Annotated in this window: 758 protein-coding genes, 18 tRNA genes, 3 rRNA genes, 2 pseudogenes and 1 riboswitch (2 of these 782 only partly in view); of the genes and pseudogenes, 441 read left to right on the forward strand and 340 right to left on the reverse strand. The window is 58.5% G+C overall.

Annotation, left to right across the window (positions count from 1 at the left end):
• A protein-coding gene (locus G3M56_RS04245) for a Tex family protein (protein ID WP_164364472.1) crosses the window boundary here: on the forward strand, positions 1-2,188 show its 3' portion. The gene continues 197 nt to the left of window position 1, outside the view; only the last 2,188 of its 2,385 coding nucleotides appear in the window; its start codon lies off the left edge, out of view; it ends in the stop codon at positions 2,186-2,188.
• Positions 2,189-2,282: 94 nt separating this feature from the next.
• On the opposite strand, the gene G3M56_RS04250 is transcribed toward G3M56_RS04245, so the two are convergent.
• Positions 2,283-2,759, reverse strand: a complete 477-nt coding sequence (locus G3M56_RS04250) for a hypothetical protein (protein ID WP_164364473.1) — start codon at positions 2,757-2,759, stop codon at positions 2,283-2,285.
• Between the two features lie 161 nt (positions 2,760-2,920).
• Between G3M56_RS04250 and G3M56_RS04255 the strand changes: the two genes are divergently transcribed.
• From G3M56_RS04255 to G3M56_RS04265, 3 genes are read left to right on the forward strand one after another with little or no spacing between them, the layout of a single operon-like run.
• Complete coding sequence (locus tag G3M56_RS04255; RefSeq protein WP_164364475.1) at positions 2,921-4,798, forward strand: ATP-binding protein; 1,878 nt, start codon at positions 2,921-2,923, stop codon at positions 4,796-4,798.
• Complete coding sequence (locus tag G3M56_RS04260; RefSeq protein WP_164364477.1) at positions 4,795-5,547, forward strand: hypothetical protein; 753 nt, start codon at positions 4,795-4,797, stop codon at positions 5,545-5,547. Before G3M56_RS04255 ends, G3M56_RS04260 begins: the two co-directional genes overlap by 4 nt.
• A 15-nt stretch (positions 5,548-5,562) precedes the next feature.
• Complete coding sequence (locus tag G3M56_RS04265) at positions 5,563-6,222, forward strand: nitroreductase family protein (protein WP_164364479.1); 660 nt, start codon at positions 5,563-5,565, stop codon at positions 6,220-6,222.
• Positions 6,223-6,853: 631 nt separating this feature from the next.
• On the opposite strand, the gene G3M56_RS04270 is transcribed toward G3M56_RS04265, so the two are convergent.
• The 3 genes from G3M56_RS04270 to G3M56_RS04280 form a co-directional block, all read right to left on the reverse strand.
• A tRNA-Arg gene (locus G3M56_RS04270) sits at positions 6,854-6,927 on the reverse strand.
• Positions 6,928-7,067: 140 nt separating this feature from the next.
• A complete protein-coding gene (locus G3M56_RS04275) occupies positions 7,068-7,835 on the reverse strand; it encodes a pectate lyase (RefSeq protein WP_164364481.1) in 768 nt (255 codons plus the stop codon).
• Positions 7,836-7,910: 75 nt separating this feature from the next.
• Positions 7,911-8,660 (reverse strand): pectate lyase, encoded by a 750-nt coding sequence (locus G3M56_RS04280; RefSeq protein ID WP_164364482.1) that lies wholly within the window; start codon positions 8,658-8,660, stop codon positions 7,911-7,913.
• 254 nt (positions 8,661-8,914) lie between these two features.
• Here G3M56_RS04280 and galE point away from each other — a divergent pair, with 254 nt between their 5' ends.
• Together galE and G3M56_RS04290 are read left to right on the forward strand one after the other, a co-directional pair.
• On the forward strand, positions 8,915-9,907 hold the full coding sequence (galE, locus tag G3M56_RS04285) for a UDP-glucose 4-epimerase GalE (protein WP_164364484.1): 993 nt from the start codon (positions 8,915-8,917) through the stop codon (positions 9,905-9,907).
• A gap of 584 nt (positions 9,908-10,491) precedes the next feature.
• On the forward strand, positions 10,492-10,968 hold the full coding sequence (locus G3M56_RS04290; RefSeq protein ID WP_164364486.1) for a hypothetical protein: 477 nt from the start codon (positions 10,492-10,494) through the stop codon (positions 10,966-10,968).
• A gap of 397 nt (positions 10,969-11,365) precedes the next feature.
• Here the strand turns inward: G3M56_RS04290 and G3M56_RS04295 are convergent, their stop codons facing one another.
• The 4 genes from G3M56_RS04295 to G3M56_RS04310 form a co-directional block, all read right to left on the reverse strand.
• Positions 11,366-14,350 carry a sulfatase-like hydrolase/transferase gene (locus G3M56_RS04295; protein WP_164364488.1) on the reverse strand — a complete coding sequence of 995 codons (2,985 nt, stop codon included), beginning with the start codon at positions 14,348-14,350 and terminating at the stop codon, positions 11,366-11,368.
• 89 nt (positions 14,351-14,439) lie between these two features.
• Positions 14,440-15,111, reverse strand: coding sequence for a PEP-CTERM sorting domain-containing protein (locus G3M56_RS04300; RefSeq protein ID WP_164364490.1), 672 nt, complete (start codon positions 15,109-15,111; stop codon positions 14,440-14,442).
• Positions 15,112-15,349: 238 nt separating this feature from the next.
• Positions 15,350-16,006: a response regulator gene (locus G3M56_RS04305; RefSeq protein ID WP_164364492.1), complete on the reverse strand. Its 657-nt coding sequence runs from the start codon at positions 16,004-16,006 to the stop codon at positions 15,350-15,352.
• Positions 16,007-16,016: 10 nt separating this feature from the next.
• Positions 16,017-18,092 (reverse strand): sensor histidine kinase, encoded by a 2,076-nt coding sequence (locus G3M56_RS04310; RefSeq protein WP_164364494.1) that lies wholly within the window; start codon positions 18,090-18,092, stop codon positions 16,017-16,019.
• A 542-nt stretch (positions 18,093-18,634) separates the two neighbouring features.
• On the opposite strand from G3M56_RS04310, the gene rpsL reads away from it, so the two are divergent.
• From rpsL to secY, 24 genes are all read left to right on the forward strand, one after another.
• Positions 18,635-19,009, forward strand: coding sequence for a 30S ribosomal protein S12 (rpsL, locus tag G3M56_RS04315; RefSeq protein WP_164364496.1), 375 nt, complete (start codon positions 18,635-18,637; stop codon positions 19,007-19,009).
• A gap of 45 nt (positions 19,010-19,054) precedes the next feature.
• Complete coding sequence (gene rpsG, locus G3M56_RS04320; RefSeq protein ID WP_164364499.1) at positions 19,055-19,528, forward strand: 30S ribosomal protein S7; 474 nt, start codon at positions 19,055-19,057, stop codon at positions 19,526-19,528.
• Between the two features lie 111 nt (positions 19,529-19,639).
• Positions 19,640-21,805 carry an elongation factor G gene (gene fusA / locus G3M56_RS04325; RefSeq protein ID WP_164364501.1) on the forward strand — a complete coding sequence of 722 codons (2,166 nt, stop codon included), beginning with the start codon at positions 19,640-19,642 and terminating at the stop codon, positions 21,803-21,805.
• A 74-nt stretch (positions 21,806-21,879) separates the two neighbouring features.
• Positions 21,880-22,188, forward strand: a complete 309-nt coding sequence (gene rpsJ, locus G3M56_RS04330) for a 30S ribosomal protein S10 (protein WP_164364503.1) — start codon at positions 21,880-21,882, stop codon at positions 22,186-22,188.
• An 86-nt stretch (positions 22,189-22,274) separates the two neighbouring features.
• On the forward strand, positions 22,275-22,928 hold the full coding sequence (gene rplC / locus G3M56_RS04335) for a 50S ribosomal protein L3 (protein ID WP_164364505.1): 654 nt from the start codon (positions 22,275-22,277) through the stop codon (positions 22,926-22,928).
• 59 nt (positions 22,929-22,987) lie between these two features.
• Positions 22,988-23,605 carry a 50S ribosomal protein L4 gene (rplD, locus tag G3M56_RS04340; RefSeq protein WP_164364507.1) on the forward strand — a complete coding sequence of 206 codons (618 nt, stop codon included), beginning with the start codon at positions 22,988-22,990 and terminating at the stop codon, positions 23,603-23,605.
• A complete protein-coding gene (rplW, locus tag G3M56_RS04345) occupies positions 23,605-23,889 on the forward strand; it encodes a 50S ribosomal protein L23 (RefSeq protein ID WP_164364509.1) in 285 nt (94 codons plus the stop codon). The genes rplD and rplW overlap by 1 nt, the downstream gene beginning before the upstream one ends.
• Positions 23,890-23,968: 79 nt before the next feature.
• Positions 23,969-24,811: a 50S ribosomal protein L2 gene (gene rplB, locus G3M56_RS04350; protein WP_164364511.1), complete on the forward strand. Its 843-nt coding sequence runs from the start codon at positions 23,969-23,971 to the stop codon at positions 24,809-24,811.
• A gap of 37 nt (positions 24,812-24,848) precedes the next feature.
• The gene (gene rpsS, locus G3M56_RS04355; RefSeq protein ID WP_164364513.1) at positions 24,849-25,118 is read left to right on the forward strand and encodes a 30S ribosomal protein S19; all 270 of its coding nucleotides are present in this window, start codon (positions 24,849-24,851) and stop codon (positions 25,116-25,118) included.
• A gap of 74 nt (positions 25,119-25,192) precedes the next feature.
• Positions 25,193-25,999, forward strand: a complete 807-nt coding sequence (locus tag G3M56_RS04360) for a hypothetical protein (protein ID WP_164364515.1) — start codon at positions 25,193-25,195, stop codon at positions 25,997-25,999.
• Positions 26,000-26,088: 89 nt separating this feature from the next.
• A complete protein-coding gene (gene rplV / locus G3M56_RS04365; protein WP_164364517.1) occupies positions 26,089-26,523 on the forward strand; it encodes a 50S ribosomal protein L22 in 435 nt (144 codons plus the stop codon).
• A gap of 54 nt (positions 26,524-26,577) precedes the next feature.
• Positions 26,578-27,285, forward strand: coding sequence for a 30S ribosomal protein S3 (gene rpsC / locus G3M56_RS04370; protein ID WP_164364519.1), 708 nt, complete (start codon positions 26,578-26,580; stop codon positions 27,283-27,285).
• A gap of 54 nt (positions 27,286-27,339) precedes the next feature.
• Complete coding sequence (gene rplP / locus G3M56_RS04375) at positions 27,340-27,756, forward strand: 50S ribosomal protein L16 (protein ID WP_164364521.1); 417 nt, start codon at positions 27,340-27,342, stop codon at positions 27,754-27,756.
• Between the two features lie 88 nt (positions 27,757-27,844).
• Entirely contained in the window at positions 27,845-28,045 is a 201-nt protein-coding gene (rpmC, locus tag G3M56_RS04380) for a 50S ribosomal protein L29 (protein WP_164364523.1), read from the forward strand.
• Between the two features lie 55 nt (positions 28,046-28,100).
• Positions 28,101-28,379: a 30S ribosomal protein S17 gene (gene rpsQ / locus G3M56_RS04385; protein WP_164364525.1), complete on the forward strand. Its 279-nt coding sequence runs from the start codon at positions 28,101-28,103 to the stop codon at positions 28,377-28,379.
• 106 nt (positions 28,380-28,485) lie between these two features.
• A complete protein-coding gene (rplN, locus tag G3M56_RS04390; RefSeq protein WP_164364527.1) occupies positions 28,486-28,851 on the forward strand; it encodes a 50S ribosomal protein L14 in 366 nt (121 codons plus the stop codon).
• 37 nt (positions 28,852-28,888) lie between these two features.
• Positions 28,889-29,125: a 50S ribosomal protein L24 gene (gene rplX / locus G3M56_RS04395; RefSeq protein WP_164364529.1), complete on the forward strand. Its 237-nt coding sequence runs from the start codon at positions 28,889-28,891 to the stop codon at positions 29,123-29,125.
• A 236-nt stretch (positions 29,126-29,361) separates the two neighbouring features.
• A complete protein-coding gene (rplE, locus tag G3M56_RS04400; RefSeq protein WP_164364531.1) occupies positions 29,362-29,934 on the forward strand; it encodes a 50S ribosomal protein L5 in 573 nt (190 codons plus the stop codon).
• Between the two features lie 51 nt (positions 29,935-29,985).
• Positions 29,986-30,384: a 30S ribosomal protein S8 gene (rpsH, locus tag G3M56_RS04405; protein ID WP_164364533.1), complete on the forward strand. Its 399-nt coding sequence runs from the start codon at positions 29,986-29,988 to the stop codon at positions 30,382-30,384.
• A gap of 90 nt (positions 30,385-30,474) precedes the next feature.
• Positions 30,475-31,017 (forward strand): 50S ribosomal protein L6, encoded by a 543-nt coding sequence (rplF, locus tag G3M56_RS04410; RefSeq protein WP_164364535.1) that lies wholly within the window; start codon positions 30,475-30,477, stop codon positions 31,015-31,017.
• 47 nt (positions 31,018-31,064) lie between these two features.
• A complete protein-coding gene (rplR, locus tag G3M56_RS04415; protein WP_164364537.1) occupies positions 31,065-31,424 on the forward strand; it encodes a 50S ribosomal protein L18 in 360 nt (119 codons plus the stop codon).
• Between the two features lie 28 nt (positions 31,425-31,452).
• Entirely contained in the window at positions 31,453-32,130 is a 678-nt protein-coding gene (gene rpsE / locus G3M56_RS04420; protein ID WP_164364539.1) for a 30S ribosomal protein S5, read from the forward strand.
• Between the two features lie 29 nt (positions 32,131-32,159).
• The gene (gene rplO / locus G3M56_RS04425; RefSeq protein ID WP_164364541.1) at positions 32,160-32,612 is read left to right on the forward strand and encodes a 50S ribosomal protein L15; all 453 of its coding nucleotides are present in this window, start codon (positions 32,160-32,162) and stop codon (positions 32,610-32,612) included.
• 193 nt (positions 32,613-32,805) lie between these two features.
• Entirely contained in the window at positions 32,806-34,338 is a 1,533-nt protein-coding gene (secY, locus tag G3M56_RS04430) for a preprotein translocase subunit SecY (protein ID WP_164364543.1), read from the forward strand.
• A gap of 89 nt (positions 34,339-34,427) precedes the next feature.
• Here the strand turns inward: secY and G3M56_RS04435 are convergent, their stop codons facing one another.
• Both G3M56_RS04435 and G3M56_RS04440 read right to left on the reverse strand, forming a co-directional pair.
• A complete protein-coding gene (locus G3M56_RS04435) occupies positions 34,428-34,802 on the reverse strand; it encodes a hypothetical protein (protein ID WP_164364545.1) in 375 nt (124 codons plus the stop codon).
• Between the two features lie 96 nt (positions 34,803-34,898).
• Entirely contained in the window at positions 34,899-35,474 is a 576-nt protein-coding gene (locus tag G3M56_RS04440; RefSeq protein WP_164364547.1) for an NADPH-dependent FMN reductase, read from the reverse strand.
• Positions 35,475-35,632: 158 nt separating this feature from the next.
• Here G3M56_RS04440 and G3M56_RS04445 point away from each other — a divergent pair, with 158 nt between their 5' ends.
• Together G3M56_RS04445 and G3M56_RS04450 are read left to right on the forward strand one after the other, a co-directional pair.
• A complete protein-coding gene (locus tag G3M56_RS04445; RefSeq protein WP_164364549.1) occupies positions 35,633-37,609 on the forward strand; it encodes a maltotransferase domain-containing protein in 1,977 nt (658 codons plus the stop codon).
• Between the two features lie 37 nt (positions 37,610-37,646).
• Positions 37,647-39,146: a hypothetical protein gene (locus G3M56_RS04450; protein ID WP_164364551.1), complete on the forward strand. Its 1,500-nt coding sequence runs from the start codon at positions 37,647-37,649 to the stop codon at positions 39,144-39,146.
• A gap of 10 nt (positions 39,147-39,156) precedes the next feature.
• Here G3M56_RS04450 and G3M56_RS04455 read toward each other — a convergent pair whose 3' ends face one another.
• The 3 genes and pseudogenes from G3M56_RS04455 to serA form a co-directional block, all read right to left on the reverse strand.
• The gene (locus tag G3M56_RS04455) at positions 39,157-39,687 is read right to left on the reverse strand and encodes a GNAT family N-acetyltransferase (protein WP_164364553.1); all 531 of its coding nucleotides are present in this window, start codon (positions 39,685-39,687) and stop codon (positions 39,157-39,159) included.
• 31 nt (positions 39,688-39,718) lie between these two features.
• A pseudogene (locus G3M56_RS14265) lies at positions 39,719-40,500 on the reverse strand (SDR family NAD(P)-dependent oxidoreductase).
• 173 nt (positions 40,501-40,673) lie between these two features.
• On the reverse strand, positions 40,674-42,275 hold the full coding sequence (serA, locus tag G3M56_RS04465) for a phosphoglycerate dehydrogenase (protein WP_164364555.1): 1,602 nt from the start codon (positions 42,273-42,275) through the stop codon (positions 40,674-40,676).
• A 349-nt stretch (positions 42,276-42,624) separates the two neighbouring features.
• Between serA and G3M56_RS04470 the strand changes: the two genes are divergently transcribed.
• From G3M56_RS04470 to G3M56_RS04485, 4 genes are all read left to right on the forward strand, one after another.
• Complete coding sequence (locus G3M56_RS04470; protein ID WP_164364557.1) at positions 42,625-43,083, forward strand: NanQ anomerase/TabA/YiaL family protein; 459 nt, start codon at positions 42,625-42,627, stop codon at positions 43,081-43,083.
• 150 nt (positions 43,084-43,233) lie between these two features.
• A complete protein-coding gene (gene ilvD, locus G3M56_RS04475) occupies positions 43,234-44,931 on the forward strand; it encodes a dihydroxy-acid dehydratase (protein WP_164364559.1) in 1,698 nt (565 codons plus the stop codon).
• 125 nt (positions 44,932-45,056) lie between these two features.
• Positions 45,057-46,769 carry a putative manganese-dependent inorganic diphosphatase gene (locus G3M56_RS04480; RefSeq protein ID WP_164364561.1) on the forward strand — a complete coding sequence of 571 codons (1,713 nt, stop codon included), beginning with the start codon at positions 45,057-45,059 and terminating at the stop codon, positions 46,767-46,769.
• Positions 46,770-46,862: 93 nt separating this feature from the next.
• Positions 46,863-49,184: a hypothetical protein gene (locus tag G3M56_RS04485; RefSeq protein ID WP_164364563.1), complete on the forward strand. Its 2,322-nt coding sequence runs from the start codon at positions 46,863-46,865 to the stop codon at positions 49,182-49,184.
• A 222-nt stretch (positions 49,185-49,406) separates the two neighbouring features.
• Here the strand turns inward: G3M56_RS04485 and G3M56_RS04490 are convergent, their stop codons facing one another.
• Together G3M56_RS04490 and nadA are read right to left on the reverse strand one after the other, a co-directional pair.
• Positions 49,407-50,126 (reverse strand): 2-phosphosulfolactate phosphatase, encoded by a 720-nt coding sequence (locus G3M56_RS04490; RefSeq protein ID WP_164364565.1) that lies wholly within the window; start codon positions 50,124-50,126, stop codon positions 49,407-49,409.
• A 19-nt stretch (positions 50,127-50,145) separates the two neighbouring features.
• Positions 50,146-51,090 carry a quinolinate synthase NadA gene (nadA, locus tag G3M56_RS04495; RefSeq protein WP_164364604.1) on the reverse strand — a complete coding sequence of 315 codons (945 nt, stop codon included), beginning with the start codon at positions 51,088-51,090 and terminating at the stop codon, positions 50,146-50,148.
• A gap of 453 nt (positions 51,091-51,543) precedes the next feature.
• On the opposite strand from nadA, the gene G3M56_RS04500 reads away from it, so the two are divergent.
• Both G3M56_RS04500 and smpB read left to right on the forward strand, forming a co-directional pair.
• The gene (locus G3M56_RS04500) at positions 51,544-51,756 is read left to right on the forward strand and encodes a DNA-directed RNA polymerase subunit omega (RefSeq protein ID WP_164364567.1); all 213 of its coding nucleotides are present in this window, start codon (positions 51,544-51,546) and stop codon (positions 51,754-51,756) included.
• Positions 51,757-51,969: 213 nt separating this feature from the next.
• Positions 51,970-52,425 (forward strand): SsrA-binding protein SmpB, encoded by a 456-nt coding sequence (gene smpB, locus G3M56_RS04505; RefSeq protein ID WP_164364606.1) that lies wholly within the window; start codon positions 51,970-51,972, stop codon positions 52,423-52,425.
• Between the two features lie 65 nt (positions 52,426-52,490).
• On the opposite strand, the gene G3M56_RS04510 is transcribed toward smpB, so the two are convergent.
• Positions 52,491-53,618, reverse strand: coding sequence for a glucose-6-phosphate dehydrogenase assembly protein OpcA (locus G3M56_RS04510; protein ID WP_164364569.1), 1,128 nt, complete (start codon positions 53,616-53,618; stop codon positions 52,491-52,493).
• 198 nt (positions 53,619-53,816) lie between these two features.
• On the reverse strand, positions 53,817-55,283 hold the full coding sequence (locus G3M56_RS04515; RefSeq protein WP_164364571.1) for an SLC13 family permease: 1,467 nt from the start codon (positions 55,281-55,283) through the stop codon (positions 53,817-53,819).
• A 782-nt stretch (positions 55,284-56,065) separates the two neighbouring features.
• Between G3M56_RS04515 and recD2 the strand changes: the two genes are divergently transcribed.
• The 17 genes and pseudogenes from recD2 to G3M56_RS04600 form a co-directional block, all read left to right on the forward strand.
• Positions 56,066-58,252 (forward strand): SF1B family DNA helicase RecD2, encoded by a 2,187-nt coding sequence (gene recD2, locus G3M56_RS04520; RefSeq protein ID WP_164364573.1) that lies wholly within the window; start codon positions 56,066-56,068, stop codon positions 58,250-58,252.
• A gap of 336 nt (positions 58,253-58,588) precedes the next feature.
• Positions 58,589-60,679, forward strand: a complete 2,091-nt coding sequence (gene fusA / locus G3M56_RS04525; protein WP_164364575.1) for an elongation factor G — start codon at positions 58,589-58,591, stop codon at positions 60,677-60,679.
• 159 nt (positions 60,680-60,838) lie between these two features.
• Positions 60,839-61,375: a sigma-70 family RNA polymerase sigma factor gene (locus G3M56_RS04530; RefSeq protein WP_164364577.1), complete on the forward strand. Its 537-nt coding sequence runs from the start codon at positions 60,839-60,841 to the stop codon at positions 61,373-61,375.
• Entirely contained in the window at positions 61,372-62,913 is a 1,542-nt protein-coding gene (locus G3M56_RS04535; RefSeq protein ID WP_164364579.1) for a LamG-like jellyroll fold domain-containing protein, read from the forward strand. The genes G3M56_RS04530 and G3M56_RS04535 overlap by 4 nt, the downstream gene beginning before the upstream one ends.
• 72 nt (positions 62,914-62,985) lie before the next feature.
• Positions 62,986-65,700 (forward strand): sulfatase-like hydrolase/transferase, encoded by a 2,715-nt coding sequence (locus G3M56_RS04540; protein ID WP_164364581.1) that lies wholly within the window; start codon positions 62,986-62,988, stop codon positions 65,698-65,700.
• Positions 65,701-65,975: 275 nt separating this feature from the next.
• A complete protein-coding gene (locus tag G3M56_RS04545) occupies positions 65,976-66,725 on the forward strand; it encodes a PEP-CTERM sorting domain-containing protein (RefSeq protein WP_235203586.1) in 750 nt (249 codons plus the stop codon).
• A gap of 123 nt (positions 66,726-66,848) precedes the next feature.
• Positions 66,849-69,620 carry a sulfatase gene (locus G3M56_RS04550; protein WP_164364583.1) on the forward strand — a complete coding sequence of 924 codons (2,772 nt, stop codon included), beginning with the start codon at positions 66,849-66,851 and terminating at the stop codon, positions 69,618-69,620.
• Between the two features lie 88 nt (positions 69,621-69,708).
• On the forward strand, positions 69,709-70,245 hold the full coding sequence (locus G3M56_RS04555; protein WP_164364585.1) for a sigma-70 family RNA polymerase sigma factor: 537 nt from the start codon (positions 69,709-69,711) through the stop codon (positions 70,243-70,245).
• Positions 70,242-71,789, forward strand: coding sequence for a LamG-like jellyroll fold domain-containing protein (locus tag G3M56_RS04560; protein WP_164364587.1), 1,548 nt, complete (start codon positions 70,242-70,244; stop codon positions 71,787-71,789). The genes G3M56_RS04555 and G3M56_RS04560 overlap by 4 nt, the downstream gene beginning before the upstream one ends.
• Positions 71,790-71,798: 9 nt before the next feature.
• Positions 71,799-74,519: a sulfatase-like hydrolase/transferase gene (locus G3M56_RS04565; protein WP_164364589.1), complete on the forward strand. Its 2,721-nt coding sequence runs from the start codon at positions 71,799-71,801 to the stop codon at positions 74,517-74,519.
• Between the two features lie 44 nt (positions 74,520-74,563).
• Positions 74,564-76,609: a Sip1-related alpha-galactosidase gene (locus G3M56_RS04570; protein ID WP_164364591.1), complete on the forward strand. Its 2,046-nt coding sequence runs from the start codon at positions 74,564-74,566 to the stop codon at positions 76,607-76,609.
• Between the two features lie 213 nt (positions 76,610-76,822).
• Positions 76,823-77,362 carry a sigma-70 family RNA polymerase sigma factor gene (locus tag G3M56_RS04575; RefSeq protein WP_164364593.1) on the forward strand — a complete coding sequence of 180 codons (540 nt, stop codon included), beginning with the start codon at positions 76,823-76,825 and terminating at the stop codon, positions 77,360-77,362.
• 11 nt (positions 77,363-77,373) lie between these two features.
• Positions 77,374-78,879 (forward strand): LamG-like jellyroll fold domain-containing protein, encoded by a 1,506-nt coding sequence (locus tag G3M56_RS04580; protein WP_164364595.1) that lies wholly within the window; start codon positions 77,374-77,376, stop codon positions 78,877-78,879.
• A 40-nt stretch (positions 78,880-78,919) separates the two neighbouring features.
• Complete coding sequence (locus tag G3M56_RS04585) at positions 78,920-79,639, forward strand: PEP-CTERM sorting domain-containing protein (RefSeq protein WP_164364597.1); 720 nt, start codon at positions 78,920-78,922, stop codon at positions 79,637-79,639.
• Positions 79,640-79,790: 151 nt separating this feature from the next.
• Entirely contained in the window at positions 79,791-80,219 is a 429-nt protein-coding gene (locus tag G3M56_RS04590) for a sialate O-acetylesterase (RefSeq protein ID WP_164364599.1), read from the forward strand.
• Positions 80,220-80,266: 47 nt separating this feature from the next.
• Positions 80,267-81,475, forward strand: a complete 1,209-nt coding sequence (locus G3M56_RS04595) for an IS256 family transposase (RefSeq protein WP_235203492.1) — start codon at positions 80,267-80,269, stop codon at positions 81,473-81,475.
• A gap of 87 nt (positions 81,476-81,562) precedes the next feature.
• A pseudogene (locus G3M56_RS04600) lies at positions 81,563-82,012 on the forward strand (sialate O-acetylesterase); the annotation flags it as partial.
• Between the two features lie 274 nt (positions 82,013-82,286).
• Here G3M56_RS04600 and G3M56_RS04605 read toward each other — a convergent pair.
• The 4 genes from G3M56_RS04605 to G3M56_RS04620 all read right to left on the reverse strand — a co-directional run bounded on the left by G3M56_RS04605 (position 82,287) and on the right by G3M56_RS04620 (position 88,641).
• On the reverse strand, positions 82,287-84,902 hold the full coding sequence (locus G3M56_RS04605) for a sulfatase/phosphatase domain-containing protein (protein ID WP_164365547.1): 2,616 nt from the start codon (positions 84,900-84,902) through the stop codon (positions 82,287-82,289).
• A 91-nt stretch (positions 84,903-84,993) separates the two neighbouring features.
• Positions 84,994-85,218: a VF530 family protein gene (locus G3M56_RS04610; protein WP_164365548.1), complete on the reverse strand. Its 225-nt coding sequence runs from the start codon at positions 85,216-85,218 to the stop codon at positions 84,994-84,996.
• 8 nt (positions 85,219-85,226) lie between these two features.
• Positions 85,227-87,269, reverse strand: coding sequence for a hypothetical protein (locus G3M56_RS04615; RefSeq protein ID WP_164365549.1), 2,043 nt, complete (start codon positions 87,267-87,269; stop codon positions 85,227-85,229).
• Positions 87,270-87,474: 205 nt separating this feature from the next.
• A complete protein-coding gene (locus tag G3M56_RS04620) occupies positions 87,475-88,641 on the reverse strand; it encodes a pyridoxal phosphate-dependent aminotransferase (protein WP_164365550.1) in 1,167 nt (388 codons plus the stop codon).
• A 253-nt stretch (positions 88,642-88,894) separates the two neighbouring features.
• Here G3M56_RS04620 and G3M56_RS04625 point away from each other — a divergent pair, with 253 nt between their 5' ends.
• Positions 88,895-89,581: an HAD family hydrolase gene (locus G3M56_RS04625; protein ID WP_235203589.1), complete on the forward strand. Its 687-nt coding sequence runs from the start codon at positions 88,895-88,897 to the stop codon at positions 89,579-89,581.
• A gap of 109 nt (positions 89,582-89,690) precedes the next feature.
• On the opposite strand, the gene dnaB is transcribed toward G3M56_RS04625, so the two are convergent.
• Complete coding sequence (gene dnaB / locus G3M56_RS04630; protein WP_164365552.1) at positions 89,691-91,151, reverse strand: replicative DNA helicase; 1,461 nt, start codon at positions 91,149-91,151, stop codon at positions 89,691-89,693.
• Between the two features lie 219 nt (positions 91,152-91,370).
• Entirely contained in the window at positions 91,371-91,853 is a 483-nt protein-coding gene (rplI, locus tag G3M56_RS04635; protein ID WP_164365553.1) for a 50S ribosomal protein L9, read from the reverse strand.
• Positions 91,854-92,124: 271 nt separating this feature from the next.
• On the opposite strand from rplI, the gene G3M56_RS04640 reads away from it, so the two are divergent.
• Complete coding sequence (locus G3M56_RS04640) at positions 92,125-94,752, forward strand: serine/threonine-protein kinase (protein WP_164365554.1); 2,628 nt, start codon at positions 92,125-92,127, stop codon at positions 94,750-94,752.
• A gap of 101 nt (positions 94,753-94,853) precedes the next feature.
• Here the strand turns inward: G3M56_RS04640 and selD are convergent, their stop codons facing one another.
• On the reverse strand, positions 94,854-95,912 hold the full coding sequence (selD, locus tag G3M56_RS04645) for a selenide, water dikinase SelD (protein ID WP_425508195.1): 1,059 nt from the start codon (positions 95,910-95,912) through the stop codon (positions 94,854-94,856).
• A 161-nt stretch (positions 95,913-96,073) separates the two neighbouring features.
• A tRNA-Sec gene (locus tag G3M56_RS04650) sits at positions 96,074-96,168 on the reverse strand.
• 193 nt (positions 96,169-96,361) lie between these two features.
• Here G3M56_RS04650 and G3M56_RS04655 point away from each other — a divergent pair.
• The 5 genes from G3M56_RS04655 to G3M56_RS04675 all read left to right on the forward strand — a co-directional run bounded on the left by G3M56_RS04655 (position 96,362) and on the right by G3M56_RS04675 (position 101,844).
• Positions 96,362-97,495, forward strand: coding sequence for an LptF/LptG family permease (locus tag G3M56_RS04655; RefSeq protein ID WP_235203590.1), 1,134 nt, complete (start codon positions 96,362-96,364; stop codon positions 97,493-97,495).
• Positions 97,496-97,566: 71 nt separating this feature from the next.
• Entirely contained in the window at positions 97,567-98,016 is a 450-nt protein-coding gene (locus G3M56_RS04660; protein ID WP_164365556.1) for a flavodoxin domain-containing protein, read from the forward strand.
• Positions 98,017-98,094: 78 nt separating this feature from the next.
• The gene (locus G3M56_RS04665) at positions 98,095-98,484 is read left to right on the forward strand and encodes a TM2 domain-containing protein (RefSeq protein ID WP_164365557.1); all 390 of its coding nucleotides are present in this window, start codon (positions 98,095-98,097) and stop codon (positions 98,482-98,484) included.
• Between the two features lie 321 nt (positions 98,485-98,805).
• Positions 98,806-100,290: a glycerol kinase GlpK gene (glpK, locus tag G3M56_RS04670; RefSeq protein WP_164365558.1), complete on the forward strand. Its 1,485-nt coding sequence runs from the start codon at positions 98,806-98,808 to the stop codon at positions 100,288-100,290.
• 6 nt (positions 100,291-100,296) lie between these two features.
• The gene (locus G3M56_RS04675; protein WP_164365559.1) at positions 100,297-101,844 is read left to right on the forward strand and encodes a glycerol-3-phosphate dehydrogenase/oxidase; all 1,548 of its coding nucleotides are present in this window, start codon (positions 100,297-100,299) and stop codon (positions 101,842-101,844) included.
• On the opposite strand, the gene G3M56_RS04680 is transcribed toward G3M56_RS04675, so the two are convergent.
• The 3 genes from G3M56_RS04680 to G3M56_RS04690 are packed head-to-tail and all read right to left on the reverse strand — an operon-like array spanning position 101,832 to position 104,520.
• Positions 101,832-102,221, reverse strand: a complete 390-nt coding sequence (locus G3M56_RS04680; RefSeq protein ID WP_164365560.1) for a type II toxin-antitoxin system VapC family toxin — start codon at positions 102,219-102,221, stop codon at positions 101,832-101,834. The two genes, G3M56_RS04675 and G3M56_RS04680, sit on opposite strands and share 13 nt — an antisense overlap.
• The gene (locus G3M56_RS04685) at positions 102,218-102,460 is read right to left on the reverse strand and encodes a type II toxin-antitoxin system VapB family antitoxin (RefSeq protein ID WP_164365561.1); all 243 of its coding nucleotides are present in this window, start codon (positions 102,458-102,460) and stop codon (positions 102,218-102,220) included. The genes G3M56_RS04680 and G3M56_RS04685 overlap by 4 nt, the downstream gene beginning before the upstream one ends.
• 35 nt (positions 102,461-102,495) lie before the next feature.
• A complete protein-coding gene (locus G3M56_RS04690) occupies positions 102,496-104,520 on the reverse strand; it encodes a sialidase family protein (RefSeq protein WP_235203591.1) in 2,025 nt (674 codons plus the stop codon).
• A 138-nt stretch (positions 104,521-104,658) separates the two neighbouring features.
• Here G3M56_RS04690 and G3M56_RS04695 point away from each other — a divergent pair, with 138 nt between their 5' ends.
• Positions 104,659-105,264 carry a flavin reductase family protein gene (locus G3M56_RS04695; RefSeq protein WP_164365562.1) on the forward strand — a complete coding sequence of 202 codons (606 nt, stop codon included), beginning with the start codon at positions 104,659-104,661 and terminating at the stop codon, positions 105,262-105,264.
• A 60-nt stretch (positions 105,265-105,324) separates the two neighbouring features.
• Here G3M56_RS04695 and G3M56_RS04700 read toward each other — a convergent pair whose 3' ends face one another.
• Both G3M56_RS04700 and G3M56_RS04705 read right to left on the reverse strand, forming a co-directional pair.
• Positions 105,325-105,795: a transcription elongation factor gene (locus G3M56_RS04700; protein ID WP_164365563.1), complete on the reverse strand. Its 471-nt coding sequence runs from the start codon at positions 105,793-105,795 to the stop codon at positions 105,325-105,327.
• Between the two features lie 17 nt (positions 105,796-105,812).
• On the reverse strand, positions 105,813-106,367 hold the full coding sequence (locus G3M56_RS04705) for an HNH endonuclease (protein ID WP_164365564.1): 555 nt from the start codon (positions 106,365-106,367) through the stop codon (positions 105,813-105,815).
• Positions 106,368-106,454: 87 nt separating this feature from the next.
• On the opposite strand from G3M56_RS04705, the gene G3M56_RS04710 reads away from it, so the two are divergent.
• Positions 106,455-107,216 (forward strand): hypothetical protein, encoded by a 762-nt coding sequence (locus G3M56_RS04710; protein WP_164365565.1) that lies wholly within the window; start codon positions 106,455-106,457, stop codon positions 107,214-107,216.
• A 22-nt stretch (positions 107,217-107,238) separates the two neighbouring features.
• Here G3M56_RS04710 and G3M56_RS04715 read toward each other — a convergent pair whose 3' ends face one another.
• Positions 107,239-108,168, reverse strand: coding sequence for an ArsR/SmtB family transcription factor (locus G3M56_RS04715; RefSeq protein ID WP_164365566.1), 930 nt, complete (start codon positions 108,166-108,168; stop codon positions 107,239-107,241).
• A gap of 63 nt (positions 108,169-108,231) precedes the next feature.
• Here G3M56_RS04715 and metK point away from each other — a divergent pair, with 63 nt between their 5' ends.
• The 3 genes from metK to ahcY all read left to right on the forward strand — a co-directional run bounded on the left by metK (position 108,232) and on the right by ahcY (position 111,423).
• A complete protein-coding gene (gene metK / locus G3M56_RS04720; protein ID WP_164365567.1) occupies positions 108,232-109,437 on the forward strand; it encodes a methionine adenosyltransferase in 1,206 nt (401 codons plus the stop codon).
• Positions 109,438-109,527: 90 nt separating this feature from the next.
• Positions 109,528-109,935 (forward strand): four helix bundle protein, encoded by a 408-nt coding sequence (locus tag G3M56_RS04725; RefSeq protein WP_235203592.1) that lies wholly within the window; start codon positions 109,528-109,530, stop codon positions 109,933-109,935.
• Between the two features lie 60 nt (positions 109,936-109,995).
• Positions 109,996-111,423, forward strand: coding sequence for an adenosylhomocysteinase (ahcY, locus tag G3M56_RS04730; RefSeq protein WP_164365568.1), 1,428 nt, complete (start codon positions 109,996-109,998; stop codon positions 111,421-111,423).
• A 71-nt stretch (positions 111,424-111,494) separates the two neighbouring features.
• Here the strand turns inward: ahcY and G3M56_RS04735 are convergent, their stop codons facing one another.
• The 3 genes from G3M56_RS04735 to G3M56_RS04745 all read right to left on the reverse strand — a co-directional run bounded on the left by G3M56_RS04735 (position 111,495) and on the right by G3M56_RS04745 (position 113,898).
• Complete coding sequence (locus tag G3M56_RS04735) at positions 111,495-112,523, reverse strand: metal-dependent hydrolase (RefSeq protein WP_164365569.1); 1,029 nt, start codon at positions 112,521-112,523, stop codon at positions 111,495-111,497.
• Between the two features lie 298 nt (positions 112,524-112,821).
• Positions 112,822-113,280, reverse strand: coding sequence for a protease complex subunit PrcB family protein (locus G3M56_RS04740; RefSeq protein WP_164365570.1), 459 nt, complete (start codon positions 113,278-113,280; stop codon positions 112,822-112,824).
• Between the two features lie 42 nt (positions 113,281-113,322).
• A complete protein-coding gene (locus G3M56_RS04745) occupies positions 113,323-113,898 on the reverse strand; it encodes an NUDIX domain-containing protein (protein ID WP_164365571.1) in 576 nt (191 codons plus the stop codon).
• 100 nt (positions 113,899-113,998) lie between these two features.
• On the opposite strand from G3M56_RS04745, the gene G3M56_RS04750 reads away from it, so the two are divergent.
• The 5 genes from G3M56_RS04750 (at position 113,999) to G3M56_RS04770 (ending at position 119,502) form a co-directional block, all read left to right on the forward strand.
• Positions 113,999-115,180 carry an AI-2E family transporter gene (locus G3M56_RS04750; protein WP_164365572.1) on the forward strand — a complete coding sequence of 394 codons (1,182 nt, stop codon included), beginning with the start codon at positions 113,999-114,001 and terminating at the stop codon, positions 115,178-115,180.
• A 226-nt stretch (positions 115,181-115,406) separates the two neighbouring features.
• A complete protein-coding gene (locus G3M56_RS04755) occupies positions 115,407-117,986 on the forward strand; it encodes a protein kinase domain-containing protein (RefSeq protein WP_164365573.1) in 2,580 nt (859 codons plus the stop codon).
• A 24-nt stretch (positions 117,987-118,010) separates the two neighbouring features.
• Complete coding sequence (locus G3M56_RS04760; protein WP_164365574.1) at positions 118,011-118,619, forward strand: hypothetical protein; 609 nt, start codon at positions 118,011-118,013, stop codon at positions 118,617-118,619.
• Positions 118,620-118,662: 43 nt separating this feature from the next.
• Positions 118,663-119,166: an RNA methyltransferase gene (locus tag G3M56_RS04765; RefSeq protein WP_164365575.1), complete on the forward strand. Its 504-nt coding sequence runs from the start codon at positions 118,663-118,665 to the stop codon at positions 119,164-119,166.
• A 57-nt stretch (positions 119,167-119,223) separates the two neighbouring features.
• A complete protein-coding gene (locus tag G3M56_RS04770; protein WP_164365546.1) occupies positions 119,224-119,502 on the forward strand; it encodes a hypothetical protein in 279 nt (92 codons plus the stop codon).
• 63 nt (positions 119,503-119,565) lie between these two features.
• Here G3M56_RS04770 and G3M56_RS04775 read toward each other — a convergent pair whose 3' ends face one another.
• Positions 119,566-121,788 (reverse strand): alpha-L-fucosidase, encoded by a 2,223-nt coding sequence (locus tag G3M56_RS04775; protein WP_164365576.1) that lies wholly within the window; start codon positions 121,786-121,788, stop codon positions 119,566-119,568.
• 194 nt (positions 121,789-121,982) lie between these two features.
• Here G3M56_RS04775 and G3M56_RS04780 point away from each other — a divergent pair.
• Positions 121,983-122,067 (forward strand) — tRNA-Leu (locus tag G3M56_RS04780).
• A 77-nt stretch (positions 122,068-122,144) separates the two neighbouring features.
• Here the strand turns inward: G3M56_RS04780 and mutM are convergent.
• Genes mutM through G3M56_RS04815 form a run of 7 tightly spaced genes read right to left on the reverse strand, consistent with a single transcriptional unit; the run spans position 122,145 to position 128,337 of the window.
• Entirely contained in the window at positions 122,145-122,957 is an 813-nt protein-coding gene (gene mutM, locus G3M56_RS04785; protein ID WP_164365577.1) for a bifunctional DNA-formamidopyrimidine glycosylase/DNA-(apurinic or apyrimidinic site) lyase, read from the reverse strand.
• Positions 122,958-122,990: 33 nt separating this feature from the next.
• Positions 122,991-123,791: an HAD family hydrolase gene (locus tag G3M56_RS04790; protein WP_164365578.1), complete on the reverse strand. Its 801-nt coding sequence runs from the start codon at positions 123,789-123,791 to the stop codon at positions 122,991-122,993.
• Positions 123,792-123,813: 22 nt separating this feature from the next.
• Positions 123,814-125,412, reverse strand: coding sequence for a hypothetical protein (locus G3M56_RS04795; RefSeq protein ID WP_164365579.1), 1,599 nt, complete (start codon positions 125,410-125,412; stop codon positions 123,814-123,816).
• A gap of 54 nt (positions 125,413-125,466) precedes the next feature.
• On the reverse strand, positions 125,467-125,637 hold the full coding sequence (locus G3M56_RS04800) for a FeoB-associated Cys-rich membrane protein (protein WP_164365580.1): 171 nt from the start codon (positions 125,635-125,637) through the stop codon (positions 125,467-125,469).
• Between the two features lie 30 nt (positions 125,638-125,667).
• On the reverse strand, positions 125,668-127,743 hold the full coding sequence (gene feoB / locus G3M56_RS04805) for a ferrous iron transport protein B (RefSeq protein WP_164365581.1): 2,076 nt from the start codon (positions 127,741-127,743) through the stop codon (positions 125,668-125,670).
• 29 nt (positions 127,744-127,772) lie between these two features.
• A complete protein-coding gene (locus tag G3M56_RS04810; RefSeq protein WP_164365582.1) occupies positions 127,773-128,012 on the reverse strand; it encodes a FeoA family protein in 240 nt (79 codons plus the stop codon).
• Between the two features lie 58 nt (positions 128,013-128,070).
• Positions 128,071-128,337, reverse strand: a complete 267-nt coding sequence (locus G3M56_RS04815; RefSeq protein WP_164365583.1) for a FeoA family protein — start codon at positions 128,335-128,337, stop codon at positions 128,071-128,073.
• 344 nt (positions 128,338-128,681) lie between these two features.
• Between G3M56_RS04815 and G3M56_RS04820 the strand changes: the two genes are divergently transcribed.
• From G3M56_RS04820 to G3M56_RS04830, 3 genes are all read left to right on the forward strand, one after another.
• Positions 128,682-130,424: an alanine/glycine:cation symporter family protein gene (locus G3M56_RS04820; protein WP_164365584.1), complete on the forward strand. Its 1,743-nt coding sequence runs from the start codon at positions 128,682-128,684 to the stop codon at positions 130,422-130,424.
• A 164-nt stretch (positions 130,425-130,588) separates the two neighbouring features.
• Positions 130,589-132,658 carry an ATP-dependent helicase gene (locus tag G3M56_RS04825; protein WP_164365585.1) on the forward strand — a complete coding sequence of 690 codons (2,070 nt, stop codon included), beginning with the start codon at positions 130,589-130,591 and terminating at the stop codon, positions 132,656-132,658.
• A 364-nt stretch (positions 132,659-133,022) separates the two neighbouring features.
• Positions 133,023-133,754, forward strand: coding sequence for a phosphatase PAP2 family protein (locus G3M56_RS04830; protein ID WP_164365586.1), 732 nt, complete (start codon positions 133,023-133,025; stop codon positions 133,752-133,754).
• A gap of 1,303 nt (positions 133,755-135,057) precedes the next feature.
• On the opposite strand, the gene priA is transcribed toward G3M56_RS04830, so the two are convergent.
• Entirely contained in the window at positions 135,058-137,412 is a 2,355-nt protein-coding gene (priA, locus tag G3M56_RS04835; protein ID WP_235203593.1) for a replication restart helicase PriA, read from the reverse strand.
• A gap of 45 nt (positions 137,413-137,457) precedes the next feature.
• The gene (locus G3M56_RS04840; protein WP_164365587.1) at positions 137,458-138,477 is read right to left on the reverse strand and encodes an aldo/keto reductase; all 1,020 of its coding nucleotides are present in this window, start codon (positions 138,475-138,477) and stop codon (positions 137,458-137,460) included.
• A 242-nt stretch (positions 138,478-138,719) separates the two neighbouring features.
• Between G3M56_RS04840 and G3M56_RS04845 the strand changes: the two genes are divergently transcribed.
• The 12 genes from G3M56_RS04845 (at position 138,720) to G3M56_RS04900 (ending at position 151,106) form a co-directional block, all read left to right on the forward strand.
• Positions 138,720-139,685 (forward strand): SPFH domain-containing protein, encoded by a 966-nt coding sequence (locus tag G3M56_RS04845; RefSeq protein ID WP_164365588.1) that lies wholly within the window; start codon positions 138,720-138,722, stop codon positions 139,683-139,685.
• 13 nt (positions 139,686-139,698) lie between these two features.
• On the forward strand, positions 139,699-140,571 hold the full coding sequence (locus G3M56_RS04850) for an SPFH domain-containing protein (RefSeq protein WP_164365589.1): 873 nt from the start codon (positions 139,699-139,701) through the stop codon (positions 140,569-140,571).
• Between the two features lie 613 nt (positions 140,572-141,184).
• Positions 141,185-142,393 (forward strand): IS256 family transposase, encoded by a 1,209-nt coding sequence (locus G3M56_RS04855; RefSeq protein ID WP_235203327.1) that lies wholly within the window; start codon positions 141,185-141,187, stop codon positions 142,391-142,393.
• Between the two features lie 261 nt (positions 142,394-142,654).
• Entirely contained in the window at positions 142,655-142,996 is a 342-nt protein-coding gene (locus G3M56_RS04860) for a DoxX family protein (RefSeq protein WP_164364058.1), read from the forward strand.
• A gap of 154 nt (positions 142,997-143,150) precedes the next feature.
• Complete coding sequence (locus G3M56_RS04865) at positions 143,151-143,402, forward strand: DoxX family protein (protein WP_235203594.1); 252 nt, start codon at positions 143,151-143,153, stop codon at positions 143,400-143,402.
• Between the two features lie 98 nt (positions 143,403-143,500).
• Positions 143,501-144,565 carry an alkene reductase gene (locus tag G3M56_RS04870; protein ID WP_164364061.1) on the forward strand — a complete coding sequence of 355 codons (1,065 nt, stop codon included), beginning with the start codon at positions 143,501-143,503 and terminating at the stop codon, positions 144,563-144,565.
• A 195-nt stretch (positions 144,566-144,760) separates the two neighbouring features.
• Positions 144,761-145,378 (forward strand): methyltransferase domain-containing protein, encoded by a 618-nt coding sequence (locus G3M56_RS04875; RefSeq protein ID WP_235203595.1) that lies wholly within the window; start codon positions 144,761-144,763, stop codon positions 145,376-145,378.
• Positions 145,375-146,391 carry an NAD(P)/FAD-dependent oxidoreductase gene (locus G3M56_RS04880; RefSeq protein ID WP_164364063.1) on the forward strand — a complete coding sequence of 339 codons (1,017 nt, stop codon included), beginning with the start codon at positions 145,375-145,377 and terminating at the stop codon, positions 146,389-146,391. Before G3M56_RS04875 ends, G3M56_RS04880 begins: the two co-directional genes overlap by 4 nt.
• Entirely contained in the window at positions 146,388-147,413 is a 1,026-nt protein-coding gene (locus G3M56_RS04885) for a type III polyketide synthase (RefSeq protein WP_164364065.1), read from the forward strand. Before G3M56_RS04880 ends, G3M56_RS04885 begins: the two co-directional genes overlap by 4 nt.
• A gap of 79 nt (positions 147,414-147,492) precedes the next feature.
• Positions 147,493-148,341, forward strand: coding sequence for a YitT family protein (locus tag G3M56_RS04890; RefSeq protein WP_164364067.1), 849 nt, complete (start codon positions 147,493-147,495; stop codon positions 148,339-148,341).
• A 137-nt stretch (positions 148,342-148,478) separates the two neighbouring features.
• Positions 148,479-149,534 (forward strand): flavin monoamine oxidase family protein, encoded by a 1,056-nt coding sequence (locus G3M56_RS04895; RefSeq protein ID WP_164364068.1) that lies wholly within the window; start codon positions 148,479-148,481, stop codon positions 149,532-149,534.
• 222 nt (positions 149,535-149,756) lie between these two features.
• Positions 149,757-151,106, forward strand: coding sequence for a porin (locus tag G3M56_RS04900; protein WP_164364069.1), 1,350 nt, complete (start codon positions 149,757-149,759; stop codon positions 151,104-151,106).
• 90 nt (positions 151,107-151,196) lie between these two features.
• On the opposite strand, the gene G3M56_RS04905 is transcribed toward G3M56_RS04900, so the two are convergent.
• Positions 151,197-151,841 (reverse strand): HAD-IB family phosphatase, encoded by a 645-nt coding sequence (locus tag G3M56_RS04905; RefSeq protein WP_164364070.1) that lies wholly within the window; start codon positions 151,839-151,841, stop codon positions 151,197-151,199.
• Positions 151,842-151,907: 66 nt separating this feature from the next.
• Here G3M56_RS04905 and G3M56_RS04910 point away from each other — a divergent pair, with 66 nt between their 5' ends.
• Positions 151,908-152,255 (forward strand): hypothetical protein, encoded by a 348-nt coding sequence (locus G3M56_RS04910; protein WP_164364072.1) that lies wholly within the window; start codon positions 151,908-151,910, stop codon positions 152,253-152,255.
• A 660-nt stretch (positions 152,256-152,915) separates the two neighbouring features.
• Here G3M56_RS04910 and G3M56_RS04915 read toward each other — a convergent pair.
• The 6 genes from G3M56_RS04915 to G3M56_RS04940 all read right to left on the reverse strand — a co-directional run bounded on the left by G3M56_RS04915 (position 152,916) and on the right by G3M56_RS04940 (position 160,286).
• The gene (locus G3M56_RS04915) at positions 152,916-153,788 is read right to left on the reverse strand and encodes a DUF3472 domain-containing protein (RefSeq protein WP_164364073.1); all 873 of its coding nucleotides are present in this window, start codon (positions 153,786-153,788) and stop codon (positions 152,916-152,918) included.
• Positions 153,789-153,976: 188 nt separating this feature from the next.
• On the reverse strand, positions 153,977-155,023 hold the full coding sequence (bioB, locus tag G3M56_RS04920) for a biotin synthase BioB (RefSeq protein WP_164364075.1): 1,047 nt from the start codon (positions 155,021-155,023) through the stop codon (positions 153,977-153,979).
• 220 nt (positions 155,024-155,243) lie between these two features.
• Complete coding sequence (locus G3M56_RS04925) at positions 155,244-156,020, reverse strand: hypothetical protein (protein WP_164364076.1); 777 nt, start codon at positions 156,018-156,020, stop codon at positions 155,244-155,246.
• A 30-nt stretch (positions 156,021-156,050) separates the two neighbouring features.
• Positions 156,051-157,349, reverse strand: coding sequence for a diaminopimelate decarboxylase (gene lysA / locus G3M56_RS04930; protein WP_164364078.1), 1,299 nt, complete (start codon positions 157,347-157,349; stop codon positions 156,051-156,053).
• Between the two features lie 33 nt (positions 157,350-157,382).
• Positions 157,383-159,299: a glycosyltransferase family 39 protein gene (locus G3M56_RS04935; protein ID WP_164364079.1), complete on the reverse strand. Its 1,917-nt coding sequence runs from the start codon at positions 159,297-159,299 to the stop codon at positions 157,383-157,385.
• Positions 159,300-159,584: 285 nt separating this feature from the next.
• Entirely contained in the window at positions 159,585-160,286 is a 702-nt protein-coding gene (locus G3M56_RS04940; protein WP_164364081.1) for a hypothetical protein, read from the reverse strand.
• Between the two features lie 96 nt (positions 160,287-160,382).
• On the opposite strand from G3M56_RS04940, the gene mnmA reads away from it, so the two are divergent.
• On the forward strand, positions 160,383-161,477 hold the full coding sequence (gene mnmA / locus G3M56_RS04945; protein WP_164364083.1) for a tRNA 2-thiouridine(34) synthase MnmA: 1,095 nt from the start codon (positions 160,383-160,385) through the stop codon (positions 161,475-161,477).
• A 71-nt stretch (positions 161,478-161,548) separates the two neighbouring features.
• Here mnmA and G3M56_RS04950 read toward each other — a convergent pair whose 3' ends face one another.
• From G3M56_RS04950 to G3M56_RS04960, 3 genes are all read right to left on the reverse strand, one after another.
• A complete protein-coding gene (locus tag G3M56_RS04950; protein WP_164364084.1) occupies positions 161,549-161,950 on the reverse strand; it encodes a DUF2721 domain-containing protein in 402 nt (133 codons plus the stop codon).
• A 74-nt stretch (positions 161,951-162,024) separates the two neighbouring features.
• The gene (locus G3M56_RS04955; protein WP_164364085.1) at positions 162,025-163,167 is read right to left on the reverse strand and encodes a PQQ-dependent sugar dehydrogenase; all 1,143 of its coding nucleotides are present in this window, start codon (positions 163,165-163,167) and stop codon (positions 162,025-162,027) included.
• Positions 163,168-163,245: 78 nt separating this feature from the next.
• A complete protein-coding gene (locus G3M56_RS04960) occupies positions 163,246-163,746 on the reverse strand; it encodes an MOSC domain-containing protein (protein ID WP_164364086.1) in 501 nt (166 codons plus the stop codon).
• 90 nt (positions 163,747-163,836) lie between these two features.
• Here G3M56_RS04960 and G3M56_RS04965 point away from each other — a divergent pair, with 90 nt between their 5' ends.
• Together G3M56_RS04965 and recF are read left to right on the forward strand one after the other, a co-directional pair.
• Positions 163,837-164,514, forward strand: coding sequence for a DUF2293 domain-containing protein (locus G3M56_RS04965; protein WP_164364087.1), 678 nt, complete (start codon positions 163,837-163,839; stop codon positions 164,512-164,514).
• Between the two features lie 324 nt (positions 164,515-164,838).
• On the forward strand, positions 164,839-165,909 hold the full coding sequence (gene recF / locus G3M56_RS04970; protein WP_164364088.1) for a DNA replication/repair protein RecF: 1,071 nt from the start codon (positions 164,839-164,841) through the stop codon (positions 165,907-165,909).
• Between the two features lie 19 nt (positions 165,910-165,928).
• On the opposite strand, the gene G3M56_RS04975 is transcribed toward recF, so the two are convergent.
• Positions 165,929-166,579, reverse strand: a complete 651-nt coding sequence (locus tag G3M56_RS04975) for a hypothetical protein (protein WP_164364089.1) — start codon at positions 166,577-166,579, stop codon at positions 165,929-165,931.
• A 113-nt stretch (positions 166,580-166,692) separates the two neighbouring features.
• Here G3M56_RS04975 and G3M56_RS04980 point away from each other — a divergent pair, with 113 nt between their 5' ends.
• Both G3M56_RS04980 and G3M56_RS04985 read left to right on the forward strand, forming a co-directional pair.
• Positions 166,693-167,910, forward strand: coding sequence for an acetylornithine/succinyldiaminopimelate transaminase (locus tag G3M56_RS04980; protein ID WP_164364091.1), 1,218 nt, complete (start codon positions 166,693-166,695; stop codon positions 167,908-167,910).
• Positions 167,911-167,970: 60 nt separating this feature from the next.
• A complete protein-coding gene (locus tag G3M56_RS04985) occupies positions 167,971-169,602 on the forward strand; it encodes a fumarate hydratase (RefSeq protein ID WP_164364092.1) in 1,632 nt (543 codons plus the stop codon).
• Between the two features lie 1,392 nt (positions 169,603-170,994).
• Here the strand turns inward: G3M56_RS04985 and pyk are convergent.
• Both pyk and glgX read right to left on the reverse strand, forming a co-directional pair.
• Positions 170,995-172,428 carry a pyruvate kinase gene (gene pyk, locus G3M56_RS04990; RefSeq protein ID WP_164364093.1) on the reverse strand — a complete coding sequence of 478 codons (1,434 nt, stop codon included), beginning with the start codon at positions 172,426-172,428 and terminating at the stop codon, positions 170,995-170,997.
• A gap of 25 nt (positions 172,429-172,453) precedes the next feature.
• A complete protein-coding gene (gene glgX, locus G3M56_RS04995; protein ID WP_235203596.1) occupies positions 172,454-174,625 on the reverse strand; it encodes a glycogen debranching protein GlgX in 2,172 nt (723 codons plus the stop codon).
• Positions 174,626-174,850: 225 nt separating this feature from the next.
• On the opposite strand from glgX, the gene G3M56_RS05000 reads away from it, so the two are divergent.
• The 3 genes from G3M56_RS05000 to G3M56_RS05010 all read left to right on the forward strand — a co-directional run bounded on the left by G3M56_RS05000 (position 174,851) and on the right by G3M56_RS05010 (position 178,287).
• On the forward strand, positions 174,851-175,732 hold the full coding sequence (locus G3M56_RS05000; RefSeq protein ID WP_164364095.1) for a DMT family transporter: 882 nt from the start codon (positions 174,851-174,853) through the stop codon (positions 175,730-175,732).
• A 219-nt stretch (positions 175,733-175,951) separates the two neighbouring features.
• The gene (locus G3M56_RS05005) at positions 175,952-177,169 is read left to right on the forward strand and encodes a RimK family alpha-L-glutamate ligase (RefSeq protein ID WP_164364096.1); all 1,218 of its coding nucleotides are present in this window, start codon (positions 175,952-175,954) and stop codon (positions 177,167-177,169) included.
• The gene (locus G3M56_RS05010; RefSeq protein ID WP_164364097.1) at positions 177,166-178,287 is read left to right on the forward strand and encodes a succinylglutamate desuccinylase/aspartoacylase family protein; all 1,122 of its coding nucleotides are present in this window, start codon (positions 177,166-177,168) and stop codon (positions 178,285-178,287) included. Before G3M56_RS05005 ends, G3M56_RS05010 begins: the two co-directional genes overlap by 4 nt.
• A gap of 116 nt (positions 178,288-178,403) precedes the next feature.
• Here G3M56_RS05010 and gltB read toward each other — a convergent pair whose 3' ends face one another.
• Positions 178,404-182,993 carry a glutamate synthase large subunit gene (gene gltB / locus G3M56_RS05015; RefSeq protein WP_164364099.1) on the reverse strand — a complete coding sequence of 1,530 codons (4,590 nt, stop codon included), beginning with the start codon at positions 182,991-182,993 and terminating at the stop codon, positions 178,404-178,406.
• Between the two features lie 303 nt (positions 182,994-183,296).
• On the opposite strand from gltB, the gene G3M56_RS05020 reads away from it, so the two are divergent.
• The 3 genes from G3M56_RS05020 to G3M56_RS05030 all read left to right on the forward strand — a co-directional run bounded on the left by G3M56_RS05020 (position 183,297) and on the right by G3M56_RS05030 (position 187,242).
• Positions 183,297-185,474 (forward strand): TonB-dependent receptor, encoded by a 2,178-nt coding sequence (locus G3M56_RS05020; protein WP_164364101.1) that lies wholly within the window; start codon positions 183,297-183,299, stop codon positions 185,472-185,474.
• A gap of 34 nt (positions 185,475-185,508) precedes the next feature.
• Positions 185,509-185,970 carry a hypothetical protein gene (locus G3M56_RS05025; protein ID WP_164364103.1) on the forward strand — a complete coding sequence of 154 codons (462 nt, stop codon included), beginning with the start codon at positions 185,509-185,511 and terminating at the stop codon, positions 185,968-185,970.
• A 243-nt stretch (positions 185,971-186,213) separates the two neighbouring features.
• Positions 186,214-187,242, forward strand: coding sequence for an endonuclease/exonuclease/phosphatase family protein (locus G3M56_RS05030; protein ID WP_164364105.1), 1,029 nt, complete (start codon positions 186,214-186,216; stop codon positions 187,240-187,242).
• Positions 187,243-187,344: 102 nt separating this feature from the next.
• Here G3M56_RS05030 and G3M56_RS05035 read toward each other — a convergent pair whose 3' ends face one another.
• The 4 genes from G3M56_RS05035 to G3M56_RS05050 all read right to left on the reverse strand — a co-directional run bounded on the left by G3M56_RS05035 (position 187,345) and on the right by G3M56_RS05050 (position 191,426).
• The gene (locus tag G3M56_RS05035) at positions 187,345-188,802 is read right to left on the reverse strand and encodes a C39 family peptidase (protein WP_164364107.1); all 1,458 of its coding nucleotides are present in this window, start codon (positions 188,800-188,802) and stop codon (positions 187,345-187,347) included.
• A gap of 86 nt (positions 188,803-188,888) precedes the next feature.
• Positions 188,889-189,515 (reverse strand): NUDIX hydrolase, encoded by a 627-nt coding sequence (locus tag G3M56_RS05040; protein WP_164364109.1) that lies wholly within the window; start codon positions 189,513-189,515, stop codon positions 188,889-188,891.
• Positions 189,512-190,006, reverse strand: a complete 495-nt coding sequence (locus tag G3M56_RS05045; RefSeq protein WP_164364111.1) for a phage regulatory CII family protein — start codon at positions 190,004-190,006, stop codon at positions 189,512-189,514. Before G3M56_RS05045 ends, G3M56_RS05040 begins: the two co-directional genes overlap by 4 nt.
• A 115-nt stretch (positions 190,007-190,121) precedes the next feature.
• A complete protein-coding gene (locus G3M56_RS05050) occupies positions 190,122-191,426 on the reverse strand; it encodes a DEAD/DEAH box helicase (RefSeq protein ID WP_235203598.1) in 1,305 nt (434 codons plus the stop codon).
• A gap of 444 nt (positions 191,427-191,870) precedes the next feature.
• Here G3M56_RS05050 and G3M56_RS05055 point away from each other — a divergent pair, with 444 nt between their 5' ends.
• From G3M56_RS05055 to rpsD, 7 genes are all read left to right on the forward strand, one after another.
• Positions 191,871-192,695: a polysaccharide deacetylase family protein gene (locus G3M56_RS05055; RefSeq protein WP_235203599.1), complete on the forward strand. Its 825-nt coding sequence runs from the start codon at positions 191,871-191,873 to the stop codon at positions 192,693-192,695.
• Between the two features lie 177 nt (positions 192,696-192,872).
• A complete protein-coding gene (locus G3M56_RS05060; RefSeq protein ID WP_164364113.1) occupies positions 192,873-193,793 on the forward strand; it encodes a phosphatidate cytidylyltransferase in 921 nt (306 codons plus the stop codon).
• Positions 193,794-193,832: 39 nt separating this feature from the next.
• On the forward strand, positions 193,833-194,999 hold the full coding sequence (locus G3M56_RS05065; protein WP_164364115.1) for a 1-deoxy-D-xylulose-5-phosphate reductoisomerase: 1,167 nt from the start codon (positions 193,833-193,835) through the stop codon (positions 194,997-194,999).
• Positions 195,000-195,217: 218 nt separating this feature from the next.
• Positions 195,218-195,331 carry a 50S ribosomal protein L36 gene (gene rpmJ, locus G3M56_RS05070; protein WP_164364117.1) on the forward strand — a complete coding sequence of 38 codons (114 nt, stop codon included), beginning with the start codon at positions 195,218-195,220 and terminating at the stop codon, positions 195,329-195,331.
• 63 nt (positions 195,332-195,394) lie between these two features.
• On the forward strand, positions 195,395-195,763 hold the full coding sequence (gene rpsM / locus G3M56_RS05075; RefSeq protein ID WP_164364119.1) for a 30S ribosomal protein S13: 369 nt from the start codon (positions 195,395-195,397) through the stop codon (positions 195,761-195,763).
• 75 nt (positions 195,764-195,838) lie between these two features.
• The gene (gene rpsK / locus G3M56_RS05080) at positions 195,839-196,399 is read left to right on the forward strand and encodes a 30S ribosomal protein S11 (protein ID WP_164364120.1); all 561 of its coding nucleotides are present in this window, start codon (positions 195,839-195,841) and stop codon (positions 196,397-196,399) included.
• A 74-nt stretch (positions 196,400-196,473) separates the two neighbouring features.
• A complete protein-coding gene (gene rpsD / locus G3M56_RS05085; protein WP_164364122.1) occupies positions 196,474-197,085 on the forward strand; it encodes a 30S ribosomal protein S4 in 612 nt (203 codons plus the stop codon).
• A 175-nt stretch (positions 197,086-197,260) separates the two neighbouring features.
• Here the strand turns inward: rpsD and hisF are convergent, their stop codons facing one another.
• On the reverse strand, positions 197,261-198,037 hold the full coding sequence (gene hisF / locus G3M56_RS05090) for an imidazole glycerol phosphate synthase subunit HisF (RefSeq protein ID WP_164364124.1): 777 nt from the start codon (positions 198,035-198,037) through the stop codon (positions 197,261-197,263).
• A 172-nt stretch (positions 198,038-198,209) separates the two neighbouring features.
• On the opposite strand from hisF, the gene G3M56_RS05095 reads away from it, so the two are divergent.
• Both G3M56_RS05095 and G3M56_RS05100 read left to right on the forward strand, forming a co-directional pair.
• Complete coding sequence (locus G3M56_RS05095) at positions 198,210-199,136, forward strand: tyrosine recombinase XerC (RefSeq protein WP_327786997.1); 927 nt, start codon at positions 198,210-198,212, stop codon at positions 199,134-199,136.
• Positions 199,137-199,353: 217 nt separating this feature from the next.
• Positions 199,354-199,707 carry a hypothetical protein gene (locus G3M56_RS05100; RefSeq protein ID WP_164364126.1) on the forward strand — a complete coding sequence of 118 codons (354 nt, stop codon included), beginning with the start codon at positions 199,354-199,356 and terminating at the stop codon, positions 199,705-199,707.
• A 168-nt stretch (positions 199,708-199,875) separates the two neighbouring features.
• On the opposite strand, the gene G3M56_RS05105 is transcribed toward G3M56_RS05100, so the two are convergent.
• Entirely contained in the window at positions 199,876-202,125 is a 2,250-nt protein-coding gene (locus G3M56_RS05105; RefSeq protein ID WP_164364128.1) for a heavy metal translocating P-type ATPase, read from the reverse strand.
• A gap of 202 nt (positions 202,126-202,327) precedes the next feature.
• Here G3M56_RS05105 and G3M56_RS05110 point away from each other — a divergent pair, with 202 nt between their 5' ends.
• A complete protein-coding gene (locus G3M56_RS05110; protein WP_235203600.1) occupies positions 202,328-203,911 on the forward strand; it encodes an ammonium transporter in 1,584 nt (527 codons plus the stop codon).
• Between the two features lie 193 nt (positions 203,912-204,104).
• Here G3M56_RS05110 and xseA read toward each other — a convergent pair whose 3' ends face one another.
• Both xseA and G3M56_RS05120 read right to left on the reverse strand, forming a co-directional pair.
• Positions 204,105-205,457: an exodeoxyribonuclease VII large subunit gene (xseA, locus tag G3M56_RS05115; protein ID WP_164364130.1), complete on the reverse strand. Its 1,353-nt coding sequence runs from the start codon at positions 205,455-205,457 to the stop codon at positions 204,105-204,107.
• 65 nt (positions 205,458-205,522) lie between these two features.
• On the reverse strand, positions 205,523-206,536 hold the full coding sequence (locus tag G3M56_RS05120) for an MDR family NADPH-dependent oxidoreductase (protein ID WP_164364132.1): 1,014 nt from the start codon (positions 206,534-206,536) through the stop codon (positions 205,523-205,525).
• A 172-nt stretch (positions 206,537-206,708) separates the two neighbouring features.
• Here G3M56_RS05120 and G3M56_RS05125 point away from each other — a divergent pair, with 172 nt between their 5' ends.
• Complete coding sequence (locus G3M56_RS05125; RefSeq protein ID WP_164364134.1) at positions 206,709-207,314, forward strand: RNA polymerase sigma factor; 606 nt, start codon at positions 206,709-206,711, stop codon at positions 207,312-207,314.
• 106 nt (positions 207,315-207,420) lie between these two features.
• On the forward strand, positions 207,421-208,245 hold the full coding sequence (locus G3M56_RS05130) for a hypothetical protein (RefSeq protein ID WP_164364136.1): 825 nt from the start codon (positions 207,421-207,423) through the stop codon (positions 208,243-208,245).
• Between the two features lie 81 nt (positions 208,246-208,326).
• Here the strand turns inward: G3M56_RS05130 and G3M56_RS05135 are convergent, their stop codons facing one another.
• From G3M56_RS05135 to G3M56_RS05150, 4 genes are read right to left on the reverse strand one after another with little or no spacing between them, the layout of a single operon-like run.
• Positions 208,327-208,656, reverse strand: coding sequence for a hypothetical protein (locus G3M56_RS05135; protein ID WP_164364138.1), 330 nt, complete (start codon positions 208,654-208,656; stop codon positions 208,327-208,329).
• 50 nt (positions 208,657-208,706) lie between these two features.
• Positions 208,707-209,684 (reverse strand): alpha-L-glutamate ligase-like protein, encoded by a 978-nt coding sequence (locus G3M56_RS05140; protein WP_164364140.1) that lies wholly within the window; start codon positions 209,682-209,684, stop codon positions 208,707-208,709.
• Positions 209,684-211,246 (reverse strand): UUP1 family membrane protein, encoded by a 1,563-nt coding sequence (locus G3M56_RS05145; protein WP_164364141.1) that lies wholly within the window; start codon positions 211,244-211,246, stop codon positions 209,684-209,686. The genes G3M56_RS05140 and G3M56_RS05145 overlap by 1 nt, the downstream gene beginning before the upstream one ends.
• Before the next feature lie 41 nt (positions 211,247-211,287).
• Positions 211,288-211,860, reverse strand: a complete 573-nt coding sequence (locus G3M56_RS05150) for an ATP-dependent zinc protease family protein (RefSeq protein ID WP_164364143.1) — start codon at positions 211,858-211,860, stop codon at positions 211,288-211,290.
• Positions 211,861-212,049: 189 nt separating this feature from the next.
• Here G3M56_RS05150 and G3M56_RS05155 point away from each other — a divergent pair, with 189 nt between their 5' ends.
• Positions 212,050-214,278, forward strand: a complete 2,229-nt coding sequence (locus tag G3M56_RS05155; protein WP_164364145.1) for a glycosyltransferase — start codon at positions 212,050-212,052, stop codon at positions 214,276-214,278.
• A gap of 11 nt (positions 214,279-214,289) precedes the next feature.
• Here G3M56_RS05155 and G3M56_RS05160 read toward each other — a convergent pair whose 3' ends face one another.
• From G3M56_RS05160 to G3M56_RS05180, 5 genes are all read right to left on the reverse strand, one after another.
• A complete protein-coding gene (locus tag G3M56_RS05160) occupies positions 214,290-215,120 on the reverse strand; it encodes a hypothetical protein (protein ID WP_164364147.1) in 831 nt (276 codons plus the stop codon).
• A gap of 62 nt (positions 215,121-215,182) precedes the next feature.
• Complete coding sequence (efp, locus tag G3M56_RS05165) at positions 215,183-215,743, reverse strand: elongation factor P (RefSeq protein WP_164364149.1); 561 nt, start codon at positions 215,741-215,743, stop codon at positions 215,183-215,185.
• 94 nt (positions 215,744-215,837) lie between these two features.
• Positions 215,838-216,914 (reverse strand): polymer-forming cytoskeletal protein, encoded by a 1,077-nt coding sequence (locus tag G3M56_RS05170; RefSeq protein WP_164364151.1) that lies wholly within the window; start codon positions 216,912-216,914, stop codon positions 215,838-215,840.
• A 121-nt stretch (positions 216,915-217,035) separates the two neighbouring features.
• Positions 217,036-217,449 (reverse strand): bactofilin family protein, encoded by a 414-nt coding sequence (locus tag G3M56_RS05175; RefSeq protein ID WP_164364153.1) that lies wholly within the window; start codon positions 217,447-217,449, stop codon positions 217,036-217,038.
• A 292-nt stretch (positions 217,450-217,741) separates the two neighbouring features.
• Entirely contained in the window at positions 217,742-219,157 is a 1,416-nt protein-coding gene (locus G3M56_RS05180) for a dihydrolipoyl dehydrogenase family protein (protein ID WP_164364155.1), read from the reverse strand.
• Between the two features lie 277 nt (positions 219,158-219,434).
• On the opposite strand from G3M56_RS05180, the gene gyrB reads away from it, so the two are divergent.
• The 3 genes from gyrB to G3M56_RS05195 all read left to right on the forward strand — a co-directional run bounded on the left by gyrB (position 219,435) and on the right by G3M56_RS05195 (position 225,647).
• Positions 219,435-221,990 (forward strand): DNA topoisomerase (ATP-hydrolyzing) subunit B, encoded by a 2,556-nt coding sequence (gene gyrB / locus G3M56_RS05185; protein ID WP_164364157.1) that lies wholly within the window; start codon positions 219,435-219,437, stop codon positions 221,988-221,990.
• A 71-nt stretch (positions 221,991-222,061) separates the two neighbouring features.
• Entirely contained in the window at positions 222,062-224,713 is a 2,652-nt protein-coding gene (gene gyrA / locus G3M56_RS05190; RefSeq protein ID WP_164364160.1) for a DNA gyrase subunit A, read from the forward strand.
• A 118-nt stretch (positions 224,714-224,831) separates the two neighbouring features.
• Positions 224,832-225,647 (forward strand): M14 family metallopeptidase, encoded by an 816-nt coding sequence (locus tag G3M56_RS05195; protein WP_164364161.1) that lies wholly within the window; start codon positions 224,832-224,834, stop codon positions 225,645-225,647.
• Between the two features lie 111 nt (positions 225,648-225,758).
• Here G3M56_RS05195 and G3M56_RS05200 read toward each other — a convergent pair.
• Positions 225,759-225,834: transfer RNA gene (locus G3M56_RS05200), tRNA-Phe, on the reverse strand.
• Between the two features lie 166 nt (positions 225,835-226,000).
• On the opposite strand from G3M56_RS05200, the gene rfaD reads away from it, so the two are divergent.
• Together rfaD and G3M56_RS05210 are read left to right on the forward strand one after the other, a co-directional pair.
• Positions 226,001-227,005, forward strand: coding sequence for an ADP-glyceromanno-heptose 6-epimerase (rfaD, locus tag G3M56_RS05205; protein ID WP_164364163.1), 1,005 nt, complete (start codon positions 226,001-226,003; stop codon positions 227,003-227,005).
• Positions 227,006-227,091: 86 nt separating this feature from the next.
• The gene (locus tag G3M56_RS05210) at positions 227,092-228,009 is read left to right on the forward strand and encodes a helix-turn-helix domain-containing protein (protein WP_164364165.1); all 918 of its coding nucleotides are present in this window, start codon (positions 227,092-227,094) and stop codon (positions 228,007-228,009) included.
• A 79-nt stretch (positions 228,010-228,088) separates the two neighbouring features.
• Here G3M56_RS05210 and G3M56_RS05215 read toward each other — a convergent pair whose 3' ends face one another.
• Positions 228,089-231,628 carry a PAS domain-containing sensor histidine kinase gene (locus G3M56_RS05215; protein WP_164364167.1) on the reverse strand — a complete coding sequence of 1,180 codons (3,540 nt, stop codon included), beginning with the start codon at positions 231,626-231,628 and terminating at the stop codon, positions 228,089-228,091.
• A gap of 399 nt (positions 231,629-232,027) precedes the next feature.
• Here G3M56_RS05215 and G3M56_RS05220 point away from each other — a divergent pair, with 399 nt between their 5' ends.
• Positions 232,028-234,250 (forward strand): protein kinase domain-containing protein, encoded by a 2,223-nt coding sequence (locus tag G3M56_RS05220; protein WP_164364169.1) that lies wholly within the window; start codon positions 232,028-232,030, stop codon positions 234,248-234,250.
• Positions 234,251-234,375: 125 nt separating this feature from the next.
• On the opposite strand, the gene G3M56_RS05225 is transcribed toward G3M56_RS05220, so the two are convergent.
• Complete coding sequence (locus tag G3M56_RS05225; RefSeq protein ID WP_164364171.1) at positions 234,376-235,335, reverse strand: 6-phosphofructokinase; 960 nt, start codon at positions 235,333-235,335, stop codon at positions 234,376-234,378.
• Between the two features lie 290 nt (positions 235,336-235,625).
• Between G3M56_RS05225 and G3M56_RS05230 the strand changes: the two genes are divergently transcribed.
• From G3M56_RS05230 to pta, 10 genes are all read left to right on the forward strand, one after another.
• Positions 235,626-236,360 (forward strand): HAD-IIB family hydrolase, encoded by a 735-nt coding sequence (locus G3M56_RS05230; protein WP_164364173.1) that lies wholly within the window; start codon positions 235,626-235,628, stop codon positions 236,358-236,360.
• A gap of 5 nt (positions 236,361-236,365) precedes the next feature.
• A complete protein-coding gene (locus tag G3M56_RS05235) occupies positions 236,366-238,594 on the forward strand; it encodes an HAD family hydrolase (RefSeq protein WP_164364175.1) in 2,229 nt (742 codons plus the stop codon).
• A 36-nt stretch (positions 238,595-238,630) separates the two neighbouring features.
• Positions 238,631-239,557 (forward strand): ROK family protein, encoded by a 927-nt coding sequence (locus G3M56_RS05240; RefSeq protein WP_164364177.1) that lies wholly within the window; start codon positions 238,631-238,633, stop codon positions 239,555-239,557.
• 74 nt (positions 239,558-239,631) lie between these two features.
• Complete coding sequence (locus tag G3M56_RS05245) at positions 239,632-241,557, forward strand: amylosucrase (RefSeq protein ID WP_164364179.1); 1,926 nt, start codon at positions 239,632-239,634, stop codon at positions 241,555-241,557.
• A 122-nt stretch (positions 241,558-241,679) separates the two neighbouring features.
• Positions 241,680-242,915 carry a class I SAM-dependent RNA methyltransferase gene (locus G3M56_RS05250; protein WP_164364181.1) on the forward strand — a complete coding sequence of 412 codons (1,236 nt, stop codon included), beginning with the start codon at positions 241,680-241,682 and terminating at the stop codon, positions 242,913-242,915.
• Positions 242,916-243,291: 376 nt separating this feature from the next.
• Positions 243,292-244,119: an MBL fold metallo-hydrolase gene (locus G3M56_RS05255; RefSeq protein ID WP_164364183.1), complete on the forward strand. Its 828-nt coding sequence runs from the start codon at positions 243,292-243,294 to the stop codon at positions 244,117-244,119.
• Positions 244,120-244,266: 147 nt separating this feature from the next.
• Positions 244,267-245,349 (forward strand): radical SAM protein, encoded by a 1,083-nt coding sequence (locus tag G3M56_RS05260; RefSeq protein ID WP_164364185.1) that lies wholly within the window; start codon positions 244,267-244,269, stop codon positions 245,347-245,349.
• A gap of 4 nt (positions 245,350-245,353) precedes the next feature.
• Positions 245,354-246,562, forward strand: a complete 1,209-nt coding sequence (locus G3M56_RS05265) for a radical SAM protein (RefSeq protein WP_164364187.1) — start codon at positions 245,354-245,356, stop codon at positions 246,560-246,562.
• A gap of 69 nt (positions 246,563-246,631) precedes the next feature.
• Positions 246,632-247,843: an acetate/propionate family kinase gene (locus G3M56_RS05270; RefSeq protein ID WP_164364189.1), complete on the forward strand. Its 1,212-nt coding sequence runs from the start codon at positions 246,632-246,634 to the stop codon at positions 247,841-247,843.
• Between the two features lie 17 nt (positions 247,844-247,860).
• Positions 247,861-250,005, forward strand: coding sequence for a phosphate acetyltransferase (gene pta, locus G3M56_RS05275; protein WP_164364191.1), 2,145 nt, complete (start codon positions 247,861-247,863; stop codon positions 250,003-250,005).
• A gap of 112 nt (positions 250,006-250,117) precedes the next feature.
• Here pta and G3M56_RS05280 read toward each other — a convergent pair whose 3' ends face one another.
• Positions 250,118-250,693 carry an SOUL family heme-binding protein gene (locus G3M56_RS05280; RefSeq protein WP_164364194.1) on the reverse strand — a complete coding sequence of 192 codons (576 nt, stop codon included), beginning with the start codon at positions 250,691-250,693 and terminating at the stop codon, positions 250,118-250,120.
• Between the two features lie 96 nt (positions 250,694-250,789).
• Entirely contained in the window at positions 250,790-251,293 is a 504-nt protein-coding gene (locus G3M56_RS05285; RefSeq protein WP_164364196.1) for a fasciclin domain-containing protein, read from the reverse strand.
• A gap of 170 nt (positions 251,294-251,463) precedes the next feature.
• Between G3M56_RS05285 and G3M56_RS05290 the strand changes: the two genes are divergently transcribed.
• The gene (locus G3M56_RS05290) at positions 251,464-252,399 is read left to right on the forward strand and encodes a MerR family transcriptional regulator (RefSeq protein WP_164364198.1); all 936 of its coding nucleotides are present in this window, start codon (positions 251,464-251,466) and stop codon (positions 252,397-252,399) included.
• 84 nt (positions 252,400-252,483) lie between these two features.
• Here G3M56_RS05290 and G3M56_RS05295 read toward each other — a convergent pair whose 3' ends face one another.
• From G3M56_RS05295 to G3M56_RS05315, 5 genes are all read right to left on the reverse strand, one after another.
• Positions 252,484-252,651, reverse strand: a complete 168-nt coding sequence (locus tag G3M56_RS05295) for a hypothetical protein (RefSeq protein ID WP_164364200.1) — start codon at positions 252,649-252,651, stop codon at positions 252,484-252,486.
• Positions 252,652-252,681: 30 nt separating this feature from the next.
• Positions 252,682-252,864 (reverse strand): hypothetical protein, encoded by a 183-nt coding sequence (locus tag G3M56_RS05300; protein WP_164364202.1) that lies wholly within the window; start codon positions 252,862-252,864, stop codon positions 252,682-252,684.
• A 45-nt stretch (positions 252,865-252,909) separates the two neighbouring features.
• Positions 252,910-253,083: a hypothetical protein gene (locus G3M56_RS05305; protein ID WP_164364205.1), complete on the reverse strand. Its 174-nt coding sequence runs from the start codon at positions 253,081-253,083 to the stop codon at positions 252,910-252,912.
• A gap of 136 nt (positions 253,084-253,219) precedes the next feature.
• Complete coding sequence (locus tag G3M56_RS05310; protein WP_164364207.1) at positions 253,220-253,738, reverse strand: hypothetical protein; 519 nt, start codon at positions 253,736-253,738, stop codon at positions 253,220-253,222.
• 13 nt (positions 253,739-253,751) lie between these two features.
• Positions 253,752-254,381 (reverse strand): cysteine peptidase family C39 domain-containing protein, encoded by a 630-nt coding sequence (locus G3M56_RS05315; RefSeq protein ID WP_164364209.1) that lies wholly within the window; start codon positions 254,379-254,381, stop codon positions 253,752-253,754.
• An 82-nt stretch (positions 254,382-254,463) separates the two neighbouring features.
• Between G3M56_RS05315 and G3M56_RS05320 the strand changes: the two genes are divergently transcribed.
• Positions 254,464-255,057 carry a hypothetical protein gene (locus tag G3M56_RS05320; protein WP_164364211.1) on the forward strand — a complete coding sequence of 198 codons (594 nt, stop codon included), beginning with the start codon at positions 254,464-254,466 and terminating at the stop codon, positions 255,055-255,057.
• Between the two features lie 81 nt (positions 255,058-255,138).
• Here the strand turns inward: G3M56_RS05320 and rph are convergent, their stop codons facing one another.
• Positions 255,139-255,942: a ribonuclease PH gene (gene rph, locus G3M56_RS05325; RefSeq protein WP_164364213.1), complete on the reverse strand. Its 804-nt coding sequence runs from the start codon at positions 255,940-255,942 to the stop codon at positions 255,139-255,141.
• Between the two features lie 139 nt (positions 255,943-256,081).
• Here rph and thrB point away from each other — a divergent pair, with 139 nt between their 5' ends.
• Both thrB and lpxK read left to right on the forward strand, forming a co-directional pair.
• Complete coding sequence (gene thrB, locus G3M56_RS05330; protein ID WP_164364215.1) at positions 256,082-256,960, forward strand: homoserine kinase; 879 nt, start codon at positions 256,082-256,084, stop codon at positions 256,958-256,960.
• Positions 256,961-257,032: 72 nt separating this feature from the next.
• Entirely contained in the window at positions 257,033-258,244 is a 1,212-nt protein-coding gene (gene lpxK, locus G3M56_RS05335) for a tetraacyldisaccharide 4'-kinase (RefSeq protein ID WP_164364217.1), read from the forward strand.
• Positions 258,245-258,703: 459 nt separating this feature from the next.
• Here the strand turns inward: lpxK and G3M56_RS05340 are convergent, their stop codons facing one another.
• Both G3M56_RS05340 and G3M56_RS05345 read right to left on the reverse strand, forming a co-directional pair.
• The gene (locus tag G3M56_RS05340; protein WP_164364219.1) at positions 258,704-259,339 is read right to left on the reverse strand and encodes a YceI family protein; all 636 of its coding nucleotides are present in this window, start codon (positions 259,337-259,339) and stop codon (positions 258,704-258,706) included.
• A gap of 49 nt (positions 259,340-259,388) precedes the next feature.
• The gene (locus G3M56_RS05345) at positions 259,389-260,105 is read right to left on the reverse strand and encodes a pirin family protein (protein ID WP_164364221.1); all 717 of its coding nucleotides are present in this window, start codon (positions 260,103-260,105) and stop codon (positions 259,389-259,391) included.
• A 380-nt stretch (positions 260,106-260,485) separates the two neighbouring features.
• Here G3M56_RS05345 and G3M56_RS05350 point away from each other — a divergent pair, with 380 nt between their 5' ends.
• Complete coding sequence (locus G3M56_RS05350) at positions 260,486-261,595, forward strand: hypothetical protein (protein ID WP_164364223.1); 1,110 nt, start codon at positions 260,486-260,488, stop codon at positions 261,593-261,595.
• 18 nt (positions 261,596-261,613) lie between these two features.
• Here G3M56_RS05350 and rsgA read toward each other — a convergent pair whose 3' ends face one another.
• From rsgA to ruvB, 5 genes are read right to left on the reverse strand one after another with little or no spacing between them, the layout of a single operon-like run.
• On the reverse strand, positions 261,614-262,714 hold the full coding sequence (gene rsgA / locus G3M56_RS05355) for a ribosome small subunit-dependent GTPase A (RefSeq protein WP_164364225.1): 1,101 nt from the start codon (positions 262,712-262,714) through the stop codon (positions 261,614-261,616).
• A gap of 38 nt (positions 262,715-262,752) precedes the next feature.
• Complete coding sequence (locus tag G3M56_RS05360; RefSeq protein ID WP_164364227.1) at positions 262,753-263,838, reverse strand: M42 family metallopeptidase; 1,086 nt, start codon at positions 263,836-263,838, stop codon at positions 262,753-262,755.
• Between the two features lie 12 nt (positions 263,839-263,850).
• Positions 263,851-264,423, reverse strand: coding sequence for a hypothetical protein (locus G3M56_RS05365; RefSeq protein WP_164364229.1), 573 nt, complete (start codon positions 264,421-264,423; stop codon positions 263,851-263,853).
• Positions 264,424-264,441: 18 nt separating this feature from the next.
• Positions 264,442-264,684 carry a hypothetical protein gene (locus G3M56_RS05370; protein ID WP_164364231.1) on the reverse strand — a complete coding sequence of 81 codons (243 nt, stop codon included), beginning with the start codon at positions 264,682-264,684 and terminating at the stop codon, positions 264,442-264,444.
• Positions 264,685-264,696: 12 nt separating this feature from the next.
• A complete protein-coding gene (gene ruvB / locus G3M56_RS05375; protein ID WP_164364233.1) occupies positions 264,697-265,725 on the reverse strand; it encodes a Holliday junction branch migration DNA helicase RuvB in 1,029 nt (342 codons plus the stop codon).
• A 224-nt stretch (positions 265,726-265,949) separates the two neighbouring features.
• On the opposite strand from ruvB, the gene bamA reads away from it, so the two are divergent.
• Both bamA and G3M56_RS05385 read left to right on the forward strand, forming a co-directional pair.
• Complete coding sequence (bamA, locus tag G3M56_RS05380) at positions 265,950-268,289, forward strand: outer membrane protein assembly factor BamA (protein ID WP_164364235.1); 2,340 nt, start codon at positions 265,950-265,952, stop codon at positions 268,287-268,289.
• Between the two features lie 167 nt (positions 268,290-268,456).
• Complete coding sequence (locus tag G3M56_RS05385) at positions 268,457-269,074, forward strand: OmpH/Skp family outer membrane protein (protein ID WP_164364237.1); 618 nt, start codon at positions 268,457-268,459, stop codon at positions 269,072-269,074.
• A gap of 326 nt (positions 269,075-269,400) precedes the next feature.
• Here the strand turns inward: G3M56_RS05385 and G3M56_RS05390 are convergent, their stop codons facing one another.
• Positions 269,401-270,339, reverse strand: coding sequence for an SHD1 domain-containing protein (locus G3M56_RS05390; RefSeq protein ID WP_327786998.1), 939 nt, complete (start codon positions 270,337-270,339; stop codon positions 269,401-269,403).
• A 383-nt stretch (positions 270,340-270,722) separates the two neighbouring features.
• On the opposite strand from G3M56_RS05390, the gene G3M56_RS05395 reads away from it, so the two are divergent.
• From G3M56_RS05395 to G3M56_RS05420, 6 genes are all read left to right on the forward strand, one after another.
• Positions 270,723-271,730, forward strand: coding sequence for a hypothetical protein (locus G3M56_RS05395; RefSeq protein WP_164364242.1), 1,008 nt, complete (start codon positions 270,723-270,725; stop codon positions 271,728-271,730).
• Positions 271,731-272,246: 516 nt separating this feature from the next.
• The gene (locus G3M56_RS05400) at positions 272,247-273,002 is read left to right on the forward strand and encodes a hypothetical protein (RefSeq protein WP_235203602.1); all 756 of its coding nucleotides are present in this window, start codon (positions 272,247-272,249) and stop codon (positions 273,000-273,002) included.
• Between the two features lie 418 nt (positions 273,003-273,420).
• Entirely contained in the window at positions 273,421-273,882 is a 462-nt protein-coding gene (locus G3M56_RS05405) for a hypothetical protein (RefSeq protein WP_164364245.1), read from the forward strand.
• Between the two features lie 436 nt (positions 273,883-274,318).
• A complete protein-coding gene (locus G3M56_RS05410) occupies positions 274,319-274,726 on the forward strand; it encodes a hypothetical protein (RefSeq protein WP_164364247.1) in 408 nt (135 codons plus the stop codon).
• A gap of 587 nt (positions 274,727-275,313) precedes the next feature.
• A complete protein-coding gene (locus tag G3M56_RS05415) occupies positions 275,314-275,850 on the forward strand; it encodes a DUF1573 domain-containing protein (protein WP_164364249.1) in 537 nt (178 codons plus the stop codon).
• Entirely contained in the window at positions 275,847-276,257 is a 411-nt protein-coding gene (locus tag G3M56_RS05420) for a rhodanese-like domain-containing protein (RefSeq protein WP_235203603.1), read from the forward strand. Before G3M56_RS05415 ends, G3M56_RS05420 begins: the two co-directional genes overlap by 4 nt.
• 194 nt (positions 276,258-276,451) lie before the next feature.
• Here G3M56_RS05420 and G3M56_RS05425 read toward each other — a convergent pair whose 3' ends face one another.
• The 3 genes from G3M56_RS05425 to G3M56_RS05435 form a co-directional block, all read right to left on the reverse strand.
• A complete protein-coding gene (locus G3M56_RS05425; protein ID WP_164365767.1) occupies positions 276,452-277,402 on the reverse strand; it encodes an IS110 family RNA-guided transposase in 951 nt (316 codons plus the stop codon).
• A 754-nt stretch (positions 277,403-278,156) separates the two neighbouring features.
• Positions 278,157-279,395 (reverse strand): aldose epimerase family protein, encoded by a 1,239-nt coding sequence (locus tag G3M56_RS05430; protein ID WP_164365724.1) that lies wholly within the window; start codon positions 279,393-279,395, stop codon positions 278,157-278,159.
• Positions 279,396-279,573: 178 nt separating this feature from the next.
• Entirely contained in the window at positions 279,574-280,335 is a 762-nt protein-coding gene (locus tag G3M56_RS05435) for an exodeoxyribonuclease III (RefSeq protein ID WP_164365723.1), read from the reverse strand.
• Between the two features lie 227 nt (positions 280,336-280,562).
• Here G3M56_RS05435 and secG point away from each other — a divergent pair, with 227 nt between their 5' ends.
• The 4 genes from secG to G3M56_RS05455 all read left to right on the forward strand — a co-directional run bounded on the left by secG (position 280,563) and on the right by G3M56_RS05455 (position 286,852).
• Positions 280,563-280,925, forward strand: a complete 363-nt coding sequence (secG, locus tag G3M56_RS05440) for a preprotein translocase subunit SecG (RefSeq protein ID WP_164365722.1) — start codon at positions 280,563-280,565, stop codon at positions 280,923-280,925.
• Positions 280,926-281,113: 188 nt separating this feature from the next.
• A complete protein-coding gene (gene waaF / locus G3M56_RS05445) occupies positions 281,114-283,123 on the forward strand; it encodes a lipopolysaccharide heptosyltransferase II (protein ID WP_164365721.1) in 2,010 nt (669 codons plus the stop codon).
• Between the two features lie 74 nt (positions 283,124-283,197).
• Positions 283,198-285,429, forward strand: coding sequence for a beta-N-acetylhexosaminidase (locus G3M56_RS05450; RefSeq protein WP_164365720.1), 2,232 nt, complete (start codon positions 283,198-283,200; stop codon positions 285,427-285,429).
• A 214-nt stretch (positions 285,430-285,643) separates the two neighbouring features.
• A complete protein-coding gene (locus G3M56_RS05455) occupies positions 285,644-286,852 on the forward strand; it encodes an IS256 family transposase (RefSeq protein ID WP_235203327.1) in 1,209 nt (402 codons plus the stop codon).
• A 259-nt stretch (positions 286,853-287,111) separates the two neighbouring features.
• Here the strand turns inward: G3M56_RS05455 and G3M56_RS05460 are convergent, their stop codons facing one another.
• The 4 genes from G3M56_RS05460 to G3M56_RS05475 form a co-directional block, all read right to left on the reverse strand.
• The gene (locus tag G3M56_RS05460) at positions 287,112-288,443 is read right to left on the reverse strand and encodes a glutamate--tRNA ligase (protein WP_164362642.1); all 1,332 of its coding nucleotides are present in this window, start codon (positions 288,441-288,443) and stop codon (positions 287,112-287,114) included.
• 159 nt (positions 288,444-288,602) lie between these two features.
• A complete protein-coding gene (locus G3M56_RS05465) occupies positions 288,603-290,579 on the reverse strand; it encodes a cytochrome c biogenesis protein (protein ID WP_164362644.1) in 1,977 nt (658 codons plus the stop codon).
• Positions 290,580-290,600: 21 nt separating this feature from the next.
• Entirely contained in the window at positions 290,601-291,854 is a 1,254-nt protein-coding gene (locus G3M56_RS05470) for a cytochrome c biogenesis ResB family protein (RefSeq protein ID WP_164362645.1), read from the reverse strand.
• Between the two features lie 45 nt (positions 291,855-291,899).
• Positions 291,900-292,544 carry a hypothetical protein gene (locus G3M56_RS05475; protein ID WP_164362646.1) on the reverse strand — a complete coding sequence of 215 codons (645 nt, stop codon included), beginning with the start codon at positions 292,542-292,544 and terminating at the stop codon, positions 291,900-291,902.
• A gap of 167 nt (positions 292,545-292,711) precedes the next feature.
• Between G3M56_RS05475 and G3M56_RS05480 the strand changes: the two genes are divergently transcribed.
• The 7 genes from G3M56_RS05480 (at position 292,712) to G3M56_RS05510 (ending at position 298,594) form a co-directional block, all read left to right on the forward strand.
• Entirely contained in the window at positions 292,712-294,094 is a 1,383-nt protein-coding gene (locus G3M56_RS05480) for an L-serine ammonia-lyase (protein WP_164362648.1), read from the forward strand.
• Positions 294,095-294,155: 61 nt separating this feature from the next.
• A complete protein-coding gene (locus G3M56_RS05485; protein ID WP_164362650.1) occupies positions 294,156-294,815 on the forward strand; it encodes a hypothetical protein in 660 nt (219 codons plus the stop codon).
• Positions 294,816-294,900: 85 nt separating this feature from the next.
• A complete protein-coding gene (locus tag G3M56_RS05490) occupies positions 294,901-295,470 on the forward strand; it encodes an LptA/OstA family protein (RefSeq protein ID WP_235203604.1) in 570 nt (189 codons plus the stop codon).
• A 43-nt stretch (positions 295,471-295,513) separates the two neighbouring features.
• The gene (gene lptB, locus G3M56_RS05495) at positions 295,514-296,251 is read left to right on the forward strand and encodes an LPS export ABC transporter ATP-binding protein (RefSeq protein WP_164362652.1); all 738 of its coding nucleotides are present in this window, start codon (positions 295,514-295,516) and stop codon (positions 296,249-296,251) included.
• A gap of 64 nt (positions 296,252-296,315) precedes the next feature.
• The gene (gene hpf, locus G3M56_RS05500; protein ID WP_164362653.1) at positions 296,316-296,930 is read left to right on the forward strand and encodes a ribosome hibernation-promoting factor, HPF/YfiA family; all 615 of its coding nucleotides are present in this window, start codon (positions 296,316-296,318) and stop codon (positions 296,928-296,930) included.
• 207 nt (positions 296,931-297,137) lie between these two features.
• Positions 297,138-297,662, forward strand: a complete 525-nt coding sequence (locus G3M56_RS05505) for a hypothetical protein (RefSeq protein WP_164362654.1) — start codon at positions 297,138-297,140, stop codon at positions 297,660-297,662.
• Between the two features lie 83 nt (positions 297,663-297,745).
• Positions 297,746-298,594, forward strand: coding sequence for a LysM peptidoglycan-binding domain-containing protein (locus tag G3M56_RS05510; RefSeq protein ID WP_164362656.1), 849 nt, complete (start codon positions 297,746-297,748; stop codon positions 298,592-298,594).
• A gap of 89 nt (positions 298,595-298,683) precedes the next feature.
• On the opposite strand, the gene G3M56_RS05515 is transcribed toward G3M56_RS05510, so the two are convergent.
• Together G3M56_RS05515 and recO are read right to left on the reverse strand one after the other, a co-directional pair.
• A complete protein-coding gene (locus tag G3M56_RS05515; protein WP_164362658.1) occupies positions 298,684-299,580 on the reverse strand; it encodes a tetratricopeptide repeat protein in 897 nt (298 codons plus the stop codon).
• Positions 299,581-299,712: 132 nt separating this feature from the next.
• Positions 299,713-300,273: a DNA repair protein RecO gene (gene recO, locus G3M56_RS05520; protein WP_164362661.1), complete on the reverse strand. Its 561-nt coding sequence runs from the start codon at positions 300,271-300,273 to the stop codon at positions 299,713-299,715.
• A gap of 70 nt (positions 300,274-300,343) precedes the next feature.
• Here recO and prfB point away from each other — a divergent pair, with 70 nt between their 5' ends.
• The 5 genes from prfB (at position 300,344) to G3M56_RS05545 (ending at position 305,003) form a co-directional block, all read left to right on the forward strand.
• On the forward strand, positions 300,344-301,483 hold the full coding sequence (prfB, locus tag G3M56_RS05525; RefSeq protein ID WP_164362664.1) for a peptide chain release factor 2: 1,140 nt from the start codon (positions 300,344-300,346) through the stop codon (positions 301,481-301,483).
• Between the two features lie 35 nt (positions 301,484-301,518).
• Entirely contained in the window at positions 301,519-302,193 is a 675-nt protein-coding gene (gene trmD / locus G3M56_RS05530) for a tRNA (guanosine(37)-N1)-methyltransferase TrmD (RefSeq protein WP_164362667.1), read from the forward strand.
• 160 nt (positions 302,194-302,353) lie between these two features.
• Complete coding sequence (locus G3M56_RS05535) at positions 302,354-303,901, forward strand: phytoene desaturase family protein (RefSeq protein WP_327786999.1); 1,548 nt, start codon at positions 302,354-302,356, stop codon at positions 303,899-303,901.
• On the forward strand, positions 303,898-304,482 hold the full coding sequence (locus G3M56_RS05540; RefSeq protein ID WP_164362672.1) for a hypothetical protein: 585 nt from the start codon (positions 303,898-303,900) through the stop codon (positions 304,480-304,482). The genes G3M56_RS05535 and G3M56_RS05540 overlap by 4 nt, the downstream gene beginning before the upstream one ends.
• Before the next feature lie 11 nt (positions 304,483-304,493).
• Entirely contained in the window at positions 304,494-305,003 is a 510-nt protein-coding gene (locus G3M56_RS05545) for an SRPBCC family protein (RefSeq protein WP_235203605.1), read from the forward strand.
• On the opposite strand, the gene G3M56_RS05550 is transcribed toward G3M56_RS05545, so the two are convergent.
• Positions 304,951-306,321 carry an aldehyde dehydrogenase family protein gene (locus tag G3M56_RS05550; RefSeq protein WP_164362675.1) on the reverse strand — a complete coding sequence of 457 codons (1,371 nt, stop codon included), beginning with the start codon at positions 306,319-306,321 and terminating at the stop codon, positions 304,951-304,953. The genes G3M56_RS05545 and G3M56_RS05550 overlap by 53 nt on opposite strands.
• Positions 306,322-306,405: 84 nt before the next feature.
• On the opposite strand from G3M56_RS05550, the gene G3M56_RS05555 reads away from it, so the two are divergent.
• From G3M56_RS05555 to G3M56_RS05565, 3 genes are read left to right on the forward strand one after another with little or no spacing between them, the layout of a single operon-like run.
• Positions 306,406-307,911, forward strand: a complete 1,506-nt coding sequence (locus G3M56_RS05555) for a phytoene desaturase family protein (RefSeq protein WP_164362677.1) — start codon at positions 306,406-306,408, stop codon at positions 307,909-307,911.
• Positions 307,905-308,996: a glycosyltransferase family 2 protein gene (locus tag G3M56_RS05560; RefSeq protein ID WP_164362680.1), complete on the forward strand. Its 1,092-nt coding sequence runs from the start codon at positions 307,905-307,907 to the stop codon at positions 308,994-308,996. The genes G3M56_RS05555 and G3M56_RS05560 overlap by 7 nt, the downstream gene beginning before the upstream one ends.
• Complete coding sequence (locus G3M56_RS05565) at positions 308,996-309,478, forward strand: glycosyl-4,4'-diaponeurosporenoate acyltransferase CrtO family protein (protein WP_164362682.1); 483 nt, start codon at positions 308,996-308,998, stop codon at positions 309,476-309,478. Before G3M56_RS05560 ends, G3M56_RS05565 begins: the two co-directional genes overlap by 1 nt.
• 263 nt (positions 309,479-309,741) lie before the next feature.
• Here G3M56_RS05565 and G3M56_RS05570 read toward each other — a convergent pair whose 3' ends face one another.
• The 3 genes from G3M56_RS05570 to G3M56_RS05580 all read right to left on the reverse strand — a co-directional run bounded on the left by G3M56_RS05570 (position 309,742) and on the right by G3M56_RS05580 (position 317,854).
• Entirely contained in the window at positions 309,742-314,862 is a 5,121-nt protein-coding gene (locus G3M56_RS05570; RefSeq protein WP_164362684.1) for a DNA repair ATPase, read from the reverse strand.
• Between the two features lie 272 nt (positions 314,863-315,134).
• Positions 315,135-317,207 (reverse strand): flotillin family protein, encoded by a 2,073-nt coding sequence (locus tag G3M56_RS05575; protein ID WP_235203607.1) that lies wholly within the window; start codon positions 317,205-317,207, stop codon positions 315,135-315,137.
• A 14-nt stretch (positions 317,208-317,221) separates the two neighbouring features.
• Entirely contained in the window at positions 317,222-317,854 is a 633-nt protein-coding gene (locus G3M56_RS05580; RefSeq protein ID WP_164362686.1) for an OB-fold-containig protein, read from the reverse strand.
• Positions 317,855-318,214: 360 nt separating this feature from the next.
• On the opposite strand from G3M56_RS05580, the gene G3M56_RS05585 reads away from it, so the two are divergent.
• The gene (locus G3M56_RS05585) at positions 318,215-322,516 is read left to right on the forward strand and encodes a lamin tail domain-containing protein (RefSeq protein WP_235203608.1); all 4,302 of its coding nucleotides are present in this window, start codon (positions 318,215-318,217) and stop codon (positions 322,514-322,516) included.
• A gap of 495 nt (positions 322,517-323,011) precedes the next feature.
• On the forward strand, positions 323,012-323,842 hold the full coding sequence (locus tag G3M56_RS05590; protein WP_164362690.1) for a PEP-CTERM sorting domain-containing protein: 831 nt from the start codon (positions 323,012-323,014) through the stop codon (positions 323,840-323,842).
• A gap of 93 nt (positions 323,843-323,935) precedes the next feature.
• On the opposite strand, the gene G3M56_RS05595 is transcribed toward G3M56_RS05590, so the two are convergent.
• The 6 genes from G3M56_RS05595 to G3M56_RS05620 all read right to left on the reverse strand — a co-directional run bounded on the left by G3M56_RS05595 (position 323,936) and on the right by G3M56_RS05620 (position 330,220).
• A complete protein-coding gene (locus G3M56_RS05595; RefSeq protein ID WP_164362692.1) occupies positions 323,936-325,381 on the reverse strand; it encodes a cryptochrome/photolyase family protein in 1,446 nt (481 codons plus the stop codon).
• Between the two features lie 38 nt (positions 325,382-325,419).
• Positions 325,420-325,923 (reverse strand): asparaginase domain-containing protein, encoded by a 504-nt coding sequence (locus tag G3M56_RS05600; RefSeq protein WP_164362695.1) that lies wholly within the window; start codon positions 325,921-325,923, stop codon positions 325,420-325,422.
• 334 nt (positions 325,924-326,257) lie between these two features.
• The gene (locus G3M56_RS05605; RefSeq protein WP_164362697.1) at positions 326,258-327,688 is read right to left on the reverse strand and encodes an NAD(P)(+) transhydrogenase (Re/Si-specific) subunit beta; all 1,431 of its coding nucleotides are present in this window, start codon (positions 327,686-327,688) and stop codon (positions 326,258-326,260) included.
• Positions 327,688-327,990 (reverse strand): NAD(P) transhydrogenase subunit alpha part 2, encoded by a 303-nt coding sequence (locus G3M56_RS05610; RefSeq protein ID WP_164362699.1) that lies wholly within the window; start codon positions 327,988-327,990, stop codon positions 327,688-327,690. Before G3M56_RS05610 ends, G3M56_RS05605 begins: the two co-directional genes overlap by 1 nt.
• Before the next feature lie 37 nt (positions 327,991-328,027).
• Complete coding sequence (locus tag G3M56_RS05615) at positions 328,028-329,152, reverse strand: NAD(P) transhydrogenase subunit alpha (RefSeq protein WP_164362701.1); 1,125 nt, start codon at positions 329,150-329,152, stop codon at positions 328,028-328,030.
• A gap of 138 nt (positions 329,153-329,290) precedes the next feature.
• Positions 329,291-330,220, reverse strand: coding sequence for an RluA family pseudouridine synthase (locus G3M56_RS05620; protein WP_164362703.1), 930 nt, complete (start codon positions 330,218-330,220; stop codon positions 329,291-329,293).
• Between the two features lie 754 nt (positions 330,221-330,974).
• Here G3M56_RS05620 and trxB point away from each other — a divergent pair.
• The 3 genes from trxB to G3M56_RS05635 are packed head-to-tail and all read left to right on the forward strand — an operon-like array spanning position 330,975 to position 333,666.
• On the forward strand, positions 330,975-331,904 hold the full coding sequence (gene trxB, locus G3M56_RS05625) for a thioredoxin-disulfide reductase (RefSeq protein WP_164362705.1): 930 nt from the start codon (positions 330,975-330,977) through the stop codon (positions 331,902-331,904).
• A gap of 27 nt (positions 331,905-331,931) precedes the next feature.
• The gene (purE, locus tag G3M56_RS05630; RefSeq protein WP_164362707.1) at positions 331,932-332,480 is read left to right on the forward strand and encodes a 5-(carboxyamino)imidazole ribonucleotide mutase; all 549 of its coding nucleotides are present in this window, start codon (positions 331,932-331,934) and stop codon (positions 332,478-332,480) included.
• Positions 332,481-332,502: 22 nt separating this feature from the next.
• Entirely contained in the window at positions 332,503-333,666 is a 1,164-nt protein-coding gene (locus tag G3M56_RS05635; RefSeq protein ID WP_164362709.1) for a 5-(carboxyamino)imidazole ribonucleotide synthase, read from the forward strand.
• Between the two features lie 396 nt (positions 333,667-334,062).
• On the opposite strand, the gene G3M56_RS05640 is transcribed toward G3M56_RS05635, so the two are convergent.
• The 3 genes from G3M56_RS05640 to rplM all read right to left on the reverse strand — a co-directional run bounded on the left by G3M56_RS05640 (position 334,063) and on the right by rplM (position 335,918).
• Entirely contained in the window at positions 334,063-334,764 is a 702-nt protein-coding gene (locus G3M56_RS05640; RefSeq protein ID WP_164362711.1) for an outer membrane protein, read from the reverse strand.
• A 294-nt stretch (positions 334,765-335,058) separates the two neighbouring features.
• A complete protein-coding gene (gene rpsI / locus G3M56_RS05645; protein WP_164362713.1) occupies positions 335,059-335,460 on the reverse strand; it encodes a 30S ribosomal protein S9 in 402 nt (133 codons plus the stop codon).
• Between the two features lie 26 nt (positions 335,461-335,486).
• The gene (gene rplM / locus G3M56_RS05650) at positions 335,487-335,918 is read right to left on the reverse strand and encodes a 50S ribosomal protein L13 (RefSeq protein WP_164362715.1); all 432 of its coding nucleotides are present in this window, start codon (positions 335,916-335,918) and stop codon (positions 335,487-335,489) included.
• A 254-nt stretch (positions 335,919-336,172) separates the two neighbouring features.
• Between rplM and murG the strand changes: the two genes are divergently transcribed.
• The 6 genes from murG to G3M56_RS05680 all read left to right on the forward strand — a co-directional run bounded on the left by murG (position 336,173) and on the right by G3M56_RS05680 (position 345,011).
• A complete protein-coding gene (gene murG, locus G3M56_RS05655) occupies positions 336,173-337,306 on the forward strand; it encodes an undecaprenyldiphospho-muramoylpentapeptide beta-N-acetylglucosaminyltransferase (RefSeq protein WP_164362717.1) in 1,134 nt (377 codons plus the stop codon).
• A 79-nt stretch (positions 337,307-337,385) separates the two neighbouring features.
• Positions 337,386-339,722 carry a UDP-N-acetylmuramate--L-alanine ligase gene (murC, locus tag G3M56_RS05660; RefSeq protein ID WP_235203609.1) on the forward strand — a complete coding sequence of 779 codons (2,337 nt, stop codon included), beginning with the start codon at positions 337,386-337,388 and terminating at the stop codon, positions 339,720-339,722.
• Positions 339,723-339,745: 23 nt separating this feature from the next.
• The gene (locus tag G3M56_RS05665) at positions 339,746-340,672 is read left to right on the forward strand and encodes a D-alanine--D-alanine ligase (protein WP_164362719.1); all 927 of its coding nucleotides are present in this window, start codon (positions 339,746-339,748) and stop codon (positions 340,670-340,672) included.
• A 227-nt stretch (positions 340,673-340,899) separates the two neighbouring features.
• Positions 340,900-341,877 (forward strand): cell division protein FtsQ/DivIB, encoded by a 978-nt coding sequence (locus tag G3M56_RS05670; RefSeq protein ID WP_235203610.1) that lies wholly within the window; start codon positions 340,900-340,902, stop codon positions 341,875-341,877.
• A gap of 33 nt (positions 341,878-341,910) precedes the next feature.
• The gene (gene ftsA, locus G3M56_RS05675) at positions 341,911-343,125 is read left to right on the forward strand and encodes a cell division protein FtsA (protein ID WP_164362722.1); all 1,215 of its coding nucleotides are present in this window, start codon (positions 341,911-341,913) and stop codon (positions 343,123-343,125) included.
• A gap of 68 nt (positions 343,126-343,193) precedes the next feature.
• Positions 343,194-345,011 (forward strand): cell division protein FtsZ, encoded by a 1,818-nt coding sequence (locus G3M56_RS05680; protein WP_164362723.1) that lies wholly within the window; start codon positions 343,194-343,196, stop codon positions 345,009-345,011.
• A 762-nt stretch (positions 345,012-345,773) separates the two neighbouring features.
• Here the strand turns inward: G3M56_RS05680 and G3M56_RS05685 are convergent.
• Positions 345,774-346,835, reverse strand: a complete 1,062-nt coding sequence (locus G3M56_RS05685; protein ID WP_164362725.1) for a lipoprotein N-acyltransferase Lnb domain-containing protein — start codon at positions 346,833-346,835, stop codon at positions 345,774-345,776.
• Between the two features lie 160 nt (positions 346,836-346,995).
• Here G3M56_RS05685 and G3M56_RS05690 point away from each other — a divergent pair.
• From G3M56_RS05690 to G3M56_RS05700, 3 genes are all read left to right on the forward strand, one after another.
• Positions 346,996-347,069 (forward strand) — tRNA-Pro (locus G3M56_RS05690).
• A gap of 397 nt (positions 347,070-347,466) precedes the next feature.
• Positions 347,467-348,117, forward strand: a complete 651-nt coding sequence (locus G3M56_RS05695; protein ID WP_164362727.1) for a hypothetical protein — start codon at positions 347,467-347,469, stop codon at positions 348,115-348,117.
• A 137-nt stretch (positions 348,118-348,254) separates the two neighbouring features.
• A complete protein-coding gene (locus G3M56_RS05700) occupies positions 348,255-349,832 on the forward strand; it encodes a DUF262 domain-containing protein (RefSeq protein WP_164362729.1) in 1,578 nt (525 codons plus the stop codon).
• Positions 349,833-349,895: 63 nt separating this feature from the next.
• Here the strand turns inward: G3M56_RS05700 and G3M56_RS05705 are convergent, their stop codons facing one another.
• Positions 349,896-350,501: a rep family protein gene (locus G3M56_RS05705; RefSeq protein WP_164362731.1), complete on the reverse strand. Its 606-nt coding sequence runs from the start codon at positions 350,499-350,501 to the stop codon at positions 349,896-349,898.
• 490 nt (positions 350,502-350,991) lie between these two features.
• Between G3M56_RS05705 and G3M56_RS05710 the strand changes: the two genes are divergently transcribed.
• The 8 genes from G3M56_RS05710 to G3M56_RS05745 all read left to right on the forward strand — a co-directional run bounded on the left by G3M56_RS05710 (position 350,992) and on the right by G3M56_RS05745 (position 359,747).
• Positions 350,992-351,186 (forward strand): hypothetical protein, encoded by a 195-nt coding sequence (locus G3M56_RS05710; protein ID WP_164362733.1) that lies wholly within the window; start codon positions 350,992-350,994, stop codon positions 351,184-351,186.
• 41 nt (positions 351,187-351,227) lie between these two features.
• Entirely contained in the window at positions 351,228-353,714 is a 2,487-nt protein-coding gene (ccoN, locus tag G3M56_RS05715; protein ID WP_164362735.1) for a cytochrome-c oxidase, cbb3-type subunit I, read from the forward strand.
• Positions 353,715-353,742: 28 nt separating this feature from the next.
• Positions 353,743-353,931, forward strand: coding sequence for a hypothetical protein (locus tag G3M56_RS05720; protein ID WP_164362737.1), 189 nt, complete (start codon positions 353,743-353,745; stop codon positions 353,929-353,931).
• An 8-nt stretch (positions 353,932-353,939) separates the two neighbouring features.
• Positions 353,940-354,617: a cbb3-type cytochrome c oxidase N-terminal domain-containing protein gene (locus G3M56_RS05725; protein WP_164362739.1), complete on the forward strand. Its 678-nt coding sequence runs from the start codon at positions 353,940-353,942 to the stop codon at positions 354,615-354,617.
• Between the two features lie 41 nt (positions 354,618-354,658).
• Entirely contained in the window at positions 354,659-356,137 is a 1,479-nt protein-coding gene (ccoG, locus tag G3M56_RS05730; RefSeq protein WP_164362741.1) for a cytochrome c oxidase accessory protein CcoG, read from the forward strand.
• Complete coding sequence (locus G3M56_RS05735; RefSeq protein WP_164362743.1) at positions 356,134-356,394, forward strand: hypothetical protein; 261 nt, start codon at positions 356,134-356,136, stop codon at positions 356,392-356,394. Before ccoG ends, G3M56_RS05735 begins: the two co-directional genes overlap by 4 nt.
• Complete coding sequence (locus G3M56_RS05740) at positions 356,391-357,095, forward strand: sulfite exporter TauE/SafE family protein (protein ID WP_164362745.1); 705 nt, start codon at positions 356,391-356,393, stop codon at positions 357,093-357,095. Before G3M56_RS05735 ends, G3M56_RS05740 begins: the two co-directional genes overlap by 4 nt.
• A gap of 249 nt (positions 357,096-357,344) precedes the next feature.
• Positions 357,345-359,747: a heavy metal translocating P-type ATPase metal-binding domain-containing protein gene (locus G3M56_RS05745; RefSeq protein ID WP_164362746.1), complete on the forward strand. Its 2,403-nt coding sequence runs from the start codon at positions 357,345-357,347 to the stop codon at positions 359,745-359,747.
• Positions 359,748-359,773: 26 nt separating this feature from the next.
• Here G3M56_RS05745 and G3M56_RS05750 read toward each other — a convergent pair whose 3' ends face one another.
• Genes G3M56_RS05750 through G3M56_RS05760 form a run of 3 tightly spaced genes read right to left on the reverse strand, consistent with a single transcriptional unit; the run spans position 359,774 to position 363,423 of the window.
• Complete coding sequence (locus G3M56_RS05750) at positions 359,774-361,222, reverse strand: DUF1254 domain-containing protein (RefSeq protein ID WP_164362747.1); 1,449 nt, start codon at positions 361,220-361,222, stop codon at positions 359,774-359,776.
• Between the two features lie 26 nt (positions 361,223-361,248).
• Positions 361,249-362,703, reverse strand: a complete 1,455-nt coding sequence (locus G3M56_RS05755) for a DUF1254 domain-containing protein (protein WP_164362748.1) — start codon at positions 362,701-362,703, stop codon at positions 361,249-361,251.
• Positions 362,704-362,715: 12 nt separating this feature from the next.
• On the reverse strand, positions 362,716-363,423 hold the full coding sequence (locus tag G3M56_RS05760; RefSeq protein WP_164362749.1) for a transporter: 708 nt from the start codon (positions 363,421-363,423) through the stop codon (positions 362,716-362,718).
• A 431-nt stretch (positions 363,424-363,854) separates the two neighbouring features.
• Here G3M56_RS05760 and G3M56_RS05765 point away from each other — a divergent pair, with 431 nt between their 5' ends.
• Positions 363,855-364,511 carry a PEP-CTERM sorting domain-containing protein gene (locus tag G3M56_RS05765; protein WP_164362750.1) on the forward strand — a complete coding sequence of 219 codons (657 nt, stop codon included), beginning with the start codon at positions 363,855-363,857 and terminating at the stop codon, positions 364,509-364,511.
• A gap of 90 nt (positions 364,512-364,601) precedes the next feature.
• On the opposite strand, the gene G3M56_RS05770 is transcribed toward G3M56_RS05765, so the two are convergent.
• Complete coding sequence (locus G3M56_RS05770) at positions 364,602-365,090, reverse strand: gamma-glutamylcyclotransferase family protein (protein ID WP_164362751.1); 489 nt, start codon at positions 365,088-365,090, stop codon at positions 364,602-364,604.
• A gap of 140 nt (positions 365,091-365,230) precedes the next feature.
• Positions 365,231-365,782: an RNA recognition motif domain-containing protein gene (locus tag G3M56_RS05775; RefSeq protein WP_164362752.1), complete on the reverse strand. Its 552-nt coding sequence runs from the start codon at positions 365,780-365,782 to the stop codon at positions 365,231-365,233.
• A 739-nt stretch (positions 365,783-366,521) separates the two neighbouring features.
• Between G3M56_RS05775 and G3M56_RS05780 the strand changes: the two genes are divergently transcribed.
• The 6 genes from G3M56_RS05780 to guaA all read left to right on the forward strand — a co-directional run bounded on the left by G3M56_RS05780 (position 366,522) and on the right by guaA (position 374,319).
• Positions 366,522-367,526 carry a D-alanyl-D-alanine carboxypeptidase family protein gene (locus tag G3M56_RS05780; protein WP_164362753.1) on the forward strand — a complete coding sequence of 335 codons (1,005 nt, stop codon included), beginning with the start codon at positions 366,522-366,524 and terminating at the stop codon, positions 367,524-367,526.
• 178 nt (positions 367,527-367,704) lie between these two features.
• Entirely contained in the window at positions 367,705-368,631 is a 927-nt protein-coding gene (gene rocF / locus G3M56_RS05785) for an arginase (protein ID WP_164362754.1), read from the forward strand.
• A gap of 3 nt (positions 368,632-368,634) precedes the next feature.
• Positions 368,635-369,702 carry an ornithine cyclodeaminase gene (locus G3M56_RS05790; protein ID WP_164362756.1) on the forward strand — a complete coding sequence of 356 codons (1,068 nt, stop codon included), beginning with the start codon at positions 368,635-368,637 and terminating at the stop codon, positions 369,700-369,702.
• 381 nt (positions 369,703-370,083) lie between these two features.
• On the forward strand, positions 370,084-371,163 hold the full coding sequence (locus G3M56_RS05795) for a 6-phosphofructokinase (protein ID WP_164362758.1): 1,080 nt from the start codon (positions 370,084-370,086) through the stop codon (positions 371,161-371,163).
• Between the two features lie 129 nt (positions 371,164-371,292).
• Complete coding sequence (guaB, locus tag G3M56_RS05800; RefSeq protein WP_164362760.1) at positions 371,293-372,747, forward strand: IMP dehydrogenase; 1,455 nt, start codon at positions 371,293-371,295, stop codon at positions 372,745-372,747.
• Positions 372,748-372,795: 48 nt separating this feature from the next.
• Positions 372,796-374,319: a glutamine-hydrolyzing GMP synthase gene (guaA, locus tag G3M56_RS05805; protein ID WP_164362762.1), complete on the forward strand. Its 1,524-nt coding sequence runs from the start codon at positions 372,796-372,798 to the stop codon at positions 374,317-374,319.
• Positions 374,320-374,426: 107 nt separating this feature from the next.
• On the opposite strand, the gene G3M56_RS05810 is transcribed toward guaA, so the two are convergent.
• The 3 genes from G3M56_RS05810 to G3M56_RS05820 all read right to left on the reverse strand — a co-directional run bounded on the left by G3M56_RS05810 (position 374,427) and on the right by G3M56_RS05820 (position 378,029).
• A complete protein-coding gene (locus G3M56_RS05810) occupies positions 374,427-374,780 on the reverse strand; it encodes a hypothetical protein (RefSeq protein WP_164362764.1) in 354 nt (117 codons plus the stop codon).
• A gap of 71 nt (positions 374,781-374,851) precedes the next feature.
• Complete coding sequence (locus G3M56_RS05815; RefSeq protein ID WP_164362772.1) at positions 374,852-377,023, reverse strand: SUMF1/EgtB/PvdO family nonheme iron enzyme; 2,172 nt, start codon at positions 377,021-377,023, stop codon at positions 374,852-374,854.
• A 175-nt stretch (positions 377,024-377,198) separates the two neighbouring features.
• Complete coding sequence (locus G3M56_RS05820) at positions 377,199-378,029, reverse strand: CvfB family protein (protein ID WP_164362774.1); 831 nt, start codon at positions 378,027-378,029, stop codon at positions 377,199-377,201.
• Between the two features lie 116 nt (positions 378,030-378,145).
• Here G3M56_RS05820 and menD point away from each other — a divergent pair, with 116 nt between their 5' ends.
• The 16 genes from menD (at position 378,146) to G3M56_RS05900 (ending at position 397,227) form a co-directional block, all read left to right on the forward strand.
• Positions 378,146-379,834 carry a 2-succinyl-5-enolpyruvyl-6-hydroxy-3-cyclohexene-1-carboxylic-acid synthase gene (menD, locus tag G3M56_RS05825; RefSeq protein ID WP_164362776.1) on the forward strand — a complete coding sequence of 563 codons (1,689 nt, stop codon included), beginning with the start codon at positions 378,146-378,148 and terminating at the stop codon, positions 379,832-379,834.
• Positions 379,835-379,870: 36 nt separating this feature from the next.
• Positions 379,871-380,605: an alpha/beta fold hydrolase gene (locus tag G3M56_RS05830; RefSeq protein ID WP_164362777.1), complete on the forward strand. Its 735-nt coding sequence runs from the start codon at positions 379,871-379,873 to the stop codon at positions 380,603-380,605.
• Between the two features lie 52 nt (positions 380,606-380,657).
• Positions 380,658-381,542, forward strand: coding sequence for a 1,4-dihydroxy-2-naphthoate octaprenyltransferase (gene menA, locus G3M56_RS05835; RefSeq protein WP_164362779.1), 885 nt, complete (start codon positions 380,658-380,660; stop codon positions 381,540-381,542).
• Between the two features lie 91 nt (positions 381,543-381,633).
• Complete coding sequence (locus tag G3M56_RS05840) at positions 381,634-381,816, forward strand: hypothetical protein (RefSeq protein WP_164362780.1); 183 nt, start codon at positions 381,634-381,636, stop codon at positions 381,814-381,816.
• Positions 381,817-381,900: 84 nt separating this feature from the next.
• Positions 381,901-382,410, forward strand: coding sequence for a ferritin (locus G3M56_RS05845; protein WP_164362782.1), 510 nt, complete (start codon positions 381,901-381,903; stop codon positions 382,408-382,410).
• A gap of 51 nt (positions 382,411-382,461) precedes the next feature.
• Positions 382,462-383,484 carry a Fe(3+) ABC transporter substrate-binding protein gene (locus G3M56_RS05850; protein ID WP_164362783.1) on the forward strand — a complete coding sequence of 341 codons (1,023 nt, stop codon included), beginning with the start codon at positions 382,462-382,464 and terminating at the stop codon, positions 383,482-383,484.
• Between the two features lie 134 nt (positions 383,485-383,618).
• On the forward strand, positions 383,619-385,307 hold the full coding sequence (locus tag G3M56_RS05855; RefSeq protein WP_164362785.1) for an ABC transporter permease: 1,689 nt from the start codon (positions 383,619-383,621) through the stop codon (positions 385,305-385,307).
• The gene (locus tag G3M56_RS05860) at positions 385,304-385,990 is read left to right on the forward strand and encodes an ABC transporter ATP-binding protein (protein ID WP_164362786.1); all 687 of its coding nucleotides are present in this window, start codon (positions 385,304-385,306) and stop codon (positions 385,988-385,990) included. Before G3M56_RS05855 ends, G3M56_RS05860 begins: the two co-directional genes overlap by 4 nt.
• A 302-nt stretch (positions 385,991-386,292) precedes the next feature.
• A complete protein-coding gene (locus G3M56_RS05865) occupies positions 386,293-387,225 on the forward strand; it encodes an enolase-like domain-containing protein (protein ID WP_235203612.1) in 933 nt (310 codons plus the stop codon).
• Complete coding sequence (locus G3M56_RS05870) at positions 387,210-388,400, forward strand: class I adenylate-forming enzyme family protein (protein ID WP_164362789.1); 1,191 nt, start codon at positions 387,210-387,212, stop codon at positions 388,398-388,400. The genes G3M56_RS05865 and G3M56_RS05870 overlap by 16 nt, the downstream gene beginning before the upstream one ends.
• A 117-nt stretch (positions 388,401-388,517) precedes the next feature.
• Positions 388,518-388,871 carry a 50S ribosomal protein L19 gene (rplS, locus tag G3M56_RS05875; RefSeq protein WP_164362791.1) on the forward strand — a complete coding sequence of 118 codons (354 nt, stop codon included), beginning with the start codon at positions 388,518-388,520 and terminating at the stop codon, positions 388,869-388,871.
• Positions 388,872-389,421: 550 nt separating this feature from the next.
• A complete protein-coding gene (locus G3M56_RS05880; RefSeq protein ID WP_164362792.1) occupies positions 389,422-392,280 on the forward strand; it encodes a GNAT family N-acetyltransferase in 2,859 nt (952 codons plus the stop codon).
• Positions 392,281-392,670: 390 nt separating this feature from the next.
• Positions 392,671-392,898, forward strand: a complete 228-nt coding sequence (locus G3M56_RS05885) for an addiction module protein (RefSeq protein ID WP_164362793.1) — start codon at positions 392,671-392,673, stop codon at positions 392,896-392,898.
• 8 nt (positions 392,899-392,906) lie between these two features.
• Positions 392,907-393,188 (forward strand): type II toxin-antitoxin system RelE/ParE family toxin, encoded by a 282-nt coding sequence (locus G3M56_RS05890; RefSeq protein ID WP_235203613.1) that lies wholly within the window; start codon positions 392,907-392,909, stop codon positions 393,186-393,188.
• Between the two features lie 171 nt (positions 393,189-393,359).
• Entirely contained in the window at positions 393,360-395,936 is a 2,577-nt protein-coding gene (clpB, locus tag G3M56_RS05895; RefSeq protein ID WP_164362796.1) for an ATP-dependent chaperone ClpB, read from the forward strand.
• Between the two features lie 580 nt (positions 395,937-396,516).
• Positions 396,517-397,227 carry a YebC/PmpR family DNA-binding transcriptional regulator gene (locus tag G3M56_RS05900; RefSeq protein WP_164362798.1) on the forward strand — a complete coding sequence of 237 codons (711 nt, stop codon included), beginning with the start codon at positions 396,517-396,519 and terminating at the stop codon, positions 397,225-397,227.
• Positions 397,228-397,440: 213 nt separating this feature from the next.
• Here G3M56_RS05900 and G3M56_RS05905 read toward each other — a convergent pair whose 3' ends face one another.
• The 5 genes from G3M56_RS05905 to rpoN form a co-directional block, all read right to left on the reverse strand.
• Entirely contained in the window at positions 397,441-397,710 is a 270-nt protein-coding gene (locus G3M56_RS05905; protein WP_235203614.1) for a DUF4032 domain-containing protein, read from the reverse strand.
• Between the two features lie 18 nt (positions 397,711-397,728).
• Positions 397,729-398,805, reverse strand: a complete 1,077-nt coding sequence (locus tag G3M56_RS05910) for an Mrp/NBP35 family ATP-binding protein (RefSeq protein WP_164362801.1) — start codon at positions 398,803-398,805, stop codon at positions 397,729-397,731.
• Between the two features lie 741 nt (positions 398,806-399,546).
• On the reverse strand, positions 399,547-399,777 hold the full coding sequence (locus G3M56_RS05915; protein ID WP_164362803.1) for a ferredoxin: 231 nt from the start codon (positions 399,775-399,777) through the stop codon (positions 399,547-399,549).
• Between the two features lie 19 nt (positions 399,778-399,796).
• On the reverse strand, positions 399,797-401,086 hold the full coding sequence (locus tag G3M56_RS05920) for a peptidase U32 family protein (RefSeq protein ID WP_164362805.1): 1,290 nt from the start codon (positions 401,084-401,086) through the stop codon (positions 399,797-399,799).
• Positions 401,087-401,202: 116 nt separating this feature from the next.
• A complete protein-coding gene (rpoN, locus tag G3M56_RS05925; protein ID WP_164362806.1) occupies positions 401,203-402,657 on the reverse strand; it encodes an RNA polymerase factor sigma-54 in 1,455 nt (484 codons plus the stop codon).
• A 309-nt stretch (positions 402,658-402,966) separates the two neighbouring features.
• Here rpoN and G3M56_RS05930 point away from each other — a divergent pair, with 309 nt between their 5' ends.
• Both G3M56_RS05930 and G3M56_RS05935 read left to right on the forward strand, forming a co-directional pair.
• Positions 402,967-403,692 (forward strand): cupin domain-containing protein, encoded by a 726-nt coding sequence (locus G3M56_RS05930; RefSeq protein WP_164362808.1) that lies wholly within the window; start codon positions 402,967-402,969, stop codon positions 403,690-403,692.
• Between the two features lie 118 nt (positions 403,693-403,810).
• Positions 403,811-404,374 carry a CIA30 family protein gene (locus tag G3M56_RS05935; RefSeq protein WP_235203615.1) on the forward strand — a complete coding sequence of 188 codons (564 nt, stop codon included), beginning with the start codon at positions 403,811-403,813 and terminating at the stop codon, positions 404,372-404,374.
• 44 nt (positions 404,375-404,418) lie between these two features.
• On the opposite strand, the gene G3M56_RS05940 is transcribed toward G3M56_RS05935, so the two are convergent.
• Positions 404,419-405,204: a DUF1853 family protein gene (locus G3M56_RS05940; RefSeq protein ID WP_164362811.1), complete on the reverse strand. Its 786-nt coding sequence runs from the start codon at positions 405,202-405,204 to the stop codon at positions 404,419-404,421.
• 427 nt (positions 405,205-405,631) lie between these two features.
• Here G3M56_RS05940 and pnuC point away from each other — a divergent pair, with 427 nt between their 5' ends.
• Complete coding sequence (pnuC, locus tag G3M56_RS05945; RefSeq protein ID WP_164362812.1) at positions 405,632-406,282, forward strand: nicotinamide riboside transporter PnuC; 651 nt, start codon at positions 405,632-405,634, stop codon at positions 406,280-406,282.
• A 5-nt stretch (positions 406,283-406,287) separates the two neighbouring features.
• Positions 406,288-406,806: an AAA family ATPase gene (locus tag G3M56_RS05950; RefSeq protein WP_164362814.1), complete on the forward strand. Its 519-nt coding sequence runs from the start codon at positions 406,288-406,290 to the stop codon at positions 406,804-406,806.
• 124 nt (positions 406,807-406,930) lie between these two features.
• Here the strand turns inward: G3M56_RS05950 and G3M56_RS05955 are convergent, their stop codons facing one another.
• Positions 406,931-409,171, reverse strand: a complete 2,241-nt coding sequence (locus tag G3M56_RS05955; protein ID WP_164362816.1) for a family 20 glycosylhydrolase — start codon at positions 409,169-409,171, stop codon at positions 406,931-406,933.
• A gap of 416 nt (positions 409,172-409,587) precedes the next feature.
• Here G3M56_RS05955 and G3M56_RS05960 point away from each other — a divergent pair, with 416 nt between their 5' ends.
• Positions 409,588-410,799, forward strand: a complete 1,212-nt coding sequence (locus G3M56_RS05960) for a uracil-xanthine permease family protein (protein ID WP_164362818.1) — start codon at positions 409,588-409,590, stop codon at positions 410,797-410,799.
• A gap of 14 nt (positions 410,800-410,813) precedes the next feature.
• On the forward strand, positions 410,814-411,452 hold the full coding sequence (upp, locus tag G3M56_RS05965) for a uracil phosphoribosyltransferase (RefSeq protein ID WP_164362819.1): 639 nt from the start codon (positions 410,814-410,816) through the stop codon (positions 411,450-411,452).
• 453 nt (positions 411,453-411,905) lie between these two features.
• On the opposite strand, the gene G3M56_RS05970 is transcribed toward upp, so the two are convergent.
• Complete coding sequence (locus G3M56_RS05970; protein ID WP_164362821.1) at positions 411,906-413,219, reverse strand: CCA tRNA nucleotidyltransferase; 1,314 nt, start codon at positions 413,217-413,219, stop codon at positions 411,906-411,908.
• 72 nt (positions 413,220-413,291) lie between these two features.
• On the opposite strand from G3M56_RS05970, the gene G3M56_RS05975 reads away from it, so the two are divergent.
• A complete protein-coding gene (locus tag G3M56_RS05975) occupies positions 413,292-414,434 on the forward strand; it encodes a prepilin peptidase (RefSeq protein ID WP_235203617.1) in 1,143 nt (380 codons plus the stop codon).
• A gap of 302 nt (positions 414,435-414,736) precedes the next feature.
• Positions 414,737-414,811: transfer RNA gene (locus tag G3M56_RS05980), tRNA-Val, on the forward strand.
• 218 nt (positions 414,812-415,029) lie between these two features.
• Here G3M56_RS05980 and G3M56_RS05985 read toward each other — a convergent pair.
• The 5 genes from G3M56_RS05985 to G3M56_RS06005 form a co-directional block, all read right to left on the reverse strand.
• Complete coding sequence (locus tag G3M56_RS05985) at positions 415,030-415,674, reverse strand: PEP-CTERM sorting domain-containing protein (RefSeq protein WP_164362825.1); 645 nt, start codon at positions 415,672-415,674, stop codon at positions 415,030-415,032.
• 119 nt (positions 415,675-415,793) lie between these two features.
• Positions 415,794-416,846: a substrate-binding domain-containing protein gene (locus tag G3M56_RS05990; protein WP_164362827.1), complete on the reverse strand. Its 1,053-nt coding sequence runs from the start codon at positions 416,844-416,846 to the stop codon at positions 415,794-415,796.
• Between the two features lie 227 nt (positions 416,847-417,073).
• Positions 417,074-418,114: a hypothetical protein gene (locus G3M56_RS05995; protein ID WP_164362829.1), complete on the reverse strand. Its 1,041-nt coding sequence runs from the start codon at positions 418,112-418,114 to the stop codon at positions 417,074-417,076.
• A complete protein-coding gene (locus G3M56_RS06000; protein ID WP_164362831.1) occupies positions 418,104-418,616 on the reverse strand; it encodes a hypothetical protein in 513 nt (170 codons plus the stop codon). The genes G3M56_RS05995 and G3M56_RS06000 overlap by 11 nt, the downstream gene beginning before the upstream one ends.
• 15 nt (positions 418,617-418,631) lie before the next feature.
• The gene (locus tag G3M56_RS06005; RefSeq protein WP_164362833.1) at positions 418,632-419,351 is read right to left on the reverse strand and encodes a hypothetical protein; all 720 of its coding nucleotides are present in this window, start codon (positions 419,349-419,351) and stop codon (positions 418,632-418,634) included.
• A gap of 204 nt (positions 419,352-419,555) precedes the next feature.
• Here G3M56_RS06005 and G3M56_RS06010 point away from each other — a divergent pair, with 204 nt between their 5' ends.
• Entirely contained in the window at positions 419,556-420,497 is a 942-nt protein-coding gene (locus tag G3M56_RS06010) for an alpha/beta fold hydrolase (protein ID WP_164362835.1), read from the forward strand.
• On the opposite strand, the gene G3M56_RS06015 is transcribed toward G3M56_RS06010, so the two are convergent.
• Together G3M56_RS06015 and G3M56_RS06020 are read right to left on the reverse strand one after the other, a co-directional pair.
• Positions 420,457-420,930 (reverse strand): GNAT family N-acetyltransferase, encoded by a 474-nt coding sequence (locus tag G3M56_RS06015; RefSeq protein ID WP_164362837.1) that lies wholly within the window; start codon positions 420,928-420,930, stop codon positions 420,457-420,459. The two genes, G3M56_RS06010 and G3M56_RS06015, sit on opposite strands and share 41 nt — an antisense overlap.
• 92 nt (positions 420,931-421,022) lie before the next feature.
• Positions 421,023-422,882 carry a DNA topoisomerase IV subunit B gene (locus G3M56_RS06020; protein ID WP_164362839.1) on the reverse strand — a complete coding sequence of 620 codons (1,860 nt, stop codon included), beginning with the start codon at positions 422,880-422,882 and terminating at the stop codon, positions 421,023-421,025.
• 380 nt (positions 422,883-423,262) lie between these two features.
• Between G3M56_RS06020 and G3M56_RS06025 the strand changes: the two genes are divergently transcribed.
• Positions 423,263-423,604: a hypothetical protein gene (locus G3M56_RS06025; protein ID WP_164362841.1), complete on the forward strand. Its 342-nt coding sequence runs from the start codon at positions 423,263-423,265 to the stop codon at positions 423,602-423,604.
• 66 nt (positions 423,605-423,670) lie between these two features.
• Here the strand turns inward: G3M56_RS06025 and der are convergent, their stop codons facing one another.
• Positions 423,671-425,119 carry a ribosome biogenesis GTPase Der gene (gene der, locus G3M56_RS06030; protein ID WP_164362843.1) on the reverse strand — a complete coding sequence of 483 codons (1,449 nt, stop codon included), beginning with the start codon at positions 425,117-425,119 and terminating at the stop codon, positions 423,671-423,673.
• Between the two features lie 48 nt (positions 425,120-425,167).
• A complete protein-coding gene (locus G3M56_RS06035) occupies positions 425,168-425,749 on the reverse strand; it encodes a CDP-alcohol phosphatidyltransferase family protein (RefSeq protein ID WP_164362846.1) in 582 nt (193 codons plus the stop codon).
• A gap of 209 nt (positions 425,750-425,958) precedes the next feature.
• Between G3M56_RS06035 and G3M56_RS06040 the strand changes: the two genes are divergently transcribed.
• Both G3M56_RS06040 and rsmA read left to right on the forward strand, forming a co-directional pair.
• Positions 425,959-426,507 carry a hypothetical protein gene (locus tag G3M56_RS06040; RefSeq protein WP_164362848.1) on the forward strand — a complete coding sequence of 183 codons (549 nt, stop codon included), beginning with the start codon at positions 425,959-425,961 and terminating at the stop codon, positions 426,505-426,507.
• A gap of 85 nt (positions 426,508-426,592) precedes the next feature.
• Positions 426,593-427,942 carry a 16S rRNA (adenine(1518)-N(6)/adenine(1519)-N(6))-dimethyltransferase RsmA gene (rsmA, locus tag G3M56_RS06045; protein WP_164362851.1) on the forward strand — a complete coding sequence of 450 codons (1,350 nt, stop codon included), beginning with the start codon at positions 426,593-426,595 and terminating at the stop codon, positions 427,940-427,942.
• Between the two features lie 263 nt (positions 427,943-428,205).
• Here the strand turns inward: rsmA and G3M56_RS06050 are convergent, their stop codons facing one another.
• The 3 genes from G3M56_RS06050 to G3M56_RS06060 are packed head-to-tail and all read right to left on the reverse strand — an operon-like array spanning position 428,206 to position 432,352.
• Complete coding sequence (locus G3M56_RS06050) at positions 428,206-428,895, reverse strand: YggS family pyridoxal phosphate-dependent enzyme (RefSeq protein WP_164362854.1); 690 nt, start codon at positions 428,893-428,895, stop codon at positions 428,206-428,208.
• 21 nt (positions 428,896-428,916) lie between these two features.
• On the reverse strand, positions 428,917-429,759 hold the full coding sequence (locus tag G3M56_RS06055) for a mechanosensitive ion channel family protein (RefSeq protein ID WP_164362856.1): 843 nt from the start codon (positions 429,757-429,759) through the stop codon (positions 428,917-428,919).
• A 22-nt stretch (positions 429,760-429,781) separates the two neighbouring features.
• A complete protein-coding gene (locus G3M56_RS06060; protein WP_164362858.1) occupies positions 429,782-432,352 on the reverse strand; it encodes a tetratricopeptide repeat protein in 2,571 nt (856 codons plus the stop codon).
• Between the two features lie 154 nt (positions 432,353-432,506).
• On the opposite strand from G3M56_RS06060, the gene G3M56_RS06065 reads away from it, so the two are divergent.
• A complete protein-coding gene (locus G3M56_RS06065) occupies positions 432,507-433,157 on the forward strand; it encodes an NAD(P)H-dependent oxidoreductase (RefSeq protein ID WP_164362860.1) in 651 nt (216 codons plus the stop codon).
• Positions 433,158-433,296: 139 nt separating this feature from the next.
• Here the strand turns inward: G3M56_RS06065 and ppk1 are convergent, their stop codons facing one another.
• Together ppk1 and G3M56_RS06075 are read right to left on the reverse strand one after the other, a co-directional pair.
• Positions 433,297-435,405 carry a polyphosphate kinase 1 gene (gene ppk1, locus G3M56_RS06070; protein WP_164362862.1) on the reverse strand — a complete coding sequence of 703 codons (2,109 nt, stop codon included), beginning with the start codon at positions 435,403-435,405 and terminating at the stop codon, positions 433,297-433,299.
• Between the two features lie 59 nt (positions 435,406-435,464).
• Entirely contained in the window at positions 435,465-437,039 is a 1,575-nt protein-coding gene (locus G3M56_RS06075; protein ID WP_164362865.1) for a Ppx/GppA phosphatase family protein, read from the reverse strand.
• 213 nt (positions 437,040-437,252) lie between these two features.
• On the opposite strand from G3M56_RS06075, the gene G3M56_RS06080 reads away from it, so the two are divergent.
• The 3 genes from G3M56_RS06080 to G3M56_RS06090 all read left to right on the forward strand — a co-directional run bounded on the left by G3M56_RS06080 (position 437,253) and on the right by G3M56_RS06090 (position 440,994).
• Complete coding sequence (locus G3M56_RS06080) at positions 437,253-437,726, forward strand: NUDIX domain-containing protein (RefSeq protein ID WP_164362867.1); 474 nt, start codon at positions 437,253-437,255, stop codon at positions 437,724-437,726.
• Positions 437,727-437,908: 182 nt separating this feature from the next.
• A complete protein-coding gene (cysS, locus tag G3M56_RS06085; RefSeq protein WP_164363023.1) occupies positions 437,909-439,330 on the forward strand; it encodes a cysteine--tRNA ligase in 1,422 nt (473 codons plus the stop codon).
• A 290-nt stretch (positions 439,331-439,620) separates the two neighbouring features.
• On the forward strand, positions 439,621-440,994 hold the full coding sequence (locus G3M56_RS06090) for a YjiH family protein (protein WP_164362869.1): 1,374 nt from the start codon (positions 439,621-439,623) through the stop codon (positions 440,992-440,994).
• An 82-nt stretch (positions 440,995-441,076) separates the two neighbouring features.
• On the opposite strand, the gene G3M56_RS06095 is transcribed toward G3M56_RS06090, so the two are convergent.
• From G3M56_RS06095 to G3M56_RS06110, 4 genes are all read right to left on the reverse strand, one after another.
• Entirely contained in the window at positions 441,077-441,712 is a 636-nt protein-coding gene (locus G3M56_RS06095) for a superoxide dismutase (protein WP_164363024.1), read from the reverse strand.
• A gap of 197 nt (positions 441,713-441,909) precedes the next feature.
• Positions 441,910-442,440, reverse strand: coding sequence for an FxsA family protein (locus tag G3M56_RS06100; protein WP_164362870.1), 531 nt, complete (start codon positions 442,438-442,440; stop codon positions 441,910-441,912).
• Between the two features lie 71 nt (positions 442,441-442,511).
• Complete coding sequence (locus G3M56_RS06105; RefSeq protein WP_164362872.1) at positions 442,512-442,868, reverse strand: MmcQ/YjbR family DNA-binding protein; 357 nt, start codon at positions 442,866-442,868, stop codon at positions 442,512-442,514.
• Positions 442,869-442,978: 110 nt separating this feature from the next.
• A complete protein-coding gene (locus G3M56_RS06110) occupies positions 442,979-443,293 on the reverse strand; it encodes a hypothetical protein (protein ID WP_164362874.1) in 315 nt (104 codons plus the stop codon).
• Positions 443,294-443,450: 157 nt separating this feature from the next.
• Here G3M56_RS06110 and G3M56_RS06115 point away from each other — a divergent pair, with 157 nt between their 5' ends.
• The 3 genes from G3M56_RS06115 to G3M56_RS06125 all read left to right on the forward strand — a co-directional run bounded on the left by G3M56_RS06115 (position 443,451) and on the right by G3M56_RS06125 (position 446,998).
• Positions 443,451-444,569 (forward strand): acyl-CoA desaturase, encoded by a 1,119-nt coding sequence (locus G3M56_RS06115; RefSeq protein WP_164362877.1) that lies wholly within the window; start codon positions 443,451-443,453, stop codon positions 444,567-444,569.
• Between the two features lie 148 nt (positions 444,570-444,717).
• On the forward strand, positions 444,718-445,431 hold the full coding sequence (locus tag G3M56_RS06120) for a basic secretory protein-like protein (protein ID WP_164362879.1): 714 nt from the start codon (positions 444,718-444,720) through the stop codon (positions 445,429-445,431).
• Between the two features lie 46 nt (positions 445,432-445,477).
• On the forward strand, positions 445,478-446,998 hold the full coding sequence (locus G3M56_RS06125; RefSeq protein ID WP_164362881.1) for an arylsulfatase: 1,521 nt from the start codon (positions 445,478-445,480) through the stop codon (positions 446,996-446,998).
• Here G3M56_RS06125 and G3M56_RS06130 read toward each other — a convergent pair.
• The 8 genes from G3M56_RS06130 to G3M56_RS06165 all read right to left on the reverse strand — a co-directional run bounded on the left by G3M56_RS06130 (position 446,988) and on the right by G3M56_RS06165 (position 454,254).
• Positions 446,988-447,383 carry a hypothetical protein gene (locus tag G3M56_RS06130; protein ID WP_164362883.1) on the reverse strand — a complete coding sequence of 132 codons (396 nt, stop codon included), beginning with the start codon at positions 447,381-447,383 and terminating at the stop codon, positions 446,988-446,990. The two genes, G3M56_RS06125 and G3M56_RS06130, sit on opposite strands and share 11 nt — an antisense overlap.
• A 67-nt stretch (positions 447,384-447,450) precedes the next feature.
• On the reverse strand, positions 447,451-447,798 hold the full coding sequence (locus G3M56_RS06135; protein WP_164362885.1) for a histidine triad nucleotide-binding protein: 348 nt from the start codon (positions 447,796-447,798) through the stop codon (positions 447,451-447,453).
• Between the two features lie 161 nt (positions 447,799-447,959).
• On the reverse strand, positions 447,960-448,529 hold the full coding sequence (locus tag G3M56_RS06140) for a hypothetical protein (RefSeq protein WP_164362887.1): 570 nt from the start codon (positions 448,527-448,529) through the stop codon (positions 447,960-447,962).
• A 24-nt stretch (positions 448,530-448,553) separates the two neighbouring features.
• The gene (nrdR, locus tag G3M56_RS06145) at positions 448,554-449,042 is read right to left on the reverse strand and encodes a transcriptional regulator NrdR (protein ID WP_164362888.1); all 489 of its coding nucleotides are present in this window, start codon (positions 449,040-449,042) and stop codon (positions 448,554-448,556) included.
• A 125-nt stretch (positions 449,043-449,167) separates the two neighbouring features.
• Positions 449,168-449,833, reverse strand: coding sequence for a site-2 protease family protein (locus G3M56_RS06150; protein ID WP_164362890.1), 666 nt, complete (start codon positions 449,831-449,833; stop codon positions 449,168-449,170).
• Between the two features lie 36 nt (positions 449,834-449,869).
• Positions 449,870-452,449 carry a DNA topoisomerase III gene (locus tag G3M56_RS06155; protein ID WP_164362892.1) on the reverse strand — a complete coding sequence of 860 codons (2,580 nt, stop codon included), beginning with the start codon at positions 452,447-452,449 and terminating at the stop codon, positions 449,870-449,872.
• Positions 452,450-452,643: 194 nt separating this feature from the next.
• Positions 452,644-453,756, reverse strand: coding sequence for a DNA-processing protein DprA (gene dprA, locus G3M56_RS06160; RefSeq protein WP_164362894.1), 1,113 nt, complete (start codon positions 453,754-453,756; stop codon positions 452,644-452,646).
• Between the two features lie 66 nt (positions 453,757-453,822).
• Positions 453,823-454,254 carry a hypothetical protein gene (locus G3M56_RS06165; protein WP_164362896.1) on the reverse strand — a complete coding sequence of 144 codons (432 nt, stop codon included), beginning with the start codon at positions 454,252-454,254 and terminating at the stop codon, positions 453,823-453,825.
• A gap of 190 nt (positions 454,255-454,444) precedes the next feature.
• On the opposite strand from G3M56_RS06165, the gene G3M56_RS06170 reads away from it, so the two are divergent.
• From G3M56_RS06170 to G3M56_RS06200, 7 genes are all read left to right on the forward strand, one after another.
• The gene (locus G3M56_RS06170) at positions 454,445-456,199 is read left to right on the forward strand and encodes an AsmA family protein (RefSeq protein WP_164362898.1); all 1,755 of its coding nucleotides are present in this window, start codon (positions 454,445-454,447) and stop codon (positions 456,197-456,199) included.
• Positions 456,200-456,246: 47 nt separating this feature from the next.
• Positions 456,247-456,816, forward strand: a complete 570-nt coding sequence (gene rsmD / locus G3M56_RS06175) for a 16S rRNA (guanine(966)-N(2))-methyltransferase RsmD (RefSeq protein WP_268840026.1) — start codon at positions 456,247-456,249, stop codon at positions 456,814-456,816.
• 13 nt (positions 456,817-456,829) lie between these two features.
• Entirely contained in the window at positions 456,830-458,140 is a 1,311-nt protein-coding gene (locus tag G3M56_RS06180) for a 3-deoxy-D-manno-octulosonic acid transferase (protein WP_164362902.1), read from the forward strand.
• A gap of 479 nt (positions 458,141-458,619) precedes the next feature.
• Entirely contained in the window at positions 458,620-459,243 is a 624-nt protein-coding gene (locus G3M56_RS06185) for a TetR/AcrR family transcriptional regulator (protein WP_164362904.1), read from the forward strand.
• 12 nt (positions 459,244-459,255) lie between these two features.
• Positions 459,256-460,620, forward strand: coding sequence for an efflux transporter outer membrane subunit (locus G3M56_RS06190; RefSeq protein ID WP_164362906.1), 1,365 nt, complete (start codon positions 459,256-459,258; stop codon positions 460,618-460,620).
• Positions 460,621-460,641: 21 nt separating this feature from the next.
• Positions 460,642-461,865 (forward strand): efflux RND transporter periplasmic adaptor subunit, encoded by a 1,224-nt coding sequence (locus G3M56_RS06195; protein WP_164362909.1) that lies wholly within the window; start codon positions 460,642-460,644, stop codon positions 461,863-461,865.
• A gap of 60 nt (positions 461,866-461,925) precedes the next feature.
• Positions 461,926-465,099 (forward strand): efflux RND transporter permease subunit, encoded by a 3,174-nt coding sequence (locus tag G3M56_RS06200; protein WP_164362911.1) that lies wholly within the window; start codon positions 461,926-461,928, stop codon positions 465,097-465,099.
• 243 nt (positions 465,100-465,342) lie between these two features.
• Here G3M56_RS06200 and G3M56_RS06205 read toward each other — a convergent pair whose 3' ends face one another.
• Both G3M56_RS06205 and G3M56_RS06210 read right to left on the reverse strand, forming a co-directional pair.
• Positions 465,343-465,747 carry a hypothetical protein gene (locus G3M56_RS06205; protein ID WP_164362912.1) on the reverse strand — a complete coding sequence of 135 codons (405 nt, stop codon included), beginning with the start codon at positions 465,745-465,747 and terminating at the stop codon, positions 465,343-465,345.
• Between the two features lie 34 nt (positions 465,748-465,781).
• Positions 465,782-469,414 carry a DUF6288 domain-containing protein gene (locus tag G3M56_RS06210; RefSeq protein WP_164362914.1) on the reverse strand — a complete coding sequence of 1,211 codons (3,633 nt, stop codon included), beginning with the start codon at positions 469,412-469,414 and terminating at the stop codon, positions 465,782-465,784.
• A 276-nt stretch (positions 469,415-469,690) separates the two neighbouring features.
• Between G3M56_RS06210 and ftsH the strand changes: the two genes are divergently transcribed.
• Entirely contained in the window at positions 469,691-471,793 is a 2,103-nt protein-coding gene (ftsH, locus tag G3M56_RS06215) for an ATP-dependent zinc metalloprotease FtsH (RefSeq protein WP_164362916.1), read from the forward strand.
• 82 nt (positions 471,794-471,875) lie between these two features.
• Here ftsH and G3M56_RS06220 read toward each other — a convergent pair whose 3' ends face one another.
• The 13 genes from G3M56_RS06220 to G3M56_RS06280 form a co-directional block, all read right to left on the reverse strand.
• Complete coding sequence (locus tag G3M56_RS06220) at positions 471,876-472,112, reverse strand: thioredoxin family protein (RefSeq protein ID WP_164362918.1); 237 nt, start codon at positions 472,110-472,112, stop codon at positions 471,876-471,878.
• 12 nt (positions 472,113-472,124) lie between these two features.
• Positions 472,125-473,420: a permease gene (locus G3M56_RS06225; RefSeq protein ID WP_164362920.1), complete on the reverse strand. Its 1,296-nt coding sequence runs from the start codon at positions 473,418-473,420 to the stop codon at positions 472,125-472,127.
• Between the two features lie 18 nt (positions 473,421-473,438).
• Complete coding sequence (locus tag G3M56_RS06230) at positions 473,439-473,765, reverse strand: ArsR/SmtB family transcription factor (protein ID WP_164362922.1); 327 nt, start codon at positions 473,763-473,765, stop codon at positions 473,439-473,441.
• Positions 473,766-473,927: 162 nt separating this feature from the next.
• On the reverse strand, positions 473,928-474,248 hold the full coding sequence (locus G3M56_RS06235) for an ArsR/SmtB family transcription factor (protein ID WP_164362925.1): 321 nt from the start codon (positions 474,246-474,248) through the stop codon (positions 473,928-473,930).
• Between the two features lie 172 nt (positions 474,249-474,420).
• On the reverse strand, positions 474,421-475,221 hold the full coding sequence (locus tag G3M56_RS06240; RefSeq protein ID WP_164362927.1) for a hypothetical protein: 801 nt from the start codon (positions 475,219-475,221) through the stop codon (positions 474,421-474,423).
• Positions 475,222-475,238: 17 nt separating this feature from the next.
• Positions 475,239-475,448 carry a hypothetical protein gene (locus tag G3M56_RS06245; protein WP_164362930.1) on the reverse strand — a complete coding sequence of 70 codons (210 nt, stop codon included), beginning with the start codon at positions 475,446-475,448 and terminating at the stop codon, positions 475,239-475,241.
• Positions 475,445-475,615: a hypothetical protein gene (locus tag G3M56_RS06250; RefSeq protein ID WP_164362932.1), complete on the reverse strand. Its 171-nt coding sequence runs from the start codon at positions 475,613-475,615 to the stop codon at positions 475,445-475,447. Before G3M56_RS06250 ends, G3M56_RS06245 begins: the two co-directional genes overlap by 4 nt.
• A gap of 25 nt (positions 475,616-475,640) precedes the next feature.
• The gene (locus G3M56_RS06255; RefSeq protein WP_164362933.1) at positions 475,641-476,936 is read right to left on the reverse strand and encodes a transcription antitermination factor NusB; all 1,296 of its coding nucleotides are present in this window, start codon (positions 476,934-476,936) and stop codon (positions 475,641-475,643) included.
• A gap of 98 nt (positions 476,937-477,034) precedes the next feature.
• A complete protein-coding gene (locus tag G3M56_RS06260; protein ID WP_164362935.1) occupies positions 477,035-479,356 on the reverse strand; it encodes an LPS-assembly protein LptD in 2,322 nt (773 codons plus the stop codon).
• Positions 479,357-479,519: 163 nt separating this feature from the next.
• Positions 479,520-480,305, reverse strand: coding sequence for an acyl-ACP--UDP-N-acetylglucosamine O-acyltransferase (gene lpxA / locus G3M56_RS06265; RefSeq protein ID WP_164362937.1), 786 nt, complete (start codon positions 480,303-480,305; stop codon positions 479,520-479,522).
• A gap of 38 nt (positions 480,306-480,343) precedes the next feature.
• Complete coding sequence (gene radC / locus G3M56_RS06270; RefSeq protein WP_268840020.1) at positions 480,344-481,033, reverse strand: RadC family protein; 690 nt, start codon at positions 481,031-481,033, stop codon at positions 480,344-480,346.
• A 201-nt stretch (positions 481,034-481,234) separates the two neighbouring features.
• Positions 481,235-482,638 (reverse strand): FHA domain-containing protein, encoded by a 1,404-nt coding sequence (locus tag G3M56_RS06275; protein WP_164362941.1) that lies wholly within the window; start codon positions 482,636-482,638, stop codon positions 481,235-481,237.
• Between the two features lie 223 nt (positions 482,639-482,861).
• The gene (locus G3M56_RS06280; RefSeq protein ID WP_235203620.1) at positions 482,862-483,854 is read right to left on the reverse strand and encodes a polyprenyl synthetase family protein; all 993 of its coding nucleotides are present in this window, start codon (positions 483,852-483,854) and stop codon (positions 482,862-482,864) included.
• A 238-nt stretch (positions 483,855-484,092) separates the two neighbouring features.
• Here G3M56_RS06280 and rpsN point away from each other — a divergent pair, with 238 nt between their 5' ends.
• From rpsN to pyrC, 4 genes are all read left to right on the forward strand, one after another.
• Entirely contained in the window at positions 484,093-484,362 is a 270-nt protein-coding gene (gene rpsN, locus G3M56_RS06285) for a 30S ribosomal protein S14 (protein ID WP_164362945.1), read from the forward strand.
• A gap of 127 nt (positions 484,363-484,489) precedes the next feature.
• The gene (locus tag G3M56_RS06290) at positions 484,490-484,741 is read left to right on the forward strand and encodes an FmdB family zinc ribbon protein (protein WP_164362947.1); all 252 of its coding nucleotides are present in this window, start codon (positions 484,490-484,492) and stop codon (positions 484,739-484,741) included.
• Between the two features lie 234 nt (positions 484,742-484,975).
• Positions 484,976-486,430 (forward strand): hemolysin family protein, encoded by a 1,455-nt coding sequence (locus G3M56_RS06295; RefSeq protein WP_164362949.1) that lies wholly within the window; start codon positions 484,976-484,978, stop codon positions 486,428-486,430.
• Between the two features lie 64 nt (positions 486,431-486,494).
• Positions 486,495-487,514, forward strand: coding sequence for a dihydroorotase (gene pyrC, locus G3M56_RS06300; protein WP_164362951.1), 1,020 nt, complete (start codon positions 486,495-486,497; stop codon positions 487,512-487,514).
• A gap of 69 nt (positions 487,515-487,583) precedes the next feature.
• Here pyrC and G3M56_RS06305 read toward each other — a convergent pair whose 3' ends face one another.
• The 5 genes from G3M56_RS06305 to G3M56_RS06325 all read right to left on the reverse strand — a co-directional run bounded on the left by G3M56_RS06305 (position 487,584) and on the right by G3M56_RS06325 (position 493,469).
• Positions 487,584-488,723, reverse strand: coding sequence for a phosphotransferase (locus G3M56_RS06305; RefSeq protein ID WP_235203621.1), 1,140 nt, complete (start codon positions 488,721-488,723; stop codon positions 487,584-487,586).
• Positions 488,724-488,982: 259 nt separating this feature from the next.
• The gene (proB, locus tag G3M56_RS06310) at positions 488,983-489,771 is read right to left on the reverse strand and encodes a glutamate 5-kinase (RefSeq protein ID WP_164362955.1); all 789 of its coding nucleotides are present in this window, start codon (positions 489,769-489,771) and stop codon (positions 488,983-488,985) included.
• Positions 489,772-489,929: 158 nt separating this feature from the next.
• Positions 489,930-490,898 carry a cysteine synthase A gene (gene cysK / locus G3M56_RS06315; protein ID WP_164362956.1) on the reverse strand — a complete coding sequence of 323 codons (969 nt, stop codon included), beginning with the start codon at positions 490,896-490,898 and terminating at the stop codon, positions 489,930-489,932.
• A 28-nt stretch (positions 490,899-490,926) separates the two neighbouring features.
• Positions 490,927-491,664: a phosphoadenylyl-sulfate reductase gene (locus G3M56_RS06320; RefSeq protein WP_164362958.1), complete on the reverse strand. Its 738-nt coding sequence runs from the start codon at positions 491,662-491,664 to the stop codon at positions 490,927-490,929.
• 8 nt (positions 491,665-491,672) lie between these two features.
• The gene (locus tag G3M56_RS06325; RefSeq protein WP_164362960.1) at positions 491,673-493,469 is read right to left on the reverse strand and encodes an NADPH-dependent assimilatory sulfite reductase hemoprotein subunit; all 1,797 of its coding nucleotides are present in this window, start codon (positions 493,467-493,469) and stop codon (positions 491,673-491,675) included.
• Positions 493,470-493,708: 239 nt separating this feature from the next.
• Here G3M56_RS06325 and G3M56_RS06330 point away from each other — a divergent pair, with 239 nt between their 5' ends.
• Entirely contained in the window at positions 493,709-494,920 is a 1,212-nt protein-coding gene (locus tag G3M56_RS06330; protein ID WP_164362962.1) for a hypothetical protein, read from the forward strand.
• A gap of 320 nt (positions 494,921-495,240) precedes the next feature.
• Positions 495,241-496,623, forward strand: a complete 1,383-nt coding sequence (locus G3M56_RS06335) for a hypothetical protein (RefSeq protein WP_164362964.1) — start codon at positions 495,241-495,243, stop codon at positions 496,621-496,623.
• Positions 496,624-496,644: 21 nt separating this feature from the next.
• On the opposite strand, the gene G3M56_RS06340 is transcribed toward G3M56_RS06335, so the two are convergent.
• The 4 genes from G3M56_RS06340 to G3M56_RS06355 form a co-directional block, all read right to left on the reverse strand.
• Entirely contained in the window at positions 496,645-497,994 is a 1,350-nt protein-coding gene (locus tag G3M56_RS06340; protein WP_164362967.1) for a sulfatase-like hydrolase/transferase, read from the reverse strand.
• A 368-nt stretch (positions 497,995-498,362) separates the two neighbouring features.
• Positions 498,363-498,758 (reverse strand): SMU1112c/YaeR family gloxylase I-like metalloprotein, encoded by a 396-nt coding sequence (gene gloA2, locus G3M56_RS06345; RefSeq protein WP_164363025.1) that lies wholly within the window; start codon positions 498,756-498,758, stop codon positions 498,363-498,365.
• Positions 498,759-499,309: 551 nt separating this feature from the next.
• Positions 499,310-499,603 (reverse strand): DUF6966 domain-containing protein, encoded by a 294-nt coding sequence (locus G3M56_RS06350; RefSeq protein WP_164362969.1) that lies wholly within the window; start codon positions 499,601-499,603, stop codon positions 499,310-499,312.
• A gap of 111 nt (positions 499,604-499,714) precedes the next feature.
• Positions 499,715-500,296, reverse strand: a complete 582-nt coding sequence (locus G3M56_RS06355) for a hypothetical protein (RefSeq protein ID WP_164362971.1) — start codon at positions 500,294-500,296, stop codon at positions 499,715-499,717.
• Positions 500,297-500,781: 485 nt separating this feature from the next.
• Here G3M56_RS06355 and G3M56_RS06360 point away from each other — a divergent pair, with 485 nt between their 5' ends.
• On the forward strand, positions 500,782-503,478 hold the full coding sequence (locus tag G3M56_RS06360) for a cation-translocating P-type ATPase (RefSeq protein WP_164362973.1): 2,697 nt from the start codon (positions 500,782-500,784) through the stop codon (positions 503,476-503,478).
• A gap of 530 nt (positions 503,479-504,008) precedes the next feature.
• On the opposite strand, the gene G3M56_RS06365 is transcribed toward G3M56_RS06360, so the two are convergent.
• The 3 genes from G3M56_RS06365 to G3M56_RS06375 form a co-directional block, all read right to left on the reverse strand.
• Positions 504,009-506,489, reverse strand: coding sequence for a glycoside hydrolase family 84 protein (locus G3M56_RS06365; protein ID WP_164362975.1), 2,481 nt, complete (start codon positions 506,487-506,489; stop codon positions 504,009-504,011).
• A 184-nt stretch (positions 506,490-506,673) separates the two neighbouring features.
• The gene (locus G3M56_RS06370) at positions 506,674-508,476 is read right to left on the reverse strand and encodes an SLC13 family permease (RefSeq protein WP_164362976.1); all 1,803 of its coding nucleotides are present in this window, start codon (positions 508,474-508,476) and stop codon (positions 506,674-506,676) included.
• Positions 508,477-508,697: 221 nt separating this feature from the next.
• Positions 508,698-510,500 carry an SLC13 family permease gene (locus G3M56_RS06375; protein ID WP_164362977.1) on the reverse strand — a complete coding sequence of 601 codons (1,803 nt, stop codon included), beginning with the start codon at positions 510,498-510,500 and terminating at the stop codon, positions 508,698-508,700.
• A gap of 194 nt (positions 510,501-510,694) precedes the next feature.
• Between G3M56_RS06375 and G3M56_RS06380 the strand changes: the two genes are divergently transcribed.
• From G3M56_RS06380 to G3M56_RS06395, 4 genes are all read left to right on the forward strand, one after another.
• On the forward strand, positions 510,695-511,081 hold the full coding sequence (locus G3M56_RS06380) for a globin domain-containing protein (RefSeq protein WP_164362979.1): 387 nt from the start codon (positions 510,695-510,697) through the stop codon (positions 511,079-511,081).
• 88 nt (positions 511,082-511,169) lie between these two features.
• Complete coding sequence (locus G3M56_RS06385) at positions 511,170-512,747, forward strand: YifB family Mg chelatase-like AAA ATPase (RefSeq protein ID WP_164362980.1); 1,578 nt, start codon at positions 511,170-511,172, stop codon at positions 512,745-512,747.
• Between the two features lie 58 nt (positions 512,748-512,805).
• Positions 512,806-513,078: an antitoxin gene (locus G3M56_RS06390; RefSeq protein WP_164362982.1), complete on the forward strand. Its 273-nt coding sequence runs from the start codon at positions 512,806-512,808 to the stop codon at positions 513,076-513,078.
• Positions 513,075-513,509 (forward strand): TA system VapC family ribonuclease toxin, encoded by a 435-nt coding sequence (locus G3M56_RS06395; protein ID WP_164362983.1) that lies wholly within the window; start codon positions 513,075-513,077, stop codon positions 513,507-513,509. The genes G3M56_RS06390 and G3M56_RS06395 overlap by 4 nt, the downstream gene beginning before the upstream one ends.
• Positions 513,510-513,529: 20 nt before the next feature.
• On the opposite strand, the gene G3M56_RS06400 is transcribed toward G3M56_RS06395, so the two are convergent.
• From G3M56_RS06400 to G3M56_RS06430, 6 genes are all read right to left on the reverse strand, one after another.
• Complete coding sequence (locus G3M56_RS06400) at positions 513,530-514,423, reverse strand: D-hexose-6-phosphate mutarotase (RefSeq protein ID WP_164362984.1); 894 nt, start codon at positions 514,421-514,423, stop codon at positions 513,530-513,532.
• A gap of 68 nt (positions 514,424-514,491) precedes the next feature.
• Positions 514,492-514,902 carry a hypothetical protein gene (locus G3M56_RS06405; RefSeq protein ID WP_164362986.1) on the reverse strand — a complete coding sequence of 137 codons (411 nt, stop codon included), beginning with the start codon at positions 514,900-514,902 and terminating at the stop codon, positions 514,492-514,494.
• A gap of 80 nt (positions 514,903-514,982) precedes the next feature.
• Positions 514,983-516,875: an RNA polymerase sigma factor RpoD gene (gene rpoD, locus G3M56_RS14245; RefSeq protein WP_164362987.1), complete on the reverse strand. Its 1,893-nt coding sequence runs from the start codon at positions 516,873-516,875 to the stop codon at positions 514,983-514,985.
• A gap of 66 nt (positions 516,876-516,941) precedes the next feature.
• On the reverse strand, positions 516,942-518,861 hold the full coding sequence (gene dnaG / locus G3M56_RS06420) for a DNA primase (RefSeq protein ID WP_164362989.1): 1,920 nt from the start codon (positions 518,859-518,861) through the stop codon (positions 516,942-516,944).
• Positions 518,862-518,959: 98 nt separating this feature from the next.
• A complete protein-coding gene (locus tag G3M56_RS06425; protein WP_164362990.1) occupies positions 518,960-519,412 on the reverse strand; it encodes an isoamylase early set domain-containing protein in 453 nt (150 codons plus the stop codon).
• Between the two features lie 196 nt (positions 519,413-519,608).
• Complete coding sequence (locus G3M56_RS06430; RefSeq protein WP_164362992.1) at positions 519,609-520,475, reverse strand: SMP-30/gluconolactonase/LRE family protein; 867 nt, start codon at positions 520,473-520,475, stop codon at positions 519,609-519,611.
• A gap of 184 nt (positions 520,476-520,659) precedes the next feature.
• Here G3M56_RS06430 and G3M56_RS06435 point away from each other — a divergent pair, with 184 nt between their 5' ends.
• The 4 genes from G3M56_RS06435 to G3M56_RS06450 all read left to right on the forward strand — a co-directional run bounded on the left by G3M56_RS06435 (position 520,660) and on the right by G3M56_RS06450 (position 523,830).
• Positions 520,660-521,295, forward strand: a complete 636-nt coding sequence (locus G3M56_RS06435; protein ID WP_164362993.1) for a redox-sensing transcriptional repressor Rex — start codon at positions 520,660-520,662, stop codon at positions 521,293-521,295.
• A 130-nt stretch (positions 521,296-521,425) separates the two neighbouring features.
• On the forward strand, positions 521,426-522,562 hold the full coding sequence (locus G3M56_RS06440; RefSeq protein ID WP_164362995.1) for a hypothetical protein: 1,137 nt from the start codon (positions 521,426-521,428) through the stop codon (positions 522,560-522,562).
• A 47-nt stretch (positions 522,563-522,609) separates the two neighbouring features.
• A complete protein-coding gene (locus G3M56_RS06445) occupies positions 522,610-523,302 on the forward strand; it encodes a MotA/TolQ/ExbB proton channel family protein (RefSeq protein ID WP_164362996.1) in 693 nt (230 codons plus the stop codon).
• Between the two features lie 42 nt (positions 523,303-523,344).
• Positions 523,345-523,830 (forward strand): ExbD/TolR family protein, encoded by a 486-nt coding sequence (locus G3M56_RS06450; protein ID WP_164362997.1) that lies wholly within the window; start codon positions 523,345-523,347, stop codon positions 523,828-523,830.
• A 418-nt stretch (positions 523,831-524,248) separates the two neighbouring features.
• Here G3M56_RS06450 and G3M56_RS06455 read toward each other — a convergent pair whose 3' ends face one another.
• Both G3M56_RS06455 and G3M56_RS06460 read right to left on the reverse strand, forming a co-directional pair.
• Positions 524,249-524,749 carry a hypothetical protein gene (locus G3M56_RS06455; RefSeq protein ID WP_164362999.1) on the reverse strand — a complete coding sequence of 167 codons (501 nt, stop codon included), beginning with the start codon at positions 524,747-524,749 and terminating at the stop codon, positions 524,249-524,251.
• Between the two features lie 57 nt (positions 524,750-524,806).
• Positions 524,807-525,436: an N-acetylmuramoyl-L-alanine amidase family protein gene (locus G3M56_RS06460; protein WP_164363000.1), complete on the reverse strand. Its 630-nt coding sequence runs from the start codon at positions 525,434-525,436 to the stop codon at positions 524,807-524,809.
• Positions 525,437-525,587: 151 nt separating this feature from the next.
• On the opposite strand from G3M56_RS06460, the gene G3M56_RS06465 reads away from it, so the two are divergent.
• The 4 genes from G3M56_RS06465 (at position 525,588) to G3M56_RS06480 (ending at position 527,780) form a co-directional block, all read left to right on the forward strand.
• Positions 525,588-525,998, forward strand: a complete 411-nt coding sequence (locus G3M56_RS06465) for a DUF420 domain-containing protein (protein WP_235203623.1) — start codon at positions 525,588-525,590, stop codon at positions 525,996-525,998.
• A complete protein-coding gene (locus G3M56_RS06470; RefSeq protein ID WP_164363003.1) occupies positions 525,982-526,665 on the forward strand; it encodes a DUF1573 domain-containing protein in 684 nt (227 codons plus the stop codon). Before G3M56_RS06465 ends, G3M56_RS06470 begins: the two co-directional genes overlap by 17 nt.
• A 45-nt stretch (positions 526,666-526,710) precedes the next feature.
• Positions 526,711-527,184, forward strand: a complete 474-nt coding sequence (locus G3M56_RS06475; RefSeq protein WP_164363004.1) for a rhodanese-like domain-containing protein — start codon at positions 526,711-526,713, stop codon at positions 527,182-527,184.
• A 128-nt stretch (positions 527,185-527,312) separates the two neighbouring features.
• A complete protein-coding gene (locus tag G3M56_RS06480; protein WP_164363005.1) occupies positions 527,313-527,780 on the forward strand; it encodes a hypothetical protein in 468 nt (155 codons plus the stop codon).
• 106 nt (positions 527,781-527,886) lie between these two features.
• Here G3M56_RS06480 and G3M56_RS06485 read toward each other — a convergent pair whose 3' ends face one another.
• From G3M56_RS06485 to G3M56_RS06510, 6 genes are all read right to left on the reverse strand, one after another.
• Positions 527,887-528,996, reverse strand: a complete 1,110-nt coding sequence (locus G3M56_RS06485) for a type IV pilus twitching motility protein PilT (protein WP_164363007.1) — start codon at positions 528,994-528,996, stop codon at positions 527,887-527,889.
• Positions 528,997-529,023: 27 nt separating this feature from the next.
• Positions 529,024-530,118 carry a type IV pilus twitching motility protein PilT gene (locus G3M56_RS06490; protein ID WP_164363008.1) on the reverse strand — a complete coding sequence of 365 codons (1,095 nt, stop codon included), beginning with the start codon at positions 530,116-530,118 and terminating at the stop codon, positions 529,024-529,026.
• Between the two features lie 177 nt (positions 530,119-530,295).
• On the reverse strand, positions 530,296-530,670 hold the full coding sequence (locus tag G3M56_RS06495; RefSeq protein WP_164363009.1) for a hypothetical protein: 375 nt from the start codon (positions 530,668-530,670) through the stop codon (positions 530,296-530,298).
• Positions 530,640-531,149 (reverse strand): phage holin family protein, encoded by a 510-nt coding sequence (locus G3M56_RS06500; protein ID WP_164363011.1) that lies wholly within the window; start codon positions 531,147-531,149, stop codon positions 530,640-530,642. Before G3M56_RS06500 ends, G3M56_RS06495 begins: the two co-directional genes overlap by 31 nt.
• Before the next feature lie 125 nt (positions 531,150-531,274).
• Positions 531,275-531,661 carry an ElaB/YgaM/YqjD family protein gene (locus G3M56_RS06505; protein WP_164363012.1) on the reverse strand — a complete coding sequence of 129 codons (387 nt, stop codon included), beginning with the start codon at positions 531,659-531,661 and terminating at the stop codon, positions 531,275-531,277.
• Between the two features lie 198 nt (positions 531,662-531,859).
• The gene (locus G3M56_RS06510) at positions 531,860-532,099 is read right to left on the reverse strand and encodes a hypothetical protein (RefSeq protein WP_164363013.1); all 240 of its coding nucleotides are present in this window, start codon (positions 532,097-532,099) and stop codon (positions 531,860-531,862) included.
• 289 nt (positions 532,100-532,388) lie between these two features.
• On the opposite strand from G3M56_RS06510, the gene G3M56_RS06515 reads away from it, so the two are divergent.
• The 12 genes from G3M56_RS06515 to G3M56_RS06570 all read left to right on the forward strand — a co-directional run bounded on the left by G3M56_RS06515 (position 532,389) and on the right by G3M56_RS06570 (position 544,262).
• Positions 532,389-532,886 (forward strand): hypothetical protein, encoded by a 498-nt coding sequence (locus tag G3M56_RS06515; protein ID WP_164363014.1) that lies wholly within the window; start codon positions 532,389-532,391, stop codon positions 532,884-532,886.
• Positions 532,887-533,014: 128 nt separating this feature from the next.
• Positions 533,015-533,881 (forward strand): prephenate dehydrogenase, encoded by an 867-nt coding sequence (locus tag G3M56_RS06520; protein WP_164363015.1) that lies wholly within the window; start codon positions 533,015-533,017, stop codon positions 533,879-533,881.
• 76 nt (positions 533,882-533,957) lie between these two features.
• Complete coding sequence (gene aroA, locus G3M56_RS06525) at positions 533,958-535,283, forward strand: 3-phosphoshikimate 1-carboxyvinyltransferase (RefSeq protein ID WP_235203625.1); 1,326 nt, start codon at positions 533,958-533,960, stop codon at positions 535,281-535,283.
• Positions 535,284-535,310: 27 nt separating this feature from the next.
• Positions 535,311-535,970: a (d)CMP kinase gene (gene cmk / locus G3M56_RS06530; RefSeq protein ID WP_164363017.1), complete on the forward strand. Its 660-nt coding sequence runs from the start codon at positions 535,311-535,313 to the stop codon at positions 535,968-535,970.
• The gene (locus G3M56_RS06535) at positions 535,967-536,584 is read left to right on the forward strand and encodes a lysophospholipid acyltransferase family protein (protein WP_164363019.1); all 618 of its coding nucleotides are present in this window, start codon (positions 535,967-535,969) and stop codon (positions 536,582-536,584) included. Before cmk ends, G3M56_RS06535 begins: the two co-directional genes overlap by 4 nt.
• 556 nt (positions 536,585-537,140) lie before the next feature.
• A 16S ribosomal RNA gene (locus G3M56_RS06540) occupies positions 537,141-538,687 on the forward strand.
• Positions 538,688-538,892: 205 nt separating this feature from the next.
• A tRNA-Ala gene (locus G3M56_RS06545) sits at positions 538,893-538,968 on the forward strand.
• Positions 538,969-539,052: 84 nt separating this feature from the next.
• A tRNA-Ile gene (locus G3M56_RS06550) sits at positions 539,053-539,129 on the forward strand.
• A 213-nt stretch (positions 539,130-539,342) separates the two neighbouring features.
• A 23S ribosomal RNA gene (locus G3M56_RS06555) occupies positions 539,343-542,177 on the forward strand.
• Between the two features lie 246 nt (positions 542,178-542,423).
• A 5S ribosomal RNA gene (gene rrf, locus G3M56_RS06560) occupies positions 542,424-542,539 on the forward strand.
• The 16S, 23S and 5S rRNA genes sit together here with 2 tRNA genes alongside, the layout of an rRNA operon.
• 410 nt (positions 542,540-542,949) lie before the next feature.
• Positions 542,950-543,483, forward strand: a complete 534-nt coding sequence (locus G3M56_RS06565; RefSeq protein ID WP_164365746.1) for an NlpC/P60 family protein — start codon at positions 542,950-542,952, stop codon at positions 543,481-543,483.
• Positions 543,484-543,536: 53 nt separating this feature from the next.
• Positions 543,537-544,262, forward strand: a complete 726-nt coding sequence (locus tag G3M56_RS06570) for a phosphodiester glycosidase family protein (protein WP_164365747.1) — start codon at positions 543,537-543,539, stop codon at positions 544,260-544,262.
• A 322-nt stretch (positions 544,263-544,584) separates the two neighbouring features.
• Here the strand turns inward: G3M56_RS06570 and G3M56_RS06575 are convergent, their stop codons facing one another.
• The 3 genes from G3M56_RS06575 to G3M56_RS06585 all read right to left on the reverse strand — a co-directional run bounded on the left by G3M56_RS06575 (position 544,585) and on the right by G3M56_RS06585 (position 548,208).
• Complete coding sequence (locus G3M56_RS06575) at positions 544,585-545,751, reverse strand: KamA family radical SAM protein (protein WP_164365748.1); 1,167 nt, start codon at positions 545,749-545,751, stop codon at positions 544,585-544,587.
• 83 nt (positions 545,752-545,834) lie between these two features.
• Complete coding sequence (locus G3M56_RS06580) at positions 545,835-546,752, reverse strand: 3-methyladenine DNA glycosylase (protein WP_164365749.1); 918 nt, start codon at positions 546,750-546,752, stop codon at positions 545,835-545,837.
• Between the two features lie 259 nt (positions 546,753-547,011).
• Entirely contained in the window at positions 547,012-548,208 is a 1,197-nt protein-coding gene (locus tag G3M56_RS06585; protein WP_164365750.1) for a class I SAM-dependent rRNA methyltransferase, read from the reverse strand.
• Positions 548,209-548,477: 269 nt separating this feature from the next.
• Here G3M56_RS06585 and G3M56_RS06590 point away from each other — a divergent pair, with 269 nt between their 5' ends.
• A complete protein-coding gene (locus tag G3M56_RS06590) occupies positions 548,478-549,686 on the forward strand; it encodes an IS256 family transposase (protein ID WP_235203327.1) in 1,209 nt (402 codons plus the stop codon).
• Positions 549,687-550,349: 663 nt separating this feature from the next.
• Positions 550,350-550,991, forward strand: coding sequence for a helix-turn-helix transcriptional regulator (locus G3M56_RS06595; protein WP_164361360.1), 642 nt, complete (start codon positions 550,350-550,352; stop codon positions 550,989-550,991).
• Between the two features lie 64 nt (positions 550,992-551,055).
• On the opposite strand, the gene G3M56_RS06600 is transcribed toward G3M56_RS06595, so the two are convergent.
• Together G3M56_RS06600 and G3M56_RS06605 are read right to left on the reverse strand one after the other, a co-directional pair.
• Positions 551,056-551,523: a YkvA family protein gene (locus G3M56_RS06600; protein ID WP_164361361.1), complete on the reverse strand. Its 468-nt coding sequence runs from the start codon at positions 551,521-551,523 to the stop codon at positions 551,056-551,058.
• A gap of 85 nt (positions 551,524-551,608) precedes the next feature.
• Positions 551,609-552,724, reverse strand: coding sequence for an aldo/keto reductase (locus tag G3M56_RS06605; protein WP_164361363.1), 1,116 nt, complete (start codon positions 552,722-552,724; stop codon positions 551,609-551,611).
• A gap of 140 nt (positions 552,725-552,864) precedes the next feature.
• Here G3M56_RS06605 and G3M56_RS06610 point away from each other — a divergent pair.
• The 9 genes from G3M56_RS06610 (at position 552,865) to G3M56_RS06650 (ending at position 562,529) form a co-directional block, all read left to right on the forward strand.
• Positions 552,865-552,938, forward strand: a tRNA-Gln gene (locus tag G3M56_RS06610).
• Between the two features lie 773 nt (positions 552,939-553,711).
• Positions 553,712-555,427 carry a 30S ribosomal protein S1 gene (locus G3M56_RS06615; RefSeq protein ID WP_164361365.1) on the forward strand — a complete coding sequence of 572 codons (1,716 nt, stop codon included), beginning with the start codon at positions 553,712-553,714 and terminating at the stop codon, positions 555,425-555,427.
• Positions 555,428-555,641: 214 nt separating this feature from the next.
• Positions 555,642-557,153 (forward strand): malate dehydrogenase (quinone), encoded by a 1,512-nt coding sequence (mqo, locus tag G3M56_RS06620; protein WP_164361997.1) that lies wholly within the window; start codon positions 555,642-555,644, stop codon positions 557,151-557,153.
• A gap of 173 nt (positions 557,154-557,326) precedes the next feature.
• A complete protein-coding gene (locus G3M56_RS06625) occupies positions 557,327-558,001 on the forward strand; it encodes a ubiquinone/menaquinone biosynthesis methyltransferase (RefSeq protein ID WP_164361367.1) in 675 nt (224 codons plus the stop codon).
• Positions 558,002-558,222: 221 nt separating this feature from the next.
• Complete coding sequence (argF, locus tag G3M56_RS06630; protein WP_164361369.1) at positions 558,223-559,137, forward strand: ornithine carbamoyltransferase; 915 nt, start codon at positions 558,223-558,225, stop codon at positions 559,135-559,137.
• Between the two features lie 33 nt (positions 559,138-559,170).
• Entirely contained in the window at positions 559,171-560,271 is a 1,101-nt protein-coding gene (gene hisC, locus G3M56_RS06635) for a histidinol-phosphate transaminase (protein ID WP_164361371.1), read from the forward strand.
• Between the two features lie 23 nt (positions 560,272-560,294).
• Positions 560,295-560,963, forward strand: coding sequence for an SDR family NAD(P)-dependent oxidoreductase (locus G3M56_RS06640; protein WP_235203626.1), 669 nt, complete (start codon positions 560,295-560,297; stop codon positions 560,961-560,963).
• 123 nt (positions 560,964-561,086) lie between these two features.
• Positions 561,087-561,665 (forward strand): tetratricopeptide repeat protein, encoded by a 579-nt coding sequence (locus G3M56_RS06645; RefSeq protein WP_164361375.1) that lies wholly within the window; start codon positions 561,087-561,089, stop codon positions 561,663-561,665.
• A 123-nt stretch (positions 561,666-561,788) separates the two neighbouring features.
• Entirely contained in the window at positions 561,789-562,529 is a 741-nt protein-coding gene (locus G3M56_RS06650; protein WP_164361377.1) for a YqjF family protein, read from the forward strand.
• Here G3M56_RS06650 and G3M56_RS06655 read toward each other — a convergent pair.
• On the reverse strand, positions 562,526-563,602 hold the full coding sequence (locus G3M56_RS06655) for an agmatine deiminase family protein (RefSeq protein ID WP_164361379.1): 1,077 nt from the start codon (positions 563,600-563,602) through the stop codon (positions 562,526-562,528). The genes G3M56_RS06650 and G3M56_RS06655 overlap by 4 nt on opposite strands.
• A gap of 21 nt (positions 563,603-563,623) precedes the next feature.
• Complete coding sequence (locus tag G3M56_RS06660; protein WP_164361381.1) at positions 563,624-564,493, reverse strand: alpha/beta hydrolase; 870 nt, start codon at positions 564,491-564,493, stop codon at positions 563,624-563,626.
• A 184-nt stretch (positions 564,494-564,677) separates the two neighbouring features.
• On the opposite strand from G3M56_RS06660, the gene G3M56_RS06665 reads away from it, so the two are divergent.
• Both G3M56_RS06665 and G3M56_RS06670 read left to right on the forward strand, forming a co-directional pair.
• Positions 564,678-565,667, forward strand: coding sequence for a hypothetical protein (locus G3M56_RS06665; RefSeq protein ID WP_164361383.1), 990 nt, complete (start codon positions 564,678-564,680; stop codon positions 565,665-565,667).
• 232 nt (positions 565,668-565,899) lie between these two features.
• Positions 565,900-567,474 carry an arylsulfatase gene (locus tag G3M56_RS06670; protein WP_164361385.1) on the forward strand — a complete coding sequence of 525 codons (1,575 nt, stop codon included), beginning with the start codon at positions 565,900-565,902 and terminating at the stop codon, positions 567,472-567,474.
• 769 nt (positions 567,475-568,243) lie between these two features.
• On the opposite strand, the gene G3M56_RS06675 is transcribed toward G3M56_RS06670, so the two are convergent.
• On the reverse strand, positions 568,244-568,678 hold the full coding sequence (locus G3M56_RS06675) for a peptide chain release factor family protein (RefSeq protein ID WP_164361387.1): 435 nt from the start codon (positions 568,676-568,678) through the stop codon (positions 568,244-568,246).
• 579 nt (positions 568,679-569,257) lie between these two features.
• Here G3M56_RS06675 and hisA point away from each other — a divergent pair.
• From hisA to G3M56_RS06690, 3 genes are read left to right on the forward strand one after another with little or no spacing between them, the layout of a single operon-like run.
• Positions 569,258-570,634: a phosphoribosylformimino-5-aminoimidazole carboxamide ribotide isomerase gene (gene hisA / locus G3M56_RS06680; protein WP_164361389.1), complete on the forward strand. Its 1,377-nt coding sequence runs from the start codon at positions 569,258-569,260 to the stop codon at positions 570,632-570,634.
• Positions 570,631-571,509 (forward strand): M90 family metallopeptidase, encoded by an 879-nt coding sequence (locus G3M56_RS06685; protein ID WP_164361391.1) that lies wholly within the window; start codon positions 570,631-570,633, stop codon positions 571,507-571,509. The genes hisA and G3M56_RS06685 overlap by 4 nt, the downstream gene beginning before the upstream one ends.
• 12 nt (positions 571,510-571,521) lie before the next feature.
• Positions 571,522-571,875 carry a hypothetical protein gene (locus G3M56_RS06690; RefSeq protein WP_164361393.1) on the forward strand — a complete coding sequence of 118 codons (354 nt, stop codon included), beginning with the start codon at positions 571,522-571,524 and terminating at the stop codon, positions 571,873-571,875.
• Positions 571,876-571,884: 9 nt separating this feature from the next.
• On the opposite strand, the gene G3M56_RS06695 is transcribed toward G3M56_RS06690, so the two are convergent.
• The 5 genes from G3M56_RS06695 to G3M56_RS06715 form a co-directional block, all read right to left on the reverse strand.
• Entirely contained in the window at positions 571,885-572,550 is a 666-nt protein-coding gene (locus G3M56_RS06695; protein WP_164361394.1) for a phosphate signaling complex PhoU family protein, read from the reverse strand.
• Between the two features lie 111 nt (positions 572,551-572,661).
• A complete protein-coding gene (gene pstB, locus G3M56_RS06700; RefSeq protein WP_164361396.1) occupies positions 572,662-573,456 on the reverse strand; it encodes a phosphate ABC transporter ATP-binding protein PstB in 795 nt (264 codons plus the stop codon).
• A gap of 42 nt (positions 573,457-573,498) precedes the next feature.
• Positions 573,499-575,625: a PstA family ABC transporter permease gene (locus G3M56_RS06705; RefSeq protein WP_235203627.1), complete on the reverse strand. Its 2,127-nt coding sequence runs from the start codon at positions 575,623-575,625 to the stop codon at positions 573,499-573,501.
• A 67-nt stretch (positions 575,626-575,692) separates the two neighbouring features.
• A complete protein-coding gene (gene pstC / locus G3M56_RS06710; protein ID WP_235203629.1) occupies positions 575,693-577,675 on the reverse strand; it encodes a phosphate ABC transporter permease subunit PstC in 1,983 nt (660 codons plus the stop codon).
• Between the two features lie 135 nt (positions 577,676-577,810).
• Positions 577,811-578,626, reverse strand: coding sequence for a phosphate ABC transporter substrate-binding protein (locus G3M56_RS06715; protein WP_164361398.1), 816 nt, complete (start codon positions 578,624-578,626; stop codon positions 577,811-577,813).
• Between the two features lie 288 nt (positions 578,627-578,914).
• Between G3M56_RS06715 and G3M56_RS06720 the strand changes: the two genes are divergently transcribed.
• From G3M56_RS06720 to G3M56_RS06730, 3 genes are all read left to right on the forward strand, one after another.
• Complete coding sequence (locus G3M56_RS06720; RefSeq protein ID WP_164361400.1) at positions 578,915-579,616, forward strand: phosphate signaling complex PhoU family protein; 702 nt, start codon at positions 578,915-578,917, stop codon at positions 579,614-579,616.
• Between the two features lie 181 nt (positions 579,617-579,797).
• Positions 579,798-580,934: a porin gene (locus G3M56_RS06725; protein ID WP_164361402.1), complete on the forward strand. Its 1,137-nt coding sequence runs from the start codon at positions 579,798-579,800 to the stop codon at positions 580,932-580,934.
• A 143-nt stretch (positions 580,935-581,077) separates the two neighbouring features.
• Positions 581,078-581,266: a hypothetical protein gene (locus G3M56_RS06730; RefSeq protein WP_164361404.1), complete on the forward strand. Its 189-nt coding sequence runs from the start codon at positions 581,078-581,080 to the stop codon at positions 581,264-581,266.
• Between the two features lie 246 nt (positions 581,267-581,512).
• On the opposite strand, the gene G3M56_RS06735 is transcribed toward G3M56_RS06730, so the two are convergent.
• Positions 581,513-582,235, reverse strand: coding sequence for a uracil-DNA glycosylase (locus G3M56_RS06735; RefSeq protein ID WP_164361406.1), 723 nt, complete (start codon positions 582,233-582,235; stop codon positions 581,513-581,515).
• Between the two features lie 279 nt (positions 582,236-582,514).
• On the opposite strand from G3M56_RS06735, the gene G3M56_RS06740 reads away from it, so the two are divergent.
• From G3M56_RS06740 to G3M56_RS06805, 14 genes are all read left to right on the forward strand, one after another.
• Positions 582,515-583,069, forward strand: coding sequence for a 3D domain-containing protein (locus tag G3M56_RS06740; RefSeq protein ID WP_235203630.1), 555 nt, complete (start codon positions 582,515-582,517; stop codon positions 583,067-583,069).
• 40 nt (positions 583,070-583,109) lie between these two features.
• A complete protein-coding gene (gene nth, locus G3M56_RS06745; protein WP_164361408.1) occupies positions 583,110-583,760 on the forward strand; it encodes an endonuclease III in 651 nt (216 codons plus the stop codon).
• 37 nt (positions 583,761-583,797) lie between these two features.
• Complete coding sequence (locus tag G3M56_RS06750) at positions 583,798-584,103, forward strand: putative quorum-sensing-regulated virulence factor (RefSeq protein ID WP_164361410.1); 306 nt, start codon at positions 583,798-583,800, stop codon at positions 584,101-584,103.
• Positions 584,104-584,106: 3 nt separating this feature from the next.
• Complete coding sequence (locus tag G3M56_RS06755; protein ID WP_235203631.1) at positions 584,107-584,916, forward strand: 7-carboxy-7-deazaguanine synthase QueE; 810 nt, start codon at positions 584,107-584,109, stop codon at positions 584,914-584,916.
• A gap of 82 nt (positions 584,917-584,998) precedes the next feature.
• On the forward strand, positions 584,999-586,474 hold the full coding sequence (locus G3M56_RS06760; RefSeq protein ID WP_164361412.1) for an AsmA family protein: 1,476 nt from the start codon (positions 584,999-585,001) through the stop codon (positions 586,472-586,474).
• Positions 586,475-586,492: 18 nt separating this feature from the next.
• Positions 586,493-587,881 carry a UTP--glucose-1-phosphate uridylyltransferase gene (locus G3M56_RS06765; RefSeq protein WP_164361413.1) on the forward strand — a complete coding sequence of 463 codons (1,389 nt, stop codon included), beginning with the start codon at positions 586,493-586,495 and terminating at the stop codon, positions 587,879-587,881.
• Between the two features lie 190 nt (positions 587,882-588,071).
• Positions 588,072-588,650: an RNA polymerase sigma factor gene (locus G3M56_RS06770; RefSeq protein ID WP_164361415.1), complete on the forward strand. Its 579-nt coding sequence runs from the start codon at positions 588,072-588,074 to the stop codon at positions 588,648-588,650.
• A gap of 60 nt (positions 588,651-588,710) precedes the next feature.
• Complete coding sequence (locus G3M56_RS06775) at positions 588,711-589,271, forward strand: hypothetical protein (protein WP_164361417.1); 561 nt, start codon at positions 588,711-588,713, stop codon at positions 589,269-589,271.
• 60 nt (positions 589,272-589,331) lie between these two features.
• Entirely contained in the window at positions 589,332-590,261 is a 930-nt protein-coding gene (locus tag G3M56_RS06780; RefSeq protein ID WP_164361419.1) for a S1C family serine protease, read from the forward strand.
• Positions 590,262-590,369: 108 nt separating this feature from the next.
• Positions 590,370-590,446, forward strand: a tRNA-Met gene (locus tag G3M56_RS06785).
• 557 nt (positions 590,447-591,003) lie between these two features.
• Positions 591,004-593,361, forward strand: coding sequence for a PIG-L family deacetylase (locus tag G3M56_RS06790; RefSeq protein WP_235203632.1), 2,358 nt, complete (start codon positions 591,004-591,006; stop codon positions 593,359-593,361).
• 32 nt (positions 593,362-593,393) lie between these two features.
• Positions 593,394-595,148, forward strand: a complete 1,755-nt coding sequence (locus G3M56_RS06795; protein WP_164361423.1) for a beta-ketoacyl synthase N-terminal-like domain-containing protein — start codon at positions 593,394-593,396, stop codon at positions 595,146-595,148.
• Positions 595,149-595,381: 233 nt separating this feature from the next.
• Positions 595,382-596,317, forward strand: a complete 936-nt coding sequence (gene metF / locus G3M56_RS06800) for a methylenetetrahydrofolate reductase [NAD(P)H] (RefSeq protein WP_164361425.1) — start codon at positions 595,382-595,384, stop codon at positions 596,315-596,317.
• A gap of 26 nt (positions 596,318-596,343) precedes the next feature.
• Positions 596,344-597,213 carry a fumarylacetoacetate hydrolase family protein gene (locus G3M56_RS06805; protein ID WP_164361427.1) on the forward strand — a complete coding sequence of 290 codons (870 nt, stop codon included), beginning with the start codon at positions 596,344-596,346 and terminating at the stop codon, positions 597,211-597,213.
• A gap of 586 nt (positions 597,214-597,799) precedes the next feature.
• On the opposite strand, the gene mfd is transcribed toward G3M56_RS06805, so the two are convergent.
• Together mfd and G3M56_RS06815 are read right to left on the reverse strand one after the other, a co-directional pair.
• Positions 597,800-601,141 carry a transcription-repair coupling factor gene (mfd, locus tag G3M56_RS06810; RefSeq protein WP_164361429.1) on the reverse strand — a complete coding sequence of 1,114 codons (3,342 nt, stop codon included), beginning with the start codon at positions 601,139-601,141 and terminating at the stop codon, positions 597,800-597,802.
• 6 nt (positions 601,142-601,147) lie between these two features.
• Positions 601,148-601,822 carry a hypothetical protein gene (locus G3M56_RS06815; RefSeq protein ID WP_164361431.1) on the reverse strand — a complete coding sequence of 225 codons (675 nt, stop codon included), beginning with the start codon at positions 601,820-601,822 and terminating at the stop codon, positions 601,148-601,150.
• 179 nt (positions 601,823-602,001) lie between these two features.
• Between G3M56_RS06815 and ruvA the strand changes: the two genes are divergently transcribed.
• From ruvA to G3M56_RS06835, 4 genes are all read left to right on the forward strand, one after another.
• Positions 602,002-602,613: a Holliday junction branch migration protein RuvA gene (gene ruvA, locus G3M56_RS06820; RefSeq protein ID WP_164361433.1), complete on the forward strand. Its 612-nt coding sequence runs from the start codon at positions 602,002-602,004 to the stop codon at positions 602,611-602,613.
• Between the two features lie 68 nt (positions 602,614-602,681).
• The gene (locus G3M56_RS06825) at positions 602,682-604,025 is read left to right on the forward strand and encodes a hypothetical protein (RefSeq protein WP_235203634.1); all 1,344 of its coding nucleotides are present in this window, start codon (positions 602,682-602,684) and stop codon (positions 604,023-604,025) included.
• 3 nt (positions 604,026-604,028) lie between these two features.
• Positions 604,029-604,295: a Precorrin-3B methylase gene (locus G3M56_RS06830; protein ID WP_164361434.1), complete on the forward strand. Its 267-nt coding sequence runs from the start codon at positions 604,029-604,031 to the stop codon at positions 604,293-604,295.
• Between the two features lie 102 nt (positions 604,296-604,397).
• Positions 604,398-604,778, forward strand: coding sequence for a GxxExxY protein (locus tag G3M56_RS06835; protein WP_235203636.1), 381 nt, complete (start codon positions 604,398-604,400; stop codon positions 604,776-604,778).
• 350 nt (positions 604,779-605,128) lie between these two features.
• On the opposite strand, the gene rpmB is transcribed toward G3M56_RS06835, so the two are convergent.
• The 5 genes from rpmB to G3M56_RS06860 all read right to left on the reverse strand — a co-directional run bounded on the left by rpmB (position 605,129) and on the right by G3M56_RS06860 (position 609,516).
• Positions 605,129-605,392, reverse strand: coding sequence for a 50S ribosomal protein L28 (gene rpmB, locus G3M56_RS06840; protein WP_164361436.1), 264 nt, complete (start codon positions 605,390-605,392; stop codon positions 605,129-605,131).
• Positions 605,393-605,558: 166 nt separating this feature from the next.
• Positions 605,559-606,431: a KPN_02809 family neutral zinc metallopeptidase gene (gene ypfJ, locus G3M56_RS06845; protein ID WP_164361438.1), complete on the reverse strand. Its 873-nt coding sequence runs from the start codon at positions 606,429-606,431 to the stop codon at positions 605,559-605,561.
• Between the two features lie 46 nt (positions 606,432-606,477).
• On the reverse strand, positions 606,478-607,149 hold the full coding sequence (gene can / locus G3M56_RS06850; RefSeq protein ID WP_164361441.1) for a carbonate dehydratase: 672 nt from the start codon (positions 607,147-607,149) through the stop codon (positions 606,478-606,480).
• A gap of 46 nt (positions 607,150-607,195) precedes the next feature.
• Positions 607,196-607,807, reverse strand: coding sequence for a riboflavin synthase (locus G3M56_RS06855; protein WP_164361443.1), 612 nt, complete (start codon positions 607,805-607,807; stop codon positions 607,196-607,198).
• Between the two features lie 11 nt (positions 607,808-607,818).
• On the reverse strand, positions 607,819-609,516 hold the full coding sequence (locus tag G3M56_RS06860; protein WP_164361445.1) for a putative Na+/H+ antiporter: 1,698 nt from the start codon (positions 609,514-609,516) through the stop codon (positions 607,819-607,821).
• Between the two features lie 165 nt (positions 609,517-609,681).
• Here G3M56_RS06860 and G3M56_RS06865 point away from each other — a divergent pair, with 165 nt between their 5' ends.
• Entirely contained in the window at positions 609,682-610,650 is a 969-nt protein-coding gene (locus G3M56_RS06865) for a hypothetical protein (RefSeq protein WP_164361447.1), read from the forward strand.
• A gap of 24 nt (positions 610,651-610,674) precedes the next feature.
• On the opposite strand, the gene G3M56_RS06870 is transcribed toward G3M56_RS06865, so the two are convergent.
• Complete coding sequence (locus G3M56_RS06870) at positions 610,675-611,814, reverse strand: OmpA family protein (RefSeq protein ID WP_164361449.1); 1,140 nt, start codon at positions 611,812-611,814, stop codon at positions 610,675-610,677.
• 213 nt (positions 611,815-612,027) lie between these two features.
• Here G3M56_RS06870 and G3M56_RS06875 point away from each other — a divergent pair, with 213 nt between their 5' ends.
• A complete protein-coding gene (locus G3M56_RS06875) occupies positions 612,028-613,614 on the forward strand; it encodes a glycine--tRNA ligase (RefSeq protein WP_164361451.1) in 1,587 nt (528 codons plus the stop codon).
• 162 nt (positions 613,615-613,776) lie between these two features.
• Entirely contained in the window at positions 613,777-614,217 is a 441-nt protein-coding gene (locus G3M56_RS06880) for a 23S rRNA (pseudouridine(1915)-N(3))-methyltransferase RlmH (RefSeq protein ID WP_164361453.1), read from the forward strand.
• Positions 614,218-614,670: 453 nt separating this feature from the next.
• Here G3M56_RS06880 and G3M56_RS06885 read toward each other — a convergent pair whose 3' ends face one another.
• The 4 genes from G3M56_RS06885 to plsX all read right to left on the reverse strand — a co-directional run bounded on the left by G3M56_RS06885 (position 614,671) and on the right by plsX (position 619,647).
• Entirely contained in the window at positions 614,671-615,504 is an 834-nt protein-coding gene (locus tag G3M56_RS06885; protein ID WP_164361455.1) for a TatD family hydrolase, read from the reverse strand.
• Positions 615,505-615,598: 94 nt separating this feature from the next.
• On the reverse strand, positions 615,599-617,386 hold the full coding sequence (locus tag G3M56_RS06890; protein WP_235203637.1) for a POT-type proton-dependent oligopeptide transporter: 1,788 nt from the start codon (positions 617,384-617,386) through the stop codon (positions 615,599-615,601).
• Positions 617,387-617,550: 164 nt separating this feature from the next.
• Positions 617,551-618,555, reverse strand: a complete 1,005-nt coding sequence (locus tag G3M56_RS06895; protein WP_164361457.1) for a beta-ketoacyl-ACP synthase III — start codon at positions 618,553-618,555, stop codon at positions 617,551-617,553.
• Between the two features lie 90 nt (positions 618,556-618,645).
• Entirely contained in the window at positions 618,646-619,647 is a 1,002-nt protein-coding gene (gene plsX / locus G3M56_RS06900) for a phosphate acyltransferase PlsX (RefSeq protein WP_164361459.1), read from the reverse strand.
• Between the two features lie 157 nt (positions 619,648-619,804).
• Here plsX and G3M56_RS06905 point away from each other — a divergent pair, with 157 nt between their 5' ends.
• The 11 genes from G3M56_RS06905 to fabF all read left to right on the forward strand — a co-directional run bounded on the left by G3M56_RS06905 (position 619,805) and on the right by fabF (position 630,602).
• Positions 619,805-620,389, forward strand: a complete 585-nt coding sequence (locus G3M56_RS06905) for a hypothetical protein (protein ID WP_164361461.1) — start codon at positions 619,805-619,807, stop codon at positions 620,387-620,389.
• A gap of 145 nt (positions 620,390-620,534) precedes the next feature.
• On the forward strand, positions 620,535-622,070 hold the full coding sequence (purH, locus tag G3M56_RS06910) for a bifunctional phosphoribosylaminoimidazolecarboxamide formyltransferase/IMP cyclohydrolase (protein WP_164361463.1): 1,536 nt from the start codon (positions 620,535-620,537) through the stop codon (positions 622,068-622,070).
• A 356-nt stretch (positions 622,071-622,426) separates the two neighbouring features.
• Positions 622,427-623,071, forward strand: coding sequence for a hypothetical protein (locus G3M56_RS06915; RefSeq protein WP_164361465.1), 645 nt, complete (start codon positions 622,427-622,429; stop codon positions 623,069-623,071).
• Positions 623,072-623,174: 103 nt separating this feature from the next.
• Entirely contained in the window at positions 623,175-623,585 is a 411-nt protein-coding gene (locus tag G3M56_RS06920; protein ID WP_164361467.1) for a hypothetical protein, read from the forward strand.
• Between the two features lie 878 nt (positions 623,586-624,463).
• Complete coding sequence (locus G3M56_RS06925) at positions 624,464-624,910, forward strand: hypothetical protein (RefSeq protein WP_164361469.1); 447 nt, start codon at positions 624,464-624,466, stop codon at positions 624,908-624,910.
• Positions 624,911-624,940: 30 nt separating this feature from the next.
• Complete coding sequence (locus G3M56_RS06930; RefSeq protein WP_164361471.1) at positions 624,941-626,086, forward strand: TMEM43 family protein; 1,146 nt, start codon at positions 624,941-624,943, stop codon at positions 626,084-626,086.
• A gap of 869 nt (positions 626,087-626,955) precedes the next feature.
• Complete coding sequence (locus G3M56_RS06935; protein ID WP_164361473.1) at positions 626,956-627,648, forward strand: MotA/TolQ/ExbB proton channel family protein; 693 nt, start codon at positions 626,956-626,958, stop codon at positions 627,646-627,648.
• 66 nt (positions 627,649-627,714) lie between these two features.
• The gene (locus tag G3M56_RS06940; protein ID WP_164361474.1) at positions 627,715-628,140 is read left to right on the forward strand and encodes an ExbD/TolR family protein; all 426 of its coding nucleotides are present in this window, start codon (positions 627,715-627,717) and stop codon (positions 628,138-628,140) included.
• A gap of 14 nt (positions 628,141-628,154) precedes the next feature.
• Complete coding sequence (locus G3M56_RS06945; RefSeq protein WP_164361476.1) at positions 628,155-628,922, forward strand: hypothetical protein; 768 nt, start codon at positions 628,155-628,157, stop codon at positions 628,920-628,922.
• 24 nt (positions 628,923-628,946) lie between these two features.
• Positions 628,947-629,189, forward strand: a complete 243-nt coding sequence (locus G3M56_RS06950; protein WP_164361477.1) for a hypothetical protein — start codon at positions 628,947-628,949, stop codon at positions 629,187-629,189.
• A 168-nt stretch (positions 629,190-629,357) separates the two neighbouring features.
• Positions 629,358-630,602, forward strand: a complete 1,245-nt coding sequence (gene fabF / locus G3M56_RS06955; RefSeq protein ID WP_164361479.1) for a beta-ketoacyl-ACP synthase II — start codon at positions 629,358-629,360, stop codon at positions 630,600-630,602.
• Positions 630,603-631,154: 552 nt separating this feature from the next.
• Here the strand turns inward: fabF and G3M56_RS06960 are convergent.
• The gene (locus tag G3M56_RS06960; RefSeq protein ID WP_164361481.1) at positions 631,155-632,114 is read right to left on the reverse strand and encodes a YihY/virulence factor BrkB family protein; all 960 of its coding nucleotides are present in this window, start codon (positions 632,112-632,114) and stop codon (positions 631,155-631,157) included.
• A gap of 233 nt (positions 632,115-632,347) precedes the next feature.
• Between G3M56_RS06960 and G3M56_RS06965 the strand changes: the two genes are divergently transcribed.
• Positions 632,348-633,799 carry an MBOAT family O-acyltransferase gene (locus G3M56_RS06965; protein ID WP_164361484.1) on the forward strand — a complete coding sequence of 484 codons (1,452 nt, stop codon included), beginning with the start codon at positions 632,348-632,350 and terminating at the stop codon, positions 633,797-633,799.
• Between the two features lie 429 nt (positions 633,800-634,228).
• On the opposite strand, the gene rpmF is transcribed toward G3M56_RS06965, so the two are convergent.
• The 3 genes from rpmF to coaD form a co-directional block, all read right to left on the reverse strand.
• On the reverse strand, positions 634,229-634,411 hold the full coding sequence (gene rpmF, locus G3M56_RS06970) for a 50S ribosomal protein L32 (protein ID WP_164361486.1): 183 nt from the start codon (positions 634,409-634,411) through the stop codon (positions 634,229-634,231).
• A gap of 56 nt (positions 634,412-634,467) precedes the next feature.
• Positions 634,468-634,983, reverse strand: a complete 516-nt coding sequence (locus G3M56_RS06975; protein WP_164361488.1) for a YceD family protein — start codon at positions 634,981-634,983, stop codon at positions 634,468-634,470.
• Positions 634,984-635,165: 182 nt separating this feature from the next.
• Positions 635,166-635,651 (reverse strand): pantetheine-phosphate adenylyltransferase, encoded by a 486-nt coding sequence (gene coaD / locus G3M56_RS06980; RefSeq protein ID WP_164361490.1) that lies wholly within the window; start codon positions 635,649-635,651, stop codon positions 635,166-635,168.
• Between the two features lie 77 nt (positions 635,652-635,728).
• Between coaD and aat the strand changes: the two genes are divergently transcribed.
• Positions 635,729-636,373 carry a leucyl/phenylalanyl-tRNA--protein transferase gene (gene aat, locus G3M56_RS06985; RefSeq protein ID WP_164362013.1) on the forward strand — a complete coding sequence of 215 codons (645 nt, stop codon included), beginning with the start codon at positions 635,729-635,731 and terminating at the stop codon, positions 636,371-636,373.
• Between the two features lie 30 nt (positions 636,374-636,403).
• Here aat and G3M56_RS06990 read toward each other — a convergent pair whose 3' ends face one another.
• Both G3M56_RS06990 and G3M56_RS06995 read right to left on the reverse strand, forming a co-directional pair.
• Positions 636,404-636,949, reverse strand: a complete 546-nt coding sequence (locus tag G3M56_RS06990; RefSeq protein ID WP_164361493.1) for a hypothetical protein — start codon at positions 636,947-636,949, stop codon at positions 636,404-636,406.
• Positions 636,950-636,961: 12 nt separating this feature from the next.
• Complete coding sequence (locus tag G3M56_RS06995; RefSeq protein ID WP_164361496.1) at positions 636,962-637,582, reverse strand: LON peptidase substrate-binding domain-containing protein; 621 nt, start codon at positions 637,580-637,582, stop codon at positions 636,962-636,964.
• Positions 637,583-637,962: 380 nt separating this feature from the next.
• Here G3M56_RS06995 and rpsO point away from each other — a divergent pair, with 380 nt between their 5' ends.
• The 3 genes from rpsO to G3M56_RS07010 all read left to right on the forward strand — a co-directional run bounded on the left by rpsO (position 637,963) and on the right by G3M56_RS07010 (position 642,596).
• The gene (rpsO, locus tag G3M56_RS07000) at positions 637,963-638,223 is read left to right on the forward strand and encodes a 30S ribosomal protein S15 (protein WP_164361498.1); all 261 of its coding nucleotides are present in this window, start codon (positions 637,963-637,965) and stop codon (positions 638,221-638,223) included.
• A gap of 132 nt (positions 638,224-638,355) precedes the next feature.
• Positions 638,356-640,485 carry a polyribonucleotide nucleotidyltransferase gene (locus G3M56_RS07005; RefSeq protein ID WP_164361500.1) on the forward strand — a complete coding sequence of 710 codons (2,130 nt, stop codon included), beginning with the start codon at positions 638,356-638,358 and terminating at the stop codon, positions 640,483-640,485.
• 485 nt (positions 640,486-640,970) lie between these two features.
• A complete protein-coding gene (locus G3M56_RS07010) occupies positions 640,971-642,596 on the forward strand; it encodes an ArnT family glycosyltransferase (protein WP_164361503.1) in 1,626 nt (541 codons plus the stop codon).
• A gap of 13 nt (positions 642,597-642,609) precedes the next feature.
• Here G3M56_RS07010 and G3M56_RS07015 read toward each other — a convergent pair whose 3' ends face one another.
• The 3 genes from G3M56_RS07015 to G3M56_RS07025 form a co-directional block, all read right to left on the reverse strand.
• Positions 642,610-643,794 carry an acyltransferase family protein gene (locus tag G3M56_RS07015; protein WP_164361504.1) on the reverse strand — a complete coding sequence of 395 codons (1,185 nt, stop codon included), beginning with the start codon at positions 643,792-643,794 and terminating at the stop codon, positions 642,610-642,612.
• Between the two features lie 148 nt (positions 643,795-643,942).
• A complete protein-coding gene (locus G3M56_RS07020) occupies positions 643,943-645,163 on the reverse strand; it encodes a bifunctional 3,4-dihydroxy-2-butanone-4-phosphate synthase/GTP cyclohydrolase II (protein ID WP_164361506.1) in 1,221 nt (406 codons plus the stop codon).
• 101 nt (positions 645,164-645,264) lie between these two features.
• Complete coding sequence (locus G3M56_RS07025; protein WP_164361509.1) at positions 645,265-646,470, reverse strand: AraC family transcriptional regulator; 1,206 nt, start codon at positions 646,468-646,470, stop codon at positions 645,265-645,267.
• A 180-nt stretch (positions 646,471-646,650) separates the two neighbouring features.
• Here G3M56_RS07025 and G3M56_RS07030 point away from each other — a divergent pair, with 180 nt between their 5' ends.
• The 8 genes from G3M56_RS07030 to G3M56_RS14270 all read left to right on the forward strand — a co-directional run bounded on the left by G3M56_RS07030 (position 646,651) and on the right by G3M56_RS14270 (position 654,753).
• A complete protein-coding gene (locus G3M56_RS07030) occupies positions 646,651-647,409 on the forward strand; it encodes a DUF3450 family protein (protein ID WP_164361511.1) in 759 nt (252 codons plus the stop codon).
• Positions 647,410-647,429: 20 nt separating this feature from the next.
• Complete coding sequence (locus G3M56_RS07035; protein ID WP_235203640.1) at positions 647,430-648,812, forward strand: MotA/TolQ/ExbB proton channel family protein; 1,383 nt, start codon at positions 647,430-647,432, stop codon at positions 648,810-648,812.
• Positions 648,812-649,360 (forward strand): MotA/TolQ/ExbB proton channel family protein, encoded by a 549-nt coding sequence (locus G3M56_RS07040; protein ID WP_164361513.1) that lies wholly within the window; start codon positions 648,812-648,814, stop codon positions 649,358-649,360. The genes G3M56_RS07035 and G3M56_RS07040 overlap by 1 nt, the downstream gene beginning before the upstream one ends.
• A 140-nt stretch (positions 649,361-649,500) precedes the next feature.
• Positions 649,501-649,905 carry an ExbD/TolR family protein gene (locus G3M56_RS07045; protein ID WP_164361514.1) on the forward strand — a complete coding sequence of 135 codons (405 nt, stop codon included), beginning with the start codon at positions 649,501-649,503 and terminating at the stop codon, positions 649,903-649,905.
• 18 nt (positions 649,906-649,923) lie between these two features.
• On the forward strand, positions 649,924-650,622 hold the full coding sequence (locus tag G3M56_RS07050; protein WP_164361516.1) for a TonB family protein: 699 nt from the start codon (positions 649,924-649,926) through the stop codon (positions 650,620-650,622).
• Between the two features lie 11 nt (positions 650,623-650,633).
• The gene (locus G3M56_RS07055) at positions 650,634-652,010 is read left to right on the forward strand and encodes a tetratricopeptide repeat protein (protein WP_164361517.1); all 1,377 of its coding nucleotides are present in this window, start codon (positions 650,634-650,636) and stop codon (positions 652,008-652,010) included.
• Between the two features lie 104 nt (positions 652,011-652,114).
• Entirely contained in the window at positions 652,115-654,340 is a 2,226-nt protein-coding gene (locus G3M56_RS07060) for a multiheme c-type cytochrome (protein WP_164361519.1), read from the forward strand.
• Between the two features lie 50 nt (positions 654,341-654,390).
• Positions 654,391-654,753 (forward strand): four helix bundle protein, encoded by a 363-nt coding sequence (locus G3M56_RS14270; RefSeq protein ID WP_164361520.1) that lies wholly within the window; start codon positions 654,391-654,393, stop codon positions 654,751-654,753.
• A 142-nt stretch (positions 654,754-654,895) separates the two neighbouring features.
• Here the strand turns inward: G3M56_RS14270 and speA are convergent, their stop codons facing one another.
• Entirely contained in the window at positions 654,896-656,842 is a 1,947-nt protein-coding gene (gene speA, locus G3M56_RS07065; protein ID WP_164361522.1) for a biosynthetic arginine decarboxylase, read from the reverse strand.
• Positions 656,843-656,986: 144 nt separating this feature from the next.
• On the opposite strand from speA, the gene G3M56_RS07070 reads away from it, so the two are divergent.
• The 7 genes from G3M56_RS07070 (at position 656,987) to G3M56_RS07100 (ending at position 663,740) form a co-directional block, all read left to right on the forward strand.
• Positions 656,987-657,742, forward strand: coding sequence for a uracil-DNA glycosylase family protein (locus G3M56_RS07070; protein WP_235203293.1), 756 nt, complete (start codon positions 656,987-656,989; stop codon positions 657,740-657,742).
• 185 nt (positions 657,743-657,927) lie between these two features.
• Positions 657,928-658,686 carry a PEP-CTERM sorting domain-containing protein gene (locus G3M56_RS07075; protein WP_164361523.1) on the forward strand — a complete coding sequence of 253 codons (759 nt, stop codon included), beginning with the start codon at positions 657,928-657,930 and terminating at the stop codon, positions 658,684-658,686.
• A 170-nt stretch (positions 658,687-658,856) separates the two neighbouring features.
• Entirely contained in the window at positions 658,857-659,594 is a 738-nt protein-coding gene (locus G3M56_RS07080; RefSeq protein ID WP_235203294.1) for a LamG-like jellyroll fold domain-containing protein, read from the forward strand.
• Between the two features lie 211 nt (positions 659,595-659,805).
• Positions 659,806-660,534 (forward strand): PEP-CTERM sorting domain-containing protein, encoded by a 729-nt coding sequence (locus G3M56_RS07085; RefSeq protein ID WP_235203295.1) that lies wholly within the window; start codon positions 659,806-659,808, stop codon positions 660,532-660,534.
• A gap of 255 nt (positions 660,535-660,789) precedes the next feature.
• The gene (locus G3M56_RS07090) at positions 660,790-661,443 is read left to right on the forward strand and encodes a PEP-CTERM sorting domain-containing protein (protein WP_235203296.1); all 654 of its coding nucleotides are present in this window, start codon (positions 660,790-660,792) and stop codon (positions 661,441-661,443) included.
• A 159-nt stretch (positions 661,444-661,602) separates the two neighbouring features.
• Entirely contained in the window at positions 661,603-662,145 is a 543-nt protein-coding gene (locus tag G3M56_RS07095) for a sigma-70 family RNA polymerase sigma factor (protein ID WP_164361526.1), read from the forward strand.
• Positions 662,142-663,740 (forward strand): hypothetical protein, encoded by a 1,599-nt coding sequence (locus G3M56_RS07100; RefSeq protein WP_164361528.1) that lies wholly within the window; start codon positions 662,142-662,144, stop codon positions 663,738-663,740. Before G3M56_RS07095 ends, G3M56_RS07100 begins: the two co-directional genes overlap by 4 nt.
• 51 nt (positions 663,741-663,791) lie before the next feature.
• Here G3M56_RS07100 and G3M56_RS07105 read toward each other — a convergent pair whose 3' ends face one another.
• Positions 663,792-664,052 carry a hypothetical protein gene (locus tag G3M56_RS07105; protein WP_235203297.1) on the reverse strand — a complete coding sequence of 87 codons (261 nt, stop codon included), beginning with the start codon at positions 664,050-664,052 and terminating at the stop codon, positions 663,792-663,794.
• Positions 664,053-664,131: 79 nt separating this feature from the next.
• Between G3M56_RS07105 and G3M56_RS07110 the strand changes: the two genes are divergently transcribed.
• Positions 664,132-664,767: an NlpC/P60 family protein gene (locus G3M56_RS07110; protein WP_164361531.1), complete on the forward strand. Its 636-nt coding sequence runs from the start codon at positions 664,132-664,134 to the stop codon at positions 664,765-664,767.
• Positions 664,768-664,927: 160 nt separating this feature from the next.
• Here the strand turns inward: G3M56_RS07110 and G3M56_RS07115 are convergent, their stop codons facing one another.
• Complete coding sequence (locus G3M56_RS07115) at positions 664,928-666,919, reverse strand: glycosyltransferase family 39 protein (protein ID WP_164361533.1); 1,992 nt, start codon at positions 666,917-666,919, stop codon at positions 664,928-664,930.
• 778 nt (positions 666,920-667,697) lie between these two features.
• On the opposite strand from G3M56_RS07115, the gene G3M56_RS07120 reads away from it, so the two are divergent.
• The gene (locus G3M56_RS07120; protein ID WP_164361534.1) at positions 667,698-669,929 is read left to right on the forward strand and encodes an NADP-dependent isocitrate dehydrogenase; all 2,232 of its coding nucleotides are present in this window, start codon (positions 667,698-667,700) and stop codon (positions 669,927-669,929) included.
• A 125-nt stretch (positions 669,930-670,054) separates the two neighbouring features.
• Here G3M56_RS07120 and G3M56_RS07125 read toward each other — a convergent pair whose 3' ends face one another.
• From G3M56_RS07125 to G3M56_RS07150, 6 genes are all read right to left on the reverse strand, one after another.
• Entirely contained in the window at positions 670,055-670,324 is a 270-nt protein-coding gene (locus G3M56_RS07125; RefSeq protein WP_164361536.1) for a glycine zipper 2TM domain-containing protein, read from the reverse strand.
• Positions 670,321-670,770 carry an EF-hand domain-containing protein gene (locus G3M56_RS07130; protein WP_164361537.1) on the reverse strand — a complete coding sequence of 150 codons (450 nt, stop codon included), beginning with the start codon at positions 670,768-670,770 and terminating at the stop codon, positions 670,321-670,323. The genes G3M56_RS07125 and G3M56_RS07130 overlap by 4 nt, the downstream gene beginning before the upstream one ends.
• A gap of 87 nt (positions 670,771-670,857) precedes the next feature.
• On the reverse strand, positions 670,858-672,024 hold the full coding sequence (locus G3M56_RS07135) for an NAD(P)-dependent oxidoreductase (RefSeq protein ID WP_164361539.1): 1,167 nt from the start codon (positions 672,022-672,024) through the stop codon (positions 670,858-670,860).
• A 317-nt stretch (positions 672,025-672,341) separates the two neighbouring features.
• Entirely contained in the window at positions 672,342-673,199 is an 858-nt protein-coding gene (locus G3M56_RS07140) for a hypothetical protein (protein WP_164361540.1), read from the reverse strand.
• A 101-nt stretch (positions 673,200-673,300) separates the two neighbouring features.
• A complete protein-coding gene (locus G3M56_RS07145) occupies positions 673,301-675,490 on the reverse strand; it encodes a sodium-translocating pyrophosphatase (RefSeq protein ID WP_164361542.1) in 2,190 nt (729 codons plus the stop codon).
• A 249-nt stretch (positions 675,491-675,739) separates the two neighbouring features.
• Positions 675,740-675,973 carry a Sec-independent protein translocase subunit TatA/TatB gene (locus G3M56_RS07150; RefSeq protein WP_164361543.1) on the reverse strand — a complete coding sequence of 78 codons (234 nt, stop codon included), beginning with the start codon at positions 675,971-675,973 and terminating at the stop codon, positions 675,740-675,742.
• A 77-nt stretch (positions 675,974-676,050) separates the two neighbouring features.
• Between G3M56_RS07150 and G3M56_RS07155 the strand changes: the two genes are divergently transcribed.
• Positions 676,051-678,630, forward strand: a complete 2,580-nt coding sequence (locus G3M56_RS07155; RefSeq protein WP_235203298.1) for an ATP-dependent RNA helicase — start codon at positions 676,051-676,053, stop codon at positions 678,628-678,630.
• Positions 678,631-679,080: 450 nt separating this feature from the next.
• Here G3M56_RS07155 and G3M56_RS07160 read toward each other — a convergent pair whose 3' ends face one another.
• The 4 genes from G3M56_RS07160 to ychF all read right to left on the reverse strand — a co-directional run bounded on the left by G3M56_RS07160 (position 679,081) and on the right by ychF (position 684,449).
• On the reverse strand, positions 679,081-680,103 hold the full coding sequence (locus tag G3M56_RS07160; protein WP_164361546.1) for a glycosyltransferase family 2 protein: 1,023 nt from the start codon (positions 680,101-680,103) through the stop codon (positions 679,081-679,083).
• Positions 680,104-680,121: 18 nt separating this feature from the next.
• Positions 680,122-681,624, reverse strand: a complete 1,503-nt coding sequence (locus G3M56_RS07165; RefSeq protein WP_164361547.1) for a S1C family serine protease — start codon at positions 681,622-681,624, stop codon at positions 680,122-680,124.
• Between the two features lie 37 nt (positions 681,625-681,661).
• Positions 681,662-683,269: a S1C family serine protease gene (locus tag G3M56_RS07170; RefSeq protein WP_164361550.1), complete on the reverse strand. Its 1,608-nt coding sequence runs from the start codon at positions 683,267-683,269 to the stop codon at positions 681,662-681,664.
• A 64-nt stretch (positions 683,270-683,333) separates the two neighbouring features.
• A complete protein-coding gene (gene ychF / locus G3M56_RS07175; RefSeq protein ID WP_164361552.1) occupies positions 683,334-684,449 on the reverse strand; it encodes a redox-regulated ATPase YchF in 1,116 nt (371 codons plus the stop codon).
• Between the two features lie 317 nt (positions 684,450-684,766).
• On the opposite strand from ychF, the gene G3M56_RS07180 reads away from it, so the two are divergent.
• The 4 genes from G3M56_RS07180 (at position 684,767) to G3M56_RS07195 (ending at position 689,338) form a co-directional block, all read left to right on the forward strand.
• Positions 684,767-686,020 (forward strand): PA14 domain-containing protein, encoded by a 1,254-nt coding sequence (locus G3M56_RS07180; protein ID WP_164361554.1) that lies wholly within the window; start codon positions 684,767-684,769, stop codon positions 686,018-686,020.
• Positions 686,021-686,187: 167 nt separating this feature from the next.
• Positions 686,188-687,408: a PA14 domain-containing protein gene (locus G3M56_RS07185; protein ID WP_164361556.1), complete on the forward strand. Its 1,221-nt coding sequence runs from the start codon at positions 686,188-686,190 to the stop codon at positions 687,406-687,408.
• A gap of 57 nt (positions 687,409-687,465) precedes the next feature.
• The gene (locus G3M56_RS07190; RefSeq protein ID WP_164361558.1) at positions 687,466-688,416 is read left to right on the forward strand and encodes a S1 family peptidase; all 951 of its coding nucleotides are present in this window, start codon (positions 687,466-687,468) and stop codon (positions 688,414-688,416) included.
• A gap of 106 nt (positions 688,417-688,522) precedes the next feature.
• Positions 688,523-689,338 (forward strand): tRNA threonylcarbamoyladenosine dehydratase, encoded by an 816-nt coding sequence (locus tag G3M56_RS07195; protein WP_164361560.1) that lies wholly within the window; start codon positions 688,523-688,525, stop codon positions 689,336-689,338.
• A 47-nt stretch (positions 689,339-689,385) separates the two neighbouring features.
• Here the strand turns inward: G3M56_RS07195 and G3M56_RS07200 are convergent, their stop codons facing one another.
• Complete coding sequence (locus tag G3M56_RS07200; protein WP_235203299.1) at positions 689,386-689,535, reverse strand: hypothetical protein; 150 nt, start codon at positions 689,533-689,535, stop codon at positions 689,386-689,388.
• A gap of 22 nt (positions 689,536-689,557) precedes the next feature.
• Between G3M56_RS07200 and G3M56_RS07205 the strand changes: the two genes are divergently transcribed.
• The 5 genes from G3M56_RS07205 (at position 689,558) to G3M56_RS07225 (ending at position 693,303) form a co-directional block, all read left to right on the forward strand.
• Entirely contained in the window at positions 689,558-691,084 is a 1,527-nt protein-coding gene (locus G3M56_RS07205; protein WP_235203301.1) for an HD family phosphohydrolase, read from the forward strand.
• Positions 691,085-691,093: 9 nt separating this feature from the next.
• On the forward strand, positions 691,094-691,576 hold the full coding sequence (ybeY, locus tag G3M56_RS07210) for an rRNA maturation RNase YbeY (protein ID WP_164361564.1): 483 nt from the start codon (positions 691,094-691,096) through the stop codon (positions 691,574-691,576).
• Positions 691,577-691,581: 5 nt separating this feature from the next.
• Positions 691,582-692,310 carry a hypothetical protein gene (locus G3M56_RS07215; protein ID WP_164361566.1) on the forward strand — a complete coding sequence of 243 codons (729 nt, stop codon included), beginning with the start codon at positions 691,582-691,584 and terminating at the stop codon, positions 692,308-692,310.
• Between the two features lie 156 nt (positions 692,311-692,466).
• A complete protein-coding gene (clpS, locus tag G3M56_RS07220; protein ID WP_164362022.1) occupies positions 692,467-692,715 on the forward strand; it encodes an ATP-dependent Clp protease adapter ClpS in 249 nt (82 codons plus the stop codon).
• Positions 692,716-692,739: 24 nt separating this feature from the next.
• The gene (locus tag G3M56_RS07225) at positions 692,740-693,303 is read left to right on the forward strand and encodes a DUF2017 family protein (RefSeq protein ID WP_164361568.1); all 564 of its coding nucleotides are present in this window, start codon (positions 692,740-692,742) and stop codon (positions 693,301-693,303) included.
• A 10-nt stretch (positions 693,304-693,313) separates the two neighbouring features.
• Here G3M56_RS07225 and G3M56_RS07230 read toward each other — a convergent pair whose 3' ends face one another.
• The 4 genes from G3M56_RS07230 to G3M56_RS07245 form a co-directional block, all read right to left on the reverse strand.
• Positions 693,314-693,943, reverse strand: coding sequence for a PrsW family glutamic-type intramembrane protease (locus G3M56_RS07230; RefSeq protein ID WP_164361570.1), 630 nt, complete (start codon positions 693,941-693,943; stop codon positions 693,314-693,316).
• Between the two features lie 67 nt (positions 693,944-694,010).
• On the reverse strand, positions 694,011-694,415 hold the full coding sequence (locus G3M56_RS07235) for a hypothetical protein (RefSeq protein WP_164361572.1): 405 nt from the start codon (positions 694,413-694,415) through the stop codon (positions 694,011-694,013).
• 20 nt (positions 694,416-694,435) lie between these two features.
• Positions 694,436-695,047 (reverse strand): hypothetical protein, encoded by a 612-nt coding sequence (locus tag G3M56_RS07240; RefSeq protein ID WP_164361574.1) that lies wholly within the window; start codon positions 695,045-695,047, stop codon positions 694,436-694,438.
• A 19-nt stretch (positions 695,048-695,066) separates the two neighbouring features.
• The gene (locus G3M56_RS07245) at positions 695,067-695,963 is read right to left on the reverse strand and encodes a hypothetical protein (RefSeq protein ID WP_164361576.1); all 897 of its coding nucleotides are present in this window, start codon (positions 695,961-695,963) and stop codon (positions 695,067-695,069) included.
• A 184-nt stretch (positions 695,964-696,147) separates the two neighbouring features.
• Between G3M56_RS07245 and G3M56_RS07250 the strand changes: the two genes are divergently transcribed.
• The 7 genes from G3M56_RS07250 to G3M56_RS07280 all read left to right on the forward strand — a co-directional run bounded on the left by G3M56_RS07250 (position 696,148) and on the right by G3M56_RS07280 (position 704,256).
• Positions 696,148-698,187 (forward strand): ATP-dependent helicase, encoded by a 2,040-nt coding sequence (locus G3M56_RS07250; protein WP_164361578.1) that lies wholly within the window; start codon positions 696,148-696,150, stop codon positions 698,185-698,187.
• 147 nt (positions 698,188-698,334) lie between these two features.
• A tRNA-Arg gene (locus G3M56_RS07255) sits at positions 698,335-698,406 on the forward strand.
• A gap of 433 nt (positions 698,407-698,839) precedes the next feature.
• A complete protein-coding gene (locus G3M56_RS07260; RefSeq protein ID WP_164361580.1) occupies positions 698,840-700,327 on the forward strand; it encodes a hypothetical protein in 1,488 nt (495 codons plus the stop codon).
• A gap of 575 nt (positions 700,328-700,902) precedes the next feature.
• Complete coding sequence (locus G3M56_RS07265; protein WP_164361582.1) at positions 700,903-701,097, forward strand: helix-turn-helix domain-containing protein; 195 nt, start codon at positions 700,903-700,905, stop codon at positions 701,095-701,097.
• A gap of 128 nt (positions 701,098-701,225) precedes the next feature.
• Positions 701,226-701,483 carry a hypothetical protein gene (locus G3M56_RS07270; protein ID WP_164361584.1) on the forward strand — a complete coding sequence of 86 codons (258 nt, stop codon included), beginning with the start codon at positions 701,226-701,228 and terminating at the stop codon, positions 701,481-701,483.
• A gap of 112 nt (positions 701,484-701,595) precedes the next feature.
• Positions 701,596-702,738, forward strand: a complete 1,143-nt coding sequence (locus G3M56_RS07275; protein WP_164361586.1) for a CHC2 zinc finger domain-containing protein — start codon at positions 701,596-701,598, stop codon at positions 702,736-702,738.
• A gap of 15 nt (positions 702,739-702,753) precedes the next feature.
• Positions 702,754-704,256, forward strand: coding sequence for a primase-helicase family protein (locus G3M56_RS07280; protein ID WP_235203305.1), 1,503 nt, complete (start codon positions 702,754-702,756; stop codon positions 704,254-704,256).
• Between the two features lie 295 nt (positions 704,257-704,551).
• Here G3M56_RS07280 and G3M56_RS07285 read toward each other — a convergent pair whose 3' ends face one another.
• The gene (locus tag G3M56_RS07285) at positions 704,552-705,625 is read right to left on the reverse strand and encodes a hypothetical protein (protein ID WP_164361590.1); all 1,074 of its coding nucleotides are present in this window, start codon (positions 705,623-705,625) and stop codon (positions 704,552-704,554) included.
• Positions 705,626-705,770: 145 nt separating this feature from the next.
• Here G3M56_RS07285 and G3M56_RS07290 point away from each other — a divergent pair, with 145 nt between their 5' ends.
• Complete coding sequence (locus tag G3M56_RS07290) at positions 705,771-707,183, forward strand: hypothetical protein (protein WP_164361592.1); 1,413 nt, start codon at positions 705,771-705,773, stop codon at positions 707,181-707,183.
• Positions 707,184-707,322: 139 nt separating this feature from the next.
• On the opposite strand, the gene G3M56_RS07295 is transcribed toward G3M56_RS07290, so the two are convergent.
• From G3M56_RS07295 to G3M56_RS07330, 8 genes are all read right to left on the reverse strand, one after another.
• Positions 707,323-707,679, reverse strand: coding sequence for a hypothetical protein (locus tag G3M56_RS07295; RefSeq protein WP_164361594.1), 357 nt, complete (start codon positions 707,677-707,679; stop codon positions 707,323-707,325).
• A 222-nt stretch (positions 707,680-707,901) separates the two neighbouring features.
• Complete coding sequence (locus G3M56_RS07300; RefSeq protein WP_164361596.1) at positions 707,902-711,018, reverse strand: type I restriction endonuclease subunit R; 3,117 nt, start codon at positions 711,016-711,018, stop codon at positions 707,902-707,904.
• Between the two features lie 222 nt (positions 711,019-711,240).
• Positions 711,241-717,093 carry a DUF3320 domain-containing protein gene (locus G3M56_RS07305; protein ID WP_164361598.1) on the reverse strand — a complete coding sequence of 1,951 codons (5,853 nt, stop codon included), beginning with the start codon at positions 717,091-717,093 and terminating at the stop codon, positions 711,241-711,243.
• A gap of 103 nt (positions 717,094-717,196) precedes the next feature.
• Positions 717,197-718,084 (reverse strand): GIY-YIG nuclease family protein, encoded by an 888-nt coding sequence (locus tag G3M56_RS07310; protein ID WP_164361600.1) that lies wholly within the window; start codon positions 718,082-718,084, stop codon positions 717,197-717,199.
• A gap of 15 nt (positions 718,085-718,099) precedes the next feature.
• Positions 718,100-720,121, reverse strand: a complete 2,022-nt coding sequence (locus tag G3M56_RS07315) for a DUF262 domain-containing protein (protein WP_164361601.1) — start codon at positions 720,119-720,121, stop codon at positions 718,100-718,102.
• The gene (locus G3M56_RS07320; protein WP_164361603.1) at positions 720,111-721,559 is read right to left on the reverse strand and encodes a DUF262 domain-containing protein; all 1,449 of its coding nucleotides are present in this window, start codon (positions 721,557-721,559) and stop codon (positions 720,111-720,113) included. The genes G3M56_RS07315 and G3M56_RS07320 overlap by 11 nt, the downstream gene beginning before the upstream one ends.
• A complete protein-coding gene (locus tag G3M56_RS07325) occupies positions 721,556-722,857 on the reverse strand; it encodes a restriction endonuclease subunit S (protein WP_164361605.1) in 1,302 nt (433 codons plus the stop codon). Before G3M56_RS07325 ends, G3M56_RS07320 begins: the two co-directional genes overlap by 4 nt.
• Before the next feature lie 49 nt (positions 722,858-722,906).
• Positions 722,907-724,655 carry a type I restriction-modification system subunit M gene (locus G3M56_RS07330; RefSeq protein WP_164361607.1) on the reverse strand — a complete coding sequence of 583 codons (1,749 nt, stop codon included), beginning with the start codon at positions 724,653-724,655 and terminating at the stop codon, positions 722,907-722,909.
• A 317-nt stretch (positions 724,656-724,972) separates the two neighbouring features.
• Here G3M56_RS07330 and G3M56_RS07335 point away from each other — a divergent pair, with 317 nt between their 5' ends.
• The 3 genes from G3M56_RS07335 (at position 724,973) to G3M56_RS07345 (ending at position 726,790) form a co-directional block, all read left to right on the forward strand.
• Complete coding sequence (locus tag G3M56_RS07335; RefSeq protein ID WP_235203306.1) at positions 724,973-725,155, forward strand: hypothetical protein; 183 nt, start codon at positions 724,973-724,975, stop codon at positions 725,153-725,155.
• A gap of 283 nt (positions 725,156-725,438) precedes the next feature.
• Complete coding sequence (locus tag G3M56_RS07340) at positions 725,439-725,849, forward strand: hypothetical protein (protein WP_164361611.1); 411 nt, start codon at positions 725,439-725,441, stop codon at positions 725,847-725,849.
• Positions 725,850-725,917: 68 nt separating this feature from the next.
• A complete protein-coding gene (locus G3M56_RS07345) occupies positions 725,918-726,790 on the forward strand; it encodes a nuclease-related domain-containing protein (RefSeq protein WP_164361613.1) in 873 nt (290 codons plus the stop codon).
• A 70-nt stretch (positions 726,791-726,860) separates the two neighbouring features.
• Here G3M56_RS07345 and G3M56_RS07350 read toward each other — a convergent pair whose 3' ends face one another.
• Complete coding sequence (locus tag G3M56_RS07350) at positions 726,861-727,268, reverse strand: hypothetical protein (protein WP_164361615.1); 408 nt, start codon at positions 727,266-727,268, stop codon at positions 726,861-726,863.
• Between the two features lie 287 nt (positions 727,269-727,555).
• Between G3M56_RS07350 and G3M56_RS07355 the strand changes: the two genes are divergently transcribed.
• The 8 genes from G3M56_RS07355 to G3M56_RS07390 all read left to right on the forward strand — a co-directional run bounded on the left by G3M56_RS07355 (position 727,556) and on the right by G3M56_RS07390 (position 742,620).
• Positions 727,556-730,969: a PA14 domain-containing protein gene (locus G3M56_RS07355; protein WP_164361616.1), complete on the forward strand. Its 3,414-nt coding sequence runs from the start codon at positions 727,556-727,558 to the stop codon at positions 730,967-730,969.
• A gap of 71 nt (positions 730,970-731,040) precedes the next feature.
• Positions 731,041-732,003 (forward strand): HEAT repeat domain-containing protein, encoded by a 963-nt coding sequence (locus G3M56_RS07360; protein ID WP_164361618.1) that lies wholly within the window; start codon positions 731,041-731,043, stop codon positions 732,001-732,003.
• Between the two features lie 703 nt (positions 732,004-732,706).
• A complete protein-coding gene (locus G3M56_RS07365; protein WP_235203308.1) occupies positions 732,707-737,884 on the forward strand; it encodes an RHS repeat domain-containing protein in 5,178 nt (1,725 codons plus the stop codon).
• 800 nt (positions 737,885-738,684) lie between these two features.
• On the forward strand, positions 738,685-738,996 hold the full coding sequence (locus tag G3M56_RS07370) for a hypothetical protein (RefSeq protein ID WP_164361622.1): 312 nt from the start codon (positions 738,685-738,687) through the stop codon (positions 738,994-738,996).
• 100 nt (positions 738,997-739,096) lie between these two features.
• Positions 739,097-740,164 carry a transposase gene (locus G3M56_RS07375; protein WP_164361624.1) on the forward strand — a complete coding sequence of 356 codons (1,068 nt, stop codon included), beginning with the start codon at positions 739,097-739,099 and terminating at the stop codon, positions 740,162-740,164.
• 536 nt (positions 740,165-740,700) lie between these two features.
• On the forward strand, positions 740,701-741,111 hold the full coding sequence (locus tag G3M56_RS07380) for a hypothetical protein (protein ID WP_164361626.1): 411 nt from the start codon (positions 740,701-740,703) through the stop codon (positions 741,109-741,111).
• A 370-nt stretch (positions 741,112-741,481) separates the two neighbouring features.
• Entirely contained in the window at positions 741,482-742,159 is a 678-nt protein-coding gene (locus G3M56_RS07385; RefSeq protein WP_235203649.1) for a DUF1573 domain-containing protein, read from the forward strand.
• Entirely contained in the window at positions 742,156-742,620 is a 465-nt protein-coding gene (locus G3M56_RS07390; protein ID WP_235203309.1) for a rhodanese-like domain-containing protein, read from the forward strand. Before G3M56_RS07385 ends, G3M56_RS07390 begins: the two co-directional genes overlap by 4 nt.
• Here G3M56_RS07390 and G3M56_RS07395 read toward each other — a convergent pair.
• The gene (locus G3M56_RS07395; protein ID WP_164361632.1) at positions 742,617-743,078 is read right to left on the reverse strand and encodes a MauE/DoxX family redox-associated membrane protein; all 462 of its coding nucleotides are present in this window, start codon (positions 743,076-743,078) and stop codon (positions 742,617-742,619) included. The genes G3M56_RS07390 and G3M56_RS07395 overlap by 4 nt on opposite strands.
• A gap of 158 nt (positions 743,079-743,236) precedes the next feature.
• Here G3M56_RS07395 and G3M56_RS07400 point away from each other — a divergent pair, with 158 nt between their 5' ends.
• The 6 genes from G3M56_RS07400 to G3M56_RS07425 all read left to right on the forward strand — a co-directional run bounded on the left by G3M56_RS07400 (position 743,237) and on the right by G3M56_RS07425 (position 746,728).
• Positions 743,237-743,443: a hypothetical protein gene (locus G3M56_RS07400; RefSeq protein WP_164361634.1), complete on the forward strand. Its 207-nt coding sequence runs from the start codon at positions 743,237-743,239 to the stop codon at positions 743,441-743,443.
• A 97-nt stretch (positions 743,444-743,540) separates the two neighbouring features.
• Complete coding sequence (locus G3M56_RS07405) at positions 743,541-744,041, forward strand: hypothetical protein (protein ID WP_164361636.1); 501 nt, start codon at positions 743,541-743,543, stop codon at positions 744,039-744,041.
• Positions 744,038-744,850, forward strand: coding sequence for a RecB family exonuclease (locus G3M56_RS07410; protein WP_164361637.1), 813 nt, complete (start codon positions 744,038-744,040; stop codon positions 744,848-744,850). Before G3M56_RS07405 ends, G3M56_RS07410 begins: the two co-directional genes overlap by 4 nt.
• A gap of 115 nt (positions 744,851-744,965) precedes the next feature.
• Complete coding sequence (locus G3M56_RS07415) at positions 744,966-745,745, forward strand: DUF932 domain-containing protein (protein ID WP_235203311.1); 780 nt, start codon at positions 744,966-744,968, stop codon at positions 745,743-745,745.
• A 97-nt stretch (positions 745,746-745,842) separates the two neighbouring features.
• Positions 745,843-746,235 (forward strand): hypothetical protein, encoded by a 393-nt coding sequence (locus G3M56_RS07420; protein WP_164361640.1) that lies wholly within the window; start codon positions 745,843-745,845, stop codon positions 746,233-746,235.
• Complete coding sequence (locus tag G3M56_RS07425; RefSeq protein ID WP_164361642.1) at positions 746,219-746,728, forward strand: hypothetical protein; 510 nt, start codon at positions 746,219-746,221, stop codon at positions 746,726-746,728. The genes G3M56_RS07420 and G3M56_RS07425 overlap by 17 nt, the downstream gene beginning before the upstream one ends.
• A 125-nt stretch (positions 746,729-746,853) precedes the next feature.
• Here the strand turns inward: G3M56_RS07425 and G3M56_RS07430 are convergent, their stop codons facing one another.
• The gene (locus G3M56_RS07430) at positions 746,854-748,023 is read right to left on the reverse strand and encodes a tyrosine-type recombinase/integrase (protein ID WP_164361644.1); all 1,170 of its coding nucleotides are present in this window, start codon (positions 748,021-748,023) and stop codon (positions 746,854-746,856) included.
• Between the two features lie 288 nt (positions 748,024-748,311).
• Positions 748,312-748,890: a hypothetical protein gene (locus G3M56_RS07435; protein ID WP_164361646.1), complete on the reverse strand. Its 579-nt coding sequence runs from the start codon at positions 748,888-748,890 to the stop codon at positions 748,312-748,314.
• Between the two features lie 24 nt (positions 748,891-748,914).
• Here G3M56_RS07435 and G3M56_RS07440 point away from each other — a divergent pair, with 24 nt between their 5' ends.
• The 3 genes from G3M56_RS07440 to G3M56_RS07450 are packed head-to-tail and all read left to right on the forward strand — an operon-like array spanning position 748,915 to position 752,033.
• Positions 748,915-749,463, forward strand: coding sequence for a hypothetical protein (locus tag G3M56_RS07440; RefSeq protein ID WP_164361648.1), 549 nt, complete (start codon positions 748,915-748,917; stop codon positions 749,461-749,463).
• A 24-nt stretch (positions 749,464-749,487) separates the two neighbouring features.
• A complete protein-coding gene (locus G3M56_RS07445; protein ID WP_164361650.1) occupies positions 749,488-750,039 on the forward strand; it encodes a PulJ/GspJ family protein in 552 nt (183 codons plus the stop codon).
• Between the two features lie 5 nt (positions 750,040-750,044).
• Positions 750,045-752,033, forward strand: coding sequence for a hypothetical protein (locus G3M56_RS07450; RefSeq protein WP_164361652.1), 1,989 nt, complete (start codon positions 750,045-750,047; stop codon positions 752,031-752,033).
• A gap of 58 nt (positions 752,034-752,091) precedes the next feature.
• On the opposite strand, the gene nadD is transcribed toward G3M56_RS07450, so the two are convergent.
• Both nadD and G3M56_RS07460 read right to left on the reverse strand, forming a co-directional pair.
• Positions 752,092-752,712, reverse strand: coding sequence for a nicotinate (nicotinamide) nucleotide adenylyltransferase (gene nadD / locus G3M56_RS07455; protein ID WP_164361654.1), 621 nt, complete (start codon positions 752,710-752,712; stop codon positions 752,092-752,094).
• A 10-nt stretch (positions 752,713-752,722) separates the two neighbouring features.
• Positions 752,723-754,885, reverse strand: a complete 2,163-nt coding sequence (locus tag G3M56_RS07460) for a protein-disulfide reductase DsbD family protein (protein WP_164361655.1) — start codon at positions 754,883-754,885, stop codon at positions 752,723-752,725.
• A 498-nt stretch (positions 754,886-755,383) separates the two neighbouring features.
• Here G3M56_RS07460 and G3M56_RS07465 point away from each other — a divergent pair, with 498 nt between their 5' ends.
• The 6 genes from G3M56_RS07465 to G3M56_RS07490 all read left to right on the forward strand — a co-directional run bounded on the left by G3M56_RS07465 (position 755,384) and on the right by G3M56_RS07490 (position 762,194).
• Entirely contained in the window at positions 755,384-756,412 is a 1,029-nt protein-coding gene (locus tag G3M56_RS07465) for a rod shape-determining protein (RefSeq protein ID WP_164361657.1), read from the forward strand.
• Positions 756,413-756,535: 123 nt separating this feature from the next.
• Positions 756,536-757,381 carry a rod shape-determining protein MreC gene (mreC, locus tag G3M56_RS07470; RefSeq protein WP_164361659.1) on the forward strand — a complete coding sequence of 282 codons (846 nt, stop codon included), beginning with the start codon at positions 756,536-756,538 and terminating at the stop codon, positions 757,379-757,381.
• A 2-nt stretch (positions 757,382-757,383) separates the two neighbouring features.
• Positions 757,384-757,980, forward strand: a complete 597-nt coding sequence (locus G3M56_RS07475; RefSeq protein ID WP_164361661.1) for a hypothetical protein — start codon at positions 757,384-757,386, stop codon at positions 757,978-757,980.
• Entirely contained in the window at positions 757,977-760,229 is a 2,253-nt protein-coding gene (locus G3M56_RS07480) for a penicillin-binding transpeptidase domain-containing protein (RefSeq protein WP_164361663.1), read from the forward strand. The genes G3M56_RS07475 and G3M56_RS07480 overlap by 4 nt, the downstream gene beginning before the upstream one ends.
• A gap of 205 nt (positions 760,230-760,434) precedes the next feature.
• Complete coding sequence (locus G3M56_RS07485; RefSeq protein ID WP_164361665.1) at positions 760,435-762,003, forward strand: Rne/Rng family ribonuclease; 1,569 nt, start codon at positions 760,435-760,437, stop codon at positions 762,001-762,003.
• A gap of 115 nt (positions 762,004-762,118) precedes the next feature.
• Positions 762,119-762,194, forward strand: a tRNA-Ile gene (locus tag G3M56_RS07490).
• Between the two features lie 221 nt (positions 762,195-762,415).
• Here the strand turns inward: G3M56_RS07490 and G3M56_RS07495 are convergent.
• The 5 genes from G3M56_RS07495 to G3M56_RS07515 form a co-directional block, all read right to left on the reverse strand.
• The gene (locus tag G3M56_RS07495) at positions 762,416-764,200 is read right to left on the reverse strand and encodes an NERD domain-containing protein (RefSeq protein WP_164361667.1); all 1,785 of its coding nucleotides are present in this window, start codon (positions 764,198-764,200) and stop codon (positions 762,416-762,418) included.
• 102 nt (positions 764,201-764,302) lie between these two features.
• Positions 764,303-765,793 carry a DUF2779 domain-containing protein gene (locus G3M56_RS07500; RefSeq protein WP_164361669.1) on the reverse strand — a complete coding sequence of 497 codons (1,491 nt, stop codon included), beginning with the start codon at positions 765,791-765,793 and terminating at the stop codon, positions 764,303-764,305.
• A gap of 749 nt (positions 765,794-766,542) precedes the next feature.
• Positions 766,543-767,214 carry a vWA domain-containing protein gene (locus G3M56_RS07505; RefSeq protein WP_164361671.1) on the reverse strand — a complete coding sequence of 224 codons (672 nt, stop codon included), beginning with the start codon at positions 767,212-767,214 and terminating at the stop codon, positions 766,543-766,545.
• A 1,463-nt stretch (positions 767,215-768,677) separates the two neighbouring features.
• A complete protein-coding gene (locus G3M56_RS07510; protein ID WP_164361673.1) occupies positions 768,678-768,977 on the reverse strand; it encodes a hypothetical protein in 300 nt (99 codons plus the stop codon).
• Positions 768,978-769,038: 61 nt separating this feature from the next.
• Positions 769,039-769,323, reverse strand: coding sequence for a hypothetical protein (locus tag G3M56_RS07515; protein ID WP_164361358.1), 285 nt, complete (start codon positions 769,321-769,323; stop codon positions 769,039-769,041).
• 134 nt (positions 769,324-769,457) lie between these two features.
• Positions 769,458-769,577: riboswitch (SAM-I-IV-variant riboswitch) on the reverse strand.
• A 132-nt stretch (positions 769,578-769,709) separates the two neighbouring features.
• Between G3M56_RS07515 and G3M56_RS07520 the strand changes: the two genes are divergently transcribed.
• Positions 769,710-770,708, forward strand: coding sequence for a helix-turn-helix transcriptional regulator (locus G3M56_RS07520; protein ID WP_164361675.1), 999 nt, complete (start codon positions 769,710-769,712; stop codon positions 770,706-770,708).
• Between the two features lie 835 nt (positions 770,709-771,543).
• On the opposite strand, the gene G3M56_RS07525 is transcribed toward G3M56_RS07520, so the two are convergent.
• The 6 genes from G3M56_RS07525 to G3M56_RS07550 form a co-directional block, all read right to left on the reverse strand.
• Entirely contained in the window at positions 771,544-772,443 is a 900-nt protein-coding gene (locus tag G3M56_RS07525; RefSeq protein WP_164361677.1) for an HNH endonuclease, read from the reverse strand.
• A 551-nt stretch (positions 772,444-772,994) separates the two neighbouring features.
• Positions 772,995-774,023: a hypothetical protein gene (locus G3M56_RS07530; protein ID WP_164361680.1), complete on the reverse strand. Its 1,029-nt coding sequence runs from the start codon at positions 774,021-774,023 to the stop codon at positions 772,995-772,997.
• Positions 774,024-774,043: 20 nt separating this feature from the next.
• Positions 774,044-775,624 (reverse strand): coiled-coil domain-containing protein 22, encoded by a 1,581-nt coding sequence (locus G3M56_RS07535; protein WP_164361682.1) that lies wholly within the window; start codon positions 775,622-775,624, stop codon positions 774,044-774,046.
• Complete coding sequence (locus G3M56_RS07540) at positions 775,621-777,591, reverse strand: OmpA family protein (protein WP_164361685.1); 1,971 nt, start codon at positions 777,589-777,591, stop codon at positions 775,621-775,623. The genes G3M56_RS07535 and G3M56_RS07540 overlap by 4 nt, the downstream gene beginning before the upstream one ends.
• A complete protein-coding gene (locus G3M56_RS07545) occupies positions 777,588-780,572 on the reverse strand; it encodes a tubulin-like doman-containing protein (protein ID WP_164361687.1) in 2,985 nt (994 codons plus the stop codon). Before G3M56_RS07545 ends, G3M56_RS07540 begins: the two co-directional genes overlap by 4 nt.
• Positions 780,573-780,602: 30 nt before the next feature.
• On the reverse strand, positions 780,603-781,274 hold the full coding sequence (locus G3M56_RS07550) for a hypothetical protein (protein ID WP_235203312.1): 672 nt from the start codon (positions 781,272-781,274) through the stop codon (positions 780,603-780,605).
• 466 nt (positions 781,275-781,740) lie between these two features.
• Here G3M56_RS07550 and G3M56_RS07555 point away from each other — a divergent pair, with 466 nt between their 5' ends.
• The 4 genes from G3M56_RS07555 (at position 781,741) to G3M56_RS07570 (ending at position 786,043) form a co-directional block, all read left to right on the forward strand.
• The gene (locus tag G3M56_RS07555; RefSeq protein WP_164361692.1) at positions 781,741-782,358 is read left to right on the forward strand and encodes a thermonuclease family protein; all 618 of its coding nucleotides are present in this window, start codon (positions 781,741-781,743) and stop codon (positions 782,356-782,358) included.
• 1,321 nt (positions 782,359-783,679) lie between these two features.
• Positions 783,680-784,120 carry a lysozyme inhibitor LprI family protein gene (locus G3M56_RS07560; protein ID WP_164361694.1) on the forward strand — a complete coding sequence of 147 codons (441 nt, stop codon included), beginning with the start codon at positions 783,680-783,682 and terminating at the stop codon, positions 784,118-784,120.
• A 12-nt stretch (positions 784,121-784,132) separates the two neighbouring features.
• Positions 784,133-785,251, forward strand: coding sequence for a hypothetical protein (locus G3M56_RS07565; protein ID WP_235203313.1), 1,119 nt, complete (start codon positions 784,133-784,135; stop codon positions 785,249-785,251).
• Between the two features lie 375 nt (positions 785,252-785,626).
• Positions 785,627-786,043: a hypothetical protein gene (locus G3M56_RS07570; RefSeq protein ID WP_164361699.1), complete on the forward strand. Its 417-nt coding sequence runs from the start codon at positions 785,627-785,629 to the stop codon at positions 786,041-786,043.
• Between the two features lie 1,109 nt (positions 786,044-787,152).
• Here G3M56_RS07570 and G3M56_RS07575 read toward each other — a convergent pair.
• Positions 787,153-788,586 (reverse strand): alkaline phosphatase, encoded by a 1,434-nt coding sequence (locus G3M56_RS07575; protein ID WP_164361702.1) that lies wholly within the window; start codon positions 788,584-788,586, stop codon positions 787,153-787,155.
• 182 nt (positions 788,587-788,768) lie between these two features.
• Here G3M56_RS07575 and G3M56_RS07580 point away from each other — a divergent pair, with 182 nt between their 5' ends.
• The 5 genes from G3M56_RS07580 (at position 788,769) to G3M56_RS07600 (ending at position 793,289) form a co-directional block, all read left to right on the forward strand.
• A complete protein-coding gene (locus tag G3M56_RS07580) occupies positions 788,769-789,254 on the forward strand; it encodes an Lrp/AsnC family transcriptional regulator (protein ID WP_164361704.1) in 486 nt (161 codons plus the stop codon).
• 48 nt (positions 789,255-789,302) lie between these two features.
• Entirely contained in the window at positions 789,303-790,535 is a 1,233-nt protein-coding gene (locus tag G3M56_RS07585) for an aminotransferase class I/II-fold pyridoxal phosphate-dependent enzyme (RefSeq protein WP_164361707.1), read from the forward strand.
• A gap of 18 nt (positions 790,536-790,553) precedes the next feature.
• On the forward strand, positions 790,554-791,306 hold the full coding sequence (locus G3M56_RS07590) for a CAAX prenyl protease-related protein (protein WP_164361709.1): 753 nt from the start codon (positions 790,554-790,556) through the stop codon (positions 791,304-791,306).
• A 72-nt stretch (positions 791,307-791,378) separates the two neighbouring features.
• On the forward strand, positions 791,379-793,037 hold the full coding sequence (locus G3M56_RS07595; RefSeq protein ID WP_164361711.1) for an NAD+ synthase: 1,659 nt from the start codon (positions 791,379-791,381) through the stop codon (positions 793,035-793,037).
• Positions 793,038-793,043: 6 nt separating this feature from the next.
• Positions 793,044-793,289, forward strand: coding sequence for a hypothetical protein (locus G3M56_RS07600; protein ID WP_235203314.1), 246 nt, complete (start codon positions 793,044-793,046; stop codon positions 793,287-793,289).
• A gap of 157 nt (positions 793,290-793,446) precedes the next feature.
• Here G3M56_RS07600 and rplQ read toward each other — a convergent pair whose 3' ends face one another.
• Positions 793,447-793,863, reverse strand: coding sequence for a 50S ribosomal protein L17 (gene rplQ / locus G3M56_RS07605; RefSeq protein ID WP_164361715.1), 417 nt, complete (start codon positions 793,861-793,863; stop codon positions 793,447-793,449).
• A 47-nt stretch (positions 793,864-793,910) separates the two neighbouring features.
• Positions 793,911-794,984, reverse strand: a complete 1,074-nt coding sequence (locus G3M56_RS07610; RefSeq protein WP_164361717.1) for a DNA-directed RNA polymerase subunit alpha — start codon at positions 794,982-794,984, stop codon at positions 793,911-793,913.
• 674 nt (positions 794,985-795,658) lie between these two features.
• Between G3M56_RS07610 and G3M56_RS07615 the strand changes: the two genes are divergently transcribed.
• On the forward strand, positions 795,659-796,768 hold the full coding sequence (locus tag G3M56_RS07615; RefSeq protein ID WP_164361719.1) for a hypothetical protein: 1,110 nt from the start codon (positions 795,659-795,661) through the stop codon (positions 796,766-796,768).
• A gap of 63 nt (positions 796,769-796,831) precedes the next feature.
• Here G3M56_RS07615 and zwf read toward each other — a convergent pair whose 3' ends face one another.
• The 3 genes from zwf to G3M56_RS07635 form a co-directional block, all read right to left on the reverse strand.
• The gene (gene zwf, locus G3M56_RS07620; protein ID WP_164361721.1) at positions 796,832-798,364 is read right to left on the reverse strand and encodes a glucose-6-phosphate dehydrogenase; all 1,533 of its coding nucleotides are present in this window, start codon (positions 798,362-798,364) and stop codon (positions 796,832-796,834) included.
• Positions 798,365-798,535: 171 nt separating this feature from the next.
• Positions 798,536-800,191, reverse strand: coding sequence for a ribose 5-phosphate isomerase B (rpiB, locus tag G3M56_RS07625; RefSeq protein ID WP_164361723.1), 1,656 nt, complete (start codon positions 800,189-800,191; stop codon positions 798,536-798,538).
• Between the two features lie 41 nt (positions 800,192-800,232).
• Positions 800,233-800,700, reverse strand: coding sequence for a low molecular weight protein arginine phosphatase (locus G3M56_RS07635; RefSeq protein WP_164361725.1), 468 nt, complete (start codon positions 800,698-800,700; stop codon positions 800,233-800,235).
• A 419-nt stretch (positions 800,701-801,119) separates the two neighbouring features.
• On the opposite strand from G3M56_RS07635, the gene G3M56_RS07640 reads away from it, so the two are divergent.
• From G3M56_RS07640 to G3M56_RS07650, 3 genes are all read left to right on the forward strand, one after another.
• Positions 801,120-801,689, forward strand: a complete 570-nt coding sequence (locus G3M56_RS07640; protein ID WP_164361727.1) for an RNA polymerase sigma factor — start codon at positions 801,120-801,122, stop codon at positions 801,687-801,689.
• A 111-nt stretch (positions 801,690-801,800) separates the two neighbouring features.
• Positions 801,801-803,453: a YfbK domain-containing protein gene (locus G3M56_RS07645; protein WP_164361729.1), complete on the forward strand. Its 1,653-nt coding sequence runs from the start codon at positions 801,801-801,803 to the stop codon at positions 803,451-803,453.
• 141 nt (positions 803,454-803,594) lie between these two features.
• Positions 803,595-804,170 carry a L,D-transpeptidase gene (locus G3M56_RS07650; RefSeq protein ID WP_164361730.1) on the forward strand — a complete coding sequence of 192 codons (576 nt, stop codon included), beginning with the start codon at positions 803,595-803,597 and terminating at the stop codon, positions 804,168-804,170.
• On the opposite strand, the gene G3M56_RS07655 is transcribed toward G3M56_RS07650, so the two are convergent.
• Entirely contained in the window at positions 804,160-804,750 is a 591-nt protein-coding gene (locus tag G3M56_RS07655) for a MarC family protein (RefSeq protein ID WP_164361732.1), read from the reverse strand. The two genes, G3M56_RS07650 and G3M56_RS07655, sit on opposite strands and share 11 nt — an antisense overlap.
• Before the next feature lie 117 nt (positions 804,751-804,867).
• Positions 804,868-805,965 (reverse strand): aminopeptidase, encoded by a 1,098-nt coding sequence (locus tag G3M56_RS07660; protein ID WP_164361733.1) that lies wholly within the window; start codon positions 805,963-805,965, stop codon positions 804,868-804,870.
• A 102-nt stretch (positions 805,966-806,067) separates the two neighbouring features.
• Between G3M56_RS07660 and purN the strand changes: the two genes are divergently transcribed.
• Positions 806,068-807,183, forward strand: a complete 1,116-nt coding sequence (purN, locus tag G3M56_RS07665) for a phosphoribosylglycinamide formyltransferase (protein WP_235203315.1) — start codon at positions 806,068-806,070, stop codon at positions 807,181-807,183.
• Between the two features lie 72 nt (positions 807,184-807,255).
• Here the strand turns inward: purN and G3M56_RS07670 are convergent, their stop codons facing one another.
• Together G3M56_RS07670 and G3M56_RS07675 are read right to left on the reverse strand one after the other, a co-directional pair.
• On the reverse strand, positions 807,256-807,960 hold the full coding sequence (locus G3M56_RS07670; RefSeq protein ID WP_164361735.1) for a hypothetical protein: 705 nt from the start codon (positions 807,958-807,960) through the stop codon (positions 807,256-807,258).
• Positions 807,961-808,029: 69 nt separating this feature from the next.
• Complete coding sequence (locus G3M56_RS07675; RefSeq protein WP_164361737.1) at positions 808,030-808,950, reverse strand: TIGR01777 family oxidoreductase; 921 nt, start codon at positions 808,948-808,950, stop codon at positions 808,030-808,032.
• A 128-nt stretch (positions 808,951-809,078) separates the two neighbouring features.
• Between G3M56_RS07675 and G3M56_RS07680 the strand changes: the two genes are divergently transcribed.
• Positions 809,079-809,154 (forward strand) — tRNA-Ala (locus G3M56_RS07680).
• A gap of 52 nt (positions 809,155-809,206) precedes the next feature.
• Complete coding sequence (gene queF, locus G3M56_RS07685) at positions 809,207-809,668, forward strand: preQ(1) synthase (protein WP_164361739.1); 462 nt, start codon at positions 809,207-809,209, stop codon at positions 809,666-809,668.
• Between the two features lie 41 nt (positions 809,669-809,709).
• Here queF and hemW read toward each other — a convergent pair whose 3' ends face one another.
• A complete protein-coding gene (gene hemW / locus G3M56_RS07690) occupies positions 809,710-810,876 on the reverse strand; it encodes a radical SAM family heme chaperone HemW (protein ID WP_164361741.1) in 1,167 nt (388 codons plus the stop codon).
• A gap of 86 nt (positions 810,877-810,962) precedes the next feature.
• On the opposite strand from hemW, the gene G3M56_RS07695 reads away from it, so the two are divergent.
• The 4 genes from G3M56_RS07695 to G3M56_RS07710 all read left to right on the forward strand — a co-directional run bounded on the left by G3M56_RS07695 (position 810,963) and on the right by G3M56_RS07710 (position 814,919).
• On the forward strand, positions 810,963-811,883 hold the full coding sequence (locus G3M56_RS07695) for a phytoene/squalene synthase family protein (RefSeq protein ID WP_164361743.1): 921 nt from the start codon (positions 810,963-810,965) through the stop codon (positions 811,881-811,883).
• A 111-nt stretch (positions 811,884-811,994) separates the two neighbouring features.
• The gene (locus tag G3M56_RS07700) at positions 811,995-812,585 is read left to right on the forward strand and encodes a thioredoxin family protein (protein ID WP_164361745.1); all 591 of its coding nucleotides are present in this window, start codon (positions 811,995-811,997) and stop codon (positions 812,583-812,585) included.
• Between the two features lie 36 nt (positions 812,586-812,621).
• On the forward strand, positions 812,622-813,308 hold the full coding sequence (locus G3M56_RS07705) for a thermonuclease family protein (protein ID WP_164361747.1): 687 nt from the start codon (positions 812,622-812,624) through the stop codon (positions 813,306-813,308).
• 267 nt (positions 813,309-813,575) lie between these two features.
• Positions 813,576-814,919, forward strand: a complete 1,344-nt coding sequence (locus tag G3M56_RS07710) for a mechanosensitive ion channel domain-containing protein (protein WP_164361750.1) — start codon at positions 813,576-813,578, stop codon at positions 814,917-814,919.
• A 64-nt stretch (positions 814,920-814,983) separates the two neighbouring features.
• Here the strand turns inward: G3M56_RS07710 and G3M56_RS07715 are convergent.
• The 7 genes from G3M56_RS07715 to G3M56_RS07745 form a co-directional block, all read right to left on the reverse strand.
• Positions 814,984-815,065, reverse strand: a tRNA-Leu gene (locus G3M56_RS07715).
• Between the two features lie 187 nt (positions 815,066-815,252).
• On the reverse strand, positions 815,253-815,741 hold the full coding sequence (locus G3M56_RS07720; RefSeq protein WP_164361751.1) for a DUF3592 domain-containing protein: 489 nt from the start codon (positions 815,739-815,741) through the stop codon (positions 815,253-815,255).
• Between the two features lie 75 nt (positions 815,742-815,816).
• Positions 815,817-815,898: transfer RNA gene (locus G3M56_RS07725), tRNA-Leu, on the reverse strand.
• A gap of 173 nt (positions 815,899-816,071) precedes the next feature.
• Entirely contained in the window at positions 816,072-818,279 is a 2,208-nt protein-coding gene (locus tag G3M56_RS07730) for a VWA domain-containing protein (protein ID WP_164361753.1), read from the reverse strand.
• A gap of 21 nt (positions 818,280-818,300) precedes the next feature.
• Positions 818,301-820,304 carry a BatA domain-containing protein gene (locus G3M56_RS07735; protein ID WP_164361755.1) on the reverse strand — a complete coding sequence of 668 codons (2,004 nt, stop codon included), beginning with the start codon at positions 820,302-820,304 and terminating at the stop codon, positions 818,301-818,303.
• A 38-nt stretch (positions 820,305-820,342) separates the two neighbouring features.
• Positions 820,343-821,257, reverse strand: a complete 915-nt coding sequence (locus tag G3M56_RS07740) for a DUF58 domain-containing protein (protein WP_343231069.1) — start codon at positions 821,255-821,257, stop codon at positions 820,343-820,345.
• Positions 821,258-821,281: 24 nt separating this feature from the next.
• Positions 821,282-822,289, reverse strand: a complete 1,008-nt coding sequence (locus G3M56_RS07745; RefSeq protein WP_164362030.1) for an AAA family ATPase — start codon at positions 822,287-822,289, stop codon at positions 821,282-821,284.
• 198 nt (positions 822,290-822,487) lie between these two features.
• Between G3M56_RS07745 and G3M56_RS07750 the strand changes: the two genes are divergently transcribed.
• The 3 genes from G3M56_RS07750 to G3M56_RS07760 all read left to right on the forward strand — a co-directional run bounded on the left by G3M56_RS07750 (position 822,488) and on the right by G3M56_RS07760 (position 823,063).
• Positions 822,488-822,820, forward strand: a complete 333-nt coding sequence (locus tag G3M56_RS07750; RefSeq protein WP_164361757.1) for a hypothetical protein — start codon at positions 822,488-822,490, stop codon at positions 822,818-822,820.
• Positions 822,811-822,885 (forward strand) — tRNA-Asn (locus tag G3M56_RS07755). Before G3M56_RS07750 ends, G3M56_RS07755 begins: the two co-directional genes overlap by 10 nt.
• 103 nt (positions 822,886-822,988) lie before the next feature.
• Positions 822,989-823,063 (forward strand) — tRNA-Asn (locus tag G3M56_RS07760).
• Positions 823,064-823,746: 683 nt separating this feature from the next.
• On the opposite strand, the gene thiS is transcribed toward G3M56_RS07760, so the two are convergent.
• The 14 genes from thiS to G3M56_RS07830 all read right to left on the reverse strand — a co-directional run bounded on the left by thiS (position 823,747) and on the right by G3M56_RS07830 (position 838,030).
• Positions 823,747-823,953: a sulfur carrier protein ThiS gene (gene thiS / locus G3M56_RS07765; protein ID WP_164361759.1), complete on the reverse strand. Its 207-nt coding sequence runs from the start codon at positions 823,951-823,953 to the stop codon at positions 823,747-823,749.
• A gap of 18 nt (positions 823,954-823,971) precedes the next feature.
• A complete protein-coding gene (gene thiH / locus G3M56_RS07770; RefSeq protein WP_164361761.1) occupies positions 823,972-825,138 on the reverse strand; it encodes a 2-iminoacetate synthase ThiH in 1,167 nt (388 codons plus the stop codon).
• Between the two features lie 46 nt (positions 825,139-825,184).
• A complete protein-coding gene (locus tag G3M56_RS07775) occupies positions 825,185-826,459 on the reverse strand; it encodes an FtsW/RodA/SpoVE family cell cycle protein (RefSeq protein ID WP_164361763.1) in 1,275 nt (424 codons plus the stop codon).
• A 28-nt stretch (positions 826,460-826,487) separates the two neighbouring features.
• Entirely contained in the window at positions 826,488-827,267 is a 780-nt protein-coding gene (locus G3M56_RS07780; protein ID WP_164361765.1) for a thiazole synthase, read from the reverse strand.
• Between the two features lie 45 nt (positions 827,268-827,312).
• Complete coding sequence (hemQ, locus tag G3M56_RS07785) at positions 827,313-828,173, reverse strand: hydrogen peroxide-dependent heme synthase (RefSeq protein WP_164361767.1); 861 nt, start codon at positions 828,171-828,173, stop codon at positions 827,313-827,315.
• A gap of 122 nt (positions 828,174-828,295) precedes the next feature.
• The gene (locus G3M56_RS07790) at positions 828,296-829,096 is read right to left on the reverse strand and encodes a hypothetical protein (protein ID WP_164361769.1); all 801 of its coding nucleotides are present in this window, start codon (positions 829,094-829,096) and stop codon (positions 828,296-828,298) included.
• 636 nt (positions 829,097-829,732) lie between these two features.
• The gene (locus tag G3M56_RS07795) at positions 829,733-830,392 is read right to left on the reverse strand and encodes an HAD family hydrolase (protein ID WP_164361770.1); all 660 of its coding nucleotides are present in this window, start codon (positions 830,390-830,392) and stop codon (positions 829,733-829,735) included.
• A gap of 242 nt (positions 830,393-830,634) precedes the next feature.
• A tRNA-Leu gene (locus G3M56_RS07800) sits at positions 830,635-830,716 on the reverse strand.
• Between the two features lie 103 nt (positions 830,717-830,819).
• The gene (gene ftsY / locus G3M56_RS07805) at positions 830,820-831,668 is read right to left on the reverse strand and encodes a signal recognition particle-docking protein FtsY (protein ID WP_164361772.1); all 849 of its coding nucleotides are present in this window, start codon (positions 831,666-831,668) and stop codon (positions 830,820-830,822) included.
• A gap of 74 nt (positions 831,669-831,742) precedes the next feature.
• The gene (gene nusB, locus G3M56_RS07810; RefSeq protein ID WP_164361774.1) at positions 831,743-832,165 is read right to left on the reverse strand and encodes a transcription antitermination factor NusB; all 423 of its coding nucleotides are present in this window, start codon (positions 832,163-832,165) and stop codon (positions 831,743-831,745) included.
• A gap of 44 nt (positions 832,166-832,209) precedes the next feature.
• Positions 832,210-832,707 carry a 6,7-dimethyl-8-ribityllumazine synthase gene (gene ribH, locus G3M56_RS07815; RefSeq protein ID WP_164361776.1) on the reverse strand — a complete coding sequence of 166 codons (498 nt, stop codon included), beginning with the start codon at positions 832,705-832,707 and terminating at the stop codon, positions 832,210-832,212.
• Between the two features lie 144 nt (positions 832,708-832,851).
• Positions 832,852-833,262, reverse strand: coding sequence for an exosortase system-associated protein, TIGR04073 family (locus G3M56_RS07820; RefSeq protein ID WP_164361778.1), 411 nt, complete (start codon positions 833,260-833,262; stop codon positions 832,852-832,854).
• A 227-nt stretch (positions 833,263-833,489) separates the two neighbouring features.
• Positions 833,490-836,939 (reverse strand): pyruvate carboxylase, encoded by a 3,450-nt coding sequence (locus G3M56_RS07825; RefSeq protein WP_164361780.1) that lies wholly within the window; start codon positions 836,937-836,939, stop codon positions 833,490-833,492.
• A 50-nt stretch (positions 836,940-836,989) separates the two neighbouring features.
• Positions 836,990-838,030, reverse strand: coding sequence for a hypothetical protein (locus G3M56_RS07830; RefSeq protein ID WP_164361782.1), 1,041 nt, complete (start codon positions 838,028-838,030; stop codon positions 836,990-836,992).
• A gap of 258 nt (positions 838,031-838,288) precedes the next feature.
• Here G3M56_RS07830 and G3M56_RS07835 point away from each other — a divergent pair, with 258 nt between their 5' ends.
• The 4 genes from G3M56_RS07835 (at position 838,289) to pabA (ending at position 842,615) form a co-directional block, all read left to right on the forward strand.
• Positions 838,289-838,861, forward strand: coding sequence for a hypothetical protein (locus G3M56_RS07835; protein WP_164361784.1), 573 nt, complete (start codon positions 838,289-838,291; stop codon positions 838,859-838,861).
• Between the two features lie 269 nt (positions 838,862-839,130).
• Positions 839,131-840,066 (forward strand): MBL fold metallo-hydrolase, encoded by a 936-nt coding sequence (locus G3M56_RS07840; RefSeq protein WP_164361786.1) that lies wholly within the window; start codon positions 839,131-839,133, stop codon positions 840,064-840,066.
• A 188-nt stretch (positions 840,067-840,254) separates the two neighbouring features.
• Positions 840,255-841,775, forward strand: coding sequence for an anthranilate synthase component I (gene trpE, locus G3M56_RS07845; protein ID WP_164361787.1), 1,521 nt, complete (start codon positions 840,255-840,257; stop codon positions 841,773-841,775).
• Between the two features lie 276 nt (positions 841,776-842,051).
• A complete protein-coding gene (gene pabA / locus G3M56_RS07850; RefSeq protein ID WP_164361789.1) occupies positions 842,052-842,615 on the forward strand; it encodes an aminodeoxychorismate/anthranilate synthase component II in 564 nt (187 codons plus the stop codon).
• Positions 842,616-842,693: 78 nt separating this feature from the next.
• Here the strand turns inward: pabA and aroB are convergent, their stop codons facing one another.
• The 3 genes from aroB to G3M56_RS07865 form a co-directional block, all read right to left on the reverse strand.
• Positions 842,694-843,797: a 3-dehydroquinate synthase gene (aroB, locus tag G3M56_RS07855; protein WP_164361790.1), complete on the reverse strand. Its 1,104-nt coding sequence runs from the start codon at positions 843,795-843,797 to the stop codon at positions 842,694-842,696.
• A gap of 62 nt (positions 843,798-843,859) precedes the next feature.
• Complete coding sequence (locus G3M56_RS07860; protein ID WP_164361792.1) at positions 843,860-844,519, reverse strand: LbetaH domain-containing protein; 660 nt, start codon at positions 844,517-844,519, stop codon at positions 843,860-843,862.
• 56 nt (positions 844,520-844,575) lie between these two features.
• A complete protein-coding gene (locus G3M56_RS07865; RefSeq protein WP_235203318.1) occupies positions 844,576-846,270 on the reverse strand; it encodes an ABC transporter permease in 1,695 nt (564 codons plus the stop codon).
• Positions 846,271-846,490: 220 nt separating this feature from the next.
• Between G3M56_RS07865 and G3M56_RS07870 the strand changes: the two genes are divergently transcribed.
• The 9 genes from G3M56_RS07870 (at position 846,491) to G3M56_RS07910 (ending at position 863,341) form a co-directional block, all read left to right on the forward strand.
• Positions 846,491-848,329: a GreA/GreB family elongation factor gene (locus tag G3M56_RS07870; protein ID WP_164361794.1), complete on the forward strand. Its 1,839-nt coding sequence runs from the start codon at positions 846,491-846,493 to the stop codon at positions 848,327-848,329.
• A 200-nt stretch (positions 848,330-848,529) separates the two neighbouring features.
• Entirely contained in the window at positions 848,530-849,831 is a 1,302-nt protein-coding gene (eno, locus tag G3M56_RS07875; protein WP_164361797.1) for a phosphopyruvate hydratase, read from the forward strand.
• A 271-nt stretch (positions 849,832-850,102) separates the two neighbouring features.
• Complete coding sequence (locus tag G3M56_RS07880) at positions 850,103-853,654, forward strand: PA14 domain-containing protein (RefSeq protein ID WP_164361799.1); 3,552 nt, start codon at positions 850,103-850,105, stop codon at positions 853,652-853,654.
• 30 nt (positions 853,655-853,684) lie between these two features.
• Positions 853,685-856,834 (forward strand): hypothetical protein, encoded by a 3,150-nt coding sequence (locus G3M56_RS07885; protein WP_164361801.1) that lies wholly within the window; start codon positions 853,685-853,687, stop codon positions 856,832-856,834.
• Positions 856,835-856,987: 153 nt separating this feature from the next.
• Positions 856,988-857,884: a hypothetical protein gene (locus G3M56_RS07890; RefSeq protein ID WP_164361803.1), complete on the forward strand. Its 897-nt coding sequence runs from the start codon at positions 856,988-856,990 to the stop codon at positions 857,882-857,884.
• 60 nt (positions 857,885-857,944) lie between these two features.
• Complete coding sequence (locus G3M56_RS07895) at positions 857,945-858,991, forward strand: peptidase associated/transthyretin-like domain-containing protein (protein WP_164361805.1); 1,047 nt, start codon at positions 857,945-857,947, stop codon at positions 858,989-858,991.
• A 442-nt stretch (positions 858,992-859,433) separates the two neighbouring features.
• Complete coding sequence (locus tag G3M56_RS07900; RefSeq protein ID WP_164361807.1) at positions 859,434-862,004, forward strand: N-acetylmuramoyl-L-alanine amidase family protein; 2,571 nt, start codon at positions 859,434-859,436, stop codon at positions 862,002-862,004.
• Positions 862,005-862,014: 10 nt separating this feature from the next.
• Positions 862,015-862,692, forward strand: a complete 678-nt coding sequence (locus G3M56_RS07905; protein ID WP_164361809.1) for a hypothetical protein — start codon at positions 862,015-862,017, stop codon at positions 862,690-862,692.
• 7 nt (positions 862,693-862,699) lie between these two features.
• Entirely contained in the window at positions 862,700-863,341 is a 642-nt protein-coding gene (locus G3M56_RS07910; protein WP_164361811.1) for a hypothetical protein, read from the forward strand.
• A 385-nt stretch (positions 863,342-863,726) separates the two neighbouring features.
• Here the strand turns inward: G3M56_RS07910 and G3M56_RS07915 are convergent, their stop codons facing one another.
• Positions 863,727-864,188, reverse strand: a complete 462-nt coding sequence (locus G3M56_RS07915) for a hypothetical protein (protein WP_164361813.1) — start codon at positions 864,186-864,188, stop codon at positions 863,727-863,729.
• Between the two features lie 414 nt (positions 864,189-864,602).
• Positions 864,603-865,907: a BamA/TamA family outer membrane protein gene (locus tag G3M56_RS07920; RefSeq protein WP_164361815.1), complete on the reverse strand. Its 1,305-nt coding sequence runs from the start codon at positions 865,905-865,907 to the stop codon at positions 864,603-864,605.
• Between the two features lie 160 nt (positions 865,908-866,067).
• Here G3M56_RS07920 and G3M56_RS07925 point away from each other — a divergent pair, with 160 nt between their 5' ends.
• Complete coding sequence (locus tag G3M56_RS07925; RefSeq protein ID WP_164361817.1) at positions 866,068-866,682, forward strand: ribonuclease HII; 615 nt, start codon at positions 866,068-866,070, stop codon at positions 866,680-866,682.
• Positions 866,657-867,052: a YraN family protein gene (locus tag G3M56_RS07930; RefSeq protein ID WP_164361818.1), complete on the forward strand. Its 396-nt coding sequence runs from the start codon at positions 866,657-866,659 to the stop codon at positions 867,050-867,052. The genes G3M56_RS07925 and G3M56_RS07930 overlap by 26 nt, the downstream gene beginning before the upstream one ends.
• 102 nt (positions 867,053-867,154) lie before the next feature.
• On the opposite strand, the gene G3M56_RS07935 is transcribed toward G3M56_RS07930, so the two are convergent.
• The 4 genes from G3M56_RS07935 to G3M56_RS07950 form a co-directional block, all read right to left on the reverse strand.
• Positions 867,155-869,221, reverse strand: coding sequence for a sialidase family protein (locus G3M56_RS07935; protein WP_164361820.1), 2,067 nt, complete (start codon positions 869,219-869,221; stop codon positions 867,155-867,157).
• A 147-nt stretch (positions 869,222-869,368) separates the two neighbouring features.
• On the reverse strand, positions 869,369-870,757 hold the full coding sequence (gene mgtE, locus G3M56_RS07940; RefSeq protein WP_164361822.1) for a magnesium transporter: 1,389 nt from the start codon (positions 870,755-870,757) through the stop codon (positions 869,369-869,371).
• Between the two features lie 39 nt (positions 870,758-870,796).
• Complete coding sequence (locus G3M56_RS07945; protein WP_164361824.1) at positions 870,797-871,432, reverse strand: hypothetical protein; 636 nt, start codon at positions 871,430-871,432, stop codon at positions 870,797-870,799.
• 40 nt (positions 871,433-871,472) lie between these two features.
• Positions 871,473-873,167 carry an LptF/LptG family permease gene (locus G3M56_RS07950; protein WP_164361826.1) on the reverse strand — a complete coding sequence of 565 codons (1,695 nt, stop codon included), beginning with the start codon at positions 873,165-873,167 and terminating at the stop codon, positions 871,473-871,475.
• Positions 873,168-873,449: 282 nt separating this feature from the next.
• Here G3M56_RS07950 and G3M56_RS07955 point away from each other — a divergent pair, with 282 nt between their 5' ends.
• Positions 873,450-874,544, forward strand: coding sequence for a hypothetical protein (locus tag G3M56_RS07955; protein WP_164361828.1), 1,095 nt, complete (start codon positions 873,450-873,452; stop codon positions 874,542-874,544).
• A gap of 310 nt (positions 874,545-874,854) precedes the next feature.
• Here the strand turns inward: G3M56_RS07955 and G3M56_RS07960 are convergent, their stop codons facing one another.
• From G3M56_RS07960 to G3M56_RS07970, 3 genes are all read right to left on the reverse strand, one after another.
• Entirely contained in the window at positions 874,855-875,064 is a 210-nt protein-coding gene (locus G3M56_RS07960; RefSeq protein WP_164361830.1) for a hypothetical protein, read from the reverse strand.
• Between the two features lie 398 nt (positions 875,065-875,462).
• Positions 875,463-876,110 (reverse strand): RibD family protein, encoded by a 648-nt coding sequence (locus tag G3M56_RS07965; protein WP_164361832.1) that lies wholly within the window; start codon positions 876,108-876,110, stop codon positions 875,463-875,465.
• A gap of 7 nt (positions 876,111-876,117) precedes the next feature.
• Entirely contained in the window at positions 876,118-877,086 is a 969-nt protein-coding gene (locus G3M56_RS07970; protein WP_164361834.1) for a TVP38/TMEM64 family protein, read from the reverse strand.
• Positions 877,087-877,218: 132 nt separating this feature from the next.
• Between G3M56_RS07970 and G3M56_RS07975 the strand changes: the two genes are divergently transcribed.
• Together G3M56_RS07975 and G3M56_RS07980 are read left to right on the forward strand one after the other, a co-directional pair.
• Positions 877,219-878,163, forward strand: a complete 945-nt coding sequence (locus G3M56_RS07975) for a type I phosphomannose isomerase catalytic subunit (RefSeq protein WP_164361836.1) — start codon at positions 877,219-877,221, stop codon at positions 878,161-878,163.
• Between the two features lie 362 nt (positions 878,164-878,525).
• Positions 878,526-878,999 (forward strand): hypothetical protein, encoded by a 474-nt coding sequence (locus G3M56_RS07980; protein ID WP_164361838.1) that lies wholly within the window; start codon positions 878,526-878,528, stop codon positions 878,997-878,999.
• 684 nt (positions 879,000-879,683) lie between these two features.
• On the opposite strand, the gene G3M56_RS07985 is transcribed toward G3M56_RS07980, so the two are convergent.
• Positions 879,684-879,950 carry a hypothetical protein gene (locus G3M56_RS07985; RefSeq protein WP_235203319.1) on the reverse strand — a complete coding sequence of 89 codons (267 nt, stop codon included), beginning with the start codon at positions 879,948-879,950 and terminating at the stop codon, positions 879,684-879,686.
• Between the two features lie 109 nt (positions 879,951-880,059).
• Between G3M56_RS07985 and G3M56_RS07990 the strand changes: the two genes are divergently transcribed.
• From G3M56_RS07990 to G3M56_RS08020, 7 genes are all read left to right on the forward strand, one after another.
• The gene (locus G3M56_RS07990) at positions 880,060-882,786 is read left to right on the forward strand and encodes a PD-(D/E)XK nuclease family protein (RefSeq protein ID WP_164361842.1); all 2,727 of its coding nucleotides are present in this window, start codon (positions 880,060-880,062) and stop codon (positions 882,784-882,786) included.
• Positions 882,783-886,016 (forward strand): UvrD-helicase domain-containing protein, encoded by a 3,234-nt coding sequence (locus G3M56_RS07995; RefSeq protein ID WP_164361844.1) that lies wholly within the window; start codon positions 882,783-882,785, stop codon positions 886,014-886,016. Before G3M56_RS07990 ends, G3M56_RS07995 begins: the two co-directional genes overlap by 4 nt.
• A 307-nt stretch (positions 886,017-886,323) precedes the next feature.
• Positions 886,324-886,581 carry a hypothetical protein gene (locus G3M56_RS08000; RefSeq protein WP_164361846.1) on the forward strand — a complete coding sequence of 86 codons (258 nt, stop codon included), beginning with the start codon at positions 886,324-886,326 and terminating at the stop codon, positions 886,579-886,581.
• Positions 886,582-886,679: 98 nt separating this feature from the next.
• Complete coding sequence (locus G3M56_RS08005; RefSeq protein ID WP_164361849.1) at positions 886,680-887,111, forward strand: hypothetical protein; 432 nt, start codon at positions 886,680-886,682, stop codon at positions 887,109-887,111.
• 138 nt (positions 887,112-887,249) lie between these two features.
• Positions 887,250-887,990 carry a hypothetical protein gene (locus G3M56_RS08010; protein WP_164361850.1) on the forward strand — a complete coding sequence of 247 codons (741 nt, stop codon included), beginning with the start codon at positions 887,250-887,252 and terminating at the stop codon, positions 887,988-887,990.
• A gap of 41 nt (positions 887,991-888,031) precedes the next feature.
• Positions 888,032-888,460 carry a hypothetical protein gene (locus tag G3M56_RS08015; protein ID WP_164361852.1) on the forward strand — a complete coding sequence of 143 codons (429 nt, stop codon included), beginning with the start codon at positions 888,032-888,034 and terminating at the stop codon, positions 888,458-888,460.
• A gap of 397 nt (positions 888,461-888,857) precedes the next feature.
• The gene (locus tag G3M56_RS08020; RefSeq protein WP_235203320.1) at positions 888,858-890,063 is read left to right on the forward strand and encodes a sialate O-acetylesterase; all 1,206 of its coding nucleotides are present in this window, start codon (positions 888,858-888,860) and stop codon (positions 890,061-890,063) included.
• Positions 890,064-890,559: 496 nt separating this feature from the next.
• Here G3M56_RS08020 and G3M56_RS08025 read toward each other — a convergent pair whose 3' ends face one another.
• Positions 890,560-890,982 carry a hypothetical protein gene (locus G3M56_RS08025; protein ID WP_164361854.1) on the reverse strand — a complete coding sequence of 141 codons (423 nt, stop codon included), beginning with the start codon at positions 890,980-890,982 and terminating at the stop codon, positions 890,560-890,562.
• A gap of 66 nt (positions 890,983-891,048) precedes the next feature.
• On the reverse strand, positions 891,049-891,756 hold the full coding sequence (locus tag G3M56_RS08030; protein ID WP_164361856.1) for a hypothetical protein: 708 nt from the start codon (positions 891,754-891,756) through the stop codon (positions 891,049-891,051).
• A 272-nt stretch (positions 891,757-892,028) separates the two neighbouring features.
• Between G3M56_RS08030 and G3M56_RS08035 the strand changes: the two genes are divergently transcribed.
• The 3 genes from G3M56_RS08035 to G3M56_RS08045 all read left to right on the forward strand — a co-directional run bounded on the left by G3M56_RS08035 (position 892,029) and on the right by G3M56_RS08045 (position 895,900).
• Positions 892,029-892,964, forward strand: a complete 936-nt coding sequence (locus G3M56_RS08035; RefSeq protein ID WP_164361858.1) for a ParB/RepB/Spo0J family partition protein — start codon at positions 892,029-892,031, stop codon at positions 892,962-892,964.
• Positions 892,965-893,090: 126 nt separating this feature from the next.
• Positions 893,091-894,491, forward strand: a complete 1,401-nt coding sequence (locus G3M56_RS08040; RefSeq protein WP_164361860.1) for an ATP-binding protein — start codon at positions 893,091-893,093, stop codon at positions 894,489-894,491.
• A gap of 548 nt (positions 894,492-895,039) precedes the next feature.
• Complete coding sequence (locus tag G3M56_RS08045; protein WP_164361862.1) at positions 895,040-895,900, forward strand: hypothetical protein; 861 nt, start codon at positions 895,040-895,042, stop codon at positions 895,898-895,900.
• Between the two features lie 775 nt (positions 895,901-896,675).
• Here G3M56_RS08045 and G3M56_RS08050 read toward each other — a convergent pair.
• Both G3M56_RS08050 and G3M56_RS08055 read right to left on the reverse strand, forming a co-directional pair.
• Positions 896,676-897,860: a prenyltransferase/squalene oxidase repeat-containing protein gene (locus G3M56_RS08050; protein ID WP_164361864.1), complete on the reverse strand. Its 1,185-nt coding sequence runs from the start codon at positions 897,858-897,860 to the stop codon at positions 896,676-896,678.
• Between the two features lie 72 nt (positions 897,861-897,932).
• On the reverse strand, positions 897,933-898,739 hold the full coding sequence (locus tag G3M56_RS08055; RefSeq protein WP_164361866.1) for a YdjY domain-containing protein: 807 nt from the start codon (positions 898,737-898,739) through the stop codon (positions 897,933-897,935).
• Between the two features lie 103 nt (positions 898,740-898,842).
• Between G3M56_RS08055 and G3M56_RS08060 the strand changes: the two genes are divergently transcribed.
• On the forward strand, positions 898,843-899,640 hold the full coding sequence (locus G3M56_RS08060; protein ID WP_164361868.1) for an ABC transporter ATP-binding protein: 798 nt from the start codon (positions 898,843-898,845) through the stop codon (positions 899,638-899,640).
• Positions 899,637-900,818 (forward strand): ABC transporter permease, encoded by a 1,182-nt coding sequence (locus G3M56_RS08065; RefSeq protein ID WP_164361870.1) that lies wholly within the window; start codon positions 899,637-899,639, stop codon positions 900,816-900,818. Before G3M56_RS08060 ends, G3M56_RS08065 begins: the two co-directional genes overlap by 4 nt.
• Before the next feature lie 490 nt (positions 900,819-901,308).
• On the opposite strand, the gene G3M56_RS08070 is transcribed toward G3M56_RS08065, so the two are convergent.
• A complete protein-coding gene (locus tag G3M56_RS08070; protein ID WP_164361873.1) occupies positions 901,309-903,786 on the reverse strand; it encodes a DEAD/DEAH box helicase in 2,478 nt (825 codons plus the stop codon).
• Between the two features lie 169 nt (positions 903,787-903,955).
• The gene (gene aroE, locus G3M56_RS08075; RefSeq protein ID WP_164361875.1) at positions 903,956-904,903 is read right to left on the reverse strand and encodes a shikimate dehydrogenase; all 948 of its coding nucleotides are present in this window, start codon (positions 904,901-904,903) and stop codon (positions 903,956-903,958) included.
• Between the two features lie 183 nt (positions 904,904-905,086).
• Here aroE and G3M56_RS08080 point away from each other — a divergent pair, with 183 nt between their 5' ends.
• From G3M56_RS08080 to acpS, 3 genes are all read left to right on the forward strand, one after another.
• Entirely contained in the window at positions 905,087-905,587 is a 501-nt protein-coding gene (locus G3M56_RS08080) for a hypothetical protein (RefSeq protein ID WP_164361877.1), read from the forward strand.
• 112 nt (positions 905,588-905,699) lie between these two features.
• Entirely contained in the window at positions 905,700-906,485 is a 786-nt protein-coding gene (locus G3M56_RS08085) for a pyridoxine 5'-phosphate synthase (protein ID WP_164361879.1), read from the forward strand.
• Positions 906,482-906,868 carry a holo-ACP synthase gene (gene acpS / locus G3M56_RS08090; protein WP_164361881.1) on the forward strand — a complete coding sequence of 129 codons (387 nt, stop codon included), beginning with the start codon at positions 906,482-906,484 and terminating at the stop codon, positions 906,866-906,868. The genes G3M56_RS08085 and acpS overlap by 4 nt, the downstream gene beginning before the upstream one ends.
• 697 nt (positions 906,869-907,565) lie before the next feature.
• Here acpS and G3M56_RS08095 read toward each other — a convergent pair.
• The 9 genes from G3M56_RS08095 to G3M56_RS08135 form a co-directional block, all read right to left on the reverse strand.
• Positions 907,566-908,336, reverse strand: a complete 771-nt coding sequence (locus G3M56_RS08095; RefSeq protein WP_164361884.1) for an EF-hand domain-containing protein — start codon at positions 908,334-908,336, stop codon at positions 907,566-907,568.
• A gap of 162 nt (positions 908,337-908,498) precedes the next feature.
• On the reverse strand, positions 908,499-909,431 hold the full coding sequence (locus tag G3M56_RS08100; RefSeq protein ID WP_164361886.1) for a PhnE/PtxC family ABC transporter permease: 933 nt from the start codon (positions 909,429-909,431) through the stop codon (positions 908,499-908,501).
• 6 nt (positions 909,432-909,437) lie between these two features.
• Entirely contained in the window at positions 909,438-910,337 is a 900-nt protein-coding gene (locus G3M56_RS08105) for a PhnE/PtxC family ABC transporter permease (RefSeq protein ID WP_164361888.1), read from the reverse strand.
• 9 nt (positions 910,338-910,346) lie between these two features.
• The gene (locus G3M56_RS08110) at positions 910,347-911,135 is read right to left on the reverse strand and encodes a phosphonate ABC transporter ATP-binding protein (RefSeq protein ID WP_164361890.1); all 789 of its coding nucleotides are present in this window, start codon (positions 911,133-911,135) and stop codon (positions 910,347-910,349) included.
• Positions 911,136-911,340: 205 nt separating this feature from the next.
• Positions 911,341-912,270, reverse strand: coding sequence for a putative selenate ABC transporter substrate-binding protein (locus tag G3M56_RS08115; RefSeq protein ID WP_164361892.1), 930 nt, complete (start codon positions 912,268-912,270; stop codon positions 911,341-911,343).
• 88 nt (positions 912,271-912,358) lie between these two features.
• Positions 912,359-913,816 (reverse strand): L-seryl-tRNA(Sec) selenium transferase, encoded by a 1,458-nt coding sequence (gene selA / locus G3M56_RS08120; protein ID WP_164361894.1) that lies wholly within the window; start codon positions 913,814-913,816, stop codon positions 912,359-912,361.
• Positions 913,817-913,934: 118 nt separating this feature from the next.
• Entirely contained in the window at positions 913,935-915,167 is a 1,233-nt protein-coding gene (locus G3M56_RS08125) for a prenyltransferase/squalene oxidase repeat-containing protein (protein WP_164361897.1), read from the reverse strand.
• 75 nt (positions 915,168-915,242) lie between these two features.
• Positions 915,243-916,787, reverse strand: a complete 1,545-nt coding sequence (locus G3M56_RS08130) for a hypothetical protein (RefSeq protein WP_164361900.1) — start codon at positions 916,785-916,787, stop codon at positions 915,243-915,245.
• A 204-nt stretch (positions 916,788-916,991) separates the two neighbouring features.
• Entirely contained in the window at positions 916,992-917,510 is a 519-nt protein-coding gene (locus G3M56_RS08135; RefSeq protein ID WP_164361903.1) for a DoxX family protein, read from the reverse strand.
• Between the two features lie 210 nt (positions 917,511-917,720).
• Here G3M56_RS08135 and G3M56_RS08140 point away from each other — a divergent pair, with 210 nt between their 5' ends.
• From G3M56_RS08140 to G3M56_RS08150, 3 genes are all read left to right on the forward strand, one after another.
• Complete coding sequence (locus G3M56_RS08140; protein ID WP_164361905.1) at positions 917,721-918,008, forward strand: hypothetical protein; 288 nt, start codon at positions 917,721-917,723, stop codon at positions 918,006-918,008.
• A 42-nt stretch (positions 918,009-918,050) separates the two neighbouring features.
• Positions 918,051-918,500, forward strand: a complete 450-nt coding sequence (locus G3M56_RS08145) for a YtoQ family protein (RefSeq protein WP_164362036.1) — start codon at positions 918,051-918,053, stop codon at positions 918,498-918,500.
• Positions 918,501-918,871: 371 nt separating this feature from the next.
• A protein-coding gene (locus G3M56_RS08150; protein ID WP_164361907.1) for a cadherin domain-containing protein crosses the window boundary here: on the forward strand, positions 918,872-922,746 show its start. 5,020 nt of this gene lie beyond the right edge of the window; only the first 3,875 of its 8,895 coding nucleotides appear in the window; it begins with the start codon at positions 918,872-918,874; its stop codon lies beyond the right edge, outside the window.

Genomic DNA, 922,746 nt, shown 5'->3' on the forward strand with positions numbered 1-922,746 from the left:
ACTCGATGCCCGCCGTGAAGCGATCCTCAAGTCGCTCGACGAGCGCAAGCTTCTCACCGACGAACTGAAGAAGCAGGTGGCGGAGGCTCCGACCATGGCTCGATTGGAGGACGTGTTCGCTCCATACCGACCGAAGCGCCGCACCCGTGCGATGGCTGCGGATGAGAAGGGGCTGACCCCGCTCGCCGACTGGCTGGTGGAGAATCTGGGCAATGCATCGGCAGACCCTGAGGACGAGGCTAAAAAGTTCCTCTCCGACAAGAAGGATCTCGAAGTGCCGGACACCGCCGCGGCATTGCATGGCGCCCGCGACATCATCGCCGAGCGAGTCAGCGACAATGCCGAGCTGCGTGGTGCCGTGCGTTCGCTCTACGAAGCGGAGGCCGTGGCGTCGTCGCGCGTGCTGACCGGCAAGGAAGAGAGCGAGGAAGCAGCCAAGTTCCGCGATTACTTTGACTGGAGTGCTCCGCTTAAGTCGGTGCCATCGCATCAGATGATGGCGGTGCGCCGTGGCGAGAAGGAAGGCGTGCTCATGTTGCGCATTCAGATCGACGCCGACCAGGGGATTGCTTTGGCGCGTCGTCACTTCCTAGAGAACCCACAAGCTGCCAGCACACCGGCGCTCGAGCAGGTGGAACTGGCAATTGCTGATGGTTGCAAACGTTTGCTCTTCCCGTCGATGGAGACCGAGATGCGCCTGAATTCCAAGAAGTCCGCTGATGAAGTGGCGATTGGTGTGTTTGCCGACAACTTGCGCGAGCTCTTGATGGGCTCGCCGCTCGGTCAGAAGAAGGTGCTCGCGATTGACCCGGGATACCGCACCGGCTGCAAGGTCGTGTGCCTCGATGCCCAGGGCAAGTTGCTGCACAACGACTTGATCTTTGTGGTGGGGAACAAAACCCAGCTCGCCGATAGTGCTGCCAAGCTCCAGGCTTTGGTTGATCAGTTCCAGCCGGAAGCGATCGCCATTGGAAATGGCACCGCCAGCCGCGAGACCGAGACGTTTGTGCGCAAGCTCAAGCTGCCTAAGAGCATCACCGTGGTGGTGGTGAACGAGAGCGGGGCGTCCGTGTACTCCGCGTCGGAGGCGGCCCGTGAAGAATTCCCAGATTACGACATCACCGTGCGTGGCAGTGTTTCGATCGGGCGCCGCCTGATGGACCCGCTTGCGGAGTTGGTCAAGATCGATCCGAAGTCCATCGGTGTCGGCCAGTACCAGCATGACGTGAACCAGACCCTTTTGCGCAAGAGCCTGGACGATACCGTCGTCAGCTGCGTGAACGCCGTTGGTGTGGAAGTTAACACAGCGAGCAAGCAGTTGCTCAGCTATGTGTCGGGCTTGAACAAGACTCTGGCGGAGAACATTGTGAGCTTCCGCGACGCAAACGGAGCGTTCACATCGCGCGCCCAGCTCAAAGAGGTTTCGCGTTTTGGTGACAAAGCATTCGAACAGGCTGCCGGCTTCCTTCGTGTGCGCGGCGGTGAGCACCCGCTCGACGCGAGTGCCGTCCACCCGGAGCGCTATGCATTGGTTGAGAAAATGGCCGCGGACCTCGGGGTTGGTCTGGCTGATCTGATCGGTAACTCAGAGCTCTGCGGGCGGATCAAGCTGGCGGACTACGTTAGCGACGAAGTGGGCTTGCCGACCTTGGAAGACATCGTGGCAGAACTGGCGAAGCCGGGCCGCGACCCGCGTGCTCAGTTTGAGGCGTTCTCCTTCACCGAAGGTGTGGAGAAGATCACTGACCTGACCGTCGGGATGAAACTGCCGGGCATCGTGACCAACGTTACCGCCTTTGGTGCGTTCGTGGACATCGGTGTGCATCAGGACGGCTTGGTTCACATCAGCCAGCTTGCGGACAAGTTCGTTAGCGATCCGGCCGAGGTGGTCAAGGTTCAGCAGAAGGTTCAAGTGACCGTGATGGAAGTGGATGTGGAGCGCAAGCGCATCGGGCTTTCCATGAAGGCCAATCCGGAAGGTGACGGAGGTCAGCGCCGTGAGCGTGGCCAGCGTCGTGGAGAAGGAGGCGAACGCCGTGGTGGCGGTCAGCGTCGTGGCGGAGATCGCCGTGGCGGAGGTCAGCGCCGTGGTGGTGACCGTCGGGGCAACGCGCCACGTGGTGGTGTCGGTGGCTTGACCGGTGACTGGTTCAGCGAAGCGGTAGCCAAAGGCAAGAAGGGCAAGTAAGCCCAGCCAGTGAGCTGATAAGATTTTCGCCTGACGGGCGGCGCGTGATGCGTTGCCTGTCAGGCGATTTTTTTTTGATGGAATTGGGGCGGTATTATTGCTCCAGCACCGGCTCGTGTTTGCTTTGGACTTCCTTGGCGCCGTGTTCAATGAACTTTGTGACGATGTGGGCGTGGTTCTGGGCGACCTTTACGGCCTCAGGCGACTCGCCTGTGATGGTGACGCGGATGCCGTTTTCGAGAGGTTCGACTTCGGTGGTGAGTTGAGCGAAATAGCGCCCCATTTCGCGGTAGGCGGGATCCCATTGACGGACGCGTCCCCCGCCTTCCACCCGCTTGAGCATGTATTTGATGTGGCTCTGGAGGAGCTTGGCGACTTTCGGGTCGGTCGATGTCGTGGTGGCGGTGTAACCTTTCTCGGTGAGGGTGACCTCGCGGCTGATGGTGGTGTGATGCGCGGCGAGTTGGTGGATGGTATCGCGTTGTTCTTTGGGGAGCGGGCCACGGGTTGGGCCGGCGAGTAGAGGTGCGCAGGTGAGGGCGGTAGCCAGTAGGAAAGTGAGCGTTTTCATATTGTGAAATGAGGTGGGTTCAAATGGCAGAAACCGCGGTGGGTCCCGGGAGTTGCGGGTGATCTCAAACGACCTCGAACTTTTGCTTGTCTGATCGGCATTCGTCCTTAATGAATCAGGCTTTGTCGGTGCCTGATGCGCCGCGCTCATTCCCTGTTACTATGTCTTCCTCTAGTTCATCTGATCCTTGCCGTACTCTGTTAGTGGATGGTGATTTCGATTCACCGGCCAAGTTCAGCAAAGTGATGGCTGACGTTGGGTTTGATGTGGATCGTTGTGGCATGCCGGCGGACGGAGTGGCGGCTTTTGATCGTCACGAGTTGGTTGTGTTGATGATCAAGGAGGAGTCGGTGGCGCGCTCGGCACAGCATTTCATGACCTGGTTGCGCAACCATGAGGACACGGAGCGCGAGCCGATGGTGGTAGCCGTGGGCGCCAAGGAGGTGATCCGGCCATTTGCGAAGTTGGGGGCGCGTGTTCTTGATGCGGATTTGGATCCATCGGTGATTCGGATCCAGCTTGAGGGGATTCGGGAGGCTGTGCAGTCGTCTCGTGGCGGATCTCGGCGTGGTGGGTTTTGGTCGCGCTGGTTTTCCAAGTCGGAGGAGCCGGCTCCTCTGGCCGAGGCCGAAGAAGAGAGCGAGAAAGAAAGAGAGGTGGCTAGTCTGCGACCAAGCAAGGCTGGGAGTGCCAAGTCTGCGGCCAAACTGCCTGACCTGAAGCGGGCGTCCGAGGCTGTGGCGAAGTCTGGTGAACCGGAGCGCAAGGTTTCGAAGACGGAGGGTGCGGCCAATGAGGCGGTCAAACCCGTGGATGCCAAAGTGACGAGTCCGGCTGAGAGACCAGCGGCACCAACGGTTGCCAAACCGCTCGCCAAACCTGGGGCTCCGGTTTTTAACAAACCTCTGGTTGCGGGCGAAGATGCAGTTGCGGAGAAGTCTGCGGAGCCGGTTGCGACGAAAGGCGATGAGGGGGCGGCGAAGGCTGCTGAAAAGCCAGCCAAGGTGAACGGTGATCCATTCCTTGAGCAGTTGGCAAAAGCGGATCGCCAAATGCACCAGACGGCTGCCCCAGTGAAGCCGGAAGGTAAGGGCGTTGCTGTTGATAAGTCTGGTGCGACGGAGAAGGGTGCGACGGAAAAGAAGTCGGTGGCAGCTGATGCGAAGAACAAAGCACAGGCGCCGGCAAAGCCAGCAGGAGCGAAGTCTCCTCCGGTCATCAAGGGGAGCTCGATTATGGGTAGCCGCACCGCGGCTAAAGAGGCGAAGAAAGATGTTAATCTTTCCAAGGCCAGCGCCGCTCCGGCTAAGGGAAAGACCTCGCGTTTGGGGGAGCTTGAGATGGCTCTGGACTCTGAAATTGTCGCGCGCAAGAAGGCGGAAGATCGCGCCAAGGGACTGGAGCAGCAGTTGGAGCGCAAGACCAAGGAGCTGGTCGGTTTGGTCGATTCGCTTTCTACCGTCGCCGTTGCGGGTTCGCCAATGGCACCTCCGCCGAAGCCGGGAGACTCCGCTGAGGTCGCGAAGCATTCCAGTTATCCAATGCCGGTCGATGCGTTGTTGGAGGATGTGCTGAAATCCACCGTGGATGGTGATGGGAGCCTTGATTTGTCTGCTTTGCTCGAGCGTCAGCTTGAGCGCTACCTGAAGACTTGCCCGGAGGCTGCGCGCAGTGCGGTCGAGTTTGATCTGCCGGATGAGCCTATGCTCGTCGACGTGCGTGCGGGCTTCCCGTTGCTCGAGGTGATGAGCGAGTGCTTGGCGAATGCTGCGGAGCACGGCCTGAAGATGGGTGAGAAGGAAGGTGTCGTGCGCGTTCAGTTCACGGTCTTGCCCGATGAGGGGATCGTGGAGATTTGCGACACCGGTGAAGCGCTGCCGAAGGGGTTTGACCTGGACAAAGTGAAGCACGGTGGCTTGTCCCGCGTGAAAGCGCTGGTTGCGGGGATGGGCGGAAAGATCACGATGAGCGCCAATTCCGAGACCCGTTGCCAAATCAACCTGCCAGGCTCGACACTTCGCCGACCGAAGCGAGGATGATTGCGTCGGTTCTTGGCTGGGCGTCGTTTTTGCTCGCTCTGGGGCTGGCGCTGTGGGTTGTGTGGATCCACCGGCGCGGGCGTCAGGATCCGTGGCTGCGCGTGGTCAATTGTCCCGTCCGACGTACGCTGGCTCCTGCCACCCCTGATACGGAGTGGCGAGCGGTGGTGGGCTCTGCGCTGACCGCAGGGATGCGCGTCGATGCGATCGAATGGAGTCTTGCGCATGATCAGGGAGCTGAGGTGCGGGTGGCCGATGGTTTCGATGCTCCGGATGGTTGGCGGACGATTCGCCACGATGAGGGACAAGCGCTGCGGGTGACTATGCCCGGCGACGGCTGGGCCGATGCGCTCGAGCGAGTGGGCGGTGCCGTCGGGCTGCGGAACGATTCGCCAGTCGCGGATTGGATCGAGTGGTCGGCCGCTGCACTGCCGTCTGGCAATGATCTGATGTGGGAACGTGCGCGGCTTGTGCTGCGCGCGCCACAGGTCACCATCGAGGTGCCATTGCGAGAGGCTTGGGCCGGGCCGGTGTCCGGTCAGTGGCGAGAGCGGGTGCGTGACATGGATGCCACCGGACTATTGGTCGCGTTGGCATTGCTTGGCTCGGTCGGCTTGGTGGTGACGGGTTCGCTGGTGGCGATGGCGGCGGGTGTGATTGGTCTGGTCGCGCTCTCCGGGGCGTGCAAGTTTGTCTTCATGTCGCGTCGGTCGGACCCTACGCGTGAGCAATTTTTGCAGAACTATTAACCCGCCAGTGATCTGATGGCCGACACCGTTCCTCTTCAATTTTCCCGCCTCTCCGATGACGAGATGCGTTCCCGTGCCAGTGAGTTTTCAGACCATCTGCGTCAGCGCCGAACGGTTCGTGACTTTTCGGCGGATCCGATTCCAGACGGGGTGCTTGATGCGTGCTTGTTGGCAGCAGGCAGCGCGCCAAATGGAGCCAACTTACAACCGTGGCACTTCGCTGTGGTGCGGAGTCCGGATGTGAAGCGTCGCATCCGCGAGGCGGCCGAGGAAGAGGAGCGTGAGTTCTACGGTGGCCGTGCACCTCAGGAGTGGCTCGATACGCTGGCGCATCTCGGAACCAATGCCGAGAAACCATTTTTGGAGACGGCCCCGGCATTGATCGCGGTTTTCCAGCAAAGCAAGACCACCGATGAGCAGGGGAGGGAGAGCAAGACCTATTACCCCAAGGAGTCTGTTGGTTTGGCGACAGGCTTTCTCATAGCCGCGCTCCACCAGGCTGGACTCGCAACGCTCACTCACACGCCCAGCCCGATGAACTTTCTCAACGAAATCCTCAAGCGTCCAGCTACAGAGAAGCCGTTCTTACTCCTCGTTGTTGGCTATCCGGCGGAGAACTGCCGCGTGCCGGACATCAAGAAGAAGCCTCTCGATGAGATTCGTTCGGTGCATTGAATGAGGGGGAGGATAGCTGCGCTGATGTGCGCCCTTTTGGGAGTGCTGTGAGAATCACTGCCTTTGATTGCAGGCGGAGCCGAGGGCGAGACCTGCGGGGAGGGCAGCGAAGCGGGCGGTGTTCGTTTTGAGCGAAATGCATGGAAATGCGGAACGCTGCGTTCAACCTCAAGAGTGAGGTTGCTCCATCGAATCCCGTGAAACGATGCGAAGCGCTTGAGGGACGGCATTCCAGCCGTCTGAGCGGTGTGGTATGTTTGCATCGCCACGAGAAATACAAGAAGCCACTCAGAGTGAGCAGTGCTCGCTGCGCTCGGAGCGGAGATTGTCGACAGGAATGTCGCCCCACCTGCGAGTGCCCGTTTTAGTTCATTGAAAACTGAACACTAGCAAGCCAGCAGACTTCCTCAGGCTTCGCCAGGACAATGAATGCACTGAACGCGCGGTGGCAGCCGAACTACATTCTCATCCAGTAGGAACCGCGTGCTAATCATGCCGGGATCCGGTAGATGCACGCCCTACTGGATTGCCTGCGGCTCTGCAGAGAGGCTTCGCGATGTGAAGGGGCGCGCTGAACGCGCAGTGGCAGTCGAACAGCGTTCTCATCCAGTAGGAACCGCGTGCATAGATGCACGCCCTACTGGATTCGAACCAGTGACCTACGGATTAGAAGTCCGTTGCTCTATCCAGCTGAGCTAAGGGCGCGTCTGATGAGGCTTGCAACAAGGCTTGCAATACCGGCATGAGGTTCACCGAAAATCGGCCGATCGCAAGTCAAAAGGCGGAATCGGGGAGGATGGTAGTGGCTTGGGTGGTCAACTGGCGGTCGTTGGCCGGGGCGTAGGTCAATACTTGATGGTGGCTTCGTGATCCACGCTCGCTCCATTGGAGACTCGTGCGACATGGGTGACGCCCCAAGTCACCACGTTGCGAAGTTTTGCGCGGCTTCCTTTTGAGGTGAGCTTTACCAGCGAGGTGCCGTTTGTCGCGCGCACGTTGTGTAACTCTATTTCGAATGGTGTGCGTTGGTAGCGGCGCATTCCGTTGCCTCGCACGCCTCTGCCAAAGTCTTCTAAGACCAGGTTGCGGCCGATGAACGGTCCTTGGTGGTTCATCTGGACGACCTTGTCTTCCGCATTGCGGGCACCTCCATGTTGCCACGTCACCCGCGGGCCTTTCACTGTTACAGCATCTTCTCCTACGTCCTCGAAAACCACATTTTCGAGTGTGTTGTCGCCGTAGCAGTGGATCCCATCGGCGCCGGGGGCGGCAATGATGACATTGCTCACTGAAGCGCCGCTTGCTAGTTCGATCACCGGACGTTGGTCTTCTCTTTGGCTGCCGTCGCCAAGGTCCATCGGGATGAGCCGTATCCCTTGGAAGTCCACGTGGCGGCCGCGATTGATGAATATCGTGTCGGTGACGACGACGTCGCGGGTGGCTTCGGGGACGTGTAGTGCAGCAGGGGGAGGGGCGTCGCCAGTGTGGTTGGAGAATCCACCACCGGTCGAGCTGATGTGGGCGAGGGCGTAGACTGCAGCCGCTCCCGCGACAACGGCGAGGGCGGTCCGGCGGGCTGTAAGTTTGCTGAATTGTTTGGGCGATGGAGGCACCGTCTAAGGAGGCGGCTGAGGCTGCTGCGTCAAGTGAGAAGAGTCGCGCTCTCCATCTGATTGGCAGTCATCATCTCAGTACTTGTAGACCTCGCCCTGGTCGGATTTGGCACCGTTGGATTTGCTAACCAAGTTGCGGACGTCCCACGTGACGACGTCATCCAATTTTGCGCGGCTGCCTTTCGAGGTGATCTTGACCAACGAGCCGCCGTTCACTGCGCGGACGTGGTAGAGCTCGATCTTGAAGGGTGTGTTGCGGTGCTTTTTCGCGCCGTTGCCGCGCACAGCTCTGCCGAAGTCTTCGAAGATCAGGTTGCGTCCGATGAATGGTCCTTTGTGGTTCATTTGGACGATCTTGTCTTCGGCTTTGCGGGCGCCGCCACCGTCCCAGATGACGGGGCCGCCTTTGATGGTGAGGGCGTCTTCTCCGACGTCTTCGAAGTAGACGTTCTTGAGCAGGTTGTCGCCGACGCAGTAGATCCCATCGGCGCCGGGTTTGCCGATGATGAGGTTGCTGACCGAAGCCCCGCGCAGCAAGGCAAGCACAGGGCGCTGGCCCTCGCGTTGGCTGCCGTCGCCGAGCCCTTTGGCGATCAGTCGTGCGCCTTCGAAGTCGCGGTGTTCGCCTTTGCCAATGATGATCGGCTTGGTGACGATGATGTCGCGGGTGGGTTTGGGGATGCTCAGTTTGACCGGATGTTCGCGCTTGGTGGACATCCGTGGGCCATCGTGTTCGTCGGCGGCCTCAATGGCCAGCGATCCGGAGATCAGAGTGAGCAATGCGGCGAGACTGAGATGGCGGAGGTTGATGGATGGGATGCGCAAGATTTTGGTCTGGTCTGAATTGGTAAAGTGAAACCTTTGGAATACGCACCATAACACAGATATGGCGCGTCGCGACCAGTCACCCGCCGTCCGGCAAATCGCTGAGGATCAATCCAGCATCTCTTCAGGGGAGACTGGCGAACCAACCGAATTTGTCGTCGTGGTTGATCTTTTGGTGTCACCACGGCATGTTCCCTCCAGCGGGCGCGACGATCGGTCCGCACCCGAAAATAAACAACATCTCTCTCTTTCTTATGAACGTTCTTGTCGTCGGCGGTGCCGGCTATATCGGAAGTCACTGTGTGGTCCAGTTGGTGGAAGCCGGGCATCGTCCTGTGGTGGTGGACAACCTCGCCTTTGGTCACCGCGGAGCAGTCAAGGACGGCGTTCCATTCTACGAGGCGGATCTGGGCGATCGCGAGGCCATGGCCAAGATCCTCAAGGACGAGCAAATCGACATCGTCATGCACTTCGCCGCGTTCACCTACGTTGGTGAGTCCGTGACCGAGCCGCTCAAGTACTACCGCAACAACGTCGGTGCCACGCTGGAGCTGATCCAGGCAATGGTCGACACCGGCGTCAACAAGTTCATTTTCTCGTCCACCTGCGCGACCTTCGGTGTGGTGGAATCGCTGCCAATCGTTGAGACGCTGCCGCAAAGCCCGATCAACCCATACGGCCAGACCAAGCTCGATCTGGAAAACGCACTGCGCGCGATCACCAAGACCAGCGACTTCTCCGCTGCGATCTTCCGTTACTTCAATGCAGCCGGTGCCGCCGAGGATGGCTCGATCGGTGAAGACCACCAGCCTGAGACGCACCTCATCCCACTCTGCTTCGACGCCGCCACCGGCCGTCGCGGTGCGCTCAAGGTCTTCGGAAGCGATTACCCGACGCCGGATGGCACCTGCCTGCGCGACTACGTTCACGTCGACGACCTCTCTCGCGCGCACATCGCCGTCTTCGACAAGCTCGGCACGCCGGGCACCTGCGTCGACTACAACCTGGGAACCGGCAACCCGTCGTCGGTGCTCGAAGTGATCAACGCGGTGAAGGAAGTCACCGGCCTCGACGTGCCATACGAAATGGACGACCGCCGCGAAGGCGACCCGCCAGCGCTCTACGCCGACAGTAAAAAGGCGAATGAAGAACTCGGCTGGGTGCCGAAGTACAACGACATCACCAGCCTCGTCGCCTCCGCCTGGAAGTGGCACAAAGACCACCCAAAGGGCTACGACGACAAGTAAGCAGCATTCGGTAACGCACCACGCGCTTTAACTCACGACGCCGCACCTGGATTCTCTCCGGGTGCGGCGTTGTTTTTTCGTAGACCCAGGGCGGTGGGCGGAACCGGTGCCTGTTTCAGTTTGTCTTTTTAGACAGGATTCACATGAGCGACAGGATTTGGCGCAAGCGTCGGAGGTGCGCGTTCTTTTGGGAGTGCAGTGAGAATCACTGCTTTGGATTGCAGGCCGAGCCGGGGGCGATGCTTGCGAAGTGAGCGGTGTCCGTTTTGAGCGAAGTGGATGGAAATGCGGAGCGCTGCGCTCAACCTCAAGAGTGAGGTTGCTCCATCGACTCCCGTGAAACGATGCGAAGCGCTGGAGGGACGGCATTCCTGCCGTCTGTGCGGTGCGGCTTGTTCGCAAACGTGGGCGAGCGGAAAGGGCTCCTGAACGACGGCCACAGAGATCAAAAAAAGCCACGCAAAGGAGGCTGTGCTGAGTCTAATCCTTCTCCGCACCTGAGCGTGAGGACAGAAACCGGAATTGGCGGGGATTCTGACCACGCCAAACTTGACTAAGCCTGTCGTGTTTCGTGAGCTTTTGGCATGGCGGACGAAATGACACGACGAGAGTGGATGAAGAAGGCGGCTTGTTCGGTGGCCGGTGTGGTGGCGTTGAGCTCTTGTGGGACGCTGATTTACCCGGAACGACGCGGGCGAACTGGCGGTAGGATTGATCCTGAAGTGGTGATTATGGATGGACTGCTTTGTGTGTTGTTTGTCCTGCCCGGGGTGATTGCATTCGCGGTGGATTTTGCGACCGGAGCGATCTACACCAATGAGTATGCGGGGGTGAAGCAGCATCCCGTGCCGGGCCGTAGTGAAGAGGATTACAACCGCGTGGTTGCCGAGGCGACCGGGCGGGAAATCGCATTGAGTGATCAATCATTGCGTGTGAGTACTCTCGAGGGGGTGTTGACTGCAGAGGCTCTCGAGCAGGAAGTGCGCGGCGATGTTCTCAGGCCGCGGTTGGTCAAAGACGACGCGGGACGGATCCTGCGGTGTGAGCGAAGTAGTGTGTAGCAAGTAGGGAGTAGCGAAGGGAAGGGGCGTCGGCGTGTGCAGTGTGGCCTGCGGGTGGGGGATGCAGTTTGGCGGCGTCGCTGGCTTGGCCAAAGGTTTGTGTGCGTGGGGATCCCAGGGGGTGGTCGCCTGAGGCTCCCGTCACCCTGGGCTGGGTTGCGACTCCCTTCCAGGGAGGGTTAGAAAATCTGGGCGGGAGGTCTGGAGGCGATCTTTGGGATCTTTGCGTGACATCCTAGGGCAGTTGGAGATTTGAAATGAGACGCCAGAATGGAGTCAGCGGCTGCGCAGGGAGGCGGCTTGCCGATCCCGCGGCCGCGGGATGAATTCCAGGATTCAAATCTGCGGATCACTAAAAGCCTTTACGGGGGATGGACGAAGCTCTTGGCTCTTCCCTCTATTCCCTCACTCCGTTGCCATTGATGATGGCGCTGAGTTGTTGGGCCATGGCCTGGGTGAGGTCGGGGTGTTGGGCTGAGATGTCGGTGGTTTCGGTGAGGTCTTTGGAGAGGTCGTAGAGTCTGCCTTGGACGTATTTCATGTGACCGACGCGGAGGGCTTTGACGGCTCCGGTGTTGTCTTGTTCCACGGTGAAGGCCTGACCGACGGGGTCGCTGCCAAGTAGTGCGGCGAGCGTGCTGCGGGAGTCAACGGCCGAGCCGTCCGGGAGTGGGTGGTCGAGTAGTTCGGCGATGGATGCCATCAGATCGACCTGGCTGACCAGAGCATCGGACGTGCCCGGGGTGATCTTGGCCGGCCATTTGACGATGAATGGGACGCGGGTGCCGCCTTCCTCGATATCGTATTTTTCGCCTCGGAGCGGGCCATTGGCGTCGTGGCCTTGCTGGAAGTCATCGGCCGAGCCGTCGGTGTATCCGTCGCCATAGACGGGGCCATTGTCACTGGAGAAGATGACGATGGTGTTTTCCTCCAGGCCGGCGTCCTTGATGGCTTGAAGGATCTGGCCGGTGGTCCAATCAAACTGCACCATGGCGTCGCCGCGCCAGCCGAGGTTGGTCGCGCCTTGGAACATTTCATGTGGTGCTCGCGGGACGTGGATGTCCTGGGAGGCAAAGAAGAGGAAGAAGGGCGTCTCTCCGTCCTGGGATTTGATGTAGTCGACCGCCTTGCGGGTGAAGAGCGGGCCGAGGTCTTCGTCGCGCCAGAGGGCATCGGCACCGCCGGAGAAGAATCCGATTCTGCCGATGTTGTTGATGAAGGTGTTGCTGTGTTGGCCGTCGCTCGGATAGAGCGGGGTGGCAGAGCTGCGTGGGTGGATCGTGCTGCCGGGTTGGTTGACGGCATTGAAGTCGCGGTTGTGGACGTGGACGGGATCGTCTCCGCTGAGTGGCTTGACCGTGACCGAGCCAAGTCCGGACTGGGCGTCGTGGTGGTAATCGGCGTCGACCAGGTTGCGGTCCTGCATGAGGATGCTTGGGACGCGGTCATTGGTGGTGGGGATGACGAGGCAGTGGTCGAACCCGAGCTCGAGTGGTCCGGGTTTGATCTCGCCGTTCCATTGGATGGAGTCGTCTCCGTAGCCGAGGCCGAGGTGCCATTTTCCGATCACCGCGGTGTGGTAGCCGTTGTCCTTGAGCATGTCCGGCAGGGTGTACATGTCCTCGGGGATGGCGAGTGGGCCTGTGGGCGGGATGATGTTCACTCCGTGGCGGAATGCGAAGATTCCGGTGAGGAGCGAGAAGCGCGATGGCGAGCAAGTGGAGGCGGTGCAATGGCCGTCGGTGAAGCGGAGGCCTTCCGCGCTGAGTTTGTCGATGTGGGGGGTGGGGATTTTGCTTTGTGGGTTGTAGGCGCGGACGTCACCGTAGCCGACGTCGTCGCCGTAGATGAAGACGATGTTCGGGCGTTTCTCACGCACCGGTCCGCGGCCGGTGACCTGGACGCGGTAGAACTGGCCTCTGTTGGGGATGAAGGGTTCGGTGAATGAGAGCGGACCGTGGTAGTCGGGGGTGATGGGATCCCCGACATTGGTCCACGATGGGGCGTCGAGTGATGCGCTGTGCTGGAGTTGGTAGGTGCGGCTGGCGAGTGCGTCGAACGTGATGCGGACCGTGCCACTGGCGGCATCGATTTCGGTGCGGCTTGGGGCGATACCCTGGGTGGGCGTGGTCCAATCCGAGCCGGCGACCATTTCCGTGAAGTCGCTGAGTGTGTCGCGGTCGAAATCCCCCTGGGACTGGTAGAGTTGCTGGATGCTGACGAGGTCGAGAAGGCTGTGGTAGATGCGGACGTCGTCGAGAGCTCCGATGAATGGGCTGGTCCCGCCGCTGAGTGCGCCCAAGGTCAGAGGGAGCGTGGTGTCGCGCTGTCCAGGTTCGGCGATGGATTCGGCTTCAAGGACTCCGTTGACGAAGAGTCTGAGGGTTCCGCTCAGAGCGTGGCGTTGGGCGCAGATGAAGTGCCACTCGCCAGTGGAAAGGAACGAATTACTGAACGTGGCGTTGGTTGGGCCTGCGGTGAGTTTGATACGGGATCCGGATTGGTGGATGCCGATGCCATTGGCGGATGTGCCTGCGGCGTCGAGGATGCCCTTGATGCCGGTGCTTGAGTCGGACTTCATCCAGAAGCAGAGGGTGAAGTCATTGCCGAGCAGGTGCTCGAGCGTGGCGGACTGTGATCCGTTGAAGGCTGCTGCCTGTTGGTCGATGATGCCGTCAGTGAACCCTCCGCCTGTGGTCCAGTTGGCGTCGAAGCTAGGGGACTGGAGGTTGTAGTCGAGCAGGTCGCCGTTGAGCGGAAGGTAGGCGGCGAGGTGCTCGGGTGCGTGGGCGACGTATTGCGGTGTCGGATCCGAGGTGACGGAGAGTTGGACGTTGTCGACGCGGGCGAACTCGCTGGTGGACGAGTTGCCGCGGATGAACTGAAGCCAGACCGATTTTCCCTGGTGGGCGGAAGTCACTCCAGAAATGCCTGTAATCGTGGCGCTCTGGTAGCCGGCGCCTTCTCCGAACCCGGAGACCGTGCCGCTGGCGATCTCTGCAACGGTGCCGGTGTTGGTGTTGTCGGAGGTGGTGATGAGTCTCCAGCGGATTTCGTCGTCGGCGTCCCAACCGAACTTGGGCAGCCAGTCGAAGCTGAGGTCGAAGCGGTCTCCGGAGGCAGCGCTGTGGCCGGTGGAGCAGGCTGCGCCAAGGTTGGGGTCTCCCGGGCTTTGGCCAATGACGAGTGACCATGCGCCATTGGATGCGTTGTTTTGCAAACGTTGGGTTTCGCCGCTGCCAAACCCGGTTTGCCAGTTGGTCACCGAGGTTTGGCTGTCTCCTTGCTCGAAGCTGCCGTTGAGGGAATTCGAGTTGATCAATGGGGAGGCGGAAAGAGCCGCCGTAGAAAAGAGGGCGAACGCGAACGGTCGGAAAGTCATCAGTCGTGAGGCAGAGGCCGGGGCAAGGGGAGGGTGTGCCGGCCGACTGCGCCGGTGGGCGCAATCGGCCGGCTTGGGGTTGGGTCGGATTACTTACGGCGGCGGAGGATCAATGTGAGTCCTCCGAGTCCGAGGAGTGCCGCGGAGGTCGGTTCAGGTACGGCTGCCACAGTAGTCACTGAGAGGGAGACGTCGTCGAGGCGGGCGAAGGAGCCTTGAGCGTTGTTGGAGCCGTCCAAGTCTATGGTATTGCCGGTGAACGAGATGAAGAGAGTTCTTCCCGCAGCGTTGATGTCGGCGCCGGTGGTCATAGCGAAGGTTTCGGTTTCCCAGGTCACGTCGGTAACTTCACTGCCGCTGTTGAAGGTGAAGAGACTGGTGCGGGCGCCGTCGATCGCATCGGTGTCGGTGTAGAACAACGTCATGTCGATGCTTTCGCCGGTATCCCAGCCGAAGGCGTCGCGCCAAGCGAACGATCCGCTGAAGCGGTCTCCCAAAGCGATGGTGTAGCCTGTGTTCTGGGCCAAAGAGATGTTCGGGTTTCCGTTGATTTCGGAGCCGATGACTGCGTTTCGCCCGCCGCTGCCAGGTGAATTGAGATTGGTATTGAACTGGGTAGTTTCGCCGGCGTTGGCAGCGGTCCAAAGGGAGGTGTCGGTGAAGTCACCGCCGCGAATAGCGCCGTCGATGATGGTGGTGGCGGCTTGTGCGGATGCCGCGAGGGCGAGTGCACCTGCCGTGATGAGCATGTTTTTTTTCATGTGTTGATCTGTGTTGGATCGGGTTTTCTAGGAGCAGTCGGCGTGATTGCCGCGGTCTGGAGTGTCCAGTGCGCGGGGGCCGCTGCGGTTATGGTGTGTGGTTGAGCCGGTGCCCGGGCGTGCCGGGGCGCGGGCGCAGTTTCACACGGTGCGCAGGCTAGAAGATGCCGCGACGAGGCGTCTACTACACGACCATGTAGTCAGGGCGTCCCGGGCGGCTGACGATCCAGTGGGTGGGTCAGATCAGACCATTTCGCAGGGCCTTGCCGACGGCTCCTGCTTGTGAGTTGACATGCAACTTTTTGTAAATGTTGCGCAGGTGGTAATCCACGGTGACTGGGGCGATCCCAAGTTGGTAGGCGATTTCCTTTTTGATTTCTCCGTCGGCCAGGAGGTTGAGGATTTTGATCTCTTTTTCGCTGAGGCTTTGGTCCTCCGCTGCCGGTGGGGCTTTCTTAAAGAGCTCGAGTACCATCGATGCGATGGCACCGCTGAGCGGGGATCCGCCATCGGCGACCATGTGGATGCCGTCGACGATGTCTGAGAAGTCGTCGTTCTTGAGTAGGTAGCCGGATGCGCCGGCGCAGATTGCGCTGACGACGGTTTGGCGGTTCTCGGAGATGGTGAGGACGATGGTGCAGAGTGCGGGGTGCGAGGCGTTGACCTGGCGGATGAGCTCGATCCCATTGGCGCCCGGGAGTTGAATGTCGACCAGCATGACATCCGGGGCGGGATTGGTCGCCAGCGCTGCCAGAGCGTCTTCCGCGGTGCTGAAGCTTTGCTGGCAGGTGATGGTGGGTTCGTCGTCGAGCAGCTCGGTCAGCTCAAGGCGGAAGGCGTCGGAATCTTCTACGACCCAGACGTTGGTGGTGGCGCGTGGCGGGTGTGGGGTCATAGGTTTGGGGTCAATGGATTGGGACTTGCAGGGACACCGTGGTGCCTTGGCCTTCGGCGCTCTTCACGTCATAGGATGCCTTCAATCTGATGGCACGGTCGCGCATGTTGCGCAAGCCGTGGTGCTGGGACACCGAGCGCGGCTGGCAGTCGTTGGCTGTGGGGGTGAAGCCTGATCCGTTGTCTGAGATGGTGATGCGGAGTGATTTTGCAACCCAGGAAATCTCGACTTTGATCACCGACGCGTTTGCGTGGGAGGATGCGTTGTGGAGCGCTTCGCGGAAGAACTGCAAGATGTCGCGTTTGGTTCCGACGCTGATGGTGCGCTTCGGCAGTTGGCTGAGCGAAGGGATCTGGAGTTCCAGCGTCTCGCTGGGGATGCGTCTCTGGGCGGTGTAGGAGAGCTTCTCGACGAGTTCAGTCAGGGTGTCGGTGTCTTTGTCGGTGAGCCAGAGGACGTCGCGTAAGCTTTGATGCATGTCGTGCGCTATGTCGTGGATTCGTTCCCCTCGTTCGCGGACCCTTGGCTCGGTCGCGTGCTTCTTCACATAGGTGGAGGCGAGGCTAATGGCGGCGACTTTGCTGCCCACGTCGTCGTGAAGGTCTGAGCTGATCTGCTTCCTGAGTTTCAGGTTCTGCCGCCTTTTGCTGAGCGCGAGGATGATAATGGTCGCGATAACAGCGATCGCGACCGCCGCGGACGTTATGCCCTTGATCCATGTGATGAAGTTCTGCCAACGGGTTTCGGTCGCTTCCAGCTGGGTTTGCAGGGTGCGTAATTCGGCGTCGATCTGTTTGGCCGTTGCCAGTTGCTGTAGCCAGTCGACGAGGTCGATCACTTGTCTGCCTTGTGCGTGGCCGTCTACCAGCAGCGCACCGGCTGATTCGAGCTGGTGCCCTCCAATTGAGAGGGTCACCGGGCGCTGGTTGCTGAGCGGAGCGTCTTGCTGGCTGACCACGATCTCGCCCATAGAAAATACCGCGGTCTCTTGGTGGATAGGGAAGTGGTTGCAGTGGATGCGCACAAAGCGGCCGAACGCATGGAGGCCGGGGATGTGGACGATGTTGTTGTCCGGGTTTTCGAAGAGGGATTGCTTGAGAACCGTGCTCGTTTCTCCGCGTTGCCCGTTTGGGAGGGAGCGGGCGATGTCGATTTTGATAGAGCCGGGGAACCCGTAGCCCGGGACTGCGATGGTCTCCGGGCTCTGTGCGGGGAGTAGGTCGATCCATCCGATGTGGGTGTTCCGCCCGAGGTCGATTTCGATGATGAGCGGGGCATCGGTCACGGAGGTGTCCATCGGGAGGACGAGATCGGGCGCGCATTCTGCCAATTCGCCAAGCGGGAGACCCAGCACGCCGGATTCGTGGTTAATGTAATCCGTGCTCCAATAGGGTTTCGCCTCGAAACTGGATGATGCTTTTGCTGCGCTGATCTTGCGGACCTCATTGCTGACGATCATGTGCGCGCGGGCGAGAGCGAAGAACTCCCGATCTCCTTCCTGCTGGCCTCGGTACACTTCCATCCGTGGCTGCTGAGAAGTAAACGATGGCGAATGGAAGTACACCGGGTGCAGACCGGGGTCGGGGAAATCTTGCTGGGTCCAGTCAGCGATGATTGTTTCTTTGTTTGCGGGGCCGGTGACGATCCGGAACCTTTTTGGGAAGCCGTAGCTCTTTTCTTCGCTCAGATTGCGGTGGTCATGAGCGGGGACCAGTACGAGGTCGAGCGGGCCATTGAGGAATGGGGTTTGGAATTCCATTACCCAGCGGGGCTTGCTGGGCAGGGGCTCTTCAGTTGGCAGGTATGAGCTGTGGTAGCCAAAAGAGCTGGCAAGTTGCGGGGTACGGAGGGGCTGCATCTTGTCCAGCTCTATGCGCAGGTCTGTGATGCGTGCGTTCAGATCGCGGATGTGGCCTGGGATCTTATAGAGCGGAAGGTGGTCGGGGCTGAGGTCGCTGGCGTAGGGCCTGTGTTCCAATGGGGATCGGGGATCTCCCACGCGTGCTTCCTCTTCGGGCTGGGTGCTCCCGTGGGTAATCGAAAGGGCGTAGCAGAGGGCGGCGATGGTTCTAGCGAGTGTGCGCATCAGAGGGGCGGTGCAGGGAGAGGGTGTCCGGCTTATCAGGTCGGCGACGCGTTGTCGATCTGGGATTGCTCGGGCTGGCCTCCGTCAGGGAGGCTAGGAATGGAGCGATTGGTTCGCACCGCCATAGGTGCCGCGGTGTGTTGAACTCTGATCGCTTATTGTGATTCTGGCTGAGGGTAATGAGAGATCGCTGCAAACACTTTGGAAATGAGGGGCTTGGGCGTGCGATAAATTGCAGGAGCATACGAAATAAATCTTGCTACGTGCTTGGGGCGTACTATAGTCCCGTCCCGCTCTGTTGAGTGGGGAAGGCTCATGCTCTTGAGAAAGAGCGATGAATCAAGCAGTTACGAGAGATCGTGACTGATCAACCTATCGGGTGCGGCTCCGGAAAAGAGGCTGCAGAATGGATCGGATCGGATCGATTCGCGGTTCCGGCTGCGCACCTGAAATGAAAAAATTTCCCTTGTGGGAGAGCGAGAAAAACGAGGCTCAAGCACAAGGAAACGCAGTCAATCAAAGGAACCCGAATCCGAAATCACATGCCGACCATTAACCAACTTGTTCGAAAAGGGCGCAAAGTGCCGGTGGAGAAGTCGAAGTCTCCGGCTCTCAAGAATTGTCCTCAGCGCCGCGGTGTCTGCCTCCAGGTCATGACCCGTACCCCAAAGAAGCCGAACTCCGCACTTCGTAAAGTAGCGAAGGTGCGTTTGACCAACGGCTTTGAAGTGATCGCCTACATCGGTGGTGAAGGTCACAACTTGCAGGAGCACTCGATCGTGCTCGTGCGTGGTGGTCGTGTGAAGGACTTGCCAGGTGTGCGTTACCACATCGTGCGTGGTGCTCTTGACACCCTGGGTGTCGATAAGCGCCGTCAGGCTCGTTCGAAGTACGGTGCCAAGCGTCCTAAGGCGTAGTGCCCGTTCTCGTAAGAATTTTCATCACTTTAATCAGCTAAGAATATGGCCCGTAGAAAACGAGTTTACGAAAAGCCGGAAACCCGCGACGCACGTTACGACAGTGCATTGGTCGGGGCGATCGTCGCCAAGATCATGCTCAAGGGTAAGAAGTCGCTTGCCGAGCGCATCGTGTACGCAGCAATCGACCGTGCGAACGAGGGATCTGAGAGCGTTGATCCGCTTGAGCTCCTCAACCGTGCAATCGAAAATGCAAAGCCTCGCGTTGAGGTGAAGAGCCGTCGTGTGGGTGGTGCTACCTACCAGGTGCCACTCGAAGTGAGCCCTGAGCGTCAGCGCTCGTTGGCGATCCGCTGGATCGTTGATTCCGCTCGTAAGCGCCGCGGTACTCCAATGCACGTCGCTCTCTCCAACGAGATCAAGGACGCTGCAGCCAACCAGGGTGCGGCCGTGCGTAAGCGCGACGACGTCCACAAGATGGCGCAGGCCAACCGTGCCTTCGCTCACTTCCGTTGGTGATATCCGATTGATTGACTGACTTTGTTGGCGAGCCCGCGGTGCTGATATTCCAGCGCCGCGGGCCGACCGCCCCCAAGAGGTAACTAATTTACGACCGACTTCTTTTTCATCATGTCCGCTACTGCTACAGCATCCAAAGCATTGAGCTCGCCAAAGCGCGCGTTCCCGCTTGAGCGTACCCGTAACATCGGGATCGCTGCGCACATTGATGCCGGTAAGACAACGCTCACCGAGCGTATTTTGTTCTACACTGGAATGATCCACCGTCTCGGTGAGGTGCACGATGGTGCAGCCACCACCGACCACATGGAGCAGGAGCGTGAGCGTGGAATTACCATTACCTCCGCGGCGGTCACCTGTTCTTGGAAGCAGCTTGCCAACGAAGGAGTCGATACTCTCTTCACTGGTGTTGATCAGCGCATCAACATCATCGACACCCCGGGTCACGTTGACTTCACCGCTGAAGTGGAGCGCTCGTTGCGAGTGCTTGACGGAGCGGTTGTGGTTTTCTGTGGGGTGGCTGGTGTTCAGCCTCAGTCCGAGACTGTCTGGCGCCAGGCGAGCAAGTACAATGTGCCACGCATTGTGTTTGTGAACAAAATGGACCGCGTGGGAGCAGACTTCGCCCGAGTGGTGGAGGATGTGCGCACCAAGCTCAATGCACCTGCGGCTCCAGTGTTGATTCCGATCGGCGCTGAGGATGACCTCAAAGGGCAGATCGACGTGGTGAATCAAAAGGCGATCTTTTACTCCGACAGCGACGTGCTGGGCTCGACCTACGAGATCCGCGAGCTGGACGGTGAGTTGAAGGATCAAGCCGAACTTGCGCTGGCTGAGCTGACCGAAAAGGTCGCCGATGTCGACGAGCAGTTGGCTGAGAAGTTCCTCATGGAAGAGGTAATCAGCGCAAACGAGCTCAAGGCAGCGATCCGCCGCGCAACCATCGCCAACCAGTTCATCCCGGTTGCGGGTGGTTCGGCGTTCAAGAACAAAGGGGTTCAGGCGCTGCTCGATGCAGTGGTGGACTACCTGCCTAGCCCAATCGACATTCCGGCCGCGACCGGTCACGACGTGGATGATCTGGATAAGATTGTCCCGGTCGAGACCGACGACAACGGTGAGTTTGTGGCGTTGGCGTTCAAGCTTTGGTCCGACAAGTTCGTTGGGAAGCTGGTTTTCTTCCGTGTCTATTCGGGTTCGATCTCGAAGGGTGACGTGGTGTTTAACCCGCGTACCCGCAAGCGTGAGCGTGTGGGACGACTGATCCAGATCCAAGCAAACGAGCACAAGGATGTGGAGACCTGCTACTCCGGTGACATCGCCGCAATGGTGGGTGTGAAGAACGCCGTTACCGGTGATACCTTGACTCTCGATAAGGGTAATGTCCTGCTTGAGCCGCCTACCTTCCCTGAGCCGGTGATCTCGATGGCAATCGAGCCGAACACACAGGCTGATCAGGAGAAGTTGGCCAAGGGCTTGCAGCGCCTGTCTGAAGAAGACCCGACCTTCCTGGTGAAGACCGATGAGGAAACCGGGCAGACCATTATTTCCGGAATGGGTGAGCTCCACTTGGAGATCATCAGTGACCGACTCAAGCGTGAGTACAAGGTCGACGCACGTTCCGGTAAGCCGCAGATCGCGTACCGCGAGAGCATCGGTGCCGCCGCCAATGGCGAAGGCAAACTGGTGAAGCAGAGCGGTGGCCGCGGTCAGTACGGCCATGTGATTTTGAATGTCGCACCACGCGAGCGCGGTGCTGGCAGCACCACTGCTGACAAGACAGTGGGTGGATCGATTCCGAAGGAGTTCATGAATGCGGTTTTCGCGGGTGTGGACGACGCGCTCCGCAATGGTGTGATCGCCGGGTACCCGGTGGTCGACTGCCATGTGGATATCACCGACGGATCGTACCACGACGTGGACTCGAATGAGAACGCGTTCAAGATGGCGGCGATCTTCGCAATGCGTGACGCAATGAAGAACGCGCAGCCAAGTCTCCTCGAGCCTATGATGGATGTGGAAGTAACCACACCGGAAGAGTACCAGGGCGACATCATGGGCGATCTCAACCGCCGCCGCGGAAAGATCGGCTCCATGGACGGTCACCACAATGTGTGCGTGATCAAGGCACAGGTCCCATTGGCCGAAATGTTCGGCTATTCGACCATCGTGCGAACCCTTTCGTCGGGTCGTGCCAGCTACAGCATGACACCATCGCACTTCGAAGAGGTGCCGCAGGCGATTGTCGACGGTATCGTCGAACAACGAGGCTACTAAGAGCAGCCGAGTCCCAACCAACCAGTCTCTAATACCCCTTATAGAAACCAAGACCATTTCAACTGAATCCAGCCATGTCTAACCAAACCATCCGTATCCGTCTCCGCGCGTTTGATAACCGTGCCGTTGATCGCTCCGCCAAGGACATTGTCGAAACCGCAAAGCGCACCGGCGCCAAAGTGGCAGGACCAATTCCTCTTCCGACCCGCATCGAGAAGTTCTCCGTGAACCGTTCGGTGAACCAGAACAAGAAGTCGGCCGAGCAGTTTGAAATCCGTACCCACAAGCGTTTGCTCGACATCGTCGACCCAACCGCACACACCGTGGACGAGCTCAAGAAGCTCAACCTTCCAGCAGGTGTGGACATCACCATCAAGATCTAATTTCCGACCAGCAGGTCGTGGGATGTGCAAGGGTGCACCGCTGTACGAGCCTGCTGAACCACCAACACACACAACGATCCAGTAATATGAGCATTGGACTTTTAGGCAAGAAAATCGGCATGACCCGTGTCTTCGACAAGGAGAGCGGCAACATGATCCCTGTCACCGTCGTCGACGTCGCTGACAACCGCTACATCCAGGTCAAGACCCAGGAAACCGACGGCTACTCGGCGGTTCAGGTGGGCTACGACACCAAGAAAGAGTCGCGTGTGAACGCACCTGCTCTTGGTCACTTCAAGAAGCACGGCGCCGAGCCAGCTTACTTCGTGAGTGAGTTCCGCGTGGAGTCGGACGACCAGCTTCCAAACATCGAAGAACCTCATCCAGGTGCCGAGCTTTTCGCTGCCGACCAGTGGGTCGACGTGATCGGAACCACCAAGGGTAAAGGATTCCAGGGCGTGATGCGCCGTCACAACTTCAGCGGTCAGCCAATGTCGCACGGTCACATGATGCACCGTCGTCCGGGTGCCGTGGGTGCCGGTTCGACACCAGCACGCATTTGGAAGAATCAGGCGATGCCTGGTCATCAGGGTGTGGTGCAGCGCACCGTGCAGAACCTGAAAGTGGTGGCAGTTCGTCCGGAAGACAACGTCATCCTGATCAGCGGATCGGTTCCAGGTCACAACGGCGCGTACGTTGTGGTTCGCCCGGCCAAGAAGAAGGACGCACCAAAGGGCTAAGCCCCGCGTTGCACAAAGTATCAAACCATTATTCCCACACACTCTAGGAGGAATTAATTATGGCAGCATCAGTTTTCACCATCGAAGACGCCAAGAAAGCGTCGATCGCACTCGTCGAGGACGAGTCGAAGGGTCTTCAGGCCGTGCACGATTTGGTGGTCGCTTACCAAGCGAACCGCCGTACCGGTAGCGCCAACACCAAGACCCGTTCGGAAGTTCGCGGCAGCAACAAGAAGCCATGGCGCCAGAAGGGCACCGGCCGCGCACGTGCAGGTTCCCGCAAGTCGCCGATTTGGGTTGGCGGTGGCGTGGTCTTCGGACCTAAGCCTCGCGACTACTCCAAGCAGGTCAACAAGTCGACCCGCCGTCTCGCCCTCAGCAAAGTGCTCACCGAGCGCATCAGCGAAGGCTCCGTGTTGGTCACCGAAGGTATCGCAGTGAGCGAGCCTAAGACCAAGGCTTGGGTTGCACTCGTCAATGAGTTGGTTGGTGACGCACGCAGCGTGTTGGTCATCGCCCAGGCGTTTGACGAAACCACCTACAAGGCCGCTGGCAACGCAGCGCACATTCTCCCGATCACCGCGGATGAAGTGAACGTCGAGCAACTTCTCGGTGCCGACAAGATCCTCATCGCGACCGACGCACTTCAAACTCTAGCAGGAAGGACCGCCAAGTAATGAACGATCTCACTCAAGTTATCAAAAGCATCCGTCTCAGCGAAAAGGCAACCATCGGAACCGAGACCAACAACGAGTACACGTTCAAGGTCCATCCAGATGCCAACAAGGTTGAGATCAAGCAGGCCGTGGAGAAGCTTCTCGGAAAGAAAGTCGTCTCCGTCAACACCGCGAACTACCTCGGAAAGAAGAAGCGCGAACGCCGCGCCGACGCCGGTCGCACCGCTCACTGGAAAAAGGCGGTCGTCAAGCTGGCTGAAGGCGAGACCATCGACCTCGTCTAATTCCCGATACGCATTCGAATACATCCCGGCCAGGCGCGGCAGCGCCAGCCGGGGGAACCCTTCAACCTGACCAAGCATTATGGCACTGAAGACCTTCAAACCTGTAACTCCATCGAACCGCTACAAAGAGTGGCCGAGCTTCGACGAAGTTACCAAGACCAAGCCAGAGAAGTCACTCCTTCGCCCGAAGAAGCGCTCCGGCGGACGTAACAACACAGGCCGCATCACCTGCCGTCACATCGGTGGTGGAGCCAAGCAGAAGTATCGCCTCGTCGACTTCAAGCGCAAGCGCCAGGACGCTGCGGCTACCGTGACCGCAATCGAGTACGATCCAAACCGTACTTGCCGCATCGCACTCATCCAGTACCCAGACGGCCAGAAGAGCTACATCCTTGCTCCTGCAGGCCTGACCGTGGGCGCTACCGTGGCATCCGGTGAAAACGTCGAGCCAAAAGTTGGCAACGCGCTTCCACTTAAGAAAATCCCACTCGGTAGCTCGATCCATAATGTGGAGTTGACCCCGGGCCGTGGCGGCCAGATCGCCCGTTCCGCCGGCCAGCAGTGTGTGCTTACCAACTACGAGACCGGCTACGCTCTCGTTCGCATGCCATCCGGTGAGATCCGCAAGATCCACGAGAACTGCTACGCAACCATCGGTACCGTCGGTAACCGTGAGCACATGAACGAAGTTTCCGGTAAGGCCGGTCGCTCCCGCTGGAAGGGCATCCGCCCAACCGTTCGCGGTATGTGCATGAACCCAGTCGACCACCCGAACGGTGGTGGTGAGGGTAAGTCGAAGTCCGGTGGTGGACGTCAGCACCTCAAGAGCCCGTGGGGTCACACCAAGGGCCAGAAGACCCGCAAGCGCTACAAGACCAGCAACAAGTTCATTGTTGAAGGTCGTAAGTCGAAGAAGCGTTAATTTGAACCCCGCATTCTAGCGATCACAATCTACCGCAATGGCAAGATCACTTAAGAAAGGACCATTCGTCAGCCAGAAGCTTCTGCTCAAGGTTGACAAGCAGAACGAAGCCGGCACCAAGAAGCCGATTAAAACCTGGTCGCGTGCCTCGATGATCATCCCTGATTTCGTTGGCCACACGTTCCTCGTTCACAACGGCAACAGCTTCGTGAGCGTCTATGTTTCCGAAAACATGGTCGGTCACAAGCTCGGCGAATTCTCGCCTACCCGTAAGTTTGTCGCACACGGCGGCCTCGGTAAGAGGTAATCCGTTTCCCATCCGTCGGGGCGTTGCGCACTGCGCGCCCCGCGGGTGGCTGTACCTCGATTCCCTTCGTCACTATGTTGTTCAAGTCACCAGTCACATTGCTCGGCACTGCCGCGGCGCTCGCATTTGCGGGTGTTGGCACGCCTGGTAGTGCGGTGGCCCAGACAGCAGACAAGGTGGGACAGGTCAGCGACGAGCGCATTGCATTGAATGCCGCGCTTGAAAAAGTCGCCATTCTGGAGGCCGAACTCGATCGTCAGCGTCAGGCAAATGCCGCGCTGGCCGAGAGTTTGGCCGGAGCCAACCGGGAGTCGCGTGCGGCTCGTACACGGTTGGCAGAGATCCAGGTGGAGCTCGAAGCCCTCGGGGTGACAGCTCTTGGTGGCGACGATCGAGATGTCAGTCAGCGTCTGTTGAAGGCGTTGGCGGCTATCGAGAGCGAGCGCGTTTACCGTCAAGCATTGGAAGAACGGTTGGTCTCGCTGAGCGAGGCGATCACCACATTCCTGCCGACGGTCAGCGAATCAGATCTGGCAGCCCGCGCTTCTTTGGAAGTGGCGATGCGCAGTGCCGATTCGCTGCTCGCCGGTCGCTCAAACGGGCAATCGATGGGCGCCTCGGACGACGAACCGATCAGCCTGACAGACTCGTCTGTCATCAGTCTGAACCCCGAGCTCGGCCTGGCCGTGCTCAACGTTGGTAAGAAAAGCGGCGTTCAAATAGGAATGCCATTTGAAATTTTTCGAAATGACCGCATCTTGGGCGCCGCCCTGGTTGTCGACGCACGCGACCACATCTGTGGATTAGCGTTCGGAGGATCGGCAAACGGATTGTCCGAGGTCAAAGTAGGAGACCGGGCTCGCCCCCGGATCGGCCAATAGACAATCCACTAGGCCCCGAACCAAATCCCGCCAATCCTCCCAAAAGGAAATCCACAATTTAGTCACTTAACTTTAGCTCGTTAATCACGATGGAAGTCAAAGCTGTTTACAAATACGCACGTATCTCGCCGCTTAAGATGCGCGATGTTGCCCGTGAGATCCAGGGTCTGCCAGTCAACCAGGCTCTCGATATTCTCAATTTCACCCCGCGCAAAGCCGCGGTCCTCGTTGGTAAGACATTGCGTTCCGCAATTGCCAATGCCGAAAATAATTTCGACCTCGATGCCGACACGCTCGTGGTGAAGGAAGCACAGATCAACGAAGGTCCACGCTTCAAGCGCTTCAAGCCACGCGCTCGTGGTGGTGCCGCTCCTATCATCAAGCGCACCAGCCACATCCGTATCGTGGTCAGCGACGAAGTCGAAATTCCTGCTCCTAAGGCCAAGTCCAAAGGTGGATCGAAGCCAAAGGCAGCGAAGGCCGCCCCAACGCAGGAAACCGCAGCCGCTGAAGACAACGCGTAATTAGCGCTGAGTCCGCGACCAACCAATCAATTCACCAAGAACTCACTTTTAGTTATGGGAACCAAAGTCAATCCGATCGGATTCCGTCTTGCCGTCCAAAAGGACTGGCGGTCGAAGTGGTACGCCACCGGCGAGGAGTACACCAACAATCTTCACATGGACCTTGCCATCCGCAAATACCTCGCCAAGCAGTTGGCGTTTGCGGCTGTGGCCCGTGTCACCATCGAGCGCGCCTGGAACAGCGTCCGTGTCACTCTGCACACAGCACGTCCAGGTCTCGTGATCGGCCGCAAGGGATCCGAGATCGAGCGTATGACCGCGGATCTCCAGAAGATCGCAGGCGATCAGGCTGTTAAGATCGACATCATCGAAATCAAGCAGCCGGAAACCGACGCCCAGTTGGTTGCTGAGAACATCGCTCTCCAGCTGGAGCGCCGTGTCTCGTTCCGTCGCGCGATGAAGCGTGCCGTGCAGACCGCTATGGAATTCGGTGCCGAAGGTATCCGTGTCCGTTGCGGCGGCCGTCTTGGTGGTGCCGACATCGCCCGCGCCGAGTGGTACAAGGAAGGCAAAGTGCCTCTCCAGACACTGCGTGTGCCGATCGACTACGGTTTCGCTGAAGCAAGCACAGTTTACGGCATCATTGGTGTCAAATGCTGGATCAACAAGAAGGAAGACGCCGAGCCGCAGAACCGCGGTGGCGGACGTCGCCCAGGTGGCCCTCGTCGTGGCGGCCGTCGTGGTGACGCAGGTCGTCGTTAATCACACGATCTGAAGAACGAATAATAACTGTCTATCATTTAGGAGGAAATTGCCATGCCATTGATGCCAAAACGAGTCAAGTTCCGCAAAACCCAGCGCGGCAACCGCGGGGGTAACGCACAGCGCGGAACGGAAGTGTCCTTCGGCGACTTCGGTCTTCAGTCGTTGGGACGCGGCTGGATTGCCAGCAACCAGATTGAAGCCTGCCGTATTGCGATCAACCGTTACCTCAAGCGTAAAGGTAAGGTCTGGATCCGCATCTTCCCTCACAAGCCAGTGACCGCCCGTCCACCTGAAACCCGAATGGGTAAAGGTAAGGGTCCATTGGACCGCTGGGTTGCGGTTGTCCGCCCTGGAACGATGTTGTTCGAGGTGGCCGGCTGCTCGGAGAACCAGGCAAAGGAAGCTTTCCGTCTGGCTGCGAACAAGCTGGGTATCCGCACCCGTTTCGTGAAGCGCCACGGTTTGTAAGCCACGCTGCGAAATCATTAACCTGATGCGCGCCGTTCGGAGAATTGATCCGGCGGCGCGCTGATCGAACCCAAGAGGGAGAGAAACGATGAAACTCAAGGAACTCAAAGAACTCACCGCTGAAGAACTGCAAAAGCGCAGCCGTGAGCTGAAGGAAGAGATGCTCAACCTGCGCCTTCAGCAGGGCAGCGAGCAGCTCGAAAACACCGCCCGCATCCGTACCGTGCGCCGCGAGATCGCTCGTGTTCAGACATTGTTGAACGAGCCGAAGCCGGCCGCTGGGGAGTAATCCCAAGCCTGGTCCGTAAACCTACTGCCCGTCAGTTAACCAATTACTTGCCATCATGAGCGAAGAATCCACCACCACCACCGCAGCCGCTCGAGGCTTGCGCAAAACCCGCGTCGGCAAAGTCGTCTCGGCCAAGATGGACAAGACCATCGTTGTCGAGTTCACCGCCCGCGTTCCACACCCTAAGTTCAAGAAGATCATCAAGCAGTCGAAGAAGTTCTACGCGCATGATGAGAAGGGTGAAGCCCAGTTGGGCGACAAGGTCCGTATCGTTGAGACCCGTCCGTTGAGCAAACTCAAGCGCTGGCGTTTGGTCGAAGTGCTGAGCCACTAAACCAGAACCGGGAATGCCGGAGAGGAGAGGGCGACGCTGGATGCGCCGCTGCAGATCTCTCAGCCGACGGTCCCTTGAAAACCAATTTTAGAAGGAGAATACCACTATGCTTCAGATGGAATCACAAGTCCAGGTTGCCGACAACACCGGCGCCCGGGTTGCCAAAATGATCGGCGTGATCGGTAAGCGCACCCGCCAGGCGCGCGTCGGCGACGTCATCACCGCACACGTTCGCGAGGCGACGCCTACCGCGAGCATCAAGAAGGGCACCGTCGTTCGCGCCGTTGTCGTTCGTACCGCCTACCCAGTGCGTCGCGGTGACGGATCGACCCTCCGCTTCGACAACAACGCCATCGTTATCATCGACAAGGACGGAAACCCTAAGGGTACCCGTATCTTCGGACCAGTTGCACGTGAGCTTCGTGAGAAGAACTACATGAAGATCGTGTCGCTTGCTCCGGAGGTTCTCTAATCCGCCGCGTCACTTAACTTCAGCCATTGATTGCCACATGAGCAAGAAAGCTACCATCAAGCAGGGCAGCACCGTCGAGGTGATTGCCGGAAATAACAAAGGTGCAACCGGTACCGTTCTCCAGGTGATTGCCTCGAAGGACCGTGTGATCGTTGAAGGCGTGAACGTGCGCAAGAAGCACCAGAAGCCAAGCGCTGCCAACCAAGAGGGTGGCATCGTCGATCAGGAAGCATCGATCCACATCTCGAACGTCAAGCTTGTCTCTGACAAGTAAGACCTCCAGATCTCCGATACTTTTTGGTTTTCATTCGCCGCGCGGCAGGGAGCAACCTCCCTGCGGCGGTGGATGAAAACTTTTTGTTGTAAATCCGCGCAATGGCGCGACTTTACACGCCCCTGCCTGCCAGGCATTTGCTGAAGCAGGGAGGTACCCCCGAACCGAAGGCCCGATGATCCGCGGGCGGCCGCCATGGTGGCAGCCGTTCATAGCATCGGGAACCCCGAGTTAACATGAGCACTACGCTACCTACACTACAAAAGGAATACCGTGAGCGCGTCATCCCTGCGCTCAAGGAGAAATTCAACTACGCCAACGTCAACCAGATCCCAGTGATCGAGAAGGTTGTCATCAACTCCTGCGTCGGTAAAGAAGCCGACCGCAAGGCCGCTGTGGAAGACGTGATCGCCGAGATCGCCAAGATCACCGGTCAGCAGCCAGTCCCAACCCGCGCCAAGAAGTCGGTTTCGAACTTCCGTCTCCGTGAAGGTGACGCGATCGGCGCCAAGGTGACCCTCCGCGGTCGCACCATGTGGGAATTCCTCGAGCGTTTCATCCGCACCGCAATGCCACGTATTCGTGACTTCCGTGGTGTGAGCCCGAAGAGCTTCGACGGACGCGGCAACTACGGTATCGGGATCAACGACCAGTCGATCTTCCCTGAAATCGAACTCGACAAGATCAAGCGTCAGATCGGATTCGATATCATCATCACCACCTCTGCCAAGACCGACGACGAAGCACGTGAGCTTCTCCGTCTCGTGGGTGTGCCATTCCGTAAGTCCGGTGGCGAGCAAGCTGCATAAGCCCGGCATCACCACCAACCTGAAACATCTTAACTCTTACGAAATCTACCTATGAGCGTTTTGACTGATCCAATCGCCGACTTTTTGATCCGGCTGAAGAATGCCAGCCGCGCCGGACTCAGCGAGTTCACCGCACCATACTCGAAGATCAAAGCTGAAATCGCACGCATCCTTCAGGAAGAAGGCTACGTGTGGAAGTACGAAGTGATCAACGATGGCAAGTTCCCTGAAATCAAGGTGACTGTGAAGTTCATCGACGGAGTGCCAGCTCTCACCGACCTTAAGCGCGTGAGCAAGCCAGGTCGCCGTAACTACGTCCCTGCCGGCGAAATCCCAACCGTCCGCCGTGGCCTGGGTATTTCGATCCTCTCCACCTCGCGTGGCATCATGACCGGTGCGAAGGCACGCAAAACCAACGTCGGGGGCGAGCTCCTGGCTATCGTTTGGTAATCCACACCGCATCCGTTCCGCGGATTGCTGACGGCCCAGGCCGCAGCGTCAACCGCGGACGATGAATGAACCACTAACCAATTCATCATCATGTCACGAGTCGGAAAGAAATCCATTTTGATCCCTGAGAAGGTGAACTTCAATATCGATGCCAATGGGCACGTCACCGTTGACGGACCAAAGGGCAAGCTGGAGTACACCCTTCCTGAAGGTATCACCGCCAAAGAAGAAGACGGCCAGATCGTCGTCGAGCGTACCAGCGAAGATCGCAAGGTCCGCGCACTGCACGGCACCGCCCGCGCACTGATCAACAACCTGGTTGTTGGTGTTTCCACCGGATTCACCAAGAACCTTGAAATCCACGGTGTTGGTTTCCGTGCTGCTGTCAAAGGTAGCGCGATCGACCTCAGCCTTGGATTCAGCCACCCGGTGCTTCACCCGATCCCAGAAGGTCTTACCGTTACCGTTGCGGATAACACCAAGATCAAGGTCGAGGGCATCGACAAGCACTTGGTCGGCCAGTTCGCATCGGACGTCCGCGCGTACTATCCACCAGAGCCATACAAGGGCAAGGGTGTCCGTTACTCCGATGAGTACGTTCGCCGCAAGGCCGGTAAGAGTGTCTCCAAGTAACACTGACTGGCAAACCTACAGGTTAACATCTTCGAACTTTTATTATCATGAGTACTTTGAATCGCAGGGCAAAACGCAGCCGCGTTCACTTCCGTATCCGGAAGAAGATCTCCGGCACAGCTGCACGTCCACGTCTCGCAGTCTTCTTCTCCAACCAGCACGTGTACGCACAGCTGATCGACGACGAAGCAGGCCGCACCCTGGCAGCCGCATCGACCACCGAGAAGGACGTCGAAGCGACTGGCGCAGCCAACGTGGCAGCAGCCACCCGCATCGGCAAGCTGATCGCCGAGCGTGCCCAGAAGTCCAACATTGAAAACGTCGTCTTCGACCGTGGTGGTTTCATCTTCCACGGTAAAGTGAAGGCGCTCGCCGACGCAGCACGTGAAGGCGGCCTCAAGTTCTAACCCACACACCAACGGAAGGAATAATATTATGGCAGACGCTGAAAAAACAGAGCCAACAAAGGCAGAGGAGACAACTGCTCCAGCCGCCGAGGCAGCCACCACCGGGGGTGCTAAGGGAACCACTGACAGCCGTGATGGTCGTGGACCACGCGGACGCAACGACCGCCGCGGACCACGCGGACGCGACGACCGTCGCGGCCGTGGTAACGACGGTGACTCGGACGGCCCAGAGCTGATCGAGAAGGTCGTTTTCATCAACCGATGCGCCAAGGTCGTCAAAGGCGGCCGTCGTTTCTCGTTCTCCGCTCTCGTGGTGACCGGTGACGGCAAGGGCAAGGTTGGCTTCGGCTTCGGTAAAGCGAAGGAAGTTGCCGAGTGCATCCGCAAGGCATCCGAGTACTCGAAGAAGCGCATGAACTCCGTCCAGCTCGAAGGCCCAACACTTCCACACGAAGTATTCGGTGAGCACGGTGGCGGCAAGGTGCTTCTCCGTCCTGCATCCCCTGGTACCGGTGTGATCGCCGGTGGTTCGGTGCGTGCAGTGCTCGAGGCAGCAGGCGTCAAGGACGTCCTCGCCAAGTCCCTCGGCTCGAACAACCACGCCAACGTCGTCAAGGCGACCCTCGACGCACTCAGCCAGCTGCGCTCCCGCGAGCAGGTGATGGCGCTTCGTGGCAAAAAGACCGCTGATCAAAAGGCGATCTAATTCAACTCTGAAATCAGGAGGTTATTACGATGAAACTTCACACACTCAAACCGAACGACGGCGCCAAGCATCGCAAGAAGCGCCTTGGTAAGGGCGAAAGCTCCGGCCTTGGCAAGACCTGCGGTAAGGGCCACAAGGGTCAGAAGTCGCGCTCCGGTGCGTCGATCCGCCCAGGCTTCGAAGGTGGTCAGATGCCACTTCACCGCCGTCTTCCTAAGAAGGGCTTCAACAACGCCCAGTTCACCACCACCTACGCTCCAATCAACGTCGCGACTCTCGAGGAGCGCTTCGAAGAGGGTGCTACCGTCAACGAAGAGTCGCTCATCGCAGCGGGCCTTCTCAGCGGTCAGTACGACGGCGTCAAGGTGCTTGGCAACGGCGAAATCACCAAGAAGTTGACCGTTGAGGTCGACGCGGTGAGCGCAAGCGCCAAGGAAAAGATCGAAAAAGCTGGCGGCACCGTCGTCAGCAAGGGCAAGTAAGGTTCTCTCACCTTGTTTGTACCAATCCGACTTATGACTCGCATTAAGTGTTGAGTCATCGCGCGGTTGGGGTAAGCAATTACCCCAACCGTGTTGTCGGTTAAACTCGGGGCGTTTACGGAACCGCGGCGCCCCGGGGAAAGAGAAACCACCTGAAGGTTCCATCCCGTCGTCAGACACGACGTCTCCATCCATGATCTCGGCATTCGCGAATTCCCTGAAAATCCCCGAGCTGCGCCAGCGCATTCTCTTCACCTTGGCGATCATTGTGATCGTCCGTCTCGGGGCCGCTATTCCGCTTCCCGGAGTGAACTCCATCGGCCTCACCGAGTGGGCCCGTGCATCCGCTGCTTCCGGTGGCGAAGGCGCAGGTGCTGCCGCGGTCAACGCCATGGCGAACATCTTCTCCGGTGGCGCATTGACCAACTGCGCAATCTTCGCGCTCGGTATCATGCCGTACATTTCGGCATCGATCATGATTCAGCTGATGACCGCTGTGGTCCCTCAGTTGCAAAAGCTTTCCCGCGAAGACGGCGGGCGTCAGAAGATCACCCAGCTTACCCGTTACATCACCATCGTGCTTGCCGTGGTGCAGGGGGGCTTGTTGATCCACTCGCTGACGAACGGTACCAACCCGTTCCTCTCGAACTACGATTCCCAGACCTACGGGCCGCTGATCCTCGGTGATGCCGGCTTTGGCTACTATGCCGTGGGTCTGACCACGATCGTCGCCGGAACCATGCTGCTGATGTGGCTTGGTGAGCAGGTGACCGAGCGTGGCATCGGTAACGGTGTCTCCCTGATCATTACCGTGAACATCATCCAGGCGCTGCCGTCTGCGATCTTCATGGTGTGGGACAAATACGTGACCGCAGATGTGTCGGTGAACCCATTCTACCCAGCGATCGCCGTGTTGCTGATTGCTTTCATGGCTCTGGTGATTGCCGGTACCGTGGCGATTACCGAAGGCCAACGCCGCATCCCGATCCAGTACGCCAAGCGCGTGGTGGGCCGCAAGGTGCTCGGTGGTCAGAAGCAGTACATGCCGCTGAAGATCAACTACAGTGGTGTGATGCCGATCATTTTCGCAACCGCGATCATCTCGATCCCATCGTTCATCATCGGGTTCCTTTTCCCGGACAATGCGACCATGCAGAACTGGGCGCGTTACATGAGTGACGGTACACACCCAGCGTACTACGTGGTGGGTGGCTTGCTGATCTTCTTCTTCTCGTATTTCTGGGTGGCTGTGATGTTCCAGCCTGCTCAGATTGCCGACGACTTGAAGCGTAATGGTGGCTACATCCCGGGCGTCCGTCCTGGCCAGCCGACCGAGAAGTTCTTCGACTTCACGATGAGCCGCCTGACTTTTGCGGGTTCGATCTTCCTGACCGCGATGTTCGTCATCCCGGGTCTTGTTTCGAGCGCGTTTGGGATCAGCCCAATGGCTGCCCAGTTCTTCGGTGGCACCAGCTTGCTGATTCTTGTGGGTGTGCTCCTCGACATTCTGCGTCAGGTGGAGACCCACCTCATCCAGCGCAACTACGAAGGCTTCCTCCGTAAGGGTAAGATCCGTGGCCGCAACGCGGTTTCGGGTGGCGGAGCCGGTGGCGGCGGTGCGACTACCGCAGCTTCGGGTAACACGCTGGTCTACCTTTGGGTGGTGATCGCGGTGCTCGTGATCCTCGGTGTGGTGGCACTGATCGGAACCGGCAACGCGTTCTAGTCCGACGTCGAGACAGATAGATAAAACAAATCCGGCCGGTTGGGGTGCTCCCCAGCCGGCCGGATTTTTTATAGCTTAGAGGAGGCGGATTACTCAGGCATCATCTCCTCGGCTTTGTCGGCGGTCTCCTTCATTTTGTCGCCGAGCTTTTCGACTCCTTCCGAGATGCCTTCTTTGGCGTCTTCGGCCATTTCACCGGCTTTTTTGGCGGTATCTTCGATTGCTTCCTTGGCGTCTTCGGCTACCTCACCCGCTTTCTTGGCGGTTTCATCGATGGCCTTGTCTGCGTCGTCGACGAGCTTGCCTGCTTTCTCAGCGGCGGCTTTGCCTTTTTCCGTGACGACCTCGCCCGGGCTCTTCTTGGCTTCAGGCGGGGCGGTTTCGGCTTCCTTCGAGCACGATGCGGCGAGGGAGGCGAGTGCGACGGATGCGGCTACTGTCAATGCGATCTGGGTGGTTTTCATAACTTGTACAGTGTGTTGCTTTTAGGTGGTATTTGTCGAGTGGGGCGCGGAAAATGTTGCAGATGTGAGAACTGGGAGCTCTCAGCGGGGCTGGTTTCAGCCGAGCTTTCCGGCGAATTCGACGTACCCGGTAACCAATGATACGAGGCGGCGCTGGGTTTCGTGGTCAGTGATTTCACCGTTTTGTCCGAATGCGCTGTAAGCATCGCCTACGCTGTGCATCTTCGGATAGACTGCGACGCGGATGTTGAGCAGGATATCGCGCAGGTGATTCAGGGCGCGCATGCCGCCGAACCCACCGGGAGAGGCGCTGACCAACAACGCGGTTTTGTCGCGGTAGGCGGCCATGGATTCTTCGTCGTCGGACGAGGGCCGGCTGCACCAGTCGATTGCGTTTTTGAGCAATGGCGTGATTGAGCTGTTGTACTCGGGCGAGGCGATGATCAAGCCGTCATGAGCGAGCATCAATGCTTTGAGTTCTTTGACCTCGGGAGGTAACCCGTCGCGGGCCTCGAGATCCTGGTTGAAGAGCGGAAACTCGAGCGCGCTTTGGTCTACGACAGTGACTTCGGCTCCGGCGGTGCGGGCCATCTCGGCGACGGCTTTGAGCAGGGTGAAGTTGAGCGAGCCATCGCGGCTGCTTCCGGCAAGGGCGAGTAACTTCGGTGTCATGTTTCTGTGGTATAAATCTCAGGCGTCTGTGTCGAGTCGGATTCCGGGGCTGGGGGCGGGGATTCGGTAGGGAACGTAAATGATCTGTTTTTTCGCTTTCTATTCGAGTTGATAGGGATTCCCATGTGGAACCAATAATTTTCCCCTGTTCTGAGACCATGAACGAGACCCCAACGACCTCCCTCCAGAGTTTTGCCCCGAGTGTAGTGATTACGGCTATCGAGCCAGCCGTGGACCGCGGGCGCCATCCTGTGAAGCGCATTGTGAACGAGCTGCTCGTGGTGAGTGCGGATGTGTTCAAGGATGGCCACGACCTGATTGCGGCTTCGTTGTTGTGGCGGGTTGTGGGCGATTCGGAGTGGACCGAGGTGAAGATGGATCAACTGGAGAACGACCGGTGGTCGGGATCCGTGCGGTTCTCTGAGCCCGGGCGTTACGAGTACACCGTAGCGTCGTGGCCTGATAAGTTTTCGACCTGGGTTTCTGAGTTCGGCAAAAAGCATGACGCGGGTCAGGAGGATCTGAGTGTCGAGACGGCCGAGGGCGCGTTGTTGGTGAAGGATTCGGCGCGACGAGCGCAAGAGGCAGGTGCGGAGGAGGCTGCCAAGGAGTTGGATGGAATGGCGGAGTTGATGGCTACCTTGAAGCCTGCGCAGGTGCGCGAGTTGATGGAGTCGGATGCTGTGCGTGTGTTGATGGAGCATTGGGCGGACCGCGATCTAATGACGACCGCGGAGCCTGCCCACCCGGTGATTGTGGAGTCGGAGCGCGCTCGCTTCTCCGCGTGGTACGAGTTCTTCCCGCGTTCTGCTTTTGGCGACGCGTCACGCCACGCGCGGCTGCGTGACTGCGAGCCGTTGCTCGACCACGCCAAGAACATGGGCTTTGATGTGATCTACTTCCCGCCGATTCATCCGATTGGTGAGGCGCACCGAAAAGGGAAAAACAACAGCGTGACTGCCGAACCCGGCGATGTGGGGTCTCCGTGGGCGATTGGTGGCAAAGCCGGTGGTCACTACGCGGTGGAGCCTGCTCTGGGAACGGTCGATGACTTCGTTTGGTTGGTCGAGCGCGCCAAGGAGCGGGGCATCGAGATTGCGATGGATTTTGCCATTAACTGCTCGCCGGAGCATCCGTATGTTAAAGCGCATCCGGATTGGTTCTTCCAGCGTCCGGACGGGTCGATCAAGTACGCGGAGAACCCACCGAAGAAGTACCAGGACATTTACCCGCTGAACTTCCACTGCAGTGATTGGCGCAATTTGTGGAGTGAGATGAAGAACATCCTCGAGTTCTGGGTGAGCAAGGGGGTGCGGATTTTCCGCGTCGACAACCCACACACCAAGCCGGTGGCGTTCTGGGAGTGGGTGATCGGTGAGATCCGTAAGAACACGCCTGACATTTTGTTCCTGGCCGAGGCGTTCACGGCGCCAAAGATGATGCAGGAGTTGGGTAAGATCGGGTTCTCCCAAAGCTATACTTATTTCACTTGGCGGACCAACAAAGAGGAGCTCACGGAGTATGCTCGGGAGTTGATGCAGGGGCCGATGAAGGAGTACTACCGTGGGAACTTCTGGCCGAATACTCCGGATATCCTTGCCTACGAGCTCTGGAATGCATCGCCTGAAAAGTTCAAGATCCGCGCCACTCTCGCTGCGTTGATGTCGTCGACGTGGGGAATGTACTCCGGTTTCGAATTCTGTGAGAACGATCCATTCCCGCCGAAGGAAGAATATAACAACTCTGAGAAGTATCAGTTGGTCGATCGCGATTGGAATGCCCCGGGAATTGTCGGGCATATTGCGGATCTCAACCGAGTCCGGCGTGAGCATCCTGCGTTTGCCGAGTATTCAAACATCGAGTTTGGAAGTGCGGATAACAGTGAGTTGCTCGTCTTTGCGAAGCGCTCCAGCAACTGTGGTAACCGGGTTTTGGTGATCGTGAACATGGACGACGCAAATGCTCAGGCATCGAATGTGCACGTGCCGCTTGAGTTCCTTGGCTTGTCTGACCAGCAGCCGTATCACGTGGAGGATTTGATGACTGGCGAAGTCTACGAGTGGCAGGGGCATGTGAACTACGTGGAGTTGCGCCCGACCGAGCAGGTGGCTCATGTGTTTGTGGTGCGTCAGTGAGCCATCGTGGCTTTGCTCAACCTTTGAGACCTAGTAGATGACCACCGGCCGATCTCAGGAGCTGCCCAACCGTGTGTCGATCTGGAAAAAGATCGCCGGGGTTTGGGTGGTGTTGTTCGTGCTCGGTTTTGTGCTCGAGCGGGAGCAGGGGCGTGGGGGCGTCGTCGATGGGTGGAACGACTGGGTTTCGCGTGAGGTGGTGAATGCCAACCGCGATGTGCTCGTTCCGGAGTACTACCGCTGGGTTGACCTCGAGCGTGAGCGCGACCTGCGGATGATGGGTGAGGGTGTCGACGACTCCGCAGCGGACAAGCGGATCGTCTATTCGGGCTCAGTGCGCGATGGGGAATGGATGCCGGGTGACGAGGTCGAGCGTGTGGTCGGTGTGGAGTTTTCCGCAGACGACGCGTCGACATTCAACCAATGGCCTCCCGGACCTGTCGACTATGCCGTGGTGCTCGATCAACTCAACAGCATGCGTTGTGCGGCGATTGGTGTGGTCAGTCCGCTCCAATGGTGGGATGCGCCGGAGGTCTATTTTCATTCGTTGCGTTCGCAGATCCAGCAGGCGAAGTCGCCATTGGTTCTGTCTCTTGGGCTAACCGATGTGGCTGAAATTCCCCGCGGGGATGAGGTTGCACCTGTTGAGCGTGCTTTGGTGGAGCTGCCTTTGACGTCGGTGAGTGGAGACGGCCAGCTGATCGAGGTGGCGGGTGTGTTGGATGAAGCGGACGAGCGCTTGGGTGAGCTGCCAGGTGTGCGGTCCGGTTTTACCAATCTCAGTGTCGGGACACCTTTGCCGGATCCGGTACACGGGCGGGTGAAGGTGCCGTTGTTGGCTATGCGGGGTGATAGGGTGGTAGTCGGATTGCCATTGGCGCTCCCGATGGCTGCGGACCGGGTGAAGCCGTCGGAGGTGACGGTGGTGCTCGGGGATTCGGTTCGGTGGCGTGACCGGAGGGTGCCGATTGACGAAGCGGGGTGCTACGATGTGCCGGTTGCTGATGCGGTGCGCAACGAGTCGGATTGGGTTTCCGCCGTACGTTTTGTGGCGCCCCCGGGGATTGGGGACGACGCGGCTCCAGACGTGACGGGCAAGGTAGTCTTGATTGCCAGGGATGCGGCGACGATCCCAACTACCGGTGGTGGTGTCACAAGTGTTGCGGACTTGCAGTTGGCGGTGGCGCGAGCGATCGACAGTGGCGAGCATCGCGCGCCGGTGGTGGTTTTCTCCCAGCTGCCGGACTGGGCTTATTGGCTGATGCTTGCGATTGTGCCTGTGTTGACGACGTTGGTGTTGTGGTTGCGCTTGTCGAAAGCTGCTGCGGCGTTGGTGTTTCTAATCGTGCTCGCGGTCTTCTTTATGGTGTACGCGCACTTGGTTGGAGCCGAGCGGGTGCTGGTGCCGACGGCGACTCCGCTGGGAGTTTGGGCCGCCGGGCTTTGTGCATCCTTTCTCTCGACCAAATGGAGAGTCACCACCAGCAGCCGGGATGCCCGCCGCCGCGAAAAGATGGCAGCACTGGAGGATGCGTGAGAGGGTGGGCCTACCAAAGCGTCGGATCTTGGAGCGCGGGGGCGCAGGTGATGTCGATGGGGTCTTCGGGCGGGGCTTCGGCGGTCAGAGCCAGGACTTGCCAGCCCTTGGGGAACTGTAGCTCATAGGGAGGCCGGAAGTTTTCAGCGGGTTCGACGGTGAACCCGAAACGCCCGTAGTATTCGGGATCGCCGTAGACGAACACGAGGTTGTTTTCTTCCTCGGTGAGGATGTCGAGGCCGTGGTTGACCAAAGCGGTGCCGACTCCCTGACGTTGGGCATCGGGGTGAACTGCGAGCGGCGCGAGAATGGCGGCGTGTGTTTCTGGCTCGGACGGGATGGTGATTTCGCTGAATGCGACGTGGCCGAGGATCTGGTCATCTTCGTCGTCGATGACGAGCGAAAAGCTCCCTTGTGCGTCGTCATCGAGCAGGTCCGTCGCCAGTTTTGCCACCTTTTCCCATTCTTCTTCTGGGAATGCGCTGCGATAGAGAGCTTCGATGTCGGCCTTGTCGTGTTGGGATGCTGGGCGGATAACCATGATAGGAGGAGGTTGGGTGTTGGGTTGGGATTTAGAAGGCGGTTCGGACGAGTCCGCCTTCTGCACGGATGCATGAGCCGTTGATGATTGCGGCTCGGGCGCTGCAGATGAAAGTGACGATGTCGCCAATCTCCCGTGGGTTGATCAAGCGGTTGATCAACGAGGTCGGGCGGTTTTCTTCCATGAACCGGTGTTCCGCTTCTTCAGGAGTGGAGTAAGGGAACACATCCTGAATGAACTTTTCAACGCTGTCGGTCCTTGTGGGGCCGGGCAGGACCGAGTTGACGGTGACAGCAGTGCCCTTGGTGAGTTCTGCCAACGAGCGGGAGATGCCGAGTTGCATGGTTTTGGTGGCGCTGTAGTGCGCCATCTCGGGGCGGGGCTGAGGCCGGATTCGCTGGAAATGAAGACAACGCGGCCGTGCTTGCGTTCGAGCATTCCGTGGAGGTAGTGGCGAGCCAGTCGCACGCCGCTCATGATGTTGATATCGAAGAGCTTTTGCCACGAGGTGTCGGTTTCGTCGAAGAACCCTACGGCTTCGTAGATGCCGAGGTTGTTGACGAGGATGTCTACCGATGGGTGTTCCTTGATGGTGGTGTCACAGCCTTCGGCGGTTCCGTTGTCCGCCACGAGTGGGATGAGCGTGGCGTCGGGGACCTCAATTTGTTTGATGGCGTGGTCGACGTTTTCCTCGGTTCTGCCGTTGATGATGACGGAGGCTCCCTCGGCGGCGAGTGAGCGTGCGATTTCCAGCCCGATGCCACCGGATGACGCAGTAACGAGGGCGGTTTTTCCTTTGAGTTCCAGATCCATGGTCAGTGGTGGCTAGCGGTGTGGAACGGCATGGTTCCAACTACTATCAACGCTGGCCGACCTCGGCGTGGATTCCCTCAAAGCACGAGATTCTGTGGGCTGGTTTTGAGAGACAAAAAACGGCCCGCTGGAAAGGGGATTCCAGCGGGCCGTGAGGGCTGATTAGTGATTGGTTAGATCTCCGCGGTCACTGCCGACAGGATTGACGGCTGGGCGCGCAGTTCATCGAGCACCTCGTCGCTCGGTGTGCTGTCGAGGTTGATGAAGACCAAAGCCTTTTCACCCGCACCGCTACGGCTCAGGGCCATGTGGGCGATGTTGACGCCGTGGTTGCCGAGGATGGATCCCATCTGGCCGATCATGCCTGGTTGGTCATTGTTCTCCACGATCAGGACGTTGCCCTCCGCTTTGCCTTCCACGTGGTGATCGTTGATGAGCACGACACGAGGTTTGCCGCCGAAGAGCGTGCCAGCTACGGTGGTGGTTTGGTCGCCAGCGGTGACGATGATTTTGATCAAGTCGGTGAACTCACCAGGATCCGCCTGCTTCGATTCGGTGATCTGAAGGCCGAGGCGCTTGGCGTTGGCCGGGGCATTGAGGTAGTTGATCTCGGTGTCGCCCCAGGCGGCATCGATGAGTCCTTTGAGACCGGCGCGGGTGACGAGGGTGGTGTCTTTTTCGCTCAGGCCGCCGGAGTATTCGATGCGGAAGCGCTCTGCGTTGCGTGGGGCCACGGTGGCGGCGAGGCGTCCGAGAGACTCGGTGAACGTGAGGTAAGCGCCGATTTCCTCGAGGGTCTTTGGATCGATGCTCGGCATGTTGACCGAGTTCACGACGGTGCCATCGACGAGCTGGTTGCGCACGGTGTCGGCGATTTCGGTGCCGACGTTCTCTTGGGCTTCCACAGTGGAGGCACCGAGGTGTGGGGTGAAGACCATCTTCTCCGAGCCGCGCAGCGCGAAGTCGTCGCCTGGAGGCTCTGCTTCGTAGACGTCTAGGGCGGCGCCTGCGACACGGCCCGACTCAAGGGCGTCTGCAAGGGCGGCTTCATCGATGAGTCCGCCGCGGGCGCAGTTGACGATGCGCACACCGGGCTTCACTTTTTCGGTCAGGCGCTCGCGGTTGAGCAAGTGCTTGGTATCCGGGGTGAGCGGCATGTGCATTGTGATGAAGTCAGCTTCAGGCAGTGCGTCGTCGATTTGGTCGGCGAGTTCGACGCTGAGGAGGCGTGCGCGGCTTGCGGAAAGGAATGGATCGTAGGCGATGACTCGCATGCCGAATGCCATGGCGCGGCGGGCGAACTCGGTGCCGATGCGGCCCATGCCGAGAATGAGCAACGTCTTTTGGTAGAGTTCCACGCCGACGTACTTTTTGCGGTCCCAGCGGCCTGCGACGATGCTGGCGTGTGCCTGTGGGATGTGGCGGGCCATGCTCATCATGAGGGTGAACGCGTGCTCGGCAGTGGAGATGGTGTTGCCGGCTGGTGTGTTCATGACGATCACGCCATGTTCGGTTGCGGCTTCGACGTCGATGTTATCGACACCGACACCGGCACGGCCGATGGCCTTGAGGTTGGATGCTTTTTCCAGAACCTCGCGGGTGATCTTGGTTTGGCTGCGGACGATGATGCCGTGGTAGAGGGCGGCGTCTGCGAGGAGGTCTTCCGGGGAGATCCCGATGCGGACGTCGACGTCGATGGCGGGGTCGGCTTTGAGTTTTTCGATTCCGGCTTCGGAGATCGGGTCGGCAACGAGGATGCGGTGCGTGGTGCTCATGATGTGGTTGGGCTCAAACTGTCATACAGGGAATCTGGCGAGAGATCCTGCCTCCCAGTGAGGGGAGAAACCTTAGGCGGCTGGGAGGGGCTGTCAAAGTGCGGTTTTCGAACGGTTGGCTGAAAAATCGGTGGATTCGCAGGTGCTGGGATTACTCTCGCTTGCTGTGGTAGTGGGGGAGAGGAAGTCGTTGGGGCGGGAGTCACTGGGTGTAATTGGTGGTTGATTTCATTGCGGTCAGCTAGTTAGCGTGCCCGTAGGAGGCTCTTCCTGGCTGTGGGTCTGATTGGAATCGGGCCGCGGCGGAGGTGTTTTTCCGTTTTTCAAAACCTACCCCTTTATTAGCAACATGATTTTAGATGTTCTCGGCAATGCGCCGATGTACTACGGATTGAACGGTGGCTTTGCCAAGGCATTTGAATTTCTCTCGCGCGGTGACCTGGGCGAGCTGGAGTTGGGCAAGCACGAGATTGATGGTGACCGCGTTTTTGCAGTGGTCGATGAGGCGCAAGGCCGCAGCAAAGAGGGGGCGCTGATGGAAACGCACCGTAAATACATCGATGTGCAATTGATCCTTGAGGGGACAGATGAGATGGGCTGGAAGCCGATCTCGCAGTGCACGCAGCCGGCGGACGAATACAATGCGGAAGGCGATGCGCAGATGTTTGCGGATGCTCCGGATGTCTGGACTCCGGTACAGGCGGGGATGTTTGCGATTTTCTTCCCTGAGGATGCGCATTTGCCGTTGGTTTCCGATGGGCGAATCCGCAAAGTGATCGCGAAAGTCGCGGTTGATCAGAGCGTTTAACGCGGCGGCCGGACGGCTGGATTGAGTTGGGCTTGGCGGCGGCCGCGTGAGCCGGTGAATGATTCCTTTGAAATTCGCCGGGCGCGGCTTGTCAGATGGGGGATTGCGTGATTTGTTGGCGTCTTGGCAATTCACCCGCCAATCCAGCTTATGTCAGATACAACCAAACGTCCTTATTCGTCGAAAGTGGTCGATGGGATCGACCGTGCCCCGAGTCGTGCCATGTTGCACGCGGTCGGCTTCCAGCGTGACGACTTTGAGAAACCAAAGATCGGTGTGGCCTCCACCTGGAGCATGGTGACTCCATGTAATATGCACATCGACGGTCTGGCCCGTGAGTCGGCCAAGGGCGTGGACGCAGCTGGCGGCAAGGGCGTGATCTTCAACACAATCACCATTTCCGATGGTATCTCGATGGGAACCGAGGGAATGAAGTATTCGCTGGTGAGCCGCGAGGTGATTGCCGACTCGATCGAGACGGTGGTCGGATGCGAGGGCATGGACGGCTACGTGGCGATCGGTGGATGTGACAAAAACATGCCGGGCTGCCTGATTGCTATGGCGCGGATGAACCGTCCATCGGTTTTCGTTTACGGCGGAACCATTCTTCCTGGCTGCAGCCACGACAACGCACAGGATCTCGACATCGTGTCGGTGTTCGAGGCTGTGGGTAAGCGCGCCAACGATGAGATCGACGATGCCCAGTTGCAGGACATCGAAGAAAAAGCCATCCCAGGCGCGGGATCTTGCGGCGGCATGTACACCGCCAACACAATGGCATCGGCGATTGAAGCACTCGGCATGAGCTTGCCAAATAGCTCGGCCCAGGCGGCGATCAGCGACGAGAAGAAGATGGACTGCTTCGATGCCGGAGCGGCCGTGATGAATTTGATCAACAAGGGGATCAAGCCACGCGACATCCTTACCCGCAAAGCATTTGAGAACGCCATCACATTGGTGATCGCGCTTGGTGGATCCACCAACGCGGTGCTGCACTTGCTGGCGATTGCCCACGCTGCGGAAGTGGAGTTGAGCATTGATGACTTTACCGAGATTGGTAAGCGCGTGCCGGTTTTGGCCGACGTGAAGCCAAGTGGTAAGTACTTCATGAACGATCTGATCAAGATCGGCGGCACATTGCCATTGCTGCGTCAGTTGCTGGATGCCGGATTGCTTCACGGCGACTGCCTGACCGTGACCGGTCGCACCATGGCGGAGAACCTGGAGAATGTGGATCCGAACTATCCGGAAGGTCAGGAGATTATCCGTCCATTCGACAACCCGGTGAAAAAGGAGAGCCACCTGGTGGTGCTGTACGGCAACCTCGCATCCGGTGGTGCCGTGGCGAAGATTTCCGGTAAGGAAGGCGAGCGCTTCGAGGGAACCGCACGCGTTTTCGACGGCGAAGAGGCAGGCATGAAGGCGATTCTCGCCGGCGAAATCAAGAAAGGCGACGTGATCGTCATCCGCTACGAGGGTCCGAAAGGCGGACCTGGTATGCGTGAGATGCTTGGGCCAACCAGCGCCGTGATGGGGCTGGGCTTGGGCAAAGAGGTGGCACTGATTACCGATGGTCGCTTCTCCGGTGGTTCCCACGGGTTCGTGGTCGGCCACGTTACGCCGGAAGCCGCAGTGGGCGGTGCGATCGGTTTGCTTCAGGACGGCGACAAGATTGTCATCGACGCGGCCAACCGTGAGATGACCGTTGACCTCAGCGATGAGGAATTGGCTGCGCGCAAAGCGGAGTGGTCCGAGCCGACTCCGAACTACACACGCGGTGTACTCGCCAAGTTTGCCAAGTTGACCTCGTCCGCATCGGAAGGTGCTGTGACTGATAAGAATCTGTAAGTTGATTCCGACGATCCCCCGCCTACACGGATTTGGTCCGTGGCAGGTGGGGGATTTTTTACTTTTCACGAGAGTGAGTGTGCGTCACGGTGCGCGCCTTGATCGTTGTTTGATTTTTACCTGCTATGTCTGCTGCAGCAATGCCACCCGGTCCCAAAGGAGGGATGTCTCCGGCGTCCACGTATGTGATTGGGCATAAGAACCCGGATACCGACGCGATTTGTGCCGCGTTGGGCTATGCGGAGTATTTGCAACGCACGGGGGATCCGTCTGCGGAGGCTGCTTGTTGTGGTGGGATCAATCCCCGAACGCAGTGGGTGTTGGAGCAGGCTGGTGCCGAGCCGCCGAAGTTGTTGATGGACGTGCGGCCTACCGCAGGGACGATTTGCCGCAAAGATACGGTGGTCGCGTACAGCAGCGAAACTTTCCTCGAGGTCTACTCGCGCATGGAGCGAGCTCAGGTGCGGGCGGTTCCGGTGGTGGATGACGACGGTCAGGTGGCCGGATTGTTGACCGCGCAAGACATGCTCGAGTTGTTGATGCACTCGACGCTCGGCGATGGCTCGCACGAGAGTGCGCGTTTGGTCGAGACCTCTCTTGATAACGTGAGCTCGACCTTGAATGCCGAGCTCCTGTGTGGTGACTACACCGATGTACTGCAGACTTTTGTGCTGACGGTGTCGGCGTCGAGTGAGGATACGGTGGAAGAGCGACTGAACCGCTTCCCGGATGGCCAGCTTTTGGTGCTGATTGGTGACCGTCCCGGGGTTCAGCGTCTGGTGATCGAGCACGGGGTGCGAGCGGTTGTTTTGACGAGTTCCGCTGAGTTGGGGGAAGGCTTGCTAGAGTTGGCAAAAGAGCGAGGTGTGGCAGTGCTGCGTTCGCCTTCTGATACAGCGACCTCCGCGCAGTTGATCCGTTGTTCGCGTCCGATTGAGTCGGCGGTACAACGTGGTGTGATGACGTATCCAGAGAAGGCTGCGTTGAACACATTCATCAAAGAGGTGCAGGCCTCGCGTCAGGTGTTGTTCCCAGTCGTTCGTGAAGGGAGCGGTACATTGGTAGGGGTGTTCTCCAAGTCGGAGTTGCTCAATCCTCCACGCCAGCGCCTGGTATTGGTGGACCACAATGAGTTTTCCCAGGCGGTGAATGGGGCGAGTGAAGCGGATATTGTCCAGGTTTTGGACCACCACCGCTTGGGCGGGAACCTGGTCTCCCGCGAGCCGATCCGTTTCATCAACGAGCCCGTGGGCTCTACGTCGACGATCATCGGGCGTATGTTCCAGCAGCAGGGGCTGACGCCAACGTCCTCGACCGCACTGTGTCTGGTGGCGGGCTTGATTTCCGATACGTTAAACCTGACGTCCCCGACGACCACCGATGTGGACCGCGAGTTGCTGCCTTGGTTGGCGGATGCTGCCGGTGTGGACGTGAACAAGTTTACGCGCGACTTCTTCGCTGCGGGCTCGATGCTCAAGAGTTGGCCTGCTGGTGAGATGGTCGGGTTGGACCGCAAGGAGTTCAACGAGCGCGGGTGGAAGATTAGTATCAGCCAGATCGAGGAGGTGGAAATTTCCGCATTCGATTCGCGTCGTGAGGAGCTGGTGTCTGCGTTGCAGAAACTGATCACAAACCGAGGTCTCGATCTGGCGACCTTGCTGGTGACCGATATCTCGCGTCACGTTAGTATTTTGCTGGTGGTAGGTAGCGATGCCGTGAGTGCGGAGATCGACTACCCGGCGATTGGGCCGGATTGTTTCCGTCTCGATGGTGTGGTGAGCCGCAAGAAGCAGTTCTTCCCATATATTAGTCGCGTGCTCGGCCGCGTGATGCGCTAGGGCATGGTTTGGACTGGTCGGGATTCTGCTAAATCCGCGGAATTCGTTAGCAGTCTTGACACGGTAGGGGCGTCTGTGAAGGGTGGGCGCACTATGAAACTATCGAGTAAGTTAACACGTGGGATCGGGGCGGTATCGGTCGCCTCGTTGATGGTCGCTTGTGGCGACAAAGAGGCGGCGAGCCCAGCGGCTCCGCCGGCGGAGAAGCAGCCAGCGGCGGAAGCCCCGGCTGGTGGTGGTGCGGCGGAAGAGGCGCCAGCTGCTGATTTGGTGGCGTCGTTGTCGCTCGAGGATCGTGCGGCGCTGATGGGGTTTGCCCAGCAGGTACACAAGGAGTACGAGGTCTACATGTCGCTGGATCTTGGTAAGATTTTGGCCGCTACCAAAGGGACACGACTTGAGCAGATGGTGAGTGCCGAGCTCGAGGGGATGCAGGACGAGGAGATGCCGCTGTGGGCGATGAAGGACGGGTTTATGGCTGCCGGTGCGGGTGTCGGCGAGCAGTTGGAGGTCTGGTACAAATTGATCAACGAGATCAACAAGGTGTCGACCTTGGCCATGCTCGAGAATGCCGCAGTGGAAGCTGGCTTGATGGATCCGGAAGATATGACGGTGATCGACCCGAGTGCCTTCATGGAAGGGATCCCAGCCCGCTTCTCGGAGAACTTTGACGAGTACATCGAGGACATTGAGAAGCTGCAGATGCCTCCGGTGATGGTGGGTATGAACCTGGGGGATTACCGTGAGGAGTTCGCCGCTGATCTGGCGATGGGGATTGAGGAGATGGGGTCGATGTTGCCGCCGTTTGTGCAGCGTTCGGATGTCCAGCGTGGCGAGGACGGCGAGTTCACCATGTTCCGATTGTTGATCGGAGATATGATCGACAAAGAGAGCTTCCGTGGATCGATGGAAGAGATCGAGCTGACGGATGCGGAGTTCGAGCGGTTCTACAAGGCGTTGTCCGAGAAGACTGTGGTCATGGCTGCCGGCTTCAAGGGCGACCACTTTGTCTTCTTCTATGGCTCTAACGAAGAGCAACTCAAGTTTGCGGAGTCCGTTGAGGAGTCCGTGGTTGCCAAGCCGGTGGCTGCCTTTGTGGATGGCTACGCGGACAAGAACGTGGTCTCCGCTACCGTGATGGATGAGGCCACACTCGCCGGTCTATTCGAAGGGGCTTACAAGAACCCACTTGAGGTCTACACCGATCCATTGCGCGAAGTGCTCGGGCGGATTGATAGCCTCGGTGACAAGCGCGACTTGGTGGCGATGCTCGACCGTATCGACGAGTTGAGTATTGCGCTGTCGGCGATGGATATCAGTGCCACCTCGGGTGTGGGCTTTGTTGAGGACGGGCTCAAGTTTGAGTTTGTCGGCGGCATGGATCAGAAGAGCTACGATACTACCAGCCCAATGACGCTCGGTGGTCTCGCGGACGGCGAGGACGTGATCATGAGCTGGGGTGCCACCATGACCAAGGACGCCTTCGACAATGGGTTCGAGCTCTACGATGTGGCGGGTGCGTTCGCTTATGCGATGACCAAGCGTTACTCCGCACTGGATGCCACGCCGGCGGAGATGAGCGAGATGTTTGATTTCGTTGACCAGGAGTTGGCGGATGATTTGCTGGTTATCTGGGATGGTGTGAAGACCCAGTGGGTTGAAGGCCTGGCGCCTGAAGGCATCATGCTGATGGACGGTGTGGGTGACATGCCGCGCTTCGCTGGCGTGCCATCCGAGATCACCGAAGAAGGGAAGATTCCACGTATGGCGATGATTTACCCTGTGGTGGACCGTGAGAAGCTCGCGGGCAGCTGGGAGTCGATCGAGCCAGCCTTGCGTCAGGTGATTGAGAAAGTGGCGGCCAAGGCCGGTCAGACTTTCACTTTGCCGGATGCATCGACCAGTGAGATCAATGGTTTGAAGATCTATTCCTATCCGGTGACTGGATTCACTAACGATGATTTGGTGCCTGCGTTGGCGGTGAGCGATGACTACTTCATCCTCGCCTCGTCGAAGAACCTGGCAGTGGATCTTGTGGAGAAGCTCAAGTCGGGTGCAGTGAAGCCAGTGGCTGGTGGCATGCGCTTTGATATGAACATGAAGGCCGTGCGTGCGATGGGGCGTGACTGGGTCGAGTTGGCCCGCAAGTACCCTGAGCAGATGGCTGGTGTTCCAGCGCTTGAGGATCTCGATGCGGATGAGCTTCAGGAAGTGCTCGACTGGATGGAGATGTTTGACGGGATGCACATGCGTACGTTTGAAGAAAACGGACGAGTGCGTTTCTCGGCCCACCTTGCGTTCAAAGACCTGCCGGAAGATGCGGTCGAGCGGATCAATGGTGATGACGAGGAAGTTCTCGACGATGAGGAGGAGGTGACCGTGGAAAAGCCGGTTGAGGTGCGCCTCGTGCCATAACCTCGGGTGATCCGAGTTTACGGAACGTTTAGCTTATGGCGGTCAGTCGATGAGGCTGGCCGCCATTTTTTTGGTGCGCTCAGATGCGCCTCGGATGAGATGTGCCGTTGGCACACGGTCGCCCCTGAGAGGGGGCGGTGACGTTTGGCCGGAAGGTGGCTGCGTGAGTCCATCGCCTGCGAGTGGGCGATGGTTGGCAGGGACTGGGAGCAATGAAGCGAGTCAGTCGAGCGGGACCAGGCGGGCGGGCTGGCCGTCATTTTGCACATCGAAGCGCAGGGCGGTCGGGTGGCTGTCGATGTTACAGCAGTGGACGAAGTCGCTTTCGGGTGACCACGGTTGGGCGGGGTCGAAGAAGCGGGCCGAGCTGTCGGCGTCGGTGAGGCGTGAGCGGACGTCGTCGGCGGTCCAGCGTGGGGCGAGGTCGGGCTCTGTCAGGCGGGCAGCCAGGTACTGAGCGCAGAGTGAGTCCTCCATGGTCGGAGCGTCTCCGGCCCAGCCGAGCGGGACGATGGTGACGTCGGTGCCGAGTTTGCGTGCGGCGATGACGGTGGCTTCCGCGTTGGCGAACGAGGTGGCCAGGATGGCGTCGACTGCGTTGCCGTTTTCCGCAACCGCCCACAAGCCGCGGGTGCCGGCGTGGGTGGTTTGGATGACGGATTTTCCGTCGAGTAAGGCGGCTGCGATCTCTGTGGGGGAGTTGCCGAAGTCGAAGCCGTGGAGCTTCTTGCCGTGGCGTTCGCCGATGAGCACGGATTCCACCGGCGCGAGTTGGTCGCGCAGTGCCAACGCATCGTCGACGTCGGCAATCGGGTGGATGTTGGTGGCGCCGCGGGCAATTGCCATCGGCGCCACCGTAAAGGCGCGGAACACATCAATCACAATCACCACGCCCGATGCTTTGGCGGCACCGGCGAGTCCGGGGAGGATGGTGATGTTCATTGGATTCCGCAGTGATCGGTTACTTGCTTTGCTCAAGCATGCGGAGCAGTGGAGCTTCGGCGCGCTTGCGCACTTCCTCGGGCATTTCCACGGTTGGGCTCAGGTTTTCCAAGCAGGCGTGGAGCTTTTCGAGGGTGTTCATTTTCATGAAGTGGCAATCGGCGCACGAGCACTTGTCCGTTGGGCCAGGGATCAGGTTCTTGTTTGGAACCTCTTTGCGCAGGCGGTGGAGCATACCGGACTCGGTGGCGACGATGATGTCGTCCTTCTCGCAGTTGCGGCAGAAGTCGATCATCTTTTCCGTCGAGCAGACTTCGTCGGCGAGGATGCGCACGGCGTACGGGCATTCCGGGTGGGCGACGACGGCGGCGTGCGGGTATTCTTCCTGGATGGTGCGGATCGAGTTGCGGGTGAACTCGACGTGGACGTAGCATGCGCCCTGCCACAGGTCCATCTTGCGGCCGGTTTGTTCCATCACCCATGAGCCGAGGTTTTGGTCAGGCACGAAGAGAATCGGGCGGTCCTGCGGGGCTTGTTCGACGATGCGCACGGCGTTGCCGGATGTGCAGATGACGTCGCAGAGAGCTTTGACGCCGGCCGAGCAGTTGATGTAGGCGATGACGTAGTAGTTCTTCTCCTTGTGGGTTTCGAGGAACTCGGCGAGTTCGTCGGCCGGGCAGGATTCTTCGAGCGAGCAGCCTGCGTCTTTGTCGGGCAGGACGACGGTCTTGCCGGGGTTGACGATTTTTGCGGTCTCCGCCATGAAGTGCACGCCGCAGAATGCGATGACGTCGGCATCAGTTTCCTTGGCTTTGTAGGCCAGTCCGAGGGAGTCGCCCACGTAGTCGGCGATGTCCTGAATTTCTGGGATCTGGTAGTTGTGGGCGAGGATGACGGCGTTTTTCTCGCGCTTCAGGCGCAGGATGTCATCCCGGAGGTCGAGTGTAGGCGTGTCGGCGGCCATGATCGGTAGTGTGCTGTCCGGCGTGGATTGTGCCGGGGATAGGAGGGCGAATCTACCAGCGCCTGCGGTGCGGCGCAACCCCTTGTCCATGATGGAATGCGTGTGGCTGGGGGCGCTGGGGTTTTCAGAGCCACAGAGGGCGCAGAGGACACGGAGTCTTTCCGCGGAGTTCGGACGCCAGTGCTTGGTTGGTTCGATAGGTGGCTTTTCATCTCGCCGGGGATTTTGTTCTTTGTGTTTCAGAGATCTCTCTCTGTGAACTCTGTGTTCTTTGCGGTTGAGAAATTGGAAAGGGCTTCGGGTGCCAGTGCGTGTGTGTGGCATTCCCCCAATTTGGAGTTTGAATTCCGCTTGATCTGTGGTAGCTGAATCATTCGCCGGTAGCGTGTTCCGCAGAATTTGCGGGCAATTGCGCGTTACCGGACTCCAGTAAGTTTTCCGTCGAGAGATTTTATGAAACCCGAATTGGTCAAAGAAGCGGCACAGGTGATCCCTGATCCACAGATTCTCATCAACGTTGTGTCGCGTCGCGTCCGTCAGCTCAACAGCGGTCGTCCGCAGCTTGTTCCATCCACAGGTGAGCGCCTCGGTATCGCTGATATCGCGTTGCTCGAAATCATTCACGGCAAGGTGACCTACGACGAGTCGATCGACCCGAACCTCTAGGCCGAAGCCAAGTAATCTACGATTCATCCGAGCGGCGAAATTAGTCGGCGCCGGAGTGGATTCTTTCATTTTCCCTGGGTCGGCGGATGTCCGGATCAGGGAAATTTTTGTATCAGGGCGGGAACGTTCTTTAGCCGTTAGGAAACCGTGGGTAAGTCGAAGAAAAAAAAGGGAGGCAAGAAGCAGCAGACCACCACTGACAGCAGCGGTGCTGTGATCGTGGAGGTTGTGCGCAACAAGAAAGCCAAGCACGACTTCGTCATCGAGGAGACGTACGAGGCTGGGATTCAGTTGGTCGGTACCGAGGTGAAGTCACTGCGCCTGGGGCGGGTGACCTTGACCGACGCCTATGCGCGGATTGAGAACGGTCAGATTTTCCTGCACGGTTGTGACATTCATCCGTACGAGATGGCGAGTTTCGAGCAGCACCGGTCCAAGCGTCCGCGTCGGTTGCTGATGCACAAGCGTGAGATTGCCAAGTTGTTTGGCCAGACCCAGATCAAAGGGAATGCCCTGGTGGCGCTGCGGATTTATTTCAAGAACCAGCGGGCCAAGGTCGAGATCGGTGTCGGTCATGGTAAGGGCCACGCCGACCGCCGCGAAGATTTGAAGAAGGCTGCGCACAAGCGCGAGGTCGACCGCGAGATCGCGCGCTTCAACCGGAAGTAGCCGGATACTAAAAAGGGCCTGTACGATGACGTACGGGCCCTTTTGGTATGGGTGTGAGCTGTGCGCTATTTGTCCGACACGCCTTCCGAGGTGGTGCCCCAGGTGATGGCTTTGCCGCGCGCGAGTTGGCGGAACATAGGGAGGATCGAGCGGTAGATGTCGTCGCGGGTGGCGCGGGCGAGCTGGATCATGACCAAGTCCGCGCAGCTGGATTTACCGATCGGCGTGAGGTCGTGGTCGCGGATGTCGGCGATGGCTGCATCGACTTGCAGATGGGTGTGCGAGTCGTCCGAGTAGGTGACTTCGATGGCGCCGTCTTCGAACTCCATGCGGAAGTGCTCGATGTTGAGCTCTCCGTTGGTGGCCTGGTTGAGTTTGAGCGTACGCTTCGAGCCGTCGGCTGCGGTGAATGTGGCGCCGTCGGCACGAGGCTCGGTGAGTGTCCATTTCAGCGACGTGGCGACCCAGGCGGCGAGGCCGAGCATGGCGCCCGGAGCCTCCAGGTTGCCGGAGATCTCCAGAGCCTGGATTTGATCGACTCGGGCGAGGAAGCGTGTGTCGTCGAAGAGCGCGATGATTGCGTTGCGGAACGGTAGCACGCGGGTCCAGTTGAGGTCGGTGATGATGAGTGCGTCTCCGCGTTCTTCAGCGGCATCGGCGAGGATGTCGAGTTCGTCGGCCAATGCGCTGCCTTTGCCCCAGCTTTTTGAGTCGACGATCAGGCGGTCGACCTGCTGGTAGAGTTTGGTGCGCCAGGCCGGCGAGTTGGAGAGGCGGCCCTGCCACCAGAAAATGAGTGGGAGGTCGCTGAGCAGGTGGGCGAGGATGATGTTGCGCATGCGGCCGAGCATGCGGCCACGGAGGCGGAAGGCGACTTGTTCCGAGCAGACGGATTGCTTTGCGCCTTGAAGGTGGCAGTGAGCGGTGACCCAGGCTTCTACGGATTGGTCTTCTTCTTCGTTGAAGTCGGCATCGACGAGAATGGCGCGGCAGGCGTTCTCCGAGGTGATCTGGCGGATCCACTCCGAGTTGCGCTCAAGCGCGTTCGGGTTTTCCGAGAAGATTGCGAAATTGATCAGTGATGCCTTGGTGTTGGCCTGATCTTCTTCCCACAACGAGCGGAGCGCTTGCTCGACGTCGGTGACGGGAACGGAGAGTCCAAGGGAGGAGGTGGCTTGAGTGGACGTGGTCATAATGATCTTGAAGCTATCTTACGATGGCTAGAGCAGCTGTCCACAGGCGGTGTTCCAAAAGAGGATCGGCGGCACCCCGTTCCGGTGAAGGAACCGAGTGCCGCCGATGTGCCGGGCGGTAAAGCCTCAGCAGAAAGGATACGCGGATGAGAGGTGTTGCGGTTGTGGTGCGACAGGTCTTTCCGCGTGATGGCTGGGTTATCCGACCAACTGGATCCAGAGAATGGCGATTGCAGGTCCGAGGACGGACATGATCAGACCAGGCACCATGAAGTCGGAGGCTTTGATCTTGCCGGTAGCGAAGGTGACCGCGTTTGGCGGGGTCGAGATCGGCAAGCACATGGCGCATGAGCAAGCGATGGCGAGTGGCACACCGACGAGGATCTGGTTCTCAGCGGCTTGTCCTGCAACGAGACCCATGGTGATTGGGAGCAAGATCGATGCGGTTGCGGTGTTGCTCATGAGGTTACTCATGATCACGCCGAGCAGCGCCATGGCGATGATGAGTCCGAGCAGCGGCCACGAGCCTGGGACTTGTTCGCCGATCCACTGGGCGAGGCCGGTTTTTTCAACCGCCACACCGAGCGACATGCCACCAGCGAGCAACAACAGCACGTCCCATGGGAGTTCGCGCATGTCTTTCGAGGTGAGGACACCGGTCACCGCGAAGGCGGCAATTGGCAGGAAGGAGACCACGGACGGCGAGTAGCCGTGCAATTTCTGGGTCATCCACATGCCGACGGTGGTGGTGAAGATGGCGATCACAAACCAACGCTGGGCCTTTTCCTTGCCGGTCATTGGGGTGTCGTCGGTGGCGACTCCTCCGGAGAGGTTGAGCTTCTCACCGTTGCTGCCTTTCTTCGACATGAACAGGAGCATGAAGAAGGCGATGGTGGCGAGGGCAAGTGCCGGCGGCAGACCGAGCTTCATCCAGCCGAGGAAGTCCGGACGGACATCTTCAGACAGGGCTTTGACGGCGATCGCGTTTGGCGGGGTGCCGATGATGGTGCCGATGCCTCCGAGGTTGGCTGCGATCGGGATGGAAAGGAGGAATGCCTTGATGAATGGGTGGCCTTTTGGCACGCGGTTCATCATTGGGGCGGCCACGGTGATCATCATGGCTGCGGTGGCTGTGTTCGACATGAACATGGAGAACACGAAGGTGACCGCCATGGCACCGGCGAGCAGCATTGCCGGGCTCTTGCCGCAGACTCCGAGGATGTGTCCTGCCATCCATTGGTCAAGCTTGGTCTTGGTCGCTGCGTGGGCGAGCACGAAGCCGCCGAGGAACAACCACATCAAGCTGGACGACCACGAGGAGACAAAGGTGGTCCACTTCTTGGCTGGGTCGATTCCTTCAGGCTGCCAGACACCGTCCGGAGCACCGAGGATGGCGATTTCCGCTGCGATCACCAGGACCGCGACCGCGAAGGCTGGAATGGCTTCGGAGATCCAGAGGAAGGCTGCGCTGACGAGGATCGCCAGGGTAGCGTGGGCTGCCTGATCGAGGCCTTCGAAGCTTGGGATGAGGTAAACAGCGGCACCCAGTGCGATGCCGATGGTGAATTTGATGATCGATTGTAGGACCGTCCGGTCCATTTGACCGAGGATACGATTGGCTTTCGCCCTTGTATCCGGTGAGCCGACAGGTTGGTTGCTAGGCATGGATTGCTGAGTTGATGATTTCGAACAGTTACGAGTGTCGGTCTGGTAATGGCTCAAACTTAAACCAGCTCGGAACCGTTACCGACCCAGCGCTCGCAACGCTTTTGTCAGCACCACCTCCGGACTCGCTTAACCTCGAGCCATCATCGACGACGACTGTCACATCGGCTAATCCGGTGTTCTCCGCGAACCGCAATTGTCCATTCGATGCAATTGCGGATTGTATGGGGCGATTTCCGCCGATTCGCCCCCGATACTTCCGTCGGATTTGTGCGGATTTTAAAATCGGGCGCGTGTTGTTCTAGCAGCGTGGTGCCTCGTTGTTCGAGTGGCTTAATGGTGGTAGGTGAGGTTGTTGGTGCTGCGAGTGTGTGGGTTGGCTGCTTGTTGTGAGGGAGTTGAGGGGAGTGGGCGCTTTTTTTGTCGAGTTAGGCGGGAAGAAGGGTGGGGCTTGAGTTCTTTGCGTCTTGGCGTCTCTGCGTGAGCATCTCGTTGGAGGGGAGGAGTGGTCGCTGCGCTCCGAGTGGGATGTCGACAGGAATGTCGACCCGCCAGCGCTGCGCGTGGTGGGGATAGTGCGGCTGCGCCGGTGGTGTGGCTGCCGAGCTCGAGCTCAGCGCTCCAGACGGCGGCTCGGAGGCGGGCGGGATGGGAGGTCCTTATCTTTTTCCTCTTCGTTATTCGTATCGGAGCGAAGCGATGGAGGTCTGTGGGTTTTTCGGTTGTCATGGGGGCGGGGATTGGAGCAGGGTCGGTAGCGATTTGATTGGTCGTGGTGATCTATGTCTAACGGAAACGAGTTTCTTCAAGGGGTGGCGGCGGTGCGCGGCGAAGTGGTGCGGGTGTCGTTCCACAACGAGGAGAATGGGTTTTCTGTGTTGCGGGTGGTGTTGGATGGTGGCGGCGGGCAAGTGACGGTGACTGGTCGTTGTCCGATGCCGCGTGCCGGCGAGAGGATGGAGGCCGACGGGGATTGGCGCGACGACCCGCAATTCGGGCGGCAGTTTTCGGCGCGGCGGATTGAGCTGCAGGAGCCGGAATCGCTTGAGGGGATGGCATCGTTCCTTGGCAGTGGCTTGGTCGATGGCGTGGGCCCCAAGCTGGCCCAGCGGATCGTGGACAAATTTGGCAAGGACGTGATGACTGTGCTCAACCGCGAGTCCAAGCGGTTGGAGGAAGTCGAGGGAGTGGGGGAGAAGCGTCGGCGTGAGATCAAGGCGGGGTGGGACGCGGCGCGCGAGTTGCGGCAGGTGATGATTTACCTTTTCTCGCAGGGGATATCCTCGGCGCGCGCGATGAAGATTTTCCAGCGCTACGGGGCGGAGACGCGCAAGGTTTTGCAGACCAACCCCTACAAGCTGGTGGATGACATTGCGGGGATTGGGTTCAAGACTGCGGATGAAATGGCGGCCAAGATCGGGGTGGAACGGGATTCGTTGTTGCGGGTTGGTGCGGGGTTGAAGCACGTGGTCAGTGATGGCGCGACCCACGGCCACGCGGCGGTGCCGGTGCCGATGTTGGTGGAGAAGACGTGCGAGTTGATCGGCGTGGGTGAGCAGGAGGTGGAGGTCGCGTTGGCTCGGGTTTGCGGCGCGGGCGAACTGGAGCAGCACGAGGTGGACGGGCAGATGATGGTTTACCAACCGGAGCTGCGGCGGGCGGAGGAGCACATCGCCGAGGTGATCCGAGAGTTGGTGCGTGATGGGGATGGCGTGCGGATCAACGAGGAAAAGGCGATGGCGTGGGTGCGCCACCACAAGGAATTTGATCTGAGCGACGGCCAGATGGAGGCGGTGCGGTTGGCGGTTTCGAGTCCGGTGTGTGTGATCACGGGCGGTCCCGGTGTGGGCAAGACGACCGTACTGCGTTCGTTGCTCGGCGTGATGGATGTGGAAGGGCTGGAGTGCAAGCTGGCGGCGCCGACCGGACGTGCGGCGCAGCGCTTGGCCGAAAGCTCGGGGATGGAGGCGCAGACGCTGCATCGCATGCTCGGCTATCGTCCGAGCGGTGGGTTCAACTTCCACCAGGGGCGCAAGCTCGAGGGGGATGTGTTTGTGGTCGACGAGGTGTCGATGGTGGATTTGCCGCTGATGCGCGCGTTTCTCGACGCCGTGCCGGACGGGGCTTCGGTGATTTTGGTGGGGGATGCGGATCAATTGCCTTCGGTCGGCCCGGGGGCGGTGCTGGGGGATCTGATTGAAAGTGGAGCGGTGCCGGTGGCTCGGCTGACCGAGGTCTTTCGTCAGGGTGAGGGGAGCCGGATTATCACAGTTTCTCACGAGGTGAACCATGGGCGGATGCCGGATCTGCAGCCGGAGAAGGGCTCTGACTGCTTTTTCCTGGAGAGAAGTTCGCCGCTCGCCACGCGGGAAACTCTGCTGCACCTGGTGGCCGAGCGTCTGCCGGCGGGGCTTGAGGTGGATCCGATCGCCGATGTGCAAGTGCTGACCCCGATGCACAAAGGGGCGTTGGGGACGGTCGAGCTCAACCGCGAACTGCAGGCGCGGCTGAACCCCCCAAGTGAGTTCAAGCCGGAGATCGAGCGTTACGGCATGACATTCCGCCGTGGCGACAAGGTGATCCAGATCCGCAACAGCTACGACAGAGGGGTGTTCAACGGCGATCTCGGGCGGGTGGCGGAGATCGAGCTGGAGTCGCACTCGGTGACCGTGCGCTTTGATGCCGGCGAAATAGCGACCTACACGCCGAACGAGCTCGACGAGCTGAGGCTGGCGTACGCGATCACCATCCACAAGTCGCAGGGCTCTGAGTTTCCGGTGGTGGTGATGCCGCTTTCCAACCAGCACTTTGTCCTGCTCGAGCGGAACCTGATCTACACCGGGCTGACGCGTGGAAGGCGTCAGGTCGTGATGCTAGGCGAGCGCAAGGCTTTGGAGATGGGGATCAGCCGCCACCAGGCGCATCAGCGCTTCGGCGGGCTGCGGGCGCTGTTGGCTGCGGAGATTTAGTGGGAGTGCGTTCGCTGGGTGGTGCCGGTCGTCTGGCGTCCGCAGTGGGGCGTTGGGGCGAATGATGGTGTGGCGGCTGTTGGGGGCGTGCTGAGCGGTGGTTGACTGGACGTGGGGCTGGGAGATCCTTGCGGGGTGGGCGCGAATTGCCTCATCGGGGGGAGGTGTGGAGGCGGGATTGATGTGAAAGGGATTGGGTTCCAGTGTGTTGAGTGAGAGGGAAATCCTCTAGCATCTTCTCACAAAATGAGTTGCGAAATCGCGATTTGCTCGTAGCGATACATTCGCCGGCTAATCATTTTTTTGCCGATAAGAACCAAGAGACCCAAACGAGAGATGAGAGATCTGTCCAAATACCGTAATATCGGCATCTTCGCCCACGTGGACGCCGGTAAGACCACGACAACCGAGCGTATCCTGAAGCTCACCGGAAAAGTTCACAAGACCGGTGAGGTGCACGACGGTGAAGCGACCACCGACTTCATGGACCAGGAAAAAGAGCGTGGTATTACCATTCAGTCGGCAGCGACCTCCTGCTTCTGGAAGGATCACCGCTTCAACATCATCGACACTCCCGGTCACGTTGACTTCACCGTGGAAGTGTACCGTTCGTTGAAAGTTCTCGACGGTGGTGTGGGTGTGTTCTGCGGATCGGGCGGCGTTGAGCCACAGTCCGAGACCAACTGGCGCTACGCCAACGAGTCGGAAGTTGCTCGTGTGATCTACGTCAACAAGCTCGACCGTACCGGTGCGGACTTCTACCGCGTGGTTGACCAGGTGAAGGAGATCCTCGGCGCGACCCCGCTGGTGATGGTTCTTCCAATTGGCATCGAGAGCGATTTCGTGGGTGTTTGCGACCTTCTTGAGCGCAAGGCTTACATCTGGGATGACTCGGGTCTTCCTGAGAACTACGAAGTCACCGACATCCCTGCCGACATGGTCGACAAGGTGGAGGAGTACCGCGAGCAGCTCATCGAGACTGCTGTTGAGCAGGACGACGACGTGATGGAGAAGTACTTGGAAGGCGAAGAGCCAACCATGGAAGAGATCAAGAAGTGCATCCGTAAGGGCACCATCAACCTCGCATTCTTCCCAACCTACTGCGGATCTTCCTTCAAGAACAAGGGTGTGCAGAACGTGCTCGACGCAGTCGTCGACTACCTTCCATCCCCGACCGAAGTTGAGCCACAGCCAGAAGTTGACGCTGAAGGTAACGAGACCGGTAAGTTCGCAATTGTGGATCCAGACGGTCCACTGCGCGCGCTTGCGTTCAAGATCATGGACGACAAGTTCGGTGCTCTGACCTTCACCCGTATCTACTCGGGTACCCTCAACAAGGGCGACACCATCCTCAACAGCTTCACCGGTAAGACCGAGCGTATCGGCCGTATCGTGGAAATGCACGCTGACGACCGCTCCGAGCTCGACCAGGCTCAGGCAGGTGACATTGTGGCTCTCGTGGGCCTCAAGAACACCCAGACCGGTCACACCCTTTGCGACAAGGACAACCCAACCACTCTCGAGCCAATGGTGTTCCCGGATCCAGTGATCTCGGTGGCCGTTGCTCCTAAGGACAAGGCAAACGCAGAGAAGATGGGTGTCGCTATCGGTAAGATGGTGGCAGAAGATCCATCGTTCCGCGTCGAGACCGACGAAGAGAGCGGTGAGACCATCCTCAAGGGCATGGGTGAGCTTCACCTCGACATTAAGGTGGACATCCTCAAGCGTACTCACAAGGTTGAGGTGGAAGTTGGTAAGCCACAGGTGGCATACCGCGAAACCATCACCAAGCCAGTCACCGACAGCTACACCCACAAGAAGCAGTCGGGTGGTTCCGGTCAGTTCGCAAAGATCGACTTCATTTACGAGCCGCTTGAGACCGGCTCCGGCATTGAGTTCGAGTCGACCGTTACCGGTGGTAACGTTCCTCGTGAATACTGGCCTGCCGTTGAGAAAGGTTTCCGCCTTTCCGTTGGCGAAGGTCCATTGGCAGGTTACCCGCTTCTCGATGTGAAGATGACCCTTACCGACGGTGGTTTCCACGCAGTGGACTCCTCGGCAGTGGCATTCGAAATCGCATCGAAGGCAGCATACCGTGCATCGATGGCCAAGGCTGGTCCACAGATCCTCGAGCCAATCATGAAGCTCGACGTGTTCACTCCGGAAGCCAACGTGGGTGACGTGATCGGTGACCTCAACCGCCGCCGCGGTATGATCAAGTCGCAGGACACCACTCCGACCGGTATCCGCATCAAGGCAGAAGCTCCGCTTTCCGAAATGTTCGGATACATCGGCGACCTTCGCACCATGACCTCGGGCCGTGGTCAGTTCTCGATGGAGTTCGAGCACTACGCAGCATGCCCACGCAACGTCTCGGAAGAGGTGATTGCCGAAGCGCAGAAGCGCAAGGAAGCTAAGAACAAGTAAGTTCTAGCGGCGAGAAACGAGAGGCCCGGCTCAAGCCGATTGAGTCTCTCGCTTCAATAGCTCAAATTAAGAGCGCCGGTTCCCTATCCTGGGAGCCGGCGCTTTTTTTTAGGAAGCTGTTCACGTTTTGGCGATGGTGTGACGTGACCCAGTGCGTTTATGTCCCCCGGTTCTGAACATCTCAGTGAATTCGTGCGCCTGCTGACCCGTCATCAGGCGGGTATTCGTGCGTTCATTGTGTCGCAGATGCCGGGTTTGCCTGGGGTTGCGGATGTGCTGCAGGATGTGAATGTGATTCTGTGGGAGAAGAAGGATAGCTTTGAATTGGGGACGAATTTCTCAGCCTGGGCGTTTAAGATCGCGCGGTTCCAAGTGCTCAACCACCGGCGCAAACTGCAGCGGCAGGGCCATGTGACGCTGAGTGATGAAATGCTCGATCAATTGGCACAGGGGATGGAGGAGACGCTTGATTCCACAGAGATGCGTCTCGAGGCGTTGGAGTTTTGTTTGAACAAGTTGCAGCTACACCATCGGGAATTGGTTGAAGAGCGCTATCTCAGTGCCAGTTCGCTGGTGGAGTATGCGCGCCGGATCAACAGGCCCGTAGGTTCATTGCGCACGACGTTGAAGCGGCTGCGGGTGTCGCTGCGCAAGTGTGTGGATTCACAAGTTTCGTTGGAGGAAAAGAGGGTATGAACCGGGAAAAGCTAGAGTCAGCCGTTTACGATCTGCTTGATGGTGTGTTGAACCAGGAGCAGGTGAACGAACTTGAGTGGGAGTTGGGGGCGAGTGAGGAGGCTCGGGAGATCTATCGTGAGGCCGTTAAGATGCATAGTGCGTTGGCTCTGCGTGGTGAGGGGCGTCGTCAGATGGGGCGGCCCGCATCAGTGGTGCCTATGGAGCGGGTGGTGCAGCGCCAGCGGCGCAAGATTGTGAGAATTGCAGCGGTGGCTGCGGCTGCGGTGATTGTGCTCGGGGCGGTGGTGATGCGGATGATCCACGTTCCTGTGGACGTCGAGCTCGCTGCGTTTGAGGTGTCGGTGGGGACTCGTTATGAGTTGGTGCATTCCAGCGGAGGCGGGCGTGTGGACGGGCTCAAGGCGGGGACAAGGATGACGATCTCGCAAGGTGTGGTGGAGCTGCAGTTTGATTCGGGCGTGCGCTCGGTGGTGCAGGCACCGGCAGATCTGACGTTGGTGGAGGAGGGGTTGGTGCGCTTGGATGAAGGGGTGGCGTGGTTCCATGTGCCCGAGGAGGCGGTTGGGTTCGAAGTGGTGGCGCGTGAGGTGACGGTGGTCGATTTGGGGACTGAATTCGGCGTGGTGACTGGGGGAGGCGTGCCGGATGAGGTGCATGTATTTAAAGGGCGTGTGGCTGCGAGCTCGCGCTGGGCTGAGGGTTCTCCGGACGTCGAACTGGTGGCGAACGAGGCATGCCGGGTTGGTGATGCGGATGAACTGGTGAGAGGGATCGCGGATGGGCGGGAATTTGCGACAAGCCTGCCAGATGGTCTGCCTTACCTTCATTGGTCATTTGATGGTGAGGATCAGCACCAGGTGGCTGGGACCTATGCGGCTGCCGCCCGACTGAAGGTGGTTGAGCAGAGAGGGGTTCGCGCCCCGTCGGTGGTGCCCGGGGTGGTGGGAAGCGGGCTGGCTTTCAATGGACAGCAGCAGGCGGTGGTGACCGATTGGCCTGGCTTGGCGGGCAACCGGGCGCGGACGGTGAGTTTCTGGGTGCGGATTCCTGAAGGATCTCCGCCGAATGGACTGGGGGGCATCGTGGGGTGGGGGGACCGTTCCCGTTACGGAGGAAAGTGGAAAGTGCTGGTAACCGGTGATGGGCGGCAGGATGAAGGTGGGCAGGTGGTGCGCGCGTCTTGGGGAGACTACTGGGTGGATAGCGACGTCGATGTGGCAGATGGCGAGTGGCATCATGTGGTGGTCACGACCACCGGTGAGTTGACTGCGACTGATGAATTGGATGTGGACGTCTATATCGATGGTCAGCGCTCGATGTTGAGATATGGCAACAAAGGGGGGCAAGGCGCACCTCCAGAGATGAGAACTGTGACCCGTTCCAAGACGTCGGTGCCTCTTGTGATGGGGGCGAGCCTTCTCCCGAATCCTCGCGATCGGGAATATTTCATTGGTGAAATTGATGAACTCTACATCCACGCCGGGCATATGGATCAGGGCGAGGTTGGGGAGTTGTTATCCGCAGGGGCGCAGTAAGTCCGCCTTTGGCAGGGGAGCCAAAAAGCATTTATGAAGGGGCATCAAATTGTACATTTACTGGCGTTGATTGTGGCTGCTGTTCTTTGGCAGCCGATTTCAGCACGCTCTGCATCCTCGGTGATCAACGTGGCTTGGAATCATACGAGCACCACAGTGACTGCTTTCGACTCTGAGCCCGACGGTGAGGTGGTGTCGGCAGGAAGCAATGGCTCGGCGTATTGGAACCAGATCCGGCAGGATGAACAGGGGGCGACGTTTGCTGATCTGGCGATGAAGTATTCCGATGGGTCGGACGCGCCCGTGACGGTGTCTGCAACCTCAGGTTACACGGGGCACAGCGGCGTTTCTTGGAGTGGCAAGGGGGATGATTTCGTGATGATGGACGGCTGGTATGGGTTCAAAGATGGTGAGAAGGTGGCAGTTTCCGGCGTGCCCGCGGAGTGGGCGGCGGATGGCTATTCCGTCGTGATTTACGGCGACTCGGACGCGGTCTCCCGAACGATGCGATACACGATCAATGGGGTGACCAAGACGATTGTCGACGCTGGCACGTTTGGAGGAACGTTTGTCGATGGGGGCAATCGGGTGGTGTTTGACGGGCTTAGCCAGACATCATTTGAGATCACGGGCAATGCGGATGGCACGCCGGGGCGATCGGCGATCAATGGTTTGCAGATCATTCGGGGTGGCCAGCAGCAAGAGCCTCAAGTGGGAGCGTTCGATGCCGACGATCTGTACGTTGGTGAGGGAGAATCGGTGGTTTTGAGTTGGCAGGTGACGGGAGCGGACTCAGTGACGATTACTCCCTGGCCGGGGGATGTGTCTTCGTTGACAGAAGGGGGAGGAGGTTCCGTCTCGGTGAGTGTGAATCAATCGACAACTTTCACCTTGGAGGCGGGCAATGCGCTGGGCTCGGTTTCCGAGAGTGTGACGGTTCACGTCGGGCCGGAGCGTCCGAATATCTTGCTCTTTTTGGTGGATGACATGGGCACGCAGGACACGTCTGAGCCGTTTCAGGTGAATGCCCAAGGGGAGGATGTGCCTACCGCACAGAATGCGTTGTACCGGACGCCGCAGATGACGCTGTTAGCAAACCAAGGGGTGAAGTTCACGAGTGCGTATGCGATGCCAGTTTGTTCGCCGACCCGATGCAGCTTGATGAACGGGCAGAACTCCGTGCGCCATCATGTGACCAACTGGACGGCTCCGCGGGTGTCTCCGGACGGAGGCGGGGAAACCGGACAGAATCATGTCACCAGCCATAACTCACCTCGTGAATGGCGCCGTGCTGGGTTGGACACTTCGAAGCCGACGTTGCCAGCGCTGCTGAGTGGTGCCGGCTACCGCAGTATTCATGTGGGCAAGGGGCATTTTGGCAACGCGACGGATCACAATGCGGATCCTTTGCTGTGTGGATTTGATGTGAACATCGGAGGTAAACAAATTGGCCAGCCTGGAAGCTATTTCGGAACGGCGAATTACGGGTCGGGCAACTTTCAGGTGCCACACTTGGAGGCCTATCACGGGACGAATACCTTTCTCACCGAGGCGCTCACGCTGGAAATGAACCGTGCGATCGAGGGCGCAGTGAACGATGGGGTGCCGTTCTTTGCCTACATGAGCCACTATGCCCTACACGCCCCGTTTCATGAGGATCCTCGTTTTGCGGGCAACTATCCATCGCTCAGTGGTAGTAACGGGGCGTATGCCACGTTGATCGAGGGGATGGACAAGTCGCTTGGAGATATCCGGGCCAAGCTTGAGCAACTCGGAGTGGCTGAGGAGACGTTGGTGATCTTTCTTTCGGACAACGGGAGCGACAACCCGATGGCCAATGCGTCGGCGCCATTGCGTGGCAAAAAAGGTCAGAAGTGGGAGGGCGGCTCGCGCGTGCCAATGATTGTTGCGTGGTCGAAGATTGATCCCAACAGCTCATTCCAGAGTCGGTTGAGTATCCCGGCAAACCGGCATGAGGACGATTTGGTGGCGGTGTTTGACCTGTTTCCAACCATTCTGAACATAGCTGGGGTGGAGTACGATCAGCAGGTCGATGGTTATGATCTGCAGGAGTATTTCAAAGGGAATGCCGGAACGCACCGACCGCAGGAGTTGTTGATCCATTTTCCGCATGACCACAATTCGGACTACTACACGTTGCTGCGAGTGGGGGAGTACAAGCTGATCTACACTTACCACACCGATACATTCGAGCTCTACAATGTGGTGTCCGATATCGGTGAAAGCGTGGATCTGGCGGCGGCTGAGCCTGAAAGGGTAATGGAGATGGCGCGCAAGATGGCGCGACAGCTTGCTGAACATGGAGCGCAGTGGCCGACCTATGAAGCATCACCAACTGATATCGATGATCCACTGGTCATGCCGCAGATCGCCGGGGTGGATGTCGATCGCGATGGGATCGCCGATAATACCGAGGATGCCAATCAGAATGGGTTGGTGGATCCAGGTGAGACGGATCCGGATAATGACAACAGTGACGGGGATAATGTGCCGGATGGCGAGGAAGCCCGGATTGGGACCGATCCATTGGATGCTTCGAGTCGGTTTGATGTGGTGCCGGTAGTGCGCGGTGACGGGCAGCTTGAATTGAATTGGCCATCAGCCGCGGGAGCGAGTTTTACCATCCGTTCCAGCGGCGATTTGATCGACTGGAGTACGGTAGTGGCAGATTCCGTGCCGGCTGCGGGCGATGGGGCGTCGGCGACGACCTACGTGGTGGCTGGTAGCGAGGCTGACAGGGTGTTCTACCGTGTTGAGCTGGATTGATTTGAAATGAAGGCGGAGTCCTCTGCTGCCGCGTGGTGTTGCAGAGATCACTTTGCGCCGGTTCTCGGATGAGAGGGCTGGCGCTTTTTTGTGAGGAGGGGAGGAGCGAGAAAAGTGATAACGTTTATTGCCGGGGAGACGTCACGCTGCGCCAGCATGTCCTCTTCCCCTGGGTATCAGTGAGAAATTGCCGTCGTTCCGACCGTGGGTCGGGCGGTGCAAGGAGGAGGCGGTTGGTAGATTCCATTAACGAAAACACTAACTGATACAAATATATGAAAAAAACTCCATTCCTCGTAGGAGCTGCGTTGGCTGTCTCTTTGGCCGGTGCAAGCGCTGTAACCACCGTGATCGACTTCGGGCTTGCAGGTACGACTTCGTTTCCAGTGACTGTTAACCAGTTCGCCGAGAGCAATGCCTCAAACTCCGTGAATAACCTGACACTCAATACGATCGCCGGTGTGGACAGCGGAATCCGCTTTTCGACCAGCGATGTCTGGAGCGCGGGCGCTGGCGGTTCGTTCAGCCCGGCGGGATCCGGCAGCTATGATGGTGGAAGTTCCGTTGTGGATGGCTGGATCAGCAACGAGCAGGCTGCATATGGCGACATTTGGCAAGGCTTGGTCAATGCGACGAATCCTCTCACCACCGGCCAAGCTCTGACCATGACATTCTCTGGTCTTGAGGCGAATACAGAGTACACATTCAAGTTGTTGAGTGCTCGGGCGAATGCCTATGGCACAGGCTTCGACGGAACCTACTCCATGACTTATGGCGTGGACTCCCTCGCGGGTGGCGGATCGCATGACATGGGTGGTTCTGGCGCGGGGCTCAATGCGACTGAATACACTTGGACATTCACCACCGGAGATACAGCTGAGAATGCGGTGATTGATTTGTCCGGATCGTGGAACCTGAACGCGGTGACCATTGATTCTGTGGCGGTGGCTGCGGTGCCCGAGCCGTCTTCAACTGCTCTTCTTGGTGTGAGTGGTCTTGCGTTGATCTTGCGCCGTCGGCGTTAGGTGATGTTGCTTCCCGGTTTGGTCTAGGATATCCGGGGAGCTTCTATATTCCGCCTGGAGGGCGTTGATTCGCCCTCCAGGTTGGATCTGGATTGTGGATTCGAGTGCTTGGGTTGTTGGTTTATGAAAGTGGCAAATTGGAGCCGGGTCGCGTTGGTGATTGCGCTGGTGTTTGGTAGGTCGGCTCTGTGCGCCGATGTGATCAGTGTGAATTTTGAGCAAGGCGGCCAGAGCTCCGGGGACGAGTTGGGCGCCGCTGTGGAAGCGGGTGTGGTGCCCGTGGCGCAGTGGAACAATCTCAATGTGGGGGCGATCGGTGTGCATGGCGTGGCGTTGGCGCCAACGGCGGTGAAAGATCGAACCGGTGTGGAGACATCAGCGACGGTAGCGGTGGATCTGGCCAGTGCGTACGTAGGTGAGTCTGGCTCCGGAGGAGGTTCGCCGGATCGTGTGATGATGGCATCGTATGTTTCGTGGGACCCTGTGGATGGTGTGGCTCCCGAGGACTCGGGAGGGGTGACGGTGGCGGGTTTGCCATCGGATTTCACCGATTCGGGGTATTCGGTTTACGTCTATTTTGATGCGGATGTGAACGACCGTACTTTTGATATTGGAGTTGCGGGCATGAGTGTCCGTGGTGCGGATAGTTCGACATTTGCAGGTGTTTTCAAGAATGCGGCGTCGTCGCCGGGAGATGCGAACTGCGCGGTTTTTTCGGGGCTGAATGCATCCGGCTTTGTGATCTCAATGAACTCGGATTCGGGGCGTGCCGCTCTCAACGGCTTTCAGATTGTGGCGAATACCTACCAACCGGCACCTGCGATCACGTCGTTTGTGGCGGATGATTATTACGTGGAGCCGGGCGGTGCGGTGACGCTGCGCTGGGAGACCTCGGGTGCGACCAGCTTGAGTATTGCGCCTGATGCTGGGGATGTGTTGGCTGGTTCTAGTGACGGGGTGGGTGAGGTTCGGGTTACGGTGCCTGACGAGACGACGACGTATATCTTGACGGCCTCCAGCGGGGGAGGTGCTGTGACATCCAGAGTTCGGGTCGGGGTTGGGCCGGCGCGGCCGAACATCGTTTTGTTCCTTGTGGACGACATGGGAACGCAGGATACGTCGGAGCCATTCGTGGTGGATGAGGCTGGAAATGATGTGCCGACCGCGATGAATCAATTGTACCGGACTCCGGCGATGAGGAGTCTGGCGGATCAGGGGATGAAATTCACCAATGCGTATGCCATGCCGGTTTGTTCGCCTACGCGCTGTAGTCTCATGAACGGGCAAAACTCAGTGCGGCATCATGTGACCAACTGGACGGGGAGGGATGTCTCGCCATCGGGCGGCGGGGAGACTGGGTTCAACTCCTCCGCCAGTCATAACTCTCCGCGTGATTGGCGGAGGATGGGGCTGGACGTGAGCCAGAGTACGCTGCCGGCGTTGCTTAGCGGTGCCGGTTATCGGACGATTCACGTGGGCAAAGGGCACTTCGGAAATGCCTTTAGCAACATGGATCCGGCGGACTGTGGGTTTGATATCAACATCGGTGGAACCCAGATCGGGCAACCGGGGAGCTATTACGGCAATCAAAACTATGGGTCTGGAAACATGCAGGTGCCCCATTTGGAGGCGTATCATGGGACCTCCACGTTTTTGACGGAGGCGCTGACCGTGGAGATGAACAAGGCGATCGAGGCGTCGGTTCGGGACGGTGTGCCGTTTTTCGCCTACATGTCTCATTATGCGGTGCACCAGCCGTATGACGAGGACTCCAGGTTTGCTGGAAACTACCCCGGCTTGAGCGGGTTTGACCGGGCGTACGCGACCTTGATCGAGGGGATGGACAAGTCGCTCGGGGATATAATGACGAAGCTCAATGAGCTAGGGGTTGCCGAGGACACATTGGTCATCTTCCTGTCGGATAATGGAAGTGATAACCCAAACAAAGCGGCGTCGGCTCCGCTGCGGGGGTACAAGGGGACGAAATGGGAGGGCGGCTCACGGGTGCCGATGATCGTAGGGTGGGCGAAGATTGATGCGGGCAACCCATTTCAGGCGGAGTTGAGTATTCCGGTGGATCGCTACGAAGATGATATTGTGACGGTATTTGACCTGTATCCGACCGTACTCGGGGTGGCGGGTGTGGGGCGTGGAGACCAGGTTGTCGATGGCTATGATCTGCGGGAGTACTTCAAAGGGGTGCCCGGGCAGCACCGGCCGCAGGAGTTGTTAATTCACTTTCCGCATGACCACGCTTCGGATTACTACACGTTTTTGAGGCAGGGGGACTACAAGTTGATCTACCACTATGTGGATGACCGCTATGAGCTCTACCATCTTGGCGATGACTTGGGGGAGACGGTCAATTTGGCGGCAGCCGAGCCCGAGCGGGTGGTGCGGATGGCGCGGCGGATGGCGCAGATGCTCAATGAGCATGGTGCGCAGTGGCCGACTTTTGACCGATCTCCGGATGATGTGGATGATCCGTTTGCGATGCCTCTTGTGGTGGGTGTTGATTTGGATGCCGACGGGCTTGACGACCGGGAGGAGGATGCGAATGGAAATGGGCTGGTGGACCCGGGGGAGACCAACCCGGATCTGGACAATAGCGACGGGGATAACGTTGGCGATGGGGATGAGGTGAAGCTGGGGACCGATCCTTTGGATGCGTCGAGTCGCTTTGAGGTGGTGCCTGCGTTGATGTCGGACGGCACATTGGAGCTCGTTTGGCCCTCCCGGCCGGGAACTACGTTTACGATCCGATCGAGCTTTGATTTGAAGGATTGGAGCACGGTGGTTGCTGCTGCAGTGCCCGCTTCGGAGGGGCGGGTTACACGGTTCAACTTGGGGCGGATGGACGGGGCTCAGGCCTTTTTCAGAACGGAGCTCGAGTGACGGGCGACGGTGGATTGCCTGACGATGCGTTTTTTCTGAGGAAATATGATAACGTTTGCAGGCGGGTCGACGTGCCCACGGAGCCATCATGTCGTCATCTCCTGAACATTTCCGCGAGTTCGTAAGTCTGCTGACCAGTCATCAGTCGGCGCTTCGTGGGTTTATCGTGTCTCTTCTGCCTGGGCTTCCGGGGGCATCCGATGTGCTGCAGGATGTGAACGTCATCCTTTGGGAGAAACGTGCCGCGTTTGAGATCGGGAGTAATTTTCGTGCGTGGGCGTTTAAGATCGCACGTTACGAGACCCTGAACTACCGCCGCAGGCTGCAGCGGGACGGTGTGGAGATGCTCAACCCTGAGCTGATTGACCTGATGGCCGCGGAGTATGAACGGCGCCCCGAGCTTACGGAGAGGCGACTTGAGGCTCTGCAGCATTGTCTGGAGGGCTTGCAGCCGCAGCATCGCGAGTTGATCGAAGGGCGCTATATGAGTGCGTCCTCGTTGGTCGATTATGCGGCGAGGGTGGGGCGTTCGGCCGGTGGCCTGCGGGTGGCATTGCATCGGTTGCGTGCGTCGTTGCGCAAGTGCGTGGAGTCGAAATTGGTGGTTGCTGAGAGTCGCGTATGAACCTTGAAGAATTAGAATTGTTGGTGGGTGATCTGCTGGACGGCAGCCTGTCGGGCGAGAAGCGAGCGGAGTTGGAGGCTGCATTGATGGCGAGCCCTGAGGCGCGTGAGCGATTCAGTGAATTGCTTCAATTGCACAACGCGATGGAGATTCATACTGAAGGACTTCCTTCTGCGAAATGGGGGCGTGCTGTGATTCCTGTAGAACGTGTGATGAGGCGTCAGCGGCGCAAGATTATGCGAATTGCGGTCATGGCTGCTGCTGCGGTGATTGTCCTTGGGGCGGTGGTGATGCGCATGATCCACGTGCCGCACGCGGCCGAGCTTGCTGGGTTTGAGGTGGCGCGTGGGACACGTTTTGAGGTGACGCATGCGGTGGATCGGGCGAACCCGACGGGTGGCGCATTGCATGCGGGATCCCGGATGGTGATTTCGCAGGGGGCGGTGGAGTTGAAATTCGAGTCTGGCGTTCGTTCGGTGGTGCAGGCTCCGGCTGACCTGACATTGGATGCCGAAGGTGTGGTGAGTTTGGACGAAGGGGTGGCCTGGTTCCATGTACCGGCGGATGCTGTCGGGTTTGAGGTGGTTGCGCGGGAGGTGAGAATCGTGGATCTGGGGACGGAATTTGGCGTGGTTTCCAGCGGGATGGTCGCGGATGAGGTGCATGTGTTCGATGGGCGGGTGGCTGTGACCCACCTCTGGGGAGGCGATTCCACGCGGCGTGAGCTGGTTGCCGGTGAGGCGGTGAGGGCAACCGATGAGGAGGAGCTAGAAGCACAGGCCACGGATAGAAGTCGTTTTACCTCGGTCTTGCCGGATGGACTGCCGTATTTGCACTGGTCGTTCGACGGGGCGGATCCGTTCCAAGTGCGTGGCACCTACAATGCGGTATCGCGGATCAAGACGGGCGATGTCGCTGGGCTCAGTAATCCGGAGTTGGTGCCGGGGGTGGTGGGCAATGCCGTGGTATTCAACGGAGAACGTCAGGCGTTGGTGACCAACTGGCCCGGGTTCACCGGGAAGCGGGCGCGGACGGTGAGCTTTTGGATGCGATTGCCGGCGGGTGTCGGGCAATCGGGGCTTAATGGCATCGTAGGCTGGGGGGATCCCGAGTTGTACGGTGGGAAGTGGAAGGTGTTGGTATGTGATGGAGAGGAGGCTGATTCCCAGGTGGTGCGGGTTTCGTGGGGGGCTCACTGGGCGGATGGCAGCATCGATGTAAATGATGGTGAGTGGCATCATGTCGTGGTGACCACGACGGGCCAAGTGGATGCGGCCGGGCACTTGGATATCGCAGTGTATGTCGACGGGGTGCGTGACGCGCATCGGTTCGAGGGGACAGAAGAGAGCGGTCCGGTGCATGAGATGCGCACGGGATCGCGAACCCAGGCCGCGCAGCCGCTGATGTTTGGTTCCAGCCTGCAGTCACGCATTGAAGATCGCTTCTTCTTTAAAGGCGAGATCGACGAGTTGTTCATCCATGCGGGGCATGTCACCGCTGAGGAGGTGGCGCGCATGCGAGAACTCTCCGGGGCTCAAAACTAGGATCACAAGATGATGAGATATGTTGTTTCCGCGGCCTTGTGGCTGCTCGCGCAAGGTGGTGTGCTTGCTGGTTCTTCCGTGTTGATGGATTTTGGCACCGTGCAGGGAGCTGCCGGTGGGAATTGGAACCATTTGGGAGCGGGGACCTCGTTGGCCGATCTGGTGGACAGCTCGGGGACGGCGACCACGATCGATCTAACGCTGCGTTTTCATGGATCGGGGGCGGGCTATGGCGGTGGGGCCTTCAATAGCGAGGATCCCGGAGCTCCCGAGCCATTCAATGTGAAGAATGCTTATGCCGACGGCTTGTATAGCAACAACCACACCGAGGCTGGTATTGATATTACTTTGAGCGAACTGGCTCCGAACACATCATACACCATCACTTTCTACGGTGGGCGCAATGATGGTAACTGGAGTGACGCGGATGTTACCGTAGTGGTAGGCTCGGGAGATGGAGGGAAAGTGACGCACCGCGCGGCGTGTTCCTTTGTGGTCACTTCGGATTCCTCTGGGGGGATTCGGCTGAACTTTGTGGACGATGGGAGCAATGTCTCGTCGGGGGCGAATGCGACCCTGGCGGCAATGAGTATTGAGGAAGTGCCGAACTTACTCCCGACGATCGGGGAGTTTTTGGCAGATGATTATTATGTCGCAGCGGGTGACGCGGTGACGCTGGAGTGGCGGAGTGACAAGGCGACGTCACTGGTGATCGACCAAGGGGTGGGGGATGTGACGGGCGTTGGCGTGGATGGGAGCGGTAGCTTTACGGTGAACGTGGAGCAGACCACGACGTACACGCTCACGGCGGCCAACGACGAGGGGGCGGTGACTGAGAGTGTGCGCGTGGTGGTAGGGGACCCACGGCCGAACATTTTGTTCTTTTTGGTGGATGATATGGGGTGGCAGGACACGTCGGTGCCGTTTCATTACGATGGCTCGGGCAACCCGGTGCGAGGGGTTTACAACGATCGTTACCGTACGCCGTCCATGGAAACGCTGGCAGCCCAGGGGCGGAAGTTTACCAATGCGTATGCTTACTCCATCTGTTCGCCGACGCGGGTGTCTATCATGACAGGGATGCATGCGGCGCGGCATCATGTGACGACGTGGACGCATCCTGAGACGCCACAGCACACGGGGGGCAATTCGGTGGCGCATCTCGACTCCCCGGCTGACTGGCGGATGGCGGGAATGGATGCGGCGGATATTCCGTTGCCCAAAATGCTGAAACAGGCTGGATACCGCACGATTCACGCGGGGAAGGCGCATTTCGGACCCAATAGCGAACCGTCCGGGGACCCTCGTTTTCTTGGTTTTGATGTGAACATTGCAGGTCACGGAGCCGGCGGGCCGGGATCGTATCTCGGATCGCAAAACTTCTCGGGCACATGGCGCGGAGCTCCGGCGTTCTGGGATGTCCCCGGACTCGATCAGTATCACATAGGCAATTATGGGCAGGAGGTATTCCTCACCGAGGCGCTGACTCTGGAGATGAACCGTGAAATCGAACGGGCGGTCGCAGACGGGGTGCCGTTCTTCGCCTACATGAGTCACTATGCGGTGCACGTGCCGTGGACCAATGACGAACGTTTTACCGCCAACTACGATGGCAGTGAGCCCGGCGAGCCGAACCTGGGCGGGCAGGAGTTGGCCTTCGCTACCATTGTGGAAGGGGTGGACAAGTCGTTGGGCGATATCATGGCCAGGCTGGAGCAGCTAGGGGTCGCGGATGATACCTTGGTGATCTTCTACTCTGACAATGGTAGTGACCTGCGGGATGGACGGGAGGAATCTGTGCTTCGCGGGTACAAGGGAACCAAGTGGGAAGGTGCGTTCCGTGTGCCGTTTATCGTGGGATGGGCGAAACTGGATGGGACCAATTCTTTCCAGCAGGCATTGCCCATCCCCGCCAACACAAGGGACGAGCGCGTTATTAATTGTGAGGATATGTTTTCCACGGTGGCTGCGGTGGCAGGAGTCGCCTATGACCATGATGTGGACGGATATGATTTGAGCCCGTATTTCCGCGGGGTGGAAGGAGAGCTGCGTCCCCAGCAATTCATCCAGCATTTCCCCCACGGGCATGGATCGGATCATTTTGTGGTGATGCGGCAAGGGGATTGGAAGATTATCCACGAGTATTCCAATGGGACGACCCAGCTTTTCAACCTGGCCGATGATGTTGGCGAGGCTACTGATGTGGCGGACCAGCACCCGGAGTTGGTGATGTCCATGACTCGTCACTTGATCCAGGAGTTGGAGCGGTATGGCGCCCAATACTCAAGGAATGTGGATACAGGGGGTGAAATACCTCCGAAGTTACCCAACCTGCCGGCGGTGGATGTGGATGAGGATGGAGTGGCCGACCTGACCGAGGACGCCAACCAGAATGGGTTGGTCGATCCGGGGGAGACAGATCCTGATAACGATAATACCGACGGCGACAATGTGCCGGATGGAGATGAAGCCCGCTTGGGAACCGACCCGCTGGATGCGGCCAGTCGCTTCGATGTGCTGCCGATACGACATGCGGATGGAAGCATCGAGCTTCGATGGCCGTCTGCGCCCGGAGCAACCTTTACCATTCGCAGCAGTCACGATCTGAGCGACTGGTCTACCGTGGTGGCGGATGCGGTGCCTGCGGCTGGCGCGGGTGCGGTTGAGACTTCGTATGTGTTCGCCGCGGGCGAGTCAGGTCGGAGGTTTTTTCAGGTCGAACTTAACTAGAGTGCGATAGGATGTGTTTCTGTGAGTTCTGTTAGATTTGAGTGATGCGATTCAGGTGGGTTTGCTTTCTGTTGGGGCTGGCGGCCAATGTCTGCCTGGCAGGCGAGATTGATGTGCGCCAGTTTGATGGGGCAGGGGTGCTGGAGGCTCAGGTGGTATCAGCCAAGCCTGATGGGAGAGGGCTGATCGAGCGAGATGTACTGCTCTTGCCGGACTACGAGGCCGGGATTTTCTATGCACCTTACACCGACGGCCGTGCGGCGATTGGCAACCGCTTTCTCGGAGTGGCATTCACGGATATGGACCATCTCGCGCAGCGGCGCGCTGAGCTCAAGACCGGACGGGCGATCGCCGATGCAGATCTTGGTTCGTTTCTTTGTTTGAAGTTAGAGGATAGGCGTTATCTCGCGCTGCTGGCACTAGCGGGTGAGGGGGCGTTCTCGTCGTTTACGTTCCGTGACCAATCGCTGTGGGTGGATGCGGGCACGTTTGGCACGGCGGAATACTCTGGCTGGCTGCCAAAGCTGGCTTATGCGCATGGGAGCACGCCGCACGAGGCGAGCCTTGCGGTGTGGAAGGCGGCTCTTGCGTCGCAGAGTGTGAACCATTCGGCGCGGATGCGGGGGGAGAAGCGGTTTCCCGAGCCATTCCGGTATCCTGGGTATTGCACGTGGGAACACCTGCGCCGTGACCTCAGTGACGGGAGGTTGGCCGGAACGATGAAGAAGATGGCGGATCACCCCGTGGCGTTTCGGTGGTTGTTGGTCGATGACGGGTATGAACACCACCGGGACGAGGGGTTGTTGGGTTTTGCTCCGGATCCGGAAAAGTTTCCGCATGGGTTTGCGCCGCTGCAAAAGCTCAAGGAGGAGACTGGCATCCGCTGGCTGGGAGCGTGGTGGTATATGGGTGGTTATTTTGCAGGAGTGTCGCCTAGCCACGGAATCGCGGAGTACCATGGGATCTTGGAGGAGGGCCGGGATGCGGTTGGTGGGTTGGTGCCGCGGATGAATCAGGAGGCGGCAGATGAGTTTTATGGTGCCCGGGCCCTTGCGATGGCGCGGGATGGGATTGATTTCATCAAGGTGGACTTCCAGACGAAGTACTTCCGCGATCACCTTGGGGGGGCGAACCCGGTGCAGGCGTTCAGTTACTATCACCGGGGACTTGAAAAGGCGTTTGAGGAGAACTTTTCAGCCCTGATCAACTGCATAGCCCAACATCACCTGCATGTGATGAAGCATCGGATGAGTTCAACGATCCGCTTCAGCATGGATTTCAACAAGCATGACGAGGAGCACAATGCGTTGATCACCGTCCAAAGTCTGCGCAATTCGCTTTATCTCGGGCATGTGCATTGGGGGGACTACGACATGTTTCTGACGTCCAACCGCTCGGGGAGGTTGATGGCCGAGATCCGGGCGATCGCGGGGAGTCCGTTGTATGTTTCTGAGGCGATTGATGCGGTGAAGGCGGATGTTTTGCTGCCGGCGGTTTGGAGCGATGGGGAAGTGTTGCGACCATTGGCGCCGGCGACATTGACTCCGGATGGGTTCTTTGGTTGCCTGGACCGGATGCCATTGCGTGCGGTGGCTCCGCTGCCTGGGGAGGTTGCTACATTCTGGCTCGCCAATGTGTGGCGTGATGATCCGATGCAGGTGGAGCTTAGCCCTGCAGATTACGGGTTTGGCGGGATGATGATGCAGCCTTATGAGGGGCTGTGGCAACAACCGGAAGAGGGGCTGGTGGCGTATGAGTGGAAGACCGGCAAGGCGTGGAAGATGCAAGGTGAGTACAAGGTTTCACTTGCCCGTTGGGAGTCGAGTATCGTGCATTTGGTTCCGGTGCGCCACGGATGGGCTGTGCTCGGGCGGCCTGACAAGTATCTCGCGCCGGCGGCGTGCCGAGTGGTCGAGCAGAGCACCGAACGGCTCAAGCTTGAGGTCCGGGAGGGAGGGCCGCTTTTGATTTGGTCCGAGCGCGGGGTGCCCAAGCTGGAGGGCAGAGCGATGCGTGAAGTGAGTGAGCACCTGTACCGTGCGGATTTGGAAAGCGGCGGATCCGATGTGGTTGTGACGGTGGATCGGTAGGATCTCGTCGGCTGGCGGGCATGGTGATGGGATGCGTCGGCTCTGCGGTGCGGGCGTATAATTCGGGTGGAAACGTCCGGCGTTGGTGGCGGGGCGTAATGCTTTGAGCGCCCTGGGATGTGAGCATGTGAGGCGGAGGATGTGAGAAATGTGAAAATTTTCTAAGAAAATCTGATCACGTTTTCGGGGCGACTTTCATCACTGCATGACCCCATGCCCCCCGAAGAAGAAAAAGACCAGGAATTCGTCCAGTTGCTGACGAGTCATCAAACGCCATTACGCGCGTTTGTGATCTCATTGGTGCCTGGCTCTCCTGACGTGGAAGACATCCTGCAGGACACCAACGTGGTGCTGTGGGAGAAGCGGGAAAGCTTTGAGCTGGGGACCAATTTCCGGGCATGGGCATTTGTGATTGCTCGCAACGTGACGATGGCCGTGTTGCGCAAGAACAAACGCAATGCCGCCCCAATGTTGGACGAACAAGTGATCCACGCGGTGAGCGAGAGCTGGCATCAGCGGGAACAGGTGAACGATCCGTTGAAGCGCCATGCCTTGGACCTTTGTTTGGCGGCATTGCGTCCTGCCGACCGCGAGATCGTGCAGGCCCGCTATCAGACGGGAACGAGTTTGACCAAGCATGCGGTGGCGAAGGGGCGTAGTGCGGAGTCACTGCGCACGGCGCTTTACCGGATCCGGGCCAAGCTGCGCAAGTGTGTGGACCAGCGTGTGAAGATGGCGGGAGGTGACGCGTGAGACAGGGGGAATTGGATCGATTGCTCCAGCAGATGCTGGAAGGTGTGATCGCGCCGCAAGATCTGATGCGGGTGCGCCAGGCGTTGTTGGAGAGCGAGGAAGCGCGCCAGCATTATCTGGATCTGGTGGAGTTGCATAATATGTTAGATCAAGGCTGTGGGCAGCCAGTGGCTCAGAACTTTGCTTTAGCGAAACGAAGCCCGGCTGCGGCACGAGGGCGATCGGGGTGGATGCGTGGGGTCGTGGCAGCTGCTGCTGTGGTTGTTTTGTCGTTTGTCTGGATCTTTGTTTTTGGGGGAGGGGATGGACGTGAGTCTGCGGATGAGCAAGGGATCGTCCTGAGGCAGGCGCCTGGGACGGAGATTCGGATTATCGGGGAGTCTGGCCGACGCTCGGATGTCATGCGGGTTGGCTCGCGATTGGAAGTGAATGCGGGGAGTGTGGAGCTACAGTTTCCCAATGGGGTGTCTGGGGTGCTTGCTGCTCCAGCAGTGCTTGATGTGAAGTCGCTCGGGCGGGTGGATTTGCTGAAGGGTTCCGGCAGGTTCCGGGTGGAGGAAGCTGGCGAGGGGTTTGTGGTGCGCACAGACAGCCTCGAAGCAGTGGATCTGGGAACGGAGTTCGGTGTGGCTGCTCCATTCGATCGGTTTCATGAGGTGCACGTGTTCGAGGGTGAGGTTGTTGCTCGGGCTGTAGGTGAGGATGACGATCAGTTGTTGCGTGCGGGGGATGGTTGCCGGTTGACGAAAGATGGAGGTTTCGAGCCGATCCCTGCGCGTGCCGCAGCGTTCCTTAAGCAGCTGCCTGCCTCATTGCCGTATCTGCACTGGTCGTTTGACCGGGTTGAGGATGGAGGCTTCGCGGCTGGCGGCACTGCTGCCAACGTGGATCTGGCGCATGCGGTGCCGCGGGAAAAAGAGGCGTCAGGTTTGATGGTTGATGGCGTGCGAGGGCGTGCGGTCGAGATCAAGGGGTTCAACGAGGAGTTGGTAACCGAGCATCCGGGGATTGGGGAGCGTCAGGCGCGGACGATTGCATGCTGGCTGAGGATTGACCGGCTACCGGAGTCGAGGCTGGCGCGTCAGACGATTGTCGGCTGGGGGGATCGGGGGCGAGGGTTTCGCAATCTTGAGCGCTGGCAGGTGGCGCTGACCCGCGGGGAAGGAGACGCAGCAGAACTTTGTATCATCGGAGCGGGCGAGCATCGGGGAACCACCGCACTGGAAGTCGGGCGTTGGTACCATGTGGCTGTGGTGTGGGATCGGACCGCAAGAGTCTTGAGAGCTTACATCGACGGGGAGCACGAGCCCTTGCTCCATGAGGGCGAGGATGAGGCGCCGTTCACCTACACCGGCTCTGATGCGTCGCCATTGGTGATCGGCGCCACGATGGACCCGGACAATGTCTGGTTCGCACCGCTGCGCGGCGCCATGGACGAACTTTTCGTGATCGAGGGTGCCCTCGATCAGCAGGCAATCCAACGCCTGAAGGAAACCAATCTGGTGGATCCGGAATGAGCCGGGTTCACCTTGTGCAAAAAACACGAATACACAAAACATGAAAAACAAACTGATCAGCTGCGCTGCTATCTGCGCGGCTCTGACGGCAAGCAGCCACGCTGCTAACATCATTAGCACTGGCTTCGCCGGTGTGGTGGAAGACACCAGTTCTGGGGTTGTTGCTTCCGGATTTACCTGGGATTCCGATTTCGGTGAGGGCGGTAACGCGTCCACCAGCCTTACATTCGTAGGTGACGGCTACACCATCAGCAGCTTCATTGCAGAACAGCCAGGTGCTGCAGGTACCGAGGTCGGCGAACCAATTGGTATCGCTGGTAACGTCGGGAACCAAGGAGACTGGAGCACAAGCTTCACATTCACCGCAGGCGATACTTACGATCTGAGTAACTTTGCCATCAGCTCTTACTCCATCACGGCAGGTGGTGCGCATCAGAACGCTGATGACAAGCCTGTTTTCTGGCTGCTGTCGATTAAAGATGGCAGCACTGAGATCTTCAGTGGTCGCGAAGACTTCATTGAGCCTGCAGGTACCGGGAATCTTCCTGGGAGCTTCAACTTCGATCTTAGTGGTTTCTCCTTGAATGCTGGTACTCAGTACACATTCGATCTCACCGTTGGTTCCGACAATGGCGGAGGTAACAACATCGCTCTTAACTCCCTCGCTCTTGAGGGTGTCGCTCAGGCTGTGCCAGAGCCGTCGTCGGCTGTGTTGCTTGGCATCGGTGGTGCAGCATTGATTTTGCGCCGCAAGAAGTAAGCGATCTCATAGACTGAGGGAGAGATCCCTCAAGTGAACTATTCTGGCGGGGGCGTATGCCTCCGCCAGAACCATTTTTGGCAAGGTGTGCATTTATTTGTGCATGTTTGTGGAAGGCGGGCGGGACGGCGGTGCGTAGTACGCGCTGCTTATGAAGGTGATATCGTTTCTGATTTTGGTTTGGTTGCAGTGTGCTTCGCTATGGGCTGCGGAGGTGGACGTGTATTTGATGGCGGGGCAGTCGAACATGCAGGGATTGGGAAAGGTGGACCAACTTTCACCACAGCGGATCGATCGGGTACAGCACTGTTACTATTGGAACGGAAGCGCATTCGAAGTGCTGATCCCCGGTGAGACGAAGACCTCGCGATCGGTGGCAGAGTTCGGACCGGAGTTGGGCTTTGCCAGCGTGATGGCTACCAGCGAACGTCCGGTCTACCTTGTGAAGTATTTTGCCAGTGGAATGCCATTGCACCATGGATGGCACGGAGGGACGTGGCTTGGGGGACCAGCTGTGCCCGGCAGGACAAATTTCTACCCCGGGGGTAGTGTGCCAAAGCTTCTGCAAAAAGGGTCATGATGATTGATTAGGTTTTTAACAAAACAAGAACCCCTAATCGTCACACCATGACCCCACGACCAGATAAGACCACAACGCCGCAGTTGAAAAGTATTCTTGCCGAGCAGGAAGATTTTCTGAGGCCCTTGGTTCAGAAATTGATGCAGGAGATGCTCGAAGAAGAAATGAACGAGACACTCCAGGCGGTAAAATCAGAACGCAGCGACAGACGCCGAGGTTATCGCAGCGGCAGTTATCAACGCAGTCTCCTGACACGGGTAGGAAGGATCGAGCTGCGCGTTCCTCAAGATCGCGACGGACTCTTCAGCACCGAGATCTTCGATCGCTATCAACGCAGCGAGAAGGCTTTGGTAAGCACCCTGATCGAAATGTACGTGCAGGGCGTCTCGACACGTAAAGTCGCGCAGATCACCGAGGAGCTCTGTGGTCACCGAGTTAGCGCCAGTGTGGTAAGCAGGCTGAACAAAACGTTGGATGAAGAGCTTGAGAACTTCGCCCGACGCAAGCTCAGCCATGCCTATCCCTATCTCATCCTGGATGCCCGGTACGAAAAGGTTCGGGAGAACGGCGTGGTGCGCAGCCAGGCTGTGTTGATCGCCATTGGCATCAGTTGGGATGGGCGACGGGAGGTCCTTGCGACCGAGCTCGATCAAAGGGAAAGCGGAAGCAGCTGGAAGAACTTCCTACTTCAACTCAAGCAACGCGGACTGACGGGTGTTGAGTTCTGCGTGACTGATAACCATGCCGGCCTGCGACGAGCTATCAGCGAAGTGCTTCCCGAGGCGCTATGGCAACGCTGCTACGTCCACTTCCTTCGCAACGCTCTTGATCATCTACCTCGCAAGCATGACGACGACTGCTGCACTGAGCTGCGCTGGATCTATGACCGTCGAGACATCAATGAAGCGCGTCAGGATCTGCGGGCATGGTTGGCGAAGTGGGGAGGCAAATACCACAAGCTCTGTGACTGGGTCGAAAGTGAGATCGAAGAAACGCTTACCTTTTATCGACTTCCCAGAGAGCATCACAAGCATCTCAAAAGTACGAATATGCTCGAGCGACTCAATGAGGAGATTAAGCGTCGTACGCACATTATCCGAACCTTCCCCAACAAGGCTGCAGCCCAACGTTTAATCCGGGCTGTCACGCATCAAGTCCATGAGCAGTGGATCGATCAACACCGCTACCTGAACATGGATCACCTCAAAGAAGCCCAAAAGCTCAGCCTTACTTCAAATCAAACGTCCGCAGCCTGATCATCATCCTTCAAAGCCCTTTTTGCAGAACTTGACGTACATAACCACCCCGGGCTTGGGGCGGGAGATCCGAACCAAGGGCAGCTCTACAGGGCGATGATGGCGCGTTTCCAAATTGCGCTGAAGGCGCTTGAGTTGGGCGGGCATACGCCTGTGGTGCGGGGATTGTTGTGGATGCAGGGGGAGCAGGACAGCAAGCGCCAGGAATCCGCGGCCAGCTATGCCGCGAACTTGAAGTATCTGCGTGACCGGGTTGTGAGTGACCTCGGACTGCAGGAATTGCCGTTGGTGTTCGGGCAGGTCCTGCCGTATTCCGAAGCAAAGCCACGGTTTGTGGCGCGCGATGTGATCCGGGCCCAGATGGCAGCGGCGGATCAAGGATCCGGGGCTCCTGAATCGATCAAGCGAGCCAGGATGGTATCGACCGATGGATTTGGGTTACATGCCGACACGGTGCACTACAATGCGGATGGGCAATGGCAACTCGGAGTGTCGATGGCCTGCGCAATGCAAGAGTTACGCCAAATGAAAAGGTGAGCTCACGGAGCGGTGAGCTTGATCTGACGGGGGCGAGCACAGACCAGAGGCGGCGGAAGAATGGCGGCCGGCGGGCAAGATTTCCGCTACGGTGCTGTCACTGGCTTTGCCGGGTTGTTGTGGGGGGGGACCCAGGGTGAGGTCGCCTGAGGCTCCCTTCACCCTGGGCTGGTTTGCGCCTCCCTTGCTGGGAGGGATGTCGCTGCGCTTTAGGCTCAGGCCCGCGAGGATCGGGCGGATCGGGCGGATCGGGCGGATCGGGCGGATCGTGGTGTTAGTTCTCTTCGATTTTGTAGAAGGCGCGGGTCGTTGGGATGGGGGACGGGGTGCCGGGGTCGGTGAGAACCAATGGGCCATCGCCAGCGACCGCCGAGTCGACGGCGACGGTGGATTCATCGAAGCTGAGGTCTGTGCAGCGGTAGAGCGTGTAGGTTGCGCCTTTGACGAGGTCGGAGACATCGACGGAGAAGGATGTGCCGCTGTGGCCGGAGCCATTGACCTTCATTTTGCTGGTGATCGAGCCGGTGGCGTTCCAGTAGAGCGCGCGCTCAATGGTGCCGCTGAAGCTCTTTTGGCTGGCGTTGTAGAATGTGCCGGGCGTGGTTGAGAGGCCGGCGCGGTTGGTGAGTTCGCTGTTGGTAGTGCCTACGCTGAGTGTTTCGTTGCCTGACCAGTTGCCGGATGGTGAGGCATTGGTAATGGAGAACACATCCAGTGATGTGTTGCCGCCCTCGGTTTTTACCGCGAGCCGGAGAGTGCCGGTGGTGGAACCTTGTGCGGGAGGTGTGTAGATCGCGGCGATCTGATAGGTGATGCCGCTGGTCAGCGTGCCGTACGATGACTGGACGGCGATCTCGGGCAATGTGGTGTCGGCGAGTGATGTTGGCGTGGCGGGGTCTGATGAGTTTTGCTTTTGGATGAAGGTTGGCACGCCATCGACCAGGTACAACGCCGAGCCATTTGAGTTGCCTCCGATCTCGATCAAGAGCGCCATGCCCGTGAGGTCGGAGGATGCCGGGGTGCAGTTGATTTCTAAGGTGACGCCATTTTCTAGGACTGGTTGCGCGGTGGTTCGGTCTGTGGTGTCGCCTTCATATGCCGCGCTGTCAGGCTGGAGGCTGGTGAGGAGGTCTGGGTCCGGTAGGTCGACTCCGGGGATGGAGAACCCAGTGCCGGAGGTGTCGCCATAGAGTGTGCGGAGACTGCGCAGTTTGGTCATGAGGTCGATAACTAGCGCTTGGAACTGAGGCGTGCCGTCCACGCCGTCGGTTGGGTTATCAATGGTGCCTGTCTCCGCGTTGTAGAGCAGGTTGTTCATTTCATATGGATCCAGCAATAGGTCGAACAACTCCCATTGGTTGGCGCGTTCGTATTGGAAGATCAGCTTGTAGCGGTCCGTGCGGATGCCGTAGTGGCGGCCGACGCGGTGCTCGGCGGTGTAGCCCTCATAGTAGTGGTAATAGATCGAGTCGCGCCAAGCGGCGGGTTGGTCGTTGGTTGCGGCGGTTGCCCAGCCGAGGAAGCTTTCGCCGTGCATGGCGTCGTACTGGGTCACGCCCGCGGCTTCGAGTAGCGTTGGTGCGTAGTCGATGACCTGGACCATCTCGTTGACCTCGGTGCCCGGTGTGATGAGTGAGTTCCCCGAGGCGTCCTTCCACTGCATCAAAAGCGGGGTGCGGAGTGACTCTTCATACATCCAGCGCTTGTCGAACCATCCGTGCTCGCCGAGGTAGAAACCCTGGTCGGAGGCGTAGATCACGATGGTGTTGCGGTCGAGTTGGTTGGCTTCGAGGAAGTCGAGGATGTCGCCCACGCTGCGGTCGACTGATTTCGCGGTGAGCAGGTAGTCCTTGATGTAGCGTTGGTGGAAGTAGGCGTCCTTTTCGTCCTGAGTGAGGCTGTTGCGGTTGGCGTTCCACCACGTGCGGACTTCGTCGTAGGCCGTGCCGCCGAATGTGCTGCCATCGAGTTTGAGGTCTTCGTTCAAGCGCATGATGGCGGAGATCTCCATCTCTTGGGCGGCGGCGCTGGTGGCGCGGGTTGGGTAGCCGTTGCGGTAGTCGGAAAAGTTGGAAGGAACCGGTACCAGCGCTGGTGTCCACGAGGCGGGGTCTTCGGGAGCGGTTGTTGGGTTCGGGGTGACCGAGTAGTCCCATTCGACCTGACGGAAAGCTGCAGGGTCGATTTCCGCCGGGGCTGGGTTCCACACGCGGTGGGTGCCCTTGTGGTTGACCATAATGAAGAACGGATTGGTTTGGTTGGTGTCCAATCGGTTCTGGAGCCACGCCTGGGTGCGGTTGGTCAGCACGTCGGCAATGTATTCGCCGCTGTGGGTGATTGTTGTGGAGCCGCCGCTGGGTAGTGAGGTGATCAGTCGGGGGGAGTAGTATTCGCCCTGGCCTACGAGGTATTCGAAGTGGTCGAAGCCGGTGGGTGTGGTGCCGAGGTGCCATTTCCCGATCAGTGCGGTGCTGTAGCCGGCGGATTGGAGCAATTTGGGCAGCGTTTGTTGTGCTCCGTTGAAGCCGCCGGTGTTGGCTAGATGGCCGTTGGCGTGGGAGTGGAGGCCGGTGATGAGGTTGGCGCGCGACGGCTGGCAGATCGAGTTGCTGACGTAGCTGTGCGTGAACACAGCTCCTTGGTCTGCTAGACGGTCGATGTTCGGGGTCTGTGCCAGCGGGGAGTCTTTGAACACAAGGTCCTGAACGGTGGCGTTCGTGACGTTGTGATAGGCGCTGATGCCCTGCTGGGTGTGGTCGTCCGAGAAGAAGACCACGATGTTGGGGGCACTGGCTCGGGCTGTTGCGGCTGAAAGGGTCAGTGCGGCAAAGAGTCCGAGAGTCCGGGGGATACGTTTGGGGGCGGAGGGAAGGTTGCGGTTCAAGTTCATAGCAGGATGGGCGTCCGTTCATGGTTGATGAAAGGACGTGCTCGAACGTGAACAGCGGATTCGGACTATTTCTTAATGAGGCGGAGATCGCTCAAAGCATCTCCAATGTGCGGAGGTAGAGTTGCTCCACTTTTTTCCGAGCCCATGGAGTCTTGCGCAGGAACTTGAGGCTGGATTTGATCGATGGGTTGTCGTTGAAGCAATTGATGCGGATACGGTACCCGAGGTCCTCCCAGCCGTAGGCGTCGACGAGGGTGGTGACGATTTGCTCCAGGGTGACTCCGTGGAGTGGGTTGTTCGGTTGGTCTTGGCTCATCAGGGATGTTAATCGCGGGCTTTCCACAGGCGGTCTTCAGTGAGTGGTGTGACGCGCGGCGTGGAGGGAAGGTCGGTGGGCTCGGGCAGGTTGTGCGTGGTTTGCTTGCCCGAAGGGTCTGTGAATTCGACGTTGATCGGAGAGTCGGCAATCTTTCGGGGCAGGGCGAAGGCGTCGCAAGCGAGAGCGAACAACCGCGACAAATAGGGCAGTGTGTTCTTTTTGATCAACTCGTTTTGGAATGCAACGGCTCCGACGCTCATGCCGCCGATGCCGATGGCCAGCGCGGTGACTCCTGGGATGGCGCTGGAGATGGCGGTGGCTGCGTAAAGGGTGGCACCACCGTCGACGGCGGCCGTGACCAGTCCACCCAGAGCCGCGACGCCGCCCAGTGCGCCGAGTACGGAGCGGCCGCCGATGGAGAATCGTTGTTTTGCGGTCATGGATTCCCACGAGCTTTTGGTGATGGCATCGAGGGACGTGGGATCGAAGTTTTCGATCGGGTGTGCGTTGAACTCGGTGACCACAGAGGACCAGGCGGAGGCGAGATCTTCGATGGGGATGTACGCGGGGCACCAGCGTTGCGAGTGCATTTCCGTGGCGAGTGACTGGGCGTTTGCGAGGCGGACGCTGCCGAGGTTGAGCCGGTCTTTGACGTCGCTCTCGAGGTCGCTGAGCTTGGTGTTGAATGGGTTGAGCTTTTTGAGCCATCGCTTGCCGTTGGCTAGGGCGCTGTCGAAGGGCTTCGCAAGTTTCAGAGTGAATTTCAGGGCGAGCGGCGCGGTGCGGATGAAGCTGTCGTTGAGCGCGTTGGCAAACTTGATCGACGGAATCTGTAGGGGCTCTCCGGTCGATCGGTCGGTCATCATGCCGGTACAGAACTTGAGTAATCCGTCGCGGGTGGCTGCGATGGACGCCCGGCTCTCTTTAATCCATTCTTCGGTGGACGATCGTGCGGTGCGTTGGAGGTGGGTGAGCTCGTCCTCGTGGCTGGCGATTTTCACCTTTTGCAGCTCTGCGGCTTGGAACGTCGTGGTCAGTGCGGCCAGATCCGTGGTGCTTGCGGTTCCTTCGCTGAGGCGGAAAAAGGTGGGAAACTCATCGCCGGTTGCGCTGACGCGGTGGTCGAAGCCCTCGACCATGGCGGGAGGTGTGAGTTCGCGCCAGCCTGGGCGGCCATTGCGGGATTCGATCATGAAGTCGAATGCCCCGAACACGTGGTCGCGTGCGATGTGGAAGGACTCCAACAGTCGCGTGAGGTCCGGGTCATCGAGAGTGGTGGCGGGTTGGCCCGGCTCGGGGCGGATCATGTTCACCAGCAGGAAGAGCGGGGCGCTCCCCATGCGGCTGCGGATCGCGGAAAGCATATCGTGGCAGATGCGGTCGCGGATGGCGTCGCGTTTCCAGACCATGAGGAATGCAGAGCAGACGCGTGACGCGGCGGCCAGGAATTCCAGCCGTGGGTTTTGGGTGTCACCAGCGTCGTGGTCGTGGGTTTGAACGTCCGGGCAATCGAGGATGGCGGCGCCCAGCGGTTCGAGAGCGGGATCACCGGCGACGAGTGGAGTGGCGAGTTGGTCGAGGTGGTCGCGGCCGCTGCGGTACTGTGCTGCGGATTTTTCGGGGTCAGGGTCGAGGAACTCGACCTGGCCACCGTGCGCCTGGGTCATCAAGTCGAGCAGCGTGGCTTTTTTGTCCGGCTGGTCGAGCCATGATTGGGGCACCCAGTAGACGAACCTGTGGGTGGCCGTAGCGCTGCCTTCGCCGCGTGGGATGCGGGCTTGGCCTTCTTTGCTGAGGAAACTGGCAACGACGCTGGACTTGCCGGCGTTGAGTTGTCCGGTGACCGCGATGATCGGGCGGTCGAGCATGGCGCGAGCGGTTTCCAGGTTGCTCTGGGCGCGATGGATTTCGTTGCTGAGCTCGGTCTGGCCCGCCTTGGTGAGGGCTTGCTGAAGGTTGAGGGTGGTGCCGTCATCGGGCCACTGGGAATCAGCAACGATGGATTCGAGCGGTGATGGCGGGGGAGTGGCTGCGGACGAGTCAGGCATGCAAGAGGTATCGTGCGGCTGCAGGTGCCTGTTGGCAAGTGTGGACGATGGACTTCGGAAGGGGGGCATAGGTCCTATGAGTCCTATCGGACCTATGGGGTGAATCTCCGTAGCTTCTGAAGTTGGTGCTCCTCAATTACAAAAAAAACGCGCCCCGTCGGATGGTGGTCCGGCGGGGCGCGTGAGAATAGAGATCGCGGCTAGCTTAGTACGAGCGGCAGAAGTCTTCGAAGCGGTCGAGGCCTTCTTTGATCACGTCGAGCGAGGTCGCGTACGACAGGCGCACGGTGTAGTCGTTGCCGAAGGCGATGCCTGGGACAACGGCCACCTTGTAGCGGCTGAGCAGCTTGTCCGCGAAGTTGACCGACTTGAGGCCGATCTTACGGATGTTGACGAGGAAGTAGAACGCACCCTTTGGTTCGATGGTGGTGACGTTGTGGATGCGGTTGAGGCGGCTGAGCATGTACTTGCGGCGCATGTCGAGCTCTTCGCGCATGTCGTTGAGTGGTGCCTGGTCGCCCATGAGAGCAGCGATGGCGCCGTACTGGGCGAAGGTGGTAGGAGCGCTGGTCGAGTGGCTCTGGGCCTTGGCGATGGCCGCAGCGATCTTTTCAGGGGCTGCGGTGTATCCGAGGCGCCATCCGGTCATCGAGTAGGCTTTCGAGAAGCCGTTGACGGTGATGGTGAGGTCCTTCACTTCCTGGCTGAGCGAGGCGATCGAGATGTGCTCGGTGTCACCGTAGACGAGCTTTTCGTAGATCTCGTCGGAGAGGATGACGATGTCCTCGGAGAGGGCCACTTCAGCGATGGCTTCGAGCTCCGAGCGGCTGTACATGGCGCCGGTCGGGTTGCTTGGGCTGTTGAGGATGACCATCTTGGTTTTGATGCTCATGTTGTCCTCGAACTGCTCAGCGGTGAGCTTCCAGCCGTTCTTTTCGTCGGTTTCGACGATCACAGGGACGGCACCCGCGAGGCGGACCATTTCCGGATAGCTGGTCCAGTAAGGGGATGGGATGATGACTTCGTCGCCTGGGTCGCAAACGGCGAGGATTGCGTTGAAGAGCGAGTGCTTGGCGCCGCAGTTGACCGAGATCTGGGAAACGTCGTACTCAAGGCCGTTGTCGACCATGAGTTTGTTGGCGATGGCTTCGCGAAGTGCAGGGAGACCGGCGGCCGCGGTGTACTTGGTGGCACCTTGCTCGAGAGCGGCGATGCAGGCGGCTTTGATGTGATCCGGGGTATCGGTATCCGGTTCTCCGGCTCCGAAGCTGCAGACGTCTTCACCAGCGGCCTTCATTTCGGCGGCACGGTTGGTGACGGAAAGGGTCATTGACGGAGCAATGTTGGCGAGACGTTCGGCGGTGAGGTCCATGGTCAGTGCGATTGGGTAAAATTCGGATAATAGCTGGCTGCGCGTGAATGCTTTCAGACGCGTAGAGAAGCATCTGTCAAACTCGACAGATTCGCGTCTGATGCAAGCTAATAAACCCGCAGGATTCGAGGGAAATTTTAGCAAATGTTCCCCCGTGTCGGGGGCTGTCCTTGATCGGCGCAGGTGCTTGAGCGGCTGTGAAGCAGCGGTGGAGCGGGCTTGAATTCAAGGCGATCCGGTGGGACGGGTGGGCATGATGGATTTACCAGAATCTCTCCGCTCCGTGCGTGCGCTGATCTTTGATTTCGATGGCGTCATCGTCGACACCGAATGGGCGATCTTCCAGACGTGGAGCGAGCTCTTTGCTCGTCATGACGTTGAACTGAAGCTCGAAACGTACGCTCAATGTGTGGGGAGTGACCATGACGCGTGGGACCCGAAGGCGCATCTGGAAGAGTTGTGTGGCTACGCGCTCGACTGGGACGCTGTGTTGCCGGAGAAGCATGCGGCATCGCGCCGGTTGATGGCGGGGCAGGGGGTGATGGACGGAGTGGTGGAGTGGTTGGATGCGGCTCAATGTGCGGGCTTGCCGGTGGCCGTGGCGTCCAGTTCGTCGCACGAGTGGGTCCATGGATGGCTGACCAAGTTGGAGCTGCGTGAGCGCTTCGTTTCTCTGAGTTGTCGCGACCATGTCGAGCGGATCAAACCGGCACCGGATTTGTTTCTGCACGCGGCGGCTCAATTGGAGGTCGATCCGGCGGCCGCGCTGGTGATCGAGGATTCCGCCAATGGCACAGCCGCCGCGCATGCCGCGGGGATGCGGGTGGTCGCGGTGCCCAACCGGGTAACGGCACACCAGGATTTTTCCAAAGCCTGGCGTAGAGTGGGCTCGCTGGCTGAGCTGACGCTCGCCGATGCGCTGGAGCCCGTCGGCCGATAGCCTCGCCCTGAAAATGAATCAGCACTGCCCGTTGTGAGCTCGGGCAGTGCTGGGATTTGGATTCGTAGGTAGATCTCAGCCCGCTGGCGAGCCGGGGCTGACGAGGGGCTTACTCGTCGTCGTCGGTGCGTGCGCGGTCGCGGAAACGCATGATCTCGTTGATGAACGTGAGTGGGATCTCACCGGTCGGGCCGTTACGTTGTTTCGCGATGATGAGTTCGGCTTCCCCTTGGCGTTCGTCTCGTTCGTCCTCGTTGGTAGCGTAGTAAGCGGAGCGGACGAGGAGGCCGACGACGTCGGCGTCCTGCTCGATCGATCCGGATTCACGCAGGTCGGAGAGCTTGGGTTTGTTGTCGGCTCGGCCTTCCGGGTTACGGTTAAGCTGGGCCAGCACCATGACCGGGACGTTGAGTTCCTTGGCGATTGCCTTGAGACCTGCGGAGATCTCAGCCACCTCGATCTGACGGTTTTCCTGAGCTCGCTTCGTGTTCGACTTCATCAGCTGGAGGTAGTCCACCGCGATGATCTTGAGCGGGTGCTGGTTGTGAATACGGCGGGCTTTGGCTCGCAGTTCGAGAATCGAGACACCCGGGGTGTCATCGACGAAAAGCTTGGACGCGGCGATCTGGCTCGCCGCCTTGGTGAGCTTGCGGAAGTCTTCCTTGGTTGCAAAGCCGTCACGGAAGCGGTTGAGCGGCACTCCTGCGCGGGCGCAAAGCAGACGTTGGATGAGCTGCTGGGTGGACATCTCCAACGAGAACACAAGCGCCGGCTGGTTGAGGTCACAGGCAATGTGCTCGACCACGTTCATGACCAACGAGGTCTTACCCATGGCCGGACGGGCTGCGATAATGAACATCTCACCGCCGTGGAGGCCGTCGGTCATGGCGTCGAGGTCTTTGAGGCCGGTGGTGGTGCCGTGGGTGCCCCCTTTGTTTTTCACCATTTCCTCGAAGACCTTCACCGCTTCGATGACTTCCTCTTTGGTGTTCTTCTTCTGATCCTTGGCGCCCATTTCGCGGATCTGGAGAATCCGTTGCTCCACGGTGTCGAGTAGAGGTTGGACATCTTCCTGTTCCTCGTAGGCGGAGGTGATGCACTCGGTGCACGACGAGATCACGCGGCGCAGGATGTACTTGTCGCGGATGATGTGTGCGTAGGTCGCAAAGTTGGCCGAGGTTGGGGCGAACTCACCGAGCTCGGCGATGTAGCTTGCGCCGCCGATCTCCTCGAGCTGGTTGCGGTCGATGAGCGTCTGCGTGAGCGTGACGATATCGATCGGCGTCCGTTTGTTCTGCAGTTCGAGCAGGATGGTGTAAATGAGCTCGTGGGCCGGATGGTGAAATGCGGCCGGGCTGAGAAGTGGGATGACTTCGTCGATGATGCGGCCTGGATCCTGAAGCATCGACGAGAGCAGTCCTCGTTCAGCGTCGTGGCTGCTTGGCACGGAGCGCAGGGCTTCGATTTGCTCGATGCTTTTGGCTTTGCGGTCCTTTTTGCGTGGTCCTGACTGAAGGGCTGGGCCGTTGTCGTTGTCGGTGACTTCCGGAGCGGAGGGAAAGGATGGCATGGTCGGTGGGATCGCGGTGGGGTGAAGGGCGCACAATCTAGTCCATCAGTGGGGGCGCGCACAAGTGGGGAATGGGCCGATTGAGCCGATGGACAGCCGACGTCCGCGTGGAACGCTTGAGGAACCGAAGGCTGGGCGGGAACAAAAAAATCGCACCTTCCGAGAGGGAAGGTGCGATCTGTAGTCGGCGCGGTAAGCGCCGGAAATCGGCTGGCGTAATTACGCGTCAGCTGCTTCCTCTTCGCCACCCTTAGCGGTGACGTCGACGGTGAGCTTGGCGTGGATTTCGCTGTGCACTTTGACTTCGAGGGTCTGGCTGCCGGTGGTTTTGATCGGCTTCTCGAGGACGATGGCGTGGCGGTCGATTTCGATGCCGGCCTGAGCCTTGAGTGCGTCTGCGATGTCGCTGCTGGTGATCGATCCGAAGGACTTGCCGCCCTGACCGGTTTCGAGTTCGAGGGCAACTTTGGCCTTCTTGATTTGTGCTGCGACCTCTTGGGCAACTTTGATCTCTTCAGCTTCGCGAGCAGCGCGGGCAGCTTTGAGTGCTTCCACGTGGCGGCGGTTAGCGTTGGTCGCTTCGTATGCCTTGCCTTGTGGGATGAGGAAGTTGCGGGCGTATCCGGACTTGACGCTCACAACGTCAGCTTCAGCGCCGAGGCCTTCGATTTTCTCTTTCAGGATGACGTCAGTCGTAGCCATAAATTCTCTCCTTGAAATTCGGATTGTGGTTGGGTCGCCCTCGTATCGTGTTGATGGCGGGGCAGGGAGGGAAGAAAGCAGGGATTTCGGGCGTGTCAAGCCGAGCGCCTGCCAATTCGAGGAAATTTGCACTGAGATGAGAAAGTGTGGTGCCGCTTACTGTGTATTTGAGCGATTTCCGTCACATCCCAAAGTTTTACTTTCGATCATTGTTTCATGGTGTAGATGGAAAATGGTCCCCCAAGCCTACCTTGTAACATTTTTTGCATACATGATGACCTGCCCGCCTCCTGATGAAATCAATGCCGAACTGGACGCCGACTTCAATGCTTGTCCGCATTGTCAGGCGGAGGTTGAGGTTTCGGCGTGTGCCCCATTTGAGAAAATTGCCTGCCCTGAATGTGGTGGCGCGATGCGTGTGCGGGTTCAGTTTGATCATTATGTGATCAAGAAGCAGCTCGGCGTTGGCGGAATGAGCCATGTCTTTGAGGCGTTGGATACCACACTGGACCGCCGCGTGGCGCTGAAGATCCTCAACCGCGAAAACAGTGCGGACGAGAGCCGGATCAAGCAATTCGAGCGTGAGGCCACACTCACGGCATCGGTTTCCAACCCGAACGTGGTGCGTGTCTTTGGCGTGGGGATCGCCAACGGTAACTTCTATATCGCGATGGAGCTGGTGGAGGGCTATTCGCTGGAGGAGCGGTTGCACGAGAAGGGCAAGATCGAAGAACAGCGTGTGCTGGACCTCGCGATCGAATCGGTAGACGGTCTGCGGGCGGCATCGCGCGTGGGACTCATCCACAGGGACATCAAGCCGGGTAATATTCTGGTGACCAACGACGGCCATGCCAAGATCGTGGACTTCGGATTGGCTCTGATTTTCGAAGGCGGCGAAACCGAGGCGGACGAAGAAATGTGGGCGACTCCATATTACGTGCCGCCGGAGAAACTCGCAGGCGCGACCGAGGATATCCGGAGCGATCTGTACAGTTTTGGTGCGACGTTGTTCCACTTGCTCGCCGGGCAGCCGATGTACAACACCAGCAGCAACAGCATCGAAGAGCTGCTGCAGGTGAAACAACAATCGGTGAAGCTCGGGGCGGTGGCTCCGATGGTTTCCAGTGCCACTCAGCAGGTGGTAGATCGGTTGGTGATGCCAGATCCTGATCAGCGTTATGCGGATTACGATGCGTTGTACGACGAGTTGTGTGCTGCGCGTGATTCATTGCGTTCCTCCGCTGAAGCCGCTGTGGCTACCAAGGGCGTGGCCAAAGGCAAGGTGCAGAAGAAGAACACGGCGCTGAAAGTCGTGGGTGGGCTGGCGGTTTTGGGAGCGGTTGGTGGTGTGGTTGCCTGGCAGATGCTGCAGACCGCGATTGATGACGGAAAAGCTGCCCTTGTGGAGGCTGGTAACGAGGTGGTTGAGGCTGTGAATGAGGAGATCGAAGCGGCGTCCAGCGGGTTTGAAGAGCGTGCCAACGCAGACGCGGGAACGCGCTTCATCGAGGCGCGGGCGAGCTTGCTTGCGGGCGACTATGACAAGGCGGCCGATGAGTTTCAGAGTCTGATGAATGACTCCGCCACTTCGCAGCCGATGGCGAACTGGGCAGGCCTCAATGCGGCATTCGCTCACTACCTGCTGGGTCAGCCAGGCAAGGCGCGGATTGTGCTGGCGGAGATGCGCGCGCATCCGAAGTTCGACGACTTGCTGATGGACGAGGATTTGCGCACCTACTTTGAACGAGTGAGCAGCACGGTGCTAACGAAGTGGCCTGTCGCCGAGAATGTGGTGGCTGATTTGCCAACCAATGGCGAATGGGGGTTTGCGGTGATGCTCTACGGCTTGAAGAACTGGGAACATGGCCGTTTCCAGTTGGCTTCCGAGATGATTGGGAAGGTGGATTTGGACAACGTGGAGCAGCGCTACGAGTGGCTGCGCGACTACCGTGGATTGCTGAACAATTACATCTACGATGCCAAGACCATGCTCAATTTGCCGTTGGATGAGACCGGTACGGTGAGCTCCGACGTGGACGTCACCATCGGTGTGTTGCAGCGTGCGCACGACGAGCTGAAGATGGAGGGCCGTGCGAAAGACATGGTCGCCGCACGCCTGGAGCGACTGCGCTCATTGAAGGTGGAGCTCGAAGAGGCCGAGCGCCGTGAGGTCGAACGCGAACAACGCGAGTTGATCCGCAACGAGATGATCAAGGTTGCGAAGTTGCGTCCGCAGTTGAAGAAGCTGGGTGAGAGCTATCAGTTCCGTGAGGCGGCCGCGTTGGCGCGCAGCACCAAGCTCGAGACGTCGGAAGCCAAGAGTGAGATGAAGAACACGAGCTTCCTGTATCAGGGGTGTGAGCAGTTCATCGATTTGTTGATTCAGGATCTGAATGAACATTCGTTCCGAGGCTCGCTCAAGCTGACCGAGCGCAGTGCGGAAATGCGTGGCGTGACCGTGGTGAAGGCTACCAGCGCGAGCCTGGCGGTGCGCCGGGGCGGCGCTGTGTTCACTCAAAAGGTGGAGGAGATGCCGCAAGAGACATTGGTGAAGCTGGCCGAGTGGGCGTTGGAGCAGACCAAAGGTGCGGATGCACGCCAGGCTCGCTTCAAGGCACTGGCGGCGTTCTGTGTGTTTACCGGAGATCTTGAACGTGGCGATTCTGCGGCATCGGAGGTGAGCATGCTTGACCGTGAGTTCACCAATGCGTGGAAGAGCCTGCGCCGCCGGGTGGACAAAGCGAATGCCAAAGCGGCCGAGCAGGCCGAACTTATGGAGGGCGCGTCGTCGTCCCGTGGAGGCTCCGATAGTTTGTTCGATGACTCGGGGAACGACGCACCGGATCCACTCGAAGGCGATTCCGGATTGGACGAGTCGCTCTTCGATGATCCGTTCTAACCGATGGGTTGGTTTTTTTGATCAAAAAAGAAATCCCGCTGCAGGGTCGTCTGCAGCGGGATTTTTTGTGAGTGGGTCGGGCTTGTTGCGAGCACTCGGGATCAGGCGAGCACCACGCGGGTGCCGTCCGCCTCCGCGGGCAGCACTTCGCCGACGATGGCGGCGCAGAGCGCGTTTTCCTCGCGCAGGATTTCGAGCACGCGGTCGACATGTGCTGGTGGCACGCAGAGCAGCAGGCCGCCGCTGGTCTGGGCGTCGGTGACGAGAGTCATGAAGTGATCCTCGACGCCTGCTTCGATGCGGGTCATGGGCTCGGCCATTTCCCGGTTCTTCTTTGACCCGCCGGGCACGCAGCCTTGTTGGATCAGCTCAAGGACGTCGGGATCGACCAATGGGATGTCGGCCGTGTTGAGTTGGGCCGAGACCTGGCTGCTCTTGCAGATGTTGGCCAAATGTCCGAGCAGGCCGAAGCCCGTGACGTCGGTGGCTGCCTGGCACAACCCTTCACCGGCGATGGTGGCGCCCGGTGTGTTGAGTGTGCGCATGACATCGACGCTGGCGTCGATCATGGCGCCGGTGGCGATGCCTCGTTTGATGGCGGTTGAGATGATGCCGGTCCCGATAGGTTTGCTCAGCACCAGGACGTCGCCGGGCTTGGCGCCTTCGTTCGACATCATGCGGTCCGGGTGGACGACGCCGGTGACCGAGAGGCCGTAGAGAGGCTCCGGGTTTTGCACGGTGTGGCCGCCGACCATAGCGCACTCGGCTTCCACTACTTTGTCGGCACCTCCTTTGAGGATCAGGTTGATCTGTTCCAGCGTGAGCTGGTCGGTGGGGACGCCCATGATGTTCATGGCGGTGATGGGCTTGCCGCCCATGGCGTAGACATCCGAGAGCGAGTTGGTCGCGGCGATCTGACCGAAGAGGTACGGGTCGTCGACGATGGGTGTGAAGAAGTCCAGCGTCTGCACCAGCGCGGTGTCAGGCGTCATTTGGTAGACCGCTGCGTCGTCCGAGGTGGCGGAGCCGACGATGACGGCTGGGTCGTGGTGTTGGTTGAGTCCACGCAGAACCTGCGTGAGTTCGGCTTGGCCGAGCTTGGATGCTCATCCAGCGCACGACGAGAGTTGGGTCAGGCGGGTAATGTCTTCGCGGGTCATGGAAATGGGAATTGGGATTCGGCATCAATTACGCATAGCCCGTGGTTCAGAGCTAGCAGCAATTCGGTTGCGGCCGTGAGCGACGCTCCGTTGTCGGATTCGTTTAACCTGAATCAACCGCAGCTGCGGGCGGGATGTGAGCTCGACGCCAAGACGAAAATTGGCGGAGAGGGAAGGAATCGAACCAACCTGACTCCGGTTAGAAGTCACAACGGTTTTGAAGACCGCGGAGGCCACCAGGCACCCATCACTCTCCGATTTTTGGCGGAGCCGCCGGTGGAATGTGCGCGCCCATTGCTGGGGGCTGGTCACCGGCGGGGGTATCTATACACATCCGACTGCGGGGGTCTAACACGAAATTGCGGGATATTTCAGAGTGGATGCGGGGCGTGGGTTCGGCTCCAGATTTTCGTTGCGGGGGGCGGTGGGCTGCGGTTGAGTGAGCACACATGGGAGGACGACTGAAATTTGGCGTGCTTGACCGGTATATCGGTGGGCAGGTGCTTTTTGCCACGGTGTTTGGTGTGGTGGTGTTGTGCTTTGTTTTGGTGCTGGGCAACATCTTCAAGGAGATGCTGCCGCGCTTGGTGGATGGTCAGGTTTCGAGCGAATACTTTTTACGCTTCATCCTGTACGTGATGCCGTTTTCGTTGGTGTTCACGATTCCGTGGGGCTTTTTGACGGCGGTGTTGTTGGTGTTTGGCCGGCTTTCGGCGGACAACGAATTGGTTACGATGCGGATGGCGGGCGTGAGTACGACGCGTTTGTGCATGCCTGTGTTTGTGTTGGGGATCGCGCTTTCTTCGATGTGCTGGTGGATCAATGTGTCGGTGGCACCGAAGGCGAAGACGGCGATTGAGCAGATGTTTGTGGATATGGCGACGAACAACGCGCAGGCGGTGTTGGTGCCGGATCAGATGATCACTGCGTTCCCTGGCAACATTATCTTCTTCCGCGACGAGGTGGATGGGAAGCTGCAGGATCTGACGCTTTTCAAGATGCACAAAGACCGACGCGTGGATAATTTCGTCCATGCCAAGGAGGCGGAGTACGAGCAGGATTCCGAGGCGATGGCTTCATACATGCATCTGAGCGATGCTTATATTGCGATGCGCGAAAAGGGCTCCGACTCACAGGGCGTGAGGGAGTGGTCGCACAAGTGGATCCGCGATTCGACGCTGCCGGCAATCGATCTGAGCAAGCTCGACAACCGACGCTTGAAGTCGGGGATGCAGACCAACGGGGAACTGCGGGCATATCTCAATGGCGAACGCGATGTGGAGCTCAATAAAGAACAACGCAATAAGTTCCGCTCCGAGATCAGCAAGCGCTGGTCGTTCTCGCTGGCGTGCATCACGCTGGGCTTGATCGGGATCCCGCTGGGGATTACGGCGCAGCGGCGTGAGACGTCGATTGGCTTTGTGCTGAGTCTCGTGGTGGCGTGTATCTACTTCTTCTTCATCATTATCGGCGATACGTTTTCGTCGAAATCAGGGCCGCTTCCGCACATCCTGATGTGGATGCCTAATGTCTTGTTCCTGGGGTTGGGGGTGCATCTTTTCCGTAAGACGGCGAAGCGTTAGGCCTGATCTGAAAACCTTTCGGGATTTCCTCTTGATGGCGCGGTGAATCCGGTGCATTTCCATGCGCAGTTATGATTCACGTACTTTTTGGCACACACAGCGGCAACTCTGAAGATCTGGCCACCGAGTTGAGCGAACGGATCGAGCAGGCCGGGCATGAAGTGGAAGTGATCGACCTCGGTGACGATCACGATGCCTCGTTGCTCGAGGGGATTGAGGTCGCGTTCTTCATCGTGAGTACGTGGGGCGAGGGCGATCCTCCGCAGGATGTGCAGGACTTCTTCGAAGACGTGAAAGCACGCGAGCCAATGGGCTTGGAGAATATGAGCTTTGGCGTGCTGGCCCTGGGAGACAAGAGCTACGAGAACTTCTGCGGTTTTGGGAAGAACCTGGAGAAGGAGCTGCAGCGTCACGGGGCGGAGTCAGTGGTCGAGCGGATCGACTGCGATGTGTTCTTCGATGATGACTACGAAGAATGGGCCGGACAGGTGATCGAGTGGGTGTCTGATTACGATGGGTAGGATCGAGATGCCGGTGGATTACAATCCGCTGGCGAATTGGTAAGTGGGTTGGCTTGAGATGCGTGCCATAATGGTGCCATGAACGACACGCATTCCAAAACCATTGGCTACCTGCTTTGGATCTTCGGCTTTCTCGGTGCCCACCGCTTTTACTATGGGCGCCAGATCACCGGCGTGATTTGGTTTTTCACGCTGGGATTGTTGGGGATTGGTTGGATCATTGATCTGTTTTTGATCCCATGGATGGACCGCGATGCCGACTTCAAGTACACGGCCGGGCGGTATGATTATTCGATCGCGTGGATCTTACAGACGTTTCTCGGGATTTTTGGGATCCATCGGTTTTATCTCGGCAAGATCTGGACCGGTTTGTTGTGGCTTTGTACCGGCGGGTTGTTCGGCGTGGGATATGTTTATGATTACTTCACGTTGAATGGTCAGGTGGACGAGGCGAACCGCCGTGGGTAGTGTGAGCGGCGCGGAGGCCATTCCAATCGGGGTGTGTTGGGCGGTGCCGGTGGGCATTGGTTTGTGAGCGCGGCGTGGGGACGGTGTCGCGCGTGACGGCAGGAATGCCGTCCGACCAGCGCTTCGCGATTGATGCTGCGGTGGTTTCGGGGGGGGAGGTTGTGCCGCCCTTGCGGGGCTTTGGTTAGACTGAAGGTGGGTCCCATGCAGTTGGCATGGGCTGCGTTGGGCCGCACCTCCGGTGTTCGGATGCCTGATTTCCGAGATCCGATGGGCAATCTGGTTGCAATGGGTGGGTAAATTTGGGCATGCTTCTCGGCGATGTCTGCCGATGTGATTGTTGCTTTGGACCAGGGGACGACGAGTTCGCGCGCGCTCGTGTTTGACCGCGATTCGCGGATCGTGGCGGTGGCGCAGAAGGAGTTCACTCAGCATTACCCGGTGCCTGGCTGGGTGGAGCATGATCCTGAGGAGATTTGGCAGACGCAGAAGCAAACCTTGGACGAGGCATTGGCTGAGGCGGGCGAGGTGAATGTGCGGGCGATCGGGATTGCTAATCAACGCGAGACGGTGGTGGTTTGGGATCGGAACACAGGGGCGCCCGTGTATAACGCGATTGTTTGGCAGGACCGCCGGACGGCCGATACGTGCCGCAAGATGGCGGCGGAAGACGGCGTGGTGGCAATGGTGGGGGACAGAACTGGGCTGCGTCTGGATCCGTATTTTTCAGCGACCAAGGCGGCGTGGATTTTGAACCATGTGGAGGGGGCTCGGGAGAAGGCGGAGCGGGGTGAGCTTGCGATGGGGACTGTTGATAGCTGGTTGGTGTGGAAGCTCACCGGCGGCAAGCTACATGTCACCGACGAGAGCAATGCCTCGCGCAGTCTGCTGTACAACATTCACGAGCATTGCTGGGATGATGAAATGCTGGAGTTGTTTGGTATTCCGCGGTCGATGCTACCCAAGGTTTGCGATTCGAGCGGGATTTGCGGCGAGACATCGGACGGTGTGCCTATTGCGGGGATGGCGGGGGACCAGCAGGCCGCGTTGTTTGGTCAGGCGTGCTTTGAGAAGGGGATGGCAAAGAACACCTACGGCACGGGATGCTTCTTGCTGATGCACACGGGGACGGACGCGGTGCGCTCGGAGAACGATTTGCTGACCACGGTGGCGTGGCGGATTCGGGGCGTGACTGAGTATGCGTTGGAGGGATCGGTTTTCATGGGGGGCGCGGTGGTGCAGTGGTTGCGCGATGAAATGAAGATGGTGGAGACTGCGGCGGAATGCAGTGAGTTGGCGGCATCGGTGGACGATGCGGGCGGGCTGTTCTTGGTGCCGGCGTTTGCCGGGCTGGGGGCACCTCATTGGGATCCGTACGCGCGCGGTGTGGCGGTGGGGATGACGCGGGGGACGGGGCGGACGCAGTTCTGTCGTGCGGCGATTGAGGCAATTGCCTATCAGGTGAACGATCTGGCGGAGTGCATGGTGGCGGACAGCGGGGTGGCATTGGAGGAGTTGCGGGTGGACGGCGGTGCGGCGCGAAGTGATGTGTTGCTGCAGTTTCAGGCGGATCTGGCGCAAGTGGATGTGGTGCGGCCGGAGGTGGTGGAAACCACCGCGTTGGGGGCTGCGTACCTGGCTGGGTTGGCGGTCGGATTCTGGGACGGCCGCGAGGAAATTGGACGCCGCTGGGCGAAGGAACGCGTTTTTGATCCTGCTGGAGATAAGGAGGAGGTGGATGGGAAGGTGCGTGGATGGCGGCGGGCGGTGGAGCGAGCCAAACACTGGGAGGAAGAAAAGGACTAACAACTTATGAACCGGGACGACGCATTACATGGGATTCGGGGAGCCACCGCGCCGGTGGACTTTTGTATCATTGGAGGCGGTGCCACGGGGCTGGGGGCGGCTGTGGATGCCGCTGCGCGTGGCTACTCTGTGGTGTTGGTCGAGCAGTCGGATTTTGCCAAGGGGACGTCATCGCGTTCTACCAAGCTGGTGCATGGCGGGGTGCGTTACTTGCAACAGGGGAATGTGGGCTTGGTGCTTGAGGCACTGCGCGAGCGGGGACGTTTGGCGAAGAACGCGCCGCACTTGGTCACGGATCAGGCGTTTGTGATTCCGAACTACAAGTGGTGGGAGGGGCCGTTTTACGGCGTGGGGATGAAGGTTTACGATGGGATGGCTGGCAAGTTGGGGCTTGGTCCGAGCAAGTGGTTGAGCAAGGAAGAGACTCTTGAGCGGATCCCTACGATTGAGACGGATGGACTCGACGGTGGGGTGATCTATCACGACGGGCAGTTTGACGATGCGCGGCTGGCGGTGAACCTGGCGCAGACGGCGACCCAGCTCGGGGCGAAGGTGGTGAATTATGTACGCTGTGACGGGTTGATGAAGGATGAGCGGGGCCTTGTGATCGGAGCGAGGGCTACGGATTTGGAGAACGGCGAGTCGTTTGAAATTGCGGCGCGTTGTGTGATCAACGCGACGGGTGTGTTTACCGATTCGGTGCGCCGGATGGAAAAGGAGGAGGTGACACCGATGGTCGCTGCCAGCCAAGGGATCCACATCGTGTTGCCTCGCGATTTTCTGCCGGGGGACTCGGCAATCATGATCCCCAAGACGGATGATGGCCGCGTTTTGTTTGCCGTGCCTTGGCACGATTGCGTGGTGGTGGGGACGACGGATACTCCGATGCGTGATGTGAGCTTGGAACCGCGGGCGCTACCGGAGGAGGTGGAGTTCATCATGACTCACGCGGCGAAGTATCTTACCAAGGACCCGCAACCGGAGGATGTGCTTAGTGTGTTTGCCGGGTTGCGTCCGTTGGTGCGGCCGAGTGGCGATGCGTCGAACACAGCGGAGATTTCCCGCGATCATACGATTGTCGTGAGCGAGGGTGGTTTGGTTACGGTGTGTGGTGGGAAATGGACGACCTACCGTAAGATGGCGGAAGATGTGATTGATCAGGCAATGCTAGTGGCTGGTGTGGATGAGCGGCCGTGTGAGACGGTGCATTTGCAGATTCACGGCTGGACGCACCAGCGGATAGATGACGGACATTTAGCGGTTTATGGGGCGGATGCTGAGGCGATTCGTCGCATGCGTGCCGGCGGTCGGGTGCATCCGAAGTTGAGCCTGACGCTTGGTGAGGTGCGTTGGCATGCGCGACATGAAATGGCGCGCACGGTGGAGGATGTGTTGGCGCGGCGACATCGGGCATTGTTGCTCGATGCGAAGTCAGCCCGCGAATCCGCCGTGGTGGTGGCGCGGGTGCTGGCGCATGAGTTGGAAAAAGACCAAGAGTGGCAGGACGCGCAGGTCGAGGCCTTCCGTGAACTCGCGGCTGGTTATTTGCTGTGATGCTGCGGTGTGTCGAATGCGACGTTGAACTCGGCGGCAGCCGCGCCAAGGCGACGGTCACGCGTCCAGAGCAGGACTCCGGGGGCGGCAATGACCGACGCTAGAATCAGCAGATCATTCCATTGTAGACCACGACCATAGAGCTGGTGGTGGTTGATGAATGTCAGCGTTTCGTGAAAACTTGCCGAGCGCATTTGGGGCAGTTGTTGGAGATCTGCCAGAGTTTGTCTCCGTTTGGGGAGGTTGCCAACCGCCAGCTCACCGATGACCAGAGTGTGAGTGAGCAAGAGATCATACTCCAGCAAGTGCGCGAGCGTGGAGTCGCCGCCTGAGAAGAAGTCACACCAGATGTTGGTGTCGGCGAGGACGCGGTTCATGGGTTCTCAGACGGGTAGTTCTGGGGATCATCAGCGACGCAGATTGGCATGGAGCGCTGGTCCCTTGGGGGGACGGTAAATCCGGGCGCGGATCCGGCGAGCGCTTGCAGACGCTTGCGGCTCTCTGCTGCGACCAGAGCTTTTAGGGCAGCGTTGATGACAGGCGATGCGGACGATTCCCCCGTGATCTTGGCGGCTTCAGCGAACAGCTCGTCATCAATGGTGACTGTGGTTCTCATGGTGCATCAATGATGCGTCTTTTGATGCTGCTATGTCAATCCGCGCTCTGGGCGGGTTGCGGAATTGCGAAGTCAGCCAATGGGATCTTTTGGAAGGTCATGTCCGCGACCGATGATTCGTAGACGATGCCGATGGTTTGGGCGTCGATCATGACGAGGCTGGAGTAGCCGTAGCCGCGTCCTTCGTCGAGTAGGATGTGACGTTGCTGGGGCCAGCTTTTGCCGTCGTCTAAGCTGAGCTGGATGGTCATGTTCCGGCGGTGGTGCTTATCCCGTGGGTTGGAGAAGAGGAGGACGTGGCGGCCGTCGGGGAGAGTGGTGCTGATGAGGCTGGCCATGCAGACGGGTTCGGGGAGCAGGCCGTGATCGGCGGAGTGCTTTTGCCAGGTTTCCCCAAGGTCGCGTGTGGTGGCGACGGCGCGGCCATTGGTGTGGTCTTTGAGGTGTCGGTTGCGGTTGTCGCGCATACTGAGCATCAGGCTGCCGTCTGAGAGTTGGGCTACGGCGCACTCGGTCGTGTTTGTGCGTGCGGGGGAAGAGACGTGCCAGGTTTTACCCCGATCTTTGCTCCAGGTGATGTTGGAGAATGGGTGGCCATTGGCGTCGCGACCCTGAGTGGGGATGACCAACGTGCCGTTGCTCATGGTGATGCCATTGCCCGGGGCGGGGGCGAAGAGGTACCAAGCCGGGTCTTTGATGGACTGGGTCCAGTTTTCGGGTTGCGACCATGTGCGGCCGTGATCGGACGAGCGGACGGCCATGAACTGAGTGGAGACACCAATTTCGTGGCCGGGTTCCGAGCCCTTGCCGACCCACTGGTGGGTGTTGGGCTTGCCGTGGGTCCAGCAGGCGGTGACGATGATCTCGCCGGTCTGGGTGTCGACGAGGATACCGGGATCCGAGCAGCCGTTCTCCTTCTGCGGTTTGCCGCCGTACTCGCCCATGTCCATGATCGGAACGGGAGGTGCCCAGGTCTGGCCGCCGTCGGTCGAGCGAGACAGTCCGATGTCCATGTGTTCCTGCAGGTCGCGTGCGCTGTTGTAGCGCATGTCATAGACGGCGAGCAGTGAGCCGTCGTTCGCTTTGGTGAGGGCGGGGATGCGGAAGGTGTGACAGTTGTGCTGGCCTTGTTTGTGAATGGCGTAGGCCAGGCGCATCGGGGATGGGGAGGTGGACGGCGGGCTCATGGTGCGGCCATCTTCCAGCGCGACGGATTCCACGGTGACTGTAACCTGGTGCATGAGGTCGGCGCCCGGGGTGATCTGAACGGCGAGCCAGAAGTGGTTGGATCCTTGCTTCAAGGGTAGATTGGCAGCGAGCGTGGTTGTCGATTGAATGTCGGATGAGACGGTAGTCGGTTGGTCGGTTCTGCGTTGGTTGGCGCTGGTGTTGCGGAAGAGTGTGAGCTTGCGGATGTCTTTGGTGTCCGTGGTGCCGGCGAACGAGAGCCGCACGCTTTTCAGCGTGGTGGCTTCTTTGACCCGAATGTTCAAGTCGAGCAGCGCCAGGTCCGAGCCGTCGTTGAGCAATGGGATGATGGATTGGTCGACAATGACTTCATTGCTGGGGTGGCGCAGTGATCCGCTGACGGTCAGTGCCATCACATCCATGCGGTTGCGCAGCGGGCGGATGGTGAGGTGGTCGACGGGGCCGGTGAGCTTGTCGGTGGTGAATACCTCCCGACCATCTAGCGAGAACGAGGTGCGGTTGTCCGCGTCGCGGCGGACGTTGAAGGCGAATGCTTTGTTTGCCTCAAGAGGGTTTGGAGCGTCCAGTAGCTTGGTGCGTCCGACGGCGCGGCCCTCTACGAACAAGCTTCCGTTTCTGGCGTCGAAGCCGAATAACAATGAATCTCCTATGCGGATGCCGGCGGCCGTACCTCCGAGGCGGTGAAGATTGAGAGTGGCTTTAATGTGAAACGGTCCGTCTTCGAGCTCGACCGGGAGTTGCTGGTTGGAGGTGGCCCCAACGATAGCTTTGTCCAGAGACCATGTGCCGGATGAGGCGGAAGAGGTGAAAGCGACCAGTAGGGTGAGGAGAGGCAGGAGTAAGCGGATCATGGCGAATTAGGGGAGTGGCTATGATACGTATTCGCGGTCGGGATATGTCGCCGACCTGTTGGTTCTTAATTGGAACCAACTGCGGAAGGGCTCCCTGCTCGTGGTTGCATTCTGGTGAGACGCCCTATGTTGGGATCCATGAACACGTGTGAATTTGATCTGCTAGGCGAACATGCATCCGAGGCGTACGGAATTTTGGCATCGTTGGTGACCCCACGGCCGATCGCCTTGATCACATCGGTTTCGAGTGACGGCGCGGTGAATGCGGCGCCGTTTTCGTTTTTCAATGTATTTGGCAGCCGTCCGCCGATGGTGGTTGTGGCTCCGGGCAACCGTCCGTCCGGTGAGCCCAAGGATACGGCGCGAAATATTCGGGCGAACCGTGAGTTCGTGGTGAATTTGGTCGACGAGGCGATTGGGGCTCAGATGGCGGCTTGTGCGGATCCTTTGGGACCGGGTGAGAGTGAAATTGATCACGTTGGGTTCACGACGGTGGAGTCATCGGTCGTGGCGCCACCGCGGATTGCCGAGGCTCCGGTGGCGTTGGAGTGTGTCGAGCACAGCACCCAGCGGATTGGCGACAACCGGTTGGTAATCGGGATCGTGCACCGCGTGCATGTGCGCGAGGGGATCATGGATCCTGAGACGTGCAAGCTGGTGGATGACGGCGCTGGCTATGCACCGATTGGGCGGATGGCGAGCCCGGATTGGTACTGCCGCACGTCGGATAAATTGCGGATCTGAGGGAAGAGGCGGCGAGATCCCGTCCTCACTCAGAGGGCGGGGGCGCCGCATTGGGTACGGTTAGATCACCTCGGAGATGAAGCGGTCGCCGCCGTCGAGGAAGTCGCCGGGGCTGTGGTTGACGAGTTCTTCGCCACGCGGGGATTGCGGAGTGATGACCGTGGTCGGGTGTTCCGAGAGTTCGGTTTCCAGTTCGATGCCTCCGCCGGCCGGGAGGATGAAGTAGGCGTCGTCCTCACCACTGGTGACGTCGCTTACGACGACGAGTGTGCCATTGGCGACGTGGGGTGGGTGCTCCGGGAGTTTGATGCGCGAGAGCACCGATATGGCTTCGGCGAGTTCCTCGGATTTTTCGGCCTGGGCACCGGCGAGGTACGAGGCTTCGAGGCCGCGGGTGTCGTACTTGCCTTCCGACTTGCACTCGGAGTCGGTGGCGTAGTCGCGCGCTTCTTTGGCGGCGTTGGTGAGTTTTTCCAAGTCGGCTTCGAGGCGTGCGATGACTTGGTCGACGAGCGATTGTTTATCGATCATGAGATTGGCGTGATGTGCTAGATGGTGTTGCCCTTGCTGGCGTTGCACGTGCGGCAGAGCAGTTGGATGTTGCGTTCGGTGGCGCTGCCGCCTTTGGAGAATGGGATGATGTGGTCGAACTCGAGGTTTTCGTTGTCGCCGCACGAGACGCAGCGTCCGCCGTCGCGTTGCCAGACAAAGATACGGACTTTTTCCGGGATGGGTTCGCGTTGACGGGATTCGCTGGCCATGCCGCTGAACTTGGTGCGCAGGCGTTCCATGGCTTTACGCTCACGGTCGAATGCTTCGCGGATCGTGAGCGCGATGTCTTCGTCGTCGAAGTCTTCAACGGCGGTGATGTCGAACTCGCAGTCCTTGAAGAACCAGATGCCAGAGTCGCCGTAGGGGGCTGGTTCGTGTTCGATTTCTTCCCAGAATCGGTGGTCATTGACCAGTTGTTTCAGCGCTTTGCGTCGGCGCAGGTGATCGGTGGTGCAGCCTTTGAGGCGTGCGGTCAGGCCTCCGGGCATCTCGGCAAGATCTTCGCTCAGTGCCTGACGGGCATTGCGGCGGGTGATTTTGGGCAATCTCATGCGTTGTGGGGTCGGCTGCGTTTGGGTGGAAAATGATTTGCCACAGGTCGGGCAAATGAGCTACGACGATCAGCCATGAATGGCAAGATGATGATGCAAGTGGTTGGCGCGATTGCGCTGGGAGCCGGCGGATTTGTGGCGGGACGGATGACGGCGGACGGCGGGAGCGCTGGCGGAGCACCGGCCCCAGTGCTGGCGCGCGAGGTGGAAGCGGTTACCAAAGTGATCGTTGAGTCTGGCCCAAGTGTGGCTCCTGCGGTGGTAGACGCCCCACGAAATACGGTGATTCCGGTCGTTGAGGCCAAAGAACGCGCCGTCGTATTGCCATCGGATGCCTTGTCTTTGTTGAGCTCGGTCCAAGTGCGCGTGCCGCAGGGGCGGTTGTTCGAAAACAACGATCCGGCTGAGGCAGCTTTGGGAATTGTGGATCAGGAGAAGGCTGAGCTGCAGCAGGCCTTCCGCAAGGCGCTGGCCGAAGTGAAGGCCGCTGAAGCAGGCGCGACCAATTTCATCCCCGAGGACGGCGGAGTCACCATGCTGACAGTTTCGCCAACCCCGGCGGCACGCAATCGTCTGCGGGCTGAATTTGCTTCCAGGGCGTCCGAGATTCTCGGCGATGAGCGGGGGAAGGCATTCGTCGCGATCAAGGGAGGCGATGCGTTGTTTGGTGCCGGCGACATGGAGAAAAACTACATGATCGAGGAAACCGACACCGGTTACCGGATTTCGGTGATGGAGGGAGACGATCGTCGTGTCTTGATCGGTGACTCCGTTCCGGAAACGTTGCGCCATATCACTGACGTGGCCGGGCTCGATCCGAACCCAGTGCCGCAGGTGGACGACGAGTAAGGTTTTGCCGGAGGAGACCGGGCTACGCCTTGTTGCCGATTGCCAGCAGCGTCTGGTAGTGCGGAGGTTCGTCTTCGCGGTCGACGACCGAGGATTCGATCTGCGTGAAGCCGGCCTTTTGCAGCATGGCGCGGAGTTCGACTTCGGAAAAGCCGAGCCATAGGTCCGCGTGGAGTTCGCGGGCTTCTTCGAACTGATGCTGGAGCAGATCGAGTACGACGACGCGGCCGCCGGGTTTGACGATGCGGAAGGCTTCGCGTAGTGCGCGCTGTGGGGACTCGGCGTGGTGGAGCGCCTGGCTGAAAAGCGCCAGGTCCACGGAGTTGTCTTCTACCGGGATGTGCTCGATATCGCCGTGGCGGTACTCGAGGTTTTTGAGGTCGTGTTCTTTGGCGAGTCGGTCTCCGTACTCGACCATGGCTTCCGAGTTGTCGATTGCGATGACCCTTTCAGCACGCTGGGCGAGCAGTTGGCTGAGCGTGCCTTCTCCTGCGCCGAGGTCAGCAATGACCATTGGCGGCATCAGTTTGATCAAGGTTTCCGCCAGACCCTTCCACGAGCGGCCGGGGACGTAATCGCGGCCGAACCTGCCGGCGAGTTGGTCGAAGTGCGCGCGCATTTTATCACGGCGTTTGGCGAGGACGAGGTCGAGCGCTGCGGCGTCGTTAGGCCATTCCTCGAGTTCATCGCGCGATTGCTCGAGCAGTTGGCGCACGGTGGGCATGTCATCGACGTCAGGGTGGAGCGTGTAGAAGTTATTCTTGCCGCTGCGGCGGTCATCGACCAAATGCGCCTGCTTGAGTTGGGCGAGTTGGGTGGAAATCCGGCTCTGTCCCATGCCGAGGATTGTCTGGATCTCGGCCACTGTGAGTGAGTGATTTTCAACGAGTAAGCACAATCGGACGCGGGTCGGGTCGCTCAGTGCTTTGATGACTTTTAGGATTGACGCCATGGGGTGTAGTGTTATGTGTACCCATCAACAAATCAAGATTTAACGATACGAGAAATTTTCAATATGTCTGAGCACTACATCTTCTCCTCTGAGTCGGTCGGCGAGGGGCATCCGGACAAAGTCTGCGATACCATCTCCGACGCCATCCTCGACGCCTGCCTGGCGGACGATCCGAAAAGCCGTGTGGCCTGTGAAACGTTCGTGAAGGACAACATGGTCGGAGTGGCTGGTGAGATCACCACAAATGCCGATGTCTCCTACGAAGATCTCGTGCGCGACACCGTGCGTGAGATTGGTTATTGCGAGGACGCGGTGGGCTCCGAGCCGGACAAGTACAGCTACACCTGTAAGTTCGACGCGGATCATCTCTTCTTCCTCAACCTGCTGGGCAAGCAGTCGCGTGATATCGCCCAGGGCGTGGACGCGGAAGGCGCGGATCACAAAGGCACCGCCGAGCAGGGTGCTGGTGACCAGGGCATCATGTACGGATACGCGGTGCGTGAGACCGACGAGTTGTTGCCGATTCCAATCGCCTACGCCCACCGTCTGGGGACCAACTTGCGCGAACTGCGCCGGGGTGGCAACCACGGGTGGCTGCGTCCGGATGCCAAGACCCAGCTTAGCGTGGAGTACAATGGCAACACGCCGACCCGTATCGCTGCGGTGGTGGTTTCGACGATGCACGCACGTGAGATCGATACGCCGGAGATCCGCGAGATCCTCAAGCGCGATTTGATTTTGCCGACCTTGCCGGAGAACCTGATCGATGACCGCACGGAGTTCCTGATCAACCCGACCGGACGATTCGTGGTCGGTGGCCCTGAGGGGGACGCTGGTCTGACCGGGCGCAAGATCATTGTGGACACCTACGGTGGTGCCGGCCGTCACGGTGGTGGTGCTTTCTCTGGTAAAGATCCATCGAAGGTGGACCGCTCGGCTGCTTACATGTGCCGCTGGGTGGCGAAGAACATCGTCGCCGCAGAGCTTGCGGACCGCGTTGAGTTGCAGGTTGCGTATGCGATCGGCCACCCGCATCCGGTGAGCTTGCAGGTGGACACTTTTGGCACCGCCCATGTGGATCCGGCCAAGATCAAGAAAGCGGTGAACGAGGTGTTCTCGTTCAAGCCTGCCGACATCGTCAGCTCGCTCGATCTGTTGCGCCCGATTTACGGAGCGACCACCAACTACGGCCACTTCGGTGCCTCCAGCGCGGATTTGCCATGGGAGCAGGCGAACAAAGTCGACGAGTTGCGGGCGGTTGTTGGTTAGGGCTGCGTTAAAAGTTTGCTAGTTTTCAGTGTTCAGTTTTCAGGGGCGTGTTGCGGGAGTCGCTCGTAATGGGGGATCCGGTGCTGCTTCTTGGGGCTGAACAAATCGCACATCATGTCTTTGAGTACGTTCGAGGATCTGGAGGTTTGGAGACGCGCGTCCCGATTGGCGGTGGACGTCTGCGTTGCTTACCACGAGTCCAAGAATTACGCGCTCAAGGACCAGCTCATTCGCTCGTCGCTTTCGATCCCTTCCAATATAGCGGAAGGCGCGGAGCGCGATGCTGATGGGGATTTCAAACGATTTCTTCGTATCGCAAAGGGCTCGTGCGGAGAACTGAGAACGCAACTTTACATCGACCAGCGCACCCGGGAATCACTGGGACTCCCGGTTCCAGAGGCACTTTCTAGTTTCATCAGCGAAACCAGAGAAATCGCCGCCATGCTCCAAGGCTTGATCAGCAGCATCGATCGCCGCAGCAATCATTCTGAAAACTGAACACTGAAAACTAGCAACCTTTCCCCGCTAGTTCGAAACCTCACAAACTACAAAATACCCATGTCTACTACAACTATCCCAACCGACGACTACAAGGTCGCGGACATCACGCTTGCTGACTTTGGTCGCAAGGAAATTGAAATTGCCGAGCACGAGATGCCGGGCTTGATGGCGACACGCGCCAAGTACGGACCTGAGAAGCCGCTGGCCGGTGTGCGCATCATGGGCTCGCTGCACATGACCATCCAGACCGCTGTGTTGATCGAAACACTGGTCGAGCTGGGTGCCGAGGTGCGCTGGGTTTCGTGCAACATCTTCTCGACTCAGGATCACGCGGCGGCTGCCATTGCCAAAGCAGGTGTGCCTGTGTTCGCCTGGAAGGGCGAGACGCTTGAGGAATACTGGTGGTGCACGTGGCAGGCGCTCGTTAACCGCGATGGCCTCGGTCCTCAGTTGATCGTCGACGATGGTGGTGACGCGACATTGCTCATCCACAAAGGTTACGAGATGGAGAATGGCTCGGACTGGGTGAACCAGCCGGCCTCGAGCGAGGAAGAGCAGGTGATCAAGAACCTACTCAAGAAGATCGGCGCAGAGCAGCCAGGCATCTTCGCCAAGATCGTTGCCGACTGGAAGGGTGTGTCGGAAGAGACCACCACCGGTGTCCACCGTTTGTACCAGATGGCCAAAGAGGGAACCTTGCTCGTTCCTGCGATCAACGTGAACGACTCGGTGACCAAGTCGAAGTTCGACAACCTGTACGGTTGCCGTGAGTCGTTGGTCGACGGCATCAAGCGTGCGACCGACGTGATGATTTCCGGCAAGGTGGCCGTGGTTTGTGGATACGGTGACGTTGGCAAGGGCTGTGCCCAGGCGCTGCGTGGCCAGGGTGCCCAGGTCGTGGTGACCGAGGTCGACCCGATCTGCGCCCTGCAGGCTGCGATGGAAGGCTACCGCGTGCTGACTGTGGAAGACACACTCGGCTGGGGTGACATCTACGTGACCACCACCGGTAACTACGACATCATCCGTCTTGAGCACATGGAGAAGATGAAGGATCAGGCGATTGTTTGTAACATCGGCCACTTCGACAACGAGATCCAGATCGAGAAGCTCAACAAGGCGGAAGGCGTGGTGAAAACCAACATCAAGCCGCAGGTGGACAAGTACACGTTCCCAACGGGTAACAGCCTCTACATGCTGGCTGAAGGTCGCTTGGTGAACCTCGGCTGCGCTACCGGTCACCCAAGCTTCGTGATGAGCAACAGCTTCACCAACCAGACGCTGGCTCAGATCGACTTGTGGAAGAACAAGGACAAGTACCAGGCCGGCGAAGTGATGGTGCTGCCGAAGTACCTCGACGAAGAGGTGGCACGTCTCCACTTGGAGAAGATCGGCTGCAAGCTGACCAAGCTGAGCCCTGAGCAGGCTGCGTACATCGGCGTTGAAGTCGAAGGTCCGTTCAAGCCAGAGCACTACCGCTACTAAGCGGGGATTCCAGCGATGAACTAATAAGCCCTATAGGATGCGTCCTATAGGGCTTATTTTGTTAAGTGTTCTTACTCTGCGATATCCTGACCTCGGATCATCTGCCAGAGCGAGGCGAATGGTGAGTCGGCGTCGGTATCGGTGCGGCGGAAGTGTTTTTGGGTGACGTGTTGGTCGGGTTGGTCCGGGGTGAGTTCGATGGCCCAGAGTGGTTGGATCGAGTTGGGGAGCATGGCGTAGCGGAGGTCTCCGAGGACGTTGCGGTCTCCGTCGACGAAGCACAGCGCGCCCTGGGCGAAGTGCTTGTAGCGTTGGATGTCGTAGGCGTGGGTGGAATCCGCAGGGACCAGCGATGCGAGTGTGGCGTCGTCTACGACGTCGACCGATTCTCCTTCATAGAGGCGTGGGGTGGCGAATGGGGGCTGCCACACGGCATCGACGTAATAGGTGCCTTGGTAGCGGTAGATGGTGCGCCAGAGAACGAGGTTGGCGAACGACGGGCGGGCATTGACCTCTTCTGCCACGTGGCCGCGGGACTCTGCGAGTTCCAAGGCACGGGCTTCGGCGCGCTCGCGTTGGACAATCCCGAGCCCGAAATATACCAGGCAGATTGCCAGCGAGGTGCGGACGATGGTCGGGCTCTTGCGGGCGGCGCCGATGATCAACAGCACCAGCAATGGCAGGGTGAAAATCGGATCGATAATCGAGATGATGTCCCACGAGATGCGGGCATTGGAAAACGGTAGCAGCAAATGGGTGCCGTAGCTGGTACAGGCATCGAGTAGTCCGTGGGAAAGAGCGCCCAAGGTGGCGAACAGAAACAGCTCGCGGAAGCTCCATTCGCGTTTGAGCAGTTTGCCGAGCCCTAGCGAGAGGGCCGCCACCAGCACTCCGATGATGGGTGCGAACAGAATGGCGTGGGTGAAGTGGCGATGGTACTGCAGCGTCAGCAGTGGATCGGTGGACGATTTGATGAGTACGTCCAGATCGGGCAGGGCGCCGGCGAGACCGCCGATGAGCAATGCGCGACGAACTGAGGATTTGCGACTGGCGATTCCTGCTGCAGCCGCACCGAAGCACACTTGGGAGATTGGATCCATGGCGCCCAACCTAGCCGAGTGGGCGTCAATGGCAATCTTATCAGTGCGGAGTGACTGTGCTGATTTTTCAGTTCGCTTGTGCCGCGGGGGGGGCTTATCCCATTTAAACGCTCACCTTGTCGGAACCGATGGGGGGTGAATGAGTAGGACAAGGGATGAAGAAAGTGATCTTGGCGGGATCTTTTTGAGTGATGCTGCGTTGCTCACAGCTCAGGTAGCCCGCTAGCATCGCAGTTCGCGCCTTGCCTCACTCGAAAAAGCTCTCCGCCATTCCGCCAATTTGACCGTCCAAATGGTATTATCGGCGCGGTAACGCGATTTTCGATTTGAAGGTCACTTCGATGTTCGGGTCTTCCACCGGGAGTACGCGCACTGTCCAAGGAGATGTCATGACCTGTGTTTGTGGGCCGCCTCCCGGAAGCTTCTGATGTACGGGCACAATCAGTTTGCCGTTTTTGACTTCGGGGTCTCCGATTTGTACCGAGTAGCCACCTGAGCTTCTGGATCCCATGAAGACAGCGACGACGATCGACTTGTCGAAGTCGACATTGGGCACAGCTGGTTTTGGTTCGACGGTGCGATGGATGCGCTGCCAAAGGGGGGCAAAGGACTCGGCCGAGCGCACCACGACTTGATCGCTTTTACTGACTCCGGAGTGTTGGCCGGACCAACTGGTTGGGGCTGCTGCGGCGTCCCCGGCACTGACCAGAGTCGGGGTGGCTGCCATCAGGGCGACGAGCGGAAGGATCCATTTCATCCGGCGAGAGTGCCACGGACCGGCGTGGGCGGGCAAGCGGGATCAAACCCCGGCAAGCTCGATCTCACCGCGGGCGAGCATCAGTTCCAGGCGTAGCAGAGACGCGACTGACATTGCGTCGCAGATGTCGCCGCGATGGACCATTTCGAATGCGTCGCGCAGCGGCAGCCGGCGTACGGCGAGTTGTTCAGTCTCTTCGGGTTCAGCTTCGCCGTGGGTGATGCCGGTGGCGACGAAGCTGGCGGTGAGCTCGGTGCTGACGCAGTTGGAGAGCTGCATTTCGAGGATGGGTTGGTAGTGGATGGCGCTGAGGCCGACCTCTTCCTTCAGCTCACGTGCGGCACAGGCGATAGTGGACTCGCCGATGGGTGCGCCGCCTTCGGGCACCTCCCACTCGTAGGTTTTGGTGGGAAACCGGTACTGACCTACGAGCCAGGTGTGCCCCTCGTCATCGACTGGGATCACGGCGACCGCGGTGTTCTTGAACTCGACGACGCCGTAGATGCCGGGATTGCCGGCAGGGTTGGTGACTTGGTGTTCCACCACCTTGATCCATGGGTTGTCGTACTTGGTCTCGGCGGAGTGGATGGTCCAGGGGGAGTCGGGGGCTTCGGGCATGGTGTGGCGTGCGGTGGGTTGAAGATTGAGGGAGATAATGATTGCCGAATGGCGCGATGAGAGGAAGATAGCGAGGTAGCTTCCCCGGACAAAGTAGACTGTGACGACCGAATCTGAAAATCACTCCCACTCCGCAGTGCGCGCCTTGGTTGGTGTTGCCGCGCTGGTGGTGGTATTGACTGGGGTGAAGCTGGCGGCGGACTTTTTGATTCCGATCTTGCTGGCGTTTTTCATCGCGGTGCTGAGTTTCCCGATGGTGCGTTTTTTGCGGGTTCATCGCTGCCCGCGTTGGTTGGCGGTGATTGCCACCTTGTTGGTGGACTTCGCGGTGCTGGTGGGGATTGGATTTTTGTTCAGCAGTCTGGCGCAGGACTTCCAAGTGCGATGGGAGCTCTTCTACGAAGAACGTCTGCGCACAATGGGCAATGACTCCGTGGCGTGGGCCGAGGACATGCTGGTCAAGGCCGGGGTTGAAGATGCGAGCCAGCGGGTGACGGAGATTTTCAACGTGGACAACGTGATGTCGCTGGCCAAGTCCAACGTGGGCCTGGTGGCTGGCAAGCTTGCTGGGTTCCTGCAGGTGACCTTCATCGTGTTGTTGCTGATGGTCTTCATGTTGACTGAGGGGCGGGCGTTCTCGCGCAAGATGCCCAAGCTCAAAGGCATGAACGGACCGGATTTCAGCCAGCTTGGGCGGTCTGCCAAGGACATTCAGAAGTACCTGGCGATCAAGACTGGTGTCAGCATGGCGACTGGTTTCTTCGCTTGGTTGCTGTGCTTCTTCCTCGATTTGGACTTTCCGTTGCTGTGGGGGATCGTGGCGTTTGCGTTCAACTACATCCCGGCGATTGGATCGATCATCGCAGCGATTCCTCCGGCATTGCTGGCTGTGATTCAGCATGGGTTCCCCGAAGCAATGGTGGTGCTGGCGGGCTACCTTTTGATCAACATGGTCTGGGGGAACCTGATCGAGCCGACTCTGATGGGGCAGCGGTTTGGAATATCGACTCTGGTGGTGCTGCTTTCGGTGATGTTCTGGGGCTTTATTTTCGGGCCTGTCGGGATGTTCCTGGCGGTGCCGCTGACGATGATGGTCAAAGTGGTGCTCGATAACAGCAAGGACCTGAAGTGGCTGTCCTACCTGCTGGAGAAAGAGAGCACGACGCCGCGGATCGCCAAGGTGCTCGCCAATTCGGTGATCGAGGAACAGGATCAGGAAGCCGAAGATCAAAGTGCTCCTGCCGGCTCAAAGCGGAAGAAGCCGGTGAGTGTGACCGAGTAGTCGTTCTGTTCGACATCTGATCGGACGGGTGTTGTCCGTCGATCTCTGTCGATTCTTGAGCAAATGCGGTGGGTTGCAGCGGTTGAGCGTGGGCGTGAATTGGCGTTCGGACCGTGAATCACCGATTCAGATTTTGGTTTCCGTCGGACGCTTGTCACCGTAACCTTTCCTTTCTAGACGAAGATCGTCTCCCGAATTTCTCCCTTTGTAATTCTTCTCGTTGCTCATGGATCTGCCCCAAATTCCCGGATACACGATTCACTCATTGATGGCTCATGGTGCGTGTGGTGATTCGCATCTGGCGACGGGTCCGTCGGGTGAGGCATGTGTGGTCAAGGTGTTCAAGACGATGTCGATCAACCGCCGCCTGCTGGGTGAGACGCTTGAGCGGATTGCTTCCGCCGGTGAGATGGAGGGCGTGCTTCCGGTGATCGATTACGATCTCGACCAGCGGCCGCCGTATTTGATCGAGCCGTTGATTGGCAAAGTGGAGGGGGACGTCTGCGCCAGTCGCTCGCTCTACGATTACATCGGTAGTGAAATCGCATCCGACACCGCGTGGGAATGGGTGTTGCAGTTGTGTCGGGGCGTGGCTGGGTTGCACCGGTTGGGCTTGGCGCATTGCAATTTGAAGCCGGGGAATGTGCTGGTGGACGAGGCCGGCGGTGGCGCATTGTTCGTCAGTGACTACGGCCAGGGATGGGTGCACGGGATTTACCAAATGGACCCGAGCAGCTCGTATCTGCATGCACCGCCTGAGCAATTGCTGCATCCCGATGGAGTGGACAGCGGGGGCGGTGGACGCTGGGACGTGTACGCGTTCGGAGTCTTGGCGTACCGGCTGTTGACCGGTCATTTTCCCCGTGGTCATGGAGCCTTCTCGCACTTGGAGAAGAAGCTGCTGGCGCGGGATCCGAGTGTGCAATCCTTGACGCCCGCTCAGGTCGCCAATGCCTTGAATGAGGAGACGAATATCTCGTGGCCGAGTGAGGCGCAGTCGTGGGCCGAACAACAACGCCGCCGAGTGATCGAATACTGCCTGCGCTTGGATCCTGATGAGCGCTGGATCGATCTGCGAGAGGTCGAGCGTGAGTTCCTCCAAGTGGAAAGCGAAGTCGACCTGCGCCGTGAGCGTCAGCGCGTGATCGACTACAAGCACTCGATGAATGGGAAGCTCAAAACCTTCCGTCTGGCAGCTGCCGGATTCGCCGGGTTGTTCGTGCTCACCGCGGGGTCGACTCTGGTTTACCGCCATCTATACAAGGACAAGAGCGACGCGCTGGTGCAGGCGGAGGACGACAAAGCCAAGGCGCTGGCGGCGAAAGATGCCGAGATTGCCATCCGCGAGGCAGAGGTGGAGCGCAAGATTTCAGAGGCTCGCCGAACTGCGGCGGGAGCGGTTGCGGGGCAGCAGGCTTTGTTGGGAACTTTGGTCAAATCTCAGGAACAGGCGGATTTGCTCTTCGATTTGGTAATGGACAAGCGGCCGGTGCAGTCACCTGGGTTCCGCGAGTACTCGGATACCGTGGGGGAGTTGGAAAAGTTCTACACCGAGTATTTGAGCCAGTTTGAGAGTGACGAGGGGATGGAGGTCGAGCGGGCTCGCGCCATGACCAAGTTGGCGGAGTTGTCTCTGGCGGCGGGGCGCAACGAGCAGGCCCGCGAGCGGTTCAGTGCGGCGGCTGGGCAGTGGCGTCCGATTGTCGGGGCTCATCCAGAGGACGAGGACTCGCGCGGTCGGTTGGCTGTGGTGTTGTTGAAGTTGTCGCGATTGGAGTTTCAGGCCGATGATATTGATGCGGCACGCATGAGTGTCGATGTGGCGCAAAACATGCTCGAGCTGTTGACCAAGACCAATGGAGGCGACGTCGAGTACGGGAAATGGCTCGCTGAGTCGCATGTCCAGAAGGGATTGGTGATGCGGCAGCAGGGAGACGTGGAAGCGGCGATTGCCGAGTACCGGCGGGCGGTTGAACTGTACCGCACACTGGGTGACCGCACCGGTGACTTCAACTTCCGCTCGGACTTGGCGCACAGCTATATCGAGCTGGGTAAGCTGGTGCGGGGAACGGATAATTTTGAGGCGGCTTTGATGATCCAGAAGGACGCGTTGGCGACTTTGGTCGAGATGAACGAGGAACGCCCGGAGTTGGTGCACTCGAAGTTTGAGCAAGCGCGCGCGTTCGGTGAGATTGCTGAGATTCAATTGGAGCTCGGTGAGATCGAGGAGGCGCGCAAGATGAAGACCAAAGCGGTGGATCTGTTGCGGGACGCGCTGAAGGAGGCTCCAGATCAGAATGGGGAGGAGCTGCGGTTTGAACTTGCCAAGCATCTGTCGGGATTGGCTCGGGCGCTGCGGGACAGTGGCCAGTCGAGCAATGCCCGCCGCGAGTTGGACGAAGCGATGAAGTTGTTCGACGAGCTGGTGGATGCGCATCCGGAAAAGTCGCTCTATCGCTACCGCCGGGCACTGGCGATGTGGCAATCCGCCGAGATGATCTCCGGCCAGGGGCAGCACTCGGAGGCCCGGAAGATTAACGAGAAAGCTGTGGTCGAATTGCGGCGCTTGCTGGATGAAGGCGGGCTTGCCGAGGATCAAAAGCGGCAGATTGAGATTTCGCTGGCTTATCTCTTCGGTGACTTGGCGCACATCTCCGAGGTTGCGAAGGAACGTGAGGACGCCGTCGGGTTCTTCCGCAAGGCGGAGAAGCAGTGGAGTCATATCGCGTCGCAGTACGGTGAGGATCCGATGATCAGCGATGCCCTGGTTTGGTGCCGCCGCCGCTTGAGCGATCTGTCGCAGTAGGAACGATGCGCTCAAGTACGCGTTATGTGGGACCTCTCGTTTTCAGTGCGACTCGTCGTTCTTGGCGTGGTGATGCTCGCGGTTGCGGGGGTGGACTATGGGGTCAAACGCGAGCGTGCGACGAAGTGGCGAGAGTATGCTTTTCTCTGTGTGGCTGGGTTGGTGGGCGGCCTGTTCGGGATGGCAGTGGATCAGATCACCGGGCGGATATCACCGGAGTACTTTGAGTTCGGTAAAGGGATTTCGCCAGGTCCGGGGTACTGGTCCTCGGTAATGGCGTTGGGGTTCCGCGCTGGATTCTTTGGTGGGCTCTTGGTAGGTGTGGCTGCTCTCATGGCCAACAACCCAAGGCCGGAATTGGAGAGGCTGTCGTGGCGGAGATTGGGCGGTTTGCTGTGGTGGCCGATGGCTGCGGCGGCGCTCGGAGCCGCGGGGTGCGGAGTCGTCGGGGCGATGGATGTTTTTGGACTGAAATCCGGTTTGGATGCTGCTGAGATCATCCAAGGCGGCAGGCTGCTGGCGGTGCAAGGAGCTCACTTCGGGTTGTACCTTGGTGGGTTGCTTGGAGTGGTGCTGGTGGTGCGCAGGGTTCGTCGCATGAGACGCGAGCTCGGAGCAGTCAGGATTTCCTGAGCTCGGTCGGGAAGAACTGGTGGGATGTGCTAGGGTGCGGGCAATGGGAAAGCTCAAGCAACAATATGAGACCGATGGCTATTTCGGGATCGGTATCCTCCACGCCCGTAATGGGACCAACATCGGCACGCTGTGGCGTACGGCCTATATTCTCGGGGCGTCGTACATTTTCACCATCGACCGCAAATATCAGAAACAGTCGACGGACATCACGCAAACGTGGAGCCGGATCCCGCTTTTCCATTACGACGACTTTGATGCGTTTTACGACAACCTGCCGCGTGGCTGCCAGTTGGTCGGCTTGGAGCTGACGGATGACTCGGTGCCTATTTCTGAGTTCGTGCACCCTCCGCGAGCCGTGTATTTGCTAGGGTGCGAGAATGTCGGCTTGCCGCGCAAGGTGCTGGACCGTTGTCATTCGGTGGTTTCGCTGCCGGGCAACTTCAGCTTGAACGTGGCGGTGGCCGGGAGCGTGGTCGCCTACGACCGGGTGAACAAAATCGGCGGGCGGCTGCCGGAGCGCACCGATGTGGCGCCCGAGCACTGATTGCCTCGGATTGTGATTCGCTGTGGCGGTATGGGCCGTCCGGCTGTATGAGTGCCAATGAAGCTGGAACAAGGACAGGTTTGGAAGCGCGAGGCGGACTTTCTGCGCATCGTGAAATGGGAGCGGTTGGCGATTGAATACAAGCAACTGACCGACCTGATTGATGGGGAAGGGACTCATCATCGCGTGACCAAGAAGGAATTTTGCAAGTTGATCAAAGGAGCCGCGCTCTATGATCCTGCGCGTGACGAGGCGGCCTTCGTCGATCCTGACGAGGTTGCCGACCAGTCCGAAGAGGCAGCGGATGCCGATTCCGCTGCGGAGCAGTCCGAATGACGGCACGAAAAAGCCACCACCCGATGCGGGCGGTGGCTTTTTTGATAATGGGTGATCGCTGGCTTAGCGGGTCAGCACACCGATCTCGGCGGCCGAGCTGTGCGGCTTGCCTTCGATCGACTGGACGCCGATGAAGCGCAGATAGCGGACACGTGGGAACGTGCGCTTAAAGCGGATCTCGCGCTCGGTCGGGTCGTTTTCGATGTTATCGAAGCGTCCCTCTCCGGCTGCCACCCAGTTTTCGCCGTCGCGGCTGAGCTCTACCTTGTATTGGTTGAGGATGCCGCCCTTGGCGCCGCCGTGGCGTGGCAGGTAGGTGAACCCGGTAAGGTCGAGTTCCTCGCCCAGATTGATGGTGATGCTGTGGGGCATTGGGTCGGTACCGCCGCTCCACTTCGAGTGCCAGATGGTTTTTGGATCGCCGTCGATTGCCATGGCGGCGCCCTCGTTCGAGCCTGGGTTTTCGCTGCTCACCGCATGAATGCTCCACTTCGTTTTGGCGATGTCGAAGCGCGCGGTGGTCGGCTCACTGCGTTCGTCTTCGCGGGTTGCCATCGCGGTGACCACACCGCCTTTAGGCAATGGGAAACTGCCGGTGTACTGCGGTGAGTTCGCGGTTGGGGTGCTGCCGTCGGTGGTGAAGCGGATGACGCCATTACCGTCGATGGTGACGGTGCCTTCGCGGTCGCGGGTGATAGCCGGTGCCTTCAGTGGCGCGCGGTCGTAGTGGACCGAAACGTGGCTGATCTTAGGCTCGAGGCGGTGGTCCTCGATGCGCAGGCGGATCTTGCTGGTTTCGACATCACGGAAGCTGAGAATGCGCTTGTAGCCAATGGTTGTGGCGGTAGCGACTTCCTGCCATTCGCCGTCGATCCAGGCGTCCAGCGCGTGGGCGTCGACCTGCTGGCCGTGAGTGGCCACGTCTTCCATGATCATGCAGCGGTTGATGGTCGCTGGTTGATCAAAGGTGTAGACATTGCCCTCGGCTGTCAGAGTGGCTGCGGTGGTGCCGTAGGTGGACTCAATGCGTTTGCCCAAGGCGAGCAGAGCTTTTTCGTCGCGCGGGGAGAAGCGTCCGTTGCGGTTCGGTGGGACGTTCAAGAGCAACACTGCATTGCCGCCGATCGAGTTTTCGTAAATCGAGAACAACTCCTCGGCGCTGCGCACGTGTTGGTTTTCGTCGCGCCAGAACCATCCGTGACGGATGGATGTGTCGACTTCCGATGGGAACCAGTGGACGAAGTCACCGAAATCAGCGACGCGTTGGCGGCTTCCGAGGTCTTCTGCGCGCCAGCTGCCGATGCCCCAGGTTTTTCGCACTTTCGGGTCGCCCTTGATTGGCATAGGTGACCACTCGGACTGGCGGGTGTGGCCGGCTTCGTTGCCGCACCAGCGGATGTCCGGTCCGCCGAAGATAGCGGCATCTGGAGCGAGCTCGCGGATCATTTCAAACCAGATCTCCTCGGTGTACTGCTGGCCGCCCTTGCGTTTCGGGTGGGCGCCGTCGAACCAAACCTCGTGGATCGGGCCGTACTCTGTGAGGAGCTCGTAGAGCTGGTTGAGCATCAGTCGGTTGTAGTCGTCGACTTCGTAGGTGAAGGTCGGCTTGCCTTCAGGAGCCGGGCGACCTTTGGTCGGATTGGTGCTGAAGTGCTTCGGATCGGTTGGGATGACGGTCTTTTGGTACTTGCTCAAGTTACCGTAGAGTCCGTCTTCGTTCTCGATCTGATAGAGGTCGGCAGGGGAAAGATAGACGCCGAGCTTCAGGCCGTGCTTTTTGCATGATTCGGCGAGGCGGCGCAGCACGTCTCCTTTGCCATTTTCCCATGGTGATGCGAGCACAGAGAACTTGTCGTTGTAGCGGGTCTGCCACGTGCAGAAGCCGTCGTGGTGCTTCACGGTGATCACCATCAACTTCATACCGGCAGCTTTGGCGATACGGCACCATTGGTCGGTGTCGACATCGGTCGGGTTGAAGACTTTCGGGTCTTCCTTGCCGTTGCCCCATTCGACGCCGGTGAATGTGTTCGGGCCGAAGTGGATGAAACAGGTGAACTCGAGTTTTTGCCAATCGAGTTGTTGTTTGGTAGGTCTGGTTTTCGAAGCTTTGGCAACGCGCATGTTGGCGCTGTCCCCCGGTTCAAAGACGATGGTGTTGGCGGGCTCGATGGTGTCGAGTTTCGCACGCTCCGCATCGGTGAGTTCCAGTGCCGCGACGGCGGATGGAGCGAGTCCGAGCAGAGCGGAAATCGTCCATGCGAGTGGGCGCTTAGGGTCTAATATCATGTTCTTTCAGAGGTTGGCTAATGTTGCCTGCCTGATGCTCTTGAGGCAGGGATTCGGGCGGTTTGTTGTTGCGTGCGTGCGCATCAACGGATGATGCTGATTTCATCTTACAGGCGTAAGTTTTATTTGAGGTTTTTTAGTAATTTCAGTTGCAGATTATCCGATTCGTTGCATTTTGCCGTCCCGATTCACGTGCTCGCGTGGCGGAATTGGTAGACGCGCATGATTCAGGTTCATGTGGGGAGACCCGTGGAGGTTCGAGTCCTCTCGCGAGCACCACTTTCAAGATCACCGGATCGAGTCAAACATGACTCTCCGGTGATTTTTTTTGTCCTGATCCCGGCGAGCTTGGATACTCACCGTTGGCATTTCGGGCAGAAGAATGTCGAGCGCTGGCCGAGGACGATGCGCTTGATGGTGCTGCCGCATGTGTTGCAGCTTTCGCCCTCACGGCCGTAGACGTGGAGTTGTTGGGCGAAGTAGCCAGGTTGACCGTCGCTGTTGACGAAGTCGCGTAGCGTGGTGCCGCCTTGTTCGATCGCGGCGGCGAGGCGGTCTTTGATGGCCGTTACCAGACGTTGGTAACGTTCCGTCGATATGCGGTTGGCTTGGCGCTTCGGGTGGATGCCGGCGAGGAAGAGCGCCTCACAGGCGTAGATGTTACCGACTCCTACCACCACCTCGTTGTTCATGATGAGCAGTTTCACGGCGCAACGGCGGTTGGTTGCGGCTTGAACCAGAGTGTTGCCGTCAAACGCATCGGTGAGTGGTTCCGGCCCGAGGTGTGCGAGTAGCTCGTGCTGCAGGGGATCTTGGGCGGTCCACGTGACGATGCCGAAGCGGCGTGGGTCGTGGTAGCGCAGCTCGGATCCGTCATCGAGGTGGATCACGACGTGGTCGTGTTTTTTGAGCGGGGTGGACGGATCCGCCATGCGCAGACTGCCGGACATGCCGAGATGAATAATAAGGTGTCCGTGGCCGCAGTCGATGAGCAGGTATTTGGCGCGGCGGGAAACTGAGCGGATCGTGGATCCGGCGAGAGCTTCCACTTCCTCGGGCACGTGGACGCGCAGGCGCGGCTGGTGGACGTCGACACGGGTGATCTTGCGGCCAACGAGGTGAGGGCGCACGCCACGGGCGGTGGTTTCGACTTCGGGCAACTCGGGCATCGGGGCAGTTCCTTCTAGAGTGGGCTCACCGGGTTAGATGATCAGTCGTCCTTCGGCGGCGAAGTGTTCGATGGCTTCGAGCACGCCTTCGCCCGCCGGCCGGGTGGCGACGAAGCCTCTCTGGTCGCGCACGTGGTCTTTGACTTCCTCCACCGCATTGGACGGGCAGGCGATCATGCCGGCGATGTTGCGGTTGAGCTTGGTCATGTCGTTGAAGCTGTCGCCGATGGCGAAGACGTTTTCGCTGGGGAGGTCGAGCGAGCGTGCCAGCTCGGCGAGCGACGTTCCCTTGGTGAACCCACGATGGCTGAAGCGCAGGTAGATGGCATTGCGCTCGTAGTGGAGGTCAGGGACGGCGTCGATATGCTGGTCGATAAACTCGCAGATCACAGCCATTTCATCCTCGGTGGACGAGACAATGCCGGCGTGTTCTCCGGTTTGGGCGCCGAACTGTGCGCGGGTTTCCGAGGCGACGAATGCGCGGATTTTTTCGAGTACGTGATGGGCTTCGCTGAAGAGATCATCGTGAGCCCGGATGCCGCGTGCGTTCCAGTCGCCATGGTCGTGCCAGTCGCCCTCATGTCGGCGGTAGATCTCGCGTTCCCGGGCGATCAAAAAGTGGGGCAGCTCGTCGAGGTTGTGGTCGGAGAACCCTTCCAACGAGTAGTCAATGGAGCGGCCGGTGTTGACTGCCCAGAGTGAGCCATGGGCGGCGAGGCGGGCGAGCATGGCGACCAAGTCCCGGTGCACCGGACCGCGGGTGACGTAGTCGATCAGCGTACCGTCGAAATCGAACGAGAGCAGGGCGGGGGGCTGGACGATGGGTTTGGTCATGATGGGGTGGAAACTGGTGGCTTCACGATGCGAAAACCGGATGCTGCAGAAGCTGCCACAGGCGGTGGACGATCAATGCGGTGAGCGTGAGATGGCAGCCAAGGTAGACCCATGTCATGGTACGCGCGAGGCGTGGAGTCGGGGCTTCTTCCGCGGTGTCGGCGCTTTGGCGGAGGCGGCGCAGGGCTTTTTCCGAGAAAGCGATGAGCCCGAGAGCCATCGGCGCGACCAGTGCCATCATGAAGCGTTCGCCGTCGCCGACCTGGGTGTACCAGCCGTGGAGCATGGCGTAGAGCGCGAAGATACCGACGAGGAAAATGGCTTGCGGGCCGATTTCAAACCAAGGTTTCAAGTTCACCGTGCCTTTGCTGGCGCGGCGGATGTGCGCCTTCTGCCACCAGCCCGCGGCGGTCAGTGCGAGCATCGGGAGGGCGAGGAGAAGAAAGTGTAAGCCGCGGTCGGGGAGGATTTCGCGCCAAGGTTTGAGCGCGGCGTCCTTCTTGTCTGGTTGTTTCGTTTCCTTTGGGTTGAAGAAGCGGGCGACCTGGTGCCATGACCCGTCGGCGAGACGGCGGCCGGCGGTTTCCGGCGTGTGGCGCTCGAGGTAGTTGCCGAGTGAGGGTTTGTCCTCGGGCTTCATGGCGGCGAGCTTTTCGCGGGTATTGTGGTTGCCCATCCAGACGTAGCCTTCTTCGAAGCTGTCCATCCACATCCAGTAGCTAGGGAAGCTGTGGGTTGGTGAGCCGAAACGTTCGTAGCGGTGGCTCATGCTTGGGCCGTTGATGAAGAGGAATGCGATGGCAAAGAGGAGAGTGCCCAGGATGTGGTTTTGCCAGCTCCAGCGGCTCTTGGGGCGGAGTCCTGCTTTGCCGATGAGGCGTGGCAGCACCGCCGCCAGGAAGCGGTAGGTGGTGAGGAGAAAGAATGCCATCACCGCAGGCCCCATCGAGCCTTTGGCGAGGTAAGCCAGCGAGCTGACGATGCCAAACACAGCGTAAAGCCAGAGTGGGTTGCGCTTGATCAACCCGAGCGCGCAGAGGAATGAGAGCAGGAAGAGCGCGTAGTAGATCGGCTCGGGTTGGAAATAGACCGATCGCGGAAGGAATGCGCCGAATCCGGCGATCAGAGTGAAATTGATCACTGCGAGAGGAGACCAGCGCAGTGAGAGCAATACCGCCAGGAGCGCCAGAAAGATGCCGCTGAACCAGAGGTTCCAGCTTTTCCCTTTGGCGAGGAACACGTGGTCATCGTCGTCTGCGATGTTGCTGGCGATGCGCGGCCAGAGCGGCTGGACGACGCCCTCGGAGTAATGGGGCATCCACTGCCACAGCGCCTCGCCGACACTTTCCTCGATCGACCACTCGGCCCGCTCCTTGGCGATGCGGGCGAGTTTCATGTTGTGGGATTGGTCGGACTTGTGAGGTTTGAGGTTGGTTTGGGTGGCCAGGGCGTCGCCGAGCGGGATGTAGGCGCAGGCCATCAAGGCGAGCGCTACGAGCGTGATGAGTAGGCGCAGCCACGCTGATTTTGGCAGCGGCCAGACTTTGCGCGGTGGTGCGCTGGCTGGTGTCTGGTCGGTGGATTCGGTCGCGGATGGGGGCGTGTCGGATGTTGCTGCCACAGCGGCGACGTTAGGGGGAATCCCCGCTTCGCGCAAAGCGGAAGTTTCGGGTGGTCAATCCGGTTGGCCGGGGCGTGGCGGCTTGGGGGCAGGGCAGGAACAACCGCCCGATCCGCAGCCGCCGGATTTACGCTTTTTGCGGCGGATGATCCAGCGCGCGGCGAAGGCGGCGATGGTGACGGCCACCACGCCGAGTGCGATCCACGATTGGAGGTCTTCAGGCATAGAATCTCCTGCGGGAGGTCGGTCGACCGCTTAGCCGAAGAATCGGCTGCCGATCTGGTAAACCGCCATCGCTGCGAAGTAGGCGAAAGTCGTCATGTAAACGACTTGGAAGATCGGCCACTTCCACGAGGCTGTCTCGCGTTTCACCACCGCGAAGGTGGCGATGCACTGCTGGGCGAAAACGTAGAAGACCAAGAGCCCTGCGCAGACCCAGAACGAGAAGATCGGGCGGCCGTCAGGATGTTTGGCGTTGGCGAGCGCTGTCTTAAGTTCCTCCTCCTCGGCTTCCTCGCCCACTTTGTAAATGATGCCGATGGCGCTGTTGAAGACTTCACGGGCAGCGAACGACCAAACGATGGCTGAACCGATTTTCCAGTCGTAGCCGAGTGGTTCGACGACAGGCTCGATGATTTTGCCAGCCTGGCCCATGTAGGACTGCTCCAGAGCGATTTCACGCGGGGTGTCCGGATCCGCAGGTTTCGGATAGGTCGATGCGGCCCAGATCAGGATGGAGAGGCCCAGGATGATGGTGCCGGCGCGCTTGAGGAAGACGAGTCCGCGGTCGAGCAGTTGTTGGAAAACGAGCTTCCAACCCGGCATGCGGTACGGAGGAAGTTCGATCAAGAATGGTGATGCGGCGTTCTTGGAGAAGGCGCGCTTGAAGATCCATGCGAAGAAGAACGCGCCCAGCGTGCCCAATGCGTAGAGCCCGAACATCAAGGACGTGCGGGTTGCTGCGTCGGCGTTCGGGGTCATCACGCCGATGAGGATCACGTAGACCGGCAGGCGTGCGGTGCAGCTCATCAATGGGGCGACGAGGATCGTGACCAGTCGGTCTTTGTCGTCTTCGATGGTGCGGGTACCCATGATGCCTGGGATGGCGCAGGCGTAGGAGGAGAGCAGTGGAATGAAGGATTTTCCGTTCAGGCCCACTTTCGACATCAAGCGGTCCATGATGAACGCGGCGCGTGCCATGTAGCCGGAGCTTTCGAGCACCCCGATGAAGAAGAACAAAATGAGGATCTGCGGGAGGAAGATGACCACGCCGCCGACACCTCCGATGATGCCATTGACGATCAAATCCTTGAGGTCGCCTTCGCCGAGGCTGGCGCCTGCCCATTCGCCGAGCTTGCTGAAGCCTGCGTCGATCCAGTCCATCGGCACCGAGGCCAGAGTGAACATGGAGTAGAACATGGTGACCATCACCGCGATGAAGATCAGCCAGCCCTTGATCGGGTGGATCAAGGTGGCGTCAAGCTTGTCGCTGAAGCTCAGCTCCATCGGCGCGTCGCCTCCGCGCACCGAGGCTGCGGAAATTTGACCAATGGTCTCGTAGCGGGCGGCTACGATGCGGCTCTCGATCGGCAAGTCGCTGTCCGCGGCTTCGCCGTTGATGATGGGTTCGAGTTCGTCGAGCAGTGAGTGGTCGATGCAGTGATCGTGGGTGCGGTCGCGCATCGCGCGGTCGCTGATGATGGTGAGTGCGTGGGCGGCTGCGTTGGGGACGCCGCGCGCGATGAGAACTTCCGCGGACTTCTCGAGGATGCGTTCCACGTCTTCGCCGGCGTTCCAGCGGCGGTGTGAGCGATGAGGAGTGCGCGAGAGGGCGCCTTTGATGTCGACTATGCCGATCTCCTGGTTGGCCTGGCATGGGATGACGGGTGTGCCGCCGAGTTGCTGGCTGAGCGCGTCGGGGTCGATGCGTTGGCCCTTTTCTTCCAGTACGTCGACCATGTTGAGTGCGACGATGACCGGGAGTTTGAGGTCGATGACCTGGAGGACGAGGTAGAGGTTGCGCTCCAGGTTGGAGGCGTCGACCACGCAGAGGACAGCGTCCGGTCGGTCGGTGCCTTTGAGGTCTCCGAGCAGAACGTCACGTGCGACGCGTTCGTCGTCCGAGCGGGCGGAGAGGCTGTAGGTGCCGGGGAGGTCGAGAAGCTCGATTTTCTCGCCATGAAGCGAGCGCATTTCACCGACCTTCTTTTCAACCGTGACGCCAGGGTAGTTGCCTACCTTTTGGCGTAAGCCGGTGAGAGCGTTGAAGAGCGTGGTCTTGCCGCAGTTCGGGTTGCCGACGAGGGCGATCTTACGTGCTGGTGAGGACATGGCGATGGCCGGTAGGGGATTCGATGAAATTAGGTGGGGCGCACGGTGACACCGGCTGCTTCGGCTTTGCGGATGCTCAGCTTGTAGCCCCGGACTTCCAGCTCGATGGGGTCGCCCAGCGGGGCACGGCGTACCACTTTCACAGCGGTGCCAGGCAAAAGCCCCATCTCTTGCAAACGCTGCATCCCAGCAATGGACGGATCCATCGCAACTACCGAGGCAGATCCCCCCGGCATAATCTCAGACAACGAAACGGGCGAATCAGACATGGTCGAATCAGTCAGGTAGATCAAAAAAAGAGGCCGGATGAACGATCCGGCCGGAGAATTAAGCAACGACGATGCTTTCGGCGAGCTTCTTACTTAGCGCCACCCGCGACCCGCATACGGTGCAGACCGTGTTGCCGCCATTGGTGATTTTCCGCACCCGGGCTTGCTCGCAGAAGCCCATCTCGCGCAGGCGGTGGCAGGTGGCTTCGCAGCCCTTGAGTGCCACTACTTGGAAGTCGCAGCCCACCGACGCACCAAAAAGCGTCTGTTCACCGACAGACTTGCCGGCTTTGACGTGGGATCGACGGATAAGGGAGAAGCGCATACCTAAGCGAATTTTATCGTAATGCGACTCAGTATCAAATGGTATTTATGCGTCGCTGGCGGAAATGATGCGGATTTCGGAATGACGGGCAAATCCGGTCATGGGGTGACCTGTTGGATTCGGGGGCGGGGGGGGCTAAGGAACCGGCGCCCAAGGGCTCAAGAAACGCTGAGCACAGTTGTGATTTACGCGTAAGTTGTTGGTTCTTGGGGGCGGGTGGTTCTTCGGTGTGCTGATGAGCTTCTCCAACCTTATCCTTGAGAGATGCGTACCGTTCTGACAGGTTCTGGATCGATTCTTGCTTGCTCTGGGAAATACGCCTGATTTGCAGAAACTACTTTACTATGATTAATCTTCGATCCTCGCTCCGCCTATTGATTGCCGGCTTGCTGTCAGTTTGCTTTGTCGGCTCCGCATCCGCGTCTGAACGATCTGATGAGATCGCGGCCAAGATGGACACCTTGCTTGAGCCGGTGAAAGAGATCCTCAATGCGGTGATCTTTGTCACGGTGCCGATTGGGGAAAGCAATGTGCCTGCGGTGCTGATTTTGTTGGCGGGCACGGCGATGTTTTTGACGGTGTACTTCAAGTTCCTCAACGTGCGGGCGCTGGGATTGGCGTTCAAGACGGTGAAAGGGAAGTACTCTGAAGCGGATGATCCGGGTCAGATCACGCATTTCCAGGCGTTGACGACCGCGCTTTCGGCGACGGTGGGCTTGGGCAACATTGCAGGCGTGGCGCTGGCGATTGGTCTTGGTGGTCCTGGTGCGGTGTTGTGGATGATTGTGATGGGGGTGCTCGGGATGACCTCGAAGTTCACCGAATGTACGCTGGGTGTGCGTTACCGCCAGATTGGCGAGGACGGCCGTGCCCACGGTGGGGGGATGTTTTACCTTCGTGACGGTTTGAAAGAACGCGGCCTTGGCTGGCTCGGCAAGATTTTGGCGATTGTCTTCGCGTTGGGATGTATTGGTGGCGCGATTGGCGCGGGTAATATGTTCCAGATCAACCAGGCGCATCAGCAGGTCTCCGAGACGTTTGGGATTTTTGACGGTCCTGGAGGTGCGTGGCAGTTCGGTGCGATTATCGCAGTGCTGGTCGGGATGGTGATTATCGGTGGCATCAAAGCCATTGCCCGGGTGACCGAGGTCTTGGTTCCGTTCATGTGCCTGACCTACGTGTTGGCTTGTTTCGTGGTGTTGTTTACCCATGCGGGGGACGTGCCGGCGGCGTTTGCGACGATCGTGAGTGAGGCCTTCAGCCCGAGTGCCGCGGTGGGTGGATTCATTGGTGGCTTGATCCAAGGGGTGCAGCGCGGTGTATTCTCCAACGAAGCGGGGGTGGGATCGGCTGCGATTGCCCACGCCGCGGTGAAGACGCGACGTCCAGCCAGTGAGGGCGTGGTGGCATTGCTCGAGCCTCTGATGGATACGGTGATCGTTTGCACCATGACCGCCTTGGTGATTGTGGTCACCGGCATGTGGAAAGTGGATGCCGACATCGACAAGGAAGTCGCTCTGATGCAGTCGCCGGCTCTCGAACAGACCACCGGCATTACTCTTGCTCCGGGCACACAGCTCAAGGTGCTGGAAAAAGAAGAAAAGCCGGACGGTGCGGCGAAGGACTGGGCTCCTGCTTGGGCCAAGGTCAAAGTGCGTGACACCGAACAAACCGGCTACGTCGCCACAAAGGATTATCTCGATCGATCCGACACAGCCGGCGGCATCTGGATGACGTCGAAGGCATTCGAAGGCGTGATCGGCTGGTTCCCATATGTCCTCGCGATTGCCGTGTTCTTGTTCGCCTTCTCGACCATGATTTCGTGGTCGTACTACGGTGGTCAGGCGATTGGCTACATCTTCGGTGAGAACCGCGTGGTGATTAACATCTACAAGGTGATCTTCTGCGGATTTGTGGTGGTGGGCGCCACCGCGTCGCTGGGCAACGTGCTGGCGATTTCCGATGCGCTGTTCTTCGCGATGGTGGTGCCGAACCTGATCGGAGTGTACTTGCTGCTGCCAGTGGTCAAAGAAGAGCTCAAGAAGTTCCGCGACCACGCGGCGCGCATCGACCGCGGCGACGCGTAACGTGCGGATCGCCCTTGAGGCGATGATTTTCACGAGGCCCGGGGTTGGTATCCAATCCCGGGCCTTCGTTGTGTTTTCGGCTATGGGTAGAGGCAGAGGGAGATCCGTGACAAAGCCGGTCCGTTCTTGATTGTCGTGCAGATGGCATCCATCCTTGGCGTCCCATGGCACGGAAATACGAGATCAAATCCAGCGCACCGGCAAACCGCACAGGCATCGACTTCCGTGCCGAACTCAACGACGACCAATATGCCGCGGTGACCTCGCGTCCCGGGCCGTCGTTGGTCATCGCCGGTGCCGGCTCAGGCAAGACGCGCACGCTCACCTACCGCGTCGCCTACCTGCTCGACAACCACATGGACCCGCGCAGCATCCTGCTGCTCACCTTCACCAACAAAGCCTCGAAGGAAATGCTCGAGCGGGTGAAGGAACTCGTTCCTTTCGACCTCTCCAACCTGTGGGGCGGCACCTTCCACTCGATCGGCAACCGCATCCTGCGCAAACACGCCGACCTCATCGGCCTCGGACGCAACTTTTCCATCCTCGATCGCGATGACCAGAAGTCGCTGATGAAAGCGGCGATCCAGAAGGCCGGGATCGACACCAAAGCGGTGCGTTTTCCCAAGACGGATCCGCTGATCGATCTTTTCAGCTACAGCACCAACACAATGCAGGACCCTCGCGAGGTGCTGCAGTGGCGCTATTCGTTCGATGCCTCGTTGCATGAAGACATCCTCAAAGTCGGGATGGCGTATGAGCAGCTGAAGCGCGAGTCGAATGCCGCGGACTTCGACGATTTGCTCTACTTGTGCTACCGCATGTTCAAGAAGAACCCGGACGTGCTGGCACGGTATCAGGAGCGCTTTCGCTTTATCCTGGTGGACGAGTACCAGGACACCAACCTGCTGCAGGCCGCGCTGATCGACCAGCTCGCCGGAAAGCACAAGAGTCTGATGGTGGTGGGTGACGACGCGCAGTCGATCTACTCGTGGCGCGGTGCCAACTTTGAGAACATCATTAAGTTCACCGAGCGCTACCCGAAGGCGAAGACCTACAAGATCGAGACGAATTACCGCTCGGTACCGGAGGTGCTGCAGGCCGCCAATGCCTGTATTTCCAACAACCGGAAACAGTTCGCCAAAGTGCTGCAGCCGGCCCGCAAGAGCCAGGAAGCCAAGCCGGTGCTGGCGCCGGTGCTCGACCTGCGCACTCAGTCGCAGTTTGTCGCACAGCGGGTGCAGGAGCTCAATGAAGAGGAGGGCGTGCCATTTGAAGAGATCGCAATTCTTTACCGTGCGCACTTCCATTCGATGGAGATCCAGATGGAGTTCACGCGACGCGGGATTCCGTTCCGGGTGACCAGCGGTTTGCGCTTTTTCGAGCAAGCGCACATCAAGGACGTGGCGGCGTTTATGCGTCTGGCGGTGAACCCACGGGACGCGGTTTCGTTCAAACGTCTGGTGCTGATGCTGCCTGGGATTGGTGAACGATCGGCGGATAAATTGTGGCGCGAGTGGGCGGCCCAGTTGCCGGCGCTTGACGGCGAAAAGTTGGAATCGTTTGGCAACGCGCTCAAAGCACTCAAGCCCCCGAAGAAGGCGGCATCGGCGTGGCAACAGTTCGCCGATACCGTGGACGAACTCGCACCCGGCGGCGAACCCGCCACTCCGACTCAGATGATTTTCTCAGTGGTCGAGGGCTGCTACGACGAGTATGCGCGCAATGCCTTTACCAACTACGACCAACGGCGTCAGGACCTGCAGCAGTTGCAAGCGTTTGCCGAAGGCATGACCGATGTCGAGGAGTTGCTGACCCAGCTGGCTCTGATGGGCGGAGTGGATGTTTCCAACGATCGGCCGGCGGAGAACGAGGATCACGATGTGGTGACGCTTTCCACCGTTCACCAGGCGAAGGGACTGGAATGGGATGTCGTGTTCGCAGTCGGTCTGGCGGACGGTAAGTTCCCCAACGAACGTGCGCTCGATGCCGATGACCCGGACACGGAGGAGGAAGAACGCCGATTGTTCTACGTCACCCTGACCCGCGCCAAGACACAGCTGTACCTGACCTATCCGCAGCTCTGGAGCACGCCGCATCAGGGATCGATGCCGGTGCTGCCGTCGCGCTTTATTCAGGAGCTGGATCCCGACTTGTTCGACACCTGGCAGATCGGCTCCAGCGCTCCGAACATGTGGTACGACGATGAGGATGACGACGACGATTACCCGTTTTAGGCAGGGTGAGGTGTCTCGGTGATTGAGGTGGCGAATGCCCGCACAGAGGGCGGCGCGTTCTCTCTACGACAGGAGTGTCGTAGCTCCATCGGTTTGTGGTCTGCGGCGGTGGCTGGATGGAGCAAGGACACTCCTGTCCTTGATATGCGAGGTGGTGCGGGATGGGGGAGAATCCTCACGCAGAAATGGAGGAAGGCGCGGTGTGAGCTCCTGAGGATTGTAACCTAATCACTATCTGTGATCATCTGCGTCGATCTGTGGCCGCGGAGCGATTCTCTCCCAGCATCGGTGGCTGACTGATGGTGTCCGGATGCGCTGTGGATCTGTGGTTGAGGGATGATCGATTGTGGCTAGGTTGGCGGCGATGGCAGACGAGCAACCAACCAAATCATCGGACGACCTGGGCTACGGCTGGGCTGCATTCAAGCAACTGTGGGGCGAAACGTGGCGCGATACGTGGTCGTTCCTCCGTCGTTATTGGATCTTCTGGGCGTTGGCGACCATTGCCGTGCTGGTGTGGTGCTTCTATGCCGTTTGGCCGTACGACAAAGATTGGCTCGCGTTCTACCGCGCGATCGGTGGCGGCAAGAAGAGCGCGACGATGGACTGGGCCAACTTCATCGGCGATTCCGGTGACCTCGCGCAGTACAATATCATCGTTACCGCCGGGTTCTGGTTTGTCGGGCGTTGGGCGAAAAAGCGCAATTGGCAGAGGATCGCGATTGCCACCTTCATTGCCTGTCTGCTCGCCGGTCTGACGTGCAATGTTTTCCGCGCAACACTGGGGCGTCCGCGTCCGAGCGCGCAGATCAAGCAGGAGCTGGACGATCGCTTCTATGGCCCGAAGCCGAAGTCGCATTTCCATGGCTTCCCATCGGGGCATACCGCCACGGCATTTGGAACGGCGGTGCCAGTGGCGATTACTTCGCCGGTGGTCGGTGTTCCCGTGTTGGCTTACGCCGGATCGATGGGCTGGGCGCGCATGTACCAATACCAGCATCACCCGACCGATATCATCGTTGGGGGGTATCTCGGGGTGATGTTTGGCGTGGCGGCCGCGGCATCGGTGCGGAAGAGGCGGAAGGGAGATTGCTAGTTTGCTAGTGTTCAGTTTTCAGTGGGGGCGTGGCGGCGGAGTTTGCGCGGCCATCGGGTGACGGCTGTGGCTTTGGTGGAATCGCAGGCTCGGTCGGGAATGGGGGTGGGGATGTGGTCGCTGCGCTCCGTAGGGATTGGTGGCCGGATTGGAAACCGGCGGTCCGTGGGGCGCTGCGTGATGCGGAGGGGGGCATGGAGGTTCGACGTCCTCGTCGACAGGCGGCTGGCTTTCCGTGGACGTCGAGGGGTGGCGGAGTCGCGCGTTCAACCTCAAGAGTGAGGTTGCTCCATCGACGCAAGCATGACGATGCGAAGCGCTGGAGGGATGGCGTTCCTGCCGTCGGTGAGGTGGGGTGATGGTAGTGGTCGCTGCGCTCCGTAGGGAATGGTGGCCGGATTGGAAACCGGCGGTCCGTGGGGCGCTGCGTGATGCGAGGGGGGGCATGGAGGTTCGACGTCCTCGTCGACAGGAGGGACGGGGGGCTGCGTGGACGCCGAGGTGTGGCGGAGTCTCGCGTTCAACCTCAAGAGTGAGGTTGCTCCATCGACGCTCGTATGACCATGCGAAGCGCTGGAGGGACGGCGTTCCTGCCGTCGGGATGGCGGTGCGGTGATGGTAGTGGTCGCTGCGCTACGTAGGGATTGGTGGCCGGATTGGAAACCGGCGGTCCGTGGGGCGCTGCGTGATGCGGAGGGGGGCATGGAGGTTCGACGTCCTCGTCGACAGGAGGGGCGGGGGGCTGCGTGGACGCCGAGGTGTGGCGGAGTCGCGCGTTCAACCTCAAGAGTGAGGTTGCTCCATCGACGCTCGTATGATTGAGCGAAGCGCTGGAGGGACGGCATTCCTGCCGTCGGTGCGGTGATGGTAGTGGTCGCTGCGCTACGTAGGGATTGGTGGCAGGATTGGAAACAGTCGGTCCATGGGGCGCTGCGTGATGCGAGGGGGGGCATGGAGGTTCGACGTCCTCGTCGACAGGAGGGACGGGGGTGTTTGGTTTTGCGTGGACGTCGAGGGGTGGCGGAGTCGTGCGTTCAACCTCAAGAGTGAGGTTGCTCCATCGACGCTCGTATGATTGAGCGAAGCGCTGGAGGGACGGCGTTCCTGCCGTCGGGATGGCGGTGTGGTGCGGGACGGCATCGAGATGAGCCGATTACCGCCGCCGGAGGATTGGTGTCGATCGCGATGAGGATACCGATAGCGATAGCGGATGGCGCGCCGATGTTCTTATGCCTCTATTCCTTCCCAACACTTTCGCCGTCAGGAACTGAAAACTACCAGCTGAAAACTAGCAAACTCTCTTCTACGTCACCTGATAGCAATCCACGTCGACGCCGAGGTAGACGTCATCGGGGACGGTGAAGGAGGCGAGGGTTTCGCGCAGTGGTTTGAGGATGTGGTTCGGGTTGGTGGCGCGGAGGAAGACGTGGTAGCGGAATTGTCCCTTCACGCGGGCGATGGCGGCGGGCAGAGGTTCGCCGATCATGACGTTTTGCGGCAGCTTCGGTTTCAGTGTGGCGATCAGGTTCTGCAGCGTGAACTCGGCCATGTTCTCCTTGGTCGAGCGGGTCATGATGCCGACCATCCGGGCGTAGGGCGGGTAGCCGAAGGCCTGGCGGAACTCGAGCTCCTGCGACGAATAGCCGTCGAAGTCGTGCTGGCGCGCGAACTGAATCGACGGACTGTGCGGGCTGAAGGTCTGGACAATCACCTCACCGGACAAATCACCACGCCCCGCGCGGCCAGCCACCTGGGTCAGTAGTTGGAACACACGCTCGCCCGCACGGAAGTCGGGGATGTGCAGGCCGATGTCCGCGTTGAGGATCCCGACCAGCGTCACGTTTGGGAAGTGCAGCCCTTTGGCGATCATCTGGGTGCCAATGACAATCTGTGTCTTGCCGGTTTTGAAGCGGTTGAGTGCTTCGACCAGGCGCTCCTTGCGGCGCATGGCATCGGCGTCGATGCGCTCGACGCTGGCTTTCGGGAAAACCTTGCTGATCACTTCCTCGACGCGTTGGGTTCCGAAGCCGTTGAACTTGATCCCGGGTTCGCGGCACTCAGGGCAGCGGGTGGGCGCGACTTGTTCGTACCCGCACATGTGGCAGATCAAGCGGTCGGCTGATTTGTGGAACGTGAGCGCGATGCTGCAGTGCTTGCATTCGCAGGTCGCGCCGCAGGCCAGGCACTGTAGCGACGGTGAGAACCCACGGCGGTTGAGGAAGAGAATGGTCTGCTCGCCGCGCTCGAGGCGCTTTTCCATCGCCTGTCGCAGCGGCTCCGACAAAATCGTGACGTCCTTGCGTTTGGTCGCTTCGATCTTCATGTCGACCACCCGGATCAGCGGGAGCTGGCGGTCGTCGATGCGTGTCATCATGCGCAAGCCCTCGTACTTTCCTTTGCGCACGTTCTCCCAGCTTTCCAGCGACGGGGTGGCGCTGCCGAGCACCACGGCACAGCCGCAGATTTTTGCCCGCACGACCGCCACGTCACGGGCTTGGTAACGTGGTGGGTTGTCTTGTTTGTAGGAGTTCTCGTGCTCTTCATCGACGACGATGATGCCGAGGTCCGGCACCGGAGCGAAGACCGCCGAGCGAGCGCCGACCACGATGCGTGCCCGGCCGCTGCGGATGCGTTGCCATTCGTCGAAGCGTTCGCCGTCGGAGAGGTGGCTGTGCAACACGGCAACGCCACCGGCCTGCTGGCTGAAGCGGCTTTTGAAGCGCTCGACGGTTTGTGGGGTGAGGGCAATTTCGGGTACCAGCACGATCGCGCCTTTGCCTTGGTCGATCGCGTGCTGGATGCTCTGCAGGTAGACTTCCGTTTTTCCGGACCCTGTCACACCGAGCAGCAAAATCGGCTTCGGGGCGTCGGCATCAATGGCGGTGTGGATTGCGGTGACGGCGGTTTGTTGGTCGCCGGTGAGTTCAAGCGCCGAGTCGCCGACGATGTCCGCATTGGCAAAGGGATCGCGCTCCACTTGTTCGGTCACGACTTCGAGCCAGCCCTTGGATTCCAGCGACCGAACCGATGTACGCACGTCGTTGCCGAGGTCGCTCGCAAGATCCGCCAGCGCGATCTTGTGGCCCGGTGCCTTGGCGAGTTTGGTCAGCACGGCGACTTGTTTGGGCGCACGTTTGCGCAGGGCCAGGCCCTCGTCGCTGTCGGCTTTCCACGGCTTTTTCATCACCGCGGTCAGGCGTGTCTTTTCCTTGGTCTTTTCGTCGCGAATGTTCGACGGCAGCATCGTCTGCATCACCGATGCCATCGACGCGATGTAGTAGTCCGCCATCCACGACGCGAGTTTGAGCAGGTCGGGTGGCAGGCTCGGGCGTTCGTCGATGACGCGGGTGATGGGTTTCAACGCGCGCCGGACCTTGTCGTCGAGCGCCGCCACGCCACCCTCTCGTACTTCCACAATCGTACCGCGCAGGTTGCGGTTGCGTAGCGGCACCATCACGCGGCTGCCGAGGTGCGCGAGGTCCGCCATTGCGCCGGGCGCCAGGTAGTCGTAGGCCTGGTCGTTGGCGTTGTCTAACATGACTGACACCACCTTGCCGTCGATGGCAGGGGGCGCGGCATCACCCGCGCTACCGCCGAACAAATCGTCGGAGGTCGCCGGGGCGTAAACGGGGGGGCGGAAGAATGGACTGCGGATCACAAACGAGCGGATCGGGGTGAAACCAATTGAACGGATGAATTGGTTCTATCCTGCCTGGGCCTGGCCACCGGACGCGCCGGTGATGGCGTCGATACGCTGCAACTGATCGTCGCTGAAGGCCGGGGAGTTCAGAGCCTCCAGGTTTCCGGCGAGTTGTTGCGGTGTGCGTGCTCCGATCAATGCGGACGTGACCTGCGGGCGCTGCAGCACCCAGGCGAGCGCCATGGTGTTGAGTGGTTCGCCCCGTTCTTTGGCAATCTCTGCCAGCGCGCGGATTTTCTCCACGTTGTTCATCACCTGGTCGGTGGTGAGGAACCCGTCATCACGTGCGGCACGGGATTCGCTCGGGATTCGGTCGAGGTACTTTTCGGTCAGCATGCCCTGCGCCAATGGCGAGAAGCAGATGCAGCCGAGACGTGTGTCGTCGATGGTTTGGGAGAGTTGGGTTTGTTCCGGCCAGCGGTTGAGCAGGTTGTAGATGTGCTGGTGGATGACCACCGGGATATGGCGCTCCCGCAGGATGCGCACGGCTTCGGCGGTGGCTTGGCCTTCGTACTTTGAGATGCCGGCGTAGAGCGCCTTTCCTTGTTCCACCGCAGTAGCGACCGCGCCGATGGTTTCCTCGAGCGGGGTGTCAGGATCCGGGCGGTGGGTGTAGAAAATGTCGACGTAATCGAGCTTCATCCGCTTGAGGCTCTGCTCGAGGCTGGCGAGCAGGTGCTTGCGGCTGCCGCCGTCGCCATACGGCCCGGGCCACATCAAGTGCCCGGCCTTGGTGGAAATCACCAGTTCATCGCGCAAGTCGCCGAAGTCCTGACGGAAGAGACGACCAAAAACCGTTTCCGCACTGCCCGGAGGCGGGCCGTAGTTGTTGGCCAAATCAAAGTGGGTGATCCCTGCGTCAAAGGCATCGCGCAGCATCTGGCGGGCGTCGAGATGGTCGTCGTTGGCGCCGAAGTTGTGCCAAAGCCCGAGGGACAGAGCGGGAAGTTGGAGGCCACTGTTGCCGCAGCGGCGGTATTCCATGGTCTCGTAGCGGCCGGTGTTGGGATGGTAGTCGGACATAGGTGCGTGGGCTCGGTTGCTCTGTCGAGACTACCCGCACCTGCCCCATCGTGGAACCCAGAATATCGAGGAATTCACAGATTCTCGGGAGGGGATGGAAGGGCGGTGCGCTCTATGACCGTCTCTTTTTGTTACAAGATTGCGGTATTCGCTAGATTCTTCTTGGCGTTGGGCTGGGCGGTTCTACACTCGCGCCGAAATCGACGCCTGCCGGGTGCGGGTGTCTCCTATTGAACCGTCTTATGGAAATCGTATTGATAGTGCTCGGCATGTTGGTTGCTGCCGGGATTGTGTTGGCGTTTGGGGTGTACACGATCGGGCCGACCCAGCGTGGTGTGTTGGCTTCGTTTGGTCGTGCGCAGCGGGTGGGGAACCAAAGGATTGGCGATGATCCGGAGCTTGGTGCGTTGCTCAGCGACGAGGAAAAAGCACGCTACGACTATCCGGTGATCCGCGTGATCAAGCCGGGCGGGCCGTATTTCAAATGGCCTTGGCAGAAGCTGACCAAGGTGGACATGACCATCAAGACCACCGACATCACGTGGGATCCGGACATTGTCCAGGGATCGATCGAGTCGGTGACAAAGGACAACCTGACGGTGCAGATTTCCGGCCAGATCCGGTGGCGTCCGTGCGAACGCAACTTGTACGCCTATGTCTATGGCGTGAAGAACCCACCGGCGCACATCATGGGGTACTTCGTTTCCGTGCTGCGGGATCGTATTGCGACATTCAGCAACTCCGATGCCGAGCTCCCGAATGGGGAAGTGGTCGAGGGGATTTCTATCAACGACCTGCGTAAGAACTTGTCGACGATCAACCAGTACATGGAGGAAAGCTGTGTGAAGACCGCAGCGCGCTATGGCATCGAGCTCGACGCCGCATTGATCACGACCATCGATCCGCCGTCCGAAGTGGATGAGGCATTGGCATCGATCAACACGACGAGTAACAACGTGGCTGCTGAGATTTCGCAGGCCAAGGCCGAGGCCGACCAGACCTTGAAGATGGCCGAGCAGGCGGTGCAGATCGCCGAGAACCGCGCCAACGCCGAAGCGGCTCCGTTGCTCGAGCTCTCCGAGACCTTGACCCAGATGTATCAAAACGGCGGGCGCCCGGCGCTCGATTCCTATTTGCGCAATGCGGCGGTGCCATTGCGCGAGAAGGCCAGCCAGACACTCATTTCCACCAACCCGAACAACGCCTAACCGAACCTAGATCATGGCATATTTTATCATTGGCTTTCTGCTCGCATTGATCGGGATTCCGCTCGTGTATCGTTTCGGAGGGATGCTGCAGTTGTGGCGCGTGATCCCGGAGAAGACCGTCCTGGTGTACACGCTTTTTGGCAAAGTGATCGGCGAACTCGACGAGGCCGGGATCAACTTTCCGTTCACCCGTTTCGGGCCGAAGGCGTTCCTCGTTCCGTTTTTCGGCAAGGTGTACAAGGTCTCGACGAACATTCATCAGTACTATTTGCGCAACCAGTTGGTGAACTCGGAAGAGGGCGCGCCAATGGGTGTGGGGATTTGGTACGAATGCTATGTCAGCAACCCGAAGGCGTATTTGTTTGAGAACTCGGAGCCGGTGCGTTCGTTGTCGGCGAACGTTTCCACAGCGGTGATCAAGCAGTTGTCCAATTTGAAGCTGGATGTGTTGTTGGAGGACCGCGATGCGTTGTCTCGCATGGTGAGGTCGGAGGTTTCGCCGAAGTCGCAGCAGTGGGGCTTTACCTTGGGGTCGACGTACATCCGTAAAGTGGCATTCCGCGACCAGGGGATGATCAAGGAGATCGAGCGCAAGGTGGTCAACCGCTTGCGTCAGGTCACGGCGTCGATGCGCCAGGACGGTGAGAACCGCGTGGCGATCATCCGATCGAACGCGGAGAAAGAAGCGTCGCGTCGTTTGGGTAAAGCGCAGGCGGTGCGTCCGCAGATTGTGGGTGAAGCATTGTCCGAGATTCGCGAGAATCCGGAAGTCGCCGAGGTGCTTTTTGATCTGCTAGATCTTCAGGCGACCCTCAAGAGCGAGGGTAAGATCATCCTCAACACCGGTGACCAGCACGGCGGGCCGGGGATGTTGGTGAATGTATGAGAAGGGCGGGATGAGACGTCCCTTCCGGACGTGGATGCTGAGGTCATGCCAATCCCGGGATTCCGTCCCGGGCCGGTATGAGAGGTGCGTTCCGCACCGGAGTGTGGTGTTTCGCTTGGACGAAGGTGTGGTTAGGTTGGCTCTGGAGCGGGGCTTGTCCGGGTAAACCGCACCTGCGGCGCGAGGGAGAATGGGGGCGCATACCAGCGGATGAATCCGCTGGCTAGCCGGTAAGTCATCGCTCCGCGATGGGGGGCAACCTGATGGTAGGTTGCGTTGATCGGGTGAGAGCGTGAGAGCGTGAGAGCGTGGGAGCGTGGGAGCGTGGGAGCGTGGGAGCGTGGGAGCGTGGGAGCGTGGGAGCGTGGGAGCGTGGGAGCGTGGGAGCGTGGGAGCGTGGGAGCGTGGGAGCGTGGGAGCGTGGGAGCGTGGGAGCGTGGTGTCGCGGAGCGACGGGTTACCGGTTAGCCGGAGGTTTCAACCTCCGGGGTAGTAGCCGGGAAGAGTTCGTCCCGAAGGGACGGTTTATTGGTAGTGTGCCAAAGCTTCTGCAAAAAGGGTCATGATGATTGATTAGGTTTTTAACAAAACAAGAACCCCTAATCGTCACACCATGACCCCACGACCAGATAAGACCACAACGCCGCAGTTGAAAAGTATTCTTGCCGAGCAGGAAGATTTTCTGAGGCCCTTGGTTCAGAAATTGATGCAGGAGATGCTCGAAGAAGAAATGAACGAGACACTCCAGGCGGTAAAATCAGAACGCAGCGACAGACGCCGAGGTTATCGCAGCGGCAGTTATCAACGCAGTCTCCTGACACGGGTAGGAAGGATCGAGCTGCGCGTCCCTCAAGATCGCGACGGACTCTTCAGCACCGAGATCTTCGATCGCTATCAACGCAGCGAGAAGGCTTTGGTAAGCACCCTGATCGAAATGTACGTGCAGGGCGTCTCGACACGTAAAGTCGCGCAGATCACCGAGGAGCTCTGCGGTCACCGGGTCAGCGCCAGTGTGGTAAGCAGGCTGAACAAAACGTTGGACGAAGAGCTTGAGAACTTTGCCCGACGCAAGCTCAACCACGCTTATCCTTACCTCATCCTGGATGCCCGCTACGAAAAGGTTCGAGAGAACGGCGTGGTGCGCAGCCAGGCTGTGTTGATCGCCATTGGCATCAGTTGGGATGGCCGACGGGAGGTCCTTGCTACCGAGCTCGATCAAAGGGAAAGCGGAAGCAGCTGGAAGAACTTCCTACTTCAACTCAAGCAACGCGGACTGACGGGTGTTGAGTTCTGCGTGACTGATAACCATGCCGGCCTGCGACGAGCTATCAGCGAAGTGCTTCCCGAGGCGCTGTGGCAACGCTGCTACGTCCACTTCCTTCGCAACGCTCTTGATCATCTACCTCGCAAGCATGACGACGACTGCTGCACCGAGCTGCGCTGGATCTATGACCGTCGAGACATCAATGAAGCGCGTCAGGATCTGCGGGCATGGTTGGCGAAGTGGGGAGGCAAATACCACAAGCTCTGTGACTGGGTCGAAAGTGAGATCGAAGAAACGCTCACCTTTTATCGACTTCCCAGAGAGCATCACAAGCATCTCAAAAGCACGAATATGCTCGAGCGACTCAATGAGGAGATTAAGCGTCGTACGCACATTATCCGAACCTTCCCCAACCAGGCTGCAGCCCAACGTTTAATCCGGGCTGTCACGCATCAAGTCCATGAGCAGTGGATCGATCAACACCGCTACCTGAACATGGATCACCTCAAAGAAGCCCAAAAGCTCAGCCTTACTTCAAATCAAACGTCCGCAGCCTGATCATCATCCATCAAACCCTTTTTGCAGAACTTGACGTACATAACCGGTTTATTGGAATGCTGCTGGTTGAGTGGGGTGTGCTCTACTGTCATCGCATGTCCCTCAGCGTAGCATGGTGTACGGGGTGGAATAGGATCGCCTTTGGGAAGCGGGTGTGTGAGGCTGCTTGCCGGGCCAATTGAGCGAAGCGGTTGGCAGGCGCTCATGAGCGGTGCTCGGGGGATGGCGGCAAGGGCTCTTTGGTTGGAACTCGATAGACGCATGGAATTTTCAGCAACAACCTGGCTGCAGCTTTTCTCCGCGGTCTCCTTTTTGGGGTTTGGCGTGGCTTGTCTCGTTTCCCAGCGCATGGTGGCGGAGTTCGAGCGCTATGGGATCCCACGTTTCCGGGCGTTGACCGGTGTGTTGCAGTTGCTGGGAGCGACTGGGCTATTGGTCGGATTGAAAGTGGTTTGGATCGGCGCGCTGGCGGCCTCCGGGTTGGGGGTGTTGATGCTGTTGGGCTTTGGGGTGCGCTTGATGATCCGCGACGGGTTTTGGCGATCGCTGCCGGCGTTTCTGTACTGCGTGATGAACATTTATGTAGCGCTGCGGCTGTGGTGATCGTTTTGCATTGTAGGTCTGTTGAAATCAACCCCACGCCGCCATGCTTACGCTTCAAGTTATTCTACAAGTTGTGATCGCCCTAGGAGTTCTCAATGTGTGGCTGGTTCGAGCGGGGAAGGCGACGCCTTGGCGGGGTGGCGGTGCCACGAATATGAAAGAGGAATTTGCGGTTTACGGGCTGTCGGAATCGGTGATGAAGGTGGTGGGTGGTTTGAAGATTCTGTTCGCGTTGATGTTGTTGGTTGGAATTTGGGTGCCGGTTTTGGTTCTTCCTGCGGCAGCCGGGATGGCGGTGTTGATGACGGGGGCTGTGATGATGCACGTCAAAGTGAAGGACGCTCCGCAGAAGTCGCTGCCGGCATTCACGATGTTGGTGATGTCGGTGCTGGTGATTGTTTTGTAGCGAGTCGCTAGTGATTTGAGAGAGGGCAGCCGGGGGGGGCGTAAGCTGCGCTTGCGCTCGGTTGCACGGAAACTGGAAGTGCTGACGCTGAGAGCGAGATGTCTATTCTTCAGAAACCGATCCAATTGGGAGCTTTCGAGCTCAAGAACCGTCTGGTAATGGCACCGCTTACCCGCTGCCGTGCGAGTGAAGGGCGTGTGCCCAATGAGTTAATGGCCGAGTATTATGCCCAGCGGGCGTCGGCCGGGTTGATTTTATCGGAAGCGACGTCGGTGAACCCGATGGGGGTGGGGTATCCGGATACACCGGGTTTGTGGAGCGCCGACCAGGTCGAGGGCTGGAAGATGGTAACGTCCGCCGTGCATAAGAAGGGGGGGCTGATTCTGGCCCAGTTGTGGCATGTCGGGCGGATATCCGATCCGAGTTATCTCAATGGCGAACTGCCGGTGGCACCGTCGCCGATCGCTCCGGATGGACATGTGTCGCTGATCCGTCCGCAGAAGCCATTCGTGACGCCGCGGGCGCTGACGGTCGACGAGATCAAAGCGACGATTGAGGACTATCGGGTGGCTGCAGAGCACGCGAAGGCGGCTGGGTTCGACGGGGTGGAGTTGCACGGAGCGAATGGCTATTTGCCTGAGCAGTTCCTGCACAGCTCGACCAACCATCGGACGGATGAATATGGCGGGTCGATTGAGAACCGTGCGCGCTTTTTGCTAGAGGCACTGGATGCGTTGATCTCGGTGTGGGGTGCGGAGCGCGTAGGGCTCCACCTTTCCCCGCAAGGCGACGCCCATGATGCCGGCGATGCGACGCCTCTGGAAACGAACGTCTACCTGGCGGAGCAGAGCAAACAGCGCGGGATTGCGTTCATCTTCCTGCGCGAGGATATCAAAGCGGAGAAACGACTTACGCCAGTCATCAAAGAGACGTTCGGCAATGGCGTGATTGCCAACCAGGAGTTGAATAAAGAGCAGGCGGAAACCTTGGTTGAGAGCGGAGTGGCCGACGCGGTGTCGTTCGGCCGCTGGTTCATTGCCAACCCGGATCTGCCGCAGCGCTTTGCCCAGGATGCGCCGCTCAATGAGGCGGATCCGAACACATTCTACGGCGGCGGATCGGAGGGCTATACCGATTATCCGTTTTTGAATGGAGATGGTTGATCCACACCGCTTTCGTTTGTGAAACCGGCCCGTACTGAGATCCTCTCGGCACGGGCATTTTTGAGGCGTCTTTGGCAGGCGCGGATGCGGAAGAGCAACTTTGTCGACTGGTCCTGATGTTGTAATGGGGCAGTGATGTAGACGAGAGGTCGGGGCGGGTTCGCTGGTGGTGGCAGCAACTTGATGAAGCGGATAGTGGAACCCGAGATACTCGATGGGCTGGCGGAGGATGATCCTCGGGCAGTGAGAAGTCGTGGCGACTTGCGTTTCATCAATCTGATGATGGGCGGGGAACGATGGATTGTGCGTGCCGTGTCGCAGTTCTCGCAGGCGACCACGGTGGTGGATTTGGGTGCTGGAGAAGGGAGGCTGGCAAACCGTATCAAGCGAGCGTATCCGCAGCTGGATGTGGTGGCAGTGGATTTGCACGCGCGGCCGCCGGGATTGGACACAGGTATCCGCTGGCTTCAGGGCGATGCTCTTGATGGAAACCTTCATTTTGGCAGGGATGCGATCGTGGTTGCCAACTTGTTCCTTCATCACTTTGGAGAATCACAGTTGGAGCAACTTGGGCAGCGGTTTTCGGACGTCGGAGGCTGGTTGTGCCATGAGCCGCATCGGTCCGCCGGGGCTCTGTTTTGGGGGCGCTTGTTGTTGCCTTTTGTTGGTAGTGTGACGCGGCACGACATGATGGTGAGTATCCGGGCGGGGTTTGTTCCTGACGAATTGCGGAAGGTGATCGGGACGAGCGGTGATTGGTCTGAAGCGGTATCGACGTTCGGCGGGCTGCGTAGCAAGGTGGTGTGCGTATGAAGGATGTGCGGATCGTAGGTGGCGGCTTGGCTGGGCTTTCGCTCGGGATCGCGCTTCGGGAACGAGGTGTGCCGGTGAGGGTGTTGGAAGCCGGGCGTTATCCGCAGCATCGGGTCTGCGGTGAGTTTATTTGTGGCGTGAGTGATGATGTGCTCGATTCACTCGGGGTGATCGATTTGTTGAGTGATGCGGTTGAGCACAGCCGGATGGCTTGGTGGGTGGGGGATGAGTTGGTGATGACGCGTCCAATGCCGCAATCCGCGCGGGGGATTTCCCGTTATGTTCTGGACCAAAGGCTGGCCGATCGGTTTTGCGAGTTCGGTGGTGATTTGATGGTCGGGCGGCGGGGGACCGAAGAACGGTCGGAGGGTGTGGTCTGGGCGGCGGGTAAGCGCAAGGCCGGAGGGCGCACGTGGATCGGGCTCAAAGTGCATATCGACCTTGCTTCGGTCGACGGATTGGAAATGCATGTCGGTGAGCGGGGCTATCTTGGTTTGTGCCGGGTGGCCGGAGACCGGGTCAATGCTTGTGGGCTTTTCAGGATGGATCAGGGGCTGAAAGGGCGCGGTGGGGATTTGTTATTGCGTTATTTGGAGGCCAATGGACTTGGCTCATTGGCCCGGCGCCTGGCGGAGGGGGAAATGGATGCCACCTCGTTCTCAGCCACCGCTGGATTTTCCCTGGGATCGCAGCCCTCAGGCGGTCAGGTGTGTATCGGAGACCGGCTTAATTTGATTCCCCCCTTCACAGGTAACGGCATGAGCATGGCCCTTGAGAGCAGTGCTTTGTTGATGCCTCTGCTGGTTCGGTACTCGAAGGGCGAGCTCACCTGGGATGCCGTGGCAAGGAAGTACGCTGAGGCTGGGCGTGGGCAGTTTTCGCGTCGGATGACGACTGCGAAGGTTTTGCACCCGATGTTATTTCACCCTCTTGGAAGGGGTGTTCTGTCTCGGTTAGCCCGTGGCGGTGTGCTACCTCTTGATTATTTGTTCAACCGTTTACGCACCCCATGATTCTTCAAGGTATTGCCAGTTCGTTTCCGTCGGCCAGTTTTAGTCAGGGCGACTGCCTGAATGCGATGAAGAGTGCGTCGTTTTGGCCGCAATTGAACCCTCGGTCCAGAGAGGTTTTAACCAAGGTGTTGGAAGGCACCAGTGGAATTGAGAAGCGACATTTTGCGCTTGAGAGACTTGAGGATGCGTGGACCCGCGATGCGCAACAACTCAACGAAGCTTACGAGCAGCGGGCTCCCGAGTTGTCTGCAGAGGCTGTCGTGAAGGCACTGCAGAAGGCCAATGTGGATGTGGCGGATGTGGATGCGTTGTTTGTGTGTTCCTGTACGGGTTTTCTGTGTCCTGGCGTGAGCTCGCATTTGGCTGAGCGGTTGGGGCTTCGGGACGATGTCTTTTTACAGGATATGACGGGTTTTGGTTGTGGGGCCTCAGTGCCGATGTGGAGGGCGGCGTCGGGTTATATTTCCCAGAACCCGGATGCGGTGATCGTGACTGTGGCGGTCGAGGTTTGTTCGGCTGCGTTTTACGTGGAGGATGATTTCGGGGTGTTGATCAGCACGTGTTTGTTTGGCGACGGCGCGTCGGCAGCGGTCTGGTCGGGGCGGGGAAGCGGGTTGCAGGTGACGGATTTTCGATCGTTGCACCTGCCGCAGGAACGCGAGCGGATCCGCTTTACCAATGCTCAAGGGAAGCTGCGCAATCAGTTGGATCGTCGGGTGCCTGAACTTGCAGGTAGAGCGGTGGACGCCTTGTATCAAAAGCGCGTGCGCCAGAAGCCGCGGCACTTTGTTACGCATGGCGGGGGGCGCGATGTGATTGATGCGCTCGAGTCAGTGCTGCCGGTGGGTGAGTTGTCATTGGCGCGTGAGGTGATGCGTGATTATGGCAATCTGAGCAGCCCATCGGTGATGGTGGCATTGGAGAACCTGGTGCAGCGGGAGCCTGATGCGGACCATCTTTGGGTGTGTGGCTTTGGTGCCGGGTTCTCCGCTCACAGTTGTGAGATGACGAGGGTCGGGTGATTGGCTGGTCTATGGGATCGCGCCGACTGGCACGGTGTGGTATTTCACTGAGGTTACTGCGTAGATTGCTTGATTTGATATGGAACGTTCACCCACACCACCCGTGATCCGTGTGCCGATGTTATTGCTCGGCATTGTCATTCTTTCGTGGGGGTTCAACTCCTTGCTACTGGCGAACGAGGTGTTGATTGGGGGCTTGCCCGGTTTTTCGATTCTTGTGCTGAAGCAGTTTGGGATGGACCCGTCGGTCACGCAGTGGGCGTTGGGGATTCCTATTTTCTTTATAGGGTGGGCATTCCTAGGACGGCGGGAGATTATCAACTCATTGGGCGGGGCGCTGGTGTTGCCGTTGGTGATTTGGCTAATGCGCGATGTGTTCCCGCTGCAGGTGGGCAACCAGGTGTTGGCAGCCGTTTTTGGTGGGTTGACCTGCGGTCTTGGACTGGGGCTGATTTTTCGCGCGAACGCGACGGTCGGCGGCTTTTCGATCATCGCCCGGATTTTTTCGCGCTGGCTGGGCGTGCCGATCAGTCACTGCATGCTGGCCATTGATGGAGTGATCGTACTGGCGGCGGGATCGTTCTTTGGCGCGGAGGCTGCGATGCTGGCATTGCTCAGTGTGTTTTCATTGAGCAAGGCGATCGACATCGTGCAGACCGGTGTGGGCGGTGCGAAGTCGGTGACCATCATCACCGAGAACGAAGAGGCAATGCGCGAAATGTTGCTGCAGCGTTTGGACAGCGGAGCCACGGTGCTAAAGGCTACCGGAGCCCACAGCGGCGACGACCGTGCGTTCATCGTGAGCGTGGTGCCTCGAGCCAAGGTCGCGCGCTTGCGGCGTAATATCAAACGGGTGGATCCGGCTGCGTTTACAGTGATCACGGACGCGTCCGAGGTGCTGGGTTACGGGTTCCAGGATCATGGTTAGAGGTAAGGATGATCAAGCGCGTGAGGGACTAACCATTGGCAGCCGCTGGGCTCTCGCCGTAGGCGATTCTATATTCGGCTCCGGATCGGGCACGGTGTCGTGTTCTCCCAGAAGCGTCCGGAAAGTCCAGAAAACCTATGGCAGCACCCATTCTCATCATTGGAGCCGGACTCAGCGGGTTGGTCGCGGCGTATCGTTTGCACCAGCAGGGGCGTGAGGTTCGGATATTGGAAGCGCGCGACCGTGCCGGCGGGCGGATCCAGACGCTGCGGGGAAAACGGGACACTCCGATGGAGCTCGGTGCCACCTGGATTCACCCGCCGCATCTGCGTTTGCGCTCGCTGGTTGATGAACTCGGGCTTGAGTTGTTTCCGCAGTACATGGCTGGGGCGGCGTTGTATCAGGCGGCGATGAACCATCCGCCGCAGACCTTCGAGATGCCGGGCGATGAGCCGTTCTTCCGCGTGGTCGGCGGGACACAGCGGATCACCGATGCGTTGCTTGAGCGTCTGCCCGAAGGGTGTGTGCACTATGGGGCTCGGGTGTCGGAGCTACGCACGGGGGCTGATGGTGATGTTGAGCTTCAGCTGAGCGGGGGCGACCACGTGCTCAAGGCATCGCAGGTAGTGGTGACCTTGCCGCCGCAGCGCTGGGCGGGGGACGTGCGCTTCTCACCGCCGCTGTCCGACGCGCTGATAGAGGTGGCGACGGCGACTCACACGTGGATGGCGGATTCGATGAAGTGTGCGGTGGAGTACGAGCGGCCGTGGTGGCGCGAGCGTGGATTGAGTGGTGCGTTGTTCAGCCAGCAGGGGCCCTTGATCGAATTCATGGACCAGTGTGATTTTGAGAACCAAAAATTCGCGCTGTGTGGGTTCGTCAACCGCGGGCTGATTGATGGATTGGAGCGCGAGCAGCAGATCGCGCTGATCGACGCACAACTTAAACAAGCGTTTGGTAGCGACGCGCTGGATTACGTCGGGATCGAGCTCAAAGCGTGGCAGGGTGAACTTGGAGTTAACGAGGGCTTGGTGCCGCATCAGTTCAATGGGCACCCGGAATTGCAGCGGGGGTATTGGGGCGGGAGGCTTTATTTTGCGGGGACTGAGACAGCGCACCCTCATGGTGGGTTTATGGAGGGGGCTGTGATTGCCGCCGAGCGGGTGGTCGCGGAACTGGTTTTTGATAGTTGATGTATTTATACTATTGTTAATTGGTTTCTTGTTTTTGTTGTTCTGTTTTATTGGTGTTTGCGGGTTTGTTATAGTGCCGATTTTGTGGGCTTTGGTCGAACGTTGTTCGGTATTTTTGTGGTGGAGTTATATTTTTGCGTCTTTCAAAACTGCTTGAGCGTCATGGGTATGTGGTGTTTTGTGGATCGTCCTCTATCCCCGAGAAATTGATGTTCATGTATTATGAAAAGTATTGTTCCGTTGACTATTGCCGCACTCTCGTTGCCATGTATTAGCCATGCAGATCTGGAGGCGGATGCATTAAGAGAGAAGATCGATCGCTTGCAGGCCGAGTTGGCAGCTGCACAGGGTCAGTTGGCGCAGATGGAAGGGGGAGATGCGGCTCCGGTTGTTCCTGCTGCGGAGCCTGCAAAGGATGTAACCGTGGCGGATGCTCAGGAGGATGACTCGTGGCGCAGCAAGTTGGACCTTGGTGGCGGGATCGCTGTGAACTATATCCTGGGGTCTTACACCCGCGATGGTGGCCGCGGACCGGAGCGCGGCGGTAATGGTGGTAATTTCGAGTTTTCCACCTTCCGCTTGAATTTTGACTACAACGCCGAAGGAGCCGGGTTCACCGGATCTGGTGAGTACCGCTTCATGGATGGTTACCATTTCCCGCGCAAGTTCTGGTTCGGCTGGCGCGGTGCCGACGAATCGTTGCTGCGTGTGGGTCACACCCTGGTGCCATTTGGTGAGGGAGAGTGGGGTCCATCAAAGAACTGGTTCTACGACGGCTCGTACTACGTGGGCTTGGCGGACGACGCGGACATCGGAGTCGCGTATCAGTTTGCCCGCGGGCCATGGACGATTGACCTGGGTTATTTCTTGATGGCTGAGCCGAGTGGCTTTGGTGACTCGACCGACAGTGCGCGTTTTGGAGCGGACATCGTGGACAATGGATCGCCGTATGCGCACTATGAGGAGCGCAATCAGGTGAACCTGCGCGTGGTGCGGAAGCTGGATCTGGGCAAGGAGACGACCCTGGATCTGGGTGGATCGTTCCAAGCTGGCATGCTGATCGCCGACGATCGTTTTGCCGAGGATTCGTACCAGCTTGCCACGGCATTGCACGCCAAGTGGAAGCGTGGGCCGTGGGAGATTGTCGGTCAGGCGACTGCCTGGGACTACGCTGCGGACTATCACAGCAGCACTGGGTTGAGCAACGATTTGATCGGTATGGGTGCCTACGATTTCGAGGACCCTGTGGCATCCCGTGCATTCTTGCCATCGGTTAGCTTTGCCTACATCGTGGAGCCGAAGAACATCGACTGGCTCGACGAGATCACCTTCTACAATGACTTCTCGGTCATGATGAAGAGTGGCTCGGATGAATTCGGCAACGCGTTGCGGAACTCTGCGATGAACACGGTCGGTGCCTCGTTGGCGATTGGTGACTGGTTCATCTTCTGCGACTGGGTTTACTCCAACGGCAACTACGTTGTAGGTAACGACCCGGTTACCGACTTCGGCGCGAACTTGAACCAGACCTGGCAGTCGCGTTTCAACGTGAATATCGGCTACTCGTTTTAGTAGCCAGGCGTTGCCCCGAAATGAAGGGCGACGGCTCAATGATTTGGCCAGCCGGTGGTACATCCCCGGCTGGCCAATTTTGTATTAGTACTAGGGAAGCAGCGCCAGAATGTCGCTGAGGGTGTCAACGAAGTGCTTGGATCCTTTGACCACTGCCGGGCGTTTGGCGAAGCCGCCAAACCCGATGAAGATATCGGCGACGTCCTGGGCCTCGAGGTCTGAGACGCCGTCGCCGACCATGACGACTTTGGCGTCCGGGTTGGCTGCTTTGTAGCGCGCGATGACCTCAGGCTTGCCTCCATTGCGGGTGGTCGGTGCATCGTGGTCGAAGTCGACGTAGTTGCCATTGTCGTCGAAAATGAGTGGGACGGCCTCTACGGTGTCGATGCCGAGGTGGTGTGCCAGCGGGAGGATGGGATCGGTGAATCCACCGGAGAGGATGATGACTTTCCACCCGTCGGTCTGTGCTGCTTTGACCGTTTCTAAGGCGGTGGCTTCAACGTCGCGGACGTAGAGTTGGCCGACGGCCGCGCAGTCGCTGCGGGTCGGGCGGATGACGTCGAGACGGCGGGCGAAGATTTCGTCGATGGCGATGGTGCCGTCCATTGCTTGGTCGGTGAGTGACTTCACTTCGGCGAAGGTGGACTCGCCTTTATAGCGGGCGAGTTCATCGACGCCTTCGATGGCGGAAAGGGTGGAATCGCAGTCGAGGAAGAGAAGCTTGTCGTGTGTCATCGCGGTGTGGGATTCGAAGATTGTTCGTTGCTTGATGCGCTGGGATATCGTAGATCATTCGGCATTATGAGCTACCAGTTTTACCAAATTCTGCACATGGTCGGCCTGATCGTGTTTCTTCTTGGACTTGGCGGTGCGATCGCGGCGGCGAAAGATGCGTTCAAGCCGTATGCAATTCTTCATGGCGCCGGGTTGTTTGTGATGGTGGTGGCAGGCTTCGGCATGCAGGCCAAGGGTGACCTTGGGTTTCCTGTGTGGTTGATCGCGAAGCTGGTGATCTGGATGGTGTTGGGCGGCATGTTGGTGATGGCCAAGCGCGATGCGCTGCCGCGTCCGGCGATCTGGGCGGTGGTGATTGTGCTTGGCGCGGTGGCTGCTGTGCTTGGGGTCACCAAGGGTGCAGGCTTGGTGTAGATTGATTTTCACTGAAAACGAAAGACGGCCGCGGCTCCCTCTTGAGTCGCGGCCGTTTTTGTTATTTGCAGGAAGTGTTCGCTGCGCTCGGGGTGGGGAGGATTGTCGACAGGAATGTCGACCCACCATCGGCTGGGCATTAGGGGATGGCCACGAAGAGCTCAAAAAGCCACGAGAAAAGTTGAGGACGGAGCTGATTGCGCAACCTCAGGAGTGAGGTTGGTCCATCGTCTCGCGTGGGGCGGTGGGGAAGGGGGAGGAGGACGGTATTCCTGCCGTCGGTTGGAAGGGGGAGTGCTCTTTGCGCTCGGGTGGGGAGGATTGTCGACAGGAATGTCGACCCACCAGCGGCTGGGCATTAGGGGATGGCCACGAAGAGCTCAAAAAGCCACGAGAAAAGGTGAGGACGGAGCTGATTGCGCAACCTCAAGAGTGAGGTTGGTCCATCGTCTCGCGTGGGGCGGTGGAGATGGGGGAGGAGGACGGTATTCCTGCCGTCTGTGCGGCGGGGAGATGAGGGGGGATGCCGGAGGGGGCGGGAACTCCTCGAAGCTGAGTTGGTTTTCGATCCCGATCCCGATCCCGATAGCGATAGCGTGGACACGAAAAACGGCCGGGCTCCGGTGAGGGGCTCGGCCGTTTTAGGGGAGAGAGAATGGCTTACTCAGCGCCTGGGAGGCCGTTGAGTTCTGGTGCTTCTGCTTTTGGTGCGTTGCGCTTCATCACGTCCCAGAGCTTGGTGGTCTTGGGCTCGGTGTCGCCACCTGTGGCGAGGAAGAACCCGTCTTCGATTGGGCCGGCGTCGATGTTGGTGGATGGTGTGCTGTCGCCAGTGAAGCGGGCTTCGACCATTGGCACCCATTTGCCATCGGTAGATTTCACCCAACCGTTGGTGAAGTTGGCGGTGCGGGAGATTTTGGCCGACTCGTAGTTGCGGCGAAAGTCCTCAATGAACGAGTAATAGCCGCCGAGAGGTTCGCCGTGTTCGGTACGGAACTTTGCCATCAACTGCCAGACCTTGCGCTTTGAGTCGAAGAAGTAGCCGGAGAAGGTGGTGAACTTACCTTCAGGTTTGGCGTGGACGGCGAAGCGCACGGGTTCGTCGATTTTCCAGTCGTAGGCGAAGAAGCTCTTGCTGCCGGTGCCTTCGCCGCCGAAGCGATCCGGGCGGACGCCTTCACCGATTTCGATCACGCCGACGCGGTCCTCTTCCGGGGTGTCATCGGCGCGGATGTGGGCGCGTGGGTCGCTTTTCGAGTCCCAGACCGAGAAGATGATGACCTTTTTGCCGTTGTGGAGCTCTTGCATGCCGAAGTAGCCCTTGTTGAAGCCCATGGCGCAGAAGTACGTGCCTGGAGCGGACTTGGTGGCGGTGACGTCGACCATTGCCCATTCGCCGGGAGGGGCCTGGTAGCCGAGGTGGATTGAGCGGCACTGGCGTTTGACCAGTTCTTCTGGAGAAATGGCGGAGCTGGTGACCACGGATGCGGCCAGCGCGAGCGCGCCCAGAGCGAGAGATGCGAGTTTGATCATGGGTGTGTGATGATTAGCTGCAACTTGTCATCATTGCGCAGCACATTACGTCGGTGGGAGGTGAATTTGTCCGAGTTTCTGGTCGGTGGTGATGGGGCGGTGCTGGTAGGAGACGAAAAATGCCCACCGCGGGGTGCGCGGTGGGCATGGAGATCGGTGGTCGGTCAGAGTTGACCGTTCAAATGGTATTAGTGCGAGCAGCAGCTTTCGTTGGTCGAGCAGGCTTCCGAGCTGCTGGCGACGACGTCGGCTGGCATGTTCTCGCGGTCGGCGTCCTTTTCCGGTGGCATCAGCGAGCGGTCAGGCTTTTGCGGGGTAAGGTTGAGGTCTGCCATCAGTGCGAGGTCTTGTTCAACCTGTGGGTTCTTCGCGGTGAGGAGTTTCTCGCCGTAGAAGATCGAGTTGGCACCGGCGTAGAAGCAGAGTGTCTGGGCTTCGCGGGAAAGTTGGGTGCGGCCTGCCGAGAGGCGGACTTTGGCTTTCGGGATGGCGATGCGGGCGGTGGCGATCATGCGCACCAGGTCGAAGGTCTCGACTGGTGGAGCGCCTTCGAGCGGGGTGCCTGGCATTGGCATCAGCGAGTTGATCGGCACCGACTCGGGAGCCGGGTTGAACGACGAAAGCACCTCAAGCATGCGGAGGCGGTCGTCTGTGGTTTCACCGAGACCGAGGATGCCGCCCGAGCAGACCGACATACCGGCGTCCTGCACGTTTTTGATCGTATTGAGGCGGTCTTCGTAGGTGTGGGTGGTGACGATGTTCGGGTAGTGTTCCGGCGAGGTGTCGATGTTGTGGTTGTATGCGGTGACACCGGCATCGCGCAGGAGCTTGGCTTCTTCAGGGCCGACTTCACCGAGGGTGACGCAGACTTCCATGCCGAGGCTGGAGACCGACTGGATGATATCGATCACCTGGTCGAAGCGTTTGGTGCCGGCGCGGACGCCTTTCCAGGCGGCGCCCATGCAGAAGCGGGTCGAGCCGTTGTTGCGTGCGGCTTCGGCGCGCTCCATGACGGCGTCTTTTTCCATCAAGCGCTCGGCGGTGACGTCGTTTTTGTAGCGCGAGCTTTGGGCGCAGTATCCGCAGTCTTCCGAGCAGCCGCCGGTTTTGATCGAGAGCAAGGTGCAGAGCTGCACTTCGTTCTTCGGCCAGTTGGCTTCGTGGACTTCGCGGGCTTGCTTGAGCAGGTCAAAGAACGGCTGCTCGTAGATGGCTTTGAGATCGTCGAATTTCATAGGTGATTGGTTAAAGCAAGATGGATCAAAGAGTGCACAGAGAGGCTTTCGGCTGTGTTTTCTTGGTTGATCGGTTTGGTTTTGGAAATGGATGAGCGGCTGCGCCGGATGGGGCTGGCGGCCGGACTGGAGACCGGTGGTCCGTCGCGCACTGCTTGTTAAAAAGATTCGCTTGGTTTCGGCTGGGGGCTCTGTGGTTGGGGACTGGGTGTGAAATCATCTACTGCGCCCACTTGCCGTTGGGCGAGCTGAGGGTGGGGAGGATGCGGTTGCCGACTCCTGAGTAGTCTGTTTTACCGACGGCTCCCCACATTTTCATGCCGGTGGCGCGGCGCCAGGCCTTGGTGAATGCTTCGGCGCTGTGGCAGCCCCAGCTTTTGGCGAAGCCTTTGCGGTGGAACGCACGCTTGTTGAGGTATGCCAGATCCGATGAGTGGATGAACTGACCGCTGGCTCCGGAGTAGAGGGAGCTGTAGTCGATGAGGAATGCGTGTTTGTTTGAGTGGCCGAAGAACTCGAACTGAACGATGCGGTTCGAGCTGCGGTTATTGCCACGGTTGATGTAGTCTACGACTTCTTTGGCGTGGCTGAACCAGCGGATGTTGACGTTGTTTTTCTCAGCCAGGCGGTTGATCCAGTCGGTGTAGGGTTTGCCATCTGCGGCGGCGCGGAGGACGTAGCCGGGGCGGTAGACCAGCCACGTGATGGTGGATGGTTGCACGCCTTTGTTTATGAGCTCAATCGTCCGCACGTTGGTAGCGGCGACGAAGTTAGCCCACCAGCGGTCATGGCGGTGTGCTTCGACGCGCAGATCTTCCCACTTCCGCAACGCCGGGCCACCACAGAGGATGATGGTTTCTCCCTGCAGGCGGGCGCCGGCGGCGTCACTGGTGTCGACAGCGCGGGCTTCGGTCTGCGGGGCGGCGTATGCGTTGGTGACCGGGACGGCTGCCGCCAGAGCGGCAACCGCGGTTAGAAGCGGGAGGAATCTAGGCATGACGGCCACAGAATGGACGGATGTGGGCGATTATGGAAGCAGAGATTCACCTGCAATCAGATCATCGAGAGTCTGGCGCTTGCGGATGAGGTGGACTTGCTCGCCATCGACCATGACCTCGGCCGGGAGTGGGCGCGAGTTGTAGTTCGATGCCATGGTGAACCCGTAAGCACCGGCGCTGAGTAGCGCGATGAGGTTACCTTGCTCGAGTTTTGGCAGGTCTGCGTTTTGGACGAAGAAGTCGCCGGTTTCGCAGATTGGGCCAACCACGTCGATGGTTTCCTTTTCGTCGGTGGTCGGCTCGGCGACAGGGACGATGTCGTGATGGCCTTCGTAGAGGGCCGGGCGGATGAGGTCGCCCATGCCGGAGTCGACGATTTGGAAGGTTTTGGCGTCGCCTTTCTTGGTGTAGAGCACCTTGGTGACGAGAGCGCCGGCGTTGCCCGCGATGAGTCGGCCGGGTTCGAGCAGGATGCGCAGGCCGAGGTTTTTGAGTTCAGGCAGGATGGCTGCAGCGTAGCGGTCGATGGTCAATGGGCTGGCGCTAGGCGAGTCATTGGTCCACCAGTCCGGGTGGCCGGATGGGAGGGTTTCGTGGTAGACGATGCCGACGCCGCCACCGATCGAGAAGAACTCGATGCCGTAGGTTTCCTTGAGCTTGGCGGCGAGCGGGGCGACTTTCTTCACCGCTTCGATGAATGGATCGACCGAGGTGAGCTGCGAGCCGATGTGCATCTGCAAACCATGGAGCTTCACATTTGGCAGGCGCTCCGCGGCGTCTGCGTAGGCGGCTTCGATGCGGCTGAAGTCGATGCCAAACTTATTCTCCGACTTGCCGGTGGAGATGTACTTGTGGGTCTTGGCGTCGACGTTTGGGTTCACGCGCAGAGCGACTGGCGCGACTTTGCCCATATCACCGGCGACCTGGTTGATGGTTTCGAGCTCGGCGAGGCTCTCGACATTGATCGAGTAGATGTCGTTTTCCAAGGCGTAGCGCAGTTCGTCGACGGTCTTGCCGACGCCGGCGAATGTGCAGCGGCGTGGGTCGCCGCCGGCCTTGATGACGCGGAAAAGCTCACCCGCTGAGACGATGTCGAAGCCACTGCCGAGCTTGGCCAATGTGTTGATCACTGCCAAGTTTGAGTTGGCTTTGACCGCGTAGCAGACCATGTGGTCGACCGGAGCCATGGCCTGGTCGAGGCGGGTGTAGTGGTCGCTGAGTGTGGCTTTGCTGTAGACGTAGGTCGGGGTGCCGAACTGCTTGGCGATCGAGGCGATGTCAACGCCCTCGCAGTGAAGGCTGCCGTTTTCGTAGTCGAAAGAGTGCATGATTGGATGTGTATGGTTCGCGGAAAACGTCGGTCATTCGCCGACATATTTCATCAGGAAAAATGTGTGTCGTGGGTCGTTCGAGACGAAGCGTTGGACGAGGGTGAAGTAAGCCGGATTATCGAGCAGATCAAATCCGTCCGGGATGACGACACGGTTGAAACTTTGGTTGCCGTAGCAGATGAAGAGCGGACGACCGGTTTCGCGGGATTTGGCGATCAGCTGTTCGATTTCATCGCGGGAGCTGATACCTCGAACATCAGGATCGACCATTTCTTCCATGACTTCTCCGGCGAGTCCATAGGTGGCTGCGAGCGGAGCCACGCCGGAGTCGGTTTCGATCTGGTCCAGCTTGGAGCTGATTTGCGGCAGGGGTTCGTGGACGTGTTGGAACAGGTTGCTGATCTGGGGGGAGGCGAGCAGGGCGAAGAACAGCACACCGGTGGCAGCACCGAGGATGCGGCGTCCGGCGGATGGTCGCGTGGTCCAGAAGACGCCCATGCCAAGTGCAAGCGGCAACGGCAGGTAGGCGACAAAGCGCGGGTAGAAGAACATGTCGGCCGCAGCGCTGAGGCCGACGACCAATGCGGCGCTAACGATCAATCCTAAAGCCAGCCAACCTGCGGTGCGGGTGGCTGGCTTTTTCAGCATCACCCCGATACCTGCGAGGGTGAACAACGCGGAAAGCGAGGCCCAGACCCAGCCGATGGTTGGGTTGGTGTAGCGGGATTTGAACGTGGTGATCGGGAGGTCGCCACTTACGACAGGAACGTCGAATGGGATGCCGATGAGCCAGTTGGACGCGGTGTCGGAGAGGGTTGCCTCGCCGACGCGGAGGTAGTCGGACTCCGAAGGGGGCTTGAGGTCGGTGTATTGTTTGAGTTGGATCAGGTTTGGCCCCATGACCTGGAGGAAGAGGCAGGCAGCGACTCCGCTGGTGAGGATGATTTTGGAGAACAGAGGCCAAAGAGGTGTGTGGTCGCGACGTTTGGCGGCAATTCCTTGGCCGATGACGACAGCCAGCATCGGTAGGATGAGCAGGGCGTTCTGCACCGAGAGCCACATCAGGTAGCTTTGGGCAAAGCCGAAGAGAGCCCACCATCGCCACTTGCCGGAGCGCACGATGCCGGTGACGGCGTGCAGTGCGACGAGGATGAAGCACATGGTGAGGCCGTAGGAGCGGGCGTCGACCGACCAGCGGATGGCCCACGGGTGGATGGCGAGGAAGATGGCGGCGAGCAGACCGGCGAGTGGTAGGTTCCAACGCACCAGCAGCCAGCCGATGAGGAAGATGGATGCGAGCGCGGCCAGGAACGATGGCAGGCGCAGGAAGAATGGGGAGAGCTGCGAGCGGTCGGCGCCGGTGATGGCTTGCCATGCGCTGTGGGTCAGGCGCGATGGCACCGAGAAGGCGACGTGGTTGGTCGGCTTGCGGTAGTAGAATGCGGTCTCCTCCCACTTGGCGGGGCGGAATTTGGCTTCACCGAAGAGCGGATCCTTTTTGTCAAAGCGGTGGTAGCCGTTGACTCGTTGGGCGTTGTGGAGCTCGTCGTGCCAAAGTCCGCCGGTGGCGGTTTGGTAGCGGAGCGCACCGCCGAGAGCGACGACCAGAGCGAGCGCGATCCAGATCCAACGCGGGGTTGTTTTGGTGGATGCGGTGGCGGGTGCTGTGCCTCGGCGATGCCACAGCGGGAGAGTGAGCGCGAGGAGGGCGCAGATGCCGGCGTTGATCCAGGCGAAGAGATGAGTCCCCCAGCGGGCGTAGTCACGGGTTTTTGCCCATTCGCCGGCGTTCCATTTCTCCTGAATGGCTGTGAGGGATTTGGCCGGATCCTCAGGCACGCCTTGGAGCCAGAGGAAAAACACAGTCAACGCACCGAGCACGCACCAAAGCCAGAAGCGCTCGGACTTTTGGAGTGTTCGGAATCGGTTGATGAGCTCGGTGGTCATAGGTGGTGGGCCTTTAGATTGACGATATCCCTAATCGCAAGCGTTGTGAGTTGCTTGTTGCCGTGGCGCCGTATTCCGACCGGCCATCGGGCGAGTTTTTTTTCCTTGGCGGTGTTTCACGCTCGGCCGATTGGCTTTTTTCGGATCACCCAAGGTGACGTCGCCTGAGGCTCCTTTCACCTTGGGCTGGTTTGCGTATCCCCTTCGGGGAAGTTAGGAGCAAGCGCGTTAGCGAAGAGTCATGTTAATCATGTGAATCCTGTCTAAAAAGCAGATGAGGGAGCGCTACTCCTTTTCGCCGAACTTCCAGGAGAGGGTCTTCACAACGAGCTCGTTGCCTTCGATGGTGAGGGCGGTGATCTGTTGCAGCATAGGCTTGTTTTCCACTGGCAGGGTGAAGCGTTCGGTCACGTTGTAAACCGAGAAGTGCTCTTGGAACCAGTCGGGGATTTCGCGGTCGCCGTCGACGCGGAGGGCTTTGACGCGGAAGATCGGGTAGCCTTTCGGGGTTTCCGGGACCACGTCGATTTCGCCGTTCATGTAGCGTTGGCCGCTTTCCCATGGGAGGCGGTTGATGGGGTAGGCGATGCGGGCGGTGATTTTGCCGTCTCCGATGGAGAGAACTTTGAGTTGGCCTTTGAGTTCCTCGAGTGTTTTGCGCGTGGCGATGAGGTGGTTCAAGTCCGCGGCGGTGACGCGCAGTTCGTAGGCGGTGCCTTCGTGGACGGCCTGGCTGAAGCTGCCGATGCGTTCTTCGAAGGCGGAGTCGTCGGCGAGGCGGTCGATGGAGATGGCTGTCGGCTCAGGATCGGTGAAGGCATCGATCTGGTTGCTGCGTTCCACACCTTGCCAGATGGCGTAGACGATCAATGCGACAAAGAAGACGGCGGCACAGGCGACGATGAGGCAGCTCGGGACGATGCTGTGCCGTGGTTCGTTCGATGGTTGGGTGGTCGGTTGGTTGGCCATGGTAATGTGTTTACGCATAGCGAGATTCGAGCCGCTGTCACCTGTGGATTCGATGAGGGGAATGCGGACATCGAGCGCCAGTTGATTGGATGAGCGGAACGAGTACAGTGGCGCATGGCTAGAATTCTCGTTGGATTGTCCGGAGGCGTGGACAGCGCGGTCGCCGCAGCATTGCTGCAGCGGCAGGGCCACGATGTGGTCGGGGCGTACATGAAGAACTGGATCAACGAAGAGAACATCGTCGGCAATTGCCCGTGGATGGAAGACATCGAGGATGCCCGCGCCGTGGCGGAGAAACTCGGGATCGAGTTCCGCGTGGTGAACTTGATGAAGGACTACCGCGACCGGGTGGTGAAGTATTTGCTCAGCGGCTACGAGTCGGGAGTGACTCCGAACCCGGATGTGATGTGCAACCGCGAGATGAAGTTTGGTGTGTTCCTTGATTATGCGTTGGAGCACGGCTTCGAAGCGGTGGCGACCGGGCATTACTGCCGCCGCCGGGAGAACGCGGATGGGACGTTTGACCTGCTGCGCGGAGTCGATGGCAACAAAGACCAAAGCTACTTTTTGGCGCTGGTGAACCAGTATCAGCTGGAGCATGCGCGCTTCCCAGTGGGCGAGCTGACCAAGCCCGAGGTGCGTGAGCTGGCGCAGGAGCTCGATTTGCCAAACGCAACCAAGAAGGACAGCCAGGGGATTTGCTTCATCGGCGAGATCAAGATGAGCGACTTCCTGAAGAATTTCGTGCCGGATAGTCCGGGCAACATTGTGACTGTCGACGGCAAAGTGGTCGGGAGGCACGAGGGCTTGCACTTGTACACACTCGGCCAACGCAAGGGTCACGGAGTCGCGTCGCCGCGTCATGGGGTGGCGTATGTGGTTGTTGCCAAGAACCCGGAGCGCAATGAGCTGGTGGTCGGCTACGACGAGCCGGAGACGCCAGGGCTTTACACCAAGTCGTGCACGTTGATGGAGCTGAGCTTCCCGAATGGGGAGCTCAGCGGAGAGGTGCGTGTGTTGGCGCAGCCTCGGTACCGCACCAGCGCCGAGCCGGCGACCTTGGTGATCTCAGAGGACGGGAAGTCAGCCGAGTTGGTCTTTGACGACCCCCAGCGCGCGCTCACGCCGGGCCAGATCTGCGCTATCTATGACTTGGAGGATCAGGCACTCGTGGTGGGGGCTGTGTTTGCTGAGATCCATCCAGAGTAGGGGAGGACATAAAAATAGGACCTATGGGTCGCATAGGTCCTAACGGGTGGTGGCTATCGTTTATTGGTTGTCTATTGGTCGTCCTGGCGGTCCATTTCGTTGAGCAGGATGGCGAGTGCCCCGCCTGAGATGAAGACTTCCAGAGCCAGGCAGGTGAGTGAAATGCCCATGAGGAAGAGTGCGAGGCCGAAGGTGATCCAGCCGGCCAAGTTGAAGCCTAGCATTACGGTGACCATTGAGATCACGCAGCAGAGCAGGCTGAGCGCGCCATAGAGCTGCATTGAGCGGATCAGTTTCATGCGGCGGCGCAGGTTTTCGATCTGTGCGCGGAGCATGGGTTCGCCGTTCCTCAGCCAGTCATCGTGCAGCTTGCGGATGAGCGCTGCCAGATGGAGGAAGCGGTTGGTGAACGAGAGGAAGAGCAAGCTCACCGCGGGGAACAACAAAGCAGGTGTGGAAATTTCCAGAATCACGCGGCTACGATACGCTGGGATGGGTCGATGTCACGGTGGGGAATCGGCACAAACGCAGGTGGCGCGGAGCTTACTCATTCCGCAACGATCTCGTGGACGGCACCGGTTGCGTGGTCGGTGAAGAACAAGCGGCCGGTGTTGTCGCTACCGAAGGACGAGATCATTTTGACCCTTGGTTCGGCCGACTTGAGAGCTTCGTTATGGATTTGGAAGTCGGTGGCTTTTTGGCCCTTTGCCACAAACGACCAAAGACGGGGGAACTGGTAGTCGGCGAAGAAATAGCGGCCGTTGAGTTTTTGGTCTGGTCCGCGGTAGACTTCGCCACCGGTGACGGAGAAGCCGCCGGTCTCGCTGCGGTTGTGTGGGTATTCGTAGATGGGATCCATCGCTCCTTCTAGCGGGCCGCCGACACCGCGTTTTGGTGTGGCGATGGTGCCTTCGCGCAGGCGCCAGCCGAAGTTGGCACCGCGGCCTTTGCCGGCTGGGACGAAATTGATCTCTTCGAGTTTGTTTTGGCCGACGTCACCGATGTAGAGGTCCTTGGTTTCGCGGTCCCAGCTGCAGCGCCATGGGTTGCGCAGGCCGGTCATCCAGATGGTGTCGCCGAATGGGTTGTCGGCGGGGATGGAGTAGGATTTCGGGTGGCTGACGTCGATGCGTAGCATTTTCCCGAGTTGGGAGCCCATGTCCTGGGCGCGGTTTTTCGGGTCGTTGGCCGATCCGCCGTCGCCCATGCCGACGTAGAGCATGCCGTCCGGGCCGAATCCGACGAACCCACCATTGTGGTTGCCGAAGTCCTGATTGACCCGCATGAGGACTTCGGCCGACTCGATGTCGCCGAGGTAGCGGTTGTCGTCCTTGGTTGTGAATCGGATGATCTCCGTGTTGCCGCGGTTGTTGGTGAGGTTGATGTAGAAGCGGCCGCTGGTTTGGAAATCCGGAGCGAACGCCAGCCCGAGTAGACCTCGTTCGTTGGCGCTGATCTTGGTCATCGATGTGAGATCGAGGAATGGCTGCTCGCGTCGCTTGCCGGTGGCTTTGTCGAAGATGTGGATCATGCCAGCCTGCTCGAGCACCCACAGGTGGTCGTTTTCGCCCTCTGGGCATCCGACCCACAGCGGTTTATCAAACCCTTGGGCGATTGGTTCGATTTTGACTCCGGCGTGGGCTGCTGCGACGGAGGCTGCTGCGAGTAAAACAAGTGCGAGCTTTTTCATGGGGTTGGTTTGTTTGGGTCGCTTGTTACGGAGGAGTTGGCGCGGATGTTTCGCGAATGGTTTGGCCTGCGGCGGGGATTAGACGAGTTCGAGTTCGAATTTGCCGGTAGTGAGCGTTCCTCCCGCGGTGATCCGTGCGCGCAATCCGCCGCGTCCTTTGAGGAATGCTTCCGTTCCCGGGGCGCATGCCTGGTCCATCCAGTAACATGGCGAACACTCCGAGCTGCCGGTGAACTCGAGCTCGCCGATGCGAAAGCGTTGGCCGATCAGCGAATTGAGGTCCCCACCTGAGACAACTACATTGCGGCGGAAGGCGGAAGGGGCCAGTTCGCCGCGCACGATTTCGTCGCGCACTTGTTGGTAGACCGCGTGGTCAAAGAATGTGATTTGCCCCTTGTAGTCGGGTTTGTAGTCGAAGAAGCGATCTCCGACGATGCCGCTGCCGGCGACGAGATCGATGGCATCGCACTCGATGACCGGGTGCTCGCCGGCGGGTTTGCCGTGGTGGCCGTAGAAGTTGTGGTCCGGCGAGATGTAGAGGTGGTGGACGATGATCTGCATCGGCAGGCAGTAAAACATAGATCGCCAACGGGAATCCATCGCTATCGGCGGGCGGGGTGATCGGAAAATCTTCTTGAGCAAACCTGCCGATCACGCAAAGTGCGCGCGATGTCTGGAGAATCGATCGAAGTGCGGCCGGGGGATAGGGCTGGGTATGTGATGAGCCTGGAGGGCGAGTATTTGAAGATTCCCGAGGGCTGGGCGTTGCTGCCTCCGGGTGATGCGGCGTTGAGTCGTCGGATTAAGAAGGACGGGCCGAGTTGGACGGTGAAGAAGCCGAAAGGGCGCAAGATGTTCTCGCAGGGGATTTTGGCACCGGCGCATCGGATTGAAGCGTTGCGAGCGGAGGTGGAGGCGGAGCGTGAGGATCCATCGTACCAGCGCAAGCTGGATGCGGGGCGGCGTCGGCGTGAAAAGGAACAGGCGGAGTATTCGGAAGAGTTTGCTGCGGCGGTTTATGCGTTTTTGGATTTCGACCAGCGCTACGATGTGGTGGCCAAGTATTTGGCGAACCTGGTGACGGAGCACGCCGTGCCGGTGGGGAGTGGTACAGTGGCGCGGACGAAGCGCATCCCGGTGGAGAAGCGTGCCGAGGCGGCGGTGATTGCTTGGATGCGGCACCAGACTACGGCGTACGATCACATGAAGATTCCGCGTGAGAAGGGAGCACGGCGCGAGGTGCGGCGAATGCTTGCCCAGCGGTCGCGAGCGGTGTTGGAGAATTACCGGAGGGGCGAGGATATCAATCCGAAGACCTGCCCGTTGTGGAATGCATTGGGGGATTGAGGTGTGGATTGACGGAGGGTTTCCGAGCGACCGTCGGGAGTCTGTAGTGGCTTGGCGGGGCTGTGGGCTCGGTCGGCTTGGTGCGGTGTATTTTTCCCAAGGTGAAGTCGCCTGAGGCTCCTTTCACCGTTGGGCTGGTTTGCGCTTCCCTGTCGGGGAAGGGGTGCGGGCGGCGATGGTGCGTGGGGAGTAAAAGATTCGTGGTGTGGAGGAAGCTTGTGTCCCCCTCTGCCGTTGACTGGCATGCACTTCATTGTATGGGCGGTGCGATGTGGCGGTGGATTCGTGCTTGATCCGTTGGGGGCATCGTCGCATGAGTGACGCATGTCGCTGTCCCGTCTCCGTCTTTTTCAGTTCCGTTGCTTTGGCAATGTTGAGCTGGCGGTGGACGATGCGGCGCCGGTGGTCGGTTTTGTGGGCGAGAATGCGGCGGGCAAGACGTCGATTTTGGAAGCGGTTTGTGTGTTGTTGCGGCTGCAATCGCCGCGTGCCCAGGCGATGGGTGACCTCGTGCGCTTCGGGGATGACAAGGCGGCGGTTGAGGGTGAGTTGGATGGCACGACGTTGCGTTGGGTGCAGTCGGCGTCCGGGCGGCGGTTGTCAGTGGACGGCGAACGAGCTGGGAAAGCTGCGAACTATTTGGCGCACAGCGGGCTGGTGGTCTGGATGGGGAACGATGACATTTTGCTGGTGCGGGCAGGCGGCGATGGACGGCGGCGATTTTTGGACTTTGTCGGGAGTCAGATGTTTCCCGAGTACCGGGGGAGTCTGCGTGCTTACGAGCGTGCGCTGAGGTCGCGCAATTTCTTGCTCAAGAAGCCCGACGTGACCGAGGCTCAGTTGGCTGCCTATGCGGCGGTGCTGGCTGAGCATGGCGACCGCTTGAGCGGGTGGCGCGAGCAGATGGTGGCGCAGCTGTCACCGGTGGCTGCTGAGGCACATCGCGAGATCAGCGGTCGCGACGAGTCGTTTGAGATGGTTTATCAACCGAGCGCGGAGCCAGGCGGGCTGGCGGCAGCGATTGCGAACTCACGAGGCGACGAGCGGCGGCGCAAGTCGACCGTGGTCGGCCCGCACCGTGATGATCTGGCACTGCAGCTCAATGGGATGCCGTTGGCGCAGTTCGGCTCCGAGGGGCAACAACGCACCGCCGTGCTGGCGATGAAAATTGCCCAGGCACGGGTGTTGCATCAGGTGCGTGGTCGGGCTCCGATGATCCTGGTGGACGATGTGTTTGGCGAGCTCGATACATCGCGCAGGCAGCAGTTGATGGCGGGGCTGCCAAAGGAGAGCAAGATCTGGCTGACGACGACGACGCTCGATTGGGCGGATGACGCGTTGCTCGAGCGGATGACGCGCTTCGAGGTGACGAGCGGCACGTTGCAGCGGATGTGAGCGTGGCGCAGTTCGCAGGCTATGGCTGGGGTGTCAGCTCGGTGATGGTGCGCACGGGGAACGACGACTGGTTGCGGGTGACGTAGTCATGGCGCCACTTGAGGGTGACAGTGTCGCCCTCGCTGAGATCGTTGATGGTTTTGAGGATGGCCTTGTCGATCTTGGCGTTGCCGTGGTTGTCCATCACGAGGATCTGGAAGGTTTCGGCTTGCGGGTCACCGTACTGGCCAGGCTTTTGGTAGTCGTTGTAGCGGATGATGTCGAAGATGGCGAGCGAGCCGGAGTGGCCGCAGTTGTCGGGGCAGAGGGCGGTGCGCCCCATGCAGCGGTGGGGTTTGAGCTCGCGGAATGTGGCTATGGTGTCGTGGGACGAGAGGAGCCGTGTTTCGCCCTCGGCGGGAACGGCAGCACTCGCGGTGTCGGTCGTGTCGGCGCTAGGCTCTGTGGAATCCACGGTCGCGTCGGGTGTTGCGTCGGTCTCAGGTTCATCCGGGGCGGGAGCAGGGGGGGCTGTGGGCTGGGGTGCCTCGGTTTCTTCAGCAGGAGTTGCGAGGTCGGTGGGCTCTTCAGTTGGAGCTTCGGGAGCCGCTGGCTTGTTTGGGGCGTCCGAGCAGGCGCAGAAACAAAGAAGGGCGGTGGCAGTGGCGAGCGAGGTGGCGAGGGTTTTCATAGACGAGCGATCAGGTTCTCATGGGGTACGTCTTGAGCGCTCTGGAGGACACCACTTGTTCGCCAGATCAGCGGCTTGCGTTGGCGGGAGCTGTGGTGAATGTTCCCGATCCTATGTCCAAGCCATCTGATGTTACACGGGCGGATTTCGACCGCTACTTTGTCCCGACCTACGCACCGACCGAGTTCATTCCAGCTCGAGGCGAGGGTGCCCGCGTGTGGGATACCGCGGACAAGGAGTACATCGACTTGGCTGGCGGGATCGCGGTGACGAGTGTCGGCCACTGTCATCCAGCGGTGGTGAAAGCGCTGACTGACCAGGCATCGACGTTGTGGCATGTGTCCAACTTGCACATGACCGAGCCGGCGTTGCGATTGGCGAAGAAACTTGTCGATGCGACCTTTGCCGACCGGGTGTTTTTCTGCAACTCGGGAGCCGAGGCCAACGAGGGTGCGCTCAAGATGGCGCGGCGTCGTGCGGTGAATGTGCATGGAGAAGGCAAGGACGAGATCATTGCATTCACCAACTCATTCCACGGACGGACGTTCTTCACCGTGACTACTGGTGGCCAGCCGAAGTACTCCGAGGGTTTTGGTCCGCGTCCTGGTGCGGTCACGCATTTGCCTTTCAACGACATCGACGCGCTGAAAGCTGCGGTGAGTGACAAGACCTGCGCGATCGTGGTCGAGCCGCTGCAAGGCGAGGGCGGAGTGAACCCAGCGACGCCTGAGTTCCTCAAAGCCGCGCGTGAGTTGTGCGATCAGTTCGATGCGTTGTTGGTTTTCGATGAAGTGCAGACTGGCAACGGCCGTACCGGATCGCTTTTCGCCTACGAGCAGACCGGAGTGGTGCCTGATATTTTGTCGACCGCCAAAGGGATGGGCAATGGCTTCCCGATCGGTGCCGTGTTGGCCAAAGAAGAGCCGGCTTCGCACATGACGCCGGGCACGCACGGCACGACCTATGGCGGCAACCCATTGGCGTGCGCGGTGGCCGAGGCTGTGTTTGACATCATCAGCAGCGAAGACGTGCTGGCAGGAGTGAAAGAACGTGGCGAGATCCTGAAGACCGCGTTGGAAAACATCAACCGCGAGTGCCTGTGCTTCCGCGAAGTGCGGGGGCAAGGGTTGCTTATCGGCTGTGAGCTCAGCGCTGAGTTCGAGGGCAAGGCGGGTGCATTGGTTGGATTGCTGGCCAAGCACGGCGTGCTGGCGTTGGTCGCCGGACCGAACACATTGCGACTGGCTCCGCCGCTGACAATTAGTGGTGAAGAGCTTGCCGAGGGCATCAATCGGACATCGCGGGCGGTTGCCAATTTCGTTTCGGCATAGTTTCGCCCGGCGGGGCGGATTTGCGTTGATCGCCATGGGAGAATGCCTAGTTTTTCTCCCATGGCTGACAAACCCTTTCATTACCAAGCTCCGTTTCCTCTCGGTCCGGACAAGACCGAGTACGAATGCATCTCGACTGATTATGTCTCGACCATCGACTGCTGTGGTCGCGAGATGTTGAAAGTTGAGCCGGAGGCACTGACGCTTCTGGCCAACGCCGCATCGAAGGCAATTTCGTTCACTCTGCGTCCGTCGCACCTCAAGCAGGTCGCCGCCATCCTCGACGATGAAGAGGCGACCGATAACGACCGCATGGTGGCTCTCAATTTGCTGCGCAATGCCGAGATCGCCGCACGCGGTATCCTCCCTGCCTGCCAAGACACCGGCACCGCAATCGTGATGGGCAAAAAAGGCCAGTCTGTGTGGACCGGAGCCGACGATGCTGAGTTTCTCTCGAAAGGGATCTACAAGACCTACACCGAGGAGAACCTGCGCTACTCGCAGACCGTGCCGTTGACCATGTTCGAAGAGACGAACTCGCGCACGAACCTGCCGGCCCAGATCGATCTCTACGCGACCAATAGCGACGAGTATTCTTTCCTGTTCGTGAACAAGGGCGGTGGATCCGCTAACAAGACATTCCTCTATCAAGAGACCAAGGCGCTGCTCAATCCGAAGCGCCTGCGTGAGTTTGCGATTGAGAAGTTCCGTACACTGGGCACGTCGGCCTGCCCGCCTTACCACATTGCGTTGGTGATCGGTGGCACGTCCGCCGAGACCACGATGAAGACCGTGAAGTTGGCATCGACCCGTTACTACGATGAACTGCCAACCGAGGGCAACGAGCACGGTCAGGCATTCCGCGACGTGGAGATGGAGAAAGAGTTGCTGCAGGCGGCGCGCGAGATCGGAATTGGTGCGCAGTTTGGCGGCAAGTACTTCGCGTTGGATATTCGGGTGATCCGATTGCCGCGTCACGGTGCTTCTTGTCCGGTGGGTCTTGGCGTTTCGTGCTCGGCCGACCGTCAGGCGAAGGCGAAGATCACCAAAGACGGGATCTTCCTGGAGAAGCTGGAGAAGAACCCAGGCCAGTACATCCCTGAGAAGTACAAGGATTGGAAGTTCAAGGGCGTTAAGATTGACCTCAACGAGGGCATGGCGAAGACGCTCGAGACCTTGAGTAAGTACCCGGTGACCACTCCGGTGGCGCTGAATGGCACGATCATCGTGGCGCGTGACATTGCCCACGCCAAGCTGCGTGAGGTGTTGCAGGAGACCGGTGAGCTGCCGCAATACATCAAGGACTATCCGGTTTACTATGCCGGTCCTGCCAAGACACCGGAAGGTCTGCCGTCGGGATCGTTCGGGCCGACGACAGCCGGCCGTATGGACGGATACGTTGATGAGTTCCAGGCTGCTGGTGGATCGATGGTGATGCTCGCCAAGGGCAACCGCTCCCAGCAGGTGACCGACGCGTGTAAGAAGCACGGTGGGTTCTATCTTGGGTCGATCGGTGGCCCGGCTGCGTTGCTCGCCCAGAACCACATCAAGAGTGTGGAAGTGGTGGAGTGGCCGGAGCTCGGCATGGAAGCTGTGTGGAAGATCGAAGTCGAGGACTTCCCTGCGTTCATCCTGGTGGATGACAAGGGCAACGACTTCTTCGAGCAGATCAACCAGTGCCCAATTTGTTGATTGGAGCTGACGTTTAGTTTGTCAGGGCCGCCGCGTTGGATTTGATCCGGCGCGGCGGCTTTTTTGTGGATGGGGGGAGACGGAGCGTGCCCGCTGAGCTCCCTTGTGAGCGTTTTTGGACAGGATTGACATGATTGACGGGATTTTTGAATGGGAGGGAGGCATGGAGGTTCGACGTCCTCGTCGACAATAGGGCGGAGAGGGTGAGCGGAGTCTCGCGTTCAACCTCAAGAGTGAGGTTGCTCCATCGACGCTCGTATGGCGATGCGGAGCGCTGGAGGAACGGCAGTCTTGCCGTCTGTGAGGTTGGTGATGGGCAGTGGTCGCTACGCTCCGTGGGGATGGTGGCTGGATTGGAAACCGGCGGTCCGAGGGGCGTTGCGTGATGCGGAGGGTGCATGGAGGTTCGACGTCCTCGTCGACAATAGGGAGAGGGTGATCGGAGTCTCGCGTTCAACCTCAAGAGTGAGGTTGCTCCATCGACGCTCGTATGGCGGTGCGGAGTGCTGTTGGGACGGCAGTCTTGCCGTCTGTGAGGTTGGTGATGGGCAGTGGTCGCTACGCTCCGTGGGGATGGAGGGCGGATTGGAAAGCGGCGGTCCGAGGGGCGTTGCGTGATGCGGAGGGTGCATGGAGGTTCGACGTCCTCGTCGACAATAGGGCGGGGAGGGGGGCGGAGTCTCGCGTTCAACCTCAAGAGTGAGGTTGCTCCATCGACGCTCGTATGATGATGCGGAGCGCTGGAGGAACGGCAGTCTTGCCGTCTGTGAGGTTGGTGATGGGCAGTGGTCGCTATGCTCCGTGGGGATTGGTGGCCGGATTGGAAACCGGCGGTCCGAGGGGCGTTGCGTGATGCGGCGGGGGCGTGGAGGTTCGACGTCCTCGTCGACAATAGGGAGGAGAGGGGGAGCGGAGTCTCGCGTTCAACCTCAAGAGTGAGGTTGCTCCATCGACGCTCGTATGATGATGAGGAGCGCTGGTGGGACGGCAGTCTTGCCGTCTGTGAGGTTGGTGATGGGCAGTGGTCGCTACGCTCCGTGGGGATGGAGGCCGGATTGGAAACCGGCGGTCCGAGGGGCGTTGCGTGATGCGGAGGGTGCATGGAGGTTCGACGTCCTCGTCGACAATAGGGAGGGGGGGGAGCGGAGTCTTGCGTTCAACCTCAAGAGTGAGGTTGCTCCATCGACGCTCGTATGGCGATGCGGAGCGCTGGAGGGACGGCAGTCTTGCCGTCTGGGCGGCTACGTCGGAGGGGCGGGGCATCCAAGCCAGAAGCGAATCCGCCACGGTCCTCACTGAAAACTAGAAAACTAGCATACTCCCAAAAACAAAGCCGCCCGCGCCATCGGGTGATGACGCGGGCGGCTGGTGAGCTTTCTCTGTGACGAGCGCTTACGCTTCGTAGAGGCGGATCGAGTCGGTGACGTACTCCTCTTGGAGGATGTCGGAAACGATCACCAGAGGCTCGCCGGCTTTCACGAGGCCCTTGGCCTTGAGGTAGGTGATGGCGTGGCGGATGAGGTCCTTCGCGTTGCTAGGGAACTCGATGTTGAATGCTTTCACGCCGCGCGAGAGAGCGAGGCTACGGCAGACCTGGTCGTCTTCCGAGAATGCGTAGATCGGCGCCTTGTGAGGGCGGAACGAGGACAGGTGCTGGGCCATCACACCGCGGCGGGTGAAGACGATGAGGCTGCTGTTGTCGATGTCGTTGGCCATGGCGACCGCAGACTTGCAGGTGAGTTGCTTGGTGCTGCCGGTTGGGCGGACGAACTCCTCGAACCCTGCGCCACCGGAGCGCTCGATTCGGCGGGAGATGCGGTCGAGCACCTCGAGGCACTTGAGTGGGTAGCGTCCGACCGAGCTTTCACCCGAGAGCATCACGGCGTCGGCCTGTTCGAAGACGGCGTTTGCGACGTCGGTGACTTCTGCGCGGGTTGGGCTTGGGTTTTCGATCATGCTCTCGAGCATGTGGGTGGCGACGATGACGCGCTTACCAGCTGCGTGGCACTTTTTGACGATGCTTCGCTGGATGATTGGGAGCTCTTCGTAATCGACTTCGATACCGAGGTCACCACGGGCCACCATGACGGCGTCGGTTTCTTCGATGATGGCATTGATGTTACGGACGGCTTCCTGGTCTTCGATTTTGGCGACGATGCGTGGGGACGAGCTGCGCTCGGCCATGAATGCGCGCACTTCGCGGACGTGTTCCGCGCCGCGGACGAACGAGATCGCGATGAAGTCGAGGTTGAGGGTGGCTGCGAGGGTGGCGTCGTCGCGGTCCTTGTCGGTCATGGCAGGCAGGTTGAGCACGGTGCCTGGCAGGTTGATGTGACGGCGCGAGGTGATTTCACCCTGGGTGAGAACTTCGCAGATGATGTTGGTCTCGGTCTTCGAGAGGATCTTGAAGAGGAGCATGCCGTTGTCGACGACGATGGTGCTGCCTGCTTCCACGTCCTTTGGCAGGTCGTCGTAGTTGACTGTGGTGCTCTTCTCGAGTGTTGGTGCTGCGTCCTTGGTGCGGATCTCAATTTGATCACCAACGGCGAGCTGGATTGGCTCTGCGAGGTCACCGGTGCGGATGGATGGGCCCTGAAGGTCCATCAGGATCGCAGGGTGGAGATTCTTCTTGGAGGCCACGTTGCGGATGCGCTCAACGACGGTGCGGACCCATTCGTGACGGCCGTGGCTCATGTTGAGGCGGAAAACGTTGGCACCTGCGTCGAGCAGCTTACCGAGCATTTCCTCGGAATCAGTAGCAGGTCCGAGAGTGACGGTGAATTTCGTCTTCTTCGGGATGATGGTGGTTGTCGATGGTTCGGTCATGGTGTGATCTTGATCTGATCAGTGGTTAGTGTTTTGGAGACGAGCTTGTGTCGTCCGCATCGCTCGGCGGGGACTGGGCTTCGTGTTCCGATCCCGCGGTAAGTTTGAATACCGCGAGTGAGTAAGGGGGCATTGAGAATGGGTCACCGGAGTTGAGTTCCGGGTTTTTCGATGAGTCCACGAATCCGTGGTGATCGGCCGTATGGACGATTGTCTCCCAGCGGACGCCACGGCTGCCGGGCAGGCGGAACGATTGGAACTCGGATCCGGCGTGGGCCAGCACGAGGAAGCATTTGTCCTGACGGCTGATGCGCCAGTCGCGTTTCTGGCTGTGGGCGGTGCCGGAAAGCAGCATGCCCATCGAGCGCAGCGAGCCGTCGTGCCAGTCGTGTGCGTTCATGGCGGTGCCTTCAGGGCGCAGCCAGATCACGTCGCGTGCGGACGTTCCGCGCAGTGAGTTGCCGTGGAGGAAGCGGCTCTTCGAGAAAATGTGGTGGTTCTTGCGCAGTTCGATGATCTTGCGCGTGAAGTTGAGGAGGTCACGGCCGTCCTCGTCGAGCTCCCAGTTCAGCCATGAGATTTCATTATCCTGGCAGTAGGCATTGTTGTTGCCCTTCTGGGTGCGGCCGAACTCATCGCCAGCGAGGAGGAATGGAACGCCCTGGGAAAGGAAGAGCGTGGCAAGGAAGTTGCGCGATTGGCGGCGGCGCAGTTTGCGGATTTCCTCATCCTGCGTCGGGCCTTCTTCACCGTGGTTCCATGAAATATTGTGGCCTTCGCCGTCGCGGTTGCCCTCGTTGTTGGCCAGATTGTGCTTGTCGTTGTACGACACCAAGTCGCGCAAGGTGAAGCCGTCGTGGCAGGTGACGAAGTTGATGCTGTGCAGTGGCTGCACGAATGATCCGTAGACGTCTTCGGATCCGGTGAGGCGCGATGCCAGGTTAGGCAGGCTGCCGGCGTCGCCCTTCCAGAACGAGCGGACGTGGTCGCGGTATTTGCCGTTGAGTTCGGAGAAGGGCTCGGGGAAATTACCGACTTGGTAGCCTCCGTATCCGGTGTCCCACGGTTCGGCGATAAGCTTTACTTTGGAAAGCACCGGGTCTTGCTGGATGGCGCGGAAGAATGCGCCATTGCGGGCGAATCCATCGGACTCGCGGCCCAGCGTGGCGGCCAGGTCGAAGCGGAAGCCATCGACGTGCATTTCCGTCACCCAGTAGCGCAGGGAATCGAGCACCATCTGGAGCACCTTCGGGTGGCGCAGGTCGACGGTGTTGCCGGTTCCGGTCATGTCCGAGTAGAATTCCGGGTGGCCGCGTTCGAGGCGGTAGTAGCAGTGGTTGTCCAGTCCGCGGAATGAGAGGGTCGGCCCGAGGTGGTTGCCTTCGCAGGTGTGGTTGTAGACCACGTCGAGGATGACCTCGATGCCGTCGCGGTGGAGAGCTTTGACCATCCCTTTGAACTCACGGATGGCGCCGTCGCCGGTCTGGTCCGCGGCGTACTCCAAGTGCGGCGCAAAATAGCCCAGCGTCTGGTAGCCCCAGTAGTTGGTCAGTCCACGCGAGACGAGGAATTCGTCGTCGAGGTGGTAGTGGACCGGCATCAGCTGAACGGTGGTGACACCGAGCTCGCGCAGGTGGGCCCGAGCTTCGTCCGAGGCCAGGCCAGCGTACGTGCCGCGCAGGTGATCGGGGATCTGCGGGTGCAGCTTGGTGAACCCTTTGACGTGGGCCTCGTAGATGATGGTGTCGTTGTACGGGATCTGAGGGGCTTCGTCGCCTTCCCAGTTGAAGTCGTTGTCGATCACCATGCATCGCGGCATAAAGCGCGCGGTGTCTGTGGTCTCGATGGAATCATCGGCGCGGCTGCCGCTGAGTTCCGGGCGTCCCTTCAGAGTGCCGGTGATGAGCTTCGCGTATGGATCGACCAGCAGCTTGTGCGGGTTGAAACGGAAGCCGTGCTCTGGTTCGTAGCGGCCGTGGGCGCGGAAGGCATAGAGGGCTCCGGGTTTGAGGCCGGGGACAAAAACGTGCCAGACTCCCTGGGTGCGGCGTGGGCATCGTACACGGGCGATCTCCCGTTTCGGGTTCTCCGGATCAAACAGACAGACGTCCATCGCGGTGGAGTTTTCCGAGAAAATCGCAAAGTTCACCCCGTCCTCACACGGCGTGGCGCCGATTGGGAACGGTTTTCCTGCCACTGCGGTGACTGGCGGATCAGGTGATGTGTACTTTGAGCTCAAACTTGCGCAAGTTGGCGACTTTAAGCTCCAGATCAAGTGATTCTACGCGCGACTTGCGCGTGTGCCGCTGGGAATGGAGCACAAGTATCAGGGGATATGGCAGACTGAGTTGCGGGCGGGATTAATTCGTGGGGGGGATGTTTCCGTTGCACGGAGAGCATTGACTGCGACGGTGACGATGTCATGGAAGCCAACCGCGTCGATCATCTTTTACTTCATTTCTTTGTCATCGTGGTCGGGTTGACTGCGATTCTGGGCAAGCTGATCGAGTTGCCGGCGGATCAGTTGGTGGCGTGGCGGACGTTGGCCGCGGCCGTAGTAATGGGCTTGGTCTTTTATCGGGTACGTTTCTTCCGCCAGCCGCGGAAGGTGATTCTGAGTTATTTGGGAGCCGGCGGAGTGCTCGGATTACACTGGCTTGCGTTGTACGGGGCGATCAAGGTTTCCAATGTGACGGTTGCGGTGGCCGGGCTTTCTTCGGCGGCATTGTTCACAGCGTTGGTCGAGCCGGTGATTACCGGAAGGCGTCACAGCAAGTTGGAGGTGGCGATTGGCGGCGTGGTGATGATCGGGCTCGGGTTGATTGTCGGGTTTGCGTCCGAGTTTGGGCTTGGATTGGTGCTCGGGGTGACGTCCGCGTTGTTGGCCGCGATTTTCCCATCGATGAACAAGCGCTTTGTCGATCAGGGCGGGAACCCATTGGTGATTACCTTCCATGAAATGGTAGGTGCATTCGTGGTCTGTGCCGCTGTGGTGTTGGGGAGGGGCGAGCCGGTGCACATGCCGACGGCGAGTGATTGGTTGTGGCTCGGGGTGTTGGTGGTGCTGTGTACGGTCTTCGCGTTTTGGATGCACACGTGGTTATTGCGTCGGATGAGTGCGTACACGGCGGCGCTGGCTTTGAGCTTCGAGCCGGTTTACGCGATGGTGTTGGCTGCTTTGTTTTTTGGTGAGCACAAGATGTTCTCGCCGTGGTTCTATCTGGGAGTGGTGATCATCGTGCTGGCCAACTGGTGTTATCCTGTGGCGCGCAAGCGGCAGGCGATGAGGCAGTCGGCCGAGTGAGTGGGGTGGGGGATTCTCCGGTAGTTGGGTGCATACCGGCGCGCGGCTGGGACGTAATGCTGGACGTGTCACGACGGGTGTGTCTCCACGCGATGATTGCTTCACGATGAAGTTGCTGATGGGTGGTTAGCAGAGGATGCTCTGGCATACTCATGCAGGTTGTAACATCAAGCAGGTGCTTGGTGGATCGGGCTGCGCTTACTCTCTCTCAATTTCACGATGAACTTAACGATTCTCTCCAGAGCACCGAAATGCTACTCCACCCGACGATTGGTCGAGGCAGCGAAGATCCGCGGGCATAAAGTGCGGATTCAAGACCCACTGCGCTTCGCCATTGATATGGAGGAGGGGGAGCCGGATCTTTACTACCGCGGGAAGGCAATTCATGTCCCGGACGCGATTCTTCCGCGGATTGGAACGTCGATCACCCGTTATGGCACCACGGTGGTTCGGCAGTTCGAACAAATGGATGTCTACACGCCGAACACGGCAAATGGCATCAGTAACTCGCGTGACAAGTTGCGCAGCTTGCAGATCCTGTCGCGTCACGACATCGGGATCCCGCGCACCGCCTACGTTAGCGACAAGAACGACGTGTCGGATGCGATTGAGCGGGTCGGGGGGACGCCGGTGATCATCAAATTGATCGAAGGAACACAGGGCGTTGGGGTGATTTTGGCGGACAAGCCGGAGATTGCCAAAGCGATCATCGAGACCTTGCACAGTGCCAACCAGAATGTGTTGATTCAGAAGTTTGTGGCGGAGAGCAAAGGCAAGGATGTGCGGGCGTTTGTGATCAACGACCGCGTGGTCGGGGCGATCCGGCGTACCGCGCAGGGTCAGGAATTCCGGAGCAATGTGCACCGTGGTGGTGTGGCGACGGCGATTGAGCTCGACCCGGCCTACGCTGAGGCGGCGGTGCGGGCGGCGCAGATCATGGGGTTGAAGGTGTGCGGGGTGGATATGCTCGAGGGCAAGAGCGGACCGCAGATCATGGAGATCAATTCTTCTCCCGGGCTCGAGGGGATTGAGGGAGCCACGGGCTTGGACATTGCGGGGGAGGTAATCGATTTTATCTCGGATCAGGCGAACATGCCGGAGATCGATTTGAGACAACGTCTGACCGTCAGCCGTGGGTACGGGGTGACGGACATCAGCATTCCACCGGGGAGTGTCTTTGTCGGGCAGACTATCGAACAGACCGGGCTGCGTGACAGCGACGTCGTGGTGTTGACCTTGAAGCGCGCGGATTCGGTGATTTCGAACCCGAAGTCCTCCCGAGTGCTGGAAGCGAATGATACTCTGCTTTGTTACGGCAGGGTGGAGAATATGAAGTCCATGATTCCTCACCGGCCCAAGCGCAGGCGCAAGCTCAAGGCATTGCCTGCGACACCTGTGACGGAGGGCACAACCCTAGACCAGAACCACAGCTCATGAGCCCGTCACCGCGAAAGAAGAAGCGCTCCATTGGAAAATGGGGTGGAAAGAAAGTTCATCCAGGCGAACGCAAGCGCATCCGTCTGAAGGCGGGTGAGAGCTTCACCGGGGTGGGTGTGCATCTGCCATTGATGGTGTGGCGTGGCTACGAGGATGGGCCGGTGTTGGGGATCACTGCAGCGGTGCATGGAGACGAGATCAATGGTACCGGAGTGATTCGGAAGCTGATTGAGGAGCCTCCATTCGTTTTGAAGCGAGGGTCGCTGGTGTTGGTCCCCGTAGTCAATGTGATGGGCTTTGAACGGCACAGCCGCTATACGCCGGACCGTCGGGATTTGAACCGCTCCTTCCCTGGTAGCAAGAAGGGGAGTCTGACCGGACGCCTGGCGCATTTGGTGATGAAAGAGGTGATCTCTCGTTGCGATTACATGGTGGACCTGCACACGGCCGCAGTGCGGCGGACGAACTTTCCGAATGTGCGTGCGGACATGGATGACCCCGGGTGTGAGTTGTTGGCGAATGCCTTTGGTGCGGAAGTGATTGTGCACAACGCGGGACCTGATGGGTCGTTGCGGCGTGAGGCGTGCAAGGCGGGGTGCCCGACGATCATTTTGGAAGCGGGGGAGACTTTGAAGGTTGAGCCATCGGTCCAGGATCTGACGATGCGCGGGCTGACCCACATTTTGTCCGAGTTGGAAATGATCGATGTCGATGAGGATGATCGTCAGGAAACCGCTCCGCATCAGATGATCGTGCAGGGTACAAGTTGGGTGCGAGCCGGGTGCGGTGGCTTTTTGAAGTTCCACGTGGCTCCCGGAGATACGGTGAAAGCGGGTGCTGCGGTGGCGACCAACACAGGGCTGCTCGGTGAGGAGAATGAAGTGGTCGTGAGCCCGCACGACGGCATCGTGCTCGGAATGACGACAATGCCAGCGGTGTCGCCCGGGGATCCGATCATCCATGTGGCGAAGCCTGATACCAGCAAGCAGTTCAGGTCGCTGGAGAAGAGCGTCGATACGATGGATGACGAGGCGTTGGAGAGCCAGCTGCGCACGCACTTGGCGACGAATATTACCGTCGAAGATCCGGTCGAGCCGGACGATGAGGACGAGGCCTAGCTGGAAGGGGGATCTTTCCTGGGCTTGCCGGAGCTGGTTGAGAGTGTGCACAAAAAAGGCGGCAGTCGCGTGGTGCGACTGCCGCCTCTTTATTGATCCGTTGAGTGTCCGGCGAATTACTTCGCGGCGCCGACAGGCTCGCCAGCGGACTCGTGTTGTTCCTCGGCTTCCTCCGCAGCAGCGGTGGTCTTTGGAATCACGCGAACCATCTGCTTGAGCGAGGTTTCCCAGTCATCGAGCAGGCGCTTGGCTTTCGGGCTGCCGGTGGCGTTGAAGTGATCTTCAACGAGGCCGCGGAGTTTGTCGGCGAACTTGATGCGGTCGACTGGCTGGACCACGATCATTTCCCGGTTCACGCGGTCGCGGAAGTGACCGTCCTCATCGTAGATGTAGGCTTCACCGCCGGACATACCAGCGCCGAAGTTGGTGCCGGTGGTGCCGAGGATGACGGTCAGACCGTTGGTCATGTACTCACATCCGTGGTCGCCACAACCTTCGACGATGCCGGTGCTGCCGGAGTTACGGACGCAGAAGCGTTCGCCGGCGCGGCCGTTTGCGTAGAGAGCGCCACCGGTAGCTCCGTAGAGGCAGGTGTTGCCGACGATCGAGTTGTCTTCAGGGATGAACCCGCGCTCATCCGCAGGGCGGATGACGATGCTGCCGGCGGTCATGCCCTTACCGACGTAGTCGTTTGCCTCACCGGTGAGGTGGAGGTCGATACCGCCTGCCAGGAATGTGCCGAACGACTGACCCGCCGAGCCTTTGAAGTTGATCTTGATGGTGCCGTCTTCGAGACCGGTGTCGCCGTAGCGCACGGCGACTTCGCCCGAGAGCTTGGTGCCGAGGTTACGGTTGGTGCTGATGACGTCGTAGCTGAGTTCGACTTTCTCGCGGTTATCCAGAGCGGCTTTTGCGTCGACGATGATCTTGTCGTCGAGTGATGGCTCGTGGATGCCGAGGTTTGGCTTGCCGTTCCAGATGCGGGAAGCGTCCTTGTCTGCTGTGTCCTTGAGGATAGCGGAAAGGTCGACGCTGTTGGCCTTGGCGTTGTCCTTGACTTCGCGCTGTTGGAGGAACTGCGGACGGCCGATGAGGTCGTCGAGCTTACGCACGCCGAGCTGAGCCATGATGGTGCGGACTTCCTCTGCCACAGCGTTGAAGAAGTTGACCACTTTCTCCGGAGTGCCGCGGAACTTCGAGCGGAACTTAGGATCGGTGGTGGCAACACCCACAGGGCAGTCGTTGAGGTGGCAACGGCGGACGTAAACACAACCCATTGCGATCAGGGCGATGGTGCCGAAGTTGAACTCTTCCGCACCGAGGATCGCCGCTTTCACGATGTCGTGACCATTGCGCATGCCGCCGTCGGTACGGAGGGTGATGCGGTCACGCAGACCGTTGAGCAAGAGCGTCTGGTTGGTCTCAGAAAGGCCCATTTCCCATGGCAGACCTGCGTGCTTGATCGAGGTCAGTGGCGAGGCGGCGGTTCCGCCGTCGGCGCCCGAGACCAGGATGATGTCGGCGTTGGCCTTGGCCACACCGGCAGCGATGGTGCCGACACCGGTTCCAGCCACGAGCTTCACGGTGATGCGGGCGCGTGGGTTCACTTCCTTGAGGTCGTGGATCAGCTGAGCCAAGTCCTCAATCGAGTAGATGTCGTGGTGCGGTGGAGGCGAGATCAACTGCACACCCGGCTGGGTGCGGCGCAGTTTGGCGACGATGCCGTTGACCTTGTGGGCTGGCAACTGACCACCCTCACCAGGCTTGGCGCCCTGAGCCATCTTGATTTCGATTTCCTCGGCGCTCGAGAGGTAGTGGGCTGTGACACCGAAACGGCCGGATGCGACCTGCTTGATCTTCGAGTTTGCCCATTCGCCGTTTTCGTATGGAGTGAAGCGGGAGACTTCCTCGCCGCCTTCACCGGAGTCCGACTTACCGCCGATCATGTTCATGGCGATGGCGAGCACTTCGTGAGCTTCCGGCGAGAGAGCGCCGAGCGACATGGCCGCGGTGGTGAAGCGCTTGCGGATGTTTTCGATAGGCTCCACTTCCTCGAGTGGCACTGGGCCGGAGGCTGCTGGCACGTATTCGAGCAAGTCCTTGATCGCGGTCGGACGGGTTTCGAGAGTCGCTTTCACGTACTCTTCGTATTCGTCTTCCTTGCCGCTTTCGACGAAGCTGTGGAAGCTCTTGACGACGGTCGGGGTGACGACGTGCTTTTCTCCGCCGCGCTGGTAGCGGTTGACGCCGTGGTCCTGAAGCGGAAGTGGTGCGCCGCCTGCAGGCTCCGACGTGCCGTATGCTTCCGAGTGACGGGTGAGCGATTCGGCTGCGATCTGCTCAAAGCCGACACCGCCGATTTTCGAGTGGGTGCCGGTGAAGCACTTGTCGATGACCTCGGAGGCCACGCCGACTGCTTCGAAGATCTGTGCGCCCTGGTATGAGTTGAGAACGCTGATGCCCATCTTGGACATGATCTTGAGCACGCCTTTTTCGAGAGCGTAGCGGTAGTTGGTGAGTGCCTTGTCAAGCTCGACTCCGCTGACCTTGTGGGCGTCCGCGTTGGCGACCATGTCACGCACGGTGGCGTAGCCAAGGTATGGGCAAACTGCGGTGCCACCGTAACCGATGACGCAGGCGAGCTGGTGCGAGTCACGCACTTCGGCTGTCTCCAGAACCAACGATCCGCGCATGCGCTTGCCGACGCGGTTGAGGTGGTGGTGAACAGCACCGGTAGCCATCATGGCTGGGATTGCCACGCGCTCAGGGCTGGTGGCGACGTCGGTGAGGATCAGGATTTCCTGACCCGCATCAACAGCGGCTTCCGCCTCGGCGCAAACGCGGTCGATTGCTTTTTCCAATCCGGCTGCGCCTTCTTTGATGTCCCAGGTGATGTCGATGTCGGCGTGTTTGAAGCCGTGGCCGTCCATCTCGCGGATCTGGGCGAGCTCGTGGTCGAAGAGAATTGCCGACTCCAGGTTGAGGATGCGGGCGTGTTCCGGGGTCTCGCCGAGCAGGTTGCGCTCAGAGCCCAAGCCTGCAGCGAGGGTCATCACCGCGCGCTCACGGATCGGGTCGATCGGTGGGTTGGTGACCTGTGCGAAGAGCTGCTTGAAGTAGGTCGAGAGGTTGCGTGGGAAAAGGCTCAGCACCGAAAGCGCGGTGTCGTCACCCATCGAGTAAACCGCTTCCTGACCACCGTTGATCATCGCGCGGAAGGCCATTTGGAGCTCTTCCTTGGTGACTCCGTTGGCAACTTGGAACTGGCTCAACTTGAGCGCATCGAAGTGCTGGATCGGATCAGCCTGAGGCTCGCTTGGGACGAACTCGGTGAGGTCCACGCGGTGGTTGTTGACCCACTTGTGGTATGGCGCGCGGCGGGCGAGTTCTTCCTTGATTTCGTTGTCGAAGCGGAGCTCACCGGTGGTGGTGTCGGCGGAGATCATCTGGCCAGGTCCGAGGCGACCTTTTTGGACGATCTTGGCGTCGTCCATTGGGATGGTGCCGATTTCCGAGCCGATGTAGAGGAGTCCGTCTTCGTCGAGGGCGAAGCGGGATGGGCGCAGGCCGTTACGGTCGAGCGATGCGCAGACCTTGACGCCGTCGGTGTAGACGAGTCCGGCCGGGCCGTCCCATGGCTCGCAGAACGAGCGGTGGTACTGGTAGAACGCTCGCAGTTCCTCGGAGATCTCGCGTTGGTTGCGGAAGGCAGGTGGCACGAGCATGCACATGGCGTGCTCAAGTGAACGGCCGGAGAGTACGAGAAGTTCGAGAGCGTGGTCGAGCGATGCGGAGTCCGACTCGCCTTCCTGGATCAGGTCTTTGACGATTTCGACGTCGTCGCCCCAGATTTCCGACTCGTAGAACTCTTCACGCGACTTCATCCAGTTGCGGTTTCCGCGCACGGTGTTGATCTCACCGTTGTGGCACATCATGCGGAACGGCTGACCAAGAGGCCAAGCAGGGAAGGTGTTGGTGGAGAAGCGCTGGTGGTAGAGAGCAATAGCGGTCTCGAACTCAGGGTTGCTGAGGTCGGAGTAGAACGCACGCAAGGCGGCTGGCATCGCCAGAGCTTTGTAGCCGATGAGGCGGTGCGAGAGCGTTGGGATGTAGACCCCCGAGATCTGCTCCGCTTTGATCTCCTTCTCGATCAGGCGGCGGCAGAGGTAGAGCTGGCGCTCGTAGTCGTCTGCGCTGAGCCCTTCAGGCCGCTCAAATAGAAGGTGGAAAATATCAGGGCGCGACTGCTGGGCGATTTTGCCGAGCTCGTCTGGGTTCACAGGAACGTCACGCCAGCCGAGGATCTTGATGCCACGCTTGATGATGGTGGCTTCGGCGATGGTCTTTACTTTGGCTGCTGCCTCGCTGTTGTCGCGTGGGACAAAGAAGACACCGACGCCGAGGTCTTCGTCTTTGACGGAGGTGTGGCCGAGGTCTGCGGCAGCCTTTTGGAGGATCTTGTATGGAAGCTGCGAGAGAATTCCCGAGCCGTCACCGGTTTTCATGTCGGCATCCACCGCGCCGCGGTGGGTCATGTTGCAGACGGAGGTGATGGCGTGCTGGAGGACCTGGTGGCTGCGTTCGCCCTTGATGTGGGCGATGGCACCCATGCCGCAGGCGTCGCCTTCGTTGTCGGCACGGTGCATCGATCCTGCGGCAGCCGCAGGGATGGTCAGGAATTCGTTCGGTTGATTTTTTACTTCCATGATCAAATCAAATGTGATGGTCCGGTGGAGTACCGGCTTTCCGCTGTGAGGACGTGGTGTCGCCATGTTCTCACTGATAGTCTCCGTGGGTACGGAGGCTCGAGCTGGGAAACTTAGATGGGATTGTGGCGTCTGTCCAATTTCTCGCGAAATTGGCTTGTGAGCCCCCTGTCATAAGGGTTTGTAGGCGATCCGATCAAGGATCTCCTGAGTGGGGACGGTTAATTACGAAGCGAACTGTCAGGTCGTTCAAAAAGTCTTGGCAACATGTTTGATACTTGGTTTTTAGTGCGCCTTATGTGTGTGAGATCCCCTAAACCTGCGAAGGTCCTGGCTGCGTTGGTCCCCGCCTTGTGCCTTTTGAATGGACTGGCCGCCGAACAGCCGGAGGTGACCAGTGCTCCGGTGCCACCTGCTGTGACGGTAGAAGATCTGGCGGCCACTGAAGGCGCGCTCGACCCGCTGGTGGTGACCGCGACCCGCGAAAGCCGGAACCTGAGCGAGCTGCCGAACTCGGTGGAGGTGCTCGGGGTGAAGCAACTCAAGGAACGGCAGACGCGAACCTTCCCCGAGGCATTCTTTGAGACCCCTGGCGTGCTGATGCAGAAGACCGCTCACGGTCAGGGCAGTCCTTATATCCGCGGGTTTACCGGCTATCAGACATTGGCGTTGATCGATGGGATTCGTTTGAACAACTCGACCTTCCGCAGCGGCCCGAACCAGTATTGGAACACAATTGACCCACTCAGTCTGAGCTCGATCGAGATCGTGAAGGGTCAAGGTTCGGTGCTTTATGGGTCGGATGCGATTGGCGGGACGGTCAATGCGCTCACCATTCGTCCGGAGTATGCGGAGGATGGAACGACACAAAGCTTTGGTCGGATCCTCGGGCGTTATGCCTCTGCTGAGCGCAGTGTCGTCGGGCGCGTGGAGGGTGGTGTCAGCCGTGGTGGTGACTTTGGCGTGGTGGCAGGCGTAAGTGTGAAGGAGTTCGGCGACCTCGAGGTGGCTGGGCTTGGGCGTCAGGAGAAGACCGGCTACAGCGAGATCGACGGCGATGTGAAGTTGGAGAAATTCCTCGCATCCGGTGCCCGGCTGACATTCGCCCACCAGCAGGTGCATCAGGACAATGCTTGGCGCACTCATAAGACGGTGCGCGGCGAGTCATGGCGAGGGACGAGCGTCGGCGATGAGTTGTCCCGCATCCTCGATCAAGACCGCTATCTTACCTACGTTCAGGCTGAGGGTTCGGTGGATGGAAGCTGGGCGGATGGTTATTTGCTCTCGCTGAGCCACCAGCGCCACGAGGAGTTCCAGGATCGGGTGCGTTCCGACGGGCGTCGTGACGAGCAAGGCTTCACAGTCGACACCATGGGGGTGTTTGGGCAGTTCAACAAAGAAGGCACAGCCATTGGCGATCTGGCTTACGGTGCGAGTTACTACCTCGATTGGATCGACTCGTTCCGTAAGGACTTCAATGCGGACGGCAGCTTCAAGGGCAATGCCGTGCAGGGGCCGGTCGGTGACAATTCGAAGTATCACTTGGCGGGGGCGTATGTGCAGACGCATCTGGAGCCAGCCGAGCGGTTGGATGTCTGGATTGGTGGTCGTGTGAGTTACGCCCAGGCAGACATCGGGCGGGTGGCGGACCCGAACACAGGCGACCCGATTGGGTTCAGCAAAGATTGGTGGGATGTCTCTGGGAGTGTGCGCTTTGCCTATGCTCTGGATGGCGAGGAGACCTGGCGCCTGTATGGTGGTGTCTCGCAAGGGTTCCGCGCTCCGAGCCTGGCGGATTTGAGTCAGTTTGCCAGTGCGCGTACCGATGAGATCGCAACGCCGTCGCTGGGGCTGGATCCGGAGAAGTTCGTCTCGACCGAGTTGGGAGTTCGCCACTCGGGTGAGCGCTTCAATGGTGGATTGGTGTACTACTACACGTTCATGGACGACCTGATCACAGGTCAGCGTACCGGGCGCGTGGTGGATGGATTCAATGAAGTGACCAAGCAGAATGCCCGCGACGGCTTTGTGCATGGGGTGGAGTTGAGTTCGCGCTACCAGCTGTGCGATGCGTTTTCGGTCTTCGGCTGGGTGGCATGGCAGGAAGGTGAGACCGAGGATGCGGCGGTGGCCGGTCAGCCGATCACCAGCCAAACGATCACGCGGATGCTGCCGTTGAGCGGCCAGCTCGGCGTGCGTTGGGATAGTCCCGAGCGTCGGATTTGGGTGGAGCTTCTGGGACAAGGTGCCGACAAGCAGGACCGCTTGAGTTTCGGTGACCAAAAAGATACCCAGCGCATCCCACCGGGGGGAACTCCTGGCTACGTGCTTGGAACCGTCCGCGGCGGCTGGCATGTGACCGAGAATGTCACGCTAGTGGCTGCGGTGGAAAACTTCACCGACGAAGAATACCGCGTGCACGGATCCGGAGTGAACGGTGCCGGGCGTAACTTCGTGGTATCCGGAGAGTGGCGCTTCTAAGAGTGCTCTCTCATTAATCTGTTCTGCTGGAGATGTGAAATTCTCATACTTATTGATTTTAATGGTTGTGTTATCGCCCTCCTTTCTTCTCGCTGAAGAAAAAGCGGCAGATGCATACAAAAAGATGTGGGTTCACATTGCGAATTCTGATCTTGAGAAAGCTTATGCTTATATAGTCCCATTCGCCGACAAGAGGCATAATGAGCTTGTCAAAATGCAATTAAAAGAAGATTTGGCCAAGGCTGCCAAAGGTGATTTAAGAGTAGAAGTTATAACCTCGAAACAAGGCAAGCAATGGGCCGTGGTTATAGTGAGGTACAATAACCAAGTTCACACAGTCATCATGGCTTTACATGATTCAACGTGGAAGGTCCTGATGGAAGAAGGCATGCCTAAAGAGGGTTTGAAGAATCATTCAAGAGAAGAATTGGAAGAGCTAAAGCAATGGTGGAGAGATAACCAAGATGCCTACAGCGCGAAGAAAGACATTAAGTGAAAAGATACAGGACAAGCTGCAGTACCCGACCACCTGACCTCACTGATGTTGGATCTTCAATGACTACTACTACCTTTAACCCACGATCAACACTAGGCTGCCATCAGGCGACTCGTGTGCGATGAAGATCATCATCAGCGGGCTCCCGGCAGGATTCGGGAGCCCGCTTTTTTGGTGAATTATTGCTTCATTCGGTGCGGGCATTGGCTAGTCTCTGCACACAAATCGACGGAGGCGGAAACGATGAAGATACTGACACGAAAGGCGGTGCTGCGGTGGGCTCGACTGCTGGTCTGGGGGACGGTGGCCTACGGCGTGGCGCTCTTTTTTGCCGATCGTTGGTGGGGGCTGGAGTTGCTCAGCAACCTGCGGGTATTGGCTTCGGGTGGTGCGCTGATCGGGGCGTTGATGTCGTTGGTTGTGTTTGCTCCCATGCGGGCCATCTCCGGTGTGCTGGTGGCGACATGGATGGCATGGCCTGTGCTCGATTACTACGGGCTTGGCTCGCTTGAGGCACTATCTGGTGAGGAGCGTGGGGCGGTGAACGAGGGGGTGCCCGGGTTTTCGGTGGTGAGTTTCAATCTCGGGCCGGACAATGCGCCGATGGATGGTTGGGTGGAGCGGATGGTCCGTTTGCCCAAGGAGGATCTGCCTGACTGTGTGTTTTTGATGGAGGTAAGGCCGGCAACCTATCGCGAGCACTTCAATGCATTGCGCCGGGTGTTTCCGTACCAAGTGGCGGACCCTCGGTCGGACAACTTCGGGGTGTGGCTGATGAGCCGGTGGCCTATTGCCGAAGATCGTACGCGCTCCAAACAAATGCTGAAATTGGTCGAAGACGTGCCGCTGGTGGATGTGGATCTCAAGCACAAGCAGCTCGGTGAGATCCGGGTGATGGGCGTGCATCCGGTGCCGCCGATGAACGAGCAGATGTCCGGGATGCGGGCGGATTACTTTCGCGCGATGATGAAGTTGGCTCCGGCAGAGGCTGAAGAGGTGCCGCTCGTGGTGGCGGGGGATTTCAACTGTGCCCCATGGTCGTACTGGTTTGACGACCTCTGTGCTGGGATGGGCGTGCGCAACGCGGCCTACGGGCACGGGCTGGAACTGACGTGGAAACCGTACATAGACGTTCCGTTTCTGGGGATGCCGATCGACCACATTCTGATCTCCGATCATTGGCATGTGGATGCCTTCTCAGTCGGTGATGCTGCGGGATCCGATCACCGGCCGTTGCGAGCCGTGCTCCAGTTGCGTGAAGTTGCGGACTAAAACTGCAGGGCGAGTGTTATCAGAGAAAAATCCGACGGAGCATGCCGCGGGATACGTTGCGCGGAGCTCGTCGGATTCTCTAAAGCTAATGGCTTTGTGGGATTAGTAACTGATCACGTAAGCACCGATTTGGTGGGAGGTCACGGCGCGTGCCAGGTCCAGGTGAACCCATCGCAGTTCGTAGCGTGGGCCCCACGAATCACTCACTGCTACTTCGTTGGTCTTTTCGTTGTAGCCGATGATGAGGCAGATGTGGTGGTTGTCCTGAACATTCATCAGCGAAGGAGCGACTTGCTCTGCTTCGTTGGCGATCTCGGTGGCCCAGGCGGTGAAGTCGGTGACTTTTTCGCGCTTCGGGGTGCGGCTGTTGGCGATCTTGTTGTACGGATCGAGGCTGCGCATCATCCACATGACGGGTACGCCTTTGTCGATGTACTTTTGGATGTCGCGGATTTTGAACTTTTGGTCGAAGCCTTTGACGATCTTGAGTGAGCGGGCCTTGCTGCGAATGATGCGCTCGGCTTCATCTGCTAGCAGCATGGTGTTGGTGCCGCCGTTGGGGCTCGTCGCCACAGTAGCCAGGAGGTACATGTCGGCAGGGACGTGCATGTAGCGCATGGCGCGCTCGAAGGTGGCTGGTGCGCAATACCCCTTTGGTCCCTGGTCGACCATCGGGATGTTGGTGATGAGGACGTCGCCATTGTCTTCGCGCTTTACGTTCTCGGCGAGCATGGCGCGGAGGTCCGAGTCTTTGACGAAGTCGGTTTTGCCCTCGGCGTCCGCGATCTCGGTGCGGGTGATGAGCAGGCTGCAGTATTCGTCATCGGCGACCGAGAGCAGGAATGCCATGCCGTTCCAGTCCCACCGATCAACGTAGCGGCGGTCGCTTTTCTCGCCAAAGCGCTGGCGGGCAGGTTCTCCGAAGAGCTTGGTCAATGCGGAGGTGATGCGATTGGCATCTCGCTCCATGGCTTCTTCGAGTGATCCCGCAGGCTTCTCGCCGCCGGTGTTGTTGAAGTGATCTTCGCCACGGCCGACGGTGCTGCCGAAGTCGCCCTTGTTGGCGAAGACGATGGAGATCAGATCGGTGTTGCCCTTTTCGTTGCCGTAGAGAGTGGCCGAGTACGGGCGGGCGCCGAGGAAGCGGTAATCGGCGCGAGGGTAGGCTCGGAAGCTGCTGGAGTCATCGGTTTTCGACTCGCGTGGCCAGCGCAGTCGGCGGGCGACGTCTTCCGCTGGGTCGTTCCAGATGGCATTGCCATCGGAGATGAACGTGTGGCCGATCGCCTCGTTGATGGAGTCGGTGATCTTTTGGGCACCGGCGGCGCGCTCTTTCCACCAGGTGTCGATGGTTGCGCGTGACTCTGTGGTCAGGGTGTCGACCGGCAGAGTGTATGAGCGGCCGTTTTGGGATTCGAACGTGACCTTGCCCTCGGCGAGTTTGACCAGTTTGACCGAAAGCGACTTGCCGGTTTTTTCCTGAGTGATCGTGTGCCAGGTGGTGTTGGCGACAGCGGAGCTCAGGGTGAGGGCGATCAGGGCGGGTAGAATTCGGCGCATATCTGTGAGCGGGCGGGTTTGGGGGTATATTGAGGACGTTTATGAAGCGCCGGGTCTTGGCGAAATCGTCGTTGCGGTAACGAAAATCACGGGTCGATCAGGCGCATTGCGGTCATGCGGGCAAAGAGAGCCAATGTGTTGGCGTCGATGATCACGTTGTCGGCGATCATTTGGCGGATTTCTTCGAGGCTGAATGCGCGGGCTTCGTGAATGCACTCGGACTCCTCGCCGAGCCCGCCTTCGACGGTGTCGTCCTTGACCACGTTGCGGGCCAGGAAGAGGTAAGCGTGTTCGTCGGTGAAGCCTTGTGACGAGAAATAGAAGCCACAGGGGATCAGTTCGCCGGATTCGGAGTCGATGTGATGGTGGGTTTCTTCGTGCAGTTCCCGATGTGCGGTTTCAATGATCACCGCGGGCGAGTCCTTGTTTTCGGTGTCGTCGATCTGGCCGGCGGGGAACTCCCACAGTGTGCGTTGGATGGGAAGCCGCTCCTGACGCACCATGAGGAATTTTCCGTCGCTGGTCTGAGGGGCAACAATTACCGCATTTTTGCGTCGGGCGACCGTCCAGATGATGTCCTCATCGGGTCTGCCGGGGGTGCGGTAGTGGATGTTTTCCAACTGGATGTACTGGCCGTTGTAGAGTGATTCTGTTTTGCGGCGGATCCATCCGGGGGCGCAGTCGTCGATGGCGAAGGTGGGGAAGGATTTCATGAGGTCGCAGGAGAGGACTGGGAGCGGGCGTTGGCGCGGCGGATCGGGTCGAAATCGCCTTCCTCACAACAAGTGACGAATTCTTCGGCGAAGGATTTGAGCTCGTTCCACGCGTGGCGGATGGTTTCCGCTTCTTCTTCCGTGATTGCGTTGTCGTCGGCCGCTTGGGAGATTGAGGTCAGCAGTGTGGCGAACTGGCTCACCATCTCATTGGTGGCGGGCATCACATGCTCTGGTGGTTCGGCGCTGCGATCCGGGTTGCGCACGAAGTAGCCGCCGGCGTGGTGGCACAGCCACTGGATAATGCCGGTGTCTCCGGTGCTGTCGTACATGGTGGCGATTCGGTCGAGCGGGTTGCGGCTGCCGCTGCCGAGTGCGTCCTGGGGCTGGGCCCACTTATAAATTAGGGAGAGTGAGATGCCGAGGTCGGCAGCAACTTGTTTCGGGCTGGACTGCTTCAGTGCCCCTTGGATCGCCTCGTGGGATTTCATAGGCGGGAACATACACAGCTTGCTATCTGCTGGGCAAGTGGACAAATCGCCCCGTGGATCCAAGATTGGTTCCACGGGGCGATTGTGCGTTTTTCAAGGTGATGGCGAGCCGCTATTAGGCAGCTCCGCTGGTTGCGGGCTGGGCATTGCGTGAGCCGTTGCCGAGCGGTCTGCGGCCGCCGCGGCGTCTGCGGTTCGGGCGTCCATTGCCAGAATTGCCGCGTCCACCACCGGAGTTGGATTTGTTGGTCGGTGCCGGGCCTTTCGGTGGGTCGATAGCGTAGGCGTGATCGCTGTGGACCGGGATGGTCTTCTTGATCAGTCGTTCGACCTTGATGAGGTTTTCATGCTCGGCAGGTTCGCACAGAGAGAACGCGAGGCCGTCTGCTCCGGCGCGCGCGGTGCGGCCAATGCGGTGGACGTAGGCTTCGGAGTCCACCGGCATGTCGTAGTTGATCACGAGGGTCACGCCTTTGACGTCGATGCCGCGGGCGGCGATGTCTGTGGCGACCAGAACGCGGATCTTGCCGGACTTGAACTGAGAAAGTGCGCGCTCCCGGGCACCCTGGGATTTGTTGCCGTGGATGGCTGCGGACTCGACGCCCTTCTTGGTCAGGCGCTCGGCGATTCTATTGGCTCCGTGTTTGGTGCGTGAGAAAACGAGAGCGAGGCCCTCTGGGTTTTCGTCCAGAATGTCGAGCAGCAGTGGGATCTTGTTCTCACGTTGGACGTGGCAGATGCGCTGGTCGATGCGCTCGGCAGTGGAGGAAACGGGTGTGACCTCGACTTTTTCGGGGTTGTGCAAAAGTGTGTCCGCAATCTTGATGATGGCATCAGGCATGGTTGCTGAGAAGAGCAACGACTGACGGCGTGGGGGGAGGTGCTGGATGACCTTCTTCACATCGTGGATGAAGCCCATGTCGAGCATGCGGTCGGCTTCGTCGAGGACGAAGATTTCCACGGAATCGAAGAAGACTTTGCCTTGTTGTGCGAGGTCGAGGAGGCGGCCCGGTGTGGCGACAAGGATGTCGGTGCCCTTGCTCAGGCGGTTGATTTGCGGGTTGATCCCGACGCCTCCGAAGACGACCTGGGAGGTCAGTGGGAGGTTGCTGCCGTATGCCTCGAAGTTGTCCATGATCTGGGCAGCCAGCTCGCGGGTCGGGGTAAGGATCAGAGCGCGTGGGCGGCGTGGCGTGCGGCGCGATTTCGACTCGGTGAGGAGTTGGAGAATCGGAAGTGCGAATGCCGCGGTCTTGCCAGTGCCGGTTTGGGCGCAGCCGATGAGGTCCCTGCCGTCGAGTATGTGCGGGATGGCACGCGCTTGGATCGGCGACGGGTGGGTGTAGTTTTTTGCTTTCAGGGCCTCTTGGATCGGGGCGCTGAGCTTGAGCTCCGAAAAGCTGATATCAGATGATTGCATAGATAGGGTTGTGGGGGGCGCCGAGGATACAACTCCACTGTGAGTGGTGCGTTTCATCGATCGCCTGGGTGTCGATGATTTTGAGTGAACTGAACGTTCTCTCATCGAAAAGACCCGTTAAGTGGCGGCGCGTTCTAGCGTCCGCGGTATCGATGATTTTGAGTGAACCGAACGTTCTCTCATCGAAAAAGACCCGTTAAGCAGCGGAGCTTCCTTCGCGTCCGCTTGTGTCCGGCACGGTTGGTGCGGGACGGCTGTAGCATGGCTCACATTTCCGCAATAGCAAGTGAGATGACGTCTGGGGATGCGCCGGTTGGTCACAAATGGCCAATCCTTGAGCTGCTGCGGAGTTGCTTGACCCCCTGAGAGTTCTGCGAATGGAACTTGATTTTCAGCCTAATTCAAGGCACAAACTAGTGCGCCTTCTCGTCGGCCGTCTTTGTCATGAGTTACTCACGTTTCCGAATCCTTTTTTCCGCAACGCTCGCCTTCATGTTGGTGTTTGCGGGGGTGTCCTGCAGTTCTCAGAAGAAGGGGGATGATCAGGGGCCGGGGGCAGTAATCAGTCAAAACAATGGCGGCGCTGCCGGCGGTGGAACGATGATGCCAAACTACCCGAAAGGGAGTAATCCGAATGTTTCGCTGACGTCGACCGGAGGGGGACGGGGCATCAGCTACAGTCGGGTGAACACACCCGCTCCGTACATTGCCATGACCTTCGATGATGGTCCGCACCCGCGCCTGACGCCCCGTTTGCTTGATATTCTGCGGGAGCGCAACATCCGGGCGACTTTCTATGTGGTGGGGCGCAATGCCAAGCTCTACCCGCATTTGATCCAGCGGATGGTGGCCGAGGGGCATGAGGTCGGCAACCACACGTGGAACCATCCGAACTTGACGAAGCTCTCGGACGCTGCGGTTCACAAGGAATTGCGCACCACCGAGGATGCGATCGTGGCTGCTTGTGGTGTGCGCCCGCGCACGATGCGCCCGCCGTACGGTGCGCTGCGCCAGAGTCAGCGTGCGATGATCAAGAGCCAATACGACTACCCGACGATTTTGTGGGATGTGGACCCACAGGACTGGCGTCGTCCGGGCCCTGCGGTGGTCGCCAACCGGATCGTTTCCAAGACTCGCAATGGATCGATCGTGCTGGCCCACGATATTCATTCCAGCACGATCGATGCGATGCCCGCGGCTCTCGATGGATTGCTTTCCAAAGGGTATACTTTCGTTACCGTTTCCCAGTTGCTGACTCAAGAGCCTTAGCGCTGGATCGCGGGTTGGTGGACAATGGGTTGAGCTGGGGGCGACGGCGGCGAATTGGGATCCTTTGTTGATTCGCTGCTTGACTACAGGCCGTCAGCGGGTGAAATGCGATCCGTAATCCGGTGGGGCAATGCGTGCTCTCCGGTTGATTTTTCACTTCCTCCGTCACCAGTTGTCATGCCCGAATCACCGTCTGCTCCGCCCGCATCCAAGAGTAAAGCGGCGGTATTTCGAGACCGTCTGCTGAGCACGGTGATCTTGTGGGGGCTGGTTGCCGGAACGTTTATCTGGGGACACCCGACCGGCTACTTCGTGGTGGTTGGCGCGCTGGCAGTTTTGGGCTGCGTGGAGTACTTCCGGATGGCGAAGTCGGCAGGGATGCTGGTATTCGGCAAGTTCGGGATTGCCTTGTCGGTGCTCTATTCCATCGGGATCTGGTGGGTGTTGCGCAGCGGTGGGGATGGTCACGACGCCGTGGGTTGGCTGGATGGCGGTTTGACCTTTGCTGCCATCATTGGCGCATTTTGCCTAATGTTGCTGCGCAAGGAAAAGGGCAACGACGCCTTGCAGCCGGTGCTCTACACCGTTTTCGGAATCTTCTATCCTGCGGTGCTCTTCCACTTTGTCACCCGCATCCTTTTCTACGAGTATGGCGACACCGAAGTGGAGCTGCCGGTGACGCCAGGTGCGTGGTACGCACTGTGGTTGGTGGCTGTGACCAAGTTCACGGACATGGGCGCGTATCTCGTGGGGTCGTGCATTGGAAAGAACAAGCTGATTCCAAGTGTCAGCCCGGGCAAGACGTGGGAAGGGTTCTACGGTGCGCTGGTGATTGCTCAGATTGCCGGGGTTGGAATGTATTTGCTGATGCCTCAGCAATTGGCTGCACTCGGTGGTCTCGGCAGTGTGATTTTGATTGGCTTGGTGATCTCCCTGCTTTCGGTGGTAGGGGATTTGGCGGAGTCTGTTATTAAGCGCAGTCTGACGATCAAGGATTCGGGTCAGGCATTGCCGGGGATTGGAGGTGTGCTCGACTTGATCGACAGCATTTGCTTCACTGCACCTGCCCTTTATTTGTATTTGAGCTTCCTTGCCTGATTTCGGCCTGGAGAAGAGGAGAGAATTTGAGTCATCGGAATGTCTGACCAGCGGAAAATTGTCGTATTGGGGTCGACTGGGTCGATCGGTTGCAGTGCACTGAAAGTGGCGCGGGATATCCCGGAGCGGGTCCAGATTGTGGGCATGGCTGCGGGTGTGCGCGATGAGGTGTTGGCCGACCAGATCAAAGAGACTGGCGTCAAGTATGCGGCGATGAGCGACCCAGCGGCGGCGCAGCGTCTGCGTGAGCGCGTGGGCAGCGACTGTGAGGTTGGTGAGGGTGAGGCTGGGTTGATTGATCTAGCCACGCTTGATGAGGCTGACATGGTGCTGGTGGCGATTGTGGGAGTGGCTGGCTTGCGGCCGGCGCTCGCAGCAATCGAAGCGGGGAAGGACTTGGCGATTGCCAGTAAAGAGATTCTCGTGATGGCCGGTGAGGTGGTGATGGAGGCGGCGCGCCGCAAGGGTGTGCGGATCCTGCCGGTGGACAGCGAGCACAATGCGATTTTCCAGTGTCTGGAGGGTGTGCCTTCCGATCATGTCTCGCGTCTGATCCTGACGGCATCGGGCGGACCATTTCGCACGGCATCCGTGGGGGCGATCAAGAAGGCGAAGCCAAAGGACGCGCTCAAGCATCCGACCTGGGATATGGGGCGCAAGATTTCGATCGATTCCGCGACTTTGTTCAACAAAGGCCTGGAGATGATCGAAGCGCGTTGGCTCTTCGACGTGCCGATGGACCGGGTCGATGTGATCGTGCACCCGCAGAGCATTGTCCATTCGATGATCGAGACGGTGGACGGGTCTGTGTTGGCACAGTTGAGCCACTCTGACATGTGTTTTCCGATCCAGTATGCAGTGACGTACCCGGACCGCGTGCCGAACTCATTGCGCCCGCTGAACTTTAGTGAACTGGCGAAGCTGGAGTTCGAAGCGCCGCGAGAAGATGTCTTCCCTGCGCTGAAATTGGCCCGTGCCGCGGGTACTTCGGGCGGTACCATGCCGTCGGTGATGAACGCAGCCAACGAGGTGGCCGTTGACGCATTCCTCGAGGGGAAGATTGGATTTCCTGCAATTTGGGAGCTGGTGGCGTCTGTGATGGAAGCTCATAGTAATCAAGGGGATACCTCTCTGGATGCGGTGGTTGAGGCGGATCAATGGGCGCGCCATGCGGCACATGCCGCGGTGTTTGACCGGGTGAAGTGAGCTCGTATTCGGGCGATATGGGCTTGTGCGTTGATTTCGAGGAGGCGAGGTGGGTGAACTTTTTTGTAATCCCTAGTTGCGGTCACTTTTTTGTGTGGTAGTGATTTCCTCCCGATTTTGCGCGGGTTTTGGCTTGTTTTTCAACTGACTCAGTGCCAAGCGCTTCGCAAGTCTGAACAATCACCGCAACAACGCGGGAACTTTAACCTATTGAACCGATGAAAGTCCGACCTTCAGTAAAACGCCTTTGCGAATCCTGCCGCGTGATCCGCCGGGAGGGTGTGGTGCGCATTATCTGCTCAAACCCACGCCACAAGCAGCGCCAGGGCTAAGCGGTCAACTTTTTCGCCCACCGTACGCGGTGAGCAATCCCTAGACTTCAACCATCCCACGATATGCCAAGGCTACTCGGAATCGACATCCCAAACGAAAAGCGCATTGAGGCAGCACTCCCGTACGTGTACGGAATCGGCCGCCCAACCGCATCACGCATCCTTCGCGAAGCAAATATCGACCCAGATATCCGCGCAGGTGAACTCACCGACGACCAGCTTTCCGCTATCGTTCAGGTGATCAGTGCCAACAACCTGGTCATCGAAGGTGACCTCCGCCGTGACATTCAGAGCAACCTGAAGCGTCTCCAGCAGATCCAGTCGGTTCGCGGTCTCCGCCACCGCAAGGGTCTTCCTGTCCGCGGACAGCGCACCAAGACCAACGCACGTACCCGTAAGGGCAAGCGTCGTACCGTGGGTGCATCGAAGTAATTTGAAATCTATTCGGGCTGCCGGAGAACTCACCGAACACGTCGGTGGTGTAGGCGCCCAACAACCAAGCTGAATATGGCTGAAAACGAAGAAAAGAACGAAGAAGTCGCCGCTACCCCGGCTGCCGAGGCAGCTCCAGTAGAGGAGAAGAAAGAAGAGACCGCTGCTCCAGCTGCTGCTGAGCAGGCCGCCCCTAAGAAAGATGACCGCAAGCGCGACATCTTTGCAGAGCTCGACGGTGAGCAGCCTGAAGAGAAGAAGAAAGTCTTCAAGGCCAAGGGCAGCAAGAACATCTCCACCGGCATCGTCCACGTTCTCGCCACCTTCAACAACACCAAGGTGACCATCACCGACCGCGGCGGCAACGTCATCGGCTGGTCTTCCGCTGGTAAGCTTGGATTCAAAGGTTCCCGTAAGAGCACCGCATACGCAGCCCAGCTCGTGTGTCAGGATGCTTGCCGTCAGGCGATGGGTCACGGTCTTCGCGAAGCTGAAGTTCGCGTCAAGGGCCCTGGTTCCGGTCGTGAGTCCGCGGTTCGTGCTGTGCAGGCAATCGGTATCGACATCTCCTTGATCAAGGATGTCACCCCGATCCCACACAACGGATGCCGTCCGCCAAAAGCACGTCGCGTCTAATTCACCCATCCTAATGGCGGGCCGCAGCTCTGGATGAGCACCCGCCGCTATCAACCACTTACCGAATCAGAATCATGGCACGTTACACCGGACCAACTGACAAAATCAGCCGCCGTTTCGGCGTTGCTCTCTTCGGCGCAAGCAAGACGCTTGAGCGCAAGCCGTTCCCTCCGGGGCAGCACGGTGCGAAGAACACCCGTAAGAAGAAGTCGGACTACGCGCTGATGCTTGAAGAAAAGCAGAAGCTCCGTATGCAGTACGGCATGCTTGAGAAGCCATTCCGCAAGCTTTTCGCGGAAGCAGTCCGCCGCCGCGGCGTGACTGGTGAGATCCTTCTCCAGCTCCTCGAACTCCGCCTCGACAACGTCGTTTACCGCATGGGCTTGGCCAACACCCGCCGTGGTGCCCGCCAGTTCGTCGGACACGGTCACGTTCTCGTCAACGGCGTCCGCACCAACATCGCATCGTACTCCTGCAAGCCAGGTGACAAGATCTCGGTGCGCGATGCAGCAGGCTCGAAGCAGCTCGCTCTCCGCAACATCGAGAAGACTCAGTACGCTACCGCCCCTGACTGGGTGAGCTTCGACCAAGAGACCCTCGCAGGCTCGGTCAACCGCGTCCCTGAGCGCAGCGAGATCGACCCACAGGTCAACGAGCAGCTCGTCGTGGAACTCTACTCCCGATAAGCCGATCGAACGCTTTACAAAAAACCGCCACTGGTTCTCCGGTGGCGGTTTTTTTGTGGCTGGCGGTTATAGGTGCTGGGGCGCTGATGTGGTTCTACCAGTGCGCTCCGGGCACAAAAATAGGCCCTATAAGACTTATAGGACCTTTGGGAGGGAAGGGGGCTGTGTGGGCCTTTTACTTCTCTTCCACCGGTACAATCCGTACCGGAACGCCGCGCTCCTTGAGGCCTTCTTTTACTTCACCGACGGTGGTCTCTCCGAAGTGGAAGATGGATGCGGCGAGGACGGCGTCGGCGCTGCCCTGGTCGAGCACGTCGATCATGTGGTCGACGTTGCCGGCGCCGCCGGAGGCGATGACGGGAATGTTCACTGCGCGGCTGAGGGTGCCGGTCAGTTCCAAGTCGTAGCCGTCTTTGGTGCCGTCGGCGTCCATGCTGGTGAGCAGGATTTCACCGGCGCCGCGGGATTCGACTTCTTTGGCCCACTCGATCGCGTCGAGCTCGGTTGGGGTGCGGCCACCATGGGTGTAAACCGTCCAGCCTCCCTGGTCGTTCTTCTTGGCATCGATGGCCACCACGATGCATTGACGGCCGAAGGCTTTCGACCCGCGGTTGATCAAATCTGGATCGGCGACGGCCGAGCTGTTGATGCTCACTTTGTCGGCACCGGAGGTGAGCATGCGGCGCATGTCTTCGACCGAGCGGATGCCACCACCGACGGTGACGGGCATGAAGCAATGCTCGGCAGTGCGGCGGACGACATCGACCATAGTGTCGCGTCCGTCGGATGAGGCGGTGATATCGAGAAACACCAACTCGTCAGCTCCCTGGCGGTTGTACTCAATGGCACATTCCACGGGGTCGCCGGCGTCGCGCAGACCGACGAAGTTGGTTCCTTTGACCACGCGACCATCGGTCACGTCGAGGCATGGGATCACGCGTTTTGTGAGCATGCGGTAATAGGGCGCGGATCGAGTGTAATTGCAAGATTGAAGCAGCGGGTAGCAAGTACGGGGTAGGAAGGGGGAACTGCGCCGTGGCGAGGTTGCACATCTGTGACGATCCGCGCTCATCTGTGGCCGATTCTGCTTTGTCTCATTCACTGATTCCACGTACGGTGGCGGCGTGGCGGATTCGGACGACAAGCAAGCACCTGAGGCATCAGCGGAAGACGAACTGGTGGATGCCTTTCTTGAGTTTATGCGGGTGGAGAAGTCGGCGTCGAAGCATACCCTAGACGGCTATGCACGGGCGTTGCGCGTGTTCCGTGAGTGGGATCCAAAGTTCAGTGAATGGGGTGCGTGTTCGACCACGACGTTTCGGAAGTATCTTTTTGAGATGATGAAGCTGGGGCGGTCGCGAGCGACGGTGCGCCAGCATTTTGCGGCTCTGCGGTCGTTCTACAAATGGCTACGTGACCGGCGGGGGATGAAGGAGAATCCATTGGCGGATGTCCAGTTGCCTAAGCCTGAAAGGAAGCTGCCGGTGGTATTGACGGCAAAGCATCTGGATGAGTTGCTCGAGCTGCCGCTTAAATCGGCCGACGAAAAGGTGAAGCCGTCGTGGCTGCCGCTGCGGGATGCTGCGGTACTTGAGTTGTTTTACGGCACGGGGATTCGATTGCAGGAGTTGGTGGATCTCAATGTGGAGGATGTGGACGTGTACTCGGAGACGATGCGTGTGATGGGGAAGGGGGCGAAGGAAAGGATGGTGCCCGTTGGCGGAATGGCGGTGAAGGCGCTGCAGAAATACCAGTCGGCCGCCGGGGTGCGGAATGGGCCGTTGATCATCAGCAAACAAAGGAAGCGGATCTCCAGGCGGGCGGTGAGTAACCTGCTCGACAAGTATTTGAAGATGTCGTCGATCCCACTGCGGGTGACGCCCCACAAGTTGCGGCATAGCTTTGCGACGCATTTGCTGGATGCCGGGGCGGACCTACGGGCGGTGCAGGAGTTGCTTGGGCATGCGGATTTGTCGACGACTCAGATTTACACGCATGTGTCGTTTGAGCGGCTTAAGGACGCGTATGATGATGCGCACCCGCGGGCGTGATTCTGCGGTGCCAGCACCTTTTCAGCGTGTGGGAAAAAAAGTACGTGCTGTGTGGTCACAGGGCTGGAGGCCTGTGCTTTGGTCCGAGCTCCTTTCAGGCGCGGGAGATGGGAGATTTTTTTTTTGAAGAGAGTGAATGAAGAATCGAGGGCTCGCGTCGGAGGGATCGGCCACCGGATCCGGTGGATGAAAAATTGAACCCATAACGACTGAAGCTATGAAACCATTTGTTGCTCTTCTCGCTGTTGCCGCCGGTATGGTGGCGTTCGCTCCCATGACCGCTGAGGCAGGGAAGAAGGACCGTCATTCACGGCACCATCACAAGCACCACAATCATCACTATTCACACGACTGTGGTCACTGTGGGCACAAGGTGCGTAAAGTCCGTCAGTTGGTGGGCTACGATTGCGGCGGCTGCCCGATCTACCGCTGGGTGGTGGTGAGCCACCGCTGCAAGCCTGCTCATCATCAACGATATCGTCATCACGACTGGAACCGTCGCTATGACGGCTGCCGATCGGGGTATTACCGTAATCGCGATAACCGCGCCTACTTCAGTTTTTCGTGGTAGGCAGAGCCCTCAAACCATTTCCGCCCGTTCTCGCAATGAGGACGGGCGGTTTTTTTGTGTTTAGCTTGCCGATGTTCAGCTGGATGTTGGCGGTGCGCATGCGTTGATACCTGGATAGCACATGGATGTTACTTTCGGGAAAGCGTGCAGTGCTCGGTTAGGCAGTTTCTAAGACTTTGATAAGAGGAGGCGCAGGCTGTTGAGGCAGACTAGCGCGGTGCTGCCTTCGTGGGCGAAGACGCCGATGCTGAGGGGGAGGTCTCCGCCCATCGCGACGAGGAACATGAGCAGCACGGTGCCCAGGCTGATGATGAGGTTTTGGCGAATGATGCGGCGGGCCTTGCGGCTAAGGTCAAGTGCTTCGACGAACCCTTCAATGCGGTCGTTCATGAGTACGACTTCGCTTTGCTCCAGCGCGGCGTCGCTGGCGCGTCCGCCCATGGCGACCGAGACATAGGCAGCCGCGAGGCTTGGGGCGTCGTTCACGCCGTCGCCAACCATGGCGACTTTTTTACCATCGGCGCCGAGTTGGCGGATGGCGTCGACTTTTTCGTCTGGCATTAGTCCGGCTCGGATGAAGTCCGGGTTGAGGTCGAGCTCCTGAGCGACTTTGGCGGCGGCTTCCGGACGGTCGCCGGTGAGCATGATTGGTGTGATGCCGGATTGTTTGAGATGGTCGAGCACTGCACCTGCGCCGTGGCGGACCTGGTCCTGGAGGAGGAAGCGTCCGGCGGAATGCGGCGTGATGATCCAGACTTCCGAGAAGCCGGTTGGGGGCTCGGGCACATTGTCCAAAAGGTCGGAGAGTGGTCCGTCGGCGAGCAATGTGCGGCGGCCGATGAGGACGTCGCCGTCGTCGGTGGTGCCGCGCAGGCCCATGCCGGTGAGGGACTGGAAGCGCTCGATGGATGCGGGTTCGATGCCGCGGGATTCGATGAATTTGACCAAGGCGTGAGCCACTGGGTGGGTGGAGTTTTTCTCCAGTCCGTGGGCGAGCGAGAGCAGGGATTCCTCGGCGGATGCGGGGAAGGCTTCGACGTGGTGAACCTGCAGGTCGCCGGTGGTGAGCGTTCCGGTTTTGTCCATCGCCACGACGTTGATCTGAGCCAGCTTTTCCACTGCCGCACCACCGCGGAATAAGATCCCGTGGCGGGCACCCCACGCGATAGCCGCGAGAATGGCGGATGGGATGGACAAGACAAGCGCACACGGGCTGATCACGACCAGCAGCGCCATCGCGCGGTAGAACGCAGAGTAGCTCTCGGGGGAGGATTCGAATGGCGAGAGCCCGAAGCCCAGCCACCAGATGAAGAACATGACGGTGGTGAGGGAAAGCGCGAGCCAGGTGTAGCCGCTGCCGAATTTATCGGTGAAGTTTTGGGCAGGTGCCTTTTGTTCCTGGGCGTTTTGGATCAGGCGGATGATCTGCTGCAGCGAGCTTTCGTCGGCACGCTTGGTGACTTCGGCACGGGTGACGCCCCACAAGTTGAGCGTGCCGCTGAACACAGGGTCGCCGATGTTCTTTTGCACGGGGATGGCTTCGCCGGTCAGAGTGGACTCGTCCGCTGCGGTTTCTCCGCGGGTGATGGTGGCATCAAGAGGGAAGGTGTCGCCCGGGCGGATCAGTAAAGTGTCTCCCGGTTCGATGTGACTGACGGCCCGGATGTGTTCGGTGCCATCTGGATCGATGACCGTGGCAACTTTTGGAGCCGCTTTGAATAGCGCGTTGATCTCACGTTTCGTGCGATAGAAGGCAAAGTGCTCGAGCGCGCCGGAGAACGAGAAAAGAAAGAGCAGCAGCGCTCCTTCGCCCCACGCTCCGACCAGCGAGGCACCAAGAGCAACGGCGAGCATCAGAAAGTGGATATCGATTTTGCCTCGCTTGAGAAGGCCGAAGGTGTCGATAGCGGCGTCCCATCCGCCGGCGATCATGGCGACACTGTAACAGACGATGGGGATCCACGATGGAATGCCTGCAACCATCGAAAGCCCGAAGCCGATGAGCCCGAAGACTCCGCACACCGCGGCGAACCAGGCCATTTCGCGCCATTCGTCGGCGGACTCCTCGGATTGGTCTGGCTCGGGCCATGGGATTTCGCGCCACGTCCAGAGCTTTGGAGATGTGGGGCAGGTGGGTTTGCTCAGGCGGGTGCCGTTGCCCGTGGACTCGGACTCGAGGATTCCGTCGCTGGTGAGGGTGAGTGATTCCAGAGCTCCGAAGCGTTGTTGGATCTCGTTGAGTTGGGCGCCGAGTCGGTCGCGGAGTTCTGCTTCGTTGATGGGGCCGAGGGTGGCGACTCGCAGACGGTGGTCTCCTGGGGAGATTTCGATCGCCTCCAGTGCCGGGTCGTCACGCAGGATGGACGAGAGTTCGTCTGCGCCCGATGATGGGCGCTGGGTATCGGGTTGGTCGCTCATGAGCAGGTCTCCATCATGGCGGGTACGCGGGGGGCTTGGCGAGGGCAATGAAGGATTCGTATTTGGCGGATTTTGAAGAAATCGAGAGTGTTGCGATTCAGGTGCGCGGAAAATTGGCACGCGGGTTGCTTAACTCGTTGGGGACTCGGCAGTGAGACTTCGCTCCAGCCGCTCGTTTGCCCAACCTAATCAACCAAGACCGATGAAACACCGATTCTTCCGACTTCTAACGATTGCCATCATTGGTAGCGTGGTCGCAGCAACCGGCGGATTCCTCTCTGGCGCGCACGCCGCCACAGTGGACGAACTGAAAACCACTCTGACCCAGGCCCAGGCGTACGCCGATGCCAAAGCGGAAGCCGAGGCCGCAGAGAAGGCTGGCGACGAGAACGTGGTGATGCCTGACTGGGCTGACTACGTCGCCGCCGAGCCGGATGCTTTGTGGTCGGACATTCAAGAGCTCGTCGGCAGCGACGAGACCGGCGACGCCGCCAAAGAAGCGATCAGCGCAGCGTCTGATGATGCCCAGAAGGCGATCTATGACAATGTGTGGGCGGCTTCATCCGGATTCACAGGGTTCATCGTGAACAACCTGTGGATCTTGGTTTCGGCAGCTTTGGTGTTCCTGATGCACCTCGGGTTTGCGAGCTTGGAGTCAGGCCTTTGCCAGCGCAAAAACACGGTGAACGTGTTGTTCAAGAACTGTTGGATCATCAGCATCGGCGTGCTGACCTACTTCGTGTGGGGCTTCAACGCGCACTACCCAGGTGGCTGGGTGATCGACGGCTGGCTCGCTTTTGGATCTCCTGCCAACGGGTCCGACATTCTGTTGAGCAACACCAACCTCTACAACCCGGCATACGTCTACTGGACCGATTTCATCTTCCAGGCCATGTTTGCTGCGACCGCCGCGACCATCGTGTCCGGTGCTGTGGCAGAGCGTATCAAGCTGGGTGCGTTCATGATTTATGCGGTGATTCTGGTGATGATCGGTTACCCGCTTGCCGGTGCCTGGCACTGGGGTGGCGGCATCCTCAATAGCTGGGGATTTGCTGACTTCGCGGGATCGACCGTGGTGCACGCCTTCGGGGGCTTTGCTGCTCTTGCAGCGGTGCTCGTGCTTGGTCCGCGTAAGGGCAAGTACACCAAGAATGGAACCAAGCCGATCCTGGGTCACAGCCTTCCATTGGCTACCATCGGTGTGTTTCTTCTCTTCCTCGGATGGTTCGGCTTCAACGGCGGATCGGTGCTCAGTGCCGAGCCTTCAACTGTTGCGCACGTCTTTGTGACCACCACCCTCGCGGCCATCGGTGGCGCGATTACTTCGATCTTCACCTCGTGGATCGTGATCAAGAAACCTGACCTCTCGATGTCTTTGAACGGCTTCCTTGCAGGTCTCGTCGGCATCACCGCAGGTGCGGACATCCTGTCGTCGTGGCAGGCGCTGGTCGTCGGTGCTCTTGCCGGTATCATTGTGGTATTCTCCATCCTGATTCTCGACAAACTCAAGATCGACGATCCCGTGGGTGCGATTTCGGTCCACGGTGTCTGCGGGATTTTCGGAACCCTGGCCTGTGTGCTCGGTGGTGCTGATTTCCTCGTGCAGCTCGGCGGAACCTTGCTCGTCTGCGCCTTCGGATTTGTCTTCTCGTTTGTCACCTTCTTCATCCTCAAGAAGACCATCGGCATTCGCGTGCCGGAGGAAATGGAGATGGAAGGCCTGGACGTCGAAGAACACGGCGCTCCTGCTTACGGCGACCTGATGGTCAACCCACAGCCGAACTAATCATCGCAATCGCGAACATCGCTCTCCTCCCAGAACACGGGTGTCTCGGGGAGCTGGGTAAAGGCACCCGGTCGGATTTTTCCGGCCGGGTGTTTTTGCGTAAAGTGTTAGGGTGTTAGGTTTTATGTTTTAGGAAAGCCTCGTGTCTGCCGGGGCTGGATCCTAAAACCTAATCACTTAAAACGTAAAACGCTCACGACTCGACCTTCGACCTGACTGAGCCCTTTGCGAACTTGGTAGTGAGTTCGTCGCCGGGGGAGAGGGTGTCTGCATCGCGGATGATGCGGCCGGTGGAGTCGGTGGTGAGTGAGTAGCCGCGGGCGAGGACGACGTCGGGGCTGATGGCGTGGAGGAGGGATTGGCGGTGGCCTAGCGCGTCGGTGAGTTTTTCGAGGCGATGGGTGGTGAGTTCCACCATCCGGCGTTGGAGTTGGTCGAGACGATCGTTGGTGGATGCCAGTTGAGCCGATGGCGTGAGTCGTGCGAGTTTTTCCTGGAGGCGGTGGAGGCGGTCGTCGCGGGACTCGAGAGTGTCCTCAGCCAAATCGGTGAGGTCGTCGAGCGCTGAGTCGAGTTGCTGTTGGCGTTCGCGGATGGCGAAGCGTGGCATGTTGAACAACTCGGCCCCCGAGCGGCTTTGCAACTGGTAGTCGAGCATGGTTACGCGCTGGTCCATGCTACGTTTTGCTCTATGGGCGAGACCGTCGAGCGTTGCGGCGAGTTCGGCGCGGTCTGGGGTTAGCACTTCGGCGGCGGCACTTGGGGTGGGGGCGCGCAGGTCGGCGGCGAAGTCTGCGATGGTGAAATCAATTTCGTGGCCGACGCCGCTGACGACGGGCAGATCCGATGCGGCGATAGCGCGCGCGACGACTTCTTCGTTGAAGCACCAGAGGTCTTCGAGGCTTCCGCCACCGCGCGCAACGACGAGGACGTCGAGTTTGTCTGAGGTGGTGTGTTGGTTCCAGTGGTTGAGCTTGTGAATGGCGTCGGCAATTTCGTGCTCGGCACCTGAGCCTTGCACACGCACAGGGAAGATGGTGATCCGGAGCCATGGAGCACGTCGCTCCCAGACGTGGAGCATGTCGCGTAACGCGGCTGCCGAGGCCGAGGTGACCACGCCGATGCGGGTTGGGAATTTAGGCAGTGGTTTCTTGCGTGCCTGGTCGAACAATCCCTCGGCAGCGAGCTTACGCTTGAGTTCGTCAAACTTGGCCTGGAGGTCGCCAACACCCGCGGGGCGTACCTCGCGCACGATCATCTGGTAGTTGCCGCGTGCTTCGTAGACCGAGATTTCGCCAAACAACAAAACCTTGCGCCCGTCTTCCGGCAGGTGCGTCTGGCGCATTGCATTGCCTTTGAAAAGGACGCACGACAACTGCGCGCCGCTGTCCTTGAGCGTGAAGTATTGGTGGCCCGAGCGCTGGACCCGCAGGTTGCTGACCTCGCCCTCGATCCAGGCTTCTCCGATCTCAAGTTCGATCAGTTCGCGGATCTTGCGCGTCAGTTGGGTGACGGAGAGGACGGATTCAGGAGCGGGAGCGGGCATGGTAGCGGATTGTAGCCGGAGAGTTGCAGATTACCAAATGGTGAGGTGGTGTGAAGTGTTGGTCGTTATCCTGCGGATGGAATGAACAGAACCTTGCCCCCACGTCGGTCCTGCTTGGCGTTAGTGAAAGCTTGCTCGTAGGCGCTGAGGGGGAAGGTCTGGCTGACCGTGGTGCGCAGCGAGCCGTCGGTCATCCACTGAGCGAGCGATGCGTAGTCGGTCTCCAAGCGGGCGCGTTTCTGGGCGGCGATCCATTTGGTGACCCAGAACCCTTCGAGCCGCAGTTGTTTGAAGATGAGCATGCCGTTGGGCACTTTGATGGCGCGGCGGCTCATGGCTCCGTAGGTTACCATCGTGCCGCGATTGGCGAGGCAATCCATCATGCGCAGAGCGGAGTCTCCGCCGACGGCATTGAGGCCGAGTTTTGGCGCGTTGCCTGCGGTGATTTCCATCAACTCGTCCTTGGTATTCTTCGAGTCGACAATCACGGCGTCGGCGCCGAGGGAGGTCAATGGTTGCTGCAAGCCTTCGCGGCGGACGACATTGACTGTGCGCAGACCTAGTTTTTTTGCGATCTGGATGACGCATTCGCCGACGGATGAGTTGGCCGCGTTCTGCATCACCCAGTCGCCTGGGTTGAGGTCGGCGAAGTCACTGAGCATGCGCAGGGCGGTCATTGGGTTCACTTTCAAAAGGGCTCCCTGTTCAGGCGTCAGGTTGGTAGGAACCTTGAGCACATCTTCGGGTGTCACATCGAGGATGTCGGCCCAGCAGCCGCAGCGGCGAATGAAAATCACCTGGCTTCCGATGGCCGGTACTGGGGCTTCGGGAGTTGGTAGGGTGTCCGGGGCGTGGGCGATTACGGTGGCGATTCCTTCCATGCCGAGCCGAGCGGGGAGTTCCGGACGGTCGCCATATTGTCCTTCGAGGTAGTTGATGTCCGCGGGATTGATGGCGCTGGCCAGCACTTTGACCCGGAGATGTCCGGGAGGTGGGGTTGTTGGTAGGTCGTTGCGGACGAGATCAAGCCCAGTGGGAGCTGGGGTGAGTTCAGTAGCAATCAGGCGGGACTGGATCATGAGATCAGGCTGCTCCAGATCGGGATTCCTGACAAGTGCGAGCATCAGTTGCTGCTCCCTAAGCTTGAGTTGATTAGGTTCGGTTAATCATCGTTTAAAAAGTGATTAAAAAGATTGATGCATCCGGCGTGTCTGCTATTAGTTTTCTTCATGAATTAAAAAGATGGTGATTATGAAAACTTCAACACGTGCCAAAAATGTCGATCCCGAAGAACTCCAAAAGCGGAAAGAAGAGGAGGCGTTGATCCTCGGAGTGGCGGATGGAGATCTGCAAAAGTTTGCTGAGTTACACCAGCGGTTCTCAGGTCTGGTCTACGCGACGGTGTACAAAGTACTTAACGACGTGCAGGACACAGAGGATGTGGCGCAGGAAGTTTTCTCGATGATCTGGAACAAAGCGGATCAGTACCGTGTGGACAAAGGGAAGCCGCTGACCTGGATCACCACGATGGCGCGCAACCGCGCAATCGACCGTCTTCGAGCCAAGCAACGCCGCGCTCGCTTGACCGAGAGTTTCAAGGAGCAGGAGGAAGGGCACGAGTCACGTCGCCGCGAAGATTCGCTGCGATTGGTGGAGTGGGGTGATCGCAACCGCACCGTCCGCAGTGCGGTGATGGAGTTGTCCGAACCCCAGCGTGAGGCGATCCAGATGGTGTATTTTTCAGGGCTCACCCAAGCTGAGGCCGCTGATCAGTTGGGCGAACCACTGGGCACTGTAAAAGCTAGAATCCGCCGTGGGATCCTGCGCTTGAGGAAAGTGATGCCACTGCGCCTGTGAGCGTTGAGTCATTCTCCGGAATACCATCTGAGCACCCCGAGTGGGGTGCTTTTTTTGTGGCTGGATTTGGCTCGATTGGTGGGGTGATGTTGTTAATGATCTCGTGATGAGTTCGCTGCCTCCGCGTCCGTTGATTTCCGCGAGTGTCTTGGTGTTTGCTGTTTCGCTGATGCTGATGATGTTTCCCTTTGTGACGCGGTTGTTGGGGGATGGCGGTGACGTGTTTGGGGTGATTCCTGTGGGAGCTCTTGGGCTGCATGCAGTGCTGGCGGTGTGGAATGGATCGGATAAGGCGCGCAAGCGGTGCCTGTGGAGCTTGGGAGCGGGAATTGCGGCGGCTGTGTTATTCGCGGTGTTGTTCTCGATCGATGTGGGATCGGTGGATGGCTTGGCGGCTCATGACTTCCGGGTGGTGGTCGGTGCGCTTGCCGCTGCTGTGGTGAGTGATGTTTGGTTGTTGCTGTGGGTGGTGCAGAAGAAGCATGCGCGTTGGTTCGAGCGGGCTGCGCCAAATACGCATCTTGAGGGTGAGGTGCGGCGGGTAATCCGAGTTTTTCCGTTGGTAGCGGTGGTTTTCGGAGGGCTTTTGTGGTGGCGTGCTGCGGCGCGCGACGATGCGTTGTTTGATTTGAATGTGGAAGTCGTGGCGGTGGATGGGCTGACAGGGAAGGTGATCGACAATCCCAAGTTGTGGAGTCGGGCGTGGAGTGGTGGTGTGGAGTGGGGTCCTGCATCCTTGCCGAAGTATTGGTTCGAGGATGGTGATGGTGGGATTTGGGTTCGAGGCGTGTCGGACCGTCCGCTGGAGTTCGCGGTTTCTGCTGAGGGATATGTTTCGGAGACTGTGACCCTGAGTCCGGACAGTGGGCAACGACTGGAGGTGCGGCTACCGGTGCGGTTACCAGTTCAGCTGCGGATGAAGGCGGAGTAGGGGGCGGCTGGGGGGGAAAGAAAAACGCTCCGCAACGACGGGCGTTGGGGAGCGTTTGCTAGAGAAGGATGTGGTGGGAAGTTAATCTTCCTCGGTGATCGGGTATCCGCAGCAGTCGTGGACGATGGCGTGGAAGTCGATGTGGAACCACTTCTTGAAGGTGTCGAACGAGCGGTTCTTCGGCCAGCCGGCGGGATCGGTGTGCCAGTCGTAGAGTTCGGCTTCGAAGATCACTTCGAACCCTTCCGAGAGGACGTCCATGGCATCCTTGTTGGATTCAAACTCGGGGATGAGGTAGACGGTGCGGTCTTCGTTGATGACGTCTTCAGAGATTTTCGGGCCATCGAGCGAGTGAACCCAATCGATGAATGGTTTTTTCGGGCGAACGATGACGCTGCTGCGGTTGATCATAGGGCGAGTTTTAGCAGGGCTGGAGCGGGCCCGCAAGCAAGCGGGTGTGATTAAGCGAAGCGTTGTTGGGCGAAGGCGACGCGGGACTCCGCGGTCGAGAGGATGCGGTCCTTGCGGCTGATGGATTCGATGGCTTCTAGGCGGTCGAGCAGGCCGGCATTGTTGGCGACTTGGATGGCTAGGCCTGGGCGAGCGTTGAGTTCGAGGATGAGTGGCCCCAGGTTTTTATCGAGCACGATATCCGCGCCGAGGTATCCGAGTTCGGTCATTTCGTAGCATTGCGATGCCAAATGAATGAGCTTGTCCCATTGGGGGACGACGAGTTCGCGCAGATCGCGACCGGTATCGGGGTGTTTTAGGACTGGGCGGTTGAACTGGACTGCGCTGCGGGCTTTACCGGTGATCAGGTCGATTCCTACACCAACAGCCCCTTGGTGCAGGTTGGCTTTGCCATCGGATGCCGCGGTTGAAAGGCGCATCATCGCCATGACCGGGTAGCCTTGGAATACGATGACGCGGATATCCGGAACTCCTTGGTAGGAGAATCCATCAAAGGCATCGCTGAACTGAATCGCGTATTCGATCATCGCCTTGTCGTGTTTTCCGCCGAGGCTGTAGAGTCCGCTCAGTGTGTTGCTGACGTGGCGGCGCAGGTCGCCATGGTCTAGGCGTCCGCCGCTGGGTTTGATGAATGTTTCCGCCTCGCGTCCGGTGATGACGAGAATGCCTTTGCCGGCGCTGCCCTGTGAGGGTTTGATGACGAACTGTTGGTGGTCGCCGACGATTTTCGCGAGTTTTTTGACGCCGGACTGGTTGGTAACGACGCCGTAGAGCTCGGGGACATTGAGCCCGAACTCTTTGGCGAGCAGCTTGGTTTTGAGTTTGTCGTCGACTCGCGGGTAGAGTTCGCGGCGGTTGTAGCGGGCGATGTAGTGCGAGTTGCGGTGGTTCATCCCGACGATGCCGCGTTTGCGCAGCTCCGACGGCTTGCACCATTCGACCTTGAATCGCTGGAGAAATGAGGCCATTAGCGGGGGGCGTTATCCTGTGATTTGACCAGCGGGGCGAAGCGAACCAACTCCGACAAGCGGTAGCCTGCGTATTGGCCCAGCGCGAGAATCACCGCCAGCACGACGAGCAACAGTTCTGGGAAAATGAACACCTGATAGCGTAGGGTTGGGTTGCCCATGACCAGATAGGCGAGTACGGCGACCAACAAACTGCCGCTGGTTTGTTTAGCGACTTCGCCGGCTCCATCTTCCTCCCACAGAATCGACAGGCGCTCGACGGTCCACGCGAGAATGATGGTGGGGAAGAGCGTGACCGATTGGGCGATGACCAGGTTGAACTTGGATCCAATAATCCCGAAACCGACCATGATTCCGATCACGACGACAACGACTGCCGAGATCCGCGGGACCAGCAGCAGGTCGAGTTTCGACAGATAAGAGCGGACAATCAGACCAACGCTAACGACGATGGTGAACAAGAGTAGGCCGGGAAGGAGGTCGGTTTTGAGGAACGACATGGCCAGAAGGATGGGCATGAAGGTTCCCGAAGTTTTGATGCCGACGATGTTGCGCATGATGACGACGACCAGGGCGCCGAATGGGATCATGAGGAGCAAGCGGTAGGCGTTTTGTTGCTCGATGGAGAGCGATGAGAGTGAGAGGTCGGTGAGGGTTTCTTGTTTCCGGCGCGCTGCGGTTTCCTGGACGAGTTCGGCGGGGAGGAATTGCTCAATGGTGGAGAACGAGATGCGGCCGTTGCGGCCACCGCTGAGTTCGACCAATGCCGGGCCGCCGCGCTGCCAGATGAGCGCTTTGCTGGTATCGAGCGGGTGGGGCGAGCCGAAGGCAAAGAGTTGCATTTTTCCGTTGTCGATGACGGCGACGGCGTGTTGCAGGCTGATATTCGATGCGCTTTTTTCGAGTGGGATATAGCGTATGAAGTGGGCGTCGAGTCCGGCTTTGGCGAGCAGTTGATGGAGGAGTTGGTTTTCCTCGAGCGGCTTTTTGCGATTTGCCAGCAGAGCCTGGACGTTTTGGTTGTTGCTGTCTTTGAGGATCGTGAGCAGCTGGCTGACGAACGACTCGGTGTCGGCGGAGTACTGACGAGCCAAGGCGATGATTTCGTCCGCGGCGACGGCTTGCGGGCCCTCTTGCAAGTCGGCCGGAAGTTCTACCGGAGGTGAGGGAAGCAGAGGGATTGGGGTTTCCGGACGTTGGTAGATGTCGATGCGGTAGAAGAGTTCCTGCTTGCCCTCGGCTTGTTGCTTCGACCACGTGACGTAGCGGAAGAAAGACGAGGCGTCTTCCGCTGTTGGTGGTGGTGTGAAGCCGAAGTTCGGGGAGGCTCCGCTTTCCTCCAGGATGCCTAGCCGGGGTTGCTCGTCGGGAACGGCAAAGCGGACACGGACAGGAGTGTCCGGCTCGGCGGTGAACGTGAGTTTTGCCTCGATGGTCCAGACCGGAAGTTTTTGGTCGGGAGTCAGGGGGTAACCGGTTTGGAAGTGCCGGTAGAGGGTGGACGCAAGTCCGATGACCGCCAAGGTGGCGATCAGGATGCGGAGTTGAATAGCGGACTTCATGAGGCCAGATGGGCGGAAAGCGTGCTGTATCGGGGACGGCGTTAGTTCTTGCCTCCCGATGATTTTGGAGCGTTGTCCTTGGTGTCGGTGGCCCAGAGGTCGGGCTTTTCGAGTGTGTTCTTGCGGCTGACGTCGACAATGGCAGTGCCGTGCAAGAGATTGCGACCGACGAGCAGCGGGTATTGGTAGAGGCTGCGGTCGGTGAGGGTGAACTCGGTGGGGCGGATTTCCTCGCCGAATGCGGCGCGCAGTTTGACTACCATTCGCCGTTCGAATTCACCTTCCTGGTGTTTGATTTTAACGCGGCGGACCTGTGGGCGTTCGAGGAGAATGGGTTCCTTGGTTGTTGGGTTGATGAGTTGGAAACGGACCCATTTTTTGCCGTCGCGTTCGAAGGCTTCGATGTTTTCCGCATGAATCGAACAGGTCTCCGCGCCGGTGTCGATACGGGCTTCGAAGTGCGTTCCAGCTTCGACGATTCCGACGGGCTCCACCTCGCCGACGATGATCGGCTCCTCCTGTGTGGCACTCGTGGATGAGGGGCTCTCGGCGTGGACCATGAGGGCCATTGCGAGCGAGAGGAGTGTCGAATATGTCAGTTGAAGTATCTTCATGAGTAACAGTAATCAACGCTTGTTTATTGAGTCCCGTCAATGGGCTGAGCGAGTGATTAAATACTGGTTTTTCTTGAGCCGTTCGGATGGAGGTTGATTGATGTACGGATCGGTGTTCAGGATGATTCCGCATGAAACCCTTACGTCTCTTGGGACGTTGTTGGGCTTGCCTGATCGCCCGAAATTGTGATGTCCGCGCCTTCTCTTCGTTCTGATGCTTCTCACTGTGCCCTCGAGGTTCGTGGGAAGTTTTTGTGGTGCGGTGGGGAGAAGCATTTTGCGCGGATGGTGACTTACGGGCCGTTCCCCGATGCCTCGTGTGGGGAGGATGGGATGCTGCCGCCACGAGATGTGGTGGAGTCCGACCTGCGAGCTGTGCGCGGGGCGGGGTTTAATGCGGTGCGTTTGTATGAAGTGCCGCCTGAGTGGTTCGTTGAGATTTGTGGGCAACTCGGGCTGAAGGTGTGGTTCGGCGTGCCGTGGGGCTGGCATTTGGACTTTTTATCTGAGCGTGAAGATAGGCGGCATTTACTGGCCGAGGGGCGTGAGCAGTTGCAGCGCGCGGTGAGGCGCTACGCGGGGAGCCCTGTCATCGGTGGGATTTTCGTCGCCAATGAGGTGCCGGTGGATTTGGTGCGCTGGATGGGCTGGCGCAATGTGCGGCGGGCATTGGAGGAAATGATCGATCTGGCAAAAGCGATCGACCCGGAGCGCTTGCTGACCTACGCGAACTATCCGCCGACCGAATGGATCGCTCCACGCAATGCCGATGTCTTTGCGATCAATGTGTACCTTCACGAGCGCGGAGCCTACGAGGGCTACCTGCAACACGCGCATTTACTGGCGGGAGATCGGCCGGTGTTGGTGAGTGAAGCGGGAGCGGACGTGCCGCGTGAGGGGGAGTCCTTTCAAGCGGAGATGATGCGGTGGGCGTATCAATCGGCGGCGGATGTGGGGGCGTGCGGGGTTTGTTGGTTTGCGTGGTCTGGTGACTGGCGGGCGCCGGATGGCGGGCGCAATGATGATTGGGATTTTGGGCTGGTTGCGGCGGATGGCACGGAGCGTCAGGCGTTGCGGGATGCCCGTGAGTGGTTGGAGCAGTGCGACGGGCTTCCGCAATGGGAGAGCGACAATTCCGTCTCGGTGGCGGTCGTCGTTTGTACCCGCAATGGCGGTGAGCGGATTGCGAGGTGTCTCGAGGCGTTGTTGGCAAGCCGGCGGCCGGCGGACGAGATTGTGGTGGTGGATGATGGATCCACCGATGACACTGCGGCGGAGGTTCGGAGGTTCCCGTCAGTTAAGTTGGTAAGCATTGAGCCGTCCGGGTTGAGCGCCGCGCGCAACCGGGGGGCGGAAGAAACTTCAGCTGATTGGATCGCCTATACCGATGACGATTGTCAGGCCGACCCGGACTGGATCGGGGCACTGGTGCGGCACGTCTCGCGTCGTGAATGCGGGGCTCTGGGCGGGCCGAATGTGCCGCCGTTGAGTGAGGCTGGGGGAGGTCGGCAGTGGATCCTCGACCACGCGCCGGGTACGGCAAATGCCGTGATGATGGATGACCTGCGCGCCGAGCATTTGCCAGGGTGTAACCTGGTGGTGCGGCGTGATGCATTTGAGGCAATTGGTGGGTTCCGCAGGCAGTACGTGACGGCAGGTGATGACGTGGATCTTTGTTGGCGTTTGATTGATGCTGGGTTCGAGTTGCACTATGTGCCCTCCGCAATGGTGTGGCACGAGCGTCGGCCAAGCCTGCGCAAGTATTTGAAACAACAAGTCGGCTACGGTCGCGCCGAAGCACTGCTCGCGAGGGATTGGGCGGCGCGGGTCGGCTCTGGCGGCGCCCGCTGGGATGGCGTGGTGTATGGTGCGTCCGGGCTGGCATTTGATCCGGCCGGGGTTTATGGCGGTGCCTTTGCCTCGCCCGGATTTCCTGTTTTGCTGGCGGGGAATGCGCCGTGGGATGGGGCGGCGGACATTCACGTGGCGGGTTGGTTGCCGCAGCGGTGGCAGATGGTTGCGCGTTGGATGTTCAAGTGGCAGCGTTGGGCGCGGGCGTACGGTCGTTGGCGTGGAGGATTGCGGATGACGGTGCCTTATGTGGTCCGGGGAAGATCGAGTGAGCTGGTGGAGCTGTGTGATGTGCTGTGGGTGGAACTGTCTGCCGGCGTGTGCAGGGAGGAATGGTTGCGTGGCGTGGTGGCAGAGCTGCGCTCGCTCGGATGGGTTGTGGAACCCGACGACGGGGGGCAGCACTGGGACTTGGAGGTCTCAGTCGGCAGTGGGCGCGCTCCTGTTCAGATTCTGACGGTGGCGGAGGTCGACGGTGCCAGTGGGCTCAACCAAGTGGGCGTGCGGATCGACGGGCGCGACGTAGAGGCGGTCGAGCGGGTGCGCGCCGCGGTGCGTGCACTGTGACGGTTGTTCGGCTAGCGCTCCAAGCCGAGGACGCGCAGAATCAAACGCGAGAACTCACCGGCGGCGGTGAGGCATTCTCCCAGGTATGAGGTGAGTGAAACCTCCTTCGATGCGAGCACGAGCAAGGCAACGATTTGAACGAGGTTCATCAGGTAGATGACGACCAGTGAATAGAAGGTGCCGTTCTGATCGAGGTCGGATTGGCCCTTGCGGATCATCGACAGCGTGAACGTGAGGTGGAAGCCCCAGGTGATTCCGGTGACGAAGAACAAGAGGCGGTCAAAGTAGGGGATGGTGACGAGCCACCAGTGCACCGCCGTGAGCGTGGAGATGCTGAAGACCGTGTAGATCGGAACGAAGTAGGGCGACAGCGAGATCCACGTGTTGGTCTTGTTGCTGAGGATGTAGCCACCATCGTGCGAGACGCTGAACCCGCCGACTTTGCCGCCACTGAGGAGAACGAAGATGGCGTGGGTCAGTTCGTGGCCGAAGACGTAGAGCGTGGTCGGGCGGGGGAAGAAGAGAAAGTATGCCGACCACAGGGAGAGCCCTGTTGAGAAGAAGACCAGCTCGGGGGACTTCCAGACGCTGCCTTCCACATTGGCATTGAAAACCTGAAGCAGTGCCAGGCTGAGGACCCAAGCAACGGGAAGAAGGAAGATGCCAATGCCGAACTTGAGCCAGGTGAGTGGGATCCGGATGGGCTCGCGCTGGGGGGCTGGGGCGCGGCGGTTGTTTTTGCCGCGGGGAGAACGAGATCGGCGCTCCGCACGGGCCGTTGCAAGAGCAGAGGACCCACGCGCGGAGCGCCGACTTTTCTTGATGGGTTTGTTACGCGCCACAGCGAATGGTATGCGGATGCGTGGTTTCCCCCATCAGGGAATTCAGAGGATTAGACGCCTGGTTAGGCGCGGCCGAGGTACTTGCCGGTTTCGCCGTCGATGCGGATGCGCTCGCCCTGGTTGATGAAGAGCGGAACCTGCACGACTTTGCCGGTTTCGAGAGTAACGGCTTTGGTTGGGTTATTGGCGGTGTCGCCTTTGACGCCTTCCGAGGCTTCGGTCACTTCCATTTCGATGGACGATGGGAACTCGATCGAGACAGGGGCTCCGTCGCAGTAGAGAACTTCCACTTCGAGAGCTTCAACGAGGAGGTCGGTGCCGTCACCGAGAAGGTCTTCGTCGAGAGTGATGGTCTCGTAGGAGGTGGTGTCCATGAAGTGGTATCCGGATGGGTCACTGTATGAAAACTCGACCTTCTGGCGCTCGGTAGGAACGATGTCCACTTTGTCGCCGGAGGCGAAGCGGATGTCTTTGGTCTTGCCGGACTGGAACGAGCGGATGGTCGCCATGATGAGGGCGTTGCCCTTACCTGGGGTGCGGTGTTCGATGTTGAGGACGATACCGGTTTCGCCGTTGTACTTGATGGCCTGACCTCTTTTCAGGTTGGTTGCAACAATTGCCATGACAGGGATAGTGTTTGGTTTGGGTTCGCTAAGTCGTTTAGCTGGATGGTATGAACTATGCCGAATGACAATGACTTGTCATCCTAAATTGATACTAGGAGGCGGTGGAGCGGATGAACTCGTCGCGCAGTTCCTTCGGGTTGGAGTGGATCTGAAGGTCGGCCGCGAGCAGCGCGTCGTCGTCGACGTTGACGGTGCGGGTGGTGACCTTGCCTTGGAACTCGCCTCCGGCCGGAATGTTGAGGTCCTGGTGGATCAGTGCGTGGGCGTCGATACGTCCTTCGACCTCGATGCTATCGGCGATGACCGGGCCGGTGATTTTGACGTCAGTGCGGCGTGGAATGACCAGTTCGCGGCAGGTGATGGCGGCGTCCAGCGTGCCGGAGAAATTGATTTCGACGCGTCCGGTGCATTCGACAGTGCCTGAGAAGCGGCCGTAGGCGGCGAAGTTGTGGCATGCGATGCGGCCACCATTGACCGAGCCTCGCTTGAGGATGCGGACGTTGCCGTAGGTGAGTTGGTCGCCATCGGTGGCGGTTTCAATGACCAAGTCACACGAGAGTGCCTGGTGGTCACATTCCGGGCATGCCGGCGCCGGGCCGATGCGCGGGGCTGAGAAATCTTCACCGCACTCGAAGCAGGTGACGGTGCGTTCATTGCGCAAGCGGCGACGAGCCGGCGAAGGATCGCTGTCGGGCAGACGGGCTTCGTTCTGTGGCTTTTGGCGTTGCTTCGGGCTGTAGGCCGGAGGATCCAGACCGAGGTCGTCAGGGCGTCGGGTTGGCAACGCGGTGTCGCGCGATGCGATGGGCGGCGGAGGGAAGCCGCTGTTGGCTTCGGATGGTTCTTCGCTCTTTGGTGAGAGCAGCTCTTGTGGAGGCAGCGGAGCAACCGGTGACTCTGGAACTTCAGGAGCCGGTGGCTGCGCTCCACGTACGGAAGTCATGGTGCCGCTGAACCGCCCCTTCCATTTGCCCAGCAATGATTGAATGCCTTGGAGGCCCTTCTCCAAGTGGATAGAACGCTCACGCGGGATTTTCGTGCGTTGGACGCCATCGCGCTGGATGTCCAAATGCGAGCGGCAGCCCTTGCAATAGAAGGACACCACTTGCGCGGGTTCCTGCTGCTGGTGGCCACATTTCGGGCAGGTGGTTTGAATCAGATCCTTCACGGTTTAGTCGGCACGGGATGAATGCGCGGACAGATAGTACAAAAAAACCTATCGGGCAACGGGGAGATGCCCCGACTGGCCCGATAGGTCGTAGAATCTTTCGATTAAGTGGTGTTTGCCGTTACTTGTTGGCCTTCACCAACTCAGGCTGGGACGAGCTCTGTCCGCCTGCAGGCTTCTGAGCGGGCTTGTCCGAGCCGGCCTTGGTGGCAGCTGCCGCGCCGACAATCGACTTACCGAGGAAGGTCGCACCTTCTTCAATGGCGAGGGTACGAGCTTTGACGTCGCCGAGAAGTTCTGAGTTCGACTTGAGTTCACAGCGCTCGGTGACGGTGATGTTGCCTTCGACTTTACCGAAGACGGTCACGGCTTTGACTGCGACTTCGCCCTTGATGTGGGCGTTCTCACCGATGGTGAGAGATCCATCCGAGGAGATTTCTCCTTCGATTTTTCCGTCGATGACGAGGTCATTGGAGAACTTGAGGGATCCTTTGATCTCGACGTCGTTGGAAAGGATGTTTTTGGTGGTGTTCATAGTAGGCTGTCGGCTGGTTGCCGGCTTTGGCTGCTGGGGGGTGTTCGTGTATGTAGGTTCCGGAGCGGGTGTGGCTGCCGGTGAATCTTGTTCGCGGGCGGAAAGTCCGATTGGTTCCATCGGCTTGTGGGCCCCTGTTTCTTGGTTTTTGGATCTCCTAAGCACGGGGGTAATTAGCCATTCTTGGAGAAATGAGTCAAAGATATTCCCCTGTGTGGCAGGAACTTTTTTAGTTAACTTTTGCGAATCAGTGTTCGGCTCTTAAGCCTTTTGTGAAAAGGGATGGAGCGTTTTATAAATCCGCCAGATCTTCGGCCGGGTAGGTCCAGATTTCGCTTAGAGTTGGGTGGTAATGCGGGGTGGTGGCGAGTTGCTCCGCTGTGGCACGGAAGCGCATCGCGACGACCACTTCGTGGATCAGTTCGCTGGCGTGTGGTCCGACTACCGCGCCGCCGATGATTTCTTTGGTTTCCCGGTGGGCCAGCAGTTTGACGAAGCCGTGAAGTTCGCCCATTACCATCGACTTTCCGTGGTCGTCGAATGGGTAGTCGGCGACGTCGTAGGGGATGCCCTCGGCCTTGGCTTCTTTTTCGGTCAGTCCGACCATGCCAATTTGAGGTTCGGTGAAGACTCCGAAGAGCTTGAGGCGGTCGGAGAATGTGCGGGGCTCACCGGCGACTCCATTGAGCATGGCATTCGCGTTGTCGGCTGCGATTTCGCCTTGCTCGATGGCCAGGTGGACGACTTCGAGTGGTCCGCAGACGTCGCCGACGGCGAAAAGGTGGGGTTGGCCGACACATGCCTGGGTGGGTTCTACTTTAATGTGGCCGGATGGGGACGTGGTGATGCCGGCGGCCTCCAGACCGAGTGGGCTGGTGTTGGGTTTGCGGCCGAGAGCGCAGAGGATTTCCTCGGCGGCGGCGAATTGCGGGCCGTTTTCTGAGTCGAAGTGGACGCGTTTGAGTCCATCTTCATCACGCGTTACGGACGTGAGTTTGGTGCCGGTGAAAAGATTGATCCCACGTTTGCGCGACGCGTCTTCCACGACTTTGGCGACATCGGAGTCGCAGTCTTTCAAGATGTGCGGGCTGCGTTGGATGACCGTGGTTTCCACCCCGAGGCCCTCGTAATAGTGGGCGAGCTCCATCGCGATGGCGCCGCCGCCGAGCACGATGATGGATTTTGGAATGTGGTCGCTGTCGAGCACATCGTCGCTGGTGAGGAAGCCGGTTTCCTGAAGCCCGTCGATTGGTGGGGTGGAGATGGTGGAGCCTGCGGCGATGACCGCGCTGCGGAATGTGATGGAGATTTGGTTGCCGTCGCGGAGGGCGACGTCGAGCGAGTGCGGGGAGGTGAACTTGGCGAAGCCGCGGTGGAGGTCGAAGCGTCCGTCTTCAAGTTGGCCCTGACGGTAGCCGGCGAAGTCATCGATGAGTGTGCGTTTGCGCGCGCGGATGGCGGGTCCATCCGCGCCGTGGTAGCTGGCTTTGAGGCCGAATGCGTCGGCTTCGCGGATGGTTCGGGCTCGGTTGGCGCTTTCGATGAGAGTTTTAGAGGGCATGCAGCCGCGCAGGATGCACAGGCCGCCGAGTTCGTCCGCGCCGTCGATGACTGCGGTTTTGAGGCCGTGGGAGTGGGCGGTGCGTGCCGCGGCGTAGCCTCCGCTGCCGCCGCCGATGACGACGAGATCGTATTGGTAATCGCTCATGATGCAGTGATTGGATGAAAAGTTCTCATGGTTATTGATGGCGGCATCCGATGATGCAAGGAGGAAGCGTGACAGGCTGGAACCTGTGGAAGATGGTTTTTTGGATGGCTGAGTAGGCGAAATTGCGTGGATGGTGGTCGGGTTGGGCTGGAATGAGGGCCGTGTCGCGTCGAATCAGCGGGTTTTGGGGTGTTTGTGGGGGATAGTGCGAAGAGGGGTGAAATAGGCGTTAAACGTGCTTGTAGTGCGAGCGGATCCCGCTAGGTTTGGTGCCTCTATGGCCGAAGATAAGGATCCCGATCAAACCAAGGTTTCAGAGCAGCAGGAATACGGAGCTGCTCAGATTGACAAGCTCGAAGGGTTGGAAGCGGTGCGTAAGCGCCCTGGCATGTATATCGGCGACCCCGATGTGCGTGGTTTGCACCACTGTGTGTTCGAAGTGCTGGATAACTCGATTGACGAGCATCTGGCAGGATATTGCGACACGATTGACATCAACATCCACGTGGATGGATCGATTTCGGTCAAAGACAACGGCCGGGGTATTCCGGTCGACATGCACCCGAAGTTCGGGGTGCCGGCGGTTGAGCTGGTGCTGACCAATCTGCACGCGGGTGGTAAGTTCGGCCAGGGGGCGTACAAGTACTCCGGTGGTCTTCACGGTGTGGGTGCGAAGTGTGTGAACGCACTTTCCGATTGGTTCCGTGCGGAAGTTTCCCGTGAGGGGAAAGTTTACATGATCGAGTTCGAGCGCGGCAAGACGACCAAGCAGCTCGAAGTGATCGGCGAAGTAGCGGAGAAGGTTTCTGGAACGCAGATCACCTTTTTCCCGGATGCGACTATTTTCACGGATACGATTGAGTTTGAGTTCGAGCGTCTGGCGAAGCGTCTGCGCGAACTGTCGTTCCTCAACCCGGGCTTGACGATCAACCTGGTCGACGAGCGAGCCGAGGCCGAGGGGGCTGTGAAGAAGGAGACCTTCTTCTACGCGGACGGTATCGTCGAGTTCGTGCGTCAGCTCGGTGAGAACAAAACATTGGTTCACGAGGAGCCTGTGGCTCTGAGCGGATCGCGTGAAATTGAAGTCGATTACGACGGCAAAGTGGTGAACGACGACGTCTTCGCTGACATCGTGTTCCACTACAACGATTCGTATAACGATCAGATCCTTTGTTACGCCAACTCGATTCCAAACGGTGACGGCGGAACGCACCTCACAGGTTTCCGTACCGCGTTGACGCGTGCGGTGAACAAATACGCCAAAGATGCGAAGCTGATTAAGGACAAGGATCCATCGCTTTCCGGTGATGATGTCCGCGAGGGCTTGATCGCGGTGATCAGTGTGAAGATGCCGAACCCGCGCTTCTCGTCGCAGACCAAGGACAAGCTGGTCAACACGGAGATCGAAGGTGTGGTGAGCTCAATCGTTTACGAAGGGCTGATCGAGCACTTCGACGAGAATCCAAACCTGGCCAAGCGCATCATCGAGAAGTCGATTAATGCGGCGCGTGCCCGTGAAGCGGCCCGCAAGGCGCGTGAAACGGTGCGTAAGTCGGCGCTCTCCGGTGGTGGTCTGCCGGGTAAGCTGGCGGACTGCTCCGAGCGCGATCCGGCGAAATCCGAACTGTATATTGTGGAGGGTGACTCCGCAGGTGGTTCCGCGAAATCGGGACGTAACCGTACAACCCAGGCGATCCTTCCATTGCGCGGTAAGGTGATCAACGTGGAGAAAGCGCGCTTGCACAAGGCGCTGCAGAACCGCGAAATCCAGGCGATGATCACTGCGATTGGCGCGGGGATCGGCGAGGGCGACCAGGAGGGTGCCTTCAATTTGGAAAAGGTGCGCTACCACAAGATCGTCATCATGACCGATGCCGACATTGACGGTGCCCACATCCGGACCTTGTTGCTGACCTTCTTCTGCCGTCACATGCCGGAGTTGGTGCGTGCCGGATATCTCTACATTGCCCAGCCGCCGTTGTATAAGATCACGCGTAAGAAGCGTGAGGAATACGTGGCGGACGATGCGCGCTTGAATGAGATTTTGATCTCGATTGGTGCGGATGAGGTGAGCCTGCGCAAGCCGGGGCAGGCCGGTAGCGAGATCGAAGCGGACATGCTCAAGCAAGTGCTTGAGTCGCTTTCCAGCTTGAAGCGCTACGTTGATACGCTCGAGGGCCACGGTGGCGATTTCCGCGACCTGCTCGATCACCGGGTGGATGGCGTGTTGCCTGAGTTCCTGGTGCGTGTGCGTGCGGGTAATGACGAGTCGATCCACTATTTTGCCACTGAGAAGCAGTTGCGAGACTTCGCCGCGGAGAACCGCGACCTTCGTTTGTTCAATGAGGAACTGAGCGAGGAAGAGATCGCCGAGATCAAGTCGCGTGACGTGATGCGTCGTGCGGTGGTGCGCGAATTGCACGAGTGCCATGCAATTTCCAAGTTGCTCGCACGGGTTCAGGAGTTCGGATTGGACACGGATCCGTTCTACGCTCCTCAAGGCGAGGCGGTGTACGAGTTGGTGGAGACCGTTGGGGATCACGAGGAGACAACTCCAGTGAACAACATCCTCGAAGTGCTCGACCGCGTGCTCGAGATCGGCCGCAAGGGAATGCGAATCCAGCGATTCAAGGGATTGGGTGAGATGAACGCTAAAGAGCTTTATGCCACCACCATGGATCCGGAGACCCGCAAGTTCCTTCGCGTGCGTCTGGATGAAGAGAATGCGGTCGAGGCCGACCGTATGTTCGACATTCTGATGGGCGACGTGGTGGAGCCTCGCAAGCGCTTCATCGAAGACAACGCGCTGAGTGTGCGCAACCTCGACGTGTAATCCTCTAACGAACTTATTCTTCGGTCTGCTGTTGGTCGATTCCACGGCGGGCCGCTCCCCCTAACTTTCCAATGTCTGAAGAACATTCAATTGCTCCGATCAACGTAGCCGACGAAATGTCGAAGTCCTTCCTGGACTATTCGATGTCGGTGATCATTTCCCGTGCGCTTCCCGATGCGCGTGACGGGTTGAAGCCTTCGCAACGACGCATCCTTTACGCGATGCATAACGACCTGTCGCTCTCTCCGACAAAGGCGCACCTCAAGAGTGCCCGTATTGTGGGTGACACGATGGGTAAGTACCACCCGCACGGTGACAGCGCGATTTACACCACGTTGGTGAACATGGCCCAGCCGTGGACCATGCGTGAAATCCTCATCGATGGTCAGGGTAACTTCGGTTCCGTGGAAGGCGATGCTGCAGCAGCCATGCGATACACCGAGGCCCGTCTGACCCACTTGGGCTCGGCCATGATGACCGACCTCGACAAGGAGACAGTCGACTTGCAGCCGACCTACGATGAGACACGTGACGAGCCTGTGGTGCTTCCTGCCGCTATGCCGAACCTGTTGGTCAACGGTGGTACGGGTATTGCCGTGGGTATGGCGACGAACATTCCTCCGCATAACCTCAATGAGGTGATCGACGGGATCTGCGCCACCATCGACAATCCGCGTATCACCATCGATGAGCTCAAGACCCACATCAAAGGGCCAGACTTCCCGGTGAAGTGTCAGATCCGTGGTTACAACGGAATCGATAGCTACTTCCGCACAGGTAAGGGCAGCATCCGCATGCGTGGTACCGTGGAGATCGAGGAAAAGGCCTCGGGTATCTCGCAGTTGATCATCACGGAAGTGCCATTCGGCGTGAACCGAGCGACCCTTCAGCAGCGCATCGCCGAACTGGTGAACACGAAGGTGCTGACCGGGATTTCCGGAATGCGTGACCTTTCCGACGAGCAGACCCGGATTGAAATCACGCTCAAGCGTGACGCGCGTCCGCAGGTGATTGTGAACCAGTTGTTCAAGCTGACGTCGCTTGAGACGAGCTTCGGTGTGAACATGCTGGCGATTCACGAGCGTCGTCCGAAGTTGCTCAACGTGCGTGAGGCTCTGGATTGCTATATCGAGCACCGACGCGAAGTGGTCATCCGCCGGACGCGTTATTTGCTGCGTAAAGCGGAAGAACGCGCCGAAACCCTCGAGGCGTTCTTGCTTGCTCTTGGTCATTTGGATGACTTCATCCGCATTATCCGCGAGTCGAAGAACCGTGAGGAGGCCCGCGAGAAGCTGAAGGCCTACACCTTCCCGACCGAGACTGCCGAGCGACTTGGAATTCTCATCCGCTCGCAGGCCAGTGTTCAGGGGGATCGTTATGTGTTCACCGATCGCCAGGTCAACGCCATCCTCGAACTGCGCCTCTATCAGCTCACTGCCATGGAGGTCGACAAGACCAAGGGCGAGTATGATTCGGTGCTGGCTGAGATTACCGATTTCCTCGACATCCTCGCTCGCGAGGCCCGCGTGCTTGGCATCATCAAGGACGAGTTGCTTGAGATCAAAGAGAAGCACGGCAACCCGCGTAACTGTGAGATCGTTCCGGATGAAGGTGAGATCGCCATTGAAGATCTGATCGCCAACGATGGTCAGGTGGTGACCATTTCCCACCGCGGATACATCAAGCGTACTCCACTCGCCGAGTACCGTGCCCAAAAGCGCGGCGGCAAGGGTGTGCGTGGCATGCAGACCAAGCAGGCTGCCGGAAAGGACGAGGAAGCTGGAGATTTCGTCGAGCACTTGTTCACCGCGGGAGCTCACGATTACCTCATGTTCTTCACCGATACGGGCCGCGTATACGTGGAGCGTGTCTATCAGATCCCTGAGGGGTCGCGTGCCTCGAAGGGGCGTTCTATCAACAACTTGTTGGACCTTCAGCCTCAGGAAAAGATTGCCGCGACATTGCGCGTGGAGTATCTCACCGATGATGAGGGGAACGACATCACCTTCTCCGAGGACCGTAAGGAGAACATCGTGTTCGCTACCCGTAACGGTACGGTGAAGAAGACTCAGTTGGCGGACTTCCGCAACTACCGCAAAGGTGGTCTGATCGCGATCCGCATCGACGAGGACAACTCGTTGATCGATGTGCGCCTGACCTCGGGCGAAGACGACATCTGTTTGGTCACCCGCAATGGTCTTTGCGTGCGTTGCAGCGAGAGCACATTGCGCGCGATGGGTCGTGCGACCCGCGGTGTGTGGGGCATCCGTCCTCGTGAAGGCGACTATGTCGTCGGCATGGCGGTGCCTGCTCCTGGTCAAGCGATGCTGGTGGCCTCCGAGAAGGGGATCGGCAAGCGTACTCCGTTCGAGGATTATCCGACCAAGGGTCGTGGTGGTAAGGGTATGCTCACGATGAAGATTACCGAGAAGACCGGATCGGTGGTGTCGTCGTTGGCGGTTGCTGAGGACGATGAGCTGATGCTCATGACCAACAGCGGCCAGAGCGTGCGAATCCGCGTCGCGGAGATCCGCGAGGCGGGGCGTAACACATCCGGCGTGAAGCTTATGGGCTTGCGCGAAGGTGAGTTCCTCCAGAGCGTGGCCAAGGTCGTTGTCGACGATGAAGAAGACAGCGAAGGCGACGATGATGTGACCGTCGAGGGTGGTGACGATTCGGCTGCCGCAGCCGAGGCTCCGGCCGCGGACGAGTCTGCCGAGTAATCGATCTCGTTGTTAAGTTATCAAATCCGTCGTTTATGGTGTCCTTCGGGTGGCCATGAGCGGCGGATTTTTTCGTGGCTTGGCGTGAGGGCTGGCGGTTGCTATAACCATCGGCACAATGAGCGACAGCATCACACCCGATGATTCAGAGTACCGCGCGGCGGTGGCGTTTTTCATGGCCAATCACCACGCACACGATGCGTACCAGGTGCTGGATCACGCCAAGCGGTTAGCGGAATCAATAGAGAACGCGACGTGGGAGGTTTTGGTGCCGGAGAAGGACGGGGTGCCGGAAGTGGGAGCGGTGGTGCTCAAAGGTCAGGCGAACCGTCCGGCGTTCTACCTGAGTGCCGGCGTGCACGGTGACGAACCTGCCGGAGTGCTGGGTGCTCTGAGTTGGGCGGAGTCCGCGTTGGCGGGCTGGGAGATGGGCGATGTGGTCTATTTGCCGTTGGTGAACCCATGGGGGCTCGAGCACAATGTGCGCAACGATGCCAGTGACCAGGATTTGAACCGATTGTTCGGCGATCACAAGCATCCGTTGGTCGAGGCGTGGCGGGAATTGATGAAGGGGCGTCAGTTCGCGGCGGCGGTTAGCCTGCATGAGGACTATGATGCCTGCGGGTGCTACTGCTATGAAATCTTCTGTGAGGGCGGGTTGCGGTTTGGTCGGGGGGCTCTCGATGCCGCTGCTGATGTGATCCCGCTGGAGGCCTGTGATGAGATCGAGGGTGTGCGGGCGGAGAATGGGTTGCTGGCTCGCGCGGGACTGCCGGACTTTGACGAAGGAGTGCCGGAAGCGTTTCCGCTCTTTACTGACTACGCCACGACCTCGCTGACGTTTGAGACGCCATCCGAGTATTCGCTTTACGATCGGGCCCGGGCGCACGAGCGCTTCCTTCATCACGTGGTCGGGCGTTTGCGGAGGATGTAGCGGGCTGCCATAGCGCAGGATTGGTGCCCTCGAGGTAGAGTGGTGCTTACTACACAAAAAAAAATCCCGGATCTGATGCGCAGATCCGGGATTTTGATTTTGAAAATGAAATGGTGGCTCGACCCAGATTCGAACTGGGGACACACGGATTTTCAATCCGTTGCTCTACCAACTGAGCTATCGAGCCACCTTGTCTTCCGTTTCCGTTGGGAAGCGGAGCGGCATAATATTCGGCTGCGCGTTTGGTGCAAGTGGAAATTGCTTCGAATTTACGAAATTTCTGCGGATTCGTGGTTTCGCGGGGGGCGGATCGTGACTTGCGGTGGGCTGGATCTCTGGAATGATGTGGGTGTATGAAGATTTCCGCGAATAAAAGGATCCTGGTGACAGGAGGGGCTGGCCTGATTGGCAGTGCGTTGATTTGGAGGCTCAACCAAATGGGCTGCGACCGGATCCTGGTCAGTGATCACCTGAATTTGGGCGAGAAATGGAAGAACCTGGTTCCGCTTCGCTACGAGGACTACATCGCGGGCGACGACCTGCGCGCAAAAATTGCCGCTGGTGAGGATCTTGGCCAGATCGATTTGATTTTGCACATGGGAGCCTGTTCCGCAACGACCGAGAAGGATTCTGATTATCTGATGCGCAACAACTACCAGTACTCACAGGAGTTGTGCCGCTACGCACTCAAGCACGGTGCCAAGTTTGTCTATGCTTCGTCGGCGGCGACCTACGGCGATGGCGCGAATGGAATGGACGACGCCGGTGAGCTCGAGCCGTTGCGTCCGCTCAACATGTATGGGTACTCAAAGCACTTGTTCGACAAGTGGGCTCAGCGCGAGGGGATTCTCGACAGGATTGTCGGGTTGAAGTTCTTCAATGTGTTTGGCCCGAACGAGAACCATAAAGGAGAGATGCGCAGTGTGGTGAACAAAGCGTTCCATCAGATCCGCGAGACGGGGCGGGTTTCTCTTTTCAAGAGTCACCACCCGGACTACGAGGATGGCAAGCAAATGCGGGATTTCCTCTATGTGAAGGACTGCGTGGAGATGACCTTGCATCTGGCGTCGAGTCCGTTGGCGGGTGGTTTGTACAATTTGGGGTCGGGCAAAGCGCAGACCTGGCTGGATTTGGTAGAGGCGATTTTCGCCGCACTGGACATGGAGCCGAATATCGACTTCGTGGAAATGCCGGAACATCTGCGCGGAAAGTACCAATACTTTACCGAAGCCAACGTGGCGCGCTTGGAGAAGACGGGCTACACGGCCGGCACGCGTCCGCTCAAGGAGTCGGTGCGTGATTACGTTCAGAATTACTTGGTCGCTGATTGTTTCCTCGGCGATGGGGCTGACGAATAGAGTGCGTTTTTCAGGCGGGTGGAGATCAGATTCTCCACTCGCTCAATGCACTTGCGGAGAAGGATCTTGAGGAGTAATCTGCCGCCGTGATTGAGAAATCCGACAGCCGACGCTCAGGGCGTGACCTGTTTGAGCAGATCGTCGCCAGCAAGTTATTCGGTGCTTATCGCAAAGCTTTTGAGAGCGCGACAGGTCTCCCGCTACGCATCGTGCGGGTGGGGGATTATTCTGGTCGTGATGCTTCGGTTGCCGGAGTGGATCGAAATGCGTTCTGTACGATGGTCCGTGAGACGGAATCCGGATGTGCTGAGTGTGTCGAGGTGAACCGGGTTTTGCAAAACACGGCGATGAGCGGAGCCGCCTCCACGCGCTGTTTCGCCGGGTTGGTGGAGACGATGGTGCCGGTGCATCACGGGGGCGAGGTGATTGCCTTTTTGCGCACGGGTGAGGTGAGGGATGAGGTGCCAAGTGGTGAAGAAATCGATGAGGTCGTTGAGACCCTGCATGCGGTCGTCGAAGATGATGACCGGGTGGCAGCAATGGTCGAGGCTCTGAAGGAGGCTCCGACCCAGATGACGAAAGACCGATATGCCGGCGTGGTGTCGTTGTTGGAGGTTTTTTCCGAGCAGCTTTCCGAGCACTTGAGGGAAGTGGCGATCCGTCGGATGAGCTCCGAGCCGGAGAGTGTGCGGCGAGCGCTGGAGTACATAGAAGAGAATTTGGAGGATCCGATTCAGCTGGAGGCCGCTGCGAAAGCTGCCGGGCTGTCGGTGAGTGCATTCAGCCGTGCATTCAAGGCTTCGACGGGGCTGACGCTGATCGAGTACGTGAACCGGAAGCGCATCGAATGGGCGCGACGTGAGTTGTTGCGCCGTGATGTCCGGGTGTCGGAGATTGCCTATAAGGTTGGCTTTTCCTCGTTGTCGCAGTTCAACCGCACCTTCAGTCGGGTGGAGGGCATCTCGCCGACGCAGTATCGCAAAGAGAAGCAGGTGATTTCCTGACGGTTGTTTTCTAATTATGGAAAAAGCCCCATCGACCTTGTGGCCGGTGGGGCTTTTTTTGATTCGATTTGCCGGCTTGTTAATGAGCCGGGTAGCGGTCGAGTAGTTGTTGGATGGCTCCGGAGAGCTGGGCTTCGTCCAATGGCTTCTCGATGGTGACCGCGATGCCTTCGTCGACCAGTCTGTGCGTCTCCGATGTGAAGCTGCGCGAGCTGGTAAGGATGATGCGTTGGTTGTCGTGAAGCTTGAGGATCTGAGTGAGTGCAGTGAGACCGTCCATCACTGGCATCCGCAGGTCCATGATGACGAGAAGGTAGCGGTCCGGCCGCGCTGAGATGAGGTCTACTGCCTGCTGGCCGTCGCTAACGGCATCCACCCGGAGACCGAACTTACGTAGAATGGCAACGCCTTCGGCGCGCTGGACGCTGTCGCTTTCGGCGTAGAGGACGGTGCCGTTGAGCTGCAATAATGGGCGAACGCGTGCAGTGTGACGCTTGAGGTCGCCCTGGTTGCGGCTTGGGAGTGAGATGTTGACGACGGTGCCGTGGTCGATCTCCGACGTGACTTTGATGGATCCTTCGTGGGCTTCGATGGCGGTTTGCACCAGGGTGAGCCCAAGTCCGCGGCCCTGAGCCTTGGTGGAGAAGAATGGATCGAAGATGTGGTCGAGCGAGCGGCTATCGATTCCGCATCCGGTGTCGGTGATGCGGATGAAGACGCGGGTTTGGTCGTCTTCAGAGAGTTCGCTGTTTTGCTGGTTTTGCGATGGAGCGACGGCGATCCCGGTTTGGATGCGGATCAGTCCGGTGCTGGTGACCATGGCTTCGGCGGCGTTCAGCAGCACGTTGTAGATGGCCTGTTTGAGTTGTTCTGCGTCGCCCTCCACGACAGGGAGGCCGCTGGCGAAGTCGGTGACGATTTCGATCTTGTCGCTGATGCTGTGGCGCAGCTGGGCGATGGCTTCGAGGAGGATGATGTTGATACTGGCCAGGCCGATGTTGCCTTCATTGTGGCCGGAGTAGAGGAGCATTTCACGGCAAAGGTCCGAGGCTTTGAGGCCGTCGGTTTCGATGGATGCGAGGCAGTCATCGATCGTGGTGTGGGTTTCCGCCTGGGTGCGGGCGAGCGATGCGTTGCCGAGGATTGCGCTGATCAGTTCGTTGAAGTTGTTGGCTACGCCGCTTGCAAGGATGCCGAGGCTCTCACGCTTCTGGGCGCTGAGGAGTCGGCGCTCAAGCAGCGACTGCTTGTGGTCCAGCGCTTGTTTGGTGATGGCTGTGCTGAGAACTGCGCCGACAACGCGCAGGGCGTCGATTTGGTCGGACGACCACGACTGCTTGGTGGTGTGGTGGTCGAAGCGCAGGAAGCCCCACAGGAGGTCTTGCTTGAACAACGGGATGATCAGAAGTGACTCCACGCCGATGGCTTGGAGCTTTTCACGGTCCGGTGTGTCGAAATCTGGCAGGGATCCGGAAATCTCCGCGCCCTGGCGCAGCGTGTCGATCCATGCTTGGCAGACGAGTTGTTGGTTTTCCTTGGTGATCTCCTCGTAGCAAGAGATGTCCACTTCATTTGGCTGTCCTGCAACGTTTTGCCAGACGGTGACCGCTTCGAGGTCTGGTTCGTCTGCTTCGAGGCGTTGGCGGACGAGGGAGACGCGGTCGATTGTATTACACTCGAGGAGCGCTCCGAGGAGGCTGCGGGCTTCTTGCTCCCACTCCGAACCTTGCATGAACTCAAGCGACGAGTTGGCGAGGGCTCGCAGAACGACTTCACGTTCCTGAAGCGAGGTCTCTGCTAGGATGCGGCGAGTGACGTCAAAGATGAATGATGTCGTGGTGGCTGGGTTGCCTTTTTCGTCGTGGACGATTGTATTTTGCCATTGGGTGGCAACAACCTGACCGTCTTTGGTCTGAGTTTGCCAGACGCGGGAGGTTTCCTCGGAGTCGGTGGCCAATGGATTGCCGCTTGGGCAGGTGAGGTGTCCGGCTGCTGTGGCTGGGATGAGGGTCTTGATCGGCATGCCGAGCGCTTCGTCCCGGGTGTAGCCGAAGATGCGCTCTGCAGCGGGGTTCCACGCGACGACCTTTTGCTGGGTGTCCCACTCGATGATCGCGGTGGCGGTGTCTTCGAGGAGGGCTGCAATGCGGCGTTGGGCCTGTTTGAGGCGGCTCAGCTGGGTGCGTTGCTCGGTGATGTTGCGTCCGACGGTGAGGACTCGGACGATCTGGCCTTCGTCGTTGCGGACTGGAACTTGGAGGATGTCGAGGTGGATCTCCTCGACATTGCCGGCGGCTACCGTGACCGCTTCGAAGCGGTTGCTGGTGGCGCCTTGGGCGATGGCATTGAAGCCCTCGGCGATCTGCATCAGGATCTGACGTGAGTGGCCGGAAACGGTGCGGGCGATTTCCGCCGGGGTGCGGCCGTTGAGGTCTGCGCTGAGGACGTTGTGGGTACGTGGGTTGGAGTAGCGGAACTTGCCCTCGCGGTTTTGCAGCATCATCAAGTCCGGCGAGCGCTCGAGGATGGAGTTGAGTGTGCGGTTGCGTACCTCAAGCTGGCGTTCCGACTCGGCCAGTTCCTCGGTGCGTTGGGTTACTCGGTTCTCGATGACCGCTGTATGGCGCGAGAGGATGAACATGACCACCGCCGCGAGGCCGATCGTGGAGAGCGACAGAATGAGGAGGATTCTTGGCAGAGGGCTCTCGTGCTGCTGAATCCATGCGAGGGTTGGGTTGAAGAGGACGCTCAGGGTGTCGCCTCGGACGTCGAGCAGGTATTGCTGCGAAGGAGTCTCCTCAGGGTCCACCATGGCCGGGGAGCTCTCGCCTTCGCGGTAGATGGCATTGCGCCACATGATGAGGCGTTGCTGTCCGTCTGCGTTTTTATAGGTGACGCGGACGTCATGGCTGAGGGCGAGCTCGTTTGGCAGGGTGTCGTTGATCAGGCTGCTGATGCTGATGAACGAGAGAAGGGTGAATTGAGCGGCGTTGTCGCTCTTGGGTGGAGCTGCATACCAAATGAGTTGGTTGGTGCCTTCTTGGGACTCACTGAGAGGGAGGGAGTCCAACAGGATGCCACCTGAGAGAGTCTTGGAGGTGTCGATGTCGAGGTTGGGCTCGGTGGAGGATAGCCAGAGGCTGTCAATTGCGGAGCGCAGCGATCCCTTTGCGGCGATGTCGACGATTTCAAGTGGTGCGTCTGGCGTCGAGCGGGAGGCGAGAACCAGCGCGGACGATGCGGGGAGTCCTTCAAGGACTCGTGGTGCGTTTAGGCGGAAGGTGGTGCCGGCGGATTCGATCGACTGCTGGTCGCCGATGTTGGCGGCGAGCATTTCGATGTTTTGTCCGATGTGCTGTTCCTTTTCGCTGAGCGTGCGGCCGATCGAATTGACGTCGCGCGCGACCAGTTCGCGTAATGAGTTGCCGCTTCCTGCTTTGGTCAGGTGGTTGACGACGATGCCGACGGCGACGGCTACGAGGAGGACGCCGACAATAGCGAGAGAGCGGCTGAGTCCGTGGCCCTGGGTGCGTCTCTTTTTCTCACTGGGTGGTGAGGTAGGCACTTGGGCAGTCCATTGCGCGGACTTCGCGGAAGAAGGCTTGGGAGATTTGCTCATGCGGGGGAATTTGGGGCGCGGAGGGTGTCCGCGCCCTGTCATGCGTGGGAGAGGATCCTAAGCTTGTGCAATAGAGCCCGCGGTGAGTAAAGGTGAATCGGCGGTGGCGTAGGTCATTTTTCAAACCTGCGAAGCTCGATTTCGGTGATGATGATGGTCTTTGAAAAAGGTCAGCGGTAACTTTATTGGGGATTTTTTCAAAAAGGGAGATTGGCAGTTGACGTAGGGGTGTGTCAGTTGGCACTGTCTGCGCTCGCCCCCGCGCATCTCAAGGATTCGTTGCCAATTTTGGTTGGTGGAAGTCCGTGGTTACGAGGGTCAAAAATCTCATCAAATGCGTGCGATTAAGGGTTGCGCCCTCGCTGGATGTTTGCTGAGACTCTCTAGGATTTTTTTTCAATGAGCGAACGCTATCAAATTAAGAGCAAGATCGGCCAAGGCGGTATCGGCGCGGTTTACAGGGCACTCGATACGCACTTGCAACGAGAGGTCGCCATTAAGCGCCTCCTCCCCCCCGATGAAAGTGAGTCTTTCGATGAGGATCCTACCCAGGGGTTGATTCGTGAGGCGACCACGCTTTCCACGTTGCAGCACCCTAACATTGTGTCCGTTTATGACGTCGGTCAGGATGATGACGGTGCGTTCGTGGTGATGGAGCTAGTGGACGGTGAGACTTTCGAGGAAGTGGTCCAGCGAGGGTTGCTGACTCTTGAGGATTTCAACGAATTGGTCGGGCAATCGCTTGAGGCGTTGATTGCTGCACAGGATAAGAACCTGGTGCACCGCGACATCAAGCCGACCAACCTGATGGTGAAGTGGCTGCCGAGTGGGCGCTTCCAGTTCAAGTTGCTCGATTTTGGATTGGCAAAGTTCAGTCCGCGTCCGTCCAAGCAGACGATTGGCTTGGGAGACTCGATCCTCGGCTCGATCCACTTCATGGCTCCAGAGCAGTTTGAGCGTCGTCCATTGGACTGCCGTACCGACTTGTACGCCATCGGTTGTATTTACTACTTCGGTTTGACGGGCCGCTATCCATTTGATGGCGAGACCGCAGCTGAGGTGATGGCTGCGCACTTGCAGCACAGCGTGACGCCGTTGGAAGAACACCGTCCGGACATTCCGCGCCGATTCACCAACTGGGTGATGTGGATGATCAGCCGCGAGGTTGAGGATCGTCCGAAGGATGCAAAGCATGCGCTTGATGTTTTCTTGAACCCGAATGCGAACATTCCGGGCGCTAGCTCGGGAGCGACAGGGCGTCTGGTGGTGCCGGCCGGGGCGGTTGCGGGAGCAGCAACCCCAGGAACCGGGGCTGTGAATCCGGGAACCTCCGCTTATGTGAACCCAGCTACAGGGCAGATCGCCACGGCTGGGGGAACCGGGCCAGTTCACCCGGGAACAGGGCAGGTTTCGACGGCTACAGGTGCCTACGGTGCGGTGGCTCCTGGTGGAGGTCCTCCAAAGTGGACGATTTCAACCGGACCTGTGACCGGAGCTACTCAAACTGTTGTGGGTGGTGGCAAGCCTGTCGATATGAAGAAGCGCTGGGCGCTGATCGGCGGTTTGTCTTTGCTTGCGTTGGTTGGTGGCGGCTCTCTGTTGGGCATGTTGCTCGGCGAGAGCGATGAGGAGAAGTTGGCGACTGTTGTTGCACTGATGGAGAGCGACGACCGGACCGGTGGTGACGAGACCGTGAAGCTTTTGCTGCCTTATCTTAACCCGCCTAAAAAGCTCAAGGTGAGTGATCGCGACGCACTGCTTCAGCGCGTTGAGGATACACTCAAAGAGCTTGAAGGTCCGGGTGTGGATACCGCTTTGATGAACGCATTGGACGAGTCGACCTCGACCAAGGTGCGCGAGAGTTTGATGACCGTGTTGGTCAACCGGAAGGTGGAAGACGCCAAGCCGATGTTCCTCGAGATCGCGTTGCGCGGTGATGAGGATCCGGCATCCGAATGGGCGACTCAGGCTTATGGCTTCATGACCGACGACGTGGAAGGGACGATCGATCTGATCGATTTGCTCGCGACCACAGAGAGTTCGGATGTTCGCCGTGAGGCGGAGAAGCGAGTGCGTCAACTAATGTACGAGTTTTCGCAGGACAAGCGCTCGAGGTTGGCGACGACCTTGGCTGAAGGTGTGGATCCAATCAACGATCTCAAGAGCCGCCAGGCTTGTGTCCGTTTGCTGGGGATGACCGGCACCGGAGCCGCTGCAGACAAGCTCAATAGCCTCTTGAAGAGTACAACCGATCAGGAGCTTCATCTTTCCGCGTTGACGGGATTGGGTGAATGGCCTGATGACTCGCAGGTTGAGGCATTGTTTGAGCTGGCGTCGAATGGGCCGAGCCCGGAAGTGGAGAACGGTGCATTCAAAGCGTACATCATGACGATTGCGCAAGAGCGTGCTGGACGTGACGATGACCAATGGCGTTCTTGGTGGACCCGGGCGTTCACGCTGAGCGGTTCGGATACCAACCGCAAGATGCTCATGGTGCAGGGTCTCGCAGGCGTTGGCCGTGAGTGGTCGCTGGACCTTTTGGATCAGATCGGCGCGGACCCTCGCTTCAGCCCGCAAGTGCGGCAGGCGAAGTCCCAAGTGCGCGACGCGCTCTCGAAGTAAGTTTATATAAAATGGCCGGCACTGCAGATCGCGGTGCCGGCCATTTTTTGTGTCATCAGGTGGGATGGACACAAAACACCCCGGAGCCGCAGAACGACGCCGGGGTGGATGGTGATTCGGTCTGCTTAGTGGCAGAGAGGGTGGATCATCTTGCAGATGTATGGGTTGAGCTCGTAGGTCGAGGACAACACATCGTCGATCGGCTTGGTTTTGACGTTCAAGCTGTCGGTGACGGTGACGAACGAGCGCTCGCCGTCGAGCAAGGCTTCCACTGCGGTGTGGGCGAACTCGAATGCCATGCGGCGGTCGAGGACGGTAGGTGAGCCACCGCGCTGGATATGGCCGAGGATGGTCAAGCGGGCTTCCATGTTGGTTTTGCGCTCGAGGGTTTCAGCGATGTTGCGGCCTTCGGCGACGCCTTCGGCAACGACGGCGATCGAGTAGAGGCGGCCCTGAGTGATCTCGTCGTTGAGGCGGCGGGTGATCTGATCCATGTCGTAATCGACTTCTGGAATGAGGCAGACTTCTGCGCCTGAGGTCAGGGCGCTCATTGCGGCGAGGTAGCCGCAGTTACGTCCCATCGTTTCGATGACGAATGTGCGGCGGAAAGATGCGGCGGTGTCGCGGATGCCGTCGATGGCTTCACGGATGACGTTGAGAGCGGTGTCGACTCCGAGGCAGTAGTCGGTGCATGGGATGTCGTTGTCGATGGTGGCAGGGATGCCGGCGACGGCGACGTCTGCTTCGTGCGACATGACGCGGGCTGCGTTGAACGATCCGTCACCACCGATGATGACGATTTTGTCGATGCCGCGCTTTTCGAGCTGTTCGTAGGCGATCTTGCGGTACTCCGGATCACGGAAGCGCTGCGAGCGTGACGAGCGGAGGATGGTGCCGCCGCGGAACAAAATACCGGAAACCGCGTGTTTGTCGGCTTCTACGATCTTTCCGTCCAGCAGGCCGGTGAGGCCGTCGTAAATCAGATAAGGCTTCTCGCCCTTCTCGATCGAATAGTCGACAAAACGCTTAACGGCTGGGTTCATTCCGGCTGCGTCTCCGCCGGAGGTCATGACTGCGATACTCATCGTATGGTGTGCGTGAAATTGCGGGGATTCTCTTCCACTGAGAACTACGGTCGGATGCGGGCACCTGCAAGCGGGAATCCGGCGGGTGGCAGCGGCATCACTGATAATCTTGGCATTGAGGCTTGAACAAAAAATGCGGGCCGATATCGTTTTTTCTGATCGCGGTAACGGATTCTCTCCGCGGCGACCACCATTGAGATTTTGGTGAGATTCTGAGACAGGTAGCCAGGCTGGTACCGCGTCCAATCTTGCCGCACGGATCGTTTTATCTAGTGACCGTGCCCTTCAGGATGCTGTTATTTTCAACCGACATTGACGGAACCGTTTACGATGGCGAGCAGAGCGCTCGGCTCTTTGCTGGTTTCTGGGCGGAATTGAAAAGCGAGCGTGGTGGTTATCTTGCCTACAACACAGGCAGGGCATTGGATGATACGCTGGGGTTGATCGCATCGACCCCGCTGCCCGAACCGGATTTCATCATCAGCGGGGTGGGGACATCGATCTACGATGTGCGGGGTGAGCGCTTGGTGCAAGGCTTCCACGACCATCTCAACGAGGGGTGGGATCCGGAATTGGCGCACCGGGTGGTCGAGCAATCAGTGAGCGACGGCTTGTCCCGCCAACCAGACGAGTGTCAGAGCCAACACAAGCGGAGCTGGTTCTGGCATGGGGCGTCCGCCAGCGGGTTGTCGGCATTGGAGCAGGCTTTGGTAGGTGCAGGGTTGGCTACGCAGGTGGTTTATTCTTCGGCGCGGGATTTGGACGTCATTCCAGCTCGGGCGAACAAGGCCAATGCACTGTTGTTTTTGATGCGGTACTTGAACTCTGCGGTCGCCCGCACGCTGGTGGCGGGGGATTCGGGAAACGATGCCGCAATGCTGGCGCTGGGGGAGGTGGATTCGATCGTGGTGAGTAATGCGGAGGCTGCCTTGATGGAAAGGCTGCAGGGCCACGAATGTTTTGTTGCCAGCCAACCGTGTGCCAGCGGGGTCATAGAGGGCTTGAAACACTATCTTTCATCATAACAATTATGAGCAAAAAAACTGACGGGTTGTATCTTGTTCACATCTCTATTCACGGGCTGATCCGTGGCGGCAATTTGGAGCTGGGGAGAGATGCTGACACGGGTGGACAGTGTAAGTATGTGCTCGAGTTGGTTGAGGCGCTGGCCGAGCACGAGCGGGTTGGGAAAGTGGATTTGCTAACGAGGCAGGTGATCGATCCGAAGGTGAGTGTGGATTATGCCAATCCGGTGGAGATTCTGTCCGACGGGGTGAGTATCAAGCGGATTGCAGCAGGGCCTCGTCGCTATCTGCGAAAGGAGTCGCTTTGGCGGTATCTTGATGCGTTCATCGATCAATCGCTGGTGGCGTTTCGGAAGGCGGAGCGGTTGCCTGATTTGATCCACGCGCATTATGCTGACGCAGGATATGTGGGGAGTCGGTTGGCGTCGCTGCTGGGGTGTCCGTTTGTTTTTACCGGGCACTCGCTGGGGCGGACCAAACGGCAGAGCTTGCTTGAGAATAGTTCTGCTGAGGTGATTGAGCGTCGTTACAATTTGAACGCGCGGATTGAGGCGGAGGAGCGGGCGTTGGAGGCGGCTTCTTTGGTGTGTACCAGCACCCAGCAGGAGATTGAATCGCAGTACGGCGGGTACGAGCATTATGACCCGGCCAGGATGCGGGTGATTCCTCCGGGAGTGGACTTGTCGCGATTTGCCACGCCGGAGCAGGCGGAGGTGGCACCCAGTGTGGTGGAAAAGGTTGAGCGGTTTTTGAACCATCCCGAACGGCCGACTGTATTGGCGATTGCACGCGCGGATGAGAAGAAGAACCTGCGCACACTGGTGAAGGCATTCGGTGAGAGTGAAACTCTGAGGAACCAAGCCAACCTGGTTATTCTGGCGGGTAACCGTGATAGGATCGCGGATTTGAATCCGGGCGCGCGGAAGGTCTGGAATGAACTGTTACAATTGATCGATCAGTACGATTTGTATGGATCGGTGGCGATTCCCAAGCAGCATGAGTCCGACGAGGTTCCGAGCTTTTACCGCTATGCGGCGGCGAAGAAGGGTGTGTTTGTCAATTGTGCGCTGACCGAGGGGTTCGGTCTCACTTTGATCGAAGCGGCTGCCTCCGGGGTGCCTATTCTTGCGACCAATGACGGTGGTCCGCGCGATATCATCGGCAACTGCAGTAACGGCAAGTTGATCGATCCTCTGGACGTGGATGGGTGGCGCGAGGCACTGGAACAGATCGTGACGGATCGAGATCAATGGCAGCAGTGGTCAGAAAATGGTCTCAAAGGAGTGCGTGATCACTATTCGTGGAAGAGCCATGTGGACCGTTACATGGAGCAGGCTTCCGGCTTGATCGATAACATCACGCATCCGGACATGATCCATTCGAAATCGCGCACGGCGATTCCGTTGCAGGATCGGATGATTTTCACCGGCTTGAACGATGAATTGATGGATGGCGATGCGGAGGCGATTGCCGAGTTGCGTGAGATGATTGAGTCCAACCACACCCGGATAGGGTTTGGTCTGGTGACCGGGCGTACGCTGGACGAGGCCAGGCGGCTCATCGCCGAGTTGAACCTGCCATCACCGGACGTCTATATCACGCAATTGGGGGCAAGGATTCATTACGGATCGCGTTTCGTGGAGGACACCCAATGGACGCGGCATTTGAGTGACCGCTGGAAGCCTGACGAGATCCGTGAGGTGATGGACTCGGTGGACGGGCTCACGCCTCAACCCGAGGCGGATCAGCATCGGTTCAAGATTTCCTATTTCTATGACGGCTCGATCGCTCCTTCGCGGCGTAAGATACAGCGGATGCTGCGTGAGAGAAAGATTCCGGCCAGGGTGATGTTATCGGATGGGGCGTTTTTGGATATCGTGCCGTTGCGGTCTGGCAAGGGGCATGCGGTGAGGTATGTGGCGATGCGCTGGGACCTACCCTTTGACCGGGTCTTGTTTTATGCGCGGCGAGGAAGTGATCACGGCGCGCTGTCTGGGCATTTCCTGAGTGTTTTGGGGGCGGATCATGCGCCCGAATTGGAGCGATCCGAGCATTTGCCGCGGGTGTATCTGGCGCAGCAGCCGAATTTCCGCGGGTTGATAGAAGGGATCCACGCCTATCAGTTTACGACGGATGTGAGGGTGCCGGAGAGCGCGAAGGGAACGGATGACCCGAGTGAGACCGATGCCGTGTTGAGTGCCGATATTGTGGCCCATTGTTCCGATAACGAATAGCAGAACCAGACAACTAAAGTAGAATTGGATATGCAAATGTTAGATCAATCGCAGGCGGGGCTGCTTGGAGGAATAGAGGCAGGGGGGACGAAGTTTGTTTGTGCGGTGGGATCTGCTCCTGACCAGATATTGCAGCAGGAGACGTTTCCCACGGAGGACCCTGAAACGACGATGCGCAATGTGGTGGGCTTTTTTAAGGGCGCGCAAGAGCGGCATGGTGTGATCGAGGCGGTGGGGATCGGGACGTTTGGTCCGGCGGACATTCATGTGAAGTCACCGGGCTACGGGTCGATTTTGCAAACGCCGAAGGAGCACTGGGAGGGAGCGAACATCGTGACCTCGTTGTTGGATGGGTTGGGATGTCGGATTCCCGTCGCCTTTGACACGGATGTGAATGCGGCGGCTGTGGGGGAGTCCGAGTACGGAGCAGGTCGGCAGTACCGCAACCTGGCGTATGTGACGATAGGTACGGGAATTGGCGGCGGCGTGTTGATCGACGGCAAACCGCTGCACGGAAGGATGCATCCGGAGATCGGGCATATGTCCGTACCTGATCTGGAGCATCTGGTGGGGAAGGACACGAATGTTTGCCCGTTTCATGGGTCCTGCCTTGAGGGGCGGGCTTCTGGGACGGCGATCCGAGCGCGCTGGGGAGTGCCGGGCAATGAGCTGCCGGCGGATCATCCAGCGTGGGATTTGCAGGCGCAGTACTTGGCGCACGGCGCTGTGGGGATCACAGCTGCCTGGTCACCGGATTTGATTATTTTCGGAGGCGGCGTGTCCCAACAGGAAGGCCTGATGGACCGGGTGCGGGGGCATTTTGAGAAGTTGGCCGGTGGGTATTGGTCGCTACCGCCGCTGGACGTGTATTTGCAGACGCCGGAGCTGAACCAACAGGCGGGGATCGTGGGGGCGCTGACGCTGGCGGGGCGGTTGTTGGACCCGGACCGGACCAATCATTGAACCATTAAGAACGAATAACCTGATAGATAGAGAGGAACGTAGTGCTTCACGATCAAACCAAGTATGACCGTACGATGCGACGCCTTCGCGGGATGTTGGAGTCGCGATTTGCCGAGCAGAAGGAAACGTGTGAGATCGAGCAGAAGGAGAACTGTGAGTGGGAAGCCTTCATGATCCGGCTCGAGGAACGGTTTCCTCATTTGCTGGATCAGTTGTTGGAGTTGTACGGCTCGAACTTTGATTTCTACTATCATCTCGAGCGCTTGGTTGAGATCATGGGGGCTGCTTTCCTGCAGCGGTCACCGCAGCTGAAGATATCGGATGCGATGCGCGAAGCCGACCCGCATTGGTTCCAGCGCGGGCATCTGATCGGTGCCATGGCTTACGTGGATTTGTTTGCCAACGATCTGGTGGATCTGCGCAAGCACATCCCCTATCTACAGGAACTGGGCATCACCTACCTGCATTTGATGCCGGTGTACAAAACGCCGGATGGTGATGACGACGGCGGCTATGCGGTGAGCAGTTACCGTGAGCTCGATCCGACACTCGGAACCATCGATGAACTGAAGACTCTCGCGGATGAACTGAGGGAGAAGGGGATTTCGCTCGTGCTCGACTTTATCTTCAACCACACCTCGGACGAGCACGAGTGGGCGCAGCGGGCCAAGGCGTCGAGTGAGGACTATCAGGACTACTATTTTATGTTCGACTCACGGCGCGAGCCGGACGAATACGAGAAGCATTTGCGCACGATTTTCCCTGAGGAGCATCCGGGAAGCTTCACGTATATCAACCGCTTGAAAAAGTGGGTGTGGACGACCTTCCATACCTACCAGTGGGATTTGAATTACCGCAACCCGGAGGTCTTCAATGCGATGGTGGCGGAGATGCTGCATTTGGCGAACCTGGGCGTGGACGTGCTGCGACTCGATGCGGTGCCGTTCTGTTGGAAAGAGAAGGGCACGGGGTGCGAGAACCTGCCTGAGGCGCATTTGGTGATCCGTGCCTTCAATTCGGTGGCGTCGGTGGTGGCGCCCGGAGTGGTGTTCAAGTCCGAGGCGATTGTCGCGCCGGATGAAATCAGCAAATACATCAGTCCGGAGGAGTGTCAGGTTTCCTACAATCCCTTGTTGATGGCGTTGCTGTGGGAGTCACTGGCGACCCGTGATGTGAAGCTGCTCAAGCACTCGATGAAGAAGCGTTTCCACATCGACGCGGGCTGCGCGTGGATCAATTATGTGCGCTCGCACGATGATATCGGCTGGGGCTTCGACAACTTGGATGCGGAGGAGTTGGGGATGAACCCACACGACCACCGCAACTTCCTCAATCAGTTCTTTTTTGGGCGGCATGAGGCGAGCTTTGCCGAGGGTGAGCCATTTCAAGAGGACGCGGTGACCGGGGATGCACGGGTTTCGGGGACTTGTGCCTCTCTGTGTGGGCTAGGGCGTGCCCTGAAGTCCGGGGATGAGGCGGAGGTGCGCAAAGCGATCGACAGGATCTTGCTGATCCATGGTGTGATCTTCACGATTGGCGGGATTCCTTTGATCTATTTGGGCGATGAGATCGGGATGCTCAACGACCACTCATACCAGAAGGATTTGGAGAAAGAGGGGGATTCACGCTGGTTGCACCGACCTAAGTTTGATTGGGAAAAGGCGGAGCTGCGCAATGTCGAAGGGACTCCTGAGTACGACATCTACCACGGGTTGCTGCGCTTTGTGCGATTGCGAGGAAGTAACCCGGCGATCGCCAGCGGCGACACCGATATGGTCGAAACCGGAAACCCTCATGTGTTCGGCTACTTCCGTACCAACAGCGAACAGAGCGTGCTTTGTTTGGCGAACTTCAGTGAATCGGTGCAAGTCGTCGAGGGGCGCAGGTTGCGCCAGCTTGGTCTGAAGAAGGCGTTGGTGGATCTGGTCAACGGGCGGTCGGTCATTGCATCGCATACGCTGGAGTTGGCTCCTTACCAATTTGCGGCGCTACTTGGATGATTTGTGAGGCTTTCTCTCGGGTTGATTAGTCGGTTTCACCGCTTAGGAGTATCTGCTACCGTAGTCCGCCCGCTTTGCGATCGAGGTGGGGCACGACGACCATCGCCAACCCAAGATTTCCCATGCCAGGTTCCCGTCCACGCGTTCCCGCCAAATTCAACCCGCATCCATTTGCCTATCATGAGGAAGTGGAGCTTCAGATCCATTCGCTGACCAATCTTGGGGTGGGCGTGGCGCGCCATGGCGAGGATCAGTGGGTCGTGTTCGTTCCATTCGCGCTGCCGGGTGAGACGGTGCTGGCGCGCATTTTCCGCAACCATAAGAGCTACTCGGAAGCGGACTTGGTGCGGGTGATCGATCCTTCGCCGAACCGGGTGGAGCCTGTTTGTCCGTTGTTTGGAACCTGTGGTGGTTGCCAGTACCAGAACTTCAAGTACTCCGAGCAGTTGGTGTGGAAGCGCCGACAAGTCGAAGAGTTGCTACAGCGGATGGTGGGTATTGAGGCGGAAGTGCAGCCGGTGATCGCCTCGCCGAAGGAGTATCACTACCGCTCCAAGCTGACGCCGCACTTCCAAAAGCCACGCTGTGGTGAGCTGAGTGAAATCGGGTTCCTGAAGCAGGGCCGGCGTTACGATCTGGTGGACGTGGAGAGCTGCCCGATCGCGATGGACCAGATCAACGAGCGGTTGATCGGTGTGCGGGCGGATGTGCGCTCCCGCGGGTCTTCTTTCAAACGTGGTGCCACCTTGTTGCTGCGCGCTGACAAGAATACCGTCCATACCGAGTCCGACGCTATTGCCGAGGAGGATGTGGAAGGTGTGACCTTCCGCTTCAAGGCAGGCGAGTTCTTCCAGAACAACCCTTACATCCTGCCGAAGTTCACCAGCTTCGTGCGTGAACAGGCAGCAGCAGGCGGAAACAAGTATCTCATCGACGCTTACTGTGGCAGCGGACTCTTCGGATTGACCTCGGCGCGTGCGTTCGATCAGGTCGCGGGGATCGAAGTCAGTGAGGCCGCGATTGATTGGGCGAAAGCCAATGCCAAGGCCAATGGCATCGAGAACGTGCGCTTCATCAACGGCAGTGCCGAAGCAATTTTCCAGGATGTTCAGTTCCCTGGCAGCGAGACGACGGTGATCATTGATCCGCCGCGGAAGGGAAGTAATCAGATGTTCATCGACCAGCTGCAGGCGTTTGGTCCGTCGCGGGTGGTCTATGTGAGCTGCAACCCGGCCACGCAGATGCGGGATTTGAAGGAGTTCCTGGAAATTGGCTACGAAATTGAGAATGTGCAGCCGTTCGACCTTTTCCCTCAAACCCGCCATCTTGAGTGCATCGTGACGCTGCGGAAAGCGTGATTTTCGACGAACTCCGGCGCGAGCCTTGGTTTCACCTTGGTTGGAGGTGGGTGTGGTTTTGAATGTGGCTCATTATTAATGGGTTGTGGGTGTTGATTGTTCGGTTTTGTTGAATGATTTTATGCTAAAATCGGTGATTATTTTTCAACGATTTCCCTGCCTGCGGCGTTATACATATAGAGCGTGATTGACTCTTTGGCCGAGCTGCAAAGCGAAGTTGGGGAGCTGAAAAACCGCTCTCAACTGTGTTGAGGTTGATGGAGTTGAGGGTCGGTCCCATGGATGGAGGAATCGGGACCGGCCCTCATTTTTTGTGCTCAAATGTAGGGCTGGAGTGGCTTGCGCAGGTGGCGCTGCTTTGATTCAATCGCAGGCCATGGCTAGATTGGACCACGCACTCGAAGATGATTACGAGGATGTCTTGCGCAAGGCGGCGCATGGGCATGGCGAGGACGCGGCGTCGCTCGCAGAGCGGGCGGGGATCGATGAAGAGGTGGTGGCTGCGGCCTTTGCAGGTAGGGAAGGATCTCCAGATGTGCTGCGCTTGTTGGCGCCTTTGGTCGGCTTGGACGCCGGAAGGTTGGTTGCGCTGGCTCGAGGAAGCTACGTGCCGCAGGCGGATTTGCCGGATGGGGTCGCGGAAGTCTCGATGGACTTTCATGGCCTGCCTGTACACGCATGGTTGGTGGAGGATCCTGCCAATCCGAAAGACGTGATAGCGATCGATACAGGGATCCGTCCGGAGCCTCTTTTGAATGCGTTGGTGCATGGCGGCTTTAATTTGAAGGCGATCTTCATCACTCACATGGATCCAGATCATGTGGGGGGCGTGGAGGGCGTGCTGGAGAAGTTCCCGGAAGCGGAATTGTGGTCGCCAGAGGGAGAGGGCTATGCGCCCGGTCGGCATTTTCAGGCCGGGGATGTGTTTGCCTTTGGTGGGCTGAAGCTGAAGATGATTTCGTCCCGCGGGCATGGTCCGGCGGCGGTGAGTATTGCCGTCGAGGGATTGGATGCTCCGGTGGTGATGGTGGGCGACGCGATCTTCGCGGGATCGATCGGGCGGCCGCGGCATGGCTTGGAGTTGGCGTTGCGCGAGATCCGGGAAAACCTGCTCAGCTTGCCGTCACGGACGGTTTTGTGTCCCGGTCATGGCGCGTTGACCACGGTGGGGCAGGAGCTTGCGCACAACCCGTTCTTTGGGTGACGAAGCAGGGGGGCGTTGGCTTGTGCGGATTTTTGAGAATTTGCGCACGGCATGGTGCGGATTTCTTGGTTCCCGCTGGTGATTCCATGCATTCGCCTGTGGTGGATTGACCCTTATGGCTCGGGCAGGTTTGTTGGCCCCGAAATCATGGTCAACATCGCAGACTCCCCCGGTGCTCAGAAGCTCGTCGACGACCCCTTTGGATCGCGCCCGTACCTAGTTTTTTGGGAGGTGACCCGAGCCTGTGCGTTAGCTTGCAAGCATTGCCGGGCGGTGGCTCAGCCGAAGCGTCATCCGGACGAACTGACGAGCGAGGAGGCCGAGCGATTGGTCGATCAGTTGGCTGAACTGTCACCTCCGATGTTGATTCTGACCGGCGGCGACCCGCTGATGCGACTGGATGTGCTGCAGATTGCCCAGCGTGCCGACGAGCGGGGAATGCGAGTGGGGCTGAGTCCCGCAGCGACCGCCCGGTTGAGCAACTATGACTTTGATGTGATCCGTCAGGCCGGCGTGTCGAGCATGTCGCTCAGCCTGGATGGAGCCACTCGGGAGACCCATGATGCATTCCGCGGCGTGAAGGGAACCTTTGACCGCACGATCGATGCCGTTCACCGAGCCAAGGCGGCGGGATTGTCGGTGCAGATCAATACAACGCTGACAGCGCACAACTTGGATGAGTTCGATGCCTTCCGTGATCTGATGTTCGAGCTTGAGCCGTCGATGTGGAGTGTGTTCATCCTGGTGCCGACCGGACGTGCGGGCGTGGTGGACATGCCGTCTGCGGATGCATTGGAGAGTGTGTTCGAGCGGATGGCGGACTTGGTGGGCAAGGCACCGTTTGGGATCAAGACCACCGAGGGGCATCACTTCCGGCGCGTGCTGGCGCAGCGCGGACATGGCGGCCAGCGAGGGCGTCAGGGGATGCGCACCCCGCTGGGGATCCGCGACGGGCGTGGCGTGATGTTCATTTCCCACACCGGTGTGGTGAGCCCGAGCGGCTTCCTGCCGGCGGACTGCGGCAATGTGCGCGACGTGCACCCGGCGGAGGTTTACCGCGAGCACCCGCTTTTTGTGTCGCTGCGGGACTCCGACGCATTGGGCGGCAAGTGTGGCCGCTGTGAGTTTAGAACGATTTGTGGCGGGTCGCGTGCCCGTGCCTACGGGGTGACAGGCGACATGTTTGCCGCCGAGCCAGCCTGCTCCTATCAACCAAAATCTACGAGATAATCCGATGATCAATCTAACCCGACTCTGGACCGGAACCCAGCAACCCGCCGATGGATTGCGCTACGGGCACGGCAACGCGGCTGTGAAGACCGCACGCACCCGCCGCCCGATTGTGGTGTGGAATATTACCCGTACCTGCAACCTGCAGTGCATTCATTGCTACTCGGACTCGGCTGGTAAGCGTTACCCTGGCGAGCTCGACTGGGATCAGATGAAGGCGGTGGTCGATGATCTCGCCGCTTACGAGGTGCCGTCGCTGCTTTTCTCGGGCGGTGAACCGATGATTCACCCGCATTTCTTCGACTTGGTGGATTACGCCACGGAGAAGGGGCTGAAGCTGACGATCTCGACCAACGGAACGTTGATCACGCCAGAAAAGGCGGCGCGGCTCAAAGAAGCCAATGTGGCGTATGTCGGGATTTCCCTAGACGGCATTGGTGAGATCCACGATCACTTCCGCGGTAAGAAGGGTGCATTTGATCGCGCGGTGCAGGGGTTCAAGTACTGCCATGAGGTGGGACAGAAGACCGGCCTGCGTCTGACCCTGACGCGTCACAACGTGGAGAACATCGAGCGCATTCTCGACTTCATCGAGGACGAGGAGATCCAGCGTGTGTGCTTCTATCACTTGGTCCCAGCCGGCCGCGGATGTGAGCTGCAGGTGCTGGGCGAAAAAGAAGCTCGCGGCGCAATCGATACGCTGATCTCCCGGGTGGAAAAATGGAATGCCCAAGGGCTGACCCGCGAACTACTCACCGTGACCCAACCCGCCGACGGTGCGTATTTGCTGACTCGCATGGAGCGCGAAAACCACCCGAACTTGGAGCAGGCCCGCGAGTTGCTCGGGTGGAACGGTGGCGGAGCGAATAGCTCGGGACGAGGCATCGCCAACATCGATACCCAGGGTAACGTGCACCCGGATCAGTTTTGGCAGGACGTCCAGCTCGGAAACGTGAAGCAGGTGCCGTTTTCCAAAATCTGGGAAGGTCAGCACGAGCCAAGCGCCGCGCAGTTGGAGGAGATCCGCTCGATCGGCCTGCTCAGTGCGGAGGAGCGCCAGGCCAAGCTGGAAGGGCCATGTGGCACCTGCCGCTGGTTCAAGGTGTGCGGCGGTGGATTTCGCACCCGATCCGCATTTGCCAATGGGCATCTCTGGGGCAGCGATCCGGGGTGCTACCTGTCTGCAGAAGAGACCAGCGCTGTGTGCGTATAGTGTATTCCAACGGGATTGAATCGGGCCGCATTTGGGGCAGGTTCAGCCCAACATTCAACCAATCATTTTATGGCTATTCTTGTTATTAATTGTGGGAGTTCCTCGGTGAAGTTTGCCGTGTTTGAGCAGGGCAGTGCCGAGGCGTTGGTGACTGGTATCGTCGATCAAATTGGCAGTGCCAATGTGGGCGGCAGCTACAAGCTCAACGATGGGACGAAGCAGAAGATTACGTGCCAGGTTGGTGCGGACCACACTGCGGTTTTGGCGGCAATTCTCGATGCGCTGAAGGCGGACGAGGCGTTGCAGAATGTGGCGATCACGGCAGTGGGGCACCGCGTGGTGCACGGTGGTGAGAAGTTTGCTGAACCTGTGTTGATCGATGCTGATGTGCTGGCGGGGATCCGCGAGTTGTCGTCCTTGGCGCCGTTGCATAACCCGGCCAATGCGGACGGTATTGAGGCGGCTTCGACCTTGTTCCCTGGCGTGCCTCAGGTGGCGGTTTTCGACACGGCTTTCCACCAGACCATTCCGCCGCATGTGTTCCGCTACGCGGTGCCGGACGCGCTTTACCACGAGCACAACGTGCGTCGCTATGGTTTCCATGGAACCAGCCACGATTACGTTTCGGCGGAGACCATCCGCAAGTACGACCTGGATCCGGTGCGCGCCAAAGTGTTGGTGGCGCATTTGGGCAATGGCTGCAGCGCCACGGCCGTGGTGGGTGGCCGTTCGTGCGACACTACCATGGGCATCACTCCGCTCGAGGGACTGATGATGGGAACCCGTTCCGGCAACGTTGACCCGAACCTGCACTCGTACCTGGCCGAGAACACGGGGATGTCGCTCGACGAGATCACCGAGATGCTGAACAAGAAGTCGGGCTTTGCCGGACTCAGCGGCATTTCAAACGACCTGCGCGAGTTGGCTGTTGCCTACGAAGAAGGTCACGGTGGCGCGCGCCTGGCGGTTGAGGTTTTCTGTTTCCGTCTGGCTCGCGAGTTGGCCGGACTGACCGTCTCGCTCGACGGCGTGCCGGATGCCATCGCCTTCACCGGCGGGATCGGAGAGAACTCCAAATTGGTGCGCGAGAAAACCGTGCGCTACCTCAAATTCCTCGGCTGCGAGCTGGATGTGGCACGTAACGAGGTCAATGGCGGCGACTCAAATGGCGTGATCAGCGTCGAGGGTAGCAAGGGCCCATTGATCGCTGTGGTTGCCACCAACGAAGAACTCGCAATTGCCGAGGCAACTGCCGAGGTGGCCCAGCCAGAGGGGAACTAATTACCTGAAATCAATCTATGCGAAAACATACCTTCCTAACCATCCCGGTAGGCCGAGACGCCGGTCTGACGTCCGCCAGTATCGGCCTGGTGCGTACGCTGGACCGCCTGGGGGTGCCGGTGGGCTTCTTCAAGCCACTGAGCCAGCCTCATCCGGGGCAGAGCTTTGACCGGTCGTCGGCATATCTGGAGAAGACCAACACATTGTTCCCTCCACCGCCGATCCCGACCGCGGTTCTCGACGCCGCCATCTCCGATGGTACCGTCGATGACTTGATGGAGGAAGTGGTGCAGCGATTTGAGGAGCTGCCAGCCGAGCAGGAGACCGTGGTGGTCGAGGGGATGGTTCCTACCGCCCAGCTGCCAACCGCGCAAGAGCTCAATGGCTCGCTAGCTCGTGCTCTGAACGCCGAAGTGGTGCTGGTGGCGCGTCCGTCGGAGTCGTCTGTTCTGGCGATCCGTCAGCTTTTGACCGATGCCATCAACCGCTTGCCGGCGAGTTTGATCGAGATCAAGCCGGCTGTCATTCTGAACCACGTTGACCTGGAAGTGTTGGCGCACGAGCTGGGAACCGATCCCTCGAAGCAGCAGTTGATGCTCGAGCGTCTGCGTGCGGTTCTGACTGCGGGTGACTCTCGCTTTGAGCTGATTGGCCTTATCGGCAGCAACCCAGATCTGGCGGCCACGCGCGTGGTGGACATTGTGGGCGAGCTGCAGGGTGAGGTGTTGGTCCCTGGTGACATGCACGGGCGCCGCGTGAAGGAGATTCGCCTTTGCGCACGCAATGTTGGTAATTTGTTTGAAGTGTTCAAATCGGGCACGCTGGTGGTGACCCCGGGTGACCGATCCGACGTGATCTCGGCGGCGGCACTGGCGGCGACGAAGTCGATCCACTTGGCAGGCATCGTGCTGACCGGTGGAATGAAGCCATGTACCAAGACGCTGAACTTCTGTAAGGACGCGTTCGCTCTGGATGGTGGTCTACCGATTTTCGAAGTTTCCACAGGATCGTTTGAAACGGCACGCGCCCTGACGTTGCTCAACCCGGAAGTTCCGGTGGAAGACGTCGAGCGCGTGAACCTGGTGATGGATACCTTCGCCCGCGGAGTGGACTCCGAATGGCTGCGTGACCGCTGCGACACCTTGGTTGAGAAGCGACTCTCGCCACCGGCATTCCGCCACCGTTTGAGCAAGATGGCTCGCGATGCGAAGAAGACCATCGTGCTGCCGGAAGGTGACGAACCGCGTACCGTGCAGGCTGCTGTACGCTGTGCTGAGCGTGGTATTGCCGAGTGTGTGTTGGTTGGCGATCCACGTCAGATTCACGAGGTGGCCCGCGTCAACGAACTCGAGATCGGTGATGGTATTGTCATCGTGGATCCTGCTCACGAGCGCGAGAAGTACCTCAAGCCGTTGCTTGAGATGCGCAAGCACAAGGGGCTGACCGAAGAACGTGCCATCGAAGCACTGCGCGACAACGTCACCTTGGCGACCATGATGGTGGCTCTTGGTGAGGTGGACGGACTGGTTTCCGGTGCGGTTCACAGCACGGCGAGCACGATCCGCCCGGCATTGCAGTTGATCAAGACCGCCCCAGACGCCAATGCGGTGTCGTCGATCTTCTTCATGTGCTTGCCTGACCAGGTGCTGGTTTACGGTGACTGTGCGGTGAACCCGGATCCGGATGCGGAAATGCTGGCGGATATCGCGATTCAAAGTGCGCGCTCTGCCAAGGCCTTCGGCATCGAGCCGACCGTGGCAATGATCAGCTACTCGACATTGGGATCCGGCTCCGGAGCCAACGTCGACAAAGTGGTCGAGGCCACGAAGATTGCCCGCGAGCGGGCTCCTGAGTTGGTGATCGACGGACCATTGCAGTACGATGCGGCGACCATTCCATCGGTGGCCAAGTCCAAGGCTCCGGACAGCCCGGTCGCAGGACGTGCCAACGTGTGCATCTTCCCTGATCTCAATACCGGCAACACGACCTACAAGGCCGTACAACGTGCCGCCAACGTGATCTCGATGGGACCAATGCTCCAAGGTCTGCGCCGTCCGGTCAACGACCTGAGCCGCGGTGCTTTGGTGGATGATATCATCTACACCATCGCCCTGACCGCCATCCAGGCACAGCAGGTCGAGGACGCCGAGCTCAAGCAGTAAGCTCGAACGCACATCAAGCTAGAATCAGAAAAGCCCTTCAGTGCCCCGATTGTGCGGGTGTGCTGGAGGGCTCTTTCGTGATCGGAAGGTTTCAGACCTTCTTCCGGGGGGCTCACTTTTTGATCTTAATCATCACCTCATTGCGGCGTTTGGCGGGCAATGTCATCGGTGGGTCGTAGCTGGCTTTTTCCATCGTGCCGATCACCTCAAGCTTCTGCTTCTCAATCCACTCCATCAGAAGCTTCTGCGCTTGTTCTTCCTTGGCCCTCGAGCGGATACCGCTGAAGCGATAGACAGCGTAGCGCGCCGCTTCGCGGGTGGTGATCTCGATGTTCGGGTTGTTTGCCTTGGGGGCACCAGCTGCCGCGACATCGGCGGGAACCACAAAGCTCATGTGCTTGTCATCGCTTTCGTCGTCGATGATCACCGGAGTGGTCATCTCAATCTTCTGCTCCGCCTCGTTCTTACCGGAGATGTAGCGGAACAACTGCATGAACGCGCCGTTGTTCGAGTCCATCGGGGCCGAGGCGACGACGATTTTCGGGTAGTCACGGATTTCGAATGCCCCATCGTTCTTCACCACCTTGTACTTCGGTGTTTCGTAATCGTCGCGGTCCGCCAGGGCGGCTGGAACCATGACAAGGATTCCAACGGTGGCGATTGCAGCAAGGGCTCGTCCTAGTTTCATGGCAGTTATCAGGTGAAAATGTGATCGACGGGAGGTTGCATTCATGTGGCGAAATTCGCCCCCCGCCGATCCTCAACACGGAGTCAGTCGGCTGGGTTACGACTTAGGAAGGATTACGGTGTCGATGACGTGAATGACGCCATTGCTTCCTACGATATCGGTTTTGATGACTTTCGCGCCATCGACAGTGACCGTGCCGTCGGACACTTGGATGTCCACGCTGGCGCCGTTAAGGGTTTTGACCTTACCTGGAGATACGTCCGCAGCCATGACTTTGGCTCCGATGGCGTGCAAGGTGAGTATGGCCTGAAGCTTTTCCTTGTTTTCAGGCTTCAGCAATTCCTCCACGGTCCCCTCCGGAAGCTTGGCGAAGGCGTCATTGGTTGGAGCGAAGATGGTAAATGGACCTTCACCGCTGAGAGTTTCTGCGAGTCCTGCTGCTTTCACGGCGGCCACAAGGGTGGAGAAGTCTTCGTTGGATGCGGCAATCTCGACGACGGTTTGCTCTGCCGCCTTCTCGTGGTTGTCGGCGAACACGGTCGGTGCGGTTGCTAGTGAGCCTGCAATGGTCAGCGTGGTAACGATGGTTGGTAGTTTCATGGGTGGGTGTTTTTTAAGGGTTGGTAGACACACTAAACGTTGAACAATGTTCGGCGTGTCTAGGTTGTGTCTATCGTGAGTGGTGATTCTTGTCAAAGAAAAGTCGAGGTTTTTGGTTCAGTGGAGAGCTGGGTTGAACTTTGTCTATCTTTCGTCTAAGAGTTTGTTCTATGGCGAACTCCCAGTATCCGATGAAGTATGTGACGCAGGTCACGGGGCTCAGTCCCCATGTGCTCAGGGTTTGGGAGCGGCGTTATGGAGCGGTGAAACCGCAGCGGACCGAGAGCAACCGTCGGATTTATGACGAAGCAGACGTGGCAAGGCTGGCTTTGCTCGTGAAGTTGACCAAGGCCGGGCATTCGATCCGCCACATTGCCAATATCCCGATAGAGGGCTTGGAGAGCATGATCCGTGGGTTGGAGAGCGATCATGCGAAGGTGGCCAGCCTGCCGCAGGATCCGGAGCTGAAGCAGAGTCTTTTGGACAAGGCGTGGCGCCATGTGATCGCATTACAGCCGGCAGAGCTTCAGCAGGTGCTCGACGCTGCGGTGGTCGAGCTTGGGGCGTCTGGGCTGATCGAGAAGCTGCTGGCGCCCTTGATTGGGCGGATCGGCGAGGGATGGGAGAATGGCGACCTGTCCGTAGCGGAGGAACATGCGGCGACCGCGGTGATTCGTGATGCCTTGTTTCGGGCGAGTATTCCGTATTCGGGGGAGGTTGGGGCGCCACGAATGGTGGTGGCGACCCCGAGCGGCCAGCTTCATGAGCTGGGAGCTGCGATGGTCTTTGCGACCGCACGGCGCAAGGGCTGGGATGTCACCTACCTGGGATCATCGTTGCCGGCTGAGGAAATCGTGCGTGCGGTGGTTCGTTCCGAAGCCATTGCCGTGGCGTTGAGTGTGGTTTATCCATCGGATGACCCAAGGTTGGGCGAAGAGTTGCGGCGTCTGCGCAGTCTATTACCGAGTGATGTGACCATCCTAATCGGTGGGCGGGCTGCGTTTGCCTATCGGAATGAGATTGGGGAAATCAAGGCGTCTCTGATGACCGACCTCCAAGGGTTGAAACGGAAGCTGGATGTGTTGCGGGAGAACCGCCAGCGTTAGCACCCGTCATTTGGGGGCTGGAAGGAAACAAAAAACGGCCGCCCCTCGGATCGAAGGACGGCCGTCAGTGGAAGCGGTTAGGCGCTAGTTGGTGAAGGGGGAGCCTTCGACCAGCGTGGCTTCTGTAATCTTCAGTTTGAATGGCTTCAGTGCCTCGGTGACCGCGGCTTCATCGTAGCCGTCTTTGTCTGCCAAGTGGAGTTTGATGCCGTTGTTGACGTAGGCACCGGTGATGCCATCGAGCTTTTCCAAGGCCACACGGACCTTGTCGTTGGTTTCAGCTCATCCAGTGCCTGCGACCTTGAGGTGGTAGGTCGCAGCAGGTTCCGTGGCTTGCTCCGCGGTGAACGAGGTGATCTTGAGCCCTTTTTCGGTGAGGGCTTTTTTGACCGTAGCCTCTTCCAGAGTGGCGCCGTCGTTCATGACGAGCGTGGCGCGGAGGCCGGAAAGGAGGATCTTATTCACTCCTTCTTGCGTCTTGAGAGCCGAACTGGCCCTCTTGGCAATGCCTCATCCACCGCCGCTGAGGTGGACCACATACGTGGAGATGGTTTCTGCCGCTTCAGCTTGCGCGGCTACCGGCTGGTCGGCTCCGGTCTCGGCCTTGGCGTGGTTGTCCGCGTGGAGCGGAAGCACGGCCAACCCGAGTCCAGCGATCGCTGTGGGTAGGATATGTTTTTTCATAATCTTGGGGTTGAGACGCTTCACCCGACCATACGCGTCTGCGGGAGGGCGGGGACGTCGGAAGTTGCAGCGTCCCGCAAGGGGGCGTGCGTCTATCCTATCGGATAGTGTTTGCTAGAACACCTGGAACCCGTGCTTATTCCACGGACTTTCGCACGCGCTTGGCTGCGGCCTTCTCCTGCTTCGTCATCTTCTTGAAGTACACTCTGCGTTCGTTGGCGTTGTAGGCCGCGAACAAATAGTGCGACTTGAACGGAGTGGCAGTCACGTCCAGTAGCGCGAAGGGAAGCGCGATCACCTCGCCGGTGCCGAGCGTCACCGCGTTCAACGTGGCGGCTCCACCGGCCGTTTGAGGGGCGGATGCTTTGCCGCGGAAGACAAATACATCGTAGTGATGGAACCAAGGGCGGTTTGAGAGGTCGCCGCTCAAGCTGCTGTAGCTGGTAGGCGCGTCTTGATCGATTGCCTGCTTGAGTGGTGTGTTTTTGTTCCAGCGACCAGAGAGCACGGGATCTCCGTAGCGGGCCATTGCGGTTGCTCTGTCCTTTGGTTCTTCGAACGAGTCGCCTGCGTTGTAAACCCACGCGCTGACGCAGCTGCTGAGTGAGGTTGCGAGCGCGCAGCAGGCAATGAGAGTCGGGACGCGGGCGGGCATGTCTGCGCGGGTATTAGTCCTGAATGACGTAGCGAACCGAATGGATCAGATCAGCCTTGTCCGAAAGTTTGGAGATCTTGAGTTCCGCATCCAGTGGGTCTTTGACCAAGTACTCCTTGCCGGATTTCCCTACGATGGGCACCCAATGTGGGTAGCCGCTGGGCATGGTGTAGCGGACAACCGGGACTTTGCCATTTTGCAGGGCGGAGTCGAGTTCGGCGTGGGTGAGTCCGCGGGGAACTGTGACTTGGATTTTGCCGTTGGTGACTTTGCCCACGGCGCTCCAGATGAGCCAGCCTCGCTCGGTGAACCCGTTGTTCTCAATCAGCGATGCGTTGAGTTGTTGCGGTGTGATGGGGTAGCCCAATTGCTCGGCAGCCATCGCGACGGCGCAGATGGTGCAGCCGACCGAAGCCATGGGTTCGCCACTGCCGCCGATTTTGTCCGCGCCCCATTGCGGGTCATTTTGAAGGTAGTATGCGCCATCGGTCGCTGCCGGGAGGTCGAGCGAGATCCCTCCCGACGAGCTGATCGATCCGGTTGGAGTAGCCGGGCGGGTTTGGATCCAAATAGCAACGGCCGCGAGCGAGGTGAGGCCGATGGCTGATGCGATGGCTAGTTTTTTTCTGAGTGAGCGAGACATGAGAGGGTTAGTGGAAGGTAGGTTGTTATGGCTCGTTGCTCTCGGGGTTGCCAACCAAATCTGTCTTCGCTAGCGTCCGGCCGTGAAGATTTTCAAGATACTGCTCCCGGTTTGGATGGTCCTGTTTTTGGCATCGTGCCAGGTGATGAGGCATGCGCCGATGGAGGAGGAATCCTACGGTCGGCGGGTTCACGAACTATCGCGTGCCTTGATGGCGATGCCCAGTGTGGATGCGCGTGCCGCTACAGAGGCCGACCAACTGGCGCGGGTAGCGGTTAGCGAGGGGGAGGCGTTCGCTCAGAAGTTCGGGGTGGTGCGGCCGGCGTGGTTGAACAACTGCCTGGTGAATATCAAGCTGCGCGAACGCGGGCTTTGCTGGCAGTACATGTATCATCTCTATTGGGCGATCGAACGCGAACAGCCCGAGTACTTCACCCTGCGCTGTGCGGTGCGCGATCAGGGACGTTTGTTTCACGAGCACCATGCGGTGGCGCTTTCCGCCAAAGGCGAGTCCTTTGCCAACAGCCTGATTCTGGACCCGTGGCAGGATTGCGGGCGGTTGATCTGGTTCCGGCCGTCCGGTGAGCGCGGCGAGTGGAAGGACAACCCCTACGAAGCACGGCGTGCGCAGAGGATCCGGCAGAACGCCAACGCTGAGGGCGGCGCTGATGAGTGATTTGGGCAGGCGTTGGTGTACAGAACCAAAAAACGCCCGGCGACTGGGTCACCGGGCGTTTGAGAATGAGTGGGCGCTTTCTTAGTTCTTGCCGAAATGTTTGGCGAGATCGTCGAGGGCGTCGGGATCGGTTGGTTGGCGGGCGGCGGCGATGGCGTCGCGCTGAAGTTGGGTGATGGTCTTCACTCCGTGCTTGCCGAGCTCGAGCATATCGGTGAGCTGGGTGCCGGAGAAGGTGGCTTCCTCGCCGCTGCCTTGAAGTTCAACAAACTCGAGGTCCTCGGTCATGACGACGTTGAAGTCGACGGATGCGTCGCGGTCCTCGACGTACATCAAGTCGAGCAGCGGCGTGTCTTTAACCACACCGCATGAAACGGCCGAGACCAGCTTGGTCATCGGGTTTTTCTTGAGTTTGCCTTCGGCCATGAGTTTCTCGATGGCGATTGCGGCGGCGACGCAGGCACCCGTGATCGATGCGGTACGGGTGCCGCCGTCGGCCTGGAGGACGTCGCAGTCGATCCAGAGCGTGCGTGGGCCGAGGGCTTTCAGGTCGACTACGGCACGCAGGGCACGGCCGATGAGACGTTGGATTTCGATCGAGCGTCCGTCTTGTTTGCCGCGTGAGATGTCGCGGTCTTTGCGGTCGAGGGTCGAGTAGGGGAGCATCGAGTACTCGGCGGTGAGCCAGCCGCCTGGGACGCCTTGGTATTTCATCCATCCCGGGACGCGCTCCTGGATGTTGGCGGCGCAGATGACGCGCGTGTTGCCGAACGAGGTCAGCACCGAGCCGAGCGCGTGTGGGGCAAAGCCCTGCTGGAAGGTGATCGGGCGCAGCTGGTCGGGCGTGCGGTTGTCTTCGCGTTGGTATGGTGTGGCGTCGTTCATTTCCTCGATAGGTAGAGGACGGGGGGCTGGCGGTCAAGGGGGATGGGACTTGCCGGGTCGGCACCGCCTGTTCAAGTTTGCGTTGTTCTCGCTGCAATGCATTGTAGGATCTGTATTATAACTATTCCCCTTACTCGTTATGCCTCTGCAAAAAGCTGTTGTTCAAGTGCCCGCCAGTACCAGTAACCTCGGGCCCGGATATGATTGTCTCGGCTTGGCGTTGCAGATTTATAACCGGGTGACGGTGAACCGGGAGAAGGGCGAGGGTGCGGAAATGGTCCACCCGGCCCACCCCATGGTGGAGGAGGCGACCGACGCCTACTTCAAGCGCGCACGAGGGGGGGCATTTGCCTACTCGTGGTCGATTGAGGGGGATGTCCCGATGTCGCGTGGGCTTGGTAGCTCGGTGACATTGCGGTTGGGGATTCTGACCGGCTTGAATGCGCTCAATGGATCGCCGCTCGATCAGCAGGCGTTGTTTGAGATTTGTGCGGAGTTGGAGGGGCACCCGGACAACGCGGGACCGGCGACGTTCGGTGGGTTTGTGGTAGCGGACGAAAAGTTTGATTACTACCGGTTCGACGTTGAGCCGGAGTTGCAGTTTGTGTTGCTGATTCCGGATTACGAAGTGCTGACCGACGAGGCACGTAAGTTGATGCCCAAGGTGATCACGCATAAGGATGCGGTGACCAACACAGGCAATGCCTGCAAGATCACAGCGGCGATCGCGACCAAGCAGTACCATCAATTGCGCGGTAACTTTGATGATTACCTGCACCAGCCCTATCGCGAGCATTTGGTGCCGGGCTTGCGCGAGATCATAGATTCCGGCAAGGCCGTCGGGGCGGTAGGAGGTTTCCTCTCGGGGTCTGGCTCGACCGTGGCATGTCTCACCGTGCGCGGCGACGGCGAGAAGATTGGTCAGGCGATGCGGCTGGCCCACCCGAGCGTGCGCGACGCCGAGGTGCGCGTGGTTTCGGCGGACAACGATGGCGCGCGCGTGCTCTACACAGAGTAGCAATGACCAATAGGCGGTGAGCCAGCCTTGCCAATTCGCTGCATCGCACTGACAGTAGCGACCACCCACCGCATGAAGGAAAGTCTGGAACAACTCGAACAGTACGGGATCGAAGTGATCCTCGGGCGCGACAAGCGCTTGAAAGCCAGGATTCTTCGTGTCGTGCTGCACGGGTTGTCGTTCATTTACCGCGGACTGGTGTGGCTGCGGCTCAAGCTCTATCGCGAGCGCGTGCTGCACGAAGCCAACCTCGGATGCATGGTCATCAGTATCGGCAATCTGAGCGTGGGCGGAACCGGCAAGACACCGGTGGTGGAGAGTTTTGCCCGTGCGCTTAAGGATGCCGGGCGCAATGTGGTGGTGTTGAGTCGTGGTTATAAAAGCCGGGGTGGGAAGACGAAGAAGAAGCGCCGTCGTGTCGACCCTGAAGACGCCATCCCTTTCGCCGACGATCCGCCACCGCGTATTGTGTCGGACGGTAAGAATGTGTTGCTCAGCTCGCTTGAGTCGGGCGATGAGCCGTTCATGCTGGCAAAGAACCTACGCGACATTCCCGTGGTAGTGGACAAGAACCGGATCAAAGGCGGCGTCCATGCGATCCGTGACTTTGCCGCTGATACCTTGATTCTCGACGACGGTTTGCAGTACCTGAAGCTGGCGCACCGGATTGATATTGTGTTGGTCGATCGCAATGCGCCGTTTGGTAACGAGTATATGTTGCCGCGAGGGACGCTGCGTGAGCCGCCGTGCAATATTGCGCGCGCCAGTTATGTGCTGATCACCAAGTGCACCGGCACGCCGGGTGAGAACGACGAGTTGATCAAGCGCATCCGCAAGTACAACCCGGATGTCGAGATCATCGAGTGCACCCACCGTCCGCAGTATCTCTACAACGTGGTGACTGGTGAAACCGAGCCTCTCGAACTGCTGAAGGACAAATACGTCGCGGCGATGAGTGGGATCGCGGTGCCGGAGTCGTTCGAGAATGGCTTGCGCCGCCTTGGAGCAAACATTGGAACGGTTGCTCGTTTTGCCGACCACCATTGGTTCGACGAACGCGAGATCCAGGATTTCATCGACGTCGCGATCGACTGCGACATGGACATGCTGCTGACGACCGAGAAGGACGCGGTGCGTTTCCCAAAATTGGAGCGGACGGACATTCCGATCTACTACCTGCGGATTGAGATCGACATTTTGTCCGGTGAGGAAACGTGGGAGGAATGCGTGCGGCGGATTTGCAGTCCAAAGCCCGCCAAGCCGGTGATGCGTGAGTTTGCGTAGGGGCTGAGCTTCCGGAGTGAGGTGAATCGGCGTGGAATGAGCGGCCATCGGGAGGGTGCTTGTGTGATTGCATCGGCGGGGTGGCCAAGCTGGAGCTTGGCGTTCCAGTGGGACAAGAGCAGCCTCGGGGGCGGGGGCGACCTTTTGGAGTGCGGTGAGCATCACCGCTTTTGATTCCAGGCTGAGCCGGTGGTGGTGAGCGATGGTATTTGGTATGAGCCCCCCGCATCACTGGAATCTCTCTGAAGGCGAATCTCACGCGTTGTTGGGGGGATCGAGTCTCCAGTGATTGCCACCCCAGATGGGATGCGCCATGAGCAAGCAGGGGAGTGATAGCGGGAGATCACTCTGCGACGGGCCCTCCCTACCCGCTACTTGCTGCAGGAAAGCAAAAAATCCGCCATCAGCCGACGAACGGCCGATGGCGGATCAGGATGTGGTTGAACCTAGAGATTGGGATTAAGCCTCAGGAGTAGCGATCAGGTTCAGGCGGATGATGACTTCGTCGCGGATGAGGTCGTCCTTCATGCCTGGGTAGGTCACACCGAAGTCGCTGCGGTTGATGTCGAACTCGGAGGAGATGGTGATCTTGTCTTCCGACTGATCGACGGTAGCAGGGAAGGTGATGTTCTTGGTCACACCGTGGAAGGTGAAGTTGCCCGCCACTTTGTAGGTGCCGTCGTCCTGTTTGGTGACGCCGGTGACATCAAAGGTCGAGGTAGGGAACTGCTCGACATCGAAGAAGTCGGCCGACTTGAGGTGACCGGTGAGTTTCTCCGCGTCGCTCCAGGTCGAGGTCATGTCGATGCTCACCGAGTGGTCGTTTCCAACCGGCTGGCCGTCTGCGATGGTGAAGTGACCGGTGAATGTCTTGAACCCGCCGTCGTGCTTGCCGGTGACTTTCGATCCGGTGAACTCAATGGTCGACTCCGGTGCGAAGACATAACGCACGCCCTCGGCGGAGGTGGTGGTTTGCTTTTCCACGGCGTCTTTCACTTCGGCGTCGGCGGTGGAGTCGGCTGGGTTGCCGCACGAGCTGATGGCTGCTGCGGTGGCGATGGCGGCTACGGATGTGATGATGGTCTTGGTTTTCATAATATTGGGTGGGTTGGTTTTTCTATTGTGGATTGGGAAATGGTGGTGGTTACGCCAAGTCGAATAGCAAAGCTTCGGTGCCCTCGGCTGACGAGATGGTTAACGATCCTTCGCTCTCGCTGGATGCGGCATCTCCAGGTTTTAACGATTCCCCGTTGAGGGTGAGTTCGCCGTGGATGACTTGCAGCCAGGCTCCGCGGCCGGCGGCGAGGTCGTGACTGATGGATTCACCGGCTGCCAGTTTGACCCGGTAGACGGAGGCGTCCTGATGGATCGTGGCCGATTGGTCGCGTCCGTCTGGGGAAATGAGCAAGACCTTGCGTGGGTCGGCACCCTCGGCGGGCTGCCATTCGGTGTAGCTCGGGGTGAGTCCGCGTTCGTTGGGCTCGATCCAAATTTGGAGCAGGTGGGCTTCTTCGGTCTGGCTTGGGTTGAACTCAGAATGGAGCACGCCGCGGCCTGCACTCATCATTTGCACTTCTCCAGGGGTGATGACTTTTTCGTTGCCCATGGAATCGGCGTGCTGGAGCTGGCCGGCTACGAGGTATGAGAAGATCTCCATGTCGCGGTGCGGGTGGCGCGGGAACCCAGCACCTGGCGCGATGCGGTCTTGGTTGATCACGCGCAGGCTGCGGAAACCCATGCGCTCCGGGTTGTAGTAATCGGCAAACGAAAAGCTGTGCCGTGCGACGAGCCATCCGTGGTCGGCAAATCCGCGCTCTTCGCTGCGCATGATGTCGATTGGGCTTTGGGTGTTCGTTTTCATGAGGCAGATCATGCCGGAGTCTGCCCGTTTTGTGAAATGCCCGGTGGTTGGTCTCAGCATGCCCTCAACGCATACATGTCCGGAACCCGGACGGGTGGATACGCGTATCGGAGGCAAGAGGTGGGCTGTTGGTGAATGGCCGCGTCGGAGTCGGGTGGCTGTGCGGCGGATTGTCTGTGTCTGGAACCCGGACGGGTGGATACGCGGAGGGAATCGAGATGTGGGCGGTTGGTGGATGGCTGCGTTGCGCTTGGGCGTTGAGGCAGAACGGCAGCTCCCCTAGGGGGAATGGATGATTTATGGGTTGTGGCGGGGGATTTTGCCGAAATGCGTGTGGGTGGTGGTTTGGGCGACGTCGATGGGTAGTTTTGCCCCCGTCTATGAGTAGTCAGGCTCCAACTGCAGAATCCATCGAGCGCCGCCCGGGTGGGCTTGAGGTGATGGTTCTGTTGTGCGCGATTGTCGCGGCGATGGTGTTGAGCGTGGTGCTGCGTGTGCAAGCCGAAGAGGCGGCACAAGAGAAAGGCCTGCGGTCAGACGGAGTGGACTATTTTGATGAAGGAACTGAGCAAAGGGAAACGATGCTCAAGCGGCTGGGGCGGAGTCAGGATGTCGTGTTGATCGGCAACTCCATGCTCGGTTCGCGGATCGATCGTCATTTGTTGCGTCAGGAAGCGGCACCGCTCCGTGCGGATCTTTTGAAGGAGGGGAACACGTTCAGCCTGGTGTGGTATCTGACGCTGCGCGAGGTGTGCGCGACCTCTGAGGCCAAGCGGCCGAAAGTGGCGGTGATCTTTTTCCGCGATCGCTTTCTGACGTGGCCGGGCTTCCGCAGCAACGACAATGGGATTGCCTTTGCCGAGGGGCTGGCTGGCGGTGGTCCGTTGTCCGAGGAGGTGATGCGTCGTGTGGACGGCACGCTGGGGGATGCCAATGCGCTTGAGAGTTCGCTGGCTTATTTGAAATCACCTTCCGATGCAGCCGTGACCCGCGTTTCCGACTGGGCACTGGACGCCACGCGGTTGGCGCATGGCAAAGAAGAGCGGCGCGAGTACATGAATGAGCGCTTTTCGCTGGGGAACCTGCGCCACGATCTGCCTGCGGACGTGGGCTCCGAATTGCTCACCGATGGCGAGGTGATGATGAACGGTTACACCACTCCGGAGAAGTTCGCCGATGCGTTGGAGGGATCGTTTCTGCCGGCGATGGTGGAAATGGCGCGCGAGGCCAATGTCCAGCTGGTGTTCTTCCGTGTCATGCGGCGCCCGGAAAAAAATGGGATGCCGGAGCAAAGTGAGTCGCTGGATCAGTATTTGAGCGACTTGCGTGCCTATGCCGGGCAGCAGGGCGTGCTGCTGATTGACGAGAACGACACGATGCCATTCTCAGTGAGCGATTATGCCGACGGCGACCACGTCAGCGACGAGAGCCGGCCTGCGTATACGCGCTGGTTTTGGCAGACGCTCGAGTCCGTGCCGGGTGTGCTGTGACGCGCGGTTGCGCCAAGGTTACTTCACGTAACGTTCTTCGTCGTCGATATCACGGCGTAGTTGGTACTTTTTCGCCCTTGAATGTTTGTCTCGCTTGGTGCGGCGCTCGATGGTCATCTGGCGCTTCTTCCGGTTGGCTAGCAGCGTGGCGATTTCCTCGTCGAGTTTGAGGAACCCTTCAAAGCGGGCCGGGTCGAGATCACCGCGCTCCAGGGCTGCGCGGATGGCACAGCCTTTGTCCGTGCCGTGTTTGCAGTCGTGGAACTTGCATTGCTCCGCCAGCTTGGAGATGTCTGCAAAGCGGTCGCGCAGCGTGGTCTCGTCCGTCCACATGTGGACTTCGCGGATGCCCGGGTTGTCGATCAGGATGCCGCCGTCATCGAGCACGATGAGTTCGCGTGCGGTGGTGGTGTGGCGTCCCTTTCCGGTGAGTTCGTTCACGTCGTCGGTCCACTGGTAGTCTTCGCCGAGCAGTTGGTTGGCGACCGACGACTTGCCCACACCGCTTGACCCGATGAGTGTGATCGATTTGCCGGGCGCCAGATAGGAACGCAGAGCCTCCAGTGCGGTACCTTCGACGACGCTGGTGATGTGTACGTCGGCATCCGGGTTGAGCGCCTGGATGGCATCGGCGGCCTCGCGGCAGTCATCTTCGTCGAACAAATCCGCTTTGTTCACCAAAACGACAGGGTGCGCCTTGCTGCGCCCGATCAGCGCAAAGTAGCGCTCCATGCGGCGCAGGTTGAGGTCGGGACCCGGATCGGTGACCACGGCCACGACGTCGACATTGGTGGCGATGACTTGTTCTTCAGTGCTCTTGCCCGATGCCTTGCGCGAGAGACAGCTTTGGCGGGTGAGGCGGCCGCGGATGACGGCTTCCTTTTCCGGGCTGAGATCCAGCGCCACCCAGTCGCCCACCGCAGGCAGTTCCGCGTCGCACTCGGCGTCGTGGTAGACCTTGCCGCTCATGATGGCTTCGCGCTCTTCGCCGTCGGCCATCAATGCGCCATAACTGATCTTATTGTCGCGGATCAGTCGTGCGGGAGTCAGCCCTTCTTTGGCGTAGGGCTTGAACTCTTTGGCGAACTGATCGTTCCATCCGAGGTCTTCGAGAGTCATGGCGTTGGATCTGGTGCGGGGAAGCGGGAAGTTCCGGTCTAGTCGAGCAGGCGCACCTTGAACTCATCTTTGGGTTCCACCGAGAGCACGAACTGATAGAGCAGTTCGATGGTTTTCTCGATGTCCTTGATGTGCGCGGTTTCCACCACCGAGTGCATGTAGCGCAGCGGCAGCGAGATGAGCCCGGACGGGATACCGTTTTTGATGTGGTAGATCTGGTCGGTATCAGTTCCGGAGTAACGGGACGACGATTCGTGCTGCAGTGTGACCTGGGATTCTTCGGCGACCTGCATCAGTCGCTTTACGACCTCCGGGTGGTTGCACGTGCCGTGGGAGATGCTTGGTCCGCCGCCCAGGGTGACCGATCCGTGGATCTCCTTCGGGATGCCGGGAGTGTCCGTGGCGTGGGTGACGTCGAGCACGACGGCGACATCAGGTGAGATGCGGTGGGTGGCCATTTTCGCGCCGTAACCGCCGATTTCTTCCTGCACGGCATTGACGGCCACGATGTTGGCCTTCGGCTTTTTCTTGCCTTCGGCGAGCTTGCGCATCACTTCGGCGATGATGAATCCACCAACGCGGTTGTCGAGAGCACGGCCCATGACCAGGTTCTTTCCGAGCATTTCCGGCCCGTCGATGTAGACGGCCGGCACACCGACGCGGATGCCGAGTTCTTCGACTTCCTTCTTCGAGGTGGCGCCGACGTCGACATAGAGTTCGTGGATCTTCGGTGCCTTTTCGTTGCCGAGGTCCTTGCGCAAATGGATGGCAGTGTTGCCGATCACTCCGCGGACGGTTCCTTTGTCGCCGAAGATGTCAATGCGGCGGCCGCGTCCGGTGGCGGCATCCGAGCCTCCCACCAGGTCGATGTGGAGGAACCCGTCGTCGGTGATGTATTTGACGATGTAACCGATTTCGTCGGCGTGAGACTCCAGCATTACCGTCGGCGCGTCCTTGGCCGATCCGTTGATTGTTGCCCATGCGGTGCCGTAGGTGTCGGACTCGGTGGAGTCCGCGAACTGGGCAATGTGCTTGAGCCACTTGCGCTGGCCCGGAGCTTCGAAGCCGGTCGGGGAGGGCGTGGCGAGAAGGTCGAACAAAAAGGATTGGCTGGATTTTTTCATGGCAAATTAGAGTCAGTGTCGTTTCGACGACCGGGGAGACGGGAACTCGATCTCAGGCGGCACCGTGGACGGGGTCAGAGGTGTGTTCAAGTCGTGGATTTCTCCAGGTGATTCGAGGTTCGGGTGGTAGATGCGGGATTCGCGCAAATGATAGCTGGCCGCGAGTCCTGCTCCGTAGAGTGCGCCGCAGATGGTGAGAACGGTCAGCGGGACCCACAGTTTCTTTTTGAGCGGGAGGGTGGCGGCGGCGAGGAACGCCAGCCCGCTGATAGCATAGTAAATCCAGATCACCTTGGAGAACGCTGTGGTGATCCCTTCGATCTCGGATGCGAGGTGGTGGTCGTGGGATAACTGCAGCTCCGGAATGATTTCGGTGCGGATGGTCAGGTACGGAAAGGCCGCACCCGCACAAAGCGCGGTGAGCACCAGTACCACTGCCAACGCGACCTTCTGCCGCAGTACCATGCAAAAGAGGGCGAGGATGCCGCACAGAAGGAGTCCGTGGACGAGCAATGGGTGAAGCACCAGATGGAGGTATTCCGGTGTCTTGAGTTGCTCGATGAGGATCGGGAGTTGGTCAAACATGGCAGTGTGGTGGCTATGTTATTGGAGGGGCTTCTGGTTGCGGGAGGTGCGCCACAGATTCAGAGCGCCGACTAGGATGAGGGCGGATGGGATGATGAACGTGAGCGAGCGGAGCAGCATTTCGTCCGTGGCGCTGAAGGAATCCGGGCCATCGAGCGACGGTGCGGCGAAGCGCGCCAGCCCAGTGTAGAGATTGTCGCGGAAAAAGCACAGCACGGCCAGTCCGGCGATGACGAGTAGGTAGCTGTGGTATTTGATCATCTGGGCAGTGGGTTAGAGCAATTCCGGTTGGTCTCCGAGGACGCGGCGTGGGGGCTCCACGCCGATTTTTGTGTACGCTGCAGGCAGGGCCACGCGGCCTCTCGGAGTGCGGGCGAGGAAGCCTTGCATGATCAAGTACGGCTCGTTGACTTCTTCAAGCGTTGAGGCGTCTTCGCCTACGGCTACGGCGACCGAGCGCAGGCCAACGGGGCCGCCTTCAAACTTGTGGATCACGGTTTCGAGGATGCGCTTGTCCATTTCATCGATGCCGTCGGCGTCGATGTCGATCATGCCCAGAGCCTGGTCGGCGACTTTTGCGGTGATGGTGCCATCGGCACGGACCTGGGCGAAGTCGCGTGCCCAGCGCAGAAGCGAGTTGGCGATCCGCGGGGTGCCGCGTGAACGACGCCCGACCTCCAACGCTCCGCCGGGCTCGATCTCGACGCCGAGGATGCCGGCGCTGCGGGTGACGATGCCGGCGAGCTGCTCCGCGGTGTAGTAGTCGAGGCGGTTGACCAGCCCGAAGCGCGAGCGCAGCGGCGCGGTCAGCATGCCTTGGCGGGTGGTGGCTCCGACCAGCGTAAAGCGCGGCAGTTGAAGCTCGATCGAGCGGGCATTCGGCCCCTGGTCGATGATGATGTCGATCTTGAAGTCCTCCATCGCTGGGTAGAGGTATTCTTCGATGCTCGGGTGAAGGCGGTGGATCTCGTCGATGAAGAGCACATCACCTTCTTCCAGATTGGTCAGCAGACCCGCCAGATCGCCCGCCTTTTCAATCTGCGGGCCGGAGGAGGTGTGCAGCTTCGCGCCTACTGCGTTGGCGATGATGTTGGCCAGCGTGGTTTTACCCAATCCCGGAGGGCCGCAAAGCAGGACGTGGTGGAGTACGTCGTCGCGCATCTTCGCGGCCTCCACCATCAGCATCAGCCGCTCTTTGATTTTGTCTTGTCCGGAGAACTCGTCGAAATCCGGTGGGCGCAGCGATGAGTCGAAATCGTTGCGTGGTTCGGAGAGCGTTTGTTGGAAATAGTTGTCGGACACGGAGTAGGGAATCGGAATGGCGGGGGCTTTCGAGCCCTCACTGAATACGCGACCAGCGCAATCCCGTAAAGGTGAAAGGTTTCGGCGAGACCTGAGCTGCTAGGATCCCTGCCTTTACTCTTGACGCTATTGGCAATCACTTGTTCCATGCCTGTCACATACCGCGCCGGAGCTTTTCGGTGGGGTGTTCTATCCATCGCATCACTACAGTTAGTATATTGATTATGAATCCATTGTTCCCCTCGCGCCGACGAACGTTGGTAACGACTCGTCGGGTAGTCGCGAGCATGTTGTTGGTAACCGCGGCGGCGGTGACATCGCCGGTCATTGTTTCCACTGGATTTGCCCAGGAGCAGATCGAGGAGCAAAAGGTGACTGCGGTTGATATCCGCTTCCAAGGTCCTGAAACGGTTGCCAAAGAGCGCCTGCGCGGAATGATCGGCGTGGCTCCTGGCCAGACCTTCGCAATCGACCGAACCGAAGAGGACATCCGCACCATGATTGAAAGTGGTGAGGTGGAGAACGTGCGCGTTCTGACCGATGACTTCCAAGGCGGTCTGCGCGTGATCTACGTGGTGGAAACCCGCAGCGGTCTGGAGTCGGTGGACTTCGTGGGTAACACGGTTTTGGATAACGAAAAGCTGCGCAAGCAGGTGGAGATCAATGCCGGCGAGAAGCTTCGCGATGCGGAGTTGGTCGAGGCCAAAGAGAAGATCGTCGATCTGTATATCAAGCGCGGTTACTCCGATGTGAGTGTGACCTATCGAGTGGAGCCATCCGGCCGCGATGGGTTTGATTCCGTGACCTTCTTCATCGAAGAGGGCGGCAAGGGCTTTGTGCGCAAGATTCAGTTTGAAGGGAACACCGCCTTCAAACGCCATGAGCTGCGCGACGTGATCGAAACCACCGAGAAGGGGTGGCTTTCATTTGTTTCCGGATCGGGCAAGATTGATAAGTTCCAGCTGCAGGAAGACATCCGCTTGATCGAGGGCGCCTATCAGGATGCCGGTTATCTCCGTGCACGCGTGGTCGATGTAGAGCGCGTGCCGGTCGACGACGAGAAGGTGGATCTCATCTTTAAAATCGAAGAGGGCGACGTCTACACGGTGAGCGACATCAAGGTGGAAGGTTTGCGGATCTTCCAGCCGGGAGAAATTACACCAGACTTCCTTCAGACCACAGGCGTTCCTTACTCCGCCAAGAATGTGGCGGCGGACCAGAAGCTGATCGGCGATTACTACGGCTCCCGCGGTTACGCCGATGCGAATGTTGAGGTGATCGTGCGCGAAGTGGCTCCACAGGAAGTGTCGATTCTCTACTCGGTGACCGAGGGTGAGATCTCCTATGTCGGCCGCGTGGATATCAGCGGCAACGTGAAGACCAAGGACAAAGTGATCCGCCGCGAGCTGACACTTCTTCCTGGTGATGAACTCAACACAGTCGAGCTCGCTGTGAGCCGCGCGCGTTTGATGAACACCGGCTACTTCTCGAATGTTACGGTGCAGCCTACCGTTTCCAGCGAGGAAGGGTTCCGCGACATCAGCGTCAACGTCGACGAGCAGAACACCGGATCGGTGAGTGTGGGTGTGGGCATCAGCTCCATCGACGCAATTGTCGGTGGCATCACCTTGTCACAGACCAACTTCGACCTGCTCGGCTGGCCAAACTTCACCGGTGGTGGCCAGCGCTTCCTGATGGACGCCCGCATCGGTACCGAGCGCTTTGACATGAGCCTCGCGTTGGAAGAACCCTACTTCCTCGATCGCCGCCTGGCGCTCGGTGGCGAGGCGTACTTCCGCGACTTGCTCTACCTCTCGGACGACTACGACCAGCGTGAGTTCGGCGGCAACCTCTACCTGCGCAAGCCAATCACCGAGTTCTCGTCGCTCAAGCTCGAGTACACACTCCAGCAGGTGGAGATCCGCGACATTGATAACAATGCCTCGGACATCATCCGCGCTGAAGAAGGTGAGTTCCTCCAGAGCCGTCTCGGTCTCGGCTACATCCTCGACACCCGCGACAGCATCCAGCTTACCCGCCGTGGTCACAAGATCTCGGCCCAGGTTTACGGATCGGGGAACTTCCTCGGCGGCGACGTCGATGACTGGGGCTTCCAGCTCGACGGCCTGAAGTTCGTACACTTGCCATACGACATCATCTTCAGCCTCCAGGGGCAGTTGGCGGTGGTCGACGGTGATGACGTGCCGATCTTCGATCGTTTGTTCCTTGGTGGTGCCCGCAACCTGCGTGGTTTCGACTACCGCGATGTGGGGCCGAAGGATGAGAACGGCGAGCCAATCGGCGGCCAGACCTCGCTCTTTGGTAGCGCTGAAGTGACCTTCCCTCTGATCGAGAGTGTGCGTGGTGCGGTCTTCTACGACATCGGTGTGGTGAGTGAAGACTCGTTCGACTTCGGCGGTGATCTGAACTCCAACGTGGGTGTGGGTCTGCGCCTGAACCTGCCAATCGGTCCGCTTGCTCTCGACTTCGGTATTCCAATCCAGTCCGACGAGTTCAACGACTCGAACGGAAAGTTCCAGTTCAATATGGGCTACAAATTCTAAGTTTGGTGACGCTTCCCCCGGCGGCGAGTCCCCGGGGTGAAAAATCACCGATTTAGAGCTTGATCCCAGCGATCAAAAGTTTGTTGATCTAGCCATCAACCGCGGGGCACTCGTAGAGCGGGTGCCCCGCTTTAGTTCACCGATTCATTAAATAACAAAAGAACCCTATGATTCGTAAATTCATCGTAACCCTCGTGCTCGGCGCCATGGCGCTCGGAACCGCTGCGGCCCAGGACCTCAAACTCGGCGTTGTCGACATGCGCCAGGTGATTGAGAATTACTACAAGACCAAGCAGGCACGTATCGACCTCAACGAGCGCCAGACCGAGATCCAGCGCGACCTCGACCTGCGCCGCGCCAAGCTTCGTGACCTCGCCAAGCAGCTCGAAGAACTCAAGAAGGACTTCCAGTCGGCCGAAATGAAGCCTGAGTTCCGCCGCATCAAGCAGGAGGAATACGAGCAGAAGTTCCAAGACGCACGTGCACTGGAGAAGGACATCGAAGTGGTGACCAACCAGAAACGTCGTCAGCTCCAAGCTGAGCTTGAGCGTATGTTCCGCGGCATCCGTGACGAAGTGCAGAACATCGTCCAGGAGCGCGCCAAGGCAGACGCTTATGACCTTGTGTTCGACAAGTCGGGTGTGGGTCTCGGTGGTACGCCGCTGATGCTTTACTCGAAGGACGCAACCGACTTCACCGAAGCGGTGCTCTCCGAGTTGAACAAAGACGCACCAGCCGAGTTGCTCGAAGAAGCCAAGGAAGCAGCTGCGGAAGCTGCCGAGTAAGGCGAGCGATCAGACTCTCTATCAAACGGCCAGTCCCACACCGGGGCTGGCCGTTTTTTTATGTGAGGGGAAGGGGGGGCATCCGCTAGTGGCGGGCGTTTCTTGGAGTGCTGTGAGAATCACTGCTTTCGATTGCAGGCGAAGCCGGGGGGGATGGCCACAAAGAGCACAAAAAGCCACGAAAAGTAGAGGCCATCGCTGGTGCTGTGTTCTTAGACGGGATCCACATGACTTTCCGCGAGCTGGTCAGCAATGCATCAACACCCATTAGGTCGCTGATGCAGCCGACTCGCCATCACTGCTCCAACTCATCCTTCCCATCGCTATTACTTTGGGAGTGGCTGTTGTTTGATCCATTCGATTGCCTGATCGATCACCGCTGGAGGTGCTACTACATGTCCTCCAGGAAACGAGATGTGCTTTGCCTCCCAGCGATACCGCTTCAGCGCTTCAATATCAGACTGAACCCATGCGTTTGCCCCTTCGTCTTTGTCGCCATTGACTATCGCGACAGCCATACGTTTGGGATACTTCCTGCTCTGGTAATCAGAGCCTCCCAACCATCCTCCGAATGCGATAATTCCGGCAAATTGGACATCTATTCGACGGTGCGCGATGTCGTAGCAACGCATGGCCCCTCCTGAAGCTCCGCTCAAATAGACGCGCTCCGGATCATGAGGAACCTCTGCAGCCACATCAGCCAATATCTCGTCTTCAAGCAGCAACTCGAGCTCGCGATTCCCCATGCTGTTCTTGAGTTTGTCGCACCCCACCACGATCCACCCTGCCTTTTCTGCTGACTCGCGGAGCTGGCCGAGGATGCCTCTGCCATTTCCACTTGGTGAGAACCCGTAGATCATCGGAGGAGGTTGATCAAAATCAAAGGAGGTTGGAACGTACACGTGATAGGTCACGCGGTGGTCACCCTTGGTTGTGCAGCTGACCACTTCCCCCGGCTTCCACCTCTCTCGCATCGCTGCGCGTTTCTTTTCCGCAGCTAGCTCCGCGGCCTTCTGGTCGGCCAGCTCTTTTTCCTGTGCCTTCTTATACAGCTCTCGAACCAATGTCTGGTCAGCGGCGGAAAGATTTTCAAAGGGAGTGGCGACTTCCTTTCCGCCAGCCAGCTTGAGCCATACCCGGCCGCTCTCAACTTTTACGAACTCGGCATCCACTGTCCGATTGTCCTGCGACGTCCAGGTTCTCATCTCAGCCGACCAAGCGAATGTCGACAGGCAGAATAGCAGGGGGAAGGTACGAATTGGCATGCCAATTAAGAGCGTGTCTTAATTGTGTTAGGTAGCGAAAAATAGGAGGAAATAGATTTGGGCTGAGGGTGTTTGGAGTGCAGTGAGAATCACTGCTTTCGATTGCAGGCGTAGCCGGGGGGAGGCACAAAGAGCACAAAAAACAACGAAAAGTAGAGGCCATCGCTGGTGCTGTGTTATCAGACAGAATCCACATGAATTTCTGCGAGCTGGTCAGCAAGTCACCAGAAGCCTCAAGGCCGCACCTGCGTGACGCTGGGGCGGACGTGGGGAATGCCTTGTCGGTGAACGGTCGAGCGGGTAGAGTGTCGCGGATGGTTAGAAGATATGCGCGTCCCACATGGCACTTAGGTGTCCTTCTGCTTCTTCTGTTTCCTTTGTGGGTGAATGCTGAGCAGGGCGACGCTCGGGCAGACTACCGGTATGAAACCGCTGCGGAGAGGAAGGTTCGGAAGGGTAAAATTCGTCTACTAGAAGAAGAGTTCCGGAGGAAGTATGGGATGGGGAGCGAGGAATACACTCGTAAGAACTGCGAGAGTTCTTTGGTGCAAAGCGGCGGGCAGCTTTCGGCGTCATTAGCAAATTACATGATTAGGTACCTCTCTAATGTCGATGACATGCGAAGCCTGACGCGTGTGGCTGTGCCTGGCCTGAAAGCAATAATTGCAGAAGGAACCGCGAGCCCGAGTCAGATGTTATTGGTAAGTTTACACATTGGCGAACACGGGATGCGTGATGCTTTTGAAGAGGGGAGATCTGTAGTGAACGCGTCTCAGGAATGGGTTGGTATGGGGGGTATCTATGGTGAGCGTGATGAAAGGCGTGTGGAGAAGTCCGTATTTTATGATATTGCTTTAAATTCCGAGGAAGGAGGGGGGCTTGTGGAAAAGGTGCGATTAGATAAGCGTTTGTCTTTCCGCGCAGCAGTAGTTCGTTCAATTCGTTTTTTGCGAAGCGATGAAGTGTTGGGAGCGGTTGTTGATGAATATCTCTCTGATGAGAGAGATGTTGTGCCGGCGTTTCCTCATTCCGACGGCAAATATCTTCGTGTGTGTGATATAGCAGCGCATGAACTTGAAATCATGTTTGGTTTGGAGGGTGCTAAAGGCGGGGGGAGATCTATTAGTAGGACCGCTTCTGAGCGCGAATCCCTTCGCGACCTCTATGAGGAGGCGAGGGCTGGGAATCGAAAGAACAATGCCGATGTCGAACAACAGGGAGCAATGAGAGGTGGTCTGGGGACACTGGATTTCGAGGCAGATGCGAATCTTGATGATGATAGCGGACTGCTGGATGGAGGGGCTAGTGGTGTTCCCATGTGGGTCTGGTGCGCTGCGGCGATTTTGGGCGCGGGCTGTTATATCGTTGTGCGCGTCACAAAGGAGAGGTAGCGAATTGGGTTAAAACCGGGACGGGCCTGAATGGCGCTAACTTAGGGTGCCAGGTCGTGTCGGGAGCGGCCATCGGGGAGGGGGCTGCGCCTTGGCGTTATCGCACGCTCGGCCGGGGATTGGTGGGTGTATTTCCCTAGGGTGGCGCTCGCCAGAGGCTCGCTGACCCTAGGCTGTTATGAGACGCGCTTTCAGCGCGGAATTTACGACGCTGGGGGCTAATTGAGCGCCGTTCCTGACAGGCATTTTCAGGGGGCTGATGATTGGGGGAGTTGAGGCAGAATGGTGTTGGTGGGGACTGGGCGGTGACCTGCGGTGTCGCTTAAGCCGTGCGGGCTTTGTTGTGCCCAGAAGGTGTGGGGATTCGGGCAGAACCGCGTGGAATTCGTCCATTTGTGCGAGAATCCGCGGGGATCGGTGGAGGCGGGCTGAAATGGCTTGCCGATGAGCTGTCGGGTGCGCAATGTGTCGCGGATGGTTAGGAAATGATGCATGTCCCCGTTTTATTGGCTCGAAATGATGAGTAGTGTTTTTCGTTTAATGGTGACCCCCATGCTTGTTCTGGCTCTGCTTTCTTCTTCTTGTGGTGGAAGTGGTAATAGCGAGAAGGTGACGGAGCGTGATTTATATGTCGTAAATGGAGCCTCAGGTTGGACTAGCGAATGGTGGGTGAACGGTGAGCCGGTTTTCGTAGGGTGGGGCCAATACGGGAAGGACATATCCAAGTTCGTTGGAGATGGTGAAAATTTGATCCGGTTAAAGGCCTCTCCTCTTCGAGAGAATGTCGGCTCTGAGCCTGAGTTCAGACTAGTTCGCAGTAAAAGTCTGTTTAAGCAGGGTGAGCTCCTACATGCGTTTTCGAGAGAGGGCGACGACTACGTACCATTTTCGATGAATCTATTAAGTGGTAGGAGTGTCATGTGGCGGGACGGTGAGGTTCTGTCCGATATACCCCAGGCTGAGCTGTCGGCTGTGGCAAACTATGCATTGAGTTGTGTTGCGGGCGGGGCGGATGAGAGGCGGGATGTCAATCTTGTGGAGTGGGATGCAGGGGCGGAAGGTTTTGGCGAGCTGTTGCTGGTGGATGCTCAAGTGGCTCCGATGGATTCTTATTGTCTGAGGGTCGGAAGTAAATTGTGCTTAGTCTGGTCTGATCGTGGCGCTTTGTTGCGTGGAAGTGTTGAAATGGAAGGTGGTGGTAAAATGAACGTTTTTGTTGAGTTTTTATATATCTACAAGAAAGGTGGCGTTTGGTTCGTTTTGTTTGCGTAGAAAGTAGAAGTAGTTAAAACTGGGACTGGCATTTTCTGGGGGCTGCTGATCGGGGAAGTTGAGGCAGAGTGGTGGTGTTGGCGGGGACTGGGCGGCGATCTATGCGGGCTCACTTAAGCCGTGCGGAATTTGTTGTGCCCTGAAGGTGTGGGGATCCGGGCGAAACCGCGTGGAATCGGTCTATTTGAGGGAGAATCTGCGGGAATTGGCGGAGGCGGAGTGAAATGCCTTGCCGATGAGCAGTCGGGTGTGCAGAGTATCGCGGATGGTTAGAAATTATGCATGTCCCGAATTACTTTATATTAACGATCCCTGTCTTTTCTGTTGCGCATCCGGCAGGGCGTTTGGGTCCAAGTGTTACTGAGAATCCTGGGGGCGGATTTTGTCTTTTTCGGTGTAGTTTTTAACTTGGGCTTCTATGATGAAATTTGCTGCTGGTCTGTTTTTGTCGTTAATATTGTCTTCATGCGTTGTCTCGCCGATTACTAGAGTTGACGTATACAACAGTGACGGTGCCGCAAAAGACGGATATGAAATTAAGATATACCCTTTGAGAAGGGGGGATTTGCTTTGCGATGTTGCTTCGACCGACGGCCTTCAGAAGGAGGTGATTTCAGCTCTGATTATAGGTGTTGATGGGGATGTTCATGAGGTGTCTGTTGTTGATTCCAATGATCCTAGTGGTGATGAGTATGCTGAATATAGAGAGTATATCGACTTGTGGGATCAGTATGATTCAAGATGGCGCAGGTACATCTTGAGATCTAGTGCCAGATTTTTACAAGGTGGTCAGGCTTGCCAAATTGTGCTGAAGCTGAGCGATGGCTCTGTACTTAGGAGGCAAATGACGAAGTACACTCGGTTGGGAACGCCGCTATAGGAAATGACGCCATGCATCAACTAGGGTAAGGGTAAAACCGGGACAGATAAAACCGGGACAGATAAAACCGGGACAGATAAAACCGGGACAGATAAAACCGGGACAGATAAAACCGGGACAGATAAAACCGGGACAGATAAAACCGGGACAGATATGGCTTGCCGATGAGCTGTCGGGTGTGCAGAGTGTCGCGGATGGTTAGAAATGATGCGTGTCCCGGTTTTGATTACCCTGTGCGAGCGCCAGTGGTTCCACCTCCGATGAAAACTCCATGGTGGCATTTCATTCCGTTGCCGCTGCTCCTTCCTGTTGAGTTTATCGAGCACCCGTTGGAGCGAATGCGCAGGTGCAATCCAGAACAATATTATGGATAGATATATTGTTGCGATGTATCAATAATTGTAAATATTTCGCGATGAGTGATTGTAGGCTGATATTGTCCGACCTCTTGCTAAGAGGTTTCGTGGCGTTCGGGGGGCTCAAGCTTGAGGACAGTAATTCTTTCCGGGGAGTTCATTTTTCTGGTGCTAGGTCAGACGAGTTAAAACAACTGGAGTCCTTGGTGTTTGATGCTCTTCAGGCGTCAAAATTTTGTCGGACGTTGCTAGGGAAGGGTTCTTTGAATGTCGTGTGGGTGAGTATTCCTGTTAGGGCAAAGGTTGATCCTGATTTTGTGTTTTTGTGGAACGGAATTGATAAGGTTGATCCTGATGGTTTATTTTGGGCTGTTGTTGAAGGGTTGGTTTATCAGCGATGGATACGGATGGGGGTCAAACATCGTTCAAAGGCAATTTCTCGGGTACGGGCGTATGTTCTTCGAAAGGCAGGGTGGGAATTGAAATGACTGCAGGTGTCAAGTGAGCCCGAGAACCCGATACGCCGGTTGGCAGAATAAGCCGCGTAAAACAAGGACAGGCATGAATGGACATAAAACCGGGACAGGCATTTTCTGGGATCTGAAGGGCGGTTTCGGGCGTTATCGTTTACATGACGACGGCAAGATCCCTAGTGGTTCGCGATGACGAGGACACGTTCTACCATTAACTGCGCTCCGCTTCGTTCATGCTCAGTGTGGTTTCCTCCTCCGGAAACCAGAGGCAAGGTGCCGCTTGCGCGGCGAGGCATTGCATCAGCCGCTGTGTGCGACGGGCGTATCTGTGTGGCGTGGATGCCACGTCGGGACGGGATTTCAGCCACCTGCGGCAGTGGCAGGTTGAAGGCTGGAAGGTGGCGGCAGATACGTTTGCGTTGGTTGGTTATTGGGTGTTAGGTGGCTGTTGTGAAAGGAATGTGCAGTTGGATGATCGGCCGGTTGTTTCAGGCGCTCTTGGTTGTCGTTGTTGTTGCCGGTGATGTTTGGGCAGGAGCGTTGACTTTTGAGTCTGCTGTGGTTGAGGTTTCGGTAGAGCCCGACAAGAATGAGGTGAGTGTGTGTTTTTTGCACGAGAACCAGACGGGGGGCCGGTAGATGTGGTGGAGTTCCGCACCGGATGCGGGGCGTGTCTCAGTGTAGGGCCGAAGCGGATGGTGGAGTCTGGCGGCAAGGGGCATGTGGATGCACTGTTCAAGGTAGGGAGCAAGAGCGGAGCGGTTGAGAAATCGGTGACCGTGGTGATGGCGGATGCTTCTGGTGCTCGCTCCGAGCAGGTGTTGACCTTGCGTGCGGTGGTTCCCGAGTTGGTGGTGGTTTCGGAGAAGAAGCTGCAGTGGCGGGTCGGGGAGGCGGGCGTCACGCGGTCCGTGGAAGTGACGATGGATTGGGAGCGACCGATCCGTGTGATGGCTGCGACATCCACCAGGAAGAACATGGAGGTGAGCGTGGTGGAGGTCGTGGCGGGGCAGCGATACCGCATCGATGTGACTCCATTGGAGCTGCAGGGGGCTCAGCTAGGGATGATCCGGATCGATACGGATTGCCCGATTGAGAAGTACCGCAAGCATGTGATTTTTGCTCAGGTCACGCGATGAAGCGATTGATTGTTCAATTGCTGGCGCTGAGTGTGGCGGTGGCGGTCGTTGCGATGCTGGTGCGGATGGTGCATCCGGATGCGGCGGAGTTGGGGGAGGCGCTGACCAAGGCCGATCTGGGTGAGGGAGAGATTTTGGCCCGCGATGCCCTGGCAATGGATAAACTGCTGTGGGTGGATCTGCGTCCGCACGCGGAGTATGAGCGCTTTCATGTGGACGGGGCGATCAATGTGTCGGTGCTGGAAGGCGATGATTTGTTGGACGCGTTCTTTGAGCAGCAGATGGAAGGGGTGGATCTCTATGCGGGTGGAGTGGTTTTGTATTGTGCGTCGACGGAGTGTGGAGAGAGCCACAGGGTGCGCTCGGAGTTGGAGGAGCTGGGGACGGGAATGACGGTGTACGTGTGAGAATATGGACAGGGATGAGTGGCACTAATTTACGGTACCTGTTCGTGTCGGGAGCGGCCATCGGGGAGGGTGCTGCGCCTTGGCGTTATCGCACGCTCGGCCGGGGATTGGTGGGTGTATTTACCTAGGGTGGCGCTCGCCTGAGGCTCGCTGACCCTAGGCTGTTATGAGACGCGCTTTCAGCAACTCTGTTTCTAATTTTGTTTTATCGGCTCGAAATTGGGGTCGGAAAGAAGGCGGTTTACGAGTCTGACAAGCTTTCGGATCACGGCGGTGATGGCGACATGATGAGGTTTTCCTTTGGCGATCAGACGGCCATAAAATTCCTTCAAAATCGGGTTGTGGTTCGTGGCGCATAGAGCAGGCATGTAGAGGCTGCGCCGGAGTAAATGCCTTCCTCCGCGGACGTGCCTCTTGCCGCTATGAGTGCCGGTGTCTTTGTTGAATGGCGCAACTCCAACTAAAGCCGAAGCCTGGTTGTCGGTGATTGCGCCCAGTTCTGGCATTTCAGACAAGAAGACCGTGGATGCAGCCAGACCAAGTCCTTTGATCGACTCGATTTTGCGCTTCTTCTCACGCAGCACGGCGTCTTTCGCAATGAGTGTGTCGAGTTGCTTTTGGCAACGAGCAATCGCTCGCTCAAGGCTTTGGATTTGGGTCTTGAGCTCCTTCTTCACAAAGCTGTCGGTGACCTTTTGAAGGGCCGTTTTCTGAGCTGCAGCTTGGCGGGTGAAACGATCCTTAATCCTGGCGATCGCTGACATCTTCTCCTGCAGAGCTGTAGGTTTTACGCGGGATGCCGGGGTGATCGACTCTCCGAAGCGAGACAAGACCGTGGCATCCATCGCGTCAGTTTTCGCTGAGATTCCCATGGCCTCGGCAAATGCTCGTGCTCGCTTTGGATTAACCAGGCTGATGGGAATGTTTAGCTCCAATGCTTGAGCGAGGAGGCACTTTTCATAGCCACCGGTAGGCTCACAGATGATGTGGATTTCGTCCTGTTGTTTGGATAGCTTGAGGAGCTCCGATTTTACCTTTGATGGAGTGTTGGGAACGGTCCAGGAGCGCTTTGTTTTGGGGTGATAAAAGTCGAGTTTATCTTTGCTGACATCGACGCCGATATAGTGTTTGTTCTGAGTGTTCATCTGTATTTCAACCTTGGATCTACGAGCTCTCGGGCTCTTGCAACTCTACGAACTGCAGATGGATTTGAGGGAAACAGGCCTCCTTGCTGAAAGACGAGTTCAAGGACTCGAGGAGGAACGGAGTGACTGTTTCAGCGATCGAGGTGGGGGTGGCCACCCCCACCTTGATCAACCTCCGGTTTCGTATGAAACCGATGGAGCTAGGAATAGCTCAAATTGACCAACCAAGCGCGGAATTGACGACGCTGAGGCCTGAGTTAGTGCCATTCGGGACAAGCATTTTCAGGTGGGCGGCTTGCGGGGCGGGGGATCGGTGGCGTTGGTTGGTGCTGCGGGGGGGGCAAGTGGTCGCTGCGCTCCGATGGTTTTGGTAGCCGGGTAAAATCCGGCGGTCCGTGGGGGCTTTGGGGGGCGGGTACAATCCGGCGGTCTGTATAGTGCTTTGGGGGGCGGGTGAAATCCGGCGGTCCGTGGGGTGCGCTTGGGTGGCCGGGGAACGAAAGACGCCCGCGCCGCAGAGCGGGGCGGGCGTTATGAATTTCTGGTAGCAGGAGGTGGTTATACCATTTAAACGGTCACCTTGGCGTAACCGATGGGGGGAGGAATATGGTGTGAAGAAAGTGATCTTGGCGGGATCTTTTTGAGTGATGCTGTGTTACTCACCGCTCAGGTAGCCCGCTAGCATCGCGGTTCGCGCCTTGCCTCACTCGAAAAAGCTCTCCGCCATTCCGCCAATTTGACCGTTCAAATGGTATTATGCTTTTTGGTCGAGCTCGGCGACGATTTGGCGCAGGCGGGTGAAGCGGGCGTCGGCGGCGAAGGTGGTGGTGGCTTTGCCCATGGCGACGAGTGAGTCGTCGGTGCGTTCGAGCGAGTCGATTCCTTCGTCGAGAGCGCTGCTGCCGACCGGGCCGATGAGCGTGCCGTGGTAGAGGGTTTTGGTTTCGCCGGCTTTGAGTGTGAGTTTGGTTGGGTTGCCCATGAGGACGGGGTGCTCGTCGCTGTAGTCGAGTCCGTAGCCCCATGCGCTGATGGCGCTTTCCACGCCGACGGCGAATACACGGTCGACTCCGCCGTCGTAGCTGGCCCATGGTTTGTAATTGCGCCCGCCGTACTGCAGCCAGAGGTGGTTGAAGTAGAAGGTGAACTCGCCCTCTGCCACGCTGGCCGGGCCGTCGAAGAACGTGAGGTAGAGGCTTTGTTGGTTTGGATTGACCACGCTCATCCAGCCGAGGTCGGCAGTTTGTGGGATGCGTCCGGTGAGGAAGTCGGTGAAGCCGATCATGCCGGGGACGACCGAGATGTCCGTGCTGCCGCCGTCTGCGGTGGGTGCGTCCTTGAGGCTGGAGAACTCGCGGTTGAGAGCGAGCATTTCGCGTTGATCCGGGTCGTGGCTGACGACGGGTGTGTGGTAGCGGTCGGCCGAGGCGGAGATGCGGCAGCCTTTTTCGATAAAGGGTTGGCCGGTGGTGTTGTGCCAGGCGCCGCCGAAGTCGAAGTCTTCGCCGCGGTCGTTGCGCATGCGCATGACCTGGTAGTGGACCGAGTGGCCGTCGAGGAGGATATCGAACTTCTCGTAGTGGATGTGTTCGGTTTCGGGGCCGCCCATGGTCGAATAGACGAAGCAATAGCCATCGCGGGTGCCGGATTTCTCAACCTTCCAGTCGAGCTGGGCGGTGTGGCCGCAGCCTGGGATCTCGTAACCGCGCTTGGTGGAGGGATTGCCGAACTGCGGGAAGCATGGGAAATTGCCGGCCAGTTCGTGGACGAGTTTGATCCCCCAATCCTGATGTCTTGCCGGATCGAAGCCGCAGGTGGTGCCGCGGAATGCCGGAATCAGGTGGGTGTTCACATATCCGTGTTGGTTGCGGTAGCTGAACTCCGGGGTCATGCCGCCGAAGTCCTCGACCACGACGCGGACGTCGCCATTGGTCAGGACGCTGGCGGCGCGACCGCAGAGATCGGTGATGCGTTGTACAGAACAAGTGCTCATGGATGATAGGGGGGGGATTAGGGCGCCCCTACGGGGCTTGTTAATGGGGTGGGCGCTCACCCATGGCGTTGCCATGGGCTACGTTAGGTAGCGCCGTTGGCGCGTGGCCGTAGGAGGCGTTGGCGCGTTGGAGTTGGCGCGTGGCCTATGTCGGGTTTTCTTAATTTGGAGCCATTGGTTACAGGTCGAGCTCGAGTGAGACCGGGCAGTGGTCCGAGCCCATGATATCCGGGTGGATGGCGGCGGCTTTGAGTTGATCCTTGAGCTGGGTGCTGGCGCAGAAGTAATCGAGGCGCCAGCCGACGTTGCGTTTGCGGGCTCCGCCGCGGAAGCTCCACCAGCTGTAGTGGTCCGGGCCTTTTTCGAACTCGCGGAAGGTATCGACGAACCCAGCCTCCAAGAGCGCGGAGAATCCGGCGCGTTCTTCGTCGGAGAAGCCGGCGCTGAAGCGGTTGGCTTTTGGTCGGGCCAGATCGATTTCCTGGTGCGAGACATTCAGGTCGCCGGTGACGATGGTGGGTTTCTTTGCGTTGAGCCCACTAACGTACTCGCGGAAATCGACATCCCACTGCTGGCGGTAGGCCAGGCGCTTGAGTTCGTTTTGTGCGTTTGGTGTGTAGACGGTGACGAGGAAGAAGTCCGGGTATTCGAGTGTCACGACACGGCCTTCGGTGTCGTGTTCGGGGATGCCGATGCCGAGGGTGGTGGCGATGGGTTCTTGGCGAAAGAAGATGGCGGTGCCTGAGTAGCCCTTTTTCTCCGCCGAGTTCCACGCCGATTGGTAGCCGAGTTCCTCGAGGAAGGTGTGGTCGACCTGTTCCGGGCGGGCCTTGGTTTCCTGAACGCAGAAGAAGTCCGCTTCAGATTGTTTGAGGGTTTCGGCGAGCCCTTTGGTGAGGGCGGCCCGGATGCCATTCACGTTCCATGAGTAAAGTTTCATCGCGGGGAGCATGCGGTCGGGGCGGGGGAAACTCAAGAGCCTCGGCGTGAAAAGCGGCGGCTTGTTGGGAGTGGCTGACGATCCGTTATGGGATGGGCGGATTCCTCGCTTTACAAGCCGCGAGGGCTCGGCTAGTTTGCGCGCTCCCTGATCCGATTGTTTCGGTCGTCGCCAGTGACGGAAGGGGATCCGGAGAGATCCGGTTGATCAACCTACGCTATCTACCGATGAGCATCGTCATCACCATTCTTGCAGTTTTCCAAGTCGTCGGCTCCTTGCTGATGTTGCTGATTATCCTTATGCAGCGTCCGAAGCAGGAGGGGCTTGGGGCCTCGTTCGGCGCGAACATGACCCAGGACCTTTTCGGCGCCCAGACCACCAACGTGTTGCAGAAAGCGACCACGTGGCTGGCTGTGTTCTTCTTCGTGAACACCGTGGTGCTTGCCGTGCTGATCACCCGTCAGGACAACGCAGCCAAAGACGCAAGCGCGATCGTTGCGGGAGCTACCCCGGCAGTGGAAGAAGTTGCTGCGGATGCTGCAGTGGCACCTGCTGCTGACGACAACGCTGAGGCGCCAGCCGCCCAGTAAGTGAAAGTTTTTACCGCCCGGTGCTGCCGGGCGGTACGTATTTCCCGACAGGCCGCGAGCGAGTGGCGTGATGCGGGAGATTCCTGGGGCTTCCGGTGCAGCGCAGACCGGAAGCCTTTGATCGTTTTAGGGGGAGGGCACCCGATGGGCATCCCCTGGCGCACGGATGGTATCAACGACCCTAATCTATGAGTGAATCTGAGTCAGCAGCGCGGAACACCCGTCCGGTTCGTTTCTCCCACTGGTTCGGTTATGTGGGCTTCCGGGGCGCGGAGGCGCTGGTCAGTGCGATGTCTGCGCCGATGGCGTTTCGCTTTGGTGAGTTGATTGGGCGTGCGGTGTATCATTTGGCACCGAGCTACCGACGCCTGGCGCGGCGCAACCTGCGCATTGCCTTCGGGCGGGAGAAAGAGGATGCCGAGATCGCGAAGATGACGCGTGAGGTTTTCTCCAGCATGGGGGCGAACTTCGTGTCGTCGATCCGCTTCGCCAGCGGGCGCCTGGACGATTTGAAGAAAACGGTGACCATCGAGGGCGCCGAGGCCGTGATCGAGGCGTGCGACGCCGGACGTGGCGCGGTCTGTGTGGTGGCGCATGCCGGACCGTGGGAGATTTTGAGTTTGGACCCGGGCGTGAAGGCACCGGGGCGCGAGGTGTCTGCCATTTACCAGGCGCTGGGCAACCCATTGATCAACGACCTGGTGCTGCGCCGACGCCAGCAAGCCGGAGTCGAATTGCTCGACCGCAAGGTGGGCTTCAACCGTGCCGGTGAGATCCTGCGCGGTGGGGGCGTGGTGGGAATCCTGGCCGACCAGCATGCGGGCGATGCCGGGATGTTCATTCCGTTCATGGGGCGTCTGGCCTCGACGACGAATTTGCCGGCGCTGATGGCGAAGCGTGCGGGGGCGGATGTGTTCACCACCGCGGTGCGCACGGTGGGCACTGCCAAGTGGGTGCTCAGTTACGAGAAGATCGAGCCGTACGGTGAGGTCAATGGCCGCGCGTGGTCGGATCTCGATGCGATGACTTACGGCGTGAACCTGGGGATTGAGAAAGTGGTGCGGCGCTCGCCCGCCGATTGGTTCTGGGTTCATAACCGCTGGAAGACTCCGGATCCGGCCTTCCTGCTGACGCGGCACAAGCGCGGCGTGAAGTTCCCTCCGGGGATGGATCCAGCGACTGCCAAGCCATTCCGCGTGGTGATGCGCTCGCCGAACTGGCTGGGAGATGCCTGCATGGCGATGCCGGCGGTGCGTGCGATCAAGCGCGGGCGTCCGGATGTGGAGCTGACCATGATTGCTCCTGCCAAGTTTGCCGACATCTGGAACGAACTGCCAGAGGTGGATCACATCATCCCGCGCGAGGGCAAGGACTCGCCGAAGGATGTGGCGAAGAAGTTGTTGGCCAAGGGGACCTTCGATGCCGGGATTCTGCTGACCAACTCACCGCGCACGGCGATGGAAATGTGGCACGCGGACGTGCGCCGGATCGTTGGCTACCGCGCCAAGTGGCGGTCGTTTTTCCTCAATCAGTTCATCCCGCACAAGGTGGTGAAGAATGGTCCGCCGCTGCATCATGTCGAGCATTACATGCAGATGGCGCATCGGATCGGCGGCGATTGCTCCGACCGCACGTTGTTCGACGCGATCCCGCGTCGTGACGGTGCGGCGGTGATCGAGCCGTCGGCCGGGCATGCGGTGCGGATCGGGTTGTGTGCCGGGGCCGAGTATGGTCCGGCCAAGCGTTGGCCTCTGGAGTCGTTTGCAGAGATGGCGCGGATGGTGAACGAGAAGCGAGCTGAAGCCGGTGAGCTGCCGGTGGAATGGGTGCTCTTTGGTGCTCCGGGCGAGAAGCAGTTGGGCGAAGACCTGACCGTGGCGATCGGCGGGCATGTCGACAACTTGGTCGGCAAAACGTCGATCATCGGGCTGATGGACCACCTGCGTTCGTGTGAGTTCCTCGTCAGTAACGACACGGGAACGATGCACCTGGCGGCGTTGCTCGGTGTCGAGGCGGTGGCGATCTTTGGCTCGACCGAGCCGCGGTGGACGCGTCCGCTGGGCAAGGGACATACGATTTTGCGTGAGCATGTCGAGTGCAGCCCGTGCTTCCTGCGCGAGTGTCCGATCGACTTCCGCTGCATGAAGGCAATCACGCCGGAACGCGTGGCGGGCGAGGTGATGAAGCGATTGGGCTAACGGCAGGGTGCCTGTGCGATAGATTTTTCAAAGGTGATTGCAATATTTTGTGCCCATGGTTCGTTTGGGGCGCGATGAATTTACGATCCACCACGATGATGGGGCTGCTGTGCGCGGCCGGAGTATTGGCACCGCTGCAGGCGGCGGATGTGTCCGTGATCCCGCAACCGGTGCAGGTTGCCGAGCTGTCCGGCGCTCCCTTTGCTGTAACTGCTGAGACCAAGCTGACCTTTTCGGCTGAGGGTGCCCGCGAGGCTGCCGAGTTGTTGGCCGAGAGTTTGCGCACGCCGACCGGTCTTGAGCTGGTGGTCGGGCAAGCGGATGCTGCGGCAGCCGGTGCGGTGCACTTTGAACTGGTGAAGATGGACGGTCTCGACCCCGAGGCGTATCAGTTGGTGGTGGAGAATGGCGGAGTGGTGATCAAGGCGGGTGCTGCCGCGGGATTGATCAATGGCGTGCAGACGTTCCGTCAGTTGTTGCCGAACGAAGTGTTTGCTCAGGCAAAGGCGGACGGTGTCGAGTGGTCGGTGCCGGCGGTGAAGATTTTCGACGAGCCGGGCTACGAGTGGCGCGGGATGATGCTCGACGTGTCGCGTTACTTCCTGACCAAGGAGTATGTGATGCGTTACATCGACATGATGGCGGCTCATAAAATGAACGTGCTCCATTGGCACCTCATCGACGACTGCGGCTGGCGTCTGGAGATCAAGAAGTATCCCAAGCTGACGGAGATCGGTGCTTGGCGCGGTGAAGGGGACCAGCGTCACGGTGGGTTTTACACCCACGAGGATGTGCGCGAGGTGGTCGAGTATGCCCGCAAGCGTAACGTGACGGTGGTGCCGGAGATTGAGATGCCGGCGCACACATTGTCGGCGCTGGTGGCTTATCCGGAGCTGGGTTGCTTTGGCAAGCAGTTCACGATGCCGACCAAGCACTCGATCTCGCCTGAGATCTACTGCGTGGGCAAAGAGACGACCTGGAAGTTTTTGGAAGATGTGATGGCTGAAGTGGCCGAGCTCTTCCCTGCGGAGTACGTCCACATCGGCGGCGATGAGGCGAAGTATGACCGCTGGAACCAGTGCCCGGATTGCCAGGGGCGGGTGAAAGAAGAAGGGCTGAAGAATTCACACGAGCTCCAAGGCTGGGCGACCGACCGCCTCGGCGAGATCCTGAAAAAGCACAACAAGCGCATCATCGGCTGGGCCGAGGTGCTCGACTGCGGTGTGGCGAGCGACACCGGAATCATGGCGTGGAACAATCCAAACCACGTGAAGAACGGAGCCGCGAATGGTCACCCTGTGGTTTCGTCGTTGGTGCGCCACACGTACTTCGACACGCCGGAGAGTAAGTTGCCAGGCGAAAAGCCGGGTGCCCGCTGGACCCCGCCGGTCTCGCTTTCCGACGCCTATAACTGGAACCCGACTCCCGCTGGTCTGACCAAGGAGCAGGAGAAGAACATCCTCGGCGTCAATGGCTGCATCTGGACTGATATGTTCCTGCACGCCCCACAGCTTACCGATCGCCCAGACGAAGGGACGACGCGCTCCGAAGCGTACGTTGATTATCTCAGCCTGCCGCGGATGTCGGCGCTGGCCGAGGTGGGGTGGACGCCGACGGACAAGCGCGACTACCAGGATTTCCTCGAGCGCATGAGCAGCCACTACCTGCGCTATCAGCAAGCGGGGTATAACTTCCGCCTGCCGGTGCCAAGCATGCAGGTGCGTCGGATGCCGGATGGGGCGCTTGAGGTGGCCGGAAGCTCGCCGATTGACGGTGGCGCGGTGCACTACACGCTCGACGGCAGCCAGCCGGATGCGAACTCGCCAACGCTGGATGGTAAAGTGAGCGCGCCAAAGGATGCGCAGGTGAAAGCCGTGACCGTTGCAGCCGACGGCATGACCAGCCTCGTCTATACCTTCACCGACCAGGTCAGCAAGTTTGCCAAATACGGCACGCAGATTGGTGAGTGGAAGTCGGGGCAGGTCGGTGATCGCAAGCCGAAGGAAGTCATCTTTGACGCCACCGGACTGATCGACCGCAATGGCACGTATGTCGTGACGTTCCTCTACACTGGCGGAAGGCAGCGTCTGGATATCGATGGCATCGAGATCGTGCGCAACGACGTCGACTCGATGGGTAAAGACATCCACCACGGGTTCACTGGAGGGCAGGCCAAGAACAACGAGTACACCGTGAAAGTCGATGGTTACGAGACCGGGGCTTCGTTCAAGGTAAAGGCGCTGATCTACGGCGACGAAGGCAGCGACTCGAATGGTGTCGTGCTCATCCGCCGCAAGGAGGACTAAGCCGACGTAGAATTCACCAGGCGCGGGGGCTTTATGGTTCCCGCGCCTTTTTTTGTGGGGTGGCTCGAGGTTATGCCGCCCCGTTGGGGCTCGGTGTGTTGGCGGTCTGGTGTCCCACGCCTTCGGCATGGGGTAGTGTGCCAAAGCTTCTGCAAAAAGGGTCATGATGATTGATTAGGTTTTTAACAAAACAAGAACCCCTAATCGTCACACCATGACCCCACGACCAGATAAGACCACAACGCCGCAGTTGAAAAGTATTCTTGCCGAGCAGGAAGATTTTCTGAGGCCCTTGGTTCAGAAATTGATGCAGGAGATGCTCGAAGAAGAAATGAACGAGACACTCCAGGCGGTAAAATCAGAACGCAGCGACAGACGCCGAGGTTATCGCAGCGGCAGTTATCAACGCAGTCTCCTGACACGGGTAGGAAGGATCGAGCTGCGCGTCCCTCAAGATCGCGACGGACTCTTCAGCACCGAGATCTTCGATCGCTATCAACGCAGCGAGAAGGCTTTGGTAAGCACCCTGATCGAAATGTACGTGCAGGGCGTCTCGACACGTAAAGTCGCGCAGATCACCGAGGAGCTCTGCGGTCACCGGGTCAGCGCCAGTGTGGTAAGCAGGCTGAACAAAACGTTGGACGAAGAGCTTGAGAACTTTGCCCGACGCAAGCTCAACCACGCTTATCCTTACCTCATCCTGGATGCCCGCTACGAAAAGGTTCGAGAGAACGGCGTGGTGCGCAGCCAGGCTGTGTTGATCGCCATTGGCATCAGTTGGGATGGCCGACGGGAGGTCCTTGCTACCGAGCTCGATCAAAGGGAAAGCGGAAGCAGCTGGAAGAACTTCCTACTTCAACTCAAGCAACGCGGACTGACGGGTGTTGAGTTCTGCGTGACTGATAACCATGCCGGCCTGCGACGAGCTATCAGCGAAGTGCTTCCCGAGGCGCTGTGGCAACGCTGCTACGTCCACTTCCTTCGCAACGCTCTTGATCATCTACCTCGCAAGCATGACGACGACTGCTGCACCGAGCTGCGCTGGATCTATGACCGTCGAGACATCAATGAAGCGCGTCAGGATCTGCGGGCATGGTTGGCGAAGTGGGGAGGCAAATACCACAAGCTCTGTGACTGGGTCGAAAGTGAGATCGAAGAAACGCTCACCTTTTATCGACTTCCCAGAGAGCATCACAAGCATCTCAAAAGCACGAATATGCTCGAGCGACTCAATGAGGAGATTAAGCGTCGTACGCACATTATCCGAACCTTCCCCAACCAGGCTGCAGCCCAACGTTTAATCCGGGCTGTCACGCATCAAGTCCATGAGCAGTGGATCGATCAACACCGCTACCTGAACATGGATCACCTCAAAGAAGCCCAAAAGCTCAGCCTTACTTCAAATCAAACGTCCGCAGCCTGATCATCATCCATCAAACCCTTTTTGCAGAACTTGACGTACATAACCCGGCATGGGCTATGTTGGGGCGCACCTCCGGTGCTGGGGAGTGCGCGCTGCGCGCGGGGGGCAGGGGTGCCAAGGCGATGCTTGGCGTTCCAGAGGGGGCGGAGGGGCCGTCGATCTTCGTATCGGCGGTGGAGGGGATCCGGTGGAAGCGCTGGCTGGAAATACAAAAACGGCCGCGCTCCTGGGGAGGGGCGCGGCCGTGGTGGGAATTGATTTAGCCTTTGGCTTGCTCGAGCACGCTGATGGCGCGGGCGAGGGTGGTTTCTTTGCCGAGGATCTCGATGAGAGGCATCAGGTCAGGACCTCCTGCTTTGCCGGTGGTGAGCACGCGCAGTGGGAACATGAGCTTGCCCATCTTGGTGCCGAGTTCACCTGCCAATGCGTTGAGTGCTGGCTTGATGTGGTCGGCATCCCATTCGGTCGCGTCGATGGATTCGAGTGCGCCGACGATGGCTGCTGCTGTTTCGAGTTGTCCTTCTTTGCCGAAGGCTTTGGCCTTGGCGTCGTCGGCGAGCGTTGCGGTGCTGCCGAAGAAGTAGCCGAACCATTCAGGTAGTTCGCTGGTAAGGCGGACTTTCTCGCGTACGAGGTCGAGGATGCTGATGAGGAGGTCGCGGTCGTCGGTCGGGATTCCGGCGCTTTCGAGTGCAGGCAAGATGAGGTCGAGGACTTTTGCGGCGTCTGCTTGCTGGAGGTACTGCTGGTTGAACCAACGGCATTTGTCCAAATCGAAGACCGCGCTCTTACGGTTGATTCCATCGAATCCGAAGCGCTCGACGATTTCGCTCAATGGGAGTACTTCGTCTTCGATCTTAGGCGACCAGCCCAGCAGCGAGAGGAAGTTGATCACCGCCTCAGGAAGGAATCCACCTTCGATATAACTGCGGACCGATGCACCCTCATCGCGCTTCGACATCTTTGATCCATTGTCGTTCAAGATGAGCGGGGTGTGGGCGAAGATTGGAGGTTCGACTCCGAATGCCTCATAGAGCTGAACGTGCTTGTGCGTGTTGCTCAAGTGGTCGTCGCCACGGATCACGTGGGTGATCTTCATTTCGATGTCGTCCACCACGTTGACGAAGTGGAAAACGTAGCCGCCGTTGCTGCGTTTGACGACCATGTCCGGTGTGTTGGATGTATCGCGGTAGTCGATGGTGACGTCGCCTGCGACTTCGTCGTGGACGGTGATTGGCTCGCGCTTGAAGCGGAAGCGCCAGGCGCCCTCGTCTTCGTAGACGCGGCCTGCCTCGACGAGTTTTTCGAAATAGCGGTCGTAGATCTCCTTGCGCTGCGACTGGCAGTACGGGCCGTAGTCGCCTCCTTTGTCCGGACCTTCATCCCAGTCGAGGCCGAGCCACGCCATGCCCTCGAAGATCGCTGCGAATGCTTCTTCGGTGTTGCGTTCGTCGTCGGTGTCTTCCACGCGCAGGATGAACTTGCCCTCTGCGCCGTGTTTGCGGGCGTAGAGCCAGTTGAAGAGCGCGGTGCGTGCGCCGCCCACGTGGAGGTAGCCGGTTGGGCTGGGTGCGAATCGGGTACGGATCATAATCGGGTGTCTCGTGAAAATTGGGTGACCGCGGGATCGATCAAGAGAGAAACGGTGGCGAGGCGTGAGGGGATGTCAATGCTGGCTGTGGGACACAAAAATAGGTCCTATAAGACTTATAGGACCTATTGAATGATTGCTCAGCGATGAGGTGGCCCCTTACGCCTTGGTCGGCTTGCGGTGGGTCACCACGGTCAGGCCGGCCATGACGACAATCGCCACGCACGACCAGCCGAGGGCTTCCAGTGCGCCTTCGCGGAAGCCGTACGAGTGAAGACCCACACCGAGGAGGTTGGTGCCGAACCATGACCACAGCGTGATAGCAATGCCGAGGATGGACATTGCCATGAACCCAGGGTCCCGGCAGATGCCGCCGAGTCGGGCGTGAAGCATCAAGGCATTCCACAGCACGATGATGAGCGCGCCGTTTTCCTTTGGGTCCCAGCCCCAGAAACGGCCCCAGCTTTGGTCGGCCCAGATACCACCAAGCACGGTGCCCACGAACGAGAACAACAAAGCAAAGCAGACGATGCCGTAGGTCGAGGCATAGAGTGCACGGTTGCCGTCCTTGCCGAGAATGTTCGGGCTGATCATGTTGGCGATGCCGTAGATCAGGCCGAGGAAGCCGGCGAGGAAGCAGGCGGAATAGCCGAGGGTGATGATGATGACGTGGGTGGTGAGCCAGAAGTTGCTGTCGAGCACGGCTTGCTTCACTTCCATGGTGTCGCCATCGAACGAGAGTTGGCGGGCGATGATGAGAGAAAGCACGCCGAGGCAGGCTGCGACGAAGCTGCCGATGCCATTGCGCAGGACGCCCTTTTCCAACAAAAGCGCGACGGCAGCGCCACCCCAGCCGACGAAGACGGCGGACGAGTAGAGGTTGGTCACGGGCGGGCGGCCGGAGAGGTAGATGCGCAATGCGATGCCGATGGTGTGGACGATCAGGGCAATGACGATGATCCAGAAGGCGGAGACGGTGAGCTGCTCACGCCAGATCAGCCAACCGGCCAGAATGATGAGTCCGGCGATGATGTAGATCACCAGTGAGATCATGAAGGGATCCGCCCCATTGAACCAGAACTCGGTCTGGGACTTGTCGGTGGCTGCAAAACCTTGGCTGTCGATCCAAGCGAGGTAGTCGCTAACGGCCTGGTTGAACGATGCGCCATTGTCCTTGGCGATGGCTCGGTAGCCGTCGCCGATGCGCGCCCATGCCATCAGTGCGGCGTCTTCGGTTTTGGTGCGCTCCGGGGCGATGGCGGCGGCACCGGCTTTGCGCCATTGGGAGATGTCGGCGCCTGCTTCCAGAGGTGGCAGCGGGTGCATGGCGAGTGCGGTGTTGGAGGAATCGATCTCCTGCATCATCGCCATCAGTTGGCTGATCTTGGCGATTTGGAGGGATTGGTCTTCGTTGAGGCGGTTGGCGACGTCGGTGTCCGAACCTTCCAAATCGACGCCCTGCATGGCGGCGGAGGCCTCACGCATCATGCGGGTGAAGTCCTGTAGTGTGGCTTCGTAGTAGGCGGTGCCGGGTGGCTGGATGGCGCTGCTGATATTGAGAAACTCACCAACGCGCTGGGCGACGGCGGTGATCTGTTTGTCGAACGTGGTGATGCGGTCCTTGGGCTTCTGGGCCGCGGTGGTGGCGAGCTGGTTGATGCGGTCGCGGGCGGCGAGGATGGTGCGCGCGCTGAAGCGTTTTTCCATCGACCCCTCTTCGCCGAAGAGAGCCTTCACGTTGTCGTTTTCCACCAGGATGATGTCGCGGGTGGCAGCGGCCGGGCCGTCGAAGAGAACTTCTGCGAGCCAGGCGTTGCGGTCGAGGACCCACGAGTCGCCGCGGCCCATGCGACCCGACTTTACCGTGGCGTGAGCTGGCTTTTTCGCCATGTCGGTGCCGGAAATTACGCCCTTGCCGTGGATGGCAAGCAGTTGGTTGCGGGCGAGGGTGTCGAGCGGTTTGATGCGCCCGCTTTTGAGCACAGGGATGCGTCCAAACTCAGCGAAGTTCGGGCCGGATTCCGGTGTCGAGCGGGGCGATGTCATTTGCTTTGCCACGGCGACCAATGTGATGAGCGCGAGGACCCATGCCGTGATCTTGGTGGACTTGGAAAGCTTGGTGCGTTGCGTAGCCATGACGGATCGATGGTTGAGGGGTTAGGCTGCGGTGGCTTTGGATTTGCGGTTGGACGACTTGCTGGCGAAGCGGTTCAGCGAGTAGCCGAACTGCCACAGCATGCCGATGCTGACAACGATGGTGCCGATGTAAGGGAACGACCAAACCGGGTTCTCCACGACCTGCAGGAAGGTGGTGGTTTCCTGTTGTCCGAAGCTGTGTTGGAAGAGCGTGAACCCATTGGTGCGCAGCGGGTGGTTCATCCAGATGCGGTGGGCCTGTCCTTCGCGGTCCTCGTCCGTGGTGATGCGGACGTGGGAGCTGAAGTCCTTGGCGATGTCGCTGCCTGGGTAGCGGTTGAACTGGAAGTCGTCGAGCGTGACGCTGAACGGCATGTAGACGCGGCGCGGGCGCAGGCGCAGGGTGAACGTGCGGTCGCCGAGTTGGATCACGTCGGCACCGGTCCATGAGGTTGAGAGGAAGTAAGTGCCGAGTTCACGCTGGGTGGCGGTTTCCGTCAGGGTGACGAGAGCGGCCGGATGGTTGGGTGGGTTGCCGTCTTCGCGTGAGTTGTAATTGATTGGCCGGTACGAGAAGTTGGCACCGAGACCGGTGGTGGCTTTTGGTGCGGCGAAGCCGGCGGGTGCGTTGGCGCGCATGGCGACGATCGCGTTCTCGTAGTGGTCTTCGATTTTCGCGGTGATGCCGGAATCCGCGAGTGGGATCGAGGCACCGATTTTCAGCATGCCGCGGTTGGCGACATAGTGTTTTTCGCGGGTTGGGTCGGTGACGTCGACCAGAGCGAGTTCTTCTTTGATCGGGACGCTGACTTCCGAGAAGTTGACTGTTTCGCCTTCGTTGATGGTCATGCGGGACTCGACGGCGGTGAGACCGGTGAAGAGCTCGCCTAGCATGAGGAAGACAATCCCGAGGTGGATCAGGTGGATGCCGAGCTTTTTCCACGACAACTTGAAGTGGATGATCGGCGCCATGATCAGGTTGATCAGCAACAACCCGCCAATGAGGTAGCCGCCCGGCATGAAGAGCCGGAAGCGAACGGTTTTCGGGATGTAGTCGCCGGTGAGCTCATCGACCACGCCACCACTGGTGAAGTCGTAGTACGTGATGAAGCTGCGGAAGTAGTGCTGCTGCACTTCCCAGATGCCGACGTCTTTCTGCGCCCACGTGCCGAAGAAGACGAGCACGATGGCGAAGAAGAGGAGGGTGATATTCAGGCGCAGCGATGCGAAGAACGCGGCGACCTGACCGAGAGCGGATTTGCGGGGGATTCCCATAATCGTACGGACAGGAGAGGTGGAGCTAGTACGGGCTCTGGTGCGTTATTTTTCGCCTTTTACGCGGATGCTGCGGAGGCAGTTCATGAACGCGTCGCGCTGGGCGTCGACGATGTCGCCGCTGGCGCTGATTTTGAAGAAGTAGGTGTCGCCGGGGACGGGGACGATGGCGGCGATGGTTTGGCGCGAGCGGTCTGCTGTTGCCATGTCGAAGACGAGTGCGGTTTCTTCGCCTACCGGTACCTTGATGGCCGAGGCGATGAGCTCCTCTTCGCTCAGAGAGTCGAGTCCGAGTTGGCCGCGCCAGCGGTTGACGTTTGGCCCGACCGCGCCCTTGATGCCGGCGGTGACGGTGATCATGGCGAGAGGCGAGCCATTTTCGTCATTGATAGCGTAGCGTGCGCGATCGAACGAGTTGGCGTTGTTGATCTTCGTCCATTCGGCGGGCACGTCCCACTCGATCGGATTGGATGCGGGTGCCGCGGGAGGAAGCATGCTGGAACCGCCGAGAGATGGCATCGATCCACCATGAGGCGATGCGGGCTGCGTTGGTTTGGCAGCGTTTGGTGGGACGATGACTTCGTAAACCTGGACGCCGTCCGAGGAGTCGGAACATGCGGTGAGGGCGATGGCCAGAGGGGCTGCGGCAACCACGGCGAGGTTGCGGATCAGAGAGCTCGTTCTACGCATGCGCGAAGGTAGAGCGGTTTGTGCGGATTTCCAGTGAAACCGATGGGGGATGCCGCCGGATTATCCAATGGCTGGCAGATTCTTTGCAGTGGCGTATGATTCGGGTTGTCAACGCGCCTGCGATGGCTATGACGAGCAGGGACAAGGAACCTTGAAATTCCTAATTTATGTACATTAGCGTCTTTGAACTCTTCTCGATCGGCATCGGCCCATCCAGCTCGCACACGGTCGGGCCGATGCGCGCAGCAGTGCGCTTTCTCGGCGGGCTCGCTGAAGGAGGCCTGACCGATCAGGTGGCGAGAGTGCGGGTGGATCTTTACGGATCGCTGGCATTGACCGGCAAGGGCCACGGTACAGACACTGCCGTGCTGATGGGGTTGGAGGGGAGTGAACCTGAGACGATCGACCCACGGGGTGTGCCTGAGCGAGAGGAGCGGATTCGCACCGAATGCACGCTCAAGCTGGGTGGGGAGCGGAAGGTGTTGTTCAACCCGAAGACAGACTTGCAGTTTTTGCGTGAGGAGGTGTTGGATGCGCACCCGAATGGGATGCGGTTTATCGCGTTGGATGGCGAGGGTGCCGAGCTGTTTGCGGAGACTTACTATTCGGTCGGTGGTGGTTTTGTTGTGCGGGAAGATGAGCTGGAGACAGTGGAGGAATCCGAGATTGCCGATCAGGTGCCGTATCCATTTGATTCGGCAGATGAGTTGTTGGCTCAGTGCGCCGAGCATGGTCTGAGCATCGACGAGTTGATGATGGCGAACGAATGCGCGCTGCGTTCCAAGGACGAGGTCGAGGAGTATCTCGACGCGGTTTGGACGGCGATGCAGGAATGTGTGCAGGCAGGTTTGGAGCACAGCGGAACATTGCCGGGCGGGCTGAAGGTGCCGCGACGCGCGGCGAGTGTGTACCAGTCGCTTTTGGCGCGGCCTGAGGCGGCGATGTGCGACCCGCTGACGGTGTTGGACTGGGTGAACTTGTACGCGCTGGCGGTGAACGAAGAGAATGCGGCCGGCGGCAGGGTGGTGACGGCTCCGACCAATGGAGCGGCTGGGATTATTCCGGCGGTGCTTCATTATGCGACCCGTTTCCAGCCACGCAGGGATGAAGTCCACGGGGTGCGTGGCTTTTTGCTGACCTCGGCGGCGATTGGCAGTCTTTACAAGAAGAACGCCTCGATTTCGGGCGCGGACGTGGGGTGCCAGGGAGAAGTGGGTGTGGCCTGTTCCATGGCGGCAGGGGCGTTGGCGGGATATCTTGGTGGGTCGCCGTCGCAGGTTTGTAATGCGGCGGAGATCGGGATGGAGCACAACCTGGGGCTGACGTGTGACCCAATTGGCGGGTTGGTTCAGATTCCGTGCATCGAGCGCAATGCGATGGGCTCGGTGAAAGCGATCAACGCGGCACGGATCGCGATGCGGGGCGATGGGCACCACATTGTCAGCCTGGACAAAGTGATCCGGACGATGCTTTCGACCGGGCGCGACATGATGACCAAGTACAAAGAGACGGCCCGCGGCGGCCTGGCGGTGAATGTGGTCGAGTGTTGATGCTCCCGCAGCGATGGAGTGTGGGGTTGCAGAGCGTCGTGGATTGCTCCACCGTGCGCCTATGATCATCGGCAATTCTGGATCCTCTATCGGGCGCAAGGCAGCGGGGCTGTCGCGAGTGGGGGTGTGTTCGTTGTTGCTTGCTGCGTTGGCTGGTGCCGGCGCGGTTTATGCGAACGATGGTGGCAAGGAGGATAAGAGCAAAGAGTCGAAGAAGAAGGGGCCGAGCTTCAAGGGCTTGAAGATGTTGTCGGTGGGCAAGCCTAGTTACGGCTTGCGGATTCCCGGGTTTGAGGAGGATCGTTTGACGACGCTGACGGACGTCGAGGTTCTGACCAAGCTGGATGAGAATTTTTTGCGCATCGAAGGGATGCGTTTTCAAGAGGTGCGGGAAGACGACCGGCAGGGTTTGTCGGTTTGGATCACGCAGGGGATTTACGCGCTTCAGACCAAGACGCTGACCTCCGACCACGATACGGTGGTGCGCGGCGAGGGCTTTGTGATGAAGGGTGAAGGCTGCGTGTATTCACAGGGGCAGGATGGTGTGCGGCTTTTGGGGCGGGTGGATTCCCGATTCTCGAGTGACCCGGCAGGGCTGAAGTTGCCGCGTGCCGAGGCACCGGAAGAGGAGCCTGCAGGTGATGAAAGCGAGCCAGCCGCGGCTCAAGAAAAGGCGGATGATGGAGCGGGCGACGCTGCAGCCGCTGCCGACAACAATTGATGATCCGCTGGAAATGGCGTGTCGATGCTGCTAGTGTCGCGCATCGCGTTGGTCGCCGACCAGCAATGAGCAAACTGATCGTAAGATGATGAAAAGAATGATCCGACAGGCGGCCTTGGTCGCGGCAGTGACTTTGGGCGCGGCTTTCGTGGGCGTGACGCACGCGGAAACTCCGATCCAGATCACCTCCGAGGGAGGCGCCTCGATTAGCACGGAGACCAACACGTTGACCTACATGGAGAACGTGGTCTTCTTCCACGCGGATCAGAACCTCAAGGTCACCTGTGATCGATTGGAGATTGTTCAGGCCAAAGCGCCCGCGGCTGATGAAGCCAAGGAAGAGGGCGAGACCGAAGAAGGCGCTGAAGGCGGCGAGGAACGCGAGGCTCAGATTGAGACCGCAATCGCCATTGGCAACGTGGTGATCACCAAAGTGGACGCCGACGGCAATGAGAAGATCGGAAAGTGCGAGCGTGCGGTTTTTGATGCAAAGACCAACAACGTGACCATGAGCGGAAGCCCGAGTTTGCTTGACCGCAAGAACCTGATCAGCGCGGCGAAGCCGAGCACCGTGTTCATCCTCAAAGAGAGCGGTGAGCATCAGTTCAAGGGGCCGATCAAGACACGTTTCGTGGGCAACGACGATGCGAACTAAGCCGGATCACTGGCTTACTGAGATTTAGTTCAAGGACACGACTGTGGAAGACAAAGATTACCTGCTCTATACCGAAGGCCTGAAGAAGGTTTACGACGGACGCGCCGTGGTCAACGGGGTGGACATCAACGTGAAGCACGGGGAGATTGTCGGATTGCTGGGGCCGAATGGTGCTGGTAAGACGACGACGTTCTATATGGTCGTGGGGTTGGTGCCTCCGAATGGCGGGCGCGTGGTCTTCAATGGCAATGAGGTGACGACCGACCCCATGTACATGCGCGGCCGCATGGGCATGGGCTATCTGCCGCAGGAAGAGTCGATTTTCCGCAAGTTGACCGTGCGCCAGAACATCATGGCCGTGATGGAAACGCGGACGGATTTGAGCAAGTCCGAGAGGGAAGACCGCTGCCAGGCGCTGCTCGAGCGCTTTGGCATTCAGAAGTTGGCCAATAGTGTGGCCCTGACCCTGAGTGGTGGTGAGAAGCGCCGCTTGACGATTGCGCGATCGCTGGTGACCGAGCCGAAGTTGTTGATGCTCGACGAGCCATTCTCCGGGGTGGACCCGATTGCCGTGAGTGAGATCCAGGAGATCATCCGTGACCTGCGTGAGGGCGGGTTGGCGATTTTAATTACAGATCATAATGTTCGGGAAACATTAAATATCGTCGACCGCGCTTACTTGATATTCGAGGGCAAAGTGATCCGAGAAGGCACCCAGGACTTCTTAATTAACGATCCGCTCAGTCGAGAGTTGTATCTCGGGGAGCGATTTAGTATGTAAGGGGTTGGCTGGGGAAGCCGCTTCGGTTCTACCTCGGCTGTTTAACCCAAACCCCTAATATTACATGCAAACCGTAAATGTGAATCTGCCAATCACGGTCACTGGCCGTGGCGTCTCTGTTACCGATTCGATCCGGGATTACGCAATCAAGAAAGTGGAGGGGCTTCACCTCGACTATCCGCGTATCATCGAAGCCAAAGTGCTGATCGACGTTCAGGGGTACCGGCAGATCGCGGAGATTATTCTGTTTTGCGCCAACCATATCACGATTGACGCCACCACGGAGCACGAGGACCTCTACGCGGCAATCGACGAAACGATCAGTAAAATTGCCCGCCGGATGCGTAAGCACAAGACGCGCCTGCTCAAGAAGCAGCGTCCGCGCAAGGGCTCGATCCGCCACATTGAAGAGCAGGTCTTCCCATCGTCTGTGCTCGATGAGATGCAGGAGGAGGAAGAGACCGGATTCGATGTCGAACCGCTGATCGTCCACAAAGAGAATTACAAAGTGAAGCCTCTCTACCGTGATGAGGCGATCATGGAAATGGAAATGAGTGATCGCCCATTCATCGTGTTTGAGAACGCGACCAACCACCAGCTCTGCGTGCTGTATCGTCGTCGTGACGGCGACTACGCCATGATTGAGCCACACCTTCAGAGCGAGCAGCAAGCGGAGTGACCCGCCGCTCGATCTGATGTGAGAATCAGAGTCCGCCGCACAGCGTCAGCAATGACAGCTGTGCGGCGGAATTTTTTTGTCTGGTGGGGGCTCGTATCGGCAACGGGTTGCTCTGGTTGATTCCTGGGACGCATCGCCTATCTTGGCGCGGCGAGTGGGGTTGCCGACCGACCGGTGACCGCCTCATCACCCGCAAGATTACGATTGATGCATTCACAAGACGACATTCAGTACGCCCTCGAGACGACCCGCATCCTGCACGAGCCGGACCGCCGGATCGATACCTTTGGAACTACCAAGTTCGAGTTCACGATGATTTCGGAACTGATGGATACGGTGGGGGCGGTGCGTGTGCGCGAGGGGGAGATCGAGTCGGGCAAGCCGTTGTTGATCACACCGGAGTCCCGCGAGGGGATGCAGTTTGAAGGGTTTGGCGAGCAGGCCGAGCAGTTCCGTCAGTGGTGGGATGCGCAGGGGAAGAATTTCGCGTTTTTGAAGTACGGCTTTGTGATCCGGAAGTTCAATGTACGTGAGCACATCGTGCACGAGCCGGTAGAGGATGTTTGTGATCGCATTGTGAGGGATGCGGTGTCCCGCAGCAATCCGATGTCGGCGGTGATTGCAGGGGTGGACGATGCGTGGGAGATCTCGTTGCTGAGGTTTTCGATGGATATGATCGAGAAATCGCAAGGGATTAACATTTTTGATTTCAAGCGTCGCGGGTTGTTGTGATAGCCCTGAGATGGTAGCGCCAGAGGTGTGAGTCCGGTGATGGGCTGGCTGGTGTGGACGGGAAATCCTACAAATTGCGATTGATGACGGCTTGGATTAAGGCAGCTCTATTTTTACTGTGTTTCGCGGTTCTGGGTGGGGTGGTGGCGAGTGTGATGTGGTTCAAAGTCCACGTCTTTGAAAAGGGAGCGGAAGCCAAGGATGAGTTAGAGGAAATCCGCAAGGTGAAGGTGGCGCCGCACGACTTTTCGCCCCGGTTGTTTTCCGAGGCGGTGACGGCACTGGCTGATAAGGATCAGGAGGGTGCCCGCGCCAAACTGGTGGAGATTCTTCAGTTTCACCGTGAAGGAAGCCATGGCGATGCCGCGCTTCGATTGCTGGGCGAGTTGAACATGGATCAACTGATGAGTGCCGATGCATCGCTGGGCAAGCGGTCGATCGAGGTGGCATCCGGTCAGTCGGTTAATTCGATTGCGCGTCAGAACCAGTGCACGTTCCACTACATCGTGCGGGTCAATGGTTTGACCAATCCGGCGGCGCTACAACCTCATGACCGACTGTGGGTGTGCCCGCTGGATTTCAAGGTGGTGGTGCGGCTCGACGCAAGCCGGCTGTACCTGATGCGTGATGACAAGTTTTTCAAAGTCTATGACCTGCTGGCGGTCAGGCGCCCTCCGGGGATGCGTGTGCCGGTGAGAACGAAGGTGACGGACAAGAAGGTTTATATTAACGGTCGCCAGGTGATGTTAAGCAGCGAAAGCTATCATCAGGCGGAGAAGGCAGTGGATTTTGGCAACTCCCTTAGTCTGCGGTCGGTATCCGAGGGGGAGGATGTTCCCGAGCGGTCCTTTGGTGTGTTCATGCGGGAAAGCGATGTGGATGAGTTGATGACGGTGCTGCGCGTGGGCAACCGGGTGGAGATCAACCCGTAACCGAGCGCGCGCTGCTGGAAACGAAGAAAGCCACCGGCCGGTGTGGCGCGGTGGCTTTGGTTGATTGAGTTTGCTTGGTAGCCGCCGGACTATTGAGCGGTGTTGATCGCGCGGTAGTGTTCGCGGGCGCGTTTGGTGACTTCGTCAGCGGTTGCGGTGTCGCCGGACTCCTTGAGTAGATCGATATAGTTGGAAATGACGACCTCGTACTCTTCTGGGTCGGTTTCATTTCCTTCTTCGAGAATTTCGACGGCGCGCTGGAAGTGTTCGATGGCTTCGTCGAGTTCGCCCTGACCGTAGAGGATACTGCCGAGGTTGGAGTAGGACTGAGCGATCTCCGCACTGTTCTGAGCGAGCAGTTTCTCACGGATGGCGAGAGCTTGTTTGGCGATCTCCAACGCTTCCGGATAATGGGCGGCGGTGAGATAAAGTGCGGCCAGGTTGTTATATAGAGCCGCGACGGTGAGGTCTTCCTTGCCGTAGATGCGCTCGCAAATGTTGATGGCGCTGACGTAATGCTCTTCTGCGCGATCGAAGAGTCCTTCCTCGCGGTAGAGCATGGCGAGGTTGTTGCGCAGGTTGGCGGCTTCTTCCAAATCTGGCGGGGTGAGCGACTCAAGCTCCTCGATCGCCTGCTCGTAGAGTTTGGAGGCTGCTCGCATGTTGCCTGCGGCGTCGGTGCAGATGGCGCGGCCCATGGCGACCCGGGCGCGGTCTACGTCGGACCCTCCATGTTGGTCGATGAGATAGGCGGCCTCTTTGTAGGCGTTGGCGGATTCATCGAACTCGCCGACGTGGCGAAGGATCTCCGCGTTGATCAGCAACGCTTCGATCAGGCCGGGGTATTCGGAGTCGTCTTGAACCGCCACGCGGCGTGCCGATTCGGTGGCGGCCGCGGCGGCCGTCATGGCATCAGCAAACTTGCCTTCTTCGAAAAGAGATTGGGCGCGGTTCTCGAGAATTCGGGATCTATCTCCAGTGGACATGGGATTTTTAAGCGGATGGATGGAATGGTAGGATGCGGGATTTTAGAGATCCGTCATACCGGTGTCGACATCCAAATTGCTGCTAATTCTGAAAGCTCAGGTGGCAGATTTTATAAATTTGAGTGGCTATGGCTAGCGCAGTGGAGGGAGATCGATGCGCGAGGCGAGTGATGCGCGTTGTTTGGGGATTTTTGGGAGGGCGTCGGCGAGTGCGCGGGTGATGATGCGGTGTGGTGTGGGTTCGTCGGTGGGGATGATCCCGAGCTCCTTGGCGAGTTCGGATTCGAAATGAGTCACGGCTTTGGGGGTGACTGTGTTTTGGTCGAGGAAGTCGAGGGCGCGGGTGAGCAGGTGGTGGATGCCGGGGATCGGGGTGTCGGGTTCGACGGCCAGATGAGCGCATTCGCAGAAATACCCAGCCGCGAGCATGGTCGTGTAGTCCTTGCGGATGCCGAGGCGCGGGGTGTGCAGTGCGGCCTCGGTGAGCGTATGGATTTCCGAGCGCAGGGAGCGCTTCCACTCGATTTCGCAGGTGAAAAAGTGGTCGAGCATGCCGCGGAACGGACTTTTGGGGCGCCGGCTGCCTTTGGCGATGGTTTTGATCAGCCCGTGGTTGTCCGTGCACCAGGTGACGATGACGCTGGTGTCGCTGAATGGGGTCAGGCGGAGCAGGTGGGCGATGGATTTTTCCACGGTGGGCGAAGCGGTGCGATCCGGGGTTGCGGGAGGGGGGGAATTCGGTGAAGAATACTCATCCCGTCTTATGAGTGAAGCGCAATCATCGTCCAAGTCCCCCGAAGTCATCGACCTCGATTCCATTGACACCTCGGCGCTGGCCGCGCGGGTGGCGGAACTCGAGAAGTTTTTGAAGCTCGATACCCTGCAAGGGGAGCTGGCGAAGCTGGAGGAAGCGATGACGGCCGATGATTTTTGGAACGACAAAGATGCCGCGCAGCAGACCATGAGCAAGGTCAACCGGATCAAGGGGGTGATCAATCCATTCCGCGAGCTGCAGCAGCGGGTGGAAGACGTGGACGTGATGATTGAGTTGGCCAAGGAGGAGGGCGATGATGCCGCCGCCCGCGAGGTGGTGGACGAGCTGGAGTCCATGGAGGCCGCGTTGTCCGAGTTTGAGCTGCGTCAGTTCCTCAGTGGTGAGTTTGACGGAGGCGGCGCATTCGTAACGATCCATGCGGGGGCTGGTGGAACCGAGTCCTGCGACTGGGCGGACATGCTTTTCCGGATGTACCGTCGCTGGGCGGAGCGCAAGGGGTTCAAGACCGAGACCCTGGATGTGACCGATGGTGATGGCGCGGGCATCCGCAGTGCGACGATCAAGGTGAGTGGCGAATATGCCTACGGCTTTATGCAAGCCGAGCGCGGGGTGCACCGTTTGGTTCGGATTTCGCCATTTGATTCACAAAACCGCCGCCACACCAGCTTTGCCAGCGTGGACGTGACTCCGGAGGTGACCGATGACATCGAGATCGAGGTCGAGGAAAAGGACATCAAAGTGGATACCTTCCGCTCCGGTGGAAAAGGTGGGCAGAACGTGAACAAAGTGGAGACTGCGGTGCGCATGACCCACGTGCCGACCGGCGTGGTGGTTGCGTGTCAGAACGAGCGCAGTCAGGGCCGCAACCGCGAGCTCGCGCTCAAAATGCTCAAGGCCAAGCTCTATCAGATCGAGCAGGACAAAAAGGCTTCCGAGATGGAGAAGCAGTATGGAGAGAAGGGCGAAATCGCCTGGGGTAGCCAGATCCGCTCGTACGTTTTCCAGCCGTATCAGATGGTGAAGGACCACCGGACCGGGTTCGAGTCGGGTAACATCGAAAACGTCATGGATGGAGCGATCGATGGCTTCATCGAAGCCAAGCTTCGCGGGCGCAAGGCGGGTGAGTAGGCTTTTGATCCGGGCAATCTTGCAGGGCATTGCAGATGGAGATTGATATCATCACATTGTTTCCCGAGATCGCGCTCGCCCCGTTGGGGGAGTCGATCATCAAGCGTGCCCAGAAGGCAGGGATTGTAGAGATCCGCGCCCACAATTTACGCGATTGGGCGGAGGGCAAGCACCGTCGGGTGGACGACTATTTGTGCGGTGGGGGGCAGGGGATGCTGCTCAAGCCCGAGCCGATTTTCAAAGCGATCGAAGAACTGCGACGTGAGAACACACGGGTGTTGTTGATGACACCGCAGGGCAAGCAGTTCAAGCAATCGGACGCGCGGCGGCTGGCGGAGTGTGGCGACCATTTGATCATCCTCTGTGGCCACTATGAGGGGGTGGATTTCCGTGTGGTCGAGCAACTGGTGGATGAGGAGCTCTCGATCGGTGATTACGTGCTGACCAATGGTGCGATTGCCGCGGCCGTTGTGGTGGATGCCGTGGTGCGTTTGTTGCCGGGAGCGTTGGGGGATGCACGTTCGTCGGAAGAGGAATCGTTCAGTGATCCTGGGTTGCTAGAAGCTCCGTCCTACACCAAGCCGATCGAGTTTCGCGGTCTGAAAGTGCCGGATGTGTTTTTGTCCGGGCATCACGCCAAGATCGAGGCGTGGAAGCGCGAGAAGGCGATCGAGCGCACCAAGGCAAACCGTCCGGATTTGTTGGATTAAGTTTGCTGGGTTGCTAGTTTTCAGTGTTCAGGTTTGCTGCGGCGTTATGGTGCGTGGCAGGGGCTGGTTGTATTGGCGCTTTTCCTCCAAGTTTGGCGTGGGGGGCTTTTGTTTGGATGTGCTGATTATTTCAAACAAATGACGATACGTCCGGCGTTGGTTGGTTTTCGTATTTCAGATTGTGAACAAGAAGATCATCATCATCGGAGCGGGGCCGGGCGGATTGACGAGCGGCATGTTGTTGGCGCATCGTGGGTATGATGTGACGATCATCGAAAAGGCATCGGCGGTGGGGGGGCGTAATGCGGCGATTCGAGCGGGCGACTACGTGTTTGATACGGGGCCGACGTTTTTGCACCAGAAGTTCACGCTGGACGAGATTTTCGCGGAGACGGGGCGCAAGCCGGAGGACTACATGGAGTTTGTGAAGCTCGATCCGATGACGCGGCTTTCGTGGGGCGATGTGTCGTTGGAGACGAGTTTCGACCAGCGGACGATGGCTGAGAATATCGAGAAGTCGTTCCCTGGCGAGGCCACCAACTACAAGCGGTTCATGGCGGACCACCACGAGAAGTTGCGCGCGATCTTTCCTTGTTTGTTGCAGCCTTACCACCAGCTGAGCTCGTTTTTGAGCGGGCGTTTGCTCAAGGCATTGCCGTATGTGGCTACCAAGAAGTCGGTGATGGACGTGTTGGGCGAGTACTTTAATGACGAACGCTTGAAGCTGGCTTTCACGTTTCAGGCGAAGTACCTGGGGATGTCGCCTTGGAACTGTCCGGGGTTGTTTAGCATTTTGTCCTACATCGAATATGCCCATGGGATTTACCATGTGCAGGGTGGGCTTTCGAAGATCTCGGAGGGGATGTGTGAGGTGTTTCTCGAAGAGGGGGGCAAGTTGATGCTCGACTCCGAGGTGACGGAAATTGATTACCACGGGCGCAGGGCGGCGACGGTGCAATTGGCCGACGGGCGCAAGTTGGAGTGCGATGATTTGATTGTGAACGCGGACTACGCGCACGCGAGGTCTACGATTTTCGGATCACGCAATGTCGACCGCGAGAGCTTGCTGAAGAAGAAGTACTCGTGTTCGACCTTCATGTTGTACCTTGGGTTGGACAAACTCTATGCCGACGAGCCGCATCATCACGTGATGTTTGCCGACGACTACCATCAGAACCTGCGCGACATCCAAGGGGAGCGCGTGGTGTCGGATGACATGTCGATCTACGTGCGCAACTCAAGTGTGACGGATCCAACAGTGGCTCCTGAGGGGCATTCCCAGCTGTACATTCTGGTGCCGACGATCAATACGCGGAATGGTTACCCGTTGGAGGAGAACCTGCAGGCCTATCGTGACAAGGTGATCGACCGGATTATCGAGCGCACGGGGATGAAGGATTTGCGTGAGCACATTGTGGAAGAGCGCTGCATCACTCCGCAGGGGTGGGAGGATGCGAACATCTTCCTCGGCGCGACTTTCAACCTCGCACACACCTTGGATCAGATGTTGTATCTGCGTCCGCAGAACCGTCTCAAAGGTTTTGAGAATGTGTACTTGGTAGGAGGTGGAACGCATCCGGGCAGCGGCTTGCCGACGATTTACGAGAGCGCGCGGATTTCCTCGAACTTGATTTGTGAGAGTTACGGCAAGGTGCGTGAGCGGGTGGACTTTGCTTCGCAGATCCTGAATGGAGGAGGTGCCCAGTGAAGTGGCTGAGCCTGGCGTTGGTAATGGCTGCGCTGAGTGTCGTGTCTGTGCGGGCTGATGCCGATGCCAAATCAGCGCGCTTGTATTATGCTTGGCATCAGATGTGTCTGGTGGACGATACCGATGCGATTGACCGCCAGATTGCGAGATATGAGAAGAAGCTGAAGGCGGATGCGAACGACCATTTGGCCAAGGCGTACTTGGGCAGCGCGTGTGCGTTGCGCGCCAAGGCGAGCTTTTGGGGCCCTACCAAGCTGAAGTTTTTGCGTCGGGGGGAGAAGTTGATGAATGGCGCGGTGAATGCGGCGCCGAATGATGCCCGCGTACGGATGGTGCGGGCGATTGGGTTTTATAAGATACCCAAGCGTTTCGACAAACGGCCGACCTCGCTCAAGGACTTCGAGAAGTTGATCCCAGTGGCAACCGGTAAGAACAATGCGCTGGAGGTCAATGAACGGCAGGCCGTGCTCTACTACGCGTGGCTCGCGTTCAAGGAAGAAGGGCACGAGCAAGCGGCCGAGTTGAAGGCTGCGTGTCATCGGCTGGCGCCAAACTCAAAGTACGGCAAGCTCACCAAGTAACGGAGGATCTCATGTATCATCTGCACCGCGAACAATGGCTCGACTGCACGCTGGATGAGGCATGGTCGTTCTTTTCATCGCCGCGTAATCTGGATCGGCTGACACCTGATGCGGTAGGGTTCAAGATCACTCACCTCGAGAGTGATGTGATGCATCCCGGGCAGATCATTGCCTACAAAGTGAAGGTGGCGCCGATGGTGTGGGTGAATTGGGTAACGGAGATCACCCATGTGGAGAACGGGCGGATGTTTGTCGATGACCAGCGTGTGGGGCCTTACAAGTTGTGGCATCACACCCACCGCTTTGAGGAGAAAGACGGTGGGGTTTTAATGACGGACGATGTCTGCTACGAGATGCCTTTTGGTCCGTTGGGTGCTCTGGTGCACAAATTGTTTGTTCACGATCAGCTGCAGTACATTTTCGGTGAGCGGCGCCGTCTGTGTGCCGAGATTTTTTCCGGCGGTGAGGCTACTTCAGAAAGCGGCGAATCATTGGGAGCTTCTCCGCATACGGAGGAATGATCTCGAAAAGATCCTTGAGGAACGGGCGACGGACGACAGGGCGTTGGTAGGTGAAGGATTCCACCCCGAAGCGTCCGCGGTAACGTCCATGACCGCTGGCTCCGACACCACCGAAGGGAAGGTTCAGATTGCCACTTTGTTTCATGGTGTCGTTGATGCACACGCTTCCCGAGCGGATGGCGTGGGTCAGCTCGCGAGTGAACGATTTGTCGCTGGAGAAAAGATAGAGCGCGAGCGGGCTGGTGAATTTACGCAGGCGGGTGATGAGCTCGTTGCGGTTGCTGAATTTAACGATAGGCAGCACTGGTCCGAAGATTTCCTCGTTCAGCGCCGGGTCACTCCATTGGGCATCGGGTAGCAAACGCGGTGCGATGCGCAGGGCGTCAGCGTCATCGGATTCGAAGCAAACTTCGGTGCCGGTGATGAGCGATTGGATGCGGTCGTAGTGGCGGCGGTTGATAATGTGCGCCATCTCCTGATGCCATGGGGTGGTGCGGAGGAGCTCGGTCATGGCGGCCACCAGCTCAGCGTGTGCGTTTTCATGCACCGCGACGAAGTCTGGAGCGAAGCAGGTTTGGCCGCCGTTGAAGAACTTTCCAATCAGAATGCGGCGTGCGGTTTGCTCGATGTCGGTGTGCTCATCGACGACCACCGGGCACTTGCCACCAAGCTCCAGAATGCAGGGGGTGAGATGGGCGGCGGCTTGTTGGGCCACGATGCGGCCGACTTCCGTGCTGCCGGTGAAGAAGATGAAGTCGAAGGGTTGGGCAAGAAGCTCACGTGAGGTCGATGCGTCACCCGTGATGACTGTGGCGTGCGCTGGATCGAAGGTGTCGGCGATGAGTTTGGTGAGCAGTTGCTCCGATGGGGGGGCGAGCTCTGATGGTTTGAGGATGACCGTGTTGCCGGCGGCGATGGCGGAGATGAGTGGAGCGATCGATAGTTGGATCGGGTAGTTCCACGGAGCAATGATCAACGTGACTCCGAATGGATCGCGCTGGATGGAGGCGCGGGACGGGTGAAAGTGCAGCGGAGTGCGGGCCCGTCCGGGTTTGACCCACTTGGCGAGCTTGCGGGTGACGAGGCGGATCTCTTCGAGCAGGAAGTGGTACTCCGCGACGTGGGCTTCGAGTTCCGGTTTTCCTAGGTCCTGGTGCAATGCATCGATCAGCGCATCGCGGTTCGCGATGAGGTTTTTCTCCAACAAATTGAGCGCATTGATTCGCTGCTGCAGCGGCAAGGTGTTACCCGATTCGAAGTACGCCTTGTGCTGTGTAATCGACCGAATGATCTGGTCCTGTGATGTGTGTGAATCCATAACGCTAAGAGGGGCGTAGAACGGAAGCGTGATTGCGTTGGCTATCATGTCCCCGATGCCTCGAAAAAAGGAAGGAATGAAACGATGAAAAGAACGACAGTGTCAGTGATTGGTGCGGGGCTTGGAGGCTTGTCTGCTGCGATTTCCTTGAAAGCGGCAGGGTACGACGTGGCGGTCTATGAGAAGAACGCGCGGATTGGAGGGAAGCTCAACTTGCTGGAGAAGGACGAATATACATTTGATCTAGGGCCGTCGATTTTCACGTTGCCGCAGTTCTTCCGGGATTTGTTTGAGAGGGCGGGGCGCAACATGGACGACTATGTGCAGTTGGAGAAAGTCACGCCGCATTGGCGGAACTTTTTCGAGGACGGGTTCGTCTTCGACCTTTACGAAGAGGACGAGCGGATGCGTCAGGAGTTTACCTCCAAGCTCAATGGCAGCGGGGAGAAGGCGTGGCAGGAGTACCAGCGCTTTTTGGAGTACGCCCGCCAGCAGTACGACATCGTGGACGAAGGCTATTTCCGGCACGGATTGGACAACTTGTGGGAGTTCTTGAGGTATTACGGGCTGCGGCGCTTGGGTAAGGAGATCGACTACAAGCGCTCGATGGCGGAGTCGATTGCGGACTACTTCTCCGACCCGCGGATGCGGAGCATTTTCGAGTACTTTATCAAGTATGTGGGGTCGTCGGCTCTGGATGCTCCGGGATACATGAACCTGATGCCGGTGATCCAGGTGGACTACGGGCTTTGGTATGTGAAGGGGGGGATGTATGCGCTGGCCGAGGGGCTTGGAAAGCTGATGGAGGAGATGGAGATTCCGGTGCACCTCAATGCCGATGTGGCGAAGATCAACCGCGAAGGGAAAACGGTGACCGGCTTGACCTTGGTGGATGGCACGGTGGTGTCATCGGATCTGGTGGTGAGCAACATGGAGGTTGTCCCAACCTATGATCGCTTGCTCGGTGAGAGCCCGCGTTTCCTCAAGCGCTTGGAGAAGTTCGCTCCGGCGTGTTCCGGGATTGTGATCCATTTGGGGACCAACAAAGAGTTCCCGCAGTTGGCGCATCACAACTTTTTCTTCTCCAACAACCAGCACAAGCACTTCAAGACGGTGTTCCACGACGGGCGCTTGCCTGAGGATCCGACATTGTATGTCGTCGCTCCTACCCGCACCGATCCAAGCAAGGCACCTGAGGGTTGCGACAACATCAAGATCCTGCCACACATCCCGCCGATCGATCCGGAGAACCCAGTGAGCCACGCAGAGTACCTCGCGTTGCGTGATCGGGTGATCGACAAGATGGAGCGCAGTGGAATCACCGGGCTGCGCGACAGCGTGGTGACCGAGGATTTTCTCACGCCCGTCGATATCGAGCAAATGTACCGTTCCAACCGTGGGTCGATCTACGGAGTGGTCTCTGATTGGAAGAAGAACCATGGGTTCAAGGCACCGAAGACCAGCCGCAAGTACCGCAATTTGTACTTCTGCGGCGGGAGCACCAACCCGGGCGGTGGAATGCCGATGGTCGTGCTTTCCGGGCAAAAAGTAGCCGACCGCATCATCGCAAAGCATCCAGCTTCATGCTGATCCTACTTCCCATCCTGGCGATCATCTGTGCACCTGCTTTGTGGCTGGTGCTGGGACGACCACGCTTTTTGGCGAAGGTTGGCAGTGACGAAGAGGCGACGATCAAAGTGTCGGTCGTCATTCCCGCGCGGGATGAGGAGATCAATATCGGGGCATTGTTGGATAGCCTGAACGCGCAAACCCGGCCGGCGCATGAAGTGATCGTTGTCGATGACGGTTCCAGCGACCGGACGGCTGAGATCGCCCGTGAAAAGGGGGCGAGGGTGATCAGTGGAAAGGAGTTGCCAGATGGCTGGAATGGCAAGCCTTGGGCCTGCACTCAGGGAGCGGAGGCTGCTACGGGAGATTGGTATTTGTTTCTCGATGCGGACACGCGGCTGGCGCCGGACGCTTTGTCGAAGTTGGTCGGTGCTGCTTGGCGCAATGGAGGTGCTGTGTCTGTCTGTCCGCACCATCAGGTGGAGCAGCCGTACGAGGAGTTGTCCGTGTTTTTCAACGTGATGATGCTGGCGGGGGTGAACGCATTTGGGTTTTGTGAAGAGGAGGCGTGTGCGTTGTTCGGCCAGTGCTTGTTAATTTCGGCGGAGGATTATGAGTTGGTGGGGGGGCACGAGTCGGTGAAGGGGAAAGTGTTGGAGAACTTTTATCTGGCGGACCAGTTGAGCCGTTGTGGTGTGGCGCGTGAGTGTTATGTCGGGCTTCGGGCGGTGTGGATGAGGATGTTTCCTGAAGGGTTCGACCAGCTGTACTCAAGCTGGATGAAAGGGTTTGCTGCTGGAGCCGGGCATGCGGCGGCGCGTGCGATTGTATTTTCTTCGATCTGGCTGACTGGTGCGATGCTGGCAATGGTCGGGCTTTTCATTGCGCCGTTCGTCGGGGTGACATGCGCGGCGCTTTGTGTGACGACCTATCTACTCTATGTCGGGCAATGTTTGTGGGTCTTCCGGTTGGCAGGATCATTCTCGCAGTGGAATGCGTGGCTGTTCCCGATCAGTCTGCTTTTCTATCAGTGGACGTTTTTCTCTGCACTGAGGGCGCACAAGCAGGGGCGGAAGGTGAAGTGGAAAGGTAGGGAGGTCGGTTGATGATCGATCTCCCCTTGTGGTTGGTGGCGGTGATCAACTGCGTCGGGATCCCGCTGGTGCATTTGTTTTTTGCGTGGTCGGCGTTGGGACGTCCGGCGGATGCATTTGATCCGGAATCCCCGTGGTACCGCGAGCGGAAGTGGGAGGCGGGAGGTGCTTTCTATCAACGCTGGTTTCGGGTGCGTTCGTGGAAATCCAAGCTTCCTGACGGGGCGGCATGGTTCAAAGGCATGGGCAAGGCCAAGTTGGAGTCGACCGATTCGGATTATCTTCAAGCGTTCCTCGTGGAGACGTGCCGCGGCGAGTGGTCGCATTGGCTGCAATTGTTTGTGATCAGTGGGTTCGTTGTGTGGAACCCATGGCCGGCGAACCTGGTGATCGTGATCTACGCGGCGGTCTCCAACTTGCCCTGCATCATCAATCTACGCCACGTGCGGGTGCGGATGCGGCGGGTGGGGCGGCGGTCAGCCAATCGCGGGTGATTCACGCTTTGCTGCGGGGATCACGATGCGACGATCAGGGTGGATCTATGTTGGCGTGTTCTGAATGTTACTGACCTAAGGCATACCGCCGTGTCGGGAGCGGCCGACGGGTGGGTGCTGCGCCTTGGCAGTATCGTCGGCTTGGCCGGGGTTGCTTCGGGGCGGGATATCCCAGGGTGAGGTCGCCTGAGGCTCCCGTCACCCCGGGCTGGTTCGCGGCACCCCTCCGGGGAGGAATTAGCGATGCGGGACTTTGTTCAGTGTCACTCTTTGGTGTCGTCGCTTGCTGGCGGGTCTCCCTGGGTGACCTTTGGCTCGATGTCGATTGGCGGCTTGGCGCTGCGCGAGGATTTCTCCATGTCGGTGATGGTCGGGTCATCGTCGTCGTCGCCGGAGGTCGGGACGAGGTTGATGTCGACTTTGACGGGCACTGCGCGCAGTCCTTCGATGAGGGCTTTGAGTTGGGCCAGGGTTTCGCGTTCCAGTGTTTGCGGGCTGGACTTGGCGGCGGCGGCCTGGGCGATCCCGAGCTGGATGGCGTTGAGTCCGTCGTTGAACTCACTCATTTGAGCGACCACGCGGGCGACGGGGTCGTTTTCTCCGCCGGCTCCGAGGAGTTTGTTTTTGTTAAAGCCCTTTTTGATTTCGGCCCAGCGGGCGGCCTGGGTTTCCGTCAGCATGTTTTCCATCTCGCGGAACTTGAGCATGTTGGACTCGGCGCCGGTGGTGAGTGTTTGGCTTTCGTTTTCGTAGTGGTCGGTGATGAGTCCTACGACCTCCTCGTCGGTCATGAGCGGCAGCACTTTTTCGGCGATGCGGTTCATGTTTCGGTATGAGCCCTGGAGTTTGAAGGCGGGTTCCGTGCGGTAGGCGTCTTCCTGAGCCGCGCTGCGGATGTACTCGAGGTTTACGCGGAGGATGGAATCGCGAACGCGGGAGAGGTGTTGGACGACGCGTACCATTTCGTCGATTTCGGCGGGCGTGTAATTGCCTTCGAAATCGATGCCTTCCTGGCTTCCGGTGTCGGCGATGCGCATGATGGCGTAAACGTCTTTCTGCGACCGGCTGGAGAGCTTGTTGAGGATTGGGTTCGAGGTCAGTGCGTTCTCGATGTAGGACGCTTTGAAGTCATTGGCGTGGCCGCCGATGATGTCGCCGAGGTTGTAGGTATCGGCGCGGTTGGCGAGCATGTCCGGGATTTGGAACTTGCCGCCGGTTTCGGTGTATGGATTGCCGGCCATGACGACGGCGACCTTCTTGCCGCGGAGGTCGTAGGTGCGCGCCTTGCCTTGGTAGACACCCTCGATTTTGCGTTGGGCGTCACAGAGTGAGATGAACTTCTGCAGGAACTCCGAGTGGGTGTGCTGGATGTCATCGAGGTAGATCATCACGTTGTCACCCATCTCTAGTGCCAAGTTGAGTTTGATGACCTCCTCACGGGCAGCGGCATTCGGAGCTTCGGCAGGGTCGAGCGAGACGACATTGTGGCCGAGCGCCGGGCCGTTGATCTTCATGAAGGTCAAGCCCAGGCGGTTGGCGACGTATTCCATCAGTGTGGTTTTGCCGTATCCCGGAGGCGAGATCAGCAGTAACAGCCCCATGCGATCGGTACGGGTGTCCTTGCCGGCGGTGCCGAGTTGTTTGGCGAGGTTGTCGCCGACAATTGGCAGGAAGACATTGTTGAGCAGTTTGTTGCGGACGAACGCGCTCATCACCTTTGGTTCGAACTCGGAGAGCCTCATCTCCTCGCGCTTTTCCTCCACCAGTCGTTGTTTGAGTTCCTGATAGGCTTGGAAGGTCGGGACGCCTACGCGCTCGAAGTTCTCCATCCGGTCGCGGAACGCATTGTAGTCCAGCTGATAGGCCCCTGCGTTCACGACGTCGTGGTCACCAATCAGTCCGTCGATTTGAACTCTGGTACGGACTTGGTGGATGTCGCGCAGGTCGAATCCGCCACGGGTCAAATGGGCTGCGGCCTCGGCGATCACTGCAGCGGGGATTTCGGCGTCGTCTTGTGAGCGGGCGAAACCGGCAAGCCAGTCCTTGAGCGTGGTGAAGCGGTCCAGAGGGAGCTCAATGTCCTGCAGGCTTTCGTCAAAGCTGGCCTCAGCGTGTTTGACGACCAGTTGGTGTTTGAACTTTTTGACCAACTCGGCGGCGTCGGGGGAGACGATGAAGTGCTCGTTGCGAGCGAGCTCCTCGAACAAGTAAAGCGCTGCGGAATCCGGGCGTGCGGTGTGGAATGCACGCGTGCCAGTCCACTCCGAGATCGCGGATTCAAGAGGTCCGACCAGGGTGTGGCGTTCACTGGAGTTGTCACCGAAGATCTCGCGGCGTTTTGCGTAGGCTTGGATTTGGCGGGCGAGTGTGGATTTCTCATCGCCGTGCCAGCTGAGCCAGAAAACCTGGGCGAGTGCACGGGTTTCCGGGCTGAAGCGAAGCAGCCCGATCTTGCCGTGGATAGGGATGATGGCCTCCAGCAATTTGTGGGCATCGAGATCATGCACGCCCTTGGTGTAGTTCTCCGCGTAGCGTGGCTGCATGAACTTTTGAACCGCAGGCAGCAAGCCGTTGGCGAGCAACTCCTCCAGCTCGTCCATGCGGTGGTTTTTGAGAAATTCCCACGCCAGAAACTCGGCGCGGTAGACTTCGTCGTTCTCTGAAACGACTTCCTGTTGCCAGACATCGCGGGTGGCGAGGAATGCCTCATCGCGGATCGGCTCGAAGAAGTCGGTGCCTGCCAGGTGGAAGCACATTTCCTCGTCCTGCGGGACAATGGTCAGCTGCAGCGGCTGGGTGTTGACGTTGAACTGATGCTTGCCAAAGCGCAGCACGTTGGTGCCATCGACGAAGAGCTCATTGCGGTCCTTGAGCGCGCGCACCGCATCCTCGCGGATGGTCTTGAGGCGGGTCTGGATGTCGTCGGCTTTGACACTGTCGCCGAGCTCGGTGAGCTGGGTGATGATGTCGCGGACCTTTTCGATCATCAAGTCATCGGCGAAGTAGCCGTTGATCTCGTTGATCTCTTTGAAATTGGAGATCCGGTTGTCGATACCGGCGAGCACCCGTTGCGCGGACTTGACCAGTGTGTTGACGCGTTTGTTTCTGGTTTCGAGGAGCTGCTGTTTTCGTCCCTCGAACGCATTGTAGACTTCCTCGCGTTTGGCGGAGAGTTCCTCGACGTAGTCGTCGAACTCGGAGAAGCGTCCTTCGAGTTCTTCGATCTGGACCATGACCTTGGTCAGGTACTCTTCGGTCTTTTCGGGAGTGTCGCAGAGATCGAGGTAGTTGACGACGGCTTGCCCGAGAAGCTTGAGTTGAGCGCCGAACTGCGCCACCGCTTCGCCCTGGGCGAGCGACTTGCGCTTGTTCTTCAGTTCGGCTTTGGCCCCATTGAGAACGCTGTAGATGTCCGAGATGCTCTCGATGATCGTGGTCGTCTGGGTGGAATCCTCGATCTTGAGGTTCGATACGACGTCGATGAGCATTTCGAGTTCCTGCCCGGTGGCGCTGATCGCTTCGCCGAGCTCCTCGGCTTCGGTCACCTTGCCGAGTTGCTCCAAGACCTTGCGATGCTCGTCGACTTGGGCTCGGTAGGGATCGAGAGCTTCGGGTTGGAGCAGGAATGCGACGGTCTTTTCGGAAACCGAGTCGGCGGTCGTAGCGATGGATTCCTCCAAGCCATCCACGCGCTCCAGATCCATGTAGCGCATCTCGCGCAGGCCGATGACTTCTCCGCGAAGTGCGCGCAGGCCCGCGAGTTGGCGGACAAACCCGAGGATGTCATCCGGCGGTGAATTTTCCGCGGCCCGGACTTGTTTGCCCGTGCGCTCGGTGAGGTCTTCGATCCGTTCTGCCGCGCTGTTGCGCAGTCGTTGGACTTTGTCGAATTCGGAAATAGCCGATTCCGCGGCTTGTTTGATGCCGGCGATTGGTTTGGCCAGGGCACCCGCTTCTTCCTGTTCGATCCAGAAATAGCTGTCGAGCAAGTCGCCGGAGAGCTTTGCCAGATCGATGTAGAGTCCGGCGTAGTTGTCGTCCTTGTGCAGCAGGGTGATCAGCTCACGGCATTCAGCCATGGCTCGGACGAGCTCGGCGTTGCCGATTTTGAAAAGATAGCTGTCCTGGGACTGCTGTTGGGAGATGACGGCGTCGTCCGAGAGGATCGGCGTTTGCCAGACCTGGATGACGTGGTGTTTTTGTGCTTCGAGCTCTGTTTTGAAATAGAGCAGCTCACCGTTATCGAAGATGGAGTAACCATTGCAAACCACAGGCGGCTGCACATTGCGCTCAATCAGGTTGTAGTTGAGCAGGACGTAGTCGCCGGAGGTTCGGTTGTAGAAGGCGTATAAGGTGTCCTCGCCGTTTGCGGAGCTGATTTTGCGCTCGAAGCGCATGTGCTCCAGCCCGTGGTCGAAGGTTTTGAGCTCGCCGCTCAGGAGATAGTAGCCATTGGCGAAGATGATGCCGTGGTCGTCGGGGAGCAGTACACAGGATTCGCCGATGGCGTCGATGCGGTTCACCGATTGTGTCTTCTCGTTAAAAACGAGGTAGCGAACCTTTTCTTCGCGGTAGGGGAGGATCTTGAGAAGGATCAGCGGCCCGACGATGGCGTACTCGATTTCCGCGTCGTCCAAGGTTTGATCGTGATCCTCGACGGGTTCTTGATAGATACCCAGCCCATCGGTGGTGTTGTCTTCGACTTTGATCGTGAGGTCACCGCCGACGGTTTCGACGAAGACGCGGTCCTCGATGCTGAGGTGAGGGTGTTCGCCGGGGCGCTGCATGTCGCGCGTTGCGCGTTGCCAGGTGAACTCGTGTTGGTCGGGGAAAGTGTATTCGTGATCCGAGCGGTTGCCCTGATATTCCAGAGTACCGTCACTCTTGATCAGGAATTTGAAGGTCTTGATGTCGTCGATGCTCTTGCCGACTCGAAGCGCCAGATAGAGAACCGGCCCCTTTCGCATGAACTTGGCGAAAACGGTCTCACGGTAATATTTGTAGAGGTAGGCGAAGTCCTCGCGGAACGAGCGGCTGTCGATGACCTCATCCAAGCTGAGCTTGTGGAAGGTATGGTCGCTGGGCTCGTAGCGGTAGGCGTCGAAAACGTCTTCGGGGTCGGTCGTTTGTTTGAGGCCGAACTGAATGTTGTAGCCGAAGAAGAAGCGGTTGTTGCCGATCGAGATCATGTCCCGCGGCGTGCAGTTGTGCTCGGTGGTGATCCGCTCGGTGGAAACGAGCGCGCTCTCTACGGCGCCGAAGATGTCCTTGCGTTGTGTGTTGAGCGCATCGAGCCGCTGGCCCAGATCCTCGGACTGGGTGAGCAAGCGTGCGCGGATCACTTCGTAGGCGCCGCCTTCGAGTTGTTTGGAGTCTTCGGACATGGAGAGTAATGGGCGTATCGCAGGGGGGCGCGCTGGTGCTCAGCGGCCAGATCTGATGTGCCGTGCGGAATGGACGGGCATCAGGTGGTTTCTGCGCATCGGCGGCATCGCATGCTCGGCCGATTGGTCTGGTCTGCTAGCCCGGGGTGAAGTCGCATCATGCGCTTTTCACCCCAGGCTGATTTCTGTCGCCATTAAGGCATGTGCAGCCTGTGAATCCAGTTCGGAAAAACAGGGCGGCCTATTCTCAAATGGGGAACAGGTCTCGGTTATCAGTTCATCAGTGAGCTGACCTTTTGGTCGGCCAGGCCGAAGCGCTTGGCAGAACCAAGCAGGCCAATGATCTTGTCGCGGGTTTCCCCTTCGGCTTGTGGGATCATTTTGCCCAACACACCGGCGATGCTGAGGTTCTTGAGGTCCTCGCTTTCGATGCCGAAGTCGTCGATCCACTGGCTGAGCTGGCTCTTGAAGTAGTCAGGGTCGCCATTGAAGAACGTCTCTTTGATGTCCGAGATGGTGTAGGAGTTGTCGACGATGCGGTCGACCACCTTGCCCTGGGTAACAGCGTTGGTGATACGGTCGAAGAACTGAGTCTCGCCACCGACGATATCGATCTTGGCTTGTTTGAGCGCTTCGCCCACGACGATGGCCTGTTGTTCGGCAATCTGGCGCTGGACGTCGATCTGAGCCAGGTCGATGGCCTTTTCCTTCTCCAGCTTGAGCTTGAACTCTTCGTGCTCCTGACCGGCTTCTTCGAAGAGCTTCATCGCTGCAGCCTTTTGCTCGATGCCCTTGGCTTCCGCTTCGAACTTCAGCGCATCGACTTCGGCTTGGGCGGCGCCTTCCTTCTGCAGGGCGTCGGCTCCTGCGAGCTTCACCTCGACGAGACCGAGGCCTTCGGCGGCAGTTTCCTTGGCGACGGCTTCGGCGAGCATCTTCTTGGCGTTGGCCTCTTTCTCGCTGGCGGTGAGTTCGGCCTCGGCGAGGATAATGCGTTCCTCCGACTGCAGTTCGCTGGCAGCCTTGCTGGCGGATGCTGCTTTTTCGACCATGTAGGCCTCTTCGTCGGCCTTGAGCTGGGCGGCCTGGCGGCGTGCTTCGGCTTCCTTGACCTGGGTGATGAGCTTTTCCTGAGCCTCGGCTTCGGCCAAAGTGACTTTGACCTGCTTCTCACGGTCGGCACCGGCAAATGCTTCGGTGTCTTTGATCTTTTCCTGCTCGATGACCACGGTCTTTTCGAGGGCCACGCGGTCTTTGATGACTTCTTGAATGTTCTTCTTCTCGACCTCGACGGCTTTCTCCTTCTCGATCGCCTTCAGTTCGGTCACGCGCATGCGCTCGATCTCTTCGAGTTGGCGTTCGCGTTCGACGCGTTCCAGTTCCACTCCATCGGTACGTTCCTTGTTGCGCAGGGCGACGAGGATCTGGCGCTGTTTGTTTTCCTCGGCGATCTGGATTTCCTCTTCGGCGCGGATGCGGGCGTTTTCGGCCTTCTGGCGTTCCTCTTCGCGGACGCGGGCGGTTTCGGCCTCTTCGCGGTACTGGACGATCTCGACTTCGCGCTTTTGTTTGGCTTCGGTTTCTGCCAGTTGACGCTCCAGTTCGAGGATGGCCTCGCGGGCTTCGACGTCTTGCTGGGTAATGACCTTTTCCTTATCCCTCTGGATGTTGTTGGCGAGCTTTGCCTGTGCGGCGGTGAGGTCGGTGATTTTCTTGATGCCTTCGGCGTCGAGAATGTTATTGGCGTCGAGTGCTTCGAGCGGGGTTTGCTCGAGGTAATCGATTGCGGCGTCGTCGAGGATAAAGCCGTTCAGGTCTTTGCCGATGACCTGAAGGATGTCGTCGCGGAAGGTATCGCGTTCTTCGTAGAGTTCGACGAAATCGAAGCGCTTACCGACGGTCTTCAGGGCTTCAGAGAACTTGGCGTCGAAGAGCGCACGGATTTCCTCTTCGGATGAGGCGCGGTCACAGCCGATGGATTCGGCAACCCGCAGCACGTCTTCCATGACGTTGTTCACGCGGACGAAGAACACGACCTTGATATCGGCACGCATGTTGTCCTTACAGATCAGGCCGTTCTTGCCTGTTCGGTCGATCTCGATGCGTTTGACCGAGATGTCCATTGGGTCGGCTCGGTTGAGCAAAGGGATCACCAAGCCGCCATTGAAGATGACCTTGGTTTTTGGGAAGCCGGTGACTACCAATGCGGTGCCCTTTTCCACCTTGCGGTAGAACGACGTGAAAATGTAGAGCAGGGCGAATACGGAGGCCGCCGAGATGGCGATGGTGACCAGGAGCGCCGCGGTGCCGGTCAATCCCAGGAGGGCGAGGGTGGACAGAGTCATGGGTGTGTTTGTGTTTAGTTGGGTGGGTTCTGGATGGGGTGGACCGTGTACAGTCCGGATTGTTGGTCGTAGGAGACGACTTTGATCGTCTCGCCGCGTGGGATCTCGCCCTCGGGGCAAATGCAATTGATGCTGGCCGGTGCGCCTTCCTTGCGGGCGACTTCGGCTTGTCCGTAGGCGGCATCGACCTTGCGGCTGATGACGACACCGGTTTGTCCCAGGATGGGTTCGACGATTTCCGATTCTCTGAGTTTGCGGAAAAATGGAGCCAGCGGCCAGGTGATGAGTTTGGCGGCTGGGATTGCGATCAGAGACGAGATCCCCAGAATGATCCATCCTGTGCGGTTGTCTGCTTCGGGGTTGAAGAGATCGTTGCCAGTGATGGAGAAGAACCAAGTGCAAATGGCCAGGAACGTGGCGATGCCGGTCAATGGAACCGAACCGCCGTTGAGGAACTTAATGATCCCACTCAATGGACCCAGGCTGGCCAGGTTCGTGCCGCCGTCGGCATCCATGTCGATATCGACGTCCAGCGCATCCAAGCCCACCCCGAAGAACGAGACGATCCAGTAGAGCAGGATCATGCCCAGAAAGACCGAGATCGCCAGATTGTAGGGCTGTGAGAGATGGTGGAGGAACTCTTGCATGAACGTCGCGATTCGGGAACCAAAGCGTATAGGCTCCCATCTGTGTTAGGGCGACGTTTTCTTCACCGATATGCGTATTTTGTGCAAGGAAATTGAGGTGTTAGGCGGGAGTTGGAGGGGATTCGCGATGTTGTCCTGATGCGATCAAAAGAGGGAAGCGGGGCGGATGGTGCGGGCAAAGAATGAACATCTAGGCAAGACCTAAAGAGGGAGGCTGGTTAAAAGGTGATTAGTTGGTGTTATATTGTTGTATTGTTTGGGCATTTTTATGTTATGCCCGGATGTGTTCCGCTTTGTGTTCTCCGGGCGTGGGTGCGGGTGGGGCATTAGCGCTTCTTTGAGTTACTCTCCCGTCAGGATATGAATACACGGTTTTCCTTGTCTTGGTCCAAGTCACTGCTGGGTAGGTCTTTTTCTTACATTAATACAGCGGTGCTTTGTTGGTGTGTGGCTGGTGGTGCGGCTTGGGGGGCTGGTTCGGTTGTTGTTAATGAATTTCATTACAATTCGAAGGATAACTCGAGTCTTGAGGAGTTTGTGGAGTTGTACAATCCGGGGGATGCCGCTTACGACTTGAGTGGGCATCGGCTGGATGATGCGGTGTTTTATGAGTTTCCTGAGGGGACGGTTTTGCCGGCGGGCGGGTATTTGGTGGTGGCGCAACAGCCGCAAGTTCTGGAGGCAAAGTATGGAATTACCGGCGTTCTCGGGCCGTGGTCGGGCAAGCTTTCTTCGGGCGGAGAGGAGATCGAGGTTCGTAACGCGCTGGATACCAAAGTGGACAGTGTGAAGTATCGGGCGGGCTTTCCATGGCCGACGATGGCCGATGGCGCTGGCCCGTCCGCGGAGTTGATCCATCCGTTGCTGGACAACGGCTTGGGTTCGTCGTGGCGCTCCAGTGTGCCCGGGGAGGAAGTCGCGTACCTGCCTGGAATGGCGTCAGGATGGCGTTATTTCAGGGGGATTGATCAGGCTCCAAGTGCGGGTTCGCAGTGGAGGGATCCATTATTTGACGATAGTTCGTGGGAAATTGGGCAGGCTGGATTCGGCTATGGGTACGATACTGGTAACAACACCTCTCTGGAGGATATGTACCAGAGTTATACATCAGTCTATTTGCGACGATCGTTTACGATTGATGGTGGTTCTGTGCCGACGTCGATGAAGTTGCGTATGCGTGTGGATGACGGGTGTGTGGTGTGGATCAATGGTCAGGAAGTGGCGCGCTTTCACGTGCCCGATGGCGAGCTGGGGTATGATTCTGCGGCGATCAACCATGAACGCGAGGAGGAGGAGATTACCCTTCTTGGTACGGACTCGTATCTGGTGGCGGGAACCAACGTGGTGGCGGTACACGCACTCAATACCCGGGTCGGTAGTAGTGACATGGCGTTTGATATGTCGCTGAGTTCGACTGGTGCGGAAGAATTTCCAGCTAGTCCTGGGGCGGCGAACCGGACAAGCATCGCGCTCGCGGATGCGCCGCCATCGGTGACATCTGTGAGTCATGCACCGGCCAGTCCGACGACAGGTGAGCCGGTGGAGATTGCGGCGGCGATTTCAGATGAGGATGGGATGGGCGCGGTGCGTCTTGAATGGCAGCAGGTGGATCCTGGGAGTTATATCCGTCTGACCGACGCTGCATACGAGACATCCTGGCAAAGTGTTCCGATGACTGACGGCGGGGATGGGGTTTACCGTGCGAGCTTACCGGGGGAACTGCAGACCCATCGGCGACTGATGCGTTACAGGATTGTGGCGACCGATGCGCTGGGTAACGAACAACGGTTTCCTTACGAGGACGACGAGCAGCCAAACTTTGCGTACTTCGTTTATGATGGGGTTCCTGAGTGGACCGGTGCGCTTCGGCCTACGGCGTATGCGGGAGCGGACGCGACGGAGGCGGTCACTTATGGTGTGGATGTGATGGCGTCCATGCCGGCGATTCATTTGATAGCGGACTCAGGGGATGTGACCAATTCCCAGTATAATGCGAGTTTCCACAAGGTGAGGTTCCGCGGAACCCTGATCCAAAAGGGTGTGGTTTATGATCACGTTGAGTTCCGTAACCGAGGTCAGGCTTCCACGTATGTGAGTGGCAAAAACAAGTGGAAGATCTACTTCAATCGGGCCCGGGATTATCAGGCATATGATAACTACGGTCGGCCATATCGTGAAACTTGGAATGAGTTGCCAATCAATGCCAATGCGAGCCCATGGGCGGCAATCAACCGTGGGTCGGCCGGAGTGGAAGAAACCTCAAGCCACCGTCTTTATGCGCTGGGCGGCATGGCTGCGCTCAACACCCAGTACTTCCAGTTTCGCGTGATTGACGATGTGTCCGAGCAGGGTGCCGATCAATACAGTGGTGACCTGTGGGGATTGTATATGGGGTTTGAGCCGACCGAGGGGAACTTTATCGATGAGCATGACCTGCAGGATGGGAACCTATATTCCATTGAGGGGAACGAAGGCGACAAAGAGCGGCAGGGGCCTCCGCCAGCTACTGCGGACGACTCTGATTGGGTCGCGTTCCGCGATGGGTTGGCGCAAAGTGGCCAAACAGAGCAGTGGTACCGTGATCACGTGGATCTCGACATATTGTACACGTTCCTTGCGATCAACCGGCTGATTGGCAATGTGGATGTGCGTCCTGGTGATAACTATCGTTTCTATCACCGGCCGAGTGACGGGCGGTGGGTGATCATCGCGTACGATTTGGACATGATGTACATTCCGGCCCACCACTGGGGCGGGACGATGGACGGAGTGGTGGTGGCTGGAGCTCCCAATGTGTTCCGGGCGATCATGAGGCATCCGGAGATTGCGCGGGAATACCGCAACCGTTGCCGTGAGATCCTTTCGTTGGTGGGATCTGATAGTGGCGCGGCAGGAGGGCAGATTGGGCAGTTGATTGCAGAGTATGCGTCGTTTGTGAACCCGGTGGGGCAGGAGAAAACGTGGGCCGACATTGATGCTGCAATGTGGAACCTTCATCCGAGAACCGAGGGTAACGGGGCGAACTCCGGGCAAAGCAGTCACAAGGGGAACTTCTACCGTGCGGTTTACCACGATAGCCGTGGTGGTCTGGGGGGAACCTTGTCGAGTGCCTGGACCCGCACTCTGGTGGATGCGGACAGCGATGGGTTTTCCGACCATGAAGGCATGATGCGTTACTTTGTCGAATACTCGACCAATGCGTGGGACGGTGGGTTCTGGTCCAGACTGGCGGTGAACGGCGTCGATCCTGATCCTGACCGTCAGCTAGGTTATGGGTACCAATATCTTCAGTTTGAGGCGAACTATGGAGGGTGGGGCGACGCGAACAACAATCCGGGAGAGGAGGCTCTGCATGATGATTTTCCGCAGAAGCCGACCATCAGTGCGCTGAACCCAAGTTTCCCAGTGGACGATCTGGCATTCCGTTGCTCCGCCTTTGCGGATCCGGATGGCGCGCAGACGCATGCGGCGACTCAGTGGAGGATTGCGCAAATCAGTGCGCCTGGTGTGCCGGGCTTTGTGGCGGGTGAGCCATGGAAATACGAGCTGGATGCGACCTGGACGTCGCCGGAGATCGCAGCGGGAACGAGTGAGTTCAAGTTTCCACTGGGCCTGGCATCGGCGGGGAACCGCTACCGCGTGCGTGTCCGGCATCAAGACAACTCGGGCAATTGGTCGTACTGGTCCGAGCCGATTACTTTCGATGCGGTGGCGGCGGCGCCTTACACGCTGCTGCACTACTGGAACTTCAACAACTCGGACGAGGCTCCGGCATTCTCCATGCTCGGAGGATCGGAGTCGGCGGCGGGGGCTGTGGTGTACGATGACGGCGGGGACTTCGCTGCATTGAATGCGCGCAATGGCGACTCTGCTGGTATGCATCAGCGGGTGAATAGTCCGCTGACCCCAGGCACGGAGCTGCGCTTTGACCTCCCAACGCGAGGCTTCGGGGATGTTCTGATCCAATATGAGGCGCGCCGATCCGGCTCGGGAGCTGGCATTCAACTCGTTGATTATACGGTGGATGGCGGGGAGTCGTGGCAACGTCACTCTGAGGTATCAGTTGCGGATATTGATGGTGAGGCGGTGCCGGTGATCCCTCTGGATTTCAGTAGAACTCCAGGGGCGGTGGACAATCCGCGGTTTGGGATCCGCATCACGTTTTTGCAGGGCAGTGGCGGTACTGCGGGTAACAACCGCTTTGACAACCTGACAGTGGAAGGACGCCCGGTGGTGCCCGATTTCGAGGCGTGGAGAAGCCGGCAGTTCAGCGTCGATGAGCTGGAGGATGAGTCGATTTCAGGCGGGGATGCCGATCCGACGGGGGCGGGGATGACGAACCTGATGCGTCATGCTGCCGGTCTCGGGAGGGATGATGCGGTTACTGATGATAACGGCTACTCATTGATTCAACGCATCGATCCCGATGATGCGCCGGTGTATCGGTTCCGCTACAACCCAGCTGCGACTGATCTTCGGTGGAAGGTAGAAGCCGGAGCGGTGCCTGGATCGTGGACTCACGTGCTTTTTGACTCGGAGCTGACGCCAGCGCCGACGATGAAGGATGGGTGGGTTGAGATTGTGTTGCCGGACTCGTTGGACGGAGGGAGTGTGCGTGATCCGCGGATGTTCGTTCGTCTGCAGATTTTGTCGACGCCGTGATTTTGAGGTGCGGGGCGTGGGTTGGAAATAGGTTAGGAATGCCATGCGGGTGTGTTCCGAATGCTGTGGAATCAAGGTGTATTGCCATGTGGGAGCGGCCGTCGGGTGGGTGCTGCGCTTTGGTGGCATCGCACACTCGGCCGGGAATGGAGGGATGGTTTTCCTGGGGGGCGCTCGCCTGAGGCTCGCTGACCCAGGCTGGTATGAGACGCGCATTCAGCGCGGAATTGAGGGTGACGGGGCTCTGGTTGGTGCCATTCCGCTGTGCCCCATAAAAAAACATGTTCATGTTTTGTGGGGGCGGGGACGTGACCTAGCGCATGGGACTGCTGCGGGCATTTTCCACGGCGGTTGCTATGCGTCCACCGCCCCAATTGCCGGATGTCTTTAGGTAGTCGTCTGGTCGTTCGTATCTCGGCTGGCTTTATAGCTCGGCGGATATGGGTAGGGGCGGAGGGAATTGGAAAACGACCAAGAACAAAACCCGACAACGTTATGAAAAAACACCTCACCACCGGCGCAGCGATGCTGCTTCTAACCGCGGCTGCAAATGCTGCTGTGATCAACTTTAGCGATGACTTCGCAGGTAGCACCAGGACGGATCCAGGTGACGACTCCGCAGCTACCGCAACCAAACATCACCTGAATTATTCGGAAACAGCCAACACCACGACAGAGATCCGAACCCAGGAAGGCCCATTCAATAATGGAGGGACGCTCTTCCTCGCGGCACTCGCGAACGAAGCGCAGAGTGCAACCTATTTGGCGTCCAATACAGGGTTGGGAGCGGGCGTGGGCGATCAAATCTGGGTCACCAGTTCGGCTCTGACTCTGACTGCCGACTTTGCGAGCAACTGGAAGGACGTTTCAGCCGCAGTCACCAGTGGCTTCATGCTTGAAGGAGCAACGAGTGACTTGATTGTCAGCTGGAACCCCGGAGGTACGAACTACTCGGTGGGGCTCGGGGCATTGAGCATCACCGCTCCTACCGATGTGGTGGGGAGTTCGCTTTTCAGTGGCAGCGCGTCGGCTCCTACCGGCACGACCTTTGGAACCGTCAGTCTCTCGCTGATCGAGAATGGAGCCAACTACGACTTCACTCTGACGATGGGAGGGAGCACGAATTCCTTCTCCGTTGGCCAGGCATCGCTCGGATCGATCGAGGGGATTGGTTTCTACAATGCGGCCAACGGTGGTGGAGGTAACACCAATATCGACAACGTCACGCTGACCGGCATTACCGGTGTGGCCGCGGTGCCGGAGCCATCATCGGCTGCGCTGCTCGGATTGGGTGGCGTGGCGATGATCTTGCGCCGTCGCAAGTAGAGCTTCGCTCGAAGCTGCTTTTGCAGATTATTTGATTAATGGAGTCTTGGAGGATGGGAGAATGCCCACCGCCGAGACTCCATTTTTTTGGTATTACCCCTTACGGTTCTTGAATTCTTCGTAGGCGTCGAGCGCTTGTTTGCGACCTCCTGCGAGGTCGACGATTGGGAATGGATAATCCTTGCCCAGAGTGATGCCTGCTTTTTCGAGCTCGGCTTTTGATAGGTTCCACGGTTCGTGGATGGATTTGCCGGGGAGTTTGGCGAGTTCGGGGAGGTATTTGCGAACGTAGTCTCCATCCGGGTCGAAGCGGTGGGCCTGGGTGACCGGGTTGAAGATGCGGAAATAGGGAGCGGCGTCGGCACCGGATCCTGCGACCCATTGCCATCCCATGATGTTGTTGGCGAGGTCGGCGTCGACCAGGGTGTCGGCGAACCATTCGGCACCGGTCTGCCATGGTTGGAGCATGTGTTTGACCAGCAGCGAGCCGACGATCATGCGGACGCGGTTGTGCATCCAGCCGGTTTCCCACAGCTGGCGCAAGGCGGCGTCGATGATGGGGTAGCCGGTTTTTCCGCGGCGCCAGCGTTCGGCCAGCTCATCGTCCGCCGACCACGGGAATTGATCGTATTCCTCCTTCAGGCTGCGGGTGATTGAGTGAGGGAAGTGGAACATCAAGTGGTGGGCGAAATCGCGCCAATAGAGCTGGCGGATGACGCTCTTTTCCACGTCTTTGACCTTGGCCGTGCGCAACTGGTGGATGATTTCACGCACGCTGATCTGGCCGAAATGCAGCCATGGCGAGAGCTTGCTGGTGCCGTCGATCGACGGGATGTCGCGCTGGTCGGAGTAGTCTGCGGCGGCATTTTCGGTGAACTGGGCGAGTCGTTCTTCCCCTCCCTGGCGGGTTGGGTTCCAGTGGTCGGCCAGTTTTTCGTGCCATGGGATCGTGGGCAGGAGCGCGAGATCGTCGATGTCCTGTGCGGGGGAATTGGCGAACTTGTCCTTGAGATCGGGCATGGTCAGGGGCTGCCCGACCTCGTGGGTGATGCAGTGCTTCCAGAATGGAGTGAAGACTTGGAATGGCTTGCCTGATTGGTTGGCGATGTCGGTGGGCTCGTGGATCAACGAGGCACCGAAGCTCTTGGCGGTGATGCCAGCTTTCTGCAGAGCGCTTTTGATTGCGGTGTCGGTGGCGACGCCGTGGGGTTCGTAGCGGCGGTTCCAAAAAACACCGCAGGCGTTGTGCTCACGGACGAGTTCCAGGAGATCGCTTTCGACATCGGTGGTGGTCTTTAGATGCAGCGCACCGCCGAGTTGTTTGATTTGGTCGCCCAAGTCACGCAATGCCTGATGCAGCCACCACCGGGATGCGCCCCCTTCGCCGGACTTTTCGAGCTCCGCTGCGTCGTGGAGAAAGAGCGCAAGCACCGGGGCACCGGTGGCCACGGCAGCGGCGAGTGCCGGGTTGTCCGCCAGGCGTAGGTCACGGCGGAACCAGACAATGGCGGGGGGTGTGTTAGTCGTGGTTTTGCTCATGGCGGGGGGGGGCAGCGGATGGGGAGGGGGCGGATTGCTTAGCTCAATTCCGAGCGTGGGACGAAGCGGGAGTTTTCCACGTCTTTGACGACGTTGTCGTAGGGGAAGATACGGCCGTTCATGGTGATGTAGATGCCGGCGGGCAGGGCTTGCACCGCGGCGATGGCGCAGCCGATGTTGAAGATGGCATCGCTGGTTTTGAACATGGCAGGCTCGAGTGCTCCGGTGAAGACGATGGTTTTGTCCTGAATGTCGGCCAGAGCCATGGCGGACTCGACCATGGTGTCGGTGCCATGGGTGACGATGATGCGTTGGCCGGGGGTGGCTTTGATTGTGTCTGCGAGCACCTGACGGTCGGCGTCGGTGATCTCCAGGCTGTCTTTTTGCAACAGCGGGGTGATCTGGTAATCCACGGTGACCGGTAGTTCTTCCAGCACGCGTTTGATATTCGGGCAGCCGACCTGATAGGTGCTTTTGGCATCGAAGTAGATTTTATCGATGGTGCCGCCGGTGGTGATGATTTGGATGGGCTCGTGGATCATGGCGTGGAGTTAGCGTTGGATCGTGGGAAAGATGTGTGTCTTGATGGTGCTGAATCAAGGCGTATTGACGTGATGGGAGCGGCCATCGGGAGTGCGCTGCGCTTTGGAGAAGCCGTCCGCTCGGCCGAGGGGAGGGTGGTCGGGTTTACCTGGGGTGGCGCTCGCCGGAGGCTCGCTGACCCCAGGCTGTTATGAAACTCGCCTTCAGCGAGGCATTAGCCATGAGTCAGTGCCATTCACTTGTGCCCGTTATTGGGGCGGGATCAAAAAGAAAAAAGCGGGCGCTCCGGAGTGACCGGAACGCCCGCTGGTAGATAGGTGCTGGAGACTCGGCTTACTCGCTGAACTCGCTGACGAGTCCGCTGAGGGTGGCCTTGGCGTCGCCGTAGAGCATGCGCACGTTGTCTTTGAAGAAGAGCGCGTTCTCCAGGCCGGAGAAGCCGCGGCCCTTGCCTCGCTTGAGGCAGTAGACGGTGCGTGCCTTGTGCACGTTGATGATAGGCATGCCGTAGATCGGGCTGGCCTCGTCATCGAGCGCGGCTGGGTTGACCACGTCGTTGGCGCCGATGACCACGGCGACGTCGACGGTGTCGATCACGCGGTTGATGGCGTCCATCTCCCACAGTTGCTCGTAAGGAACGTCGGCTTCAGCGAGGAGCACGTTCATGTGACCTGGCATACGGCCGGCTACCGGGTGCACGGCGAACTCGACCTGGCAGCCTTTGGACTCGAGGATCTCCGCAAGTTCCTTCACCGCGTGTTGGGCCTGGGCAACGGCCATGCCGTAACCAGGGACGAAGACCACGTGGCGGGCGGCTTCAAGCACGTAGTAGGCGTCTTCAGCCGATGCTGCTTTCATTTCGCCTTCCATGGCGGTGCCTGCTTTACCTGCAGCGGAGCCGAAGCCACCGAAGAGGACGTTGCCGAGGCTGCGGTTCATTGCCTTACACATGATGCCGGTAAGGATGAGTCCGCTGGCGCCGACGAGGCAGCCTGCAACCACGAGCACGTTGTTGAGGATGATGAATCCTGCGAACGCAGCTGCGATACCCGAGTAGGAGTTGAGCAAGGCGATCACCACAGGCATGTCGCCACCACCGATTGGGATGGTGCTGAGCACGCCGAGCACGAGTGCGGCCGAGATCAGGACGATGACGGTGGTCAGAGCGCATGCGCCGGATGGAGCGATGGTGAAGGTCACCACAGCGCCGATGGCGGTGAGCAGGAGCAGGATGTTGAGGATGCCGGAGCCCGGGAACGAGATCGGCTGGCCGGGAAGCTTCTCGGAGAGTTTGCCCCAGGCGACCAAGCTGCCGGTGAACGTGATGCCACCGATGAGGATGGTCAGCGCGATGGCCAGTGCGGCGAACCAAGCTGGAACGGTGACACCGCTCTGGGCTGCAAGGTTGGTCAGGTAGGTCTCAACGCCGCCTTTGACGGTGTAGATTTTGACGAACTCGACCACACCGATCAACAAACTGGCGAGACCACCGAGGCCGTTGAAGATTGCGACCATTTCCGGCATGCCGGTCATTGGGACGCGGGTGGCAGCGATGGCGCCGATGGCTCCACCGAGGAGGACGCCGCCGATGATCATTGGCCAGGCCAACCCGCCGTAGAGCAAGGTGGCGACGATGGCGATCATCATGCCGACTGCGGAGAGGCGGTTGCCGCTACGCGCGGTGTCGGCGTGACCGAGCATCTTGATGCCGAAAATGAACAGCACCGACGCAATGATGTAGAGGAGGTTGATAACGACAGCCATTACTTCTTCCCTCCTTTGTTCTTAGCTTGGAACATGGCGAGCATGCGGTCGGTCACCAGGTATCCGCCAACCACGTTGACAGAGGCGAAGACGAGGGCCGCGAAGGCGATCCACTTGGTGACCGGGCTTTCGCCCACGTTGAGAGCCATCAGCGCACCGACAATGGCGATGCCGGAGATGGCGTTGGATCCCGACATCAGCGGGGTATGCAGTTGCGATGGCACCTTTGAGATCAGTTCCACACCGAGGAAAATCGCCAGTGTGAACGCAAAGAGCAGCAACAAGAGTGGAGCTAAATCCATAATATGTGTGAGTTAGTGGGTTGGACTCTTGCCCGGGTTAGGCATTGGCGAATTTTTCATGGACGATCGCGCCTTCGTGGGTCATCAGGCAGCCGGCAATGATCTCGTCCTCGCGGTCGAGCTTGATTGTCTTGGCTTCTTCGTCCCAGAAGTGCTCGATGAAGTTGACCAGGTTGGAGGCGAACATGAGGCTGGCGTCTTGCGCCGAGTGGTTCTCAATGGTGTCGCATCCGATGATCTGGACGCCTTCTTCGGTGATCACGGTTTCGCCTGGCTTTGATCCTTCGACGTTGCCGCCGGTTGGGGAGGCTGCCAGGTCGACGATCACGCTGCCCGGAGCCATTCCCTTGAGCATGTCCTTGGTAAGGAGCAGTGGGGCAGGGCGGCCGAACAACTTGGCGGTGGTGATGACCACATCCGAGTCGCTGCAGACTTTGGCCATGCCTTGGCGCTGGAGTTCGAGTTGCTCTGGTGTGAGCTCTTTGGCGTAGCCTTGTTCAGTTTGGCCCATTTCGCCGAGGTCGATCTGAACGAACTTGGCACCGAGCGACTGGACTTGCTCGGCAACCACCGGGCGGGTGTCGAAGGCTTCGACGCGTGCGCCGAGACGCTTGGCGGTAGCGATGGCCTGAAGGCCTGCGACGCCGACGCCGATGACGAAGTACTTGGCTGGCTGGATGGTGCCGGCCGGGGTCATCATCATTGGTAGGATCTTCGGCGATGCGTCCGCTCCCATGAGAACGGCGGCATATCCGGCGATGCTGGCCTGTGAGCTCAGCGCATCCATTTTCTGAGCGAGCGTGGTACGCGGCATCATCTCCAAGCTCACTGCGCTGACGCTTGCACTAGCAAAGTCGGCCATCGGGGAACTGTCGGAGAATGGGTTGAGGAAGCTGATGTGCAGCGCTCCTTTTTTCAATTGAGCAATGGTCTCTTTCGGCGGGGACTGCACACGAAGCACGACATCGGCCTGGCTGATGGCGTCAGGTCCCACGATGGTGGCACCAGCTTCTTCGAATGCGGCGTCTGGGATAGCACTCCCGACTCCCGCGTTGGTTTCCACTGCGACGGACAACCCGAGGCGAACCAGACGGCGCACCGTGTCTGGCACGGCGGCAACCCGCTTCTCGGATTCCTTTTCTTTAGCGATAAAAACCTGCATAGGCACCGCACTGATCATCCAATAACCCACCTAGTCAAACCTGCCAACGTGACATGCCCGTGAATTCCTACGGATTTCCCAAGGATTCCGCCTAATTGGTCAATGCCTCGGCAGATCTGACTCCAAACGATGATTGGATCAAGCGCCCGTGACCTCGTCATTCCACAGCTTGATCCAGCGGTCGTAGGCTTTTGGGATCGGAGCTTCGAAGTCGAGGCGCTCGCCGGTGACGGGGTGGTCAATGGACAGACGCCAGGCGTGGAGCATGAGGCGGCCGGTCTTGGCGCTCTGGCGGGCGGGCTTGGCGTAGATCGGGTCGCCGATGAGCGGGTGCCCGAGATGTAGCATGTGGACGCGGATTTGGTGGGTGCGTCCGGTGTGCAGCGTGCAGACGACGAGTGAGCTGTCGGTGGAGTGGTCGGTGGCGACGACTTTGTAGTCGGTGATGGACGCTTTGCCCGAGCCTGGGTCGACGACGGCCATCTTCATGCGGTTGACTGGATGGCGGCCGATGTTAGTGAAGACGCGGCCTTCGGGTTTGCTCGGCGTGCCCTGGGTGACGGCGAGGTAGACTTTGTCTGTGGTGCGGGTGGAGAATTGTTCCACCAGCGAGCGGTGTGCGATGTCGGATTTGGCGACAACCAGGCAGCCCGAGGTGTCTTTGTCGAGGCGGTGGACGATGCCAGGGCGTTCGTGGCCGCCGATGCCGGAGAGTTTCCCGCGGCAATGGTGGAGCAGCGCGTTGACGATGGTGCCGTCTTCGTTGCCGGCGGCGGGGTGGACGACCATGCCTTCGGCTTTGTTGAGCACGATGAGTTCGTCGTCTTCGTAGAGGACGTCGACCGGGATGTCCTGGGGCTGGGCCTCGATGGGCTTTGGATCCGGAATTTGGATGGTCACCACGTCGCCGCTGCCCACGGGTTGCTTGGGTTTGGCCTTGGCGTGGTTGAGCTGGATGTCGCCGGACTTGATCAAGGACTGGATGCGCGAGCGTGAAAGGTCCGGGGCATGGCGGGTCACGAAGACGTCCAAGCGTTCGCCGATATGATCTGTGACCGTGATTTCCATAGGGGGAATGGATGCCACGGATGAGCAGAGCTGGCAAGCGGTCAGCGTGGCGGTTGGTTCGAGTTTGGGGGCTCACGCAAAGGTCCAAAGATCTCGATGGGCGGAATGGTGTAGAGGAGGGCGGGGAGGTTTTACGTGTTAGGTGGTTATGTTTTAGGGGAGTGCGGCTGCGCCGGATGGTTCGGCTTGCCGACCTGGAGATCGGCGTTCCTGCGGCCGTGCGGTGACTTTTTCGAGGGCCCTTAATCCAAATCGGCGTAATCGGCGTAATCGGCGGATCTTCAAAAGCGAACTGGAGTGGTGTCCGGTGTGACGGGGAGCTGTGGATAGCTCACGCAAAGACGCGGAGGCGCAGAGGGGGGGGAGGTAGATTGCTCGCTGCGCTCGTTTGATTAGGTGGCCGTACTGGAGAACGGCGGTCCGGCAGGGGGCTTGTGTGGAGAGCGATTGAACAGGATGCAAATCTGAGGAATCGGCGTAATCTGCGGATCATCAAAAGCGAACATGAGTGGCGTCCGCTGCGCCAGAGGTCTTTGGGATCTTTGGGGCTTTGCGTGAGTCACATTCCGAGAGGAGTTCGTGGGGGGGGGGGGCGCAGCGCTATAGATCCTTGGTTTGCGCCCCGGTGTGAGTTGCTACAAAAAACTGAGGGCCAGCCCTGTCCGGATGATTTGACGCTGTGGGTCGTCCGCCCTATGCTCCCGCAACAGAAAATTCTGGGATTAGATCTCCCGATTTCCCCTTCTACAAAACCATGGAAAACGTAGTTATCATCGGAACTGGCTGCGCCGGCTATACCGCGGCGATTTACACCGGACGTGCGAACTTGAACCCACTGATCCTTGCTGGAACGCAGATCGGCGGTCAGCTGACCACCACCACCGAGGTGGAGAACTTCCCAGGCTTCCCTGACGGAATCATGGGTCCTGAGCTCATGATGAACATGCAGACCCAGGCGACCAAGTTCGGCGCCCGCGTCGAGTACAAGAGCGCTCTCAACGTGGAGAAGCAGGAAGATGGTACTTTCAAGATTCAGGTTGGCGAAGATGAGTTCATCGAATCGAAGACCGTGATCGTGGCGACCGGTGCCGCGCCGCGTCACCTCGGGTTGCCAAACGAGAAAGAATTGATCGGCCACGGTCTGACATCGTGCGCGACCTGTGACGGTGCATTCTACCGCGACGTGCCTGTGGCAGTGGTGGGCGGCGGCGACTCCGCATGTGAAGAAGCTGACTTCCTCACTCGTTTCGCCAGCAAGGTCTACCTCGTACACCGCCGCGACGAACTGCGTGCCTCGAAGATCATGGCCGAGCGTGCGCTTGCCAACGAGAAGATCGAACCTCTCTGGAACTCGACCATCGCCGAGTACCTCACCGACGACGAAGGCGAAGTGCGTGCCATGTTGCTGGAAGATACCCAGAACGGCGAGCAGCGCGAAGTGGAAGTGAAGTGTGTGTTCGTGGCAATCGGGCACACTCCTAACACCTCGTTCCTCGAGGGGACCTGCGAGTTGGACGAAAACGGCTACCTGCTCCAGAAGCACGGAATGCAGACCAGCGTTGAGGGCATCTTCGCCGCCGGTGACGTGGCAGACCACGAGTACCGCCAGGCAATCACAGCTGCGGGTCAGGGATGCGCCGCCGCTCTGGAAGCCGAGCGCTACCTCGCCAACCTTGGCGCGTAATTAGTACCAGACTCACCACCTTTTATCATGTCGAACACAGAAACCGTTTATCAGTCGACCGACCGCCCCGTGGTTGGAATCATCATGGGCAGCACGTCGGATTGGCCGACCATGGAGCACGCCGCCAACATCCTTGAGGAGTTTGGCGTGCCGTATGAGAACAAGGTGGTGAGTGCCCACCGTACTCCCGAGTTGCTTGTCGATTACGCGACCAAGGCGGTGGAGCGCGGGATCAAAGTGATCATCGCCGGTGCGGGTGGCGCGGCGCATTTGCCGGGCATGACCGCGTCGATGACGTCGCTGCCTGTGTTGGGCGTGCCGGTGCAGTCGAAGGCACTGAGTGGTTTGGATTCGTTGTTGTCGATCGTGCAGATGCCTGGCGGTGTGCCGGTGCAGACGCTGGCGATTGGCAATGCGGGGGCGAAGAACGCAGGGCTTTCCGCTGTGGCGATCCTTGCGCTTGGCAGCGATGACCTGCGCGCCAAGTTGGACGCGTACCGTGCAAAGCAGACTGCGGCTGTTTACGACAGCCAGAACGACCTGCCTGTGCCGGCATCGACACCGGTTGAATTGTAAATCATAGCCAAAGCGAGACATCATGAGCAGCGATACTTCGATTCAGCCACCGGCGACCATTGGCGTGGTTGGTGGTGGGCAGTTGGGCCGCATGATGGTGCTGGAAGCCCGGCGCATGGGGTTCCGCACCGTGGTCTTTACCGATGAGGCACCGGGTTGCCCGGGTGGCCAGGTGGCGGATGAGGAGATCAACGCGACCTTCGATGACGCCGAGGCCAAGGAGGACTTCCTTTCGAAGATCGACGTCTGCACTTACGAGTTCGAGAACATTCCGGCGGACTTCATTGCTTCGATCGAGGCGGAGCTGCCGGTGCATCCGAGCAAGTTCGCGTTGGAGACCTGCCAGCATCGCGAGCGCGAGAAGCTCTTCCTCCGCGGCCACGATATCCCATGTGCGCCGTTTGCGGTGGTCGATTCGGCCGAGTCTCTGGCGGACGCGCTGGAGCAAATTGGCACTCCTTGTGTGCTCAAGACCGCAGCGTTCGGCTACGACGGCAAAGGACAGATCAAGATCAGCGAGGCTCCTGTGGATGCCGCGGCGGTGGAGAAAATCTGGAGCGATCTGGATGCCCCGCGTGGCGTGCTGGAAGGCTGGGTCAACTTTGTGGCCGAGGTTTCAGTCGTGGCGGCTCGTGGTATCGGTGGCTCGTTTGCGCCATTCCCGGTTTCCGAGAACATTCACACCAACCACATTCTCGACACGACGATCGTGCCAGCCCGCATCAGCGACGAGTCCGCGGCCTCTGCGGTGGCGTTGGCGAAGTCGGTGGGTGATGCGCTCGGTTATGTCGGCGTGTTCGCTGTGGAGTTGTTCCTGCTTGAGGACGGCTCGCTGGTGGTCAACGAGATCGCACCGCGTCCGCACAACTCGGGTCACTACACGATCGATGCGTGTGACGTCAGTCAGTTCGGGATGCAGATCCGTGCGGTGGCTGGCCTGCCGTTGAGTGCGCCACGTTTGTTGCGTCCTGTGGCAATGGTGAACCTGCTCGGTGATGTTTGGCCTGAGGCCGAAGTGCATCCGGATTGGTCGCCGGTGCTCGACGACCAGGATGCTCGTCTCCATTTGTACGGCAAGCGGATTGCCCGCGCAGGTCGCAAGATGGGGCACTTCTGCGTGCTGGCCGATGATGCGGAGACCGCGTACATGAAGTCGCAGGAGATTATGGGCGAGCTGAAGCGCTAGGTTTCAGCTGTTGGTTTTTTCATTGCCGTCCGGTGCATCCCAGTGCCGGGCGGTATTTTTTGTGGGGAGGTTTTAGGTTCTTAGGTGGTTAGGTTTTAGAGGGGGCTCGCGCGGCCACTCGGAGTGAAGCAACGTTGGTTGGGTGGCCTGGATTGACGGTGTCCTCACCGTCGAGGGGGGAAGTGCTCGCTGCGCTCGTTCGTTCTGGTGGCCGTACTGGAGAACACGCGGTCCGGTAGGGGCGCTGGTGGACGGGGCTAAATCTGAGGAATCGGCGTCATCTGCGGTCCTCAAAAGCGAAGATGAGTGGCGGGGTTGGTGGTGATGGCGGCACGAAAAAGCCGGACACCGCGGGGTGCGGTATCCGGCTGGGTATGATGTTATGATTTTTGGCTTTTAGAAGAACCACTTCAGACCGGCGACGACGATGTGTTGTTGCACTGGATCGTCGCTTGGGAGGTCGGCACCCCAGTAGTTGAGATATTTGTACTCAATGTAGATGCTGGTGGTGTCGTTGTAGAAGTAGTCGCAGCCGGCGATTGCCTGGGCGGCGAGGTCTCCGTTGGTGTCGTTATCGCTGATGCGAGCCGAGGATCCGCCGATGGTGACACGGGTGTCTTCGGTTTGGCCGACCCAGCCGCCGATGCCGACGCCAAGGTATGGCAGGAAGGCGGAATCGGTGTCGAAGCGGAGGATGCCGTTGATGAGGAAGGCTCCGGTATCGAAGCGGGCGGTGGCGCTGCCGACGTTGCTGCCGCTGGAGTCACGGAGGTCGAGTCCGACATCGACGCCGTTGTAGAAGGCGTCGAGTTCAATGGCGGGCTTGACGGTCTCTCCGTCCCAGCCGTAGCCCCACTTGATGCCGCCGACGCCGCCGATCTTCTCCTTGGCTTCGAGGGCGTAGCTTTCACCGCCGATGGTCCGGCGGATGGTGCCCTCATAGTTTTGGTAGGCGTTGATACCTCCCTGGAGTGAGAAGTACTGGCCGACCCCATAACTTGGTGCGACATCGATTGGTTCGATGGCGATTTGTTTTGGAGCGGTTCCTGCGGCGGCGATGCCGACGGAGGCAATGAGGAGGCTGATTGTAGCTTTCATGGTATCTCTGGGTGTATAGGTTTTGGAGCCCGGTTGAAGCTGGCGTGTAGAGCCATTCTCCGGTCGTGGGATCCTAACGACCTAGGTGGAGAGGAGAGGCGTGCGCCCTCGCTGGTTACGGGTGGCGATGTGTTGGTGGATGCACTGATGCGTACGATTGTTTGCGTGTCGTGCCCACCCTCTGACAGAGATAGTTTGTTTGTGATTGGCCGCTGTTGGCATCAGGGCACAAAAAAACCTGCTCCGCAGAATCTGCGGAACAGGTTTTGTAGGGAAAATCCCTGGAAGGTCCGATTAACGCTTGGAGAACTGGAACTTCTTACGTGCGCCTGGCTGACCTGCCTTCTTACGCTCCTTCATGCGAGGGTCGCGGCGAAGGAAGCCGGCAGCCTTGAGGGCTGGGCGAAGCTCAGCGTCGAACTGAATCAGAGCACGGGCGATGCCAAGCTGGATGGCACCGACCTGGCCGCTGAGTCCACCGCCGTGGGTGTTGACTGCGAGGTCGTACTTCTTGAGAGACTCGGTCAGTTGGAGTGGGGCGAGCACTGCGTTCTGCAGTGTGACGGTGCCGAAGTAGTCTTCGAAGGCACGGCCGTTGATGGTGATCTCGCCGGTTCCTGGCTGAAGGCGAACGCGTGCTACCGCGGTTTTGCGGCGTCCGGTTGCGCAGATGGTGTTCGTCGTTGCTTCGCTCATGATGAAATTGGATTGGAAGGTGATTACTAGGCGACGGTGTACTCAGCAGGGGACTGAGCTTCGTGTGGGTGCTCGTTGCCGGCGTAGACCTTCAGTTTCGAGAAGATCTGGCGACCGAGGCGGTTGTGAGGGATCATGCCCTTGACTGCCATCTCGACGATGCGCTCTGGCTTGCTTGCGCGGAGTTCAGCAACGGTGTCGACCTTCTTACCACCGACGTAGCCGGAGTGACGGACGTACTGCTTCTGCTGCTCTTTCTTACCAGTGAGCACAACCTTCTCTGCGTTGATGATCACAACGAAATCGCCGGTGTCGACGTGTGGTGTGAAGATTGCCTTGTGCTTGCCGCGCAGGAGGCGGGCGGCGGCCACAGCCACCTGACCGAGGACTTTACCCTCGGCGTCGATGACGTGCCATTTACGGTCGATTTCTTGTGCCTTCGCTGAGAACGTTTTCATGCCTTCAATTGAGAAAATTAGACTGCTCCGGCAGGGAGCGAGTGCGAAACCTATGCATTTCCACCCCAGTGTCAAAAAGAATCATTCACAGAATCGTGGGAAAGTGGTTGATTAACGGCGGATTCCGCGGTTTTGCGACGGCAGGTTGGTGGGGCGTGCGGCGTGTGGGGATGGTGTATTGCGTGTGATTTGGTGCTGGCTCCGGCGTGTTGGCTGTTGTTGTATCGTGCAGCGATAGAAAAATGATCGAGCAGATGACGCGTAAAGATTCCTCTAGTCCGGCCCGCAGCGGGCGAAGTGTATTGATTGCCTGTGGCGGCACCGGTGGGCATTTGTTTCCCGGGATTGCCGTGGCGCAGGAGTTGGTGGCGCGCGGGCACCGGCCGCTGTTGTTGATTTCTGGCAAGAAGATCGATGAGACGGCGTCGGCCGCGTACCCGGATCTGGAGTTTCTGTCCTTGCCAGCGGTGGGGATGCCGAAGCTGTTGTCGCTGAAATTTCCGGTATTCGTGTGGAAGTTTCTCAAGTCGCTTGGGATGTGTCGGCGGTTGATCCGTAAGCGTGGTGTTTCCGCGGTTTTGGGAATGGGAGGCTTCACCTCGTTGCCGCCGGTGATGGCGGGCAACCAGCTCAAGCTGCCGACCTACGTGCACGATTCGAATGCGTTGCCGGGCAAGGCGAACCGAATTGCCGCTCGGTTTTGTAATGAGGTGTTTATTGGAATGGAGGCTGCTGCGGCTCACTTTCCGAACCGTCCGGCCAAGATGGTGGGGACACCTGTGCGCGATGCGGTGCGGGGCGCGGCTGGTGCTTCCGACGAGCAACGGGCCGCGGCTCGTGAGTCGTTCGGATTGCTGCCTGACCGGGTGACTCTGTTGGTGACCGGTGGGAGCCAGGGGGCGCGGGCGCTGAACCGTGGGCTCGGTGAGGCCTTGAAAGACGTGCCGGATGAGGCGCTGCAGGTGCTTTGGATCTCTGGTGCCTCCGCCGAGGCCGAAGTGCGTGAAATGGCGGGCCAACTCGCGCAGCGGGTGGCTGTCTTGCCATTCTGTGACCGGATGGAGGATGCTCTGATCGCGGCGGACTTTGTGTTGGCTCGTGCCGGGGCGTCTTCGTTGACTGAGTTTTCCGCAGTCGGCTTGCCGGCCATTCTCGTGCCTTACCCCTATGCGGCCGAGGACCATCAGCGGGTGAATGCCGAATACTATACCAGCCGGGGGGCGGGTGAGGTGATGGATGAGAAGGATCTGACTCCGGCGCATCTGGCGGCGACCTTGATCCGCTGGGCGGATTCGGATGCGGAGCGGGCTAAGATGGGCGCCGCGATGCGCGCGTTGGGCGTTGATTCCCCGGAGGCTGAAATTGCCGACTTGTTGGTTGGGAAGTGATGCAAAAATCTGCGACTGCCCGCGGATCTGTGCGGGATGCAGCCTTGACCTGATTCGGCATCTGAAGGAAGTCTACCGCATGTCTGATCCTACCTCCGCTCCACTTGAATTGATGAACTCCCTGGCCTCCGGTGACCGGAGGTTGGACGTGCATTTGATTGGTGTGGCGGGTTCGGGGATGAGCGGGATCGCGGGGATGATGCTCGAGCTCGGGCATGCGGTGAGCGGGTCCGACCGGGTGAGTTCGGCGGAAGTCGAGCGCTTGCAGGGATTGGGGTTGCGGTTCACGTCGCCGCAGACACCAGCGAGTGTGAACGGAGCGGACATCGTGATTTATTCGTCGGCGATCCGTCCGGGCAATGTGGCGTACGACGCCGCGGCTGCGGCCGGGCTGCCGATGGTGCGGCGGGCTGATGCTCTGGCTGCGGTGCTCAATGCACGACGCGGCGTGGTGGTGGCGGGAACGCATGGCAAGACGACAACCTCGTCGCTGACGGCTCATGTGCTGCGCACCGGCAAGGTGGAATCCGGGCACTATGTCGGGGCGGAGATCCCCGTGCTGGGGACCAACGCACACGTTGCAGAGAATGGCGGCTACTTCGTGGCCGAGGGCGACGAAAGTGACGGGACGCTGGTGAAGTACCACCCGGAGCACACCATTTTGCTCAACATTGAAGAAGAACACCTCGACTTCTATTCGGGGCTCGATGAGATCAATCAGGTTTTCAAAACCCTCTGCGACCAGACGTCCGGCACGGTTTATTTCTGCGGGGCGGATGCCAACGCGGCGGCGCTGTGCCGTGGCCGCGAGCGCACGGTGAGCTACGGCTGGGATGAGGATTGTGATCTGTACGCCACCAACGTGCACTTCAACCGACGCGAGACGGCCTTCAATGTGGTGCGCAATGGCGAAGATCTCGGTGAGTTTTTGCTCGGTGTACCCGGGCGCCACAACGTGCTCAACGCAATGGCGGCGATCGCCGTGGCGCAGGACCTGGGGGTGGACGCCGCAGCCATCCGCGATGCATTGCGCACCTTCCACGGAGCGCGGCGTAGGTTTGAGTCGCGCTACCGCAGCGAGCGCTTTTCGGTGGTCGATGACTACGGGCACCATCCGACGGAGATCGCCGCGACGATGGAGGCGGCGCGTGCCTTGAACCCACAGCGGATTCTGACCTTGTTCCAGCCGCATCGCTACAGCCGCACCCAGCGTCTGCGCGATGAGTTCGGTCGCTCGTTCTGGATGGCGGATCAATTGGTGGTCTCTGATATCTACCCAGCGAGCGAACAACCAATCCCAGGGATCACAGGGCAGACCGTTGCCGACGCCGTGGGTGAGTGTGCCCAACGCGATGATCTGACCGTGCGTGCGCAATACGTGCCGACTTTGAAGCAAGCCCGTTTGACGATTGGCAACCTGGCGCGGCCTGGTGACATGTTGATCACATTGGGAGCGGGCAACGTGCACGAGTGCGCGGTGCCTTTGGCGCGCGATTTGAAGACGTTGGAGTCGCTGGTTGCTGCCAGCGGGGAGAGTGAGATGAAGGCGCGGCTGTACGAGCCGATGAAAAAGCACACGACCATTCGGATCGGCGGGCCTGCCCAGTTCTGGGTTGAGCCGACGACTTTCGACGGTTTTGCCGGTATTGTGCGTTATTGCCGCGAGCATGAAATCCCGGTGCGTGTGGTCGGTCGTGGCTCGAACCTGCTGGTGCGCGATGGTGGCATCCCGGGCGTGGTGATTCACCCGAATGGTGGCGAGTTTTCCGAGGTGAAAACGAGCGGCACTCGGATCACGGCGGGTGTCGGAACGCGCTTCAAGAAGCTGACTGCGGTTGCACGCGACCAGGGGATTGCCGGCTTCGAGTGGATGGAGGGGATTCCAGGAAACGTCGGCGGTGGCTTGCGAATGAACGCGGGGGCCATGGGGACATCGACCTTTGATCAGGTGGTCTCCGTGCTGCTGATCAACCGCAAAGGCGAACTCGAATGGCGGCCTGCCTCCAAGATGGTGGCGCAGTACCGCAATGTGGCGGAATTGGTCGACGAGTACGCGTTGGCGGCCACGTTCGAAGGGCAGGAGGGAGATCGCGATGCGATCGATGAACTCATTGCCGAGTCCAAAGACAAGCGGAAGTCGAGCCAGCCGGTGGCGGCGAGTGCCGGTTGTATCTTCAAGAACCCGGAGCCGTGTCCTGCCGGAAAGCTGGTCGATGAGCTGGGTATGAAAGGCTCGTCCGTCGGGAAAATCCGCGTGTCGGATATCCACGGGAACTTTATTGTGAACGAAGGCGGCGGGACGGCACGTGAAATGCTGCAGTTGATCGAGCGCATTAAATCCGAGGCCCGTGCGTCGCGCGGCATCGAGATGGAGACAGAAGTGCAGATCATCGGAGAGGACGAAGTGAACTTTTAACGATTAGACGGGACTAGACGCAGATGAGTTGTGACCAAACGATTTCCAAAGAGGATGTGATTGCCGTGCTGATGGGCGGCCCTGGCAGTGAGCGCGGGGTGTCTCTGGCATCTGGCAAGAGCGTGGTCGAAGCGCTGACGGGCGCGGGCTACAACGCGGTGCCGGTGGATGTGACCGGGCGCGATGTGGTGCTGCCTGAGGGCACAGTGGTGGCGGTGAACGTGATCCATGGCACCTTTGGTGAGGATGGTGAGCTGCAGCGCGTGATGGAGGGGCTCGGCGTACCGCTGACGGGTGCCGGTGTGGCATCCAGCGAGCTCGCGTTCGACAAGGTCGAGTCCAAGAAGGCATTTGTCGCCGCAGGGGTGCCGACTCCTGCTTGTGAGATTTTGAAGCCGGGTGAGCGCCCGCAGATGTCCGTGCCGTTGGTGGTCAAGCCGGCGCGCGAGGGGTCGAGTGTGGGCGTGCATTTGGTGCACGACGAAGCCGGCCTGCAGCCTGCGCTCGACGATGCGGCAAAGTATGGTGACGAGGTGTTGGTCGAGCAGATGATCAGCGGCAAAGAACTGACGGTCGGTGTGCTCGACGGGCGCGCGTTGCCTGTGGTGCACATTTGCCCCCGCTCCGGGTTCTACGACATGGCGAACAAATACCCTTGGATGGGTGGATCGGGTGGGACGGACTATTATTGCCCGGCAGACCTCACTCCGGAAGTGACTCAGCGCGTGCAGGAAGCTGCGGTGAAAGCGCACCAGTCGCTTGGGATCGAGGTGTATTCACGGGTCGATGTGTTGCTCGATGCGGACGGAAATCCGTGGGTTCTCGAGGCAAATACCATCCCGGGAATGACGGAGAGCAGCTTGTTGCCGAAGGCGGCACGTGTGGATGGGCTGGAATTTGCTGATCTGTGTTTGAAAATTATTGAATTATCTATTCAAAAGGCTGGTTGATTGTGAAATAGTCTTAACCAATTCACCTGGAATCACCTGGGGCATATAGTCGCTTGGTGATTTTTGGTGGTTGTCTACAAACAACCCCGATGCCCACCCGCCGTACAACCCAGACACGCACCCGCACGCGCACGCGGTCGCTCCCATCCCGGAGTGCCCGTCGTGATTCCGTCGTGTTGAATGTGCGTGCCGACTCCAAGCGGGGGAAGGGGGTGCGACGTGCGATTTTGGCGCGATCCCTTTTCAAAGGTGGTCTGATCCTGCTCGCGTTGTTGTTGAGTGTGGTGATGGTGAAGCACGCGTTTCACCGCATGTTGTTCCGCAACGACCACTTTGCGTTGAGGCATGTGGAGTTTTCGACCAATGGCAAAACCGGCCGCGCCAAGGTGATGGAGAAGCTGGAGGAGAACGGGCGGATTGAGAATTTGCTCATGTTGGATTTGGCGGAGATGGAACGCACGCTCGAGACGGAGTTGCCGACAGTCGCCGATGCCAGAATTTCCAGAGAGCTTCCAGGGACCTTGGTGATCGAGTTGAAGGAACGCCAGCCGGTGGCTTGGTTGTCGTGCCCGCAACTTGGGATTCGTCCGCGCAGTTCGACCTGCGGCCAGTTGGTGGATGCCGAGGGCTACGCGGTGGCCTGTGATCGGCTGAGGGTTGAGTACATGTCCTTTCCCGTCATCGAGGTGGCGGACATTCCGGCGGTGGTGACCGGCCGTCCTATTGATTCGCCCTTGCTGCTGAGTGCGCTCGAAGCGTTGTCGGAAGGGGGCGAGCAACTGATGCCGCAGCGCACGTCGATCACCGAGATCCGAGCTGTGAATGATTACTCGTTGCTGGTCGTTCTTGAGTCCGGTGAGGAAGCGATCATCTCAGTGGATGATGTGGAAACCGACATGGAGCGGTTTGCCTACGCGTTTGCCGAGTTGAGCCGCGGTGCGGACGATGGTCGTTCGTGGCGGGTGAACCTATTGGCGCAGCACAATGTGCCGGTGCAATTTTTTGAGCGGAAGAGTGGCTATTCAGGTGTTCGCAGAGGTCGTAGTTCCTCATTGCAGCAGCGTGAAAGTCGTCCGCCCCGCCCACGGGTCGTGGATCCAGCCGAGCTGGAGAAGCGGTTTGGTCCGGGTGTTTCCACCCAAGTTCCGGCAGGTTCCCGACCGTCGGTTGAAAATGATCTGCGTGCGATACTGAATCGCGGTTGATTTCCGCCCCAATCTCATGCACAAAAAGCACTGATGGCAAGGTCGCAGATTTACGTTGGATTAGAGATCGGTACAACCGAGATTTGTGTGGTCGTGGGGGAAGTGAATCCCGATGGCGCGATCAAGATTCTCGGTGTGGGTACCACCCCGTCACGAGGGGTGAGAAAAGGAGAGATTGTCGATTTTGAGACGGTTCAGACGTGTCTTCACGATGCTTTGTTACGAGCCGAGGAGCGCAGTGATGTGATGATCCGCAATGTGTTCCTCAGCGTGACCGGCGGCCATATCGAGTCCTGCAACAACCGCGGTTGTTTGCGGATTCCGGACGACGATAGTGAGATCACTGACGAGGATGTCGACGAGGTGAAGAACATTGCGCGTGAGGTGACCATTCCGAAAGAGAATGTCTTCATGCACGGGGTTTTGCAGCATTACCACGTCGATGGCCAGGAGCGCATTCTCGACCCCGTCGGCCGCATCGGCGAAAAGCTGGAGGCGGACTATCACATCATCCACGGCATCAAGAGCCGGGTGCAGAATCCGATCCGCTGTGTGCGTGAGATCCCGGTGGAAGTTGAGGAAGTTGTCTTCGCGCCGCTGGCTTCGTCGCAAGTCGTGCTCAGCCGCGAGTCCAAGAACCGTGGCGCGCTGATGATTGATATCGGCGGAGGCACCACGGACTTCGCATTGTACAAGGATGGTGTGATTGTCGACAGCGGATGCATTCCAGTCGGTGGCGACCACATCACCAACGACATCGCGTCGGTGCTCAAGATTCCACTTTCCAAGGCCGAGCTGCTCAAGTGCGAAGAGGGCTGCGCAATCCCTGGCGATCCGGGCGTGTCTGAGATCATTTCGATGCCGGACGATACTGGGTTCGTTGGCCGTGACGTTGAGCGCGAGTTGCTCGACTCCATCATCAACGCGCGACTTGGTGAGACCTTTGAGTTGCTCTACGACCAGCTCGAGGCCCGCAATGGCTTCGACGGTGTGGGCGCTGGTGTGTTCCTCACCGGGGGCACCAGCAAGATGCGCGGGATCGACCGCTTGGCGGAAGAGATCTTCCGGATGCCGGTGCACCGCTCGAGCTCGAAGCATGTCAGCGGCCTGACGGCAACCTTTGAGGATCCGTGCTACTCCACCGCGATTGGATTGATCCGCTACGCGCAGATGCAGGACGACGAGGCTTATCGTGCCAAGAAGGGCGGCTTGATCGGGCGCTTGAAGAGTGTGTTTTCGCGCCGCTAAGCACGCATCATGGCGGGTGGTGAACCGGCCATGCTCTGTCGTTTCGTTACACTTTACCTATTAGAATCATGATCGAGTTTTCAAGCAACCCACAACGCGAGATCCCAAGTGCATCGGCAACCGCCGCCAAAGTCATCGGTGTCGGAGGTGCCGGCATCAATGTGATCGACCGCCTGGCGATGGAGTCGATGGAAGGCGCCGGGTTGCTGGCGCTGCACACCGACGTGCGTGCTCTGGCCAACACTGTGACAACCGAGCGCGTGCAGTTGGGCAAGAAGTTGACCCACGGTCTGGGCGCGGGTGGCGACCCTGAGATCGGTCGTCGCGCGGCGATCGAGGCGACGGATGACATTCTGGCGGAAGTCAGTGGTCACCGCATGGTCTTCGTTTGCGCTGGCTTGGGCGGTGGTACCGGATCGGGTGCGGCACCGGAAGTCGTGCGCATCGCACGTGAGGCCGGTGCATTTGTCGTGGCTTTCGCGACCATGCCATTCCGTTTCGAGGGCGGGCGTCGTCAGGAGCAGGCGGAGCAGGCGTTGCAAGAAATGCGCCGCGAGGCCAATGCATTGATCACCTTCGACAACGACCGCATGGGTGAGCTCATCGTCGAGAGCGAGGGGATCCAGCGCGCGTTCGAAGCGGCGGACAACTTGATCGCTGAGAGCGTGCGTGGTGTGTCCAACTTGGTCACCCGCCCGGGCTTGATCAAGATTGGCTTGGACGACTTGCTCACCGCGCTGCGCAATTCGGATTCGCGTTGTTTGTTCGGCTCGGGGCGTGCCAGCGGCGACAAGCGTGGCAAGGAAGCTCTGCGCAAGGCACTCAACAGTCCGCTCTTGATGAAGGGTAAAATGTTCTCGTCGGCTCGCAATATCCTGGTGCACGTCACCGGTGGCGAAGACCTGCGACTGCATGAGATCGACGGCTTGATGCGCGAGTTGGCCAAGAGTGTGCCTGCCGACGCGCAGTTGCTGTTCGGTGCGGCGGTGGATCCGTCGATGAAGAAGGAGCTGTCGGTGACTTTGTTCAGTTCGTTGGCTCACGGTGAGCCGCAGGAAGAGGAAGTGCAGACCAAACCGGCGGTCGAACCAATCGCGGCGGTCGTGCGCGGTGTGGTGGAATCCCCGGCACCGGTGGCCGAGGAGTCTGTGGAGGACGAGCCCGTCGCAGAAGAAGCACCGGTTGAAGATGTCGTGGAGGAAGCTCCAGTAGCAGTCGAGTCGGAAGTGGTCGAGGCCGCTGAATTGCCGGTCGAGCAACCGGAGCCAGAGGTGGAGCCGGAGGCTGTGGGCGATTCGCTCTTTGCCCAGGACGAAATGGAAGAGCCAGCCTCGCCTGAGGTCGGTTTGTTCGATGCCCCTGCAGTAGAGGCTGAAGAAGAACCAGAAGTCGAGGAAGCCGCTGCGGTGGAATCCATTTTCGAACAGCCGGAAGAAGAAGTCGCCGAACCTGAGCCAGAGCCGGTGGCCGAACAATTTGAGCCGGAAGTAGAAGAAGAAATTGTCGCGACCGTGGTCGACGACTCGGTAGCTGGTTTCGATGACTTCGAGGAGACTGTCGAACCTGAAGAGCCGGTCCTCTACCAGGCCGAGCCAACTCCGGAGCCGGAACCTGAGGAGGAGTTTTTCAACCAGTTGGAGGGCGACAACACAGTGCCGGTGAACCTGCGCTCCGAGGAGATCGACGAGTCGGGTGGGCCGTTCGAGGCTGCCGGGTTCGACGATGTGGCCGATGACGACGAGGCGCCGCTGCCGGGAACGCAGTCGCAGCTTGAGCTCGACCGACCAGCCAGCGATGGCGGGCGATTCGCCAAGTCGGAGCCAACCATCGTCGATGGCGAGGATCTGGACACACCGGCCTTCCTGCGCAAGCGCAACCGACGCTAAATCAATCCTAACGGGCGCTCCGAGTACGGGCGCCCGTTTTTCTTTCCCGTGAGACTGAGATGATGCGTGCGCTCCTGCCCATTTTTGCCGTCGTTGTGTTGCTGGCTTTTGGTTGCAACGAGCGGGCGGGGGATGGCGATCCCGGATCAAATGTGGCCTCAAAGCCGGTGACGAGAGTTGTCACGGTGCTCCACGCTGACGGATGAGCCACCACTCCGGGAGCGGTCGCTCTCGTCGGGGAATGTGCGAAACAGGCCGGGCTCGAAATCTTGATCGAACAAATTGAGGTCAAGACGGACGAGGACGTTTGGAAGCATCGGTTCATCGGGAGTCCTACCGTCCGGATCAATGGGCTGGATGTGGATCCGGCCGCCAGATCATCGAACCAATATGGGTTCACCTGACGCATGACCGACTGGACGCCGGGTGCGTCCACTACGGAGAAGATGATCTACGACGCGTTTGCCGAGGCGGGGTGGACCGACCGCTGAAATCTTGGGGGCGGGGGAATCGCACTAACTTAGGGGGTGTCGTCGTGTCGGGAGTGGCCGGCGGGTGGGGGATGCGCTTTGGCTGCGTCGCAGGCTTGGCCTCGGCTGCGTCGGCGTGGGATATCCCAGGGTGTGGTCGCCTGAGGCTCCCGTCACCCTGGGCTGGTTTGCGTCTCACTTTCAGGAAGGAATTGACGGCGATGGGGCTTAAGAAGATGAGGGGATAGCCACGTCGCGCGTCCGGCCTCCGTGTTGGTGTCCTGCGTGGCCCCTAACGGGAGGGAGGTGCTGCAGGCGCATCCAGCGGTGGCTTGGTGAAGCCAACGCGGCCGCGTCGGATTGCGTCGCTGAACCCATCGGCGCGAGGGTGGGCTTGTGCGTCTTTGTTGATGAATGCCTGCTCGCGCAGCGCGGCGAATGGGAGATCTCCGGTGACCAGAGCTCCGCGTTCGTAGAGCATCTGGTCGAGCTTGCCGTTGATGAGAATGCGGAGGTCGAAGCTGGCGCGCTGTTCCGCCGGAGTTTGGGCTCGGTAGCTGGTCGTGCAGTTGGCGGTGATCGCGTTGTACCACTGCGGGTGCTCCTTGAGGTGGTTTTGCGCGTTGATGCAGTCGAGCAGGAGTTCGCGCGCGCGTTCGGCGGGTGCGTTGAAGCGGTAGATGTAGCAGGGCTCGTCGCGGACGTTGGTGCGCACGCGGACGAAGTCCGCTTCGTCGCCGAAGATGTACTGGAGCTCGAACATTTTGTAGAGCCCGCCAATGGCGGAGTAGGACTCGCCCACCTCGCGCCGGGTTTCGATGGAGAGCGCGAGCCGCCCTTCCTCGCCGAAGTCGAAGCTAATGATCGGATGCGCCATCAAATCGCCGCCAAAGGCATCGATGATGATGTCGGCCCCGATGAGCTGGTCGAGATGATGCTTGCGGGTTTCCCAGTGGGGGAGGGCGTCTCCGGATTCGGTGTAGTCGAAATTGCGCACGTGGTGGAAGGTGAGCTGGTTACCGTCCATCGTGACGTAGCCGGTCATCTCAAACTCCGGCTTCCATTCGCGGTCGTTGGAGGGGCGGATCGTCAGCCAGCCTAACCAAACCACAAAGCAGCACGCGAGGATGCGCAGCGCAATGCCTGGGATGACGCGCAGCTTGAGCGCGGCGACCACGGTGCCCGCCGCCCACAGCGCGGCCAGTACCCAGTTGAGCGCACCGCAGGGCGCGCCCGGGCCGTCGAACACAAGCGCGCCCACCGTCCATGCCGCTGCCAGCAGGGTAACCAATGCCATCATCCCCTGGGCGGACTTCCGGCAAATAGTGGCAATGCGATCCCTCGGTGTACTCATGGCTTCCCGCACCATGCCAGCCCGCCGCATCCGAGCCAATCCCCAATGTGATCCAGCCCTCCTCGCCGATGGCTTCGATCTGTTTTTTTCCTGCCGATTTGGGCCGATTTTCACTTGCGACAATCCTCTCCCCTAGGGCATAGTCCGCCCACTCAGTCTACGGGTTGTGGCGCAGTCTGGCAGCGCACTACACTGGGGGTGTAGGGGTCGCAGGTTCAAATCCTGTCAACCCGACTGACTGAAGGGCTTCTAATCCCTTGTTTTTAAGGGGTTCCAGCGCATTCGCAACAATTCCCTGTTTTCTGCGATGCGACTGGTTACGACCAGTTTTGACACAAATCTGTGCGCATATCTGTGCGCGCTTTTGGTGTAGTGCGGGCAGCTTCTCGACGTCGTGTTTCAGGCTGAGCGCCCGTTCGTCGGTGTACGTGTTCGCCGTTAACTCGGGGCGTCAACCGAGTCCGAGCAGTTACGGTAGTAGGGTGAAGCTAAATAGGGGCAATCGGGGTGCGGCCGGTTGTCCTCGTCGCTTCTGCGGGAACCTAGCGAACCCTTGACTCGATGAACATTGTCGTGCATTTTCCCCTCCAGAACACACTCCCCCCGTGTTATCACCCTCTTCTCTGAAAATATGGCCACCGATATCACGCCGAGGAAAACGCGCATTCTTAAAGAAATGCGCGACGCCATTTCTCGCAACGGTGATCTTCGAAAGAAGCTTCACGAACAGGGAACGTGGAATGACAATGGAACTTCTCGACCGTTGCCAAACGCCGACAAACGGGATCTCACGATTTTCATATTCTTCGAGACGGCAGCGGCCTTTGAGGCATTCTCGCAGGAAGCCTTTCTCTTGGCAGTTCGAAAGCAGTTTGGAGTTCAAGCTAAATTGGCGAAGAACGTGTCGGGGCATATCGATCGGGGTCTTCAGGGTGTCATGGGTTGGGCAGCTCCACCAATGATCGTGAATCGTTCCAAAGCATTATTCGGTAAGACCCACTTCCTCGCGAACATTAAGGATACATTGCCCCAAGATCACTACGACTGGCTTTCACATGCGCACCGCGTCAGGAACCGAATCGCACATCCGTCTGAAAACGCCAAGCAACAGCTCATTAAGCTACACAACGCTCTGGGTGTTCCGCCGGCAGCGCGTAAGGGGGCCGGGCCGGGACGAATCTTGAGTGACTATCCTACAACGAGTAATGATGACGATCGCTGGTTCCACAGGTTTCTCAAAGCGTATGGCAGCTATTGTGACCTGATCGACTCCAAACTCTAACAGAGAACAAGGCGTCGCTCTCAACACTGCCCTGCCGCGAGTTTCAGCCGTCATGACCTCTACAACTTTAACCCACAGTCGAAGCCTGGCCCTCGGGTAGGTGTGAGAGGACTTCGACGTTCAGCAAAAATTAAGAAATGGCATCATTAAAGAAAATAACCCCTTCGAGCCCCCGCTTAGCTTCTCTTTTATCGGATGTCGAGCGCGGCAATATTAAAATCCCCGTATTTCAGCGTCAATATATCTGGACAGATGAACAAATTGTCAGCCTACTTGACTCGATCTATAGAGGGTATCCAGTTGGCTCTCTTTTGATGTGGACAACACATGAAGAGCTGAAACATGAAAGGGATGTAGGCGGATTTAAACTGCCGGAAACTCCAGAGGATTATCCGGTCAATTACATATTAGATGGTCAGCAAAGATTGACGACCCTATATGGCGTATTCTATTCCTGCGATAACACTGCAGACCCGAACTTAGCTGACAGGTTTAACATCTGCTACATTCCAGACGAGGACTCGTTTGTTCACCACCTGGCCGCAGATGGAAAAGATAAGATTCACCTTAACTCCATGCTCGACACAACGAAGTTACTGCGAGAGCTTCCAAGATTTAACGATAGGCAGAAAGAAAGAATAGCGAGGGTAACGGAAGCGTTCAAAGACTATGAATTTCCAGTCGTTACAATCAAAGAGCGGAGCAACAAGGAGGTGTGCAGTATTTTTCAGCGAATAAATTCATCGGGAACTGCTCTTAGCAACCTAGAGTTGCTAGCGGCGTGGACGTGGTCTGATAAGTTCGACCTCAGAAGAGAGATAGAATCGCTATTGGATAGGCTTGGAGATAAAGGATACGAACAAATTGATCAGTCCTTGGTCATGCGCATGCTTGCCGTGCTTACGGTGGGTACACTCGATTCCGATGATTTGGTAGATATAGATTCCGATGTGTTGATTGAGAATGTCGCGACTCTAAAATCTGCAATACTTTCGACAGTAGACTTTTTGGAGGGGCAGCTGAAAATCAAGAATGTGATTTTCCTTCCGTTTCCGATCATGATCATACCTATTGTGTTTTTCTATGCGGAAATGCCTAAGCCGAATGCGGTGCAGTTGGATCAACTGAAAAAGTGGTTTTGGCAGTGCGCTCTCTCGTTGAGGTATAAAGCAGGGACAAATCGCTTGGCTCTAGAGGATATTGAAAAGTTAAAAGGTGTTTCACGCGGCGAAAGTCCGTTTGATTCACCGCCTCCTAGCATTCCAGATGATCTTTTTAGTCGCTCTTGGAGAATTAATTCTACGGCAGCCAAAGCGGCGCTTTGCCTAATGGCGCAGATGAGGCCTTTGTCATTTCTAAGTGGATCCGAAATTGACCTGGGGACTGTATTGTCCTCTTATAATGCTAGACAGTTTCATCACATCTACCCAAAAGCCTTTCTAATTTCGAAAGGGAAGACTTTTCACGATGCTAACATAATAGCTAATATTTGTTTTCTTTCGGCCTCGGAAAATAATTCTATAAGTGATAAAGATCCCAAGGATTATTTCAGAGATATGCCTGATGCTCATAAAGATGCCATCTTTGATTCTGCAGTTATCCCTGAAGATGGAAGACAAGGCACTTTACCTTTTGCTGACTTTGTAGCGAAACGCGCTGACCTCCTAAAGGATATTGCGAATAATCTAATGCGAACCGGTAAAACATCAGGCTGAACAAGACGTGTCATGCCACTCTGGTCAGCGCGCCGCGCCGGCTTTCGCGTATGCACTCGGCGTTCAGTAATGTCCTAGTAGCGCGGCATCACGAGCTCTGGCGAGTTTGTCCTGTTGGATCATGGATTTGTCGGAGTAGTTCAGGATGATCGCCGCTGGCTCTTTGATATTGGTGAGGTAGGCGGCGGGTGCAAGAGTGCAGACGATGGAATTACGGGAAGGCTTGCCGGAAGTGGATGGTTTGCCGCGTCCTGCGTTCCAGTTTTTGACGACGACCCATCGCTCGCTCTCCTTGCGGGGCATGGTGTCGTTTTCCTCGAAGGTCTTGCGTTGATCTTTCAATGCACCTAGGCACTGGACGAGGTGGAGGCGGAAGGTTTGCTCATAGAGTGCTTTCAGTTCCTCGCCGCTCAGAGCTTCGATCTCGGGTGGCTTGACGACGTACTTGCAGACCTCGCGTGCTTGATGGACTTCCTGCGAGTCCTTGAAATGGTGTCTCCACCATCCGCGAACCCGCTGGAGCAAGTATGACCATTCAGCTTTTGGTAGCTTGCGCGTCATCTGGACGATGGCGTGCACGTGAAGGTGGAACGTCGGCAGATCTTCCTGGCGTTTCATGGTTCCGAGTTCTGTGGATCGGAAAACGATCTGCACACCAGCTCGTTTCATGAACGGTTCGTAGTTGAGTTTCGAGATCCGGCGATGCAGTGCGCCGATGCCATCGCGTACCCCAAGGATCAGGGTGCGGAGAGAAATAGTGGAAGCGAGGCGGAGGCCGGCTGTCTACCCGGGGCAATGTGGCGATGGCTGAGGTTGGCTTCACGTTGCTAGGATTGTCGCGATTTTTGCTATGCGGATTTTTTAGTGGCGGGTGGTGGATGGGTGAGGGGATTTGGTTTGGTGGGCGTTGGTGGTGAGTGGGTTGCTAAGATTTGCGGGGTTGTGGGTAATTTCCGCGCAGTGGGAATGGGGTGCGTCCGTGTGGGCGGGGATTGGCGTAACGTGCGGCGTACTATTGATTAATTATTGAGTGAATCCTGCGGTTTTGCGTGGGGTTTGGGTGAAATATGCACAGTCTTGAGTTTGATATGCGGCGCATCGGGGTGGGTGCCACGGTAGTGTCCGACCAATTCAAATTAAGGGTGGATTTGCTGCAGCCATGATCGTTCTGGGAGTCACTATTCTTATCAGCATGTGTCTGGCTGGCATTTTCATTGTCTGCTTTGCCGTTGAGGCGAAGTCGCCGCGTCGATCGAGTCCTGAGAGGGATTCGCTGTTACCTCTGGATGAGAGTGACGGGCGCGAGGTTTCGTTACCGAAGGCAGCGGGCAAGGCATCCACTCCGCGTGATTGAGCGACAGAATCTCCTCCATTATCTGACCAACAACACAACCTATGCACGACAAGGCGACGAACGACGCAGCGGCAACTGACGTCCGTAACGAGACGATTCAGTTTGAAGACAAATCAGTGCGCTACTTCATGTGGGCGTCGATTATTTGGGGGATCGTGGGGATGCTGGCGGGCGTGATCGCCGCCTTCCAGATGCCGTTCTGGGAGATGAACAGTCTGTTCCTTCAGAAGATCACCAGCGGCTTGAATGCACTCCCTGGCATGGGATGGGTGCCGGTGTTCGATACGACGGGGATCGAGTACATCACCTTCGGGCGCTTGCGTCCGCTGCACACGAACGCGGCTATTTTCGCCTTTGTGGGCAACATGGTTTTCGCCGGGGTTTACTATTCCACCCAGCGACTTTGCAAGCAGCGCACGGCGTCGTCGCTGCTGACGTGGCTCCATTTCTGGGGCTGGCAGACGATTATTGTGCTGGCTGCACTGACCATTCCTGCGGGCTTCACCCGTGGTAAGGAGTACGCCGAGCTGATCTGGCCGATCAACATCATGGTGGCCGTGGTGTGGGTGATCTTCGGATGGAACTTCTTCTGGACGCTGAAGCGACGCAACGAGCCGTCGCTCTACGTGGCGCTTTGGTTCTACATCGCGACCATCGTCACCGTAGCGATGCTCTACATTGTGAACCACTTGTCGATCCCGACCAGCCTGACCCATAGCTACCCGATCTTCGGTGGTGTGCAGGACGCGCTGGTGCAGTGGTGGTATGGCCACAACGCGGTGGCATTCTTCCTTACGACGCCGGTGCTCGGCATCATGTACTACTTCATGCCGAAGGCGGCGGAGCGTCCGGTTTACTCGTACCGACTTTCCATCATTCACTTCTGGTCGCTGGTGTTCATCTACATCTGGGCCGGCCCGCACCACTTGCTCAACACGGGCCTTCCGAAGTGGTTGCAGATGATCGGGATGTTCTTCTCGCTGATGCTTTGGGCTCCATCCTGGGGTGGTATGCTCAATGGTTTGCTCACCCTCCGCGGGGCTTGGGACAAGCTGCGCACCGACCCGGTGATCAAGTTCTTCGTGGTGGGCATCACCTTCTACGGGATGTCGACCTTTGAAGGGCCGCTGCTTTCGATCCGCGCCGTCAACGCGCTCGGTCACTACACCGACTGGATCGTGGGTCACGTGCACGGTGGAACGCTCGGCTGGAACGGCTTCATGGCTGCCGGTATGTTCTACTGGCTGGCGCCACGACTCTACGGCCGCGCCCTGTACTCCAAGGCCGGAGCCAACCTTCACTTCTGGATTGGTCTGGTGGGGATTCTGATCTACGTCGGCTCGATGTGGGCGGCGGGTATCACCCAGGGGCTGATGCTCAATGGCACCAAGGAAGGTGGCACCATGCTGGCCCAGCCTGACTTCGTGAAGACCGTGGGTGCGATCAAGGGACTCTATATTGCTCGAGGCGTCGGTGGTCTGCTTTACCTCGCCGGTTACTTCATCCTGGTCTGGAACATCTTCATGACCATGAAGAAGGGCAAAACGGTGGAAGACGTGCGTGAGTACGTGGTGACCCGCACCGAAAACCAGGACGCCATGGGCTTCAAGGTGACCTTCATGAACGACCCGGTGGTCTACTTCTTCGTCGGTCTCGTGTTCTTGCTCGGTATGTTCTTTGCGCCGGTCGGGATGAACGTGGCGTGCGGATTGATCTTCCTGGTCTTTGTGTACTTCGCGGTGCAGAAGTTCAAGGCGGCTGGGTTGAAGTGGGGCGAGTGGTACCACCGCTTGCTTGAGAACTACCTGCCATTCACGATTCTGACCTTCATCGCGGTGGCGATTGGCGGGATGGTTCAGATCATTCCGAACGTGACCATCAACCGCGCGGCCAATATCCAAGACCGATTGCAGGTGCCGTACACGCCGCTTGAGCTGGCTGGACGCGACATCTACATCGCCGAGGGATGCTACAACTGTCACTCGCAGCAGATCCGTACGATGGTGCCTGATGTGTTGCGCTACGGTGACCACAGCCGCATCGGTGAGAGCATCTATGACTTCCCATTCCAGTGGGGCTCCAAGCGTACCGGTCCGGATTTGGCACGTGAAGGCGGCAAGCGCCCGAACACATGGCACTACGACCACATGCTCGACCCACGCGATGTGGTCGAAGATTCGATCATGCCGGCCTATCCTTGGTTGTTCGATCAGAAGACCGACTACAAGGCGCTGCCGAAGAAGGTGGAAGTCCAGCAGCAGCTCGGTGTACCAATGATCAGCGATGCGATTATCGACCGTGCCCGACTTCAGGCATTGGAAATCGCCCAGGATTTGCAGGAGAACGGCCGCAACGTGGATCCGGATACCAAGATCATCGCGCTGATCGCCTACTTGCAGAAGCTGGGTGCCTACGAAGAGGTGAAGGCGGAAGAAGAGGAACGCGATCTCGAGCAGGATCTGCCGGACAAGACGTTCTTCAACACACCGGACACCACGCGTGAAGACATCAAGGGCTACGGACTGTAAGCCGCGAATCTGAGAACCAATTTACGTCATGTTCAAGCTAGTCGTAGTCGAGAGCTGGGTCAGTGAGTGGGGGCTCCCCGCGATCTCCACGCTGTGTTTCATGTTCGTGCTGGGGTACTGGACGCTGCGTGCGCTGCACACCCACCGCAATAAGCTCGACGAGATGGCAGCCAAGCCGCTTGACGACGGCGAGATGAAGAATTTGAGCGATAACTAATTCGATCTATGGACCAACAACCAAACGACCCGAAGAACCAGGATCAGAAGCCGAGCGGTGATGAGCCGATTCTGATGCCGCACGAGTACGACGGTATTCAGGAGTTCGACCAAAAGCTGCCAAACTGGTGGCTGTGGACTTTCTACATCACGGTGATCTTCTTCGCTGTGTTCTGGGTGCTCTACTACCAGGTGGGCTCGGGTGCGACCGACGATGAGAAGATGGAGAACGAGCTGGACCGCATTGCCCGTATCGAGGCCGAGCGTCTGGAGCGTGAGCTCGGCGTGCTGAGCGATGCCAAGTTGTGGGAAGCCAGCCGCAACACAGCTTTCGTCGAAGAAGGTCGCAAGCAGTTCATGGAAACTTGCGCGGTGTGCCATGGCCGTGACCTTTCCGCGACGAACGACGGGATCAAGCTCTCCGGTGTGCCACTCAACGACAGCGAATGGCTCTACGGTAGCGATCCAATGAACGTGCTGAACATTGTGACCAATGGGTCTCCCGATAAGACCAAAGGGATGCAGGCGTGGGAGCCGGTGCTCGGCAAGACCCGTGTGACCAAGGTGGTCGCGTTCGTGCTGAGCCATCACGAGATGCCGGAAGGCATGGGTGAAGGTGCTGCTGCCGAGGGTGAGGCTTCCGACGCGGCTGCGGAGGAAGCAGCTCCTGCCGCTGATCCTGCATAGGGAGTTGTGATCGAGCGAGGGCTCGTTGACTGAAGTGTCTTATGTCTCGTTCTGTTCGCAACAAAACTCCGAACCTGGACTCCGTCACGACGATCAATCGTGACGGATCCAAGTTTGTTCTTCATCCCGCGGATGTCCGCGGGCGATTCACTACCGGGCGTCGTTGGTTCGCTTTGTTGTTGCTGGCGATCTACATCGCGTTGCCGATCATCAAGGTGGGCAACTATCCGGCGGTGTTTTTTGATGTCGCCAATGGTCGGTTCCATTTGTTCGGGCTGACCTTGATCACACAGGACGTGTGGTTGTTGTTCTTTTTGATCACGGGGCTTGGGTTCACCTTGTTCTTCGTGACGTCGTTGTTTGGGCGTCTGTGGTGTGGCTGGACCTGTCCGTACACGGTGTTTCTCGAGCACATGTTCCGGCGGGTGGAGAGGTGGATCGATGGTGACCACCAGGCGCGGCGCAAGCTGGATGCGGCGCCGTGGGGGCCGCAGAAGATTTTCAAGCGTGTGCTCAAGCACGCGATCTACCTGCTGATGGCGACGGGGATCGCGCATCTGTTTTTGGCGTACTTTGTGTCGCTGCCAAAGTTGTATGAGTTCATGCAGACCTCGCCTTCGGCGAATGCCCAGGTGTTTGGCGTGGTGACGTTCCTGTCGTTGGTTCTCTACTTCTGCTTCGCCTGGTTCCGTGAGCAGTTCTGCATCATCCTTTGCCCGTACGGCCGTATCCAGTCGGCGCTGACTGATGACGACACGATGGTCATTGGTTACGACAAACGACGGGGTGAGCCGCGCGGGAAGAAGAAAAAGGGCAGTGACACGCCGGTGGGCGATTGTATTGACTGCCGTCGCTGTGTCCAGGTTTGCCCGACCGGGATCGATATCCGCAATGGCTTGCAGATGGAGTGCATCGGCTGCGCGGCTTGTGTCGATGCCTGTGACGAGATCATGACCAAGCTCAAGCGTCCGAAAGGGCTGGTGCGCTATGACTCGCTCAATGGCATGGAAGGGCAGAAGCGCCGGGTGCTGCGCCCGCGTGTGTTCATTTACATTGTGTTGTTCTGCATCGGGACGTTTGTGATGTCCTTGGCGCTGACCTCACTGCAGCCGGCCCGACTGGAAGCGGTGCGGATGCGCGGTATGACGTTCTTCCACGACGAGACCCTGGTGCGCAATCAGTTCAACGTGGTGATCACGAACAAGCGCGATCGTGAGAGCCGCTATACTTTGGAGCTGCAGAATGCGCCGGAAGGGATGACCGCATCCTCGGAAGGTGAAATCTTCACCGTGGGAGCACTCGATGATGTGGAGTTCTCCGTGGTGGTGACGCAGACCAAAGAGCACTACACCGGCCAGGCCGACTTTGAGCTCGTGTTGCACGAGGAAGGGGCGGACACCGAGTATGTGCGTAAGATCAAATTCCTCGGGCCGGATCTCGGCGGGACCAACGCGGATGATCTGGAGAAGCAGCGCGAGGAGTTGAAGAAGAAGATTGAAGCAGAGCAGAACAAGCGATGAGCAATGTGTTTTCCAAGCGTCCGTGGTTGTGGGTGATCATCGCGTTTCTCGTGCTGATCGGTTCATGGCTTGTGTTGTTCAAGCTGGCGCTGGGGAACCGTCCGCAAAGTTACGATCCGCGCAAAGGGGAAACCTATCCTGAAGGCGTGGTGCCCGGGTCAGGGCATCCGGCGGCACAAATGGAGAAGGCGGCAGCCGATGCTGCGGAGCATGGTGGATCTGCTGCTGAGGTGGAAACCAAGGAGGAGGCGCAATGATCGACGGAGCTGCGATTCATTCGGCGAGCGGTGCGTTCATTGCAGGGCTGGTCACGAGTTTGCACTGTGTGGGGATGTGCGGTCCGCTGGCCTGTGGCGTCGGCGGAGGCAAGGGGGCGGCGGCTCAGGTGAGTGCGTCGCTTTACCACGGCGGGCGCTTTTTGTCGTATGCGGTGCTGGGATGCGTGGCGGGGGCGATAGGAGCCGAGCCGCTGAACCTATTGCTCGACAGTCCGGCGGTGGTGTTGCCGTGGACATTGGTGATTGTGTTTTTGTTGGTGGCGACCGGGCTTGAGCGGCGGTTGCCGAAGCCGAAGTTTCTGGTGCGCTTTTCGGCGCGGTTGAAGCTGAAGATTTTCAAGATGTCGCAGCAGCGCGGGGCGTTGTTGCTGGGACTGGCGACGCCGCTGCTTCCGTGTGCGCCGCTTTACCTGGTGTTGACCGCATCGCTTTTGAGCGGGTCCGCGGCGAAGGGTGGTGAATTTATGGCGGCGTTCGCGCTGGGTACGGTGCCGCTGCTTTGGGTGGCGCAGGGATCGTTCAACAAACTGCGCGCCTGGATGACACCGCAGGCATTTGATTGGACGCGACGCGGCTTGGCGGTGGCCGCGGCTGCGATGATGGCGTGGCGCTTGCGCGGGACCTTGTTCTTTATCGAGAGCTCCCAGGGTGTGCCGGACTGCTGTCCTCCGGGGCTGTGACCTGAGCGGGGGAGGGTGCTCACGCAAAGACCCAAAGATCCCAAAGGGGAGGCAAATGGGGAAGGGTCATGAAGAGAGGCTTCTGACAGGATTCACAGGATGGACATGATTTTGGTGTGCAGCGAAATGGACTCCTTCCAGAGAGTTTTTTGACGCTTTCAGTTTAGAGATTCGGTGGTTAATCACGTGAATCATGTTAATCCTGTCCAAACTAAACCGAGCCGCTCTTTGAGCGCGACGCGCCCGATTATGGCCCAATCCCCTGAGCACGATACCAAGCCCTGCCGTCATTGCGGTACGCCGTTTACTCCAGCGTCTACTGATGATGCGTTTTGTTGTTCCGGCTGCGAGTACGTGTACCAGCTGATCCACGAGGAAGGGCTGCAGCGGTTCTACGATTTCAAGGGGAAGTCCAACCTGCCGCCGGTGCGCGGCAAGGTATTCGACGAGGCGGATTTTCCGTGGTTGAAGGAAGCGGTCGCGGTGGCGGAACAACAAGCGCTCGATGACGGGCGGAGCACGGGGTTGCTCCAGCTTAAGGCGCATCTCGATGGGGTGACGTGCGTCGGGTGCGTGTGGTTGGTCGAGCGCATTGCCTCGAAGGTCGAGGGCGTGGCGGCTCCGGATCTGGCTCCGGCGTCGGGGGAGATCACTGTGCGGTGGGAAGTAGGCAAGAGCGACGCGCTGATGCAGTTGGCTGGTGAGTTGTTGCGATTTGGCTACCGATTGACTCCGCTGGGGGAAAGGGAGAGTCGCTCGCGGGAGCTGCGCGATTTGCAGATCCGTGCGGGGATGTGTGGTGCGCTGGCGTTGAATGGAATGGCGTTCACCTTGCCGCGCTATCTCGGGATGCCGGAGGATTTCATGTTCGCCGGTGTGTTTGACTGGATCATCGTGCTGTCGGCGACCTTGGCGTTTTTCTCTGGTGGGAGTTATTTCATCCGTCGGGCGTTGGTGTCGCTGCGGGCGCGGATCATCCACATGGACGTGCCGATCGCGCTGGGCGTGACAGTGGCGTTTCTGGGGTCGTTTGTCGGCTGGATGACCGGGCACTCCGGGCTTTTCTACTTCGACTTTGTTTCGATCTTTTTGTTCCTGATGCTCGGTGGGCGCTGCATCCAGCTGATGGCAGTGAACCGTCAACGGGCGGACGCGGAAAAGCAGACACTGCGGCCGGATGCGGTACGGGCTGCCGGTTCCGGCGAGCGCGTGGAGTCCGGGGATTTGGTCAAAGGGATGCGCTACGAAGTGGATCCGGGCGGAGTGGTTCCAATTGCCTCGTCGGTGGTGGACCGCGACGTGACCTGTAGTCTGGAATGGATCACTGGTGAGTCAGAGGCGCGCGAGTGGAAGGTGGGGGCGCAGTTGCCTGCCGGCGCGATCAACCTGGGGCGCTCGGTGGCGACTTTTGAGGCGGAGGAGGATTGGGAAGGGTCGATGCTCGAGCGCATGGGCGACGGGCGCGAGGGTACGCCGCGCAACCCAATTCTTGAGAAGACATTGGCAATCTACGTCGCGGTGGTGATGGTGATTGCCATTGTGGGCGGGGTTGTCTGGTGGGCACGCTCGGGGGATCCGATCACGAGCCTGCAGGTGTTTGTTTCGGTGTTGGTGGTGTCGTGCCCGTGTGCGCTCGGGGTTTCGATGCCGCTGGCCGATGACCTGGCACGGATGCGGGCACAGTCCGCCGGGATTTTCATCCGCAGGGAGAACCTGTGGGGACGTCTGAAGAAAGTGCGCGCCATTTGGTTCGACAAAACTGGAACTCTCACCATGGAACTGCCGTCGCTGGTGAACCCGGAAGCCGTGAAGCGGCTGGATGATTCGGGTGCGTATGCCTTGGCGGCGCTGACCGCGGGGAGTGTCCACCCGGTGGCGCGCAGTTTGCGTGACACGCTCGGGGTGCGTGGGCAGAAGATGCGGGACGCCGGTGCCCGTGCGGATGCGGCATCGGTCGATGATTACCCAGGTTTGGGTGTGGCGTGGCGTGACCAATCCGGGCGCGTTTGGCGGTTGGGTCGGCCATCGTGGGCGGCGGACGAGGCTCCGGCCGGAGTGGACTCTGTGCTGGCGTGCGATGGCCGCGTGGTCGAGGCATTCCAGCTGGTGGATGGTGCGCGCCCGCAGTCGGTGGCGGCGGTCGATTGGATGGCCGGGCGTGGCTATCAGGTGGGAATTGTCAGTGGCGACCGACCGGAGAAAGTCGACCACATCGGGGACTCGTTGGGCGTGGCGCCGCAGCATCGCCGTGCCGGGTTCCTGCCTGAGGAGAAGGCGCAGTTGATCAAAGCAGAGGAAGCGGCGGGACGCCCTGTGTTGTTTGTCGGCGATGGAGCCAACGACGCACTCGCCTGCGACGAGGCCACGGTATCGGCGACGGTGGTGTCAGACCGTGCGGCGTTGGCGGACCGTGCGGACTTCTGTGTGTTTGGCCAGGGGATGGCTTATTTGCAGACGCTGTGGCGCATCGCCGACGTGCGCGGACGGGCGGTGATGCGGGCATTTGTGTTTGCGGTGGTCTACAACCTGGCGGCCATCAGCTTGTGCCTGATGGGGCTGATGCATCCATTGATCGCCGCCATCATCATGCCCGTGGGCTCCGTGCTCTCACTGGCGATCGTTGCTGGCAGCTTCCGCCAATTGCGGCGGTAGCGAGGGTGATGGCGGCGTGTCCCGGACTAGTTTGCTTTTTCGATGTCGGGCAGGATCCATCTGCGATCGAGGAATGGCTTTTCGGGTGAGTAGAGGCGGAAGTAGGGAAACCAAGCCTTGCCGGCCACGGTCGGGATCCAGTTCTTTGCAGCATCTCCCTCTGGCTTGTCCGGCCCCATGTAGATGGTCACTGATCCATCGGCGTTCGGGTGGAGGTCCATGCGGGATGAACGGTCAGCGATTTGGTGTTCGTTGACCAGCAGGCAGCGCGTGGCCACATCGTAGAGGGTGATCGACCAAAAGGCTTTGGCGGGGGCGTTTGGCGGGACGTGGAGTTGGTAGTTGGTTCCTCCGTCGAGCCAATCTCCGTCCTTGTCTTTGTAAGTGGCGAGGTAGACTTGCCCTTTACCGGTTTTCTGGCCGTGCATGGCGATGTCGTTGGTGACGGCTTCATAGAACCAAGCTGCGCGGCCGTCCAAGGCGTCGTAATGTTCGCGGCGCTGATCCGGCGGGGAGACCGTGGCAAATTCCCACTGGGATCCATCGACGTAGTGGGCATCCTCCATCCGTTTGACGAAGTCATTGGCTTTTGCCATCGCTTCGCCGACCAGCGCAGCCTCGGTGAGGATCTTGGTTTGGCGATCATTCGGAGTGAATGGTTTGCCTTTCTCGATTCCCAGTGGTTTGAGCATGGCGAGGAAGAGGCGATCGCGCTCAAACACAGGCTCACGGTCGATGATCTCAGCCAGGCGGGTCCAATACTCCATGCCGCGAGGTTGGGCTGCCAGCCATGGTTTTCCATCCGGCGTGATGAAGCCACGAGGTTTTGGGGCGTCCCGCTCGCTCCATGGGTAGATGGCAATTTGCTCAAGTAGAGCCATACGATCGGCTTTCTCTTTCGGCATGAGTCTGATCCCCAGCAGAAGGCTGTTGGTCGGCGATTGGTAGACTTTGAACCCTTCGGCTTCAGCATCTTCCGGCACGTCCTGTCCGGGGGCGACAAAGAGGTATTTGCCGGGCTCGGTGATCTGAGTGATGCCAATTTGCCACATGTCGTGTGCGGCTCCGCGGACCTCTCCCTTTGGCATGATGACAATCCATGGACCCTCGACCAAGTTGATGAATGGGAGCGCGTAGGGAGTGGTGGCGTTGTAGGTGAGTCCGCCGAGTTTGTCCTGATAGCTCTCGAAGAGAATAATCTGACCGTTCTCGGCGCCGAGTTGTTGTTCGTGGGCATATTGCCACTGGGCCATCGAGACCAACGGAAGCGCCCACAGGTAGGTTTGGCAGGCCCGTTGGAAGTCGAGTTCGTTGAACAGGGCATCGACCGTTTCATCGGTGGGGTAGCCATTGGCGAAGTCGTGGGTGAACTCGAGCTTGCCGATGCGGGTGTCGATGGATTCGGGCTCGGCTGGTGCTCCAAGAGTGAGCGTGACGAGGGTGCCGGCGAGGAGCAGTGTGCTGGGCGCTTTCATGGCGTGGCTTTTTGGGCGGTGTAGTGTTAGTCGATCTTGACGACGTCGTCGGGTTTCCAGGATTTGTCGAAGTAGGCTTTGCCCGGGCTGTAGAGGCGGATCACGACGAAGAACCCTTCCGCCGGATTGGTGCCGATGTAGTTGGACTCGGGGGCGGACTCCGGTTTGTCCGGGCCGAAGTAGAGGTCGATCGATCCGTCCTCGTTGTATTTGAGCTCGCCCTGGGAGCTGAGCGACGGGATGAGTTGTCCGGGTTTGTTGACTCCCGCTGCGGTGGGGGCGTCATAGAGGGTGACGGCCCAGAAGTTTTCCGCAGGGATCCCGGCGGGTAGGTGGAGCTTGTAGTGGTTTTGCCCCATGAGGAAGTTGCCGTCGGCGTCCTTGAAGGTGAGTGGGTATTTCGAGCCTTTGCCTACCATGTCGACGACCATTCCTGGACTGCTGGAATAGGCGAAGCGGAAGAAGGCGGTGCGGGCATCCAGGTTGAGGAATGATTTGCCTTCGAAGACTTCGCTGCCGCCGATGAAGCCCTCGTCGTATTGCCGGTCCGGGTAACGGAGTGTTCCTTCCATCCTACGCTCGTAGCGCTGGGCGGAGGCGATCTTCCAAGCCACATTGGCAGCGCGGTTGAGGATGGCCTGCATGCGTGCGTCGGGTTCGAATGGCTCGCCTTTGATGATTCCGAGGGTTGCCATCATGCCCCGCATGGCGAAGTCCTCGCGATGAGCGGGTTCGTAGTCGATGAACTTTTTGAGGTTTTCGAAGTAGCTGATGTCCTGCGTGACGAGCATGTTAGACGGCTTTTCCGAGGCGTTGGGGAAGGTCATCCGGGTGGCCGAGTCCTTTTTGCCCAAGGGGTAGACACGGGTCTGCTCGATGGTTTGCACTGCGTTGTCGGTTTTGCCGTCGACCAGGAAGCCCCGCCAGAAGAGGAAGACGCGGTAGGTCTCGGATTTGAAAGTGAAAAATCCCTCGGGGGCTTCGCCCTCATAGTCCGGGGGAAGTAGCAGGTATTTGCCTCCTTCGCCCTTGTCCGGACCGACGAATCCCACATCGCACAATGGGCGGTGCCAGAACGTGCAGAACATGCCCTGGAGTTTTGGAGGGACTTCGACCACAACCGGCCCGTTCTTCAGGTCCAGATAACTCATGGCGTAGACGACGTCTGAGTTCGGGGTGGTGACGCGGGTTCGGGTGTTGAGTCGGTCCTTCCAGACGGGGAGGATGTGGTTTCCCGCTCCGAACGTGGCCTCCGAGCCCTGGCGCATGGCATCGATGTTCATCGCGGGCAATGCCCAGAGGTAGACTTGGACGGCGCGTTGGAAGTCCAGTTCGTCATAGAGGCGGGCGGAGGCTTCGGCTGTTGGGTAACCTCCGGGAGCGTCGAGCGCGGAGAGCTCTTTCCACGCTTCATGGTCGGCAGCGTGTGCTCCTGAGAGGGCGAGGAGTCCTGAGATCAAGAAGGAGAGGGCGGCTTTCATTGGATTGGGCGGCTATTTTGGAAAGAGGAATGCGAGTGAGAAGTTGACGCTCCATTCGGGGGCTCCGCTCGGGCGCTCGACGTTGTAATACCCGCGGAGCCGGGCGTTGAGCGGTTGGTTGCCGATTTTGAACATACGGCCGATACCGCCGCCTACGGGGACGCTCCATCGTTGGCCGGGCGCGGCTTGCCAGTTGGCCAGGACGACGGGGTCGGTCATCAGGTACCAGCCATTGTCCAGGTTGTAGTTCACAAAAGGTTGCAGCAGCGTCTGGTTGACGTCGGCGCGGTCGGATGCGCCCCCGACCGACCATAAGTGGCGGCCCAGCAGCCCGAGAGACCAGGGTTTGGGCTGGGTTAGAATGACTGCGCTGGGGCCAAGGCTCCATTTTTCAGCTCCGAGCAGAGGGTCCGTCGCGCTGGGGAACATCAATGATGGTCCAACGCCCCAAATGACAGCCCCCGATTTCGCCGGCGACAAGAAGCCGGTGTAGTTCAAGTCGCCAAGTCCGAAGACTTCATCGGTGGGGATATCTGGTATTTCGGGAATGGAGGGGAGGCTGCCAATCGCGCCCTCCACGTAGGCCACGGGTAGGATGAACCTGCTTACCAAATTCCAATCGCCAATTTGGGTTGGTATGACGGGTTGGATGTTGGAGATCACCGCGGTGCCGTTGTCCGCTCCGAAGTCCACCGAGGTGTCGATGGGGAGGCTGATCATGGAGGCGATGGGGTTTTGCGCCTTTGCTGCGAGATCGTCGTCAGCGACAGATTGGTGCGCCGGGAATGAGAGAGTGATGCCTAAGAGGACGGGCAGGGTGCAGTTCATGGCGATGGCTGGTAAATTTTCAGGAGTGCCTGGAGGAGGAGAGGAGGCTATGGCGCTACGACTTGTAGAGGATTAACGGATTCGAACGATTGATTGGGGCAGGGGGTGCCGGTGTGTTTGTGCTGCTTTGTCAGTATTTTGGAGGGTGGTGTTGCGGGGTGGATATGAAAGAGCCGCAGCTCATGAGAGGAGGACAGTTCTTTGCATTTTGGTGCAATGGTCTTGCGTTTGGGTTAGGGAGGTGATAAGTGATTTTGTCTCAGCGGAAGCGATGAGTTAGTTTCATGACCTCCCGCGGAGAGAGCCCAACCTCAAAAAAGACGATGAATAAGACGATTTCTGTTTTGGCTGGTCTTGCGATGGCGGTGTCAGCGAATGCTGCCACGCTCGCCATCAACTTTACCGGCAGTACAAACACAAGTGTTAGCGGTGACCTGTATGGCGTGACGCAGGCGGACTGGAACAACGTGTCGGGTGGCGGAAGCACGCCAACCGATACGCTGGTTACCTCGGACACCGGACAAAGCGCGACGGTGACTTTCAGTGGTCGCGGCACCTATCGGATGAACGGGACGCCGGTCACGGTGGAGGAAAGCCTGTTCCATGGGTATCTCGACGATGCCAATGACCGGGGGGTAACCATCAGCCTCAATATGGGGGCCATTGCCACTGGATTCTACACGGTGACGATCTTCAGTGCGTCGGACAATGGAGGTGGCGGTTTTAACGATATCACAGTCAATGGCGTGGCGAACTCGGTGACCAACGATGGAAACCTTGGCGGACTGAGCAACGCACATGCGACCACCGTGGTGACCGGCGTGACCGGTGATTTGAGCATTACGACTCCCGTGCGCAATGGCTCGACCCGTAGCTCGATTGCTGGATTTACGGTTGAATACACAGCAGTGCCAGAGCCATCGTCTGCAGCGTTGCTTGGACTTGGCGGACTTGCGTTGATTTTGCGCCGTCGCAAATAGGTTGGATTTTTGCGGACTGAGACGGTCCGACAATGAGAATGCCGCAGCCCTCTCCAGGGTCTGCGGCATTTTTGTGTAAAGGCTGGGCGCTTATGAACTTGGCGGGCCGGTCCAGTTGCCGTTGGGGACGGGGATGGCGTTGGGCATTGCCAGATCGGTGGCGATGTAGGTCCATGCAGCGAGCGGGCGGTGGTCCGCCATGATGGTGGTGAGCACGCGTTGGTAGGGTGAGGGCTCGCCGGGGGTGAACTCTTCGAGCCAATCGATGGCAGGTAGGGAGTCGATGGGATTGGGGAAGTGCATTAGTTCGCCGTGCACGCATTGGGTGTCGGCTGGCGGCGTCTCAGGAAGCGGGCTGAGAGCGTTGTGTTGGTCCTGGATCTCAAGGTCACGGAGATAATCCGTACAGCCGTGGGCGAGAATAGTGGACTCAGGGAGTATCAGGCCGGGGTAACCTTCTTCGAGGTGGAAGAGTTTGCCGTGGAGCGTGGCCTGGGTGATGTCCTCCGCGCCGGAGCAGAAGCGGTCGTGGTATTCGAGTCCGCGTTTGAGCGAGCCGTAAACGAAGAGTCGGAACATGATGGAAGTAGGAAGTAGGAAGTAGGAAGTAGGAAGTAGGAAGTAGGAAGTAGGAAGTAGGAAGTAGGAAGTAAAACACCCCGCTCCGCGGTGGCTTGGGCCGGTGCGGAACGGGGTGGAAATGCGGAAGCAGGTCGCGCTTAGTCTTTGCGCACCTTGGCGCCGGAGACGACGAGCTTGCGGCCCATGAAGTCCTGGTCGTGGAGCACCTCGACGGCGCGCTTTGCTTCGTCGGTGGTGGTCATTTCGAGGAAGCCGTAGCCCTTTGAGCGCTGGGTGTGGCGGTGGCTGATGATTTCGACTTCCTTGACGGTGCCGACACCGGAGAAGAGCTCGGTGAGGTCGGCCTCGGAGGCGTCGTAGCTGAGGTTGCCGATGTAGAGTCGTGGGGACTCGACCGGGATGATCTCAGGGGTGCGTTTCGCGCGCTTTTTCTTTTCGCCGCCTTGCTGGCCTTTTTGCTCGTTGCCGGAGACGCGCTTGACGCTCTTTGGTCGGCCGGTGCCTTTGTTGGTCTGCTTTGGCTCGATGCCGAGAGCTTTGAGGACCTTCTGCCAGAACGTGAGTTTCTTCGGTTTGCGTGGTCCGCGGTTGCGGTTGCCGTTATTGTTGCGTCGGGTGGACGACGAGCGGTTTCCACCCGATCGGCGGCGGCCGCCTCGGGAAGAGCTGGATGATGTGGATGTGGTCATTTTGACTTCACTGATTATGGGTGGCTGGCGTTCCGATTTGAGGGATTGCCAGCGGTCTGAGCAGTGGAGCCTCTGATCTACCGGGGGCACCTTTGGCCACGGGGATCCGGCGTGTGCCGGAGTGTGGTCGGGGGTGAGCCTCCACGCCTTCGCGGGGCGCAGTAGGCAGATGCCGATGGACGGAATCGGTGCATGAACCGAATGGCCGGAGCCGGATTGGTTGCGGTCGGTTCGTTGCGGTAGAAAGACAGAGCTCCACCCGTTGTGGGTTGTTTGTCCGTGTCTGATGGCACGTGCCCGTTGATCCGTGACGCCCGGACGGCATGTGAGCCGATGGCGTGATCGAGAGACGATGATCGGATCGGAGTATGAACCGCCACCATGAGACCATCCGCGTCGTGCATCGGTGCACGGCAAATCGCGGAGCTTGCAGGATGGTTGGTGGATGCGTTCATGCTTTGTTGCGACTTTGTCATGAGAGGTCGCTTCCCCGGGGTAGCGTGTACCTGGCGGGGCGGTGTGTGCGGCAGGTGTGCCTCAGACGGTGCGACCATACGTTGTCGGCGCGATTTGGGCAAATGGAAATACTGGGCACGGGCGCTGGTAGTGAGGCGGATAGGAGTACGCGAAATTCGGTGGTTGTGTTGTGCGTAGTGCTGGCCGATCTCTCCTAGAATTGGCTTTCCAGAGGGTGGTGAATCTGCTCCCTTTGCCGCTGATTGATTCAGAAGAATTTACCATGATGACCAAGACCAATTTTCGAACCCGTTGGCAGCGAGCATTGCTTGCCGTGGGGGCATTTGTCTCGCTGGCAGCCACGGTGCCCACCGTGGAGGCCCAAGTGGATGTGGTGGCGCGCGAGCCGGCGGTGTATGTGACCTGTGACGCGCTGAGCAGCGTCTCGTTTTACGAAAAAGGATCGCAGACCAAGTTCGCACCAGGTGGGTTCTCCAAGATCGCGACGGCGGTCGTGGCATTGGATTGGGTGGAGAAGACTGGGACTTCGATGTCCCAGGTGGCAGTGGTTCCCTTGCACCCGATGGGCCAGCAGTTGCGCAACCCGATGGGCTTGGTGGCCGGTGACCGGATCAAACTTCGTGATGCGGTGTACTCCGCGCTGCTCGGTGATGACGACGTGGCTGCGGTGACGATTGCCTCGCATGTGGGGCGCAACCTGGTGATGGCGCGGCGCAAGGCGGCCAACCCGGAAGAGGAGTTTGTCCAAGAGATGAACTATCTGGCGGCGATGTTGGGGATGAAGCAGACGCGTTTCGAATCGCCCGAGGGCATGCTGGCGGTGAAGAAGCGTGATGGCCGGACCACGGCGCGCGATCTGGCATTGCTGGCGGCCTATGTGATGAACAAACCGTCCTTCAGGTTTTATGTGACGCAGCGTTCGCGTTCGATTTCTGTCGACCGTGTGGGCGGGGCCAAGCGGTTCAAGGTGACGAACGCGAACCGTCTGGTCGGGCGCAATGGCGTGGACGGTGTGATGGCCAATGTGCGCACGGGGCTGGGAGGCGCGGCCTTGGTTTCGGCCAAAAAGGCACCGGATGTGCGTGAGTCTCCGGAGACTGGCGAGAGTGTGGTTTACCTCAAGCGCATTGTGGCAGTGGTGGTGGGAAGTTCCGATCCGCTCGGGGTGACGCCGCCAATGCTGGAGCGGACGTGGAGTGAATGGGAGACGTGGCATGAGGGCGGGCGCAGGACGCCTGCCGAGCGGATTATTCGTCCTGCGGAGTAATGTCAGACCGATTTGCAAATGGGGCGTGCGAGATCTGATCGCGCGCCCCATTTTTTGTGTCGCAGAGGAGCGGTGGTGCCCGGTGCTGCGCAAAATTTGGATTAGTGGTAGAATGTGCGGGCGATGATTTCATCCGAGCCGCGCGATAGTCGATGTGGCTCAGTAGAAAAGGAGCCACATGGCGGGTCGTTGTCAGATTTTGGGAGCTCCCGTGGATTCGGGGGCTAGAGCGCCGGGTTGTGAAATGGGACCGGCGGCGATGCGTGCTGCCGGGGTGGTGGCTACGTTGGCTGAGCTGGGCTGGGACGTAGAGGACTTGGGGGATGTGCGTGTGGACGATGTGCCGGCGATCGCGCATTCCAACCCGGCACTGCATGGACTGGGGGAGACGGTTGCGTGGACCAGGGCGCTGATGGATGCGGCTTACGCGGCGGCACGATCCGGCGCGTACGTTTTGTGTCTCGGCGGCGATCACAGTCTGTCAGCAGGGACGGTGGCGGGAGTTGCGAAATACGCGGCGGAATTGGGGCGCCCGCAGTTTGTGCTGTGGCTGGACGCGCACTCGGACATCCACACGCTCGACACGACGGTCAGCGGGAATTTGCACGGCATCCCAGTGGCCTACTTCACGGGGCAGTCTGGGTTTGATCCGTTTCCCGATGTGCCGCACCCGGTGCCGGCGGGAAATGTGTGCCTGCTTGGGATGCGGTCGGTGGACACGGCGGAAGGTGAGCGGCTGAAAGAGACTGCGATGGAGTTTCACGACATGCGGGAAATCGATGTGCGGGGCGTTTTGGTTGTGTTGGAGGGCTTTCTGCAGCGGGTCTCAGCGGCTGGAGGTAGGTTGCACGTGAGCTTGGATGTGGATTTTCTCGATCCTGGGATTGCTCCGGCGGTGACGACTCCGGTGGCGGGTGGTGCCACGTTGCGGGAGGCTCAGTTGGTGATGGAGCGGTTGAGCGACAGTGGCCTGGTGACGTCGGTAGACGTAGCAGAGTTGAACCCATTTCTCGATGAACGGGGGCGCACCTCCAAGATGCTGACCGATCTCGTGGCGCGGCTCTTTGGGAGGACGTTCCTCGAGGCTCCCACATCAACCACGTGAATCATGACAGCGAATCAGGAATCTGGAAACGAGCCTTCGCCGCTTGCCTTGGTGCCGTTTGTGTCGGTGGCGCACATGATGGAGTTGATCAACGGGCGTGGAGTCGAGCGGGTGTTGCGTGAGATTGCCGATTATATAGAGGAGGACTTTAAGAACTGGCCGCAGTTTCACAAGCAGGCGCGAGTGGCCGCGCATTCAGAGGATGGGGTGATCGAGTTGATGCCGGCGGCGGATGCGGAGCATTACGGGTTCAAGTACGTGAATGGGCATCCGAAGAACATGAGGGAGGGGTTGCAGACGGTGACCGCATTCGGGGTGTTGGCGAAGGTGGCAAGTGGGTATCCGATATTGATTTCTGAGATGACCTTGCTGACCGCGTTGCGCACAGCTGCGATGTCAGCGTTGGCAGGAAGGGAGTTGGCGGCACCGGGTGCGACGACGATGGCGATGATAGGCAATGGTGCGCAGTGCGAGTTTCAGGCGATTGCCTTCAAGGCGTTGGTTGGGATCGGATCGGTGCGTCTGTACGATGTCGATCCAGCGGCCACTGCGAAGGTGGTGCGCAACTTGGCAAACCGGGGGCTCGATGTGGTGTCGTGCGCATCGGTCGAGGAAGCGGTTGAGGGGGCGCAAATCATCACGACCTGTACTGCGGCCAAGCGGCGTGCGGTTGCCGTGGCGGACGAGTTGATCCGTCCGGGCGTGCATCTTAATGCGATTGGTGGAGATTGCCCTGGCAAGACCGAGTTGGCAGTGGAGACTCTGAGGCGGGCGTCGATCTTCGTCGAATATGAAGAGCAGACGAGAGTAGAGGGGGAGATTCAACAACTTGAGCCTTCCTCTGCGGTGACCGAGCTCTGGCAGGTTCTGCGGGGGGAGGTGAGTGGGCGGAAGGATGCTCAGGAGATCACGCTTTTCGACAGTGTGGGGTTCGCGATCGAGGACTTTGCGGCGTTGCGCTATGTCCATGACCGCGTGACTGCCGGGGCAGCGCATGAGGAGCTGGATCTGTTGGCGGACCCTGATGACCCGCGGGACTTGTTTGGCATGATCCTGCGGGCCCAGACCTAACTGATCTTAACATGGCGGGGGGCTTGAGCGATGCTTGGTTGCTTGCCGTTCAGGTAGTCCGCCGGCATCGAGGATTGTGTCTGACCGCAGACGGAAGAGCGCGCCGCCATTCCGCCGAATTGACGGATCCGCTGGTATTGTCACATCCGAGCGGGGAGGTGCGGGCGAATTGTAAGTGCTCCCGTGGTGGATCTGCGGGGGCGTTCGATCTTTCATGTGCTGGCCGTGTTACACCAATGTTGCCCCGCCTGTATTGATTGGATAAGTCTGGGCTGGAAAAACTCACTGAATGGGAGGGGATGTCTTGAGATATTCCGCCGTATCCCGAATGGTGGGACCATTCACTTGGATCACCCACGGAATAACGAACACAACGATATTATGCGAATTGGCATCTTGAATAGCGGGGGCGACTGCCCAGGACTGAACGCAGTGATTCACGGGGTCGTCGGCGCCGCGGACAAACTCGGGTGGGAAGTGGTAGGCTTCACCGATGGCTTCGAAGGCATGCTTCCACCAGCGCGCTACCAGCTGCTGGACGTGAACAACACCATGGGGATCCAGAAGTTGGGCGGTACCATTCTTGGAACCACTAACAAAGGTAACTTCGGTGCGAAAGTGGGCGCTGGCAATGTGATGGAAGTGCCACACGAGATTGTTAACTCGGCACGCAAGACATTCGACGCACTGAACCTGGAAGGTCTCGTCATCATCGGTGGTGACGGAACCCTGACCACCGCTCTGCAGCTTTGCAACATGGGCTGGCCAGTGGTCGGTGTGCCAAAGACCATCGATAACGACTTGCACGCAACCGCCCGTACCTTCGGATTCGATTCCGCAGTGACTTCGGTGGTGGACGGCTTGGACCGCCTCCAGACCACAGCTGGCAGTCACGGCCGCGTGATCGTTCTGGAAGTGATGGGACGTCACGCCGGATGGATCGCCCTGCACGGTGGTATCGCCGGTGGCGCGAATGCGATTTTGATTCCAGAGATTCCATTCGACATGGACGTCGTCTGCGAGGCTGTGAACCAGCGTGAGAAGGATGGCAACAACTTCTCGTTGATCGTGGTGGCTGAAGGCGCACTGCCAGAGGGCGGTGAGCAGAGCTTCATCCAGACCGAAGGCGCAGCCAGCTCCGAGTACCGTCTCGGTGGCATTGGCGCCCGCGTGGCGGCTGAGATCGAGAAGCGCACCGGCAAAGAAACCCGCTCGGTGACCCTTGGTCACTTGCAGCGTGGCGGATCGCCAACCGCATTCGACCGTATCCTCGGAACCTGGTTCGGTGTGGAAGCGGTGAAGTTGATCGAGAAGAAAGACTTCGGCAAGATGGTGAGCTACCAGAGCGCGAGCGTTGGAGCGGTGCCGATCGAAGATGCGGTGAACCAATTGCGCCTCGTCGACCCAGAGGGCGAAGAAGTGAATGCAGCACGTTCGGTGGGCATTTGCATGGGCAAATAAGCCTGCTCTCAGATCGAGAATTTCCCTGAGATTCAGGGGCTGATTACCGCGGTGGATGCGAATTCCACCGCGGTAATTTTTTGGGTAAAATTTCGGATGACAATCGGGGAATCGTGCCCTTAGTAAGATATGGGTGAAATTCCTCTTGGTTTAAGCTTCGACGACGTCCTCCTGGTTCCGAAATTGAGCGAGATTCTGCCTGGCGATGCAGACCTCTCGACCAATGTGACCGCCAAGCTGCGGCTCAATCTGCCGGTGCTCTCATCGGCCATGGACACAGTGAGTGAATCCGAACTCGCCATTGCTCTCGCACGTGAGGGTGGTCTCGGTGTGATCCACCGCAACAACCTGATCGAAGAACAAGCCGCCATGGTCAAACGCGTGAAGCGTTCCGAGAATGCGGTGATCTACAATCCGCTGACGGTGACGCGTCGCCAGACGATCGGACAGATCAAGGAGATCATGTTCGAGCACGGCTTCTCCGGTTTCCCAGTGGTGGGCGAAGAGGGCAAGCTCGAGGGAATGATCACCAGTCGTGACGTGCGCATCCTTGAGGATGACGCCGCCCTGGTGGAAGCCGTGATGACGCCGCTTGAGCGCCTCGTCACCGCTGCTGAGAACACGACCATCGAAGACGCCCAGCGCGTGTTGCACGAAAACCGTATCGAGAAGCTTCCGCTGATCAACGAAGCCGGCGAATTGGTCGGACTGATCACCGGTGCCGATATTGAAAAGCGTGCCGAGTTCACCAATGCAGCCAAGGACGCACACGGGCGCTTGCTCTGTGGTGCTGCGATTGGCGTGGGGCCTGACTGCGTGGACCGTGCAGTGGCACTGGCAGAAGCGGGTGCGGATGCGCTCTTCATCGATGCGGCGACTGGTCACACCTCCCGCGTGGTGGACGTGATCCGCATGGTGAAGGAAAAAGTGGATTTGCCGGTCGTGGCCGGAAACGTGGTGACCGAACAAGGTGCCAAAGATCTTTGCGATGCCGGTGCAGACGCCGTGAAAGTGGGTGTCGGTCCGGGATCGATTTGCACCACCCGTGTGATTTCGGGTGTGGGCATGCCGCAGTTTACCGCAGTGCAGAACGTGGCGCGCCACTGCCGCAAGGTGGGCGTTCCTGTGATTGCCGACGGTGGCATCCGTTACTCCGGTGACGTGGTGAAAGCTTTGGCCGCTGGTGCGGATCTCGTGATGCTTGGGTCATTGCTCGCCGGAACCCGCGAAAGTCCTGGCGCGACCGTTCACTTCGGTGGTCGTCGCTTCAAGCAGTACCGCGGCATGGGCTCGCTTCAGGCGATGCGCAAGGGCAGCGGTGACCGCTATGGTCAGAACAGCAGCGGCAAGTTGGTCGCAGAGGGCGTGGAAGCCCGCGTGCCATACAAGGGGCCATTGGCCGACGTTGTGTTCCAGCTGATGGGCGGTCTCCGCTCGGGTATGGGATATGTTGGTGCCAGCACCCTCGAGGAACTGCGCGAGCGCGCCGAGTTCGTCCGCATCACCGCCGGCGGATTGCGCGAGAGCCACCCTCACGACATCACCATCACCGAGGAGCCGATCAACTACCAGCCGTCCAACTAACGGCGATCGATTCTCAACGTATCAATTACCAGCGACTCCACTCGATTCATGGAAGAAATCAACCACGTTGCGGTCCTCGACTTCGGTTCGCAATACACACAACTCATTGTTCGCCGAGTGCGCGAACTCGGATACTTCGCCAAGCTCTACCGTCCTGAGGACGTGGCTGAGATTGGCAAGCCTGGTGCCATCATTCTTTCCGGCGGGCCGAAGAGCACGTCGGAGGCGGATGCTCCGGACATCGACTTTGCCACGCTTGATGCCTACGGCGTTCCTGTGCTTGGTGTTTGTTACGGCATGCAGTTGCTGAACATTAAGTTCGGTGGCGAAGTGAAAGCCAGTGACAAGCGCGAGTACGGCCAGGCCATCATGAAGCCGGTGGCTTGCGAGGGGCTGTACGAAGGCGTTTCCGCTGAGTCCCAGGTTTGGATGAGCCATTCCGACACGGTGAGCAATTTGCCGGACGGATGCAGCGTGATTGCGGTCAACCAGCACGACACACCGGTTTCCCTCCAGTGGGGTGAGCGTTACTTCGGTATCCAGTACCACCCGGAGGTGACCCACAGCCACGAAGGAACCCGTATTCTCGGCAACTTCCTGATGATGGCGGGTGATCTCCAGCCATTCCGCATCGAGGAGTTCCGCCGTGAGATCATCGACGGCATCCGCGACCGCGTGGGTGACAAGCAGGTCGTGTGTGGTGTGTCCGGTGGTGTGGATTCGACCGTGCTTGCCGTGCTTCTGCACGAGGCTGGTGTGAACATGCGCGCCATCTTTGTCGACAACGGATTGTTGCGTAAGGACGAGGCCGCCGAGGTGGTCAACAACTTCCACCGCATGGGCGTGCCGATCGAGAAGGTGGATGCTTCCGAGCGCTTCCTGACCGCGTTGGCAGGTGAGACCGCTCCGGAGAAGAAGCGTGTCATCATTGGCAACCTTTTCCTCGACGTCTTCTGGGACGCTGTGGGGGATGCTGAAATTCTCGCTCAGGGGACTCTCTATCCTGACGTCATCGAAAGTGCCTCGAACGAGAATTCGAAGGCCTCGAAGATCAAGACCCACCACAACCGCGTGGACCGCGTGCTCGAACTGCAAGCGCAGGGCAAGGTGCTCGAGCCATTGGCTGAGTTGTTCAAAGACGAAGTCCGCGAGCTCGGTGCGTCGTTGGGAATCGCCAAGGACATTTTGAACCGTCACCCATTCCCAGGTCCGGGCCTTGCGGTTCGTTGCCCGGGTGACATCACCAAGGAGAAGCTCGACATCATCCGTGAGGTGGATGCGATCTTCATCTCGCGCCTCAAGGATCACGGCTGGTATGACAAGGTCTGGCAGGCCTACGGTGCGTTGGTGCCGGTCAAGACCGTCGGGGTGAAGGGTGACGAGCGCTCGTACGAGTGGGCGTGCTCGCTCCGTGCCGTGGTGTCCGAGGATGCCATGACCGCGGACTGGGTGGAGTTGCCTTACAGCATCCTCCGCGAGTCGAGCAACATGATCCTTAACAGCGTCGCGGGCATCAACCGTGTGCTCTTCGACGTGTCGAGCAAGCCGCCTGCATCCATTGAGTGGGAGTAAGCGGATCGCTCTGATCGAACGATCTTAAAACAGAAGCCGGTGCGACTCAGGTTGCACCGGCTTTTTTGATGTTTGGCAGGAAACTGCCCACGCAGAGAAGGAAGGACTCAATAATTGAGCTTCCGCGTGCTGACGATGTTGCCGTCCTGATCGGAGAGGGCGATGATGATGAAGTTCGGGTTGGTTCCGATCGGGTGGAAGATGTGGGCTTCCTGGTCTGGGGCGATGTCGATGGTAAATGATCGCTCGACCCATTCGTGGGGGCGGTGGTCGGTGACGGTGGTGTACATGGGCTCACCAAAGCCACGGACCAGTTCGTCCACCGTTGCGCAGGACTTGGCGTACTTCACTGCGTCCGCCTTCTGGACCGCTGCATCGATGTGTGCAGTGAGCGCGCCCACACTGATGATCAGGAAGAGTGTGGCTGCGAGAATTCGGGCGGCTTTTGGCGGCTCGGCCATCCTTCATGATGTCCTTTTATCGGTAGTGGAGTCAATTACTGATCACGCACAATCGCTAGAGGGAGCTCTATCTATGGCTGCCTCGTGGTCGTGGATTCAGGGCTCATGCTTACCACGCGGAAGCCAAAGTGATCGTTGCCTCGGAACGGGTAGAGCGGCATTCGGTAGGTCGTGCTGAGCGTGGCCTGATGGTATTGGTAGGATCCGCCACGGACGACGCGGGCGTCGTGGGTCGTGCCTCCGGACGGGCCTCCCTTGGCATCGGCTGGAGGTTCATCGCCGTCACGGTTGATCGGGTCGCGAACGGTTCCCTGATCCTTGCAGAGTTGGTAGAAGTCGTCGCTGTACCAATCGCCGGTCCATTCCCAGACATTGCCGCCCAGGTCGTATAGGCCGAATGGGTTGGCGGGATAACTTCCGACGGGAAGGCGGAATCCAGCCCATTTCTCAGGTTCGTCGACTGCATCCGTGGAAGGGTGCCTTGTGTTGGAGGCGAAGCACTTGAAGTTGGCGAGCTTGCCGCTGATCTCTCCGGTTGAGGAGGCCCAGCGGAAGTTCTGGCCACCCTTTGCCGCGTATTCCCACTGGGCCTCGGATGGGAGATCCAGGCCATAATGGTCGGCGAATGCTTTGGCGCCGTACCAGCGGATGTTGACCGCCGGCCAATCCTCGAAGCCGGGGCGTACGGAGAACTTGTGGGTCTCGGGCGAGTAATCGATCCAGCTTTGGTTGAGCGGGTGCTCCGGAATGTTGATCGGGTGGCCGTCGAGCTTCACGTGCGACAGTCCGGCGACCGGGCTGAGGATGGTGAAGGTTTTGCCGGCGAACTTCGAGCCAGGTGCGCCGATCACTTCGTAGGCGGGGATGGAGACGAAGATCCGGACACCTCCGCCGCTGGCGTCGCCCAGCTTTACCGTGATCTCACCGGCATTCAGTGCCGCGTTGAGGTACTGGCAATACTGCGCGGTGGTGACTTCGGTGGTGCCCATGGAGAATGCGCTGATCTCGACCTGGTGGGCTGGCCCCGCTGAGCGTTCGTGGTCGCTCCCCATTTCAAACGTGCCGCCGGGGATGGGCTCGAAAGTCATCATCCAGCGCGATTCTTGGGTGCTCAAGAATCCATCGTGGTCAGCGTCGAGTTCGGCAAACAACGCAGCCGGACCGTGTGTGCGGTATTCGTCTTTTGAGATCCTGCCGTCGCGGTTGCGGTCGATTTTTGCCAATCGTGCGCTGCGGTCGAAGATCTGTGAACGGCTCTCAGCCGGACGCTTCTCCGGCTTGCCTGCTTTACTGGGTGCCGTGGGAGTCGGGCGCTCATCGTTTCCTTCGCGTGGCGGGCGCTGGCCACTTTTTGGTGGCCCCATGCGTTCCAGTTCATCTTTCGTCACGATGCCATCGCCATTGCGGTCGATGTGATCGAGGCGGGCTTTCATGCGTTCGGGTATTTCATCACCGCGCAACTTGCCGTCGCCGTCCGAGTCGAAGCGTGTCAGCAAGTTGGCCGGCGACGGGCGCTGGCCTTGTGGCGGGCCGCCTTGTGGTCGCTCGCCACTTGCTCGAGCTGGGCGTGTCGGGCGATCTGGTGCGGGCTCGGTGTCGCTGGCTCCGGTCTCCAGGCGTTGCTCCATGCGGGCGATCCTGGTGTCGGCATCGGCTTTTCCGGAGCGGGCCCATTGTCCCCAAACGCGCAAGTATTGGTGGGTGGCTAGAAAGCCGCTGTTTTCGCGATCGAGGGTGTCGAATACGTTGCGCGCGAGTTCCTTGTCGGTGAGTGGAGCGTTGTTGAGAAACTCCTGCTCGCTGGTTTTGCCGTCGCCGTTGTCGTCCATCGCGGAGATGAGAGCCTTGCCTTCATCGGTGATGATGCGGTTGAGGATGTACTCGCTTTTCGAGACCTTGCCGTCGCGGTTGCTGTCGGCGGCGCCGAAGATTCCGGCTCTGGACGCGCGGGTTTTGTAGCCGGCGTTCTCAACATATTCTTGCGCCGAATGGAAGCCGTCTCCATTGGTGTCGACGCGATCGAAGTGGTCGACGTAGTGGCTGAGGATCTTTCGGTCGATGCCGTCTTCCTGTTTGGCTCCGAGCAGTTTCAGAATGGAGGAACCCTTCACGCCGTTGATCTCGGCGGGCGCATGCGGTGGAGCGCCATCGCGCTGCTGGGCGATTAGGAGTGACGGCGAGCAGGCGAGCAGTGTGGCGAGCGCGACGTGCGCTGCATTCTGCGTGAGAGAGTGTGTGGTCATCGGTGGTCGTTGCATCGGTTCTCTCCGGTGTCGGCAGCGTCTGGCTGACACAGTTGATTGGAGGTTACGAATGCAAACGAACCCACGGCCGCGCGTTGGGTTGCGCGGAAATTGTGCTCAGGAGCAGAGAAACGTATAGGGAGAAGCGGGCTGCTCCCAATTTCTCAGGAAGGGGCTACTTCACCAACTCGATCCCATCCTCTGAGACGGTGATCTTTTGTTGTTTGTAGAGTCCGCCGACGGCTTTTTTGAATGCCTTCTTGCTCATGTGCAGGGCGGCGGTGATTTCCTCCGGTGACGACTTGTCGTTGAGCGGGGATGATCCGCCGCGGTTTTCGAGGTGGCGGAGAATAGCTTCGGCGTGGCTGTCGCGGGCCTGCTTGGTTCCTTGCAAGCAGAGGTCGATCTTGCCGTCGTAGCGGATCTGTTTGATGTAGCCCTGGATCTGCTGGCCGATTTCCAATGGTTGGAAGACCTCGTTGCTATAGAGGATGCCGGTGTGGGTACCGTTGATGATGGCTTTGAACCCAAGATCGGTGATCTGAGCGATCACGAGATCGACGGCTTGTTGCTCCTTGAAGCGATGTGGCTCTTTGTTGAGGTGTTTGTCGAGCTTGGTGGTGGCGGTGATGCGGTTGTGGATCTCGTCGAGGTAGAGGAAAACCACGTAGGAGTGACCGACGCGCATGCCGTCTCCTTGCTCCGAGAATGGGACGAGCAGGTCTTTTTCCAAGCCCCAGTCGAGGAAGGCCCCGACAGGCGTGCTTTGTTTTACTTTCAGCAGGGCGAACTCACCGACTTTTGCCTTTGGCGTTTGGGTGGTGGCCACCGGGCGGTCTTCGGAGTCGCGGTAGAGGAAGACATCGACCATGTCACCCGGCGTGAGTGCCTTGGAGGCGAACTTGCGCGGCAGCAGGACGTCGCCGAGCTCGCCGGCATTGAGGTAGGCGCCGTGCTCCGAGAGTTTGGTGACTTCGAGGGTATAAGATTGGCCGAGTGTGATCATGTTTGTGTGGGCACCTTACCGCAGATTGGGAGCGGTCGCACCCAGATGTTCAGGATCCCGGATGGTGGGGGAAATCCTGATTGCCTCGGGAGGTGGATCGGTTTTCATTGGTGCCGATGGATAACGGGAACTTGGAACGCGCGGCGATGGTAATGGACTGGCTCGGCAATGTGGCTGGGGTGAGTGAAGTCGTGGTGTGTGCGGGTGCGCGTAACACACCGCTGCTCGTGGCCGCCGAGCAGAATGATGCGCTTACCTGTTGGCGTCATTTTGACGAGCGGTCCGCCGGATTCTTTGCTCTTGGGCGAGCTCAGAGCAGTGGTGATCCGGTGGCGGTGGTGGTGACTTCTGGTACGGCTGTGGCGGAGTTGATGCCGGCGGTGGTCGAAGCGCATTATTCCGGTGTGCCGTTGGTGGTGGTGGCGGGTGACCGTCCGGCGGACTGGCGCGGGGGCGGGGCGCCGCAGAGCATCGAGCATAGCGGGATTTTCGGGACCTACGCGATTGAGGCGGACTTGATTGGTGGGGGAGAGGCTGATTTCGAGCGCTTGGTTGGCTTGCGCGAGCGCTGGACTGGCCGCGGCGCGGCATTTGTGAATGTGTGTTTTTCCGAACCTTTGTTGGCGGGCGAGCTGACGCTGCCGGACGAGCTCTCGTTCGAAGATGGCGACGAGCCTCTGGAGGATGTGGATTTTGGGTGGTGTGATGCACTTTTGGATGAGATCGACGAGAGCCGTGTTTGCGTGGTGGTCGGCGATGTGGATGAAGGCGACCGTCGCGACGTGGCGGCAGGTTTGGCCAAGTTGGGGCTACCGGTTTGGGCAGAGGTGACCTCTGGAATGCAAGCCGAACCGGTTTTGCACGAATTGTTGATCGGGGATCTGGTCGGTGTGCTCAGCCAGCCCGCGCTTTGCCCGCAGCGGGTGGTGCGTGTGGGTGGGGTGCCCAATGGACGCTTCTGGCGTGATTTGGAAGATCGGGCCGACATTGCGGTGACATGCGTGTCGCCAACGGGCCTGCGTGGACTGGGGCGGACGGCGGGGGTGACCGCGGCCGCGGGTGATGTGATGGCATTTGTTGGCTATTGGGGGGATCGTGGACCCAAGGTAGTGGATCACGATTGGCTCAAGCGCATGTACCAGGTGGGCGCCGTGCTGCGTGAGCGTGTGGCGGAGTTGGTGGCGAACTTTCCACAATCCGAGGTCGCGTTGGTGGCAGGAGCGTTGGATCAGATGCGCTCGGCGGACGCTGTCTATTTGGGTAATAGCTTGTCGATCCGGGAAGCTCAGTTGGTTTGTGATGGGGAGTTGAGCGGTGGTGTGTTTGCCAACCGCGGAGCCAATGGGATCGACGGACAGTTGTCGTCGTTCTTTGGCTGCGGAATTGGGCGCGACGAGGCGTGGGGGCTTTTCGGTGATCTGACAACGCTGTACGATTTCTCCGCGCCATGGATGTTGGATCAACTGGCAGCGCGCTCGGAGGGGACGCGCTGGCGGGTGGTAGTGATCAACAATGGAGGAGGGCAGATCTTCTCCAGATTGCCGGCGTTGGCGTCGATGTCCGACCGCGCTCGGGAATTATTGGTCAATGACTCGTCCAATGTGGACTTTGCGCAGTGGGCGGACTTGTGGGGCATGCGTCATCTGCTGGTGGCGGATGTGGCAGGCTGGGATGGTCAGGCGCTGGAGGATGCGTGGCCGATGCTGGTGGAGTTGAAGCCGGATTCGGCGCAATCCGACGCGTTTTGGGATGCGTATCGCAAGGTATCGGTCGACGTGCACGAGGCGGTTGCCGGAGCTGAGTGAGCCGCCTGGCAGGTGAAGTAAAGCAAATCAAGGTCTATGAGTCGTCAGCGGTTTATCGCACTTCATGGAATGCTGGGGGACCCGGCGGATTGGCAACCGATTGCCGACCGCGTGGGCGGTGAGTGGGTAGCGCTTGATTTGCTCGATGCGATTGAGGCCGGAGTGGAGGATTTCGAGAGCTTTTGCCGATGGCTGAACCAGGAGGTGCCGCAATCCGCCGGGGTGGAGGATTGTTTGCTCGGTTATTCGCTGGGCGGGCGGTTGGCGATGCATGCCATGGTGGCCGACCGGCAGAGGTGGCAGCACGTGGTGATCGTGTCCGCTCATCCTGGGCTCGAGGACGAGGATGAGAAAGTGGCGCGTGTCGATGCCGACGCGCTGTGGGAGGAGCGCTTTGGCGACGATGACGTAGCGTGGGATGCTGCATTGCGGATGTGGAATGCCCAGCCTGTGTTGGCGGGAGTGGGGGACGATTGGGTGGCTGGGCGGTTGGCGTTGGAGCCCAGGCGGGCTGCGGTTGCGAGAGCGATGCGTTGTTGGTCGCTCGGGCGGCAGCAGGCATTGTGGGATGATCTCGAGCGGTGCGACTTACCTTGCCTGTGGGTGGCGGGTGCCGTAGATGGGAAGTTTGCCGCGTTGTCGGAACGCGCGTCGGGGCTTTGCGTGCGCGGCGAGTTGGCTCTTGTCGATGGCGTGGGGCACCGCGTGTTGCACGAGTCGCCGGAACGTTTTGGTGCGCTTCTGCGCGATTGGGTCGCCCGAATCGGTTGACCGGACCGGTGTCGTAGTCCATCAAACGGGAAACCGATTTGATTCTCCGATCATGAGCAGCGCAACCTGGATCCTCGCCGCCCGCCCCAAGACCTTGCCCGCTGTGGTGGCTCCCGTCTGGGCCGGATGTGTTCTGGCGTGGATGCTCACAGGTGAGTGGTCGCCGTGGCTGGCCGTCTGTACGTTGGTCAGCGCCGGGCTGATTCAGATCGCGACCAATTTCTTCAACGATGCCATCGACCATAAAAAGGGCGCGGACACCGCAGCACGGTTGGGGCCTGTGAGAGCGACGGCATCCGGCTTGGTCAGCGGGCGCACCGTGATGACCATTGGGTTCGTTACGCTCGCACTCGCCTGCGTGGCGGCGTTGCCGATGATTGCCGCCCGAGGTTGGCCGGTGATCGCCATTGGTCTGCCGTCGTTGTACTTCAGTTTTGGCTACACGGGTGGACCGTTGCCGCTGGCATACCGTGGGCTGGGCGAGTTGTTCGTGATGATTTTCTTCGGGCTGATCGCTGTGATGGGCACGGCGTTCATCCAGTCTGGGCAATGGTTCACCGAAGCTCTGGTGCTGGGCTTCCAGTTGGGGGCTCTCTCGACCGCGCTGATTGCGATCAACAACCTGCGCGATGTGGAGGAGGACACGCGCTCGAACAAACGGACATTGGCGGTGCGGCTTGGCGTGGCGTTCGGACGATGGGAAATCGCCGCGCTTTATGCGGTGGCTTTCGGGTTGTCGGGCTACTGGGCGGCGATTGGCTTCGGTTGGCTTGCACTGGCGACGGTGGTTGCCGTGGCGTTGCCGGCGCTGGTCGTGGTACGCGGTGTTTGGAAGAACAAGCCCGGGCGAGTGTACAACAAATTGCTCGCGATTTGTGGCATGGGGATGCTGCTCTTTGCCGCGGCATTCCAGATTGGCGGGCTGCTGGACGGTTGATTCGTGGGGGCTCGATGATGGCGAGATTGGGCACGGGGTAGATTTCGCTTGAATATATGAGAATGAGTCTCATATTCACCCCGTGCCTAAGATGAAGACATTTTGCAAGTGGAAGGAGAAGGAGCTTCTCAAGCGTGCCGATGTGTTTGCCGATCTGGTGAGTGAGCCGCGGTTTGTGTGCCGCAAGTGCGCACGGGTGGCGAATACGAAGAAGGCGCTGTGCAAGGCGATGCCGCTTGCCACCGGGCTGAGGGTTTTGGATGAGGCTGGTTAGATCAGTTCAACATTGCACGGAAGACTTGGAGTTGTGACGCTGATGAGCGTGGCAACGCGCCACAGGAACCAACCCGATCTGATTATGATTCATCCAGAACTCGAACAAGCCATCAACGCCCAGATCAATCAGGAGCTGACCGCTTCCTACAACTACCTGGGCATGTCGACCTATTTTGACACCCAGAATCTCGACGGATTTGCCCGTTGGATGCTGTTGCAGCATGACGAGGAGAAAGTGCACGCGATGAAGTTGCTGCACTATTTGCAGGACCGTGGAGGTACAGTGAAGCTCAATGCGATCCCAGCCCCAGTGGCGACGTATTCCAACCCGTTGGAGGTGTTCAAAATGGCGCTCCAGACCGAGGTTGAGAACACGCAGTCGATCAACGCACTCTACGAGCTGGCGCTGAAACTCAGTGATCACGCGACCAAGAGTCATCTTCAGTGGTTCCTCGACGAGCAGGTTGAGGAGGAGAAGAGCATCGAAGATGTGATCGCGCTGCTGGAGCGCATCGGCGATGAGAGCGCGGGCTTGCTTTATCTCGATGACAAGCTCGGGGCGCGCAAGCCCGAGAGCGCCGACGATGCTTAGGCTACGTTCTTTTCTAAACCAAACAAAACAACCACCTCACAAACCCGCTGAATGAAACTTCGCAACCTGATCACCACCGTGTTGGCGGCCACGATCTCTGTATCGGCCGTTTCCGCAGATGAAGAGACAGTCACTGTTTATTCTTACCGTCATTATGAGGGCGACCAGAAACTCTATGAGGAGTTCACGCGTCAGACGGGGATTAAAGTGGAGACGGTGAAGGCGAAGGCGGACGCGTTGATCGAGCGGATTGAGGCCGAAGGTGAGAAATCGCCTGCGGACATTTTCATTGCGGCGGATGTGGGGCGATTGGAGAAGGCGCGTGAGCTTGGGATTCTGCAGTCGGTCACGAGCGAGGCTCTGGAGAGCCAGGTGCCGGCGCATTTGCGGGATCCGGAAGGGCACTGGTATGGCTTCACCGTGCGGGCCCGTGTGATCATGTATGCCAAGGACCGGGTGGATCCTGCGTCGATTACCAGTTACCAGGATCTGACCAAGCCCGAGTGGAAAGGGCGCATCTGCGTGCGTTCTTCATCGAATATCTACAACCAATCGCTCTTGGCGGGGATGATCGCCAACCACGGCAAGGCGAAAGCGCTGCAGTGGGCCAAGGGCGTGCGCAAGAACATGGCGCGTGCGCCTCAGGGGAGTGATCGCGACCAGATGCGGGCCGTGGCTGCGGGGATCGCCGATGTGGCCATTGCCAACACGTACTATTACGGGTTGCTTGCCAGCTCACCGGATGAAAAGGACCGCGAGGTCGCATCGAAGATTGGGCTGATCTTCCCGGATCAGGACGGCACCGGCACGCATATTAACATCTCAGGTGGTGGTGTGGTGAAGACTTCGGATAACAAAGAGGCTGCGGTGAAGCTTCTCGAGTTTCTCAGTTCGGCGGAAGCTCAGAAAACCTTCCCAACCACCACTCACGAGTACCCGCTGAACATGGATCACACGCTTTCGCCGGCGTTGGAGCCATGGGCCGCGTTCAAGTACGATCCGATCGATCTGAAGAAAGTGGGAGCATCGCGCAAGGACGCCGCCAAGCTCTTCCTCCTTTCTGGCTGGGAGTAATTTTCGGACACACGGTGGATAGGGGGCACGCGGGACATCATTGCCCGCGTGTCGCCCCGGTCTTCCGCGTGGCGAATGTTGGACTCGTGGTTGCGGGGGGGCTGTGGAGTCTGTAGGGAGGCAAATCATCAGAGATGCAGAGTCGATCCACCAGCGCACTTTCGTTTGTTTATGGATTATGGCAGCGGACACGCTGTCAGGCGCCCTGGGTTGTTGGGGCGGTGGTCGTGGCATTGCTTGCGCTGATGCCATTGGTGGTGCTCTTCAAGAGCTTGCTGGAGCCGCCGCAGGAGTTCTGGGAATTGCTGACTCATTCCGATGGCAATGGTGAGCCATCCACGTTGCAGCGATATGTTCGTGGCACGTTGGTGATGTTGGGGGGAGTGGGCGTTGGTACGGTCGTGTTGGGGACCGCTGCAGCCTGGTTGGTGTCGGTTTATCAATTCAAGGGGAAGCGCCTGCTGGATCTTCTTCTGGTGCTGCCGATGGCGATTCCGACCTACGTGATGGCGGTTTGTTGGAAGTTGGTCACGGTGGACCACAAGAACGACGCCCTGATGTGGGTGAGGGATACCTTTGAAGTGGAGTCGATTCTCGAGCTCGACCGAGCGGCGAACACAGGGCTGGCCGTTGTTGTGTTGAGCTTGTCGTTCTACCCGTATGTTTATCTGGCGGCGCGGGCGTCGTTCACGCGTCAGTCGGCGAGTTATCTCGAGGCATCGCGGATGTTGGGGCATGGGATGACGGGGACGTTTTTCAAAGTGGCGCTGCCTTTGGCGCGTCCGGCGTTGGCTGCTGGGGGGCTGTTGGCGTTGCTGGAGACGCTGAATGAGTTTGGCGCGATGGAGATTCTCGGGATCCGCACATTGACCACCGGGATTTTCTACGTGTGGACCGAGTTGGATGAGTTGGGGAGCGCGATGCGGGTGTCGGCGATTTTGATGGCGTTGGTGTTTGTGGTGATTGTGGTCGAGCGATTGATGCGTGGTGGTCGGCGTTACCATTCCCACCGGAGCGCATCGCATCGATATTCGGGCAAGCCGCTTGGGTGGCGCGGGGCATTGGCGATGTGGCTGGGCTGCGGCAGTGTTGCTTTGCTTGGTTTTGTTTTGCCCTTGGGGAAACTGGTACATTTGGCGCTGATGCCTGGGTTTGAGGAATCCTGGGAGCGGTTGGGGCGCATTCTTCCGCTGGTGGGTGAGAGCGTTTGGTTGGCGCTGCAAGCCGGTGTGCCGATTTTGATTGTGGCGATCTGTTTGGCATATGCCCACCGGCTGGTGCCCCGGTGGTGGATGACCTTGGTGACGCGGTGTGCGCTGCTGGGGTATGCGATTCCGGCGGCCATTCTTGGGGTCATCCTGCTGGCGACGCAGGGGTTGCTGCTGAACCATGCCGAGGGCGTGGCGGAGTATTTGTTTCATACCACGACCATTGGGCTGGCGTTTGCCTACACACTGCGTTTCCTCAGCGTGGGCTATAACTTCGCTGAGTCCGGCCTGAAGCAGAACCATCAGCATCTGGATGATGCCTCGGCATCGCTTGGACATGGTAAGTGGGTGACCTTGGTGCGCATCCACTTACCATTGATGGCGCCCGGCTTGATCGGCGCTGCCGTGATTCTGGTGGTCGATATTCTCAAAGAACTTCCGCTGACGTTGATTTTGCGCCCGGCCAACACCGAGACTCTCGCGACTGCTACTTATGGACTCTTTCATGCTGAAGAGCGTTTCAGTGCAGGAGCGCTGCCGGCCTTGATTTTGACTGCCACATCGGCTCTGGCATTGATGGCGGTTCGTCGCATCGTACAATCTCCCAACTCATGACCTCGCAAGCATCCAACGACTATCTGGCACTTGAGATTGAGAACTTGTGCTTTTCCTATGCCGGCCAGGCGGTGCTCCGCGATTACAACCTGAGCTTGGCCAAGGGCGAGATCCTGGCGTTGCTCGGTGAGTCGGGCTGTGGCAAAACCACGGTCTTGCGCATTGCCGCCGGGCTATTGGCTCCGGACTCTGGGCGTGTGCTTTTAAATGGAAAAGACATCACGCATGCCTTGCCCGAGCGCCGCAATATCGGGTTGGTTTTTCAAGACTTCGCGTTGTTCCCTCACATGACGGTTGAGCAGAACATTCGCTATGGCTTGCATCGCATGCCGCGCGGTAAGCGCCGCGGACGGATCGCCGAAATCATGGAACTGACCCGCACCGAGGGACTGGCCAAGCGCTACCCCGGGCAACTTTCCGGCGGACAGCAACAACGCGTCGCCTTGGCAAGGGCGCTGGCACCGTCACCTGGGTTGATCTTGCTGGATGAACCCTTTTCCAATCTGGATACAGCGGTGCGGGGCAAGCTGCGGGCGGAGTTGCGGGCTGTGCTTAAGCAGACGTTGACATCCGCAATCATTGTCACCCACGACCGTGCGGACGCGGATGCCGCTGCCGACCGGGTGAGTGAGATGAGCGGATGCGCCCAGTGCGGAGCGGATGATGTTTGCCCGAACCGCTAGGCTTGATGGGGGGAGGCCATGGCTGGTCAGTCGAGTGCGAATGCGGGTGACGTGAATTTGATAAAATTCATGCGATCCGCTGTAAGGTCAAACGCTGTCGGATTTTGCGTTGACGCTCCTGTTTTCGTGCGCATATAACCTTTCGCGGTACTGCTTGAGAGAAAGGGTTGCGGATCAACTGGGAATTTGTCCAATTGATAGCTGGGCTCCGATTCCCAAAGTGGGACCCGGCTTTTGGGATGGCCTGTCTCCCGTCCCCGAACAGCTTCATTCGATCGACGCATAGAATTCCCCCACTGTTAATGAATACCTCCATCTTCTATTGGCCTTATTGTCTGAGATCGCGTGCGACGATGAATGCACTGACAGACCGTCGTGAAGTGCACGGTGCATTGATTAAGGCCGGGCAGGGCTATGGGTGCATCAACCCGTGGCCGGAGTTGGGGGATGAGTCGCTGACGCAGGAGCTGCGGCGCTTGAAGGAAGGGCTTCCCGGTAAGCTGGGACGACGTGCGCTCCAGTGCGCGAGTCTAGATGGAGAGGCGCGTCGCCATCAGGTGTCGCTTTACGCCGGGCTGGAAATGCCGGTGTGCCACGGGCATCTGAGCGGCGACAACTGGGACGAGGTGGCTGAGTTTTCGGTGGTGAAGGTGAAGGTCGACGGCAGTAGCATGCTCAAGCTTCGCGATGTGCTGGGCCAGGCCAGTCAGCGTTTCCAGCGGGTGCGTCTGGATTTCAATGGTACCGGCAATGCGCGCTTGCTGATCTCGTGGTGGAAGTCATTGCGCAGTCAGGATCAGGAAGCGGTCGACTATATCGAAGATCCTTGCCCGTTCGATATTCACGATTGGGCGTTGATGGAACAGGAAGGCCTGCCGCTCGCGCTGGACCGTTCGCAGAAGAACGGAAAGTTCGGCTACGACGTGGCGGTGCTCAAGCCATCGACTGAGGACATCGATTTGATTTTGGGTCGCGAACGCAGCGACCGCCGTGTGGTGGTGACCAGCTATATGGACCACGCACTGGGGCAGATGTATGCGGCGTATGAGTGTGCCCGACTGCGGCAGTTCGACCCGCGTGCGGATATGTTCCATGGGTTGGCGACGCATACTTTGTTCGAAGAGGATCCGTTTTTCGAGCAGTTGAGTTTGTCTGGCGGGCGGTTGTCCGCTGTGGAAGGAACCGGGCTCGGGTTTGACGACCTGTTGGAAGGGCTGCCGTGGAAAGAGCTCTAGAAGTGAGTGTGCCGCGGCTGTTGGACCCGCGGTTCTGGGAGGAGGGCTGTGATTTTGCGGTGCCTCCCGGGTTTGCCAGACGAGCGGAGGTGGAATCCCTCACCGCAGCGCTGGCGTGGGGTGGGGATTCGGCTGTGGTTTTCGCGACCTCAGGGTCGACCGGTGTGCCCAAGTATGTGGTGCTGACGAAGGAGTCGTTGTTGGCATCGGCGCGGCAGGTGTGCGCGCATCTTGGGGTGAGGGGGGATGACGTTTGGTTGTGTCCGTTGCCGGTAGGTCATGTGGGCGGGCTTGGTGTGTTTGCGCGGGCCGCGGTGTCTGGGTGCAAGGCGGTTCACCTGGCGGGCAAATGGGATGTCGGGCGTTTTTTGGAGGTTTGCCGCACTGAGCGGGCGACTTGGTGTTCTTTGGTGCCAACGCAGGTTCACGATCTGGTGGCTGCGGGGGAATCGGCGCCGTCGAGCTTGCGCGGTGTGGTTGTGGGCGGTGGAGCCTTGGGCGACGAGCTGTATGCGGCCGCGCGCAAGCTGGGGTGGCCGTTGCTGCGGTCTTTCGGGATGACGGAGACAGCCTCTCAGATTGCGACGGCGCGGCCTGACGATCCCCGGATGCTGGTGATGAACGGGTGGGACGTGCGCACGGATGCGGCGGACGGGCGACGGCTCGGGCGCTTGTCGGTGCGGGGGGCGGCTTTGTTTTCCGGCTACTTGTCTGCTGCTGCGGAGGAAAGTAACGGGGAACTCGTTGCGGGCGCGGATGGTGAGGGATGGTTTTCCACCAGTGACCGAGTGGAGTTGGTGGAGCATGCCGATGGACTCGAGATCGTGCCGGCGGGACGGGCGGATGATTTGGTCAAAGTGCTCGGCGAGCTGGTGGCGGTGGATGGCGTGGAGCGACAGCTTCACCGACTGTTGGTAAATGCCGGCGCGGTTCCCCATGCCGTGGCGGTTTGTGCGGTGCCTGACGCCCGACGCGAGCACCGGCTGGTGGCGGTGATCGATGAATCGCTCGCACAAGGGGCTGAGGGGGCGGCCATCGAGCGCTTCAATCGTGACGAAGCGACCCTCGGAGTCGAGCGGCTCGGCACCATCGTACGTGTGCCGAGGATCCCTCGATCGGCGCTCGGGAAAGTGCGTCGCAGCGAGCTGGTTGCGCTCGTTCAGGGGGACATCTAGTATCCCGCAAATTCACGGCAAAAAATACTTTGCGTTTCTTTGTGATTGCGCGTATCGGTGACGCCCTCCCGTTGATTGGGAGCGACAAATTTTTATACCCTTAACCGCTTCGTGGCTATGAGCAACGTGATTGACAAGATTGAGAAGGAACAGCTGAAAGACGACGTGACGTCTTTCGATGTTGGTGACACCGTGAAAGTCCACTGCCGCGTGGTTGAGGGTGGAAAAGAGCGTGTCCAGATTTTCGCTGGTATCGTGATCGCAACCAAAGGTGCATCCCTGAACAAGGCATTCACCGTGCGTAAGATTTCCCACGGCGAAGGTGTTGAGCGTACATTCCCACTTCACACACCACGTATCGCTAAGATCGAGGTGGTGTCCCGCGGCAAAGTCCGTCGTGCACGTCTCCACTACCTCCGCGACCGCGTTGGTAAGTCGGCGACCACCGTCAAGGTGCGCAAAGACGCCTAAGTTCGCGATCCAGGCGCACGCCGCCTGACATCCGAAATTTTCAAATTGCCCGGCTGCTGAGAATGCGGCCGGGCAATTTTTGTTGTGTGGACAGATTGAACCACAGAGGAATGGGCTCACGCGGAGACGCAGAGGTGAGGTGGATATCAACCGGGAAGGCACGAAGATCACGAAGGGCTTTTGGTTTGGATGGGGGGGGGCAGAGATGCACGAGGAATGTTCGCGGAGCGACTGCTTACTGCTTAGCCTGCGGTTTACTGAGGCGGTGCCTATTGGGATAAGCCGTCCCGATGGGACGAGGTGAGGCGATGCGGGCCCAACCTGCGGTTGAAACCGCAGGCTAGCCGGTAACCCATCGCTTCGCGATGAAGGGTGGAGGGCGATCGCATCAGGGGATGGCAATACTGACGCCTGTCCGCGCATGGCAACGCTTGCGTCCTCATCGAGATTGATTCTCTATCGTGGGCGCGGAGCGCCAGGGCGCAGACATCCAAACGCCCTGGGCACAGTCGTTCTTTACACGCATTGTTCGTCTCCCTAGCGTGGCGGCGTGAATGAACTGAAACCTACCGACTGGCCGCGTATTGTGCGCCCTGGAGCGCGCGTTTTCATTGGATCGGGTGCGGGTGTGCCGCGCAAGTTGATCGATGGCATGCTCGCGGCGGGGGACCGTTTGCGCGATGTCGAGTTGGTGCACATTCACACGTTGGGGGCGACGCCGTGGATTGAGAAGAAGTACGCGGCGCAGTTCCGCACCAACACGTTCTTCATGACCCCGGAGGTGGGGCAGGCGGTGATCGAGGGGCGGGCGGATTACACGCCGTGCTCGCTGTCGGAAGTGCCCAAGTTGTTCAAGAGCACGATCCTGCCGGTGGATGTGGCGTTGGTGACGGTTTCGCCGCCGGATGAAAATGGCAACATGACACTCGGCGTGAGTGTCGATGTGGTGCGTGCGGCGGTGGATTCGGCGCGGATTGTGGTGGCGCAGATCAACCGCCACATGCCGAGGACCAATGGTGGGGCGACGATCCATGCGGCGGACGTGCAGTATTTCCTCGAGGGGCACATGCCGTTGCCGGTGCTGGAACGGCCGGAGAACGATGCGGTGCGCTCACGGATTGGCGGGTATTTGGCCGAGCTTGTGGAGGATGGATCGACGTTGCAGGTGGGGATTGGTCACACGCCGCAGACGGTGATCGCGTCGCTGGCGGGGCACCAGCGACTTGGCATTCACACTGGGATGCTGAGCGATGCCTTGATTGATCTGATCAAGTGCGGTGCAGTGGACAACTCACGCAAGCACTTCCAAGCGGGGACGACCATTGCCAGTCATGCGATTGGCTCGCGGGCCGTTTACGATTTTGTGAATGAGAATCCGGAGGTCTCGTTTCACTCGAGTGGTTGGGTGAACGATCCGTCGGTGATCGCGCTGAACCACAAAATGGTGGCGGTGAATGGAGCGCGCTTGATCGACATCACCGGCCAGGTGGTGCGGGACTCGGCGGGGCACCAGTACTATGGCGGGATCGGCGCGCAGATTGACTTCCTGCGCGGCGCGACGGCCAGCCCGGGCGGTAGGCCGGTGTATGTGCTGCCCTCGACCAACTCGGACCAGACCGAGTCGAGGATTGTGGCGGGGCTGACCGAGGGGACGAGTGTGGCGACCGGACGCACCGACGTGCAGTACATTGTTACCGAGTATGGGGTGGCGGCGTTGCGTGGCTTGAGCATCCGTGACCGGGCGTTGGAGATGATCCAGATCGCGCATCCGAAGTTCCGCGAGGAGTTGTTGCGTGGTGCCCATGCGCGTGGCTGGATTCCGAAGTTTGTGTCGCTCGCGCCGACCAGTGTGAAGCCCGATGACATGACCAGCGGGGTTGAGTTTCAGCGGCTTGTGCTGGGCAAGGATGGAGCGCGCAACTTCTTCCTGCGGCCATTGCATCCTTCGGACATCCGCAGGTTGCAGCAGTTCTTCTATAGTCACTCCGAAGAAACCGTGCGCTGGCGCTATGGCTATTTGCGCGAGAACATGCCGGCGGATTCGGCGTACGAGCTGGTGGGTGTCGATCAGACCCGAGATCTGGCGTTGGGCATTTTCGAGGAAGCTCATGCTGGTGGTGCACCGGAACTGCGATCGGTCGGTCGATTCTATCAGGACGATGATGGCAAGTCCGCGGAGATTGCGTTTGTCGTGCACGACGAGCGGCGACGGATGGGGATGGCGAGTATTTTGCTGGAACAATTGGCGGACATTGCCAGTGCGCGTGGGATTGAGCGCTTTTGGGCCGAGGTCATGACCGGCAACCGTCCGATGCGGCAGTTGTTTGAGAAGTATGGCGCGACGTCCAAGCGCTCGCAGGATACGGATGGCTTTGTCTGCACGATGGAGGTGGCGAAAATCCTCGAACTGGCCAAGCTGTTTCAGTCCGAGCGTGGCGAGAAGCTCAATGGAGATGCGGCTCCGAGCTATCGGGTTGGCTGGTTTTGGTCGGAAAGTTGCCTGAAGCACGACACCGGCCCGGGGCAGGTGGAAACGCCGGAACGATATCAGGTGCTGGGTGATCGGTTGCGCGGGTTGGCGGAAACGCTGGACGCGGTGCCACTGCGCGGGCGCGAGGCGACGCGTGCCGAATTACTGCGATGCCACGCGGCGCACTATCTCGACATCGTGCACATCGACGTAGAAAACCTGGCGGACCAGCTGCGGACGGGGGATACGCCAATTTGTCCGGAGTCCGAGCGGGTCGCGAAGCTGGCCGTTGGGGCCGGGTTGGAGGCGGTCGACCGCGTGATGACCAATGAGATCAACCGTGCCTTCGTTGCGGTGCGCCCACCGGGGCACCATGCCACGCCGGACCGCGGGATGGGCTTTTGTGTCTATAACAACATTGCACTCATGGCGCGTCATGCGCAGGAGGTGCATGGGGTGAAGCGGGTGCTGATTGTCGATTGGGACGTGCACCACGGCAATGGAACGCAGGACATTTTCAGTGCGGACCCGAGTGTCTTTTGCTTTTCCAGCCACCAACAGGGGATTTTTCCGTTCTCCGGCGGGGCTGAAGAGACTGGCGCCGGACCGGGACGTGGGACGGTGATGAACTTTCCGCTTCCCGAGGGCAGTGGACGCGATGAGATTTTGCCGCTGATCACAGGCCCGCTCACCGACGCAATGGAGAGTTTCCAGCCGGACCTCGTGCTGATCTCCGCGGGGTTTGATGCGCGGATTGACGATCCGGTGGGTGACTTCACTTTGAGCGACGAGGACTTCGCCGACCTGACCCGTGCGGTGAGTGCGATTTCCGAGCGTTGGGCTGGCGGTCGCATGATCTCCGTGCTCGAAGGTGGGTACAACCCGGAAGGACTGGCCTCCGCCGCAGCCGCGCATTTCGAGGCGCTGTTCGAGGGGTAGGTAGTGTTCGCTGCGCTCATTGGTTTTTGGAATGTCGGCACGAATGCCGACCCACCAGCGAGGTTCGGTTGCGGGAGACGCTCCTCCTCATCGATATCGCTATCCGTATCGCAATCGATGGGGGGGACGCAGAGGCTACGCGAACGCTGGGCTGCTGAGGGAATGAGAGGTCGGCAGGGCTCCCGACCCACCAGCGTCGGCCAAATCAGAATGCGAAGCGCTGGAGGGACGACATTCCTGTCGTCTGGGTGGTGTTCGAACGTTTGTGGGTCTCGGTTTCTCGGAATTCACAGGCCACCGTCGTAATCGCGCAATTCGAGGCAATATTCTCGCGTCTCGGCTGTATGAAATCCCTCGAATTCGCTGAGGATGAAGCTTATGATGGGCTCCATGCCTACGCTCCCCCAACTTGAGTCTGATATATTGGCGCTTCCTGAAAATCAGCGGGTTGAGTTGTTGAATCGTGTTTTCAAGGCAGCCGAGCCAGTTGCGGATCCTAGCGTGGGCGCGGCTTGGGAGGATGAGATCAAACGGCGAATCGAGAGAGTGGACTCCGGGGAGTCGAAGATGGTTCCTGCAGGCGATGTATTCGAAGAGATTGACCGGCGGATCGGGTAGTGGAGGTCGTGTTTTCCGAGGAGGCTCGTCGCGACCTCATTGATGCCGTGGATTATTATGAATCCAAGGCAACGGGGCTGGGAAAGCGTGTTCGTGATGAGGTTGCCGGGGTGCTGAAGGTCGCGGCTCAGCACCCGTATCTTTGGCGTGAGCGAGCACTGGGATATCGCCGGATCAATTGCCCGGTATTTCCTTACTACGTGGCATACGTCGTACGTAACGAGCGTCTCGTGGTGATTGCTGTGGCGTCTAGTCGAAGAAAGCCTGATTATTGGCGTCGGCGGTTGTAGCTGTGCTTGCAACGGAGCAAAATTACTTGATTTTTGAGAGGTTTTGATTGGTAGGTTGGCGCTGATATGGGCGCGAATCGGGCATCGGTTTCGGCTGTGTCTGGGATGATCAGAGCGGTCTGAAACGTGCTTGTCGCGCGTATCGCATTTGAACTGATTTTTTCTCCAGTCATGAATCCGAATCAGATGACTCATAAGATGCAGGAAGCTTTTGGGGCGGCGCAGTCGCTGGCTCATGAGCTTGGTCACCAGGAGCTGTCGCCGGCGCATTTGTTGGTGGCGGTGATGCGGCAGGCCGATGGTGTGGCGGTGCCGCTGTTTGCGAAGTTGGGGGTGCCTGCGGCGAAGGTGGAAAAGGATGCGCTGGCGTGGTTGGAGCGGCAACCGAAGATCAGCGGGAGCGGCGGAGATTTGCGGATGTCGCGCGAGTTGGGGCAGACGATGGCGGCGGCGGAAGGTGAGATGAAGTCGCTGGGCGATGAGTTTTTGAGCGTCGAGCACGCGCTGCTGGCGATGGCAGATGGCACGTCTGCCGCGGGCGAGGTGCTGAAGCAGAATGGAGCGACCAAGGAAAAGATGCTCGGTGCGTTGAGCGAAGTGCGTGGGTCGCACCGCGTGACCGACCAGGACCCTGAAGGGAAGTTTCAGTCGCTTGAGAAGTACGGCGATGACCTCACGGCCAGGGCGCGGGCGGGTAAGATTGACCCGGTGATCGGGCGCGACCACGAGATTCGTCGCGTGATGCAGGTGTTGTCGCGTCGGACAAAGAACAACCCGGTGCTCATCGGTGAGCCGGGGGTGGGGAAGACGGCGATCGCCGAAGGTCTGGCGCGGCGCATCGTCAGCGGGGATGTGCCGGATTCTCTCAAGAACAAGCGGCTGATATCGATGGATATTGGCGCGATGATTGCCGGAGCAAAGTACCGCGGTGAGTTTGAGGACCGCTTGAAGGCATTCCTCAAAGAGGTGACCGACGCCGAGGGTGGCATCATTTTGTTCATCGACGAGTTGCACACGATTGTCGGAGCAGGCGCGTCCGAGGGGGCTGTGGACGCTTCGAACCTATTGAAGCCAAAGCTGGCGCGTGGTGAACTGCGGACGATTGGTGCGACGACGCTCGACGAGTACCGCAAGTACGTGGAGAAGGACGCTGCGTTGGAGCGGCGCTTCCAGCCGGTCAACGTCGGTGAGCCAACGGTTGAGGACACGATTGCGATTCTGCGTGGGTTGAAGGAACGCTACGAAGTGCACCACGGCGTGCGCATCACGGATGCGGCGATTGTGGCTGCGGCTGTGTTGTCGGACCGCTACATCAGCGACCGGTTCTTGCCGGACAAGGCGATTGATTTGATGGACGAGGCGGGCTCGCGTTTGAAGATTGAGTTGGATTCCATGCCGACGGAGATCGACCAGATGGAGCGTCAGGTGATGCAGTTGGAAATGGAGCGCCAGGCGCTGGCGAAGGAAAAGGACAGCGCGTCGAAGGAGCGACTGGAGAAGGTGGAGCGTGAGATGGCGGATTTGCGCGAGCAGAGCAACCAACTCAAGACCCGCTGGCAGAATGAGAAGAGCGTGATCGATGAGTCCGGGCACCTGCAGGAGGCGTTGGAGCAATTGCGCATCGATGTGGAGAAGGCGCAGCGTGAGGGCGATCTGACCAAGGCGAGTGAGATCCAGTATGGCGCGATCCCTGAGATTGAAGCGAAGCTTGAGCAGACCAAGCAGAAGCTCGCCGAGATGCAGGAGCATGGATCGATTTTGCAGGAAGAAGTGACGGACGAGGAGATTGCGGCGGTGGTTTCGTCTTGGACCGGGATTCCTGTGTCGAAGTTGCAGGAAGGCGAACAACAAAAGCTCGTGCACATGGAGGAGCGGATCGGCGACCGGGTGATCGGCCAGAAGAAGGCGGTGGTCGCGGTTTCCAATGCGGTGCGCCGGGCGCGTGCCGGGCTGCAGGATGAGAACCGTCCGATCGGGTCGTTCTTGTTCCTCGGGCCGACGGGTGTGGGCAAAACCGAGTTGTCACGTGCGTTGGCGGAGTTTCTTTTCGACGACGAGGACGCGATGACTCGCATCGACATGAGCGAGTACATGGAGAAGCACAGTGTTGCGCGGTTGATCGGAGCCCCTCCGGGATATGTCGGCTACGAAGAGGGCGGGCAGTTGACCGAATCGGTGCGGCGTCGGCCCTATTCCGTGGTGCTTTTCGACGAGGTGGAAAAGGCGCATCCTGATGTGTTCAATGCCTTGCTTCAGGTGCTCGACGATGGACGGATCACCGACGGTCAGGGGCGCACGGTGGACTTCCGCAACACGGTGCTGATCATGACCAGCAACATCGGAAGTGAGTTCATTCTGGATGACTCGGACAAGGCGACGCGGGACCAACGGGTGAACGATGCGGTGCGCGGGCATTTCCGCCCCGAGTTCCTCAACCGGATCGACGACATCATTATCTTCGATCGCCTGACCCGTGAGGACCTGCATCAGATCGTCGAGATTCAATTACGTCGTGTGTTGAGGCGCTTGGAAGGGCGACGGATCACATTGACGGTGACGGATGGTGCCAAGGATTTCCTGGCGAACGAGGGTTTCGATCCGGTGTACGGTGCGCGGCCGTTGAAGCGGACGATCCAGGATCGGCTGCTCAACCCATTGAGCCTGGATTTGCTTGAGGGCACGTTCCGCGATGGGGATTCGATCACGGCGGATGCCGGGGACGGCGAGATTGTGTTCCGGAAGGAGTAGGTCTCTCGCTTCCTCATCGATATCGATATCCTCATCTCCATCGATGGGGGGCTCACGCAGAGACGCCAAGATGCAAAGGGAGGGAGAGTGGTCGCCCGCGCTCAGCGGGGAATGTCGGCAGGAATGCCGACCCACTAGCGATGTCTGGCTGCGGGTTGTCGCTATCGCTATCGGGATCCCTATCGCTATCGAGGGGGGATCTCACGCAGAGACGCCAAGACGCAAAGGAGGAGAGATCGGTCGCATCGCTCCGCAGGGAATGTCGGCAGGAATGCTGACGCACCAGCGAGGGCTGGTTTTGGGTGACGCTCTTCCTTGTCGGTATCGCTATCGGAGTCCCCATCGATGTCGATGGGGGGATCTCGCGTAGAGACGCCAAGACGCAAAGGAGGAGAGATCGGTCGCATCGCTCTGGGTGGAGGGTATCGGCAGGGTTGCGACTTGGTGCTTGGAGCTGCGAACTTATCGCTCCCGCCATCGCGCAAATCACTTGAGCGATGGCGGGGATGCTTTTAGTGTCGCGTTCCGAGCTCCGGATTCGTGGAGCGATCAACAATTTTACCATCAACGACAACGAGATATGGGACGTGCATTTGAATACCGCCGGGCGTCGAAAGAGGCGCGCTGGGACAAGATGTCGAAGATCTTTCCAAAGCTTGCCCGCGCCATCACTATGGCCGCCAAAGAGGGCGGCGCTGATCCAGATTCCAACGCCAAGTTGCGCACCGCGATCCAGAACGCCAAGGCGCAGAATATGCCCAAGGATAACGTGGACAAGGCAATCGCCCGCGCCACTGGTGCCGATGGTGCTGAGTACACTGAAATTTCCTATGAAGGCAAGGGGCCGCACGGTGTGATGATCTTCGTCGAGTGCGCGACCGACAATACGAACCGTTCGGTGTCGAACTTGAAGACTGTGTTCAACAAGAACGGCGGTCAGATGGTGCAGAGCGGTGCGCTTGAGTTCATGTTCTCGCGCAAGGCGGTGATCGAGTTCGAAGTGACCGACGCAATGGATCTGGAAGAGATCGAGCTCGGCTTGATCGACGCTGGGTTGGAGGAATTCGAAGTGAACGAAGGCGTGGCATACGCCAGCGGTGACTACACGGCCTTCGCTTCGTTGAGCAAGGCGATTGAAGAGCTCGGCATCGAGCCTCGTAAGTCGAGCCTGCAGCGTGTGCCAACCTCGCCGATCGAGTTGACCGAGGCCCAGATGGAAGAGGTCGAAACTCTCATCGACAAGCTCGAGGACGACGACGACGTGCAGGCGGTTTACACCAACATCGCCTAACGTTGCGTTAGCAGATTATACAAAACGCGCCCACTGGAGGACTCTCCGGTGGGCGCGCTTTTTTTTTGAGTGGAGCGAATGTGAGATGGGAAGAGCGGGCGTATCGTGCGTCGCGGAGCGACGGGTTGCAGGTTAAGCCGGCGGTTTCAACCTCCGTGTGGTGTCGCCCCGACGGGGCGATTTACCCGCAGATTGAGCGTCCGTAGGGCAGCCTCACTGGTTCTGTTCTTCCAGCCACTTTTTGCGCCACTCATCGCGGTGGTTGCGGATCCAGTCGACCAAGGCGAACTCCAAGCCGACGTCGTAGCCGCGCTTCTCGCTTTCGATCCACTTGTGGCGGTGGATTTCGTCGAGCTGGAAGAGGAACTCCTGATAGAGCGAGGCTTTGCCCTTCTTGTCTGATGGGGAATCGGTCATCGTTGTTACCAAGTTACGCTTGGGGCGCGGGATGAGGTACCAGCGGAGGTTGACGATTACGCCCATCAGACTGGGCTGTGTACACTACGCCTCGTTGGCGAAGAGTGGAAGCGCCACAAGTTGCTCGGTAACCGAGGCGAACGCCTGGGCCGCGGCATCCTCTGGAGCGGCGATGCTGACTGGCTTGCCGGCGTCTCCGCCTTCGCGGGTTGGCATGGTGATCGGGATCTGGGCGAGCAGAGGGACGTTGAGTTTCTCTGCTTCACGCACGCCGCCGCCTTTTCCGAAAATGTGGTACTGCTGGTTGTCCGACGGGCACTGGAAGTAGGCCATGTTCTCGATCAGCCCGAGGATTGGCACGTTCACTTTGTCGAACATGGAAACCGCTTTACGGGCGTCGATCAACGCAACTTCCTGTGGAGTGGTGACGATCACGGCCCCGTCCAACGCGATGGTCTGAACGATGGTCAGCTGGATGTCGCCGGTGCCTGGTGGCAGGTCGAGGATGAGGACGTCGAGCTCGCCCCATGCCACGTTGCGCAGGAACTGCTGGGTGTAACGGGTGGCGATTGGTCCACGCACGATCACAGGTGCGCCGTCGCTGAGAAGGAAGCCCATCGACATCAGCTTGATCCCATCGACTTCGATCGGGATGATTTCCTCTTTTTCGTTGGCGCGTGGGTTCTCATCGGTGCCGAACATGTGGGCAACCGATGGACCGTAGAGGTCGCAGTCGCAGAGGCCGACTTTGAGGCCTTGCTGGGAAAGGGTAGCTGCCAGGTTGGCTGCCACGGTGGATTTGCCAACGCCGCCTTTGCCGGAACCGACGGCGATGATGCGCTTGATGCCCGGAATGGTGGCTTTTTCTGGCTGACCCTGGTTGGTGTTGGCACCTGCCGGTTGGCCGGTTGGCGGGTCCTGGATCTCGAGGTCGATGGTCGGGTTACCGATGCCGTCGATCGCGGTGAGCACTTCGTGTGCTTGTTTGTAGATGAGCTCAGGAACGCTTGGATCCTTGGTGGCTAAGCCGATTTTCACTTTTACGTCCGCTCCATTGATCTCGATGGATTTGACCAACCCGAACGAGACGATGTCTCGGCTGAAGCCCGGGTATTTGACGGATTTGAGGGATTCGCGGATGAGGTCTTCGGTGAGTGCCATGAAAGACGGGTAATCGCTCCCGCGCCCGAGTCAAAGCGGAAAAGTATGCGGATTTCCCGAGGCGGGGGATTCGGCGATGGCAACTCAGTTGGCTCGCTTCTATCCCTATCGGTATGGATGGGGGGATCTCACGCAGAGACGCGAAGACGCAAAGGAGGGGAGAGTGCGAGCTTCGCTTTGGGCAATGGGATGTCGGCAGGCATGCCGGCCCGCCAGCGAGGTTCGTTTGTGGGCGGTGCGCCTCTTCATCGATACCCTTATCGGTATCGCTATCGATGGGGGGGGCTCACGCAAAGACGCGGAGACGCAAAGGCGGTGAGAGTGGTCGCTTCGCTCTGGGCAGGGGATGTCGGCAGGAATGCCGACCCGCCAGCGAGGTCTGGTTGTGGGCGACGCTCTTTCTTGTCGGTATGGCTATCGGAATCGGAATCGGAATCGGAATCGATGGCGGGATCGATGGCGGGATCGATGGCGGGATCTCACGCAGAGACGCGGAGACGCAAAGGAGAGGGATAGTGGTCGCTTCGCTCTGGGTAGGGGATGTCGGCAGGAAAGCCGACTGACCAGCGAGGTCTGGCTGCTAGCGATGGGGTGCCTTGTCGGTATGGTTAACGCTCGAGAGGATCAGGATAACGAAGAGGATAAAGATAAGGAGGTGGGCTGAGGTCGGGGGCGCTTCGTGAATGCAAAACAGGCCGCACCATTTCGGTTCGGCCTGTTGTGAGAATTCTGGTCTTGTGCTTACCCTTTCGGGTTTACGGCGATGATGTTCACCGGGCAGCCTTCTTCGGCTTCCTGCAGGACATCGAGGTCCATGTCAGGAGCCGTGGTGTAATTGAAGACCTTGGAGCTGCGCTCGACGGAGATCAGCTGGGCCATGCCGAACTCGTCCATTTCGAAATACTCGGGTGCGGTCTGCGCGCAGAGGTCGCAGCCGATGCATTCGCTGGGTTTGTGGCGGAGCGTGATCATGGACGGGGCAGAGTGAACGTTACAGCGATGGTACGCCGACCTTGTTCTGCAGTGGAGCCACTGGAGCCATCTTGTAGATCATGTCGCCGCGCTTCACTTTGCCGTCGTGCGGCATGGTGAAGGTAGAGCCACGCTTGACGGTGGTGCAGTCGATCATTTCGCCGCCCTCGGCTTCGTAGCGCAGCGATGGAACGTCTCCACGCACGGCACCGGTTTCGTCGCCGATGATGACGTAGTCGTCGCCCACTGAGAAGTCGGCTGCGGCGCGGGCGACTTCGATCACGCCAGCCTTTTGGTAGTGGTTGGTGATCTTGCCGACCAGCACCTTGCGGTGGGTGGCTTTGCTGTTGCCGCTACCGGACCAGCCCTGCTGGCGGCCGAGGTAGTAACCGGAAGAGAACCCGCGGTTGTAGACTTTTTCCAACGATGGAATGAGCGACTTGGCGAACTCCTTGGTGAATGTGCCATTCTCCACCGCGTCGATGGCGGCACGGTAGGCTTTGATCACAGCGCCGACGTATTCCGGCGCGCGGCCGCGGCCCTCGATCTTGAACACACGCACCCCGGCGTGGATCATTTCGTCGATGAAGTCGATGGTGAGGATGTCGTTTGGCGACATCACGGTGTTGTTGTCGACGAGCATTTCCTTGCCGGTGTCGACGTCTTTGACGATGTACTCCTTGCGGCAGTTTTGCTCGCAGGCGCCGCGGTTGGCGGATGCGTTGGAGTTGTAGAGCGACATTCCGCAGCGGCCGGAAACCGCGATGCAGAGTGCGCCGTGGGCGAATGCCTCAATCTCCATCGGACGGCCGGCCACGCCCCGCAGGTCGTCTGCCTGCATCTTTTCCCAGATGCTGCGGATCATGCTCAGGTTGAGCTCGCGGGCGAGCACCACGCGGTCGCAGAACTGCGCGTAGAATTTCACCGCATCGTAGTTGGAAAGGGAAAGCTGGGTCGAGATGTGGACTTCCAGGTCGATCTCATTGGCGATCTGAATGGCAGCCATGTCCGAGGCGATCACGGCGTCGCAGCCGACTTCCTTGGCGCGCTCGAGGATGCTGCGGGCCAGTTTGAGGTCGTGCTCATAGAGCAGCGTGTTCATGGTGAGGCAGCTCTTTACGTTGGCCTCTTTGCAGATGCGGACGATTTCCGGCAGGTCTTCAAGGTGGAAGCTGCGGCGTGCGCGTGCGCGCATGTTGAGCTGGGCAAGCCCGAAGTACACGGCATCGGCACCGTTGTCGATGGCAGCCTGCAGCGATGCATAGCAGCCGGCTGGGGCGAGAAGTTCGGTAGGCACGTCGTCAGTCATGGGGCGCAAAGATGCTTCAATTTTGCCAATGTGCCAAATAATGAGTGCGGCGGGACATCATTGGTCCGCATAGGCCGGGCCGCGACGCACGCTGGTTGGTGGGGAAATCCACGCGGTCAGCCGTGCTGGCGGCGCAGATTGGTCGGCGGGATGCCGAGGGCGTCGCGGTACTTGGCAATGGTGCGGCGCGCCACTTTGAGTCCCTCGGCTTCGAGCAGTTGGCTGATTTTGGCGTCGGAGAGCGGCTTGGCTGGATCTTCTGCGGCGACGAGTTCGGCGATGCGTTCTTTGACCGATGTATTGGCCACGCCTTCGCCCTGCGACGACTGGAAGCCTGCCGTGAAAAAGCGGCGCAGCTCGACGATGCCATGCGGAGTCACGGCGTATTTCCCGTTAATGGCGCGCGAGACGGTGGTTTCATGCACGCCGATGGCATCGGCCACCTGCTGCATGGTGAGCGGGCGGAGCTCTGAGAATCCGCCTTCAAAGTAGGGTTGTTGGTGGATCACCAGTTGTTCTGCGATCCGGCGCAGCGTTTCCTGACGCTGCTCGATGCACTGAATGATGAACTTGCCCGAGCGAATCTTCTCGCGGATGAACGTGCGCGCTTCCTGGTTGGTCGAGGCCTCCGCGATCAGATCTTTGTAATAGCGGCTGATGCGCAGGCGCGGCATCGATGCGTCGTTCAGCGTGATCTGAAACTCGCCCTTGGAGTCTGGTAGAATGGTGAGGTCGGGGTCGATGTAGCGCGCGGTCTGGTCGTTCATCGAGTCGGCCGGGCGCGGCGTGAGTGTGGCGATGAGTTCTACCGCCGTGTTGACGTCCGCCACCGTGACCCCGAGCGCTTTGGCAATTTCCGGGCGTTTGTTACGGGTCAGCGCATCGAAGTGATGCTCGACCATTTGTGCGGCTATCGAGCCGGTGTAGCCCCGGCGTTCGAGCTGAATGAGGAGGCAATCCGCCAAATCGCGCGCGCCTATTCCCGCCGGATCCAGCGTCAGCAGCGTGCTGTAGGCGGTCTCCACCGCATCGAGAGGCAACAGGTTGTCGAGCGCGATGTCTTCCAAGCTGATGGTGAGGTAGCCGCGTTCGTCGAGGGCGGCTACCAGCAGGTCAAATGCTTCGCGGCTCTCTGGATCGAGCGGAGTCATGGCCACCTGTTGTTGCAAGTGACTGGCGAGCGACTCGGGTGAGCTGATGGAGTCGTAGAGGTGGTCTACCAGGTCTTCGTGTTCGCGGTTGCGGCCGATGTGCTGGCCGCTGAGGATTTGTTCCTCGCGCAGGTCTTCGTCCCATTGTTCCAGCTCGCGCAAGTCGTCGTCGCGCTCGTCGGCTTGTTCTTCCGCCGCGTCGAGCGATGTGTCTGCGGTATCGTCCTCGAGGGTAGGGTTGGCCTCCAATTCCTGCTGCACGAGCTGGCGCAGTTCCAGCGCGGGAGCCTGCAGAATGTCCAGACTCTGGCGCATCTGCGGCGACAGCCTCTGCTGCAATCCCATCTCCTGATGCTGCGACACACCAAAGGCCGGACGAGACGAACCGGTCGGGTAGTTGTGTGTCGGTGGGAGGCTCACAGCGCGACTATTGAGCCTGTCTGATAGGCGTTCAAGCAAGAATTGTGCCAGATGGATGGGGGGCTGTGGAGCTTTGTTGCCGACCTTAAGTCACGTTGCCCCGCCTCAAGGTTTTGGGGAGAGTTGGGAGTGTTGCGCCATTTAATCATGACACTCGGTCAGGCATGGATTTGAGGCGTGGTCGGTGGAAGCGAGAGTTAGATCGCGAAGTTAACGGAAATATGAAGTGACCTCTCGTGTCGTGGGGGATGCTTGATTGGAAAGAATATTTTAGATTGAAAGGCTGCCCTTTTCCGCTGGTTCGACGTCATGGAAGACTACTCGCGCCGCGCATTCATCAGGACCAGCCTATCCGGATTTTTGGGAGTGACTCTGGCTCTGCCCACCATCACCGCGCTTGCGACGCGGGCTCAGGCATTTGAGGGGCGGGTTCCGCCAGGGGCTCCGATACATTGGGATGCCTTTCTTGAGGCCATCGCCAAGGAAGCTGCCAAGCAGCACCTCGACCGCTGGGACGAGAGGGCTTACGTTGCCGAGATGGCCAAGTTGGCCCGTCGCCTAGACCTCAAGGACGAGCGTCTGATCCTGGCTCTTGAAAAGGCCAAAAAGGGGATTGGCAACGGTCGCATTGATTTCGATCATCTTGAAAAGAACGAGGACTTCCAAGTCTCGTTCCTACAGTTCGAGAAAGGCGAAAAGATCGACTGCCATGATCACCCTGAAATGACCGGAGTGCTCCTGTGCGCCACCGGTGAGGTCGACGTCTGGAATTATGACCTGGTGGGTGAGGAACCCGAGCCCGGTCACGTCCTCTTGCGTGAGGTTCAGCATACTCGTCTGAAGAAGAGCCATGTCTCCACGCTGACCTCGAAGGAGAGCAATATCCATCGTCTTAAAGCGCGCGAGTTGACCCAACTCGTGGACATCTTCACTCCACCTTACAATGAGGATCGCTCCAAGCGCTCGCGCTGGTTCGCTGTCGATGACGAGCCCTATCAAGGACAGGGCAAAGACTTCCTAGCTCAGGTGAGATAAGCTTCGGAAAGATGCGGTGGCGGAACGAAGATGCCCGCATGTGCTGGATGCGTTCCCAGGAAGGCTGCTCATGCGAGGGCTGGTTTGACAAGAAGAGAGAGGAGGGAGATCTTGCTCGATGATGTCCGGTGTTTCGAAAGCGGTTGGTTGGGCGCTGGTTTTGTCCGTTGGGGCGGTTGCGGCAGCTGAGGAGCTGCATCTCGACTTTGTGTCGGATCAGGATGGGCCTCGTTGGTCGGCAGTCAATGACGGGGTGATGGGAGGGCTTTCGCAAGGAGGAGCCCGGATGAAGGCCGGGGTGATGCATTTTTCAGGAACTCTTTCGCTGGAGAATAACGGAGGGTTCGCTTCGGTGCGGACACAGAACTATCGAGCGGATCTCAGCGGGACCAAGGGGATCAGGCTGCGGGTGTTTGGGGATGGCCGAACCTACCAACTGCGCGTCAGCACCGATGCTCGATTCAGACAATCCCGCATTGCCTACAAGGCGGAGTTTACGCCGCAAAAAGGAGAGTGGACTGAGGTCGATGTCCCATTCGTCAATATGGTTCCGAGCTGGAGAGGCAGGTTGCTCGAGGGACCTGAGCTGGATCTTTCCAAGATCACTCAGATTGGAATCTTGCTGGGCGATAAGAAGGAAGGTCCCTTTTCTTTGAAGGTAGATTGGATGAAGAGCTTCTGAGGTCGCTTGTTGATGATGTGGGTGCCTGGGTATCGGCAGATTCCCTAGCTGGATTGCGGATAGTTGTCGGGGGTGAGGAAGATGGGGTGTGGGTGATCTTGGATTTTAAGGAGCAGGCAGCGGTCGAGTGGGGAGTCGTTGGAGAATGGGTGGAGGAGGTGCGATGGGAGTTGGGAGGTTTCCACGGGCCAGAGGTGTTTGGGGATGGTTTGGATGTGTCGGTTGGGGAAATGCGTGATGAGTTCACATTGGCGGAGCCAGTGGCCTCGGCGTGCGCCATGGCTCAAAAACTCGGCTTCGGCTGGGTGCCCGGATGTGATGTGATCGAAGACTGCGCCGAGGATGAGGTGTTGAGGGGCGATGGATTCGTTGCGGTATTTGGCGGGAAGGTGATCTCGGTACTTTTTGGTAAGGATGAGCTGATGGCTTCGCAGGCGGTGGAGCTTCTTGAAGAAGTTGTCCCTGGCATCGGGGCCGGGGAGGAGTAGTCCGTCGGGTGATTGGACGGCGAGGTAGAATTTGACCGCAAGTTCGAGGTGGATGAGCCGGCCTGACGCATGGTCTCGAAGAAGGAAGTCGATTTCGCCCTGGGTTTTATGGATGGAACTCTGGAGTTGCAGGTTGCGCTCCAAGAGCTCGTAACGGTGCGAGGATTGGATTAGGAGAGCGAGCGCATCTTCGTACAGATGCCCGAGTTTTTGATCCAAGTTGAGAGGGCTGCTGACCTCCGCGGGAGACAAGGGCTCACGATCGAACGAGCTGGCCTCGGGGAGGTGCTTGATGAGCAACGGTGAGTTGCAGAGTGCGTGGAGGATGAGCGTAGTGGGCATCTATCTGAAATGCTGGTGTGGATTCTCTATTGTGGGCGAGCAGGCCACACGCTGGCAAGTAGGGGTGGGAAGGTCGGAAGGGAGCGCAGCGCATTATGCCGGGTGGGGATGCGGTTCTCTCTTGTGGTGAGCGGGAGATTTATGACCAGCTCGAATGGCACTAACTTAAGGTGCCAGGTCGTGTCGGGAGCGGCCATCGGGGAGGGTGCTGCGCCTTGGCGGTATCGCACGCTCGGCCGGGGGGCGTATTTACCTAGGGTGGCGCTCGCCTGAGGCTCGCTGACCCTAGGCTGTTATGAGACGCGCTTTCAGCGCGGAATTGACGACGCCGAGGCTTAAGTTAGTGCCATTCATGACCAGCTCTATTTTGAAAATCGACCGAGCTGGTGCACCTTCATCCTCCGGTCTTCCCCCGGAGTAATAGACTATGTTTGAGACACTAACACTCGCCGCCATCGAATGGCAATTTGTCCTCGGCTCTACCTGGTTGGAGATCATTGCCACTGTCTCGGCGATTCTCGGGGTCATTCTGATCGCGCGTCAGAACATACTCGGATGGCCGCTGGGGATTGTCTGGGCGGCGATCTCCGCTTGGCTCTGCTTCACCCAATGGCAATTGGTTTCCGACGGCATTCTCTATCTCATCTACATCCCCATTCAGATTTACTGTTGGGTTCAATGGAAAATGGGTGACTCGGAATCCGGCGCTCCGCTGCATCCCACGTGGATGCCTGCGAAGAAACAAGGGATACTCGTCGCTTGTGCGCTCGGCAGCATCGTTCTGTGGGCATTTGGTATCTCAGCCATGGCGCGGAATGTGAGTTGGATTCCCGAGCCCGCGCTGCTGTGGCGTGACTCCACGACCACCGTGCTCAACTTTTTTGCCCAATTCCTCCAAGCCAGAAAGCGGATGGAAAACTGGGTGCTCTGGCTCGTTGTGAATTGCCTCGGTATTCACATCTACTGGGTCAAGGATGCGCCGATCTACTCCGTTCAATATGGCTTTTTCCTGATCCTGGGGATTTACGGATGGGTTGAATGGCACCGTTCGCGTAAGCAGTTACAGGAAGGGAAATAGGAGGGATGGTATTTCCACGCATAGTCATCACCGGGCCCGAATCCTCAGGGAAGACGACACTGTGTCGCTACTTGGCCGACACACTGCAGATTCCGATGGCTCTGGAGTATGCGCGCATCTATTTGGAGGCGTATGGGCCGGACTATGATCTGGAAATACTCCAGACCATCGCGCGCGAGCACTTGGAGTACCAACAGCAACAGGTTCCTGAGTCCGCCCGGCTTGGCCTCTTTGATACGGATCTGATCAATTTCAAGATCTGGGCCGATGAGGTCTTCGGGTGCTGTCCGGATGAGATTACACAAGGAATCCGAAATGAAGCCCATCACCGATATCTACTCTGCGCTCCGGATTTGCCATGGGAGCCGGACCCTTTGCGCGAGAACCCGGATAACCGTGACTACCTCTTTCAGCGGCATCTGGGCGAAATCCAGAGACTTGGGCGCCCCTATGAGATTGTGCGTGGTTCAGGCGATGCCCGCCTCAGATCCGCCGACGAAGCGATCAGGAAGTTGCTCCGGTGAAATATGGGCGCAGTGCGGGGTAAGCGTATTTTTTGAACAGGTGGCCGGCAATATCCTCCGTGGTCGATTCCCCAGTCCCTCCCCGATGAGTGCGGGGCACGTCATCGGGGGCGAGAGGAGGATCCTAGTGTGAGAGCATGGATGCTGGGATTTGGGTTTTCACGCCATTGGGTGGGGTGATCGAGACTTCGAGTTGTTGTCCGCCGGTGATTTCCAAGTACGAGACTTCGAATGGGTAGATTCCTTTTTCCAGGAGTGCATTGGCGGACTTGGTGGTGAAGCCATGTGGGCCATCGTGGTTGACGACCGTGATTTCTCCAAGTTTCAGTATCGAGCCGTCATCGCTACCCAAGGAGAAGGTGTACAAGCCGGACTCTGGGATCTCGATATACCCTGTGAAGCGGCAGGCGAAGTGGTCGTCGCGTTTTCTGATGTCCAGGCTAGGTGCCGGGATCACAGAGGATGTGACATTTTCGAGGGTGCTGAAGTCTGGGATTCTTTGCCAGTTCCCCTCAACGTATTCACTGATGAGTCCAGGCCTGCGGTCCTCTGCTGGTGTGGGAACGAACTGTGCGCAGTTGATCACGGTTTCCTCGCTGATACGATCGCCCTTAACGAGTACGGCACGAATGGTGGTTTGTTCGCTGACCTCGATTGGTTGTGTGTAGGGAGTGGACTGTAGGGTTGGTTTCGAGCCATCGGTTGTCATCAGGACACGGAATCCGGCCGGCGGGTCTTGGAAAGTGACCGTGGTGCTGCCGGAGAAGATATGGGTGGATGCATTTGGCTGGGGCACCGGCATGCGGTAGTGGATGTCGCGCGCATCGAGTGCGGCGTAGTGGTTATTGAGTCGGTGTTGGAAAGCGCTCAGATTTTTGTGCTCTGATTCGGTCCAGAGGGTTTCAGCCATAGCGAGCATACGTGGCATGATCATGTATTCTACGCGGTCGGTGGTTTCCATCCACTCGGTCCAGACATTGCCTTGGGCGCCGAGAAATTGCTTTTCAAAGCGGGTACCGCGGAATTGTGCGGGTACTGGATCCCATTGGTAGACGCTCTCTGTGGAGTTCGCTGCGTAAGCGAAATCGAAGTAGCATGGGTTCATCGGGGTCATGATGACCTCGTGCCCTTTCGTTACGGTTTCAGGGATGGCGTTCAGGCCGATCCAGAACATGACAGTGGCGTTGGGTGCCAGTCCGCCATGGGTGATTTCATCCCATCCGATGAGGCGTTTTTGATGGGCGTTGAGAAACTTCTCCATGCGTTTGATGAAGTAGCTTTGGAGGTCATTGGTATTCTTGAGCTCAAGCTCACGCATTTTCGTTTGGCAGTGCGGGCATTGATTCCAGAACGCTTTGACCACTTCGTCGCCACCGATGTGAATGTACTCGTCTGGGAAGAGCTCCATGACCTCCTTGAGGACGTCTTCGAGGAAGGTGAAGGTGAATTCTTTCCCAGCGCAGTAGGAGTTTTGTTTGGATGGTGTCCAGTTTTCGCCATCTGATACGAGGTCCCCCCCGCAAGCCAGCTCTGGGTAGGCGGAGATTGCCGGCAGGCTGTGTCCTGGCATTTCGATCTCAGGGATGACGCGAACGTTGCGTTGTTTCGCGTAGGCGACAATTTCACGCACATCGTCCTGGGTGTAATAGCCGCCGTAGACTTCGGTGCTGTCCCGTTCTTCCATCGATTTAGGGAACGCCAACTCAGTGACCCGCCAGCCTTGGCCCGATCCCTTGCGGAACCCACCAAGCTCTGTCAGCTTGGGGTACTTTTTGATTTCGAGTCTCCAGCCTCCGTCGTCGATGAGGTGCCAGTGAAAGACATTCATCTTATAGGCTGCCAGCAGGTCGATGTATTTCTTTACAAAGTCCTTGCCGAAGAAGTGGCGGGATTCGTCCAGATGCATCCCGCGCCACTTGAAGCGTGGTTGGTCGGTGATGTTCAAGGTTTGGATCGATGCATCCGTGCCCTCGATGGAGTCTGGGAGGACTTGTAGCACAGTCTGAAAGCCGTAGAAGAAGCCTGCTGGAGTTGCCGCTGTGATAGTGATGGGCTGGTCCGCTTTGATTTCAAGCGTGTAGCCTTCATCACCGAGTTTGTGGCCATCGGCGGCCTGCCGAAAGGTGATGAGGGTGGGGTGATCACCTTGGCTAGCAGTGGGGTATTTTGAATTGAGTGTCTGCTGGCAGAACTCGACGAGCGTGGCGAGTTCGGGGATTTCCGAGGTGATCTTCAGGGAGTCACCGAGCTGGAGTCTGTTCTCTGATAAGTTGATCTCGTTGGGCTGAGGGATCAGCGAGAGGGTGTCTGCAGAGAGGGGGAGTTGAAAGCCGAGAAGTGCTGAGAGGATGAGTAATTGCTTCATGGGATAGCTTGGGGTGGCGGGAGTACGCAGAGCGGGGGGGGATCCTTCGTATTTTTTCGATTAGATGGCTAATTGAGGGCGGCTGATAGAGGATGCGTTGCGGGTTTGGGGGGATCCCCATCCCGGATCAGTGGGAAGGACTGGGTATCAGCGGGGGGCATCAGGTGCGTCAGCGTGTCGGTGGCGGGCGTAGATGGAGGTATGACTGTGACCGGTAAGATCGGAATAAGGGGGGCGCGGGAGTGCCGGCCGATCAGTGCTGCGGTTGGGCCAGGGCTTGCGAGTTTCTGAATGTAACGAATGTGCTCTTTATGAAGTGGTTACGGCGATTTTTGGTGGTTGGTGGGTCCCCGGTTGTGGGGCTTGGATTTCGGTGTGATGAGGTTGGCGCCGCGAGGCAGTGAACGAAGAAAAGTATGGTGAAGGACATATCAGGTAAAAATGCGGTGCTCGCGATTCAGCATGTGTTCGCGATGTTTGGAGCGACCGTGCTCGTCCCAGCGCTGACCGGGCTTAACCCGGGGATCGCGCTGATTTCCGCCGGGATCGGAACGCTCATATTCCACGCGGTGACTGGTGGGATGGTGCCGGTCTTTCTCGGGTCGAGCTTCGCTTTCATTGGAGCGATCATCTCCATAGCCGGTGAAGGGGGAGAGAACCTGCCCTATGCGATCGGTGCCGTGTTCTTCACCGGGATTATTTACCTTCTCCTGTCGCAGATGGTTCGGTTCGCTGGAATCGATTTGATCAGGAGGCTATTTCCAGCGGTCGTGACTGGGCCGGTGATCATGGTGATCGGGCTTTCTCTCGCGCCGATTGCGGTTGGTATGGCATCCACCCACTGGCCGGTCGCGCTGATCAGCATGGCGACGATTATTGCGATGACCACGCTTGTGAAAGGGTTCTTCAAGCTCGTTCCGATTCTGGTGGGAATCCTCGTGGGGTACCTGGCAGCGATGGCGTTCGGCATTGTCGATTTCACCGCACTGACCAGCAATGAGCGGATCTTTATGAATGTTTCGGATATCGTGCTGCCCAAGTTCCAGCTTGAGGCGATCCTCACGATGGCTCCGATCGCGATTGTTTCGTTTATGGAGCACATCGGCGACATCACTACGAATGGCGCTGTCGTGGGTAAGGATTTCATGAAGAAGCCCGGCCTTCACCGAACCCTTATGGGCGATGGTCTTGCGACGATGTTTGCCGGGCTTGTCGGTGGGCCTGCCAACACCACCTATTCTGAAAACACGGGCGTGCTCGCGGTGACGAAAAACTACAACCCTGCGATCATTCGATTGGCTGCCGTCTTTGCCATCGTGCTCGGAATTTTCAGCCCGATTGCAGCATTCCTCAAAACGCTGCCGGTGGCCGTGATGGGCGGGGTGAGTTTCATTCTCTTCGGGATGATCGCATCGATCGGGATGCGTACCATCGCTCACTCCAGGCTCGACTTTAACAACAGTAGGAACCTAATCATCGTGACGCTGATTCTTGTCACGGGGCTCGCTGGGGTTGAGGTCAATGTGCAGGGTGTCGCACTCAAGGGGATCGGTCTTGCGGCTTTTGTGGGGATGATCAGCAACCTCGTGCTCCACATTATTCTTCCGGACAATCCGGATAACGACTAACAGGGAATACAACCATGAAACAGTTTCCGACGCTCACCGTTACCAATCATCCGTTGATTCAGCACAAGCTGACTTACATCCGGGACAAGTCGACATCGAAGCGCGAGTTCAAAGCCTTGATCGACGAAGTGGGTGCCCTTTTGACCTACGAGATCACCCGTGATCTTCCGCTCACAGCGGTTGAGGTGGAGACGCCGCTGCAGAAAACCGAGTGCCATAAGATCGATGATCGGAATCTGGTGATTGTTCCGCTCCTGCGTGCGGGGCTTGGGTTTGTCGACTCCATCCAGGATCTCATCCCGAACTGCATCGTCAGTCATGTGGGGATGTACCGGGATCACGTAACCAAGGAGCCGGTCACCTATTACACGAATGAGATGCACAACCCGGGGGAGAAGAGTTTCATCATGGTGGACCCAATGCTTGCCACTGGTGGATCCGCGGTGGCTGCAGTGGACTTCCTGAAAGCGAGTGGTGCGCGGGATATCCGTTTTATGTGTCTCGTGGCAGCTCCCGAAGGCGTCGAGCTCTTTGCCAAGGCCCATCCGGATGTCCCGATTTTTGCTGCGGCGCTGGACGAGAAGCTCAATGAGGATGCCTATATTCTTCCGGGCCTGGGCGATGCCGGTGATCGTCTGTTTGGGACGAATTAGGGGGCGGGGCGAGGTTGTTTTTTTAGACAGGATTTACAAGATGGACATGATGTGAATTGCGGGCGTCTGCGGATAGGTCTGTTTTGGAACCACAGAGGACTCAGAGAGCACAGAGTCGTTGAGAGACTGCCCCTATGGAGCTGTCTGGTTTTAGGTTGGGAAAGTGGTCGCTGCGCTCCTTGGGGTTTGGGGGGCGGATGGGAAACCTGCAGTCCGAGGGGGGCTCTTGGACAGAATTCACATGATGCTTTGAATCTGCGGAATCGGCGTAATCTGCGGATCCCCAAAAGCCCCCACCTGCGATGACCTGTTGTCGCGATGCGGGGCACCTCGCTTGCGTTCCATCCCATTCATCCTGCCCATCTGTGGAAAAACACAAAGCCTCGACCATCGGCTCCGGATGTTCTGTCGGATCCGTGGATGGTTAAAGAGATGAGGCGGCGAGCCTTAGCACTACCCGTTGGCGTCGAGCCAGGCGAGGGCGTCGTCGCGGGTGGTGAGTTGGCCGTCGAGTTGGAGGGTTTGGATTTCGTTGAGGATTTTGCCGAGGTTGGGGCCGGGCTTGTGGCCGCGCTCGATCAGATCGCGGCCGGTGACGAGAGGTGGGGGGACGACTGGTTCGTTGGCGAACTCATCGCGCTTGGCGAGGACGAACTCGTAGTTCTCGGTGATGCCATTGGACGACGCGCAGTCGACCCGGTGGAGTTCGATTTCGTCGGTGAATGTGGGAGCGTCCATGAAGCGGCGCAGCGTCGATCGCTTCATCTTGGTCACGTTCATGAAGGTCATGTGGCGTGCGACCATCGGGCGCACGGCGTCGATCAGATGGTTCGGAGCTTTGAGTCGGCGCAGGATTTCCTCTGCCATTTCCGCGCCCACGCGGTCGTGGCCGTTGAAGCGGATGCGACCGGTCTCGTCGACGGTGCGGGTGGCGGGCTTTGCGATGTCGTGCAACAGGACGGCCCAGACCAGCGCTTCCGAGGCGTCTGCCGGGATCATGTCGAGCATGATGCGTGTGTGTTGGTAGACGTCGCCCTCGGGGTGGAACTCGGGTGGTTGGTCGCAGCCCTGGAGTTGGATGATTTCGGGCAGGATGTGCTGCATGAGTCCGGATTCCACCAGCAGGTCGAAGCCGCGGACGCGGTTGGGGTGGGTGAGGATGGTGCGGACTTCCGCGAAGATGCGCTCCACGCTGATTTGCGTGATCTGCGGGGCATGGGCTTGCAGCGCGACCCACGTGGACTCTTCGATTTTCAAGTCGAAGCGGGCGGCGAAGCGGACGGCGCGCAGCATGCGGAGGTAATCCTCGGCGAAGCGTGTTTCGGCATCGCCGATGGCGCGCAGCGTGCGGGCATCCAGATCCTGTTGGCCGCCGATGAAGTCGATCACTTCGCCGGTGGCTGGGTTTTCAAACAATCCATTGATGGTGAAGTCGCGGCGGTGGGCGTCCTTTTCCGGAGTGGAATAACAGACGCTATCCGGGCGGCGGCCGTCGCCGTAGGAGCCGTCTTCGCGGAACGTGGCGACTTCGAAATCGAAGCCGTGGTAGTGGACGAGTGCTACGCCGAAGTGGGCACCGACCATGCGCACTTTGGAGAAGGCCGCGGCGACCTGCTGCGGCGTGGCATTGGTGGCGATGTCGTAATCCTTCACGTGGTTGCCCATCAGTCGGTCGCGCACGCAGCCACCGGCGAAGAACGCGGTGAACCCGGCATCGGTGAGGGTGGCAACGACTGAGCAGGCGGCTTGGCGGAGAGGATCGGTCATGACGCGGAAATTGGATGGCAGCTCGCGTGATTTCGCGGTTGCACAATGGTGAGAAACTTCGTTGATGTTGGTATGCTTGGCAATCCTGTGGATGTAGTTCTTAACCTGGCGGCGTTTATGATCGGCGCCTGTGTGGGGTCGTTTCTTAATGTGTGCATCTACCGGTGGCCGCTGGATCTGAAAGTGGACGAACCCAAGCGCTCGTTCTGCCCGAAGTGCAAGAGCCCGATCCCGATGTGGCGTAACGTGCCGATTTTGAGTTGGTTGATGTTGCGGGGCAAGTGTGGCGACTGCAAGGCGCCGATCCCGGTGCGGTATGTGTTGGTGGAGTTGTTCACCGCGCTGGGCTTTCTGGCGATCTGGCTTCACTGGCCGCCTGCGGTGGCGGTGGCGCTGATCTTTTTCTTTGTGTGCTGCATGGTCACCCTGTGGGTGGACATGGAGCATTACATCATCCCGGATCAGGTTTCGATCAACGCGGTGCCGCTCGGGCTGCTGGCCGGTGCTCTGGCCCCTGGATTGTTTGACGAGCAAATCTGGTACCGCGGGTTGATGTGGAGTGCGCTGGGAGCATTGACCGGCTATGTCGTGCTTTATGGCGTGGTGGAGCTGGGCAAGAAGCTCTTCGGACGCAAGCGGCTCAAGCTGGACGGGGTGGAAAAGTGGTCGGCCCGCGATGGCGAGCAGGGGCCGGTTTTCTCATTGGGCGACGAGAAGTACGAGTGGGAGGAGTTGTTTTCGCGTCCGACCGACCGGCTGGTGGTGACTTCTCCGGCGGTACGTTTTGACGTGGCGGATGGTTCCTCGGTGAGCCACCAGGAGGTCGACGTGCATTTGGGTTGGGACTCGGTGCGTGTCGTGCGTGGTGGCAAGAACGGTGAAACGGTGGACGAATGGCCGCTCGACCAGGTGAAGACGATCCGCGGCGAGGCGGCTGATGTGGTGATCCCGCGCGAGGCGATGGGCTTTGGCGATGTGAAGTGGTTGGCGATGGCCGGATGCTTCATCGGTTGGCAGGGTGTCTTCTTCACCGTGGGGGCGGCGTCCTTGATTGGCACCTTGCTTTCCGTGGTGCTGACGGTGGTTGGTTTGCGTGCGTGGACGACACGTATTCCTTTTGGGCCTTATTTAGTGATCGGGGCTTGGTTGTGGTTACTCTTTGGTTCTGAGTGGGTTGAGGGGTATTTGAAGTGGTCTGGGTTCGGTGGGTTTTGAGAAAAAATGAAATTTTAGACTCAAAAGGTCTTGCATTCATTTTCTGAGGGTGTATCCTTCGCCAGCTCCGCTTCGGCGGACATGAGAAAGCTCGGTTCGATGCTTTTCAAAGGTTTCTGGGGGTTTCCTTTGAGAATGTTCAACCGGGCTTTCTTTTTTTATTTTCAGGGAGGACGGGGTGCCGAAAGGTGGCTCCGGGAATCTGCGAAAAATAGAGAATTTCTCGTTGCATACTCCGCGTGGGTGGTGCATAGATTCCCACCCGATCGCCACGGCGGCCGGACAAGCAAATTTTCCCAAATGCGCGATTAGCTCAGTGGTAGAGCAATGCCTTGACATGGCAGAGGTCACTGGTTCAAATCCAGTATTGCGCACCATTTTACAACCAGCGACTGCACCGGCGGTCGCTGGTTTTTTTGTGGCAGGTGGGACTTGGGTCCGTGCCACTAGCCCCGGGCGACAAAAAGAGGCAGGCGCGGAAGAATCCACACCTGCCTCCAGGCTTTTGGGTTGTTACGGTTGCTCTCGCGTTGAGGTCAAGCGCGCGGCTGAGCCGGCGGCTTGGTGATCTGCCAATTGAGCGATCAAATTGGTATTATTTGCGGCGGCGGAGGATGGCTGTCAGAGCGCCCAGGCTGAGGAGTGCTGTTGATGACGGCTCGGGCACGGCAGTGACGTTGATTTCCATGTAGGCGGATGATCCTGTGGTGGAGATGCCGCCGGATGGTGCGTTGCGGAGCGTTCCACTGAGGGGGGCTGGGGCGATGTTCCAGATGCGGGCATCGGCGTCGGTATCACCTGTGCCGATGGTTCCGTCTCCCGAGGTGTCGGAATAGAAAGCGTAGAAGTATTCGGTGGAGCTTGAGATGGTTTCTCCGCTGAAGTTCCACGTCATGATTGCGTTGGTAGCTGTGTTGGTGACGTCGATTGTGTTGACCGAGGAAGCGACGACCGATGTCAGGTCGGTGGGGCTTGTGAGGAGGGCGAGGTGGATGTCGCCTGTGGTTGCGCCGCCGCCTGAGTAGCGGATAAACGAGACGCTTTGCAATGCGACCGATTCGGTGAGGGCGTCGCCGCTGGTGGTGAAGCCGCTGTCGTTGAGAGACGCGCTTTGGTAGTGCCAGTTGCCGCGGTCGGATCCGGTTGGGTTGTTTAGATCTCCGGTTGAGAGGATGGTCGCTGCGGAGGCGGTGGCAATGGATGCGGAGAGCGTTAGTGCGATGTGTGTGATTGTTTTCATGTCGTTACCAGTTGGTGTGTTGCCGGGCACTGTGATTTGGGTGGTGCCGGGCAATCATGTTGTAGCTGGCTGGTGGACATGGTTGCGAAATGATCGGGCTGGTTCTGAATGGGGACCAATCAGCGGGCGGTTTCGCCTTGGACGAATTCCGGGATGAGTGGCGTGAATTGGCGGTCGCTTTGTGTGGCGTGAGCGACGGCGGAGGCTACCATGCGGATCATCCGAGTCCCGGTGGTGTAGTAAGCGGGTGACGGGCTGAGGTAGTCATAGGCGGATGAATACGCCATGCTGATCAGCGATACGTCTTGCGGGATGCGGCAGCCGATGGAGAGCAGGTGGGAAAAGGTGGTCAGGAAGTGGTGGTTGTTTTGGATTAGAAGTGCGGTCGGGCGTGTATCGCGGCGGAAGGTGTGGTTCAGGCTGGATATCAATTCCGGAACATTGAAGCCATGGCGAAGGATGAGTCGTTCGGCGGAGGCGGAGGATTGGTCGAGCGCGTCATTGAAGCCGGATTCCGCCTGGCCGGCGCCCGCCAGGGTGGCATCGGGTAGAATGAGTCCGATATGCCGGTGACCCATGCGCAGTAGCTTGGAGGTGGCGTGATGTGCGGTGGCGTAGTGGTCGCTGTCGATGGACGGGATGGTAATGCCAGGAAAGCGGCTGCCGAAGATGATTGCGGGCTGTTTTTGGTCGTGGAACCACTGCTGGATCGGGCGTGGGCATTGGTGGAGCAACCAGATGACACTCGGGTTTGCTTCTGTCAGTTCGGTCAAGGCGCGTTCTACCGATGAGTGGCGGAAGGCCTGGGTAGTTTGGACATCGACGGTGATTTGGCTCGAGCTCAAGAGGTGGCGCAGCCGTGCGAGCTGGCCGAGGAATTGCTCGGTGGATTGGTGTTCGGCATTTGGGGTTACGACGACGCAGCGCTTGGGGACGTTGGGGTGTGGCGAGGTCGGTCGAACCCGGATCTCGCGTCTGCGTGAGCGATCGGGTGGGTTGATGGTGCCGTCTTCGGTCAGGATATGGAGGGCCTCGCGGACGCAATTGCGACTGATGAGGAGTTTCTCCGCGAGTCTGCGCTCGCTTGGTAAGCTGGTGGTGTAGACCCCTGAGATGATCATTTCTTTGATCAGACAGGCGGCCTGAGCTGACTTGTTTTGAGGAAGGGGCATGTGCGAGGCGGAAGTTTGAGTGTGGCGGGCCGGCGCGGAAATCGAAACATACTGGTTCTTATTTGGTACCAGATCGCGTGGGTTCATTCCAAATGAACGGTCAGCGCTGCGCAAACGGGGGCAATTGCCGGTGGGGAGACACAAAAAATCCGCCGACCTCGACGTGCTGGGCACGGAGATCGGCGGACTGGATGGAGGAGAGGGAGGGGATGACCGCTCAATGCGTCTTACTCAGAGGTGCCGATCTGGGCGTTGACGACGATGCGACGGTCGTAGGTGAAGGTGACTCCGATGTGCTCAACGGGCTCCGGGTCGAGGCCTTCGGCCTGTTGGGTGACGCGGAGGGTGTACTGGCCGGATTCGCCGAGGTATTTGCCGAGGTTGGAAATACGGACCTGGCGGGACTGCGGAGCGTCACCGATGACCGTGCCGCCGAGGATCTGGGTGGCGTTGTTGTTTGGATCGATGATTTCCACGCTCCAGTTGTCTTTTGCGTAGAGGTTGTCGATGTTGATTTTAATGGGATCGAACTGTCGGTAGGTTTCGCCGCCTTCAATCCCGGCGCTGGACTCGAAGTATGCATTGGCGACGGGCCAGACTTGGACCGAGTGGGAGTCTGCCATGGTGGCGGAGGCGCTGTCGGTGGCTGGGTTCCAGATGCTGAAGGTTTCCGTACCCGCGACTTGTTCCCAGTCGTCGCTGACGAAGCCCGAGCTGAAGCTGGCGGGGCTTGCCATCATGGTCGAGAGGGCGGACGAGACGTCTGTGGCGTCGGCGTAGTCGGTGGTGTAGGCCGACGGATGGGCGAAGGTGTCGGCGGGGTAGGGTTCCTTGTTGTAGAGCAATGTGAGCTGGGTGGCCGCGGCGCTGTGGTAGGCTGGGCTGATGCCGTCGATCTGAACCGAGTAGCCCTTGTCCACGCGGGTGCGGGGATTGGTCGGGGTGTCGTTCGGGTCTGGTGTGATGACGACGACTTCCGGGCTGTAGAAGCCATTGACGACCGTGGTGTCGAGCAGCTTTTGCTCAGCGGTTTCGGTGTTGATCGACCAGAGTTCGAAGGTGGCGTCGCCGTAGAGGATGGGGAGGGGGGCATTGGTCGAGCCGGCTTCGCCCAGATCGTTGAGTGCCGCGCGGACTTCTTCGCCGAACTCGTTGGTTTGGATTTGGATGATTTGGTTTTTGTGTTTGCTGTCGGTATTGGCGGATGCGGCCAGTGTGGACAGAGCAACAAGGACCAGAGAGCTTGGGATGAGGGGATTAGTTTTCATCGGAGGAGTGGGCGCGTGGGGGGAGGACTGAGACCGGGTTGTTGTTGAAGGTGGCGATGGCGACCCGTTTGGATTTGGCGAGGTGTTTGCGTTGGCTGGTGCTCAGTGGGCTGTTGCCTTTGATGTTGTTCACGGTGACGGGGAAATTGCCGAGCCATGAGCGGTTGTAGCGCAGGAACTCGGACCACGTGACGTAGACGCCGCTTGGTTTGTCCGGGAATTTGTCAGCCAACTTTTCGGGCTGGGAGAGAACCGAGCTCTTGGGGACTGCGGTCCAGCGCTGGCCATCGTTGAGGATGGTCATCCCGTTGAGCATCGACTGGTTTTGCTTGGCCGGATTGAAGGCCGAGCCCTTTTGTGTGTTGTGGACTCGTTCCAAATGGGCGGCGCGAGCTTCCAGTGTCTGGTGGGCCAGCTGGGTCTTGGTAGGCTGTGGGGCCGCGTAGGTGGTGGGCAGAACCGCGGCAGCCAGCAGAAGGGGAAGAAAGCGGGAGGTGCGCATCGTCGGGCAGAGGGCTTACGGTTGTTTCTTCGAGAAGGTGAGCAGGATGGCCAGATCCTGGAGGTCGAAGCCACGGCTGTCGTAGTCGTTGAAATCAAAGAGATAGATCACATCGAGAGGGCCGAGAGTGATGAGACCGGTTTCCGCGCTGACGTATGGTGAGAGGTAGTCTTCGACGCCTTGCTGGATCTCGTAGGCGGGGTCGATCTGAGGTGCTTTGTCGCCATCGCGCAGTGCGATCACATTGGGAGTGGTGTTCCAGGAGACGTACCAGGAGGTCCAGCTACTTGGATCCGGTCCTGTGCGCAGCGCACCGCGGCCGGCGGCGTTGATGCTGGTTCCGGCCTCCAGGATGTCCTCGTAGACCACGCTTGATGGGGAGACCATCGGCTGGTTGCCGTGGAAAACATTGACCCAGCCCGAGCCATTGTGGAGCGAGCCATTGACGTAGTAGAAGGTGGTCTCGGTTCCCCAGCCGGCTCCGACGATGCGGGCTTCGACGTGGACGTCGGTTTTCGCGACGAGCGTGTCGCCTTCGAAGTCGATGAGGTCGTCGAGAGACACGGGGTAGCTCACATTCCACGTGAGCGACGGGGTGTCGCCGACGTTGACGCGGTCTTCCGAGGCTGAGAGGTTGCCTACCCAGTCATTGGCTTGGGTGGAGCCGTCGTTAGCGAGAGCGGGGAGAGTTGCGGCGAGTGCGCAGAGCGAGGAGACGAGGAGTTTGCGGTTCATGATGTGTGCATGGGGTTGGATGGAGCAAACTCTGTAATCCGTTGAGAGACATTGCGGTATCAGTATCAGGTTTCGGGCGTGCCGATTTCGAAGATTGGCGATGATTTATGGTTTTTATGGCTCACTGTTTGTCATGTGATGCTTTGTTTCTGTGCGGTGAGCGATGGGTTGTGTTGAGTGGCAGGATTCCGCTATGGTGGCGATATGACCGAAAGCAGTGAGCGCGTGATGATCCCTGGAATGGATGGACAAACCAATGTGCTCACGTTGCGACCCGAGCCGGGTGTGGCGGTGCGGGGAGGTTGGCTTTTCGTGCACGGGCATGGCGAGTATGCACGCCGTTACGTGGAGTTGTTTGCCGATTCGGTGGCGGCCGGCTGGGTGGTGGTGATCCCGGATTTGCCTGGCCACGGGTTATCGGATGGCAAGCGTGGTCACTTGCGATCGTTTGGTGAACTGGCTGCGTTGTTTCGCTGGTGCGAGCAGACATTGGCCGACGAGGTGGGGGGAGACGAGCGGATTGTGCTCGGTGGGCACTCGATGGGTGGACTGGTGGTCGCGTGGTTGGTGGCGACTGGCGTGGTACGTCCGGCGGCGGTGTGGATGGGTTCGCCTTTGTTGGATCCTTCTTACAACAAACCCTGGGCGTTGGTGGCGATGGCGCGGGTACTCGATGTGTTGTGCCCGCGGATGGTCATTTCCAACGGAGTGGATGAGTCCCATTGTTACGCATTGGAGGTGGGCGATTCGCCTGAGATGCGTGAGGATGTGGATCCGGATGCGGACAAGTTCGAGCGCGAGGAGATGGTGCACCGATGGATTTCGATGCGCTTGGGCATGGAGTTGCTGCGCGCTGCCGATGAGGTGTGGCGCGTGGTGCCGGCGGCGTGGCCCAAGGGTGTGCCGTTGGTTTTCACCCAGGGGGCGAAGGATCCGGTATGCCCGGTGGAAGTGGCGCGCCAGTTTGTTGACCAGATGGCGGCGGGTGGGCACGTGGACGTGCGCTTCCACGAGATGGAAGATGCGCTGCACGAGCCGCATCGCGACGCGCATCGCGAGCAGTTGTTGGAGGCGGTGCGCAGTGTGCTGGAGCAGTGGGTGCCGGTTACAGAAGCAAACGCATCGGAACCATCTCCGAGTACGTGAAGCCGAACTCTTGGAAGAACTTCTGTGATTCGACGGAGATGCGGTCGGTGAGCAAGGTGATGCGTGAGACTTCTTTCTTGCGGCTGAAGTCGATCACGTAGTTGAGCAGTTTGTGGCCGAATCCGTGGCCGCGCTCATGTGGAGCGATGACGAGGTCTTCCAAAACCAGGGCAAACCCGCCGAGCGCAGTGGACACGGTGAACAAAACATTCGCCATGCCGACCACGCGCCCCTGATGACGTACGACAAATACGCGCCCGCGACTTGGGTTTTCGATCAACAGGCGCAGGCCTTTGCGCTGGGCTGCTGGGTTGGGATCGAAGTCGGCTTCCAGTTCAAACAAATCGACCAAGAGATCGACGAGTTCCGGGAGGTCGTCCAGGGTGGCGGCGGTGATGATCGCCTCTTCGGCTTTAGCGGAGGATGTGGCCATAGTCGGGGTTGTTGGGGGCGAGGATAGGAAATGGTCCGCGCTCCTGCAAGAGCCATGACTCATTGGGCTCCGGAGCTTGGCCCAATGGCCGATCAGACATCCGAGCGTACCACGTCTTCCTTGAGGTGGTTGATGATGAACATCTGGCGGTCCGGGGTGTTCTTGCCCATGTAGAAGGCGAGGGTTTCCTTGATGTGTTCCGCTTCGTCGAGGGTGACCGGTTGGAGTCGCATGTCGGGGCCGATCATGTGGTGGAACTCATCAGGAGAGATTTCACCGAGGCCCTTGAATCGTGTGATTTCCGCCTTGGCTCCAAGGGCTGCGATGGCGTTGGCACGCTCTTCTTCCGTGTAGCAATAGCGGGTCTCCTTTTTGTTGCGGACGCGGAAGAGCGGTGTCTCAAGAATGTAGAGATGACCGGCTTCCACCATCTCGCGGAAGAACTGAAGGAAGAAGGTAAGCAGCAACAAACGAATGTGCATGCCGTCGACGTCGGCATCGGTTGCGATGACGACTCGCTGGTAGCGCAGGCCTTCAATACCGTCCTCGATATTGAGGGCGTGTTGGAGCAGGTTGAACTCCTCGTTCTCGTAGACGATTTTCCGGCTCAGGCTGTAGGAGTTGAGCGGCTTCCCGCGGAGAGAGAAGACTGCCTGGGTTTCGGCGTCGCGGGATTTGGTGATCGATCCGGATGCGGAATCGCCCTCGGTGATGAAGATGGTGGTTTCCGCGCGGCGCTTGTGTTTGCTGTCGAGGTGGGCGCGGCAGTCCCGCAGCTTTTTGTTATGAATCTTCGCTTTGCGTGCGCGTTCGCGGGCGAGTTTCTGGATGCCTTTGAGTTCCTTGCGTTCTTTTTCGGCGGCGACGATGCGTTTTTGAATGGCTTCGGCGACCTTTGGGTTCTGGTGGAGGTAGTTGTCCAGATGGAGCTTCAGGAAGTTGCTGACGAACGTGCGGATGGTTTCGCCGTCCGGGGCAATATTGGTGGATCCGAGCTTGGTCTTGGTTTGGGATTCGAAGACCGGCTCCTGGATACGCACTGAGACCGCGGCTGTGAGGCCGGCGCGGATGTCCGCCGGGTCGTAGTTTTTCTTATAAAACTCACGCAGGGTTTTGACGATGCCTTCGCGGAATGCGGCGAGGTGGGTGCCGCCCTGGTGGGTGTTCTGGCCGTTGACGAACGAGAAATAGTCCTCGCCGCTGGTAGCGGTATGGGTGAAGGCGACTTCGATGTCCGTATCCGCCAGATGAATGGCGGGATAGATCGAGTCTTCCTTCATCTCTTCCTTCAAAAGATCGAGCAGGCCATTCTTCGAGCGGAAGCGCTTGCCGTTGAAGATGAGCGTGAGGCCCGTGTTGAGATAGGAATAGTGGCGGCACATGCGCGCGACGATTTCTGGTCGGACGCGGGTACGGCTTGGGAAAATGGTGCGGTCGACGTTGAAGGCGAGGCGTGTGCCCGACGGATCGTCGCTCTTCTTGGCGCGCTTCATTTCCTCGACCACTTCGCCCTGGGAGAAGTGGATCGCGCGGGTCGAGCCTTCCCGATAGGCCTGGATTTCAAATGACTCGGAGAGCGCGTTGACCGCCTTGATACCGACACCGTTGAGGCCGACGGATTTTTTGAATGCTTCCGAATCGTACTTTGCACCGGTGTTGATTTTGGCGGCGCAGTCCATCAGTTTGCCTAATGGGATGCCGCGGCCGAAGTCGCGCACTTCCACCCGGCCCTCGTCATCGATATCGATTTGCACTTCGCGGCCGAAGCCCATGACGAACTCATCGATGGCGTTGTCGATGACCTCTTTGAGCAGGATGTAGATGCCGTCGTCGTAGGACGTGCCATCGCCGAGTTTTCCGATGTACATCCCGGGGCGCATGCGGATGTGCTCCTTCCAATCGAGCGAGCGGATGCTGTCTTCGGTATAGTTGTGGGATGCTGCGTCGGCCATGGTCGTGCATGATGCCCGCTGGGGGCTGGGGGATCAAGTGTTTAGGAGGTGTGAAATAGTAGCCTGTGGGGATTCGTCGGCGCGTGGTGTGGATTGGGGGCGTAATCGATGGATGACGGGGCCGGTGGTGCTTCGGTCGGGGGATTTAAAATGTGCTGCGAATGGCGTGCCGATGGTTCTGGTTGGTGATCATGATTGCGTCGGCAGGGTGTCAGGGCCCGGAGCCGCCGGGGAGCGCTGTGGGCGCGGGGCGCATGGATGTTGATGCAATGAGAGCCGGCGGGTTGTATGTCGTTTTGCCCCGGCGCGACCCGTGGGTGCCGCGAGGAACCTGGGCGATGGTGGAAGACGAGTCATTATGGGTTCCAGCAGGGGATCTAATGCCACCTGAATCGTGCTTTGGTCCGGTGCACGGAGAGGATGCTCTTGAGCAGATGGCGCGTTGCTCCATGGTGGAGCATTTTGATGTGAGGAGGGTGCCGCTGGAGCAGGCACTGCAAGAATTGCGGATGCGCTCCGAGTGCTGGGCGGCTGCCTTTGGCTATGAGCCGATGGTGTTTGAGACGCGTTATTCGCTCAAGCGGATGCCGGTGACTCTGGTGGCGAGCCGCAGTTCGATCCACTCCATCTGCCAAATGTTGGCCGACCAAGTGGGCGGTGCGTTGGAGTACCGCCACGGGGCGGTTTACATCAGCGGATGTCCATTTCCTGAGGAGTATTGAATGGCGGGGCAAAGAAAAAGCCCGCAGCTCGGGAGAGGTGCGGGCTTCAGGTGAATCGATGGGCGGTTACAGCTCCGACTTCTTGGCGCGCGAGCGCAGGACGAAGTTGAGCGGCAGACCTTTGTACGGCAGCCGGTCGCGGATCTGGTTTTCCAGGTAGCGTTGGTAGCTGTCGCTCATCAGGCTTTCGTTGTTGATGAAGAGCACGAAAGTCGGCGCGGCGATTTGAGTCGGGCGCTCCGGCTTGGTCATGGTGACGTAGAGCAGCTTGAGGCGCTTCTTCTTGCCGATGAGCGGTGGCGGGTTCTTGGCCATCGCTTTCTTGAACAATCGGTTCAACTCACCAGTGCCCAGCTTGTGCTTCGAGGCACCACGGATTTTGTCGATGGTGTGGAAGATACGTGGCAGGAACTCACCGGTCTTGGCGGAGACGGCAACGAATGGCGCGTAGTGGAGGAAGAATAACTCGCGGCTGACGTGTTCGCTGATTTCCTCCATGCGGGCGCGGTGTTCGCCGTCCGGGTGGAAGAGATCGAACTTATTGAGGACGATGAAGCAGGGCTTGCCTTCGTCGAGGATGATGCGTGCGATTTTGCGGTCCTGGGCGGTGACGCCTTTCGAGCAATCGATGACCAGAGCGCAGATATCCGCACGGCGGATCGACGATTCGGTGCGCATTGCGGAGAAGACTTCGACCGATGTGTCGCGGCGCGAGCGTGGGCGCAGGCCGGCGGTGTCGATCAGCGTGTAGTCCATTTCGTTGAACGTGAACGGCACGTCGAATGCGTCGCGGGTGGTGCCGGCGACGTCGGAAACGATGGCACGCTGGTCGCCAAGCAGGGCGTTGACCATGCTGGATTTGCCGACATTTGGTTTGCCGACGATGGCGAGCTGGATCGGGCGCTTGGAGGCGTCTTCTTCCGCTTCGGCATCGCGGGCTTTGTCGCGGTCGACGGCGACGCCTTGATCGGCGAGGATGCGGTCGATTTCTTTGACCAGGTGGTCGAACCCGCGGCCGTGGGCGGCAGAGACGGCAATTGGATCCTCGAAGCCCATGGCGGCGAACTCATCGACGCGGCGATCGTGCACGGATTCGTCGATTTTGTTGACGACCATGCGCACCGGGCGGCCGGACTGGCGCAGGTCTGCGGCGAGAGTTTGGTCGATTGGGTGAGGTCCTTCCTGGCCGTCGAGGATGAAAAGAATGAGGTCGGCGGTCTGAATGGCGACTTCTGTTTCTGCTCGGACTTGTTCCGAGAACCCGTCGTCGAGGGTGGCGCCGATACCCCCGGTGTCGATGAGCAACGCGCGCGACTTGGTGGCGCGGCATTCGGTGGCGAGGCGGTCACGGGTGACGCCTGGCTGGTCGTGAACGATGGCGAGGCGGCGCTTCGAGAGTTTGTTGAAGAGCGCGGACTTGCCGACATTCGGGCGGCCGACAATGGCGATCACCGGGATGTCTTCACTGCGGTGGACGTCCTTTTTGGATTCGGGCTGGGCTGCTTGGTCTGACATGGGTCGACGGGAAAAGTGGTCGGTGTCCGCACGTGGCGGAGCGTGGCATCATGCGCTGGGCTCGGATTCGGCCGGATGGATCTGGCGGAGGAACCCGCGCATGTAGATGATCGAGGAAATGGCAGTGAACAACCCGGCAAACGCGACAATGTAAGTCGGGTGGTCCCACTGCAGGAGAACCCAAGATATAGCCGCGATTTGGCCGATCGTCGCAATTTTTCCTGACCAATGTGGGTCGATTTCCACTTTTCCGTGGACCAGTTTGATCAGGATGGCGCCCGCGATCAGGCTGAGGTCGCGCGAAATGACCAGAATCGGGAACCACAGCGGGAAGTGGTAGGGCCACGGGGTGAAGCTCAGCACGAGGATGGCCGAGAGCATCAATGCCTTGTCGGCCAGTGGGTCGAGCCAACGACCGAGAAAACTTTCCTGATGGAACTTGCGCGCGATGAAGCCGTCGATCCCGTCGCTGATCGAAGCGGTGGCAAAGGCCGCCATGGCGCCGTAGCGGTAGGCCTCGACCGCAGCTCCAGCCCGCACCGACTCCGCGTAGTAAATCGCAAAGCCCACAAATACCGGCACCAGTAGGATGCGCAGGATCGTGATCTTGGTGGCAAGCGTGACTGTCATTGGGTGAAGCGAGAAGCTATGGGATAGAATCAAGATTTCAGAGCCAAGAGGCAAGAAGGAAGCGGGCTCGTAGGAGGTACGTTTGTAGATCAAACTTGGACCAGATCCTGTTGTAGGTGGGGGTAGTGTTATTTCCAATCACCTCATATTTTAACAATTTGTTCGGATCGGATTGACCTCTCTCTCAGTGGACTGCTCTGTTGGAGCCTATGAGTAACAAATTGAAATTTGGAGCTGCTTCGTTGCTGGCGATGGCGTTTTGCGCAGCAACTTTCACCTCACATGCCGAGCAGGTGGCGCCAGCTTCGGAGGGTAGAGATGTGCAGATCGTGGCGAAGGTTGTGCCGTTTATCCTTACAGATCAGTCAGGGAACTTCAGAATCGAGGTTAAGGATGATGGTTCGTTGGATCATGGCGGCAATACCATTGCGATTCTTGGAGATGGCGGACTTGTCGTCGGAACAGATGGCACCGAGATCGCCCGACTGAAACCCAATGGCCAAGTGGTGACGAGAGCGGGCGCGGTGATCGGTGAGGTTCTGGAGAACGGAAACTTGAAGATGGGTGATGGCAGAGGTGTTTCGTGGATCACGAAAGCGGCGAACGGAGGTCAGACTGTTTCAGGTAAGGCGTTCGTGGAGTTGGGGGATGATGGAGATATAAAGCTCACCCTCGAACCAGACACACCGGAGGCCCGTCGCTGGGCGGCAGTGCAGGTATTGCTCAGCTTCACGGTGCAGACCAGGTCTTCTGATTAGGTCGGTTCTGCATGAGGGGGCGTGCTGATTGTCTCGGAGTCTTCTGGTCTTGCTTCTTGCCTCTTCCGGACCGTAAGTGCGGGTGATGAACTTGACCCAGATCAAAGAACGACTGATCGAACTCGACGTCCAGCCGAGCCGTGCCATGGGGCAGAACTTTCTGCACGATGAAAACTCGGCGCGTTGGATTGCGGATCAGTTGAATGTTTCCGCCGACGACTGTGTGGTGGAGGTGGGCCCAGGCACCGGCGCGCTCACCGAGCATGTGGTGGGCAAGTGCCGCAAGTTGATCCTGGTCGAGTTCGACCGCCGTCTGGCCGAGGGCTTGATGGAAAGGTTCGCCGACCGCGAGGACGTCGTCGTCCATCATTGCGATGCCGTGCGCTTCGACGTGCGCATGCTTTACAAAGAGCGGCCGGTTAAGTTCATCGGCAACCTACCGTACTCCTGCGGTGGTGAGATCATCCGCAATTTCCTGTCTTCACCGTCGCCGATCGAGAAGGCGGTCTTGATGCTCCAGCACGAAGTGATCGAGCGTCTGGCCGCCACGCCGGGGAACAAAAACTACGGTGTGTTCACGCTGCGCACGCAGGCCTATTGGAATGTGCAATCGATCAAGAAGCTCGGGCCTGAGTTGTTCCACCCGCGCCCGAAGATTGATTCGTCCGTCGCGTTGCTGACGCCGATCGACCGTGCATCGCGTCCTGCGTTCAACCCATCGGTCTTCGACCGCGTGATTCGTACCGGGTTTTCCCAGCGCCGCAAGCAGCTGCGCAAGTTGATGCAGCCGCTGCTCGACGGACGCGATTGGGCGGACGTGGTCGCGGCGATTGGCTCATCGGAGTCGGTGCGGGCCGAAGAACTGCCACTCTCCAGCTGGATCACGTTGACCAATTTGTTTGATCCGCACCCGCTCAAGCACAACCCGCAGTCGGCCGCTGAGGTGTTCGACGTGGTGGATGACAACGATGAAGTCATCGGTACTGCGACGCGTGGCGAGGTGCATGAAAAGCAGCTCAAGCACCGCGCGGTGCATGTGTTCCTCTTCGACAAAAAGGGGAACCTGCTGCTGCAGAAGCGCTCTCATCTCAAGGACGTGCACCCGCAGACCTGGGACAGCAGCGCCGCCGGGCATCTCGACTCGGGGGAGGACTACGCAACCTCCGCCGCTCGCGAAGTGGTCGAGGAGACCGGGCTCGAGGGTGTCGAGTTGCAGGAGGTGGGCAAGCTGCCACCATCGGATGCGACCGGCTGGGAGTTTGTGACGCTTTTCCGTGGCAACTACCGCGGCAAGCCGGAGTTTCCAGCCAGCGAGGTGGAAGCCATGTTGGCGTTCCCTCTCGATGAGATCCGCGCGTGGGTCGAGCGTTGCTCGCAAGACTTCGCCACCGGCTTCCTCGAATGCTTCCGCTTGTTTGAAGAGAAGGAAGGGTGATGCGGAGCCGAGGGTAGCTCGGTTTTGCTTATCCGCAGGTTGATTGGATAGCTTTGGCCGGTGAGGCGAGCCGTGTCGTGCTTGCGCCACATCCCGTCCATCCGAGGAATCTGTGAAAAAACAGAACCTCTCACCGACCTTTGATCGTTCACTGAACGTCTCCGGGGTACCCGCCGCACCTCGCTTGCGTAAAATCAGAGCAATCTGCGTAATCTGCGGATAACCCAAACCGAACTATCTCAAGCTCCGCCACATCAGCGGACTTAATACGCGCGTTGGCCGAAGATGGCGGAGCCGACGCGGACGCAGGTCGAGCCTTCTTCGATGGCGAGTTCGAAGTCGCCGCTCATGCCCATCGAGAGTTCGGGGAGCGGGACACCGGTGGCGGCGACGATTTCGTCGCGCAGTTCGCGCACGGCGGCGAAGTCGCGGCGTGTCCCCTCGGGATCCTGGCGTGGCGGAGGGATCGTCATCAGTCCGACAATCTGCAAGCGCTCGAGTTCGAGCAGCGTGTCGATTTGCTCCATGAGTTCGGCGCGGGAGAACCCGGTCTTGCTCGACTCGTCGGCGATATTGGTTTGAAGGAAGACGCGTGGGAAATACCCCTCCTCGCGGGCGATGCGGTCGATCGCCTGTGCCAGCGAAAGCGAGTCGACCGAGTGGAATGTGCTGAAAAGCGGGAGTGCTTTGCGCACTTTGTTCTTCTGCAGTCGGCCGATGAAATGCCAATCGATGTCACCGGGCAGGGTGGGGACTTTTTCAATCGCTTCCTGCACGCGGCTTTCGCCGAAGACACGATGGCCGGCCTCGTAGGCACCGCGCACGGCATCGGCCGGGAACTTTTTCGAGACGGCGATCAGTTGGACGTCATCGGTGGATCGGCCTGCTTTGGCGCAAGCGGCGGCCACGCGTTGGTTGATCGCTTCAAGGTTGGATTCGATGGATTCGCTCATGCCTGGAATGGGGTCGGGAAATCACTTCTGCACGTGTACGTCCATTTGAGGGAACGGGATGCTGATGCCCTCGGCGTCGAATGTCTTCTTGGTCTTTTCGGTCAGGTCGGTGAGAACCGCCCAGTAGTTCGAGGTTTCGGTCCAAACGCGGACGCCGAGGTTGACCGAGCTGTCAGCCAGGGATGCGACAAAAATCGAGGGCTCTGGATCTTTGAGCACGTGTGGGTTGGCGTCGATGAGCTTTTGGATGATGGAGCGGGCCTGATCGATGTCGTCGCCGTAGCCGATGCCGAAGGTGAGATCGACGCGGCGTGTGTTGTTGCGGCTGAAATTGACCAGCGAGCCGGTGGCGATGCTGTTGTTTGGGATGGTGATGACTTTGTTGTCCGGAGTGGTCAGCACGGTGTTGAATATGTTCACTTCCTTGACGGTGCCGGAGTGGCCGCCGGCTTCGATGAACTCGCCGACCTGGATCGGGCGCTGGAAGAGAATGAGGACTCCTCCGGCGAAGTTGGACAAGGTTCCCTTGAGCGACATGCCGATGGCGAGGCCGGCGGCACCGAGCACTGCGATGAATGAGGTGGACTGGATCCCGAGCGTGCTGAGAGCGCTCAGTACCACCGCTACTTTGACGACCGCGCTGATCAGCGTGCAGAGGAAGGGCTTGAGCGTGGCGTCGACGTGGCGAACGTCGAGTGCTTTGCCCACGAGTTTGCCGATCCACTTGGCGACCTTCCAGCCGATCAGCAGGATGAGCAGAGCCGTGACGAGCTTTGGAGCGAAGCCGACGGCCATGTTCCAGGCCTGATCTTGGATGGACTTGAGTGTTTCCTCGGTCAAAAGAGCAGCAAGTGGGGGATTCATGATGGAGGTAATTCGAAGGAGGTTACTTTGCCGGGCGCTTCCAGTCTGGATACTTTTCGCGCAATTCCCGGGTGAACTTCAAGGCATCTTCTCGTTTGCCGAGTTGCTCGAGCATTTGAGCGGTGCGGAAGAGCGCGAGCGGTGTGATTTCCGGGTCGTCAAAGGTTTGGCTGGGGATGGTGTAATAAGAGAGTGCTTTTTCCAGGTTGCCGCGGGCGCGTTCGATGTCGCCACGCAGCAGCCACAGTTCGGCGTTGATTCGGCCTTGTTTGATCAGCGACTGGGCAGCCTCGGCGTGCTTCATGGCCTCGTCGTGTTGCTCGAGGTGGTAGTAGGCGATGGCTTTGTCGCGCAGGGCGTTGGCCTTGGCGAGTGGCTTGTCGGTGGATTCGAGGTAGTAATCGATGGCCTGGACGGCGCCGTCGAAGTTACCGGTTTCGAGGCGTGATTTGCCGAGGTATTTCCAGACCAGTGGGCGGGATTCGGCGGGAGCGTCCGGGGTTGAGGTGACGCGCAGGACGTGCTCTGCGTCGGTGAACTCACCGCGGTCATAGAGCTTGATGCCGAGCCAGGCCAGAACTTGTTGTGGGAGTGGCACCGAGCTGCGCTCGCCGATGTAGCGTTTGGTTTCGCGTTGGAGGTTGTCCACGTCCTTCAAGGCAAAGTACGAGAGGACAATCCGGCTGCCGGCCGGCTCGCCGTAGCGGTCGGGGTCCATGTCGCGCGCCTTGATGAGTGGAGCGACCGCTTTTTCGTACTCCTTTTGGCTGTAGTGCCCGCGGCCGATCCAGTAGTTGGCTTCTGCTGCACCCTTCGACTCGGGGAATGCCTCGAGCATTTTCGAGAAGGTGGCGATCATCGCCCGCGTGTTACCGGCGACTTCGTGGAGCAGGCCGGCGTTCTGGTAGGCGTACTCGGCTTCCGCAGAGTCCGGGTAATTGGTGAACACACGAGTGAAGTCGGCCAGCGCGCGTTTGTTCTCGCCAGCCTTTTTGTAACAAGCTCCGCGCTTCGCCAACGCGGTAGGGAAGCGTGGGTCGTCTTTCTCTGCTCGTGTGATGAACTGAGTGAACGCTGCAGCCGCCGCCTGCAACTGGGATCGGTAGGAAAGTGCCCAGCCGTGGCGGTAGTGGAATGTGTTGCGGTAGTCCTCCGAGAGCTTGCGTGGCCGGATCTCGTCGTAGGCATTGACGGCACTGCGGTAGCGCTTCTCCGCAAAGGCGCGCTCCGCTTTGAGCAAGAGTGCGCGGTCGATCAGAGGCGACTCAATATCCGAGGCGCGCAGACGAAGCACGAAGTCATCGACGAGTGTGTCGAGCTGGGCATGCTTGGTCTGGTAGTAAATGAGCAGCTTGCGGTAAGTGGCTTCCTTGCCTTCGTCGCGATCTTTGAAGAAGTTTTCGATGATGCTGTAGACTTTGATAGCCTGCTCCGTGTTATCGAGCTTGTGGTAGGAATTGCCCACCATGAGGAACATCTGGGCCCGGATATCATCGGAAAGCTTGAACACACCCAGCTGGTAGGCGTCGACCACGCCCTGCCAGTTCTCGTCAGTGTAGCGGGCTTTGATCAGACCAAACTGTGCGATGGCCTTCCATTCATCGGCGCCGTCGATCTTTAGAGCCAGCTCGAACATGGCGTCCGCTTTCTCCTTGTCGCCGGCGTCGGTCATCAGCAGCGCGGCACGGGTTGCGGCCTCTGCGCGGATGGCTGGGGTTTCCGATTTGGCGACGAGCGTCTGGAAGTACTTCAGGGCTTTGTCCTTCTGGTTGGCCTCGAGTGCGTTGCGCCCGAGAGAGAGCATTGCCTTGTCGCGGAATGGGTTTGGATCCGGCGATTTGACGACGGTTTCGAGCAGCGGGGTGGCTTCGCCGGCGCGGTCGCTGTTTTGGAGGCAGCGTGCCATGCGGAAGCGGGTGTCGAGCAAGAGCGCTGGGTTGTCATCGCGGCGGGCGAGCTCCTGTTCGGCGACGCGGAAGCGAGGCAGTGCGTTGGCGTAGTCGCGGCGGTTGTAGGCGAGTGCGCCGGATTTGTAGGCGGACTCACCGACCAGTGGGCCGGTTTTGAATTGTTCGACCAGTTTGAGGTAGCGGGCTTCCGCTTCATTGGCCAGCTTGAGTTTTCGCAGGCATTCGGCGCTATTGTAGAGCGCGGTGCGGGCACCATCGGCTTTTGGATTGGCGGCGAGGTATTCGTTGTAACGAGCGAGCGCCAACTCGAAGTCCTGGGCGTTGTAGTGAAGGTTGGCGAAGTCGAGCAGGTCCTTGGCGGGGTCCGCTTCGAGCATAGGCACTTCGGGTTGTTCTTGTTCCGGGGCTTCCACTTCCGCTTCTGGCTCGGGCTGAGCCTCCGGTTGCGCGTCCTCTTGCTCCGCGTTCATCAGGGCCTCGAGTTCCTCGGGCGAGAGCTCGCGGACGGGGCGCACTTCGGATGGTCCGCTATCCGGGTTTGGGTCGACGACGCGTGGCCGGCGTACTTCCTGGGCCAACGACAGCGAGGTGAGTGCTGTGAGCATTCCGACGGTGGCCAGGATCAAAGGTTTGGTCCGGGGGGATGTGATGGCTGGGCGGTTGTGCGGTTTCTGCGGGTCCATGATATGCTTGCGCCGGCGTAGGGATGGGGGCAATGGTGGCGTGTCGAAGCGTCGGCGGAGATCCCGAATTTGTCCGGTTTCTGCGGCGGCGGTCCAACTACCTACGAGCGACCATCCGGTTTGCTTGCTCCCACTTTGCCTTAAGAATAGAAAGATGGAACCAATTTCTTCCTCCTCCGTTGTTGATGCCTTGAACTGGCGTTACGCCACCAAACAGTTCGATCCAGAGCGCAAGATCCCATCAGATGACTGGGCTGCGATCGAGCAGTCGCTGGTGCTCACGCCTTCCTCATTTGGACTTCAGCCGTGGAAGTTCATCGTGGTCGATGACCCTGCTGTGCGTGAGGCAATTTTGCCAAATGCGTGGAACCAGCGTCAGGTGGTCGATTGCTCGCATCTCGTGGTGATCGCTGCCGTGACCGACCTCGGAGAAGAGGAAGTCGACAAGTTGATCAACGTGTCGGCGGAGAAGCGTGGTGTCGAGCCAGCTGTGCTCGATGGTTACCGTGAGATGATGTTGGGGATGATCGTCAAAGGGATGGATGCCGATCAGCGTCGTGCCTGGGCGGTTCGTCAGGGGTATATCGCGCTGGGTAATCTGATGACCGTGGCGGCGATGCTGCAGGTCGATGCCTGCCCGATGGAAGGGTTCGTGCCGGCAGAGGTCGATAAGATCCTTGGCCTGCCTGAGCGTGGGTTGACCGCCGCTCTGCTCTGCCCGCTGGGTTACCGCGCGGCGGAAGACAAGTACGCCGACGCACCGAAGGTCCGCTACCCGGTCGAAGATTTGATCGAGCGCGTGTAGATCGACGATTGTTGTTTCAGGCCTTTTGCGCGGAGCGCCATCGCTGATGGCTGGGATTCGCCAGATGGCAGGAATGAAAAACGGGCGCATCACCGAGAGTGATGCGCCCGTTCTTATTGGGGACGATTTGTCGATTTGGTTAGTGCTTCGGCTTGTGGGGCTCGAGCACCATGCCGCGTTCGCGTTCGGCGAGTTTGGCCGCTTTGCGGGCTTCCTTGGCGAGTTGTTCTTGAGCGCGCACCGCCTTGTCGCGCGAGCTGCGCTTGACCATTTCGTAGGTGTTGTCGCCTTTGAGCAAGCGGGCCTTTGTGTTGTCGGCGAAATGGACTTCGAGCAGACGGATGAGGCGTTTTTTGGCGGCCTTTTCGTCGACTGGGACGAGGAGCTCGACCCGCTTCTCCAAGTTGCGCACCATCCAGTCCGCCGACGAGATGAAGATTTTGTTTTGCCCACCCTGGTGGAAGAGCATGACCCGTGCGTGCTCGAGGTAGCCGTCGATAATGCTGACCACTTCGATGTTCTCCGATAGACCTTTGACGCCTGGTCGGATGCACGAGATGCCGCGGACGTTGAGCTGCACTTTGACGCCGGCTTTCGAGGCTTTGTAGAGCGCTTCGATGATGTCTGGGTCTTGCAGGCTGTTGACCTTGGCTTTGATGAATGCGTTCTGGCCCTGGGCTGCGCGCTCGGTTTCCGAGGCGATGAGCGAGAGAAGTTTCGGCTTCAGTCCGTGAGGCGCGGCGGCGATCTTGAGGTATTTAGGTACCCGTGAACGGCCGGTCACCGAGTTGAAGAAAGCGGAGGCGTCGGCGCCGTATTCCGGGTTGGCGGTGAGCAGCGAGACGTCGGTATAGAGCTTGGCGGTGGATTCGTTATAGTTGCCTGTGCCGAAGTGACAATAGCGGCGCAGACGACCGCCTTCATTGCGCACGACCATGCAGCACTTGGCGTGGGTTTTGAGTCCTTTGACGCCGTAGATGACCGTGGCTCCGGCGCGTTGGAGTTCGTCCGAGCGGACGAGGTTGCGTGCTTCGTCGAAGCGGGCCTTGAGTTCGACCAAGACGGTGACTTGTTTTCCCTTTTCGGCCGCGCGGATCAGAGCGTCGACGATGCGGCTGTCAGAGGCCGTGCGGTAAAGGATTTGTTTGATTGCCAAGACGTCCGGATCGTTGGCGGCTTCTTGCAGCATGCGCACGATAGGATCGAACGACTCATAAGGATGGTAGAGCAGCACGTCGCGCTCGGCGAGGGTGTCGAAAACCGGCACGGCCGGGTCGATCAGCGGGGAGGGCTGGATCGGCCAGGACTCGGCTTTCAACGAATCAAATCCCGGTGTGAAGGCAATCTGCATCAGCGCTTTGAGGTCGATGAGGCCTGGGAGCTTGTAGGTTTCCCTGTTGCTCAGGCCGAAGGCGGTTTGCAATGTTTTGACCAGCGAGTGTGCCGCGCCTTTTTGGATCTCAAGGCGGATGGTGTCGCTGGCTTTGCGCGCGATGAGGATGGCTTCCATCTCATCAGCCAGGTCGAGCGCGTCTTCGTCGTTCAAGGTGATGTCGCCATTGCGGGTGACTCGGAAGGCCGTCGAGGCTTTGACTTTTTCGCCGGGGAAGAGCACGTCGAGGCTATTGCTGATGACGTCTTCGATCGCGATGTAGTCGAGGCCGTCGGCGTCTGGCAGGTTGATGAACCTCGGCGCGTTGCTGGGGGCGGGGATGACGGCGGAGCGCACCTCGCCGGTGTCTGGATCTTCGAGTTCGCAGGCGACGGCGATTTGCAGGTCAGGGACGGGGAAGCCGGTCTCGCTGATCTGATCCAAGTCCACGGCAAGCGGCGTGGCGATTGGGAAAATGGCATCGGTGAAGTACTGCTCGATATGGCTGAGCTGTGCGGGGGAGAGGTCGTTGAGCGAGGTGACGCGGCGGATCCCCTCGGCCTCAAGTGCGGGAAGGAGTTGCTCGTTGAGCAGGGCGTACTGGTCGTCGAGCATCAGTTGGACCCGCGAGCGGATTTTGAGCAGCTGTTGGTGTGGGGTGAGTCCGGTGAAGTCCTTCGAGCGGTTGCCGCTTTCCTGGAGAAGCATCAGGCCGCCGATGCGGACCATGAAGAATTCGTCCAGATTGGAGCCGGTGATGGCGAGGAATTTGAGGCGTTCGAGCAGTGGGGCGTTTGGGTCGAGTGCCTCGTCGAGCACGCGTTGGTTGAATTCGAGCCAGCTGAGTTCGCGGTTGATGAAGAGATCTGAGTTCACGGCGGGGAAAGTAGAAGTAGGGGGCGCTTTTGGATGGGCGGTTTGGTAGGGCTACCGGGTTACTGGGACGAGCGGCTGCTTTCGAGCACGACTTCGAGTCCGTAGATGTTTTGGAACATGTCGGCCTTACTGGTCATGGCGAGCTGCTCCACGGCGACGTCGCCGATGTCTTCGATGCCGATGTGGAGTCGGGAGTCTGAGAGGCGGATGTTGACGTCCTGGACACGCTGGGCATGAGCTCGGTCCAAGGCGTCGGCGACGCGTAGGATGGCGGCGAGCTTGCTAACGATCATGCGGTCTTCGCGCGAGAGTTCGCTATAGCCCTGGTGGGTGGGTTTGGGAGGAGAGTGGCGGTGGTAGCGGGCGATGAGTGCCACGATTTCGGTGTCGGCAGCGGAGAGTCCGAAGATCTCCGAGTGACGGATGATGTAGTACGAGTGTTTGTGATGCGCCCGTGGGGTGATGAAGTTACCGGTTTCGTGGAGGATGGCGGCGGCGCTGAGAAGGAGGCGCTCGCGGCTGCCTAGTTGGTGCAGGTGCTCCAATGTGTCGAAGAGCGAGGTGCTCAAGCGTTCGACCTGTTGGGCGTGGTTCGGGTCGATCTTGTACTGGCGGGCGATCCCCGTGGCCGACTGCAGCACTTCGTCGCGGAACTTGCGGGTAAGTTGGGCGGAGTACGGGAGGTGGCTGAGGATTTCGGTTTCGTAGTCTTCGGAGGGGATGAACACGCGCTTGGCTCCGAACGATTCGGCCAGGCGGGTGTTGATCTTGATCGCGGCGACCATGGAGTCGGCGTGGGCGTAGTCGAGTTGGAACTCACGCACCCGCTGGTCCGAGCTCATCTCTGCCACGCGCTCGAGGAATGCCCGCATCTGTGTGGTGGTGACGCCTTTGACCGTGGTGTCGCCAATGTGTGAGGCGATCATTTGCATCTCGTGACCAATGGCAACGACCTGGTCGACCGGGTGGTTGCGGTAGTCGTAGTAGATCGAATCGACGCTTGAGCGGGTTTGTTCGCGCAGCATGGAGATCAACGAGCGGCCGCTGGCGTCGCTTCCCTGGATGGCTTCGTAGGCGCGGAACGCACCGAGGCGGTAGCTGGAGTATTGGGTGATCGTGCCCTTGGCGAAATAGAGAACCCTTGTGTTACCGGGGCCGACGTGCAGCACCAGTGTGTTTTTGGCGGCGAACTTTTTGACCGTTCCCATGAGGGCGCGGCTTTGCATGTAGATCAGGCGGGTCATTTCGCCGTCGTCGAGAGGGACGACGGTGAGGCCTGCGGCGATCTGGATGCGGTTGAGCAGCACATCCAGGTTGGAGGCTTCGGCGAGGATGTTGGTGGCCACAACGCGGTTGGGGAGCCCGTCGGGGATGGCGAGCTCGGCGAGGGCTTCTCGGAATTCTTTCAGGATGCGCACGATGCGCTCGATCACCGGGCGGCCGACGCGGCCGCTGCGGAAGATGTCGCGAGCGATTGGTACGGGTTGCTCGAAGAAGTCCACCGGCTGGACATTGCCGTCGTCGTCCACTTTCTCAGACACCAGCATACTCACACTACCAGCGCCAATGTGGATTGCGGCGATCAGGTTGGGTGCGGGTGTTGGCGTGCTGTCGGTAGGTTGGAAAACTTGCATTGTGGCTGCGGTGGTAGAGGTGCGGCGTTTCGTGTGGGTTTTGTAACGTGATCGGGCGTCTGCAGCGAGCGATTTCGACGTCTGTGGCCATTGTTTTGCGCGCTGTGTGCCGGGCGGAAGTCTGTTGTCCGCTCGGGCTGTAACGCGGGTTTCTGGTTGCTCACTGAAAGCGAGTGCTATACATCATGTGCTTTCCTGACTGGAACGACGTTTATGCCTAAATCAGCAACACTACTCCGTAAGACCAAACTCCGCGACAATGTGGCGGTTTTGTTGCGTCGTGCGGACGGGCGGCTGTTGATGGGGCGTTGTGCGGATCGTCCGGCGGAATGGCAGTTTCCCCAGGGGGGCGTTGGCGTGCGGGAAAAGCTCCGGTGTGCGATGTTCCGCGAGTTGTTTGAGGAGACGGGCGTTCGCAAGTCGCAGGTCGAAGTGGTGGAGAAACGCGGGCCGTATATTTATGTATTTCCCAATGGGCGGCTGAAGAAGGGGATCTACCACGGCCAGAGCCAGACCTACTTCCTTTGTGATCTGTTGGGAAATCCGGACAAGATCGATGTCGCGCGTGCTGGCGAGGAGTTTTCTGAGATCGAGTGGATTCGTCCGGAGGAGTTCCCATTTGAGCGCACGCCGGAGTTCAAGCATTCGGTGTACCGGCAGGTGATGCGTGATTTCTTCGGGGCGTAATACCCAATCCCCGGTTCCCCAGGCGGAGCCAATGTCGCAGGCGTGCGTGGCAGCCGGGATAGCAAAAGGTGACCTTGGCGGGATCGGTTTGAGTGGGCTGCGATCGTGGTTGGATCGCTCAACTACGCCTTGCAATCGTGTCCGGATGCCGCCATGGGTTCCCTACTGTGAAGTATATCCGAATGTTCGATACGATGGCTCGCGATGTGCGCGAGATGCAGCCTGTGGACGGTAAGACGTTACGGTTTTACTGTTGTGGTCCGACCGTTTATGGACCGGCGCATATCGGCAACTTCAGGACTTTCGTGTTGCAGGACGTTTTTCGCCGCGTTGTCGAGCTCGGCGGGGTGCCCACTTTGCATGTGCGCAACATTACCGACGTGGATGACAAGACCATCCGTGACAGCCAGGCGGCTGGGCTGAGTTTGAACGACTTCACCCGTGGCTGGACCGAGCGCTTTCACGCGGATTGCGATGCACTGGGATGCCTGCCACCACATATCGAGCCAAGTGCCGTGGAGCACATTCCACAGCAGATCTCGATGATCGAAAGCCTGGTCGACAACGGCCACGCCTACGTCAGTGACGACGGCTCGGTCTATTTCAAGATTTCTTCGTTTGAGGAGTACGGTAAGCTTGCTCATCTCGACAAACAGAACCTGGACTTGGGGAAAACCGCCAACGCCCGCTCGAATACCGATGAGTACGAGAAGGACAGCGTGGCGGACTTCGTGCTGTGGAAGGCACGCAAGCCGGAAGACGGCGACAACTACTGGCAGAGTCCATGGGGCGAGGGGCGTCCGGGCTGGCACTTGGAGTGCTCGGCGATGATCGCCGAATACCTGGGGAAAGACTTCGACCTGCACTCCGGCGGGGTGGATTTGGTTTTCCCTCACCACGAAAACGAGATCGCTCAGAGTCGATGCTCGTGTGGTGGCGGGTTTGCCGCGCATTGGTTCCATATCACGCACTTGCTCGTGGATGGAGGCAAGATGTCCAAGAGCTTGGGCAACCTTTACACGCTCGACGATCTGGCGGAAAAGGGCCACAGCGCAATGGACGTGCGCTACGTCCTCGCCGGCGGTTACTACCGCCGTCCGCTTAACTTTACCCTGGGCTCACTCAAGGACGCACGTTCGGCACTGACCAAGATCGCTCGCTTCGATAAAGCACTGGCGGATGCCGGAGCCGGCGACTTGCCATCGTATGCGCAGTTGGTCGCCGATGGTGCGGTGGACTCGCTGTGTGAGTTCGCTCCAGCTTGGGAAAGCCTTGCCGATGATATGAACACACCGGAAGCCTTGGGCCATGTGTTCACGGCGATGAAGAAGATCAAGCCGGCGGAGCTGAGTGCCGAAGGTGCCGCAGAGCGCCGTGTTGCACTGCATGTGATCCTTTCCGCACTCGGTCTCGAACTGCCGGATCCTGACGCATCCGCCGATGCCTCCGAGGTGCCGGCTGAGGTCGCCGAGCTTGCTCAGCGTCGTTGGGATGCCAAGCAGGCCCGCGACTGGGGGGCTGCCGATGCGCTGCGCGACGAACTTACTGCAATGGGCTGGGTGATCAAAGACAGCAAAGAAGGCTTCACGCTGGAAAAAGCGTAACTCGATCTACATTGCCGCCCCGCTTCCTTGTAGAGGAGGTGGGGTGGCTTTTTTTATGTATTTGTGTTATGTTTTGTTGTTGTTAATTTGTTCTTTATTTTTGTTTGTTTGGTGTGTTTCTTTTGTTTGTGTTTTTGTGGGTTTGTGTTCGTTGAGTGTGGGGTGAATCGGGTTGCCAAACGGGTGTTTTGCGGCTAGTCTTGGGCTCGTTCATGGTGAGCGATTGGGGTGATGGGTAAGTATTAATTGTGGTTTTGGTGGATGGTGAATTACGATTAATATTTATACATATGCGAACTGAGCCCGAAATGACTGATGCGCCCCGCGGGCGTTTCTGGGTGTTTTTTGTCCCGTCTCTGATCGGGTTGTTGCTGTTCATGGCGCCAATCCCCGACGTTGGGGGAGATGGTGGGTGGACGATCCCGGTGGCGGTGATGGCCAAGGTGATCCCGAAGTACTTTGAGGGCTCTCTGGTGGCGGTGATCACGGCCATCATTGCGTTCATGGCGGTGGCATCGGTCGCATGCAAGGTGGCGAAGCCTGAGTGGATTACGCGCAGCCGGTTCTTGAATGGATTGTTCAACCCTTCGCCGCTGTGGCTGGTGGTGCGGGTGATCGGCGGGATTGCAGTGGTGATGACTTACTACAAGTGGGGAGCTGATGCTGTGTCGAACGAAAATACCGGCGGGCTGGTTTTGACTGGGTTGTTGCCGACCTTGTTCTCTGTTTTTATATTTGCAGGCTTGTTGTTGCCTCTTTTGTTGAACTTTGGATTGTTGGAGCTTTTTGGTGCGTTGTTGAGTAAGGTAATGCGCCCTGTGTTCAACTTGCCGGGGCGGAGTGCAATTGATTGTATGGCATCTTGGCTCGGTGATGGTAGTGTGGGTATTCTGCTTACGAGTAAACAATACGAGAATAACTTTTACACCCAGCGGGAGGCTGCCGTTGTCGGGACGACTTTCTCCGCGGTATCGATCACGTTCAGTCTGGTGGTGATCGCTCAGGTGAAGCTTGAACATCTGTTCCTGCCGTTTTACGGGGCGATCTGTCTGGCGGGGGTGGTGGCTGCGGTGGTGGTTCCCCGTATACCTCCATTGAGCACCAAGAAGGATGTGTTCTTGGACGGCAGTTTGCCCAAAGAGGACGCCGATGTGGTGCCGGCTGGTAAGAGCCGCTTTGGTTGGGGCTTGGATCTGGCGCTGCAGCGTGCTGGGCAGGTGACTTCGGTGCGCTCGGTGATCCTGGATGGCCTGCGCAACGTGGTGGACATGATTTTCGGCGTGCTGCCGGTGGTGATGGGACTCGGAACCGTGGCGTTGGTGATTGCCGAATACACGCCGATCTTCGACTGGCTCGGGCGTCCGTTCATTCCGTTCCTGGAGCTGTTGCAGATCCCAGATGCTTCTGCTGCATCGACCACGATGGTGGTGGGCTTTGCCGATATGTTCATCCCGGCAATTCTGGCGTCGTCGATCGAGAGTGAGATGACCCGGTTTGTAATTGCTGCGATGTCGGTGACCCAGTTGATCTACATGTCGGAGGTGGGAGCACTACTTTTGGGGAGTAAGATCCCAGTGAATGTCTTTGAGTTGATCGTCATCTTCCTGCTGCGCACGCTGGTGACCTTGCCTGTGATCGCCGGTGTGGCTCACATTATTTTTTAAGGAATCTCTAGAAAGCAATCAGGCCCTGTGTGCGGAGTGATCCGTTCACAGGGCCTTTTTGTGCGTCGGGATTCAATTGGTATTATCCGATCGCGGCTGCGTAAAGTTCGCTGACTTTCTGCCAATTGATCAGGTGGAACCACGCATTGATGTAGTCGGCGCGGCGGTTTTGGTAGTTGAGATAGTAAGCGTGTTCCCAGACGTCGAGACCGAGGATAGGGGAGCCGGTGGCTTCGACGATGCCGGTCATCAGAGGGTTGTCTTGGTTCGGGGTTGAGCTGATGCTCAGTTTGCCTGAAGCGTCTGTAACCAGCCATGCCCATCCGGAGCCGAAGCGTGATTTTGCGGCTTGAGCGAAGGCGGCTTTGAATTCATCCATCCCGCCGAGGTCGCGATCGATGGCTTTTGCCAGCTCTGCGGAGGGATCCGACTTGGTTGGGCTCATGGTTTCCCAGAACAGGCAGTGGTTGTAATAGCCTCCGCCGTTGTTGCGCAATGCGGTGCGTACCGATTCGTCGGTTGCAGGAAGGTTGGCGAGCAGGGTCTGGATGTCTTTTCCTGCGAGGTCAGGAGCTTGTGCCAGAGCTGCGTTGAGCTTTTTGGTGTAGCCCGCGTGGTGCTTGCCGTGGTGAATGACCATGGTTTTGGCATCAATGTACGGGATCAGCTCGTTGACCGCGTAGGGGAGGTCCGGGAGGATGAACTGGCCACCCTCCATGGCTGGGATCAAAGGGGAGTCTGCTGCGAATACACGACCGATGGATGATCCGGCGATGAGAGAGCCGCCGAGCACGGTGGCGGCGGTGGAGAGGAAGCGGCGGCGACTGAAGTTGGTAGGGTTTGGTGTCTTCATGCTAATATCAGATCGTAGGTGAGGCAGCATTTTGTGTGATCTGATCGCCGCAATTTGCGCGGTCAGTCCACGTCAATGACCTTGCCTTTAACTACGCGCTCGCCTTCGCGGGGGACGTCGCTGGATGGGACGTTCTGCTGAAACGGACTGCCTCCACCGGGAAATGGGGACGCTCCGGGCATGCCGCCACCGACGACTTTGACTTTCCCTGCCAGAGATTTGCCGACGGTGGAGCGGACGATGCGGCGGACACCAGGGACGAGTAGAGCGAAGCCTGCGGCATCGGTGAGAAAGCCTGGAGTGAGCAGGATGGCGCCCGCGATCAGGATCAACAATCCGTCGATCGCTTCGTTGGCGGGGAGCCGGCCTTCTGCCGATGCCTGGCGGAACTTACTGAGCGCACGCATGCCTTGGCGGCGGGTGAGGGCGGCGCCGAGGAAGCCGGTGATCAAGATGACCAGCAGGGTGGTGTCCCAGCCGATCCGGGATCCGATTTTGATAAAGAGTACGGTCTCGATCAGCGGGATCGAGATGAAGAGAAGAAGAAGTCTGGCAAACATTGGGAATGCGGTGGGTTCAAGAGTGCGGCGCATGGAGCCGCGGTGAGAAGCGTCACCATTTGGCCGGGATGCTCGGAATGCGAGTGCAATCGCCGCCGGATTTTCTACTCGCTGGTGATTGTGGCGCGCACCTTTTTGGGCAGGCCGGCGACGACGAGGTCGTAGGAATGGCGGATGAGGTCGGTGATGAGCGAGTCTGGGAGTGAGTGGTCGAGTATTACGGTATTCCAGTGCTTTTTGTTCATGTGGTAGCCCGGGGTGATTGCGTCGAATTGGTCACGCAGAGTGACGGCCCGGTCCGGATCGCATTTGAGGTTGATGCGGGGCGGGTGGTCGTCTGGTAGTGTGATGGCGAAGATCTTGCCGCCGACTTTGTAGACCAGAGCGGTCGGGCCGAAGGGCGTTTCTTCCGTGACATGAGGCAGCGCCAGACATTGGGCAATGGCGTCATCGAGGAACATGAGGAGAGGATGTGGGGTGGTCGCCGTTGATCCAATCAAAAAGAAGGCCCGCGCACCGGTGGACGGTGCGCGGGCTTGGTTGAAGGGCTGGGATGTTCTGATGGCGGATGCTAATAGCTGCAGGAATTGTAGCCGTAATGGCTTCCTCCGTATGATCTGTAGCTATGGTGCGAGTTGTAGTCGTGGTGGCGGTGACTGCGGTGGGATCGGTGACTTTTGTGTTTCTTGTGATGGTCATCGCTATCGTTGGCGATGGCGTATCCGATGAGTCCGGCGGCGGCGATGCCGGCGACCGCGAGTCCTGGGTCGACCGTCTGCTTGGGGCGGCCGTAAGCGTCATAGGTTGTGGTGCAGCTTGTGGCGGAGAATGCGAGTGCGCAGGCGGCCAGTGAGGCGGTGATTCTCAGGAGGTTGCGGTTTTTCATGCGCGTTCGGACGGCGGCTGATGCCCGTCTATTCAATCATTGGAATAGATTTTTGATCGGAGGCATCCCATGGGGTGAGTGGGCGCGTGGCATACCGGATTGACCTTTCGCGGAATTACGCTTATGGGTAGCGCCCCGATTTGTCGGAAAGTTTCTTATGAAAAAACTCAATATCCCCTTCGAAAGGGTTGACTGGATCAACACCATTTTCCTGTTGGTCATCACGCTAACCGGTGTCATCGGCGCACCGCTGTATCTTTGGCATCATGGCGCGGACGCATTCCAGTGGGGAATGTTCGCATTTTACGCGATTGCCACCGGCATGAGCATCACGCTGGGTTATCACCGTTTGTTCTCACACTTGTCGTTCAAGGCGAAGTGGCCGGTGCGTTTGTTTACCTTGGTTTTCGGAGCGTGTGCTTTTGAAAACTCTGCTTTGAACTGGTGCTCCGACCACCGACGTCACCACAAGCACACCGACCACGACGATGATCCGTACGACATCACCAAAGGGTTCTTCTGGGCGCACGTTGGATGGATCCTTTTCAAGGTGAACCCGAAGCCGCCAATGGACAACGTGGGTGACCTGCGCAAAGACAAGCTGGTGGTTTGGCAGTACCGCTGGGACAAGCTGATTGCGATTGTGGTGGGCCTGCTTCTTCCGGCCGCACTTGGCTACTGGCACAATGGTGCTGTGGGTGCGCTGGGTGGATTCCTGCTCGCTGGCGTGCTGCGCATCGTCGTGGTGCAGCAGTGCACCTTCTTCATCAACTCGCTTTGCCACACTGTGGGTGATCAGCCTTACTCGACCCGCTGCAGTGCGCGTGACAGTGCGATCATGGCGTTGTTCACTTTCGGTGAGGGCTATCACAACTACCACCACGAGTTCCAGCACGACTACCGTAATGGTGTGAAGACCTGGAACTTCGACCCAACCAAGTGGGCAATCTGGCTGCTTGAAAAGGTTGGCTTGGTGAGCAACCTGCGCCGTGTGCCGGACTCGAAGATTTTGCTCGCTCAGATGAAGGAAGCCCAGCGCAAGGCCAACACCGTGCGTGAAGGCATCGAAGGTCATCACGACCCGGCATGGCGCGAGAAAGCCACCGAGATTGTCGATGGAATGATCGCTCAGTTGGCGAAGAACTACCACGAACTCGAGGAAGCTGCGTCATCCAAGATGGAGCTCTCCAAGAAGGCTGTCCGCAACTGGCGCGCCGAGACCCGTTCGATTGTGGCGCAGCTTGGGAAGATGCGTCAGATTACGCCGTCTTCTTAGCGGCTGATTCGGAATCATTTCTCCGCTATGGCCGGCTGCCGCTGGCCATAGCGGATTTTTTTTAACCATAGATGCTAAGATTGGGGCGATGCGCTCGTACCAGAGCCCCTCCACTCTGGGAGTATTTTTGTCTCAACCCCAACCCTGCATGATTCGTTCACTCGTTCCTTCGTTGATCCTTATGTTTACCGGTGCCGCGCTCGCCTCGCCTGAAACCTTCACCCGTGATGTGCAGGTGTGTGACCAATCCGTTGAACTCAAGATCACAATTGATTTTGACCATCTCGATGAGTCGGGCAAGCAGTTGGCGCAAACCTTACCGGAGTCGTACTTCAAGCAGTGGCCGCAGATCGCTCTGATGATCGACGCGCCGATCTCCACCACAGCGACACATCTGAAGTTGTCTTTCCAGAAGGAGCTGGGCTACCCGGCGCACGTGGCCGGCGATCAGATGGTGATCAGCGCGGAGCATGCGGGGAGGGATGAGGAAGAAACCCAAGGGGTGTTTTCCCACGAGTTGACACACTTTATCCAAGGGTATCCGCAGGACGCGGGCTCGCCGGGATGGTTCACTGAAGGTGTGGCGGACTTGGTTCGCTACAAGCTGCACCCGGAGAGCTATTGGGCCAAGGTGATGATCAAGTACACCGACAAGCAGAGGGCATTGGGGGCGTACTGGCAGTCGAGTGCCTTCCTGCTGTGGATGGAGCAAACCTACGGAAAGCCTGTTGCATCGATGGTTTCCCGCTCGTGCTCCGAGGGGAAGTACGATGCGTCGATCTGGAAGCGCGAGACGGGATTGACCTTGGATGAGTTGGTCGAGGCTTACGGGAAGTCGGACTGGGTGGCTCCAGGAAAGTAACTTCCGGGCTATGCGGGTCCAATTCTGATGGTTAGTCTATCTCGTGATGCTCAAACGAATCGGAATCCTGCTTAGTCTGTGGGTCGTCGGTGCGGTCGCCGGACCGTCCAGGCCTAATGTTGTCTTTATTCTGGCCGATGATCTGGGCTACGGCGAACTCGGGTGCTACGGGCAGGAAAAGATCAAAACACCCCATATCGACCAATTGGCGGCGGAAGGCGTGCGCTTTACCCAGCACTATACCGGAGCGCCGGTGTGTGCTCCGGCGCGGTGCGTGCTGATGACAGGGCGGCACCTGGGACATGCGGAAATTCGTGGCAACCGCGACTCGGGGCAGAAGGGGAAGTTTCCGGGGCAGTGGCCGCTGAGCGACGAGGCGCTTACGCTGGCGGAGGTGTTGAAAGCCCAAGGGTATTCGACCGGAGCATTCGGCAAATGGGGGCTTGGGCCGTCAGGAACGAGTGGGTCTCCGGTACGGCAGGGCTTTGACTATTTCTTTGGTTACAATTGCCAACGCAATGCGCACAGCTACTACCCACCGTTTCTTGATCGTGGGGAGTTGCGGGTTCCGATCAATGAACCGTCGGTGCCCGGTCATGCGCGGCAACCGGAAGGCGATGTGCGGGCAGTTGACTATCGGGGTGAGAATTATGCTCCGGATCTTATTTTGAACGAGGCGCTGCAGTTCATCGACACCCACAAGGACGGGCCGTTTTTCCTCTACCTGCCGTTGGTGGAGCCTCATGTGGCGATGCAGCCACCGCAGGAGTGGCTCGATCAGTACCCGAAGGAATGGGACGATCCCAGCGAGGATGCTCCAGGCGTGTATCGCGGGCAAAATGGGTATCTTCCTCATGACCGGCCACGCGCCGCTTATGCTGCGATGATTTCAGACATGGATGCGCACGTGGGAGCGGTGATGGAGCGTCTGCGCAAGCATGGCTTGGACAGCAATACCTTGGTAATCTTCACATCGGACAATGGCGCGACTCACGGAGGCGCCGACCGTCGGTTCCACGTGGGCGGTGTGGATGCGTGGTTTTTCAATTCATCGGGAGGTTTGCGTGGCTACAAGGGAAGTTGTTATGAGGGCGGTATCCGCGTGCCGTGCATCGTGCGGTGGCCGGGGCAGGTGCCTGCTGGGGGCAAAGTGACGGCCCCTAGCTATTTTCCAGATTGGTTTCCTACCTTGGGGCGGATTTCAGGAGCGGACCTGAGCGGGGTGCCTCACGATGGGGTGGACTTGTGGCCGGCAATGGATGGCCGAAAGCTGGCGCAGCGTGGACAGCCGATGATTTGGGATTTCCACGACTATGGTGGGATTGTGGCGATCCGCGACGGGAGGTGGAAGGCGGTGCGGCGCGGAATGCGGCGGACTAACCCACAGCCGTGGGAGCTTTATGATCTGGAGCATGATCCCGGTGAAACCCGGAACGTAGCGACAGAGCATCCGGGGCAAGTTGAAGCGATGGCCGACGCGTGGCTCCGTAACCGCACGGTGGAGCCTGATTTTCCGCTGCCTGCGGCGGATGCGCTTACGCAGGGAGGTGCTGAGACTAGTCGTTGAGGATATCGGTGCTGATGCCGTCACGTGCGCGTTGCTGAACGGTTCTTCTGCCGATCTTGTCGACGGTTGCGCGGTCGACAACGCTGAGCAGAGGCATCAGCGAGCCGTGGGCGATGTCTTGCGGATAGAACCGTCCAAGAGCGCTGTACGAGACTTTGGCTTGGCGGAGGTTGTTTTGTTTATCCGTGACGGTAATAAACCCTGCACGAGATGGCTTCTGTAGGAAGTAATCGTCGAAGGGGGTGATCGCGACGGAGTATTTTTCTCCAAGGACGGGGAGCATCAGAGCGCGGGCTTTGCTCTCTGCGGCAAGGTAGTAGACGACGGAGCCAATGGTCCAAAGGATCGCTGCGACCAGCGACAGTTTGAAAAGTTTTTTGAACATGGTGACAGTTGGGCAGGGTGGTTGCTAAAGGGGGGGGACTGTCGGGGGAATGTTGGCAGAGATGTGTCTAACCGGGTGGCCACTGCATTTGGCGGCCGGCAAGCAGATGGACATGAAGGTGGGGAACGGCTTCGCCTCCGTTTTTGCCGTGGTTGATCACGACGCGGAATCCGTCGGTCTCCGGGTTTTCGAAGCCTTGCTCTTTGGCAATTTGGCCGGCAACCAACAACAAGTGGCCCAGTGTTGATTGATCGGATGCATCGGCTTCCCCCACCCGAGGGATGGGCTTGCGCGGAACGATCAGGATGTGAGTCGGTGCTTGCGGATCGATGTCTTGGAATGCGACGCAGACATCGTCTTTGTGGACGAAGTTGGCGTGGATCTCGCCTGCGATGATTTTTTCAAATAGAGTCATGAGAGCAATCTGATGAGGGTTGGTGGGTAGCCGCGGGCAAAGGTAGGGCTAGCCGCTAGGAATGGTCAACCATCCGTGTCGCCATACACGTGGCATGGATACGATTACGCTGGCGTACGCCTTTTGGTGGCGTCATTTTCCCACAGGGAGTGGGTGCGGTGTTAGTCTTCGCTGATGATCAGCGTGACTTCAGAGCGGCTGGGCTGCTCGTCAGATGCGCGCTCGCAGAGGAATGCGGTGATGTCGCTAGCGAGTTGCTGGCAATCTTTACGCCATTGTTTGGCGGAGCGCAGATGTTTGACGCAGGGCTTGAGACCATCGAAGCGGAATGAGGTGAAGCCTTGCTCACGGAAAGACGAGAGCTGTTTGTGAAGCGATTGGAAAAAGAGTAGCTCCAGCTTGCTGTCGGTGTCGATGGCAAGCGCGTGCAGCGACAAGCTGACAGGTGGCGGCGTGACGCGCAGGTGGGAGGCGATGGACGAGCAGCCGATTTGTTTGAGAGTGGCGGAGAGCTTGTCGAACAACTCCGCCAAGGTAATGGCTGGTCCGGTGAAGTGGTTTTGCAAGTAGTTGCGAATGCCGCGCGCTACATCGACGGCTGGCCACCAGTCTGGATGGCCGGCTTCCTCCGCGGCCTGCAGGATGCATTCCTTCAGCCAGTCGGTCTCATACGAAATGAGCACCAGGTCACCGACCTTGAGAGGGGGGAGCTGATTGGGAATTGCGATCATAGTGAGCGGAGGTGTGTGTGGGGGTTACTTGAAGAGATCCGGTTGTTCCGACTTGCGGCGGATGGTGCGCTCCATGCTTTCGATTTCGTTGATGAACTCGCCGACGTCTTGGAACTGACGGTAGACCGAGGCGTAGCGGACGTAGGCGACCGGGTCGATCTCGCGCAGAGCGGTCATCACCTTGTTGCCGATGGTGGCGGCTGGGACTTCGCGAACGTTGTCGGACTGGAGCTCGAGGATAATGTCTTCGACCGCGCGGTCGATGACATCCATGGGCACGGGGCGTTTCTCGCAGGCTTTGATCACGCCGCGGGAAAGTTTGTCACGTTTGAAGTCCTCGCGGCGGCCGTCGCGCTTGACCACGGCCAATGTCGATTGCTCGAGAGTCTCGTAAGTGGTGAAGCGGTGAGCGCACTTGACGCATTCACGCCGGCGCCTGATCGCGCTCCCGTCCTTGGACATCCGGGAGTCGATTACCTTGTCATCTACACAACCGCAACGAATACAACGCATAATTCTCGGCGACTATGCAACATGTCGATGGGGCAGTGCAAGTGGAATACAAGATATTGTGCCCGCGTGGCAAAAATGCGGGTCCTTGGGCGGGTTTTGAGGTCCGGTGCCCCGGTTACGACCGGCTACTGGCCCTGGTGGCGGCGGAAGTGGTTCACCTCTTTGAGCATGCTGATGTTTTGGGAGGCGAGGAGGCCGAGGAGCATCAGGTTCCAGATGCTGAAGCCATAGCGGCTTACGGTGAAGATCGCCAAGGCGACGCAGCAGGCAATGCCAACCCAGAGGGTGATGCGGACGCGTTTTGGTCCGAGGATGCCGTGGAGGATCTGCCCGCCATCGAGCGGGAAGATTGGGAGGCAGAGGTTCATTAGTCCCCAGAAAATGCTGACCAGAGCGAACGGCTCAAGAACCAGTAGTGCTCGGTGGGTGGACGGTAGGTAGAGCATGGCCACCACGGCTAGTCCGCCTGCCACGAGTTGCAGCAATGGTCCGGCCGCCGAGATGCCGATGTTTTGCGGTCGGCTGAGGCCGGTTGCGGGTGGGTTGAAACTAGCCAGTCCGCCGAGGGCAACGAGTGTGATCGATACGTTGTTGCACTTAAAGCGACGGGCGGCCAGCGCGTGACCGAGTTCGTGGATGAGAATCGAGGCGAAGCCGGCGGCGACAAAGAGAATGACGCCGGACCAGGCGGCCGGGCCACGGGCGTCGAGCGCGCCACCGAGAAATGCCATGGTCAGCCAGAACCATGGTTGCACGCGGATGGGGAAGCCAAAGAGGCGGAATTCAATCATTGCGGGAGATTAGCGGACTGGATAGCGGGATCCTTCCTACTTCTTTTTCTTGGCGGCCTTTTTGGCGGTGGCTTTCTTTGCCGTGGTCTTCTTGGCTGCAGGTTTGCGGTCGACAAACTCGAACCCGACCTTGCCGGTAATGGTGTCCAGAGTGAGGTGGGCGCCGAACTTGCGGCCTTTCTTCGAGACGAAGCCCTGCATCAGGTCGGTCTTGTGCTCGTTGAAGAGCTTGAGCGCCTGATCCTTCGGGATGTTCTTGCTCAGAATGACTTTTGAGACGCGGACGCCTTTCGGGTCGTTCTTGGTGGTGAGTCCCGGGCAGAGGTAAGCGCGCTCGCTTTCGAGTAGTGGCGTTTTCGTGCCATCGGCGAGGGTGGCTTCACCGATTTGCTCGGACTCCTTGATCTCGTCTTCGATGCCTGCGCGGTCATCGTTTTCGAAAACGAAGGCGACCTTGAGCTCGTCGTTGAGCGAGAGTGCGGCGTCGAAGTCCTTACCGAAGCGGGATTTGAAGCCGGTGAGCGGTCCGATCAGCTTGGTGGTGAGCAATTGCTGGACCTCTGCCGGTGTGATTTCACGCGACGCGATGTGTTTGCCCATGCGCCACGAGCACTCCGGATTCTGGCACTCGTAGGTGGAGTCGGTTTGTTTGAGTGGTGCGGTCTGACATTTCGGACATGGCACTTCAACGGCAGGGAACACGCGGTTCTTGGCCGCGTCGGTGAAGTCGCGGCATCGCTCGACGATGCCGGCGGCGAAGTCCTTGATCTCGTTCATGAAGGTTTCACGATCGAGTTTGCCTTGCTCCATCTGCTTGAGCTTGTATTCCCAGTCACCGGTCATTTCCGGTGAAGTGAGCGCTTCCACCTGCATGTCCTGCAAGGTGTTGACGAGCGCCATCCCCTTGGCGGTGACGATCAGATCACGCTTTTCGCGCACCAGGTACTTCTGGCGAATGAGTCCTTCGATAATTGCGGCGCGGGTGGCTGGGGTACCGAGCCCCCGTTCGCTCATGGCTTCGCGCAGTTCCTCGTCCTCGACGAGTTTGCCGGCGCCCTCCATGGCGGAGAGAAGTGTGGCTTCCGTGTATCGGGCTGGTGGGCGGGTTTCGTTCTGGCGCAGTTCCAGATCATCGACTGATGCCGATTCGCCGGATGTGACCGCGACCATTTCGTCTTTCTCCGCGGCAGCTCCCGGAGTGCGGCCGTAAACAGCCAACCAACCCGGCACGACGAGGATGCGACCGTCGGTCTTGAATGCGTCGACTGCCGATGCCGAATGACGGATGCGGGTGATTCGGTTGGTTACCTCGAATTCAGCCGATGGATAGAATACCGCGATGAAGCGGCGGGTCACCAGTTCGAACAACTTCTGCGCGTCGTCGTCCATCTTGACCGGGCTCTTGCCGGTCGGGATGATGGCAAAGTGGTCGGAAACCTTGGCGTTGTTGAAGATGCGCTTGCTCGGTTTGATCAAGCCGTCATCGAGCGCCTTGGCTGCGGAGTCGGCAATTTGCTGCGCCATGTTGGGCCCGCCGGACTGGCTGAGGGTGGCCATGGTTTCGCGGACGGTGCCGAGGTAGTCCTCTGGAAGGTAGCGCGAATCGGTACGCGGGTAGGTGAGGACTTTGTAGCGCTCGTAGAGGGCCTGGGCCAGTTGCAGTGTGCGTCTGGCGGAGAATCCGAAGCGGTTGCCCGCCTCGCGCTGGAGGGTGGTCAAGTCGTAGAGCAGTGGTGCCGCTTGCTTGACCGGCTTTTTCTTCTCTTCGATCTCGCCGGTTTTCCCACTGCAGCGTTCGACGACGGCTTGGGCTTCGTCGCGTGACCAGATGCGTTCGGCACGCTTCTGGTCGCCCTTGATGTCGGATTTTTTGAACGATTCGTCAAACCAGCGGCCATCGTACTGGCCTGCCTGGACGCCGAAGACACCGTGCACTTCGTAGTACGGCTCGGCTTTGAACTTCTGAATCTCACGCTCGCGCTTGGCGAGAATGGAAAGCGTCGGGGTTTGGACTCGGCCTGCCGGGGTGAGGTTGAAGCCACCGTTGCGGCTGTTGTAGGCGGTAATGGCGCGGGTGCCGTTGAGGCCGACGAGCCAGTCTGACTCCGAGCGGCAGATCGCGGCGTCGCCGAGAGGTGCCATGTCGTCGGCGTCGCGGAGTTGGCTCCAAGCGTCGAGGATGGCGTCGTTGGTCATCGACTGCATCCACAGGCGGCGGGTGGGCTTTTTGATTTTTCCGATATCCATGATGTATCGGAAGATCAGCTCACCCTCACGGCCGGCGTCGCATGCGTTGATGATTTCGTCGACCGCTTTGCTCTTGGCCAGGCGGACAACCTGGCGCAGACGGTCCTTGGATTTGTCGATTGGTTGCAGGTCGAAGTGCTTGGGCACGACCGGCAGGTGCTTGAAGCCCCATGGCAACTTTTTGCCATTCGGGCCTTCTGGCATCTTCAATTCCACCAAGTGGCCCACCGCGGAGGTGATGATCGCCTCGTCACTTTCGAAGTAATCCTTCTTTTTCTCGAACTTGCTCATTCCTGGAGCACGCGACAGGACGCGTGCCAGGTCTGTGGCAACACTCGGTTTCTCGGCAATAATCAGCTTTTTCCCCATGGGTGTGGCTTTGAAAAATTCAACTTTAATTCGTCGCACTTTGTGACCGTTTTTGGTCGATCGGCAACGGAAAAAGCGGAAATCCCTGATAATTCGGGGATTCCAGCGGGATTTGAGTGGATCTCAGGTGATTCGACTGGGCTGCTATTTGGGCAGCGGGAGCATTGGCGGGGCAGGGCAACGAGGAGGTGATTTCAAACGAGTTTGACGTAGCGGTTGCCCGGCAGTTGTTTGGCGAGGCGTTTGATTTCAAGCTTCATCAATGTGGTACTGACGACCGGGACGGTGAGTTTGGTCAGGTTGACGATTTCGTCGAGGTGGCGTTCACTGGAGTCGAGTACGGCGTAGACTGAAGATTCATTGGTGGTGAGGTTCGCTGGTGGCGGTGATTTGGGAAGTTCGTCGCGGTTGATAGCGGAGCCAGGCGGTAGCAGGAATTCGAGGTCTTCTAGGATGTCGTCGGCGCAGGTGGTGAGTTTGGCTCCTTCTTGAATGAGTTTGTGGCATCCGGCAGAGGTCGGGTGGTCGATTGGTCCGGGCACGGCGTAGACTTGCCTGTCTTGCTCCGCCGCCAGGTTGGCTGTGATCATGGCTCCAGACCAAGCCGGGCATTCGGTGACTAGCAGTCCTTTGCACATGCCGCTTACGATCCGGTTGCGCAGAGGGAAACTCTGTTTGTTTGGTGCCATGCGGATGGGGAACTCGGAAAGCACGGCTCCTGCTTTCTCCTGAACGATGCGGCGGGCAAGTTGTTTGTGCTCGAGCGGGTAGATGTTGCCCAGTCCCGATCCGATCACGGCAATGGTACGGCCGCCGGCTTCCAGCGCGGCGGTGTGGGCTTCCGCGTCGATGCCGCGCGCCAACCCTGAGACCACGGTGAGTCCCGAGCGCGCGATCTGCGCTGATAAGTTGCGCGTTGCGGTGAGCCCGTAATGGGTACAGCGGCGGCTGCCCACTACTGCGATTCCGTGGTTGTCCCGCGGAAGAAGTTCGCCTGCGATGAATAAACCAAATGGGGCGCCGTGAATTTGACGCAGTGGTGCGGGGAACTCGTCGTCTTCGTTGGTCAGGTAGCGAAGGTTGAGGGATTCCATCTCGCGATGGATTGCGTCGAGATCGACCGTATCACGCCAGTGGGCAATGGTGGATGTAAGTTGCGCCCCGATGCCTTTGACCTTTTGCAATGCGGTGGAGGTGGCTGTGAGGGCGGCGGCTGGTGACCCGAATGCTTCACAAAGCCTGGCGACGGTGGTGGGACCGACCTTCGGAAGATAGGTGAATGCTAACAACGCATCGCGATTGTCCATGTGCCAGTTGTTCTGGGAATCGCGGCGTGAGTCAAGGTAATGTGACTCTCTTGTGTTAGGTTTTTTCTACAGGGTCAGTTCGAAGGCGGCGACGCGCTTTTTGACGAAGATAACCACAGCGCGCTCGTAGGAGATGTAGGTGTAGCTGGGTGCCGGGTTGCAGTAATAGCCGTGGCGATGGTAGCCAAGATAGTAGGGGTGGTGCCAATTGCTGTAATTGGGGACGGCGTGGATACCTCTATAGATCCAGGTTTCCGCGGGCTGGTTGCGGTAGGTGCCGGTAGCGACTCGTTGTGGGTTGCCGAGGGCGAGGTAGACCGCCTGGGTGTCCATGCCTTTACTGATTCTGCCTTGGCGGATGAGATCCTGCTCGACGGGAGGGAGGCTGTTGAAGGTGGCGGCGTTGGCTTGCAGGCGCTGTTCTCTGGGGGATACGCACGAGCTGAGGCAGGCTGCGAGCCAGATGGTGGTGGCGATAGCGGTGAGACGGCGGATCATGGCGGGTTGGTGGTTGGAACGTTGGAAACGAAGGGGAGTGCGGCGCGGATTGTGGTGATTGCCTGGTATGGTTTACGTTCGCGGCGCGCTGCGAGATGGCAGCCATGCCAAGGAAGGGATTGCTTTCGTGGCCCTACGTGACAAAGCTAGTACCAGATTGCCGGTCTATCTGGTATCAGCTGATGCACGCATGAAAGTCGACCCCTCACAAGCTGCCGCAGAGCTTCTAACGCCCGCAACTGCCAAAGAGCGACCACCGCAGAAAAAGCGATGGACGTGGAGGCGTGTGTTGGGTGCGGCCGGCGGTGGTTTGGCTGGAATTGTTTTCGTCGGGTATTTCGCGGTGAACCTGGTGTTGCAGTCTTCCGGTGCGCGGGTGTGGTTGTTGGGGGAGCTGCAGGACCAGGTGGGGATGGAGTTTTACTACGACGAGGTGAGGTGGTCTCCGATTGACGGGATTCTTGTGCATGGTTTGCGGATCGACCAGTCGGCGGATGCTGCGGAGGTGGCGCCTGGAGTGCCTCCGTTTTTCCATGCGAGCAAGGTGCGGGTGGATTTGTTTTGGTCGGAGTTGATCAATGGGCAGCGACGGGTGAAGGCGATCGAGGTGATTGATCCGGAGGTTTATATGGTGCGCTCGGCGGCGGGGAAGTTGTTGCTTCCTCCATCGGTGCCGGTGCCGCCGGTTGATTCGCGAAAGGGCGGCGTGCTGAAGCCTGCGCCGTCGGGGCCAAAAGTGGCGAAAGATACAGGCAAGTCCGGCACGGCTCCGGCGGCTCCGGTGGAACCATCCGGGCAGAAGTCATCTTCGGCTGATGGTGAGAAGGCGCCGGCTCCAGAGCCTGTCTTGGTTTTGAGTCCGGAGCTAACCGTAGAGAACGGAAAGTTTACGATCTATGATGCGGGCAGCCGCACGGCCGCGATCGACTTGCGCGGGGTGGGCGTGCAATTGCCGCCTGTGGTGGATGCGCAATCGCCGACCAATGGCGAAATCCGCGTGGAGGACGGTCATGTGGCACTGGTCCCAGGGATGGCCAAGGAAAGTGCTTTTTGGCCGATGCAGTGGCCGGTGCGCTGGGAAGGGTCGGCAATTCTTGGTGAGCGCAAAGAGTTTAACGTGCGTGGTGGAAGGTTCTTCGGAGAGTTCTTGTGGAACCCACGGGTGGAAGGTGTGCCCTTGATTGTGGTCGGCGATTTGAAGCAGTTCAACCTGGTGGATGCCGTGGACGGTCCCACGGGGGACTTCCAGTTGGCGTCATGCTGGCTGTCTGGTCAGGTACGCTTTGAGGCCTTGTTGTCGCGGTCGAACTCTGCTGTGCTGACGGGTGCGCTGGGCGCTGAGAATGTGGTGATCCAAGGAGGTCCGGCGCTGAGTCGGTTTGCTTCTGGTGTGGGGTTGCAATTGGACGGTGATGTGGATGGTGAGGATGAGATGGTGCGGATGACATTGCCTGTGGGTGTGACGCGTTTCCGCTGGAGTCCGACGTCGATGCAGGATCAGAAGGTGGATTTTCAGGCGGCCTCGAATGGCATGAGCGTGTCGGGTGCGGCGGTGGTTTCGCGCTCGGGGCGGGTGGTTTCGCGGGCGAGCTGTGTGCTGAGTGGCCCGGCGATGCAGCAGTTGGAGAAACTTGAGGAGAGGTTGCCTCGCGCATTGCACTTCGGGTTCCGTCCTGTCGAGTTGCCGACCTTGCCTACGGAGGCTGACAAACCGGCGAGCTTGACTGATGGAGCGGAGTTGGTGCCGCCGGCACCGGCGGAAGTCGTCGCGGTGGGGCGCGAGTTTCTTATCAGCGGAACGTTGAAGGAGCCATTGGTGGCGGTCTGGGATCGGGGCGAGTTGTTGACCTTCGGGTCGTTGGTGCGGCGGATTTCCGCCAATATCATGCCGCCGCCGGATCCGGAGCCGGAATCCATTGACGACGAGCTGTTGCCGATGGATTAGTCCCGCCTGCGGAGTGCGGCCCTCCGTGACACAATTTTCACTCTCTGATTTTCATCATGCGCATTATTTCGGGAACCGCCCGGGGCACACGCCTCAAGACGCCAAAAGGACTCGTGACCAGGCCCACGCTCGACCGCGTGCGTGAGGCTCTTTTTTCGAAGATTGGGGGATTGTTGCCGGATGCTTCCGTGTTGGATCTTTTTGCTGGGTCCGGTGCGCTTGGGATCGAGGCGCTGAGCCGTGGCGCGGCCAAGGCGACGTTCGTTGAAGTGTCGAAGGAGGCGTTGGCTGTGATCCGGGATAATCTGGAGAAAACCAAGCTCAAGGAGCGCGCTAATGTGGTGCCCTCGGCGGTGGATCCATTTCTCAAGAACGAGCGTGGCACGTTCGATGTGATCTTTGCCGACCCTCCGTATCTGCGCGAAGAAACCGGTGAGGATTGGGCAACGCGGCTGCTGGAGAAAACCACATTGCCGCAACGCCTGAAGGAAGGCGGTGTGTTCGTGCTGGAGACCCAGGCGGATTACCGAATGCATTTGCCGGCGCATTGGGAGTTGCTCGATGAACGCGCATACGGCAAGACGCGTCTTTGGTATCTGGTTCCTGCCAATCGCTAAGCTTCGTCCGCGTATGCGCCTGATTCTCTCGCTGTTGATTTACAACTTGCTGTTGCCGGTTGTCTTCGTGTTGCTGCTGCCAAACCAGCTGCTGAGGATGAAGAAGCGGGGCGGGTACCGCGAACAGTTTGGCAACCGCTTCGGTATGTATGGAAGCGGGATGATGAGCCGGCTGCGCGGGTCGCGGCCGTTATGGATCCATGCGGTCAGCGTGGGGGAGCAGATGATCGCAATGAAGTTGGTCACTCAGTTGCGCAAGAGTGGGGCGTGGAATGGTAAAATCGTGGTGTCGACCGCGACGTCGACTGGGTTCAAGCTTGCGCGTGAGCGGGTCGGCGAGAACTGCGAGGTGGTCTATTTTCCCTTCGATCTTTTGCCGTTTCCTTTGATCGCGTTGATGCGCATTCGGCCATCGCGCATTGTGTTGGTGGAGGCCGAAGTGTGGCCGAACTTCACCGCGGTGGCGGCGGCGATGCGGGTGCCCGTTTCGTTGGTGAATGCGCGTCTGTCGCCTCGTTCTGCGCGGAGGTTTGCCAAGTTTTCGCTGCTTACCGGACCTATCTTCAGGTTGCTCGATCATGTCTGCGTGCCGGACGCGGACGATAAGTCGCGCTGGGCCGGCCTTGGGATGGACGAGTCCCGCATCGCGGTGACTGGCTCAATGAAGCATGATGACTCAGCATCGCCGCCGCGTGATGCGTTGGTCGCGGAGTTGCGTGATGTCTTGAACGCGGCGTTGCCAGCACCGGATCGGCCGGTTGTGCTGATTGCCTCGACCCACCCTGGCGAGGAGAAGTTTATCGCGCAATCGGTGGTGGCGGTGGCCAAGGCGGAGAACCTGCCGCGGCCACGATTAGTGGTGGTGCCGCGTCATGTTGAGCGAGCCGGCGATGTCGTGGCTGATCTGGAATCGATTGGGATCCGGTCGTTGTTGCGCTCGAGCTTCGATGGTCAGGGCGATGCGGATGCCGCGTTTGTGGCTAATACCACCGGAGAGCTCGCTGCCTGGTACGCGCTGGCCGACTGCGTGGTGATCGGGAAGTCGTTCGTCGGGCAGGTTGGGGGGCAAAACCCAGCCGAAGCGATTTTGTGCGGTAAGGCGGTGATTTGCGGTCCGCGGATGGATAATTTTGAGTCGCTGATGGAGTGCCTGGTCGCTGCGGATGGGGTTTCTCATTTGGCCGATGATTCGGAGTTGGAAGCAGCGTTGTCGCGGATGTTCACCGAGCCGGAGGCATTGGATGCGATGGCGAAGCGTGGCAATGCGGCGCTCGCCGTGCACCAAGGGGCTGTTGCCCGCACGGTGGATGCGCTGGGTGTTTGAGTAGCGGAGTTGTGCCGGCGACCTGCGGGTGGCGGATGAGTTCTGTCGGGGGCGAGCGCTTGGTCGGTTGGGGGTGGGGCATGTTTCCCAAGGTGAGGTCGCCGGAGGCTCCCTTCACCGTTGGGCTGGTTTGCGTATCGCTTTCAGCGACGGGGGATGGTGGCCGCTTTGAGGGGGGGGGCGTTGCGCGGTTGGTCGAGGCCGCTAGGACGATGTGGTTCCCCGAAGGGGGAAGGCAAATCAGCCCAGGGTGAAAGGAGCCTCTGGCGACTTCACCCTGGGACTGGATGTTCGCAACGGATGGCACCCTGAGAAGGTGCTGCGATGAGGGGTGAGGAAATGGCTGCGCGGATTCTGGTGTGGCCGGCGCTGATTTCTCGGGGCGGTCAGCTGTGATCTCAAAATGATTATTTCAAATGGCTATTTGAAATAATCATTTGCGTAGAGGGAGATCGTGGTTAGCGGTAGGGGTGGCGAAAATGAAAACCAAAGATCGGATCGTGCGTGCGGCGGTGGAGCTTTTTGCTCGTCATGGCTACCGTGATACGACTTGTGCGGCGGTTTGTGAGGCGGCGGATGCGAATATTGCGGCGATTAACTACCACTTTGGTTCGAAGGAGAGTTTGTTCCGGCTGGTTTTGCGCGAGGCTTTTGCGATGGCCAATGATTGCCATCCTGTGGAGCGAGAGGCTTCGGCATCGGTGGCTGAGCAGATCCGTTTGTTTGTCGAGATGATGATCCGGCGCAGTTTTGACGACGGGGAGGGTGGTTACCTTAACCGGATCATGGCGCATGAAAGTACCAATCCCGATGGTCCGCACGCGTTGATTTTCGAGGAGATGTCTGCTTTGCACGGGGATTGTTTGATCGGATTACTCAAGGCGTATTGTCCGGCGGTGCCGGAGTCTGAGATAGAGGCATTGAAGATGAATGTGATTACGCTGTGTGTGTTTCCGCGGGCGTTTCCGTTGATGCGTGCGGCGTTGTTTCCCGGAGGCTGCACAGACGCGCAAATTGAAAAGCACATCGAGCGTCAGGTGGCGTTTGTGTTCGCGGGCTTGGATGCCGCAGTGGCCGCGAGGTCGAAGATTGGCGAGAACTAACTGAGTTTGGACATGTTGATGAAAAGCTATTTATTAGGTGCCGCGTCGCTGACGATGTTGGTGGGGTGTGCCAGTTTGCCTGGCTCGTTTTCCGACTCTCGCGATCCCTCCACCACGCTGCCGGAAGGCTTCGATGTCTCGCAGGCTGCGGTGCCGGATGTGGCGGAGTCCCTGCTGGGGATTTTCAAAGACAGCAAGCTTGAGGCGCTGGTGAACGCGGCGTGGGAGGCCAATCCTGATTTGCAGGCAAGCGCGGCACGGATGGAAGAGGCTGGCTTCAATCTGAAGAAAGCCGGCGCTCCGTTGTTCCCATCGCTTACGGGCAATGCGGGGGCTCGTACCGGTGAACGTCTCGGTGTGAGCAGCGATACCTTCAACGCGACGCTCGACACGCGGTGGGAGGTGGATGTTTGGGGCAAATTGCGTGCCGGCCGTCGTGCGGGTGCGGCGAATTTTGCCGAAGCCAAAGCCAACTACGAGGCGGCCAAGCAATCGATCGCCGCGCAGGCAATGCAGGGGTGGTTTGATTTGGTAGCGGCAGAGCAATTGCTTGATCTTGCCCAGCGCCGGGCTGCGAGTTTCGAGAAGTCCTATCAGTTGGTGAACACGCGGTTTGAAAATGGAACCACCGGCATTGGCGACGTGCATTTGGCCAAGGTGGATTTGGAGTTGGCTCGGGCTGCGGTGCAATTGCGCACCAACGAGCGCGATCAGGCGGCACGCAATGTGCGTGTGCTGGCAGGGCTTTACCCTGATGCCCAACTGCGGACCGGCGCCAAGCTGCCTAGCTTGAGTCGCTCGGTCAAAGCGGGCGTGCCTTCGGATGTGTTGCTCAACCGTCCGGACATCGACGCAGCGTATCAGGCGATCCGCGCGGCGGACGAGCGGGTGACCGTGGCGCACCGCGATTTGTTTCCGAGTTTCGTGCTGACCGGCAGCGGCGGGCGCGAGAGTTCGACCTTGGGGGATTTGGCGAAGTCCGGCTTCGATGTATGGTCATTTGGGGCGAGTCTGGCGGCGCCTTTGTTTGAAGGTGGAGCGCGTCGGGCGGAACTCGGAGCGGCAGGCAAGCGCGCCGAGCAGGCATATTTCCGCTATCAGAAAGTGGTGCTCGACGCATTCCGTGAAGTGGAGAACAGCTTGGGGAGCGAACGTTATCTGGCGCGTCAATTGAGTGCGACCGAGGCGGCTTTGGAGGCGGCGCGTCGGGCGGAGACCAAGTCGCGCAGTGACTACGAGCAGGGGCTTGTTGAGATTTTGAACCTATTGATTTCGCAGCGGCAGGTGTTCAGCACCGAAGAAAGTGCGATCCAACTGCGTGCGGCGCGCGCAAAGAACCGGGTGTCGCTCGCGCTGGCACTGGGCAAAGCATACTGATTTTTACGTGGAGATTTGATTATGAAGAAGGTGTTTCACTACGCGTTGTTGCCGTTGCTGGTCCTTGTACTGGCGTTGGGTATTTTCAAGGTCATGCAGTTGACCAAGCCGGAGAAGGGACGGCGTGAGGCGAAGCCGATTGTCGCGCAGATTCCGGTGGAGAAAGTCGCCCCGGCGGCGCACGTGCCGACGATTCAGAGTTTTGGTACGGTGCGTGCGTTTTACGAGACACGGATCGCTGCGTTGGTGGCGGGCGAGGTGGACGAGGTCGCAGCGAATTTCCAAGCGGGTGAGTCTGTGCGTGAGGGGGATGTGTTGATGCAGATCAACCCGGCGGACTACGCGGCGAACGTGGCACAGCAGGAGTCCAATGTGGCTGCGGCCAAGCGTGTGTTGGCCGAGGAAGAAGCGCGCGGTAAGCAGGCGGTGGTGGATTGGAAGTCGTCCGGACGATCGCTGGACTCCGCATCGCCGTACACCTTGCGCGTTCCCCAGCAGGAGGCCGCACGCAAAGCGTTGGCATCCGCGGAGGCCGCGCTTGAGAAGGCGAAACTCGATCTGGAGCGGACCAAAGTGGTGGCTCCGTTCGACGCCATTGTTCAAGAGCGCAGCGCGAGTCCGGGTGGTGTGGTCACTGTGGGGATGCAGGTTGGCACCTTGATCGCCCGTGAAAAGGTTGAGGTTCGCTTGCCTCTCACCCCCGAGCAGGTGGCTCGCTTGAAGTTGCCTCTGGCGTTCCAGCCCGGCAGCTTGCAGCCCATTCCGATCACATTGAAGAGCCCGGCGTACCCAGGCGTTTCATGGCAGGCCTTGGTGACGCGTACCGAGGCAAGTGTCGACCCGCGCAACCAGGTGATCCACGTGATTGCCGAGGTGCAGAAGCCATTTGATGGCGACGGAGCACCGCTGCCGGTGGGGACGTTTGTCACCGCGGTGATGGACGGGCGTCCGGTGGAGGGTGTGTATCTCATTCCGAGCGCATCGTTGCTAGACGATCAGTACGTGTGGACCGTGGATGCGGAATCCAAGCTGCGTCGGCAGGATGTGGTGCGCGTTTTCAGTGCCGGTGGTCAGTCGATGGTGCGGGTTGAGAAAGACGACGCGAAGGAACTGACCGTCGCGATCCGTCCATTGGCGAGCTTCCGCGAAGGCCAGCTCGTGTCGGTCGCAGGCGATGCCGACAGCGCAGCCTCCGGCGAAAGCGGCGAGGCGGAACCAAAGCAACCAGAGGCCGACGCCAAATAACCTGCCCTCACTTTCTATCGGCGCGGGATCCACGCGTCAGCTCTAACCGAATCATCCAGCATGAGCCAACCTCTCGAAGAGAAACACAAGATCATTGCGTGGTTCGCCAGCAATCCGGTGGTCGCCAATATCATGATGCTGACCATCTTGATCGGTGGTCTGTACACGGCGTTCACGATCCGCAAAGAGGCCTTCCCTTCGTTTGCCGGCGAGGCGGTGACGATTGATGTGCCGTTTCTCGGAGGGACGCCGGAGGACGTCGAACGTGGCGTGGCGATCAAGATTGAAGAAGCCCTGGAAGGGGTGGACGGCATTTATCACATCCGCAGTACCTGCACCGAGTCCAGTGCCTCGATCACCGTGGAAGCGGAGGAGGGGTACAATGTGACCAAGTTGCTGGATGACGTGAAGATTCAGATCGACGCGATTCCGTCCTTCCCGGATCAGGTGGAGAATCCGGTGATCAGTGAGCGCAAGCGCCGTGAGTCGAGCATTTGGATCGAAGTGTATGGCGATGCCTCCGAGCGAGTGCTCAAGCAGACGGCCCGTGACTTGCGCGATGAGTTGTTGCGCTCGCCGGATATCAGCAAAGTCAACACGACCGGGGATCGGGCGTATGAGATTTCGATCGAGGTTTCCGAGGACAAGCTGCGCAGCTATGAAATGACCTTCCAAGAGGTGGCTGATGCGGTGCGCTCCAACTCGGTGGATTTGTCCGGTGGTGTGATCCGCAGCGGACGTGGTGAGATTTCGTTGAAGATCCGATCGCAGGCGTACAACACGCGGGACTTTGCCAATATTCCGCTGCGCACGACTGAAGATGGGACCCGGATTTACGTGCGCGACGTGGCGACGGTGCGTGATGGATTTGTCGACCAGGAAGTGATCTCGCGCTTCCAAGGCAAGCGTACCGTGACCCTCAACGTGGTATCCGACGCGACCGACGACATCATCAAAGCGACCGATGCGGCGCGCCGAGTGATGGAGGAATTCAAGGCGGCCGGACGGTTGCCTGAGGGCGTGGAGACGGTGATGTGGAACGATGCATCCAAGGTGATCCGTGCACGTCTCAATTTGTTGGCGCGCAATGGATTGATGGGTGTGGGTCTGGTGTTGGTGATGTTGATGTTTTTCCTCAACTTCCGCCTGGCGATGTGGGTGGCGCTCGGGATTCCGATTTCGTTGGCGGGGGCTGTGTTGATTTTCCCCCTGCCCGGTATCGATATCTCAATCAACGTGCTCACCAGTTTCGCCTTTATTCTGGTGCTCGGCGTGGTGGTGGACGACGCCATCGTCATCGGTGAGAGCATTTACTCGGAGAAGGAGAAACAACCCGACTGCAACCATCCGGGAGCAGACATGCGGGGGACAATCCGCGGTGTGGCCAAAGTGGTTACGCCGGCGACTTTCGGGGTGCTGACAACGATTGCCGCGTTCCTGCCACTGACGCAGGTCAGTGGATTCATGGGGCGTGTGTTTGGTCAGATTGCGATCGCGGTGATCTTCTGTCTGATCTTCTCATTGATCGAATCCAAGCTGATTCTGCCGGCGCACTTGGCGCACATCGATGTGCACAAAGAACCGGGGAACTTCATCTCGCGCCGATGGAGCCGCTTCCAGCGAGCTATCGCCAATGCGTTGTCGCGCTTTGTGGGCAATGTGTACCAGCCGGCGCTGCGTTGGATGATTCCGCATCGCTACACAGTGATCGCCACATTCATCGCTGTGTTCATTGTGGTGGTTGGCTTGTTGGCTACCAACCGTCTGCGCTTCGTCTTCTTCCCGGATATTCCGTTGGACAAAGCAACCGCGACCCTCACGCTTGAGGAGGGGTTGCCGGTTAGTTATTTGCACGAAGAGGCGGAAAAGATCGCCCAGGCGGCGTACGACACCGGCATTCATTTCGAGAAGGAAAGTGGAAGCAACCCAATGCGCCATATTCAGGTGCAGGCCACGACTAACACCCGAGCCACTGTGTCGATTGAGCTCACGCCATCGGAAGAACGTGAGATTCATACCAACTCGATTGTGAATATGTGGCGATCCAAGGTCGGTGGGATTTCCGGTGCCAAGTCGCTGACCTATGTCGGCCGCGGCGGGGCATCGAGCGGGATCGAGATCCAGCTGCAGAGTCAGGATCTGGAAGCCCTGCAGTTGGCGGCCGCCGAGGTGAAGGCGAAGTTGGCAACCTTCCCGGGGGTGAATGACATCGCCGATTCGTTCAATGCGGGACGTCCGGAGATTCGTTTTTCGATCACGCCTCTGGGTGAGGCTGCTGGCTATGACAAGCGATCGTTGGCCGCCAACGTGCGCGATGCGTTCTACGGACGCGAGGCCCAGCGGGTGCAACGGGGGCGCGACGAGGTGAAGGTGATGGTGCGTTACCCGATCGATGACCGCGAGAGCATCGACACCTTGCGTCAGATGCGCGTGCGCGGAGCCGATGGCAAAGCCGTGCCATTCTCGGTCGTGGCGGATACCGAGTTCGACACCGGGCTCGCCAAGATCGACCGATTGGATGGTCAGCGCGTGGTGACGGTCACTGCTGATGCGGATAAGACGGTGACGACTGGGGACGAGGTCTTGGCGATATTGGAGCAAGGCTACTTTGACGAGCTGTTGTCTAAGTATCCGGAGATCAGCATTCGTCTGGGCGGTGAAGCCGAAGAGCGGATGAAGTCGATGACGTCGTTGAAGTTCGGTTTCCTGATTTCGATGTTGCTGATCTACATCCTGCTGGCGATCACGTTGAAGGCTTATGTGAAGCCGTTGTTTATCATGGTGGCGATTCCATTCGGGATCATCGGCGCGCTGATCGGCCACTACATTGTCGGGATTTCCGTCGGGATTCTGTCGGTCTTCGGGATCCTGGCGCTGAGCGGGGTGGTGGTGAATGACTCGTTGGTGTTGATGCACCGCATTGACGCCATTCGTTCACGCTATGAGACGCTGGACGAAGTGATCGTAGTGGCCGGGGGCGAGCGCTTCCGCGCGATTTTGCTGACCTCGATCACGACCTTCGTCGGTTTGGCTCCGTTGTTGGCGGAGACGGAAGTTCAGGCGCAGTTCCTCAAACCAATGGCGGTTGCGCTCGGTTTCGGTGTGCTCTTTGCCACGCTGATTACCTTGGTGCTTTTGCCGATGTTGTTGCTGGTCGCCCGCGATGCGCGCGATGGGTTGCACGGATCGTGGACCCACTGGCGTGAGGTGCTCGGTGGCAAACGAAAGGCGTAGGTAGCGATTGGGCGGGGGCGTTGCCCCCCCCGTTGTGAGGTCGTGTGGATGGGATTGATTCCCAAGGTGACGTCGTGTGGACGGCGCGGTTTCCCAAGGTGAGCCTCGCCTGAGGCTCGCATCAACATTGGGCTGGTTTGCGTATCGCCTTCAGCGATGAGGGCGGGGCTGTGATGCGGGCACAAAAATGGGGAGGCCGATTTTGGTCGGACTCCCCGGTGAGGTTGGGTGAATGCCGTGGGATTACAGGTGGAACCCCCAGAGGCCGTTCTTCATCTCGTAAAGCTTGAAGCTGCGGCCTTCCTCGCCGGGCTTGGTGAACTTGGCGACCTTGCCGGTTTCGGTTGGTTGCGGGGTCTCGTCTTCTTCGATAGTCACTTCGTAACCAGCAATCATTTCAAACTGAGCGACGACTTTCTCGAGTCGCTTCGGGTCGGCGAAGCGCTTCTCGAACTTGGCGACGAATTTTGCGACTTCTTCGTCGGTCTTGGCTTTATGGATCTCGGAGTAGCGTTCGGTGATGAGCTGCTTGAAGTTGGAATTTTTGTAGTACTCTGTGATCTTGGCGAGCCCTTCTTGCGGTGTTTCGGCGAGGGAGCTGGCAAGAGCGAGAAGGGAAAGAGCGGCGATTTTGAGGAATGATTTCATGCTGTTGTGTTTGGGATGGAGGAGAAGTCTTCGGCTATTTATCGTAGAGGCGCAACATTTTGAGCGCTGCCTGATCGTTCTTGTTGGTGAAGCGGATGCGCAGTTTGTCGGTCTCGGTTGGGATCAACGTGCGGACGAACGTGTCGGGCTTGCCGATGTAGACGACCTGCCAACGGTCGTTTTGCCAGCTGTCGATTTCCACCGCCCACACCTTGTCGGCGCGGAAGTCCATCGCGCGGACGCGATGTGGCCCGTCGAGGTTGAGGGTGATGCTGTCTGTCGTGCCGACAGGTACGTGGGCGACTTCACCGGCGAGCAGTTCCTTGGTATCGGTTAGCGGTTGGCTGTTTTCATCGACGATGGTGTTGATGTCGATCAGAGCGGGTGAGCTTAGCAGTTTGACCTCGGGGACGCGGGCTTCGAATCGTTGCCAGGCCGAGGTGAAACAGAACTCGCACTCGGATCCAGCGAGCAAGGCGTGGTCCTGCGGGCTCATCCAGTCGCCTTGCGGATCGCGCACCATCAGGTCATTACCCTGGGTGGCGGCGGCGATGATCTGTCCGCTCGGCAGAGTGAACGAGATGTTCCAGCGTGCGTGGTCTTTGTTCAATGTGCCGCGGACCCAGATGCGGCGGTCATTGATCACCTTGCGCAGTTTCTCCGAATTGCCCCAGTCTTCGCCCTGATCGAAGGTAATGCGGCGTGTATAGCGCACGGGGATGTCTCCGATTTGGTAATCGAAGATCGCATCGGTCTCGACGATGCCGGCTTCTTTCGGGTCGACCGGAACCATTTGCGTGCGGGTGTGCCAGTCGTTCCAATTCACGCCCTCATTGCTGTCGAGGGTGATGGGGGTAGGAGCGGAGCGTAGGGTGGAGTCGTTGGCAAATCTGACGGATCCCTGCATAAGAGCACCCGTGGATCCGAGGGCGCTCGGGTCGAGCGAGGCGCCGGCGAATGGATGCTGGCTGGTGACCTTGATCTGATATCCGCCGCCGTCCTTGAGTTCTTCGATGTCGATGCGGTGGTCGACTCCCGTGACCATTTCGATCAGGTAGCCGCGCAGTTGGTCGTCGATGCCTTGGATTTTGGTGAGGTCCCTTGCAGTTTGCAGCGCGGATTGCTGGAGGAACTGAGTGACGTCTTCGCCGACCGACTCGCCCATGCGCAATGTCCGCAGGTGTTGGAGTCCGGCCTTCAGTGATGCAGGCGACTTTCCACCGAGTACTGCATCGGCGACACCCCAGTTGCGGGCGTAATAGCCGAGGAGCATGGCATCCGGGTGGTCGGTGGGTGGTACGTCGGCGAGTGTCTTGGCGCGGTAGTCCGGGTGTCCGGTGATGGCTAGGTTTTGTTTCTCGGCACAAAGGGCGACCAACCACCCGCCCGAGCGCAGCGCGTAGTCGAGCAAGCCCTCACCACCGGCGTACTCCAGGTTGAAGGCACTTTGGCAGAAACCGCCATTGAAGGCGCGGCGCAGCGTGAGTTTCCAGCGCATTGCGTTGAGATGGGCTCGGTAGGCTTCGAGGTCTGATGTTGCCATCGCGATGAATGCCCACTTGTTCGAGAGGGTTTCGGTGGCGTGTCCCTGGTCGGCTCCTCCTTTTGGTCCGGTGGAGTACATGCGGGTGCTGTTTTCGGTGAAGAGTCGAGGTCCCCCGTGGATGAGGCTGGCAACGAGGTACGGGCCGTGGCGTCCGGAGTAGGTGGCGCCGGACTCTGCGGGTTCGAACGAGATTTTGTTGCGGGTGCGGCCGTAAGGGATGTGACCGTCCGGGCCGAGTTCCTGGGCGCGGTAGAGCACGAGGTCGAGCAGGTCTGTATCGACGGTGACCGGGGTTTTGCTGGCGACTGCCATGGCGCAGGCGGTGTGCGAGCCTCCGGTTGAGACACCGGTGCCGCCGTAGCCCGGGTTGTGGCCGTGGCCGACGGTGTAGTCGCCGGTCATCGCCTCTGTGAGCACGGCGTCGAGCCACGACTGGATGGCGGGGAGGACACGGTCGTCGCGGTAGCGTAGCCAGTACTCCGAGAGGAAGAGGGCAACGCAGGAGTTCGGCACAGCCCAGCCATCCGGGCGGGCTTTGAAGGCGACGTAGTGGGCGGCTTTTTCGATGTTGGACTTGTAGCGCTCATCGCCGGTTGCCATCAGTCCGAGTCCGGCCCACGCGGTGTCGTAGTGGTTGCCGGTATAGCCGAGCGGGCGTTGCCACGATCCGTCTTCCTGTTGTTGGCAGGCCAGCCACTCGGCTTGTTGAGCGATGATGTTGGCGGATTTCGTGCAGGTGGCCGGCGCTTTTGGATCGAACTGCCCCATCTTCGGGATGTCGAGCACGACGTCCTTCGCCTGACTGGCCAGCTGGCTTGGAATGGTGATCTGCGGGCGGGCGAGGATTTGTGCGACCACTGTGGCCGGGGCGACCGGACGTCCGTCGGCGGTCAGGGTCCATGTGCCTTCTGGAACGATGAAGTCGATCTCGGAATGGGCGTGTGCCTTCCAGCTGGACGTGGCTTCATCGACCTCCACGCTTCCCCATCCGGCGGCGCGGTGGATGACTTCGAGTTCGTGCAGGGGGATCTTCTTGTCGCCCGAGCTGAGGTAGACATTTTCCCAGGTGAACCCGTCGCTGCCGATGCCATTGCCGCCGTCGGTGACTTGGAGGCGGATGATGAACCCACCCTGGACCTGCTCGCTGAACGAGTGGGGTGGTTTGTTGCCGTGGTGGGAGAACTTCTGCTCGGTGACCGTGCGCCATTTTCCGTCGGGAGCTACCGGGAGGCGAGCGTTGCGCAGAACCTTGAAGCGGACTTTGCCGTTGGCTTCCGCGGCGTCGAGCAGCATGCCTGCGTGGATCTCGAGGCTACGCTTGTCCTGGAAGCGGTAGGGCTGGGGCAACTTGAGGCGGCTGGCGGTGACGAATGATTTTCCTTCCATTGCCACGATCAGATCGCCTGGCTGGAGTTTTCCTTCGGCGGGGCTGCCGGGGAGCACATCTTTCACCTCGAAGCAGTTGAGGAAGATGGCGCCAGTGTTGTCTTTGACCAGGGCAGGTGCGCGGTCGCGGAATGCGGGGAATGAGTTCCACGCGGTGTCGTGCATGTACGTGCGGATGCCGATGGGTCCCCAGTTGGTGTAGTAGCCTTGGGCGACTTTCGGGTCGGTGGTGCTGAACCAGACACCGTGGATGGCGTGGGTCCAGCCTTTCGCCCACTGGCGGGCGTCCTGGCGTTCGCCTCCGTAGATGGAGTTCCAATAATCCGGGCCGAGCGTCGGACTGGCGTAGGGCTGGGGTTTGATGCGTTGAGGAGGCAACGCGACGTCGTTGAATTCGCGGGGGACTGCTTCGCCGGTCGGTACGGGTGGGGTGTCCTGGCCGCTGGTCTTTTCGCGCTGCGAGAGCAGGTACGGATCGTCGTCGCGCATGTTGAACTCCTCTTGATCGACGGCGCTTGGCAGTGGGTGCGGATGGGGTGGCTCCGATTCGTCGCCTCCGAGGGCAACCGCATTGTTGCTTGGTAGCGGGTGCGGGTGTGGTGGTTCCGACTCGTCGCCGCCGAGGGTGAGTTCCGTCGGGGCTGGTGAGGAGTCGGTTTCGACGATGGGTTTGACCAGCGGGTAGAGGAAAAAGCCGACAATGGTGGCGACGAGGCAGAGGATGAGGTTTTTCATGGCGACGTGGTGATGTCGGGTACGCGCGGCGGGCAACTGCCGAGCGGGGCAATGGTGGCAATAGAACGATAACCTGTGGAACGGAATTTGATCAACGTTTGCAATTCCATTCGTGCGCGCTTCAGCCTGGGCGCGCAATTGTGCTGAATTCGGCAGAAATACAGAGAATTGGCTGGTATGGATTCGCTGGGTTGTGGCATTGCATCACCCCCAGCGTGTGCTAGCGTTGCCGGCCTTGGTGCCACGATTGAGGCACCTCATCCTGTAGTCATTCAGATGTCTGATTCACCTAATTCTAACGCCCCTGATAATCAGCCTTCGGGTCAACCACCCAAGAAGCGCTCACCACAGCGTCCGCCGAACCGTGACGGCGAGGAACAGAAACCATCCGGTTTCAATTGGCGGGGCATCATTTTGCTCGCGTTCGCGATTCTTTTGATTGGCTTTGCGGTTTACCAGCAGGGCGAGGACCGCGACACCAAGAAACTGACGTACACCGAGTTCCTGACCGAAGTGGAGGCCGGAACGGTGGCTCTCGACAGACCGGTGGTCGCATCGTTTGAGAGCGGGGCGGCAATGCAGACGCTCAGTGGTGAGTTTGCCACGCCGCAGGAAAGTGAGAATGGTCTGCAGAAGCGCAAGTTTGCAGTAAGCCTGCCTCTTACGTTGGAGCGTGATGCGCTGCTTGAGACCCTGCGCGAGAAGTCGCCTGGCTTCCAGTTCGACTACGAGGAAGACAACAGCATGGTCGGATTGATGCTGATCAATCTGTTGCCGATCCTTTTGATTCTGCTTTTGATCGTGTTCTTCCTGCGCCAGCAGATGAAGATGGCCGGTAAGGGCGCGATGGGCTTCGGCAAGAGCCGCGCCAAGTTGCTCAACCAGGACAAGAATCGCGTGACCTTCAAGGACGTGGCTGGTGTGGACGAAGCGAAAGAAGAAGTCTGGGAGCTCGTCGAGTTCCTGCGTGATCCGCACAAGTTCCAGACCCTCGGTGGTATGTTGCCGAAGGGTGTGTTGATGGTGGGTTCGCCGGGTACCGGTAAGACCTTGCTTGCCAAGGCAATCGCGGGTGAAGCAGACGTGCCGTTCTTCAGCATCAGTGGTTCCGACTTTGTGGAGATGTTCGTGGGTGTCGGTGCATCGCGAGTGCGTGACATGTTCGAGCAGGGCAAGAAGAATGCGCCATGCTTGATTTTCATCGACGAGATCGATGCGGTCGGTCGTCACCGTGGTCACGGCATGGGCGGTGGTCATGACGAGCGCGAGCAGACACTCAACCAGTTGCTGGTGGAGATGGACGGATTCGATACCCAGGATGGTGTGATCATCATTGCAGCAACCAACCGTGCAGACGTTCTCGACCCTGCGCTCTTGCGTCCGGGCCGCTTCGACCGCCAGGTCACCGTGGACCTTCCTGATATCAAGGGCCGTGAAGAGATTCTCCGCGTGCATGCCAAGCGCGCCAAGGTTTCGGCCTCGGTGGATCTGAGCGTGATCGCCCGCGGAACTCCGGGGTATTCCGGTGCTGAGTTGGCCAACGTGATCAACGAAGCTGCATTGCTTGCCGCCCGCCGCGGACTCAAGGCGATCGGCATGGCTGAAATGGAAGAAGCCCGTGACAAAGTGCGCTGGGGTAAAGAACGCCGTAGCCTCGCGCTGAGCGACAAAGAGAAGGAAAACACAGCAGTCCACGAAGCGGGCCATGCGATCCTTCTTGAAGAACTTCAGCACACCGATCCGCTGCACAAGGTGACGATTATCCCACGTGGCCCATCGCTCGGATCGACCATGTGGTTGCCTGAAGAGGACAAGCACAACTTCCGCAAGAACGAGTTGGTGGACCAGATCTGCGTCGCCATGGGTGGCCGCGTGGCGGAAGAGATTGTCTTCGGTGACGTGACCATTGGTGCTTCTGGTGACATTCGCCAGGCGACAGGCATCGCCCGCCGCATGGTGTGTGAGTGGGGCATGAGCGACAAGCTTGGCATGGTCGAGTACGGCAGCGATTCGGAGCCTGTGTTTGTGGCTCGCGACATGGGCCGCGGATCGAGCTACAGCGCGGCAACCGCCAAGATTATCGATGACGAGGTGAAGCTCCTGATCGACACGGCTTACCAGCGCGCTACCGACATTTTGACTGCCAAGCGTGCGGAACTCGATGCAATTGCCAAGGCGTTGCTCGAATACGAAACTCTCGATGCCAAGCACATTCGCCAGATCATGGAGACCGGTGTGCTGAGCGACCCGCCAAAGCCGGTGACGCCGCCTGCGGTGCCGAACTCGCCAAGCAAGCCGTCCGGACCAGACAAAGGGGATGGCGATGACGAGGACGAGGATGGTATTGCACCGCCGGACCTCGCTGGCGCTCCTGCGTAAGGGGGAGGTTTTAAACAAACAACGGCCGCGGATCGTGATTGATCCGCGGCCGTTTTGTTTCCAAGTGTCGAGGGTGGGAGCCTCAGGCGCTGAGCAGGTTCTTGAGCTCGTCGAGTGCGGGGACACGTCCGCTGACGGCGAGCTTGCCATCGATGACGAGCGCGGGTGTGACCATGACCCCGTAGTCGGCGAACTTGAGGAAGTCGGTGACTTTTTCCAATTCGTAGTTGATGCCGAGCTCGTCGGCGGCTTGGCGGGTGAGGTCTGCGAGGGTGTTGCACTTGGTGCAGCCGGATCCGAGGATGTGGAGTTTCTTCATGTGGGTGTGTGGTTAGAGAATCGGCGCGGCGAGGCAGCCTGCCAGTGTGCTGAAGGCGACGACCAGTGCGACGTAGGTGAGGGTTTTGGTGGTGCCGATGACGCTGCGGATGACGAGCATATTGGGAAGGCTCAAGGCTGGGCCGGCGAGGAGCAGGGCAAGCGCCGCCCCCGGGCTCATGCCTGCGCTTTGCAGTCCTTCTACGATGGGGATCTCCGTCAGGGTGGCAAAGTACATCAACGAACCGGCTAGAGCGGCGCCGAGGATGGGGAGTGTGCCGTCGCCTCCTACAAGCGAGGCGACCCACTCCGATGGAATCCATCCCTCGCTTTCCGGTGTGCCCAAAAGAAGCCCAGCAATGAACACGCCGCCGAGCAGAAGTGGCGTGACTTGCTTGGTGAACGACCACGTTTGACGCCACCAGTCTCCGAGTTGGTCGGGTTGTCCCGCTGTGATCCACACCAAGGCTCCCAGAGCGCAGGAGAACGCAATCAGTGGCTGGTCGGGCGCTGCAACTGCAGCAGCGATGACCACTGCGGCGGAGATGCCGAGGCGTGCTTTGGATGCTCCGAACCAGGCGGCTAATGTGAGAGCGAGTCCGGCTCCACAAGTCGCTACGCCCCACCATTTGATGCTGAAGATGGAGGCGAAGAATGGGTGGTCGGAAGGTGCCCAGTTGGCGAGGATGAGCAACAACACCAGGAGTGCGATGAGTGTGGCGGAGTGATGCGTCGGTCTGGTGTCGTCGGTGGGGGGGAGTTGTGCCTGTGTGGCACTCCGATCGGATTCGCTCTTGCGGAAGAGCGTCGCCATCAGCGAGCCAATGACGATGCTGAAGATAACGGCGGCGATTCCTCGAGCGAGTCCGAGTTCCACGCCGAGCACTTTGGTGCTCATCACGATGGCCAGTACGCTGATGGCGGGGCCGGCGTAGAGGAAGGTGGTGGCTGGGCCGAGCCCTGCGCCCATCCGGTGGATTCCGGCAAAGAGCGGAAGCACTGTGCAGGAACAGACTGCGAGGATGGTGCCGGAGATCGATGCCACTCCGTAGGCGGCTGTCCGCTTGGCTTTGGCTCCGAGATACTTCATCACCGAACCTTGGTTGATCAGCGACGCAATGGCTCCGGCGATGAAGAACGCTGGCAGGAGGCAGAACACGACGTGCTCCCTTGCGTACCACTTGGTGAGGTTGAGTGCGCCGGTGATGCCCTGTTGGAACCTGGCGGAGTCTACGGGCATCCACCAGATGGCAAGGAAGACGAGGGTGAGAGTCGTGGCTTTCTTCCACTCGATGCGTTGGTTGCCCATGGTTAGGATCAGGTGAGGTTAGGCGCAGCAGGGTGTCGAGCTTTGGTGGTCGGGCTCTGTGTGTTCGATGCACTCGGCAAAGCTGAGTACGCACGGGTAGCTGAGATGGTAGAAAACTTGTTGGCCGCGGCGTTCGTCGCGTAAGACCCCGGCAACACGTAGCACGGCGAGATGACGCGATGCGGTAGGTGGCGTGCATCCCGCGATGGTGGCGAGTTGGGTGGCAGGGAGCGGGCCGTCGGCCAGAGCGTGGACCATTGCCATGCGGCCAGGGTGGGCGAGCGCTTTGAAGACACTCGCCTGACGTGCGATCAGCGCGGGGCACGGACGTGAGGAGGAGCTCATGGGATGAACTTTTCGTCATTTCGCTAAATCCTCAAACGTCTAGGCCGGTTTGTGCCGGATTGCTGGAATCTGCGGTTGTACCAGAAGGGGGCTGGAAACGAATAAACCCGGAGTAAGGACCTCATTAGGTGCTTACTCCGGGTTTACTGGGGAGTCGTCAGATTAGCAGGCTGCAGCGGCGCAGCTTACAGACCTGGCTTGGTCGAGGCACTCGGTGAACCCGAGCACGCAGGTGTAACTTAGTTCGTAAACGGTTTGCGGGCCGTGAACGTCCGCGCTAATGACCCCGGCGTTGCGGAGGATCCGCAAGTGGCGCGAGGTGAGGGTGGGCGAGCAGTCGATGGTGCGGGCGAGGCTGTAGGACGGCTGGGGGCCGTTGGCCAGAGCGTGCACGATGGCGAGTCTGCTCGGATCGGATAGCGCATGGAACACAACCCCGTATCTCGCCAGTTGGCTGGCATTTGGAGTGTTAGGTGAACTCATGAGGAGGCGAAAGTGCCGCCGATCGTTCTCAATTCAATGCATTGGGGTGGATTGTGCGGATTTCCTATTGGTGGTGTTTCTGAATAATCCAAATGGATCCCGTTCTCACGGTGGTTTCGAGAAGTTGGTGGGGTTTGTGTTGTGCGGATTTGCGAAATGGAAGGAGTGGGGGCTAAGGTTGCCGTGGTGCAATTCCGGTCCGGCGTGCGTAGAGCTTTGCCTGGAGGTCGGCGAGTGCTTGTTGATCCCCGTTTAATCGCTGCGCGGTGGCGACGTGGTGCGGGGATTGGGCGCTGAGTAACAGGAGCATCAGCGTGATCGACCCGAGCGTGCTCAAGGGGACTCCGATGTCGCCGGAGGAAAGGGCGGCCGGGATCCCTAGAGCAAAGAGCAAGGTCAGGCCGGAGAGAAAAGTAAAGCGCAGCCAGTCGACCCCGCCTCTGGGCATTTGAACCGAGATGCGGTCGGCACAGGTTCGGTTGCGCAGAGCGAGTAGGGTCACTGTGGCCATGAGTCCGGCGAGGATCAGGTAGGCTACCGTGTATTCGACGATCGGGATGGCGATGGAGTCCGCCCACGGCGGGTAGTCGCCCCGTTTATAACGACGGAACAGATAAACGTAATTGGAAGGAATCAGCACGAGCTCTAAAGCGATTGAAAACCCGACCAGTCGGATCTTGCGGTGCTCTGGATTGGCGCGTCGATGCCAGTGCAAGAACCCAGCGAGGAGTGGGATCGATAGGCCGGTGGCGATCAGGCTCAGGCCGGTATCCGTCAGCCTTTTGTGCGGTGTCTCAATGCGGCGCAGCCAGTGGTACCAGGCGGTGCTGTCATTGTGTGTGGCTGCGATGAGACCGTCCCATGAGTCCGGCGACTCATAGGGCGGGAGCTGGTGGCCTCGATACCACGAGAGCGCACCAGCGAGGATGAGGAGTGCGGAGATGCAGGTGATGATGGCGGTGGACGGCTTCATCGACATCTCCACAGGTCTTACTTTTTGAAGAAACTGCCGAGGATCGAGCCCATGCCGCCGAGGGAATCCGGGCCGATGTCCTCGCCATTGAGTGCTTTGTCGACGAGGCCCTGAAGGTTTTCGGGGACGCGTTCCTTGGCGAAGCCTGCGATGGTTTCGATAATCTGACGCGCGGTGTCTTCGTCGAGGTTGAATTTCTCTTGAAGGAGTTGGACGAGCTGGTTCATGGGGTGGTGGTTTCGGTTAGAGCGGGCATGGTGGGCTCATGGCCTGGTGCGTTGGTAGTCACCGTGAGGTTGGCGCTGAGGTTGTGCACAAAGAAACAAATGAACGCAATCGCGGTGACGAGAGCGAACCCAGCGAGCGATCCTAGGAGAACGATAAACGAGCGCATGAGCTTGAGCGTGACTTGCGATGTACTATGCCTGACGTTCGATTTTGATCAATGCCGCATAGTGGCCGTCGACGTCATCGATGTGAGGGAGCGTCTGGTGGTCTTCGACAAAGGTAAGCTTGAGTTCGGGGTGGGAACTAGTGAGTTCATCGATCACGCGGTGGACGCAATGGGCGTTCTCGGCAGGGTCGATGCTGCAAGTGGAGTAAACGCAGCGGCCGCCGTCGGGGATGCGGGTGAGGATGTTGGCCAGGATGCGGCGTTGGGTCGATGTGATCGGCCCTGGGTTGAGCGTGGTTTTGCGGTAGCGGGCGTCGATGCGGCGGCGCAGGACGCCGGTGTTCGAGCACGGGGCGTCGATGAGTACTGCGGCTGGGACGTCGAGCGTGGCGTCGAGGTCAGTCCAGTCGGTAGTCGCTGTGGAGGCGCAGGTGATGCCGAGGCGTTGGCAGTTCTCCTCGATGCGTTCGATGCGATCGGGATCACTATCAGTCGCGGTGATGTTGCCTTGGTTATTGATTGCTAGAGCGGTGAGGAAGGTTTTGCCTCCAGGCGCTGCGCATGCGTCGAGTACCTGTTCGCCCGGCTGGGGTGCGAGGGTGCGCACGGCGACGCTGGCTGCTGGGTCCTGAGCGTAGATCCACCCTTGTTCGAACCAATCGGCGGGGATGGATTGCTTGGGGTCTGCCACTTGATAGTAATCCTCCCAGTCCTCCACCGGGCTGATGGCGATGCCGCTGGCCTCGATTCGCTGGCGGGCGTCCGGCTTGAGCTCGTTGATGCGGAATGTGGTAGGTGCTGGTTCGTTGATGACCTCGCACAGCGCGATGGTGGCGTCTTCTCCGTACGCTTCGACCCAACGGTTGAAGAGCTTGTCCGGAATCGAGTAGCGGACAGGGGCGGGCGCTTCCTCCAGCTTGGCGGTGATCTCGGATTTCTCCCGCTGCACCCTGCGCATGATGGCGTTGACGAAGCCACGTTGGTGTTTGGAGACGAGGCTGACGGTTTCGCTCACCGCGGCGTGGGCCGGGATGCGGGTGAATAGAAGTTGCTCCACACCGAGGCGCAGCGCCCAGAGTGAAGTGGGGGCTACCGAGTCGATGCCATTGCGCAGCATGGGAGTGAGCACGAAGTCGAGCGTGCGCAGGTGTTGGAGTGTGCCCATGACCAGGCGCGTGGCGAGGCGTTGGTCGTCATCGCGCAGGTTTTTGGCGTGTTGGGCGATGAGCTTTTCCGCCCAGCGTTTATCCGGATCCCAGTCACAAAGGATCTGGTGGGCTGCGGAGCGGGCGTTTTGGCGGTGGGATGGGCGCGATGGCATCGGGTGTGGCGGTGGGTGGAAAGTGGAAACCACCGGCAGTGGGGACCGCCGGTGGTTTGGTAATGGGCATGGAGCCCGAAATGAGATGTGACTTGGGGTTAGTCTGCTGCGGAGTTTGGATCCAGGTTCACAGGGATGTTGAACTGAGGGAACTCCTTTAAGGTCATGGTGAAGAGCACTCCGTAGTCATCGACGCCGCCGTTGTCCCGGATCACCGCGCCGAGCGACGCGGTCCAGCTCGTCAGGTCGCGGTGGATCGAGTACTGCTGGGTGTCCAGAGTGGATGTGTCGAGCTCCCAACGCTGACGCACCGAGAAGCCCCAGTTGTCGTAAAGACGCTGGAAGTAGTCGAAGGTGAGTTGGTTGGAGTCGCTGAGGAATGGATGCGAATCGAGGAAGCGGTGACCGAGTGAGATCTCCGCATTCGGTGTTGGCATGTAGACCACGCGTGAGTTGACCTCGGTGAACGAATCGTCTCCGCCGAAAACCGGGAACTGTGAGTCGAGGCGGAACTGGAGCCATGGAAGTGGGCGCCAACCGATGTCCTGATAGAGGTTGGAGAAGTTGCGATCGAGTTCTGGATCGTTGAAGAATGTGTCGAAGTAGGTGTTGAAGTAGAGCCACTCGTACGAGCCGTTGTTACGGTGTGTGAGCAAGCGGTTGTACATACCGACACGCATGATGTTCCAGCTGGTGAGGCTGTCGATCGCGGTGAACTGGGATGGGTCCAGTGGGCGTGGGCGGGTGGATGCCACCAGGCGGTCGATGCCGGTGAAGTCTTCGCCCATGTCATCACCTTCGATGAAGCTGTAGCGGAGGTATGGCTGGATGACGTGGCGGATGCCGTCGATACCGAGGGCATCGCTCTTGACGTCGTCGAAGTCGCGGCTGGCCTTGAAGGAAGAATCGAATCCGAAGTGGCCGAGGACGCGGTCGCCACCGGCGGTTGGGCCGGTGATGCTGCTGTAGTTGGTGTAACGTGCGCCGACACGTGGCACGATGCTGAGGAATTCAAATGCTTTGAATGGGCGGCTCAGCTGGTGGTAGGTGTCGAATCGGTTGTATCCGATGGTGTCGACGAGGTTGGTTTCGCGAGCACCAGTACCGTCGGCGGGGGATTCTTCGATGAAGCCGTAGGTGGTCGAGCCTTCGTAGTTGGCGATGCCGTTGAAGACCGGGCGACGGATCATGTCGTAGGCACCTTCGTAGCGTTCGTCGGTTTGGAAGAAGTCGTTGATATCGAAACGAGCAAGCACCGATGCTTCCGAGTGGGTGTAGCGTTTTACCAGCGCGACGTTGTTATCCGGCTGTGGGTCGACGCGGAACTCGGTAGGGAAGAAGTCTTCGTAGAAGTAGCCGTCGCTCAACTTGTTGATATCAAAGTTGAGGTAGAACGAGTCGTCGCGTGGCTCGAATGTACGCTTTTTCGATTCCGATGGGGAACCCGCATCGGTGAGTTCGATCGATTCCTCGTATCCGCTGAAGTAGACGCGGTGCTGGAGATTGATGCGGTATCGGTTGTTATCCGGCACGTCGTCGATCTTGACGCGGTCACGGCTGGTACGCGATGTCTCAGGCGAGCTGTCGTATGCGTAGTAAAGCTGGAGGCCTTTGAGGTTCGGGTTTTCGCGCTGGGTCAGGCTCTTGAAGTCGACGCCACCGGCGAGTCCGCGCTCCGAGCGCAGGTCGAGGTGGAAGACACCGAGGATGTTTTGATCTTCGCCGAGGAGTGTTCCGTAACGGTTGAGCAAATACCCGCCCCACGAGCTATCCCAGCCTGGAGCGAACGAGTAACCGAGCTCGTCTTCGAGTGGCTGCGAAAGGTATGGGAGCCACATCACCGGGCGACCTTTGGCGTAGAAGGTCACGTCTTTGAACACGACGCGGTCATCTGGATAGATGTCGAGCTCGTCCGCGAGGATGTGCCAGTTCGGGTTGGCGTTATCGTGCGTGGTGAGGAGGGTCTTGTTGGTGTCGATGACATCGACGCTATCGTTCTCGCCGAGCTCCGTGTTGATGGTTTCTGACTGGAAATAGAGTTCCTTGCCCTGGGCGACGACCGAGCTGCGCAGATTGCCCGATGTGATGCTTTCGGTCTGGATGTTGTAGACCGCGGAATCTCCTGAATAGAGGATGCCGTCGCGGAAAATGTTTACGTTACCCTCGGCGGTAATTTCCCCTGTCTTTTGGTTGAACTCCGCGCTGTCGGCGAGAATGCGAGCGCCCTCGTATTTGATATCTACCTTTTCCTTGTAGCGGAAAATGCCTTTCTCCAAGTCGACATCGGCACCACCCACGCTGTCCACTTGGACTTTGGAGGTGAGCTTTGAAAGTTGATCGAGTGCGTTCTCCTGGGCGTAGGACTGGAGCGTCGCGGCGGAAACAGTGAGGGAAAGAAGAAGGGCGTTGGCTGCCTTCATAACGTGATGAGGGGTGCGAATTGCAGGATGGGAAAGAATCGTGATGGGAATCGCGGGCAACATTGCCCCGTAATCGCCTCTCGGTGCAAGGAAATCCTTGGCGGTGATTGCGTGGCGCGTCAAAGCGGAATTTGCTCCGCGTGAATCCGGTGGGCGGGAATGGTTAAGCTAACGGAGAGCGGCATGCTCCTTTACGCCCCGGGTGGAGGAAGGCGTCCAGGAATTGAAGCGCTTCCGGTGCGGCAGTCGTACGGTAGATCTTTTCGATCATTTTAACCGATGCTCCTTCGCGAACGACGAGGCGATAGGCGTCTTTGATCGCCTTGCGGACTTCTGGAGTGAACCCGGCGCGGCGCAGGCCCACTGAGTTGAGGCCAGCCAGTTGGTTGAGTCCGCTGGCAATGGTGAATGGAGGGACGTCCTGACTCATCGATGCCAAGCCTTGAGCCATCGAGTAGTCGCCAATCTTGAGGAACTGATGGAAGACGCTGCCACCTCCGAGGAAGACGTGGTTGCCCACTTCGATGTGGCCTGCGAGCAGTACCGCGTTAGCGAAAATATTGTGGTCACCGATAGTCACGTCGTGAGCGACGTGTGCTGCGGCCATGAGGAAGTTGTGGTTCCCTAGAGTCGTCCACCCGCCTTCGGCTGTGCTGCGGTGTATGGTAACTTGTTCGCGCAGCGTGTTGTGGTGTCCGATGCGGACGCCGCTCACGGTGGCTGGATCAAACGAGAGGTCCTGCGGGAGTCCGCCGATCAGCGCGTGGTGGCCGATGGTGCAGTGGTTGCCAATGGTCGTGGTGCCTTCGATGCAGGCGTAGGGCTCAACCTTGCACTCCTTGCCCAGTGTGATGTCTCCGCGGAGAATTGCGTAGGGGCCGATCTCCACGGAATCTTCTCCGTGGGTGAATTTGACATTGCCTTCGATGATGGCGGTTGGGTGGATCATGGCAGAGCGCGGTGCTGTGGGTGGTTGAGTCGGCGGCATCATAGCTGACCATTCTCGCGAAACGAGAAATATCCTGGCCGATGATTAGATCGTGTACCGATGATCACGTGATCGATCAATTTGATTTTCATCAACTCTGCCGCTTCCTGGATTCTTTTGGTGAGTTGGATGTCTGCGCTTGATGGGGATGGATCGCCGGATGGGTGGTTGTGAACAAGGATCATGCCGTAGGCGGCGGCGAGGATCGCGGGCCGCAGAACATCGCGGGGATGGGCGATCGATTCGTTGACAGAGCCCCGGGAGATTTCTTCGGCCCGGATCAGCTGGTGGCGTGTGTCGGTGAGAAGTACGCGCAGGTGTTCGTGGTTCAGTGAGCGCATCTCGTGGCCTAGCAGAGCTTCGACCAACATGGGGGAGTTGAGTGGTTTGTTGGTGCTGCGTTCTGCAGCGAAACGTTGGCCTAGCTCGAATGCGGCTGCGAGTTCGCAGGCTTTCGCTTTGCCAATACCTCGTACCGAGGTGAGCTCGTCGATCGATGCGCGTGCCATGTGGTTGAGTGTGGGGAATCGCTCGATCAGCGCGTTGCCCAGATCCACTGCGGAATACCCTACACCGCCGACTCGAAAGAATAGCGCCAGCAATTCAGCGGTGCTGAGAGACTTGGCGCCCAATCTCAACATGCGTTCTCGGGGGCGTTCGGACTCGGGAAGTTCTTGGATGCGTGCCACGGTGTTTGTCTTGTGTTAGGTGCTTATGTTTGGGTTGATCTAACAAGATGTAAATTCAAAACTGTGGCTGTAATGAAGCTGTGCTTGTTGTCGGGTGGGGGGCTGAGCCTCGACTTCAAGGCATGCAGACACAAAGACGCCGGGATCCTGATGAGGATCCCGGCGTCGGGTAAAAGTTGAACTCTGGAACTTGAGAGAGGGTTAGATCTCCTCGACGGTCACTTCCACCTTTCTCAGCAATACTTCATCGCCGTCCTCGGGTGCGTAGACAATGCCGGGGCGGACCGTGGCTTTGACCTTTGATTGGATTGGGCCTTGGGACTTGGTGGTTTCGGTCGCTGGTGTTTGTTCCAAGGCGTTCCCTGAGTCGTCGACGATGCGGACGCGGCGGCGGAGGCCGAGGTTGAGCTGGGCGCCTGGATCGATGGTTTCGGTGCGAATGTTGTGCCGCTTGTAGAGTTCTTCGAAAGAGGCACGCAGTGTCTTGAGTTGGGTCAGCGCTTCCGATGTCGGATTGTCATCGGATTCGAGGCTGTGGATCATTCCCTCGAGCAGGTCCACGCGCTTGACGACTTCGAACATGACGGGGAGGAACGCGTCGTCCTCGTCATCGACCCGGCTTTGAACTGCGTTGCAGCGATCGCGCAAGCCCTCCACTTTCTCGCGGAGCTTGCGTTTCTCCTGGCCGAGTTCGGCGATGTGGTTGCGCATGTCTTCGAGGGAATCCTGGTAGAGATTGCGCTTTTCGTTCTCTTCCTTCTTGAGTTTGGCGAGCTTGTCTTGAAGTTCGTTGATCTCGGCTTCGGTGTTTTTCTTTGCCTCGATCTGCTCGCGGGATGGCGAGTCTTGCGATGTACGCGGGCCGGACTCGTTCTTCTGAGTTGGAAGTCCGTTGGGCGCTGGTGATCCGGCTTTCTTTGCTGTGGAAGATTTAGGCCAACTGATATCGTCGTTGGACTCCTTCTTCTTTGGTGGGCCCGGGCGCATTGGCACGGGCTTGGTGACGTTGCTGTCGGGAAGCGGCTGGGTGGTGGCTGGTCCCGGCTGCTGGATGGGCGATGCGGAAGGTGTTTGGGCTGCTGAGTTGCCGCGGCGGATGAGTGGTGGTGCCGCCAGTTGAGGTTTGGCGGTCGGGGTGTTGGCGGGTGGTTGCAGCGGATTTGCCTTTGGTGTTGCGGCTTGTGGTGGTCGCAGTGGGCTTGCCTGTGCCGGGTTCGCGGTTGGGACGTGTTGAGGGGTTGCTTGCACCGGAGCCTTGGCGATTTTAGCGATTTTGGCTACGGGGCGGACCTTGGTTGGTTTTTGCTTCGGCACGTCGGTGACGTGAAGGATCAGGTCGAGCTGGCCAAGGGTGATGGTGTCACCATCGGTGAGCTTTTCAGCGGCGACCCGCTGTCCGTTTACTAGCACGCCATGGGTGGAGTCCTGATCTTCGATGAGGAACGAGCCTTCCTCGGATTGGTGAACGATCGCGTGTTTGGCGGAGATGTAACTATTGTTGATGACGAGGTCGCAGGATGGGTCGCGGCCGATCATGGTGGACTTGCTGGAGATCGGAAAGTCGATGTTGTCTCCGCCGGGGATTTGGATCGAGAGGGTCGCCATGGGGATGCTCGCTAAGGTTGGGGGAATGAAACGTGGAGCTGGTGTGGTAGCTAGCCGGAGGTTTCTCTAGTGTTTGCGTCGGATTGCCTATTGTCTAGATTTACCTAGGGGAGTGCAATCAGGAAATTCACAGCTTGTCTGATAGGTACGATCGAGACGTGAGCTGTGGACGTGCCGGATCCGGAGCGCGTTCCGCGATTTGCGGCAGCTGCCGAATGGAGGATTAACCTGCGCAATCGCTGAGCAATCCGTCGAGGTAGCGGGTGATTTGCTCCAAGGCTGCCGAGCTTGGATTGGCTGGCAGGCATTCGAGTTGCTTGCGGGCTGCGCTGAGCAAGTCGTGACCGGTTTGGGTAGCGTTGTTCAGAGCTTCCTTGTAGTCGGCGATTTCCGCCAAGGCGTCGAGGTTGGTGCCGCCGTGGTTGAGCAGGTGGGCGCTAATGGATTCGCGCTTCGCTTCATCGACCGATTCCATCAGGTTGATGATAGGCAAGGTGAGTTTTCCGCGCTCCAGGTCTGTGCCGAGAGTTTTGCCGATTGCTTCTTCTTTGCCGACCAAGTCCACGCAGTCGTCGTAGATCTGGTAAGCGGTGCCGAGCTTCATGCCGTAGTCGTACATGGCGGCAGCGGTTTCGGCGGATGCTCCGGAAAGGACGGCGGCGAGTTCGGTTGCAATGGCAAACAGCGCGCCGGTCTTCATTTCAATGATCCGGAAGTAATTTTCACGGGTCAGATTGAGGTCGAAGCGGCTTTGGGTTTGGATGATTTCGCCGGTGCAGACGTCCCGCGAGGCTTTGCCGATCTTGCGGCAGATCACGAGATCGTCGAAAAGTGTCGCTTCTGTCATCGAGTGCGCGAAGAGACAGTCGCCAAGCAGAACGCTCATCGCGTTGCCCCACTTCGCGTTGGCGGTCGGGGTGTCGCGGCGGGTGTCCGCACCATCGATGATGTCATCGTGGATGAGTGTCGCCAAGTGGATCAATTCCAGGATGACGCCGAGGCGGTGGTGTTCGTGGTGGCAGTTGTCCAGCGCGTTGGCTACGAGGATGGCCAGGGCGGGGCGGATGCGCTTGCCGCTGGTGTCACAGACGTAGGCGAAATAGTCGCGGACTTCGGGTTCGAACAGTTCAGCCTGTGCACGGATGTCCCTTTCGATGACTGAAAGGTGGTCGCTGATCAGTTCGAAGGGGAATGGTGATTGGGGCGCGTGGTTCACAGGCGGCATTGGGGTATCAATAAACTCTCACGGGCTTACCTCAACAGGAAATCGCAACATCGTGGTGGGTTGCGTCTATTAATCGGCGATAGTCTCACTGCGGGGTGCCCATATTGAAGGATTTCATGAGAGGGCGGTTGGTGGGGGGATCTGGATTTTCGAATGCGCGAATTCGTGCATTTTATTGTGAAAACTGGTTGATTGCTGATCTGGGTGGATATATTCACCGCTCACGCTTATGGCTAAGAAAAGTTGGATCGCACGAAACAAGAAGAAGCAGCAGACTGTTGAGAAATACGCAGAACTGCGCGCAAAGCTCATTGAAGAGAAGGATTATGTTGGTCTCAGCATGCTTCCACGCAACGCATCCCCTACTCGGGTGGTGAACCGTTGCCAGCAGACTGGACGTCGTCATGGTCATCTTCGCCGCTTCAAGCTCTCGCGTATTGCTTTCCGTGAGCTTGCTTCGAAGGGGTTGATCCCAGGTGTGACCAAGTCGAGCTGGTAATCCAGTTGCAGTTCCTAAGCCATTAAACATTTTCCGAGCCGGGCCGACCATCATTGTGTCGGTCCGGTTCTTTGTGTTTAAATTGAGGGTTGGTTGAGTGGATTGCTCATCCGCCTGGAGTTTCAAGATGCCGATTTACGAATACATCGCAAGTGATCCTGAGAAGGGGTGCCGCTCGTGCCGCAATGGGTTTGAGTTGAGGCGCCCTGCGGATCGTGAGCCCTTGGAGGTTTGTCCATTGTGCAAGTCGCCGGTGAAGAAAGTGATCAGCAAGATCAATACACCGAAGATTACCAAGCCGATGTCGGTGACCGATGCCAAGAAGGCCGGGTTTACGATTTTGGAGAAGCGGTGCGACGGCAACTACGAGAAGCTCTGATGTTCGCTCTGTGGCGGATGGAGACGGTGCCTGAGTGGCGCTGGTATCTGCCGCCAAATTTACTTGTCCTTGAACGTTTCCATCACTAACTAAGTTGACCTGGACGCGCGGGGGGACGTCCTGACTACCCCGTATTCGATCCGCCAGCCATTCTGTGGACAAACCATCGGTGCGGATCGCCCGATAATGAACGCGACGACATTTTACATCACGAGTAGCGCAACGGATCTGACCATGAATAGTCTGCCGTTGGCCGCATTAGAAGACTGGTACGCATTCGATTGGGGGAACATCGCGCTCCGCTTGGGCGTGTTGCTTTTGTTGCTGGTGCTCAATGCGATCTTCGTCGCCTCTGAGTTTGCGATCGAGAAGATCCGTGGTGTGGGGATTGAGGAGGAGTCTCGTGACGTGGAAGGCGGCGATGGTGGGAATGGCGCTAGCGCAGGCAAAGTCTCGCGGAGGCTTGCATTGGCACGTAGGATTGCCGAGAAGCCTGAGAAGTATCTGTCCGTGACTCGGATGGGAATGACGACGTCCACAATGGCCATCGGGGTGCTGACGGTGCCGATGGTGGTGGAGCCGGTGATGGGCGTGCTGGAAATGTTGGGCTGGGCTACTGCGGACGAGCAGATGGCGCCGCTGTTTGGTGGCGTGGTCGCTTTGTTGATGGTGCTGAGTGGCTTGGTGGTATTTGGTGAGTTGGTGCCGAAGTCGATCGGTATTCGGAATCCGCAGGGCACCGTGTTGCAATGTGGATGGATTTTGTTGGTGTTCAGGCGGCTGCTTTACCCTGCGAGCTTTGTGCTTGAGCAGGTGGCGGCGGCGGTTCTGCGTGCGGTTGGTGTTCGTCCGGTGAAAGAGGGCGACGTCGTGCACAGCTCTGAGGAGTTGCAGAGCCTGATTCATGCCTCTGGGCAGGATACGGATGTGACCGAGACAGAGCGGGAGATTGTGGTCAATGCGCTGGAGCTGAGTGATCTCTGTGCGCGTGATATCATGACGCCGCGCAGTGAGGTAGTGGCGTTGGACATGGACCTGCCATTCGAGGAGAAGCTGCAGTTGGCGATTGAATCGCGTCACACCCGCTTCCCGGTGGTTCGTGGGCATCTCGACTCCGCGATGGGAATGGTGCACATCAAGGACATGCTCAAGCTCGCGGCGGCCCGTTCAGGGTTGGTTGAGTTGGTGGAGGATGATCCGGTCAATAATCTGGTGGATATCATGCGCCCGTTGTTGCCTGTGCCTGAAAAGATCAAGCTCGACCGCTTGCTGGAGTTCTTCCTCAAAGAACATGCGCACCTGGCAATGGTAGTGGATGAGTTTGGTGGGACGGTCGGGGTCGTGTTCCTCGACGATGTGATTGCCGAGTTGGTCGGGGATATTCACGACGAGTTCGACGAGGAGGTCGATGAGTTTGTGAAGATCAGTGATGATGAGTTTCTGGCGGACGCAGCGCTCGGGCTGTACGAGCTTGCGGACGTGACGGATTTGGTGCTCAACAACGACCAGGTTTCCACCATTGGTGGTTACGTCACCGACCTTCTGGGGCGGGTGCCGTCCAAAGGCGAGAAGATCGCGGTGGAAGACTTCATGGTCACGGTGACGCGGGCGGACGATCGGAGGATTCGGCAGTTGCACTTCAAGCGCGCCTTGCCTGACGAGGCTGCATTGCTTGATACCCGCAGTTGATCTCTGAGGCCACCGAGAGATTTCCGGTGGCGGTAACGCGGGATTGCGGCGATGATGGGGCGTTATGGCTGAATCGTCGATGATCCTCAATTCCCCACTCGATATGCACCTCCACTTGCGGGATGGTGAAATGCTCGGACAGGTCGGAAAGCTCTCCGCTGAATCGTTCTCCGGCGCGGTGATCATGCCCAATCTGGTGCCACCTGTCGATCGCCTCGATATGGTTCATGACTACCGCGGGCGCATTGAGTCTGCGATTGGTGATCATGTTTTTGATCCGTTCATGACGCTCTTTTTCCGCGAGTATTCGATGGAGGAGCTGGAGGCTGCCAAGCCGCATATTATTGGGATCAAGTTGTACCCTGCGGGGGCAACCACCAACTCCGAGGCAGGAGTGAAGGCGATTGATGCCGCGGAACCAACGATCCGCCGGATGGAAGAGCTTGGTATTCCTTTGCTCATCCATGGCGAGACCCACGGATTTGTGATGGACCGGGAAAAAGAGTTCCTTGAGATCTACCGTCACTTGGCAACGACCTTCCCGAAACTCCGCATCACAATGGAGCATATCACCACGGCGGATGCGGTGAAGTTGCTCGACGAGTACGAGAACCTTTTCGCCACCGTGACGTTGCAGCACTTGCTCATCACGCTGGATGACGTGGCGGGCGGTATGCTCAACCCACACCTTTTCTGCAAGCCGATTGCCAAGCGTCCGGAGGACCGAGCGGCACTACTTGATGCTGCGCTGAAGGCTCATCCGAAGCTGATGTTCGGTAGTGATTCAGCGCCTCACCCTCGTCATAAGAAAGAGTGCTGTGGCTGTGCGGCGGGTGTTTTCACGGCGCCGATTGCACTTCAGGTGTTGGCGGACTTGTTCACGAAAAATGGCTGCGCGGAGAACCTGCAGGCTTTCATTTCTGACAACGCGCAGCGTATCTATGGAGTCACCCCGCCGGCGAAGAAGGTGAAGCTGGTGCAGCGTCCATTCGACGTGCCGGCAACCTATGGTGATGTCGACCCTGTGGTGCCGATGTACGCGGGTGAGACCATTGCGTGGTCGATCGAGTCGATCGACGCGTAGGCATTTGCTCAAGGGTAAAAAAACGGGCGCTCCGGAAATCTCCGGAGCGCCCGTTTTTGGTTCAAGGTCTTAAGATCTCGCGGCCATGATCTCGCGGACGATCTTCTGCATCTCCGCCTCGTTCTCTTCAAGTGACCGGGCCAGGGCGAACTGCGTACGGCAGCGCTCAAGGTTGTGGTCTTTGCGCTTGGCTCCGAAATAGGGGTCGCCGAGGATGTGGTCGGTCAGGAAGCGGATGCCGACTTCGAAGGTGAGGAGGCGTCCTGAGAAGGGCATTTGCTCAAGCTCGTCCGGGGTCAGGATGTCTGCGGTTTCCTCGAGGAAACCCTCGGCCAGTGCCCGGAACATGGGGAGGCGCACATATTGGTTTGAGGTGTCGCGGTCGTTTTCGTGACCGGGAGAGACGCAGGTTCGCACCAAGTCGCCGAAATCATAAAGAGTGAGACCCGGCATGATGGTGTCGAGGTCCACTACACAGAGCCCTTTACCGGTTTTGTCGCAGAGCAAGACATTGCCGAGTTTGGTGTCGTTGTGAGTGATGCGTTCTGGGATGAGCCCCTGCTTGTGCAGTTCGATGAGGCGCGAAACCATCGGTTTTTGGGAGATGGCGAACTCGATCTCCGGGCCTGCGTCGGCAACGCGGCCAAGTGGATCTTGTTGAATGGCTTTCTCAAGAGCTTCGAAGCGCTTTGGGGTGTTGTGGAAGTCTGGGATGGTCTCTGCCAGTCGGTCGCCTGGGAGGTCGGCAAGGAGCGACTGGAACTCACCGAACTTACGTGCGGCTTCGAATGCTTGTGCTTCCGTGTCGACGACGTCGAAGCTGGTTGAAAACTCGATAAAGTGATAGCCGCGCCAGTAGTTGCCGTCTTCGTCGCGGATCAGTGCGTTGTTGGTGTCGGCTTCGCGAAGGAGCGTCAGGGCGCGTCGGTCGAGGTCGTCGATGCCGGCTTCTGTCAGCTTGTTGTGAATGTGCGTGCAAACCCGCTCGACGTTGTCCATCAGGCTCACGGGATCCTTGAAGACCTCGTGGTTGATGCGTTGGAAAATGTAGCGCTTGTAATAGCCGTCGTTTTCGAATGTGGCGACGAGGGTGTCATTGATCAGCCCGTTGCCGAATGATCCGCCCTCGACCAGTGAGCCAGGGATGGCAAAGCGGTCTGCCAGCATTTGGATGTCGTAGATGGATTCCGTGAGGTTGAGAGGCTTCATGGCTTTTTTAGAAAAGGCGGTCAGAGGCATGGCTAGAAACGATTGATGGGGGAGGGTTTGAATTATCCCGCTGTGCGGGATGAGCCGCGGAGATCGGGTTCGCTGAATCGCGGAAGCAGGGAGGGTGCCATGTTTCCTTGCTCGCTTGTGGCCGGTGAGGTGGACAGCGGGCTTGAATTCTGAAGGGCGAGGGTGATCTGAGGCATTGAAAAGGCGGTGATTGTATGAAAAGGGCTTGGTCTGACAAACATTTCCCAACCTAACTTTTAGGGGGGGGCGGGGTCGGGGTGATGCGCGTGCGACGTTTGTCGTTGCCGTAGAGCATGTCATGCAGGTTTTGGCAACGCTTGCCATTGGCGATCCAGGTTTCCACGCCATTCTCAACGGCTCGGCGTGCCGCATCGAGTTTGCTGGCCATGCCGCCAACCGAGAGCCGGCCCTTTTCATCTTTAACGTGACTGAGAGCGGCGGTGAAATCGGAAATCTCCTCGATCGTCGACGATTCGCCATTTGGACCGGTAGCCAGCAGGCCGTCGACGGAGGTGAGCAGCACGAGCTTGTCCGCATGCCCCAGCGTGGCGATCACCGCTGAGAGGGTGTCGTTGTCCCCGTAGCGCAGTTCTTCAACGGCAACTGTGTCGTTCTCGTTGATGATGGGGATGACGTTCGGGCGGGCGACGAGAGCTTCCAGCGTGCGCATCACCCGCTCGCGCCTGCCGTCAGACTCCAGATCCGAGTACGTAAGCAGCATCTGACCCGCGGTGAGTCCGTGGGTGCCGAGGTGCTTGTTGTAGATCTGCATCAGTCGCGCCTGGCCAATGGCGGCCAATGACTGTAGTTCCGCGACATCAGTAGGGCGGGTGTCGATAGCGAGTTCGCTCAATGCGGTGCCGACCGCGCCACTGGATACGAGGATGATCTCATGGCCGCTGGCGGCCAGTGTGGCGAGGGTGTCGGCGAGGCGTGCGACAATAGGTTCGTCGATACCGATCCCGGCGTCGCGGGTCAGTACGCCGGTACCAATTTTGATCACAATGCGCTCGCTCATAGCTGACTGCAGATAAGCTCTCTTATTCTAGCGAGAGTGTGGAACCATACAGTGATTGACCTTCGGTGCAAAAAAAAGAATCACCCCGACTGCAGGATCCCTGATTGGATGGGGAGTGCGGTCGGGGTGATCGATGAGAGAGGATCTGACGGGCGGGATTAGACCTCGCTGGTCGGGATCTGGCTGACGAACTCGCGGGCGGATTCTGCCAGCGGGGTCGAGAGGTAGCGCTCGGTGCCCGAGGCCCCGATCACCACGATCTTCTTGCCTTTGAATTCAGGGCGCTTGGCGATCTCAAGTGCGGCGTAAACGGTCGCACCTGTCGAGATGCCTGCTGGGATACCTTCGGTGGCGGTCAGTGTGGCCGCGGTTGCGAAGGCATCTTCGTTGGACACCTGGAAGACCTCGTCGAGGATTTCGGTGTTGAGGTTGCCTGGGATGAATCCCGCACCGATGCCCTGGATCTTGTGTGGACCTGGGGCGCCACCGGAGATGACCGGGCTGTCCTTTGGCTCGACTGCCACGGTGTGGAGTTCCTTGCGGCCTTTGATCACTTCGGACACGCCGGTGATGGTGCCGCCGGTGCCAACGCCTGCAATGAACACGTCGATGTCGCCGCCGGTCGCTTCCCAGATCTCTTCCGCGGTGGTCTCGCGGTGAACTTGTGGGTTGGCTGGGTTGTCGAACTGGCTAGGGACAAATGCCTTCTCGCCGTACTCCTCTGCGAGAGCCTTGGCCTTGGCGATGGCTCCACCCATGCCTTTCGGCCCTGGAGTGAGCACGAGTTCAGCACCGAGCATGTGTAGCAGCACGCGGCGCTCGATCGACATGGTCTCAGGCATGACGAGGATGCAGCGGTAGCCCTTGGCACGTGCGACGAATGCGATAGCGATGCCTGTGTTGCCAGAGGTTGGCTCGATGATGATGCTGTCGGAGTGCAGTTTCCCTTCGCGCTCGGCGGTTTCGATCATGGCCTTGCCGATGCGGTCCTTGACGCTGTTGAGCGGGTTGCGGGCTTCCATTTTGAGGAAGACCTCTGCGCCGTCTGCGGCAGGGAGCTGGCTGAGTTTGATCAGTGGGGTGTTGCCGATGGCGTCGACCAATGAATTGCTGATGGTAGCTGACATGGTATTGGGTGGTTCAGTGTTGGTTTGGTTAGATTTGGAAGTCTGAGACGTTGGAGTCAAGGTGGAGTCCGCATTCGCGGCCGTTGCCGTGGTTGCGGGTGTCCTCTTGGCTCATTCCTTCTTCAAGTTTGCGTGTGGAGTGCCAATCGCCGATTGAGACGAATCCACGCGCGACGAGCGGATGCTGCGGAAGCTGGTGGGTATCGATGTAGTCTGCGATTTCCTCATCCGTCCAATCCAGGATTGGATAGATTTTGGTGGTGGCTTTCTGCTTTTCGATGAACGTGCGCTGTGCCCGGTCTTTGGACTGCGCGTGGCGCACTCCGCTGATCCAGGCTTTGGCGCCCAGCTCTTTGATTGCCCGGTTGAGCGGCTCAACCTTGCGGATCAGTCCGTATTGTTTGGCCTGATCCTCGCCGAGTTCCCACAGCCTGCCGATGGTGCTTTCCATCCGTGCCGGTGTCATTGGCGACGAGTAGAACTTCACCTCAAGGCCGAGCTCACGCTGGAGGGTCTCGGCGTACTGGTAGGTTTCAGGGAAAAGGTAGCCGGTGTCAACGCACACAACCGGGACATCCGGAGCGTGTTGGCTGAGCAAGTGCAGCAGCACCACCGCCTGGGCCCCGAAGCTGGTGGTCGCCACCACTTCGCCGTCCCATTGGCGGGCGACGTAGCGGATGCGCTCCACGATGTCCATCGCGGCGAATGTCTCGTTAGAGACTTCCGTGGAGGCGAGGGCTTCGTTGGATGTGAGTGGATCTGCCATAGTGATGGTTATTTGGCCACGACGTCGGGGCGCAGGTTGGCGTGGAAATCGCTGCCCTGCACGGTGGCGGTAATGTAATCTTTGCGGATGACGAAGTCGCCGAAGCGCTCGCCTTCGTTGCGGTTCTGGGCGTAGTCCAGAATGATCGGGCGCAGGGTGTCTACGATCTCGCTGTCCTTGATGTCCTGACGGTAGAGTTTGTTGAGGCGGTTGCCGGAGAATCCTCCACCGAGGTACAGATTGTAGCGGCCTGGTCCACGTCCGACGAAACCGATCTCGGCCAGGAATGGGCGGGCGCAGCCGTTAGGGCAGCCGGTCATGCGGATGGTGATCGCGTCTTCAGCGAGTCCAGCTTCCTCGACCACGTCGTCGATCTGGGAAATCAGATCCGGCAGGTAACGCTCGGCTTCAGCCAATGCGAGGCCGCAGGTTGGCAGTGCCACACAGGCCATTGAGTTCAATCGCAGGGCGGTGCGCTCGAAGGTCGCATCGATCTGGTACTCCTTGAGAAGTGCTTCGATCTCGGACTTCTTCTCAGGCGTCACGCGGGCGATCTGCAGGTTCTGGTTGGCGGTCAGGCGGAAGTCACCGGTGTGGACCTTGGCGATTTCACGCAGCGCGGTGCGCAGGCGGAAGTCTCCTTTGTCCAGCACGCGGCCGCCTTGAACGAAGAGCGTGTGGTGCCAGTTGCCGTCCTCGTCTTCAACCCATCCGTAACGGTCGCCATTGTCTTCGAATGCGAACTCTCGCTCTTCACCCAGCTTGTAACCGAGTCGCTGTTCGACCTGGTCGCGGAACCAGTCGAGGCCGCGGTCTTCAATGGTGTACTTGAGGCGGGCGTGGGCGCGCACTTTGCGGTCGCCGAAGTCGCGCTGTACGGAGACCACAGCTTCAGCCACAGCCACGGCTTGTTCCGGCGTGCAGAATCCGAGCACTTCGGCCAAGCGTGGGAATGTGTCGGTGTTGCCGTGGGTCGAGCCCATGCCTCCGCCAACGGTCACGTTGTAACCGACGAGCTTGTCGTCTTCGATGATGGCGATGAATCCGAGGTCGTGGGCGTAAATGTCCACGTCGTTGCTAGGTGGAACTGCCACCACGATCTTGAACTTACGCGGCAGGTAGGTCTTGCCGTAAATCGGCTCCACCTCGTCACCCGAGTCGCCAATGATGGGCTCCGGCTCCTGGGTCACCTTGAACTTCTCACCAGCCTCGTCGCTCAGCCAGATCTCATGGTAAGCCGGGGTCTTCGGGGTGAGGTGGTCGGAAATCTGCTTCGACAACTCGAGGACCGCTGCGTGGTGCTTGCTCTGGTATGGGTTCGGGTTGCACATCACGTTGCGGTTCACGTCGCCGCAGGCAGCGATCGTGTCGAGCAACGACAAATTGATGTCTTCAATTGTCTGCTTGAGGTTGCTCTTGATCACACCGTGGAACTGATACGCCTGGCGTGTGGTCAGCTTGATGGTGCCGTTGGCGTAGGTGTCCGAGATCTCATCCATCGCGAGCCACTGCTCCGGTGTGGTCACACCACCTGGCACGCGAACGCGGATCATGAACGAGTAGGCCGGCTCCAACTTGTGGGCACGGCGGTTCTTGCGCAGGTCGCGGTCGTCCTGCATGTACGATCCGTGGAACTTGAGCAGCTGACCTTCGTCTGCGCTGATCGAGCCGGTCGACGCATTGGCCAGACTCTCGATCAACGTGCCTTTGAGGTAGTTGCTGCCCACTTTGAGCGGTTCGTTCTTCGACAGATTCTCAACAGGAGCCGAGCGGGTGTGGTCTTCGTTCTGAGTAGCGGTAGCCATGATGAATTACGCGGGGTGGGAGAGTTGCAAAAGTTTAAATATTAGTAAACTGGTGAGGAATCTAAGGATTAAGTTTCTCTTTGCAAGCTGAAATCTGCGCATTTCGTTCGCAACGTGCTGGATGCCTTGTTTTTCCTTGATTTCCAGGTCTTCGATAAATGCGGTTGCAGTTGGTTGGGGTTCTCTGGCATGCTCACTGGGTGCGTTTAAACCTGACAAGAAGGCTGAGGATTACTTCTTTGCTGCGTTCGTTGTTGATTGCCTGCGGGCTTTCTGCTGTGGCGGTGCAGGCATCCGAGGTGCGCACATGGATGGATGTTCGCGGGCGCAGCTTGGTCGCCGAGGTCGTGTCGATTGAGGGCGATACTGTGGTGTTGCGGCGAGATCGTGACCGGCAGGATGTCCGCATGCGGTTGGCGGATTTATCCGCTACGGACCGCAATTGGTTGATTCTATGGCAGAAGGACCAAGAGGGAGGGGATACGACCAACGGTGTCGAGCAATCGCTCAACGGGAGTTGGCCGGGGCGCATGGCTTTTCCTCGTAGCGTTCAGGTCGAGACCGACAAATCATACGAAAGGGCGGGGCGAACCTTCTATTGCTGGTACTCGGACAACTTCCGCTTTGTGTGTGACGAGCAATTGGATGCTTCCGTGGTAGCCATGATGGCACGGATGTTCGAGGGAACTCACGCGGTATGCGAGGCGTTGCCGCTCGGGTTGCGCCCTCACCAGCTCAAGCAGCAGCGGCGTACCCGTTATCCGATTTTACTCTTCAGTACCAAGCGTGAGTATCTGGCTGCCGGTGGGGCCGCGGGCAGCTCGGGTAGCTACGACACTGGGCGTGACACCTGTCTGGTTCCGCTGGAATCGATCGGCGTGCGGAAGGCTGGAAGACGCTATGTCATGGACTCTGGCGGAGAACATTCCACTTTGGTGCATGAAATCACCCACCAATTGACGGGAACTTTGCTCGACGGCAACCCATGGTTCCGTGAGGGGCTGGCCGAGTATGTCGCGGTGATTCCCCAGCGTACATCGAGCTTTGACTTGCGGGGGATTGAGAGGTCGATCGTGGAATATCTGACCCGTGTTCCGGGCAGGGGACAGGCGGGGCGTTCGATGCGAACTGTGTTCACGCTGCCGTCGATGGAGTCGTTTTTGCAGATGGATCAGGGAGCCTTTATCGGGATGAGCTTGCAGGACGAGGATGCCGCTGAACAAGTCAACACCCACTATGCGGGTGCGTTGATGTGGTTTTGCTACTTTGCCCACGATGCCGAGCGCGGTGATGGTGAGCCTTTGAAACGTTATGCGAGGGTAGTCCTGCGGGGAGGCAGCTCTGAGGAGGCGAATGAAGCCTTGTTGGGTGCCCGCGACTTTGACTATCACGAGCGCATGTTTTCCATGGTGTGGAAGAGGCGCGGCTTGGATGTGAAGTTCGCCGATTAGCTGATGGCGGAGTTTTCACCATGAAGCTAGGCGCGATCATGACTGATATTCAGTCACTCTCGGGCGATGTCGGTTGGATCTACTGATGACACAGAGTGCACCGGGAGGAGGCTGGAAGGATGGGATTCCTCGGTAGTTATGAGATCCTCAGGTGGAGTGATAAATGCGTGCGCAGCGCTGGAGGCGCGGCATTCCTGCCGTCATTGCGCCGCCTCAAAGCTATTCCTCACGAGAGCACCTCAGGAAAATGTGCTGGCTTTGAAGATGAAGCATGGTTGACGGACCAAAGGATCACTTGTTATCTCATCATCCACCAATTGATGAGTATGGATTTTCGCAAACGATGGAGGTTCCTAATGTGCGCGGCACTGGCTGCAGGCACAGCCTTCGCATCGGCGGAAATGCGCACGTGGACGGATGTAAAGGGGCGCAAGGTCCAGGCGGAATTGCTGGAGGTGGACATGACCCGCGGGGTGCGCGTCCGTCTGGCCAATGGTCGGGAAGTCTGGATTGCCATGGAGAAGCTTGCCGGCCGCGACCGGATCTTCGCCCGTACCGAGTTCGCCCGCAAACTTCGCGCAGACCAGCTACGTGATCCATTCGCTCCTAATGAACGCCAGACCAGGCCGGAAAAAGCCAAGCCCGCGGCCCGTCCGGTCGAGCCTAATTTTTCGGATCCGTGGCCGTCGGTGATCGATTCTGACATCTCGCCCGATCTCAAGTTCATCGAGCCAGAGGAGGGCGATGATTACTATGTCTGTGAAAGCGCGCACTACCGTGTCCGCACATCAGCGAGGTTGTCAAAATCGTTGAGCAAACGCTTGATGATTCTCCTGGAGTCGACCCACCGCTACTGTGCCCAGGTGCCGCTGAACTTTACCAAGCCTCGGCAGCAGCAGCCGGAGAAATTCCCTGTACGTTTGTTTGCTTCGGAGAAGGACTACCGGATGGCGGGGGGCTTGATGGGAGCTAAGGCCAGTTATAATGCGCGAAACGGAGAAGTTTTGATCACCTTGGAGGCTCTCGGAGTCAAGGAGATCGGAAACGGTTATACCAGTGATGCCTCGGGGCGTGACCAGGAGTTGGTAGCCTTGTTTGTTCGTCAATTGGCGGATCCTGCGTGGACGAAGGTGTCGTGGCTCGACCGTGGACTGGCGAGCTTCATGCGGATCACCCCGTACCGTCCGGGAAAGTTTACTCCATCCAGCATGAAGCGGCCGGTGGAGCGTTTCTTTGTCCATCCGGTTGCGGAAGTCGAAGACCAGGAATACCTGCTCGATCCCGATTATCAGAAGAGCGACATGGAAAAGTTGCTCGAGGACGCGGAGATGGAGGATACCATCGTCGAAAAGCCGTATGAACCGGGATTCGGACTTGGTACCAAGGTGGTTTCACCGCCGTTGGCCCGGTTGATGGCATTTTCAGAGCTCGAGTTCGACGCCGATTTGCTAGGGGAAGGCAAGCGATCCGCTGTGCACTATGGCGTGGCGACCTTGCTCGTTCACTATATGCTCAACGGAGATGGGGAATCGGGGAAAAAGGCTTTCCAGCAGTACCTTCGCGCTCTTCAAAAAGGGAAGGCACATGCTGAAGTGGCTCCGTTGCTTTATGGCAAGCGCACGCCGGAGCAGTTTCAAAAGGATTTTCAACGTTACTGGACCCGCGCCGGGATCGACATCTCTTTCGAGCAGCCGGGCGCGTAGTCCAGGGTTCGTTCCGGAGTTCTATTTTTGGATAGAGAAGCCCGGGGTATCGCGATGCGATTTGTCGATCTGTTGTTTGATCATCTCCACCTCCTGAGGTCGGTGAGGTGCTAGATTCTGGCTCTCGACGTGATTCGTGCTTAGATCATAGAGCTCGATTTCAGAGTTCTCCCCGTTACGCACCGCTTTCAGGTTCTGCTGGCGCACCGCCTGGCGGAAGTGCGAGTTCCCGACGTGGAAGAGCTCGAAATAGAGCGCTTCGTGCTCGGCTTGTGCCTTACCCTGCAACTCGGGGAGGAACGAAATGCCGTCGGTGTCATCGGGCGCGCTGGTTCCGGCAACCTGCGCCAGCGTTGGCATGATATCGTAAAAGGCCGACAGATGCCGAGTCACCGATCCTGCTTGGATCTTCCCATTCCAATAGGCGATCAGCGGTACCCTGATGCCGCCCTCGTAGACATCGCGCTTGTGGCCGCGGAATGGGCCGGAGCTCTGAAATGGGTTTGGGATGTGTTGCCCTTCCACGTGGGGGCCGTTGTCGCTGGTGAACAAAACCAGGGTGTTCTCCAGATCGCCGTCCTTTTCCAAGCGCTTCAGGAGGCGCCCGACCTCGCGGTCGAGCAGGGTGATTTTGGCAGCATGGCGGCGCTGCATTTCCGTCCATCCGCGATCCGCGTAGAGCGTTTGGTTTCCGATCTTGCGCTCGTGGGCATGCGGCGCGCGGTAGGACATCATTAAGAAGAAGGGTCTCTCATCGTCTTTTTCGTCGAGGAATTGCAACGCAAGATCGGTGCGGAATTCGTCCAGACAGTCGTAGCGGGTGATGTCGTAGTTGATGGATTCCTGATCTCCGTTGATCCAATGTTTGTTGGCATTGTAACGCGATGGGTTGCGGGCATCCCATTGCTCTTGGACCGAGAAATCGAAGCCGCGCGAGAATGCCCAGGTGGAGGGATCCTCTGCGACATCCAAATGCCACTTGCCTACAAATGCCGTCTGGTACCCCGCGGCCTTGAGCATCTCAGCCATCGTGGTTTCGTCTGGTTGCAGGGCGACCCTGCGGCGCTCGCCGCCGTCAAATACCCCCAAATTGCCTCGGATCGACGTGTGGCCTGCATGTTTTCCACTCATCAAGACCGCTCGCGACGGCGCGCACACCGGCGAGCCTGCGTAAAACTGCTCAAAGCGCATTCCTTCCGCTGCAAGCTTGTCGAGTGTCGGCGTTTGGATCACCTGTTGGCCATAACAGCCAAGCTCTCCGTAGCCCAAGTCGTCGGCTAGCAGTAGGACGATGTTGGGTTGTTCCGCGCGGACTTCGAATAGAACCAAAGTCATTCCGGCGAGTACTGTGAGCCATGGGGGGATTTTCATAATCAGGTTGGCGTAGATGACGGTGTGGTGCTTCACCAGTCAGCGTTTCCGCGCGGGATCTCAACGTGTCACCCTAGGTGATCTTTCATGGTACGGCTAGTTTCAGCGCGTTGGTGTTCGATTGGCTCGGGCGACATGAGAGTGCGGCCGGGCCTGAATGGCACTAACTTAAGACCCATCGCCGTCAATTCCTCCCTGAATGGGAGACGCATACCAGCCCAGGGTGACGGGAGCCTCAGGCGACCACACCCTGGGTTAATCGACGCCCCCATCCGGCCAAGCGTTCGATCCCGCCAAACCTCAGCGCCCACCCGCAGGCCGCTCCCGACACGACGAAACTCCCTAAGTTAGTGCCATTCCGGTCGGGCCTATTTCTCGCCGGTGGCGTAGAGTTCCAGCGGCAGGTCGTCCGGATCGCGGAAGAAGGTGAACCGTCGACCGGTCAGTTCGTCCTGACGGATTGGTTCGACCTCTATGCCATGCCGGCGGAGCTCGGCCGCGGCAGCTTCCAAGTCTGCCACCGCAAACGCGAGGTGACGCAAGCCCTGCGCCTCCGGCTGAGTCGGCCGCGGCGGCGGGGAGGGGAAGGAAAACAACTCAATCTGCGTGCCGTCGGCAAGCGCCAGATCCAGCTTGTAGGAGCCGCGCTCTTTGCGGTGGGTTTCCGCCACCACACGCAGCCCCAACACCTCGGTGTAGAAGGTCTTGGATCGCTGGTAATCCGAACAGATCACCGCCACGTGATGGATGCCTTGGAGTTGCATGGTGGGAGACATTAGATAGGCAACCCACTACGTGCCGGAAGAGGCTGCGGATGCGCTTGCCAAGCTATGAGCCGGGCGTGATGGGGGGATGCAACGCGCGGGTGTTCCGGCATGCCGCGGGGCCCTCTTGAGCACTCTTGCGAGGCAGGCTTGCAATCCATCCCGATGTCAATAGCAGCGCAGGGCCGACAGGGATCAGCAAGAGGCCAATCATCCAGAAGATGAAGCCTGCGAGCAGAGCCACAGGCAGCATCAGCAATCCAACTGCGGGCACCCAAAGCCACACCCATCGCTCGAAAAGCATGGCAGTGGCTCCGCAATAGAGTGCGGATAGAGCAATCACCCCGCAATTTGCAACGATCCACAGCGGAGCCTTGCCGTAATACGGGTCATACTGATCCGTAGTCAGTGGCCAGAGTAAAGGCAGAGCAGAAAGCACTGCTCCAATGACAACAACCAGTAGTCCTCTCTTGGATCGATTGTTCATGGGCTCGTGACAAAAGAGGCGAGCGTTTGTAGGCATCGCCTCCACTGCCTTGTTCGGTATGTCTTCAGCCAAATATTTTCTTTATCAGGCTGGTTGGTTTACTCAATTCCCAAAGTTCGTTTCTTAGTTTCAGTACTTCTTCATATTCTTTGTCGGTGATGAAGTTCAAACCTAGATCGTTGAAACTGCACATCCCGCCATAGGCTCTGCGGATTACTTGTTTTGCTTTTTCAGTGTTGCCTTGCTGGAGCCGTTCCAATGCGTTTCCAAAGTAGATGACCCAGTTGTCTTCTTTTGCTTTTTCAAGCAAGTGAATGAGACGCATAAGCGTGGCTTCGACTGTTTTTGATTCGCTCATCTATTTTCTACCGAACGTCAAAGGCCTCCTACACCTGCCCGTGGGCGCAGCTTAGACTGCGGGTTGTGGGTTCAACGGCCATGGAAGATTGAACTCGCGACGGGGCAGGTGTTAGTCAGCGTCGCCTTGTTCTCCTTGTAAGTCTCGAATCATCATTGTTCTTGCTGCGAGATCATGGTTCTCCAATCTGGTCATCTCATAGCCCTTCTTGTCAAAGGTAAGGAGCATTCTTGCGTAGTCGGAAGGACCGCCGCGACTACTCGTTTCTATCTGATACCATCCGCGCTTCTTTTCTACGAATTTTACATCGACGACCTGCATCTGTCCGATCACTCGATAGCCTTTGGCTTCGGGAGTGAAAATGAGAAAAAATGTCCCTCCGGTACCACCTAAGCGTGGAATACGTAGAAAAATTTCATTCTTCCCATCTCCATTCAAGTCCACCTCAGCAATATTCGCTTGCTCGGGTGGCGTTTCATTTGAGCCCTTGATCTGAATCGTTGCCAATTCCCGAATGCTCTCATCCAAATCAGCAATCTTGTGCCATTTGGTCTGGAAGACCGGTGCGCCTTTCGGGGAAGCGGGCCATTCAAATCCATCTGTTGGCGCCGCCCAGTTCCTAGGCAAATCGTCGCCTTGAGAAATTGCTGGAATCGATATTGCTGCGAATAGAAGAGTCAATAGCCGTTTCATATTTTTAGGAAAACAGTTTTCTTAGGGGAGGGGTAGTGGGGGCGCGGTGATAATGCGGGGGGCTGTGATCCAGAGGTCGGGGATCTGGCGAGTGTGGGGGCGCTGTTGTTCTTTGGAGGTTTGGAGATGTTAATGGGCGCAGTGGGGAGGACAAGAGGATTGACGGGGAATCGGTCGGTGGGTGAGGTTTTTGGAGTGGTCGCTACGTTCCGATAGCTACGCTTCCAGCGTAGTTCCGCGCCTGCGGGATGGCCCGGATGGGAAACCGGCGGTCCGAGGGGGGGCTGTGCTAACCTCTGGCGACCGCATGTGGGAACTTGGCGTCTTTGCGTCTCTGCGTGAGTATCATCGGAAGATGGCCTGCGAGCTAGATCCATGAGCGACGATGGGCATCCGGTAGTGGGCGGGAGCTTTGGTGGGTGATGGCTTGATTGATGGGGCTCGGTGACGGCATAGTGGTGAGTGCGTTTTTGCGTTGGTTACCCATGAGTGCGGAAGAATCCAGTGCGGTTGGTCAGGCGTGCCATGCGTGGCATGCGTGGCATGCGCTGGCGCGTGATGCTGTGCTGGAGGCGTTGGAGGCTCGTGAGGATGGGTTGTCGGAAGACGAGGCCGGCCGGCGGTTGGCGCTCTATGGGCCGAACCGCTTGCCGGAGTGCCAGCCGACGCCGTTGTGGCGGATTGGGTTGCGGCAGTTTTGTAGTCCGCTGATCTACATCTTGCTGATAGCGGCGGTGGTGTCGGTGGTGATTGGGGATGTGAAGGATGCGGGGTTTATTGCTGCGGTATTGGGGATCAATGCGGTGATCGGGAGCTATCAGGAGTGGAGGGCGGAACAGAGTAGCCATGCGTTGCGCAAGTTATTGCGGATCCGGGCGGCGGTGGTGCGCGACGGCGAAGTGCGCGAAGTGCCGGCGGATGCGGTGGTGCCGGGCGATGTGGTGTGGCTGGAGTCGGGCAACCGGGTGCCGGCGGATCTGCGCTTGCTCAGCGCCCATGGATTGGAGGTGGATGAATCGTTACTGACAGGTGAATCGTTGCCGGTGGCAAAGGATCCGGAGTGGTGTGGCGACGAGTCGGCGACGGTGGGCGATCAATTGAACATGGGGTTCGCGGGAGCGATCGTGACCCGCGGGCGGGCGAAGGGCGTGGTGGTGGCGACGGCCAGTGCCACGCATGTCGGGCAGTTGGCGATGGATGTGGCGGTGGCCACGGGAGGGAAGCCGCCGTTGCTCAAGCGGATGGAGCGGTTTACCAATGCGATTGCGGGCGGGACGCTGACGCTTGCCACGCTGATCGGGTTGCTGGGTGTGACGCTGGGGAACTACGATGCGTCCGAGATGTTTTTGTTTGTGGTGGCGCTTGCGGTGTCGGCGATTCCCGAGGGGCTGCCGGTGGCGATGACGGTGGCGCTTTCCATTGCCACGACGCGGATGGCGAGGCGCGGGGTGATTGTGCGTCGGCTGACGGCGGTGGAGGGCTTGGGGAGCTGTACGTTGATCGCGACGGACAAGACGGGGACGCTGACGGTGAATGAATTGACGGTGCGTGAGGTGCGCGGGGCGGATGGTGGTGTGTTTACGGTGACGGGTGAGGGGATCGCGCCGATTGGCGAGGTGCTTGCGTCGGGCGAGGCGGTGGCGGTTGGGAGTGAGCCAGGGTTGGAGCGGTTGGCTCGGGCGTGTGTGCTGTGCAACGAGGCGGATCTGCACCCGCGGGATGGTGGCTGGGTGGGGCGCGGTGATGCGGTGGATGTGGCGTTGTTGTCGTTCGGTCACAAACTAGGTTGGCTGCGTGAGGCGACGTTGGACCGCTTCCCCCAGGTGAATGAGATCCCGTTCGAGGCGGAGCATCAGTTTGCCGCGACCGTGAACCGAGGGGAGAGCGGGTTGCGGGTCTTTGTCAAAGGGGCGCCGGAGCGTGTGCTGGCCATGTGTGGCGGGGAGATCGCCGGGCTTGAGCAGGAAGCTCTGGAGATGGCGGGGCGTGGCTTGCGGGTGCTGGCGCTGGCTGAGGGGGGAGCCGATGTGGGGGCGGAGTCGGGGGATGCGCCGGCGGTGCCATCTGGGCTGTCGTTTTTGGGGTTTGTGGGAATGCTTGATCCACTGCGGCCGGGGGCGCGGGACGCGGTGGCTGCGTGTCATGAGTCGGGGGTGGAGATCACGATGGTGACCGGGGATCACCGCGTGACAGCGCTGGCGATTGCGCGGGATCTGGGGTTGGCGGATGACGAAGCCCAGGTGGTAACGGGCCCCGAGTTGGTGGGGTTGGAGTCGGAGGCGCTGGCCGATCGTGTGCGGGACGTGCGCGTGTTCGCGAGGGTGGCGCCGCGGCAGAAATTGGAGATCGTCGAGGCAGCGCGGCGTAATGGTCATTTTGTAACCGTGACGGGAGACGGAGTGAACGACGCACCGGCTTTGCGTGCGGCGAATATCGGGGTGGCGATGGGGAAAAGCGGTACGGACGTGGCGCGGGAGGCTGCTGATTTGGTGATCAGTGACGATAACTTTTCAACCATTGTGGCCGGTGTGGAGGAGGGGCGGATCGCCTACGATAACATCCGCAAGGTAATCTACCTGCTGGTCTCCACTGGCGCGGCGGAGCTGGTTCTGATGGGGTTGGCGATTGCCAATGGAATGCCACTGCCGCTGCTGCCGGTGCAGATCCTGTGGTTGAACCTGGTGACCAATGGGATCCAGGATGTGGCGCTGGCATTTGAACGCGGGGAGGGTGATGTGTTGCGGCGTCGGCCAAGGCCTCCTGGGGAATCGGTGTTCAACCGATTGATGATCGAGCGGACGGTGGTGGCCGGGTTGGTGATGGGGGTGATTGGGTTTAGTGCGTTTGATTGGATGCTGAGTCGAGGTTGGGCTGACGCGGATGCGCGCAATGCGCTGTTGTTGATGATGGTGTTGTTTGAGAACTTTCACATTGGGAACTGTCGGTCGGAGACGCGCTCTGCATTTGGGATTTCTCCATTGCGCAGCCCGATTCTGCTGGTGGGCGCGGTTGCTGCGTTTTTGATCCATCTGGCGGTGATGCATTTGCCGATCATGCAGGGCGTGCTGGGGACGGCTCCGGTGTCTGCCGAAACGTGGATGGCGGTGACGTTACTGGCGTTGGTGATTGTGCCGGCGATGGAGCTTCACAAGTGGTCGTGGTGGAGGAGGAGAGCGCAGTAAGTCGTTTTTTGGACAGGATTCACAAGATCACCATGATTTGAGCTCCGCCAATGCATGCGCAGTGCTGGAGGGACGGCATTCCTGCCGTCGGTGCGAAATGGTCCTCGGAGCAGATGGTCTGGACTCCAGAGGGCTGATGATGCCAATAAAGAAATCTGCGGAATTGGCGTCATCTGCGGACCACTGAAAACGCTCACGGGTGATCTGTTTTGAACCACAGAGGACACAGAGTTTTGTCTGTCAGCGCCTTTGGGTGAGGCGTTCCTGTTAGTGTGGTCGCTGCGCTCCGGATGGATCTGGTGGCCGGATGGGAAACCGGCGGTCCATGGGGTGCTGCGTGTTGCGGAGAGACGAAGCCTTTTTGTGGCTATCAACCCTGAAGATGTCTACGTGCAATTAGGGCACCTCTGCGTCTTTGCGTCTCTGCGTGAGTATCCCCCTCCTGAGCGAGGTAGCTCCGGATGGGAACAAAAAAAACGCCCGGCGGAGAGGAGGGCTCTCTGCCGGGCGTTGGGTGTAGTTTGCTGAAGTTACTGCCAGACCACTTCGAAGATGCGGACTTTGCCTCCGGATGGTGGGGTGATGGTCACCTGGTTGCCATTTTGTTGGATGGCGGAGGCCGGGGCGTCGCTGAGGACGATGGCCTTTTTCGCGGCCTTTGGTCCGGTCAGGGTTTGTGGCTTGTCGATGGTGTAGAAGCTGGTTGGGTCGCCGTCGGTGGTGGCGGCAACCGAGTTGGCTGCGGCACCGGCAGGGACGTCGAACTTGAACTTCTCAATGCGGAACTCGATTGGCTTGTCCGAGCTGTTGACGAGTCGGAAGAAGCGGATCTTGTCGTTTACGTTGAGTGGGTTTTGCAGTTCGCCACCGCCCTTGCGTGCGTTGAACGGCTTCCAGTTGTCTCCGTTGGTTGAAACTTCCACCTTGCAGGCATCGGCAGCGGCCGCGTTGTCGAGCTTGATGTGGATGTAGTTGCCGAAGACGCCTTCGGGAAGAGCCAGGCCGATGTGGTCGTTCGGCTGGAGCTTCACGACCTCTAGGATGCGGGCGAGGTTGACGTACTTGCCGTCGCGTTCGGCCTGGAGGTTCTGCATCGAATCGACATTGGAGAATGCCTGGTAGGCTGCGTTGTCTGCGGCGAGTTTTCCGCCCATCTTCTCGGCGGCCTTGGCCCATTCCGCGTTGAAGAGTTCATCGACCAATGGGGTGAGTACGAGAGTCGAGACTTTGCAGCCTTTTGCCCACTGTTTGTCACTGGCGAAAGTTTCTTCGAAGTGGCGTTGTTTTTGGGCGTCGTAGAAGTCCTGCTGCAGGGCTTTGCTATTGGCGATGACTGAGAACAAAGCCAGGTGGGCATTGCCGTCGCCTCCTTTGCCCGAGGCGAGTTTGACGGCAGCGGTGCCGGCATCGCCGAGGGCTTTGAACGACTTGACCCAGAACTCGATCTCGTGCCAGAGAGCGGGATCGGTCTGTGGCAGGGTGGTGATCATTTTATCGGCAGCCGCGGTGATCTCCGCGAACTCGGCGAGCAGAACCTGCGCGTCCTCCGCGCTGAGTTGCTGGTTCTGGCGGTAGTTGGCGAGTGCTTTGTCGACGGCAGGCTTGATCTCCACCGACTCCTCGCGGCGGTAGTTGTGGAACGATGGGCCCTGATCAGAGTTGTGCTTGGCGAAGACAAACATTTCCTCCGCCACGCTTGGGAAGAGACGAGGGAAGGCGGCGCGCCACGATTGCTCCGAGTCGAAGGCGTCGACGTTCCACGCCCAGTCGGCGATGCTGAACAATCCGAGCTTCGAGGCCTCCGGCTTGTCCATCGGGTTGGACGCGAAGCCTGAGAGCAGGTCTTTGTTTTCCTTGTCGAGGCCGTAGGTGCGGCCCATCAGGAGGTTGGTGCGGCAGTAATCGTTGACCGGCCAGTTCCACCAGATGAATGGTTTGCGCTGCCAGTGTTGGGACACTTCTTTGACCGCTGGGGCAGGGATGTCCGCGCAGATGCCCGGGCCGGTCCACATGATGTCGATGTCCTGGTCGAGCTGTGCGCCGAGCCTGGTTTTGTATTCATTGGCGCCGGAGCCCGAGTAGCTGGTCGGGCACATGATCAATGGAGTGACGTCCGGCTTCTTTTTAATGAAGTCGCGGTTGATCTGGTTGAGCATTTTGGCCTGCATTTCGGCGCGTGCGCCTTCGCCGCCGATATCGTCGAAGAAGACCGCGAACGAGCGCACGCCGAGGTCGTACATGGCCTCGAGTTTCTTCTGGGCGACGATGATGTCGTCCGGGGTGCCGTCGCCGTCCTTGTCATCCCAGCGGATGGACGAGCCAGGGTGGAGGGCCCAGATGAAGTTGACGTGGTGTTTTTTCGCGGCTTCGACCAGTTCGGTGATTTGTTTGGCCTGGTCGGCTGGGTATTCTTCGCGCCAGAGGTGGGAGTTGAAGCCTGAATACGGGTCGTCCTTTGGCCCGTAGATGTAGGCATTCATCTTGTATTTCCCATAGAACTCGATCTGGCTGAGGCGGCGTGCGTGTTCCCACGGTTTGCCGTAGAATCCTTCGATCGACCCGCGGAATGGAATGTCCGGCCAGTCGGCCACGCGGCAGTGGCTGAGTTTGCCGTCGGTGGCAATCATTTGCGCCAGGGTCTGGGTGGCGTAGAAGATGCCGGTGTCGTCGGCTGCGGCGATTTGGATGCCGTTGCCATCCACCTTCAGGACGTAGGCGCCCGGGGTGTCTTTGACTTTGGCCTTGGCGAGGATGGGGGTGGCGGCATCTCCAACGGTGGTGGTGATGCCGAGCTTGCCGGATGGACGTGCATTGATGGCCCTGAAGGCACCGACCAAAGCAGTGAAGTCTTTGACTTGTGCGGGGTCGAGCTGGTTGGCTGCGATATCGGCTTGCTGGGTGACGGCCTTTTGTGGTTTTGGCCAGACGTCGGTAGCTGGGTCACCGGCCAGTGCGGTGGCGCAGAGTGCGACGGATGCCAGGGAAACGGTCAATGATGAGGTGCGTGACATGATCATGAAAGCTGGAAATTAGGCGCACCCACAAACGGCCGGGCACGCCGGAATATTGCATTGAATCGATGGAATCCTCGACTGACAACCAGATTGGCCTGGAACAACGCCCACCTGAGGGATTCGGTCCAAAACGAAAGGGGGCAGCGTGGACCGCTCGATTCGATTTTAGGCAGGGTGCCGTCTAGAATCCCCAAAGCAGCGGGATGGTGATGCTGGCTACAACCCACAGCAACAGGTTGAGCGGTAGACCAACTTTGACGAAGTCTTTGAAAAGGTACCCACCGGCACCATAGACGTAGGTGTTGGTTTGGTAGCCGATCGGGGTGGTGAACGACGCGCTGGCGCCGAACATGACCGCGATGATGAATGGAATGGCGCTGTAGCCCGAGGCTTGTGCAAGGTTGATCGCAATTGGCGTAAGGAGCACCCCAACGGCGTTGTTGCTGACCAGTTCGGTGAACATGGAGGCCAGCAGGTAGACGACCGCCAACAGCACGTACGGGTGGATGGTTGAGGGAAGTCCGAGGGTCGAGACGCCTCCAGCCAAGCCGTTGGCGATGGTTTCCGCCGCGCCGGTGCTTTGCATGGCGCTGCCGACTCCGAGCATGCCGATGATGAGGAAAATAATGCGCCACTCGATGGCTTCGTAGGCGTCGCGGGTGGTGACACAGCCGCCGATGACCACGGTCAGTGCGGCGAGGAAGGCGAGGGTGAGAGTAGGCAGCACGTCGAACGCGCCCAGGCCGATGAAGCCCACCATGGCGGCAATGGCGACCGGTGCGCGCTCACGGCGGAAGGGCTGCTCCTTGGGCTCGGAAAGGGTGACGAACCCACGTTCGGCCATCAGTCGATTGATGCCCTCTTTGGTACCTTCGACGAGCAAGGTATCGCCGAACTGAAGCGGATGGGTTTCCAGATGGCTGGTGATGTTGGCACCGCGGCGGTGGATGGCGAGGATCATCGAGTTGAATCGCTGGCGGAAGGCAAGTTCCGGCAGTGTGCGGCCGGCGAGGTCGGAATCCGGGCCGACCATGCCCTCGATGAGCAAGGCTTCACGTTGTTCCAGCGGTTCGAGTCCGAGGTCGCTGCCCCAGCCGAGGTCGGTGCCCGAGGTGTCGCGCAGTTTCTGGATGCCGGTGCGGCCGGTGCGCAGAACGAGTCGGTCGCCCTGTTGGAGTTCGACGTCTGGGAGTGGGAGCAGGACGTTGACCCCGCGGCGGCGGACCTCGAGGATGTTCATTCCCTTGAGTTCTTTCGAGAGAAGATCGGTGATGGCGCGGCCTACGAGTGGGGATTCTTCACCTACGAGAACCTGCACGAGGAATTCGCGGCGCATCTCCGGAGTAAGCAATGAGCTGAGGGTTTCGCGCTCCGGCAGCAAATGGCGGCCGAAGAACCACATGTAGATTCCGCCCACGATTCCGTAGATGATGCCGAGCGGAGTAATGGAAAAGAGCGAAAAGGCATCAATGCCCATGTCGCGGGCCATTCCGTCGACCACCAGGTTGGTGGAGGTGCCGATCATTGAGCACGTACCGCCGAGGATGGTGGCGTACGAGAGCGGGATGAGCAGCTTGGAGGGCTTGGCGGAGGTGGAACGGCAGAAGGCGAGGATCACTGGCATCATCACCACCACCACCGGTGTGTTGTTCATCACTGCCGAGATTAGCAGCGGGAACGTCATGATCAGTAGCAGGGCGCGCTTTTCACTGCCTTTGGCAAAATGGAGGAACTGATCGCCCAGCGTTTCAATCAAGCCGGTGCGCTCCAGCGCCACGCTGACCACGAACAAACAGGCAATGGTCAGAGGTGCGGGGTTGGAGAACCCAAGCGCCCAGTCGGAGATGTCGAGGATTCCAAGAGCCAACAAAATGGCCGTGCCCAGCAGCGCGGTGAGCTCTGTGGACAGCCATTCTTTGATAAAGCTAATCGTGCAGCCGATGACGACGGCGATGACGATGAGTTGGTCAGTCGTGAAATCCATTGAGGGGGAGAAAGCGGAGTCGTGCGGTTAGGTGGACGAAATCAATCGTTGTTCGAACCTGTAGGGCACGCGCCACCATGGTGGTCAGTCGGCTTTCCTTCAAGAGGGAATCGTGAAATTTGAGGAGAGGGAGGAGGGCTGAGAGAGAACGAACGATTCTTCCTATAAGTCTTATAGGTCCTATAAGACTTATAGATGTGACGCCTAAACTAACAGGATTATCAGAATCCCCAGAACAACGGAATGGCGACACTGGCGACGATCCAGAGGATGATATTGAGCGGCAGTCCGACGCGAATGAAGTCTTTGAACAGGTAACCACCGGCGCCGTAGACGTAGGTGTTGGTTTGGTAGCCGATGGGAGTGGAGAAGGATGCGCTGGCGCCGAACATGATGGCGACGATGAAGGGGATCGGATCGTAGCCAGCGGCGTTGGCCAGGTTGACGGCGATGGGGGTGAGCAGGGCTCCGACCGCGTTGTTACTGATGAGTTCGGCGAAGACTGAAGCCATCAGGTAGACAAGAGAGAGCAGGACGTAGGGGTGCCAGAATGGGCTGAGGGAGAAGACATCGATGCCGGCGGTGAGACCTTCTGCGAGGGTTTGTGCGGTGCCGCTGGATTGCATCGCACTGCCGATGCCGAGCATACCGATGATGAGGAAGATGATGCGCCATTGGATGGCATCGTAGGCGTCGGTGGGGGTGACGCAGCCGCCGGCGACGACGACGAGTGCGGCCAGAAATGCGAGGGTGAGCGTGGGGGCGACGTTCAACGCGCCGAGCACGACGAAGCCGATCATGGCGGCGAGGGCGATGGGGGCGCGCTTGCGGCGGAACTTTTGTTGGCGGGGCTCGGAAAGGGTGACGAAGCCGCGTTGGTTCATCAGACGCTCGATCCCTTCGTTGGTGCCCTCGACGAGCAAGGTGTCGCCGAACTGCAAGGGATGGCTTTCGAGTTGGTTGGTGATGTTGGTGCCGCGGCGGTGGATGGCGAGGATGAGCGAATTGAAGCGTTGGCGGAAGCGCAGTTGTTTCAACGTGCGGCCGGCCATGGGTGAGTCGGGGCCGATCATACCTTCGATCATGAGGGCTTCGCGAGATTCCATGGGTTCGAGGCCGAGTTCGCTGCCCCAGCCGAGGTCGGTGTCTTCGGTGCTTTTGAGTTTCTCGATGCCGCTGCGGCCAGTGCGCAGAACGAGTCGGTCACCGGGTTGGAGCTCGACGTCAGGGAGTGGGGCGAGCACGTTGACGCCGCGGCGGCGGACTTCGAGCACATGCATGCCTTTGAGTTGTTTTGCGAGAAGCTGGGATAGAGCTCGATCGATCAGAGGCGAGTCTTCTCCCACCTCGACCTGCACCAGGAACTCTCGTTTCATCTCTGGCGTTAGTAGCGACCCGAGAGTCTCGCGGTCGGGGAGCAAATGGCGGCCAAAGAACCACATGTAGGCGACCCCGATGATGCTGTAGACAATTCCCAGCGGAGTGATGGAAAAGAGCGAGAAGGGCTCGACGCCCAAGTCGGTGGCCATGCCGTCGACGACCAGGTTGGTGGAGGTTCCGACCATCGAGCAGGTGCCTCCGAGGATCGCGGCGTAAGAGAGTGGGATGAGGAGTTTGGATGGCTTGGCTTCGGTTGAGCGGCAGAAGGCGACGAGGATGGGCATCATGACCACGACGACCGGTGTGTTGTTGGTGAAGGCTGAAATGACCAGCGGAAAGGACATGACGAGCAGGAACGCTCGGGTCTGGCTGCCTTTGGCGAGGCGGAGGAATTGGTCGCCGAGAGTTTCGATCAGACCGGTGCGCTCAAGTGCGATACTGACGACAAACAAACACGCGATCGTCAGCGGGGCCGGGTTGGCGAAGCCGGCGGTGAAGTGATCGAGGTTCAGGATGCCGGTGGCGAGTAGGATTGCCGCGCCTATCATCGCGGTGATTTCTGTAGCGATCCATTCTTTGATGAAACAAACCGTGCACCCGACCACGACGGCAAGAACGATGAGTTGGTCGGGAGTAAATGACATGGCGAAAACGGGCGGGGTTGGGGACCGGCTAGATGGGATACGAATGGGGGCGGGCGTTGGATAGGGGGCAAATGGGCGGTGGTATCCGGGCGCGGGATGAGATGGGTTGCGTTCGTTGGATTCGCGCTGAGAGTAATGCTCGGCCACGTTGCTAGTGGGCTTTGGAGCAATTTGAGATCGGAAAGCGGACTGAAATGAGTGAGATCAATGTGGACAATCTGGTGGAGCGTCTGGGCGAAGAGAAACTTCGTGAGCTGAGTGCTGCGTTTTATCGTCGGGTGAAGACCGATCCTATATTGGGGAAGATGTATCCTGACGACGATTGGGACGGTGCTGAAGAACGGCTGGCAGACTTTCTGGTGATGCGCTTTGGCGGAAGCACGGCCTATATGGAGAAGCGTGGGCACCCGCGGTTGCGGATGCGTCATGCTCCGTTTGTGATTGGAGCGGTGGAGCGCGACCAGTGGCTGACGTTGATGGGTGAGTCGATGCGCGAGGTGGGGATCCCTCAGCAAGAAGGAGTGGTGATGGCGCAGTTCTTTGCGCAGATTGCGGATTTCATGCGCAATTCGCCGCATTGAGTTCAAGCGAGCTCTGCCGGGTCGGGGGTGACTTGATTTAGGTGGATTGCTCTTGATAGGTTGCTGTTTGGTTTGTGATAACGTTTAAATGTTATCACGAGTCTTTTCGGCGGCGGTGCACGGAGTGGAGGCGATCCCTGTGATCATTGAAGTGCACACGCGGGGAGGGGACGACTCAAAGACGGTGATTGTCGGGTTGCCGGATGCTGCGGTGAAGGAGAGCATCGAGCGGGTGTCCGCAGCGGTGGTGACTAGTGGGATGAAGATGCCGGTCGGGCACATGACGATCAATCTGGCCCCAGCGAATATCCGCAAAGAGGGGCCGGCGTTCGACCTGCCGATTGCTCTCGGGGTGATTTGTGCTGCCGCCGAGGACAATCATGAGACGAGGTTTGTGCGCGATCAGATGGCGGCTGCCGTGGTGGTGGGCGAGTTGGCGTTGAATGGGGAGGTCCGGCCGGTGCGGGGCGTGCTGGCCGTGGCAATCGAGGCCAAGAAGCGGGGCGTGAACTTCATCATGGTGCCGCGGGAGAACGCGCAGGAAGCCGCTGTGGTCGGTGGGATTGCTGTGATCCCGGTGGCGACGCTGGAGCAGGCGTATGGATTTTTCACCGGGGATCAGGAGATTGTGCCCCACCAGCTCGACCGCCGGGCTTTGTTTGCCCGCCATGCGCGGCACGATGTGGATTTCAATGAGGTGAAGGGCCAGCACAGTGTGAAGCGGGCGCTTGAGGTGGCCTGTGCCGGCGGGCACAACTTGCTGATGATCGGGCCGCCAGGGACTGGGAAGTCGATGTTGGCGAAGCGGATTTCGACGATCATGCCATCGCTCACCGAAGAACAAGCGATCGAGGCGACCAAGATTCACTCTATTGCCGGGCTATTGGACTCCAAGGCGGGGCTCGTGGGAACCCGTCCATTCCGGTCGCCCCATCATACGGTGAGTGAGGCGGGGATGTTGGGAGGGACGAGTGTTCCGCGTCCGGGGGAGGTGTCGTTGGCGCATCACGGGGTATTGTTTTTGGACGAGCTGCCGGAGTTCCGGCGATCGACGCTGGAAGTGATGCGTCAGCCGTTGGAGGACGGGCGGGTGACGATTAGCCGGGCGGCAGCGTCGTTGACGTTTCCGGCGCGCTTCATGTTGGTGGCCGCGATGAACCCGTGTCCTTGCGGCTACTACGGTGATCCGAAGCGTGAGTGCCGGTGTGTTTCGCGTCAGATTGAAATGTACCGCCAGCGCATCAGCGGACCATTGCTCGACCGGATCGACATTCATATCGACGTGCCGTTGGTCGAGTATCGTGATTTGGCGGCGTCGAGCGGAGGCGAGGCGTCCGAAGTGATCCGCGAGCGGGTCGAGCGGGCGCGGGCTGTGCAGGTGGAAAGGTTCCGCAAAGAGGCCGACGGCGTGGCACCGGTGGCGGAGAGTTCTCTGACCAATGCCTACCTAGGCCCGAAAATGGTGGCGAAGTATTGCCAGCTCGACCGCGAGGGGGCTGCGTCGCTCGAGCACGCGATGACTCAGCTCAACTTCTCCGCCCGTGCGCACGACCGGATCTTGAAAGTCGCCCGGACGATTGCCGATCTCGAGGGTGTCGACCAGATCACCGATGCCCACGTGATGGAGGCGATCCAGCTGCGCTCGTTGGACAGGAAGCTGTGGTGATCGTGAATCTTTGCCTGCTTGGCTCGGTGGAAAATTCTACATGTGGTAAATTACCATCATGGTGAAGACGCAGATCACGGTGCCTGATGAGCTGTATCAGAGAGCCAAGGAAATCGCGGCGGCCAAGGAGTGGTCATTGGCCGAGGTATTTCGTCGCGGTCTGGAGTACATGGCTAGCGTTCACAAGCCGTGTCTGGATACGGATTGGGAATTGCCGATCGTGCCGCTTGGGGATGGTGCAGTTACAAGTTCGGAGGAGATCCAGCGGGTTGCGGAGCAAGAGCGAGAGGATTATCTCGCCGACAAGATCGAGCGTGGGTTTGAGTCATGATTGGCGTTGATACAAACCTGCTGCTCTATGCGCTGCATGCTGGAGTTGGTGAGCACGCTGCTGCCAGAGCGTTCATGATGGAGTGTGGAACTCGTCAGGATGTTGTGATGTCGGAGCTGGTGCTGGTGGAGCTCTATGTTCTGTTGAGGAACGCCAAAGTTTTCGGGCGTGAGGTTCCTGCGGCTGAAGCGGCAGGCGTGGTTCAACGGTTCCGACATAACCCGAACTGGATGGTGGTGGAGAATGCTCCGGTGATGGACGAGGTTTGGGCTTATGCCGCAAGACCTGGTTTTGCTCGACGTCGGTTGTTCGATGTGAGGCTGGCCCTGACCCTTCAACACCACGGGGTTACTCGATTTGCAACGGCGAACGTGCGGGACTTCGAGGGGCTTGGGTTCGAGAAAGTGTGGAACCCGTTGGAGCCAAATTGATTGCTCCAACGGGGAGGGAATCATTTCACCGACACTGTCATCGACGAGGTGTGGCTGGTGCCGGGGGCCAGGGTCATGCGGTTTGGCCAGGCATTGGCGGGCTCAACGCAGACGAAGTGGTGGTATTCGTCATTGGCGAGGTCGCCCATAGCGGCGGCAGCTTCTGCGCCCGGGTTCCAGACGACGGTAGTCTGGCTGTTGTGTTTTTCGACGATGATCGTGCGTTGATTGGAGCGGTCGGCAATTTCGATGGTGGCCTCCGAGTGGTAGACGCGGTCGATCGCTTCGTTGATGACGATTGGTGCGTCTTGGGATTTCACCTCGGTGTCGCTGAGGCTGAAGACGTAATCGCATCCTTGCAGACCGATGACCTCGGTTTGATCTGCCATTCCAACTTGGAAGTAGGAGTGGAGCGCTTCGCTGATCTCGATCGCCGAGTCCGAGAGGTTGTCGCTGCGCAGTGAGATGGCAAGTGTGGAGCCGACGGTGATGGTGAGCGTGGCCTTGCAGGCGTATGGCCAGGAAGCGTCGCTGCCGTCGGTGGTAAAGCTGAGCACGAGCGTGGTGGTGTCGGCGCCGCACTCGATTTGCTCAAGTTGCCAGAAGCTGGTGCGGGCGAGTCCGTGGGACGGGTACCCATTGCCCGCATCGCGGTGGGCACTGAACCATGGCCAGCAGATCGGAACGCCGCCGCGGATGGCTTTGCCCTCGCGGAAGACTGCGTCGCGGCTGGTGAAAATGACGGGATCCTGACCGGACGGTTGGTAGGAAATCAGGTGGGCGCCGTGAAGTGCGATACTGGCGGTGGCCTGTGGATTGGAAACGTGGATCACCGGATAGTCGGGAGCGAGCTCCTCGATGGTGATGTGTGGTTGCTCGGCGGTGGCTTCAATGAGTGAGGCGGTACGATTCATCGCCGCGACCATAGCACAGCTTTCCGCCGGGAGGCCAGTGGGGGAGATTGAGAGTGCCGTGCGTCAGGTCAGAACGCGAAGGCGAGGATGTCTTCGTCGTGGAGGGTGTCTCGGTCTTCGAGAGCGAGCAGCAATTGGAGAGCTTCGCGCTCTGCGTCGGATTCTGCTGCGGCGACGATGGCGGTTGCGTTGAGCTCGACGGTGGTGGTAGCCGGCTCTGTGGCTGTCAGTTCTTTAGGGGCGGCAGGGGATGTCGGGTTGAGCACCATGGAGATGGCGAGTGCGGCGGCGGCCGCGATTGAGCCTATGCCGAGCCAGCGTACGACAGCCGGTGAGCGCGCAGGTTCCGGCTGCGCTGCATCCTGTGGGAGGTTGCGGGCGGCCGCGAGAGTGCGCTCGATGAAGTCAGCCGATGGGGGGACTTCACGGTGGTTGGCGATCAGCTCTTCGATCGATGGTTTCTGGTCTTGCTGGCTCATCGGGGAAGGGAACCCAAAAAACGAGGGGAAGTTGCGCCAATTCGCAAATTCCCCTCGATAAATTTTCAAGTCGTTCCGGATTAGTACGGAGCGGAGGTTTCGATGAAGCCCTCCAGCTTACGGATGCGGGTCGGGTGGCGCATTTTGCGCAGCGCCTTCGCCTCGATCTGGCGGATGCGCTCGCGGGTGACCCGGAACTGCTTGCCGACTTCCTCGAGAGTGCGCGAGTAGCCATCTTTCAGACCGAATCGCTGCTCAAGCACTTCGCGTTCGCGCTCGGTGAGGGAGTCGAGCACATCGCGCAGGCGGTCCTTGAGGAGAGCTGCCGAAGTCAGTTCCATCGGGCTTTCGCTGGCTTTGTCTTCAATGAAGTCGCCGATCTGGGTTTCGCCCTCGCCGTCGCCGACCGGAGCCTGCAATGAGACGGGTTGTTGTGCCATCTTGAGCACGGCATTGACGCGCTCGGCAGGAAGGTGGATTTCCTCGGCGATTTCTTCCGGGGTGGCTTCGCGACCGTATTCCTGGACCAACTGCTTCTGCACGCGCATCAGCTTGTTGATGGTCTCGATCATGTGGACCGGGATGCGGATGGTGCGTGCCTGGTCGGCGATCGAGCGGGTGATGGCCTGGCGGATCCACCATGTGGCGTAGGTGGAGAACTTGTAGCCACGGCGGTACTCGAACTTCTCCACCGCTTTCATCAGGCCCATGTTGCCTTCCTGAATCAGGTCGAGGAACGAAAGTCCGCGGTTGGTGTACTTTTTGGCAATCGAGATCACCAGACGCAGGTTGGCTTCCACCATTTCGGACTTGGCCTGGTGGGCATCCGCCAATGCCTGCTTCACGTTGGAATGGCGGCGGCGGAACTCGTTCGGCGTGCACCAGGTCCGGCGGCGGAACGATGCAATGCGCTGCAGGCGCTTGGTGCCACCAGCAGGCATGCGCTCGATCTCGTCGATCTCGTTCATGTACGAGTCCACAAGGTCGATGAACTCTTCGGTCACCTTCTGCTTGTAGTAGAAGCGCTTGAACTTATTGGAGAGCTTCTTGATGTGCTCTTCCATGTCCTTTTGGATCGCTTCCACATCGGAGTCCGTAGCATTGAAGAGCTTCTCGTGAATGCGGTCGACCTCACCGCGCATGGTGCGAACGGTTTCGCAAAGTTTTGGCAGCGCGTTCATGTAGCGCTCGCGGTTTTCGACTTTTTTGTCGAGGATCACACGGTCGAATCGTTCGCGGCCGGTTTCCAGCTTCTCGGCCATAAGGAGGTACGAATCGCTGGCGAAGCCGAAGTGATGGAGGTGGCGTTGTACGGCGCTTTCGGCTTTTTCGATGCGCTTGGAGATCTCGACTTCCTCCTCGCGGGTGAGCAGTGGCACCTGGCCCATCTGCTTCAAATACATGCGGACCGGGTCGTCGAGGCCTTCCTGTTTTTGGCCGGCGCGGCGACGAGGGCTTTCTTCCTCGTCCTCATCGACGTCGTCGGTCTTGTTGGTGCGTTTGAAATTATCGACATCGCTGGCGTCGATCACCTCAAATTCCATGCTGCGCAGGCGGCTGAGCAACTCATCGACGAGTTCCGGCTGATAGACATCTTCCGGCAGTAGTTCGTTGATATCGTCGAACGTGAGGTACTCCTGCTCCTTGGCGAGTTTGATCATCTCGCGCAGTTTTGCCTTCACCTCCGGCGATTCCATGGTGAGTGGGCCGGATGGTGTTGTTGCCTCGGCGGCAGCCCCCGTTGGGGCAGCTTCAGCTGCAGGAGCTGGCTGGGCTTGAGGTTCCTCGGCTGGTGTTACCTCGGGAGTTTCGGCTACAGGCTTCTTAGCTGCAGGCTTTTTCGCTGTCGACTTCTTGGCCGCCGGCTTTTTCTTGGCAGGAGATTTTTTGGCCGCGGGCTTTTTCGCTGCGCTCTTTTTCTTCGCGCTCGGCTTGGCCGGGGTGGATTTTTTACTTGGGCGTTTGTCTGCCATGGTCAGATCTGGATGATTGGGGGAGGGGGAAAGTGATGGGGCGGTATTAGCTGGTACGCCTACCGGTTAAAATGGGTCGTCATTAGCTGGATCCGGCGCGGGTTCCTGAGCTTTTGGTGCTGGTGAGGCGGTACGTGACGGCGCATCTTCAGGGGGCGCAGTATTCTTAAGACGATTTTGCAAGGCAAGCACTTCTTTTTGAAGAGCGAGCAAATCAGAAGCGGGGAGGGATGGGTCGCGCAGTCTAGCTTTTGCCACGCCCAGTCGCGTGCGGATCGATTGACGGCGCAGCCTTTCCAAGGCGTCGAGCACGCAGTCTTGTAACTTTTCGGTAGGTAATGGCTTGTCCAGCACACCGAAGAAGTACGCTTCTTGCTCGTTCGGGCGATGGCTTAACCACGCATTTACACTGCTAGGGTTGTCTGCGTCGAACTCTGCGTCGAGGATCTCAGTGAGGATTGTGCCGTGTTCGACGTCGTCGAGCCATTCGCGTTTCCACTCAGAGGTGGCGATGATCTTGCGGCCCTTCTCTGAAGACAGGGCAATGTGGCAGAGCAGCTCAAGCACTGCAGAGTTGATCGAGAACTTGGGGGCAACGGGTTCGGCGTCGTGTGGGATGTCGCCGCGGGCTTCGCTGGCAGCGGCACGGCTGCGCTCCTGGTTTTGGCTGCGGCTGCGGGCGGTTGCGACTTCTTTCATCAGCAACTTGTCATCCACACCGAGGCGGGCGGAGACTTTGTGCACCACGGTCTCACGCAACATTTTGTCCGATAGTTCGCCAATCTTCTCCGCCAGTTCGCGCGCCAGTCGCGTGCGGTCACCGACATCGCTCATATTGATCTCCGACACCTTGTGCCCGAGCAGGTAGTCGTAGAAGTCCACCGCGTTGTCGATCAGTTGGCGGAAGGCGTCGACGCCATCGCGCTGGATGAAGGAATCCGGGTCATCCCCTTGAGGCAGGCGGGCAACGCGGACGACCAGCCCAGCATCTGCGAGCTCTTTTTGCGAGCGTTCGGCAGCTTTGACTCCTGCGGCATCTCCATCGTAGCAGATGACGACGGTTTCCGTGTAGCGGCGCAGCATGCGTGCGTGATCCGGAGTGAAGGCAGTGCCGAGTGGGGCGACGATGTTTTGCACGCCGTTCTCGCTGGCGGCGATCAGATCGATCTGTCCCTCGCACAGGATGGCGTGCTTGGCCTGACCGATCGGGCGCTTGGCTTTGTTCAGTCCGAAAAGCAGCTTGCTCTTGTTGAAGACGATGGTCTCCGGTGAGTTGAGGTACTTTGCCATCTTCGACTCGGGGTCGAGCAGGCGGCCGGAGTAGCCGACGACGTCGTCGTAGTCGTTGAAGATGGGGAAGATCAGGCGGTCGCGGAAGCGGGTGTAGAGTCCGCGTGACGGGTCGTGTTCGTCTCGCAGCGAGGCAATGCCGGCATCGACCAGGGCGCGGCCGCGCAGTCCTTGTTCACGGGCCCAGTCGAAGAATTCGCGATCGGATGCCGGGGCGTAGCCGATCATCCAGTTGAGCGCGGTGTCTCGTGAGAGTCCGCGGTTCTTCAGATAGTCGCGGGCGTGTTGTGCATTCGGCGACTTGAGCAAAAGCTCGTGATAGTACTCGGCGGTTTTGCGCAGCGCGGTCAACGCTTGCGAGCGGCGCTTGAGCTTGGCTTCTTCTTTAGGGTCGAGTTGTTGTTCGACCAGTGCGATACCGGCGCGGTCCGCGAGCTTCTTGATGGTGTCCTGGAACGAGATGTTCTCGTAATCCATGACGAAGCGGATGGCGGTACCTCCGGCGCCGCAGCCGAAGCACTTGAAGCTCTGGCGGCTGGGGCTGACGTAGAAGGAGGGTGTTTTTTCCTGATGGAATGGGCAGTTGGCGCGGAAGTTGCCACCGACGCGCTTGAGCGGAAAGTAGCTTTCGACCAAGTCGACGATGTTCGTCGCTTGGAGCACTTGTTGAATGGTTTCTTCCGCAATCCTCTTCATTCCTCGTGGGGCAAGACGGCAACTGAACACCGTATTAATGCCCTCTGCCAAGCGGTAACTACGAATTAGTCTGTGTTTTTGCCGATTGAGGCTGTGGCTTACACCTTTGCACGGCTCTTTTTCGGCGCTTTTTTAGTGATCTTCTTGCCCGCGGCGGGCTGCTTGCTCGCTTTTACAGCCTTTTTCTTTGGGGAGCTGGCCTTGGCGGTCACTTTTTTCCCGGGAGTGGTCGACTGGATGGATGCTGTGATGGTCGACGTGTCGACGATTGAATTGGTTTCTCCCCATTCATTGGCGATGTAGTCGTCTGCGGCATCGTCGTTGAGCCACTGTCCGTCGGCGGTGAGGAACTTGTAGGCGAACCGTTGGTTGGCCGGAAGGCTGATGCTTGTCCCTAGATGCCCGCTCTTGCGCAGTGACAGCGTGTGAACGCCGGGCGTCCAGTCATTGAAATCACCGAGGACCGAGACGGCGACGGTTGGATCTTCGAGTTTGAGTTTGAAGGTCACCTGGCAGCGTGCGCCGGTCTTGGAGAATGATTTGCTGATCATTGTTTCGCTTCTGTGTTGAGTGTTGGGGCGGTGAATATGTCACCGGGGTTTGTTATTCAGATGTAAAAAATATGACGTAATCAGAAATCGTGCCGATTTGGTAGGATTTTTGATTTGTCGGTGATTTGTATTGAGGGGGATACAAAAAAAGCGGGCCGCCCGGAGTGGGCGACCCGCTGAGAGGAGGTGGCTGGTCTCAACCTTTGAATTGTGGTTGGGGGGCGCCGGTGGCACCGACTCCGCGCACGACAAAAAGACTGCCGGCTTGATCTTCTTCGATGGATTTGTGGATTCCGGTGGTGACGTAGAGGTCTGTCATGTCCGGTCCGCCGAAGGCGACGGCGGTGGTTTCGACACATGGGAAGTCGATGCGGCGCTCGCACTCGCCGGTGGCGGGGTCGATGCAGAGAACGCATCCGCCGTGACAGAAGGCGACCCACAGACGGTCCTGGGTGTCGATTGCCATGCCGTCTGGTGACGCGTCGACCATGGGGTCTGTGTCTGCGACGTCGCGGCGGTTGGTCAGCGAGCCGGTGGTGGAATCGTAGTCGAACGCGCTGATCTTGCGGGTGGCGGTATCGATGTAGAAGCAGGTGGAGCCGTCTTTGCTCCAGACGATGCCATTGGAGTTAGTGACGTTTTCCACCACTTTGGTGATGGAGTGATCGGGATCTACGCGGTAGAGGGCTGCTTCCGGTTTCTTGACCATCGAGATGGTGCCGGCGAAGAGCCTGCCGTCCGGCGCGCATTTGCCGTCGTTGAAGCGGTGCGTTTCGATACCGGCTTCCGGATCTCCGATGGTGGTGAGAGATCCGTCAGTGACATTCAGGATGTGGATGCCGTTGTCGCCGCCGATGATCAGATCGTCCGATCCGTAGCGGGGGACGACGAAGCCGACGCGCTCGCCGACTTCCCACGATTGTTCATCGCCGGAGGCGGGGTCGAATGAGACGACGGTGTGTTGCTCGATATCGACGTAGAAGAGTCGTTGTTTTTCAGCGTGCCAGATCGGGCCTTCGCCCCAGGTGGAGATGCGGCTGCCAATGCGTTCGGGATGGGTCATGGTCAGAGAATGTTTAGGTGGATCTTGCGGGGCATTGTGGCGCGTCGGGCTGGTGGGGCAACGGGTTTTCGAGGAAAATTCGAGTCATGTGAAAAAGTTCGGGATTTTTCACAAGTGGCGGCGATAGTAGGCCGCAGTCCGGCGGGATCGTGAGTTATTCCTCGGAATTGCGCACGATTTAATTATGAGCGACCAGCCCACCAATTTGACCGTTCCGAAGAAGACTCTGTACCGGTTGTCGATCTACCAACGTTGCTTGCGACGATTGGAGGAGAGCGGTGTGGAAACGGTGTCGTCCGAGTCGCTGGCCGGAGTTGCCGGGGTGAAGTCGACCCAGCTGCGCAAGGACCTGGCTTGTCTCGGGCAGTTCGGGATTCGGGGGATCGGCTACGAGGTGGCAGGGCTGACGGCTATGATCCACGATGTGCTGGGGCGCAACCGGCTGAAGCCCGTGGTGTTGGTCGGTGCTGGTAATTTGGGCTCTGCCTTGCTGCGCTATGGAGGCTTCCGCAAAGAGGGCTTCGAGATTATCGCCGCGTTTGATACCGATGATGAGAGCGTTGGGCGCGAGGTGGATGGGGTGAAGGTGTTGCACCAGAATGAGCTTGAGCAGGTGATGCGTGAGCATCGGGTGAAGATGGCGATTCTGGCCGTGCCGGGGGGGGCGGCGCAAAAGGTGACCGACAACCTGGTGGACAGCGGAGTGCAGGCGATTTTGAACTTTTCACCAGCGGTGCTCGAAGTGCCCGAAGATGTCGTGGTGAAGAGCGTGGACTTGGCCGTGGAGCTCGAGAACTTGAGCTACTTCGTGCGGGATTAATCGGCTGTCACACAATCCGCACAAGGGGAGGCTTGTGTGACGCTGACGTGCAGCGTATGAATCCGGCGCGGATTCTTTGATTTCCATGTTGGTTCGTCCCCTCCATTTGTGGCTTGGAGCAGTTTGCTCTGTGATCGCGGTCTTTATGATCGTGGTGGCGATGGATGTGTTGTGGACGTTGGTTCTCAAACAACGCGACGAGATGCCCGTGGAGGAAATTGTGGCCGCTGAGCCGGACAAAGAGGCGGACGCGGTTACCGAGGATTTGGCGGCGGAGGATCAGGAACCGGACAAAGAAGTGGCGGAGGTGATGATTTTGCCGCCGACGAGTTTTGTGGTGCGCGCTGCCGAGGATCTGCCCGCCGAATGGGAAGAAGAGGTTCTGGTGGAAGAAGAAATAGTGGAGCCGAGGAAGCGGTTCACAGAATTTAGCGAGGCGGTTGGCATGAAATCGCTGACGCCGCCTGAGGACACGGATCGGATTAGTTCGGAGGACATGGCTGCTGGATCTTCGATGGATGCCGCGGATCCGAATGGCGAGGACGTGCCAACGACTGCTGATGGGCGGGCCGATGACCGTTTGGCATCGCTGATCGATAGTCAGCTAGGCAATGCGGACAGCCCTGGAAATGGTGGTGAAGGGGATGGATCGGGCGCGGTGGAGACACCTCCGACCGAGGTGGTGCCGGTAGCTGATACCGTGGATGTGAATGAGGGGGCGTCCAAGTCCGTGGACGAAGTGGAAGCAATTCCAGGATTGGATCAGGTGGCGGTAGAGTTCCGTGACGGACAAGTGGATGGGGAAGGCGAGGGGGATACCGAGTTGGATGAAAGTGGCGCGGGACAACCGCAAACCGCTCAGATGGCGGGAGGGTCCGGCGATGTGCAGCGTATCAAGCGCCGATTCAAGGGGCGCACCAACCGCAATGGAATCGATAGCTTGGCGGCGCGGGGGACTGCGTCGGGGCGGTATTTGGCGGCTATTTCAAAGCGTATCACCCGCAACTGGCAGAGGGCGTGCCACGATCCGGTGAACGGCCAGCACATTACCAATGGCATGATCAAAACCACGGTCACTGTCGGTCGCGACGGCAGCGTGGATCGCGTCGTGGTCGAGTACGCGGAGGGAGCGACGACCGTGCAGCAGAACTTTACCCGGGAAGCGGTGGAGAATACGAAACTTCCGGCATTCCCAGACGACTTCCGCGACGAGGTCGGTGACGAGCCCATTGAGGTGGAGTTTGATTTCCTCTTTTTCGTTCGTTGAGCCCGCTGATTCTTAATCCCTTTCGAGCCTTTAAACCTATTTAATCCATGAACTTCATGACCCCATTTATTGTTGCCAACACCGTGCTTTATAGTTCGATCGGTGAGTTTTTCGAGCAGGGCGGTTTCTTCCTGTGGCTGATTCTTGCTTGTGGTGTCGGTTTGATTTTCATCATCGCAGTGCGCGCGTTTGCGATGCGTACCGACCGTACGATGCCTCCGGGGTTGTGGAAGGCATTGGGCCAAGCGGCGGGGCAGGACGGCAAGCCGACCATGGAGCCGTTGTATGCTGAGTTGGACAAGAGCGAAGATGAGTCGCCGCTGCGTGAGATCATCGTGACGGCCTTTGATGAGGCGAACCTCGGGGCAACCGAGGAGGAAGTGGGCAAGGCGGTGGAGGTCAAAGCACGCCGGATGATGGTGGCGATGCAGTGGGGTCTCAGCGCGATGGAAGTGATCATCACGATCAGTCCGTTGCTGGGGCTGTTGGGAACGGCTGCGGGATTGGTGCAGGTGTTTGGCGGGCTCTCCGAGGCGGACAAGGATGTTGGCGAGATTGCCTTTGGTATCGGGCGGGCATTGTCCACAACGATTGCCGGTTTGGCTGTGGCAGTTCCGGCGGTGATCGCGCATTCGGCGATTACCCGCAAGGTGGAGCTGCGCGCGACCGAAGCAGAGGTCGCGTTGCTCGGCTTGGTGAGCAATTTGAACCGCGCACGCCGCAAGGGAGACGCGGCTTAAGCATCGTCAGATGGAGATTCGACCGACTCTACATTTCAAGCCATGAACATTCTCACCCGAAAACGTCATCGTCCGGTCGTGCCGGTGTTGTCGATGATCGATATTCTGGCGATCTTGCTGATTTTCTTCGTCGTGACGATGCAGTTCAAGACGGAGGACGATCAGGATCAGGCCTCGGAGTCGGCACAAACGACGACGGAGGAACAAACTGTGGTCGAGCGGCGGTTGGATATTGAGTTGCCGACTGCATCGAACATTGGCGGAACCGCTGCAGCACCGGCTGATGTGGTGATTTCAATCGACCAGCAGGGCAAGGTTTTCGTGGACGGCAACGAAGCGCCGACGCCGCTGGAGATGCATGCCTTGCTCGAAGAACGCAAAGTGATGAGCAATGGACTGGCTCGGTTTGAACTTGAGCCGGACCGTCGCGCGCCACTGGGGACTCTGATTACAGTGTGGGACGTGCTGACGGCGGCTGGAATTGATGTAAAGGACGTGCCGGCGCGATTGCAGGGGGCTGCGGAGTAGGTCGCTGCGTGTGGCGGAACCGGACGTGGTTCGTTTTCTGGGGGGGCGCAGATGGCGCGGATTCGCGCGAATTTTCTCTAGAAGGAGGAGGTGTGCCGACGCTGTGTGAGTGGCCCTCGGGTAGGTCGTTGGCTTCGTCGGTATCTCACGCTCGGCCGGCTGGGGGGGGGGATTGCGGAAAACCCAGGGTGTGGTCGCCTGGGGCTCCCGTCACCCTGGGCTGGTTTGCGAGTCCCTTTCAGGGACGGCCCGCCGTGGGGGGCGCCGAACGGTGCTGCGTCGGACGGACCTCTTTATCCTTATCGTTATCCAGATCCTGATCGGAGCGCAGCGACTCCACGACAACCTTTCGGCGACACAACCGAATAGGTAGAGATTCGCCTGATGATGATCGAACCTCGGGGCGGTTGGCAAATGCTTAGCGGGATGCGTGTTGGCGGTCGGCCTGCTCGAACTGGGCGATGACGGATTCTTTGGTCAGCATGATGATGGTGCAGACTCCGAGAGCTGTGCCGACGGGGATGCTCAGGCAGTTGAGTCCGCTGACGATGAGGCAGAAGATGCGGTTCTTGCGCTTGAGGAGCGATAGGCCGCAGATGGTCTCAATTGCCACGAATCCGAGGATGATGATTCCGATGGCCAGATAGAACCAACCCAAGGTGTCGAACATCTCCGTCACTATTCCGGGGGGAGGGGAGGCGTTCATGTCGGGCCCGCCTTGCATGGGGTCGATGTTGGTGATGCTATTCATCAAGGTGAATTGGAGCATCAGAAATGGAATGGCGAGCAGGTAAAGCCCGGCGAAGATGAAGTGGAAGATAGCCAACAGCTTGAGATTCTCGTTGTCCCTGCGTGCGGGATCTGTGGGCGAAGGCGTGTACAGCGGCGGTCCCTGTGGCGGCGGTGTGTTTGAGTTCATGCTGAAGGTTTAGCATCAACCACCAGCCGGAGGGCATGAGAATGTTGTTCTCAAATTCTAATACCCGAAATAACGAGCGATGCCCTCTGCGATGAGCTTCGAAATGGCGCGCTGGTACCAGGCCGAGTTGGCGCGCTTACGCTCCCATGAGTTGGAGATAAACCCACATTCGACCAGAATGGCAGGGTGTTTGGTGTCGCGCAGGACTTTGAAATTTCGGCGACGGATGCCACGGTCCTTGCTGCGGACGTGCTCCATCATGGCGGTCTGGACGTTGGAGGCGAGCTTTCGCCCTTTTCGGCTGAGGTAGTAGGTCTCGATGCCGCGCACCGAGCGGTTGGTCGATGCATTGTAGTGAATACTGACGAAGATGGCTTTGGGGTAACGGTTGGCGATCTGTGCGCGTTCGCTGAACGGTACGAACTTATCCGTGCGGCGGGTCATGACGGTGCGAAAGCCGCGGCGTTTGAGTTCTTTTTCGAGCTCCTTGGCGGTGGCCAGAGCGACCCTGCTCTCTCGAACGCCTCCCCAGTAGGCGCCTTTGTCGATCCCTCCGTGCCCAGCGTCGATGACAATCACGGTGCGCGCGACCGCAGTCCCAATGAACACGAGTGCCACCATCAGAGCGCACCACCATCCGGAAGAGGAGGTGCGCAGGGAGGCATGGGCTGGGCGCGGGTACGGCATCGGGGGGGGATTGCTCAATTAGTTTGGATTTCCAAAATAGTGGCCACAGCTTGCACAAGCAGCGGGGGCGATGCACGTAGAAATTTGCGTTCTTTCCGTGGAAATTGTGCAGATTTCGGGCTAGGTGTCCTGCGCTATGACAATGCATGACATGCCTTTTGTGAACTCGTGCCTCAATGCGACGGCAGTGGTCTTTTTGACGGTTGGGTTTATTGCCATCAAGATGGGAGCAAAGGAGTTGCACCGGAAGATGATGGTGTCGGCATTTGTGACGTCGGCGATCTTTTTGGTAGGCTATGTGGCGCACAAGATTTACGTCAAAGGGGTGCACACTCCGTTTCCTGGTGAAGGAACGTGGAAGGCGATCTACCTGACAATGCTGGCATCTCACGTGATCTTGGCGATGGCGATTGTGCCGATGATTTTGATCACGATGAAGCATGCGATCAAAGGAGACTTTGAGAAGCACCGCAGGATTGCTCGCTGGACCTTCCCGATCTGGTATTATGTATCGATCACGGGAGTCTTGGTGTATTGCTTCCTTTATGTCTGGTTTGTTTAATCGCTTGCTGAGCAGGGCGGCTTGGTTGTTTGGATACGCGTTGGTGACGGGTGCGCTGGGCGGGCCGCTGAAGTTTGACGTGACGTTGCGGGAGGCGGATGCGACGCCCGAGCAGGATCGGGTGCCGGTGAGTTTCCCGTACCACAACCCACACGACATCGCGGTGGAGATTGTGGAGTTCCGCAGCACTTGCGGGGCGTGTCTCACTGCGGGGCCGAAGCAAAAGGTGGATCCCGGTGGCAAGAGTGCGGTGGATGCCTTGTTTCTGGTGGGGGCGGTTGGCGGCAAATTGGAAAAGAAACTAACCGTTGTGATGCGCGATGCGAACGGTGCGTTCCACGAGCAGGACTTAACGGTGAGGGTGACGGTGCCGGAAGTGGTCCAAGTGCGGCCGAAGAAGTTGGAGTGGGCGCTCGGTGGCGAGGGCGGGGAACAGGTTTTCGATGTGAAGATCCCCGGCGACGATCCGATCCACGTGACGGCGGCACGTTGTACGCGTCCTGCGTTTGCGGTGATTGTTGACGAGGTCGAGAAAGGCCGGCATTACCGCGTGCGGGTGACTCCGAGCAAATTGGATGTGCCGCAATTGGGGTTGCTCAAGATTGAAACGGACTGTCCGATCGAGAAGTATAAAAATCACATCGTATTTGTGGCGGTTCGCGAGTAGGTTGGCCGCAGAATTTTTGGACTCGCGCGTTAGATTCCTTCCCCTATGTATCGATTTTTTATTCAAGTGCTCATTGTCACCGTGTTGATCGGTGTGGCTTCGTTGGTGGTGAAAGCAGTGCATCCGGATGGATCCACGCTGGATGTGGGGATCACAGAGGCGGATTTGCGCGATGGCGAAATCCTTGTAGAGGAAGCTTTGAAGAAGGCGGAGGAGAATGGAGTGCTGTGGGTGGATCTGCGCCCGCGCGCGGAGTATGCCGATGAGCACATCGACGGCGCGATCAACGTGTCGGTGCTCGAGGGCGATAACTTGTCCCAAGAGCTTTTCAATCTGGAGATGAGCGGCGGCGTGGAGCTCGATTCGACCTCCGTGATTTTGTACTGTGCCTCGACCGAGTGCGACGAAAGCCACCGGGTGCTCGAGGAACTGCGCGAGCTGAATTTGCCGATCAAGACCCACGTGCTTGCCGGCGGCTGGCCTGAATACAAACGTGTCATGCGCACGCTGGAGAAGTAGTCGGGAGTTCTCTATGGTTCTGTTTTGTGATCCGCAGATTACGCCGATTGCTGAGATTTTATGACGAGTGAGTTGGAGCTTTGAGTGAAGAGGTAGTAATCAGGGTGCCTTGTGGTTAGTTTTTAGCTATGAAGAAGCTTTATAGTTTGGCTGTAGCTGTCTGCCTCAGCTTGTTGTGGTCGCCTGAGGCAGCTGCAGCCGAGGAAGGTTCACTAGATGCTGTCGAGTGGCTCGATCGGGCGCACGTTTTGATCGGGAAGTGGGAGTCCACTGAGCTCGTCGGGCTGCCGGATGGGGTTGAGTCGTTCACTATTGAGTTTTTCGGGGACGGGTCGGTGACGACCGTGATTCAGAGGAAGCCGGAGCGTGTAGATGGGCGAGAGATCGCAGTGCCCCCGGCTTCGGACGATCGTTTTTATGCCGTAGGGAATGGAGTGATTTACATGATCATGGATGATGCTCCGGCGGGACAGGCTCATGCCAAGCGTGGAGGTGATGAGTTGTTTAATTATGAGCTGAACGGCGGCAACTTGCTGACTCTGACCCTCAAGCGAAGGGGGCGGCCTCTCGTCATGAAGTTGAAAAGGGTCCGATAGGCGTTCCAATGGGGAATCTCTATTTGGATAATCTGCGGACAAACAAAAACGCGCGCTCCGGGTCGTCCGAAGCGCGCGTTAATTTTTAGCTTGTCTGTCCGGGGAGTTAGTCCTCGTCCGGAGCTCCGCCGGTGGCGTTGCCGAGTTCCTGTTGCTCTTGTGGCAGGAACTTCTTGAAGCGGGTCTTGTCGATGGACTTCATGTAGGCCTCGAGCGGAGTGACCATGCCTTGGCGCAGGCGATCCCAAATTGCTTCGTCCATGAACTGCATGCCGTGCTGCTTACCGCCGGTGATGACGTCGGTAAGCTTCTGGGTGGCACCTTCACGAATGATCGCGCTCACCGCCGGCGTGCTGACGAGCACCTCGTTGACCGCGGTCCGGCCTGGCTTGTCGCTGCGCTTCATGAGCAACTGGGCGACGACGCCACGCAGCGATGCCGCGAGCATGGTGCGCACCTGGCTTTGCTGGTCGGATGGGAAGACGTCGACCAATCGGTCGACGGTCTTACGGGCGTTGTTGGTGTGGAGCGTACCAAAGACCAACAGACCGGTTTCCGCGGCGGTGAGGGCCAGCGAGATGGTTTCCAAGTCACGCATCTCACCGACGAGCACGATGTCGGCATCCTCACGCAGCGCGGCGCGCAGGCCATCGGCGAACGACGGAGTCTGAATTGGGACTTCCCGCTGGGTGATGATGCTGTTTTTGTTGCGGTGGACGAATTCGATCGGTTCCTCAACGGTCACGATATGGCGTGACATGTTGGTGTTGATGTAGTCGATCAGCGCGGCGAGCGTGGTGGACTTACCCGAGCCGGTCGGGCCGGTAACGAGCACGAGGCCGCTGCGCAGGTGGCCGAAGGATTTGACGACCTCCGGGATGCCCAGGTCGTCGAGCGTGGCGATCTTGGTAGGGATGATACGGAAGACGGCGGCGAGTCCGTATTGCTGCTTCAGGTAGTTGCAGCGGAAACGCGAGTCTTCGTCCATTTCGTAGGCGAAGTCCAAGTCGCCTGTCTCCATGTACTTGGCGAAGGCGTTGGGTTCGCAGATTTCCGAAAGGAGGGCCTGCATCACGTCGTGGGTGAGCACGGGCTCGCCTTCAAGGGCGGTTACAGCGCCGTGGACACGCACCTTGGGTGGCTGTCCTTCGGATAGGTGGAGGTCGGATCCGCCGACTTCGATGAGTGCGCGGAAGTAATGGTCAATTTGAGCCATGGTGGGTTTGAAAGGGAGTTAGGAGGTTCAAACTTGGAAGTACTGCTGCATCGAGGTTTTGTCCTCGCAGCGGGAGAGGGCTTCTTCCTGGGTGATCAAGCCCTTGTCGTAGAGTTTGCGGAGGGAATCGTCCATCGTGATCATGCCGACGTTCTTACCGGTTTGCATCACGCCCGGAAGCATGAACGTCTTGCCTTCCCGAATACAGTTGGCGGCGGCCGGCGTGTTGACGAGCAGCTCAAGCGCGAGCTCGCGGCCTGTACCGTCGGCCCGTGGGACGAGCTGCTGGGAGATCACGCCACGCAACGATTCACTGACCATGATGCGGATCTGCTCGCGCTGGTCGATAGGGAACACATCGAGCACACGGTCGAGGGTTCGGGCAGCACTACCGGTGTGGAGAGTTCCAAGCACCAAGTGGCCGGTCTCCGCAGCGGTGATGGCGAGTGAGATGGTCTCAAGGTCGCGCATTTCCCCCACCATGATGACGTCCGGATCTTCACGCAGGGCGCCACGGAGCGCCTTGGCGAACGACTCTGTGTGGGTGTGGACTTCGCGTTGGTTAATGTGGCAGCCCTTGGACTCGAAGACAGCTTCGATTGGATCTTCGAGGGTGATGATGTGGTCTTCGCGGTCCTCGTTGATGTAGTCGACGAGCGCGGCGAGCGTGGTCGATTTACCAGAGCCGACGGCGCCGGTAACGAGAACCAGTCCGTTCTGATACTGCGTCAACGGTTTGACGGCATGAGGGAGTTGAAGATCATCGACACTGCGGATGTTCGTGTTGATGATACGGAAGGTCATGTCCAGCCCAAGACGCTGGCGTACGACGGAGGCACGGTAACGGCCTTCCTCGTTGGAGTAGGCAAAGTCGACGTCGCCGACTTTGTCCAAGCGTTCCTTCTGTTCTGGGGTCAGGAAGCGGTCGGCGAGACGTTCCGCGTCCTCGGCTGTGAGTGGAGCCGCGTTTTCCCAAATGGGCTGGAGCACGCCGAAGCGGCGCCAGGTTGGCGGGGCTGCAGTTGCCAGGTGGATGTCGGAGCATTCGTACTCCTTGCCGATGTGGAGGTACTCGTCGACGGAAGACAGGACGGGTACGGTATCTTCTGTGGTGTTATCCATGAGGGGTTTTCTTTGGAATGCCTGGCAGAGGGAGTGGTCGTCGCCGGTTGAAACAGGTTTGTTAAACTAACGAGTGTTTCAATGCCCTGAGCCGTGACATTCTTTAGTAAAAAGTGGATGTAGCGAAGGTTCGCAAAACGGACAGTGACACGATCATCTGATCGCGCCACTGGAAATTCAGCGTGATGTGCGACCTGAGACGAGAGCGTCGACTTGTTTGGTGGCCCATTTTTTAAGCATTGGCTTCACTACCAAACCGGTAGCAAAACCAAGGCCGGTACGCACGAGGCCCTTTTTTTTCTTTGGTTTGTCCTCCGATTTCTTCGATCCGGTGAGTGAGGCTGCTAATGCGACGCCTCCACCCAATGCCGCCGAGGTCACCGCGACCGGGTACTTTTGGAAGATACCCTGAGCCTGGGTTTTGAGGTCGAGCCGTTGGCGCAAACGGGCCTGCGAACGTCGAAGATCCGCACGCGATGCGTTGAGTTCGGCGACCAATCTCTGCTTGAGCTCGTGATCGTCTAGTGCTTCTTCGATGTTTGGTTCAGCCATTCGCGGTCGTGTTCGAATTGTTTGAGAGATTCGCTGAAGCGGTCCGGGTTGCTCAGATTGCGCTTGCCTGAGAAAAATAGCAAAAGCGCTAGAATGAGATGAGCTGCGGCGATGATCAACGTGGCGATCGGCCAGCTGTCAGGACGGTAATGTTCTGCAAGACCGATCAGCCCTGCGATGATGAGTAGATAGAAGATGACTCCGAAAAACGCTGCGGCTGCCAATCTAGCGGCCGCTCCACCAATCTCTGATGCTGCCTCCTTCGCCTCGATACCCAGCAATTGTGCCCGGGCGGACGCATAGCGTGCAGCTGCTTGCTTGAGATCCTCGGCATCTTGTTTGAGACCTTCAAAGTAGCCGGGGTCTTTTGCGCTGCCGGTTGGGGCGTCTGCTGCTGGCCGTGGCTGGGACGGTGGCTCGTCATGATGCATTGGCGGGTCGCTGGAATCGGGTGGGAGAGGCTGTGAGTCGGAGTTCATGCGGGATGTTTGCCCAACAAGCCAAAGAATGCCGTGTGAATCAACTGGTGATCCACACGGCGTGAATTGGTTGACCGCTTCCTCGCCAATGGGGGGGGCGACTGGTCAGTTGGCTGAATAATGTCTTAGCGACGGAAAAGCAGACCGACGACGAACCCTACACCGAGGGCGGTGCAGATGGCTTTGGTCGGGTTATCGCGTACGTATTGCTCACCGGTCTCGTGATACTGTTTTGCGCGCTCTTTGGTGACGGCGATTTTCTCTTCGGTGAGGTGGGAAATACGGTCCTTGCGATCGACTGCAGCGGTGCGCAGGCGGTTGCCTGTGGACGATGCCGACTCACGCAGGTGGTCTGCCTTGGAGGTGGCTGCGGACTTGAGCTGTTGGGCTTTTTCCGATGCTGCAGCGCGCAATTCTTCAGCAGCTTGGACAGCGTGTGCTTTGGACTCCTTGAGATGGCTGCCGCTCTCTTTGAGGTGGTCGCCGGTATTAGGTGCTGTGGATTCGTTCATGATCAGAAAGTTTGGTTTGGGTTATCAAATGAAGGCCGAAGCCCTTGGTTCCATTTGAGCCGCAATGGTTCGATTCCGGCAAGCCTCAATTCCTCCAATTTGCGAGGAAAATCACAGTGCCTGGACTGCAAAAATGATGACGGGGCGTGTGTTACAATGCTCCCTGCGTTACTTCGCGGGGAAGTGTGGCGTGGTGTGCTACTCGGCCGCGTCTGCTACTTTCTCGACCAAACGGGCACTGCTGAAGTCAAACGGTGAGAACTGGGCGATCCAGCGGCTTCCTGGAGTGACTGTTTCAGCTTGGTCGGCAAGTTTCATGGGCAAAACGGCAACGAAGCGGTAGCCGTTTTTCGCCACTGCGTGGAAGGCCTTGTGGGTCAGGTTGCCGGTGATGGTGATCTCGGTGGTCACCTCTGGGTTGTCTGCGGATTTGCTCATGGTCTGAAATTTACCATCAGGCGATCCGTCGGAAATGCAAGCCACGGGCGTCTTGTGGGGGGCGCTGATTTGCGGCCTTCGATAATTGACTCGAAAGGGGAGGTGGGTTCGTCACGTTCGATTGTGGTCCGCGTTGGGTACGGGCTGGGGTGGGGGCGGTTGTTCGCTAATTTTGCGTCCATCGCCGGAATTCATCTTTGCCCGATTGAGAAACTTTCTTAATGTACCAACGCAATTGGATCCGCATCGACGGTGCGGATCGTTTTATCGTTTATCGAGACCCATTGATATGAAAGCTCTACTTTTTCCGCTCACCTTGCTCGGGGTGGTCGCTCTATCATCCTGTGTTAACCCGGCTCTTACCGCGTCACCTAATCGTTATGGATACGAGGGGACTGTGACGGGTGGGGGGACTGCTCCGATTCCTCCGGTCGATCCGGGGGCGACGGTTGCGGTCAGTGACCCGGGGCCTGTTTCCACTGCGTCGGTGGATGATCCCGCGCCAATTGACTTGGATACCACGCCCACCCCGCCACGGAACCCAGTGACGACACCTGACCCGGATCCAGAGCCGGCACCGCCATCGAATGTGGCCGGCAACAATGAAAAGCCTGCCGAGCCTGAGCCCAAGTTGGAGATTCCTTACGCTATCCCGGTGCCAGGCAAGGAGGGATTGGTTTACAGCCCGCATAACAAAGATGCAGGGCATGCCGACGTCCGCGGCATGCGCCCCGGGGTGATCGTCGAGGATCCGTACGCGCCAGGGAAATACTTCCGCGTGCCTTAATCGGCTGTAGTTTTTGACTGATCACGGTCGGAGTGGATGGATTGCCGCTCCGGCCGTGATTTTTTATATAGTGACGGGACTTGAGGGTTGCGTTGCTTTTCGGGTGGGGGGATAGGAGTGGAGAATTTATGAAGTGTGCAGTGAAATCAGTCGCGGTTATTGGCCCTGGTGTGTTGGGTGGTTCGCTGGCATTGGCATTGAGTGATGCCGGGCTGGAGGAGTTGCGTTTGTGGGGGCGGCGTGAGGCTGCGTTGGATGGAGCGATTGGTGCTGGTTTTTCGGGGCGTGTGACGACGGATTTTGAGGAGGCTGTGCGTGGTGTGCAGTTGGTGGTGCTGGCGGTGCCGGTGGGCGTGATGCCCGATTTGGCGCGGCGTATCGCCAATTTGCCCGAAAGTGAGCGACCTCTGTGGGTGACTGACGTGGGGAGTGTGAAGGGCTCGCTGGCAGGGGAATTGCCGGCTGTGCTGGATCCAGCGGGAGTTTCGTTTGTCGGGGCTCATCCGATGTGTGGTTCTGAGCAGTCGGGGATCGGGGCGGCGGACCGGAACTTGTTCCGCGGGGCACGTTGTTTCGTTTGTCCGGGCGAGACGACGTCCGACTCCGCTCTTGAGGTGGTGCGGAGCTTTTGGTCCGAGGTCGGTTGTGAGGTTCACAGTATCGATGCGGCCGAGCACGATGCTGTGGTGGCGAAAATCAGTCACTTGCCGCATGTGTTGGCTGCAGTAGCTGCGATTGGTGCGCTCCGCGAGGATACGGAGATGGGGCGCTTCGCGGGTAATGGCTTGCGTGACACCAGTCGGGTGGCCAGCGGGGGCGTGGCGATGTGGACGGAGATTTTATTGGAGAATCAACAAGCGGTGGCCGAGGCCCTTAAGGAGGCTGGCAAAACGCTTGAAGCTTTCGAGCAGGCCGTTGCGCAAGCGGATGCCGCGCGATTGACCGCGTTGTTGGCAGAGGCCAAGGCTTTGCGCGATGACTTGGCTACATTGTGAGAAACCACCGACGCCACCTAGACGATTTCGCACTGCTTTTTTTGATCTTTTGTTCAACCCTACTACAATGCCGCTAATGAAGAATTTGACCATCCATCAGGCCGATCCGGTGCAGGGTGAAATCTCGGTGCCTGGAGATAAAAGCATCTCCCACCGATCCGCGATTTTTGCCGGTTTGGCGAATGGGACATCCCATATCGAGGGGTTCCTCGCCAGTGACGATTGTTTGTGTACCGCTCGTGCCATGGAAGGTATTGGCGCCACGGTGACTCCTGCCGAGGGCGAGGACCCACAGCGGCCGACCAAGCTTACGATCACAGGTGTTGGGATGAACCTGCAGGCCCCACAGTCTGAGATTGACTGTGGTAACTCGGGTACCGCCATGCGCCTGCTCGCAGGTGTGCTCGCCGCCCAGCCATTTGAGTCGACTCTCGTGGGCGATGCTTCTTTAAGCGGTCGTCCGATGGGGCGCATCATCACGCCGATCCAGTTGATGGGTGCCGAGGCGGAAGGTGTGGGCGAGCGCCAGACTGCGCCGCTTACCATCCGTGGCAATGAAGTGCACTCCGTGCATTACACATTGCCAATGGCCAGCGCCCAGGTGAAGAGCTGCGTGTTGCTTGCCGGTATGTTCTGTGAGGGGCGCACCAGTATTCATCAGCCGGCGGAAACCCGCGACCATACCGAGCGTATGTTTGTCCATTTCGGGGTGCCGGTGGAGACCGATGGCAAAGGGTTGGTCGCTATTGAGGGCCCGGTGAAGCTGGATGCCCGCGACATCACCGTGCCGGGCGATATCTCCAGCGCCGCATTCTGGTTGGTGGCTGCTGCTACCCGTCCTGGTGCCAAACTGATCGTGCGGGGTGTGGGCTTGAATCCAACCCGCACAGGTATCCTCGACGTGCTCAAACGCATGGGGGCGGATATCAAAATTACCGTGACCAGCGGGCCGGACGATGGTGAGCCAATGGGCGACATCGAAGTGACCGGTAAGAAGTTGCAGGGCGTGGTGATGGAAGGCGATGAAATTGCCAACATTATCGACGAAATCCCAGTGCTGGCAGTGGCTGGCGCGCTTTCCAATGGTGTCACCGAAATTCGCGACGCCGCCGAGTTGCGCGTCAAGGAAACCGACCGCATTAGCGCCGTGGTGAAAAACCTCAAGGCCATGGGAGCTGACGTTACCGAGCGTGACAGTGGTATGGTCATCCGAGGTGGGGCGTTGTTGCACGGAGCCGAGCTTGAATGCTTCCATGACCACCGTATCGCGATGGCATTCGCCGTGGCCGGGATGACCGCCAAAGGTGAAACCGTGATCAAGGATGTGGCGTGTATCGATACGTCGTATCCGGGCTTCGATAGCGTATTGGGCAATGCGCTGGCGGGAGAACCCCTCGGCTAGAGTGGTTGAAATTAAATTTTCTTAGTGATGAACCGAGTGATTTCTATCGATGGTCCGGCGGCGTCGGGCAAGAGCAGCGTCGCCAAGGCGCTGGCGAAGATTTTGGGTTGGTCGTTTGTGAACTCTGGTGAGTTTTATCGCGCGACGACTTGGGCAATGTTGGATGCCGGCGTGGACGTCGATAATGAAGTAGCTGTGGCAGAGGCAGCAGGCTCGCTGGAGCTCTCCGCAGAGATGGTCGACGGGATTTCCCAAGTGACTATCGAGGGTAAGCCGGTGGCATCGGAGTTGATGTCTTCGCCCGAGGTGAATGGTGCGGTTTCCAAAGTAGCGCGGGTCCCTGCGGTGCGGGAGCTGGTAGTCGAGCGCCTGCGTGCGTTGGCTGATGCTTACGAAGTGACGATGGAAGGTCGCGATATCGGGTCGGTCGTGTTTCCTGAGACTCCCTATAAATTCTATGTCGACGCTTCCGAGGAAGTCCGGCAGCAGCGTCGTGCTGCCCAGGGGCTGACCGACCAGATCGCCCAGCGTGATCGCGCGGACTCCCAGCGCAAGAGTGCGCCGCTGACCATCCCTCAGGGCGCCGTGATTATCGATAGCTCGGAGATGACCATCGATGAGGTGGTCACTGAGATCGGCGATAATTTGGAGAACGGAGACTTTGACTTTGGAGGGCCCCGTCCATGATCTACCGCTTTTTCCGCTTCCTCTGCTGGGTTGTCTTGAAGGTCGGCTTCAAGCATAAGGTCGTGAACCGCGAAAATCTGATCGAAGATGGACCGGCGCTGATTGCTTCTAACCACGTCAGCTTTCTCGACCCACCGGCGGTGGGTGTGAGTTTTCACAACCATATCAACTACCTGGCGCGCAAGACGCTCTTCAAGGGGTTCTTCGCCTGGTTGTTGCCGCGTCTGTATTCGATCCCGGTCGATCGTGACGGATCGGATATGAGCAGCTTGAAGAAGATCATTAGTCTGCTCAAAGGTGGCGAGCGTGTGTTGTTGTTCCCAGAGGGGACTCGATCCGACGACGGCGAGGTCAAGTCTGCCGAACCTGGGGTGGGGCTGGTGATTGCCAAGAGTGGAGCCCCCGTGCTTCCTGTTCGCGTTTTCGGTGCGTACGAGGCGCTGTCCCGTCATCACGAGAAGGTGAAGTTCGTGCCGATTACCGTTGTCGTTGGTGAGCCCGTGGATTTCTCCGAGATCGAGGCCCAGGGGCTCAAAGGTAAAGCACTTTATAAAGCGTACGCCGATAAGACGATGGAGGCCATTGCGGCACTTGAGTTGCCAGAACCGCGCTAGATGAGACTTACTGCCGGTACCCATCCAGGGTGCCGGTTTTTTTGTGCCCACGGCGAATGGGCTTTGCGTGAGGCGTTGCTGTCGACTCCCGGGGTGTGCGTGCCTGTTGATCTGTGGTTGTGGGGGGGGGCGAATTCGAATTTTTAGTGAATATTCGTACCGTCGTACGTTGCTGGATTTCAGCGGGTTGAGGGGTGGGTGCGGGGTGTGAATATGCGAATAATTCGCACCTTCCGCCTCAAAATGAGTTGCGGGGACTTTGGGCGTGCGTATACTTCAAGCCCGGCCGGAACGAGCCGGACGCGAACGACGCGAAGTCGATCGCCTGCTGCTTCAACGAGAGTTGAGCGAAGGTGGTCGTTTTTTTATGTCCGAGCGTGTGAGATCTTTTGAAAAGTTGGATTCGTGCTGGCCGGAGAGTGTCAGTATGAATTGGAGAAGAAAAGGCTAAAATGTGTACTGTGCGGTGACAAGTTTATCGCACGGGTCTGGCAAGTGGCTGTGGAGCTGCTTGATCGGACTGAAAACTTTTTGGCAATACGCCAATACCAATTTCTTTATGGAGAGTTTGATTCTGGCTCAGAACGAACGCTGGCGGCGTGGATAAGACATGCAAGTCGAACGGGGAATGTGATTAGCTTGCTAAATGCATTCCTAGTGGCGAACGGGTGCGTAACACGTGAGTAATATGCCTCGAAGGGCGGGATAGCCCAGCGAAAGTTGGATTAATACCGCATGTGGCGGAGATGGGATTCCATTTCTTGCTAAAGGTAGGGACCTTCGGGCCTGCCGCTTCGAGATTGGCTCGCGGCCTATCAGTTTGTTGGTGGGGTAATGGCCTACCAAGACAACGACGGGTAGCCGGTCTGAGAGGATGTCCGGCCACACTGGAACTGAGACACGGTCCAGACACCTACGGGTGGCAGCAGTCGAGAATCATGCACAATGGGCGAAAGCCTGATGCTGCAACGCCGCGTGGAGGATGAAGGCCCTAGGGTCGTAAACTCCTGTCACCAATGAGTATGGGTATTATGTTTAATAGATGTAGTATTTGATAGTAATTGGAGAGGAAGGGACGGCTAACTTCGTGCCAGCAGCCGCGGTAATACGAAGGTCCCAAGCGTTGTTCGGAATCACTGGGCGTAAAGCGTATGTAGGCGGCGTGGAAAGTCAGGTGTGAAAGCCCGGGGCTCAACCTCGGAACTGCACCCGATACTCCCACGCTAGAGTAATGGAGGGGAGTCTGGAATTCACGGTGTAGCAGTGAAATGCGTGGATATCGTGAGGAACACTAGTGGCGAAGGCGAGACTCTGGACATTTACTGACGCTGAGATACGAAGGCTAGGGGAGCGAACAGGATTAGATACCCTGGTAGTCCTAGCAGTAAACGGTGCTCGCTTGGTGTGAGAGGATTCGACCCCTTTCGTGCCGGAGCTAACGCGTTAAGCGAGCCGCCTGGGGAGTACGGTCGCAAGACTAAAACTCAAAGAAATTGACGGGGACCCGCACAAGCGGTGGAGTATGTGGCTTAATTCGATGCAACGCGAAGAACCTTACCTGGGCTTGACATGCCGTCGTAGGTCTGTGAAAGCAGACTGTCAATTCGGTTGGACGTGCACAGGTGCTGCATGGCCGTCGTCAGCTCGTGTCGTGAGATGTTGGGTTAAGTCCCGCAACGAGCGCAACCCCTGTGATTAGTTGCCAACACGTAATGGTGGGGACTCTAGTCAGACTGCCCAGATCAACTGGGAGGAAGGTGGGGACGACGTCAGGTCAGTATGGCCCTTATGCCCAGGGCCGCACACGTACTACAATGCTCAGTACAATGAGAACCGATACCGCGAGGTGGAGGAAATCTACAAAACTGGGCTCAGTTCGGATTGTAGGCTGCAACTCGCCTACATGAAGCTGGAATCGCTAGTAACGGCGCATCAGCTACGGCGCCGTGAATACGTTCCCGGGTCTTGTACACACCGCCCGTCACATCATGGAAGCCGACCGCACCCGAAGTATCGCAACTCGGTCCTAAGGTGTAGTTGGTAACTGGGATGAAGTCGTAACAAGGTAGCCGTAGGGGAACCTGCGGCTGGATCACCTCCTTTCTAAGGAGTAATTTGACCGGTCCGTCTCACGGAATCATCCGGCAAATAGGTCGACGCCTAAGTGCTGCTTGCAGCATAAGTCTGGAAACAGGCAGGCGCAGTCAGGGAAGAAATGAACTGACAACTCACAACCTTGAGTGCGTTTGGAATCGCGCAGTGCACATTTTAGTCTTTACTTCTCCTTCCACAAAAACCGTTTTCCAACGGGGGTATAGCTCAGTTGGTAGAGCGCCAGCTTTGCAAGCTGGATGTCTGGGGTTCGAATCCCCATGCCTCCACCAACGTCTTCAAGTAGCGAGTAGGAAGTAGGGAGTAGGAAGGGAAACCTTGCTACTAGCTGCCAGCTACTGGCTACGCCAAATGAAGGGCCTGTAGCTCAGTTGGTTAGAGCGCGCGCTTGATAAGCGTGAGGTCACAGGTTCAAGTCCTGTCTGGCCCACCATTTATTGAGACGTTGTTGGTTTGAGTGGAACGACGGTGACCCAAAAGAGATGGTTCTTTGATATCTGTATGCAGGATAAAAAGTAATATAGAAATACAATTTCATTGTGTGACAATGATTTCTATCCTGACGTCTAGTAGAAATACTAACAACGGCAAATTTTGTAATGATCCTCCCTTGAGGGGGTGAGTTACTTACTGATCTAAATCAAGAGAACAAGTATATAAGGGCATGCAGTGGATGCCTTGGTACCAACAGGCGATGAAGGACGTGATAAGCTGCGATAAGCCTCGGAGAGCTGCAAATAAGCTTTGATCCGTGGATTTCCGAATGGGGTAACCTGACTGAGTTAATACTCAGTCGTCTCTTGCTGAATACATAGGCAAGAGGTCGCAATACCCGGTGAAGTGAAACATCTCAGTAACCGGAGGAAAAGAAAGAGAATCGATTCCGTAAGTAGTGGCGAGCGAAAGCGGAAGAGCCCAAACCAGGAGCTTGCTCCTGGGGTTGTAGGACTCCGATGTGGGATTTCTGAAGATAGATTAAGCATCTGGAAAGTTGCGTCATAGAGGGTGATAGCCCCGTGATCGAAATCTGAAGAGACCCTAGGATGTTCCTGAGTAGCACGACACACGTGAAACGTTGTGTGAATCTGCGCGGACCACCGCGTAAGGCTAAATACTAGTTGGTGACCGATAGTGAACAAGTACCGTGAGGGAAAGGTGAAAAGAACCGCTGCGAGCGGAGTGAAATAGAACCTGAAACCGCATGCCTACAAGGTGTCAGAGCCTCTTTATGGGGTGATGGCGTGCCTTTTGCTTAATGAGTCTGCGAGTCAGTGCCAGTGGCGAGCTTAAGTCCTTCCGGGACGGAGGCGTAGCGAAAGCGAGTCTGAATAGGGCGACATAGTCGCTGGCGCTGGACCCGAAGCCGAGGTGACCTACCCATGGCCAGGTTGAAGCTGCAGTAAAATGCAGTGGAGGACCGAACCGATGTGTGTTGAAAAACGCTCGGATGAGCTGTGGGTCGGAGTGAAAGGCTAATCAAACCCGGTGATAGCTGGTTCTCCCCGAAATGCATTTAGGTGCAGCGTTGTGTGCTGACCCACGGGGGTAGAGCACTGAATGAGCTAGGGGCCATACCCGGTTACCAAACTCAATCAAACTCCGAATACCGTGGGGTGAAACACAGCAGTGAGTCTATGGGGGATAAGCTTCATAGTCGAAAGGGAAACAACCCAGATCAGCAGCTAAGGTGCCCAAATACCGCTCAGTGGAAAGGATGTGAGATTTCTTTGACAGTGAGGATGTTGGCTTAGAAGCAGCCACCATTTAAACAGTGCGTAACAGCTGACTCATCGAGAGATCTTGCGCCTAAAATAATTGGCGATCAAGCGGTATACCGAAGCTCTGGATGCTTCTTATAGAAGTGTGGTAGGGGAGCGTTCCCAACAGCATTGAAGCCCGATGGCGACTGACGGTGGAGTGTTGGGAAGTGAGTATGCAGACATGAGTAACGATAAGACGGGTGAAATCCCCGTCCGCCGTAAACCCAAGGTTTCCTGGGCAACGTTTTTCGTCCCAGGGTTAGTCGGGACCTAAGCCGAGGCCGATAGGCGTAGGCGATGGATAGCTGGTTAATATTCCAGCACCTCCGAACCTTAATCCGCGAGGACGCGGGTGGTGACTGATAATGCCGATTGAAAGTGGCAGAGGGGAAGCTTCGGCTGAACCTACCTTCATGATCCAACCGCCTAGAAAAGTCGCGGGGTACGCTAAGGAGCCCGTACCGTAAACCGACACAGGTGGGTGAGTTGAGTATACTAAGGCGTAAGAGTGAAATCTGGTTAAGGAACTCGGCAAATTGACCCCGTAACTTCGGGATAAGGGGTGCCCCTTTATTGGGGGCCGCAGTGAACCGGGCCAACCGACTGTTTAGCAAAAACACAGCATTGTGCTAAGACGAAAGTCGACGTATACGATGTGACACGTGACCAATGCCAAAAGATTACGGTAAGGTGTTAGCTTTCGAGCGAAGCTCCGAGCCCAAGTCCTGGTGAATGTCGGCCGTAACTATAACGGTCCTAAGGTAGCGAAATTCCTTGTCGGGTAAGTTCCGACCTGCACGAATCGTGCAACGAGTTGGCCGCTGTCTCAACCAGATGCTCAGTGAAATTGTAATGACGGTGAAGATGCCGTCTACCCGCAGAAAGACGGAAAGACCCTATGCACCTTAACTGTACGCTGTTATTGATTTTTCGGTTTCAATGCTCAGCATAAGTGGGAGGCTTTGAAACATATCTTTAGGGATATGTGGAGCCGCCAGTGAGATACCACCCTTTGGTATTGGAAAATCTAACCTCTGACCTTGAATCAGGTAGGGGAACAATGGCAGCCGGTCAGTTTTACTGGGGCGGTATCCTCCTAAAGAGTAACGGAGGAGCGCGAAGGTTGGCTCAGCGCAGTTGGCAATTGCGTTTCGAGTGCATTGGCATAAGCCAGCCTAACTGTGAGACCCACAAGTCGAGCAGATACGAAAGTAGGTCAAAGTGATCCGGTGGTTGAATGTGGAATTGCCATCGCTCAACGGATAAAAGGTACGCTAGGGATAACAGGCTGATTTCGCCCAAGAGTTCATATCGACGGCGAAGTTTGGCACCTCGATGTCGGCTCGTCGCATCCTGGGGCTGGAGAAGGTCCCAAGGGTCCGGCTGTTCGCCGGTTAAAGCGGCACGCGAGCTGGGTTCAGAACGTCGCGAGACAGTTCGGTCCTCTATCTTCTGTGGGCGTAGGAAAATTGAAGGGTTCAAACTCTAGTACGAGAGGACCGAGTTTGACGCACCTCTGGTGCTCCAGTTGTTCTGTCAAGGGCATTGCTGGGCAGCTAAGTGCGGAAAGGATAAGCGCTGAAAGCATCTAAGCGCCAAGCCCCTCCTAAGACTAATTTTCCCTGAAGGATCGTGGTAGACCACCACGTTGATAGGTTACGGGTGTAAGCATGGCAACATGTTCAGCTTAGTAATACTAATCATCCGTTCGACTTGTTCTTCTTGTTTAGATTGGTTTTATTTCTCTAAACGAACGTCAGGAATGACGGGAATCGAAAGACACAAGATTGTGTTTCTTATTACCTCTTCTGCATACAGATATCAGTGAATCACCCCAAGGAGGTTCACTCACACGTCAGCTCAGACTGAGTTGTTCGCGTAGATCTTTTTTCATCAAGTTCTGAAACCAGGCAACTGGTCATCAGATTACCAGCCACGAAACGAATGAATCGGCATCGTGGCTGCCATCTGGTGGCTATAGCACGTTGGTCCCACCCGGTCCCATCCCGAACCCGGAAGTGAAACGACGTTGCGCCGATGGTAGTGTGGCGATAGGCCATGCGAGAGTAGGTCGCCGCCAGAACTTGATGGTCCCCATCTCCGAATAGGAGATGGGGATTTTTTTTGCCCTGAATTCGGGAGGTGAGTACTGGTGGGACGGCGGTGGAGAAATAGGCCCTGATAGGGCCTATAAGACTTATGGGAAGGTTGAACGAGCACGGCGTGGTGCTTTGTGAACGGACGGTGAATTCGATGTGAAGTGTCCCTTTGTGATGGTTGGTGGTTCTTTGGTCCGTTATTGAGGGGGCTGTGAGAGCGATATCTTTAATCCGAATTGGCTTGTTGGGGGGTATTGCGTGTTTTGCTGTGCTGGCATTGCATCCGGTCAACAGCACACTCCTGAGGATTGGAGTGTTAACTTGTTTGGTGGGGGCGTGGATTGGGGCATTGGTTTTGTGGTGGATGCGTCGAACCTTCCGGGTTTGCTGGTTAATGTTGCCGTTGATTTTTGCGGTTCCATTTTTGCTGCCCGGTCGCCCGATTGATGCGGAAGAATTGCGGGACGATTACGTGGCGAGGATGTCGGGATTTGAAGGCACCTCCTATCATTGGGGCGGTGAGACCGAGCGGGGGATTGATTGTTCTGGTTTGCCCAGGCGTGCGTTGCGTGATGCTCTGTTGGTGTACGGGGTGCGGCACGCCAATGGCAGGGCATTGCGGTTGTGGCTTGAGCACTGGTGGTTTGATGCCAGTGCCAGAGCGTTGAGTGAGGGCTACCGCGATTACACGGTGCCACTGGGGGCGGGTGGGAAGATCCGCGACATGAGCTATGATGGGCTGTTGCCCGGCGACTTGGCGGTGACGACCGATGGTGTGCACGTCCTGGCCTATTTGGGGGAGGAACGGTGGATCCAGGCGGACCCGGGGATTGGCGAGGTGGCAGTGCTTCACGGCCGCAACGACTGTAACATCTGGTTTTCGCGGCCAGTGACCATGCATCGCTGGAGGCTTCTTTCCGGCGGGTGAACGGGGGATTCGAATTGTATGTAGCTCAGGGCTGGATTTACACTGCTGGTTCAATGAGGAGGTGGATCGTATTGCTTTTGTCGGTGCTTTGTGGCGGCAGTGGGCTCTCTGCCGAGCCTGTGCGGCATGTGATCAATGGGGTGGCGTACCGCGTGCTGACGGTTTCGCCGGAGAAGGTGCGGATTGTGTGGAAGGACGGCGAGGGGAGGATTCTTCGGCGGTTTCCGGCGGCTGCGCGTTATCTTGATGAACAGGGTGAAAAGGTAGCCGCGTTGATGAATGGCGGGATTTTCGAGCCTGGCGGAGTTCCGAGTGGGTTGTTGGTGGTAGCGGGTGAGCAACAGCAGCCGCTGAATCTGGCCGACGGTAATGGGAACTTCTTTCTCAAGCCCAATGGTGTGTTTTTGATCGGCGCCAAGGGAGCCGCAGTGGTGCGGGCGAATGAGTATCCAGCGCATGCCGCCGGGGTGCGCTGGGCGGTGCAGTCGGGGCCGCTTTTGATCAGGGCTGGTAAAGTGCACCCCGCTTTTCTCAAGGATTCCGACTCTAGGCTTCATCGGAATGGTGTCGGCGTGAATGACAAGGGGGAGGTGGTTTTGATCATCACCGAGATCCGTTCGGCCAAGAAGCCCAACTTGTATGAGTTCGCCCAAGTGTTCGCACGCTTTGGTTGTCGTGACGCACTGTTCCTCGATGGAGATATCAGTCAGCTACGTACCGGGAAATCGATGACGCGGTTCAGCAACCGGTTTGGCTCGATTATTGCGGTGGTGGAGTAGAGGGGAGGAAGTGGTCGCTGCGCTCCGTTGGGTTTGGTGGCCGGGTACAATCCGGCGAGCCTGGGAGCGCTACGGTTGGCAACGTATTTTTGCTTTCAATGCCACCGAGGGCTCAGAGTCCACAGAGGATCGGGTAACCACGAAGGGCGCGAAGATCACGAAGGTTTCGTTGCGGGGTTTCGGGGGTGGAGGTCGACAGAGATCTCGTCCAGCCAGAGCTGCGCGTGGTTTGGAGGGGCACAAAAAATGGGAACCGAACGAGTGGACGTCCGGTTCCCTGAGATGAATTGATGATCTGCTGCGGTGTTCGAGGATCAGCTGATCAGCACTCGACCTTTGGCGAGCTCTGCTTGGCTTCAGGGTAGGAGAAGCGCTTGTTTTCGAAGTTGCGGATCAGGACGTGATCGTTGTCGTGCTCGAGCAGGTAGTTCGGGTTCATTGGAACCTTGCCGCCGCCGCCCGGGGCGTCGATGACGTATTGTGGCACGGCGTAGCCGGTGGTGTGGCCGCGCAGTCCTTCGATGATTTCGATGCCCTTTTCCACGCTGGCTCGGAGGTGGGCCGACCCTTTGATCAGGTCGCACTGGTAGAGGTAGTACGGACGGGTGCGGCACATCAGCAGCTTGTGGACGAGGGCACGTTGGACTTCGACCGAGTCGTTCACGCCGGCGAGGAGCACCGACTGGTTGCCGAGCGGCACGCCGTGGTTGGCGAGGCGCTCAAGGCCGGCCTTGACCTCGCTGGTGAGTTCCTTCGGATGGTTGGCGTGAACCGAGATCCAGAGTGGGTGGAACTTGGCGAGCATTTCGCACAACTGTGGAGTGATGCGCTGCGGTAGGAAAATTGGGATGCGCGAGCCGATGCGGATGAACTCGACGTGTTTGATCGAGCGCAAGCGCGTGAGTATTTTCTCGAGTTTGGCGTCGGAGAGGAGCAATGGGTCGCCGCCGGAGAGCAGGACGTCGCGGATCTCCGGGTGTTCTTCGATGTAGCGGAATGCCATTTCGAACTGGAGCTCCAAATGCTGGTCGCCCACGCCAGAGACCACGCGCGAGCGGGTGCAGTAACGGCAGTAGGAGGCGCAGCGGTCGGTGACGAGAAAGAGGACGCGGTCCGGGTAGCGGTGGACGAGGCCGGGGACGGGCATATGGCTATCCTCGCCGCATGGGTCGGCCATTTCTTCCTTGGAGAGCTGGGTTTCCTCGACGCGTGGGATGACCTGTCGGCGGATCGGGCAGTTGGGATCGTTGGCGTCGATCAGGTTGAAGAAGTGAGGGGTCACGGCCATTGCGAGTTTCGATCCGGTGAGGATGATGCCTTCGCGTTCTTCGTCGGTGAGATTGATGTGGCGTTCGATCTCCTCGAGTGTGGTGACTCGGTTCTTGAGTTGCCACGTGTGGGAGTTCCAGTCGGCTTCCGAGATGTTCTGGTCTGCCCAGTAGCCGGGAGCTGCGGAGGAGAAGGATTTGTCGGTGGACGAGATAGGCATAATAAATGTTCTTTTCGTGACCGTGGGGGAGGTACTTGTAGCACTGGATACCCAGAGCTGGCAAAAATTGCATAGAATTGCCGCTAATTACGCGCGGGCTGGGGCGTCGGGCGAGGGGCTGTGGTGTCCGGGGCGATGATGGCGTCCAGGGCGGCGATGAGTTCTTGCCTGAGAATTGCGGCGCGTGCGGCCAGTTCCCGCTGCGCTTGTTCATAGGCGCGGCGGCCGCTGGTAGTCTCCACGGGGATCGCCTCGTAGCCGAAGGGTGAGAGGTCGTAGGCGGATGCTCGCATGTCGATTTCGCGGCAATCGATGGCGAGTGCGAAGCATTTCCAAACCAGCTCTGACGGGATCCACGGGGTGGATTTGTACGCCCACTTATAGAGGTCCATGTTGCTGTGAAGGCAGGCGGGTTGCTCCATTTCCTGCCGCGAGTCGTAGGTCGGCTCGAATCGGTTCATCGGCCGTGCGTCTTCGGCGAAGAAGCGGAAGGCATCGAAATGAGTGCAACAAAGCGGGCGGGATTCGACTACGGCATCGATCTCTTCCTGGGACAGGCGCAGTTCGAGGGTCTTCTCGTGGCGAACTTCCCGGCCTCTGTAGACCATTGCCCACTCATGGAGCCCGAAGCAGCCGAATTGTCCGGGGCGATTGGCGGTGCGGGTTAATAGCTGACGGATCCAGTCGAGCCGCGTGCGCACTTTTTCGGGCAGGCCGTCGGAGGCGATGACGGAGACGCCCTCGCGATGCTGGAGGAACTGACTGCGCACGATATCGTGCGCGGCTTGAGCTGGGTCCTCCATCACTACGTCCACTCCGGGGCTCCAGCGTTCCAGCTGAGCCGGAGTGAACGAGTAGTAGGTGAAGAGGAAATCGTAGACCGGATGGGGCTTGCGGATGGACTTGCGCTTGCGCCAGGCGTCGGTCCACGGGCGGACTTGCTCCACATAGCGGGCCGCGGCTTGTTGCCAAGCGTCGGAGCTGAGATGTGGGCGGGTCATGGGGAAATGATGGGCTGGTTATTAGTGGATGGGGATTTGGTGGGGGCTGCTGAGGGAGAGCGGGACGCTCCGGCAAGATCGCGCGTTCGCCATTGCTGGTGTGTGGGCGCTTAGCCAAGGAGGCGCTTGCCGTATGTTTGCTTGAATTGGACCGGTATGAACTTCCTCATTGGGCGGAATGCAGTGCTTCGCGGAAGCGGTTCCATCCTGTCGATCATGTGAATCCTGTCAAAAATAGACCAGCGAGAGCTCCGCGTCATTACCACGAGGCGATGGCTTCGAGCACAAAGCCTTTGAGGTATTCTGTTTCCGGGATGCCGAGGATGATCGGGTGGTCCGGACGTTGTCCGTGGGACTCGAGCAGGCGCAGGTTGCGTTTGGCGTCGACTGCTGCGCCGTTGATCATTTCCAGGTATTCGCTGCGGCTGACGTGGTGTGAGCAGGAATAGGTGACCAAGAGGCCACCCGGAGCGAGCAGCTTGAGCGCGCGCAGGTGGATCTCTTTGTAGCCGCGCATCGCGTTGGGCAGGGTTTTCCGGTTCTTGGTGAACGACGGAGGATCGAGAATGATCATGTCGTACTGTTCGGTCGGATTGCCGTCGTCGTCGATGTCCTTGGTCGCGGCTTTGAGGTAATTGAAAACATTACCGGCGACCCACTCGATTTGCTCACTGAGGCCATTGGCTTCGGCGTTCTTCTTGGCGCGTTCGATATCGGGCTCCGAAATGTCGATGGCTTTGACTGATGTGGCACCGGCGTTGGCGCAGGCCAGCGCGAAGCCTCCCTGATTGGTGAAGCAGTCGAGCACACGCTTGCCCTCGGCAAGCTTGGCGACGGCGGCGTAGCTGTCGATCTGGTCGAGGTAGAAGCCAGTCTTCTGGCCGCCGAGCAAGTGGGTGGTGAAGGTGATGCCATTGATTTCAATGGTGACCTCGCCCGGGTCGGTGCCGAAGAGTACTCCGTTGCGTTCTTCCAATCCTTCGGCGCGACGGATTGGTGCGTCGTTGCGTTCGATGATCGATTGCGGCTCTACCAGCTCAACGAGCACTTTGGTGATGATGTCCAGGTGTTGATCCATCGCCAAGGTGGTGGTTTGAACCACCAAGTGGTCGCCATAACGGTCTACGATGAGACCAGGCAGGCCATCGGATTCACTCCAGACCAAGCGGCAATAGCGAGGGTCGATCGGACTCGACGTGCGGTGGTCGATCGCGCGTTCGATGCGGCGACGGAAGAAGTCTTCGTTGAGCTTCTGCTTCCGGCGCGAAATGCGACGAGCGATGATGAGCGAGTTCGGGTTGTAGATACCACTGCCGAGGACGCGGTTTTTGAGGTCCTTGAGCATGACGACATCTCCCGGGTTTGGATCGCCGGATGCGTGGTCGACTTCGTAGGCCATGACCCAGTCGTGACCGTGGAAAATGCGGGAGCGAGATTTGATGAAAAGGCTGGCCATGATGTGACCACAACAAACAGCAAGATCGCGTTGTCTCAAACGGGAAAGATAGGGGAAGTCGGGAAGTCGGGAAGTCGGGAAGTCGGGAAGTCGGGAAGTCGGGAAGTCGGGAAGTCGGGAAGTCGGGAAGTCGGGAAGTCGGGAAGTCGGGAAGTCGGGAAGTCGGGAAGTCGGGAAGTCGGGAAGGGTAGTGTGCCAAAGCTTCTGCAAAAAGGGTCATGATGATTGATTAGGTTTTTAACAAAACAAGAACCCCTAATCGTCACACCATGACCCCACGACCAGATAAGACCACAACGCCGCAGTTGAAAAGTATTCTTGCCGAGCAGGAAGATTTTCTGAGGCCCTTGGTTCAGAAATTGATGCAGGAGATGCTCGAAGAAGAAATGAACGAGACACTCCAGGCGGTAAAATCAGAACGCAGCGACAGACGCCGAGGTTATCGCAGCGGCAGTTATCAACGCAGTCTCCTGACACGGGTAGGAAGGATCGAGCTGCGCGTCCCTCAAGATCGCGACGGACTCTTCAGCACCGAGATCTTCGATCGCTATCAACGCAGCGAGAAGGCTTTGGTAAGCACCCTGATCGAAATGTACGTGCAGGGCGTCTCGACACGTAAAGTCGCGCAGATCACCGAGGAGCTCTGCGGTCACCGGGTCAGCGCCAGTGTGGTAAGCAGGCTGAACAAAACGTTGGACGAAGAGCTTGAGAACTTTGCCCGACGCAAGCTCAACCACGCTTATCCTTACCTCATCCTGGATGCCCGCTACGAAAAGGTTCGAGAGAACGGCGTGGTGCGCAGCCAGGCTGTGTTGATCGCCATTGGCATCAGTTGGGATGGCCGACGGGAGGTCCTTGCTACCGAGCTCGATCAAAGGGAAAGCGGAAGCAGCTGGAAGAACTTCCTACTTCAACTCAAGCAACGCGGACTGACGGGTGTTGAGTTCTGCGTGACTGATAACCATGCCGGCCTGCGACGAGCTATCAGCGAAGTGCTTCCCGAGGCGCTGTGGCAACGCTGCTACGTCCACTTCCTTCGCAACGCTCTTGATCATCTACCTCGCAAGCATGACGACGACTGCTGCACCGAGCTGCGCTGGATCTATGACCGTCGAGACATCAATGAAGCGCGTCAGGATCTGCGGGCATGGTTGGCGAAGTGGGGAGGCAAATACCACAAGCTCTGTGACTGGGTCGAAAGTGAGATCGAAGAAACGCTCACCTTTTATCGACTTCCCAGAGAGCATCACAAGCATCTCAAAAGCACGAATATGCTCGAGCGACTCAATGAGGAGATTAAGCGTCGTACGCACATTATCCGAACCTTCCCCAACCAGGCTGCAGCCCAACGTTTAATCCGGGCTGTCACGCATCAAGTCCATGAGCAGTGGATCGATCAACACCGCTACCTGAACATGGATCACCTCAAAGAAGCCCAAAAGCTCAGCCTTACTTCAAATCAAACGTCCGCAGCCTGATCATCATCCATCAAACCCTTTTTGCAGAACTTGACGTACATAACCTCGGGAAGTCGGGAAGTCGGGAAGTCGGGAAGTCGGGAAGTCGGGAAGTCGGGAAGTCGGGAAGTCGGGAAGTCGGATCGGGTGAGCTTATTCACAAATTCACAGCCGCGGAAATGAGGGGGCTGAAGGGGGAGCGAGGACCTAGATCAGGTGATTCTCGTGCTCGTTTGAGTGAGAGGATTGGTCTGTGAATAACGGGTGTTTTCGGAGAGGGGAAGTCGCTGATCGCTGAGTTATTGTCTGCGGATTGAGATGGGCGAGCGGATCTCTGTGAGCAATTTGCGTGGCTGAAAGGGCTCGTTTCGGAGCAGGGGGATCGCCGCCTGCAGAGAGGACTCATAATTCTACTCAACTCCCAACAGGCACGTTTTGGACGTTGTATGTTAATAAATGGGGTTTCTACGCAGTTATCACCAGAACTTTGATGGTTAAATGATTGCGGATCTTGGGTTCTATCCCCGCAAGGTTATTCACTGCGGATTGTGAATAAGTTTCAGGGTCGCGGTGCGCAGGCTTTATGGTGGTTCGAGCGATAAATCAGAGCATTCTAGTGATTATGGTTGCCGCTCAGCGCCTTCTCCGTAAATTGCGTAATTAATTTCAAACAACGATTTCTCCATGCTTTTTCACATTCTTCGTGACCTGTGCCGCCCGCAGTGGTTTGACATCCTCCTTGTGTTAAAAAAGTCGTCCGGACGCTCGGTTGGTGAGATTGCCGAGGAGCTTGGGCGGAGCTACATGGGCATCAAGCAGCACTGTGTTTCGATGGAGAAGATTGGCTATCTCGATACGTGGCGACGCCCGCGAAAGGTGGGGCGTCCGGAGAAGATTTACCGGCTCACGGAGAAGGCGGAGGGGTTGTTTCCGCAGGCGGGGAATGAGCTCGCTATGGGGCTGCTTCAAGTGGTCGGTCAAGTGCACGGAGTGAATGCTCCGGAGAAGCTTTTGTTCAACCATTTCCTGGCGAAGGCGAAAGCGTACCGTAACAAGGTGCGGGGCAAGAGTGTGGTCGAGCGTGCCACGGCGCTGGCGAATCTGCGTGACCTTGACGGGTACATGGCGCGCTGTACGTACGACCAGGAGGATGGGTTCCGCATCCTAGAATATCACAACCCGATGCAGGCCTTGATGGATGCCTACCCCATGGCGGCGAAGGCGGAGGAGCGGATGATTGAGCAGGTGCTTGAAACGCGGATCACTCGCGACACCATCGTCTCAGGATCACAGAAGGTGAATGTCTTCCAGGTGGACACGCTTTAGGTCAGCGGTCGAGGTGGGGTGGCGGAAATAGGTCCTATGGACAAAAAGTGCCGCTACTGCTCCGCTACTTTGCGGTCAGGGCGGTTTTGCGCTCCAGCCAGCGGGCGGCTCGGGTGGCGACACCTCCGCCGAGTTTGCTGTCGGTGGTGTCGATCACGCGGCGGATTTGGTCGATGAGTTTGCCGTTTCCTGCCCAGTGTTTATGGACGACTGAGGCGTCGACCTTGTTGAGCAATTGGTTCAGGCACCAGGCGGCGAGGGCGACGTCATCGGCGTAGCCGGCCGGTCCCATCAGAGCCTCAGGCATGAGGTCGATTGGAGCGGCGAAATAGGTCAGAGCCGCGGCAACCTGTGCTTTGTGTTTCAGCGGTACTTCGGGATCCGCTGACAGCTTGCACAGCAGGTGGAAGAAATCAGGAGCCAGCAGCAAGGTGTTGAGCAGGTGGTGGCGTTTGCCGCCTGGAGTTTTGGCCCAGCGGGTGATCTTGCTGCGCAGGCGCAGGTAGAAGTCGTGGTTGGCGTCCTGATTCATTGCTGCTGAAAAAAGAGGAGTGCGGGTAACCAGCGGTGCGAGAAGGTTGATCCCTCTATTTTCCGCCGGCTACCCGCAACTCAGATTACCACGACTGTCCGAGGTTGTAGCGATCGGCGATGTCTACCAGATCGTCACGCATTGGCCATTCGTCAGGTCGGGTGCTGGTTTCGTGGCGTTTGCTGGCGCCTTTGAGATCCATGCAGCCGGTGTTGTCGCCGATGCGGGTGATCTCGGCCACTTCCTCTTCCGAGAAGCGCAAGTCGCGCGGGGTGGCGGCGAGTTCGTTGATCTTGTCCTCGTAGCGTTTGGCTTCGCCTGCTTCGTCGATGAAAGTTGGGACGACCGATTTGACGGCAGGGTGGGAGAGGTTCCAGATGGTGGCCATTTGGATTGGGGTGAGGCCGTGCTTCTCGGCGATTGGCATCATTTTCTCCAGCTTGGCGTAGCCGTGTTCGACCCAGCCTTCCGGGCGGTAGGTGCGGTGGTCGCCGGCTTTGAATTCGTGGCCTGGTTTGACGTCGCCCCAGAAGATGCCGCCGTAGTCGGCCACTCGGGTGAGCACGTCGATGCCGAACTTTTCAGCTGCCGGCAGCGCGAGGTTGCCTGGCCATGGTTCGTTCGGGTTAAGGATGAGCATCGCCCAGTCGATGGCTTCGTGGTAGTCCTCGAAGCACTTTACGATATCGAGGGTGAAGCCGTTGGCTGGCCCGGGGGCAATCCCGAGACGGTCGGTGAGGCCGGCGTCCTTGGCTTTCACCATGGCTTCCCAGACTTCAGTTCGGGTGTAGCCGCGTTCGTCCGGGTTGTGGAGCATGAGCAAATCGAACTTCTCCGCCTTGCAGCGCTCGAGGGATTTCTCGGTCGCCATTTTGACGTAGTCTGCGTATTCGCGCGGGCTGCGAAGTTCCGGATCGGTGAAGCGTGGGTAGCCGCGGTTTCCGACGCGTTGGCCGGTGTAAAAATCGTGGCCGATGGTGCCGACGAGGCAATAAGTTGAGCGGTCGATTCCTTCCAATGCCTCGCCGAGGAACTGATCTGCGCGGCCAACGCCGTAGACGTCGGCGGTGATGAATGTGCGGATTCCGGAGTTGTATGCGTGGCGGATGACGCTGCGGAAGCGTTCGTCCTCAAGCGGTTTGCCAAAATGCATGAATTTTCCGCCGGACCACGTGCCATAAGCTATGTCTGTGAGATTCATGGCGCTACGATTCGCCGACAGGGGGTGGGGATCAAGTGCCGCTGAAACTTTTTTGGTTTTTCCTTCATGGAACGACTTGCATGCTCCTCAAAGCGTGCTTTTATAGAGCCGTTCACCGGAAACGGCGGACACATTACAACTGCCCCGTAGTGTAATGGTAGCACATCTGATTTTGGTTCAGCTAGTTAAGGTTCGAATCCTTGCGGGGTAGCCATTTTCGCCTGAAAAGGCACAAGCCGCTCACTGGTAATTCCGGTGAGCGGCTTTTTTTGTGTTTCGGCGCCGTGGGGGGGGCGATGGGTTCTCACGCAAACACTCGAAGATCCCAAAGGGGTGAGGAATAGCTGACCATGATCGGAAAACAAGGAACTCACGCAGAGACGCGGAGACGCAGAGGTTATTTTCGACGGAATCGCAGATGGTCCTGGGTGATTTATATGACCAACATGGTTCCCATTTTTAGGATCGTGGTGTCTTCGTGGTTGGGCCTCAATTGCCTGCCTGCGCCGCGGCCTTCTTATCCTCATAGGTGTCCTTATCCTGGCTGCCAGCGATGAAAAAGCGGCGTCTGTGAATTGCGTCGTGCCTCACGCAAAGCCCCAAAGATCCCAGAGGGGAGATAAGCAACTTTGGGTCTTTGTGTGGGGCGAATCCTTGGTTGCATAGCGGTCGAGGTGCTTTTCGATAAAGAAGAGGTTCGGGTAAAGATAAGGAGCTGGTCGAGGCTTGCTGATCCTCTGCGTCTTCGCGTCTCTGCGTGAGGGAACTTTTCCGGTGCGGGTATTTGGCTTTTGTGATCCGCTTTTTCCGTCGAATCCGCCCCGTCTGAATCAGGTACAATTTCCCTTGCTTAGCTGGGGGATGGCTTTAGATTCGCAGCTCACTCATTACCGTGGGATGTCGGAGCTTTGCTGGTCTGCGGTGCCATAAGCAAAGCATTAGCCAAGTGATCTAGTTAACCAAGTAACCAAACCAAGAACCAACATTATGAGTCTTAACCCGACCGAAGTGTCGCCAGAACTTACGCAGCTCATCGAAGAGAACACGCGCGAGTTCCGCGAGGGAACGATTGTCAAAGGTATCGTCCTCGAAGTTAAACCACAGGTCATCCTCGTCGACGTGGGCTATAAGTCCGAGGGCGCGATCCCTGTAGCAGAATTTGAAGATGAAGACGTGGAGGTGGGTGACGAGATCGAAGTCCTCCTCGAGCGTCTTGAGAACGATGAGGGAATGGTCGTGCTCTCGAAAGAGAAGGCCGCTCATCGCCAGAACTGGGAGAAGATCGTCGGCGTTTACGAAGCTGGTGGTCTCGTCAAGGGCAAGGTCAAGGGTGCCGTCAAGGGTGGCCTCATGGTCAACGTTGGTGTGGAAGCATTCCTTCCTGGTTCGCAGATCGACATCATCCCACCACGCGATCTCAACGAGTACGTCGGCAACGTGTACGAGTTCAAGATCGTCAAGATCAACGACGACCGCAAGAACGTGGTTCTCAGCCGCCGCGAAGTCATCGAGGCAGAGCGCGCAGAGCTTCGTGCCAAGTTCCTCGAGGAAGTCAAGATCGGCGACAAAGTCACCGGCATGGTCAAGAACATCACCGACTTCGGTGCGTTCGTGGATCTCTCGGGCATGGACGGTCTCCTGCACATCACCGACATGAGCTGGGGCCGCATCAACCACCCATCGGAAATGCTCACCATCGGGCAGAACGTGGAAGTGGTGATCCTCGACGTGAACAAAGAGAAAGAGCGTGTTTCGCTTGGCCTCAAGCAGCTTACCGACAACCCATGGGAAGACATCGAAGCGAAGTTCCCAGTGGGCCAGGCCATCAAGGGCCGTGTCACCAAGCTTGTTCCTTACGGTGCCTTCGTCGAAATCGAGAAGGGTGTCGAAGGTCTTATTCACGTGTCCGAGCTTTCCTGGACCAAGCGCATCTCGCGTCCTAGCGACGTGCTTGAGCTTGACCAAGAGCTCGAGGCGGTCGTCCTCGGCATCAGCAAGGACGAGCAGAAGATCTCCCTCGGCGTGCGCCAGCTCGAGACCAACCCATGGGACGAGATCGAAGAGCGTTACCCAATCGGTACCACCATCAAGGGCGAAATCCGCAACCTCACCGCTTACGGTGCGTTCGTGGAGCTCGAAGACGGTATCGACGGTATGATCCACGTGTCCGACCTTTCCTGGACCCGCAAGATCAACCACCCGAGCGAAGTCCTCAAGAAGGGCGAAGAAATCGAAGCTCAGGTGCTTTCGATCGACAAGGTCAACCAGCGCATCAGCCTCGGCGTCAAGCAGCTTGAGACCGATCCATGGGCAGAAATCGACGGCCGCTTCAAGGTCGGCGATCTCGTCAAGGGAACCGTCGCCAAGATCGCATCGTTCGGTGCCTTCGTTCAGCTCGAAGACGACATCGACGGCCTCGTCCACATCTCCCAGCTTTCGGAAGAGCACGTGGCCAAGGTCAAGGACGTGGTCAAGGTGGGCGACGAAGTCGAAGCTCGCGTTATCAAAGTCGACCGTGCAGAGCGCCGCATCGGCCTCTCGATCAAGGCTGCCGACTACGACGAAGAGAGCCTCCGCAAGGAGACCCAGGCATTCGAATCGCTTCGCCCATCGACCGACATGGTCGGACTGGAGCAGGCATTCAACAACCTCTCGTTCGACGACTGGAGCCCATCCAGCAAGGACGAAGAGGGCGAGGGTTAATCCTGAAGCCTCTAGATCCGGTCGCCTGACCGGATGCCTAATCTAAAAGTAACCGGAGTGCGGAAACGCGCTCCGGTTATTTTTTTGCTTAGAAGGAGGGCTTTGGATTAGGGATTGAATGGTGGATTGTGGGATGTGCTTAAGGCTGAGTGATAGGTGCTAAGATTGCGTTTATGCGGTCTTGACAGTTGACGATGCGTGGCGACTGTCGGCGATGACCAAGTCTGATTCGACTCCTCGCCGTGAGACCATGCCGGAAGCCGACGTTGTATTGATCGGTGGAGGTGTGATGAGTGCCACCCTTGGGGTGTTGCTCAAGCAACTCGACCCATCGCTGAAGATCCAGATTGTGGAGGCGTTGGCGGAAGTGGCCAAAGAGAGCTCCAATCCGTGGAACAATGCGGGCACCGGACACGCAGCTTTGTGTGAGTTGAACTACACCAAGCAGGCGGCTGATGGATCGGTGGATATTTCCAAGGCGATTCAGATCAACGAAATGTTTGAGGCCTCGAAGCAGTTCTGGGCATATCTGACGGAGAAGGGGATTCTCGGGGATCCGCAGAGCTACATCAACGCGGTGCCGCACATGAGCTTTGTGCGTGGTGAGAAGAACAAAGAGTTCTTGCGTAATCGTTTCGAGAAGATGAGCGCGCACCACTTCTTCGCGGATATGGAGTACACCGAGGAAGCGGACGAAGTTTCGAAATGGGCGCCATTGCTTGGTGCTGGTCGAGATGGCGAGGAAGTGGTGGCAGCCACCCGTGCCGAGGGCGGAACCGATATCAACTTCGGTGCGCTGACCGAGGGCTTGGTGAACTTCCTGGCGGCTCAGGATGGTGTGAAGATCGCAACACACCACCTGGTGAAAGATTTGAACCGCACTAAAGACGGCAAGTGGAAGTTGAGCGTGCTCAACAAAGATCTGGGCGTGGTGCGTGAGGTTGTAACTCCATTTGTGTTTGTCGGTGCCGGTGGCGCGAGTTTGCCATTGCTGCAGAAGTCGGGCATTCCGGAAGGCAAGGGTTTCGGCGGTTTCCCTGTGAGCGGTCAGTTCCTGGTGTGTGATCGCCCGGAGGTGGTTGAGCGTCACGAGGCGAAAGTTTACGGCAAGGCTGCAGTGGGGGCGCCACCGATGTCGGTGCCACACTTGGACACCCGTGTGATCGACGGCAAGAAGACTTTGTTGTTCGGCCCGTTTGCGGGCTTCTCGCCGAAGTTCCTCAAAGAGGGGTCGCTGCTGGACCTGCCGGGTTCGGTGAAGATGACCAACCTGGTGCCTATGTTGGCGGTGGGGATTGATAACATGGATCTGACCAAGTATCTGATCGACCAGTGCATGCAGACCAGTGACGACCGCATGGCGGAGTTGCGCGAGTTCTTCCCAGAAGCGAAGGCGGAGGACTGGCGTCTGGAGATTGCTGGTCAGCGCGTGCAGGTGATCAAGAAACACCCGCGCAAGGGTGGGGTATTGCAATTTGGTACCGAGCTGGTCGCGGCGGGTGATGGCTCATTGGCCGCTCTGCTGGGTGCGAGTCCGGGTGCATCGACTGCAGTGTCGGTGATGCTCGACGTGTTGGAGAAGTGCTTTGCTGGTCGATTGGACGAGTGGCGTGACAAGTTGGGTGAGATTGTGCCTGGTTACGTGGCGGATACAGTGAACGATGCCGAGGCGTATCGCTCGATCCGCGAGCGCGTGGACAAAGTGCTCAAGCTGGCCGCAGAGTAGCGGGCGGGTTCCCAGAGGCTCGGTTTGGCGGGTCGCTGGTGATCGCAGATAGATTGCTGAGGCCGGGCGTGGATGCGCCCGGCCTCATTTTGTGTGCGTGCATTGGGAGCGTTGGCGAATGAGCGGTGGCAATTGGTGGGGGATGATGTATGTCATTAGCGAAGATAAAAGCCATGCAAGATCCCAAATACGTCCGCAGTGCCTTTGCCCGAATCGCCGATCGTTACGTGGTGACCAACCATGTGTTGAGTTTGGGGATTGATGTGTTGTGGCGCAAAAAGGTCGGACGGATTGTCGCGGCCGAGCAGCCGAAAGATGTGCTCGACCTGGCGACGGGCTCGGGGGATCTGGCGGCGGAGATCCAGGGGCGCGTGCCCGAGGCGACTGTGGTGGGTGCGGACTTCTGCGTGCCGATGCTCGACGAAGCGCGCAAGCGCGGGCTCAAGCATCTGGTGGCGGCCGACGGGATGGCCTTGCCATTTGCCGACAACTCATTCGACGTGGCGACGGTGGCGTTTGGTTTGCGCAATATGGCCTCGTGGGACCAGGGGTTGAAGGAGATGGGGCGCGTGTTGCGTCCGGGGGGCTTGTTGCTGGTGCTCGACTTTTCGTTGCCGACCGGGATCCTGCGTGCGCCGTATCGGTTCTATTTGCACAAGGTGCTGCCGAACGTGGCGGGCACGTTGACCGGCCAGCGCGATGCGTATGCGTACCTTGGGGGGACGATTGAGAAGTTCCCTTCGGGCGGAGACATGGTGGCGATGATTGAGCGCAATGGCTTGCGCGATGCGAAAGCGGATCCGTTGTCGTTTGGTGTGGCGTCGATCTACACCGCGCGCAAAGGCTAGGGCGTTGATCCAACAGGTTCCCGTTTGATAGATTGCGGTGCCGATCCAGCTGTCGTTGCGGTGTGGGGCAGCGGGGGGGAATTGTCTTGGATGGGCTTTGGTCGGCCTCGTGACAAATCCGCTGTGGTCACCGAAAATGGTTGCGTCGATGGCCGATCCGGTCTCACCTTGTCGCTTCCCCGATAGCCGGGGAATTAGAAGAAAATCTCCCCATCATTGCTATGAAGCACCTTCTCGGAATCCAACACTGCACCGCCTCGGACCTTGAACGCATGATTGAACTCGGCGAAGCCGCCAAGCGTGATCGCGGCAGCGCCCATAGCGCTCATGCCAAGTTGCTCGACAACCAGGTCTGGGGACTGATTTTCAGCAAGGCTTCGACCCGTACGAGGGTTAGCTTCGAAGTGGGCGTGCGCGAAATGGGCGGCACCTCGCTCTACCTTTCGGCCCGTGATATGCAACTCGGACGTGGCGAGCCGATCGAAGATACCGCCCGCGTGCTCGGACGCATGGTGCACGGCGCGATCATCCGCACGTTCGAACAAAGCGACGTCGAGACATTTGCCAAGTACTCGGGCATTCCAACCATCAACGCGCTGACCGACGAAGAGCACCCATGTCAGATCATTGCGGACCTCCTGACCGTGCGCGAGCGCTTCGGTACCTGGGAAGGACGCAAGATCGTCTACCTCGGTGACGGCGACAACAACATGTCCCGTTCGTGGATGTGGGCGGCCGAGCGACTTGGCTTCGAGCTCGTCATTGCCGCACCGGAGATGTGCATGCCTTCGAAGGAATACCAGCAGCAGTTTAGCTCGGGGCACGTGACCTTCACTGGTGATGTGGAATCGGCTGTGGCAGACGCCAGCGTGCTCTACACCGATGTCTGGGTGAGCATGGGCCAGGAAGACATGGAAGATAATGGCCGCGAAGCCGCGCTTCAGGCATTCCAGGTCAACCACGAGATGGTCAAGAAGGCTGCGGACGATGCGATCGTATTGCACTGTCTTCCAGCCTACCGTGGCAAGGAGATCACCGCCGAGTTGCTCGAGGAGCGCCAGCAGGAGATCTTCACCCAGGCCGAGAACCGTCTGCACGCGCAGAAGGGTGTGATGCAGTACCTCGTGCGCGGCTAACCGCGCGCTGAACAATCTATCCATTCATTTGTTATGAATTCATCTATTTGGGATATTGCCCACCCGCAGTTGCGTGACCTGGTGGCTTACGAGCCAGGCAAGCCGATCGACGACGTGGCCCGCGACATGGGCTTGGAGCCGGACCAGATCGTCAAGCTGGCGTCGAACGAGAACCCATTGGGTCCGTCGCCGAAGGCGATCGAGGCGATGGCCGACGCGGTCAAGGGAGTGAACATCTACCCGGACGGAGCGGCGTACCATTTGCGCAATGCCATTGCCGACAAGTTCGACCTCAAGCGAGAGAATGTCGTGCTGGGGTGTGGCTCGAATGAGATCATCGAGCTGCTTGGGCACGGCTTCCTCAAGCCGGGCACCAATATCGTGACCGCCGACCATGCGTTTGTCGTCTACAAGCTGATGGCGACGCTTTTTGGTGCGGAGACCAAAGAGATTGCCGACCCTGGGTTCGTGCACGATCTCGATGCGATGGCCGAGGCGATCGACGAAAACACGCGTGAGGTTTTCATCGCTAACCCGAACAACCCAACCGGTACGCTCGTGGATCAGGAGGCGATTGACCGCTTCATGGAGAAGGTGCCGGATCACGTGATTGTGGTCTTTGACGAGGCGTACTATGAGTTCCTCGACACTCCGCCGGACACGCTCAAGTACGTGCGTGAAGGGCGCAACGTGGTGGTGCTGCGTACGTTCTCCAAGATCCAGGGGCTCGCAGGAACGCGCACCGGTTATGGGTTGATGAAGCCTGAACTTGCCGAGGTGCTGCAGAAGTGCCGTCAGCCATTCAACACGAACATGGTGGGCCAGGCCGGAGCATTGGCGGGCTTGCTCGACGAAGAGCACCAGCAGAAGACCAAGGCGCTGACCGACGAAGGGCGTGAGTTCTTCCAGCAGAGCTTCGAGGAAATGGGGCTGGAGTACGTGCCGAGCTTTGCCAACTTCGTGTTGGTGAAGGTGGGCGACGGCGATAAGCTTTTTGCCGAGATGATGAAGAAGGGCGTGATCGTGCGTGCGATGCGCGGATACAAACTGCCTGAATGGGTGCGCATTTCGATTGGCACGATGGATGAGAACCGTCGCTGCATCGAGGTGATGAAAGAGTTGCTCGGCAAATAGCCGGCAACGGGTTCAGAGTTCCCATGACGATGAGTTCTTCGGTCCATCAGGATGCACCTGTGGTGGTGATCACTGGTGGGCGCGGAGGGCTGGGGAGTGCCCTGGCTAAAGCCTTTGCCGAAGCTGGCTGGATGGTGCATGCGCCGGGGCGCGATGCGTTGGATGTGGCGTCTGCCGAGTCGGTGGACGCCTATTTTTCCCAACTGGGTGCGGTGGATGTGCTGGTCAACAACGCGGGCATTACGCGCGATACGCCGTTGCTCAAGATGAGCGAGGCCCAGTGGGACGAGGTGATCGATGTGAACTTGAATGGCGCGGCACGATGCGCGCGCGCTGTGGTGCGTGGGATGGTGAAACGGCGGCGGGGGGCGATTGTCAATGTGTCGTCGTACTCGGCGCTGAGCGGGCCAGCTGGGCAGGCGAACTACGCGGCCGCCAAAGCGGGGCTGATTGGGTTCACCAAAGCACTAGCGAAAGAAGTAGGGGGCCGAGGCGTGCGGGTGAATGCGGTGCTGCCTGGTTTTCTTGAGACGAAGATGACCGACCAAGTCAGTGATGCGGTCAAGGAGCGGGCCCGGGCGGCGCATGCGTTGGGGCAGTTCAACACGGCAGAGCAGGCGGCTGAGTTTGTGGTCAACTTGGTGCGGATGGATGCTGTGTCTGGTCAGGTGTTCCAGCTTGACTCGCGTTAGCGTGGCAATGGTAGGTCGGGGAGCGCGAGCGAGGTGGAGGTGTTGTCGGTGTTTTTCAAATTGTCGCGAGCTATTTACTTTTTATGTGGTCTTTTGATTCCTGACTGGGATAAGTTACTCGTTATGAAATTTCATACCCCATTTGGATTGAGTCGGTGCCTGCGGTCCTTGGCCGTCGTGGCGTGTTCGCTTTCGGTTGTGCTGCCGGCGGCTGCCGACAGGGGAGGGAAGACGGTGGATGGTTTGTTCCGCGAGGCGCGAGTTGCTTATGAACGTGGCAACTACGAGGTGGCAGAGGAGGGGTTCCGCAAGATCTTGCGCCAGATGCCGAACCACATCCCGTCACGCGCATATTTGAAGAAGGTCAAAGATGCCAAGGAGGCTGCGGAAAAGGTGGAGTTCAAAGATGAGTTGTCGGCACTGGTGATCAAAGAGGTGACTTTGAAGAACGCATCGCTCAATGAGGCGGTGGACTATCTGCGCAAGAAGGTGCCGGAGTTGGTCAAGGTTTCCGATAATCCCGGGCTCAACGTGAACTTCGTCGTGTTTGCCAGGGCGGAAGAGGCGGACAAAGAGACCATCACTGAGTTGAGTTTGAACAACATCCCGGTGACCAAGTTTATTGATTATGTCGGGAGGATGTCGGGATTCGTTCCGGTGTATTCCGACGGGATTGTCGAGCTGCGTCCGGCGGAGCGGTAGTCTGCGCGAACGTACTGATTTTCAGCCGGCGTGTCACCAGGGTGGCCGCCGGTTATTTTTTTGATCGCGGTGAGCTTGTTATGCATTGGGGCAGGGACCTTCTTTCGGTAGGGTCATGCGGATATGGCTCATCCCTCATTGGCATTCACAGACCACCGGCCGTGGCCGCTACCCGACCAGCGGTGGCGCTGGCGGCAGTCGTGGAATGATTTGGCTTTCGTGCACTACAAGGTAGACGCGAAGCGGCTGAGGGAGTTGGTGCCTGCCAAATATGAGATCGACCGGTTTGCGGGCGATGCGTGGGTTTCGGTGGTGCCGTTTATGATGGAAGATGTGGCGCCGCAGGGGATGCCTTGTGTGTTTCCCTTCCGTAGCTTTCCCGAGTTGAACTTGCGGACATACGTCACCCACGGCGGCAAGCCCGGTGTCTTTTTCTTCAGTCTCGATGCGGCGAACCTGCCATTGGTCGTCGGGGGCAATGCAATATATGGGGTTCCGTACAAGTATGCGCGAATGGCTTACATTCAGCGTGACGGAGTGCGGGAGTTTGTGAGCCGCCGCTATGGTAGTGCGGTGAATTTCCGCGCGATGATCAAACCGCTGGGACCGGAGTTTGAGGCGGCCGCAGGTACGCTTGAGGAATGGCTAAGCGAGCGCTATTGTCTCTACTCAGTGGGCGTGGCAGGCGCTTATTACCGAGTGGAGGTTCATCACAAGAAGTGGCCGCTGAGGGAGTGCGCGGTCGAGCTGATTGAGAATGATCTGCTCAAGCCCTTCGGGCTGGAGGTCGACGAATCCAGCGCGCTGTGTCATTTCAGTCCGGGTGTGGATGTGGTGTCGTTTCGGCCTGAGCGTCTGGATTAACCCAGCGCAGGTTGTTGCTGCGAGATGCAGTGAAGCGCCCCGCCTTCCTGGACCAAGTCGAGGCAGTCGATTGGGATGATTTGGCGGTCAGGAAAGAGCTCGGCAAGAATTGTCTGGGCGCGCTCGTCGTTCTTCGGCTGGCGGAAGGTCGGCATCAGAACGGCCCCATTGAGGATGAGGAAATTGACGTAGCTGGCGGGAAGCACCGGCAAGCGCCAGCCCGGGACCTCGCAGGCCTCGGGTTGGGGCATTTCGACGATGCGGAATGGATTGCCGTCGGCATTGCGGAACGAATGCAAGCGCTTCAAGTTGCTCTGGAGCACCTGATGGTTCGGTGATTGTGGGTCGTTGTCCACGGCGGCGACGATGGTCCGGTCGTCTGTGAAGCGAGCCAGGTCGTCGATGTGGCCGTCCGTGTCGTCGCCTTCGATGCCAGATTCGAGCCACAGGATGTCGCGGACGCCGAGGAAGTCGCGCAACTTGCACTCGATCTGCTCGCGGGTGAGGTGTGGGTTGCGGTTCGGGTTGAGCAACACGGCTTCGGTGGTGAGCAATTGGCCGCGGCCGTTGATCTCGATCGATCCTCCTTCGAGGATGATCCCGGCATTATAGCGCTTCAGCCCGAGAGACTGCGCAATTTGCGATGGGATGGTGTCGTCGGTGTCGAATGGAGTGAACTTTTCTCCCCAGCCGTTGAACCCCCAATCGGTGAGCGCGAGTGAGTTGGTTTTCGGGTTCACCACAAAGATTGGTCCGTGGTCTCGGCACCAGACGTCGTCATGCGGGTGGGCGAACAATTCGCAACGATCCATCACGGCGCCAGTCTGCTCGAGCATCTGGCGGATGGCCTCGTGGTCTGCCGGTCTGGCGTTGATCCGCACAGGCTGGAAGCGGCTGATGGCGGTCGCGATTTCAGCAAACTTGGACTGGATCACATCGGCGCCGTCGGTGGCGCTCCAATGTGGGTTGTCGCGGTTGGGCCAGCTGAGCCAGATGGCGTCCTGAGCTGCCCATTCCGGGGGCATGGCGTAGCCCGACGCGGCGGGCGTGGTCGATTCGGCCTGTGTGGTCATGAGACGAGGCGGGCGATGGGCTTAGGCCTGGAGTGTGCTTTCCAAGTCCGATGGCGGCAGCAGGCCTTCGCCGATGAGGAAGCTGTCGGCAGCGAGGATGGAGTTCTCGTAGAGACGCTCGTTGACGTTGAGATTGTAGAAGCTGTTGTCGACCCCGTCGTAGGGGATGAGCTCGCAGTGGTTCTTCTTGCGCTTCATGCTGCGGGCGAAGCGCTGGGAAACTTTGATCGGGAGGGTACGGTCCTTCGAGCCGTGGGCGATGAATGTGGACGGTGTTCCTTTCTTGATCTGTTTGATCGGGTTCAATCCGCGGATGGCCGAGCGAGTGGCGAACCATGGCAAGGCGCTTGGAATGAGGCGCAGGTCGAGCAGAGGGTTGAAGAAAACCTGGGCGACGGGCAGCACGACGGGGACGTCGACATCCTTGTCTTCGCGCAGGCCCATGCCGAGCACGGCGGCCAGCCAGGCGCCACCGCCACCTCCGGCGACGACGACTCTTGATGGATCAATGCCGAGCGGGCCGGCGTTGTTGATGACTTCCTTCCACGCATCGCGGGCATCCTGTAGGGCGTCGATGATGCCGTTGCCTCCGGTGTCCCGGATGCGGTAATCGACGGCGATGGCGGTCATGCCGCGGTAGGCGAAGTGCAGGCAATGCGGGGCGAACTGACTGACTTGTCCGCTGTCCCACATGCTGCTGAAAAAGAAGAGGATGGCTGGAACTCCGTTGGGCGAACGCACTGCGGCGTCGGGATCCGCGTGGAAGACGTAGAGCGCGCGGTGCTCGCATTGGTCGTCTTCATCTCCGTAAAGGAAATGCTCACCTCGTGCGAGGAGTTCTCGGTTCCGGTCTACGGAACGGATCGCACGCTGAGCGGTGAGGGAATTCATGGGCGAACGGAGGGAAATCGGAGTGAGATGCAATTCCGCGTGGCGATCCTGTAGCGCGGGCATACATGATTGCCGCAATCGACAATTTCGGCAACAGGAAACGGTTGCTCAGTGCCGCCAAAAATTCCCGTGATACGGGCTGGTCATCGATTGGGGATCGCGGCAGGGTGGGCGCGTGATGACAATGAGTGCTTCAACAATTGGAATTTCGTCGCGCTTTGTGACGGTGGCGATGCGGCTGATGATGCTGGTTTTGTGTCTGGCTCTGGTGGTGCCGGCGACAGCGCAGGCACCGGGAGCTGGGGAGCGTGAGCTGCGTGATCGCTTGCAACGGGTGTATCGGGCGTGGGCCGGGGCGATGCGTGACCGCAATCTGGATGCGTGGCAGAGCTCATCGACCCAGGCGTTACAGAATGAGGTGCGCAACCAGATCGTGTCGCAGAAGCTGCCGTACCCACGGGCTTTGTTTGAGTCGCCGTTGATGGCACCGCAGGTTTCGCGTCTGCGTTTTGTCAGAGCGCGTCAGGTAGGTGACGAGGCGCAGTTGGTGTATTTCGGGCGCTTTGACGCGGGCTTGATCGAGGAGGGCAAGCGTCCGCCGGAGAATTTGTTGGTGATTTGGTTTGGTAGAGAGCAAGGCGGATGGGCTGTCGGGCGGATTCAGATGCTCGATCTGGATCCGATGCCGGAAGTGCGGGCGAAGATGCGGCGCTTCGATTACAGCTTTCTCGACGAGCCGGGGTTCGTGGTGGACGGGGTGCTGCCCAAGGTGGCCAAGCTGGCGCCACGGCCCGACTTCATTGGCAAAGTGTTCGCGATCTCTTTTAACGAGAGCACAGAGGTCATGATCAACGGTGTGAGTGATCATTCCTTTGGCGCCACACGGGCCGCCCAGTTGGTGCTGGGTGGGTTCAAGCGAGGAGAGAATACCGTGAGCGTGAAGGTTTCCCCATTGGCTGAAGGTCAGGAGCCGGCGGATACGCTGGATGACAATGCGCCGTACGTGATCCGCTTGTATTTGATGCCGGACGATCCGAGCAAGCAGTTCCCTGTGATTGTTTGGCGTTATGAGTCGGAAGACGGGACGGCACCGAGCGAGCCGATTGAGGCGACCTTCGTGATCGATGACAAGGTGATCGAGCAACGTTACCGCCGACCGGATTCAGCGCGGTAGTCCTGCGCTGTGACGTTTTCATCCAACAAAAGCCAGCCTCTCGTTATGAGGGCTGGCTTTTTTGATGGGCTGGCGTGCTGGCCCGCATCCGAGGCAGTACGGATGACCGTATCTCATGACCCGTCCGCGTGGTTAGCTCGCGACAATGGCGCGTGAACCCACATTTCGTGAGGACCACCATGGTCGATCGGCTGGCGGGAAACGGAGCCTGAAAACTGTACCTCGATACCCAATGAAACGAACAAAATTGTTCTCAGCCAAACGGATGGCGCTTGCATGGTTGTGCGGCGTCGCTTCGGCGGTGAGCCTCTACGCCGCTGACAAACCCAATATTCTAGTCATCTGGGGCGATGACGTCGGTCAGTCCAACATCAGTGCCTACACCCGCGGGCTGATGGGGTACACTACGCCGAATATCGATCGGATCGCCAACGAGGGCATGTTGTTCACCGATTATTACGGCGAGCAAAGTTGTACTGCCGGGCGCTCGTCCTTCATCATGGGGCAGAGTGTGTTCAGGACGGGACTGTCCAAGGTCGGGCTGCCGGGAGCCAAGGAGGGGATGATGGTCGAGGATCCTACAATCGCCGGGTTGCTCAAGGATCAAGGGTACGCCACGGGGCAATTTGGAAAAAACCACCTTGGGGATCGGGACGAGCATTTGCCCACCAACCACGGGTTTGATGAGTTTTTTGGCAATCTGTACCACTTGAACGCGGAAGAAGAGCCAGAGAACTACGACTATCCGAAGGACCCTGAGTTTCATAAAAAGTTCGGTCCTCGTGGTGTGATCAAGTCCACGGCCGGAGGTGAGATTGAGGATACCGGGCCGCTGACCAAAAAGCGCATGGAAACGGTGGATGATGAGACGGTGGCCGCTGCCATCGATTTTATCCGGCGTCAGGAGAAGGCTGGGAAGCCTTGGTTTGTTTGGTGGAGCGGAACCCGGATGCACTTCCGCACCCATGTGAGTGAGGAGAAGATGGCGCAGATCAAGAAGCAGTACCCGAATGCGGATGAGTACACCTGCGGCATGCTGGAGCACGATATGCATATCGGTCAGTTTCTCGACCTTCTGGACGAATTGGGGATCGCCGATAACACGATTGTGCACTATTCCACAGACAACGGTCCGCACTACAATACGTGGCCGGATGCGGCGTCCACTCCGTTCCGAGGAGAGAAGAACACGAACTGGGAGGGCGGATGGCGCGTTCCTTGTGCTGTGCGCTGGCCGGGGACGATCAAGCCGGGATCCGTGAGCAATGGAATCGTCCACCACATGGACTGGCTGCCTACATTCCTGGCGGCTGCAGGGAAGGCGGATATCAAGGAAGACCTGCTTGATGGTTATTCCAGTGAGGCTCTGGGGCGTGACTACAAAGTCCACCTCGATGGTTACGATCTTACCGAGCATTTGAAAGAGCCTCAGGCAAAAGCTAGCCCGCGTAAGGAGGTCTTTTATTTCTCTGATGATGGGGATCTGACCGCACTGCGTTACTTGGATTGGAAGGTGATCTTTATGGAGCAGAAAACCACGGGAACCTTCCGCGTTTGGATGGAGCCGTTTGTTCCGCTGCGTGTGCCATTGATCTTCAACCTGCGTCGTGACCCGTACGAGCGCGCTGAAGAGACCTCGAACACGTACTACGATTGGATGATCGATCGTGCGTTCCTGCTGGTGCCGGCGCAGGCATTTGTGGGTGGGTTCCTTGAGACCTTCAAAGAGTTTCCTCCGCGTCAGGAGGCGGCGTCTTTCTCACTCGATAAAGTGATGAGGAAACTGAGTGAGGGCCCAAGTAGTTAGTGGCTGGAATTTGTGTGTGTGCCCGTTCCTTCATGTATTTGAGGGGGCGGGCTTTTTTTGTGATTGGGGATGCGGACGGGCGTTTCGGCGCGGGGGGGTGGCCATCGGTATTCCGTTGCGCTTCGGTGGTGTCACAGGCTCGGCCGGGTGGGGGGCGTGCGCAAAACCCAGGGTGTGGTCGCCTGAGGCTCCCGTCACCCTGGGCTGATTTGCGCTTCCCCTTCAGGGATGATGTTGGTGGGGCCGGTGTTGAAATTGGCTCCCTTGATGATCTTGGGGGGGATTGCGTGCGGTTTCCCATCGCCGACAGCAATGCCGTCCCACCAGCGCTGCGCGTGCGTGGTTCGGGCGCCAAACGGATGATGGCGCATTGCGAGCAACGACAGGAGAGCCATTGGTCCATCGGGGAATGGTCGGCAAGCGTGTTGCGATGGAGCTATCCCGCGGCGGCGGGATAGAGAGTGGTTCACGTCATTCTGAGGGATTCACCACAGCCCACTTGAATCCCTCAATCCTCTAATCTGTGGAAAAAAAAAACGCGACCAGCGGTGACCGACGTGCCGTTCGCCTATTCCGGAACTGGTCGCCCTTCGGGATCTTTGGGGCTTTGCGTGGGATTACCCATCGACGGCAGGAATGCCTTACCACCAGCGCTGCGCGTGGGTAATGGGTTTCCTTGTCTTTATCCTCATCCGAATCTTTATCGGATTTGCGTGGGTCGAAGGCGGGGAATGCCGGTCAGTGTGCAGGGAATCTGGACCGATCCGGGCTAATCCTGCGAGGGTTTGCGGCGCAGGTCTTTTTTGCGCGAGTGGCGGGTTTTCGCCTCTCTGTGGCGTTTTTTTGCGGCGGCGCCGGGTTTCCGGTGTTTGGCGCGTTGGGCGGCGCGGCGGCGTTTCTTTGCCAGCGAGTGTTGTTGGTTGAGCTCTTCGATCTTTTCGAGAAGGCGTTCGCGGGCGAGGAGTCGGTTGCGGCTGCGTGAGCGCGAATCCTGGCATCGGATGTCGATGTTGAGTCCGATGTGCCGGAGCTGGACGCAGGAGTGGGTTTTGTTGATCTTCTGGCCACCGGAGCCCTCTCCCAGAGTGAAGCGTTCGATCAGGTCTTCTTCCTCGACTCCCAAGTCGGCCAGTCTGCGGTTGATTTCACTCAGCGGGTCGCATGGGATTTGATCGGATTCGTGGTTCTGGCTCGGCTCTGTCATGGGGATTAGACTTCCGTAAGATGCTCTAATTTGGCATCTTGTCGAGTGATCGGGGAGTGCCGGTCACACCATTATGAGAAGCGACGACATCGATCTGGAAGTCGAAGTGGCATGCCCTTACTGCGGGCAGTCTTTTACCATGTTGGAACCCCCGCCACCGGATCGCCCCTGCATCCTGGATTACGACTGTGAGGTGTGCTGTCATCCGCTGGTGTTGACCTTGGAGGGGAGCGGTGAATTGGCCGCCGCGACTTGTCACGGCGAATAATACCATTTAAACGGTCACCTTGTCGGAACCGATGGGGATTGAGTGAGTAGGATCAGAGATGAAGAAAGTGATCTTGGCGGGATCTTTTTGAGTGATGCTGCGTTGCTCACAGCTCAGGTAGCCCTCTAGCATCGCGGTTCGCGCCTTACCTCACTCGAATAAGCTCTCCGCCATTCCGCCAACTTGACCGTTCAAATGGTATAAGCATCTGGTTCGGGACCGGCGTAGTAGGCACAACCGTGGACTAAGGGCGGAGATGGCACGATTCTATGGTGGCGCGATCGTTGGGATCGCGTTATCGATTCGGGGTCATGATCGTACTCGACACCCGCGAACTTACCTCCTGCACGCAAATTGATTGGTCCCGTTGGCGTCCTACGATGCACGCCACGTTGTTGTTTGTAATGATTGACGGGCGGATCTTGTTGATGCGCAAGAAGCGGGGGATTGGCGCGGGCAAGGTCAATGGTCCGGGAGGTAAGATTGATCCGGGCGAGAATGCGGCGTCCTGCGCGGTGCGCGAGGTGCGTGAGGAGTTGATGATTGAGGTTGAGCCTGAGGCGTTGCTCAAGCGGGGCGAGTTGTTTTTCCAGTTTCGCGACGGGCTCTCGATCCACTGCACGGTATTCTCGTGCGATGCGTATTCGGGGGAACCGACCGAGACCGACGAGGCGGTGCCGATGTGGTGTGATGTGGATGCGGTTCCGTATGACGAGATGTGGGCGGACGACGCGCGTTGGCTACCACGCGTCATTGAGGGGGATAACTTCTGCGGGCATTTCATTTTTGATGAGGATGAGATGATCGACGAGGACGTGGTTTTTGGAGGGGAGGCCGAGCGACGCTGGGTGGATGGCGACGGTGTGGGCGTGCCGCGCTTTGCCAATGCGCTGAGTTACGGCGTGGGGAGTACCAGTTTCCGTCCATGCATTGACCTCCACTCAGGGCAGGTGAAGCAGATCGTTGGGGGCTCGTTGACGGATGATGGCGAGGGGTTGAAGACAAACTTTGTGAGTGAGCGTGATGCGGCGTGGTTTGCTGCCAAGTACAAGCAGGACGCGCTGCGAGGCGGGCACGTGATCAAGTTGGGGCCGGGCAATGACGAAGCCGCGCGCTCGGCATTGGCCGCGTATCCGGGCGGATTGCAGATCGGCGGTGGCATCACTGCGGAGAATGCGGCCGAGTGGATTGCTGCAGGGGCGTCCCACGTGATTGTCACGTCCTATCTTTTCGATTCGGAGGGCAAGTTCCGTCAGGACAGGCTCGATGCGCTGGTAGCAGCTGTCGGGCGCGAGCGCCTGGTGATCGACCTCAGTTGCAGGCGTCAATCGGATGGAGGCTGGGTGGTTGCGATGAACCGCTGGCAGACATTGACCGACATGACGCTGAATCGGGAATCGCTCGAGCGGCTTGCCGAGTTCTGCGATGAATTCTTGATCCACGCGGCCGATGTCGAAGGGATGTGCGGAGGAATCGATGAAGAGTTGGTTCAGGCGCTGGGTGAATGGTCGCCGATCCCGGTGACGTATGCCGGCGGTGCTCGATCGATTGACGATTTGGAGTTGGTCAACCGGTTGAGCAACGGGCACGTCGATCTGACGATTGGTAGTGCGTTGGATTTGTTTGGCGGTGACTTGATCCGCTATGACGACTGTGTGGCCTTCAACCGCGAGGGGGAAAAGCGGTGAGCCCGGTATTAGCGGATTCGGGACATTGGTTCGGCGCGTTGGGGGCGGCGACGATATTCACGCTGGCAGCGGTGCCCTTGGTGTTGGGCGCGCGCAAGCGGCGACGACGCACGCGATGGATGGAGGAGGGGCTGCCGTCAGAGGACCAGCAATTGTTGGCGGAGCGGGTTTGGTTTTACCATTTGGCGCCGGATGAGGTGCGCCGTGACTTTGACCGTGTGCTACGGGTGTTTCTCGAGGAGAAGCGATTTGAGGCGTGCGGAGGGCTGGACGAGGTCACGCGCGAGATGCAGTTGGTGATCGGTGCACAGGCTTGTTTGTTGGTGTTTGGGCGTGCCCGTTCAATGGGCGCCAAAGCGCTGGCGCCGTATGACAAGCTGGCGTCGATCTTGATCTATCCGAGTACCTTTGTCGCACGGCGGGAAGGTGTGTGGGATGAGGATGATCAGGGTGATGTGTTGCTAGGTGAGTCGTGGTCGACGGGATCGTTGATCCTGGCGTGGGACTCGGTGGAGCGAGGATTGGAGAACCGTCACGACGGACACAACGTGGTGATGCATGAGTTTGCGCATCAGCTGGACCAATCGGATGTGGCTGATGGTGTGCCTGAGCTGTCTAGCAGTGAGCAGGCCAGGCGCTGGGCGGCTGCATTTGCGCCGGCCTACAGGCGCTTGCTGGATGCCGTTGAGGACGGCCGCCGGTCTGTGCTGGATGAGTATGGTGCGACCAACCCTGCGGAGTTTTTCGCGGTCGCTACCGAGACGTTTTTTGAGAAACCCCGCCAACTGCAGGAAGACGAGCCGGAGCTCTACGAGCAACTCAAGCGGTACTATCATCTCGATCCACTTGGCTGGCCGCGGGTGCGTGAGCAATGAGCGTTAGCCCCAATGAAGGCTCCAAATGAAAAACAGCGCGCCCGCTTGGTTCGGGCGTCGCGCAAGGCGGCAAAGCGCCAGACGGTGGCTTCGCGCGAGGCGGTACGCAGTCTGCGCGTGCAGACCGTTGCTACGTGGAAGCGTGTGGTGCTGGCTGTTGCCGGCGTGTTGTTGATGAGCCTGGCCGCTGTGGTTTACGTGACTCAGGGGGCTCTGGTCGGCGCTGCGTTGATCGGGACCACCGGGGTGGGCGTGCTGATCTTCGGAGTGGTCGGCAGGAAGCACTCCATCGATCGAGCGATCCGCGGGCTCGACGCGTCTGTGAGCAACCAGTTGATCGATGCGATCTTCGATCAACTGGGGTAATCCGATGTGTTAAACCGCTTCTTCGTTGAGGAAGAGTACCTCGCGGGCGACGTTGATGCTTTGTTTGACCACGTTGCGCATGCAGCGGGCGACGACGATCAGGTCGATGACTGTTTGCAGGTCTTCCGCGCTCGAGCCCTCGACGAGTTCGTCAGCGAGGTTGTCGATGGTTTGGTTGATTTGTTCGCGCAGAGGTTTGCTGGCTTCGATCGACTCGACGGCGAGCTCAGGGTTGCGCTCCGTGTAGGAGATGAGGCAGTCCTCGAAGTGCTTGCGGGTGGAGACGTAGAGGTGCTCCATGCCGTCGGCGAGGCGGTGTTTCGGGGTGGTGTTGAGTACCAGGGCCCGGCGGGCGATGGTCACGCTCTGGTCGCCGATGCGCTCGAAAGCACTGCACAAGTGCATGCTGGCGATGGTGGTGCGCATGTCGATGGCGACGGGGCGGAAGCGCAGCTGCAACTCGATCAGCGCACGGTTGATCTCATTTTCCAGCCGGTCGATCTGGTCATCCGCCTCGATGGTCGCTTCGCAGAGTGCGTTGTCTCGGGTCAGGAACCCTTTGGCCGCATCGGCTAGAGCCGCACGACTGCGGCTGGCCATCGTGAGCAGGTCTTGATTGACCCGCTTGAAGGCTCCTTCGAGTTCCGAAGAAATGTGAGGTGTTTGGTTGATCATCTGGAGGAGGTACCGGGTTGCGGTAGAGGGTGGGGCAGTTTATCCGCCAAGCGGGAAATCGGCGAGCCGCGAATGTGCGACGGGATGGATCCGTGACGAGTACTTGGAAACTTAGCCGAAGCGGCCGGTGATGTAGTCTTCGGTTTGTTTCTTCGATGGGTTGCCGAAGATCTTCTGGGTACGGTCGAACTCGATCAGCTCACCGAGGTAGAAGAATGCGGTGTTGTTTGAGACACGGCTGGCCTGGGACATCGAGTGGGTGACGATGACGATGGTGAATTCGGAGGCGAGTTCGGTGATCAGTTCCTCCACTTTGGCGGTGGCGATGGGGTCGAGAGCCGAGCATGGCTCGTCCATCAGGATGATCTTGGGCTGCACGGCGATGGCGCGTGCGATGCACAGGCGCTGCTGCTGGCCGCCGGAGAGACCGAGGGCGCTGGAGTGGAGGCGGTCTTTGACTTCCTCCCAGAGGGCGGCGCTGCGGAGGGATCGTTCCACGGCTTCGTCGAGGCGCTTTTTGTTCTTCTCACCGGCAATCCGCAGGCCGTAGCTGACGTTGTCGTAGATCGACTTCGGGAACGGATTGTACTTCTGGAATACCATGCCCACATGCTTGCGCAGCTGAATGGCATCGACCTTGGGAGCGTTGATATCCTGGCCCAGAATACGGATTTCGCCTGTGGTGATCTTCGAGCTGTCGACCAGATCGTTCATGCGGTTGAGGCAGCGAAGGAGGGTGGATTTGCCGCAACCCGACGGGCCAATGAACGCGGTGACTTCTTGCGCCGGGATATCCAGCGAGATGTTCTTGAGCGTATTGGTTTTGCCGTTGTCGTAGCTGAACGAGAGGTCGTCGATCTCGATGAGAGCCGACTTTTCGGTGGTCGATTCAGGTGTGGTGGACATGAGAATGGGGACGGTTGAAAGTGATCGGGAAAGGGGTGGATCTTACCAGGAAAGCTTCTTGCGGGCGCGGATGCGGAGCCAGACGGAAAGCCCGGCGAACAACATCACGACGAGAAGGAAGAGGAGCGTGGAGCCGTACTGCATTGGCTCGGTGAACTCGGACTGCGGGATGCGGCCTGCGACAGTGTAGATGTGATAAGGCAGGGCTTGAACCGACTGGAAGAAGAATGATTCGATGCCGCTGAGCAAGCCGTCGTTACCGATTCCTTCCCAAGGAAGTTCCGAGCGGGCTGCCACGGCGGCGGTGAACATGATCGGTGCGGTTTCACCGGCGACCCGAGTGATGCCCAGCACCGAGGCGGTCAGGATGCCAGGGAACGCATAGGGCAGAACTGCGGTGCGGATGGCTTGCCATTTGGAGGCACCCAGTGCGAGTGACGCTTCGCGGAAGCCCATCGGCACGGCTCTGAGTGACTCCTCACAGGAAGTAATGATCACAGGTAGCACCATGATGGCCAGGGTGAGACCACCGGCGAGGATGGATGTGCCCCAGCCCTCGAACGAGAGGTAGGTGCGGCCGGTGTAGAATTGCTTCGCGCCGGCGACAGTGGCTGCGGTGGTGGCTTCGCTGGTGCTGGTGCCTTTTTCGAAGATCATGATCGAATCCCGCTCGGCCTTGCGCAGCGATGGTTGCTCAATGGCTGGCCACAATGGGATGCGGAACGCGTCTTTTGAGTTTGGAGTCGACGTCAGGCGCGGAGCCAGCAACACGAACAATCCAAGGCCGAACAGACCAAAGATAATGGAAGGGACGCCTGCCAGGTTGAGCATCGCCAGACGCACGCTTTTAAGGTAGACGCCGTCTTTCGAATATTCGTTGAGGAAGACTGCTGCCGAGATGCCGACGAAGAGAGCGACGGTAATGCAGAGTGTGACCAGAAGCGCGGTTCCCACGAGTGGTCCGAGCACGCCGCCGCCGGAATACGAGTAGGTGTCTTCGTTGGCGATCTTGAGCGAGTCGTTGAGTTCCGCCATTGCCACGCGTTCGCGGTTAGGCATGGAGAGGTCGACGGGTTCCGGGATGTCGAAGGTGACGAGATCGCGGGTGGTGGTGCGGGTTCCCTTTGAGGTGAGTGGGATGTGTGGCTGGTCGGCCTGGAAGCCGGCGAGCTCGTTTTGTGGCAGCACGAGCGTGACCGGCTTGTCGAAGTCGGCGACGATCACACCGTCCGGCGAGCTTTGGCGGAGGCCGATGTTCGCTCCTGGGTTGGTGGCCTTGATGGTGAATGCGAGATCAAATGGCAACTGGTAGCGGCCGGCCGAGACGATGACCTTGCGGCGGGTCTCTGTGACTTCGCTCGCGGTCGATGATGCCACCGGCAGCGGTTGGTCGGTATCCGTGACTTGTTCGAAGAGGTCGTCGCTAAAGCGGAGGGATTGCTCCGATGGGATCTCGACTTCGAATGGGGTCGACTCCGGATCATCTTCGGCAGGAATGCCCTGGACGATGAAGATCAACTCGGTGGGGTCGAGCGCGGTGAGTGTGGATTTGGTGAGAGTGGTGCGGCCGGCTGGAACGACGATGTCGTGTACGGTGTTTTCGAGTACCAGTGGTTCGTTGGCCTTGAGCTCAAGGGACGATTCCACACCAGCACCGATCTGCTGCCAGGTGGCTTCGTCAAAGACGAGGGTGGTATCGTTCTCGAAGCCAATTGCCAGCGTGGTGTCCTTGCTGCGTTGGTTGAAATTGACGTACAAGTCGTCGTTGTGTTCTTCAAGCGTGCTGAGCCAGCCGTCCATGATCAAATGGGAGCCTGCAGCCAGTTCGAAAACTTCGAGAGTCGATGTCTCGGTGGATTCGGTGAGGTTTGCCGGCTCGAAGTCCGGATTGTAAATGCCGAGTACCTCGAAGTCCTCCTTTTGCATGCGGATGCCCTTGGACTGGTCGAACTCGCTCACGACGAGTGTTTCCGGGCTGCGGGTCAGGAAGTGGCTTCCGTATTGCCACAGGACCGGCGTGCCTTGGTAGATGATCTTGCCGAAGATGAACGCGGCGCAAAGAAGGATGAAGTAGGTTGCTGCGATGAACAAACCGCGCACAGTGAGTTCTTTGGAGCGGCCTTGCTTCTTGCGGCCTACAAACGGGACATTGGATGGTGCCTGGCTCATGGGGAAATCAGGGATGGGGTGGCAACAATTGGAAGGTGTGCTGGAAATCGTGGATCCGGATGGGCGGTTAGTTGTGCTTGGAGAACTTTCTGACCACTTTTTGGGCGACGAAGTTGAGCACGAGGGCGATTAGGAACAGAACCAAGCCCACCATGAAGAGGGCCCGCCAGTGCAAGCTGGCTTCGCTGACCTCACCCATTTCCTGAGCGATGATGCCGGTCATGGTGTGTGACGGATCGGTGATGACGCCGAGGCCTTTGGAGAAGTCTGGGACTGCGATGCGGTTGCCGGCCACGAGGAGCACGACCATGGTTTCGCCGATCACGCGGCCGAACCCGAGCAGCACGGCAGCGAGGATGCCGGAGAGCGCGGCGGGGAAGACGACTTTGAGGACGGTTTGGAGCTTGCTGGCACCGAGTGCGAGGGAAGCTTCGGTATTCGCTCGTGGGACGTTGTTGAGGGCGTCTTCGGCAAGGGTGAAAATGGTTGGGATCGCCATGAACGAGAGCAGCGTGCCTGCGTTGAGCATGTTGAGGCGCTGGTCAATTGGGAAGCCTGGAAGCAGGTCGGCGAGCCATTCGGTTTTGCTGATGGTTTGAAGCAGTTCGCCGAGCACGAGAATGCCGAAAAGGCCGAGAACGATCGATGGGATCGCGCCGATGAACTCAATTGCCGGCTTGATCAGATTGCGCTCGGTTGGAGACGACAACTGGTTGACGTAAACCGCCGCACCAACCGCGAACGGGACGGAGATGACCAAGGCGATCAGGGCGATAATCAATGACCCTGAGAAGAGTGGGGCGAGTCCGTAGAAGTCCTGCCATGAGCTGTTGGTGACCCATTGTTTGCCAAAGAAGAAGCCGAAGAACGTGCGGGCTCCGGAGTAGTTTTCCTCGTGGTTCCAAGAGCGGATTTGTTGGCGGGCTGTGTTGGTGACCTCTTCGAGCTCCTTGGCTTTGATCTTGGCCTGGTTGAATGCCTTGCGGGCTTTGTTGTCGGTGAGTAAGCGTTCGTCAAGCATTGGCAACGCGGCGCGGGTGCCCTGCAAGAGGGAGTCGATGGCGGCGGCGTGGCGGTCGCGCGAGGCGTAGAGCGGGGCATTGCGCTCGGCGTAGGCCGGAGGGGTGGTCAGAATACGCGCGGCTTCGATTTCGGCGCGGCGGCGGTCTTCCTCGGTGGTGAGGTTGGCGGCGCCTTGTTCCAGAGCGGCGCGGCGGGCGATGGCGCTCTTGTAGGCTTCGGCGAGGCCCTTGGTTTTCAGTGCATGCGGGACGAGCTCGTCGATCAACGCGTCGAGCTCCGAGCGTGACTTGCGCAAGGCGTTGAGGCCGTCGAGGAATGGCGCGAGAGTCTCAACCGCTTTTGCTTTTGCCTCGTCGCGCTCGGCCTTGGTTTGGGTGATGAATGGGTGTTCTTCGTCGGTGGCGATCTTGTGTTGTACCGCTTCGATCGCGCGCTTGAAGTCGTCCTTGCTTGGTTTGCCCTCAGGGCGCTCGAGGTCTTCAATGGTGGCTTCGGCGAGCCAGTTGTCTGTCAGTTCTTTGATCCGGACATTGGCCTGGGCGATCTCTTTCTCGGCGGCGGTTTTGATTGATGGGTCAATCTCAGCGGCGATGGATTCGGCGCGCTCCTGGGCGCGGTCCTTGAGTTTGCGTGGTCCCTTGGCTGCCTTCTTGGCGTTGTAGAGGAGCTCGTTGTAGGTCTCGAGTACGTCTTCCCACTGCTGGGTGCGTCCGTAGACCTCCTTGCCGTAGGCCTGGGCGGTGAGGGAGACCACCTTGCGGTGAGCCGACGACTCCTCGCGCATGTAGTCGACAAATTCCTGACCGGACAAGCGGTAGACGCGCAAGCTCTCGCGGTAGTCCGGGAAGAAGAACACAGCTTCCTTTGCGAGGAAGAAGCAGATCGCTGCGATCACCACTACCGCCGTGGCCGCGTTGGTGCCGAAGAAGGACTTGATGAGCGACTGTACCCGGATGCCAAGAATGCGTTTCTCACCGCGGCTCTTCTTGAACGGGTTGTCGTGCGAATTGCGCTTGCTGATCTTCATGGGGCGATAGCTGGAAAGTGACCGGAGCAGATGCCCGGAATTTGCCACAAGAAAGACCGCATAGTTGGCCCGGAGGCAACTATGCGGTCTGTGACGAATTAGTCGCAGAAAACGATTCCGCGCTGTGAGGTGTGCTTACTTGGCAGCGATGAAGCCGACCTTTTCAATCACTTTGCCAGCGATTGGCGAGGTGGTGGCCCAGTCGATGAACTTCTTCACTTCACCGGTAGGCTGACCCACGGTGTAGTAGTAAAGGTTACGTGAAAGGGCGTAATCCGATGCGTTCTCCGGGGTTGGAGCCACGCCTTCAACCTGCACTGGCTTGATGCCGTCCTTCTTGACGTAGGCAAGACCAACGTAACCGATGCCATTTGGGTTCTCGGCGCACTCGGATGCGATCTGCTCGTTGCCAGCCATCTTCTGGGTAGCCGAACCGTAGTCGCGCTTGTTCATGCCAAGCTTCTGGAAGGTCTTGTAGGTGCCGGATGCGGTGTTGCGGGTGTACACAGCGATCTTGCCTGGCTTGCCGCCAACTTCACTCCAGTCGGTGATGTCACCGGTGAAGATACCTTCGATTTGCTGCTTGGTGAGGTCGCTCACGCCGTTCGACTCATTAACGATAACGGCGATCATGTCGACGCCTGCGACGTGCTCGACGAGGTCTTTGCCAGCAGCGGTGAACTTGTTCTTCTCCTTGTCCTTGGCGCCGCGGGAGCTCATGCCGATGTCAGCGGTTCCACCTTCAAGTGCGGTGAATGCCTGGGAGGACCCTTCAGCGGCGATTTCGAAGTTCACGTCGTTGCCGAGAGCTTTGTAGGCTTCAGCAAGCTGAGGAACCATCTTGGCACCGAGGGTGTCGGATCCTTTGATCGCGATCTTGTTCTGGGCGGTGGCGGCGATGGTCAGAGCGGCGCCGGTGGCAACTGCGAGGGCGATAGACTTGAGTGTCATTTTTTCTTTGGGTTGGTGTGTAAGTAGAGGGTGTTGGGCGGTGACAGCCAGAGGGGATGTCCTGCCCAAGCGATAAAACACAAACCGATTTTTGTGGGTTCTGCCAACGCTTGGATTGTCACAAAAATGACTTCTATGCTGGTGTTGTTTAATGCGTTGCTGTGGTATCTTCGGCGATCCGTAAATACAGACGCGCGCTGCGCGTGACTAACATTTATAGCGCATTTTTAGCGGTGCTTGTGTCTGTGTGGCTTTACTTAACGAATTCCCATTTCACTATCTGATTCCATGTCTGATTCCGGCCATATTTTGACCCAGTTTGATGATGCTCTGAAATCTCTTGGCGCCGATGTCGCCGGACTGAAACCTGTATTGGTAGGGGGCCTGGAGGCCGTCGAGCGTGCATTGATGGCCGGCGATGTGCGCGGGCTTCAGGATGTGCGGGAAGAGGCAGCCTCCATCGAGAGGTCGGTGGCGGATGTGGAGAATGCCGGGCGATTGATCCTGGTGCGCTTCCGCCCGGTCGCAACGGATCTTCGTTATGTCTTGGCTCGAGTTCGCGTTTGCTCCGTGGCAATGGAGTTGGCGGAAGAGTTGGCCGAGCTTGCAAAGCGTGCCCTGGCATTGGTAGAGGCCAACGAGGCCGGGGAGCCGGATGTGCTTGCCGAGATGCAGCGGGTACGCCCGTTGTTTGACATGGCGGTGAACGAGCTGCGCGATGGCTTGGATGCTCTCGAGGGGCCGGATGTCGATCTGGCTGCATCGGTGCGCCGCCGGGACGCGGAGCTTGACCAACTGCATGCGCAGTTGATCTCGGACTTTATCGACAGCCTCTCCAGCGATGGGCGGGGGAAGGCACACAGTGCGCGCTGGTTGGTAGATGCTGTGTTCCTGGTGCGTTCGATTGAGCGGGTGGGGGATCTGGCGAAGAACATCGCCGACGAGGTTGTGTTCGTCGCCACAGCCAAGGCGGATTATCACGCTGGTTGATATATAACGTAACTGTCACATACGCGGCGTAGACTCCTAACGGCAAACGATCTAGGTATCGCCGTCGATCGGGAAAGTGGTTCAGAGCTGCCGGACGGATCGAAACACCTTTCCGCTGGGCGTTGGCTTGTGATTCAGGGCGATGCCGAGCGGTTTGAAAAACACACCATCCATAATCTAGATGAATACAAACTACCTCAACGTTAAGGCAGCAGCTGTTGCTTCCGTGGCGCTCCTCGGTGCTTTTTCGGCACAGGCAGGTGAGTCGGCCAAGTCGACCAAGGCACCAATCGCTCCAGCGGTCGAAGAGACCCCACTTTGTGAGAAGATTTTCAAGGCGACGACCTTCAAGTTCGACAACGACATCGTCAACGAATTCAAGATCATCGGCCGCTACCAGGGACAGTACCACTGGGTGGACGCCAACCAGGGTAACGAAGATTCGTACGAAACACGCCGCTGGCGTATCGGTGCCCAGGCCAAGATGTTCAACAAGAAGTTGAAGATCAAAAACAACTGGAACATCGACGGTCTTGACGACGACGGCGACGACGTCGCTTTCGACTCGATCGACGAAGCTGTGGCCTCCCTCAAGGTGACCGACGGATTCACCCTTTCCGCTGGTAAGCAGAAGCCTGAGATCACCCGCGAGTACAGCATCTCGTCGAAGAAGATCCTTACCATTGAGCGTTCCGCGATCGTCAACCAGCTGACTCCTGAGAAGGCTTGGGGTGTGCACGGTGAATTCGGTGCAGACAAAGTGACCATCCACGGTGGTGTGTACGCTTCGCAGTTCGAAGGTGAGTACGACGAGTGGTTCGACACCGACGGTGGTGCGTTCTTCCTTGGTAGCATCGGCTACGAGCTTGGTGAGAAGCAGGACATCCGCCTCGACTACACCTACACCGACCAGAGCGGCAACGCGGCTCCAGGTGCTGAGAACGTGGTCTCCCTGAGCTACGACGGTCAGTACGGTGACTTCCGCCTGATCGCTGACGTCATCGGCGGTTTCGGTGGTGGTACCGACGTGACCGGAGTGGTGCTTCTTCCATCCTACAAGGTTACCGACAAGCTCGAAGCTGTGGGCCGCCTCCAGTACTCCGACGGAGACGTGGTGATCCAGAAGCGCTACGAGCGTCGTGTGGCTGACAAAGCTGCTGAAGACTACTTCGCCGCTTATGCTGGCTTGAACTACTACGTTTGCAGCCACAACCTCAAGTTCATGGCTGGTGTCGAGTACGCTAACGCGACTGGTCACGGCTCGGACACAGGGTTCGACGGATTCACCTACCTCGTGGGTGCCCGTTTGTACTTCTAAGCCGCGATTGAGCGTTTAGATAGCTTCATATTGTGTGCCTCCGGTGGCTTCGGCTGCCGGAGGTTTTTTTGTGCCCTCGGACGCGGCGGTTGCAGGGCCGGGCGGTCATTTTCGCGCGACCGATGTGTGATTGGGCTCCCGTAATGAAGACGTTGGTCGCTATGTGTTGGCTCTCGATCTTCGAGGTTGTCGAGGTTGTCGAGGTTGTCGAGGTTGTTGAGGTTGTTGAGGTTGTTGAGGTTGTTGAGGTTGTTGAGGTTGTTGAGGTTGTCGAGGTTGTCGAGGTTGTCGAGGTTGTCGAGGTTGTCGCGAAGCGACAGGTTACTGGTTAGCCGGAGGTTTCAACCTCCGGATATGAGTGCACGGATGAGGCGTCCCATAGGGACGGTTTACACGTGGTATGGGGCACCGGGGTAAACCGCACGTCCGGCGCGAGGTGATTGGAGCTACCGCACCTGAGGATGCATCCGCAGGCTCCCCGGCAAGTCATCGAGTTGAGATGGAGGGGGAGCAATCTGTCGGCTTTCGGTACTTCGAGCCAAATGAACGGTCACCATGGCGTGACCGATGAGGAGCTGTTAGCGCTTGAAGAAGTTGCGCTGTTTCTCGCTGATTGGAAGGCTGAGGTGCTCCATCGCGGCGAGCATGTCTTCCCAAAAGGCGCGCTTGATCTTGGTGGCTTCTTCCGGGCTCAGCGAGTCCGCTTCGAGAATCACCGATGGGTGAGCGGTAGGTAAAAGCGTGAGCCCGCGGTACTCGATGGGTTTCCCTCGTACCGAGTCCAGAGAAAGGGAGTCGTCGCCGGTGAGTGCGTGGAGCGCGCGCTCGCCGAAAACAATGACCAGCTTCGGAGCGATGATGGAGAGTTCCGCTTTGGTGAGCGGAAGGCATGTTGCGATGGTTTGTTTCCAGTTCTTCTGGCGAGCACGGGCCAGATGGGTGAGGAAGACCTTGTCGCGGTTGAGTCCCATCGCGCCGAGGATGCCGTTGAGTTTGTCTCCGACAGGGCCAGAGAACGGTGAGCGCAGGTCCATGTCGTCCTGGCTTGGTCCATCGCCGACCATTGCTAACGAGGCGTCGATCGGGCCGGCGGAGTTGAGTATGGAAGTGCCCAGCTCATCCTCCAGCGCGGCGGTGAGCTTTTCTATCTGGCTTGCCGGGTTGGAGAGATCCGCCAACTCCTGCAGCGCCGCGGTACCGTCTTGACCTAGCCATACGCGTCGTTCACCTCTGGCTTGCGCGTTGGTTAGAACGTCGACCAAAGTGGCGGCAGCGGATTGCAGTGCGGTGGGTTGGCTCATGGGAATCGGGGTGACGGGATCGCAGCGACCATGATGTGCCATGCTTCGAGGTGCGGCGCAATCCCGATCATGGGGAAGGCGCAGATTCGCTGTGGATGAGGTTGACCACGGGGCGGATCTGGCGATGATGCCGCGACCGGTGGGCCGGAGTGCTTACTTTCCATTGATTGTAAGCATCTCTTGATTAATTGCTTGAGATCGGACGCTGGGCTTCCTAGCCTGCGGAAGGTTTTCCGGCGATGAATAGCGGCCCTTGGAAATCCCCAAGTTTCACAGATTATGATTAAAAAGTTTTCTTTGTTGCTCGCAGGTTTGGCCGTTGTGCTCGGTGGAGTGAGTTGTACTACCTCGAATGCGAGCCAGGTGCTCGGTTACGACAAGCACGGGATGCCGCAGTATTGCGATCAGACCAAGGAGATGAAGGTTCGTACGACGGCGTACCACGCCAAGGAGTGGGACCACAAAAAGTACAAGACCAAGAGTGCTGCCGGTACTGAGCTGAAGTACGGCGAGGTGCGATCGGCTGCGGCGGATTGGTCGCGCTACCCACTGGGCACCAAGTTCAAGATCGACGGGCTTCCGTTCACCTACGTGGTGGATGACTACGGCAGCGCCCTGGTTGGAACCAACACCATCGACCTCTACAAGATGTCGGCAAAGGAGATGCGCTGGTGGGGCGTGCGTAAGGTGGACATCAAGATTTTGGAGTGGGGCGACTACGAGAAGAGCGAAGAGATTCTCAAAGGGCGTCGCAAGTACCGTCACTGCCGTCAGATGCACGATGCGCTGAAGAAGCGCTTGTCGAGTGCGGCGGATTTGCCGACCGACGCGTGATTTTGATTTCCCCGTGGCGACTCTTGGCTACGGTGGGCGCATGACCAAAAAAGAACGCGCAGAGCATGTGATGCGGCGTCTCGAGGAGTTGTATCCCGAGACGCCAATTCCGCTGGACCACACGGATCCGTATACCTTGTTGGTAGCGGTTTTGCTGTCGGCGCAGTGTACGGATGCGCGGGTCAACACGGTGACGCCGAAGTTGTTTGCCCTGGCGGGGACGCCGGAGGAAATGATGCGTCAGCCGGTGGAGGCTGTGGAAGCGGTGGTCAAACCTTGTGGGCTGGCTCCGCGCAAGGCGGCTGCGATTGTCCAGTTGTCGAAGATTCTGGTCGACGAGCATGGAGGCGAGGTGCCGCAGGATATGGCGGCGTTGGAGGAGCTTCCTGGGGTAGGGCACAAAACTGCGTCGGTGGTGATGGCGCAGGCATTCGGGGTGCCGGCATTCCCGGTGGATACGCATATTCACCGTCTGGCGCAGCGCTGGGGGCTGACTGATGGGCGCAATGTGGCCAAGACCGAGGCCGACTTGAAGAAGCTCTTTCCGAGCGAGGCTTGGAACAAACTGCACCTGCAGATCATTTTTTACGGCCGTGATGCATGTACCGCGCGCGGCTGTGACGGCACGGTGTGCGAGATGTGCCGCACGCTCTACCCGCGCCGCCGCAAGCCGGTGGTGACTCGCAAGTGATCACGGCTGTGGTGCAGTTTTTGACCCGCTCAAGCAGATGGAAGAACAGGAATTCAAGCGGCTCTTGATGGAGATCGGGGCGACCACGATGCCCTTTGGCAAATATGGGCCCGACAACTACCCGCCGAATGGTCTGCCCATCGACGAGTTGCCGTGGGACTACCTCCATTGGTTCACGGAAAAGGGAGGGGGCTTTCCGAAAGGCCGGCTCGGAGAATTGCTCGAGATCGTTTACCATGCGAAGGGTGACGGAGCAGATGCCATTTTTGCGGTCAACCGCAGTGCCCGTGGCGGACGCCGCCCCCAGCGCAAACCGCGCCAGAAAGATTTTCGATTCGATTGATCCATGTCCGATTCCCAGACCACCGCTAACACTTCTGCTGATGATCCGGCGTCTGTAATGCTCAAGGTTGCGCGTTATGAAGGCGGGCCTGAAGTCTTTCACACGTTGCAGGGAGAGGGGGCTAGTGTGGGAGCGCCTGCGGTCTTCGTGCGGTTGTCGTTGTGCAACCTGCACTGCATCTGGTGCGACACGGATTATACCTGGAACTGGGAAGGGACGCCATTTGTTCACGAGAATGATGCAAAGGCGGGTTACCAGAAGTTCCGCAAGGATGATCAGCTGATCGAAGTCGACGCCGGGAGTTTGGCGCGGGAGATCGCGTCGTACGAAACACGGCGGGTCGTGATCACCGGCGGTGAACCGTTGCTGCAGCAAGAGGGAGTGGTGGCGCTGATGGACGCTCTGCGTGCGATTTCTCCGGAGTATGTATTTGAGGTCGAGACGAATGGGACGCGTGTTCCGTCCGCGGAAGTGCTTGAGCGGGTGAATCAGTTCAATGTGAGCCCGAAGCTGGCCAACTCGGGGAACAAAGAATCGCAGAGGATCCGGTCGGAGGCTTTTGATGCGTTTGTCGCCTCGGGCAAGGCGTGGTTTAAGTTTGTGATTGCCGCGCCTGAGGATTTGGATGAGGTGCGGGGATTGGTAGAGCGGTTTGGTCTGCCGGTGGCGCGGGTGATGTTGATGCCGGAAGGGCGCAGCGCCGAAGCGATTGACGCGCATCGTGAATTGGTGATCGAGGCGTGTTTGCGTGAGGGATTCCGGTTTGCCGATCGGTTGCACTTGCGGTTGTTTGGTGCCAAGCGGGCGACCTGAGGAAGCGTGGATGGGGCCAGCGGTTACAAAACGCTCGGCTGAGAATGATTGCGTCGGCGTTGCATCCTCGTACAGTGCCGGCATGGACGAGAACAAAACGTCACAGCAAGAGAAGAAGGAACCTGAGGCTGCTGCGCCTCGTTCGAAACGGAAGAAGTTTTTGGTAGCAGCGCTGATTGTGGTTTTGCTGGTAGCTGCTGGTGCGGTCTACGCATTGCAAGCGGCGGTGGCCAACCTGGTGACACCGCAGAATGTGGTGCAGGAGTTGGAGAGTCGTTACAACGCGCGCGTCGAGATCGGCCAAATTGAGGTGAATGTGTTTTCCACGACGCCGGGGATCAAGGTGAGCGAGATTAAGATCGGCCACCGGGATCAGGTCGCCAACAGCGGCATGCCATTGGCGCAGCGCAGTGCGATGGCGTCCCCTGTGTTGGAATTTGAAACCGTGGAGATGGATGTTTCGCTGAGCGCGTTGCTTGCGCGTCGGGTGGAGGTACGCGAGTTGCGCTTCTTCCGCGGTTCGGTGCTCGGGCGGATGCGCTCGTCGGGCGATGTGACCTTGTCGTCGCTGGTGGAGAAGCCGCTGATTGTGAATGGCAAAGAGGTGGGCAAGTCCGAGGGGCCACAAGAGGGGACGGCTCCGGCCGGTTCTGGCGGTGGCGAGTTGCTCGAATTTTCAGGCATCAACCAGGTGGTGATCGAGGAGACGGGTGTGAGTTTGTTGATCAACGGCCGCAAGACCGAGCTCAACGTGCAGGGACTGGAACTGACGATCGGCAAGGTTGCTATGACCGACGGAGGGGTGCCCGCTGCTCAGAAAGTGCCATTGGATCTGGCAGGGAAGCTGCGCGTGATCCGCACCAAGGATTCGTTTGAACTGGCGGTCTTTGATCTGGCAGGTAAGGCGGATGTCGATCTGGCATCGGACTCGGATGGCGCTGAAGTGGCTGGTGTGGATTTGACGATGAAGATCGCGGACAGTTCGGACATTTCCGTGCTGCCATCATTGGAAAAGGCGCGCAAGAAGCTCAAGAAGCTGACTCAGGCTGGCATCACGCTCGATGAGTACTTGGCGGATTCGGTCACTTTTCCGCAAGGCGGCGTGGACCTGGTTGCCCGGATGGAAAATGAAGTGATTCGGTTGGTTCAGCCACTCGATGCGGAGTACGGCCAGTTTGACCTCGTGGTCGCAGCCGGTGGTGAGTTGCGTTTGAGCAACGATTCCCATCACTTTGATTTCTCGGTGATCGGGGATGATGTGGTGTCGGCAACGGCGCTGCGTCAGATCAATGAGAAGAAGGAGATGCTGCCGGCTGGTGAGTTGCGTGAGCAATTTGTGGCGGATGTGCGCGAGTCGCTGTTCAAAAGCGGGCGCCTGACACTGGATTTCGCATCAAAGGGTAAGTTGGCGGATCCGGATGTTGATTTTACCAACGAATTGCCCGATCCGAAGGACTACCTGAAGGGACTGCTGGACCAGATCAGCAGGGATCCGAAAGCGCGCGAGAATCTTGAAAAAGCCGGAAGCGAGCTGCTTCGGGGATTGTTCAACAACTAATCAACGATCGATCGTACCATGAGTCAGCATCTAGAAGCCTTCCGCCGGAAGATGGAGCAAGCCGGGCAGTCCGAAGCCGCGATTGCACAGTTTCTCCGAGGCCTCGAATTGGTCGACCAAGGGGTGGATACCAGCATCCCGGAAGCCACGATCGAGAGTGCCCGCGATCTGCCAAAGGTGGCTGATTTGGACGTGCAAGCGGATCCCGCATTGCTGGCTCAGTCGGTCGTGATCAAGCTCAATGGAGGACTCGGCACTGGCATGGGGCTGGCGGGGCCGAAGTCGCTGCTCGAAGTGCGGGAAGGTCAGACGTTCCTCTCACTGATCGTGCGCCAACTTGAGAAACAAGAGCAGAGCCTCGGCGCGAAAGGGCGCTTGCTGTTGATGAACAGCTTCAGCACCAGCAGCGACACCATGGACTATCTCGCAGGGATCGCCGGCGGTGAGCGTGCGGAGGAAATGCTCCAGAGCATGGTGCCAAAACGTCTGGTTGAGGGCGGCACGCCTGCAGAGTGGACGGCAGAACCATCGCTTGAATGGTGCCCTCCGGGCCACGGTGATCTGTACGCAACTCTGGTCGGTTCGGGCAAATTGCGCGAACTGCTCGACGCGGGCGTGCGCTACGCATTCGTCTCCAACTCGGACAACCTCGGCGCGACTCTTGATCCCGAGATGCTGACCTACTTCGCTCAAAGTGGGGCGCCGATGATGATGGAGGTGACGCGCCGTACTGCAGCTGACCGCAAGGGCGGCCACCTCGCCGTGCGCAAGAGCGATGGGCGATTGATCCTCCGCGAGTCAGCCCAGTGTCCTGACTCCGATGTGGATGCGTTCCAAGACATTGAGCGCCATCGTTATTTCAACACGAACAACCTGTGGCTGCGCCTCGATGTGCTGGAGCAGGTGATGGATTCCCACGGTGGCCTTTTGCCGCTGCCGGTGATGACCAACCGGAAAACCGTGGACCCTCGCGACGCGGATTCTCCAGCGGTGATTCAATTGGAAACCGCCATGGGAGCGGCGATCGAGTGCTTCGAAGGCGCTGCGGCCATCGTGGTTGGGCGCGACCGGTTCGCTCCGGTGAAGACCACCAACGATCTGCTCGGCCTGCGGTCGGATGCCTATCGGATTGATCCGGATGGTGCCGTGCGTTTGGACCCGGCGCGTCAGGGACGCCCGCCGGTGATCGACTTGGATTCCAAGTGGTACAAACTGGTCGACGGGTTTGCCGATCGCTTCCCGGCGAAGGTGCCGTCGTTGATCGACTGTGAGGCTTTGGTGGTGAAGGGGAACCTGCGCTTCACCGAGCCAGTGACGATTCAGGGAACGGTGACGCTGCGTGCGGCCGGTGAGGAATCGGCAGACGTGCCAGCGGGCACTTACGCGGATTGCGACCAGTTGGTTTAAGTGGTAATCCGGCGTGGATTTGCCGCTGCGGCTCTGGCTGGCGTCCGGCTCACTGGGAGCGGACGTTGATTGTCCTGCAGACTGACGCAAAAAAATAAATAGGCCGCACTCGGGGCGACGCTTGAGCGCCTGTAATCCATTTGGGCGGCTGACGAGCCTGCCCGAAGTGAACCATCTATCCTCCTACATCATGCTCAAAAACAACCCGGACTCAGGAAACCCAGGCAGCGACCCATGGCGCCGCTGGTATGACGAGAATTCGACCAAGTTGATGATGTTCGCCCGGCAGCAGCTGCGCCGACCATCCGACGCTGAGGATGTACTGCACAATGCGATTTTGAAGGTCTGGAATGCGCGCAAGAAGCGTGCCGGTGGCGTGCCGCCTACCGAAACTCCAGATCCCGCGGAGATCTACACCGCAATCCGCCGCACCGCGATCGACCTCGGTCGTCGTGAGACACGCCGCACGGCACGTGAGGAGAAAGTGATTGAGCTGGAGGATGCACGTGGCATCAGCTACTTCGACGACCCATTTGACGAAGCCGAACGCAACGACGAGATCTCCAAAGCTCTGCGCAAATTGCCAGTCGCCCAGCGCGAAGTGGTGGCGCTTAAGATCTGGGGTGAGCTGACCTTTGCCGAGATCGGCGAAACCCTCGAAATCTCCGAGAACACCGCGGCTTCACGCTATCGCTACGCGATGGAAGGCTTGCGCCGAATCCTCGGAAAAGGACGCGAGTCCTACTTCAAGAACCTCATGGTCATCTGATCCGGGCCTGCCGCCCAATGTGACTATTATCCAAGACTTTTTTGCCCCCTGACACCACAAATGAACTACGACGATCCAGACTTCCTTGATCCCGAAGCACGCGCTTTGGAAGCGAGACTTGGTGCATTGGTCCCGAAAGGGCCGAGCGATGAGTTCGCTGATCGCTTGTTTGCCGCAATGGATGCGGGCGAGGATCCCGAGGAGGAGATGCCGGTTCCGGCGGCCACACCGCGTCGTGCGTGGTGGAGCGGGCCATTGGTCCCGATGGCATCGGCCGCTGCCGTGGCGCTTTTTGTCGCGCTGCAGCCTACGGGTGTCGCCCCATCAGAGCTCACTGCGGATGTGGACGAGCCTGTGGTGGAGAAGCCGGCGGATGCCCTGGCCGAGAGCGCGAATGTTCCGGCGCTGCCTCACGGCATGCTGGCTCGAGCCTCGCTCGACCAGGAGGTGGTGAATCAGGACCACGAGTACGTTTCCGCCGATGATGAAAGTGCGGTGTACCGCAAAGTCTCGCAGTTTCAGATGGAGAAGGTGAGGTTTGTCGACCCTGACACGGGATCGGAAGTGATTGTCGAAGTTCCTTGTGAGCAAATCACATTGGAAAAAGTCGACCTTTACTAACGTGGCGTTGCTCAGGTTCTGGTGGTGAGGTTTCGTTGTTTTTAATTATTTGAATACCAGATGGTTGGAAAATCGATGAAATGCTGGGGGACATCTATTGGATGTTCATTGGTAGTGGCGCTGGCGTCTCCAGGGCTCGCTGCCGAGGTGACCGAGCAGGCGCCTGCGGCTGAAGTGAAAGCCGACGGCCAGAAGGAGGCGGTCCAAGAGCAACGCTCGTGGCTTGGTGTTGGCACGCGCCCCTTGCCTCAGGTAGTCGGTAAGCACTTGGGTTTGCCTGACGGAGCGGGAGTGGTCGTGGATATTGTGATCAAAGACAGCCCGGCTCAGCAGGCAGGCCTGCGCCGTGACGACGTCATCACTCATGTTGACGGGGAATGGCTCAAAGGAGTGACCGCGCTGTCTAAGAGTCTCTCAGAGAAGAAGGTGGGGGAGGTGGTGCGCTTGAGCATCCGTCGTCGGAACCAATCGCTCGTCGTTGGTGCGACTTTGGTCGAGCGGCCCAAGCGGTTCGCCATGGTCTCTGGTGCCGACGACAACCGTGACTCCGTGTTCAAAAAGCGGGTGCATGGTCAGGACTTCGCCGACCGCATGAATGATTTGATGCGCGCTCAGATGGGCGATCACGAGGACTTCGAGCGCATGATCGAGGAACTCGACGCCGAAATGGAAGCGATGCGCAAGCGTGCGGCTGCCATGCGCTTCGAAGCCGCTAGCGGTGGCCAGGGGCACATGCACTACTCAATGACGTCGGTAGACAATAACGGCCGTATCGTGATCAGCCGAGTCGATGGAAAGACTCACGTCAAAGTTTGGGATCGCGAGGGCAAGCAGGTTTTCGACGGTCCATATGAGACGCCGGAGGACAAAGACAAGCTTCCCGAGGATTTCCGCGATCGCGTCAACGAGCTCAATGTGAACCCGACCAGCATCTGGTCGGTGCAGGGGTTCGAGGACGAACCTGCCGACAGCGCGAAGAAGGGCGAATAGGCATCGTTCGATGCCGTGTTGGGAAATTGGCGAAAATTAAGCCAAAAAGAACTTGCACCTACTTTCTGACCGACTATAGTACCGCACCGCGAGAGCGGCCCACAAGATCGCGGGGTAGAGCAGTCCGGTAGCTCGTCAGGCTCATAACCTGAAGGTCACAGGTTCAAATCCTGTCCCCGTAACCATTTCAAGCCCGTCAGAAGAAATTCTGGCGGGCTTTTTCGTGTCCGCGCTGCGGCTGTTGGAGGTGGTGGCAGATGGTGTGACTTGGGCTCATAATCCCGCAGCGGGGGGATCACAGGTTCAAATCCTGTCCTCGGAACCATTTCAAGCCCGTCAGAAGAGATTCTGGCGGGCTTTTTCGTGGTCCGGGGAGTTGATCGAGGAAACACTGTAGCCGGCTCATGGGTCGGCGGGCGCTCTCGAGTGCGGGGGGGCACGCTGGATGTGTAAGAATGTGCCGGGGGATGCTGTCGGTTAATTGCAGGTGGTGGCTGGGATGTGTGCGTGCCCTCGTGTTCCTATGAGGGCAGCGGGACAATCTCTGTCGGGTGGGGAGATAATGGAAACTAGTTAGAGATTGTTTATGAATGTCCACAGCAGCCCCAGCTTCGATTGCTCATGCCAGCTACGGCCGATCAGGCCCCGACGGCAGCCGGTTGGGATTCTATTCGTTGGAGTGATTTGCTGGGCTAGCGGCCTGCTCGGCGGGGAGCTCCGGGCGGGCAGTGTCACAGATTGGTTGGATCAGGCGCAGGCGACTGGATCGAATGTCACGGCGTCGATCAATGGCGGGGCGGGGTGGAGCTTCGATGGGAGCAGTGGGGGGAGCTACAATTTCGGGGCGTTGGATGCGCTGGATGGGAAGCCGGTGGACGGCGCGACGGTGGAGTTTTTGTTCAACTTCTCGGACTTCAGTGGCTCGATGGCGATTGGCGCGGTGGGTGGGGACTCCACTGCTCGTGAGATGAATGTGTTCAAGCTGGAGCAGTGGCAGAACACGGGGAAATTCGGGATCACGCTGCCCGGTGAGGTGGATTATTCGTTGCAGGCGGATTCCGTGTTCGACCAGGACCTGCACGTGATTTTTCGTCGGAACGACGATGAGGGAACTATCGATTTGTTTGTCAATGGAGCTTATGTCGAGACCCATGCGGACAAGGGAGATTGGCGGCTTGATGGCGGATGGGGTTACATTGGTTCTAGTTCAAGCAGCACCCAGGATGTGCCGACCGGGCGGGTTTATGGTGTCGCATCTTATGACGCTGCACTGAGCGATCAGGAGATTGCGGCGCTTTACAATGCCTACAATGGTCCGGCAGCCGACCCGCATGCGGTGGTCACACCGGCGGCGCTTGATTTCGGGGATTATGACTCGGTGGTTGGGCCGTTGGATCTGGCGGTGACGATTGCCAACTACGGGGCGACTGAGAACTTGGAGATCAGCAGTGTGCTGGTGACAGGGGTGGATGCGGACCATTTCAGCTTGAGCAGCTATCCGTCGAGCGTGGCCCCATCGGGCAGTGTGGAGTTGATGGTTCGGTTCAACACATCGGCAGCAGAGGGCACGGTGAGGGCGACGTTGCAGATCGAGACCAATGGGGCGAACCGTGGATCGTTTGAGATTCCTCTCACGGCTTTTGCGTTCGAGCCTCTGCCGGAGAAGGCGGCATTGTTGGTGATCAACCCGCACCCGGATGACGAGGGGCTCTTCTACGGGGGGACGCTGGCTTATTACAGTCAGGTGCGCAATTTACCGACGGTGATGATGTCGATGACCAGCGGCGACTCCGGGATTTCTGTCAGCGACCCAGCGGACCGCTTTTTGCGGGAAGATGAAATGCGCAATGCGGCGAGAGCCTACGGGGTCAAATACGAGCCGATCTTTGCGCGCTTCGACGATGGAGGAAGCAGCATCGAAACCTTGGAGACGTGGACTCAGTTTCCGAATACGGGCGACGATGCCGCGGATTATTTGTCGCCGTTTACCGGTAATCCGGTGGAGTACACTGCGCGGGTGATCCGGAAGTTGCGTCCGGAGGTCTTGCTCACCAGCGACAGCGGCGGGGACTACGGGCATTTGGACCATCGGCACACTTCTGCGGCGGTGGTCGCGGCTTATGCAATGGCGGCGGATTCGAGTGTGACGATTCTGGACGACGAGGGGAATCCATTGCCGGCGTGGGCGGTGACCAAGTTCTACGTGCACGATGCGGATTTCGACGACGCGAACCATCTTGGTCATTTGTTCCACAACTATTGGGAGACGCCTTACGATGAGCTCGGCGGCGCGACCGCACGCGAGGTGACCCAGCAGGGGCTGTTGGCGCACCAGTCTCAGAATATCGATTACGTGACGCGTACTTATTACGGTCAGGCGTATTGGGGTGGTCAGTACGAGCCGGGTGAACTTTGGAGCATGCTCGAATCGACCGTCGGACTGGATACCTTCAATGTCGGCGAGCTGAGTGATGATCCGGATTTCGACAACTTTCCCGATATCCATCACGGGGACTTTATGGAAAACATCGACCTGTCGCTCTTCGCCGGTTATCTGGCCGATACCAACCGCGACGGGCTGGTCGATGGCGATGACTTGACCTTGATGCTCGGCAGGCTCGGCCAGGAGGTGCCGATTGGCTCGGTGGCGAGCGGGGATGCCAATAGCGACGGGATCGTGGACCAGCGTGATTTGGATTTGTTGCATGCGGCCAACCCGGACACCGACAATGACAAGCTGCCCGATGTGTGGGAGCTGGCACACTTCAGTGGGGTTGCCGCTGCGGATCCGGCCGCCGATGACGATGGCGACGGGGTCAGTGTGGGGGACGAATATGTGGCGGGGCTCGACCCAGCGGTGGCTGATCGGATTGAGTTTTCGATCGGTGACGCACCAAGGGCGGTCTATTTCACCGTGCCAGCGGCTGGCGGTACCGGTTATGCCGGGCTGACGAGACGCTATCAGTTGCTCTATTCGCCCGACTTGGTCGATTGGAGCACCGTCGTGCGCGAGGGCGTGGCCGATGGGGCCTTGCAAAGCGAGAGCATTCCTGAAGATCAGCCTCATGGGTTCTACAAGCTCGACTTGATTGTCGAGTGATGGGCGGCGTCTGTGGTTGAGACGACGATCCATTGGAATTCCCGATTGCGTTGTGGGCGGGCGTGGGGATGATGGAGGCGATGACGACAACGACTGACATTGGAATCTCTGGAATCGGGATGTGGAGTGCCCTGGGCAAGGGATGGGAGGCAACCCGTGAGTCGTTGATCGCGCGGCGCAATGCGTTCGTACCGCTCGGTGAGTCGCCGATGATGACGGATAAATTGGAGGCCTACCGTGAGTTGCCGCTCGCGTTGTTGGCCGGGCGAGGGACTTTGAAGCGCCGGATGTTCGGAGTGACCACCGCGTTGGCCATGGATGTCGCGCAGATGGCGCTGGAGGATGCCGGCGTGCGCAAGGGGGATGATTTGTCCGACATGGGCGTGGTGGTAGGCAGCAGCCGGGGGAACATAGGCGGGTGGTTGACGCCGCTGCCGGGGCGCCGACCGGTTGGGATTCTAGAGGCGACCAACTCGATGCACAGTGAGATCGCGGCGGCGGTGACGATCGAGTGGGGGATCCGCGGACCGTATCATGTGCTGGCCAATGGGTGTTCGGCCGGGTTGGCTGCGGTGGACATGGCTCGGATGATGATTCATTTCGGCCAAGTGCGACGTGTGTTGGTGATCGGTGTGGATTTGCCGGTCTCACCGGAGTTGCTCGAAGCCTATGCGGCGACGGACATGTTGTCGCGCAATGGAGTGAATGACCCGTATGATTCGCGTTCGGCCGGCTTCTTGCCTGGCGAGGCGGGGGCGGCGATGGTTTTTGAAGCGGTGGACGATGCATGTGCCGACGAGGCGCAGACGTGGCCGAGGTTGCTCGGATGTTGGACAAACTCGGATGCCGCACATCTGCTGGGCGTGCCGGATGGCGGTCCCGGTGTGAGGGATCTGGTCGACCGCATGCGCAACGACCTGGACGGAAGGTCGCTGCGTGCGATTTGTCCGCACGCCAGCGGGACGGAGGTGCATGGCCGGGCCGAAGCCGATGCCTTGCGCACTGCGCTGGTCGACTGGCCGGCGGGTGATGTGCTGCCGTCGCTCCATGTGATGAAGCCGTACACCGGGCACTCCATGGGAGCGAGTGGGGCGTTTGATCTGGCGGTGCTGGCGGTCTGCGGACGCGAAGGGTGGCTGCCGCCGAACCTTCCGGGGCTGTGTGGAATTGGTGCCAGCGCCCGTGTGCCGGAAGCGGTGGAAGCGGTCGATTCTGGTGAGGTGCTGGTGAAAATTGCCTCGGGCATGGGGGGGCAGAATGTGGTCGTGGCGCTCGAGGTGCCGGCTTTGGTTTCCACGGCGGATGACGTGCAGCGTGAGCATGCCGGTGCCGCGGATGAATTGGTGGTCGATGTGGCGTCGCAGACGATGGATGTGTTTGCCGCTGGTGTTTGTGTGCGCCGGTATCCGGTGTCGACCGCCCGCAATGGCGTGGGATTTGCCGAAGGAAGTTACCAGACGCCGACGGGGAATTTTGAGATCTCCGAAGTGTTCGGGGCGGATGCTCCATTGGATACCGTGTTCCAAGGCCGCGTGCCGGTGGGACATGTGGGCGATGACGCGTTCGACGCTGATGCCGATTTGGTGGTGGCGCGCATCCTTTGGTTGGCGGGGCTGGATGAGGAGAACGCGAACAGCAAAGAGCGCTACATTTACATTCACGGGACCAACCACGAGGAGCTGATCGGAGAACCGGCGAGCTGCGGCTGTGTGCGGATGCGTAATGCCGACGTGGCCGAGTTGTTTGAGATGGTCGGACCGGGCACGCCGGTGCGGATCGTGGGGTAGTAGGGCGGCCGAGGGCCTGCGCGAGGAGCGTGTGTGGGAGTGCAGCGAGAATCGCTGCTTTGTATCGACGAGCAATCCTGGGAGCGCCCATCAAGCGTGCGGGGCTTGGCATTCCTTGGGAGTGGCGATCCTTGCGGCACCTCGCAAAGCTGTCCGATACCCGGTGTGGATCGTGGGCCATTCGGGTGAATCCGCCTTGATTTCGGCGTTAGTCCCAGCCATGGGTATGAGCGATGCATATCAGCGACATTTTGTCCGAAGGACGCCCAAGCTTTTCCTTTGAGTTTTTCCCACCCGGCACGCCGGAGGCGCTTGAGCGCCTGTACACCACGATGCGTGAGTTGGAGGAACTCAATCCGGCATTTGTCAGCGTGACCTACGGCGCGGGTGGCAGCACACGCGAGCTCACTCACGAGTTGGTCGTGCGCCTGAAAGAAACCACGACGCTGGATCCGATCCCACACCTGACCTGCGTCTGCCACAGCGAGGAGGAAATCTCGTCGATCGTTGAGAACTACGCCAAGGCCGGTGTCAGCAATCTGCTCGCGCTCGGCGGAGATCCGCCGCGTAGCATGCCGAACTACGATCGCTCGCAGGATGCCTTCCGCTATGCATCGGATCTGGTGAAGTTCATCCGTGAACGCGAGCAGAGCGGCGCGCTGGTGGCCAATGGCGGCCGTGGGTTTGGGATCGGCGTGGCAGGATTCCCTGAGGGCCACCCGGCTACTCCGAACCGCTTGCTGGAGATGGACTATCTGAAAGCCAAGGTGGATGCCGGCGCGGATTACATCTGCACCCAGTTGTTCTTCGACAACCACGCCTTCCTCGACTTCCGCGATCGCTGCCGTTTGGCTGGGATCAATGTGCCGATCATTGCCGGGATTATGCCGGTGACGGCTCTGGGCGGGATGCGTCGTATGGCCGAGCTTTCGGGCGGGACATGTTTCCCTGCCAAGTTGCTCAAGGCATTGGCACGCGGTGGCGATGATCCGGAGGCGATTCGCCGCATCGGCGTGCATTACGCGACCCAGCAGTGCGCGGATTTGCTAGACAATGATGTGGATGGAATTCACTTCTACACGCTCAACCGCAGCGACGCGACGCGCGAGATCTACCGTAGCCTCGGTATTGATTCTTCTGTTGCAGCACCTGCTGGTGATGGCATTTAATGCATCGGTCTAACTGAAAGCAAAGCATGAAGCTGATTCGTTTTGGTGCTCCGGGCGAGGAACGTCCCGGCGTTGAAGTCGATGGGGTGCGTTATGATGTGTCGTTGCTGGTCGACGACTACGACGCGAAGTTTTTTTCCAATGGTGGCTTTGCCAATCTGCGCCGTGCCTTGGACGACGGTGACGTGACCAAACTGGCGCAGGTCGATGCCGACGTGCGCCTTGGGCCACCGGTTGCACGTCCGGGTAAGTTGATCTGCGTTGGGTTGAACTATCTGGATCACGCCAAGGAATTCGGCAACCGCCCGGCGCCCGAGGAGCCGGTGCTTTTCATGAAAGCAACCTCTGCGGTTTGTGGCGCGAATGATTTGCTGGTGCGTCCGCCTGATGCGGAGAAACTCGACTACGAGGTGGAGCTGGCGCTTCTGATTGGTAGTGTAACCAAAGAGGTGAGCGAGGCCGATGCGATGCATTCGGTGGCCGGGTACATGATGGCCAACGACGTGAGTGAGCGCGCGTTCCAAAAGGAGCATTGCGGTCAGTGGATGAAAGGGAAGTCGTACGATGGCTTTGCGCCGTTAGGGCCATATCTCGTGACCCGCGATGAGATCGATGATCCGCACCGCCTCGGCCTCTGGACCGATGTGAATGGCGAACACCGTCAGTCGGGTAACACGCGGGACATGATCTTTTCCGTGCCGTTTTTGATCTCGTATATCAGTAAGTTCATGACGCTGGAGCCGGGGGATGTGATCCTGACAGGTACGCCATCGGGCGTGGCGATGGGAATGGACGAACCGGATTACCTGACCCCCGGCGATGTGTTGGAATGCGGGATCGACGGTCTCGGCAGCAGCCGCCGCGAAGTCGTGGGGGCTGTGCGGTTGGAGATGTGAGTAGGGTGGTTAGGTGGCGTCGACGAGTGAGGGGCGTCTGGGAGTGCTGCGAGAATCGCTGCTTTGTATGGACGGGCGGCGATGGGATACGTGGAGCGTTCGAGATACTGCGAGGTGTGGCTCCAGCTTCCCGCACCCTTTCGGGGAGAAGAAGCGGTCGCCACGCTGGTCGACGAGGACGTCGAGCCTCCGTGTGGCGATGTCAGATAGTGCGGCGATGGAGTGACGGTGTCCTCACCGTCGTGGGGAGCTCCGCCCACAGTGAGTGGAAAGCGAGCGATCACCACGCTGGTCGACGAGGACGTTGAGCCTTCATTTGGCGATGCCGGGTTGTGCGGCGGATGGAGTGACGGTGTCCTCACCGTCGTGGGGAGCTCCGCCCACAGTGAGTGGAAAGCGAGCGATCACCACGCTGGTCGACGAGGACGTCGAGCCTCCATGTGGCGATGTAAGGTTGTGCGGTGCATGGAGTGACGGTGTCCTCACCGTCGTGGGGAGCGCCCAAGCTGAGTGGAAGCTAGGTGGCCGCGCTGTGTTGGAAGCTTGCCCGACCAGCACTCTTCTGAAAACTGAACACTAGCAACCTCTACAGCGTCTTCACCATCTTGATGGCTTGGCGGAGTTTGGCTGGGGCACCTTTTGCTTCGAGGCGGGGGAACTTGCCGTTGATCAAGATGTAGTCGCGGTTCTTTGTGAGCATCAGGCGGTCGTTTTTGATTTCGACGGCGCTGACATTGGCTTGGGCGGCGGCGACGCGGAGTTGGTTGGCGAGCAGCAAATGGGATGCGGCAGGGGGGAGCTTGCCGAAACGATCGACCCAGTTTTTCTCCAAGTCATCGACTTCGCTTTGGCTTACGCATTCAGCGAGCATGCGGTAGGCGGCGATGCGTAGTTTCGGATCGGTGATGTAATCCGATGGGAGGAATGCGGGGAGCTTTTTGGCCTTCGGCTGGTCGTTCTTCTCGCGTTTTACCGGTTTGCGTGAGCGCACGTAGTCGGCCTCCGAGAATGCGAGGAAGTCGATGTGGAGTGGCACGTCGGCGCGGCCACCACTTGGTTTCCCGCTGAGTTGGGCGATCGACTGTTTGAGCAGTTGGCAATACATGTCGAAGCCGATGGCGGCGATGTGTCCGGATTGTTGGGTGCCTAGCAAATTGCCGGCGCCGCGGATTTCCAAGTCGCGCATGGCGATCTTGAACCCAGCTCCGAGTGTCGAGTATTCGCGGATGGCGTTCATCCGCTTGCGGGCGTCGCCGACGGTAAGCATGTCGCGCGGCAGCAGTAGGTAGGCGTAGGCTTTGTGGCCCGAGCGGCCGACGCGTCCGCGCAGTTGGTAGAGGTCCGCCAGGCCAAAGCGATCCGCGCGGTCGATGAAGATCGTGTTCGCGTTAGGGATGTCGATGCCCGATTCAATGATGGTGGTGGCGATGAGGACATCGGCATCACCGCGGACGAAGGTGTGCATCACGTCCTCCAGTTCGCGACTGTCCATTTGGCCGTGGCCGATGACAATGCGGGCGTCCGGGGCGAGCGCCTGCAGCTTCTCCTTCATCTTCTCGATGGTCTTGACCCGGTTGTGGAGGAAATAGACCTGACCGCCGCGCTTGAGTTCGCGCTGGAGGGCGGTGCGGATGATGCGTTCATCGTACGGACAGACCGTGGTTTGCACCGGCAGGCGGTTGGGTGGCGGGGTTTCGATCGTGCTCATTTCCCGTGCGCCCATGAGTGAGAAGTAGAGCGTGCGCGGGATGGGGGTGGCGGAAAGCGTGAGCACATCGATGAGGCGGAAGCGCTCCTTGAATGCGTCCTTGTGGCGCACGCCGAAGCGTTGTTCTTCGTCGACCACGGCGAGCCCGAGCTTCTTGTATTCGATGTCTGCGGATGCGACGCGGTGGGTGCCGATGACCATGTCGATCGACCCATCGGCGAGGCCTTTGAGGATCTTGCGTTGTTCCGCGGGCTTCTGGAGGCGCGAGAGCAGGGCGATGGTGACGGGGTAGTCCGACATCCGGCGGCGGAAGTTTTCGTAGTGCTGTTGCGCCAGGACGGTGGTCGGGCAAAGCAGCACCGCCTGGTGGCCGCCCATGACGCATTTGAACATGGCGCGGATGGCGACCTCGGTTTTGCCGAACCCGACATCGCCGCAGATGAGGCGGTCCATCGGGCGTGACGATTCCATATCGGCCTTGGTGTCGCGGATGGCTGCAAGCTGGTCAGTGGTTTCGCGGAATGGGAACGAATGCTCGAAATCCCACTGCCATTTGTTGTCGGCGGAGTGGCTCAGTCCTTTGGTTTGCTCGCGCTCCGCCTGGATAGCGAGCATCTTGGCGGCATAGTCAAAGATCGACTTCTCCGCCTTCTTGCGTTGGCGTTGCCAGCGCTGGTCGCCGAGCGTGTGGAGGGCTGGCGGCTTGGCCGACGTGCCGACGTAGCGCGATACGAGGTGGACCTGGTCGAGCGGGACGTAGAGGCGGGCGTCGTTGGCGTACTCGAGGACCAACACTTCGCTGGCGGCATCGTCTTCGGTGGCGTCTGGCTTTGGAACGAGCCCACGGAACCTGGCAATCCCGTAGTCGATGTGGACGACGTGGTCACCGGGTTGCAGTTCTTTGATATCCACCGCGTGACCTACCCGGCGCTGACGCACTTCGCGGTTGAAGCGCTTGCGGGCGCGGGTCACCTGGAATCGACCGAAAACCTCGTCGGCCGAGAGTACCGCCAGACGGGCCGAGCGCACGGTGAAGCCGAACGAGAGCTTGCCGATGTGGCAGCCGATCAACGCGGGCACATCCGGTGCATCCGAGAGCAGCTCGTAGAAGCGCTCGATTTCCCCTTCATTGGAGAAGACCATGTCCACCGCCCAGCCGGTCTGGTTCCATTCGCGGACTTGTTTGACGAACGCGGCGTGCTTCGCTTCTGAGAGCAGCATTTCCCCGACGTCGAACGACCCGACCGGCGACCCGAGTGTGGTCAGGTCGTCGATTTCGAGCATTGGTTGGTCTGTGGCGGACTCCGGTGGGTCGTCACAGATGCAAAGATCCACCGGTGGCTCCGCGATGTCGCAGCCGATGACAAGATCGTCCTTTGATTCGATCCACGAGCGCAGTGGTGCGGCGGATTCTTGTTCGCCATCCGACAGCACGATGATGGCTTCTTTGACCTTGCTGATGGAGGTTTGGGAGTTGAGGTCGAACTCGCGCAGGCTTTCGAGTTCCGTATCGAAGTACTCGAGGCGGACCGGGACGTCGGCATGGAACGAGAAAATGTCGATGATGCCGCCGCGCACCGCGAACTGCCCACGGGCAAACAACTGCGGGTGCTCCTCGTAGCCGGCTGCCTTGAGTTGGTCGCTGAGTTCGTCTGGTGGCAACTCGTCGCCGGCGCGGACGGTGAGCGTTTTGCGCACCAGTTGGTTGGGTAGGGCGACCTCGTCGTCGAGCGAGCTGGCGAGCAGGTTGACGACGAGTGGGTAGCGTTTTGCCGCTGGCTTGTCGCGGTGTTTGAGGATGGCGTGGAGGACGTTGAGTCGTTCCGCGCCGATTTCCGGGTCGAGGATGGCGTCTTCGAGTTGGACGTTTTCCAGCTCGGGGAGGAAGTGAGCGGTGAGTCCCCAGGTTTCGAGTTCGCTTTGGATGCGTTCCTGGTGGCGCAGGTCATTGCAGACCAGCCAAATGACCGAGGCGGATTGGCGGCATTGGTTAACGACCGTCGCCAACGTGAATGCCTGGGCGGGAGGAACGATGTCGGGAGCCAATACGGTCATCTCCCGTTCGGCATGTGCCAGCGCGGTGGTAATGGCGCGCATGCCCGGCGTGTCCGCCATGCGGGCGATCGCGCGGTCTTGCCAGCTCGACGCGGCCTTGCCCTTGCCGGATGCCTTGGCGGCGCCGGTGGTGCGGGCAGTGGAGCTGGACTTTTTCTTGGGCACGGTGGGCTATTGATCTTGGGGAAGGATCAGTTGGTGCAGGGCGGGAAAGGCGGGATCGAGATTGAGTTCGGAAGAGGGAACCGGTTCTTGAACCGCGAACGTGAGTGGCTTGATCCACGGTTCATGGTTGGTCATGACGAGCCAGCCGTTGTGGCGTAGCAGCCAATGCGATGCCTCAGGTGGGCCGTGTTGTTCGATGAGTACGCCATTTTCCGAGCGGTAGGCATCGACGCGGTGCGGGCGTTTTTGTGCGAGCAAATCGCGTACCGGGCGCAGTTTTTCGTTTAATGTTTCCGCATCCCAGTCACAGCCGGCGGCGATGATGTAACGTTGGTCTTCGGTGATGGCGGCGCTGAACGAGCGGAGCTTCAGTGCGGCGGGAAGTTCGTGGAACTTGGGCAGTGTGCTGAACTTGCCGCGCCAGTCGTCCCAAGCGGCTTCGAGCTGTGCGCTGGTGTCGGCTGTGGGTGGTGTCAGCGTTGCCTCCATCCACGAGGCGAGCGCGGCGGACGTGGCGAGAGGTGGTGGGGTGATGGTCTCGGTGGTCGCTTCGGTGGCGGCTTCGTCCACCGGGCGCAGTGGCCACAGTAAGAGGGCCGCGCCAACCAGAGCCAGCGCACAGAGGCTCAGACCCAGCGGGCGGGGGAAGAGAATCGGGACGTTGGTCGTGGAGGAACTCATGACAATCCGTTAGGCGATACGCCAATGACCATGGAGCGGGGCACGGATTGCGGCAAGTCGAATGGAGCGGGATGCGCGCAGGAGCGTGGTTTGTCCTCGGGCGCGGGTGATCGTGGGGCGGTGATTCGGCTGTATCGCGCTCTTGACGATGTTGGGGCGTCGGGTCGATGGTGGCGGCGATGATCGCATTTATCAAAGGTCGGTTGGAGTACAACATGCCACAGCAGTTGGTGGTTGATGTGCACGGTGTGGGCTATCAGGTGGAAGTTCCCATTGGCACGTTCGATGCCGTGCGGGTGGGGGATGAGGTCAAGGTGCTGACCTACTTCCACGTGCGGGAGAGCGCACAGGTTCTCTATGGCTTCGCCAATGCCGACCAGCGGGATTTGTTTTGTCTGTTGATTGATCGGGTCAGCGGGGTCGGGCCGAAGCTGGCGATGGCGGTGCTCGGTGGCATGACCGTGGCGGATTTCCGCGCCTGTGTGGTGGCCGGTGATGCGGCGGCGCTGTCGAAGGTGAAAGGGGTGGGCAAGAAGACGGCGGAGCGCGTGATGCTCGAATTGAAAGATAAAGTGGGTGTCGCGGATGCTTGGCAGGCGGTTGCCGAAGCCGGTGCCGCTGGTGGAGCTCACAAAGCCAGTTCTGAGACCGTGCTCGCATTGATCTCACTGGGCTACAAGCAGGCGGATGCCAACAAGGCGGTGGCGAAGGTGGTCAAGTCGCTGGGCGACGCGGCCGCCGAGGCGACCTCTGATGAGTTGTTGCGCGGCGCACTGCGTTCGATGAACTAATAGTGACCTACCTGCGACGAGCGAGCGTTGGCAGGTTCTCTCTCTTTCTTGCCCCGAATCACGAGCTGATGACAGACATGAATCACCAACTTGGAAAGCAGTTGAAGCCAGGTATGAATGCGGCAGGTCGCGTGGAAGCGATCCGCACGGCAATGCCCGAGGATGGCTTGTTTGCGGGTAAGGAGTGGCGGATTTCGCCGGACCCTTTCGTGCTCGCGCCCGAGGAGGTACGCCAGTTGGAGCGCCTGGGCCAGTTGCTGTGGAAGTATGTCGAGGCGTGTGATGTGATTTTCAGGCGCAGTCGTAAGGGGAAAGACGTGCCGTGGGTGGCGGACGTGCTGACTGCTGGCAAGCCGGATTGGCTGATCGACGCGGGGATGGCCTGCGCCGAGGAGCGTCCGCGGGTGCTGCGTCCGGATCTGATTTTGACCGACGATGGGTTTGCGATGAGTGAGCTCGACAGCGTGCCGGGTGGGATTGGTCTGGTCGGCTGGCTGAACCAATGTTACGCCGCGTTGGGCGATCGTGTGTTGGGTGGGGCGTCGGGCATGGTCGATGGCTTTGCGTCGCTTTTCCCCGACGGTGCGGACATTTTGGTGTCGAAGGAGAGTGGGGACTATCGTCCGGAGATGGACTGGTTGCTAACGCAGCTCGATGGCGGACGGTTCTCCGTGCAGGATGCGGAGAATGCCGAGGTCGCGAGTGGTCGCGATGTGTACCGGTTTTTCGAGTTGTTCGACTGGGAGCAGATTCCGGGGGCGAAAGAATTGATCGAGCGTGCTGCGCAGGGTGATGTTCGCATCAGCGCGCCGCCGAAACCGTGGCTTGAGGAGAAGCTGTGGCTGGGCTTGTTCTGGACGCCTGGTTTGCGCCGTGTGTGGGATCAGTTGATGCGCCGCGGTCACTGGCGTGAATTGAGCCGGGTGATCCCATATGGCTGGATGGTGGATCCAGCGCCGCTGCCACCTCAGGCTGTGTTGCCGAGGCTGGATGCGGCGTCGTGGGACGAGGTGGCTGGATTTTCACAACGGGAGCGCGAGCTGGTGCTCAAGATCAGCGGGTTCGATGAGTCGGCGTGGGGCAGCCGCGGTGTGACCATCGGGCACGATGTCTCGGGCAACGAGTGGAAGGCGGCTCTGAAGGAGGCCCAGGAGTCGTTCCCGCAGCAACCGTTCGTGATGCAGGAGTTCCGCAAGGGGCGCGTCGTCGAGCACAGCTACTGGGACGATGCCACGGGCAGCGTGAAAATGATGAAGGGGCGGGTGCGTCTGACGCCATATTTCTTCGTCGGGCGCGAGGACAACCAGGTGCGCCTCGGTGGCGTGCACGCCACGATTTGTCCGGAGGACAAGAAGATCATCCATGGCATGCGCGACGCGGTGATGGTGCCGTGTGTGGAGGGCCACGAGTAGGCGATGCCGGCGAAGAAGAAAACCAATGCCAAGCCTCTGGTGGGTGGTGCCCTGATCAAAGAGGTCAACCGCAGGATCAGGCTGGCGCGTGGCCATTGGGACGCTCATCGCAACAAAGCCTGCCGCCGCGAGCGCGATGCGGCAATGGAGCTCTACGAGACGCTCACCAAAGAACAACGCGATCAAGTTCCGCAGGTGCTGCGCGTCTGGCTGCGCTACCGCAGCGAGAAGTACTTCGGCGATCACCGCACGCCGCCCGGGAACAAGTAGAGGTGCGGAGGTTGCCCTGATTCGGTTTTATGGAACCGCAGATTTCGCTGATTCTCGCGGATTATTTTGTGTTGTTGTTTTTTTGTTTGTTAGATTGGGGGCGTGATTGGTGATCTGCAGACCTATGAGATTATTGGGGCCGCGATGGCTGTGCATTCGGAGCTTGGAAGCGGGTTTCTAGAGCGGGTCTACCATGAGGCGTTGAAGTTGGAGTTCGCAAGGCGGGGGATTCCCTTTGAGAGTGAAGTGGCGCTGGCTGTTATGTACCGGGGGGAGAAGCTGGATGCTGGTTACCGCGCGGATTTTGTGTGCTACGGAGCGGTATTGGTCGAGATCAAGGCAATGGTTGATCTGGGCGCAAATGAGTCAGCTCAAGTGATCAACTATTTGAAAGCCACAGGGTATGAGAGAGGGCTGCTCTTCAATTTCGGAACAAAGAGTCTTCAGCAAAAGCGCTTCATAAAGTCCTTAGACCGCGGTTGAGAGCGCGAGAACACGCGCAGAGCGCAGCGAACGGTATGGGACGAAGACGCCTGCGGGCCATCCTGCAAATCGGCGGAATCTGTGGTTCCCAAAATAGAACCACGGCGAGCTCCGCCGCTTCACGGGTCCGAAGAGGGAGTTGGATGGGGGGCGATCGTAGTACTTGGGGCGGATTTTGGGCAGCGCGAACGGTATGCGGAGGAGATGCCTGCGGACCATCCAGTGAATCGGTGGAATCTGCGGTTCCTAAAACAGAACCAAGGCCAGCTCCGCCGCTGGAAGAGGGCACGAAAAAAGCGCCCAGTGGAGTGATCCACGCGGGCGCTTTGGAAAGAGTCTCTTCGGGAGGCTTAGATAAGACCTGCCTTCTTGAGGGTGGCGTATGCGCCGTTCTTCGAGATGGTCTTGATCGCCTTGGCGGAGATGCGGACGCGAACGAAGCGGCCGAGTTCTGGAACCCAGATGCGCTTGTTCTGAAGGTTTGGCTGGAAGGTGCGCTTGGTGACTTTGGTCACGTGACGACCGACACCGCCCTTTTTCTTGGCGAGACCGCTACGGTGGATACGACGACCTGAAACGTTGCGCTTACCTGTGATGGAGCAGACCTGTGCCATGATGAGAAATTCGGTTGGTGATTGAATGAAAATGGTGAGTGCGTCCCGTCACGGGCGCGTGAGCGTGAACCCATACTCGGATATCAGCTGCGGTCAAGGGATTGTTTAAGGAAACGAGGATAATTTCCTGAGGAGTTCTCGTCGTAGCCGCACGTCGTTCGATGCCCTAGAGCTGATCCTTGCAGAAGGTGTCGCCGAGTCCACCGCTGGTCAATCCATTGATGTCGCCGGTGTCGAAGCCGAGCTTGAACCAGCGCACGCGTTGGGCGGACGTGCCGTGGGTGAATGATTCCTGATCTGCGTATCCCTTGGCGCGTTTTTGCAATGTGTCGTCGCCGATTTTGTCGGCGGCGTTGAGGGCTTCTTCGAGGTCGCCGGGTTCCAGGATATCGAAGCGCTTGTGGGCGTGGTGGGCCCAGACGCCGGCGAGGAAGTCGGCTTGGAGTTCGAGGCGGACGGAGAGTTCGTTGTACTCGGCTTGGCTGACTTTTCCGCGGGCGCGGTGGACCATGCCGCTGATCCCTAAGAGGTGTTGGATGTGGTGGCCTACCTCGTGGGCGATGACGTAGGCCTGGGCGAAGTCGCCTGGCGCGCCGAAGCGGTCACTGAGTTCTCGGAAGAACGAGAGGTCGAGGTAAACCTTTTGGTCGGCCGGACAATAGAAGGGGCCGACCCCGGACGAGGCCAGGCCGCAGCCAGAGCGCACGTTGCCCGTGAAATAGACCATCGTGGTGGGACGATACTGTTGGCCATATTGCTGGAACAATTCCCCCCAGACGCGCTCCGTGTCGCCGAGGACCGTGGCGGCAAACTGAGCGGCTTCGTCGTCGGCAGGGGTGGTGGTCGCCGATTGCTCAAGTGCGGGCGGCTGGCCTTGCGATGCCATGTCGAGCACGGTCATCGGGTCGGCGCCCAGCAGGAGGGCGATGACCACCACGATTATGGTGCCCATGCCTCCCAGAGCCATACCTTTGCCTCGACCGCCGCGGCCTCTGCGGTCTTCAATGTTTCTGCTCGCCTGACGTCCTTTCCATCGCATCTCAATGATGGAAAACGCCTGTCACCAGTGGATGGGGACGAAGAATCTACACCGAGCGCTCAAGAGGGAATGCCTTTTTGCCTGGCGCGACGGCTTCGCTGTATCCAGCGGCGACCTCATCCGCGCTCGATCCGAAGGCACCGGTGTCGCGCAAAAGTCCGTCGCGAAGGTCGTAGACCCAGCCGTGGATGGTGAGATCCTGACCGCGGGCCCAGGCGTCGGTGATGACGGTCGTTTCCGCGACGTTCATGACCTGCTCGGCAACATTGAGTTCGCACAGGCGGTCGGCGCGGTCGGTTTCGTCGGTGATTTTTTCGAGCTGCTTGGCGTGTTTTTTGCACACATCGACGACGTGGTGGAGCCAGTTGTCGACGAGGCCGTGGCGTTCGCGGTTCATCGCTGCTTTGACGCCGCCGCAGTTATAGTGGCCGACGACGATGATGTGTTTCACCTTGAGCACGTCGACGGCGAACTGAATGACCGAGAGACAGTTCAGGTCCGAGTGGACGACTTGGTTGGCGATATTGCGGTGAACGAAGAGTTCGCCGGGAAGCAGGCCGGTGATCTCGTTGGCGGGAACGCGGCTGTCAGCGCAGCCGATCCAGAGGTGTTCCGGGGCTTGTTGGGTGTAGAGCTTGGCGAAGAACTCTGGGTCGCGTCCGGTGATGCCGTCGGCCCACTGGCGGTTGTTCTTGAAAAGGTTGATCAGCGACTTCATCTGGAACCGGTCAAATCTGTAGGTGGAAATGGGAGGGGGAGAGAGCTTAGCCGACCGCAGGGGTCATGCGTGCTATCCATTTACCTACGACGTCGAACTCAACATTGATGCGTTCGCCCGGTGTGAGGCTGTGCAGGCGTGTGCGAACCCAGGTGTGGGGGATGATGAAGCAGCGCACGAGCGAGCGTTCATCATCGAGTTCCGCCGCGGTAAGCGAGATGCCATCGAGGCAGATCGATCCTTTGTCGATGACGCTGAGGATGGTTTCCTCGGGCAGTCGCAATTCGATCAGGTGGTCGTTTTCACCGGTGGGTTCGGCGCGGACGAGTTCTGCCGTGGTGTCGACGTGGCCTTGGACGATGTGTCCGCTGAGGCGTTCGCCGAGCTGCATGGCGCGCTCGAGGTTGACGATGCTGCCGGTTTTGAGGCCGCCGAGGTTGGTGACCTTCAAAGTTTGGGCGAGCAGGTCGAATGACGCGGTGTTGGCGTCGGTGTCGGTGGTGGTGACGGTCAGGCAGCAGCCGTTGACCGCGACGCTTTCACCTTCCGCCAGATCGGCGGCTTGGAATCCATCGAGAGCTACCGTGATGCGGCCGCCTCCTTCGGATGAAGTGATCGCGGTGACCGTTCCGAGTGCTTCAATGATTCCTGTGAACATAGAGGTGACGATTAGTGGGCTGCTGGCGCTTCCTGGGTGGATTCGACGTGCTGTTCGATGGCTGCCGGGTTGGCTGGCTCGTCCGAGTGAACGGTGCCGTCCAGTGCCGGTAGGATAGCGAAGCAGATATAGCAGATCGCTGTCGGGAACAAAGCGCCGAGGGCCAGGAAGAGCGGATTTATGCCTTCTTCAAAGGCCTTACCAAGAATTGACTGCCCTGCAGGGTTTGGCGCGTTGGCGATGACGGTCAATCCGCCGCCGGTCACAGCACCTGCGACCACCGCGTACTGGGCACCGGTGGAGATGCCGTCGACAGTGGATGCCAGATAGGTGATGGCTGCGTTGTCGTTGAACGCGGTGAGGACCGTGGAGCCGAGCATCAGCAAGCTATTTGGCAGGCCGAGGATGATTGGCTCGATCCACCAGCTCTGGAGGCCGCCGTGGACAATCAGGGCCGCGAGGAAGAACCCGACCAGCAATGGCGATCGCAGCGAGATGCGGTTCTGGTGGTGTTCGGTGGCGGTGACGAAGGCGAGGAAGAAGAGGAACCCACCGATGAAGAGCACCGGGTGGTGGGCGTTGAAAACGGTCCAAGCGAGGAAGCCGAGGTGCACGATGATGATCCAGGCCGGGATTGGGTCGGTACGGTCTTCCCAGCGCTCCGGGTGGATTTCGCCGTCTTCCACGCCGTCGGCGGCATCTGCCAGGCGAGTGAGCTCCGCGCGGAAGAACATGAAGTATGCGGTGTTGGAGAGAAGGATTGCGATGACTGCTTTCCACCCGAAGTCAGCCAGCATGTGAGCGGATGACCACTCCCATCCCGATGCAACCATCAGCACAGGTGGGGCTGCGAAGTTGGTCAGGGTGCCGCCTACCGAAATGTTCACAAAGAGCAAACCGAGCGTGGCGTAGGCGAAGCTCTTCTTCGGCTTCAGTTTGTAGAAGCGCTTGAGCAGGATCATGGCGCCGATGGTCATGGCGGCCGGCTCCGTGATGAACGATCCGAGAACCGGAGCGATGGTCAGCACGGCGAGCCACCACGAAGCAGGGCTGCCTTTGCCCAGGTTGGCGGCAATTTTCATCGCACCTTCGGCGAAGCGCAGCACCGGACGGCTGGCGGCAATCGCCATGATCACGATGACGAACATCGGCTCGGTGAAGTTGCGGTCCTTGTCGAGGTAGAGGGTGAAGTTGTGCCAGTCGTAGAAGTGTACGGTGGCTCCGACCAGTGCCAGCGTCCAGATGCCGAAGATGGCTTCCACTTCGCCGAGGAAATGGAGCATGGTGGCCTTGAAGCAGACGTCGTCCTTGGCGCCGATGTGTGGTTTGTCCTCGGCGGTGCGGCGGTCGCGCTTGATTTGTTCTTCGTGGTGCTGCTGAGCGACGTGGGAGAGGTGGGTGATTTTGCCCGCCATGAACGTGTGAATGATGGCGAGAAGGAAGATCAAGGTCACCGTCACGTTGAACGGAGTGGCACGCGATTTGATCACGTCGAGCATGCCCGGCTCGGATCCGTCTTCGGTGACGACTGGCTCGTATTGGTTGAGCGGAGTAGGGAAAACCGAGTACTGCGCGGGGGATGTCTCGGTGGCTGGGTAGGCAGGCTTGAGATCGCCTCCTCCACCTGCCGCTTGTGCGGTGAGTGGGGCCAACGCCATGATCACTAGGATCAGCGGGAGAACTTTGCGTGCAATCTGGTGAATTGTCATAGGGTGGTGGGGGCGTGTGCGTGGTTTGGGGTACAAGAATCTGCAAACCAAACTGAAAATGCCTTGGATTCCTTGGAAACGCGCACACTCTTGCCATGATGCTTCGCTTGTTGCAACCACTAGCGGATGGGCGGTGATTGGATTTGTTCGAATTTTTGCATGACGATGACGACACGAATGAGCATGAATGCCGGGGTGAATTGGTTACGTAGTCGCTCGGGTTTTGGTTTGGTGTGTGGTGTTTGTTTGGCGCTCACGGGGTGTGTTTCTACGGAAGGGCCTTCCGAGTCTGCGGATGGATCCATCGTGGAGAACCCGACCAACGAGGCGTCTGGCGCGGTGGGCGATGCGTTCAAGATCGATATGGAGGCGGACAACGCGGGCGTGGAGGCGGCAATCACCGAGTTTGAGCAGTTTGTGGATACCGAGGAGGGGATCACTCCGATCGACGCAGGATCTGATTTGCCCGACGTCTTGCCAGCGCTCGATGAAGACGAAGTGTCTTCGGGGAACCAGTTCGGGGAGCAAGGGGGCGCGGGCGGTTCCGGGCGGCCGGTGTGGATGAGTAGTGGCAGCGAGGCGATCCTTGCAGCGCAGAACCAGGAGTTGCCGCTACTGGTGTGGATGGCGAACTCGCGCTCCGGGGCGGCTGACCGTGCGATCCGTGACCAGGTTTTCGCAACCAATGAGTTCCGCAAGATGGCGGGCGAGCGCTTTGTTGGATTGAAGATCGATTACGGCGACCAGGAAACCCGCAACAGTAAGTACTATCAGAGCTTTAAAGATCGCTACAAACCGCGCGGCGCACCGGTGGTTCTGTTGCTTCGCGCCGATGGCACGGAGTTTGCCCGCTACCGCGGATACCGCAGTGATGCATCGGTCAAAGGTTGGTTGCAGCGGTTGGAGGCGGATCTGGAGAAGCTGAGCGAGAGCGAAGAACGCTGGATCGAGACCCTGCGGCGCAATGGATACCGCGATTGGAAAGATACGCAGGGACGCACGTTTTTTGGGCGCCTGATGAGCGTGGAAGACGACGATGTTTGGTTTATGGACCGTTACAAGCGCCGCTACGAGGTGCCGCTGCGGAGATTGTCACCAGCCGACCGAGCCGGGATCTTGAAGGCGAACCGATAGGAGGGGGAGCTTAGCTCGGACAGATCAGCGGCCGGCGGGGGTGACAGGTGTCGCGCGGCGGACCGGGGCGTCCTTTTTGACCGTTTGGATTTCCACCCGGCGGTTGGGTTGCTGGGCGTCGGCATCGCCGGTGGGCGAGACGATGGGCTTTGTTTCGCCGAGGCCGCGGGTTTGGATGCGGGCTGGGGAAATCATCAGCGCTTCGACCAGCCAGGATTTCACCGCATTGGCGCGGCGCAGGCTGAGTGCCATGTTGGATTCTTCGCTGCCGATGGTGTCGGTGTGGCCGTCGATGACGAAAAGAGTGTCTGGATTGCGGTCGATGAGCACGCCGAGCATCATGAGCGATGTTTTGGCGGTTTCGCGCAGCCGGTGTTCGCCGAAGTCGAAGAGCAGATCGGTAGGCATGTAGATGGGTTTCGATGCGTCGGTGAGTTTGCCCCCGGGGAGGTTTACCAATTGGTCGAGCGTAGCGAAGCCGTCGAGGGCGTCACCGCGGCCTTGGCGGTCGGCTGCGTTGCGGATCTGATCCATCAGGTCCTTTTGATCCGAGAGCGCGGAGTCCGAGTTGGCCAGGTTGATGGCCATCTGCTTGTCCGATGCCTCGGGGGCGTGGCTGAGGTGGGTTTCCAGTGCGTTGAGTGCATCGTCGCTGGCGGCGACGGACGTGGTTTCCAGAGAGCTGAGCGAGGCGTCGAGCACAGCGGCTGAGGCTTCTTCTGAAATGGCTGGCGCCAGGTTGGCTGGTTCTTCGAACTCGGGGGAGAACGCGATCTCGCGGTCGTCCGGGATCATTTCCTGCAGCTCGAGCAGGTCGATTTCCGCGTCGAGCGATTCGCTGTCGAGTTCTTCCTGCTCCAATTGGCTCAGGTCCATGTCCGGTGCCTGGTCTTGTTCGGCGGCGCGTTGGGAGGCATCAAGAGTCGTTTGGTCGAGCTCCACCCGTTGGACGAGTACAGGCTCATCACTGACTTTGCGGTCGCCGCGTGCGGATTGCGGGATCATCAAGTCGCCGAAGTACATGAAGAGCCCGAGGTGAACGAGAATTGAGAACACGAGCGCCACGATGATCCACCAGCGCAGTACCCGGGATTCGGGAACCCGGATGATGTCGCGCCGGCGTACGTTTTGCCAGCGGTAGGTGGATTGTGTGTCGAGTCTCAAGGCGGTAGACAGAGGTTGGGGCGGACGCTACGCGAGAATCCGCAGTGGAGTTTCACCGGGATCGCGGGTGATGTCAGTTTCCGAGGGATGGGGCGCGAATTCAAGTCGCGATCTGTGGGGCGTCGGCAATGAGATGAAGGCTTGCCATTGGCGTAGGATAGGGCAGTGTGACAGCTCGAATTTATAACCAACCTTACTCATCCCTCACATACTATGGCAGAGCGTACCAACACCGACCCCGAACGCATGGAGAAAATTGTCAGCCTGTGCAAGCGCCGTGGGTTCATTTTCCAGTCGGCCGAGATCTACGGCGGACTGAACGGATGCTGGGACTACGGTCCGCTCGGGGCTGAGTTGAAGAAGAACCTGAAGGACTACTGGTGGCGCCGCACCGTGCGCGAGCGCGACGATATCGAAGGTCTCGATGGATCAATCCTGACCCACCGTGAGGTGCTGACCGCTTCTGGTCACGTCGGCGGGTTCTCCGACCCAATGTGCGACGACCTCCTGACCAAGGAGCGATTGCGCGCCGACCAGATCGAGCCGCAGACTGGTGTGGCCTATCATTACACCGGTGCATCGTACCCGGACACCGACTGGTCGGTGGAGCGTCCTTACTCCGTGTTGATCTACCCGGATCAAAACCAGGACGAGAACAAGGCACGCAAGATTGCAAAGCAGTACTACTCGCAGTTCCTCAAGGACCAGCAGTTGTCGCCGAAGAAGATTCAGCTCGCAGGTGAGACCTCCGAGCCGGTGGAGAACACGACCCGCTACAACCCGGCCACAGGATCGTTGGTGACCGAGCCACGTGAGTTCAACCTCATGTTCAAGACCCAGATGGGCGCGTCGTCGTCGGAAGACGATCCGAACGCAGTGGCCTACCTTCGTCCGGAGACCGCGCAGACCATTTTCGTGAACTTCAAGAACGTGCTCGAGACCACGCGTCAGAAGCTGCCATTTGGTATTGCCCAGATCGGTAAGGCGTTCCGCAACGAGATCAACCCACGTAACTTCACCTTCCGCTCACGTGAGTTCGAGCAGATGGAGATCGAGTTCTTCTGCCATCCGGACGACGGCTTGCGTCTCACCGACGAGTGGCTGGAAGAGCGCATCAAGTTCTATGGCGAGATCGGGATCCCTCGTGAAAAACTTCACATCCTCGATGTGCCGGACGGTGAGCGCGCTCACTACTCGAAGAAGACCTACGACATCGAATACGAATTCCCATTTGGTATTCAGGAGCTCGAAGGGGTGGCTTATCGCACCGACTACGATCTTGGAAAACACCAGGATCACGCGGGCAAGACCATGGAGTACTTCGACGAGCAGACGAAGGAGAAGTTCATCCCACACGTGGTCGAGCCATCCGCCGGATGCGACCGCACCGTGCTCGCCATGATCTGTGAAGCCTATGACGAAGAGACGCTGACCAACGAGAAGGGCAAAGAAGAGAAGCGCACCGTGATGCACTTCGAACCACGCATCGCTCCGATCAAGGCGGCGATTTTCCCATTGCTCAAGAAGAGCGAGGAGCAAGTGCGCATCGCCCGCGAGATCGAGGCCACGCTTTCGCCGCTGATGAATGTGTTCTACGACGAAAGCGGAGCCGTGGGGCGTCGTTACCGTCGTCAGGACGAGGTCGGTACGCCATTCTGCATTACCGTCGACTTCGAGACTCTCGGTGACGAAGGTGAAGAGCTGAAGGATACCGTGACCATCCGCCACCGCGACAGCATGGAGCAGGAGCGCGTCGCCATCAGCGAGCTTCCTGTTTGGCTGATCAAGCGCACCCGATAATCGGGCGCGTAGGGCTTGATCCTTTGTCCTCGTATCTGTGGGGGCGGGGATACCACAAAAAGCACGAAAACTTTATGGGAGCTGGCGGATGTCAGCTCCCATTCCTTTTGTGGCTTTTTGTGTTTTTCGTTGCTATAAAAACCGAGCGTTTCGCATCATCCCATGAACTGGAAAGTCATCATCGCGGGGAAACCTGCACTTAAGTTTGCCAAAGACGGTGTTGCTGATTACGAGAAGCGGCTGCGTCGGTTTGCGAAGCTGGAAATCGTGACGGTCCGCGATGGCAGCCGTGAGGATGTGTCCGAGCGTTTGTTGAAGGCGAGTGAGGGATGTTTTCGTATTGCGCTGGACGAGCGGGGGGCGTCGTGGACGACGATGGACTTTGTGGAAAAGGTGAATGCCTGGGAAATGCGCGGCGTGAAGACGGTGGCGTTGTTGATCGGGGCGTCCGATGGGCACACCGAAGAGTTACGCAAATCTTGTGACCTGACCTTGTGTCTGGGAACGATGACCCTCCAGCACGAGATGGCGCTTCTGATCCTGATGGAGCAGATCTATCGGGTTTATAACATCAAAGCCGGAACGCCGTATCATAGGGTTTAAGTTTGCTAGTTTTCAGCGTTTAGTTGGCAGTTGTCGTGGTTTGGGCGTTGGAAGGAGTGGGCGGAGAAGTTTTAGGTGGTTAGGTTTTATGTTTTAGGTAGTGATCGGAGCGCCGGTCTCCAGTCCGGCCGTCAACCCCTTCCGGCGTAGCCGCATGATCCCTATGGGAGTGCAGCGAGAATCGCTGCTTTGTATCCACGGTTGGCGTTGCTGTTGTGGGGCGTGGGTACACGTTGCCAGCACCCTGTCAGGGTGCGGTATTGTCGTATTGGCGGGATCCCAGGGTGAAGTCGCCTGAGGCTCCTCTCACCCTGGGCTGGTTTGCGGCTCGCTTTCAGCGAGGAGATTGGTCGCTAGGTCGCTGCGCTCCGTTGGATTTTCAGATGTCGACAGGAATGTCGACCCTCCAGCGACGCCCGGGGCGCGGAGCCTAAATCAAAAAACCTAACTCACCTAAAACGTGCTCGGAAACCTGAAGAACCCATCCGCTACCAGATTCGTCGCGGTGGCGATTTCATCTGTCGTCAGCCCGCGCAGGTGGGCGATGGCGTCGGCGGTGTGGCGGACGAAGGCGGGTTCGTTGCGTTTGCCGCGGTGGGGTTCGGGGGCGAGGTAGGGGGCGTCGGTTTCGACCATGATGCGGTCGAGGGGGACGTGGGTGGCGGCTTGGCGCGTGTCGTGGGCGTTCTTGCCTTTGAACGACGCAATGCCGGTGAACGAGACGATGCCGTCGATCTCGAAAATTGGATCCGCGTTCTCGGTGGGCCCCAGAAAGCAGTGGAAAAGCGGACGTACTTTGCCGGCAAAGTCGCGGGCGATCTCCAATGCATCGTCGAGCGATTGTTTGCCGCTGCGGTCGCGGGTGTGGATCACGATGTTGCGGCCGGTTTGCTCGGCGATCTCAAAGTGACGGCGCAGCAGGTCGCGCTGGCGTTGGTGATAGGCTTCGTCCGTCCAGCCCTCGGGAGCGGGGTGGAAGTAGTCGAGCCCCGTCTCGCCGATGGCGACGACTTGATCCGGGTTCTGCTCGATGAGGCAGAGCAGATGCTCGTCCCAGCCGTCGGTGGTTTCGGTGACGTCGCATGGGTGGATGCCGATGCAGGCGAAAACCGTGCCGGGAAACTGCTTGGCGATCTCGATCTGGCGCGGGCAGTCGTCGGTGCTAGTGCCCAATGTCACCAATCGCGTGACTCCGGCCTCGCGAGCGTTGGCGACGAGTGATTCGAGTTCCTCTGCCGGGAACTTATGCGAGGCGAGGTGGCAGTGTGTGTCGGTGAGTGGGATCATGGAGCGGGCCTGAATATGGGAGATCGGGCCGGCACCGTAGCCTGCAGCAGGTGGGGTGGCAACAGACTACGGTTTGCTACGCGCGGCATCTGGATTATGCCTCGGCGGACGGGTGGTCGCCGGCGGGATCCTGGAGGTAGGTCTTGGGCTTGTAGGCCATTGCGAATGGAATGAAGACAATGGCCGTGCCGAGCATCAGTTTGGTGAAGAACCAGAAATAGGCGGCACCTTCGAGACGAGGCTGGCCACCGGCGAACCAAGTGGTGGTCAACGACGAGGCTTCCTTGTCCACTGAGCGCTCCATTTGTTGTTTTTTGCGTTGTTCGTAGAGCCATGTGCCCTCGCCGTATTCGTCGGCTTTGTGGACTTCGAGTGTGACTCCGAGATCCCACTGGGTGGTGGGTTCTGCGTCAGGGCCCATCGACACGATACGTGCTTGTTTGGTGTGGAGGCGCTGGTAGGTGAGTGGGTTGCCCCACGGGTCGAGTGGCAGGTTGTCGAGGGATTCCGGCAGTTCGCCCTGGGTGTCGAAATGGGTGATCACGCGTTGGGCGGCGGCTTGGAGGTCGTCGGTCACGGCCGAGACGATGACGTTGTCCTGGCGTTGCAGGTCGTCGAGAGTGCCGGCTTGTTGGTCTAACCCGATATTGGTGCCCTGGGTGTCGAACTCCGGTGTTGGAGCGGGGATGTAGATGTTGACGATGCCGGTGATGAGGTTGCCGGCAAAGACGGAAAGCAGATAGAGCGACATCACGAACGATTTGATCTTCTTCGGCGACTGCGTGTAGGCGAACTCCAAACAAACGATGGAGACCATCACTTCACCGGCGGTGAGGATGACGTAGGCGAGAATCTGCCACCAGACGCTCGGTGTGTTGCCGGCGTCGATCGACTCCTGCGCCAAAGCGGTCACAGCGAACGCAACGGCCATCAGGAAAAGACCGGCACCAATTTTGCGCAGCGGGGTGAGTGGCACGATCTTTCCGACCAACGGGTACACGCCCCAGGTGAAGAGCGGGATCAGGACGAGGATGAGGAACGGGTTGGCGGCCTGGATCTGCGATGGCAGGACGGTGATGCCGAACACATTGAGATCCATCTTCTCGGCCTGGAACACGAGGGTGCTCGCGGTTTGGTCGAACAAACACCAGAACACCGCCACGAAAAGGAACAGTGGGATCAGCTTGAACAAGGCGCTGCGACCATCGCGGCTGAAGAGCTCATCGAAGAAATGCCGGCCGTGTGGCGGGACGTGGATGAATTTGTTGCGCCCCATCCAGAAGGCGACGGTGGCCAGAGCCATCAGCACGCCGGGGATGCCGAATGCCCAGTGCGGGCCGTGCCATTTGAGGATCAATGGGATGGCGAGGTTAGAGACGACGGCGCCAAAGTTGATCGAGAGGTAGAAGATGTTGAAGATCTTGGTCAGCAGGTGGGCGTTGCCGCGCCCGAACTGATCGCCGACGTGGGCGGAGACGCAGGATTTGATGCCGCCGGCTCCGAGTGCGATCAAGCCTAGCCCGCTGAGCAGCCAGAACTGCACGACTCCGCCGATGCCCATGAAGGCGAGCGCCAGGTGGCCGAGGCAGTAGACGATGGAGAGACTGATGATGGTCTTGTATTTGCCGAGGAAGACGTCCGAGAGAATGGCTCCGAGAATGGGGGTGAAATAGACCGCGGAGTTGAAGAACGAGACGTAGGAGGTGGCTTCGGTCTCGCTCATGGACGTGCCGCCCATGACTCCGAGGTAGTTGGCGAGGAAGATGGCAAGCGCCGCCTTCATGCCGTAGAACGAGAACCGCTCGGCGGCTTCATTCGAGATGATGTACGGGATGCCGCCAGGCATCTTGGTGGTGTCGGTGGGAGTGCTGCGATAGGACACGTCTGGGAAAATGGTAAAGTTGGATCGGGCGGTGGTGCCGGCGATGGTAGGCGATGAGGGCGGGGCGATGGTAGGAAAATAAAAACGCCCGCGCAACGCGTCCCTGAAATGATTCGGGGGAGTGCGTTAACGCGGGCGTGAGAATCAAGCTCAGCGGATTGCTCTTACCACTCGATGGTAGCGGCGGCCCAGGTCAGGCCGGCGCCGAAGACGACGAGCACGATGTTGTCGCCGCGCTGGATGGCACCGGTTTTGTGGGCTTCGTCCAATGCGATGGCAACGGCGGCAGCCGATGTGTTGCCGTACTTCTGCAAGTTGACGAACATGCGCTCTTCCGGAAGGTCGAGGCGTTCGCGGATGGCTTCGATGATGCGCAGGTTGGCCTGGTGAGGGATGACCTTGGCGATGTCGCCAGGCTGGAGGCCGGCGTCGGCGATGACGTCGAGCGAGCCCTTCTTCATTGCGGTGACCGCGTGTTTGAAGACTTCACGGCCGGCCATGAAGATGGTGCCGTTTTCGGTTTCGCACGATGGATCGTCCGCGCCCGGAGCTGGTGCGGTACCTGAGCATGGCACTTTGAGGATACCTGTCTGGCGTCCGTCAGTGCCGATGCGGGTGGCGAGGATCTTGCCGGAGTCCTCGGTGCCGCGGGTGAGCACGGCAGCGCCCGCGCCGTCGCCGAAGAGCACGCAGGTGTTGCGGTCATTCCAGTTCACCAGTGACGAGAGTTTCTCCGCGCCGATGATGAGGGCGTTTTTGATCGCGCCGGCGCCGATTTGGGCGGCAGCGATGTTCATGGCGTAGAGGAATCCCGAGCAGGCTGCCGAGACGTCGTAAGCCACGGCCTTCTTCGCGCCGAGCTTCTGTTGGACGAAGCAGGCGGTGGCTGGAAATGCCATGTCTGGCGTGACGGTGCCGACGATGATCAAGTCGAGGTCGGCGGCGGTGATGCCGGCGTCTTCAAGAGCTGCCTTGGCGGCTGCCGTGGCCAGGTCGCTGGTGGCTTGGTCATCGGCGGCGATGCGGCGTTCCTTGATGCCGGTGCGGGTGGTGATCCATTCGTCCGAGGTGTCGACGAGTTTCTCCAGGTCGGCGTTGGTCAGAACTTTTTCCGGAACGTAGGATCCGGTGCCGGCCACTTGAACCGGGTAGAGGGAAATTTCAGACATGGGATTCGCTAAGTGAAATTTTGGAAAATCAGTGGGCGGCGTGATCCTGGGGATGACCGCAAACGCGGCACATCCCTACGCCATGGATGGTCACTTGCCAAGCTTGGCGAGCTCTTCTTCGATGTGCGGGTTCACGCGGTGGCTGACACTTTCGCAGGCGACACGGATGCCGTTTTTCACCGCCAGAGCGGATGACGAGCCGTGACCGATGATGCAGATGCCATTGACTCCGAGCAGCGGGCTGCCGCCGTAGCTCTCGTAGCTGCCGCGTTCCTTGACTGACTTGAAGGCGTTTTTGGCAATCAGCGCGCCAAGCATGCGCAGCGGGCTCGCTTTGATCTCCGACTTCAACCATTTGAACATGATCTTGGCCGTGCCTTCGCAGGTTTTGAGTACCACGTTGCCGGTGAATCCATCGCAGAGGATCACGTCGATGCCTTTATCAAAGATGTCGTTGCCTTCGATGTTGCCGACAAAGTTCACCGGGGCGTCCTTGAGCAATCCGAAGACTTCGCGGGTGAAATCGGTGCCTTTGTGGTCCTCTTCGCCGACTGACATCAGGCCGATCTTTGGCGACTGTACGCCGATGACGTGCTTGAGGTAGACCGAGCCCATCACCGCGTACTGAACGAGGTGCTGTGGTTTCGCGTCGACGTTGGCGCCGGCGTCGAGGATCAGTCCGAGTCCGTGTTCGGCAGGAACCGGCGAGGCGATACCCGGGCGGTCGACGCCTTTGAGCATGCGCCATTTCACCGACGTGGCGGCCACCGAGGCACCGGTGTGGCCGGCGGAGAAGACCGCTTCGGCTTCGCCCTTTTTGACCAGGTCGGCGGCGACGGTGATCGACGAATCTTTCTTCTGACGCAGCGGGGCGGTGGCGGGATCGTGCATGTCCACCACTTGGCTGGCGTGGACGATTTCAATGCGGCGGTCGCTGAGACCTGCGGCCTGCATCGCGTTCTTGAGAGTCTGTTCGTCTCCGGTGAGGAGGAGTTTGGTGATGTCCTTGCGCTCGGCAAGGGCGAGCTTTACGCCCTCAATGACATTCTTCGGGGCGAAATCTCCGCCCATTCCGTCGACAACAATATTCATAGCTAGAAAGGCTCCGTGAATGGTGGGGCAATGCGTCCGCGCCCCACGAGTTGGTAGAGTGTGCTGCAGGTTCCGCGGTGGCGCAAGTCCCTGAAATGACCGATACCCGCTCGTGGCGGTGGCACGAGTGGCTGCGCGTTGCCCTGCATTTGGCGTGATGGATGAGCCTCTTGCAGTGCTGGCTGTGTGGTGCCATGGTTCCGCCGTGAGCCCAATCAACCGCCATCCTGAAGAGGACGAGTTCGGACGTGGATCCGGAGCGCCCGAAAATAACCAACCGCGTCAGTCGTCAGGCAAGGTGCTGGCATTTTTCGCGGTGGTCATGATGGTGGTGGCCGGATTGCGCTTGGCTGATTCGATGCATCGCACCGAGGTGGAGGAATTTGTGTCGACCACCGGAGTGGGGGACTTGGAATTGTTTTCCCAGGGGGACAAAGAAGCCAACCTTGATGATCTGTGGCGCGAGGTGTGCCGCTTTGATGGCGAGCCACTCTTCCGCCGCGCTCGCAAGCCAAAGCGCTTCAACGATCTCGACATGCTGCGCGTTGGGCGTACCGACGACGGGAAGTACTGGCTCTACCAACCGGTGAGCGACAAGGAAGGGGACAAGTACAACCCGGTGCCGGATCCCGCCGAGGAAGATGGCGCGCCGACCTATTACCTGCGCACCGGCGACCAGTCGATCGACGGAAAAGGTCGCTACCTCCAGGTGGGCATGCAAAAATATCGTGCGCCAGAGTAGCCATGATCCCCATGCGCTCGGGGATCGGTGGATGATGGCGCGCGCCTCGGCAGGATTTCCTCTTGCCTCGATTGGCGGCGAGTTGCAAGTTGCGAAACCGCGGTGGTTTCGGCCGTCCCGTCGGGCTATTCCAGATATCGAGTTTATGAAGATTGAACGCGCGCTGTTATCCGTTTCAGACAAGACCGGACTTGTCGAATTTGCACAGGGTCTCCACGACCAGGGGATTGAACTTCTCTCCACCGGTGGAACTGCCAAGTCGATCCGCGACGCAGGCCTCCCTGTGACCGACGTTTCCGACTACACCGGGTTCCCTGAGCTCTTCGGCGGCCGCGTGAAGACGCTGCACCCGAAAGTCCACGGTGGATTGCTCTTCCGCCGCGATGACGAGACCCACCGCACCCAGGCCAAGGCCAACGACATCCCGCCGATCGACCTCGTGGTGGTGAACCTTTACAAGTTCGAGGAGACCGTGGCTCAGGAGGGCGTGACCCTTTCCCAGGCGATCGAGAAGATCGACATCGGTGGTCCGGCAATGCTCCGCGCCTCCGCCAAGAACTACAACTCGGTGACCGTGGTGGTCGACCCAGCCGACTACGACAAGGTGCTCGGCGAGATCAAAGAGAACGGGGAAACCCAGCTCAAGACCCGCGAGCAACTCGCGATCAAAGTTTTCCAGCGCACCGCTGCCTACGACACCGCCATCTCGACCTACCTCGCGCCAGACGAAGGCAAGAGCGAAGCCCTCGAGATCAAGTCACCGCTCTACGCACAGCTCCGCTACGGCGACAACCCACACCAGGAAACCCGCCTCTACGGCAACTTCGGTGACTACTTCGAGCAGCTTCAGGGCAAGGATCTTTCCTACACCAACGTGCTCGACATCGAAGGCGCGGCCGACCTCATCTCCGAGTTCCGCCGCCCTACCGTGGCAATCCTCAAGCACACCAACCCATGCGGTGTGGGCTCCGACGACAGCGGTATCCGCGCTGCCTGGGACAAGGCATTCGAAACCGACCGCCAGGCTCCATTCGGTGGCGTGATCGTCTGCAACCGTCCGCTCGACGAAGCACTCGCCCGTGTGATCTCGGAAATCTTCACTGACGTTATCATTGCTCCTGACTTCGAGAGCGATGCCCGTGCCATCCTTCAGAAGAAAAAGAACCTGCGCCTCATCCGCATGGCTCCTGAGTACGCCAACGTCCAGGCCAACCCGGTCGTGCGCTCGGCTCCAGGTGGCTTCATGGTGATGGACAAAGACGTCCGCGCCCTCGGCCTCGGCGACATCGAAGACAAGGTCGTCACCAAGCGCCCGCCAACAACCGACGAGATCGAGGCGATGAAGTTCGCCTGGCGCGTGGTCAAGCACGTCCGCTCGAACGCGATTGTGTTTGCTAACAGCGACCGCACGCTCGGTATCGGTGCCGGCCAGATGTCCCGCATCGACTCCAGCCGTATCGCGGTCTGGAAAGCCAAGGAAGCCGGCCTTTCGCTCAAGGGCAGCGTCGTCGCCTCCGACGGCCTCTACCCATTCGCCGACGGCCTCATCGCCGCCGCTGAAGCCGGTGCCACCGCCGCGATCCAGCCAGGTGGCTCGATCCGCGACAAGGAAGTCATCGCCGCCGCCGACGAGCGCGACATCGCGATGGTCATGACCGGCCACCGCCACTTCCTTCATTGATCCTCTTGCGGAGAACTCCGCAAACCACAACGCACCGGCAGGATATCCCCGCCGGTGCGTTTTTTTTGTGCCTGGGGGAGGGGGGAGCACCTCATGAGCAGTTCATGAATCGGTGTGGTGCGTTCCGTTCAACAGCCCCTTCAGGATTCCGACTCGATGGTTTTCCGGATTGTCCACTGGGGGGGGCTTCCTAACGACTGAAAAAATACACCAAACGCGCCGCAATCCTTGACCCCATAAGCCCTACTTTCCACACTCCGTCCCGAAGTGATTCCAAATCAAGGGGCTCGCGACGTCGGTATTGTCTCCCCCTGAAAATACAACCCCTGTAGTAATAAAACTGTTCTCCTGAAAAATTGAAAGTAGGTCTAATCATCTCGATAATTGCAATGACTCTCGGTTCATGTGTTACGAGGCAAGATGGGGCTATCAACCAAGATGTGGAAAAAGTTAGAGCTTTGCCAGTCGAGGAACTTCCTAGAATTCCTGCTGACTGGAACGCTGAGAACTTTTCCGCAATAATTGGTTATCGCTTCAGAATCCCGGATGTAGGGGAAGAGGGTTCTTCGGACGTTTTCACGCTTTGCCGCGATGGTGAGATCAACACCAGGTTGCTGGAGAAATATCAGGAGGAAAAAAGTGATTTATCACCAGGGCAAAGCAACAGCTTGTTAAGTGCAATTTTCTCAGGTGGTGAGGCATTGCCTCACGTTGCCTGCTATGTTCCACATCATATCTTCATCTTTTATGGCGCGGATGGAGAGGCGAAACGAGCTATTGAAGTATGTTTCGAATGCAATGGTGTTCAAACAATCCCCACGCTAGCTGAGAGTCAGTGGCGTAAGCATGACTTGAAGAAGCTGGCTCTGCTGTGTTTTGATTTAGGGATATGGCCACTTGATAAGAATGTTAAACAGTATGTGCCTGTTTTCACTGAGGAGTATTTTGAGAGAAAGAGTATCGAATCAAAAGGAGAACAAGCCGGCGCATGCAACCCCTGACCCGCTCTGAGTTCCATGATCACCTGTAAGATAAACCTCAACCCGCAGTCGAAAGTGCGCTCCCGGTCAGGGGTGCATGGCCTTTGACGCTAGAATGCACCGTATGCTCAAGCTCGTTGTAATCTCGTTCTTTGCTGTTCACTTTTCAGTATTTGGTTCAGAAACCAAAGCTGAATCCTTTGTTGAAAGGGTGAACGCAGTCATTAATGCTAAGAACTATGAGCAGTATAAATCTCTCATATCTAATTCTTGCTTAGTTGATTTCAACGACTCCGAGCTACTTGAGCGACTCATTCAAATGGAATTGAAGTATTCCGTCGCCAAGGATTCGGTCATAACCATTGAAGAGGTGGGTGATGTGGAGGAGCTTCCATTGAGGTCGCGTTTTGACTACGCTCCACCTCCATCGCATCGGGTTGTAATCAAGTCTGAGGGTAGAACGCGGTCCTACTTTCTGATTAATGAGGGTGATCAGTGGGGTATTTACATGCCAACACCTAAAAAGAAGCATTGAAAAGGCGTTCTAGCAGTTGAGGTGATGGCGGACGTGTGTGCACCGCCGTCGAATTAAGCGGGTTGTTTTGTTTCGCGGTTTTTCCATTGGGGCTAAGCGCCTGCGATCTATCCGGCTCATACTGACCATCTGCGGTAAAGCTGGAAGCCGCGTTCTACGGTCGCCGTCCTCGTCTGCGGTGTTTGAATGGAGGTATTTGGGACCTTTGGGGCTTTGCGTGGGTCTCAACAGGCTGAGTGGTCGCTGAGCTCCATGTGGTGAAGTTGGTTCCGCGGACGCGGGGCCGAACCTCCAATTTTCATCTGCGGAGTCGGCTTAATCTGCGGATCCCAAATGGCCACCACGAGCGACGTGACTCTCGCGTGCTGAAGTGAGCGCGCTGCGCGCGGGTCGGGATGGATTGCCGAGCAGAAGCTCAGCGCTCCAGGCGGCTTTAGGTCATCGCTTGCGCCTCATCCCGGCAATTCTGTCCATCTGCGGAAAAATACAAAGCCTCGACGTTAGACTCCGTCCTCATCTGCGTTTCTCAAATTGAGGCCCTTTGGGATCTTTAGGCTTTGCGTCAGTCTTAGGGGAGTGGTCGCTGCGCTCCATGCTGTGAAGTCGGTGAGGACACCGAACCTCCAATTAGAATCTGCGGAATCGGCGTAATCTGCGGATCTATACAACACCACGACGTTAGACGTCGACATCATCTGCGGTGTGCGAGCGCTGGGTAGGAAATTTGCAGGATGTAAATTTGGGCTTGCGTTGGCACGGGGGGGGGCATGCTCCGCGCTCCACTTGTTTCACGGGCTGTGATTGCTACTTTGTGTGTTCTTTCTCGCGGAGGTCATGGACCGGATTCCGGGGGAGATTAGCAAACACACAATCTGATTATGGGTCTTTTTGACAAAGTGAAGTCATTGGCAAATGCGATCACGGGAAATGCTGCGAAGGTATCGGTAACGGCCGCGCCAGTGACGATGGGTGAGCCGTTCGAGGTGACGGTCCAAGCGGTGGCCAACGACAGCGATGTGAATTTCAGCCGGGTGTATGTCGAGGTGCGGGGAGTCGAGAGCATCGATGTGCCGAGCACCAGCAGTGACGATGACAACCGCGTGTACCGCAGCGAGACGACCTACACCGCGGAACTGAATGTCACGGGTGCCGGGACGCTGGCGGCAGGGGCGAATGAATCATGGACCGGTGAGGTGACCATTCCCCTCAACGCGCCGGCGATCTACCGAGGCAAGTATGCGGAGCACGTGTACGAAGTGCGCGCGGGATTGGATTGCCCGGGTAACGATCCTGACTCTGGATGGGTGCGCGTTCACCTCGCGTAGTTTTTGGTTAGTGTTAGAAAATTGTAGCTTATGTCAGATACATTTACAGAAGTCACCAGTACCTCGTGGTTTTCCCGCATCGGATCGTCGATCAAGGGGATCTTTGTCGGCCTTGTGTTGATTGTGATCGCGGTGGTGTTGTTGGGTTGGAACGAAGGGCGATCGGTGGAGCGTTACAAAACGCTGAAAGAAGGGGGAGGCGCAGTGCTCTCGGTGGCCTCGGATTCGATCGATAGCAGCCATGACGGGCAACTCGTTCACACCTCCGGGTTGGCCACCAGTGACGACCGTCCGGCGGACCCTGAGTTTGGGCTTTCAACCGGCGGGCTCAAGTTGGTGCGTACGGTCGAGATGTACCAGTGGAAGGAGAACGAGGAGAAGGAGACGCGGAAGAAACTCGGCGGTGGTACCGAGACTGTGACCACTTATTCCTATGTGAAAGAGTGGAGCGAGCAGCTGCAGCGCTCGGCCGACTTCAAACAGGCTGAAGATCATGTCAACCCGACCGAGATGCGGGTGCAAAGTGCGCGCTTCACTGCCAAGCCGGTCACGCTGGGCGCCTACACATTGGCGGACCATCAGGTCAGTAAGATCAACGGCGCTGAGGGGTACACCTTGCCAGCGGACTACCAAGTGCCGGCGACATTCGGTCAGGCGACAGCCAGTGGTTCGACCATTTTCATCGGGGCGGATCCAGCGGCGCCGGTGGTGGGGGACCTGCGGGTGAGCTTCCAGGAGGTGCCGGAACAGGAGGTCAGTGTGGTCGCGGCCCAAGTGAGCGATACCTTCGAACCGTATCAGACCGAGGCCGGTGGTACCATCAGCCTGCTTGAGCGAGGCACGGTGTCGGCCAAGGCGATGTTTGAGACGGCTCAGGAGAACAACAAGGTAATGACCTGGGTGCTGCGTGTGGTTGGATTGGTGATGATGTTCATCGGCTTCAACATGCTGATGGCTCCGTTGTCGGTGCTGGCGGATGTGGTTCCATTCATCGGCAACCTGGTGGGGGCGGGCACTGCGTTTGTGGCGCTCCTGCTGGCGGCGGTGACTGGGTTGATCACCATTGCCGTGGCGTGGATTGTTTTCCGTCCGGTGCTTGCGGTGGCGTTGTTGGTCGGTGCCGGGGTTTGTGTGTATTTGATCTTTGGAAAATCGAAGAAAGCGAAGGCTGCGTGAGCGGTCGATGTGATTGATTCACACGCGCCGGCGGGAGTGATCCCGTCGGCGCGTTGTGGTTATAGAGGCTTGGTAGGGGGCGGGGCTTACCTTGCTTTTTGGACAGGACTTACATGATTGACGGGATTAAGGCTCACGCAGAGACGCTGAGACGCAGAGGTTTTGGGGGGCTGTTTCAGGATGCGTGAGTTATGAGAGAGTGGTCGCTGTGCTCCAGCTGGCGATGTCGGTGGGGACACCGAACCTCCAATTTAGAACCTGGGGAATCGGCGCAATCTGCGGATCCCAAAAAGCCGCCACGTGAGACGTGGTCGAGGTGTGCGGAAGAGAGAGCGCTGCGCGCGGGGGGGGGGGCTTGCCGAGCGGAAGCTTAGCGTTCCGAGTGGTTAGCGTTATCCGCTTCCGCCTCATCCCGTTCATCCTGTCCATCTGTGGAAAAAACAGAGCCACGACGTCTGGTGCCGTCCCCGTCTGCGGTGGCCGAATTGAGGCCCTTTGGGATCTTGGGGGCTTTGCGTGAGTTATGGGGGAGTGGTCGCTGTGCTCCAGCTGGCGATGTCGGTGGGGACACCGAACCTCCAATTCAAAATCTGCGGCATCGGCGTAATCTGCGGATCCCCAAAAGCTACCATGTGTGACGTGGTTCCCGGGCTTCGCTTCCGCTCGATCCCGATCATCCTATCCATCTGCGGAAGAACAAAAGCCACGACCGCAGGTGTCGTCCTGCGGGTTGCTGGAAGTTCCTCTTGCCGAGTTTCTTAAGGAATGTTAAACACTGAGGCGGTTTTGGCGGACTTCGTGGTTCCGGACAGTGGGGCGGATTGCTCCTTGATCGTTCGCCGAAGGTCATCGAATGTGCCTCTCATCTTATGTTGGAGATTATTGAAAAAGGCGGACACCTGATGTGGCTATTGCTGGGCTGCAGTGTCTTTGCCATGGCTGTGGCTGCAGAGCGCTTTCTCTATTACCATCGGGCGTCGATCAACGTGAGCTTGTTGCTTGAGGGGATCGGGCGTCGGCTGCGTCGCAAAGAGTATGCGGAAGCGGTGCGTGAATGTTTGGGAACTCCGGGGCCTGTGGCGCGTGTGGTTCACGCGGCGGTGCTGCATCATGATGCGCCGCGTGCGGAGTTGAAGGAGATTGTGCAAGAGGCTGGGCAGCTGGAAGTGCAGCGGCTCGAGCGTTATCTGCCGGTGCTTTCGACGATTGCTTTTGTGGCGCCGTTGATTGGTTTGCTGGGGACGATTCTTGGGATGACCGATACGTTCATTCAGGTGAGTGAGGTGAGTGGCTATGCGTCGCCGTTCCAGCTTTTCCGCGGGGTTTACCAGAGTTTGGTGACGTCGGCCGCGGGCCTGGTGGTGGCTGTGCCGGTTTTCATCATGTACTCGTTTTTGGCGTCGAACGTGCGCAGCCTGATGCGTGAGATGGAGCGTGCGGGGATCGAGGTGGTGAACCTGATCAGTGAATCGAAGCGCGACCGCGAGATTTTGTCGTTCAGTGACGAGCGCAGCGAAGTGGCTGATGAGAAGGGGCAAAAGGGGGCGCACAAGAAAGGCTAATGCCGATGCTGGCACGGGTGGTGATGAACGTTTGCGCTGCCTGACGAGCCTTTGGAGATTCTACTGATGAAGCTGCACTCGACTTTACGATTCAATCCTGGGCTGTTGTTGGTGGCGCCTGTGATGGACGTGATGTGCTCGCTGATGTTGTTCTTTTTGTTGGGCTCGGATCTGGTGGTGCCGTCTGGTGCGTCGATCGAGCTACCGCGTAGTCAGTTTGTGCTGCGGGATTTCAATGTGGGCCACACGCTGGTGGTACCGGCGGGCGACCAGCCGACGATCTTGCTCGACCGCAGGCCTGTGGCCTATGCTGAGCTGGGCGCGATGCTGGATGCGTTGGCCGCAGAGGATCGTAAGGAGAATGGTAAAGTGGGGGCGTTGATCATCCGCGCCGACCGCTATGTCCCGCACGGGCGGGTGATGGATATTCAGAATCAGGTGCTCGCGCGTGGGTTTGCGGTCGCGATTGCCGCAACCCCGGCGGATTCGTAAGCGCGGAGCGGGCTATGGCATGGTTTTCCATCTTTTCGGGTAAGCGCGTGGACGACGAGCCGGTGCAGTTGATGTTCAGCTGGCGGCGCTTCCGTTTTCCGTCCTTCAAGTTCTGCTGGTTGTTGCTCGCGGTGGTGGTGTTGCATTTGGTGGCGTTCTACCTGTTTGAGTTGGCGTCGCCGGAGCGTGGGCAGACGCTGAGGAATGATGCGCGGGTGTTGATGTTGCGGAGTTCGGATCCGATGGCGAACCGCGTGCTGCTGGCGCATTCCGAGGCGCTGAATGCATTTGATGTGTCGGCGGGCTCGACGGGGAAGTTGGACTCCGGCGTGCGGTTGACACCTTCATTCGACGACTATGAGTTGAGTGCTTTGCCGATGCCGGTGGCGTTGGAGGAGCTGGAGGGTGAGCGCTTTCCGAGCTTGCTGGACGGCGTGGTGACCGAGTTGGCGCCGCTGGCCGACGGTGTGGCGGAATTGCGGGATGGCCGGCCGGCCCAGGAGTGGCAGGTGCCGACGCAGGTGCGGTTGGTGCGTGCGGACGGAGTCGAGGTGGTGATTGATGTCGACGGGCTCGACGACGCGTTTTGGAAGGCTCACTTCGGGCGCACGGTGAGCTTTGAATTGCGAGTGGACCGCCACGGGGTGGTGACCGGGGCAATTGGTGACCGGGCGGTGGCCGAAGTGGTCACGGCGATGCGGCGTTTTCTGATCGGGGCGAAGCTGCCATTGGAGCAGGTTGAGCCGGGTATCTGGCAGAGCTGGCAACTGCGTCTGTGGTAGGGGGTGAACGGATAAGATGCGCTTATGATTCAATTGGAGCTCTCACAGATGGTGATCTTGTATATCTGCGGGATGCTTGTGTTCATCGCCGTGGTGGCGGTGATCCTGAACAGCAGGCGCAGACGCCGCGAGCGCGAGGATTGGCAGCGGCATCTGGTGTGCCGCGGGTGCATGGCGGGGTACAAGCTCGAGCGGGGGCAGGAGTGTGCGCCGTGCCCGCATTGTGGCCGTGTGAACCGACCAGACAAGCATCGCCCGCGTCTGTGAGCGTGGATTGCGTTGTTCTTATGCTGGATTCGTGTCAGATAGCTGCATAGAACGGGCAACTCCCCTGTTGCCAAGTGGCTGAGGCTGGCTTATTCAAAGGGCGTATGGATTCGGGTCATCAGGATGCATCCAAGTGAATGGCCCCGACAAACCACCAAAGACACGATTATGGACCGTAGAGTAGTCATTACCGGAATGGGAGCCGTCTCCCCAGTGGGCAACGATGTGGAGACCTTTTGGCAAAGCCTGATCGCCGGCAAGAGCGGGATCGGCCCGATCACTCAGTTTGACGTCAGTGATTACCCATGCCGCATCGCCGGTGAGGTGCGCGATTTCGATGCCTCGCAGTATTTCAATAAACCAAAAGACGCCCGCCGCACCGACCGCTACATCAACCTCGGAATGGGTGCCGCCAAGATGGCGTGGAAGGACAGTGGCATCGATTATGACTCCATCGACGCCGATCGCTTCGGTGTGATGCTTGGCAGCGGCATTGGTGGTCTTGGTTACCTTGAGAAGAACCACGAAGCACTCCTCAACAAGGGACCTGGTCGTGTTTCTCCATTCACCATCCCGATGATGATCCCGAACATGGCGAGCGGACTCGTCTCGATGGAGCTCGGGCTGCGCGGACCAAACATGGCGATCGTTACCGCATGTGCCACCGCCAACCACAACATCGGTGAAGCCTGGCGTATCATCAAGTTCGGTGACGCAGACGGATTCCTCGTCGGTGGTGCTGAATCGACCATCCTGCCAATGGGTGTGGGTGGCTTCTCCAACATGCGTGCGCTTTCGACCCGCAACGACGAGCCTGAGCGTGCATCGCGCCCGTTCGACGTCGATCGTGATGGATTCGTGATGGGTGAAGGTGCTGCCTGCTTGGTGATCGAAGAACTCGAGCACGCCAAGAAGCGCGGTGCGAACATTCTCGCCGAAATCGTCGGTTACGGTGTGTCGGGTGATGCGTATCACTTGTCGGCTCCGCAGCCGGAAGGCGAAGGCGCTGCCCGCTGTATGCAGATGGCTTTGCGCCACGCTGGCATGAACCCGGAAGAAGTGGGCTACGTCAACGCACACGGTACCTCGACCGGTCTTGGTGACATCTGCGAAACCAAGGCAGTGAAGAAGGTCTTCGGTGACTATGCCAAGGACGGGCTGATCGTTTCGTCGACCAAGTCGATGACCGGTCACCTTCTCGGTGCTGCAGGTGGTGTGGAAGCCATTGCCTGTATCCAAGCGCTGCGTGAGGGAATCATCCCGCCGACCATCAACCTTGAGAACCAAGATCCTGAGTGTGACCTCGACTACTGCGCCAACACTGCACGCGAAGTGCAGGTCGACGCAGCTCTGAGCAACTCGTTCGGATTCGGCGGTCACAACGCATCGTTGCTCTTCAAGCGCTACGCCTAAGGCGAGCGGTTGTATTGGTAGTTTTTAAATTGTCCGGCGCATGGGGATCCGTCCCCGTGCGCCGGATTTTTTTTGGGAAGGTTTTAGGGTGTTAGGTTTTATGTTTTAGGTGACTGAGCCTGCGTGGCTTTAGTCGTCCTTATCCTTATCCTTATCCTTATCCTTATCCTTATCCTTATCCTTATCGATATCGATATCGATATCGGTATCGGTATCGGTATCGGTATCGCAATCCTGATCGAACCGTGGTCTCGGAGCTGATTGAGCGGCCGTCGGGTGGGTGCTCTGGTTAGTCGAGGTCGTCCGCTCGGCCGGTTGTGCGCGGGCATCAATCCCACGGTGTGGTCGCCTGAGGCTCCCGTCACCCTGGGCTGGTTTGCATTTCCCCTTCGGGGAATGGGGGCGCCTGAGGGCTGTGGAACGAGGAGCGGCGTCGCGGTAATTGTCTGTATCCTTATCGTTATCCAAATCGCAATCGGAGCGGAGCGATTCGTGCGGCGTGCCTCAGCGATGCCGATTGCGATGGGGGCGAGTCGAGTTTAACGAGGCTGCTTAGTCCTCGTCGTCCTTTTGTTCTTGTTCGAGCAGGGGGCTGTGGGAGTGGACGCGGTAGGGGCCGGGGTGGCCGGCGAGGGCGGCGCGGCGGCGGGCGTCGCGTCGTTTTTGGCCGTGGAGGTTGAGGATGCTGGTGACTTCTGCGCCGATGATGAAGCTGAGCACGGCGAGGTAGATCCAGAGGAAGAGAACGAAGACGGTGGCGGCACCGCCGTAGATCGAGGTTAGGCCCGGGGCGTAGTGGAGGTAGAGTTCGAGTCCGAACTTGAGCGAGGCGACTAACAGTGCGCTCACCGCGGCTCCGGCGAAGGCGGCGTGCCACACCGGGCGGCGGCGGGGGAGGACCTTCATCAGCAATGCGAAGCCAATGGTGATGGCGGCATAGGATGAGAAAATCTGGATGCGGTGGAAGAAGCGGATGCGACTGAGAAGCTCCGAGTCCGCGTTCTCTGCGAAGTGTCCGAGCACCGTGCTGAAGATTGCCGAGGCGACGACGAGGAAGCCGAAGAGTAGCATCATGGCAGCGGAGATGCCGCGGCTGGCGAGGCGGGCCGGCCATTTGCGGGCTGGCTGGGCGGGGTCCATTTCAAAGATGCGGTTGAGCATCTTGCGGGTGCGGCCAAGTGAGGCACTGCCGGAGAAGAAGAGCGTGAGCGCTGTGACGACGAAGGTGCCATTCCAGCCTGGAGATAGCGCGTAGTTGAGTAGCAGGTCGTTGATCATCATGGCCGAGTCCTGTCCCATGACTTGCTCCAGCACTTTGAGCAGCTCCCCCTGGGCGGCCTGACGTCCGAGCACGGTGCCGGCGAGGGTGATCGCCACGAGCATGACGGGGACGAGGGAGAGCAATGTGTAGAACGAGAGCGCGGCGGCGGCATCCGTGTTGTCATGGCGGCGCCAGCGGGCGGCCATTTGTTGTGCGAAGTGACGCGGAAGTTTGAACCATGGGCGGGTCATGAGCTCGGGGAGGGTACCGATTGATCAATCCATAATGTGGGCGCGAGGTCAAAGTGATCGTCGATCAACGTGGTGGAAGCGCCCGATCTTGTGCGGGATACGCGGATATTTGGGTGAGGATTGGGAAGTTGGGGGTGAGGTGTGGGCGGAGGTTGAGTCGTGTGGCTAGTTATGGCAAACGGATAGCGCCCTTGATCGGCGAGTGCAGCGGTTGCTTCGCCTACGAAATTGTCATGATATTCCAGTCGCTCGAGTTTTTGATATTTCTGGCGTTGCTGGTGTCTGCGTACTGGTGGTTGCCGCACCGCGTGCAGAATGTGCTGCTATTGGTTGCGAGCTATGTTTTCTACTGCTGGGTGCACCCGTGGTACGGGTTGTTAATGGGGTTTACGACGCTGGTCGACTACACGGCGGCTAGATTGTTGGTCGCGCGGCCTGCGGGGTCGCGCGGGCGGAAGCGGATTTTGGCGACGAGTCTGACGGCGACCTTCTCGGTGTTGTGTGGCTTCAAGTACTTCAACTTCTTCACCGATGCGGTGTGGTCGGCGTTTCACGCTGTTGGTTGGGATTGGTCGCGGCCGATGATCGACATCCTGCTGCCTGTGGGGATTTCGTTCTACACATTCCAGAGTGCGTCGTACGTGGTGGATGTGTTCCGCGGGCGTGAGCGGGTCCGCCATTCGTTGGTGGATTACGCGTTGTTTGTGTCGTTTTTCCCGCAGTTGGTCGCGGGGCCGATTGAGCGCGCCGGGCATTTGCTGGCGCAGATCCAGAAGCCGCGTGTACTGGACTGGACGGGCTGGCGGCTTGGCTTGGTGCGGATTTGCTGGGGAATGTTCAAGAAGCTGGTGATTGCGGATGGAGCAGGGTTGATTGCCAACCGCGCGTTCTCTATTGAGGATCCGAGCTTCCCGATTGTGGCGGGTGGGGTGATTGCGTTCGGTGTGCAGATTTACGCGGATTTCAGTGCTTACACGGATATTGCCCGTGGCGCGGCGAGGTTGTTGGGTTTCGATTTGATGCGGAACTTCCGTCACCCGTATTGTGCGACATCGCCGGCGGAGTTCTGGCGCCGCTGGCACATCTCGCTTTCCACGTGGTTCCGCGACTACGTCTACATTCCGCTCGGTGGTTCCCGGTGTAAGCCCAGGCGCGTGGCGGTGAACTTGCTGGTGACCTTTGGGCTGTCCGGTTTGTGGCACGGGGCGAGCTGGAACTTCGTGATCTGGGGGCTCTACCATGGCGCGTTGGTGGCGCTGCAGCATTTGTGGTCCGGTTTCAGGAAGGGGAAAGGCGAGAGCGGGGGCGCTCCGATGGGCTGGGTGCGGACGGCCGGCGCGTGGTTGGCCACGTTTGTGCTGATGCACGTGGGGTGGATGATGTTCCGTGAGCAGAACACAGAGTACCTGTTGAGCTATTTCGCGCTGGTGCCGTGGGAGGCTTCGGTGGCGGACTGGGAGACCGGCTTGTATTTTGCGGTGCATGCCCAGATTCTGGCGTTGCCTTTGTGGATCCATGCTGCCGTGGATCCAGGGCCTACAGGTTGGTTGGAGCGGGTGTGGCCGCGATGGGAGAACCGCTGGGGCGGTGTGGTGTTGCAGGCGGTGTTGGTCTTTCTGCTGGTGATGGCGACCTTTGCGCTGCGGAGTCCGGTGTCGTCGAACTTTATCTATTTCCAGTTCTAGGAGTGGGGTAAGCTGTCCCTCCGGGACGAGGTGGTTTGAGGGGGGCAGGATCCGGAGGTTGAAACCTCCGGCTAACCGGTAAGCGATCGCTTCGCGATGGGGCGTGTGGCGGAGGTTCTCGTTGCGGGTGACCGTGGGGGGCGCGATGAGGAGGGGCTTTCAGGCCGCTGATGTAGGGGAGACGGCGGTATTCAGGGGCTGCGTCCCGGGCTGGTATGAAATGCAGCTTTGGTGCAGGGAGAGTGGCGTGAGCTGGGCGGTGGTGCGCTTGAGCTCAACGTGGCGTGGCGGCGGAGGTCAGGCTGAGTGGAGGCTTACGTGTGACGGCGGTGGGGCTTGGGGTGTTGGGATATGGGCACGAAAAAAGACCGCCTGAGATCAGGCGGTCTTTTTGAAATCTTAATCTATCCGGTGATCCGGATGGAGTGATTAGAAAGTGTCGACGTCCAACACCTGACGGTCACCGTAGTAGCCGCAGGATGGGCATGCGATGTGACCAGGCTTGGTGCTTCCGCACTCGGAGCAGGTTTGGAACTTAGGAGCGTGCCAGCGGTTGGCGCCGCGGCGTTGACGTTTGCGGCACTTGGAGGTTCTGGTTTTCGGAGAAGCCATGGTGGTTGGTTGGTTAAGTTTTCTAAAGTTTCAGGATGGCGCCGTCTGGCAGTCGGCTATGGATTCGATTTTTCATCGTCGTTGGATGACCATTGGTCCAATGCGGACCAAACATCAGGACCATCCTGAGATGAAGGGTCACTTGCGTCTTCCTCGGCATCGTCGATGTCGTCTGGACGGGCTGTGAACCGATCACCGACCGAACATTCCCTGTCGTCGCTTGCTGCGTCGCAATGCGGGTAGGCCGGAAGGTCGAGAAGTATATCTTCGCGGATTCGCTCTGTCAAATCGATCGTTGGACGATTTTCGGTTTCGACTTCAGCGGAGTAATTTTCGATTCGGTGGTGGTAGGGGAAGTGCTCGAGGCAGCGGGTGCATTCGAGTTCGAAGTCGGCTTCCAGCGTGCCTTCTACGCGGACGACTTCTTCGAAGTTGTAGGCGCGGAGGTCGTAATGAAGTGGGCCGAGTGGGCGGGCATCGTTGTCCGCCAGTTGGAAGATGTCCTCGGAGGTTTCACCGACCACGTGGAGGCCGGCGACCGGGATGTCGTCGAGATGAATGTTGAGAGACATTTTGAAGTAGCGTGTAGCCAGTAGGAAGTAGGGAAGGGTGTTTCGCTTAACCCTGAGATACTGGTTTTACGTGTTAAGTGTTTACGTTTTGCGAGGGATTATGGGTGAGGGGCGAGTGGATCGTAAACTTCGCTCATCGCTTGCGCAAAATCCCGTCAATCCGCGAAATCTGTGGAAAGATACTATGCCTTCAGTTTGGAGCGCAGGGCGGTGGCGATGTGTGGGGGGACAAAGGATGAGATATCTCCGTCGAGACGGGCGACTTCTTTGACCATGCGTGAACTAAGATACGAGTATTCGTCCTTTGGCATCAGGAAGATTGTCTCGAGTTCAGGTTTGAGTTTGCGGTTCATCAGAGCCATCTGGAATTCGAATTCGAAGTCGGAGATGGCTCTCAGGCCGCGGATCACGGCGGTGACTCCGAGTTGCTCGGCGTAGTTGACCAAGAGTCCGTCGAAGGTGACGGCGCGTGCGTTGGTAATCCCTGCCTTGGCGAGGGTTTCGGTGATCAGGTCGACGCGTTCTTCGTTGGTGAAGAGCGGGTTCTTGGCGTCGTTGTGTGCTGCCGCGACGATGACTTCGTCGAAGAGCTTTGAGGCGCGTTGAACGATGTCGAGGTGGCCGTAGGTGATGGGATCAAAGGAGCCTGGATAGAGAGCGGTCCGCATTGGGAAAGGAGTGGCCGGATTGTGTGAAATGCAAGCGGGAATCACGGCGGGAGTGGGGGATCGTGGCTTGTCTCCTGATGGTGGCATGCGATAGTCGCGGGGTGAGTGAATTTGCCCCAATAGGAGAGATCATAGATCCGGATTTTTTGTTGTCGGCTTATGCTTCAGGCATGTTTCCGATGGCGATGGAGGACGGGCATATCGGGTGGTTTTCGCCAGAGATGCGTGGGGTGATTCCATTGGATGAGTTTCATATCCCCAAGGGCTTGCGCCGCGTGTTGAAGAAACAACCATTTGAGATCCGGGTGGACACTGCGTTTCTCGAGGTGATCGAGGGCTGTGCCGAGAGGGATGAGACGTGGATTTCCGAGACGATTGTGCGGACGTACTGGGAGCTGCACCGGCTGGGGTGCGCGCATTCGGTGGAAGCGTGGCGGGATGGCGAGTTGGTGGGCGGCTTGTATGGCGTGCGCCTTGGGTCCGCGTTTTTCGGTGAGTCTATGTTTTCGCGGGTGAGTGAGGCCTCGAAGGTGAGCTTGGTGCACTTGGTCGAGCGGATGCGGGCCGGTGGGTTTACCTTGCTGGACACGCAATGGAGCAACGATCATCTGGTGCAGTTCGGCTGTGTGGAAATGCCGGCTGACGAGTATGACCAGCTATTGGATATCGCGGTGGATGGCGATGCGGACTGGTGGGCGATCGATGGCGGGCGGCCTGAGTAGGGAGCACGCCGGCTTTTTTTTATCGCTCCGCTATTTTTGGTGGGGCGGGTTGTAGCGGAGGATTTCCGGAACGCCTTCGATACACTGGCAAATGGGCTCGCTGTCCGGATGCGGGCTGAAGCGCTCGGCGGTTTCGAACTCATCGAGCATGCGCCGGGCGTCGTCTTCGTGACGGGTGCGCACGGGTTTGTAGCTGAGGAACCCTTCGACCAACGGGATCTGTTGAAGCTCTGGTGGGAGTTTTCGATCCAGTTCGCGGAGAAAGCGCAGGGCGGCGGCGAATGTGGTGACGCCTGGGCCGTGGTACCAGCCGCGCCCTTTTTCGAATGGTCCGCGGATGGCTGGGTTGCCGTCCGGGGTGTGGTAGGTGGAGAGCACCGCTTCGAGGATCAGCGTGTGTGGACCGTCGGATTGGAGGCGGGAGGCGACGGTTTCGATGCAGTTGCCGAAGCTGAGCGTGTCGACCCAGCTATCTGAGGAAATGGCGATGCCGGTGGACTTGGCGGTTGCGCTGTAGCCCAGATCGATGCCGATCTTCGGAAGCGATGGGTTGCTGTGGGCGGTGAAGCGGGGCATGCCGGGGGCAGCTCAGTGGAACGTGTGAAGCCGTGCGCAGACGAGCTCCAAGCGGTCGCTGTGGTCTGTTGCTTCGAGGACGCTGCGCATGAGCTGTGTGTCGTCGCCCAGGATGTGGTAGGCGACGAGGTCGGCGACCTGGCCGGGATCGTTGGTGGATTGGAGGTGATCGAGCAGTTGCCGTGCGTCGCTTTCCTCCTGGCACAGGCGGTCGTTGAGGATATTGATCACCTCGTTGCGCAGGGCGTCGGCTCGGCGTGGTGACTTTGATTGGTCTTCGTCGATCCAGGTGAGGTCGGCGAGTGGGTATGGGGCGTCGTTCTCCAGGTGCCAGTGGTCGAAATGGACGCGGCCGACGCCTTGGAGCATGAGATTGGATGATCCGTCGCTTTGGCCGACGCAGGCGCGGATGACTCCGGCGGTGCCGATGGCTTCGATTTCGTTGGCGTTCGGGGTGAGGTCGTGATCGGGAGCCTTGGTGGCGACGCACATCATGCGGTGGGACTGCAAGGCGTCCTTGATCATCGCACGGTAGCGTTCTTCGTGGATGTGGAGGGGGAGACCGCAGTGGGGGAGTAATACGCACTCCGGCAGGATGATTGCCGGCAGGGTTTTGGGCTTGTGGTCGATCATTGCAGCGGGTGCGGAGCGGTCCTCCGGGGGAGGAGGCGCCGCTTTGGCGGGGGGTATTCGCTTTGGTTTACGCTCCGGGCAGTGCATCAAGTTGCGAAATTTGCCTAGAGATACGGGCGATAGTCCCGATCTGACGGGGAATCAAGTGGTGTGGGAATATTCAAGTTACGGATTGCAATGTAGTCGATGCGTGCTTTGTTCCCCGAGTCGTGTGCCGATATGATTTCCATCTGGAGTCACGGTATGCGACCTCGGATTGGTCCGAGCGGCCTGAACGGTTGGATACTGGAGAATCTTTCAGCTTCCTGCTGTCGGTGCCGGGCTCCTCGCTCGCATGGGGCTTCTTACCAATCCGTGGCAAATCGAAATCGACTACTACTATGAGCGAAGCAAAGACCATCAACATCGACGACTTCCGTCAGCACGAGTCCGACACCGGAAGCTCCCACGTTCAGATCGCCCGTCTTACCGAGCGTATCCTTCACCTGACCGCCCACATGGGCAGCAACCGCAAGGACTTCTCGTCCCGCCGCGGTCTCCTCAAACTCGTTGCGCGCCGCCGCAAGCTTCTCGACTACGTGAAGCGCGAAAATGAAGAGCAGTACAAGGAACTGATCCAAAAGCTTGGTCTGCGTAAGTAATCGCAGCGATCAGGCTCCGGGGGAATCACCTCGGAGCCTGATTTGTTTTGCACAACGGGTACCCGCCTTGGTAGAAGGCTCCCGTCATATCCCTTTCCTATCCGAAAAGAAGAAAACAAAAGAAAAAGAAATATGAGTATCCATAAAGTAACGAGCCAAGTCGGCTCAGGAGAAATCACCATCGAAGCCGGGCGTTTTGCCCCGTTGGCAGACGGTGCCGTGATGGTGCAGCTTGGCGAGACCAGCGTGTTGGTCACCGCCGTGTCCCAGACCAAGGTTCGCGATGGTCAGGACTGGTTCCCACTTTCCGTTGAGTACAAAGAAAAAGCATCTGCAGCTGGTAAGTTCCCAGGCGGTTACTTCAAGCGTGAAGGACGTCCGACCGAGAAGGAAATCCTCACCTGCCGCATGACCGACCGTCCATTGCGTCCGCTTTTCCCTAAGGGTTACTTCTACGACACCCAGATCGTTGCGTTGCTTCTCAGCGCTGACGGTGTGAACGACGCTGACATCCTCGCGATGAACGGTGCATCGGCCGCACTTCACATCTCCGACATTCCGTTCGCCAAGCCAATTGGTGCGGTGCGCGTCGGTCGTATCGACGGTGAGTTCGTTGCCAACCCGACCCACGACGAGCGCGAAGAGAGTGATCTCGACCTCGTGTACGTTGGTTCGAAGGACGAAGTGATCATGATCGAAGGTGCTGGTGATGAAGTTCCTGAAGAGATCTTCATCAAGGCATTGAACTTCGCTCAGGAGAAAGTCCAGGTGCTGGTTGCAGCGCAGGAAGAACTTCGTTCGCTCTGCGGTAAAGAGAAGCGTCAGTACGAGCTCAAAGTGGCTCAGCAGGACCTCCTCGACGTGGCCTACGAAGTGGCAGGTGACCGCATCGAAGACGCGATCTACAAACCAAGCAAGCACGAGCGTGGTGCTGCAGTGGAAGCTCTCCGCGACGAAGTGCGCGAAGCCATCCTTGCCAAGTTCCCAGACACCGGGTCGTTCGAAATCGACCAGGCATTCGACTTCCTTCAGAAGAAGGCATTCCGCGTTTCCATCCTTGAAAAGGGCAAGCGTGCCGACGGCCGTGGCGTGGGCGACCTCCGTCCGCTGACTGGTGAAGTGGGAATGATCCCACGTGTGCACGGATCGGGCTTCTTCGCCCGTGGCGAGACCTCCGCACTCGGACTCGCGACCCTCGCACCACTCGACGAAGCTCAGATGCTCGACAGCTACGTGGGTGGCGTCGACAGCAAGCGCTTCATCCTTCACTACAACTTCCCTCCATTCTCCGTGGGTGAGACCGGCCGCATGGGCGGAATCAACCGTCGTGAAATCGGTCACGGTGCCCTTGCCGAGCGTTCGGTGGAGCCAGTGATCGCATCGGAAGACGAGTTCCCATACGCAATCCGCGTGTCGTCGGAAGTGATGTCGTCGAACGGTTCGACCTCGATGGCTACCGTGTGTGCCGCATCGATGGCTCTGATGGACGCCGGTGTGCCACTCAAGCGCCCGGTTGCAGGTATCTCCGTGGGTCTCGTGACCGACATGGACGAAGCTGGCAACATCAAGCGCTACGAGCGTCTTCTCGACATCATCGGCTCCGAGGACTTCTTCGGTGACATGGACTTCAAACTCTGCGGAACCACCGAGGGTGTGACCGGTTACCAGCTTGACCTCAAGCTTCCAGGTATCCCACTCACCATCCTTGAGGAAGCGATCATCCAGGCCAAGGACGCACGTGCAGACGTGCTCGCAGCAATGGCAGAAGGCATCGCCGAAACCCGCCCTGCGATCAGCAAGTACGCTCCTCGCATCGAGTCGGTCAAGATCAACCCAGACCGCATCGGCGACCTCATCGGACCTGGTGGCAAGGTTATCCGCGGCATCCAGGCCGAGAGTGGTACCGAGCTCAGCGTCGACGAAGACGGCACCGTTCACATCTACGCGATCAAGCAGGAAGGCCTCGAGCGCGCCAAGCAGCTCATCAAGGCACGTACCGCTGAGATCGAAGTGGGCGAGACCTACACCGGTAAAGTGGTCAGCACCACGAACTTCGGTGCGTTCATGGAAGTGCTTCCAGGCAAGGACGGCATGATCCACATCTCCCAGCTTGCTGACTTCCGCGTCGAGAAAGTCGAAGACGTGGTCAAGGTCGGCGACATGGTCACCGCCAAGTGCATCGGTATCGATGAGAAGGGCCGCGTGAAGATGTCCCGCAAGGAAGCCATGAAGGAGCAGGAAGCTGAAGAAGTGGAGCTGTAAGCTGCCAATTCCTCAATCCTGGAGCCCTTTGTGACTCCGATTACTTTTCCGCCCGGTCGCGCAATGCGTGGCCGGGCGGAATTTTTTTATGAGTTTGCTAGTGTGCCAGTTTTCAGTTTTCAGGCGATGGGCGCGGTAGCCTTTGCGGGTTATGAAGAGGAACCGCAGATGGGCGCGGATTATTGCGGATTGTTCCTTTGATGAGCGCGCTGCGCGCGGGGGGCAGTGGCCGGATTGGAGACCGGCGCTCCGTGCTTTGCGTCGCCGCGTCTCTGCGTGCGATTGATTGGGATGGCGATATCGATAGGGAGGGGCATCAGGTCTTGCCGCAGGCAAATCCATCTGTGTTCCTCTGCGCCCATCTGCGGCTCCTTAAAAACGAATCAGCCTCAGCCCCGTACGCGTGGCTTGATTCAGTGGCGGGTGTCGACCATGGTGCGCGTGCGGTCATGCGGGCCGCTGGCTCTTGAAAATTTTCTCTCCTTATGAAGTCCTGGCACGTTCTCCTCGCAGTCGTCATTTGTTGGGCGGCGATCTATCTTCCCGGATTGTCGTCTCTTGAACTGCGGGGCGAGGAGCCACGGCGTGTGCTGCCGGGGATGGAAATGATGCAGACTAGCGACTGGATCACGCCGCGGATAGCGGGCGAGGACTACCACCGCAAACCGCCGTTGGTGAACTGGTTGGCCGCAGCGAGCTTCTCTGTGACCGGCACTTACTCCGAGTGGGCCGCGCGTTTGCCCTCCGTTCTCTCCGTGCTCGCCTTGGCGCTGACGGCTGCCGCCGTGGGGTGCCGGTTGTACGGGTTGTCCGGCGGTTTGTTTGCCGGGGTGGTGTTGTTGACCAACATAGGAATGTTGGAAAAGGGGAGGCTGGCTGAGATTGAGCCGCTTTATATTGCGTTGTTCGGGATTGGTTGGTTGTTGTGGTTTTTACTTTGGCGTGAGGAGAAGTCGCCCTGGCTGTATTGGCTCGTTCCGTCGGTGCCGTTGGGGCTGGCGATTTTGGCGAAGGGGCCGGTCCATTTGGTGTTTTTCTATGCATTGGTGGTTTGTTTGCTCGGGGCGAAGAAGCAAAAGAAGGCGTTATTGCATCCGGCGCATTGGCTTGGAATTGGCGTGCAGTTGGCGGTTGCCTTGCCGTGGTTTTTGGCGAGCAGCTCCAATACCTCGGACGGCGGTGCTGCGGCAGGGACATGGATGGATCAAATCACCAGCCGGCTTGCGCTCGACGATGTGAGCTGGGTTGGCTGGCCGATTGCGATTGTCCAGGCGGCGGTCAACTTCCTGCCTTGGGCGGTGCCGTTGGTGATGTTGTATTTCGCGCGTTTCCGTGAGCGCGTCGGGATTCCATCGCGTGAGCAGGACCTGGTGCTCGACGGGCTGCTGCGGGGCTTGTTGATCGCGTTCCTGTTGATCGTATTGATCCCAACGAGCCGTCCGCGCTTTACGCTGCCGCTGATGGTTCCGGCGACGTTGTTGCTGACCCACGGGGTGGCGATGATGGCGGATGCAGGGCGTGAGTCGTTGGTGGTCTGGTGGCGTCGTGTTTTGCGGGGGCTGCTTTTGTTGGTAGGAATTGCGGCGGTGGTCGCCCCATTTTTCGCAGTGGTGGACGCGCGGCTGACTACAGCAGTTGGCTGCGGCGTGGTCGTGGTCGGCGTGTGGATTCTGTGGCACCTGCTGGCGATCCATGGCGAGGGACAGATCGACCGCTTGACGCTGGTGACGGGATCTTGGGCGGCGATGGTCGTGGCGTTCTTTGTCTTTGCCGCCGTGCCGCACCTTCAGTTGCGTGAGAAGATCAAACCGACCGGACTGGCGGTGAAGTCACTGCTTGAGCCCGACGAGAAGGCAGTGCTCTACAAAGGCGGGTATCAGCCGTTTGTATTCTATGCCTGGCCGCAGGTCGAAGAGTGGCCATCGTGGGACAATGTGCCGTCGTCGGTTGACCAGATGCCGCGCGTGTTTCTGATGGAGAAAAAGGACTGGGAGAAGAAGTCCGAGCGCAAGAAGTTCATCAAGCGCTTTGGTGAGCCTGTTGTGTTGCGCGAGATTGCCAACGAATGGGGTGGCGGCAAGCCACTGGTTGCGCTCGGCTTTAAAGAATAGTAGCAGGCCGCAGCTATTTTCCGTCGCTCTGGCCGTGGATCCTGTGTTTGCGCAAGGTGGACGGGCTGAGGAAGGCGGCTTCGATGAAATAGTAGCTCGCTGAGCTGACCAGGAAAATCATGGTCAGCATGAGTGCGCTGCCGGGTAATGGGTGGTGCATGAACGAGTCGGCGGGTGCCTTTTCCAATGCGTTTTCCCAGTTTTGCATCACAGGCATGTGCCAGAGGTAGAGGCTGTAGCTGATGGTGCCGATCCATGGCAGTGGTGTGCGTTTGAGCCACTTTCCGATGGCGGGATCCCATGAGACCATGAGCAGAAGCAGCGTGGAAATTGGGATGCTGGCGATGAACGGAAACCACAGCACCATCGAGCGCTTGCGATCCCACACCTCGCCATGTTCGTGGAAGCGCAGGACTGCCACAGTGCCGAGTGCGAGCACGACGAGGAGGGCAGCCAGCGCGACCCTCGGGCGCTTCAGTTTTTCCAAGACCTTGGTTCGTTCGACGAGGATGGCGCAGGCCACACCGCACCCGAAGTGGGTGAGCATGCCGAGTGGGTGAAAGAGTTTGCTGCCGAAGTTCACCCAATCATTGGTGAGAGCGAGGCGGTAGGCGAACCCAACGAGCACCAATGTTGCGACGATGCGCCACGGTTTGCCCGTGCGGATCGGGGCGGCGGCCAGCGCCATCAGACCGTAGAAGAACCACTCGTGGGAGAGTGTCCAGTAGGGGCTGTTGATGGCGAGTACGGACTCCTTGAAGAATGCGTGGATCAGCGGGATGTGGGCAACGACGTTGGTCCAACTGCTGCCGTCAGAGATCCAGCGTGCCTTGACGACTGCGACAATGATCAGCAACGAGAACCAGTAGGCTGGAAGGATGCGGCGCGATCTCGAGTTGAGATAGCGTTTGAGTTGGAACTCTTTCGGGCGCGAGATCGTTTGGTAGATCAAGTATCCGCTGAGGATGAAGAAGATATCGACTCCGAGACGACCGACTTCTTCAAATGCGGGAATGTTGCCAGGGAGGCGGAGCGACGCCCAGTGGCTGAGTAGTACCAGAAGCGCGGCAACTGCCCGCAGCACATCGAGACTGACGATATGTTGGCGTGATGGTGGGGCGGCTTCCTTTTTGGGGGCGCTGAGGTTCGGTAGTTTTCTAGCGGATTTTCGTACGGGGATCTCGGCTTCGGTTAGCATAGGGGAGAGCCAGCCGTAACGAGGTCGGGAGGGTTCTGTCGAGGTCTTATTTCGCCGTGAGGCCTGTTGTGCAAAGAAAACGCCCCATCCTGTAAATTGGACGGGGCGTCTTGCTGAGAGAGTTCTCTATGCGTTGTTCGCATTCGGCCTAGAACATGTGGCCCATGCGGTCCTTCTTGGTTTGAAGGTATTTCGCATTGTGCTCGTTCGGGCACTGAACGATTGGCACTTGTTCGACCACTTCGAGTTGGTGGCCTCCGATGCCGACGATCTTTTTCGGATTGTTGGTCATCAGGCGGATCTTGCGCACGCCGAGGTCGTGGAGGATCTGGGCGCCGGTGCCGTAGTCGCGCAGGTCGGCCGGGTAGCCGAGCTTTTCGTTGGCTTCCACGGTGTCGAGGCCTTGCTCTTGGAGCTTGTAGGCTTTGATCTTGGCTGGGAGACCGATACCGCGGCCTTCCTGACGCATGTAGAGTAAGACGCCGGTGCCTTCGTTCTCGATCTGTTGCATCGCGGCGTGAAGCTGGCCGCCGCAGTCGCAGCGCTGGGACATGAAGACATCGCCGGTGAGGCATTCGCTGTGAACGCGCACCAGCACAGGTTCGTCTTCTTTGATCTCGCCTTTGACCAGAGCCAGGTGGTGGCCACCATCGATCTTCGAGTGGTAGAGGTGAAGTTGGAAATCGCCCCAGTCGGTAGGAAGTTTGATGTCTTCGTCCTTTTCGATCAGAACCTCGCGCTCGCTGCGGTATTCGATGAGCGACTTGATGGTGCCGACTTTGAGGTTGTGCTTCTCGGCGAACTTGAGCAGTTCGGGCAGGCGGGCCATCGATCCGTCTTCGTTCATGATCTCACAGATCACGCCAGCGGGCTGGAGGCCTGCCATGCGGGCGAGGTCGACTGCGGCTTCGGTGTGGCCGGCGCGGCGCAGCACGCCGCCGTCCAGGGCGTCGAGCGGGAAGACGTGGCCGGGTTGGACCAGGTCGTTCTCGTTAGAGTAGGGATCGGCGAGGATTTTGATCGTTGCGGCACGGTCGGGCGCGCTGATGCCGGTGGTGATGTCTTTTGCGGCATCGACCGAGACGGTGAAGCGTGTGCGCTGGCTTTCGCGGTTGTTTTGCACCATGGGTGGCATGCCGAGGGCGCGTGCGCGCTCGCTGGTGACAGGAGCACAGATGAGTCCGCGGCCGTGGGTTGCCATGAAATTGATCGCCTCGGGAGTCACCAGTTCGGCAGCCATTACCAGGTCGCCTTCGTTTTCGCGGGCTTCGTCGTCGGTAATGATGACCATGCGTCCGGCGCGGACTTCATCGAGGAGTTCGTCGACGCTGGCCAATGCCGGGTGGGATGATGTGGAATCTGTGCTCATGAATCTGGGTGCAGGTTGCCACTGGATTCTTGATGAAGCAAGGGACTGGGCAATCTTCGTGGTTTTCTCCGAGGATCCCTGGGGGCGGGGTCGGCGGTGGGTTAATGATTACGGTTACGGCTGCGGTAGCTGGTTGGGCTCTCTCCTGTTTCTCGCTGGAAGAAGCGGCTCATTTCGTGGGCGGAGGAGAAGCGCATCGCGGCGGCGATTTCGCCGAGTGATTTTTCAGAGTCCTGGATCAGCGTGGTGAGGTGGGTCAGGCGGACGCGTTTGATCTCGGTTTTCGGGCCGTGGCCGAGGTGGGATTTGATCCGTTGCTTGATGGTACTGAGTGACCAATCCGATTCCTTTTCCAAGTCGGCGACTTGGATTGGATGGTTGGGTGCCATTTCCCGGATCCAGCGGACGAGGCGTGCGGTTTCTGGGTCGTCGATGGCGAGTGGGGCGGTCGACTCGCGGGTGGTGACCGGATCCGGCGGAACGCGGGGCGAGCTGTGATCATTCGGTCCGTGCTCCATTTGCTCAGCAAGCAGATGGGCGGCCTTGTAGCCAATGGTGTGCGCCGGATATCCAATGCTGGTCAGCGATGGGGTGGACGCGTGGCACAAAAAGGGATCGTCGCCGAAGCTGATGACAGAGATTGCGTCGGGCACGATGATGCCTTCGCGCCCAGCCGCGCGCAACGCGACGTTGGCGAGCATGTCGTCGACGGCGAACAATCCCGTGCGATGCGGCAATTGAGTGAGCAATGAGGCCATTGACGCTTCAAGTGATTGCCATGTTTCGCCGGGTTCGCGCATGACATCTGGAAGGTAATGGACCGACGGAGAATGCCCGTGGCGCTGCAGCTCTGCTTTGAAGCCTGCCAGCCGCTCGCGGGCGTAGTAGCGGAAAGCCGGCTCATAACCAGAGGTGTACGAGGTCATTTCACGCCGACTGACGAATGCGAATGAGGAGAGCCCAAGCCCGAGCAGTTCCCGCGCCGCCAGTTTGCCCGCTTCCTGATTGTCCGGCAGAACGCGCGGGAAGTCGTGGTCGGGACCTTCTGTGCTGAGCAGAACGACTGCGATGCCTCGTTGGGCGAAGTCGTCGAGCTCGGCTTCGGTGGCGCGGTAAAGGATGACGCCATGGCCCTGCCAGCCGACGCCAATCTGAGTTGGCTCAAGTTCGGCGCTGGTGAGGGACTCTGTGGTCAGTTGCCAGGCACCATGCTCCCGTGCGAACTCCGCAACGCCTTCAAGGATGCGGATCGCAGTGGATCCACTATGGGGTGGGAGACGAAGACCGATGATAGGACGGGTAGGCATGGGTGGTTATGGTTGACCATTTCAGAGGATCGCGCGGGGCGCAATCGGATCCGGTGGCTTGTGGAGGGAAATTCTCGACCGGACGACCGCGGACGGATAGTGAATGGTATTGATTTTCCATCAATGGTGCTTGCTTCTGGAACGGGATGCGCCATTTTGAGAATCTGTCTCAATATGGATATGCGCGTATTACTCACGACATTGGGCGCCCTCGGGGTGTGGGCTGGGGTTGCGGTGGCTGAACCTGCGCCTTCTGGTAACGAGCCGGCGCGTGAGTTGGTGCGGCAATGGGTGGAGACCGAGAGGCTGATTTCGCGGGAGGCTGCGGACTGGGAGGAGGCGCGTGAGCGGATGACGCGGTTGCTTGGATTGCACGCGGTGGAGTTGGAACGGTTGGGAGAATTTTTGAGTCAGGCGGGAGCGTCTGCGGATGGGTATTTACAAGAAAAGGACCGATTGAGTGATGAGTTGTCGGGGTTGCGGGTGGATCGCGATGCGTTGGCTCGGAAGTTGGAGTCGTTGCGTCCGCGGATGGTGGCACTTGGGCAGCGATTGCCGCAGCCATTGCAGGAGGAGCTGGAGTCCGCGCTCGAGCAGGTGGAGGCGCTGGATGCGGTGGAGGAGACGCAGGGGCTGTTGCAGTCGATGGCGTCGGTGGTAACGGCAGCGGCGAAGTTTGATCAATCGATCACGGTGGCGAACGAGGTGCACGCGATTGGAGGAGTCGACCGTCAGGTGGAAGTGATGTACCTGGGCTTGGCCCGGGCGTTCTTTGTTTCGGGCGATGGCAAGGTGGCCGGAGTGGCAGTGCCGGCGGCGGAGGGATGGCAATTTGTGGAGCGCGATGGATTGGGGGCGCAGGTGCGGCGGGCAATTGAGATTACCCGGGATGAGGGGCGGCCTGAGTTAGTCAGCTTGCCGGTAGGGGTTGAGAACTAGAATTCAGTGGGGATACGAAGATGAGACGAACTCAGATTTTTCGAGGCATGATGGCGGCGGCACTTGGCGTGCTGTGGGTGGCGTCGCCTGTGGTTGGTGCGGCCGATGATGGTGCCAGGCAATTGAGTGCTGCGGCCGAGGCGGCGCGCGCGGATCTTGCCGACGCGTTGAAGCGGTTGTCGGCGCAGCGCGATGTGATTGCGGCGGAGAAGCCGGAGTTAGCGGCGGAGTTTGCCAAGGTGGAAGCGGAGTTGTTGGAGAAGAGGCGGATGGTGGAAATTGCCACCGCCGAGCGTTCCGAGCGCGATACGGTGTTGCGCGATCTCAAGCGTGATCTGGCGACGTATCAGCGCGAGGCGACTTACTTTGACGGATTGCTGACGGATCTCGGGCGGAGTCTGCGCACGGCGGCGGCAGGACCGCGTTTCGCTCCACTGGGCGAGCGCCTCGATGCGGCGGACGATCCGCTGGAGTCGCTGGTGGCTGGTGTGGAAATGCTCGAAGCCGCGCTGGGCGGGGATGTGATCGCCGGGCGGGCGGTGGCTCAGGATGGAACTCTAACCGACGGACAGTTCGTAGTACTGGGCTCAGAGTCCTGGTTTGTGGCAGACGACGGGGCAACCGTGGCTCGGGTGGATGCCACCCAGGGCGCGGACCCGCATTTGCTGCCGTTGTTGCGCGACGAGTCGGCGCAGGTGCGGCAATTGCTCGCTGGCGGGGAAGCGGAGTTGGCTCTGGACTTCACCGGGGGGCGGGCTGTCGAGCTCGAGCAACTACAAAGCGGGCCGCTGGAGTTGATCCGTAAGGGCGGTGTCTGGGTATGGCCTATCTTGCTGATTGCTGCGGTTTCCTTGGTGTCGGCGGTCGCGAAGTGGCTGCAGATCGCGCGCATGAAGGCACCCCGCGATGGCTGGGTGGCGGGGCTTCTGGAAAACGTGCGGGCCGGCGAGATGGACCGTGCGCGTGAGCTCGCGGCTGAGCCTAACTTTCCGGCGTCTGAAATGCTGACCGCCGCGCTCGAACGGGTCGATGCCGGAGCGGATGTGGTCGAGGAGGTGATTTACGAGAAAATGATTGGAGTGCAGTCTTCGTTGCAATCCTGGTTGCCGTTCATTGCGATCACGGCGGCCACCGCGCCGTTGCTCGGGCTGTTGGGGACTGTGTCCGGGATGATCAGCACCTTCGATTTGATCACGTTGTTTGGCTCCGGCGATGCGAAGTCATTGGCAGGCGGGATTTCGGAAGCGTTGATCACGACCTTGTTCGGCCTGGTGGTGGCGATCCCTTCGCTGGTGATTCACGCACTGCTATCGCGCCGTTGTCATGGCATTCTGCAGACTTCCGAGCGACTGGGGATCACGTTTGTGAATGGCTTGCGGGTGCGCGGGAAGGAGGTGGCGTGATGGCCGCGTGGTGGAATGAGTTGCGCGTGATGTTCGATGAGGGCGGGTTCGCGTTATGGGGGCTGGTGGTGATTTCGATCGTGCTTTTTACGATGCTCGCCAACGCGTGGGCGACCTTGATCCCACTGCTGGCGATCAGGAAGCGCGGGTTGCCCGACGAGATTGGTTCGCAGTTGGAGCTGATGGAATCACCGAACCAGGTGAGTGCGGCATTTGCCGGCTTCGAGTTGGACAAAGTCGCGTATGTCCAGCGGCGGGTGCCATTTATCGGAGTGCTGGTGGCGGCGGCTCCGTTGACTGGGTTGCTGGGCACGGTGGCGGGAATGTTGGTCACCTTTGCCGGCCTTGCCACAGGGGGGAATGCCGCGCCCATCGACAAGATCTCCAATGGGATTTCCCAAGCGCTGGTGACGACCCAGGCCGGGCTGGTGGTGTCGATTCCCGCTGCGTTCTTGTTGGGCTTGCTCGCGCATCAGTTGTCGAGGGTCGAGGCGATGTTGCACAGCCGAATGTATCAAGCGCGCGCCGCGGTGCGGGAGGGGGCGTGACGATGAGTGGTTTTAGACAGGATTTACATGATGAACAAGATGGTATCACTGCTGCAGATCTCCGGGGTGCAAGTCAGCTCAACGCGAAACGGCATGAGCTGACGGCAGTTCGTTTGGAGCAGTTAATTTAATGTGCAGACATGCGTAGGTTCAGAGATTTTCAGGGGAGCGGGGGGAATTCCGCATCGATCGACATTTCTCCGTTGATCGATGTGGTGTTCATTTTGCTGATCTTCTTCATCGTCACGACGGTGTTCATCGACGAACCGGGGGTGGAGGTGAACAAACCGCGTGCCGCATCGGCCGAGACGTTGGAGACCGAAGCCATTTATGTTGCGGTGACGCAGAATGGGGAAATTTGGTACGCCAACCGCGTGATGAGCGTGGAGGGGATCCGTGCGATTATTAGCCGCAAACTCCAGCAGGACGAGAATACGCCGGTAATTATCCAGGGGGATACCGCATCTAACTACGGAGCGGTAATGCAGGTGGTTGACGCTGCGAAGCTGGCTGGGGCCAAGGTCTCGCTGGCCACTGCGGATTGATTTTCGATTTTCCAGACCATGCGCACCCGGCTTTTCACCTACGCGATTGGACTCGCCGCCACACTGGCCATCCTCGGCCTGATTGTGGCGACGCGGATCCTGGCGGAGGCCGGGCGTCCCGAGGTGGTTGTGTTGCAGGAAGTGGAGGTCATTGATGCCTCGCAGCTCCCGCCACCGCCGCCGCCACCACCACCGGAAAACCCAGCCGACCAACCGCCACCGCCTGTCGCCTTGCCCGAGTTGCAAATCACCCAGGACCTAGCCATGCCCGCGCTGCCTGTGGCGGACGTGCCGCTGGACCCGCGGCTGAGCGTGGACACCTTTGCTCTGGACGCTTCGGTGGCGGAGTTGCCTGCGGAGGCGCCGCCAAAAGTGGTGGCAAAACCCGCACCTAGACCTGTGAATCCGGCGCCGGTGGTGCGTCCGGACGCGCCGATGAGTCTCAAGCAGCTCGATGGAAAACCGCGGCTCATCTTCAGTCCGAAGGTACGGTTCCCATTGGACGCCCCACGGTCAATGCGCTCGGGCCAGGTGTTGGTGCGCGTGATCATCGATACCAATGGCAAGAGCTCGCTCCACAGCGTCGTGCGCTCATCACACCCGGCTTTTGTGGATGCAGCCAAGCGCATCGCTAATGGTGCGCGATTCACGCCACCGCAAGCCGGAGGGAAAAAGGTGAAGGCCATCATGCTGTGGCCAATCACGATCAACCGTTAGATATTTTAGTTATGCGAGTACCAGCAATCCTTCTTTTGTCGCTTTTCGCCGGTGTGGGCTCGATCCATGCGGACGACAAGCCATTGCCGCTGAACTGCGCGATATGGAGTGATCCTTCGTTTGTGGCGTCGTTCAATGGATCGTACCGGCCGGAAGCGAGGATCGAACCGACTTTGACCAGTGCCGAGCGCGGAGTGTTGGTCGACGTGCAGAAGTTAATGGCAGATGGGAAGCGGGACGATGCCGCGGCGAAGTTGAGTCAGGCTCTGAACGAGTCCCCGACGGCAGCGCTGTTTTTTAATCTGGGCAATGTGTGCTTCGAGTTGGGTAAAACAGAGGACGCGATCGATGCCTTTGAGAAGGCGATTGAGAGCTTCCCTTCATTCCGTCGTGCACATCGCAACCTGGGGATTGCGTTGATCCGCGCGGGCCGCAACGACGCTGCCTTGAAGCCCATGGTGGAGGCGGTGCGTTTGGGGGACATGGACGGCACGACTCTGGGAATGCTCGGCTATTTGCGCCTCAACCGGGGGGAGTATGCCTCTGCGTTGCAGGCGTATCGGCAGGCGCAGTTGACGCAGCCCGAGGCCGTCGAGTGGATGGCGGGGATTGCCCAGGCGTTGGCGCAGTTGGAGCGATCGGCAGAGGCGGTGGCTCTGCTGGATGAAGTGATTGCGGCGCGTCCTGCCGAGCCTTCCTATTTGCTGATGCAGGCGCAGATGATGGCGGCGGCGGATCGCGATGACGATGCGATTGTGAATGTCGAGTTGGCGCGGCGATTGATGAGGGCGGCGTCGGGTGATGGGGCGGTCGATCTTGCTGCGGAGGACTTGCTCTTTTTGGCATCGTTGTATTTGCGCACCGATGCGGGCGAGCGGGCGAGGGATGTGTTGCTGGCGGCGGTGATGCGCGAGCCGGCCGCTCCTTTGGAGTCGGTCGTCCGGCCGTTGGCGCATTTGGTGCGCGGCGGGCAGGTGGAGTTGGCCGAGCCGGTTGTTGAGGCGGTTGAGAAGCGCTATGCCGATGCGATCGAGGGCTCAGCGGACTTTCTGCGTACGCGGGCACGGATTGATCTCCAACGCGAGCGGGAGGATCGGGCGGTCGCTGTGCTAGAGCAATTGATTGCCAAAGATCCGACCGATGGGGAGTCGCAGCTCGTGCTTGCCCGGGAGCTGGGTGATCGTGATCCGGAGCGCTCGGCGCTTTTGTTCGAGCGCGCGGCGATGGACGAAAGTGTTGCCTATGAGGCGTGGGTCGGGCTGGCGCAGTTGCAGGCGGGGCGTGGGTACTACCAGCGAGCGGTCGAGGCGGCTAAAAAGGCGCAGGAGGTCTCTCAAAATGCCGGGCTCGGTGAGTACATTGAAGCTCTGGAGAAGCTGGCAAAGTAGCCGGGCGGTAGCTGGTGCGGGAATGGTGACGGAATCTCGGAAGGAGTTGTCTTTAATTCTATTGGGCTAGCGGCTATAATTCGGGTTCGGGGAGGATCAGACCCATGGCCAATGCATCAATTTTCCGCTGGATGGCCGCAGGTGCCTGCGGTGCATTGTTCGGTATTGGGTTTGCTTGGACACCTCTTCCGGTGAGCGAGGATGACTTGGTCTTCATGCCGGGGACCCAGCCGGCGGATGGGGTGTCGATCGAGGGAGTGGGGCAGTGCATGAACTGCCACAGTGGCTATGATTTATTGGTCGAACCCGGCACGACGTGGCAGGGATCGATGATGGCGCAGGCCGGACGCGACCCGTTGTGGATGGCCAGCGTGGTGGTGGCATTGCAGGACTCGATCTGGTTGCTCGGAAATGCCAATGCCGGCGACTTGTGCGTGCGGTGTCATGCTCCGGTCGGATGGCTGGGCGGACGCAGCGACCCGCCGAACCTGACGGCGCTCGAGCCGTCGCAGGGAGATCTTGAGGGAGTGAACTGCTCGACTTGTCACCAAATGGTGGATCCGGTGGTGGCTCGGCGGCAGTTGCCGTTGGTGCCCGAGGAGACGGATCCGGTGGCAATTGCGGCAGCGGACACGACTTATGCCCGCGACGTGACAGTGATTTCAGCTTCCAAGTTGTTTGATGGCAGTGGGTTTATCGACGCCTCAACCGAGATGCCGGTGCATTATGGATCGGGCGACCTACCGGGGTATATCGAAGCGACTTCGGGGCAGTTTTTCATGGAGCCTGATCCGAATATCAAACGGGGGAACCGGCCGGATGCCGAACCGAAGAGTCACTCGGTCTATTATTCCCGTTTCCATAAAGGGCCATACCAGTGCGCGACTTGTCACGATGTATCGAACCCTGCGTTGGCCAACGTGGTGATCGGTGCGGGAACCAGTGAGTCCCAGTCGGCTGCGACGTATTTTCACTTGGAGCGCACGTTCAGTGAGTTCTTGCTCAGCGCGTACGCTGCTCCAGGCGGAGCTCCTACCAATGCGCCGTTTGCGGAGATCGGGGTGGGAAGTGCCGGCACCTGCCAGGACTGCCACATGTCGACTGCAGTGGGGCGGGCGTGTAACAAGAATAATGTGCCGATCCGCAATGATTTGCGCGTTCATGACCTTACCGGAGGTAACGTCTGGGTAGGTAGGATCTTGGCGAGCCTGGACCAATCGGCGGACAACCCGGATCGTGATGCGTTCAACTACGCGTTGCTGAGTGGAAGCCGCTATCCGGGAGCCGTGATCGATGTGGGCGGATTGCAAGGTGTGGGGGCGGCGTTGGCGCAGGCCGCGGACCGTGCGGAGCAGAACCTCGGGCGGGCGGCCACGATGATGCCGGTCGCGGATTCGGTCGCAACGGCTGGTCTGAGGATCTATAACAACACCGGACACAAGTTGATCTCCGGCTTTCCCGAGGGGCGTCGGATGTGGGTGAACGTGCGGTTTTACGATGCGGCGAATGAAGTGATCGGAGAACTCAATGCGTACGAACCTTTGGTGGTCAGCCGCGATGCGGAGGGCGTGCCTAGTTACGTCTCAGGTGGTGTGCTGCAGCGCGATCGCGATGATTTGGTGTTTGAAGCGAAGATGCAAAGCGACCTGACGGGGGAGACGGCGAGCTTCCACATGGTGCTGGCCACGGATCGCTACAAGGACAACCGGATCCCGCCGAAAGGGTTCAATAGCGATGCGGCGTCGGCCAGGTTGGCCCAGCCTCGGAAGGGCGGTGAGGATGCGTTGGATTACTTCAGTGAGGTCGAGTATGCGGGCGGCTATCACGATGTCTATTTCGACAAACCTGCGGGAACGGTGACGTGGGATGCTCGCTTGTACTACCAAACCACGTCACTTGAATACGTTCGCTTCTTGCGGGATGAGATCAATGGCACGGCATCGACCTTGGTGAGCCCGTCGCCGAGCGGTGAACCGGCAGCGTACATCGTGGCGAGCGATCCATTTTTCACCACACTCAAAGACTGGGGGAATGCGATCTGGGAGCTTTGGTTGCACAATCAGGGATCGCCGCCAGTGGAGATGACGACGACGATCAGCCCACCGGGTATCCGCCACATGATCCACGAGATCGATGGCTTCCATGTCGGGGTGCAAACGGCGGTGGGAAGAGGATATGCGCTGGAAGCGAATGACGGCCTCGCAAGCGGTGGCTGGACGTTGATTGACGGTCCGGTCGCCGGGGATGGGGCGCTGGTGGATTTGATTGACCCTGATGCGTCAGAGCACGAGCGCAGGTTCTACCGGGTGGTGAACTTTGTGGGGGAGTGAAGGGCGGGGATTGTGTTGTGTTTGGTGTGGCTTGTTGTTAGGTTTTCGGTATGGCTTTTGGTCACGAACAACTGGATGTGTATCAGCTTGCGATTGGGTACGTTGGCTGGGTTTACGAGAAGTGTGAATCTCTGAATGGTTCCCGGCGGTTTACTCGCGATCAATGGCTTCGAGCGAGTCAATCGATTCCGCTGAACATAGCGGAGGGGAATGGGAAGGGCTCAAAAGCGGATCGCCGCAAGTTTTTTGAGATCGCGAGGGGCTCTGTTTTTGAATGTGCGAGCATCCAGGATGTGTTGGTCGCCATAGGGGGCTTGGACCTTCAAGATAGTGAGTTCCGCAAACGGGAACTGGATCGAATCGGAGCGATGTTGACAGCTCTCGGAGGACGCGGGTTTTCAAGTGATAGGTGAGGAACCTATCAGCTGTCGCGCTACAAGCGCTTCCTCATCGATATCGATATCGCAGTCGCGATCGACTGGTAATGGTGGGGGCTTCCGCGAAAGATCGGTTCGATGAGGATATCGATATCGACATCGATAAGGATTGTTTCAATCAGATATCGCTCTCGAAGTAGGTGTACCCATCCAGTCCGTGGCGGTAGCTCTTCATTACTTCCTTCCTTTCACGCGGGGTGATTTTTCCAGAGTTCACTGCGTTTTCGGCGAACGAGCGGAACTTCTCGACCAGCACTTTTGGTTCGTATTCCACGTACGAGAGCACGTCGGCGACGGTGTCGCCTTCCACTTCGTGGGAGTAGACGGGTTTGCCGTTTTCGAGGTGGACGCCGACGACATTGGTGTCGCCGAGGAGGTTGTGCAGGTCGCCGAGGGTTTCCTGATAGGCACCGACGAGGAAGACACCGATGCAGTAGCCTGTGTCGTCCGGCTGGATCGGGTGCAGTGGCAGGGTGTGGGCGACGTCACGACGGTCGACGAAGCGGTCGATCTTGCCATCGCAGTCGCAGGTGATGTCTGCGAGCACGGCCTGTTGGGTTGGTTTCTCGGCCAAGCGGTGGATCGGCATGATCGGGAAGAGCTGGTCAATGGCCCACGAGTCCGGCAGCGATTGGAACAAGCTGAAGTTACCGTAGTAGTAATCGTGGGTTTGGCTGCGCAGTTCGGCGAGTTCTTCCGGGACGAACTCGAGTTCGCTGAGACGTCGCGTGATCTTGGTGACAATGTTCCAGAACAAATGCTCGGCGTATCCGCGTTCGCGCAGGCTGACCCGGCCGTGGACGTGCATTTCACGGATTTGGTCACGGTAGTAGGTCGCGTCGTTGAAGTTCTCCTGCAGCGAGTCGGTGGAGATGTTTTCGGCGACGTCGATGAGGTTCTTGAGCGTCGGCGACATGGTGGCCGGTGGAGTTGGTGGGGTGTCGTCGAGTTGGAACTTGGTGACGTCGAGAATGTTGAAAACGAGCACCGAGTAGTAGGCGACGACCGCACGGCCGGATTCCGAGATGATGGTCGGGTGTTCGATGTTCTCGGCCGTGCAGGTTTGGCCGATGACCTCTACGAGGTCCGCGCAGTATTCGCTGATGGTGTAGTTACACGAGGCGGGGAAGTCGGTGTGCGAGCCATCGTAGTCGACGGCGAGGCCGCCTCCGGTGTCGAGGATGCCCATCGGGGCGCCTTCCTTGACGAGGTCGATGTACATGCGGGTGGCCTCGGTGGCGGCTTCGCGGATGGCGCGGATGTTCGGGATCTGGCTACCCTGGTGGTAGTGGAGCAATGTGAGGCAGTCGATGTAGCCGCTTTCCTTGAGTTGGTCGACGGTTTCGATGATCTGTGAGGCGCTGAGACCGAAGACGGATTTGTCGCCGGCGGATTCCTGCCATTTTCCTTCGCTCTTGGTGGCGAGGCGGGCGCGGACTCCGAGCAATGGGCGGATGCCGAGTTTCTCCGCGCGCTCAATGACCAGGTTGAGCTCGCTGGGCATTTCGAGCACGATGATGACTTGCAGGCCCATCTTGCGCGCGGTCAGCGCCAGGTCGATGAATTCTTCATCCTTGTAGCCGTTGCAAATGAGGTAGGCCTCCTCGTCGTGCATGTGGGCGAGGGCGGCGATGAGCTCGGGTTTCGATCCGGCCTCGAGTCCGTAGTGGAAGCGTTTTCCGAACGCGGTGATCTCCTCGATGACCTGGCGTTGCTGGTTGACCTTGATCGGGTACACGCCGCGGTAGTCGCCTTGATAGTTGGAGTCGGCGATGGCGGTGCGGAACGACTGGTTGAGCTCGGATATGCGGTCGTGGAGCAGGTCGCGGAAACGTAACAACACAGGGAAGTCAGTGCCGCGGTCGCGCAAGCCGTCGATGATGCTGGCGATGGGCACTTCACTGCGTTTTTTGCCGTCTCGCAGGCGCACGGTCACCTCGCCGGCATCGCTGACGGAGAAGAAGTTGTTGCCCCAATCGGTGATGCCATAGAGCGCCGCGGAATCATCAGCGGACCATGCGGAAGCGGGGACGGATTCGAGGTGGGAGGTGTCGGGTGTGGACATTTCGGTGAGAGTGCGTGCGGGCTCGTGGGAGGGGTGATCTGAATGGGGATCAGACGGGCAGTCTAAATCAAGAATTTGAGCTCTGCCACAGTTGGCTGATTTCTTTCTTGTCTTGATTTCATCCAGCGGCGATCGAGTGATGAGATGCCTGACAATTCTTCTTTTGATTCCGATGTGATTGCCGATGGCTTGGTGGCTGCCGCCCGTGCATTGTGCGAGGCGCTTTCCGGTTTGCGTTTTGGTGCGCCGGTGACTCACGTTTACCAGCCGTTGGACTATGCCTGGGCTCCGCATGAGGCGTATTTGCGGCGGTGTGGGGCTGGGCGAAAGCGGGTTTTGTTTCTCGGGATGAACCCAGGGCCGTGGGGAATGGCACAGACCGGTGTGCCTTTTGGCGAGATTCCGGCGGTGCGCGATTGGATTGGGATCCGCGAGGAAGTGGGGAAACCGGAGAACGAGCACCCCAAGCGGGTGATTGATGGGTTTGATTGCAAGCGCTCGGAAGTGAGTGGTCGGCGGTTGTGGGGCTTGTTCTCCGAGCGGTTCCCGAATTCGGCGGACTTTTTCGCCGACCATTTTGTGGTGAACTTCTGCCCTCTGGTGTGGATGGAGGAAAGCGCGCGCAACCGGACTCCGGACAAGTTGCCCGCCGCGGAGATGGCCCCAGTGGAAGAGGCTTGCCTCGACCATTTGCGCCGGGTGGTCGATTTGCTCGACCCGGAATGGTGCGTGGGCGTCGGCAAGTTTGCGACGACCAAGTTCGAGCGCATCCGCACGGATGAATCCAACTGGAAGTGCGCCACGGTGCTCCACCCCAGCCCAGCCAGCCCAGCCGCCAACCGAGGGTGGGCTGAAGCTGCCGTGAAGCAGCTGGTCGCTCAAGGAGTATGGGAGAAGTAGGGGCGAGAAATATGCCCGTTTGGGCGGACAATGTTTGAATGCGGAAGGTGTGGAAAGTGACTGATTTGTGTGCTAAGGGGCGCGGTTGTGGCTCGCTCTACTGCGCGTCTTTGTGTTGGTGAGGGCGACTGGATCTCTGGCGGGTAAATCGCCGGGGTGGCCATGACATCACGCACATAAATACTATGAAGAAACACATGCTGAATATGGCGCTCGTGGCTGCAATGTCGGTCGGTGGCGCTCAGGCGGCGACCATCGTTTGGACCGGCAACGGCGGCGATGGTCTTTGGGGTACTGCGGAAAACTGGGATAATGGGGTTCCATCCAGTTCGGATACCGTAATCATTGGAGCGGGAGCTACGGTGCAGGATACCGGTGGCGTCGCAGGCAACTTTGCCGAGCTGGAACTCGCCGAAGGTTCATCACTTGCCTATAGCGGCAGTGGTGGTGATATGGGCGGGATCTGGAATGTCAATGGAACGGTTCTCAGCAATGGCGGCAATGGCACCTTCGGCATTGGCGGCAGCGGGGTCACATTTAACTTCGGCGTCAATGGTAGCTTCACCATGGCGGGAGGAACGCAGAACAACTTGTGGGCCAATGGTAATGCCTTGACCATTAGCGGTGTGATCGATCTCGGCGCTGCACCTGCGGGCACACTCGTGGAGAAGACTCTGTTCTCGTGGGCGGGTAGTCTTAGTGGCGGTGGCTTCGGTTCCATCACCGAGAGCTTTACCGAGCTCAATGGGTTGGGCTTGGTGCGAGTGGCAGACAATGCGGACGTGAGCACCTTGAAAGCGGGTGAGTACTCGTTCCAGACCAACCTGACCAGCAATGGTTCGATTGGTGTGGCCTACGTGACCGCTCAGGCTGTGCCAGAGCCTAGCTCCGCGGCTCTGCTTGGCCTTGGTGGCCTGGCGATGATCTTGCGCCGCCGCAAGTAATCGTTATTCGATCTTATGATGCGCCTCATCCGGCATTCCGCCGGGTGGGGCGCATTTTTTTTAAACGGTGTGTAAGGTCTTGTGGGTTAAGCGCTGTGGGTTTTCGAGGTGGGCTCTCTTAACACGAGTGAGTCGGGGCTAGCGCAAACACAAAACAACAACAGACACCGATGAAAAAACTAGTAACCAAACCAGCGCTACTTGCGGCTGTCGCCTCACTGGCGGCGGTGGGGAGTGCCGATGCCGCCATTAGTCAGTGGCTGAACCAGGCGCAGAATACGGCGGGGAATGTCACTGCCGACAACACGGGCTGGACCTTCGATGGGACTGCCGGTGTGCAGTATGACTTCGGCACCCTTGATCAAGAAGGGATTGTAGTCGATGGCTCGACGGTCGAGTTTATCTTCAACTTCACTGATAACGCGACGTCGATGGCCATTGCCAGCGTCATGGGATGGGCTCCGGGTAATGAAATGAATGTGCTCAAGCTCGAGCAGTGGTCGGACAAGGGGGTGATGGGGATTACGGTGCCTGGTTATTGGGACTACGATCTGGCCACGGCATCTCCCTTTGATCAGGACGTGCACGTGGTTTTCCGCCGCAACGACGATGGGGGCAATGGGGGAAGTATGGATATCTTTGTTAACGGAGTCTATGCGGAGACCGATGTGAACAAAACCAACTGGCGTATGGACGGCAGTGTGGGGTGGTTGGGCTCCAACCATCAGGGGAATAACGATTTTGCCGAGGGGCAGATGTACGGAGTGGCTTCCTATGATGTCGCTCTTACCGATCAGGAGATCTCCGATCTGTATTCGGCCTTCAGCACCGACACGGTGCCCGAGCCGAGTTCGACCGCACTGCTTGGTCTTGGTGGGCTGGCAATTATTTTGCGTCGTCGCAAGTGATTGAAGGTGATTCTTTTGCGCTTTGCCGGGAGTTTTCCGGCAAAGCGCATTTTTTTGTACCAAGCGATGTAAGGTTTTTTCGGGCGAGGCTGTCCTTAGGTGCTCACCAGTCCCATGTCGTCTGTTTTTTGGTGACTGAGGTCTGTTTGGGTGTTCTGAGAATTCCGCCAATCGGGATTCTTTCCATCAAAACGATAACAAACACAGATATATGAAACATATCTCAAGCAAAGCCAAAGTGGCTGCTGCCGTGGTCGCATTGACCGCTGCAGGTTCGGCGAATGCCGCGATCACTCACTGGCTCACACAAGCACAAAGCACGGCGGGCAATGTGACCGCTTCCAACGCCGGTTGGACCTTCAATGGTTCAGAAGGGTTCTCGTATGACTATGGTGTACTTGATGGGATTGGGGGCGCGCCAGTCGATGGCTCGACGGTTGAGTACATCTTTAACTTTTCCGACAATGGGGCGTCGGTTGCCATTGGTAGCCTCACCGGATGGAGTCCGGGGAACGAGCGCAATGTGATGAAGCTGGAGCAGTGGAATAACACAGGCAAGTTTGGTGCCACGATTCAAGGGATTGCCGACTATTCGCTCGCTACGGACTCGATTTTTGGTGAAGACGTGCATGTCGTTTTCCGCCGCAATAATGACGGAGGAACTATGGACCTGTTCGTGAATGGTGCATTCGTTGAGCAGCATGGTGCGAAAACCAACTGGCGTATGGACGGGGGCGTTGGCACACTCGGAGCGAACTGGAACAACAACGCCGATTTCGCGACTGGTGATATGTTCGGTGTTGCGTCTTATGACGTGGCGTTGAGCGATGCTGAGATCGGTAACCTCTATGCGGCGTATGCCGTGGCGGTTCCTGAGCCGAGCTCCACAGCACTTCTTGGCCTTGGAGGCCTGGCTTTGATCTTGCGTCGCCGCAAGTAATTGGAGCTGATTCTCGTGCCTCACCTGGTGTTCTGCCGGGTGGGGCATTTTTTTTTGGGGAAAGGGTGTAAGAGTTTCGTGATCGAGGCTGTCTGGCGTTGGCTGGACGAGTTCTGCTTTAATTTTGCAAGTGTGTCGGTTGGTGAGGAATTCACCGATCGCGGCTTCCAAGGATGAGAGCTAGGTGTTGTCCGGCGCCAAAGCGATGAGGGGTTCTCTTCTGAGGGCTCCACGAGCTAAGAACCTTAATAACATATGAAAATGAAAACAATTGGCGCGGCTGTCGCGCTTTCGCTCGGTCTTGCGGGCGCTGCGAATGCGGCGCTGATCAATGCAATTGACTCCGGTGGTAGCGCGGCTCTGGTTAGTACAACCACTGTGTTCCAACAGGGTGACGTGTTGGACGTGAGTGATGGTGATGTCGGAACGATCGCGGATTACGGGAACAACGGCCAGATCTTCACCAATGACCCAGGCGCTGGTGGTGGCGATTATTTCGCCCAAGCTGCAGAAGCGATTATTTTCGATATCGATCTGGGAAATACCTACGCTATTGATGCAATTGCGTTCTGGAATCGAGGTCTCTATGGCGGCAACTCCGTGCGTACCTTTACGGCGACATTCTCGACGGATTCGGTGTTTGGTAATGGAGATGACTCGCAATTGTTTACTTTCAATGCGGCCGAGGGCGTCGGGCCGGATCAGCAAGACTTTGATCTGGGGACTTTAGTGAGCAATGCTCAATACGTACAAATTTCGATTACCGACAACTTCTTCGGGGTGAATGGCGCAGCGGGTGGCGATCGTGTGAATTTCTCCGAGTTCCAGTTCAATGCAGTGCCTGAGCCTAGCTCGGCGGCACTGCTTGGCCTTGGTGGTCTGGCTATGATCTTGCGTCGCCGCAAGTAAGCTGGACTTGTACCGGTTTAGATGAACTGATGGCCCGCCGGAAAGTCTGGCGGGTCATTTTTATGTTTGGATGATTGGGCGTTGATTCTGAGTGATATTTGGGTTTTCAGAGAGGGGGCGTTCCGCTAGGAGTGTAGCCTCCCGAATGATTGGATGGCGATGGACGATACGAACCACGATGAGAGCTCTGATTTTGTGCAGTTGTTGACTGCTCATCAGGGGGACTTGTGGGCGTATGTGATGGCGTTGATGCCGGGGGAGAGTGAGGCGAAGGACGTGGTGCAGCGGGTGAACGTGGTGCTTTGGCGCAAGCGGGAGGAGTTTGAGTTGGGGACGAACTTCAAGGCGTGGGCGTTCGCTGTGGCTCGTTTTGAGGTGCTGGCGTACTTGAAGACGAAGAAGCGGAGGCGGTGGTTGATGTTCAGTGATGAACTACAGGAGATGATTGCCGAGGAGTTCGTGGACGAACCTGAGACCAGTGAAGAGCGAATGATGTATCTACAGGCGTGTATGGCGAAACTGCGCAAACCTGATCAGGAATTGATCAAACATCGGTATTATTCCAGGGAGGGGCTTTCTGTGTATGCAGAGCGGGTTGGGAAGACTGAATCCGCTCTGTCTGTGAAGTTGTTTCGTCTGCGGGCGGCGTTGCGTAAATGCGTTGAGAAGCAGGAATCTATGGTGAATGGAGGTGGCTTATGAGTGTGAAGAAGGTGGAGCTTGAGATTCAGGCGTTGTTGGACGGCACACTCAGCGAGGAGGGGTTCGCGCGTTTGCAGCAACAGATGGCGAGTGATCCTGAGGTGAGGCAGTTGTACTACCGCTATGTCCGCCTACATCAGAGCTTGGAGATGTCCTACGGTGGGGCTCGGGACGTGTTGTCGGTGGGCGAGGCGCGTCGTCAGCGATTGCAGGCGAGGTATCGTCGGGTGGCCGCGTGGGCGGCTGTTGCCGTGTTGTTAATTGCTGCGGTGGCGTTGCGATCGGTTTATCTCGGGCCTGAGGAGCGGTTGGCCTATAGGGTGGCTCCGGGCGGGCTATTGGAAGTTCAGCATCCTGCCGGGAGTAGGGCGGGCGCTACAGAGTTGGAGAAGGGCTCGAAGCTGGAGATTTTGCAGGGAACTGTGGAGCTTGAGCTGGGCAGTGGCGTGATGGGGTGGATTGACGGGCCGGCAGAAATCGAAGTGGTGGATGCGGGGTTGGTGAAGATGCCGTACGGAAGTGGTCGTTTTCACGTCAGCGATGGAGCTGAGGGCTTTACTGTGGAAACCGATGAGGTACGGGCGGTGGACTTGGGGACGGAGTTTGGAGTGGTGGCATGGGCTGACCGACCGGACGAGTTGCATGTCTTTTCTGGAAGAGTTGCGTATGAGATGGAAAGTGGAGCGGCAAGTGGTGAGGTGGTTGGTGGCCAAGGCGTGCGCTTTCTTGACGATGGCGTGGTGATGATGGATGCCGTTGATGCGGAGTTTAAGCAGGGATTGCCGGACTCATTGCGCTATGCGCATTGGTCATTTGATGGCGGGCGTCCGGTAGGGACGTTGGCTACAGAGGAGAACATTCACCATTGGATGGAGAATGGAGGCGGGCAAACCTTGGTCGATGGCGTTGAGGGATCCGCACTGGCATTGGGCTCGGATGGCGCTGGGGCGCTGATGACCAATTGGCGCGGAATCGGTGGCGATGCTCCGCGAAGTGTTGCGTTTTGGGTCAAGCTGCCGTCGGCGGCCCAGCGCAGGGTTGATGGGACATCGGTTTTGCTAGCCTGGGGGCGTCAGCAACCACACATGTCGTCAACGCGATCGATCAATAGCAAATGGAGTGTCCACTTGGACCACTCCGAAAAACGTGTGCCGACTCTCAATGTGAGCTTCGGTGGCGTTTGGTATCACTGCCCTCGGGTGATGCTTGAGGATGATCAATGGCACCACGTGGCGATTGTGTACCGTGGTGGCGTGACTGGCAGCGAGATCCCAGAGGTGGACGTGTATTACGATGGGCGGATTGCGCCGACGTATTACAGCTTTTACAAGGATATAGAGGTTGATTTGAGTGACGATGGCCGGGTCGTCATTGATACCGAGTCGTTTTCGCCGCTTCGTATCGGAGGCGGGATGGTGAACCAGTCACCATTTGATGTGACCACTCATCAGGGGGGCTCCCGTTTCACTGGAGACACTCATTTCACCGGATGGATCGACGAGTTGTTCATTATCGAGGGGGTAATCGATAAGTACGACGTGTGGCAGATGATGAACGATCATCGCTACCAGCCGGCGGAGCGAGAGGGCCGCTGATGGCCCGCTGCCTGATCTGCCTGTGAACGTGAGATACGCTAGATCCCGTGTCTAGGAGGCGTGCGAGTCGAGTAGAATCGCGGCATCCGGAACGAGGACGGGGATTCCTTGTTGATCGGGATAGGCGTGGGTGCCCGCTTCGTTGATCCAGGCGGCTTCGAGTTTGCCGTTGATTTTTACGCCGTCGACTTGGATGACCTGCTCCAGCTGTCCGGCGGCGAGGGCCAGGTTGATACGAGCCAAGGTGTCCCCCGATGCGGCGGTGAGCTTGGTGTGGGTGATCGGGCAACGGAGGGGAAGATCGGACATCATGACAGCGTGAATTGACCCTGCAGGAAACCATGGGAAACGGGTCTTGGCAAATACTCGAATCCGGCTAACCTCTGCGCCGATGATTGCTGCCCTTCCAACTTCCGTCCGTCTGGTCTTGTTGCTTTTTCTGTGTGCTGCGATGACATCGTGTGGTTCGACGCGCAAGTTACGCCAACAAGCCGATGCGATTGTGGCTCGGGTTGAGTTGCCTGCGCAAAAGGTGGAGCTGCGTGATTTACAGCGGGAGTGCCACCGGCTGGCACAGCATCGATTGCCTTATGTGTTTGGAGGCGAATCGTTGGGCGAGGGCGGGATGGATTGTTCGGGTACAATACATCATGTGCTGACTCGTGTGGGATTCCGTTATGTGCCGAGGCAGAGCAACCACCAGTACCACTGGCTGGCAAAAGCGGGAACATTGAAGAAGGCGTCGCGTCTGGACGAACGTACGCTGCGCAAGATGCGGCCGGGGGATTTGATGTTCTGGAAAGGGACCTACCGCACAGGCAAGCGGTGGCCGAATGTCTCGCACGTGATGATTTACATGGGGCGCGATCCGAACACCGGCAAGCATTGGATGTTCGGCGGGCGCGGGCAGTCGGCGTCGGGCCGCAATGGTGGCGGGGTCGACTTTTTCTCGTTCAGTCCACGCGAGGGGGGGCGGCGCAACTCCAAGTTCATCGGCTTCGGGCGGGTGCCGGGGGTGAAGCGCTGAGTACCAGTGCCAATTGAACGGGTAATGGCTGAATGGCGGAGAGCCTTTTCGAATGAAGTGGGGCGTGAACCATTAGCCTAACGGGCTATCTGAGCTGTGAGCCGCAAAGGACCACTTAACCTACCGATTCAACTCCCCTCGGTGACGCCACCGTGAGTGCTCACTTGGTAGATGCCTGGAATGATGGCTCCTTGGAGTAGATGTCGTAGGAGAATTGTGTCTCGAAGCCGAGAATGCGCGAGTACTTGGTGAAGCCATTGGCGGGATCGTGAAGGTAGTCCAGGCAGGCCTTCTTTTTCGGGTCTTTGGCGATCAGCGATTCTCCGCAGACGGCGATAAAGACAGGAAGTTGTGCTGCGGTGGCTTGTTCGTCCACTTTCCGGAGGTCTTTCACGGAGCGCAGGGTATGGATATGTGGGTCGTAGGTCCGCAGACGCTTGACGCTGAAGCCAACGGCAGCGGTGACACGATCTTTGATCTCGGGAGTACCGAAGGTAGGGGCGTTGCCGCGAAGCTCAGCCGCGACTTCTCGTAGCGGTTGGCGAGGAACTGCAGCCAAGTGCTCTCGTTGGGGCTGCGTGGCGATTGCGTAGGCCGTGAGCCATGCGGCGGCTACCAAACTTGAGAGCACCAGAGGAAGGCGTGTGGTGGGCTTTTTGACTGCTGTCAGCAGAAGCGAGCAGGCGTAGCCGCAAAGCAGAGCAAATGGCAGCAGCGAATAGAGCAGATACCAGGGGAGAGCCGGCGAATCCACCAGCCGGTTGTGAAGGTAACCAAGAACGGGGCCTGCTGTGAGCGCGGCGATCAGCAAGATTTGGCGGCGGTCGCGGGTGATCAACGCGGAGATGATGCCGAGTCCGACGACCGCGGGTACGATGCGCCATAACAGACTCTCGACCCATGGGGCTTGGGCGAAGAGTTGGGGTGCCGTGATTCCTGCGTTGAGCTCACCGGAGCGCTCCCATGGTGGAACTCCGAGCACCAAGTGATGGTAGAAGTCGTTCAGCCATCCCGGAGCGAAGCCGTGGATGAGAGGGTTTTCCAGGTAGTAGAGGAACTGAGGAATCGAAGGAGCCGCCAGGGGGATAAAGATCGCGGCAGCCGCCAGGTTGGCTGCAAGCAAACGATAGGTCGGTTCCACGAGCTGGGATTTGCTCCGACCGCTCGTCACAATCCACGCGAGGGCTGCGAGGTTGAGAGCGACGGCGACGTAGACCGAAGCAAAAAACGATAGCATGAAGCCCGCTTCGGCGATGGCGAAGCCGACCCAGTAGCGCCGCTTTCCACTGTGCAAGGCGAGGAACAAGCAAACCAGCGCGACCAAGATGAGGAACAGTAGGAGGGAATATCCCCGGATTTCTGTCGAATAGCGTATGTGCCACGGGCTCAATGCGAGGGTGGCTGCGGCGACAATACCCGCGATCGGGTGAAAGCCCCGCCATCCTATCCACCCGATGAGTAAGACGGTTCCCAACGAGGCTAGGAAAGGGACGATGCGCGCGGTACGCTCGGAGAAGAAATTGCCGTCGTTTCCCCGGATGGCGTTGTCCGTCTGGATCGTGAGCTTTGTGAGTGCGCTATTGAGGACGTGATTGGAGCCACCTCGGTTGTAGAAGAGCGTCTTTTCCCACGATGCTGGCTTGAACTTGAGCTCGGCTGCCTCGCCGGCCACCTTTTGCTTACTGTATTTGCCCCACGAGTAATCCTGGATGGTGACTTCTTCGTCGTTCCAGAAACTGTGGTCCAAGCGCGGAGCACGAGCGAATGCCGCGATTGCAGTGATCGCGATGAGAGCAACCCACATCGTGATGCGGGTGCTTCTCCGCTCAGCTTTTGAAGTGAGAGGCTCTGTTACCGGAGCGTACCGTGAGGTCCAGAGTTTGTGGGATGCGGTGAGCAGTGCACCAATGATTGCCGCGGCGGCTGCGGCCCACCAGAGCGTTAGGTCGATGTATTGATCTACAGTTGGCGGTTGGTCGGCAGCGGTACGCTTGGCCACGGCTTGTTGGAGCTCGTCATTCCAAGGGATGGGGAGCCGAACCATGGCAATGACTCCGGCCACCATCAGCGCGATGGCAAACGCCCAAAGAATGCGCGCTTTTGGGGCGTTCGGAATGGCGCGTAAGGAGCCGGATAAAGAGGCGGAAGTCATGACAAGGCGTGAGCTTGAGAAGATGGGGCTGCCTTGTCAAAGCGTGATCTTAACAGATGGTCAAGAGAATAGACGAAAGATGCTATACGGAATCAGGTGACTGAGTGGATGCGCGGATTTTTAATCAGACTGGGTTTGGAATGTTCCACCATCGTATGGGCGTTCCACACAGAGTGATTGTGAACAACTTGTCAGGTTTGGGGGAAAGTGGGTGAAAAATGAGTTGGTTTGCCGTTGATGCGCTTTGGGGCGGAGGTGTGGCGATGAACTGAACGGGGCGATATGCAAGGCTATGTATTATTCTAATAGGGTTGTTTTAGAATGGATAAGGGATTCTTATCAATGTGCGTAAGTGGTTTGTGGTGAGTTTTTTATAGGGTTTGTTTTAGCCGAGGGGTTTGTGCCTTAGATTGGCTTCGGCATGTCCTCATTGGCATAAGTCGATGATTATGTGCGGTTCATCAGCTATTCCAGAAGGCGGCGGAGCGGACTTGTGGGCAATTGTTTACCGATTGTGAATAACTTGAGAACAAGTGTTCAGAAGTAGGTGAAAATCCAGCAAATCAGCGGGTTGTGGGGCCGGTGATGAAGAAACAAATTCCTGCGGTGGGCAGGGAATGCTTGACCTGCTATGGTGTCCACTTTAAATCCCGCCTATCTATTCGTGGGCGCGAATTGGCAGGAATCATTGGCCGCCGGAAATTGAGCGCTGTCGATCGATCTGGGAGAGACTCTGACGATGTTGGCTCCGGGCCCCGCAACTCTAGACAAATCTATTATGAGCAAAGACATTCCAAAAATCATTTACACCAAGACGGATGAGGCACCTGCGCTGGCGACCCATTCGTTGTTGCCGATCATCAGCGCGTTCGCTGGTGTGTCCGGAGTGACGGTTGAGACTCGTGACATCTCGTTGGCTGGACGCATCATTGCCAACTTCCCGGAGTTTCTGACTGAAGAGCAGCGCATCGGTGATGCGTTGGCCGAACTTGGTGAGCTTGCCAAGACCCCAGAGGCGAACATCATCAAGTTGCCGAACATTTCAGCCTCGATCCCGCAGATGAAGGCTGCGATTGCCGAGCTGCAGAGCCAAGGCTACGCGCTGCCGAATTATCCTGACGAGCCATCGACTGATGCCGAGAAGGACATCAAGGCTCGTTACGACAAGATCAAGGGCAGTGCTGTGAACCCTGTGTTGCGTGAAGGCAACTCGGACCGTCGTGCGCCTGGCGCGGTCAAGCAGTACGCCAAGAGCAACCCGCATCGCATGGGAGCCTGGTCGTCGGACTCGAAGTCGAATGTCGCGCACATGGATGGCGGCGACTTCTTCTCCAACGAGAAGTCGGTGACCGTACATGGCGAGACCGATGTGAAGATTGAGTTGGTGGGCAAGGATGGATCGACCACCGTGCTCAAGGAATCCACGCCATTGCTCGCAGGTGAAGTGCTCGACGCGACCCGCATGAGCAAGAAGGCTCTGGTTACTTTCCTCGAAGAGCAAGTGGCCCGTGCCAAGAGCGAAGATGTGTTGTTCTCGCTGCACATGAAGGCGACCATGATGAAGGTGTCCGACCCGATTATCTTTGGTCACTGTGTGGAAGTGTTCTTTAAAGATGTGTTCACCAAGCATGCGGACGTGATTGCCGAGCTCGGTGTCGATCCTAAGAATGGCTTCGGCGACCTGGTGAGCAAGCTTGGTTCGCTGCCAGCGGAGAAGAAGGCGGAGATCGAAGCGGATATCGCAGCGGTTTACGCGGCGGGTCCTGAGATCGCGATGGTGGATTCCGATAAAGGTATCACCAACCTCCATGTGCCGAGCGACATCATCATCGACGCATCGATGCCTGCCATGATCCGCAATTCGGGGCAGATGTGGAATGCTGAGGGCAAGACCAAGGACACACTCGCTGTGATCCCGGACAGCAGCTATGCCGGCGTCTATCAGGCGACGATCGATTTCTGCCGTGAGAATGGCGCGTTCGACCCGACCACCATGGGCACCGTGCCAAACGTCGGTCTGATGGCTCAGAAGGCGGAAGAGTACGGCTCCCACGACAAGACTTTCGAAATCCCTGCCGACGGTACCGTCCGCGTCGTGGACGCCGCGGGCAATGTGCTCATCGAACACGAAGTGGAAGAAGGGGACATCTGGCGCGCATGCCAGACCAAGGACGCTCCGATCCGTGACTGGGTGAAGTTGGCCGTCAATCGTGCCCGCGCCACCGGCGTGCCGGCTGTGTTCTGGCTCGACAAGAACCGAGCTCACGATGCGCAGTTGATCGAGAAAGTGAACACTTACCTCCAGGATCACGACACCGAGGGGCTCGAGTTGCACATCATGTCGCCAGTGGAGGCTACCGAGTTCTCGCTCGCTCGTATCAAGGACGGCAAGGACACCATCTCGGTGACTGGTAACGTGCTTCGTGACTATCTCACCGATTTGTTCCCAATCCTCGAGCTGGGTACCAGTGCCAAGATGCTCTCGATCGTGCCGTTGATGAATGGCGGCGGATTGTTTGAAACCGGTGCCGGTGGATCGGCTCCAAAGCACGTTCAGCAGTTTGTGGCGGAGAACCACCTGCGTTGGGACTCGCTGGGTGAGTTCCTGGCATTGGCGGTTTCGCTTGAGCACCTGGGGTCGACTTTCGACAACCCGAAGGCGACTCTGCTCGGTAAGACCCTCGACGAGGCGACCACCAAGTTCCTTCTCAACGACAAATCACCGTCGCGTAAAGTCGGCGAGTTGGACAACCGTGGCAGCCACTTCTACCTCGCTCTGTACTGGGCCGAGGCGCTTGCGGCGCAGAACGAAGATGAGTCGCTCCAGGCTGTGTTCGCACCGGTTGCCGAGCGATTGGCTGCTAACGAAGAGCAGATTGTGAGCGAATTGAACTCAGCTCAAGGTGTTGCGGTTGAGATCGGTGGCTACTACCAGCCAAACGAAGCGCTCACCAGTCAGGCGATGCGCCCGAGCGCGACGCTCAATGCATTGCTTGAGTCGATCGCATAATCGTCGCATTGATTGAATCACAGGCCGGATCGGGAGCTCTTCCGATCCGGTCTTTTTTTATGGATCGGGAGGTGGGGACAAAAAACGGCCACCGCGTTTCCACGGTGGCCGATTCAAGCATTCGCTTAGTAATAATAGTACGGCCGACTGCGATGGTACATCGAGTTGGTCTTGCCGTAGCGGTCGCCGGCGAGGCCGCCGACGGCGGCTCCGATGGCGGCTCCGCCCCATGAGCTGCCGCCTTTGACGTTGTTGCCGATGACGGCACCGGTGACGCCACCGACCACGGCTCCCGTGTTGCGCCCGCGCTGGACGTAAGGATCCGGGTGGTAGCACGAGCCCAGCATCGCGCAGGATGCCAGCATCGTGGTTGCGATTAGAATTTTACGTTTCATTGGGATGCTGCGTTTGAGAGTTTCTCCAGGTCGGTTTTTCCTTCGGCTTTGGCAGCCTTATCAAAGAAGGTCTTCACTTCTTCCTGGCTTAGTTGACCGTCGCCATTGGTGTCGATTTTCTTGAACAGACTCTTCATCGTCTGCTGCGACTCCCAGAAGGCTTTGGCCTCTTCGGGTGTGATGACACCATCTCCATTGGCATCGACTTTCTTGAAGCCTTCCTTGGTGGCATCAGAGCCTGAGGCCAGATACTCCTCAAGGGTGACTTTGGAGTCGCCATCCACATCGACGGAGGAGTAGATGGCTTCGAGCATGAAGCGGTCGAACTCCTGATAGGAGATGGATTGGTTGCCATCGGTGTCGGCGAGGGCGAAGCCGTCCCTTTTCTCGCACGAGGCGAGTGAGAGCGCGAGCGATGCGGTCGCCAGAGTGACTAGGTATTTCATACGGCTGATAGATATCCACAATTTGTTAGATTGTTGGCTTAAGTAAGCCCGCCGTGAAGGATGTGGATGGCTCCGCGGCAGTACCGATTACGCCTGAGGGCGCAATGCGGACTGCCAAATTTGGGTCGCCTGGGTGTCGCGCAGTTCGATATCGTCGAGGGTCACGGTCTGCCCGGCCTCGAGGTTGCGAATCACGCGGCATCCGTCCATCAGGCCGATAGGTACGGCATTTGGTTCGTCGGCGATGCGGGTGGCTTCACCACGGAAGAACTGGCCGCCGATGGCATTAGCGACGTCGGTTCCTGCGGCGATGTCCTTTTTCGCGATGGCGCAGACGTTGATGGTTGGGGTGGTGGTGTTGTTGAGCAACACGCCACCGCCATCGAGCACTCGGCGGATGGTGCGCGGGATCTCGAGATGGCAAAGGTGGTATGGACGGATCAGCGTGTAGAACGGGCCGTCTCCGAGTTTGAGGTAGCGCAACACGTTCGGGTCGGCTTCCTCGTTGCGTCCGGTGATGAAGACCCCAGGAGGGAGCTTGCCGTTGAGTACGTAGTCGCTGATAGGTTTGCCGTGGTGTTCGGCGCGTTCGGCGAGGTAATTGCCGCCTTCTTCGAGGCCCATGCCTTCGATGCCGCTAAGTCCGCGGGTGAGGATGTCGGTCTTGAGGCCGTTGGCGACAAATGCCTGCTCCATTTGAATCTTGGTGCCGTCGGTGAAGCTGGTGACCTGGGGAACGCTGATGCCCTGTTTGTTCGACCAGAACTCCATGTCCTCAACGGTCGGCTGGTGGTTGAGGAACCCTTTGATGTTACCGTAGACGAGCGGACTGAAGCCCATTTCCACCGCTTCTTCGTGGAGCGCGGCGAGGCAACCAGGCTGGTCGCCTTCGGCTTCGGTGATCAGGCCCTTGCCGGCGAAGTACGAGCCGACGGTGACATGGAACTCGGTGGCCATGGTGACAACCGGAAGTCCGGCGTTCATTGCGGCATCCACAATCGGAGTCGCGTGATGGACGTCGCCACTGCACTCGACGATGAGGTCGCAGTTGTCTACCAACTCGTTGATGGAGTCGGTGTGCAAATCCGCTACCCGACCGGAGAACTGGTCCTTGGGACGGCGTGAAAGTACCTTCGCTGGCTGCATGCCGGGCTGGTGGCTCAGGACAGAGACCAATCCGGTTGCGATGAATCCAGTGCCGACCACCCCGATGCGGGCCGGCTTTTCCGATGAGTAAGATTTGCTATTGGGCACGCTGAATTATGGGTGCAGCGAGCCACTTGGCAATCGTGAATCCATGGAAATTATGGATGAGGGAAGACGGATCGGACGGATCTGGGTTGCTGAAAGGAACGGGGAGCAAAGCCCAACGGCTTTAGCCTTGGGTATCGAGGGGATCAGACCTGAGGAGCCACCCTGATAGGGTGGTGGGAAGGGGCCTTGGGCTTTTGTCACCGTGAAACAGGGTGGCCTCCCGCGCCCTGTCAGGGCGCAGTTATATCGGGTGCTATCATCACAGGCCTGAAGGCCTGTGCTCTGTTCCAGCCTCCTTTCAGGATGGCGAACGATGGCTATTCCGGAGTGTCCTCTTGGCGGTCTCTGAATGGATCGAAAGATGAGGGTTGATGCGCTCTTTTCGGTTCGCCTTCAATTGGTTGTCGACGTTTTGAGAAAACTGGCTTGTCGATCCGGGAGTCTCCAATCATGGGCGGATCGATGAGTGACCTCATGAGATTTGCGGCTGTCTCGTACGCGCTCCAATCGCGATTCTCGGGGTGGTGCGTTTTTCCGAGGTTCGAATTTTCCACCGAAATGATTTGGTAGCCAGTCCGGCTGCGCATTTCGAATACCCAAATCGAGGGACTCCCGAATGATGTTGTGTGTCGCCAGATGTATTCCTCAGGCAGAGGGCTCCAGAACTTTTCTACTCTCAGCAACTTTTCTAGAGTGTCAGTTTGCTTTGAAGTGAATTCTAGGTCTCTGTCGTCCGTGGCGAGTGTCGTCGGATTCGTTTGGTCGAGTTTGAATGTCGCCGTGCGTCCGGTCACTTTGTCACCAGAGATTTCGAGGCGTATCACTACCCAATCATGTTGGAACTCCAACCCGTTCATCACACTCAGCCTGATGATGGTTTCCACGCCATCTGGTAGCTCAGACTGGATGGAAGGTTCCTCAAGAAATGCCAAGATCTGAGCGTGTCGAGGGGCGGCGCCGGGTAAGTGGCGGGCATTTTTTCCCTGAGGGAAATAGTGCCTGCCTTGTGCGTCGGTTTCCGGCGGTCCTAAGACTTGATCGAGCTCCGTTCGCAGTTCTTGGAGTTTTTCCGAGTAAGGTGGGGGAGCAGTCTGCTCAGTGGGTTCATTTGTTCCCTCACCGCGCAAAAGACCAATAGCGCAGCATAATGCAATCAGACCGACTCTCGATTTCATCTTGTGATGATGTTGATCCGGAAGCAGATCCGCAACAAAAAGCGAGCGGTGAACCAGTCGGTCCACCGCTCGTGTGTTGTTTTCGGTTGTTGGGAATTCGGTTAGATCAGTGGGGCGATGACCAGGGCGACTACGGACATCAGTTTGAGCAGGATGTTCAGGGACGGGCCCGAGGTGTCTTTCAGTGGGTCGCCGACGGTGTCTCCGACGACGCCGGCTTTGTGGGCGGCGCTGCCTTTGACGAGTTTTTCGCCGTTCACTTCGATGCCTTCCTCCATCATCTTCTTGGCGTTGTCCCAGGCACCGCCGGCGTTGGACTGGAAGAGAGCCATCAAGACGCCGCAGACGGTGACGCCGGCGAGCAGGCCACCGAGCATCTGACCTCCACCGATGAATCCAAAGGCAACCGGTGTGGCGACCGCCAACAATCCGGGCTTCACCATTTCCCGGATGGCGGCTTTGGTGGAAATCTCGACGCACTTGCTGTATTCGGCTTTCCCTTCTGCGGCCTCAAAGTCGGCGCGATCCTGATCGCTCCATTCGCTTTGCTCTTTGCCTTCGTTGCGGGTCATGGCGTCGAGTGCTTTGCGCAGCGCCGGGATTTCGTGGAACTGCCGGCGCACTTCTTCGATCATCGACATGGCGGCCCGACCCACAGCTCCCATCGAGAGAGCGGAGAACAAGAAGGGCATCATGCCGCCGAAGAGGAGTGCCGCCATGACCCGGGGATCCGTGATTTCGATGCTCAATGTGGTGCCATGCGTTTGTTCGTACGATGTCTTGAACGCGGCGAAAAGGGCGAGGGCAGTGAGCGCTGCGGATCCGATGGCGAAGCCTTTGCCGATGGCTGCCGTGGTGTTGCCTACGGCGTCGAGTTTGTCGGTGCGTTGGCGGACTTCTTTGGGTAGTTCGCTCATTTCGGCGATGCCGCCGGCGTTGTCTGAGATGGGGCCGTAGGCGTCGACCGCGAGTTGGATGCCGGTGTTGGAAAGCATGCCGACGGCGGCGATGGCGATGCCGTAGAGTCCGGCGAAATGGTGGGCGCCGAGGATGCCGGCGGCGAGGATGACAATCGGGATCGCGGTGGACATCATGCCGACGCCGAGGCCGGCGATGATGTTGGTGGCCGAGCCTGTGACTGATTGGCGGACAATTCCCATCACCGGTTTGGTGTGGGTGCCGGTGTAATGCTCGGTGACTTTGCCGATGCCGAGGCCGGCGGCGAGTCCGATGAGAATGGCGATGAAGACACCGCTGGCGGTGTAGGTGCGAGCGCCGTCCGACCATTCGGCGGGCAGCATCCAGCCGATGATGAACCAAGTGAGCACGAGTAGGATGAGAGCTGAGCCAAACTCGCCGATGTTCAAAGCAGTTTGCGGGTTGCCGCCGTCTTTCACTTTCACGAACATGCCGCCGATAATCGAGGTGACGATGCCGACTGCGGCGAGAACGAGTGGCAGTAGAACCGCGCCGAGGCCATTGAAGTTTTCGCTCATTTCGGGTGCGGTCATGAAGACGGCTCCGAGCACCATCGTGCCGATGATCGATCCCACATAACTTTCAAAGAGGTCCGCCCCCATGCCGGCGACGTCGCCTACGTTGTCGCCCACGTTATCGGCGATGGTGGCTGGGTTGAGTGGGTGGTCCTCCGGGATGCCGGCTTCGACCTTGCCGACGAGGTCGGCTCCGACGTCCGCGGCTTTGGTGTAAATCCCGCCACCGACGCGGGCGAAGAGAGCGATCGAGGAGGCTCCGAACGAGAACCCCGTGACGATGGTCATGACCAGCGTCACATTTTCCACGGTGTCGATCCCGAATACGGAGGAGAATATGGCAAACAATCCACCGAGACCGAGTACGCCGAGGCCGACCACGCCGAGTCCCATGACCGAGCCTCCGGAGAATGCGATTTCCAATGCTTTGCCCAGGCCATCGCGGGCGGCATTGGTGGTGCGAACATTGGCCTTGGTGGCGACCTTCATGCCAATGAACCCGGCGAGCCCCGAGCACAGGGCACCGACGACGAATGAGACCGCGACGAGCGGATGGGATGCTTCGTTATTGGCACCACTGACCGCCAGCAGAACCGCAACTGAGATCACAAAGATCGAGAGGATCTTGTACTCGGCATGGAGGAATGCCATGGCACCTTGCTGGATGCTCTTGGCGATGCCCTGCATCTTCTCGGTTCCAGGGTCTTGTTTGGCGACCCACGAGGACTTGAAGAAGGTGTAGATCAATCCGAGGACACCAAAGGCGGGCACACAGAGGATCAGCGATTGCGTGGTCATGATAGGGAGTGTTGATGGTTGATAGGTGGTCTTGGATGAGGATCCACCCCAGCGCGGCATGGATGGGCCGCGCTGCTAAATGCAGGGAACGTCTGCCGCTTTGTTATGGGCGCATGTTTTGTATAGAATTCGATGAGTTTCCTGTGTGGCGAGGTGGCGTGCGTTCCGTGGCAATAAACAAAAAAAGCGACCACCTGGATCAGGTGGTCGCTTTGGGAAAGTTGGTTTGTTTGGGGGCAGGGAGGAGATTTATCCTTTGGAGGACTTCTCGCCTTCGTCGATGGACTTCTTCACTTCTTTCTCAGCCGAGGTGATTTCCTTTTCGAATTCCTCGCGGGCTTTCTTGAATTCGCCCATGCTCTTGCCCATGCCGCGTGCGAGCTCAGGCAACTTTTTCGCGCCGAAAAGCAGCAGGATCAACACGAAGACAATCCACATCTCCTGGCCGCCGAAGGCGAAGGCAATAATTGAAAGTTCGTTCATACGCTCTAAACATCACGCTTAATATCCCAAGTTTCAACAGGATTCGCGGAATCTTCGCGCATCCTCCGACTGACTCCATGAGCCCATCTTCCTTACAACCGTTGCCGATCGATCAAATTGCCGATCAAATCGTTCAATTATCCCGATCCATGGCGAAGGGCGAGTGTCCTGCGCGGGCGGTGTTGCAGGCGCCAACCGGCTCTGGAAAATCGACGCGTGTGGGGGCGATGCTGGTGGACGGTGGTGCGGTGAATGGAGACGTGTTGGTGCTGCAACCTCGGCGGATGGCTGCGCGGATGTTGGCGCGGCGGGTGGCGTATGAACGCGGCACCAAGCTGGGCACGGAGGTAGGCTATCAGGTGCGGTTCGACCGAGTGGGAGGCAAGGATACGCGGCTGTGGTTTGTCACCGAGGGGATTTTGTTGCGGAGGTTATTGGCGTCGCCGGAGCTGCGTGGAGTGGGGGCGGTCGTGTTTGATGAATTCCACGAACGTCATCTCGACGCGGATCTTGGGATTGCGTTGTTGAGTCAACTTCAGCGGACCAAGCGGCCGGACCTGCAGTTGTGGGTGATGTCGGCCACGCTCGATCATATCTCGCTCGATGATTGGTGTCCGCCGGAGCAGCGGCTCGAGTCTCACGGCCGCACGTTTCCCGTCGAGATCGAGCATGTGCGCCACGAGCCGAAGGTGAGTGTGCCGGTCTGGATGCACGCGGTGGCCGGGTTGCGGGAAATGATCGCCAACCGTCAGGTCGAGGGCGATGCCTTGGTCTTCATGCCCGGGCGATACGAAATCACGAAAACGCTGGCTGAACTGAAGAGCGCCAAGTGGGCGAAGGGGATGGATTTGCTGCCGCTTTATGGCGATATGCGCCCTGAAGACCAGGATGCCGTGCTGGCGGACACCGGAAGGCGGAAAATTGTCGTGGCAACCAATGTGGCGGAAACGTCGCTGACGATTCCGGGGATCCGAATCGTCGTGGACTCCGGGTTGGCTCGAATTGCAGACTACGATCCCAAGCGTGGGTTGAACACATTGATGGTCGAGCCCATTTCCAGGGCGTCGGCGGACCAGCGGGCCGGGCGCGCGGGGCGTGTGGCGGAGGGTCATTGCTTGCGCTTGTGGACGGCGGCCAACCACTCGGCGCGCAGTGCGCAGTTGGCGCCTGAGATCGATCGCTTGGACTTGAGTGGTGCTTTTTTGTCACTCGCTGCGGCGGGTTATGGGGATTTGGGCGCGCTCGACTGGGTGGAGAAACCGAAAGCCGGGCGTCTTGAACATGCGGTTGAGACCTTGGTGATGTTGCTGGCAGTCGAGGCCGAGGGTGAGGTGATGCGGATCACAGAGGTCGGGCGGCAAATGGCAGCCTTTCCGGTGCATCCGCGATGGGCGCGGGTACTGGTTGACTTGGCTTTTGCCGGGTTGGGTGACGTTGGGTGTCGCTTGGTGGCATTGGCCGAAGGGCGCGGGATCTGGGCGAGCAAGAATGGACCGGACTTTAATGGACGCGGTGGCGCTTCGGAATTCGTCACAGCGGATGACGACTCGGATTTGTTGCCGATGATGCGAGCACTTGATGGTGCGATTGCGCGGCGCTTTGACATGCAGTGGTGTCGCGAGCGCGGTGTGCATGCGGGCGCGGCGCGTGAGGCGGCCGAGTTGGTGCGCCAGCTCGACCGTGTGGTGCAGGGGTTGGTTTACGACGCGGAGGTCGTGACTCCAGAGAATGAATGGGATGCGGTGAAGCGTGCGTTGCTGGCGGCTTTTCCCGATCATGTAGCGGTGAAGCGCAGCGCGGGAAGCCTGGCGTGCAGTCTCGGGGACGGGCGCTCGGGTAAGATGAAAGACGGCAGTCTGGCGAGGAAGTCGTCGCTGGTGATTGCCGGTGAGATTGCCGAGATCTCCGGGCGCGACGTGAGCGTGGTGCTGGGGATGTTGTCGGCGGTGAATGAAGACGATTTGCAGGCGGTTTGGCCGCAGCGAATGCGGGTGACCAACGAGGATCGGTTCGACCCTCGGAGCAAGAGGGTGGTGCGTTTTGCGGAGACTCGCTTCGGGGACTTGGTTCTGCGGTCGTCTGCCGGTGATGGTGCTGACCGGTTGGTCGCTGCGGAGATTCTCGCGGCCAAGGTGATGGCGGGGGAAATGGTGCTCAAGAATTGGAACGATCGCGTCGAGCAGTGGATTGCCCGGGTTCAATGCGTGGCGAATCACCTGTCGGAGCTGGGGATCAGCCCGATCGATGACGAGGCGCGTCAGATGATCATCACTGAAGTCTGCGAGGGCGGCTATTCACAACGCGATATCAAAGACCGTGACGTATGGACGGCATTGCGCAATTGGTTGTCGCCCGAGCAACGCAGCGCGATCGATTATTATGCGCCGGAGACTATTAAGCTGGAGAATGGTCAAACCGCGAAGGTGCGCTACTCAGAGGCCGGCGTGCCGGAGATCTCGATGGTGCTGCAGCGCTTGTACGACATTCACCGCCACCCGACGATTGCCGACGGTAAAGTGCCGGTGGTGGTGCATATCCTGGCGCCGAACCAGCGACCGGCGCAGACGACCACCGATTTGGGGGCATTCTGGACGACCAGTTATGAGGCGGTGAAAAAAGACCTCAAAGGGCGCTATCCGAAGCACGAGTGGAGATAAGTTTGAGGGAGTTTGCTGGTTTGCTAGTGTTCAGTTTTCAGTGGGCGTTTGTGTGTGCGGTCGGGGAATGGTGACTTGGTTTGCTATTCTTATCGCTCTCGGCCTAGGAGGATCAGGATAAGGAAGAGGATAAAGATAAGGAGTCTCCGCAGCGGAGCTTGTGATGGATTGGTCGGTTTTCCGGGTAGACGGAGTCGCGCGCAACCTCAAGAGTGAGGTTGGTCCATCGGGGTGAGGTGTGCTCCGGGGAAGGGTGGCTTGGTTTGTTGCCCTTATCTTTATCCTTATCCTCTTCCTTATCCTTATCGCCATCGCCATCGCTATCGCTATCGCTATCGCCGTCGGTCCTGGTCGGATCAGGATAAAGAAGAGGATAAAGATAACGAGTCTCCGTGGCGGAGGTTGTGATGGGTTGGTCGGTTTGCCGGGGGAGCGGAATCGCGCATTACCTTACGCGGCGATCCAGAAATCGGTGCCTTCGGTGCGGCCGGTGGCGAGGAGTTGGTCGCGGATAATTTGTCCTGCGCCCCGGTTGCCGACATAGCTTACGATGACGGATTCTTCGATTGGGGGGAGGGTGTCGGCGGAGATGATGGGGCGGCCGGCGAGTGATCGGCCGATCTTGCGCGGGTCGATGTCGATGAAACCGGCGGCCACTTGGTAGGCAGCTTCGAGAAGGCGGGCGTTTTTACGTGCCGGGCGGCCTGCGCCCCAGATCCACAACGGGCGACCGCCCGCTGCGGACCGAACGATCGCATTGGCTAAAAATGGCGCCTTGCAGCGGTGGAACTCAGGCATCGCGTACCGTGGGTCGTTACGCGACAGGCGGGTCGGTGGGTCATTCCATAGCAGCACGGGATGCGGGACCTTGCCCACGAGCATGCCATTGTCGAACCAACGCAGCATCAGCTCGTAGTCTTCAGGGAACTCGCCATCGCGGTAGCCTCCGAATTGCTCGACAAGCGTGCGCCGGTACATCAGCGACGGGTGGGGGAAGGGAAGATCGACGAAGCGGTTGTGCGCGATTTGCTCAGGTGTGACCAGTTGGTTGGTCCAATCGACGTGAGCGCCATATCCGGCGGCGGACTCCCGGCACCCCGCAAACTCAACCTGGCCACTAACCGCGTGGTGGTGCGGGTGGTCGGCCAGCCAGGTGTATTGGTCCGCGAGTCGGTTCGGGGTGGATTGGTCATCGGCGTCCATGCGCGCGATGACGGGGGCGCGGCTGGCGGCGAAGCCTGCGTTGGATGCGCCGACGACGCCACGGTGCGGCTCGTTGAGAACACGTATGCGTGAGTCGGCAGCGGCGCATTGGCGGGCGATTGCCAATGTGTCGTCGGATGATCCGTCGTTTACGATTATCAACTCCCAGTCAGAAAATGACTGGGCGGTGATGCTGGCGATGGCGCGTTCAATGGTGGCCTGCGCGTTGAACGCAGGCATCACCACGGAAATAGCGGGTGGAGCGTGCATGATCCGTGCGTACCTGTGCTAGCGGACGATGCGTTGCAGTGCCATACCGGACTGCTTGAGGTGGTCGTTTACGCGGTCTGCGAGATCGGCGTCGATGTAGGCGTCCGGGCGGTTGCCGCTGAAGACAATGTGGTGCACGCCGTCGACGGGGGAGTTCAGAGCGGCGGCGACATCTTCCATGCGCAGGATAGGTTTGCCATTGATCGATTCGACGGGAAGTCCGCGCATCTCCTCGTAGCCGACGGTGGCCGGGGTTGGGATGGTGTAGCTGAGGAAGACGAACTTGCGGCCTGTGGCGGTGCCTTGTTCGAGTTCGTCGGTATTGGCCATAGCAGCTTGAAGTTCGATCGGGGCGTTGTCGCGCCAATCGCGGAACGAGGTGATGTAATCGCGCGAGAGTTCCTGAAGCAAAAGCCCGCCAAGCATCAGGTAGTTAGGGCCACGATCGTAGATGAACGGATCGATCACGTAATTGTGTGGGGCCTTGCGTGTCACGGTGGCGTTTACGGTCATGTGTTTGCCATCGCGCAGGATGTCGAGTTCCACCGAGTCGCCGACGTAGCGGCTGGAGATGAGGTGGGAAAAGCTGAGTTTGCCGTAGCGATCCGAGTCGTAGTTGCCGCGGCGGTCAATGGCTTTGCCGTCGATGGAGACGAGCACGTCGCCTTCTTTGAGCCCGGCTTTGTCCGCCGGCGTGTTGGTGGCCACTTTGGTGATGTAGATGCCGCCCTTGGTGCCGTTGAGGCCAAGGTATTTGCGGAATGTCTCGTCGGTGGTTTCCGCGTAGCCGACGCCGAGTGAGGGGAATCCCTGGTAGTCCCCGTCGTCGAGATCGGTGAGGAAGTGGCTGATCACAGGTCCTGGGATGATGCGGGCGACTTGTTCGTCGGCGGTGAAGCTGAGCAGGATGCCGGCGAGCTTGCCATCGCGGACCAGAGGCAGCGAGAACCCACCGGTTTTGTTTTCCAGACTGATGCGCACATTGAAGCGTAGGAAGCGCCGGTGGGAGAGTGCGTAAGTGTTCACTTCAGCGCGGTTGACGATACCGGTGGTCAGTACCGGTGTGCCTTCTTTCTCCAGTTGCCAGGTCGTCAGACTGTGACCGACTGCGAGGCGCTCGTCGATCGCGAGTGGCACCATTCCTTCGAGGAAATTGTCGGGCGACTCCACCGGTTGGACCACAGCCAGGTTCGCCTCATAGTCGCGGCCAACGACTTTGGCGGTGGTTTTCGCGCCGTCAGTCGGGCGTTCCAGTTCAATGAACGTGGAGTTGGCAATGAGATCCGCGCTTACGAGCAAGCGGTTGCCGTGGATCAGGGCGCCGATGCCGCGCTTGCGACGTGGCTGCTTCTTCTCCCAGGGCTGGAGGATGTTGAATTCTTGCTCGGTGGCAGTTACCCAGCAGGTGGATGTGGCTGGGGACGGTGAGGCGGCGGTGATTTCTTGCGCGCGCACGGCGGCAGGAAGAACGATCACCAGCGCAGCGACTGCGAGCGCCAGACGGAAAGTGAATGAGATCATAGGAGGGAAATGGGTGGAATGATGTGGTCGGCGTGGATTAGGCGGCTTCATCCAATGGCTCGATCGCTGGTGAAGTTTCCTCGTTCTGGTGTTCGAGTTCGTAGTTTTCGTAGTCGAGGAAGTGATCCGAGCTGACACCGTACTTGCTGCGGATGCGGGCGTGGGCCTCGATCATTTTTTCGGATTCGATGACGATGGGGCGCTCGGCTCCGAGGCAGTGGATGGTGGTGAACTCAGGCAGCTTGCCTTGTGCCATCGGCTGGTAGAGGTGGTCGAAGACATCCTGGAGCTTGCGGATCTTCACGCCGTTGATTTTGTCCACCACCATGCGGCGGAACCCGGTCACATCCGCGTTGATGGAGTCGGGAAGAATTTGTGTCAGAACGACAATCTCCTCCCAATCGGTGTAGAGACCTTCGCCGATGTAGTCGGCAATCAGCTTGCGGCCCTCCAGATCGCTGATCGGGTGAGCGGCCATGACGTTGCGGTTCAGTGGCTGGAAGACAAAGCCGGCGGCGGTGACGAAGCGTGGGCGTTCGCCGTAGCGGATTTGGAAAATGCGTGATGGATCGAATGGCTTGAGTGAGACGGTGACTTCTTCTGCTTCACCATTGCGCAGCACCTCCAGCTTCACGAGGTCGCCGGCGAACTTGCGCTCCACGATCTCGTGCATGGTGACGCTTTCGCCGTTGAGGTTTACTTTGCCGTCTGAGAAAATCGGGTGGTCGTCGATGGCCATCAGGATGTCACCAGACTCCAGCTTGCCGTCGCAGGTGCCTCCTTTGAGCACGGAGACCACAAGGATGCCCCTGTCGTTGTCGGGTAATCCCAAGGCTTTGCGTTGGGCCGGGTTCATTAGAGGGAACTCATCGATCGCCAGGTCAACGTAATGGTCATAGCTGCCGTCCCCGACGTCGGTGAGGAAGCGTTTAATGACGGGAGTCGGGATCATGTAGCCGGTGTTGTCGGCGGAGGTGAGTCCCTGGAATGCGACTCCGACGACTTTGTTGGCTTGGAGTACGGGACCGCCGCTATTTCCTGGGTTGATGGCGGCGTCGATTTGGATGACGAGGTGTTGGTCTACCTGGCTGTGACTATACGGGCGGAAATCGATACGCGAGACGACGCCGCGGGTCACCGAGATGCGCTCGCCTCCCACAGGGTAGCCGATGACGCGGACTTCGCTTTCCAGGCGGGGGACTTCACCGATTTCAAGCTGAGGGACGCCTTCGAATGCGTTTTGATAATCTTCGTCATCAATGATCTCGAGCAGCGCGAGGTCGCAGTCATGAGCGATGGCGACAATGCGGGCCGGAAGCTCGCGGGGGGACCCGTGTTTGGTAACGAGGAGACGTCGTGTGTTGCTGACGACGTGGGCGTTGGTGAGGAACCGGTTTTCCCCAACGAGAAAGCCACTGCCGGTGCCGCCGCTGTAGTTGCCCGGGTTCCATGGCGTGCGGTAGTCCGCAATCTGTGACGAGTTTTGAATCCGGATGACGCTCTGGTAGGCGGCGGTAGGAGTGGATTCAGTGGCGGGCGTGGTCTCGGCAGCGTGGCTGGCGAGCGAGGTTCCCAGCGCCGCCGTCACGAGCGTGACGGCGCGGCGCAGGGATGATGAGATGCGGAAAGAGAATGCTTTGGTCATGGCGGTCGATGAGCGTGCGCTGACTATTTGTCATCACACATGCGCTCAAAGCGCCACCGCCAAATCAAACATTGAAAAGAAATTCCACCACGTCGCCATCGTTGACGACATACTCTTTTCCTTCCGAGCGCAGCTTGCCGGCGTCACGTGCCGCGCTGAGCGACCCGCACTCGACGAGGTTGTCGTAGCTGACCACCTCGGCGCGGATGAAGCCGCGCTCGAAGTCGGTGTGAATCACACCAGCGGCCTGTGGGGCCTTGGCTCCTGCAGGGATGGTCCATGCGCGGGTTTCCTTTTCACCTGTGGTGATGTAAGTGCGCAGACCGAGCAGGTGGTAAACGCCACGGATGAGTGTGCTGACCCCGCTGTCGGTGACGCCGAGTGCGTCGAGGTAATCTTTGGCGTCGGCTGGGTCGAGTTCGATCATTTCCTCTTCAATGCGGGCGGAGATGACGAGCGCTTCGGCGTTGTGGGATTCCGCGGCGTAGGCGCGCACTTTCGAGACGAATGGGTGTGAGTCCGGATCGTCGATTGCTGCGGCCAGTTCGTCTTCGATGACGTTGCAGGCGTAGATGGTGCGCTTGGCGCTGAGCAATTGGAAGTCGGCCATGACGTCGGCGTCTTCTTTGCTCAGTTCCAGTGTGATGGCTGGGTTGCCTTCGTTCAGGTGAGGGAGGAGCTTGTCGATGACTTCGACTTCGCGGCTCGACTCCTTGTCGCCGCCTTTGGCTTTCTTGGCGCGGCTCTGGCGGCGCTTTTCCAAGGATGCAATGTCCGCCAGGATCAACTCCGAGTTGATGATTTCGATGTCGCGGATCGGATCGACCGAGCCCATTTCGTGAATGATGTCCGGATCTTCGAAGCAGCGGACCACCTGCACCACGGCATCGACCTCGCGGATGTTGGCGAGGAACTGGTTGCCAAGACCGGCACCCTCGCTGGCTCCTTTAACCAACCCGGCGATGTCGACGAACTCGATCGCGGTCGGGATGACTTTCTGCGATCCTGAAATCTTCGAGCAGACGTCGAGGCGTGGGTCTGGCACGGTGACGATCCCTTTGTTCGGGTCGATGGTGCAGAATGGATAGTTCGCAGCCTCCGCTTTGCGTGAGCGGGTGACAGCGTTGAAGAGAGTCGATTTTCCGACGTTTGGCAGTCCTACGATTCCGGCTTGAAGCATAACGCAGCAACCCTAGTCATGAATTGCCACGGGTGCATCTGATTTGTGCACTGGGAGATAAAGAAATCTGTAGGCTGGCGACGCTTGTTTCGAGCCTTGGAAATTGGTTGGGTTTCCCTGATGCCTGCGGAGAGGCAACCGATTTCATCTTGTTCTAATAATTCTTGCATAGATGCAGTTTTCTCTCTGAAAACCTGCTAGTCTGGATATCCGACCATTTGCCTTGAGTTGACTACTTGAACTTTCGCCAAGCGCGGGGCAATGTGACGCCCAGTCTGAGTTTTTGAAAATTCCCCACCCCAACCCAAACCCTATCCATGGAGAATCAAGACCCCAACGTCGATCCAAACGTAGCGGCAGAGGCATCTGTTGCGGCGCCACTGCCTGAAATTCCACGCATGACCGCTGAGGAGGCTGAAGCAAAGCACCAGCAAATTCTGCGTCGGGAGCGGCTTTCGTCGGTGATGATTGCCGTGTTGGTCCACGTGCTGATTGTGATTGGTCTGGCTGTTTGGAAGCTGGCGGTGGATGAGCCTGCGGAAGTGAAGATCCAGGCGCGTGTCGCCAACCAGCGTACGACCGACGCTCCGACCCAGCAGGTGACCTCCGACAGCATGAAGCGCAAGCCTTCGCCGCCGTCCCAGAGTGCGAAGTTGATTACGGCTAATGTCGATAGTGCTGCCGTGTTCGTTCCTGAAGTGCAGGTCGAGACCGAGCTTTTCAATATGGGAACCGGCGACACCATCGGCCTGGGACTGGGTACCTTCGGTGTGGGTGACGGCGACGGTGGCGGTGGAGGCGGTGACTTCGGTCGCGCCAGCCGTGGAGCCAGCTCGTTGGAAGGAAATCTTTACGACTTCAAGCAGGACGAGAAGGGCAAAGCTGTCCGCTATGACATCCGCAACCGTGACCACTTCGTGAAAAGGGTGAAACGTCTTCACAGTTCGCGTTTCTCCGAGTCGTCGTTCGGTCGCTTTTTCAAGGCGCCGAAGCAGCTCTTCCTGACCACCCTGGCGGTGCCGTTCTCCGATGCATCGGCTGGTCCGCGCTACTTTGGTGCGGCAGACAAGATCAAGCCGTCCGGATGGGTGGCTCACTACAGCGGCAAGATTGCCGCACCTGAAGACGGTACCTACCGTTTCGTCGGTAACGGCGACGACTACCTTGCCGTGTTCCTGCGCAAGCAGCCTCGTCTGATCGCATCGTGGACAGATATTCAAGGCGAGCTGGATCGCGGGTTCCGCGCCACTGATCCAACCGGTAAGCACAAGGGGCCGTTCAACATTCCGTTGATTTACGGTGAGTGGTTCCGCATGCGTGCAGGTGAAGAGATTCCTATCGACATCTGCCTCGGTGAGCGTCCGGGTGGTAAAGTGGGCTTTGTTCTGATGATCGAGAAGAAGGGCGTGGAGTATGGTAAAGGCGCCGATGGTCGTCCAATCCTGCCGTTGTTCACCACCACCGATTTCTCGGCGAAAGAAAAAGAGCGCATCAAGAGTGGCTTCGGTGCGTTCCAGTTCGACTGGAAGAATGTGCCGGTCTTCACCGCAACCGAAGACGACGGCTTCTAAGCCGAATTGCTGACACATTCTAAAGAAGCTTCCCCAGCCCGTCCGGATCTCATTTCCGGGCGGGCTGATTTTTTTTCCAAGGATTGGATGTGGGGCGGTTCATACGATGTGACCGCACGCTGGTTCGTGCGGGAAACCCTAGAAACTAACTGCGTATGAACCCTTCTTTGGAAACTAAACTGGTGGCCGGCGGTGGCGGAAGTCTCACTGGCTCGAACATTGGTGATCAGGCCGAACTGGAGCGGCAGCTGATCCTCCGTCGCGAGCGCGTCTCAGCGATGATGATCGCGCTGCTCGTTCATGCGCTGATAGTGATTGGGTTGGGTTTATGGACACTCACTGTAGATCCTGAGCCGGAGGTGACGATCCATGTGCGCCCGAAGCCTGCGGATTCTCCGCCCAAGCCGGAAAAGCCGGCGATTACGGACAGGCCGAACGTGAGGCCGCCATCTGCGAGCCCTCCGAGGATCAACGTATTAGTGGCCAAGGTGACGGACGCCGCGATGTATGTGCCCGAAGTGACCAACAATGTGTTCCTCCCGGATATGGGGACCAGCACAACACTGGGGTTGGGGAGCGGGCTTGACGGAGTCATTGGTGAAGTCGGGAACAATCCGCTGGGGAGTGAGCAGGTAACGAGTTCCGCGCTGGTCGGGCGGCTTTATGACTTCAAGCAGAATGCGAGTGGGCGCGCCGAGCGTTATGACGTTTCCAACCGCGAGGATTTTGTGAAGCGAGTGAAGCGCTTGCAGCGGTCGTGTTTTTCGGAGTCGTCGTTGAAGCGTTATTTCCAAGCGCCTAAGGAGTTGTATCTTTCGGTCTTGGCGGTGCCTTTTTCGCCGGCGGAGGACGGTCCGGGGTATTTTGGTGCGGCGGATACGATCAAGCCGTCTGGGTGGCTGGCTCACTACAGTGGCAAGGTGATGGCTCCTGAGGATGGTGCTTACCGTTTTGTGGGTATTGGGGATGACTACCTTGCCGTCTATCTGAGCAACCGCGCGGCTTTGGTCGCGTCGTGGCCTGATATTCAAGGTGCGCTGGCCGGGCGGTTTGAGCCGACCGGGCCGGAGTCCGGGCACATGAGCCCGATGAACGTTCCGTTGGTGTACGGCGAGTGGGTGCAGTTGCGCGCTGGTGAAGCGGTGCCGATCGACATTGCCATTGCTGAACGCCCAGGGGGCAAGGTGGGGTTCCTGCTGATGGTGGAAAAGCGGGGGGAATCCTATCGTAAAACTGCCAGCGGGCGTCCGGTGTTGCCGTTGTTCACGATCGGGCAACTGCAGGCGGGGGAGCGCGAGCGGATTACGCAGGGGTTTCCTGGCTTTGAATTCGAGTGGGAGAACGTGCCGGTGTTTTCTGCCAGCGAGGACGATGGCTTTTCGTTTTAGCGACAAGAAAGTTAGATGATGCTGGAGCCGGGGTGCGTTTTGTAGTGCTTTAAAAGCATGAAAAGTTTGATTCATCGAACCCTGATGGGGATGGCGGCCGGAGCATCTCTGGCGTCGTTCGTAGTTCCGGCGTCGGCGGCTGAGCCGGTGACAGAAGATATTTACACTGAAGAGTTGCCGGCTCAGGTGTTCTTCGATGAAGGCGAGAACGCAAAGTTCACCGAGCGCTTCGGCAAGCTGGTGGATGAAGGGAAGGCCTTTACCACAACCGCTTTGCTCAAAGATGTGGGCAAGGCGGGTTCGGAGAAGGTGCCTGCCTCGCAGCTGGCTCAGGTGGATGCGGATTCCAAGGATCTTGCGCTTCCGGATCTCTACGACCAGTCGGTGGATTCTGTGTTGATGATCGCCAGCCTCTACAATTGCGGCCGCTGTGACAACTGGCACGTCGGGGCGATCGCTACCGCTTGGGCTGCCAATGAAGACGGGATTGTGGTGACCAATTATCACGTGCTGGAAGGAAAGGGCGAAGAGCACTTTCTCGGTGTGATGACCCGGAGTGGCAAGGTGTACCCAGTGGTGGAAGTGCTCGCCGGCGACAAGGCCGCAGATGTAGCATTCATCAAAGTCGATACCTCTGGTGAAAAATTGCAGCCATTGGCTCTCGGTGCTTCGGCTCGAGTCGGTGAAGATGTGACGGTCATCAGCAACCCACAGCGCCGCAAGTGGGTGATGACCCACGGAATCGTTTCGCGCTACTTCTTGAACAAAATTTCACCTCAAGCTGGTTTCGTGACCCGGATGTCGATCACTGCGGAGTACGCGGTGGGCAGCAGTGGTGGTCCGTTGTTGAACAACAAAGGCGAAGTGATTGGCATGGTGTGCAGCACACAGCCTGTGTTTGCGCGCAATGACAACCAGCCGAAGGACACACCGGGTACGGTGCAGATGGTCTATAAGGACAGTGTGCCGGTGGTGGCCATCCGGGCGTTGGTGGATGAGACCAAGTAATCTTCCCGGCTCAGACTCTCTGAAGTTCCATTTTTGCAGGGCGCATTCGGCGGGCAATCCGCTGGATGCGCCCTTGCGAATTTTTAGGAGCGGGTATCGTAGGGCGATGAGCAGCGAATCTTCTGAATCCGGCGAACTGAACCGTCAGGACCCCGCGGTGCGCTATGGCGGAACCGCCAGACTTTATGGACGTGCCGGCTTCGAGCGGGTGCGGGCCGCACGTGTTTGCGTGATTGGGGTCGGGGGGGTTGGGTCCTGGGTGGCGGAGTCCTTGTTGCGCTCCGGCGTGGGGACCATCGGTTTGGTGGACTTGGACGATGTTTGTATGACCAACACAAACCGTCAGGTGCATGCGCTCGAGCGAACCGTGGGGCAGCCGAAAGTGGAGGCCATGCGCGATCGGTTGCTGGCAATCGATAGTGCGGCGCGGGTGGAGACCTATGGGCGGTTCTTCACGGCCGCTTCATCGGATGAGCTGCTCGGGCACGATTGGGACTTTGTCGTGGACGCGATCGACAGTGTACGGGCGAAGTGCCAGCTGATAGCAGATTGTGTTGGCCGGCGGATCCCGATGGTGGTGTGTGGCGGGGCTGGCGGGAAGTCGGATCCGACCGCGCTGCGCACGGGAGATGTGGCGACGGCTACCCACGATCCGTTACTTAAGAAAGTGCGGCGTGTGTTGCGCACCGAGCATGGGTTTAGCAAGGCAGAGCGCGAGGCGTTCGGCGTGCCTGCGGTGTATTCGGTACAGAACCCGGTCTTCCCTTGGGCGGACGGATCCGTTTGCGAAACTCCGGAGCCCAATCAGTCGCTGCGGTTGGATTGTGCCAGCGGCTTTGGGACCGCATGCCATGTGACGGGCGCTTTCGGATTTGCTGCCGCTGCGGTGGCGATGCGTACATTGGCTGAGAGCGCACGCTGATTGCAACGCATCTGATAACTCTATGGTTGACCCAATCTGGCAGAAGTTCAGAGTGTGGAGGAAATTGCCATCAACCCACGATCTTCCAATTTGAGTGCTTCTTCTCCATCCGCACCTGGAGGCGCCGACGCGTCGACAAAGGTAGCCGCCGCCTCACCGTCCGGATCCTCATCGGGGAACCGGGTCAGTGTTCGCACCGGCGCGTGGATCGCCGAACGCTTGGATAACAGCCAAGGCGTTCGTTGGTCTATTCTGATCGTTTCTATTCTGGCGCTGTTTTTGTTGGTGGACTCGCCGGTTGAGGGAAGCCGCTTTTTCCACGAGCGCTACAAGGGGTTGCTCGTCGGTGGCTTGATACTGGGGGCTGCGTTCTTCCATTTGTTGCTTGGTCATCGGGACCGTGTGTTTGGTCGCAACTGTCGACTGTTGTTGGTGTTTGGGATGATGTTCGGCCAATTGGCGCTGATGAAAGTGCTGCAGCATTGGTTGATCTCGTACTTGGAGATTCCGGCGGCGCAGGTCGGGTTGTTTTTGCCGATGGCGATCGCACCGTTGGTGTTGTCGGTGATGTTGGGCCAGCGTGCGGGGATCTTTGCGACGATTTACGGCAGTTTGCTCGGGGCGTTGGTGATGAATGCCAGCGAGCCGTATCTGTACATCATTCTGATGATGGTGACCGGGTTGACGGCGGTGGCGTTGGTTGGCCGCGTGCGCAAGCGGGGGCGGTTGATTCAGGCGGGTTTGTGCATCGGTGTGGTGCACTTGATCTTGGCGTGGGCATTTGGTCTGGCATCACCAATCCAGTGGTTGCCGGATGGTGCGGGGGTTGACTGGGTGGGGGGACTGACGCAGGCGCTGACGATCCTGGGGGTGGAGCTTTTTGTGGCCACATTGATTTCGGGCATGCTGCCCGTGTTGGAATCGTTTTTCGGCATCACCACGGAGATCTCGTGGATTGAGCTGGCGGACTTGAACAACCCGCTTCTCAAGCGACTGACGATCGAGGCCCCAGGAACCTACCACCACAGCCTTCTGGTGGGAACGTTGGCGGAGAATGCCGCCGAACGGATTGGTGCCAATGCGACGATGGCCCGGGTTTGTTCCTATTTCCACGACATCGGGAAGCTTACATCGCCTGATTACTTCATTGAGAACCAGGGGGAAGGGATCAACCCTCACGACGATCTCACTCCGCACATGAGTGCCAAGATGATTCTCTCCCACGTTCCGGACGGGGTGGCTCTGGCCGTGCGGCACCGCCTGAACCCGCGCATCATGGATGTGATTCGCGAACACCACGGAACATCGCTGGTTTATATCTTCTACAAGCGGGCAATGCAGATGCGCGAGACGCAGCTCAAGGAGGTCGAAGATGGGATGCGCGCCGAAGAGGATGTGGTGAGCGTGGATGAAGCGGATTTCCGCTATAAGGGGCCACTTCCCGTGACCAAAGAGAGTGTGATTATCAGCTTGGCGGATGCAGCGGAGAGCGCACGTCGTAGTCTGAGCAGCAATGACGTGAAGGAGATCAGTGAATTGGTCGACCGCTTGGTTGAGGAGCGGATCAAGGATGGGCAACTCGATGAGGCGGATATTACAATGGAAGAGCTCTCAACCATTAAGAAGTCGTTCGTCAGTGACTTGAAGAATATGAGCCACTCACGCCCGTCCTATCGCGGTGAAGGGACGAAGGAAGGTGCAGCGGTGGCGACTCCGGATGGCGACAAGAAGCCTGATGTGGTGTAATAGGGAAGCATGTCAGCTTCACTAGAGATTTGTGTTTCCAACCAGCACCCGGCATTGCCTTTCGATGAGGCTTGGCTGGAGTCGCTGATGGGGGATGCGCTGGAGGCGTGTTTGGCGCAGCCTGGGAGTCATCCTGAGCGGATGGTTTTGCCGGTGCTCGATGAATTGGATGTGGCGCTGGTGGATGATGAGACCATCGCTGATGTTCATGTGCGCTTCATGGATATTCCGGGGGAGACCGACGTCATCACCTTCGATCATGGGGAAATTGTCATCAGCCTCGATACAGCGCAGCGCTATGCCAAGGAGTTTGGCAATGGCTTCGTTGAGGAAGTGGCCCGCTATGCCGTGCACGGGTTGCTCCATTTGAATGGGCATGAAGATGCCGAGGAGGGCGAGCGTGCTGCGATGCATCGTGAGCAGGAGCGGATTCTCGCTGAGTCGCTTGCGCGCGTGGCTCCATATCCTGCATCATCAGGAGACGAGGGGTAGGGACAATGGACGATAAGCTCAGAATCAGCAGCGAGGATGAGGACGACCGCGCGATCCACGATTTGGTGCGTGTCTTGCGGATGTGCCGTCCGACCGAGCCGACGGGAAGTGTGTTGTCCTTCGCTCCCGATTATGTGCGCACGCACGAGTTTCCGGCATCGATGCCGCTGAGCCGCCGGATCGAGGTGATGAGGCGCTTGCACAGCGAAGCGTGGTGGAAGTGGGTGAAGTCTGAGGACGCGGTTCACGGGCGCAGGCAGTTTTTGCGCGACTTTGAGTTGGCCAGTGCGTTGCGTTTGCGTGAGTTGGAGGCGGAGACGCAGGGGGCAGCGCCTGTGAGTGACTCTGCCCGTCGTCTGGTGTGCAAGCTTGCCGAGCGGTTGGCTGGCGCGCTCCATCCGCGGCCGATCGTGCGCTTTGCCGAGAGGGTGCTCGAGCATCCAGAGCGCTATTCGCACATCACGTTGTTGGCGGTCTTTTACAGTGCCTTCAATTTCCGCACGGACATCGCATTGGGTGTGTGGCATTTCGCCGAATGGAAGTCCGGGATGCGGCCGTTCTTCGCCTCTTTGCGCGAGGATGGCATTGATTTCCCCGAGGGGGTGAGTGTCGATGACGTCGAGCAATTTATCGCGGATAACCCTGGCGGGTTCCTTCATGTGGTTCGTAATTGGTCGGGGGGCACCGAGATCGATCGAGAAGCGCTCGCGCTCACTCTGGACAGCGACATTTGAGTCGCTGGATCCGCTTGATGGGCGGGAGTTGTTTGATTAGAACGAAGATTTGATACTGATTTCTTTATGTCATTGCAGATGCAGACCAAGTCATGCGCGGTGAGCGCGATTCAGCTTTCCTCCGGCGACACGGAAACCGTGATCGTCGAGAAGCCGATGGTGAGCACGGCCCGTCCGTGGGCGGTGGTGATCTACGATGACCCGGTGAATTTCATGGACTACGTCACGATGTGCATTCAGCGGATCTTTGGTTATTCGCGGGAGCGGGCCAAAAAGCACATGCTTGAGGTGCATGAGCAAGGGCGCAGCCAGGTTTGGTCGGGAAATAAAGAGAAGGCTGAGTTGTACGTGCATCAACTGCATGCCGCACAACTACAGGCGTCTCTGGAGCGTGCGGGCGAGTGAGAACCTCAATCAGGGAATATTGCTATGATGGGAATCTATTTGGACGATGAGCGCGGCGGATTGGTGTTGGCCGATCTGGACGAGGGTTCGCTGCCAATCCTCGAGGCACTGCCGAAGTTCGCGCGTGGGGAAGGTTCGGAGTTGTTTCTCAACCCATCGGTTGTGCGGGGGAACGAGGCGGTGACCGAAGAGGGCAAGGAAATGAACGAGGACTGGGCGGAGTTTGTGGCTCCGGACCTGCAGACTTTGTTCGACGAGCAGCTGCAACGTGTGGAGGCGGACATGGAGGCGGCCGAGCCTTCTGTAGGGGTGCCGGGAGCGGTCGATGTTGTGATTGCCCCCAGTCATTTGGAGGCCTGGTTTGGCGCTCTCAACCAGGCGCGTCTCGCGATGAATGAAGAGTTCGACTGCGAGGCGATCGAGGAGCCCGAAGCGCACGATCCGAACGTGGTCGAGAAGCTCACGGATGAGCAGCATTTCGCCATGCATCACTTCATGTTTTACCGGTTTCTACAGGAAATGGTGATGCAGGCGATGAGGGTGTCCGGTTTGATGGAAATTGACGACCAGTCGGGTGACGACGAGTGACGGCTGCTTCTCAGTTCACCGACCACCAGTTGTATGCGCCGTGGACGACGATGGCTAGAGTGAGCATGGTCAGCGCCCGCCAAAGCTGGGCTGGTTGACGGGACTTGATGTGGTGATCCCACACGCGAAGCATGCCCATGGATGCGATGATGGAACATCCAATGTGCACGATAACGCAGACAGTCCATCGGTAAGATGCGAGCTCCGCTAGATCGGCAGGTGAGTAGTGCGCTGCGTAGATCTCGAGGTAGAGGAAGTTTTCGACGGTGGCGAAGGCGAGGGCGCTGAGGATGGCGGCGATGGGAAATTGCCAGCCGCCGGTGATGAGCCATGGGCGGAGTTTGATCAACAACATCATGCCCGCGAGTTTGAGGATTTCCTCGATAGTCGGAACGAGAGCGACCAACCAGACGATGGCCGATTTCTCCGATGGGCGGAAATCGACAAAGGATACCAGCAGGGCGACCGGTGCGGTGACCAGCGCCGCGATCAAGGTGACCAACAGCGCCTGGGCCAGGGAGGTTTGACTGCGCCGCCTTTCGATGAGCTCCCGGAATCTGCCAGCGGGGGAGTCACCTTGGTCTACGCGCTTTGTCTCGGCGAGGTCTGGCGGGTTGTCCGCTGGGCTGGTGGGGCACATGCCGGTGGGAGCGCTGCGGACTTGGGGATTGGTCTGATTGAGCCTGATCGATCTGGCCCAACGCGAGTTACTGGCCGGGGGCGGCGGGGCGGATGCGGCTGTCCGGGTCGTTTTGGATCAGCGGACGGAAGGAGTCGCTGTGGGTGTCGACACGGAAGCGCAGTGAGGCCAGGTCTCGGTTCATCGCAGCGAGCTGAGATGTGAGTTGACTGACCTGGGTCTTCAGGGACGTGAGTTGTTTGCTGTTGCTGCCGTCTGGAGTGCCCGAATCCTGGCTCCATCCGTTGGAGGCTCGGTTGCCGAGCCGTTCTTCCAATTCGGTTTCCTGAGCCGCTAACAGCGTGGCAGTGGTCTCGGTGGAAACGAAGCCAAACTGGCCAGCATCGGATTCTCGGATAACCCAAACTGTGACACCAGCTCCGAGAGCGAAGCCTGTGATTACAGCTAGAAGAACAATAACAGCAGCGCGCATGTGGGAAAAATGGGGATGGGTTAGCGGTTGGTCGCCGGGCGCGGTGTGGATAAGATGACCTGCTCGATCTCGCGCAATGCGGCGTCGAGGTTCTTTTGATGTTGCTCTGCCTCCTCGGCGTAGCTCTTGAGTACCGAGCTGACGGTCGAGCTTTGTTCGGGTGTGCGTGGGTCGAACCCGGGATCGGCGAACTTCAGCGCGCCGTCAGCTTCCGATGCAGGGACGATAATGAATGTAGGGAAGCGGAGCGTGACAATGCGGCCGTTGTCGAGTTGAACTTTGCGGGTGATGGGCGGAAGGGTTTCTGATGGGCGGATTTCCCAGCCTGGAGGGAGAGGGGTTTTAGGGCGCGGCGCGTACGGGAGGTAGACTTTGCCGGGGGTTTTCGATTGGTTATTGGTGGCGACGGGGCGGCCGACGACGACGTCCTCGCCGTGATCGGCGCTGGAGGTAGCGACTTTTGGGATTAGTGCGGCTTTCCAAGACTCATCGGCAGCGGGCTCATCGCTGTTCTCCTCGGCGGGCGCGCTTTCGGTGACTGGTTGCGGAGTCGGGCTGGCCTCGGCTTGAGCCAGTGCGGGGAGCGTGGCAAATGTGGAGCCGAGAAGCAGGCAGGCAAGGGGGCGGATCATGATCTGAAATGGGCTTGGGTTAGAAGGTGACGATGACCTCGTTGGCTGCGGGCTGGCTGGTCGGCGCGGCTTGGCGTGGGCGCTTTACCGGAGTGGCTGGTCGCACGGTTGGTGCGGGATTGGCCTCGACCTGTGTCGGGCGCTTCACGGGTTTCGGGAGATCCAGCGGGGCGCTGTTGGATGGGGTTGCAAGGCGGGTGTCCGGCAACTTGCCATCGGTGATTTTGTGGAGCGTCGGGCTGTCCGGGCGCAGGACCTCGTAGGGTGAGGATTGCACAAGGAGTTGGTTCCACTGGCGGAGCAGGCTCTCGGACTCGCGCTCGAGGGCTCCCATGTCTTTTTGGAGTTGTTTGAGACGGGCGAAGATGTATTCGGCGTGTTTGCGGTGCTCCGGGGCGATGCGCAACATGCGCGACTGGTATTTGGCGGGCAGTTCGGCGGAGATCTCTTGCAGTTTGCCATTGCCGAGGTCGGCGACCATCACGTATTGCACGAGTTGGTTGGTGTTCTCGAAGAAGTCCTCGCGGGCGACGGTCGGGGCGTTGGGGTCTACCAACTCAGCGGTTGGGTTTGCCAGAGAGCCTGCCGTTGTTCGCTTTGTGCTGGTGGATGGCAGGGCGCTGCCTGTCGGAAGCCACGCGGGCTCGGCGGCGGCGGGAGAGACGCTTTCATCGACGGCTTGCTCGCCGGTGATCGCGGACCGCAGCGATTCGAGGGAATCCGTCGGAACGGGGGAGGACGTGATGTAGAGGTAGGCAAACAACGCGGAGGTCAGCGTTGTGCAAACCAACAGCGGAAAATAGCTCTGCTGCAACAAGGTGGTCTGAGGCTTCGCTTTGCGGGCGCTGCGTTTCGGGGTGGCCGGGCTTTCGGAGCTGGCCGCCTTCTTTTCTTGTTCTTTTGGAACCTTGAGCATGCGGAGGAGGATTTGAGCTGGGACTTCGAGGGATGATTCCTAGAGGGAATGTGGCCGGATTGAAAGTCAAAGATGAGAGGATTGCGAGCCGAATTCTCGAGATGGAAGTTGCCCGTTTCCTAGGAATCTGTATAGGGAGGAGCCTCAGATTTCGAGACGATAAGCAGCGTTCATTTTCCAACCTATGGCCGATAAAGGATTCTCACTTTCCCAGCTCAATGCCCCCCAACGCGAGGCGGTGGTCACTCTCAAGGGCCCCGTTCTGATTCTCGCCGGAGCCGGTACCGGCAAAACCCGGACCATCACCGCGCGCATTGCGCACATGATGGATCAGGGGATTGACCCGAAGACCGTGCTGGCGGTGACCTTCACCAACAAAGCGGCGGTTGAGATGCGCGAGCGGATCGACGGCATGATTCCAGGCGGCAAGGCGAAGGACATGACGGTGTGTACGTTCCACTCGCTGTGCGTGCGGATTCTGCGCCAGTCGATCGAGCGTCTCGGCTACAAGCCGAAATTTGCGATCTACACCCAGGGCGAGCAGACCGGGTTGATCCGTCGATTGATCAACAAGTATGCCGGTAAGGATGAGAACCTCGACCCGAATGCTGCCATCTCGATGATCAGTGCGGCCAAGAACAAAGGGCAGGCGGTATCGGATCAAAATGACTCGCTGATTGCCGAGGTCTACCGTGCCTACGAGGAGGAGAAGCGCCTGCTCAATGCGGTGGATTTCGATGACTTGTTGGTGCTCGCCGAACGCGTGCTGCGCGAGAACCCGGACGTGCGTGATTACTGGCGCAGTTGTTACCACTACATCACCGTCGATGAGTTCCAGGACACCAACAAGCTGCAGATGCAGGTCGTGCAGCACATCGTGGGCAAGGAAGCCAATATCTGCGTGGTGGGTGACGATGACCAGAGTATCTATGGCTGGCGTGGTGCGGAGATTTCCAATATTCTCGATTTCGAGCAGTTCTTCCCGAACCCGAAAGTGATTCTGCTTGAGGAGAACTATCGCTCGACGACCCCGATTCTGCACACGGCGAACAGCTCGATTAAGTTCAATACGAGCCGCCGGGAGAAGAAGCTGTGGAGTAGCAACGTGAGCGAGGAGAAGATCCGGCTCATCGCCATGCCCGGTGATGTGGAGGAGTCCGAATTCATTGCCGATGAGATTTTCGAAATCGTGCAGGTTGAAAAGCGACCGTTCGAGGACTTTGCGGTGATTTTCCGTACCAACGCCCAGTCGCGTGTGATTGAAGAAGCGATGCGTGAGCGCAAGATCCCGTACCGTGTGGTGGGGGGGCAGAGTTTCTTCGATCGTCGTGAGATCAAGGACTACCTGGCCTATCTCTCGGTGATGTTGCATCCGGAAGACGACATCAATCTGTTGCGGATCATCAACACGCCGGCGCGCGGTATCAGCAAGACAACCATCGACCTGGCGATCGGCGATAGCCGCGAACGCAAAGTGACGGTGTGGGAGATTTTGCAAGACCCTGAGTTCGTGGGGCAACTCGGAACCCGTGCCCAGAACTCAATCGCAGCGTTTGTCGAGCTGATGCAGCGTTATGGCAACGAAGCAGACCGCCCGTCGGCAAACTATGGCGAGATCGCCGAGCGCTTCTTGAAGGAGATCGACTTTGACGACTTCCTCGAGCGGCAGTGCAAGACGGTCGAGGAGGCGGACAAGCGCAAGGAAGGGATTCACTCGTTGACCCAGGACTTGTACCGCCACCACGGCGACCCTAAGAAGCGTGAGCGTGGGTTGCGCGGTTTCCTCGATGATATGGCGCTCAGTAGTGACCGCGATGACGATGAGGATATCTCCAAACAAAAAGGTGTGTGCTTGATTACGATGCACGCCGCCAAAGGCTTGGAGTTCCCGGACGTCTATCTGATTGGTCTGGAGCAGGGGATTCTGCCTCACAAGCGCTCGCTGGTGGAGGACACTGTGCCTGAGGAGCGACGTTTGTTCTATGTTGGTGTGACTCGCGCTATGACGCGGCTGACGATGTCGTATTGTGCGACCCGTAAGAAGTGGAATGAGCTCATCACCTGCGAGCCGAGTATCTTCCTGACCGAGGTCGACAAGACCTATATCGAGGAGTTGTCACTGGATGATATTCAGGGCGAGCCGTTGGACGATGAAGAGTCCGAAGATGCCTTCGCCAACATGATGGAGATGTTGGAAGGGATTGAAGGCGTGGAGCTTGATTGAACGAGGTCGCTTGGCCGAAATGGGGCGGTGGTGCCGTGACGGGCTACCGCGCCCCCTCGGTCTGAAGCCGCTTTTCCCGCGCTGATGTAATTTTCATATTGCGCCAAGCGCCGAGGTGTGATCGATTACGCCTCCACTGTCCAAGACGCACCCGTAGTTCAATGGATAGAACGACGGTTTCCGGAGCCGTAGATGTGAGTTCGATTCTCGCCGGGTGTATTTGGTGTAAGGTGTTGATTTTAAGCGATTTGAGTGGTGGTGGTGAGCCTCTTTTGATGTGGGGCTGGAAGCGGATTTGATACCAGTTTCGGCTCGTTTCGGCCTGTTTCCGTTCGTTTTTTGGTATCAGATTGGTATCAGTTTGCGAGGGCGAGCGAGCAATACGCGACGGTGGGGCAGTTGGGATTACGTGAGTTCCCCCGAACTTGGTCGAACCGGATGGTAGAATTTACCGATTTTTTTGGCAGGGCTGCATCTTGGACCTTCCGAGCGAAGATGCTGCACGCAAACCCATCGACACATGGCCTGTGGGTACTGCCTATCACGAGCCCCATTCAATGCCCCTAGTTTTGGTGGAGAAAAAAAACAGCTTCTTTGCGTAAGAGTAGATTCTGCGATGACGTTTGGTCGACACCTTTAGCAGTTAGAAATCATGTCAGATAAATCCCGATCGCACGACGGTAAGAGCTTGCCAACCCAGTTTGAGCTGTCCCAGCTAGCAGCGTTAGTGGCAGACAAATCGATATTTACTCAGGCTGATTTTAGGGGGGATTTTAACGCAGTCGAAGCAGTGAGGCGCGCAATGAACGTCTGGCGGGCTGCTGGCGAGGAACTCCATCGTCAGCATGAGCCTCAACCTGTAAGGAGCAAGCCATCCCACCGGGATCTCACTGATCAAGAGAAGAATGTCGCAAAGGAATTTGCGGTGAATGGTGAATCTCGCTCGTTCCATGGTTGGTCGGGTGGTGGCTTGGCTGAGAATGACCCGCAATTGAGGGTGAGTTTCGCTGACTTTCGCAAAGAAGCGACTGGGCTAAAGAATGCGACACAGCAGTTGAAGTCCGTTTGTCAATGGTGGTGGGACCAGAATATTGGAGGTGAAACTGGCGATGATTTATTCGATCCGAATAATCTCGAGTTTTGCATCAATCGGGAAGATAAAGGTTACCTGTCGGCCCTAAAGACAAAGATTCGTCGATTAGAATCGAAGCTGAAAGGGAGCACTGAGCTGGACAAGGGAGCGGAGCTGGACAAGGGAGCGGAGCTGGATAAGGGAGCTGAGCTGGATAAGGGAGCTGAGCTGGATAAGGAGGCTGAGCTGGATAAGGGGGCTGAGCTGGACAAGGGGGCTGAGCTGGACAAGGGGGCTGAGCTGGATAAGGGAGCTGAGCTGGATAAGGGAGCTGAGCTGGATAAGGAGGCTGAGCTGGATAAGGGGGCTGAGCTGGACAAGGGGGCTGAGCTGGACAAGGGGGCTGAGCTGGATAAGGGGGCTGAGCTGGATAAGGGAGCTGAGCTGGGTAAGGGAGCTGAGCTGGATAAGGGAGCTGAGCTGGACAAGGGGGCTGAGCTGGACAAGGGGGCTGAGCTGGATAAGGGGGCTGAGCTGGATAAGGGAGCTGAGCTGGACAAGGGGGCTGAGCTGGATAAGGGAGCTGAGCTGGATAGGGGGGCTGAGCTGGACAAGGGGGCTGAGCTGGACAAGGGGGCTGAGCTGGATAAGGGGGCTGAGCTGGATAAGGGGGCTGAGCTGGATAAGGGGGCTGAGCTGGATAAGGGGGCTGAGCTGGATAAGGGGGCTGAGCTGGATAAGGGGGCTGACCAGGACAATGGTGCTGCGACTATCACAAAGCTTGAGAGGATCTGGCTTGAATTTCAATTGGCTGAAGCACAGAGGGAGCTATTATCCTACGAGCCGACTGAGAAGGGAACCATTGAGGAGGCCGATGCGAGGCTGGTGAAAGCTCGGGCAGCTCATTCACAAGCTGAATGGGCGCGTCTTTGGAGTGATGAAGAGGAACAGCAGATGCTCAAGAATGCGTGCCAAAATTGGTGGGGCGAAGGCGGAAAAACAGCGGCTGAGGCTACCAAGTATTTGTGTCGGTACCGGTTGTGGAAGTCGCTCGGCGGGCAATTGTAGGGATTGATCAAGTGGGCGGGCAATGCCTCGTCTCTTCTGGGGGACGCTACAGGATGATGTGTTGTCATCTGCTGGCGTTGAGTCGTGTCGACAGCTGAATAGGTCAGTCGTAGTCCCTCATATCGATGGCGTGATAGATCGCCTGAAGAGGTGGAGGCTCAGCATGATGGAACGCTCGGCTATGAATGATCTAGCCTAACTGGTTGGATTGTGGGTGATCTCTGACCCGGCTCAGGTCAGAGTGAGCTTCCCCCGATTTAGTCCTGATCGCTGGTGAGCGAGGCTACTCGTTGGTCGCGGCGGCGGAAACGTGAGGCTGATTAGTGTTGATCGAATTTTTTCTCAAAAAAAAATGATTTTATCGGACTGGGGGACGTGGTGGTGATTGTTCCGGCAGATGCCTCGTTCGTTTCAATGTAGCTCCAGTTCGTGAGGCGTACCTTTCAATCCGAGGCTGGAGTTGCGCTTAATCTTTCAATTTCCGGGTTGAAGCTTACAGCCTGTGTCTTTTGTATCTGCTTGGTGCAGAGTGGGTTGGGTTGACTGTCTGGTGTGTTTCGGTGATGGGTAGATCCATGAAGCAACTACCACAGATCACGAAACATGACGAATCGCTCATCACGACCCGCGAACTTGCCCGAAGGCTAAAGGTCACTGAGCGGACCATTGAGAACTGGCGCAGGGATGGGCGGATCCCTGCGCTGAAGATTGGTCGTGCCGTGCGGTTCCTGTGGAGTGATGTGATCGACGCTCTCAAGTCACCCGAATAACCCCGACATAAACGGAGGAAGGTGTCTGAGCTCTGGTCATCGGGGTGACTACGCGGGGTGGAATTTCGCCCAACGCGTCGAGAAACGGTGACATCTGGCCCAGCCCCCTCACAACCAAACCCATAGATATGACTAGCCATACTACAGAGTCCACACTGATGGATCAAAGCCATAGAGGGATGCTTGAGGCGCTCTGCGCCGCAGGTATCGAAGTGCTGAATTACGGAAGCCTGATCCTGATTGACTGCCCGAATCCCGACCATGTGGAGGGATACCCGTGTTGCGCGTACTTGAGTGGAACATCTCAATTCCACTGCGGTATCTGCGGCTGGAGCGGACAGCTCTCTGACGTGCTCGAACAAGTCAATGTAGACCAGAAGAAATAGAAACCCACGGTCGAATGGCTCGAGTCGTGGGCATCTACGTTAACGAATTTTGCAGGTCCGTTAACGATGATGATAAGCGACTTGAGTCATTCGGTCAAACGAATGCAACAAGATGAAGATTTCAGATGCGGCGGATCGTCGCAAGGAAACAATCAAGAGTAGGGTCCGCGATGTGCTCGATGCACTCAGGATTGAAACCCACGACCGTGGGGCATATGTGATGTTCCGGTGCCCCTGCCTCGAGCACGATGACAACACCCCTAGTGCGGTCTTGTACCGGAATGCGCAGTACGTCGAGTGCTTCGGCTGTGGGTGGAGGGGAGATGCCTTGGACGTCATTGCCTTGAAGCGGGGGTTGGATGTTCAAGTCGAGTTCCCGGAAGTCCTTGATGAGGGGGCGCAGCTCCTGGACTTGCCAAGTTCACCTCGTGATTCAGGGGCGATTAGCTCCAAAGATCGGGAGACGAAGCGTAAAGAGCGCAGAGCTAAGAAGGAGCATCGCCAGAGGGCGATCGAGCGCGCCAAGCAGGAAGTCGACCGCATCATTGAAGCCTCCGGCGATAGCAATCTTTCGTATGACGAAATGGCGAAGGCTCTGGTCGATGCGTCTCCGATTCCGGTTCCTGATTCGGAAGCATCAGAATCAGCAGCTCATCTGATGGTTCGGACTCTCTTCGCCGGTAAACGGATTTGGCTTGGGCGTTTTTCTTCTGATGGAATTCCCAAAGGGAGGATTGTCGACGTGACGGAAGACTCTTTGGTGTGTGAGCTCCAGGCAGCAAAAGCCAAAGGAAACGACCTGCGTCTGACTCCGAGCACTTACCTGTGTATGCAAGATCACCGTCGTGGAGAGAATGTGCATGAGCAGTGCTATGCGGTGCTGGAAATGGACGAGCTTCGGGGGCGTAAGCCTGAATCGGCCGATGAGATTGAGGAGCTGAAGTGTCGTTGCTTGATCTTGATCAAGTGGTTGACCGAGCACGGAGTGATCAGGCCGGTCGCCGTAGTGGATACTGGCAATAAGTCACTTCATGTGTGGATCGAGGCTCCCTCTGAGGATCGTGCGCAGGACGTGCTCGATCAAGTTGATGCGATGGGCTTCGACTTGAGGTCTTACAAAAACAAGGTCGGACCGTTCCGCTTGCCGGGCTGTGTTCATAGCGAGACCAAGCGTGAGGCTCGGTTGCTATGGCTAGCCCCCCCTTCGGGAGGCACGGAGGCAGTTGAGACAGGTAGCACTTGTGAGAACCAGTAACAGGGAGGTAGAAGTATGCTGAATATTACATGTTTTCCAGATGCTCCAAGCGCAGAGAACCCGTTGCTGAGAATTCTGCGCGCACCGATGCCTGCGTCCGCCGAGCTCCCGGAAAGGGGCTCTGGATCCGGTTCGCCCGATCTGACAGAGGAGGAGCTTGAGGCGATCCGCCGGGCATCCTATGACAAAGCGAATACCTATTACAATGGAGAGACCCAGCAGTTCTATGTTCGGGTCTCCGGCGATAGGTATCAAGTGCGCTCGGAGAGGGAGCTCAGGCGCTTTATGGAGGCCTCGGGAGTTGTCGGTAAGGAGGCTCAAAATAGCGATCTGGTGGATATCCAGCTGACGCATCGAGTTGAATATGCTCACCCATTGAGCGGGCATGATGCCGGAGTGGTGGACCTAGGGAATACCAAATTGCTGATCACTAATTCGCCGCCTCGGATCGTGCCTCAAGCGGGTGATTGGCCGACCATACATGGCTTTTTGCGCGCTCTCTTCGGTGCGGAGGATCAGGTTCAGGTCTTCAAGCAATGGCTGAAGCTTGGCTATGAGCTCATCCACTGTGGTGGTGGGCAGAAGCAGAGCCAGCTGTTGTGTTTGATTGGTGCCGCCGGCTGTGGGAAGTCCCAGTTGTCCCGACACATTATCGGGCCTGTTCTTGGCCGATCAGGCTCCGGAGTAGAGTTGTATTCCAACACCGATTTCAATGCTTCTGTGTTCGCCCTTGAGCTCCTCGAGTTGGACGACGTTCCAATCGGCCGGGGATTGGGAGGTCGCGATAGGTTCATGGCCCAGACCAAAGAGGCTTTGGTTGCCAACAGTCTTTTTTGCAACCCCAAGGGGGTGAATGGTTACCAGGTTTCCCCAAAGTGGCGGCTGGTCATGATGATGAATGATGACCCTGAGCTGCTTGAGGAATTCCCGCTCAATGTTTCTGGGTGGGATGACAAGGTGATCATGCATCGCTGCCAGGACGCCAGCCAGCTTCTCGGATCGTCAACTGATGAGATGGCGAGGTTTGATGAAGCGGTGAGGAGGGAGTTGCCAGCCTTCATTCATCATCTCGTTAACTGGGAGTGTGACCCATGCTATCGGAGTTCTCCGGGTGAAGGTACTCGCTTTGGGGTCGATTCCTATAAGCATCCCGCATTGGTGCGCGAAGTCTTCGAGAACAGCAAAGAGGCGCAGATGGAGCAGCTTCTGATCATCGCTCACAGAAACCGAGTGGTGAGAGATGCGCTGAAATCAGACGGGCAGGCAGATCCGACAGCAAGCTACTGGTGGAATCATTCCGACTTTCGCTCATGCATGGACCACTCTGACCGGGAAAGAGCCGATAGGCTGGTGCCAGATCCTCAACGGTTTGGCACGATGATGGCGAGGCTGAGTCGTTCATCCGAGTTGCAGGGGCGACTTGAGAGACGTCATGGCAACCGGCGGAACGAGTGGGAGTTTACCCCGAATCTAGTGCAGGGAGTCTTACCTGAGACGGACCCATCTACCGGAAGTTAGTGGAGGCGTGGAAGCAGAGTGGAGGCTTGGGAGATTGAGCTTCCACTCTGCAATTCATTTATGTTGAGGCGTTTGTCGTGAATGGTGGAGGTGTGGATCCTGAATCAAAGAGTTGGGTGAGTTTGCCTGGGTACAAGAGGAACTCTTAAAAGTGTGTATGAATCCCATATCTAGCGTCCACGCTTCCACTAATTGCTTTTGCCCCACAACTTTTCAGGGATGCAGCGTGGAAGCTGGCTGAATCGAAAGCCTCCACCGTTGGCAAAAAGTCTCCACTTTAAGGGCGGGCGATGACTCAGACCATCTTGTTGAGGAACGGAAATTCCCCGAAGTAATCGGCTTTACCCAGGATCCTGCGATCGATCGGGTGTGATTGCATCAATGAGTCGAATCGCTGAGGGTAGAGCAGTCGGTAGTTCTGCAGCCAGAGAGGTGCAGGCATCCCTTGCTCCTCATAGTCAACGCAGCCTTGTATGTCTGCCTGTGACGGTCGATTGAACCAATCCAGCAGTTCGCGTGATGAGGGGATCTCCCCGGGATGTGTCCAGATCTTGTTGGCCCACATCAGCTTTTCGAGCGGGGTTTCCTCGAATTTGGTGGCAAAGTCGCTATTGAGGACGAAGAGCCTGCAAAACGATTCGATTGCCCGATACTGAGCGTCTTTCACCATCCGACTGCAAGCCGCGCCTCTTAGAGCCTCCTTGAGCGCGAGGAACTCAGGAGCATCGGTTGCTGCGGCACGGGTCTGCGCCAGCAATCGGGGGAGCAGTGAGAGCAAATAGACATCTTGGTCGTCCAATAGCGGAGTGGAGGGGGGATTCTCACTGAGCGCATCATCAGTGTGAGTCCGCTGGAATGCGTCGTATGAGTCCCTGGTGTAGGGCTCCAGATGAAGAGCGGATGGAAATACTCTGATCTGTCCTGACCCTCGGATTCCCCGGGTCTCCTGAATCAAGCGGCAGCAATCCTCTGCGAGTTCGTCAATCGACCGGTATTCGCCTCCTTGCACATGCAGCGCCAGACCTCGTCCGAGGAACTCGCTCCTGCGGTGGAACAATTTCCAATCCGCTCCAAACGCGTTGCGGGGGATGAAGTCATGGTCAGGCTTCAAGGGCACCAATTGGTCTACAGGCGTCGTGTTTTTGCCCGGGTAGTAGTGCCCAGGAGCAATCCACGCTCCAAATTGTTGCTGGATTCTGGTTGAGAGCTGCTTTGAGACCGGCAGCTCGTAGCGTTCTACACGCCCTACTTGGGAAAAGTTGATGCCCTTGAGCTGCTTGGCAAACTCCCTTAATGAGCCCTCGCGTAGCGGGCCTCCAGCCAGGAGGGATCTAAGAGCCTTTACTGGGTGCTGTCTGAGTTGGGGCATGTCGAACTTAAGCTTGTCGGTGTGAGTTGTGTGACATGAAGGAGGCGAAGTGCACAGAAGAATCTTGCTTGTTTTGGTTCTGGAAGGCAGACTGTGGTGGTTAGTGTTACTTGCGCCGCTAGTTGCACGGAAATGTATCTCAACCATGAAAGACCAAACTTCGAACCAGCCTCCGGTAGAGGATCTGAATTTCCCCGATTCTTTTGCAACCAACAAGATCCTTGAGAAAATCTCACAACAATATGGGTGCAAGGCTCTTGGTGGCGGGGATGTTAAGCAAGGGTTGAATATGTTATCCGCCCTCAGTGCCGCGGCCACCCAGATCTTGCCTCGTGATGTGGAGCCCACGAGGGGGGCTAGCTTGATCGCTGGAGGCTTTAGTATCGTGTCAGGGGATGAGGTCTTCAATGCCAGAGTCCGATCCGAGTTGATCACCCCACTTAGGGAGTCACAGAACTGGGCCATCTCGAAAGCGGACTTCGTTACCAGGTCCTTGCAGATGGGGCTTGCGCCAAAGATGGATCTGAATCCTGCTCAAATTCTTTGTCGAGGAGGGACTTCTGATGAGGTCCAAGCTAAATTGGAACAATGGATGTCGCCAAGGGTGCTGGTAACCGGCAGCTCACCGGGGGGCATGGCAAAGCTTCTTTCCCAAGCTCACAACGGCCGAGCTCTGGTGGTAGCTACGATCGACAGCCGATCTCAAGCTGACTCTCTTGGAAGCCTGGTTGGGGACTTGCTAACTGACGGCTATACAACTTCCCTGGTGAGTGGTGATCCTGGCATTTCTGTTACGGGAGAGGTCTTGGCGATGACCAACAATGATACCGCCCGTGAAATTGCGTCTCTTGCAGGGCAGGGGAGCTGGGTTCACCGCTGTGTGTGGTTGGATGCGTCTAAAGCTGAATTTGATTTGGAGGCCGAGGATCGGAGTGCACGCGGTTATCGCCCGCTTCTGGAACGCCTGTACAAGATGAGGGTCGGCGTTGACGCTTCGAGGATTGGTATGTACAGGGTGCCGGCACGGTACGTTGAACAATGGAATCAGTTTGCTGCGGAATGGGCGGGAGGAGATAGTTCGCAGATTGGACTCGCTCACAAAATCTTTCCGAGTCTTGGTGTCGGTTTGCACCTCGTGTGGACATCCCCGCAAAGAATTCCAGAGGAGATTTGGCTCTGGGCATTTCACTTGGGCAAGTACCTGCTTCTTCAGTCGCGCGACGTCCGGGTTGGATTGCGCCATGGCGCGGAACTGGCACTTGTTGAGAACGCTGCACTCCGCATCCTGCCTAAGATGGATGATACCCCAATGACGGTGCGGGAGATCTCGCGCAGATGTAGTTCAATGCGGGCGGAGCTGTGTAGGACTGCTCTAAAATGTCTGACCGCAGCGGGATACCTCGAGGAGCTCGAGAATAAATGGCGAATTGATCCCAATTTCAGCGCTGAGGCTGATCTCAAAAGTGTTGAATGTGCAAAAAACGCGGTTTTTCTCCCGACCTTAAAGGGGGGTAGGTTCAATAGGGAATTCCTTGCCCAACTCGAAATGACACGGTGACAAACGTGACTGCGGATGACAGAGGAGTGATGCGTATGTGACTTGATCTGGACATGTCAAAAGCCGGACCTATTCGGACATTGAGGGCGTGCTTCAAGCAATGAGGCATGGGGCGGGTGGCTCTGTGGCGGACAAGGTGTCAGCTCGCCTTGATTCGGAGTGATTTGCTCTCGCTGCCGATAGCTCGGATGGCAAAGACCATCATTAGAATCAGTGATGGCGACCAAAACATCCACCATGGCCATTGGGAGATACCGGGTGCCCAGTCGGCGAGCAGGTAACGAGTGGCCAGAAGCCAAACCTGTGCGGCGGACAGAAGTGCGGTGAGGTTGCTTGGACGCTTAATGAGGTGCTCGCCGTCAAGGGGAGGTCGAGCGCTGAGGATGCATAGAAGTGCTGTCAGGCCGATGGTGAGTGGTGCGAGGGCGACCCACCATGATATCCCGGAGATGCCGGCTAGTCTGACGGCGAGAAGTGTCACCTGTAGTACTGCCAATAGAAAAAGTAGGAGTCCCTGTTTTTTGGACGGAGGGCGAGGGCTTACTGGAGGTCGTTGGTACATCAAATTGTGGGCCGAGAACGATCAGGCTTTGTCTCTAAAGCGTAGCAGGACTTCGGGAAATTGTGCTGATTTTCCTTGTGGCCTCGCTAGGTTATTTAAAGGTCAGATTGTGATCCGCTCCTATTCCTGATCTGGCGAGTGATTACCCCCACATCCCTACTCCCCGTCCCCATCGCCTCGGAGTTTCTCCCACAGGTTGGCGTGGTTGAGTAGGACGCGCAGGATGCCGTGTAAGGTGTCCTTTGAGTTGAGGGCTTTGGTGCTCATTGTGCTATGGGCGTCCAGAGCCTCGATAATGGCGTCCTGCAGTGCTGGCATGAGGTCCGGGGAGCTGGCGAACTGCTCTTTGCTGTTGCTTTGGGCCTGGGTGCGGAGCTTGTCGGATTCGAGCAGCTTGCCGAGGATGACGTTGTTGACATAGATCAGCTGGTCATCGTCCGTGGTCTCCGTGCCGAAGAGCTCATTGAGCTGCTCGATGATGGCACTCATTTGTACCTTCTGCTTCTCCTGGATGGATCCGCTGCCCGATTCGGTGATCGGCTTGAGGTACTCTCCTTTGCCCTCACCAAGAGTGGTGTCGGAGTTCTTCTGCTTGTTGAGCTTGTGGTGGGTCAGCTTCACCTTGGACAGGTCAATGCCATCGCGCTCGCGGCCGAAGTCCAGCAGGCGTACCAGATGCTTGTAGAAAATGGCGCGCTTCTCGATGTCGGTGTTGCCGTAGTCGAAGATCTGCGAGAGGAAGGTGTAGAGGCGCAGGAAGGCACCGAGGTCGGCCTTGAAGAGGGTCAGGCAATCCATCTCTTCCTTGGCTGCTTTGGCTCCAGAATCATCGCCCTTTTCCTTGGCCTGCGTGTAGGCGGCTGTGGCGGCTTTGAATCGCTTGAGCAGGCGGTCTGCGACAGGCTCAATCGCTTTGAAAAGCATGGCCTGCGTCGCGTCGTAGCGCAGCTCGATGTTGACCACGCGATCGACTTCGTTGTCATCGTAGAAGCCTGCACCGTCGAGCTTGGCGCGGAGGTTGTAGACCAAGTTTGGATCCGTGGTGGTTTCCAGCTCGGCTGTCTCGTAATAGACCTGGAACGACTTGAGGATGTCCTCGGCTTCGTTGGCAAAGTCGACCACATAGGTGGTGTCTTTGCCCGGGTGGCAGCGGTTCAGTCGCGACAAGGTCTGGACGGCCTGGATCCCGGAAAGGCGTTTGTCCACATACATCGCGCAGAGCAGCGGTTGGTCGAAGCCGGTCTGGAATTTGTTTGCCACCAGAAGGATGTGGAATGCCTCGTCCTTGAAGGCTTCGCGGATGTCACGTCCGTGCAGACCGGAATTGAGCGTCTCCGAGGTTTCGGTGAACTCATCCGGGCCGGATTCAGGGTCGCTGACTTTGCCGGAGAAGGCGACAAGGGTGCCATAGCCGTAGCCCTTCTCCTTGATGTATTGGTTGATCGCCAGCGACCAGCGCACCGCCTCCTTGCGGCTGCCCACCACGACCATGGCCTTGGCCTTGCCATCGAGCAGCTTGGTGACGTTCTGGCGGTAGTGCTCGACGATGATTTCCACCTTTTGGGAGATGTTGTACGGGTGCAGGCGGACCCAGCCCATGATGCCCTTCATGGCGGTGGACTTCTCCACCTGGGTGTCATCGTAGTCCTTGCCTTGGTGGGAGAGTTTGAATGCCAGCTTGTAGTTGGTGTAGTTCTTCAGCACGTCGAGGATGAATCCCTCCTCAATGGCCTGACGCATCGAGTAGACGTGGAATGGCCGCGGCACGTTGTCCTCCGCAGGCTTGCGGCTCGGATCCGGGCGGGTGCCAAAGATCTCCAGAGTTTTGCCCTTAGGGGTGGCGGTAAAGGCGACAAAGGTCACTCCTTGGTCATCGGCGCGGGCAGTCATTTGTGCGGCAAGAATGTCCTCCGCGCTGATTTCGCCCCCGTCGTTGATTTCCTCCAGCTCTTCCGGGCTGAGCACCGCCTTGAGCTTGGCTGCGGCCTCACCGGTTTGCGAACTATGGGCTTCGTCCGCGATCACTGCGAAGCGCTTGCCTTCCGTAGCAGCCAGCTCACGCACCTTTTCCAAGGCGAACGGGAAGGTCTGGATCGTACAAACCACGATCTTCTTGTCCCCTGAGAGAGCCTCGGCCAATGCGGCACTCTTGCTCCCGGTCTTGCCGTCAATGCGGGCGACCACGCCGGTCTTGCGCTGGAAGTTGAATAAAGCGTCCTGCAGCTGGGAATCGATCACATTGCGGTCGGAGACCACGATCACACTGTCGAACACCTTCTCATCCTTGGCATCGTGCAGCTCGGAGAAAAAGTGCGCCGTCCATGCGATCGAGTTCGTCTTACCCGATCCTGCCGAGTGCTGGACCAGGTACTTGGTGCCGGGGCCGTCCGCTACCACCGCCTGTTGCAGTTTGCGGGTGGCATCGAGCTGATGATAACGAGGGAAGATGACCTTGTTGATCTTACCTTTCTTGTCCTTCTCGCTGATGAGGTAACGACCAAGAATCTCCAGCCATCCCTCGCGTTGCCACACCTGTTCCCAGAGGTAACTGGTGGAGTGTCCGTTCGGGTTGAGCGGATTCCCAGCGCCTCCGTTGTTCCCCAGGTTGAAGGGGAGGAAGAAGGTGTTACCTCCCACTAACTTGGTGGTCATGTGGACCTCGCGGTTACTCACGGCAAAGTGAACCAAGGCTCCCGATGGGAACGAGAGCAGAGGCTCCGGGTTCTGCCCCTTGGGTTTGGGGTTCCGGTCGTAGCGGTATTGGTCGATGGCATCGCCCACGCATTGAGTGAAGTCCGTCTTTAGTTCAGCTGTGGCAATGGGCAGCCCATTGAGGAAGAGCACGAGATCGATCGAGTTCTCGTTGTAGAGCGAGTAATGAACTTGGCGCACCACGCGCAAACGGTTCGCCTCATAGCGGCTTTGGATCTCCGGGTTGAGCGCGAAGGCCGGTTTGAACTGAGCGAGGCGCAGCGCCTGTCTGAGCCCGAGCAGTTCCACTCCATTGCGCAGAACATCCAGCGAACCGCGTTGGTTGAGTTGGTCGCGCACACGGGTGAGCAGCGTGGTTTCCGCCTGGCTGCCGTGGTTCTTCACCAGCGCCTCCCATGCCTTCGGCTGCGACTCCTTCACCCACGCCACGAGGTCGGCCGGGAAAAGCGCCCGCTCCCGGTCATAGTGCTGGGCATCGCCCTTGGCGTAGAGCCAGCCGTGCTTGGAAAGGTGGGCGCAGATCTCGTCTTCGAAGCTGATTTCCTTGTGGATGTCGTGCATGGGAGAGGGTGGGGAGGTGCCAAATGAGCGGTTACTTTGTAGCAACCGATGGGGATTGGATTAGTGGGATGGGGGCGGGAAATGTGATCTTGGCGGTCATTTTTTGAATGATGCCGTGGTTTTCATTCAGGTATCCCGCCGGTGTCGCGGTTCGCGCCTTGCGTCACTCGAAAAAGCTTTCCGCCATTTGTCGGGTTTGGCTGTTCGATTGATAGGATCTGTCTAATTGGAGGAGAGGGCGCGTTCGATGCACTCACGTCCATTTGAGGAAAGCCGTCTGACCCCAAAGAGTCTTGAGATTTCATAAGCCTGGTCATCGCCTTGGATGTGCTTCGAGGCCAAGAGGATTTCTTCAGGGGCGATATGTTCGATTTTGCGGGTGCTGTCCTCGCAGACAGGGACACGGGGTGAAGATAGAGAGGCTTTCGATGCCTCGTCTATCCAAATGAAGGAACTTGAATCTCCATCCGAGCTGGTATGGAAGTGCTCGTCCACAATTGAAAAAATTCTCTCCCTGATCAGTCGTCCGGATCGTTTGAATCCATGAACCCGGGCGATACGATTGACCAAAAGGTCGTCGGCAATTGGAGCCTCTGTCTTCAAGGTGTGCTCGATGAGCTCTTTCAGAACTGGTGTGTAGAGTTCATCGTGAAAAAGCTCGGGGTCGAGTTTGCTTTCAAAGGCAGCGAAGTCCGTTACTACGTATTCCACCGGTCTGGCGATTGTCTGTGATTCTTGGGGAGTGGTGGTTTTCGTAGTGACCGGGCTCTCTTCTGCAGGGATGGTATCCACCGCATTGCAGGCGATTTTCTTCAGTGGAAGGAGCTCCTCCGGCTGCTCGGTATCAGTAGTATCGAAAGCGTTGGTATCCCTGAACTCCAAGATCTTGGATTCAGTTTTCAGCTTGTCCGCTTCGAGTAACTCACGGATAGCCGTGTCGAGACGTTCTATCTCGGCTTCCTGGTTGACGAACCAATCGGTTGACCACACACGCAGTAGCTTCCAACCGAGCCCTTCGAGAACAGAGGCCCTCACTTTATCCCTGTCTCGAGCAGTAGCCGCGCTGTGGTAGGTAGCTCCGTCGCATTCGACGCCCACCAAGAAATCTCCCGGGCGATCAGGATGCACGATGCCCAAGTCGATCCGGAAGCGGGAGACTCCGACCTGAGGGACGATTTGCCAACCCTTCTCTTCCAAGCGTCGGGCAACGGCTTCTTCGAATGGGGAATCATATCCGCCGACTGAGCCTTTTACCGCCTCGGCCAGGGCACGAGGGCCGCGTTCAGCAAACTCCAGGAAGTGTTTCAGGTCCTTGACTGCGCGTGCACTGGTACGGTTCAGGTCGATCATTGAGGGGTCGAACGAGGTGAAAACCTTCATTTCGCGGCGTGATCGCGTGAGTGCGACGTTGAGTCGGCGTTCGCCACCGTCCCGGTTTAGTGGACCGAAATTCATCGACATGGTCGGCGATCCTGGCTCGGTCGGACCATAGCCGATACTCAGGAGAATGAAGTCCCTCTCGTCACCCTGTACGGTTTCCAGGTTCTTCACCACGACTGGCTCGGTGCGGTCCGGGCTGAAGAACGGTTCTATTTCGGGTTGCTTTCGTCTGGCATCATCCAAGAGGTCTTCGATCAGTCGCTGCTGGTCGGCATTCAAGGTGATGACACCGAGCGAATAATCTGCGGCAACAAACTCTGGATCGGTCAGTAGGCGAACCACTTCAGCCACGATGGCCTTGGCTTCGTCCTGGTTGGTTCGAGCCTTGCCCTTTGCATAGACACCATCGACGCGTCTCCATGTGACAGCACTCTCACGTGTCTCTGCGGCGGGGAAAGTGATCAAGTTGCCGCCGTAGTATTGGTGGTTGGAAAATGCGATCAGGCTCTCGTGACGGCTTCGGTAGTGCCAGGACAGGCTATGGCGTGGAATCCCGACAGCCAGACATTCATCGAGGATGCTCTCCATGTCGTCCTCAACACTGCCGTCGAAGTCGCTATCGCCACTGGCGCGTTGGAAGAAGTTGGTGGGGGGCATTTGTTTTGGATCACCCGCTACGATCACTTGTTTTCCCCGGGCGATCGAACCCACCGCATCCCACGGTGCAATCTGGGAGGCTTCGTCGAAGATCACCAGATCGAACAACTCTTGGTCGGCAGGCAGGTACTGGGCGATCGAAAGCGGGCTCATGAGCATGCATGGTGCCAGATAGCCGAAAGCACTACCCATTTCAGATGCCAGCTGGCGGAGAGGTTTGTGGCGGCGCTTTTTCTGCAGTTCATGCTTCAAGATGCCGTAGCCGTCCTTTTTGCCGACTTCTGTTTTGGACGGGAGGCGTCCAGCGAGCACGGTGCGGGTGTACTCTATGCTAAGGCGAGCGACCTCATCGTCGATCTTGCGGAATTCATCGATGCTGTCCATGTGCTCGACGGCAACGAAGTCACGCAGGATGGGCTCGCGATCGATTGATTGGGCGGCAAACCATTTGCTATAGGCTGCCAGGAAGGACGGCTCGACCTCACCTTTCGGCAAGCTGCCGTTCTCCGCCGCAACTATGAGGGGTTGCAGGCCAAGTGAGAGCGCATCTTGACGGACCCTTTGCCAAGTACACCATGACTTGAGCTTGTGTTCGTTGTCCGTGATGGCGCTACAGCTTTGATCCAATGCATCGAAGGAGGGAATCTCGTCATTGGCTATCCCACACAAGGTGGTGAATTGGTCAAAAGCGATGCTGTATTCTTCTAATGCTTGAGCCAGTCGGGCTGTCGCTTGGCTGATGCTGCCTTCTGGTGAGAGCATCATATTGGCATCCACGACGATCCTGCGCGTAGCAGATGACAAGTCGACGTACTCATCAGGCTCGGTAGCCAGTGAGGAGAGTTTGCCCCGGAGCGCGGTGCTCAATTTCAGGGCTTCTGCCAATTGCTTGGTATCTGACTTGAGGAGGTTGAACCCTGGTACGTCATTCAGCAGCTTATCCAGCCCACTGACTTTCAGGTGTATCTCCCTCAATCGTCTGAGGTGTGGGAGATCGGATGGAACATCGGGTACACCACTACAGCCTCCGGCTTGGGCTAGTTGCTTTGCCACCTTCTTCTTCGCGAATAGGGCAAGGATCAGGAATTTGCCCTGCGCCTCGTTCCATGCGCTCTCGATCTGCTCGATGTTTACTTTGGCTGGCGCATCCGCGGAATAGGGGACAGAGAGGTTCTTTAGTAGCCTCTGGTATTCATCCAGCAGAGGAATCAACTCATCAATTGCAGCAGACTTCTTGTTGATGTCCGGGCTGAATGCAAAATTGAGATCCCATTCATAAGTGAGCAGGACGGTTTTGATGAAGTCCAATAGCTTACTGGTAGCTTCGTGGTCGTTCGCTTCCAACTTGAGGTTGCAGCTCGCCAGTACCTTGTCCCTGGCACCGCGCAGATTTTCGGCTTTTTGGGGCAGGCGTTGGGCGTGACTGAGTACAGACTCCTGCCACTGGTTGGACCATTCCTTATGCGTGATGATCGAGAAATCCGCAGGGCACGCAGAGAATGATTCCAGGTTGAGGTCAAGTCTTCTGGCAACCTCACGCATCTGATCGAATGTGTCACGGTCGTGAACAGTCCCGGCATGCCACTTGAGTGCAGGTGTGGCACTGGAATGGTCTCTGGCAACGATACCGATGGCTTGATGGACGCTCATTCCATTGGGATGCCGCTCATGGAGACACTGGCTGACTTTGTTGAGTCGGTCACGTAAAGTGCGCAGGCGCGTGGTTTCTGCGTCCCATTTGGATTGGCTCAGGTCTCCGCGTACTTCCCATGCTCGGTCAAGTTGCTGCAGGATCTCCATTTTGGAGGTGTTGTTCGAATGCACCTCAAGACAGAAATCGCCCAGCCCTCTCTCTTCGAGTCGACGGTATACCACTTCCAATGCCGCCATCTTTTCCGCGACGAAGAGAACACGACGGCCCTGAGAAATGTTGTGAACGATCATGTTGGCGATCGTTTGTGATTTGCCTGTGCCTGGGGGGCCGTCCAACACGAAGTGAGAGCCTTGACCCGAAGCAACCACGGCGGCTAACTGGGAGGAATCTGCGGGCAACGGGGCGAACAAGGATGATGGGTCTACTTTCTCATCCAGTTCATGTTCCTTTGGATATTCACTGTTGCCTTCAAACCCCTCTTGGCCACGCTCGATCAAGTGCTTGACCACAGGATTCTCGAGGAGTTGCTCCCGGCGATCCACCAGGTCTTTCCACATGAGGTATTTGGCGAATGAGAAGGTGCCTATGGCCGTATCGGTGGTGACCTCAAATCCGGCGATGTCCTTCACTGCAACCCGGACATGATTCCAGATACCTTCCACATCGATGCCGCTCGCGTCTTCGGGGAGGTCGCCGTCCAAGCCCGGGATGTGAAGGTCGAAGTCTTGGCGCAATAGCTCCAGTAAGGTGAGGTTGAAGCGGGGCTCGTCCTCATGGCTGGTCATCACCACTCCGGAGAGTGCACTTCTACGCGTCAGGGTGACTGGGTAAAGGATGAGTGGGGCGCGATAGGTGCGTGGGTCTTCTGCGCTTTTCTTCCAGTTGAGGAAGCCCAGTGCGAGGAAAAGTGTGTTGGCTCCACCTTCAGCAAGGTCGGAATTTGCCTTTCGGTAGAGATCGATCAACGACGCCTCAAGCTTCTTCGCGGGCAGTGGGGAAAGTACTTCTCTGGAAGCCAAAGCATCCAAGGCGTATTGCTTGGTCAGATCTTCGTTGTTTTGCTGGCCGTAGAGTTCGACGTCGCGACCTCCTGCGGACAGGTCAGGCGTGGCTGAGATTTTGATTGATTTGCCTGCTGCAAGCATATCCTCCAAGGTGCCGGGGGCTGGGCAGGTCAAAGGGATGTGTTTGCTGTTCGGCGGGAGATGCAGCAATCGGTTTCTTGCTGTGAGATCAAGTAGCTTGCGCTGCCATTGAGTAATGCGGTCGTCTGGAGTTTCCGCAGTGGTGGTGATTTCAATATCGATCGGCGGCAGGACTGGCGCTTCTTCCAAAGCATCTGAAATCTCTTGCTTCTCAACGTGCTCCGCTTGCTTGGCAATTGGTGACGCTAACCCAAGCGGCTTGATACGGCGCATGCGGGCGCGACGAATATCAATCGCCATGTGGAACTCGTCATCGTTAAGCTTCGCTTCGGCATGTTTGACCGCCTTACTGAAGGGCGGTGTGGGCGACTTGGTTACCAGCGTGGTCTCAAATACCAGGATCTCCTTCAACTCGACTCGCTTTCGCACAGCCATGGCCTCCTCGATGGTCAGTTGGGTGAACTCCTGAGGTTGCAACCAGACACCAACAAAGGCATGCCCTTCCGTGATCACGATGAGGGGATTGAGGCTGGCCTGTTCCAGAGCAGCTGCGAACAGCATGGAACTGTCCAAGCAGGTGGCCAGACGACCTTCGAGTATGGCTCCCGGGGTGCGGACCTTTTGTCCTGATGTCTCGAAGCTCGCGGGGGGCAGGGAGTAGCTTAGTTGGAGTCCAGCCACAGCGGACCATATTGCCGAGGTGATTTCCCAAACCCTGCTGCGTGAGCGGTCCTCATAGCCGTTGATGGAGTCGTTCTTGCCTGCCCGGCGCAGGGTGTCGCTGGCCATCTTCAAGACTTTGTCGATGGCTGGATCGTTCGGCATGCAGAATGCGGGAAGCAACTCGGGCATCGACGCGGTGCCGCCCCAATGGGTCTTTGCCAGCAACTCCACAGGGTAGGATTCACTCGCTACCTTTTCTCCATCGACATCCTCCTTACATACCTCGATGACAACATCCCCGCTGACGCCTTCGGTCAAGTCCGCCAGCATCCCGGCATTCAGTTTGACATCTCTTTCAGGTAACCGGATCCTCGAACCGGGCTCGATCCGATCGACGCGCCAGATCTTGGTCTCTAGAAATCCAAGGTCGCTCTTGAGCACGATCACCAGATCCTCCATGACCTCTTCCCCCTTGTTTTCAAGGTCGAGTTCCAACAGAAGGGGGACGGAGTTCTGGTGCGAGGCAAAGCCGACTTTTTTAGCAACGGTGGCTGTGATTTCCAAGGACGTGTTCATGATGTTTGGATGCGTTGGGGGCTCTCTTACGCCAGTTGGTGCAGGATGAACTTTCAGAGGCTAACAGAAAGTATCTGGATGTCGTGCAAGGGGGAGGGTGGGGTTATGCGTTGATGAGTTCTTTGGGCTGTTGGGATTGGCGTTTCACATCGTCCAGCGTTTTTCCATCTTCGGTCTTCCACTCGATCCAGCCGTTGGCCGAGCGGCCCTTCAGTGCGATGGCCGCCGCGCTGGGCGAGGCGAACAAATGATCCTTGGTGAAGGTGAGCGAATCGCCATCGACCTCCACCACGTCCGATGCGATGATCTTCTCCCGCCATTTTTCGGTGCTGGTGTCCTTGATCGACTTCACGCTGGAGCGGCGTCCTTTGGATCCCTTGAGGACGACAAATCCCTCCGTGTTGTAGATTCCGACGCCTTCGGTTCCCGGGCCTTTGCAGTAGAATTTCTGTTCGCTTTCCGAGCCACTTTCGGGCGTGACCAAGGGGGTGAACAGCGGATATCCGAGCGTGCCCAACAAGCTGCGAGCTGTGTCGAAGATCTCCAGGCATTCAGCCTCCAAGGGAGCTGGCGTGTGCGGTTTCGACCCGCCGTTGCCATTCTCGTCCGAGTAACGCTCCGCTTTGCGGATTTCCTGCAGGGAGAGCCACTCCAAAAACAGGCCGTGGGTCTGGGTCAGACTGTTGGTCCGGGAGATCAGTATCAGTGCCCGCTCCCAGAAATCCTTTTTGCTGTCGTTGTTGTGCTGCGAGAGGCGTTTTCGCAGTTCGCCGGTTTGCCCGACGTAGACCAGTGGCTGCTCGCCGGACTCGCCTCCCACCAGGAAGTACAACCCGACCTGCCCGCTCTCCGGCATCTTGAGGAAGTCCTGCAGCAGGCTGCGGGGAACCTCGATCACCTGGACAATGCGGGTGGTGATTTCGGCGATGCGGATGCCTCGTGGATCCCCGTCAGGGAGGAAGATTTGGATCGTTTTGGCGTTAGGAGTCATGAGGGAAGGCTGTGCTCAGCTGGCTGCTGTATCGGTGTTGAGTAGTGTCGAGATCATCTCCTCTTCGTGCTCGAGGATTGCCGCCTTGTCCCAGTTGTCAAACTGCATCATGAGGTGCTGCTTGGGACTATCGATGGAGTTCTGGGCGTAATAGTCCTTCTTGGCCGCCGGGCTGAAGTTGCTGAGGCGGGAGTTCTTGCTGTGGCTGATCAAGCAGAGGTTGCCAAAGTAATGTAGGGAAGGATCGTCGCTCATATCCTTGACTCCCTCCATCGGTGTCTGCGGGTAGTAGTGCTCGACGGAACTGCGGAAAGTGAACTCGTAGTTTGCAATCTGCTTTTGACTGTTGTCGTTGCGGTATTTCTGCCACAGCAGGTAGTCGAGGTAGTTGAAGACCAAGTTGTTTTTGATCTTGGTGAAGCGCATTTGCGGGCTGATGTCCCCAGCGGAAAGCGTACCTGGATCCCGCTGAGGTTTTCCTTTGCGGCGATAGATCATCTCGTAATAGGAGGCTCCTTCACCTTTTACCAGATAGCGATCAAATACGAAGGCGCGAGCCACGCCCTCCATGTGTGTCAGGTACTCGCTCGCGATGACGTCAGATTCGTTGCTGAACAAATAGTTCAGAGCCGCATTGAGCCAGTGCTTGTAGACCATGGTTGGCGTCGACACATGAAATGCGGAGAGCAGCATCAACAGGCTGCGATTGAGCTGATCATCGCCTCCGTCGAAGGTGTTTACATAGCTGCTCTTGCCAAGGGAATTACGGCTATCACCTTTGTTCCATTTGTAGCGCTTCAGGCTCCATGAATCGGATCCCTTGAGGAACTCGCGCTTGATAATGTAGTGGTCGAACAGGTGCTTACCCTTCAGTAGGTTGAAGATGAATTTCCGGCTCCTCTCAAGCGGAGCCTCCGCCTTGAGGATATGCTCCTCAAAGAGTTGAATCAGTCTCTTGTCGTCGAGTGGAACGTCATTGTCCGTGTGTGCCTGCGTACCTTCGTTGACGCTGATCCTCAGAATGTGGAGCAGGAAGTTCGGGAAGTTGATCACCGAGTTGAAGCGGTCGGGAGTATCGTCCCCATCCTCGGTAGTTGTGCGCTCCTTTACTGGGTTGGCGATGATGTAGGACAAGGCTTTGCTCTCATCAGCGCTGCTTTCCTCGCTGTGCTGGGCTACGGTTTGACACAACTGCTCGAAGTTCTTCGGCTGCAATTCATCCCATTTCTGGTCCCCGAACAGCTCATTACGCAGCTTCGGAGAGAACCCTGACTGGGCGTATTTCTCCATGTTCGCGCAGGACTCCCAGACCAGATGCAGGGTCCGCTTCGAGCTCTCTTTGATTGCATCATCAGGCTCTTGGTTCAGCACCTCCAGCAGCTTCGCCTTGAGCACTTCATGTTTCTCCAGCTGTTCGCCACGGCTGTTCATGATCTCAAAGTAGTGATTGAGGTCGGTATCGTCCGGGACTTGAATCCGCATGACCTGCACCTGCTCAAAGAGGAACCGCTCGAAATGTTGGAGCTTCTCCGGGCTGTTCTTGAAGGCGAGATCCAGAGCCTCGCCGATCAGCCGGTAGCCGTTGGTGATACCGGTATTGATCTCCTCTGGCTTGAGCGCGTCACTGGGCTCCTTGTGGAAGTGACGGTTGGTGATCGTATCGAAGGTCTTCTTCGACAGCGGTCGGCTTTCGAAGTGGATCTTGGCGTCGCGGTACCACGCTGTGTTCGCAGATCCGTTGTTCTTCAGGTACGAAGTCAGCAAGGAGAGTGTGGTAAGCCGCTGCTGGCCATCGATCGTCTCAAAGACCGTGTGCCGCGCCGAACGATCGGCTTGCCGACGGAAGACCACGAGCGAGCCGATGTAGTAGGGCCGCTGCTCGGGCATGTAGTCGATGATGTCCTGGATCAGTTGGGTGATCTCACCCTTCTCCCACGCGTAATTGCGCTGGTACATGGGAATGAGGTAAGTGTCATCGCTCCCCAGCAGTTGCTTGACGGTAAGTTGAGTGACTTCTTCGGTGTTGCTAAACGGCATAGTACCTCATTTCTTCAAAAAGCTCCCTGATCGCCTTGGTGGCTTCAGTCTTGTGGACGTCCTTCTCTTGTAATGTGTCGAGCGGGTAGCTGAGGAACTCACTCGGGTGGGTGGATTCCCTGACCAGCTTGAACAGATTACCGTTATCCAGCACGTGGTTGTCCATGCTCGCGAGTTGGACCACCTGCTGCCTCAGGCGCAGCGTGTAGGACCAGATGAAAATCTTCTCCACCGCCCGCGAGATCTCCGTCAGTCCGAACTTGTCGACGTAGTAGAGCAGCAAGCAGTCAAAGATGGAGCGTGTGTAGCGGTCGCCGGTGCGGTTTCTACCAGAGTAGGTGTTCAGAGTATCCAGGATGCGCCGTGGCAGCTCGTCCAGCTTGGTGTGGTCTACGATGGGGGGCAGCTTCTCTCCGGCATGACGGATATCCTTCACCTTGTTCTGGTAATGGGATACCAGCTCGAAGAAACGGCGGCCGTTGATGATGATCTGGTCGAGGTGGAAAGGGAAGTCGAGGCGATGGTGATCGATCCGGCGCTCGTACTGGTGGTTGTAGTGATCGACGAAATGGTGGGCCATCCGTAGTTGCTCCACATAGGGATAGTCAGCGATCTTCTCCATGTTCACCCCCTTGAACAGGCCGGTGTCGTTCTTACCAAAGTAGCGGGCGGAGCTGTCCTTCGCCCAGTTTCTGATCCGGTAGAGGTAGAGGGCAAACAGATTGGCGAGCTCCTCGGTCTCGGAGTTCTCCCATTGGGCCACGGTGGCAGCCTTCAGTGATTCATCGGCTTCGGTGAACTCCCGCAGGTGGTAGGCCTTGAGCAGATCGTGCGGTTCCAGGTCTCGACCACGTGCGTTCTGCGAATCGAAAAACTGGAACGCTTCGGAGACATTCTCCAGCGAGAAGGTCACCAACTGGCATTTCTCCAGCAGGAACACCATCAGCTCCTCGGTGAAATCCGGGCGGGTGACCAGGCGGCAGATCTCTTGGTAGTTGCGGTAGATGTTGAGGTGGGAGATCTCGCTGTCGAACTCCGGGTCGATCAAACCTTGTGCATCAAAATCACTCAGGTGCTTCTTCAGCCGGTGGTCTTCAACCTGATCCCGGCGCTCCTTGAGGAAGGCTTTTACGATCAAGAGCAAGGTGATCGTCCGCTGCTGTCCGTCTACAATGTTTCTGCAGCCCTTTTCCTTGTGGAAGACAATGGTGCCCAAGCGGTAGGAGGACTTGCCCTGGTGCTTGGTAATGTCCCCAAAGAGCTGGTTCACGTTCCTCACGCCCCACTTGTAGGGACGCTGGTATTCCGGGATGCGCAGCGACTGGTCGGAGAGGAGCGCTTTGACACTGATGATCGCCTTGTCCAACGGCTCGGCAGTACGAGTGTCTGCGGTGCCGTTGGGTTTCGCGCTTGGATGGTCGGCAACAAGCTGGCTCATGCGGACACCTCCTGACTGACGTCGATTTGGCCGGTGACGGCGGCGGAGATGAGGGCGGTGCGACGCTCCTGCAAGAGCTCGATCGCCCGCTCGGCCTCAGCGGTGAGGGTGTCGAGTTTGTTGTTCTCATTAGCTAGGTGAGTCGCAATGGCGGCTCGTTCATCGGCTGGTGGGTACGGAATCTCGAAGTTGTTTAAGACGCCAATTGTCAGTTGGTTGATCGTTGATGTCATGAAGGCGCCTGCCTGAAATTCAAACAGAGGTGAGTTCAATACACATCCAATGAACGCGCTATCAGGGCTCCGGTAGATGGTCATGAAGGCACCAAAGGTAAGTCCTTGTGATTGTTCGGTAATTGTTGCGTTTTTCCCGATGAGAGCACGGCTTCCATTTCGGGAACAGATCAAGATGTCACCCGGTCTTGTGATCAATTTCTCAGGGATCTCGCAACAGACATAGACGTTATCATTGAATGATATCTGCCCTTTTTGGACATTGGATGATCGTAATACCAGTGTACCGCAACTCTCATCGACGATGTCCCCTGGACCGTAAGTGAGCCCAATAATGGCCTCACCTAGGTGTTTAAGTTTCTTCACCTCCCAATGCTCTGGGATGTCGCCGAGCCATTCGATGCCGGAGGGTTTGAGTGGGGCCTTGGGGGTGAGGCCTTTGGTGACGGCGTGGGAGATGAGGGCCTGGCGCTTTTCCTTGAGCAGCGCGATGAGGCGGCCTTGTTCTTCGATCAGCGCGTCGATCTTGGCGGTCTCCCGGTCGAGAAAGGCGGCGATGGCCCGTTGCTCGGTGAGGGGGGGGAAGACCAACGGCATTCGACTGTGCAGTTCAGGCTGTAAGTCCCATTGGTTAACACGGATCCCTTTAGAATTAGAAAGGTAGCCTGTGATGTAACGAGGAGACCTCATCAAGTAATGTAGGAAGCGGCTCTCTTCTTTGTGGAGGGCGCGTAAGACGAAGTATGCAGGGCTGACAATGCCACGATGATCAGATATCGCGACTGATCCCTGCCAAGCCTTCATCTTGTTAATGGCTAGATCACCGGGCTCAACCAGCTGGTAGCCACTTAGATCTTCAGATGGCTTGTTGAAGTTATCGTTGCGACTAGCCTTTGGAATTACTCCTAGATCCCGGTAAACGGAGAGCAGCTCCTCATCAGGATACCCAGTACGTTTAATTCTACGAAAAGCGGTCCATAGCGGTTTTACCTCCCAATGCTCTGGCACTTCACCGAGCCACTGGACGCCGATGTCTTTGTATTTGGGGTAGCGTGGGAAGCTCATGGTTGGAAAAGCTGAAATGTTGAAAGCGGAAAACTGAAATCCTGATGCTTCACTGGGAGAGACCTTGGATGAGGTTGAGGATCTTGTCGGTGCAGTCCTTGAGGTCGGCGTCGATGGCTTCTAGCTGGCGCGGCGGGGTGAAGACGTAGAAGTGGCGGTTGAAGGGGATCTCGTAGCCGACCTTGGTCTTGCTGTGGTCGATCCAGGCGTCTGCGGCATGGGGCAGGACCTCGCGCTGGAAGTAGGCCTCGACGTCCTCGCTGAGGGGGACGTTCTCGGTATCGCGCAGGGAGGAGTCTGGCTGGGGCTGGCCTTTGGCTTTGCCGCGTTGGCCGAGGACGATCTCGCCCTTGTCATCCCGCTGGGGGCGCTCGACGGTGATGGTGTGGTAGCCGAAGTCTTCGTTATTGAAGATGCGGGAGACGGGCTTGCCGTCGCGGCTGGCTTCCTCGAAGTCGCCGAAGAGGCGGGTGATGTCGTCGATGTGCTCGGGGGAGAGTTGCTTGCGCTTGGAGCCGAGCGATTTGCGCATTTTCTCCCAGAAGGAGGAGGCATCGATGAGCTGGACCTTGCCCTTGCGGTGGGCGGGCTTGCGGTTGGAAACGATCCAGACGTAGGTGGAGATGCCGGTGTTGTAGAACATGTCTGTGGGGAGGCCGATGATGGCCTCGACGAGGTCGTTCTCCAGCATGTAGCGGCGGATCTCGCTCTCGCCGGAGCCCGCGCCGCCGGTGAAGAGGGGCGAGCCATTGAGCACGATCCCGAACCGGCTGCCACCGTCTTTGGCCGGGCGCATCTTGGAGACCAGGTGCATGAGGAAGAGCAAGGAACCATCGGAGACGCGGGGTAAACCGGGGCCGAAGCGGCCGTTGAAGCCCTGCTCTTTGTGCTCCTTGGTGATGGCGGTTTTGATCTTCTTCCACTCCACGCCGAAGGGCGGGTTGGAGAGCATGTAGTCGAAGTGCTTGGCGGGGAGGCCGTCCTCGGAAAGGGTGTTGCCGTGGATGATGTTGGTGATGTCCTGGCCTTTGATGAGCATGTCGGCCTTGCAGATGGCGTAGGATTCGCCATTGAGCTCCTGGCCGAACATCACGAGGCGGGCGTCGGGGTTGATCTCGGTGAGGTGTTCGTCGGCCACGCTGAGCATGCCACCGGTCCCTGCGGTGGGATCGTAGAGGGAGCGGACGATGCCGGGCTTGGTCAGGGCTTCGTCGTCCTCGATGAAGAGGAGGTTGACCATGAGGCGGATGACCTCACGCGGGGTGAAGTGCTCCCCGGCGGTCTCGTTGGAGATCTCGGCGAACTTGCGGATGAGCTCCTCGAAGACGGCTCCCATTTCCGCATTGGAGATGGTGTCTGGGTGGAGGTCGATGGTGGCGAATTTCTCGGTGACTAGGTAGAGCAGCCCGGCTTTGTCGAGGCGGTCGATCTGGGTGTGGAAGTCGAAGCTCTCGAAGATGTCACGCACGGCGGGTGAGAAGGCCTGCATGTAGGAGCGCAGGTTCTCGCCGATGTGGTCCTGGTCGCCCATGAGCTTTTTCAGGTCGAGCGGCGAGGTGTTGTAGAAGTGCTGCTGGCTGACTTTGAGCAGGAAGGGTTCGGGGTTTAGCCCGGCGGCCTCGCGCTTGGTCTTCTCCGCCAGTACGGCTTCCTTGGTGGCCTCCAGTACGCAGTCGAGACGACGCAGCACGGTGAAGGGTAGGACGACTTTGCCGTATTCGGATTGTTTGTAGTCGCCGCGCAGAAGGTCGGCGACCGACCAGATGAAGGAGGAGAGGTTGTTGGGTGTGTCGGCCATGGTGGGACTGGGAAAGATGTAGCGAATGGTGGCTCCTACCGGGGGAGCGTGGCTCTTAGTTAGTGGGTCAGGAGCGTGGAATCAATGCGGATCTGCAATTGTGTACAAACCGCAGGCGGTGCATGACGCAGCGCAATGCCCCACCACCGGTGCATGATGCCCACAGGGATGGGACATTGGCGGGGGGATGGGGTAATACAGAACGCGCCAGACTTTGTAGGTGGGCTTTGGATGAACTCTAAACCTGCCAGTGGTTCATCCAGGTGCGTGCCACTTGGGCTCGTCGCAATGCTATCGGTGGCGTATTCTCTGCTGTGATGACAACGGATGAAATCATCGAATCGTATCTCGGGGGAAGGGTCAGCAGGGAGCGTGCTATTGAGTTGCTAGTCGCTGAAGGCGTGAGTAGAGCGGTCGCGGAGTACAACCTTGAGTCCCTCGATACGATCGATGTGGTGTTGTGTAAGGACCCGGACGAAGACGCCGAGGATCGGCACTGATGCGGAATAGCGCCTTGCTAGTGATTGGCGTGGGATCAGAGTGATTCGGGGCTTCCAGGTGCCGGAAGGCTTTGATCACCGCGAAGTTGAGGCTGTGGACCCGAGCGGAATCCCGAGTTGGGCGCAAATGGATCTGTCGTGCTGTGATGCCTGCTGGGAGCGGGTTGTCACCAGAACTCGAAGGTGGAATGAATGGCGCTGCGAGATGCGTCGTCAGAGACTCTGTGCCCCGTAATGGGTCAATGAAGCGGGTGCGCAAACCAATAAGGAAAGGGAGAGTCAGATGAAACGATTTGTGAAGATTGGACTGGTCGCAGTAGTAGCCGTTGCACTGGATGTCGGTAGTGGCCTGGCGGGTGGCTATGAGGGTTCCGGGGATGTCTTTGGGCGTGGGTGGTACGAAGACAGCCAAGGCAATCTGCATGGTACCGGCGACAACTTCGGACGAGGCTATAGGCGCGACTCATGTGGAAACCTCAACGGCACCGGGGATGATTTTGGCAAAGGCTGGCGTGTCGATGCGTCAGGGAACCTACAGGGCACTGGTGAGAATTTCGGTCGGGGCTACCGCCGCGACAGCGAGGGGAATCTTGAGGGTACTGGTAAGAACTTCGGAGGTGGATGGCGCAAGGACAGCCTGGGGAATTATCACGGCACCGGAAGCAATTTTGGCAAGATCTGGCGGAAGCGATAGGCTTGTGGATCTAGCATGTTGGTGATTTGTTTGATTGATCCAATCGCCGATTGTTGGAGAATCCGCGGATGGACATTTTCGCGTGGGAACTTCCCCTGGGCCCGATGTGGCTCTTCAACATCTCAGCCCTCGCGTTTTTGTGGTTTATCCTCAAGACGTCGAGAGGGAAAGGATGGTGGGGCGAGTTCGCTTTGCATTACCTCGGACTGAAGCTGCTCGATAAGTCGATCTATACAACGGTCAGCGATTTCTACCTCCAGCGACCCGATGGACGAGGAACCACCCAACTGGATCATGTCGTGGTCTCCAAGTTCGGCATCTTTGTGATCGAGACAAAGAACATGAAGGGCAAGATCTACGGACGGGCAGCCAGTCGTCAGTGGACTCAGTACATTGGGCGCGGGAACTTCAAGTTTCAGAATCCGATTCACCAGAACAAGCTTCATATCGATGCGCTGGCGAAGGAATTGGAGCTTCCTGCGGACAAGTTTCACAACCTGGTGTTCTTCTTGGGTGTCTGCACCTTAAAGAATGAAGACAGGCCGAAGACCGTGATGACTCACGGATTACTGCCAGTAATTAAAGGGTTCACCGATGAGCTGCTTGATGCTGAAACTGTAACGTCTTTAGTCGATCGGCTGCGCGAGATCCAGCGTGTAACCAACAACCGGGCGACCCGCATGGCGCATATAGCGGCAATTAAAGGCCGTCAGGAGGCGGGTTCCTCGAATGGGAGGCGTGGCGGTTTTGCTGCGGCTGACGTTTCTCCGATGGAAGTTGGACTGGGTGAGATCAGTGCCGAAGCAACCGCTGATAAGACCTGCCCGAGGTGTGGTGCACCAATGGTGCTACGGCGGGCTAAGCGAGGCGAAAACCGAGGGAATCAGTTCTGGGGCTGCTCGTCTTATCCGAAGTGCCGGTTGATTCAACCGTGTGATTGATGGGAGCGCTCCGAGTTGGAGCCATGGGACTGGCGGCTCTGTGGCGGACAAGGTGTCAGCGATCCTTGATTCAGCGTGATTTGCTCTTGCTGCCGATAGCTCGGATGGCAAAGACCATCAACAGAATCAGTGATGGCGACCAAGCCATCCACCATGGACATTGGGCGATACCGGGTGTCCAGTTGGTGAGCAGGTAACGAGTGACCAGAAGCCAAACCTGTGCGGAGGAGAGAAGTGCAATGAGGCTGCTTGGGCGCTTGATGACGTGCTCGCCGTCAAGGGGAGAGCGAGCACTGAGAATGCATAGAAGTGCTGTCAGGCCGATGGTGAGTGGTGCGAGGGCGGCCCACCAGCTAAGCGTCGATGGGATGGTATGGCGGATGGTGAGCGTCGCGAGCTGTAGTACGATGAGTGTCCACAGAAGGGCGTGGTCCTTGATACGGGAGACGAGTGCCTTGCTGGGGTGATGTCGGTGCATCGGGCATGTCTGAGGGGCGAGGCGAGTTGTAGCCTTGTGGCGCATGTTGCAGTCTATGCTGATTTGCCTGCTTTTGTCCATGGCGGGGGGGGCAGTGGTTCCTGTGGCGATGCTTGAACGGTGCCGGTTTTAATGCTCCTTATGTGCCGACTTTTCAGTGGGTTGTGTGGTTGCTGTGAAAAAAAACAAACAGTAACGCGTTTTTGTTTTGCGTTGAGGTGTGTGCGCGTGTAGGTGCACGCGTCATGTTTTCTAACTCTCATGTATTTCCTTCTCTCCGGTCGGGGATGATGCTTGTCGCAGGGTCGTTCGCGTTCGCTGCGGTGGCTTCCGCCGGTACCCAGGGCGCTCTGACGCGCGACCAGTGGTGGTATCTGGGAGGAACGGCTCTGGATGACTTGCTGCTCAGTGAGAGTTATTACATGACGCCTACACGTACCGGGGATCATGCATCGTCCGAGTTGCCGGTGAACTACGGCTCCACCTATGGTCAGCGTTTGCGCGGGCATGTGACGGCTCCGGTAACTGGTGAGTACACTTTCTGGATCGCTGGTGACGACACGGTGCGGCTTTCACTTTCGCCGACGACGTCCAAGTTCGATAAACAAACGATTGCCGAGTTGTCGAAGCACAGTGGCTCCCGGCAATGGGACGTTTTCCCGCAGGGGCAGCAGAGTGAGCCAGTTTCCCTGGTCGCCGGCCAGCGATATTATGTCGAGCTGCTGCACAAGGAGCACTATGGCAACGACAGCGCGGCGTTTGCCTGGAGTTACTCGGATACTCCGCTGACCAACTGGGCGGGTGATGGCGCTGCTGTGGCGACACAGGGGTCGACAGGGTGGGGCGGTACTGCGGATCGGGCCATCGACGGAAACCGGGATGGGAACTTTTGGAACGGTAGCGTGAGCCACACCAACACATCGAACTTGGCGGATGCCTGGTGGCAGGTGGATCTTGGTCAGGAGCGACTGATCGACCGTGTGGTGATCTGGAACCGTACCGACAACTATACCAATCAACTTTCCAACTACCGTGTCAGTGTGCTTGATGGCAACGGGGCGGTGGTGGCATCGCAGGACTTCCATGCCGAGAGTGGTTATACTGGGGCTCGCGAGCACTGGGAGCTGGGCACAGCGGTGACCGGATCTGTCGTGCGTGTCGAGATGCTCGGCGCGAACCGACGTGGCAACTATCACCTTTCAATGGCTGAGGTTGAGGTCTTCGGGCGTGAGAGCTCCATCGGCACTTATGTCGGGCGCTCGCTGGTTGATCCATCGCATTTTGAAACCTATGACCCGGATCCGAACGATCTCGATGGCGATGAACTGCGGGATGACTGGGAGATCGCCAATGGCTTTGATCCAGCCGTTGCGCAGGGCGGTGACTTTTCCGGTGCGGCGGATCCGGACAAGGATACGCTGACCAACTACGAGGAAAGTCTGCAGGGAACGTTGGCATTCGAAGGGAACAGTATCCCTGGCTATTTCACTTACGAGCGTTGGGATAATCACTTTGCTTTCGACGTCAGTGGCTTGATCGAGGATGATGTGTTCTATCAGGAACCAGCGCTGCGATTCCGTTATGATCAGAATCGCTTCTTTGGGATCAAAGATGCCACCGGCTGGCGCATCCGTGGCTATGTGACTGCTCCGGAGAGTGGTGAGTATCAGTTTTGGTTGAGCACCAACAACGCGTCCCACTTGTGGATTAGCTCGGACGAGACCAAGTATCGCAAGTCGCTATACGCGATGTTGGGTGCGGAGGTTGGCACCGGGCATGGCATCCATCGCGATTCTTCCGCGTTGTGGGATACTTACGCCAGTCAGATGAGCGGTCCGATTCAGATGGAAGCTGGTCAGCGTTACTTCATCGAAGTGTTGTCTTCCCAGCCGTATGACGGTGCCTGCCACATCTCCCTGGCATGGGCACGTCCGGGCCAAGATCGTGAGCCGCTCGATATGCAATTTGTCTCGTCCTACGCGGTCGAGCCTGCGGATGCCGATGACGACTATCTCCCGGATACGTGGGAACAGCAGTACGGCCTGAGTGTGATTGATAATGGGCTCACCGACCGCCTGCGCGAAGGTGAGTGGGGCGACTACGATGCCGATGGTCTCACCAACCGTGAGGAATATCTGGCTGGTACCAATCCAACCAAGGCGGACTCCGACAACGACGGGATTTCCGATGCTGATGAACTGCGCGCCTACGGCAGCGATCCGTTGGTCAACGATGCAGCGGTTGAGACCCTCGCGGCAACTATCGATCTCCCGACCTTCACTTCGTCGGACTTCGCATGGTCGGAGGTGAATGGAAGTCTCGTTTCCGACACCTTCCGTGGTGCCATTAGCTGGGACTTCAACGTCACCGAGGGTGGTATGCATATTATCAATGCAGCTACCACGCTCGCTGGCTCGTTGCGCGTTCGTGAGGAAATCGACGTGGAAGTCAAAATCGACGGCAAGCAGGTCCGTCGTCAGCGCCTCGTTTACGGCTCCGACCACAAGGCCTTGCTGCGTGCTATCACACCGCATCTTGATCCCGGCGCCCACACGTTGGAAATCTACATCGACAACTACATCGCCCGCCGCACGATCATGATTGACTCGATCGAAGTACGTAAGGCCGGAGGTGTCGATGCCAACAACGACGGCGTCGCCGACTGGCTCGCCTCCGAGCTGGCGGAAGTCGACTTCGTGCTCCCTCACGGTGCGGCCTCTGCGGTTTCTCCAGTCACTCTGGAAGGCTCCGCTGCTGTTCGTGATGGAATGACCGTCAACCAGATCGACGTGACGCCTGGTGCCGACCGCTCGCACTGGGTGTATAACCTTGATCTCGACCCGACCGGTGCGGTCACCCCGTACTCGGTGGGCTACACCAGCGGGTTGGTGGACACCGGTGAGCTTTACTGGAGCGAGACCAATGTGCTCAACGGAGGATCACTCACCGTCCGCACCGGCGACAGTCTCTTGCTGACTGCTGCTCTTGCTGATGGCTCGGGCACCGCGACCATCACTGCGGAGAATGCCACTTATGCTCTCACCGGCAATGCCACGCAGATCCACACATTCAACAACCCAGGCGAAGTAACGGTCACCGCCACCCATAGCGATGGCAGCACCGGCACACTCACCGTTACCGTCCGTCACGCCAACCTTCCGGACAACACATCCGTCGCGCAAAACGTGGTCAACCACGTCCAGCTCGCCGATGCGGATGTCGATCGCAACCTTGCCTTTTCCGGTGGTGCCGGACTGGTAGTCGGCGATGTAGAGTCGGTTGATAGCAACCACTTCCGCCTCAAGCTTACGCCGGAATGGGGCGGAGGGTACGGGATCATGGCCCGCCTCTGGCCGGACGGTCCGCTCGCTGATATCGGCGACGTGGCTGCCATCGGCGTTTCGGATGCGCTGCAGAATGAGCTGAGTGTCTCCCAGCCTGCTCCGGGAATGCCGGGGTATTCGATTCTCACCACGCCAATGGTTGTGTCGGATCTACCTGAGGGAGGTTACGTCAAAGTGACGATCTTCCGCTCCGGATTGACCTTCCTTGATGGCTCGACCGTGATGACCATCTCAGCCGATCAAATCGACAAAGGGCTCTACCTTCTCAAGTTCCTCGTCCCAGAGGGCATGGAAGGAGGCTATTGCCACTACATCGACATCTACGGTGCCGATGGCGAATACCTCGGCCGCCGATAATTGGAACGCCGGTCTCCAGCCCGGCCACCAAGTCACCCGCGCGAAGCGCGCAGCTTTCAACTTTCTGAATTTTGAAACCCAATCTTCCAACCATCTTGGCCACGGTCGTCATCGCGACGACCGGTGTGGTTTGGTATCTCAACACCCCGGAGGATCCCGAATCTGAGGGTGCCCAGCTTCCTGAGGCTCCTCAAGAGCGGCACGCTGCCTCTGCCCCGGCCCCAGCAACAGCGAGCCCACGGCACGAAACTGGCAAGCTGAATGCTCTTCTGGATCAAACCCTGACCTGGCAGCAGCGTGTCGAGCTTGCGAACCAGCTTTTGGTTCCAGGTCAGCTCGCCGAGCAGGAGATCGATGCGCTCTTCGCATGCATGTCTCAGCAGCCAGCGGGCAATCCTGAAAATTGGTTTGTGGTCGTCAATGAGATTATGGAGGTCATGCGCGAGCAGGGGATTGGTTCCGACCGCTATACCGCCGAACTCGCGTCGGTCATGGTCAACCCGCAAGTCCATCCGGTCGTACGCGACTACGCGGTCCAGCACCTTTCCATGTGGGTGGTGCCACCAACCGAATCCAGCCCGGGGGAGGCAGATCCCGCGCAGGTCATCGCGGTTCTCGACACTTTTGGTGCGTTGATCGTAGACCAAAGTCTCAGCCATACGAGCATTCCGGGCACCACGGCAATGGCGTTGGCTGATGTCACAACCCGGAACGCTGAGATTGCGAGTCCCGTGTGGCAGCGCATCACGCCTCAGCTCTCAGATCTTCTCAATGGGGGAGCGCAAGCCACTGTAGTGACCAAGGTTTCCGTGGTGCAGGCGGCAGCTATCGCTGGAGTCCGTGAGCTCGAGCCTCTCACAGCCCAACTCGCTGGAGACCCATCCACCCAGCCATCTGTCCGCCTTTCTTCTGTCGCTGCTCTTGGTGTGCACGGAAATCCCGAGCGCAAACAACTTCTCGAAACCATCGCTCAATCCGATCCCCGTCTGCGCTTCGCTGCGGCCGCTGCGATCAACAAGCTGCTCGCTAGATAGCGTCAAACTCCGGGGTGACAATCCCGCTTGAGGATGTCCTCATCCGCATGATCTGACCTCTCTGGTCCCCCTCTTTTCAAAATTTTTAATTTTCACTGTTCGTCCCATGTCCTTAAAGCTCCTCAAACGATCTGCCCTCGCTCTCAGTCTTCTAGTTGCTGTTGCGCAACCCTCATTCGCTACCAATCCGCCACTTGATGGAGGCTGTGGCAAGCCTGAGGGAGGCTGCGATAATTGCCCCGAGGAAGATGAGGAGGAAGTTTCGGTTCCAGAGACTTCGTTAGCGGTGTGTGGGCCTGAAGGTCATAACTTAAATGATGGCAGCTTCGAGTTTATGTTGAGCTTGGGGACCACCCGCTGGGCGCCTTATGGAAGCTTGGGTGGGATGTACAAAGCGAATGTGGTCGACCCTGGCTTTTACAAGCCTGGTAAATTGGGACACTTGCGCAATCCTCGGTTGCTTACGAAAAGCTTGTTTTCCGGCGCGAGAGGGACCCTTCGTCGTTACCCTGTGTCCATGTCTCTGTCGGTGATGGACATTGAGCAAGCCTCGAATCCAGCGTCCCTGCGGCTGCCAGGAAACTCTCAAGTTGAAGTTAATTATACGGACTACTCGCTAGGGAATCTCGGAGGGCTCGCTCCTGCTGTGATGCCTCCTGCGCCTTCGACCGGTGACCTTTATGCGGAAGTAACCTCTGACACCATGCACGCAACGGTAACATACGCGTCCGGTGGCTTTGATATTGAGGTGCGCTCCTTGCTCAACACTGCGGTTGAGCCAACCAAGCGCTTTGAGTTCCGCGGTTCGACCAATGCTTCCGGTGAGAAGGTCTTCACTTTGACCACGATCACCGACCCTCAGGGCGCACCGGTCATCGCCGTGCACTCGTTGACCGAGTCCACCAATGCTTCTGGGAACAAGGTGCTGGTTTCGACTGACTCGCTTGATGGATTGGTTTGGCGCCGTCAAACGCTCACTTACAGTGAAGTGCCGGGAGAGGATCCTGCGAAGAACTACTTCATCGAGCGCGTGATCGAGGAGCAGGCGGATACCGCAAATTCTGGGCAAACCGGAGGATGGCATGTGATCTCCCACACGCTTGAGCAGTATCGTCACTATCCGAAGGTGGTCACTCCTTCGAGTACCCATGGCAAGCCTGATGCCGGCGGAACCGCTTCAGCTGTAATGGTGCCAGCTGTCTACGAGGAGCCCTCACTTGCGAACCGTCGTTTGGTGGCCTGCACCACCGGCTATGGCTCGGAAGCTCCTCGCACCACGACGTACGATTACTGGAGTCCTGTTGCTGGAGTCGGTGAATACAGCGACTCTTTCGTCCATGCCCGCCTCAAGAGTATCATGCGCCCGGATGGAAGCTGGGTCTATTACGAGTACGCCGGAGGCGAGAACTCGCCGGTTCAAACCTTGACCCGGTACAGCTCATACCTCGATTACACAATCGACGAGAAGGAGATGGCCAAAAAGGAAGTTTCGACCATCTCCGACAACGGATACAAGACCGTGACCTATCTCGGGGGAGTGCAGGTTGCTCTTTCGACCATTACCGAATATGGCACCTCGGACGGCGGCAAAGCGTTCGTTCACTCGGAATGGGACGGCGGTGCCTGGGATGGCACCACCTCGGTTGAGATTCCTGAATACTGGAGCGGTCCTGCTGGAGAGGATCCGGTGGGTGGTAGTGGATTCACCAATGACGGACGCGTATGGACCACTACCGCTCGCTACTCCGAGGATCACGCTGATCACAACCTCGCCGGTCGTCCAAAGTACACCCAGCACCGTGACGGCACCTACACCGTCTACTCTTACGCGTCCGCGCCTAATGGTGGCTTCATCGTGACCGAAGATCGTGGCGCTGGAAGCAAAACCGCGATCACCGATGGCTCTCGCACGGTCACCACATATAATGCAGCCATGGAGGTGGTTGCAAAGGTGAGCTCGGCGATCAATGCTGGTGCGGTTCTGGAGCTCAACCGCTGGGAAGCCACGGCTACCGACCGCTTCGGCCGCCCGACCACGATCGTCTACAATGGCGACACCACCGACACCGAGACCAAGGAGTACGGTTGCTGCGGCTTGGCAAAGCATATTGCCCGCGACGGATCGATCACCGAGTACTTCCGCAACCCGGCACGTCGGACTTACAAGACGGTCACGCGCCGATCGGCTGGAGGTGCGCCAATCACCACGCTTTCGTTGCGTACCGGTCGTACTACCAACACCTCACGCCTAGCCGGAGGCGAAACTCTCTTTGTCTCTTCCTCCACCAAGGCGCTCAACGGTGAGCTTATCAGCACAACGTCTCCGGATGCTGATGGCGACGAATCACACGAAGTGACCACCTACGCCATCGCCTATCCTGCTAGTGGTGGCAAAGTGACCACCGTGACCTATCCGGACGATTCCCAATCCATCACTACGACGTTTCGTGATGGACGCACCAAGTCGGTATCGGGATCCGCTGTGGCTGATCGTTCGATGAGCTACGGTACCCATACGCTCAATGGAGGAGGTATCGTGACCACCACGTCGCTTGGAGGAACCTCGCAAGCCACTACAACTTACTACGATGCGCTTGGACGCGCCATTAAGTCGGCCGAGGCGGACGGTTCGGAGACCGTGACATCCTACTTCGACCGCAGCGCCCCGTCGGGGAGCCGCTTCAAGCTCAAGTCGGTGACCGACCCTGATGGCCTCACCGTAAGCTACGCTTACAATGCCGAAGGCGAGCGTACCACCGTCACCCAACCTACCGCTGGCGGCACTCGCATCACCGTCACCGAATCAGATGTGGTGGATGGCAATACATCGGGTATCGGAACCGCCTACCGCACCACCACCACGGTCAATGGCAAGTTGATCACCACGAACTATCGCTCCGCCGATGGCCTGCAGGCGAAATCTGTCACCTTTGCTGGTACCTCGACATCCATTCGGACCAAGCCGGTCGACGGTGCATGGACAGTCATCTCGGAAAAGCCAGACGGCACCAAGTCTAAGCAGGCCTACACCGACGGACAGCTCGCCTCGGCGGCAACGTACGCCGCTGGCGTTGATGTGTCCGACCCTACTGGCTACACGCTACTCGCTACTCACACCTACGATCACTTCGGTCGAGCCACCTCGTCCACGGACGCCCGCATCGGAGCCACCGTCATCAACGGCTACACGCCTGCAGGTCAGCCAACGTCGATTACCTCGACCGACGGCACGACCACCAGCTTCAGCTACGACAACATGGGGCGTCGCCTCACGGTTGATGCTCCAGACACGCTCGATGCCAGCGGAGCGACCTTGACGAACGTGACCCACACCAGCTACTACCCGACCGGGCAGGTGAAGGCAACGTGGGGCGCGCAGACCTATCCTCGTTTCTACGAATATGACGAGCAGGGGCGCATGACCGCCCTGCACACCTATCAGAGCGCACCGACGCTGGATCAAACCACCGCAGCCGCTCCCGCAGGTTCAGCCAAGACCACTTGGAGCTTCTCGCCACAGCGTGGCTGGCTCGCCAGCAAGACCTACGCCGATGGCAAAGGCACCAGCTATACCTACACTGCTGCCGGACGCTTGGCGACCCGTGCCTGGGCCCGCGAGGTGACCGCAGGGGTCCCGCTCACCACCACCTACGGCTACACCGCCGGGCAACTCACCTCGGTGAGCTACAATGACGGCGGCGTCACGCCGAATGTGACTTACACCTACGATGCCTACGGGCGTCAGACCAGCGTGACCAATGGAGTCAGCACCAACACCTATGCGTACGACGACACCGACTTCACCCTCGATACCGAAACCATCGCGCTCGATCTTGATGCGGATGGAACTGCGGACGTCACTCGGGTTCTTGACCGCAATGTTGACGACTACCTTCGACCACAGAGCATCTCTCTCTTGAATGAGGGGATTCTTGGGCCAGACGGCAACCCGACCACGGAGCACTCGATCGCTTATGGATACGATGCCGCAGGCCGCCTTGGCTCGGTGTCCTCCGGGGGCGACACGTTCACCTATGCCTACTTGGCGAACTCCAACTTGTTGGCAACGGTGACCGGACCGGTGCACACCGTCACCAACACCTGGGAGAACAATCGCAACGTGCTCGATGTGAAATCCAACGCCACAAATGCCGTGACTCCGGCCGTGGTTTCGGCCTATGACTACAGCGTGAATGAAATCGGCCAACGCGAGAGTCTTGCGACGTCGGGATCTGCTTTTGCTCAGGTCCGCGACCTCACATGGGGCTACGACGCCCTGGGCCAGGTGGTCAAAGAAGACGACGCAAACAGTCCAGCCTTCGACCGTGGGTTTGCCTATGATGCTATCGGCAACCGCACGGCAAGCGTGGAAGGTCTGACCGATCCGACTGATGCGTCGGCTACGTCCTATTCCGCCAATGCTCTCAACCAGTACACTGCGGTGGGTGCTGCCGCTCCAGTTCACGATGCCGACGGCAACCTCACAGACGATGCCGGAATGAACAACGGCACCAGTGGCGACCGCAACTTCGTGTGGAACGCTGAAAACCGCCTCATTGAAGTGAAGGACGAAAGCGATGGCACCACCATCGCCACCTACGCATATGACGCTCTTGGTCGCAGGGTTCACAAGTCGGTCTCTGGTGGCGTGAACACAGCCTTCATTTACGACGACTGGAACGTCATCGCTGAATACCAACTGAACACTGAAAACTTCGAACTAGTAACTTCTTACGTCTGGGGCAGCGATCTCTCGGGATCGATGCAGGGAGCTGGTGGTGTCGGAGGCCTGCTTTCTGTGCACCAGCACAGCACTGACCCTAATACCCAATCCCCAGTCACGGATCACTTCTTCCCAACCTATGACGGCAACGGAAACATCAGCGAGTACCTTGATGCCAGCGGCAACGTGTCCGTGCACCTTGAGTATGATGCGTTCGGCAAGGTTGTGAAATCGACTGGTACAGTGGATAACTTCCGCTACCGCTTTAGCACGAAGCCGAAAGATGATGAGATTGGCTGGTACTATTACGGCTATCGTTATTACGATCCAATCACAGGCAGATGGCCTGGGCGCGATCCAATAATGGAGCGAGGAGGGTATAATCTCTATAGTTTTCTCAGAAGTGGGGGGGGTGATCGCGTTGATTATTTGGGGCTCGCAACAACTGCACATGCTCCGTCTCCTGATGACTATTACAATGATGTTCGGTACCTCAAGGAGACTGCTGCGGCAGTGGCCAAACAGCGCAAGGATCACTTGGACTCACTTGTGCAAAATGGTACTCCTGCGGGAGATGATGATAAGTGTGTGGTTGTTACTATTTTGATCAGATTGCCATTACGTGTCTCGGAATGGGTCGATATGACAAGCGATAACCCAACAGGTCCTGCCGGTCGCCCAGTCGACCCAACGGGAGGGCGAGACTATGGGCACGCAGGGATTGCAGTTGGTGGAGCGTTTTATGATATTCGAGCAGGGTCAAATATATGGTGGTCAGACGCAGAACCTCATTGGGATAACCCTGATCTTTATTACAACCGAAATACGAAGGGTGAGGTTGGTCTCGGAGACGTCCAGGAGTATCTAGACTTTGTAGGCGGAAGCGATATTGTGACAATCAAGGTTTCTGTTTGTGAAGAGGAAGCTGCCAAGATCGAGGCGAAAGCGTCTGAACTTCAGGAGGGTGTGTATTCAGTGATCAACAGTCATTGCGCGGCTTTGGTATGTGATTCGCTAAATGCCGGAGGGGCAGGTTTAGAAACGGTGCTGCCAGCGGCGTTAGTAGACCAAGCCGCAGCTCTTACGCATACTTGTGGAGAGAATAAGGATAAGCCCGCAGAAGTTTCATATTCCATGAATGATGACTCGACGATGTAGAAGACTAGGGATTGGAGCGCTGATAGTTGGGGTGTTGCTATTAGTTCTTAGTCCATTTGTGCTGCGAGGCTGCCTGCCAGATGGTGCAAGCGGGAGAGTTGTGCAAGGATTTCACCCCGCTGGGAGCGATTCGTATCGAGAAATTACTAGTACGTTTAATTTGTCAATTGAAGAGGCCTTGGTTCTGATGGAGGCGTACGTTGGTAAGAATGAGCTGACGGTTGTTCCTCAGTATCTAGACTGTGTGACCAATGACGGATATGTGTTTGGGTTTTCTGAGTACAGTTGGGTTGGTGATACTTTGATTGTAGGTAGGCTATGGCTGGTGGATGGTGAATCAGGTCAAGTTTCAGAAAGGCACAAAAACGACGAAGTGCAGGCACCGTCCGAAAGCGAGGATGACCCTGAAAAGCGGTCAAATATGCCCAGTAGATAAACCAAGGGGGCGACGGCCTGCGGCCGTTAGCCGCCAGAGGACACCCCCATCCGCAGAATGACTGCAGGTGTCAAGTGAGTTGTTACGTACCAAATTGATATCGGGTGGTATTGCCGTAAGCGGTCAACCAACCACCGTACGGTCATTGTTCCGGATTGGTTGAAAATTGATAGATGTCGTAGCTGTTACGTACCAAATTGATATCGGGCGGTTTTCCCAAATTGATGTCGTTCGATCCGCGTGAGATTTCCACGCTCTGATCGTGTTTTGGTTCCATTCTGATCGTAGGTGTTACGTAAGCGGTCATCCAACCACCGTACGGTCATTGTTCCGGATTGGATAAGAATTGATAGATGTCGTAGCTATGGAAACTACGACACTAACCATCCCTGAAGCTGAGAAGTTTACCGCAGCGCAGATTATCAAAACAGACTCCGCAGGCAGGATTCGCGTGAGCCGTGAGCGGCGCGAGGAGTTGCTCGATCTCTTCGAGCAGAGTGCGATGAGCGGAGCTGAGTTTGCCCGCTTCGTAAGCGTCCGAGCGACCGCCCTTGAAGCTGGCAGAGCTCTGGCAGGGATCTGCCTATTGATCACGCCGACAGACGCTCTTGCAGTGGCTCGCTCTGAGCCATCGCCCACGCCGACGGCGTCAGCGCTGCGTAGTCACCACCCTTGATCTTGGGCACCCGCTCGATCAGATCGCGCAGATAACGCTCGTAAAACCGGGACAGGCATTTTCTGAGATCTGATGGGCGGTTTCGGGCGTTATTGTTTACATGACGACGGCTCGAAACCTCACCGTCCGACCGGACGAGGACACGTTCTACCATTGCATCAGCCGCTGTGTGCGGCGGGCGTATCTGTGTGGCGTCGATGCCACGTCGGGGCAGGATTTCAGCCACCGGCGGCAGTGGGTGGTCGATCGGTTGGAAGCGGCTGCTGACTCCTTTGCCATCGCGGTCTACGGCTATGCGGTGATGGAAAACCACTTCCACGTCGTGCTGCAAACCAAGGTCAGCCGGGCGCGGGAGTGGACGGATCGCGACGTGGTCGACCGCTGGCTGCGGCTTTACCCACATACCCGCAATGACGCCGGAGAAGCGGTCGGACCGAGTGACGAGGAGGTGGCCGGGATTTTGTCTAACAAGGAAAAGGTGGCGCTGTGGCGGTCTCGGTTGTCGGATCTGGGCTGGGTGATGAAGTACGTGAAGGAGCCGATTGCCCGCGCGGCTAACAAGGAAGATGGCGTGACTGGTGTGTTCTGGCAGGGGCGTTTCAAGTCACAGCGGCTCGACGACGAGGGAGCGGTGGCGGCTTGTTTGGTTTATGTGGATTTGAACCCGGTGCGGGCGCGGGTGGCGGAGACTCCGGAGCAAAGTGCGTTCACCAGTGTGGCGGTGCGGGCTCAGGCCGAGGTGGCCCGCGAGGTGGTGGCGGCCGCGGGCAGGGCGGAGCAGCCGACCGAGGAGCAACGGGCGGAGTTGAACCGTGCGCGCCAGGCGATTGCCGGGGCTGCGTGGCTGGCACCGATCGGTTCGGTGGCGCTGGATCACGAACACGGGACGTGGGGCGTGAGCCTTGAGGAGTATCTCGCGCTGGTGGATGTGACCGGGCGGCGGATCCGCAGTGACAAACGGGGGGCGGTCGACCCGGAGATCGCGCCAATCCTGGAGCGGCTGGAGCTGGATGCGGCGAACTGGGTGGCGAGCGTCGAGCGCTTTGGCGGGACGTGGCATTTGGTTGCCGCGAAGTTGAGTCTGCTGGCCAAAGCGGCTGTGCGAGTGGGGCGCAAATGGTTCTGCGGCCAGCGTCCTGCGGTGCTGATGTACTCCAGCGACGGTTAGAACTCGCTGAGCCGTGAGTGAACCGACGAGCCCGCGTGGTTGCTGAAGCCGTGCGGGATTTGTTGTGCCCTGGATGTGTGGGGATTCGGGCGAAACCGCGTGGAATCGGCCTATTTGAGGGAGAATCTGCGGGAATTGGCGGAGGCGGAGTGAAATGGCTTGCCGATGAGCTGTCGGGTGTGCAGAGTGTCGCGGATGGTTAGAAATGATGCATGTCCCAGTTTTATTGTATCAGTCTATGGAAAAAGTCGCCAAGCTCGGGGAGGTCTCTATGGGAATTTTCAAGTGTCGTCCTCGGTTGAGATTGATTGCCCATCCGACCGTTGCAGCCTGAATGTCAAACCTGTTCGAGTTGATGTTTGGGCGTCGCTTGATATCAGCGTTGATTTGTGGCTCGGGTCGCTGCAGTATTCTCACAATTTAGGAGGGTTTGGGGGTGATGTTGAAGTCAACCAGGTGACGACGTTTCCACATCCTTTGAAGGGAGAGTAAGTATGGAGGTTTGTCGAGAGTTCAGGCCTGACGCGCATGCTCACATGAGGCTGTTTAAGCCGGTGCTGGGTGGGGCGTTTGTGATTTTGTTTTTCATTATCATGGCGGTGATGGGAGGCTACTTTCACATGGTGTCTCATGTTGTATGCAATCCGATATTTTTGATGCCGGTTGCTGTTGTTCTTCTTGCTTTCGGTATTCCTCTCTTTTTGAAGCGTTGTATTTACAGGCTTACAGTCACGATTCACATCAATGGGTTGGTAGAAGTGGAAGAGCGTAGTTTCGGGGGGAGAGAGTACAATTTTGATAGAGCTGCTTCGATCTGTGTTCGGCGTTCGGCGTGGCAAGGACGGGCACCTTGGATTGAAGTTTCTGGGGGTATCGTCTTTGGAAAAATGTTGAGCGAGTTGCAACTCGAAAAGGTGGTCGAAATGATTAAACAAGAAGCACAGTAAGAAATGTAGCAAACCCATAGCACCTCGCGTGCCAACGGAATGAAATGACCTCCCTGCCCACAAAAGCGCGTCAGGCGCGAAACCCCAAATCCCCTAAAACCGGGACAGGCATTTTCTGGGATCTGATGGGCGGTTTCGGGCGTTATCGTTTACATGACGACGGCAAGATCCCTAGTGGTTCGCGATGACGAGGACACCTTCTATCATTGCATCAGCCGCTGCGTGCGGCGGGCGTATTTGTGCGGCGTGGATGCCACCTCGGGGCAGGATTTCAGCCACCGGCGGCAGTGGGTGGTCGATCGGTTGGAAGCTGCGGCAGATACGTTTGCGTTGGTTGGTTGTTGGGTGTTAGGTGGCTATCGTGAAAGGAATGTGCAGTTGTGTGATTGGCCGGTTGTTTCAGGTGCTCTTGGTGTTGTTGGTGGCCGGTGATGTTTGGGCAGGAGCGCTGACTTTTGAGTCTGCTGTGGTTGAGATCCCGGTAGAGCCCGACAAGAATGAGGTAAGTGTGCGTTTCTTGTACGAGAACCAGACGGGTGGGCCGGTAGATGTGGTTGAGTTCCGCACCGGATGCGGGGCGTGTCTCAGTGTAGGGCCGAAGCGGATGGTGGAGTCTGGCGGCAAGGGGCATGTGGATGCTCTGTTCAAGGTTGGCAGCAAGAGCGGAGCGGTTGAGAAATCGGTGACCGTGGTGATGGCGGATGCTTCTGGTGCGCGCTCCGAGCAGGTGTTGACCTTGCGTGCGGTGGTTCCAGAGTTGGTGGTGGTTTCGGAGAAGAAGCTGCAGTGGCGGGTCGGGGAGGCGGGCGTCACGCGGTCTGTGGAAGTGACGATGGATTGGGAGAGCCCGATCCGGGTGATGGCTGCGACATCCACCAGGAAGAACATGGAGGTGCGCGTGGTGGAGGTCGTGGCGGGGCAGCGGTACCGCATCGATGTGACTCCATTTGAGCTGCAGGGGGCTCAGCTTGGGATGATCCGGATCGAGACGGATTGCCCGATTGAGAAGTACCGCAAGCATGTGATTTTTGCTCAGGTCACGCGATGAAGCGATTGATTGTTCAATTGCTGGCGCTGAGTGTGGCGGTGGCGGTCGTTGCGATGCTGGTGCGGATGGTGCATCCGGATGCGGCGGAGTTGGGGGAGGCGCTGACCCTGGCCGACCTGGGTGAGGGAGAGATTTTGGCCCGCGATGCCCTGGCAATGGATAAACTGCTGTGGGTGGATCTGCGTCCGCACGCGGAGTATGAGCGCTTTCATGTGGACGGGGCGATCAATGTGTCGGTGCTGGAAGGCGATGATTTGTTGGACGCGTTGTTTGAGCAGGAGATGGAAGGGGTGGATCTCTATGCGGGTGGAGTGGTTTTGTATTGTGCGTCGACGGAGTGTGGAGAGAGCCACAGGGTGCGCTCGGAGTTGGAGGAGCTGGGGACGGGAATGACGGTGTACGTGCTGGCCGGGGGCTACCCCGAGCTCCGCCGGGAGTTGGTGCGGCAGGGGAAGCTCTAGGTGGAGGATGCGTGTGGCTGGCGAGAGCGCCCGGAGGAGCGTAGCGAGGATCCGAAGAAAATGGCAAGGAGTGCGATGATGCCTATGTTGGAGGCGATCTTGAGTGGGTAGTTGACGGTGCCTTCGGAGAGCTTGCCAAAGCAGCCGCAGCTGATGTTGAGCCCGCGTGACCATGCGACTGCAATGGCGAGGGTGAACGCAACCATCATGGCGGCAAGTAGAGCCGACGACCCGAGAGCCATGATGTTGAGCATGAGTGTGATCCCGAGCAGGGTTTCGGCGACAGGGACCAGGAATGTGATCCATTGTGCGGCCTGGCCGTCGACGAGTTGGAAATTGATGACGGCGTTATGGAAAGTGGGGAGGTCGATGATCTTGGTGATCCCTGAGTAGCTGAAAAACACACCGGTGAGGACCCGGAGGGTGGAGATGCATCGGGTAAGTCGGGTTGTTTGCATGGTGAGGTGGCGGGCTTTGGACTGGGTGTGGTTGAAGTGCGCAAGTCGGAGCTGTGAAGCTGCTCGGAGTGAAAATTTACCCTGATTTCTGCCATAATACTATGAAGGGGACGTCGAGCTATCGGTGGCCCCTTTTTTGAACCTAACCGACAGAGAAAATGGCTCAATTACGCCACTACTCTCCCCGGATTGATCGGTTTTTGGTGGCCTGTCTCTACCATGAGGCGAAGCGTCGGCGGGTGCCGATGACTCGTTTGGTGGATGAGTTGCTGGTTGAGGCGCTCAGGGACACCGATGGCTGGAAGTCAGCCCAATCCGATCCTGCTCTGCGGGAGAAAATGCAGACGCGTCACCTTGTGGGGTGAGCGTGAACCAGAATCCGGAGGTGCAATCCGCCCGGCCCGTGTTGGTCGGGCTTTTTTGTGCCCCGGTAGAACCCAAATACATGAAAGGAACCAGGATATGGCAGTCAAACTAGTAGCAAACTATGCCAAACGGCTCGGGCTTCCGGGCTACAGCTCGCATCAGTTCACCGTTTCGGTCGAGACCGAGCTGGTGGACATGGGAGACGTGCAGGGGGAGGCCGCAAGGCTCTACAACCTGCTGCAGGATGCGGTGGATCGTGAGATCCAGCAGGTGGGCTTTGTGCCCGAGGGGGAATACGGTGCCGCCAATGGCAAGGGCGCACCATCGGCCACCGCAACCGGCAATGGTGGCGACGACCACTGGGTGTGCTCTGACAAACAAAAGGAGCTCATCGTCAAACTGGTCAATGAACACCAGCTCGACCGCAACGAGGTGGATCAGCTCGCCCATGAGCGCTTCGGGGTGGGGGTCAAGCAGCTCAACAAGCTGCAGGCCTCCGGCTTCATCAGTGAGTTGCTGGAAAACAGCAACACTGGCAAGCGCAATGGAGCGCCTCCACGCAAGGCCAAGGTCTTTTACCGGGGAGGTGGGCGATGATCCAACCAGTTGCTCTCAAAGAGCCTCCAGCCACGGTGGAAGAGAGCGGGGCGCTTGATTACATCTCAGCTTCGCGTTTGAAGATGTTCTCGGAGTGCCGCTTGAAGTTCTACTTCCGCTATGTGGCTGGGATTGTGAAGCCTCCGGTGCCTGCGTTGTTTGTGGGGACGGCGGTGCATGCGGTGCTGCAGCAGTGGAACCTGCGCCGATGGCGTGGCGAGCCAGCCGATGTGGACACTCTGCGCGGGTTCTTTGCCGATTACTGGCAGAGCGAAGCGGCGCAAAGGGGTATCGACTGGCAGGGCGAGGAGGACAAGTTCCGCGACCAGGCGTGGCGGGTGCTCTGTCATTACCTTGAGCAGACTCCGATTCCACTGGATGAACGACCCGAAGCGGTCGAAGTGAAGGTGGAACGGGACTTCATTGCAGCCGGTCTGCCGCCGTTGGTTGGAGTGATCGACCTGGTGCGCTCCGGGGGGCGGATTGTGGACTTCAAGACCGCTGCCCGGGCTCCCGATGCGCAGATGGCCGAACATCTCAACGAAATCCAACTCTGTTGCTATGCGGTGCTCTACCGTGAGGCAACCGGGCACGAGGAAGGTGGGATGGAGATCCATCATTTGGTGAAGACCAAACAACCCAAGCTGGCGGTCACCACATTGGCTCCGATGAGCAATGATCAGGCACGCCGCCTGATGAAGATGATTGTGAGCTATGTGCGCGGTGTGCAGGGCGAGGACTTCGTGCCTTGTCCGGGACAGCACTGCGCCTGGTGTGATTACCGCACCGAGTGCCGCAACTGGCACTGAGAAAACAAACCACGGATTCCCTCGCTGGATCCGCCATGACGGGAGCCCATGCCAGACCAGGCAGCGGCTCCCGTTTTGCGTATCCGGTGGGGGAGTCGCCAACCCAAGTATTGATATGATGTTCCAAGCATTAACTACCAAAGCACCCGGGCGTCGTGCCGCACGCCGGGGGATGCTTCTTCATTGCGGCGCGAAGAATGTGAGCCGGGAGCAGGTGTTTGACACGCCGACTCCGGCTCCGACCTCCACCTGGTATCCATTGGCACACCGGTCGCTGATCGGTGAGGTGGAGGACCAGCTGGAGGCTGCGGGGTTTGTGATCGAGGCGGAAAGCCATGCGCTGGGTCACGAGGGGATGCGCTATTTCGGTGTGTTCGAAGTGAACGTACCGGGGCGTCCGGCCCAGGAGCATGGCTGGGTGGTCGGGATCCGCAACAGTCACGACAAGACGTATCCGGCCGGACTGGTGGCTGGGTCCCATGTGTTGTGCTGCGACAATCTCGCTTTTACCGGCGAGGTGCGCATCAGCCGCAAGCATACCAAGTTCGCGGTGCGGGATCTGCGCCACCTGACGGCACGTGCCGTGGGCCAGCTGGGCGATCGTTTCCATCATTTGGACGATAGGATCCAGGCCTACCGTGGATGTCGGTTGTCGACGACGGCGGTGCATGACCTGGTGATCAAGGCGATTGATTGCCGGGCCATCACACCGACGCAGGTGCCGCATGTGCTCCAGGAGTGGCGGCAGCCCTCACATGATGAGTTCCTGCCTCGCAATGCGTGGAGTTTGTTCAACGCGTTTACCGAGGTGCACAAGGGACTCAACCCTCAAATGATGATCGCCCGTGGTCAGGCCCTGCACGGGCTGTTTGATCGCGTGGCTGGATTGAGCTGAGGGACCAACCCGCCCGGGAGTGCGAACCAACGAGCCGGATCCGCCCAGTGTGGTGGTCCGGCTCGGTTCGTCTCCGGGCACAACCCATGAAGACGATATGAGAGTATTGAACTTGATTGTATGGCTGGCTCTAGGCCTTTCATTACTTGCGTTGCTAAGCAGCTGCGGTGAGCAAGAGGTGCGACGACCACCCGTCGTGGAAACTGAGCTGGAAACCGAGATTCCTGTTCCCCCCATTACCGACCAGCGGGTGATTGATGAACTCAAAGAGGTCATCGCCACCGAGCAGGAGATGAGGCTGCGCGAGCAGGAAATGCGTGCGCAGGAGCAGGAGCTGCGGGTCGAAGCTGAAAACCGGGTGGAAGAGCAAAGTTCTATCCGCCAACACTGGGAACTCGCGGCCTTTGGACTCGGGGTCGTTGCAGTGATTGGCTTCTTTGCTGGAACATCCATTGGATCTAGAGGGAGGCGTCATGCAGCACGAGAATGATTCCGATGACGAATGGGGTGTCGATGCGGCTGGATCCCGGTCGTTCACCTTGGATACTGAGCGTGCCATAGCCAAGCTGGAGCGCGAGCGCTATGCGGTGTGGAATCCCACACCGGTTGGTAAACCTGCGATCGATCGTGATTTGCCTGAGCTGAGTTGGCCGGAACGAACCGTCGAAGTACTGGTGTACTCGGTGTTGAGCTTCGAGTACTGGCTGAGCCCGGGTGGTCTGCTGCGTGAGTGGATCCGCCTGAACGTGGCAGTAGGCGTGGTGCTGATGGTGTGTGCCGTGATACTGGTGCCGTCACTTACCGCTGTGCTGAAAGGCGCGGTGGAGTGGACGCTGCTCAGTGCCGAGGTTGCGCAGAACATGACCAACATGATGACGGCAATGCCACCGATCATTCTGGCTCTTGGTTCGATGATCCTTCTCTTTAAGGTCATCAAGCGCTACTGGCTCAACCGTCGCTACGAGGTCTACCCATCCCATTGATCCCAAAATGAAGAACCCCTCCCTCGGCGTGTGCCGGGGGAGGCTGAATCCTTTTTTTTAGCTATCAGTGGGTCTGATGATCCTTGCTCTCATACTAAGGTCACTCAGCGAGCGATCAGCTATCTTCAGCCTGCGTTGCTTTGGTTGCGAATGGCGGTGACTTTTTCGTGTGATGGTGGAGTGATCGCCCAGTAGGTGGCTGCTGCTCTGGGCTTCACCAGTTCGCTGTAGGTGTTGTAGACCAGTGAGGCGTCGGGGTGACCCAATGCCCGAGCGAGTTTGTCGGCGTTCTCGTGCTTTGCCAGGTGGTATGAGGCAAAACAGTGACGTCCGGCGTTTGCCGGGATCTTGAAGCTGATCTTTGCTGCAAGATCTTGGAGCTCATTGCGATGGATTGCGGGGGAGGTGATTACCGGACCGCTTTCTTGAGCGTGGGGGATCAGCCATGCTTTGAGGTTGTCGCTCATCGGCACAATCCGACGCTTGGCTGATTTTGCTTTTTCGGCGTGGATCTCGATATGCTGGTCTTCGAGGTCGATGTCTGCCCAGTCGAGTCGTTCGATCTCCGAGCGTCTTACGCCAGCGAAATAACTGATGGCCAGAGCCGGGATCAGTCGGTCGGTTGCCTTTTCCATCAGTTCGGCAACCTGCTTCGGATTGAGAATCTGGGTGCGGTTGCTCACCACCTTGGGCTTCACTGCGTTGGTGACCGGGTTTTCGCTGGTTGCGCCTTCCCTGATCGCGTGGGCGAAGAGCTGATGTAGGATGCGGCGATGGTTGTTGACGGTTTGGGCGGCCAGACCGAGGTGGGTGAGGTAGTCATCGATTACCTCGCGGGACACGTCGCAAGCGAGCCACTCTCCGTACTTGTCGGTGAATGCCTTGAGTCGGTAGGTGACATTGCTTTGATGCACTTCGGATCGACCCTCGGCGGCGATGCGTCGTTTCAAGGACTCGGCGATTTCGGAGCACGTCAGGGAGCGCTTTCTGATGCCTGCTCGTTCGAAGTAGAGGTCGACAGCGTCCTGGAGTTTCGGGGGAGTTGGAGTTCCCTCCATAGCAGCTGCCTGCTCGCGGAAAGAGTGCACAGCCCTGCGCTCTTCATCGGTGATAGGATCGTGTTTGGATCCGTGGTCGTCGAGCTCCTCCTGCTTCTGCTTGCGGAAGGCCTCGGCTCCGTCTTCACCGGCTTTTCCTACGAAGCGTCTGCGGTAGCGTTTGCCCCCTTCGTAGTAGACGACCTCCCACCGGTAACTTCGGTAGCTGATACGCCTCATGATGACTTCGTTGCGCATGGAAACGAATTATCCCGAAATAAGGCCGTAGACAACCGAAATGTGGTATCAAGGTGGTATCGTGTCCTCTCGCCCTTGTAAATGCGTTGGTTTTTGCGGTTTCCGGAGCCGTAGATATAGGTTCGATTCCTATCGGGTGTACTTGGGCGGTTTTTTTTGTGTCTTTGACGAATGGTGGGGATCGTTACAGATTTGTGGCTACCTGGTTCACAGTGGATTGGGAGGTTTTGAGATAAGGTGTTGGTTAGGGGCGGTCTGTATTTGACGTTGCCGGGATCCTGCGCGTGCTCAACGGGTTGCGTTGGGTTGGTCGGTCGGTGAAGGTCGTGGGGCCGGGGTACTGAGCATGCGTTCGAGGTTGCGGTTGCGGTAGATGAACGAGAACTTGGCGAGGCCCTGGTTTCGCAAATCGTCGAAAACTTCGGTAAAAATGCCAATAATTAGAATGCCTGGCGATGGTTCGGCGTGATAGGCTTCTGAAGTTGTCCGAACGGAGTCGTCGTTCGAGCGGTCAATCCTGTTGGTTTGGAAGCCCCCGTATTTTCTTCCTAACTGGCGTTTGATTGCGAGGAACTGTCCCTTTACCGTCGGCACGGCCAACCCCTCCCCCGAATAATGAAGTGTGATCTCAAACAACCGGCCATCCCGATAGCGCGTGGTGATGCCGGCGATCTTGTGTCCCGGCAGGTTGCCGCTGGCAGCACTGACGTGGATGATTCTGAGTTTGGGATCGTTGCCGGGCAACGAGATGTCGGCATCGAGTTTTTCGGACTGAGCCCAGTCGAGAATTTTCGACGGACGGTCACCCCATTGCATACCGAAGGGGAGTTCGAGCGTATCGGCGAGAGCAGGGAGGGTCAGAGCCATCCAGCAGAGAACCAAGCGAATGATATGATGGGAATCCAGAATCACGGCGCAAAGAAAACGCAAGCCGGGCGTGGAATGCAAGCTAATGCGCTCCGGCATCGGGCAAGGCGGCGGATCAAGCAATCGGGAGCGTTGTTGGTAGAGGCTTCGATTGCGATGAGCTTGCTGGTCTTCATCGCGCTCTATCTGCTCAAAAGCAGCCTGAATGTGCTTGAGGCAGGAAACTGGACGATCATGCAAAACATGACGGATGCCTATCTGACTTACGAAAAGGCATATGCCGAGCAGGTTCCCTACGACGATTTTCTGTCGAACTCCAGTGATTGGCCTCTCTATCCAGACTCGGCCGAGACGACTGTGGAAGTCGGTAAACTGCCTGGTGGAGCGGTGCTGAATGGAACCGTGGTGCGCACCCGCATTCCGGATAGCAACAATCTAGCTGAAGATGGCGGTACAGGTACCTCTGTGACGAACCCTGCCGGCGTTGAAGTCTGGCGGCTGAAGAGTGTTTTGACCTATACCGTGGGTGATGACGCGTACCGTAAAGTGAGAACCGTAGTGCGCTCCCGATAAGCCCCCCCCCGAGATATTCACCCCATGAAGACCCTCCCTTTCCCTCGATCAGCGAAGCGTGTGGTGCGCGGTCGCCGTGGCATGACTTTGCTTGAGCTTACTGTCGCGATCATGGTGGCAATGTTGATTGCCGCCGGTGCCATGAGCATGTTGAGCAACCAGTTGTTTTTCGGGCAGTATATTCAACGTCAATCCTTCCTGCTGCATGAGTCCCCGCAGGTGAGTAACATTTTGTCGCGTATGATGTTCAGTGCCGATTCGGTGCGCTTGTTTTCGAGCAAGAGCAATGTAGCGATCACTGGTGGAGCTGGGGTGACCACGGGTGCGCGGTCGTTGTTGCTGGCTTTCCGTAGTCCGTCCACTGGTTACGATTACGGGATGATTGATTTTGATGTGAATGGGAAGACGCTGGATTATTACAATTACGATTCAGTGAGTGGTTGGCCTGCGACCCCATCCTGGACAATTTCATCGGCTGCTGAGGATGTGGTGTTCTCGGTGAGTAATGGAGTGGTTCTGTGTACGGTGACCGGGCCGAATGGTGAAGAACTGACATTTGCCGGAGGAGGGCAATAATTGATATGAGCAGAGATCGAACCAAGGGAATGATGGTAGAGCGCGGGGAAGGCAAGGTGCGTGTTCGGCGGTGTGGGTATGTTTCAACCATGGTGGTGCTCAGCATTTCGCTGATCTGCATTGCCATGTTGTTGGTGGCTTATTCAGCGCGAATCTCGTCGGTAGACCACCAGATGGTGTCGCAGTTGAAGTCCGATTACTCCCAGCGTGAGGACGCTCTGCTGCGGGCTTTGGTGGCGATTGTGCCGAACAAGGCGATTCAGGCGATGCAAAGCGGAGCGGCAACCAAGGCGGATGAGTTGACGTGGAATGCTATTTTTGAGGAGGCTTTGGACGTGGCTGACGCCGAGTCGGCGATGACGGCTGACATGATTGCTGATCTCGGGTTGGCTGCTTCGTTGCGTAGCGGCAACATTGGCGACTCGAACATTGCAGCGGTGTCGTCCGTGATTTCGCCAGTGGATGGAGGAACCGGCTTGGTGACTCCTGGTACCGGAACTCAACCAGCTGGGGATTATCCTCCGTTTTTGGCATATGCGGGAAGTGTCAATGATGCGACCTATCCGTTGATCAGTAACTTGAAGACCTGGGGGCTCAATGCGGCTGGGTATGCGACGCTTTCGACCACAACTTATAGTGACTACAACTTGATCCCGTATCCGGATATTCGTTTCGGATATGTGGAGCAGGGGGGGCTGTTCGTGGCGAAGCGTAACTGGTGGGCGTTTAATGTAACCTATGGCGCAGAGGATGCGGCGGCCACGGGGGTGCCTACTGAGACCCGGACCTACGTGCTTTCGATTTACGAGGTGCCAACCCAGATTCCATTGACTGCGGATTCGTTCATGGAGCTTGGGCGGTTCGCCGACGGAAGTGCTTGGACAGGGGTGACCGTGGAGGGTGGTGCCTACGCAGAGACTGTGAAGGCTGACAGTGCGGTAAACTTCGATCGATTGGCATCACGCAAGGGGTTTGATGCTGCTGCTGGTATGACGGTGGGTGGTGAGTCTGTGACTGATTCGTTCCAGACGGACGGCTCGCTTGATACGCACGTGGCGACTACGGGGTCGTTCTTCCCGGCTTCGGTATCGGCGGATGCGGGGCGGGTGGCGTTCATTCCGCTCAATGTAGAGTTCGACTTCTACGAGTTTATCGATAACCCCGTAGACACCAACACCCTTTCGGATACGCCATGGGCGACTTACACCATGGGCGCCCATCAGGCGAAGATGAAGGTAGTGGTCGACGCGGTGCAAAACGGTGGTAACCAGATGCCTACGCAGATTACATTCACTTACGTGGGGGCTGGCGGAGCCGAGCAGACGATCACTTGGTCGCGAACTGCCGGTGAGTTGCGAGAGGCTGGGTCTGTTGATGACTCCTGGACGATTCCGTTTCTCTATGAAGCGGTGGGGGATAGCACTCCTTGCCTCACCGTAGACCTTGAGCGCTTGCAAGCTTATCTACTCGCCAACGGGGCTGACCCTGCGGTGAATAACTCATTGGCCGTAAATCCAGATCACGTCAATAACACGGATATTATTCGCCCTGCGATGCCTGTGCCAACAGGACAGATGGGAATTGCCTTGAGGGGATCGCAGGATATGACGGGGTGGACATCGGGCTTTTCGTTGGTCACTAACGTGCGTCTGTATATTGCGGAGGATTTCAATATGGTAGAAGCAACGGTGCCCGTAGGCTCTGGGCTTTCTTCGTCGGAGCCTTATTTTCCACCGATTTCTATCTTTGCGCCATCGGTGCGCTGGGGGGCGGAGATTGATGAGAAGTTGATCGATTTCTCCGGTAGTTTGGCGAGCACGAAGACAGATGGTGACTCGTTTAACCCGGCCAATCCATTGGATTTGAAAACGGGTCTTGGGAACTCGGTGAGTGTCGGGGATGTTGAGGTTGATCTCAAGCCGATCAAGTCGCCTGCTGAGTTGCCTCCGATTCACCTCAAGAACTGGTTGGTGACGATTGACCGGGTGCGATAGGCGCTGGGTCGTGATTTTCGGGCGTTCGTCTACTGCGGCGAGCGCCCGTTTTTTTTGTCTACGGGTGGTAGAGTGCGTGCTCTTCGATCAGCGCGCGGATCTCAGGTGAGACCATGGAGTGCCAGCGTGGGTTGCCGCTGCTGATGCTGTGGCGGATGGCGCTAGATGAGGCTGGGTGGTGTGCTTCAAGGAACGTGGCATTCCAGCCGTCGCGGGGTGCGAGTTGGTCGCCCTCGCGTGGGAAAACGAGGAAGTGTAAGGTTTGGCGGAGTTTGTCCGGTTCGGCCCAGCGTTCGAGTTGGTTCCACTGGTCGGCACCGAGGATCCAGTAGAGTTGGGTGCCTTCGGGGAGAGTCGGGCGCACGGCATTGAGGGTGCGCCAGGTGAATGACGGGTAGGGGAGCTTGAGGTCGATGTCGCTGATTTGTGCCCAGGATTCGTGTCCGTGGACCAAGGCGCTGAGCATCCTCAAGCGATCCTCTGCCGGGGCCGGCGGGGTGGCGGTTTTGTGGGGCGATGTCGCGCAGGGAAGAAAGAGGACACAGTCGAGGTCGGCGGCCTCCATTGCGGCGCGGGCGATCTCAAGGTGGCCGAGGTGGGGAGGATCGAACGATCCACCAAACAACGCGACCCGTCCGGTAGCCGGACGGGTCGCTGGGTTGGGTGATTTTGAAAACATAATGAGCAGGCTACTCAGCGTCCGGCAGTTCGCCGAACACGCCCAGCAGATAATCAGCTCCGAAGGTTTCGTCAAGGATCTGTGGTTCTTCTTTGCCTGGAACGTAGACTACGTTGACTGGGACGGCGCCGCGTCCGAGTTCTGCGATTGCTTGTGCGATCTGCGGATCCTGGCGGGTAAAGTCAGCTTTCAGAGCGACGATGCCCTTTTCTTCCATCATCTCGACGACTTCGCGGTTATGGACGTAGCGGCTCTTATTGGTTTGGCAGGTGACACACCAGGTTGCGGTGAAGTCGATGAACACCGGCTTGCCTTCCGCCAGTGCGGCATCCACCGCTTCAGGGGACCACTTCTCGAATTTTACTTCCCAGTCCTTTTTCACGGGCACGCCCATGTAGGTGCCGATTGCTGCGAGAAGAATGCCGCAAACGATGGCGATGGTTCGAACTCTCTTGCTGCGCCATGGAGCGGACCAGCGGCCGTAGACATAGACGCCAAGTGCGATCACGACGAGGCCGAAGAGCAGTGAGCGGAGTTGCAGGTTGTCGTCGAAGAGCGAGGCGTAGACCCAGACGAGATAAGCAACGGTGGCGAACATGAGGAAGGCCATCAGTTGCTTGAAGGTCTCCATCCATGGACCGGGCTTCGGCAGGCGCTCCACGAGCTGTGGGAAGGCGGAGAGCAGCAGGTATGGCATAGAGAGCCCCAGTGCGATTGCTGTGAATGCGATGAAGGATTCAAAAACCGGCAACGACAACGCGGCGCCCAGTGCTGGGGCCAGGAATGGCGCGGCGCATGGAGTGGCAACGACGGTGGCGAGGACGCCTGAGAAGAAGGTGCCGGACATGCCGCTTTTGCGGGTCAGCTTGCCGCCAACGCTGGTGGCTCCGATGCCGATTTCCATCATGCCGGCCAGGCTCAGCGAGAAGATGAACATCAACACGATCAGACCGAGCACGAAGCCTGGCTCTTGCAATTGAAAGCCCCACTGGACAACTTCGCCCGACACGCTGCGGACAATTTGCAGGACAGCAACCAAGACCCAGAATGAAACGAGCACGCCGAGGGTGAAGACGACGCCGTGCATGGCAATTTTGCGTCGGTCTTCGCCGGCTTGGTTGACGAAGCCCATGATCTTGAGTCCGAGAACCGGGAAAACACAAGGCATCAGGTTGAGGATCATGCCGCCGAGGAAGGCGAGGCCGATGATGCCGAATGAGAGTGATGCGGCTGGTGCGGAACCAGCACCAGCTGTTACTGCGGGTGCGCCAGGCTCGATGTTCTCGAGGGTCATTGACTTCACCGCGCCGTCGGCAAGCAGGCCGTTTTCGCTGAAGAGAATCCCGCTGAATGTGCCGGGGAACTCGACACCGTTGAGTTTCTCAGCGTCCTGCGCCGAGGCGTAGCCTGGGATGTTGAGGACGAACTTGTCGCCGTCCTTGGTGAGCTTTTGGGCTTGTTGGGCGTCGACGTAATTGGTGTCGGGGTAGAAGTAGGCGGACTCCAAGTTGGTGTTGGCGCCGTCCTCCGGGGTCAGGATGAGTTGGAATCCGGAGCTGGTTTTCGCGCCGGTGACGGTCCATCCGCTGAGCGGTTGGGCGATTTCGTCGCGGGCGGCTTCGATGGTTTTGGCGCTTTCCGGGTTGGCGACGGTTTCGCCGACGTTCAGGTCGAGCGAGACGTCGCTGGAGCCTGGAACGCAGCTGCTTGGGTCACACGCCTGCCACCAGACTTCTGCTGCAATTTTCTGTGGGCCCTGGGCGGCGTCGGCCGGCGGGGTGATGGTGGCGAGCAGGTGGATGGTGTGTTCGTAGGCGTAGCCGTTGACCCCGCTGGTTTCGATCACCTGGGGTGTAGGCCACTGCAATGGGCCTGCGGTCCAGCCATCCGGGAGGCTCCATTCTACTTCCAAGGGGAGTGAAATGTTGCCGGAGTTTTTCCAATAGGTATGCCAGTGGTCGCCGTGGACCAATGGAATGGCAACGGTGAATGCCTCACCAGGCGCGGTCGAGCTGACCTCTGCGATCAGATCGGCGGTGACGGGTGGGGCTTGTTCTTCCGTTGGGTTCAGGAAATCGAACTGAGCCGCGGCCTCGGGCGCGGATGCCAATGCAGCTGCCGCCGCTACAGGGGCGAGCAGGCGCGAGGCAAAATTGATGTGGGTAGCTTTCATGGTGGGTGTCTGACCGGTTGATCCTCCAAACGATATGGGGCTCGGCCTCATTAGTTATTCCATCCTTGATGGGTGAGCTCACAGCGAGCGCTGACCATAAGATTGTGTAAATGAAATGAGATCAGTGAAAAGAACGAAGATTTTGTGCGGTATTGGTGGGCGCGTTCGTCGATGGTGTGGATTCCGCGCCGGGGCGGGTGAGGGATGGTGATGGATCCGCGGATTCGTAGCTATCTAGCCGGTGGTGTATCCGTTGTGGATGGCTTGAATTTTCGAGTGTGTTGCATGGTGACGATCCGGTCTTGACCCGCGCTTGAGTGGCAAGCATATTCGGGGGCGTGCGCGTCCGTTCATGGGGTGTGAATTTCTTTCTAAGTCGCTGGTAGCCAGATCTTAGTGGTTTTTCATCCTGTGTTTCGAACGGCTAGAATTTTATCCATTCCTCCATGAGTTTTGATGCTGGAGGAGCTCCCAACCTCTTTATTTTTTTCAATTTCCATGTTCCGTAAGCTTTTTAGCGGATTGTTTTCAAATGACATAGGCATCGATTTGGGCACAGCAAACACACTGGTTTACGTCAAGGACCAGGGCATCGTGTTGCGTGAACCTTCCGTTGTAGCGGTCAATGCCGGCACCCGCGAAGTTCTTGCTGTAGGTGATGAGGCCAAGCGCATGCTTGGGCGTACACCGGGCAACATTGTGGCGATTCGTCCGCTCAAGGACGGGGTGATTGCTGACTTCGAGACCACCGAGGCCATGCTCGCCTACTTCATTCGCAAGGTGAACAACAAGCGAGGGCGCGCCAAGCCACGCGTGGTGGTGGCAGTGCCATCCGGTATCACCGAAGTGGAAAAGCGCGCGGTGAAGGAGTCGGCCCAGCATGCCGGAGCCAAAGAAGTTTATCTGATCGAAGAACCGATGGCCGCATCGATTGGTGTCGGTCTGCCGGTGCAAGAAGCCTCCGGCAACATGATCGTTGATATTGGTGGCGGTACCACGGAGGTCGCTCTGATCTCGCTCTCGGGTATCGTTTACAGCCAATCGGTTCGTGTGGCGGGCGATGAGCTCGACGAAGCGATTGTGAGCCACATGAAGCGTGCGTACAACCTGATGATCGGTGAGCGCACCGCAGAGGAAATCAAGATTACCATTGGCTCGGCGTACCCGCTGGGCAAAGAGGAGACCATGGCCGTCAAGGGACGCGATTTGGTGGCGGGTCTTCCAAAAACCATCAAGATCACCTCCGAAGAGATTCGTGAGGCGATGTCCGAACCGTTGAGCACAATTGTCGAGGCAGTGCGCACCGCATTGGAGCGCTGCCCGCCAGAACTTTCCGCCGACCTGGTGGACAAAGGGATTGTGCTTGCCGGTGGCGGCGGGATGCTCAAGGGACTGAACAAATTGCTCAGCGAAGAGACCGGCTTGCCGGTTCACGTGGCCGAGGACGCACTGAGTGCGGTGGCCGAAGGCGCTGGCAAGGTGTTGATGGAGATTGAGTTCCTGCGTCGGGTGACCAGTGGTGAGTAAATTAGGCGGACGAAGCCCGGTGGGAGCCGGCGCTTTGTGGGCCGATCAACTCCGCGACAGGACTCCATACTCCACGCCGCCCGGGCTCTGGGTGGGTGCTGCGAGTCATGGACGAGCGAACCCATGAAAACACGCAACATCATTGCTATCTGTCTCTTCCTCGTCTTGGCGGGCGGGGTGGTGTCGCTGAGCCCTCGGGTGACGCGCCAGATGCAGTATGTCTATCACTCGGTGATGTCTCCGTTTGTCAAAGCGGGGTCCGAGAGTGAGCGTGCGATCCAGCAGTTCTTCGAGGATTACCGGACGGTGGAAGAACTGACTGCCGAGAATGCGCGGCTTAAAGAAGAACTGCGCATCAAATCTTTGTACAGCAGCGACCGCGAGGAGGTTTACAACGAGAACCGCCAACTCTCCAATGCTCTCAATTTCAAGCGCCGTGCGTTTTTTGATCTCATCCCATCGGTGGTGATCGAGCGTCAGCGCGCCACCTGGTGGAACACCGTGGTCATCGACAAAGGCTCCAAGCATGGAGTCCAGGCCGATAGCGCGGTGGTCTCGCCTGACGGTCTCGTTGGCCGTGTGTTGCTGGTTCGTCCGGAGACCAGTGACGTGATCCTGCTTACAGACGAAAACTGTAAAGTCGCCGGCCGTACCGAGGGATCGTACTCGATCCGTGGTCTCGTTGCGGGTCAGCGCGGAAACTTTTCGGCATCGCCGGATCTAACCATGCGCCCATTGGAATTGGGCACCCGTCTTGAGGCGGGCAAAAAGATCTATTCCATTGGGATCGATCTTTTTCCAAAGAACTTCCTGATAGGTGAAGTCGTTGGCACGGAGGACCGTGACTTCTTCACCGAAGCCAGGATCAAACCTGCTGTTGATTTCGAGAACCTGGAACATGTCTTCATCGTCAAGACAAAGCCTGAGGACCGAAATGCGGCGCAACGGGAGGCGGACTCCGAAGGCTGAGCATGTGGTTCATCCCCTTGTTGATTGTCTTTCTCTTTGTGGCGTTTCTCGCTCAGGAGGCGGCACCAATGGTATTGTCTTCATTGCTGGCGATGCTGCCTGATGGCTTGTGGTCGATGGACATCGTGGCGCGCGCCACGGTGATGGTGGTGCCGGTTTTCTTTTTCTGTGCGGCGATGTCGGTGTCGTTTCCGGTGATGTTGTTGCTGGCTTTTGCCACGGGGCTGCTGTGGGACTGTGCCTTTGCGTTTCCGGTGTCGGCTACCGATGACGGGGTGTTTGGCGTGTCGGTATTTCTGTTCGGATTGCTTGGTGCTGTGATGCAGGGGGTGCGGCCGTTTTTCGTCCGTGGGCGCTGGGACGTGCCGGTGATGGTGGTGGGAGCGGGAGTATTCTTGTTTCTCTTCCTTGAGTTTTTGGTGCTGAGTCTGACCCGCGCCAACGTGGAGTTTCCGTTCTCGTTGTGGATCAAGATTTCGGTTTCCACGATGATGTCGATGGTGTTGGCCCCAGTTGTCTTTTGGGTCCTGTATCGCTTGGCGGACCTCACGGGCTACGAGATGGGCGATGAAGATCAGGCGGAAAGGAGGGCTCGATGAACGGTTGGCTCGATAAGATGCGCCTGACTCTGATCGCCTTATTCCTGGTGCTTGGCTTGACCACGCTGATCACGCGCCTGTGGTCGTTGCAGATCAACCGGCGTGATTACTATTTGTCGAAGATTCCCAAGTCATCGTCGGTGACGGTGCGGGTGCCGCCTACCCGTGGACGGATTTTCGATCGCAATGGTGTGCTGCTCGTGGACAACGAGATCGGATATTCCGTGACATTGAACCTTGAGGAGGTCGTGCGTGCCTACAAAGCCAGGAACCAGGGCGATCTTCCTGAAGTTAGCTACGAGGTGACCCGCGGCGGCAATGTCCGCAGCGCCCAGCTCGATGACGTGAATATCGTCGAAGTGGTGAAGGCGACCGTGATTCCGAAGCTCAAGGAGCTGGGGCTGGCGGCGAACTTCAACGCACGCAAGCTGGAAGTTTTCTACCGCACTCACCGCGGATTGCTTCCATTCCCATACCGCGACGACCTGACGTTTGAGGAGTACGCTCGGTTTGCCGAACATGCGTCGAGCCTGCCCGGAGTGAACGTGCACGCCGTGCCAAAGCGCAAGTATGTGTATGGTGCGTTGGCGTCGCACATTCTCGGAACGATGCGCAAGTCCGCTACCGGTGACCTGCCGGAGGATGAGCGTGGGTTGTTCAACCATTACCTGCCGGATTCGGTTGGCTCGACGGGGATCGAGCAGTCGATGGAGGATTATCTTCGCGGTACCGCGGGCAAGCGTGTGGTGAAGAAGAACGAAAAGCTGCGCGTGGTGGGCGAGGTGCGTTATGACCCTCCGGTCGCTGGGGGGGACCTTTATCTTACCCTGGACGCAGAGTTCCAGTATTTGGCCGAGCAGTTGATGCGCAATGTCGGGCGCGGAGCGGCAGTGGTGATGGATGTGGAAAATGGGGACATCGTGGCGATGGCGTCGGTCCCATCATTTGATCCCAACGACTTTATCCCGTCGATCAGCGCCGAGCGCTGGAAGGCATACAATCAGGATCCAACGCATCCGCTTTTCTGTACCGCGCTGGGTACTTATGCCCCGGGATCCACTTATAAGTTGGTCATGGGCGTGGCGGCCGCGCTTGAGAACCAATGCGGTGCCTCGCACAACTGCATCGGCGGTGTCCAGTATGGGCGTCATTTCAAGAAGTGCTGGATTCATAGCAAGGGCGGATCCCACGGAGTGATCGGATTGCGTGAGTCGCTCCAGCGATCGTGCAACTCGTACTATTATCTCATGTCCAAAGCGATCGGTCAGGATCCGATGGTCACGGCTGCCGAGTTGATGGGCTTGGGCCGTACCAGCGGGATCGAACTGGCGGGCGAGGACCCTGGCATTGTAATGGGCTCCCGTTACTGGACCGATGTGGTGCGGCGTACGCCGGATGCCCGTATGACCAGCGCCGAGCTGGCGAACATGTCGATCGGTCAGGGGGAAACCAAAGCATCGCCTATTCAGATTGCCAACGTGGTGGCGGCCATTGCCAATGGCGGACGGGTGCTCCAGCCGCGATTGGTCAACCGCGTGGTCGCCAAGAAGGATAACAGCCTGCTCTATCCGGTGGGAGAACGCGCCAATCCGGATGCTCCAACCGTACTCGCCGATTTGAAGCTCGAAGGGGTGAGCGATGAGGAGCTCGCGATCCTACGCGGCGGCATGTACGACGTGGTGAACAAATACGGAGGAACCGCACGTGGCGCACGCATCGAGGGCGTCGGGCTTTCGGGTAAGACCGGATCGGCCCAGACGTCGATCCGCGGACGCCGTGGTACCCACGCCTGGTTCACCGCATTTGCCCCGTACGAACGTCCGAAGTACGCGGTGTGTGTGGTGGTACTCGGTGGTGAGTCCGGTGGTGCGGTGGCGGCTCCAATCGCCCGTGAGTTGATCGACGGAATTTTCAAGATCGAGCGGGACCGCATCCTGGGCGACGGCAAGCGTCAGGCGATTACCCAATGGTTGGCTCCGGCCGTCGGTGGGTTTGATGCCATTGCGCGGATCACCTTCGAGGAGGACGGCAGCTCGGTGGTTGAGTTGAATGAACCTGATGCCGAAGAGCCTGTGATGGTCGAGCGCCCTGCCGCCTTGCCTCAGATCCGCGTGCCGCGAGTGGTCTCCGAGGAGGATGTCACCATCGCCGATACACCGGACGAAGAGGGGACCGTGGTGCGACGCGCCAAGCCGGTCGACCCAGAAGTCCTGCGCCGCCTCATGGAGCAACAGGAGAATAGCGACTAACCGTAGACATCTGCATTTACCTGCGAATCAAATTTTCCCCCATACAAACAAAGATAACTCTATTTTTAACTAAAGATTTCCCCGTGGCGGGAAGCTTGGGCGCTGCCTGAGCCCGCTGCGGCAAACCAACAGAATTCACTTCCTTTTATCCGCTGACGGTCATTAAATGTGCCGCCGGCGTTAAATCGCCAATTCCAGTTTCATTATGTTAAACCGAATCAAGAAACTTTTCCGCAAGACCGAGTTTACCGAGGGTAAGCGTCTTGTCATCAACGTTGAAAAGCTCGAACGCCGACTCGCTGTCATCGAAGACGGCATGGTCGAGGAATACAGTGTCGAGCGTAACTCCGACGAAAACATCGTAGGCAGTATCTTCAAGGGCCGTGTCAAAAACATCGAGCCTGGATTGAAGGCGATGTTTGTCGACATCGGCTTCGAAAAGAATGCCTTCCTTCACTTCTGGGATGCCATTCCTGCGGCTCTGGACGGTGGTCTTGAAGAGATCAGCCGCAACCAGGGCAAGAAGCAGAAGAAGGTGACCTCGAAGGACATCCCGAATATCTACCCGGTTGGATCCGAGGTGCTGGTGCAGGTGACCAAGGGGCCAATTGGAACCAAGGGGCCACGTGTGACTACCAACATCAGTCTCCCAGGTCGCTATCTAGTGTTGATGCCATTGAACGAACAGTTCGGTATCTCGCGCAAGGTCGAAGATCCGAAGGAGCGCAAGCGTCTGCGCCGCATCATGGAGAAGCTTACCGTGCCAGAGGGCATGGGGGTGATCATGCGTACGGTCTGCCAAGGTAAGCGCGTCCGCCACTTCGTGCGCGACCTCAACATTTTGCTCGAGCAGTGGGACGAGATCGACAAGACCCGCACCGAGAAGAAGGCGCCGGTCAATTGCTTCCAAGAGCCTGATCTCGTTGGCCGCGTGGTGCGTGATTTGCTCACCGAAGAGATCGACGAAATCATCTGTGACGACGAGCCGACCACCGAGTTCATGCGTGAGCAGGTGTCGCAGATTTCGCGTCGCACCCGCAACCGCATCCGCTATTTCCAGAGTGGCCAGCCGTTGTTTGACAAGCTGGGTATCCAGCGTCAGATCGACGATGCATTCCACCGTCAGGTCTGGCTGCCATGTGGCGGTTACCTTGTGATCGACGAGACTGAAGCGATGATCACCGTCGACGTCAACACGGGCCGTAACCGCGGTGGCAAGAACATCGACAAGACGATTCTCGAAACCAACCTGGAGGCGGCCGTGGAAGTCGCACGTCAGCTCCGCCTGCGTAACATCGGCGGTCTCGTTGTGATCGACTTCATCGACATGAAGGGCCGACGCGACCAAAACCAGGTCTACAAGGTGATGCGTGAGCGCCTGAAGCGTGACCGCGCCAAGACCCAGGTGATGCAGATTTCTCCGCTCGGTCTGATGGAAATGACCCGTCAGCGTTTGACCGAGAGTCTCAGCGACAGTTTGTACGATCCGTGCCCATACTGCGCGGGCAAGGGGCGCCTCAAGTCGCTTGTGACCATGAGTGTGGAACTGCAGCGTAAACTGGGTAGCGTGATCGACCGTCACCGCGACAAGGCGGGCGACATGCTCATCGTCATCCACCCGGATGTGATGAACCGCCTGCGTACCGAGGACCAGGAGCTGCTCGCAGACCTTGAGCGCCGCCACACCGGCCGCTTGACCTTCCGCTCCGACCCGGCACTCCACCGTGAAGTCTTCAAGATCTCCGATGCCAACACCGGTAAGGAGCTCTCCTAATCGGCTGAATTCTCCGCAGCGCGGTGGCGAATCATTTGCATTCGCCGCCGCCTGCTGCTAGGGATCACACCGCGCCGCCCGTCGGGTGCGCGTACCCAGGTGATCCCACCAAAATGGGGGTGTAGCTCAGCGGTTAGAGCAGGGGACTCATAATCCCTTGGTCGCGGGTTCGAACCCCGCCGCCCCTACCAATTTTCCCAAATCGGGCTGCAGTTCTCTGCAGCCCGATTTTTTTTTCTCACGCAGAGAGGTGAAGACGCAGAGGAGGGGGGCTTTTTAGACAGGATTCACATGATTCACGGGATTGAGCGTGGGGGGGGCTGATGAGGAGACCACGTTATCGCGGAGAAACAGTGGAGTGACGGTGTTACCAATGTCTGTGTTGTGACGGTGTGCGCGGGGCGATGCTGTTTCAATTCCTCTGGTCAGCTTCGTTCGTTTCTCCAACGACGGCGAGTAGCTGGCGGGCGCGGGATGCTCCCATGAAGAGCGTGGATCTGTCGTCGGCACCGAGCATTGCTTTGTACGGGTGCTGAACGTCTACCAGGATGACGGCACGGGAATCGAGCCCCTTGGCTTTGTGGATGGAGTTGTGACCGACGGCGAACTGATGGTTGATTTCCTCAGTGCGAAGCGGGTAGCTGCCGATTTTTTCGGTTGGTCCTAGTGCGCTTGATTCCAAATCGGTGCGGGCGTGGAGGATTAGGACATCGCGTGGTTGGCAATAGCCCTCTTCCTCCCACTTGCGGATGATACTGGCAACTTGCTCGTGCAAATCTTCGGTGGACATGGCTGCCTCGTAGAGCTCGACTTCCGGGCCTTCTGGGAGCGAACGGCCATCGCCCATGGCGGCGACCAGGTCCGATGTGCCATCACCGTCCAGTGATTGAAGGAACTCATAGACAGGGCGGGTGTAGCGCAATGATTGATCGAGCGTGACCAGAGCCGGTTGCGAAAGCAGCCCTTGAATACGCTCTGGGAGGAATCCATTGGCTCGGCGGAATGCAGGGCGTTGGGCACGGTCGAAGAAGATCGCCATTGGGGCGAGGGTCTCGTGTTTGAGCATTCGCCAATAGATGCTCCACCAGCCGCATGCAGCTTCTGGGAATTGTTTTGCAACTTCCGGTGGCAGCTCGGTGTCGTGGTCTTGTCCTTCGTCTACAACGAGGGCGTCGTATTTTGGTAGACCTGCGCAACGCGATGGATTACGCAGGGCTTCCAGCACCAGGGAGGGGAGGGTGACGTCGTAGAAAGTTGAGGTCTCTTGGCGTGGTGCTCCTTGCTGCGGAGCTAAGGATTCGATCGGTTCGCCCAAGATGAGTGCGGCCACTTCTTCATAGTTCATGACCGAGATCAACGGCGCTCCGGATTCATCCTTCAGGGACGGGTCACGTTTGACTTCGTTTCGCATCACCTCGGTGATTGCCAGGTTGTAGACGAGGAACAGGACGCGCATGTCCTTTGCAGCGTAGCGTCTGGCTTGTTCCAATGCATACCAGGACTTTCCGCAGCCGGGGCCACCTTCGACTAGCAATTGTTGATTGGCGCGCAGCAGGTCGAGCAGTCGGTAGTCCGCGACGATTTGCTGGCGGAATCGTTCTTCGGTGTGGTCGAGGAACTCGCGCAGCGCCTCGGGATCGCGGCCATGGCCGTAGAGTTGGAGGAAAGCTGCGCGTACGTCATCATCGACGGTTTTGAGGTGCCCGTCTTTGGCACCACGGGAAAAGAAGCGCTGCATTGCGGCCATGAATAGCCGTCCGTTTTTCAGCTCGTTGCCGGTCAGAATACGTGATCTGTCGAGTCCGTGCCACCGTTCTTCATCGGGAGCTGCATCGCCGTCCGGGTAGCAGAGTGCTTTTGCAATAAACACGTGGCTCAGTGCGGTGCCCTTGATATCGCGGATTACGCTGCCCCATTCACCATCAAGTTGGCTGATTGGGTTGTCATTGTCTCCTCCTTCCCAAGCTCCGGTCGGAGAGAAGTGGCGTGGGGTGCCTCCTTTGACTTCGAGTACCAGAAGCCCACCGATAGGTGCTAGAATCAGGAAGTCGCCCTCGCGCTCAGTGCCTTGGTCGTCTTTGTAGAAGAATCCCCAAACAATCAGCCAATCGTCTGACAGGTTTTTTAGATAACGCGCGACCGTGATCTCGGACGCATACGCATGTTTTTTGGGGCGGTTGAGGATCCATTTTGCCATACTGCCGCCGACGTTAGACAAGACGTGCTCATTGCGGCAAGTGTGAACCAATCGTGGTGTGATAGTTTGTATAACGACGGCTGCTGATAGGAAAGAGGAAGGCTAGCGATCACCGCCGAACTCCTGCCACATGCGGACCATGGCGAGGGTGTCGAGTTTGCAGTATTCCTCGAGTTGCTCGCGCAGTTGATCTTTGCGTTGGGCGCTGGTGGTGGCGGCAATCGCCTCGGAAAAGGCCTCCACTGCCATACCGCCATCCTTCACCCCATCCAGATCGTTGTAATTCAGATCGGGGCAGAGGGCGGGCAGCACGGCTTTGATGCTCCAGCTACCGCATTGATCCGGATGGTAGAAGTGCTCACGGGCAATGGGCAGCAAGTCGACCAATCGGTTGGCAATGGCATGGAGCGGGGGGGCGAGTGAAGGAATCGCTGCTGCACACTCGTTGATGATGCGTCGCTCGAACGCCGCATTGTAAACGTAGACCGGACCGGTGGTGCCGCAGTGGGCGATCAACGCCTCGGCGAACCCAATCCGTGGATCATTTCCGCTTAAGTTGAGGAAGCCGGTGTGAGTGAGTGTGCTGCTTTGGTTTAATTGGTGAAGGCTGAACTGGAACGGGATTTGCTGGAACGGTCGCGTGCCTTTCCAAACTGGTACTGCGAGGTTCGCGGTTTCGAAGTCGAGGAAGTAGGCAGGGTAGCCCAATCCCTCCAGAGCGGCGGCGGCTCTCTCCCGGTCGAAATAGCAAGTGCCTGCCAGTGTGTGCTCTTTGACGCGTTGTTGAGTGCGGTTGAGTTCGTGGTCCGGGACATCTGCCATTTCGCGGATGCCCATGGACTCGAGACGCTCGACCTTGGTGCGCTGGATGCGAGGCAGATGGGTGACAGGATGTGTTGCCTTGGGGAGATGGGCGTGACAATGGTCTATAAATGGGCACTCGAATGGATCGCTGCACTGTGAGCCTGGCTGGATGTTCGGCTCACTGGTGCATGCCGCAACGTCGTGAGCTTGGCGGATCCAACCGGCGACTTCATCGTGACGACCCATCGCTTCGGCGGTGAGATCGTTTTCAGTGAAGAGTCCATGGTAGTTGCCATTGCCTTGATAGACGAACTGGTTGTTGATATGCGCCAGAGCCGCCGAGTCAATGGTCACTCCCGCCTGGGTGGCGATGTAGGTTTGTACAGCCACGTCGTCGCGGTAGTAGTCTTTTAGTTTGGTCGACGACTTTACCTCGATCATGCGCCACGCGGTGCCGTTGCCATTGCGGACCGGGATCATGACATCGGCAAAGGCATGACCACCCGCTGATTGCACGCCTGCTTCGAAGAGAATTTTCGAGCCGGATTGGAGTAGATGTCGGCTGCGGTTGATGGCGTTAGCGAAGCCTTCCTGTTGGAAGTCGATGATTTCGCTTTCTCCCTGGGTGGCATAGAGAGCCTGGGCGACTTCTCCTACCTGGTTGCCAATGGCAAAGACGACCTCGGAGCGCGAGTCATCGCGTAGCTCGGGGCTATGTACTTCCAGCCACAGACGTTTCGGGCATTGGCGGAAGGCGATGATTTTTGATTTGGAAAGTGAGCGTGGCATAGGGGAAGCGGAAAGTTGAAAAGGAATCAGCGCGCTGCGCACGGGTGGTCGGGAGGAACGTCACGCAGAGACGCTGAGGTGTGGATGTTGGTTGGGGATTTTCTGGACAGGATTTACATGATTGACGTGATTGGGTGTGGTGTTTCACGAGGAGACCGCGCTATCGCGAAGAAGCAGAGGAGAGGAGTGGCGGTGTCGTCAACGTCGGTGCGGTGCCGGTATACGGGGGGCGATGAAGCAACCTCACTCTTGAGGTTGTGCTGATGATCCAGCGCAGTTGCTGGATGTTGATAGAGTAGGCTCACGCGAAGATCCCAAAGACCTAAAGTTGAGGCATGCTTATTGAGTGCTTTTTAGACAGGATGGACATGATTCACAGGATTGTGTGGGGGGAGGAGGGAATTGGGAAAGTTGAGATTGGAAAGGCGAAAAGGAATCAGCGCGCTGCGCGCGAGTGGTCGGAAGGAACCTCACGCAGAGACGCGGAGACGCAGAGGTTTTGAGGAACCGTCACTCCACGCTTGCGTAGATATCATAACAATCTGAGGAATCTGCGGTTACCCCTATTCTTTAGACAGGATGAACATGATTCACTGGATTTTGTGTGGTGGCTCACGCGCAGGTGTCGCTGAGCGACGAGTTGGAGAGCAGCTACGCGGCAAGTGGAGGTAGTTGAAGTTAGGGGGGGAGTTGGGCTGCGGGATTGTTGAGATCCTACAGCCCGGATGTCACGGGTGAGTGCCGCGTTTCTAGCGGCGGCCTTCTTCTTCCTCTACGATGTCGCTGAGGGTGGTGCGAAGGTCTTTGCAGACCTTTTTCGAGCGGACGCCTTTTTGGAAAAGTCGGGTGGCGGTGACACGGCGCGAGACACTTGAGTATGATGACATGACACCGGCTTCTCCATCGGCCACACAAGAGGCGTTTTGGGATTGGACGCCGTAATCCGCCGCGGTTTCCATTGCATTCTGTGTGGCGGCCAGAAAGAGAAACTCCCATTGGTACTCATTGGTTTGGTGCTGGATCATTTCGCGGATCTTGCGGGCCGAGTAGTCCGTTGAGGCGTTTTCATATCCGTCGGTATAGATGGCGATGATGACCTTTCCTGGGCGCTCGGCTTCCGGCATTTTCGCGAGCTTTTTGCCGATGTTGTCGATCGTGCGTCCGATGGCGTCGAGCAGGGCAGTCATGCCCCGCGGGATATAAGTGCGGGCGGTCAGCGGGTTGACTTCGGCGACTGGTTCGCTGTCCGCGTGGAGCAGGTATTCATCGTCGAAGAGAACGAGGGTGAGGTTGGCGTCGCCATCGGTTTCCTGTTGTTCTTTGAGGAACTGATTGAACCCGGTGACCGCGGCTTCTTGGAATGGGGACATCGAACCAGAGCGGTCGAGGATGTAGGCGATTTCGGTAAGGTTTGTATTCATGGGAGTTTGATTGCTGATTGGGAGCGGTTTCTACTCAATGCGTGTGGTTGTGGATGGTTCCGGAAATTTGTGTGTTTTTATCAAGATGATCCGGAGTGACGCTGATCACCTTAGACAAGGGCGTGGGACATTGGTGGGGTGAGGGGGAGGAAAGCAGATAGTTGAAATGAGAAATCTGAAATGAAGTGAGCGCGCTGGGCGCGGAGGAGGCTTGGTTTTTAGACAGGATTTACACGATTCACGGGATTATGGGCTCACGCAGAGATGCAGAGGGGGGCTGAATTGGAGTGAGGGTGTCCTCACTGGCTGAGTCATGTCGTCATGCAGGGGGGGCGATGGAGCAACCTCACTCCTGAGGTTGAACTAGGCTCCGGCGGAGCCGCTGGCTGAGGAGACTCACGCGAAGATCCCAAAGACCCAAAGGTGGAGATAGAGTGAGACGAGTTGAAGCTTCGCAGGGAGGAAAGCAGATAGTTGAAGTGGGAAGTTTGAAATGAAGTGAGCGCGCTGGGCTCGGAGGAGGCTTGTTTTTTAGACAGGATTTACATGATTCACGGGATTATGGGCTCACGCAGAGGCGCGGAGACGCAGAGGGGAGAAGAGTTTTAGGTGGTTACGTGGTTAGGTTTTAGGTGGGGAGTGGTCGCTGCGCTCCGGTGTGATCGAAGACGGTGGGGACAGCGTCACTCCAGGCACCGCACACGCTTGCGTAGAAATCATAACAATCTGAGGAATCTGCGGTTCCCCCTATTCTTTAGACAGGATCAACATGATTCACGGGATTGCGTGTAGTGGCTCACGCGGAGACCACGCTATCGCTGAGACGCAGAGGGGGCTGAATTGGAGTGAGGGTGTCCTCACCGGCTGAGTCATGTGGTCATGCAGGGGGGCGATGGAGCAACCTCACTCCTGAGGTTGAACTAGGCTCCGGCGGAGCCGCTGGCTGAGGAGACTCACGTGAAGATCCCAAAGACCCAAAGGTGGAGATAGAGTGAGACGAGTTGAAGCTTCGCAGGGAGGAAAGCAGATAGTTGAAGTGGGAAGTTTGAAATGAAGTGAGCGCGCTGGGCGCGAAGGAGGCTTGTTTTTTAGACAGGATTTACACGATTCACGGGATTATGGGCTCACGCAGAGGCGCGGAGACGCAGAGGTTTTGAGGAACCGTCACTCCACGCTTGCGTAGAAATCATAACAATCTGAGGAATCTGCGGTTCCCCCTATTCTTTAGACAGGATCAACATGATTCACGGGATTGCGTGTAGTGACTCACGCGGAGACCACGCTATCGCGGAGACGCAGAGGTATGAATGAATTGGAGTGAAGGTGTCCTCACCGGTTGAGTCATGTCGTCATGCAGGGGGGCGATGGAGCAACCTCACTCCTGAGGTTGAACTAGGCTCCGGCGGAGCCGCTGGCTAAGGAGACTCACGCGAAGGTCCCTAAGACCCAAAGTCGGGAGAGGGTTACTCGGTGGTGTCCTTGCGGCGCTGCCGTGCTTCCAGCATTTGTTGGAACATCTGTTCTTGAGCGGCCATGGAGGCGTACCACGCGCGGCCTTTGGCGATGCGTTGTTCGTGGTGTGCTAGTTCCCGGCGGAGCTCTTCGAGTTGGTCGCTGTTGAGCGGTGGGGCGTTGTCCAAATGGGCGAGCAGCTTCCCGTTGCGCGACGCATGTTCTCTATATGGGATTTCGATTGGCCCGGCTTCAGAATTGATAGTGATGGTGCCTTTGGCGAATGAGTCTTCGGTGTGTTGGGTGGTCATGATCTGGTTTTGTGATGTGATTTATTTGAATTTCGAGGGCGTTTGGAGATCCGTGTGGGATCTATGACAAGCGTTGTAGCAACTGGTCGCGTTTGATGATGGCGGTGGCGACATCCTTGGTCTTGAGCGAAAACCGGACCCGCTGGGTACGATGGCATCCGTCGTGAACCGTGAAATTGCACCACCAGGTTCCGTTGTTGTTCCACAGGTGGTGGGTCGGGTTGGCCTCGTCGATGCGAAGCGAGAATCCGAGCTGTCGAGAATCTGCCGCTGGAGTTGGCGTCGTCGAGTGTGAGGGGCGGCTGTTGCTTTGTGCGCTGGTGCGCATTCGATCTGTTGTGTTCATGATGTGATCTCGTGTCCGAGGGTTTCACATCAGCAGCGGACTATTCGTGGTCTGCTTTCCGAAAACAAAAACGACCCGGCCCGATGGGATCATCAGGCCGGGTCGTTGAAATCCGGGTGGAAGATTGGTTCGCTACAAAGACAATGCTTTGATCGCTCATCGTGATGGACAACTCGCGCTCTCCATCATCTAGGCACCTTGGCTTTCCACAAGCCAGGTTGCCGGACCCCGAAAGGTCGCTCCTGATGATGGTTGCAGATTATCCAAGGTGCGCATTTTGATCAACCAGGAAGTCGTGGCAAGTGTGTCATAAAGATCAGGTGCACTTTCTACGTGGACTGGGGAGTCTTGACGCTGATGTGGTAATTGTGTTAGTCACCGGCGGCATGAGCAACTTTGTTGGTGGTAGCAGGCTTCAGATGGAGCGGATTATTGAGATCTTCGAGGCTGTAAAGAGTAATCGCTATCCCAACTGCACGACATTGGCTGAAGAGTTGGAAGTGACGCCGAAGACAATTCAGCGCGATATTTCCTTTATGAAGAGGCGCTTGAACGTTCCCATTGAGTACGACAAGTCGATGCATGGGTACGTGGTGACCGGCGATTGGGATGGCCTGCCTGGAATGGACGTACAAGTGGAGGATTTGGCGGCTTTGTTTTTAGCAAAGCATGCGTTGGGGAGTGTCAGGGGAACCCAGCTTGCGGATGCGCTGCGGCCGGCATTCGAGAAGCTCACGAGTCGGCTGGAGGGCAAGGTGAATATGAACTGGCGGGAGATGGACCAGGCGTTTTCGGTCAAGCAGGTCGGGGCGCTGGACGTGGATTTGAAAATGTTTGGCAAGCTGGCCGAGGCGGTGGTGAAGCAACTGTCTGTCGAGTTTTCCTATCGCAAGGTGGATGCGAGTTCATCCGAGCCACGGCGGCTGAACCCATACCACGTCGGGGAGATTGCCGGGGGCTGGTATGTGATTGGGTTTGATCTCGATCGTGAAGCGCTGCGGACCTTTGCGCTGCAGCGGATCAAAGGGCTGAAGGTGACCAGCGGGCATTTTGAGAGGATCGATGGATTTGATATCAACGAGCACATCGGATCGAGTGTGGGGGTGTGGGATAACCAAAGCGCCCAATCTAGCGAGGTGGTGCTTGAGGTGAGCGGCTGGGTTGCGCGCATGGTGCAAGAGCGTAAGTGGCATTCATCGCAGAAGGTCAAAGCGCTCGATGACTATGGGACCAAGGTCGAGGTGCGGATGACCTTGGGGAACCTGGAGGAGGTGAAGCAGTTGGTGCTGAGCTGGGGGCGGAATGTGAAGGTGATTGAGCCGGTCGAGCTGCGCGATGCGATTCGGGAGGAAGCGCAGGGGATGCTGGCTGTGTATGCGGGGTGAGGAAAGTAGTGATTGGTGATTGGTGATTGGCCGGGGCGATGCTGTTAGGCGGGTTTCGATGGAGCAACCTCACTCTTGAGGTGGACCTGCAGATCCGGCGGAGCCTCTGGATGGTTTTCTAGACAGGATTCACATGATTTACGTGATTTTTAGGAGGTGTCGTGTGGTCGATAAAAGTTTGGAGAAAGGGGGCTCATGCAGAGACCACGCTAGTGCTAAGGCGCAGAGAAGAGGATGAAGTGGAGCGACGCCGTCACGTTGGGGAGGGGGAGGAAAGTAGACGGTTGAAATGGGAAACTTGAAATGAAGTGAGCGCGCTGTGCGCGGGTGTCGGGAGGATGCTCACGCAGAGGCGCGAAGACGCAGAGGTGTCGCTGCGCGACGGGTTTAAGGTTCGCTGCGCGGAAAGCGGGGTGTAGTTGAAGTGGAGATGACGCACAGCGTGCGGATCTGTTGGGAGGATGCTCACGCAGAGAGCCCAAAGACCCAAAGGTTTGGAAAAGGGGGGGGCTCATGCAGAGACCACGCTAGCGCTAAGGCGCAGAGAAGAGGATGAAGTGGAGTGACGGTGTCCTCACCGTCTGAGAGACGCCGTCACGTGGTTTCCGATCGAACACTCTCAGGTCTTAGGTCGGATGGAATGGCCACAAGAAAGGCAAGAAGTCACAAAAGCGGAAGCAAGATGGCTCACGCAGAGACGCGAAGACGCAGAGGTGTAGCTGCGCGACGGGTTTAAGCTTCGCTGCGCGGAAAGCGGGTGGGGGGATTGAAGATCTAAGGTTTCAAAATTAAGATGAAGTTTGGCTGTGCGTTCCGCCATCTTCCATCAGGCTCATTATGAGCGGCGTAGATGCTTTAGGCGCCAGGCGAGAGATTCTTCGGCTGGGAAGAATGCTTCATCGTTGGGGAGCAGGATGATTTGGCCATTGAGCTGGAGAAGCTCCTTTTCAGCGTCGGAGCGGCGGGAGTCGAAGAGCGGGCTGACGTGCCATTTGTGATCCGGCCCCGGGCTGATGAGTTTTTGGTCCATGGCCCAGTGGTGGTGTTTGCACAATGCCATTCCATTGCTCGGGTGGTCGTTGTGGCTTTGGCTGAACGGAATTAGATGCGCGGCATCGATGAAGCGGACGTCATGTTGCGGGAGCTTAATGCGCAGGCCGCAGGCCGCGCAGCGGTCGTCGTAAATCTGAGCGATTTTGTCGCGGAATGCTGAACTTCGTTTCGGGGATTCCTGCACGCGGTCGCTAGCGTTTGTTTTCGGGGGCTCGTAGCGAGTTAGTAATTGCTGGCGATACTGAGGAAAGTAGCGGGAGATGAGCAACCGTCGGACCGCATCGCGTTTCTCCGGCGTGTCGATCTCGCGTTGGAAGGCGTCGGAGAACTCTCCGACCACCATCCCTCGTTGCTGTTGCAGCGGTGCTTTTTGTAGCAACTGTCCTGTTGCGAGATCTTTGGCGACCCAGATCTTGTCCGACTTCAAGTGGTAGAATGGCAGCTGTGGAGTGCAGCTGTCATCCTTCGCCCGCACCACATCGAAGAACCGCTTGAAGCTCTCGGTCAACTCCTGGTTCCAGACCACCTGGGAGGCGCTCGCCCGCCCCTGGTCGATCATCTCCAGCGCAGCCAGCAGGAGCAATGGCTTGTGAGGTCGCTCGTGGCGACCTGAACCGGTGCCGGTGATGCCGACGTTGAGGTTGTACAAGGTATCGGCGATGGAGGTGGGGTCGTGGGGCATGTGGAAATTTCTTATGTGTGCGCTTTTGCGTGATGTCGCTCGAGTTTCTTAACGAAAACGCCACAGGTGGGGCAGCGGTGTAGGGTTCCTGCGGATAGAGCGCTCTCTAGACTCGGTCTAGGTGTGTGAGACTCCCAACTTTCAGCGTGGATGGTGCTTAAATGAAGGTCGATATCCCGGACCTTTTTCTTGCAGATCGAGCAGGTGACTTTCGGTCCTTTTCGACCATGCTTGGGTCTCGAATCTGTACGAGGGACTGTGGGGTAGGCGGATCTATGAGAGCCAGATTCGTAGATAAAGGTCTTCGGGGGATCATTGACCTCCCCATTGGATGTTCGTAGAACGGGTATACGCTGAGGTAGGCAAGACCTCCCTGATGTTGGAACGTCCCCACTGCCCTGGCATCGAAAGCAATTGGGGTTGAGGCCACCACAACAACATGTGCGGGCTGCTCCGGACTTTGTGGGTTCGCTATTGAGGCTCATAGTGATGACGGGCACTGAATTGATGCGTCTGGTCGTGGGACGTCTCCTCAAGTGAGGATGAGGCGCTTAGTCACGGAGGCGAGTGAGGCGCATTTCGATGCGACGCGCCTTGGCGTCATCCTGTTCGAAGTCGGCTTGTTCCACGTCACGTTTGTCTGATGGGAGGATGGTTTGCCCTGCGGAGTAGCATCGTACGGTGATCGACTGCAGGATGGATTTCTGCTCGTGAGCGTCGGTGAAGGCATCCCACTGGGCTTTCACGGCGAGTGCGCGAAGGAGTCCCAGATCGTTGTTCGATCCTGCTCGCAGTGATTGGAAGGTGGACGTGTCTCCGGCAAGCAGGCGAGGGAGTTTGGAGTCGAGGTTGCCGCTGCCTGCGAGAGGAATGCCATCGGTATGTCCGATGATCTCCAAGGTGTCTACTTTCGCCCGTCCCTGTTGCTGGCGATCTATGATCTCCTTTGCCAGCTTCTCAAATTCAACATCCTTGAGACCATCGGCAAACTGAGGGCCTATAAGCGAGCTGCCGGAAGGGAACTGGTACTGCTCCTTCTGTTCGTCGATCCGAATGATCGGTGGCTTGTCGTTGAGGATTCCTTTGAGACGCTCGACCTCCTCCCACCCGTTATTATCCATCGCGTCTTCGAGCTTAGCGGTGAGTTCTTTGATTTTCGCTTGGAGCTCTTTGTTTTGTGCAATGAGGTCGGCATTCTCACTTTCCAGTTCTGCGAGTCTCTGCAGGAGTCCTTGTTGGTCGAAGGTGGCAAGGTTCTCGCGCAACTCAACAATGATGTCGTTGGCTGACTCGCATGTCTCTTTCAGAGAGGTGACGACTGCGTTCGGATCCGCTTCGTCTGGAACAGGTTCAAGGCCGATCGTGGGTCGCAGGGTGTTGATCGGTGTTCGAATACTTATGAGGTCTAAACCACCAACGGCTTCAATAACCGCATCCCTGGGCGCTGAATTACTCTTTGGCATCAAGACAAACACCACCGCACCCAGGATGGCAACTGAGATGATGAAGAGCGTGATGAACAAATCAGAGACACTAGGCCAGTATCCTGAATTTGGATTGTCGTCTTCGGGGTCTAGCATTGGGCTACAGGCGATTTAGATCAGTTGCTTCCGAAAAGGCGCATTCTTCTTGATACCCTGGATTTGATTTCCTCGGCCGATCTCTCGATCGACTTCACCCCTTCCGATATCTTTTCGGAGAGCTGTTCGTTTTCATCTGCCAACCGGGCGGCGGTGCCTTCCAGTGTAGCTCGGGATTCCTTGGCCTCTGCTACAACTGTTTGCATAGTGGTAGCGTTTGCGTCTAGCTTCGTGTGCACGTCGTTGAGCTGCTCCTTCACGGTGGTCTTTAGATCTCCAACCAGCTCGCGGTTCAGCTGGTTCGCTGAGGTTACTTTGCTGGCGACTTGATCCGCACTTTCTGCGAGTTTATGACTTGCCGTCCTTAGCTCTTCGATGGACTCGCTTTGCTTCTTCGTGACATCTGCCAGAGTTGCTTTGGTGTCATTTTCGAACTTTTCAGCGACCTTGGAGACTTTCGCTCCGACTTGATTGAAGACCTCAGAAGCGGCGATCTCGGTGGCGTTCTCAATTCGGCTTGGGATGTCGCTAAGAGCCGACTCGATATCACGCAACGTGGTCTCGAAGTTGTCGATACTCTTCGCTACGCGCTTGTTCGATTTTGTCGCTTCGGAACTGATACCGGACACACTCTTAGCGAGAGTATCGAGAGTATCGTTGAAGCCTGTTATCGCGTTGTGGAGTGGGGACTTCTCTCCAAAGGTGTCAGTGAGTGAATTATTGAGTGAAGAGCTGCTATCGCTCAATGAGCGGGCTGCAGTATGCGCTTGCCCAACCCCATCACGCAGTAGTGCCATTGCTGGTGCAATTGTGCCCAACAGATCTCTCAGCCCCTTTATGACTTCCTCAAATTTTCGCTCACGCTCTCCGACCTCGTCGGTTAGCTCTTTTACTTGGTCTGTAACTCCCGAGAGTTGGAGATGAAGTGGTTCGACGCGGAAGCGAGTGAGGAGGGTTCCTTGGGTGAAACGGTCGAGATCGATGATGAAACTATGCAGTGCTATCGAGTAGAATCCCCGGCAGAGCAATACAAGTAGTGTGAAGCCGAGTGCGACGAGACTCGGTGTAAATGCTCCACCCAAACTCTGAATCATTTCTGAGACCAAATTCGCACTGTCTGCGACTCCCTGCAGTTCTCCGTTTGCAGTGGTTTTGATGCGGAACGCTGCGAGGATTGGCTTGATTGCCAACAATGTGCCCACGATTCCAAGCACCAGCAGTGACGTTGCGATTCCTGAAGCGATCCGAAGAGATTTACGGGCTCGTTCTCTCTTAACCGAGGCTGAATGGAACTCCGACAATGAAGTGGGGCGACCGATGTACCATGAAGTCCAGGCGGTTCTCGCCGCGTCGCTCACATGAGACTGTTGATTTATTTCTCGTTCTTTGAGCCAGCGCTCAAACGCTTCGTCGTTTTCGGCAAATGCGCCTTTCCAGTTGCTATCGAGAACGAGAGCTCTTTTGGCTTTACGTAAGGCATCGCGTTCGACAGCGATAGCTCGCCAGGCGATTAATGCAGCCACCATGCCAATGACTCCGACCGCACCGACGATGATCGCACTGAGAGTTGGTGGAATGTTTATGTATGAGAGTGTGATCATGGTTTTACGACCCAGACTTCCGCTCTGCGGTTTCTGGCTTTTCCTGCTTCGGTTTCATTGGTGTCGATAGGGAATTCAGAGCCCAGACCCGCTGCCTTTGTATCAACATTGGACTTGAGCAGTTCATCCACGACGGTCTGAGCGCGTTCTTTGGAGAGTGGGATATTGATGTCCGCGCCACCGGTGCTGTCGGTGAATCCGAGAATCACGAGTTGGTGTTTGGGATAGTTTGCCGCGACGAATTTCGGCAAGCGCTCCAAGTCAGCCTGGGCCTTAAGGTCCAGATCGGATTTTCCTGTCGCGAAGCGCAGGTTGGTGGAAATGCGCAGAGCGGACTTTATGTCCTCTCCGAGCGCCTCGCCAAGTGCGGCTAAGATTCTAGGGTCAACGCTCCCTTGCATTGGCCGGAGGCGCAGATCAACGAAACCGCAGTCGGCAACTGTGGACTGCCCCTTGTCCGAAGTCGCAAACTGCACAAAGTCCAAAGCATTTTGGGACGGGCTCTGAGGCGTCCAGGCGACCACGCGGTAGGTGAACGGGTAGTCTTCGGTTGCGATCGTGAACGGGCTTGGTTTCAGTGGTCTGGTGTCTTTGGTTGCTTGTACCGCCAAGCGTTTGGCCCGGATGTTGCGGGATTCCGCATGGTATGCCCCCAGACCAATAACCGACTTGTCGAGCAGAACGGCCGTTTCGGTTGTTGAACCATCCACGGTGATAGGCTGCAAGCCCCAGCGTTGAGCCAAGGATTTCACCAGTTCGTTGAGCTCGCCGTTCGCCGTAATCAAATTGGCATTGTCGTTGATATGGTAGGTTTCAAGCTCTGTTTCCGGGTGTGCCAGCAGGGTCATGGCATCGAGCGCAATCACCTCTGCTACCGACCTGGATTCTTTGAAGTCTGGCCCGAGTTGGGCCAGCTCTGCCTCGCTTGGTGGACGATTTACGATGAGCAGATCTGCTTTGCCTTCTGCAAGAAGGGTAAAGGCCTGATCGACCGATGTGGTCGTGATCAGGATCTTCTCTTCACCTGATCTGACGTAGGACGATGACCCATCCGTTTGAATTTCGACGTCTGTCAGCTGCGCTAAGATGAGTGGCTGGAGAAGTCGGACACCTAGTGTATCGACCGTGACTATGCGCATGGTCGCTTCGCTGGCATCGAACAGGACAGGGGGCAGCGGTACATAGGCATTGAGTGACTGCTGAATCCCAGTGAGGGACTCTCCGATTACCATGAGTTGCTGCTTATCGGAATCGCGGCCTTGTGTGTCGTCGTTGCCTCTGGCCAGCTTCGAAGCCCGTGCCATTTCCGCACGGACCGATTCGGTGAGGTTGTCGTAGTCGACGCCGTGGGTGTCACATGCACTCTCTTGCTGGGTCGTTTGAGTCGTCTCTTCAAGTTGTTGAAGTGATTGTACCAGTTGACCTGCTTGAGTGCGTAATTCGTCGGTTTGCAACGGCTGTGACGCCTTCTGCTGCAAGTGCTGCAGTTGTTTCTCGAACTCAGAAGCTTGTGCTTGAAGGGCTGCAACCTTCTCATCGTCTTTGGCTGCGAGAGCTCCATTGGCCGCAGACGCCAGTGCGCCCACGCCTTGTTGGAGCTCTGCGATTGCGGCTTGATTCCCTTGAGTGGATTGGCTGGCCGCGATTGCGGTCTCCAAGCTGCCTACCTCAGAGGATAGCTGCTCAAGTGATTCATGGATCGAGTTGAGCTTTCCTTCGCAACGGTCCGCCGTGATGAACCGGTAGGCGCCTAGGGCAATCAGAGCCACTACAAGCAGGGCGAAAATGCCCTTGATCGCAGATTTGAATCCGCGAGTTTCCGTCACCTTTATGGGCTCTCTGAAGGTCTCACAGTGCGGGTTGTTACACGGGCACTTCCAGTCTGGAGTTGGGTCTACGATTTCCTTGGACACCGAGAGCGGGCAGCTCTCGGTGGGGTCGTCACATCTGAATTTTTTCGAGCTCATACGCTAAGAATCTTGCGGATGTGGGTACGGGTTTTGGTCCACTGAACGTGTTGTTTGCTGCCGGTGCCAAACTCATTGATGAGCTTGGATTCCTCGGCTTTCATCGCATTTGCCAACTCATCCTTCGTTGCTGTGGTGGCTCCTGCAATCTCACCGGTCACGGCTTCGTTGACTCGCGCGATCAAGCGAATGTCGGCCTTTGTTTCCAAATGCTCGATGCTTTCACCGAGTTCGTAGAAGTTGGTGTCCCCGTTGCGGTCCAAAGTGACCAACTGCACGGCATCCTCAGTCACTGTGATAACTGTAGTTCCCGATCCGTCTGCCAGAGTGCGCTGGCCAAGCCAAAGACTGGCACGCATGATGTCGCGTTGTTCGCTGGCTGATGGTTGGAGCAAATCTGGGAGTTCGTCGTGCTCTCCTTTCGCATCGATGTTACTAAAGTAGGCGATGTCTCCCAAGGTGTTCTGCTCGATCGCCTTGGCGTATTTGTCAGCCAGTTCATGGGTGACTTTTGCAAAGCGTGCAGCCATCCAAGTGACTGTCATCAAGAGTCGGATCTGAGTCGAGTCGTCGTGGCTCACCACTCTCACAGGATTGTTCGCTTCGTTTGCTGGGCGAAGCTCTGCAGCGATTTCCTCGAACTTGGCTGCGAAGGCATGACCTTTTGGGAGTGCCAGTACCCGGGAGGTGGTCGGCATGGTCGGCATGGTCATGTTTCCAGCGATCATCTTGGGTTGCTGATCGTTATGAATCTTGATCAAGCAGGTCGTCTGATCGATGAACTCTTTTAGTTCGTTCTTGAATGCTCCTGGATCTTTTTCAAATTTCGCCTGAAGAGCGTCCATCAACGATGAAGTGAGCACTGCTGGGGCGAGCCTCTGCTCCTCGAAATCTTTGTGAATTGATTGGACGTGAGCGAAAACAAGACGATCAGCCTCAATTTGATAGTTTGTGAGACGGTCCCCCTCGAAGCTTTCTATTTCGGTCAGCGGGACGTTCTTGCCAAGGAGCTCCAAGACGACGTCCCTGCGGAGCTGGTCGGCGATGGCCCGGCAATGCGATTCACTTGAGCGTTGAACTGAGATGTATTGAAGCAGTCCGTCATAGTCGATCTCGTATTTGTTCGAGGTGTGGGACTTGTTGAGGTCCTTGAGTTCGCCCAGAAGTACGTCTCTACGGTTGCTAGCCCAATCTGCAAAACCTTGAAGTTTTCTGGCTGCGTTTTTGTACTGGTGTTCGATTCCGGTGAGGCTGTTGGCGATGGCATTGTGATATGCCAAATCCTCTTCCGCAATTGCAGTTGCTAGTTTCCCCAGTAGCAAGGATTTGCAGTCAGAGTGTTGCTTTCTAGCCAAAGGTTCCTTTTTGAAACGGCGGGAGAGGAAGGTCATCTTGCTCCATTCGATTCTGCGGTCAGAAAGCCGTCTCTCGGTCGTGTCCGAACCCGATTTAGAGGAACTATTACCATCTTTGATCTTGCGGTTTACGTCATTTTGCAGTCGCTTGAGAATGTCCGACACGTTGGCCATTCCAATGGGATCTACCGCTTTGCTCCATTCTTCCCGTAGAATCCGGTGTAGCTCTTTGGTGAACTGTTGAATACGTCCTTCCCGGGACGCCTTGAAGTCGGCAATGACAGCGTTGATTCCCTGGCCGTTGAGATGTTTCTCGAAGCGAGTATGAAGGGACTCCTCCAGCTTCTCCAAGTCAGTTTCCTGAAACTTGGTGCTGATTTCACGATCAAGGACCGCTTTGGCGTCCGTTTCGAACGACGCTCTGAGGTTGGTGTGGTGGGTGCTCTCCACCAGATGTTCGTCGAGCTTGGTTCTCAAGGTGTTGAAGGTGCTTTCTACGACCTTGTCGGATTCGGTAGACTTCTTTCCAATGAAGCCGTCGTTTCCGTGCCAGTTGTTGTAGAGCATCTGGTTGTATGACGAACTGTAGAGTTCCAAGGCGAGGAGCTCGGTGATCTTCTCTGTGGGAACCTCCCACCGCTGCATGCCTGAGCTGCCGAAACGGAAGCTGCGAATGGGCTTGTTGATAGGCTCTCCGGGGAAGTTGGGGATCTTGTCCTGGCCGGTAAGTTGATCTTGTTGCTGAGGCGGTAATTGGCCAGAGCAGAAGGCGAAGATGCGCTCGAATGCAGATTCCGCTATGATGCGGTGCTGCTTCTCGAGTTCGACGTTCTGATCCCCGTTGTTATGGCTTGAGCTCAGGATGATTTGATTGATCGGCTCCGAACACGCGAAGCTAGATCCCCCGAATTGATCACCGAGGAGGGTTGGGGCGATACGTCCGCAAGCGAGAGCGTTGAGGTCTCGCAGAGTTGCATACTGGTTTTGGTGGAAGTTTCCTACCTCGGCATCTTGGTAGTTGTCACTGGTTACGTAGAGGTAAACGAAGATTGGGAAACCTCCTTGCATGCTCGAGTAAGGATGCATCGTGCGGAGTAATGTAACCAAGTCGACGATGCTGCCGCTGCCCGTTCCTCCCGCCAATGATGCGAATACATGGAAAGCGCACTGCTTTGCCGCTGCGGTCATGGTTCGAACCTTGCCATCAATCGCGTTCTTCACGCTGTCGATGCTGTTGGCGAAGAGGATTCGTCCAAAGCGGCGGCGTTGGTTAGCTCCCTCGATGGTATCTGATGCGTCGAGGAATCCCTTGATCTGTTCGACGTCGCCAATCCATGGCGCGATGTCTGGCTTCATCGCGAGTTGGTCAATGTCGATCGTTGCGCCCATCTCCTTGAGATTTAGAAAGCACTTAGGAGGGAGCGAGAGATCCTCTCCGAACGAGGTCCACTTTTTCGTGTAGTTGAGGACGTTCGTACTAGAGTCGATGTAGAGGAAGTCGAATTGCGTGCCTTTCTCACGCTTTAGAAGTCGGATGTCATCAGCACGTTGGTGCATGACCTTGCGCATTTCGGCGAGGCTGTTGCCTCCTTGGCCTCCGAGGCCGATAAACAGGTGGTTTTTCATGGTTGGAAAGTACTTGAAAGGGTAATGGAGTTAGAGGGTTTCTTTGATGTCGTTGAGTGCCGTGGTAGCGACGATGAGGAGTTGGGACATCAGCGAGATTCCCAATGCTACCAAGGCAATTGTTTGAAGGAGGGAGAATGGTTTGGCCAACTCCTTGAGAAGTTTGTCGACTGCGCGGCCGGTTCCAACGGTTACCGCGGTCGATGTCCAAATGTTGGCTGGGGAGACAATCACGGGGTAATCTGAGGAGGGGAATCCGACTTCTGCGAGTGCGCGGGATCCTGTGAGTTCGGGGCTAATCTCCGGTTCTTGAATGCCCGAGGAAAAGAGAGAGAAATCTCTTCTTTGCTGACTGGCGAGCTCTGCTGCAGTAGTACTCAAGACGAGTGCTTCTGCCGGACCGTTGATGCGGAGTTCGTTTCCTCCCTCGGAGGGCGGGGTGAGTCCTTCTTGTCCTCCCTTGTGTGCAATCTTGGCCCAAGTGGCCAGTAGAACTTCGCGATTGAACTTGCCATTGCTCGAGATCGTTTGGCTAACTTCAGCCCGTTGGTTCTCGATCGAGTCGAAGGCCTTGTGCGTTACCAGTGCCAGATAGACGGATGTGGCTCCGATGACGGCCAGAAGAAGCGATGTCGTAGTGGTAACGAGGTGGTCACCGATTGTCCACTGCTTATTCCACAGCCTTCCCCAAAAAAACAACAACAGAGGAATCCATACAAAAACGACACATCCGGCCACAAAGATTGGCCACGTAAGGCCTGATGAGGCGGGATATTTGAGTGCAAACTCTAGAAGTTCAGGGGCACGCATGGTTGGTAACAATCCGATTTAGATCGATGGTGTCAAGGTTTCGGAGCGTTTGTGGCTGATTTTGATCGAGCGTTCTGCGGAGCCTTTGGCACTAAAGGAGGCGAGTTTGGTGTAGGTATTTTGTTTGATGGGCTGCTGATGGCTTTTTAGATGCTCGGAAAACATACACCTTGGGGTGGGACAAGGGCTGGGGGATGGCGGTAGGAAATCGGAAGGAAAATTTGAAATGAGGCGGCGGTGTGTGGCAGGTGGATGTCGTTGAAGGTCAGGTGTCGGTGATTAGTATTTGTTGATCAGGACATTGGCGGTCCCTACTAACAACTTTCATAGATGTTAAGTATGGCGTAGTGGATGCGCCATGAATCAACGCCCCCTCTTGATCCTGGTTGTATTAGTGTGTCTTGTCTCGGTGCTTTTTGGTCATTCGGCCGAGGAGTTGCGGGGGAAGGTGGTCCGTGTGGCGGATGGAGATACGATTACTGTGCTGGTGGAACGCGAGCAGTATAAAGTGCGGTTGGATGGGATTGATGCGCCTGAGATGGGGCAGGCTTTTGGTAATAGATCGAAGCAGGCGTTGTCGGGTCAGGTGGCTGGAAAGCAGGTGGTGGTGAAGGTGAATGGTAAGGACAAGTACGGGCGGACGATTGGTGTGGTCATTTTAGACAATACCAATGTGAATGAGTGGATGGTGGCTGAGGGGTGGGCGTGGCAGTATACTAAGTATAACCGGAGTGAACGCTTGGCGCGGATGGAGGCGCGCGCCAGGGAGCTTGGGCTCGGACTGTGGGCGGGGGCGAACCCAGTGGCGCCGTGGGAGTACCGGCCGCTGAAGAAGAAACGCCCGGTTTCTGGCTATTGGTTGAATACATCGTCGAACACGCGGCACAACTCGAACTGTGAGTGGTATGAGAACACGGCGCGTGGAAGGACGTGTGGGAAGGATGAGGGTAAGCCTTGCGGGAGTTGCGGCGGGTGAGGCGGGGGAAATGGGAAAGTTGAGATGGGAGATTTGAAATGAAGTTTGCGCGCTGCGCGCGGATGGTAGGAAGGAGGCTCACGCAGAGACGCAGAGACGCGGAGACGCAAAGGGAGAGGAAAAGCGGAAAGTAGAAATTGGAGATGTGAAATGGAGTGAGTGCGCTGTGCGCGGAGGGATGGGAGAGTGCTCACGCAGAGATCCCAAAGACCCAAAGTGGGAGATGTGTTTCGCCTGAATGATGATGGGCTCACGCGGAGACGCAGAGGGAGTGGAGAAATGCGGCTGCGCCGGGTGGGACGGCTTGCCGACCAGATGGTTGGCGTTCCAGAAGCTGTGCGTGCTGCGGAGTGATTTGGGCTAGACGGGGAAGCCTTGATTCCAATCTGCGTAATCGGCGCAATCTGCGGATTACAAAAGAAGGGGCACAGGTAGCAGCGTCCTGGGGATCTCGACCGTTGATTTAGGTGGAGGCTTTGAGGCATCGGTGGACAGGGTGAGCGGCGGAGGATGTTCGTCGGAACCTACACAGGTCCTCCGCCGCTCGTGCTAAGTTTGATGAAAGCGACAAGACTTAGCGCGGTGGGGGTACGAGTGGATGGAGGTGGTTGCAATCGGGGGCGTGTGAAGGATTCGTTGCGGATGTTGGCATCTCAGACAGGACGGATAGGATTCACAGGATTGTTTATGGGCTCACGCAGAGACGCGGAGTGTGAGGAAAAGCGGAAAGTTGAGATTGGAGATGTGAAATGGAGTGAGTGCGCTGTGCGCGGATGGAGAGGAGGTGGCTCACGCAAAGACGCGGAGACGCAGAGTGTGCGGAAAAGCGGAAAGTTGAGATTGGAGATGTGAAACGGAGTGAGCGCGCTGTGCGTGGATGGAGGGGAGATTGCTCACGCAGAGATCCCAAAGACCCAGAGTTGAGGCATGGTTATTGGGTGTTTTTTTCGACAGGATGAACATGATTCACAGGATTTTGTGGGGGAGGTTGGAAATGGGAAATGAAGAGGATTGGCTGTGCACGGATGGAGGGAGATGGCTCACGCGGAGACGGGGAGACGCAGAGGGAGAGGAGAAATGCGGCTGCGCCGGATGGGATGGCTTGCCGACCAGATGATCGGCGTTCCATGAGCTGTGCGTGCTGCGGAGTGATTTGGGCTAGACAGGGATGCCCTGATTCCAATCTGCGTAATCGGCGCAATCTGCGGACTCTGATAGCAATGTCATGAGTGACAGTGTGTGGGGGGGAGTGGAAATCGGTGAGTGTGGGTGAATTAGCTTGCCGCGCAGGGGCTTAAAGGGATGATGTTACTCGACTGTTATGAAGATGAATCATTGGATCCTGGCTGGCGGAGCGGTTGTGATGGTTGGGTGTAGCTCGCCTCAGCCGGCTCGGGTGGTGCCTGAGGAGTGGCCGTTGTTTCCATCGATGTTGAAGTATGCGGAGGAGACGGCGCAGGAGCACATCGACACAGGGATGGGAATGAATGGATACGCGGCGCAGAAGGCGGCGATCCAGGATGCGCGGTTGTTGATTGTTTATCTGGAATTGTACGACCAGTTGCCGAGTGACAAGGAGCGCCAGGCTCTGGTGGAGGAGCAGACGGAGTGGCTGAGAAGACGTGAGCAGCAGTTCAAAGAAGACGCGGATCCGGAGGGGGGCTCGGTTGCTGTGTTAGGTCAGTTGGGTGGGCAGATGTCGTCAACCGTGGAGCGCATCGACGAGTTGCAGGCCCGGTTGGAGAAGTTGAAGCCCGAGTAAACCTCTAGTGGAATGATGAGCATGCGTGGATGGTTGGTGGCTTTTGGGGTGTTGTGTTTTCCGTCTCTGGCGTTGGCGAATACCGGGACGCCGTTGATGTGGGCCTCAGCGCTGCATTTGGTGGTGGGGAATGCGTTGATCGGTCTGATCGAAGGGCTGCTGCTCGGGGCAATGTTCAAGTGCAGCAAAAGAGGATCGGTGCTGGTGTTGATCGCGGCGAACTATGTGTCGGCGTGGGCGGGAGCGAAGTTGCTTTCGTTGGCTACGGGCGTGGTGCCAGGGCTGACGATTGAGACGATTCAGTTTTGGTTTTGGGTGTTTGTTGCGGTGGCGTTTGTCGTGACCTTGGTGATAGAGTTTCCGTTTTTCTGGTATGCGTTGCGTCCGGGCGACGGGCGGATGCGGAAGGCATTGGTGGCGACTCCGGTGATCCACGGGGTGAGTTACCTGTTGCTGGTTGGCTGGTATTGGTTGGCGAGTGGGACGTCGATGCTGACGCAGCTTGACGTGGTGACGGCGGATGAGATGGCTCTGCCAGATGGTTATGCGCTTTATTATTTGGAAACGGACGGGGAGTCGGTGCTGCGGATTGACTTGGCGGACTGGGGATCGCCAGAGTCCGTTGCGCATGTTTCGGCGCCGGGTTTGCACGATCGGCTCTTTGTTAATCCTCGTGATGGCGGGGGCTTTGATCTGATGGTGTACCGTGACGAGCTGGAGGAGGCGTCGATCGAGGGGGAACCGGTGCTTGCTGACTTTGCTGAGGTGGCGCCGCTTGAGAGCTGGGTCGATGAGCAGGGCTCGCCGATGGGAACGTGGTGGAACTTTGGGAGCGTGCCGGCGATTGGTGAGGCTTCCGACTGGCGCTTTTTCACTGGTTGCTGGGCGTGGAAGGGAATACGCGGTGAAAATCTGCGCACAGGGGAGGTGGTGCGTTTTGGGTTGGAGTTGCCGATTGCCGAGTGGCGGGTGCGGAATGCAACCCAGCTGCCGGGGGACTACGTGGTGGCGCAGTTAGGGCGCGATCAGATTGTGGCCATCGATGTGGAGACGCGGCGGATCAGCTTGCTGGCGAGAGGGCAGGGGCCGGTGGTGGTAGTGCCGAAGGCGAGCGGGGCATCTGCTGAGTAGATTTTTTCTTTTGGGGCGTTGTGTTGGAGCGTGTAATCGAGGCCTCAAACTGACTGCCTGGGGAGAGCCGTTGGCGTCCGGAAGTTAGGTTTTATGGTCTGTCTGGGAGTCGTTGTAGGTCAGTTGATTATGGTTTTTATAGGGCTGCGAAAAAAATTATCCTACTAGTTGAAATTTTGCGCATCCATTGGTGAGCGGAGGCGTAATGCAGGTGCGGTAGTGGTTCAAAGATGGGGTCGCTGCTGCATTTGACCACGTGGATTCGGTTGCATCTGTCCGAAACGGGCGGGTGATCGAGGCGCGTGGTTTCAAGCCGTTTCACCGGTATGTTTCGCATATTCACGACATTCTTTTAAATTAATAGCCTCTAGTTTTATGTCTGATCAGTTGGTAACGATTTTGGGGGGATTGGTGTTGTCCGTGGGCTACACTTTTGCCTCCGTGGCAGTGGCTGGAAAAGCGGAGAAGATGAGGAAGGATTGGAGCACCTGGCTGGTGTGTTCTTTTCTGCTGACGCCGTTGGTTTGTTGGTTCTTGGTGGGTGTGGTAGGCGGGAAAAAGTCGCGCAAGGCGAAGCCTTCTGTGATCTCGCATCACACACGGCCGATCCAATTGCTACCGTGTCACGAGTGTGGTCGGACGATTGGCTCCACGTCGAAGATGTGTCGTTTCTGCGGAGCCTCGCGTCATGAGTCTGACAACGAGCTGGTAGTCAATGGCGTGAGTCACGGAGCGAACCACGGACTGGGCCAGCCGGTGGCCCAGGGGAGCCAGACCCATTATTCGGCATGATTTTTCTGTAAGAGGCCGCAACAGAAGCGACAACCCCAGAAGAGTCGGGCACGGTGCCCGGCTCTTTTTTTTGTGATCGGTGTTGGTGTGTGTGTGGGGGGGGGACTTCCATGCGTTAGGCGTTTTTTGAACAGGAGTTGAGACGGGGGGCGTGACGGCGCGTTTTGAGCGGCCATCGGGTGAGTGTCGCTCGTTGGCGGCATCGTACGCTCGGCCGATTTTTTCGGTTGCCGGACATCCCAGGGTGAGGTCGCCTGAGGCTCCCGTCACCCCGGGCTGATTTGCATTTCCCCTGCGGGGAAGGAGATGGCTCGGGAGATGGAGGCGAGAGCCTTCATTGGTGTTCATCGTGCGGATTTCCCTATCGCGATCGTTACTCCGATCGGAGTGCGGCGATTGTATCTGCCGGTGTCGCTGGAGATGAGGCTGCGTTTGGGCCCAGGGCTCGGCGGCGATGAATGCTCGCTCGGGTGTCTTCGGTGGTGCGGGCGTGACGGTGCGTTTTGAGCGGCCATCGGGTGAGTGTCGCTCGTTGGCGGCATCGTACGCTCGGCCGTTTTTTTCGGTTGCTGGAGATCCCAGGGTGAGGTCGCCTGAGGCTCCCGTCACCCCTGGGCTGATTTGCATTTCTCCTGCGGGGAAGGAGATGGCTAGGGAGGTGGAGGGCGAGGTGAGGCATTCGCCACGGGTGTTCGTGGTGTGCTGGAAACTCTTTATCGCTATCCAAATCGGAGCGCAGCGATTGCTCAGTGGCGCAGCAGGTGCTGCGGCGGTGTTTTGACGAACGGCCTTCGGGCGGGTGAGATGCTTCGGCGGAGGTGCACGCTCGGCCGGGTTTGGTGTGGTGCGGATTTCCCAGGGTGTGGTCGCCAGAGGCTCCCGTCACCCTGGGCTGGTATGCATTTCCCCTGCGGGGAAGGAGTGGGCTGGGGCGGAGGGGGGCGAGGTGAGCCCCCTACCACGATGGACGGGGTAGGGGCGGAGATTTCCCTATCGCTATCGCGCTCCCAATCGGAGCGAAGCGAGTGTATTTGTCGGTGCTGCGGGAGATGGGGCGGAGGTAATGTCAGCGGCGATTCTGCAGAGCGAGGGGAGGTCTTCGGATGCGATCAGCGCTCTGGCGTGGTCGCGGGAGCCGCGGTGTCGCTGGAGGCCGGAGCTTCCTCGGCTTCCGGGAGATCGAAGAGCGTGTTGTGGATCATGTGGTAGATGTCCGTGTTGTCGAAGTTGAGTGGCAGCGACTCCGCGTTGGCTCCTTTGGCTCGGACGAGCAAGCCGCTTGGAAGGTCGGCGCGAGTGGCGAAGGCGAGGCCGAAGTACATCGAGTTGCCTTGGGCGTCGGGCTTCGATTCAAATGGGGTGCTGCCACTGCCATCGACGCCGTGGAGTGTGGTTCCGTTGGCGGTGCGCTGAGGTATTTTGCTGCCAGGTTTGAATGCGAATGGGGATGGTGGAGCGATGGTGAGGAGTTGGAGACCACCGGCGTCGCTGTCAGATGCGACGAGCAACAGCGTGTTGGGTTGGTTGTCGATGAACTGACTGGCGGTGGCGATGGCCTTATCCGAGCGCGCGGCGGCTTCGAGCACACCGTTGGGATTGTTGGCGTTGCCGAAATTATCCGTAGCTTCTTCCTCTGCGATGAGGAGGAACCCCTGGGTGTGTTGGCTGAGCACATCGAGAGCGACCTGGGTCATCTCGGCGATGGTTGGGGCTTCTGGTGCGTAGAGTGGGAGTTGCGCGGATTTGAGGTCGGCGTGCGGTTGGTCGTTGAAGGTATGGCCGTGGGCGAAGACTCCGAGAAGTTTGGTTTCCGGAGTGGGCTTGAGGGCGAGCAGTTCATCGCGGGAGAAGACCACGGTGTAGCCCAGTTCGCGGGCTTCTTCGATGAGGTTGAGGTCGTCGTTGCGTGTGCCAAATCCGTGGGTGCCTGCGGTACCGGCCGGGAGGAGAAATTGCTCACCTCCGCTGAGGATGACGGTGGCGCCGCTGCGGATGACTTGCTTTGCGATTTCATCGGCCTGTGAGCGGGCTTCGACGGATGCGAGAAAGCATCCGGTGCCGGGTTCTGCGATATGGCCTGTATTGACGACACCGACGGCGATGCCTTTGGCGATGGCCTCCTCGGCGACGGAGCCTTTGAATCCGGAGGCTGCCGTCAGAGGTTTCCGCCCGTGCATGCCGTAGCTTTTGGCTGGCACTTTGACTCCGTAGGCGTGGATGGTGGCGGCGCCATTCGAGCTGGCGACGAGAGAGTCCTTCATGTGGCCACGGTAGATGCCGACGTGTGGGAGTTGGTCCCAAGCGAGTGTTCCGTCTGGGCCAACGGTGTGGAGGCGGGCTGCGGTCCAAGTATTGAGGCCCATGCCGTCGGGGTGGAAAAAGATCACATTGCGTCCAGACGTGGCCGGGGCTGGCGCTGCGATTGGTTCTGCCTGTGGAGTGGTCGGAGCCGCTGCAGGATCGGATGGGGCTGCGGGGGCATCAGGGGCAGCGAATGCAGGTGCGCAGAGGATCAGAGCGGAAAGGGCGAGGGAACGCGTCATGCTAGCGATGAAAGGTTGCGATGGACTTCAGGTCAAGCGACGACGAAGGCGAAATGGAAAATCCGACATGGGAGGTATGTTTTGGAATCCTTTGAGGCTGCGGCGAATTCCCCAACCTGTGTGATTGACAGTGAGGGACTATGGATGATGATGCGTGCTTACTTTTCAAACCACGAATCATTATGTTGAAAGACCCTGTTCTCGATATTCTGTCCAAGGATGCCCGTGTATCCCTGGAGTCGCTTGCCGATCAATCTGCGCTGACAGTGGATGCGGTAGCGGCGAAGATCGAAGAATATCAGAAGCGCGGGGTAATTCTTGGTTTCCAGGCTGTTTTGGACGAAGACAAGGTGGGTAGCCAGGATGTTTCGGCATTGATTGAGGTGCGCGTGACTCCTGAGCGCGGAGGTGGATTCGATCGTCTGGCGCAGCGTATTTCGCGATTCGACCAAGTGGTTTCCTGCTGGTTGATGAGTGGTGGCTATGACTTGGCGGTGATTGTGAAAGCGACCGACCTGCGTGGCGTGGCTTCGTTTGTTTCGCAGAAGCTGAGTACTTTGGATGGCGTTTTGTCGACGGCAACGCACTTCAAGCTGAAGAGCTACAAGGATGGCGGATTCCTGGCCAATGTGGATTCCGAGAGCGACCGCCTGCCAGTGACTCCGTAACCCGGAGCCGTAGCAGATATTATCATCCAATTGAATTAGGAGACGACGATGTCAGAGGGATTGAATTTGAAGTCCATGGTGGCTGGCCACATTGCGAACATTCCGCGATCCGGGATCCGCGATTTCTTCGAGCTGGTGCAGGGCCGTGAAGGGGTGATCTCACTCGGTGTGGGGGAGCCGGACTTTTGCACGCCATGGCACATCCGCGAAGCTGCGATCTACTCGCTGGAAAAAGGTCAGACCAGCTATACCTCGAACCTTGGAGCGCCGCGCTTGCGCAGTGCGATCAGCGATTACGTCGAGGACTTTTTCGGCGTGCGCTATAACGATGCCGATGAGATTTTGGTAACGGTTGGTGTGTCCGAGGCGATCGATCTTGCACTGCGTGCGCTGATCAATCCGGGCGAGGAAGTGATTTACCACGAGCCTTGTTATGTTTCGTACAGCCCGAGCATTGCGATGGCGTTGGGCAAAGCGGTGCCGGTGAAGACCTACGTGGAGGATGGCTTTTCCTTGCGTGCGGAAGAGATCGAGAAAGTGATCACCCCGCAGAGCAAGGTGTTGATGTTGAACTTCCCGACCAACCCTACGGGCGCGACGCTTGATCCGGTGGAGATGGAGAAGATCGCGGAGCTGAGCATCAAGCACAACTTGATCGTGATCACCGATGAGATCTACAGCGAGCTGCGTTACACCGAGGAGAAGCATCAGTCGATCGTGGCGCTTCCGGGGATGCGCGAGCGCACGATTTTGCTACACGGTTTCTCCAAGGCATTCGCGATGACCGGTTTCCGTTTGGGCTATGCCTGCGGGCCTGCGGTTTTGATCGACGCGATGATGAAGATCCACCAGTACGGTGCGCTTTGTGCTCCGATCACCAGCCAGGCTGCTGCAGTCGAGGCGCTGGAAAATGGGGCTCCTGCGGTGGAGGAAATGCGCCGTTCGTATGACCAGCGCCGTCAGTTCATGGTTCGCAAGCTGAACGAATTGGGGCTACCGACCTGTGATCCGGGTGGTGGTTTCTATGTGTTCCCAGACATTCGCGGCACGGGCATGACGAGCAGCGAGTTTGCCAAGGGCTTGCTCGAGGCTGAGAACGTGGCGGCTGTACCTGGTGATGCTTTTGGCGAGGCTGGTGCAGGTTTCCTGCGTTGCTGTTATGCGACGAGCTTTGATGAACTGCGTGAGGCAATGACTCGAATGGGGCGTTTTCTCAAGTCGATCGGGGTAGAGCCGGTGGCTGCGCCTTGCGCTGACGAAGTGGCGGCAACTGAGAGTTAGAATAAGTCATCTGATCCAATGGGAACCCCAGCCCTCAAACGGATGATGCGTCAGCCCGCCACGGCCTATATCGGGCCGATGGTGGTGTTTCAGTTGCTGTTGGCATTGGTACCGCTTTTTGCGCACAAGCACCCGAGCGCGCCTTGGTACGTGCAGATGCCGCAGCACTGGATCTACCCGCTGCAGACGGTACTCTGTGGCGCGATGATCGCGGTGTGGTGGAAGCATTATGAATGGACCAACACAACCTGGCGCAACGTGCTGCTCGGTCTGATCTGTGGGGTCGTTGGGATCGCGCTGTGGATTGCGCCGACTGAGATTTACTATCGATTGACTGCTGCTGGTGCTGAGATTCCCGAGTGGTGGGAGTATCTCGGCGTGCGCGAGCGTGAGGATGGGTTCGATCCGTATTTGGTCGAGTGGTCCGGCTGGGCAATTGCGTTGCGCTTGATCCGGATGACGATTGTGGTGGCATTTGTGGAGGAGTTCCTGTGGCGGGGCTTCCTGATGCGCTATCTGGTGGATATGGACAAGCCGTTCACCAGTACGCCGTTCGGGACGCATAACTGGCGGGTCTTCGGGATTGTCACGTTTTTTGTGGTGATTGTGCACCAGCCTGCGGACTATTTTGTGGCGGCCTTGTGGGGGGCGCTGGTGTATTGGGTTGCGGTCAAGACCAAGAGCTTGGCTGCGTGCGTGGCAATGCATGCGGTGGCAAACCTGGTCCTTGGCGTTTATATTCTGCAAACCGGCCACAACGGTCTTTGGTGATCCGAGGGTGGGGCATTGTCGTCCCATGCGTCCTGGATGCCGATCTATTCAAATTATTATCCCGCGAGAATCATGCGTATTGGATTCCTTCAGATCAACCCGACCATCGGTGCCATCGAGGCAAATACCGAGGCGATCATTCGTGAGTATCAGGCAGCTGTCGCCCAAGGGGCTGAGCTGGTGATTACTCCAGAGTTGGCGATTACCGGGTACCCGCCGAGGGATTTGTTGTGGAAGTCTCGCTTTGTGCCGGACAATCTCGATGCATTGAAGAAGATTGCCGGGGTGACGGGTGATGTGGCGCTGGTTGTGGGGCATGTTTCCCGCAACCACGATCGTGAGGGGAACCCATTCTACAATAGTGCGTCGGTGCTGCAGGGGGGCTGTGTGGTGGATACCGTGCACAAGTCGCGTCTGCCGAGCTATGACGTGTTTGACGAGGCTCGTTACTTTGCCAAAGCGCGTGAGCGTCGGGTGGTGGAGATTGGCGGCCGCAAGGTGGGGATCACGATTTGTGAGGACATTTGGACTGATGACTATTTGCCGGGGAACTTGTACCGCGAGGATCCGGCATCGCAGCTGGTTGCCGATGGGGCGGAAATCATCGTGAACTTGAGTGCATCGCCGTACCACTCGGGCAAGCCGCGTGCACGCGTGGCGATGTTGCAATCGAAGGCGCGCTCGCTTGGCGTGCCGATTGCGTATTGCAACGTGGTTGGGGGTAACGACCAATTGGTTTTCGATGGTAGCTCGTTCGCGGTCACCGCGGAGGGTGATACGGCGGCTGTGTTGCCTGCGTTCAAGCCGGCCACTACGGTCATAGATTTGAGTGCGCGTGGCCGTGTTGCGGGCTTGGGGATCGACCCGACTTCGAGCTGGCCGGCGGATGGCTGTGCCGAGTGGATGGGCGCGCTGACACTTGGTGTGCGTGATTACGTGACCAAGTGTGGTTTCAAGTCGGTGGTGTTGGGGTTGAGTGGCGGGATCGACTCTGCATTGGTCGCTGCTATCGCGGCTGATGCGCTGGGGCCGGAGAACGTGACAGGTGTGTTGATGCCGAGCCCTTACTCGTCGCAGCACAGTATCGATGACGCGTTGGCCCTGTGTGAGAATTTGGGGATCAAGAGTCACACGATCCGGATCGACGATATGTTTGCGTCGGTCAACGCGTCGTTGGCTGAGGTGTTTGCGGGCAAAGAGCCGGACCTTACCGAGGAAAACATTCAGGCTCGTTTGCGTGGTGTCTCCTTGATGGCGATCTCGAACAAGTTCGGTTCGCTGTTGTTGACCACTGGCAACAAGAGTGAGCTGGCGGTGGGGTATTGTACGATTTACGGCGATATGTGCGGGGGGCTGGCGGTGATCAGTGATCTGCCGAAGACTGATGTCTACGCGTTGTCCAAGTGGATCAATCGCGAGGAAGAGCGCATTCCGTGGAATACGATTCGCAAAGAGCCGAGTGCCGAGCTGCGTCCGGATCAGCGCGATCAGGACAGTTTGCCAGAGTATGCTGTGCTGGATGCCATTCTGGAGTGCTATGTCGAGAAGGGGATGAGCATTGCGGAGATTGCCGACGAAGGATTCGATGAGGAGACGGTGAAGTGGATTGCGCGCCGTGTGGACTTGAATGAATGGAAGCGTCAGCAGGCCGCCCCTGGTGTGCGTGTGACGTCCAAGGCATTCGGGATGGGGCGGCGGATTCCGATCGCCCAGGGGTACGTTGGTAGGTAGTTCTGGATGCTACGCTTTCGGCGTAGTCCCGCGACCGCGGGATCGGAAGTCTGGAAGTCTGGAAGTCTGGAAGTCTGGAAGTCTGGAAGTCTGGAAGTCTGGAAGTCTGGAAGTCTGGAAGTCTGGAAGTCTGGAAGTCTGGAAGTCTGGAAGTCTGGAAGTCTGGAAGTCTGGAAGTCTGGATGGGCGGCGGTTGTGTTGCCCTTGCCGGGCTCGATAGGCGTGGGCAGTGAACCCATGCCGTTGGCATAGGCTGCGCTGGGGCGCACCTCCGGTGCTCGTTTTTTTTGATTGGACGGGTCGGCGGTGTGGCGGTGTGGCGGCTGAGCGCTTGCCGGGCAAAAAAAATCCGCCCGGCTGCTGGGAGGCAACCGGGCGGATTGGTGATTTTGCGGATCAGAGGGAAGGATTAGTCCTTCGACTCTTCAGCTGCTGCAGGAGCGGCTTCCTCTTTAGGAGCCTTGATGGCAGCGAGGTCGACCCACTCGATGATGGCCATTTCAGCGGAGTCGCTGGCGCGCTGACCGAGCTTGGTGATACGGGTGTATCCGCCCTGGCGGTCGGCGTTGGCAGGAGCCACGTTGTCGAAGAGCTCCTTCACGATGGACTTGTGACGGAGGAAGGCAACGGCCTGACGGCGGGCGTGAAGATCGCCGCGCTTACCAAGGGTGACCATTTTCTCTGCAACCGGGCGCACAGCCTTGGCTTTTGCCAGGGTGGTGCGGATGCGGCCGTGCTCGACCAACGAGCAAACGAGGTTGGCAAGGAGCGAGCGACGGTGTGCTGCGGTGCGCTTGAGCTTAGAAACTTTGCGTGAATGTCTCATGATGGTGACGTGGTTGGATAAACAGGATGTGGTTGAGCTGACGAAGCTTAGTCGTCGAGGTTCTGGTTGATGAGGTCTGCAAGACCACCGTAGGTGTCGGCGGAAGCCAATGGGCTGATCGAGCTGATGCCTTCCATCAACGACGAGTCGATGTTCATGCCGAGCGAGAGGCCAAGCTCGGAGAGCTTTTCCTTGATCTCGTTGAGGGACTTCTTACCGAAGTTACGGTAGCGAAGCATTTCTGCCTCGGTCTTCATGGCGAGCTGGCCAACGCTGGTGATGTTTGCGTTGTTCAAGCAGTTCGCGGCACGGACGGAGAGCTCGATTTCGTTGACGCTCATGTTGAGGAGGCGCTTGAGTTCAGCGTTCTCTTCGTTTTGAGCTTCAGGAGCTTCGTCGAAGTTCACCAGCGAGTCGTCGTAGTTGACGAAGACGTCGAGGTGCTTGCGAAGGATGGCGGAAGCCTGGAGCACGGCGTCGGATGGCTCGATGCGGCCGTCGGTCCAGAGTTCGAGGATGAGTTTGTCGTAGTCGGTCTTTTGTCCGACACGGGTGTTTTCCACGGCGTATTTGACGCGGATCACAGGCGAGAAGATCGAGTCGATGGCGATGACGCCGATCGGCATGTCCTTGGTCTTGTTTTCTTCGCCGGTGTTGAATCCGCGGCCGACGCGCACTTCGAGTTCGGCTTCGAACTTGGTCTTGCGGTCGAGGTGGCAGATCACCTGGTCTTTGTTGATGACACCGTAGTGGTTGTCTTCGGTGATGTCACCAGCGGTGACGGCACCTTCCTTGTCCACGCTGATGGTCAGCACGCGTGGTTCTTTGTCCTCGCTGTTGTGGGAGAACTTAACCTTTTTGAGGTTGAGGATGATTTCGGTGACGTCTTCGACCACGCCTGGAAGCGAGGTGAATTCGTGCTGAGCACCGGCGATCTTCACGGATGTGATGGCAGCGCCTTCAAGGGATGAAAGGAGAACGCGGCGCAGGGAGTTGCCGATGGTGTGACCGAAGCCGCTTTCAAATGGTTCGGCAACGAAGGTTGCGAAGGTATCGGTGGCGGTGTCCTCGTTTTTGACGAGGCGGTTCGGGAGTTCGAATCGAGCGAGTGTTGTTGACATATAATATCAGGTGCGCTGGGTTACCTCCGGCGGGCTTGTTTCCACCAACGGGTTGGTGGCTATCCCGGAGACCAACAGCGAGTTTTTTGAGCCCGCGATGGACAAGGACGTGACCGATAGCGAGGAATCCCGTCGAGTCAAGGGATTCCGGTGTATCGGTGCACGAAAGTTTACGTCTGTGATGTGAGGTGGATACCGATATTCTCGTCGATATCTCAATCCGGTTGGGTGAGTCGGAGATTCGGTCCTTATCTTTATCTTCTTCCTGATCCGGATCCCATACCGATCAGTTCGATAGAGATTGGGATCGCGGTATCGATCTCAATGAGGAATTTCGAGATCCTTTGGGGAGGGGGCGGGAGGCATTACACCGCGTCCATGAGCGTCGTGCCTCAATCTGGCGAAAGCGCATACCTTGGGTTGAAAGTCAGCAAGCGATACCTGCTGTCGGTTATTAGCTTGGCACCGCTGGGTGAGCGGCTACGGTCACCTCGTGTGGCAAGGTCCGCCTCTCATTAACATTTTTCACCTCAACTCTCACATTTCTCCAGTAGCGTTTTGTTCAAGCTGACTGGTGAAAACGAAACCACTTCCCAGCATTTATGTTGCACCGATTCTATTGCTTGAGTGTTCTGTCGTTCGCTTTCCTTTTTCTTTGTCTTTGCCCGACCTCAATGGCCAAGGAAGTCAGCAGGCAGTGGAGGAACAAGGCAGGTCAGAGCATCAAGGCAACTCTGGTGGACATTGACTCCAAGGACCAGACCGTCACTCTTCTTCGTCACGATGGTGCGGAATTCACAATTCCCATCGACTCTCTTTCTGGGGCTGATCAAACGTACCTTCAGGATCGGGTGGATAACTACACTTGGACGGAAGTGCGTGCCCTCGATCCAGTGGATCCGAAGCTGCTGGAAGCACTCGATGCAATGAAGATTACCGATGGGCTGGATGTAACCGCGGTCAAGAGAGAGCGGCGTTCGACCTTCAAGACAAAGCGTGTCGCCCCCATCGGCTACCAGGAGAAGTATATCTGTAGTTACGACGGTGAAGTTCCTCAGCAGATGGCTGTCGACGATCGGGGTAATGTGGTCTTTTTGACCTGGAAGACCAAGCCGACCGGCATCCAGCGAATCTCTAAGGCCGGAGCGCTGACCACCGTTTACGAATCGCCGGCGACCGCTGATTGCCAAATGAATACACCTGTGATCGGAGATCAATCCCGGATTGCTGCCATTCCGAATGGAGGGTTCTTTCTTATCTCTCGATGGAAGGAAGTTACCCGGACCAACGGCAATGTAGCTTACAAATCTCGGCTCGACTGTTTCTCGATGCAGCTTGGTCCGACCCAGCCCATTTTTACCCCTCGTTTTACCGAGACCAGTTTCCCCTTGCGCGGCAGGATCCAGACCCTCCAAGTTTTTGCTGATGACCACCTCATCGTCCTCGATCAGCGAATTAGCCTTCACGATATGCCTAAACGCTCGACACGGGTCTCAGAGCGAGGCATCCCGCCAAGATATGACGCTACTTGGGGCTTGGACGCCCGGCCGCTTCAGGTGATCTCAGAGGATCGGATTCTGGCGGTTGGCTATGGAGGAGGGTACCGCTTGGTTTTTCTTGTCGATTTAGAGGCGAAGACCTTTGCTCCTGTCGGTCCGATTGCGAGTTCGCCCGAAGAAAGAGCATTACAGCTCAACCATCTGGCGGTGTCGCCCAACGGTCAGCATCTCGTGTACTTCAACGAGGACAAGATGGCCTTCATGCGCTTGGAAATTGGGGGGTGATCTCCATCAGCGCTTTGTTGGGGCTGGTGGAGAAAAGGCAAGTCCCATGCAGTAGTAGTTGGTCTACAGTCGGCGCCAGGTGCGTCCGCCTTCGGCGAGAAGGGCGTCGGCTTCGGCAGGGCCCCACGATCCGGCTTCGAATTCGGCCATTGGCGGTGGGTTGTCTGACTGGTGCCAGGCGTGCTCGATCTGGTCGATGAACTTCCAGGCGTTTTCCACTTCGTCGCGGCGGGCGAAAAGGGTGGCGTCACCAGCCATGGCGTCGAGCAGGAGGCGTTCGTAGGCCTCCGGCGATGCCTTGCCGAAGCTGGTGGCGTAGCGGAAGTCCATCTTGACGCTCTCCATGCGGGTGGTGGCACCCGGGATCTTGGAAACCATGCGCAGCGAGTGGCCCTCGTCCGGCTGGATGCGGATGACCAGTACGTTTTCGCGGCCGCTGGTGTTGTCGCGGTTGAAGAGTACGTTCGGTGCCTTCTTGAAGTGGATCGAGATCTCGGTCGACTTCTTTGGCAGGCGTTTTCCAACGCGGACGAAGAATGGCACGCCTTCCCAGCGCCAGTTGTCGATATGGAGTCGCAGGGCGACGTAGGCTTCGGTCATCGACTGCGGGTTGACGCGGTCTTCTTCGCGGTAGCCTGGCACGCTGTTGCCGTTGATCGAGCCGGCGGTGTACTGGCCACGCACGACGTTGGCGGCGACGTCCTCGGCGGTTGGCATCGGACGCAGCGAGCGGAGAACGTTTACCTTGGCGTCGCGGACGCCATCGGCGCTGAGGTCGACCGGTGGCTCCATGGCGACGAGGCTGAGCAACTGGAGCAGGTGGTTTTGGACCATGTCGCGCAGTGCACCTGCGGTGTCGTAGTAGCCGCCGCGTCCGCCTTCCATGCCGAGGTCTTCGGAGCAGGTGATCTGGACGTGGTCGATGAACTGATTGTTCCAGAGCGGCTCGAAGATGGCGTTGGCAAAGCGCAGCACCATGATGTTCTGAGCGGTTTCCTTACCGAGGTAGTGGTCGATGCGGTAGGTGTCCTTTTCTTCGAATGTGGCGTTGACCACTTCGTTGAGGTGCTTGGCGGTGGCGAGGTCCTTGCCGAATGGTTTTTCGACGATGACGCGCGACCACTTGTCACCACGGGCCTGGTTGAGGCCGGCTTCCTTGAGGTTCTCGAGGATGTCGTCGAAGAACTCAGGGGCACTTGCCAGGTAGAACAAGCGGTTGCATGGGCCACCGGCGGCGTCTTCCAATTCATCGAGGCGCTTTGCCAGCGACTTGTAGCCGTCGAGGTCGGTGAACGTGCTCTGGTGGTAGTGAATGTTTTCGGCGTAGCTGTCCCAAAGTGTGTCGCTGTGGCCCTGGCGCGAGACTTTTGCGTTCATCTCGGCGAGCTCCTGGCGGAACTGTTCGTCGGACTTGTCGCGGCGGGCAAAGCCTACGATGCGGGTGCCGTGAGGGAGTTCTCCGTCGGCCGCGATGTTGTAAATAGCGGGAACCAGCTTGCGGTGGGTGAGGTCGCCTGTGGCACCAAAGATGACGATGGTGCATTGCTCGGCGATGTTGCGGGCGACTTGTTCCTCGCGAAACGGATTATCGGTCATAGTAGGGTCGTGGTGTGCGGTGCCTGACTTGAGGGACGGTCGGACGCAGGCGTCGTGTTGGCCCACACTGGCGAGCGATGCGGGGGCTGAGCTGCCTGTGGGTGTTGGGTTAAAAATAGGCCGGACGGAGAGAGTTCTCCGCCCGGCGTGATGAGGAAAGAGCGGGCGGGCTTATGGAAGCGGGAAGCGCTGGTTGAATGCAGCAACCTCCGCCTTGATGGCCTTGAGTGCTGCTTCGTCGTCGCGCTTCTCGATCGCGTCGGCGATCCACGTGGCGATTTGCTCCATTTCGGCTTCCTTCATGCCGCGGGTGGTGACCGCCGGGGTGCCGATGCGGATACCGCTTGGCTTCATTGGGGAGCCTGTGTCGAATGGGATCGCGTTCTTGTTCACGGTGATGCCGGCTTCGTCGAGGAGGATCTGGGCGTCAGATCCGTTGATGCCTTTAGGGCGGAGGTCGACCATCATCAAGTGGTTGTCGGTTCCACCGGAAACGATGCGGAAGCCTTTGGCTTCGAGAGCTGCAGCGAGTGCCTTGGCATTGGCCACGATCTGAGCCTGGTAGTCTTTGAACTCAGGCTTGAGCGCTTCACCGAAGCACACCGCCTTTGCGGCGATGACGTGCATCAGCGGACCGCCTTGGATGCCTGGGAATACCTTGCCGTCGATCTTCTTGGCGTACTCTTCCTTGCAAAGGATGAGACCGCCGCGTGGTCCGCGCAGCGACTTGTGCGTGGTGGTGGTGACGAAGTCGGCGTGTGGCACTGGGCTTGGGTGCTGGCCTGCGGCAACGAGGCCGGCGATGTGGGCCATGTCGACGAAGAGGTAAGCACCGACCTTCTTGGCGATTGCGGCCATGCGCTCCCAATCGATGACACGCGGGTAAGCCGAGGCACCTGCGGTGATCATTTGTGGCTGGCACTCTTCGGCGAGTTCTTCGAGGGCGTCGTAATCGATGCACTCGTCTTGCTCCGAGACGCCGTAGTGGGTGACGTCGTAGAGTTGGCCGGAGAAGTTGGCTTTGTGGCCGTGGGTGAGGTGTCCGCCGTGGGCGAGATCCATGGTGAGGATACGGTCGCCCGGCTTGAGCACCGAGAAATAGACTGCGGTGTTGGCCTGCGAGCCCGAGTGTGGCTGGACGTTGGCGTGATCGGCACCGTAGATCTCCTTGGCGCGGTCGATGGCGATCTGCTCGATCTTGTCGACGTTTTCGCATCCACCGTACCAGCGGCGGCCCGGGTAGCCCTCGGCGTATTTGTTGGTGAGGACGCTGCCCTGCGCTTCGCGGACTGCGAGCGAGGTGAAGTTTTCCGATGCGATGAGTTCGATGTTTTCGGTCTGGCGAAGTTCTTCGTCGGCGATGATCGAGGCGAGTTCCGGATCCTGGAATGCGAGCACGCTGCCATCGGCTTTGGTGAGGCGGCGCTGGTGGCGGCCCCCTTCGAACTGACCCTCGAGGAACGCTTTGACGATGTCGCCTGCGGCTTCCGCGGTGGTCAGGTTGGACGCCAGGCAGAGCACGTTGGCGTTGTTGTGTTCGCGCGAAACGCGAGCTCCATCCGCGGTGGTAACGAGGGCGGCGCGGATGCCGTGGATTCGGTTGGCTGCCAAGCTCATTCCAACGCCGCTCTTGCAGACGAGGATTCCCAGATTGGCCTTCTTGAGGCGCACGTCCTGGCAGACGGCTGGGGCCACGTCCGAGTAATCGCACGAATCGGTGCTGTTGGTTCCGTGGTCGGTGAAGTCGATGCCAGCCGCGGTGAGAGTGGCGGTGATGGCGGCTTTGAGGTCGACGCCTCCGTGGTCTGCGGCGATGGATACTTGCATAGCTGTGGCAGTGTTGGTTTTTGGGTAAATCGGGTGTGTGCTTAGCCTGCCTTGGTGGCGGCGATGGCCTTCAGGATGCCGGGAATAGCGTCGACGATGACGTCGCGGGTTTGAAGATAGGCGGCTCGTCCCATGCCGATTGGATCAGGCACGTCGATGCTGGCTGGCTCTTCGATGAAGTCGCTGAGCAGGAATGTGCGGTCCTGGGCTGCTGGGAAAAATGCGGTCAGGGCGTCGCGATGGCTGCGCGTCATGGCGATGATCCAGGTTGCGTCAGCGATGACCTGATCGTCTGTCGGTTGCGATTGGTGGTTTGCGAGATCGATGCCGACCTCGTCAAGAACTGCCAGGGTTTCCGGGTTGGCTGGTTCCCCGTATCCGGCGGCTACACCAGCGGATGCGACTTTGATGTCGGATGAATCACCCAGGGCGTGACGAAGAAGGCCTTCCGCCAGAGGGCTGCGGCATGTGTTGCCGGTGCAAACGAAGAGTACAGTAGGTGATGCCATCGCAATGAGAGTGTCGGGCTTCCTGCGGTCAGGTTGTGACCCTGCGGTAGCATGAAGTAGGACAGGTGATTGTCAATTCAGCGCGGGTGGCAAAATACCGGAATCTTTGCATTGTCTTGGCGGGATTTGTGGTGCGGGCCGCGCAACATTGCATGGATCGGGGGGATCCTTGATGGATGCGCTTGATCCGGTGATGCGGCTGCGGGGCGATCCGGTGGATCTGTGCCGGATTGCGGAGTTGTGGTAGGAATCGCGGGCAATGCGGGAGGCGGGGATTAGGCCGATGGAAAAACTCTTGGATATTCCATAAAAGCTACTTATGTTGGCCGCGGCTGACGATCGGAACATTGTGGTCTTCAACGTGTTTCGAGAGTCTGAGGTTTGCTCGACGTTTTGATTTATCCCCCGAGTTCAAGAGAATGACCCCATTGACTGAATCTGAGATCCTTGAGATGCGCTCTCTGGTGGAGTCGTCTTTACGCGACCACGAAGCGGCGTTGGTTCATTATACGGCGGGGTTGTTGGCCGGGGATTACGAGCGGGCACGTGATGTCGTGCAAGATGCCTTTCTCAAGCTGTGCCGTCAGCAGCCGAGCAAAGTACGCGAGAACACAAAAGCGTGGCTTTACACCGTGGCCCGCAACCGAGCGTTCGATGTGATCCGCAAGGAGAGCCGGATGGTTCCATCCGAGGGTGTGCCGGACAGTTGTGATGACAAGGTGGTGGATCCCGCTTCGTTTTCCGAGCGGTGTGATCAAAGTTCCGAGTTGCTGACGATGGTGCGCGAGTTGCCGCACAACCAGCGCGAGGTGATTCTTTTGCGTTTCCAGCAGGGAATGAGTTACCAGGAGATTTCGGAAGTGACGGGGTTGAAGACAGGGAATGTGGGGTTTCTTCTGCACACCGGGCTGAAGGTGCTGCGGGAGAAAGTGGCGCGACGAGGGCAGACGAGTGGTTCTGAGTTGAGTGTGTTTTCCGGCGGGATGTAGGGGCTTGAGGTGATGGTGCTGAGTTGTTTGGTTGGATCTTAGGGAGATTGCGATTTGCACTTCCTGATGAATTTTCTAATCAATAAATCGTAGCGACCGTTTTGTAGAAGAATGAGTACTCCTGATCCAGATCATCAAATCACCGACTACCTGATGGGTGAGTTGGCTGCATTGGATGAACTCGATGTGCAGGCGGAGATGAGGGGGAATGCGGATTTGCGTCGAGAAGCGCAGGCGCAGTCGGATATGGCGCGTGCCTTGGAGAAGGAGTTGCGCATGGGGCCGGGAGGTTTGAGCGACGGGCAGCGGGATCAGGTGCTTGATGAATTGGATGCCGTGCTGGCAGCGAGAACCGAGAAGCGCCCGCGGGGTGAGCGGTTCCGTAAGATGGTTTTTGGCGAACGTTCAGGCAGGCGCCCGAAGGTGCGTCAGGCATTCTTCTCGCCGACGGCGCGTGCGTTGAACGCGATCTCGGTGGCGGCGGCGGTGGTCGCCGTGGTGGTGACCGGCTATCAAATCAAAGTGGTGAAAGGGTTCGGAGGGGTGGCTTCCGACGATCCTGTTCATGAGGAAGCCGCCGATATGCGGGATTTCAAGACTACCCCACGCGAGCAGGTGAAGCGCCCCAAGGTGGTGGCTTTTGCCAATCAGATGGCTGAGTGGGAAGGGCCGGGGTTTCTGGTGGATGATGAGGCGTTGTACGAAGAGGTGCTGGAGGAGTTGGCCGGTGATTCGCTTTTGAGCGAGGAAGAGCAGGAAGATGGTTTCCGACTGGTGCGTGACCAGAGTCGATCGGCGGTGCCGGTAGTAGCGAATTCGGACTTCTACGAGACTTTGTGGACGAAGGTGCGCCGTGAGTCCGCGTTGCCGTCCAGCGAGAATGTAGCGGTGGAGGAGTTGGTGAACTATTTCCCATACAGCTATCCGAAACCGGATTTCGGCGAGAAGGTGCGCTTGAATGTGGAGACCGGTGTTTGCCCTTGGAACCCGCAAAATGCGTTGGTTTGTATTGGCATCCGCGCCAAGGACAGCATGGATGGGCGCGGCGATGTGATCGTGAAGGATCTGGGGGTGATTGCTGACTTCAACCCGGCAATGGTGAAGGGGTACCGCCTTTTGGGCTATGCGCAGTGCTCGCAGGATGCGGGGGTGGGCGTGGATCGTGAAGCCGATTTGGTTGGTGGTGAGTTGCTCAGTGGCCAGACGGTCACGGCGATTTATGAAGTGATTCCGATGGCTGCTGGTGATCTTGCAACCACCGATGTGCTCAAGGGCGAACGGGGCTTGCGTCAGGCAGGGAAGCCCCACCCGGTAGGATTGCACGCTGGAATGTTTGCTCGTGATGCGGATGGAATGTCTGACGACTTGCTCAATGTGCGGGTGGTTTTCCGCGAGCCGGGGTCATTGCGTTACGAGCGGCATGCGGTGAGCGTGAGCTCCGAGCCGTCGGACTGGAACTCAATGGACGACGACTTCCGCTTCGCGGTGGCTGTGTCTGCATTCGGGCTGCGTCTGAAGGGCGACCTCGATGAGAATGAGATGAACTTTGATACCATCGGCAAGCTGGCTGCGTCTGCTGTTGGTGAGGATTTGGACGGCCGCCGGGCGGAGTTTCTGGCGCTTGTCAAACAAGTGCGCGTGCTGGATCCGGCGAAACGTACGGCAGGTGAGGATGAGCACGTCTACGCCAGCGAGCCCTATGGCGAGTCTGGTGGCATGGGGGAGTTGCGGTGGAGTGATGACGAGAGTCAGCCGAGACGTTAGGCGGCTGGCGCATTAGCGTGAGCTTGTCATACAGCGTTTTATCGGGTAGGAAACTTAAGGATGAGGTTTCCCGGATTAGGTCGTGCGTGCGTGTCGTGGCTGATGGTAAGTGCGGCGTGTTTGCTATGTTCTTGCGAAACCGTGGAGCCTTTGAGTGGGCCGGAGTTGTGGTCGAACCAACATCAGGCATTCCGCCAGACGGAAGGCTGGAAGCGGCAGGTGTACGTGAATTCGCCGTTGTTGGAGCAGGTCAATTCCTCGAATAGCAGCGTGAAGATCTCGTTGGCTGATCAGCGAGGGTATCTGCTCAAAGACGGCGGGTACGTGGTGATGGATTTTCCGGTGGCAACCGGCAAGTACGGCTACGCGACGCCTGCTGGTTCGTATTCCGTGTTGTCCAAGAAGGCGAACCACGCATCCAATCTGTACGGGCGCTTTGTGGATATCGACACCGGGCGGGTGGTTCGCTACGACGCGGCGGTGCGTGAGGATCCGCTACCCGCGGGAGCGAAATTCGTCGGTGCATCGATGCCGATGTGGATGCGTCTCACGCACACCGGGATTGGGATGCACATTGGCAACGTGCCGGGCTATCCGGCGTCGCACGGGTGCATCCGGGTGGTGCGTCCAGCGATGGAGCGGTTGTATCCGCTGTGTCGTCCGGGGACCCGGGTGAGGGTGCACAGCGCCTGGTCGCCGCCTATGGCTATGGATTAGGTAGGTTGAGATACGAACTGACGCCGTCGATTACCATTTGCACCGAGATCATGATCAAGAGCATGCCGATGAGGCGCTCAAGTGCGTTGGCTCCGCGGCGACCGAGGAACGCGAAGACCCAAGGTGAGGCCCAGAGGATGAAGGCGGAAGCGGCGGAGGCGAGCAGGATCGCGCCATAGACGTCGATTCCAGTGTGCTTTTCGCCGAAAAGAATGACCATCGAGAGGGCGCTCGGGCCGGCGATCAAGGGCATCGCCAGTGGGACGATCAATGGGTTGTCGTCGATTTCATCGTCGATCATCCGGCGGGACGGGAAGAGCATCCCAATCGCGATCATGAACAATACGATGCCGCCAGAAATGCTCAAGGATGCCTGGCCGAGGCCCAGAGCGCTCAGGAGCCACTTTCCGCCCCAGGCCGTGGTGAGTAAGATGACCGTCGCGATCGCGCTCTCGCGCAGAAGGATCTGCCGCCTCTTTGGAGTGGTGTGCTTTCCTAACAGTGAGTTAACCACCACCAGGTTGCCGAATGGGTCCATCACCAAGAAGAGTAACAGCGCGAGTGAGAGCATTTCCGGCATGGTGGGTAGGTAGGTTGGCGGTTGTTAAAAATGAGGGACAGCGCGATGATGCTCGCGCTGTCCCTGAGTGGATCGGTCAATCTTGCTGAATTGCAAGTGACGTCATGGGTTAACCGGCTAGTAGTTAAGTTTTTGGAGGGACTTGGGCACGAATTGGCCGTCTTTGCGGATCAACTTCCCATCGAAGTAGATTTCGCCGCCGCCGTAGTCCGGGCGTTGGATGCAGACCATGTCCCAGTGGACTTGTGAGCGGTTGCCGTTGTCGGCGTCGCCCTCGTAGGCCTGTCCTGGGGTGAAGTGGAACGATCCGGCGATCTTCTCGTCGAAGAGAATATCGCGCATTGGGTAGAGGATTTCGCGGTTGAAGCCGAGAGCGAACTCTCCGATGTAGCGGGCACCTGGGTCCGAGTTGAGGATTTTGTTGAGCTCCTTGGTGTTGTTGGAAGTTGCCTTGACGATCTTGCCGTGTTCGAACTCAAGCACGACGTTGTCGAATGACGTGCCGCGGTAGACGGTTGGAGTGTTGTAGGTGAGCGTGCCGTTGACGGAATTTTTAACAGGAGCGGTGAAGACTTCGCCGTCGGGGATATTGCGGTGGCCTCCGCAGACCTGGGAGCCGAGTCCTTTGATCGAGAAGGTGAGGTCGGTGCCGGGGCCGGTGATGCGGACGTCCTCCGCCTGGTCCATGACGCGCTTGAGGGCATTCATGGCGGGCTTCATCGCTTTGTAGTCGAGCAGGCAAACGCGGTAGTAGAAGTCCTCAAAAGCTTCGGTCGACATCGATGCCTGCTGCGCCATCGATGGGGTTGGCCAGCGCAGCACGCACCAGCGGGTGTTGTTCACCCGGTAGTTTTGGATCGGGCGCATCTTCTCCATGATCTTCTGCTGGGTCTTGGCCGGCACGTCGTTCATTTCCGAGATGTTGAATGCGCCGCGCACCGCGATGTAGGCATCCATTTTCTCCATCTGCGCCTGCAGCAGGCCGGCTTGGATGTCGAGATAGTCATCTCCGGACGAGATGGCGAGTTCGCGCGAAACCCTGGAGTGGTGGAGGTTGACGAAGGCCGCAGCTTTGACGGCCTTGGCTTCGCGGATCAGAGCGATGGCGAGCTCATCCGGGCAGTCGTGCAAGTCGAGCAGCACGGATTCGCCGCGTTTGAGTTCCACCGAGTAACGGATGAGTTGGCGTGCGAGTTCGGGAATTCTAGGATCCATGGCGGATAGATAACGATTCAGCCCGCGCAAATGCGAGGAGAATCTTGGAGTGGCGCACCGACGCTTGCAATTGGGCGTGGAGCGGGGCATCAGTGAGACTCTATGACCAACGCATCCGAATCAGCCCAGTTCTGCACCGTCGGTGGTGTGATGACTCTCGATCAAGCCGTTGAGTGGCGCGAGCAACTGCGTGCGGCCGGCAAGCGCTTGGTCTTTACCAATGGCTGCTTTGATTTGGTCCATGCCGGGCACGTGCGCTACCTGCAGCAGGCCCGCGATCTGGGCGATGCTCTGGTGGTCGCGTTGAATGACGACGCCTCGGTGCGTGAGCTCAAAGGAGCTGGGCGTCCGTTGAACGATCAGGACGATCGGGCCGAAGTGATGGCTGCGTTGCGTGCGGTCGATGGCGTGGTGGTGTTCTCCGGTCAGCGCGCCACTTCGGTGATTGATGCACTGCAGCCGGATGTGTACGCCAAGGGCGGCGATTACACCGTCGATTCACTCAACCCGGAAGAGCGCGCGGCGTTGGAGAATGCCGGGGCGGAGATTCAAATTTTGTCGCTCGTTCCCGGGCGGTCTACTTCATCCACAGTAAAGAAAATGCGAGACAGCGAATCCAACGGAGCTAAACGAAAACTGCGCATCGGTGTGCTCGCCAGTGGGTCGGGCAGTAACATGCAGGCAATCCACGACGCCATCGTCGCCGGTGAGCTCGATGCCGAGATCGTGGCGGTCATCTCCGATGTGAAAGACGCCCGCGTCCACCAGCGAGCGAAGGATGCCGGTTACGAGTCGGTTTATGTTGATCCGGGTCCTTACAAGACCAAGCTCGGCGAAGCGGCCCAGAAGGAGATTGCCGATCGCTTGAAGGCGGCTGGTGTGGACTTGGTTTGTTTGGCGGGCTTCATGCGGATGGTCAAGCCGCCGTTGCTCGATGCGTTCGAGGGCCGGATGGTGAACATTCACCCGTCGTTGCTGCCGGCGTTCAAAGGACTGCACGCCTGGAAGCAGGCGGTGGAAGCCGGTGCGACCGAGAGCGGATGCACCGTGCATTACGTCGATGCCGGAATGGACACTGGATCGATCATCGACCAGGAGTCGGTGCCGGTGCTAGCGGATGACACTGCGGAATCGCTTCACGCCCGCATCCAGGAGAAAGAGCACATTCTCTACCCACGTGCCATCCGGTCCATCGCCGACAAGTTGCTGGGCGAATAGCAGGGGAGTCCGCAGCGTGCGGACGCTGGATTTTGCCAAGCTGGAGCTGTGTGTTCCAGCTTGGCTATTTTTTTACTCACCGAGCTCCTTCACTTCATCCATGTGAAATGAGTAGCCGGTGTACTTCCCGTTTTTGAAGTTGATGGTGGCACCGGGGTAGGCATTGTTGTCGCGCCGGATCCACATGCGGTAGATGATTCCGTAGTAGGGCTCACCAAAGAGATCTGTCGTTGTGGAGTAGAATGTGGGGGCACCGAGTGCTGAGATGATTTCGCTTTCGGTCTTATCGGCGACGGCGGCACGGAATGCGTCCTCGTCCATCATGGTGTCCTGGCGGGAGGCCTCGTAGGTTTCCGGGTAGCCGAACGAGAGAATCTTGGGAGATTTGCCCGACCCGACGACGAGTTCGAGGGTGGAGATCGAGGGGGCGTTGGTGATTTCGCCGCGGTAGCGCCAGATGTTATGGCGGTACTTGTTGATGTTCTCGTCCTTCTCGAAGGGTTCGCCGAGTTGCTCGAAAACGGTTTGCCTGTGGCTGTTCTTGATCAGGGCGGCCAATGCGTCTCTGGTCATGGAGAATGCGGGGGCGGGCTCCGGGGGCGCAGGCGTTGGCGCGGCTTCGACAGGTTGCTCGGTGGCCGGCTTGGTGGTGAGCTCGGTTTCCGTTGGCAATGCGTCAGGGAGAGCGGATTCGCTTGTTGGCGCTGGTTGCTTTCCGCACGATGCGAGCCCGGCGGCCAGGGCGATGGCGAGAGAGGATGTGAGAAGTGATTTCATAGCAAGACGCTATGGTTAGGCGCTATCGCCAGGCCGTGCAACTGATGGGGCCTGGCTGATTTCTCGCGTTCATTGATTCATCAGTTCCTTCAGGGCTTTGTCGATGGTGGGGTGGGCGAACTGATAGCCAAGCTCCTTGGTGAGACGACCGGGGACGGGGACAAGGTCGTTGAGGAAGACTTCGTCTGCCATTTGACCGAACACCAGACGCATGGCGAATGCCGGCACGGGCAGGAATGCGGGGCGGTGGAGTTGTTTGGCGAGAGCTTGGGTGAACTCGGCATTGGTGAGCAACTGTGGTGCCACCGCATTGATAGCTCCGGAGTAGGTTGGGTTGTCCAGCGATTCGGTGAAAAGGCGGACCACATCCTCGATGCTGATCCATGGGAAGTGTTGGCGGCCATTGCCGACGTGACCACCGAGTCCGGTCTTGATAATTGGCGTGAGTTTCGCCAGCGCGCCCCCGTCGGGGCTGAGGATGGCGCCCATGCGCAGGTGGGTGGTGCGGATGCCGGCGGCGCGGAATGGATCCGCTGCGGCCTCCCAGTCGTGGACGACGTCGCCGAGGAAGGTGTCGCGGCTGATCGGTGCGGATTCGTCCTTTTCCTCACCGTCGGCAGGGTAGCAGGACGCGCCGCTGGCCGAGACGAAGGCTGTCACCGGGTGGGCATTGCGTTCGACGAGTTCACGCGCGAGCAAGGCGGCGGATTCCGTGCGGCTCTTGCGGATGATTTGTTTGCGCTTTTCGCTCCAGCGGCTGTCGGCCACGCCGGCACCGGCGAGGTGTACTACGGCGTCGATGGGATCGGTGGCGGAGAGGTCGAATTCGCCTGTGGTGAGGTTCCATGCGACGGAATCCGGCGACGAGGCAGAGCGGCTGACTGTCGTCACGCGGTGGCCTGCGTTTTTTAGTGAAGTCACTAATCGGCTGCCCACCATGCCGGTAGCGCCCGTAACGAGAATGTGTTGTGGGGATGGAGAGTCGATCACGGTCCTATCTTACGCGGGGAAAATCATTCGAGAAGGTGAAAAAATTAGTTGGCAGGGTCGGGAATCTGCGTAAGGTGCAGCCCATCACCGCAAGGGAGTCAATCCCCGAAGGTGACTACCGGAAAAATGGGGCATTAGCTCAGTTGGTAGAGCACTTGCATGGCATGCAAGGGGTCAGCGGTTCGAATCCGCTATGCTCCACCATTTTTCCGGTTTTTTTGTGCCCTGATCACATCATCTCAGCCATCATTCATCTATGACAACGCAGGAACCATCGAACGAAAACCGCCGCGGCCTCGGGCTGCTTGGCCGCTCGGAAAACGTGCTTCCGCAGTCGCCGGATGATGCCAAGCTCGAGACCTTCGCCAACCACACGCCAGAGCGCGAATACTGGATCCACTTCGACTGCCCCGAGTTCACCTCGCTGTGCCCGGTGACCGGCCAGCCTGATACGGCGCGCATTCAGATCCGCTACATTCCGAACGAGATCTGCGTCGAGACCAAGTCGCTCAAGTTCTACCTTTCGTCCTTCCGCAACCATGCGGCTTTCAATGAGGAGGTGGTCAACCGCATCCTCACCGACCTCGTGGCGGCCTGTGAGCCGAAGCAAATGGTCGTGCGCGGCAGCTTTGGCTCGCGCGGTGGCATCCGCCTTACCTGTCAGGCCACGTTCCCAGACAACGCACCACTCGCCGGCACGATGACGCCGGAAGTGTAGGTTAGTTTGCCAGTGTTCAGCCGGCAGTTTTTAGTCTGCCACTAGCCGAGCAGGTAGGCGGCGACTTCGTCTGCCAGGAGTTTGCCGCTGCGGGTGAGGACGAGGGATTGGCCCTTTTGCGTGACGTGGCCGGCTTCGAGCATGGCATCGACGCGTTGGTCGGCGCCTTCCAAGTTGCTGAGGCGGGTGAGGGCGAGGCCGGTGTCGGTGCGCAGTTCCAGCGCGACGCGTTCCATGATCCAGGCGGATTCGCTGAGGGGCTCGATATCGGTTTCCGCGGCGCGGCGAAATTGCATCGACTCGATGAATTTGGCGGTGTCCGGCAGGTTGGTCCAGCGGGTGCGGCCGATGGTGGAGACGGCGCCAGGACCGATGCCGAGGAAGTCGGCGCCAGCCCAGTAGGCGGCGTTGTGTTGTGAGCGGTGACCGGGGCGGGCGTGGTTGGAGATCTCGTAGTTGTCGAATCCGGCGGCGCCGAGGCGCTCGACCATCAGTTCGAAGAATGGAGCATCGTCGTCGGCATCCTGGTGGAACTCGCCTTTACTGAACTTGTCGAAGAACTCGGTATCCTCCTCGTAGGTCAGGTTGTAGGTGGAAATGTGGTCCGGCGCGAGAGCGATGGTTTGCTCCAAATCGTCGCGCCAGTGCTCCAGAGCCTGCCCCGGGTGGGCGAACATGAGGTCGACATTCACCGTTGGGAAGTCGGCGGCTCGCAATTGCTCGTATGCGGTGCGGGCTTCGTCCGGGCTGTGGTCGCGGCCGAGTACTTTGAGCTGCTCCGGGCGCCACGATTGCACGCCGAGGCTGACGCGGCTCACTCCGGCGTCGCGCATCAACTGGAGTTTCTCCGGAGTGAACGTGCGTGGGTTGGCTTCAAATGTCCATTCTTGGAGCGCGCTGAGGTCGAGGATGTCGTGCATGCGCTCGAAAAGCCGCGACAGGTGGGTGCGTGAGAGTAGACTCGGCGTGCCGCCGCCGAAGTAGATTGTTTTAGGGGCCAGGGTGAACTGAGAGGCGCGCGTCTCGAGTTCGGTTGCCAATGCCTCGACAAATGCCGCCATGTCCGTGTTGCCTGGCGTGTGCTTGTAGAACGAGCAGTACGGGCAGATCTTGTGACAGAATGGAATGTGCACGTAGAGGTGCTGCAGCGACGCGTCGGTGGTGACGGGCGCTGTGGGTGCTGGATTGATGTGAGGAATGTCTGGCATTCGGCGCAATGTGCGCTAGGCGTTGGAGGATGTCCAATGCTCATCAGTCCCGGTCCGATCGCGGGTGGTTGCCGTTGCTCAAGTCCGTGAGCCGGTCCTTCTACCTGAGTATCCGCTTTTTGCCTGGCCCTGTGCGGCGTCCGGTGTCCTTGGCTTATCTCTTGGCGCGTGCGACCGACACAGTGGCCGATGTGGCGTCTACCGATGCTGCGGTGCGGCTTAATGTGTTAGAGCGCATGGGGCAGGCGGTTGCTGGTCGTACGTGCGGCGCTCTTGCGGGCGAGTTGGCGGCAATTGCGGATGGAATCGATCACGAGGGGGAAGCTGCGTTGTTGCGTCAATGGGATGCATTGCTGGCTGCGTACGCTGCGAGTCCGGCGGAGGAGCAAGTGATCATCCAGCGGGTGATCGAGGAGATTGTCAGCGGTCAGTCCGGCGATATCCAGACGTTCGAGATGAACGCTTCAGGTTGCGACGTCACGTCGCTGGCGGATGCGGCGGCACTCGAGCGCTACACTTACCAGGTGGCAGGTTGTGTCGGGAGGTTCTGGACCGAGATATTAGTGGAGTGTGTGGGAGCGAAGTGCATACGCGGCGACGTGTCGCAGCAGGTGGCGCTCGGTGTGGAGTTTGGCCAGGGGTTGCAGATGATCAACATTCTGCGCGATCTGCCGGAGGACTTGGCGAATGGTCGTTGTTATTTGCCGGCGGATTGGCAACGGGATGCCGGGGTTTCTCCAGACGATCCTGCGGCAATGTGGGCGGCGGCCGAGCCATGGCGCAGGCAGTGCCGGCGCTGGGTGAACTCGGGCATCGAGTATGCGGCTGCGCTACGTGGTGTGCGTTTGCGGTTCACCGCGGTGCTTCCGGCATTGCTGGCGCAGGAAACTTTGGAGAAGCTCGAGCAGGCGGATTGGTCGGCGTTGGAGGCGCGGGTCAAGGTGAGCCGGCGCGACGTGCGGCGCTTGATGGGGCGGGCGCTCGGGTTCGCGCTATCGGGCGGATGATAGCAAGTTCATCGCGGCGCCGTGCGCGTTGTGGAGAATTTCCTCGCCTAGTTCATGCTGCCATGCGTTAAACGGAGGCACTTTCTGATTTGATCCAAACTCTCTGACATTATGGCTGAAACACCATCGACACGTATTCTGAAAATTGGGGACTCCGTTCCTGGCTTCGACCTGCCGTCACCGGCGACTGGGTCGTCGGTTGCATTTGAATCGCGCGCCTGTCTGCCTGCGGTGGTGATGTTTGTTTGTAATCACTGTCCGTTTGTCGTGCACCTCGCCGACGCGATAGCAGAACTGGCCAACGAGTATTCCGGCAGGATTGCGTTTTTCGCCATCAACTCCAACGACGTGGAGAACTATCCGGATGACGCTCCGGAAAAGATGGTCGAGTTCGCCGAGGCGCACGGCTGGAATTTCCCTTATTTGTTTGATGAGGATCAAAGCGTGGCGCGGGCGTGGGCGGCGGCGTGCACGCCGGACTTTTTCCTCACCGATGGCAATGGCCAGCTGGTTTATTGCGGGCAGTTTGATGACTCGCGTCCGGCGCGCTGGGCAAAGACCGATGCCGAGGTGACCGGTGCGGATCTGCGCGACGCGATCGACCGCGTGTTGCTGGGCATGGAGCCGAAAGAGAATCAGATGCCGAGCACTGGATGTAACATCAAATGGATCAAAGGAAACGAGCCGCCGTACTTCGGCTAGGAGTACGCGTTCAACCAATACTCAGTAGGAGCTAGCATGTCGGGATATAGAAAATCATCGTCGAAGGTCGGGTGGGGTAGCGGTGTCGCATTGGTGGTCGTTGCGGTCATGGTGCTGGGGCAGATGCTCTTTACCTCAAAGGAGGCGGGCATGGTTGCTTCGTCGTCGACCGTGTCGATTAATCCTGGCGGTGTTTCGTCCAGTGCGTCCCGTAAGGGGGATTACGACGTGCTGCAGAGTTGTCGCTTGGTCGAGCATCGGCGCAACGACGGCGACAGCTTCCATATTCAAACCCAGGACGGTCAGGAACATGAGATCCGGCTGTATTACGTCGATACGCCCGAGTCCTACCGGCATAAGCACAACGGTGAGCGCATCGGTCATCAGGCCAAGTATTTCAAGATGGCGGATGACGACGAGGCCGTGGAGCTGGGTAAAGAGGCCAAGGCATTTGTGCTCGGTCTGCTGCGCAAGAATGGCGAGTTCTCTGTGCTGACCAAATGGGAGCCTGTGTTTGATTCGGGGCGTTATTTCGCGTTTGTCGAGGTCGAGTTCGACGGGCAAAAGCGTTGGTTGCACGAGGTGCTGGTCGAGAAGGGGTATGCGCGGATCTATACACAGGGCGCGAAGATGCCGGATGGCACCGGTGTCAAGCAGCGCAAGCGTGCGTTAGAGCGCATCGAGGAAGACGCCAGGGTCTACGGAGCCGGCGGTTGGCAGTGATTTGTTTCTAACGGGAAATTATACCATTTAAACGGTCACCTTGTCGGAACCGATGGGGATTGAGTGAGTAGGATCAGAGATGAAGAAAGTGATCTTAGCGGGATCTTTTTGAGTGATGCTGCGTTGCTCACAGCTCAGGTAGCCCGCTAGCATCGCGGTTCGCGCCTTGCCTCACTCGAAAAAGCTCTCCGCCATTCCGCCAACTTGACCGTTCAAATGGTATTACCCCGTCCATCCGCCTGCCCTCGTGCGTAGTGGGGAGGCGGTATGAAGTGGTTTTATAGGATTTCGTTGTTGGTAGGTGTGGGGTTGGCGGCTCATGCCGGAGCTGTCGAGCAAGGTGATGCCCTGGCGCAGGCTGGCGGCCGGCAAGGTCCGGCGGAGGCCGAGGTGCCGGCTGCTGTGGATCCGGCATTGGTGTCGGTCGAGCGGTTGCGCGTTGAGCTGCGCCCGCTTTCCAAAGATGAGCTGGAGGAGAAGCTCAAGCACTGGCTGGGAAGGCTGCGTGAGCAGTTGGATCAATCGAGTCGCGAGGCGTTGCAGCTGTCTGCCTTGAAGGCACAGGCGGCAGGGCCGGATGCTCCGGAGCTCGTGCAGTTGAAGGAGAGGCTCGCGGAGATGGGGGCGCGGGAGTTTGCTCTGGCCAAGCGTCTGCGGGTTGTGATGGAGTCGTTGCGGGAGAAGGGAGGCGATGTGGCTGAAACCGAGGCCTATTTGAACGCGGTGATGGACGCGAAGAACGACGTCGATTCCGAGGTCCGGATGAAGTCAATGGTTCAGAGTTGGCGGGAGTGGCTGGTGTCGGATGATGGTGGGATGCTGCTAGTGCGCAAGCTGGTAGCTGCGTTGGTGGTGGTGCTTGTGTTTTGGCTGATCTCAAAAATCATCCGGCGGATTGTGGTCGGACGCCTCAAGGGGTTCCGTGGAACCTCGGTGATGCTGCGCAAGTTTGTCGACCGGACCATCGGCTGGCTGGTTTTGGCTCTGGGTGTGTTGTTGGCGCTGAGTATCCTCGGGGTGGGGATTGCTCCGCTGCTGGCGGCGATGGGGGCGGGTGGCTTCATTATCGGTTTCGCGTTGCAGGAGACGTTGGCCAATTTCGCCAGTGGGCTGATGATCATGGTTTATCGTCCATTCGATGAGGATGACTTCGTGACGGTGGCGGGAGTCACGGGAAAGGTTGAGCGGATGAGCTTGGTGTCGACCACCTTGCTGACCGTGGACAACACGGAGTTGGTGATTCCGAACAAAAAGGCGTGGGGGGAGACCATCCAGAATTTCACCGGCAAGGACCTGCGGCGCGTCGATTTGGTGTTTGGTATCGGTTATGGAGACGACATTGAGAAGGCGACCGAGGTATTGCGGACTGTGGCGTCGGCGCATGAGTTGGTGTTGCCTGACAAAGAGATCGCGATCGTGGTGGGGGCGTTGGGGGATTCGTCGGTGAACCTGTACTGTCGTCCTTGGACCAAGACGGTGGATTACTGGACGGTGTACTGGGATCTGACGCGCCAGGTGAAAGAGGCGTTCGATCGCGAGGGCATTAGTATTCCATTTCCGCAGCGCGAGGTGCACGTGCGGGAAGGAGCAGCGCTCGAAGCTGGTAGCTGAGTGGTATACGGGCTGGAACGCAAAAGAGCCGCTGGTCGCTTTCGCGGCCAACGGCTCAGAAAAATGCTCGAGGGGGGACTCGAACCCCCACGGGTCGCCCCACATGATCCTTAGTCATGCGCGTCTACCAATTCCGCCACCCGAGCGTGGGAAAATTTTGCGTGGTGTGCTCTTGCGAGCGCGTCATTATTTACTTCAGCAGTCTGATCCGCGCAACTTACTTTTACGGATTCGTCGCAGAATAAATGCGTTGGGCCGTGCTGTGTTTGAAGGCTGTGCTTTGCGATGCCTTGAGGATCAGCTCTTTTTGCAAATTGAAGGGATTCTGGAAAATCAGCGCTTTGCGTTGATTTGCATCCAGGTAATCAGGCGTGGTCCTGCGATCCACATTCCCATGGCGGTCACCAAGACCACTGCGAAGATGACCAGGTTCACGGTTGCCAAGCCCCAGTGGATCGGCCAGGCGTCGAACTTCCAGCGATTTGGTTCATCTGGCTGGTAGATGATCTGGACCTTTTCGTCGACCTCGTAGGATGGGTTGTCGGTCTTGAGGGTAGCCTCGAATTCATGGGCGGTACCTGATTCGTCGGTGAAGCGGATGACAGGTGTGAAAAGTGTGAGATCGAGTCCGGATTCGGATGGGCGCTCGATCACGCGCACGATCTCGGCTTCCGTGCGTTTGCCGGTGGCGAGGAAGTCCATCGAGTGGCTGTACGCCCAGACACCAATCTGCAATGGGATGAGGGCGGGCAGCAGAAGGACGACTGCCAGAATGCGGCAGACGAGGGTGATCTTCTTGGACGGTGTGGGCAGGTCGATCATGCTGGAACGATGCAGAGGTTGGGCTGGAAAGCAAATGAGCCGTTGGTCGCTTTCGCGGCCAACGGCTCAGAAAAATGCTCGAGGGGGGACTCGAACCCCCACGGGTCGCCCCACATGATCCTTAGTCATGCGCGTCTACCAATTCCGCCACCCGAGCGTGGGAAAATTTTGCGTGGTCCGCTCTCGCGAGCGGGCCTTTGTTTACTTCAGCTCCAAGCTTCGCGCAACTTGGTTTTACTAAAATTTGAGGAATATTCGAGGCGGGTGGAGGTTGGTAATTGCTTCAAGTTTTTGTTGTTCAGGGAGTCGTGCGTGTTGCCTCTGCTGCAATTAAATCTTGCCATCCCACTTGCGGGCGATCCAGAAGCCACTGGCGCAGACGATGAAAAGTGCGAGCCACCACCAGGTGAACTGAAGGGCCGTGGTGCGCACGACCGGTGGTTTCGGCTTCAATTGGCCGAGTTCGCGGATCAGTGCAGGCAGTTCTTCAGGAGCGGCGACGCTGCCGCCGGTGATGCGTGAGATTTGATCGAGAACATCGGGGCGGGCAGGTTGGCCTGGTTGTTCGCGGTTGCCGCCCTGAACATGGACGGTAGTGGTCACCGACTCGCCGGTGGATGGCGTCGATGCGGTGAAGGTGTGCTCACCGGGTTCGTCGAGCCTGAGGGTGGAGAAAAACGCGCCGAACCCACCTGCGGACGGAGTCATTTCAATGCGTCGCACGGCACCATTCGGAGCGGTAACGTCGACAATCACCTCGCCGCGGGTCAATGGCACGCCATTGGCATCGTAGGCGTTGGCATTCAGCGTCAGTGTAGTGCCTGGCTCCGGATTGGCCGGGTTCATGAAAAGACGCAGCGACTCGCCTTCCGCCATCTTCCGCTGGTAGGACATCCAGCGGGCGACCTGGCCCCAGAAGCGGTAGTGATAGAGGTCTTCCACGCCCTTGCGCCAGCGCCACGCACTGTCGATCCCGAGGTAGAGTACCTTGCCTGTGCCGGCGGTTGTGGTGACCAGCATCGGCAAGCGGCCGTGGTCGTTTTTGGTGGTCGAGTGCACGGCAAGCACGTCCGCTCCGGCCTTGGCTTTGATCACGGGGGCGTGCCAGAAGAAGCCGGGCAGGTTTTTCCAGACATCCGGGTTGGTGCGTTCGTCGCGAACCAGCATCGTGAGCAGGTTCTGGCGTCCACCGGAGGTGAGGGCAAGGTTGGAGGCGTCGGCTGCGGCGACGCCTTGGTCGCGGTTGTCTTCCAGCACGACGGGGATCAGCGACGCCAGTGGTGTGTCCATGAGCGAGGCTTGGTTACCACGGCGGCCGGGGATCAGCACGAGCCCGCTGGCCTGCTGCTCCACGAGTTGTTTGAGCAGCGTGGCCTGTTCTTCAGTGAGCTGGTCTGGGTTCACGCCGACATCGCCGAGGAACACGACGTCGTAGGTGGAAAGGTCCTTGAGGTCGGACGGAAACTTATCGAGGTAGCCTGCTCCGCCGGTGACCACACCTTTTTCTCCATTGAGCAGGATGCTGTTCACTTCAACGCCCGGATCGCGGTAGAGGGCGTTGCGGATGAAGCGGTATTCCCAGCGCGGGTAGGAATCGATCACCAGCACTTTGATGGTTTCCTTACGGGCGGAGACTTGAACCAGGCGGCGGTTGTTCTCGGTGATGAGTTCGCCTTCTTGAACCGGGACGTCGAGCGCGAGTGTGGTATCTCCCTCGCGGCTCGGGGTCCAGAAAAGAGATCCGGAGGTTTCGCGCAGAGCGGGGAGAGTGATGCTCTTGGTCACCGGAGGTTGGTTCTCCGCGTTAAGTGTCACCACCGTGGTCACGGCGGTGCTCATTGAGTTGCGGATGGTGAAGTTGATCTGCATCTTGTCACCCACCACGCCGAAAGCCGGGGCGGAAACTGAGATGACGTCGAGATCCGGCAGCCGGTTCGGTGCGCCAACGCCAACGCCGAAGACGGGAACGCCTTGTGCAGCCAGGCCGGCCGCACCTTGGATTGGGTCGCCCCCCTCGTTCCAATCGCCATCACTGAGGACCACGACCGCGCGCAGGTTGGAGTGGCGTTCGGCGGTATCCTTCAGCGCCGAGTTGAGGTTGGTACCGGCGGTGGATTCGGCGGCATTGTCCTGAGGGACGGCGGAGAATGGTTCGAAGACGAGATTGTTGTCTGACTCCAGATCGTTCCAGAAGCGGTCTTCGCGGACGGTTTCGACGAACGCACGGCGGCTGGTGACGGTGCGGTTTTGCTCGGCGTCCAATGCTGCGACGTCGAGTGTGTCCATGCTACCTGATTCATCGACGAGCACGGCGATGGTCGGCTTGGTGGTGGGCTGGTCGGTGGTGCGCAGTTCCGGCTGGAGCAGGGTGATGCAGGCGAGAGCCGCGACCAACAAGCGCAGGGCTTCAGTGATCAATGTGCGGCGCGACTTGCCCGAGCGGGCCCAGCTCAGCCAGGCGACCACCAAGAATGCAACCATCACGCAGGCGGCGATGATCTTTAGAGTGGATCCGGAGGCGAATGCGAATTCGGTCATTAGGGGAGAGTTGCGGAAAGATCAGCCCATTGGGGCGGTCTGGGATTGGCGGGGGGAGGGCGGAAGGCTGAGAATGCCTTCGGTGAGGAGGAATACGAGGACGCAGACGGCGAATGCGCGCCAGATTGGTGTGGCAATGTTGTCTTCGCGGTTCACGCGTTCTTCGAACACGCGGATCTTCGTATTTTCCAGCAGGGCTCGGACTTGATCGCTGTCGAGTTGGGCGATGGCCGACTCAGTCGGGGCGATGTTGAGCGCGACGAGATAGCGGTTCTCCGGATCTGTGAAAACACCAGCGGATTCCTTGGCAGAAACGGCCGATTCACTGGTGGTGGCGAGGGGCGACCACGCGGTGTCGACTGCGCCCGGAAGCCTCTCACCCACGTGCATCAAGCGGCTGCCTCCCACTTTGATCGACCCGTCCACGATCATGCGCTGCACGGCTGGGAACAAAACATTGCGGCGCAGTAGGTCCGACCAGCGGTCGTCCGGCAGCGTGGTGAATGCTGTGACCGCACCGAGCCCGACGCGTTTGGTCAGCGCAAATGGCTGGCCGTCGGCGAAGTTGGCGGCCACCGTGGCTCCTTCAAAGGATACCGGTGCGCGGCGAATGACGATCAGCTGGTCGAGCACGGGCTTGCTGCCATCCTCAAAGTTGGCGAACCAGCCGGACTCCTGGATCCACTCGCTGATCATGAATTGCTGGTCTGCCGGTGCGGCTTCGCTTGCGGCAAAACGGATGCCCATCAGGTCGTTCGCCGCGGAGGTGTCGTCATTTGTGGTTGGGAAAACCGCAAGCTGACCACCACGCTGGACGAAGCGTCCGATGGTGGTGTGGAAGGCGGGATCCGCGGGCACCGGTGCTTGCCAGATGACGAGGCTGGTGGTGTCCCAGTCGATGCGTTGCCATTGGTCTGGTGCGAGTTGTTCGGCTTCGCGGGTGGTGAGCGATTTCGGTGCGGCGGCGAGGATGAGACGCTTGCCGACGGTGCCGGGCTCCGCGACGACGACACTGCGCAGCGGCGTGGTGTCAGGGAAGGTGAACCAGGCGTGGTTGTCGCGTGGGTTGGTATCGACGGGCAGCGAGACCTTGCCCCAACCTGCTTCGGTGGTCGATGCGTCGAGATCGATGCGTTTGCGGACGGATGTGGTACCCGGTGCAACGCGCAGCGACTGCTGCGATGGCGAGCCCTCGCCGATGCTGGTGAAGAGAGGCAGTTCAATAGTGTCGCTGCCGTGGTTGGTGACTTCCAGGTCCAGCGTCAGTGTGTTGTGGTGGCGCTGCGTGCGGGTTACGGCAACCGATGCGTTCGGGGCGCCGTTGGTGGACTCACTGGTAAGAGCGAGGACGCGGATCGGTACCGAAGTCTTGAGCGATTGGAATGAATCATCGAGCGCGCTCCAGATACCGGCGTCCTGATGCCAGTTGCTGGCTTGCATATCCGAGACCACCCAGATTTCCGCGTTGTCCGGTTTTGCGCTGGCGATCCAGCCGTGAGCGGCGGAAAGCATGGCGGGGATGTCCGCAACACGGTCCGATGCCTGGGTTTGCGGAAGGTCCTCCAGTCGGGCGGTGCCCGAGACGGTGACTGGTGTCATCGTTGCGCTGTCGATCAGCACAACCTTTGCACCGTCGGCAAATTGGCGGATCGACTTGCTGATGCGCGAGATTGCCATGCTGCGCTTGCTCGGGCCGTCCGCATATTGCACCAGCTCCATGCTCGGTGAGCGGTCAAAGAGCAGCACGATGGTGTCCGGCTGGCTGCTTCCCGCCCAGCCCAGAATGCCACCGGCAATCGGGCGCGCGATCGCGGCCACCAGCGCTGCCAGTGCCAGTACCCTGCAGGTCAGAATCAGAATGTTGCGCAGTTTGCGTTTGCCGCGGGATTCGCGGCTCGCCTGGATCAAAAACATCATCGCCGCCCATTGGATCGTGCGGTGACGCCGCTTGTTGATCAAATGGATGATCACAGGAATCGCCGCAAAGACCAGCGCTCCGAGGATCAGCGGTTGGAGGAAGTTCATAAAGTCGGGAAAATGGGGTGGGAGGAGTCGGGCTCGGCTCAGCGCTTCTTCGGCAAGCGGGCGGTGAGGAACTTGGTCAATACTTCATCGTACGGGGTGTTGGTGACCACCCGTTGGTAATCCGCGTTACAGTCGTGGCAGTTCTTGCGCGTCTGCTCGAGGTATTGGTTGAGCGCTGCGTGGTAGCGGTCGGCGATGGAGTTGGGGTCGGCGATGATGGTTTCGTTGCCTTCCAAGTCGACGAAGCGTTGTGGGCGGTCGAACTCAAACCCGAGCTCGAGCGGATCGAGCAGGTGGAAGGTTGCGATGTCGTGCTTGTTGAAGTGCAAGTGCTGCAGCGCGTCCTTGAGCTCGTTGGGCGGGCAGAAGAAGTCGGAGATGATGATGATCAACGCGCGCTGACGCACTTTTTCCGCTACTTCGTGCAGCGTCTCGGCGAGGCTGGTCGTGCCACTTGGCTCGGAGTCTGCCAGCACGTCGAAGATGGCTTCGAGGTGCGACGGATTGCGCCGGGCCGGGAGCGACAGGTTGCCCGCTTCGTTACAACGGGTCATCCCGATCGCGTCGCCGCCTTGCAACGTCAGGTAGGCAATCGACGATGCCAGACGTTTGGCGTAGTCGAGCTTGGTCATGCCGTCGCCGCTGGAAAATGCCATCGAGCCACTGGTGTCGACCACCAGGTAGGCGCGTAGGTTGGTTTCCGCTTCGAATTCTTTGATGTAGAAGCGGTCGCTGCGCGCGTAGGCCCGCCAGTCGAGACGCCGGGTGTCGTCGCCGGGTACGTATTTGCGGTACTCGGCGAACTCCACACTCGATCCCCGGTGCGGGCTTTTGTGACGCCCGGCAACGGTACCCAACATAGGGCCGCGGGCGAAGAGCGGAAGCGCACCCAGTTTCCCGACCACTGATGGGTCGAAAAACGAGTGTTTCGATGAGGAGGATTCTGCCACGATTGCTCGGTGGGGTGGGGCGTTGGGTTATCGCTCGCGGGTCTCTTCGATCAATCGCTCGACCACCTTGAGGCTGGTCATGCCTTCGCTTTCGGCAGCGAAGTTGGTCAGCACGCGGTGAACGAGTACCGGCTTGGCGACTTCCTCCACGTCCTCCATGCGCACCATGTAGCTGCCCTTGAGGGCGGCGCGGGTCTTGGCGGCGATGATAATGTACTGGATCGCACGTGGACCGGCACCCCAGGCAACGAAGTTCTTGAGCCACTGCGGTGCGGAAGCTTCGTTCGGGCGGGTCTTGCGCACGAGACGCACGACAAATTCGTAAAGGTGGTCAGGAACTGGAACGCGGCGCACCAGCGATTGGAACTTCATCAGCTTTTCGCCGGTGAGGACGTGGCCGATTTCCGCCAATGCTGAGCCGGTGGTCTCACGGGCGATGCGTACTTCGTCCTCGTGGGTTGGATAGCCCACTTCGATCAAGAACATGAAGCGGTCGAGCTGGGCTTCCGGCAGTGGATAGGTTCCTTCTTGTTCCACCGGGTTCTGGGTCGCCAACACGAAGAACGGCTGGTCGAGCTGGAATGTCTTGCCCACCACGGTGACGCGGCGCTCCTGCATCGCTTCGAGCAATGCGGCCTGGGTCTTGGCCGGGGCACGGTTGATTTCGTCGGCGAGCACGATGTTGGCGAAGATCGGTCCTTTGATGAACTCGAACTCACGCTTTCCGCCGCTGCCGCTGTCCTGAAGAATATCGGTGCCGGTAATGTCCATCGGCATCAGGTCCGGAGTGAACTGAATGCGGCTGAACGAGAGCGACATTGTTTCCGCCAGCGTGCTCACCAGGAGCGTTTTTGCCAGGCCTGGTACACCCATCAGCAACGAGTGGCCGCGGGAGAAAATCGAAATCGCCAGCAGTTCGACCACATCTTCCTGGCCGATGATGACTTTGCCGATCTGAGTTTTGAGGTCCCGGTAAATCGCCTGCAGGTCATCAATGGCGGCGACATCGTCGTCTTGGAGTGAGGCGTCTGTGATAGCGGTTGCCGCAAGCGAGGATGCGGTTTCTGGCGATGCTGGGGATTGAACGGATTCTTCGGACACAAGCAGGTGAGTGAAAGTGAATGACTGGGGTGAGTGAACAGGAACGTCGCCGACCACGGCGACAGGATAAAAAATTTGGAATAATTTCACCGGGCGGGCGGTAATGCGATTCCATGGTCGCCCGCGCGAGTGGTGAACTTCGCATTTCCATCATATCCGGAACAATCAAACAAGCGTCAGTTGTCCGAATCTTGTGCCTTTTCTTTATGGCGTGCTGAGGAGACCTTCCGCTGTGACAACCCAAGGTGCGGCTGGACCATCGGTGAGGATGATTTTTTATCTGATTTTGATCTGTTCGGAGCGCTTGAGGTTCAGTGGATTGACGCGGCTGATGTCGTTCCAGGGAGCCGGATTTTTCCGAATTCTGGTGAATTTCTTCTTGAAAAGGGTGCGAATCTCGACATCTTCCAAGTCCCGGCAGCGAACGCGAGTTCGATGTTGGGAATATCCAAGGTTCCTGAGTAGCTCAGCGGTAGAGCGGGTGGCTGTTAACCACTAGGTCGTAGGTTCGAACCCTACCTCAGGAGCCATTTTTTATGCCCCTTGTACGATCGGCTGAAAGTTGGCTTCAACACTTGGTTTTCATCATATTTGCCCGGCTGGTTTCAGTCGCGATGCAAACATTTTCAATGTTCCTGAGTAGCTCAGCGGTAGAGCGGGTGGCTGTTAACCACTAGGTCGTAGGTTCGAACCCTACCTCAGGAGCCATTTTTATGCCCTGAATTCGCGATGTGGTGCGCGGGAGATACTCACGCAGAGACGCTAAGACGCAGAGGCTCATCATGCGTAGTCGGGGGGCGAGTTCATCATCTCTCGTGGAGGCTTTTGGGGGGATCCGCAGATTGCGCAGATTTGAATTTTGGTGTTTTGGGTGAGGTACTGCACCACGTGGTCTGAAGCTCTCTACGTGACGGGGCGCGATTGGAACGCCGATCTCCAGGTCGGCAAGCCGAACGATCCGGCGTAGCCGTTGACTTTATTTCCGATTTTCCATTTCTGATCTCTACTTTCCCCGTGCCTCACGCAAAGACCCGGCGATCCCGAAGGAAGAGATGGCGGTGGTTGAGGCTTTAGCCCTTTTCGTGGCTTCTCGTGGTCTCTGTGGCGATCACTGCCGGCTCCGCCTGGAATCGAAAGCAGTGATACTCACTGCACTCCCAAACGGGCTGCGTCCGCACGCGCCTGCGCAGAATCATGTTCCTCATGGAAATCCTGTCTAAAAAGAGAGTGTGCGGCTGCGCCGGTTCATTAGGTCAACCTCAAGAGTGAGGTTGCTCCATCGATACTCGTTTTCGTGGCTTTTCGTAGCCTTCTGCGGCCATCTCAGTAGGCTCCGATTCTGTCTATAACACGATAGATCAGGCGGCTGATTTTGAGTGATCAGCCGTCTTTTACCCGCCTGCGGCGACTTGGATGAGTTCCAGTCGGTCGCTGGTGGTGAGGTTGGTCGTGGGGAACTCGCGCGGGAACAGGGCGGTGCCGTTGTGCTCGACGAGTACCGGTTTGCCCTCGAGGCCGAGGTGCTTGAGCAGGTCGGTGACGGTGGCTGGTGCGTTGTCGCCGAAAGTGGTGTCGTTGCCGTTGATGGTGAGCGTCATGGTAGGCGGCAATTGGGGTTAGACGTTGACGAGGTGGGCTGGGTTCTCGTTGAGGATGGCCTCGTCCCAGTCTTTCCAGACAGGCTCGTAGCCGGCGTCGCGCACGGCTGCGGCGACTTCCTCGGCGCTGCGTTCGTCGGCAATGCCGAACTGCTCGGTCGCGCGCGAGCACTCCGACTTCTGCTTCGCTTCGAGTTCCACCCGTCGTCCTTTGACGGTGAGGTGCAGGTCATCGGCAGCCTGGCCGGTGTACCCGCCCGGATCGGTGCAAACCCCAGCCGACATCGAAGTCACGCCTAGTGGGATCATTGCGTCGCGCAGGGCGGCGGGCTCACGGGTGGAGAGCACGATGCCGACTTCCGGGAAGCAGAGGCGGAACGCACACACCAGCTGGACCAGCGCACGGTCGTCCAACGTGAAGTCTGGATTTGGCTGGAAGCTGTCCTCTCCGGCGTGTGGGCGCAGGCGAGGGAACGAGATGGTGAAGTTTGCCTTCCAGCATTTGCGGGAGAGGTAGTCGAGGTGCATCGCCAGGCGGATGGCTTCCTCGCGCCATTCCGAGAGCCCGAACAAAGCCCCCACGCCAATGCGGCGGAAGCCACCGGCGTATGCACGTTCCGGGCAGTCCAGGCGCCAGTCGAAGTTCTTCTTCGGTCCGGCCGTGTGGAGATACTCGTAGGTTTCCCGGTTATAGGTTTCCTGGTAGACGACCAGTCCCTCGCCGCCGGCTTCGACGATCTGGGAATACTGATGGTCTGCCATTGGCCCGACTTCGATGGCGACGGTTGGGATAAACCCACGGATCGCACGGATGCATTCCTGCAGGTAGCCTTCGTCGACGAATTTAGGGTGCTCGCCAGCGACGAGTAGCACGCTGCGGAACCCACGGGCCGCCAAATGCTTGGCCTCGCGCACGACGTGGTCGATGCCGAGTGTCACGCGCAGGATTGGATTGTCGCGCGAGAAGCCACAGTAGCGGCAGTTGTTGATGCACTCGTTGGAAACGTAGAGCGGCGCGAAAAGTCGGATTGCCTTGCCGAAGTGGCGCTGGGTCAGGCGCATCGATTCGCCGGCCATTTGCTCGAGCCCGGCGGCATCGACCGGGGCGACGAGCGAGGCGAACTTACGGACTCGCGGTTGGTTGCGCAGGGCGGCTTCGTTGCGGAATGCTTCAGAGAAAGACATCGTGGGTTTGAGGAATCGTGCGGGGGGAGGGGACGGGCGCCGGATCTTAGAGCTCCGGGTGGAGGCGCGATCGGGTTTTGCGGATCAATCGTTCACGCTCGGCTGCTTCCTTGTCGTCGGGTTCGATATCGCGGTGAACCCAGACGCTTTGGACGAGTCCGAGCAGGCCGAAGAGAGTTAGCAGGAACGTGCCCCCATGACTGATGAATGGCAAGGGGATACCGGTGATTGGCATGATGAGCAAAGTCATGCCGATATTCTGGAAAACGTGGGCGAATAGCAGCAGCGCTACCGCCGCACAGAGAATGCGGCCAATCGCATCCCTGCTCCAGAACGCGGTCACTAGAATCTGCAAAAGCAGCAAGGCGAATGCGAGGATGAGCAAGGTCGAGCCGACAAAACCATAGCGCTCGGCGATCACCGCGAAGATGAAGTCGGAGTGGGCGGCATTGAGCGAGATGAGTCCTTGTTCGTGGACGGAGGTGAGGCGTTCGTCGATACGCGATTCGCGCAATGCGGGGTCGAGCACCTGTTCGGCTTCGGTGGCTTTGGTGGCGTTGTTTTCAAAGCCGGACCAGCCGCCGGATCCCACGGCCATCGAGATGTTGTGGGCCGAGTAGCCTTCGTTGCGGATGTCGACCGGTTTATCCTGAGCCATCGCCAGGAAGACCTCGATCCGCGAGCGACGGGCGTCGTTGAGCGCGAAGAAGTAGAATGGCGGGATCGCGATCAGAGCGAGCAATGCCACCATGACGAGATGGCGGAACGGAATCCGCGCAACGATGCCAATGGCCGCCGCCACCGGGATCCAGACCAACGCCGAGCCGACGTCGCCCTGCAACAGAACGAGCAGGAACGGGATGCCGGTGAGCACCCCGAGCAGGGTCAAATTGAGGAAATGGTTCTTGAAGAACGGATGGAGCTTGCGCAGCTCGGAGAATGTTACCGAGGCTGCCACCACGCAGCCCGCGATGGCGAGCTGCGACGGCTGGAACTTGAAGCCGCCAATTGCCAGCCAGCCTTTTGTATTGTTGATCTCCTGACCAAAAAGCAAAGCCGCAACCAACAGCCCCACCGATACTAGATAGGCCGGCGCGGCCACCCAGCGCAGCCAACGGTAGTCGACCATGCTGACGCCGAGGTAGACTGCGATGCCGACCAGCCCGTAGTGCATCTGCGAGCGCCACGTGTTTTGGATCGCCTCCGATGGGTTGCTCTCCACCGCAATGCGGATGGCATGCAGGCCGAACACCCACAGACCGATGATCGTAGCGAGCATCAGCCAGTTGGTGGTCAGCAGCTTTTTGAAAAATGGAGTCATGCGTGGGCCCGGCGGGGGAGTGGGCTCATTATGAGTTCAAGAACGCAGTGAGCGGACTGGTCGCGCTCGCTTCGGTGAGCTGGCTGCCTTGGCCGGCCTCGAAGGCGGTGCGTCCCGCCTCCACGCCGAGGCGGAAGGCATTGGCCATGGCGACCGGGTTGTCCGCCACGGCGATGGCTGTGTTGACGAGCACGGCGTCGGCGCCCATTTCCATCGCTTCGGCGGCGTGGCTTGGTACACCGATCCCGGCGTCGACGACGACCGGCACGTTGGCTTGTTCGATGATGATCTCGATCTGGCGGCGGGTTTCGATTCCGCGGTTGGTTCCAATCGGCGCACCGAGAGGCATCACGGTCGCGCAGCCGGCTTCTTCCAAATGCTTTGCCAGCACCGGGTCGGCGTTGATGTATGGCAACACGGTGAACCCTTCGTCCACGAGCGTGCGCGCTGCTTTGAGCGTCTCGATCGGGTCGGGGAGCAAATAGCGAGGGTCCGGGTGGATCTCGAGTTTCACCCACTTCGGCATTCCGGCAGTGGCGGCGAGGCGCGCCAGACGCACGGCTTCCTCAGCGTTCATGGCGCCGCTTGTGTTCGGCAGCAGCAGGTAGCGCTCGGGGTCGATGAAGTCGAGGATGTTGGCAAATGGGTCGTTGCCGCCGGTGAGGTCGGCGCGGCGCAGGGCCACCGTGACAATTTCCGTGCCCGAGGCATCGAGCGCGTCGCGCATCGACTCATTGGACGGAAACTTGCCCGTGCCCAACATCAGGCGGGACGAGAACGTGCGGTCGGCAATGGTCAGTGGGGTCATGACAAGTGATCGGATCGGAGGTGAAACGATTGAGTCGAACCAGAATTAGGCGCGCAAGCCAACCCGGGTGAACAATTGATCCAACGGCAGCTGGAGGCCGATGAAGAACTCGCCGAACTCACCGTAGCGGGCGCTCACTTCGTCGAAACGCATCTCGTAGACGATCGATTTGATGTCGATCATGTCGTGCGCCAGGAGGGTGACACCCCATTCGTGGTCGTCGAGTCCGGTGGACCCGGTGATCAACTGAAGGATGCGCCCCTTGTAGCTCATGCCGGTGCGCTGGTGGCCACCCATGAGCTTCTTGCGCGCGGCAAAGTCGAGCGAGTACCAGTTGTCCTCGCCGCTGCGGCGCTTGCTCATTGGGTAGAAGCACATGATCGGCCAGTCCGGCAGCACAGGGTAGAGGCGGTGCTGGAGGTAGTGGGCCATGCGCGTTTTAAATGTCTCCATCTCGGTGGCGAACTCGTCCGACTCCGGATCCAGTCCGCGCTCGTTCTTCAACGTCTCGGCGTACTGCTCGTCGGTGGTCGTGTACTCGCTGCCCTCGGTCATCGAGAGGTAGCTGTAGACCGGCTGGAGCACGTCGGCGCCCAGTGCCGTGCCGATGCGCTTTTCGATCGCGTTGAGCTGGTGAAGCCCTGGGCAAAGAATCATCAAGCCGATGTCTGCCTTCGGCGAAACCATGCTGAAGGTGAGCACGTGAGTGTCCTTCTCGGAGCGGATCTCCTGAATGAGCTCGGTGAAGTCAGTCAGTGCTTCGATCTTCTCTTCAGGGCTGAAAAGCGACCACTGCGAGTGCTCGATACGGTAGAAAACGTGGAGCACGCACCATCCCTCGCGTGGGATCAGGTCGGCGTTGCCAATCGGGGCCGGTGTGTCGTTGGATGCTGATGGTCTGGACATGGCGGTAATTCGAAAATGGATGGGAATTCGGGCCGCCAGCGGTCGGCGGCGGACTCAATGGCGGCACTATGCCAGATGTCGTGCTTTTTGCCACCGCGATCATTGCCCCGATTTGGCAAAGATCACTTGGTAGCCGCAGGTTGGATGTCCCAAGGGATGCGCAGATGCGTCATCTCGGTGAACTCATCAATCCCCGCACGGGTGGACGGACCGCTCATCACGCGCACCGACCAGAACTCATCGCCGCGCACCTGGACGTCTTTAATCACCAGCATGCTGTCGATTCCAGCGGTAGAGCGAGTGGTGAGCTGTGCGTTACCGGTCTCGGTAAACGCGCCGTCGCGGACCACGAGGTTCAGTGTGTCCCCCTTTTGGCGGCCATTCACATCGTAGAAAAAGACACGCAGCACACCGGACGAGCCCGGTGCGACTTCCAGCTGAAGGCTCGGCTCCCAGTTGGGCTTCCCGTTCTCATCGAGTGTCGCCCAGTCGGCGCTCGCGGCGGTGAGAGTGAGTTGGCCGTGTTGGAGTGGCAATTCCGGCTCATCGATAATGCGGGGCTCGGCAGTGCCCGGAGCAAACCATCCCGGCGCTAACATCCCACCACAAAGCACGATCACGGCAACAATTACGATCGCCGTCAGCTTTTCGCGTAGCGACCACGGGGTGCGCGGGGCGGCAACTTCGTCGTCGGCTTCCTCGGCATCATTCACGTCCGGCGCTGCATGCGCGCTGGCGGTGGTCGACTGCGGAGTCAGTGGAGCCTTGCTGCGCTCCGGTTCAATTGGCGCGTACTGCGTCGACGAACGGGGCGCGTCGATCGGACGGGCCGGGATGCCCGGCGTTTGCGGACGATCGATCCCGCGCGGTTGCGGTTTGATCGTGTCGCGTGACGGAGACTCGGAGTCGCTGGATTGGGTCATGGCAGATGGCAAGGCAGTAAGCGCCCGCAGCATCACCAATGCCCGCCCCCATTGGCAACGGAAAATCCCAGGAACTTCAGAGCCCTGAAAAGGGCAGGGGGCTGGTGCTGTTTTTTTGGACAGGATTTACATGAACGACATGATTCAGCCCAAGCGTCTGCGGCTCTGCCCGTGTGGGAGTGCAGTGAGCATCACTGCTTTCGATTCCAGGCGTAGCCGGGAGCGATGGCCACCAAAAACCACAAAAAGCCACGAAAACGAGCGATGATGGACCAACCTCACTCTTGAGGTTGACCTAATGAACCGGCGCAGCCGCGCGCTCTCTTTTTTGACTGGATCGGAGCCTGCGGAGATGGCAGCCGGCAATTTACGGGAAGGCCGGAGTCCTGCGCGAATGCTGGTTTTGGACAGGATTTATATGAACGGCATGATTTAGCGCAATCGTCAGCGGTGCTCTCTCAGCAAAACCACCATAATTCCAATCTGAGTAATCGGCGCAACCTGCGGATCGCCCAAAGCCTCTACGTGAGACTCCGAACCACGGGGTGTTCGCGGCTTCCTGTCCCTCCTTTGGACCGTCGGGGCTTTGCGTGAGGCTAAAATTCTCTGCGCCTTGGCGTCTCCGCGTGAGTACCCTCACCCCACCAACCAATCCGCCACCTCTTGCACGTTCTTGAACTCAGGGATCCAGGCAAGTTCCTCCGGCAGGTCGCTGGTGAACTCACAGCGCAGCCGCACCGGGTGGGCGCCCGATTCAATCGCCGCATACTGATTGTAGATCCGGTCATCGACCAAGATCGTTTCCTCCGGCTTCAGCCCATACTTCTGATAACACTCGCGCAGACGGTCGATCTTCGCGGTGTCGTGCATGAACTCGCCATGCTGGACACATTCGATTGTCAGAAAGTCCGTCACCGGTGCCAGGATGTCGTTCAAATACGCCGTCTTGGCTTCCACATCAAAGGTTGCCGACATCGTAAACTGTCGGTAACCCAATGCATTCAGCCGCTTCAGCGTCTCGATCACGCCCGGGTAGAGCGGGCGGTTGCGGAAGAACGACTGGTCGGCACAGAAGTCGTGGTCCATTTCCTTGCCCAGCTCCGGGTGGGTCTTCAACTCCAGCGCCCCATACTCTGGCACAATAGGCAACACCTCAGGCAATTGCTCCCACTTCATGTCCGCATACCGTTCCCGATAGTTCGGATGCCCCGTCAGAAAGTGAAAGTACGCGTAGTTAAGATCTGCCAAGACGCCATCGACGTCCCAGAAGATGTTTTTGATTTGAGATGGGTTCATGGGTTCGGGGCCAACCTAGATGAGCTTTTCGACAATGTCGACGAGAGTTGGGCTCCGAGGCTCAGCATGTAGCCCGGATGTCCTGCCAAGGTGGTGGTTTTTGCGCGGTGTTCACCTGATTCAACTCTGCGGAATCGGCGCAATCTGCGGATCCTGAAAAGCGAACGTGAGTGGTCGCCGATAGGGACTTGTCCGCAGGGGGGGGGCACGGTGTGGGGCGGACGGGCCCTAGAAAGAGCAAGTGGCGCTGGCGGGACTTGAACCCGCAAGACCGAGGCCGAGCGATTTTAAGTCGCTTGTGTTTACCAATTTCACCACAGCGCCGTGGATGACTTGCGCCCGCATTAAAGCGTGGATTGCGGCGAGTGCAAGGCTTTCGTTTGCCAGATTGAGTTGGCGGGCGGCGGGGCGGGGTTCCCGCCTTTTGCTACATGAGTTCTTCGACGTATTGGCTGGCGTCGAATGGGGCGAAGTCTTTGGCTTGTTCGCCGGTGCCGATGAAACGGGTCGGGATGTCGAGCTCGTTTTGGATGGCGACGACGCAGCCGCCTTTGCCGGATCCGTCGAGCTTGGTGACGATGAGTCCGGTGAGTTCGGTGGCTTTGTGGAACTCCTTGGCCTGCTGGACGGCGTTGCCGCCAGTGGTGGCATCGACGACGAGGATCACCTCGTGAGGGGATGTGTTGTCGGTTTTGCCGAGGGTGCGGCGGATCTTCGAGAGTTCCGCCATGAGGTTGTTGCGGTTGTGGAGTCGGCCTGCGGTGTCGCAGATGAGGTAGTCGGCGCCGCGGGCTTTGGCGGACTGGTAGGCGTCGAAGCAGACTGACGATGGGTCTGCGTTTGGTGCGCCTTTGACCATTGGTAGGTTGAGGCGTTGGGCCCAGGTCTCGAGTTGTTCGACGGCGGCGGCGCGGAAGGTATCGGCTGCGGCGAGGACGACGCTGTGGCCTTTGCTCTGGAGGTAGTGGCCGAGCTTGGCGCACGATGTGGTTTTGCCAGTGCCGTTGACGCCGACGACGAGGATCACGCGCGGTCCGTCAGAGGTGGGGAGGGGAAGAGGCTTGGTGGAATCCGGCAGGCGCTCCATGACGACCTTGCGGCATTCCGCGATGACGTCATCTGCATCGATCTTGCGGCCTTTGTCGCGCAGGTCGTCTACGATCTCCATCGCCAGGCGAATGCCGATGTCGCTGGTGACGAGGAGTTCTTCGAGTTCATCCCAATCGACTTTTGGGCTGCGTTTGAAGGTGTTGACGATGCGGGAAAAGAGACCCATGGGAGATTTGAGATCGGGGATCCGAAATTGGAGATTTGAAACTGGAGAGGCAGTGAGGACGCTCGGGTGAGGGGTTAGGCGTCGGCTTCGGTGGATGGGATGTGTTTGCGGATGGCGTCGAGGACGCCATTGACGAAGCGGCTTGAGTCGTCGCTGGAGAATCGCTTGGCCATTTCGATGGCTTCGTTGATGACGACGGGCTGTGGGACGTCCGGGAGCTTGAGCAGCTCGAAGGTGGCGATGCGCAGGATGTTCTTATCGACCGAGGTGATGCGGGTGAGGTCGTAGCCAGGGGTGGCTTCGTCGATCAACTTGTCGATCTGCTCCAGGTTGGCGGATGCGCCGAGGATGAGTTCTTCAGCGAATGCGCGGACGGTTGGTTTGGCGCGGCGCAGTTCCCAGAATTGGTTGCGCTGTGCTTCGTCCTCAACGGTGTTGAGTTCGTTTGAGAAGAGGTACTGGAGTGCGGCTTCGCGGCCTTCGCGTCGTTTGCCCATAATGTGAGTGGTGGTTGGTGAGACGGGGGTCTGCGCGGGTTGAGTTAGAGGCTCGCGCTTGGAGCGCTCTTGGTGATTTTGGCCATGGTCTCGATGGTTTGGAGAGCGGCACGTGCGGCTTCGCGGCCGCGGTTGAGTTTATCGCCCATGGTACGCTCGGCGGCTTGCTCTTCGTTGTTAACGAGGAGCACTTCGTGGATGACGGGCACGAGGTGGGTGTTGGCGGTGGTTTGGAGGGCGTTGGTGACGCTCTCGGCGATGAGGTCGCCGTGCTGGGTGCTGCCGCGCAGGATCACGCCGAGGGCGATGACGGCATCGACCTGGCTGTGGCGCGCGACGGCTTCGACGGCGACTGGGATTTCAAATGCGCCCGGGACGTGGTGGAGGTCGATGGTGACGTCACCTCCTTCTTCGGTGAGGACTTTGCAACAGGTCTCGACCAGAGCATCGGTGAACGCAGAGTTGAAGCGAGACGCGACCACGGCGATGCGGCGGCGCTTGCTGATGGTGCGTGGACGGATGGGGAGCTGGAAGTCGGACATGGTAGTGTGGAATGTGCTGCATGCAGCGGAGGTTGCAAGAGCGAAGTCGAGGTGCGCGCGGATCCAAGGTGGGCGGCGTGTGGGGGCGAGGGGACAAAAAAACCGCGTCCCGGATGTGGGACGCGGTTTGTTTGGGAAGTCAGTCTAGCGGGCGCGGTTGTATGGGGAGCCCTGCTGGAAGCCGAGTTCTGGTGGGAACTCTTCGAGGCCTGTGTTGAAGTAAATCTCCTTGCGCTTGTATGGCTGGCGCCATCCGCACTTGTAGGTTGGCCAGGCGAAGGTCACGACTTCGAATGCGCCCCATCCGACACGCTTGACGGTGCGGACGATGCCATCTCCGAGGCCGGCGCTCCAGGCGGCTTTGGTGCCTTCGAGGCGCTGGGTGGTGTAGATGGCGGTTGGGAGTTCGGTGATGCCGTAGGCGATGTTACCGAGGGCACGGGAAAGCTTGCGGGTAGGTCCGTACTTGGCGAGCTGTGGGTCTTGGATGTCCGCGTTGGCAGCAAGCGGCGCGGCGAGACCGAAAACGATGGAGGCAATTAGAAGTTTCTTCATAGGACTGAGCTGGAGATTAGGCAGTTGCCAAATACTTTAGCAACCGAAAATTTTTCACCTTGCGGGATAATTGACAAACGAGCCGGATTTCCAAGAAAAATCGCACAGGAAATTCTGCGGGGCCGTGATGGCGCGTCTGGCTCTGGATAGAATTACGTTTGGCGTGCGGGGTGGGAATGCGGAAACGCACCCCGGTTTGGTGGCCGGAGTGCGTTTCTGGGGATGGATTATTCTGCAGGCTCGAGGGTGACGATGAGGTCTTTGGTTTCGACGTCTTCGCCGACGCCGATGTGGATGTCCTTGATCGTACCGGCGTGTGGAGCTGGCACGGTGGTGAACATCTTCATCGCTTCGAGCGTGAGCAGGGCGTCGCCTTCCTCGACTTTGTCGCCAACGCTGACGGCGATCGAGGCAACCAAGCCTGGCATTGGGGCGCCGACCTGGGCTTCATTGCCGGGCTCTGCCTTCGCGCGAGCCGGCGTGTCGCTGGCGATTGCTTTGTCGGCGATCTCGACGCTGCGTTCCAGGCCGTTGAGCTCAAAGCTGACGGTGCGGATGCCGTGTTCGTCTGGTTCGCGGACGTGGGTGAGGCGGGTGATCAGGGTCTTGCCTTGTTCGATCTCGATCGAGACTTCCTCGTCTGGCAGCAGGCCATAGAAATAGGCGGAGGTAGGAAGCACCGAGACGTCCGAGTATTTCTGGCGGTGTTGGTCGAAGGTGACGAACACATCAGGGTACATGAGGTAGGACCAGACGTCGTCGTCATTGGCCGGGCGCTCGATTCGCTTTTCCAGTTCCTTGCGGGACTTCTCGAAGTCGACAGCGGCAGCGTACTCGCCCGGGCGCTTGGTGCGGATTTCCACGCGGTCGCCGCAGATGTGCTCGACGAGCTTTTGAGGGAACCCACCCGGAGGTTGGCCGAGTCCGCCCGAGAGCATGTCGATGACGCTTTCAGGCCATGGTGTGTTGCTCGGGAGGTCGTATACTTCCGACGCCTTGATGCCCTTGGTGACGAGGAACATGGTCATGTCACCGACCACCTTCGACGATGGGGTGACCTTGACGATGTCGCCGAAGAGGTCATTGACGTCAGCGTAGGTTCGGGCGATTTCCGGCCAGCGGCGGCCGAGGCCCATGGCTTCGGCTTGTTCTTTGAGGTTGGTGAACTGACCACCAGGCATCTCGTGGAGGTAGACTTCCGCGGTGCCGTGAGGTGGTGCGGTGTCGAATGGTTTGTAGACCGGGCGGACGCGCTCCCAGTAATCCGAGTAGCGGTTGAGGGCGTCGAGATCGAGTTCGGTGTCGCGTTCCGTGTGTTGGAGGGCGGCGACGATCGAGTTGAGGTTGGGTTGGGACGTGCCGCCGGACATCGAGGCGATGGCGGCGTCCACGATATCGACACCGGCGTGGGCGCCATTGAGCACCGAGGCGGCGCTGATGCCGGAGGTGTCGTGGGTGTGGAAGTGAATTGGGAGTCCGACTTCATCGCGCAGGGCGGAGACGAGTTTCGAAGCGGCGGCTGGGCGGCAGAGGCCTGCCATGTCCTTGATGCAGAGCATGTGTGCGCCCATTTGCTCCAGTTCCTTGGCGAGGTTGACGTAGTATTTGAGAGAATACTTGTCGCGCTTCTCGTCGAGGATGTCGCCTGTGTAACAGATGGTGCCCTCGCAGATCGCGTGGGTGTCCTGGACGGCTTCCATGGCAGCCTTGAGGTTAGGCAGGTAGTTAAGGCTGTCGAAGATGCGGAAGATATCCATGCCATTGGTGGCGGCATGTTTGATGAATCCGGCGACAACGTTGTCCGGGTAGTTGGTATAGCCGACGGCGTTCGACCCGCGGAAGAGCATCTGGAAGCAGATGTTCGGGATGGCTTCGCGCAGTTGGGTCAGGCGCTGCCATGGGTCTTCGCGCAGGAAGCGCATAGCGGTGTCGAAGGTGGCGCCGCCCCACATCTCCATCGAGAAGAGGTTCGGGGTCATGGCTGCGACAGCCGGGGCCACGCGGAGCATGTCGTAGGTACGCATGCGGGTGGCGAAGAGCGACTGGTGGGCATCGCGGAATGTGGTGTCGGTGAGCAGCAGGCGCTTTTCATTGCGCACCCACTCCGAGAACTTGGTGGCACCGAGTTCCAGCAGGAGGTCGCGTGAACCTTTTTGAATTTCCGTGCCGCGCGGAGCTTTCGGTACACGCGGGGTTGGGAACGGGCCGCTAGGTTTGAAGCCCTTGGCGTATGGGTTCTCGTTGACCGAGACGTCGCCGAGGTAGCGCAGGAGTTTGGTAGCGCGGTCGCGGCGTGGTTTGAAATGGAAGAGCTCCGGTGTGGTGTCGATCATCCGCGTGGTGGCATTGCCGGCGCGGAACTCGGGGTGGTTGATGACGTTTTCGAGGAACGGAATGTTGGTTTTGACACCGCGGATACGGAATTCGCGCAAGGCGCGGTCGATGCGGGCGCAGGCCTGTTCGAAGTTGCGGGCGCTGGCGGTGAGTTTGACCAGCAGCGAGTCGTAGTATGGTGTGATGACGGCGCCGGCGGCGGCCATGGCGGCGTCGAGGCGGATGCCGAGGCCTGCGCAAGAGCGGTAGGTGGCGATGCGGCCGGTATCTGGTGCGAAGTTCTGGCTCGGATCCTCTGTAGTGATGCGGCACTGGATGGCGACGCCGAAGCGCGGGATGTCCTCTTGTGCCGGAAGGTCGATCACTTCGCCGTGGAGCTCGTGGCCGGCGGCGACGAGGATCTGTGAGCGGACCAAGTCGATGTTGGTGATGACTTCGGTCACGGTGTGCTCGACCTGAATGCGAGGGTTCATTTCAATGAAGAACCACTCATCGCGGTCGGCATCGACGAGGAACTCGACGGTGCCGGCGTTGTTGTAGCCGATTTCCTTGGCAAGGCGAACTGCGGCGTTGCAGAGATCGTGGCGGAGTTGGTCCGGGAGGCCGATGGACGGCGCGATCTCAACGACCTTCTGGTGACGGCGCTGGACCGAGCAGTCACGCTCGTGAAGGTGGAGCACATTGCCGTGGCGGTCGCCGAGGATCTGGACTTCGATGTGCTTGGCGCGGCCGATGAAGCGCTCGAGGAAGACTGCGGGGTTGCCGAATGCGGAGGCTGCTTCTGCCTGCGCTTCGTCGAGTTTGGCTGCGAGTTCTCCCTCTTCATTGACCACGCGCATGCCGCGGCCGCCGCCACCGAAGGCTGCTTTGATGATCAGTGGGAAGCCGATCTCGCGTGCGGTTTTGAGGGCTTCGGCGCGGTCGTCGATTGGATCGTTGGTGCCGGGCAGGGTGGGGACATTGACTTTTTGAGCCAAGGCGCGGGCCGCCATTTTATCACCCATGTTGTCGAGCAACTCCGGATCTGGCCCGATGAATGTGATGCCGGCGTCGCGGCAGGCGCGGGCGAAGTCCGGGTTCTCAGAGAGGAAGCCGTAGCCGGGGTGGATGGCATCGACGCCTTTTTCCACCGCGAGGTCGACGATGCCTTGGTAGTCGAGGTAGGCACCCACCGGCCCCTTGTCCTGATCGAGCATGTAGGCCTCGTCGGCTTTGAAGCGGTGGACCGAGAATCGGTCTTCGTGGGCGTAGATGGCGACGGTTTGAATGCCTAGTTCGTTAGCGGCGCGGAGGATGCGGATGGCAATTTCCGAGCGGTTGGCGACGAGCAGTTTTTTAAACATGGGGAGGGGGTATTGGTGGGTTTTCTATGTTCCTGCTAGAGAACGTGTGACTACTCCATAGCGGATTCGCGATTTTTGTTAAGAAAGTCCTGAGAGGAGATCGGGATTTCGGCTGAAATGCAATGCTCGAGCCAAGAAAACAGCTCATCGATATCCGGTGATGCGTAGTCACCGCGGGAGACTCGTGACCAATTGATGGACGGACGGGCTACCGGCATGCTGAGGCGGTTGATGCGCATGCGGGCGGTGACGGCGTCGAACTCCAATGGCTGCATACTTGAAATGCGTTCCGGGGAGGGGAGTTCGTCGAGGGTGGTCGGGGTGAGCCCGAAGGAAACGACTCCGACACCGTGGGCTTGACCGAGGGCTGCGAGGTCGTCGCTGAGCGATGCGTCGTCGATCGGGCTGGCGACGAGGAAGTCGGCAGCGTTGGTCCAGTCGGACTGGCTGAGCGATTGGAAGAGATCCTCGCGGAAGCTGTCGAGGGCGACGTCGAGGCGCAGCTTCATGCCGGTGAGTGAGAACATCGGGGCCCCGAGCATGCGGTGGCGCGCGATGAGGCGTGGGTCGAGCTTGATCCCTTCGTCCGTGGCGGAGGCGACCATCCAGTCGGCTGCGACGATTTCCGGGTAGAGCCAGCTGTTACAAGCTGGGGCGTCGGTGGCGTAGGCGTGGTCGAAGAAGAATGGGTAGCGCTGGTTGGACTGGAGCCAGCGGTCGACGATGGCGCGGAACTTGGCGAGGTGGATGATATCGCGGTCGATTTCTTCCGGTGCGCGCAATTGTTCGTTTAGAGAGGCCTGGCGCAGGCCGATGAGGCTTGGGACGGATTCGAGGCTTTGTTGGGTATTGGGGCGCAGGAAGTACCCCTGGCCCTGAGCGACCTTGGCGATGGGCGCGGATGGGTCTGCGGTTAGGATTGAGAAGTGGTAGCGCAGAGTGGCGTCCGAGTATTCCTGTTTGAGCTGGAATTTGACCAGTCGGATCAGTTCGGTGCCTTTGATAGCGTTGGTGGACTCCCGTGGAAGGATTTTCGGGAGGATTTCTTTGAGTTGATCACGCAGCGATGACATCGCGGTGATGGAAGCCACATCCGATGTTAAAAGAAAGGACTTTTTTTGAAATTTCGGAAGCTTGTTGAGAAATTTGAAATGGATTGCGGCTGGTACTTCGACCGATGAATTTTTAGGGTTTTTGGTGGTGCCTCCGTGGGGCGGCGTGCGTACCGTCGGGCGACGAGACAGAGCGCTGGCTCTGGGAGATCTTTTTTTCCAAGATGTCTGATAGCTCGATCGTTCGAGTGATGGGCTGGGCCACGCTCAGTGACAATGAACCTACAACCTCCAATCATGAAAAAGACGATAATGTTAGTGGCCGGGTGTCTGGCCATGCTCGGGATGCATGCCGGGTATGGCTTGGAGCGCGACCGGACGTTCACGAGTGCGGATGGCACCAAGACATTCGATGGGTACTTGGTCGAGTACGACTCCAAGCGCGATGCGATCTCGGTGCGCAAGGAAGGCGGCCGGGTGATCAAAGTGACGCTCGACAAGTTGTCCGAGGCGGATCAGGAATTTGTCAAAGAGAACGCGTCAGCGTTGGCCGCGTCACGGGATCTGCGGGTGCGCCTGGAGAAGTACCGCGACAGCAGCACGATCGAAAAAGGCGAGGGCACCCGCTCGAGCACACGGGTTGAGGGCTACAATGTGAGCATCGAGAACCTCGGCAAAGAGCAAATCAAATATCTCGATGTGCGGACGACGATCTTCGTGCGCCGTGCGGCAGAAAAAGGGCCGGACTTGATCCAACGCGAGGTGGATGAGCAGAACATCGAATCTCTCTCCGGTGGCCGCCGCGAAAAAGTGAAGACCAAAGGCGTGCCGGTGGTCAGGGTGTTGGAAGCTGGCGACGCTGGTTGTTGAGGCGTTCCATCAACGTCCGGCGGTCGCCGGACAGACAGCATCAAGGGAGCCGTGGTTGAGATTCTTGTGGATGGTGACGTGGTCAAGGTGGTCCCCACCCATGAGTCATTGCTCAAGGACTTCTAAGCGATTTTCACTAATGTAGGTATTCAGGGATTCCCCCGCGCTGGCATGTGCTGGCGCGGGGGGATTTTTTTGAATTTGAGGAGCAGTCAGATTTTCGAATTTCAATTTTTGCGATCCGGCACCCTTTGCTATGGGTTGGGGCGATGTTGGAGTTTTTGGTTCTTGGCAGTGGCAGTGGTGGGAATGCCTTTGTCGTGCGCAATGCGGCGTGCGGCACGACGGTGATGGTGGATGCCGGGTTGTCCGCGCGGCAGTTGGTGACCAGACTGGAGAGAGTGGGGGTGGATCCGGACTCGCTGAGTGCGATTGTGCTGACGCACGAGCACGGTGATCACACGCGTGGGTTGGATGTGTTTTTGCGCAAACGGGATGTGCCTGTGTTTGCCAACCGTCACACGGCACAGGTGGTGGGCGAGAAGATGAAGTCGCCGGTGCGGTGGCAGATTGTCCAGACGGGGGCGGGCTTTCAGATCGGCGGAGTGCTCAAGGCGGAGTGCTTTAGTATTCCGCACGATGCGGTGGATCCGATGGCGTACGTTTTTGAATCGTGTGGCGGCGCGCGGTTGGCGGTGATGACGGACTTGGGGTTTGCCAGTTCGTTGGTGATTTCCAAATTGCAGACGGCGCATGCCGCGGTGTTGGAGGCCAACTATGATGACTTTTTGCTGCAGGAGGATACCAAGCGGCCGTGGTCGACCAAGCAGCGGATTGCCTCGAAGCATGGTCACCTCTCCAACGTGCAGGTGAAAGAACTGCTGGCCGATGCGGTGGAGGACGGGTTGGAAGCGCTCGTGCTGTGCCACTTGAGCCGCGATTGCAACACACCTCACCACGCGGAAAAGGCGATGGCTGATGTGCTTGATCCGTGGCGCGAGAGCGGGGTGCTCAAGCATTGCTGCTGCGCCGGGCAAGACGAGCCGACGCCGTGGATGCAGGTCGGGCGGATACCGGAGCCCGAAGTGATCGGGCGTGCGGAGCCTGAGCTGCAGGACGAGGATGCGGTGGCAAAAAAGCCGGCTGACGTGCCGCCGCCGGTCGAGCCATTTACAGCCGAGCAGATGGGGCTGTGGGAGAGCTGATTCTGTGACCTCGACATTGCCGGAGGAAAAACAGAAGAGTTTCGCAGATGCTGACGCAGGTCTTGTCGCGGTTGAGAAATCCGTGCAATCTGCCCAATCTGTGGAAACATAACCCGCTAATTGGTGAACAACGTTCGCCAGAATATTTTTCGACTGCTCCACGCAGCAGCCCCCGACTTTTTTATCCCATGAGCAAACCCATTCCTCTGATCCCGGACATCGAGAGCTTTCGCAAGAAGACCGCACAGGGCAATACGATCCCCGTGTTTACCCAGCTTTCCGCCGATTACGAGACTCCGTTGTCTGTGTATCAGCGCGTGCGCAATGGTAAGTACAGCTTCCTGCTGGAGTCGGCTGAGAACACATTCACGATTGGGCGCTATTCCTTTATTGGCAGTGACCCTCGGATGGTTTTCCAAATGCAGGGGCGTGATGTGTCGTTGATTTCCGGGGACGGGGTGAAGCGTTACGAATCCGATCTTGATCCGTTGGCGGAGCTGGAGCGGATCATGGAGCGCTTCAAACCGGTGAAGGCGGACGAGTTGCCTGAGTTTTCGGGCGGGGCCGTGGGTTATCTTGGGTTTGATTGTGTACGTTATTTCGAACCGACGATTGGCGAGCCTCCTGCGGATTCGCTCGGCGTGCCGGATGCGGTGTACATGATTGCGGACACATTGGTGATTTACGATCACCTGCTGCGCCGCATCTCGTTGGTAGCGAATGTGTGTGTCGACGACTACGATTCGGTCGACGCTGCGTATGCGGCCGGGCGGGAGAAGGTCGAGCGGCTGGTAGCGAGCCTGGATGCTCCGGTCCAGCACTCTCCTTTCAACGTGCTGCGCAAGTCCGATGAGGCCGACCCTGAGTTCGTCAGCAACACGACGCGTGAAGAATTCTACGCAGCCGTGGAGAAGGCAAAAGAGTACATCAAAGCTGGCGACGTGTTCCAGGTGGTGCCTTCGCAGCGTTTCGAGATGCCTTATTCCGGCGATCCGATTGAGTTGTTCCGTGCGTTGCGCAACGTGAACCCATCGCCCTACATGTTCTGTTTGGAGTTCCCGGATGACTTCGCGTTGGTCGGGAGTTCGCCAGAGCTTCAGGTGCGCTGCATCGACGGAACGGTGGAAGTGCGGCCGATTGCAGGGACGCGCTGGAGGGGGGCGACTCCACAGGAGGACGAGGCGTTGGCAAATGATTTGTTGGCCGACCCGAAAGAGCGGGCCGAGCACATCATGCTGGTGGACCTCGCGCGCAACGACATCGGGCGCGTGGCGGATTTCCAGTCGGTGGATGTGAACGAGCTGATGGTGATTGAGCGCTACAGCCACGTGATGCACATTGTGTCGAATGTGACCGGGCGGTTGAAGGACGGATTTACCGCGTACGACGTGATGCGTGCCAGTTTCCCAGCGGGGACCGTTTCGGGGGCGCCGAAAGTGCGTGCACTCCAGATCATTTACGAGCTGGAGAAGAACAAGCGCTGTGCCTATGCCGGAACGGTGGGCTACTTCGGATTCGACGGCGACTTCGACTCGTGCATTACGCTGCGCACCTGTGTGGTGAACGACGGCAAGGCGTTCGTTCAGGCGGGTGCTGGTGTGGTGGCGGATTCGTCGCCGGAGTACGAGTACCAGGAAACGCGTAACAAAGCGCGCGGTATGATGTATGCGATCCGTCAGGCGCAAATGCTGGCTGATGGCGAGCACTGATAGTCGAGGCTCTGCAGTTGATGTTGTAAGTCGGTAGGGTGGCTTATCCGTTTCGGTAGAGCTTTTTTATCCGCAGGTTTCACAGATTGAAATGATGTGCCGCGCGCGTTGTACAGCGTGGCTAGAAAGTCTAAGTAATCTGGGAAATGCGTGAGATAGCTCTTCGCAAGCTCCGGCTGGACGAAGAAATACTCCGTTCATTATCCGCGCGCGAAGCTCACTGACTTCATTTCAAATTTCCGCTTTCAAATTTCCAATTCCCACGTTCCTTTCCCCATGCTTCTGGTCATCGACAACTACGATTCCTTCACCTACAACCTCGTCCAGTATTTCGGCGAGTTGGGGGCAGAAATGGCGATTCATCGAAATGATAGAATCACCATTGATGAAATCGAGAAGTTGGCTCCGTCGCACATTTGTGTGTCGCCTGGTCCGTGTTCGCCGACCGAGGCGGGCATCAGCTGTGAGGTGATCGAGCATTTTGCCGGCAAGGTGCCGATTTTCGGGGTTTGTCTCGGGCACCAGTCGATTGGCCAGGTGTTTGGCGGCGACGTCGTGCGCGCCGACCGCTTGATGCATGGCAAGACCTCGCCGATCGAGCACGATGGAACCGGTGTGTTTGCCGGGATTCCGAACCCATTCACCGCAACGCGTTACCACTCGCTGATTTTGAAGCCGGAGACATTGCCGGATTGTCTGGTGGTGAATGCGCGCACGGCGGAGGGTGAGATCATGGGCGTGCGGCACCGCGAATTGCCGGTGCATGGTGTGCAGTTCCACCCGGAGAGCATTCTGACCGAGCACGGTAAGACGATGCTGAAGAACTTCCTCGAGATGTAGTCGAGAGAAAAAAACGCGGCCGCATCGAGCGGTCGCGTTTTTTTGTGCCCCGGCAATGGGGCGGATTTTCGCTCTCGGTTACCGCGGGGTGCGCAGCAGTTCGATCGCCTGCTCCAGGTCCTCGCGGGTGACGTCGGTGGCGAGTACGGGCTGACCCGGAGCGTGGAGGAGGACGAAGCGGATGCCTCCGTCGAGGAACTTTTTGTCCTTGGCGAGCTTGGTCATCAAGGTGTCGGTGGAGAACTCCGGTTTGTCTTCGAGTTGGAGCGGAAGCTGGAAATGTTCGAGTGCGTCGAGCACCTTGGCGGAGAACTCGGGAGCGAGTCCGCGTTTCGTTTCGCTCAACCAGAGGGCGGCGCGGATGCCCAGCGAGATCGCTTCGCCGTGGAACATGGCACCGTATCCGGCGGCGGCTTCAATCGCGTGGCCGATGGTGTGGCCGAAGTTGAGGAAAGCTCGGGTGCCGGAGGTTTCGAGTTCGTCCTGTTCGACGATCTTCGCTTTGATCGCGACATTGCGTGCGATGATGGATTCAGTGGCCGCGTGGTCGCCTCGCTGGAGATCGAGCAAGGCGTCGATGAGCGACGGATCGGCGATGGCACCGTGTTTGACGGCTTCTGCCATGCCTTCGTTGAACTCGCGGTCGCCGAGGGTGTCGAGTGCGGTGATGTCTGCGACGACGGCCTGAGGCTGGAGGAATGCACCAATGAGGTTCTTGCCTTCCGGTGCGTTGACGCCGGTCTTGCCCCCGACCGACGAGTCGACTTGGGCGACGATGGTGGTCGGCAATTGGACGAATGGGACGCCGCGGTAATAGATGGCGGCAACGAAGCCTGCGAGATCGCCGACAACGCCGCCACCTAGCGCGACGACGAACGAGCGGCGGTCATGACCGGCGACAATCATTTCCGACGTGACTTGAGAGATCACGTCCATCGACTTCGAGGCTTCGCCCGGCTTGATGGTGAAAAGATCCGCCGAGTAACCGGCATCGGCCAGAGCGGTGAGTACTTTGTCGGCGTGCAGGGCGGCTACGGTTTCATCGCTGATGACGGCGCAGCGGGTGCGGCCGGCGATGGCGGTGTCCTGAAGCAGCGATGGGAACGACTGGAGCAGGTTGGTTCCGATGGAGATCTGGTAGGCGCGGTCGTCGAGGCCGACGTTGACGGTAGTGAATGACATGGCAGGGATTAGTTGCGCGGGTGAGGTGGGAATTCAAGCGGGCATGCGGCTGCGGCTCACGCTTAAGGAACAAGGATTTGTTGGCTGTGGCTGGAGCCGGTGGCGACGTGGGTGTCCGGGTAGACGATGCAGTCGGTGAGCTCGCATTGGTCGCCGATGGTGGCGTTGTTGCCAATGGCTACCAAGCCGGTGAGCGTGACATTGCTGCCGATGGACGAGCCTTTGCCAATGGCGACGGTGCCGGTGATGGTGGCGCCGCTGTCGATGGAGCTGCCTTTGTCGATCATGAGGAAGCCGTCGACTGTGGCGTCCGGCGAGACGCTGCCGGCGTGGTAGTTGACGGCATCAGCGCTCATGAGTTGGCGGTGAATGGCGAGCAGATCGGCTGCGCTGCGGATGCGGAACGAGCCATTGCCGGGTGCCAGAGTGGTGCGCGATTCGCTGGTCCAGGCGATGGTTTCGCCGGATGTGGCGTCGGTGATGTGGTCGGCCTGTCCGGTGAGCAGGAGCGTGGCGTCGGCGGCGGAGAGCCAGGCGTCTGCGACGATGGTGAGTTGGGATGTGGTGCTGCCGGTGAGGTCCAGATGGTGGACCAGTTGTTGGCGTTGTTGCCAAAGAGGGCGGTTGCCAACCAAGGCCTCATCGAGGGGCTGGGATGGGAATGCCGGATCGGATTCCTGAAGCGGGGCGTCAGTGAGGGGGGCGGTGAATTGAATGTCCACGGTAGGATGGGCTGGATGGTCGCTGTGAAGGAGTGGACACGCGATGGACCGCGAGGTCAAACCCGGAACAATGCACCGATGCGGCGGCCGAGGATGATGGACGCGCCGGCGATGGTGATGGTGAGGAAGAGCATGGACCAGACACCGAGAGCGGAGGCGAGGTAGTGGCCGTTGCCGAGCACGCCGAACAATTGGTAGATCGCCATGGTGATCGGGTAGTGTTCTGCTTGTTGGGCGAGAATCAGCGAGTCAGACACCTCGAGCATGGCGAATGAGAAGGCGAGCAGCGCGCCTGCGATCAGGTTGGCGGTGATGAGTGGGAGGGTGATCTTGCGCAGGGCGCGGGACGGGGAGACGCCGAGCGAGCGGGCGGCCTCTTCGAGTTCGACCGAGGTTTGTTGGAACCCGGCGGCGGCGGAGCGTACGACGTACGGCAGCCTGCGGGTGGCGTAGGCGATGATGAGGATCAACGTAGGGTCGCCATCGTAGCGCAGGAACGAGAAGAACGCGCCCTCACGGGTCATGGCGAGGTAGCCGAAAGCGAGTACCAGCCCGGGAACGGCGAGAGGTAACATGGCCAGGGTGTCGAGGAGATGACGCCCTTTGATATTCGTGCGCACGACGATGTAGGCAATGGCGATGCCGAGCACGATGTCGATGAGCGTTGCCGCTGATGCGTATCGCAGTGAGTTTTTGATCGATGGGACGACCAGGTCATTGGAGAGGGCGGCATCGTAATGGGCGAGGGTAAAAGATTGTGGTAGGACGGACTGGTACCAATCCCCGGCAATTGACAGCAGGCCGACGCCGATGTGTGGGATTACAGCAATGGCGGTGGTCCCGGCAAAGAGAGCGGTGCATGCCAAGCCCGGGCCGAGAGGGAGCCTTTGTGCGCTGCTTGCGCGGGTGATGCGGGCGTTGCCCAGGGCAGTGGCGCGACCGAACTTGAAGCGTCCGACCACGAAAAAGAGCGAGGAAAGTACAAGCATCACGACGACCAGTGCGAATGGGAACGGGTTGTCGTTGATGTCCTTGATGCCATCGAAGATCTGGACCGGGGTGACGCGTGTGTAGTCGAAGATCAGCGGTACGCCGAGCTCGGTGAATGCCCAGATGAAGACTACGGTGCCGCCGGCGAAGATGCCGGGCAGCGTGAGAGGCAGGGTGATGCGGCGGAAGCGCGACCACCAGTTTGAGCCGAGGTTTTGCGCGGCCTCTTCCATTGCGGGGTCGAGGTTGGCGAGAGCGGCGACGATATTGAGATAGAGGATGGGGTAGAGGTGGAGGGCGTTCATCAGGACGACTCCGAGAAAGCGGCTGGAGCCGAGCCAGTCGTAGGGGGCGAGTTCGTCCATCAAGCCGAAGTTGGCGAGCAATGCGTTGAGCGCGCCGTGAGTGCCGAGGATTTGTTTTACCCCGATTGCCCCGACAAAGGGTGGCAGGATCATTGGCACGAGCACCAAGGAGGAGAGCAGCCGTTTGGCAGGGAATTCGAAGCGGTCGTGGATGACGGCCAGTGGCAGCGCGATGGCCAGACAAGCGAGCAGACTGGCGACTGCGATGAGGAAGGCGTTGACCAATCCTTCGCGGTAGATCGGGTTGAGGAACACCTCAAACACATTGGCGAGGGTGAAGGTTCCTTCAGGTGTAACGAATGCCTGCGATACCGTTGAGAAGATCGGCACGGCTAGAAATACCACCATGAAGAGGATGGTGATCAGGAAGACGGCACTGGATAACCTTTTGCTCACGAGAAATATACGGGGGCGGGGCGTCTTGGGGCACGGTATCCGCAAAAAGGAGGAGACACTGATTAGCGGATGGATGCAACACCAGGCTGGCGGTGCCACCGGGAAATTCGCAACGGAATCGGCAAAATCATCGTGGTGAAAACTCGGAACCACGACAAATCAGAGCAATCAGGAGTAATTCCCGTTTGCCTAATGGGTAAGGGTGCTTACTTTCCATATAATGAACGCAGAGCTTGAAGAAATGATTGCCGCCGGGCGGATGACCCCCGCCGCCGCTGAAGTGCTGGATAAGTTGCAGCCTGGAAGTTTTTGTTTTCACCCGAGTTGGGGAGCCGGCACCGTAAAGGACTGGAACTTCGCCGCGTTGAAGATGGGGATCGACTTTGAAGGCAAGCCAGGCCACGAGATGGGCTTGAAGTTTGTGCTCAAGTCGGTGGAGCCGATTGCGCAGGATCACGTGATCGGTCAGTTTGTTCAAGACCCTGCCAAAGTGAAGGAGCTGGCGAAAGATGACCCTGTTGCGTTCATGGGTCTCGTGCTCAAGAGCTACGATGGCAAGATCCTCCCGGACAAGGTCGAGGATTTGGTCAAAGGCCGCATCGTGGAAGAGAAGAGCTACAAGCGCTGGTGGGAGAACACCAAAAAGAAGCTGCGTGAGCACCGTGAGTTCGTGGTGCCATCTCGCCGCACCGAAGTTCTCGAACTGCGTGACTCCGAGTTGAGCGAAGCCGAGCTTCTTCTGGAAGATTTCGATTTGGCCAAAGACTCCAAGACCAAAGTGCGTGCGGTCAGTGAGATCGTGAAGCACCTCAGTGCATTTGAATCGCCTGCGGAAGATTTGGCCGGATTGGTTGCCGATTCCGGCGAAGTGGCCTCCAAGAGCGCTGCATTCGACCTGCGTGGGTCGCTTGAATTGATCGACGCCCGCGACTCGTTGGTCGCGGCAGTGGAAGGTCTCGAGCTTCCGGAAGGCGCACCGACATTCTCCGGTGTGATGAAAGCGCAGCTCGACAAATTGCCGGAAACACTGACCAGCCTGCCAGTGAGCAGCTTGCGCGGTGCCATCCGCTCGCTGCCTGAAGCCTTTGGCGAGCAGTGGGTGGAAGAGTTCCTCCAGATCCTGCCGCAGCTCGGTCTGCGCGCCGCATCCGAGGTGAACGCATTCCTCGTCAAGGAAGGTCACCAGGCGGATCTCGATGTGTTCTTGCGCCGCGGTATTGGTCAGCGTGACATCAGCGTCGATTTGTTGGCCTGGGTCTGCAAGAACCGCAAAGGAACCACCGAGCATTTGTTCGACGACGACCTTGCCACCGCAGCTCTCAGCGTGATGGAGCGCGACCACCTCGACGAAGAGACCGGTACCGCCAGCCGTCTGCGTGACATGTTCATGGAAGACAAGGATCTGATTCCGGACTTCGTGGCTGCGATGAACGCTGGGCAGATCAAAACATTCGCCCGCCGTTTGATGTCGGTGCCTGTGTTTGATGCGCTGAGCCGCAACTCGTTGCTTGCGCGCATCATCAAGCTGCACCCTGAAGTTCAGGAGTTGCTTGCCGGTCGCGACGAAGTCAAGCGCGACGAGCCGATCATCGTCTCGTGGGAGAGCCTCGAGCGCCGCAAGAACGAGTTCGAAGACTTGGTGCAGAAGCAGATCCCTGAGAACACCAAGGAGATCGCAATTGCCCGCTCGTACGGTGACTTGCGTGAGAACTTCGAGTTCAAGGCAGCCAAGCAGAACCAGGCGGTGTTGATGCGCCGCAAGGGTGAGATGGAGCGCGAGATCTCCCTGGCCCGTGGTATTTCCTATGACGATGCGGACACATCCAAGGTGTCGATCGGAACCAGCGTGCTGGTTGAGGACGCCAACGGCCAGCAGCAGACCTACCACATCGTGGGTGCCTGGGACGGTGATCCGGACAAAAACTACCTTTCCTATCTCTCCGAGATGGGCGCCGCGTTCCTCAACCTCGAAGTGGGTGAGGAGACTGAAGTCGCTCTCAGTGAAACGAGTGAGCCGACGTTGGTGAAGGTCGTTTCGATCACGAAGCTGCAAGCGTAAATTTTGTTGGGCGTGAGGTTCAATTTTCCATTGATCTCACGCCCTTTCTCTTTATCCCCTAATCATCTTTGGAATAAGACTTCGCAAACAGGGGGCTGGACCCATCATCGGCTGCAAACCTTGCATAAAGGGGCGCTTCAAAGGTGAAATCCCCGCCGCTTTAGCGGATGTCTCCACTGTTCTCCGAACCCATAAATATCATGGCATATACTACAAACATCGTAGACATTAAGGGCCGTCAGGTTCTTGACTCGCGTGGCAACCCTACCGTTGAGGTGGACGTCACATTGGAATGCGGCACCGTCGGTCGCGCACTCGTTCCTAGCGGTGCGAGCACCGGTGAACACGAAGCTTGCGAGCTGCGTGACGAAGACAAGAACACCTACTGCGGTAAGGGCGTTCTCCAGGCCGTTGCAAACGTGAACGAAAAGATCGCTCCGGCTCTCATCGGTCTCGACTCCACCGACCAGGCGCTCATCGACCGCACCATGATCGAGCTCGACGGTACTCCTAACAAGAAGAACCTCGGTGCAAACGCCATCCTCGGTGTTTCGATCGCAGTTGCCCGCGCTTCCGCAGACGCTCTCGGTGTTTCGCTTTACAAGTACCTCGGCGGTCCTAACGCTAAGGTTCTCCCAGTCCCAATGATGAACATCATCAACGGTGGCTCGCACTCCGACGCTCCAATCGCGTTCCAGGAGTTCATGATCCGCCCAGTGGGCGCTCCTACCTTCAGCGAAGGTCTGCGCATGGGTGCTGAAGTTTTCCACTCGCTCAAGTCGGTGCTCAAGGCACGTGGTCTTTCGACCGCAGTGGGTGACGAAGGTGGATTCGCTCCAACCTTCGAAGGAACCGAAGACGCACTCGACACCATCTGCCAGGCTGTTGAAAAGGCTGGTTACAAGGTGGGTGAAGATATCACCTTCGCTCTCGACTGCGCCGCTTCCGAGTTCTTCGAAGACGGTGTTTACAACTACGCCAAGTTCGAAGGCGAGTCCGGTGCCAAGCGTAGCTCCCAGGAGCAGGCTGACTACCTCGTGGAACTTTGCGAGAAGTACCCAATCGACTCGATCGAAGACGGTTGCGACGAGAACGACTGGGACGGCTGGAAGGTGCTTACCGACAAGATGGCAAGCAGCGACAAGACCCAGAAGAAAGTCCAGCTCGTGGGTGACGACTTGTTCGTGACCAACGTGGACTTCCTCAAGAAGGGCATCGACCTCGGCGTCGGTACCTCGATCCTCATCAAGGTCAACCAGATCGGTACCCTTACCGAAACCTTCGACGCGATCGAGCTTGGTAAGATCAATGGTTACAACTCCGTGGTGTCGCACCGCTCGGGTGAGACCGAAGACTCGACCATCGCTGACATCGCTGTTGCGACCAACGCAGGTCAGATCAAGACCGGTTCCCTCAGCCGTTCGGACCGGATCGCCAAGTACAACCAGCTTCTTCGCATCGAAGAAGAACTCGGTGCTTCGGCTGTCTACGGTGTGAAGTAATTCCACCGCGGCAACGATCCGCACACTTTGAATCCCGCGTTCCGGACCCATCCGGGGCGCGGGATTTTTTGTGTCTTGTTGGCGGGCTCCCGGCTGGTTCCTAGATGCCTATTTTGGCCTCTTTTAGGTGTCCAGAAAATGCGGCTTTTATGGTATATATAAAATGTTATTTTTTCTTCGAAATGTCTAATCTTGTGTGACTCGGTTGGGTTCAACTTTTAGGTGCTGCTGTCTGTTACGGTGGTTTGTTTGAGTTGAACGTTGAGTCGAGATGAATGCGAGATTGTTGGTTGTTGGAGCGCTTGGGGCATGGATGATGCCCGTGGCTGCTGATGAAGTTGCCGGGATGTGGTATGAACGCTGGGATGGCGTGATGGGGCGGGGTTCGCTGTTGGAGTTTCAGCAGTCGGGAATCAGTCGAGGCGGAGCGATGTTGAGTGGAGGGATGCCAATGGCGCAGTGGTTTGGCGCGGAGGGCCAAGGGTACGGTGTGAGGGTGCGCGGTGTGTTGACGGTGCCAATAACGGGTGACTACACGTTTTTTGTCGCGGGGCGGGAGAACGTGGCGTTGTGGCTGTCTTCGGATGGGACGCCTTTCGAAAAACGGCGGATCGGGTATACGACCAAGCCCACGGGCGTCATGAAATGGGGGGAGTCCGAGTCGCAGCGAAGTGAGGTGGTGCGATTGGATGCTGGCCAGCGGTATTTTATCGAGGCGCAAATGGTGGACGCAGCCGGTGGCGGGCATTTGGAGGTCGGCTGGGCGTATGAGGAGCCTCGGGAGTTTGAGGTCGTGGGGGTTGGTACTGCTTTGGTCGATGATGTAGTGACGGTCGACCGGGCGGTAAAGATGCGTGTTGAGGGGGGAGATATCTGGGGGACTGCGGATGATTTTGGGTTTGCATCGCGAGAGATGGTTGGGGATGGAGAGATCGTGGCATGTGTCGGTGAGATCGAGCAGGCTGCGGCGTGGGCGAAGATGGGTTTGATGCTCAGGGGCACGACGGATACGGCGAGCCCTCATGCGATGGTGGCAGTTACAGGGGCGAATGGGACCGTTTTCCAGCGGCGGCGTGAGCAGGGTGCGGAATCCGTGCACACGGGAGTGGCTGTAAGTTATCCGTGGTTGAAGTTAGTGCGGCGAGGTGACGAGATCGCTGCTTACGGATCGGTTGATCAGAAGGCGTGGCGTGAGATTGGGCGGGACACGATTCCAGGCTTGCCTGATGCGGTGCGTGTCGGAGTGGCGGGTACGAACAACAACGGGGAAAATGCATTAGCGGTGGATGTGAGCGGAATCGAGGTGCGGCCGGCATTTGCTCGGCAGGTGATTCCTCGTGATCATCTGGCGTTGTGGGAGGGGAGCGAACTTGACGGCGACGACGACGGCTTGCCGGATGCGTGGGAGGTAGCGAACGGATTAGATCCTCTGAGCGCGATTGGGGTGGATGGCGAGTATGGCGACCCTGATCTGGATGGCCGGAATAACGGCGATGAGTACCGTGATGGATCGGATCCATTGGCGGCCGAGGCGACACCAGGTGGCTTGACGCTCGAGCGTTGGGAAGGGCTGCCGGGGCAGCGGCTCGAGGAGCTCACGGCGGTGCGTGAACGCTTTTTGCGTGAGCCTACCGAACGAGCTCAGGGAGCTCAGGTGAACGCACGAAGTCACGGGGATGACTACGGGACGCGGTATCGGGGGACGCTTTCGGTGCCGCTGGAAGGGGAGTATGAATTTTGGATCGCTGGCGACGATGAGGTCGAGCTTTGGCTCGCGGATGGGACGGTGGTGGTCGATGGCGTCGAGCAAACCGGGCACTCTGGAAAGAGACGTATTGCGTGGGTTCGGGATGAGTATCTTGAGCGCAACTTTACCGAAGACGAGGACTTTGAGCGCTATCCCAATCAGTACAGTGGGCGGATTCACCTGAAGCCGGGCAGAGACTACTATATCGAAGTGCTCCACAAACAGGGAAGGGGACCGGATCATGTCGCGTTGGCATGGCGGACGCCTGGTGGAGCCCGAGAGCTGGTGCCGGCAGATGTTTTGTGGAGCTATATCGGCTCTGAGCAGGATGCGGATGACGACTTTCTGCCCGATGCTTGGGAGCTGGAGCATGGGCTGAGCCCTAACGACAACGGATTGTCCGATGTGAAAGACGGTGAGCGAGGGGATGCCGATGGTGATGGTTTGACCAACCTGCAGGAGTATCAATTGGGCACCAATCCTATGGAATCGGACACCGATGGGGATTCGTTGTCTGATAGTGATGAGATCGACTTTTATGGTAGCGATCCACTGGTCAGTGATGCGGTTGCCGCGACTCGTTATGCCGAGATTGACCTGACTTCTGAGGTCGATTCGGATGGTCTGTGGAAGGTGATGGATGATGGGACGCTGCAAGCGTATCCGCGACGCGGTTGGATTGACTATCCGGTCGAGATTCGAGCTGGGGATGAGGGCGTTTACGAACTGCGTATTCGGGGGGGAGTTTCCGGTCAGATCCGCAGTGTGGAAGAATTGCCATTGGTGATTTCACTGGATGACGAGGAGATCGGGCGTGAGGTGATGCGTTGTGTGGACGGTGAGGGCGAGGTGGTGCGGGTTCTCACGCCGTGGCTGGAGGCGGGTGTCTATACCGTGCGGCTCCGCAACACCAATTACCGCGCGGATGTGATGATGCGCTTGGATGGCATCGGTGTTTATCAGGTCGGCGGAGTGGATCTGGATGGAGATGGCAAGGCGGATTGGATGAAGGATGAACTTGCAGTGGCCAATCGGATCACATCAGTGGCAGGCACGAGCTATGTGTCTCCTGCGTTTGTGGAGGGGATTACCAGTCACCTCGGAAATGCCAGGATGCTCAAGTTGGTAGGGGACGATGTGGAGGTGGTCTCGTTGGAGCGAGGCGTGGATGGTGGGTTTTATACAATGGTGGACCTGGTAGCGCAGCGCCCGGTTAATGTGGATGTGAGTTTCCTGAATGGGGCGCTTCACGAGCAGCATCAGATTGAGTGGGTGCCGTTGAATGTGATCGAGACTCCCTCAATCACGGTGGCAAAGGGTGATGCGTTGATGTTATCCGCGTGGTTACCCGGGCATTCGGAGGGCGGGTGGTTCAGCATGACCCGCAATGGGAGCGTGTTGACAACTGCCGATGGGATTGGTCTTCATGTCTCCGGGGTGCCGTTGATCGAGCGCTTCGATTCGGTTGGGAAGTATGAGTATGCGGTGACGTGGGCTGCCGAAGGCGGAACGGCGTCGGTGAATGGGGCGCTCACGGTCAATGTGGTGGACGCCGATTTTGGCGACGGGATCGATGTCCAGGCGTGGCAACGCGAGTCGTGGGTGTTGGAGGGGATGCGTGGCTTGGAGTTGGATCCGGATGATGCACTGGTTTGGTACGAGGAATCGTCATCCGACTCTGGGCCCCGGAGGTTTGTAGTGGATATCTATGAGGTGGGAACGCGTTACGTTGTGGCTCGAATTCCTGAGACGGGCCGTATTGTCGGGCGCGGCGAGGTGCGTGGGTTCTACGTTGCCAACGAGCAGGAGACTGCTGATGCCCAGTTGTTCCATGTGGGAGCCGACGGGACGCGAAGCTATAGATTTACTTTGGTGGCGGATGGCCTGCCCGACGGCTATGAGATTCACTTGAAGAGCTACTATCAGGGGACGGTATTCGAGGATGGAGGCAACCACTGGGTGCTGACCAATAAGGACTTCAATTCGATAGGGGTGGTGGACGTGATCATGCAAACCGGTCCCGATGGAGACGGACGTTTGTGCCATACGGTGCGAGTCGTGGCACCAGGAGAGTAGCAGTTGGAATGCGAATTATAGGAGGTTGATATGAAAATGAAATTGGTAGGTATCCTTGGGGGAGCTGTGTTGGCGTCGATGGTGGCGTATGGAAGCGACGATGCGGATTTGTTGTTCAACCCAACGCCTCAGGATGTGGGCGTGGAGGTGACTGTCGCTGCGGTGATTCACGTCAATGACGATGACGACCAGTCGGTAGGCGAGCTGAACTACGAAGTGCATGATTTCGAGCATGCGCCATCGAAGGGTGATGATGATTTGTTTGAGGTGAAGCTCAATGCGCATGCCGGGAAGTCGGATGCGTTGGTGGTTTTGCACACGAGGAAAGGAAAGTCGTTGCTGCGGGCGGACGTCGGGCCTTGGTTCTGGCCGACGAAAGACAAGCGTGGGGAGCAAGTGACGAGTTTGAGTTGGCCGGTTCCGGCGGGGACTGTGTTCCACAAAGTGCTCTATATTGAGGGTGTCAGAAATAGCTCAGAGAAGCGTGACGTGGCGTTTCAAGCGGAGATCGTGGCACCAGCGATTCATGTTGATGGGATCTACTATGACGACGCGCATGTGTGGTCCAATTTGGCTGAGACTTCAGTCTACCAAGTGGACCTGGATGTGGACTCCTCGAACGATAACTACAATGAAGTGGATGGGTTTGAGGGGGAGTCCGGTGAGCGCGAGGATGCGATCGAGGCATCGGATGCGGTAGAGGAGGGGACAAGTTATCCGCGGCCGGGTAAGATTGTGGTCGCGCAGGGCGCCAGGGACTCGGACAGCGACGGGTTGCCAGACTTTGCCGACGGCTTCTCGATTGAGGGAATCGATCAGGGGATCCCGGAGAATGTGACGGACATTTACTTTACTCCGGTGCGGGTCGAGTTGCCGACGCCTTTTGATCCAATCGAAGCCAGCGTCACATTCCACTACGGGCCAGTCTGTGAGCCCAGACTGTCAGAGAATGGAATTGGCTTGGTCCCGACCAAGGATGAGCGGGAGCCGGATGCTGTGGTGATTAGAAAGCCGGGCTTGCGCTTGTGGCGTCACGATGCCGTGGGACGATCCTCTGGCAAGAGTGTGCCTGAAGGCGATTTTATTGAGCCCGGAACCTCAATCAAGTGGAGCGATTTGGATATGGATCAGGATCGCGTGGCAGTGCTGTATGTGGATTACGTGGCATCTCCATCCATTGATGGCCTGGGGCGTCAGGTGATCTCGGTCGAAGCGTCGGAAGGCGAAGCCGTGGCGATGGACGAAATTGTCATCACCACGACAACTCTGGACTTGGCGGTGGATGCCAATCGGGACGGCAAGGTGCGCTTTCCGGGGGACTTGAGTAGCGATGGCTGTGCGCCCGACCTCACGGCGCCTCATCGCCCTCTCTGCTTCTGGTTGAACCACGATCAGGATAGCCCAACGAAGAGCCTTTGGTGGGAGGATATCGATCCAGAGACCGTGCCGGTTAAGGCGCGGGACTCGGATGACTTGAAGATCAAAACCACACGTGATCTTGAGGACTTCGCGCGGCTAGATCTGATGGTGGAGGGGTTGGAGCCCATGTTGGTAAGTGGCGATCTTTTGCTGGGCTTGGAATGGAAAGACTTGGTCAACGATTCGAAACCGTCGATCCGATTGTTCCGCAACTCAAGCAACGTCGGTGACGATAGCTATCTAAAGACGCACACGGGGGCTGCAGCTCAGCTTGCGAGTGAACATTATAGCTCGGCATTGATTGGTTATCAGGGGAGCGGGTTGGTTGAACCCAAGGAGGGGCCGGTGGATTACGTATTCCCTCCCGGCTTCTGGCAGGGGATTGATGCCCACGGTAGAGCTCACTTGCTGTTTGAGGGCGTTCGCTGGGGCCGAGGAAGCCTGCGCCTCGTCCTGATGGACCGCGACGGGACAGTCGTTGGAGAAGGCGGCTCTCTGTGGCTGATGCTGATGCCTGTCGACTGCTATTACGAGAGGGTCCATGCGAGACCTGCTATCGCATCAATGCCCGAGCCACATGGCCAGTATAAGATTCACCGAAGCTACGACTTCCCCTTTGTGAAAGGCGTTGACTTAGCTCTTTATTGGCCGGATCAACACAAAGGCTATGCGCATGGCTATGATGTTGAGGAGTCCGGCAATTCGTTCTTTGAGACATACGGAGAGGAGCCGCAGCACATAGTATTCGTTCATGGGATCAAGATGAAGGTCCATCATGTGAAATCGTATACTGCTTCCTGTTATAAGAGGCTCTGGTGGGCGGGCTATCGGGGGCGGTTGTCTGTATTCCGCTGGACGACTCCGGTATCTGGGGCTGACATTTACAATACGGGAGAGTTCAATGCCTGGCACAACGGCGCGGCGCTCGCTGCTTATGTTGACTTTTTGAAGAAGCGGTTGGGCCGAGACGGGAATGTAGGTATCATCGCTCATAGTCTGGGGAACGCAGTAGTTGGGGGAGCGCTGCGCGCAGGAATGACGGTGAATAGTTACCTTATGATGGAAGCCGCAGTTCCCATGAGTTGCTTCCATTCAGCCGACGAGCTGCTGGACGGCGGAGATAGTCTGGAGGGCCGTTATGAGCGGATGTTACTTGAGGCTGAAGCAAATAAGCCTTCGGCTAGAGTTTTGAGTGATGGTGGATACCGAGGAGTACTATTCGGTTTTGATGGTCAGATTGTAGGTAAATGGGTGAATTATTATAATCCCTTGGACTTTTGGTTGGCGACAGGAAAGACGAAAAATGCGGGTGTTTTAGTTCATTGGTTGCAAAATCAAGTGCGTTATAAGCCAAATGATCTACTGCTCAAGGGAGTCTACAAGTATTTTCCGGATCGGCCTGTGGGGGATCGTGCTCGTTTTGGACCGGATGGTGATCAAGTGTATCGATGGCTCTGGGAAAGTGCGAGGCCTGTATATGACCTCTACGAGTCACTGTCATTTACTTCTCGCTCGCTTACTCGAGCGATGGGGGCTCAGTTTCCTGCCCATGAGAATGGTGATCCCTTACCTCCAGGAGGGGAGGCCGTAAACTTGGAGAAGGAGTATCATTTTGGATCAGGGCGACCTGATCATAGCGGGCAATTTCAGCGGGATATTCAGCAGCTCTATTCAGATGATGACGGGAATAGGTATAAATTCCCTCTCTATCATAGGATGTTGAATGATCTCATGATGTCGAATGTTCAAACGGAGAAATAAAGTATGTGTGCGATGCGAGCTTGTAGTGTGTTTTTGTCGATTGGGGGATTTTCGCTTTCCTTGGTCTGTAGTGGCGGTTCCGAGCGACGTTTGGAGCCTATGGTGCATAACGGAGTTGTGTATCAGATAGACCCCAGAACCGAGTTGCCTGCGATGCCTGAAGTACGATTTCGTAGTGGGAGTAGGCCGACGCAAGAAGAACTCGATGAGGTGATGAACTGGGCGACAGCTTGTGTGAAGGTCGACCGAGATTACCGCTTCCGATTCCCGATCGCTTGTTATGGCAAGATAGTGAATCAGCATGGGGTGCCAATGGTAAATGTGGAAGTAGAGTATGAGTGGCAGGGTGCGAGGTTGCTGGAGCCGGAGACAGAAGGCGTGACCTACACCAATGAGAAAGGCGAATTCACGATCAAGGGGATGCGGGGATGGTCTATGGTTCTAGACTTTAAAGGGCAAGGTGTCTATTACACGGGATCGTATGACGTGCGTCTGGATTTTTCAGATCCTCTGTCGCCGATCTTTCATGAGTCATCATCGGACCAACGTCACGAGTTTATGGTTTTGGATGTTTCCAAGGCGGAGCCAATGTATTCTTTTTCGGAAGAGATTCATTTTATCGAACTGGGTAAGCCCTATGAAGTAGCATTCCCAGGCCACGCGGAGGAGCCGCCATTGCAGGTTTCACTCGAAATAGACGACTTGGGGCAGAAGGAGGAGGCGTATCGACTCATGGTGGCAGCTGATGGGGGATTAGTGAAGGCGCCTTACCATAGGCATTTTCTGCTGCACGAGGCTCCGCAACACCTGTATCAGGAATCAGTCGTTTTTGAATGGCCTGAATCGAGTCCGGCTGATGATCGGCATTTTGCGTTCTACATGAGAGATGCAGATGGGCGCTATGCCGTGGTTCAAGGGGAGGTCTTCGGATTGGGGTACGCTCGTCGTTATGTGCGGCTTGATGTTCGCTACAATCCATCGGGGTCGCGCAATCTTCTTTACGATCGCAATCAAACTTTGAGCCGCAAATGGAATCCGACGGTCAAATAGAGGGTGGGTGTTTATCAATTGCGGACTTGGATCTCGCTCAACGCTTAGGAGATTAATTCTATGAAGAAAACTGAAGCACAACGTTGGTTGAGAGTGGGCTGGGGTGTTGCGCTGTTCTTTTGCGGCGTTGTTGCTGCTGACAGTGCACCGAAGACCATGACCTACAAAGGGATCACCTTCGAGATTGATCCGATGACCGAACTGCCCAAGATGCCTGAGGTCCGACGATTTGAAGGCGTGGAGCCAACAGCTGAGCAGCGGGCTGAGGTGGATCTCTGGCAGTCTGCTTGTTTGGAGGTGGATGAGAGGTATCAGAAACGATTCCCTATCGCTTGTTACGGGCGATTGGTGGATCAGAAAGGGCAGCCTCTAGCGAATGCGAAGGTGCATTATGAATGGATCGGAATGAAGCTACATGGTTCGGACATGGAAGGGCAGACGATTACCAACCATGACGGTGAATTTACGGTTAAAGGAATGCGTGGCGGAAAGTTGTATTTAGATTTTCTTGGCGAGACTATCTATTCACCGACATCGTACCTTTATAGTTTGAATTTCGCAGACCCCTTGTCACGGCACTTTCACGAATCTTCGCCGGATAAGCGCACTGATTTCATGGTGATCGACACGACAGAAGCCGAGCCCATTTACTCGTTTCGGGAGGAGATCAAGGTAAAGCAATTTGGGACGCCCTATCTGGTGCAGTTTCCCGACCAAGGGGGCGAGACGCCACTCGCATTCACTGTAGAGAGTAGGACTTTGGAAGATGACGATGTTGAGTATTCGGTCCACGTGCAGGCAGCAGGTGGCCTGTGCTTGGCGCAGTTTGATCCCCGGTTCATGCTGCATGAAGCCTCAGCCTCGGGTTATGAGGAGTCGGTCACATTGAAATGGCGGTCCCCTGAAACGGACTACCCGTGTGAATTTGCCTTCTACATGCGGGATTCGGAAGGGCGGTATTCCGTGGTGCAAGTTAGTGCGGTCGCGTTGGGCCATAGTTCAAGGTATCTAAAGGTGGATGTTCGTTATAACCCATCGGGATCGCGTAATCTTCTTTACGACCGCAAGCAGATTTTGACCCGTAAATGGAATCCGAAGGCCAATTAGAGGGCGGGTGTTTATCAATTGAGGACCTTGATCTCGGGATAGGATCAGAAGAGATGTTGCATGAAGAAAACTGAAGCACAGCGTTGGTCGAGAGTGGGCTGGGTTGTTGCGCTTTTGTATTTCGGCGTTGTTGCAGCTCAGCTGTGCACCAAAGGCCATGACCTACGAGATCGATCTCATGACCGAGTTGCCCACGACGGCCGATTTGCTGCGACCTAAATGCGTGGATCCAACTGCTAAGCGGCGGGCTGAGGTGAAACTTGGAGGCGCAAGCTGTGCCCAATGCGGAGGTGCATTATGAAGTGGTCGGCTGGCGCAGCGGGAAAGTTGAATGTCGAGGTGCGTCATTGGGGGCAAGGCGCTTTCCTCGGCGAAGGTTGTCGGCAAAAAAAAGATCTGAAAGGTCTAACAAGTGTCAGATACAGGTAGTTGTTAGAGTGTTATGTTCAAGGTGTTCGTTTTGATGTGGGGGCTTGGTGCCGTGGTCACGGGCTTTGGGATTGAAGATCCGTTGGTGAATCCGACGCCGCAGGTGTGTGGACTGAGCGTGACGGTGTCGGCGTCAGTTCAGGTCAACGATGATGAGGATCAAGCACCGGGGAGTCCCAATTATGATGTGCAGGATTTCCGTCATGCGCCATCGCCTCTTGACGATGACTTGCAGCGGGTAGACGTGCGAGCGACGGCCGATAAAACAGACGCCGTGGTGGTGTTTTCGGTGACCAAAGGAGTGGAGTTTTTAACTTGTGCTGGGGATGGCAAGGTGTTTCGCAAGGACCCGGAGAAGAAGGAGCAGGTGGCTGAGCTGAGTTGGATTGTGCCGGCGGGCACGACTTTGGTGAAGACCTTGTATTTTGAGGGAACCCGACCGTCCGAGAAAGTCGATGACGTAGGGATGGCGGCGACGCTTGATGCGCCTGCGGGAGTGGTGGACGGCCAGGCGTATGCTGCGTGCCAGCTTCACAGCGGAGTCAAACAGCTCACCGTCTATCAAGTGGACGTCGATGTCGACTCGCTCAATGACAACGGCTATGCGTTCGACGGGTTTACGGGTGAGGAAGACCAGATAGAAGTCTCTGAGAGTGTGGATGCTGCGACGGGTGACGCTAGGTTTGGAAAGATTGTTCTGTTGAGTAGCCGCAAAGACAGCGATGGAGACCGGATTCCTGATTATGCGGATGGGTTTGATCTTGTCGGTTACAAGACTGGAGACACGTGGTGGAAGGATTGGATAGAGGCCAATCCAAAGGATGTGGGAAGTGACCTGCGTTTCGTCCCGTTACAGATCGAGTTGAAGAAGCCGTTCGACCCCAGTCGGGCGAAGGTCCGGATCGACTACGTTTGCGAGTCCAGGCCGGAGATCAGTGATGATGGGATTGTTGTGAGCGGCGAGGGAACCAAGGAGGACCCTTACGTGTACACGATTGCCAAAGGCGGGATGAGGATCTGGCGTAAAGAGGCAAGTAAGCGGATATCCGGTCGTGCCGTACCGGTTGGTGACTTCATTCCGAGTGACCGGGATGTCAATTGGAGTGACCTGGTTACAGACGGAGGTCGCATTGCAAAGCTGTACATTGAGTACGTCGACACATGGCCTGCTACGCAACAAGGGCGCAAGATCATCAAGGTCATCGTCACCCAGGGAGACGCCAGGGCTGAAGACAGTGTGATGGTGACGTTGTTGCCTGTTGAAGTGGCGGAGCTTGGTCCAAAGTTGAAGGACTCAAGTGGCTACGAGATACCAGGTACCCAGCGGCCCAGGGCGTTTTTGGAGCCTAACGAGATGGTTGAAGAGATTAGTCTAAAGGATCATCGGTATGATCTAAACCGAATCGCTCATCGTGAGATCAAGCTGCGAGTCCATGGGGGCGACTTTCTACGCAATAAGAAAGTCACTTGGACTATGGCTCCGTCAGGAGTTCTACCAGGATCGTCTGTTCGAGGAAGTTGGTCGGCTAGTAAGGTCTCGTCGTACCAGAGTAGATTCTCGGCATCGGACTTGTATGCGGAGTACTCTTACGAGCGTTTGAATCAGGAATCGAGTACCACTGTACTGCAAGTGGTGAGTGGGGATGGTGTGACTGCGGTTCGCGCGAACCTACCTCCTTATGGTTGGAACCACGCGGATATCTTCGCTGAGATAGAGGGTGTTGAGGAGGTGATTTGGGTTGCCAGTTTTGTGGTTCCAGCTGTGATAGTGTTAGATCCTGGGCATGGGGGAGATGTAGATTTGGATCAGTTCGATCTCGATCATAGCACTGGTTTGAAGGTCGGTGCTTCAGCTGCGAATCATGCGATTGGCGGGCAGTATATTGAGTCGACGAGTGAGCAGCGGCCATCAGGGGTGCTGGAGAAGACTCTTACGATGGCCTATTGCCGGGCGATCGAGACCAAGATTGTCGATGGGGACTCTAGTGGTCGTCCGATTAATGTGTATTTGACAAGAAATGGCGACAAGAATCTTGGAGGGTATGAAAGGGCACGCTGCGCTCGGGATAGAGGCGCTGATGTGATGTTGAGTTTACATTTCAATGCCCTCAAGCCACCTACGAAAGAGGACATCAGAGATGCTTATGCGAAGGAACATGGAAGGTATCCTTCAGAGGATTGGCTGAACGCCGAATACGAGAGACGTTGGATTCACAGTACTTCAGTTCGTCGTCCGCTTTATGTACGTCGCGAGAATGGTAACGTAAATCAGGGCGAGGATGACGCTCTGGGGGCTGCCGTCGTGCAGGCCACCCATGCGGTGCTCCGTGCTTTCGATCCATCGATGCAAGAGAGGGAGCGGAGCCCAATACCTGGGAATTTGGCTGTGACAAGCGACCTCATGGGTTTCTTTCAAGATGAGGAGTATCATCCAATTCGATCAGCGCTTTTGGAAGTGGAATTTATTCATTACAAGGGTGGTGATCTGCTAATAAACGGGGGGAGGGCTGATGCCGTTAAGCAAGGTGTGGCAGATTCTTTGCACAAATGTTTGGTCGATTATTTGAATGGTTTTGAATTGTAATGGTAGTGTTATGAGTGTGAAATTGTTATTGCTGGTGGTGCCGTTTTTGGTTCAGGTGAGGGCTGCTGAAATTGAGGCTCCCGAATGCTTTGTAGAGCCAGTTCTCACAAAGGAGGTGTCGAAGCAGGAGTGCCCGTATCATGCGAGGATTTTAGAGAGTGGGGAGGTTGTGGTTGAGGCTTCGACTACGGACTCCGAGTTGTATCGAGTTGAATTGCCGGGCATCCAACCTACTGAAGGGCGCGAGGGTTCCAATGATTCCGGAGTAAAATATGCCATTGCTTTGGCAACTGGGGATCTGATGGTTCGGAAGGAGCCGCTTGTTGATTATTTATATCTTCATGGTGAAAGGGAGTGGAGAAAGTTGCCTCGACCGGTGATTGCGGAGGGGGAAGTCGTCGAGATCGGTGGTTGGGGGCCTTTTGCTCCGGCTTGGTTGTATGCTCCTGTACGTGATCGTTCGTCTTCCCGCATTGCGCTATATCATCTCAGGAGTGGAGTGATTGAGCTCATTGAGGTCCCTCGATTCTCTCCTGAAATTCCCGTGATGGTTCAGCCCCTTGATTGGGTTCAGGGGATTTTATTGGTCGAAGAATATTTGTTTCCTGACAATCTGGAGGAGGAAGTGCAGTACACAGGACGGAAGCGGTGGATCCGTGTGGTGGAGAGAGAACCCGAAAGCTTGTAGGTGTGTAATGTTTAGCTTCGCCGTAATGACAGTTCGGATCTGGTTGATGCTTGTGGTTTCTCCGGTCGGGGATCTCGACGGGCACGAAAGGTCGGTCGAGATGGAGCGTGCTTTGAATGCTCCGGTTCCGGCGTGGCTGGAACTTGCGGATCCTATTGAAGGCGAGGTTGTCCGTGATGAGAACCTTGAGGGGGACTACAGGCCTCGATCAGGAGGAGCAATGAATAGCCGTACCCAGGTGTGGCTACCTGGTTATGATGAAGGGATTGAGCTTCCTCACTCGATCGATTGGGCGGGGAACAATGAGGAAGGCTTGGGAGTTTCGTTGAATCGGGATGGCCAGAGGTTGCTTGTAAACCAAGGTATGACGACTCGGCTGTATTGGGTGCGAGGCGGTGGCGTCGTGGAGGAATCAGAGATTCTAGTGCCTCATGTGACCTATGATCAGGGGGCGAAGGGGCTTATCACGAGCTGGTTTTGGGCCGGGGATGACCTATTGGTCGGCAGCGCGGTGATTCTCGATCGAACAGGGCACCATGTGATCGAAGAAAGGTTCTATGTTTTTGATGATGATCTCAAGGTGTTGTCTCGAATCGATACTTCAGTGCTCAAAGCAAGCGATGATGGGGGGGCGGAGCTCTTCGATTGAGGTGCGTGGCGTGAGTGATGATCTGTCACGGTTGATGTTAGAGGTGGATGGCAGATCGGTAGTGTTGATTGTTGGTTTGAATGATTGGCGTGAGTGGGTGTGTGTCTAAATAGGCTGCTTTGATCAGGATGATGCCTCGCTTGAGGTGAGTTTTGATGAGGGGCGCGCGAGAGACCCTGCTGGACCCACGCATCCAATATTCTGGTGGTTGCTTTGCGTGTTGGGATTGTTTTTGACGTTAGTTGTGTCGTTACACTTAAGGTCAAGGAGGGGAATTGAGAGGCGGTAATTGAGTCAGGGGCGTGGGTGTGCGCTCGTCCCGGGCACAAAAAATCCCGCGCCGTCTGTTGGGACGGGCGGGATTCGGGAAGGTTGAGATTAGCGGTTAGTCTTTACCGATGATGGTTTCGCCTTCGTAGAAGGTGATTTTGTAGGTGACGGCTTTTTCGTGGAAGCCTTTTGGAAGTGGGATGAGGCAGGAGCCGAAGTTGGTGCTGGCGCCGGCTTTGATGCCTTCGTCGCTGAATGACCCCTGAGAGGCGCAGCCGATGAGTGTGCCGTCGCTGTCGAAGAAGGCGACGTAGTACTGGCAGTGCATCGGTTTGTCTGCGGTGTTCTCCACGCTGATGTTGGCGTTGATGATCTTTTTGTCGAAGAAGTCATCGAGATAGAGCTTGGCGGTGGCCTTGATGGCCTTACCGAACTTTACCTCTACGGCGTCGCTGTTGCTGAAGCCGGAGGACTCTTTGAGTTCGCATTTGCCTTCCTGGGTGAACACATCGGCAGCGGAGGCCGACGTCAGCATGAGGATTGCAGCCGAAGCGGTGGCTAGCAGGGTCTTAATCATGTGGCTTTGTTTAGCAGATCGGTTTGCGAGGTCGAGAAGATTGTGAGGATGCAGGGTGGGGAGGTGTGGCCACGATGGCGAGCGGCCATCGGGTAGGTTTTGAGGTGTGGCGGGATCGCTCGCTCGGCCGGCTTGGGGGGGGGCGTGTGATTTTCCCAGGGTGTGGTCGCCGGGGGCTCCCTTCACCCTGGGCTGGTTTGCGGCACCCCTTCGGGGAGGAAGTCGGGAAGTCGGGAAGTCGGGAAGTCGGGAAGTCTGGAAGTCGGGAAGTCGGGAAGTCGGGAAGTCGGGAAGTCGGGAAGTCGGGAAGTCGGGAAGTCGGGAAGTCGGGAAGTCGGGAAGTCGGGACTGCGAGACTGCGAGACTGCGAGACTGCGAGACTGCGAGACTGCGAGACTGCGGTAGGAGATGGTATCAGAATGGTTGGCCGAGCATGACCCAGACGCTGGAGGACTCGTCGGAGACGGCGCAGTCGACGCGGACGACTGACTTTTTGAGCATGAAGCGCAGGCTGACACCGGCGTCCCATTGCATATCTTCGTGGAGGGTGCCGAGGTCGTAGCTTGGGGCGACGCGGCCGATTTCGACGAATGGAACGATCTGCCACCAGGCGGGCTCGAGCCAGTTGTTGATCCAATTGATATCGGCCCATGGGTTCCACTGTGGGATGATGCGGTATTCGGCGGTGTAATAGATGGCGGAGGCGTCGTTATAGCGGTCGAATGGGAAGGCTCGCATGCGGTTGAAGCCGCCGAGGCGTGGTGAGCGGAACTCAGGGGCTCGTCCGCTGACCGAGCCGTCTGCGTTGTCGCTCCAGGTCGGGGTGTCGGCGGTCCACATGGAGAGGGCGAGTACTTGTTGGCGTGCCCACGAGGTTTCGGGCAGGGAGAAGAACTTGTTGGCCTCGAACTCCCAGGTGGTGTAGGTGCTGTCGCTGTTGAACCAGCCGAAGTCACGGGCGATGAGGAACTTGAAGCGTTCGCCGCGGGACGGGCTGGCGATGAAGTCGCGGTTGTCCCATTCGAGGCCGAGTTCCAATCCGTTGGTAGCTGAGAGCAGAGCGTCTGTGGTGTCTTCGCTGTATTTTTTGCTGCGGTAGTAGGGGGCGAAGCGGATGTAGCTGCGGCCGCTGGTCAGTGGGTTGAACGCTTCCGCGCCGGTGAAGCCATCGGAAATCAATCCATTGTCCATCGAGTAGGTGTGGATGGTCGTGTTTTTGCCGTGGCCGATGGGGAGGAGGTAGCGGAAGCGTGCATCGACGAAAACGTCCCAGCCCTTGCCGGTGAGGTAGTCTTCTTCGTCGGACTCATTGCTGCCGGCTTTGGTGTCGAATGGGCCGATCTGGTTGGGGATATTCTGGTACGAGCGCATTTCCGTGTAGCGGGAGGCGCCGATCAGAGGGTCGACAAACAAGCGCTTTGAGCCCGGGGCATTGAAGTTCAGGCCGCCGAAGTAGACGCCATACGAGCTGTTGCTGGATCCCATGACGCCCCAGCCGTACGCGCTCTGGGGTTGGTTGAATCCCCCGGTGGTTGCGCTGGCGACTCCGAACGCGAGGTCCATGGTTTCCGAGGGAAATGCGTAGGGCAGTGTGATTGTGGACTTCTCCTTCTCGCTTTGGCCTTGGGCGAGGTAGATCTCCTGGGCGTGGAGCGAGGTGGTGAGTGTGGCAGCGGTGCCTAGAGCGGCCAGAGTGTGGGTGAGGGGGGAGGGTTTCATGGGAACAGTTTTGGTGGGCGTTTAGTTGGTAGAAATGGCCTCGATTGTGAGTCCCGGGAGGTTGAGGTCAAGTGGCGAGTGACGGAGGCGGTCGGACAAATCAGCGGTTGCTTGGCGCGCTGGTGTTGTCGAGGTTGGGGAGAACCAATGTGAGTGCGTTATGGGATGTGATTTTGCGATTGAGACGGGATTGAGAGCCGACGGCTATATGCGGATTGCCGGTGTGGACGAAGCGGGGCGCGGGCCATTGGCAGGACCGGTTTCGGTGGCGGCTGTGATCCTTCCCGTTGGGTACGAGTCGGCGGTACTTAACGACTCTAAAAAACTGACCGAAAAGAAGCGCGAGCTTTTGTTTGAGGAGATCACCAACGACGAGCGGATCGAGTGGCATTGTGAATTGATCGAACCTGCGGAGATCGACGAGTTGAACATTCTGGGCGCGACCCACGCGGGGATGCGGCGGTGTGTCGAAGCTCTCGGCGGAGTGGATATGGCGTTGATCGACGGGCTGGCGGTGAAGAACTTTCCGGTCGAACAGCAAGCGATCGTGAAGGGGGATGGTAAAAGTTATTCCATCGCGGCGGCGAGTATTATCGCAAAAGTAACAAGAGATCGTTTGATGCTGGCGTACGACAAGCAGTTCCCGCAGTATGGGTTCGCGCGTCACAAGGGCTACCCGACCAAGGCTCATATGGAGGCGCTTCGCACCTATGGTCCGTGTCCGATCCATCGTCGCTCGTTTGCACCCGTTGCTCAACTCGACCTGCCGTTGTAGCGGGTGGTCGGCGACGCGGGTGGGGCGTGCCGGCGAGCGCTTGGCTGGGCTGGCGGTGGCTCGCGACGGGGGCAAGGTGTTGTATCGGAACTATCGGGCTGAAGGTGGCGGCGAAGTGGATTTGGTGTGTCGGGATGGTGAGGTGTTGGCGTTTGTGGAGGTAAAGACGAGGACGAGTGATGAGGGGCCGCGTCCGGCTGCGGCGGTGAACCAGAAGAAGCAGGAGTTGATCAAACGGGGGGCGCGTGAGTGGCGGCGGTTGTTGGGGGATCAGGTCGAGGATTTGGTGTGGCGCTATGATGTGGTCGAGGTGTGGCTGGTGGATGGCGAACGCCCGCGGGTGAACTGGCTCAAGGGGGAGTTTGAGTAGGAAGTAGGAAGTAGGAAGTAGGAAGTAGGGCGGGGTACAAAAAAACGAGGACGCCGTGGGGGCGTCCTCGTTAGGGAGTGATCTTGAATCTAGCGATCCGTATTATTTGGTCGCGTTCATCAGTTCATCGATGGTGAGGCGTTCGAAGCACATGTTCGACTGGCTACCTTCGTAGATGATGCCGATGTCTTTTTTCGGGCCGTCGCCGATGAGCGTGAGGCAGGAATAGGCGCCGCCGAGCTCGTCGAGAAGGTAAGGTTTCGACCAGGTTTCCCCTTCATCGAGGCTGTAGCGGACCGACATGTGGGTGCGTCGTTTTTTGCCCGCATCGACAGGGCCGGAGAAGAGCAAGATACTTTGATCAGCTCCGTCCTTGACCGAGCTGTAGCGGAGGATGCTCGCCATGCAGCCGGACATGTTGAACACATGGCTGCCGGTAGTCGGGTGCTTGGTCCAGGATTGGCCCATGTCGGTGGTCGTGTAGACCGCGCGTCCGCCCGAGGAGATACGGCAATTGATCATGAGGCGTCCGTCGTCGAGTTCCACGACCTGAGCTTCGGTAGTTTCTTGATCGTGAGGGACACCGGTTCCGATTTCCCAGGTCTTGCCTTGGTCCTTGCTGAAGATAACCGTCGAACGTGCTTTGCGGCCGTTGGATGGTTCTTGGAACTGACCGGCAAATACCAACGTGCCGTCACGCATGGTGATGCCGGCACCCGGGCCTTGGAGCAGGAGGCTCCACGCTGGGTCCTTGATTTGCTCGGTGATGTTGACCGGTTCCGACCACGTGGTGCCGTCGTCCTCGGACTTCACCATGACGACCTGGCCGGTGTCTTTTGGATCGAGTCCGGGTTTCGAGATCCCCCAATACCAGCCCGAGCTGAGGCCGTGAGCCCACAGAGCGAGGCAGTAGATGTGACCGGTTTTGCGGTCGACGAGAATGGCTGGGTCACCGGCGCCGTTTTTGTTTTCCGGTTCGTCGCCCCAAGTCTTCATGTCGACGATCGGTCGGGCTGGGAGCCAGCTTTGACCACCGGTGGTCGATGCGGAGAGGCCGACATCGATGTCGCCAGGGAGGTCGCCGCCTTGTTTCCAGCGCATGTCGTAGACGGCGAGCAGTGTGCCGGCGTTGGTAGTGACCATGCCTGGGATGCGGACGAGTTGGCACGGCATCTTCGAGCCATCCGGGCGGGTGAGCGCCTGGCCGCCAGTGACGACATTGTAGCCGATACGTTGGGTTACGTTGTTATCGTCGAGTTTCGGGTCGACGATGCCGGCGCGGGCGAACTTCAGCTTGGTCAACGAAGCGTCGATGCGGTGGCTTAGCTTGGCGTCGTCCTTGAGTTTGGCGACCAACCACAAGTTGTTTGGCCCGTCGATGAGTGGGATTTCGTCTTGGAAAACGAGAGCCTCGCCGACTTGTGGCGCGTCGATGGGTGGGTTGCCGATGGTTGCAAACGTGCCCGAATTGCCGGTCGAGTAGAGCGAGAATGCTTCGACGTCGGCCAGATCGGTGGTGCCTTCGGTGGCAAACTGTAGAGCCTGCAAGGTGTCGACATTGCGTGCTCCTTCCGCATTGATCGTGATGTGGAGCACGACGTTATGTTCCTTGGCGATGAGAACGGGAATCTGGTGTTGTTTGACGTCGACACCGGTGATCTCCATCGACTTGTTCTCACCGACGCGGAGGTTGTCGATCAGCACACCAGAGCCGTCCTTGGTCGTGGAGGTGAAGCGGAATCCCTCGTAGCGCTCTTGTTTGAGGTCGATGCGGATGGGCTCGGAGAACCCACCGGCGCGCAGTTTGTTGCCGTCGTAGATGGTTTTCCAGCGGCCGTTCTGCTTGGCTTCGACTTGGAATTCAAAAGGGGCCGAGCGTGTCCAGCGTTCGCCTTGGAATGTGAGGTGGAGCAGCTCCGAGCGACGGAGTTTGTCCGAAAGTGTGAACGTGACCGATTTGTCCTCACCACCGAGGAGGCGCAGCGAGCCCGGCGTTGTGTCGGCGGACTTGCTGTAAATGGCGGCGTGTCCGGCATCGGCGCTGAGGGTTCCGCTCGGGGTGTTGAGTGAGGTGAAGTTGCCCTGCTTGTAGTCTGCGAAGCTGTCCGCGTAGGTGAGTGGGACGATGGCTAGCGCGGCAGCGGCGATGCTGAGAATGCGAGTCTTCATGGGTTTGGGGTTTGTGGGTGGCAAATGGTGGGGCGGCTCGTGCGCATCGAAGGCGGGCCCCTCGTGTCAGTCAGAGCCTCCACGATGCCTCGGAATTCTCTCAAGGTGTGGGGATTCGACTGGTTGTATCTGGAAACCAGCCTGGTCTTAGATTCCCAGGAACAACCGGGCAAAGGTGAAGTAGATCAGCAAACCGCTGACGTCTACCAGTGTGGTGATCGCAGGAGAGGCGATCACCGCAGGGTCGAGGCGCAGGGATTTGGCAACCAGCGGGAGGGCGGCCCCGATAAAAGTCGAGCTGGTGATTTGCAGCAGCAGAGAGCAGCCCACGGTAAGGGCGAAATGGGGCAGCCCGATCTGGCTGTCGGCCGCGGCCTCTGGTTGGAAGATGAGGATCTCGACGATCATCGCGATGGCGACGGTGGTGCCTACCAGCAGGCCTACGCCGAGTTCGCGGAAAATGACTGTGAGGGTTGAGCGTGACTGCAGCTCACCGAGGGACAGGGAACGGATGACCATGGTGGCAGCCTGGCCGCCTGTGTTGCCGCCGGCCGCTACGATCATGGGCATGTAAAGGGCGAGCAGGAAGGCGTTGTCGAGCACCTCTTGGAACGACATCAGCACGTAGCCTGAAAGCAGACCGGTGAACGCAAGACCGAGAACCCATAAGACCCGGCGTTGGTAGTGGGTAACGATGGGGGTGTTGATGTAGCTGGCATCACTGATTTCACCGGAGATACCTGCGGCTTTCTCGATATCCTCGGTGGATTCTTCCTCGAGAATCTCGATGGCGTCATCGTGGGTGATGATACCGACGATACGTTCCTCGTCGTCGACCACGGGCAGCGCCATGATGTCGTACTTCGAGATCATCTGGGCGGCTTCCTCCTGGTCGGCCCATGCGCTGATGGACGGGGTGCCGGGCTCGACGATTTCGGAGATGAGTACGCCGCGTTTGGCGAAGGCGAGGTCGCGCAGTCGCAGTTCGCCGATGAGTTTTCCATCGGTATCCGTGACGTAGATCCGGGAAAGTGTTTCCTTTTCGAGGTGGGTTTCGCGCAGTTCTTGCACCGCCTGGCGCACGGTCATGCTTTCATCGACCGTGGCGAAAGCGGTGGTCATGCGGCCACCGGCGCTGGTTTCGGGGAACTCGAGCAGTTGGCGGGTGACGCGGCGTTTTCTGGCGGGCAGCAAGGCGACCAGTTTGGCCTGGGTGGACTCACTGAGTTCCTGCAGGGCGTCCACTCGGTCATCGTCCTGGAGTCGTGTCAGGACGGCGCGTTGTTTTTCTTCGGAGAAGGCGAGGAGCGTGTCCTCGATTTCGTTGTCCGGGAGGTATTCAACGAGTTGGGCTGCCCAATCGTTGTCGAGGAACTTGAGGACGTGGGCTTGGGTTTCTTCGTCCTGATCGGCGAACCAGGCGGCGAAGTCAGCGGGGTGCCGGTTATCGAGCGCGGCGAGCACGTCGGCGCGGTCATTGCGCAGCAGTGCGTCCTCGAGGCGGTCGAATGGGTTGGTGATGAGTTCCTCCGGCATGTGGGGGTGGTGGGTCAGTAGGATGGATCCGGTTGCGATCTATTGGGGTGGTTCGTTGGAGCCTGGGGTTCCGGATGCGTTTGCTTGTGAGGTATCGGGTGTTTGTTCGGGCTGCCGGGTGTCGATTCCTGCTTTGGCGGCGGCTGCAGCAGCGGGGCCACCGGCGAGGAGGTCGGCGATTTCCTGTTGTACGGATTCGATCTGATCGAGCGGGATTTCCGGGTCGACGATCATCAGGACGTCGCCGGTTTTGCGGTGCTCATAGAGCAAAAGCTTGGTATCCCCGATACGCTGGGTATCCGTGTTCTTGAGGATTTTCTTCCGTTCCAGCATTACGGCGAGGATGAAGCGCGCGTTTTCCGTGTGGGCCTCGTCTTCCTCTACCAACCGGCGCAGAAGGGATTCCGCGTCCTCTTTCTTCACGGTTTCCTCTTTCGGCTGGTGGACCGGCGCCTCGTAGGTTGTCTTCCAGAACGAGAATGGCATCTCGCTGCCATCGGTGGCGAGCAGATCGTCCCACGCCTCCTTGCAGTAGTCGCGGCGGACGAAGCCCTCCTCGCCGGTGGGTGCTTCGAAGATTGCCGCGTAGAACTCCTCCCCGTCCTCGAATCGGCGATCGGTGACCGAGCAGCTGTGCGATCGGCTTTTGATGTGCCAGTTTTCGTTCAGAGCCATGGAGTGTGGGCGCGGTGGTTGGAATCGCTTCCTGTTTGGATCAGTTGGCGGAAGTGGCCGCTGGTTTTGCCGGGAACAATGCGCGCTTTAGACTGCCAAAGAGACTCTTTGGCGAAGGCACTTCACGGTTGCGGGCACGGCACCACAGCAGGTAGGCCCCGATTCCGCCGAAGAGGAAGTTGGCGGCCCAGGCGGCGACGAATGGCGGCATGCTGCCGCTGCGACCCAGCGCCATGAACAAGTTGGTCAGGAAGAGGATGGCAAAGAAAATGCCCAGCGCGCTGGCGACGCCGCCGAGAATCCCCCGGCGCGAGTACACGATGCCGAGAGGCGCACCGATCAGCACCGCGGTAAGGCAACCGAATGGCAGAGCGATGCGGTGGTGGAGGAAGGTCTTGAATGGAGCGAGCTTGGCCTCCGGGTAGTAGGTGTGCGAGCGGATGAACGCGTTGAGCTGAGGCACGCCGAGGTGTTCGGGGTTGATCCCAGCGGTGATCAGATCCCACGGGCGTTCACGCCAGTCGAACTCCAAGTGCTTCTGAGGGAACGTGGTCTGTGAGACCATGCGCTCTTCCTCGTCGTACTCGAACACACGGCCCTCGTAGAAGATCCAGAGGTCCTGGGTGTAGTCCCAGTAGATGCGGTCGGCGATGATGACCTTGGTCAGCCGATCTTCTTCGTCGAAGTCGGCAACGACGACATTCTCGATCTTGTTTTTCCGGCTGTAGAACTCGGGAAACCCACCGACGTACCATTGGCGGTTGTCGACGCGGTTGATGTAGGCCTGGTCTTCGGCTCGGAAGCGGTCCCTGCTTCGTTTGCTTTTCTTTTTCGACTGGGCCTGTTCGATAATCTCCTCTTTCAGGGCGCGTTGTGCGCCGTCGGCACGGGGTGCCCAGTGGAAGCTGAAGACGAATGAGATGAAGGTCGCGTAAAGGCCGATGACAATGAGGGGCATCAGCACGCGGGTGGAACTCATTCCGGCCGAGAGCAGCGATACCAGTTCGTTCGCTTTGGACATTTTGCTCAGAGCGAAGAGCAACGCCAACAGCAAGGTGATGGGAAGCATCAGTAGGCTCAGGCTCGGAAGCTGGGTGCCGTAATAGCGGGCAATACCGGCGATGGAGACTTTGGCTTCGGTGAAATCGCTGCCGTTGTTGGCCATGTCGGAGATGATCCAAATGGCAGTGAACCCACCGAATGCGAGAGCAAACGGTCCGAGGAAATTGCGTACGACGTAGCGGTCGACGATGCGGGCCCGCCCGTACAACCAGGCCATGAAGGGTACCGATAAAATCAGCAGCAGCATCAACGAGCTGGCGATCCAGAATTCGGCGAGCCACGGTTCGTCGCCCATTTCACTGCCGGAGGCTTCGGTCAGGCCGTTGCGGATCATCGACGGAATCCAGGTGACGCAGAGTGCCAGAGCCACCCAGATCAGAGGCCAGGTCAATGTGGCGCGGCCCTTTTCTCGGTGGCGCCAGATGACCCAAACCACCCAGGCCGGAAGCAGCATCGCAGCCAGCATCCCCAGGTGCGCAATGAGAAAGTCGAACCACATCTGCTCGCTTACCAGCGGCATTTCCTGGCTGCGGCTCATTGGCAAGGCATCGACAGCGAGGTTCACCTTGGTGGACCAAGGTTTGAGCGCCACCCACGTCAGGATGGCGGTGGTGATAACCCCGAGATAGGCAAGCACGCGGGCGTAGAGCGACTGCGATGCCAGTTTGGTCATCGCGGCTTGGAGGGGTTGCAGCTTAGCGGAGAAAGAGGATGGCATGCGGACAATGGATGGCCGTTGGTGCATTCCTGGTGGTCAAGAATGTGCTTCTCTATGTAATGTCACCATCGGGCTGGGTCAAAGGAAAGGACGGGATCTGTAAGATTCGCCTAATGGCCACGTACCGCTGGCGCTCCTGCGCGGAGTAGGGTAGTTGCTAGCCCGGTATGGGCGCGGGCAACGCCACTCTAAGATCTGTATGACTGAATCGTTTTGAAGCTGATGAGATTGAATTTGATGATGGTATTGGGTGCTGCTGCGCTGACGGTTGGTAATGCGGCGGCGGCTCCCGAGCAGTTGAGTGAGAGTGATCGCGCGGCTTTGCTCAAGAAGTTGGACGTGATCAAAGAGGACAACGAGGCCAAGGTGGAGGCCAGATTCCGTGCGGCCAACTCGGCATACCGGCAGGCGATGTCGAGCGGCTCCGAGGCTGTGAAGTTCTATCTCGACTGTGTGAAGAAGGTGAACTTCGACGACCAGAACAAATCATTCCGAGAGTTTCGGGAGTGGAGGGATCGTCAGGATGCCAAGTTGTCGGCGCAGGAGTTTCGTCGTGCCCTGCAGTACCAGTTGCGCTGGCTTTCGCTGACTTTGAAGGCGGCCTCAAGCGATGGACCAACCACGGAGTTATCCAATGAAGCGGCTGATATTATTGCCGACATTTTTGCTGATGGGGAGAAGTTGGAGGGGCAGGTCGGCGTGCTCCAGCAGGGGGTGAACGGCACGTTTTTTGCCAGGGCCTACAAGTTGAATGGGATCCAAGTGGAGAAGTGGCCGATGTCGCCATTGCCGTTGGCTCGGGTTTTTGACGAGGTGATCCTGCCGCCGTTGCGCAACCGTGCGAGTGTGGAGCGATTGCACCGTGCGTGGGAATCACGCATTGATTATGAGGCGCAGGTGGTGAAGGTGCTGTCGTCGTCGCTGCGGCAGAAGAACGAAAGCAAGAGCCGTGAGGAGAAGGATCGCGAGGAGCTGGCTTACGAGAAATTCCTGACCGAGCAGCGGCCGGAGTTGGTTTGGCAGATGGAGGTGGATTGTTTCAAAGCGGGGGACCAGCGGGAGGCGGCGCGTCGCATGTTCCGTCATTTGACCAAGAACCTGACTCATACCAGAGCGCCGGAGTGGGAGAAGGAGTTTCGTCAGTTGATCACGCCGAAGGCAACGGTCAGCGATAAACCCGCGGCGTCGGGTGATTCCGCTGGCGATGAGAAGCCGGTGGCATCGGTCGGTCGCAACGTGGTGGCGGACAAAAAGGCAGCGGGCGAGGCAATCGAGGATAACCGTATGTTCGACGTCCCCGAAGGTGGGCTCGATCCGTTCATGGTACGCTAGGTGTGGCACCGTTGGTAGTACGGTTCTGGCATCCGTAGATTGCGCTGAGTCTGCGGATGATTGATTTGATGTCGTTGGGCCCGCCTCTATGGGGCGGGGCGCATGGGAGTGCGGCGAGGATCGCCGCTTTGTATCGGCCTGCGCGCTCCGTGATACGCGTTGTTTTCTGATGTCACAAGGCGTGGGCGCAGGTGCCGGCACGCTTTCAGCGTGCGGTAGTTGTGATGATCGGTATCCCAGGGTGACGTCGCCAGAGGCTCCGTTCACCCTGGGCTGGTTTGCGCCTCGCTTTCAGCGAGCAAGGTGGTCGCTACGCTCCGTGGAAGAAGTCGACGGGGACGTCGAGCCTCCATTGAGTTGGCGGCATAGTTGGAGCGACGGTGTCCTCACCGTCATTGAGTGGCGTCGCAGGGCGAGTGGATGGCAGATGGTCGCTGCGCTCCGTGGAAGAAGTCGACGGGGACGTCGAGCCTCCATTGAGTTGGCGGCTTAGTTGGAGCGACGGTGTCCTCACCGTCATTGAGTGGCGTCGCAGGGCGTGTGGATGGCAGATGGTCGCTACGCTCCGTGGAAGAAGTCGACGGGGACCTCGAGCCTCCATTGAGTTGGCGGCTTAGCTGGAGCGACGGTGTCCTCACCGTCATTGAGTGGCGTCGCAGGGCGTGTGGATGGCAGATGGTCGCTGCGCTCCGTAGTAGAACTCGACGAGGACGTCGAGACTCCATTGAGTGCGGCATAGTTGGAGCGACGGTGTCCTCACCGTCATTGAGTGGCGTAGCAGGGCGTGCGGATGAAGATGGTCGCTACGCTCCGTGGAAGAAGTCGACGGGGACGTCGAGCCTCCATTGAGTGCGGCATAGCTGGAGCGACGGTGTCCTCACCGTCACGGGCGGTGCTTCCGAAGCGTGTGCTGCCGGGCTAGCGAGTGCGGCGATAGCTTAGGAACACATCATCACCGATTTGTTGGTGATGCGTTAGTTCGAACTGAAGGCTCGCCGGGAGCAAGGGTTGGGCCGCGTTGCCCGTGAGTGTTGGGGCCGCGTGGCCACCGAAGATCCGATTGGTGATAGTGAGATGGAGCTCGTCGATCAGGTCGTGCTCGCAAAGCAATTTGAACAAACCGGGGCCCCCTTCGCAGTGGATCTTTTGCAGAGAATAGGTTTCGGCGAGCTGGGTGATGACGTGGCGCAGGTCGGTCGGGTCTGGGAAGCGGTCGATCGCGACGCCCCACGTTGTGAGAGCATCGGCGGTTTCCGCTTTCACCTGATCGCCGCAAATCACGTGGACTGGTCCGCCGTCGGTGTGAAGCAGGCGGGTGGCCGGATCGAGGGCCGCGGTGGGCGAATAGACCATGCGCCGTGGGTAGTGGCCGGTGACGGCGCCGCCCATGGTCATGTCATCGACTTCGACGGTGCGGCGTCCGACCAGCAACGCATCGGCACCGGCGCGCAGCTTTTTCAAGCGACGGTGGTCGTCGGTGGTGGCGGAGAACCCGGACGGTGTGAGCGTGCGGGTCGAGACCTTGCCGTCGGCAGTGATCAAGAAGTTGGCGCTGATGACAGGCATGGCGGTGTTATTTGGGGCGCTCGTCGTCGGTGTCGTCGGTTTCCTTGGCTTCGGTCTGCTCAGCGGATACCTCTGGCTCTTCACTCTCTGGTGATGATGTGGAGGCCGGTCTGATCACGGCATCGACTGGAACTTCTTCCGTGGGTGTGGAGGCTGCGGTAGGAGCAGGAAGGGGCTCGGCAGCAGGCTTCGCCTCGGTTTCCGATGGCTCGGTGGTGGCCGGGGATTCGGACGAGTCGTCTTTTTCCACCAGTGCGGCTTTATCGGCTTCCGACTTCTTCGATGCGTACGCTTTGCGGATGAACTTGGTGATCAATCCGGCAATCACGAGCAGACCGACGCCGGTGGCGATGCTCATCACGCTGTCCTGCCACGAGCTTTGGCCGCTGGCGGATTGCGCCACGCCTGAGCTGGTAACGATGATGCCCACCACGTAGCAGCCGGTGATGAGGATCGACATCGGCAGGTAGACAAAGAATGGAACGCGCAGGAAGCCGAGGATGTAGTTGTGGATGAAGAGCGGGATGCCCGGCGTTGCGCGCAGCAGGAAAATCAGACCGATGTAGTCGCGGCGGCCGAGTTCCGGGATCTTGAATTTGGTCAGCTTGAGCCATTTGTCTATCAACTTGCGCGCAGGGTAGGCCGCCACGAAATAGGTCCACGTCATGTTGAGAGTCACGCCGACCAGAGCCAATGCACACGCCTGGGTGAGCGGCATGTCACTCCAAGCAACGCCGACGGCACCGAGCAGCAGACTCATGGGGAAGGGCAGGGCCGGAAGGATGACGATTGCGAGGAAGAGTGCCCATTTGTTTGAGGAGATGAACTCCCAGCTGTCTTTGGCGGTGTTCCAGATCTGATCCAGGTCGAGGCCGAGGAAGTGAGCGGTGATGCCACTGATGATGACCACGGCCAGGCCCGCGCCGACGAACTTGAGGAAGCGCGGGTGTTTGATGATTTTCTTAAGCAGGTCCATGAGAGGAGTCGTTTGGGTTGGCTGGTGCGATGCGGTTAGCCAACAGGTGGAGACACCATGATACCGGCGGCCACAATTGCCAAGCGACGATTTTTGGCTGGATTGATCCGAAGTGGGCAGCTATCTGGGCGCATGACTTTTTCGGATCCGATTTTCTTTGTGCCACAATGCTTCGAGCGCGTGTGGGGCGGGCGTAAGCTGGCAGACGTTTTTAACAAACCTGTTGCAGATCCTGAGGTGCCTACTGGTGAGTCGTGGGAAGTGGTCGACCGGCCGGAAGCGGTGAGTGTGGTGGATGGTGGCGATTACGCCGGCCAGACCTTGCACCAATTGTGGAGCGGCCAGCGTGAGGAGGTCTTTGGTGCCGGCTTGCCGGAGAGTGAGCATTTCCCGCTGCTGATCAAGATTCTGGATGCGGCGGATAAGTTGTCGATCCAAGTGCACCCACCGGCGGCGATTGCCGGAGACATGGGAGGCGAGCCGAAGACAGAATCGTGGATCCTGGCAGGCATCGATCCGGAGGCTGCGTTGTATGTCGGGTTCTCGAAGGAGACAACTCGTGAGCAGTTCGCCGAGGCAATCGAGAACGGGACGGTGACCGACGTAGTGCATGAACTGCGCCCACAGAAGGGCGATTTCATTCACCTGCCTAGCGGGCGCCTGCACGCGATTGGCGCCGGATGTTTGATTTTTGAAATCCAACAGAACAGCGACACCACCTACCGCGTGTACGATTGGGATCGCAAGGGGCTGGATGGAAAACCGCGCGAACTACATATCGATGAGTCGCTGCAATGCATCGATTTTGATGATGTCGAGCCATCGCTAGGTAAAGCCGAGGGTGAGCGTTTGGTAGGTTGTGAATATTACACCATCGACCGCTGGGAACTGGCGGCCGGTGCCGAGCGCGATCTCGAGGTGGGCGAGCGTTTTGCCATCGTGGCGGTAGTTGAGGGCAGTGTGCAATGCGGTGGTCGCGACGCGGGTGTCGGGACGTTCTTCATTGCGCCGGTTGGATGTGCGCCGCTGGTGGCCGGAGAGAATGGGGCGTCGGTCTTGGTGACGCGGATTCCGTAGGGTGGACGGAGCGGGTTGGTGGTTCGGTTTTGGGGGATCCGCAGATTACGCCGATTCCGCAGATGATTAGGTGTCGTTGGCGTGACGCGGTCCCCCGTCGTAGCGCAGGGTGTTTGGGAGTGCGGCGAGGATCGCCGCATTGTATTCACCCGGGAGCTCCGTGATATGGGGTGCTCTCAAATGTCACCAGCTGTGGCCGCGGGTGCCAGCACACTTTCAGCGTGCGGGTTTCCGGCGATGCCGGTATCCCAGGGTGACGTCGCCTGAGGCTCCGTTCACCCTGGGCTGGTTTGCGCCTCGCTTTCAGCGAGGTGGGGGGGGGGCGGCGCAGGGCATGCGGATGGAGGTGGTCGCAGCGCTCCGTGGATGAAGTCGACGGGGACGTTGAGCCTCCATTGAGTTGGCGGCTTAGTTGGAGCGACGGTGTCCCGACCGTCATTGAGTGGCGGCGCAGGGTGTGCGGATGGAGGTGGTCGCTGCGCTCCGTGGATGAAGTCGACGGGGACGTCGAGCCTCCATTGAGTTGGCGGCTTAGCTGGATCGATGGTATCCCCACCGTCATTGAGTGGCGCCGCAGGGTATGCGGATGGAGGTGGTCGCTGCGCTCCGTGGAAGAAGTCGACGGGGACGTCGAGCCTCCACTGAGTTGGCGGCTTAGCTGGGGCGACGGTGTCCCCACCGTCATGGGTTGGCGCCGCAAGGCGTGCGGATGGAGGTGGTCGCTGCGCTCTGTGGAAGAAGTCGACGGGGACATTGAGCCTCCATTGAGTTGGCGGCTTAGTTGGAGCGACGGTGTCCCCACCGTCATTGAGGGGCGGCGCTGGGTGTGCGGATGAAGATGGTCGCTGCGCTCCGTGGAAGAGGTCGACGGGGACGTCGAGCCTCCATTGAGTTGGCTGCCTAGCTGGAGCGACGGTGTCCCCACCGTCATTGAGTGACGCAGCAGGGTGTGCGGATGGAGGTGATCGCTGCGCTCCGTGGATGAAGTCGACGGGGACGTTGAGCCTCCATTGAGTTGGCGGCTTAGTTGGAGCGACGGTGTCCCGACCGTCATTGAGTGGCGGCGCAGGGCGTGCGGATGGAGGTGGTCGCTGCGCTCCGTGGATGAAGTCGACGGGGACGTTGAGCCTCCATTGAGTTGGCGGCTTAGTTGGAGCGACGGTGTCCCCACCGTCATTGAGTGACGCAGCAGGGTGTGCGGATGATGATAGTCGCTGCGCTCCGTGGAAGAAATCGACGGGGACGTCGAGTCTCCACTGAGTTGGCGGCTTAGTTGGAGCGACGGTGTCCTCACCGTCATGGGTTGGCGTGGCCGGAGCGATGATGATGGAAATGCCATTCCGCGCCGCATCGGGAGCTTTGCGTCTTTGCGTCTCTGCGTGAGTATTCCGATCCGACGTGTGCTCGCCGCGGGGGCGAGCGGGTCGCTCTGTGCTCGATTTTGAGTTGATTTCTTGCTTGCGCTTCGTGCGGATGAAGCGAATCAATATGCCATGATCAGCCGAATTTTCGCTACTGCCTCACTTGCTGCCCTTGCGCTGGTTGGCGCATCTTGTGAACGTCACTCCTGGGAAGACACCAAGGTGCTGCACCACCATGGCGGTCATGGCGACCACGGACACGGTGACGCACATGGCGATGACCACGGCGACACCCACGAAGCCGACCACAAAGACGCCGCTCAGGCGGATGAGACGCACGCCGAAAAGCACTAAGCGGCAGCGTCCTGGCAGGTGCGGGTGATTTGTTTCAAATCGCGCTTGCTGAATATGATTTTCAGACGGCATGGTGTCGGGGATGTCAGACCCCGCTCCGTGCCGTTTCTTTTTGTCGTGGGAGGATGCGTTTCTTCCCCAAGTTTGTGCCCACCTTGAGTCGTCCGATTTCCCGGCGGCCATGGACGAAACCGTAGTCGTGGTGCCCACGGCTAACAGTGGGCGGAGGTTGCGTCAGGCATTGGCGGAACGCGCGGCATCCGGTAGCAGCGGCGCTTTGTTTCCCCCGCGGGTGGTCACTCCGGAGTCGTTCTTCCGTCCGACAGCCCCCAACGTGGCGACGCGTGGCGAGTTGTTGGTAGCCTGGGCGAATGTATTGCGCAGCGTGCCGGACGGGGCCGCTGATACGTTGTTCCCCGAGACCGATACCAAGCGCACGTTTGCGTGGGCGATGCGGGCGGCGAAGCCACTGGTCACGACCTGCGAAGCCGTGGCCGAGGCCGACCACGATTTGGCCGAAGTGGCTGAGCTTTCCGATGAGCCCCAGCGCTGGCAACAACTGGCCGCATTGGAGCAAGCTGTGGCGGACTACCTCGCCGAGCGCGGGAAGTTGTTGCCGAGTACCGCCAAGCGCGAGACCGCTCGCGCCGCGGTCGTGCCCGATGGGGTGACACACATGGTGATTGCCGGCGTGGCCGATCCGGTGCCGCTGGCGGTGCGGGCTTGGAGCGCGCTGAGCGTTCCGGTTCATGTGTTGGTACACGCGTCCGAGAGCTTGGCCGATCACTTCGACGTGTGGGGGCGTCCGGTGGCGGATCTGTGGAAGTCGCGCGTGATCGATCTGCCAGGGGGTAATGCGTCGATTTCGTTGTCGGCCAGTGCCGAGGCCACGGCGGCTGCGATGGTAAGCGATTTCGCGGAGTCGGGCGCTGCCAGCGACCAATGTGCGGTCGGGATTTGTGACGGCGATTTGACTATCTCCGTCCGTGACCAACTGGCTGCCGGCGGGTGGCGTGGGTTCGACCCAAACGGCCGCCCGATCGCGGCGTCGGGCCTGGTGGCGTGGCTTGGTTTGTGGCGTGAGTTGTTCGGTCCGCGCCCGTCGTTTGATATGGCATCCGTGCTACTCAAAGCTCCGGAATCGTTGGCGGTGACGGGGCGCGGCGTGAGCTGCTCGCTCGGGCGTCAGCTCGACAAATTGCACGAGCAGGCGATCCCTGACACCGTCGGGCGTGCGCTCTCCGTGCTACACCAGATGCCGGACGAGATGGCCGAACGTTTCGACCTCGCGCAGCCTGCGCTCTCCGCATTGCGCGATCAGTTGGCCGAACTCAACCGCAAAGGCACCGCAGCCGGGATGCTCAAGTTGGTGGAATCCCTGACAGCTGGTAGTTACGACGACGGTCACGACGGCGGTGCGCTGGAAGCGGTGCTCGGCGCGCTCGACGAATGCGCCGCGCTCGAGGCCAATGGCGAGCTCAGCGGCGGACGCGAATTGATGGACTTGGTGACCGAACTGATCCGCAGCGCCCGCGTGCCCGATGCTTCCGACGACGTGGTGATCGACCTGCAAGGCTGGCTCGAACTGGGCTACGAAAGTGCGCCGCACCTCGCATTGGTCGGTATGCACGAAGGCTGTGTGCCCGAGAACTTGAACGAAGACGCGTTCCTGCCCGAGAGCCTGCGGCGCAAGCTCGGCCTGCGCGACCGCGACCAACGCATGGCGCGGGACGGATATTTGTTGTCGGCCATGGCGGCGAGCCGTTCGGGCGAGGGGAGGTCGTTGCGTTGCTATTTGTCCAAAACCGCGCCGAATGGCGACCCGCGCACGCCGTCGCGTTTGATGATGCGTTGTGCTGACCACGAGCTGGCGGAGCGTGTGCGCCATTGTTTTGCCGAGGCTGCGGACGAGGGGAAAGTGATCCCAGAGTGGCAGCGCGGTGATTGGCTTCTTAATGTGCCTCTGTTAGAGAACCCGTACGCGGATGGAACGCGCGGCTTCAGTCCGTCGGCGCTGCGTGGTTATTTGTCCTGTCCGTTCCGTTTCTACCTGGAGCGCGTGGTGAAGATGTCACGCGCCGAGGCGGCCAAGCGTGAGCTCGATGCCGGGCAGTTTGGTACGCTCGTGCACGAGGTGCTCGAGGACTTCGGCCGCGAGCCGGCGATCCGCGACAGTGTGGACGCCGAGGAAATTGCGGCGTGGCTGGTGGCGCGGCTCGATGCCATTGCCCAGCGCAACTACAGCGAGGCGATGACCCTGCCGGTAATGGTGCAAGTGGCGTCGGCGCGCGAGCGGCTGCGTTCGTTTGCCACGATCCAAGCGGAGCAACGCGAGGCTGGCTGGCAGATCGTCGACGTCGAGGTGCGGGTGAAGGATTGGGCGCTCGACGGCGTGCCGATCAACATGACCATCGACCGCATCGACCGGAATAGCGACGGCGCCTACCGGGTGGTCGATTACAAGACGTCGGCCAAGGCGAAGAAGCCCGAGGGCGTGCATGTCGCCAAGAGCAAAGGCGAGCGCGTGGCGATGGCGGATCTCATGGAGGATGAAAAGGGCACCCCTCTTGAGTGGCAGGACTTGCAGTTGCCAATGTATGTCGCCTACGTGGCGAAAACGCAGGGCGTGTCATCGGTGGATGTGACCGCGGCCTATTGCAATCTGGGCGACAGCGAATCCAGCACCGGCTTCGAAGAGTGGCCGATTTCCTTGGAACAAATGCAAAGTGCGATGGAGTGGATGCAGGGCGCGGTAGCGCGGATCAGGCAAGGTGTGTTTTGGCCGCCTAGCGAGGCCGCGGCCAAGTTACATTATGACGAGTTTGGCGCGCTGGCGCCGGATGGCTTTGAGAATGCGGTGCCGGCGGCGGTGGTCGCGGCTCTCAGTGGAGAGGAGGTGGCACGATGAGCCAGTCTGCTAACCATTCAGAGATCCGATCGATGGTGATCGAGGCATCCGCCGGATCGGGGAAAACCTACCAGCTCGCCAACCGTTTCCTGGCATTGCTCGCCGCTGGCGTGAAGCCGGAGCACATCATCGCGCTGACCTTCACCCGCAAAGCCGCCGGGGAGTTCACCGAGCGGATCCTGAGCCGGCTGGCTCTGGCGGCGGGATCTCCGGACGATGCCGGGGCGCTGGCATCTGACATCGTGCGCACGTGGAATGGCGACGGCACCAGCCAGCCTGCCATGTTCTCGTCACCACCCGCCCTCGTCGCTCCGGATGCCGCGGGTTGTTTGGAGATGCTCAAGGCGGTGGTCGACTCGCTCGACCGCATCACCTTGTCCACCTTGGACAGCTTCTTCCTCAAAGTCGTGCGTCAGTTCTCGTTCGAGCTCGGGCTAAGTGGCTTTGAGTTGTTGGACGACCAACAACAAGCCGCCGCTCGTGAGCGCGTGTTGCAGGATTTGTTTAACTCATCGGGCGCCAATGAAAAAGGGCGCGATAACTTCCTCCAGGCGTTCAAGTTGGCGACTTATGGCAAAGAGGTGTCGCAGATCAGCAGCACGCTGGAGAAGTATCTGGAGTCGCAGCACGAGCGGATTGTCAACGCACCGGAGGAGAGCAAGTGGGCGAACCTGGAGCGTTTGTTCCCCAACGGGATCCAACTGCCAATGGACATCGACCGCAAAGCCGAGCTGGCGGTGGCGCGTGGCGAAGTGCCGGCGATGGCGGAAGGCGCACGCAAGGGCTACGACAAGCGCTGGATCGCCTTGATCGACCAGTTGGAAGCTTACAGCCCGGGCAATGTCAGTGAGATCAAATCGGCTTTGTTTGGTCTCCTTTGCGAGCAGCTGGACGCCCTGCGTGCCGGTGCTGGGGAAGATGTTTATTACAAGAAGAGCTACCCACTGACACCGAATCTCTCGGCTGCGATGTTCCGCGTGATCGGCAACATCCTTTTCACCGAGCTTAAGGTAATCGCTGGCCGGACCCTCGGGCTTTACGGCGTGCTCAGTGCGTATGAAAACGCCTACGACGAACAGGTCCGGCGCTATGGCCAGCTGGGGTTCAGCGACCTGACGCAATTGCTGGCAGGAGGCGGTGTGGATCTGGGCAGCCGCCTGGAGGAACTGCACTACCGTCTCGATAGTCACTACGACCATTGGTTGCTCGATGAGTTCCAGGATACGTCGATGAGCCAGTGGAATGTGGTCGAAGCGCTGCTGGGTGATGCGGTGCTCGACGCCGAGGGGCGGCGTTCGTTGTTCATGGTGGGCGATGCCAAGCAGGGGATCTACGGCTGGCGCGGCGGAGACGTGCGCTTGTTTGGCGAGCTGATGGAACGCGCCGACTGGGCGCCGCGTCGTGACGTGTGGCCGATGTCGAAGTCGTGGCGCTCGTCGCAGGTGGTGCTCGATTTGGTCAATCAGATCTGTGACCCGCAGCTGGGCTCGATGGGGCGTTTCCCTGCCGCTGCCGTGGCGCGTTGGCGTTACCAGCACCACGAGGCGGCGAAGGATCTGAGCGGTTTTGCCGAGGTGGTGGCAATCGATGCCAAGGCGTCGGCTGCCGAAGGGGTGAAAATTAACAAGGCGGATAAGGACGAGGCGACGCTCGATGCCCTGGCCGCGAGGGTGAAGCGCATCGATCCGCTGCGCCGCGGGTTGTCGTGCGCGGTGCTCGTGCGCTCCGGCGCCCACGCCGACCTGGTGGTCGAGGGCCTGCGCTCGCGCCTCGGCAAGGGCTTCCCGGTGGAACTCGACTCGGAGGTGAGCATCGGCGAGGACAGCCCGCTCGGGCGCGCCATTACCGACTTCTTCCGCTGGCTGCGCACACCGGCCGATACCTTTGCCTCGAACCACGTCTGGATGACTCCGCTCGCACCGGCCATGGACGCGCTCGGCGAGACGCCATCCAAAGTGTGGGGGGAGGCGGTCAGGCGCTTCAGCCGTCACGGTGCGGCTGGGTTGATGGAATTGATCGTCACCTCGCTGAGCGAGCGTGGCGGGTTGTCGGAGCTCAATGCCAACCGCTTGCAGGACATCCACCGCGCCGCCGAGCGTTTCGATGCCGTTGGGGGCACGATCGCCGAGTGGGTGGGCACGCTGGAGTATTTGAAACGCCGCGAGCATTCCCGCAAGGGAACGGTGCAAGTGATGACCATTCACAAGTCGAAGGGGCTTGAGTTCGATGCCGTGATGTTGCCGTTTGTTTCCTCTGACGCCTTTGACCACAAGGGGCGCGTCTCGATGATCGAGCAACGCGGTGCCCGCCGTGAGGTGGTGAACCAGATCATGCGCCCGGCCGACCCTGTGGTGGAATCTAACGAGGTGCTGGGCGAAATGATGGCGGAATGGTCTGAGGACCAATGTTACGAAGGCTTCTGCCTGGTGTACGTCGCATTGACCCGTGCCGCCCGCTCGCTTCACGTGCTGGTGGAGGCCACACCGGGCAACGACGACAAAGCCAACCCGCGCGACTGGATCATTGGCTCGGTCGGCGATGGGATGGGCGTGGCAAAGGGCGACCTAGGCACGCAGGACGAGCACGTTCTCTACTCCGAGGGCGATGCAGATTGGTTCGCCACCGCACCACCTCAGGAGCAATCAGCGCCATCCTCCGCCCAGGCCGTGGAGCTCGGCACCGCCGTCGCCCGACGCAAGCGACGCTCACCAAGCGATCACTCGGCCGAGGCAGACGGGGAGGGTGCCGCATTCCCAACCAGTGCGCTCGCATCCCGTGCGGGCATGCGCTTCGGCAGCGAGGTACACGCTTTGTTCGAGCGCATCCGTTGGGCCGATGACGCACCAGCGGTCCTGGACTCGGTTTCCAGCGATGCCGCTACTGCCGTCGTCGAAACGCTCGCCGCCCCTGCTGTGGCGGCGTGGTTCGCCCGCCGCGACCGTGTGGAGGTTAGCTGCGAACGCCCGATCGAGGCGGTGATCGACGGTGTCTGGATCAGCGGCGTCATCGACCGCTTGGAGGTTGAGCGCAATGCCACGGGAACTCCAGTTGCCGCCCGCATCATCGACTTCAAAACCGACCGCGTCGACTCCGAGGACGTCCTCATCACCCGCTACAGCAACCAGCTGCAAACCTACCGTCGCATGGTCGCGCTGGCACTGGAGCTTCCGCCAACCACCATCACCTGCGCCCTCGTCAGCACCGCGCTCAAAGCCGTGGTCGAGGTGTGACGCAGTTGGGGCATGACCATTTGATCCATCGCCCATCCTTCCCGCGCTTCGGGGCGCGGATGGATGGGGGTGGACTGTTGCCAAGAGTTGGCGGAGAGCGAACTCCTTCCGATGTGCGCTCTGATTTCCAGGCGTCTGGCAGGAGAGGGGAGGCGCCAGGCTAAACGAGTGAACACTCGAAATTCTCAACAAACACGCCGAGTTCTTGCAATCTTGTATCCTAACGATCACTCTCCACCCGAGTGGTATCGCTCCGATATCACTACCCCCGTATTAATAAAACTGTTATCTCATAAAAAGGAAACACATGAAAGAATTTATAATATCTATAAGGGATTCACTGGCATTTAGTGCATTAATATTTGGTGTTTGTGTAATTATTGCAGCAGACGCTTTCTCTTCAAATTTGTCAAAAAGTATTAATAATGTATCATCTTCTGTTGAACAGGCAGGAAGATATATGCATACAACTGACACAATAAAATTAGAACATTCTGGTGTAGGAGAACCTCTACCAATCGGGCGTAAACATCCAGTCAAGATTGAAATAATTGAAGAAAAATAATAAAAAGATAACAAATCGATCGAGGTGATCCTCTTAGAAGCGCGCGTTCGTTCCTCACTTACGCTCCTAAGAGTCTACCTCATCTCTGACGTTGGACTATGAAACAAGACATGAGAATAATCACCAGTGTGCTTGCAGTCGTGGCTACATTGGCACTGAACACCGATCTTATTGCCGGCGAAATCAACTCGGACCAGCTTGCCGAGGGTTTCATTTCATTTGTGGCCAAGGTGGAGAAGTCTGATGCGGATGCCAAGACGGTAGAGAAGATGCGCCAGGAATTGAAGAGGGCTCATAAGAACCCGCTTCTCGTCCCATACAAATTTGAAGGGAAGAAGTGCGACCGTGTCGAATTGGTGAAAACGATAGAAGCTGGTATTCGAAAATGGAAGGCATCGGATATCCCCTTGTCCAAGAGCGCTAGTTTCGCATCTGACTCGAAGAACCTCCAAAGCCTCTCAGATGCTGAGCTGATTGTTGCGAAGAGACTTGTAGAGCAAGTCGTCACCCAAATCGAACGAATAAAGTAGTGTATAACAAGGCTTTGGCTCCAAATTCTGACCACGCCTTGAGTCGAGATGCTTTCCATAATATGAACGCTTAACCGACAGTCGGAGGGTGCCTGCCAGTCAGCGGCAGGTGGACTCGGACGCTAGGCTATAAAAAAAATGTTCTCCCGAATCTTAGTCACAATTGCTGTTTTAGTGACGCCCGTATTGGCGGCTGGTGAGCTCATCCGCGATGCGAAGCCAAAGAGTTGCTTTCTTTTCTCCTGGGGCAAGGGGCCGAACTGGAAGACGGAGATTTCAACTGAGTTTCACCGCCACCACCTCAATTTGAAGCGCCCGTATGTGGATGATCGATACTTTAAGCCCACTGCGGAAGCACTTACTTGGATTGACAGGACGGTCGCCCCCAAAATTTCAGAGATTGCGAGGGTCGATGGACGGATCGTGCTTCGGGTGGACTACCCTATTGACGGCAAGTTCGGACGGGAGTTCGACTGTGTGATGCTCGCGATGGAGACCGCGCCCAAATCGGAGTGGTTCGCGCCATTCTTCGTGGCTCGACCAGAGCTTTTCAGCGGTCGATTTGTTTCGAGTGACTCAGTCAGAATCGCCTACATCGCCACACTAGGGTTCACCGGCACTGGCGCGATGCGAACGCATTACCTTTTCGATCTCGTTGGAGACCATCCGGCACTGCTCGATTCAGCTTCAGCTGACCGTGTGCGCTCTGTTGATTTTGACACGGACGAGGAATATCAGGCAGCCCTTAGGACATTCGACCGCGAAGCCGCACTACTCAACGAAGAACAAGTCGGCACTGACCAACCCGCTGCCGCTCCGGAGTCGGAGTCGGAGGGTGAGGAGAAACCTAAACCGGAGTCGGAGGGGCGCCGCCAGTAGCGGGTGGCTGGCTTTTGACACTCTTCACAAAGAATCGCTCCATGCACAAGGTTCTCACACTGCTGTTTTTCTCATTCGTCGTTTCGTTGCGGTCCGAGATTCCTAAGAACGTGCTTTGGGAGTCGGAGAGGATTGATGTGGATGGTGAGGTGGGACAGGTTCTCGGGCTGAAGCTTTACGATGAGAAGAGGGTTTGGATGGAGCGGATCGTCTTTAAGGATGGGAACGTGGTATCGAGTATCGGTGCGAATACGGATTATTTGATCAAGGGGAGTTATATCGTGTTTCATGTGTGCGATAGGCAACATGAGAATACAGAGGATGAGGAGTGGCTTGAGACCAAGACGTGGGAGGGATACACGTGGAGTTATCGCGATGGTGTTCTAGCTCTAAGCTCCGGTCAGGATGGGAAGACGATTCAGTACACCCGAGCTGATCTCAAAGAGCCAAGGCGGGTTCTCGGTAAGTGAGGCTCATTGGTTGTGGCTGAAAGGATGACCTGATTGGGTGCTGCGTGGGGGATGGTGTTTTTGGACAGGATTCACATGATGAACATGATTTGGGGCTGCACCCATTGTCAGGATCTGAGGGTGGGACGTGAGTAGGTTTCCGGTCAGCCGGATCGCCAGGTACGCAAAACTTTGGGTCTTTGGGGTTTTGCGTGAGTATCCTCTAAAGTGTGGCTGCGTCGGATGGGATTGTTTGCCAACCTGAAGATCGGCGTTCCAGTTGGGGTGTTGCGTCTCGAAAGCTCTAGATGAGGCGTAATGTGGCAGTGCCCTTGATGATTGGCTTGCCGAGCGGGACATCGGTGGTCAGGGTGGGGCGGGTTTTGATTCCTGCGAGGCAGACAATGAGAGGAGCTTGATGATGAAAGAGAGCATTTACAGGGTGGTTGGGTTGTTGACGTTGATGGGAGTGCTATGGGAGGGAAGCATGGGACAGAGTGTTGCGGCTGAACCGCTGAAGGTCTTCGTATTAGTCGGTCAGTCGAACATGCAAGGGCATGCGATGGAGGAGACAGTTGAGCACATCGGAATGGACCCGCAGACGGCACCGTGGCTTGAGCGACTGAGGGATAAGGATGGAAAGGCAAGGGTCTACTCCGATGTTCCGGTGTCCTATTTGTCGGATCGCGGGGTGAAGCGGGGGGCACTGACGACTGGGTTTGGTGCGGATGATCGAAAGATCGGGCCTGAGCTGACCTTTGGCATTTGGATGCACCTGGAGTTAGGCGAGCCGGTTTTGCTCATCAAGGCGGCATGGGGAGGTAAGAGCTTACACACCGATTTCCGGCCGCCGAGTGCGGGTGCTTATGAGTTTAGTGAGAGGCATCAGGAGTTGCTCACCAAGCAGGGAAAAGACATCGAGAAAGTTGAGACCGAGCAGAGAGAGGCATCGGGGTATTATTATCGACTGACGGTTGATCACGTGAAATCCGTGTTGGCTGATATTGGCAAGGTGTACCCGGAATACGCTTCGGAGCATGGGTACGAGCTGGCCGGTCTGGTGTGGTTTCAAGGATGGAACGATATGGTGGATGCGAACACGTACCCGGATCGGGAGGCGGCTGGAGGTTATGATGAATACACGCGTTTGTTGATGCACCTGATACAGGATTTGCGGCGTGATTTGTCGGCACCTGAGCTGCCGGTGGTGATTGGTGTGATGGGCGTTGGTGGTCCAACTGCGAGTTACGGGCCTGACCAGCGGCGTTATGTGAGAATGCACCAGAACTTCCGCGACGCGATGGCAGCTACGGCTGCATTACCTGGGTTTGAGGGAAATGTGGTGGCGGTACGGTCTGAAGAGTATTGGGATCCCGAGTTGGGGGCGTTGGTAGCCCGGGATGGGAAGCTGCGTTATGAGGTGAAGCAGAAGAAGCTCCACGGTAAGGAGGCGCAGGCGGCGCTCGATGTTCTGCGCGCGGATGAGTTTTCTCAAGCGGAGCTTGAGACGTTGAAGAAGGGGGTGTCGAACTACCCGTTCCACTATTTGGGATCGGCGAAGATCCTGGGTGGGATTGGGATTGCTTTTGCTGAGGCGATGCTGGAGTTGATGAAGGTCAAATGATGAGAGGCATCCCACGACGCGGCATTTAGACAGGATTCACATGATGATCATGAGCCCATTGTCATGATTTGAGGCGGGCGTGAGTTGATTTGCAGTGAGGTTGATCACCAGGTGCGTAAATCTTTGGGGCTTTGCGTGAGTATTCCCAAGAGTGCGGCTGTGCCGGATGGGGTTGGTTTGCCGACCAGAGGGTCGGCGTTCCAGTTGGCGCCTCAGGCGGATAGGGCGGCGACTCCGTAGTTGAGCTTTGCGTCTTTGCTGCTCTGCGTGAGTATCCTCTGAAGTGCGGCTGCGCCGGATGGGGGTGGTTTGCCGACCTGGAGATCGGCGTTCCAGTTGGCGCCTCAGGCGGATAGAGCGGCGACTCCGTAGTTGAGCTTTGCGTCTTTGCGTCTCTGCGTGAGTATCCCCTGAAGTGCGGCTGGGCCGGATGGGGTCGGTTGGCCGACCAGAGGGTCGGTGTTCCAGATAAAGAGGCGCTCAGGATGAGGGGGCGTTAGCGGAAGAGCTGGAGCTGGTCGAGGAGGTAGCTGATGGCCCAGCCGGCGAATGCGAGCGAGCCGGCGACCATGAGCAAGGTGACGAGCGCCTGTTTGATGCGGTCGTTGCGGCGCTGGTTGCGTTCGGAGTACCTGAGGCCGCCCTCGACGTGGCGGCTTGGGAGCGGTTCGTCGTCCATTGGCAGCAGGTCGCGTTCGCGGATGCGGCGTTCGGCTTCGCGGGTGGGGGCACCGGCGATTTTTTGTTCCAGCTCCCTGACCTTCGAGCGGACTTTGTCGACTTCGTCGTCGATGTTGAACAAATCCGGGTGGTCTTTCACGGCCGATGCGCGCACGTCGTGGCGGATCCACGAGGTCTTCTGCTGGTTGCTCTTGGTTTTCAGGCGGGTGCTGAAGCGTGAGCGGCGGATGTTCTTCATGGCGTCGATTGGTGGGAGAGGGCGTGAGGCGAATCCATCTGGTTGTGATGGATCGTTTCACTGTTATTAGGCTCCGGGGAGCAGTGTGGTGATGACGACGTAAACGAGAGCGGCGACGATGAGTGGCAGGGTGAAGGCAAAGCCGGCCTTCAACCACGCTTCAAAGCTGCCGTTGGCCAGTGGTGAGCTTGAGGCGGTGCCGGTGGCGGACTTGTCCTCGGGTTTACCGAGGGCGAGGCGTGCGATAACTTCGTCGTGGTCCTGCTCGGCGTCTTCCAGAGCGGACGTGGCTTTGAGCAGTTCGTCGCGCAGCTGGCTACGCGACCACTTCTCAGGGGTCAGGCCTTCGATCAGATCGAGGTGACGGTTGAAGCTTTTTTTGGCGTGCTCGAGTTGTTCCAAGCGCTTGCGGGCCTGGTAGGTCTCACGGTCTAGCCGTGTCATGCAACGGTTGATTTTCTCGGTGATTTCGACGCGGCCCTTGGTGAACTTTTCCTGGCGGACACGCAGCTCTTCGAGTTCCGACTGATGGCGTTCGAGTTCCTTTTGTTTGTGGCGCAGTTCGAGCAGCTGCTCCTGGGCTTCGTGGAGCTGTTCGCCGAAGTTCTCATCGACCGCGGCTTTCTGGCTCGATTTGACGGTGCCCTTGGAGGTTTCCTCGGTGAACACAGGGTCCTTTGGTAGCGACGATGTGTTTTTCTCCGAGCGGGACGATCCGAGTGGTAAATGACCGTCGGTGGTGGACGATGGGGCGGTGGGGTTTGGAGTACTCATGGCGCGATTTTGGTAAGGATGCGTGTTGGCGCTTGCGGTTAGAGGGCTCCGGTTTCCGGGTGCCTCACAAGTGTATTTGAGTCAATGGGATAGGGCGTTTGAGAGAATGCTTAGATAATTGAATAATATGGATAACTTAATTAAGTCCAGTGTTTTCTGATGGGGCTTGGTAGGGTGATTTTTGTGGTGCGTGAGGTGGTGGATTTCGGGCGATGCAAATCGATGCAATGAGCGTTGCAATTCGAGGAGGCGGAGAGTAGACTCCGCGACCTATGGCAAAGCAGGCTCTCGGAAAAGGACTTGGTGCATTGATCAAAAAACCGTCGAAACCAGGCACGGCGAACAATGTGTCGGCGAATGGTGTTGTATCCGCGCAGGAAGAGGTGCAACCCGGTGAGCGTGTGGAGAAAGTGGCGATCGGGCGTGTGGTTCCGTCGCCATTTCAGCCGCGTAAGGTTTTCCGCGACGACCAGCTTGAGGAGTTGAAGGAGTCGATCAGCCAGCATGGAGTGATCCAGCCGCTGATTGTGCGTGAGGTGGACGGCAAACTTGAGTTGATCGCGGGTGAGCGTCGCTGGCGTGCCAGCCAGGCGCTTGGGTTGAGTGAGGTGCCGGTGGTGCGTCGTGAGGCCAGTGACCGCGACGTGTTGGAGATGGCGCTGATTGAGAACCTGCAGCGTGAGGATCTTGATGCGATCGAGGAAGCGCGAGCGTTCCAACGTTTGGCTGAGGAGTTCTCGCTGCGTCAGGAAGACATTGCCAAGCGTGTGGGCAAGAACCGTGCGACGGTGGCCAACGCGATCCGTTTGCTGGATTTGGCGCCTGAACTGCAGACCCAGGTATCGCAGCGCATGCTGAACACAGGGCATGCCAAGGTATTGCTCGGGGTGAAAGATTTGGAAGCCCAGGTGCTGCTCGGGCATGAGGTAATCCGGCGCAAGTTGTCGGTCCGAGCGACCGAGCGTCTGGTGGCTGAGTTCCAGCGCAGCAAGTCGGGTGACGATGCCAAGCCGAAGGCCGGGCGCTCCTGTGAGGACCAGCTGCCGCCGCAGTACCGTCAGATTGCCAACAATTTGCGTGAGCGCTTTGCAACGCACGTGTCACTCAACCATTCGGCCAAGAAAGGTAAGATTGAGATCGAGTATTACGGCGAGGACGATTTGTCCCGCATCCTCGATTTGCTCGGGATGGGTAACGAGGAATTGTAACTCCCTGAGCGGGAGTGGTGAACGGTGAGAGGCTTTGTCGAAAGGACGCGATGTGTCCGGGCGAGCCGGATTGGTGGGTGTATTTTTTTCTTAAGAATGAGTGGAGCAGGTGATAGAAGCGAGGGCATGTCTGAATTGGACGCTCTTCGTCAACAGGTGGCGGCTGCCCCCCGGGATGCCGGGTTGTGGTTTGCCTTGGGTCGGCAGTGTTTGGAGGACTGGGCGCTGGACGAGGCCCAGGCTGCATTTGAGTCTGTGCTGGAATTGGAGCCCAAGCATGTGGGGGCGCAACTCGAGCTGGCGCGCACGTTGAGTTTCAGCGGAATGAGTTCTGCGGCGATGGTACGAGTGGAGGCGGTTTTGCAACACGATCCATTTTGCGTGGAGGCGATGTTGTTGATGGCACGGATTTTCTGGCAGGACGGTGACGGGGAGTCGGCGCGGCTGTGGTTGCGCAGGGCGTCGACGGTTGATGCGTCGGTGCGTGACCGTGCACTGGAGCGCGAGTTGTCCGAGACGATGATTGCGTCGGACGACGAGATGGACGGGCAGTCACCCGCGCCACGGCCTGCGGGCAATGGCAAGCGTGGACGCAAGTCCAACGAGGGTGCGGTGGACGACGACGATGACGATCCGTTCGGTGATTTTGACGCGCCGACGTGGGAGGAGTCGTTCCAGATGAATGATTTCGAACGGCCTGCGTTGCGTTTTGAGAACGTGTTGGGTCATCCGGAGGTGAAGCGCGAGCTTGGGATGAAGCTGGTTTATCCGGCGCGTAACCCTGAGTTGTTCCGCCGCTACGGCAAGGCGGTGGGCGGCAGTGTGATTCTCTACGGGCCTCCAGGCTGTGGCAAAACCCAGCTCGCCAAGGCAACCGCCGGTGAGATTGGTGCGCGGTTCTTTACCATCAGTCCGCACCAGTTGCTGGATATGTACGTCGGTGGCTCTGAGCGCAATATGCACCATCTCTTTGATTTGGCGCGCAAGGATGCTCCGTCGGTGATCTTCCTCGAGGATATCGATTTGCTGGTGGCCGATCGCTTCCGCCAGCGCGGCAGTGGTGCGGGCAACCAGCGCGGATTGCTGCAGCAGTTGTTGCGCGAGCTGGACAACAGCGACGGCAAGAACAACGGGGTGCTGATCATTGGCTCGTCGAATGCGCCGTGGAACCTGGACCTCTCGGTGAGCCGTCCCGGGCGCTTTGACCGTGCGCTTTACGTGGGGGCTCCGGATTCAGCGCAGCGTGAGGTGTTTATCCGCCGAATGGTGGAGAACAAACCGTGCGAGGCGTTGGACACCGCATTGATCGCGAAGAAGACGCGCGATTTCACTACCTCCGACCTGGACGCGCTGATCGATGCGGCGCTCGACAACGTGCTCGCTTACGCGATGGAAACCGGCGACGAGCGGCCGATGAACACAGCGGACTTCCTCGACGCGCTGGAGCGGGTCAAGGGATCGGTGCCGCTTTGGTTCAGTCGGATGAAGCAGGACGGCGGAACCATGCCATCCGGCTGGGAGGTTTGACTTAGAGTTTGCTAGTGTGCTGGTTTGCAGTTTTCAGAGGGGAACTGCGGAGGGGCTTTGATCGGCCTGCGGGTGTGCCTTTTGGTATGGCGGATCCGCAGGCTTGGCCGTTTGTGGTGGGCGGGGGATCTCCCAGGGTGTGGTCGCCTAAGGCTCCCGTCACCCTGGGCTGGTTTGCATTTCCCCTGCGGGGAATGAACGGTGGCTCGGGTGTGCAATTGGGGAAGTGCTAGCTGCGCTCGGATTGGAGGATGTCGACAAGAATGTCGACCCACCAGTGATGGGTGGCTGCGGCGAGGGTTCCGATTGGGAGGCGATCTGTAATGATCCGCGAGCATCTGTGACTTAAATGCGGACGGGCGTCGAGGAATGGAGTGACGGTGTCCTCACCGTCCGGGGAAGCGGAGTTGAGTGTGTGGGGAGAGAATGGTCGCTGCGCTCCTGTGGCAGAATGAGTCGCCGGGGACGTCGAGTCTCCAGAGTCTATCCGTTATGGCGGTAGTAGATTTGTGTCGCTTCTCGCGCTGGTGGGGTGGTAATTGGTGGGTATGCGTTGGTTTTTGATGACGGCTTTGAGCTCATGGATTGCGTTGGGGGCTGCGCTGGGGTGTGTTGACCGGCATTTACCGGAGGGGATGAAGTCGGTGGAGGATGCACTTGGTCAGGCCAAGTGGGTGGTGGTAGGGCAGCCGAAGGTAGCGACAGTGCACTATTTTTTGAATGGAGAACGGGTCACCGCAGAGAGTGCATTGGCGCATCTGCGGGCTGGTGATGTGAACGTGGAGGCGGCGTATCGCGTGGTTCTGAAAGTGGGAATGGTGGTGCGAGGGGAGCTTGAGGAAGACGAGCTCACGGTGGGCTGGCGTGAACGGTTCAATGGCCATTTCCGAATCCCACGCCATGCGATGAGGCAGCCGGGTGTTTGGTATTTGATGGGGGACGCGTTGGAGCAGAACGGCTCGCAGCCAGTTTTCTGGACAGGGGGATTACCTCCTGGTGCTGGTAAGGGGGAGGCGAAATTGGTGGAACAAGAGCTTGTGGCGGAGATGGCGGCTCTACCGGTTGATCGCTATTTCGATCTAGGGGAGGATTTGTTGGCGCCGGTGTTGTGGCATGACGAGCCATCGGGGATCGACCGGTGCCACGTGCATGACGAAGCGTTGAGCAAGGTTGAGGTTCCGGTGCGATATGGGGATGGGGTGGGTCGGATAATCTCGGCTCCGGACGATGTGGCGGAGCGTCAGTTTCCTTTTGCGCGTCGGTGGGTACGGGCGGTGGGTAAGCCTGGGTTGGTTCCGATTGAGAAGGCTTTGGTGTGGCGTTGCGGGGCTTGTGGTGATGCCGAGCGCCGTTGGAGGGCCGAGCACGGGGTTTCCAATGGTGCCTTGTTAAGGTTGCCGCAGCCGTGAGGAGTTTTCTGGTGTGTTGGTTTTCAGTTTTCAGAGGAGATCTGCAGCGGGGATTGATCGGCCTGCGGGTGTGCTTGATGCGGGTGACGGCGTCGCTGGCTTGGCCGGTTGGATGGTGGGCGGGTGATCCCAGGGTGTGGTCGCCTGAGGCTCCCGTCACCCTGGGCTGGTTTGCATTTCCCCTGCGGGGAATGTATGGCGGCGCGGGTGTGCAATTGGGGAAGTGCTCGCTGCGCTCGGATTGGAGGATGTCGACAGGAATGTCGACCCACCAGCGATGGGGGGCGTCGAGCCTCCGGTGGTTGGCGCTTACGGTTTGTTCCTGCGCTTGCTGCATCTGTGATTATCCGCGATCATCTGTGGCCTGGATGCGGCCGAGCGTGATTGAGTGGAGTGACGATGTCTTAACTGTCTGGGGCGGCGGCGTTGGGTGTGAGATTGTAGAAGTGGTCGCTGCGCTCCTGTGAGAGAATGAGTCGACGGGGACGTCGAGCCTCCGATGTCTGGTTTTGCTGGAGCGGTCGAAGGCTGGATGGAGTGACGGTGTCTTCACCGTCCGAGCGGGGGAGAGGATGCTCGCTGCGCTCGGGTTGGAGGACGTCGACAGGAATGTCGACCCACCAGCGATGGGGGGCGACGCTCCGGAGATTGCTACTTACGGTTCGTTCCTGCGCTTGCGGCATCTGAGGCAACTGAAAACGCCCTCGATCCACGGCTGGGATCGAGGGCGTTTCGGGTGGGTGAGGTAGATCCTCTATGGCCGAGCAGAAGCTCGTTAGAGGCTGTGGTAGATGTGCTCGAGAGTAAGCATCATGTACGCGGTCGAGAGGGTTGGGTTGTCTTCCATCCAGCGGTTCGAGGCATCGTTAGTCCACGATCCATTTGGCTTCTGGAGGCTGAGCACTTTGAGAGCCAGGTCTTTTTTCCAGTCGATCTTGGTTCCATCTGCGGTTTGGATGGTGTCGATCCCGGCCTTGGTCAGGCCCTTGGACATGGTGTGGAAATAGTAAAACAAGCCTTGGGCGCCCATGTTCGGGTTCTCCTCAATGGTGTAGTTCTTGGTGACCCAATCGGTGACCGCTTTGACGCGTGGATCGTCTTTGTCGACTTCGGCGTAGATGAAGCTGAGCAATCCGGCGTAGCTCATTGAGCCGTACGAGCGCAGAGCGGTGCGTCCGTTAGGAAGTTCTTGTTCACCGGCTTTTGAGTCGCCTGGGAAGTAGACGAACCCGCCGCGGTTGTCTGGATCGCTGCTGGCGAACTCCTGGTCGTTGGTTTCCTCGAGGTTTTGGGTGCGGCTGACGAACTGAATCGCGGCGTCCCAGTTGAGTTCCTTGGCGGCGTCATCGCCTTCGTCTTGGAAGCGTTGGCGGGTGTGGCTGAGGGCTTCCAGAGCGAAGTGTGTGTTGGAGAGGTCGGAGTGAGGGTAGGTGCCACCGTAGCCGATGCCGCCGTCGTATGGGCTGTCGGTTTCGCCGATGGTGTCGAAGTCCGACTGCTGGGCGACGATGTAGCGGGTGGCCTTGAGGGTTTGCTCCTTGTACTTGTCGGTTGGTTCGGCGAGCAGAGCCATCACCGACAGGGCGGTGTTGTAGACGTTCATGCCCTTGACGTAGATTCCGCCGTCTTCTTGTTGGTTGGCGAGGATGAAGTCGTAGGCCTTGCGGGCGAACTCAGGCGTGGTTTGTGGGTTTTCCCGCGCCGGGTTGTTCATCACGGCGGACAGAGCGATTGCTGTGAGAGCTGGGAGTTGTTGGATGCTCCATGACCCGTCCTCGGCTTGGGTGGACTCGAGGTAGGATGAGCCACGGTTCAGCGCTTGTTCGATTTCGAGCTTCAGCGAGAGGCGCTTGTCCATCTTGGCGGCCTGTGGTGCGGTGGCGTTGTCCGCAGCCGTGGCGGTGATTGGCAGGGCGACCAATGAGGCGGCGAGAGCTGCGCAGGTGATAGCGGTTTTCATAATGATTCAGGCGTATGGGAAGATGGTTTGGGAGATTGCCGGCGAGGACAGTGAAAAATTTGCCACACGAGGTCAATCTTTTGCGTGTGACGATTTGGTGGATTCCGGTTGTTTTGCCGGGGCGAATTGAATGGTCACCTTGGTGCCGACTTCCGGGATGACATCCGGATCTCCGACCCAGGTTTGGCCGGCGACGTCTTCCTTGGGCAATGGGTTGAGGATGCAATCGTAGGCGAGTCGTGTACCGACCATGGCACCCCCCATGTCGGGAACTTTGGCCCCCATTTCCTCAGTCGATCCGGTGAAGACCCAGTAGTTGGACGCCTGAGAGTAGGGCACCCATTCCTCGGGTGTTGCTCCTTGGCGCACCAGCATGGATTCCAGCGGTGCGGTGTGGTCTTTGCCATCGACCGTCCAGCTCACAGTGACTTTGACGTGTGCTTTCGGGTTGGCGGGTGGGTACACCGGTGGTGGGAGTTTCTCTCCGGGGCGGTAGGGTTTGTCCAGCGGCTTGGCAAAGGTTTCCTGCGAGGTTTCGAAATGGTTGAGCAGGAGCGCGGTCTGAAGTTGGACCGGCAGGATTTCTGTGATGAAGATTGCCTCGTGGACACGTCCGTTGACGTGGGTGACGGGGAACTCGATCAGCCCTTCGGTCATGTTTACCTCCGCGGGGAACGAGATCGTGCGCTTTTCTGCATCGATGGTGACTTCACCGATGCGGTAGATGTGATCCGCGACCTTTTCCGGCTGAACCAGCGCTTTGATCTCGGGTTTGGTGGCTGGGGCCTTCTCGGTGGTTCCCGCCGGAGCGTCGTCGTTGGCGGAGGCAACGACGGACGAGATCAGCAATGCGGCGGAGAGCGAGCGTGCGGGCATCATGAGGACAAGGTAAGCGGAGATTGGCGTGGGTGCAGATGAAAACGACGGTCGCAGGCTGATTTGTTCGTGTTCTGGGTTCGATTCCAAGCGTTGAATTCGGGTGATGGGCGCTTGTACGGCGGGCGGCGTGGTGCATGATGTCGGCGTGATTTCGCTGAGCCATGTAACCAAACAATTCCAAGCAACGCGCAAGGCGGACGCTTGTGAGGCGGTGCGTGATGTGTCATTTGACGTCGAGAGTGGCAAGGTGACGTGTTTGCTCGGGCCGAATGGATCGGGCAAGACGACGTTGTTGCGGATGCTGGCGGGTGTGATGACGCCGACTGCCGGCGAAGTGGTGGTGGCAGGGCACCGGTTGCCGGGCGAGTTGGCCGAAGTCCAACGGGTCGTCGGTTTTGTGACGGGATCGACCCGGCTTTATGGCAAGCTTACCGGGCGCGAGATCTTGCGTTACTTTGGTAAATTGCACGGCATCGAGCGCAAGCCTCTCACCGCGAGGATCGCCGAGTTGATCGGGTTGCTGGACTTGGGAGAATTTATCGACAAGCGGGTGGACACGCTTTCGATGGGGATGCGCCAGCGGGTGTCGATCGCCCGGGCGCTGATCCACGACCCGCGCGTGGTGGTGCTCGACGAGCCGACCGCGGGGCTGGATATTTTGTCATCGCGTGCGCTGATGGATCTGATGCTCAGCTTACGTGACCAGGGGCGGACGGTGCTTTGTTCGACCCATCTGATGGGTGAGGTGAGTTTGATCGCTGACCGTGTGGTGATCATCCACGAGGGAACGATTCGCTTCGACGGTGAGCTGACCGAGTTGTACGAGAAGGCGGGGGACCGCAACCTGGAGCATGCGTTTCTCGAGGTGCTTGGAATTGAAAAGAAGGAGGTGCAGGCGTGAGTTCGTTTTCGATGGCTTGGACGGTTCTGCGCAAAGAGCTACTGGAAGCGTTGCGTGATCGGCGGACGATTGTGCTGACGATTTTCGTACCGTTGATCCTGTACCCACTCATGGTCGGGTCGTTCGGTTTTTTCACTGGAAAAAAGCAGCTCGACGATCAGTCGCGGGCGCTGGCTGTTCGGGTCGCTGGTGATGGGGCGGATCAGGTGGAGTCGGTGCGTGCGGATCTGCAGCGGCTGTCGGATGCAGCGGGTGAGGATGCTCGTTATGTGGGGGCGGAGCATCCGCTGCGCCGCGGGGCGGATGCGGTGGTCCACGTGGCACCGGTACCTCACGGGCTGGCGCTCAATGTGGAATATCAATCGACTTCCGAGGGCCGGGCCACCCGGCTGCGGGTTGGTGAGACCCTCCGCGACCTGGTGCGGGAACATGAGGCCAGAAGGCTGGCCGAACTAGGGCTGGAGAAAGCCCAGATCGAGCCGATAACCGTGGTGTGGACTGATGTGGCAACGCCGGCGGTGGCGCATGGGCGCGAGGCTGCGGGGATGCTGGTCTACTTTTTGTTGTTCTTATCGTTCACGGCCTGTCTTTCCGTGGCGATCGACGTCGGTGCCGGGGAAAAAGAGCGCGGGACGATGGAGACCTTGCTGACCACTCCGGCCAACCGCGGGGCGTTGTTTGCCGGGAAGTTGATGGCGGTGGTGATTGTCGGTTGTTCGTCCGTTTTCTTTTCGGTGCTGGGAATGGGCGGGATGGTGATGTTCGGGGCGACGCAGAGTCCGCAGTTGGCAGCTTTGGTGGGGGGCTTGCTTCATTGGGAAGCGCTTGCAGTGGCGGTGCCGATGTTGTTGTCCGGAGTCTTGTTGTTAGCGTCGTCGACGCTGGCAATTTCGCTGCGGGCTGAAAGTGCGAAACAAGCGCAGGCAACGATTGCTCCGCTGCTGATGGTGGTGGTGATCGTGTTGATCGCGGGAGCGACGCCGGCGGTGCGCTTGGACTGGAGCACGGTGTTTGTGCCGGTGTTGAACCTGGCATTGTCCGTGCGCGCATTGATCACAACCGAGGCGAACCAATGGGTGTTGATCGCAATTGCCGAGGTTGTAACGATCGCGGGGATCGTGGTGACGATCCGACTTGGAGCGAGAGCGTTGCGCAGCGAGAGGGTGTTAGGAAGGTAGAGTTTGCTAGTGTGCTCGTTTGCAGTTTTCAGTGGGGATGAGAACTGCGGTGGTGTTTTCGACGGCCGGCGGGTGGCCGGGTGAGCGCGACGGAATCGGTGGCTTGGCCGGTTGGGGGAAGTCGGGAAGTCGGGATAGGACGGATAGGACGGATAGGACGGATAGGACGGATAGGACGGATAGGACGGATAGGACGGATAGGACGGATAGGACGGATAGGACGGATAGGACGGATAGGACAGGCGGCGTGAGGGAGGATGTCGACAGGAATGTCGACCGACCAGCGACGGGTGGCTGTGGCGAGTGCCTCGAATTGGAGGCTATCTGTGACCATCTGCGAGCATCTGTGGCCTTGATGTGCAAGCGAATGCTCGCTGCGTTCGGGGGGGATCGAGTCGACGGGGACGTCGAGCCTCCAAGGGGACGTGATCCTCCAAACGGAGCGAAGGGCTGAGCGACTCATCTGTGACCATCCGCGAGCATCTGTGGCCTATACACGGACGAGCTTGAGATTGGCGGGGCGTTGGAGGTCGTGGGGCAGGGCTGGGGCGAGGTTGAGGCGGGAGTCATCGCCGAAGCGCTCGAGGATATCTGCGGCGCAGTGTTGGAGTTCGCGCCAGCGTTCCCAATCGTAGTCGGGCGCGTGGTGGATGTGGCGCATGAGTGAGAGCCATTCGATGCGGGCGCGTTCGAGGTCACCGGGCCCGAGTTGGTCGAGCTGGTTGAAGTCGGGACGTCGACCGTCGAGCAGCCAGGCCATCAGGCAATCCGCGGCACCTTCGCCGAAGCCGGGGGGAAGTCCGAGTTCCAGATAGCCGGGGTAATTCAGCGCACCGTAATGTTTGCGGCAGACGGCGCCCAGGCGGTCGGCTCCTTCCGACGCCACATCGGTGAAGCGGTGGCCGGCGCGCAGGTTGGCCAAATGCCAGACGAGTTCGCTGCAGAGGTAATCGCTTTCTTCGAGTGCCGCTGCGATTGCCAGCCCCTCGCCGCGTTGGAAAAACGAAAAGACCACACCGCGTCGGGTGGGGACGCCGTGGTGGTCGATCAGTGCCAAGCGTCGCCACGCGCGCAGTGGTGAGTTGGCTGGTGCAGTGCGCACATCGCCGGTTTCCGGGTCGATGAAATCAGTGACCGAGTCGAGTTCGCGGACGCGTTGCGGTGGATCGAGCAATGCTTTGCCGTGGCTGTCGTGGATGGCTTCGACCCGGATATTGGCCAGATCGAAGATGCCGGTGATGGTGGTGGGCTGGACGATCAGGTCGTGCAACTGGAGCCCAGGCGTGGTGCGTGCCACTTGTTTTGCGAGTTGCTTCGCCAACTGTGGCCCATCGGCGTGGGTGCCGAGCAGGCGTTGGTTGAGCTTGGCGAACTTACGCACCGCCTTGGTAGCGCGGAAGCCATCGGGGTGATCCTGATCCCCGGACGAGGTGGCGAGGACGACGTGTTTGACGTAGCGCCAGCCGGTGGAGGACGATTTGCTTTCGAGTCGCTTGATCACGCCGAGAGCGAAGTGAGCATCGACGACGGCAGAGAGTTGGAGTGAGGGTTTCCAGCCGCGCTTGGTTTTGCTGAGGCAGCGCGCCAATGGGGTGAGCTCCGGCTCGTCCTCGATGGCATCCCATTCGCCCGAGCTGGCGAGGATCTCGCGTCGTTTCGGAGCGGTGGCGTAGGGGGACTTCTCCTCGCTGGGAGCGTGCGTTTCTTCGGTGTCGCTTTCCTCAAACCCGAGGCGGATGGTTTGTTCGCTGAACAAGCGGGCACAAAGCTCCGTGGCAGCGGCAAAGGGAGATCCGCCGTGGGCTGCCTCGCGGTCCATGATGCGCAACAGAGTCGGCCAGTCGACGACGTTGGTGCGGCGCAGAGCCTCGGCGTGGCCGTCGGCTGGTTTTGGTGAGTCTCTGGTGGTGATGACGTAGCCTTGTTCGTCCAATCCACGGCGTCCGGCGCGGCCGAACATTTGGAGCAATTCGTCCGGCGCGATGTGGCGGATGTACGGGCCTTCGCGGTAACTGCGAGCGGTGACAAAGACCGAACGTACCGAGAAGTTGATGCCCGCGGCGAGGCCGGTGGTCGCCACGATCACGCGCAGCTGACCGGCTTTTGCCAAGGGTTCGATCAAGCCGGCGCGCACCGGATAAGGCAGGCCGCTGTGATGGTAGGCGACCCGTTTGCCCAGCAGCGAGACCAGCTCGGCCGGGCAGTCCTTGCGTCCGTGCTGGGGTACGTTGAGCGGTTTGTCCTCGGGTAGTGCTGATGCGATCTGACGGGCGATCTTTTCCGCGTTGCGGCGGTGGGGCGCGAAGATCAACAATGGCGCCATGTCGCTCATGCAGACGCCGACGGCGAGCTTGGGCAGCAATCCAGTGATGGATTTGGGTGCGAAACGAGGGAGCAGTTCGACGGGTTGTTCGTCGAGGGGGACGGGGCGTTCGCTGACGCGGACCAACTTCGGGCTGCGGCCGATGCGCTCCATCCACGCGGTGATGTGCTGTGGGTTGGCGACCGATCCGCTGAGCAGGAGCAACTGGGTGTCCTGAGGGGCGAGCGCGATCATCAGCTCGTAGTTCAAGCCGCGCACGCGGTTGGCGATCATTTGGTACTCGTCGATGACCAGCAGCGCGGGGCCATTGCCGTCGATGATTTGTTCGCGCAGGGTTTCGAGCGTGGCGACGACGACCGGGGCGTTGATGTTTTTGGCGACGTCACCGGTGGCGATGCCGCAGTTCCAGCCTTTGCGGGTCCACTCGGTGAACTTGTCATTGGCGAGCGCGCGGGTGGGGACGGTGTAGACGGCTTGTCCCTGGATGTCGCGGGCTTCGACGAGCAACTCAAAGATCTTGGTTTTGCCGGCGCCGGTGGGGGCATCGACGACGACGTCGTGGCCCGAGCGCAGGGCGTGCACGGCGTCTTGCTGCCAGATGTCCGGGATTTCCAGCGCACTGAGGTTGGCAAATGGGTCGTCCATTGAGGTAGAGGCTGCGATATGATTCGATGCTCACGCAGAGACGCTGAGGCGCAGAGTGATGGGGGGGGCGCTAAGCTTGGAGGTGAGGGACGTGGGCAAGAATAACATTCCGCCGGCGATTTGGCGGGTTGTGGGAGGTTACGAATGCCGGCCCACCAGCGCGTTGGGGCTATGCCTTTGAGGCGTCGCGCAGGGCTTGGCGCATGACGTGGATGTCCGGATCCTGGCCGAACCAGATGGCGAATGCGGCGGCGCCCTGATGGAGGAGCATGTCGCTGCCATTGGCGATGCGCGCGCCATTGCCCTCCGCGGCACGCAGCAGCGGGGTTTTCGGCGGGGCGTAGATCATGTCGAAGACAAGATGGTGCGGCAGGATCATCTGAGCGGGGAGCGGGGAGCCTTCACCTGGTTTCATGCCAACCGATGTCGCGTTGATGATGAGGTCGGTTTCCTCGAGTTCTTCCGCGAGTCGGCCTGGTTCGTCGAGTCCCACCGCGCACAAGCGCTCGGTGGCGCCGTGGAGTTTGTCGTCGGTGAAGTGTGGGCGCAGTTGCTCTTCGAGCTCCTGGATTTTGCTGACCGTGCGGTTGATGAGCACGAGGCGTTCGCATTGGTCGAGCGCGCATTTCACCGCGGCGGCGCGACCGGCTCCGCCACCGGCACCGACGATGGTGATGCGCAGGTCACGCAAGTCGATGCGGAAGGCATCGCGGATGGCTTCGGCCATGCCGATGCCGTCTGTGTTGAAGGCGTAGGTTTTGCCGTCGTCGGCGAAGAGAATGGTATTGGCGGCGCCCATGGCGGTGGCGGCGTCGTCTGCGACATCGGCGGCGGCCAGTGCGGTGGCCTTGTGGGGCACGGTGACATTGACGCCGATGAACCCGAGGGCCCGCAGTTGAGCGAAGAGAGATTCAAACGAGTCGACGCTGGCTGGGACGTGGAGTTTGACGTAGCGGGCGTTGATCCCTGCTTTGTCGAGCGCGGGTTGGTGCATGGCCGGCGAGAGCGAGTGGGCCACGGGATCGCCAATCACCGCGAGACGCGGAGCCGGATCGGTGGGGGCTTTGCCGGAGGCCTGCCAGGAATTGAGGTCGTCGAGGGTGAGAAGGGTGCTCATGATGGGAGGGGATCGCGCTCGATGGTTGGCTAGGATGATCAACGGTTTGCCTGGAAATGCAAGATCGGGAGCGGTTGGGGATCGGTACTTGTTTAGTGGGGCTGGATAATGCTAGAAACGCCAAGCCTGTCGACTCCTTGTGCAGGCAGTGCTCAAGCTTAATACTTAACAAGACAAACAATAATGAATCAGCAAGCAATGCCACCCGTTCCCCAGCAGAAGAGTGGCGCCGGCAAATGGTTGATGGGCTGTGGGATTGCAGCAATCGTCGTGCTCATTGCGGTGGGCGGACTCGCCTGGTGGGGGATCAGCAAAGCCAAGGATTTTGCCAAGGATTTTGCCAACGAGTGGGGAGACAATTTTCCCGTTGGAATGGCTGCCATGGCGGTGAAGTTTGATCCGCAGTATGAGCTGCGCGAAAAGGATCCGGCTGCGGGTACTCTGACGGTAGAGAACAAATCGACCGGTGAGGTTTCCGTGTGGCGCATGGGAGGATCTGATGAGGAGAACAAAACCTTTTATATGATCGACGACAAAGGGCGCCGTGTGGACATGAAGCAAGGCGAGCACAGCCCTGGGGAATCGATCTTCACGGTGGGTGAGGTGATTGAGACCTCCGAGCCATCTGCTGCAGATGGCGGAGTAGACGCTACGACCGGGGAAGATCCGGCGCCGATGCCCTAATACCATTTAAGCGGTCAATCTGAATAAGCGCTGCTTGTCGATCTGTGCAGCTTTTCCCTACGGGCGGTGATCTTCTGATTGCCGCCCGATTTTTGTGGGCCGATAGTGTGGGATGCAATCCGAGACGAACACTGGATCCCAACCACTGAAACTTGGTGTGAACATCGACCACGTGGCGACCCTGCGTCAGGCCCGTTACGCGACGATGCTCGACAACCACAATGCCGAGCCCAATGTCGTGATGGCCGCATTTGCCGCGGTGGAAGGCGGTGCCGACTCGATTACCATGCATCCGCGTGCGGATGGCCGCCACGTCCAGCTCAGCGATGTGGAAGCCGTGCGTGCCGAGGTGGATGTGCCATTGAACATGGAAATGGGCAACACCCCGGAAATGGTCGAGGCCGCCCTGCGCATCAAGCCCGACTACGTTTGCCTGGTGCCGGAAACGCGTGAGGAACTGACCACCGAGGGCGGACTGGATGTGGTGACGCATGCCGCGGCGTTGCGCGAATCGTTGCCGAAGCTTCAGGCTGCTGGGATCGAGGTGAGTTTGTTCATCGACCCGGTGGACGAGCACGTGCGGATGGCGGCGGAACTGGGTGCGGAAATGATTGAGCTTCACACCGGGGCGTTTGCCAACCACTTGGGTGAGGAGCGCGAGGCCGAGCTTGAAAGGTTGAAGGCAGCGGCTGAGCTCGGACATTCGTTGGGCTTGCAGGTGAATGCGGGTCACGGGATCAACTACCAGAATCTGGAGGATTTGTTTGCCGTGCCGCATTTGGCTGAGCTGAATATCGGACACACTTTGGTGTCGCGCTCGGTTTTCGTTGGGTTGGTGGAAGCGGTGCGTGAAATGCGTGAGGGGATGGATGCTTACCCAACCGGAGGCAACGCGTGACCGCAGGCGTGCGTGGCATTGGGATCGACTTGATCGAAGTCGAGCGGATTCGTCGTGGGCTTGAGCGTCACGGCGAGCGATTTGTCGCGCGCGTGCTGACTGAGGTCGAGCGTGGTTATTGTTTGCCGATGGCGGACCCTGCGCCGCATGTGGCGGCACGGTTTGCGGCGAAAGAAGCGGTGGCCAAAGCGTTGGGCACCGGGATTGGTGCCGGCGTGCACTTGAATGAAATCGGCGTCGTGCGTGATGACGCGGGTGCGCCGTCGATCGAGCTGAGCGGCGAGACCGCGGAGACATTTGCCACCATGGGCGGCGGCCGGATGTTGATTGCGCTAAGCCATACGAAAGACCACGCGATCGCGCAGGCGATGTGGGTGGGGTGATGGCCGCGACGGTCATGAAGAACGACGACAAGAGAACGGGACGGAGCAGAGGGCTACGGCAGGAGTGCCGTAGGTCCATCGGGGAATGGTGGATGAGCGGGGTGCGGTGGAGCGACCTCGCTCTTGAGGGGGAGCGGTGACTGTTGGTGGTCGGTGTGCTCTCCTCGTTGTGGATGTGCTGTGGGATCTTTGGGGCTTTGCGTGAGATCCGGTTTTGGACGGCGCGTTCTTTGATGATGGGGACGGCGCCGCACGATTGTGGGCAGGAATGCCGACCCACCAGCGCTGCGCGCGGGGCGCAGCGGATGATGGGTGCGATAAGAGAACGGGACGGAGCGGGTGGCTACGGCAGGAGTGCCGTAGGTCCATCGGGGAATGGTGGATGAGCGGTATGCGATGGGGCGACCTCACTCACGAGGTGGGGCGGTGACTTTTGGTGGTCGTTGTGCTGTCGCAGGTATTTAGCGTGCTCTGGGATCTTTGGGGCTTTGCGTGAGATCCGGTTTTGGACGGCGCCGCACGATTGTCGGCAGGAATGTCGGCCCACCAGCGCTGCGCGCGGGGCGCAGCGGTGCGGATGATCGGTGCGATAAGAGAACGGGACGGAGCGGGTGGCTACGGCAGGAGTGCCGTAGGTCCATCGGGGAATGGTGGATGAGCGGTTTGCGATGGAGCGGCCTCACTCTTGAGGTTGGAATCATTCCCCGCTGTCGGGCTGCTTGTGATTGGGCTCCGCAGGTTTGTTTTGTTTGGCTTGGCGGGCTTTGCGCATGGCGGCGCGTTCTTCAGCGTCGAGTTGGCCGTCCTGATTGGTATCGAAGCGCTGCATTTGGCGGCGTCGGCGTTCGGGGTGGATCCGTTGATCGTCGGGGCTTCGGTCGTTGATGCGTGGGCGATCCGGGTGTGGTCCGCGTCGTTTTCGTTGGCGTCGTTCCTTCTCGATCCGTTCCTCCATTGCTGCACGGGCGGCTTTGCGTTCGGTTTCGTTGAGTTTGCCGTCGCCGTCGGCGTCGAACTCCTTGATGAGCCTTTGGCGCATCTCATTGCGGCGTTTTTCGGCGTGCGCTTTGGCCTCGGCTTTTTCCTCCGAATTGAGTTTGCCGTCGCCATCTTTGTCGAAGCGGTTGAGCAGGCGTTGCTTCGAGCGTTGGTGCATTCTGCGGCGTTCTTCCTGGAGTTGCTTACGTTCAGCTTCATTGAGTTTGCCGTCGCCATCCAGGTCGGCGGCGGCGCGCAGGCGGCGCATCATTTCCGCGCGCTCGGGAGACGGGCCTCGGTGTGGACCTTTGCCGCGGGCGTGAGGTGGTGGTCCGCCGCGTCCGTCGCGAGGTGGGCCGGCGTGGGGTGGCTGGCCAGGTCGGCCGTCCGGGCCGGGATGATGGTCTACGGGCTCGGCGTTGGTCGATGCCATGAGTCCGCAGGCGAGCAGCGATGAGACGATGCGGGTAAGAGTAGATGAGCGAGGCATGATGAAAGCTGGGTGGTCCGCTTTGGACGATCATTGGCGCTGGAGCGGATGTGTCAATCCAGAGCCGGCGGTAAATCCGGTGCAGGGGGGGAACCCGTGAGTGGCGGACAGGTTGCGAAAAAATCTCTCCGCCATTCCGTCAACTTGACCGCTCAAATGGAATTACGCGGCTTCGCGCAGGCGGGTGCGGACGATGTTGGAGGTGATGTCGCCGGCGAAGACCAGCGCGGCCCCGAGTAGCACGAAGAAGAACATCTCGTCGTAGTAGAGTCGTGCGCGGGCTTCATCGATGAGAAGGCCTAGCGACGGGATGCCAACGAGTCCGAGTACGGTGGCTTCGCGGACGCAGGTCTCCCAGCGGTAGAAGAAATAGACCAGCACCCGGTTGAGGCTGGCCGGGAAGATGGCAGAGACGACGGCTTGGGTTCGGGTGCCGCCGACCATCATTTGGGCCGACGACGTGCCGGCGGGGAAGTTTTCTATCACTTCGGATCCGAGACGACCGAGGATTCCAATGTTGTGGATGGCGAGTGCAAGGATCAGAGCCCACAGGGACGGGCCAAAGATGGAGAGCAGGAGGAATGCGTAGATGTATTCCGGGATGGCGCGGGTGAGCAGGAAGAGCGCACGGGAGATGCCTCGTACGATTCCCCAGCCGACTCGGATTGGCGCCGGTGAGTTGCCATGGAATAGCCCGTAGGGATGAGCAGTGGCGAGAGTCGACGCCGCAATGGGCGAGATCAATGCGGCAGCGGCGGCGGCGATCATGATGCCGATTGTGGCGATGCCAAAGGTGCCGGTCACCGCTGAGGCGCCGTGTTCGGCAAATAGTTCGGCGGCCCATGGTCCAAGGTCTGCCCATGAGTCGCTTTGGCGCACCGGATAGGGGACGAGCTCGTCGAAGAACCGCTGGGCGTTGCGTCCGCCCAATGCTTCGATCAGGTCGGGGACGTCGGAGGCAAGCGCCAAAAATGCCCAGATCACAAAGCCCCCGAAGATGAACGCACTGATCCACAGAAAGCGGTCGCGGTTGCGCGAGGCTTCCAATTGGTCGAGCCGGGACTCGATGGTGGTTTCTGTGGTGGCTTGTGGCATGCGCGGTTAGTGGAGCGGCTGACTGGTGAGTCTGCGGCGGATGCGGATGTTCCAGATTTCGAAGAGGACGAGAGTGACGAGCAGGACGTAGAGGTAGGTCCAGGTTTCGTTGAAGTAGAGGTTTTCGAATGATTGGCGGATGTAGAGGCCGAGCGATTCGACGCCGAAGAACCCAATGACGGCGGACGAGCGCAGCGCACATTCGAAGCGGTAGAATGCGTATGAGAGGAGGTCGGGGATGGCGCCTGGAACGACGCCGGTGAAGAATGCGTGGGTGGGGTTGGCCCCGACGGCACCGAGATACGAGGCGGGGGCGAGGTCTTGCTCGTCGAGGATTTCACCAAATACTTTGCCGAACGTGCCGGCGAATGGAATCGCGATGGCGATGGTTCCCGTGAGTTCCGTCAGGCCGAAGGCGGCGAGAAAGAGCATGGCCCACAGCAGTTCGTGAACCGAGCGCAGAAGGGTCACGAGCAAGCGGACACCTGTGTTGAGCGGTGCGTACCACCGACGGGCTGCTGGTGGGATGATGCCGAGGTCACGCCACCATGAGCGGGCGCTGAGAAAGCCAAGAGCCAGTCCGGCGGGCAGAGCGATGGCGAGCGCACCGGCCGCGACGCGGATCATGGTGACCACTCCGAGCAGGGCACGCTGGGCAATGGGTTTGGCGTTCGCGCCGACGGCATCGTCCTGGTATTCGGTGGCTGGATCCAGTGCGGCGGAGAAGAACTGCCCGGCGGTGACGAGGTATTCGCGCGAGGTTTTCAACTCCGACGCCTCGAGTCCGAGCAGACGGTAGCAGAGCACTAGCGTGATGATGCCAAGCACGAGCAGCCCGCGGCGCGGTCCGATCCATTGGCGGATGGGAAGCCGGGGGGGGGCTGACGATGACGATGGACTTGGCATACGGGCGGGCTAGGCGTCTGCGGTGAGTTCTTCGGCGCTGAGGTCGTAGAGCGTCTGAGTGTCCGCCTCGGTGAGGGCGCTGCCGGGTTTGTCGATGACGACGTGCCCTTTGCGCAGGCCGATGACGCGCGGGAAGAACCGTTTGGCGAGCTCCAGGTTGTGGAGGCTCATGACCAAGGTTGCGTTGTGGCTGTCTGCCAGCGTTGTGAGTAGATCGACCAAATCCTCGGCGCGGGCCGGGTCAACGGATGAGACCGGTTCGTCGGCGAGAATGGATTGCGGGTTCTGGAACAGAGTGCGCGCGATGGCGACGCGTTGTTGTTGTCCGCCGGAAAGAGAGGACGTGCGCTCGAAGAGCTTCTGACCGATCCCGACGCGTTCGAGGTGTTCGAGGACGCGGAGCCGGTCGGCGCGGGACGGGAAGGTGAGTTTGCGGAGAGTCGAGGCGAGCGATTGGCTGCCGACGCCGCCGAGGACGATGTTTTGAAGAACGGTGAGGTTGTCGATGACGCCGAGCGACTGGGGGATCCAGCCGATGGTTGTGCGCAGCTTGCGCAGGTCCTTTGGAGTGAGTCCGGTGGTTGATTTCCCGTGGATGAGAACGCTGCCGGACGTTGGAGCGAGCGATGCGTTGAGCAGCTTGAGCAGCGTGCTCTTACCGCTGCCGCTGGGGCCGATGAGCGCCACCCGGTCGCCGCGCTCGATGGTCAGATTGATTTCGTCGAGCGCCAGGGTGGACTTGAACTGCATGGACGCCGACTCGAGAACGAAAGATGGATGGGTATTGGTGGCGGCCATGGGACAAAGTCGGCGGTAGAATGGGACGCGGTGCGCTGGGTTCAATGTAGCGTGCGCTGGCGCATGTCAATGGCGGGCGGATGGCCGTGGTCGCAGAAGGACTTTGCCCATTCACCGGTTGTCTGGTCAACTGGTCTGACTACGAAAATGCCGACCGCCAGAGTCCCGGAGTGGAGACCTGACGATCGGCAGAATCATGAGAGGATTACCGGATTTCGCCGATGGAGCGAGCGGTCTCTTCGATGCCATTGAAGTCCTCGTTCTTGGCTTCGATGATGCCCGAGCGGTTGATTGCGTCGCCGACGACCTTGGCGTCTGCGGAAATCAATGCGGCCTGGAGCTTGTCGATGAATCCTTCACCGAAAACTTCATTGAGCGCAGGGTGTGCGGTGAAGTTGTAGTCCGCGTAACCAGGGGTGACCCAGATGATGCGGCAGACCTTCGGGTCGATGTCTCCGTTGGCGACCATTTTGTCGTAGGTCTTGTAGTTGATGGCACCTGCCTGGAACTGACCCTGGGCAACCTGAAGCGCGGTCTTGTCGTGAGCGCCGGAGAAGCCGACTGGCTGGGTGAAGAAGTCCTTAGGCATTTTGCCGGTGTTCTCCTTGATGAAGAAGCTTGGCATGAGGAAGCCGGAGGTCGAGCTGTTCGAGCCGAAGGTGAACTTGAGGTCGGCGATTTCGGCTGGGAAGGTGTCGCTCTTTTCGAGGCCGGTGCTCTCGTGGGCGATGAAGTAGGACTTGTAGTGAGGGTCCTCGGTGCCCTGGGCGATGGCCACAGCGCCGTCAACCGCAGCACGGGCGCGCACGCCGGTGAGACCGCCGTACCACACGAGGTGGAAGTCGCCGGACTTGAACTTTTCCACCGAATCGGTGTAGTCCACGCTTGGAGCGAAGGTCACCTTGACGCCGAGTTCCTCGGAGAGGTGGTCGACGAGGCCCTGGAATTTATCTGCCTGGTTGGTGGTCTTGGTGTCTGGGATGGCGGAGATTACCAAGGTTGCGTTCTCGGCGGATGCCTTGGTGGTGTCGTTACCGGTGGATTCTTCGCTGGCTTTGTTACATTGGCTCAGCACCAGAGTGGAGGCAGCTGCGGCAGTGGCAGCAACGGCTTTTAGGATCTGTTTGGTTTGCATGATTCTGTGTTAGATGGGTGGGGCGTGGAGCCCATGTGATCCTCACATGTTTGGCGACATGGGCAAGGGAGGAATGGTTAGGATTTGGTCAGACTGGCAGTTTGACCAATGACTGGAGCACCTCGGTGAGGGACTCGTCTTGGAATGGGAACACGGTGCGCAGGTTGATCTCGACCAGGTTGTTCTCGATGTAACCGACTGTCGGGTGCTGCGGGTGTGTGCGCAGTGCCGTGATCAAGGCGTCGGCGCTGTGGCCCGTGGACGTCGCGTCGAGCTGAATGGCGACCGATGGGGCGGACGAGCGCGGCATCGTTCCACCGCCGGTGCGCGACGTGGATTCGACCCGGCGAACACGGATGCCCGCAGCCTCCAGGGGGGCGCTGATTTGAGCGATGATGGCGTCGGCGCGCTTGATGAGCGATTCGATTGGGGTGGAAAGCATGGTGACCACCGGGATGTCGGGGACGATGCCTGATCCGTCGGTGGTGGATGCCTCGAGGTAGGCGGATGCGGTTTCCTGGAGGGTGGCGAGGATGGACTTGTCGCAGCGAACCGCGCGGAAGAACGGATCCTTTTTGATCCCGGCGATCATGCGTGCATTGCCTGCGATGATTCCTGCCTGAGGGCCGCCGAGAAGCTTGTCGCCCGAGAAACAAACCAAGTCCGATCCGTTGTCGAGGGATTCGATCGGGGTGGGTTCGTGTTCGATTGGGGCGAGTTGGTCGGTCGCCATGACACTGCCAGAGCCCAGATCGTGGAGAAGCGGTAGGTTGTGTTCGCGAGCCAATGCGGAGAGCTCCGCGTGGTCGACGTCTGCGGTGAACCCGCCGATGTAGAAATTCGAGCGATGGACCATCAGGATCAGCGCAGTGCGTTCGTTGATCGCATTGCGGTAGTCGTCGAGGTGGGTCTTGTTCGTCGTTCCGACTTCGCGCAGCGTGGCGCCAGAGCATTCGAGGATCTCGGGCACGCGGAAGCCTCCGCCGATCTCCACCAGCTCGCTGCGGGAAATGATGACTTCATTGCGCTTAGGTGTGGTGAGGTGGCGTAAGGCCAGCATCACGGCTGCCGCGCAGTTGTTGGTTGTGGTGGCCGCTTCGCTTTGACATAGCGTGGCGAGTGCGAGTTCGGCGAACTCACCGCGTTTGCCTCGTTTCCCCGTGGCCAGGTCGAATTCCAAATTGGTGTATTGCCCGGTGAGTGCTGCCAGTGCGCTGGTGGTACGGGCTCCGAGTGGCGAGCGCCCGAGGTTGGTGTGAATCATCACACCGGTGGCGTTGATCACCGGCTTGAGGCGCATGTTGTCGATGCGGGCGACTTCGCGTTCCACCTCGGCGAGGATCTGCTCGCGCGGTTGGCAGGTGCCGGATTCAAGAGCTGCAGCGCGGGCGTTCTCGATCACGCCACGCACGGCTTTCACCAGGATAGGGTGGGGAAGTGAGGAGCGCTTGCGCAGCGATACGACGACTTTATCAATCGACGGAAGTTCGCGTAGGTTGACGTTGCGACTTTGGGGCGACGACGTAGTGGAGCTGGAGTCTGTCACTGGAGGAATGAGGAGGTTCTTGGCAAATGGGACGAATGATCCCTGGGGTTTCTTATACAGGAACCGTTCGATGCGCCAAGAACGACCGTTCCAGGGAGGCGAGCTTTGTTTGCAATTGCTAACGTCCTACGACGTCGGGCGCGAGGAGCGCAAGTACCGTCAGCATGTAGCCGGTGCCGTAGGGCTTGTGGTAGGAGTAGAGAGGGTAGTCCCACCAGGTGCCGTCTGGTTCCTGACGCTTGAGTAACAGGTCGAGAAGATGGTTCTTGTAGAACTCCTGCTTCTCTTCGGAGAGGAAGTGGTTGTTCAACGCGGCGTAGTACATCCCGTAATAGTAGAAGTAGCCGGATGTTTTGAAGTGGGATTCGTGTGGGATGGGCTTTTTCAGTGCCAAGGCCAACCACCCCTCGCGGGTGATGAGGCGGTCCATCCAGTCGATGACCTCTTGTTTCGAGATGATGGTGTCGGCACCCTGGTGGATGGCGAGTGCTGCGTTGCAGGCAGGGGTGCGTGCCAGTGATCCACCTGGACGGTTGATGGTGATGCGCGGAGCCATCCGGTGGGGTAGCGAGTAGATGTACGATCCGTCGGCGATGCGTGAGCGCAGAATGGTGCGGACGCCGTTTTGAATCATCTCATCGGGGACTTCGACGCCGATGGACTGGGCGTAGGCGAGGGCGATGAGAACAGTGCCGGTCGAGAAACTGGTGGGGTCTGCGTCCGGACGCTGGGATGCGTGGTCGGCGTAGTAGCCCCAGCCCGATTTCAGCGTCTGGTAACGCTTCAGCAGGTCGATCTGGCCGGCGATGACTTCTTTGATCTTTTGCTGCTTGGGCTCGTCACCTTCGGCTCGGTGGTAGAGGGCGACCAAACCCTTGATGCCGTAAGCGTGGCCCCAGATGTTGTAGATGGTTTCCACGCGGCCGCGGCGCAGGACGGGAAGGCGGTCGAGCAGGTAGGCTTCCGCTTTGTCGAGTGCTGCATTGACCTCCGGGGTGTCCGGTGCGGCGGCGCAAAGTCCTTCCACGACGAGACCGGTGGTGGCACAGGTGAACGCGTAATGTGCACCTGGCACTGGAGCTGCAATGTTGAGCCCCTTGGTTTGCTTGTGTGAGCCCCAGGCGCCGCTTGGCTGCTGCATGCGGAGCATGGCGGCAACCGCTTTGTCGCGGGCTTCGATGATTTGGGCATCGGTGACTTCGGGAGCCTTGCCAGGACGTGGAATGGAATCTTCGGTCGGCGGCTGGTAGGCGTCGTGGGTTGCCGGCAGTTGCGGCAGGTCGACGATCACCGGGCCCGCGGTGGCGATGGCAGGAATGCACAGAGCCAGGCTGAGAATACGGCGGATCATAGGTGCTCCGAAATCAAGTGATGGGGAGGGATGCCGGACCGGTGAAAGCCACCGGTCCGGCGAGGGGAACAATTGTTATTTGGCGATCACATCGCCTTCTTCGAGGCCGGAGAGAATCTCGACCTGATTGTTGGCGGTGCGATGGTAGGTGACAGGTACGTCGGTCGTGGTGTCGTCTTCGTTGATTTTGACCACGTAGCGAACCAGTCGGCCATTCTCGAACTTGCTCTTGAGGTGGGAGGTCGGAACGACCAGTGCCTCAGGGTTCGAGTAATCAACCAAGGTCGCGGTGACCGCCATGCCAGCGTTGACCGGTGGCAGGGAATCGTCAGCGAAGGCCTCGGTGCCGTCGTTGATAGCGAGCTTGAGTTGGTAGTGCTGGTCTGCGCCAACCGTTGGGCTCAGCGAGTCGATATTAATGCCGAAGCCCACCTGAGGGGCTGCGGCAAGTACCGCGTAGCGCGAGGTGTCGGCATCTCCGCTGCCACCGCGCCAGTTGATCTGGGAACGCCATCCCTCATGAAGCTTGGCGTCGATGAAGCCAGGCTTGCCGGCAGGCACGACCGTAGCGAACACGGAGTGCACACCGAGCCCGCGGCCAACCTGCTGGTTGCGGATCATATCGCCGATGCGGGGCGGAGCTGAATCCCCGGACCAATCGCCGTAGAGGACGATGCCGTCCACTGGGGCAACCAGAGCGGTGAGGGCTTCACGGTCTGCCTTGAGTTCTGCGAGCTGCTCTTCCGACTGTGCGAGCGAGCGCTGAGCGGACTCGAACTCGAGGGTCTTTTGTTTCAGAGCAGCAGGGAAGTCGATCTTCGCCTTTTCGTGGGTGATGGTCGTGCGCTTGAGGTCTTGGGTGGCCTTTTGGATGCTGCGAGGGATCTCGACTTCGAGCTTACGCTTGGCACCGATTTCGGCACGACGGAGGTTGAACTCACCGTTGTCGACCTGCCACTTGATGCGCTTGAGAACGATTTCCTCGGTCTCCTCGGTGAGGTCGTCTTCGACGTACATCTTTTCCAACTGGCGCAACTCTTCTTGAGAGTAGGCGAGATTGCGCTTGCTATTGATGACCGAGCGCTTGGCTTCCTCTTTTTCGATCGGAATGGTGGTTTCCATCAAGTAGTCGAAGTCGGCCTTGGCTTGTTCCAGGGCGGCTTCGGTTTCTTCCATGGCGATCGGTGTGAGTTTTGTGGTGGCGTCGAGGTCGAGTTTCGAGCGCTTCAATCCGAGCTTTTGCAACTCGATCGATTTCTCCAGAGACTCGATTTGGTCGTCGAGTGAACTGAGGTCGAATTCAACGATGGACTCACCCTTTTTGATCGAAGATGCGTGTGGCGCGATGTGGGTGATGCGCAAGGTGGTGAAGCGTTTTGGCGAAGCCATCAATGGGTAGGCTTCAGCCGGCATCAGTGTGCCGTTGATTGCGATGCGCTGGGAGAACTCGTCCTTTTTCACCGTGTAGCTGTCTTTGCGCACGGCGGCTTCGGATTGAGCAGGAGCGGTGGCTTCCGTGGTTGGCTTCGCTACCTCTGCGGCCTCATTGGCGAGGGCTGGTGCGGTAGGAATCAGAAGCGCGGCTGCTGCTAGCAGGTTGAGGGTTCGTTGGGTGGACATGGAGGAGTGGACGGTCTGGACTTTTGTTTGAATGTGAAAACGCACGGAATTGCCCGGGATAGTAGGGCCAAGCGCGCGAACAGCAGCAAAAACGACTGCTGGTCGGCGATTTGTTCACTTTGTTTCGCTCAAAATGAACAATCGCGGAAGGTCACGGGATGCCCGCGCTGAAATGAGCGGCAGGGCGATGGCGGACGCTGGCGCTTAGGCGCGGCGGCGACCCTTCTCATAGAGAAGGTTTTTCGGCAGGGTGTAGCCGTGTTTGTTCATGACCTTCGGCTTGCGCAAGGCGAGCGCGAAGAAGATGCCGAGAACCACAATGATGCCGCTGTTGAGGGCGATGCTCAGTGGGTAATCCATCGATTGGTCCGAGAGCTTGCCAAAGCAGCCACAGTTGATGTCCAGATCACGGGACCACGCCATGCCAATGGCAACGGTGAAGGTGATCATCATGGCGATCAACGAGAACAACGTGCCCAGTGGGAAAAGGTTGAACAAAAGCAGCACGCCGAGCACCACCTCTGCGGTAGGCACACTAAGCGCCACCCATTCAGCAAGCGGTCCGTCCACCAAGTGGTAGTTGATCACCGCATCATGAAAACGCTGCAGGTCTACCATCTTGAGTGCGCCGGAAATGAGGAAAAATCCCGCCATGAGCACACGGGCGACGAGTAGTACCTTCTTGGGCGTTTGTGATGGGGTGGGTTGGTGAAGAGGTGCCATATCGGAAAATCAACAATCACGGGCACGGCGCCGCGCATCGTCTGCCGGCTCGTGCGTTGCAAGCGTTCCTCAGGATCACGGCGTTGGCAATGCCGGATTTGGTTGAATTGGTAGCGGCTGGCGAAGTTCTCTCGATGACCTGACAACGTAGATTTAAGGATCCTTTGTTTTGGCTAGTGACAGCAGCCAAATCCGCGCCATCTTATGGGCGTGAGCGAATCCAACCCATCAGCCGACAGTACCCCAGCCACCGAGAACTCCCGCCAGCACGGCATTCAGCCGGTGGATGCGCTGTTGACTGAAATGGACGTCGCCAACCACGAGGTGGTCGCAATTTCCACCGAGCACCTCACGCACAAAATGGTGCAGAAAGCGCGCAAGGGGCGTCAGCTTACCCGCAATGTGCAGAACAAGGTGCTCAACGCGGTCAATGCTCTGCGCAAGGAGCGGGGCGACGAGCCACTGAAGATGACCGACCTCTTCACCTACAAAGGGTGAGCCGCTTCCTGCGGGAAACAAATGGATCGCGCCATGAACTCGATGCATTGGAATGTTTATCTGGCCGGTGAAATCCACACCGACTGGCGTAGCGAGTTGAAACAGGCGGCTGCCGACCTTCCGATCACATTTCTCGAGCCGGTGACCGACCATGCGTCGAGCGATGACTGTGGTGCCCGAATTCTCGGAGGGGAGAGTGATCCTTTCTGGCATGACCGCAAGGGCGCGGGCGTGAATGCGATCCGTACCCGTCCGATGATCGAGCGGGCCGACGCGGTGGTGGTTAAGTTTGGTGACAAGTACCGTCAGTGGAATGCGGCATTTGATGCGGGGATGGCGGCTGCGTTGGGCAAGCCTTTGATTGTCGTGCACCCGGATGAGTTCCGTCACGCGCTCAAGGAAGTGGACGCGGCGGCCTGTGCGGTGGCCTCCGATGTGAACCAGGTGGCGGAGGTCTTGCGTTACGTGGTTTGCGGTGAGCTCCCACGTTAGGTGGTGGTTTTAGGTTTAGGTTGTTAGAAAGCTCGATCATCCCTTTTGGCGGGAGGTCGAGCCAAGCGCGTTTTTGCGCCGAGGGAGTCCAATGCCTGCGTCATTTGTCTGACTGTGTTTCATTGAAATTAATAGCTTCTCACGTTTGAGAAGAAGCTTGTTTAATGGGGCTTCAAAAGCATTCCTAACGAGTCGTATGATTCTTCGTTAGAAAAAATGACTGTAACGAAAATGATGAATTCGCAATTACTCAACGTCGCCACTGCGCTGGTTTGAGGCCGGAGTTTCGTTGATTCGCTAGCTCCTTTGCCGTTCAGGCTGAAAGCGTGAGGTGGTGGAATCCCCGAAACAACAACCCCTCGATAACAACAATGAGCGTTTTTAGAAGTGCGGTGCGTGGCATCGTATCAGCGTCGGTCATGGCATCTGCTTGCAGTGTCGGGACCTTGCACGCGAGCAATGACAATGACTGGTGGTTCATGGGCCCGGTCGGTGGCAAGTTCCAGGTTCAGGCTGGCCAGCCCTATGTGGTGGTGCGTGCTGTGGATGCAGGTAGTCCGGCGGAAGCCGCGGGACTGCAGGTGGGCGACTACATTATGGGCGCGTACGGGCGCAATTTCCTGACCACTGGAGGATCGACGGCAGGTTACAAAGGAGCGCCACAAGGGTTGGCGGAAGCGATTGAGCGCGCTGAGGCGAGTGACGGCCAGATGGAGTTGACCGTGTTGCGTCCGGGCGTGGGGGCGGTGGATCTGACTGTGAGCCTGCCGGTAGCCGGTGCATTCGGTGCGGCCTACCCTCTGGGGAGCACCAAGTTTGATTCGATTTATCAAGAGGCTGCATCTGAGATCCACTCGCATGTGACTGGGTCCAGTGATGCCAACATGGGTTACATGACGGGCTTCTACGGGCTGGTGTTGATTGCCGATCCGAACTGGAACGATACCACTGGGGCCAAGCCGTACCGTCTGTCGGTGGACAAATTGAAGGACCGTTGCGTGACGCTGATCAACAACGCGATCCTCGTGCCGGCGGAAGAGACCAACATGGACGGCACGCCGAACGATGGTTCGGAGAACGATAGCGATCCTAACGACAACAACTATGTCGGTCCGGGATTGGAAAACTGGGACCTTTCGGTGTCGGCGATGTATCTGGCGGAGTACCGCAAAAAGACCGGTGATACATCGGTGGATGCTGCGGTGCAACGTGCGGCCGACGCGTTGGCCAACCGGATTCAGACCTGGCAGCAACCTCCTTATGGTGGGAACAATGGTCCGACCAAGGTGGGATTGATGGGGCATGGTGGTGTGGTTGGGGATTACCCACACATCGGTTACTCGGGGATCAATATCATCAACGCGCATGCGATGGCTGCATTGGCCATGCTTGAGCAAGCTGGCGCAACGGTGGATGACACCAAGATGCAGGCCAGCTGGAATTGGGTGAAGGGGACTACCACGCTCAACAACGGTGCCGATGATGGAAACATCGGTTATGCTTGGCAGCAGGGTGGGTATGATTCGGGCGGGCGTACGGCAGGGGTTGCGTATGCGATGTCGGTTTACGGCGGGCTCAACCAGTCTGACCAAGGAGTGCTGACCCGGATGAAGGATTATCTTTCGCGCCAGTGGCAGCGGATGCAGCACACCCACGCCTACACCGTGGGTGGTAACCAGTTCTATCAGTTTGTGTTGCCATATCTGCCTGACCGCGATCAGCGCTTCATCATGGAGAACCAGCGTATGTTCTACCATTTCCACCGCAAGGTGGATGGAACGCTGGGTTACTTCGGTGGGCGCGAGAACAACGGTGGTGACGGCTATGTGAATACCTACCGGGTGGCTCTGACCAACGTGGGGATTGCACAGGCAGTCGCTAGTGGTGGGCTCACCACGATCGCACCGCTCGATAACACAAGAATCCACGCGGAGTTCCAATCGCCATTCCTGACCTGGCCGACACTTGATGCTCGCAAGGTGGAGCTCGACACGCAGTCGCAGGCCTTCACTGTGGATATTACCGACTACCAAGGGACGTCATTGCAGCCTGCCGATTACACGGCGACTTGGACCCATGTTTCGGGACCGGGGACCGCGACGTTCACGTCGGCCAATACTCCGAGCACGACGGTGAACTTCCCGCAGGACGGGACCTATCGCATCCAACTCGAAGTGGTGAAGGGGAGTTACACTCTGACCGAGCCGATCGATGTGGTTGTCGATACGTCGGTTGATCCTATTGGCTATGTCTTGGGTAAGGCGCGTCAGCGGATCTATACCGGTATCTCCGGCTTGGCCGTGAGCGATCTCACAGGAAGTGCAAACTATCCTGATTCACCTAACGCGACAGGAACATTGACGGCGCTCGATTCGTCGGGCATCGGCGACAGTCTGGGACAGCGGATCAGCGGCTATCTGGTGGCTCCATCATCGGGGGCGTACACATTCTACGTGGCGGCCGATGACTCGGCTGAGTTCCGTCTCAACTCCGCTGGAACCGATCCAGCCGGTGCTTCGACCATTTGCTCGGTGAATAGCTGGGTTAGCCAGTACAACTGGACGGCCAACGCATCGCAGACAAGCTCGGCGGTGACATTGACCGAAGGGCAGATGTACTATTACGAAGTGCTGCACAAAGAGGGTGGCGGAGGCGACCACGTGGCCGTGGCTTGGACCGGTCCAGGAATCGCGAGTCCTACTGTGATCTCCGGTGATGTGTTGGCAGTGGCTGATACGGTGTCAATTGTTGCCCAGCCTGAGGCCCAGACCACAACCTTGGGCGGATCAGTGAGCTTTGACATCAGTGTCGAGGGGGATGGTCCGTTTATCTACGAATGGATCTCAGGCTCCACCTCGTTTGGCGTGGGTTCTTCTTCGTCGTTGTCGCTTGAGAACGTTGGCGCAGGTCACGCAGGGGACTACTACTGCGTGGTGACATATCCTGGTGGCTCGCTGACCTCAGCTACCACAACGCTGACCATTACCGATGCTGGAATTCTTGCTGGCGGCGGATTGTGGCGTGATCAGTTCGACGGCATCGGTGGTGGTGCGATTACCGATTTGACCGGTAACAGCAATTACCCTCGCTTTCCTAGCTCCGGTGGCGTGATCACCAATGCGGAAAGTGCCAGCGGCATTGCCGATTCGTACGGGGCCCGTTGGACGGGTTGGGTTCGTCCGGATGTAACCGGAACCTATTACTTCTACATCACTTCGGACGATGCTTCGCAGTTGTGGCTCTCGACCGATGATCAACCTGCGAACAAGGTGCAGATTGCGAGTGTCGGTGGCTACACCGGTGCGCGTTCGTGGTCCTCTGGTGGTCAGTCGGTTGCGATCAGCTTGGTGGCTGGTGAGCGGTACTATATTGAAGTGCTGCACAAGGAAGGTGGCGGCGGCGACCACTGCGCGGTCGCATGGCGCAAGCCGGGCGATGCGGTGCCTGCCAATGGTTCGGCGCCTATCCCAAGTCAGTACCTCGAGTACTTCACTGGTGGTGTGCAGGGCTCGTCGGTGACGATGCCTCCTACTTTTGGAAGTACCTCGTATGCAATGAGCGTGGCGGAGAACTCTGGTGTGGGTGTTTCGGTGGGAACCGTGAGCGCTACTGATGCCGGTGGCAATACGCCGCTTACGTATTCGATCACTGCAGGTAACACCGGCTCGATGTTTGCGATCGATTCCAGCACCGGTGAAATCACTACCGCAGGGGATCCTGATTATGAGTCGCTGGACAGCTATTCGCTGACCGTGCGTGCGACGAATACACTGGGCGAAAGCGGCCAAGCCACCGTGAATGTTGCGGTGCTCAACCGTTTGGATGGCACTGGTAGCTGGGAAGTCGGTGTGGATGAAGGGACTCCGGTCGCTCTGAAATATGCGACCGGATTGGCTGGCAACACGACTGCCAGCGTGGATCTGTCCGCGATCAGTGGTGATGCCACTTATGAGTTCCTTGTTGATGCTGAAGATAACGGTCAGGCCGCACTGAATGTGTTGGCCGCGAATGGCTGGAGCCTTCGCTTTGAGCAGTGGAACAACACCGCTCGCCTCGGGATCACTCAGTCCGGCGTGGCCGACTGGCAATTTACCGCCGAGAGCGGGCAGTCGCTGGTTTCTCCATACGGGCGTCAGGTGCACATGGTTTACGTCGTGGATACCACTGCGGGAGAAACCCGTTTGTATGTCGATTCGGTGCTTGTCGGACGATTGAACCGCACGCCAAATCTGGCGAATGCTGCGGC

It is taken from the genome of Sulfuriroseicoccus oceanibius (assembly GCF_010681825.2).
Lineage (GTDB): Bacteria > Verrucomicrobiota > Verrucomicrobiia > Verrucomicrobiales > SLCJ01 > Sulfuriroseicoccus > Sulfuriroseicoccus oceanibius.

Bases quoted from the DNA above. Each gene is read 5' to 3' on its own strand.
- G3M56_RS07730 (WP_164361753.1), bottom strand. From the start codon at position 818,279: ATGACCGAATTCGCATTCGCCTCCGGATCCACTCTAAAGATCATCGCC.
- G3M56_RS04775 (WP_164365576.1), bottom strand. From the start codon at position 121,788: ATGATATTAGACCCTAAGCGCCCACTCGCATGGACGATTTCCGCTCTG.
- G3M56_RS06435 (WP_164362993.1), top strand. From the start codon at position 520,660: ATGAGCGACCAGCCCACCAATTTGACCGTTCCGAAGAAGACTCTGTAC.
- G3M56_RS06510 (WP_164363013.1), bottom strand. From the start codon at position 532,099: ATGAGCAAATCCGCAGACAACCCAGAGGTGACCACCGAGATCACCATC.
- G3M56_RS06155 (WP_164362892.1), bottom strand. From the start codon at position 452,449: ATGGGGAAAAAGCTGATTATTGCCGAGAAACCGAGTGTTGCCACAGAC.
- G3M56_RS05635 (WP_164362709.1), top strand. From the start codon at position 332,503: ATGAGCAGCGATACTTCGATTCAGCCACCGGCGACCATTGGCGTGGTT.
- G3M56_RS05750 (WP_164362747.1), bottom strand. From the start codon at position 361,222: ATGAAAGCGCCCAGCACACTGCTCCTCGCCGGCACCCTCGTCACGCTC.
- G3M56_RS07840 (WP_164361786.1), top strand. From the start codon at position 839,131: ATGTTGGAGTTTTTGGTTCTTGGCAGTGGCAGTGGTGGGAATGCCTTT.
- bamA (WP_164364235.1), top strand. From the start codon at position 265,950: ATGAATCCATTGTTCCCCTCGCGCCGACGAACGTTGGTAACGACTCGT.
- G3M56_RS04265 (WP_164364479.1), top strand. From the start codon at position 5,563: ATGGCCGACACCGTTCCTCTTCAATTTTCCCGCCTCTCCGATGACGAG.
- G3M56_RS06090 (WP_164362869.1), top strand. From the start codon at position 439,621: ATGCGAACTGAGCCCGAAATGACTGATGCGCCCCGCGGGCGTTTCTGG.
- rpmC (WP_164364523.1), top strand. From the start codon at position 27,845: ATGAAACTCAAGGAACTCAAAGAACTCACCGCTGAAGAACTGCAAAAG.
- G3M56_RS07700 (WP_164361745.1), top strand. From the start codon at position 811,995: ATGGCTGAAACACCATCGACACGTATTCTGAAAATTGGGGACTCCGTT.
- G3M56_RS07195 (WP_164361560.1), top strand. From the start codon at position 688,523: ATGAGCAGCGAATCTTCTGAATCCGGCGAACTGAACCGTCAGGACCCC.
- G3M56_RS04510 (WP_164364569.1), bottom strand. From the start codon at position 53,618: ATGACCACGTCCACTCAAGCCACCTCCTCCCTTGGACTCTCCGTTCCC.
- G3M56_RS04960 (WP_164364086.1), bottom strand. From the start codon at position 163,746: ATGTTTTACTGCCTGCCGATGCAGATCATCGTCCACCACCTCTACATC.
- G3M56_RS07775 (WP_164361763.1), bottom strand. From the start codon at position 826,459: ATGACTCCATTTTTCAAAAAGCTGCTGACCACCAACTGGCTGATGCTC.
- gltB (WP_164364099.1), bottom strand. From the start codon at position 182,993: ATGGAAGTAAAAAATCAACCGAACGAATTCCTGACCATCCCTGCGGCT.
- G3M56_RS07305 (WP_164361598.1), bottom strand. From the start codon at position 717,093: ATGAACACGTCCTTGGAAATCACAGCCACCGTTGCTAAAAAAGTCGGC.
- G3M56_RS07350 (WP_164361615.1), bottom strand. From the start codon at position 727,268: ATGCACCGACATCACCCCAGCAAGGCACTCGTCTCCCGTATCAAGGAC.
- guaA (WP_164362762.1), top strand. From the start codon at position 372,796: ATGGAAGAAATCAACCACGTTGCGGTCCTCGACTTCGGTTCGCAATAC.
- G3M56_RS06450 (WP_164362997.1), top strand. From the start codon at position 523,345: ATGAACATTCTCACCCGAAAACGTCATCGTCCGGTCGTGCCGGTGTTG.
- G3M56_RS06020 (WP_164362839.1), bottom strand. From the start codon at position 422,882: ATGGCCGACGCAGCATCCCACAACTATACCGAAGACAGCATCCGCTCG.
- G3M56_RS06195 (WP_164362909.1), top strand. From the start codon at position 460,642: ATGAAGAAGGTGTTTCACTACGCGTTGTTGCCGTTGCTGGTCCTTGTA.
- rpsC (WP_164364519.1), top strand. From the start codon at position 26,578: ATGGGAACCAAAGTCAATCCGATCGGATTCCGTCTTGCCGTCCAAAAG.
- G3M56_RS04435 (WP_164364545.1), bottom strand. From the start codon at position 34,802: ATGAAAACCACCCAGATCGCATTGACAGTAGCCGCATCCGTCGCACTC.
- G3M56_RS07905 (WP_164361809.1), top strand. From the start codon at position 862,015: ATGAGTGTGAAATTGTTATTGCTGGTGGTGCCGTTTTTGGTTCAGGTG.
- G3M56_RS07910 (WP_164361811.1), top strand. From the start codon at position 862,700: ATGTTTAGCTTCGCCGTAATGACAGTTCGGATCTGGTTGATGCTTGTG.
- xseA (WP_164364130.1), bottom strand. From the start codon at position 205,457: ATGCCCGCTCCCGCTCCTGAATCCGTCCTCTCCGTCACCCAACTGACG.
- G3M56_RS07560 (WP_164361694.1), top strand. From the start codon at position 783,680: ATGAAGATGAATCATTGGATCCTGGCTGGCGGAGCGGTTGTGATGGTT.
- G3M56_RS07705 (WP_164361747.1), top strand. From the start codon at position 812,622: ATGTCGGGATATAGAAAATCATCGTCGAAGGTCGGGTGGGGTAGCGGT.
- G3M56_RS05425 (WP_164365767.1), bottom strand. From the start codon at position 277,402: ATGAACACTCAGAACAAACACTATATCGGCGTCGATGTCAGCAAAGAT.
- rplQ (WP_164361715.1), bottom strand. From the start codon at position 793,863: ATGAGACATTCACGCAAAGTTTCTAAGCTCAAGCGCACCGCAGCACAC.
- G3M56_RS08025 (WP_164361854.1), bottom strand. From the start codon at position 890,982: ATGAAGAACATCCGCCGCTCACGCTTCAGCACCCGCCTGAAAACCAAG.
- G3M56_RS07515 (WP_164361358.1), bottom strand. From the start codon at position 769,323: ATGAACACAACAGATCGAATGCGCACCAGCGCACAAAGCAACAGCCGC.
- G3M56_RS05140 (WP_164364140.1), bottom strand. From the start codon at position 209,684: ATGGCCTCATTTCTCCAGCGATTCAAGGTCGAATGGTGCAAGCCGTCG.
- G3M56_RS07985 (WP_235203319.1), bottom strand. From the start codon at position 879,950: ATGCCGTCTGAAAATCATATTCAGCAAGCGCGATTTGAAACAAATCAC.
- G3M56_RS05940 (WP_164362811.1), bottom strand. From the start codon at position 405,204: ATGCCCACTACGCTCATCCTCCACGCACTCTGCAACTCACCGTTGCTC.
- G3M56_RS07450 (WP_164361652.1), top strand. From the start codon at position 750,045: ATGAGCAGAGATCGAACCAAGGGAATGATGGTAGAGCGCGGGGAAGGC.
- G3M56_RS04700 (WP_164365563.1), bottom strand. From the start codon at position 105,795: ATGATCGATAAACAATCGCTCGTCGACCAAGTCATCGCACGCCTCGAA.
- rplI (WP_164365553.1), bottom strand. From the start codon at position 91,853: ATGGCTACGACTGACGTCATCCTGAAAGAGAAAATCGAAGGCCTCGGC.
- G3M56_RS04300 (WP_164364490.1), bottom strand. From the start codon at position 15,111: ATGAAAAAAAACATGCTCATCACGGCAGGTGCACTCGCCCTCGCGGCA.
- G3M56_RS06290 (WP_164362947.1), top strand. From the start codon at position 484,490: ATGCCGATTTACGAATACATCGCAAGTGATCCTGAGAAGGGGTGCCGC.
- G3M56_RS04605 (WP_164365547.1), bottom strand. From the start codon at position 84,902: ATGAACTTGAACCGCAACCTTCCCTCCGCCCCCAAACGTATCCCCCGG.
- queF (WP_164361739.1), top strand. From the start codon at position 809,207: ATGACAACGCAGGAACCATCGAACGAAAACCGCCGCGGCCTCGGGCTG.
- G3M56_RS05605 (WP_164362697.1), bottom strand. From the start codon at position 327,688: ATGGCTGTCGTTATCAACCTCCTCTACATCATTGCGTCGGTGCTGTTC.
- nadA (WP_164364604.1), bottom strand. From the start codon at position 51,090: ATGGCCGCCGACACGCCTACACTCGACCTCCGGGATGACATCCTGCGC.
- G3M56_RS06960 (WP_164361481.1), bottom strand. From the start codon at position 632,114: ATGACCCGCCCATGGTTCAAACTTCCGCGTCACTTCGCACAACAAATG.
- lpxK (WP_164364217.1), top strand. From the start codon at position 257,033: ATGAAGGAAAGTCTGGAACAACTCGAACAGTACGGGATCGAAGTGATC.
- rpmJ (WP_164364117.1), top strand. From the start codon at position 195,218: ATGAAAGTCCGACCTTCAGTAAAACGCCTTTGCGAATCCTGCCGCGTG.
- G3M56_RS06885 (WP_164361455.1), bottom strand. From the start codon at position 615,504: ATGATCCCACTCACCGACACACACTGCCACCTCGCCTCGCATAAGTTC.
- G3M56_RS05235 (WP_164364175.1), top strand. From the start codon at position 236,366: ATGAGCAAAAAAACTGACGGGTTGTATCTTGTTCACATCTCTATTCAC.
- G3M56_RS06895 (WP_164361457.1), bottom strand. From the start codon at position 618,555: ATGTCTGAAATTTCCCTCTACCCGGTTCAAGTGGCCGGCACCGGATCC.
- G3M56_RS05480 (WP_164362648.1), top strand. From the start codon at position 292,712: ATGTACATTAGCGTCTTTGAACTCTTCTCGATCGGCATCGGCCCATCC.
- feoB (WP_164365581.1), bottom strand. From the start codon at position 127,743: ATGTCCTCACCAGCACGTAAGATCGCCCTCGTCGGCAACCCGAACTGC.
- G3M56_RS06570 (WP_164365747.1), top strand. From the start codon at position 543,537: ATGAGGAGGTGGATCGTATTGCTTTTGTCGGTGCTTTGTGGCGGCAGT.
- G3M56_RS06220 (WP_164362918.1), bottom strand. From the start codon at position 472,112: ATGAAGAAACTCCACATCCTCGGATCCGGCTGCACCAAGTGCAACACC.
- G3M56_RS05815 (WP_164362772.1), bottom strand. From the start codon at position 377,023: ATGACCACACACTCTCTCACGCAGAATGCAGCGCACGTCGCGCTCGCC.
- ftsA (WP_164362722.1), top strand. From the start codon at position 341,911: ATGGCAAGGTCGCAGATTTACGTTGGATTAGAGATCGGTACAACCGAG.
- G3M56_RS06405 (WP_164362986.1), bottom strand. From the start codon at position 514,902: ATGAGCCAGCAAGACCAGAAACCATCGATCGAAGAGCTGATCGCCAAC.
- G3M56_RS05450 (WP_164365720.1), top strand. From the start codon at position 283,198: ATGAATTTACGATCCACCACGATGATGGGGCTGCTGTGCGCGGCCGGA.
- rpmB (WP_164361436.1), bottom strand. From the start codon at position 605,392: ATGGCACAGGTCTGCTCCATCACAGGTAAGCGCAACGTTTCAGGTCGT.
- nusB (WP_164361774.1), bottom strand. From the start codon at position 832,165: ATGGGCAAACGACGCGAAGGCCGCGAAGCCGCACTCCAGTACCTCTTC.
- G3M56_RS06350 (WP_164362969.1), bottom strand. From the start codon at position 499,603: ATGAGCGAATCAAAAACAGTCGAAGCCACGCTTATGCGTCTCATTCAC.
- G3M56_RS04975 (WP_164364089.1), bottom strand. From the start codon at position 166,579: ATGAAAACCCTCGCCACCTCGCTCGCCACTGCCACCGCCCTTCTTTGT.
- G3M56_RS07125 (WP_164361536.1), bottom strand. From the start codon at position 670,324: ATGAAACGTAAAATTCTAATCGCAACCACGATGCTGGCATCCTGCGCG.
- G3M56_RS06505 (WP_164363012.1), bottom strand. From the start codon at position 531,661: ATGAACGAATCCACAGCACCTAATACCGGCGACCACCTCAAAGAGAGC.
- mutM (WP_164365577.1), bottom strand. From the start codon at position 122,957: ATGCCCGAGTTGCCCGAAGTCGAAACCACCGCCCGTGGCGTGCGCCCT.
- G3M56_RS06675 (WP_164361387.1), bottom strand. From the start codon at position 568,678: ATGACAGAGCCGAGCCAGAACCACGAATCCGATCAAATCCCATGCGAC.
- G3M56_RS06000 (WP_164362831.1), bottom strand. From the start codon at position 418,616: ATGCGCACCTCCCGCTTTCTTCCCCTTCTGCTGGCTGCCGCGGTTCTG.
- G3M56_RS05955 (WP_164362816.1), bottom strand. From the start codon at position 409,171: ATGAAGCAATTACTCATCCTCTCAGCACTTCTCGGCTTTCAACTCCCC.
- menA (WP_164362779.1), top strand. From the start codon at position 380,658: ATGAGCAGCGCAACCTGGATCCTCGCCGCCCGCCCCAAGACCTTGCCC.
- G3M56_RS06830 (WP_164361434.1), top strand. From the start codon at position 604,029: ATGCCGGCGAAGAAGAAAACCAATGCCAAGCCTCTGGTGGGTGGTGCC.
- G3M56_RS07440 (WP_164361648.1), top strand. From the start codon at position 748,915: ATGATGGGAATCCAGAATCACGGCGCAAAGAAAACGCAAGCCGGGCGT.
- G3M56_RS04900 (WP_164364069.1), top strand. From the start codon at position 149,757: ATGAAAAGTATTGTTCCGTTGACTATTGCCGCACTCTCGTTGCCATGT.
- G3M56_RS06920 (WP_164361467.1), top strand. From the start codon at position 623,175: ATGCTCAAGCTCGTTGTAATCTCGTTCTTTGCTGTTCACTTTTCAGTA.
- G3M56_RS06565 (WP_164365746.1), top strand. From the start codon at position 542,950: ATGTTGCCGTTGATTTTTGCGGTTCCATTTTTGCTGCCCGGTCGCCCG.
- G3M56_RS06585 (WP_164365750.1), bottom strand. From the start codon at position 548,208: ATGGCCAGCCTTTTCATCAAATCTCGCTCCCGCATTTTCCACGGTCAC.
- G3M56_RS07235 (WP_164361572.1), bottom strand. From the start codon at position 694,415: ATGCGCGCTGCTGTTATTGTTCTTCTAGCTGTAATCACAGGCTTCGCT.
- G3M56_RS04560 (WP_164364587.1), top strand. From the start codon at position 70,242: ATGAACCTTGAAGAATTAGAATTGTTGGTGGGTGATCTGCTGGACGGC.
- G3M56_RS07265 (WP_164361582.1), top strand. From the start codon at position 700,903: ATGAAGCAACTACCACAGATCACGAAACATGACGAATCGCTCATCACG.
- G3M56_RS06770 (WP_164361415.1), top strand. From the start codon at position 588,072: ATGCTCAAAAACAACCCGGACTCAGGAAACCCAGGCAGCGACCCATGG.
- G3M56_RS06975 (WP_164361488.1), bottom strand. From the start codon at position 634,983: ATGTCTCTCAACATTCATCTCGACGACATCCCGGTCGCCGGCCTCCAC.
- G3M56_RS04895 (WP_164364068.1), top strand. From the start codon at position 148,479: ATGGCAGCACCCATTCTCATCATTGGAGCCGGACTCAGCGGGTTGGTC.
- G3M56_RS06275 (WP_164362941.1), bottom strand. From the start codon at position 482,638: ATGGCGACCCTCTCGATCCAAATCCCCGGCGGAGACAACATCGACTTT.
- G3M56_RS07345 (WP_164361613.1), top strand. From the start codon at position 725,918: ATGGACATTTTCGCGTGGGAACTTCCCCTGGGCCCGATGTGGCTCTTC.
- G3M56_RS07335 (WP_235203306.1), top strand. From the start codon at position 724,973: ATGACAACGGATGAAATCATCGAATCGTATCTCGGGGGAAGGGTCAGC.
- G3M56_RS06740 (WP_235203630.1), top strand. From the start codon at position 582,515: ATGATTAAAAAGTTTTCTTTGTTGCTCGCAGGTTTGGCCGTTGTGCTC.
- G3M56_RS07145 (WP_164361542.1), bottom strand. From the start codon at position 675,490: ATGACCACGCAATCGCTGATCCTCTGTGTGCCCGCCTTTGGTGTCCTC.
- metF (WP_164361425.1), top strand. From the start codon at position 595,382: ATGCATATCAGCGACATTTTGTCCGAAGGACGCCCAAGCTTTTCCTTT.
- G3M56_RS07240 (WP_164361574.1), bottom strand. From the start codon at position 695,047: ATGATCCGCCCCCTTGCCTGCCTGCTTCTCGGCTCCACATTTGCCACG.
- G3M56_RS05045 (WP_164364111.1), bottom strand. From the start codon at position 190,006: ATGAAATCCCACGAGGCGATCCAAGGGGCACTGAAGCAGTCCAGCCCG.
- G3M56_RS07660 (WP_164361733.1), bottom strand. From the start codon at position 805,965: ATGGATCCTAGAATTCCCGAACTCGCACGCCAACTCATCCGTTACTCG.
- waaF (WP_164365721.1), top strand. From the start codon at position 281,114: ATGAGTGAATCTGAGTCAGCAGCGCGGAACACCCGTCCGGTTCGTTTC.
- G3M56_RS04980 (WP_164364091.1), top strand. From the start codon at position 166,693: ATGTCCAAGCCATCTGATGTTACACGGGCGGATTTCGACCGCTACTTT.
- pabA (WP_164361789.1), top strand. From the start codon at position 842,052: ATGCTTCTGGTCATCGACAACTACGATTCCTTCACCTACAACCTCGTC.
- G3M56_RS05595 (WP_164362692.1), bottom strand. From the start codon at position 325,381: ATGAGCAAAACCACGACTAACACACCCCCCGCCATTGTCTGGTTCCGC.
- galE (WP_164364484.1), top strand. From the start codon at position 8,915: ATGAACGTTCTTGTCGTCGGCGGTGCCGGCTATATCGGAAGTCACTGT.
- G3M56_RS06185 (WP_164362904.1), top strand. From the start codon at position 458,620: ATGAAAACCAAAGATCGGATCGTGCGTGCGGCGGTGGAGCTTTTTGCT.
- mgtE (WP_164361822.1), bottom strand. From the start codon at position 870,757: ATGCCGGAGGAACTCATCACCAACCCATTCGACCGCCTCGAGGACGCA.
- G3M56_RS07600 (WP_235203314.1), top strand. From the start codon at position 793,044: ATGCTACGCTTTCGGCGTAGTCCCGCGACCGCGGGATCGGAAGTCTGG.
- G3M56_RS07120 (WP_164361534.1), top strand. From the start codon at position 667,698: ATGAGCAAAGACATTCCAAAAATCATTTACACCAAGACGGATGAGGCA.
- G3M56_RS06765 (WP_164361413.1), top strand. From the start codon at position 586,493: ATGAGTCAGCATCTAGAAGCCTTCCGCCGGAAGATGGAGCAAGCCGGG.
- G3M56_RS05460 (WP_164362642.1), bottom strand. From the start codon at position 288,443: ATGATCCGTACCCGATTCGCACCCAGCCCAACCGGCTACCTCCACGTG.
- G3M56_RS06595 (WP_164361360.1), top strand. From the start codon at position 550,350: ATGCTTTTTCACATTCTTCGTGACCTGTGCCGCCCGCAGTGGTTTGAC.
- G3M56_RS06250 (WP_164362932.1), bottom strand. From the start codon at position 475,615: ATGCGCTCGTTTATCGTTCTCCTAGGATCGCTCGCTGGGTTCGCTCTC.
- G3M56_RS07950 (WP_164361826.1), bottom strand. From the start codon at position 873,167: ATGACCAAACTGGCATCGCAGTCGCTCTACGCCCGCGTGCTTGCCTAT.
- G3M56_RS05150 (WP_164364143.1), bottom strand. From the start codon at position 211,860: ATGAAGATACTTCAACTGACATATTCGACACTCCTCTCGCTCGCAATG.
- G3M56_RS07080 (WP_235203294.1), top strand. From the start codon at position 658,857: ATGAAAAAACTAGTAACCAAACCAGCGCTACTTGCGGCTGTCGCCTCA.
- G3M56_RS05995 (WP_164362829.1), bottom strand. From the start codon at position 418,114: ATGAAAACTAATCCCCTCATCCCAAGCTCTCTGGTCCTTGTTGCTCTG.
- G3M56_RS04480 (WP_164364561.1), top strand. From the start codon at position 45,057: ATGTCTGCTGCAGCAATGCCACCCGGTCCCAAAGGAGGGATGTCTCCG.
- G3M56_RS05550 (WP_164362675.1), bottom strand. From the start codon at position 306,321: ATGGATTCACACACATCACAGGACCAGATCATTCGGTCGATTACACAG.
- G3M56_RS05620 (WP_164362703.1), bottom strand. From the start codon at position 330,220: ATGGAAATCACGGTCACAGATCATATCGGCGAACGCTTGGACGTCTTC.
- G3M56_RS04800 (WP_164365580.1), bottom strand. From the start codon at position 125,637: ATGCCTGAAGACCTCCAATCGTGGATCGCACTCGGCGTGGTGGCCGTC.
- G3M56_RS07960 (WP_164361830.1), bottom strand. From the start codon at position 875,064: ATGACGGTGAGGACACCGTCGCTCCAACTAAGCCGCCAACTCAATGGA.
- G3M56_RS06805 (WP_164361427.1), top strand. From the start codon at position 596,344: ATGAAGCTGATTCGTTTTGGTGCTCCGGGCGAGGAACGTCCCGGCGTT.
- G3M56_RS07395 (WP_164361632.1), bottom strand. From the start codon at position 743,078: ATGCAAACAACCCGACTTACCCGATGCATCTCCACCCTCCGGGTCCTC.
- G3M56_RS05855 (WP_164362785.1), top strand. From the start codon at position 383,619: ATGCAGAGTCGATCCACCAGCGCACTTTCGTTTGTTTATGGATTATGG.
- rsgA (WP_164364225.1), bottom strand. From the start codon at position 262,714: ATGACTCTCGAAGACCTCGGATGGAACGATCAGTTCGCCAAAGAGTTC.
- G3M56_RS06400 (WP_164362984.1), bottom strand. From the start codon at position 514,423: ATGAATCGTACCGCCTCACTCATTGAAGCCACCGCCGAGCAACCACAC.
- G3M56_RS08095 (WP_164361884.1), bottom strand. From the start codon at position 908,336: ATGCCTCGCTCATCTACTCTTACCCGCATCGTCTCATCGCTGCTCGCC.
- G3M56_RS07170 (WP_164361550.1), bottom strand. From the start codon at position 683,269: ATGACCAAAGCATTCTCTTTCCGCATCTCATCATCCCTGCGCCGCGCC.
- G3M56_RS08085 (WP_164361879.1), top strand. From the start codon at position 905,700: ATGCAATCCGAGACGAACACTGGATCCCAACCACTGAAACTTGGTGTG.
- G3M56_RS06695 (WP_164361394.1), bottom strand. From the start codon at position 572,550: ATGATCAACCAAACACCTCACATTTCTTCGGAACTCGAAGGAGCCTTC.
- G3M56_RS07465 (WP_164361657.1), top strand. From the start codon at position 755,384: ATGTTCCGTAAGCTTTTTAGCGGATTGTTTTCAAATGACATAGGCATC.
- rplR (WP_164364537.1), top strand. From the start codon at position 31,065: ATGAGTACTTTGAATCGCAGGGCAAAACGCAGCCGCGTTCACTTCCGT.
- thiS (WP_164361759.1), bottom strand. From the start codon at position 823,953: ATGACGCTCACCATCAACGGCAACGACACCACTTTCGGCGACAACGCA.
- ychF (WP_164361552.1), bottom strand. From the start codon at position 684,449: ATGCTTCAAGCCGGAATCGTAGGACTGCCAAACGTCGGAAAATCGACT.
- G3M56_RS04440 (WP_164364547.1), bottom strand. From the start codon at position 35,474: ATGACACCGAAGTTACTCGCCCTTGCCGGAAGCAGCCGCGATGGCTCG.
- G3M56_RS06715 (WP_164361398.1), bottom strand. From the start codon at position 578,626: ATGACACTCAAGTCTATCGCCCTCGCAGTTGCCACCGGCGCCGCTCTG.
- rpsD (WP_164364122.1), top strand. From the start codon at position 196,474: ATGGCACGTTACACCGGACCAACTGACAAAATCAGCCGCCGTTTCGGC.
- G3M56_RS07920 (WP_164361815.1), bottom strand. From the start codon at position 865,907: ATGAAACCCTCCCCCCTCACCCACACTCTGGCCGCTCTAGGCACCGCT.
- G3M56_RS06325 (WP_164362960.1), bottom strand. From the start codon at position 493,469: ATGGCTACCGCTACTCAGAACGAAGACCACACCCGCTCGGCTCCTGTT.
- G3M56_RS07790 (WP_164361769.1), bottom strand. From the start codon at position 829,096: ATGACCCAATCCAGCGACTCCGAGTCTCCGTCACGCGACACGATCAAA.
- G3M56_RS07250 (WP_164361578.1), top strand. From the start codon at position 696,148: ATGGCCGATAAAGGATTCTCACTTTCCCAGCTCAATGCCCCCCAACGC.
- G3M56_RS05950 (WP_164362814.1), top strand. From the start codon at position 406,288: ATGGTATTTCCACGCATAGTCATCACCGGGCCCGAATCCTCAGGGAAG.
- G3M56_RS07525 (WP_164361677.1), bottom strand. From the start codon at position 772,443: ATGCCCCACGACCCCACCTCCATCGCCGATACCTTGTACAACCTCAAC.
- glpK (WP_164365558.1), top strand. From the start codon at position 98,806: ATGTCTGCCGATGTGATTGTTGCTTTGGACCAGGGGACGACGAGTTCG.
- G3M56_RS06855 (WP_164361443.1), bottom strand. From the start codon at position 607,807: ATGTTCACAGGAATCATTGAAGCACTCGGAACGGTCACCGCGATCACT.
- zwf (WP_164361721.1), bottom strand. From the start codon at position 798,364: ATGACCGATAATCCGTTTCGCGAGGAACAAGTCGCCCGCAACATCGCC.
- nth (WP_164361408.1), top strand. From the start codon at position 583,110: ATGACCAAAAAAGAACGCGCAGAGCATGTGATGCGGCGTCTCGAGGAG.
- G3M56_RS04760 (WP_164365574.1), top strand. From the start codon at position 118,011: ATGTGGGACCTCTCGTTTTCAGTGCGACTCGTCGTTCTTGGCGTGGTG.
- G3M56_RS06025 (WP_164362841.1), top strand. From the start codon at position 423,263: ATGCCACCTGAATCGTGCTTTGGTCCGGTGCACGGAGAGGATGCTCTT.
- G3M56_RS06990 (WP_164361493.1), bottom strand. From the start codon at position 636,949: ATGCCCCGCTTCACCGCCCACAGCAACCCATCGCTTCCGAAGATCGGC.
- G3M56_RS07475 (WP_164361661.1), top strand. From the start codon at position 757,384: ATGTGGTTCATCCCCTTGTTGATTGTCTTTCTCTTTGTGGCGTTTCTC.
- G3M56_RS04715 (WP_164365566.1), bottom strand. From the start codon at position 108,168: ATGGCGTCAATCCTAAAAGTCATCAAAGCACTGAGCGACCCGACCCGC.
- clpB (WP_164362796.1), top strand. From the start codon at position 393,360: ATGAATCCGAATCAGATGACTCATAAGATGCAGGAAGCTTTTGGGGCG.
- G3M56_RS08035 (WP_164361858.1), top strand. From the start codon at position 892,029: ATGGCAAAGCAGGCTCTCGGAAAAGGACTTGGTGCATTGATCAAAAAA.
- murC (WP_235203609.1), top strand. From the start codon at position 337,386: ATGTCTGATCCTACCTCCGCTCCACTTGAATTGATGAACTCCCTGGCC.
- G3M56_RS07640 (WP_164361727.1), top strand. From the start codon at position 801,120: ATGACCCCATTGACTGAATCTGAGATCCTTGAGATGCGCTCTCTGGTG.
- G3M56_RS04735 (WP_164365569.1), bottom strand. From the start codon at position 112,523: ATGGATCCAATCTCCCAAGTGTGCTTCGGTGCGGCTGCAGCAGGAATC.
- ypfJ (WP_164361438.1), bottom strand. From the start codon at position 606,431: ATGCGATGGAAAGGACGTCAGGCGAGCAGAAACATTGAAGACCGCAGA.
- G3M56_RS07720 (WP_164361751.1), bottom strand. From the start codon at position 815,741: ATGATCGACCTGCCCACACCGTCCAAGAAGATCACCCTCGTCTGCCGC.
- G3M56_RS05220 (WP_164364169.1), top strand. From the start codon at position 232,028: ATGAGCGAACGCTATCAAATTAAGAGCAAGATCGGCCAAGGCGGTATC.
- G3M56_RS04840 (WP_164365587.1), bottom strand. From the start codon at position 138,477: ATGTCCGACTACCATCCCAACACCGGCCGCTACGAGACCATGGAATAC.
- G3M56_RS05970 (WP_164362821.1), bottom strand. From the start codon at position 413,219: ATGACCGATCCTCTCCGCCAAGCCGCCTGCTCAGTCGTTGCCACCCTC.
- G3M56_RS04845 (WP_164365588.1), top strand. From the start codon at position 138,720: ATGGAAATCGTATTGATAGTGCTCGGCATGTTGGTTGCTGCCGGGATT.
- G3M56_RS07530 (WP_164361680.1), bottom strand. From the start codon at position 774,023: ATGCTAGACCCCGAAGACGACAATCCAAATTCAGGATACTGGCCTAGT.
- G3M56_RS07090 (WP_235203296.1), top strand. From the start codon at position 660,790: ATGAAAATGAAAACAATTGGCGCGGCTGTCGCGCTTTCGCTCGGTCTT.
- G3M56_RS06520 (WP_164363015.1), top strand. From the start codon at position 533,015: ATGAAGTGTGCAGTGAAATCAGTCGCGGTTATTGGCCCTGGTGTGTTG.
- G3M56_RS05920 (WP_164362805.1), bottom strand. From the start codon at position 401,086: ATGACTGACGACGTGCCTACCGAACTTCTCGCCCCAGCCGGCTGCTAT.
- G3M56_RS04615 (WP_164365549.1), bottom strand. From the start codon at position 87,269: ATGCCTGACTCGTCCGCAGCCACTCCCCCGCCATCACCGCTCGAATCC.
- G3M56_RS07140 (WP_164361540.1), bottom strand. From the start codon at position 673,199: ATGAAATCGAGAGTCGGTCTGATTGCATTATGCTGCGCTATTGGTCTT.
- G3M56_RS05035 (WP_164364107.1), bottom strand. From the start codon at position 188,802: ATGCGCCGAATTCTACCCGCCCTGATCGCCCTCACCCTGAGCTCCGCT.
- G3M56_RS05385 (WP_164364237.1), top strand. From the start codon at position 268,457: ATGATTCGTAAATTCATCGTAACCCTCGTGCTCGGCGCCATGGCGCTC.
- G3M56_RS05765 (WP_164362750.1), top strand. From the start codon at position 363,855: ATGAATAAGACGATTTCTGTTTTGGCTGGTCTTGCGATGGCGGTGTCA.
- purH (WP_164361463.1), top strand. From the start codon at position 620,535: ATGAAGATTGAACGCGCGCTGTTATCCGTTTCAGACAAGACCGGACTT.
- ahcY (WP_164365568.1), top strand. From the start codon at position 109,996: ATGTCTACTACAACTATCCCAACCGACGACTACAAGGTCGCGGACATC.
- G3M56_RS05640 (WP_164362711.1), bottom strand. From the start codon at position 334,764: ATGAAAGCTACAATCAGCCTCCTCATTGCCTCCGTCGGCATCGCCGCC.
- G3M56_RS05600 (WP_164362695.1), bottom strand. From the start codon at position 325,923: ATGATCCACGAGCCCATCCAAATCATCACCACCGGCGGCACCATCGAT.
- proB (WP_164362955.1), bottom strand. From the start codon at position 489,771: ATGAGCGAGCGCATTGTGATCAAAATTGGTACCGGCGTACTGACCCGC.
- G3M56_RS05485 (WP_164362650.1), top strand. From the start codon at position 294,156: ATGATCATCGGCAATTCTGGATCCTCTATCGGGCGCAAGGCAGCGGGG.
- G3M56_RS07245 (WP_164361576.1), bottom strand. From the start codon at position 695,963: ATGCTCAAGGTTCCAAAAGAACAAGAAAAGAAGGCGGCCAGCTCCGAA.
- G3M56_RS06340 (WP_164362967.1), bottom strand. From the start codon at position 497,994: ATGAAAATCCCCCCATGGCTCACAGTACTCGCCGGAATGACTTTGGTT.
- G3M56_RS06210 (WP_164362914.1), bottom strand. From the start codon at position 469,414: ATGAAAAACCTCATCCTCTGCCTCGTCGCCACCATTGTCGGCTTTTTC.
- G3M56_RS04550 (WP_164364583.1), top strand. From the start codon at position 66,849: ATGAAAGTGGCAAATTGGAGCCGGGTCGCGTTGGTGATTGCGCTGGTG.
- G3M56_RS05685 (WP_164362725.1), bottom strand. From the start codon at position 346,835: ATGAGTACACCGAGGGATCGCATTGCCACTATTTGCCGGAAGTCCGCC.
- gyrA (WP_164364160.1), top strand. From the start codon at position 222,062: ATGTCTGAAGAACATTCAATTGCTCCGATCAACGTAGCCGACGAAATG.
- rpmF (WP_164361486.1), bottom strand. From the start codon at position 634,411: ATGGCTTCTCCGAAAACCAGAACCTCCAAGTGCCGCAAACGTCAACGC.
- G3M56_RS04870 (WP_164364061.1), top strand. From the start codon at position 143,501: ATGTCTATTCTTCAGAAACCGATCCAATTGGGAGCTTTCGAGCTCAAG.
- G3M56_RS05305 (WP_164364205.1), bottom strand. From the start codon at position 253,083: ATGAAAAAACATATCCTACCCACAGCGATCGCTGGACTCGGGTTGGCC.
- dprA (WP_164362894.1), bottom strand. From the start codon at position 453,756: ATGGACAATCGCGATGCGTTGTTAGCATTCACCTATCTTCCGAAGGTC.
- G3M56_RS04790 (WP_164365578.1), bottom strand. From the start codon at position 123,791: ATGACCAAACCCATCGTCCAGCCCCCCGCCCTGCTCTCGTTCGATTTC.
- G3M56_RS05110 (WP_235203600.1), top strand. From the start codon at position 202,328: ATGAAACACCGATTCTTCCGACTTCTAACGATTGCCATCATTGGTAGC.
- G3M56_RS05725 (WP_164362739.1), top strand. From the start codon at position 353,940: ATGGACCAACAACCAAACGACCCGAAGAACCAGGATCAGAAGCCGAGC.
- G3M56_RS06655 (WP_164361379.1), bottom strand. From the start codon at position 563,602: ATGACCACACAGGCCGAATCGACCACGCCCGCCGCGTCGGGCTACGCC.
- G3M56_RS05830 (WP_164362777.1), top strand. From the start codon at position 379,871: ATGAGTCGTCAGCGGTTTATCGCACTTCATGGAATGCTGGGGGACCCG.
- G3M56_RS07890 (WP_164361803.1), top strand. From the start codon at position 856,988: ATGCCTGAAGTACGATTTCGTAGTGGGAGTAGGCCGACGCAAGAAGAA.
- G3M56_RS08050 (WP_164361864.1), bottom strand. From the start codon at position 897,860: ATGAAAACCGCTATCACCTGCGCAGCTCTCGCCGCCTCATTGGTCGCC.
- G3M56_RS04515 (WP_164364571.1), bottom strand. From the start codon at position 55,283: ATGCCTAGCAACCAACCTGTCGGCTCACCGGATACAAGGGCGAAAGCC.
- G3M56_RS05935 (WP_235203615.1), top strand. From the start codon at position 403,811: ATGATGTCCGGTGTTTCGAAAGCGGTTGGTTGGGCGCTGGTTTTGTCC.
- G3M56_RS07900 (WP_164361807.1), top strand. From the start codon at position 859,434: ATGTTCAAGGTGTTCGTTTTGATGTGGGGGCTTGGTGCCGTGGTCACG.
- G3M56_RS05885 (WP_164362793.1), top strand. From the start codon at position 392,671: ATGCCTACGCTCCCCCAACTTGAGTCTGATATATTGGCGCTTCCTGAA.
- G3M56_RS04575 (WP_164364593.1), top strand. From the start codon at position 76,823: ATGCCCCCCGAAGAAGAAAAAGACCAGGAATTCGTCCAGTTGCTGACG.
- der (WP_164362843.1), bottom strand. From the start codon at position 425,119: ATGTCAGACCAAGCAGCCCAGCCCGAATCCAAAAAGGACGTCCACCGC.
- G3M56_RS07795 (WP_164361770.1), bottom strand. From the start codon at position 830,392: ATGAACCCATCTCAAATCAAAAACATCTTCTGGGACGTCGATGGCGTC.
- G3M56_RS04815 (WP_164365583.1), bottom strand. From the start codon at position 128,337: ATGCGCTTCTCCCTTATCCGTCGATCCCACGTCAAAGCCGGCAAGTCT.
- G3M56_RS07325 (WP_164361605.1), bottom strand. From the start codon at position 722,857: ATGAGCTTCCCACGCTACCCCAAATACAAAGACATCGGCGTCCAGTGG.
- G3M56_RS07130 (WP_164361537.1), bottom strand. From the start codon at position 670,770: ATGAAATACCTAGTCACTCTGGCGACCGCATCGCTCGCGCTCTCACTC.
- hemW (WP_164361741.1), bottom strand. From the start codon at position 810,876: ATGCCAGACATTCCTCACATCAATCCAGCACCCACAGCGCCCGTCACC.
- G3M56_RS08130 (WP_164361900.1), bottom strand. From the start codon at position 916,787: ATGTCCACCCAACGAACCCTCAACCTGCTAGCAGCAGCCGCGCTTCTG.
- eno (WP_164361797.1), top strand. From the start codon at position 848,530: ATGGCATATACTACAAACATCGTAGACATTAAGGGCCGTCAGGTTCTT.
- G3M56_RS07925 (WP_164361817.1), top strand. From the start codon at position 866,068: ATGGGATGTGATTTTGCGATTGAGACGGGATTGAGAGCCGACGGCTAT.
- G3M56_RS06705 (WP_235203627.1), bottom strand. From the start codon at position 575,625: ATGAGCCAGGCACCATCCAATGTCCCGTTTGTAGGCCGCAAGAAGCAA.
- G3M56_RS07710 (WP_164361750.1), top strand. From the start codon at position 813,576: ATGAAGTGGTTTTATAGGATTTCGTTGTTGGTAGGTGTGGGGTTGGCG.
- rplX (WP_164364529.1), top strand. From the start codon at position 28,889: ATGAGCAAGAAAGCTACCATCAAGCAGGGCAGCACCGTCGAGGTGATT.
- G3M56_RS06375 (WP_164362977.1), bottom strand. From the start codon at position 510,500: ATGTCATTTACTCCCGACCAACTCATCGTTCTTGCCGTCGTGGTCGGG.
- G3M56_RS07610 (WP_164361717.1), bottom strand. From the start codon at position 794,984: ATGTCAACAACACTCGCTCGATTCGAACTCCCGAACCGCCTCGTCAAA.
- G3M56_RS06925 (WP_164361469.1), top strand. From the start codon at position 624,464: ATGGGTCTTTTTGACAAAGTGAAGTCATTGGCAAATGCGATCACGGGA.
- G3M56_RS05365 (WP_164364229.1), bottom strand. From the start codon at position 264,423: ATGTTTGACCAACTCCCGATCCTCATCGAGCAACTCAAGACACCGGAA.
- efp (WP_164364149.1), bottom strand. From the start codon at position 215,743: ATGGCAATTGTTGCAACCAACCTGAAAAGAGGTCAGGCCATCAAGTAC.
- G3M56_RS08045 (WP_164361862.1), top strand. From the start codon at position 895,040: ATGCGTTGGTTTTTGATGACGGCTTTGAGCTCATGGATTGCGTTGGGG.
- G3M56_RS04595 (WP_235203492.1), top strand. From the start codon at position 80,267: ATGACCCCACGACCAGATAAGACCACAACGCCGCAGTTGAAAAGTATT.
- pyrC (WP_164362951.1), top strand. From the start codon at position 486,495: ATGGCTGAATCGTCGATGATCCTCAATTCCCCACTCGATATGCACCTC.
- G3M56_RS06625 (WP_164361367.1), top strand. From the start codon at position 557,327: ATGCAAGATCCCAAATACGTCCGCAGTGCCTTTGCCCGAATCGCCGAT.
- G3M56_RS05455 (WP_235203327.1), top strand. From the start codon at position 285,644: ATGACCCCACGACCAGATAAGACCACAACGCCGCAGTTGAAAAGTATT.
- G3M56_RS04690 (WP_235203591.1), bottom strand. From the start codon at position 104,520: ATGATCCGCTTACTCCTGCCTCTCCTCACCCTACTGGTCGCTTTCACC.
- G3M56_RS04825 (WP_164365585.1), top strand. From the start codon at position 130,589: ATGGCACGGAAATACGAGATCAAATCCAGCGCACCGGCAAACCGCACA.
- G3M56_RS07425 (WP_164361642.1), top strand. From the start codon at position 746,219: ATGCAGCACGAGAATGATTCCGATGACGAATGGGGTGTCGATGCGGCT.
- G3M56_RS06050 (WP_164362854.1), bottom strand. From the start codon at position 428,895: ATGAGCGAATCCATCGAATCCAACCTTGAAGCGATCAACCAACGCGTG.
- G3M56_RS08000 (WP_164361846.1), top strand. From the start codon at position 886,324: ATGAAAGAATTTATAATATCTATAAGGGATTCACTGGCATTTAGTGCA.
- G3M56_RS04745 (WP_164365571.1), bottom strand. From the start codon at position 113,898: ATGCCCGAAGCCCCCGACTCCCCCTGGACCATCCACTCCGCCGAGACC.
- G3M56_RS06065 (WP_164362860.1), top strand. From the start codon at position 432,507: ATGGAACCAATTTCTTCCTCCTCCGTTGTTGATGCCTTGAACTGGCGT.
- G3M56_RS08145 (WP_164362036.1), top strand. From the start codon at position 918,051: ATGCATTGGAATGTTTATCTGGCCGGTGAAATCCACACCGACTGGCGT.
- G3M56_RS06605 (WP_164361363.1), bottom strand. From the start codon at position 552,724: ATGAATCTCACAGACATAGCTTATGGCACGTGGTCCGGCGGAAAATTC.
- G3M56_RS05755 (WP_164362748.1), bottom strand. From the start codon at position 362,703: ATGAAAGCCGCCCTCTCCTTCTTGATCTCAGGACTCCTCGCCCTCTCA.
- G3M56_RS05580 (WP_164362686.1), bottom strand. From the start codon at position 317,854: ATGCAAGAGTTCCTCCACCATCTCTCACAGCCCTACAATCTGGCGATC.
- G3M56_RS07735 (WP_164361755.1), bottom strand. From the start codon at position 820,304: ATGAACTTCCTCCAACCGCTGATCCTCGGAGCGCTGGTCTTTGCGGCG.
- G3M56_RS05290 (WP_164364198.1), top strand. From the start codon at position 251,464: ATGGCGAACTCCCAGTATCCGATGAAGTATGTGACGCAGGTCACGGGG.
- G3M56_RS05545 (WP_235203605.1), top strand. From the start codon at position 304,494: ATGTATCATCTGCACCGCGAACAATGGCTCGACTGCACGCTGGATGAG.
- G3M56_RS05360 (WP_164364227.1), bottom strand. From the start codon at position 263,838: ATGAAAAAATCCAGCCAATCCTTTTTGTTCGACCTTCTCGCCACGCCC.
- G3M56_RS06575 (WP_164365748.1), bottom strand. From the start codon at position 545,751: ATGCCTATCTCGTCCACCGACAAATCCTTCTCCTCCGCAGCTCCCGGC.
- G3M56_RS04530 (WP_164364577.1), top strand. From the start codon at position 60,839: ATGTCCCCCGGTTCTGAACATCTCAGTGAATTCGTGCGCCTGCTGACC.
- G3M56_RS05555 (WP_164362677.1), top strand. From the start codon at position 306,406: ATGAAAAGAACGACAGTGTCAGTGATTGGTGCGGGGCTTGGAGGCTTG.
- dnaG (WP_164362989.1), bottom strand. From the start codon at position 518,861: ATGAAGAGGATTGCGGAAGAAACCATTCAACAAGTGCTCCAAGCGACG.
- G3M56_RS06200 (WP_164362911.1), top strand. From the start codon at position 461,926: ATGAGCCAACCTCTCGAAGAGAAACACAAGATCATTGCGTGGTTCGCC.
- G3M56_RS07100 (WP_164361528.1), top strand. From the start codon at position 662,142: ATGAGTGTGAAGAAGGTGGAGCTTGAGATTCAGGCGTTGTTGGACGGC.
- G3M56_RS04935 (WP_164364079.1), bottom strand. From the start codon at position 159,299: ATGACCACCGAGCTCATCAACCGATTCCGAACACTCCAAAAGTCCGAG.
- fusA (WP_164364575.1), top strand. From the start codon at position 58,589: ATGAGAGATCTGTCCAAATACCGTAATATCGGCATCTTCGCCCACGTG.
- G3M56_RS07970 (WP_164361834.1), bottom strand. From the start codon at position 877,086: ATGGACCTGCTTAAGAAAATCATCAAACACCCGCGCTTCCTCAAGTTC.
- fabF (WP_164361479.1), top strand. From the start codon at position 629,358: ATGGACCGTAGAGTAGTCATTACCGGAATGGGAGCCGTCTCCCCAGTG.
- hisA (WP_164361389.1), top strand. From the start codon at position 569,258: ATGATCGTACTCGACACCCGCGAACTTACCTCCTGCACGCAAATTGAT.
- hpf (WP_164362653.1), top strand. From the start codon at position 296,316: ATGCAAACCGTAAATGTGAATCTGCCAATCACGGTCACTGGCCGTGGC.
- G3M56_RS05345 (WP_164364221.1), bottom strand. From the start codon at position 260,105: ATGAAAACGAACACCCAAAGCCCAATCGACATCATGCGCAGCGAAGAG.
- G3M56_RS06230 (WP_164362922.1), bottom strand. From the start codon at position 473,765: ATGAGCTCCTCCTCACGTCCGTGCCCCGCGCTGATCGCACGTCAGGCG.
- G3M56_RS07460 (WP_164361655.1), bottom strand. From the start codon at position 754,885: ATGAAAGCTACCCACATCAATTTTGCCTCGCGCCTGCTCGCCCCTGTA.
- G3M56_RS07105 (WP_235203297.1), bottom strand. From the start codon at position 664,052: ATGATGTCCGATCTTCCCCTCCGTTGCCCGATCACCCACACCAAGCTC.
- G3M56_RS07085 (WP_235203295.1), top strand. From the start codon at position 659,806: ATGAAACATATCTCAAGCAAAGCCAAAGTGGCTGCTGCCGTGGTCGCA.
- G3M56_RS06775 (WP_164361417.1), top strand. From the start codon at position 588,711: ATGAACTACGACGATCCAGACTTCCTTGATCCCGAAGCACGCGCTTTG.
- G3M56_RS06055 (WP_164362856.1), bottom strand. From the start codon at position 429,759: ATGAATCCCCCACTTGCTGCTCTTTTGACCGAGGAAACACTCAAGTCC.
- G3M56_RS06040 (WP_164362848.1), top strand. From the start codon at position 425,959: ATGAGTAACAAATTGAAATTTGGAGCTGCTTCGTTGCTGGCGATGGCG.
- gloA2 (WP_164363025.1), bottom strand. From the start codon at position 498,758: ATGCAACTCCAAGGCATCCATCACGTGGCGGTGATCTGTTCGGATTAC.
- G3M56_RS07420 (WP_164361640.1), top strand. From the start codon at position 745,843: ATGAGAGTATTGAACTTGATTGTATGGCTGGCTCTAGGCCTTTCATTA.
- G3M56_RS07290 (WP_164361592.1), top strand. From the start codon at position 705,771: ATGAAAGACCAAACTTCGAACCAGCCTCCGGTAGAGGATCTGAATTTC.
- G3M56_RS07310 (WP_164361600.1), bottom strand. From the start codon at position 718,084: ATGACTCCTAACGCCAAAACGATCCAAATCTTCCTCCCTGACGGGGAT.
- G3M56_RS07870 (WP_164361794.1), top strand. From the start codon at position 846,491: ATGAACGCAGAGCTTGAAGAAATGATTGCCGCCGGGCGGATGACCCCC.
- murG (WP_164362717.1), top strand. From the start codon at position 336,173: ATGACGCGTAAAGATTCCTCTAGTCCGGCCCGCAGCGGGCGAAGTGTA.
- G3M56_RS07035 (WP_235203640.1), top strand. From the start codon at position 647,430: ATGAGACGAACTCAGATTTTTCGAGGCATGATGGCGGCGGCACTTGGC.
- dnaB (WP_164365552.1), bottom strand. From the start codon at position 91,151: ATGCCATCCTTTCCCTCCGCTCCGGAAGTCACCGACAACGACAACGGC.
- G3M56_RS05250 (WP_164364181.1), top strand. From the start codon at position 241,680: ATGCCAGGTTCCCGTCCACGCGTTCCCGCCAAATTCAACCCGCATCCA.
- G3M56_RS05145 (WP_164364141.1), bottom strand. From the start codon at position 211,246: ATGAAGTCCGCTATTCAACTCCGCATCCTGATCGCCACCTTGGCGGTC.
- G3M56_RS04865 (WP_235203594.1), top strand. From the start codon at position 143,151: ATGAAAGAGGAATTTGCGGTTTACGGGCTGTCGGAATCGGTGATGAAG.
- G3M56_RS06500 (WP_164363011.1), bottom strand. From the start codon at position 531,149: ATGAACTCCGACTCACAGCCTCTCCCACCCGATTCCAGCGACCCGCCA.
- G3M56_RS05465 (WP_164362644.1), bottom strand. From the start codon at position 290,579: ATGGCTACGCAACGCACCAAGCTTTCCAAGTCCACCAAGATCACGGCA.
- G3M56_RS07885 (WP_164361801.1), top strand. From the start codon at position 853,685: ATGAAAATGAAATTGGTAGGTATCCTTGGGGGAGCTGTGTTGGCGTCG.
- G3M56_RS04260 (WP_164364477.1), top strand. From the start codon at position 4,795: ATGATTGCGTCGGTTCTTGGCTGGGCGTCGTTTTTGCTCGCTCTGGGG.
- G3M56_RS08070 (WP_164361873.1), bottom strand. From the start codon at position 903,786: ATGGACGACCCATTTGCCAACCTCAGTGCGCTGGAAATCCCGGACATC.
- G3M56_RS06965 (WP_164361484.1), top strand. From the start codon at position 632,348: ATGATATTCCAGTCGCTCGAGTTTTTGATATTTCTGGCGTTGCTGGTG.
- G3M56_RS05710 (WP_164362733.1), top strand. From the start codon at position 350,992: ATGATCGTTCTGGGAGTCACTATTCTTATCAGCATGTGTCTGGCTGGC.
- G3M56_RS05560 (WP_164362680.1), top strand. From the start codon at position 307,905: ATGCTGATCCTACTTCCCATCCTGGCGATCATCTGTGCACCTGCTTTG.
- G3M56_RS06780 (WP_164361419.1), top strand. From the start codon at position 589,332: ATGGTTGGAAAATCGATGAAATGCTGGGGGACATCTATTGGATGTTCA.
- G3M56_RS06950 (WP_164361477.1), top strand. From the start codon at position 628,947: ATGATTCAATTGGAGCTCTCACAGATGGTGATCTTGTATATCTGCGGG.
- aat (WP_164362013.1), top strand. From the start codon at position 635,729: ATGGTGGCATGCGATAGTCGCGGGGTGAGTGAATTTGCCCCAATAGGA.
- G3M56_RS06005 (WP_164362833.1), bottom strand. From the start codon at position 419,351: ATGAACCGCAAACTCCTCGTCTCCTCGCTCTGCGCACTCGCCGCAACT.
- menD (WP_164362776.1), top strand. From the start codon at position 378,146: ATGGATAACGGGAACTTGGAACGCGCGGCGATGGTAATGGACTGGCTC.
- G3M56_RS07180 (WP_164361554.1), top strand. From the start codon at position 684,767: ATGGAGAATCAAGACCCCAACGTCGATCCAAACGTAGCGGCAGAGGCA.
- G3M56_RS06640 (WP_235203626.1), top strand. From the start codon at position 560,295: ATGACGATGAGTTCTTCGGTCCATCAGGATGCACCTGTGGTGGTGATC.
- G3M56_RS05390 (WP_327786998.1), bottom strand. From the start codon at position 270,339: ATGCCAATTCGTACCTTCCCCCTGCTATTCTGCCTGTCGACATTCGCT.
- serA (WP_164364555.1), bottom strand. From the start codon at position 42,275: ATGAGCACCACGCACCGCATCCTCGTTGCCGACCCGATCTCCGAAGCC.
- G3M56_RS07965 (WP_164361832.1), bottom strand. From the start codon at position 876,110: ATGCCTGTCATCAGCGCCAACTTCTTGATCACTGCCGACGGCAAGGTC.
- G3M56_RS07330 (WP_164361607.1), bottom strand. From the start codon at position 724,655: ATGGCCGACACACCCAACAACCTCTCCTCCTTCATCTGGTCGGTCGCC.
- G3M56_RS04770 (WP_164365546.1), top strand. From the start codon at position 119,224: ATGAAGCTGGAACAAGGACAGGTTTGGAAGCGCGAGGCGGACTTTCTG.
- G3M56_RS07540 (WP_164361685.1), bottom strand. From the start codon at position 777,591: ATGAGCTCGAAAAAATTCAGATGTGACGACCCCACCGAGAGCTGCCCG.
- G3M56_RS04890 (WP_164364067.1), top strand. From the start codon at position 147,493: ATGGAACGTTCACCCACACCACCCGTGATCCGTGTGCCGATGTTATTG.
- hisF (WP_164364124.1), bottom strand. From the start codon at position 198,037: ATGCTCACAAAACGCGTGATCCCATGCCTCGACGTGACCGATGGTCGC.
- rplS (WP_164362791.1), top strand. From the start codon at position 388,518: ATGAGCAACGTGATTGACAAGATTGAGAAGGAACAGCTGAAAGACGAC.
- G3M56_RS07075 (WP_164361523.1), top strand. From the start codon at position 657,928: ATGAAGAAACACATGCTGAATATGGCGCTCGTGGCTGCAATGTCGGTC.
- G3M56_RS05915 (WP_164362803.1), bottom strand. From the start codon at position 399,777: ATGATCACGCTCCGCCACAAACCCAGCGAATGCATCGGCTGCGACCTC.
- G3M56_RS06475 (WP_164363004.1), top strand. From the start codon at position 526,711: ATGTATCGATTTTTTATTCAAGTGCTCATTGTCACCGTGTTGATCGGT.
- G3M56_RS04955 (WP_164364085.1), bottom strand. From the start codon at position 163,167: ATGAAAAAGCTCGCACTTGTTTTACTCGCAGCAGCCTCCGTCGCAGCA.
- G3M56_RS04860 (WP_164364058.1), top strand. From the start codon at position 142,655: ATGGAATTTTCAGCAACAACCTGGCTGCAGCTTTTCTCCGCGGTCTCC.
- coaD (WP_164361490.1), bottom strand. From the start codon at position 635,651: ATGCGGACCGCTCTCTATCCAGGCTCCTTTGATCCCATCACCTACGGC.
- G3M56_RS04290 (WP_164364486.1), top strand. From the start codon at position 10,492: ATGGCGGACGAAATGACACGACGAGAGTGGATGAAGAAGGCGGCTTGT.
- rplE (WP_164364531.1), top strand. From the start codon at position 29,362: ATGAGCACTACGCTACCTACACTACAAAAGGAATACCGTGAGCGCGTC.
- G3M56_RS04565 (WP_164364589.1), top strand. From the start codon at position 71,799: ATGATGAGATATGTTGTTTCCGCGGCCTTGTGGCTGCTCGCGCAAGGT.
- G3M56_RS05065 (WP_164364115.1), top strand. From the start codon at position 193,833: ATGTCTGACCAGCGGAAAATTGTCGTATTGGGGTCGACTGGGTCGATC.
- rpsG (WP_164364499.1), top strand. From the start codon at position 19,055: ATGGCCCGTAGAAAACGAGTTTACGAAAAGCCGGAAACCCGCGACGCA.
- G3M56_RS06725 (WP_164361402.1), top strand. From the start codon at position 579,798: ATGAATACAAACTACCTCAACGTTAAGGCAGCAGCTGTTGCTTCCGTG.
- rplB (WP_164364511.1), top strand. From the start codon at position 23,969: ATGGCACTGAAGACCTTCAAACCTGTAACTCCATCGAACCGCTACAAA.
- G3M56_RS05820 (WP_164362774.1), bottom strand. From the start codon at position 378,029: ATGATCACACTCGGCCAATCTTATACCCTCGAAGTCACCAAACTCTCG.
- G3M56_RS07915 (WP_164361813.1), bottom strand. From the start codon at position 864,188: ATGATTAAGACCCTGCTAGCCACCGCTTCGGCTGCAATCCTCATGCTG.
- G3M56_RS07820 (WP_164361778.1), bottom strand. From the start codon at position 833,262: ATGAAGAAACTTCTAATTGCCTCCATCGTTTTCGGTCTCGCCGCGCCG.
- G3M56_RS04665 (WP_164365557.1), top strand. From the start codon at position 98,095: ATGAACGACACGCATTCCAAAACCATTGGCTACCTGCTTTGGATCTTC.
- G3M56_RS07150 (WP_164361543.1), bottom strand. From the start codon at position 675,973: ATGAACGAACTTTCAATTATTGCCTTCGCCTTCGGCGGCCAGGAGATG.
- G3M56_RS07040 (WP_164361513.1), top strand. From the start codon at position 648,812: ATGGCCGCGTGGTGGAATGAGTTGCGCGTGATGTTCGATGAGGGCGGG.
- G3M56_RS04675 (WP_164365559.1), top strand. From the start codon at position 100,297: ATGAACCGGGACGACGCATTACATGGGATTCGGGGAGCCACCGCGCCG.
- G3M56_RS07645 (WP_164361729.1), top strand. From the start codon at position 801,801: ATGAGTACTCCTGATCCAGATCATCAAATCACCGACTACCTGATGGGT.
- rpsS (WP_164364513.1), top strand. From the start codon at position 24,849: ATGGCAAGATCACTTAAGAAAGGACCATTCGTCAGCCAGAAGCTTCTG.
- G3M56_RS04985 (WP_164364092.1), top strand. From the start codon at position 167,971: ATGGCTGACAAACCCTTTCATTACCAAGCTCCGTTTCCTCTCGGTCCG.
- G3M56_RS06880 (WP_164361453.1), top strand. From the start codon at position 613,777: ATGAACTGGAAAGTCATCATCGCGGGGAAACCTGCACTTAAGTTTGCC.
- G3M56_RS05130 (WP_164364136.1), top strand. From the start codon at position 207,421: ATGAGTTCGCTGCCTCCGCGTCCGTTGATTTCCGCGAGTGTCTTGGTG.
- G3M56_RS07555 (WP_164361692.1), top strand. From the start codon at position 781,741: ATGAATCAACGCCCCCTCTTGATCCTGGTTGTATTAGTGTGTCTTGTC.
- G3M56_RS05315 (WP_164364209.1), bottom strand. From the start codon at position 254,381: ATGTCTCGCTCACTCAGAAAAAAACTAGCCATCGCATCAGCCATCGGC.
- G3M56_RS07275 (WP_164361586.1), top strand. From the start codon at position 701,596: ATGAAGATTTCAGATGCGGCGGATCGTCGCAAGGAAACAATCAAGAGT.
- rfaD (WP_164364163.1), top strand. From the start codon at position 226,001: ATGAAGATTTCCGCGAATAAAAGGATCCTGGTGACAGGAGGGGCTGGC.
- G3M56_RS06445 (WP_164362996.1), top strand. From the start codon at position 522,610: ATGAACTTCATGACCCCATTTATTGTTGCCAACACCGTGCTTTATAGT.
- G3M56_RS07480 (WP_164361663.1), top strand. From the start codon at position 757,977: ATGAACGGTTGGCTCGATAAGATGCGCCTGACTCTGATCGCCTTATTC.
- G3M56_RS05680 (WP_164362723.1), top strand. From the start codon at position 343,194: ATGATCGAGTTTTCAAGCAACCCACAACGCGAGATCCCAAGTGCATCG.
- cysK (WP_164362956.1), bottom strand. From the start codon at position 490,898: ATGTCAGCTACCATCAGCAATTCATTGGTCGACGCCATCGGCAACACC.
- G3M56_RS06320 (WP_164362958.1), bottom strand. From the start codon at position 491,664: ATGGCAGATCCACTCACATCCAACGAAGCCCTCGCCTCCACGGAAGTC.
- G3M56_RS06730 (WP_164361404.1), top strand. From the start codon at position 581,078: ATGAAGACGTTGGTCGCTATGTGTTGGCTCTCGATCTTCGAGGTTGTC.
- G3M56_RS06120 (WP_164362879.1), top strand. From the start codon at position 444,718: ATGATTCGTTCACTCGTTCCTTCGTTGATCCTTATGTTTACCGGTGCC.
- prfB (WP_164362664.1), top strand. From the start codon at position 300,344: ATGAGTGAAGCGCAATCATCGTCCAAGTCCCCCGAAGTCATCGACCTC.
- G3M56_RS08100 (WP_164361886.1), bottom strand. From the start codon at position 909,431: ATGCCACAAGCCACCACAGAAACCACCATCGAGTCCCGGCTCGACCAA.
- rph (WP_164364213.1), bottom strand. From the start codon at position 255,942: ATGAACGACGCCACACCATACCAACGCGAAGACAACCGCACGCCCGAC.
- G3M56_RS05665 (WP_164362719.1), top strand. From the start codon at position 339,746: ATGAGTTGTGACCAAACGATTTCCAAAGAGGATGTGATTGCCGTGCTG.
- G3M56_RS07070 (WP_235203293.1), top strand. From the start codon at position 656,987: ATGCCTGACAATTCTTCTTTTGATTCCGATGTGATTGCCGATGGCTTG.
- G3M56_RS05700 (WP_164362729.1), top strand. From the start codon at position 348,255: ATGGCATCATTAAAGAAAATAACCCCTTCGAGCCCCCGCTTAGCTTCT.
- G3M56_RS06225 (WP_164362920.1), bottom strand. From the start codon at position 473,420: ATGGGCAACCAACGCATCGAGTGGAAGAAAGCCACGACTCTCACCCTC.
- rpoD (WP_164362987.1), bottom strand. From the start codon at position 516,875: ATGGCAGACAAACGCCCAAGTAAAAAATCCACCCCGGCCAAGCCGAGC.
- pnuC (WP_164362812.1), top strand. From the start codon at position 405,632: ATGTTTGAGACACTAACACTCGCCGCCATCGAATGGCAATTTGTCCTC.
- G3M56_RS05215 (WP_164364167.1), bottom strand. From the start codon at position 231,628: ATGAGCAAATCTCCCAAGCCTTCTTCCGCGAAGTCCGCGCAATGGACT.
- guaB (WP_164362760.1), top strand. From the start codon at position 371,293: ATGGGTGAAATTCCTCTTGGTTTAAGCTTCGACGACGTCCTCCTGGTT.
- G3M56_RS06075 (WP_164362865.1), bottom strand. From the start codon at position 437,039: ATGCAAGTTTTCCAACCTACCGACAGCACGCCAACACCCGCACCCAAC.
- purN (WP_235203315.1), top strand. From the start codon at position 806,068: ATGACCAACGCATCCGAATCAGCCCAGTTCTGCACCGTCGGTGGTGTG.
- G3M56_RS04705 (WP_164365564.1), bottom strand. From the start codon at position 106,367: ATGAGATTGCCCAAAATCACCCGCCGCAATGCCCGTCAGGCACTGAGC.
- G3M56_RS07590 (WP_164361709.1), top strand. From the start codon at position 790,554: ATGGGAACCCCAGCCCTCAAACGGATGATGCGTCAGCCCGCCACGGCC.
- G3M56_RS05850 (WP_164362783.1), top strand. From the start codon at position 382,462: ATGAAACTTCGCAACCTGATCACCACCGTGTTGGCGGCCACGATCTCT.
- G3M56_RS07115 (WP_164361533.1), bottom strand. From the start codon at position 666,919: ATGACTTCCGCCTCTTTATCCGGCTCCTTACGCGCCATTCCGAACGCC.
- rpsL (WP_164364496.1), top strand. From the start codon at position 18,635: ATGCCGACCATTAACCAACTTGTTCGAAAAGGGCGCAAAGTGCCGGTG.
- G3M56_RS05810 (WP_164362764.1), bottom strand. From the start codon at position 374,780: ATGGCCGAGCCGCCAAAAGCCGCCCGAATTCTCGCAGCCACACTCTTC.
- recD2 (WP_164364573.1), top strand. From the start codon at position 56,066: ATGTCTAACGGAAACGAGTTTCTTCAAGGGGTGGCGGCGGTGCGCGGC.
- G3M56_RS06105 (WP_164362872.1), bottom strand. From the start codon at position 442,868: ATGTTCCTCGATGACGCCATTGCCCAATGTCTGGCGCTGCCTCATGTC.
- G3M56_RS06060 (WP_164362858.1), bottom strand. From the start codon at position 432,352: ATGGACCCGCAGAAACCGCACAACCGCCCAGCCATCACATCCCCCCGG.
- G3M56_RS05475 (WP_164362646.1), bottom strand. From the start codon at position 292,544: ATGCGTAGAACGAGCTCTCTGATCCGCAACCTCGCCGTGGTTGCCGCA.
- G3M56_RS05270 (WP_164364189.1), top strand. From the start codon at position 246,632: ATGGCTATTCTTGTTATTAATTGTGGGAGTTCCTCGGTGAAGTTTGCC.
- G3M56_RS08060 (WP_164361868.1), top strand. From the start codon at position 898,843: ATGGGCGCTTGTACGGCGGGCGGCGTGGTGCATGATGTCGGCGTGATT.
- G3M56_RS04655 (WP_235203590.1), top strand. From the start codon at position 96,362: ATGGGAGGACGACTGAAATTTGGCGTGCTTGACCGGTATATCGGTGGG.
- thrB (WP_164364215.1), top strand. From the start codon at position 256,082: ATGCCTCTGCAAAAAGCTGTTGTTCAAGTGCCCGCCAGTACCAGTAAC.
- rplD (WP_164364507.1), top strand. From the start codon at position 22,988: ATGGCAGCATCAGTTTTCACCATCGAAGACGCCAAGAAAGCGTCGATC.
- G3M56_RS07445 (WP_164361650.1), top strand. From the start codon at position 749,488: ATGAAGACCCTCCCTTTCCCTCGATCAGCGAAGCGTGTGGTGCGCGGT.
- rpsM (WP_164364119.1), top strand. From the start codon at position 195,395: ATGCCAAGGCTACTCGGAATCGACATCCCAAACGAAAAGCGCATTGAG.
- G3M56_RS07045 (WP_164361514.1), top strand. From the start codon at position 649,501: ATGCGTAGGTTCAGAGATTTTCAGGGGAGCGGGGGGAATTCCGCATCG.
- G3M56_RS05245 (WP_164364179.1), top strand. From the start codon at position 239,632: ATGCGACGCCTTCGCGGGATGTTGGAGTCGCGATTTGCCGAGCAGAAG.
- G3M56_RS07300 (WP_164361596.1), bottom strand. From the start codon at position 711,018: ATGCACGACATCCACAAGGAAATCAGCTTCGAAGACGAGATCTGCGCC.
- metK (WP_164365567.1), top strand. From the start codon at position 108,232: ATGTCTGAGCACTACATCTTCTCCTCTGAGTCGGTCGGCGAGGGGCAT.
- G3M56_RS06995 (WP_164361496.1), bottom strand. From the start codon at position 637,582: ATGATCGACCACAAGCCCAAAACCCTGCCGGCAATCATCCTGCCGGAG.
- secG (WP_164365722.1), top strand. From the start codon at position 280,563: ATGAGCATCGTCATCACCATTCTTGCAGTTTTCCAAGTCGTCGGCTCC.
- G3M56_RS05265 (WP_164364187.1), top strand. From the start codon at position 245,354: ATGATCAATCTAACCCGACTCTGGACCGGAACCCAGCAACCCGCCGAT.
- can (WP_164361441.1), bottom strand. From the start codon at position 607,149: ATGAAGTCGCTGATCAACCTTTTCAAGAACAACCGCCAGTGGGCCGAC.
- rplF (WP_164364535.1), top strand. From the start codon at position 30,475: ATGTCACGAGTCGGAAAGAAATCCATTTTGATCCCTGAGAAGGTGAAC.
- G3M56_RS05795 (WP_164362758.1), top strand. From the start codon at position 370,084: ATGCGAATTGGCATCTTGAATAGCGGGGGCGACTGCCCAGGACTGAAC.
- recF (WP_164364088.1), top strand. From the start codon at position 164,839: ATGTCGCTGTCCCGTCTCCGTCTTTTTCAGTTCCGTTGCTTTGGCAAT.
- G3M56_RS04455 (WP_164364553.1), bottom strand. From the start codon at position 39,687: ATGGTTATCCGCCCAGCATCCCAACACGACAAGGCCGACATCGAAGCT.
- G3M56_RS04965 (WP_164364087.1), top strand. From the start codon at position 163,837: ATGTCTGGAGAATCGATCGAAGTGCGGCCGGGGGATAGGGCTGGGTAT.
- G3M56_RS04810 (WP_164365582.1), bottom strand. From the start codon at position 128,012: ATGTCTGATTCGCCCGTTTCGTTGTCTGAGATTATGCCGGGGGGATCT.
- ruvA (WP_164361433.1), top strand. From the start codon at position 602,002: ATGATCGCATTTATCAAAGGTCGGTTGGAGTACAACATGCCACAGCAG.
- G3M56_RS06670 (WP_164361385.1), top strand. From the start codon at position 565,900: ATGAAACGAACAAAATTGTTCTCAGCCAAACGGATGGCGCTTGCATGG.
- G3M56_RS04360 (WP_164364515.1), top strand. From the start codon at position 25,193: ATGTTGTTCAAGTCACCAGTCACATTGCTCGGCACTGCCGCGGCGCTC.
- nadD (WP_164361654.1), bottom strand. From the start codon at position 752,712: ATGTTTTCAAAATCACCCAACCCAGCGACCCGTCCGGCTACCGGACGG.
- G3M56_RS04755 (WP_164365573.1), top strand. From the start codon at position 115,407: ATGGATCTGCCCCAAATTCCCGGATACACGATTCACTCATTGATGGCT.
- rpsQ (WP_164364525.1), top strand. From the start codon at position 28,101: ATGAGCGAAGAATCCACCACCACCACCGCAGCCGCTCGAGGCTTGCGC.
- G3M56_RS04880 (WP_164364063.1), top strand. From the start codon at position 145,375: ATGAAGGATGTGCGGATCGTAGGTGGCGGCTTGGCTGGGCTTTCGCTC.
- G3M56_RS05505 (WP_164362654.1), top strand. From the start codon at position 297,138: ATGCATTCACAAGACGACATTCAGTACGCCCTCGAGACGACCCGCATC.
- G3M56_RS06355 (WP_164362971.1), bottom strand. From the start codon at position 500,296: ATGAAACGGCTATTGACTCTTCTATTCGCAGCAATATCGATTCCAGCA.
- G3M56_RS07580 (WP_164361704.1), top strand. From the start codon at position 788,769: ATGTTGAAAGACCCTGTTCTCGATATTCTGTCCAAGGATGCCCGTGTA.
- G3M56_RS05055 (WP_235203599.1), top strand. From the start codon at position 191,871: ATGAGTTACTCACGTTTCCGAATCCTTTTTTCCGCAACGCTCGCCTTC.
- G3M56_RS07615 (WP_164361719.1), top strand. From the start codon at position 795,659: ATGGCCAAGGAAGTCAGCAGGCAGTGGAGGAACAAGGCAGGTCAGAGC.
- G3M56_RS06305 (WP_235203621.1), bottom strand. From the start codon at position 488,723: ATGAAGCCTCTCAACCTCACGGAATCCATCTACGACATCCAAATGCTG.
- G3M56_RS05900 (WP_164362798.1), top strand. From the start codon at position 396,517: ATGGGACGTGCATTTGAATACCGCCGGGCGTCGAAAGAGGCGCGCTGG.
- G3M56_RS05000 (WP_164364095.1), top strand. From the start codon at position 174,851: ATGGAAGCCAACCGCGTCGATCATCTTTTACTTCATTTCTTTGTCATC.
- upp (WP_164362819.1), top strand. From the start codon at position 410,814: ATGAAACAGTTTCCGACGCTCACCGTTACCAATCATCCGTTGATTCAG.
- G3M56_RS05575 (WP_235203607.1), bottom strand. From the start codon at position 317,207: ATGACTCTGTCCACCCTCGCCCTCCTGGGATTGACCGGCACCGCGGCG.
- G3M56_RS05340 (WP_164364219.1), bottom strand. From the start codon at position 259,339: ATGAAAACCAAGACCATCATCACATCCGTAGCCGCCATCGCCACCGCA.
- ribH (WP_164361776.1), bottom strand. From the start codon at position 832,707: ATGTCCGACTTCCAGCTCCCCATCCGTCCACGCACCATCAGCAAGCGC.
- G3M56_RS07095 (WP_164361526.1), top strand. From the start codon at position 661,603: ATGGACGATACGAACCACGATGAGAGCTCTGATTTTGTGCAGTTGTTG.
- G3M56_RS05865 (WP_235203612.1), top strand. From the start codon at position 386,293: ATGAATACCTCCATCTTCTATTGGCCTTATTGTCTGAGATCGCGTGCG.
- G3M56_RS05005 (WP_164364096.1), top strand. From the start codon at position 175,952: ATGAACTTAACGATTCTCTCCAGAGCACCGAAATGCTACTCCACCCGA.
- mqo (WP_164361997.1), top strand. From the start codon at position 555,642: ATGACCAAGTCTGATTCGACTCCTCGCCGTGAGACCATGCCGGAAGCC.
- G3M56_RS04535 (WP_164364579.1), top strand. From the start codon at position 61,372: ATGAACCGGGAAAAGCTAGAGTCAGCCGTTTACGATCTGCTTGATGGT.
- G3M56_RS04445 (WP_164364549.1), top strand. From the start codon at position 35,633: ATGAACGAGACCCCAACGACCTCCCTCCAGAGTTTTGCCCCGAGTGTA.
- G3M56_RS07485 (WP_164361665.1), top strand. From the start codon at position 760,435: ATGTTAAACCGAATCAAGAAACTTTTCCGCAAGACCGAGTTTACCGAG.
- G3M56_RS06165 (WP_164362896.1), bottom strand. From the start codon at position 454,254: ATGATCCGCCGTCTCACCGCTATCGCCACCACCATCTGGCTCGCAGCC.
- G3M56_RS07230 (WP_164361570.1), bottom strand. From the start codon at position 693,943: ATGTGCCCCACCAGCCCAGCGGACAACCCGCCAGACCTCGCCGAGACA.
- rpsI (WP_164362713.1), bottom strand. From the start codon at position 335,460: ATGAGCGAAGCAACGACGAACACCATCTGCGCAACCGGACGCCGCAAA.
- G3M56_RS04570 (WP_164364591.1), top strand. From the start codon at position 74,564: ATGCGATTCAGGTGGGTTTGCTTTCTGTTGGGGCTGGCGGCCAATGTC.
- G3M56_RS06125 (WP_164362881.1), top strand. From the start codon at position 445,478: ATGCTCAAACGAATCGGAATCCTGCTTAGTCTGTGGGTCGTCGGTGCG.
- G3M56_RS05430 (WP_164365724.1), bottom strand. From the start codon at position 279,395: ATGAGCACTTGTTCTGTACAACGCATCACCGATCTCTGCGGTCGCGCC.
- G3M56_RS04905 (WP_164364070.1), bottom strand. From the start codon at position 151,841: ATGACACACGACAAGCTTCTCTTCCTCGACTGCGATTCCACCCTTTCC.
- G3M56_RS05125 (WP_164364134.1), top strand. From the start codon at position 206,709: ATGAAAACTTCAACACGTGCCAAAAATGTCGATCCCGAAGAACTCCAA.
- G3M56_RS07030 (WP_164361511.1), top strand. From the start codon at position 646,651: ATGCGCGTATTACTCACGACATTGGGCGCCCTCGGGGTGTGGGCTGGG.
- hemQ (WP_164361767.1), bottom strand. From the start codon at position 828,173: ATGTCCAGACCATCAGCATCCAACGACACACCGGCCCCGATTGGCAAC.
- G3M56_RS07520 (WP_164361675.1), top strand. From the start codon at position 769,710: ATGAGCAACTTTGTTGGTGGTAGCAGGCTTCAGATGGAGCGGATTATT.
- G3M56_RS04885 (WP_164364065.1), top strand. From the start codon at position 146,388: ATGATTCTTCAAGGTATTGCCAGTTCGTTTCCGTCGGCCAGTTTTAGT.
- G3M56_RS04850 (WP_164365589.1), top strand. From the start codon at position 139,699: ATGGCATATTTTATCATTGGCTTTCTGCTCGCATTGATCGGGATTCCG.
- G3M56_RS07390 (WP_235203309.1), top strand. From the start codon at position 742,156: ATGAAGCGATTGATTGTTCAATTGCTGGCGCTGAGTGTGGCGGTGGCG.
- G3M56_RS06755 (WP_235203631.1), top strand. From the start codon at position 584,107: ATGTCCGATTCCCAGACCACCGCTAACACTTCTGCTGATGATCCGGCG.
- G3M56_RS08135 (WP_164361903.1), bottom strand. From the start codon at position 917,510: ATGGCACCTCTTCACCAACCCACCCCATCACAAACGCCCAAGAAGGTA.
- G3M56_RS07190 (WP_164361558.1), top strand. From the start codon at position 687,466: ATGAAAAGTTTGATTCATCGAACCCTGATGGGGATGGCGGCCGGAGCA.
- G3M56_RS05905 (WP_235203614.1), bottom strand. From the start codon at position 397,710: ATGGGCGTAATCGTCAACCTCCGCTGGTACCTCATCCCGCGCCCCAAG.
- trmD (WP_164362667.1), top strand. From the start codon at position 301,519: ATGGAGATTGATATCATCACATTGTTTCCCGAGATCGCGCTCGCCCCG.
- rpsK (WP_164364120.1), top strand. From the start codon at position 195,839: ATGGCTGAAAACGAAGAAAAGAACGAAGAAGTCGCCGCTACCCCGGCT.
- G3M56_RS07975 (WP_164361836.1), top strand. From the start codon at position 877,219: ATGACTTTTTCGGATCCGATTTTCTTTGTGCCACAATGCTTCGAGCGC.
- G3M56_RS06115 (WP_164362877.1), top strand. From the start codon at position 443,451: ATGAAAAAACTCAATATCCCCTTCGAAAGGGTTGACTGGATCAACACC.
- G3M56_RS04855 (WP_235203327.1), top strand. From the start codon at position 141,185: ATGACCCCACGACCAGATAAGACCACAACGCCGCAGTTGAAAAGTATT.
- G3M56_RS06235 (WP_164362925.1), bottom strand. From the start codon at position 474,248: ATGAGTTCACCTAACACTCCAAATGCCAGCCAACTGGCGAGATACGGG.
- G3M56_RS07585 (WP_164361707.1), top strand. From the start codon at position 789,303: ATGTCAGAGGGATTGAATTTGAAGTCCATGGTGGCTGGCCACATTGCG.
- G3M56_RS06590 (WP_235203327.1), top strand. From the start codon at position 548,478: ATGACCCCACGACCAGATAAGACCACAACGCCGCAGTTGAAAAGTATT.
- G3M56_RS05860 (WP_164362786.1), top strand. From the start codon at position 385,304: ATGACCTCGCAAGCATCCAACGACTATCTGGCACTTGAGATTGAGAAC.
- G3M56_RS05050 (WP_235203598.1), bottom strand. From the start codon at position 191,426: ATGCAATCATCTGATATCAGCTTTTCGGAGCTCAAGCTCAGCGCCCCG.
- pta (WP_164364191.1), top strand. From the start codon at position 247,861: ATGCGAAAACATACCTTCCTAACCATCCCGGTAGGCCGAGACGCCGGT.
- G3M56_RS08010 (WP_164361850.1), top strand. From the start codon at position 887,250: ATGTTCTCCCGAATCTTAGTCACAATTGCTGTTTTAGTGACGCCCGTA.
- G3M56_RS05175 (WP_164364153.1), bottom strand. From the start codon at position 217,449: ATGAACACCACCAAAAACATCCTTTCCAACGACGTCGAGATCAAAGGA.
- plsX (WP_164361459.1), bottom strand. From the start codon at position 619,647: ATGAATATTGTTGTCGACGGAATGGGCGGAGATTTCGCCCCGAAGAAT.
- G3M56_RS06875 (WP_164361451.1), top strand. From the start codon at position 612,028: ATGGCAGAGCGTACCAACACCGACCCCGAACGCATGGAGAAAATTGTC.
- G3M56_RS05310 (WP_164364207.1), bottom strand. From the start codon at position 253,738: ATGCCCGCCCGCGTCCCGACTCTCATTGCCTGCTGCGCGCTCGCAACC.
- G3M56_RS06370 (WP_164362976.1), bottom strand. From the start codon at position 508,476: ATGGATTTCACGACTGACCAACTCATCGTCATCGCCGTCGTCATCGGC.
- G3M56_RS05120 (WP_164364132.1), bottom strand. From the start codon at position 206,536: ATGATCCAGTCCCGCCTGATTGCTACTGAACTCACCCCAGCTCCCACT.
- G3M56_RS06660 (WP_164361381.1), bottom strand. From the start codon at position 564,493: ATGAATTCCCTCACCGCTCAGCGTGCGATCCGTTCCGTAGACCGGAAC.
- G3M56_RS07165 (WP_164361547.1), bottom strand. From the start codon at position 681,624: ATGATCTCATTCACTTTCCGTCTGGCGCTCGCAGTCGCTGCGCTGGTG.
- ccoG (WP_164362741.1), top strand. From the start codon at position 354,659: ATGTCTCGTTCTGTTCGCAACAAAACTCCGAACCTGGACTCCGTCACG.
- G3M56_RS05740 (WP_164362745.1), top strand. From the start codon at position 356,391: ATGATCGACGGAGCTGCGATTCATTCGGCGAGCGGTGCGTTCATTGCA.
- G3M56_RS06495 (WP_164363009.1), bottom strand. From the start codon at position 530,670: ATGGCTGAACCAAACATCGAAGAAGCACTAGACGATCACGAGCTCAAG.
- G3M56_RS06080 (WP_164362867.1), top strand. From the start codon at position 437,253: ATGCCTAAATCAGCAACACTACTCCGTAAGACCAAACTCCGCGACAAT.
- G3M56_RS06205 (WP_164362912.1), bottom strand. From the start codon at position 465,747: ATGAAATCATTCCTCAAAATCGCCGCTCTTTCCCTTCTCGCTCTTGCC.
- G3M56_RS07355 (WP_164361616.1), top strand. From the start codon at position 727,556: ATGATGCTTGTCGCAGGGTCGTTCGCGTTCGCTGCGGTGGCTTCCGCC.
- rplM (WP_164362715.1), bottom strand. From the start codon at position 335,918: ATGAAAACGTTCTCAGCGAAGGCACAAGAAATCGACCGTAAATGGCAC.
- G3M56_RS05770 (WP_164362751.1), bottom strand. From the start codon at position 365,090: ATGTTCCGACTCTTCGTTTACGGCTCGCTCAAACGCGGACTCGAATAC.
- G3M56_RS04640 (WP_164365554.1), top strand. From the start codon at position 92,125: ATGATGACCTGCCCGCCTCCTGATGAAATCAATGCCGAACTGGACGCC.
- G3M56_RS06035 (WP_164362846.1), bottom strand. From the start codon at position 425,749: ATGACAGTCACGCTTGCCACCAAGATCACGATCCTGCGCATCCTACTG.
- rplW (WP_164364509.1), top strand. From the start codon at position 23,605: ATGAACGATCTCACTCAAGTTATCAAAAGCATCCGTCTCAGCGAAAAG.
- G3M56_RS05470 (WP_164362645.1), bottom strand. From the start codon at position 291,854: ATGGGAATCCCCCGCAAATCCGCTCTCGGTCAGGTCGCCGCGTTCTTC.
- rplV (WP_164364517.1), top strand. From the start codon at position 26,089: ATGGAAGTCAAAGCTGTTTACAAATACGCACGTATCTCGCCGCTTAAG.
- G3M56_RS04660 (WP_164365556.1), top strand. From the start codon at position 97,567: ATGATTCACGTACTTTTTGGCACACACAGCGGCAACTCTGAAGATCTG.
- G3M56_RS06665 (WP_164361383.1), top strand. From the start codon at position 564,678: ATGAGTGCTTCAACAATTGGAATTTCGTCGCGCTTTGTGACGGTGGCG.
- rsmA (WP_164362851.1), top strand. From the start codon at position 426,593: ATGAACTTGACCCAGATCAAAGAACGACTGATCGAACTCGACGTCCAG.
- G3M56_RS06650 (WP_164361377.1), top strand. From the start codon at position 561,789: ATGGCTCATCCCTCATTGGCATTCACAGACCACCGGCCGTGGCCGCTA.
- G3M56_RS06865 (WP_164361447.1), top strand. From the start codon at position 609,682: ATGACGACACGAATGAGCATGAATGCCGGGGTGAATTGGTTACGTAGT.
- G3M56_RS06465 (WP_235203623.1), top strand. From the start codon at position 525,588: ATGCCTTTTGTGAACTCGTGCCTCAATGCGACGGCAGTGGTCTTTTTG.
- hisC (WP_164361371.1), top strand. From the start codon at position 559,171: ATGAATTCATCTATTTGGGATATTGCCCACCCGCAGTTGCGTGACCTG.
- G3M56_RS06365 (WP_164362975.1), bottom strand. From the start codon at position 506,489: ATGTCACGCACCTCATCATTGACCGTTTCCCTGGCATCCGTCGCACTC.
- G3M56_RS05790 (WP_164362756.1), top strand. From the start codon at position 368,635: ATGACAGCGAATCAGGAATCTGGAAACGAGCCTTCGCCGCTTGCCTTG.
- G3M56_RS04295 (WP_164364488.1), bottom strand. From the start codon at position 14,350: ATGACTTTCCGACCGTTCGCGTTCGCCCTCTTTTCTACGGCGGCTCTT.
- aroB (WP_164361790.1), bottom strand. From the start codon at position 843,797: ATGTCATTCACTACCGTCAACGTCGGCCTCGACGACCGCGCCTACCAG.
- argF (WP_164361369.1), top strand. From the start codon at position 558,223: ATGAAGCACCTTCTCGGAATCCAACACTGCACCGCCTCGGACCTTGAA.
- G3M56_RS07060 (WP_164361519.1), top strand. From the start codon at position 652,115: ATGGCCAATGCATCAATTTTCCGCTGGATGGCCGCAGGTGCCTGCGGT.
- G3M56_RS08110 (WP_164361890.1), bottom strand. From the start codon at position 911,135: ATGGCCGCCACCAATACCCATCCATCTTTCGTTCTCGAGTCGGCGTCC.
- G3M56_RS06930 (WP_164361471.1), top strand. From the start codon at position 624,941: ATGTCAGATACATTTACAGAAGTCACCAGTACCTCGTGGTTTTCCCGC.
- G3M56_RS07880 (WP_164361799.1), top strand. From the start codon at position 850,103: ATGAATGCGAGATTGTTGGTTGTTGGAGCGCTTGGGGCATGGATGATG.
- secY (WP_164364543.1), top strand. From the start codon at position 32,806: ATGATCTCGGCATTCGCGAATTCCCTGAAAATCCCCGAGCTGCGCCAG.
- G3M56_RS07010 (WP_164361503.1), top strand. From the start codon at position 640,971: ATGAAGTCCTGGCACGTTCTCCTCGCAGTCGTCATTTGTTGGGCGGCG.
- G3M56_RS05155 (WP_164364145.1), top strand. From the start codon at position 212,050: ATGTCCGCGCCTTCTCTTCGTTCTGATGCTTCTCACTGTGCCCTCGAG.
- G3M56_RS07015 (WP_164361504.1), bottom strand. From the start codon at position 643,794: ATGCTAACCGAAGCCGAGATCCCCGTACGAAAATCCGCTAGAAAACTA.
- G3M56_RS08020 (WP_235203320.1), top strand. From the start codon at position 888,858: ATGATGAAAGAGAGCATTTACAGGGTGGTTGGGTTGTTGACGTTGATG.
- G3M56_RS04555 (WP_164364585.1), top strand. From the start codon at position 69,709: ATGTCGTCATCTCCTGAACATTTCCGCGAGTTCGTAAGTCTGCTGACC.
- G3M56_RS06190 (WP_164362906.1), top strand. From the start codon at position 459,256: ATGTTGATGAAAAGCTATTTATTAGGTGCCGCGTCGCTGACGATGTTG.
- G3M56_RS05745 (WP_164362746.1), top strand. From the start codon at position 357,345: ATGGCCCAATCCCCTGAGCACGATACCAAGCCCTGCCGTCATTGCGGT.
- G3M56_RS04915 (WP_164364073.1), bottom strand. From the start codon at position 153,788: ATGATCAAACTCGCATCTCTCGCTCTGGGCGCGCTCGCGCTGGCCGCA.
- rpiB (WP_164361723.1), bottom strand. From the start codon at position 800,191: ATGCAAGTATCCATCGCCGCAGACCACGGAGGCGTCGACCTCAAAGCC.
- G3M56_RS05510 (WP_164362656.1), top strand. From the start codon at position 297,746: ATGACGGCTTGGATTAAGGCAGCTCTATTTTTACTGTGTTTCGCGGTT.
- G3M56_RS05570 (WP_164362684.1), bottom strand. From the start codon at position 314,862: ATGTCCGAAGACTCCAAACAACTCGAAGGCGGCGCCTACGAAGTGATC.
- lysA (WP_164364078.1), bottom strand. From the start codon at position 157,349: ATGCACTCTTTCGACTACGAAAACGGCAGCCTTCACTGCGAGGGCGTT.
- rpsN (WP_164362945.1), top strand. From the start codon at position 484,093: ATGGCTAAGAAAAGTTGGATCGCACGAAACAAGAAGAAGCAGCAGACT.
- G3M56_RS04610 (WP_164365548.1), bottom strand. From the start codon at position 85,218: ATGAGCCAAGACCAACCGAACAACCCACTCCACGGAGTCACCCTGGAG.
- G3M56_RS06645 (WP_164361375.1), top strand. From the start codon at position 561,087: ATGAAATTTCATACCCCATTTGGATTGAGTCGGTGCCTGCGGTCCTTG.
- G3M56_RS06760 (WP_164361412.1), top strand. From the start codon at position 584,999: ATGGACGAGAACAAAACGTCACAGCAAGAGAAGAAGGAACCTGAGGCT.
- thiH (WP_164361761.1), bottom strand. From the start codon at position 825,138: ATGTCTTTCTCTGAAGCATTCCGCAACGAAGCCGCCCTGCGCAACCAA.
- G3M56_RS07025 (WP_164361509.1), bottom strand. From the start codon at position 646,470: ATGCCTACCCGTCCTATCATCGGTCTTCGTCTCCCACCCCATAGTGGA.
- aroE (WP_164361875.1), bottom strand. From the start codon at position 904,903: ATGAGCACCCTTCTCACCCTCGACGACCTCAATTCCTGGCAGGCCTCC.
- G3M56_RS07215 (WP_164361566.1), top strand. From the start codon at position 691,582: ATGGACGATAAGCTCAGAATCAGCAGCGAGGATGAGGACGACCGCGCG.
- G3M56_RS07005 (WP_164361500.1), top strand. From the start codon at position 638,356: ATGAGTATCCATAAAGTAACGAGCCAAGTCGGCTCAGGAGAAATCACC.
- pstB (WP_164361396.1), bottom strand. From the start codon at position 573,456: ATGTCCACCACACCTGAATCGACCACCGAAAAGTCGGCTCTCATCGAG.
- G3M56_RS05930 (WP_164362808.1), top strand. From the start codon at position 402,967: ATGGAAGACTACTCGCGCCGCGCATTCATCAGGACCAGCCTATCCGGA.
- G3M56_RS06935 (WP_164361473.1), top strand. From the start codon at position 626,956: ATGTTGGAGATTATTGAAAAAGGCGGACACCTGATGTGGCTATTGCTG.
- G3M56_RS07505 (WP_164361671.1), bottom strand. From the start codon at position 767,214: ATGAATACAAACCTTACCGAAATCGCCTACATCCTCGACCGCTCTGGT.
- G3M56_RS04485 (WP_164364563.1), top strand. From the start codon at position 46,863: ATGAAACTATCGAGTAAGTTAACACGTGGGATCGGGGCGGTATCGGTC.
- G3M56_RS04910 (WP_164364072.1), top strand. From the start codon at position 151,908: ATGAGCTACCAGTTTTACCAAATTCTGCACATGGTCGGCCTGATCGTG.
- G3M56_RS04925 (WP_164364076.1), bottom strand. From the start codon at position 156,020: ATGCCTAGATTCCTCCCGCTTCTAACCGCGGTTGCCGCTCTGGCGGCA.
- G3M56_RS06110 (WP_164362874.1), bottom strand. From the start codon at position 443,293: ATGAAAAACCGCAACCTCCTGAGAATCACCGCCTCACTGGCCGCCTGC.
- G3M56_RS04710 (WP_164365565.1), top strand. From the start codon at position 106,455: ATGATGATGCAAGTGGTTGGCGCGATTGCGCTGGGAGCCGGCGGATTT.
- G3M56_RS05240 (WP_164364177.1), top strand. From the start codon at position 238,631: ATGTTAGATCAATCGCAGGCGGGGCTGCTTGGAGGAATAGAGGCAGGG.
- rpsH (WP_164364533.1), top strand. From the start codon at position 29,986: ATGAGCGTTTTGACTGATCCAATCGCCGACTTTTTGATCCGGCTGAAG.
- cmk (WP_164363017.1), top strand. From the start codon at position 535,311: ATGAACCGAGTGATTTCTATCGATGGTCCGGCGGCGTCGGGCAAGAGC.
- G3M56_RS06380 (WP_164362979.1), top strand. From the start codon at position 510,695: ATGAGTGAGATCAATGTGGACAATCTGGTGGAGCGTCTGGGCGAAGAG.
- G3M56_RS07050 (WP_164361516.1), top strand. From the start codon at position 649,924: ATGCGCACCCGGCTTTTCACCTACGCGATTGGACTCGCCGCCACACTG.
- G3M56_RS05590 (WP_164362690.1), top strand. From the start codon at position 323,012: ATGAAAAAACACCTCACCACCGGCGCAGCGATGCTGCTTCTAACCGCG.
- G3M56_RS06485 (WP_164363007.1), bottom strand. From the start codon at position 528,996: ATGGCTCAAATTGACCATTACTTCCGCGCACTCATCGAAGTCGGCGGA.
- G3M56_RS06905 (WP_164361461.1), top strand. From the start codon at position 619,805: ATGGATGAGCCTCTTGCAGTGCTGGCTGTGTGGTGCCATGGTTCCGCC.
- G3M56_RS07570 (WP_164361699.1), top strand. From the start codon at position 785,627: ATGTCTGATCAGTTGGTAACGATTTTGGGGGGATTGGTGTTGTCCGTG.
- G3M56_RS05585 (WP_235203608.1), top strand. From the start codon at position 318,215: ATGAATACACGGTTTTCCTTGTCTTGGTCCAAGTCACTGCTGGGTAGG.
- G3M56_RS07375 (WP_164361624.1), top strand. From the start codon at position 739,097: ATGACGACGGCTCGAAACCTCACCGTCCGACCGGACGAGGACACGTTC.
- ftsH (WP_164362916.1), top strand. From the start codon at position 469,691: ATGTCTGATTCACCTAATTCTAACGCCCCTGATAATCAGCCTTCGGGT.
- G3M56_RS05615 (WP_164362701.1), bottom strand. From the start codon at position 329,152: ATGCAGGTTTTTATCGCTAAAGAAAAGGAATCCGAGAAGCGGGTTGCC.
- G3M56_RS05010 (WP_164364097.1), top strand. From the start codon at position 177,166: ATGAGCCCGTCACCGCGAAAGAAGAAGCGCTCCATTGGAAAATGGGGT.
- G3M56_RS06515 (WP_164363014.1), top strand. From the start codon at position 532,389: ATGAAAGCTCTACTTTTTCCGCTCACCTTGCTCGGGGTGGTCGCTCTA.
- G3M56_RS07835 (WP_164361784.1), top strand. From the start codon at position 838,289: ATGAAAAAGACGATAATGTTAGTGGCCGGGTGTCTGGCCATGCTCGGG.
- mnmA (WP_164364083.1), top strand. From the start codon at position 160,383: ATGGCTAGAATTCTCGTTGGATTGTCCGGAGGCGTGGACAGCGCGGTC.
- G3M56_RS07160 (WP_164361546.1), bottom strand. From the start codon at position 680,103: ATGCACGCTCCACCCGCTATTTCCGTGGTGATGCCTGCGTTCAACGCG.
- G3M56_RS05195 (WP_164364161.1), top strand. From the start codon at position 224,832: ATGAGCGACAGCATCACACCCGATGATTCAGAGTACCGCGCGGCGGTG.
- G3M56_RS07500 (WP_164361669.1), bottom strand. From the start codon at position 765,793: ATGCCACGCTCACTTTCCAAATCAAAAATCATCGCCTTCCGCCAATGC.
- G3M56_RS07510 (WP_164361673.1), bottom strand. From the start codon at position 768,977: ATGACCACCCAACACACCGAAGACTCATTCGCCAAAGGCACCATCACT.
- G3M56_RS05180 (WP_164364155.1), bottom strand. From the start codon at position 219,157: ATGAGCGATTACCAATACGATCTCGTCGTCATCGGCGGCGGCAGCGGA.
- G3M56_RS06460 (WP_164363000.1), bottom strand. From the start codon at position 525,436: ATGCCGTACCCGCGCCCAGCCCATGCCTCCCTGCGCACCTCCTCTTCC.
- G3M56_RS07670 (WP_164361735.1), bottom strand. From the start codon at position 807,960: ATGAAATCACTTCTCACATCCTCTCTCGCCATCGCCCTGGCCGCCGGG.
- G3M56_RS08080 (WP_164361877.1), top strand. From the start codon at position 905,087: ATGAATCAGCAAGCAATGCCACCCGTTCCCCAGCAGAAGAGTGGCGCC.
- G3M56_RS04620 (WP_164365550.1), bottom strand. From the start codon at position 88,641: ATGGACCTCACCGCCGAACGTCTCGCCAACATTGCTCCGTCAATGACC.
- G3M56_RS05280 (WP_164364194.1), bottom strand. From the start codon at position 250,693: ATGAAACTAGGACGAGCCCTTGCTGCAATCGCCACCGTTGGAATCCTT.
- G3M56_RS07545 (WP_164361687.1), bottom strand. From the start codon at position 780,572: ATGAAAAACCACCTGTTTATCGGCCTCGGAGGCCAAGGAGGCAACAGC.
- G3M56_RS08040 (WP_164361860.1), top strand. From the start codon at position 893,091: ATGTCTGAATTGGACGCTCTTCGTCAACAGGTGGCGGCTGCCCCCCGG.
- nrdR (WP_164362888.1), bottom strand. From the start codon at position 449,042: ATGCGTTGTATTCGTTGCGGTTGTGTAGATGACAAGGTAATCGACTCC.
- G3M56_RS04500 (WP_164364567.1), top strand. From the start codon at position 51,544: ATGAAACCCGAATTGGTCAAAGAAGCGGCACAGGTGATCCCTGATCCA.
- G3M56_RS07055 (WP_164361517.1), top strand. From the start codon at position 650,634: ATGCGAGTACCAGCAATCCTTCTTTTGTCGCTTTTCGCCGGTGTGGGC.
- G3M56_RS05720 (WP_164362737.1), top strand. From the start codon at position 353,743: ATGTTCAAGCTAGTCGTAGTCGAGAGCTGGGTCAGTGAGTGGGGGCTC.
- G3M56_RS06390 (WP_164362982.1), top strand. From the start codon at position 512,806: ATGGTGAAGACGCAGATCACGGTGCCTGATGAGCTGTATCAGAGAGCC.
- G3M56_RS07155 (WP_235203298.1), top strand. From the start codon at position 676,051: ATGAGCCCATCTTCCTTACAACCGTTGCCGATCGATCAAATTGCCGAT.
- G3M56_RS05255 (WP_164364183.1), top strand. From the start codon at position 243,292: ATGGCTAGATTGGACCACGCACTCGAAGATGATTACGAGGATGTCTTG.
- G3M56_RS08015 (WP_164361852.1), top strand. From the start codon at position 888,032: ATGCACAAGGTTCTCACACTGCTGTTTTTCTCATTCGTCGTTTCGTTG.
- G3M56_RS05225 (WP_164364171.1), bottom strand. From the start codon at position 235,335: ATGAGTATCGCAGTCATGACCTCCGGCGGAGACGCAGCCGGAATGAAC.
- G3M56_RS04255 (WP_164364475.1), top strand. From the start codon at position 2,921: ATGTCTTCCTCTAGTTCATCTGATCCTTGCCGTACTCTGTTAGTGGAT.
- G3M56_RS07340 (WP_164361611.1), top strand. From the start codon at position 725,439: ATGAAACGATTTGTGAAGATTGGACTGGTCGCAGTAGTAGCCGTTGCA.
- G3M56_RS06860 (WP_164361445.1), bottom strand. From the start codon at position 609,516: ATGACAATTCACCAGATTGCACGCAAAGTTCTCCCGCTGATCCTAGTG.
- G3M56_RS05135 (WP_164364138.1), bottom strand. From the start codon at position 208,656: ATGATCAACCGCAGCAGCGTCATCGTTCGCCCGAAAAAACCATTCATC.
- aroA (WP_235203625.1), top strand. From the start codon at position 533,958: ATGAAGAATTTGACCATCCATCAGGCCGATCCGGTGCAGGGTGAAATC.
- gyrB (WP_164364157.1), top strand. From the start codon at position 219,435: ATGGCCGAAGATAAGGATCCCGATCAAACCAAGGTTTCAGAGCAGCAG.
- G3M56_RS05910 (WP_164362801.1), bottom strand. From the start codon at position 398,805: ATGGCACTCACCGAAGACCTCATCCGCGAATCCCTCAAATCCGTCAAA.
- G3M56_RS04695 (WP_164365562.1), top strand. From the start codon at position 104,659: ATGAACACGTGTGAATTTGATCTGCTAGGCGAACATGCATCCGAGGCG.
- clpS (WP_164362022.1), top strand. From the start codon at position 692,467: ATGGTGAGCACGGCCCGTCCGTGGGCGGTGGTGATCTACGATGACCCG.
- G3M56_RS05040 (WP_164364109.1), bottom strand. From the start codon at position 189,515: ATGAAATCCTTCCCCACCTTCGCCATCGACGACTGCGCCCCCGGATGG.
- bioB (WP_164364075.1), bottom strand. From the start codon at position 155,023: ATGAAATTCGACGATCTCAAAGCCATCTACGAGCAGCCGTTCTTTGAC.
- G3M56_RS07315 (WP_164361601.1), bottom strand. From the start codon at position 720,121: ATGCCGTTTAGCAACACCGAAGAAGTCACTCAACTTACCGTCAAGCAA.
- G3M56_RS06425 (WP_164362990.1), bottom strand. From the start codon at position 519,412: ATGATCAGCAAATCATTCTCCAAGACCGGCGCACGCTGCCAGGTGACC.
- rplO (WP_164364541.1), top strand. From the start codon at position 32,160: ATGAAACTTCACACACTCAAACCGAACGACGGCGCCAAGCATCGCAAG.
- G3M56_RS07400 (WP_164361634.1), top strand. From the start codon at position 743,237: ATGGCTCAATTACGCCACTACTCTCCCCGGATTGATCGGTTTTTGGTG.
- speA (WP_164361522.1), bottom strand. From the start codon at position 656,842: ATGTCCACACCCGACACCTCCCACCTCGAATCCGTCCCCGCTTCCGCA.
- G3M56_RS14270 (WP_164361520.1), top strand. From the start codon at position 654,391: ATGGCTTTTGGTCACGAACAACTGGATGTGTATCAGCTTGCGATTGGG.
- G3M56_RS06940 (WP_164361474.1), top strand. From the start codon at position 627,715: ATGAAGCTGCACTCGACTTTACGATTCAATCCTGGGCTGTTGTTGGTG.
- G3M56_RS07565 (WP_235203313.1), top strand. From the start codon at position 784,133: ATGATGAGCATGCGTGGATGGTTGGTGGCTTTTGGGGTGTTGTGTTTT.
- rplP (WP_164364521.1), top strand. From the start codon at position 27,340: ATGCCATTGATGCCAAAACGAGTCAAGTTCCGCAAAACCCAGCGCGGC.
- G3M56_RS05285 (WP_164364196.1), bottom strand. From the start codon at position 251,293: ATGAAACTACCAACCATCGTTACCACGCTGACCATTGCAGGCTCACTA.
- G3M56_RS04820 (WP_164365584.1), top strand. From the start codon at position 128,682: ATGATTAATCTTCGATCCTCGCTCCGCCTATTGATTGCCGGCTTGCTG.
- G3M56_RS07415 (WP_235203311.1), top strand. From the start codon at position 744,966: ATGATGTTCCAAGCATTAACTACCAAAGCACCCGGGCGTCGTGCCGCA.
- G3M56_RS07365 (WP_235203308.1), top strand. From the start codon at position 732,707: ATGCACGCAACGGTAACATACGCGTCCGGTGGCTTTGATATTGAGGTG.
- G3M56_RS06180 (WP_164362902.1), top strand. From the start codon at position 456,830: ATGCGCCTGATTCTCTCGCTGTTGATTTACAACTTGCTGTTGCCGGTT.
- G3M56_RS04940 (WP_164364081.1), bottom strand. From the start codon at position 160,286: ATGCGTAAACACATTACCATGGCCAACCAACCGACCACCCAACCATCG.
- rplC (WP_164364505.1), top strand. From the start codon at position 22,275: ATGAGCATTGGACTTTTAGGCAAGAAAATCGGCATGACCCGTGTCTTC.
- G3M56_RS04740 (WP_164365570.1), bottom strand. From the start codon at position 113,280: ATGAAATGGATCCTTCCGCTCGTCGCCCTGATGGCAGCCACCCCGACT.
- G3M56_RS05105 (WP_164364128.1), bottom strand. From the start codon at position 202,125: ATGAGCGACCAACCCGATACCCAGCGCCCATCATCGGGCGCAGACGAA.
- G3M56_RS07285 (WP_164361590.1), bottom strand. From the start codon at position 705,625: ATGCCCCAACTCAGACAGCACCCAGTAAAGGCTCTTAGATCCCTCCTG.
- G3M56_RS08055 (WP_164361866.1), bottom strand. From the start codon at position 898,739: ATGATGCCCGCACGCTCGCTCTCCGCCGCATTGCTGATCTCGTCCGTC.
- G3M56_RS07825 (WP_164361780.1), bottom strand. From the start codon at position 836,939: ATGTTTAAAAAACTGCTCGTCGCCAACCGCTCGGAAATTGCCATCCGC.
- G3M56_RS06395 (WP_164362983.1), top strand. From the start codon at position 513,075: ATGATTGGCGTTGATACAAACCTGCTGCTCTATGCGCTGCATGCTGGA.
- rocF (WP_164362754.1), top strand. From the start codon at position 367,705: ATGGCGGGTCGTTGTCAGATTTTGGGAGCTCCCGTGGATTCGGGGGCT.
- G3M56_RS06240 (WP_164362927.1), bottom strand. From the start codon at position 475,221: ATGAAGCCGTCCACCGCCATCATCACCTGCATCTCCGCACTCCTCATC.
- G3M56_RS06455 (WP_164362999.1), bottom strand. From the start codon at position 524,749: ATGAACTCAAACACACCGCCGCCACAGGGACCGCCGCTGTACACGCCT.
- fusA (WP_164364501.1), top strand. From the start codon at position 19,640: ATGTCCGCTACTGCTACAGCATCCAAAGCATTGAGCTCGCCAAAGCGC.
- G3M56_RS05780 (WP_164362753.1), top strand. From the start codon at position 366,522: ATGATGACCAAGACCAATTTTCGAACCCGTTGGCAGCGAGCATTGCTT.
- G3M56_RS06170 (WP_164362898.1), top strand. From the start codon at position 454,445: ATGAAAGTCGACCCCTCACAAGCTGCCGCAGAGCTTCTAACGCCCGCA.
- G3M56_RS04470 (WP_164364557.1), top strand. From the start codon at position 42,625: ATGATTTTAGATGTTCTCGGCAATGCGCCGATGTACTACGGATTGAAC.
- G3M56_RS05760 (WP_164362749.1), bottom strand. From the start codon at position 363,423: ATGATCAGCCTCCCCATCGACACCTCGGTGGACTTCGGAGCGGACAAC.
- G3M56_RS05960 (WP_164362818.1), top strand. From the start codon at position 409,588: ATGGTGAAGGACATATCAGGTAAAAATGCGGTGCTCGCGATTCAGCAT.
- G3M56_RS07955 (WP_164361828.1), top strand. From the start codon at position 873,450: ATGATGGTATTGGGTGCTGCTGCGCTGACGGTTGGTAATGCGGCGGCG.
- G3M56_RS07110 (WP_164361531.1), top strand. From the start codon at position 664,132: ATGATTGCTGCCCTTCCAACTTCCGTCCGTCTGGTCTTGTTGCTTTTT.
- G3M56_RS07945 (WP_164361824.1), bottom strand. From the start codon at position 871,432: ATGGCTCTGAACGAAAACTGGCACATCAAAAGCCGATCGCACAGCTGC.
- G3M56_RS06825 (WP_235203634.1), top strand. From the start codon at position 602,682: ATGACAGACATGAATCACCAACTTGGAAAGCAGTTGAAGCCAGGTATG.
- ftsY (WP_164361772.1), bottom strand. From the start codon at position 831,668: ATGGGTCTCTTTTCCCGCATCGTCAACACCTTCAAACGCAGCCCAAAA.
- G3M56_RS06490 (WP_164363008.1), bottom strand. From the start codon at position 530,118: ATGGATAACACCACAGAAGATACCGTACCCGTCCTGTCTTCCGTCGAC.
- G3M56_RS06480 (WP_164363005.1), top strand. From the start codon at position 527,313: ATGAAGAAGCTTTATAGTTTGGCTGTAGCTGTCTGCCTCAGCTTGTTG.
- purE (WP_164362707.1), top strand. From the start codon at position 331,932: ATGTCGAACACAGAAACCGTTTATCAGTCGACCGACCGCCCCGTGGTT.
- mreC (WP_164361659.1), top strand. From the start codon at position 756,536: ATGAAAACACGCAACATCATTGCTATCTGTCTCTTCCTCGTCTTGGCG.
- G3M56_RS05985 (WP_164362825.1), bottom strand. From the start codon at position 415,674: ATGAAAACAATCACACACATCGCACTAACGCTCTCCGCATCCATTGCC.
- G3M56_RS07990 (WP_164361842.1), top strand. From the start codon at position 880,060: ATGGACGAAACCGTAGTCGTGGTGCCCACGGCTAACAGTGGGCGGAGG.
- G3M56_RS07635 (WP_164361725.1), bottom strand. From the start codon at position 800,700: ATGGCATCACCTACTGTACTCTTCGTTTGCACCGGCAACACATGCCGC.
- G3M56_RS07895 (WP_164361805.1), top strand. From the start codon at position 857,945: ATGAAGAAAACTGAAGCACAACGTTGGTTGAGAGTGGGCTGGGGTGTT.
- G3M56_RS07385 (WP_235203649.1), top strand. From the start codon at position 741,482: ATGTGCAGTTGTGTGATTGGCCGGTTGTTTCAGGTGCTCTTGGTGTTG.
- G3M56_RS06385 (WP_164362980.1), top strand. From the start codon at position 511,170: ATGTTATCACGAGTCTTTTCGGCGGCGGTGCACGGAGTGGAGGCGATC.
- G3M56_RS08005 (WP_164361849.1), top strand. From the start codon at position 886,680: ATGAAACAAGACATGAGAATAATCACCAGTGTGCTTGCAGTCGTGGCT.
- G3M56_RS06600 (WP_164361361.1), bottom strand. From the start codon at position 551,523: ATGAATCAGGACGCCAACCACGACTTCTACCTGCGCCTGCGCAGCAAG.
- G3M56_RS07435 (WP_164361646.1), bottom strand. From the start codon at position 748,890: ATGGCTCTGACCCTCCCTGCTCTCGCCGATACGCTCGAACTCCCCTTC.
- G3M56_RS04490 (WP_164364565.1), bottom strand. From the start codon at position 50,126: ATGAACATCACCATCCTCCCCGGACTCGCCGGTGCCGCCAAAGCATCG.
- G3M56_RS05030 (WP_164364105.1), top strand. From the start codon at position 186,214: ATGAAGATACTGACACGAAAGGCGGTGCTGCGGTGGGCTCGACTGCTG.
- G3M56_RS07935 (WP_164361820.1), bottom strand. From the start codon at position 869,221: ATGAAGACTCGCATTCTCAGCATCGCCGCTGCCGCGCTAGCCATCGTC.
- G3M56_RS06815 (WP_164361431.1), bottom strand. From the start codon at position 601,822: ATGAGTTCCTCCACGACCAACGTCCCGATTCTCTTCCCCCGCCCGCTG.
- G3M56_RS05840 (WP_164362780.1), top strand. From the start codon at position 381,634: ATGAAGACATTTTGCAAGTGGAAGGAGAAGGAGCTTCTCAAGCGTGCC.
- trxB (WP_164362705.1), top strand. From the start codon at position 330,975: ATGGAAAACGTAGTTATCATCGGAACTGGCTGCGCCGGCTATACCGCG.
- G3M56_RS07495 (WP_164361667.1), bottom strand. From the start codon at position 764,200: ATGGCAAAATGGATCCTCAACCGCCCCAAAAAACATGCGTATGCGTCC.
- G3M56_RS05435 (WP_164365723.1), bottom strand. From the start codon at position 280,335: ATGAAACTTTACTCATGGAACGTGAATGGCATCCGGGCCGCCCTCACC.
- rpsE (WP_164364539.1), top strand. From the start codon at position 31,453: ATGGCAGACGCTGAAAAAACAGAGCCAACAAAGGCAGAGGAGACAACT.
- G3M56_RS07225 (WP_164361568.1), top strand. From the start codon at position 692,740: ATGATGGGAATCTATTTGGACGATGAGCGCGGCGGATTGGTGTTGGCC.
- G3M56_RS05350 (WP_164364223.1), top strand. From the start codon at position 260,486: ATGAGTAGTCAGGCTCCAACTGCAGAATCCATCGAGCGCCGCCCGGGT.
- G3M56_RS07270 (WP_164361584.1), top strand. From the start codon at position 701,226: ATGACTAGCCATACTACAGAGTCCACACTGATGGATCAAAGCCATAGA.
- rplN (WP_164364527.1), top strand. From the start codon at position 28,486: ATGCTTCAGATGGAATCACAAGTCCAGGTTGCCGACAACACCGGCGCC.
- pyk (WP_164364093.1), bottom strand. From the start codon at position 172,428: ATGACCGAACCATCGACAACCACCATCATCCCGAAGAAGACGAAATTC.
- G3M56_RS06430 (WP_164362992.1), bottom strand. From the start codon at position 520,475: ATGACCCATCCCGAACGCATTGGCAGCCGCATCTCCACCTGGGGCGAA.
- G3M56_RS04585 (WP_164364597.1), top strand. From the start codon at position 78,920: ATGAAAAACAAACTGATCAGCTGCGCTGCTATCTGCGCGGCTCTGACG.
- G3M56_RS04625 (WP_235203589.1), top strand. From the start codon at position 88,895: ATGATGGATTTACCAGAATCTCTCCGCTCCGTGCGTGCGCTGATCTTT.
- G3M56_RS06295 (WP_164362949.1), top strand. From the start codon at position 484,976: ATGAATAGTCTGCCGTTGGCCGCATTAGAAGACTGGTACGCATTCGAT.
- G3M56_RS06140 (WP_164362887.1), bottom strand. From the start codon at position 448,529: ATGATCGCAATTCCCAATCAGCTCCCCCCTCTCAAGGTCGGTGACCTG.
- G3M56_RS05370 (WP_164364231.1), bottom strand. From the start codon at position 264,684: ATGATCAAATACCACAGCTACCTACTCGTCATCGCCGGACTGGCCGTG.
- G3M56_RS06615 (WP_164361365.1), top strand. From the start codon at position 553,712: ATGAGTCTTAACCCGACCGAAGTGTCGCCAGAACTTACGCAGCTCATC.
- G3M56_RS05775 (WP_164362752.1), bottom strand. From the start codon at position 365,782: ATGACCACATCCACATCATCCAGCTCTTCCCGAGGCGGCCGCCGCCGA.
- G3M56_RS04250 (WP_164364473.1), bottom strand. From the start codon at position 2,759: ATGAAAACGCTCACTTTCCTACTGGCTACCGCCCTCACCTGCGCACCT.
- G3M56_RS04590 (WP_164364599.1), top strand. From the start codon at position 79,791: ATGAAGGTGATATCGTTTCTGATTTTGGTTTGGTTGCAGTGTGCTTCG.
- cysS (WP_164363023.1), top strand. From the start codon at position 437,909: ATGTTCGATACGATGGCTCGCGATGTGCGCGAGATGCAGCCTGTGGAC.
- G3M56_RS06690 (WP_164361393.1), top strand. From the start codon at position 571,522: ATGAAGGCTCCAAATGAAAAACAGCGCGCCCGCTTGGTTCGGGCGTCG.
- trpE (WP_164361787.1), top strand. From the start codon at position 840,255: ATGAGCAAACCCATTCCTCTGATCCCGGACATCGAGAGCTTTCGCAAG.
- G3M56_RS07405 (WP_164361636.1), top strand. From the start codon at position 743,541: ATGGCAGTCAAACTAGTAGCAAACTATGCCAAACGGCTCGGGCTTCCG.
- G3M56_RS05990 (WP_164362827.1), bottom strand. From the start codon at position 416,846: ATGCCCCTTCCTCAAAACAAGTCAGCTCAGGCCGCCTGTCTGATCAAA.
- G3M56_RS04765 (WP_164365575.1), top strand. From the start codon at position 118,663: ATGGGAAAGCTCAAGCAACAATATGAGACCGATGGCTATTTCGGGATC.
- G3M56_RS05975 (WP_235203617.1), top strand. From the start codon at position 413,292: ATGCTTGGCAATCCTGTGGATGTAGTTCTTAACCTGGCGGCGTTTATG.
- G3M56_RS05420 (WP_235203603.1), top strand. From the start codon at position 275,847: ATGAAGCGATTGATTGTTCAATTGCTGGCGCTGAGTGTGGCGGTGGCG.
- G3M56_RS06010 (WP_164362835.1), top strand. From the start codon at position 419,556: ATGACCGAAAGCAGTGAGCGCGTGATGATCCCTGGAATGGATGGACAA.
- G3M56_RS07280 (WP_235203305.1), top strand. From the start codon at position 702,754: ATGCTGAATATTACATGTTTTCCAGATGCTCCAAGCGCAGAGAACCCG.
- G3M56_RS08030 (WP_164361856.1), bottom strand. From the start codon at position 891,756: ATGAGTACTCCAAACCCCACCGCCCCATCGTCCACCACCGACGGTCAT.
- G3M56_RS04545 (WP_235203586.1), top strand. From the start codon at position 65,976: ATGAAAAAAACTCCATTCCTCGTAGGAGCTGCGTTGGCTGTCTCTTTG.
- G3M56_RS07430 (WP_164361644.1), bottom strand. From the start codon at position 748,023: ATGCGCAACGAAGTCATCATGAGGCGTATCAGCTACCGAAGTTACCGG.
- G3M56_RS06245 (WP_164362930.1), bottom strand. From the start codon at position 475,448: ATGAACCAGCTCGTCCAACTCCTTCAAGAGAAATTCAACCTCGACGAA.
- rpsO (WP_164361498.1), top strand. From the start codon at position 637,963: ATGAGCGAAGCAAAGACCATCAACATCGACGACTTCCGTCAGCACGAG.
- G3M56_RS06135 (WP_164362885.1), bottom strand. From the start codon at position 447,798: ATGACTCTATTTGAAAAAATCATCGCAGGCGAGATCCACGCCAACTTC.
- G3M56_RS08125 (WP_164361897.1), bottom strand. From the start codon at position 915,167: ATGATCCGCCGTATTCTCAGCCTGGCTCTGTGCATTCCTGCCATCGCC.
- G3M56_RS07320 (WP_164361603.1), bottom strand. From the start codon at position 721,559: ATGAGCCAGCTTGTTGCCGACCATCCAAGCGCGAAACCCAACGGCACC.
- G3M56_RS04680 (WP_164365560.1), bottom strand. From the start codon at position 102,221: ATGAACCGCGTCCTCGCCGACACCAACATCTGGTGTGACTTCTTCTCA.
- G3M56_RS05230 (WP_164364173.1), top strand. From the start codon at position 235,626: ATGCTGTTATTTTCAACCGACATTGACGGAACCGTTTACGATGGCGAG.
- G3M56_RS04685 (WP_164365561.1), bottom strand. From the start codon at position 102,460: ATGAGAACCACAGTCACCATTGATGACGAGCTGTTCGCTGAAGCCGCC.
- G3M56_RS06470 (WP_164363003.1), top strand. From the start codon at position 525,982: ATGTCTGGTTTGTTTAATCGCTTGCTGAGCAGGGCGGCTTGGTTGTTT.
- lpxA (WP_164362937.1), bottom strand. From the start codon at position 480,305: ATGATCCACCCAACCGCCATCATCGAAGGCAATGTCAAATTCACCCAC.
- G3M56_RS06130 (WP_164362883.1), bottom strand. From the start codon at position 447,383: ATGTTCAAAAAACTTTTCAAACTGTCGCTGGTCGCAGCGATCCTTTGG.
- rpsJ (WP_164364503.1), top strand. From the start codon at position 21,880: ATGTCTAACCAAACCATCCGTATCCGTCTCCGCGCGTTTGATAACCGT.
- ybeY (WP_164361564.1), top strand. From the start codon at position 691,094: ATGTCAGCTTCACTAGAGATTTGTGTTTCCAACCAGCACCCGGCATTG.
- G3M56_RS05705 (WP_164362731.1), bottom strand. From the start codon at position 350,501: ATGAAACGAGCTGGTGTGCAGATCGTTTTCCGATCCACAGAACTCGGA.
- G3M56_RS05060 (WP_164364113.1), top strand. From the start codon at position 192,873: ATGCCCGAATCACCGTCTGCTCCGCCCGCATCCAAGAGTAAAGCGGCG.
- G3M56_RS07370 (WP_164361622.1), top strand. From the start codon at position 738,685: ATGGAAACTACGACACTAACCATCCCTGAAGCTGAGAAGTTTACCGCA.
- G3M56_RS07020 (WP_164361506.1), bottom strand. From the start codon at position 645,163: ATGAGCACAGATTCCACATCATCCCACCCGGCATTGGCCAGCGTCGAC.
- G3M56_RS04830 (WP_164365586.1), top strand. From the start codon at position 133,023: ATGGCAGACGAGCAACCAACCAAATCATCGGACGACCTGGGCTACGGC.
- G3M56_RS05565 (WP_164362682.1), top strand. From the start codon at position 308,996: ATGATCGATCTCCCCTTGTGGTTGGTGGCGGTGATCAACTGCGTCGGG.
- G3M56_RS05735 (WP_164362743.1), top strand. From the start codon at position 356,134: ATGAGCAATGTGTTTTCCAAGCGTCCGTGGTTGTGGGTGATCATCGCG.
- G3M56_RS06535 (WP_164363019.1), top strand. From the start codon at position 535,967: ATGATCTACCGCTTTTTCCGCTTCCTCTGCTGGGTTGTCTTGAAGGTC.
- G3M56_RS06255 (WP_164362933.1), bottom strand. From the start codon at position 476,936: ATGCCATCGCGCCCATCCCACCGCCAAAACGCCCGCTCCGCAGCCCAC.
- G3M56_RS07575 (WP_164361702.1), bottom strand. From the start codon at position 788,586: ATGACGCGTTCCCTCGCCCTTTCCGCTCTGATCCTCTGCGCACCTGCA.
- G3M56_RS06945 (WP_164361476.1), top strand. From the start codon at position 628,155: ATGGCATGGTTTTCCATCTTTTCGGGTAAGCGCGTGGACGACGAGCCG.
- G3M56_RS08115 (WP_164361892.1), bottom strand. From the start codon at position 912,270: ATGCAAACCAAACAGATCCTAAAAGCCGTTGCTGCCACTGCCGCAGCT.
- G3M56_RS05405 (WP_164364245.1), top strand. From the start codon at position 273,421: ATGATGAAATTTGCTGCTGGTCTGTTTTTGTCGTTAATATTGTCTTCA.
- G3M56_RS06100 (WP_164362870.1), bottom strand. From the start codon at position 442,440: ATGCGCCGCACTCTTGAACCCACCGCATTCCCAATGTTTGCCAGACTT.
- G3M56_RS05845 (WP_164362782.1), top strand. From the start codon at position 381,901: ATGATTCATCCAGAACTCGAACAAGCCATCAACGCCCAGATCAATCAG.
- ilvD (WP_164364559.1), top strand. From the start codon at position 43,234: ATGTCAGATACAACCAAACGTCCTTATTCGTCGAAAGTGGTCGATGGG.
- G3M56_RS07380 (WP_164361626.1), top strand. From the start codon at position 740,701: ATGAGGCTGTTTAAGCCGGTGCTGGGTGGGGCGTTTGTGATTTTGTTT.
- ccoN (WP_164362735.1), top strand. From the start codon at position 351,228: ATGCACGACAAGGCGACGAACGACGCAGCGGCAACTGACGTCCGTAAC.
- G3M56_RS06335 (WP_164362964.1), top strand. From the start codon at position 495,241: ATGAGTATGGATTTTCGCAAACGATGGAGGTTCCTAATGTGCGCGGCA.
- G3M56_RS06260 (WP_164362935.1), bottom strand. From the start codon at position 479,356: ATGAAGGCAGCCAACGCCCTTCTTCTTTCCCTCACTGTTTCCGCCGCG.
- G3M56_RS04310 (WP_164364494.1), bottom strand. From the start codon at position 18,092: ATGCGCACACTCGCTAGAACCATCGCCGCCCTCTGCTACGCCCTTTCG.
- G3M56_RS06750 (WP_164361410.1), top strand. From the start codon at position 583,798: ATGGAAGAACAGGAATTCAAGCGGCTCTTGATGGAGATCGGGGCGACC.
- G3M56_RS06735 (WP_164361406.1), bottom strand. From the start codon at position 582,235: ATGAGCCAACCCACCGCACTGCAATCCGCTGCCGCCACTTTGGTCGAC.
- G3M56_RS05100 (WP_164364126.1), top strand. From the start codon at position 199,354: ATGAAACCATTTGTTGCTCTTCTCGCTGTTGCCGCCGGTATGGTGGCG.
- G3M56_RS05490 (WP_235203604.1), top strand. From the start codon at position 294,901: ATGATGAAAAGAATGATCCGACAGGCGGCCTTGGTCGCGGCAGTGACT.
- G3M56_RS07595 (WP_164361711.1), top strand. From the start codon at position 791,379: ATGCGTATTGGATTCCTTCAGATCAACCCGACCATCGGTGCCATCGAG.
- G3M56_RS04305 (WP_164364492.1), bottom strand. From the start codon at position 16,006: ATGACCCCACACCCGCCACGCGCCACCACCAACGTCTGGGTCGTAGAA.
- G3M56_RS05610 (WP_164362699.1), bottom strand. From the start codon at position 327,990: ATGGATTTAGCTCCACTCTTGTTGCTGCTCTTTGCGTTCACACTGGCG.
- G3M56_RS07260 (WP_164361580.1), top strand. From the start codon at position 698,840: ATGTCAGATAAATCCCGATCGCACGACGGTAAGAGCTTGCCAACCCAG.
- G3M56_RS05400 (WP_235203602.1), top strand. From the start codon at position 272,247: ATGATGAGTAGTGTTTTTCGTTTAATGGTGACCCCCATGCTTGTTCTG.
- G3M56_RS06580 (WP_164365749.1), bottom strand. From the start codon at position 546,752: ATGACCCGCCCACATCTCAGCTCCGACGCTTGGCAACAAGCCGCGGCC.
- G3M56_RS07780 (WP_164361765.1), bottom strand. From the start codon at position 827,267: ATGACCCCACTGACCATTGCCGACCGCACGTTCTCGTCCCGCCTGATG.
- G3M56_RS06150 (WP_164362890.1), bottom strand. From the start codon at position 449,833: ATGATTGAATTCCGCCTCTTTGGCTTCCCCATCCGCGTGCAACCATGG.
- G3M56_RS05260 (WP_164364185.1), top strand. From the start codon at position 244,267: ATGGTCAACATCGCAGACTCCCCCGGTGCTCAGAAGCTCGTCGACGAC.
- G3M56_RS05695 (WP_164362727.1), top strand. From the start codon at position 347,467: ATGGCCACCGATATCACGCCGAGGAAAACGCGCATTCTTAAAGAAATG.
- G3M56_RS07655 (WP_164361732.1), bottom strand. From the start codon at position 804,750: ATGCCGGAAATGCTCTCACTCGCGCTGTTACTCTTCTTGGTGATGGAC.
- G3M56_RS06360 (WP_164362973.1), top strand. From the start codon at position 500,782: ATGAGTGCGGAAGAATCCAGTGCGGTTGGTCAGGCGTGCCATGCGTGG.
- G3M56_RS07535 (WP_164361682.1), bottom strand. From the start codon at position 775,624: ATGATCACACTCTCATACATAAACATTCCACCAACTCTCAGTGCGATC.
- G3M56_RS04450 (WP_164364551.1), top strand. From the start codon at position 37,647: ATGACCACCGGCCGATCTCAGGAGCTGCCCAACCGTGTGTCGATCTGG.
- G3M56_RS07410 (WP_164361637.1), top strand. From the start codon at position 744,038: ATGATCCAACCAGTTGCTCTCAAAGAGCCTCCAGCCACGGTGGAAGAG.
- G3M56_RS06720 (WP_164361400.1), top strand. From the start codon at position 578,915: ATGTCTGATTCCGGCCATATTTTGACCCAGTTTGATGATGCTCTGAAA.
- G3M56_RS06015 (WP_164362837.1), bottom strand. From the start codon at position 420,930: ATGGCCACATCCTCCGCTAAAGCCGAAGAGGCGATCATCACCGCCGCC.
- G3M56_RS05515 (WP_164362658.1), bottom strand. From the start codon at position 299,580: ATGTCCACTGGAGATAGATCCCGAATTCTCGAGAACCGCGCCCAATCT.
- G3M56_RS08105 (WP_164361888.1), bottom strand. From the start codon at position 910,337: ATGCCAAGTCCATCGTCATCGTCAGCCCCCCCCCGGCTTCCCATCCGC.
- G3M56_RS06095 (WP_164363024.1), bottom strand. From the start codon at position 441,712: ATGGAGGGTGGCCAGTTCATCCTCCCGGACCTCCCCTACGCGGTCAAC.
- pstC (WP_235203629.1), bottom strand. From the start codon at position 577,675: ATGAAGATCAGCAAGCGCAATTCGCACGACAACCCGTTCAAGAAGAGC.
- G3M56_RS07995 (WP_164361844.1), top strand. From the start codon at position 882,783: ATGAGCCAGTCTGCTAACCATTCAGAGATCCGATCGATGGTGATCGAG.